Source organism: Tabrizicola piscis (genome assembly GCF_003940805.1).
Lineage (GTDB): Bacteria > Pseudomonadota > Alphaproteobacteria > Rhodobacterales > Rhodobacteraceae > Tabrizicola > Tabrizicola piscis.
The window spans coordinates 2,480,001-3,380,136 of sequence record NZ_CP034328.1 but is presented as its reverse complement, the minus strand read 5'-3'; the positions used below and the strand labels follow the sequence as shown (position 1 = coordinate 3,380,136).

At 64.3% G+C, this 900,136-nt stretch carries 864 protein-coding genes, 5 tRNA genes, 2 rRNA genes, 1 other RNA gene, 9 pseudogenes and 3 riboswitches (2 of these 884 only partly in view); of the genes and pseudogenes, 396 read left to right on the top strand and 485 right to left on the bottom strand.

The window, feature by feature from the left end; genetic code table 11:
- On the top strand, nt 1-636 hold the 3' portion of the coding sequence (locus tag EI545_RS16435; protein WP_342776552.1) for a DUF1045 domain-containing protein. It extends 15 nt beyond the left edge of the window; the window shows 636 of its 651 coding nt (coding positions 16-651); the start codon falls outside the window, past its left edge; the stop codon is at nt 634-636.
- Here EI545_RS16435 and phnN read toward each other — a convergent pair.
- Genes phnN through phnG form a run of 7 tightly spaced genes read right to left on the bottom strand, consistent with a single transcriptional unit; the run spans nt 618 to nt 5,710 of the window.
- Complete coding sequence (phnN, locus tag EI545_RS16430; RefSeq protein WP_125326462.1) at nt 618-1,142, bottom strand: phosphonate metabolism protein/1,5-bisphosphokinase (PRPP-forming) PhnN; 525 nt, start codon at nt 1,140-1,142, stop codon at nt 618-620. The two genes, EI545_RS16435 and phnN, sit on opposite strands and share 19 nt — an antisense overlap.
- Nucleotides 1,139-1,822, bottom strand: a complete 684-nt coding sequence (phnL, locus tag EI545_RS16425; protein WP_125326461.1) for a phosphonate C-P lyase system protein PhnL — start codon at nt 1,820-1,822, stop codon at nt 1,139-1,141. The genes phnN and phnL overlap by 4 nt, the downstream gene beginning before the upstream one ends.
- Nucleotides 1,823-1,826: 4 nt before the next feature.
- Nucleotides 1,827-2,627 carry a phosphonate C-P lyase system protein PhnK gene (phnK, locus tag EI545_RS16420; protein WP_125326460.1) on the bottom strand — a complete coding sequence of 267 codons (801 nt, stop codon included), beginning with the start codon at nt 2,625-2,627 and terminating at the stop codon, nt 1,827-1,829.
- Nucleotides 2,624-3,499: an alpha-D-ribose 1-methylphosphonate 5-phosphate C-P-lyase PhnJ gene (locus EI545_RS16415; RefSeq protein ID WP_125326459.1), complete on the bottom strand. Its 876-nt coding sequence runs from the start codon at nt 3,497-3,499 to the stop codon at nt 2,624-2,626. Before EI545_RS16415 ends, phnK begins: the two co-directional genes overlap by 4 nt.
- Entirely contained in the window at nt 3,496-4,695 is a 1,200-nt protein-coding gene (locus tag EI545_RS16410) for a carbon-phosphorus lyase complex subunit (protein ID WP_125326458.1), read from the bottom strand. The genes EI545_RS16415 and EI545_RS16410 overlap by 4 nt, the downstream gene beginning before the upstream one ends.
- Nucleotides 4,695-5,270: a phosphonate C-P lyase system protein PhnH gene (phnH, locus tag EI545_RS16405; protein WP_425471586.1), complete on the bottom strand. Its 576-nt coding sequence runs from the start codon at nt 5,268-5,270 to the stop codon at nt 4,695-4,697. The genes EI545_RS16410 and phnH overlap by 1 nt, the downstream gene beginning before the upstream one ends.
- On the bottom strand, nt 5,267-5,710 hold the full coding sequence (phnG, locus tag EI545_RS16400) for a phosphonate C-P lyase system protein PhnG (RefSeq protein ID WP_125326457.1): 444 nt from the start codon (nt 5,708-5,710) through the stop codon (nt 5,267-5,269). The genes phnH and phnG overlap by 4 nt, the downstream gene beginning before the upstream one ends.
- Before the next feature lie 157 nt (nt 5,711-5,867).
- Here phnG and phnF point away from each other — a divergent pair, with 157 nt between their 5' ends.
- Nucleotides 5,868-6,542 carry a phosphonate metabolism transcriptional regulator PhnF gene (gene phnF / locus EI545_RS16395; protein WP_425471585.1) on the top strand — a complete coding sequence of 225 codons (675 nt, stop codon included), beginning with the start codon at nt 5,868-5,870 and terminating at the stop codon, nt 6,540-6,542.
- On the opposite strand, the gene EI545_RS16390 is transcribed toward phnF, so the two are convergent.
- The 10 genes from EI545_RS16390 to EI545_RS16345 form a co-directional block, all read right to left on the bottom strand.
- The gene (locus EI545_RS16390; protein ID WP_125326455.1) at nt 6,533-7,210 is read right to left on the bottom strand and encodes an LbetaH domain-containing protein; all 678 of its coding nucleotides are present in this window, start codon (nt 7,208-7,210) and stop codon (nt 6,533-6,535) included. The genes phnF and EI545_RS16390 overlap by 10 nt on opposite strands.
- A gap of 198 nt (nt 7,211-7,408) precedes the next feature.
- Nucleotides 7,409-8,743: a phosphonate ABC transporter, permease protein PhnE gene (phnE, locus tag EI545_RS16385; RefSeq protein ID WP_125326454.1), complete on the bottom strand. Its 1,335-nt coding sequence runs from the start codon at nt 8,741-8,743 to the stop codon at nt 7,409-7,411.
- A gap of 107 nt (nt 8,744-8,850) precedes the next feature.
- Entirely contained in the window at nt 8,851-9,729 is an 879-nt protein-coding gene (phnE, locus tag EI545_RS16380; protein ID WP_125326453.1) for a phosphonate ABC transporter, permease protein PhnE, read from the bottom strand.
- A gap of 64 nt (nt 9,730-9,793) precedes the next feature.
- On the bottom strand, nt 9,794-10,690 hold the full coding sequence (gene phnD / locus EI545_RS16375) for a phosphonate ABC transporter substrate-binding protein (protein ID WP_125326452.1): 897 nt from the start codon (nt 10,688-10,690) through the stop codon (nt 9,794-9,796).
- Between the two features lie 29 nt (nt 10,691-10,719).
- Nucleotides 10,720-11,538: a phosphonate ABC transporter ATP-binding protein gene (gene phnC, locus EI545_RS16370; RefSeq protein ID WP_125326451.1), complete on the bottom strand. Its 819-nt coding sequence runs from the start codon at nt 11,536-11,538 to the stop codon at nt 10,720-10,722.
- Between the two features lie 93 nt (nt 11,539-11,631).
- Nucleotides 11,632-12,168 (bottom strand): TrmO family methyltransferase domain-containing protein, encoded by a 537-nt coding sequence (locus tag EI545_RS16365; protein WP_216842466.1) that lies wholly within the window; start codon nt 12,166-12,168, stop codon nt 11,632-11,634.
- 86 nt (nt 12,169-12,254) lie between these two features.
- Nucleotides 12,255-12,749 carry a copper chaperone PCu(A)C gene (locus EI545_RS16360; RefSeq protein WP_125326449.1) on the bottom strand — a complete coding sequence of 165 codons (495 nt, stop codon included), beginning with the start codon at nt 12,747-12,749 and terminating at the stop codon, nt 12,255-12,257.
- Between the two features lie 150 nt (nt 12,750-12,899).
- Nucleotides 12,900-14,273, bottom strand: coding sequence for a PepSY-associated TM helix domain-containing protein (locus EI545_RS16355; RefSeq protein ID WP_245990132.1), 1,374 nt, complete (start codon nt 14,271-14,273; stop codon nt 12,900-12,902).
- 90 nt (nt 14,274-14,363) lie between these two features.
- A complete protein-coding gene (locus tag EI545_RS16350; RefSeq protein WP_125326447.1) occupies nt 14,364-14,729 on the bottom strand; it encodes a hypothetical protein in 366 nt (121 codons plus the stop codon).
- A 31-nt stretch (nt 14,730-14,760) separates the two neighbouring features.
- Nucleotides 14,761-15,672 (bottom strand): hydrogen peroxide-inducible genes activator, encoded by a 912-nt coding sequence (locus EI545_RS16345; protein WP_125326446.1) that lies wholly within the window; start codon nt 15,670-15,672, stop codon nt 14,761-14,763.
- A 162-nt stretch (nt 15,673-15,834) separates the two neighbouring features.
- Here EI545_RS16345 and katG point away from each other — a divergent pair, with 162 nt between their 5' ends.
- Entirely contained in the window at nt 15,835-18,003 is a 2,169-nt protein-coding gene (gene katG, locus EI545_RS16340; protein ID WP_125326445.1) for a catalase/peroxidase HPI, read from the top strand.
- 64 nt (nt 18,004-18,067) lie between these two features.
- Here katG and EI545_RS21410 read toward each other — a convergent pair whose 3' ends face one another.
- The 6 genes from EI545_RS21410 to EI545_RS16315 all read right to left on the bottom strand — a co-directional run bounded on the left by EI545_RS21410 (nt 18,068) and on the right by EI545_RS16315 (nt 22,747).
- Nucleotides 18,068-18,226, bottom strand: a complete 159-nt coding sequence (locus EI545_RS21410; protein ID WP_164517328.1) for a hypothetical protein — start codon at nt 18,224-18,226, stop codon at nt 18,068-18,070.
- Between the two features lie 281 nt (nt 18,227-18,507).
- A complete protein-coding gene (locus EI545_RS16335; RefSeq protein WP_125326444.1) occupies nt 18,508-18,927 on the bottom strand; it encodes a hypothetical protein in 420 nt (139 codons plus the stop codon).
- A 195-nt stretch (nt 18,928-19,122) separates the two neighbouring features.
- Nucleotides 19,123-20,841 (bottom strand): methionine--tRNA ligase, encoded by a 1,719-nt coding sequence (metG, locus tag EI545_RS16330; RefSeq protein ID WP_125326443.1) that lies wholly within the window; start codon nt 20,839-20,841, stop codon nt 19,123-19,125.
- Nucleotides 20,842-20,916: 75 nt separating this feature from the next.
- The gene (locus EI545_RS16325) at nt 20,917-21,459 is read right to left on the bottom strand and encodes a cytochrome b (RefSeq protein ID WP_125326442.1); all 543 of its coding nucleotides are present in this window, start codon (nt 21,457-21,459) and stop codon (nt 20,917-20,919) included.
- 3 nt (nt 21,460-21,462) lie between these two features.
- The gene (locus tag EI545_RS16320; protein WP_164517327.1) at nt 21,463-22,029 is read right to left on the bottom strand and encodes a YceI family protein; all 567 of its coding nucleotides are present in this window, start codon (nt 22,027-22,029) and stop codon (nt 21,463-21,465) included.
- Between the two features lie 88 nt (nt 22,030-22,117).
- Nucleotides 22,118-22,747: an ImuA family protein gene (locus EI545_RS16315; RefSeq protein WP_125326440.1), complete on the bottom strand. Its 630-nt coding sequence runs from the start codon at nt 22,745-22,747 to the stop codon at nt 22,118-22,120.
- Between the two features lie 118 nt (nt 22,748-22,865).
- On the opposite strand from EI545_RS16315, the gene EI545_RS16310 reads away from it, so the two are divergent.
- The 3 genes from EI545_RS16310 to EI545_RS16300 are packed head-to-tail and all read left to right on the top strand — an operon-like array spanning nt 22,866 to nt 25,042.
- Nucleotides 22,866-23,906, top strand: coding sequence for an aldo/keto reductase (locus EI545_RS16310; protein WP_125326439.1), 1,041 nt, complete (start codon nt 22,866-22,868; stop codon nt 23,904-23,906).
- Nucleotides 23,907-23,963: 57 nt separating this feature from the next.
- Nucleotides 23,964-24,560 carry a hypothetical protein gene (locus EI545_RS16305; protein WP_125326438.1) on the top strand — a complete coding sequence of 199 codons (597 nt, stop codon included), beginning with the start codon at nt 23,964-23,966 and terminating at the stop codon, nt 24,558-24,560.
- A complete protein-coding gene (locus EI545_RS16300; protein WP_245990130.1) occupies nt 24,557-25,042 on the top strand; it encodes a lipocalin/fatty acid-binding family protein in 486 nt (161 codons plus the stop codon). The genes EI545_RS16305 and EI545_RS16300 overlap by 4 nt, the downstream gene beginning before the upstream one ends.
- 11 nt (nt 25,043-25,053) lie before the next feature.
- Here the strand turns inward: EI545_RS16300 and EI545_RS16295 are convergent, their stop codons facing one another.
- Complete coding sequence (locus tag EI545_RS16295) at nt 25,054-25,911, bottom strand: helix-turn-helix domain-containing protein (RefSeq protein WP_125326436.1); 858 nt, start codon at nt 25,909-25,911, stop codon at nt 25,054-25,056.
- Nucleotides 25,912-26,013: 102 nt separating this feature from the next.
- On the opposite strand from EI545_RS16295, the gene EI545_RS16290 reads away from it, so the two are divergent.
- Nucleotides 26,014-27,042: a fatty acid desaturase gene (locus tag EI545_RS16290; protein WP_125326435.1), complete on the top strand. Its 1,029-nt coding sequence runs from the start codon at nt 26,014-26,016 to the stop codon at nt 27,040-27,042.
- Here EI545_RS16290 and EI545_RS16285 read toward each other — a convergent pair.
- The gene (locus tag EI545_RS16285; protein ID WP_245990128.1) at nt 26,962-27,570 is read right to left on the bottom strand and encodes an NUDIX hydrolase; all 609 of its coding nucleotides are present in this window, start codon (nt 27,568-27,570) and stop codon (nt 26,962-26,964) included. The genes EI545_RS16290 and EI545_RS16285 overlap by 81 nt on opposite strands.
- A complete protein-coding gene (locus tag EI545_RS16280) occupies nt 27,563-27,964 on the bottom strand; it encodes a DUF983 domain-containing protein (RefSeq protein WP_125327628.1) in 402 nt (133 codons plus the stop codon). The genes EI545_RS16285 and EI545_RS16280 overlap by 8 nt, the downstream gene beginning before the upstream one ends.
- Nucleotides 27,965-28,162: 198 nt before the next feature.
- Between EI545_RS16280 and EI545_RS16275 the strand changes: the two genes are divergently transcribed.
- Genes EI545_RS16275 through EI545_RS16260 form a run of 4 tightly spaced genes read left to right on the top strand, consistent with a single transcriptional unit; the run spans nt 28,163 to nt 30,171 of the window.
- Nucleotides 28,163-28,663, top strand: a complete 501-nt coding sequence (locus tag EI545_RS16275) for an EF-hand domain-containing protein (protein ID WP_245990126.1) — start codon at nt 28,163-28,165, stop codon at nt 28,661-28,663.
- Nucleotides 28,664-28,704: 41 nt separating this feature from the next.
- A complete protein-coding gene (locus EI545_RS16270; protein WP_125326433.1) occupies nt 28,705-29,298 on the top strand; it encodes an RNA polymerase sigma factor in 594 nt (197 codons plus the stop codon).
- A 5-nt stretch (nt 29,299-29,303) separates the two neighbouring features.
- On the top strand, nt 29,304-29,666 hold the full coding sequence (locus EI545_RS16265) for a dihydroorotate dehydrogenase (RefSeq protein ID WP_125326432.1): 363 nt from the start codon (nt 29,304-29,306) through the stop codon (nt 29,664-29,666).
- A gap of 4 nt (nt 29,667-29,670) precedes the next feature.
- Nucleotides 29,671-30,171: a periplasmic heavy metal sensor gene (locus EI545_RS16260; protein ID WP_125326431.1), complete on the top strand. Its 501-nt coding sequence runs from the start codon at nt 29,671-29,673 to the stop codon at nt 30,169-30,171.
- 19 nt (nt 30,172-30,190) lie between these two features.
- Here EI545_RS16260 and EI545_RS16255 read toward each other — a convergent pair whose 3' ends face one another.
- Nucleotides 30,191-31,567, bottom strand: a complete 1,377-nt coding sequence (locus EI545_RS16255; RefSeq protein WP_125326430.1) for a diguanylate cyclase — start codon at nt 31,565-31,567, stop codon at nt 30,191-30,193.
- 134 nt (nt 31,568-31,701) lie between these two features.
- Between EI545_RS16255 and EI545_RS16250 the strand changes: the two genes are divergently transcribed.
- The 3 genes from EI545_RS16250 (at nt 31,702) to EI545_RS16240 (ending at nt 34,368) form a co-directional block, all read left to right on the top strand.
- Entirely contained in the window at nt 31,702-31,980 is a 279-nt protein-coding gene (locus EI545_RS16250; protein ID WP_125327624.1) for a DUF3572 domain-containing protein, read from the top strand.
- Between the two features lie 35 nt (nt 31,981-32,015).
- On the top strand, nt 32,016-32,708 hold the full coding sequence (locus tag EI545_RS16245) for an HAD family hydrolase (RefSeq protein WP_125327622.1): 693 nt from the start codon (nt 32,016-32,018) through the stop codon (nt 32,706-32,708).
- Nucleotides 32,709-32,811: 103 nt separating this feature from the next.
- On the top strand, nt 32,812-34,368 hold the full coding sequence (locus tag EI545_RS16240; RefSeq protein ID WP_125326429.1) for a trimethylamine methyltransferase family protein: 1,557 nt from the start codon (nt 32,812-32,814) through the stop codon (nt 34,366-34,368).
- A 135-nt stretch (nt 34,369-34,503) separates the two neighbouring features.
- Here the strand turns inward: EI545_RS16240 and EI545_RS16235 are convergent, their stop codons facing one another.
- Genes EI545_RS16235 through EI545_RS16210 form a run of 6 tightly spaced genes read right to left on the bottom strand, consistent with a single transcriptional unit; the run spans nt 34,504 to nt 41,342 of the window.
- The gene (locus EI545_RS16235; RefSeq protein ID WP_125326428.1) at nt 34,504-35,211 is read right to left on the bottom strand and encodes a DUF1194 domain-containing protein; all 708 of its coding nucleotides are present in this window, start codon (nt 35,209-35,211) and stop codon (nt 34,504-34,506) included.
- A 45-nt stretch (nt 35,212-35,256) separates the two neighbouring features.
- Entirely contained in the window at nt 35,257-35,574 is a 318-nt protein-coding gene (locus EI545_RS16230; protein ID WP_125326427.1) for an ArsR/SmtB family transcription factor, read from the bottom strand.
- 25 nt (nt 35,575-35,599) lie between these two features.
- Nucleotides 35,600-35,803: a YgaP family membrane protein gene (locus EI545_RS16225; RefSeq protein WP_125326426.1), complete on the bottom strand. Its 204-nt coding sequence runs from the start codon at nt 35,801-35,803 to the stop codon at nt 35,600-35,602.
- 9 nt (nt 35,804-35,812) lie between these two features.
- Nucleotides 35,813-37,096 carry an NAD(P)/FAD-dependent oxidoreductase gene (locus tag EI545_RS16220; RefSeq protein ID WP_125326425.1) on the bottom strand — a complete coding sequence of 428 codons (1,284 nt, stop codon included), beginning with the start codon at nt 37,094-37,096 and terminating at the stop codon, nt 35,813-35,815.
- A gap of 30 nt (nt 37,097-37,126) precedes the next feature.
- Entirely contained in the window at nt 37,127-40,330 is a 3,204-nt protein-coding gene (locus EI545_RS16215; protein ID WP_125326424.1) for an efflux RND transporter permease subunit, read from the bottom strand.
- Nucleotides 40,323-41,342 (bottom strand): efflux RND transporter periplasmic adaptor subunit, encoded by a 1,020-nt coding sequence (locus EI545_RS16210; protein ID WP_425471584.1) that lies wholly within the window; start codon nt 41,340-41,342, stop codon nt 40,323-40,325. Before EI545_RS16210 ends, EI545_RS16215 begins: the two co-directional genes overlap by 8 nt.
- 178 nt (nt 41,343-41,520) lie before the next feature.
- On the opposite strand from EI545_RS16210, the gene nagB reads away from it, so the two are divergent.
- Nucleotides 41,521-42,300: a glucosamine-6-phosphate deaminase gene (gene nagB, locus EI545_RS16205; protein ID WP_125326423.1), complete on the top strand. Its 780-nt coding sequence runs from the start codon at nt 41,521-41,523 to the stop codon at nt 42,298-42,300.
- A gap of 31 nt (nt 42,301-42,331) precedes the next feature.
- Here nagB and EI545_RS16200 read toward each other — a convergent pair whose 3' ends face one another.
- Genes EI545_RS16200 through EI545_RS16185 form a run of 4 tightly spaced genes read right to left on the bottom strand, consistent with a single transcriptional unit; the run spans nt 42,332 to nt 45,742 of the window.
- Nucleotides 42,332-43,036 (bottom strand): GntR family transcriptional regulator, encoded by a 705-nt coding sequence (locus EI545_RS16200; protein ID WP_125326422.1) that lies wholly within the window; start codon nt 43,034-43,036, stop codon nt 42,332-42,334.
- 2 nt (nt 43,037-43,038) lie between these two features.
- Nucleotides 43,039-43,899 (bottom strand): ABC transporter permease, encoded by an 861-nt coding sequence (locus tag EI545_RS16195; RefSeq protein ID WP_245990124.1) that lies wholly within the window; start codon nt 43,897-43,899, stop codon nt 43,039-43,041.
- On the bottom strand, nt 43,896-44,708 hold the full coding sequence (locus EI545_RS16190) for an ABC transporter ATP-binding protein (protein WP_125326421.1): 813 nt from the start codon (nt 44,706-44,708) through the stop codon (nt 43,896-43,898). Before EI545_RS16190 ends, EI545_RS16195 begins: the two co-directional genes overlap by 4 nt.
- A 2-nt stretch (nt 44,709-44,710) precedes the next feature.
- Nucleotides 44,711-45,742 (bottom strand): ABC transporter substrate-binding protein, encoded by a 1,032-nt coding sequence (locus EI545_RS16185; protein ID WP_125326420.1) that lies wholly within the window; start codon nt 45,740-45,742, stop codon nt 44,711-44,713.
- A 215-nt stretch (nt 45,743-45,957) separates the two neighbouring features.
- On the opposite strand from EI545_RS16185, the gene EI545_RS16180 reads away from it, so the two are divergent.
- From EI545_RS16180 to EI545_RS16165, 4 genes are all read left to right on the top strand, one after another.
- Nucleotides 45,958-46,656, top strand: coding sequence for a fumarylacetoacetate hydrolase family protein (locus tag EI545_RS16180; protein WP_125326419.1), 699 nt, complete (start codon nt 45,958-45,960; stop codon nt 46,654-46,656).
- A 65-nt stretch (nt 46,657-46,721) separates the two neighbouring features.
- Complete coding sequence (locus EI545_RS16175; protein WP_245990122.1) at nt 46,722-47,267, top strand: RraA family protein; 546 nt, start codon at nt 46,722-46,724, stop codon at nt 47,265-47,267.
- A complete protein-coding gene (locus EI545_RS16170; RefSeq protein ID WP_125326417.1) occupies nt 47,264-48,130 on the top strand; it encodes an NAD(P)-dependent oxidoreductase in 867 nt (288 codons plus the stop codon). Before EI545_RS16175 ends, EI545_RS16170 begins: the two co-directional genes overlap by 4 nt.
- Nucleotides 48,127-48,960, top strand: a complete 834-nt coding sequence (locus tag EI545_RS16165; RefSeq protein ID WP_245990121.1) for a sulfite exporter TauE/SafE family protein — start codon at nt 48,127-48,129, stop codon at nt 48,958-48,960. Before EI545_RS16170 ends, EI545_RS16165 begins: the two co-directional genes overlap by 4 nt.
- Nucleotides 48,961-48,978: 18 nt before the next feature.
- Here EI545_RS16165 and EI545_RS16160 read toward each other — a convergent pair whose 3' ends face one another.
- Genes EI545_RS16160 through EI545_RS16105 form a run of 12 tightly spaced genes read right to left on the bottom strand, consistent with a single transcriptional unit; the run spans nt 48,979 to nt 63,446 of the window.
- Nucleotides 48,979-50,583: an amidohydrolase gene (locus EI545_RS16160; RefSeq protein ID WP_164517325.1), complete on the bottom strand. Its 1,605-nt coding sequence runs from the start codon at nt 50,581-50,583 to the stop codon at nt 48,979-48,981.
- Complete coding sequence (locus EI545_RS21405) at nt 50,576-51,436, bottom strand: dimethylsulfonioproprionate lyase family protein (RefSeq protein WP_164517324.1); 861 nt, start codon at nt 51,434-51,436, stop codon at nt 50,576-50,578. The genes EI545_RS16160 and EI545_RS21405 overlap by 8 nt, the downstream gene beginning before the upstream one ends.
- Complete coding sequence (locus tag EI545_RS16150) at nt 51,429-52,268, bottom strand: ABC transporter permease subunit (RefSeq protein WP_125326415.1); 840 nt, start codon at nt 52,266-52,268, stop codon at nt 51,429-51,431. Before EI545_RS16150 ends, EI545_RS21405 begins: the two co-directional genes overlap by 8 nt.
- A complete protein-coding gene (locus EI545_RS16145; protein WP_216842465.1) occupies nt 52,265-53,179 on the bottom strand; it encodes an ABC transporter permease in 915 nt (304 codons plus the stop codon). The genes EI545_RS16150 and EI545_RS16145 overlap by 4 nt, the downstream gene beginning before the upstream one ends.
- 2 nt (nt 53,180-53,181) lie before the next feature.
- Nucleotides 53,182-54,288, bottom strand: a complete 1,107-nt coding sequence (locus tag EI545_RS16140; protein WP_125326413.1) for an ABC transporter ATP-binding protein — start codon at nt 54,286-54,288, stop codon at nt 53,182-53,184.
- A gap of 3 nt (nt 54,289-54,291) precedes the next feature.
- On the bottom strand, nt 54,292-55,395 hold the full coding sequence (locus tag EI545_RS16135) for a polyamine ABC transporter substrate-binding protein (protein ID WP_125326412.1): 1,104 nt from the start codon (nt 55,393-55,395) through the stop codon (nt 54,292-54,294).
- 41 nt (nt 55,396-55,436) lie between these two features.
- Nucleotides 55,437-56,654, bottom strand: a complete 1,218-nt coding sequence (locus tag EI545_RS16130) for an aromatic ring-hydroxylating oxygenase subunit alpha (RefSeq protein WP_125326411.1) — start codon at nt 56,652-56,654, stop codon at nt 55,437-55,439.
- Nucleotides 56,651-57,793, bottom strand: a complete 1,143-nt coding sequence (locus EI545_RS16125; protein ID WP_125326410.1) for an aromatic ring-hydroxylating oxygenase subunit alpha — start codon at nt 57,791-57,793, stop codon at nt 56,651-56,653. The genes EI545_RS16130 and EI545_RS16125 overlap by 4 nt, the downstream gene beginning before the upstream one ends.
- A complete protein-coding gene (locus tag EI545_RS16120) occupies nt 57,793-58,989 on the bottom strand; it encodes an aminomethyl transferase family protein (protein WP_125326409.1) in 1,197 nt (398 codons plus the stop codon). Before EI545_RS16120 ends, EI545_RS16125 begins: the two co-directional genes overlap by 1 nt.
- Entirely contained in the window at nt 58,986-60,500 is a 1,515-nt protein-coding gene (locus tag EI545_RS16115; protein ID WP_216842464.1) for a phytoene desaturase family protein, read from the bottom strand. The genes EI545_RS16120 and EI545_RS16115 overlap by 4 nt, the downstream gene beginning before the upstream one ends.
- On the bottom strand, nt 60,481-62,097 hold the full coding sequence (locus EI545_RS16110) for a phytoene desaturase family protein (protein WP_245990118.1): 1,617 nt from the start codon (nt 62,095-62,097) through the stop codon (nt 60,481-60,483). Before EI545_RS16110 ends, EI545_RS16115 begins: the two co-directional genes overlap by 20 nt.
- Nucleotides 62,094-63,446 carry an aspartate aminotransferase family protein gene (locus EI545_RS16105; protein ID WP_125326407.1) on the bottom strand — a complete coding sequence of 451 codons (1,353 nt, stop codon included), beginning with the start codon at nt 63,444-63,446 and terminating at the stop codon, nt 62,094-62,096. The genes EI545_RS16110 and EI545_RS16105 overlap by 4 nt, the downstream gene beginning before the upstream one ends.
- Before the next feature lie 198 nt (nt 63,447-63,644).
- Between EI545_RS16105 and EI545_RS16100 the strand changes: the two genes are divergently transcribed.
- Entirely contained in the window at nt 63,645-64,238 is a 594-nt protein-coding gene (locus tag EI545_RS16100; RefSeq protein WP_216842463.1) for a TetR family transcriptional regulator C-terminal domain-containing protein, read from the top strand.
- Nucleotides 64,239-64,346: 108 nt separating this feature from the next.
- Here the strand turns inward: EI545_RS16100 and fcl are convergent, their stop codons facing one another.
- The 3 genes from fcl to EI545_RS16085 all read right to left on the bottom strand — a co-directional run bounded on the left by fcl (nt 64,347) and on the right by EI545_RS16085 (nt 69,467).
- Nucleotides 64,347-65,321 carry a GDP-L-fucose synthase gene (gene fcl / locus EI545_RS16095; protein ID WP_125326405.1) on the bottom strand — a complete coding sequence of 325 codons (975 nt, stop codon included), beginning with the start codon at nt 65,319-65,321 and terminating at the stop codon, nt 64,347-64,349.
- A 5-nt stretch (nt 65,322-65,326) separates the two neighbouring features.
- Nucleotides 65,327-66,445 carry a GDP-mannose 4,6-dehydratase gene (gmd, locus tag EI545_RS16090; protein ID WP_125326404.1) on the bottom strand — a complete coding sequence of 373 codons (1,119 nt, stop codon included), beginning with the start codon at nt 66,443-66,445 and terminating at the stop codon, nt 65,327-65,329.
- Between the two features lie 94 nt (nt 66,446-66,539).
- Nucleotides 66,540-69,467 (bottom strand): hypothetical protein, encoded by a 2,928-nt coding sequence (locus EI545_RS16085; RefSeq protein ID WP_125326403.1) that lies wholly within the window; start codon nt 69,465-69,467, stop codon nt 66,540-66,542.
- A gap of 453 nt (nt 69,468-69,920) precedes the next feature.
- Between EI545_RS16085 and EI545_RS16080 the strand changes: the two genes are divergently transcribed.
- Together EI545_RS16080 and EI545_RS16075 are read left to right on the top strand one after the other, a co-directional pair.
- Nucleotides 69,921-70,178, top strand: coding sequence for a metal-sensing transcriptional repressor (locus EI545_RS16080; protein ID WP_125326402.1), 258 nt, complete (start codon nt 69,921-69,923; stop codon nt 70,176-70,178).
- Nucleotide 70,179: 1 nt separating this feature from the next.
- A complete protein-coding gene (locus EI545_RS16075) occupies nt 70,180-71,487 on the top strand; it encodes an MFS transporter (RefSeq protein WP_125326401.1) in 1,308 nt (435 codons plus the stop codon).
- Between the two features lie 49 nt (nt 71,488-71,536).
- Here the strand turns inward: EI545_RS16075 and EI545_RS16070 are convergent, their stop codons facing one another.
- The 10 genes from EI545_RS16070 to kdpF form a co-directional block, all read right to left on the bottom strand.
- Nucleotides 71,537-72,448, bottom strand: coding sequence for an EamA family transporter (locus tag EI545_RS16070; RefSeq protein WP_125326400.1), 912 nt, complete (start codon nt 72,446-72,448; stop codon nt 71,537-71,539).
- Nucleotides 72,449-72,479: 31 nt separating this feature from the next.
- The gene (locus EI545_RS21400; RefSeq protein WP_164517321.1) at nt 72,480-72,632 is read right to left on the bottom strand and encodes a hypothetical protein; all 153 of its coding nucleotides are present in this window, start codon (nt 72,630-72,632) and stop codon (nt 72,480-72,482) included.
- Between the two features lie 17 nt (nt 72,633-72,649).
- Nucleotides 72,650-73,273: an NAD(P)H:quinone oxidoreductase gene (gene wrbA, locus EI545_RS16065; RefSeq protein ID WP_125326399.1), complete on the bottom strand. Its 624-nt coding sequence runs from the start codon at nt 73,271-73,273 to the stop codon at nt 72,650-72,652.
- A 105-nt stretch (nt 73,274-73,378) separates the two neighbouring features.
- On the bottom strand, nt 73,379-74,266 hold the full coding sequence (locus EI545_RS16060) for a LysR family transcriptional regulator (RefSeq protein ID WP_125326398.1): 888 nt from the start codon (nt 74,264-74,266) through the stop codon (nt 73,379-73,381).
- Nucleotides 74,267-74,686: 420 nt separating this feature from the next.
- Nucleotides 74,687-75,382, bottom strand: a complete 696-nt coding sequence (locus EI545_RS16050) for a response regulator (RefSeq protein WP_125326397.1) — start codon at nt 75,380-75,382, stop codon at nt 74,687-74,689.
- Nucleotides 75,379-78,069 (bottom strand): sensor histidine kinase, encoded by a 2,691-nt coding sequence (locus EI545_RS16045; protein WP_125326396.1) that lies wholly within the window; start codon nt 78,067-78,069, stop codon nt 75,379-75,381. The genes EI545_RS16050 and EI545_RS16045 overlap by 4 nt, the downstream gene beginning before the upstream one ends.
- On the bottom strand, nt 78,066-78,659 hold the full coding sequence (kdpC, locus tag EI545_RS16040; protein ID WP_125326395.1) for a potassium-transporting ATPase subunit KdpC: 594 nt from the start codon (nt 78,657-78,659) through the stop codon (nt 78,066-78,068). The genes EI545_RS16045 and kdpC overlap by 4 nt, the downstream gene beginning before the upstream one ends.
- Nucleotides 78,660-78,724: 65 nt before the next feature.
- Nucleotides 78,725-80,761: a potassium-transporting ATPase subunit KdpB gene (gene kdpB / locus EI545_RS16035; RefSeq protein ID WP_125326394.1), complete on the bottom strand. Its 2,037-nt coding sequence runs from the start codon at nt 80,759-80,761 to the stop codon at nt 78,725-78,727.
- Nucleotides 80,762-80,770: 9 nt separating this feature from the next.
- Nucleotides 80,771-82,447 (bottom strand): potassium-transporting ATPase subunit KdpA, encoded by a 1,677-nt coding sequence (gene kdpA / locus EI545_RS16030; protein WP_425471651.1) that lies wholly within the window; start codon nt 82,445-82,447, stop codon nt 80,771-80,773.
- 8 nt (nt 82,448-82,455) lie between these two features.
- A complete protein-coding gene (kdpF, locus tag EI545_RS16025) occupies nt 82,456-82,581 on the bottom strand; it encodes a K(+)-transporting ATPase subunit F (RefSeq protein WP_245990115.1) in 126 nt (41 codons plus the stop codon).
- Nucleotides 82,582-83,301: 720 nt separating this feature from the next.
- Between kdpF and EI545_RS16020 the strand changes: the two genes are divergently transcribed.
- From EI545_RS16020 to EI545_RS21570, 6 genes are all read left to right on the top strand, one after another.
- Nucleotides 83,302-84,921, top strand: coding sequence for an OpgD/OpgG family glucan biosynthesis protein (locus tag EI545_RS16020; RefSeq protein WP_125326392.1), 1,620 nt, complete (start codon nt 83,302-83,304; stop codon nt 84,919-84,921).
- Between the two features lie 8 nt (nt 84,922-84,929).
- Nucleotides 84,930-85,115: a hypothetical protein gene (locus EI545_RS16015; protein ID WP_125326391.1), complete on the top strand. Its 186-nt coding sequence runs from the start codon at nt 84,930-84,932 to the stop codon at nt 85,113-85,115.
- Between the two features lie 3 nt (nt 85,116-85,118).
- On the top strand, nt 85,119-86,894 hold the full coding sequence (gene mdoH / locus EI545_RS16010) for a glucans biosynthesis glucosyltransferase MdoH (protein ID WP_425471582.1): 1,776 nt from the start codon (nt 85,119-85,121) through the stop codon (nt 86,892-86,894).
- Nucleotides 86,887-88,032, top strand: a complete 1,146-nt coding sequence (locus EI545_RS16005; protein ID WP_125326390.1) for an OpgC family protein — start codon at nt 86,887-86,889, stop codon at nt 88,030-88,032. Before mdoH ends, EI545_RS16005 begins: the two co-directional genes overlap by 8 nt.
- A gap of 280 nt (nt 88,033-88,312) precedes the next feature.
- The gene (locus tag EI545_RS21575; protein WP_216842462.1) at nt 88,313-88,867 is read left to right on the top strand and encodes an integrase arm-type DNA-binding domain-containing protein; all 555 of its coding nucleotides are present in this window, start codon (nt 88,313-88,315) and stop codon (nt 88,865-88,867) included.
- A gap of 6 nt (nt 88,868-88,873) precedes the next feature.
- Complete coding sequence (locus EI545_RS21570) at nt 88,874-89,467, top strand: tyrosine-type recombinase/integrase (protein ID WP_216842461.1); 594 nt, start codon at nt 88,874-88,876, stop codon at nt 89,465-89,467.
- 79 nt (nt 89,468-89,546) lie between these two features.
- Here the strand turns inward: EI545_RS21570 and EI545_RS15995 are convergent, their stop codons facing one another.
- Entirely contained in the window at nt 89,547-89,915 is a 369-nt protein-coding gene (locus EI545_RS15995; protein WP_125326389.1) for a hypothetical protein, read from the bottom strand.
- Between the two features lie 806 nt (nt 89,916-90,721).
- On the opposite strand from EI545_RS15995, the gene EI545_RS15990 reads away from it, so the two are divergent.
- Nucleotides 90,722-91,393, top strand: coding sequence for a hypothetical protein (locus EI545_RS15990; protein ID WP_125326388.1), 672 nt, complete (start codon nt 90,722-90,724; stop codon nt 91,391-91,393).
- A gap of 298 nt (nt 91,394-91,691) precedes the next feature.
- Here the strand turns inward: EI545_RS15990 and EI545_RS15985 are convergent, their stop codons facing one another.
- Entirely contained in the window at nt 91,692-96,017 is a 4,326-nt protein-coding gene (locus tag EI545_RS15985; RefSeq protein ID WP_125326387.1) for an NACHT domain-containing protein, read from the bottom strand.
- A 716-nt stretch (nt 96,018-96,733) separates the two neighbouring features.
- Between EI545_RS15985 and EI545_RS21565 the strand changes: the two genes are divergently transcribed.
- The 4 genes from EI545_RS21565 (at nt 96,734) to EI545_RS15970 (ending at nt 100,031) form a co-directional block, all read left to right on the top strand.
- Nucleotides 96,734-97,174: a hypothetical protein gene (locus tag EI545_RS21565; RefSeq protein WP_216842460.1), complete on the top strand. Its 441-nt coding sequence runs from the start codon at nt 96,734-96,736 to the stop codon at nt 97,172-97,174.
- 84 nt (nt 97,175-97,258) lie between these two features.
- Nucleotides 97,259-97,450: a hypothetical protein gene (locus tag EI545_RS21560; RefSeq protein WP_216842459.1), complete on the top strand. Its 192-nt coding sequence runs from the start codon at nt 97,259-97,261 to the stop codon at nt 97,448-97,450.
- Between the two features lie 129 nt (nt 97,451-97,579).
- A complete protein-coding gene (locus EI545_RS15975; protein WP_245990112.1) occupies nt 97,580-99,292 on the top strand; it encodes an Eco57I restriction-modification methylase domain-containing protein in 1,713 nt (570 codons plus the stop codon).
- A 4-nt stretch (nt 99,293-99,296) separates the two neighbouring features.
- Nucleotides 99,297-100,031, top strand: coding sequence for a PaeR7I family type II restriction endonuclease (locus EI545_RS15970; protein WP_281275720.1), 735 nt, complete (start codon nt 99,297-99,299; stop codon nt 100,029-100,031).
- Between the two features lie 114 nt (nt 100,032-100,145).
- On the opposite strand, the gene EI545_RS15965 is transcribed toward EI545_RS15970, so the two are convergent.
- From EI545_RS15965 to EI545_RS15955, 3 genes are all read right to left on the bottom strand, one after another.
- Nucleotides 100,146-100,328, bottom strand: coding sequence for a helix-turn-helix transcriptional regulator (locus tag EI545_RS15965; protein ID WP_125326385.1), 183 nt, complete (start codon nt 100,326-100,328; stop codon nt 100,146-100,148).
- Between the two features lie 270 nt (nt 100,329-100,598).
- On the bottom strand, nt 100,599-101,069 hold the full coding sequence (locus EI545_RS15960) for a hypothetical protein (RefSeq protein WP_125326384.1): 471 nt from the start codon (nt 101,067-101,069) through the stop codon (nt 100,599-100,601).
- Nucleotides 101,070-101,444 (bottom strand): YopX family protein, encoded by a 375-nt coding sequence (locus EI545_RS15955; RefSeq protein ID WP_125326383.1) that lies wholly within the window; start codon nt 101,442-101,444, stop codon nt 101,070-101,072.
- A 570-nt stretch (nt 101,445-102,014) separates the two neighbouring features.
- Between EI545_RS15955 and EI545_RS15950 the strand changes: the two genes are divergently transcribed.
- The 4 genes from EI545_RS15950 to EI545_RS15935 all read left to right on the top strand — a co-directional run bounded on the left by EI545_RS15950 (nt 102,015) and on the right by EI545_RS15935 (nt 106,161).
- Nucleotides 102,015-102,785 carry a helix-turn-helix domain-containing protein gene (locus EI545_RS15950; RefSeq protein WP_125326382.1) on the top strand — a complete coding sequence of 257 codons (771 nt, stop codon included), beginning with the start codon at nt 102,015-102,017 and terminating at the stop codon, nt 102,783-102,785.
- Complete coding sequence (locus EI545_RS15945; RefSeq protein ID WP_125326381.1) at nt 102,775-103,236, top strand: plasmid mobilization protein; 462 nt, start codon at nt 102,775-102,777, stop codon at nt 103,234-103,236. Before EI545_RS15950 ends, EI545_RS15945 begins: the two co-directional genes overlap by 11 nt.
- Nucleotides 103,237-103,301: 65 nt before the next feature.
- Nucleotides 103,302-104,780, top strand: coding sequence for a relaxase family protein (locus EI545_RS15940; RefSeq protein WP_245990109.1), 1,479 nt, complete (start codon nt 103,302-103,304; stop codon nt 104,778-104,780).
- A 181-nt stretch (nt 104,781-104,961) separates the two neighbouring features.
- Nucleotides 104,962-106,161 (top strand): Fic family protein, encoded by a 1,200-nt coding sequence (locus tag EI545_RS15935; RefSeq protein WP_125326379.1) that lies wholly within the window; start codon nt 104,962-104,964, stop codon nt 106,159-106,161.
- A 42-nt stretch (nt 106,162-106,203) separates the two neighbouring features.
- Here the strand turns inward: EI545_RS15935 and EI545_RS15930 are convergent, their stop codons facing one another.
- The 7 genes from EI545_RS15930 to EI545_RS15900 all read right to left on the bottom strand — a co-directional run bounded on the left by EI545_RS15930 (nt 106,204) and on the right by EI545_RS15900 (nt 113,852).
- The gene (locus tag EI545_RS15930; protein WP_125326378.1) at nt 106,204-107,862 is read right to left on the bottom strand and encodes a hypothetical protein; all 1,659 of its coding nucleotides are present in this window, start codon (nt 107,860-107,862) and stop codon (nt 106,204-106,206) included.
- Between the two features lie 178 nt (nt 107,863-108,040).
- Entirely contained in the window at nt 108,041-108,370 is a 330-nt protein-coding gene (locus EI545_RS15925) for a potassium channel family protein (protein WP_125326377.1), read from the bottom strand.
- Nucleotides 108,371-108,383: 13 nt separating this feature from the next.
- Nucleotides 108,384-108,899, bottom strand: coding sequence for an HdeD family acid-resistance protein (locus tag EI545_RS15920; RefSeq protein ID WP_125326376.1), 516 nt, complete (start codon nt 108,897-108,899; stop codon nt 108,384-108,386).
- Nucleotides 108,900-108,932: 33 nt separating this feature from the next.
- Nucleotides 108,933-110,549, bottom strand: coding sequence for an alpha/beta hydrolase (locus EI545_RS15915; RefSeq protein ID WP_216842458.1), 1,617 nt, complete (start codon nt 110,547-110,549; stop codon nt 108,933-108,935).
- Nucleotides 110,550-110,613: 64 nt separating this feature from the next.
- Complete coding sequence (locus tag EI545_RS15910; RefSeq protein WP_125326375.1) at nt 110,614-110,916, bottom strand: hypothetical protein; 303 nt, start codon at nt 110,914-110,916, stop codon at nt 110,614-110,616.
- Between the two features lie 166 nt (nt 110,917-111,082).
- Nucleotides 111,083-112,099, bottom strand: coding sequence for an SDR family NAD(P)-dependent oxidoreductase (locus EI545_RS15905; RefSeq protein WP_125326374.1), 1,017 nt, complete (start codon nt 112,097-112,099; stop codon nt 111,083-111,085).
- A 28-nt stretch (nt 112,100-112,127) separates the two neighbouring features.
- Complete coding sequence (locus EI545_RS15900) at nt 112,128-113,852, bottom strand: alginate export family protein (protein ID WP_164517320.1); 1,725 nt, start codon at nt 113,850-113,852, stop codon at nt 112,128-112,130.
- A 254-nt stretch (nt 113,853-114,106) separates the two neighbouring features.
- On the opposite strand from EI545_RS15900, the gene EI545_RS15895 reads away from it, so the two are divergent.
- Nucleotides 114,107-114,586 carry a hypothetical protein gene (locus EI545_RS15895; protein WP_125326372.1) on the top strand — a complete coding sequence of 160 codons (480 nt, stop codon included), beginning with the start codon at nt 114,107-114,109 and terminating at the stop codon, nt 114,584-114,586.
- A gap of 447 nt (nt 114,587-115,033) precedes the next feature.
- Here the strand turns inward: EI545_RS15895 and EI545_RS21395 are convergent, their stop codons facing one another.
- Both EI545_RS21395 and EI545_RS15890 read right to left on the bottom strand, forming a co-directional pair.
- Nucleotides 115,034-115,462 (bottom strand): hypothetical protein, encoded by a 429-nt coding sequence (locus tag EI545_RS21395; RefSeq protein ID WP_164517319.1) that lies wholly within the window; start codon nt 115,460-115,462, stop codon nt 115,034-115,036.
- Nucleotides 115,463-115,467: 5 nt separating this feature from the next.
- The gene (locus EI545_RS15890) at nt 115,468-115,890 is read right to left on the bottom strand and encodes a helix-turn-helix domain-containing protein (protein WP_125326371.1); all 423 of its coding nucleotides are present in this window, start codon (nt 115,888-115,890) and stop codon (nt 115,468-115,470) included.
- A 114-nt stretch (nt 115,891-116,004) separates the two neighbouring features.
- Here EI545_RS15890 and EI545_RS15885 point away from each other — a divergent pair, with 114 nt between their 5' ends.
- Genes EI545_RS15885 through EI545_RS15875 form a run of 3 tightly spaced genes read left to right on the top strand, consistent with a single transcriptional unit; the run spans nt 116,005 to nt 117,654 of the window.
- Nucleotides 116,005-116,304 (top strand): hypothetical protein, encoded by a 300-nt coding sequence (locus EI545_RS15885; RefSeq protein WP_125326370.1) that lies wholly within the window; start codon nt 116,005-116,007, stop codon nt 116,302-116,304.
- 10 nt (nt 116,305-116,314) lie between these two features.
- Complete coding sequence (locus tag EI545_RS15880) at nt 116,315-116,551, top strand: hypothetical protein (protein WP_110807116.1); 237 nt, start codon at nt 116,315-116,317, stop codon at nt 116,549-116,551.
- Nucleotides 116,551-117,654, top strand: a complete 1,104-nt coding sequence (locus EI545_RS15875) for a tyrosine-type recombinase/integrase (protein WP_125326369.1) — start codon at nt 116,551-116,553, stop codon at nt 117,652-117,654. Before EI545_RS15880 ends, EI545_RS15875 begins: the two co-directional genes overlap by 1 nt.
- Nucleotides 117,655-117,694: 40 nt before the next feature.
- Here EI545_RS15875 and EI545_RS15870 read toward each other — a convergent pair.
- The 17 genes from EI545_RS15870 to EI545_RS15790 all read right to left on the bottom strand — a co-directional run bounded on the left by EI545_RS15870 (nt 117,695) and on the right by EI545_RS15790 (nt 134,333).
- Nucleotides 117,695-117,770, bottom strand: a tRNA-Phe gene (locus EI545_RS15870).
- 58 nt (nt 117,771-117,828) lie between these two features.
- Nucleotides 117,829-118,014, bottom strand: a complete 186-nt coding sequence (locus EI545_RS15865) for a DNA gyrase inhibitor YacG (protein WP_125326368.1) — start codon at nt 118,012-118,014, stop codon at nt 117,829-117,831.
- Complete coding sequence (locus tag EI545_RS15860) at nt 118,011-119,060, bottom strand: ribonuclease E/G (RefSeq protein ID WP_125326367.1); 1,050 nt, start codon at nt 119,058-119,060, stop codon at nt 118,011-118,013. The genes EI545_RS15865 and EI545_RS15860 overlap by 4 nt, the downstream gene beginning before the upstream one ends.
- Nucleotides 119,057-119,632, bottom strand: a complete 576-nt coding sequence (locus EI545_RS15855) for a Maf family protein (protein ID WP_125326366.1) — start codon at nt 119,630-119,632, stop codon at nt 119,057-119,059. Before EI545_RS15855 ends, EI545_RS15860 begins: the two co-directional genes overlap by 4 nt.
- A gap of 55 nt (nt 119,633-119,687) precedes the next feature.
- Nucleotides 119,688-119,906, bottom strand: a complete 219-nt coding sequence (infA, locus tag EI545_RS15850) for a translation initiation factor IF-1 (RefSeq protein WP_050523081.1) — start codon at nt 119,904-119,906, stop codon at nt 119,688-119,690.
- A 282-nt stretch (nt 119,907-120,188) separates the two neighbouring features.
- Nucleotides 120,189-120,785 (bottom strand): GNAT family N-acetyltransferase, encoded by a 597-nt coding sequence (locus tag EI545_RS15845; protein WP_125326365.1) that lies wholly within the window; start codon nt 120,783-120,785, stop codon nt 120,189-120,191.
- Nucleotides 120,782-121,192, bottom strand: coding sequence for a ketosteroid isomerase-related protein (locus EI545_RS15840; RefSeq protein ID WP_125326364.1), 411 nt, complete (start codon nt 121,190-121,192; stop codon nt 120,782-120,784). Before EI545_RS15840 ends, EI545_RS15845 begins: the two co-directional genes overlap by 4 nt.
- Before the next feature lie 123 nt (nt 121,193-121,315).
- The gene (locus tag EI545_RS15835; protein WP_125326363.1) at nt 121,316-121,987 is read right to left on the bottom strand and encodes an RraA family protein; all 672 of its coding nucleotides are present in this window, start codon (nt 121,985-121,987) and stop codon (nt 121,316-121,318) included.
- A gap of 14 nt (nt 121,988-122,001) precedes the next feature.
- Nucleotides 122,002-123,195 (bottom strand): aminotransferase-like domain-containing protein, encoded by a 1,194-nt coding sequence (locus EI545_RS15830; RefSeq protein ID WP_125326362.1) that lies wholly within the window; start codon nt 123,193-123,195, stop codon nt 122,002-122,004.
- A gap of 125 nt (nt 123,196-123,320) precedes the next feature.
- A complete protein-coding gene (locus EI545_RS15825) occupies nt 123,321-124,373 on the bottom strand; it encodes a dipeptidase (protein WP_125326361.1) in 1,053 nt (350 codons plus the stop codon).
- A complete protein-coding gene (locus tag EI545_RS15820; RefSeq protein WP_125326360.1) occupies nt 124,370-125,146 on the bottom strand; it encodes an ABC transporter ATP-binding protein in 777 nt (258 codons plus the stop codon). The genes EI545_RS15825 and EI545_RS15820 overlap by 4 nt, the downstream gene beginning before the upstream one ends.
- A gap of 121 nt (nt 125,147-125,267) precedes the next feature.
- Entirely contained in the window at nt 125,268-126,110 is an 843-nt protein-coding gene (locus tag EI545_RS15815) for an ABC transporter ATP-binding protein (protein WP_125326359.1), read from the bottom strand.
- A complete protein-coding gene (locus EI545_RS15810) occupies nt 126,107-127,012 on the bottom strand; it encodes an ABC transporter permease (protein WP_125326358.1) in 906 nt (301 codons plus the stop codon). Before EI545_RS15810 ends, EI545_RS15815 begins: the two co-directional genes overlap by 4 nt.
- On the bottom strand, nt 127,009-128,073 hold the full coding sequence (locus EI545_RS15805; RefSeq protein WP_125326357.1) for an ABC transporter permease: 1,065 nt from the start codon (nt 128,071-128,073) through the stop codon (nt 127,009-127,011). Before EI545_RS15805 ends, EI545_RS15810 begins: the two co-directional genes overlap by 4 nt.
- A 43-nt stretch (nt 128,074-128,116) precedes the next feature.
- On the bottom strand, nt 128,117-129,715 hold the full coding sequence (locus tag EI545_RS15800) for an ABC transporter substrate-binding protein (RefSeq protein WP_125326356.1): 1,599 nt from the start codon (nt 129,713-129,715) through the stop codon (nt 128,117-128,119).
- A 131-nt stretch (nt 129,716-129,846) separates the two neighbouring features.
- Nucleotides 129,847-131,643 carry a PHA/PHB synthase family protein gene (locus EI545_RS15795; protein ID WP_216842457.1) on the bottom strand — a complete coding sequence of 599 codons (1,797 nt, stop codon included), beginning with the start codon at nt 131,641-131,643 and terminating at the stop codon, nt 129,847-129,849.
- Nucleotides 131,644-131,729: 86 nt separating this feature from the next.
- A complete protein-coding gene (locus EI545_RS15790) occupies nt 131,730-134,333 on the bottom strand; it encodes an HAD-IC family P-type ATPase (protein WP_125326355.1) in 2,604 nt (867 codons plus the stop codon).
- Nucleotides 134,334-134,889: 556 nt separating this feature from the next.
- Between EI545_RS15790 and EI545_RS15785 the strand changes: the two genes are divergently transcribed.
- The 4 genes from EI545_RS15785 to EI545_RS15770 all read left to right on the top strand — a co-directional run bounded on the left by EI545_RS15785 (nt 134,890) and on the right by EI545_RS15770 (nt 140,979).
- Nucleotides 134,890-135,222, top strand: coding sequence for a hypothetical protein (locus EI545_RS15785; RefSeq protein WP_125326354.1), 333 nt, complete (start codon nt 134,890-134,892; stop codon nt 135,220-135,222).
- Nucleotides 135,223-135,224: 2 nt separating this feature from the next.
- Nucleotides 135,225-136,514, top strand: a complete 1,290-nt coding sequence (locus EI545_RS15780) for a PqqD family protein (protein WP_125326353.1) — start codon at nt 135,225-135,227, stop codon at nt 136,512-136,514.
- 187 nt (nt 136,515-136,701) lie between these two features.
- Nucleotides 136,702-137,838 carry an efflux RND transporter periplasmic adaptor subunit gene (locus tag EI545_RS15775; RefSeq protein WP_125326352.1) on the top strand — a complete coding sequence of 379 codons (1,137 nt, stop codon included), beginning with the start codon at nt 136,702-136,704 and terminating at the stop codon, nt 137,836-137,838.
- Nucleotides 137,839-137,841: 3 nt separating this feature from the next.
- Entirely contained in the window at nt 137,842-140,979 is a 3,138-nt protein-coding gene (locus EI545_RS15770; RefSeq protein ID WP_125326351.1) for an efflux RND transporter permease subunit, read from the top strand.
- A gap of 23 nt (nt 140,980-141,002) precedes the next feature.
- On the opposite strand, the gene EI545_RS15765 is transcribed toward EI545_RS15770, so the two are convergent.
- From EI545_RS15765 to EI545_RS15755, 3 genes are all read right to left on the bottom strand, one after another.
- Complete coding sequence (locus tag EI545_RS15765) at nt 141,003-143,411, bottom strand: caspase family protein (protein ID WP_164517318.1); 2,409 nt, start codon at nt 143,409-143,411, stop codon at nt 141,003-141,005.
- A 48-nt stretch (nt 143,412-143,459) separates the two neighbouring features.
- A complete protein-coding gene (locus tag EI545_RS15760) occupies nt 143,460-143,711 on the bottom strand; it encodes a hypothetical protein (protein WP_125326349.1) in 252 nt (83 codons plus the stop codon).
- A 203-nt stretch (nt 143,712-143,914) separates the two neighbouring features.
- Nucleotides 143,915-144,000, bottom strand: a tRNA-Leu gene (locus tag EI545_RS15755).
- A gap of 141 nt (nt 144,001-144,141) precedes the next feature.
- Here EI545_RS15755 and EI545_RS15750 point away from each other — a divergent pair.
- The 4 genes from EI545_RS15750 (at nt 144,142) to EI545_RS15735 (ending at nt 146,866) form a co-directional block, all read left to right on the top strand.
- The gene (locus EI545_RS15750; RefSeq protein ID WP_125326348.1) at nt 144,142-145,161 is read left to right on the top strand and encodes a hypothetical protein; all 1,020 of its coding nucleotides are present in this window, start codon (nt 144,142-144,144) and stop codon (nt 145,159-145,161) included.
- Between the two features lie 94 nt (nt 145,162-145,255).
- Nucleotides 145,256-145,960, top strand: coding sequence for a CoA transferase subunit A (locus tag EI545_RS15745; RefSeq protein WP_125326347.1), 705 nt, complete (start codon nt 145,256-145,258; stop codon nt 145,958-145,960).
- On the top strand, nt 145,957-146,586 hold the full coding sequence (locus EI545_RS15740; protein WP_125326346.1) for a 3-oxoacid CoA-transferase subunit B: 630 nt from the start codon (nt 145,957-145,959) through the stop codon (nt 146,584-146,586). The genes EI545_RS15745 and EI545_RS15740 overlap by 4 nt, the downstream gene beginning before the upstream one ends.
- Nucleotides 146,579-146,866 (top strand): GNAT family N-acetyltransferase, encoded by a 288-nt coding sequence (locus EI545_RS15735; RefSeq protein WP_125326345.1) that lies wholly within the window; start codon nt 146,579-146,581, stop codon nt 146,864-146,866. The genes EI545_RS15740 and EI545_RS15735 overlap by 8 nt, the downstream gene beginning before the upstream one ends.
- A 15-nt stretch (nt 146,867-146,881) precedes the next feature.
- Here the strand turns inward: EI545_RS15735 and EI545_RS15730 are convergent, their stop codons facing one another.
- Entirely contained in the window at nt 146,882-147,748 is an 867-nt protein-coding gene (locus EI545_RS15730) for a lytic transglycosylase domain-containing protein (protein WP_125326344.1), read from the bottom strand.
- A gap of 344 nt (nt 147,749-148,092) precedes the next feature.
- On the opposite strand from EI545_RS15730, the gene EI545_RS15725 reads away from it, so the two are divergent.
- From EI545_RS15725 to EI545_RS15665, 13 genes are all read left to right on the top strand, one after another.
- Nucleotides 148,093-148,290, top strand: coding sequence for a hypothetical protein (locus EI545_RS15725; protein WP_125326343.1), 198 nt, complete (start codon nt 148,093-148,095; stop codon nt 148,288-148,290).
- A gap of 198 nt (nt 148,291-148,488) precedes the next feature.
- Nucleotides 148,489-148,671 (top strand): hypothetical protein, encoded by a 183-nt coding sequence (locus tag EI545_RS15720; protein ID WP_125326342.1) that lies wholly within the window; start codon nt 148,489-148,491, stop codon nt 148,669-148,671.
- A gap of 119 nt (nt 148,672-148,790) precedes the next feature.
- Nucleotides 148,791-149,645, top strand: coding sequence for a Flp pilus assembly protein CpaB (cpaB, locus tag EI545_RS15715; RefSeq protein ID WP_125326341.1), 855 nt, complete (start codon nt 148,791-148,793; stop codon nt 149,643-149,645).
- A gap of 208 nt (nt 149,646-149,853) precedes the next feature.
- Complete coding sequence (locus EI545_RS15710; RefSeq protein ID WP_125326340.1) at nt 149,854-151,212, top strand: type II and III secretion system protein family protein; 1,359 nt, start codon at nt 149,854-149,856, stop codon at nt 151,210-151,212.
- A gap of 4 nt (nt 151,213-151,216) precedes the next feature.
- Nucleotides 151,217-151,876, top strand: a complete 660-nt coding sequence (locus tag EI545_RS15705) for an OmpA family protein (RefSeq protein ID WP_125326339.1) — start codon at nt 151,217-151,219, stop codon at nt 151,874-151,876.
- Between the two features lie 244 nt (nt 151,877-152,120).
- Complete coding sequence (locus EI545_RS15700; protein WP_125326338.1) at nt 152,121-153,386, top strand: CpaE/TadZ family protein; 1,266 nt, start codon at nt 152,121-152,123, stop codon at nt 153,384-153,386.
- 18 nt (nt 153,387-153,404) lie between these two features.
- Nucleotides 153,405-154,835, top strand: a complete 1,431-nt coding sequence (locus EI545_RS15695) for a TadA family conjugal transfer-associated ATPase (protein WP_125326337.1) — start codon at nt 153,405-153,407, stop codon at nt 154,833-154,835.
- An 8-nt stretch (nt 154,836-154,843) separates the two neighbouring features.
- On the top strand, nt 154,844-155,812 hold the full coding sequence (locus tag EI545_RS15690; RefSeq protein ID WP_125326336.1) for a type II secretion system F family protein: 969 nt from the start codon (nt 154,844-154,846) through the stop codon (nt 155,810-155,812).
- 10 nt (nt 155,813-155,822) lie between these two features.
- Nucleotides 155,823-156,806, top strand: coding sequence for a type II secretion system F family protein (locus EI545_RS15685; protein WP_125326335.1), 984 nt, complete (start codon nt 155,823-155,825; stop codon nt 156,804-156,806).
- Nucleotides 156,807-156,826: 20 nt separating this feature from the next.
- Complete coding sequence (locus tag EI545_RS15680) at nt 156,827-157,381, top strand: tetratricopeptide repeat protein (protein ID WP_425471579.1); 555 nt, start codon at nt 156,827-156,829, stop codon at nt 157,379-157,381.
- Between the two features lie 55 nt (nt 157,382-157,436).
- Complete coding sequence (locus EI545_RS15675) at nt 157,437-158,294, top strand: tetratricopeptide repeat protein (protein WP_125326334.1); 858 nt, start codon at nt 157,437-157,439, stop codon at nt 158,292-158,294.
- Nucleotides 158,294-158,791, top strand: coding sequence for a prepilin peptidase (locus tag EI545_RS15670; protein ID WP_245990105.1), 498 nt, complete (start codon nt 158,294-158,296; stop codon nt 158,789-158,791). Before EI545_RS15675 ends, EI545_RS15670 begins: the two co-directional genes overlap by 1 nt.
- 63 nt (nt 158,792-158,854) lie before the next feature.
- The gene (locus EI545_RS15665) at nt 158,855-160,171 is read left to right on the top strand and encodes a P-loop NTPase and SpoVK domain-containing protein (protein WP_125326333.1); all 1,317 of its coding nucleotides are present in this window, start codon (nt 158,855-158,857) and stop codon (nt 160,169-160,171) included.
- A 63-nt stretch (nt 160,172-160,234) separates the two neighbouring features.
- Here EI545_RS15665 and EI545_RS15660 read toward each other — a convergent pair whose 3' ends face one another.
- Nucleotides 160,235-160,780, bottom strand: a complete 546-nt coding sequence (locus tag EI545_RS15660) for a 5-formyltetrahydrofolate cyclo-ligase (RefSeq protein ID WP_125326332.1) — start codon at nt 160,778-160,780, stop codon at nt 160,235-160,237.
- A complete protein-coding gene (gene mgtE, locus EI545_RS15655) occupies nt 160,777-162,147 on the bottom strand; it encodes a magnesium transporter (RefSeq protein WP_125326331.1) in 1,371 nt (456 codons plus the stop codon). Before mgtE ends, EI545_RS15660 begins: the two co-directional genes overlap by 4 nt.
- 132 nt (nt 162,148-162,279) lie before the next feature.
- On the opposite strand from mgtE, the gene guaD reads away from it, so the two are divergent.
- Nucleotides 162,280-163,560, top strand: a complete 1,281-nt coding sequence (gene guaD / locus EI545_RS15650) for a guanine deaminase (protein ID WP_125326330.1) — start codon at nt 162,280-162,282, stop codon at nt 163,558-163,560.
- A 138-nt stretch (nt 163,561-163,698) separates the two neighbouring features.
- On the opposite strand, the gene EI545_RS15645 is transcribed toward guaD, so the two are convergent.
- From EI545_RS15645 to EI545_RS15625, 5 genes are all read right to left on the bottom strand, one after another.
- A complete protein-coding gene (locus tag EI545_RS15645) occupies nt 163,699-164,016 on the bottom strand; it encodes a ribonuclease E inhibitor RraB (RefSeq protein ID WP_125326329.1) in 318 nt (105 codons plus the stop codon).
- Nucleotides 164,017-164,062: 46 nt separating this feature from the next.
- Nucleotides 164,063-164,644, bottom strand: a complete 582-nt coding sequence (locus EI545_RS15640; RefSeq protein ID WP_125326328.1) for a hypothetical protein — start codon at nt 164,642-164,644, stop codon at nt 164,063-164,065.
- Between the two features lie 75 nt (nt 164,645-164,719).
- The gene (locus EI545_RS15635; RefSeq protein ID WP_125326327.1) at nt 164,720-166,060 is read right to left on the bottom strand and encodes an 8-oxoguanine deaminase; all 1,341 of its coding nucleotides are present in this window, start codon (nt 166,058-166,060) and stop codon (nt 164,720-164,722) included.
- Between the two features lie 170 nt (nt 166,061-166,230).
- On the bottom strand, nt 166,231-167,028 hold the full coding sequence (gene hisN / locus EI545_RS15630; RefSeq protein WP_125326326.1) for a histidinol-phosphatase: 798 nt from the start codon (nt 167,026-167,028) through the stop codon (nt 166,231-166,233).
- Nucleotides 167,029-167,121: 93 nt separating this feature from the next.
- Nucleotides 167,122-167,484, bottom strand: coding sequence for a helix-turn-helix domain-containing protein (locus EI545_RS15625; protein ID WP_125326325.1), 363 nt, complete (start codon nt 167,482-167,484; stop codon nt 167,122-167,124).
- A gap of 380 nt (nt 167,485-167,864) precedes the next feature.
- Between EI545_RS15625 and EI545_RS15620 the strand changes: the two genes are divergently transcribed.
- Nucleotides 167,865-168,836: an NADPH:quinone oxidoreductase family protein gene (locus EI545_RS15620; protein WP_125326324.1), complete on the top strand. Its 972-nt coding sequence runs from the start codon at nt 167,865-167,867 to the stop codon at nt 168,834-168,836.
- On the opposite strand, the gene EI545_RS15615 is transcribed toward EI545_RS15620, so the two are convergent.
- Nucleotides 168,824-169,675, bottom strand: coding sequence for a LysR family transcriptional regulator (locus EI545_RS15615; protein WP_125326323.1), 852 nt, complete (start codon nt 169,673-169,675; stop codon nt 168,824-168,826). The genes EI545_RS15620 and EI545_RS15615 overlap by 13 nt on opposite strands.
- A gap of 124 nt (nt 169,676-169,799) precedes the next feature.
- On the opposite strand from EI545_RS15615, the gene EI545_RS15610 reads away from it, so the two are divergent.
- Together EI545_RS15610 and EI545_RS15605 are read left to right on the top strand one after the other, a co-directional pair.
- Complete coding sequence (locus EI545_RS15610) at nt 169,800-170,015, top strand: DUF1127 domain-containing protein (protein WP_125326322.1); 216 nt, start codon at nt 169,800-169,802, stop codon at nt 170,013-170,015.
- A gap of 132 nt (nt 170,016-170,147) precedes the next feature.
- Entirely contained in the window at nt 170,148-170,885 is a 738-nt protein-coding gene (locus EI545_RS15605) for a Bax inhibitor-1/YccA family protein (RefSeq protein WP_125326321.1), read from the top strand.
- 138 nt (nt 170,886-171,023) lie between these two features.
- On the opposite strand, the gene rpmG is transcribed toward EI545_RS15605, so the two are convergent.
- The 7 genes from rpmG to EI545_RS15570 all read right to left on the bottom strand — a co-directional run bounded on the left by rpmG (nt 171,024) and on the right by EI545_RS15570 (nt 175,758).
- Nucleotides 171,024-171,191 (bottom strand): 50S ribosomal protein L33, encoded by a 168-nt coding sequence (rpmG, locus tag EI545_RS15600; RefSeq protein ID WP_008027883.1) that lies wholly within the window; start codon nt 171,189-171,191, stop codon nt 171,024-171,026.
- Nucleotides 171,192-171,381: 190 nt separating this feature from the next.
- Nucleotides 171,382-171,816: RNase P RNA component class A (gene rnpB, locus EI545_RS15595), an RNA gene on the bottom strand.
- An 11-nt stretch (nt 171,817-171,827) separates the two neighbouring features.
- Nucleotides 171,828-172,559: an N-acetylmuramoyl-L-alanine amidase gene (locus EI545_RS15590; RefSeq protein WP_245990101.1), complete on the bottom strand. Its 732-nt coding sequence runs from the start codon at nt 172,557-172,559 to the stop codon at nt 171,828-171,830.
- Nucleotides 172,523-173,272, bottom strand: a complete 750-nt coding sequence (locus EI545_RS15585; protein WP_125326320.1) for a hypothetical protein — start codon at nt 173,270-173,272, stop codon at nt 172,523-172,525. The genes EI545_RS15590 and EI545_RS15585 overlap by 37 nt, the downstream gene beginning before the upstream one ends.
- Before the next feature lie 31 nt (nt 173,273-173,303).
- Nucleotides 173,304-174,788 (bottom strand): Asp-tRNA(Asn)/Glu-tRNA(Gln) amidotransferase subunit GatA, encoded by a 1,485-nt coding sequence (gene gatA, locus EI545_RS15580; RefSeq protein ID WP_125326319.1) that lies wholly within the window; start codon nt 174,786-174,788, stop codon nt 173,304-173,306.
- Complete coding sequence (gatC, locus tag EI545_RS15575) at nt 174,785-175,072, bottom strand: Asp-tRNA(Asn)/Glu-tRNA(Gln) amidotransferase subunit GatC (RefSeq protein WP_125326318.1); 288 nt, start codon at nt 175,070-175,072, stop codon at nt 174,785-174,787. Before gatC ends, gatA begins: the two co-directional genes overlap by 4 nt.
- 26 nt (nt 175,073-175,098) lie before the next feature.
- On the bottom strand, nt 175,099-175,758 hold the full coding sequence (locus EI545_RS15570; protein WP_125326317.1) for a ceramidase domain-containing protein: 660 nt from the start codon (nt 175,756-175,758) through the stop codon (nt 175,099-175,101).
- Nucleotides 175,759-175,814: 56 nt separating this feature from the next.
- Between EI545_RS15570 and EI545_RS15565 the strand changes: the two genes are divergently transcribed.
- The gene (locus tag EI545_RS15565; protein WP_125326316.1) at nt 175,815-176,513 is read left to right on the top strand and encodes a metal-dependent hydrolase; all 699 of its coding nucleotides are present in this window, start codon (nt 175,815-175,817) and stop codon (nt 176,511-176,513) included.
- 308 nt (nt 176,514-176,821) lie between these two features.
- Here the strand turns inward: EI545_RS15565 and EI545_RS15560 are convergent, their stop codons facing one another.
- The gene (locus EI545_RS15560) at nt 176,822-177,283 is read right to left on the bottom strand and encodes a nucleoside deaminase (RefSeq protein WP_125326315.1); all 462 of its coding nucleotides are present in this window, start codon (nt 177,281-177,283) and stop codon (nt 176,822-176,824) included.
- A 77-nt stretch (nt 177,284-177,360) separates the two neighbouring features.
- Between EI545_RS15560 and EI545_RS15555 the strand changes: the two genes are divergently transcribed.
- The 6 genes from EI545_RS15555 to EI545_RS15530 all read left to right on the top strand — a co-directional run bounded on the left by EI545_RS15555 (nt 177,361) and on the right by EI545_RS15530 (nt 184,031).
- Nucleotides 177,361-178,512, top strand: coding sequence for a pseudouridine synthase (locus tag EI545_RS15555; RefSeq protein WP_125326314.1), 1,152 nt, complete (start codon nt 177,361-177,363; stop codon nt 178,510-178,512).
- Between the two features lie 213 nt (nt 178,513-178,725).
- The gene (locus EI545_RS15550; protein ID WP_125326313.1) at nt 178,726-179,589 is read left to right on the top strand and encodes a 5-bromo-4-chloroindolyl phosphate hydrolysis family protein; all 864 of its coding nucleotides are present in this window, start codon (nt 178,726-178,728) and stop codon (nt 179,587-179,589) included.
- A gap of 22 nt (nt 179,590-179,611) precedes the next feature.
- Nucleotides 179,612-180,784 carry a toxic anion resistance protein gene (locus EI545_RS15545; protein WP_125326312.1) on the top strand — a complete coding sequence of 391 codons (1,173 nt, stop codon included), beginning with the start codon at nt 179,612-179,614 and terminating at the stop codon, nt 180,782-180,784.
- Between the two features lie 31 nt (nt 180,785-180,815).
- Entirely contained in the window at nt 180,816-181,757 is a 942-nt protein-coding gene (locus EI545_RS15540) for a DUF2927 domain-containing protein (RefSeq protein ID WP_125326311.1), read from the top strand.
- A gap of 19 nt (nt 181,758-181,776) precedes the next feature.
- Complete coding sequence (locus EI545_RS15535; protein WP_125326310.1) at nt 181,777-182,886, top strand: SPFH domain-containing protein; 1,110 nt, start codon at nt 181,777-181,779, stop codon at nt 182,884-182,886.
- An 8-nt stretch (nt 182,887-182,894) separates the two neighbouring features.
- Nucleotides 182,895-184,031 (top strand): TFIIB-type zinc ribbon-containing protein, encoded by a 1,137-nt coding sequence (locus EI545_RS15530; protein WP_245990096.1) that lies wholly within the window; start codon nt 182,895-182,897, stop codon nt 184,029-184,031.
- A gap of 2 nt (nt 184,032-184,033) precedes the next feature.
- Here the strand turns inward: EI545_RS15530 and EI545_RS15525 are convergent, their stop codons facing one another.
- Entirely contained in the window at nt 184,034-184,222 is a 189-nt protein-coding gene (locus EI545_RS15525) for a hypothetical protein (RefSeq protein ID WP_125326309.1), read from the bottom strand.
- Between the two features lie 48 nt (nt 184,223-184,270).
- Between EI545_RS15525 and EI545_RS15520 the strand changes: the two genes are divergently transcribed.
- Complete coding sequence (locus EI545_RS15520; RefSeq protein ID WP_125326308.1) at nt 184,271-184,588, top strand: antibiotic biosynthesis monooxygenase family protein; 318 nt, start codon at nt 184,271-184,273, stop codon at nt 184,586-184,588.
- Between the two features lie 13 nt (nt 184,589-184,601).
- Nucleotides 184,602-185,150 carry an NYN domain-containing protein gene (locus EI545_RS15515; protein WP_245990093.1) on the top strand — a complete coding sequence of 183 codons (549 nt, stop codon included), beginning with the start codon at nt 184,602-184,604 and terminating at the stop codon, nt 185,148-185,150.
- 23 nt (nt 185,151-185,173) lie between these two features.
- Here EI545_RS15515 and uvrB read toward each other — a convergent pair whose 3' ends face one another.
- Nucleotides 185,174-187,360 (bottom strand): excinuclease ABC subunit UvrB, encoded by a 2,187-nt coding sequence (gene uvrB / locus EI545_RS15510; RefSeq protein ID WP_125326307.1) that lies wholly within the window; start codon nt 187,358-187,360, stop codon nt 185,174-185,176.
- Nucleotides 187,361-187,515: 155 nt separating this feature from the next.
- On the opposite strand from uvrB, the gene EI545_RS15505 reads away from it, so the two are divergent.
- The 4 genes from EI545_RS15505 to EI545_RS15490 all read left to right on the top strand — a co-directional run bounded on the left by EI545_RS15505 (nt 187,516) and on the right by EI545_RS15490 (nt 189,529).
- Nucleotides 187,516-188,376 carry a class I SAM-dependent methyltransferase gene (locus tag EI545_RS15505; RefSeq protein WP_125326306.1) on the top strand — a complete coding sequence of 287 codons (861 nt, stop codon included), beginning with the start codon at nt 187,516-187,518 and terminating at the stop codon, nt 188,374-188,376.
- A gap of 267 nt (nt 188,377-188,643) precedes the next feature.
- A complete protein-coding gene (locus EI545_RS15500; RefSeq protein ID WP_125326305.1) occupies nt 188,644-188,955 on the top strand; it encodes an ETC complex I subunit in 312 nt (103 codons plus the stop codon).
- Nucleotide 188,956: 1 nt separating this feature from the next.
- Nucleotides 188,957-189,421: a GNAT family N-acetyltransferase gene (locus EI545_RS15495; protein WP_125326304.1), complete on the top strand. Its 465-nt coding sequence runs from the start codon at nt 188,957-188,959 to the stop codon at nt 189,419-189,421.
- A gap of 31 nt (nt 189,422-189,452) precedes the next feature.
- A tRNA-Arg gene (locus EI545_RS15490) sits at nt 189,453-189,529 on the top strand.
- Between the two features lie 85 nt (nt 189,530-189,614).
- On the opposite strand, the gene EI545_RS15485 is transcribed toward EI545_RS15490, so the two are convergent.
- The 6 genes from EI545_RS15485 to EI545_RS15460 form a co-directional block, all read right to left on the bottom strand.
- Nucleotides 189,615-190,853: a mandelate racemase/muconate lactonizing enzyme family protein gene (locus tag EI545_RS15485; RefSeq protein ID WP_125326303.1), complete on the bottom strand. Its 1,239-nt coding sequence runs from the start codon at nt 190,851-190,853 to the stop codon at nt 189,615-189,617.
- Between the two features lie 109 nt (nt 190,854-190,962).
- The gene (locus EI545_RS15480; RefSeq protein ID WP_245990091.1) at nt 190,963-192,204 is read right to left on the bottom strand and encodes a TCR/Tet family MFS transporter; all 1,242 of its coding nucleotides are present in this window, start codon (nt 192,202-192,204) and stop codon (nt 190,963-190,965) included.
- Nucleotides 192,201-192,926, bottom strand: coding sequence for an alpha/beta fold hydrolase (locus EI545_RS15475; protein ID WP_125326302.1), 726 nt, complete (start codon nt 192,924-192,926; stop codon nt 192,201-192,203). The genes EI545_RS15480 and EI545_RS15475 overlap by 4 nt, the downstream gene beginning before the upstream one ends.
- Nucleotides 192,919-193,695: an alpha/beta fold hydrolase gene (locus tag EI545_RS15470; RefSeq protein ID WP_245990088.1), complete on the bottom strand. Its 777-nt coding sequence runs from the start codon at nt 193,693-193,695 to the stop codon at nt 192,919-192,921. The genes EI545_RS15475 and EI545_RS15470 overlap by 8 nt, the downstream gene beginning before the upstream one ends.
- Nucleotides 193,695-194,663, bottom strand: coding sequence for a threonine ammonia-lyase (locus EI545_RS15465; RefSeq protein WP_125326300.1), 969 nt, complete (start codon nt 194,661-194,663; stop codon nt 193,695-193,697). The genes EI545_RS15470 and EI545_RS15465 overlap by 1 nt, the downstream gene beginning before the upstream one ends.
- On the bottom strand, nt 194,660-195,487 hold the full coding sequence (locus tag EI545_RS15460) for an alpha/beta fold hydrolase (protein ID WP_125326299.1): 828 nt from the start codon (nt 195,485-195,487) through the stop codon (nt 194,660-194,662). Before EI545_RS15460 ends, EI545_RS15465 begins: the two co-directional genes overlap by 4 nt.
- Nucleotides 195,488-195,706: 219 nt before the next feature.
- Between EI545_RS15460 and EI545_RS15455 the strand changes: the two genes are divergently transcribed.
- The 3 genes from EI545_RS15455 to EI545_RS15445 all read left to right on the top strand — a co-directional run bounded on the left by EI545_RS15455 (nt 195,707) and on the right by EI545_RS15445 (nt 200,138).
- The gene (locus EI545_RS15455) at nt 195,707-197,491 is read left to right on the top strand and encodes an ABC transporter transmembrane domain-containing protein (RefSeq protein WP_164517316.1); all 1,785 of its coding nucleotides are present in this window, start codon (nt 195,707-195,709) and stop codon (nt 197,489-197,491) included.
- Nucleotides 197,492-197,612: 121 nt separating this feature from the next.
- Nucleotides 197,613-199,505, top strand: a complete 1,893-nt coding sequence (locus EI545_RS15450) for an acyl-CoA synthetase (protein ID WP_125326298.1) — start codon at nt 197,613-197,615, stop codon at nt 199,503-199,505.
- A 126-nt stretch (nt 199,506-199,631) separates the two neighbouring features.
- On the top strand, nt 199,632-200,138 hold the full coding sequence (locus EI545_RS15445; protein WP_164517315.1) for a DUF1176 domain-containing protein: 507 nt from the start codon (nt 199,632-199,634) through the stop codon (nt 200,136-200,138).
- Nucleotides 200,139-200,213: 75 nt separating this feature from the next.
- Here the strand turns inward: EI545_RS15445 and dtd are convergent, their stop codons facing one another.
- The 4 genes from dtd to EI545_RS15425 all read right to left on the bottom strand — a co-directional run bounded on the left by dtd (nt 200,214) and on the right by EI545_RS15425 (nt 202,931).
- On the bottom strand, nt 200,214-200,657 hold the full coding sequence (gene dtd, locus EI545_RS15440; protein ID WP_125326296.1) for a D-aminoacyl-tRNA deacylase: 444 nt from the start codon (nt 200,655-200,657) through the stop codon (nt 200,214-200,216).
- Entirely contained in the window at nt 200,654-201,577 is a 924-nt protein-coding gene (locus EI545_RS15435) for a carbohydrate kinase family protein (RefSeq protein WP_125326295.1), read from the bottom strand. The genes dtd and EI545_RS15435 overlap by 4 nt, the downstream gene beginning before the upstream one ends.
- A gap of 67 nt (nt 201,578-201,644) precedes the next feature.
- Complete coding sequence (locus tag EI545_RS15430; RefSeq protein WP_125326294.1) at nt 201,645-202,598, bottom strand: phosphoribosylaminoimidazolesuccinocarboxamide synthase; 954 nt, start codon at nt 202,596-202,598, stop codon at nt 201,645-201,647.
- 30 nt (nt 202,599-202,628) lie between these two features.
- Nucleotides 202,629-202,931, bottom strand: a complete 303-nt coding sequence (locus EI545_RS15425; protein ID WP_125326293.1) for a hypothetical protein — start codon at nt 202,929-202,931, stop codon at nt 202,629-202,631.
- Nucleotides 202,932-203,065: 134 nt separating this feature from the next.
- On the opposite strand from EI545_RS15425, the gene EI545_RS15420 reads away from it, so the two are divergent.
- From EI545_RS15420 to EI545_RS21390, 3 genes are all read left to right on the top strand, one after another.
- On the top strand, nt 203,066-203,200 hold the full coding sequence (locus tag EI545_RS15420) for an entericidin A/B family lipoprotein (RefSeq protein WP_125326292.1): 135 nt from the start codon (nt 203,066-203,068) through the stop codon (nt 203,198-203,200).
- A 170-nt stretch (nt 203,201-203,370) separates the two neighbouring features.
- Nucleotides 203,371-203,571 carry a hypothetical protein gene (locus EI545_RS15415; protein ID WP_125326291.1) on the top strand — a complete coding sequence of 67 codons (201 nt, stop codon included), beginning with the start codon at nt 203,371-203,373 and terminating at the stop codon, nt 203,569-203,571.
- A 101-nt stretch (nt 203,572-203,672) separates the two neighbouring features.
- Nucleotides 203,673-203,819, top strand: a complete 147-nt coding sequence (locus tag EI545_RS21390; protein WP_164517314.1) for a hypothetical protein — start codon at nt 203,673-203,675, stop codon at nt 203,817-203,819.
- A gap of 112 nt (nt 203,820-203,931) precedes the next feature.
- Here the strand turns inward: EI545_RS21390 and lepA are convergent, their stop codons facing one another.
- Together lepA and EI545_RS15405 are read right to left on the bottom strand one after the other, a co-directional pair.
- Nucleotides 203,932-205,731, bottom strand: a complete 1,800-nt coding sequence (gene lepA / locus EI545_RS15410; protein ID WP_125326290.1) for a translation elongation factor 4 — start codon at nt 205,729-205,731, stop codon at nt 203,932-203,934.
- A gap of 138 nt (nt 205,732-205,869) precedes the next feature.
- Nucleotides 205,870-206,514 (bottom strand): pyridoxamine 5'-phosphate oxidase family protein, encoded by a 645-nt coding sequence (locus tag EI545_RS15405; protein WP_125326289.1) that lies wholly within the window; start codon nt 206,512-206,514, stop codon nt 205,870-205,872.
- A gap of 337 nt (nt 206,515-206,851) precedes the next feature.
- Between EI545_RS15405 and EI545_RS15400 the strand changes: the two genes are divergently transcribed.
- Complete coding sequence (locus tag EI545_RS15400; RefSeq protein ID WP_342776547.1) at nt 206,852-207,073, top strand: hypothetical protein; 222 nt, start codon at nt 206,852-206,854, stop codon at nt 207,071-207,073.
- 200 nt (nt 207,074-207,273) lie between these two features.
- Here EI545_RS15400 and rpmB read toward each other — a convergent pair whose 3' ends face one another.
- From rpmB to EI545_RS15385, 3 genes are all read right to left on the bottom strand, one after another.
- Nucleotides 207,274-207,561, bottom strand: a complete 288-nt coding sequence (gene rpmB, locus EI545_RS15395) for a 50S ribosomal protein L28 (protein ID WP_125326287.1) — start codon at nt 207,559-207,561, stop codon at nt 207,274-207,276.
- Nucleotides 207,562-207,687: 126 nt separating this feature from the next.
- Nucleotides 207,688-208,677 (bottom strand): methylmalonyl Co-A mutase-associated GTPase MeaB, encoded by a 990-nt coding sequence (meaB, locus tag EI545_RS15390; RefSeq protein WP_125326286.1) that lies wholly within the window; start codon nt 208,675-208,677, stop codon nt 207,688-207,690.
- Between the two features lie 47 nt (nt 208,678-208,724).
- The gene (locus tag EI545_RS15385) at nt 208,725-209,744 is read right to left on the bottom strand and encodes an NADP-dependent oxidoreductase (RefSeq protein WP_125326285.1); all 1,020 of its coding nucleotides are present in this window, start codon (nt 209,742-209,744) and stop codon (nt 208,725-208,727) included.
- A gap of 102 nt (nt 209,745-209,846) precedes the next feature.
- Here EI545_RS15385 and hrpB point away from each other — a divergent pair, with 102 nt between their 5' ends.
- A complete protein-coding gene (hrpB, locus tag EI545_RS15380) occupies nt 209,847-212,381 on the top strand; it encodes an ATP-dependent helicase HrpB (RefSeq protein WP_125326284.1) in 2,535 nt (844 codons plus the stop codon).
- Nucleotides 212,382-212,541: 160 nt separating this feature from the next.
- Complete coding sequence (locus EI545_RS15375; RefSeq protein ID WP_216842456.1) at nt 212,542-213,750, top strand: MFS transporter; 1,209 nt, start codon at nt 212,542-212,544, stop codon at nt 213,748-213,750.
- A 20-nt stretch (nt 213,751-213,770) separates the two neighbouring features.
- On the opposite strand, the gene EI545_RS15370 is transcribed toward EI545_RS15375, so the two are convergent.
- On the bottom strand, nt 213,771-214,265 hold the full coding sequence (locus EI545_RS15370; protein WP_125326283.1) for a DUF1993 domain-containing protein: 495 nt from the start codon (nt 214,263-214,265) through the stop codon (nt 213,771-213,773).
- A 121-nt stretch (nt 214,266-214,386) separates the two neighbouring features.
- Here EI545_RS15370 and EI545_RS15365 point away from each other — a divergent pair, with 121 nt between their 5' ends.
- On the top strand, nt 214,387-214,995 hold the full coding sequence (locus EI545_RS15365) for a YdeI/OmpD-associated family protein (protein ID WP_125326282.1): 609 nt from the start codon (nt 214,387-214,389) through the stop codon (nt 214,993-214,995).
- Here EI545_RS15365 and argF (EI545_RS15360) read toward each other — a convergent pair.
- Together argF (EI545_RS15360) and EI545_RS15355 are read right to left on the bottom strand one after the other, a co-directional pair.
- Complete coding sequence (gene argF / locus EI545_RS15360; RefSeq protein WP_125326281.1) at nt 214,992-215,918, bottom strand: ornithine carbamoyltransferase; 927 nt, start codon at nt 215,916-215,918, stop codon at nt 214,992-214,994. The two genes, EI545_RS15365 and argF (EI545_RS15360), sit on opposite strands and share 4 nt — an antisense overlap.
- Nucleotides 215,919-216,005: 87 nt before the next feature.
- Nucleotides 216,006-217,187, bottom strand: coding sequence for an aspartate aminotransferase family protein (locus EI545_RS15355; protein WP_125326280.1), 1,182 nt, complete (start codon nt 217,185-217,187; stop codon nt 216,006-216,008).
- Between the two features lie 322 nt (nt 217,188-217,509).
- On the opposite strand from EI545_RS15355, the gene EI545_RS15350 reads away from it, so the two are divergent.
- From EI545_RS15350 to EI545_RS15340, 3 genes are all read left to right on the top strand, one after another.
- Nucleotides 217,510-218,517, top strand: a complete 1,008-nt coding sequence (locus EI545_RS15350; protein WP_125326279.1) for a Hint domain-containing protein — start codon at nt 217,510-217,512, stop codon at nt 218,515-218,517.
- Between the two features lie 138 nt (nt 218,518-218,655).
- Nucleotides 218,656-219,267 carry a GcrA family cell cycle regulator gene (locus tag EI545_RS15345; protein ID WP_125326278.1) on the top strand — a complete coding sequence of 204 codons (612 nt, stop codon included), beginning with the start codon at nt 218,656-218,658 and terminating at the stop codon, nt 219,265-219,267.
- Between the two features lie 133 nt (nt 219,268-219,400).
- On the top strand, nt 219,401-221,599 hold the full coding sequence (locus EI545_RS15340) for a fused MFS/spermidine synthase (protein ID WP_245990087.1): 2,199 nt from the start codon (nt 219,401-219,403) through the stop codon (nt 221,597-221,599).
- A gap of 21 nt (nt 221,600-221,620) precedes the next feature.
- Here the strand turns inward: EI545_RS15340 and EI545_RS15335 are convergent, their stop codons facing one another.
- Nucleotides 221,621-223,624: an AsmA family protein gene (locus EI545_RS15335; protein WP_125326277.1), complete on the bottom strand. Its 2,004-nt coding sequence runs from the start codon at nt 223,622-223,624 to the stop codon at nt 221,621-221,623.
- Nucleotides 223,625-223,765: 141 nt separating this feature from the next.
- Between EI545_RS15335 and rimO the strand changes: the two genes are divergently transcribed.
- A complete protein-coding gene (rimO, locus tag EI545_RS15330) occupies nt 223,766-225,160 on the top strand; it encodes a 30S ribosomal protein S12 methylthiotransferase RimO (RefSeq protein ID WP_125326276.1) in 1,395 nt (464 codons plus the stop codon).
- Nucleotides 225,161-225,215: 55 nt separating this feature from the next.
- Here rimO and EI545_RS15325 read toward each other — a convergent pair whose 3' ends face one another.
- A complete protein-coding gene (locus EI545_RS15325; RefSeq protein WP_245990085.1) occupies nt 225,216-225,599 on the bottom strand; it encodes a PRC-barrel domain-containing protein in 384 nt (127 codons plus the stop codon).
- Nucleotides 225,600-225,723: 124 nt separating this feature from the next.
- Between EI545_RS15325 and EI545_RS15320 the strand changes: the two genes are divergently transcribed.
- Nucleotides 225,724-226,086 carry a thiol-disulfide oxidoreductase DCC family protein gene (locus EI545_RS15320; RefSeq protein ID WP_125326275.1) on the top strand — a complete coding sequence of 121 codons (363 nt, stop codon included), beginning with the start codon at nt 225,724-225,726 and terminating at the stop codon, nt 226,084-226,086.
- An 11-nt stretch (nt 226,087-226,097) separates the two neighbouring features.
- Here EI545_RS15320 and EI545_RS15315 read toward each other — a convergent pair whose 3' ends face one another.
- The 5 genes from EI545_RS15315 to EI545_RS15295 all read right to left on the bottom strand — a co-directional run bounded on the left by EI545_RS15315 (nt 226,098) and on the right by EI545_RS15295 (nt 228,487).
- The gene (locus tag EI545_RS15315; RefSeq protein WP_125326274.1) at nt 226,098-226,460 is read right to left on the bottom strand and encodes a diacylglycerol kinase; all 363 of its coding nucleotides are present in this window, start codon (nt 226,458-226,460) and stop codon (nt 226,098-226,100) included.
- Between the two features lie 93 nt (nt 226,461-226,553).
- Nucleotides 226,554-226,928 carry a cytochrome-c oxidase gene (locus tag EI545_RS15310; protein ID WP_125326273.1) on the bottom strand — a complete coding sequence of 125 codons (375 nt, stop codon included), beginning with the start codon at nt 226,926-226,928 and terminating at the stop codon, nt 226,554-226,556.
- Between the two features lie 101 nt (nt 226,929-227,029).
- Nucleotides 227,030-227,389 carry a YigZ family protein gene (locus EI545_RS15305; RefSeq protein WP_125326272.1) on the bottom strand — a complete coding sequence of 120 codons (360 nt, stop codon included), beginning with the start codon at nt 227,387-227,389 and terminating at the stop codon, nt 227,030-227,032.
- Between the two features lie 74 nt (nt 227,390-227,463).
- On the bottom strand, nt 227,464-227,715 hold the full coding sequence (locus tag EI545_RS15300) for a DUF6455 family protein (RefSeq protein WP_125326271.1): 252 nt from the start codon (nt 227,713-227,715) through the stop codon (nt 227,464-227,466).
- A 67-nt stretch (nt 227,716-227,782) separates the two neighbouring features.
- Nucleotides 227,783-228,487, bottom strand: a complete 705-nt coding sequence (locus tag EI545_RS15295; RefSeq protein ID WP_125326270.1) for a M48 family metallopeptidase — start codon at nt 228,485-228,487, stop codon at nt 227,783-227,785.
- Nucleotides 228,488-228,649: 162 nt separating this feature from the next.
- Between EI545_RS15295 and EI545_RS15290 the strand changes: the two genes are divergently transcribed.
- Nucleotides 228,650-228,892 (top strand): hypothetical protein, encoded by a 243-nt coding sequence (locus tag EI545_RS15290; protein ID WP_125326269.1) that lies wholly within the window; start codon nt 228,650-228,652, stop codon nt 228,890-228,892.
- Between the two features lie 6 nt (nt 228,893-228,898).
- Here EI545_RS15290 and EI545_RS15285 read toward each other — a convergent pair whose 3' ends face one another.
- Nucleotides 228,899-229,153: a DUF167 domain-containing protein gene (locus tag EI545_RS15285; protein WP_125326268.1), complete on the bottom strand. Its 255-nt coding sequence runs from the start codon at nt 229,151-229,153 to the stop codon at nt 228,899-228,901.
- A gap of 171 nt (nt 229,154-229,324) precedes the next feature.
- Here EI545_RS15285 and EI545_RS15280 point away from each other — a divergent pair, with 171 nt between their 5' ends.
- On the top strand, nt 229,325-230,428 hold the full coding sequence (locus tag EI545_RS15280) for a class II histone deacetylase (RefSeq protein ID WP_125326267.1): 1,104 nt from the start codon (nt 229,325-229,327) through the stop codon (nt 230,426-230,428).
- Nucleotides 230,429-230,492: 64 nt separating this feature from the next.
- Here EI545_RS15280 and EI545_RS15275 read toward each other — a convergent pair whose 3' ends face one another.
- Nucleotides 230,493-231,338 carry a DNA/RNA non-specific endonuclease gene (locus EI545_RS15275; protein WP_125326266.1) on the bottom strand — a complete coding sequence of 282 codons (846 nt, stop codon included), beginning with the start codon at nt 231,336-231,338 and terminating at the stop codon, nt 230,493-230,495.
- 156 nt (nt 231,339-231,494) lie between these two features.
- On the opposite strand from EI545_RS15275, the gene EI545_RS15270 reads away from it, so the two are divergent.
- Together EI545_RS15270 and EI545_RS15265 are read left to right on the top strand one after the other, a co-directional pair.
- The gene (locus EI545_RS15270) at nt 231,495-232,073 is read left to right on the top strand and encodes a nitroreductase family protein (RefSeq protein ID WP_125326265.1); all 579 of its coding nucleotides are present in this window, start codon (nt 231,495-231,497) and stop codon (nt 232,071-232,073) included.
- Nucleotides 232,070-232,765 (top strand): EI24 domain-containing protein, encoded by a 696-nt coding sequence (locus EI545_RS15265; protein WP_125326264.1) that lies wholly within the window; start codon nt 232,070-232,072, stop codon nt 232,763-232,765. The genes EI545_RS15270 and EI545_RS15265 overlap by 4 nt, the downstream gene beginning before the upstream one ends.
- 13 nt (nt 232,766-232,778) lie before the next feature.
- Here EI545_RS15265 and EI545_RS15260 read toward each other — a convergent pair whose 3' ends face one another.
- Both EI545_RS15260 and mce read right to left on the bottom strand, forming a co-directional pair.
- Nucleotides 232,779-233,048 carry a DUF1467 family protein gene (locus EI545_RS15260; RefSeq protein WP_125326263.1) on the bottom strand — a complete coding sequence of 90 codons (270 nt, stop codon included), beginning with the start codon at nt 233,046-233,048 and terminating at the stop codon, nt 232,779-232,781.
- Entirely contained in the window at nt 233,045-233,449 is a 405-nt protein-coding gene (gene mce, locus EI545_RS15255; protein ID WP_125326262.1) for a methylmalonyl-CoA epimerase, read from the bottom strand. Before mce ends, EI545_RS15260 begins: the two co-directional genes overlap by 4 nt.
- A 137-nt stretch (nt 233,450-233,586) precedes the next feature.
- Between mce and EI545_RS15250 the strand changes: the two genes are divergently transcribed.
- A complete protein-coding gene (locus EI545_RS15250) occupies nt 233,587-234,288 on the top strand; it encodes a response regulator (RefSeq protein WP_125326261.1) in 702 nt (233 codons plus the stop codon).
- 24 nt (nt 234,289-234,312) lie between these two features.
- On the opposite strand, the gene EI545_RS15245 is transcribed toward EI545_RS15250, so the two are convergent.
- The 5 genes from EI545_RS15245 to EI545_RS15225 all read right to left on the bottom strand — a co-directional run bounded on the left by EI545_RS15245 (nt 234,313) and on the right by EI545_RS15225 (nt 239,246).
- Nucleotides 234,313-235,044 carry a GNAT family N-acetyltransferase gene (locus tag EI545_RS15245; protein ID WP_245990083.1) on the bottom strand — a complete coding sequence of 244 codons (732 nt, stop codon included), beginning with the start codon at nt 235,042-235,044 and terminating at the stop codon, nt 234,313-234,315.
- A gap of 74 nt (nt 235,045-235,118) precedes the next feature.
- The gene (locus EI545_RS15240; protein WP_125326260.1) at nt 235,119-235,601 is read right to left on the bottom strand and encodes a DUF1993 family protein; all 483 of its coding nucleotides are present in this window, start codon (nt 235,599-235,601) and stop codon (nt 235,119-235,121) included.
- Entirely contained in the window at nt 235,601-237,397 is a 1,797-nt protein-coding gene (gene aspS, locus EI545_RS15235) for an aspartate--tRNA ligase (protein WP_125326259.1), read from the bottom strand. The genes EI545_RS15240 and aspS overlap by 1 nt, the downstream gene beginning before the upstream one ends.
- Nucleotides 237,398-237,543: 146 nt before the next feature.
- Nucleotides 237,544-238,152 carry an aminotransferase class IV family protein gene (locus EI545_RS15230; protein WP_425471576.1) on the bottom strand — a complete coding sequence of 203 codons (609 nt, stop codon included), beginning with the start codon at nt 238,150-238,152 and terminating at the stop codon, nt 237,544-237,546.
- Entirely contained in the window at nt 238,110-239,246 is a 1,137-nt protein-coding gene (locus EI545_RS15225) for an aminodeoxychorismate synthase component I (protein ID WP_125326258.1), read from the bottom strand. Before EI545_RS15225 ends, EI545_RS15230 begins: the two co-directional genes overlap by 43 nt.
- A gap of 187 nt (nt 239,247-239,433) precedes the next feature.
- Here EI545_RS15225 and carB point away from each other — a divergent pair, with 187 nt between their 5' ends.
- Nucleotides 239,434-242,805 carry a carbamoyl-phosphate synthase large subunit gene (carB, locus tag EI545_RS15220; RefSeq protein WP_125326257.1) on the top strand — a complete coding sequence of 1,124 codons (3,372 nt, stop codon included), beginning with the start codon at nt 239,434-239,436 and terminating at the stop codon, nt 242,803-242,805.
- Nucleotides 242,806-242,807: 2 nt separating this feature from the next.
- Here carB and dgt read toward each other — a convergent pair whose 3' ends face one another.
- The 9 genes from dgt to EI545_RS15175 all read right to left on the bottom strand — a co-directional run bounded on the left by dgt (nt 242,808) and on the right by EI545_RS15175 (nt 250,454).
- On the bottom strand, nt 242,808-244,172 hold the full coding sequence (dgt, locus tag EI545_RS15215; RefSeq protein WP_245990081.1) for a dGTP triphosphohydrolase: 1,365 nt from the start codon (nt 244,170-244,172) through the stop codon (nt 242,808-242,810).
- A gap of 130 nt (nt 244,173-244,302) precedes the next feature.
- Nucleotides 244,303-245,664: an FAD-binding oxidoreductase gene (locus EI545_RS15210; RefSeq protein ID WP_125326256.1), complete on the bottom strand. Its 1,362-nt coding sequence runs from the start codon at nt 245,662-245,664 to the stop codon at nt 244,303-244,305.
- A gap of 9 nt (nt 245,665-245,673) precedes the next feature.
- On the bottom strand, nt 245,674-246,816 hold the full coding sequence (locus tag EI545_RS15205; protein ID WP_125326255.1) for an amidohydrolase family protein: 1,143 nt from the start codon (nt 246,814-246,816) through the stop codon (nt 245,674-245,676).
- Entirely contained in the window at nt 246,813-247,625 is an 813-nt protein-coding gene (locus EI545_RS15200) for a creatininase family protein (RefSeq protein ID WP_125326254.1), read from the bottom strand. Before EI545_RS15200 ends, EI545_RS15205 begins: the two co-directional genes overlap by 4 nt.
- A gap of 108 nt (nt 247,626-247,733) precedes the next feature.
- On the bottom strand, nt 247,734-248,606 hold the full coding sequence (locus tag EI545_RS15195; protein ID WP_216842455.1) for an MBL fold metallo-hydrolase: 873 nt from the start codon (nt 248,604-248,606) through the stop codon (nt 247,734-247,736).
- Between the two features lie 22 nt (nt 248,607-248,628).
- Nucleotides 248,629-249,087, bottom strand: a complete 459-nt coding sequence (locus tag EI545_RS15190) for a DUF6691 family protein (RefSeq protein WP_125326253.1) — start codon at nt 249,085-249,087, stop codon at nt 248,629-248,631.
- Nucleotide 249,088: 1 nt separating this feature from the next.
- Entirely contained in the window at nt 249,089-249,520 is a 432-nt protein-coding gene (locus EI545_RS15185; protein ID WP_125326252.1) for a YeeE/YedE family protein, read from the bottom strand.
- Between the two features lie 7 nt (nt 249,521-249,527).
- Nucleotides 249,528-249,731 carry a YgaP family membrane protein gene (locus EI545_RS15180; RefSeq protein ID WP_125326251.1) on the bottom strand — a complete coding sequence of 68 codons (204 nt, stop codon included), beginning with the start codon at nt 249,729-249,731 and terminating at the stop codon, nt 249,528-249,530.
- 66 nt (nt 249,732-249,797) lie between these two features.
- Nucleotides 249,798-250,454 carry a Crp/Fnr family transcriptional regulator gene (locus EI545_RS15175; protein WP_125326250.1) on the bottom strand — a complete coding sequence of 219 codons (657 nt, stop codon included), beginning with the start codon at nt 250,452-250,454 and terminating at the stop codon, nt 249,798-249,800.
- A gap of 285 nt (nt 250,455-250,739) precedes the next feature.
- Here EI545_RS15175 and EI545_RS15170 point away from each other — a divergent pair, with 285 nt between their 5' ends.
- Nucleotides 250,740-251,504, top strand: coding sequence for a hypothetical protein (locus EI545_RS15170; RefSeq protein ID WP_125326249.1), 765 nt, complete (start codon nt 250,740-250,742; stop codon nt 251,502-251,504).
- Between the two features lie 77 nt (nt 251,505-251,581).
- Here EI545_RS15170 and trpA read toward each other — a convergent pair whose 3' ends face one another.
- From trpA to EI545_RS15140, 6 genes are all read right to left on the bottom strand, one after another.
- The gene (gene trpA, locus EI545_RS15165) at nt 251,582-252,373 is read right to left on the bottom strand and encodes a tryptophan synthase subunit alpha (RefSeq protein ID WP_125326248.1); all 792 of its coding nucleotides are present in this window, start codon (nt 252,371-252,373) and stop codon (nt 251,582-251,584) included.
- Between the two features lie 165 nt (nt 252,374-252,538).
- A complete protein-coding gene (gene nrtS / locus EI545_RS15160; protein WP_125326247.1) occupies nt 252,539-252,790 on the bottom strand; it encodes a nitrate/nitrite transporter NrtS in 252 nt (83 codons plus the stop codon).
- Nucleotides 252,791-252,839: 49 nt separating this feature from the next.
- Nucleotides 252,840-253,901 (bottom strand): maleylacetate reductase, encoded by a 1,062-nt coding sequence (locus EI545_RS15155; RefSeq protein ID WP_125326246.1) that lies wholly within the window; start codon nt 253,899-253,901, stop codon nt 252,840-252,842.
- Nucleotides 253,902-253,998: 97 nt separating this feature from the next.
- Nucleotides 253,999-255,201, bottom strand: coding sequence for a 3-oxoadipyl-CoA thiolase (gene pcaF / locus EI545_RS15150; protein ID WP_125326245.1), 1,203 nt, complete (start codon nt 255,199-255,201; stop codon nt 253,999-254,001).
- Nucleotides 255,198-255,977 carry a CoA-transferase subunit beta gene (locus tag EI545_RS15145; protein ID WP_125326244.1) on the bottom strand — a complete coding sequence of 260 codons (780 nt, stop codon included), beginning with the start codon at nt 255,975-255,977 and terminating at the stop codon, nt 255,198-255,200. The genes pcaF and EI545_RS15145 overlap by 4 nt, the downstream gene beginning before the upstream one ends.
- Entirely contained in the window at nt 255,974-256,774 is an 801-nt protein-coding gene (locus EI545_RS15140) for a CoA transferase subunit A (RefSeq protein ID WP_245990079.1), read from the bottom strand. The genes EI545_RS15145 and EI545_RS15140 overlap by 4 nt, the downstream gene beginning before the upstream one ends.
- A gap of 144 nt (nt 256,775-256,918) precedes the next feature.
- Here EI545_RS15140 and EI545_RS15135 point away from each other — a divergent pair, with 144 nt between their 5' ends.
- The 3 genes from EI545_RS15135 (at nt 256,919) to EI545_RS15125 (ending at nt 260,971) form a co-directional block, all read left to right on the top strand.
- A complete protein-coding gene (locus EI545_RS15135) occupies nt 256,919-257,851 on the top strand; it encodes a LysR substrate-binding domain-containing protein (RefSeq protein ID WP_125326243.1) in 933 nt (310 codons plus the stop codon).
- Nucleotides 257,852-257,960: 109 nt separating this feature from the next.
- On the top strand, nt 257,961-258,905 hold the full coding sequence (locus EI545_RS15130) for a LysR family transcriptional regulator (RefSeq protein ID WP_125326242.1): 945 nt from the start codon (nt 257,961-257,963) through the stop codon (nt 258,903-258,905).
- Between the two features lie 305 nt (nt 258,906-259,210).
- Nucleotides 259,211-260,971 (top strand): FAD-dependent oxidoreductase, encoded by a 1,761-nt coding sequence (locus EI545_RS15125; RefSeq protein WP_125326241.1) that lies wholly within the window; start codon nt 259,211-259,213, stop codon nt 260,969-260,971.
- A gap of 144 nt (nt 260,972-261,115) precedes the next feature.
- Here the strand turns inward: EI545_RS15125 and EI545_RS15120 are convergent, their stop codons facing one another.
- From EI545_RS15120 to EI545_RS15070, 11 genes are all read right to left on the bottom strand, one after another.
- Entirely contained in the window at nt 261,116-262,084 is a 969-nt protein-coding gene (locus EI545_RS15120; RefSeq protein WP_125326240.1) for a PDR/VanB family oxidoreductase, read from the bottom strand.
- 190 nt (nt 262,085-262,274) lie between these two features.
- Nucleotides 262,275-262,967 carry a deiodinase-like protein gene (locus EI545_RS15115; RefSeq protein WP_125326239.1) on the bottom strand — a complete coding sequence of 231 codons (693 nt, stop codon included), beginning with the start codon at nt 262,965-262,967 and terminating at the stop codon, nt 262,275-262,277.
- 29 nt (nt 262,968-262,996) lie between these two features.
- Entirely contained in the window at nt 262,997-263,470 is a 474-nt protein-coding gene (locus tag EI545_RS15110) for a hypothetical protein (RefSeq protein ID WP_125326238.1), read from the bottom strand.
- 29 nt (nt 263,471-263,499) lie between these two features.
- Nucleotides 263,500-264,021, bottom strand: coding sequence for a redoxin domain-containing protein (locus EI545_RS15105; RefSeq protein WP_125326237.1), 522 nt, complete (start codon nt 264,019-264,021; stop codon nt 263,500-263,502).
- 11 nt (nt 264,022-264,032) lie between these two features.
- Nucleotides 264,033-264,806 (bottom strand): carboxymuconolactone decarboxylase family protein, encoded by a 774-nt coding sequence (locus EI545_RS15100; protein WP_125326236.1) that lies wholly within the window; start codon nt 264,804-264,806, stop codon nt 264,033-264,035.
- 8 nt (nt 264,807-264,814) lie between these two features.
- Nucleotides 264,815-265,120, bottom strand: a complete 306-nt coding sequence (locus tag EI545_RS15095) for a YciI family protein (protein WP_125326235.1) — start codon at nt 265,118-265,120, stop codon at nt 264,815-264,817.
- A gap of 190 nt (nt 265,121-265,310) precedes the next feature.
- Nucleotides 265,311-265,670, bottom strand: coding sequence for a hypothetical protein (locus EI545_RS15090; protein WP_125326234.1), 360 nt, complete (start codon nt 265,668-265,670; stop codon nt 265,311-265,313).
- A gap of 53 nt (nt 265,671-265,723) precedes the next feature.
- Nucleotides 265,724-266,848, bottom strand: a complete 1,125-nt coding sequence (locus EI545_RS15085; protein WP_125326233.1) for an OmpP1/FadL family transporter — start codon at nt 266,846-266,848, stop codon at nt 265,724-265,726.
- A gap of 141 nt (nt 266,849-266,989) precedes the next feature.
- A complete protein-coding gene (locus tag EI545_RS15080; RefSeq protein WP_125326232.1) occupies nt 266,990-268,372 on the bottom strand; it encodes a Rieske 2Fe-2S domain-containing protein in 1,383 nt (460 codons plus the stop codon).
- 287 nt (nt 268,373-268,659) lie between these two features.
- On the bottom strand, nt 268,660-269,439 hold the full coding sequence (locus EI545_RS15075) for a chlorocatechol 1,2-dioxygenase (RefSeq protein ID WP_125326231.1): 780 nt from the start codon (nt 269,437-269,439) through the stop codon (nt 268,660-268,662).
- A 535-nt stretch (nt 269,440-269,974) separates the two neighbouring features.
- A complete protein-coding gene (locus EI545_RS15070; protein ID WP_125326230.1) occupies nt 269,975-270,874 on the bottom strand; it encodes an MBL fold metallo-hydrolase in 900 nt (299 codons plus the stop codon).
- Between the two features lie 324 nt (nt 270,875-271,198).
- Here EI545_RS15070 and ychF point away from each other — a divergent pair, with 324 nt between their 5' ends.
- Nucleotides 271,199-272,296, top strand: a complete 1,098-nt coding sequence (gene ychF, locus EI545_RS15065) for a redox-regulated ATPase YchF (protein ID WP_125326229.1) — start codon at nt 271,199-271,201, stop codon at nt 272,294-272,296.
- Between the two features lie 374 nt (nt 272,297-272,670).
- Here the strand turns inward: ychF and EI545_RS15060 are convergent, their stop codons facing one another.
- Nucleotides 272,671-272,886 (bottom strand): hypothetical protein, encoded by a 216-nt coding sequence (locus tag EI545_RS15060; protein WP_125326228.1) that lies wholly within the window; start codon nt 272,884-272,886, stop codon nt 272,671-272,673.
- Nucleotides 272,887-273,033: 147 nt separating this feature from the next.
- On the opposite strand from EI545_RS15060, the gene EI545_RS15055 reads away from it, so the two are divergent.
- A tRNA-Ser gene (locus EI545_RS15055) sits at nt 273,034-273,121 on the top strand.
- 25 nt (nt 273,122-273,146) lie between these two features.
- Complete coding sequence (locus EI545_RS15050) at nt 273,147-273,344, top strand: hypothetical protein (RefSeq protein ID WP_125326227.1); 198 nt, start codon at nt 273,147-273,149, stop codon at nt 273,342-273,344.
- 68 nt (nt 273,345-273,412) lie between these two features.
- Here the strand turns inward: EI545_RS15050 and EI545_RS15045 are convergent, their stop codons facing one another.
- Complete coding sequence (locus EI545_RS15045; protein WP_125326226.1) at nt 273,413-274,243, bottom strand: alpha/beta fold hydrolase; 831 nt, start codon at nt 274,241-274,243, stop codon at nt 273,413-273,415.
- 179 nt (nt 274,244-274,422) lie between these two features.
- Between EI545_RS15045 and EI545_RS15040 the strand changes: the two genes are divergently transcribed.
- Entirely contained in the window at nt 274,423-275,409 is a 987-nt protein-coding gene (locus tag EI545_RS15040; protein ID WP_245990077.1) for a GlxA family transcriptional regulator, read from the top strand.
- Between the two features lie 278 nt (nt 275,410-275,687).
- Here EI545_RS15040 and EI545_RS15035 read toward each other — a convergent pair whose 3' ends face one another.
- From EI545_RS15035 to EI545_RS15025, 3 genes are all read right to left on the bottom strand, one after another.
- Nucleotides 275,688-276,407 carry a glycosyltransferase family 2 protein gene (locus EI545_RS15035; protein WP_125327572.1) on the bottom strand — a complete coding sequence of 240 codons (720 nt, stop codon included), beginning with the start codon at nt 276,405-276,407 and terminating at the stop codon, nt 275,688-275,690.
- A 156-nt stretch (nt 276,408-276,563) separates the two neighbouring features.
- Complete coding sequence (locus EI545_RS15030) at nt 276,564-277,676, bottom strand: ceramide glucosyltransferase (RefSeq protein WP_125326225.1); 1,113 nt, start codon at nt 277,674-277,676, stop codon at nt 276,564-276,566.
- The gene (locus EI545_RS15025; RefSeq protein ID WP_125326224.1) at nt 277,673-278,485 is read right to left on the bottom strand and encodes a UDP-2,3-diacylglucosamine diphosphatase; all 813 of its coding nucleotides are present in this window, start codon (nt 278,483-278,485) and stop codon (nt 277,673-277,675) included. The genes EI545_RS15030 and EI545_RS15025 overlap by 4 nt, the downstream gene beginning before the upstream one ends.
- 232 nt (nt 278,486-278,717) lie before the next feature.
- On the opposite strand from EI545_RS15025, the gene EI545_RS15020 reads away from it, so the two are divergent.
- The 4 genes and pseudogenes from EI545_RS15020 to EI545_RS21845 form a co-directional block, all read left to right on the top strand.
- A complete protein-coding gene (locus tag EI545_RS15020) occupies nt 278,718-279,062 on the top strand; it encodes a hypothetical protein (RefSeq protein ID WP_125326223.1) in 345 nt (114 codons plus the stop codon).
- A gap of 283 nt (nt 279,063-279,345) precedes the next feature.
- Nucleotides 279,346-281,517 carry an esterase-like activity of phytase family protein gene (locus tag EI545_RS15015; protein WP_125326222.1) on the top strand — a complete coding sequence of 724 codons (2,172 nt, stop codon included), beginning with the start codon at nt 279,346-279,348 and terminating at the stop codon, nt 281,515-281,517.
- 234 nt (nt 281,518-281,751) lie between these two features.
- Nucleotides 281,752-281,854 (top strand): annotated as a pseudogene (locus EI545_RS21850) (IS6 family transposase); the annotation flags it as partial.
- Nucleotides 281,855-281,873: 19 nt separating this feature from the next.
- Nucleotides 281,874-281,964 (top strand): annotated as a pseudogene (locus EI545_RS21845) (IS6 family transposase); the annotation flags it as partial.
- Nucleotides 281,965-282,090: 126 nt separating this feature from the next.
- On the opposite strand, the gene EI545_RS15010 reads toward EI545_RS21845, so the two are convergent.
- From EI545_RS15010 to EI545_RS14980, 7 genes are all read right to left on the bottom strand, one after another.
- Complete coding sequence (locus EI545_RS15010) at nt 282,091-282,861, bottom strand: ABC transporter ATP-binding protein (protein WP_125326221.1); 771 nt, start codon at nt 282,859-282,861, stop codon at nt 282,091-282,093.
- 10 nt (nt 282,862-282,871) lie between these two features.
- Complete coding sequence (locus EI545_RS15005) at nt 282,872-283,846, bottom strand: ABC transporter substrate-binding protein (protein ID WP_125326220.1); 975 nt, start codon at nt 283,844-283,846, stop codon at nt 282,872-282,874.
- 28 nt (nt 283,847-283,874) lie between these two features.
- On the bottom strand, nt 283,875-284,717 hold the full coding sequence (locus tag EI545_RS15000) for an ABC transporter permease (protein WP_125326219.1): 843 nt from the start codon (nt 284,715-284,717) through the stop codon (nt 283,875-283,877).
- A 4-nt stretch (nt 284,718-284,721) separates the two neighbouring features.
- Nucleotides 284,722-286,080, bottom strand: coding sequence for an LLM class flavin-dependent oxidoreductase (locus tag EI545_RS14995; RefSeq protein WP_125326218.1), 1,359 nt, complete (start codon nt 286,078-286,080; stop codon nt 284,722-284,724).
- A gap of 77 nt (nt 286,081-286,157) precedes the next feature.
- On the bottom strand, nt 286,158-286,799 hold the full coding sequence (gene msuE / locus EI545_RS14990) for an FMN reductase (RefSeq protein ID WP_245990074.1): 642 nt from the start codon (nt 286,797-286,799) through the stop codon (nt 286,158-286,160).
- Nucleotides 286,800-287,060: 261 nt separating this feature from the next.
- The gene (locus tag EI545_RS14985; RefSeq protein ID WP_125326217.1) at nt 287,061-288,587 is read right to left on the bottom strand and encodes a malonate--CoA ligase; all 1,527 of its coding nucleotides are present in this window, start codon (nt 288,585-288,587) and stop codon (nt 287,061-287,063) included.
- A gap of 12 nt (nt 288,588-288,599) precedes the next feature.
- Complete coding sequence (locus EI545_RS14980; protein ID WP_125326216.1) at nt 288,600-289,895, bottom strand: malonyl-CoA decarboxylase; 1,296 nt, start codon at nt 289,893-289,895, stop codon at nt 288,600-288,602.
- 198 nt (nt 289,896-290,093) lie between these two features.
- On the opposite strand from EI545_RS14980, the gene EI545_RS14975 reads away from it, so the two are divergent.
- Nucleotides 290,094-290,756 carry a GntR family transcriptional regulator gene (locus EI545_RS14975; protein WP_125326215.1) on the top strand — a complete coding sequence of 221 codons (663 nt, stop codon included), beginning with the start codon at nt 290,094-290,096 and terminating at the stop codon, nt 290,754-290,756.
- 17 nt (nt 290,757-290,773) lie between these two features.
- Here the strand turns inward: EI545_RS14975 and EI545_RS14970 are convergent, their stop codons facing one another.
- The 7 genes from EI545_RS14970 to EI545_RS14940 all read right to left on the bottom strand — a co-directional run bounded on the left by EI545_RS14970 (nt 290,774) and on the right by EI545_RS14940 (nt 297,846).
- A complete protein-coding gene (locus EI545_RS14970) occupies nt 290,774-291,607 on the bottom strand; it encodes a sugar phosphate isomerase/epimerase family protein (protein ID WP_125326214.1) in 834 nt (277 codons plus the stop codon).
- 3 nt (nt 291,608-291,610) lie between these two features.
- Complete coding sequence (locus tag EI545_RS14965) at nt 291,611-292,417, bottom strand: class I SAM-dependent methyltransferase (RefSeq protein WP_125326213.1); 807 nt, start codon at nt 292,415-292,417, stop codon at nt 291,611-291,613.
- A 47-nt stretch (nt 292,418-292,464) separates the two neighbouring features.
- Nucleotides 292,465-293,742, bottom strand: a complete 1,278-nt coding sequence (locus EI545_RS14960; RefSeq protein ID WP_125326212.1) for a TRAP transporter large permease — start codon at nt 293,740-293,742, stop codon at nt 292,465-292,467.
- Between the two features lie 34 nt (nt 293,743-293,776).
- The gene (locus EI545_RS14955; protein WP_125326211.1) at nt 293,777-294,352 is read right to left on the bottom strand and encodes a TRAP transporter small permease; all 576 of its coding nucleotides are present in this window, start codon (nt 294,350-294,352) and stop codon (nt 293,777-293,779) included.
- 90 nt (nt 294,353-294,442) lie between these two features.
- Nucleotides 294,443-295,435: a TRAP transporter substrate-binding protein gene (locus tag EI545_RS14950; protein ID WP_125326210.1), complete on the bottom strand. Its 993-nt coding sequence runs from the start codon at nt 295,433-295,435 to the stop codon at nt 294,443-294,445.
- An 88-nt stretch (nt 295,436-295,523) separates the two neighbouring features.
- Nucleotides 295,524-296,621, bottom strand: coding sequence for a mandelate racemase/muconate lactonizing enzyme family protein (locus EI545_RS14945; RefSeq protein WP_125326209.1), 1,098 nt, complete (start codon nt 296,619-296,621; stop codon nt 295,524-295,526).
- 34 nt (nt 296,622-296,655) lie between these two features.
- The gene (locus EI545_RS14940; protein WP_125326208.1) at nt 296,656-297,846 is read right to left on the bottom strand and encodes a pyridoxal-phosphate-dependent aminotransferase family protein; all 1,191 of its coding nucleotides are present in this window, start codon (nt 297,844-297,846) and stop codon (nt 296,656-296,658) included.
- Between the two features lie 283 nt (nt 297,847-298,129).
- On the opposite strand from EI545_RS14940, the gene EI545_RS14935 reads away from it, so the two are divergent.
- The 3 genes from EI545_RS14935 (at nt 298,130) to EI545_RS14925 (ending at nt 303,228) form a co-directional block, all read left to right on the top strand.
- Nucleotides 298,130-300,892, top strand: coding sequence for an FAD-binding and (Fe-S)-binding domain-containing protein (locus tag EI545_RS14935; protein ID WP_125326207.1), 2,763 nt, complete (start codon nt 298,130-298,132; stop codon nt 300,890-300,892).
- A 282-nt stretch (nt 300,893-301,174) separates the two neighbouring features.
- Nucleotides 301,175-302,428 carry an FAD-dependent oxidoreductase gene (locus tag EI545_RS14930; RefSeq protein WP_125326206.1) on the top strand — a complete coding sequence of 418 codons (1,254 nt, stop codon included), beginning with the start codon at nt 301,175-301,177 and terminating at the stop codon, nt 302,426-302,428.
- Complete coding sequence (locus tag EI545_RS14925; protein WP_164517312.1) at nt 302,425-303,228, top strand: glycosyltransferase family 2 protein; 804 nt, start codon at nt 302,425-302,427, stop codon at nt 303,226-303,228. Before EI545_RS14930 ends, EI545_RS14925 begins: the two co-directional genes overlap by 4 nt.
- Here the strand turns inward: EI545_RS14925 and EI545_RS14920 are convergent.
- The 12 genes and pseudogenes from EI545_RS14920 to EI545_RS21675 all read right to left on the bottom strand — a co-directional run.
- The gene (locus EI545_RS14920; protein WP_164517311.1) at nt 303,225-304,037 is read right to left on the bottom strand and encodes a sulfotransferase; all 813 of its coding nucleotides are present in this window, start codon (nt 304,035-304,037) and stop codon (nt 303,225-303,227) included. The genes EI545_RS14925 and EI545_RS14920 overlap by 4 nt on opposite strands.
- Before the next feature lie 52 nt (nt 304,038-304,089).
- Nucleotides 304,090-305,163 (bottom strand): hypothetical protein, encoded by a 1,074-nt coding sequence (locus EI545_RS14915; protein ID WP_125326203.1) that lies wholly within the window; start codon nt 305,161-305,163, stop codon nt 304,090-304,092.
- Nucleotides 305,160-306,296 (bottom strand): hypothetical protein, encoded by a 1,137-nt coding sequence (locus EI545_RS14910; protein ID WP_125326202.1) that lies wholly within the window; start codon nt 306,294-306,296, stop codon nt 305,160-305,162. Before EI545_RS14910 ends, EI545_RS14915 begins: the two co-directional genes overlap by 4 nt.
- A gap of 365 nt (nt 306,297-306,661) precedes the next feature.
- Nucleotides 306,662-308,428: an IlvD/Edd family dehydratase gene (locus EI545_RS14905; RefSeq protein ID WP_125326201.1), complete on the bottom strand. Its 1,767-nt coding sequence runs from the start codon at nt 308,426-308,428 to the stop codon at nt 306,662-306,664.
- Nucleotides 308,425-309,588: a fumarylacetoacetate hydrolase family protein gene (locus EI545_RS14900; protein WP_125326200.1), complete on the bottom strand. Its 1,164-nt coding sequence runs from the start codon at nt 309,586-309,588 to the stop codon at nt 308,425-308,427. The genes EI545_RS14905 and EI545_RS14900 overlap by 4 nt, the downstream gene beginning before the upstream one ends.
- 9 nt (nt 309,589-309,597) lie before the next feature.
- A complete protein-coding gene (locus EI545_RS14895; RefSeq protein ID WP_125326199.1) occupies nt 309,598-310,545 on the bottom strand; it encodes an ABC transporter permease in 948 nt (315 codons plus the stop codon).
- Nucleotides 310,542-311,573 carry an ABC transporter permease gene (locus EI545_RS14890; protein WP_125327568.1) on the bottom strand — a complete coding sequence of 344 codons (1,032 nt, stop codon included), beginning with the start codon at nt 311,571-311,573 and terminating at the stop codon, nt 310,542-310,544. Before EI545_RS14890 ends, EI545_RS14895 begins: the two co-directional genes overlap by 4 nt.
- Complete coding sequence (locus EI545_RS14885) at nt 311,573-313,081, bottom strand: sugar ABC transporter ATP-binding protein (RefSeq protein ID WP_125326198.1); 1,509 nt, start codon at nt 313,079-313,081, stop codon at nt 311,573-311,575. Before EI545_RS14885 ends, EI545_RS14890 begins: the two co-directional genes overlap by 1 nt.
- A 59-nt stretch (nt 313,082-313,140) precedes the next feature.
- On the bottom strand, nt 313,141-314,304 hold the full coding sequence (locus EI545_RS14880) for a sugar ABC transporter substrate-binding protein (protein ID WP_245990071.1): 1,164 nt from the start codon (nt 314,302-314,304) through the stop codon (nt 313,141-313,143).
- 42 nt (nt 314,305-314,346) lie between these two features.
- Nucleotides 314,347-315,084, bottom strand: a complete 738-nt coding sequence (locus EI545_RS14875; RefSeq protein ID WP_125326197.1) for a FadR/GntR family transcriptional regulator — start codon at nt 315,082-315,084, stop codon at nt 314,347-314,349.
- A 244-nt stretch (nt 315,085-315,328) separates the two neighbouring features.
- Nucleotides 315,329-316,165: an alpha/beta-hydrolase family protein gene (locus EI545_RS21680; RefSeq protein ID WP_245990375.1), complete on the bottom strand. Its 837-nt coding sequence runs from the start codon at nt 316,163-316,165 to the stop codon at nt 315,329-315,331.
- 168 nt (nt 316,166-316,333) lie between these two features.
- A pseudogene (locus EI545_RS21675) lies at nt 316,334-316,885 on the bottom strand (alpha/beta-hydrolase N-terminal domain-containing protein); the annotation flags it as partial.
- A gap of 270 nt (nt 316,886-317,155) precedes the next feature.
- On the opposite strand from EI545_RS21675, the gene EI545_RS14865 reads away from it, so the two are divergent.
- On the top strand, nt 317,156-317,446 hold the full coding sequence (locus tag EI545_RS14865) for a DUF1850 domain-containing protein (protein ID WP_164517310.1): 291 nt from the start codon (nt 317,156-317,158) through the stop codon (nt 317,444-317,446).
- 169 nt (nt 317,447-317,615) lie between these two features.
- Here EI545_RS14865 and EI545_RS14860 read toward each other — a convergent pair whose 3' ends face one another.
- The 4 genes from EI545_RS14860 to EI545_RS14845 form a co-directional block, all read right to left on the bottom strand.
- Nucleotides 317,616-318,101: a YciE/YciF ferroxidase family protein gene (locus tag EI545_RS14860; protein ID WP_125326195.1), complete on the bottom strand. Its 486-nt coding sequence runs from the start codon at nt 318,099-318,101 to the stop codon at nt 317,616-317,618.
- 346 nt (nt 318,102-318,447) lie between these two features.
- Nucleotides 318,448-319,284 carry a universal stress protein gene (locus EI545_RS14855; RefSeq protein WP_164517309.1) on the bottom strand — a complete coding sequence of 279 codons (837 nt, stop codon included), beginning with the start codon at nt 319,282-319,284 and terminating at the stop codon, nt 318,448-318,450.
- Between the two features lie 130 nt (nt 319,285-319,414).
- A complete protein-coding gene (locus EI545_RS14850; protein ID WP_125326193.1) occupies nt 319,415-320,425 on the bottom strand; it encodes a TerC family protein in 1,011 nt (336 codons plus the stop codon).
- A gap of 248 nt (nt 320,426-320,673) precedes the next feature.
- Nucleotides 320,674-321,546: a LysR family transcriptional regulator gene (locus EI545_RS14845; RefSeq protein ID WP_125326192.1), complete on the bottom strand. Its 873-nt coding sequence runs from the start codon at nt 321,544-321,546 to the stop codon at nt 320,674-320,676.
- 99 nt (nt 321,547-321,645) lie between these two features.
- Here EI545_RS14845 and EI545_RS14840 point away from each other — a divergent pair, with 99 nt between their 5' ends.
- The gene (locus tag EI545_RS14840) at nt 321,646-323,190 is read left to right on the top strand and encodes a proton-conducting transporter transmembrane domain-containing protein (protein ID WP_125326191.1); all 1,545 of its coding nucleotides are present in this window, start codon (nt 321,646-321,648) and stop codon (nt 323,188-323,190) included.
- Nucleotides 323,191-323,236: 46 nt separating this feature from the next.
- A complete protein-coding gene (locus EI545_RS14835) occupies nt 323,237-325,591 on the top strand; it encodes a YbcC family protein (protein ID WP_125327564.1) in 2,355 nt (784 codons plus the stop codon).
- A 21-nt stretch (nt 325,592-325,612) separates the two neighbouring features.
- Here EI545_RS14835 and EI545_RS14830 read toward each other — a convergent pair whose 3' ends face one another.
- Nucleotides 325,613-326,698, bottom strand: a complete 1,086-nt coding sequence (locus tag EI545_RS14830; protein WP_125326190.1) for a calcium:cation antiporter — start codon at nt 326,696-326,698, stop codon at nt 325,613-325,615.
- A 318-nt stretch (nt 326,699-327,016) separates the two neighbouring features.
- On the opposite strand from EI545_RS14830, the gene EI545_RS14825 reads away from it, so the two are divergent.
- The 4 genes from EI545_RS14825 (at nt 327,017) to EI545_RS14810 (ending at nt 332,677) form a co-directional block, all read left to right on the top strand.
- Nucleotides 327,017-328,213, top strand: a complete 1,197-nt coding sequence (locus EI545_RS14825) for a DUF3095 domain-containing protein (RefSeq protein ID WP_125326189.1) — start codon at nt 327,017-327,019, stop codon at nt 328,211-328,213.
- Between the two features lie 118 nt (nt 328,214-328,331).
- Complete coding sequence (locus EI545_RS14820) at nt 328,332-331,055, top strand: ABC transporter ATP-binding protein (protein ID WP_125326188.1); 2,724 nt, start codon at nt 328,332-328,334, stop codon at nt 331,053-331,055.
- A gap of 39 nt (nt 331,056-331,094) precedes the next feature.
- Nucleotides 331,095-331,556 (top strand): cyclic nucleotide-binding domain-containing protein, encoded by a 462-nt coding sequence (locus EI545_RS14815; protein ID WP_245990068.1) that lies wholly within the window; start codon nt 331,095-331,097, stop codon nt 331,554-331,556.
- Between the two features lie 290 nt (nt 331,557-331,846).
- Entirely contained in the window at nt 331,847-332,677 is an 831-nt protein-coding gene (locus EI545_RS14810) for an MBL fold metallo-hydrolase (RefSeq protein WP_125326187.1), read from the top strand.
- Here EI545_RS14810 and EI545_RS14805 read toward each other — a convergent pair.
- From EI545_RS14805 to EI545_RS14760, 10 genes are all read right to left on the bottom strand, one after another.
- The gene (locus EI545_RS14805; protein ID WP_216842453.1) at nt 332,659-333,816 is read right to left on the bottom strand and encodes a glycosyltransferase family protein; all 1,158 of its coding nucleotides are present in this window, start codon (nt 333,814-333,816) and stop codon (nt 332,659-332,661) included. The genes EI545_RS14810 and EI545_RS14805 overlap by 19 nt on opposite strands.
- Nucleotides 333,813-335,063 (bottom strand): glycosyltransferase, encoded by a 1,251-nt coding sequence (locus tag EI545_RS14800; RefSeq protein WP_125326185.1) that lies wholly within the window; start codon nt 335,061-335,063, stop codon nt 333,813-333,815. The genes EI545_RS14805 and EI545_RS14800 overlap by 4 nt, the downstream gene beginning before the upstream one ends.
- A complete protein-coding gene (locus EI545_RS14795) occupies nt 335,060-336,253 on the bottom strand; it encodes a glycosyltransferase family protein (RefSeq protein ID WP_125326184.1) in 1,194 nt (397 codons plus the stop codon). The genes EI545_RS14800 and EI545_RS14795 overlap by 4 nt, the downstream gene beginning before the upstream one ends.
- Nucleotides 336,254-336,321: 68 nt before the next feature.
- Nucleotides 336,322-337,497 (bottom strand): ABC transporter permease, encoded by a 1,176-nt coding sequence (locus tag EI545_RS14790; protein WP_125326183.1) that lies wholly within the window; start codon nt 337,495-337,497, stop codon nt 336,322-336,324.
- Entirely contained in the window at nt 337,494-338,498 is a 1,005-nt protein-coding gene (locus tag EI545_RS14785; RefSeq protein WP_125326182.1) for an ABC transporter permease, read from the bottom strand. Before EI545_RS14785 ends, EI545_RS14790 begins: the two co-directional genes overlap by 4 nt.
- Entirely contained in the window at nt 338,495-340,396 is a 1,902-nt protein-coding gene (locus EI545_RS14780; protein ID WP_125326181.1) for an ABC transporter substrate-binding protein, read from the bottom strand. The genes EI545_RS14785 and EI545_RS14780 overlap by 4 nt, the downstream gene beginning before the upstream one ends.
- Nucleotides 340,393-342,327 carry a dipeptide ABC transporter ATP-binding protein gene (locus tag EI545_RS14775; RefSeq protein WP_125326180.1) on the bottom strand — a complete coding sequence of 645 codons (1,935 nt, stop codon included), beginning with the start codon at nt 342,325-342,327 and terminating at the stop codon, nt 340,393-340,395. The genes EI545_RS14780 and EI545_RS14775 overlap by 4 nt, the downstream gene beginning before the upstream one ends.
- 123 nt (nt 342,328-342,450) lie before the next feature.
- The gene (locus EI545_RS14770; protein WP_125326179.1) at nt 342,451-343,044 is read right to left on the bottom strand and encodes a histidine phosphatase family protein; all 594 of its coding nucleotides are present in this window, start codon (nt 343,042-343,044) and stop codon (nt 342,451-342,453) included.
- On the bottom strand, nt 343,041-343,529 hold the full coding sequence (locus tag EI545_RS14765) for a class I SAM-dependent methyltransferase (protein ID WP_125326178.1): 489 nt from the start codon (nt 343,527-343,529) through the stop codon (nt 343,041-343,043). Before EI545_RS14765 ends, EI545_RS14770 begins: the two co-directional genes overlap by 4 nt.
- Entirely contained in the window at nt 343,526-344,863 is a 1,338-nt protein-coding gene (locus EI545_RS14760) for a nucleotide sugar dehydrogenase (RefSeq protein WP_125326177.1), read from the bottom strand. The genes EI545_RS14765 and EI545_RS14760 overlap by 4 nt, the downstream gene beginning before the upstream one ends.
- A gap of 181 nt (nt 344,864-345,044) precedes the next feature.
- Between EI545_RS14760 and EI545_RS14755 the strand changes: the two genes are divergently transcribed.
- The 6 genes from EI545_RS14755 to EI545_RS21385 all read left to right on the top strand — a co-directional run bounded on the left by EI545_RS14755 (nt 345,045) and on the right by EI545_RS21385 (nt 350,721).
- Nucleotides 345,045-346,193: a glycosyltransferase family 4 protein gene (locus EI545_RS14755; RefSeq protein WP_216842452.1), complete on the top strand. Its 1,149-nt coding sequence runs from the start codon at nt 345,045-345,047 to the stop codon at nt 346,191-346,193.
- Nucleotides 346,193-346,936, top strand: a complete 744-nt coding sequence (locus EI545_RS14750; protein ID WP_125326176.1) for a polysaccharide deacetylase family protein — start codon at nt 346,193-346,195, stop codon at nt 346,934-346,936. Before EI545_RS14755 ends, EI545_RS14750 begins: the two co-directional genes overlap by 1 nt.
- 133 nt (nt 346,937-347,069) lie before the next feature.
- Nucleotides 347,070-348,431: an adenylate/guanylate cyclase domain-containing protein gene (locus EI545_RS14745; protein ID WP_125326175.1), complete on the top strand. Its 1,362-nt coding sequence runs from the start codon at nt 347,070-347,072 to the stop codon at nt 348,429-348,431.
- 114 nt (nt 348,432-348,545) lie between these two features.
- Nucleotides 348,546-349,880: an adenylate/guanylate cyclase domain-containing protein gene (locus tag EI545_RS14740; protein WP_216842451.1), complete on the top strand. Its 1,335-nt coding sequence runs from the start codon at nt 348,546-348,548 to the stop codon at nt 349,878-349,880.
- A gap of 125 nt (nt 349,881-350,005) precedes the next feature.
- Complete coding sequence (locus EI545_RS14735; RefSeq protein ID WP_125326174.1) at nt 350,006-350,386, top strand: hypothetical protein; 381 nt, start codon at nt 350,006-350,008, stop codon at nt 350,384-350,386.
- 173 nt (nt 350,387-350,559) lie between these two features.
- Entirely contained in the window at nt 350,560-350,721 is a 162-nt protein-coding gene (locus EI545_RS21385; RefSeq protein ID WP_164517308.1) for a hypothetical protein, read from the top strand.
- Nucleotides 350,722-350,773: 52 nt separating this feature from the next.
- Here EI545_RS21385 and EI545_RS14730 read toward each other — a convergent pair whose 3' ends face one another.
- From EI545_RS14730 to cuyA, 8 genes are all read right to left on the bottom strand, one after another.
- Complete coding sequence (locus EI545_RS14730; protein ID WP_125326173.1) at nt 350,774-351,817, bottom strand: YeiH family protein; 1,044 nt, start codon at nt 351,815-351,817, stop codon at nt 350,774-350,776.
- The gene (hisD, locus tag EI545_RS14725) at nt 351,804-353,114 is read right to left on the bottom strand and encodes a histidinol dehydrogenase (protein WP_125326172.1); all 1,311 of its coding nucleotides are present in this window, start codon (nt 353,112-353,114) and stop codon (nt 351,804-351,806) included. The genes EI545_RS14730 and hisD overlap by 14 nt, the downstream gene beginning before the upstream one ends.
- A 16-nt stretch (nt 353,115-353,130) precedes the next feature.
- The gene (locus tag EI545_RS14720) at nt 353,131-354,009 is read right to left on the bottom strand and encodes an ABC transporter permease subunit (RefSeq protein WP_125326171.1); all 879 of its coding nucleotides are present in this window, start codon (nt 354,007-354,009) and stop codon (nt 353,131-353,133) included.
- The gene (locus EI545_RS14715; protein ID WP_125326170.1) at nt 354,006-354,794 is read right to left on the bottom strand and encodes a taurine ABC transporter ATP-binding protein; all 789 of its coding nucleotides are present in this window, start codon (nt 354,792-354,794) and stop codon (nt 354,006-354,008) included. The genes EI545_RS14720 and EI545_RS14715 overlap by 4 nt, the downstream gene beginning before the upstream one ends.
- 62 nt (nt 354,795-354,856) lie before the next feature.
- A complete protein-coding gene (tauA, locus tag EI545_RS14710) occupies nt 354,857-355,846 on the bottom strand; it encodes a taurine ABC transporter substrate-binding protein (RefSeq protein WP_125326169.1) in 990 nt (329 codons plus the stop codon).
- On the bottom strand, nt 355,843-356,625 hold the full coding sequence (gene cuyB / locus EI545_RS14705; protein ID WP_125326168.1) for a cysteate racemase: 783 nt from the start codon (nt 356,623-356,625) through the stop codon (nt 355,843-355,845). The genes tauA and cuyB overlap by 4 nt, the downstream gene beginning before the upstream one ends.
- Nucleotides 356,622-357,830: a DegT/DnrJ/EryC1/StrS family aminotransferase gene (locus EI545_RS14700; protein ID WP_125326167.1), complete on the bottom strand. Its 1,209-nt coding sequence runs from the start codon at nt 357,828-357,830 to the stop codon at nt 356,622-356,624. Before EI545_RS14700 ends, cuyB begins: the two co-directional genes overlap by 4 nt.
- A 3-nt stretch (nt 357,831-357,833) precedes the next feature.
- Nucleotides 357,834-358,856, bottom strand: coding sequence for a D-cysteate sulfo-lyase (gene cuyA, locus EI545_RS14695; protein ID WP_125326166.1), 1,023 nt, complete (start codon nt 358,854-358,856; stop codon nt 357,834-357,836).
- A gap of 108 nt (nt 358,857-358,964) precedes the next feature.
- Between cuyA and EI545_RS14690 the strand changes: the two genes are divergently transcribed.
- Nucleotides 358,965-359,867 (top strand): LysR family transcriptional regulator, encoded by a 903-nt coding sequence (locus EI545_RS14690; RefSeq protein WP_216842450.1) that lies wholly within the window; start codon nt 358,965-358,967, stop codon nt 359,865-359,867.
- A gap of 15 nt (nt 359,868-359,882) precedes the next feature.
- Here EI545_RS14690 and EI545_RS14685 read toward each other — a convergent pair whose 3' ends face one another.
- Together EI545_RS14685 and EI545_RS14680 are read right to left on the bottom strand one after the other, a co-directional pair.
- A complete protein-coding gene (locus EI545_RS14685) occupies nt 359,883-360,368 on the bottom strand; it encodes a MarR family winged helix-turn-helix transcriptional regulator (RefSeq protein ID WP_125326165.1) in 486 nt (161 codons plus the stop codon).
- On the bottom strand, nt 360,361-361,503 hold the full coding sequence (locus EI545_RS14680) for an Acg family FMN-binding oxidoreductase (protein ID WP_125326164.1): 1,143 nt from the start codon (nt 361,501-361,503) through the stop codon (nt 360,361-360,363). The genes EI545_RS14685 and EI545_RS14680 overlap by 8 nt, the downstream gene beginning before the upstream one ends.
- A 159-nt stretch (nt 361,504-361,662) precedes the next feature.
- Here EI545_RS14680 and EI545_RS14675 point away from each other — a divergent pair, with 159 nt between their 5' ends.
- From EI545_RS14675 to EI545_RS14665, 3 genes are all read left to right on the top strand, one after another.
- Complete coding sequence (locus tag EI545_RS14675) at nt 361,663-362,826, top strand: alpha-hydroxy acid oxidase (protein ID WP_125326163.1); 1,164 nt, start codon at nt 361,663-361,665, stop codon at nt 362,824-362,826.
- 135 nt (nt 362,827-362,961) lie between these two features.
- Nucleotides 362,962-364,335 (top strand): aspartate aminotransferase family protein, encoded by a 1,374-nt coding sequence (locus EI545_RS14670; protein WP_425471574.1) that lies wholly within the window; start codon nt 362,962-362,964, stop codon nt 364,333-364,335.
- A gap of 1 nt (nt 364,336) precedes the next feature.
- On the top strand, nt 364,337-365,725 hold the full coding sequence (locus tag EI545_RS14665) for a glutamine synthetase family protein (RefSeq protein WP_125326161.1): 1,389 nt from the start codon (nt 364,337-364,339) through the stop codon (nt 365,723-365,725).
- Nucleotides 365,726-365,778: 53 nt separating this feature from the next.
- On the opposite strand, the gene EI545_RS14660 is transcribed toward EI545_RS14665, so the two are convergent.
- The 3 genes from EI545_RS14660 to EI545_RS14650 form a co-directional block, all read right to left on the bottom strand.
- The gene (locus tag EI545_RS14660) at nt 365,779-366,495 is read right to left on the bottom strand and encodes a sirohydrochlorin chelatase (RefSeq protein WP_125326160.1); all 717 of its coding nucleotides are present in this window, start codon (nt 366,493-366,495) and stop codon (nt 365,779-365,781) included.
- Nucleotides 366,496-366,589: 94 nt separating this feature from the next.
- Nucleotides 366,590-367,738 (bottom strand): aromatic ring-hydroxylating oxygenase subunit alpha, encoded by a 1,149-nt coding sequence (locus EI545_RS14655; RefSeq protein WP_125326159.1) that lies wholly within the window; start codon nt 367,736-367,738, stop codon nt 366,590-366,592.
- 74 nt (nt 367,739-367,812) lie between these two features.
- Entirely contained in the window at nt 367,813-368,454 is a 642-nt protein-coding gene (locus tag EI545_RS14650) for an SGNH/GDSL hydrolase family protein (RefSeq protein WP_125326158.1), read from the bottom strand.
- 154 nt (nt 368,455-368,608) lie between these two features.
- Here EI545_RS14650 and EI545_RS14645 point away from each other — a divergent pair, with 154 nt between their 5' ends.
- The 9 genes from EI545_RS14645 (at nt 368,609) to EI545_RS14605 (ending at nt 378,363) form a co-directional block, all read left to right on the top strand.
- Nucleotides 368,609-369,700, top strand: coding sequence for a LacI family DNA-binding transcriptional regulator (locus EI545_RS14645; RefSeq protein ID WP_125326157.1), 1,092 nt, complete (start codon nt 368,609-368,611; stop codon nt 369,698-369,700).
- Between the two features lie 160 nt (nt 369,701-369,860).
- Nucleotides 369,861-371,183, top strand: coding sequence for an ABC transporter substrate-binding protein (locus tag EI545_RS14640; RefSeq protein ID WP_125326156.1), 1,323 nt, complete (start codon nt 369,861-369,863; stop codon nt 371,181-371,183).
- A gap of 167 nt (nt 371,184-371,350) precedes the next feature.
- Nucleotides 371,351-372,298, top strand: coding sequence for a carbohydrate ABC transporter permease (locus EI545_RS14635; RefSeq protein ID WP_125326155.1), 948 nt, complete (start codon nt 371,351-371,353; stop codon nt 372,296-372,298).
- Nucleotides 372,299-372,482: 184 nt separating this feature from the next.
- The gene (locus tag EI545_RS14630) at nt 372,483-373,424 is read left to right on the top strand and encodes a carbohydrate ABC transporter permease (RefSeq protein ID WP_125326154.1); all 942 of its coding nucleotides are present in this window, start codon (nt 372,483-372,485) and stop codon (nt 373,422-373,424) included.
- A gap of 103 nt (nt 373,425-373,527) precedes the next feature.
- Complete coding sequence (locus EI545_RS14625) at nt 373,528-373,716, top strand: hypothetical protein (RefSeq protein WP_125326153.1); 189 nt, start codon at nt 373,528-373,530, stop codon at nt 373,714-373,716.
- Nucleotides 373,717-373,718: 2 nt separating this feature from the next.
- Nucleotides 373,719-374,813, top strand: a complete 1,095-nt coding sequence (locus EI545_RS14620; RefSeq protein ID WP_125326152.1) for an ABC transporter ATP-binding protein — start codon at nt 373,719-373,721, stop codon at nt 374,811-374,813.
- Nucleotides 374,806-375,813, top strand: a complete 1,008-nt coding sequence (locus EI545_RS14615; protein ID WP_125326151.1) for an ABC transporter ATP-binding protein — start codon at nt 374,806-374,808, stop codon at nt 375,811-375,813. The genes EI545_RS14620 and EI545_RS14615 overlap by 8 nt, the downstream gene beginning before the upstream one ends.
- Nucleotides 375,810-377,432 carry a dihydroxyacetone kinase subunit DhaK gene (locus EI545_RS14610; RefSeq protein ID WP_125326150.1) on the top strand — a complete coding sequence of 541 codons (1,623 nt, stop codon included), beginning with the start codon at nt 375,810-375,812 and terminating at the stop codon, nt 377,430-377,432. Before EI545_RS14615 ends, EI545_RS14610 begins: the two co-directional genes overlap by 4 nt.
- Nucleotides 377,433-377,724: 292 nt before the next feature.
- Nucleotides 377,725-378,363: a hypothetical protein gene (locus tag EI545_RS14605; protein ID WP_125326149.1), complete on the top strand. Its 639-nt coding sequence runs from the start codon at nt 377,725-377,727 to the stop codon at nt 378,361-378,363.
- 270 nt (nt 378,364-378,633) lie between these two features.
- Here EI545_RS14605 and ade read toward each other — a convergent pair whose 3' ends face one another.
- Complete coding sequence (gene ade, locus EI545_RS14600) at nt 378,634-380,334, bottom strand: adenine deaminase (RefSeq protein ID WP_125326148.1); 1,701 nt, start codon at nt 380,332-380,334, stop codon at nt 378,634-378,636.
- 76 nt (nt 380,335-380,410) lie between these two features.
- Here ade and EI545_RS14595 point away from each other — a divergent pair, with 76 nt between their 5' ends.
- Nucleotides 380,411-381,331, top strand: a complete 921-nt coding sequence (locus EI545_RS14595) for a DMT family transporter (RefSeq protein WP_125326147.1) — start codon at nt 380,411-380,413, stop codon at nt 381,329-381,331.
- A 97-nt stretch (nt 381,332-381,428) separates the two neighbouring features.
- Here the strand turns inward: EI545_RS14595 and EI545_RS14590 are convergent, their stop codons facing one another.
- The gene (locus EI545_RS14590; RefSeq protein ID WP_125326146.1) at nt 381,429-382,619 is read right to left on the bottom strand and encodes an ROK family transcriptional regulator; all 1,191 of its coding nucleotides are present in this window, start codon (nt 382,617-382,619) and stop codon (nt 381,429-381,431) included.
- A 280-nt stretch (nt 382,620-382,899) separates the two neighbouring features.
- On the opposite strand from EI545_RS14590, the gene EI545_RS14585 reads away from it, so the two are divergent.
- The 11 genes and pseudogenes from EI545_RS14585 to EI545_RS14535 all read left to right on the top strand — a co-directional run bounded on the left by EI545_RS14585 (nt 382,900) and on the right by EI545_RS14535 (nt 395,914).
- Nucleotides 382,900-383,925, top strand: a complete 1,026-nt coding sequence (locus EI545_RS14585) for a sugar ABC transporter substrate-binding protein (protein WP_125326145.1) — start codon at nt 382,900-382,902, stop codon at nt 383,923-383,925.
- A gap of 132 nt (nt 383,926-384,057) precedes the next feature.
- Complete coding sequence (locus EI545_RS14580; protein ID WP_125326144.1) at nt 384,058-385,134, top strand: ABC transporter permease; 1,077 nt, start codon at nt 384,058-384,060, stop codon at nt 385,132-385,134.
- On the top strand, nt 385,134-385,925 hold the full coding sequence (locus EI545_RS14575; RefSeq protein WP_125326143.1) for an ATP-binding cassette domain-containing protein: 792 nt from the start codon (nt 385,134-385,136) through the stop codon (nt 385,923-385,925). Before EI545_RS14580 ends, EI545_RS14575 begins: the two co-directional genes overlap by 1 nt.
- A 567-nt stretch (nt 385,926-386,492) precedes the next feature.
- The gene (locus tag EI545_RS14570; protein WP_125326142.1) at nt 386,493-389,357 is read left to right on the top strand and encodes a monovalent cation/H+ antiporter subunit A; all 2,865 of its coding nucleotides are present in this window, start codon (nt 386,493-386,495) and stop codon (nt 389,355-389,357) included.
- Nucleotides 389,357-389,731, top strand: coding sequence for a Na+/H+ antiporter subunit C (locus EI545_RS14565; protein ID WP_125326141.1), 375 nt, complete (start codon nt 389,357-389,359; stop codon nt 389,729-389,731). The genes EI545_RS14570 and EI545_RS14565 overlap by 1 nt, the downstream gene beginning before the upstream one ends.
- Nucleotides 389,731-391,236 (top strand): monovalent cation/H+ antiporter subunit D, encoded by a 1,506-nt coding sequence (locus tag EI545_RS14560; protein ID WP_125327554.1) that lies wholly within the window; start codon nt 389,731-389,733, stop codon nt 391,234-391,236. Before EI545_RS14565 ends, EI545_RS14560 begins: the two co-directional genes overlap by 1 nt.
- Before the next feature lie 3 nt (nt 391,237-391,239).
- The gene (locus EI545_RS14555; protein ID WP_125326140.1) at nt 391,240-391,731 is read left to right on the top strand and encodes a Na+/H+ antiporter subunit E; all 492 of its coding nucleotides are present in this window, start codon (nt 391,240-391,242) and stop codon (nt 391,729-391,731) included.
- A complete protein-coding gene (locus tag EI545_RS14550; RefSeq protein WP_425471572.1) occupies nt 391,728-392,000 on the top strand; it encodes a K+/H+ antiporter subunit F in 273 nt (90 codons plus the stop codon). Before EI545_RS14555 ends, EI545_RS14550 begins: the two co-directional genes overlap by 4 nt.
- On the top strand, nt 391,997-392,371 hold the full coding sequence (locus tag EI545_RS14545; RefSeq protein ID WP_245990063.1) for a cation:proton antiporter: 375 nt from the start codon (nt 391,997-391,999) through the stop codon (nt 392,369-392,371). Before EI545_RS14550 ends, EI545_RS14545 begins: the two co-directional genes overlap by 4 nt.
- Before the next feature lie 104 nt (nt 392,372-392,475).
- A complete protein-coding gene (deoC, locus tag EI545_RS14540; RefSeq protein ID WP_125326139.1) occupies nt 392,476-393,465 on the top strand; it encodes a deoxyribose-phosphate aldolase in 990 nt (329 codons plus the stop codon).
- 110 nt (nt 393,466-393,575) lie between these two features.
- Nucleotides 393,576-395,914, top strand: a pseudogene (locus EI545_RS14535) (aldehyde dehydrogenase family protein).
- Nucleotides 395,915-395,975: 61 nt separating this feature from the next.
- Here the strand turns inward: EI545_RS14535 and EI545_RS14530 are convergent.
- Nucleotides 395,976-396,530, bottom strand: a complete 555-nt coding sequence (locus EI545_RS14530; RefSeq protein WP_125327548.1) for a YqgE/AlgH family protein — start codon at nt 396,528-396,530, stop codon at nt 395,976-395,978.
- A gap of 140 nt (nt 396,531-396,670) precedes the next feature.
- Between EI545_RS14530 and EI545_RS14525 the strand changes: the two genes are divergently transcribed.
- On the top strand, nt 396,671-397,468 hold the full coding sequence (locus EI545_RS14525; RefSeq protein ID WP_125326138.1) for a protein-disulfide reductase DsbD domain-containing protein: 798 nt from the start codon (nt 396,671-396,673) through the stop codon (nt 397,466-397,468).
- A gap of 60 nt (nt 397,469-397,528) precedes the next feature.
- Here the strand turns inward: EI545_RS14525 and EI545_RS14520 are convergent, their stop codons facing one another.
- From EI545_RS14520 to EI545_RS14500, 5 genes are all read right to left on the bottom strand, one after another.
- Complete coding sequence (locus tag EI545_RS14520) at nt 397,529-400,894, bottom strand: efflux RND transporter permease subunit (protein ID WP_125326137.1); 3,366 nt, start codon at nt 400,892-400,894, stop codon at nt 397,529-397,531.
- Nucleotide 400,895: 1 nt separating this feature from the next.
- Nucleotides 400,896-402,344, bottom strand: coding sequence for an efflux RND transporter periplasmic adaptor subunit (locus tag EI545_RS14515; protein WP_125326136.1), 1,449 nt, complete (start codon nt 402,342-402,344; stop codon nt 400,896-400,898).
- 94 nt (nt 402,345-402,438) lie between these two features.
- Complete coding sequence (gene moaB / locus EI545_RS14510; RefSeq protein ID WP_125326135.1) at nt 402,439-402,981, bottom strand: molybdenum cofactor biosynthesis protein B; 543 nt, start codon at nt 402,979-402,981, stop codon at nt 402,439-402,441.
- Nucleotide 402,982: 1 nt separating this feature from the next.
- Nucleotides 402,983-403,612 (bottom strand): LysE family translocator, encoded by a 630-nt coding sequence (locus tag EI545_RS14505; protein ID WP_245990060.1) that lies wholly within the window; start codon nt 403,610-403,612, stop codon nt 402,983-402,985.
- Entirely contained in the window at nt 403,609-404,400 is a 792-nt protein-coding gene (locus EI545_RS14500) for a uracil-DNA glycosylase (RefSeq protein ID WP_125326134.1), read from the bottom strand. Before EI545_RS14500 ends, EI545_RS14505 begins: the two co-directional genes overlap by 4 nt.
- 134 nt (nt 404,401-404,534) lie before the next feature.
- On the opposite strand from EI545_RS14500, the gene EI545_RS14495 reads away from it, so the two are divergent.
- The 5 genes from EI545_RS14495 to plsY all read left to right on the top strand — a co-directional run bounded on the left by EI545_RS14495 (nt 404,535) and on the right by plsY (nt 408,628).
- Nucleotides 404,535-405,497: an aspartate carbamoyltransferase catalytic subunit gene (locus EI545_RS14495; protein WP_125326133.1), complete on the top strand. Its 963-nt coding sequence runs from the start codon at nt 404,535-404,537 to the stop codon at nt 405,495-405,497.
- Between the two features lie 213 nt (nt 405,498-405,710).
- Entirely contained in the window at nt 405,711-406,169 is a 459-nt protein-coding gene (locus tag EI545_RS14490; RefSeq protein ID WP_245990057.1) for a hypothetical protein, read from the top strand.
- Entirely contained in the window at nt 406,162-406,716 is a 555-nt protein-coding gene (locus EI545_RS14485; RefSeq protein ID WP_125326132.1) for a hypothetical protein, read from the top strand. Before EI545_RS14490 ends, EI545_RS14485 begins: the two co-directional genes overlap by 8 nt.
- Complete coding sequence (gene pyrC / locus EI545_RS14480) at nt 406,713-407,984, top strand: dihydroorotase (RefSeq protein WP_125326131.1); 1,272 nt, start codon at nt 406,713-406,715, stop codon at nt 407,982-407,984. Before EI545_RS14485 ends, pyrC begins: the two co-directional genes overlap by 4 nt.
- A gap of 2 nt (nt 407,985-407,986) precedes the next feature.
- Entirely contained in the window at nt 407,987-408,628 is a 642-nt protein-coding gene (gene plsY, locus EI545_RS14475) for a glycerol-3-phosphate 1-O-acyltransferase PlsY (RefSeq protein WP_125326130.1), read from the top strand.
- Between the two features lie 275 nt (nt 408,629-408,903).
- Here the strand turns inward: plsY and EI545_RS14470 are convergent, their stop codons facing one another.
- The 3 genes from EI545_RS14470 to EI545_RS14460 all read right to left on the bottom strand — a co-directional run bounded on the left by EI545_RS14470 (nt 408,904) and on the right by EI545_RS14460 (nt 411,638).
- Nucleotides 408,904-410,250 carry a glutamate--cysteine ligase gene (locus tag EI545_RS14470; RefSeq protein ID WP_125326129.1) on the bottom strand — a complete coding sequence of 449 codons (1,347 nt, stop codon included), beginning with the start codon at nt 410,248-410,250 and terminating at the stop codon, nt 408,904-408,906.
- Nucleotides 410,251-410,370: 120 nt separating this feature from the next.
- Nucleotides 410,371-410,919 carry a hypothetical protein gene (locus tag EI545_RS14465; RefSeq protein WP_125326128.1) on the bottom strand — a complete coding sequence of 183 codons (549 nt, stop codon included), beginning with the start codon at nt 410,917-410,919 and terminating at the stop codon, nt 410,371-410,373.
- Nucleotides 410,916-411,638: a 16S rRNA (uracil(1498)-N(3))-methyltransferase gene (locus EI545_RS14460; RefSeq protein ID WP_125326127.1), complete on the bottom strand. Its 723-nt coding sequence runs from the start codon at nt 411,636-411,638 to the stop codon at nt 410,916-410,918. The genes EI545_RS14465 and EI545_RS14460 overlap by 4 nt, the downstream gene beginning before the upstream one ends.
- Before the next feature lie 12 nt (nt 411,639-411,650).
- Here EI545_RS14460 and ubiA point away from each other — a divergent pair, with 12 nt between their 5' ends.
- The 11 genes from ubiA (at nt 411,651) to EI545_RS14405 (ending at nt 423,545) form a co-directional block, all read left to right on the top strand.
- Nucleotides 411,651-412,637 (top strand): 4-hydroxybenzoate octaprenyltransferase, encoded by a 987-nt coding sequence (gene ubiA / locus EI545_RS14455; protein WP_125327542.1) that lies wholly within the window; start codon nt 411,651-411,653, stop codon nt 412,635-412,637.
- Between the two features lie 63 nt (nt 412,638-412,700).
- Entirely contained in the window at nt 412,701-414,869 is a 2,169-nt protein-coding gene (locus tag EI545_RS14450; protein ID WP_245990054.1) for an OmpA family protein, read from the top strand.
- On the top strand, nt 414,866-415,195 hold the full coding sequence (locus tag EI545_RS14445; RefSeq protein ID WP_125326125.1) for a hypothetical protein: 330 nt from the start codon (nt 414,866-414,868) through the stop codon (nt 415,193-415,195). Before EI545_RS14450 ends, EI545_RS14445 begins: the two co-directional genes overlap by 4 nt.
- 180 nt (nt 415,196-415,375) lie before the next feature.
- The gene (locus EI545_RS14440; protein ID WP_125326124.1) at nt 415,376-416,854 is read left to right on the top strand and encodes an NAD-dependent succinate-semialdehyde dehydrogenase; all 1,479 of its coding nucleotides are present in this window, start codon (nt 415,376-415,378) and stop codon (nt 416,852-416,854) included.
- A gap of 88 nt (nt 416,855-416,942) precedes the next feature.
- Nucleotides 416,943-417,782: a glutathione-dependent disulfide-bond oxidoreductase gene (yghU, locus tag EI545_RS14435; protein ID WP_125326123.1), complete on the top strand. Its 840-nt coding sequence runs from the start codon at nt 416,943-416,945 to the stop codon at nt 417,780-417,782.
- A gap of 107 nt (nt 417,783-417,889) precedes the next feature.
- Nucleotides 417,890-418,243: a cupin domain-containing protein gene (locus EI545_RS14430; RefSeq protein ID WP_125326122.1), complete on the top strand. Its 354-nt coding sequence runs from the start codon at nt 417,890-417,892 to the stop codon at nt 418,241-418,243.
- Nucleotides 418,243-418,968: an SDR family NAD(P)-dependent oxidoreductase gene (locus EI545_RS14425; protein ID WP_125326121.1), complete on the top strand. Its 726-nt coding sequence runs from the start codon at nt 418,243-418,245 to the stop codon at nt 418,966-418,968. The genes EI545_RS14430 and EI545_RS14425 overlap by 1 nt, the downstream gene beginning before the upstream one ends.
- Before the next feature lie 88 nt (nt 418,969-419,056).
- The gene (locus tag EI545_RS14420; RefSeq protein ID WP_125326120.1) at nt 419,057-420,184 is read left to right on the top strand and encodes a pyridoxal phosphate-dependent aminotransferase; all 1,128 of its coding nucleotides are present in this window, start codon (nt 419,057-419,059) and stop codon (nt 420,182-420,184) included.
- Nucleotides 420,185-420,310: 126 nt separating this feature from the next.
- Complete coding sequence (locus tag EI545_RS14415) at nt 420,311-420,793, top strand: peptidoglycan-binding protein (RefSeq protein WP_164517307.1); 483 nt, start codon at nt 420,311-420,313, stop codon at nt 420,791-420,793.
- Nucleotides 420,794-420,939: 146 nt separating this feature from the next.
- Nucleotides 420,940-421,476, top strand: coding sequence for an RNA polymerase sigma factor (locus EI545_RS14410; RefSeq protein ID WP_125327540.1), 537 nt, complete (start codon nt 420,940-420,942; stop codon nt 421,474-421,476).
- A 101-nt stretch (nt 421,477-421,577) separates the two neighbouring features.
- Nucleotides 421,578-423,545, top strand: a complete 1,968-nt coding sequence (locus tag EI545_RS14405) for a vWA domain-containing protein (protein WP_425471650.1) — start codon at nt 421,578-421,580, stop codon at nt 423,543-423,545.
- 150 nt (nt 423,546-423,695) lie between these two features.
- Here the strand turns inward: EI545_RS14405 and EI545_RS14400 are convergent, their stop codons facing one another.
- The 11 genes and pseudogenes from EI545_RS14400 to EI545_RS14355 form a co-directional block, all read right to left on the bottom strand.
- On the bottom strand, nt 423,696-424,166 hold the full coding sequence (locus tag EI545_RS14400) for an Hsp20 family protein (protein WP_125326117.1): 471 nt from the start codon (nt 424,164-424,166) through the stop codon (nt 423,696-423,698).
- 124 nt (nt 424,167-424,290) lie between these two features.
- A complete protein-coding gene (locus tag EI545_RS14395; RefSeq protein ID WP_125326116.1) occupies nt 424,291-425,112 on the bottom strand; it encodes a trypsin-like serine peptidase in 822 nt (273 codons plus the stop codon).
- Nucleotides 425,109-425,918 carry a trypsin-like serine peptidase gene (locus EI545_RS14390; protein ID WP_125326115.1) on the bottom strand — a complete coding sequence of 270 codons (810 nt, stop codon included), beginning with the start codon at nt 425,916-425,918 and terminating at the stop codon, nt 425,109-425,111. Before EI545_RS14390 ends, EI545_RS14395 begins: the two co-directional genes overlap by 4 nt.
- Nucleotides 425,919-426,023: 105 nt before the next feature.
- Complete coding sequence (glcF, locus tag EI545_RS14385; protein ID WP_125326114.1) at nt 426,024-427,310, bottom strand: glycolate oxidase subunit GlcF; 1,287 nt, start codon at nt 427,308-427,310, stop codon at nt 426,024-426,026.
- Nucleotides 427,310-428,392: an FAD-binding protein gene (locus EI545_RS14380; protein ID WP_125326113.1), complete on the bottom strand. Its 1,083-nt coding sequence runs from the start codon at nt 428,390-428,392 to the stop codon at nt 427,310-427,312. Before EI545_RS14380 ends, glcF begins: the two co-directional genes overlap by 1 nt.
- Nucleotides 428,393-428,462: 70 nt before the next feature.
- Nucleotides 428,463-429,350, bottom strand: coding sequence for an FAD-linked oxidase C-terminal domain-containing protein (locus tag EI545_RS21670; protein WP_245990374.1), 888 nt, complete (start codon nt 429,348-429,350; stop codon nt 428,463-428,465).
- A gap of 33 nt (nt 429,351-429,383) precedes the next feature.
- A pseudogene (locus EI545_RS21665) lies at nt 429,384-429,889 on the bottom strand (FAD-binding protein); the annotation flags it as partial.
- A gap of 131 nt (nt 429,890-430,020) precedes the next feature.
- On the bottom strand, nt 430,021-432,567 hold the full coding sequence (locus tag EI545_RS14370; RefSeq protein ID WP_125326112.1) for a hybrid sensor histidine kinase/response regulator: 2,547 nt from the start codon (nt 432,565-432,567) through the stop codon (nt 430,021-430,023).
- Nucleotides 432,568-432,620: 53 nt separating this feature from the next.
- Nucleotides 432,621-433,151 (bottom strand): putative pterin-binding protein, encoded by a 531-nt coding sequence (locus EI545_RS14365; protein ID WP_216842449.1) that lies wholly within the window; start codon nt 433,149-433,151, stop codon nt 432,621-432,623.
- Nucleotides 433,152-433,253: 102 nt separating this feature from the next.
- Nucleotides 433,254-433,880 (bottom strand): response regulator, encoded by a 627-nt coding sequence (locus EI545_RS14360; RefSeq protein WP_125326111.1) that lies wholly within the window; start codon nt 433,878-433,880, stop codon nt 433,254-433,256.
- A 60-nt stretch (nt 433,881-433,940) separates the two neighbouring features.
- Entirely contained in the window at nt 433,941-434,984 is a 1,044-nt protein-coding gene (locus EI545_RS14355) for a polysaccharide biosynthesis/export family protein (RefSeq protein ID WP_164517306.1), read from the bottom strand.
- Between the two features lie 167 nt (nt 434,985-435,151).
- Here EI545_RS14355 and EI545_RS14350 point away from each other — a divergent pair, with 167 nt between their 5' ends.
- The 13 genes from EI545_RS14350 (at nt 435,152) to EI545_RS14290 (ending at nt 448,900) form a co-directional block, all read left to right on the top strand.
- Nucleotides 435,152-436,399 carry a polysaccharide pyruvyl transferase family protein gene (locus EI545_RS14350; RefSeq protein ID WP_164517305.1) on the top strand — a complete coding sequence of 416 codons (1,248 nt, stop codon included), beginning with the start codon at nt 435,152-435,154 and terminating at the stop codon, nt 436,397-436,399.
- Between the two features lie 4 nt (nt 436,400-436,403).
- The gene (locus tag EI545_RS14345) at nt 436,404-437,627 is read left to right on the top strand and encodes an oligosaccharide flippase family protein (protein WP_164517304.1); all 1,224 of its coding nucleotides are present in this window, start codon (nt 436,404-436,406) and stop codon (nt 437,625-437,627) included.
- Nucleotides 437,624-438,871, top strand: coding sequence for a Coenzyme F420 hydrogenase/dehydrogenase, beta subunit C-terminal domain (locus EI545_RS14340; RefSeq protein WP_125326107.1), 1,248 nt, complete (start codon nt 437,624-437,626; stop codon nt 438,869-438,871). Before EI545_RS14345 ends, EI545_RS14340 begins: the two co-directional genes overlap by 4 nt.
- Nucleotides 438,868-439,839, top strand: coding sequence for an acyltransferase family protein (locus EI545_RS14335; protein ID WP_164517303.1), 972 nt, complete (start codon nt 438,868-438,870; stop codon nt 439,837-439,839). The genes EI545_RS14340 and EI545_RS14335 overlap by 4 nt, the downstream gene beginning before the upstream one ends.
- Before the next feature lie 4 nt (nt 439,840-439,843).
- Nucleotides 439,844-441,169: an O-antigen ligase family protein gene (locus EI545_RS14330; protein ID WP_125326105.1), complete on the top strand. Its 1,326-nt coding sequence runs from the start codon at nt 439,844-439,846 to the stop codon at nt 441,167-441,169.
- Between the two features lie 32 nt (nt 441,170-441,201).
- The gene (locus EI545_RS14325; RefSeq protein ID WP_125326104.1) at nt 441,202-442,110 is read left to right on the top strand and encodes a glycosyltransferase family 2 protein; all 909 of its coding nucleotides are present in this window, start codon (nt 441,202-441,204) and stop codon (nt 442,108-442,110) included.
- Nucleotides 442,107-443,339, top strand: a complete 1,233-nt coding sequence (locus EI545_RS14320; protein ID WP_125326103.1) for a glycosyltransferase family 4 protein — start codon at nt 442,107-442,109, stop codon at nt 443,337-443,339. Before EI545_RS14325 ends, EI545_RS14320 begins: the two co-directional genes overlap by 4 nt.
- A 105-nt stretch (nt 443,340-443,444) precedes the next feature.
- The gene (locus EI545_RS14315) at nt 443,445-443,921 is read left to right on the top strand and encodes a glycosyltransferase family protein (protein WP_125326102.1); all 477 of its coding nucleotides are present in this window, start codon (nt 443,445-443,447) and stop codon (nt 443,919-443,921) included.
- 47 nt (nt 443,922-443,968) lie between these two features.
- Nucleotides 443,969-444,508, top strand: coding sequence for a glycosyltransferase (locus EI545_RS14310; protein ID WP_125326101.1), 540 nt, complete (start codon nt 443,969-443,971; stop codon nt 444,506-444,508).
- The gene (locus tag EI545_RS14305) at nt 444,505-445,359 is read left to right on the top strand and encodes a glycosyltransferase family 2 protein (protein WP_125326100.1); all 855 of its coding nucleotides are present in this window, start codon (nt 444,505-444,507) and stop codon (nt 445,357-445,359) included. The genes EI545_RS14310 and EI545_RS14305 overlap by 4 nt, the downstream gene beginning before the upstream one ends.
- A gap of 4 nt (nt 445,360-445,363) precedes the next feature.
- Nucleotides 445,364-447,409 carry a GumC domain-containing protein gene (locus EI545_RS14300; protein WP_125326099.1) on the top strand — a complete coding sequence of 682 codons (2,046 nt, stop codon included), beginning with the start codon at nt 445,364-445,366 and terminating at the stop codon, nt 447,407-447,409.
- Nucleotides 447,410-447,449: 40 nt separating this feature from the next.
- Entirely contained in the window at nt 447,450-448,127 is a 678-nt protein-coding gene (locus tag EI545_RS14295; RefSeq protein ID WP_125326098.1) for a sugar transferase, read from the top strand.
- Between the two features lie 83 nt (nt 448,128-448,210).
- On the top strand, nt 448,211-448,900 hold the full coding sequence (locus tag EI545_RS14290; RefSeq protein ID WP_125326097.1) for a DUF599 domain-containing protein: 690 nt from the start codon (nt 448,211-448,213) through the stop codon (nt 448,898-448,900).
- On the opposite strand, the gene EI545_RS14285 is transcribed toward EI545_RS14290, so the two are convergent.
- From EI545_RS14285 to EI545_RS14265, 5 genes and pseudogenes are all read right to left on the bottom strand, one after another.
- Nucleotides 448,868-450,118: a flavin monoamine oxidase family protein gene (locus EI545_RS14285; protein ID WP_125326096.1), complete on the bottom strand. Its 1,251-nt coding sequence runs from the start codon at nt 450,116-450,118 to the stop codon at nt 448,868-448,870. The two genes, EI545_RS14290 and EI545_RS14285, sit on opposite strands and share 33 nt — an antisense overlap.
- Nucleotides 450,119-450,288: 170 nt before the next feature.
- A pseudogene (locus tag EI545_RS14280) lies at nt 450,289-452,360 on the bottom strand (hypothetical protein).
- Nucleotides 452,357-455,146 carry a DUF4159 domain-containing protein gene (locus tag EI545_RS14275; protein WP_125326095.1) on the bottom strand — a complete coding sequence of 930 codons (2,790 nt, stop codon included), beginning with the start codon at nt 455,144-455,146 and terminating at the stop codon, nt 452,357-452,359. The pseudogene EI545_RS14280 and the gene EI545_RS14275 overlap by 4 nt, the downstream one beginning before the upstream one ends.
- Nucleotides 455,146-456,018, bottom strand: coding sequence for a DUF58 domain-containing protein (locus tag EI545_RS14270; RefSeq protein WP_245990050.1), 873 nt, complete (start codon nt 456,016-456,018; stop codon nt 455,146-455,148). The genes EI545_RS14275 and EI545_RS14270 overlap by 1 nt, the downstream gene beginning before the upstream one ends.
- Nucleotides 456,015-457,019 (bottom strand): AAA family ATPase, encoded by a 1,005-nt coding sequence (locus EI545_RS14265; RefSeq protein ID WP_125326094.1) that lies wholly within the window; start codon nt 457,017-457,019, stop codon nt 456,015-456,017. Before EI545_RS14265 ends, EI545_RS14270 begins: the two co-directional genes overlap by 4 nt.
- 238 nt (nt 457,020-457,257) lie before the next feature.
- On the opposite strand from EI545_RS14265, the gene EI545_RS14260 reads away from it, so the two are divergent.
- The 6 genes from EI545_RS14260 (at nt 457,258) to EI545_RS14235 (ending at nt 463,171) form a co-directional block, all read left to right on the top strand.
- A complete protein-coding gene (locus tag EI545_RS14260; RefSeq protein ID WP_125326093.1) occupies nt 457,258-457,842 on the top strand; it encodes a DUF1285 domain-containing protein in 585 nt (194 codons plus the stop codon).
- A gap of 51 nt (nt 457,843-457,893) precedes the next feature.
- On the top strand, nt 457,894-458,670 hold the full coding sequence (locus EI545_RS14255) for a hydroxypyruvate isomerase family protein (RefSeq protein ID WP_125326092.1): 777 nt from the start codon (nt 457,894-457,896) through the stop codon (nt 458,668-458,670).
- A gap of 118 nt (nt 458,671-458,788) precedes the next feature.
- Nucleotides 458,789-458,974, top strand: a complete 186-nt coding sequence (locus EI545_RS14250) for a zinc-finger domain-containing protein (RefSeq protein ID WP_125326091.1) — start codon at nt 458,789-458,791, stop codon at nt 458,972-458,974.
- Between the two features lie 309 nt (nt 458,975-459,283).
- The gene (locus EI545_RS14245; RefSeq protein ID WP_125326090.1) at nt 459,284-459,826 is read left to right on the top strand and encodes an ICP22 family protein; all 543 of its coding nucleotides are present in this window, start codon (nt 459,284-459,286) and stop codon (nt 459,824-459,826) included.
- A 142-nt stretch (nt 459,827-459,968) separates the two neighbouring features.
- Nucleotides 459,969-462,800 carry a DNA polymerase I gene (gene polA / locus EI545_RS14240; RefSeq protein ID WP_125326089.1) on the top strand — a complete coding sequence of 944 codons (2,832 nt, stop codon included), beginning with the start codon at nt 459,969-459,971 and terminating at the stop codon, nt 462,798-462,800.
- Nucleotides 462,797-463,171, top strand: a complete 375-nt coding sequence (locus EI545_RS14235; protein ID WP_125326088.1) for an MmcQ/YjbR family DNA-binding protein — start codon at nt 462,797-462,799, stop codon at nt 463,169-463,171. The genes polA and EI545_RS14235 overlap by 4 nt, the downstream gene beginning before the upstream one ends.
- A gap of 194 nt (nt 463,172-463,365) precedes the next feature.
- Here the strand turns inward: EI545_RS14235 and EI545_RS14230 are convergent, their stop codons facing one another.
- From EI545_RS14230 to EI545_RS14220, 3 genes are all read right to left on the bottom strand, one after another.
- Nucleotides 463,366-463,821, bottom strand: coding sequence for a DUF1203 domain-containing protein (locus EI545_RS14230; protein WP_125326087.1), 456 nt, complete (start codon nt 463,819-463,821; stop codon nt 463,366-463,368).
- A 66-nt stretch (nt 463,822-463,887) separates the two neighbouring features.
- Nucleotides 463,888-464,259 carry an HIT domain-containing protein gene (locus tag EI545_RS14225; protein ID WP_125326086.1) on the bottom strand — a complete coding sequence of 124 codons (372 nt, stop codon included), beginning with the start codon at nt 464,257-464,259 and terminating at the stop codon, nt 463,888-463,890.
- A 5-nt stretch (nt 464,260-464,264) separates the two neighbouring features.
- On the bottom strand, nt 464,265-465,842 hold the full coding sequence (locus EI545_RS14220) for a DUF5928 domain-containing protein (RefSeq protein WP_125326085.1): 1,578 nt from the start codon (nt 465,840-465,842) through the stop codon (nt 464,265-464,267).
- A gap of 161 nt (nt 465,843-466,003) precedes the next feature.
- Here EI545_RS14220 and EI545_RS14215 point away from each other — a divergent pair, with 161 nt between their 5' ends.
- Both EI545_RS14215 and EI545_RS14210 read left to right on the top strand, forming a co-directional pair.
- Nucleotides 466,004-466,822 (top strand): sulfotransferase family protein, encoded by an 819-nt coding sequence (locus tag EI545_RS14215; protein ID WP_125326084.1) that lies wholly within the window; start codon nt 466,004-466,006, stop codon nt 466,820-466,822.
- 2 nt (nt 466,823-466,824) lie between these two features.
- Complete coding sequence (locus tag EI545_RS14210; protein WP_125326083.1) at nt 466,825-467,217, top strand: GFA family protein; 393 nt, start codon at nt 466,825-466,827, stop codon at nt 467,215-467,217.
- Nucleotides 467,218-467,267: 50 nt separating this feature from the next.
- Here EI545_RS14210 and EI545_RS14205 read toward each other — a convergent pair whose 3' ends face one another.
- Nucleotides 467,268-468,500 (bottom strand): urate hydroxylase PuuD, encoded by a 1,233-nt coding sequence (locus EI545_RS14205; protein ID WP_125326082.1) that lies wholly within the window; start codon nt 468,498-468,500, stop codon nt 467,268-467,270.
- Nucleotides 468,501-468,608: 108 nt separating this feature from the next.
- Here EI545_RS14205 and EI545_RS14200 point away from each other — a divergent pair, with 108 nt between their 5' ends.
- A complete protein-coding gene (locus tag EI545_RS14200) occupies nt 468,609-469,529 on the top strand; it encodes a LysR family transcriptional regulator (RefSeq protein WP_125326081.1) in 921 nt (306 codons plus the stop codon).
- Between the two features lie 69 nt (nt 469,530-469,598).
- On the opposite strand, the gene EI545_RS14195 is transcribed toward EI545_RS14200, so the two are convergent.
- Both EI545_RS14195 and uraH read right to left on the bottom strand, forming a co-directional pair.
- On the bottom strand, nt 469,599-471,050 hold the full coding sequence (locus tag EI545_RS14195; RefSeq protein ID WP_164517302.1) for a DUF2125 domain-containing protein: 1,452 nt from the start codon (nt 471,048-471,050) through the stop codon (nt 469,599-469,601).
- Between the two features lie 160 nt (nt 471,051-471,210).
- Nucleotides 471,211-471,564, bottom strand: a complete 354-nt coding sequence (uraH, locus tag EI545_RS14190) for a hydroxyisourate hydrolase (protein WP_125326079.1) — start codon at nt 471,562-471,564, stop codon at nt 471,211-471,213.
- A gap of 139 nt (nt 471,565-471,703) precedes the next feature.
- On the opposite strand from uraH, the gene puuE reads away from it, so the two are divergent.
- From puuE to EI545_RS14175, 3 genes are all read left to right on the top strand, one after another.
- Nucleotides 471,704-473,119, top strand: coding sequence for an allantoinase PuuE (gene puuE, locus EI545_RS14185; RefSeq protein ID WP_164517301.1), 1,416 nt, complete (start codon nt 471,704-471,706; stop codon nt 473,117-473,119).
- Nucleotides 473,116-473,952, top strand: a complete 837-nt coding sequence (locus tag EI545_RS14180) for a bifunctional allantoicase/(S)-ureidoglycine aminohydrolase (RefSeq protein ID WP_125326077.1) — start codon at nt 473,116-473,118, stop codon at nt 473,950-473,952. Before puuE ends, EI545_RS14180 begins: the two co-directional genes overlap by 4 nt.
- An 81-nt stretch (nt 473,953-474,033) precedes the next feature.
- Entirely contained in the window at nt 474,034-474,507 is a 474-nt protein-coding gene (locus EI545_RS14175) for an ureidoglycolate lyase (RefSeq protein ID WP_125326076.1), read from the top strand.
- Between the two features lie 61 nt (nt 474,508-474,568).
- On the opposite strand, the gene EI545_RS14170 is transcribed toward EI545_RS14175, so the two are convergent.
- From EI545_RS14170 to bhcA, 10 genes and pseudogenes are all read right to left on the bottom strand, one after another.
- Nucleotides 474,569-474,775: a cold-shock protein gene (locus EI545_RS14170; protein ID WP_125326075.1), complete on the bottom strand. Its 207-nt coding sequence runs from the start codon at nt 474,773-474,775 to the stop codon at nt 474,569-474,571.
- A gap of 195 nt (nt 474,776-474,970) precedes the next feature.
- Nucleotides 474,971-475,675, bottom strand: a complete 705-nt coding sequence (locus tag EI545_RS21555) for a DUF6596 domain-containing protein (RefSeq protein ID WP_216842448.1) — start codon at nt 475,673-475,675, stop codon at nt 474,971-474,973.
- A 20-nt stretch (nt 475,676-475,695) separates the two neighbouring features.
- Entirely contained in the window at nt 475,696-476,199 is a 504-nt protein-coding gene (locus EI545_RS21550; protein WP_216842447.1) for an RNA polymerase sigma factor, read from the bottom strand.
- Nucleotides 476,196-476,579, bottom strand: coding sequence for a YciI family protein (locus EI545_RS14160; protein ID WP_245990048.1), 384 nt, complete (start codon nt 476,577-476,579; stop codon nt 476,196-476,198). The genes EI545_RS21550 and EI545_RS14160 overlap by 4 nt, the downstream gene beginning before the upstream one ends.
- Nucleotides 476,580-476,609: 30 nt before the next feature.
- On the bottom strand, nt 476,610-477,056 hold the full coding sequence (locus EI545_RS14155) for a hypothetical protein (protein ID WP_125326073.1): 447 nt from the start codon (nt 477,054-477,056) through the stop codon (nt 476,610-476,612).
- A 311-nt stretch (nt 477,057-477,367) separates the two neighbouring features.
- Nucleotides 477,368-478,342, bottom strand: coding sequence for a type I glyceraldehyde-3-phosphate dehydrogenase (locus EI545_RS14150; protein WP_125327533.1), 975 nt, complete (start codon nt 478,340-478,342; stop codon nt 477,368-477,370).
- Nucleotides 478,343-478,439: 97 nt separating this feature from the next.
- On the bottom strand, nt 478,440-479,399 hold the full coding sequence (gene bhcD / locus EI545_RS14145) for an iminosuccinate reductase BhcD (RefSeq protein WP_125326072.1): 960 nt from the start codon (nt 479,397-479,399) through the stop codon (nt 478,440-478,442).
- 84 nt (nt 479,400-479,483) lie between these two features.
- Nucleotides 479,484-480,647 carry a 3-hydroxy-D-aspartate aldolase BhcC gene (gene bhcC / locus EI545_RS14140; RefSeq protein ID WP_125326071.1) on the bottom strand — a complete coding sequence of 388 codons (1,164 nt, stop codon included), beginning with the start codon at nt 480,645-480,647 and terminating at the stop codon, nt 479,484-479,486.
- 3 nt (nt 480,648-480,650) lie between these two features.
- The gene (bhcB, locus tag EI545_RS14135) at nt 480,651-481,619 is read right to left on the bottom strand and encodes a beta-hydroxyaspartate dehydratase BhcB (RefSeq protein WP_125326070.1); all 969 of its coding nucleotides are present in this window, start codon (nt 481,617-481,619) and stop codon (nt 480,651-480,653) included.
- A pseudogene (gene bhcA / locus EI545_RS14130) lies at nt 481,616-482,799 on the bottom strand (L-aspartate--glyoxylate aminotransferase BhcA). The gene bhcB and the pseudogene bhcA overlap by 4 nt, the downstream one beginning before the upstream one ends.
- 150 nt (nt 482,800-482,949) lie before the next feature.
- Between bhcA and bhcR the strand changes: the two are divergent.
- Nucleotides 482,950-483,759, top strand: a complete 810-nt coding sequence (gene bhcR / locus EI545_RS14125) for an HTH-type transcriptional regulator BhcR (protein ID WP_125326069.1) — start codon at nt 482,950-482,952, stop codon at nt 483,757-483,759.
- A gap of 15 nt (nt 483,760-483,774) precedes the next feature.
- Here bhcR and EI545_RS14120 read toward each other — a convergent pair whose 3' ends face one another.
- The gene (locus tag EI545_RS14120) at nt 483,775-487,338 is read right to left on the bottom strand and encodes a hydantoinase B/oxoprolinase family protein (protein ID WP_125326068.1); all 3,564 of its coding nucleotides are present in this window, start codon (nt 487,336-487,338) and stop codon (nt 483,775-483,777) included.
- A 62-nt stretch (nt 487,339-487,400) separates the two neighbouring features.
- Nucleotides 487,401-488,024: a ParA family partition ATPase gene (gene parA / locus EI545_RS14115; protein ID WP_125326067.1), complete on the bottom strand. Its 624-nt coding sequence runs from the start codon at nt 488,022-488,024 to the stop codon at nt 487,401-487,403.
- A 245-nt stretch (nt 488,025-488,269) separates the two neighbouring features.
- On the opposite strand from parA, the gene EI545_RS14110 reads away from it, so the two are divergent.
- Nucleotides 488,270-488,476, top strand: coding sequence for a cold-shock protein (locus tag EI545_RS14110; RefSeq protein ID WP_125326066.1), 207 nt, complete (start codon nt 488,270-488,272; stop codon nt 488,474-488,476).
- Nucleotides 488,477-488,548: 72 nt separating this feature from the next.
- Here the strand turns inward: EI545_RS14110 and EI545_RS14105 are convergent, their stop codons facing one another.
- Nucleotides 488,549-488,932, bottom strand: coding sequence for a hypothetical protein (locus EI545_RS14105; RefSeq protein ID WP_125326065.1), 384 nt, complete (start codon nt 488,930-488,932; stop codon nt 488,549-488,551).
- A gap of 310 nt (nt 488,933-489,242) precedes the next feature.
- Here EI545_RS14105 and EI545_RS14100 point away from each other — a divergent pair, with 310 nt between their 5' ends.
- Nucleotides 489,243-489,989, top strand: coding sequence for a class II aldolase and adducin N-terminal domain-containing protein (locus EI545_RS14100; protein WP_125326064.1), 747 nt, complete (start codon nt 489,243-489,245; stop codon nt 489,987-489,989).
- Nucleotides 489,990-490,011: 22 nt separating this feature from the next.
- On the opposite strand, the gene EI545_RS14095 is transcribed toward EI545_RS14100, so the two are convergent.
- Nucleotides 490,012-491,967 (bottom strand): CocE/NonD family hydrolase, encoded by a 1,956-nt coding sequence (locus EI545_RS14095; RefSeq protein ID WP_125326063.1) that lies wholly within the window; start codon nt 491,965-491,967, stop codon nt 490,012-490,014.
- A 110-nt stretch (nt 491,968-492,077) separates the two neighbouring features.
- Here EI545_RS14095 and betC point away from each other — a divergent pair, with 110 nt between their 5' ends.
- Nucleotides 492,078-493,583, top strand: a complete 1,506-nt coding sequence (gene betC, locus EI545_RS14090) for a choline-sulfatase (RefSeq protein ID WP_125326062.1) — start codon at nt 492,078-492,080, stop codon at nt 493,581-493,583.
- A gap of 257 nt (nt 493,584-493,840) precedes the next feature.
- On the opposite strand, the gene EI545_RS14085 is transcribed toward betC, so the two are convergent.
- Together EI545_RS14085 and EI545_RS14080 are read right to left on the bottom strand one after the other, a co-directional pair.
- Nucleotides 493,841-495,454, bottom strand: a complete 1,614-nt coding sequence (locus EI545_RS14085) for a GMC family oxidoreductase (RefSeq protein ID WP_125326061.1) — start codon at nt 495,452-495,454, stop codon at nt 493,841-493,843.
- 139 nt (nt 495,455-495,593) lie between these two features.
- Nucleotides 495,594-496,064 carry an OsmC family protein gene (locus tag EI545_RS14080; protein ID WP_125326060.1) on the bottom strand — a complete coding sequence of 157 codons (471 nt, stop codon included), beginning with the start codon at nt 496,062-496,064 and terminating at the stop codon, nt 495,594-495,596.
- 135 nt (nt 496,065-496,199) lie between these two features.
- Between EI545_RS14080 and EI545_RS14075 the strand changes: the two genes are divergently transcribed.
- The gene (locus EI545_RS14075) at nt 496,200-496,886 is read left to right on the top strand and encodes a hypothetical protein (protein ID WP_125326059.1); all 687 of its coding nucleotides are present in this window, start codon (nt 496,200-496,202) and stop codon (nt 496,884-496,886) included.
- Nucleotides 496,887-496,907: 21 nt separating this feature from the next.
- Here EI545_RS14075 and EI545_RS14070 read toward each other — a convergent pair whose 3' ends face one another.
- From EI545_RS14070 to bcoG, 5 genes are all read right to left on the bottom strand, one after another.
- A complete protein-coding gene (locus tag EI545_RS14070) occupies nt 496,908-497,711 on the bottom strand; it encodes a carnitinyl-CoA dehydratase (protein WP_245990046.1) in 804 nt (267 codons plus the stop codon).
- On the bottom strand, nt 497,711-499,702 hold the full coding sequence (locus EI545_RS14065; protein WP_125326058.1) for an acetate--CoA ligase family protein: 1,992 nt from the start codon (nt 499,700-499,702) through the stop codon (nt 497,711-497,713). The genes EI545_RS14070 and EI545_RS14065 overlap by 1 nt, the downstream gene beginning before the upstream one ends.
- 270 nt (nt 499,703-499,972) lie before the next feature.
- Nucleotides 499,973-501,136 (bottom strand): acyl-CoA dehydrogenase family protein, encoded by a 1,164-nt coding sequence (locus EI545_RS14060; RefSeq protein ID WP_125326057.1) that lies wholly within the window; start codon nt 501,134-501,136, stop codon nt 499,973-499,975.
- Nucleotides 501,136-502,602, bottom strand: coding sequence for a carnitine 3-dehydrogenase (locus EI545_RS14055; RefSeq protein WP_125326056.1), 1,467 nt, complete (start codon nt 502,600-502,602; stop codon nt 501,136-501,138). The genes EI545_RS14060 and EI545_RS14055 overlap by 1 nt, the downstream gene beginning before the upstream one ends.
- A 151-nt stretch (nt 502,603-502,753) precedes the next feature.
- Nucleotides 502,754-503,668 carry a 3-dehydrocarnitine:acetyl-CoA trimethylamine transferase BcoG gene (bcoG, locus tag EI545_RS14050; RefSeq protein WP_125326055.1) on the bottom strand — a complete coding sequence of 305 codons (915 nt, stop codon included), beginning with the start codon at nt 503,666-503,668 and terminating at the stop codon, nt 502,754-502,756.
- Nucleotides 503,669-503,736: 68 nt separating this feature from the next.
- Here bcoG and EI545_RS14045 point away from each other — a divergent pair, with 68 nt between their 5' ends.
- Nucleotides 503,737-504,702: a GlxA family transcriptional regulator gene (locus EI545_RS14045; protein ID WP_125326054.1), complete on the top strand. Its 966-nt coding sequence runs from the start codon at nt 503,737-503,739 to the stop codon at nt 504,700-504,702.
- Between the two features lie 73 nt (nt 504,703-504,775).
- Here the strand turns inward: EI545_RS14045 and EI545_RS14040 are convergent, their stop codons facing one another.
- The 3 genes from EI545_RS14040 to EI545_RS14030 all read right to left on the bottom strand — a co-directional run bounded on the left by EI545_RS14040 (nt 504,776) and on the right by EI545_RS14030 (nt 508,586).
- Nucleotides 504,776-506,785, bottom strand: coding sequence for a M3 family metallopeptidase (locus EI545_RS14040; protein ID WP_125326053.1), 2,010 nt, complete (start codon nt 506,783-506,785; stop codon nt 504,776-504,778).
- A 178-nt stretch (nt 506,786-506,963) separates the two neighbouring features.
- Nucleotides 506,964-507,761: an amino acid ABC transporter permease gene (locus tag EI545_RS14035; protein WP_125326052.1), complete on the bottom strand. Its 798-nt coding sequence runs from the start codon at nt 507,759-507,761 to the stop codon at nt 506,964-506,966.
- 39 nt (nt 507,762-507,800) lie between these two features.
- Nucleotides 507,801-508,586 carry a transporter substrate-binding domain-containing protein gene (locus EI545_RS14030; RefSeq protein ID WP_125326051.1) on the bottom strand — a complete coding sequence of 262 codons (786 nt, stop codon included), beginning with the start codon at nt 508,584-508,586 and terminating at the stop codon, nt 507,801-507,803.
- A 146-nt stretch (nt 508,587-508,732) separates the two neighbouring features.
- Here EI545_RS14030 and EI545_RS14025 point away from each other — a divergent pair, with 146 nt between their 5' ends.
- Nucleotides 508,733-509,413, top strand: coding sequence for a gamma-glutamylcyclotransferase (locus tag EI545_RS14025; protein WP_125326050.1), 681 nt, complete (start codon nt 508,733-508,735; stop codon nt 509,411-509,413).
- A 30-nt stretch (nt 509,414-509,443) separates the two neighbouring features.
- Here EI545_RS14025 and EI545_RS14020 read toward each other — a convergent pair whose 3' ends face one another.
- The 4 genes from EI545_RS14020 to EI545_RS14005 all read right to left on the bottom strand — a co-directional run bounded on the left by EI545_RS14020 (nt 509,444) and on the right by EI545_RS14005 (nt 513,211).
- Nucleotides 509,444-510,472 carry a HesA/MoeB/ThiF family protein gene (locus tag EI545_RS14020; protein WP_245990373.1) on the bottom strand — a complete coding sequence of 343 codons (1,029 nt, stop codon included), beginning with the start codon at nt 510,470-510,472 and terminating at the stop codon, nt 509,444-509,446.
- A complete protein-coding gene (gene dut / locus EI545_RS14015) occupies nt 510,472-510,984 on the bottom strand; it encodes a dUTP diphosphatase (RefSeq protein WP_125326048.1) in 513 nt (170 codons plus the stop codon). The genes EI545_RS14020 and dut overlap by 1 nt, the downstream gene beginning before the upstream one ends.
- A gap of 40 nt (nt 510,985-511,024) precedes the next feature.
- On the bottom strand, nt 511,025-512,218 hold the full coding sequence (coaBC, locus tag EI545_RS14010; RefSeq protein WP_125326047.1) for a bifunctional phosphopantothenoylcysteine decarboxylase/phosphopantothenate--cysteine ligase CoaBC: 1,194 nt from the start codon (nt 512,216-512,218) through the stop codon (nt 511,025-511,027).
- 117 nt (nt 512,219-512,335) lie between these two features.
- Complete coding sequence (locus tag EI545_RS14005) at nt 512,336-513,211, bottom strand: RNA polymerase factor sigma-32 (RefSeq protein WP_125326046.1); 876 nt, start codon at nt 513,209-513,211, stop codon at nt 512,336-512,338.
- A gap of 67 nt (nt 513,212-513,278) precedes the next feature.
- On the opposite strand from EI545_RS14005, the gene cobU reads away from it, so the two are divergent.
- The 4 genes from cobU to EI545_RS13985 all read left to right on the top strand — a co-directional run bounded on the left by cobU (nt 513,279) and on the right by EI545_RS13985 (nt 517,092).
- Nucleotides 513,279-513,824, top strand: coding sequence for a bifunctional adenosylcobinamide kinase/adenosylcobinamide-phosphate guanylyltransferase (gene cobU / locus EI545_RS14000; protein WP_125326045.1), 546 nt, complete (start codon nt 513,279-513,281; stop codon nt 513,822-513,824).
- Nucleotides 513,821-514,384, top strand: coding sequence for a histidine phosphatase family protein (locus EI545_RS13995; RefSeq protein WP_125326044.1), 564 nt, complete (start codon nt 513,821-513,823; stop codon nt 514,382-514,384). The genes cobU and EI545_RS13995 overlap by 4 nt, the downstream gene beginning before the upstream one ends.
- Before the next feature lie 72 nt (nt 514,385-514,456).
- The gene (locus EI545_RS13990) at nt 514,457-515,329 is read left to right on the top strand and encodes a glutathione S-transferase (RefSeq protein WP_125326043.1); all 873 of its coding nucleotides are present in this window, start codon (nt 514,457-514,459) and stop codon (nt 515,327-515,329) included.
- 245 nt (nt 515,330-515,574) lie between these two features.
- The gene (locus tag EI545_RS13985; RefSeq protein WP_125326042.1) at nt 515,575-517,092 is read left to right on the top strand and encodes a YifB family Mg chelatase-like AAA ATPase; all 1,518 of its coding nucleotides are present in this window, start codon (nt 515,575-515,577) and stop codon (nt 517,090-517,092) included.
- Between the two features lie 673 nt (nt 517,093-517,765).
- On the opposite strand, the gene EI545_RS13980 is transcribed toward EI545_RS13985, so the two are convergent.
- From EI545_RS13980 to rsmI, 4 genes are all read right to left on the bottom strand, one after another.
- Nucleotides 517,766-518,026 carry a hypothetical protein gene (locus tag EI545_RS13980; RefSeq protein ID WP_125326041.1) on the bottom strand — a complete coding sequence of 87 codons (261 nt, stop codon included), beginning with the start codon at nt 518,024-518,026 and terminating at the stop codon, nt 517,766-517,768.
- Nucleotides 518,027-518,378: 352 nt separating this feature from the next.
- Nucleotides 518,379-519,323, bottom strand: coding sequence for a glutathione synthase (gene gshB / locus EI545_RS13975; RefSeq protein ID WP_125326040.1), 945 nt, complete (start codon nt 519,321-519,323; stop codon nt 518,379-518,381).
- Between the two features lie 56 nt (nt 519,324-519,379).
- A complete protein-coding gene (locus tag EI545_RS13970) occupies nt 519,380-519,778 on the bottom strand; it encodes a YraN family protein (protein ID WP_125326039.1) in 399 nt (132 codons plus the stop codon).
- Nucleotides 519,779-519,785: 7 nt separating this feature from the next.
- Nucleotides 519,786-520,697, bottom strand: coding sequence for a 16S rRNA (cytidine(1402)-2'-O)-methyltransferase (gene rsmI / locus EI545_RS13965; protein WP_245990042.1), 912 nt, complete (start codon nt 520,695-520,697; stop codon nt 519,786-519,788).
- An 88-nt stretch (nt 520,698-520,785) separates the two neighbouring features.
- Between rsmI and EI545_RS13960 the strand changes: the two genes are divergently transcribed.
- The 3 genes from EI545_RS13960 to murJ all read left to right on the top strand — a co-directional run bounded on the left by EI545_RS13960 (nt 520,786) and on the right by murJ (nt 526,394).
- Nucleotides 520,786-521,961, top strand: coding sequence for a penicillin-binding protein activator (locus EI545_RS13960; RefSeq protein ID WP_125326037.1), 1,176 nt, complete (start codon nt 520,786-520,788; stop codon nt 521,959-521,961).
- Nucleotides 521,962-521,965: 4 nt separating this feature from the next.
- A complete protein-coding gene (locus EI545_RS13955) occupies nt 521,966-524,740 on the top strand; it encodes a [protein-PII] uridylyltransferase (RefSeq protein ID WP_125326036.1) in 2,775 nt (924 codons plus the stop codon).
- Nucleotides 524,741-524,849: 109 nt separating this feature from the next.
- On the top strand, nt 524,850-526,394 hold the full coding sequence (gene murJ, locus EI545_RS13950) for a murein biosynthesis integral membrane protein MurJ (RefSeq protein ID WP_125326035.1): 1,545 nt from the start codon (nt 524,850-524,852) through the stop codon (nt 526,392-526,394).
- On the opposite strand, the gene EI545_RS13945 is transcribed toward murJ, so the two are convergent.
- Nucleotides 526,385-527,074, bottom strand: coding sequence for a rhomboid family intramembrane serine protease (locus EI545_RS13945; protein ID WP_125326034.1), 690 nt, complete (start codon nt 527,072-527,074; stop codon nt 526,385-526,387). The two genes, murJ and EI545_RS13945, sit on opposite strands and share 10 nt — an antisense overlap.
- 119 nt (nt 527,075-527,193) lie before the next feature.
- On the opposite strand from EI545_RS13945, the gene trpS reads away from it, so the two are divergent.
- From trpS to EI545_RS13920, 5 genes are all read left to right on the top strand, one after another.
- Nucleotides 527,194-528,249 (top strand): tryptophan--tRNA ligase, encoded by a 1,056-nt coding sequence (trpS, locus tag EI545_RS13940; RefSeq protein WP_125326033.1) that lies wholly within the window; start codon nt 527,194-527,196, stop codon nt 528,247-528,249.
- Between the two features lie 529 nt (nt 528,250-528,778).
- Complete coding sequence (locus tag EI545_RS13935) at nt 528,779-529,282, top strand: type III secretion system chaperone family protein (RefSeq protein ID WP_125326032.1); 504 nt, start codon at nt 528,779-528,781, stop codon at nt 529,280-529,282.
- 28 nt (nt 529,283-529,310) lie between these two features.
- The gene (proC, locus tag EI545_RS13930; RefSeq protein WP_125326031.1) at nt 529,311-530,123 is read left to right on the top strand and encodes a pyrroline-5-carboxylate reductase; all 813 of its coding nucleotides are present in this window, start codon (nt 529,311-529,313) and stop codon (nt 530,121-530,123) included.
- Nucleotides 530,120-530,452 carry a tRNA-binding protein gene (locus tag EI545_RS13925; RefSeq protein ID WP_125326030.1) on the top strand — a complete coding sequence of 111 codons (333 nt, stop codon included), beginning with the start codon at nt 530,120-530,122 and terminating at the stop codon, nt 530,450-530,452. Before proC ends, EI545_RS13925 begins: the two co-directional genes overlap by 4 nt.
- Nucleotides 530,452-531,408, top strand: coding sequence for a 2-hydroxyacid dehydrogenase (locus EI545_RS13920; protein ID WP_125326029.1), 957 nt, complete (start codon nt 530,452-530,454; stop codon nt 531,406-531,408). The genes EI545_RS13925 and EI545_RS13920 overlap by 1 nt, the downstream gene beginning before the upstream one ends.
- Nucleotides 531,409-531,503: 95 nt before the next feature.
- On the opposite strand, the gene EI545_RS13915 is transcribed toward EI545_RS13920, so the two are convergent.
- The 10 genes from EI545_RS13915 to EI545_RS13870 all read right to left on the bottom strand — a co-directional run bounded on the left by EI545_RS13915 (nt 531,504) and on the right by EI545_RS13870 (nt 540,660).
- On the bottom strand, nt 531,504-533,693 hold the full coding sequence (locus EI545_RS13915) for a 3-hydroxyacyl-CoA dehydrogenase NAD-binding domain-containing protein (protein WP_125326028.1): 2,190 nt from the start codon (nt 533,691-533,693) through the stop codon (nt 531,504-531,506).
- Nucleotides 533,690-534,142: a hypothetical protein gene (locus EI545_RS13910; protein ID WP_125326027.1), complete on the bottom strand. Its 453-nt coding sequence runs from the start codon at nt 534,140-534,142 to the stop codon at nt 533,690-533,692. The genes EI545_RS13915 and EI545_RS13910 overlap by 4 nt, the downstream gene beginning before the upstream one ends.
- Nucleotides 534,143-534,166: 24 nt before the next feature.
- Nucleotides 534,167-535,147, bottom strand: a complete 981-nt coding sequence (locus EI545_RS13905) for a cupin domain-containing protein (protein ID WP_216842446.1) — start codon at nt 535,145-535,147, stop codon at nt 534,167-534,169.
- A gap of 73 nt (nt 535,148-535,220) precedes the next feature.
- Nucleotides 535,221-535,691 carry a cupin domain-containing protein gene (locus EI545_RS13900; RefSeq protein WP_125326026.1) on the bottom strand — a complete coding sequence of 157 codons (471 nt, stop codon included), beginning with the start codon at nt 535,689-535,691 and terminating at the stop codon, nt 535,221-535,223.
- A gap of 48 nt (nt 535,692-535,739) precedes the next feature.
- Nucleotides 535,740-536,168, bottom strand: a complete 429-nt coding sequence (locus EI545_RS13895) for a hypothetical protein (RefSeq protein WP_125326025.1) — start codon at nt 536,166-536,168, stop codon at nt 535,740-535,742.
- A gap of 152 nt (nt 536,169-536,320) precedes the next feature.
- The gene (locus EI545_RS13890; protein ID WP_125327517.1) at nt 536,321-537,532 is read right to left on the bottom strand and encodes an acetyl-CoA C-acetyltransferase; all 1,212 of its coding nucleotides are present in this window, start codon (nt 537,530-537,532) and stop codon (nt 536,321-536,323) included.
- Between the two features lie 11 nt (nt 537,533-537,543).
- Nucleotides 537,544-538,176 (bottom strand): glutathione S-transferase family protein, encoded by a 633-nt coding sequence (locus EI545_RS13885; protein ID WP_125326024.1) that lies wholly within the window; start codon nt 538,174-538,176, stop codon nt 537,544-537,546.
- A 42-nt stretch (nt 538,177-538,218) separates the two neighbouring features.
- Nucleotides 538,219-538,431, bottom strand: a complete 213-nt coding sequence (locus EI545_RS13880) for a hypothetical protein (RefSeq protein WP_125327515.1) — start codon at nt 538,429-538,431, stop codon at nt 538,219-538,221.
- 18 nt (nt 538,432-538,449) lie between these two features.
- Nucleotides 538,450-540,222 carry an acyl-CoA dehydrogenase C-terminal domain-containing protein gene (locus tag EI545_RS13875; RefSeq protein ID WP_125326023.1) on the bottom strand — a complete coding sequence of 591 codons (1,773 nt, stop codon included), beginning with the start codon at nt 540,220-540,222 and terminating at the stop codon, nt 538,450-538,452.
- Nucleotides 540,223-540,243: 21 nt separating this feature from the next.
- The gene (locus EI545_RS13870) at nt 540,244-540,660 is read right to left on the bottom strand and encodes a MerR family transcriptional regulator (protein ID WP_245990038.1); all 417 of its coding nucleotides are present in this window, start codon (nt 540,658-540,660) and stop codon (nt 540,244-540,246) included.
- Nucleotides 540,661-540,865: 205 nt separating this feature from the next.
- On the opposite strand from EI545_RS13870, the gene EI545_RS13865 reads away from it, so the two are divergent.
- A complete protein-coding gene (locus EI545_RS13865) occupies nt 540,866-541,246 on the top strand; it encodes a GFA family protein (RefSeq protein ID WP_125326022.1) in 381 nt (126 codons plus the stop codon).
- Between the two features lie 216 nt (nt 541,247-541,462).
- Here the strand turns inward: EI545_RS13865 and EI545_RS13860 are convergent, their stop codons facing one another.
- Complete coding sequence (locus tag EI545_RS13860) at nt 541,463-541,846, bottom strand: MerR family transcriptional regulator (protein WP_125326021.1); 384 nt, start codon at nt 541,844-541,846, stop codon at nt 541,463-541,465.
- Between the two features lie 111 nt (nt 541,847-541,957).
- On the opposite strand from EI545_RS13860, the gene EI545_RS13855 reads away from it, so the two are divergent.
- The 16 genes from EI545_RS13855 (at nt 541,958) to EI545_RS13780 (ending at nt 556,317) form a co-directional block, all read left to right on the top strand.
- On the top strand, nt 541,958-542,383 hold the full coding sequence (locus tag EI545_RS13855; protein ID WP_125326020.1) for a PaaI family thioesterase: 426 nt from the start codon (nt 541,958-541,960) through the stop codon (nt 542,381-542,383).
- The gene (locus EI545_RS13850) at nt 542,380-542,874 is read left to right on the top strand and encodes a PaaI family thioesterase (RefSeq protein WP_125326019.1); all 495 of its coding nucleotides are present in this window, start codon (nt 542,380-542,382) and stop codon (nt 542,872-542,874) included. The genes EI545_RS13855 and EI545_RS13850 overlap by 4 nt, the downstream gene beginning before the upstream one ends.
- Nucleotides 542,871-544,181, top strand: a complete 1,311-nt coding sequence (locus EI545_RS13845) for an MATE family efflux transporter (protein WP_125326018.1) — start codon at nt 542,871-542,873, stop codon at nt 544,179-544,181. The genes EI545_RS13850 and EI545_RS13845 overlap by 4 nt, the downstream gene beginning before the upstream one ends.
- A 57-nt stretch (nt 544,182-544,238) precedes the next feature.
- The gene (locus tag EI545_RS13840; protein WP_125326017.1) at nt 544,239-544,694 is read left to right on the top strand and encodes a universal stress protein; all 456 of its coding nucleotides are present in this window, start codon (nt 544,239-544,241) and stop codon (nt 544,692-544,694) included.
- Between the two features lie 158 nt (nt 544,695-544,852).
- Nucleotides 544,853-546,487, top strand: a complete 1,635-nt coding sequence (locus tag EI545_RS13835; protein WP_125326016.1) for a phosphoethanolamine transferase — start codon at nt 544,853-544,855, stop codon at nt 546,485-546,487.
- A gap of 3 nt (nt 546,488-546,490) precedes the next feature.
- On the top strand, nt 546,491-546,859 hold the full coding sequence (locus EI545_RS13830) for a diacylglycerol kinase (protein ID WP_125326015.1): 369 nt from the start codon (nt 546,491-546,493) through the stop codon (nt 546,857-546,859).
- Nucleotides 546,860-546,969: 110 nt separating this feature from the next.
- Complete coding sequence (locus EI545_RS13825; protein WP_125326014.1) at nt 546,970-547,533, top strand: NifU family protein; 564 nt, start codon at nt 546,970-546,972, stop codon at nt 547,531-547,533.
- Between the two features lie 63 nt (nt 547,534-547,596).
- Nucleotides 547,597-548,223: a tRNA (adenosine(37)-N6)-threonylcarbamoyltransferase complex dimerization subunit type 1 TsaB gene (gene tsaB, locus EI545_RS13820; RefSeq protein ID WP_125326013.1), complete on the top strand. Its 627-nt coding sequence runs from the start codon at nt 547,597-547,599 to the stop codon at nt 548,221-548,223.
- 83 nt (nt 548,224-548,306) lie between these two features.
- Nucleotides 548,307-548,747: a GNAT family N-acetyltransferase gene (locus tag EI545_RS13815; RefSeq protein WP_245990035.1), complete on the top strand. Its 441-nt coding sequence runs from the start codon at nt 548,307-548,309 to the stop codon at nt 548,745-548,747.
- Nucleotides 548,748-548,912: 165 nt separating this feature from the next.
- Entirely contained in the window at nt 548,913-549,905 is a 993-nt protein-coding gene (locus tag EI545_RS13810; RefSeq protein ID WP_125326011.1) for a BMP family lipoprotein, read from the top strand.
- Between the two features lie 123 nt (nt 549,906-550,028).
- Nucleotides 550,029-551,585, top strand: a complete 1,557-nt coding sequence (locus EI545_RS13805; RefSeq protein ID WP_125326010.1) for an ABC transporter ATP-binding protein — start codon at nt 550,029-550,031, stop codon at nt 551,583-551,585.
- The gene (locus tag EI545_RS13800) at nt 551,585-552,685 is read left to right on the top strand and encodes an ABC transporter permease (protein ID WP_125327511.1); all 1,101 of its coding nucleotides are present in this window, start codon (nt 551,585-551,587) and stop codon (nt 552,683-552,685) included. Before EI545_RS13805 ends, EI545_RS13800 begins: the two co-directional genes overlap by 1 nt.
- Complete coding sequence (locus EI545_RS13795) at nt 552,685-553,653, top strand: ABC transporter permease (protein WP_125327509.1); 969 nt, start codon at nt 552,685-552,687, stop codon at nt 553,651-553,653. The genes EI545_RS13800 and EI545_RS13795 overlap by 1 nt, the downstream gene beginning before the upstream one ends.
- A gap of 82 nt (nt 553,654-553,735) precedes the next feature.
- The gene (locus EI545_RS13790; RefSeq protein ID WP_125327507.1) at nt 553,736-554,548 is read left to right on the top strand and encodes a purine-nucleoside phosphorylase; all 813 of its coding nucleotides are present in this window, start codon (nt 553,736-553,738) and stop codon (nt 554,546-554,548) included.
- 75 nt (nt 554,549-554,623) lie between these two features.
- On the top strand, nt 554,624-555,544 hold the full coding sequence (locus EI545_RS13785; protein WP_125326009.1) for a sulfite exporter TauE/SafE family protein: 921 nt from the start codon (nt 554,624-554,626) through the stop codon (nt 555,542-555,544).
- Nucleotides 555,541-556,317 carry a TIGR02186 family protein gene (locus EI545_RS13780; RefSeq protein WP_125326008.1) on the top strand — a complete coding sequence of 259 codons (777 nt, stop codon included), beginning with the start codon at nt 555,541-555,543 and terminating at the stop codon, nt 556,315-556,317. Before EI545_RS13785 ends, EI545_RS13780 begins: the two co-directional genes overlap by 4 nt.
- Before the next feature lie 97 nt (nt 556,318-556,414).
- Here EI545_RS13780 and EI545_RS13775 read toward each other — a convergent pair whose 3' ends face one another.
- On the bottom strand, nt 556,415-556,672 hold the full coding sequence (locus EI545_RS13775; protein ID WP_125326007.1) for an accessory factor UbiK family protein: 258 nt from the start codon (nt 556,670-556,672) through the stop codon (nt 556,415-556,417).
- A gap of 139 nt (nt 556,673-556,811) precedes the next feature.
- On the opposite strand from EI545_RS13775, the gene lgt reads away from it, so the two are divergent.
- From lgt to EI545_RS13755, 4 genes are all read left to right on the top strand, one after another.
- Nucleotides 556,812-557,681 carry a prolipoprotein diacylglyceryl transferase gene (gene lgt / locus EI545_RS13770; protein ID WP_125326006.1) on the top strand — a complete coding sequence of 290 codons (870 nt, stop codon included), beginning with the start codon at nt 556,812-556,814 and terminating at the stop codon, nt 557,679-557,681.
- Nucleotides 557,682-557,692: 11 nt separating this feature from the next.
- Nucleotides 557,693-558,754 (top strand): class I SAM-dependent methyltransferase, encoded by a 1,062-nt coding sequence (locus tag EI545_RS13765; protein ID WP_125326005.1) that lies wholly within the window; start codon nt 557,693-557,695, stop codon nt 558,752-558,754.
- Nucleotides 558,754-559,512, top strand: coding sequence for a peptidoglycan editing factor PgeF (gene pgeF / locus EI545_RS13760; RefSeq protein ID WP_125326004.1), 759 nt, complete (start codon nt 558,754-558,756; stop codon nt 559,510-559,512). Before EI545_RS13765 ends, pgeF begins: the two co-directional genes overlap by 1 nt.
- 112 nt (nt 559,513-559,624) lie before the next feature.
- On the top strand, nt 559,625-559,822 hold the full coding sequence (locus EI545_RS13755; RefSeq protein ID WP_125326003.1) for a hypothetical protein: 198 nt from the start codon (nt 559,625-559,627) through the stop codon (nt 559,820-559,822).
- Between the two features lie 6 nt (nt 559,823-559,828).
- On the opposite strand, the gene EI545_RS13750 is transcribed toward EI545_RS13755, so the two are convergent.
- Complete coding sequence (locus EI545_RS13750; protein ID WP_125326002.1) at nt 559,829-560,329, bottom strand: Lrp/AsnC family transcriptional regulator; 501 nt, start codon at nt 560,327-560,329, stop codon at nt 559,829-559,831.
- Nucleotides 560,330-560,507: 178 nt separating this feature from the next.
- Here EI545_RS13750 and trxB point away from each other — a divergent pair, with 178 nt between their 5' ends.
- Nucleotides 560,508-561,446, top strand: a complete 939-nt coding sequence (gene trxB / locus EI545_RS13745; RefSeq protein ID WP_125326001.1) for a thioredoxin-disulfide reductase — start codon at nt 560,508-560,510, stop codon at nt 561,444-561,446.
- A 249-nt stretch (nt 561,447-561,695) separates the two neighbouring features.
- On the opposite strand, the gene EI545_RS13740 is transcribed toward trxB, so the two are convergent.
- Nucleotides 561,696-562,754, bottom strand: a complete 1,059-nt coding sequence (locus EI545_RS13740) for an ABC transporter ATP-binding protein (protein WP_125326000.1) — start codon at nt 562,752-562,754, stop codon at nt 561,696-561,698.
- Nucleotides 562,755-562,769: 15 nt separating this feature from the next.
- The gene (locus tag EI545_RS13735) at nt 562,770-563,555 is read right to left on the bottom strand and encodes an IclR family transcriptional regulator (RefSeq protein ID WP_125325999.1); all 786 of its coding nucleotides are present in this window, start codon (nt 563,553-563,555) and stop codon (nt 562,770-562,772) included.
- A gap of 105 nt (nt 563,556-563,660) precedes the next feature.
- Between EI545_RS13735 and EI545_RS13730 the strand changes: the two genes are divergently transcribed.
- The 9 genes from EI545_RS13730 to EI545_RS13690 all read left to right on the top strand — a co-directional run bounded on the left by EI545_RS13730 (nt 563,661) and on the right by EI545_RS13690 (nt 573,885).
- A complete protein-coding gene (locus tag EI545_RS13730) occupies nt 563,661-564,914 on the top strand; it encodes an ABC transporter substrate-binding protein (protein WP_125325998.1) in 1,254 nt (417 codons plus the stop codon).
- Nucleotides 564,915-564,978: 64 nt separating this feature from the next.
- Nucleotides 564,979-565,923: a carbohydrate ABC transporter permease gene (locus tag EI545_RS13725; protein ID WP_125325997.1), complete on the top strand. Its 945-nt coding sequence runs from the start codon at nt 564,979-564,981 to the stop codon at nt 565,921-565,923.
- Between the two features lie 15 nt (nt 565,924-565,938).
- Nucleotides 565,939-566,784, top strand: coding sequence for a carbohydrate ABC transporter permease (locus EI545_RS13720; RefSeq protein ID WP_125325996.1), 846 nt, complete (start codon nt 565,939-565,941; stop codon nt 566,782-566,784).
- Nucleotides 566,784-568,847: an alpha-galactosidase gene (locus EI545_RS13715; RefSeq protein WP_125325995.1), complete on the top strand. Its 2,064-nt coding sequence runs from the start codon at nt 566,784-566,786 to the stop codon at nt 568,845-568,847. Before EI545_RS13720 ends, EI545_RS13715 begins: the two co-directional genes overlap by 1 nt.
- Nucleotides 568,844-569,608 (top strand): SDR family NAD(P)-dependent oxidoreductase, encoded by a 765-nt coding sequence (locus tag EI545_RS13710; protein WP_125325994.1) that lies wholly within the window; start codon nt 568,844-568,846, stop codon nt 569,606-569,608. Before EI545_RS13715 ends, EI545_RS13710 begins: the two co-directional genes overlap by 4 nt.
- Complete coding sequence (locus EI545_RS13705) at nt 569,605-570,519, top strand: 2-dehydro-3-deoxygalactonokinase (protein ID WP_125325993.1); 915 nt, start codon at nt 569,605-569,607, stop codon at nt 570,517-570,519. The genes EI545_RS13710 and EI545_RS13705 overlap by 4 nt, the downstream gene beginning before the upstream one ends.
- The gene (locus EI545_RS13700) at nt 570,516-571,124 is read left to right on the top strand and encodes a 2-dehydro-3-deoxy-6-phosphogalactonate aldolase (RefSeq protein ID WP_125325992.1); all 609 of its coding nucleotides are present in this window, start codon (nt 570,516-570,518) and stop codon (nt 571,122-571,124) included. The genes EI545_RS13705 and EI545_RS13700 overlap by 4 nt, the downstream gene beginning before the upstream one ends.
- Nucleotides 571,121-571,987 (top strand): SMP-30/gluconolactonase/LRE family protein, encoded by an 867-nt coding sequence (locus EI545_RS13695; RefSeq protein ID WP_125325991.1) that lies wholly within the window; start codon nt 571,121-571,123, stop codon nt 571,985-571,987. Before EI545_RS13700 ends, EI545_RS13695 begins: the two co-directional genes overlap by 4 nt.
- Entirely contained in the window at nt 571,984-573,885 is a 1,902-nt protein-coding gene (locus EI545_RS13690) for a beta-galactosidase (RefSeq protein WP_125325990.1), read from the top strand. Before EI545_RS13695 ends, EI545_RS13690 begins: the two co-directional genes overlap by 4 nt.
- A 92-nt stretch (nt 573,886-573,977) precedes the next feature.
- On the opposite strand, the gene EI545_RS13685 is transcribed toward EI545_RS13690, so the two are convergent.
- Entirely contained in the window at nt 573,978-575,597 is a 1,620-nt protein-coding gene (locus EI545_RS13685) for an alpha-amylase family glycosyl hydrolase (RefSeq protein ID WP_125327505.1), read from the bottom strand.
- A gap of 233 nt (nt 575,598-575,830) precedes the next feature.
- Here EI545_RS13685 and EI545_RS13680 point away from each other — a divergent pair, with 233 nt between their 5' ends.
- Nucleotides 575,831-577,066, top strand: a complete 1,236-nt coding sequence (locus EI545_RS13680; RefSeq protein ID WP_125325989.1) for an MFS transporter — start codon at nt 575,831-575,833, stop codon at nt 577,064-577,066.
- Here the strand turns inward: EI545_RS13680 and EI545_RS13675 are convergent.
- From EI545_RS13675 to EI545_RS13665, 3 genes are all read right to left on the bottom strand, one after another.
- Entirely contained in the window at nt 577,008-577,487 is a 480-nt protein-coding gene (locus tag EI545_RS13675) for a hypothetical protein (protein ID WP_125325988.1), read from the bottom strand. The two genes, EI545_RS13680 and EI545_RS13675, sit on opposite strands and share 59 nt — an antisense overlap.
- Before the next feature lie 36 nt (nt 577,488-577,523).
- Entirely contained in the window at nt 577,524-578,546 is a 1,023-nt protein-coding gene (locus EI545_RS13670) for an aspartate-semialdehyde dehydrogenase (RefSeq protein WP_125325987.1), read from the bottom strand.
- Between the two features lie 89 nt (nt 578,547-578,635).
- Entirely contained in the window at nt 578,636-579,805 is a 1,170-nt protein-coding gene (locus EI545_RS13665; protein WP_125325986.1) for an MFS transporter, read from the bottom strand.
- A 198-nt stretch (nt 579,806-580,003) separates the two neighbouring features.
- On the opposite strand from EI545_RS13665, the gene EI545_RS13660 reads away from it, so the two are divergent.
- The gene (locus tag EI545_RS13660; protein ID WP_125325985.1) at nt 580,004-581,632 is read left to right on the top strand and encodes a DUF4139 domain-containing protein; all 1,629 of its coding nucleotides are present in this window, start codon (nt 580,004-580,006) and stop codon (nt 581,630-581,632) included.
- Between the two features lie 89 nt (nt 581,633-581,721).
- Here EI545_RS13660 and EI545_RS13655 read toward each other — a convergent pair whose 3' ends face one another.
- Nucleotides 581,722-582,369 carry a carbonic anhydrase gene (locus EI545_RS13655; protein WP_125325984.1) on the bottom strand — a complete coding sequence of 216 codons (648 nt, stop codon included), beginning with the start codon at nt 582,367-582,369 and terminating at the stop codon, nt 581,722-581,724.
- Between the two features lie 180 nt (nt 582,370-582,549).
- Between EI545_RS13655 and EI545_RS13650 the strand changes: the two genes are divergently transcribed.
- From EI545_RS13650 to EI545_RS13640, 3 genes are all read left to right on the top strand, one after another.
- Nucleotides 582,550-582,930, top strand: a complete 381-nt coding sequence (locus tag EI545_RS13650) for a hypothetical protein (protein ID WP_125325983.1) — start codon at nt 582,550-582,552, stop codon at nt 582,928-582,930.
- A gap of 266 nt (nt 582,931-583,196) precedes the next feature.
- Nucleotides 583,197-584,606, top strand: a complete 1,410-nt coding sequence (locus tag EI545_RS13645; protein WP_125325982.1) for a leucyl aminopeptidase family protein — start codon at nt 583,197-583,199, stop codon at nt 584,604-584,606.
- A complete protein-coding gene (locus EI545_RS13640) occupies nt 584,606-585,424 on the top strand; it encodes a C40 family peptidase (RefSeq protein ID WP_125325981.1) in 819 nt (272 codons plus the stop codon). The genes EI545_RS13645 and EI545_RS13640 overlap by 1 nt, the downstream gene beginning before the upstream one ends.
- A gap of 7 nt (nt 585,425-585,431) precedes the next feature.
- On the opposite strand, the gene EI545_RS13635 is transcribed toward EI545_RS13640, so the two are convergent.
- Together EI545_RS13635 and EI545_RS13630 are read right to left on the bottom strand one after the other, a co-directional pair.
- Nucleotides 585,432-585,779 carry a DUF2794 domain-containing protein gene (locus EI545_RS13635; protein ID WP_125325980.1) on the bottom strand — a complete coding sequence of 116 codons (348 nt, stop codon included), beginning with the start codon at nt 585,777-585,779 and terminating at the stop codon, nt 585,432-585,434.
- A 55-nt stretch (nt 585,780-585,834) separates the two neighbouring features.
- On the bottom strand, nt 585,835-586,830 hold the full coding sequence (locus tag EI545_RS13630) for an asparaginase (protein ID WP_125325979.1): 996 nt from the start codon (nt 586,828-586,830) through the stop codon (nt 585,835-585,837).
- A gap of 170 nt (nt 586,831-587,000) precedes the next feature.
- On the opposite strand from EI545_RS13630, the gene EI545_RS13625 reads away from it, so the two are divergent.
- Together EI545_RS13625 and rlmN are read left to right on the top strand one after the other, a co-directional pair.
- The gene (locus EI545_RS13625; RefSeq protein ID WP_125325978.1) at nt 587,001-587,519 is read left to right on the top strand and encodes an invasion associated locus B family protein; all 519 of its coding nucleotides are present in this window, start codon (nt 587,001-587,003) and stop codon (nt 587,517-587,519) included.
- Between the two features lie 126 nt (nt 587,520-587,645).
- On the top strand, nt 587,646-588,818 hold the full coding sequence (gene rlmN / locus EI545_RS13620) for a dual-specificity RNA methyltransferase RlmN (protein ID WP_125325977.1): 1,173 nt from the start codon (nt 587,646-587,648) through the stop codon (nt 588,816-588,818).
- 4 nt (nt 588,819-588,822) lie between these two features.
- On the opposite strand, the gene EI545_RS13615 is transcribed toward rlmN, so the two are convergent.
- Nucleotides 588,823-590,112, bottom strand: a complete 1,290-nt coding sequence (locus tag EI545_RS13615) for a cation:proton antiporter domain-containing protein (RefSeq protein ID WP_125325976.1) — start codon at nt 590,110-590,112, stop codon at nt 588,823-588,825.
- Between the two features lie 180 nt (nt 590,113-590,292).
- Between EI545_RS13615 and EI545_RS13610 the strand changes: the two genes are divergently transcribed.
- On the top strand, nt 590,293-591,504 hold the full coding sequence (locus EI545_RS13610; RefSeq protein ID WP_125325975.1) for a winged helix-turn-helix domain-containing protein: 1,212 nt from the start codon (nt 590,293-590,295) through the stop codon (nt 591,502-591,504).
- Nucleotides 591,505-591,544: 40 nt separating this feature from the next.
- Here EI545_RS13610 and EI545_RS13605 read toward each other — a convergent pair whose 3' ends face one another.
- A complete protein-coding gene (locus tag EI545_RS13605; protein WP_125325974.1) occupies nt 591,545-592,366 on the bottom strand; it encodes an LOG family protein in 822 nt (273 codons plus the stop codon).
- 79 nt (nt 592,367-592,445) lie between these two features.
- On the opposite strand from EI545_RS13605, the gene dapD reads away from it, so the two are divergent.
- Both dapD and EI545_RS13595 read left to right on the top strand, forming a co-directional pair.
- Entirely contained in the window at nt 592,446-593,270 is an 825-nt protein-coding gene (dapD, locus tag EI545_RS13600) for a 2,3,4,5-tetrahydropyridine-2,6-dicarboxylate N-succinyltransferase (protein ID WP_125325973.1), read from the top strand.
- A 1-nt stretch (nt 593,271) separates the two neighbouring features.
- Nucleotides 593,272-593,631, top strand: coding sequence for a hypothetical protein (locus tag EI545_RS13595; RefSeq protein WP_164517300.1), 360 nt, complete (start codon nt 593,272-593,274; stop codon nt 593,629-593,631).
- A 15-nt stretch (nt 593,632-593,646) separates the two neighbouring features.
- Here the strand turns inward: EI545_RS13595 and EI545_RS13590 are convergent, their stop codons facing one another.
- On the bottom strand, nt 593,647-595,215 hold the full coding sequence (locus EI545_RS13590; RefSeq protein WP_125325971.1) for a choice-of-anchor L domain-containing protein: 1,569 nt from the start codon (nt 595,213-595,215) through the stop codon (nt 593,647-593,649).
- 192 nt (nt 595,216-595,407) lie between these two features.
- Between EI545_RS13590 and EI545_RS13585 the strand changes: the two genes are divergently transcribed.
- From EI545_RS13585 to EI545_RS13555, 7 genes are all read left to right on the top strand, one after another.
- Nucleotides 595,408-595,788, top strand: a complete 381-nt coding sequence (locus tag EI545_RS13585) for a hypothetical protein (RefSeq protein WP_245990032.1) — start codon at nt 595,408-595,410, stop codon at nt 595,786-595,788.
- An 89-nt stretch (nt 595,789-595,877) separates the two neighbouring features.
- On the top strand, nt 595,878-597,029 hold the full coding sequence (dapE, locus tag EI545_RS13580) for a succinyl-diaminopimelate desuccinylase (RefSeq protein WP_125325970.1): 1,152 nt from the start codon (nt 595,878-595,880) through the stop codon (nt 597,027-597,029).
- Entirely contained in the window at nt 597,026-597,439 is a 414-nt protein-coding gene (locus tag EI545_RS13575) for a GNAT family N-acetyltransferase (protein WP_125325969.1), read from the top strand. The genes dapE and EI545_RS13575 overlap by 4 nt, the downstream gene beginning before the upstream one ends.
- A 208-nt stretch (nt 597,440-597,647) precedes the next feature.
- Nucleotides 597,648-597,926 carry an MAPEG family protein gene (locus tag EI545_RS13570; protein WP_164517299.1) on the top strand — a complete coding sequence of 93 codons (279 nt, stop codon included), beginning with the start codon at nt 597,648-597,650 and terminating at the stop codon, nt 597,924-597,926.
- Between the two features lie 56 nt (nt 597,927-597,982).
- Entirely contained in the window at nt 597,983-600,214 is a 2,232-nt protein-coding gene (rnr, locus tag EI545_RS13565; RefSeq protein ID WP_125325967.1) for a ribonuclease R, read from the top strand.
- Between the two features lie 120 nt (nt 600,215-600,334).
- Nucleotides 600,335-601,546, top strand: coding sequence for a lytic murein transglycosylase (locus tag EI545_RS13560; RefSeq protein ID WP_245990030.1), 1,212 nt, complete (start codon nt 600,335-600,337; stop codon nt 601,544-601,546).
- 203 nt (nt 601,547-601,749) lie between these two features.
- Nucleotides 601,750-604,608: an error-prone DNA polymerase gene (locus tag EI545_RS13555; protein WP_125325965.1), complete on the top strand. Its 2,859-nt coding sequence runs from the start codon at nt 601,750-601,752 to the stop codon at nt 604,606-604,608.
- 126 nt (nt 604,609-604,734) lie between these two features.
- Here EI545_RS13555 and EI545_RS13550 read toward each other — a convergent pair whose 3' ends face one another.
- The gene (locus tag EI545_RS13550; RefSeq protein WP_125325964.1) at nt 604,735-604,947 is read right to left on the bottom strand and encodes a hypothetical protein; all 213 of its coding nucleotides are present in this window, start codon (nt 604,945-604,947) and stop codon (nt 604,735-604,737) included.
- A gap of 119 nt (nt 604,948-605,066) precedes the next feature.
- Between EI545_RS13550 and selD the strand changes: the two genes are divergently transcribed.
- Complete coding sequence (gene selD / locus EI545_RS13545; protein ID WP_125325963.1) at nt 605,067-607,256, top strand: selenide, water dikinase SelD; 2,190 nt, start codon at nt 605,067-605,069, stop codon at nt 607,254-607,256.
- Nucleotides 607,257-607,315: 59 nt separating this feature from the next.
- On the opposite strand, the gene mnmH is transcribed toward selD, so the two are convergent.
- Nucleotides 607,316-608,368, bottom strand: a complete 1,053-nt coding sequence (gene mnmH / locus EI545_RS13540) for a tRNA 2-selenouridine(34) synthase MnmH (RefSeq protein WP_125327501.1) — start codon at nt 608,366-608,368, stop codon at nt 607,316-607,318.
- Between the two features lie 100 nt (nt 608,369-608,468).
- On the opposite strand from mnmH, the gene EI545_RS13535 reads away from it, so the two are divergent.
- The gene (locus EI545_RS13535) at nt 608,469-609,074 is read left to right on the top strand and encodes a DUF1287 domain-containing protein (protein ID WP_125325962.1); all 606 of its coding nucleotides are present in this window, start codon (nt 608,469-608,471) and stop codon (nt 609,072-609,074) included.
- A gap of 110 nt (nt 609,075-609,184) precedes the next feature.
- On the opposite strand, the gene argE is transcribed toward EI545_RS13535, so the two are convergent.
- The gene (argE, locus tag EI545_RS13530; protein WP_245990027.1) at nt 609,185-610,333 is read right to left on the bottom strand and encodes an acetylornithine deacetylase; all 1,149 of its coding nucleotides are present in this window, start codon (nt 610,331-610,333) and stop codon (nt 609,185-609,187) included.
- Between the two features lie 113 nt (nt 610,334-610,446).
- Between argE and EI545_RS13525 the strand changes: the two genes are divergently transcribed.
- Nucleotides 610,447-611,133, top strand: coding sequence for a hypothetical protein (locus tag EI545_RS13525; RefSeq protein ID WP_125325960.1), 687 nt, complete (start codon nt 610,447-610,449; stop codon nt 611,131-611,133).
- A 109-nt stretch (nt 611,134-611,242) separates the two neighbouring features.
- Complete coding sequence (locus tag EI545_RS13520; protein WP_125325959.1) at nt 611,243-612,067, top strand: hypothetical protein; 825 nt, start codon at nt 611,243-611,245, stop codon at nt 612,065-612,067.
- A gap of 96 nt (nt 612,068-612,163) precedes the next feature.
- On the opposite strand, the gene EI545_RS13515 is transcribed toward EI545_RS13520, so the two are convergent.
- The 6 genes from EI545_RS13515 to EI545_RS13490 all read right to left on the bottom strand — a co-directional run bounded on the left by EI545_RS13515 (nt 612,164) and on the right by EI545_RS13490 (nt 620,165).
- Nucleotides 612,164-613,222, bottom strand: coding sequence for a serine protease (locus tag EI545_RS13515; RefSeq protein WP_164517298.1), 1,059 nt, complete (start codon nt 613,220-613,222; stop codon nt 612,164-612,166).
- Nucleotides 613,223-613,248: 26 nt separating this feature from the next.
- Nucleotides 613,249-615,192, bottom strand: coding sequence for a caspase family protein (locus tag EI545_RS13510; protein WP_125325957.1), 1,944 nt, complete (start codon nt 615,190-615,192; stop codon nt 613,249-613,251).
- A gap of 87 nt (nt 615,193-615,279) precedes the next feature.
- A complete protein-coding gene (locus EI545_RS13505) occupies nt 615,280-616,722 on the bottom strand; it encodes a patatin-like phospholipase family protein (protein WP_125325956.1) in 1,443 nt (480 codons plus the stop codon).
- 22 nt (nt 616,723-616,744) lie between these two features.
- On the bottom strand, nt 616,745-618,106 hold the full coding sequence (locus EI545_RS13500) for a HAMP domain-containing sensor histidine kinase (protein WP_125325955.1): 1,362 nt from the start codon (nt 618,104-618,106) through the stop codon (nt 616,745-616,747).
- On the bottom strand, nt 618,103-618,798 hold the full coding sequence (locus EI545_RS13495) for a response regulator transcription factor (protein WP_245990025.1): 696 nt from the start codon (nt 618,796-618,798) through the stop codon (nt 618,103-618,105). The genes EI545_RS13500 and EI545_RS13495 overlap by 4 nt, the downstream gene beginning before the upstream one ends.
- Before the next feature lie 14 nt (nt 618,799-618,812).
- Nucleotides 618,813-620,165: a trypsin-like peptidase domain-containing protein gene (locus tag EI545_RS13490; RefSeq protein WP_125325953.1), complete on the bottom strand. Its 1,353-nt coding sequence runs from the start codon at nt 620,163-620,165 to the stop codon at nt 618,813-618,815.
- A gap of 153 nt (nt 620,166-620,318) precedes the next feature.
- Here EI545_RS13490 and EI545_RS13485 point away from each other — a divergent pair, with 153 nt between their 5' ends.
- Nucleotides 620,319-620,966, top strand: a complete 648-nt coding sequence (locus EI545_RS13485) for a hypothetical protein (protein ID WP_125325952.1) — start codon at nt 620,319-620,321, stop codon at nt 620,964-620,966.
- Nucleotides 620,967-620,971: 5 nt separating this feature from the next.
- On the top strand, nt 620,972-623,044 hold the full coding sequence (locus tag EI545_RS13480) for a caspase family protein (RefSeq protein ID WP_125325951.1): 2,073 nt from the start codon (nt 620,972-620,974) through the stop codon (nt 623,042-623,044).
- Nucleotides 623,045-623,197: 153 nt separating this feature from the next.
- Here EI545_RS13480 and iolG read toward each other — a convergent pair whose 3' ends face one another.
- The 7 genes from iolG to EI545_RS13445 all read right to left on the bottom strand — a co-directional run bounded on the left by iolG (nt 623,198) and on the right by EI545_RS13445 (nt 630,974).
- Nucleotides 623,198-624,199 (bottom strand): inositol 2-dehydrogenase, encoded by a 1,002-nt coding sequence (gene iolG / locus EI545_RS13475; protein WP_125325950.1) that lies wholly within the window; start codon nt 624,197-624,199, stop codon nt 623,198-623,200.
- Nucleotides 624,200-624,277: 78 nt separating this feature from the next.
- Nucleotides 624,278-625,471, bottom strand: a complete 1,194-nt coding sequence (locus tag EI545_RS13470; protein WP_125325949.1) for an MFS transporter — start codon at nt 625,469-625,471, stop codon at nt 624,278-624,280.
- Between the two features lie 91 nt (nt 625,472-625,562).
- Nucleotides 625,563-626,975 carry an FAD-binding oxidoreductase gene (locus tag EI545_RS13465; RefSeq protein WP_125325948.1) on the bottom strand — a complete coding sequence of 471 codons (1,413 nt, stop codon included), beginning with the start codon at nt 626,973-626,975 and terminating at the stop codon, nt 625,563-625,565.
- 105 nt (nt 626,976-627,080) lie between these two features.
- Nucleotides 627,081-628,133, bottom strand: coding sequence for an ABC transporter ATP-binding protein (locus EI545_RS13460; RefSeq protein WP_125325947.1), 1,053 nt, complete (start codon nt 628,131-628,133; stop codon nt 627,081-627,083).
- Nucleotides 628,133-628,915: an ABC transporter permease gene (locus EI545_RS13455; RefSeq protein WP_125325946.1), complete on the bottom strand. Its 783-nt coding sequence runs from the start codon at nt 628,913-628,915 to the stop codon at nt 628,133-628,135. Before EI545_RS13455 ends, EI545_RS13460 begins: the two co-directional genes overlap by 1 nt.
- Complete coding sequence (locus EI545_RS13450; RefSeq protein ID WP_125325945.1) at nt 628,912-629,784, bottom strand: ABC transporter permease; 873 nt, start codon at nt 629,782-629,784, stop codon at nt 628,912-628,914. The genes EI545_RS13455 and EI545_RS13450 overlap by 4 nt, the downstream gene beginning before the upstream one ends.
- 83 nt (nt 629,785-629,867) lie before the next feature.
- Complete coding sequence (locus EI545_RS13445) at nt 629,868-630,974, bottom strand: ABC transporter substrate-binding protein (protein WP_125325944.1); 1,107 nt, start codon at nt 630,972-630,974, stop codon at nt 629,868-629,870.
- Nucleotides 630,975-631,510: 536 nt separating this feature from the next.
- Between EI545_RS13445 and EI545_RS13440 the strand changes: the two genes are divergently transcribed.
- From EI545_RS13440 to EI545_RS13405, 8 genes are all read left to right on the top strand, one after another.
- Nucleotides 631,511-632,380, top strand: a complete 870-nt coding sequence (locus EI545_RS13440) for a DMT family transporter (RefSeq protein WP_125325943.1) — start codon at nt 631,511-631,513, stop codon at nt 632,378-632,380.
- On the top strand, nt 632,377-633,282 hold the full coding sequence (locus EI545_RS13435; protein ID WP_125325942.1) for a DMT family transporter: 906 nt from the start codon (nt 632,377-632,379) through the stop codon (nt 633,280-633,282). The genes EI545_RS13440 and EI545_RS13435 overlap by 4 nt, the downstream gene beginning before the upstream one ends.
- Before the next feature lie 67 nt (nt 633,283-633,349).
- The gene (gene gpmI / locus EI545_RS13430) at nt 633,350-634,867 is read left to right on the top strand and encodes a 2,3-bisphosphoglycerate-independent phosphoglycerate mutase (protein ID WP_125325941.1); all 1,518 of its coding nucleotides are present in this window, start codon (nt 633,350-633,352) and stop codon (nt 634,865-634,867) included.
- Nucleotides 634,864-635,994: a murein hydrolase activator EnvC family protein gene (locus tag EI545_RS13425; protein WP_125325940.1), complete on the top strand. Its 1,131-nt coding sequence runs from the start codon at nt 634,864-634,866 to the stop codon at nt 635,992-635,994. The genes gpmI and EI545_RS13425 overlap by 4 nt, the downstream gene beginning before the upstream one ends.
- Nucleotides 635,995-636,000: 6 nt before the next feature.
- A complete protein-coding gene (locus EI545_RS13420; protein WP_125325939.1) occupies nt 636,001-637,347 on the top strand; it encodes a S41 family peptidase in 1,347 nt (448 codons plus the stop codon).
- A gap of 97 nt (nt 637,348-637,444) precedes the next feature.
- A complete protein-coding gene (locus EI545_RS13415; RefSeq protein ID WP_425471565.1) occupies nt 637,445-637,933 on the top strand; it encodes an RNA pyrophosphohydrolase in 489 nt (162 codons plus the stop codon).
- A gap of 279 nt (nt 637,934-638,212) precedes the next feature.
- Nucleotides 638,213-639,922, top strand: coding sequence for a bifunctional sulfate adenylyltransferase/adenylylsulfate kinase (locus EI545_RS13410; RefSeq protein ID WP_125325937.1), 1,710 nt, complete (start codon nt 638,213-638,215; stop codon nt 639,920-639,922).
- A 121-nt stretch (nt 639,923-640,043) separates the two neighbouring features.
- Nucleotides 640,044-640,922, top strand: coding sequence for a sterol desaturase family protein (locus tag EI545_RS13405; protein WP_216842445.1), 879 nt, complete (start codon nt 640,044-640,046; stop codon nt 640,920-640,922).
- A 39-nt stretch (nt 640,923-640,961) separates the two neighbouring features.
- Here the strand turns inward: EI545_RS13405 and EI545_RS13400 are convergent, their stop codons facing one another.
- A complete protein-coding gene (locus EI545_RS13400; protein WP_125325936.1) occupies nt 640,962-641,189 on the bottom strand; it encodes a DUF1150 family protein in 228 nt (75 codons plus the stop codon).
- Nucleotides 641,186-641,629: an Hsp20 family protein gene (locus EI545_RS13395; protein ID WP_125325935.1), complete on the bottom strand. Its 444-nt coding sequence runs from the start codon at nt 641,627-641,629 to the stop codon at nt 641,186-641,188. The genes EI545_RS13400 and EI545_RS13395 overlap by 4 nt, the downstream gene beginning before the upstream one ends.
- Before the next feature lie 214 nt (nt 641,630-641,843).
- Between EI545_RS13395 and EI545_RS13390 the strand changes: the two genes are divergently transcribed.
- Genes EI545_RS13390 through EI545_RS13380 form a run of 3 tightly spaced genes read left to right on the top strand, consistent with a single transcriptional unit; the run spans nt 641,844 to nt 643,659 of the window.
- Nucleotides 641,844-642,062, top strand: coding sequence for a YdcH family protein (locus EI545_RS13390; protein WP_125325934.1), 219 nt, complete (start codon nt 641,844-641,846; stop codon nt 642,060-642,062).
- 57 nt (nt 642,063-642,119) lie between these two features.
- A complete protein-coding gene (purE, locus tag EI545_RS13385; RefSeq protein WP_125325933.1) occupies nt 642,120-642,599 on the top strand; it encodes a 5-(carboxyamino)imidazole ribonucleotide mutase in 480 nt (159 codons plus the stop codon).
- Nucleotides 642,580-643,659, top strand: a complete 1,080-nt coding sequence (locus EI545_RS13380; RefSeq protein WP_245990021.1) for a 5-(carboxyamino)imidazole ribonucleotide synthase — start codon at nt 642,580-642,582, stop codon at nt 643,657-643,659. The genes purE and EI545_RS13380 overlap by 20 nt, the downstream gene beginning before the upstream one ends.
- A 68-nt stretch (nt 643,660-643,727) precedes the next feature.
- On the opposite strand, the gene EI545_RS13375 is transcribed toward EI545_RS13380, so the two are convergent.
- The gene (locus EI545_RS13375) at nt 643,728-644,420 is read right to left on the bottom strand and encodes an esterase/lipase family protein (RefSeq protein ID WP_245990018.1); all 693 of its coding nucleotides are present in this window, start codon (nt 644,418-644,420) and stop codon (nt 643,728-643,730) included.
- Between the two features lie 128 nt (nt 644,421-644,548).
- Here EI545_RS13375 and EI545_RS13370 point away from each other — a divergent pair, with 128 nt between their 5' ends.
- Nucleotides 644,549-645,004, top strand: coding sequence for an NUDIX domain-containing protein (locus EI545_RS13370; protein WP_125327492.1), 456 nt, complete (start codon nt 644,549-644,551; stop codon nt 645,002-645,004).
- 127 nt (nt 645,005-645,131) lie between these two features.
- Nucleotides 645,132-645,614, top strand: a complete 483-nt coding sequence (locus tag EI545_RS13365; protein ID WP_125325932.1) for a GNAT family N-acetyltransferase — start codon at nt 645,132-645,134, stop codon at nt 645,612-645,614.
- Here the strand turns inward: EI545_RS13365 and EI545_RS13360 are convergent.
- The 3 genes from EI545_RS13360 to EI545_RS13350 form a co-directional block, all read right to left on the bottom strand.
- A complete protein-coding gene (locus EI545_RS13360; RefSeq protein ID WP_125325931.1) occupies nt 645,590-646,438 on the bottom strand; it encodes a DMT family transporter in 849 nt (282 codons plus the stop codon). The genes EI545_RS13365 and EI545_RS13360 overlap by 25 nt on opposite strands.
- Before the next feature lie 111 nt (nt 646,439-646,549).
- On the bottom strand, nt 646,550-648,193 hold the full coding sequence (gene groL / locus EI545_RS13355; protein ID WP_125325930.1) for a chaperonin GroEL: 1,644 nt from the start codon (nt 648,191-648,193) through the stop codon (nt 646,550-646,552).
- A 63-nt stretch (nt 648,194-648,256) separates the two neighbouring features.
- Nucleotides 648,257-648,544: a co-chaperone GroES gene (locus EI545_RS13350; protein WP_125325929.1), complete on the bottom strand. Its 288-nt coding sequence runs from the start codon at nt 648,542-648,544 to the stop codon at nt 648,257-648,259.
- A 193-nt stretch (nt 648,545-648,737) separates the two neighbouring features.
- Between EI545_RS13350 and EI545_RS13345 the strand changes: the two genes are divergently transcribed.
- Both EI545_RS13345 and EI545_RS13340 read left to right on the top strand, forming a co-directional pair.
- Nucleotides 648,738-649,739 (top strand): TraB/GumN family protein, encoded by a 1,002-nt coding sequence (locus tag EI545_RS13345; protein ID WP_125325928.1) that lies wholly within the window; start codon nt 648,738-648,740, stop codon nt 649,737-649,739.
- Nucleotides 649,736-650,476 (top strand): N-acyl homoserine lactonase family protein, encoded by a 741-nt coding sequence (locus EI545_RS13340; protein ID WP_125325927.1) that lies wholly within the window; start codon nt 649,736-649,738, stop codon nt 650,474-650,476. Before EI545_RS13345 ends, EI545_RS13340 begins: the two co-directional genes overlap by 4 nt.
- A gap of 87 nt (nt 650,477-650,563) precedes the next feature.
- Here the strand turns inward: EI545_RS13340 and EI545_RS21380 are convergent, their stop codons facing one another.
- A complete protein-coding gene (locus EI545_RS21380; RefSeq protein ID WP_164517297.1) occupies nt 650,564-650,725 on the bottom strand; it encodes a hypothetical protein in 162 nt (53 codons plus the stop codon).
- 284 nt (nt 650,726-651,009) lie between these two features.
- Here EI545_RS21380 and EI545_RS13335 point away from each other — a divergent pair, with 284 nt between their 5' ends.
- The 8 genes from EI545_RS13335 to EI545_RS13300 all read left to right on the top strand — a co-directional run bounded on the left by EI545_RS13335 (nt 651,010) and on the right by EI545_RS13300 (nt 658,258).
- Nucleotides 651,010-651,927 carry a manganese-dependent inorganic pyrophosphatase gene (locus EI545_RS13335; protein ID WP_125325926.1) on the top strand — a complete coding sequence of 306 codons (918 nt, stop codon included), beginning with the start codon at nt 651,010-651,012 and terminating at the stop codon, nt 651,925-651,927.
- Nucleotides 651,928-652,019: 92 nt separating this feature from the next.
- Nucleotides 652,020-652,910 carry a TIGR01459 family HAD-type hydrolase gene (locus EI545_RS13330; protein WP_125325925.1) on the top strand — a complete coding sequence of 297 codons (891 nt, stop codon included), beginning with the start codon at nt 652,020-652,022 and terminating at the stop codon, nt 652,908-652,910.
- A 121-nt stretch (nt 652,911-653,031) separates the two neighbouring features.
- A complete protein-coding gene (locus EI545_RS13325) occupies nt 653,032-653,475 on the top strand; it encodes a MaoC family dehydratase (protein WP_125325924.1) in 444 nt (147 codons plus the stop codon).
- 39 nt (nt 653,476-653,514) lie between these two features.
- Nucleotides 653,515-654,438: a bifunctional riboflavin kinase/FAD synthetase gene (locus EI545_RS13320; protein WP_125325923.1), complete on the top strand. Its 924-nt coding sequence runs from the start codon at nt 653,515-653,517 to the stop codon at nt 654,436-654,438.
- 39 nt (nt 654,439-654,477) lie between these two features.
- Nucleotides 654,478-654,930 (top strand): YcgN family cysteine cluster protein, encoded by a 453-nt coding sequence (locus EI545_RS13315; RefSeq protein ID WP_125325922.1) that lies wholly within the window; start codon nt 654,478-654,480, stop codon nt 654,928-654,930.
- Complete coding sequence (locus tag EI545_RS13310) at nt 654,930-655,952, top strand: threonine aldolase family protein (protein WP_125325921.1); 1,023 nt, start codon at nt 654,930-654,932, stop codon at nt 655,950-655,952. The genes EI545_RS13315 and EI545_RS13310 overlap by 1 nt, the downstream gene beginning before the upstream one ends.
- A gap of 117 nt (nt 655,953-656,069) precedes the next feature.
- Nucleotides 656,070-657,089: a ribose-phosphate pyrophosphokinase gene (locus tag EI545_RS13305; protein WP_125325920.1), complete on the top strand. Its 1,020-nt coding sequence runs from the start codon at nt 656,070-656,072 to the stop codon at nt 657,087-657,089.
- Between the two features lie 80 nt (nt 657,090-657,169).
- A complete protein-coding gene (locus EI545_RS13300) occupies nt 657,170-658,258 on the top strand; it encodes a phosphatase PAP2 family protein (protein ID WP_164517296.1) in 1,089 nt (362 codons plus the stop codon).
- Here EI545_RS13300 and EI545_RS13295 read toward each other — a convergent pair.
- The 6 genes from EI545_RS13295 to EI545_RS13270 form a co-directional block, all read right to left on the bottom strand.
- On the bottom strand, nt 658,255-658,602 hold the full coding sequence (locus tag EI545_RS13295; protein WP_125325918.1) for an H-type lectin domain-containing protein: 348 nt from the start codon (nt 658,600-658,602) through the stop codon (nt 658,255-658,257). The two genes, EI545_RS13300 and EI545_RS13295, sit on opposite strands and share 4 nt — an antisense overlap.
- A gap of 118 nt (nt 658,603-658,720) precedes the next feature.
- Nucleotides 658,721-659,113, bottom strand: a complete 393-nt coding sequence (locus EI545_RS13290) for a F0F1 ATP synthase subunit epsilon (protein ID WP_125325917.1) — start codon at nt 659,111-659,113, stop codon at nt 658,721-658,723.
- Nucleotides 659,114-659,122: 9 nt separating this feature from the next.
- On the bottom strand, nt 659,123-660,565 hold the full coding sequence (gene atpD / locus EI545_RS13285) for a F0F1 ATP synthase subunit beta (protein ID WP_125325916.1): 1,443 nt from the start codon (nt 660,563-660,565) through the stop codon (nt 659,123-659,125).
- A 20-nt stretch (nt 660,566-660,585) separates the two neighbouring features.
- Nucleotides 660,586-661,452, bottom strand: coding sequence for a F0F1 ATP synthase subunit gamma (locus EI545_RS13280; RefSeq protein WP_125325915.1), 867 nt, complete (start codon nt 661,450-661,452; stop codon nt 660,586-660,588).
- A gap of 22 nt (nt 661,453-661,474) precedes the next feature.
- Nucleotides 661,475-663,013, bottom strand: a complete 1,539-nt coding sequence (atpA, locus tag EI545_RS13275) for a F0F1 ATP synthase subunit alpha (protein ID WP_125325914.1) — start codon at nt 663,011-663,013, stop codon at nt 661,475-661,477.
- Nucleotides 663,013-663,573, bottom strand: a complete 561-nt coding sequence (locus EI545_RS13270; RefSeq protein WP_125325913.1) for a F0F1 ATP synthase subunit delta — start codon at nt 663,571-663,573, stop codon at nt 663,013-663,015. The genes atpA and EI545_RS13270 overlap by 1 nt, the downstream gene beginning before the upstream one ends.
- Before the next feature lie 386 nt (nt 663,574-663,959).
- On the opposite strand from EI545_RS13270, the gene EI545_RS13265 reads away from it, so the two are divergent.
- A complete protein-coding gene (locus tag EI545_RS13265) occupies nt 663,960-664,532 on the top strand; it encodes a L,D-transpeptidase (RefSeq protein WP_125325912.1) in 573 nt (190 codons plus the stop codon).
- A gap of 7 nt (nt 664,533-664,539) precedes the next feature.
- Here EI545_RS13265 and EI545_RS13260 read toward each other — a convergent pair whose 3' ends face one another.
- Nucleotides 664,540-665,295: a class I SAM-dependent methyltransferase gene (locus EI545_RS13260; protein WP_125325911.1), complete on the bottom strand. Its 756-nt coding sequence runs from the start codon at nt 665,293-665,295 to the stop codon at nt 664,540-664,542.
- A gap of 61 nt (nt 665,296-665,356) precedes the next feature.
- Here EI545_RS13260 and gloB point away from each other — a divergent pair, with 61 nt between their 5' ends.
- Together gloB and clpA are read left to right on the top strand one after the other, a co-directional pair.
- Nucleotides 665,357-666,124, top strand: coding sequence for a hydroxyacylglutathione hydrolase (gene gloB, locus EI545_RS13255; RefSeq protein WP_125325910.1), 768 nt, complete (start codon nt 665,357-665,359; stop codon nt 666,122-666,124).
- A 156-nt stretch (nt 666,125-666,280) separates the two neighbouring features.
- The gene (clpA, locus tag EI545_RS13250; RefSeq protein ID WP_125325909.1) at nt 666,281-668,599 is read left to right on the top strand and encodes an ATP-dependent Clp protease ATP-binding subunit ClpA; all 2,319 of its coding nucleotides are present in this window, start codon (nt 666,281-666,283) and stop codon (nt 668,597-668,599) included.
- 31 nt (nt 668,600-668,630) lie between these two features.
- Here the strand turns inward: clpA and EI545_RS21375 are convergent, their stop codons facing one another.
- The 4 genes from EI545_RS21375 to EI545_RS13235 all read right to left on the bottom strand — a co-directional run bounded on the left by EI545_RS21375 (nt 668,631) and on the right by EI545_RS13235 (nt 672,219).
- Entirely contained in the window at nt 668,631-668,795 is a 165-nt protein-coding gene (locus tag EI545_RS21375; protein ID WP_164517161.1) for a glycine zipper domain-containing protein, read from the bottom strand.
- Nucleotides 668,796-668,837: 42 nt separating this feature from the next.
- Nucleotides 668,838-670,418, bottom strand: a complete 1,581-nt coding sequence (locus tag EI545_RS13245) for a peptidoglycan -binding protein (RefSeq protein WP_125325908.1) — start codon at nt 670,416-670,418, stop codon at nt 668,838-668,840.
- Between the two features lie 3 nt (nt 670,419-670,421).
- On the bottom strand, nt 670,422-671,612 hold the full coding sequence (locus tag EI545_RS13240; RefSeq protein WP_125325907.1) for a biopolymer transporter ExbB: 1,191 nt from the start codon (nt 671,610-671,612) through the stop codon (nt 670,422-670,424).
- A gap of 76 nt (nt 671,613-671,688) precedes the next feature.
- On the bottom strand, nt 671,689-672,219 hold the full coding sequence (locus EI545_RS13235; RefSeq protein WP_125327490.1) for a gamma-glutamylcyclotransferase: 531 nt from the start codon (nt 672,217-672,219) through the stop codon (nt 671,689-671,691).
- Nucleotides 672,220-672,294: 75 nt separating this feature from the next.
- Between EI545_RS13235 and EI545_RS13230 the strand changes: the two genes are divergently transcribed.
- Entirely contained in the window at nt 672,295-673,299 is a 1,005-nt protein-coding gene (locus tag EI545_RS13230) for a DUF2125 domain-containing protein (RefSeq protein ID WP_125325906.1), read from the top strand.
- 7 nt (nt 673,300-673,306) lie between these two features.
- Here the strand turns inward: EI545_RS13230 and EI545_RS13225 are convergent, their stop codons facing one another.
- The 5 genes from EI545_RS13225 to EI545_RS13205 all read right to left on the bottom strand — a co-directional run bounded on the left by EI545_RS13225 (nt 673,307) and on the right by EI545_RS13205 (nt 678,540).
- On the bottom strand, nt 673,307-674,182 hold the full coding sequence (locus tag EI545_RS13225; RefSeq protein ID WP_164517295.1) for an extensin-like domain-containing protein: 876 nt from the start codon (nt 674,180-674,182) through the stop codon (nt 673,307-673,309).
- Nucleotides 674,183-674,228: 46 nt separating this feature from the next.
- Nucleotides 674,229-675,098, bottom strand: coding sequence for a prephenate/arogenate dehydrogenase family protein (locus tag EI545_RS13220; protein WP_245990371.1), 870 nt, complete (start codon nt 675,096-675,098; stop codon nt 674,229-674,231).
- Nucleotides 675,099-675,157: 59 nt separating this feature from the next.
- On the bottom strand, nt 675,158-676,243 hold the full coding sequence (gene hisC / locus EI545_RS13215) for a histidinol-phosphate transaminase (protein ID WP_125325904.1): 1,086 nt from the start codon (nt 676,241-676,243) through the stop codon (nt 675,158-675,160).
- A 332-nt stretch (nt 676,244-676,575) separates the two neighbouring features.
- Nucleotides 676,576-677,991 (bottom strand): homospermidine synthase, encoded by a 1,416-nt coding sequence (locus tag EI545_RS13210; RefSeq protein WP_125325903.1) that lies wholly within the window; start codon nt 677,989-677,991, stop codon nt 676,576-676,578.
- Between the two features lie 12 nt (nt 677,992-678,003).
- Nucleotides 678,004-678,540, bottom strand: a complete 537-nt coding sequence (locus EI545_RS13205; RefSeq protein WP_125325902.1) for a TIGR00645 family protein — start codon at nt 678,538-678,540, stop codon at nt 678,004-678,006.
- 127 nt (nt 678,541-678,667) lie between these two features.
- Here EI545_RS13205 and EI545_RS13200 point away from each other — a divergent pair, with 127 nt between their 5' ends.
- The 3 genes from EI545_RS13200 to EI545_RS13190 are packed head-to-tail and all read left to right on the top strand — an operon-like array spanning nt 678,668 to nt 679,862.
- Entirely contained in the window at nt 678,668-678,988 is a 321-nt protein-coding gene (locus EI545_RS13200) for an ArsR/SmtB family transcription factor (protein ID WP_125325901.1), read from the top strand.
- Complete coding sequence (locus EI545_RS13195; RefSeq protein WP_125325900.1) at nt 678,985-679,446, top strand: SRPBCC family protein; 462 nt, start codon at nt 678,985-678,987, stop codon at nt 679,444-679,446. Before EI545_RS13200 ends, EI545_RS13195 begins: the two co-directional genes overlap by 4 nt.
- Complete coding sequence (locus tag EI545_RS13190; protein ID WP_125325899.1) at nt 679,446-679,862, top strand: GFA family protein; 417 nt, start codon at nt 679,446-679,448, stop codon at nt 679,860-679,862. Before EI545_RS13195 ends, EI545_RS13190 begins: the two co-directional genes overlap by 1 nt.
- 54 nt (nt 679,863-679,916) lie before the next feature.
- On the opposite strand, the gene rpsD is transcribed toward EI545_RS13190, so the two are convergent.
- Nucleotides 679,917-680,537 carry a 30S ribosomal protein S4 gene (gene rpsD, locus EI545_RS13185; protein WP_125325898.1) on the bottom strand — a complete coding sequence of 207 codons (621 nt, stop codon included), beginning with the start codon at nt 680,535-680,537 and terminating at the stop codon, nt 679,917-679,919.
- Nucleotides 680,538-681,071: 534 nt separating this feature from the next.
- On the opposite strand from rpsD, the gene EI545_RS13180 reads away from it, so the two are divergent.
- The gene (locus EI545_RS13180) at nt 681,072-681,869 is read left to right on the top strand and encodes a DUF3800 domain-containing protein (RefSeq protein WP_125325897.1); all 798 of its coding nucleotides are present in this window, start codon (nt 681,072-681,074) and stop codon (nt 681,867-681,869) included.
- A gap of 199 nt (nt 681,870-682,068) precedes the next feature.
- Here EI545_RS13180 and EI545_RS13175 read toward each other — a convergent pair whose 3' ends face one another.
- Nucleotides 682,069-683,058 (bottom strand): MDR family oxidoreductase, encoded by a 990-nt coding sequence (locus EI545_RS13175; protein WP_125325896.1) that lies wholly within the window; start codon nt 683,056-683,058, stop codon nt 682,069-682,071.
- A 100-nt stretch (nt 683,059-683,158) separates the two neighbouring features.
- Here EI545_RS13175 and EI545_RS13170 point away from each other — a divergent pair, with 100 nt between their 5' ends.
- Nucleotides 683,159-684,043 (top strand): NAD(P)-dependent oxidoreductase, encoded by an 885-nt coding sequence (locus EI545_RS13170; RefSeq protein ID WP_125325895.1) that lies wholly within the window; start codon nt 683,159-683,161, stop codon nt 684,041-684,043.
- Nucleotides 684,044-684,346: 303 nt separating this feature from the next.
- Here EI545_RS13170 and EI545_RS13165 read toward each other — a convergent pair whose 3' ends face one another.
- Nucleotides 684,347-684,856: a tetratricopeptide repeat protein gene (locus tag EI545_RS13165; protein WP_125325894.1), complete on the bottom strand. Its 510-nt coding sequence runs from the start codon at nt 684,854-684,856 to the stop codon at nt 684,347-684,349.
- A 108-nt stretch (nt 684,857-684,964) separates the two neighbouring features.
- A complete protein-coding gene (locus tag EI545_RS13160) occupies nt 684,965-687,253 on the bottom strand; it encodes an adenosylcobalamin-dependent ribonucleoside-diphosphate reductase (protein WP_125325893.1) in 2,289 nt (762 codons plus the stop codon).
- Nucleotides 687,254-687,374: 121 nt separating this feature from the next.
- Between EI545_RS13160 and EI545_RS13155 the strand changes: the two genes are divergently transcribed.
- Nucleotides 687,375-687,797 (top strand): DUF1489 family protein, encoded by a 423-nt coding sequence (locus EI545_RS13155; RefSeq protein WP_125325892.1) that lies wholly within the window; start codon nt 687,375-687,377, stop codon nt 687,795-687,797.
- Nucleotides 687,798-687,850: 53 nt separating this feature from the next.
- On the opposite strand, the gene EI545_RS13150 is transcribed toward EI545_RS13155, so the two are convergent.
- The gene (locus tag EI545_RS13150; protein ID WP_125325891.1) at nt 687,851-688,201 is read right to left on the bottom strand and encodes a hypothetical protein; all 351 of its coding nucleotides are present in this window, start codon (nt 688,199-688,201) and stop codon (nt 687,851-687,853) included.
- Between the two features lie 96 nt (nt 688,202-688,297).
- On the opposite strand from EI545_RS13150, the gene EI545_RS13145 reads away from it, so the two are divergent.
- Nucleotides 688,298-689,155 (top strand): DMT family transporter, encoded by an 858-nt coding sequence (locus tag EI545_RS13145; RefSeq protein WP_125325890.1) that lies wholly within the window; start codon nt 688,298-688,300, stop codon nt 689,153-689,155.
- Here EI545_RS13145 and hisG read toward each other — a convergent pair.
- The 3 genes from hisG to hisS are packed head-to-tail and all read right to left on the bottom strand — an operon-like array spanning nt 689,152 to nt 692,422.
- Nucleotides 689,152-689,856, bottom strand: coding sequence for an ATP phosphoribosyltransferase (gene hisG, locus EI545_RS13140; protein ID WP_125325889.1), 705 nt, complete (start codon nt 689,854-689,856; stop codon nt 689,152-689,154). The genes EI545_RS13145 and hisG overlap by 4 nt on opposite strands.
- Nucleotides 689,853-690,953, bottom strand: coding sequence for an ATP phosphoribosyltransferase regulatory subunit (locus EI545_RS13135; protein WP_125325888.1), 1,101 nt, complete (start codon nt 690,951-690,953; stop codon nt 689,853-689,855). The genes hisG and EI545_RS13135 overlap by 4 nt, the downstream gene beginning before the upstream one ends.
- Entirely contained in the window at nt 690,950-692,422 is a 1,473-nt protein-coding gene (gene hisS, locus EI545_RS13130; RefSeq protein ID WP_125325887.1) for a histidine--tRNA ligase, read from the bottom strand. Before hisS ends, EI545_RS13135 begins: the two co-directional genes overlap by 4 nt.
- A gap of 76 nt (nt 692,423-692,498) precedes the next feature.
- Here hisS and EI545_RS13125 point away from each other — a divergent pair, with 76 nt between their 5' ends.
- Together EI545_RS13125 and EI545_RS13120 are read left to right on the top strand one after the other, a co-directional pair.
- A complete protein-coding gene (locus tag EI545_RS13125) occupies nt 692,499-692,696 on the top strand; it encodes a SlyX family protein (protein ID WP_125325886.1) in 198 nt (65 codons plus the stop codon).
- Nucleotides 692,697-693,118: 422 nt separating this feature from the next.
- Entirely contained in the window at nt 693,119-694,423 is a 1,305-nt protein-coding gene (locus EI545_RS13120) for a hypothetical protein (protein ID WP_125325885.1), read from the top strand.
- A gap of 285 nt (nt 694,424-694,708) precedes the next feature.
- On the opposite strand, the gene EI545_RS13115 is transcribed toward EI545_RS13120, so the two are convergent.
- Entirely contained in the window at nt 694,709-695,545 is an 837-nt protein-coding gene (locus EI545_RS13115; protein WP_125325884.1) for a ParB/RepB/Spo0J family partition protein, read from the bottom strand.
- Nucleotides 695,546-695,615: 70 nt separating this feature from the next.
- Entirely contained in the window at nt 695,616-699,137 is a 3,522-nt protein-coding gene (gene dnaE, locus EI545_RS13110; RefSeq protein WP_125325883.1) for a DNA polymerase III subunit alpha, read from the bottom strand.
- A 249-nt stretch (nt 699,138-699,386) separates the two neighbouring features.
- On the opposite strand from dnaE, the gene xdhA reads away from it, so the two are divergent.
- The 10 genes from xdhA to EI545_RS13060 all read left to right on the top strand — a co-directional run bounded on the left by xdhA (nt 699,387) and on the right by EI545_RS13060 (nt 711,510).
- Entirely contained in the window at nt 699,387-700,820 is a 1,434-nt protein-coding gene (gene xdhA, locus EI545_RS13105; RefSeq protein ID WP_125327486.1) for a xanthine dehydrogenase small subunit, read from the top strand.
- Entirely contained in the window at nt 700,817-703,228 is a 2,412-nt protein-coding gene (gene xdhB / locus EI545_RS13100) for a xanthine dehydrogenase molybdopterin binding subunit (RefSeq protein WP_125325882.1), read from the top strand. Before xdhA ends, xdhB begins: the two co-directional genes overlap by 4 nt.
- A complete protein-coding gene (gene xdhC / locus EI545_RS13095) occupies nt 703,221-704,267 on the top strand; it encodes a xanthine dehydrogenase accessory protein XdhC (RefSeq protein ID WP_125325881.1) in 1,047 nt (348 codons plus the stop codon). The genes xdhB and xdhC overlap by 8 nt, the downstream gene beginning before the upstream one ends.
- Nucleotides 704,264-705,781 carry an ABC transporter ATP-binding protein gene (locus EI545_RS13090; protein ID WP_125325880.1) on the top strand — a complete coding sequence of 506 codons (1,518 nt, stop codon included), beginning with the start codon at nt 704,264-704,266 and terminating at the stop codon, nt 705,779-705,781. Before xdhC ends, EI545_RS13090 begins: the two co-directional genes overlap by 4 nt.
- A 156-nt stretch (nt 705,782-705,937) precedes the next feature.
- Nucleotides 705,938-707,023 (top strand): ABC transporter permease, encoded by a 1,086-nt coding sequence (locus tag EI545_RS13085; protein ID WP_125325879.1) that lies wholly within the window; start codon nt 705,938-705,940, stop codon nt 707,021-707,023.
- A complete protein-coding gene (locus EI545_RS13080) occupies nt 707,023-707,358 on the top strand; it encodes a hypothetical protein (RefSeq protein WP_125325878.1) in 336 nt (111 codons plus the stop codon). Before EI545_RS13085 ends, EI545_RS13080 begins: the two co-directional genes overlap by 1 nt.
- Complete coding sequence (locus EI545_RS13075) at nt 707,358-708,287, top strand: ABC transporter permease (RefSeq protein ID WP_125325877.1); 930 nt, start codon at nt 707,358-707,360, stop codon at nt 708,285-708,287. The genes EI545_RS13080 and EI545_RS13075 overlap by 1 nt, the downstream gene beginning before the upstream one ends.
- A 63-nt stretch (nt 708,288-708,350) precedes the next feature.
- Nucleotides 708,351-709,436 carry a BMP family ABC transporter substrate-binding protein gene (locus EI545_RS13070; RefSeq protein WP_125325876.1) on the top strand — a complete coding sequence of 362 codons (1,086 nt, stop codon included), beginning with the start codon at nt 708,351-708,353 and terminating at the stop codon, nt 709,434-709,436.
- 149 nt (nt 709,437-709,585) lie between these two features.
- Nucleotides 709,586-710,662 (top strand): NAD(P)/FAD-dependent oxidoreductase, encoded by a 1,077-nt coding sequence (locus EI545_RS13065; RefSeq protein ID WP_125325875.1) that lies wholly within the window; start codon nt 709,586-709,588, stop codon nt 710,660-710,662.
- Nucleotides 710,663-710,727: 65 nt separating this feature from the next.
- On the top strand, nt 710,728-711,510 hold the full coding sequence (locus EI545_RS13060) for a glycoside hydrolase family 25 protein (RefSeq protein WP_125325874.1): 783 nt from the start codon (nt 710,728-710,730) through the stop codon (nt 711,508-711,510).
- Here the strand turns inward: EI545_RS13060 and EI545_RS13055 are convergent.
- Nucleotides 711,507-711,824 (bottom strand): hypothetical protein, encoded by a 318-nt coding sequence (locus tag EI545_RS13055; protein WP_125325873.1) that lies wholly within the window; start codon nt 711,822-711,824, stop codon nt 711,507-711,509. The genes EI545_RS13060 and EI545_RS13055 overlap by 4 nt on opposite strands.
- Before the next feature lie 26 nt (nt 711,825-711,850).
- On the opposite strand from EI545_RS13055, the gene EI545_RS21775 reads away from it, so the two are divergent.
- Nucleotides 711,851-711,976 carry a hypothetical protein gene (locus EI545_RS21775; protein WP_281275718.1) on the top strand — a complete coding sequence of 42 codons (126 nt, stop codon included), beginning with the start codon at nt 711,851-711,853 and terminating at the stop codon, nt 711,974-711,976.
- Nucleotides 711,977-712,008: 32 nt separating this feature from the next.
- Here the strand turns inward: EI545_RS21775 and EI545_RS13050 are convergent, their stop codons facing one another.
- Nucleotides 712,009-714,507 (bottom strand): GcvT family protein, encoded by a 2,499-nt coding sequence (locus tag EI545_RS13050; RefSeq protein WP_125325872.1) that lies wholly within the window; start codon nt 714,505-714,507, stop codon nt 712,009-712,011.
- Between the two features lie 236 nt (nt 714,508-714,743).
- On the opposite strand from EI545_RS13050, the gene EI545_RS13045 reads away from it, so the two are divergent.
- Entirely contained in the window at nt 714,744-715,922 is a 1,179-nt protein-coding gene (locus EI545_RS13045; protein WP_164517292.1) for a leucine-rich repeat domain-containing protein, read from the top strand.
- A 2-nt stretch (nt 715,923-715,924) separates the two neighbouring features.
- On the opposite strand, the gene EI545_RS13040 is transcribed toward EI545_RS13045, so the two are convergent.
- Entirely contained in the window at nt 715,925-716,539 is a 615-nt protein-coding gene (locus EI545_RS13040; RefSeq protein WP_125325870.1) for a TetR/AcrR family transcriptional regulator, read from the bottom strand.
- Nucleotides 716,540-716,647: 108 nt separating this feature from the next.
- Between EI545_RS13040 and EI545_RS13035 the strand changes: the two genes are divergently transcribed.
- The 6 genes from EI545_RS13035 to speB all read left to right on the top strand — a co-directional run bounded on the left by EI545_RS13035 (nt 716,648) and on the right by speB (nt 722,102).
- On the top strand, nt 716,648-717,697 hold the full coding sequence (locus EI545_RS13035; protein ID WP_245990015.1) for a polyamine ABC transporter substrate-binding protein: 1,050 nt from the start codon (nt 716,648-716,650) through the stop codon (nt 717,695-717,697).
- Between the two features lie 9 nt (nt 717,698-717,706).
- Nucleotides 717,707-718,561, top strand: a complete 855-nt coding sequence (locus tag EI545_RS13030) for an ABC transporter permease (RefSeq protein WP_245990013.1) — start codon at nt 717,707-717,709, stop codon at nt 718,559-718,561.
- A gap of 85 nt (nt 718,562-718,646) precedes the next feature.
- The gene (locus EI545_RS13025) at nt 718,647-719,414 is read left to right on the top strand and encodes an ABC transporter permease (RefSeq protein WP_125325868.1); all 768 of its coding nucleotides are present in this window, start codon (nt 718,647-718,649) and stop codon (nt 719,412-719,414) included.
- Nucleotides 719,411-720,409: an ABC transporter ATP-binding protein gene (locus EI545_RS21840; RefSeq protein ID WP_125325867.1), complete on the top strand. Its 999-nt coding sequence runs from the start codon at nt 719,411-719,413 to the stop codon at nt 720,407-720,409. The genes EI545_RS13025 and EI545_RS21840 overlap by 4 nt, the downstream gene beginning before the upstream one ends.
- On the top strand, nt 720,406-721,131 hold the full coding sequence (locus EI545_RS13015) for an MBL fold metallo-hydrolase (protein WP_125325866.1): 726 nt from the start codon (nt 720,406-720,408) through the stop codon (nt 721,129-721,131). The genes EI545_RS21840 and EI545_RS13015 overlap by 4 nt, the downstream gene beginning before the upstream one ends.
- Entirely contained in the window at nt 721,128-722,102 is a 975-nt protein-coding gene (gene speB / locus EI545_RS13010) for an agmatinase (RefSeq protein WP_125325865.1), read from the top strand. The genes EI545_RS13015 and speB overlap by 4 nt, the downstream gene beginning before the upstream one ends.
- 7 nt (nt 722,103-722,109) lie before the next feature.
- Here speB and EI545_RS13005 read toward each other — a convergent pair whose 3' ends face one another.
- The 3 genes from EI545_RS13005 to nth form a co-directional block, all read right to left on the bottom strand.
- Complete coding sequence (locus tag EI545_RS13005) at nt 722,110-723,105, bottom strand: hypothetical protein (protein WP_125325864.1); 996 nt, start codon at nt 723,103-723,105, stop codon at nt 722,110-722,112.
- A gap of 94 nt (nt 723,106-723,199) precedes the next feature.
- Nucleotides 723,200-724,183 (bottom strand): adenosine kinase, encoded by a 984-nt coding sequence (locus EI545_RS13000; RefSeq protein ID WP_125325863.1) that lies wholly within the window; start codon nt 724,181-724,183, stop codon nt 723,200-723,202.
- The gene (gene nth, locus EI545_RS12995) at nt 724,180-724,824 is read right to left on the bottom strand and encodes an endonuclease III (protein WP_125325862.1); all 645 of its coding nucleotides are present in this window, start codon (nt 724,822-724,824) and stop codon (nt 724,180-724,182) included. The genes EI545_RS13000 and nth overlap by 4 nt, the downstream gene beginning before the upstream one ends.
- A 133-nt stretch (nt 724,825-724,957) precedes the next feature.
- Here nth and EI545_RS12990 point away from each other — a divergent pair, with 133 nt between their 5' ends.
- The 3 genes from EI545_RS12990 to EI545_RS12980 all read left to right on the top strand — a co-directional run bounded on the left by EI545_RS12990 (nt 724,958) and on the right by EI545_RS12980 (nt 727,421).
- A complete protein-coding gene (locus EI545_RS12990) occupies nt 724,958-725,788 on the top strand; it encodes a methylated-DNA--[protein]-cysteine S-methyltransferase (RefSeq protein WP_125325861.1) in 831 nt (276 codons plus the stop codon).
- Nucleotides 725,789-725,892: 104 nt separating this feature from the next.
- Nucleotides 725,893-726,549, top strand: a complete 657-nt coding sequence (locus EI545_RS12985; RefSeq protein WP_245990010.1) for a YiaD family glycine zipper/OmpA-like lipoprotein — start codon at nt 725,893-725,895, stop codon at nt 726,547-726,549.
- Nucleotides 726,550-726,653: 104 nt separating this feature from the next.
- Complete coding sequence (locus EI545_RS12980) at nt 726,654-727,421, top strand: FCD domain-containing protein (protein WP_125325860.1); 768 nt, start codon at nt 726,654-726,656, stop codon at nt 727,419-727,421.
- Nucleotides 727,422-727,501: 80 nt separating this feature from the next.
- Here the strand turns inward: EI545_RS12980 and EI545_RS12975 are convergent, their stop codons facing one another.
- The 5 genes from EI545_RS12975 to EI545_RS12955 all read right to left on the bottom strand — a co-directional run bounded on the left by EI545_RS12975 (nt 727,502) and on the right by EI545_RS12955 (nt 730,025).
- Nucleotides 727,502-728,056, bottom strand: a complete 555-nt coding sequence (locus tag EI545_RS12975) for a F0F1 ATP synthase subunit B (protein ID WP_125325859.1) — start codon at nt 728,054-728,056, stop codon at nt 727,502-727,504.
- 4 nt (nt 728,057-728,060) lie between these two features.
- Nucleotides 728,061-728,585 carry a F0F1 ATP synthase subunit B' gene (locus EI545_RS12970; RefSeq protein ID WP_125325858.1) on the bottom strand — a complete coding sequence of 175 codons (525 nt, stop codon included), beginning with the start codon at nt 728,583-728,585 and terminating at the stop codon, nt 728,061-728,063.
- A gap of 70 nt (nt 728,586-728,655) precedes the next feature.
- Entirely contained in the window at nt 728,656-728,892 is a 237-nt protein-coding gene (locus tag EI545_RS12965; protein ID WP_125325857.1) for a F0F1 ATP synthase subunit C, read from the bottom strand.
- A gap of 44 nt (nt 728,893-728,936) precedes the next feature.
- Nucleotides 728,937-729,692 carry a F0F1 ATP synthase subunit A gene (locus tag EI545_RS12960; RefSeq protein ID WP_125325856.1) on the bottom strand — a complete coding sequence of 252 codons (756 nt, stop codon included), beginning with the start codon at nt 729,690-729,692 and terminating at the stop codon, nt 728,937-728,939.
- A 3-nt stretch (nt 729,693-729,695) separates the two neighbouring features.
- Complete coding sequence (locus EI545_RS12955) at nt 729,696-730,025, bottom strand: AtpZ/AtpI family protein (protein ID WP_125325855.1); 330 nt, start codon at nt 730,023-730,025, stop codon at nt 729,696-729,698.
- Nucleotides 730,026-730,227: 202 nt separating this feature from the next.
- Here EI545_RS12955 and EI545_RS12950 point away from each other — a divergent pair, with 202 nt between their 5' ends.
- Both EI545_RS12950 and EI545_RS12945 read left to right on the top strand, forming a co-directional pair.
- Nucleotides 730,228-730,560 (top strand): ArsR/SmtB family transcription factor, encoded by a 333-nt coding sequence (locus EI545_RS12950; protein ID WP_125325854.1) that lies wholly within the window; start codon nt 730,228-730,230, stop codon nt 730,558-730,560.
- 163 nt (nt 730,561-730,723) lie between these two features.
- On the top strand, nt 730,724-730,906 hold the full coding sequence (locus EI545_RS12945) for a hypothetical protein (RefSeq protein ID WP_125325853.1): 183 nt from the start codon (nt 730,724-730,726) through the stop codon (nt 730,904-730,906).
- Here the strand turns inward: EI545_RS12945 and EI545_RS12940 are convergent.
- From EI545_RS12940 to EI545_RS12860, 17 genes are all read right to left on the bottom strand, one after another.
- Nucleotides 730,875-731,684, bottom strand: a complete 810-nt coding sequence (locus EI545_RS12940) for a division plane positioning ATPase MipZ (RefSeq protein WP_125325852.1) — start codon at nt 731,682-731,684, stop codon at nt 730,875-730,877. The genes EI545_RS12945 and EI545_RS12940 overlap by 32 nt on opposite strands.
- A gap of 117 nt (nt 731,685-731,801) precedes the next feature.
- The gene (locus EI545_RS12935; RefSeq protein WP_125325851.1) at nt 731,802-732,389 is read right to left on the bottom strand and encodes a hypothetical protein; all 588 of its coding nucleotides are present in this window, start codon (nt 732,387-732,389) and stop codon (nt 731,802-731,804) included.
- Between the two features lie 148 nt (nt 732,390-732,537).
- Nucleotides 732,538-732,759 (bottom strand): 50S ribosomal protein L31, encoded by a 222-nt coding sequence (rpmE, locus tag EI545_RS12930; RefSeq protein ID WP_125325850.1) that lies wholly within the window; start codon nt 732,757-732,759, stop codon nt 732,538-732,540.
- A gap of 11 nt (nt 732,760-732,770) precedes the next feature.
- Nucleotides 732,771-733,145 carry a 50S ribosomal protein L19 gene (gene rplS / locus EI545_RS12925; RefSeq protein WP_125325849.1) on the bottom strand — a complete coding sequence of 125 codons (375 nt, stop codon included), beginning with the start codon at nt 733,143-733,145 and terminating at the stop codon, nt 732,771-732,773.
- A gap of 47 nt (nt 733,146-733,192) precedes the next feature.
- On the bottom strand, nt 733,193-734,044 hold the full coding sequence (gene trmD, locus EI545_RS12920) for a tRNA (guanosine(37)-N1)-methyltransferase TrmD (protein WP_125325848.1): 852 nt from the start codon (nt 734,042-734,044) through the stop codon (nt 733,193-733,195).
- A gap of 56 nt (nt 734,045-734,100) precedes the next feature.
- A complete protein-coding gene (locus tag EI545_RS12915) occupies nt 734,101-735,075 on the bottom strand; it encodes a hypothetical protein (RefSeq protein ID WP_125325847.1) in 975 nt (324 codons plus the stop codon).
- Nucleotides 735,076-735,123: 48 nt separating this feature from the next.
- Nucleotides 735,124-735,627 (bottom strand): ribosome maturation factor RimM, encoded by a 504-nt coding sequence (gene rimM, locus EI545_RS12910; RefSeq protein WP_125325846.1) that lies wholly within the window; start codon nt 735,625-735,627, stop codon nt 735,124-735,126.
- Nucleotides 735,627-736,211: a 5,6-dimethylbenzimidazole synthase gene (bluB, locus tag EI545_RS12905; protein ID WP_125327480.1), complete on the bottom strand. Its 585-nt coding sequence runs from the start codon at nt 736,209-736,211 to the stop codon at nt 735,627-735,629. Before bluB ends, rimM begins: the two co-directional genes overlap by 1 nt.
- A 50-nt stretch (nt 736,212-736,261) precedes the next feature.
- Nucleotides 736,262-736,627: a 30S ribosomal protein S16 gene (gene rpsP, locus EI545_RS12900; RefSeq protein ID WP_125325845.1), complete on the bottom strand. Its 366-nt coding sequence runs from the start codon at nt 736,625-736,627 to the stop codon at nt 736,262-736,264.
- Nucleotides 736,628-736,678: 51 nt separating this feature from the next.
- A complete protein-coding gene (locus tag EI545_RS12895) occupies nt 736,679-736,975 on the bottom strand; it encodes a chorismate mutase (protein WP_125325844.1) in 297 nt (98 codons plus the stop codon).
- Nucleotides 736,972-737,604 carry a GNAT family N-acetyltransferase gene (locus EI545_RS12890; RefSeq protein WP_125325843.1) on the bottom strand — a complete coding sequence of 211 codons (633 nt, stop codon included), beginning with the start codon at nt 737,602-737,604 and terminating at the stop codon, nt 736,972-736,974. Before EI545_RS12890 ends, EI545_RS12895 begins: the two co-directional genes overlap by 4 nt.
- Complete coding sequence (locus EI545_RS12885) at nt 737,601-738,089, bottom strand: GNAT family N-acetyltransferase (RefSeq protein ID WP_125325842.1); 489 nt, start codon at nt 738,087-738,089, stop codon at nt 737,601-737,603. Before EI545_RS12885 ends, EI545_RS12890 begins: the two co-directional genes overlap by 4 nt.
- Nucleotides 738,086-738,613, bottom strand: coding sequence for a GNAT family N-acetyltransferase (locus tag EI545_RS12880; RefSeq protein WP_245990007.1), 528 nt, complete (start codon nt 738,611-738,613; stop codon nt 738,086-738,088). Before EI545_RS12880 ends, EI545_RS12885 begins: the two co-directional genes overlap by 4 nt.
- Nucleotides 738,610-739,140 (bottom strand): GNAT family N-acetyltransferase, encoded by a 531-nt coding sequence (locus tag EI545_RS12875; protein WP_125325841.1) that lies wholly within the window; start codon nt 739,138-739,140, stop codon nt 738,610-738,612. The genes EI545_RS12880 and EI545_RS12875 overlap by 4 nt, the downstream gene beginning before the upstream one ends.
- On the bottom strand, nt 739,137-740,633 hold the full coding sequence (gene ffh, locus EI545_RS12870) for a signal recognition particle protein (protein WP_125325840.1): 1,497 nt from the start codon (nt 740,631-740,633) through the stop codon (nt 739,137-739,139). The genes EI545_RS12875 and ffh overlap by 4 nt, the downstream gene beginning before the upstream one ends.
- Before the next feature lie 164 nt (nt 740,634-740,797).
- Nucleotides 740,798-741,778 carry a RidA family protein gene (locus EI545_RS12865; RefSeq protein WP_125325839.1) on the bottom strand — a complete coding sequence of 327 codons (981 nt, stop codon included), beginning with the start codon at nt 741,776-741,778 and terminating at the stop codon, nt 740,798-740,800.
- Nucleotides 741,775-742,236 (bottom strand): hypothetical protein, encoded by a 462-nt coding sequence (locus EI545_RS12860; RefSeq protein ID WP_125325838.1) that lies wholly within the window; start codon nt 742,234-742,236, stop codon nt 741,775-741,777. The genes EI545_RS12865 and EI545_RS12860 overlap by 4 nt, the downstream gene beginning before the upstream one ends.
- A gap of 128 nt (nt 742,237-742,364) precedes the next feature.
- Between EI545_RS12860 and EI545_RS12855 the strand changes: the two genes are divergently transcribed.
- Nucleotides 742,365-743,249: a LysR family transcriptional regulator gene (locus EI545_RS12855; protein ID WP_125325837.1), complete on the top strand. Its 885-nt coding sequence runs from the start codon at nt 742,365-742,367 to the stop codon at nt 743,247-743,249.
- 23 nt (nt 743,250-743,272) lie between these two features.
- Entirely contained in the window at nt 743,273-744,148 is an 876-nt protein-coding gene (locus EI545_RS12850) for a DMT family transporter (protein ID WP_125327476.1), read from the top strand.
- A 1-nt stretch (nt 744,149) separates the two neighbouring features.
- On the opposite strand, the gene EI545_RS12845 is transcribed toward EI545_RS12850, so the two are convergent.
- The 9 genes from EI545_RS12845 to cbiE form a co-directional block, all read right to left on the bottom strand.
- Nucleotides 744,150-744,890: an NAD(P)H-dependent oxidoreductase gene (locus EI545_RS12845; RefSeq protein ID WP_342776544.1), complete on the bottom strand. Its 741-nt coding sequence runs from the start codon at nt 744,888-744,890 to the stop codon at nt 744,150-744,152.
- A gap of 35 nt (nt 744,891-744,925) precedes the next feature.
- Entirely contained in the window at nt 744,926-745,870 is a 945-nt protein-coding gene (locus EI545_RS12840; RefSeq protein WP_125325836.1) for a phosphotransferase enzyme family protein, read from the bottom strand.
- Nucleotides 745,863-746,609 (bottom strand): precorrin-6A synthase (deacetylating), encoded by a 747-nt coding sequence (gene cobF, locus EI545_RS12835; protein WP_125325835.1) that lies wholly within the window; start codon nt 746,607-746,609, stop codon nt 745,863-745,865. Before cobF ends, EI545_RS12840 begins: the two co-directional genes overlap by 8 nt.
- A gap of 153 nt (nt 746,610-746,762) precedes the next feature.
- On the bottom strand, nt 746,763-747,434 hold the full coding sequence (locus EI545_RS12830; RefSeq protein ID WP_125325834.1) for an energy-coupling factor ABC transporter permease: 672 nt from the start codon (nt 747,432-747,434) through the stop codon (nt 746,763-746,765).
- A 30-nt stretch (nt 747,435-747,464) separates the two neighbouring features.
- Nucleotides 747,465-747,686: riboswitch (cobalamin riboswitch) on the bottom strand.
- Between the two features lie 43 nt (nt 747,687-747,729).
- Nucleotides 747,730-748,458, bottom strand: a complete 729-nt coding sequence (gene cobA, locus EI545_RS12825) for a uroporphyrinogen-III C-methyltransferase (RefSeq protein ID WP_125325833.1) — start codon at nt 748,456-748,458, stop codon at nt 747,730-747,732.
- Nucleotides 748,455-749,789: a cobyrinic acid a,c-diamide synthase CobB gene (locus EI545_RS12820; protein WP_125325832.1), complete on the bottom strand. Its 1,335-nt coding sequence runs from the start codon at nt 749,787-749,789 to the stop codon at nt 748,455-748,457. The genes cobA and EI545_RS12820 overlap by 4 nt, the downstream gene beginning before the upstream one ends.
- The gene (gene cobM, locus EI545_RS12815) at nt 749,786-750,571 is read right to left on the bottom strand and encodes a precorrin-4 C(11)-methyltransferase (RefSeq protein WP_125325831.1); all 786 of its coding nucleotides are present in this window, start codon (nt 750,569-750,571) and stop codon (nt 749,786-749,788) included. The genes EI545_RS12820 and cobM overlap by 4 nt, the downstream gene beginning before the upstream one ends.
- A 160-nt stretch (nt 750,572-750,731) precedes the next feature.
- Nucleotides 750,732-751,106: a cobalamin biosynthesis protein gene (locus tag EI545_RS12810; RefSeq protein WP_245990004.1), complete on the bottom strand. Its 375-nt coding sequence runs from the start codon at nt 751,104-751,106 to the stop codon at nt 750,732-750,734.
- On the bottom strand, nt 751,088-752,266 hold the full coding sequence (gene cbiE / locus EI545_RS12805; RefSeq protein ID WP_125325830.1) for a precorrin-6y C5,15-methyltransferase (decarboxylating) subunit CbiE: 1,179 nt from the start codon (nt 752,264-752,266) through the stop codon (nt 751,088-751,090). The genes EI545_RS12810 and cbiE overlap by 19 nt, the downstream gene beginning before the upstream one ends.
- On the opposite strand from cbiE, the gene EI545_RS12800 reads away from it, so the two are divergent.
- Nucleotides 752,265-752,993, top strand: a complete 729-nt coding sequence (locus tag EI545_RS12800; RefSeq protein WP_125325829.1) for a cobalt-precorrin-6A reductase — start codon at nt 752,265-752,267, stop codon at nt 752,991-752,993. The two genes, cbiE and EI545_RS12800, sit on opposite strands and share 2 nt — an antisense overlap.
- Nucleotides 752,994-753,076: 83 nt before the next feature.
- Here EI545_RS12800 and cobJ read toward each other — a convergent pair whose 3' ends face one another.
- The 7 genes from cobJ to EI545_RS12765 form a co-directional block, all read right to left on the bottom strand.
- A complete protein-coding gene (gene cobJ / locus EI545_RS12795; RefSeq protein WP_125325828.1) occupies nt 753,077-753,811 on the bottom strand; it encodes a precorrin-3B C(17)-methyltransferase in 735 nt (244 codons plus the stop codon).
- Between the two features lie 109 nt (nt 753,812-753,920).
- Nucleotides 753,921-754,670 (bottom strand): precorrin-2 C(20)-methyltransferase, encoded by a 750-nt coding sequence (locus EI545_RS12790; RefSeq protein ID WP_216842444.1) that lies wholly within the window; start codon nt 754,668-754,670, stop codon nt 753,921-753,923.
- A complete protein-coding gene (locus EI545_RS12785) occupies nt 754,667-755,296 on the bottom strand; it encodes a precorrin-8X methylmutase (RefSeq protein ID WP_125325827.1) in 630 nt (209 codons plus the stop codon). The genes EI545_RS12790 and EI545_RS12785 overlap by 4 nt, the downstream gene beginning before the upstream one ends.
- Nucleotides 755,280-756,437 (bottom strand): precorrin-3B synthase, encoded by a 1,158-nt coding sequence (gene cobG, locus EI545_RS12780; protein WP_125325826.1) that lies wholly within the window; start codon nt 756,435-756,437, stop codon nt 755,280-755,282. The genes EI545_RS12785 and cobG overlap by 17 nt, the downstream gene beginning before the upstream one ends.
- Nucleotides 756,438-756,579: 142 nt before the next feature.
- A complete protein-coding gene (gene cobN, locus EI545_RS12775) occupies nt 756,580-759,999 on the bottom strand; it encodes a cobaltochelatase subunit CobN (protein WP_245990002.1) in 3,420 nt (1,139 codons plus the stop codon).
- A 158-nt stretch (nt 760,000-760,157) separates the two neighbouring features.
- Entirely contained in the window at nt 760,158-761,192 is a 1,035-nt protein-coding gene (cobW, locus tag EI545_RS12770) for a cobalamin biosynthesis protein CobW (RefSeq protein ID WP_125325825.1), read from the bottom strand.
- Nucleotides 761,189-761,563: a DUF1636 family protein gene (locus EI545_RS12765; protein ID WP_125325824.1), complete on the bottom strand. Its 375-nt coding sequence runs from the start codon at nt 761,561-761,563 to the stop codon at nt 761,189-761,191. The genes cobW and EI545_RS12765 overlap by 4 nt, the downstream gene beginning before the upstream one ends.
- A gap of 83 nt (nt 761,564-761,646) precedes the next feature.
- Nucleotides 761,647-761,847, bottom strand: a riboswitch (cobalamin riboswitch).
- A 36-nt stretch (nt 761,848-761,883) separates the two neighbouring features.
- Here EI545_RS12765 and cobO point away from each other — a divergent pair.
- The gene (cobO, locus tag EI545_RS12760; protein WP_125325823.1) at nt 761,884-762,516 is read left to right on the top strand and encodes a cob(I)yrinic acid a,c-diamide adenosyltransferase; all 633 of its coding nucleotides are present in this window, start codon (nt 761,884-761,886) and stop codon (nt 762,514-762,516) included.
- A 93-nt stretch (nt 762,517-762,609) separates the two neighbouring features.
- The gene (locus EI545_RS21370; RefSeq protein ID WP_164517291.1) at nt 762,610-762,753 is read left to right on the top strand and encodes a hypothetical protein; all 144 of its coding nucleotides are present in this window, start codon (nt 762,610-762,612) and stop codon (nt 762,751-762,753) included.
- Nucleotides 762,754-762,804: 51 nt separating this feature from the next.
- Here the strand turns inward: EI545_RS21370 and EI545_RS12755 are convergent, their stop codons facing one another.
- From EI545_RS12755 to EI545_RS12735, 5 genes are all read right to left on the bottom strand, one after another.
- Nucleotides 762,805-763,398, bottom strand: coding sequence for an outer membrane beta-barrel protein (locus EI545_RS12755; RefSeq protein WP_125325822.1), 594 nt, complete (start codon nt 763,396-763,398; stop codon nt 762,805-762,807).
- Nucleotides 763,399-763,557: 159 nt separating this feature from the next.
- On the bottom strand, nt 763,558-765,000 hold the full coding sequence (locus tag EI545_RS12750; RefSeq protein ID WP_125325821.1) for a cobyric acid synthase: 1,443 nt from the start codon (nt 764,998-765,000) through the stop codon (nt 763,558-763,560).
- Entirely contained in the window at nt 764,997-766,049 is a 1,053-nt protein-coding gene (locus EI545_RS12745; protein WP_125325820.1) for a FecCD family ABC transporter permease, read from the bottom strand. Before EI545_RS12745 ends, EI545_RS12750 begins: the two co-directional genes overlap by 4 nt.
- Before the next feature lies 1 nt (nt 766,050).
- Entirely contained in the window at nt 766,051-766,980 is a 930-nt protein-coding gene (locus tag EI545_RS12740; RefSeq protein ID WP_125325819.1) for an ABC transporter substrate-binding protein, read from the bottom strand.
- A complete protein-coding gene (locus tag EI545_RS12735) occupies nt 766,981-767,751 on the bottom strand; it encodes an ABC transporter ATP-binding protein (RefSeq protein ID WP_125325818.1) in 771 nt (256 codons plus the stop codon). It lies immediately after the preceding gene.
- 128 nt (nt 767,752-767,879) lie between these two features.
- Nucleotides 767,880-768,106, bottom strand: a riboswitch (cobalamin riboswitch).
- 293 nt (nt 768,107-768,399) lie between these two features.
- Here EI545_RS12735 and EI545_RS12730 point away from each other — a divergent pair.
- Nucleotides 768,400-769,218 (top strand): glycosyltransferase family 32 protein, encoded by an 819-nt coding sequence (locus tag EI545_RS12730; protein ID WP_125325817.1) that lies wholly within the window; start codon nt 768,400-768,402, stop codon nt 769,216-769,218.
- Nucleotides 769,184-771,016 (top strand): glycosyltransferase family 2 protein, encoded by a 1,833-nt coding sequence (locus EI545_RS12725; protein ID WP_245989998.1) that lies wholly within the window; start codon nt 769,184-769,186, stop codon nt 771,014-771,016. The genes EI545_RS12730 and EI545_RS12725 overlap by 35 nt, the downstream gene beginning before the upstream one ends.
- Here EI545_RS12725 and EI545_RS12720 read toward each other — a convergent pair.
- On the bottom strand, nt 771,013-771,912 hold the full coding sequence (locus tag EI545_RS12720) for an alpha/beta hydrolase family protein (RefSeq protein WP_125325816.1): 900 nt from the start codon (nt 771,910-771,912) through the stop codon (nt 771,013-771,015). The genes EI545_RS12725 and EI545_RS12720 overlap by 4 nt on opposite strands.
- 132 nt (nt 771,913-772,044) lie before the next feature.
- On the opposite strand from EI545_RS12720, the gene EI545_RS12715 reads away from it, so the two are divergent.
- The 9 genes from EI545_RS12715 to EI545_RS12675 all read left to right on the top strand — a co-directional run bounded on the left by EI545_RS12715 (nt 772,045) and on the right by EI545_RS12675 (nt 783,039).
- Nucleotides 772,045-773,580, top strand: coding sequence for a hypothetical protein (locus EI545_RS12715; RefSeq protein ID WP_125325815.1), 1,536 nt, complete (start codon nt 772,045-772,047; stop codon nt 773,578-773,580).
- Nucleotides 773,577-774,350, top strand: coding sequence for a hypothetical protein (locus tag EI545_RS12710; RefSeq protein ID WP_125325814.1), 774 nt, complete (start codon nt 773,577-773,579; stop codon nt 774,348-774,350). The genes EI545_RS12715 and EI545_RS12710 overlap by 4 nt, the downstream gene beginning before the upstream one ends.
- Before the next feature lie 3 nt (nt 774,351-774,353).
- On the top strand, nt 774,354-776,696 hold the full coding sequence (locus EI545_RS12705) for a sulfatase-like hydrolase/transferase (RefSeq protein WP_125325813.1): 2,343 nt from the start codon (nt 774,354-774,356) through the stop codon (nt 776,694-776,696).
- A gap of 84 nt (nt 776,697-776,780) precedes the next feature.
- Entirely contained in the window at nt 776,781-777,128 is a 348-nt protein-coding gene (locus EI545_RS12700; RefSeq protein ID WP_125325812.1) for a hypothetical protein, read from the top strand.
- Nucleotides 777,071-777,682 carry a hypothetical protein gene (locus EI545_RS12695; protein ID WP_125325811.1) on the top strand — a complete coding sequence of 204 codons (612 nt, stop codon included), beginning with the start codon at nt 777,071-777,073 and terminating at the stop codon, nt 777,680-777,682. Before EI545_RS12700 ends, EI545_RS12695 begins: the two co-directional genes overlap by 58 nt.
- A 22-nt stretch (nt 777,683-777,704) precedes the next feature.
- Nucleotides 777,705-779,486 carry a glycosyltransferase family protein gene (locus EI545_RS12690; RefSeq protein WP_125325810.1) on the top strand — a complete coding sequence of 594 codons (1,782 nt, stop codon included), beginning with the start codon at nt 777,705-777,707 and terminating at the stop codon, nt 779,484-779,486.
- A 24-nt stretch (nt 779,487-779,510) separates the two neighbouring features.
- The gene (locus EI545_RS12685; RefSeq protein WP_125325809.1) at nt 779,511-781,070 is read left to right on the top strand and encodes a glycosyltransferase family 32 protein; all 1,560 of its coding nucleotides are present in this window, start codon (nt 779,511-779,513) and stop codon (nt 781,068-781,070) included.
- Nucleotides 781,063-781,866, top strand: coding sequence for an alpha/beta hydrolase family protein (locus EI545_RS12680; RefSeq protein ID WP_125325808.1), 804 nt, complete (start codon nt 781,063-781,065; stop codon nt 781,864-781,866). The genes EI545_RS12685 and EI545_RS12680 overlap by 8 nt, the downstream gene beginning before the upstream one ends.
- A gap of 78 nt (nt 781,867-781,944) precedes the next feature.
- Entirely contained in the window at nt 781,945-783,039 is a 1,095-nt protein-coding gene (locus EI545_RS12675) for a glycosyltransferase family 61 protein (protein ID WP_125325807.1), read from the top strand.
- A gap of 19 nt (nt 783,040-783,058) precedes the next feature.
- On the opposite strand, the gene EI545_RS12670 is transcribed toward EI545_RS12675, so the two are convergent.
- Genes EI545_RS12670 through EI545_RS12655 form a run of 4 tightly spaced genes read right to left on the bottom strand, consistent with a single transcriptional unit; the run spans nt 783,059 to nt 788,992 of the window.
- Entirely contained in the window at nt 783,059-785,302 is a 2,244-nt protein-coding gene (locus tag EI545_RS12670; protein ID WP_245989995.1) for a glycosyltransferase, read from the bottom strand.
- Complete coding sequence (locus EI545_RS12665) at nt 785,299-785,742, bottom strand: hypothetical protein (RefSeq protein WP_125325806.1); 444 nt, start codon at nt 785,740-785,742, stop codon at nt 785,299-785,301. The genes EI545_RS12670 and EI545_RS12665 overlap by 4 nt, the downstream gene beginning before the upstream one ends.
- 10 nt (nt 785,743-785,752) lie before the next feature.
- On the bottom strand, nt 785,753-788,671 hold the full coding sequence (locus EI545_RS12660; RefSeq protein ID WP_125325805.1) for a caspase family protein: 2,919 nt from the start codon (nt 788,669-788,671) through the stop codon (nt 785,753-785,755).
- 24 nt (nt 788,672-788,695) lie between these two features.
- Nucleotides 788,696-788,992 (bottom strand): hypothetical protein, encoded by a 297-nt coding sequence (locus EI545_RS12655; RefSeq protein WP_125325804.1) that lies wholly within the window; start codon nt 788,990-788,992, stop codon nt 788,696-788,698.
- Between the two features lie 66 nt (nt 788,993-789,058).
- On the opposite strand from EI545_RS12655, the gene EI545_RS12650 reads away from it, so the two are divergent.
- The 3 genes from EI545_RS12650 to EI545_RS12640 are packed head-to-tail and all read left to right on the top strand — an operon-like array spanning nt 789,059 to nt 791,518.
- Complete coding sequence (locus EI545_RS12650; protein WP_245989993.1) at nt 789,059-790,174, top strand: glycosyltransferase; 1,116 nt, start codon at nt 789,059-789,061, stop codon at nt 790,172-790,174.
- Nucleotides 790,168-790,599 (top strand): hypothetical protein, encoded by a 432-nt coding sequence (locus tag EI545_RS12645; RefSeq protein WP_125325803.1) that lies wholly within the window; start codon nt 790,168-790,170, stop codon nt 790,597-790,599. Before EI545_RS12650 ends, EI545_RS12645 begins: the two co-directional genes overlap by 7 nt.
- Nucleotides 790,586-791,518: a hypothetical protein gene (locus EI545_RS12640; RefSeq protein WP_245989990.1), complete on the top strand. Its 933-nt coding sequence runs from the start codon at nt 790,586-790,588 to the stop codon at nt 791,516-791,518. The genes EI545_RS12645 and EI545_RS12640 overlap by 14 nt, the downstream gene beginning before the upstream one ends.
- Before the next feature lie 6 nt (nt 791,519-791,524).
- On the opposite strand, the gene EI545_RS12635 is transcribed toward EI545_RS12640, so the two are convergent.
- Nucleotides 791,525-792,244, bottom strand: a complete 720-nt coding sequence (locus EI545_RS12635; protein WP_125325802.1) for an OmpA family protein — start codon at nt 792,242-792,244, stop codon at nt 791,525-791,527.
- 169 nt (nt 792,245-792,413) lie between these two features.
- Here EI545_RS12635 and EI545_RS12630 point away from each other — a divergent pair, with 169 nt between their 5' ends.
- From EI545_RS12630 to EI545_RS12615, 4 genes are all read left to right on the top strand, one after another.
- A complete protein-coding gene (locus EI545_RS12630; RefSeq protein WP_125325801.1) occupies nt 792,414-793,172 on the top strand; it encodes a PP2C family protein-serine/threonine phosphatase in 759 nt (252 codons plus the stop codon).
- 3 nt (nt 793,173-793,175) lie between these two features.
- Entirely contained in the window at nt 793,176-794,066 is an 891-nt protein-coding gene (locus tag EI545_RS12625; protein WP_125325800.1) for a M15 family metallopeptidase, read from the top strand.
- Nucleotides 794,067-794,069: 3 nt separating this feature from the next.
- A complete protein-coding gene (locus EI545_RS12620; protein WP_245989988.1) occupies nt 794,070-796,577 on the top strand; it encodes an ImcF-related family protein in 2,508 nt (835 codons plus the stop codon).
- 132 nt (nt 796,578-796,709) lie between these two features.
- Nucleotides 796,710-799,013, top strand: coding sequence for a type VI secretion system Vgr family protein (locus EI545_RS12615; RefSeq protein ID WP_125325799.1), 2,304 nt, complete (start codon nt 796,710-796,712; stop codon nt 799,011-799,013).
- Here EI545_RS12615 and EI545_RS12610 read toward each other — a convergent pair.
- The 14 genes from EI545_RS12610 to EI545_RS12545 form a co-directional block, all read right to left on the bottom strand.
- Nucleotides 798,985-799,512, bottom strand: a complete 528-nt coding sequence (locus EI545_RS12610; RefSeq protein ID WP_125325798.1) for a TagF domain-containing protein — start codon at nt 799,510-799,512, stop codon at nt 798,985-798,987. The genes EI545_RS12615 and EI545_RS12610 overlap by 29 nt on opposite strands.
- Nucleotides 799,512-803,075: a type VI secretion system membrane subunit TssM gene (gene tssM / locus EI545_RS12605; RefSeq protein WP_125325797.1), complete on the bottom strand. Its 3,564-nt coding sequence runs from the start codon at nt 803,073-803,075 to the stop codon at nt 799,512-799,514. Before tssM ends, EI545_RS12610 begins: the two co-directional genes overlap by 1 nt.
- 4 nt (nt 803,076-803,079) lie before the next feature.
- Entirely contained in the window at nt 803,080-804,492 is a 1,413-nt protein-coding gene (gene tssL / locus EI545_RS12600) for a type VI secretion system protein TssL, long form (protein ID WP_125325796.1), read from the bottom strand.
- 18 nt (nt 804,493-804,510) lie between these two features.
- Nucleotides 804,511-805,842, bottom strand: a complete 1,332-nt coding sequence (gene tssK, locus EI545_RS12595; RefSeq protein ID WP_125325795.1) for a type VI secretion system baseplate subunit TssK — start codon at nt 805,840-805,842, stop codon at nt 804,511-804,513.
- 25 nt (nt 805,843-805,867) lie between these two features.
- Complete coding sequence (gene tssJ, locus EI545_RS12590) at nt 805,868-806,326, bottom strand: type VI secretion system lipoprotein TssJ (RefSeq protein WP_125325794.1); 459 nt, start codon at nt 806,324-806,326, stop codon at nt 805,868-805,870.
- Complete coding sequence (gene tagH / locus EI545_RS12585; protein WP_125325793.1) at nt 806,323-807,684, bottom strand: type VI secretion system-associated FHA domain protein TagH; 1,362 nt, start codon at nt 807,682-807,684, stop codon at nt 806,323-806,325. The genes tssJ and tagH overlap by 4 nt, the downstream gene beginning before the upstream one ends.
- A complete protein-coding gene (gene tssG, locus EI545_RS12580) occupies nt 807,681-808,742 on the bottom strand; it encodes a type VI secretion system baseplate subunit TssG (protein ID WP_125325792.1) in 1,062 nt (353 codons plus the stop codon). Before tssG ends, tagH begins: the two co-directional genes overlap by 4 nt.
- Nucleotides 808,706-810,586, bottom strand: a complete 1,881-nt coding sequence (gene tssF / locus EI545_RS12575) for a type VI secretion system baseplate subunit TssF (protein WP_125325791.1) — start codon at nt 810,584-810,586, stop codon at nt 808,706-808,708. The genes tssG and tssF overlap by 37 nt, the downstream gene beginning before the upstream one ends.
- Before the next feature lies 1 nt (nt 810,587).
- Nucleotides 810,588-811,304 (bottom strand): type VI secretion system baseplate subunit TssE, encoded by a 717-nt coding sequence (gene tssE, locus EI545_RS12570; RefSeq protein ID WP_125325790.1) that lies wholly within the window; start codon nt 811,302-811,304, stop codon nt 810,588-810,590.
- Nucleotides 811,305-811,327: 23 nt separating this feature from the next.
- Nucleotides 811,328-811,819, bottom strand: coding sequence for an Hcp family type VI secretion system effector (locus tag EI545_RS12565; RefSeq protein WP_125325789.1), 492 nt, complete (start codon nt 811,817-811,819; stop codon nt 811,328-811,330).
- A gap of 124 nt (nt 811,820-811,943) precedes the next feature.
- Complete coding sequence (tssC, locus tag EI545_RS12560) at nt 811,944-813,458, bottom strand: type VI secretion system contractile sheath large subunit (protein ID WP_125325788.1); 1,515 nt, start codon at nt 813,456-813,458, stop codon at nt 811,944-811,946.
- On the bottom strand, nt 813,458-813,991 hold the full coding sequence (gene tssB / locus EI545_RS12555) for a type VI secretion system contractile sheath small subunit (protein WP_125325787.1): 534 nt from the start codon (nt 813,989-813,991) through the stop codon (nt 813,458-813,460). The genes tssC and tssB overlap by 1 nt, the downstream gene beginning before the upstream one ends.
- 18 nt (nt 813,992-814,009) lie before the next feature.
- Nucleotides 814,010-815,161: a type VI secretion system protein TssA gene (locus EI545_RS12550; RefSeq protein ID WP_125325786.1), complete on the bottom strand. Its 1,152-nt coding sequence runs from the start codon at nt 815,159-815,161 to the stop codon at nt 814,010-814,012.
- An 89-nt stretch (nt 815,162-815,250) separates the two neighbouring features.
- Nucleotides 815,251-817,398 (bottom strand): serine/threonine protein kinase, encoded by a 2,148-nt coding sequence (locus EI545_RS12545; RefSeq protein WP_125325785.1) that lies wholly within the window; start codon nt 817,396-817,398, stop codon nt 815,251-815,253.
- A gap of 147 nt (nt 817,399-817,545) precedes the next feature.
- On the opposite strand from EI545_RS12545, the gene tssH reads away from it, so the two are divergent.
- From tssH to EI545_RS12520, 5 genes are read left to right on the top strand one after another with little or no spacing between them, the layout of a single operon-like run.
- Nucleotides 817,546-820,284 carry a type VI secretion system ATPase TssH gene (gene tssH / locus EI545_RS12540; RefSeq protein ID WP_125325784.1) on the top strand — a complete coding sequence of 913 codons (2,739 nt, stop codon included), beginning with the start codon at nt 817,546-817,548 and terminating at the stop codon, nt 820,282-820,284.
- Nucleotides 820,285-820,301: 17 nt separating this feature from the next.
- Nucleotides 820,302-821,399 (top strand): DUF2169 family type VI secretion system accessory protein, encoded by a 1,098-nt coding sequence (locus EI545_RS12535; RefSeq protein WP_125325783.1) that lies wholly within the window; start codon nt 820,302-820,304, stop codon nt 821,397-821,399.
- A complete protein-coding gene (locus EI545_RS12530; RefSeq protein WP_125325782.1) occupies nt 821,396-822,442 on the top strand; it encodes a 3-oxoacyl-ACP synthase in 1,047 nt (348 codons plus the stop codon). The genes EI545_RS12535 and EI545_RS12530 overlap by 4 nt, the downstream gene beginning before the upstream one ends.
- Nucleotides 822,442-823,452 (top strand): DUF4150 domain-containing protein, encoded by a 1,011-nt coding sequence (locus tag EI545_RS12525; protein ID WP_125325781.1) that lies wholly within the window; start codon nt 822,442-822,444, stop codon nt 823,450-823,452. The genes EI545_RS12530 and EI545_RS12525 overlap by 1 nt, the downstream gene beginning before the upstream one ends.
- 4 nt (nt 823,453-823,456) lie before the next feature.
- The gene (locus tag EI545_RS12520) at nt 823,457-824,401 is read left to right on the top strand and encodes a hypothetical protein (RefSeq protein ID WP_125325780.1); all 945 of its coding nucleotides are present in this window, start codon (nt 823,457-823,459) and stop codon (nt 824,399-824,401) included.
- Nucleotides 824,402-824,406: 5 nt separating this feature from the next.
- On the opposite strand, the gene EI545_RS12515 is transcribed toward EI545_RS12520, so the two are convergent.
- The 11 genes from EI545_RS12515 to EI545_RS12465 form a co-directional block, all read right to left on the bottom strand.
- Nucleotides 824,407-824,754 (bottom strand): hypothetical protein, encoded by a 348-nt coding sequence (locus EI545_RS12515; RefSeq protein WP_125325779.1) that lies wholly within the window; start codon nt 824,752-824,754, stop codon nt 824,407-824,409.
- 3 nt (nt 824,755-824,757) lie between these two features.
- Nucleotides 824,758-825,213, bottom strand: a complete 456-nt coding sequence (locus tag EI545_RS12510) for a DUF6484 domain-containing protein (protein ID WP_245989985.1) — start codon at nt 825,211-825,213, stop codon at nt 824,758-824,760.
- Between the two features lie 140 nt (nt 825,214-825,353).
- On the bottom strand, nt 825,354-825,686 hold the full coding sequence (locus tag EI545_RS12505) for a cupin domain-containing protein (protein ID WP_125325778.1): 333 nt from the start codon (nt 825,684-825,686) through the stop codon (nt 825,354-825,356).
- Nucleotides 825,679-826,344, bottom strand: a complete 666-nt coding sequence (locus EI545_RS12500; protein WP_125325777.1) for a cysteine hydrolase family protein — start codon at nt 826,342-826,344, stop codon at nt 825,679-825,681. The genes EI545_RS12505 and EI545_RS12500 overlap by 8 nt, the downstream gene beginning before the upstream one ends.
- Nucleotides 826,344-827,876, bottom strand: coding sequence for an ABC transporter ATP-binding protein (locus EI545_RS12495; protein WP_125325776.1), 1,533 nt, complete (start codon nt 827,874-827,876; stop codon nt 826,344-826,346). Before EI545_RS12495 ends, EI545_RS12500 begins: the two co-directional genes overlap by 1 nt.
- Complete coding sequence (biuH, locus tag EI545_RS12490; protein ID WP_125325775.1) at nt 827,873-828,550, bottom strand: biuret amidohydrolase; 678 nt, start codon at nt 828,548-828,550, stop codon at nt 827,873-827,875. Before biuH ends, EI545_RS12495 begins: the two co-directional genes overlap by 4 nt.
- Nucleotides 828,547-829,563 (bottom strand): formamidase, encoded by a 1,017-nt coding sequence (locus EI545_RS12485; RefSeq protein ID WP_125325774.1) that lies wholly within the window; start codon nt 829,561-829,563, stop codon nt 828,547-828,549. The genes biuH and EI545_RS12485 overlap by 4 nt, the downstream gene beginning before the upstream one ends.
- 9 nt (nt 829,564-829,572) lie before the next feature.
- Entirely contained in the window at nt 829,573-830,499 is a 927-nt protein-coding gene (locus EI545_RS12480) for an ABC transporter permease (protein WP_125325773.1), read from the bottom strand.
- Nucleotides 830,499-831,581 (bottom strand): ABC transporter permease, encoded by a 1,083-nt coding sequence (locus EI545_RS12475; protein ID WP_125325772.1) that lies wholly within the window; start codon nt 831,579-831,581, stop codon nt 830,499-830,501. Before EI545_RS12475 ends, EI545_RS12480 begins: the two co-directional genes overlap by 1 nt.
- A 23-nt stretch (nt 831,582-831,604) precedes the next feature.
- A complete protein-coding gene (locus tag EI545_RS12470; RefSeq protein WP_125325771.1) occupies nt 831,605-832,732 on the bottom strand; it encodes a BMP family ABC transporter substrate-binding protein in 1,128 nt (375 codons plus the stop codon).
- 144 nt (nt 832,733-832,876) lie between these two features.
- Nucleotides 832,877-833,773 (bottom strand): LysR family transcriptional regulator, encoded by an 897-nt coding sequence (locus tag EI545_RS12465; protein ID WP_125325770.1) that lies wholly within the window; start codon nt 833,771-833,773, stop codon nt 832,877-832,879.
- A gap of 137 nt (nt 833,774-833,910) precedes the next feature.
- Between EI545_RS12465 and atzF the strand changes: the two genes are divergently transcribed.
- The 3 genes from atzF to EI545_RS12450 all read left to right on the top strand — a co-directional run bounded on the left by atzF (nt 833,911) and on the right by EI545_RS12450 (nt 837,250).
- Nucleotides 833,911-835,713 (top strand): allophanate hydrolase, encoded by a 1,803-nt coding sequence (gene atzF, locus EI545_RS12460; RefSeq protein WP_125325769.1) that lies wholly within the window; start codon nt 833,911-833,913, stop codon nt 835,711-835,713.
- Between the two features lie 8 nt (nt 835,714-835,721).
- Nucleotides 835,722-836,780, top strand: coding sequence for a helix-turn-helix domain-containing protein (locus EI545_RS12455; RefSeq protein ID WP_125325768.1), 1,059 nt, complete (start codon nt 835,722-835,724; stop codon nt 836,778-836,780).
- A gap of 164 nt (nt 836,781-836,944) precedes the next feature.
- A complete protein-coding gene (locus tag EI545_RS12450) occupies nt 836,945-837,250 on the top strand; it encodes a hypothetical protein (protein ID WP_125325767.1) in 306 nt (101 codons plus the stop codon).
- A gap of 266 nt (nt 837,251-837,516) precedes the next feature.
- Here the strand turns inward: EI545_RS12450 and EI545_RS12445 are convergent.
- Nucleotides 837,517-837,678: pseudogene (locus tag EI545_RS12445) on the bottom strand (C4-dicarboxylate ABC transporter); the annotation flags it as partial.
- Between the two features lie 263 nt (nt 837,679-837,941).
- Here EI545_RS12445 and EI545_RS12440 point away from each other — a divergent pair.
- Together EI545_RS12440 and EI545_RS12435 are read left to right on the top strand one after the other, a co-directional pair.
- Nucleotides 837,942-838,430, top strand: a complete 489-nt coding sequence (locus EI545_RS12440) for a peptidase associated/transthyretin-like domain-containing protein (RefSeq protein WP_125327456.1) — start codon at nt 837,942-837,944, stop codon at nt 838,428-838,430.
- A 5-nt stretch (nt 838,431-838,435) separates the two neighbouring features.
- The gene (locus tag EI545_RS12435) at nt 838,436-839,053 is read left to right on the top strand and encodes a ferric reductase (protein WP_125325766.1); all 618 of its coding nucleotides are present in this window, start codon (nt 838,436-838,438) and stop codon (nt 839,051-839,053) included.
- Nucleotides 839,054-839,246: 193 nt separating this feature from the next.
- On the opposite strand, the gene EI545_RS12430 is transcribed toward EI545_RS12435, so the two are convergent.
- From EI545_RS12430 to EI545_RS12420, 3 genes are all read right to left on the bottom strand, one after another.
- Nucleotides 839,247-839,639 (bottom strand): hypothetical protein, encoded by a 393-nt coding sequence (locus EI545_RS12430; protein ID WP_125325765.1) that lies wholly within the window; start codon nt 839,637-839,639, stop codon nt 839,247-839,249.
- 529 nt (nt 839,640-840,168) lie between these two features.
- Complete coding sequence (locus EI545_RS12425; protein ID WP_125325764.1) at nt 840,169-840,534, bottom strand: response regulator; 366 nt, start codon at nt 840,532-840,534, stop codon at nt 840,169-840,171.
- On the bottom strand, nt 840,509-841,540 hold the full coding sequence (locus tag EI545_RS12420; RefSeq protein ID WP_125325763.1) for an HWE histidine kinase domain-containing protein: 1,032 nt from the start codon (nt 841,538-841,540) through the stop codon (nt 840,509-840,511). The genes EI545_RS12425 and EI545_RS12420 overlap by 26 nt, the downstream gene beginning before the upstream one ends.
- Before the next feature lie 713 nt (nt 841,541-842,253).
- Between EI545_RS12420 and EI545_RS12415 the strand changes: the two genes are divergently transcribed.
- The 6 genes from EI545_RS12415 to EI545_RS12390 all read left to right on the top strand — a co-directional run bounded on the left by EI545_RS12415 (nt 842,254) and on the right by EI545_RS12390 (nt 846,428).
- Entirely contained in the window at nt 842,254-843,222 is a 969-nt protein-coding gene (locus EI545_RS12415) for a cytochrome P450 family protein (RefSeq protein WP_164517290.1), read from the top strand.
- Nucleotides 843,219-843,479, top strand: a complete 261-nt coding sequence (locus tag EI545_RS12410; protein WP_125325761.1) for an acyl carrier protein — start codon at nt 843,219-843,221, stop codon at nt 843,477-843,479. The genes EI545_RS12415 and EI545_RS12410 overlap by 4 nt, the downstream gene beginning before the upstream one ends.
- Nucleotides 843,476-844,498, top strand: coding sequence for a hypothetical protein (locus EI545_RS12405; protein WP_125325760.1), 1,023 nt, complete (start codon nt 843,476-843,478; stop codon nt 844,496-844,498). The genes EI545_RS12410 and EI545_RS12405 overlap by 4 nt, the downstream gene beginning before the upstream one ends.
- 88 nt (nt 844,499-844,586) lie before the next feature.
- Entirely contained in the window at nt 844,587-844,781 is a 195-nt protein-coding gene (locus EI545_RS21835; protein ID WP_216842443.1) for an MFS transporter, read from the top strand.
- A 77-nt stretch (nt 844,782-844,858) separates the two neighbouring features.
- Nucleotides 844,859-845,791, top strand: a complete 933-nt coding sequence (locus EI545_RS12395) for a ring-cleaving dioxygenase (RefSeq protein WP_125325759.1) — start codon at nt 844,859-844,861, stop codon at nt 845,789-845,791.
- A gap of 37 nt (nt 845,792-845,828) precedes the next feature.
- Complete coding sequence (locus tag EI545_RS12390; RefSeq protein ID WP_125325758.1) at nt 845,829-846,428, top strand: alpha/beta hydrolase; 600 nt, start codon at nt 845,829-845,831, stop codon at nt 846,426-846,428.
- A gap of 49 nt (nt 846,429-846,477) precedes the next feature.
- On the opposite strand, the gene EI545_RS12385 is transcribed toward EI545_RS12390, so the two are convergent.
- On the bottom strand, nt 846,478-847,356 hold the full coding sequence (locus tag EI545_RS12385) for an NAD(P)H-binding protein (RefSeq protein ID WP_125325757.1): 879 nt from the start codon (nt 847,354-847,356) through the stop codon (nt 846,478-846,480).
- Between the two features lie 103 nt (nt 847,357-847,459).
- On the opposite strand from EI545_RS12385, the gene EI545_RS12380 reads away from it, so the two are divergent.
- Nucleotides 847,460-848,473, top strand: a complete 1,014-nt coding sequence (locus EI545_RS12380) for an AraC family transcriptional regulator (protein WP_125325756.1) — start codon at nt 847,460-847,462, stop codon at nt 848,471-848,473.
- Between the two features lie 56 nt (nt 848,474-848,529).
- Here the strand turns inward: EI545_RS12380 and EI545_RS12375 are convergent, their stop codons facing one another.
- The gene (locus EI545_RS12375) at nt 848,530-849,402 is read right to left on the bottom strand and encodes a LysR family transcriptional regulator (protein ID WP_216842442.1); all 873 of its coding nucleotides are present in this window, start codon (nt 849,400-849,402) and stop codon (nt 848,530-848,532) included.
- 101 nt (nt 849,403-849,503) lie between these two features.
- On the opposite strand from EI545_RS12375, the gene EI545_RS12370 reads away from it, so the two are divergent.
- Complete coding sequence (locus EI545_RS12370) at nt 849,504-849,914, top strand: DUF4260 domain-containing protein (RefSeq protein WP_125325754.1); 411 nt, start codon at nt 849,504-849,506, stop codon at nt 849,912-849,914.
- Nucleotides 849,915-849,969: 55 nt separating this feature from the next.
- On the opposite strand, the gene EI545_RS12365 is transcribed toward EI545_RS12370, so the two are convergent.
- On the bottom strand, nt 849,970-850,863 hold the full coding sequence (locus EI545_RS12365; RefSeq protein WP_164517289.1) for a LysR family transcriptional regulator: 894 nt from the start codon (nt 850,861-850,863) through the stop codon (nt 849,970-849,972).
- Nucleotides 850,864-850,965: 102 nt separating this feature from the next.
- Between EI545_RS12365 and EI545_RS12360 the strand changes: the two genes are divergently transcribed.
- A complete protein-coding gene (locus EI545_RS12360) occupies nt 850,966-851,631 on the top strand; it encodes an SDR family NAD(P)-dependent oxidoreductase (protein WP_125325752.1) in 666 nt (221 codons plus the stop codon).
- 90 nt (nt 851,632-851,721) lie between these two features.
- On the opposite strand, the gene EI545_RS12355 is transcribed toward EI545_RS12360, so the two are convergent.
- Nucleotides 851,722-852,630: an SMP-30/gluconolactonase/LRE family protein gene (locus tag EI545_RS12355; protein WP_125325751.1), complete on the bottom strand. Its 909-nt coding sequence runs from the start codon at nt 852,628-852,630 to the stop codon at nt 851,722-851,724.
- Nucleotides 852,631-852,667: 37 nt separating this feature from the next.
- Complete coding sequence (locus EI545_RS12350) at nt 852,668-853,225, bottom strand: DUF1579 family protein (RefSeq protein ID WP_164517288.1); 558 nt, start codon at nt 853,223-853,225, stop codon at nt 852,668-852,670.
- 377 nt (nt 853,226-853,602) lie between these two features.
- Between EI545_RS12350 and EI545_RS12345 the strand changes: the two genes are divergently transcribed.
- A complete protein-coding gene (locus EI545_RS12345; protein ID WP_164517287.1) occupies nt 853,603-854,475 on the top strand; it encodes a helix-turn-helix transcriptional regulator in 873 nt (290 codons plus the stop codon).
- Nucleotides 854,476-854,932: 457 nt separating this feature from the next.
- Here EI545_RS12345 and EI545_RS12340 read toward each other — a convergent pair whose 3' ends face one another.
- From EI545_RS12340 to EI545_RS12330, 3 genes are all read right to left on the bottom strand, one after another.
- Nucleotides 854,933-856,078, bottom strand: a complete 1,146-nt coding sequence (locus EI545_RS12340) for an amidohydrolase (protein ID WP_125325748.1) — start codon at nt 856,076-856,078, stop codon at nt 854,933-854,935.
- 41 nt (nt 856,079-856,119) lie between these two features.
- Nucleotides 856,120-857,748, bottom strand: a complete 1,629-nt coding sequence (locus tag EI545_RS12335; protein WP_125325747.1) for a GMC oxidoreductase — start codon at nt 857,746-857,748, stop codon at nt 856,120-856,122.
- Nucleotides 857,749-858,647: 899 nt separating this feature from the next.
- Entirely contained in the window at nt 858,648-859,598 is a 951-nt protein-coding gene (locus EI545_RS12330) for a DnaJ C-terminal domain-containing protein (RefSeq protein WP_125325746.1), read from the bottom strand.
- A gap of 93 nt (nt 859,599-859,691) precedes the next feature.
- On the opposite strand from EI545_RS12330, the gene EI545_RS12325 reads away from it, so the two are divergent.
- The 3 genes from EI545_RS12325 to EI545_RS12315 are packed head-to-tail and all read left to right on the top strand — an operon-like array spanning nt 859,692 to nt 862,878.
- Entirely contained in the window at nt 859,692-860,990 is a 1,299-nt protein-coding gene (locus tag EI545_RS12325) for an efflux RND transporter periplasmic adaptor subunit (protein ID WP_125325745.1), read from the top strand.
- Entirely contained in the window at nt 860,990-862,204 is a 1,215-nt protein-coding gene (locus EI545_RS12320; RefSeq protein WP_125325744.1) for an ABC transporter permease, read from the top strand. The genes EI545_RS12325 and EI545_RS12320 overlap by 1 nt, the downstream gene beginning before the upstream one ends.
- Nucleotides 862,201-862,878, top strand: a complete 678-nt coding sequence (locus tag EI545_RS12315) for an ABC transporter ATP-binding protein (RefSeq protein ID WP_125325743.1) — start codon at nt 862,201-862,203, stop codon at nt 862,876-862,878. Before EI545_RS12320 ends, EI545_RS12315 begins: the two co-directional genes overlap by 4 nt.
- A gap of 3 nt (nt 862,879-862,881) precedes the next feature.
- Here the strand turns inward: EI545_RS12315 and EI545_RS12310 are convergent, their stop codons facing one another.
- The 8 genes from EI545_RS12310 to EI545_RS12275 form a co-directional block, all read right to left on the bottom strand.
- Nucleotides 862,882-863,736, bottom strand: a complete 855-nt coding sequence (locus EI545_RS12310; protein ID WP_125325742.1) for a DUF6920 family protein — start codon at nt 863,734-863,736, stop codon at nt 862,882-862,884.
- 9 nt (nt 863,737-863,745) lie between these two features.
- Nucleotides 863,746-863,910: a DUF3309 family protein gene (locus tag EI545_RS12305; RefSeq protein ID WP_125325741.1), complete on the bottom strand. Its 165-nt coding sequence runs from the start codon at nt 863,908-863,910 to the stop codon at nt 863,746-863,748.
- A gap of 60 nt (nt 863,911-863,970) precedes the next feature.
- Nucleotides 863,971-864,279 (bottom strand): hypothetical protein, encoded by a 309-nt coding sequence (locus EI545_RS12300; protein ID WP_125325740.1) that lies wholly within the window; start codon nt 864,277-864,279, stop codon nt 863,971-863,973.
- A gap of 124 nt (nt 864,280-864,403) precedes the next feature.
- Nucleotides 864,404-865,387, bottom strand: a complete 984-nt coding sequence (locus tag EI545_RS12295) for an alpha/beta fold hydrolase (protein ID WP_125325739.1) — start codon at nt 865,385-865,387, stop codon at nt 864,404-864,406.
- Nucleotides 865,388-865,412: 25 nt separating this feature from the next.
- Entirely contained in the window at nt 865,413-866,543 is a 1,131-nt protein-coding gene (locus EI545_RS12290; RefSeq protein WP_125325738.1) for a DUF8173 domain-containing protein, read from the bottom strand.
- Between the two features lie 35 nt (nt 866,544-866,578).
- Nucleotides 866,579-866,974 (bottom strand): cupin domain-containing protein, encoded by a 396-nt coding sequence (locus EI545_RS12285; protein ID WP_125325737.1) that lies wholly within the window; start codon nt 866,972-866,974, stop codon nt 866,579-866,581.
- Nucleotides 866,975-867,002: 28 nt separating this feature from the next.
- Nucleotides 867,003-867,215: a hypothetical protein gene (locus EI545_RS12280; protein ID WP_125325736.1), complete on the bottom strand. Its 213-nt coding sequence runs from the start codon at nt 867,213-867,215 to the stop codon at nt 867,003-867,005.
- A gap of 128 nt (nt 867,216-867,343) precedes the next feature.
- Nucleotides 867,344-869,914, bottom strand: a complete 2,571-nt coding sequence (locus tag EI545_RS12275) for a cation-translocating P-type ATPase (RefSeq protein WP_125325735.1) — start codon at nt 869,912-869,914, stop codon at nt 867,344-867,346.
- 217 nt (nt 869,915-870,131) lie between these two features.
- On the opposite strand from EI545_RS12275, the gene EI545_RS12270 reads away from it, so the two are divergent.
- From EI545_RS12270 to EI545_RS12245, 6 genes and pseudogenes are all read left to right on the top strand, one after another.
- Nucleotides 870,132-871,559, top strand: a complete 1,428-nt coding sequence (locus EI545_RS12270; protein ID WP_125325734.1) for a YfcC family protein — start codon at nt 870,132-870,134, stop codon at nt 871,557-871,559.
- Nucleotides 871,556-872,782: pseudogene (locus tag EI545_RS12265) on the top strand (arginine deiminase). The gene EI545_RS12270 and the pseudogene EI545_RS12265 overlap by 4 nt, the downstream one beginning before the upstream one ends.
- Nucleotides 872,779-873,858, top strand: coding sequence for an Acg family FMN-binding oxidoreductase (locus tag EI545_RS12260; RefSeq protein ID WP_125325733.1), 1,080 nt, complete (start codon nt 872,779-872,781; stop codon nt 873,856-873,858). The pseudogene EI545_RS12265 and the gene EI545_RS12260 overlap by 4 nt, the downstream one beginning before the upstream one ends.
- Before the next feature lie 9 nt (nt 873,859-873,867).
- Nucleotides 873,868-874,869 carry an ornithine carbamoyltransferase gene (gene argF, locus EI545_RS12255; RefSeq protein ID WP_125325732.1) on the top strand — a complete coding sequence of 334 codons (1,002 nt, stop codon included), beginning with the start codon at nt 873,868-873,870 and terminating at the stop codon, nt 874,867-874,869.
- 1 nt (nt 874,870) lies between these two features.
- Nucleotides 874,871-875,836, top strand: a complete 966-nt coding sequence (gene arcC / locus EI545_RS12250) for a carbamate kinase (RefSeq protein WP_125325731.1) — start codon at nt 874,871-874,873, stop codon at nt 875,834-875,836.
- 198 nt (nt 875,837-876,034) lie between these two features.
- Complete coding sequence (locus tag EI545_RS12245; protein WP_125325730.1) at nt 876,035-876,808, top strand: SDR family NAD(P)-dependent oxidoreductase; 774 nt, start codon at nt 876,035-876,037, stop codon at nt 876,806-876,808.
- Here EI545_RS12245 and EI545_RS12240 read toward each other — a convergent pair whose 3' ends face one another.
- Nucleotides 876,809-877,540: a Crp/Fnr family transcriptional regulator gene (locus EI545_RS12240; RefSeq protein WP_125325729.1), complete on the bottom strand. Its 732-nt coding sequence runs from the start codon at nt 877,538-877,540 to the stop codon at nt 876,809-876,811. It lies immediately after the preceding gene.
- A gap of 191 nt (nt 877,541-877,731) precedes the next feature.
- On the opposite strand from EI545_RS12240, the gene EI545_RS12235 reads away from it, so the two are divergent.
- Nucleotides 877,732-877,968, top strand: coding sequence for a hypothetical protein (locus EI545_RS12235; protein WP_125327452.1), 237 nt, complete (start codon nt 877,732-877,734; stop codon nt 877,966-877,968).
- Nucleotides 877,969-878,879: 911 nt separating this feature from the next.
- Complete coding sequence (locus EI545_RS12230; RefSeq protein ID WP_125325728.1) at nt 878,880-880,643, top strand: glycosyltransferase family 2 protein; 1,764 nt, start codon at nt 878,880-878,882, stop codon at nt 880,641-880,643.
- A 213-nt stretch (nt 880,644-880,856) separates the two neighbouring features.
- Here EI545_RS12230 and EI545_RS12225 read toward each other — a convergent pair whose 3' ends face one another.
- From EI545_RS12225 to EI545_RS12215, 4 genes are read right to left on the bottom strand one after another with little or no spacing between them, the layout of a single operon-like run.
- On the bottom strand, nt 880,857-881,282 hold the full coding sequence (locus EI545_RS12225; RefSeq protein WP_125325727.1) for a thioesterase family protein: 426 nt from the start codon (nt 881,280-881,282) through the stop codon (nt 880,857-880,859).
- Between the two features lie 19 nt (nt 881,283-881,301).
- Complete coding sequence (locus EI545_RS21365; RefSeq protein WP_164517286.1) at nt 881,302-881,544, bottom strand: EamA family transporter; 243 nt, start codon at nt 881,542-881,544, stop codon at nt 881,302-881,304.
- Nucleotides 881,541-881,780 (bottom strand): hypothetical protein, encoded by a 240-nt coding sequence (locus tag EI545_RS21360; RefSeq protein WP_164517285.1) that lies wholly within the window; start codon nt 881,778-881,780, stop codon nt 881,541-881,543. Before EI545_RS21360 ends, EI545_RS21365 begins: the two co-directional genes overlap by 4 nt.
- Nucleotides 881,777-882,700 carry a bifunctional helix-turn-helix transcriptional regulator/GNAT family N-acetyltransferase gene (locus EI545_RS12215; protein WP_245989982.1) on the bottom strand — a complete coding sequence of 308 codons (924 nt, stop codon included), beginning with the start codon at nt 882,698-882,700 and terminating at the stop codon, nt 881,777-881,779. The genes EI545_RS21360 and EI545_RS12215 overlap by 4 nt, the downstream gene beginning before the upstream one ends.
- 191 nt (nt 882,701-882,891) lie before the next feature.
- Between EI545_RS12215 and EI545_RS21830 the strand changes: the two genes are divergently transcribed.
- Entirely contained in the window at nt 882,892-883,107 is a 216-nt protein-coding gene (locus EI545_RS21830; protein WP_125325724.1) for a hotdog fold thioesterase, read from the top strand.
- Between the two features lie 256 nt (nt 883,108-883,363).
- On the opposite strand, the gene EI545_RS12205 is transcribed toward EI545_RS21830, so the two are convergent.
- A complete protein-coding gene (locus tag EI545_RS12205; protein WP_125325723.1) occupies nt 883,364-884,071 on the bottom strand; it encodes a phosphotransferase enzyme family protein in 708 nt (235 codons plus the stop codon).
- 159 nt (nt 884,072-884,230) lie between these two features.
- Nucleotides 884,231-884,569 carry a hypothetical protein gene (locus tag EI545_RS12200; RefSeq protein ID WP_125325722.1) on the bottom strand — a complete coding sequence of 113 codons (339 nt, stop codon included), beginning with the start codon at nt 884,567-884,569 and terminating at the stop codon, nt 884,231-884,233.
- A gap of 216 nt (nt 884,570-884,785) precedes the next feature.
- Between EI545_RS12200 and EI545_RS12195 the strand changes: the two genes are divergently transcribed.
- From EI545_RS12195 to EI545_RS12165, 7 genes are all read left to right on the top strand, one after another.
- Nucleotides 884,786-885,511 (top strand): response regulator, encoded by a 726-nt coding sequence (locus EI545_RS12195; protein ID WP_125325721.1) that lies wholly within the window; start codon nt 884,786-884,788, stop codon nt 885,509-885,511.
- Nucleotides 885,508-886,899 carry a HAMP domain-containing sensor histidine kinase gene (locus tag EI545_RS12190; protein ID WP_125325720.1) on the top strand — a complete coding sequence of 464 codons (1,392 nt, stop codon included), beginning with the start codon at nt 885,508-885,510 and terminating at the stop codon, nt 886,897-886,899. The genes EI545_RS12195 and EI545_RS12190 overlap by 4 nt, the downstream gene beginning before the upstream one ends.
- Complete coding sequence (locus tag EI545_RS12185) at nt 886,896-888,002, top strand: efflux RND transporter periplasmic adaptor subunit (protein ID WP_125325719.1); 1,107 nt, start codon at nt 886,896-886,898, stop codon at nt 888,000-888,002. Before EI545_RS12190 ends, EI545_RS12185 begins: the two co-directional genes overlap by 4 nt.
- The gene (locus tag EI545_RS12180) at nt 887,995-889,158 is read left to right on the top strand and encodes an FtsX-like permease family protein (protein WP_342776570.1); all 1,164 of its coding nucleotides are present in this window, start codon (nt 887,995-887,997) and stop codon (nt 889,156-889,158) included. The genes EI545_RS12185 and EI545_RS12180 overlap by 8 nt, the downstream gene beginning before the upstream one ends.
- A complete protein-coding gene (locus EI545_RS12175; protein WP_125325717.1) occupies nt 889,158-889,919 on the top strand; it encodes an ATP-binding cassette domain-containing protein in 762 nt (253 codons plus the stop codon). Before EI545_RS12180 ends, EI545_RS12175 begins: the two co-directional genes overlap by 1 nt.
- Entirely contained in the window at nt 889,916-891,301 is a 1,386-nt protein-coding gene (locus tag EI545_RS12170) for an efflux transporter outer membrane subunit (RefSeq protein WP_125325716.1), read from the top strand. The genes EI545_RS12175 and EI545_RS12170 overlap by 4 nt, the downstream gene beginning before the upstream one ends.
- A gap of 104 nt (nt 891,302-891,405) precedes the next feature.
- Complete coding sequence (locus EI545_RS12165; protein ID WP_164517283.1) at nt 891,406-892,491, top strand: patatin-like phospholipase family protein; 1,086 nt, start codon at nt 891,406-891,408, stop codon at nt 892,489-892,491.
- 427 nt (nt 892,492-892,918) lie between these two features.
- Here EI545_RS12165 and EI545_RS12160 read toward each other — a convergent pair whose 3' ends face one another.
- The gene (locus tag EI545_RS12160; RefSeq protein ID WP_125325714.1) at nt 892,919-893,827 is read right to left on the bottom strand and encodes a LysR family transcriptional regulator; all 909 of its coding nucleotides are present in this window, start codon (nt 893,825-893,827) and stop codon (nt 892,919-892,921) included.
- 112 nt (nt 893,828-893,939) lie between these two features.
- Here EI545_RS12160 and EI545_RS12155 point away from each other — a divergent pair, with 112 nt between their 5' ends.
- The 6 genes from EI545_RS12155 (at nt 893,940) to EI545_RS21825 (ending at nt 898,432) form a co-directional block, all read left to right on the top strand.
- The gene (locus tag EI545_RS12155; protein WP_216842441.1) at nt 893,940-894,749 is read left to right on the top strand and encodes an enoyl-CoA hydratase/isomerase family protein; all 810 of its coding nucleotides are present in this window, start codon (nt 893,940-893,942) and stop codon (nt 894,747-894,749) included.
- A 153-nt stretch (nt 894,750-894,902) separates the two neighbouring features.
- The gene (locus tag EI545_RS21860) at nt 894,903-895,007 is read left to right on the top strand and encodes a thioredoxin domain-containing protein (protein WP_484421910.1); all 105 of its coding nucleotides are present in this window, start codon (nt 894,903-894,905) and stop codon (nt 895,005-895,007) included.
- A 48-nt stretch (nt 895,008-895,055) separates the two neighbouring features.
- Complete coding sequence (locus tag EI545_RS12150; protein ID WP_216842440.1) at nt 895,056-895,529, top strand: glutathione S-transferase family protein; 474 nt, start codon at nt 895,056-895,058, stop codon at nt 895,527-895,529.
- A gap of 10 nt (nt 895,530-895,539) precedes the next feature.
- Nucleotides 895,540-895,941, top strand: a complete 402-nt coding sequence (locus EI545_RS12145; RefSeq protein ID WP_164517282.1) for a DsrE family protein — start codon at nt 895,540-895,542, stop codon at nt 895,939-895,941.
- A 13-nt stretch (nt 895,942-895,954) separates the two neighbouring features.
- Entirely contained in the window at nt 895,955-896,881 is a 927-nt protein-coding gene (locus EI545_RS12140) for a DMT family transporter (protein ID WP_164517281.1), read from the top strand.
- 474 nt (nt 896,882-897,355) lie between these two features.
- Entirely contained in the window at nt 897,356-898,432 is a 1,077-nt protein-coding gene (locus EI545_RS21825) for a recombinase family protein (protein ID WP_425471649.1), read from the top strand.
- Here the strand turns inward: EI545_RS21825 and EI545_RS12125 are convergent.
- The 3 genes from EI545_RS12125 to EI545_RS12115 form a co-directional block, all read right to left on the bottom strand.
- Nucleotides 898,389-898,465: transfer RNA gene (locus tag EI545_RS12125), tRNA-Met, on the bottom strand. The two genes, EI545_RS21825 and EI545_RS12125, sit on opposite strands and share 44 nt — an antisense overlap.
- Nucleotides 898,466-898,643: 178 nt before the next feature.
- A 5S ribosomal RNA gene (gene rrf, locus EI545_RS12120) occupies nt 898,644-898,758 on the bottom strand.
- 112 nt (nt 898,759-898,870) lie between these two features.
- Nucleotides 898,871-900,136: ribosomal RNA gene (locus EI545_RS12115) — 23S ribosomal RNA — on the bottom strand (it continues 1,567 nt past the right edge of the window).

Sequence of the window (900,136 nt, the reverse complement as noted above, 5' to 3'; positions counted from 1 at the left end):
GTCTATTTCGCGCCCCGACCGGGGGAATTCGCCGACCGGGCTGCGGGCTGGCTGTCGGGTGGGGTCGCCCTGCCCGGATTGCCACGGCCTGCCGCCGAGATCACGGGGGACCCGCGCCGCTATGGCTTTCACGGCACGCTGCGCGCGCCGTTCCGTCCGGCCGAGGGTATGGATCAACGCCGGATCGAGGGGACAGTGGGCGACCTTGCCAGACGCCTTGCCCCTGTCAGTTGCGAGGGGTTGCGGCTGGAGAACCTGCACGGGTTCCTGGCGCTGACACCGGTCGGCTGCGAGGCGGCGATGCTGGAGTTTGGCGCGATGGTGGTGGAGGGGACCGACACCCTGCGCGCGCCCCTGACCGAGGCGGAAATCGCGCGGCGTCGTCCGGAACGCCTGACCAGCCGCCAGCGGGCGCTCTTGCAGGTCTGGGGTTATCCGCATGTGATGGAGGAGTTCCGGTTTCACCTGACCCTCACCGACCGCCTGCCCGAGGCTGAGGTCGCACCGGTGATGGCGGCGCTGGACAGATACTTCACGCCGGTGCTGCCGCGTCCGTTCCTGATCGAGGATCTGTGCCTGTTCGGGGAAGATGACGCGGGGTTCCACTTGCTGCACCGCTATGCCTTGACCGGCTGAAGCGCTGCCAGAAGCCGGGCGATGCCGGTCTCCAGCGCGCCGTCATTCACCACCGTATCCGCAGTTATGCCTTCCGGCAGGGTGAACGCGGCGCGGGTCAGGCGTTGGGATATGTCGGCTTCGCTCTCGCGGCCACGGGCGGCGAGGCGGGCGGCGAGGATGTGGTCGGGGGCGGTGACCAGGATCACGCGGAGGTCGGGGAAGACCTTTGCGGCCTCGGGCAAGGCGGCGCGGCTGCCGTTGAAGATCACGTCGCCAGGGGCTTGGAGTAGCGCCTTGGGGATGCCGTAGCTTAGGCCATGTGCCTGCCAGTGCAGGGCGAAGTCGCCGTGCAGGAGACGCTCGTTGAACTCGGCCTCCGTCACGCCCTCAAAATCCTCGCCCCCTGCCGCTGACGGCCGGGTGATGACGCGGCGGATCAGGCGCAGGTCGGGGCGCTCTACCATCGCACCGGCGATCAGCGTGTCCTTGCCTGCGCCAGAGGGGCCGACGATTGCGAAGATCATGCGGCGGCCTTTGGGGTGAAGCCGGTCACATCCACCAGCCGGTCGCAGACCCGCTCGCGCGCGCCTTCGTCGTGGAAGATGCCAAGGATGGCAGCACCACGGGCCTTGGCCTCTTCGATCAGGGTCAGCACAACCTCACGGTTGGCCGCATCAAGGCTGGCGGTGGGTTCGTCCAGAAGGAGCGCGGGATAGGCATGCGCAAAGCCGCGCGCGATGTTCACGCGCTGCTGTTCGCCGCCCGAGAAGGTGGTGGGCGACAGGGGCCAGAGCCGTTCGGGGATGTTCAGGCGCTGCAGAAGGCTGGCCGCGCGGGCGCGGGCTTCCTCCAGCGGCGTGCCGAGGGAAAGGAGCGGTTCGGCCACGACGTCCAGCGTCGGCACACGGGGGACGACGCGCAGGAATTGGCTGACGTAGCCCAGCGTGTCACGCCGGAGCGCGATGATCTGGCGGGGTTCCGCAGTGGCGACGTCGGTGCCGCCCACCATGATGCTGCCCCCGGCGGCAAGGTAGTTGCCCCAGACCATGCGCATCAGGGTGGATTTGCCAGACCCGGACTGCCCGGTCAGGCCGACACATTCGCCCGGCTGGATGGAAAGGTGGGCCCCGGCCATGACCGGGATCACCGCGCTGCCCTGATTGTGCAGGGTGAAGGATTTCGACAGGTTTTCGATCCGGATCATGGGGTTACACCTGCAGGACGGAAGAGACGAGAAGTTGCGTATAGGCGTGCTGCGGATCGTCCAGCACCTGATCGGTCAGGCCCTGCTCCACCACGCGGCCGGATTTCATCACCATCAGACGGTGGGCCAGAAGCCGGACAACGGCAAGGTCATGCGTGACGATGATGACGCTAAGGCCAAGGTCGCGGACAAGGCCGCGCAGCAGGTCCAGAAGCCGGGCCTGCACAGAAACGTCCAGCCCGCCGGTGGGCTCGTCCATGAACACAAGGCGGGGCGAGGTGACAAGGTTGCGGGCGATCTGCAACCGCTGCTGCATCCCGCCGGAAAAGGCGCTGGGGCGGTCGTCGATGCGGTCGCCCGCAATTTCCACCCGGCCCAGCCAATCAGCGGCCTTGCCCCGAATCTCGCCATAGTGGCGGGCCCCGACGCCCATCAGACGCTCGCCCACGTTGCCACCGGCGCTGACGCCCATGCGAAGGCCGTCCCGCGGGTTTTGGTGGACATAGGCCCAGTCGGTGCGGCCAAGGCGGCGGCGTTCAGTCTCAGACATCGCGAGCACGTCGCGGCCGTCATAGGCAATGCGGCCAAGGTCGGCGCGCTGGTGACCGGCAAGGCAGGAGAGGAGCGTGGACTTGCCCGAGCCGCTTTCGCCAACGATGCCAAGGACTTCGCCGGGGTAGAGGTCAAAGCTGACGTCAAGGCAGCCGATGCGGGGGCCGTAGCGTTTGGTCAGGCCATCGACCTTGAGGAGCGGCTGGTCGGGGGCATGAATTTTCTGCGAAAATTCTTGGGGATGGAGGGTCATGCAGCGTCTCCCAGTCGGCCGACATGGCCCTTGGCCCGACGTCCGGCGCAAAAATCGGTGTCGGAGCAGACGAACATCCGCCCGCCCGCGTCATCGGTGATGACCTCGTCCAGATAGCTGTCCTTCGCGCCGCACAGGTCGCAGTCATGTGCGGCTTTGGAGGCGGTGAAGGGGTGGTCGTCGAAATCGAGGCTGACGACTTCGGTGTAGGGCGGGAGGGCGTAGATGCGCTGTTCGCGCCCTGCCCCGAACAGCTGGATCGCGGGGTTGGCGGTCAGCTTCGGATTGTCGAATTTCGGGATCGGCGAGGGGTCCATGACATAGCGCCCCTCGACCTTCACCGGATAGGCGTAGGCGGTGGCGATCTGGCCGTGGCGGGCGATGTCTTCGTAAAGCTTGACGTGCATCAGGCCGTATTCCTCAAGCTCATGCATCTTCCGCGTCTCGGTCTCACGCGGTTCAAGGAAGCGCAGGGGTTCGGGTATCGGGACTTGGTAGACAAGGATCTGGCCTTCGGTCAGCGGGGTTTCGGGGATCCGGTGGCGGGTCTGGATGACGGTGGCGTCCTCCGTCGCCTCGGTGGTGGCGACGCCGGCGGTGCGCTGGAAGAAGCGGCGGATCGAGACGGCGTTGGTCGTGTCATCGGCGCCTTGGTCGATGACCTTGAGTCGGTCTTCGGGCGTCAGGCAGGCGGCCGTGACCTGCACGCCGCCGGTGCCCCAGCCGTAGGGCATGGGCATTTCGCGGCTGGCGAAGGGGACCTGATAGCCGGGGACGGCGATGCCTTTCAGGATCGCGCGGCGGATCATCCGCTTGGTTTGTTCGTCAAGGTAGGCGAAGTTGTAATGCGTGGTGTCAGCGGTGGCGGTCATTCGGCGGCCTCTTGCATGGCTTGAGCCTCGGTCCGCAGGCGGCGGACCAGTTCCAGTTCGGCCTGGAAATCCACGTAGTGCGGCAGCTTGATGTGTTCGAGGAACCCGGTCGCCTGGATGTTGTCGCAGTGCATCAGGACAAATTCCTCATCCTGTGCGGGGGCGCCGGTGTTGTCTTCGCCAAGTTCCTCCCACCGCAGGGCGCGGTCGACGAGGGACATGGCGATGGCCTTGCGTTCTGACTGGCCGAAGACGAGGCCGTAGCCCCGGGTGAACTGTGGCGGCTCGGTGCGGGAGCCTTTGAACTGGTTCACCGTTTCACATTCGGTCAGCTCGATCTCGCCGATTTCGACGGCGAAGCCGAGTTCGGGGATCTCGACCTCTACCGGGACCGTGCCGATGCGCAACTCGCCCACGAAGGCGTGGGTGCGGCCGTAGCCGCGCTGGGTGCTGTAGGCCATGGAGAGGACAAAGCCTTCATCTCCCCGGGTCAGCGCCTGCAGGCGCAGGGGGCGGGCGGCGGGCAGTTCCATCGGCTCGCGCGTCAGGTCGGGAGGGGTGGTGTCTGAGGGCGGTGCAGTCTCGATCAGCCCGTCGCGGTTGAGGAAGCTGGTGACGTGTGGGACCCTGTGGGCTTGGATGCCGGGGGCAGCCCCCCCACCCCAGCCCTCCCCCACGAGGGGGGAGGGAGGCGCTTGGTCGGCAATCGTCGCTAGGCTGGATTGGCCGGGCACCTCCCCTCCCCCTTGAGAGGAGGGGATGGGGGTGGGGGACATGTCCGGGGAGGCCTCGGCCATCAGGGCGAAATCCAGCAGGCGGTGGGTGTAGTCGAAGGTCGGCCCCAGCACCTGCCCGCCTGGCAGGTCCTTGAAGGTCGCACTCACCCGGCGGTCCACGGCCATGGCACCCGTGTCCACGGGGGTGGAGGCGGCAAGGCGGGGCAGCGTGGTGCGGTAGGCGCGGATCAGGAACACCGCCTCGATCAGATCACCGCGCGATTGCTTGATCGCGAGGGCGGCGAGGTCGGGGTCGAACAGCGACCCCTCGGCCATCACCCGGTTCACGGCGAGGGCCATTTGTTCGCGGATCTGCGGGATGGACAGTTCGGGGACGGCGCGGTCACCGCGGCGCTCCTCGGCCAGCCAGGCATGGGCATTGTCGATGGCGCGTTCGCCACCCTTTACGGCGACATACATCAGATCTTCTCCACGCGGGTGGACCTTGGAAGGCCGGCAAGTTGCGCGCCGACGGTGAACAGGCAGTCGAAGCCCAGCGGGAACAGCGCCCGGTTCGCCCGGAAGGCGGCGGTTTCGGGCAGGTTCAGCCAGGTCGCCAGAGCAATGCCGGGGCCGGTCAGCGCCGGGCCGTGGTTGGTCAGGCGGTCAACCTCGACGATCAGGGTGGCGGAGCGGTCGGGGTAATCCGGCTGGCCGATCTTGAAGCGGGTGACAGGCTGCAGCGCATCCCATGTGCCAAGGGCGAAGGTTGCCTTTTCGGCTGCAACAAGTGGCGCGCCGATGTGGAAAGCGACCCAGTCGCGCACCGGCTGGCAATCGGCCTTGCCCGCAAGGTGCAGGGGCGTGGTCGGGTCGGTCAGGGTCAGCAGCGCCACGCCAGCGGCCAGCGACAGGGGTGCAGGTGGGGCCGCGCCAGCGACCGTGTGGATCGTGCCGGGACGGGCCATCGCCTCAAGGATCGCGCGGAAGGCGCGGGCGGACTGGGTGGGCGCGTCGGTGTAGCCGCCGGAAAGGGCATCAGCGTGCAGGGTCATGCGTTGTCCCCCCGGACCATGGTGAAGAATTCGACCTTCGTTGCGGCGGCCTTGGCGGCGCGGGCGGCCTTTGCTGCTGCCCCCTCGGCCTGCAGGGGGGCGATCACGGCGGCCAGCGTCGCCGGTGAAGCTGCAGTCTGCAGGAGCGCGTCGGCGACGGCGGCGCGGCGGGCATGGGCCTTGTCGCGGCCCTGCACCCAGGCATGGCCGACCGTGCCGCAGCCAAGGCGGACCGAGGTGCGGGTCACCGTCATCTCACCCAGATTGAAGGGCGCGCCGGTGGCCCCGGTGCGGCCCTGCACCATCACCGCCCCGACCTCGGGTGCGCGGAGGATGTCATGCGGCGGCAGATCAGGCATCAGGGCGGCCAGCCGGGCGGGCGGGGCCTTGGCGAGGGTGGCCATCCAGGCCTTGCGATCAGCAGGGGAAGGTGCGGTCATCGGGCTCTCGACATCTTTTCCGGGTTGTCTAGACGCCTAGACAACTATACAAATCATACGCGATCCGGACGGCGCGGCCAACCGGAGAGTTGTGAAATTTTGATGACGGGGGAAGCTCTTGGCCACAAAGGCACTTTGGTCCAGCATCGCGGAGACTTTGACCGCGGAAATCGGTGCTGGGCATTACCATCCGGGCGACAAGCTGCCGACCGAGGCCGCACTGGCCGCGCGGTTCGGGGTGAACCGGCATACGGTGCGCCATGCGCTTGCCACGCTGGCCGAAGCGGGGGCAGTGCATGCGCGGCGGGGGGCTGGGGTTTTCGTGACGGCGCGGCCCACGGATTACCGGCTGGGGCGGCGGGTGCGGTTTCACCAGAACGTGCTGGCGGCGGGGCAGACCCCGTCACGCCGGATCAGCCGGGTGGAGACACGGCCTGCCGATGCCGAGGAGGCGCGCGGCCTGCGCTTGCGCCAGGGGGAGGCTGTGCATGTGGTAGAGGGGGTGTCGCTGGCCGACAACCAACCGCTGGCGGCCTTTCGGTCGATCTTTCCCGCCGCACGATTCCCCGACCTGCCAGAGGTGCTGCGGGCGGTGGGGTCGATCACCGAGGCGCTGCGTGCCTGCGGGTTGGCCGACTATACAAGGCTGGAGACACGGCTGACAGCGCAGGTGTCCGACCCGGTGCTGGCGGTTGCCTTGCAGGTCAAGGCGGGGGCGGCGGTGCTGCGGTCAGTGGCGGTCAACGTCGATGGCGCGGGGGTGCCAGTGGAACTGGGGACAACCTGGTTTGCCGGGGACCGGGTGACGCTGACGGTGGGCGATCAGGCGTGATACTTCTCAAGGAAGGCCTCGGCCTTCAGGGTGCGGAAATCCTGCAGCGCGGCGCGCAGGCGGGTGTGGTCCCAGTCCCACCAGGCAAGGGCCATCAGCCGGTCGATCACGCCTTGCGCAAAGCGGGGGCGGAGGGGGGTGGCGGGACAGCCGGCGACGATCATGAAGGGCGGCACGTCCTTGGTCACCACCGCACCGGAGGCGACAATGGCGCCGGGGCCGATCGTCACTTCGGGTTTGATGATCGCGCCGTGGCCGATCCAGCAATCGGCCCCAAGGGTAGTGCGGCGGGCGGTGCGGGCGGCGAAGAAGGCGGGGTCGTCCTCTGCATCCGGCCAGTAGTAGCTGGAACGGTAGAGAAAATGATGCTGCGCCGCATGGGTGAAGGGGTGGTCGGTCGGCCCGATCCGGGTCATCGCGGCGATGTTGGAAAAGCGGCCCACGGTGGTGTTGGCGATGTCGGCAAAGCGATCGCAGTAGGCATAGGCCTCAAACGTGGAGTTCACGATGCGCGCGCCTTCGCCGACTTCGGTCCAGGGGGCGAAGGCGGAGGCGGAAATCTGAGCCGTGGGGTGGATCACCGCGCCATGGGGAGAGAGACGGTGCCTGCGGTTGACCGGCTGGTCGGCTGCAAGATCAGCTGCGGGTTGGGATTGGGTGTTCAGCATGGCTTGACCCTTGGACGTCCTGCGCGGCGGGGCAGGTTTCAAATTGAGCGCTGACGCGCGAAGACTTTTGTCTCGCCTCTGCGCGCAGGCGCGCAACCGGCTCGGCGTCGCGGGGGCGCGTCGCCCCCCGCACCCCCAGAGAGTATTTCCCAAAGAGCAAATCGCGATACCAGAGCGCGAGATTGCGGTCGTACACGATCATTCCCCCTTGATGAGCTTGCGGCGGAGCCAGCCGGAAAGGCTGTCCATGGCCATGACCATGAGAATGATGAGGACCATGTAATAGGCGACTTCCTCCCAGTCCTTCTGGGTGATGATCGCCTGGGTCAGCAGCAGGCCGATGCCGCCGCCGACGATGGCGCCGATCACGGTGGCGCTGCGGGTGTTCGATTCAAGGTAATAGAGCACCTGGCTGAGCAGGATCGGCGTGATCTGGGGGATGACCCCGAACCGGGCGCGCAGGGTGGCATTCGCGCCGGTGGAGCGGATCCCTTCCACCTGCTTTTCGTCGATGTTTTCCAGCGCTTCCGAAAATGTCTTGCCGAAGGTCCCGGCGTCGGTGATCGCGATGGCTATGGCGCCGGTCATCGGACCCGGGCCAAAGGCGCGGGAGAGGATGATGGTCCAGATCAGGCCGTCCACGCCGCGGATGAAGTCGAAGAAGCGGCGGACGGCAAAGCGCAGCGGCCCCAGCGGCATGAAGTTGCGCGCCGCCAGAAAGCCCAGCGGCAGGGCGACAATCGCGGCGGTCATGGTGCCGAGAAAGGCCATCAGGATCGTCTCGAAGATCGCCCAGGCCACATCGCCGTGGCGCCACATGCGGTTGGTCCAGAATTCCGAGACCATGTAGCCGATGTTCATGCGGTCTGGGTCGACGCGGTCGCCCACGGTGGCGAGGGTGGCCAGTTCCGCGAAGGATTTGCCGTAGAAGGGGCTGTCGAGGGTGAAGAACCAAAGCTCCCACCCGGCCTCATATTTGAAGGTTTCCACCTTGGAGCGGGTATAGGTGAAGCGACCCGCCGGGGTGGTGACGCCGATGCGGTTTTCGGCGACGGAGATCCAGTCGGGGATCGGTTCGGGGGCCGTCAGCACTGGCCTTCCGCCTTCGGGGCGGATGTCGATCGTGCCATAGCCGGGCACGACCATCCGCGCGCCGGCGTCATCATAGGTGACGATATGCCCGGTGCCGAGGTCGATGGTCGTCACATCGCCTGCAACGGTGACCCAGTCGGGCAGCATGCCTTCGGGGTAAGTGCCTTTCGCTTCGCCCTCGATCGCGACGGTCAGATTGCCCGTGCGGTTTTCGCGGGTGACGTGCGTCTTGTGCGACCAGAAATCACCCAGAAGGATCGCGGCATTGTCGAAGCGGGCGCGCTGCACGAGGCCTGCCACGTCAAAGCTGATCGCGGCGTAGATCAGATAGGCAAGGATGGCTGCCGGAATGGCAAAGGCCATGCGGCGCTTGGCGGCGAAGCGGCGGGTGATGGTGTCGGCGAGGGACGGGGTGAGGGATGGGGTGAGGGCTGCGGTCATCTGCGGGCTTTCCGGCTGGCGGCCCCCCTGCCCCATCCCTTCCCCATGAGGGGGGAGGCAGGCGCGGAGTGTCGGCTGTGGCGCAAGGTGAGGGTTGGGCGCATGGATCAGTGCCCCTTCACAAGCTTGTGGCGGTAGTGGTCTGACACGCGGTCGATCAGGACGATGGCGAGGAACAGGAGCAGGAAGATCGCCACCACCTCGTCATACCGGCCCTGGCCCCATTGCATCGCAAGCTTGAGATCGTGGCCAATCCCGCCCTCGCCCACGAAGCCAAGGATGGCACTGGCGCGGACGTTGATTTCAAAGCGGAGGAGGCCATAGCTGAGCCAGTTCGGGGCGACCTGCGGCATGACGCCAAGCCACATGCGCTGCGACCAGTTGGCCCCGACCGAGGCGAGGCCTTCAACGGGTTTGAGGTCGGCGTTTTCAGCCACTTCGGAGAACAGCTTGCCAAGTGCACCCCCGGTATGGAGTGCGATGGCGATCACGGCAGGGACCGGGCCGCCGCCAAGGATATAGATCAGGACCAGCGCGATGACGATTTCCGGCACGGCGCGGAGCGCGTCCATCGTGCGGCGAAAGAGCGGGATCAGGCGCGGCCAGCGGGCAAGGCCGCGGGTTGCCAGAAGCGACAGCGCCATGGCGGCCAGCGCACCGATCAGGGTGGCGACGGCGGCGATGTTCAGCGTTTCGATCAGGGCGGGGATGTGGTCCCAGAACAAGGCGGGCAGGTTGGCCCGATCCTCCCAGGCTTCGGACAGGACTTCCGAGGGGAAGTCGAACACCTGATGCAGGCCCTGCCAGAAACCACCGGCGTTGCGATCGTCGGCCAGCATCCAGCCCGAGGCCATGAGGGCCACGAAGATGACCATGAGGATGCCGCCATACATCCGCTTGCGGCGGACCATGTCGAGGTAGGCTTCACGGGAATTGGACAAATCAGGGCGCTGGCCCTGCTCTGGTCCGAAGGCGACATCGACCATGGGATCATCCGGATATGAAGAAGCCGGACCCCGGGGAGCGCGGGGTCCGGCGGGTCAGAAAGGCTTACATGCCTTCCTGAAGCTTGCGGGCGGCGAGGATGCCTTCGAAGGCCGAGTGCTCAACCGGGACGAAGTCTTTCGCTTCGCCGGCCGCGACGGCATAGGCGCATTCGGCATCGGTTTCCCACAGGTCGGCGGTCAGCTGGGTCACCTTGTCCTTGACGTCCTGCGGCAGGGCCTTGCGGACAACCATCGGGCCTTCGGGGATCAGAGCCGAGCGCCAGATTTCCACGAGGGTCGACATGTCGACCAGACCCGCATCGGCGGCCTTGCGGAAGGCACCCGAGTTGTAGCCATCTTCCCAGTTGCCAAGGCCGTCGGCCCAGGACACGCCAGCCTCGAAGTCGCCGTTGGCGACGCCGACGATGGTCTGTTCATGCCCGCCGGACATTTTCACTTCGGCGAAGTAGTCTTCCAGCTTGCCGAACTTGGCGGCCAGTTCAGCGCCGGGGACCAGAAAGCCCGAGGTGGAGTTCGGGTCGGCGAAGGCGAAGACCTTGCCCTTGGCATCTTCCATCGAGGTGATGCCGCTGTCGGCGCGGGCGAAGCCGATGGAATAGTAGCCGGTCGAGCCGTCAACGTTCTGCTTGGTCAGCTTGACCTCGACGGCTTCCGGGTCCGTGAGGTAGACCTTGGCATAGGCCGAGGCACCAAGCCATGCATAGTCAAGCGAGCCGCCGAGCAGGCCCTGGATGACGCCGTCATAGTCGGCGGGGGTGAAGATCTTGACCGGAACGCCGAGGGCTTCTTCGATCTTGACGCGGAAGCATTCGTTCGAGGTCATGCGGTCCTGGGCGTTTTCGCCGCCAAGGATGCCGATGTTGAATTCGGTGAACTCTTGCGCGAAGGCCGAGGTGGCCATCAGCGAGACAAGTGCGGTTGCAGTCAGCAGCTTTTGCATGGTTTCTCCGTGGGTTAGTGGTGCGTGGGTCACGACAGCATGAGATCGGCGTAGGACCGGTCGGCTGTGGTGTCGGTGGGGATCGAGGTGGAGGTTGCCGCCTCGTTGAACGTCTCGTCCGCGCCGTAGATTTCGCGGGCGACAGAGGTGGACAGCTGGTCGGGTGTGCCGTCAAAGACGATGCGGCCGTCGCGCATGCCGATCACCCGGTCACAATAGCGGCGCGCGGTGTCCAGCGTGTGCAGGTTGGCGATGACCATCCGCTTGTCTTCAAGGTTGATGCGGCGAAGGGTGTCCATCACCACTTGGGCGTTCATCGGGTCAAGGCTGGCGATGGGTTCATCGGCGAGGATGATCTTCGGATCTTGCATCAGTGCCCGCGCGATGGCCACGCGCTGCTGCTGCCCGCCCGACAGCGCCTCGGCCCGTTTGGGGGCCTGTTCGACGATGCCGAGGCGGTCGAGGATATCCAGCGCCTTCAGGATATCGGCCTGCGGCCAGAGGTTGAACATGGTCTGCAGGGTGGAGCGGCGGTTCAGGATGCCGTGCAGGACGTTGGAGGCCACGTCCATCCTAGGGACAAGGTTGAACTGCTGGAAGATCATCGCGCATTGGCTTTGCCAGGCGCGGGCCTGCGGGCCTTTCAGCGCAAGGACATTCTGGCCATCAACCCGGATTTCCCCGGCAGAGGCGTCGATCAGGCGGTTCATCAGGCGCAGGAAGGTGGACTTGCCGGCGCCAGAGCGGCCGATGATGCCCACAAAGGCAGGCCCTTCCACGGTGAAGCTGACGTTGTCGACGGCGGCTTTCTGGCCGAACATCCGCGTCACCGACTGAACCTGAAGCATCCCGTCACCCCCGTTTGGCTGGGGGACGTTTAGCGGGCCTTCATGACGCCAACTTCGCGTTTGGATGAAGGTTCCGTGACGGAAACGGCAGCCTCAGGGCGCGGGATCGGGTGGGATGTCGACCGAGGAAAGCCAGGGTTTGATGTCAAGAAGTGCTGTCCCGTCAAAGGCATCCAGCGCATCAAAACGCAGGCTGCCCGCGCCGGTGTCGATGGCCAGCAGCCGCACGACTGCCAGCGCCACCGGGTTGGGGCGGGCGGGCGAGCGCAGGGCGAAGACCCCGCAGGGGCCATCCCGATGGGCAGGGCTTTGCACGATCAGGTCACGCCGGGCAGCGCCGGTCCAGTAAAGGAGAATCACTGTCTGACCGGCGACAAGTCCGGCCAGGCCGGGGCGGAAGGCCGGAGCGACCTCGGCCCGGAAGTCGCCGCCCCGTTCCCGCGCCTCGCGCAGGTTCTTCGGGCAGTTGCCGCGTGACCAGGGGGTGCGAAGCTGGCCGATGAACTGCAGGCGGGCGTCTGCAGAACTGGCAGGGTCGGAGGGCAAGGCCACCTCGCCCGGGCGGGGTGGCGGCGGTGTCGGGGCGGGATCGGTCATGGCCATGCCTTCCGGCTGTGGGTCGGTGCGCAATGCTGCGGGCAAGAGGGCAGGGTTGCAAGCGCAGGCTGGGGCGGCCCGGCTTGCGCAAGGGCAAGCCGGGCCTTCAGCCATTGGGGTCAGCCGCCAGTGCCGTGGCTGGAATGGTCCATGGTGTCATGGTCCCCACCCTGCCCTGTTGGCGCGTCGATGCTGAATTCCACGTCTACCCGGCCGGCGCGTTCGAAGATCAGGGTGGCTTTGTAAAGCTCGCCCTCGGTCAGGGTGCCGGTCAGGCCCATGAACATGACGTGCAGGCCACCATGTTCCAGCGTGACGGTGCCCCCGGCCGGAATCTCGATCGCGTCGATGTGGGTCATGGTGCCGACGCCACTTGCGTCGACCTTGCTTTCATGGACTTCGGATTTCGCCGCGATGCCGGATTCGATGCCGAGCAGGCGGTCGGGTTCGGTGCCGGAGTTGACGATGGTCATGAAGCCCCCGGCAGCCTTGGCAGAGGCGGCGGGCTGGGGGATGTGGGGGTGCTTGATCTCAAGATCGCCGGCGGTGAAGCCGTGGGCGAAGACGGGTGCTGCTAGGCAGAGGGCCGCGAGAAGGGTGAGGATCGGTTTCATTTCAATGCTCCGTTTGAGGGTAAATCGGGAAAAGGGCCCCTTCCGGCGCGGGCCGGAAGGGGCCAGTGCGGTCAGGCCCCGGGATTGAGGCCGGACCGGTGGCCCCGGCGGGACATGGGACGCCTCCCAACGCCGGGACCACGGGAACCATCAGCTGACCAGCCGCTTCAGCGGCGGGACGGCAGAGAGGATCACAAGGTCAAGGACCATGACCGCCAGAAGGGTCAGGCCCAGCATCGGGAAGGCCAGCGACAGCGCCAGGGTGATCAGGATCGCGCCCTTGGCATAGGGCACATCGGCGGGCCGGGGCGGTGCGCCAAGGCGCGCGGCGACGGGGCGGCGCTTGAGCCAGAGCACAGCGCCCGACACCGACATCAGGATGATGGCAAGGCAGAACGCCGTGTTCAGAGCGATGTTCCAGACCCCGAGGTCGCCTTCGTGGAAGGCGATGCCCCAGGCCATGGCCTTGGCATAGGCCGAATAGTCGGCATAGCGCACATCGGCCAGCACGTTGCCGGTGAACTGGTCGATGTGGATCGTGCGGTCAGCGGCGGGGTTCGGGCCATCGTTCGACATGCTGTCATGGCTGATCGTCCAGACGCCGGTTGCATCGGCGGGGAGGTTCAGCTGGAAGCGGTGGTCAAAGCCAAGGGTTCCGGCGAAGGCTGCCACGGTGTCGACGGTGACCGGCCCGGTGATCGCCATGGTTCCGGCAAGCGAGCCGGATTCCGGCAGCGGGGTCTGTTCAAGGCCCCAGGGCACCTCTTTCGCGGCGCCGTGGTTCATGTCGGCATGGGTGGCGTCGGAGAGGGGAACGTTGTCCCATTTCTCGGCCGGGAAGGTGGACCACGCCTGCACGAACTTGGCCCCCCAGAGGCCCGCCCAGGAGAGGCCGGAGATCAGGAAGATCACCAGAATCAGGCTGGCCCAAAGGCCAAGCGCGCCATGCAGCGATTTCCAGAAGGCGCGGCCCTTGGCGGCGGTCTGGACCGTCAGGCTTTGGCCCAAGCTTGCGCCATTGCGGGGCCAATGCAGATAGATGCCCGTGACGGTAAGCAGCAGGGCAAGGCTGGCTGCCGCTTCGATCAGCCAGTCGCCGGTGTTGCCGATCAGGAGAGTGCCATGGATATCCGTCGCAAAATCATACCAGCCGGCGCGCCAGGGGAAGGTGTTCAAAACCTCGGCCGTGTAGGGGTTGAGGGTGACGCCGGTCTTGGCATCCCCAGCCGCGACCACGACGGTTGCGATGTGGGCGGGGGAGAGCGGGGCGATGTACTGGGTGGCCGTCGCATCGGGGATCGCCGCTTGGGCGGCGGTGATCAACTGGCTGACGGCAAGGGGCTGGTCGCCGGGGAGGATGGTCATCTTTTCATCGCCGATCCCCTGCAGGACCGCGATCCAGAGCATGAGCAGGCCGGTCACGGCCAGCATCAGCAGGAAGGGGATGACGTAAAGCCCGGCATAGAAGTGCCAGCGCCAGGCGGCGAAATACAGGCGGTTGGGGGTTTGAGATTCGGTTGCCATGGGATGCCTTCGGATGTGCATGAAAACTGCAGGCCCGGTCCGGACCTGCGTGGGGCACTTTGAAAGCGGCGATGGGGTCAGCGCCGCCGGTCAGGCGGCAGGTGGGCCTTGCGGCGTGTTCGCAGGATCAAGAACGCGGGCCCGGGCCCGGCTTTCGCGCGGGGCGATCACTTGGGCGAGGACAGCCAGTTCCAGATCGATCAGCGTCAGGGTTGCGGCTGGCAGGTCGGCCGTTCCGGCAATCTGGCAGGCCGCGCAGTGGGGGTCGCGGTGGCCGTCACCATCAAGGTCGTCGCCGCAGAAATCGGCCAGCGGCACGCCGTTGGCCAGCGCGAAGGCAAGGGCTTCGTCCTGCGGGGTGGCCATGCGATGGGCGAACCCGGTCGCGACCAAGGCGACCGTGAGGGTGACCAGCAGGGCCAGCCTGTGAAGCTGATGAAGGGTCCGCGTCAGCATGACGCCGGAATGACGCAAAGCGGGGTCGCGGTCAACTGATCTGCGCGGGCTGCGGCATCGCGTCCGGCGCGTGGAGCAGGCGGGCAAGGTCGGCAAGCCGGTCCGACAGCGGGTTCGTGCGGCGCCAGACCAGACCGATGGTCCGGCCGGGGCGTGGGGCGGGCAATCGCTGGAGGGTCACGGGTGCCGACCGCACCTCGACCGACGCGGCCATCTCGGGGATCAGGGTCACGCCGATCCCGGCGCCGACCATCTGGACAAGGGTGGAGAGGGAGGAGCCCTCCATGATCTCGCCCGCCGGGGCGCGGGGCAGTTTGCAGGCGGCGATGGCTTGGTCGCGGAAGCAGTGGCCTTCCTCCAGCAGGAGAAGAGGCATCGCGGCAAGGTCTTCAAGGCGGGGGACGGGCAAGGCGGATTCGGCCATTGGGCGGACCAGAAGGAATTCCTCATCGAAAAGGGGGTGTTCGATCAAGGACGGTTCCGAGACGGGAAGCGCCACAAGGGCAAGGTCAAGCCGGCCTTCGGCAAGGTCACGGACAAGGCGCTGGGTCACCGCTTCACGCGGGCGCAGTTCAAGGTCGGGGAAGTGATGGGACAGGCGGCGGATCAGTTGCGGCAGGAAATAGGGCGCGATGGTGGGGATGATCCCAAGGCGCAACCGCCCTGCAAGGGGGCCGGTCGAGGCGCGGGCAAGCGAGGCCAGTTCGTCGACGCTGCGCAAGACATCGCGGGCGCGCAGGGCGAAATCCTCGCCCAGCGAGGTCAGGCGGATCTGGCGGGGGCCGCGTTCGACAAGGGGTGCGCCGAGAAGTTCCTCAAGCTCCTTGATCTGCAGCGATAGGGCGGGTTGCGAGATCGCCGACGCCTCGGCCGCGCGGCCGAAATGGCGGTGCCGGGCAAGCGCTTCGAAGTAGCGCAGGTGCTTCATGGTGAGTTGTGTCATAGGTTTTACATATCGTGGTGATTGGAAAATGAAAATTCCCTTTATCGATGCGCGGTGCTAACGCTGAAGCATAATGAGGCGTGGCGAGTCGTTGACCCCCCTTCCGGGCGGGCCCTCGATTGCATATCTGCGCTTCGTATCCAGCCAGATGAGGAGAGCAAGATGGACGGCAATGACGTTGGACGCTCGGGCAAGTGCCCGGTGGTGCATGGAGCGATCACCACGACCGAAAACACGGTGATGGACTGGTGGCCAAAGTCGCTGAACCTGGACATCCTGCACCAGCACGACACCAAGGTTAACCCGCTGACGGGGTTTAACTATCAGGACGAAGTCAAGAAGCTGGACTTTGACGCGCTGAAGCGGGACCTGACCGCGCTGATGACCGACAGCCAGGATTGGTGGCCGGCGGATTGGGGCCACTACGGCGGCCTGTTCATCCGCATGTCGTGGCACGCCGCGGGCACTTACCGGATGGCCGATGGCCGGGGTGGGGCCGGGACCGGCAACCACCGCTTTGCGCCGCTGAACAGCTGGCCGGACAACGCCAACCTGGACAAGGCCCGCCGCCTGCTGTGGCCGATCAAGAAGAAATACGGCAACCGGCTGAGCTGGGCCGACCTGATGGTGCTGGCCGGGACCATTGCCTATGAATCGATGGGTCTGAAGACCTTTGGCTTCGGCTTTGGGCGTGAGGATATCTGGGCCCCGGAAAAGGATGTCTGGTGGGGGTCGGAGAAGGAATGGCTGACCGATCAGCGCTATCCGACGAAGGAAGACCGGACGTCGCTGGAAAACCCGCTCGCCGCCGTGGTGATGGGCCTGATCTACGTCAACCCGCAGGGCGTGGATGGCAAGCCTGACCCGATCCGCACCGCGCATGACGTGCGCGAAACCTTTGCCCGCATGGCGATGGATGATGAGGAGACCGTGGCGCTGACCGCCGGTGGCCACACTGTCGGCAAGGCGCATGGCAACAACAATGCCGCCCTGATCGGCGCGGAACCGGAAGGTGCCGGGATCGAGGAAGGCGGCCTTGGCTGGAACGTGCATGCCGCACGCTCCATCGGGCGGGATACGATCACCAGCGGTCTGGAAGGCGCATGGACGGCGCATCCGACGAAGTGGGATGGCGGGTATTTCGACCTTCTCCTCAAGTACGACTGGGAACTGGTGAAATCGCCTGCGGGTGCCTTCCAGTGGCAGCCGATCGGGATCAAGGAAGAGGATATGCCGGTTGACGTGGAAGACCCCACGATCCGCCGCATGCCGATGATGACCGATGCCGATATGGCGATGAAGATGGACCCGGCCTACCGCGCCATCAGTGAGCGGTTTGCCAAGGATCAGGCGGCGTTCTCGGACGCATTCGCCCGGGCGTGGTTCAAGCTGACCCACCGCGACATGGGGCCGAAGGTTCGGTATCTGGGGCCGTGGGTGCCGCAGGAAGAGCTGATCTGGCAGGATCCGGTCCCGGCTGGCTCCACCTCCTGGGACGTGGCGGCGGTGAAGGCGAAGATCGCAGCCTCGGGCCTGTCCGTGTCGGACATGGTGGCGACGGCCTGGGATTCCGCCCGCACGTTCCGCGGGTCGGACAACCGGGGCGGGGCGAACGGTGCCCGCATCCGTCTGGCACCGCAGAAGGACTGGGAAGGCAACGAGCCCGCCCGTCTGGCGCGCGTGCTGTCGGTGCTGGAGCCGATTGCCTTGGCGGCAGGCGCGTCGGTTGCCGATGTCATCGTGCTGGCCGGGACCGTGGGCGTAGAGCATGCGGCCAAGGCTGCGGGCTTTGACGTGGCCGTGCCCTTCCACCCCGGTCGCGGTGACGCGACGGCAGCCCAGACGGACGCCGACAGCTTTTCCGTGCTGGAGCCGGTGGCGGACGGGTTCCGCAACTGGATGAAGAAGGACTATGCCGTCACGGCAGAGGAACTGCTGCTGGACCGCGCGCAACTGATGGGCCTGACGGCGCATGAGATGACCTGTCTGCTTGGCGGGATGCGGGTGATCGGCACCAACCACGGCGGGACGGCGCATGGCGTGTTTACCGACCGGGTCGGTGCGCTGACCACCGACTTCTTCGCTGGCCTGACGGACATGGCCTACAAGTGGGTGCCCAAGGGGACCAACCTCTATGAGCTGACCGACCGCAAGACCGGAGCGGTCAAGTGGACGGCGACGCGGGCGGATCTGGTGTTCGGGTCAAACTCGATCCTGCGGGCCTACGCCGAGGTTTATGCGCAAGACGACAACCGCGAGAAGTTCGTGAAGGATTTCGTTGCAGCTTGGGTGAAGGTGATGGAGGCCGACCGGTTCGACCTGCGCGCTTGACCGATCTTGCACAAACGAAAACGGCCCGGGCACTATGCCCGGGCCGTTGCTTTTTCGGGCGGTCCTAGTTGTCGACGCCGTAGAAGGCGGCACCAGACTGGACGGCGATCATGTCGCGTGGGGCAAACACCACGATCAGCACCCCAAGATAGACGACAAGGAACAGGGCGATGGCGGCATAGGTCCGCTTGGATCGGGGGCGCGAAGGCAGAACTTCGGGCATCTCGGGCTCTCCTACATTGGCAGCGAGTTGAGGGCAGCGACTCGGGTCCGATGCGAGGAGAGTACCACCAGAGCGGGTGGCGCGGTTTCCGCAGTTTTGGCGATAGGCGGAATTTCTTCCTGATTGTTGCGTGCTTCGGCGGAAAAACGCACGGGGTTGCCGGGTTTCTGCAGCTGCAACAGAACGATTTCGCGGTTGCGGCATGACTGGCCTGCCAGCCTTGCGCAAGGCGAGGGCCGGCCCTGCAGGCAAGGCCGGCCCTTTAGGTTGTGGCGTTGGGGTCAGTAGCAGACGTACCAGTATTCGCAGTAGCCGTAGTAATCGCACCAGTATTCCCAATAGCAGACGCCGCGGGTCTTGGTTTCCGCCTCGTCGCGCAGAACGTCGGCGCGGGCGACGATCAGGGCATCATCCGGTGCCATGGCAACGGCTTCATCCAGCACGGCGCCAAGGTCCATAGGCTTGCCGGCGGATTCGATGGTGGTGCCAGCGGCAGCCTTGACCATCATCTGCACCCCGGAAAGCAGGGCCAGCGGGTCCTGGTTTGCCCGGCCATAGGTGATGAGCGCATTGGCGATGGTAAGGGTGCTTTTCGCCTCGGCGGTTTCAAGCGGGTTGGGCGCGGCAGCATCCTGGGCAGCAAGTGGGGCAACGCCCACAAGAGAAATCGCAAAAGCAAAGGCGGCAAGCAGACGCTTCATATCAGTCCTCCTGAAAAATGTTCTGCACGGGGCCTTTGGCGATCATGCGCCCCAAAGCCGGATGCCGCGTCAGAGTGACGCAGGGTCAAGCGGCGGGCAAATGAAATTCGCCGTCATGCATGTATTTGTCAGGGCCAGAGACTGTCGGGGCCGTGGCCAGCCGCAGATCGGCCTGGCCCGGCCAAGCGCCGTCTGTCAGGTGCGGACACCCGAGAAGCGGGCTTGCCAGTCGCTGCGTTCTTCGTCCGTGATCTTGCGGAACAGGTTTTCGGGCACAGTGAAGGCATGGCCCGCTGGCAGCGCCCGCATGGCGGCGGAGATGTCGTGGGGCCAGCTTTGGTCATCGGTCCCCATCGCCTGCAGCATGGTGGCCGAGGCGTCGGGAATGAACGGGGCCGACAGGACCGCGTAAACCCGGATCAGGTTGAGCGCGAGGCGGATGATCGCCTGCGCCTGTTCGGGATCGGTCTTGACGACTGACCACGGGGCGGCGGCTTGCAGGTATTCGTTGCCGATCACCCAGATCGCGCGCAGTTCGGCGGCGGCCTTGCGGACCTCCATCTGCTCCATCAGGCGGGTGTAATCGGTGATCCGCGCGCCAAGGTCGGCGATGAGGGCGGTTTCCAGCGGGCCGAAGTGGCCGCCGGCGGGGACGTCATTGCCGAACTTGGACACGGCGAATTTGGTCACGCGGGAGACGAGGTTGCCAAGCACATCGGCAAGGTCCTTGTTCACCGAAGTCTGGAAGTTTTCCCAGGTAAACTCGCTGTCGCTGGATTCGGGCGCATGGGACAAAAGCCACCAGCGCCAGTAATCGGCGGGCAGGATCGACAGGGCCTGATCCATGAACACGCCGCGTCCCTGTGAGGTGGAGAACTGGCCGCCGTCATAGTTGAGGTAGTTGAAGGACTTAAGGTAATCGACCATCTTCCAAGGCTCGCCTGACCCAAGGATCGTGGCGGGGAAGGACAGGGTGTGGAAGGGGACGTTGTCCTTGCCCATGAACTGGTAATAGGTGACGTCGGCGGCGCCCATGTCGGTGCGCCACCAGCGTTCCCAATCGGCATCGGCCTTGCCATTGGCATCGGCCCATTCTGCGGTGGCGGCGATGTATTCGATCGGGGCGTCGAACCAGACGTAGAAAACCTTGCCTTCCATCCCCGGCCAAGGCTGGTCGCCCTTTTTCACCGGGATGCCCCAGTGCAGATCGCGGGTGATGCCACGGTCCTGAAGGCCATCGCCGTCATTCAGCCATTTCTTCGCGATGGAGGTGGTGAGGATCGGCCAGTCATGCTTGCTGTCGATCCACGCTTCCAGCTTGTCACGCAGGCTGCGTTGGCGAAGGTAGAGGTGCTTGGTTTCCCGCACCTCAAGGTTAGTGCTGCCCGAAATCGACGAGCGCGGGTTGATCAGGTCGGTCGGGTCAAGCTGCTTGGTGCAGTTTTCGCACTGGTCGCCACGCGCCGCCTCATACCCGCAGTTCGGGCAGGTGCCGGTGATGTAGCGGTCGGGCAGGAAGCGGTTGTCGTCGATGGAAAAGACCTGCTTTTCCGACACTTCCTCGATCAGGCCGTTCTCGGCCAGCTTGCCCGCGAAGTGCTGGGTCAGGCGGTGGTTGCGCTGGCTGGAGGAGCGGCCGAAGTGGTCAAACGACAGGCGGAACCCTGCGGCAAGGTCCTTCTGCACCTCATGCATTTCGGCGCAGTAGACATCCACGGGCTTGCCAGCCTTGGCGGCGGCAAGCTCGGCCGGGGTGCCGTGTTCGTCGGTGGCGCAGATGAACATCACCTCATGCCCCATGGCCCGGTTGAAGCGGGCAAAAAGGTCAGCGGGCAGCTGGCTTCCGACCAGATTGCCCAAGTGCTTGATCCCGTTGATATAGGGAATGGCGGAGGTGATGAGAATCCGAGCCATGTGCGCCCCTTTGGTCGACTTGTCCGGGCTTCGTTTAGCGCAAGGTTTCGCAAAGGGCCAGCGGTGGCTTTGGGGTCAGACGCGGCCGCGCAGCATTCGGGTCAGGGTGCCGTCGCCGTCCATCTCACGCTTGAGGGCGGCCAGCATGTGCAGCACGATCAGCCCAAGCAGGACCTTGGTCAGAATGCCGTGGAGGCCGAACCAGAAGATTTCCGCCGCCTCGGACGGGGCGACCAGTGGCGGGACGGTCCAGCGGTCGGCGATCATCACGTCGATGCCGGTGGCGGAACTGCCGGCCCAGCCGGTCAGTGGAATGACGATCAGCAGAAGGTAAAGCGCCCAATGCGCGGCGCGCGCGGCCCATTGCGCCGGGCCGGGCGGGCCGATGGGCCGGGGTGGCGGGCTGGCCAGATGCCAGCCGATCCGGGCCAGAATCAGGGTCAGGACCAGAAACCCCAGCGTCTTGTGCAGGCTGTACAGCCACAGGTTCGCAAGGCCCGGCTGCATGTCCTGCAGCCGCATGCCCAGCGCCAGCATCGCGATGACCAGCAGCATCATCCCCCAGTGCAGCACCCGGGTGACCAGACCGAATTCGTCAGGCCCGTTGCGCAGCGCCATCCGTCAGCCCTTTGCGTCGATCCGGGCGGTGATGAGGATGCGCACCTCATCCCCCACCATGTCGGCCCAGCCGGTGGCACCGAAATCGCTGCGGTTGACGCGGCCGGTCAGGCGCACGGTGAGACGGCTGAAGTCGCCCGGGTCGCTGCCGTTGGGGCGGCTGATCTCGGCCCTGAGGGTGACCTGGCGCGTCACGCCGCGGATGGTCAGGTTGCCAGTGACATCGGCGGCGGTTCCGGCAGGCGCGACCGAGGTGCTTTCGAAGGTCATCTGCGGATAGGCACCTGCGTCCAGCACCTTGGGGCCTTTCAGCGCCTGTGCGGCGAAGGGAAAGCTGGCGCGCGCGCCTGAGACATCCAGCGTGACATCAACGGTGCAGTTCCTGACCTGATCGAAGTCAAGGCTGAGGTCCGCCACCAGAAGCGGGATCGAGCCGGTGATGATGTCAGGCCCGAAGTCAGTCTCGAACGCAACCGTCGAGGCCGTCGGGTCAAGGCTGTAGTCCGTGGAGGCCGCCAGCGCCGGGGCGGCGGTCAGGACGGCAACAAGGGCGATAAGGCGCAGTCGCATGGGGCTTGTCCTGCAAGGATGGGCCAAGCCTACGCCCCCTGCCCCATGGTGCAAGTCATCTTGTCGTGTGGGGCTGGTTCGCAATGGCCTAGGGGGCCGGCAGTGGCTCCAGCCCCTCATGCCCTTTCGCATCGCGGGTCAGGTGCCAGCGGGCTGGCGGGGCAAGCCGGGCGCGCAGGCGGGTCAACGTCCAGCTTTCGCCATCGGACCACAGCAGCCTTTTGCTGGGCGCGGGGGCCAGATGCCAGCGGGTTTCTACCCCCGGCGCACCGCCCTGCCCCGGCAGCAAAAGCAGCCCAAGGGGGGCAGTGCCGCCGTCGCGCCGCGCCGCCTCGGCCCCGGCTGCGGCGGCAAGATGCAGGCGGCGGACGGGGGTCAGGCCGGGGGGTGTGGTCACCTCGGCGATGACAAGGGGGACGACACCGGATCGCAGCGTCTCTTCCGCGGCCCAGAGGGCGGCCTCATCCCGGGCTGCCCGCACCAGAAGCAGGCGCGCGGGGTCGGCCATGGGTTGCAGGCCAGCAGCGTTCAGCCGTTCGGGCCACCAGCCGGGCCTGATCCAGACCACCGGCCCCCGGGATTTCGCCATCAGAAGCACCGCAAGCCACAGCCGCGCCGGGCCGCAGCCTTCGTGCAGGCGGCCACGCTGCAGGGTCAGCGGGCCGGTCAGGGGCTGATCGCCCCAAGGGGTAGTGTGGTGCTTGATCGGCAGACTCATGCCGGAAACTGTAGTTTGTTCGCTTAATGTTCTCAAGTGTGGCCCTTTGCCCTGCCGTCGATCCGGCCTAGTTTGCCGCGAAGCAGCGCTAATGCTGCCGCATGGCAGCGGAGGCCCGATGAAAACCCTGACCCTTGGCAAGACCGGCCTGACCGTTTCCGAGCTGTGCCTTGGCACGATGACCTGGGGCACCCAGAACTCGGAAGCCGAGGGCCATGCCCAGGCCGACATGGCGGTGGACCATGGCGTGACCTTCTGGGACACGGCGGAAATGTATCCGACGAACCCGGTGCGCGCGGAAACCGTAGGCCGGACGGAAGAGATCATCGGGTCATGGCTGGCCGCGCGCGGGGGGCGGGACCGGCTGGTGATCGCGACCAAGATCACCGGCAAGGGCCAGATGGTGCGCCCGGGCCAGCCGATCAGCGGCGCCACGATGCGCGCGGCGGTCGAAGGGTCGCTGAAGCGGATGGGCACCGATTATATCGACCTTTATCAACTGCACTGGCCGAACCGGGGCAGCTATCATTTCCGTCAGGCGTGGCGCTATGCTCCGACGGGCACCGACAAGGCGGCGGAAACCGCACATATGACGGATGTGCTGACCACCGCGCAGGCGCTGGTGGCCGAGGGCAAGATCCGCGCCATCGGGCTTTCCAACGAAAGCGTGTGGGGCGCGGCGCGCTGGCTGCATCTGGCCGACACGCTGGGTCTGCCCCGTATGGCCTCGGTGCAGAACGAATACAGCCTGCTGTGCCGCCAGTTCGATACCGACTGGGCCGAGTTCAGCCTGATCGAGGACATGCCGCTGCTGGCGTTCTCGCCCTTGGCGGTGGGGTTGCTGAGCGGGAAGTATGCAGGCGACGTGATCCCCGATGGCACGCGGCGGATGCACACGCCAGACCTTGGCGGGCGGATCACGGCGCAGGTGTTTCCGGCAGTGGCGGCTTATCTGGGGATTGCGGCGCGGCATGGGCTTGACCCCTGCCAGATGGCCATTGCCTTTTGCCTGTCGCGGCCGTTCCGCACGATCCCGATCATCGGGGCGACTACGCTGGACCAGTTGCGGACCAACATCGGCGCGGCCTCGGTCACGCTGTCACAGGACGTGCTGGCCGAGATAGCGGAAACCCACCGGGCCTTCCCGGCGCCCTACTGACGGGGCTTGCGGGATGCGAAGGATCAAGGCACTGCTGGGTGACCTTCGGAGAGCCCGATGCCCCGCCTGATCCCGCTGCTGCTTGCCCTGGTCGTGACCGCGCTGGTCGCCGGCTGTCAGCTTGCGCTGCCCGGCGGCGGGGCGGCGGGCGATGACAGCGTGACGCCGAATGCCGTCGCGGGCGATCCGATCGAAGTGACGGCGCTGGACGCGCCACCCGCAGCCCCGGGCGTGGAAGCAGCGGTTTCGGACGCGCCGGTTCAGGATGCCGCCCTTGCGGCGGAGGGGGAAAGCACCGCCCAGGCGCAGGGCGCTGACCCGGTCCAGCCTGCACCCGATCCTGCGCCCGAAGCCACGCCCGAACCTGCACCCGTGCCAGAGGCAGCGGCAACCGAACCGCCGCCACCACCGCAGAAGTCCGAACGGCAGCTGGCGTGCGAAAAGGACGGCGGCACATGGGCGGGAACCGGGACAAGCTCACTTCGCACCTGTGTGTTCGCCACCCGCGATGGCGGCAAGCAGTGCAGCCGCAAAGACCAGTGCGACGGGCAGTGCCTGGCGCGGTCGGGGACCTGTTCACCGGTGGAGCCGCTGCTGGGCTGCAACGACGTGCTGCAGAACAATGGCGCGCGGGTGACCCTTTGCATCGATTGATCCTGTCCCTTGCGCTTTTGCTGGCCGCCTGCGCCACGGCACCCAGTGACGCCGTCTTTCGCAGCGCCGGAGCGCCGATCTGGTCTGCTGCCGCCTTTGCCCCGGCCCAGATCGCCGGGCGCTGGCAACAGGTGGCGGCCTATCAGGCGGCGTCACCCGGCACCTGCAACGGCGGCGCGGTCGAGTTCCGGCCCGCCAACGGGGGCCTTATGGTCGAGGGGGTGCTGTGCCTGAACGGCAGCGCGCGCAAGGTATCAGGGCTGGCCCAACCGACCGGGCCGGGCCGTCTGGCAGTGCCGGGGCAAGAGGATTGGTGGATCCTGTGGGTCGACAGCGGCTATCGCACGCTGGCCATCGGCACACAGTCGGGCGGCTTTGGGTTCGTGCTGGACCGGGGGGCCGCCGCTCCTGACCGGCTGGCCGCCGCGCGGGAGGTATTCGATTTCAACGGCTACTCCGCCGGGGCGTTCCGGGCGTTCTAGCGCACTTTGGTTTATTGCACCCTGTCGCAAAGGCCTTGCAGGTGGGCGACGATGTCACGGGCGCCAACCTCGGCCTCGCGCACCAGAAGATCGAAATGTTGGGTGATCGTGTCAACGCGGGCGGAATCGCGGAAAGCAAGGTAGTGGCGGCCGATGTAGATCACCGCCAGAAGCGGGCCAAAGACGGTGATCGGCGCTGAAAACAACCGCCGCGCGTCAAACAGGCACAGGCGGAGCGAGGGGTAAAGCTGCTCGCATAGCGTCATCAGGTGGTGCAGTTGGAACCGGCGCAGGTCGGGCGACAGGCCTTCGTAATAGCCGGTTCCGGTGGCGAAGGCGGTCAGCTCATGCATCGGCAAGGCGATTTCGTAGTCAGACCCCGCGCCGCGCATCCATTTCAGCCGGTCCTCGAAAGCCCCGATCGCCTGTTCGGCGGTGCGGCCAAGTTGCGGCTCATATTCCCATTCCACCACGCCGCGGATCTTCAGCATGTCGGGCAGCGTGGCGGGGACGTGGCGGATCTTGTAACCCGCCGCTTCCTGATGCCAGCCAAAGATGCGTTCGTCGATCAGGGCGCGGGGGGCTTCGGTCAGCGAAAGGGACGCCGCCAGAAGGTCGGCGATGGGTTCGGGGCGTCCCGACAGGCCCAGCAGCCAGTCGGCGCTGATCCCAAGCGCCCGGGCGCAATCTGCCGCAAGCTGGGCGTTCGGCAGCCGCGTGCCCGGCTGCAACAGCGCCGAGATGGTGGAGCGGTCCACCCCCGTCAGCCGGGCAAGGGCCGCTTGGGTGACCTTGCGGGTCTCCATCGCCTCGGCCAGACGGGCGCGGAAGACCGGGGCGCGATCACGCTTGTCTATCTTTTCCATCATGTGTTTTGTTTTCCAAACACGCGTGAGATTTCGTTGACATTATCCCGAATTCCGCCCCAACGCACGTACTGATAGCGTCATGAGAAAGTTACCTGATCGGGCATGATCTTGCACAACACCCAACGGACGGAAATCCGGTCCAGTTCCCCGGCCATTGAATGGCCGACGCTTATGGTCTTCCTTGCAACTTACGGGCTTTGGGCAATCGCCACAGTCTTTCTGTGGCAGGTGTCACCGATCCTTGCCGTTCTGGCGGCAGCCCTTGCCATCGCGCAGTTTTCCTCGCTCACGCATGAAGTGCTGCATGGCCATCCGTTCCGCAACCAGACCCTGTCCGAAGCGCTGGTCTTTCCGGGACTGACGCTGTTCGTCCCCTATCTGCGGTTCAAGGACCTGCACCTGCAGCACCATTTCGACCCCGCGCTGACCGACCCCTATGACGACCCCGAGTCAAACTACTTTGACCCGGCTGTCTGGGCACGGCTGCCGGCCCCGATCAAGGCGCTACTGCGGGTCAACAACACCCTGTTCGGGCGGATGGTGGTCGGTCCCGCAATCTCCACCTGGGCGCTGGTGGCGGGGGATCTGAAAGCGGCGTTGAAGGGCGACCGGCGGGTGATCCTGGCCTGGGCGCTGCACTTGACCGGGGTTGCGCTGGTGGTCTGGTGGCTGGTGGCAATGGGTACGATGCCGCTTTGGACCTATCCAATCGCGGCCTATCTGGGGTGGAGCCTGCTGAAAATCCGCACCTATCTGGAACACCGCGCGCATGAGGCGGCGCGGGCGCGAACCGTGATCATCGAAAGCCGGGGGCCGCTGTCATTGCTGTTTCTGAACAACAACTTCCACGTCGTGCACCACATGCACCCCAACGTGCCATGGTACAGGCTGCCCGCGCTTTATTTCAGCAACCGCGACCATTACCTGCGCCGCAATGAAGGTTACCTGTACCGCAACTACACCCAGATCATCCGGGAATACCTGTTCCGCGCCAAGGACCCGGTGCCGCACCCGATCTTTCCGGTGGACAAGGGCGGTGCCGTGGTCGGGTCAGACGATGCGACGGAACTGCGGGGTGGTGCCGGAATTGTCGAAGAACGGCACGCCGGGCTGATCGCCGCCCGTCACTAGGGCGGTCACCTCGGCCAGCACCACTTCGGTGATGAAGGGCAGATCAAGGGCACGCGCCTCTGGCAAGGGCAGCCAGCGCAGATGCGCCAGTTCGCCCGAAGCGGCCGAGAAATCCTGTGGATCGCCAGCCAGACAGGCGGCATCGGCGAGAAGGAAACGCGCGTCAAAGCGGCGGGTCCGCCCGGGGGGCGTGATCGCGCGGAAGACAAAGCGCAGGCCCGGATAGGTGGCGGGGCGCAGGCGCCGTCCGGTTTCCTCTTCCAACTCACGCAGGGCGGCGGCGACCAGCACGTCGGGCGGGGGGGCATCCGGCTCGGCCATCGTGGCCAGACGGCGGGCGCAAAGGGCGGACAGATGGCCCGCAAGGGGGGCCGCGTGATCGCCGGGATCAACCGCACCGCCGGGAAAGACAAACTTCGACGGCATGAACACCGCCCCTGCCCCACGCTGGCCCATCAGCACTTCGGCCCCGTGCGGACCGTTGCGCCACAAGATCACCGTTGCGGCGTGGCGGATCGGTTCAGACATCCGGCGCGGGCCCGAAGCCATGCATCCGCTTGGCCCATTGGAACGCCACCAACCCGCCCTTCAGCCGGGGGAGCAGGTAGAGCGACAGAACAACGGTTCCGAAGGAAAACATCAGCGCCAGCAGCAAGGGTTCCGGCCGCCATGTCGAATAGACGAACAACAGCACCGGCGCGAGGATGTGGCCGACGATCAGGATCGTCAGGTAGGCCGGGCCGTCATCAGCGCGCTGGTGGTGTAGCGCCTCACCACAAACCGGGCAGGCGTCACGCACCTTGAGATAGCCGCGCATCATCGGCCCCGCCCCGCAATTCGGGCAGCGGCGACGCCAGCCGCGCAGCATCGCCGGACGCAGCGGGCGTTCATCCTGATCAGACAGGACAGAAGTTTCGGGCATGTCGGCAAGGGTCATCAGCAGGGCTTTCGGCTGGCCAGTCGCGGCAAGCCGGGACCATAGCGCCAAGCGAAAGGGCTGGACAAGGGGCAGCCCGCCCCCCGTGTCGCCATGTCGCGATAATCCGCGACGGAAACCGGATGCTGCGCCGTTTACCCCAGCAGACGAGCCAAGGATATGGCCCCAAACCGGAGAAGAGACATGACCGCACCGATGAAATCCACTGTCGCCGTGATCGCCCTTGTGGGCGCTGTTTTTGCGTCGGCCGCACTGGCCAATGAAGGGCCGGGCGGCCCGGACAACCGTGGCGCGATGCTGATGGAGATGTTTGACGGCATCGACACCGACAAGGATGGCAAGCTGACCGAAGCCGAGCTTGAGGCCCACCGTGCCGCCATGTTCACCGCCGCCGACGCGAATGGCGACGGGATGCTGAGCGCTGACGAACTGTCGGCCCAGCAACTCGCGCGCTTTTCGGAAAAGCTGGCGGAACGCACCGCCCGCATGATCGAAAACCGCGACAATGATGGCGACGGCAGCCTGTCGCTGACCGAAGTGGACGAAGGCCCGGGCCAGCGCCACTTTGCCCGGATCGACAGCGACAACGACGGTGCCATCTCGAAGGCCGAGGCGGAGTCCGCGATGGACATGATGGGCAAGCGCAAGCACCGCAAGGGCATGATGGGCGGTGCCGACAACTGAACCTTGGCCAGAGGCCCGCGAACCGCTAGACCCGTCACAGGATGACCATGGCCTACGACGCTCAGGACACCACCTCGGACGAGGCGCTGATGGTTCTCTATGCGAATGGAGACCGTCAGGCGGCGCAGGCGTTGGCCCAACGGGTGACGCCGCGCGTCCTTGCCTATGCGGCGCGGATGCTGGGCGGGGATCGGGCCGAAGCCGAGGATGTGGCGCAGGAAACCATGCTGCGGCTGTGGCGGATGGCGCCAGACTGGCGGCAGGGCGAAGCAAAGGTGACGACCTGGGCCTACCGGGTCGCCACCAATCTGTGCATCGACCGGCAGCGGTCCCGCCGCCGCAAGGGGCAGGTCGCGCTGGACGATGCGCCAGACCAGCCGGATGGCGCGCCGGGGGCAGAGCAGCGGTTGCAGGACGGACGCCGAATGGCGGCGCTGGAGGCGGCACTGGCCGACCTGCCGGACCGCCAGCGGCAAGCGGTCGTGCTGCGGCATATCGAGGGACTGACCAACCCCGAAATCGCCGCGGTGATGGACATCGGGGTTGAAGCGGTTGAAAGCCTTACGGCACGGGGCAAACGCGCCCTTGCGGCAGGGCTGTCGGGGCAGCGCGACGCGCTGGGATATGAAGGATGACGGAGATGCAGGACAAGGATCTGGAAGCGCTTCTTGCGCAGGCGGCCAAGCAGCCGCCGCAGCCATCGGCAGGGTTGATGGACCGGGTGCTGGCGGATGCGCTTGCCCTGCAGCCCGCTGGGTTGACCGTTGGGCATCCCCCTGCCCGTGCACCGCAGCCCTTGGGGGTGCTGGCCCGGCTGGCGGCCCTGTTCGGCGGCGCGCCGGTTCTGGCGGGGGTCTGTTCGGCCGCCGTCGCCGGGGTGGCGCTGGGATATCTGAACCCGGAGTCCATGGATATGCTGACAGGTGGTCTGGCGGGCGACGTGACGGGGGCGGAAACGATCGACCTGTTCCCCTCGACCGATTTTCTGGCGACGGAGGGTTGATGTGATGACTGATCCCGTTGTGCCGCCTGCACCGCCTTCGGCGCCATCTTCACCCCCCTCATCCGGCCGGGGGATCAAGATTGCGCTGGCGGTGTCTGTCGCACTGAACCTTGCCATAGCCGGTGCGATTGCCGGAGCCTGGATGAAGGACGGTCCCGCCCGTGGCGCGCCCCGCGACCTGACCTTTGGTCCGTTCAGCGAGGCGTTCAGCCCCGAAGACCGCCGCGCCCTGCGCAAGTCGCTGATGGACCGCGCCCCGGGCTTCCGCGCCTCACGCGAGGCGGCGCGGGCCGAATTCACCAGCCTGCTGGGCGCGTTGCGGGCCGATCCCTTTGACCCCGCAGCAGTCCAGTCCGCCCTTGCAGCGATCGAGGCGCGCAATGCCGGACGGCTGGAACTGGGCCGCAGTCTGATCGAGGCGCGGATCACCCAGATGTCCGAGAGTGACCGGCTGGCCTTTGCCGACCGGCTGGAAAAGGGCTTGGGCCGCCGAGCAAAGGACTGAGATGGCGGGGCGCGGCGGGTCAGGCCGCGCTCAGCCGGAAAGTCACCTGATTGCGCCCGGCCCCCTTTGAATCCAGCAGGGCAAGGTCGGCCTGTTCGACCACGGCTTCAACCGACACCTCGCCCCCTGACACGGCCACGCCGATCGACACCGTGACTGTCAGCCCCTGACCCGAGGGCAGGCGGATCGGCCGTTCTTCCACCGCGTGACACAGCCGTTCGGCCACATGGCGGGCGTCGGTCAGGCTGCTGTCGGGCAGGACGATCAGAAACTCCTCCCCGCCGATCCGGGCCAGAAGGTCGCTGTCGCGCAGGTTTGCGGTCAGCCGCCGCGCCACCTCGACCAGAACCAGATCCCCGGCGGCATGGCCGTGTTGGTCGTTCACCCGCTTGAAGCGGTCCAGGTCCACCACCATCACGGCAAAGACCCCCCCGGTTTCAGTCGCGCGGGCGGCGATGGTGGACAGATGCGGGGCGATATAGCGGCGGTTGTAAAGCCCGGTCAGCGGATCGACGAGCGCCAGTCGCAGACTGTCCTGCATCCGCGCGCGCTGCCGGTCGCCATTGCGCTTGCGCCGGACCAGACTGCGCAGCCGCAGGGCAAGTTCCGCCGCCGGAACCGCATGGGCCACCACGTCATCGGCCCCAAGGTCAAAGGCCATCGCCGCGGCATCCGGCGTGCGGGCGCGCAAAAGCAGGCAGACGGCGGCATGGCGGGTGGCCTGATGGCTTTTCAGCTCCGACAGCAGGCGCAGGGCGCATTCGGGGCCATTCTCGTCTTCGGCCAGAAGGAACACATCGGCCCCGGCAACCCGGCCCGGACTGGCCGCTTCGGCCAAGGCCTGAGTGCGGGTCAGCGTGACCAGCCGGTCCCGCATCAGGCCGGACAGCGCGGCTTGCAGGTCTTTCGTGGCATCCGGCACCGACGCGACAAGGGCCAGCGTGCCGGGCGGCTCAAAGTGGATTGGTGCCTCGGCGAAGCCCGCGCCCTGCAGCACGGCTTCGGCCGAAAACTCGGCATTTGACCGCATCAGGTTGCGCACCCGGGCCAGCAGCACCCGGTCGGCCGCGGGCTTGACGATCACGTCATCCGCCCCGGCGGCAAAGGCGGCCAATCGCGCAGCCGCATCCTGCGAGGCGGTCAGCACGATCACCGGAATGTCGCGGCTGCGCGGGTCAGACCGCAGGCTGCGCAGGACGTCATGCCCCGACATGTCGGGCAAGTGCAGGTCCAGCAGGATCAGGTCGGGGCGCGGTCCAACGCCGGATTGAGCTATCTGCAGACAGGTTGCCCCGTCGTTGGCCAGCACGGGTTCATAAAAGGCAGCCGCCAGACGCGCCCGATAGACGATCCGATTGGTCGCCACGTCATCTACAATGAGGATTCGACCGGTCATCTTCCGCTTTCGTCAGCCCTGCCTCAGGATCCTGAACAGTGTGTTACCGACTTAGTTAAGAAATCCTTTCCGATTTCGTGCCAATCGTCATATTGCCGGGTGAACCGACGGCAGAAGCGGAGGATGGCGACGAAATGCAGCAAGACTCCGCTCAGATCCTTGCCCTGCAGGCACTGGCCTGGCTGGTGGCGGATGATGAACTGCTTCCGGCCTTTCTGAACGCGACTGGCGCGGGCCTTGATGACCTGCGCGCGCGCGCCGGGGATGTTGACTTTCAGGGGGCGATTCTCGACTTCCTGATGATGGACGATGCCTGGGTCGTGGCTTTCTGCGACCAGCATGCCCTGCCCTACACCGCGCCGCAGACGGCCCGGGCCGCCCTGCCGGGCGGCGCGCCTGTCCACTGGACCTGACCCTGCCCCAAGGATTGCCCCCCATGATTGCCCAGATGATTGACGGCCTCATCTTCGACAAGGACGGAACCCTGTTCGATTTCCGCATCAGCTGGGGCCAATGGGCGGCAGGCTTCATCGCCTCGGTCGCGACGGGGCCGGAGCATGCCGCGCGGCTGGGCCGGTCGATCGGGTTTGACCCCCAAACGCAGGCCTTTGCCCCCGACAGCCCGGTGATCGCCGCGACGGCCGCGGATATTGCGGCGGCGCTGGCCCCGCATCTGCCGGGCCGAACCGTGGCGGATCTGACCGCGATGATTGACGAAACCGCCGGGTCCGCCCCGATGTCCGAGGCGGTGCCGCTCTTGCCGCTTCTGACGGCGCTGCGGGCGCAGGGGTTGAAGCTGGGCCTGGCCACCAACGACAGCGAGGTGCCAGCGCGCCAGCATCTGGCGGCGCATGGGATCACCGACTGCTTCGATTTCATCGCAGGCTATGATTCCGGGCACGGTGCCAAACCAGGGCCCGGCATGTGTCTGGCCTTCGCCGGGGGGCTGGGCCTTGATCCGGCTCGGGTGGCAATGGTGGGCGACAGCCGCCATGATCTTGAGGCCGGGCGCGCCGCCGGGATGCGGACTGTGGCCGTGCTGACCGGTGTGGCGGGACAGGCCGACCTTGCCCCCCATGCCGACGTTGTCCTGCCTGATATCGGGGCCATTCCCGACTGGCTGTCCAGCCTTCGCAGCTGACTATCCGGCCCGTAGGACGAAAACGACGCTTTTGCGTCGCTGATACGGTGTTCATTCCGCTTCAGCTTCCGTCATCTTCGCCACAGCACAGCGGAGGGTGATCATGACCGAAGAACCAACCCGGAGAAAGCGCGCCGGCGGGCGGGCGGGGATGCAGGTTCGGGCCGGCACGGCAGTGATCGACCAGATGCCCTGGCGGATCCCGGTGAACCCTGACCGCCCGACCGAACCCCTGGATGCCGACGGCGTGCAGCGCGTCCACAAGACCGCGATGCGCATCCTGCGCGATATCGGGATCGAATTCCTGAACCCCGAGGCGGTGACGATCCTGAAACAGGCCGGTTGCATCGTGACCGGCACCAACGTCCGCATGGACGAGGATTTCGTGATGGAGATGGTCGCCCGCGCGCCCTCGACCTTCACCATCACCCCTCGCAACCCCGACCGTGAGATCATCATGGGCGGCAACCACATGGTGTTCGTCAACGTCTCGTCGCCCCCAAACTCGTGGGACATGGAGCGGGGCAAGCGCTCCGGTGACTTCGAGACGTTCAAGGAATTCATGAAGCTGACGCAGTATTTCAACTGCATCCATGTGGCAGGCGGCTATCCGGTAGAGCCGGTGGACATCCATGCATCGGTCCGGCATTTGGACTGCCTTTATGAAAAGCTGACGCTGACCGACAAGGTCGTGCACGCCTATTCGCTGGGTGCCGAGCGGGTTGAGGATGTGATGGAGATGGTCCGCATCGCAGGCGGCCTTTCGGAAGCAGAGTTTCAAGCCAAGCCGCGGATGTATACCAACATCAACTCGGTTTCCCCGCTGAAGCATGACTTCCCGATGCTGGACGGGGCAATGCGTATGGCGCGGCGCGGGCAGCCGGTGGTGGTGACGCCCTTCACGCTGGCGGGGGCAATGGCGCCGGTCACCATGTCGGGCGCGGTTGCCCTGTCGATTGCCGAGGCTTTGGCAGCGGTGGCGCTGCTGCAATACATCAACCCGGGCTGCCCGGTGGCGATCGGGACGTTCACCTCGAACGTCGACATGAAGTCGGGCGCACCCGCCTTTGGCACGCCGGAGTATATGCGGGCCACGCAGATGACCGGGCAACTGGTGCGGTTCTATGGCGTGCCGATGCGGGCGTCGGGGGTCTGTGCGGCCAACGTGCCGGACGGACAGGCGATGTGGGAGACCAGCAACAGCCTGTGGTCGGCGGTGCAGTCGGGGACCAACATGGTCTATCACGCGGCGGGGTGGCTGGAAGGTGGCCTGATCGCCAGCCCCGAGAAGTTCGTGATGGACTGCGAAGTGCTGCAGATGATCCAGCGCTATTTCGAGGAGGCGACCTTTGCCACCACGGAAGACGACCTTGCCTTTGACGCGATCAAGGAGGTTGGGCCGGGCGGGCATTACTTTGGGGTGCAGCACACGCAGGACCGCTATCAGCACGCCTTTTATGCGCCGATCTGTTCGGACTGGCGGAACTATGAGGCTTGGGCCATCGACGGGGCGATGTGGACGCAGGAGCGGGCGCACCGGATCTACAAGCAGATCCTGGCCGAGTTCGAGGCGCCTGCCATGAACGGCGACCATCAGGAAGAGCTGCGGCAGTTCGTGGCGAAGCGGAAGCAGGAAGGCGGGGCGCCGACGGATTTCTGACCTGTCCCGGGCAGGGACAGGCCGGGGCCCTTGAAATCATTGGTTAATTTCAGTGTTTTAAGGATTTGTAAGGAATTGACCGATTGCCGGGCGGTGTGGGGATCGTCGCCAAGTGCCGCGAAAGCACCGCGAGCCTTACTTGTCAGCCCCGGTCAGTTGGACTGCCAGCCCCTCGTCACCCGTCGGCAGGTCACCCGCGATTTCGAGGATGAGCTTGCGGCGCACAGCCTCGACAAAGCCTTCGCGACCGTAGGCTGGCAGCACGAAAGCGCCGGGCCCGCCGATGATCTGGGACTGGTACAGTTCCGCCAGCGGATCGCCTTCGCCGTCATCAAGGATCGGCAGGCCGTTGATCGTGATGCCTGCGGCAAGGACCGAGGCGCGCGCGTCGGCGATGCTGGCGCCGCGGAAATTGCCAAGGCTGTCGCTGGAAAAGTCGATCACGCGGCGCAGGCCGGTGATCTGGTTGTCCTCGATCAGGCGCTGGCCTTCCAGAAGCGCGTCGCCGATGGCATTGCGGCCGGTGGCAAGGCGCGGCGGTTCCAAGAGTGCCTGCGCGAAGGTGGCGGCGGTGGCTTCGCCGTCGATCACTGTCCAATCCACCACGACCACCTGATTGGCGGCCCATTCGACGTAAGTGACGGCGATGGTGCCGGTCAGGTTGCTGCGGATCGCCGCAAGAACGGCGGGGTCGGTGATTGCGGCGGCATAGCCCTGACGTTGAAAGTCAACCTCGCCCTGCGTGATTGACCCGGAGGCATCGGCCAGCAGCACAAGTTCAAGGTCCACCTCCTGCGCGTGGAGGGGAAGGGCCAGACCACAAAGGAGGATCGCCAACCGCATGGCAAAGGACGTAGCGGGGTGGCGGGCTGGGGCAAGGGCTGGCGTTCAATCCGGGTGGCGGCAGAAGGTGTCGCGCAGGACGGTGACCACGGGGGCCACCTCGGCGCGGGCAAGCTGGTAGAACACCTGCTTGCCGCTGCGCCGGGTTTGCACGATGCCTTCGGCCCGCAGCCGCATCAGCTGCTGCGAGACGTTGGCCTGCGTGGACCCCAGCGCATCGGCCAGTTGGGTCACGTTCATGTCCTGATCCAGAAGCAGGCACAGCATCTGCAACCGCCCTTCATGCGACAGCGATTTCAGAAGCGAGACCGCGCGGGCGGCCTGTTCCTGCGTGCCGCCGAACCCTTCCAGTGGCTGATCCATGGCAGACCCCCTACCTTAAGCGCCCCTATTCGAAGGCGCAGCCTTTCTTGACGCCCATCGCCTTGAATGCAAGGGCGGCAGGACAGAACCCCGTGAACGAGGACTGAATCAGGTTCGCGCCGATGAAGACGGTGAACCAGACAAACAACGGGGAAACATAGGCCGTCAGCAAGACGCTGAAAAGTACCATGATCCCGGCGAACAGCATGACAGAACGATCAAGTGACATGGCGGATCCTTATCCTTTGGTGGTTGCTTTGAGTTTTTCGATGCCGAGGGTCTTCATCGCCAGTCGTTCATAGAACGGCTCGGACTGGCCCTTGCGCAGCTTGCGGATGAAGTATTTTTCAAACCCCGCCTTGGCGAGGTGGACCCATTTGCCCGACGACGACCAGTTGACGTTGCGCGGCGGGATCTGGGGTTGGGCGACAAAGGCGATGCCCCCGTCGCCGAAATCGGCCAGGCAGACGGCGTTCCAGGTGCCGATGCTGTCGGGGGCCTTGCCGCGCACAAGGTTGCCGATGTTGTGGGCCGTGGCAGTGACCATGCTTTCAATCATGAAGCCGGTTTTCGGCACGCCGCAGGGCACCGGGGTTGGCCCCATCGGCGGGATGGCGACGCAGACGCCGACGGCGAAGATGTTGGGGAAGGTCGGGTTCTGCTGGTGCTTGTCGACGATGGTGAAGCCGCGCGGGTTCGACAGGCCTTCGATCCCCGCCACGGGTTTGATGCCGCGGAAGGCGGGCAGCATCATGGAAAAGGCGAAGGGCAGGTCTTTTTCAGCCTTCACGGTGCCGTCTTCGTTGATCTCTTCCACGAACATGTGGCCGTCTTCGACCTTCTTCACCCGGGTCGAGGTCATCCACTTGATGTGCTTGTCGCGCATCTGGGATTCCAGAAGGCCCTTGGTGTCACCCACCCCGTCAAGGCCAAGGTGTCCGATGTAGGGCTCAGGCGTGACAAAGGTCATCGGCACGCGGTCACGCACCTTGGCGCGGCGCAGCGCGGTTTCCAGGATGAACAGGAATTCATAGGCCGGGCCGAAGCAGCTGGCGCCTTGCGCGGCACCGATGACGACCGGGCCGGGGTTGGCGACCAGCTTGTCAAAGACGGCCTTCGTCGCCTCGGCATGGTCGATGTGGCAGATGGATTGGGTGTGGCCTTCGGGGCCAAGGCCGGGGATTTCGTCGAAGGCAAGTTCTGGCCCGGTGGCGATGACGAGGTAGTCGTAGGAAACGGATTCGCCATTCACGAGGGCAATCCGGTTTTCGGCCGGATGCAGGCGTTCGGCGGCGACGGGGATGAAGTTGATGCCCTTCTTCGCCATGGTGGGGGCCAAGTCGACAGTAATGTCTTCCCGGTCGCGCCAGCCGACGGCGATCCAGGGGTTGGAGGGGACGAAGTGGTAGGTCGGCTCTTTCGTGACCACAGTGATGCGGTCTTCGGGGCGGACCTGATCTTTCAGTTCGTAAGCCATGATGGCGCCGCCCAGTCCGGCGCCGAGTACCACGATATGTGCCATGTCAGTCTCCTCTTCTGATGGCAGTGCCGGTCATGTGCGCAACACGCGGTAGATGGCCGGGATGACGAGAACGGTGAGCAGGGTCGAGCTGAGCAGCCCGAACAAGAGCGAAATGGCGAGGCCCTGGAAGATCGGGTCGGCCAGGATGACCACGGCGCCGATCAAGGCGGCGATGGCGGTCAGGAGGATCGGCTTGAAGCGGATCGCCCCGGCCTCGATCAGAAGGTCGACGGTGATCTTGCCGGTCGAGCCCTGGCGGATGAAGTCGACCAGCAGGATGGAGTTGCGGACGATGATCCCGGCAAGGGCGATGAAGCCGATCATCGAGGTGGCCGAGAACGGGGCGGCGTAAAGCCAGTGGCCGAAGATGATGCCAAGGAAGGTCAGCGGGATCGGCGTCAGGATGACCAGCGGCAGCTTGAACGACCCGAATTGCGCGACGACAAGGATGTAGATGCCGACCAGCGCGATGCCGAAGGCGGCCCCCATGTCGCGGAAGGTGACGAAGGTCACCTCCCATTCGCCGTCCCAAAGGAGGGTGGTGGCGGTCTCATCCATCGGCTGGCCGTTGAAGGCGATGACGGGCTTTTCGCCCTCGGCCCAGTCCATCTTGTCCAGTTCGGCGGCGACGGCGAGCATGCCGTAAAGCGGGGCCTCGAACGTGCCGGCGAGTTCGGCGGTGACCATTTCGGCGGCGCGGCCGTTGTGGCGGAAGATCGGGAAGCTGGCGGGTTCCTCGGTGATCTGCACCACGTCGCCGAGTTCGACGACGCCACGCGCGCCGGGAAGGGCGTTGGCGGGGATCGGGGTGGTCAGGAAGCGTTCGTCCAGCACGCGGTCAGACTTGTCGCGGGCGACGATCAGGGGGATCGGCTGGCGGCCATCCTCACGGTGGGAATAGCCGACGGTCTGGCCGCCGTTGAGAAGGGCGAGGGTGTCGAACACGTCCTGTTCCTGCACGCGGAACAGGTCGAGATCGTCGGAGGAGATGGTGGCGCGCAGGCGGCGGGGTTGGGTGCCGAAGCTGTCATCGACATCGACGACGAAGGGGACGGCTTCAAACGCCTGACGGATCTTCGTGGCGGCGACGCGGCGGGTTTCGGCGTCGGGGCCGTAAACCTCGGCCAACAGGGTCGCAAGAACGGGGGGGCCGGGCGGGGGTTCGACGACCTTTAGGCTGGTGCCTGCGGGCACCGGCAAGGCGTCAAGGCGGGTGCGCAGGTCAAGGGCGATGTCGTGGCTGGCGCGGTCGCGGTCGGCCTTGGGGGTCAGGTTGATCGCCACCTCGGCCAGTTGGGGTTCGGAGCGCAGGTAGGAATGGCGGACAAGGCCGTTGAAGTTGAAGGGCGCGGGCGTGGCGACATAGGTCTGGACGCTGGTCACCTCTGCCAGTTGCAGGACGATGGCGGCAACGTCGCGGGCCACACGGTCGGTCGCTTCCACCGCGCTGCCTTCGGGCAGGTCGATGACAACCGAAAGCTCGGACTTGTTGTCGAAGGGCAGGAGTTTGACGGTCACGTCCCGGGTGTAAAGCGTGGCAAGCGACCCGAAGGAGAGGGCGGCTGTGACCAGAAGGAAGGTCAGGCTGCGGGCCTTGGTCGCAAGGATCGGGCGGGCGACGCGGGCGTAATTCCGGGCCAGCCAGCCGCCATGGTGATGCGCCGCTGCATCGGTCATTTCGTCATGCGCCGAGGTGTGTTCGCCCCGGCCCGCGATGCGGACCATCAGCCATGGGGTGATGATGACGGCGACGAAGAAGGAAAAGATCATCGCGGCTGAGGCATTGGCCGGGATTGGCGACATGTAGGGGCCCATCAGGCCTGACACCGCCAGCATCGGCAGCAGGGCCGCTACCACAGTCAGGGTGGCGACGATGGTGGGGTTGCCAACCTCGGCCACAGCCTCGATCGCGGCCTGGATGCGGGACTTGCGGCGGTCCATGCCCCAGTGGCGGTCGATGTTTTCAATCACCACGATGGCGTCGTCGACAAGGATCCCGATGGAGAAGATCAGCGCGAACAGTGACACGCGGTTCAGGGTGTAGCCCATGATCCAGGCGGCGAAGAGCGTCAGCAGGATGGTGACCGGGATGACGATGGCCACGACCATCGACTCACGCCAACCGATGGCGAGGAAGACCAGAAAGATGATCGACACGGTGGCAAGGCCAAGGTGGAACAGCAGTTCGTTGGCCTTTTCATTGGCGGTTTCGCCGTAGTCGCGGGTGATGGTGATGGTCACGGCGTCGGGGATCAGGGTGCCGTGCAAAGCCTCAACCCGGTGGAGCACTTCTTCGGCCACGACCACGGCATTGGCCCCGGCGCGCTTGGCGATGGCGAGGGTGACGGCCGGGCCACCTTGCGGCTGGCCGTCGGCGCCAAGGGTCAGGTGCGAGACGATGTGTTCGGACGTATCCTCGACATAGCGGACCGTGGCCACGTCGGCGACATAGACCGGGCGGCCATCCCGGGTGGTCAGCAGAAGCTGGCCCACTTCAGCCGGGGCCGTCAGGGTTTGCCCGGCGACAAGGTCGATCATCTGGCCCTGATCGCGCAGCTTGCCGGTGTTGAGCGTGCGGTTGGCCTGCGCCACCTTGCCCGCCAATTGCTGCAGCGTGACACCGTAAAGTGCAAGGCGGTCGGGATCAGGCTCGATCCTGATCGCGTCTTGCGCGTCGCCGACGATGTAGGTCAGGCCGACGTCATCGGTCTTTGCCACTTCGGTCTGCAGCAGGCGGGCCGTGCGGGTCAGGTCATTGGCGGACAGGCCGTCGCCCGACAGGGTCAGCGTCAGGATCGCCACGTCGTCGATGCCGCGCCCGACGATCAGGGGTTCGGGGATGCCGACGGGGATGCGGTCAAGGTTGGCGCGGACCTTGTCATGCACGCGCAGGATCGCATCCTCGGCCGAGGTGCCAACGACAAAGCGCGCGGTGACCATCGCCGCATCGTCGCGGGTCTGGGAATAGACATGCTCGACATCGTTGATGCCCTTGACCAGAACCTCCAGCGGTTCGGTGACCAGCTTGACGGCGTCTTCGGCCTTCAGGCCCTGGGCCTGAATGTGGATGTCGACCATGGGGACGGAAATCTGCGGCTCTTCTTCCCGGGGAAGCGAGACGAGCGCGACAAGGCCACCGGCCAGTGCTGCAAGGATGAACAGCGGCGTCAGGGCCGAGTTGATGAAGGCCTGCGTCAGGCGGCCAGCGATGCCGAGGGCTGATTTGTCAGTCATGGCTTGCCCCGCTGGTGACAGGCGGTTCGGTCAGCACGGTATCGCCGGGGGCAAGGCCGCTGAGCACCTCGACCATCGGGGTGCCGTTCAGGGTCAGCCGTTCGCCGGGAACGATGGTGCGCAGGGCCGGGCCTGTGGGCTGCTCCACGGCAATGAAATCTAGGCCCGCCCGGGTGACGATGGCGGTTTCGGGAACCAGCAGGGCCGGGCGGGTGCCGACAGGCAGGCGCACCAGCAGGCGCGCGCCGAAGAAGCGGTCGGGCAGGCCGGTGATTTCGACATCGGCGGTGACACGGCCAGATTCGATCAGCGGATAGATGCGCGACAGGGTCCCGGTCAGTTCGACCGCGCCCTCGGACGCGATCTGGATCGGGTCGCCTTCGACAAGGCTGGTGGCGTGGCGTTCGGGGACCGAAATGCGCAGGAACGTGCCGCCACCGCCGATCACGGCCACGGGTTCGCCCGGCTGGACCACCGCGCCACGGGCGACGGGGACGTCAAGGACGCGACCCGCGACCGGGGCAAGGACGCGGCCTTCCGCGATCTGCTGGTCGATGACCTGCGCCTGTGCATCAAGCGACCCGATCTGGCCCGTCAGCACATCGACATTGGTGCGCAGCGCATCAACCCGCTGGGCGGTGGTGGTGCCGGAGGCGAGGAGACCTTCGCCGCGGGCCAGATCGGCCTGGGCGTTGGCAAGCTGGGCGGCGAGCGCGGCTCGCTGGGCGGCAAGGGCGCTGCGTTGCAGGGCAAGTTTGTCGTCGGTGACAAGGGCCAGTTCCTGACCTTCGGCAACAAGGTCGCCTTCGGCCACGGTCAGCGTGACAAGGATGCCGCCAAGCCGCGCGCGGGCTGGCACGCGGTCACGCGCCTCGACCGTGCCGTAGACGGCTTTCCAGTCGGTGATGTCGGTCAAGGCTAGGGTCAGCGGATCGGCTCGCAGCGGTGCCGGGGCGATGAGGGCCGGGGCAACAAGGGTTGCGGCCAGAACAAGTGTGCGGATCAGCGCCATGTGAGTCGGCCTTCGGTTTCTTGATCACTACACCTTTAAATCTTTTGAGATGTAAATGCAATAGTCAGTGCACCGCCCGAGGGCAGCCCCCCTGCCCTTTCGTAGCGAGGTGGTGGAGTATCGGGGCGCAACGCGTTATGCCTGCCGGCGATCTGTGGGGAACTGACGGGGTGCGACTGTGAAGGTTCTGATCTTGCCCGACGCCGGGTCTGCAGCCTTGCGCTGTGCGGGGATTCTGGCGGACTGCCTTGGCCGGAATCCGGCGGCGGTTCTTGGCCTTGCCACGGGGGAGACGATGCGGCCGGTCTATGCCGGGCTGGTCGACCTGCATGGCGCGGGTCGGGCGGATTTCGCGCGGGCCACGACCTTCAACCTTGACGAATATGTCGGCGTTGGCCCGGACCATCCCGCCAGCTTTGCCACCTTCATGCGCGAGGCGTTGTTCGATCACGTCAACCTCGACCCTGCCCGCGCCCACCTGCCGCGTGGCGATGCGGCAGACCCCGAGGCCGAGGCTGCGCGCTATGAAGCGGCCATTGTGGGGGCTGGGGGGATCGGTCTGCAACTGCTCGGCATCGGACGAAACGGGCATATCGCGTTCAACGAACCGACCTCGTCACTTGGGTCGCGGACCCGGGTGAAGACCTTGACCGAGGCCACCCGCAAGGCCAACGCCCCGGCCTTTGCGCCCGGCCCCGTGCCGCGCCATGCGATCACCATGGGCATCGCCACCATCCTGCAAGCGCGCGCCTGTCTGCTGCTGGCAACCGGCGCGGCGAAGGCGGCAGCGGTGGCGCGCATGGTCGAGGGGCCGCTGGGCGCGGATTGCCCGGCCACCGCGCTGCAGCTGCATCCCGAAGCGACCGTGGTTCTGGACGAAGCGGCGGCACAGGACCTGCACTTGCGCGACTATTACGAGACGGTCCATCCCGGGGGGGCCGAGGTGCAGTTGCGGTGATGCCTGTGGCCCACCGCGTCCTTGGCGCGGCCTACGGGCTTCCCGCGTCGATGACGCCCCGCAGACCTTCCAGCGTTGTGGTGTAGTGATCTTCCAGCAACCGACAGGCGCGGTCCGCGTCACGGTCCACGACGGCGGCAAGCAGCGCCTCATGTTCGGCTGCGGCCCCTTGGCGCCGCAACAGGCTTGGGTGGACGTTCATCGACAGGCTGCGATAGCGCCCGGCCTGATCCATCATGGTGGAACAGAACCCCAGAAGCCAGCTTGAGCCGCAGCGATCCAGCAGGAGCAGGTGAAACTCCTTGTGGCGCAGTTCCCATTCCTCGGACTCTTCGCGCCCCGCTTCGGACGGCAGTCGGCGATGGGTGCGGGCGAGACGGTGATAGGCCAGAACCAGCTGTTCTTCCCATACCTCATCATGGTTGAGGATGGATTCCCGCAAGGCCAGCGTTTCCAGCCAGATCCGGGTTTTCACCAGCTCTTCCAACGCGGTCATCGAGATTGCTGCAACGAAAAAGCCGCGCTGGCTTTTGCGTTCGACCAACCCTTCCGACGACAGACGGTTCAACGCTTCGCGCACGGGGGCGACGCCGATGCTGTAGCGGTCCGAGATCGCCTCGATCTGCAGCTTGTCGCCGGGGAACAGCGTGCCGTTCAGGATGTCGCGGCGAATAAGGTCATAGGCCTGTTCGGACAGATTGCGCGGATCGCTTAACGTCTTGTCGGAAGCATTCATCGTTAACCCACTCCGCCCGGCCGATCTGACTTGTTCCAGAACACTAGACGTTTTTGCAACCAAGCGACGGCAAAGAAAAGGGCCAGTCCCAGCAGACTGAGATAGAGAATAAGCGCGAACACGCGCGGGGTGTCCAGAGTGCTGGCCGATTGGCGGATCAGGGCACCGAAACCTTGACCCCCGCCCAGAAATTCGCCAGTGATGGCCCCCGCCATGACCCCCACGGCGGCGATCTTCAGGCCGGTGAAGATATGCGGCAGGCCGGTGGGCAGTTTCAGCCGGACAAGGGTCTGCAACCGGCTGGCCCCGATGGACTTGAACAGCATCCGTTCGTTTTCCGAGGCCGAGTACAGCCCCGCGGCGGTTGAGACGATGATCGGGAATGTCGCGATGAACGCCGCCAGCGCCACCTTTGACGCGATGTCGAACCCAAGCCAGGCGATGAACAGGGGCGCGAAGGCCACTTTGGGCATCGTGTCGATGGCGACAAGATAGGGCATCACGGCGCGTTCGCCGAACTTGGTTTCGCCCACCAGCACCCCCAGCGCAAAGCCGATGAAAGTGGCGATGAGGAAGGCCCAGAACACCGTGCGGGTGGTGGTCCACAGCGCCTCAAGCATGTAGTCGCCGGTCAGCAGGTTGTGGCCGACAAAGATCAGGTCGCGCAGTGTCTCCATCGGGCTGGGCAGGATGATGGGCGACACACACCCCATGCGGGTGGTTGCCAGATCCCAGATCGCGATGACCAGCACCGCCAGCGCCAGCATCGCGGCCCAGCGTGGGATGCGGTCGATCAGCGCCTCGTGTTCAACCCAGACCGTATCGACGCTGTGATCGTTCACCGGGTCAGGCTTTGCGGTCACTGGAAGGCCTCCTTGCCCAGAAGGTCGCGGATATGGGCGACGATTTCACCGAAGTGTGTGGTGTTGATCATTTCCAGCGTGCGGGGGCGCGGCAGGTCTATCTTGATCTCTTCGACGATGCGGCCGGGGCGGGGCTTCATCACCAGAATGCGGTCTGACAGGATCACCGCTTCGGCCAGCGAGTGGGTCACGAGGAACGCAGTGGACTGACGTTCAAAGCAGATGCGCTGCAGCTCCATGTTCATGAAATCACGGGTCAGTTCGTCCAACGCGCTGAAGGGTTCATCCAGCAGCAGCACTGCGGGGTCCGAGATCAGCATCCGGCAGATCGACGCGCGCTGCGCCATGCCTCCCGACAGCTCACCCGGGTAGACATTGGCAAAGTCGCCCAGACCGACCAGCTGCAAAAGCTCCATCGCGCGGGGCACGGCGGCCTTGGCGGCGGCGCGGCCCTGCCGCATCGAGATTGGCAGGACGATGTTTTCGACCGTGGTCTTCCACGGCAGAAGCGTGGCCTGCTGGAACATCATGCCGATGTCGTCCCTTGGGCCGGTCACCGGTTTGCCTTCCAGCACGACACGGCCCGTGGTGGGCGGCAAGAGCCCCGACATGATCTTCAGCAATGTCGATTTCCCGCAGCCGGACGATCCGACGACCGACACGAATTCACCCTTGTGCAGGGTCAGGTTCACATCGGTCAGCGCGGTCAGCCTGTTGCGGGCGTAGGTTTTCGACAGTCTGGCGATCTCGTACACCGGCCGCGGTTGGGCGGGCGGGACGACGGTCAGGGTTCGGGGCTCTGCCATCATTGTCAGGCGTTCCAGCCGGCCACGAACTCGTTCGAGTAGACGGCAGACAGGTCCGGCAGCGGTGCCTCCAGCGCGCCCGAGGCGACGGCGCTGTCGTGAATCGCTTGCCAGTGTTCCGGCGGCTGGTAGCCGTAGCCTTGGCCGATGAACGCCTCCGTCGGGGTCATCCGGTTGACGACACCGTCATAAAGCGAAGGCGCGTAGTCCTGTTCGCCTTCCTGCGGGTTGCCTGCGGCGCAATGGGCCAGCGCCTTGTCCTTGTTCGCCGGATCGCTGGCAAAGCGGGTGCCCCGCACCAGTGCGCGGCCGAACTTCGGTGCAAGATCGGGCGTTGCGGCCATCTGGCTTTCCAGCATGGCGATGCCGTTGCCGAAGAAGCCAAGGTAGGCCTCGGGCGTGATCTCGCGCAGGGTCAGCCCACGGGAGGCAAGGATCGCCGCGTCCGACACGGCCCCGGCGTAGGACCCCACCTCATCGCGCATGAAGCCCACGGCGGCGGTGCCACCGTCGCCCACGGGCAGGAAAGTGTAGTCGGTGCCTTCCACCATGCCCAGATCGGTCATGATCGCCTTGGTGAAGGATACCTCGGCCCCGTCTGCGGTGCCGACGCCGATCACCGTGCCCTTCAGGTCGGCGGGCGTCTGGTAGGGGCTTTCGTCCTTGACGAGGATGCCGAACACCGACTTCGGATAGAGGTTGTAGAGGAACTTGACGTCAAGCCCCCGCGCCTTGGCGCCAAGGGTCGGACCCGGTCCGGGGGCGCCGATCTGCGCCTGGCCTGCCGACATCGCCTGAAGCACGGCGGACGATCCGTCGATCGCCTCAAGCCGCAGATCAAGGCCTTCCTCGGCGAAGTAGCCCTCGCCCACCGCCACCCAGTAGGGCAGCCAGGTCAGCGCCGAAGGGTTGGGGACGGCAAAGGTCACCGCCGTCTGCGCGCGCAGGATCGCTGGCGCACCAAGGGCAAAACTTGCCGCCCCGCCCGCGGCAATCAGGCCAAAGCTCCGGCGGGTCAGTCTGGTCGTGTTGGTCATTCTGATCTTCCTCCCTGTGTCCGCGGCCACCCCACGCCTTTTCCCGGCGCGTGGCTGGTCCTGATCTCACGCTATACGATTCGTTTCATAAATCAAAAAAATATATGAAATAGCCCAAAGAGACATTTCATATCTTGATCTGCCGCCAGAACCGGGAAATCCTGTGGCCCAGATCAACAGCCCGGGCACCCGCCCGGCCCAACAGGAGACATCGCATGGCGGCCTTTGCCCTGACCCCACCGGCGCAAGCCCATCTGGACATCACCGGCATGGAGGACAAGTTCCCGGTCCGCCGCATCTACTGCATCGGCAAGAACTACGTGGCCCATATCATCGAGATGAACGCGGATGAGCGTGACCCGCCGGTGATCTTCATGAAGCCGACTGATGCCATCGTGAAGAACGGGGGCGAGATCCCCTATCCGATCTTCACCACCAACTTTCACTATGAGTGCGAACTGGTGGTCGCGCTGAAATCCGGCGGCTACAACATTCCGGTGTCCGAAGCCTCCAGCCATATCTACGGCTATGCCATCGGGCTGGACATGACCCGGCGCGATCATCAGGCCGAGGCTTTGGCCAAGGGTCTGCCGTGGGAGGTGACCAAGAGTTTCGACCATTCCGCGCCGGTTGGCCCGATCACCCCGGTCAGCACCTGTGGCATCCTGACCTCGGGCCATGTCCGGCTGAAGGTCAACGGCGTGGTCAAGCAGGATGCGGATATCTCACTGATGATCTGGAAGGTGGATGAGATCATCTCGAAACTGTCCGAACAGCACCGGCTGATGCCGGGTGACATCATCATGACCGGCACGCCTGCGGGTGTGGGCGCGGTCGTGACGGGCGATGTGCTGGATTGCAGCATGGACGGCGTGGAGCCGATGCAGGTCCGCATCGGCGGCAAGGCAGCGTGAGCGCGGCTGACCTGTTGCCCCTTGGCACGGCCACGCTGGGCGAAGCGTGGCCGGGTGCATGCATCTTGACCGCGCCACCCCGGCCGATTGCGCCGGGCATGGCGCTGGCGGGCCCTGCGCTGACGGTGCGCTGCCAGCCGGGCGACAATCTGGCGCTGCACCGGGCCATCGCCATGGCCAAGGGCGGCGAGGTGCTGGTCGTGGACTATGGCGGCAGTGTGGACAGCGGCCCGTTTGGCGAGATCATGGCGCTGGCCTGCCAGTTGCGCGGGATCGTGGGGATGGTGATCGACGGTTCAGTCCGGGATTCCGAACAGATCGCCGCGCTGAGGTTCCCGGTCTTTGCCAAGGGCCTGAACATTCGCGGCACAACCAAACGGGACCGGGGCCAGATCGGCGTTCCGGTCACGATTGGCGGCGTTCGGGTCAGCCCGGGCGATATTGTGCTTGCGGATGCCGATGCCATCGTGACCCTTGCGCCGGACGACTTGGCCGCCGCCCTAGCCGCCAGCAAAGCCCGCGCGACGCGCGAGGCCGTGACGATGGAGCGCCTGCGGCAGGGCGAAACCACTCTTGCTATTCTTGGCCTGACAGACGGAGACGCGCCATGACATCCAGCATAGGCATCGCAGGCACGGGCCGGATGGGGACGGCCTTTGCGCTGCGGCTGATCGAAATGGGCGCAAGTGCCAGGGTCTGGAATCGTAGCCCGGCCGGACTGGCCAAGGCCGTGGCGGCTGGGGCGACGGCGGTCGATCTTGGCGGCCTTGCCGGGTGCGATGTCATCCTTCTGTCGCTGACCAATGCCGAAGCGTCGACCGCTGTGGTGCAGGGGCTTGTTGCTGCGGGCATCGCCGGTCGGCTGGTCATCGACATGTCGACCCTGCTTCCGGCCGAGGCTGACGCGCTGGCCGGTCTTGTCACGGGAGCGGGCGCGGATTTCGTGCATTGCCCGGTGGGCGGCACGGTGGCCCCGGCCCTGAAGGGCCAGCTTCTGGGGATGGCCGGGGGGACTGTCGCCGCATTTGAACGGGCGAGACCCGTGCTGGGCCAGCTCTGCCGCCGGGTGGAGCATCTGGGCACCGCCGGGGCCGCGGCACGGATGAAACTGGCCGTGAACCTGCCGCTGGCGGTCTACTGGCAGACGCTGGGCGAAAGCCTTGCCCTGCTCCGCGACGCTGGTGTGCCGCATGAGCTGGCGATCAGCCTGATTGCCGACAGCTCGGCCGGGCCCACGGTGTTGAAGAACCGCGCGCAAGTGGTGGTGGACACGCTGGGCGGGACCGACCAGCCGGGCACGTTCGACATCGCCGGGCTGTTGAAGGACCTGACCCTTGCGCTGCAGCTTGCCGAGGCGGAGGGGGCCGCCCTGCCCCTGGCCGAAGCCGCCGCCCCCCGGTATCGCGCCGCTGTCGAGGCTGGGCTGGGTGGCTTTGACGGGGCCAGCCTGACCCGTCTGGCGGCAAAGGGATGATGGACCTTCTGGACCCGGCAACGCTGATCCCGCTTGTCGCTGTGCTGGCCCTTGCCGGGGCGCTGATCGGCTTTCTGGCCGGTATCTTCGGCATTGGTGGCGGTGCCATATCCGTGCCGGTGTTCTACGAAGTCTTCCAGACCCTTGGCCATGCGCCCGATCTGGCGATGCCGATGGCGGTCGGCACATCGCTGGCGGTGATCATCCCGACGTCGATCCAGTCATCCCTCGGGCATTTCAAGCGCGGGACGGTGGATATGGCCCTGCTGCGGGCTTGGGCCGTGCCGGTTCTGCTGGGGGTTCTGCTAGGGTCGGCCATCGCGCGTTTTGCGCAGCCGGAGGTGTTCCAGATCGTTTTCGTTGGCGTGGCGGCGATCAACGCCGCGAAGCTGCTGTCGGGCGGATCTGGGTGGCGGCTGCGGGACAGTCTGCCGTCACGCTTTGTCCTGTCGCTATACGGGGCGGGCGTGGGGTTGGTGTCGGCGCTGATGGGGATCGGCGGCGGGGCGGTGTCGAACCTGATCCTGACCTTGCACAATGTGCCGATCCATCGGGCGGTCTCTACCTCTGCTGGCGTGGGCGTGTTGATCGCCATTCCGGGCACGCTTGGTTACATGGCGGCGGGCTGGGGCCGCGCCGACCTGCCGCCGGACGCCATCGGCTTTGTGTCGCTGGCCACCTTCGCGCTGACCATTCCGACATCGCTTTTGACCACGCGCTTTGGCGTCGCACTGGCGCACCGGCTGTCGCGCAAGCATCTTGAGCGGGCCTTCGGGCTGTTCCTGCTGGCCGTCTGCCTTCGGTTCCTGTGGGAAGTCGTCGCCCCCTAGGCGCGGGGCTGGGCGACCCTACAAGCCGGGCGCGCGCCACACTTCGCGCCCCTTGAACAGGGTCAGAAGGACGCGGGTTTCGGAAATCTGTGACGCCGGGATGGCGAACACGTCGCGGTCCAAAAGGATGAGGTCGGCGGAAAAGCCGGGCCGCAGCATCCCGGTGAAATGGTCGCGCCAGCAGGCCCGGGCCGCGTTGACGGTATAGCCCTTCACACATTCCGCGATGGTCAGGGACTCCTGCGGCTGGAACGGCTCTTTCGGGCTATCGCATTGCCGGGCCTGCCGGGTGATGGCGGTCTCGATGATCTCGAAAGGGTTGAGGGTGGAGACGGCCCAGTCCGAGGACAGGCACCAGTCGGCACCAGCGTCCAGCATCCGGCGGAAGGCATAGACATCGGGCCAGCGGTCCTGCCCGATCATGTAAAGCGCGATGTCCGGGACCGTGGGGTCAAACCGCGCCCAGAGCGGCTGGATATTGGCGGTGGCAAGGCCCTGCAGCCGGGCAAGATCGGCGCTGTCCACCAGTTGCAGATGGGCCAGTTGGTGCTGGGCGGGCCAAGGGCCATTCGCAGCGCGCGCGGCGGCCAGCCCGTCAACGGCGCGGCGGGCGGCGGCGTCGCCGATCACATGGGTGTGGATGGCGAAACGGGCCGCATCAAGCGCGGTGTAGAGGGCACGGGTCTGATCGTCGGTGAACATGCAGGGGGCATTGCCACCCGGGGCGTCGGCATAAGCATGCAGGTTGGCCGCCGTGCGGTTTTCGTAGACGCCGTCCATGAAGAACTTGGCCGACTGCACATGGAAATCCGGTCCCGGATGGGCGGTACGCAGGGCGGTCAGGCGGGCAACCGCTGTGGCGGGCGTATCCGCTTCGGTCACCAGTGCTGCGCCTGCGACGCGCAGCGACAGGCGGTTATCGGCGGCGGCACGGGCGTAGATCCGCGCTTCCTGGTCGGTCACCCGAGGGTCAAGCACCCCGGTGATCCCGTGCGCGTTGGCATGGGCCTGACCGGCAAGCAGACCCTCCATCCAATGCGCGTCGGTCAGGCCGGGCAGCCGCGCCGTGACGACGGGGATCACCTCTTCATGCAGCATGCCGGTGGCGCGGCCCCGTGCATCGCGGACAATGTGGCCGTTCGGCGGGTCCGGCATGTCCCGCACAGCCGCGAGGTCGAGCGCCCGGCTGTTCAGGCAGGCATTGTGGAAGGACGAGTCATAGATGACCATCGGCCGATCCGTCTGAACCCGGTCCAGCACCGCTGCCGTCAGGGTGTCATCCCCGAACACCCCCGGTTGCCAGCCCGATCCAAGGACAATCGGCAAATCCGGCTTGGCCCGGGCATGGGCGCCAAGGGTGGCCAGCAGGCCCGCTTCATCGGTGACGTCGTAAAGATAGGCCGCCGTTGCAAGGTCAAGGCCGCCGGACAAAAGGTGGATATGGGCATCCTGAAACCCCGGCAGCACCAGCCGGCCGCCCGCATCAATCCTGTCCACCACGGCGGGCGGGTCGCCCCGGCCAAGCGCGGCGATCTGGCCATCCCGGATCACAAGCCAGTCTGCGACGGGGGCGGTCGGGTCCATCGTCCGGATGCGGGCATTGTGGATCAGGGTGTCAGGCAAGACTTTCATCCTCCAGCCGTTGCCAATCGTCGGCGTCAAGCACCAGCGCCGGGTCGTTCACATCACGGGTCCAGACGAAGAGGGCGAGAAACGGCACATCGCCCACCTTGGTCAGATGCGGCTGGTGGGGCGGGTTCCAGACCGGATGATGCGCAGGCCGGATCGTCAGGGGCCGCCCCACGCCGAACCGCCAGCCATGCGGCCCGGTGAGGGGGGCGTAAAGTTCGGGCGCAAGGTGGTGGTGGTCACGGTAAAGGACACCCGGGGCGATCAGGAACAGCCCCATGTCGAAATCCGTGGCAGCAAAGGGGGCGCCGGTTTCCCCGACCAGCGACGCGAAGGCATGGCCATTGGCAAAGGCCTTGCCGATTCTTTCAACCGGATAGGCGTCGTAGGTGACCCATTCCAGCCGATCCGCCGCCGCCCTGATCGCGGCGGCAAGGCCGGGGCGGTCCGTCTCCACAGCAGACAAGGCCGGTGCAAGCCACTGGTCGACCATCGCATTCCTGCGTCCGGCGACCGGGCGTTCCGGGCCGGGATCAAGGCGAAGCCCGGCCCGCACCTCAGCCGCGCCGGGATGGTCGAGGGTCATGAGATAGGCGCGCGCGGCGTCGTATAGCTGGCGGACTGCGCTGGCGGGTGCAGACAGGGGTGGCAGCGGCAGCCCATGGTCGCGCAGGACGGCCAGCGGATCGCGGCCATCATGCGCTGCGGCCACGCGGTACACCTCAAGCACTTCGGCACTGATCAGGCCAGCGCGCCACAGGGCCATCGCCGCGCCATAGCGCACCCGGCCTGACCCCGCCTGCCCCAAGGGCGCCTGCAACAGCCCGATCGTCTTGGAGTCATGCATTTGACTGATACGCCATCCGCTCTTCGACCAGACGCTTGCGTTCGGCCCGGTTCAGGATGATCCCGGCCAGAACCACGCCGATCCCCACTGTCAGCACCATGAGCGTGGCCAGGGCATTGATGTCGGGCGTGACCCCCAGCTTGACCTTCGACCAGATCAGCAAGGGCAAGGTCGTGGACCCCGGCCCCGTGGTGAAGGAGGTGATGACCACATCGTCGAGCGAGATGGTGAAGGCCAGCAGCCAGCCCGAAACGATGGCGGGCGAGATCACGGGAAGGGTGATGTCGAACATCACCTGCCACGGTCGGCTTCCCAGATCCATCGCGGCCTCTTCGATCGTGCGGTCGGTCTGCAGCATCCTCGCCTGAACGATGGTGGTCACGAAGACCATGGAAAAGGTGATATGCGCCAGCGTGATGGTGGTAAAGCCGCGCTGCCCGGGCCAGCCGATCCAGTCCGCCATCATGATGAAGAAGATCAGGCTGGAAATGCCGGTGATCACCTCGGGCATGATCAGCGGGGCGGTGACCAGCCCGGAAAACGCCATGCGCCCCCGGAACTTCGTGAACCGGGCAAGGGTGATCCCGGCCATGGTGCCAAGGATTGTCGCGATCGAGGCCGAGACGAAGGCGATCTTCAGCGACAGCACCAGCGCGTCGATCACTTGGGCGTTGGAGAACAGCGAGACATACCACTTGGTCGAAAAGCCGCCCCAGACCGTCGCCAGCCGCGAGGCGTTGAAGCTGTAGACGATCATCGACAGGATCGGGATGTAGAAGAACGCGAACCCGAAGCAGAGGATGGTGATCAGAAAGACGGGGCGGCGCTTCATTTGCTGCCCTCGGCCTTGGCCTGATAGTGGCTGTAAAGCATGGTCGGCACGACCATCAGCACCAGCAGCGTCACGGCAACGGCCGAGGCCATCGGCCAATCCCGCGCGGAGGAGAATTCGTCGGAAATCAGCCGCCCGATCATCGGGCTTGAGGCATCGCCAACCAGCGTCGGGATCACCAGTTCGCCCGCGGCGGGGATGAACACCAGCATCCCGCCCGCGATGATCCCGGGAATGGACTGCGGCAGCGTGATGTCGCGAAACACCTGCCAAGGGCGCGACCCAAGGTCCATCGCCGCTTCGTCAAGGGCCGGGTCCAGACGTTCAAGGCTGGCGTAAAGCGGCAGGATCATGAACGGCAGATAGGTGTAGACCATCACCAGAACGACGGCGAAATTCGTGTTCATCATCGGCACGGACCTGACCGCCCAATCCAAGGGAACAAGGAAATTCCAGCCGTCGGTCAACAGGCCGTTGAACCACGAGTTGCGGCCCATCATGCCCATCCAGGCATAGACCCGCAGCAGGAACGACGTCCAGAACGGCAGGATCACCAGCATCAGCAGGACATTGCGCCAGCCCTTGGACACCCGCGTCAGGCACAGCGCCATGGGATAGCCGATCAGCAGACACAGAACCATCGCGACAAAGGCGTTGGTGATCGAGGTGAGGAAGGCCCGCAGATAAAGCCCGTCCGACAGCACCCGGCTATAGGCCTCAAGGTTCACGACCGGATACTCCCCGCCGAACGAAAACGGGGGGGCGGTCGGGGATTTGGTGGCCACGCTCATCGCCACGACGATCAGGAACGGCAGCAGGAAGAACGCCACCAGCCACAGATAGGGCGCGCCGATCAGAAGCGCCGACCAGCCCTTGCGATCAAACCAGCGACTGAACCGACCTGCGCTCATGGTCAGTTCACCAGCACGATGGCGGCATTGGGGTCGAAGGACAGCCAGACTTCGTCATCCCAGTCGGCAACCCGCGCGCCTTCATCCCCGCGCCGTGCGTTCACCGCATGCGCCTGAACCAGCCCGCCGCCTGCCAGCGCAATGCGGTAAAGGCTGTCCTTGCCAAAATAGGCAAGGTCCTTGACGTGCCCCGCCACCACATTCGGGCCCTCGGGCCGTTCCCTTGTGATCAGCAGCTTTTCAGGCCGCAGCGCCAGCGACACGGTCTGGCCGCTGTTCACGCCGGCGACATCGCGCGCCAGAATCTCGGTCGACAGTTCGGGAACGGACAGGCGCAGATAGGGTGCCTCCCGCGCCACGACCCGCGCCTCGAAGGCGTTGACCGACCCGATGAAGCCGGCGACAAATTTGCTGGCGGGGAATTCGTAGATCTCGGTCGGGCTGCCGATCTGCTTGACCTCGCCCTTGTCCATCACCGCGATCCGGTCAGAAAGCGTCATCGCTTCTTCCTGGTCATGGGTCACGACGATGAAGGTCACCCCGGTGCGCTGTTGGATCGACATCAGCTCGAACTGGGTGTGTTCGCGCAGCTTCTTGTCCAGCGCGGCCAGCGGTTCATCCAGAAGCAGCAGCTTGGGCTGCCGGGCCAGCGCCCGGGCCAGTGCCACGCGCTGCCGCTGGCCGCCGGAAATCTGATGCGGCTTGCGCTTGGCGAAAGGGGTCAGCTGCACCAGATCCAGCATCTCGGCCACGCGGGCGGCGCGACCGGCCTTGTCCAGCGCCTGTTCGTGCTTCAGGCCATAGGCCACGTTCGCCTCGACCGTCATATGCGGAAAGATCGCGTAGGACTGGAACATCATGTGGACGGGCCGTTCCCAAGGCGGCACCCCCGCCATGTCACGACCTTCAAGGAAAATGCGGCCCGAGGTCGGTTCTTCGAACCCCGCCAGCATCCGCAGCAGGGTGGTCTTGCCACACCCCGACCCCCCAAGCAGCGAGAAGATTTCACCCTTGCCAACCGCAAGGCTGACGTCTTTCACCGCCTGGAAAGTGCCAAAGGTCTTGGAAACCCCTTCGATCCTGAGAAAGGGTTCCTCTGCAGCGGCCATGTCTTAACCGCCTGTCTTGATCACGGTCCAGATCCGGGTGATCGCCTCATCCTGCTCGGGTGACTGCGGTTTGGGCGTGTAGAGCCGCGACAGTGTTTCGGCGTCGGGATAGATCGCCGGGTCCGAAGCGATGCTGGGGTCAACCAAAGGCAGCGCCGCCTTGTTGGCATTGGCATAGCCGGTGTAGTTGGTGCAGGCGGCGATCACCTCGGGGCGCAGCAGGTAGTCGATGAACTTGTAGGCGTTGTCGACGTTTCTGGCATCGGACGGGATGGCCCAAAGGTCGAACCACGCCGGGGCGCCGGTTCTTGGCACATAATAGGCAAGGTCCATCTCAATCCCGGCCTCGGCCGCGCGGGCCTTGGCCACGCCATAGTCGCCCGACCAGTTGTTGACGGCGCAGACCTCGCCATTCGGGATCGCGGTCAGGTAGTTCGCGTTGTCGAAGGTCGCGATATAGGGGCGGATTTCGGCGAAGGCGGCGGCCATCTTCTCATACTCGGCCGGGCCGGCGGTATCGGGGTCGATGCCCAGCCATTTCAGCACGGTAAAGCCGATGTCAGTCGGACTATCGAGGATGGAAATCCCGCAATCGGCCAGCTTGGCGGCGTTTTCCGGAAGGAACAGCGTGTCGAGGCTTTCCAGATCGGCGTCCGGCAGGCGTTCGCGGACCATATCCAGGTTGTAGGTGATGCCGACCGAGCCCCACATGTAAGGCACCGTGTATTCGTTGCCCGGATCAAAGCCGTCCACGATCTTGAGAACGTCCGGGTCCAGATTGCCAAAACCGGTCAGCTTGGCGCGGTCGATCTTCTGATAGACCCCAGCCTTGACCATCTGGTGCAGGGACAGCCCCGACTGCAGCACCAGATCATAGCCGGACGACCCTGCCAGCATCTTGGCCTGCATCTCTTCCGAGCTTGCGTAAAGGTCATAGACCACGTCGATCCCAGTCTCGGATGCGAAATCCGCCACCGTCGTTTCGCCGATGTAATCGGCCCAGTTATAGACATTCAGCGACCCGGCCTGCGCCCAGGAGGGCCGCACCCAAGGGGCAGTCAGGATGGCCCCGGTTCCGATCAACGTCTGACGGCGGTTGAGTTTCATGGCGTTTTCTCCCCGTGTTTTGAATGTGTTTCTTTTGACGGTTACGTCCCGACACTCGTCTGGCAAGACATTTCTTCGTTCAGGCTGGCAATCCGGTCTTCCGGTGGTGCCTTGTCGAGGGTCATCACGGGCATCACGGCGCGCAGCCCATCGTGATGGGCGCGCAGCCCGTATTCGAGGTCGGAAAGGTGAAATCCTTCAAAGGCATCCGACTTCATCGACTCGTTCGACCAGATCGAAAGCTGCCGATCCTCGGCCGAGGTGTCGCGGTCGATCCGATAGGACAGATAGCGTGCCAGCCGGGTCTGGCGGGTTTCGCCCGGCCAGCGGTAGCTGCGGCCGGACTGATGCGTCTTCCGCGCCGAAGTCGGGGTGTCCTTGTAGAACAATGCCCCTTCCGGGGTGAAGACAAACCCGATGTTGGGAAACAGTCCGTAATAGGTCCAGGCCTTCTGCAGATGCTTGGGCAGGTCCGGCCGGTCGAGCGAGAACTTGACGTAGTTCCGCACCGACCAAAGCCGTCCCGGCACATCGCCAAAGAACCCGTGCGAGACTGACAACCCGTTTGACAGGCTGAGATCGCGGTAGGTCCTGCCATAGAGGTCCTGCAAGCCCGGATGGGCCATCGCGACGTGATAGCCTTCGTTGTCCACATCGCGGACGGATTTCCAGTTGACCGGCAAGCTGCCGGAAAACTCCTGCTCCCGCACCGGCAACAGGTTTTCGGCCCCATAGGCCAGCAAGTCAGCCTCGACCGGGGCCATGATCGTGGCGACCGAAGGCTGCGGGCCGGGCTTGAAGCGCAGAAAGATGAAGCCGTGGAAAACCTCCATCTCGATCGGCATCAGGCCGAATTTCTCACGCGGGAGGTCGCCAAAGGATGTGGGCCGCGCCGCGCCGCGCAGGGTGCCGTCGAGGTTGTAGACCCAGCCGTGGAACGGGCAGACGATGGACCCCGAACAATGGCCGGTCGTGCCTTCGACAACGCGGGCGCCCCGGTGGCGGCAGAGGTTGTGGAAGGCCCGCACCACGCCATCCGCTCCCCGCATCACGACAGCGCGTTCGCCCAGCATGTCATGGCCCAGCCAGTCGCCGGTATCGGGAATGTCGCTGACATGGCCCACGACCTGCCAATGGGTCAGGAACAGCTTGTCACGCTCCAGCGCGAACATCGCGTCGGAATGATAGGTCCAGCCGGGCAGACCGCGCCGGTCCCAGTCGTTCGGAATGGTCAGGCTTGGATAGGGAAGTTCGGTCATGTGGGTCTCTCCATCTCGGCCAGCAGCCACTGTTGAAAGCGGTGGATCTCGTATTCCTCGGGCATCAGCCGCGCCGCGGTGAAGGCGGGGGACCGCATGCCGCGATGGTTCATTTCGGACGCGGCCCCGTCCTGCGCCATGACGATCTTGGCGAAGGCGGCCACGCTTTCCGCGTCAAAGCCGGGCTGGGCCAGCGTTTCGGGGGCGAAGTACCATTCCGCGATCAGCCGGGTCTGTTCCGGCCCAAGGGGCTCCAGCCGGACGGCGCGGACGTAATCGGGGTGCGCCACCACATAGGCCGAAGGCCAAAGCGTGACAAAGCTGTAGCCCGCCTGCCGTTCGGCCTTGGTCAGCCCGGGAAAGACCGGGCCACAGAGCGCACCATCCAGCGTCCAGCTTTGCGCGCCCGGGCGCAGGTTGGGCTGTTCGGCGGTCTCGGGCGTCCAGCCCAGTGCCTCGGACGCGCCCATGACGCCGGTGCCGTAGATCGGCACCATGTCACACAGTTCGGGGTGGATGCCGGGGCAGTGCAGACATTCCGAGTAGTTTTCCCAGAAGGCTTTCCAATTGCACTCCAGCACGGTTTCCCAGCGGTGCCCGGTGACAAGGTCGGCCATCGGCCAGTTTCGCAGCGTGTCCAGCCCCACATCGGCCCAGATTTCACCGGGGGTGGCGCTTTGCGACAGGAACAGGAACCCGTTCCAGACCCGCGACGCCACCGGCTTCAGCCCATGCGCGCGCGGGTCGAAATCGGCAGTCGGCACGGCATGGGCGGTAGAGACCAGCCGACCGTCAGCGGTGGCATAGGCAAAGGCGTGATAGGGGCAGCGGATCAGCTTGCCGACCGGCTCCACCGCTTCGCGGCACAGCTCGGATCCGCGATGCGGGCAGGAATTGTGGTAGGCGGTGAGCGTCCCGGCCGCATCGTGCACGACGATCACGTCAGCCGCGCCAAGCGTCACGCGTTGCATCGTCCCGGCAGCAAAGTCCGCTTCACGGCCCACCATGACCCACTGCCGGGCAAAGACCGTCGCCATTTCGCGGGCAAACCAGCCGGGGTCCAGATAGGCCGCGCGGGGCAGGCCTTCGGGGCAATGATCAAGGCGCGGCGAAAGGGGGTGACGATCAGCCTGTCCCATCAAAACCTCCCCGGTGGCGTGGCGCGGCGGCGGTCGGGGGTGAAGAACGGCCGGTCAACCACCCGCGCCCGCATCATCAGCTTTTCATAGTGCAACTCTCGCAGGGCGTAGATTTCCGCCCAGACATCGGCCCCCCCCGCATGTTTCGTCAAAATCTGCGCCAGTGCGATGTTTTTCTTCAAGGCGGGCGACCAGCAAGCCCCGGTGATGACGCCCACCTCATGCTTTTGGGCGTGGTAGAGGATCGCACCTTCGGCCGGGATGTTTCCGTCAATCTCCAACCCCACGAAGGACCATGTGGTGCCACGGTCCCGCTGCCGCAGCAGCGCCGCCTTGCCGGTGAAATGACCCTTGTCCCAGTCGATCAGCCAGCCCAGCCCCATTTCCAACGGGCTGCGCAGCCGGTCTTCGCGCAGGCAGATGTCTGCCGGGGTGAAGTCCATTCCGGTGATGATGAACCCCGCCTCCAGCCGCGCGATGTTCAGCGCTTCGGAGCCGATGGGGCGCAGGCCATGCAGGCGGCCCGCGTCAAACAGCCGATCCCACAGCGGCAAAGCCTGATCTGGGGTCGTCCAAAGCTCATAGCCAAGATCGCCGGTAAATCCGGTGCGCGAGATCGTCACCCTACCCTGCCCCTGAAGGAAATCGGCCATGCGGAACGGCTTCAGCCCGTCGATGGCAAAGCCCGCAAGGCGCAGCACTTCGGCCGAGGTGGGGCCTTGCAGCGACAGGGCCGCAATCGCTTCGGTTTCGTCGGTGATTGTCACGTCAAAGCCATGCGCACTGTCCAAGAGCCACGGCAGATGACGCTCCTGACAGCAGAGCCGGTAGCTGTCAGGCCCCAGCCGGAACAGGGTGCCGTCATCCAGCAGATGGCCCTGGTCATTGACCCATGCCGTGTACTGAACCCCGCCCACGGACAGCCGTGCGACATTGCGGATCGTCAGGCGGTTGAGATAGGCCTCGGCCTCTGGCCCTTCGATCAGGTATTTGATCATCGGGCACAGATCGTAAACCGTCGCCGCATTGCGGATGGCCGAATGTTCCATCGACAGGTCTTCAAAGGTCAGCGCGGTGGTATAGCCGCCCCAGTTGCCCCATGCCCAAAGTTTGTTCGCGGCGCTGGTCCGTTCGTGGAAGGGCGTTGCAAGCAGCGGCGTCTCATAGTGGCGCAGGCTGGGCGTCTGACTGGTCATCCGGCAGCCTCCATCGCCGCGGCGGCGTTCCAGCCGGCCGAACCGGACACTCCCCCACCCGGGTGGCATCCGGCCGAGGCCAGCCATAGGCCGGGGATCGGTCCTTTGTACTGCGACAGGCCGGGAAACGGCCGCAGGAACAGCATCTGCTCCACGCTCAACTCGCCCGCGTGCCATTGCCCGCCGGGTAGCCCGGTCATCGCTTCGATGTCGTAGGGCATCAGCAGTTCGGCGGCTTCGACGAGGTCTGGCAGGCCCGGGGCATAGGCCCCCAGTTGGGCAAGGCAGGCTTGCAGCATCGCGGCTCGGGCGGCATCGCGATCTGGCGGCGCATGCGGGGCGAACTGCACGATGGCGGACAGGCGGTGGCGGCCATCGGGGGCGGGTTCATGCGCGGTGGGAAGCACAATCTCCATCACCGGGGCCTCGGGGGTCTGGCCATACTTGACCGGGTTGAAGGCCTGTTCGACGGCATGCTCCGACGCCGCAATGACCAGGCGGTCCTTCGGGTTGGCACCGCGGAAATCCGGCAGGGACCGCAGGGTCAGGTGCAGCTTGGCCGCACCGCCCCGGGCCTTTTGCTGGCGCGCACGCGTGGTCAGGCCGGCATCAATGTGCCTTGGGCCGATCAGGTCCAAGAGCGTGACCTTGGGCGCAAGGGCAGACACGACGCGCGGAGCCCGGATCTCCTCCCCCCCGGCAAGGACGACACCGACCGCCCGCTCCCCCTCGACGAGGATGCGGGACACGCGGGCGGCGCAGCGCAGGGTCACCCCTTGTGCCGCAGCCGCCCGCGCCATGGCGGTCCCCAGTGCCGCCATTCCGCCCTTGGGCAGACCCAAGGCACCCTGCACCCCCGCCGTCTGCCCGGACAGGCGGACCAACCAAGGCAGCACCGAATTGGGCGACCGGGGGCCAAGCCAGCCCCCCAGCGTGGCATCGAAGGCCAAAGCGCCCTTGAGCAGCGGTGACGTCAGTTCGTCATCCAGCAGGTCATGCACGTTGGTCAGCAATATCCGGCCAAGTTCACGGAAGTCGGCGGCCCCCATCAGCCGGGCGCGCAGCCCGATCATCGCAAGCTTTACCATCGGGTTGCCCGCACCCTTTGCGATGCGGGGCGGGGTCATCTGGTTCAGCGGCGACAGGACGGCGGCAAAGCGCAGAAGCCTTGCCCGCAAGCTGGCCCATGCGGCGCGGTCTTGGGCCGGGACGTCACCGGTCAGCCGGTCGCCCAGCGCGCCCTCCAGCCGCAGGTGGTTGCCATCCGGTGACAGGGCGGTGGTTGCAAGGTTGGCGGCAAGCCATTCCAGCCCATGCGCCGACAGGTTCATCGCAGCCGCAACCCGGGGGTCAAGGTTGTAGGACAGATGCGACAGGGCCGCCCCACCGCCGGGGGTATCTGCCCCCTCAAGCACCAGCACGGACGCGCCCTTCGCAGCCAGCCGATGCGCTGCCGCCAGCCCGTTCAGCCCCGCGCCGATGACGATGGTATCATACGATGGCATAGGCATCGCTCATGTCCTTCGCCGGGCGTTTCATGTCGCGCAGGATTTCCGCCGCCGCGTTGCGCCCCGGCGCGCCCATCACGCCCCCGCCCGGATGGGTGGAGGACCCGCAGATCCACAGGTCGCGGATCGGGCTGCGGTAGTTCGCATAGCCCGGCACGGGCCGGTTGAAGAACATCTGATCGAAGGTCAGCTCGCCCTGGAAGATGTTGCCTTCGGTCAGCCCAACCTCGGCCTCCAGCTCGCGCGGGGTGCGGACTTCGACATGCAGGATCAGGGACTTGAAGCCCGGCGCATAGGCCTCGATCTGGTTGAGGCAGGCGTCGCGGAACCCGTCGCGGTCGGCGTCGGTCCAGTCGCGCCCCTCGATCTTTGGCGGGGCGTATTGCACGAAGCAGGACATGAAGTGCTTGCCCGGAGGTGTCATGGTCGGGTCGATCAACGTGGGGATCATCACATCCTGGAACGGATCGCGGCTGAAATGGCCGGCCTTCCAGTCGTCATAGGCAGCTTCCATCTTCGCGATGCTGTCGGTGAAGTGCAGATCGCCCTTGATGTTCGGCGCGCCGTCGGGAAGGGCTGGGAAACGCGGCACCCCGTCCAGCGCGATGTTCAGCTTGCCGGACGATCCACGAGTCTTGAAGGCGCGCACGCGTTTCAGGAACGGGTCGGGCAGTTCCTTTTCCTCGACATGCTTGAGGAAGGTCCGCCGCACATCCATGTTCGACACAACGCGGGCAGCGCGGATTTCTTCGCCGGTGTCCAGCACCACGCCAACGGCTTTCCCGCCCTTGACGACGATCTGCTGCACCCCCGCCCCAACCCGCACCTCACCACCCGAGGCCCGCAGACTGTCGGTCAGCGCCTTGGTGATCGACCCCATCCCCCCACGGGAATACCCCCATGAGCCGACGTTGCCATCCACATCCCCCATCGCGTGATGCAAGAGGACGTAGGCGGTGCCCGGCGACATCGGTCCCAGCGCCGTGCCGATGATCGACCCCACCGCCTGATAGGCCTTCACAGCCGGATTTTCGAAGTAGCCGTCCAGAAAATCGGCAATCGACATCGTCCAGAACCGCAGCATATCATAGACCTGCGTTTCAGACTGGCCGGTGATCTGCTTGCCAAGCCAAGCCAGTTCCGCCAGATCGCGTGGCCGGACACTGGCCAGATCCGGCGGCCGCCGCATCAGCATGGGGCGGATCAGGCGGCAGTTGCGCAGGATGTCGCGGGAATAGCGATCATACGCCTCGGCATCGCGGGGGGAGTGGCGGGCGATTTCGCGCCGGTTCGCCTCATGGTCGCGGAACATGCCCAGATAGCCACCGCCGCCGGTGAACAGCGCCCCACCCTCATATGGCAGGATCTGCAGACCATGCCTTGGCAGTTCCAGATCGCGCATGATCTCGGGGCGGAACAGGCTGCTGACGTAAGAGCAGTTGGAATAGGTGAAACCCGGGAACAGCTCACGGCTGACCGCGGCGCCCCCGATCCAGTCGTTCTTTTCGACCACCAGCACCTTCAACCCGGCCCGCGCAAGGTAACAGGCCGTCACCAGCCCGTTGTGCCCTGCCCCGATGATCAGCGCATCAAGGGTCACGATGCGCGCGCCTCGGCCTCGACGTGTTCCAGTGTCAGGTCGACGGCGGTTTCCACGGCCTTCAGGGTGTCAGTCAGGCAGGTGGCGTCCAGCCCATGCGCTTCGCACATGAACCATGGTTCGCGGCTGTCCGGTTCCACGATGACGCCAAGGTCATGCAGGAAATAGGCCATCTGGTCATAGAAACTATAGTCCGACGTTTTCCACGCCCGGTAATTGTCCGGCGGGGTTTCCGCAAAGAACAGCCCGAACATTGACGGATGCCCGGTGTAGGAATGCACGATCTTGCGGGCGTTCAGAATGTCCGAGATCCCGGCTTTCAACTTCTCGCCATAGGCGGCGAGCGTCTCCAGCGCCGGGGTTTCGTCAAGGATGCGCAGGCATTCCTCGGCCGCGGCAAGGCTGACGGAATGGGCGGTATAGGTGCCGCCATGACTTGCCCCGCCATAGCGGAAGTTGCGCATCACCGCCTCGCGCCCGGCGATGACCGCAATGGGATAGCCGTTGGCGACGGCCTTGGCGAAGGTGGTGATGTCCGGGGTCACCCCCATCAACCCTTGAATCCCGCCCTTGCCGACACGAAAGCCCGATTTCACCTCGTCGATGATCAGCATCACGCCGTGTTTGGTGCACAGCTCGCGCGCCAGACGGACATAGGCCGGATCGGCCATGATCGAACAGCAGTTGCCCTGGATAGGCTCGATCAGCATGGCAGCCAGCCTGTCGCCATGTTTGCGGAACATGTCTTCCAGACGCTCATAGTCATTCATCGGCGTGATATGCGCCAACTGCTTGATCGTGGGCGGAATGCCCTTGCCATAGGGCACAAGCTCGGGGTCCGTGTTCGACCCGAGGTCCCATTCATCCATATTCGACATCCACATCGCGGCGTCGAACAGCCCGTGATAGCCGCCCTCAACCAGCAGATACTGCTCGCGCCCGGTGTGCGCGCGGGCCAGACGCAAGGCGGCCATGACCGCCTCGGTGCCCGAATTGGAAAAGCGCACCAGTTCCGCCGCCGGCACCATCTTGGCGATCCGGTCCGCGACGGTCAGTTCCCGCTCGGTCGACAGGGCAAAGACACCGCCCACTTCCATCCCCTTGCGGGCGGCCGCGTCCACACGATCATCGGCGTAGCCAAGGATCGCTGGGCCATAGCCAAGGCGGTAGTCGACGTAATTGTTCCCATCAATGTCCCATGTCCGCCCGCCTTTGCCGTGATGGACATAGACCGTCCGGTCATCGCCCCAGTAACGGAATGTCGACGATACCCCCAGCGGCAGCCGCTTCACGGCGCGCTGAAACTGGGCATTCGACTTGGTCAGGTTGCGGGTCGGAAGTTTGGTCATGTCAGACTCGGAATTGTTGCGGTCACCAAGGCTGGCATTCGACTGACTGGATTGTCAATCAGAACTTTGGCATTGTTCACCGGTCGCAGGACGCTAAGACTCACCCTCAGACAACCAGAGGCCGACGTGACCGCATCCCAAACCACTGCCGCGCCCCCTCTGCCCCGCACGCAAAGCCGTGATGCCAGGCGGACGCAGTTGATCGAAGCGACGATTGCCACACTGTCCGATCGCGGCTTTTCCCGCACCACGCTGACCGAGGTGGCAAGGCGCGCCGGGCTAAGCCACGGCCTCGTGCTGTTTCACTTCCAGTCCAAGGACAACCTGCTGTCCGAAACCCTGGACTACCTGTCCGAGGAATACCGCACCAACTGGCAAGCTGCGCTGGCCGAGGCCGGACCCGCCCCCGAGGCGCAATTGGCAGCCATCGTCAAAGCAGACTTCTCGCCCACTGTCTGCACGCCGGATCGGCTGTCCTCATGGTGCGCGTTCTGGGGGGAAAGCCAAAGCCGCCCGCTGTACCAGGCCCGCTGCGGCGCGAACGATGCGCATTACAACCAGACATTGGAAGAGATCTGCGCCCGGATGAACGCCCAGTACGGCTATGCCAGTGATCCCAGACGCACGGCCCGACTGATACGCATCATGACCGAAGGCGTTTGGCTGGACATGATGACGCTGGTGGAGCCCTACCCCGTCCAAGAGGCCATGGATACTGTCTTTGCCGGGCTAAGCGCGCTTTACCCGCGCCATTTCGGACCAGTACCCGCGGCGCAAGGCACCACGCCGTGATCCTTCACGGCCGCATTGTGCTGCATCGCAACGGCCAGACCAGGCACCGAGACCGGGCTCAGGGTCGGTGTCAGAGAAATTGCCGGAAACCTGAATACCTTCTCGGCTCTATTTCGCCCGCAAGCCCTGCTCGCTCTGCTTCAGGAACCAGTCGTAGGTGGACCTGATGCCGTCCTCCAACGAGATTGAACTCTTCCAGCCAAGGCGCGCCAGCCGGCTGACGTCCATCAGCTTTCTTGGTGCACCATCTGGTTTCGTCGTGTCGAAAGCAATCTGCCCTTTGAAGCCGACCACCCCGGCGACCAATTCTGCCAATTCCCGGATGGTCACGTCAGTCCCCGATCCGACGTTGATATGGCTTAGCATTGGGGACGTTTCGCGCTGGTAGATGTCCTCTGGCAGTTCCATCACAAACAGGGATGCCGCCGCCATATCGTCGACGTGCAGGAACTCCCGCATCGGGGCTCCTGTACCCCAGATCACGACTTCCTCATTGTCATTCCTCACGGCCTCGTGGAAACGGCGAAGCAGTGCTGGCAACACATGGCTGTTATCAGGGTGAAAATTGTCGCCCGGTCCATAGAGGTTGGTCGGCATAACCGAGCGGTAGTCGGTGGAATACTGCCGGTTGTAGCTTTCACACAGTTTGATCCCGGCAATCTTGGCAATCGCGTAGGGCTCATTCGTGGGCTCAAGCGGGCCGGTCAAGAGAGCATCTTCCCGCATCGGCTGGACAGCGAGCCTTGGGTAGATGCAGCTTGATCCCAACTGAAGCAGCTTTGTGACGCCAGCGGCATAGGCCTCATGGATCACGTTGCACTCGATCATAAGGTTTTCGTAGATGAACTGTGCGGGATAATGATTGTTGGCGTGAATTCCCCCGACCCTGGCCGCGGCCAGCACAACTTGATCGGGTTTCTCGGTCTGAAAGAAGACCCTCACGGCAGCCTGATCCGTCAGGTCCAGCGCCTCATGGGTTCGGGTGATCAGAGTTAGATCATCACCACGATCTCTGCGCGCCTCAAGCTGGCGCAGGATTGCTCCGCCAACCATGCCCCGATGGCCTGCAATATAGATCTTCATCGGGATCACCCTTGGATGGACATGGGAATATTCAAGCCGTTTGCTTTCAGGAAAGCATGACGTTTCGCGCTTTTGAGATCCTCGGCGACCATCTCCGCGCACATCTCCTGCGCCGAAATCTCCGGGACCCAGCCGAGCTTCTCCCGCGCTTTCGTAGCGTCTCCAAGCAGTGATGCAACCTCGGCCGGACGAAAGTAGCGCGGATCAATGCGCATGATCACGTCACCCACCGAAAGCGCCGGCGCATTGTCACCTTCGATGGCTGCAACCGTGGCGATTTCGCCAAGGCCCTCGCCAGAAAACTCAAGCGTGACGCCCAATTCTGCAGCGGACCAGGCGATGAACTGTCGCACCGAGTATTGCAGACCTGTCGCGATCACGAAATCCTCCGGCTCAGCCTGCTGGAGCATCATCCACTGCATGCGAACATAGTCCTTCGCGTGTCCCCAATCCCGCAGCGCGTCGATGTTTCCCATGTAAAGGCACTGATCAAGGCCCTGGGCGATATTGGCCAGACCGCGCGTAATCTTGCGGGTCACGAAGGTCTCCCCTCTCCTTGGGCTCTCATGGTTGAACAGGATGCCATTGCAGGCATACATTCCGTAAGCCTCGCGATAGTTCACCAAAATCCAGTAGGCGTACAGTTTGGCGACGGCATATGGGCTGCGCGGATGGAACGGAGTGGTTTCCGTCTGTGGCGTTTCCCGGACCAGGCCGTAAAGCTCGGAGGTCGAGGCCTGATAGAAACGGGTCTTGTTTTCCAGGCGGAGAAACCGGATCGCCTCAAGCAGGCGCAACGTCCCGATCCCGTCAACATCGGCGGTGTACTCGGGTGCTTCAAAGCTGACTGCGACATGCGATTGCGCCCCCAGATTATACACCTCATCGGGCTGCACCTCTTGCAGGATACGCGTGAGGTTGGAACTGTCTGTCAGGTCGCCATAGTGCAGTCTGAACCGCGAATTGTCGGTGTGCGGATCCTCGTAGATATGATCAATGCGCTGCGTGTTGAAGGAAGAGGCACGACGCTTGATACCGTGGACCTCGTAGCCTTTTTCCAGCAGAAACTCAGCAAGGTAGGAGCCATCCTGTCCCGTCACTCCGGTGATAAGCGCTTTTTTCATTGTGCTCTTTTGTCCTTTGCTCGAACTGCGCGATTTTTGAGAGGTTTTTCAGCGTGAGTGTGCCGACACCTCGGATGTCATTTGTGCGCAGGTCTCATCGGGACCTCATGTTGGCGGAACGTACAGTCGAACGGTGACGCCGGTACCCGTCGCGCGCCAGATCAAGCTTTGACAGCCGTTCACTGAGCAAGCTTCGGAAGACATCCGCCGGCAGCTGAGGTTGTGATTGATGGAATGCCGCAATGGCGGCTTTGGTTCCAGGCCAGGTTTCAGACATCTCGGCAACGGCCTTTGCGATCGACTGAGGATCACCGGCAGGGATGCCGAGGTATGGATAACCGACTGCGTCCAGTTCACTGCAAAGGCCAGATTCCATACTTAAGATCAAGGCCTTGCGGCCGTGGATTGCTTCCCACAGCACGCCCGATCCGCGCATGCCGTACTCCGCCGTGTAGGGCAGGACAAGAACATCAAGGCGCGCGAAAGCATCTTCATATCCCGTCCCGGGCAGCATGCCGTCAAGGAATTCAACCTGAGCCCGGTCTGCTGCGCGAAGACGCTCCAGTCTGTCATGGGCGCCGTTGTTCCAACGCGAAACCACCTCTCCGTCCACCTGCACCAGCCATCGAATATCGTCAGGAGCGATCTCGATCGCCTGCAGAATTGGACCGATTCCGCGTTCCTGCCGCGTCCCGCCGAGAATGCCGAATGTCGGATGGTCCACATCCCGCCTTGGCAAACGCATCATGCGCTCAGAGGGCAAATAGGGGAATTTTTCCACAGGGATTGATGGGGCTTCGCTGCCGAGCCAGTCGATCGTCGCTGATGTTTCTGCAAAAAGTATTGAGTCTGCTCCCGAAACCTCTGACAGGGCCTTGAACGTATCCGCGACCATCCCGGGAAAAGCAGCCTCAAGGCTGGCGAGAAGGGGCTGGTCGGCGTTCAGGAACCCGAGGATCAACACACGTGGTCGTGCTTGCCCAAGGTCCTTCAGACAGCTCACAAGCCCTGGCAACATCCGCCCATAAAGCGAGTGCAGCACCAGAACATCCGGAACACCATTTTCAAAAAGACTGTCCAGTTCGCCCTTCAGAAAACGGTTCGTTCCTTCAACCGAGCGTGGATCGATCAGGTCCTTGGGGTCAACATATGGCGCGAAAAGCGTTGATTTCCTGACCCTGCGCCCCTCAAGGCTGATACCCGAGTACTGCCGCCCAACGATGATTTCAGGCGGCTCACCTGTTAACTCCCCCAGAACATCCGCAAAGAAATGGTTGTAAATCGCATGATGACCGGGCCCGTCAGTGTGCCCAGGGTCAAATATCACGCAACGCGCAACCTGATCGGGCACCATGGCCTTCGGGCTGATCCTGTCTGCAGACTTGAAGTCACCACCCATAGCAAGTTGGTTGACCAGCGGACGCCAGTTCTGTGGTGTCAGTTCGAGTGTTCCACCCTCTACCCTACGAACTGTTTCGCGCGCTGCCTCAACTGCGCCCTCGTAATTGCCGCACAGGCGCATGGCCCTTGCCATTGAGAGAAGGGCATCACCACGCGCGTCAGCCGGCACAAGAAGTTTCGAAATCAACTGCGCCCGCTCAATCTCACCAGTGGCGACCCAGTTTCTGATTGCGCTAAGGTGAGCCCACACCTGTGCGGAGCCAGAAAGTGCCAGCGCCTCCCAAAAATGGGCGGCGTGCAGCGGATCACCTGCAGCTTCAGACGCCATTGCCGCCTTGCGCACTGCGTCTTTCGTTGCGCCATCGGAAAAGTTAAGTGCCGCAAGCAGGCGTTTCAGCGCGTCAATGCTTTGTACATTGGCGATCATGAATGTGACAGCTTCGCGCCGCGCAGCGAAGGATGCGCCCACCATCGCGCTAGCGAAGGCCCGAAAATCACGATCTTTCGCCGATCCATCCAACAAGCCGATTGCCAGGCTTAGCGTAGGAACCAGAAACTTGACGCGCGCAGGTCGCCGAAGCTTTTCCCGACCCAACTGGTCACCCAGAATAGCAAGCGGAACCGACAGTGCCATGGCGAACTGTGACGGACTTTTCGCTTGGATGTGATCTTTGACGGCACGAAGCTTATTGGCCGCAGCCTCACGATCCAACCCGCCCACTTCAGCCGACAAGCGGCTGAAATCCAATGGTTTCCTCTTCAAAATCTCCATAGCGATTTGTTGGAGACTGTCAGGATCTTCAACCGTTTTTACTGGCTTGGCGGTTGATGGCTGAAGTCGTTTGGCTATTCTTGCATCTCTTTCGGCAATGATGTCCTCCGCCTCTTTGAGGCGACCGTAACGCTGAAAGACGTCACGGAAACACACGTCATAAAGCGCGGCCTCTTCCTTCAGGCTTTCGCAGACGATGCGCAGATCCTCATCCGAAAGCTCCGTTACAAAACGGTCTGCGATCCCTTTGTTGAACTCGGGCAGATCAGCGATTTTCCCGGACACGTCTTCATATACTTGATCTCGAATATGGCCAGCACCCAAATGGTCTGTGACCATGCCAACTACAAACGGAAAATCTTTCGCGATCAGATGGAAGGGAATCAAACAGACATTTGGCAGGCGAGAGAGAACGGAGAGGTTGTGGGAATACCATTTTATCGGGCCGATGACCTGCTCGATGTTTTCAAACTGGTAGAAAAAACGTGAGCTGCCAGTTTTTCGTTCAATCTTACCCGCATCCAGCATCGAAAGAGCAATATCACGCGGGTCACGAAACGACGCCACTACAGAAATTCGCCCAGATGTGACGCTTTCGCTTAAGAAGGCATCCAATAAGGTGTGTGACTTGAGAATGATCATTCCGTCACGGTCGGACATAGCCGTTTCGATGCGAACGATCAGCTCTTCATCAGGCGTTTCGATATAGCTCTCAAGATCTGGCATTCCAATCGAAGACTTGAACTCTGCCACCGGCATGCCGTTCAACATCTCGGCAACGGCACCACAAGTATACTCAATGCAGGTACTGCCAGATTTGGGTAGACCATTCGCAACGACAATTGTCACCTACTCTTACTCCTTAGCCGCGCCCCCAACTGCCGGAGGCACGGGGGCCATTCCACATTCGTCTCAAGATGTCCACCCCAACGGGCGCTTGTCCTAACCCGATCCAATCAGGGAAGCACCGTCCATTGTCCTCACATAGGGCGCGAACCGTATCGGTCACCAAAAGATTCGATCATCAAATAGTCCTCTCAGGCGTGTTCGCATAGCTGATCAGAATCCTCACGGTTGCGCGGCATCTGGTCAAGCCCAAAGGCCCGAGAGGAGACCCGGGTTGACGACATCAGCGTTGATCGAGATGGGCCGCCAGACGCCCCCGATCAAGGTGACCCCCATCACAAAGCGACCAAAGCCCGCCGCATCCCGCCAGCCGTCTTTGCATCGCCCTTTCCGTCGCGGACGCATTCCCCTGTTCCTTCGCTTGCCTTATCCCCCCCGGGGGGATAGGCTCACTCCATGTCAGAACCTCATATCCATGCCAGCCACCCAGCCATTGCGACCCGGCTGAAACGTGCCGAAGGGCATCTGCGCCGCATCATCGGCATGATCGAGGAGGGGCGGCCATGCGTCGATCTGGCCACGCAACTGCACGCGGTCGAACGCGCGGTGGCCGAGGCGAAGCGCGCGCTGATCCATGACCACATTGACCACTGCGTCTCGGCTGCCAGCGATCACGATCTGGCCGAGATCAAGGCCCTGACGAAGCTGCTGTAAGATGCTCAGCACGCTGAAGAACCCGACCTTCCGTCATCTCTTCGCCGCACAGCTTGTTGCGCTTTTGGGAACGGGTCTTGCGACCGTAGCGCTTGGCCTGCTGGCCTGGCAGCTTGCAGGTGACAATGCGGGTGCCGTGCTGGGCACGGCGCTAGCAATTAAGATGGTGGCCTATGTGACGCTGGCCCCGTTGGCGGCGGCTATCGCGGAACGCCTGCCACGCCGGGCCTTTCTTGTCGGACTGGACCTGATCCGTGCGGCCGTCATCGCCTTCCTGCCCTTCGTGTCCGAGGTCTGGCAGATCTATGTGCTGATCTTCTTCCTGCAGGCCGCCTCGGCCGGGTTCACTCCGGCGTTTCAGGCTGTGGTTCCTGACGTGTTGAAAGACGAGGGGGACTACACCAACGCCCTGTCCCTGCTGCGGCTGACCGAGGATCTGGAGCAATTGGCCTCGCCCATGCTGGCAGCGCTGCTTTTGACGGTTGTCAGCTTCCCTGCGCTGTTTGCGGGCACGGTTCTGGGCTTTGTCGCGTCGGCGCTGCTTGTGGTGACGGCGCGCCTGCCCAACCGGGCAAGAGTGGAAGGCAGCCCCTTCTGGGCCGATGTCACCAAGGGCATCCGCATCTACACGCGCACCCCCCGCCTGCGCGGGTTGATGGTGATGGAGGCCGCCGTCGCAGCCGCAGGGTCGATGGTTTACGTGAACACGGTCGTTCTGGTGCAGGCGCGACTGGGTCTGGGCGAAGAAGCCGTGGCGCTGGCCTTCGCGGGTTTCGGCGCGGGGTCCATGCTGGCGGCGTTTCTGCTGCCGCGCATTCTTGACCGGCTGGACGATCGGCCAGTGATGATCGGGGGCGCGGCGCTGATGGTCGCCGGCGTGGCGCTGGTGCCGATGGTGGGCAGCCTTGGCATGTTGATTGCGCTTTGGGCGGCAATCGGTTTCGGGTTCTCCCTGACCCAGACCCCCATCGGGCGGATCATCAACCGTTCCGCGCATGATACCGACCGGGGCGCGGTCTTTGCCGCGCAGTTTGCCTTGTCGCACGCCTGCTGGCTGGTCACCTATCCCCTCGCCGGCTGGATCGGCGCGGGCGCCGGACTTTCCGTTGCGGCGATCACGCTTGCCGTCATCGGCGCGGCGGCTCTGACCGCCGTTCTGCGGCTCTGGCCAGCCGATGACCAGAACATCCTGCGACACGACCACCCCGATCTGCCGCCCGACCACCCGCATCTGGCCGCACACGGTCAGCACCACGCCCACGCCGTTGCCATCGACGACCTGCACCGCCGCTGGCCGAAGGGGGCGTGATGCAAGGCCGTTCCTGTTCAGGATAGCCCGGCCACTGGGCAGTACAGGGTCAACGACCCTGCCCTCCTGCGCGGTGCCCGCGTCGACCTCGCAAAGTTGCAGGCGCGATTTCTGCACGGCGTGCGGCGGTCTGACCAACCCAGATCGACGCCAGGACGATGGCGGCACCTGCAAGCTGGACTGCGGTCAGGGACTCGCCTAGCCAAACCCACCCAAGGACGACCGCTGTGACGGGGCTCAGCATTCCCAGCATCGCAACCGGGCTCGGCCCAAGGCGGGCTATACCGCGCAACCAAAGCCCGTAGGTCGCTGCGGCTCCGATCAGGCCAAGCCACACCAAGCCCAGCAGGTTGGTTGCGGTCAGGGGCGGCAAAGACGGCTCGGCAAGCAGGGCGACCGGCAGCAGAAGCAGTCCGCCCGCGGTCAGTTGCCATGCGGTGAAGGAAAGCACGGGCACCTGTGGCTGCCATTTGCGGCTCAGCACGGTGCCTGCGGCCATCGATACTGTGCCACAAATGGCGGCGAGGATGCCGATCAGATCGTATCCCGTATCGGACCCCAGCAGAAGCAGCGCCACGCCCAATACGCCGAAGATGGCCGCAAGCACCGACACGGCCTGGATCGCGGTCCCAAGAAACCAGCGGGCAAAGCCGATCACCATCAGCGCCTGCAAGGCCCCCAGAGTCGCAGCGGCCCCGCCCGGCAGACGGTAGGCCGCCACGAACAGACAGGCCCAGAAGACCGCGAAGTTCAACGCTCCCAGAACCAGCAGCCGACCGAACAGGGCGCGCGGTGGCAAAGACCGGGTCATCACAAGCAGCAAGAGCCCCGCCGGAAGCGCACGCAAGGCCGCGACGGTCAGGGGAAAGCCATCTGGCAGGGTTTCGGTCGTGACAAGGTAAGTGCTGCCCCAGACGACCGGGGCAAGCGCGGTCAGGGAAATGTCGGCAGTGCGGTGCATGGCGGGGCTCCGGAACAGAAAGGTTGGCGGGTCAAACTGGGCAGAGCGTCGGAAGGGCGCGAGACATATCCGCCCCCCCGATCCCGATATCCCGGGCGATATGGGGGCCCAGCCGTCTGGCCAGCGCATCCACCTCGGCCCTATGGCGATGGGCGCGCCAGGCGCGCAGTAGCGAGGTCAGCATGTTGTCACCATATCCCTTCAGGCGGCCTGCAGGCGGGCCGCCCCAGCGACAAGCCGCGTGGCGATGCTTGCGACATGGGCCCCAAGAAACCGGGCCCCGGCCAGTTCTGTCGCGTTTGGCGTAAAGCTGCCGTCGGCCCCGGCAATCGTGCCCGCGCCATAAGGCGCGCCGCCGATGATGCGCTCGCCCGAGGTCTGGCCGGCAAAGCTGTAGGGCAGTCCTGCGATCAACATGCCAAAGTGCTGCAGCGCGATCTGGGTCGACAGCATCGTCGCCTCATGCCCGCCATGCTGCGACCCGGTTGAGACAAAGACCCCGGCGACCTTTCCAACCAGCGCATTGCGGGCCCAAAGGCCACCCGCCTGGTCCAGGAACTGTTTCATCTGCCCGGCCATCAGACCAAACCGCGTCGGCGTGCCGAACAGGATTGCGTCGTAGTCGGCAAGGTCGGTCGGTGCGGCGGTCGCGGTGTCATCCTCGATGAAGCCCGCGCTTGCGCGGACATCTTCCGGGACAGTTTCAGGGACCCGGCGGATTTCAACATGCGTGCCCGGCACAGTCCGGACGCCTTCGGCCACAGCATTGGCCAGCGTGCGGACATGGCCGTAGCTGGAGTAATAAAGCACGAGTATGCGGGTCATCTGATCCTCATCAACAGCGGGTTGCGATGTCGTGAAGATCAGGGATCGGGCGAGAGTCAGTAATCGGGTCCGGCGCAAATCACTCTTTACGCCCAGTGAAGAATATCAGCCCTTCAACGCGGCCTGCAGGTGATCAAGGAAAGCCATGACCCGCGCGTCCATGCCCAGTCGCGCGGCGGTGACCGCGCAGATATCACGCGGCGCAAAGCGGTAGTCGGGCAGCAGACGGACCAGTTCGCCCCGCGCGACGGGGCCGTCCGAGACAAAGCTGGGCAGCGTGCCCACCCCGGCCCCGGCAACCAGAAGGTCCCGCAGGACGATGCTGCTGCCTACCCTGACCGCAGGGTCAACGCTTAGGTTTACGGGGCCGTCCGGGCCGACCATGTCCCAAGACGTAAGGTGGTCGGACAACAGGAAACCGATCACCTTGTGATGCGGAATATCATCCGGTCTGGTCGGAAGCCCCGCATGTGCGACATAGCTTGGGGCGGCAAAGACGCCTTGGTGAACGGTGCCGATCTTGCGGGCGATCAAGGTGGAATCCCGCATGGCCGACCGGATGCGGATCGAGACATCGAACCCGCCCTCGACCATGTCGACGACCCTGTCATCCAGCGACAGGGTGACGCGCAGATCGGGGAAGGCCGCTGTGAACGCGGGCAGAACGGGCGCTATGACCAGTGTGCCGAAAGAATTTGAGGCGTTGACCTTCAGATGGCCACGGATCGCGCCTGCGCCATCGCGGATGTGATCCTCCACCCGGTGCACGGCATCAAGGATCCCCAATGCCTCGTGGTAATAGACGCGGCCCGCCTCGGTCAGCGACATCCGGCGGGTCGTGCGGGTGATCAGGGTGGTGCCAAGGCTATCCTCCAGCAGCCGGATCTCGCGGCTCAGAAGGGCGGCGGAGACTCCCAGATCCTCGGCCGCCCGGGCAAAGCTGCCGCGATCGACGATGCGGCAATACGCTTGCATGGTAGAAAGCTTGTCCATCGTGCCGTGTCATCGTCAGAACGCCGATACAGGATCGTTCGCACGGGCCCACATGTAAATCGCCAATTTGGGACCACGCCTGGGCGAGGCGGCACTGCATGGTTATCGGGCGACTGACCGCCAGATAGCATCTTTGGAAGCTTGGCCGTTTGACCTGGCTGCAGAAGCAACCGCCGCATCTTTCTGCCGGGAACGCGACCTACGCCACCTGGAACAAACACGTTGGTCACCGCAGCTTGCCTTTCAAGCAAAGCGTATCAGTCGATGGGCAGCGCAATCGGACGCATTGGCGCGCCATCGGCGCCGCGAAGCTTGAGGCTTGCACCGATGAAGGCGAACTCGTCGACACCATCCGCCGCGAGGCCTTCGCGACAGCGACGCCTGACCCAGTCCCCGCAAGTGACCGATGATCCACCTTGGTCAGGTCAGCGATGGGTCGAGAAACCGGTACCCGATGCCCGGCTCCGTCGCGATGAAGCGTGGGTTTGCTGCATCATCCCCAAGCTTCTGGCGCAATTGGCGCACATAGACACGCAGGTACTGGCTGTCTTCTGCATGGGCCGGACCCCAGATCGCCCGCAGGATCATCTCTTGGGTGACCAGCCGTCCGCGGTGGCTGGCCAGCATCCACAACAGGTCGAACTCGCGGCGCGTGAGGTGCAAGGCAACGCCGTCCATCGCAGCGGAATGGTCGGCCGCGTCGATCCGCAACGGGCCGATGCTCAGAACTGACGGGACTGCCTCGGTGCTGCGATCCCGAAGCAGGCCACGAACGCGGGCAAGGAATTCCTTCACGCCAAAGGGCTTGACCACATAGTCCTGTGCGCCCGCGTCCAGCGCTGCGACCTTGTCGCTTTCATCGGCGCGGACGGAAAGGATCAGCACGGGAACCGTGCTCCAGCCTCGCAGGTCACGCAGCACGGTCAGGCCATCCGCATCCGGCAGCCCAAGATCAAGCACCACCAGCGCCGGGGTCTCCCGCGCCGCCATCGCCAGTCCCTCGCGCGCGGTGCCAGCCTCGATCACGCCATAGCCCTCCGCCTCAAGCGCGACCCGCAGAAAGCGGCGGATCGGGGCTTCGTCATCGACGACAAGGATTCGGGCGGGGGCACTCACGCAGCGACCTCGGGATTGTGGAGGGGGAGTGCCATCACGATACGCGTCCCGGTGCCATCAGGCCAGCCAGTCTCGGCCCGGCCCGACTCGGCCTTGATCGTGCCGCCCATCGCCTCGATCAGCCCCTTGCAGATGGCAAGGCCAAGGCCGGTGCCCGCCCTCTGACGGTCGCCCCCGGCCACGCGATAGAACATGTCGAAGACGCGGGCCGTGTCCTCCACCGGGATGCCGGGACCATGGTCGGTCACCGACAGTTCGACGCGGGCGCCCAGCAGACGGGCCGCGATGGTGATCGCGGTTCTTTCGGGCGAATACTTTGCCGCGTTGTCGAGGATGTTGACCAGCACCTGCTCCAGCAGCACCCCGTCGGCAAGGATCAGCGGCAGGTTCGGCGCAAGATCAACCCGCAGGTCATGCCCGCGCAGGACGCCCTTCATCCGGGATCGCGCGCCCCCGACAATCTCGGCCACGTCCTGCGGCGCCAGTCTGGGCTTGAGCGCGCCGTGACCCAGACGCGTCATGTCAAGCAGGTTCTGGACGTAGCGGTCGAGCCGTTCGCCTTCCTCACGGATGTTCTCGGCCAGATCACGCCGGGCGTCCGGCGGCAGGTCCGCATCCACGAGATGACCGGCTGCCCCGATGATCGTCACAAGCGGCGTCCTAAGGTCATGGCTGACCGAGTTCAAAAGCGCGGTGCGCAGGCGTTCGGTCTCGGTGGCAAGCTGGGTGGCGGCAAGGTCTTCGGTCAGCCGCAGCCGTTCCAGCGCCAGCGCGATCTGGTCGATCAGCGCGTCAAGCAGGCGGCGGTCGGTGCGGGCAAGCTGGCGATCATCTTCATATGCAATACCAAGCACGCCCAACCGCCGGTCGCCCGCCACCAGCGGCAGAAAGAACCACCGTGCTGTGGGCAAGGTGTCCGATCCCCGGCCCGCAGGCTCCCCCTTTTCCCAGGCGAACTGCGCGGCAGACTGGTCGCGCACGTCCAGCCGATCCTCCGGCGGGAAGCCACCTACAACCCGCAACTCTGCCCCACGCGGCATCAGCAGCACCGCCTCGCAGCGCAGCGTCGTCGCCACATGGCTGACCGAGGCCCAAACCACATCATCCGCCGTGGCAGCGGCAGCGACACGGCGGCTGAAGTCGTAAAGCTTGTTCGTCCGGTCGGCGATGGCGGCCTGCGCCTCTACCCGGGCACGCAGGCGGGCGGCAAGATTTCCCGTCACCAGCGAGGCGGCGAGGAACAGCCCCAGCGTCAGAAGCTCGCCCTGCCGAGAGACATGGAACGTATAGCGCGGATGAGTGAACAGGAAGTTGTACGCCATGAAGCCCAGCACGGCGGCCGCAAGGGCAGGGCCCAGACCGCGGCGGCTGGCCACGACAACGACCGCCGTCATGTAGATCACGCTCAGGCTGGCCACCGGAAACAACTGCTCGGCCCCCCAGGAACAGGCCGAGGCGATGGCGACGGCCAGCACCGCTTCGCCCCAAGCCTTCGGTTCCGCCCCCAGACGCGGGCTGCGAAAGCCACTGGCCTTCGGTTTCTCGTCAGGTTCCGAGGCGACGGTGACCTCGAATGCTCCAGACCGGCGCAAAACATCCGTCGCAACATCCTCGGACGTCAACCTTGCCCAGAACGGGCGGGGCCGCGGGCGACCGATCACGATGCGACGCACGTTGCGGTCCCGCGCATAGGTCAGGATCGCCTCGGCCACGTCATGCTCGGCCTCCAGCGTCGCCAGTTCCGCGCCCAGCCGTTCGGCCAATCGCAGGCTTCCCGCCAGCCGGTCCTTGTCGGCCTCGGGCAAGCCTTCCATCCGCGCCTGCGCCACGTTCAGCGCGATCCATTCCGCTCGCGCCCGGTCGGCGCTGCGCTTGGCAACCCGGATCGCCTCACGCGCGGCGGGGCTTTCGTTGATGCACACAAGGATGCGTTCCTGCGTGGGCCATGGCCCGGCGATGGCGTTCGCGGCCATATGCTCACGCAGTTGCGCATCCACCCGGTCAGCGGCGGCGCGCATGGCAAGCTCGCGCAGCGCGGTCAGGTTGCCCTTGACGAAGAACGACCCCAACGCGCGGGCCGCCTGATCCGCCGGATAGACCTTGCCCTGCTTCAGCCGGTCCACCAGTTCATCCGGCGGCAGGTCGATCAGCTCGATCTCATCCGCCATTTCCAGCGCGCCGTCCGGGACGGTTTCCCGAACCCGAACGCCGGTAATCCGCGCCACCGTTTCGTTCAGCGTCTCGATGTGCTGGATGTTCAGCGTGGTATAGACGTCGATCCCGGCGGCCAACACTTCCTCGACATCCTGCCAGCGCTTGGCGTGGCGGCTGCCGTCGGCATTCGTATGGGCCAGTTCGTCGATCAGGGCGAGTGCGGGTTTGCGCGCCAGCAAACCGTCAAGGTCCATCTCGGTCAACGCCCGGCCCTTGTGAATGACAGGCTTGCGCGCAAGCTGCGGAAGGCCCGCCAGCTTGGCCTGCGTTTCGGACCGCCCATGCGTCTCGATCAGGGCCGCCACCACATCGACGCCTTCCGCCCGCTTGCGATGCGCGTCGTCCAGCATGGCCCAGGTCTTGCCGACCCCCGGTGCCGCGCCCAGAAAGACCTTAAGCCGCCCCCGCCCTTCCCGCGCGGCCTGCACGAGAAGTGCCTCAGGAGAGGGGCGAATTTCGGAATCCGGGGTCATTCGGTGGTGTATCCTTCCCCTCCAGCGGGCGGCATCGGGAAGGCTTCGTCAAGGGCGATGTTGGTCAGAAGCACGTTCACGCGCGGTTCGCCATAAAGGCCAAGGAACGGTTTCTCGACGGCGGCTTCGATCAATCCCCGCACCGCACCCGCATCCGCACCGCGCAAGGCTGCTATGCGGCCCGCCTGCGCCAGCGCGTTTTCAGGGCTGATATCCGGGTCCAACCCCGAACCAGAGGCGGTGACGGCGTCGATCGGGGCCTCGGTTCCTTTCTCTGCCTCCCAAGCGGTGCGACGTTCGGCGACTGTGGCTATCAACGCCGCCGAGGTCGGCCCAAGGTTAGAAGCCCCGGTCCCGGCGGCGTTCCAGCCACTGGCCGAGGGACGGGGGTGCAGATAGCCCGCGCCAGCAAAGGGCTGCGCGATCAGGGATGAACCGATGATGGTTCCATCCCTCTCGATCAGGCTGCCATTGGCGGCCATCGGAAACAGCGTCTGCGCAGCGCCGGTCATCGCCAGCGGGTAGGCAAGACCCGTCAGCAGGGTAAAGACCACGGTCAGGGAAATGGCGGGGCGAAGGTGGGTTATCATGGGTCAACCTCTGCGATTGGGTACCTCCCTCCCCCCTCATGGGGAAGGGATGGGGTGGGGGGGCGTCAGGCAAGGTTCAGGGCGACAAGGGTAGCGTCGATGGCCTTGATCCCGAAGAAGGGCACGATCAGCCCGCCCAGCCCGTAGATCAGCAGGTTGCGCCGCAAAAGCGCCGCCGCGCTGGACGGACGGTAAGACACCCCGCGCAGGGCCAGCGGCACCAGCGCCACAAGGATCAGCGCGTTGAAGATCACAGCCGACAGGATGGCACTGGTGGGCGAGGCCAGCCCCATGATGTTCAGCGCCCCCAGCCCGGGATAGGCCGCAACAAAGATCGCGGGCAGGATGGCGAAGTATTTCGCCACGTCATTGGCGATGGAGAATGTCGTCAGCGCCCCGCGCGAGATCAGCAGCTGTTTGCCCACCAGCACCACCTCGATCAGCTTGGTCGGGTCGCTGTCTAGGTCGATCAGGTTCGCGGCCTCCTTCGCCGCCGGGGTGCCCGCGTTCATCGCCACGCCCACGTCGGCCTGCGCCAGCGCGGGCGCGTCGTTCGACCCGTCGCCGCACATGGCCACCAGCCGCCCGCCCGCCTGTTCGCGGCGGATCAGGTCCAGCTTCATCTCGGGTGTCGCCTCGGCCAGAAAGTCATCCACCCCGGCCTCGGCGGCAATCGCGGCGGCGGTCAGCGGGTTGTCGCCGGTGATCATCACCGTGCGGATACCCATCGCGCGGAGTTCCGCAAAGCGTTCTCGCACGCCGGGTTTGACGATATCCTTGAGGTGGACCGCACCAAGGATTTCTGCGCCTTCGGCCACCAGCAAGGGCGTGCCCCCTGACCGCGCGATGGCATCCACCTGGGCCGCCAGCGCCTGCGGCGGGGTCCGTCCGGTCAACCGGATCACCGCGTCAATCGCGCCCTTGCGAAAGCTGCGACCGCCCTCAAGGTCCAGCCCCGAAAGCCGCGTCTGCGCCGTGAAGGCAACGGCCTCGGCACCCCTTGGCATCGCCGGGACCGATCCCAGAACCTCGCGCGCCTTGTCGACGATGGATTTGCCCTCCGGCGTCTCATCGGCCAGCGATGCCAGCGCCGCCGCCTCAGCCAGTCGCGCCATGTCCACCCCCGGTGCAGGGATCAGCGCATCCGCCATCCGGTTGCCGAAGGTGATCGTGCCGGTCTTGTCCAGAAGCAGCGTGTCGACATCCCCCGCCGCCTCAACCGCCCGGCCGGATTTGGCGATGACATTGGCCTTCACGAGGCGGTCCATCCCGGCGATGCCGATGGCACTCAGCAGCCCGCCAATCGTGGTCGGGATCAGCGTCACGAACAACGCGCCCAGCACGATCACCGGGATCGTGGTGCCGGAATAGCTTGCGAAGGCCGGAAGTGTGACGACGACAAACAGGAAGATCAGCGTCAGACCCACAAGCAGGATGTTCAGCGCAATCTCGTTCGGGGTCTTTTGCCGTTCGGCCCCTTCCACCAGCGCGATCATGCGGTCAAGGAAGCTTTTCCCCGGTTCCGCCGTCACCCGGATCACCAGCCAGTCGGAAACGACCGTGGTGCCCCCGGTGACCGAGGACCGGTCGCCCCCCGCCTCGCGGATCACGGGCGCGCTTTCGCCGGTGATGGCGCTTTCGTTGACCGATGCGACGCCGCGCACGGCCTCGCCATCCGCCGGGATGATCTCACCCGCCGCCACATGCACGAACTGGCCTGCACGTAGCGCGGTGGACAGCGTTTCTGTCCCCGTGGCCGGATCGTCATCCACAGCACCCAGCACCCGCACCTTGGTTTCAGACTTCGTCGCGCGCAGGGTATCCGCCCGCGCCTTGCCCCGCCCTTCGGCGAGCGCTTCGGCAAAGTTCGCGAAGATCACGCACAGCCACAGCCAGGCCGCGATATGCAGGCTGGTCCCCGCGCCCGGAACGCCCGTCACAAGATCACGCAGGCCAAGAACCGTGGTCATCGCCGCCACGACGGCAGTCACGAACATCACCGGGTTGCGCCACAGGCTGCGGGGATCAAGCTTGGTGACGCTTGCCCGGATCGCGGCCGGGTAAAGGCCGGTCATATCGGCCGTCTTGGTCAGTTTCGACATTTGGGTGCCTCAGAAGCTTTGCCCGGCCACACGCGCGGTCTCTTCCGCGATCGGGCCAAGGGCGAGGACAGGGAAGAAGGTCAGCGCGCCAAGGATCAGCACGGTAAGGATCAAGAGCGTCACGAACAGCGGCCCATGCGTAGGGAAAGTGCCCGAGGTGACAGGGGCCTGCGGCTTGCGCACCATCGACCCGGCAATTGCCAGCATCGGGATGATGATCGCATAGCGTCCCAGCAGCATGATGATCCCCAGCGTGGTCGTGTGCCAGGGCAGCGCCGCGCCATAACCGCCGAACGCCGACCCGTTGTTTCCGGTGGCCGACGAATAGGCGTAAAGGATCTCGCTCATCCCATGCGGCCCGGGGTCCTGCACCGCCGCCAGCGCCTGCGGGACGGTGGCAGCGACAGCGCCCCCAACCAGAATGCCCAACGGCATCGACAGGAAGGCCAGCACCGCCAGAGTTACTTCGCGCCCCTCGATCTTGCGGCCAAGGTATTCGGGCGTGCGCCCGACCATCAGCCCGGCCAGAAACACGGCAAGGACGACGTAAAGAAGCATCCCGTAAAGCCCCGCACCGACCCCGCCGAAGATCACCTCGCCAATCTGCATGTTGACCATCATCACAAGGCCCGATAGCGGCATGAAGCTGTCATGCATCGCGTTGACCGACCCGTTCGACGCGGCGGTCGTGGAAGCCGCCCAAAGCGCCGACAGCATCGCGCCAAAGCGTTGCTCCTTGCCCTCCATGTTCGCGCCCAGCCCCAGGGCGGGGTTCCCTGCAACCTCGTAGACATGGATTACCGCAAGGCCCGCCACGAACATCACCGCCATCGCGGCAAAGATTGCCCAGCCCTGTCGCCGGTCCCCCGCCATGCGCCCGAAAAGAAAGCAGAAGGCCACCGGGATCAGCAGGATCGACAGCGACTGCGCCATGTTCGACGCGATGGTCGGGTTCTCGAACGGATGGGCCGAGTTCACGCCGAAGAATCCCCCGCCGTTGGTGCCAAGCTGCTTGATGGCGATCTGCGCCGCTGCCGGGCCCCGGGCGATCACCTGTTCCTGCCCCTCGACGCCCGTCGCAACGACCGCGCCCTGCAGCGTCTGCGGCACGCCCTGCCAGCCAAGGAACAGCGCCAGCACGACAGAGAGTGGCAGCAGAATCCACAGGACCGACCGGGTCAGATCGACCCAGAAATTGCCAAGCGTCGCCCCCTTGGCCGAAACGAAGCCCCGGATCACCGCAACGGCGACGGCCATGCCAGTGCCCGCACTGACGAAGTTCTGCACCGTCAGCCCGGCCATCTGGCTCAGGTAGCTCAGCTGCGCCTCGCCCGAATAGGCCTGCCAGTTGGTGTTGGTGACAAAGCTGACGGCAGTGTTGAAAGCAAGGTCAGGTGCCATGCCACCGATGCCGTCCGGGTTCAAAGGCAGCGCACCCTGCGCCCGCAGCAGGACATAGAGCACGACAAAGCCGGTCGCATTGAACACCAGAACGGCCAGCGCATAGCCACCCCAGCCCATGCCGCGGTCGGGCGCAGCACCACTAAGCCGGCAAAGCGCACCTTCAATCCGCAGCAGTACTGACGGAAGGGCCGCGGAATAGACCCGGACCATCCACAGTGCGAGGAGCCAGGCAAGGCCAACGAGTGCGGCAAAGTAGAGAAGATAGGAAAGCAGGTCCATGATGCGCCCCCTCAGAACCGGTCCGGCCGCAGCAGCGCCGCGCCAAGGTAGACAAACAGGCCCGCAGCGACGCCAAGACCCAAGATCAGATCGAACATGGTGCTACCCTCACAGCCGCTCAGCGGCGCGGATGCCAAGCGCGAAGACCGCAAACGCCGCAAGGCCGAGGGAAACGTACAGAAGGTCCAGCATGACATGACTCCTTGGGATGCTGGGCCGGAGACTGCCGTGAGACCGCGTAAAGGCTCTATTCGATAGGGGGGCGGATCGCGTAAGGACCGCGTAAAGAGAACCCGCTCAAGCGCGGTCTGGTCGGTCGCGACCGGTCCGCAGCCTGTCGATGGCACCGCGATGCCGGCAGAGTCGGGCCACAACCTTTCGGCGACCGACACAGCGTTCAGGTTCGAAGATGTCGATGCCTTTACCTGCGGCTGGCAGGGATGCTGACCGACGCCCCCCGCGACGCGCAGGAAGCGGACGTTAAGGCAAAGTGGGGCCGTCCTGTCCGGTTGGATAACACCGCAGATCAGACTCGCGCGGTGCGGTACAGCTTCTGACCAGAGGGTCTCAGCACCAACTTCGGCCCTCAAACGTGCCCACCCACGGCTTTCCGCCATTGTCTTGGGCAAACGGCGGAAACATGCCTATTCCAACGGCACGCGCCCCCATTTTCCCAAGGCGTGGTATTGACGCCGCGCTGCTGCATTCCGACCTATCGGCAGCATCAAGTATTCGACGGCAGGGTTGCTTTTGCTGCATGGCAGCATTGCGTTCACTGCATCGAGATTGATGTGGCGTCGGACCTTATAACCTGAGACTCGTCTTGAGTTTTTCGTGAATCGTTGTTGGGAGCTACCATGCCGGTCGAACCGGGTTTGCACATAACACTGCCACGCCGTGGCGTCCTTGCGGGCATCAGCACACTTGTGTTGCTGCACTGCGGCACCAGCCTGGTGCCGATGGCACGGGCCCAGACCGCGCCTGCCCCCGAAGCCGCCCCAGACGCTGCTCCGGTCGGTGTGCCCTTCGACTTCGACACCCTGACCGAAGAGATGCGCCTGCTGTCGCAAGCGGAAGCCGTCGCCGCCGAGCGTGCCAGCGGCTTCTTCTCGGACTTCACCTATGACGATTACAATTCGGTGCAGTTCAACCCCAAGCGTGCCCGTTGGGCCGGGCCTGAGGCCGGGTTCCACCTGCATGCCTTCCACATGGGCTGGCTCTTTGCCGAGCCGGTCAATCTGTTCGAGATTGAAGGTGGCGTCGCACAACCTATGGTGTTCAGCACTGACGATTTTCTTTACTACGACCGGGTCAAGGATCGGGTCCCCCTGCACGAACCGCTGCCCGGCGTGGCGGGTTTCCGGCTGAACGCGCCGTTGAACCGTGCCGACCTCTTTGACGAAGTGATCGCTTTCCTTGGCGCCAGCTATTTCCGGGCCGTGGGACGCGGTAATGGCTATGGGCTTTCCGCGCGCGGGCTCGCCATCAACTCGGGCCTGAACCAGCCCGAGGAGTTTCCCCGCTTCTCGCGGTTCTGGGTGGAAAAGCCGGTGCCCTTCGCGCGTGAAGTGACGGTCTATGCAGCACTGGAAAGCGCCAGCTGCACCGGCGCCTACCGCTTCGTCATCCGCCCCGGCACGAACACCGAAGTGGACGTGACCGCGCGGCTGTTCTTCCGCACCGAGGTGGACCAGTTCGGCATTGCCCCCCTGACCTCGATGTTCCTGTTTTCCGAAAAGAACCGGGCCGACTTCGACGATTTCCGTCCCAACGTGCATGACAGCGACGGGCTGGCGATCCTGCGCCGCGATGGCGACCGGATCTGGAGACCGTTGAACAATCCGGTGAAGCTGACCGAATCCTGGTTCGTCGAGGAAAACCTGCAATCTTTCGGCCTGATGCAACGCGACCGCGAATTCGAAAGCTATCAGGACGCCGTGTCGCATTACGAACGCCGCCCGTCCCTGCTGGTTGAACCCTTGGCCGATTGGGGCCGCGGCGCAGTGCGTCTGGTCGAGATTCCGTCCGATCTTGAGGTGAACGACAACATCGTCGCCTTCTGGGTCCCCGAGGCAAAGCCGGTTCCCGGCACGATGGTCGAATACGCCTATCGTCTGCACTGGGGCCTGCTGCCGGTCGATCCGGCCGCGGATGTCGCCTATGTCAAGGAAACCCGCGCCGGGACCGGCGGCGTGTCCGGGGTGGAAAACACCGAAGGCACCCGCAAGTTCGTGGTGGATTTTGCGGGGGGCATGCTGGCCACGCTTCCAACAGACGCCGAAGTTGAAGCGGTCGTGACGATCACTGGCGGCGAGATCAGCGTGCAGACCTTGTCGAAGATCGACAGCGTGAATATCTGGCGCCTCGTGATCGATGTCCTGCCCGAAACTGGCGCGACGGTGGAACTGGTCGCCCATGTTGCGGGTTATGGACGCAAGTTGTCAGAGAACTGGCAGTATCAATGGGTTACCGCATGACGATTCAGATGAAACATATCCCGGAACCGGCGTCAGCCATGCTGATCAAGCTGGACCTTGTCGGTCCGCCCGTCGCGCCTTTGGCGATGCCAAAGCAGGTACTGACACCAGAACCGGGGCAAATTCGCCGGTCATTGGGTCAGATCCAGTCATGGCTTGGACTGGGGCGCAGCGGCCTGCGCCGCGCAGGCTGATCCTTGTCGAAGCTGTCGCAGCCACGGTCGTCGGTCCTGCCTCCATCGGGCGGGGCGCGGGCGCTTGCGCTTTTGGCCAGCGTACTGGCAGCGCTGGCAGCGGGTCTGGTTTTTTCGGTCTATGGCGCGGCTGATGGCGTGTCGTCGCTTGACGTGCTGCGCAGCCTGCTCATCCTTTTGTCCACCTGGTGGCTGGCGTGGGGGGCGGCGACCGCACTTCTGGGCCTGACCTCGCGGCACCGCGCGGCACCGCTGCGCGCCACCGGGCCGATCCGGGGGAAGACCGTGGTGATCGTCCCGGTCTACAACGAAGATCCTGTCGATACATTCGCCCGGATCGCCGCGATGGATGCGTCACTCAAGGCCACCGGCAGCCTTGCGCATGTCGACTTCGCCGTGCTTTCCGACACCACAAACCATGCCGTCGCCACGCGTGAGCAGCAGTGGTTCGCGCGGCTTTTGGCAGAACAGAACGGCGTGGGGCGCATGTTCTATCGCCGCCGCACGCTGAACACCGGGCGCAAGGCCGGCAACATCGAAGAGTTCATCACCACCTCGGGCGGGGCCTGGGATTACGCGCTGATCCTGGACGCCGACAGCCTGATGGAGGGTGAGACCATCATCGAGATGATCCGCCGGATTGAAGGCGACCCTCGTCTGGGCTTGCTGCAGACGCTGCCCAAGGTGATCCGCGCGCGGTCCCGCTTTGGGCGCGCGATGCAGTTTGCCGCGGCCTTTCACTCACCCGCCTTTGCCCGCGGACTTGCGGTGATGCAGGGCCAAAGCGGGCCATTCTGGGGCCACAACGCCATCGTACGCATCCGCGCCTGGGCCGAAAGCTGTGGCCTTCCGGAACTGCCCGGCCCCGCCCCCTTTGGCGGGCATATCCTCAGCCACGATTCGGTCGAGGCGGCGCTTCTGGCGCGCGCGGGTTGGGTGGTGCGTCTGGATGACGATCTGGAAGGGTCGTTCGAGGAAGGCCCCGAGAACATCCTTGACCACGCCAAGCGCGACCGCCGCTGGTGCCAGGGCAACCTGCAGCATTCCAAGGTGCTGGCCGCCCCCGGTCTCCTGCCATGGAGCCGGTTTGTGTTGTTTCAGGGCATCTTCGCCTATATCGCGCCGCTGATCTGGCTGGCCTTCATCATGGTGTCGATCGCGGCGATCCCGCTGGCTGGAGAGCTGGACTACTTCCCGCAGGCCAACTGGCCTTTCCCGGTGTTCCCCGATGACCAGACGCCAAAGGCCGTGGGGCTAGCCGTTGGCATCTTCGGGCTTCTGGTGATGCCGAAGGTGCTGGTGGGCCTTGATGCCGTGGCGACGGGACGCGCCCGCGGCTTTGGTGGCATGGGGCGCAGCTTGCGCGCTGTGCTGTCCGAACTCGCGCTGTCCTCGGTCGTAGCACCAATTCTGCTGGCGTTTCAAAGCCGTTCGGTGACGCAGGTCCTGTCAGGGCGTGATGGCGGCTGGCCGCCCAACAACCGCGGCGATGGCGGGCTCAGCCTGTCCGAAAGCTGGGCCGCCGGGGGCTGGATCAGCTTTTGGGGTCTGGTCGGAATGGTCGTCACGCAGATGGTGGCACCGGTCCTGACGCTGTGGCTTTTGCCGGTGACGCTGCCGATGCTGGCCGCGCCCCTGTTGATCTGGTGGACATCGCGCCCCGCGTCGCCCGCGCATTTCCCCGTGCCGACCGACGTGCCCCCGCCAGTGGTTGCGCTGCATGACACCATCCTTGCGGAATGGACCAGCGCCAGCCCGTCGGAGCTGAAGGTTGCCTGAGCCCGTTCACGTCCGCGACCACCGGATCGACCTCCTGCGCGGACTGGCGCTGGTGATGATCTTCATCAACCACATCCCCGGCACGATCTGGGAGAACGTAACCTCGCGCAATTTCGGCTTCTCCGACGCGGCCGAAGGCTTCGTGCTCATGTCAGGCATTGCCACGGGGCTCGCCTACGGTGTGCCCTTCCTGAAAGGGCAGCCCACCTGGGCACAGGCGCTGCGGCCCTGGCGGCGGGCGCTGACGCTCTGGTGGGTGCATGTCCTTGTGGTCATTCTGATCGTGGTGCTGTTTTCGCTGACCCGCGATCAGACTGGCATCCTTGAGATGGCAGAAAAGCGAAACATCCTGCCGGTGCTGAACGATCCGGCGGAGTTTCTTCCAGCGCTGATCCTGGTGGCGCACCAGTTCGCCTATGCCGACATCCTGCCGCTTTACATCGTCCTGATGCTGGCCGCACCGGCGATCCTGTTTCTGGCGGTGCGCTGGCCTTTCGCGGTGATCGCCGGCGCAGTGCTGCTTTGGTTCCTGGTCGGGCTGGCCAAGCTGAAGATGCCCACCTACCCGCTTGAGAATGGCTGGCTCTTCAACCCGCTGGCCTGGCAAGTGCTGTTCGTGACCGGCATCGTGACCGGGCTCTTCATTCGCCAAGGGCGGCGGCTTCTGCCGGTGCGACCCTGGGCGCTGTGGTTGGCGATCGGGTTCCTGATCCTGTCGGCGATCTGGGTGCAAATGCCGGCAGTGGCCGCCTGGGGTGGGCACGGACTATGGGTCCTGCATGAATATGCGGGCTTTCCGGCAATCGTGACGTCCTTTGACAAAAGCTTTCTTTTCCTGCCGCGGCTCCTGCACATCCTGGCGCTGGCCTACGTCCTGAGCGCGCTTCCCGTCGTGCGGCGGCTGGCGGCCCAGCCCGTGCTTGCTCCGCTGGTGATGCTGGGGCGCCACTCGCTGCCGGTCTTTGCCACAAGCACGGTCCTGGCCTTTGGCGCGCAGGTGATCAAGTCGGTCTACGGGCCCTCGATACTGCTTGATACAGCGCTGATTCTGACAGGACTCGTGATGCTGTTCGCGCTGGCGCAGGCTCAAGACAGTCGAAAGCGGCAAAAACCCGTCGCGGTGACACCCTTCGCCTGACCCGGCGGGCGCATCACCAGCCCGCATCGCCGACCTTGCAACCCAAGCCGAAAGACACATCGGAATGGAAAGAGCTTGGCGATTTCGGGGGATTTAAGTGGTGCCCAGAGCCGGAATGGGTTTGGTTGAACATTCCAGCACATAGATTTTCATTTTCAATTACTTAGATTGCTCTCCGCCGTCACAGGCAACACCTCGCCGAACATCGCTGAACATACAATCACAGCACTTGAGGTGGACTAAAAGGTGGACTAGAAAAGATGGACTGCGGTAGGATTTGATGGTTCTCTTGAACAGCCTAAACCCACTTAAGGCCAAGAACCTTCACGAAGGCAAGTATGCTGACGGCCAGGGGCTTTGGCTGGTAAAGAGCGAGCGCTCGCGGGGAAAGTGGGTACTCCGCGTTGTCATCCAAGGAAAACGCCGGGAGATGGGGCTAGGCCGTTGGCCTGACGTCTCCATAGCGGAAGCGCGTGAACTTGCCGCAGAAGCGCGTCGAAAGCTCCGGGCGGGCATTGATCCGATAGCTCAGCGTGTCGAAGGCAGGAAGAAAGTCGCACGCCTAGCGGTACAACAAGCTGTGGACTCGTGCTTCGAAGCACGAAAGGCAGAACTGAAGGGTGATGGCGAGGCCGGTCGGTGGATGTCCCCACTCTCAGTCCACGTGCTGCCGGTGATCGGGAAAACGGCAATCGAAGACCTTGATCAGCATACTCTGAAGAAGGCGCTTGAGCCCATCTGGCACGCGAAGGCTGATACAGTTCGAAAAGCACTCAATCGCCTCAGCTTGACCCTAAAGCATGCGGCGGCACTCGGTCTTGAGGTAGACCCCTAGGCGACGATGAAAGTCCGGGCCTTGCTAGGCAAGCAACGGCATGTGTCCGCACATATCCCTTCAATGCCCTATGTCGAAGCGCCATCCTACTATGCCTACCTAGTGGGACGCGAAGGCCATATGTCGGTTCTGGCACTTCGCTTCGCAATGGTAACAGTTCTCCGCACCAGCGAAATCCGTTTCGCTACCCATACAATGATAACTGAGGATGTTCTGGCGATACCTGCAGAGGTCACAAAGACAAACCGTGAGCATCGTGTTCCGCTGGGAGATGAAGCAAAGCGCTTCATTGCTGAAGCCATGGCTCTTCAGGTCAGCGAACTGCTTTTCCCATCACCGAACGGCCTGGCAATGTCGGATGCGACCATGTCCAGGTTGATGGAGAGGGATGGCCTCCCCTACCGTCCACATGGATTTCGTGCGACTTTTCGAACATGGGCCGAGGATGTTGCTGACGCTCCATTTGAGGTAGCTGAGGCTGTTCTGGGTCATTCGGTGGAGGGCGAAGTGGCGAGAGCCTATCTACGTTCTGATCGACTGCAGAAACGTGGACTGCTATTGAAAAGCTGGGCCGACTTCCTGAAGTTGTCATCTGCGTAAATCAGTCGCTTTCTTGATCCAAATTCGCATGACAAGGCCCTTACCGGTGGGTAAGGGCCTTGTTTCGTTCAAGCATAGATTAAGCACTGCGGCTAAACAGATCTCTCAAGTTCAGGTTCGGAGCAAGAAGAAACGCAATGACGCTGAACCTGATCCCAGGCCCTCGGTGCGGCATAACAGCGTGTGGCGAGGGCTTTAGTGAAGGAACACCCAACTTCTCCCACATCATGCCCGGGAAGATGAGGGCCTTGCCGGGCTTTGTCCGGTCACTAACGTAACGATCAGGCGTTTCAAGAAACTTACTAGTCCCGTCTTGACTGAACGGGCCAATCACGAACTTGTCCGATTTGACGTCTGTGGCATGCATCACCAAGGTGAGCAACGACTTGTCAAAGTGCTTGCCAGTCGCCCAATCTTCACTGGGGAAATATGCCAGGACCTTGATCATCACTGACCTAGCATCGATCAAGTGATGGAAGTTCCTGAGTTCTGGATAGACCGAAGCTAACGATGAAAGTACGCTGACGAACGCTCGGTCTGCGTGTGTTACAAGTTCGTCCAGTCTCCGGGTTAGCGCGCGAAGGGCGAACGACCGATCAAAGACACCTCCGCGTACGCTCCTGAGAAAGCTTCCAAGCGGGGACGCGTACTGAAAGTAAGACTTTTCTTCCTTGTCGGTTCGCTCGCGTCGATCCCTGAAGCCAAACGGTGCCCCAGAGTAGGCAACGGCGTTCGACGCGAGTGACGTCCACGCAGATACCTCATCGTTCAACTCTCTGGCAGTGTCGCTGCCACTTTCGGAGTGAAAGGCATCCTTGTAGTCATCATATAGGGCACTGAACTCAAGGTCATTAGGCACTGCCCGTTCCAAGATCGTGTAGCCTCTATCGTCAAATGACGACCTCAAACGCTCACCGCACAGCTGAAAACAGTCACCACATCCCGCCTTGACTGCGAGCGAATCAGTGATACATTGGACCCTAGATCGGCGCTGCTGTAGCGCCGATGTAGGAATCCCAGTAGGGGTAGACGATTGCGAAGGTTGCATATCTCGCTCCTGCGATTTTCTCAACAACCCAGCTCTCAGGTGGCACCGTTGGCGCGGTGTTTTCCACCCTGCTGGGATTCCGAACTTTAGCTGAGCCGTTGCCGAAGTCAATCTGTGCTCTCTGAAGCAAGAAACGGCGCGCACAACCGACAGGTTGTGCGTCTTTTATGAACGAGCGCAAGATGTAGTAGCGTTGCGGAGATGCTGTGAAGAATCGAAAAGTTGATGCTAGAAAGCATCTGCGCGATGGCGTTCGTAAAGACTGTGAGGAAGGCAAGCGGTTCCCCAACTCGATAGGGGCTATCGTGCGCTCGGTCTTTCGTGAGTGGCCTATCGGTCAACAGCCTACAAGTACCACTGCAGCGAGGACTTCAGCAGAGTTCTTAGAGCACAGCAATTTTTTGGACATCTTCCTGTCCGTGCTTGAGCGTTATCCTGGATCGCCCGATCGAGGTCGTCTTAATCCGATCAATGACGAAGCAACGCGAAACAAGGTAGCCACCTACCTCGAGGACATCGGCACGCAGAAGAAACCTCTTGAGTTCACAAGGCTGCGAGCAATTGCTGAGTTTCTTGGAATCGATGAGGGTGCTTTTTTTGTTATTTCGCGACTAATCTCTTTGGAGCGACGAGCATTTACCCAAGTCGAAGCGGCGGAAATACAATTGCAGTATCTCAACGCCATTGAATCAATGGTGTTGGCAGCAAAGGAAGAAATAAAGGACGCACAAGATGCGAGTTCTTTTTCTAGAGTTCAGAATACTTCTGAAGAAGGAAGAGAAATCTGGATTGCCGATCTCGAAGCAGTTCGCAGATTGATCGACGCGTATGGTCGCAATGGGCTTCAATTGGTTGATGCGGCATTGAAGCGACAGTAAATGTATTCTTACCTCTGTGCCGCAGTTCCGAGTATCAATCTAGGTTCGGTAAGTGACTCGCGCTGGGGCACCAAACTGGACATACAGTTCATTTCGCGCATATGAAGATTGAAGGTGAGGCTTTAGACAACAGAATTTTGTGTTTTGCGGAGAGTTCGGCCAGCTCGGACAGACCGTTCATTCGATTTTCCGCGGCTATTCCGAAACTACGTTGCGATACAACGAACTCTGGCGGTTCGGCCAGAGTATTCCACGCTCAAGCTTTGCGGTCTTCGTCATATCGTCCATGAGGACGAAACTATGCTGAGATGTCTATTCCGAACACCGAAAGCTGCAGTTCGGGCCGCTGTCGCATGATTTCTTGGGCGATATCCTGAAGCCTGGCGACGACTTGGTTCAAATCCAGCAACAAGCTTGAGACTGGATCCCGCCACTGATGATGTTTGCGAAGCACCAAGAGCAGGCACCCCGCCTGACACCGCTGATGGCTGAGGTATTGGCCGACAAGTTGCACTCGAAGTGCCTGTTCGAGTGCTGGGAACGTCCAGCGACCCGTGTCTTCGAGCTTCAGTTCGATGGTTGCTTCTATGTCGGCGGCAACCGATGTGAGTCGGATGTCAGTCCGCTTCTCGTCCTTCTTCACGGCCTCTTGATTTACGTGATAGGCACCTCGGCTGTGTGTGTTGAGCCATCCGGAGATGTTTCTCCTCATCTCAATTTCAGACGTAACGGCTTGAAGTGTCCTTCTGTTTGAGAACTCACTCTCGAGAATGTGGTGACGAAAGTCCTCGAGTCGATTCATCATCGCTAGATGCATTGTTCGGGTATCGGTTGGCAGAAGATTGATCTGCGCATCGAAGTGGGTGAACTGATTCACAGTCATAGCTGGGCGCTCTGAATATTTGGCCGCTTGCTCCACGCGTATCTGTTGAAGCCGATCTTTCATGTGCGAGAATGCTTCAAGCTCAGATAGCTTTCTAAGGCATTCGTCCACCTCGGGAGACTCCAAGCTCACCAAGCTTTCGAACAGAAATCTCCGTGCTTCTTCAGCCAGGTCGCGCTCACCGGGGCTGTGAACGCCGTGGTGTGGGATGTCAGTTGACGGGTGTGCCACTTGGTAAGTTCGATGAAGTAGTCGAGCCAGCAGTCGAGCCCTTTCTGGGATCGCCAAATCCGAGAGGTCAGGCTTCGAACCTCCATGATGTCGGTCTCCAAAGAGAGAGCCGATTGTTGTAACTGCGAAGTCTCGTGCTTCCGGCGAGCTCAAGTCGTTTGTGGTCGCGATCCATTGATCGGCCCCAGACGAAGGGTCCAACATAAACAGCGCGCGCAGCCAAGAAACATGATCACTTGTGAACCGTACTGACGCCGTAAGGCGGGATGCCACCACATCAGCGACAATCTTGCGATCGGCGTCATGGACGTGCTGTGAAATCATGTCAACTGCGTAGCGAAGCGCAGTCTGTGCCTCGCCGGACATGTCTATCGGCCATGTCTCGAGAAGAGGTATGAGCCCTGTAGATGCGGCCGTCTTCAGGGACAGAGTTCCGTGGTAGTAAATATCATGAATAATGGGACACTGGTCGTGCTGGCCAAGTAGTCGGACCTGGGCGTTCAATTCTGCCAGTATGGCATCTTGAGTTGCCACGGGGTATGCGGCCTCAAGCGAGGCGTAGAAGGGCGCAAACCCATTGAGTTCCACAGTTGACAGCCTTGCTGCAAGAGCGGCCTCGGCAGCGCCTATGTGGCGCGCCCATTGGTGATCATTCGCTTCGCTCTTGATGGCTGAGAGAGCATGTATCGTTTGACTCGATGTCTGATTCCGCGCCTCCGGTGACTTCTCGCTCCACATCGCAGGAGTTGCTTGACGCCAGAACTTTGCTAGCTCAAGTTTCAATAAGGATACGAATCTAGGTGAAAACGCTTCGCGAACTATGTGTTCGATCCACACGCCCCAGGTGTTTTGAGACTGCCCGCTCATGTCGAGCCAGTTAAAGAAATTGAAAAGGGTACTCTGCACCTTTTCAGGGCCAAAAGCGGCTTCGGGGTCAGCATTCAGGGTATCTCGCCACGCGATCCATTCGGCGATACGCTTCTCTTCTCCTCGCTTGTACTTCCGCTCCCGCTTCTCATTCTTAATCTGCCAGTTTTGCCGCTTTTCTGAGACTGGCGGATTCAAATACGCATTGAAGGCAGCCAACAACTCAATCCTACCCTTCACCGCATCCTGAACTCTTGCAGAAACGACTGGATCTCTACTGATGCGCCACCAATCCATGATTGCATAGAACGCCGCATTGTGGCGTTCGGCCATCTCTATGTTTTCGAGAGAACTGAGCAACCATTGGGTATCACTTGCGGTGACGCCTCCAAAAACGCGCCCCTCATCCCATAAGAAGAATCGGTCGAGCTCGCCTCCTCCATTTTTAAGTTCGCGATCCAAATCAAATACCGCCCAGTAATAAGCTTCACGGAGATCCGGATCTGAGGATATCCGATCGCGAATGCTATTACAGTCTCTCTCCCCAATTATCGATCCATGCCTCTCACCGAAATGAAAGGCAATTGCAACATCCCGCGCCCACGTCTTAACTGCATTCAAGTCCTCAAGGTTAGTGTCACGAGAGCACCCCGCGAAGATTGCATCAACGAAATGATCGTACCTGGAGTGGGCTTGATAGATTCTAGATTCTGCGGTCCGATGCTCCCAAAGTATGCCAACCAGCGCTTCACGGATCTCCCTGATTTCATGCGTCTGGAGATTTCTGTGTTGAACGAGATTGTACAGCGCGTAGTTTATGCCATGAACAGAATTGACCGTTTGACTTGTCTCTTTGGCAATCGACACAACTTCCGGCAGAGTTAGTGGATCAGGATATGCCTCCTCAAGAACTGCGCTTACGATTCTCGCCGAAAGTTGTTTTGATATAAGAAGTTCAGATACCAACCGCTTCTCTTCGGGTCCACCACCGGACAACAGTGCTCGTATCGCGTATACCCGATGGTGCTCAGCTATTGTTGCGTCCACTGCAGCTTGGGCGGCCAGATCAGTGCAAGAATTTAAGGGGGTGTAGAGAATGAGCTCAAGGAGAAGCTCCCTAGTTTCGTGCCCCTTGTAAGCTGTCTCCCAGAGGTCTCGAACGGTGGAAGCAAGTTCCCCATGGGCCAACCGTCTAACGTCATTGGCATCGATGCTGATACCGCGCCAGTCACTGTCCTTGTATGCTATGACAAAGTCTTGCAGCAGCGTCGACCGGAGTGAAACGGGCATCGACCCCGGTATCCCCTGCCTAAACAGAACGTCTGGCTTTCGCTTCCGTAGCTCGGTTGCGACACTCTGATTCCACAGTGACAGCCAAGCAGCGACGGGTTCCATTGAGGGAATGACTACTCCGTGGCCCCAAGTATCAGCAAACAACAGTTGCAACAGTTCGCGGACAGGCAAGCCTCGACTATGGAGTCCCTCAATCCGTCGAGCTGCGAGATACTCTTGAGTGGCCCGATGATGAAACCTTACGGCATTTACACCTGATGGGTCGAACAACCCACGGCTGAGCAATTCGGCAAACTCCTTAGGTCTCCAGTCAGCCAAGACGTCTCCTACAAAGAGGGAATTTCCTTCATCAGTGTTCTTCGTTACCAACAATGAGCGGCGTTTTGTCATGAGAAGGGCTAGCGCCAGGCGTTCGGCACCTTCGCGAGCCTTCGCTAGAGACAAGGTTGTAAGTCGCGCACGTACGCCGTTCTCGCTAAGCTTTATGCGAATGCCCGCTTCGACTTGCTCTTCGAGCGAGCCAAGGTGACCGACTTCGCCGAGCAGAGCCATTCCGTCTATTATGTCGGATGGAGACTGAAAGAGTGCCCAAGCATCATTCTTGGCGAGTTCTTCCAGGAACTGCGATGCTCGCAATGGATCAAGTTTGGTCGCAAAAGCAGAAATCTCATCCTCAGCTAAGGGCAGCAAAACGTATACTTCTGGACCATCACTTACTGTTTCCTCCTTAACCTCCTGCTTTTGATCGCCGGGCGCATCCTTCTTGAGTACACTGACAAATAGGTCTTCGGGTTCTTCTGCTCTGGTTACCTTGGCATCTTGCTCAAACGGGAACATCTCTGAGATATCAGACATATCGATTTGATTGTTCCAGTCAGCTGGACGACACGAGACAAAAATATGAGCACGATCAGTCTTGTTCCCAATGACGCGTTGTATCTTTCTCAGCGCAACTCGAAGGCTGCCATCGCGTAACTTCAACTCGTCAACTGCATCGAGAAAGAACCAAGCATGCTGTTCATCTGAACTGTCTAGCCAAAGCTGAAGCTGCCGCTCTTCGTCTGGAGCCAAGGTGTCCATCAGGTCAGCGTCCGCGAGACGCTCAAGTCTGAAAAAGAAGGCTTGTTTCCCTTCCTCTTTCAGCCTGCCAACCTGATCTTGGAACTCATAAGTTTTTCCGCACTTGCCCTCTCCAAGTACAACAACACGTGACTTGGAAATAAGCTCCTTCCAGCCCGTTGCCTGCGACGGGAAGTATCTGCTCAGCTCGTTCTGCAGGTATGGGTCTGCCAGCTCATCCTTCGAAGGCCTTGCGAAACGTCTTTCTATCGGAATATGCTTAGTTGGCATGATGTGGGGTGTCTTCTTTGTGGATTCTCAACATCTAGTATAGCTGAATCCCCGACACAACGCTCGCAGAGATGGTGGAGAGTGCTTCTACTCAATGGGTGGGAGTAGACATGTCCCTTCTGCCGCTCGGGAACCATTGCACCACCGCAGTGGCCGCAACGGAATAGTCCACGATAAAGATGGTTGTGGCCGGTAACCTTCTTCCCGACGCGACCGGCCTTTCGGTCCTGCACCTGTTGGAAGACCCGCATCGAGATGATCGGAGGATGGACGCCCTGCCAGGTCTTTCCCGTACGTTTGATTTCGATGATGCTGGTGTAGAATGGGTTACTCAGTGTGGCTGCTACACTCGAAAGCGTCAGCGGTTTTCGGTGGCGATATGAACGTCGACACCGGCGTCTGGCAGTTCAGTGATCACCGACCAATCACGCAGGTTGTGCTTATGTCCTCCATGGTCGTCGCGGTCCTCGACCCGCACGATCCACTGCTATTGCGCGCCAGCGCAGTCGTCGCAGGGCCGTGGCAACGCGCATCTGGCGGCTCGTTCGAATTGTTTTGCCCTTAGGTGAACGCGGAACTTCGCCGAGGTAGAAGTTCCGCTGTCTATGGCCTTCTAGAGCACGGCGGTATCCTGTGTTCGGACCGTTCCTTCTAGGGCTGCAGCAAGCAGCCTGATCAGTCGGCATGCGTCCTTCCCCACCTCAATGGAGATACCCATGACCCTGATGCTGCACATGGGCGGTGAAGCCATCGATTTTGATGAACTCCGCAACCTTCCAACTCCCGACCCGACCGCAAGCCATGTCCCGCTTCCCCATCATTCGGTGGTAGATATGGTCCGCAATGCCCTCGGCTTCTTTGGTCACGAACTTCTCGAAGAGCACCATGCCGTCACGCCGGATGGCATGAACTACTTCGGGGTGCTGTCTCTGAGGTCGCCCTACGCCGACTATACCGACATGGTAGGCCTCCGGAACAGTCACAAGAAGCAGTTTCCGATTGACATCGCCATTGGCAGTCGCGTCTTTGTGTATGACAACTTGGCTTTCCACGCGGACCACGTGATCCGGCTGAAGCATACGGCCAACGCCAAACGAGACCTTCCTGGCCTTGTGAGCGAAGTGATCGAACCGCTGCATCTGGCACGGCGAGGTTAAACCGAGAAAATCGAGCAGTACAAGGCCCGCCCGCTACCAGATCATCTGGCGGATCAAGCCATCATGGCAATGTACAGGCGTGGAGTGATCAATCTGACCCGAATCGCAAATGTATTGACCACCTACGAAGAGCCGCCGCATGACTGGGGCGACAAGACACCATGGCGGCTCTTCAACGCTGCAACCTTCACGCTTGCGGGAAAGGTGGCGGAGAACCCGACCACAACCAGAGTTCTGCACAATGTCATCGATGGTGTGTGTGCTGAGATACTGTAACCCACCTGGGGAAGCTCCGACTAGCTTCTCCTTTTCACGTAAATCGGAAAAAGGCGCCTCACAAGAAACCTCTTCCCAGTGTGCTACACTATGGGTATGTTCCCTCATTGTTCGCAGGAGATCAAACAGTTGACCTACTCGACCAACGCAGCACCCGCAAACGGACGGCGCAAACCGGCAACTGTGGAAGTCGAAAAACTAGCAAATTTTGGCAACGAAGTGGAGCTTGGCGCAATCTATACGCGTCCCGAAGTGGCGGAGTTTATTCTTGATCTTGTAGGTTACACAGCGGACGCCCCATTGTTAACCTACCGCATTCTGGAGCCATCATTCGGTGCCGGCGGCTTCCTCCGACCAATTGTAAGGAGACTCCTTGCCTCTGCAAGACTCGAACCCGATGGACTTACTGTCAAACGTCTTGCCCCAGCAATATCCGCAGTCGAACTATATAAGACGGCCTATTCCTCAACATGCGATGAAATCGTCTCAGTGTTGCAAGGAGAAGGGATTTCCTCACAAGATGCGTCAACCATTGTAAGTAGTTGGCTTCGACAGGGAGACTTTCTCCTTCTGGAGTTCGCGGATGATTACACGCATATCGTAGGCAATCCACCCTATGTTCGCCAAGATCAGATTCCCGACTCGCTCATAGCTGAGTATCGGTCTCGCTATTCGACGATCTACGATCGTGCAGATCTCTATGTCCCGTTTATTGAGAGATCCCTCGATCTCCTACAAAAAGAAGGAAAATGCGGCTTCATCTGCGCAGATCGATGGATGAAGAACAAGTATGGTCAAAAACTTCGTGAAAAAGTAGCCAACAACTTTTCATTAGATGTTTATATCGACATGACCAATACGAACGCTTTTCTGAGTGAGGTTTCTGCTTATCCAGCGATCACTGTCCTTAGACGCGGGAAACCAGGTGCCACGCGTGTTGCCGCGAATCCTGACTTAGATAAGACTTCTCTTGCAAAGCTGTGTGCAGACCTCACACTTACCGGGATAAGCGCCGCCACCCCTAGTGCTGGCGCCAGGAAAGGCTACAAAGCAAACGAGCCATGGCTACTTAGTGCAGATCACGATCTCACTGTGGTACGCCGGATCGAAGCAAATTTCCCGCAAATAGAAGCTGCGGGTTGCCGCATCGGCATAGGCGTTGCAACTGGCGCAGATCAAGCATTCATTGGAGCCTATGACGCAATAAATGTAGAACCATCGAGAAAACTTCGACTAGTGATGACGAAAGATCTTTTCAATGGATCGATCTCTTGGAGAGGATACGGAGTAGTCAATCCGTTCGGTGAAGATGGAAAGTTGGTGAATCTATCTGACTTTCCTAAGCTCGCAGAGTACTTGTATGAAAGGTCCGAGACTCTTCGAAAACGGCATGTTGCAGCCAAAAACCCAAATTCATGGTATCGAACTATCGATAGAATATATTCTGATCTATATGTCCGCGAAAAACTCTTGATTCCCGACATCCGAGGGACCGCCGAGTTTGTACACGAAGCCGGACACTACTATCCGCACCACAACTTGTATTACATCGTCTCTGAAACATGGGACCTCCATGCGCTAAGAGCATTACTTCAATGCGGCATAGCCAAGATGTTTGTATCTCTGTACTCCACCAAGATGCGTGGAGGATATCTCCGTTTCCAAGCGCAGAATCTTCGAAGAATACGCCTTCCGGCTTGGCACGATATCCCAATGGATTTGCAACAGTTACTTACAAATGAAGGAAAGAAGCCGACATCATCCAGTCGTACATTGGACGCGGTTTCTAGCATCTACCAGCTAACTAAAGACGAAGTAACGACACTTAGAAAGTTCATTTGATATTATGCTCAACCTTGAAAATTATGAAGTACAAGCACGCGAAGCCGTTAAGCTCTTTTGGGGAAACCGCAATGCCGCTATTCGACAGCAAGAAGCAAGCGGAAAGCTTGATGTCGGCGCACGGGGGGCGGTAACAGCGGGAAAGAATATGGACGGCTTTCTCGCACTGGCGGAGTCGCTGATCCGGAACAACGGAATGCCGAACGCCCAAGTCTGCGTGCAACGCAGCGTACTAACGCTTCCGGGATTCTTTAGACCTACCAAGCTTTGGGATATGTTGGTTATCAACGAGGGACGTCTTATTGCAGCTCTAGAGTTTAAGTCCCAAGTAGGGCCCTCCTTCGGAAACAACTTCAACAATCGCACCGAGGAGTCGATCGGGACCGCACACGATCTATGGACTGCCTATCGAGAGGGCGCGCTTGGCAAGGATGCACCAAGGCCATTTTTGGGCTTGGTTATGTTGGTCGAAGACTGCCCAGCATCGAGCTCATCGGTCAGAGATCAACAACCACACTTTCCGGTCTTTCCAGAATTCAAAGGTGCATCTTACTCACAGAGGTACGATTTGCTGTGCCGTCGCTTAGTACAGGAGCGCCTATACTCAAGTGCAGCGTTTCTTCTGTCCTCAAAGGATGCAGAGGCCGATGGAAATTTCCGGTGCCTGAGTGAGCTAACTGACCTCAAGCGCTTCGTCACTGAGTTTGCGGGACATATTGCGGCACAATCATCCTTGTGAAATCTAGCTAATTTCGTGGACACCGTTACGGAGGATTGAGTGCAGCGAGGCCAAGGGAACGGGTGACCGGATTCTGCAGACCCGGCCACCCGCGCTCCCACAAGGGGAGTGTCGTCAGGTCTCGCGGCGCGTGATCCGCTCTTGGAGCCAGTCCTGCACTTCGCTTTCGACCCATCCGACCCGGTTCGGCCCGAGGTTGACCCGCTTGGGGAATGCTCCGGCCTTCTCCAGCCTCGCGACGTGTTGCGGCGAGTACAGGACCAACTTCTTGAGCTGGCGCTTTGAAAGTATTCTCATCACGATCTCTCCATGGTGAAGAGCATCGCGATGCCCAGGTTGCGACTTTCCCAGGTGGCTATAGCGTAGCGGATTTTTTTATTGAACCAAGCGGTTTGTGCTGCATGTGCCGAGGTGGGCGCAAGGGTGGACCAAAAAATCTAATCCCTACAAAGGAATTCAAAAGCAAATACTTGGGAGATTAAGTGGTGCCCAGAGCCGGAATCGGACCAGCGACACGCGGATTTTCAATCAAAGGAGATTGTGTGCCCTTTCAACACGTTGCGGTGGTTATGTCTCTTTTGTGTCTCTTAGAATTGGTCGGCGTCCACTTGGCACCCCTTCGTAGACCTTTGGCATGATCTGCTCGTGTAGACCGTCGCAAGTGTCGAAATGCGCAGTGAACGGAAGGCGAGTATGGATGCCGATGCGGAGGTAGCGTGAAGTGATCACGTTGTCGGTGTCGAACATCAATCTCAGCACCGAACGCGCTTGATCGTCGAACTCCAGACCAAGCGCTTGAGCCTCGTTGGACAAGCAACAGACCTTGTGGCCGAACTTCTTCCGGAGAACCTCAAGGTCAGCTCCGTGAGCAACCAGGTAGGACTTCAAGTACAGCTCAATGGCATGGAAGTAGAGGAAGTGGATTGGCGCGTTCCAGTGGGTCGCGTCGGTCTGGTTGTCTTGCAGTGTCACTGCGGACTGCGCATATGAGTGGGCGTAGTTGAATAGCCCGATGGCGGTAGCCTTCTTTTCTTCCAACTATGACTTCTCCAGAAGTTTTGGATTTTCGTAGAAGTTGCCGTTGATTTTGGACCAGCTATCAATAGATGTTAGACGAGCATTGCCGCAACACGTATCATGCCATCTAAGTTGGAATCGAAGCATCTCTTTATTCCAAATTACTTGCCCGTGTTCATTTTTGCAATATTGACATTCGATTAAGTCACCCTCGTATATTTCTTTTCCATTTGCATCATGTAGACCTGTGTATTGCATTACATCAATGGCATAGCTATGATTCACTGCCAAATTCCAAAAGCATGACAAATCAGGATATTTGTCAGAGTACCTCATTTCAATTTTATTTTCTTCGGTGTAAGCGTTTCCCCATGCCCTAAACTTAATTTCTCTCATGTTTATATTTGTTAGCAAACCAAAACCCTAGCCGCCTTGCGAGTGGCCAGGGTCTCGGTCGCAAGGCTAGTAAGTACCGTGAGGTACATTTACAGGATACCACGGGAGGCAGTTCTGTCGAGCGACTGACGGGGACATCTCCGTGTCTCTCCCATGTCTCTTTGGACGCCCGCGGTGGCACCCGATGTCTCAACAGAATCAAACACTAAGCTGTTGATGTGCAACGCTTCTGCCTGATGACAAGCGGATTACCAGTCAGCGTGCCGCTTTACGCGTAAGTATCTGTTTTTGTTGGCTTAAGTGGTGCCCAGAGCCGGAATCGAACCAGCGACACGCGGATTTTCAAGCCGTCCACTGGCGCGGGAAATCAACCGGTTGCGCGGCGTTTTCCTGTCAAACCCCCTACGGGAAATCAAGCACTTAAGGGGCGATTGTCAAACCGGTTTTCGGGCGACCCGGACCAAAGAAAAACCGTCGAGGGGGCGGCCACCCACCTCGACGGCGCATACGAAGTCACTGTGCTGACAGGATACCAAAGCGCGGACTCCGGCGCAATCACCGGGGGCCTGCATGTCTGACATTCTGCCCTTCTGCCAGGTCAAGCTGCAGTATCTTCTCGACCTCGTCCTCGACCAGTCGCTGGATGACAACGCCTTCCGCGTCGCCGCCTATCTGGCGCTGACCCATGCCGATCATGACACCGGCGAATGCCATCCTTCCTTCGAGACGATCGGCACGGCGCTCGGGCGGCATGCGAAATCGGTGAAGCGCGCCCTGAACAAACCCGAGATGGCGCGCCACCTGACCGTTGTGCGCGGCACCAATCGCGGCAACGCCTCGCGCTACCGTCCCACCGAAGATGCCCTGCGGCGCGCCACGCAGCGGCGGCGGGAGGGGGACAAGATCGTCCCCCTTTCCCGGGTGAAAGAGGGACAATCCTGTCCGCCCGAGGGGACACATCTGTCCGGAAAAGGGGGACAGGAACGCCCCCCGAACAGAGAAAAGGAACTTAAACCAAGAACGACCGCTGCCGCGCCGGATTTGCCCGGGAAGGGGCAATCCGGCACAGCCCCGGCCAGAAGTGCCCCGCCATCGCCGCTGGTCTTCGTCCCGCAAGGCATCTGCTTTGCCCGCGACTGGAACGATAGGCTGGCGCAGGAGGGGCTGGCGACACTCGACCGAAGCTTGCCCCTGGCGGTGAACGGTCCTCATCGCGGGTTCTGGGTTCCGGCCCGAAGTCCTGCGCCGAGGGGAAGCCCGGAATGGCGCGAGCAGGTGCGACAGCTGCGCTGTCTTGCCGGGAAGGAAGCCGGGAAGTTGGAGCAGCGTCATGCGGGATGAGCAGAGAGCAAGGCGACCCGTGTCATACGCTGGCGCTGCTGACACGGGGCCTTGCGAGGGGTGGCAAGCCTCCCCTTCGAACCCCACCGGCGCGGGCGCTGCCCGCGAGAAGCCCGCGCTGACGGACACTTTCGTGTTCCGCTGTACGGCAGCCGAGAAGGCCGAGCTTCGGAAAAAGGCCGAAGCGGCGGGTGTCCCGGTCGCGACCCTTCTGCGCGAGGCCCTTGGCCGCGCAGATTCTCGCCGCCGCAAACCCGCCCCGCGCGTCGATCCAGCCCTGGTGCTGGCTGTCGGGCGCATCGGCGGCAACCTCAACCAGATCGCCCGCTGGCTGAACCGCGCCCATGCCGCGGGCCTCACGCCCACCATCGACGCGGTCGAGGTCGCGCGCCACCTTCTGTCTTTTGAACGCCAGCTTGCCCAGCTTCTCGCGCAGGGCCGCGAATGCTGATCAAGTGCTTCCCCAACGGCCAAGGGCGCGGGTCCGGCCCCGTTGGCTACCTGATCGCCGATCAGGTGCTGGCCTACGATACCAACCGCGACCTGATCCGCGATGCGGCTGGCCAACCCACGCAGACGATCCGCAACCCGCGCCCCGAGGTCCTGCGCGGCAATCCCGACCGGACCGAGGCGCTGATCGACGCCAGCCCCCATGCCTGGACCTACCGCGCCGGGGTCATCAGCTTCGCCGCCGACGACGCCCCGACCGAGACGCAGCAGGCCGAGGTCATGGACGGCTTCGAAAAGCTCGCCTTCGCGGGCCTCGACCCCGAGCAGTTCGACATCCTCTGGGTCCGTCACAGCCACGAAGGCCGCGTCGAGCTGCACTTCTGCACCCCGCGCCTCGACCTTTCCTCTGGCCGCAGCCTGAACATCGCCCCACCCGGCTATCAGACAGCCTTCGATTCCTTTCGCGACCTGATGAACCAAGCCCACGGCTGGGCCGACCCGATGGACTCCCACCGCGCGCAGGAGGTTCAACCTGTGCTCGAGACCCCGCAGCGCGCCAAGACCCGCGATGAGGTCCAATCCTGGATCCTCGACGAAATTTCCGTCGGCACCATCACTGACCGCGCCAGCATGGTCGCCCTGATGACCGAAGTCGGCTTCACCGTCCCGCGCGCGGGCAAGGAGTACCTCACCGTCAAGGACCCCGACACGGGCGAACGCTGGCGACTGAAAGGAGACATTTTCCATGACGACTGGAAAGCCGACCCCGCGGCTCAGCGAGAGGCTGAACGCGGATCTGGAAGCCCTGCGGCAAGAGAACGCCGCCTTGATGGCATCCCAGTTGCAGAGCTTCAGGAACGATTTGACGGCTATTGCGACGCACGTGCACGATACAATCGAGGCCGATACCCGCATGTTTCTGCACGCGACCTCGGGCACGATGCAGAGCTTCCAGCACCGGATCACGCGCTGGCTGACCTTGGCGCCGGTTATCCTGCTGGCGACCGCGACCGCCGGGATCACGGCGCTGCTCGTGCTGAGCTGGTTCTGGAGCGCGATGCTGTCGAAGTCGGAACTGACGCGCCTTGGCCTGCAGCGGATCGACCAGGGCGGGGTGATCTACCTTCTGACCGACCCGGAACGGGCGAGTATTCAGACATGCGCGATCAGCGATCAGAGATCGGTGTTGTGCATTCAGATAAAGGAGAAATGAATGCAGACGCCGCTGACAGCGCTGGAGCGCGAATTGCTTGGCTACGTCGAACGGTTGGCGACAGCCTCCGAAACCTCAGCACAGGCCTTGCGCGCCTTGGAAGCGCGCTCGACCAACCAGATGGGGCTGAGGATGGATGGCTTGGCCGACTGCGTCTCGCTGCTCATTCAGTCGCAGATCGACTCCATGACGGCCTTGCGTGGCTTGCTGAGCGAAGCCGCGAACTTAGGGGCGATCGACAGGCAGCTGAGCGAGAGCTTGAAGCAAGCGAAGGCCGCCGAAGAACGGCTGAGGCGGCGCTGAAGGGGCGGGACTGGGGGCATGAACTGTAGGGCCACCCCAGAACCGGAACTCGAAACGGAACTTTTAGCGGAAGAGAACGGGCTTTCTCTGCGATCTGACCGCAGCTTTTTTCTCTATTTTATTGATGTTAAGTGCGCTAAGCTCCTCGCCGAATCCGGAACATGAACCGGAACTCGAACAGGGCCAGTAAGCAGTGCATCAAGGGGCACCATGTCGACCGACACCATAGCAGACAAGGGCGAGGCGATAACCATCGTCGAACCGCTGATCCCTGAAGAAGCGTCAAAGTATCGGGCGCCACTGAACGACCTAGCCGTTGAACTGGCGAGCCAGTCGTCAGGGCTGCGGTCGTCTCTACCCGAAGGCATCCGCGCGCCGCTGGCCGATCTCGTCAGATCGATGAACTGCTACTACTCGAACCTGATCGAGGGTCACAACACCCACCCGATCGACATCGAGCGCGCCCTGAACAAGGATTTCAGCGCCGACGCCGAGAAACGGAACCTGCAGCTCGAGGCCGTTGCCCACATCGAGGTGCAGCGCTGGATCGACACGGGCGGCCTGACCGACCACCCGCTTGCCCCGGACAGCTTGCGCGAAATCCACCGTCGCTTCTGCCGGAACCTGCCGCCGGAATTGCTCGTCGTGCACAGGCCGGACGGCACAGAGCTTCCTATTGTCCCCAGCGAATTTCGCACGGACTTTGTCCAGGTCGGCAAGCACGTCGCCCCCAGCCCTGGCGCTGTGCCGCGCCTTCTGGCGCACATGCGCAAGATGTACGGGCTTCAGGGCCGAAGCGGCGCGATCATCGCCACCGCCTGTGCCCATCATCGCCTTGTCTGGGTTCACCCGTTCGTTGACCTGAACGGCCGCGTCTCGCGAATGGTCGCCCATGCCATGCTGCGCGACACCGTCGGCTCCGATGGCCTCTGGTCCGCTGCGCGAGGCCTCGCCCGCCGGGATGCAGAATACAAGCAGCGCCTTATGGCCGCCGACGAACCCCGCCATGGCGGCGCTGATGGCCGAGGAAACCTATCCGAACAGCGCCTGGCCGAATTCGCAAGCTTCTTCCTTGAAGCCTGCATCGACCAAGTCCGCTTCATGGAAACCTTGATGCAACCACAACGCCTGCGAGAGCGGATCATGACTTGGTGCAAAACCGAGATGGCCAAGGGCACGCTGACTAAGGGCGCAGATATCGTCATGCGCGAAGCGCTGATGTCCGGCGAAGTTGAACGCGGGGCACTGCCCGGCCTTCTCGCCGTCAGCGACCGCCAGGCGCGAAAGGTCACGGCGGAACTGCTGGCGGTGGGGGCGCTGAAGTCATTCACCCAACGCGCGCCGTTGCGGCTGAGCTTTCCGGCGAGGCTGGCAAGCGACTGGATGCCGGGACTTTTCCCGGACCGATAGGCCGCGCGTATTCAGGTCGTGGTCTGTGCATGTGTCCGGAACCTAAACAGCCGGAATGCGGAATGGCCCGACTATGGAGTTGAAGAGCATGTCACCGTTTGCCAGGAACTGAAGGATCGCATATGCGCCGTTGCCCTTGTTGTCCTGTCCAAAAATGGTGCGCGCGACTGTCTTTCCGGTTTCCCAGTCCAACCCGGTGACTTCCCATCCGTCCTCGGGGCTGTATCCGTTCACAAAGACGGCTCCGGCTCCGGAGCTTGCCAAAGGCACCATGCTGACCGAAACTACGTCGCCACGCGCCCAGGCCGAATAGAACCGCCTGTCGGTCTGGTTCCAGACGATCTTTTCGACGCCTCGCGGTGGCGCGTGCACCGGACCAACTGTCAAGACATCGATGATGCGGTCGGGGTGGCCTTCCTCGATCAGGTTGTTCACCACGAAGGCCCCTGTGCCCAAGACAATGATTGTCTGCTCCGACTGCAGCCATGGGCGTTCCTCGGAAATTCCGGCGCGGACTGGGATTTGATGGGCGATCCGAGGCGACAGGGCGCCCTCGACCGCCCGTGCATCAGTAGGGATCTCGTCGCGCCAGAACGCGACAAGTTTCATCCGGTTCGATCCATCGGTGATCAGGACGAGCTTGTCCTCACCTTCGCCAAAACCCATCAGTGTAGGCGTCGATCCGGTTCCGGTCCCGGCTTTGATCGCAGGAGGCCAATCGCCACCATCATACTCTGCCGTCCAAGCCCCATCGACGGGATCGGCAGACAAGCGCTCGCCAGTCCAGACTAGCTTTCGCATCACGCCGGGTCGCCGCGGTGTTTTCGAGCCAGTTGCGACATAGATGCCTCCACCCGCATCGACTGCCAGCGAGTTAGTGGCCATCTGATTGTCGTCACCGAAGCTGACGAACTGGCCTTTGGTCAGTGCAGCGTCGATCACGGAGACACCGTTCAGCGCCCCGACCACGACATGGCCGTCATAGGTCATGTTCATGCCCACCAATCCGACACGCGGTTCCTCACCCATGACGCTGGAGGGCGGAATGATGGTCGCCGTATCGAATTGCGCCTTTACTTCCAGCCCTCTGGACACATCAGCGCGGTCCACAAGTCCGATGGCCGAAACCGTCGTGTCGGCATTGCAGTAGACAAGGTCCTTGTTGCTGACCAGCGAATAGACTCCTGCGGGCAGCACAGTCCCGGGCTCATTGCCAAGGATCGTCTTCAGATGGGCTTCGGCAGAATCAATGTCGCGATACTCGAAGTCCACGATCTGCCGAAGCGCCTCTTGTGACCGTCGGGCTGCCCCCGGCAGGTCGATGTCCGCTACCATCTCCCATCGACCGTCGCGGGCATCAATCAGCGCGACACGATCCGTTGCGACCGACCAGAAGTATCCAGGCATAGCCGAGGAGTAGGTGGCGTTGTTGACCGGCCCACCCCAGACTGGGTTCAACGCGCCCAGATCGACAATGCGGACCCTGAGGGGGATTCTGTAAGGAATGCTGTTTTGCTGTGCCGGGTTGACATGCGTAACACCGTAGATGTCGGACGACAGGAAGGGGTTACGTTCGGGTAGGCCATGCGCTGTTGCCATGTCTGTCAAGACTCCAGGCTGATGTGCCGGTGACGGCGCGGATAAAACCACTCCGCCCGGCCTTTTCACGTCGTTCACGAGAGAGGTGTTCTGGTCAGCCATGGCGATTTCCGGAACTTGATCCGAGGAGATGATGATGCCGGGGACGGTTTTCTGCCGAGCCAGCCCCGTTGCCCTTGGGTCTGCCCGCCGCAAGACTGATTCTGGCCGCGAACGCGCTGCTAGGCGACGCATATGTTCTGTCGGTGAGGGACCAAATCATCAGAGCCATCGGTTCTAATCACTTTTCTCTTCTTGCATTCTCGATGATCTGACGGGACAGCGCGCTGGCGAAGGATACGAAAAGTCCTATGCCACCCATGATGTAGAACACGGTGAAGAGTTTTCCTCCGTCGGTCTTGGGCGCAAGGTCGCCATAGCCGACGGTCGCGATGGTCACGACCGAGAAGTAGAGCGCATCAATCCAGCGCCAACCTTCCAGGAGGCGATAGGCGATTGTGGCGCAGCCGATCAGCGCAAGTGTCAATGCGAGCAGGGCCCGCACTCCAGGTTCGCGCAGACCGCGAACCAGACCGACAGTCACGCCCGAAAGGCTGCGGCCAAACCCCATCACGACGCGAACCTCAGGTGGAGCGCCCCGTTGCAATGCCAAGCGCAATCAGCGCGACACCGCTGGAGATCAGATCAATCGCAAGCATTGTTCCCAGAACGATCCCAGCCGACGCAGGCAATCCCGCCAGGATCATGACGCCAAGGATCGCTGACAGGGCCCCGGATCCAAGCAAGAGCCAGAAGAACTGTGTGCTGCGCAGCGGCCATGACAGCAAGACTTTGACCACGCCAGAAACCAAGAAGAAGATCGCGACCAGCCAGGTCAGCGCGATGATGCCTTCCAGTGGCCGGGCCACAAGCGACAGGCCGACCAGAATGCCGAAAGCTCCAAGAAGCCCGGTCAGCAACGCGCGGAGGGACCAGCCCTCGCGAAACGCGGCAAAGGCCTGGACCACGCCCGCGAACAGGAACAGCCAGCCTGCGATCTGTTCCGCGGTAAAACTGGCCGCCAGCGGATTGAATACTGCGATCAGCCCCCCCAGAAGACAGATCGCGCCGGCGACGAACAGGACGATGCGGTTTGTCATTGTATCGGTTCCTTCATGTGTTTCTGCTGCCCCTTAGAGCCCGCGCTCACGGAGGGCGTAGCCGATCCTGGCCATGCCGTCGGCCTGCCAGCCCACTGGTGCGGTCAGGTCCGTCCATGCTTTCAAGTAGTCTGACGCGGCATAGACGTGGCCATGTCCGGGAGGGGGTTGTGTGGCAGTAACAACGTCCAGCAGGCCCTGAAGTGTGGTCACGATGGGATACCAGCGCAGGCCCGGCGGCAGGTTGGGCCCACGCGGCTCTTTAAGCCATTCAGGTTCGTGCAGCAGGCTGTCTGGAGCAAAAAAGGTTATCGGGTCCCCCGGATACTGCAAATAGCCGATACGAAGCCGTCCCCAGTCTTCGGGATCTTCGTCGGGCTGCAAAAAGCCTGTGCCCTGATTGGCAAAACGTAGGATGCGCCCGTCCCGGAACACCGGCCGCCACACTGGGCTTACAGGATCGCGGCCAGCGGTCGCATCGCGCCATGCTTGGCTGGCGAACGGCGGGCCCACCCACAAGGCGCCGTCGAAGGGATCCTCGATGACGTCCAGAAGATCTGCCGACAGGCTGGAGTTCAGGGCGCCAAGGCTGAGCCCGAACAGAAACAGTCGGGGGCGCTCATCAGCTGGAAGACTGGCCCAATGGCCATAGACCTTCCGGAAGACAGCGCGTGCGGTACTCCTGCCGTATTCGGGCGCGACAAGCAGGGAAAGCCAACTGGGCAGGTAGGAGTACTGGACCGAAACCGATGCGACGTCGCCGCCATGCAGAATCTCAAGCGGCGCCATTCCGGCCTGGTCGACCCAGCCGGTGCCTGTCGGTGTGGCAATAACCAGAAGGCTGCGGTCGAACGCCCCCACACGCAGCAGTTCGGCGAGCGCCATTTCGGCGCGCACCTCGACATCGGCAGCCGAATTCAGGCCGACATAGACCCGGATCGGCTCCAGCGCCGCAGCGCCTGAAAGGGCCGTGATATCGGCAGCCGTCGGCCATGCCGCAACGGTGTTCCGGCCCTCGTGGCCGATCCCTTGCCAATCGACCAACGAAGCGGCGCTGCCGGTCTTGATGGGATCGGCTGGCGGGGCGATGTCAGTTTGAATCGTGGCATCAATTGCGGCATAGGCGCTGTCCATGACTGCCAGAACCCGCGACACTAGGATACCGTTGCCGATCGACCAGAACAAAAAGGCTGCGGTTCCCACGCCCAACATCCAGGCGAGACGCCGCGACAGGAACCGGTTTGCGCGGCCTTCCACCAGACGCGCCACTTTCAGGAAAAGCCGCGACAGAAGCAACAGGACCGAAGCCACGGCAAGGGCAATGGCCAGCACAAGGATCAGCCGCCCCGACTGTTCGGGGGCAAGGCCCATCGACAGGCGGATGTCATTCTGCCAACCGAGCGATAGCCACAAGCTGGCAAGAACGAGCCCCGCCGCAAACAGGCCCGAACCCAGCAACAGCAAGCGCTTTACCCGGTCAGAAAATTGCGGCAGCCCCAGCCCCTGCCAGACAAGCCTTGCAAGGCCCCCAATCGCATAGCCCGCGATCAGGCTGAGACCGCAGAGAACGCCCTGGAGGACTGCGCTGCGGGGGATCAGGCTGGGTGTCAGCGCCGCCGCCATGAAGAGCGCAGCGATGACCAGACCCAATCCTGATAGGGTCCGAACCCGTGCCCAGATCCAGGCGAAGAAGGGACGGGTCGCCCCGCCAGTGTCAGGCTTGGCGCCCAAGAACGCTCACCTCTGCCACTCCTCCCGTCGGTATCTTCCGATACCTCATATCTACCACGCGAATAGCGCGGACCAGACCAGGCAAAAGGATCTCGCGGGTCTCTCCGCCCGCCTTGATGAAGTCGCGCACTGGAAGATCCACCTTGTCGTCATTCACAAAGCGGACCGAAAGGCTTTCCATGAAAACGCCGCTTGCCGCGACTTGCAACTTGAGTCCCGTGAAAAGGCCCGCGTTCAGCCCGACATAAATCAGATCCCGTTCCTTCAAGAGGTTGATCCGGCGCATGCCAAGGAGCACCCAGTCTCCCCTTTTTGCCAAGGCAGGCGAGGCCAAGAGAGCCATGCAGCCAAAGCCGAGGAAACTGCGTCGTGTTTGCATCGTTTCTACCTAAGGCCTCCGTCTGTAGGGCGAAGTGGGGGCGTCGGTTTCTGTCGGCGCCCCCCTTTTCAGGTCAGTAGGCCGTCCAGCCGCCATCGGTCGCATAGATGCCGCCGGTGAAGTTCGAAGCCTCTGGCGACAGCAGGAACAGCATCATCGACACCTGTTCGCCCACGGTGGCAGAACGGTGGGTCTTGTCTGTATAGGCAAGAATGCTGTCGATCTTGATCCGCCCCATGGTCGGGCCGATCGCATCTGCGGCGGACGCTGCAACCAGCACCCCGGCACGTGCGACCATCGGCGTATCGGTGGCCGCCATGTTGACCGAGTTCACCCGGATGCCATAGGGCGCATAGTCGATTGCCGCGTTCCTTGTAAGGCCGCTCACGGCATGTTTTGATGCGACATAGGCCGGGTTTCCGGAAAGCCCGGTCATCCCGGCGATCGAGCCGACGTTGACGATCGCGCCGCCGCGGGCCTGTGCGACCATCTGGCGCAACTGGGCGCGCATGCACATGAAGACACCGGTCGCATTGGTCCGGAAGACGTTGTTCCAATACTCGTCGGTCGCTTCGTGAATCCGCGCAAAGACCAGCGGCTTCTGCGTGGCATAGTCGGGCTCATCGCCCGAGAAGACACCGTCCATCACACCGGCGTTGTTGATGGCCCCGTCCAGCCCCCCGAAGGCCGAAACCGCCCGATCCACCGCGGCCTGCGCCACGGCTGGTTCGGCGACGTCGCCATAGACAAAGACCGACTTGCCGCCCGCCGCGAGGATCGCTTGGTGGGTTGCCTCGCCCAGGTCCTTGATCCAGTCCACGCCGATGACATTGGCCCCCTCACGGGCCAGCCGGATCGCGGCGGCAGCACCCATCCCCCGGGCCGATCCAGTTACGATGAACGTCTTGCCGGCAAAGCGGCCCGGAATGAAGTAGTCGGCGTCAACCGGGGTGATGCCGAGCGCAGCGTTACCTTCCGGTCTTCCGCCCGAGACCTGAGCCTCAGCCGGTGTTGGCGTCAGAACTTCCTTTGCTGCCACGACGGCGCCCGCCGCGAGGGTCATTCCCTTAAGTACGTCACGTCTTTCCATGATATTCTCCTAATTTTTGGAAGTCGGCTCAAAAGGCAACGCGCAGGAAAACCATCGCGCTGACCCACGGGTCGATATCACCGGTCACACCCGATGCTGCGTTCAGGTCTGATGACGGGAATGTCGCCGCGACATGTCCCTGCAACATTGTGTTCTTTGAGACGAACCACTTGGCCGTCAGGTTGACTTCCGTCGCCAGATCCGCCCCGCCGAGGAAGGACAAGGCCGGATTGCCGCCGAGGTTCGTCGTGCTGTCCGCCTTGAACACCCAGAGCTGAGGCACAAGCTCGATCTTGGGGCTGGGGCGCAGGCGGAACTGAAGCCGGTGAGCAATCAGGTTGCTGTCCTGGAACACCTTGAAATGGTTGATGCCCTGCACCCATTGCTCACCATTCCCGCCCGACAGCAGCGGATCCCACCGCTCGAACCGGGCGGTGGCAGGATCGTCGCCAGAGAACCGGGCGAGACGATAGCTGACGGTCGGTTGCCACTTGGCGTCCGCAAAGCTGTACCCGACCTCTCCCATGATGCCCGTAGCCTTCATGTCGAAACGGTCGTTGCGCTGCAACGCGGCTTCGCCCACCACGAACAGGCCGCTTTGCTCGGGCTGCCAGCGGAACCGCAGGTCGAAGACCTCAAGCCCGTCACGACCAAGGGTCGCCGTCGCCGGATCGGGCGGAGTGGTGGCAAAATACCCGAAGTCGCTTTCAAGCACACTGAGGTAAGTGGCACCAAGCTGCCAGCCGCCTTCCAGCCGTGTTTCCGCGTTCAGACCGGCGATCTTGGTCCGGGAGTCCACGACGGGCAGTTCATCCGGATCAAGATAGAACGCCTCGACTAACGTATCGTTGTAGCGAACCTGCCCCAGAACCAGCATGTCGGCGGCCCAGCGGGGATTGGACTGGAGCGCCGCACGATCCTGCCCGTTCGAGGCAGAGTTTGCGATCAGGAAGCCTTCGCCGATCGCAAAGCGCTTGCGCCCGGCTGTCAGGTTCCAGACCAGTCGGTTCCCCTCGGCCGAGGTGTCGCCGCCCACGATTCCGATGTAGGCGTCCTCGATCCCGAAATGCAGCCGCGTCGCATCCGTGAAAAGTTCAGTGCCGGTCGATCCGCTCAGGATGCCGCTCAGGCCGCCGTAAAGCTGCGCCGACCCGCCCAGCGGCGTGATGCCATAGATCCCGGCGTGGATGAATCCTTCCACCCAGGCGTCAGTACCTGCACCCGCAGGATCACCTGAAACCAAAGGATTGCCGTTGAGGAAGAGGTCTGGCCGGCCATACCACGCGTTGTTGTTTGCGTACGCCATCGACAGCAGCTCCAGCTTGCCGACGATGTAAGTTCCGTTGCGGTCATACAGTACCGGCAGATCGGAGCGATCGCCGGTCAGCATATAGCCGCGCTCGGTAGCAGCGGCCCGCGCATCCGAAAGTATTGCCCCTATTGTGACGATCACGCCACCGGTTGCTCCCGGCGTCACGTCGATCGTTGTCTCTGTCACAGGCGAGGTCCGGCGTACCCGAGCCAACGCGAGCTCAGCCGCCGCTCGAGAGAAGGTGCCATCCGGAAACGCCCGCAGTTCCCGGCGGATGAGGTCAATGATACGGGCATTAAGAGCCGTATCAGCACTCGGGTTCACAATCGTGACGTCAACAGCCTCGACCCTGCTTGCGGAATCCTCGACAGCGACGACCTGTGCAAGTCCAACTGGCGCCGAGGCGTTCCAAAGGCCTGAGGTAAGAAGTGCCAGGAACAAGGCTGAGCGTGGGCCGCCGCATCGACCCCCGCGCCGGATTTTGTCGGACATCCTACTCCCCCACACTGCAAATGCCATGCATCCGCAGTTATGGTGCCATCCTGACTCTTCTCCACATATAATCGCCCCGGGGAATCGGCAGAATCACCCAAAATGGGTTGCAACCATTCTTTCACCTATTTTGGGTTTCAGATCTGATGGCTTCTATACTAGAGTCACTGCACACTGTGCCTGCAGTTGGGAGCTGAGCGATCATGGGTGTCACCCGATCAAAAGACGCATCCACCCTCATGCGGGAGCGCTATGTTGAGATCTGGCCAAAGATCCTCGATCCTTGGACGCAGTACCTAATTGCCGCTCGGTCAGCTTTCGACGGAGACATGGACAAGATGCTTGTACTTGCCGTGATTGGCGCGATGTCGCTGCAGGACAAAGGCTTTCCTCTTCGTGACCCTGCTCCGCACAGTTACGACGATCTTTTGAGTCCTAATGCGACCGCTTTGGAGCCACGACCGATCAATATTGAGTCAATTGCACTTTTCACTGGTATCCCCCGCGAGTCTGTTCGCCGCAAGGTCCTTGATCTGATGGCACGAAAATGGGTTGCCCGAACCGCGCAGGGGTATCTAGTGGTCCTGCCTGCGGCCGCTGTTGACCTGGAGGCGCTTAGTGCGCAGTTATTTCGTCTGATCGGTCAGATTAACAGCGCAATCGACGATAGTATGAAAGTTTGACTGCATTTCGTGCGACCGAATTAGACGGTCGTCCGCTTTCCTCCCGAAGCCGTCCTCCAGAATAATGGTCTGCTGGTTCTTTGTCTGGCTACATGGCCCGGCGTCACCACGATCCCCAATTCTGTCGGTTGAGAGGTGTAGGGCGAAGGTGGTTGGGACGAGCGAAGGGCTGGGAGAGAGGGCCTTTGGCGCGTCGGGTCTATGTGTTGGATAGCATAGGAAGTACGCCCCTCGGCTACGCGAACAGCATGGGACGACTCATCGCGGAAGATCTTGGCTGCTGCATATCGAAGCCCCCGACTTGCTGCAAACCGAGCGTGGATTGACTGACCGAGGTCAAGCGAGTTGACCCTGATGATTGGTTCAGAGAGAGCTTTGCGGAGGATTTCTTCTGCCTCGATCCCTATCGTTCGGCCGCTTGCCTTCTCCCTCACTCGAAGGCGACTCTCAAGGTCCGCATCTAGGATGCGGATGATCATGCTGCTTCCCTAGCGTCTCTCCCTTGCCGTCCCGCAAGTTTGGCAATGTTTGCAATGCTATCAAGCGATGCTTGCCGGTCGCGCTAGCTTTCAGGTCCAATCGACCTATCCGGCGCTGCAACCTGCGTTCAATGCCAGCGGCGACGACAATCGTTGGTAGCAGCAGAGCGAAGAGTAGGCCCGCAAGAGCGGTCAGCCCAATGGTGAGGGATGCATGAAAAGACAGAGGGGCCACTGGAAGGTCCAGAAGATTAAACCTAAGCCAGCCCCCCATGTAGACCGCAGCGCAAGCTACTGAAGAAAGATACAAAACCGAAAACATACGCTTCAGGTCAAATTCGACGGCTTCCAGAACCGCCAGTCGTTGGCGGTTCCACCGCGGGGAGGCTTCCAGCACTCGTGTCACTCCGTGAGTAATTCTATCCAGGTACGGACGTCGTCCATGTCGATCGGTTTTCCTTCGAGGACAGACCGATACCAGCGGGCCACGATGGCCCCGCGCTTTTCGCTCTTAAGGCGAATGTCGGATGTGGTCAGGAACTTGTCCAAGGCGACCTCGAACCGCTCAAGCGCAGCAAGATCATGTCCCGGACGGGCAGCCTCCATCCCCAGAAGCACCCACGACAAGTCGACCTGGAACTGCCGATGCAGCTCAACCAGCGCCTCGACGGGGATCGAGCGCTTGCCCAGTTCGTAGCTTTGATAGGCCCGCAGCGACATCCCTAGGGATTCGGCCATCTTCGCCTGCGATATGCCGAGTTCGTTGCGTGTGATCGCAAGCCGCGCCCCAAGCGCCGTCAGATAGTCGTAGGGGCGTTGTGCCATCTTTCGTTCAAGACCACTTGCGGCTGCGTTCAAATGGATGCTAAACGCACATTTGAACGTTATTTGCTTCTCATCGCTCTCAAGTGTCGCCCTTAGGACGGCACATGAAGATTCGTGCCACCTTACGAAAAGGAGATGGTTTTGTCTCAGGAAAAGCTGTTCTCGCCCAGAGAACTCAGCCAGGCCGTCGGCATCAGTGTCACGCAAATTCGTGCGCTGATGAACGAAGGGCGGCTGGAATATCTGGCCATATCCTCGAAGACCCGCCTTCTGACCATGAGCGGCTGGGAGAGGTTCCGGCAGACTGCCACACGGGCAGCCGGGCACACAGGCAACGATGCAGACAACCAGTCTGCTGCCCATGCTGACGGTCATCCAGTCAGGCAGGCAGACCTGCAAACCGGCAAAGTATGAGGCGAGGCCCATGTCCACGACCAACCTCAACATCAGCGTGATCGAAAAGCGCATGTTCAAGGAGACGGAGGCGGCGAGCTACGCGGGCCTGCCCGTCAAGCATTTCAAGATCGCCTGCCCGGTGCAGCCGATCCAACTGCGCCAGGGCGTGCTGCTTTGGGACAAGCGCGACCTCGATCTCTGGATCGACGATGTGAAGACCGGCACGCAGGCCACCACGCACGACGCGATTCTGGCGCGCCTCTGATGACGACGGTGCGCATCAAGGGCTTCAAGATCTTCAAGGATCGCCACGGTCGGATGCGCTGCTACCACCGCGAGACCAGCCAGAAGATCGACCTTGTGAAAGCCCCGCTCGGATCGGCCGCCTTTTTCACCGAATGCGAGAAGATTACGGCTATCGCCGAGGCGAACAAGGCCAAGGCGCCGAAGGTCGGCACGCTGGGCGGACTGATCCAATCTTACTACGAGACCGAGCATTTCAAGAACCTCGCACCGGCTACGCGGCGCGATTACCGGCAGTGCGCCGATTTCCTGGAACCCATCCGCGACACGCCCATCCACACCATCGACACGCCCTTGGTGGCGGGTATCCACGACAAGGCCGCGCAAAAGATCGGCTGGCGGCGTGCGAACATGCTGCGGACCTTCCTGAGCGAGGTCTTCCGCTTTGCCATTCCAAAGGGGCTGATCTCGGCCAACTTCGCCACCGGCGTGATCCCGAAGCCCCGCCCGGCCAAGCTCGCCTATGCCAACCGCCCGTGGGAGCGGGAGGAGTGCGACATCGTCCTCGAACACGCGCCGCCGCATGTAAGGGTGGTTCTGGCCGTCCTGATGAACACTGGCCTTGATCCGTCCGACGCGCTGAACCTGCGGCGCGACCAGATCGATGGCGAAACCATCTGGGGCGTGCGGGGCAAGACAGGGGTTGAAGTCGCGATTCCCATTGGCCCCACGCTGCACGCGGCCCTGAAGCAAGCCCCGCAGCACGATGCACCGGCCCTGCTGGCCAATTCACGCGGCGAGCAATGGACCTACAACGGCTTCTCCACCGTCTGGCACCGCTTCAAGACGGGGTTGGAGGCCGAAGGACTGATCCAGCCTGGCCTAACACTCAAAGGCCTGCGCCACACCGTTGCGACCACGCTGCGCGAGGCGGGGCTCGACGAACGCCGCATTGCTGACCTGCTGGGGCAGAAAACCCTATCCATGGCGCGGCACTATTCGCGCTCTGCCAACCTTGCGGCGAAGAACCGCGAGACGATGGCGACTCTCGAAACCGAGAACGCGCGGCGGGCGCGAATTGTCAAACCTTCCGCCAAAAGCGTCAAACCCGAACCGAAAGGGTAATCGGAATGAAAACAAAACCTGGAGATTTCAGGGATTTAAGTGGTGCCCAGAGCCGGAATCGAACCAGCGACACGCGGATTTTCAATCCGCTGCTCTACCAACTGAGCTATCTGGGCACGCTTTGGTGGGCGCGTGATACCCAAGGGCTGCGGGGCTGTCCAGAGGGAAAACGCCCTAGTGCGGTGCTGATCGGGGCGGGGCCTCGCCGTCCTCTTCCGCGCTGTCCTCGGCATCGTCCTCCGTGGCCGGGATGCGGTAGCTTTCGGTCAGCCAGCGGCCCAGATCCACATCGGCGCAGCGGCGTGAGCAGAACGGCCGGTAGGCCGGGTCCACCGGTTTGCCGCAGATCGGGCAGCTCATTCCAGCGCTCCGGCCAGAAGGTCGGCCAAGGGCAGACGGTCGCGCTTGCGCGTCAGCTCGTAAAGGCCAAGCGTCGTCCAGCCAGCAAGGTTGGTCTCGCCCTCGGCCTTGAAGGCGGCCTTCATCACCTGATCCAGGATATGGCGGTCGCGTTTCGGCATCGGCGCGAAGTCCACCACCACCTGACCGCCAAGGCCCCGCAGCCGCAACTGGCGCGGCAGGTCGCGGGCGGCGGCGATATTGGCCTTCAGGCTGGCAGCGGGCGAGGTGTCGGGGCCGGTGTTCACATCCACCGCCACCAGCGCGCGGGTGGGTTCCAGCATCATGTGCCCGCCCGCCTCCAGCGCGATCCGGGGGCTCAGCAGCGCCTCGATCGCTTCGGCCACGCCATGGCGGTCAAAGCTGCCTTCCTCGGTGTCGGCCTCATCCACCGCCGGGTCCAGCCAGTCGCGGAACGCCAGTTCATGCGCGCCAGCGCCTTCGACCAGCAGTTCCGGCCCGCCCGTCACATCGGCCAGCACCGCCTCGGCCAAACCACGCATCGCGGCGATGTCCTCGGCAATCGCGTCATCTTCGGCCTCGGCGCAGCCGGAGCGCAGGATCAGCCCCAGCGCCGGGCTGGCCCCTGCCATCCCCGCTTCGGCCAAGGCCGCAAGCCCCGCGCGCACATCCTCATCCTTGATCCGGCGGCTGATATTCAGCCCCGGCGCGTCCGGCGTGATGATCGCAAAGCGCGACTTGAACAACAGCCGGGTCGTGACCGGCAAGGCTTTCCCGGGTTCCGCCGGACCGGAAACCTGGACCAGCAACCGCTGTCCGGGTGCCACGCCCGAAATCTGGCGCAGGAACCCCGATCCCTGCGGCAGCTTCACGAAGATGCCGCCCTGCCCCTTGACGGGCCGGTCGGCCACGGCCCGGTAGATCGCCCCCGGCAGCGGCGTGTCATCGACCGGATCGACCGCCAACTCCTCCAGCCGCCCGTCCACCAGAAGGGCGGCCGCCTGACGGCCCGCGATTTCGTCCAGCACCAGCACCCGGCCGATCATGCCTGCCTCCAGACGGGGTAGCCCACCGCAGTCAGCATTGCCGCCGTCTCGGCCACAGGCAGCCCCATGATCCCGGTAAAACTGCCGGAAATCCACGGGATGAAGCCCCCCGCCAGCCCTTGAATGCCATAGCCGCCGGCCTTGCCCTGCCATTCACCGCTGGCAAGATAGGCGTTCAGCTCTGCGTCTGACAGCCGCTTCATCTTTACCACGCTTTCGCTTGTCCGGGTCAGCACTTGCGCGCCCCGCCGCACGGCCACGGCGGTTATCACCTGATGCCGCCGCCCGCCAAGGGCAGTCAGGAAAGCCGCAGCCTCTCCCGCATTGGCAGGCTTGCCCAGGATGCGGCGGCCCAGCGCCACGGTCGTATCGGCGCAGATGACCACATCGTCCGGGTCGCTTGCCACGGCCAAGGCCTTCTCCCGCGCCAGACGTTCGGCGTAGGGGCGGGGGAGTTCGGCTTTCCTTGGGTCTTCGTCAATGTCGGGGGGCAGGATCGCATCTGGCACGATCCCAAGTTGCGCCAGCAACTCCTTGCGGCGCGGGGAAGCCGATCCGAGGATCAGTTTCATATGCGTCTGCCGCACATCTTGGCCCGAAAACCGGTGCCCACGTTTCGGGATACGCTCACTTGAAGCGATAGTTGATGCGGCCCTTCGACAGATCGTAGGGGGTCATTTCGACCTGCACCTTGTCGCCAGCCAGAACCCGGATGCGGTTCTTGCGCATCTTGCCTGCCATCACCGCGATCAGTTCATGGCCGTTCTCGAGTTCGACCCTGAATGTCGCATTGGGCAAGAGTTCCTTGACGACACCGGGGAATTCGAGAATGTCTTCCTTGGCCATGGTCTCTCCATTGCGGGTGGGCCCGCGGCTGGTCCGCAGGCTTCCGCCCGGGCGTATGCCCGCGAAGCTGCGGGTTTTCAAGTGGATTCGTGCAATACATGCAACAGGCTGCCTGCGTTGCCGCAGTCTGCGGGCCGGTTGGGCCTTGCCGCAGACCCCAGTTGCACAAGCGGTGAGACCTTGGGCACCCCGGCACCCAAACCCTCAACAAACGCTTAACGCGCACTCTCAACCCCTTGAAATCGCTTGTCCGAAAGATTGTCCCTGCCCGGGACGTGCCCGCTAGAGCGCCCGCATCCAGAACTGAAGGGCCTTCTCCGTCTCCTCCGCCTCGCCCAGATCCTTCCAACTGAACCGCGCCTCCACGCCCGGCAAGGGGGCATACCCCCGACCCGTCCAGAAGGCATCGTTGCCCCGATAGGAGGCGGGCCTTGCAGGGTGGTCCTCGGACCGGATCACCGAACAGAAGGCAACATGGCTGCGGCCAAGGGCGCGGGCATGACCCTCCCGCAGGTCGATGAAGCGGTGGCCCAACCCGATGCCCCGGTACGGGCGGAGGAGGACGGACTCGGCACCGTACAGGATCTTCTCCAACGGGATGCCGAGGGTCTGAAACGGGGCGGCAAACTCCGGCGCGTGGTCCTCCATCGGGGTCGAGGTCGACGCGCCGACCAGCCTGCCATCATGGAACGCCCCCACCAGGAGGGCGTCAGGATTGTCGCGGTAGGTCTCCAGATACCGGCGTTCATAGTCGAGCGTGCCGTCATAAAGATAGGGCCACTCGCGGAAGACCGTGATCCGAAGCTGGGCCACCTGGTCGAGCGCCGCCTCAAGCTCGGGGCCGCGCAGGGGGCGAAGATCGATATCGGCCGGGATCATGCGCTGACCTGGGCGATCCAGTCGTTGAGGTTGTAGAAGGTGGTGATGCGGGAAATCTTGCCATCCTTCACGTCGAAAAAGCCGCCAGCCGGCAGGATGTAGGTCTGGCCCTTGGCCTCGGGCAGGCCGGGGTCGGTTTGCAGATAGGTCCCGTGGACCACGAACTCCGCCGCGGCGCGGGCACCGTCGTCGGTTGCGAAGATCACCATGTCCTTCAGGGTCTCGCGGTAGCTGACACCCATGTGGCTGCAGAATTCGGCGAATTTGGCCTTGCCGATCCGGTGGGCACCTTCGTTCACCCGGTGTTCGATGTCGTCGGTCAGGCAGTCCAGCATCCCCGCCGCGTCGCCCGCATTGAAGGCGTCGTAGTAGCGGCGGACAAGGGCAAGGGTTTCGGCGCGCGGCATGGGTGTCTCCTTCGATTTCGGGCAAAGACTAGCGGGGCGGCACGGGCTTTCCAAGCCAGCGGGGGCCGCCTTGGGGGGTGTTTGCGACCTGCCGATGGGCTGGCCGTCCAACGACCGATCCAGCTACGCCCGGAGGGCGGGCGACAAGCCGAAAACCTCGGCCGCCGTCTTGCCCGAGGCGAGGGCGCTGATCCAGCCTGCCTCGCGCGCAAGTTTGGCTTCGGCGTCGGCAATGCGGGTGCGGACGACCAGCGGCGTCAACGCGACGAGGCCGTCATCATCACCGATCACCAGATCACCCGGCGACACGAGGCAGCCGCCGATCACCACTGGCAGGTTGATAGCACCCCGGTCGGCCCCCGTCGGACCGCGCGGCGTGATCCAGCGGGAAAAGACCGGAAAATCATCCCAGCCGCCAAGCGTACCCGTGTCGCGCACCGCCCCGTCGCAGACAAGGCCCGCAATCCCCCTGCCCCGCAAGTGGCCGGAAAGGATATCGCCGATCATGGCGGTGTCGCGGTGTCCGCCCGCGTCGATCATCAGCACCTGCCCGGGCTGGATCACGTCCAACGCATGCAGGACCGCGCCGAAGTCCGGCGCCTCGCAGCGGACAGTGACGGCCTGACCGAACAGGCGGGGTTGCGCGCCGACCGGGCGCAGCGGGCGGATCGCGGGGTCGATCTGGCCCGCGTCACGGCCCAGATCGACGGCAACGGCAACGGGCACCGCAGCCCAGCGCGCAAGATCGTCCGGGGTCAGGGTTGCGGGGGGCGGGGTGTATATGGTGACGGGCATGGGGGCCTTCGAGTTCAGGACAGGAAATGCGATTTCAGCGCCTCGCCCAAAGCCGCAATCCCGGAACGGATGTTGGCTTCGGACGGGGCGGAAAAGTTGATGCGGGCGTAGTTGGGGCGCGGGGTCACGGGAAAGAATGTCGCCCCCGGCACATAGGCCACCCGCGCCTGCGGCAGGGCGACATCGCGCATGAAGGTCGTGGCGTCAAAACCTTCGGGGAAGGTCGCCCAGGTGAAAAGGCCACCTTCCGGGTCGGTCACATGGATGTCTTGCGGGAAATGCTGCCGGATCGCGTCCAGCATGGTTTCCTTCTTGTGCCGGTACGCGCTGCGCAGGGTGGCGATATGGTCGTCCAGATCGTAGCGGTCCAGAAACAGGCTGGCCGCCGCCATGTTCAAGGTCGAGGTCTGCGTGTCTGCCGCTACCTTGAGGAGCCCCATCCGCTCCAGCAGGTCCGGCGACGCAACGGCCCAGCCGATGCGCAGCGCAGGGACCAGCACTTTGGAAAAGCTGCCAAGGTGGATGACCCGCCCTTCTGTATCGAGCGATTTGAGCGTGGGCAGGCTTTGCCCGGTAAACCTGATGTGGCGATAGGGCGTATCTTCCAGCACGATCACGTCATGCGCATTGGCCAGCGCGATCAGCGCCTTGCGCCGTTCCAGCGACAGGGTGACACCCGTGGGGTTCTGGAAATCCGGAACCGTGTAGATCATCCGCGCCCGGGGATTGGCGCGCAGAACCGCCTCAAGCTGGTCGGTCTGCATCCCATCGGCATCCACCGGCACGGTGGCATAGCGGGGCTGGCTGGGATCAAAGGCGATCAGCGCGCCAAGAAACGTCGGGTCTTCGGTGATGATCACATCATCCGGGTCGATCAGCATCCGCGCGGCGAAGTCGAGCCCCTGCTGTGAGCCTTGCAGAACAAGGACATCGTCAGCGGTGCAATCCGTGCCATCGGCGCGCATCAGGCTGGCGATCTGTTCGCGCAGGCGCGGCAGACCGTTTGAAGGCGCGTATTGCAGCGCGGCACCGCCGGGGGCGCGGATCACCTCGTGAAAGACGGCATCCAGTTTGTCCACCGGGAACAGCGTCGCATCCGGATAGCCGCCGCCGAAGGAGATGATGGACGGATCGGCCCCAAGGGCCAGCAACTCACGAATGGCCGAAGGTTGGACCCTGGCCATGCGCTGCGCGTATCTGAAGGTCATCCGGGATGTGTCCTGAACTGTGTCGGGGCAAGCAGACACGCAGGACGGCAGGGTTGCAAGGGCCGGGTGTCAGAAGACTGCCCGCGGATGCATCGGCAAAAGGCGACGGCGTTCCCGATCCGGGGCTAAAGCGTCCGGTCCAGGAGGGCCAGCCAGTTGGAATGGGCCAGCCGTTCCAGCAGCGGGCGGTCATAGCCATGGTCGGACAGCGCCTGCACCAGCTTTGGCAGGCCCATCACATCGCCGATCACGTCCGGCGTGGTGCAGCCGTCATAGTCCGAGCCGAAGCCGAGGTGATCTTCCCTCAGCTTTTCCAGCAGATAATCCATCTGGCGCAGGATAGGGTCCCAGCCTGTATCCGCCATTTGCCGCCCATCGGGCCGCAGGAACGAGACGGAAAAGTTCAGCCCCACCATGCCACCACTGTCGCGGATCATGTCCAGTTGCCGGTCCGTCAGGTTGCGCGACGACGGGCAGATGGCATGGGCATTGGAATGGGTGGCCACCAAGGGGGCATCGGACAGGCGTGCCACATCATTGAACCCGGCCTCGTTCATGTGGCTGAGGTCCAGCATGATCCGCAGCCGGTTGCATTCGGCCACCAGCCGCTTGCCCGCGTCGGTCAAACCCGGCCCGGTGTCGGGGCTGGACGGAAAGGCGAAGGGCACGCCGTGGCCGAAGATCGTGGGCCGGGACCAGACCGGCCCAAGCGACCGCAGGCCCATGGCGTGGAACAGGTGCAGGGCATCAAGGCTGTCATCAATCGCCTCGGCGCCCTCCATATGCAGGATGGCCGCGATGGTCCCCGAGGCGAGGCAGCCCCGCACGTCCGCCGCCGTGCGGCAGATCTTCAGGGCGCCTTCGGAGGCCCGCTCCATCCACAACAGATGGCCTGCCGTCTGGACGGCGGGTTCGATCGCAGCGGCGAAGGGGATCAGGTCGGGCAGCGGCAGCGCGTAGGGCGGGTTCTGCATCAGGGTCTGATAGTCCTGATCGTCATGCGCGATGGGGGATGGCAGGTAGATGGCAAAGAACCCACCGGCAAAGCCTGCGGCTTTCATCCGGGGCAGGTCTAGGTGACCCTTGCCCTCACCCGTCAGGAAGATCTCCTGCCGCCGGGCGGGGTCCAGCAGCAGGCGCAAGAGGATGTCGTTGTGGCCGTCGAAGACAGGGATCATGTGGAAGGCTCCGGTGTCGCGCCCAGCATCCGGTCGGCGCTGGCGTCGAACAGGCTGCGGGCATAGGCGGTTGTCATTCGGGCGTTGGCAAGGTCGTCGCGGGTGATCTCTTCCACCGTGCGGCCATTCTGCAGGACCATGATGCGGTCGCACATGTGGTCGATCACCGCCAGATCATGTGACACCATCAGGAAGGTCAGCCCCTGTTCAGCGCGCAGCCGGTTGAGAAGGTTCAGCACTTCGGCCTGAACCGAGGCGTCAAGTGCGCTTGTCGGTTCATCCAGCAGCAGGATCTTGGGCTTCAGCATCAAGGCGCGCGCGATGGCCACGCGCTGGCGTTGGCCACCGGACAGCTGGTGCGGGTAGCGAAACCGGAAGGCGGGGGGCAGGCCGACATCCGTCAACGCCTCGACCACGCGGGTGTCGCGGTCCGGCAGGCCATGGATGGTGAGGGGTTCGGCCAGGGTGCGGTCGATGGTGTGGCGGGGGTGCAGGCTGGCATAGGGGTCTTGAAACACCATCTGCACCTGCGTTGAAAACGCCCGGCCGCGCGGGGTGGGCAAAAGATCCCCACCGATGCGGATCGTGCCGCCGGTGACCGGGGCCATGCCGCAGATCGCGCGCAGGATGGTGGATTTGCCCGACCCGCTTTCACCGACCAGTCCATAGCTTTCGCGCGCATCGACCGAAAAGCTGACGCCTTCCACAGCGCGCACATCGCGGCCCTTTGCGCGGAAGGTGACGGACAGGTTTTCAACCTCGATCAGGCCCATGGGGCACCCTTTGCCGATGGGGACAGCGATGTCTTCGAAGACATCGCAGCGGACCCTTTGAAGGGTCCGGACCGGAGTTTTCGAAAACTCCGGCATGCGCTGGCGAGGGTGTGGCGAGCGGTCATTCTGCGCCCTCGGAAGCCCATGAGCCTGTCCGGTCCAACCCCGGCAACGGCCCACGCTGGCCGCCAATCCGGGGCAGGCAATTCAGCAGGCCGCGGGTATAGGGATGCTGGGCCGCAAGCAGGTTTGAGGCGGCGAGTTCTTCGACCACAAGGCCCTTGTACATCACCAGCACTCGGTCACAGAACCGCGCCACCAGCCGCAGATCGTGGCTGATGAAGATCAGGCCCATGCCCCGGTCGCGCACCAGCGCGTCAAGGATCGACAGCACCTCGGCCTGCACGGTCACGTCAAGGGCGCTGGTGGGTTCATCGGCAATCAGGAGGTCGGGTTCGGGGATCAGCATCATCGCGATCATCACCCGCTGGCCCATCCCGCCGGACAGTTCGTGCGGGTAGGCGTCCATGACGCGGGCGGGGTCGCGGATCTGCACGGCTTCCAGCGCGGCAATCGCCTTGGCCGTGGCATCAGCGCGGCCCAGACCGTCGCGCAGGCGCAGCCCTTCGGTCAGCTGGCGGCCCACGGACATCACCGGGTTCAACGAATACTTCGGATCCTGCATCACCATGCCGATCCGCTTGCCGCGCAACGCCCGCATGTCGCGTTCCGAGGCGTTAAGAATGTCCTGCCCATCAAAGGTCATCGCCTCGGCCTCGATCCGACCGGGTGGGCGGATCAGGCGCAGGACGGCGCGCCCGGTCATCGTCTTGCCAGACCCGGATTCACCCACGATCCCCAGCCGTTCATGGCCAAGCGAGAACGACACGCCCCGCACCGCCTGCACCGGGCCGGTTTCGGTGTCGAAGGTCACGCGGAGGTTCCTGACGTCCAGAAGGCTCATCGGCTGGCGCTCCTCGGGTCAAGGACATCGCGCAAGCCGTCGCCCAGAAGGTTGAAGCCAAGGCTGACGATGAAGATTGCCAGCCCGGGCATGGTTGCGACCCACCACTGTTCGAACAGGAACTTGCGGCCAGAGCTGATCATCAACCCCCATTCCGGCGCGGGGGGCAGGACACCAAGGCCAAGGAACCCAAGGCCCGCGGCAATCAGGATCACCCCCGCCATGTCCAGCGTAACGCGGATGACGACCGACGGGAGGCACATCGGCACCACATGCCCCGCGATGATGCGCGGGGCGCTGGCCCCCTGCAGGCGGATCGCGGCGATGTAGTCCGAGGACCGGACAGTCAGCGTTTCAGCCCGCGCGACACGGGCATAGGGCGGCCATGCGGTCAAGGCGATGGCAAGGACGGCATTCTCGATCCCCGGGCCAAGCACGGCCACCAGCGCCAAAGCCAGGATCAGCCGGGGGAAGGCCAGGAAGATGTCGGTCAGGCGCATCAGGGTGGCATCTATCCAGCCACCAAAATACCCAGCCATGGTGCCGATCAGCAGGCCCAGAACCGGGGCGGTCACAGCCACCAGCGCGATGATGTAAAGCGTGATCCGCGCGCCGAAGATGATGCGGCTTAGGATATCGCGACCGAAATCGTCCGTGCCCAGAAGGTTGCCGGGGGTTCCAGGTGGCAACAGGCGGCGCGACAGGTCCTGCGTCAGCGGGTCATGCGGGGCAATCCACGGGGCGAGAGCGGCGACGATCAGCAGCACGGCAACGATGACCAGCCCCGCCATCGCCAGCCGGTTGCGCCGGATGCGCTGCCAGGCCAGCCACAGCTGCCCCAGTCGCGCCTGCCGCCGTGATGCGGGATTGGGGTCGCTGAGCCATTCACGCAAGGCGGTCATGCGCGCGCCCTTGGGTCGACCAGCCGGTAGAGGATGTCGGACGCCATGTTCAAGGTGACGAAGACCACGCCCACGACCACGGTCCCCCCAAGAACGGCGGGCATGTCATTGGCGAAAAGCGCGTCGGTGATGTAGCTGCCCAGCCCCGGCCAGGCAAAGATCGTCTCGGTCAGGACGGACCCTTCAAGGAGATAGGCGTAGCTGAGCGCGATGACGGTGATCAGCGGCACCAGCACGTTCTTCATCGCATGCACCCAGATCACCCGCCATTCCGGCATCCCCTTCACGCGGGCCGTGGTGATGTATTCCTGCCCCAGTTCGTTCATCATGAAACTGCGGGTCATCCGGCTGATGTAGGCCATCGAGACATAGCCCAGAAGGCCGGCTGGCAGGATGATGTGGCTGACCGCATTGGCAAACACGTCCCAGGCCCCGTTCAGGGCGGCGTCGATCAGGATCATCCCGGTGTAGGAGGTCAGGGTAAATTCCATCATCATGTCATAGGTCGGGTCGAGGCGCCCCGGCCCCGCGACCCAGTCCAGCTGGCCGTAGAACACCAAAAGGCCGATCAGCCCAAGCCAGAAGACTGGCATGGAGTAGCCCATCAGCCCCACGACGCGCACGATCTGGTCGGCGATGCTGCCGGGCCGGGTGGCGGCCAGAACCCCGGCGGGTACGCCTACGAGGGTGCCGAAGATCGTGCCAAGCGTCGCAAGCTCCAGCGTGGCGGGGAAGTAGCGGGCGATTTCGGAGGTGACGCTTTGACCTGTGCGGATCGAATTGCCAAGGTCGCCTTGCACCGCATCGCGGACATAGATGAAGAACTGCTGCCACATCGGCAGGTCCAGCCCCAGCTTGTCGCGGATGGCCGCGATCTGGGCCGGGGTTGCGCGTTCACCGACAATCGACAGCACCGGATCGGTCGGCACGATGCGCGCGATCACGAAGGTGACCAGCAAAAGACCAAGCAGGGTGATTGCAAGGGTGGCCATCCCAAACAGGATCTGCCCCAGAAGGGACGGAAAACGCTTTGCAGGGGGCGATGCGGGAATTCCGGTCATGCGGCATATGGGCCGCCGCCAGTCAGGGCGGCGGCCCGATCGATTACTTGGTGACGGTCCAGTAGGTCGCCGAGTCGGTCGCCCCACCGGCATAGAAGCCTGTCACGTTGGCACGCATCGCATCCTGCCGTGCCTGCTGGAACATCATCACGAAGGCCGATCCGTCGCGGTGCTTGCGCTGGATGTCCTCATACATCGCCGTGCGCGCGGCGGTGTCCTTTTCCACCACGGCCGCTTCGGTCATCGCATGCAGCTCACCCGGATCCCACGCCGTGCGCCAGGCGAGGTAGCCGGTGTTCCCCGCCTCGTCCGAGTTGTCGGGGTTCATCGCGAAGGTCGAGGCGTTGGTGTGCGGGTCGGGATAGTCCGGGCCCCAGGTCTGCACGGTAATGTCATGCTGACGGGCGCGATACTTCTCCAGCACCCGGGCGCCATCGCCGACGTCCAGGGTCAGGTTGATCCCGGCCTGCGCGAAGGTATTCTGCAGTGAGGTGGCGATGTCCAGCCGCTCCTGGTTGTTGCGAACCGTCAGGCTGACCTCCAGCGGCAGGGTGACACCGGATTCCGCCAGAAGCGCTTTGGCCTTCTCGATATCAAGGCTGTAAGGCGTTTCGGTCAGCGCGCCAAGAAAGCCAGTTGGCAGGAAGGCCTGATGGACGACCCACTGTCCCTTCAGGATGCTGTCGGTCATGCCAGTATAGTCCACGGCCCAGCGCATCGCCTCTTGAACCTTGGGATTGGCGAGTTCGGCCTTCTTCTGGTTTAACGCCAGATAGTATAGCTGGCCGCCCACATCGTTCTGCACTTTGATGTCGGCGTTGCCAGACACGCCTTCGATATCGGTCGGCGTCATCTCGCGGCCAATGTCGATGTCGCCCTTTTCCAGCAGCAGGCGCTGGGTGGCACCTTCCGGGACGTGCTGCATGAACACGTTCTTGATCGGCGCGTCGCCGCGCCAATGCCCAGCGCGGGCTTCAAGCACATAGCCTTCGTTCGGCTTGAACGACCGCAGGACATAGGCCCCGGTCCCGGCACTGTTGGCCTTGAGCCAGGCATTGCCCATGTCGCCCTCAACCTCGTTCGCCATGACGGTCTTCATGTCAACGATGTTGGCCACCCCGGCCGTCAGGCAGTTGAACACGAAGGACGGCGCATAGGCCTTGTCGGTCTTGAGGGTGACGGTGTCGCCCTCGAAGGTGATCATCTCATCCACGTTTTCGGGGGTCAGGCCGAACTGGGTCAGGATGAAGGCTGGCGTCTTGTTCAGCTTCACCACCCGGCGCAGGCTGCCTGCAGCATCTTCCGCCGTCATCGGGTTGCCGCTGGAAAAGGTGATGCCGGACTTGACCTTGAATGTATAGGTCATGCCGTCCTCGGCCACGGCCCAGCTTTCCGCGAGGCCCGGAACCAGTTCACCGGGCTTGGTCGGATCAAGCTCGATCAGCGTGTCGTAGACGTTGTTGTTCAGGTCGGTGCCCGAAAACTCGAACGCCTCATGCGGGTCGATCGACACGATGTCGTCGATCGCATCCGCCAGAACCAGCGTGTCAGCGGGCGTTTCGGCCATCAGTGCCATGGGTGCAGTGCCGGCCATCAGAACCGCGAGTGCTGCCGCACGGCCAAATCCATGCTTCAGATGCATTGTCCATCTCCCTGTGATTGTTCTTTGAGGAGCCGACAATTGCCAGTTCCTGACCCGATTGGATGAAAGCGCGGCGCAGGAGTCAATGACTAACCGTCGGCAGCTGCCCTTACGACAGGCAGGCGACAGGCTTAGGGCTGCAGGACATAGGTGCCGGGGGCGGGGCAAATCGGGGCAAGCCCTTTGTCGGCTGCGCCCACGGACGGGGCGTCCATCAGACCGCCACCCTGCGCGGCCAGCCAGCCCGCCCAGTCTGGCCACCATGACCCGGACTTGGCCTTGGCCTCAGCCAGCCAGGCATCGGGGCCGACATACAGCGCCCGGGCCGGTCGGTGCGACATCCGATAATGCCGCCCCTTGTGGCCAGGCTCGCTTAAGATCCCGCTGTTGTGGCCGCCTTTGGTCAGGACAAAGGTCAGGTCACCGTCGGTGAAAAGCTGCGTCTTGTAGACCGATCGCCAAGGCGCGATGTGGTCGGTTTCCGTCCCGATCACGAACAGGGGCACCGAAAGGTCCTTCAGCGCGATCACCCGGCCCTCGACGGCAAAGCGGCCGGCCGTCAGTCGGTTTTCCAGAAACAGCCCACGCAGATATTGCGAATGCATCAAAGCCGGCATCCGTGTGGTGTCCGACAGCCAGACGCCGATATCGGTGGGCACATCCTCGCGCCCAAGGAAATAGCGCTGGACCGCGCGGGTCCAGATCAGGTCTTCCGCACGGATCGCGGCAAAGGCACGGGCCATTTGCGGGCGATCAAGATAGCCCTGCTCCCACATCATGTCTTCCAGAAAGGCGACCTGACTTTCATCCAGAAACAGCAGCAGCTCACCCGCTTCGGCGAAATCCACCTGCGCCGCCATCAGCGTGACCGAGGCGAGGCGCGTGTCGCCATCCCGGGCCATCGTTGCCGCCGCAATGGCCAGAATTGTGCCGCCAAGGCAGTAGCCGACCGCCTGCACCGGCGTGTCGGGCACGATTGCGGTCACCGCATCCAAGGCCGCCATCACGCCACGCTTGCGGTAATCTTCCAGCGACAAGTCGCGCTGAGCGGCGGTCGGGTTGGTCCATGAGATCATGAAAACGGTAAAGCCCTGCCCGACCAGATAGCGCACCATCGAGTTTTCGGGCGACAGATCAAGGATGTAGTATTTCATGATCCATGCCGGGACGATCAGGATCGGGCGGGCATGCACCTGCGGGGTCTGAGGCGTGTACTGGATCAGCTCCATCAAATCATTGCGATAGACGACCTGACCGGGGGTGCAGGCCAGATCCACACCGATCCGGTAGCCTTCGGGGGCCGGGTCGCGCTGACCAGTCAGGGTCTGCATGGCGTCATGCGCGAAATGCGCCGCACCTTCTGTCAGGTTTCGGCCGCCGGTCTTGACCGTTTCGGTGATGATCTCGGGGTTGATGAGCGGCGCGTTGGACGGTGACAGGACATCAAGCGTCTGGCGGGCCAGAAAGCGCGTGCGTTCAGCATCTTCGGGGCGCAGGCCGCGCATCGGTTCGGTGGCTTGGTCCCACCAGTCCTGCATGGCAAGGAACCCCTGCTGCCACAGCTGGAACGGCCAGGTCTGCCAGCCAGCGTGATCGAAGCGGTGGTCGTAGGGCTTTGGGGCAAAGGGCGGGGCGTTTGCCGGGTTGGCCGCCAGTGCCGCCACTTTCAGCATGTTGCGCTGCGCATGCTCGGCCAGTTCCAGTTGCCGACCTGGGGCGCGGGCCAGGTGCTGGGCCCAATCGCTCCAGGCTTCAAGGAAGGCATGCGCGGACACACCGCCCGCAAGCCGGGCCATGGTCGCACCTGCGGCGCGGTCAAGGTTGCCATGCGGATGCTCTGGCGGATGCGGCGGATCGACCGCTGTCCCAAGCCCGGCGTTCATCGGCGGGACGGCGGGGAGTTCAGGCTTTTTCCGCGTGCGGTTCATCTTGGCCTTGATCCTTCTGGACGTGGGGTGCCGCAATCCATTCTGCATATCTTACAACAGGCGGAGCATCGCGGCCTTGCGGCAGGTCATCCCTTGAACCCAAGTCTGATCTGTTTCTCGATTTCGATGATCGCGAAGAACGCGGCCCCGACCCCTACGATCAGGAAGCCATCCAGCATCGGAACCGGTCGGGTGCCCAGCACTGCTTGCAATGGCGGCAGGTACGTCACCGCAAACTGCGCGGCGGTGATGACGATGACAACGGCCCACACAACCGGGGTGCCCCGCGCGGCGGCCCAGGTCAGCGAGGTGCTGTGGATGTTGCGGATGAAGAACAGATGGAAGATTTCCAGCACCACCAAGGTGTTCATCGCCATGGTCTGCGCCAGCGCCAGCGGATAGCCCCTGTCAATGGCATAGCTGAAGACCCCGAAGATCGCGGCCAGAAACAGCCCGGCGACCAGCACGACATGCCAGACCAGCCCGCCCGACAGGATGGGCGCGTTGCGCGGGCGCGGTGGGCGGTCCATGGTGCCCGGCTCGGTCGGCTCGAATGCAAGGGCAAGGCCCAAGGTCAATTCGGTAATCAGGTTGATCCACAGGATCTGGACCGCCGTCATCGGCAGCGACAGACCCAACAGCAGCGCCAGCACGACCACAAGTGCCTCGCCCGCGTTGGTGGGCAGGGTCCAGCTGATCACCTTCCTCAGGTTGTCATAGACCGTGCGCCCTTCGCGGACGGCTGCCGCGATGGTGGCGAAATTGTCGTCGGCAAGGACCAGATCGGTAGCCTCCTTCGCGGCTTCGGAGCCCTTCAGACCCATGGCAATCCCCGCATCCGCACGCTTGAGCGCCGGGGCATCGTTCACCCCGTCACCGGTCATGGCGACAGACAGGCCGCCCGCCTGCAATGCCGTCACAAGGCGCAGTTTGTGTTCAGGGCTGGTACGGGCGAAAATGTCGACATCCGCCACCTCAAGCGCCAGCTGCGCGTCGTCCAGCGTGTCAAGGTCAACCCCCGTCAGCACGCGGTGCGGGTTGGCCAGCCCGATCTGCGCGGCGATGGCTGCGGCGGTTCCGGCATGATCGCCCGTAATCATCTTCACCCGGATTCCGGCCGCCCGACATTCCGCGACGGCAGCAACCGCTTCGGGGCGCGGCGGATCAATCAGGCCGACAAGGCCAAGGAAGGCCAGCCCCCCCTCCAGCGCCCCGGGGTCGATCCGGTTGGCCGTCTGGGGCATTTCGGCCAGGGCCAGCACCCTGAGCCCGCGCCGGGCAAGAGCATCGGCCCGGTTGTGCCAGTCGTGCAGATCAATGCCACGGCACATCCCCAACACGCGCTCGGGTGCGCCCTTTACATGGGTCAGGCGGCCTGATGGGCCGTCGGTCAGGACGGCCATGAACCGGTGGCGGCTGTCGAACGGGATCGCATCCAGCCGCCGCCCGCCGTGGTCGCCCGCGACCTTGCCCGCAAAGGCCAGAAGCGCGCCCTCCATCGGGTCGCCCTCGACGCTCCAGATCCCATCCTTGCAGTGCAGGCTGGCATCGTTGCAAAGCGCCGCAGCCAAGGCCAACCGCCCCAGATCGCCGGCCGGGGTGATGGAGCCTTCCGGGGCATAGCCTTCCCCCCCGATCGCAAAGCTGCCTGCCGGCGTCACTGCGGCGGTCGCCACCATCTCGTTTCGGGTCAGGGTGCCGGTCTTGTCGGTACAGATGACCGAGACCGAACCGATCGCCTCGATCGCGGGCAGGCGGCGCACGATGGCATGGCGTCGCGCCATGGCCTGAACGCCGATGGCCAGCGTGATGGTCATCACGGCGGGCAAACCTTCGGGGATCGCGGCGACAGCCACGCCAACGACGACCATGAACACTTCAGAAAAGTCCCGGTGGCCGACAAAGTAGCCGTAGACCAGCAACAGCCCCGACGCGAGCAGGATCAAGAACGAGAGCCAGCGCGCGAAGTGGTCCATCTGCGCGACAAGCGGTGTCGTCAGTTCTTCCACCGCCGCCAGAAGCCCGCCGATCCGCCCGATTTCGGTTGCCGGGCCCGTCGCCACCACCAGCCCCCGCGCGGTGCCTTGGGTCACCAGCGTGCCTGACCACAGCATCGCGTGGCGGTCGCCAAGGGCGGCATCGACGGCGACAGGCTCGGTGCCTTTGCCGACCGGCACCGACTCTCCGGTCAGGATCGCTTCCTGTGCGGCCAGTCCCCGCGCCTCCAGCACCCTCAGGTCGGCTGGAACCTTGTCGCCCGCCTCCAGCAAGACGATATCGCCGGGCACCAGATCTGCCGCATCCAGACTGACCCGCCGCCGATCCCGCAAGACGGCCGCCCTTGGTGCCAGCATCCCCCGGATCGCCGTCATCGCCGCCTCGGCCTTGCCCTCTTGCAGAAAGCCGATCACCGCGTTTGCCAGAACGACCGCAAGGATCACCCCGGTGTCGACCCAATGCTGCAAGGCCCCGGTGACCGCCGCTGCGCCAAGCAGGACATAGATCAGCACATTGTTGAACTGCCGCAGGAACCGCAGCACCGGCCCCCGCGTCCGCGCCTCGGGCAGCCGGTTCGGGCCATGTTCGGCCCGCCGTTGAGCGGCTTCTGGCGCGGTCAGGCCTTCGGGAGTTGCCGCAAGGACAGCAAGGCAGTCGGCAGCGGATCGTGCGTGCGGGTTTGTCAGCATCATGTCATCGCGCCCTCCCCTCGTGCCAGTCGGATGCGCGCCCCTGCCGCCGCGACATCAGCAGCGGGGGCGCGCAGGGGGGGCCACGGCGCTGCCCTATGCCCCTTGGTGGAAATCGAGGCTGTCAGAGCCTGTCCTTTCTGGTCGCCTGCTTCTGCGATGCGCTCCACGCAAGCGCGGCCGATGCCGACGACGCCCCCGGGCCACTGCGGTCCGCCGCTTCCTTGACAGTCTGATACTGACCGTGCGGCACGGGCGGTTTGCGGTGGGGTCTGGTGAAGAATAGCGAAGTTTGGCTACCGCTGATTGATCTGCATCAAGCAACGCCGCCATCCCGCTTGCCTTGTCGCGGCTGGGGCCCACATCCGACGGGCAGACCGCAGCGCGGTTTAAACTGACCAACGGACTTTTGGCACCAGCGGACTAACGATTGCAGGATGGACGGAAGATTTTTCACGGCGGCAAAGAAATTTCTGCAACCGGGGGAATAACTCTCCATCGCCCCCGTTCTTCCTTGCATGCCGGGTCGCACTGCCCGGTCAGAAAAGGAGAACTTGACATGACGGATGATCGCAAAGGCCCAACCCTGCTGACCCGCCGCAATCTTCTGATGCGCGTTGGACTGACCGCAGGTGCGGCCTATATGGCCCCGGCCCTCGTCGGCTTCAACGCGGCCCACGCCAGCAGCGGCGGTTCTGGTGGTTCGGGCGGTTCGGGTGGGGGCTCCGGAAGCTCGGGAAGTTCGGGGAACTCCGGGAATTCGGCCCCGTCGGGAACTTCGGCCCCGTCGGGAACGTCGAGCCCGTCGAATGACTCGCGTCCCACCAACACCAGCGGGACCAACAAAGGCGAGCTGCCGACCTGGCTCAGCGGCGTGCTGAAGGGCGGCTGACTTTGAACCGGCATACGTATCATGCCGTTCCCGGGACCGAGGCGATCGCGCCCTCGGTCCCGCGACTTTGCACCCTGCGGCTGAAGGGGATCGACCGGACCATCGTCCTGCCGGACGATCCTGAACTGGTCGAAGCCCTGTCCAGCTGCATCCATGGCTGGCCTTCGGACCTGCAGCCACTGGACCCCGCCACCCTTGCCACACCCGACCCTTCCGCGCTTGCCCCGCTGTGTGTGATCGAACCGCGAGGACCCGGGATCTACCGGACCCATTCCCGGTATCTGGACCGCCCGTTCGACAAACTGCCTGCGGCAACGGCGATCTGCACTTTGCTGGCGGACCTTTCGCAGGCCTACAGCGAGACACCGGGCGACCATGTCTTTGGCCTCCATTGCGGGGCGGTCACCATTTGCGGGACGACGCTGGTCCTTGCCGGTGCGCGCCGGGCGGGAAAATCCACGCTGGTCGCCCGCCTTTCCGCTTTTCCCGAGGTCGACATCCTGTGCGACGACGTGCTGCCCATTGCGGCAGATGGCAGGGCCGTGGCCCTTGGCCTTGCCCCCCGGCTTCGGCTGCCCCTGCCGGAAGGGGCCTCCCCCGCGTTCCGCCAGCATGTGACGCGGTGGCTGGGCCCAGCGGATGACCGCTACGGCTATCTGCCGACGCCCAACCTGCTGTCGCATGGCAAGACCGTGCCCGCCCATGTCTTTCTGCTGCTTGACCGGCGCGACGAGGGGCCGGCCCGTCTGCATGGGCTGACCGAAGATGAAACCCTGTGCCGCCTGCTGGAACGCAGCATCGCAGGCCCCGCCGGACCCGAGCCCAGCTTTGCCGCGGCCCACGACCTTGCCAAGCGCTTGACCGGTTTGCGGCTGGTCTATTCTGATCTGGAAGAGGCAACGACGCTGCTCTTGCGGCACTTTGGCCGATTGGGTGAGGACAGGCAGGACTTTGGCCCCGTATCCCCACCCCTTGCACCAACAGCGCCCGAAAGTCCGGAGACTCCCGCAGAAATCGACCAGACGATGCCCTTTGTGCGCGCCAGCGATGCCGCCGTCCGCCGTGTCGGTGACGCCGCCTTCATCTGGCGGCCCGGGGATGTGATGCTGTGGCATCTCAACCCGGTGGCGCGGGCAATCTGGGCCATGCTGGACGAGCCAGCCCCTGCGACCTTGCTGGTCGAAGTCCTGGGCGAACTCTTTCCTGACGAGACGCCAGAACGGCTGGCATCGGACCTGCAAGGCCTGATGGCGCGGCTGTGCGCCGAAGGCTTGATCCACCCGGCAGGTTGAATTCATCCCGGGTCGCAATACCTTCGCCACGGTCGAAACCGCTGGACCGGCGCAGATCGCGTGCAGAAACCGGCAAACATGATCAACAAGTTGTTGGTTTGCCGTCCAATCCGCACAAGCCGGTTGGCAGGGCACCCGATGCAATGCAGAAGTTAGGTTTCGTCAACCCAGAAAGCAGGCGCTCCGGATGAAGGCTATTCCCCAGCTTATTGCAATCGTGTTGATCGGCGCGGCGGCCATTCCTTTGGCTGGCCGGTTTGTTCCGGGAACACGACCATGGCTGGACAATGTCGGACTGCTTCAGCCCCTCACCGCAGCGGGGATTATCCCGGCCGAAGCGGCGGCTGAAGCTGGCCAAGGTCAGGGAAGCCAGCGGGGCGGCGGGGTGACGGTGGTGGCAAGCGACGTGCAGACCGAAGTGCTGCGCGACATCGTGTCAGCCATCGGATCGGCGCGGGGGGTGCAGGCAGTCGAGCTATCGTTCGAGGTCACGGGGCGGCTTGCGTCCATCATGGTGGCCCCCGGTGACCGCGTGGCGGTCGGCGAGGTGATTGCCGCACTGGATGCCGAAGCGGCGCAGCTTATGGTGGACCGGGCGCGCCTTGTGCTGGAAGACGCGCAAAAGACCGTCGACCGGCTGGAACAGCTTGCCCAGTCCGGCACTGCGACGGCGCTGCAGCGTCAGGATGCCGAACTGGCGCTGCGCACGGCCGAACTGGGCCTGCAGTCGGCGGAACGCGATCTGGCCGACCACCGCCTGCTGGCGCCGATTGCGGGCTATGTCGGCCTTGTGGAACCGCAGGTCGGGGATCTGGTGTCCCCCACAACCGCGATCACCCGGATCGAGGACCGGTCCAGCCTGATCGTCGACTTCCGCGTGCCCGAACGGCTGGCAGCCATGGTTGCCGTGGGCGATCCCGTGCGGGCGACCGCCATCTCGACCCCCGGTGAGGTGATCGAAGGCCAGATCGTGGCCATCGACAACCGGGTGGACGAGGCCAGCCGGACCTTGCGGGTTCAGGCCACCGTCGGCAATGCTGACGACCGGCTGCGCGCCGGGATGGCGTTCCAGATCAATCTGGTCTTCACGGGGGCCGAATACCCTGCCGTTGACCCGCTGGCGATCCAGTGGGGCGCGGACGGGGCCTTTGTTTGGGTGGTGCGCGATGGCAAGGCCGCCCGCCTGCCGATCCGCATCCTGCAGCGCAGCGCCGAGGCTGTGCTGATCGAAGCGACCTTGGAACCTGATGATATGGTCGTGACCGAAGGGGTTCAGGCCCTGCGCCCGGGCGCCGAGGTGTCCGTCACCGCACCAAGGAGCTGACGGATGGACCACTCCCCCGAAACGCCGCCGACCGAACCCAAAAGCGGAGGCCACGGCACAGCCCTCTTCGTGCGCCGCCCCATTCTGGCCTTTGTGCTGAACGCCCTGATCGTGATTGCTGGGCTCGCCGGGCTGTTGGGCGCGGATGTGCGGGAACTGCCGGATGTCGACCGGCCTGTGGTGTCGGTATCCACCGATTATCCGGGGGCAGCACCCGAAACCATCGACCGTGAAGTGACAGCGGTGATTGAAGGCGCCGTGGGTCGGATCGCCGGGGTCAAGTCGATCTCGTCCACATCGCGGTTCGGATCAAGCCGGGTCACGGTAGAATTTCGTGATGACGTCGATCTTGACGTTGCCGCAACCGACCTGCGCGATGCCGTGGCGCGGGTCAGCAACAACCTGCCTGACGATGTCGACCCGCCAAGGGTGGTAAAGTCCGACGCCGACTCCGAAGCGATCCTGCGTATCGCTGTCACATCGTCGCGGCGGACGGCAGACGAGCTGACGACCCTTGTGCGCGACCTTGCCGAAAGCCGGCTTCTGTCGGCTCCCGGGGTGGCTGACCTGCAAATCTTTGGGGACAGGGAACTGTCCTTCCGGGTCGATGTCGACCTGATGCAATTGGCGGCACGGGGCCTGACCCTGGCCGACCTGCGGAACGTCCTTGGCGATGCGGCCCTTGACAGCCCCGCCGGCGCGCTGAGTTCAGACCGGCAAAGCCTGCAAGTGCGCACCACCGCCGCAATCCGCACGACGGAACAGATCGAAGCGCTGACTGTCGCCGGCGATGTGCGGCTGGGCGACGTGGCGCAAGTCACCCTTGGGCCTGAAACCGGCGCGTCGATCCTGCGGGCGAACGGTCAGACCGGCATCGGGCTGGGCATCATCCGCCAGGCCAACGGCAACACCCTCGCCATATCCGAGGCCGTCCGACAGGTGGTGGACGACCTGCAACCGCTGCTGCCGGACGATGTCGACATGTACGTCACCTCGGACAGTGCCGATTTCATCGAAGGCGCCATCCACGAAGTCGAGATTGCGCTTGGCTTGTCAGTGCTGATCGTGACGGCGGTGATCTACATCTTCCTGCGCGATGTCCGTGCCACGCTGATCCCGGTCATTGCGATGCCGGTGGCGCTGGTCGGCACGCTGGCGGCCATCTGGCTGGTCGGGTTTTCCATCAACATCATGACCTTGCTGGCACTGGTTCTGGCGACGGGCCTTGTGGTCGACGATGCCATCGTCGTGCTGGAAAACATCGTCCGCCGCCGGTCCGAGGGGATGGGCGCCCGCGCCGCCGCCGTTCTGGGGACCGAGCAGGTGTTCTTCGCCGTGCTGGCCACCACCTCGACGCTGGCGGCCGTGTTCATCCCGCTGTCGTTCCTGCCCGGCCAGACCGGGGGGCTGTTCCGCGAATTCGGCTTCACTCTGGCGATTGCCGTGCTGCTGTCGTCGATCACCGCGCTGACGCTGTGCCCGGTGCTGGCCGCGCGCCTGCTGCGGCCCCATACCAAGGATGAAACCCGTGGGGCCATGACCCGGATCGGCGATCTCCTCGCCGGCTTCTATCGGGCGACCCTGCGCCTGTGTCTGGGCGCGCCGCTGATTTCAGTCGCCGTCGCGGTGCTGTTTGCCGCCCTTGCGGTGGCCAGTGCCACATCGCTGCGGCAAGAGCTGACACCGGCCGAAGACCGCGCCGTTGTCCTTTTGTCGGTGCAGGCCCCGCAGGGCGTGTCGCTGGACTATACCGACGGCAAGATGCGCGAGATCGAGGCGCTGGTCGAACCGCTGCGCGCCTCGGGCGAGGTCAAAAGCGTCTTTGCCATCGCCGGGTCGGGCGGGCAGGACAATCGCGGCTTCATCGTCGTGACATTGGCCGACTGGGCTGACCGGACGCGCAGCCAGCAAGAAATTGCCGCCGAACTGAACGCGGGCCTGCGCGGGGTTATTGGTGTGCGAACCTTTGCGATCCAGCCAAACTCGCTTGGTATTCGCGGGGCGGGACAGGGCCTGTCCGTGGCGCTGGTCGGCGATGACTATGGCCGACTGGCCGATGTGGCCCGCACCCTTGTCGAGCAGATGGAACAGGACCCGCGCTTTGGTCAGGTGCGGCTGGGCTATGACACTACCCAGCCCCAGCTGTTCGTGGAGATTGACCGCACCCGCGCCGAAGACCTTGGCGTCGCGATCGACGGTCTAGGCGAGGCGTTTCAGGCCGTGCTTGACGGCCGCACTGTGGGCACCCTGTTCCTTGAGGATGACAGTTTCGACATCCGCCTTGTCTCCACCTCGGACCCGGTGAACGATCCCGGCGATCTTGAGCGGATCTTTGTGCCGTCCAGCAATGGGCAGATGGTGCCGGTGTCGTCCTTCGCCACCCTGACCGAACGCGCCGTGGCACCGGAACTTGGCCGTGAATCGCAGCGCCGGTCGGTGCCGATCACCGCGGGCCTGACGCCAGAACTGGCTTTGGGCGATGCCTTTGGCGAATTGCAGGCCATGGCAGACGACCTGCTGGGCGAGGATATGCAGCTGGTCCCGCTGGCCGAAGCCGCAACGCTTGGCGAAACCTCGTCGGGCTTGATCATCACCTTCGGCATTGCGCTTGCGGTCGTCTTTCTGGTGCTGTCGGCACAGTTCGAAAGCTTTGTCTCCGCCGTCATCGTGATGGCAACAGTGCCGCTGGGTCTGGCCTGCGCGATCTTCGCGCTGCTCCTCACAGGTGGCAGCCTGAACGTCTATTCGCAGATCGGCTTGGTGCTGCTGGTGGGCATCATGGCCAAGAACGGTATCCTGATCGTCGAATTTGCCGACCAACTGCGCGAGCGTGGCGCGACGGTCCGGGAAGCCATTGAAGAATCTGCCATTGTCCGCCTGCGGCCAGTGATGATGACCATGGTCGCGACGGTTCTGGGCGGTCTGCCGCTGGTTCTGGCACAAGGCGCCGGAGCCGAGGCGCGCGCTGTCCTTGGCTGGATCATCGTCGGCGGTCTGGGTCTGGCGACGATTGCCACGCTTTACATCACCCCGGTTGCCTACCTGCTGCTCGCCGGGCTTGCACGGTCCCGCGCGGCCGAGACGGAAATGCTGGAGTCGGAATTGCGCGGCCTGACGGGCCGGCAACACCCGGCGGAATAGCCTGACCACACAGTGCGCGTTATTCAGTAAAGGTCGACGCGGAACGGCGTGGTCGACCAATGAAGCCGCGCGATGTCGACAAGGCGCTCCACCGGGTCGGTTTCAAGCGTGGTGTCGCCCTGCTGGTCGGCAATGGCCTTGTAGGCCGCTTCGCTGCCCGCTCCGAACGCGCCATCCGGGGTGATATCGGCACCAAGCGCCTGCAAAAGCCGTTGTGCCGCCTCATCGATCTGCTCGGCCGGGATGGCATCAAGCACCTGACGGGCCCGCTCGACTGACACCTTGTCGCGCAAGGCGGCGGCGCGGCCAGCGCGATAGGCGGCATCGACAAGGCTTAGACCACCTGCGTTTTCAGACAGGATCAGGTAGGCACCATAGGCCCCGGCATTCGCGTCGCCCCGTTCAAGGCCCTTGTCGAACCAGTCAACCGCTTCGCCAAGATCAGCCTTCTTGCCAAGCGCGCCAGTTGCGATCAGCCGACCGATATTGCCCGGCGCGTTCGGATGACCGCCGTCCGCCGCCTTGGTGAACCAGTCAAGCGCAAGGGCCGCGTCTTCCTTCTGGCCGCCTAGCCCGTTCATGTAGACAAGGCCAAGGTTGTTGTAGCCGTAGATATCGCCCCGCGCGGCACTTTCGTTCAGGTAGCGCAGGCCACGGGTGGGGTCGTAATATTCGCTTGTGTCATCAAGGTAGAAATACCCCAGTTCGTTCATCGCGTAGGTATGGCCAACCTCAAGCGCGCGCATCAAAAGGTCATAGCCGCGAAGCCGGTCCTGATCGGTCTGTCCAAAGCGCACCAGTTGCCGGCCAAGGGCGTAGAAGGCGTAGGGGTCACCCAGCTGCACGCCCTCGCGGTAATAGGCCAGCGCTTCCTCCGGGGCTGCCTCGATGGCCGAGCCGCCGGTCGTGCGGGCCTCGTTCAGGATGGCGTTTCCAATGGCATAGGACGCGCGGGAATGGCCCATTTCGCGCGCCTTGTCCCATGCAGCGCGGGCTTCGTCGTAAAGCCGCAGCGCATTGTAGGCGCGACCAAGCTGATACTGGAACCGGGCGTTTGCCGGATCACGCGCGACGGCGGCCTTGCAGGCCTCAAGCGCTGCCTCTGGCTCGATCTCGTTGGCGAAGCGGGCAAAGCCTGCGCCTTCGGGGTCAAGATGATCCGCTGCCGCCATATCGCAGGGGTCGGGCGACAGGTCGACCTGAATGATCTTCGGGCTGCCGTTCAGGTCGATTTTGAACTGCGCCTTCAGCACCGGGCCCTGGCCCGCCTGCCCCACGGGACCGTTGACATAGGCGAAGGCAAGTCGCGCCGCATCCGGGGCGGACAAGGGGAACAGCGGGGCCGATTGAACGCCCCGGTCATCCAGCAGCACAAGCCGTCCGCCACGGGGCGGTTCGGTCAGATCAATCCGGTCGGTGGGGGCAAGGTTCAGCTCGGCCATCAGGGTCGCGCCGATGGGGACAGCCGGGGCAAGCGGCGCCGTGATCTGCACATCCGGGGTGGGAAGCTCTGCATCCATCGGCAGGAACTCGGCGGAGCTGGCGAAAAGCGTCAGGCCCCGCCCGACTGAGGCACCGTCTCCCTCTGGGGCATCTGCCGCAGCCAAGCTGGCCCCGGCCGAGGCGATGGTCGCCTCTTCCACCATGGTGGAGCTGTCCCAAGGCACCTGAACGCCCTCGGTCTCGATAAAGACGCTCCGCCGCACTTCTTCGAAAACGTCGGTCACGGGCACCGACCCCAAGGCCGCAGCCTGCAGGAAGGCGGTGGCGAAGGGGCTGTTTTCGCCCGCGCCATCCAGCGCCACTTCACCGGGCGAGGTTGAGAAGACGAGGTAGGAATTCACCGGTGCCGCCAGTGACGCAAAGCCGGTTTCAATTTCGCGCACATCCGGGCCAAGGGAGTTCTGCACCTGCAGCCCGGCGAAAGGGTTGTTCCGGCAACTGTCAAGGATGACGATCTGCAGCCGCGCACGCGCGCCGATGATCGACACCAAACTGCCGACAGACACGGTCTCGAACGGCAAATCGTCGATCTGGTCAAGCTGGGCGTCGGTCGGAATCAGGTAGTTCTCTGACCCGACCTGCACGCCATGGCCCGCGTAGTAGAACAAGACCTCGGTCTCGCGGTCGACATCGAAAAGGATGCGCTGCATCAGCCCTTCGAAATCCCGCTTCGACGCGTCTTTCAGCAGAGTGACGTCATAACCCTGCCCGGCCAGCGCATCGGCGACATCCTCGGCATCGTTCCACGCATTCGGTAATTTTGGGGCGTGGGCATAGCTTTGGTTGCCGATCACAATGGCATATTTCTGGCGCGGACCTTTGGCGTCCACTTCCAGTTTTCGCACATTGGACGAAACATAGCCGTCAGGAAATGGGCTTGGGCTGGAGCCATCTTCCTGCGATGCCGCTGGCAAGGCTATTGCGGCCATGACCAGCATTGCCAGTGTGCCACATGCCCATTTTCGATGGCTGACCATCTAACCGGTCCAGCCGCCGCCGCCGCCGCCACTGCCGCCACCTCCACCACCCTCGCCTCGATCATCAAAATCGATGACTGGGGCCGGCTTTTTCACCACCGTCGCGGCAGCCACCGGTTTCTTGACCGTCGGCGCCGCAACCGCGGCTTTCGGTGCAGGTTTCTTTTCGGCCATCGGGGCGGGTTCAACACAGGCCGCCATCAAAGTCAGGCTGGCGATCACAAACAAAGGACGAGACAAATTTCCAAGCATAAAGCGACCCCTTGATTGAAGAGACGGTCGGTCACACAAAGACAAAGAGATTCTAAAACCAATATATGAGGATGGTGCCACAGATCGGCATTTCAGACAAGAATGTCCGCGTTCGCAGGACAGTGGGCAAAGCAACGGCGACGAAGCAGGGCCACTTCTGTCGCCTCAGGTTTCAGACAGCAGCTTGTTTCCAAAAGGGGAAATGGTGCCCGCGGCCGGATTTGAACCGGCATAGCCTTGCAGCCGAGGGATTTTAAGTCCCCTGTGTCTACCGTTCCACCACGCGGGCCTGTGACGGTCGGGCGAACGCCCGGACGGTCGCTGCGCAGCATAGCGGCTTTGCCGGGCGCGAAAAGGCAAAAGCCATGGGATCGCGGGCGATTTGACAAGCAGGCCCCGGCTTGACCAAAGTGGCGACAGGAGATCTCGCATGACCCCAGCCCCTGCCTTGACACCTGATGATTGCCGCCATGTCGTGATGGACAGCCTGTCGCATCTGCTTCGGCTGGTGGGCGGCAACGGCCGCTTCGTCTATGCCCACCCTGCGGGCCAGCCCGACGTGGTCATGGATGGCTACAACATGCTGCGCCATTGCGGAACGCTTTGGTTCATGCTGCGCGCCGTCAATGAACTTGGGCTGGACCTGCCCCCCAACCAACGCTCGGCCCTGGCGCGGGCCTTGGGCTATGCGGTCCGCAAGATGGAACGCCCGTCCTGGATTGCGCAGCCAAGCCTTGCGTTGGTTGCGAACGGTGCCGTCAAGACCGGCGGAATCGGTCTGGCCCTTCTGATGCTGGAGGAGTATCGCCGCGCCCTGCCGCGTGGGCTGGACACAGGCACCCTTTCCCTTGATGCGACGGTTGACGGGCTGCAGACCTATGCGCTGGCGCAGATCGACGGGCTCGACTTCCGGCACAAGCGCCTGATCGCGGATGGGACCGTCCTGCCGTTCCGAAGCGACTATTATACCGGTGAGGTGCTGTTCGGCCTGTTCATCACCGGCCGCACCGACCCGGACCTTCTGGCCACGGCCGAGGCGCTGGTCGCCCGGCGCTATGGCGTGCCCGAACAAAGCCACTGGATGGCCTATGCCGCCTGCGAAGCCGCCGCCCGCGGCCTGATCGGCGAAGCGCGGCTGACCGGCTATCTGACCGATCTGGTCAGCGCGATCATCGAACAGGACGCCTACCGCGGGCGCCGTCAGTCAACCCCCATCGCCTGCCGGACCGAGGCGCTGACCCGCTTCGTGGCGCTGTGCGACCAGTGGCCCGGCCGTTTCCCCCCCGCCCTGCGCGCCGCGGCCTTGCGGGTGGCGGATGAAAATCTGGGCCTGCAACTGACGTGGTATCAGGACGGCCAGTTCTGGAAGGGCGACGACGACCGGAAGGTGCAGATCGACTACATCCAGCACAACGGCACGTCCTTCCTCAATCGCCTGCCGCTGGTCTGACGCTGTGCTGCATCGCGGCAATTGACTTCGCCAATCAGCGTTGCCCATATGGCGCCCAAGGATTTGCGCCTGGGTCGGGCGAAGGGGGAAACAGATGAACAAGGTCTATCCATCGGCCGCCGCAGCCCTTGACGGGGTATTGCACGACGGCATGTTGATCGCAGCCGGGGGCTTTGGGTTGTGCGGCATCCCCGAGCTGCTGATTGCGGCGATCCGCGACAACGGCGTGAAGGGGCTGACCGTGGCGTCGAACAATGCCGGCGTGGATGGGTTCGGCCTTGGCCAACTGCTGGAAACCCGGCAAGTGAAGAAGATGATCTCGTCCTACGTCGGCGAAAACGCAGAATTTATGCGCCAGTACCTGTCGGGCGAGTTGGAGCTTGAGTTCAACCCCCAAGGCACGCTGGCTGAACGGATGCGGGCGGGCGGCGCAGGCATCCCGGGGTTCTACACCAAGACCGGCGTCGGCACCGTGATCGCCGAGGGTAAAGAGCATCACGATTTTGACGGCCAGACCTATATCCTGGAACGCGGGATCGTGGCCGATCTTGCCATCGTCAAGGCCTGGAAGGCTGATCCGTCGGGCAACCTTGTCTTCCGCAAGACCGCGCGCAACTTCAACGTGCCCGCCGCCACCTGCGGCAAGGTCTGCGTCGCCGAGGTCGAGGAAATCGTGCCGCTGGGATCGCTTGACCCCGACACGATCCACCTGCCCGGTATCTATGTGCACCGCCTTGTGCAGGGCGCCCATGAAAAGCGCATCGAACAGCGCACCGTCCGCAAGAAGGAGTCCGTCTGATGTGGGACCGCAACCAGATCGCCGCCCGCGCGGCGCAGGAACTGCAGGACGGCACCTATGTGAACCTTGGCATCGGCATCCCGACGCTGGTGGCGAACTATATCCCGGCAGGGGTGCATGTGACGCTGCAATCCGAAAACGGCATGCTGGGCATGGGCCCCTTCCCGTTTGAAGGCGAGGAAGACCCCGATCTGATCAATGCCGGCAAGCAGACGATCACCGAACTGCCACAGACCGCCTATTTCGACAGCGCCACCAGCTTTGCGATGATCCGTGGCGGCAAGATCGCCATGGCGATCCTTGGCGCGATGGAGGTTTCGGAGGCAGGCGATCTTGCGAACTGGATGATCCCCGGCAAACTGGTCAAGGGCATGGGCGGCGCGATGGATCTGGTCGCTGGTGTCGGCCGGGTCGTGGTGGTGATGGACCACACCTCAAAGCATGGCGAATCCAAAGTGTTGAAAGCCTGCACCCTGCCCCTTACCGGCAAGGCCGTAGTCAACCGCATCATCACCAACCTTGGTGTGCTGGATGTGGTCCCCGGCGGCCTGAAGATCGTGGAACTGGCCGAGGGCGTGTCAGAAGCAGACCTACGCGCCGCGACCGAGGCGACGATCGTTGGCTGATTTCGCAATCACCCGCGAACACGGCGCCACCAAGGGCCGCTACGTCATCCGTCAGGGATCGGATGAGGCGGAACTGACCTATTCCATCACCACGCCGACACTGATCATCGCCGACCACACCGCTGTGCCCGATGCCTTTCGTGGCACGGGCGCCGGTCTGGCCCTGTTCATGCGGCTGGTCGAAGATGCGCGGGCGGAAGGCGTGAAGATCGTGCCGCTCTGCCCCTTCGTGAATGCGACGCGCAAGAAGCATCCCGAATGGGCGGATGTGTTCGTCTGATCCGGACGCCCGGGCTTACCCGCCCGTCGCGATCACCTTGAACACGCAAGGGTCCGTCACAAGCTGTGGCGGGCTCAGGCACAAGCCCTGCGCAACTTGCCAGGCTGCCAGCACTTTGGGCACATAGTCGCGCGTTTCCGCATAGGGTGGCACACCCTGATTGGCGCGCACGGCCCCCTCGCCGGCATTGTAGGCGGCAAGCGCCATCAGCGGGTCGTTGTCGAACTCCTCCAGAAGCCAGTCCAGATAGGCCACGCCGCCCTTGATGTTCTGCGCGGGATCGGTGGAGTCGCTCACCCCGAAGCGTTCCGCCGTGGCGGGGATCAGCTGCATCAGCCCCACCGCTCCGGCATGGCTTACCGCATTCGACTGACCAGCGCTTTCAACCCCGATCACCGCAAGGACCAGCGCGGGCGACACATCGGTGCCGATGGTGGCCTTCAGGATCTCGGTTCCGTAGGTTTCGGCCACACCCTGCAAATGCTGCATCCGCGGGGCGCGGACAGTGCTGCCATCCGGGCCGCGCGACAGCATGGCCAGCGCCGTGTCAAACCGGCCCGAGGCGTCGGACAATCCGGGCGGCACCTCATCCCAGAACCATGCATAGGAGGAGCTCGGCGCGGGCCCCGGCGACAGCCCCTCCCCCGCAGCATCTGGCTTGTCGGCCACTGTGGTTTCTTCGCTGCGTTCGGGACGGGGGTCAACCTTGGGCAGCGCTGCCAGAAAGCGCGCCTGTTCCTCGGGATCGATCTGAACGGTGATGCGCTTGCCGGGCAGACCTTCGCCCACCTTGACGCGCTTGAAACTGAAATCCTCGGCCAGCGCGCCGCAAGGCGCGATGACGCAGAGAATCACTGCGATAAACCGGGGGTATGACCGCATCTGCGGGTGCCTGCTCTTTTGTTCTTTTGCCAGAGAATCGCAGCTTCGGTGCCTCCGGACCAGCCTTTTCACAGGGGAATCATGGCATTTCCGCCAGAATTGACCGAAAAACCACGCTCGGATGCCACCAGATCAGATCACGGTTAAGATTTCTTTCCTTTGTTTTCAGTGCTCTAGCACCTTCGCGAAGGATACGGTCACGCGAATGCGATTTAGCCCGTACCGTCCAAACTGATGCCACGATTACCCGTCTATATGTGCTCATACCGAACGGAAGCGGCGAACAAGATGGCCAAGCCGGAGCGGTTGCGAAACTGTAGAGCCCCTTAGCAAAGGATATGACCATGACCAAGTTTTCCGCTTTTCTGAATGACGAAACCGGTGCTGTGACCGTTGACTGGGTGGTTCTGACCGCCGCTATCGTTGGCCTGGGCCTGGTGGTCTTCACCTTCATCCAGCCCGCCATTTCGCAGCTGGCAAACGACATCGGCACCGAGATCAACAAAGCCGGTTCTAAAATGAAGACCGCTGGCACCCCATAATTTGAACTGACCATTCTGGTCTTTACGACCGCGCCTGTGAAAAGGCGCGGTCGATTTCTTTTGGACACCGGCTTGGTCAACCGGGACACTTGCAAGAAACTGCTATCAATTGTCTGAACTTGGTTAAAGTTTCGCCGCAATCGGACAGCAGGGTCAGGTGAATGCAGCAGAACCTGTAGCCAGGGACGGGGTGCCGGAATGAAGGGCGTGAAAAGCTTTCTCGGTGACGAAGACGGTGCCGTGACGGTCGACTGGGTCGTCCTGACGGCCGGCGTCGTGGTGTTCGCGGTGTTCGTGATGCCCCCGATCCAGAGCGCCATTGTCGACATGGCCATTTATATCGGTGATACGATCGGACTGTATCACCAATTTCTGGAGTAGGTCCTGACCACTATCGGCACGCAGGGCGCCCAGCCATTGGCTTGATGGGGCGCCCTTGTCGCATTAACTTGAAGGCTGACAGGTCGCGTCGCGACGTACAGGCAACTTAGGGGAACGGTATGAGAGCAGTATTCGGGTTGGTCCTGGTCGTCGGCATGGCCCTGGCGGGCGCTGCCGTCTATATGATCCAGGGCTATATCGCGCAGACCGAGGCGCTCTTGCAGCGCGAGCGCGATTTCAACGCGGCGGCCGGCAAACTGGTCGAAGTCTATGTGTTCAACAGGCAGATGGCCTATGGCGATCCGTTGACGCCTGAAGATGTCCAGTTGATCTACTGGCCGGAACAGGCCCTGCCAGAAGCAATCTTCCGCGATCCGGCCGAGCTGTTCCCGGAAAATGCCCCCGGACCGCGCTATGTGATGCGCGCGACCGAGGCGTTTGAACCCGTTCTGGCCAGCCGCGTCACTGCACCTGGTGAACTTGCAGGCCTGACCGCGAAACTGCAGCCGGGGATGCGCGCCTTCCAGATCCGCGTCGGCGTCGCCTCGGGCGTTGCGGGCTTTGTCCAGCCGGACAGCTTCATCGACATCTACTGGACGGGCGGCATCAGTGGCGTCAACGGCAACGTGACGCGGCTTATTGAAAGCTCGATGCAAATCATTGCGGTCGACAACACCTTTTCCGGCGGCGAGCTGGCCACCGGCACTAATGCCAGAACAGTAACAGTGGCCGCGACCCCGGAACAGGTGGCGCGCCTTGCACAAGCCCAGGCAACAGGGCAGCTTTCAATGTCGCTGGTCGGCGACGGCACGGAAACCGTCACCGAACGGATCGAGATCGACACCGACACCATGCTTGGCATCGTGCGCGAAGAAGCGGTCGTCGAGGCCGCCCCGGAGGTCGAGAAGGTTTGCACGATCACTGCACGCAAAGGTAGTGAAATCGTCGAAACGGTCATTCCCTGCAAGGACTGACCAGCGATCGAAATTGGGGGGGCGCGGCCACAGGATATGGGGTCGCGCCCCATTCATTTTCCAACCCATTGCGATCTGTTGCAGTTTATCCACATCAACAAAACCTTCCAACCAATTGATTCTTGCAAATAAAGCGTGTGTCCTGCATTCTGCCGTCGATAAGGGCATCCAAGACCCAACCGAGGCGTGGTCGAAAGGGCAGATCACAATGAACATGAAACGAATCCTAGTTGCGGGTATCGTGGGTGCATGTCTTGCATCCACTGCCATGACGCCAATCTCCGCCGAAGTCCTGCGCGTCATGCAGGGTCAGGCGTCTGGCGCACTGAACGTTCCGATGAATCGGGCCGTTGTGGTTGAAAGCGACGTTCCCTTTGCGGAACTGTCGATTGCCAACCCGGGTATTGCTGACATCTCAACTCTGTCGGACCGCTCGATTTACGTCCTCGGCAAGGCACCTGGGCGCACGACGCTCACGCTATTGTCGCCAGAGGGGCAACTGATCTCCAACGTCGACGTGCACGTCACGCCCGACATTGCCGAGTTCAAGGAAAGGCTTCAGCAGATCCTTCCGGGCGAACAGATCGAAGTTCGCACCGCCAATGACGGGATCGTCCTTTCAGGCCAGGTATCCTCCACGGCCAAGCTGGACCGGGCACTTGATCTGGCCAACCGCTACGCCCCAGACCGGGTGTCGAACCTGATGGTGGTTGGCGGTACGCAGCAGGTCATGCTGAAGGTCCGCTTCGCCGAAATGCAGCGGTCGGTCGGCAAGGCCCTGGGTGGGTCACTTTCGGTAAGCGGCGTCGGCACCGATGGTAGCGGCTCCGCGGGCGGTGGCGGCGGTGTCGCAGGCGCCTTCGGCGGCATCGGCGTGAACTTCGGGGTCGGCGACTTCGCCTTCGAAGTGGCGCTTGAAGCTCTTGAAACCAAGGGCATGGTGCGCACCTTGGCTGAACCGAACCTGACGGCCCTTTCCGGGCAAGAGGCGCGGTTCCTGGCGGGCGGGGAATATCCGCTGCCCGTGGCGCAGACCAACGACACCATCACGGTCGAATTCAAGCCCTTCGGTGTGGAACTCAACTTCACCCCGACGGTCGTTGATGGCGACATCATCAACCTGACGCTGAACGCAGCCGTGTCGTCGGTTGACCCGACACTGACCTTCACCAACGGTGACATCGACATCCTCGGCTTCAAACGTCGCGAAACCTCGACCACGGTCGAGATGCGTGATGGCCAAAGCTTTGCGATTGCCGGCCTGCTGCAGGATGACTTCCGCGATCTGAACACGCAGGTGCCGTGGCTTGGCGACGTGCCGATCCTGGGTGCACTGTTCCGTAGCGCCGACTATCAGCGCAACCAGTCGGAACTGGTGATCATCGTCACGCCGCATCTGGTCACGCCCGTCTCGGGCGAGGCGCTGGCTCTGCCGACTGACCGTGTCCGCATCCCTACGGAACGTGACCTGTTCCTGTTCGGCACTGTCGCCAAGAACCCGGGTGGTGCTGCGGGCGAAGTGGCCCGTCAGGATTTCAGCACCTCCTACGGCTATGTGATGGAGTAAGACGATGACCGGAACGCTTATCAAGCTGTTCGCTGCCTCTAGCCTCCTCGCTTTGGCCGGCTGCGGAACATCGGGAACCACGTGGGACAAGGAGCTTGGCTCCGAAGTGGACAAGGGCCAGTTCGGCAATGCCACGATGAACAACGTTCTGATCCAGACGGGTCAGATCGAATACACGGTCGCCTTGGCCGAACGTTTCAATGCCGAGGTGGAAGACACCATCAACTTCGAGTTCAACAGCTCCGAACTGACGAGCGAGGCCCGCACCATTCTGAAGCGGCAGGCCGACTTCATCCGCCAGTTCCCGGAAGTGCGGTTCCGTGTCTATGGCCACACCGACCTCGTCGGTTCGGCCGGCTACAACCAGCGTCTCGGCTTGCGCCGGGCGCAGGCTGCGGTCGCCTACCTCTCCTCGCTCGGCGTGTCGAAATCGCGGCTTGAGGCAGTGGTGTCCTACGGCAAGACACGGCCCATCGTGCAGACCAGCCAGCCCGAGGTTCGCAACCGCCGTACGGTGACCGAGGTCTCTGGCTTCGTCGAATCGCACCCGCTGGTGTTGAACGGCAAGTATGCAGCTATCATCTGGCGCGAGTATGTGGACAGCGCTACCCGCCCGCATCCGGAAGGCGGCGGCACGACAAGCGAAGTGGCTGGCGGCGGCTGAGCCCGCAAAACACAAAGTTTGGAAAGGCCGGGCCCTCGCCCGGCCTTTTCGTTTCCATATCGTGGTGAAATCCTAGAATCAGGCATTTTTAGCCCAAATCTCGCCACCATTCCTGACCAAGGTCGCGTCGGTGGCTTACGGTCCATGACCATAATCCTGAGTCGGTTGATTTCGGCATTTTCTTTGCCACAATCGTTGGGTGGTCCATGACTTTGGCCCAAGAACTGAAAGGACGTGACGCGAGATGACGAGCAAAGCCACGGTACAAAGTGATCCCGCGCCGATCCTGGCCTGCACGATTTCGCGGGATGTCCAGCGTTTCGATCTTCTCATCGACGATATGGAACAGGAACTGGGCGAAGCCTGGGGTGACCTGAATTTCGAAGATGCGCTGGTCTTCCTGAAACAGCCCGACAGCTCGGGAATGCAGTTCGTCGCCATCGCTGTGGACAGCGAGGACGAAAGCGAATTGTCGAAGATGAACGACGTGATCAAGGCCGCCAAGGCCAAGAAGATCAAGGTCCTGCTCATCGCCAATCAGGTCAGCCCGTCTGTCCTGCACCAGATGCTGAAACTCGGCGCTGATGACTTTGTGCCCTATCCCCTGCCCGAGGGCGCCCTGCACGAGGCGATCGAACGCCTGCGCAAGCCCAGCATGGTCATGCCCGAAGGCTATGACCCCGAAACCGGCGCTTTCACTGGCCTGACCAAACCTAAGGGTGACCGCAACGGTGTGATCCTGCCCGTGCATGGCATGGCTGGCGGCGTTGGCGCGTCGACCTTTGCGGCCAACCTGGCGTGGGAACTGTGCCTTGTGCCGGAAGCCGAAGGCACCGGAACCCGGGTCTGCATCATCGATTTTGACCTGCAGTTCGGGTCCATCGCCACCTACCTTGACTTGCCGCGCAAGGAAGCCGTGCTTGAGGTGCTGAGCGACACCGGCAGCATCGATTCCGACAGCCTGATCAAATCGATGCTGACCTTCAACGAAAAGCTGCACGTCCTGACCGCGCCGACCGACATGCTGCCGCTTGAGATGATGACGCCCGACGACATCGGCCGCATCCTGGACATGGCGCAGGCCAACTTTGATTTCGTCATCGTCGACATGCCGTCAACCGTGGTCGGCTGGACCGAAGCGGTCCTCAACCGCGCCCATGTCTACTTTGCGCTGCTGGAGCTTGACCTGAGGTCCGCCCAGAACATCCTTCGCTTCATCCGGGCCCTGAAGGCCGAAGCGCTGCCGCATGACAAGGTGCGCTACGTCTTGAACCGCGCGCCCAAGTTCACCGACCTCTCGGCCAAGGCCCGCGTCAAGCGGATGGCCGAAAGCCTTGATATCGACATCGAGGTGCAGTTGCCCGACGGCGGCGAACAGGTGACCCAGTCAAACGACCACGGCCTGCCGATTGCGGAAAACGCAGCGAAAAACCCGCTGCGCAAGGAACTGCAGAAACTTGCCAAGTCTTTGTACGATCTTAACAAATCTGCCGAAGTCGGCAGGGCGTGACAAAAAGGGGACTGACCCGTGTTTAGCCGCTTCTCCAAGACCAACCCGCCCGGTCGCGCGGGCACGCCGGCCCCTGTCGCTACTGCCGTCGCCGAAAAGCAAGGCATCGGCGCCCGCGCCGCAGCACCTGTTTCGCAAAAGACCGCAGCCGAGGCATTGGCAGCCGACCGCGACAAGAAACGCAAGGAACGCCTGACCGAGCTTAAGGTCGAAATTCACAAGCGCCTTCTGGAAGACCTCAACCTTTCCGCGCTGGAATCGGCGACCGAGCAGAACCTGCGCCAGGAAATCGCGAACCTCACCGGTGAAGCGCTGGACGAAATGTCCGTCGCGCTGAACAAGGAAGACCGACTTGCCCTGACGCAAGAGCTTTACGACGAGGTGATGGGCCTGGGTCCGCTTGAACCGCTTCTGAAAGACGAAACGATCAACGATATTCTGGTGAACGGCCCCCGGCGCATCTTCGTGGAACGTGCGGGCAAACTGGAACTCAGCGACGTCACCTTCCGCGACGAACGCCACCTGCTGCGGATCATCGACAAGATCGTCTCCGCTGTGGGCCGCCGGGTTGACGAATCCAACCCCTATTGCGACGCGCGCCTGACCGACGGCAGCCGTTTCAACTGCATGATCCCGCCGATCGCGGTGGACGGGTCGCTGGTATCCATTCGTAAGTTCAAGAAGGACAAACTGCGGATTGATGACCTTGTCCGCTTTGGCGCCTTTACCGATGAAATGGCCGCCTACCTGCAGGCCGCCGTGTCCTGCCGGCTGAACATCATCGTCTCGGGCGGTACGGGTTCGGGTAAGACGACCACGCTGAACGCACTGTCTTCCTTCATCGACAACCACGAACGCGTGCTGACCATCGAAGACACCGCCGAACTTCAGCTGCAACAGATCCACGTCGGCCGGATGGAAAGCCGCCCCGCCAACGTCGAAGGCAAGGGCGCCGTCACCCAGCGCGACTGTTTGCGCAACGCCCTTCGTATGCGCCCTGACCGCATCATCGTGGGGGAAACCCGGGGTGAGGAAGTCATCGACATGCTGCAGGCGATGAACACCGGCCACGACGGATCCATGACCACGATCCACGCCAACAACCCGCGCGACGCGATCAGCCGTCTCGAAAACATGGTCGCCATGGCCGGGATCGAGATGCCCTTGAAAGCCATGCGTTCCCAGATCGCCTCGGCCGTCAACCTGATCGTGCAGGCCAGCCGTCTGCAGGACGGGACGCGCCGCATGACCTCGATCACTGAAATCACCGGGATGGAAGGCGAGGTCATCTCGATGCAGGAAGTCTTCCGCTTTGAACGCCTTGGGGTCGAGCCCAACGGCCGTATCATCGGGCGGTTCAACGCGACCGGCATCCGGTCTTCCTATTCAGACCGGTTCCGCCAGTGGGGCTTTGACCTGCCCGCGTCGATCTACGAACCGATTATCTGAGCATAGACATGGAAATCAGCGCAGCACCCCTGATCTATATCCTGATCTTCGTCGCCGTCGTGGTGATCGTCGAAGGCATCTATCTGACCGTCTTCGGCAAATCGATCAGCCTGAACAACCGGCTCAGCCGACGGCTGACCCTGCTTGAGAAAAACGCCAACCGCGAACAGGTTCTGGAGCAGCTCCGCAAGGAGATGAACCAGCACCTCAACGCCAAGAACATCCCGCTGTACTCGGTCTTCGCCAAGAAGGCGCAGCGCGCGAACATCGCCTTCTCGCCGCAACAGTTGATCGCAGTGATGGGCGTGGTGGCAGTTCTGGCCTTCCTCATGCTGACGCTCTTCACCAGCGCCACGGTTGGGGTGCGGGTCATCCTTGGCATCGTCATGGGCGTCGGCGGGGTCTATTTCTGGGTCAACAAGAAGGCCAAGAAGCGGATGGAGCTGCTGGAAGAACAGCTGCCCGATTCCATCGAACTGATGGTCCGCAGCTTGCGCGTCGGTCACCCGTTCTCGGCTGCGATCGGCATCGTGGCCAAGGAAATTCCCGATCCGCTCGGCTCGGAATTCGGTGTCATCGCGGATGAGGCCGCTTATGGCCGCGACGTGACTGAATCGCTCAAGGCCTTCGCGGAACGGATGGACAGTCAGGATTTGCGCTTCCTCGCGGTGGCCGTGACGATCCAGCAAACCTCAGGCGGCAACCTGGCCGAGATTCTGGACGGCCTGTCCAAGGTGATCCGCGCCCGCTTCAAGCTGTTCCGCCGCGTCCGCGCCATCACGGCCGAAGCGAAATGGTCCGGCATGTTCCTGTCAGCCTTCCCGATCGTCGCGCTGCTGATGATCATCGTCATCAAGCCTGACTACTATGACGGCGTGCGCGAAACGTCTGCCTTCATTCCGGCGGCGCTTTTCGTCGGTGTTTTCCTGCTCATCAACATCATCTTCATGAAGGTGATGACCAACATCAAGGTCTAGGGGGAACACCATGAACCCGTTTTCTGCTGTCAACACCATGCTGATCGACACCCTGGGTCCGCTTGGCCCGCTGATGGCGGTCGGGTTTCTGGGGCTGCTGCTGATCCTCATCGCCCTGCCCACGGTGATGAAGCGTCAGCGTGACCGCTTCCGCGAACTCAAGGACTCACAGCCGGGCCTTGGCGACGGCGAAAAGAAGCGCGCCCTGCGGCGGGTCGAAAAGGTCGACAAGCTGGAACGCTTCGCGCATTTTCTGGAGCCCCAGAAGAAGGACGAGCTTTCGGCAGCCAAGCTGAAGATGCTGCGCGCGGGCTATACCAACAAGAACTCGGTCCGCATGTTCCATGCGATGCAGTTTCTGCTGGGCATCGGCTTTCTGATCGTCGGCCTGATCATGGCGCTGGTCAAATCGATCAACGGCGAACTGACCACCAACTCCATGCTGATGTATGCGCTTCTGCCTTGCGCCATTGGCTATTACATCCCGCGCTATTGGGTCGACAAGCGCGTCGAGAAGCGCCAGACCGAGATCATCGAAGGCTTCCCTGACGCGCTTGACCTGATGCTGGTCTGCGTCGAAGCGGGCCAGTCGCTGGACCAATCCCTCATCCGCGTCGGCAAGGAAAGCCGCATGGGCTATCCCGCCCTCGCCGATGAATTCGACATGGTCGCGCAAGAGGTGAAGGCCGGCAAGGAACGCACCTCGGTTCTCAAGGATATGGCCGAACGCGTGGGTGTGCCCGACGTGGCCTCTTTCGTGACCACGCTGGTGCAATCCGCCACCTTCGGCACCTCGGTCGCCGAAGCCCTGCGTGTCTATTCCGCCGACATGCGCGACAAACGCATCATGCGGGCGGAAGAAAAGGCAAACATGTTGCCTACCAAGCTGACCCTTGGCACTATGCTGTTCACGGTTCCGCCGCTGCTGGTCATCCTTATCGGCCCGTCAATCCACGGGATCGCGACGATGCTGATGGAAATGCGGCCCGGCTGAAGGGCAAAAGAAGGGTCGACGTGCGCCACCAGATTTCTGCGCTACTGCTTGCAGCCATCGCGCTGTCTGCCTGCGCGCCCTCGGGTGGGGTGTCTCGCAACCTGCCCTATGGTGTCGATGGCCGCGGTGATGCGGTCGACGGTCTGACCGTTGGCCACCGCCTGATGGAAGCCCAGGAATACGAACTGGCGCTAAAGGCCTATTACCGCGCCGCCGCCGAAGAAGGCGCGACGATCGACACCCTGTCCGCCATCGGCTCCGCCAACCTTGCGCTGGGCCGTCTGGGCCAGGCCGAAAAGATGCTGCGCCGCGCGCTTGAGGAAGACCCGACCTTCGTTCCCGCCATGAACAATCTTGGCGTCGTCCTGATGGAACGCGGCAAGCTGGGTGAGGCGCGGCTCGTCTTCCAGCAGGCTTTCGCGCAGGATAGTGGCCAAACGGACTCGATCCGCGAAAATCTGATGCGCGCTATCGCCGCAACCGAAGCGGTCGTGTACAGTCCTGATGAAGAAGAAGGTGAGTTCCGCCTCGTGCGGCGTGAAAAGGGCAAATATGTCCTCCTCACGCAGCTTTAGGGGAAGGGATTCCGAGCAGTAAGAACCGAGCAGTCTACAAAAAAGGACGCGAAAGATGCGCCACTCTGGTCTAGTTGTGCTGTGCCTTGGCGGCACAATGTTCCTGTCGGCCTGTCAGCAGAATTCAGATGCGCAGGTGCAACGGGCCCTGAAAGACGTCAACGTCATTGATGAATCCAACCTGAACGATGTGATGCTGACAGTGGCCGACCCGAATGAGGCGGTCGTCTACTTTACCAGCGCCGTTCAGCAGAAGCCCGACCGGATTGACCTGAAACGCGGGTTGGCAAAATCACTCACCCGCGCCCAGAAACCGTCGGAAGCAGCGGTGATCTGGCGCCAGATCGTCGATTCCGGCGAAGCCACGGCGGAAGATCGGGTCTTGCTGGCAGATGCGCTGATCCGCTCCAACCAGTGGGACGCTGCCAAGGCCGAGCTGAACCTGATCCCCCCCACCCACGAAAGCTTCGACCGCTACCGGATCGAGGCGATGGTCGCCGACGCGGACAAGAACTGGGCGAAGGCCGACAGTTTCTATGAAATCGCCGTCGGTCTGACCACGCGCCCGGCCAGCACGCTGAACAACTGGGGCTTTTCCAAACTGACCCGCGGCGAACATGCCGGGGCGGAAAAGCTGTTTGTCGAAGCCCTGACCCACGACCCTTCGATGTTCACCGCCAAGAACAACCTCGTTCTGGCCCGGGCCGCACAGCGCAAGTACGACCTGCCCGTGGTGCGGATGACCCAGACCGAACGCGCCGAGCTTCTGTATTCCATGGCGCTTGCCGCCGTGAAGCAGGGCGACGTCACGGTGGGCAAGGGCCTGTTGCAACAAGCCATCGACACTCACCCCCAGCATTTCGAGGCCGCAAGCCGCAGCCTTGAGGCCCTTGATTCGAACGTGCAGCTCTGATGATTACCCCGACTGGCGCGCTGATCCTTCTGGTCCCGGTCCTGCCCATCGCCATCTGGGCGTCGGTCAACGACATGAAGCGGATGAAAATTCCGAACAACGCGGTTCTTGCGCTTGCCGCCGTCTGGCCCCTGCTTGGGTGGCTTGCGGTGGCCACCTGGACGGCCTGGTTCTGGGGCTTTGCCTTGATGGCGATTGTGCTGGTCGCAGGCTACCTGTTGTATACGACCGGCACTTTTGGCGCTGGCGACGCCAAATATACGGCCGCCATGGCGCCAATCTTTGTTGGCGCAGACATCCTGTGGCTGCTCATGCTGATCGCCGGTTGCCTGCTCGGCGCACTGATCACCCACCGGATCATGCGGGGCATCCCCGCGGTCCGGAACATGACTCCAGACTGGAAAAGCTGGACCGAGCGGCGCTACTTTCCGCTTGGATTTGCATTGTCGGGGATTGTGGTCTTCTATCTTGTTGCCGCCATCTGGCCGCAAGTCTGACACAAGTCCGCTTTAGCCTGCAAATCTACGTAGTCCGCCGCTATTGTCCACGGAGCCGGTCGAATGAACGCTGAAGCCCCGGTGTCGAACGTCACGGCACCCTCGTCGCCCCGCAGTCTGGCCGATACCGGCCTCTCCACTGTGATGATGCGCGACATTCTCTTGAAGTCCATGTTCCGCACCAACCAGGATCAGGTGTCCAACCTGTCCAAGGTGATCTGCCTGCCGGTGCCCCTCACCCAGGAACTGGTTGACCTCGCCCGGACCCAGAAACTGCTGACGGCGACCGGCACCATGCATGCCACCGCTGGCAATGAGATGGGGTACGAACTGACCGACGCCGGCAAGGCCCGCGCGCTGGATGCCCTGTCACAGTCCGAATACTACGGCGCGATGCCCGTCCCGCTGGAGCAATACTCGGTCCAGATCAAGCGCCAGTCGGTCCGCGACATCCGACTGAACAAGGAACAGCTTCTGTCCGGCATGGGCCACCTGATCCTGCCGCCCGACCTGATTGACAACCTTGGCCCCGCCGTCACCTCGGGCCGGTCCATCCTGCTGTACGGCCCGCCCGGCAACGGTAAGTCCTCGATCAGCCACGGCATCCGCGCCGCCTTGGGCGACAAGGTCTATGTGCCCCGCGCCATCGAATATTCCGGCCAGATCATTTCGGTCTATGACCCCATCGTCCACACAGCCGCCGAGTCGAACGTGGATGACCCGAACAGCCTGCGCCGCACGTCGAACAAATACGACAACCGCTATGTCTATTGTGAGCGTCCTTCGGTCATCACCGGCGGTGAATTGTCGCTGGAAATGCTCGACCTGACCTACAACCCCACGGCCCGCACCTATCAGGCGCCGCTGCAGCTGAAAGCCACCGGCGGCATCTTCATCATCGACGACCTTGGTCGCCAGGCCGAACCGCCGCAAAAGATCGTCAACCGCTGGATCGTGCCGCTGGAAGAAAGCCGCGACATCCTTGCCCTGCAGTCGGGCGAGAAATTCACCGTGCCTTTCGACACGCTGGTCATCTTCTCAACCAACTTCCACCCGAACCAGATCTTCGACGGCGCGGCCCTGCGGCGGATCTTCTTCAAGATCAAGATCGACGGGCCGTCACAGGAAAACTTCCTGAAGATCTTCGCCATGGTCGCGCGGAAGAAGAAGATGCCGCTTGATGAACAGGCGCTGATGTACCTGATGAAGGTCAAGTTCCCGACGATCGAGAACAACTACGCCAACTATCAGCCGGTCTTCCTGATCGACCAGATGATCTCGGTCTGTGAGTTCGAGAATATCCCCTATCAGATGACGCCCGAATTGATCGACCGCGCCTGGGGCAACATGTTCGTCCGTCAGGAAGACATCGCGCACTAACCCTCGTCGTTCGACTTCGTCTCCTCCTCCGCAGCGAAGAGTGACGAAGTCATCGATGAGCGGTCACGCGAAAACCGTGACGCCCTTTTCGGTGACCACCGCATCCAGCCGCTGGTCGGTAGCATCGATCGGCACCTCGGCCACCTCTTGCGCCGCAAAGGCGAAGCCCACCGCCAGCACAGGGCCGCGCGCACGCAACCCCTCCAGCGTGCGGTCATAAAACCCACCGCCATAGCCCAGCCGATAGCCCCGCGCGTCGAAGGACAACAGCGGCACGATCAGCACCTCAGGCTCCACCCAGGCCCCCTCCTCCGGGATCAGCGCCTTGAACGCCCCTTCGACCATCTTCGTCCCCGGCGACCATTCCCGGAACCGCAGCGGCATCGCTTTGCCCATGATCACCGGCACCCCCACTGTCCCCTGATGCGCCGCCATCGCGGGCAAAGGGTCAATCTCGGTCCGCATCGGCATATAGCCTGACAGAACCTTGCCCCCCTGCCCCGCCAGGTAATCCGCCAGGATCTCTGCCGCCTGCCCCTGCCCCGCCGCAAAGGCCAAGGCCCGCCGCGCAAAGGCCTCAGCCCGCGCCAATGCCTTGACATCGCTCATAGCAGCACCACCGCAGCCAGCCCCAGGAACACGAAGAACCCCACCACATCCGTCACCGTCGTGACAAAGGTCCCCGAGGCCAGCGCCGGGTCCACCCCGGCCCGCTCCATCATGACCGGAACGAGGATCCCCGCCAGCCCCGCCACCACCAGATTGACCACCATCGCCGCGGCAATCACCAGCCCCAGCGCCTGATCGCCAAACCAGACCCAGCCGACGATCCCCATGACCACCGCAAAGAACAGGCCGTTGATCAACCCCACCGCCCCCTCGCGCCAGATCACCCGGCCCATGTTGGCCGCCGTCAGATCGCGCGTCGCAAGCGCCCGCACCGCCACGGTCAGGCTTTGCGTCCCGGCATTCCCGCCCATCGACGCCACGATCGGCATCAACACCGCCAGCGCCACCAGTTGCGCAATCTCCGCCTCGAACTGGGCAATCACCATGCTGGCAAGGATCGCGGTCATCAGATTGACAAACAGCCATGGGAGCCGCTGCCGCGCCGTCTCCAGCACCCGGTCCGCGATGGAGCTTTCGTCGCCCACCCCCGCCAGTCGCAGCATGTCTTCCTGGTGTTCCTCATCCAGCACGTTCATCGCATCGTCGATGGTGATGACCCCCACCAGCCGCCCGCCCGCATCCACCACCGGGCAGGAAATCAGGTGATACTGGTTGAAGATATAGGCGACATCCGCCTCGGGATCGGTCGCCTCGATGGTGCGGAAACTGTCCTCGATAATGTCGCGCAGCGGCATCTCGCGGCCGGATGACAGGATCCGCCCAAGCGTGGCATAGCCCACCGGCTGCATCCGCGGGTCTACCAGAATGACATGATAGAACTGGTCCGGCAGGTGTTCCGATTTTCGCAGAAAATCAATGGTCTCGCCCACAGTCCAGTGTTCTGGCGCCACCACCGTTTCACGCTGCATCAACCGGCCGGCGGAGTATTCCGGATAGGCCATCGCCTGCTCGACCGCCACCCGGTCGGCATCCGTCAGCGCATCAAGGATCAGGCCCTGCTGCGGCGCATCCAGATCCTCCAGAATGTCGACGACATCGTCGGTTTCCAGATCCCGAACCGCCTCGGCCAGCACACCGGGCGGCAGGCTTTCGATCACCTCTTCCCGGATCGCGTCCGAGATTTCGGACAGGATGTCCCCGTCAATCTCATGCGACCAAAGCCGAAGCAGCGCCCGGCGGTCCGCCCCGCCAATCTGTTCCAGAAGGTCGGCAATATCGGCCGCGTGCAAAGGCTCCAGCAGCGCATCAAGCCCCGCGCGATCCTCGGCCTCGACCGCCTGCAGCACGGCATCAATGCGGTCCTGATCCAGCACTTCGTCGTCCGGGTCTGTCAGAAGTTCCGCCATGCTGCCCCCGACCCTTGAAACCGATTGCCGCGACCTTAACGAAAGCTGTTTCAAGGAAACAGGGGGCCAAAGGCAAATTTACCCAAGAAGACAAAGGCCGTAGGGTACATCGGCAAGAACAGGGGCAAACCAATGGCCGATCTTCTACTGGGGCAAGTGATCCGCTTTTCGGGCGATCCCTTTGCAAGCCCGGAGGCTGCGCAGCATCTGACCCACGGTGCCGTCCTCGTCGACGGTGGCCGCATCGTCGCGGTTGGCGAGGCCGCCACGCTGCGCGCCAGTGCCCCCGCCGCAAGGGTCCATGACTATGGCCAAAAGCTGATCTCGCCCGGCTTCATCGACGCGCATGTCCACTATCCCCAAACGGCGATCATCGCCTCATGGGGCAAGCGGCTGATCGACTGGCTGAACACCTACACCTTCCCCGAAGAAATGCGCTTCGCCGATCCCGCCTATGCCGATCAGATCGCCAACCGCTACCTCGACCTCGTCCTCGCGCGCGGCACGACCACCGTCTGCTCCTACGCGACGATCCACCCGGCATCCGTTGACGCGATCTTCACCGCCGCGCAAAGCAGGGGCATGCGCCTCTTCGCCGGCAAGACCTGCATGGACCGCAACGCCCCCGAAGGCCTGCGCGACACGGCCCAGTCCGCCTATGACGACAGCAAGGCGCTGCTTGAAAAGTGGCACGGGGTTGACCGGCTGTCCTATGTCATCACCCCGCGCTTTTCCCCAACCTCCACGCCCGAACAGCTGGCCGCCCTCGGTGCCCTCTGGCGCGACTACCCCGATTGCCTGATGCAGACCCACCTCTCTGAACAGGTCGATGAAATCGCCTGGGTCCGCGACCTTTTCCCCCAGTCCCGCGATTACCTTGATACCTACGAAGCCCAGGGCCTCCTCCGCGAAGGCGCCGTCTACGGCCACGCCATCCACCTGACCGACCGCGAACGCGCCCGGCTGGTTGAGGCTGGGGCCAGCCTTGTCCACTGCCCGACCTCGAACACCTTCATCGGCTCGGGGTTGTTCGACATGACCCTTGCGACGCAACTGCGCGTCGGCCTTGCCACCGACACCGGCGGCGGCTCCAACTTCTCCATGCTCCGCACCATGGCCGCCGCTTACGAGGTGGCCCAGCTGCGCGGCCAATCCCTGCACCCGTCGCAGCTTTGGTGGCTGGCCACCCAAGGCTCGGCCCGCGCGCTTCGGGTCGAAGACAAGATCGGCAACATCGCCCCGGGAATGGAGGCCGACCTTGCGGTGATCGACCTCGCCTCCACCCCGGCCATCGCCCAGGCCGCCGCACGGGCGCAAGACCTCTGGCAGGCGCTGTTCCCGACGATCATGATGGGCGACGACCGTGCCGTGGCAGCCGTCTGGGTGGGCGGCAGACAGGTCACCCTGACCTAAGCCCTTTCCCTCCTCAACTATCCCCGCCGGAGGCAGAGCGGAGGTGTTTTGCGCGTCCTTCACGCGCAAAACACCGACAACAAGGTTTGCGCGGAACGCGCTCGATTCTTCAGATCCCCGGGCCTATGCAGTGCGACCCTACTCCGCCAGTTCCCACCCATCCGGGTAGAAATCATGCTTCAGCGCGATCGACGTCGCGATCCGCTCGTAATGCCAGATATCCTCGGCTGTCACCGGGATCGGCCCGATCGAGGCGATCAGCGTTTCCCCATCCTTGGCGCGCCGGGTCTGGAACCCCTCCAGCCGCAAGGCCCGCTCCAATGCCGGCCACGAGGCGTCAAGTTCCTCGATGAAGAAGGCATAGTCGACCACCGCCGTCTTTGGCAGACTGATGCCCTTCGACTGCTTGAAGGTGTCATAGGTCTCGCGACGCTGGGCTTCGAAGTTGTGGTCCATCGGGGTCTCCTTGCGCGACGCTTCTACCCCAAGCCCCGTCGCCCCGCTAGGTCCGGGTGCAGAAGCCCCGGTCGAAGGCCGCGCTGTAGGTCCAGTCGCTGGCATTCAGCGCGTCAAAGCCCACCGGGTCCAACACCCGCTCTTGTCCGTTCTCGATGCTGACCATGTCCCACAGGTTCACGTCGCACTCATAGAAACTGGGCTCGCCACCCGGATTGTAGAACTTGGACCGGTGGTAATAGCCAACAACCGTATACTGGTTGTCGATGAACTGGATCTGCACCACCGACCGCCCCTCGGCGTCCTCATCCGCGAATTCGGTGACCACCTGCAGGATGCTGCCCTTGCCGGTGTCATAGACCTCCAGCTCCTGCTTGGTTGCGAAGGCGCCAAGCTCGATCTGGTCATTGTCGAAATCCGGATCACCCTCAGCGTCAGGCACCCGATCCGTCCGCCCGCCCCAGATCACCAGCGCCGCCTTGTCGTCGTTCTGCGTCAGCCGGGCGCGGAAGTAGAAGCCTTCGTTCGACGCCCCGGCCCAATTCCCGGTCGCTTCCGACAGGACCGTCTGGGAAAACGCGGGAAAGGCAAGGGTGAGTGACAGGGTCAGGGCAATCACGCAGCGCATCGGCGGCTCCATTGGCGTTTGGGCGTGACCATGGCGACAAACCGGCCGTTGGAAAAGGGCGGGAATTCCCGACGCCTACCCAGCCAGACGGCGCGCCAGCCGGTTCTGCCGTTCAATCACCACCGGCATATCCAGCGTGACCAACTGCCCGTCGCGCACCACCTCGCGCCCTTCGACGATCAGGCCGCGCACCCGGGTAGGCCCGCACAGGACAAGGGCGGCAACCGGGTCCCATGCCCCCGCCGCTTCGATCCCCTCAACATCCCAGATCGCAAGGTCCGCCCGCTTGCCAACCTCGATCGACCCAAGATCGTCGCGCCCCAGCACCCGCGCCCCGCCAAGGGTTGCGATCTCCAGCGCCTCACGCGCGCTCATCGCATCGGCCCCCAGCGCCACGCGCTGCAACAGCATCGCCATCCGCGCCTCACCGATCAGATTGCCCGCGTCGTTCGAGGCCGAGCCATCCACCCCAAGCCCCACCTTCACCCCCGCATCCCGCATCGCACGCACAGGGGCGATCCCGGACCCGAGTCTACAATTCGAACATGGACAATGCGCAATCCCCGTAAGACTGCGGGCGAAAAGTTCAATTTCCGAACGATCCAGCTTCACGCAATGCGCATGCCAGACGTCGTCGCCGGTCCAGCCAAGGTCCTCGGCATACTCGCCCGGACGGCAGCCGAACTGGGCCAGCGAATAGGCGACATCCTCGTCATTCTCGGCCAGATGGGTGTGCAGCATCACCCCCTTGTCGCGCGCCAGCAGGGCCGCGTCCCGCATCAGCTCACGGCTGACCGAAAACGGCGAACAGGGGGCAAGACCCACGCGAACCATCGCTCCGGGCCGGGGGTCGTGGAAACGGTCCACCACGCGGATCATGTCCGCAAGGATCGCAGGCTCGCTTTCAACCAGCGCATCAGGCGGCAGACCACCCGCGCTTTCGCCAATCGACATCGCCCCCCGTGTCGGGTGGAACCGCAGGCCAACCTCTGCCGCCGCGGCGATGGTATCATCCAGCCGCGCCCCATTGGGGTAAAGGTACAGGTGATCCGACGTCAAAGTGCAGCCCGACAGCGCCAGTTCGGCCAGCCCCACTTGGGCCGAGGTAAACATCTCCTCCGGCCCGAAACGCGACCAGATGGGGTATAGCGTCTTCAGCCAGCCAAACAGCAACGCATCCTGCCCGCCGGGCACCGCGCGGGTCAGGGTCTGGTACAGATGGTGGTGCGTGTTCACCAGACCGGGCGTCACGACACAGCCCCGCGCCTCGATCACATTGGCCGCTGGCGCGTGAAGGCCCGCCCCCACGGCCACGATCACCCCGTCCCGCGTCAGGACATCGGCCCCCGACAGTTCGGCGCGGGCGGCGTTCATCGTGACGACGGTATCAGCGTTGCGGATCAGAAGGTCAGACATGGTGCACCCCTTTGCGCACCCTTCGGTTTCAAGGGAAACCACGACCGACCGTCAGAAGGGAGAAGGACACGGGCAACCGGCCCGCAAACCTTAAGCCAGCCCGAAAGCGGGTGGCAAGGGGGCGCCATGCCCCCCTCGCCCAATGGTTGCAGGAGTCGCGCCCCGCAGAGTCAGCCGTTCAACAGCGCCATCGCCTCGTCATGCACCTGGCGACTTGCGGCGGCCAGGATCTGCCCGCCGTCATACGCAGGGCGCCCCTGCCAGTCGGTCACGATGCCACCGGCGGCTTCGATCACCGCGATGGGGGCCTGAACGTCATAGGCTTGCAGCCCGGCCTCGATCACCAGATCGATCTGGCCAGCGGCGATCAGGGCATAGGCGTAGCAGTCAGTCCCATAGCGGACCAGCCGCGCCAAAGGCGCCACCCGGCGAAACGCGGCGCCCTCCTCCGGGGTGCCCACTTCGGGAAAGGTGCTGAACAGGATGGCCTGCGACAAGGGGCGCGGACTGCGGACGGCAAGCGGGCTTTCCCCCATCGGCCCCTTCATCTGCGCCCGGCCAAGGCCACCTTCGAACCGTTCCCCGATGTAGGGCTGGTCGATGATCCCGTAAAGCGGCCCCTCCGCATCACGGACCGAGATCAAGACCCCCCATGTCGGCGTGCCGGAAAGGTAGCCGCGCGTGCCATCAATGGGGTCAAGCACCCATGTCAGGCCGGTCGTGCCGGATTGGGTGCCGAACTCTTCCCCCAGGATCGCGTCATCGGGGCGGCGGCGGGCCAAGACAGACCGCATCCGTTTCTCGGACAGCCGGTCGGCGGCCGTAACCGGATCAAATCGTTGGGTTTCCTTGGTATCTGCAGCCAGATCACGGCTGCGAAAATACTGCAGAGTGGCGACGCGCGCCACATCTGCCAACTCATGTGCCGTTGCAACCAGATCAGTCGCCAAAGCGTTTGATATCCGCATGGCCATCCCTTTCCCTGCATCTGCAGGCTTGGATGGCCTGCCCTGCGGGCGCTAAAGGCTCGCAGGGCGAAGGTCAAGCGGCGCGGATGCGCCTCAGGCTGCGTCAGACAGCACGCGTGCCAGATCAAACAGGCGGCGGCGCTGCGCTTCGGGGATCGCGTAATAGGAGCGGACCAGCTCCAGCGCTTCCTTGTCGGCCATCATGTCACCCTGGGCCTGGGCCGCAGCGGTCTGACCATCGGCCAGTCCTTCGAAGAAGAAAGAGATTGTGACGCCAAGCGCATCCGCGACGTCCCAAAGACGCGAGGCGCTGACCCGGTTCATCCCGGTTTCATATTTCTGGATCTGCTGGAACTTGATTCCCACTTTGTCAGCCAACTGCTGCTGCGTCATACCCACCATCCAGCGGCGATGGCGAATACGTTTCCCAACATGGGCGTCTACAGGATGCTTCATACTCTACTCCAATTACAGTCGTCGGTCCCCTTGCTCATACCTAAGCAAGTTTCGTGCCAAATCGGCCTGAACAGACAGCTCATCGCAAAAAAACCTTCGACGCCCGAAAACCTGTCCTTTTGGATAGGGGGAATTATACAAATGTTGAAAACACGGAGAGGTTGTTCTCACTGACACCCTTTACGCGCCTAAGAGTCCTACTGCTCGCCCTATGGATGATTGCCATTTTGAGAAGCATTTTGCAAAATATGGCTCAAGTTTTTCGCATTTTGCGAAGATACAGTCCACCAGAATCCCGAATACTGTGCACCATGAAGAAAATCATATAGGCAATCGCGAAGGCTGCAAGCCCAAGGCAGCACGGCAAGAAGGGATAAATCATGCGGGCCTGGATGATCGAAACACTGGGTAGCGCGCCCAGGTTGCAGGACTGTGCAGACCCACTGCCAGCCCAGGGTGAGGCACTTGTCCGTGTGGTTTCAGTGGGCCTCAACTTCGCTGATCTTCTGATGCTTGCAGGCAGCTATCAGGTGCGGCCCGCTTTGCCCTTCATCCCGGGGATGGAGTTTTCCGGAATAGTCGAGCAGTTGGGCCCGTATACCGAAGGCCCACCCCCCGGCACCCGCGTCCTTGGCATCTGCGGCACCGGCGCACTGGCGGAAAAACTGTCCATTGCCGTCGACCGACTGTCACCCTTGCCCGATACACTGGGCTTTGACGAAGCGGCCGGGTTTCCCATCGCCTATGGGACGGCGCATCTGGCGCTGACAGCGAAGGCGCGGCTGCAGCCCGGTGAGACTCTCTTCGTCACCGGGGCCGCAGGCGGCGTCGGGCTGACTGCGGTCGAGATCGGCAAACGGCTGGGCGCACGGGTAATCGCCTCGGCCCGTGGGGCAGACCGGCTTGCGGTGGCCAAGGCCGCCGGGGCGGACCAGCTGATAGACAGCGACGCGCCGGGGCTGAAGGACACCCTGCGCGCCCTTGGCGGCGTCGATGTGGTCTTTGACGCAGTGGGCGGCCCGGCCTTTGACGACTGCCTGCGCGCCTGCAAGCCAGATGGTCGCCTGCTGGCCATCGGCTTTGCCTCGGGCCAGGTGCCGCAGGTGCCGGCCAACCTGCTCTTGGTCAAGAACCTCACCGTGTCCGGCTTCTGGTATGGTGGCTATCAGGACCACGCCCCGCAGGCCGTGGCCTCCAGCATGGCCGAGCTTCTGCGCTGGCAGGCCGAAGGCACCCTGCATCCGCATGTCGGTGAGGTCCTGCCCTTCGACGCCTTCCCCGACGGGTTGGACCTTTTGCGCACGCGCCGCGCCACCGGCAAGGTGGTGATCCGGGTCGATCAGCAGCAGTAGGCGCAGCGCAACTCGGCCATCAGCATCTCCACCGCCTCATCCCGGCGGCGATCGGCCCGGTACAGCGCCAGCTTCATCTCGCCCAAGGGCGGAAGCTGGTTGTCTGCAGCGATGACGGCGGTCCCGTCAGGGATGCTGCCCGCCATCCGCGCGGTCACCGCAAGGTCGGCGGCCACCGTCGCCTCCACCGCCTGTTCGCTTTCGCCCCCCGTCGCCAGTTGCCACGGGATATCCGCCGCATCCAGCGCCGCCTGCGCCCGGGGCCGGAAGATGCAGGTGTCCTTGAACCCCAGCCGCAGCGGGCGGCGCTGCCAGGCATTGCCGTCGGGCGCACCCACCCAGACCAGCGGCCGCGCGCCCAGCACCTCGGCCCCCGGATCTGGGACTTCCTCCGTGGTCAGGACCACGTCGAATTCCCCACGCGCGAAATCTTCCTTCATCAGGATGGTAAAGGACGACACAAGATTGATCCGCAGGCAGGGATAGGCCGCGGCCATCCGCTTCAGGATCCCGGGGATCGCCGGGTAGACCACGTCATGCGGCACGCCAAGGCGGATCTCCCCCTCGCAGGCGGTGGTGGTGAACCGCGACAGCGCCTCATCGTTCAGGGCCAGCATCCGGCGCCCATAGGACAACAGCTGTTCGCCCTCCGGCGAAAGCGCCAGTTTCCGCGCGGCACGCAGGAACAACTGCATCCCCAGCGACTCTTCCAGCCGCTTGATCTGCATCGACACCGCCGATTGCGTCAGGTTCAGATAGCCAGCCGCCCGGGTCACCCCGCCGACATCGGCCACAGTGACAAAGGAACGCAGCGCAGTCAGGTCCAGGTTCCGGGGCATATCACAATCCTTGATGACAAGCGTCACAATCATTCGTTTCCATCATGCACCGGTTTCAGCGATGGTTCAAGCATGGTGATGCCGCCAGATGCGCCATCACAAAACCCGATGAAAGGAGACCGCCATGACCACCCGCGCCGTTCGCACAAGCCATCCCCACCGTCGCAGCCTGACCGGCCTGATCGCGGGCCTCCTGCGCCTCTCTGCCATCGCCAGATCGCGTGGGCGGCTGGCCCGGCTGGACGACCATCTGCTGCAGGACATCGGCCTGACCCGCGCCGAAGCCGAGGCCGAGGCAAACCGCCCGGCATGGGACGTTCCGTCGCACTGGAAGCAGTGACCAAAGCACGACCTTTCCTGCGGGATTTCCAGCCAAGATGCTTGAAATGATGGGAAGCAATGCCGATATTCACCGCACGAGGTCGCGCCGGTTCCCCCGGCGTTGCCCTTAGGGACAACATCGGAGGCTTCAATGGCTCAATATGAAACGATCCGCAGCGTAGGCGTTGGTGCCCGCGCGCAGATCGACGAAGGGCTTCGCGCCCATATGAACAAGGTCTACGGGCTTATGTCCGTGGCTATGCTGGTCACGGCAGGCGTGGCATGGTCGGTCGGCACGAGCGAGGGGCTGATCAGCCTCCTGCGCGATCCGGCGACTGGCGCCATGACGATCCTTGGCTGGGTGGTGATGTTCGCCCCTCTGGCCATGGTGTTCGCGTTCGGCGCCCTGATCAACCGGCTGTCGGCCGCCGCCGCGCAGCTGTTCTTCTACACCTTCGCCGCGGTGATGGGTCTGTCGCTGTCGTGGATCTTCCTTGCCTTCACCAACACCTCGATCGCGCAGACGTTCCTGATCACCTCGATCGCCTTCGCGGGCCTGTCGCTGTACGGCTACGTCACCAAGCGTGACCTCAGCGGTATGGGCACCTTCCTGATGATGGGCCTGATCGGCCTGATCGTCGCGATGGTGGTGAACATCTTCCTCGCCTCGTCGGCGCTGGCCTTCGCGATCTCGGTCATCGGCCTGCTCATCTTCGCTGGTCTGACCGCTTACGACACGCAGAAGATCAAGACCGACTATATCGCCCACGCACAGGCGATGGATCAGGAATGGCTGGCGAAGTCGGCCATCATGGGGGCGCTGAACCTCTACCTCGACTTCATCAACATGTTCATGTTCCTGCTGCAATTCATGGGCAACCGCGAATAACGCAGTCACCAGAACGTCAGAAGGGCCGGTCCTTGGACCGGCCCTTTTCATTTCTGCCGCACGGCAAGCGGACAGGTCGCGCCAATGAAAAAGGCCGCGCCCGAAGGTGCGGCCCGCTCAGCGCAAGGATCAAGCAGCTTACTTGATCTTGCCTTCCTTGTATTCCACATGCTCCCGCTTGACGGGGTCGTACTTCTTGACAACCATCTTTTCGGTCATCGTACGCGCGTTCTTCTTGGTCACGTAGAAGTGGCCAGTCCCCGCGGTGGAGTTCAGGCGGATCTTGATTGTGGCCGGCTTCGCCATGGTCGTTTCTCCTGCATCGGGAAACCTGAAGGTTCCCGGTGAAATCCTTGAAGCCCGCCTTTTATCCGCGTGCCCGGCAGAGTCAACAGCCAAACCGGCCCGGACCCGGTAAATCCGCCGCGACAGTGCCCAACCGGACAGCCGCACGAATTTTCGCAGAAAATTCGTGGCCATCGGCCCGAAGGGAATTGTGCGCGGAGAGCCTGTAAGCCGGATTTTGTCCACCCCGGACCGTAGCCCGGGGCTGGATGACCATTCCTCTGCCAACCGTGTTACCACGGCGGTCAAGCTGCCAACCCGGGCCTCTCGGGCGTTGGCATCCCTGCGGGCGGTATCCCGTTGCCGAGACCAGCCCCCGCGCGAGGCCCCTATTTGGCATTGCTCCGGGTGGGGCTTGCCGTGCCGGTCCGGTTACCCGTCCCGCGGTGGGCTTTTACCCCACCGTTTCACCTTTACCACACGGTCGCGAAGGCGAACCTTCGGTCATCGCGTGGAAGTCTCTTCTCTGTGGCGCTTTCCCTGGGGTTGCCCCCGCCGGGGATTACCCGGCACCCTTGCCAACGGGAGTCCGGACTTTCCTCGACCCCAGACCTGCGTCCCGGGCCGCGGCCATCCAGCCCTCCGCGCGTGGTTGGGTTATGCCTGCGCGCCCCCCGCGTCAATCGGAAAGCGGCGGGCAAGGTCGGCGGCAAGGGCGCGGTCAGTCTCATCCAGCGGTCCAATGGCCCAGGGGCGAAAGCGCAGGCGAAAGGCGGGCAACAGCACCTCCACCGGCAGATCGGGGTAGCCGAAGGCCATCAGATCGGCGCGGAAGTCGCCAGGCTGCGCATCGCCATTCTGCGCATCACCTGACTGCGCCAGATCGGGCCAGACCGACAGGCCACCCAGCGCAAGACGCCGCCAGTCAAAGCGCGGCCCGGGGTCCCCCTTGCGACCCGGGGCCATGTCGCTATGGCCGATCACCGCCTGCGGTGGCAGGGACCAACGCTCAAGGACGCCCTGCAGGACCTGCTCCAGCGCGGCCATCTGCGGGGCCGCAAAGGGCGCGTCCCCCCGATTGGCCAGCTCCACCCCGATTGATCGGGAATTCACATCGCCCCGCCCGCCCCATTCCCCCGCCCCGGCATGCCAGGCGCGGTCCTGTTCGGCCACCAGCGACAGGACAGTGCCATCGCTGTCGATCAGGTAATGCGCCGACACCTCCGCAAGCGGATCACACAGCCGCTCCAGCGCCTCGGCACAGCTGGCCATGGCGGTATAATGGATCACCACAAGCGTGGGCTGAAGCCCGTCACGCCGGTCGCCAAAGTTGGGCGACGGGTGGGTCAGCGTCACTGCAGCGCGGTGCGGAACGGGCGCGGATCCCAAGAGCAGGCAAATCCATCACCATCCGGGTCAACGCCCATCCGGTCCCGCTCCGGCCCGCCACGGGACAGGAATTCCTGCTGGGCCAGATCGGGCGACGCAAACTTCGCGCAGGCGGAGTTCTGGTCACGGACGCCAAGGCCACCACGCTTGTACAGTTGCACGCCCGGCGCGTGATTGGTGGCCAGCGCGAATTCCACGATGTTCGGGCCGGATTCGCCGGGGCGCTGCGGCAGGTCTTTCGGCTGGACGATCACATATTCCGCGCGGTTGCGGGCGATGCGTTCGGCGTCGCTTTCAATCGTCTCGCGGGCGGCGACGGCGTCAAAGTCCTGCTCGTCCGAGATGCCGACATTGCCCGCCACCTCACCCGATTCCTCGCGGATACCGGCAGGCGCCCCGCCACGCGGGCGGGCCGAGCCGTCAGCGACCGGGGGCAGCGGCGCTACCACGGTGGGCGCGGGCGGCGGCGCTACGCCATCGGCACGGTCGATCGCGGCGGCAGCGGCGGCCGGGTCAAACGACCCCGACGGCGGCTGGATGACAACCGGTCCCGTCGCCACCCCGGGGGCTGGCTGCGCGCCCCGGATATAGCTGCCATAGTCCTGAAAGCCGACCCCTCCCCCCGTCGTGGCGGTCGTCGTCGGCGTGCAGGCAGCCAGCGTCAGTGCAGCAAGCACGGCACCGGTGGCGGGACCAAGGGGAAAACGGGTCATTACTGCCTCAACAGGGTTGTTTTGAGGCCCATTACCACCATTTTTCCGCTTTGGCCACAAAGCCTGCACGGCTCTCCAAAACATGCGCGTGATTGAGCAACCCTGCCTCATCCCACGGCCTGCCGATCAGCTGCAGGCCCAGCGGCAGACCTTGCTGGTCAAGCCCCACCGGAACCGCAATCCCGGGCAGGCCCGCAAGGTTCACGGTCACGGTAAAGACGTCGTTCAGATACATCTGGATCGGGTCGGCATCCGACATCTCGCCCAGACCGAAGGCAGCGCTTGGCGTGGCAGGCGTCAGGATCGCATCCACCCCATCAGCGAACACCGCTTCAAAGTCGCGTTTGATCAGCGCGCGGACCTTGCGCGCGCGGTTGTAATAGGCGTCGTAGAACCCCGCGCTCAGCACATAAGTGCCAACCATGATCCGGCGCTGCACTTCCGGCCCGAACCCCTCGGCCCGGGTCTTTTCGTACATCTCGGTGATGCCATCACCCGCCGTCAGCTTGGCGCGGTGGCCATAGCGCACCCCGTCATAGCGGGCGAGGTTCGATGACGCCTCGGCCGGGGCGATCACATAATAGGCGGGCAAGGCGTATTTCGTATGTGGCAGGCTGATGTCGCGCACAACCGCGCCTGCGTCGCGCATCATCTCGATCCCGGTCTGCCACAGCGCCTCAATCTCGGCAGGCATGCCGTCCATCCGGTATTCCCGCGGGATGCCGATCACCTTGCCCCGGACATCGCCGGTCAGCGCGGCCTCAAAATCCGGCACGGCGAGGTCAGCGCTGGTGGAATCCTTCGGATCATGCCCGCACATCGCGCCCAGCATGATCGCCGCATCGCGCACCGATTTGGTCATCGGCCCCGCCTGATCGAGGGATGAGGCGAAAGCCACGATCCCCCAGCGCGACACCCGGCCATAGGTCGGCTTGATCCCGACAATCCCGGTGAATGCCGCAGGTTGGCGGATCGACCCGCCGGTATCGGTACCAGTCGCCCCAAGGCACAGGTCCGCCGCGACTGCCGCCGCCGACCCGCCAGACGATCCGCCCGGAGTCAGCTGCACGTTCGACCCCTTGCGCTGCCACGGGTTCACCGCATTGCCGTAGCATGAGGTTTCGTTGCTGGACCCCATGGCGAATTCGTCCATGTTCAGCTTGCCCAGCATGACAGCGCCCGCGTCAAACAGCTTTGCCGTGACGGTGGATTCGTATTCCGGCTTGAACCCTTTCAGGATGTTCGACGCGGCCTGCGACGGCACCCCCTTGGTGCAGAACAGGTCCTTGATCCCAAGCGGAATGCCGCACATCGCCGGGGCATCCCCGGCCTTCAGCCGCAGATCCGCCGCCCGCGCCTGTTCCAGCGCCAGTTCGGGAGTCTTGTGGACAAAGGCGTTCAGCCCATCGCCCGCGTCAATCGCCGTCAGGCAGGACATGGTCAGGTCAACGGCCGAAATCTCGCCCTTGCGCAGGGCATCCCGTGCGGCGGCGATGGTCCATGAATTCGCGGTCATTCCACCACCTTCGGCACAGCAAAGAAGCCTTCCCGCGCATCGGGCGCGTTCTTCAGGACCTGCGCCTGAATATCGCCATCCGTCACCACATCCTCCCGCCGCTTCAGCCGCATCGGCGTGACGGATGTCATCGGTTCCACCCCGGTCACATCCACCTCGTTCAGCTGTTCCATGAATCCAAGGATGCCGGACAGCTTGTCCGCAAGCGCGGGCAAGTCGCCCTCTTCCACCCGGATGCGCGCCAGCTTTGCCACCTTGCGCGCGGTGTCGATGTCAATGGCCATGGGGCCCTCCAGATCTTTGGCTTCGTTTAGCCGCGTGCAGACCCCTTCGCAAGCATGTGGCGGCGATAGACCTCGATCATCCAGCCCAACATCAGGCCATTCAGGATATGCCACAGGAAATGCGTGCCAAAGGGCAACGTGGCGCAAAGTGGAGCATCCAGCGTACGAAAGGTCAGGCTGACGGTCAGGATCACCGCGCCCAGCGCCATCCCCCGTGCGGTTTCAGGTGCAGTGCGCCAAAGCAGGGCCGCATAGCCAAGGATCAGCACCGGAATCGGCGCATAGCCCGCCGATGATCCCAAAGGCAGGGCCATGGCAAAGACCGGGGCGGTCAGGGCGGCATAGGGCAGAAAGGCGATCACCGCCGCCCATGGCCACCAGCCGCGCAGCCCAAGGAAATCCCGCGTGGCCGCAAAGATGTAGATCAGGATGAAGCCAAGAATCGGCCCCACGTCCAGCGCTGCCGTCACCCCGTTGGCATGGGTGTGAAACAGATAAGACCCCACCCCGATCGCCCCCAGCACCCCGCACAGCAGCCGCGCCAGGGGCAACCCCTCGGTCCTGCGCCACATCACCAGAGCCGCCAGCAGAAAGGCCAGATTGGTCGCCGCATTCACTGGCTCGGCCCAGTAGGCGGCAGTCACGCGCTCGCAATAGGCGTCAATCGGGTCGAACATGGTTGTCATCGGGCTGTGCGTCCTAGATGGTATGCGCTTCCCAACATAGTGCGAAGGAGACGCCCATGCAGATCACCTGGCTTGGACATTCCGGCTTCCGGATCGAGATTGAAACTGCCGTCCTTCTGGTCGACCCCTGGCTGACCGGAAACCCCCTGTTCCCCGCCGGGCGCGAGGATGAGGCGATTTCCGGCGCGACCCATATCCTTCTGACCCATGCCCACGGCGACCATGCCGCCGATGCGGCGCGTCTGGCGAAAAAGCTGGGGATCAAGGTGCATTGCATCCATGAACTGTCCGAATGGCTGAACGCGCAAGGCGGGGTCGAAACGGTCGGCTTCGGCAAGGGCGGCACGCTCGACCTTGGCGGCGCGAAAGTGACGATGGTCAACGCCGTCCATTCCGCCAGCATCGACTTTGGCGACAAGGGTCTGCTGCCAGCGGGTGACGCGGCCGGGTTCATGATCGCGGGCGAAGGCCACACGATCTATGTCTCGGGCGATACCGACATCATGGCCGACATGGGCTGGATGGCCGAATACCACCAGCCCGACATCGGCATCCTGTCCTGTGGCGGGCATTACACGATGGACATGGCGCGCGCCGCCTGGGCTGCGCGGAAATGGTTCAACTTCCGCTGGGTGATCCCCTGCCACTACAAGACCTTCCCGATCCTTGCCCAGGACGCCAGCGCCCTGCGCGCAGGCCTGCCCCCGGGGGTCGAGGTGATCGAGCATGAGGTGCTGGACCCCATCCGCATCTGACACCGCCCGCAATCCACGGCGCGCCCCCTTGCCCCTCTTGGGGACGCGCCGATCCGGGAAGCTGTCTCACGGCACGGCACGGCACTTCAGGCTGCGAAATTGTTTCCACATCCTGAATCGTCGCTTGCATCTGAAACCGCCCCCAATCCACGGCGCGCCCCCTTGTCCCTCTTGGGGACGCGCCGATCGGGGAGGCTGACTGACGGCACGGCACGGCACCTCAGGCTGCGAAATGGTTTCCACATCCTGAATCGTCGCTTGCAACCGATTGATTTCCTTACGCCGAACCGATGTCCCCGCCCGGGACACTACCTTTTGGCGGCAAAGAACCCCTTCAGCAAAGCCTCCGCCTCGCCCCCCCCGATCCCGTCATAGACCTCGGGGACATGGTGGCACTGCGGGTGGCTGAAGACCCGCGCCCCCACCGCAACCCCCCCCGACTTCGGGTCCGCCGCCCCATAGTAAAGCCGGTCAATCCGCGCCGCACTGATCGCGGCGGCACACATCGGACAGGGCTCCAGCGTGACGTAAAGATCATGCCCCCCCAGCCGCTCCGACCCCGCCACGCGGCAAGCCTCACGGATCGCCAGCATCTCGGCATGGGCGGTGGGGTCCGCCAGTTCCCGCGTCCGATTCCCCGCCCGCGCCACGACCTGCCCGCCGGAAACGATCACCGCCCCGACCGGCACTTCCCCCCGGACAGCGGCCGCCCGCGCCTCTTCCAGAGCGGCGGCCATGAACGACCTGAACCCTTCGCGTTGCTCTTTCATCTTTGCTCAAATATCCTGCGGGTTCCGGGGGTGGAAAACCCCCGGGGCTGGCCACCCCGCGCCGAAGGATGAAGTCCATGGCCGGAAAAGAAAAGCCCAAAGCCCCCAAGAAGCCCGCTGCCACGCCCGCGAAGACAACCGAGGGCGAGCGCATCGCCAAGGTCCTGTCCCGCGCCGGCATCGCCTCGCGCCGCGAGGCGGAGCGGCTGATCGAGCTGGGCGAGGTCACGGTGAACGGCAAGGTCATCACCTCGCCCGCCCTGAACGTCACCGCCGCCGACAAGATCACCGTGCGGGGGGAACCCGTGGGTGCCCCCGAACCGGCGCGGCTGTGGCTTTACTACAAGCCCGAAGGTCTGGTCACCTCGGCCTCGGACGAAAAGGGGCGCGATACGGTGTTCGACCACCTGCCCGAAGACATGCCCCGGGTGATGTCGGTTGGCCGGCTTGACCTCAATTCCGAAGGGCTGCTGCTCTTGACCAATGACGGCGAACTCAAGCGCCGGCTGGAGCTGCCCTCAACCGGCTGGCTCCGCAAGTACCGGGTGCGGGTGAAGGGCAACCCGACCGAGCCGGAGATCGAACCCCTGCGCAAGGGCATCACCATCGACGGCGACCGCTTCCGGCCGATGGAAGTGAAGATTGACCGGCATCAGGGGGCGAATGCCTGGCTGACGGTGGGTCTGCGCGAAGGCAAGAACCGCGAAATCCGCCGCGCGATGGACCATATCGGCGTGACGGTGAACCGGCTGATCCGCATCTCATACGGTCCGTTCCGGCTGAACGAACTGCAGCCGGGCGAGGTTGAGGAGATCAAACCTCGCGTCCTGCGCGAACAGCTTGGGCTGGCCGAGACCACGCCGGGGGCGACGCCCGAGGCCAAGCAGTTGCGCCGCGCGCCAAGGCCATCTGTCGGCAAGGAGGCAGGGACCGAAGAGCGGGGCAAGACAACCTCGGCGCCACGCCCCCAGCGAACCGAGCGGGCGGCGGGCGATGCAGACCCCCGCGCTGCGAAACGTCCGCTGCGCGCGGGAGAGGGTTTGAAGACCCTGTCCGATACCTGGCAAAAGGCCACCCGTCGCCCGGCAGGCAAGCCAGACGCAGCTGATCGCCCAGCAGATCGCCCTGTGCGCAGCCCCCGCGCCGGGGCCGGAGCGGGCCCCAGACCCAGCCGCAGTGGCGGACCGGGCACCGGCCCGAAACGACCGCCCGGACCGCGGAAGGGCTGACCCACCGCGGCCACGGCCCGTTGGCCAAATACCCGGGAAGATTGCCGCCTAGTGCCCCCGGTCGCCGCTGGCATGGTCCGGGGGCATCGGCTAAGCTGAGACAAGTGTGTGGCCGCAACAGGGGGCAAGAATGTCGGGAACCGGACTGCGGACCCTGTCGTTTGTTTTGCTGGTTGGGCTTGTAGCCTATGTTGCCTGGTCCGGGGGATCGTGATGGCCGAACGGTTTGGCGGCAAATACTCTCCCAGCGGCAGTCGCCCAGCTGAAAGTCCCGCAGCGGTGGCCGCGCCCCGCCCAAAGGGCTTGTGGCGCTGCAACGTGCTGTTCCTGTCGGCTTTCCTGTTTCTGTTTCCCGCCTTTGGCGATGGCCCGCGCGAGATGTTACTGGGCCTTGCCGCCGGGGGTCTTTTGATCCTGTCGGCCTGGACCACGCGGGAAGGCTTGCGGGCCGAGGCCGCCTACAACGCGCGTAAACTTGCCCGCCGCCCGGCCTTTCCGCGCAAGATGGCCGGGGCGGCGCTGACCGGGGTCGCGCTGGCCGTGGGCGGCGCGATTGCAGAGCTTGGGCTGATCTACCCGGCGATCTTTGCGCTGGTGGGCGCGGGCCTGCATCTGTTTTCCTTCGGGCTGGACCCGATGGCCGACAAGGGCATGGAAGGGCTTGACGCCTTTCAGACCGGCCGCGTGGCCAAAGCGGTGGAAGAGGGCGAGGCGCATTTGGCGGCGATGAAGGACGCAATCCAGCGCGCCGGGGACCGTGCGCTTGAGCGGCGGGTCGACAAGTTCGCCACGGCCGCCCGCACTTTGTTCCGGACGATCGAAGGCGATCCTGGCGATCTGACCGCCGCGCGCAAGTACCTGTCGGTCTACCTGATGGGTGCGCGTGACGCGACGGTGAAATTCGCCGACCACTACGCCCAGACCCGTGATGCTGCCGCCCGCAGCGACTATGAATCGCTGCTGACCGATCTGGAAACCACCTTCGCGCAGAAGACCACCGCCTTCCTGTCAAACAACCGCAGTGATCTGGATGTAGAGATCGCCGTGTTGCGTGACCGTCTCAAGCTTGACCATTGATCTTTTCCAAGGGGGATTGCCCATGTCCACAACCGTCCAAGCCGATGCCACCGCGTTTCTGACCGAGGTCGAGAAAGTCACCGCCGTGATCCTGCCGGAACCCATGGCCGAGGTAGTGCCGCTGGAGGCCGCCCCTGCCCCGCAGGCCGAGGCGATCCGGCAGCGGATGTCCGAAGTGGACCTGTCAAATACCCAGTCGATCATCGCTTTCGGGTCGTCGGCACAGGCGGAACTGCAGGTGATCAGCCAGGCGATGCTGCAGGACGTGAAGAACAAGGATGTGGGCCCCGCGGGCGACAGCTTGCGCAAGATCGTGACCACGATCCGGGGCTTTGCCGTGGATGAATTGGACCTGCGCCGCGAATCCAGCTGGTGGGAACGGCTGCTGGGCCGTGCCGCCCCCTTCGCGGAATTCGTCGCGCAATATGAGGACGTTCAGGGCCAGATCGACAAGATCACCTCGGAACTTCTGACCCACGAACACACGCTGCTGAAGGACATCAAAAGCCTTGATGTCCTTTATGCAAAGACGCTCGATTTCTACAATGAACTGGGGCTTTACATCGCGGCGGGCACGGCAAAGCTGGCTGATGTGGACAGCACCGTGATCCCCGCCAAGGAAGCCGAAGTTGCCGCCGCCCCTGAGGCCGATCAGGTGATCCGCGCGCAGGAATTGCGCGATATCCGCGCCGCGCGGGACGATCTGGAACGCCGAGTGCATGATCTGAAACTGACGCGGCAGGTGACAATGCAGTCGCTGCCGTCGATCCGGCTGGTGCAGGAAAACGACAAGTCGCTGGTGACCAAGATCAACTCTACCTTGGTCAACACGGTGCCGCTGTGGGAAACCCAGCTGGCGCAGGCCGTGACGATCCAGCGGTCGAAGGAAGCCGCCGAAGCGGTGCGGGATGCCAACGATCTGACCAACGAGCTGCTGAAGGCCAATGCCGAAAACCTGCAGGCGGCCAACAAGGTGGTGCGTGAGGAGATGGAGCGGGGCGTGTTCGACATCGACACGGTGAAGAACGCCAATGCGACGCTGATCGCCACGATCAACGAAAGTCTGGCCATCGCCGATGAAGGCAAGGCCCGGCGCGCGGCGGCGGAAGTGGAACTGGTGAAGATGGAGGCAGAGCTGCGCGATACGCTCGCCTCGGCCCGGGCGCGCCAGATCACCCCTGCGACCCCCACCTGACGACCCCGGATCAAGGACACAGCAGACCGGCATGGCCCGACACAGGATTTTCAGACCACTGATGGCCGGGGCAGCATGCATTGCGCTGGCGGCTTGCACCTTTCCGGGCGACGGTCCCTTGCGGCCGCCGTCGCCTCAGGGACCTGCGGCGCCTGCGCCCAGCGCACCGACGGCAAAAAGTGCCGCGGCGATGATGTATTACGCGCAGGTGCAGCAGACCCTGTTGTCCCAAGGGCTGCTGCGCACTGACAGCGGCAGCAATGTGCCGTTCACCGACAGGATGCTGGCCGAAAACTTCATGCGCATCGCGCTTTATGACGAATATCGCCGGGGCAACGGCGGGTTCATCCGGGAAGAGACTGAAAGCCGCCTGCGTCGCTGGGAAGTGCCGGTCCGTGTCGGTCTGCGCTTTGGCGCCAGTGTGCCGCCCGACCGTCAAGCCACCGACCGGGCGCGGATCGCCAGTTTCCTGGCCCGGATGGCGCAGGTGACGGGGCATCCGATGGCGATCGACGATGCCTCGCCGAACTTCCTGATCCATATCGTGTCGGAAGATGAGCGCGAGGCGCTGGGGCCGAAGATCCGCGCGGCGATCCCCAATCTGGGGCCGGGGGATGTGGCTGGCATCACCAACATGCCCCGCACGACCTATTGCCTGGTCTACGCGCTGTCCGAAGGCAATTCGGGGGCGTATACCCGCGCCTTTGCGGTGATCCGGGCGGAACATCCCGACCTTCTGCGCCTGTCCTGCATGCACGAGGAAATCGCCCAGGCGCTGGGTCTGCCGAATGACAGCCCGCGCGCGCGCCCGTCGATCTTCAACGACGACGAGGAATTCGCGCTGCTCACCGATCACGATGAACTGCTGCTGCGGATGCTGTATTCCCCTGCCTTGCGGCCGGGCATGGTCCCATCCGAAGCGCGGCCCATCGTGGAATCCCTTGCGCGCCGGATGACCGGCGGCGACAGTTGACACTTTACCGGAGGGTCCCATGGTATTCGATTTCCTCAAGGGCGAATTTATCGACGTCATCTCGTGGCTGGATGACACGCGCGATACGATGGTCTGGCGCTTTGACCGGCGCGGTCAGGCGATCAAGATGGGGGCCAAGCTGACGGTCCGCGAAGGTCAGGCGGCGGTGTTCATCCACGAAGGCCAGTTGGCCGATGTGTTCGGCCCCGGGCTTTACATGTTGGAAACCAACAACATGCCGATCATGACCACGTTGCAGCACTGGGACCACGGCTTTCAAAGCCCGTTCAAGTCCGAGGTCTATTTCGTCAACACCACCCGGTTCAACGACCAGAAATGGGGCACGAAGAACCCGATCATGGCGCGCGATCCGGAATTCGGCCCGGTCCGCCTGCGCGCCTTTGGCACCTATTCGATGCGGGTCACCGACCCCGGCAAGTTCATTCAGGAAGTCGTGGGCACGGATGGTGAGTTCACGTCGGACGAGATCAGCTTTCAGATCCGCAATGTGATTGTCCAATCCGCCACGCAGGTGCTGGCGAAATCGGGGATTCCGGTCCTCGACATGGCGGCGAACACTGGCGATCTGGGCAAGATCATCGCCAATGCCATTGCGCCCCAAGTGGGCGAATATGGCCTGTCGATCGTGGAGTTCTACATCGAAAACATCAGCCTGCCGGAAGAGGTGGAAAAGGCGTTGGACAAGCGCACCTCGATCGGGGTCGCGGGCGATCTGAACAAGTACATGCAGTTCAATGCCGCCGAAGCGATGGGCCAGCCGGGTTCAGCCATGGGCGCTGCGATGGGTGCGGGCATGGGCGCAGGCATGGGGATGGGCATGGCGCAGAACATGGGGCCATGGGGTGCGGCACCCGGTGCGGTCGCCGCGCCACCGCCGCCGCCCCCACCGCCACCGACCCGCGACGTAGCGCAGGTCTGGCATCTGGCGGTCAATGGATCCACCGAGGGACCGTTTGCCGTGGCCGACCTTGCAGGGCTTGCCGCTCAAGGACGGCTGACCCGCGCGACAATGGTATGGACCCCCGGCCAGGAGGGCTGGAAAATGGCCGCCGAGACCGGGCTTGCCCAGCTTCTGGACACCGTGCCCCCGCCGCCGCCCAAGCCCTGACCTGACCCATGGCCGTTGAGGAACACCGCTGGCCCTGCGCCCAATGCGGCGCGCAACTGCGCTATGCGCCGGGCCAGACCAGCCTGACCTGTGACCATTGTGGCCATGTGCAGGCGATCCCCGCCGACGTGCCGAAGGCACGGTCGCGCGCGCTGCAAGAGCTTGATCTGGCCAAGGGCTTGCGGGACGATCTGCCGGGCCGCGACATGGTTGAGGTGCGTACCACCTCATGCCCGAACTGTGGCGCGCAGGTGGAAATCACCGGCGCGACCCACGCGACCCAATGCCCGTTCTGCGCCACGCCCGTGGTGCTGGACACCGGCACACAGCGGCATATCAAGCCGCAGGCGCTTGTCCCCTTTGCGCTGACGGAAGGCGAGGCCCGCAAAGCGATGATCGCCTGGATGGGCGGCCTTTGGTTCGCGCCCGGAACCCTGCTGGAATATGCCCGAAAGGGACGGGCGATGAATGGGGTCTATGTCCCGTTCTGGACCTTTGATGCCGATACAGCCAGCCGCTATTCCGGCGAACGGGGCGAGTATTACTATGAAACGCGCACCGTTACCGTCCGCGTGAACGGCAAGATGGAGACCCGGCAGGAACAGGTTCGCCACACCCGCTGGTATCCGGCCCGGGGCGGCGTGGCGCGGGTGTTTGATGACGTGCTGGTCATGGCCTCAACCAGCCTGCCCGCCCGGCTTGGCAATGAGCTGACCCCGTGGAATTTGGGCGACCTTGTCCCCTATACCCCTGATTATCTTGCCGGATTTCAGGCCGAGGGCTACACCGTCCCTTTGTCTGACGGTCATGCGCAGGCCCGGGACCGGATGTCAGACATCATCCGCAGCGATGTACGCCGCGACATCGGTGGCGATGAACAGCGCATCCATTCGGTCGATACCGACTGGTCGGACGAGACGTTCAAGCACATCCTGCTGCCGGTCTGGATGGCCGCCTACAAGTACAACGGCAAAAGCTATCGCTTCCTTGTCAACGGCCAGACGGGCGAGGTTCAGGGGGAACGGCCATGGTCGATCTGGAAGATCGCGTTTGCGGTGATCGTTGTGGCAACCTTGGCCCTTGCGGCGCTGTATCTGTCCGACCCCGAAGCGACCGGCCTGCCGGTGCCGGATTGGCTTGATTGACGTCAGCCATCCCGGCGGTGCAGGAACAGGGCCCAGAATGCATAGACCCCGACCCCGATGAACAGCGCGCCCCAGATGGCCGATTCGGTCCAGAACAGCTCTACCAGCCCCCAGGCGATGGGTGCCACCACGGTCGCCCAGCGCACCCATGGCTTTGCGAAGAACGGGTCATCCGGGTCAAGAAACTTCATTCAACCGCTCCCGTTCTGTGGCATGCTGGCCGGGGAAGGGAGGACGACATGCCCCAGATTGTCAAGGATTTCCAAGGACAAACCGTCATCACCACGTTCGAGATGACCCCGGCCACCGCCTTTGACCTTATGGAAGCGCTGGAAGTGGCCTATCGTGACTGCATCAGCCTGCAGCCCGGCTTTGTCGCGGCGGGGCTGCATATGAACGATGCGCGGACCCGGATCTGCAACTATTCGCAATGGCAACGGCGTGAGGATTACCAGGCGATGCTGCGATCCCCCGAGATGCGGGAGAGGAACCGCCAGATCAACGAGTTGTGTCGGGGCTTCGAACCGGTCATGTACGAAGTGACGGGGGTTTTTTGACAAGAGGTGTCTGGTGTCCGGCGAAGATCTGATCCTGCTTGGCCTGTTCGGGCTGGGCATGCTGTGTATCCTTGTCGCCCTGCTCCGCCGCCGCAAAGGAACGCGGCCCGAGGCTGACCGCAAACCATGGATTCTGGTGGACGGGTCCAATGTGATGCATTGGCAAGACAGCACGCCGCAGCTTGCCGCCGTGCAACGGGTGGTCGATGACCTGAAGGCGCGGGGCTTTGCACCCGGGGTGGTGTTCGATGCGAATGCAGGCTGGAAACTGTCTGGCAAGTATCTGAAAGAAAGCGACTTTGCCCGCATGCTCGCCCTGCCGCAGGATCAACTGCTGGTCGTGCCGAAGGGGACGCAGGCCGATCCGTGGCTTTTGGCGACAGCCCGGGATTTCAAGGCCCGGGTTGTGACGAACGACCGCTTTCGGGACTGGGTGGCGGACTACCCCGAGATTTCCGTACCGGGCTTTCTGATCCGGGGCGAGATTCGTGAGGGTAAAGTGTGGCTGAAGACGCCAGACCTTGCCCCTGACCCCGAAACGACGAAGGCGGTCACCGCTTAGGGCGGGCAAAGGCGCCGCTAGTGTTACCGCCCCCTGCCCCGGCTGCGCTTGCCACCCCTTTGCCCGGCGCGCCCGGCGGTGCTGCGCCCGGCCATCTTGGTCGCCTCTTCCACGGCTTCTTCGATCACCTCTTGCCGCGCGAAAGGGTCATCCGCGACGGCCAGTTCCACAGCCTCAAGCCGTTTCACTTCATCGCGGAGGCGGGCGGCTTCCTCGAATTCCAGGTTCTCGGCGGCTTTGCGCATCTGCAGGCGCAGGGCATCAAGATGGGCGGCAAGGTTCTTGCCGACCATGGGCTTGTCGATCTTCGTGGTGATCCGCGCCTGGTCGGTGTCGCCCTGCCACGTGCCAAAGAGGACGTCTTCGACGTTCTTGCGAACGGTTTCCGGGGTGATCCCGTGCTTCAGGTTGTAGGCGACCTGTTTTTCACGGCGGCGGTTGGTTTCGCCGATGGCACGCTCCATGCTGCCGGTCATACGGTCGGCATACATGATGACCCGGCCTTCGCTGTTCCGCGCGGCGCGGCCGATGGTCTGGATGAGCGAGGTTTCAGAGCGGAGGAAGCCTTCCTTGTCGGCGTCAAGAATGGCCACCAGCCCGCATTCCGGGATGTCGAGGCCTTCGCGGAGAAGGTTGATGCCGACCAGCACGTCAAACGCGCCAAGGCGCAGGTCGCGGAGGATCTCGATCCGTTCGATGGTGTCGATGTCCGAGTGCATGTAGCGCACCCGGATGCCCTGTTCGTGCAGGTAGTCGGTCAGATCCTCGGCCATGCGCTTGGTCAGGACGGTGGCAAGGGTGCGCATGCCCGCGGCGGCGACCTTGCGGATTTCGTCCAGAAGGTCATCGACCTGCATTTCAACCGGGCGGATTTCGACCTGCGGGTCGATCAGGCCGGTGGGACGGATGACCTGTTCAGTAAAGACGCCGCCGGTCTGCTCCATCTCCCACGCCGCGGGGGTGGCCGAGACGAAGACGGATTGCGGGCGCATCGCATCCCATTCCTCGAACTTGAGGGGGCGGTTGTCCATGCAGCTGGGCAGACGGAACCCGTGTTCCGCAAGGGTCAGCTTGCGGCGGAAGTCGCCTTTGTACATGCCGCCGATCTGCGGGACGGAAACGTGGGATTCATCCGCAAAGACAATGGCATGGTCGGGGATGAATTCAAACAGCGTCGGCGGTGGTTCGCCCGGGGCGCGCCCTGTCAGGTAGCGCGAATAGTTCTCGATCCCCGCGCAGGCGCCAGTGGCTTCCAGCATCTCAAGATCAAAGTTGGTGCGCTGTTCAAGGCGTTGCGCTTCCAGCAGTTTGCCTTCGCCAGTCAACTGCTTCAGGCGGTGGAAAAGCTCGTCCTTGATGCCCTTGATCGCCTGCGCCAGCGTCGGGCGCGGGGTGACGTAGTGGCTGTTGGCGTAGATGCGGATCTGCTTGAAATTGTCAGTCTTTGCCCCGGTCAGGGGGTCGAACTCGACAATCGATTCCAGCTCCTCGCCGAAGAAGGAGAACCGCCAGGCGCGGTCTTCAAGGTGGGCGGGCCAAACCTCCAGACTGTCGCCACGCACGCGGAAGGCACCGCGCTGGAAGCTGGATTCCAGACGTTTGTACTGCTGGGCCACCAGTTCGGCCATCACCTTGCGCTGGTCGTACATCTGCCCGACCACAAGGTCCTGCGTCATGGCGGAATAGGTCTCGACCGAGCCGATGCCGTAGATGCAGGAGACCGAGGCGACGATGATAACATCGTCCCGTTCCAGAAGCGCCCGGGTGGCCGAGTGGCGCATCCGGTCGATCTGTTCGTTGATCTGGGATTCCTTTTCGATATAGGTATCCGTCCGGGCGACATAGGCCTCGGGCTGGTAGTAGTCGTAGTAGCTGACGAAGTATTCGACGGCGTTGTCAGGGAAGAAGTTCTTGAATTCCCCGTACAATTGCGCGGCAAGGGTCTTGTTCGGCGCAAGGATGATGGCGGGGCGCTGGGTTTCTTCAATCACCTTGGCCATGGTGAAGGTCTTGCCAGTGCCGGTGGCGCCCAGCAGAACCTGATTGCGTTCGCCCGCCTGAACACCCGAGGTCAGTTCGGCAATCGCCGTCGGCTGGTCCCCCGCCGGCTGAAACGGGGTGGACAGCACGAAGCGGCGGCCCCCCTCAAGCTTGGGGCGGGTCAGGACGTCCGGACGTTCGGCAATGGCATTGGAATTGTTGTGCGGCATGGCGCGGGTCGCCTCCTGACGGGGGATACCGGGAAAGATTCGGGGCCTGACAGATTTGATCCGTTTTTGTTCCAGTTCAAGCGGTGTTCCGTCGAAAGGGGGCGAAACCGTTGCCCGGACGGCGGGAAGCGGCTAAGGCAGCGGCCAAGAGGTGCATGATGGCTGAGAAGATCGACACACGCGCGGTGGGGCTGGATGTGGGCCTTGCCTTCATCCGCTGGCTGACCGGGGCAGAAAACCTGCATTACGGGCTGTGGACCGGGCTTGAGGTCAGCGCGGGCAACCTGCGCAGCGCGCAGGACGCCTACACGGTCAAACTGTTTGGCTACCTGCCAGCCGGACCCTTGCGGATCCTGGATATCGGCGGCGGGGCGGGCGAGACGGCGAAGAAACTGCTGGCGCTGGGTCACAGTGTCGAGATCGTCGTGCCATCGGCCTTTCTGGCCGAACGCTGTCGTCGCAATGCACCCGGGGCCGTGGTGCATGAATGCATGTTGGAAGATTTTGCCGGGACCGGGCCCTATGACCTTTGCCTGTTCTCGGAAAGCTTTCAGTACATTCCCTTGGCCGAAAGCCTGCCGAAATGCGCGCGGTTGCTGGCCCCCGGTGGGACGGTGCTGATTGCCGATTGTTTCAGAACCGAAGCCTATCAGGGCCGACAGAAGCATGGGCCGCAGCCCGGGGGCGGACATGGGCTTGCCCGGTTCCGGACGACGCTGGAAGGATCACCCTTCGCGGTCCTTGCCGAAGAGGACATCACCGACGCTGTTGCACCGTCGATTGACCTGGAACAGCAGCTGTTCAACGTGATCGGCCATGGCGTGACGCGGGTGTCAGACGAGATCCGCGACAAGCGGCCGACGGCGCATTGGACGCTGGCCCGCTTCATCGGAATGTTCCTGTCAAAGACGCGGCGTGCCAACCTGATGCGCCGTCTGACCGGAACCGACCGCAACGCCGAAGCCTTTCGCCGCTTCAATCGTTATATGATTTTCAAACTTGGACCAAAGGCCTGACCGACGCGCGGGAGGAAGCGACCCCATCGCCTTTGCAGCCAAAGCGAAGGGCGCCGACAACACATACATCTTTCGGTTGAATCTTGTTGCCGATTGGGGCACAATACCCGTGCAAGCAGCAACTATGCTGTCGGCTGGTCCAATCGAAACCCCACCCATATTCCCCTGGACCAGCCGACAGCCTTTTCTGTGCGTGGCAGTTCAAGCTGTCCCTTGCGCTTTGCCGAAAGCTTCGGAATAAGGTCCCAAAGCCTGAGGAGAAGTGTGATGCGCGCCCGGATCTATCAGCCTGCCCGAACCGCCATGCAGTCTGGCACCGCCAAGACCCACCAGTGGGTGCTGGAATTCGCTCCCGCGTCCGAGCGTGAGGTTGACCCCTTGATGGGCTGGACATCCTCGGGCGACACGCAGGCCCAAGTCCGCCTGCGCTTTGACAGCCGTGAGGCGGCGCTGGCCTATGCCGCCGAAAAGGGCATCGAGGCGGATGTGCAGGATCCCAAACCGCGCCGCGCCATCATTCGCGCCCGGGGTTATGGCGAAAACTTTGCGACCGACCGCAAAGGGGCATGGACCCACTGACATGGCGTGGACGATCGCCGAGGAACACCCGCTGACGCCGGACCTGGAGCTTTTGTTCCAACGGCATACGGCGGACATGCATGCCGACACCCCGCCGGAATCGATCCACATGATGGACAAGGGCGCGCTGGCGGCACCTGGCATCCGGTTCTTCGTGCTGCGCGATGCGGGCGAGCCTGTCGCAATGGGGGCGTTCAAGCGGATTGACGCTGGCCATGCCGAGATCAAGTCGATGCATGTCCTGCATGAGGCGCGGGGGCGCGGGCTTTCCAAGGCGATGCTGGAGCATCTGGTGACAGCGGCGCAGGCTGACGGATTTGCGCGGCTGAGTCTGGAGACCGGCGTGCAGCCGACTTTCGTCGCTGCACGGGCGCTTTATGCCCGTGCGGGCTTTGCCGACTGCCCGCCGTTCGAGGGCTATGGGCCGGACCCGAATTCGGTCTTCATGACGAAGGTGCTTGCCTGATCTTTTGGCTTGGCCCAAAAGGTGGCGGCGCGGGCTCATAGCTCAACTGGATAGAGCAAGGACCTTCTAAGTCCGAGGTTGGGGGTTCGAGTCCTCCTGGGCCCGCCATTTTCCCGACACCTGCTCGTCGAGCACTTCGTGCACTCCTCGCGGGTCTGCCGACGAGTGCACGCAGTGCTCGAGGAGGGTCTCCCTAAAGGTCAGAGCTTGGTGCCCCGCCTTCGAAGCGGTTGCCGTGGCGATAGTCGCAGGGGGCCTCTTGCATCTGCAGGTGCAAACCGGTTCCGGTGTAGGGATGGGCGCGGGCGAGGTCTTCGTCGAAGTCGATGCCAAGGCCGGGGGCATCGGGGGGCAGGATGTAGCCATCCTCCCATTTGATCGTGTTGCGGATCAGCTGCAGGTGGAACGCGCCGCCGGTTTCAATCGTCTCGGCAATAAGCAGGTTCGGGATCGACGCGGCGAAATGGACGTTGGCGGCCCATTCCACCGGGCCGGCGTAAAGATGCGGGGCCATCTGAGCGTTGAAAACCTCGGCCATGGCGGCGATTTTCTTCGCCTCCCAGATGCCGCCGACGCGGCCCAGCGCGGGCTGCAGGATCTTGACGCCCCCAGCGCGGAGGAGGGTGCCGAATTCGGCCTTGGTCGTCATCCGTTCGCCCGTGGCAAGGGGGACGCGGACCGATTTCGCCACCTCGGCGAATTCCAGCAGGTTGTCTGGCGGGATCGGTTCTTCGTACCACAGGGGGTTATAGGGTTCGAGTTCGCGGCCGAGGCGGATCGCGCCCGGGGTGGAAAACTGGCCGTGGGTGCCGAAGAGGAGGTCAACCCGGTCCCCCACGGCGGCGCGGATCGCCTTGCAGAAGGCGATGCTGCGGGAGATGTCGGACATGGCGGGTTCATGGCCGCCACGGATGGTATAGGGGCCTGCGGGGTCGAATTTGACCGCCGTGAAGCCCAGGTTCATGAAGCGGACAGCGGCGGCGGCCGCAGCGTCGGGATCAACCCAGAAGTCGGAGGATTCCTGGCCCGGTTCGGGGTAGAGGTAGGTATAGCTGCGGATCCGGTCATTGATCTTGCCGCCCAGCAGCGCCCAGACCGGGCGATTCCGAGCCTTGCCCAAAATGTCCCAGCAGGCAATCTCCAACCCGGAAAACGCGCCCATCACCGTGGGATCGGGGCGCTGGGTGAAGCCGGAGGAATAGGCGCGGCGGAACATCAGCTCGATATTCTCGGGGTTTTCACCGGCCATGTGGCGTTCGAAGACATCCTCGATCACCGCTTGCATCGCCTTTGGGCCGACGGTGGAGGCATAGCATTCGCCGTAGCCGACGATGCCGGTATCGGTGGTCAGCTTGGGAAAGATCCAGTAGCGCCCGCCCCAGCCAGGGAACGGCGGGGCGACGACGAAGATTTCAAGGTGCTTCAATTTCATGGCGTGGTCTTTCCTGCTGCCGGAACAGCGGGGGTTTCACTCCCCCCGCACCTCCGTGGGATATTTGGACAAAAAGAAAGCTAAAGCCGGACTGGCTGGCCTGCATCCCCTAATGCGACCGGTTTGGTCGCATTAGGGGGCCAAAGACATGGAGCGTGACGCAGGCGAGCATCAGGACGGCCGCCAGCAGGAAAGGCGCGCCGGGGGCGAAAACGCTCGCGTCGGGGGCAGTAAAGGCGGCGAAGGTCGTCGTCATGATCAGGGGGGCGGTGATCATGGCAATGGCGTTCAGGCTGGAAAACACGCCCTGAAGCTCACCCTGCGCGTCAGCGGGGGCTGCGCGTGAGGCGATGGCTTGCAGCGCCGGGGTGACCACTCCGCCCAGGGCCGTGACGGGGGTCAGGAGCAGGGCGAGTGTCGGGGAGGTGACAAGGCCAAGGCCGGTGAGCGTGACGACATTGACCCACATCCCGTAATGCGCAGCGCGGCGTTCGCCGAAGCGGCGGATCAGCGGGCCGACCAGAAGCGCCTGACCCACGGCGAAGGAGATGCCGTAGACGGCCAGCGAGACACCCACCATGGTGCTGTCCCAGCCAAAGCGGGCCTGGCCGAAATAGGCCCAGATCGTCGGGTAGACGTTCATCGCTATGCCAAGCAGCAGGTAGGTGCCAAGGATCAGCCGAACGCCCGGCAAACGGTCAAGCGCGCGCAGGGCACCAAGCGGATTGGCGCGTTTCAACGTGAACGCGCGGCGGGTGGCATCGGTGACGGTCTCGGGCAGGACGAAATAGCCAAAGGCCATGTTGGCCAGCGCAAGAGCCCCGGCGGCATAGAAGGGTGCGCGCGAGTCGATGGTTCCCAACAGCCCGCCGATCAGCGGACCAAGCACAAAGCCCACCCCAAAGCCCGCACCGATCAGGCCGAAGCGGCGGCCGCGTTCTTCTGGGGGCGTGATGTCGGCGATATAGGCCCCTGCTGTGGCAAAGGTGGCCGACGTCACCCCCGCGACCAAGCGCGCCGCCAGAAGCAGCCAGATCGAAGCGGCAAGCGCCATCACCAGATAATCCGCGGCCATCACGGCAAGCGACACAAGCAGGACAGGTCGGCGGCCAAAGCGGTCAGACAGGGCACCGATGGTCGGACCGAACAGGAACTGCATCACGGCAAAGGATGTGGCAAGCACGCCGCCCCAAAGTGCGGCTTCGGAGAGGGGACGGCCCGTCACCTCTTGGATGAGGTCGGGCATCACGGGGAAGATCAGGCCGATGCCGATGGCGTCCAGCGTGACTGTGGTCAGGATGAAGGTCAGGGGCAGGCGGCCGTTGGCTTGGGCAATGTTCGAAACTGTCAATCCTGAGGCCCACCCGGTGATCCATGGCGTATCTGGTGCAGGATTTCTGCAAGTCGTGCGGCAAGCTGATCTGGCACCGACAGGAAGGGCGAATGGCTGGCGTCAAGCGAGGTGACGCAAGCCTTGGGCAGGACCTCGGCCATCGTAGCCTGATAATCGGGCGGGATCGCGCGGTCCTGCCGGCAGACGATGTAGTGGCGCGGCAGGGTCTGCGCGGCGGTGGGAAACAGCGGGCATTCCTGCGGGGCCACGGGCTGCGGGCATAGGCGGGCGGTGGCGGCTGCGGCGACTTCGGGCGTGCAGTCGTGGTAGAAGACGGCGGGGGCAAGGGCCGGATCAACGGTGAAACTGACCCGATCCGCCGCCATCCGGATCGCGGGGAGCAGGGGCTGTGACGGCCCGGCGCGGCGCATGTCGGCCAGGCTTTGGCCTGCCACGGGAAGGTAGGCGCAGAGGTAGATCAGCCCGGCGAAACGCGCAGGATCCGCCTCGGCAGCGGCGGTGATGGCATAACCGCCAGCGGAATGGCCGACCAGAACCGTACCCGCATTGGCAGCGGCGGTGATCGCCCGGGCATAGTCGTCCAAGGTTGTGGGACTGCCATCGCGGCCGGGCAGGTCGATCGCATCGGCGGTGATGCCGTGACGGGCAAGGGCCGGAACAAGCGCTTCCCAGCACCAGGCGCCGTGGCAGGAGCCGTGGACAAGCAGAAGGTCAGACATGGCCGATCCTTTTCAGAAAGGCGTTAAGCGCAGCGGCGAAGGGCTGCGGATGGGTCAGCATCGCCAAATGGCTGCCACCGGGAAGCAGGTGGAAATCCGACCCGGCGACAAGGTCTGCGGTTTCGCGCTGCATGTCGGGCGGGGTCTTGCGGTCGTCGCCCCCGGCGAGGATCAGCGTCGGCAGGGTAAGGGTCGCGGTGGTCTGGTAGAAATCGGTGTTCGCAACCGCGGCAGCAACACCCGTCCAGCCATCGGGGCGGGTGCGCGACAGCATCTGCTGCACTACTCCGGCTGTGGCCATGCCGCGCCAGCGGGGGCCAAGCAGGGCCGCAGCCTCGGCTTCGAGGTCCGGCCCGGGGTCGGTCAACCCGGCGATACGGCGCTGCCACAGATCAGGGTTGCCGAATCGGGTGGCAGAGCCGGTCAGCACCATCGAGCGGAAAAGGTCCAGCCGCTTGACGGCAAGACCTTGGGCGACCAGCCCGCCCTCGCCTGCACCAAGGACCACGGCATCCTTCAGCGCAAAGTGCTGCATCAACCGCTCGGTGTCGCGGATGAGGGCGCCCATCGTGTAGGGCGCGAGCGGCGTGTCGGACTGGCCATGGCCGCGCAGATCAAGGCGCAGGGTGCGGTGGGCGGCAAGGCATGGAAGGATGGCGTCCCAGACCGCCAGATCGACCCCAAGGCCATGGATCAGCACAAGCGGCGGGGCCGTTGCCGGACCGGCAAGTTCGGCATTCAGGCGCAGGTCATCCAGCCAGACAAGCATCAGCCGAACCGGGCCAAAGCGGCGGCGCTGGTGGCAGGGTCGACATTGCCGCCGGTGGCGACGGCGATCACGGTATCGCCGAGGTTAGGCGCGAACAGGGCTGCGGCAAGGGCCACCGCCCCGCCGGGTTCCAGCACGATCCGCAAGTGGGTGAAGGCAAGGGCCATGGCGTGCAACGCCTGATCGTCGGTCACGACAAGACCGGGGCCAGCCAGCCGTTGCAGGATGGGAAAGGTCAGGTCCCCCGGCATCGGCGTCAGGATCGCATCGCAGATCGACCCGGTGGCGGCGGCGTTCTTCAGACGCGTGCCAGCGGCGAGGGATCGGGCCATGTCGTCAAAGCCTTCGGGTTCCACGGTGCGGACCCGGAAGCCGGGGGCCATCGCCTCCAGCGCCAAGGCGATGCCGGACGCCAAGCCACCGCCGCCGCAGCAGACCAGCACATCGGCCCCCGCCACCCCGGCCTCTTGCGCCTGGGAGGCGAGTTCAAGGCCCACGGTGCCCTGCCCCGCAATGACCTCGGCATCGTCGTAGGGTTTGACCAGCGTCAGGCTGCGGGCCTTGGCGATCCCGGCACCGATAGCGTCGCGGTCCTCTGTCCCGCGGTCGTAAAGCACCACCTCGGCCCCATAGGCGCGGGTGTTGGCGATCTTCACCTCGGGCGCGTCGGACGGCATCAGGATCACGCAAGGGATGCCGTGGCGGGCGGCAGCTATCGCCACACCCTGCGCGTGGTTGCCCGAGGAGTAGGCGATCACCCCCTTGTCGCGAGCGTCGGGCGCAAGCGCCGAGATTGCTGACCAGCCGCCCCGGGCCTTGAAGCTGCCAGTCAGTTGCAGGCATTCAGCCTTCACCAGAACCCGGCGCCCGGCAATCTGGTCCAGCAGCGGCGCGTTCAGCAGGGGGGTCACGCGGACATTGCCCTTCAGCCGCGCGGCGGCGGCGGTAATCCTTGCGATGTCGGTCATTGCAGGCCCTTCAGGAAGGATCGGATCAGCGCCACCGCCTCAGGTTCGTCAAGAAAGGGGATATGGGCGCGGTCCGGCACTTCGGCAAATTCCATGTCGGGGCGACGGGCGCGCATGGTGGCGGCGGTTTCTGCGGTCAGCAGGTCCGAGTTTGCCCCCCGGATCAGCGCCAGCGGCACGCCGGCCAGCGCATCGAACAGGGGCCAGAGGTCAACCGGAGGACCCTCGAAGGCGGCAAGAAAGGCCTCACGCAGGGCCGGATCGTAGCGCAGGGAAAGGCCCTCGGGACCTTCGACCGACAGCCTCTGCGCCTCATCCAGCCAGCGGGTCATGGGGACGTTGTGAAAACCCGGGGTCCTTGCCAGCCGTTCGGCAAAGCCTGCGTAGGTCTTTCCCGCCGGATTGCGCCCGACATAGTCGAAGATGCGCACCAGACCCTCACGCCCGATTACGGGACCAATGTCATTCAGGCACAGCCCCAGCACCCGGCCCCGCGCCACAGCGCCCAGCACCATACCGATCAGCCCCCCGCGCGAGGTGCCAAGGATGGCGGCCTTTGCCACGCCAAGATGGTCAAGCAGGGCCAGCGCGTCCTTTGATTCCTGATCGACGGTATAGGTCGCGGCCCCTGTCCAGTCACTGCCACCCCGGCCGCGATAGTCCATCCGGATCAGGCGCAAAGGCGGCAGATGGGGCTGCAGATAGTCAAAATCGGCCATGCTGCGCGTAAGGCCCGGCAGGCACAGAAGCGGCAGCCCCTCACCTTCGTCACGATAGGCAAAGCGGCAGCCGTCAGGGGCGGTAAAATGCAGGACGTGAGTCATGGCAACGGTTCCTTCGCCGCACACCGTGGCACGCGGCAGTGCCGCGCGAAAGAGGGGGGCCGCGCGAAAGAAGGGTCGCGCAATAGAACGGGCTTGGCCGGCCATCGGTCGCGGAACCGGCTGCGCGGCACTTTGACCACCCGGCACGGTCAGGCGGCGCTTGTGGCCCGGAGCACGCCAGACTAAACCCGAACCGCGAGCGCGAGGGGGACGGGACGCATGTCCGACACGACCACAACGGCCGACGACAGGCCGAAATCGAAACAGGTGGGCGCCCTGCGCGGGCTGGCACCCTTCCTTTGGCCCTATCGTGGTCTGCTTCTGCTGGCCTTGCTTGCCCTTGTGCTGACGGCTTCGGTCAGCCTGATCCTGCCTTTGGCCGTGCGTCGGGTGGTGGACGGGTTCAATTCGGGCGATGCCGCCCTGCTGGACCAATACTTCGGAGCAGCCCTTGTCATTGCCGCCCTCCTCGCCGTGGGGACGGGGCTGCGGTACTATCTGGTGACCCGCCTGGGCGAGCGTGTGGTGGCCGACATCCGCCGCGCCCTGTTTGACCGGGTACTGGGCATGTCGCCCGCGTTCTTTGAACGCATCATGACGGGTGAGGTTCTTAGCCGGATTACCACCGACACCACGCTGATTCTGTCAGTCATCGGATCGTCGGTGTCCGTCGCACTGCGCAATGTGCTGATGCTGTTGGGCGGCTTGGTCATGCTGTTCCTGACCTCGGGCAAGCTGACGGGTCTGGTCTTGCTGATCGTGCCGGCCATCGTCGTGCCGATCATCGTACTGGGCCGGCGCTTGCGGCGGCTGTCGCGGGAAAATCAGGACTGGATCGCGTCCTCCTCCGGCTCCGCCTCGGAAGCGCTAAGTTCGGTGCAAACGGTGCAGGCATTTACCCATGAAGCGGTCACCCGGTCGGCCTTTGCCAATGTGACCGAGAAGTCGTTCTACTCCGCCCGCGCGCGGATCAAGACGCGGGCGGTCATGACGGTGATCGTGATCTTCCTGACCTTTGCCGGAATTGTCGGCGTCCTGTGGATCGGCGCACGCGACGTTCGGCAAGGCGCGATGACCGTGGGCGAGCTGATCCAGTTCGTGATCTATGCGGTCATGGTCGCCGGAGCCGTGGGCGCCTTGTCCGAAATCTGGGGCGAATTGCAGCGCGCAGCAGGGGCGACCGAACGGCTGGTGGAATTGCTGCAAACCGAAGATGCAGTCCGCGACCCCGCCGCCCCGGTGGCCCTGCCCCGCCCCGTTCGCGGCGAGATCACCTTCAAGGACGTGACCTTCCGCTATCCGGCAAGGCCGGAAACCAGTGCGCTGAACGGTGTCAGCCTGCATGTCGCCCCGGGTGAGACGGTGGCGCTGGTCGGCCCCTCGGGTGCTGGCAAGACCACGATCCTGCAGCTTTTGATGCGGTTTTACGATCCGCAATCGGGCCGGATCACGCTGGACGGCATCGACCTTTCCGCCATGACGCGCAGCGATTTCCGGGCCGCCATGGCGATGGTGCCACAAGACCCCGTGATCTTTGCCACCTCAGCGCGCGAAAACATCCGCTTTGGCCGCCCCGATGCGACCGATGCCGAGGTGGAACAGGCCGCAAGGGCCGCGGCGGCGCATGACTTCCTGACCGCCCTGCCGCAAGGCTATGACAGCTATCTGGGCGAACGCGGCGTCATGCTGTCGGGCGGACAGAAGCAGCGGGTGGCAATTGCACGCGCGATCCTGCGCGACGCCCGGATCCTGCTCCTGGATGAGGCGACCAGTGCCCTTGACGCCGAAAGTGAGCGGGCGGTCCAGGCGGCGGTGGAACGGCTGTCGCAAGGGCGGACGACCTTGGTTGTGGCGCACCGTCTGGCCACGGTCAAACGCGCCGACCGGATCGTGGTCTTCGATCACGGCCAGATCGTCGCCATAGGCACGCATGATCAGCTGGTGTCCGAAGATGGGCTCTATGCCCGGCTGGCCCGGCTGCAGTTCACCGACGGGGCGGTCTGATTCGATCCTGACGTTGCGTTGCGTCGCGGTCAGTCCTGACAAACTGACTTCACAAACGCCCCCCACCCCCCATCTTGGCCCGAAGCCCGCGGCAAAAGCAGGCACGATAGGGGAGGATCGGATGAACGCTTTCGCAAATCTTGCGGACCTGAAGGCCATTGAGGCTGAGATGCCTCTGGCAGAGCGTGGACTGCCAAGGTCGATGTATGAGGCGCTGACCCGCACCAAGGCCGCGCATGGCGGGCGTCCGGCGATCAGTTTCCAGATCCTCTCTGGCCCGGAAACCAAAAAGGTGTCCATCACCTGGTCCGAAGTGCATGCCGAGGTGACACGGGCGGCAAATCTGTTCCGGTCGCTCGGCATCGGTGAAAAGGACGTGGTCGCCTATATCATGCCGAATGCGCTGGAAACGGCGATCACGCTGATGGCTGGTGCAGTGGCCGGGATCGTCAACCCGATCAACCCCCTGCTTGAAGCCGAACAGATCAGCGCCATCCTGCGCGAAACGAAGGCCAAGGTGGTGGTCACCGTCAAGGCCTTCCCCAAGACCGACCTGCCGCAAAAGGTGGCCGAGGCGGTGAAGTTCGCCCCCAACGTCAAGACCGTGCTGGAGGTGGACCTTGTCCCTTACCTGTCGGGCCTAAAGAAGCTGATCGTGCCATTGATCCGGCCGAAGAACCCGATCAACCACACCGCCAACGTCAAGGACTTCCGGGCCGAAATGGCGAAGATGCCAGCCGACCGGCTGACCTTTGCCGACACTCTGGAAGACCGCGTGGCCGCCTATTTCCACACGGGCGGCACGACCGGGATGCCAAAGGTCGCGCAGCACAAGATTTCCGGCATGATCTACAACGGCTGGCTGGGCCATCGCCTGCTGTTCAACGAACAGGACTGCGTTATGTGCCCGCTGCCGCTGTTCCACATCTTTGCGGCCTATCCGATCCTGATGTCGATGATCGCCTCGGGCGGGCATGTGGTGTTTCCCACCCCGCAGGGCTATCGCGGTGACGGGGTGTTCGACAACCTGTGGAAGCTGGTCGAACGCTACAAGGTCACCTATCTGATCACCGTCCCGACCGCCCTTTCGGCCCTGATGCAGCGCCCGGTCAATGCCGACATCTCAAGCCTGAAGAACGCCTTTTCGGGTGCCGCCCCCCTGCCGCTGGAGCTGTATCGCCGGTTTGAAAAGGAAACCGGGGTGCAGATCGTCGAAGGCTACGGCCTGACGGAATGCACCTGCCTTGTCGCCGTCAACCCGCCCGGCGGCACCAAGAAGATCGGTTCGGTCGGCCTGCCCTTCCCCTATACCCATGTCCGCATCCTGACCTCGCAAGGTGCGATCGGCTTTCGGGAATGTGACGTGGACGAGGTGGGCGAGATCTGCATCTCGAACCCCGGCGTCTTCGAAGGCTCCACCTACACCGAGCTGGACAAGAACCGCGAGCTTTTTGCCGAAGGCCGCTTCCTGCGCACCGGCGATCTTGGCCGGATTGACTCAGATGGCTACCTCTACATCACCGGCCGCGCAAAGGACCTGATCATCCGCGGCGGCCATAACATCGACCCGGCGATCATCGAAGAAGCGTTGATGGGTCATGAGGCGGTGGCGATGGTCGGGGCCATTGGCCAACCCGATGTTCATGCAGGCGAATTGCCGATTGCCTATGTGGAACTGGTCAAGGGGGCCTCCGCGTCCGTCGATGACCTGATGGCCTACGCCACCCAACACATCCACGAACGCGCCGCCCTGCCGAAGTATATCGAAGTGCTGCCGGAACTGCCGAAAACCGCGGTTGGCAAAGTGTTCAAGCCCGACCTGCGGCGCATGGCGATCATCCGCACCTACGATGCCGCGCTGGCCGAGGCGGGCATCCCGGCCCGGGTGTCAGCCGTGGTCGAAGACAAGAAGCGCGGCCTTGTCGCCCAGCTGGAAAAGTCGGCCCCGATCGAAGATGACGCCGTTGCAGGCATCCTTGGCCAGTTCAACAACCCTTGGGAGTGGGCGGCCTAGACCGGCAACTCTGCCAAGTCTTTCGTGACATGACAGCAAGTTTCATTTGCCTGAATCGGCTTGCGGGGTGAAAACCGCGCAAGGGGATGGTTGATTGGGAATATGAATATGATCTTACGGATGGGAATGGCGGCTGCGTTTGTGGCTGCGACGGTCGGGGCAGCGGCAGCACAGCAATCGGAAGTGCTTTTCTCGCACAAGCATTGGCAGGTCGAGGTTGTCGGCTGGGATGACGGGTCGGTCGGCTGCGTCGCGCAGGTTTCGGCCCCGGGTGAAAGCTTTTCAGTCTGGACCTTCCCGGATGGCGCTGTGCAGCTGCAGTTCTACTCGACCGCGTGGCAGTTCGGCGAAGGCGATACCGCCAATCTGCAGGTCCAGATCGACCGCCGCGCCCCCTGGAACCTGAACAATGCTGAACTTTATCAGAATTCGGTGCTGTTCTTCCTGCCTGATGACAATGCCGGCGTTGACTTCATCGTCGAGGTTGCGCGGGGCAACCGGCTGTATCTGCGGTCGGCCGATGGGTCCGACGTACAGAACTATTCGCTGTCAGGATCACGCGCCTCGATCGACGCGCTGATCGAATGCGGCAACGTGATCGGACGGACCAACCCGGGCAATCCGTTCAACTGACGCAAGGGAATTGCCCCTTTCAACCACATGTCAGGGGCCGTGACAGGCTCCTGAAAATGCCTGTTGAAAGCGCCCTCAGATCCGGTCGGTATCCATCCAGATCGTCACAGGACCGTCGTTCACCAGACTGACCGCCATATCGGCCCCGAATTGGCCATTTGCCACCGGCACGCCTTCGGCTTGCAGGCATGTGCTGAAGTGGTGGTAAAGCCGCTCTCCCACCTCAGGCGGGGCGGCAGTTGAAAATCCCGGGCGGTTGCCGCGCAGGTCAGCCGCCAAGGTGAACTGGCTGATAACCAAAGCGCTGCCGCCGATATCCAGGACCGACAGGTTCATCTTTCCCTGCGCGTCCTTGAAGATCCGCAGCTTGGCGATCTTTGCCGCCAGTTTGGCCGCCACCTCCTCGGTATCGCCGGACATGGCGCAGATCAGGAGCAGAAGGCCCGGCCCGGTTTCGCCGATCAGGTGACCATCCACCCGGACATCGGCACGGGTGACGCGCTGCAGAACTGCCCTCACAGTTCCTTGGCCCAGGGCGGGTTCGCGCCTGCGCGGCTGACGGTGATCGCTGCCGCCCGGCAGCCAAGGCCAAGGGCCGCGTCAAGGGTCGCGTCGGACAAGGCCGCAATCCCGCTTTTCGACAGCACGCCCGCAGCGTCAAGCGACGCCAGAACACCCGCGTTGAACGTGTCTCCCGCGCCGACCGTGTCGACGACCGTCACCTTGGTCGCCGCGACGAACCGGTCCTGCGTTGCCGTCACCGCCCGGGCGCCAGCTGACCCTTCGGTGATGAAAACCACCTTCGGCCCGCGGCCCAGCAGACCCCGGGCCAGTGCCGTTAGGTCACCCTCGCCCTCCAGCCAGTGCAGGTCTTCATCCGACAGCTTCACGATATCGGCGCGGGCGATCATCCGCATGATCCGGGCCCGGTATTCAGCCTCTTTCCCGGCAATGAAGCCCGGTCGGATATTCGGGTCGATCATTGTGACCCGCGTGGCAGCTTCGCGCGCCTGCAGCGCCTCATAGGTACTGGCGGCGGGGTCGTTCACCAGACTGATCCCGCCGAAGAACAGGGTGCTGACCGTGGCAGGCAAGATCGGCAGGTCCGCTTGGGCCAGCATACGACCCGCCGTCGCCTCATCATAGAAGGCATAGGTCGCCTGGCCGTTCACCAGCTTGACGAACGCCACCGTGGTCGGGCGATCAGACCGCGCAAGATGGCGGATGTCGACGTTTGACGCCACAAGGGTATCTGCCAGAATCTCGCCCAGCATGTCGTTGGAAACGCCCGAAAAGAACGCGGAGTCCGCCCCCAGCCTGCCAAGGGCGATGGCGGTGTTGAACACCGCCCCGCCGGCATAGGGGGCAAAACACGCCTCACCTTCGGTTGAGGTGCGCGGCAGCATGTCGATCAACGCCTCGCCACAGCTGAGAATCATGGTCTACCTCCCCCGAAATGTGCCGCGACCTGGGCCCGCCTTACGTTAGCGCAAACATCCGCGGCTGTCAGGCCACGAAAAACCCTGCCAGATTGCCCCGCACCCGGTCCAGCGGCGTTTCACCGCTGGCATCGGGAACAAACTTCTCGCCGGTGATCGCCTCATAAGCCTCGATATAGACCTGTGCGGTCTTTTCGATCATGTCCTGCGGGATTTCCGGCACGGGGTCCTTGTACGGATCGCAGCGCGCCACGACCCAGGCACGGATCACATCCTTGTCGAAACTGGGCGGTCGGGCACCGTCGCGCAACGCCGCCTCATACCCGTCGGCGCGCCAGTAGCGGCTGCTGTCTGGCGTGTGAATCTCATCCGCCAGCAGAATGGTGCCGTCTGCATCGATGCCGAATTCATACTTGGTATCGACAAGGATCAACCCGCGCTTTGCCGCCATCTTCTGGCCCCGCGCGAACAGGGCAAGCGCTTTGGCGCTGACCTCATCCCATTGCACGGCGGTCAGCAGACCGTTGCTGAGGATGTCAGCCGCCGTCAGCGGTTCATCATGGCCCCCGTCAAAGGCCTTCGACGTGGGGGTGATGATTGCACTTGGCAGGGCCTGATTATCGCGCAGACCATCGGGAAGGTGGTGACCGTACATCTGCCGCACGCCCTTGCGGTATTGCGGCAGGATCGAGGTCGAGGTGGTGCCGGCAAGATAGCCCCGCACGACAATCTCCACCGGCAGGATGGTCAGCTTGCGGCCAAGGACGACGTTTGGATCAGGGTAGCCAAGCACATGGTTCGCGGCGATATCCGCCGTCTTTTCAAACCAGTAGCGAGCGAGTTGGGTCAGGACCTGACCCTTCCAGGGGATGACGGCAAGGATCTGGTCGAAGGCGGACAGCCGATCAGTCGTGATCAGAAGTCTGGTATTGTTTTCAAGATCATAGCAATCCCGTACTTTGCCGAAATACGGGTTCGGCAGTTCGGGAATGCGGGCATGGGGCAAGGTGCGCTGGATCATGGGGGTTTGTTCCGCCTTCCCCGCCGCAAGTCAAGGGCACTGAAGGCTGCCGCGCATCTCACCACTGTCGCCTTGCAAGGACGCATCCCTTAGTTTGCACCCGGTGACCTTGGGGATCAGTTCAATCATCGTGGCGCGGATTTCCTGATGTTCGCCACGTCTGGCATGACCAAGGCGAATGACCTCCACCCGCTCATCCTTCTGGAATACCGTATACTCCCGGCCATTGACGGTGATATCGGTGCGGGTCGCCCCAAAGAATTCGGGCGCGGGCGACGCGCCACAAGCGGCAAGGGTGACGGCCGCAACGGCAAGGGTGATGGCATGCTTCATCCGTCTAGTCTGGCCAGATTTGGTTAATCCGGAGTTAAAGTCACACAGCCCCGAGGAACGCCAGTCTTCCAACAGATGGAACCGGATGCCGGGTGGGGCGTTATGGAACGCATTCCCTTGAAAGGACCTCTCCCATGACCCGAACGCTTGCCCTTCTTGCCCTGGTCGCCCTGGCCGCTTGCGAAACCGTCGAAGGCGCTGGCCGCGACATTCAGACCGCCGGCGAGGTGATCACCGACGAAGCGCAGGACGTGCAATCCGGGAACTGATCCGACCCTCTGCGCAAGCCTGCACCTCGGTCAGACCGGCGGCGGAAATCTGCCGGTTTGACCGCACATCGTGGGAGGAGAGCAGCCGATGGTTCACCCCCGCTCCCTTTCCCCGATGCGCCTCTCGGACCGAGGCGGCAGGATATGTTTCGCAACAAAGGAGACATCTTATGAAGACCGTAAAGATCGCTGGCCTGTTGACCTGCGCCTTGGCCCTGTCGGGCTGCCTGAACACGGACACTGAACGCGGCCTTGCCGGTGCAGCCGGTGGTGCCGTGATCGCCGATGCGACCGGTGGCAGCGCCCTGACCGGCGCCCTGATCGGCGGCGCAGCTGGCGTGTTCTGCGATGACGCGGGCATCTGCCGCTAACCCCTGAACCTGCCGTTCAGGCCGGAATGGGTGGAAGCACCGGCCCGCCATTGCTGAAACCCATGCCCGGCCCGTCGCCGCGCAGACAAAGGATTACCCCGATGCAGAAGATCGTCCGGAAGGCCCTTGTGGCCGTCATCACCGTCGCCACCCTATCCGCTTGCGCCCCCCTCCTGATCGGCGGCGGCGTCGCCGTGGTCGCCGATGAGGCGGTGGAGCAGGATCAAGGCGGGGACGGGCTGTTTTAAGCGACCTGTTGCGGGCGGGAGAGGTGGGTTGGCACCCACCCTACGCTTGGATCGCAGGCAGTATTGTCGAGCCAGACCAGCCCTCTACCGGTTCGAGTGAGGTCTGAACCCCTCAGCTATCCATCTTCAGCGCTGCGATGAACGCCTCCTGCGGGATTTCCACCTTCCCGAACTGGCGCATCTTCTTCTTGCCGGCCTTCTGCTTTTCCAACAGCTTCTTCTTCCGCGTCGCATCGCCGCCGTAGCACTTTGCGGTCACGTCCTTGCGCATCGCTGACAAGGTCTCACGCGCGATCACGCGGCCGCCGATAGCCGCCTGAATCGGGATCTTGAACATGTGGCGGGGGATCAGGTCCTTCAGCTTTTCAACCATCGACCGGCCCCGGGCCTCAGCCCGGTCGCGGTGGACCATCATCGACAGGGCGTCAACGGGTTCGTCGTTCACCAGGATCGACATCTTGACCAGATGATCCTCGCGATACTCCGAGATCTGGTAGTCGAACGACGCATAGCCCTTGGTCACCGATTTCAGCCGGTCGTAGAAGTCGAACACCACTTCGGCCAGGGGCAGGTCGTATTCCACCATCGCGCGGGTGCCGGCGTAGGTCAGGTTCGACTGGATGCCGCGGCGGTCTTGGCAGAGTTTCAGGATATCGCCAAGATATTCGTCCGGCACCATGATCGTCGCCTTGATCCGCGGCTCTTCGATATGGTCGACATAGGTCAGGTCAGGCATGTCGGCGGGGTTGTGAAGGTCGATGACCTCTCCGCTTTTCATGTAAAGCTTGAAGACCACGGAGGGCGCTGTGGTGATCAGGTCAAGATCATATTCCCGCTCCAGCCGGTCGCGGATGACTTCAAGGTGCAGAAGGCCCAAGAAACCGCAGCGGAAGCCAAAGCCAAGCGCGGCGGAGGTTTCCATTTCGGTGGAGAACGACGCGTCGTTGAGCGACAGCTTCTCGATCGCGTCGCGCAGGGCTTCGAAGTCGTTGGCGTCGACCGGGAAGAGGCCGCAGAACACCACCGGGACCGAAGGTTTGAAGCCCGGCAGCGGCGCGTCGCAGCTGCGGCGTTCGTGGGTGATCGTATCGCCGACCTTGGTGTCGCGGACCTGCTTGATCGAGGCGGTGAAAATGCCGATCTCACCCGGGCCAAGTTCCGCAATGTCGACCATCTGGGGCTTCAGCACGGCCAGTTTGTCGATCCCGTAGACCGCATTGGTCTGCATCATCCGGACCCGGTCGCCCTTCTTCATCACGCCGTCCATGATCCGCACCATGACGACGACGCCCAGGTAGGCATCATACCAGCTGTCAACCAGCATCGCCTTCAGGGGCGCGTTGCGGTCGCCCTTGGGGGCAGGCAGGCGGGTGACGATGGCTTCAAGCACGTCGGGGATGCCAAGGCCGGTCTTGGCCGAGATTTCGATGGCATCCGAGGCGTCAAGACCGATCACGTCTTCGATGTTCTGCTTGACCCGCTCCGGCTCCGCCGCCGGAAGGTCGATCTTGTTCAGGACCGGCACGATTTCATGCCCCGCATCCAGCGCCTGATAGACGTTGGCCAGTGTCTGCGCCTCAACCCCCTGGGACGCGTCGACCACCAGAAGCGAGCCTTCGACGGCGCGCATCGACCGCGACACCTCATAGGCAAAGTCGACATGGCCGGGGGTGTCGATCAGGTTCAGGATGTAGGTCTTGCCATCCTTGGCCGGATATTCGATCCGCACCGTGTTGGCCTTGATCGTGATGCCACGTTCGCGTTCGATGTCCATCGAGTCCAGCATCTGCGCCTTCATGTCGCGCGCAGCCACCGTCCCGGTCAACTGAATGAGCCGGTCGGCGAGGGTGGATTTACCGTGGTCAATGTGGGCCACGATGGAGAAGTTGCGGATCTGGGAAAGCTCGGTCATGACGCGGCATATAGCTGACGCTGCGGGGGCCGGGAAGGGCTTATGGATCAGGAGTTTTCCGCAAGCTGCAGGTCGGGGTCCGGCGAGTGCGATATGCCCTTCCGCTCCGCCTGTCCCGAACCGTGAAAGAACCTGCCGTTAGCCGATGCGAAAGCGGCTGGCATGGGGCGGAACCGCGATGCCGGGCGCAAGGTCGGGGGCCGGTTCCGGCTTGCCCACCGTCAGGCGGATCGGCAGCACGCCCGCCCATATCGGATGACTGCGGTCTTCGGGCGGATCCTGGGGCGGGCCAGCCGAGATTTTGGCCGAGGCTTCCGTCAGGGGCAGCGACAGGATGCGGGTGGCCTTCAACTCTTGCGCCGTCATCGGGCGCAGCTGATCCCAGCGCCCGGGGAACATCTGTTCCATCATGGCGCGCAGATGGGCGGTCTTGGCTGCGACGCCGTCCACCACCTCGGCCTGGCCAAAGACCATGACCGACCGATAGTTCACCGAATGCTCCAGACCTGACCGGGCCAGAACCATGCCATCGGTCAGCGTGACCGTCACGCAGACCTGAGCGGCCGCCGCGTTCTTCTGCATCCGGCTGGCTGATGAGCCGTGCCAGTAGATCCGGTCGCCCTCCCGCCACTGCAAGGTCGGAATGACAACTGGAAAGCCATCAACGACATGACCCACATGGGCCACCGGGCAGGCATCCAGAATCGCGTCGATCACCGCGCGGTCGTAGGCGGCCTTTTCGTGCAGGCGGCGGACACGGCTGCGCGGGCTTGGGGCTGACATGGCATCCTCACGTTTTCGTTCAGTCTAGGCCGGACCGACGCCAAGGCAAACCCGCATCACTGGCTGCACCACCGTATCTGGTGGCGCGGCACGGGCTGGCCCGCCAGTTCTAGCGGAACATCGCTGATCCATGGCAACTGCCCGTAGTGGCTTGAAAAAATGCTGCCGAATCGGCATCATCCGTGGCAGAAAAATGACCGGAAGGGTTGGGTGGTCGCTATTGCCCCCCGGACCGGCAATGAGGCAGATGATGATGAAATCCTTGACGCTCGCGGCAATTCTCGCTGTTTGTCTTCCCGTTGGGCTGGCCGTTGCCGGACCGATTTCGAAGGCCTGCATGGCTTCGGACCGGGGGGCGGGCAAGCGGACACTTTGCACCTGCATCCAGCAAGCTGCAGATGCCACCCTGTCCGGATCGGATCAGCGCCGGGCGGCCAAGTTCTTCCGCGACCCGGAAAACGCGCATGCGACCTGGGTGTCGCAATCGGCCAGCGACGATGCCTTCTGGGAACGGTACAAGAGCTTTGGCGCAACGGCCGAAGCCTACTGCGCCGGCTAAGACTTACCCGACCCGCGTCAGGCAGGCGATTTCTTCAAAGAAATCGCGCCGGAGCCTTTGAAGGCGCCGATCCGGAATTCTCGAAAATTCCGGTTCCCCCGAACCAGCGGTCCCGAACTTTCAATCAATGCCCCCAGCGAAATGCGAAAGGCCCGGCTTTCACGCGAAAGCCGGGCCTTTCAAATCTGGTCTGCAAAAGGTCAGGCGGAGGCCTGTGCCTTTGCGATGTCTTTCTTGATCTTCTGAGCTGCCGTCGACAGCTCTTCATCCTTTGCCTTGGCAAGGTAAGCGTCAAGACCGCCACGGTGGTCGACCGAGCGCAGCGCAGCAGCCGAAACGCGCAGCTTGAACGACTGGCCCAGCACGTCCGAGATCAAGGTGACGTCGTTCAGGTTCGGAAGGAACCGGCGGCGGGATTTGTTGTTGGCATGGCTGACCGTATTGCCCGACATCGGGCCCTTGCCGGAGAGTTCGCAGACGCGCGACATTGCGGTGTTCCTTCGATTCGTCAAAAACGGGGGAAGGCGGGGAATCCCCAGCCCTCGAAAGCGATTGCGGGCAGATACGGGGAAAGCGGGCCAGCGTCAAGCGCCAAGGGTGCGCAATCTGCCGGACTAGCCGCGCCCCATGGCGCGCAACATCTCGGCCGCCGCCGCCTCAGGGGTAATCTCGCCCGTGGCGACGCGGTCAGCATAGCCTGCCATCAAGCCGCGCTGTGGCTCGTGGCGCAGGGCGGCCAGCAGCCCCTGGCGAACCTCTTCCTCGAACCAGTGGCGGGACTGGGTGGCGCGGGTCCGGGTCCAGTGGCTGTGCGTCTTGCGCCACTCGGCCAGCGTCTGCATCTCGGCCCAGGCTTGTTCCAACCCCTCTTCCGCAAGGGCCGAGACTGGCAGCGCCTTCGGGAATCCGGCCGGGTCTTGCGGGCGGCGGCGCAAAAGCTGCAGCGCGCCGGAATAGTCGGCCACAGTGCGCATGGCGGCGGGTTTCAGGTCGCCGTCGGCCTTGTTGACAAAGATCAGATCGGCCATCTCCATGATCCCGCGCTTGACGCCTTGCAGTTCATCCCCGCCAGCCGGGGCAAGGAGGAGGAGGAAGAGGTCGGAAATCTGGGCGACCACGGTTTCCGATTGCCCGACACCAACCGTTTCGATCAGCACCACGTCAAAGCCAGCCGCCTCGCACAGGGCTACGGCTTCGCGGCTGCGGCGGGCGACGCCGCCAAGCTGGGTCTGGCTGGGCGAGGGGCGGATGAAAGCGTTCGGGTCGCGCGACAGACGCTCCATCCGGGTCTTGTCACCAAGGATCGACCCGCCTGACCTGGCCGAGGACGGGTCAACCGCAAGCACCGCAACCTTCAAGCCCTGCGCGGTCAGCATCAGGCCGAACGCCTCGATAAACGTGGATTTGCCGACCCCGGGGGTACCGGAAAGCCCGATGCGCAGCGCCTGACGGCCGGAAGCGGCCAGGGTTCCAAGCAGCGTCAGCGCTTGCGCCCGGTGATCGGCCCGCGCGCTTTCGACCAGCGTAATGGCACGCGCCAGCGCGCGGCGATCCCCGGAAAGGATGCCTTTGGCAGTGGCGGCAAGGTCGATAGGTTGGGCCATACCGCCTTTGTGGCAAGTCTTGCGGGCGGTGGAAAGGGGCCTGCGTCTCAGTCTGCCAGCTTGACCAGCGTCTTGCCGAAGTTCCGCCCCTCCAGCATGCCGATGAAGGCGGAAACCATGTCGTCAAGGCCGTGGGCCACGTCCTCACGGCTGCGGACCTTGCCGGTGGAAAGCCAGTTTGACATGGTGGCAAGGAATTCCGGTCGGTCGGCAGCGAATTCGCTGACGATGAAGCCGCGGACGGTCAGGCTGCGGGTCAGGATCAGGCGCATCAGCGCGGGCAACTGGTCGGGGCCTGGGGGTGGTGTGGTGGCGTTGTAGCTGGCAATCGTGCCGCAGACAGGCACCCGCGCGAAAGGGTTCAGCAGTGGCAAGGCGGCATGCAGGATATCGCCGCCGGTCAGCTCGAAATACACGTCGATCCCGTCCGGACAGGCGGCGGCCAGGCGGGCGCCAAGGTCGGGGACGTGGCGATCAAGGCAGGCGTCAAAGCCAAGCTCCTCGGTCGCATGGCGGCATTTCTCTGGCCCGCCTGCCACGCCGACCACCCGCGCGCCGGCCAGCTTGGCGATCTGGCCAACCAGCGCCCCGACTGCGCCGGTAGCGGCACCGACGACCAGCGTTTCGCCGGGTTGCGGTTTGCCGATGTGCTTGAGGCCCGCATAGGCAGTCAGCCCCGGCATCCCAAGCACCCCAAGCGCGGCCTGCACCGGGCCAATAGCGGGGTCCAGCCTTTGGCAATCGCTGGCCTTGCGCACTGCGTGATCCCGCCAGACATCATGGACCAGCACCACATCGCCGGCCGTCAGTCCCGGATCGTTCGACTGCAGGACCCGCGCCACGGCTTCGCTGGGCGGGGCGTCGCCAAGGGCGGTTGGGGCGGCGTAGGACCGCGCCTCGGACATGCGGCCGCGCATGTAGGGGTCAAGCGACAGCCACAGCATTTGCAGCAGAACCTCGCCCGCGGCGGGGTCCGGCAGGGGCAGGCTGGCAATCCGGAAGTCGGAAGGCTTGGGTGCCCCGACCGGGCGGGCGACAAGCTGGATAGTGCGCGCGATCTGGGTCATGACGGGGCCTTTCGTCAGGGGTGGGGGCGCAGTATGCGCGCGATGGGTCTGGGGGTCGAGGGGCGGCTTGCGCTGGACCCGGCCAAGTTGCGATAAGGCGCCATGCGTGACCCCCTGCCCATCGACGCCGCCCTGCCCGCCTTGCGGGATGCCTTGGGCGCGCGGGGCATGGCCGTCTTGCAGGCCCCACCCGGCGCGGGCAAGACCACGGTCGTGCCGCTGGACCTCTTGGCGCATGGCATCACACCGGGGCGCATCCTGATGCTGGAGCCCCGCCGCCTTGCCGCCCGTGCCGCCGCCGAACGGATGGCCGAGACTTTGGGCGAACCTGTCGGCAAGACTGTGGGCTATCGCATCCGGGGCGAGGCGAAGGTGTCGGCCACAACCCGGATCGAGGTCGTGACCGAAGGCATCCTGACCCGGATGATCCAGAACGACCCAGAACTGGCCGGCGTCGGGCTGGTGATCTTTGACGAATTTCACGAACGGTCCCTGAACGCCGATCTTGGCCTCGCGCTTTGTCTTGAGGTGCGGGGCGCGCTGCGCCCGGACCTGCAGCTTCTGGTCATGTCCGCCACGCTTGATGCGGCACCGGTGGCCGTGCTGATGGGGGACGCGCCGGTCGTCACCTCGGACGGGCGGGCCTTTCCGGTCGAGACGCGCTGGCTGCCCCGGCCCGCCGATACCAGCCTGCGGCTGGAGGCGGTCGTGGCGGGTGCCGTGCGGCAGGCGGTAGAGGAGACCGAGGGCGGTATCCTCGTGTTCCTGCCGGGTGAGGGTGAAATCCGTCTGGTGGAGGGGATGCTGTCCGGCCTTCAGGGCTGCGCGATCCGCCCGCTCTTTGGCGCGATGGACTTTGCCGCCCAGCGCGCGGCCTTGACACCAGTGGCAGGGCGCAAGGTAGTGCTGGCGACCTCGATCGCGGAAACCTCGCTGACCTTGCCCGATATCAGGGTGGTGATCGACGCGGGCCGCGCGCGGCGGGCGCGGTTTGACCCGAACTCGGGCATGTCGCGGCTGGTGACCGAACGGGTGACGAAGGCCGAGGCGGATCAGCGCCGGGGCCGTGCCGGGCGGGTTTCGGCGGGCGTCTGCTACCGGCTTTGGACCAAGGGCGAAGAAGGCGGGCTTGCACCCTTCCCCCCGGCCGAGATCGAGGTGGCGGACCTTGCCGGGCTGGCGCTGGAACTGGCTCTGTGGGGCGGTGCCGACCTGCCGTTCCTGACGCCCCCGCCCGCCGGACCGATGGCCGAGGCGCGGGCGCTGCTGCAAGGCTTGGGCGCGCTGGACGCGAAGGGCCACATCACCGCGCATGGACGCAGGTTGGCGGCCCTGCCCTTGCACCCCCGGCTGGGGCATATGCTGTCCGTCGCAGGCCCCGAAGCCGCGACATTGGCCGCCCTTCTGGCCGAACGTGACCCGCTGCGCGGCGCGCCCCCCGACCTTGGCTTGCGGATGCAGGCAATCAAGCGCCCCGGACCGGAGGCGCATCGCCCAACCATCGAGCGGATCAAGGAGGAGGCGCGGCGGCTGGCGGCTTCCATGCGCGCCGAGCGAGCGCCCCCTCCCCCATCCCCTCCCCATGAGGGGAAGGGGGGGCGCAGGATGACCAGCGCCGAGGCTGCCGGTGACGTCGCCCCCCTCCCCCCTCGTGGGGGAGGGATGGGGAGGGGGGGCACCCCGACAGGCCTCTCGCTGGCCGAAATGGCGGCGCTGGCGTACCCCGACCGGATCGGCCTGCGCCGCAAGGGCGAAGCGCCGCGCTGGGTGCTGTCGGGGGGCAAGGGCGCGGCGATGGCGGCGGGCCTCCCCCTATCCGGCGCGCGGCTGATCGTGGCAACCGATCTGGATGGCGACACGCGTGAGGCGACGATCCGGCAAGCGGTGGCCATCTCCGAGGCCGAAGTGCGGGGCCTTTATGCCGACCGCATCCAATGGGAAGACGTCTGCGACTGGTCGCGCCGCGAGGGAAAGGTGCTTGCCCGGCGGCAGGAACGGCTGGGCGCGCTGGTGTTGGACGACCGCGCCTGGACCGCGCCGCCCGAACGGGTGGCCCGCGCGGCACTGGACGGCATCCGCCAGCTGGGCCTGCCCTGGACCGCCGCCGCCCGCCGCCTGCGGGCGCGGGCCCGGCTTGCGCGGGCCGAGGGCTGGCCGGGGGTCGAGGACGCCGATCTGCTGGCCACCGCCGAAGACTGGCTGCTGCCGCATCTGACTGGGGTCAAGACCGAAGCCGACCTCCGCGCCCTCGACCTGACCCCCGCCTTGCAGGGCCTTCTGGGCTGGGACCGGCTGACCGAAATGGACCGGCTGGCCCCCGGCAGTTTCGAAACCCCCCTCGGGCGCAAGATCCACATCGACTATGACGGCGACGCCCCGGCCATTTCGGTGCGCTTGCAGGAAATGTTCGGGGTGACGGTGCATCCGGTCGTCGGCGCGGCGCGGATGCCGGTCAGGGTCACGCTGCTGTCGCCCGCGCAGGCGCCAGTGCAGGTGACGACGGACCTGCCCCGGTTCTGGGCGACCTCCTACGCCGATGTAAGGAAGGACATGCGCGGCGCCTATCCGCGCCACCCCTGGCCCGAGGACCCGACCGTGGCGGAACCGACGCTCAGAGCCAAACCGCGCGGGACGTGAGAGGCGCAAAAGTTTTCGAAAACTTTTGCAAAATCCTTCGAAGGATTTTGGCCCCCCGCCCGGCGGCATCTTTCAATTCTGCAACAGGAGTTGACCAGCCGCCCCTTTCGCCCGTCCGCAGGCCGGCCTATGACAAGCGCTAACAGTCTAGGGGCAGAACATGCAGGTTGACATGCAGGCAGCGCAGCGGGCGCGGTGGGCGGTGGCGGCCATGTTCATGGCGAACGGGTTCGTCATGGGGGCCTGGGCGCCGCAGATCCCGCTCTTGATGCCACGCCATCAGGTGACGGAATCCGTTCTGGGCCTGTTGATTCTGGTCCTCGGGATCGGGGCGGTGTCGGCCATGCTGTTTGCCGGCAAACTGATCGCGCGCTTTGGCGGGCGGGCGGTGCTTTCGGTGTTCTCGCTCGCGTTGATCCCGGTGCTGCCGATGGTGGTCTTTTCGCCCAACCTTTGGGTCCTCGCGCTGTTCATGGCGGTCTTCGGCGCGATGGCCGGCTGCATGGACGTGGCGATGAACGCGCAAGCCGTCGAGATCGAGCGCAAGCTTGGCCGGGCGATCATGTCCTCGTCCCACGGGTTCTGGAGCCTGGGGGGCTTTTTCGGCGGCTCGGCGGGCAGTTTTGTCATCGCCTCTTGGGGGTCTGAGGTGCAGTCGCTGCTGACGGCAGCCGTGGTGGCCATGCTGGTGGTCTCGGCGATGCCCTTCCTGTTGCCGGCCGAGCCTGCCAGCCCGACGGGGGCTGATGCTGCGATGCAGTCGGGCGGCAAGGCGCCGAAGCTTTTCCCGCGCGATTTCCATGTCTGGCTTCTGGGCTTTCTGGCGCTGTTCGCCATGGTGCCGGAAGGCGCGGTGCTGGATTGGGCGGCGATCTATCTGCAAAAGGAACTTGGGTCGGATGTGTTCGTGTCCGGCCTTGGGTTTGCGTTCTTTGCTGGCGCGATGGCGATCATGCGCTTTGCGGGTGACAGCGTGCGCAACCGGTTTGGCGCGATCCAGACGCTGCGCATTTCTGGCCTTCTGGGCGCGGCCGGGATGATGGGGGGCGCGCTGGCCCCCTATGACTGGGTGGCGATCACCAGCTTTGCGCTGGCGGGCCTTGGCATCGCGAACATGGTGCCGATCCTGTTTTCCGCCGCCGGAAACCATCCGCGCCTGCCATCGGCCAGTGCGATTTCCATCGTAACCATGGTCGGCTACTGCGGGATCCTTGTAGCGCCATCCTCGATCGGGTTCATCGCCGAGCATATGGGCTTTCGGCCCACCTATGCCGGGCTGTCGCTCTTGCTGGTCGTCGTGGCACTGCTGGCGACGCAGGCTGCGGATGCCGATGGCGCCCGCCGCCTGCCCGAGGCACAGCCGGCCTAAGCGGAAGGTAGCGGCTGCCGCTACCTCGCGCCCATGTAATCCAGCTTGCCAAGCTCGACCCCGTTGTGACGCAGCACATCGTAGGCCGTGGTCAGGTGGAAGAAGAACTGCGGCAGCGCGTAAAATGACAAGAAGTCTTCGCCCGACAGGGTCATGTCCTGGCCACCCGCCTTGAAGGTGATCTTGCGGTCTGGTGCATGCGTGAAGTCTTCCGCCTGAAATCCCGCAATATAGCCGCGCGCGGCGGCGATGCGGTCCTGCAGTTCGGCGAAGGTTGTCTCGGTGTCGGCAAAGGCCTTGGGGTCGTGCCCCGCCAGCCGCGCCGCGCCCCGTGCGGCAAAATCGCAGGTCAACTGGACCTGCCTGACCAGCGGGAACATGTCCGGGAACAGCCGTGCTGACAGGATCACCTCGGGCTTGATGCCCTTCGCTGTGCAATGTGCCTCGGCCTTGTGCAGGATCTGCGCAAGGGCGGCAAGGAAACGGTCAAAGACAGCGACGGATCGACGGTGCATGGGATGCGTCCTTTGGGGAAAGTTCGCCGCGACCCTAGCTGGCAGAACCGCGCAGGTCGAGGGGGCCAAAAGCGAAGGGCCAACTCTGGCGGAACCACCGGCGCGCGCTACGCTTTCGCCCATGATCCAGACCGACCGCTTCCAGATGATCGAGGCCGCTGACGCCGCCACCTTGTGGCACTGGCTGCAGGCGCATCATGCGCAAGCGGAGTCGGTCTGGCTGGTCACCTGGCTGAAACGGCCGGGCGCGCCCTATCTGTCGCGCGATGACGTGCTGGACGCGCTGATCGCCTGGGGCTGGATCGACGGCATCCGTCGCGCGCAAGGCTATGGTGGCGAAGAGGGGGGCGGCGCAGAGGGGCCGGGCGAGGGGCGGACGATGCAACTGATCTCGCCCCGCCGCCATCAGCGCTGGACAGCGACCTACCGGGCACGGGCAGAGCGGCTGATTGCCGAAGGGCGCATGGCAGACCCCGGGCTCGCGGCCATTGCCGCGGCCAAGGCGGCGGGAACCTGGGACGCTGACCCAGAGGTCGATGCCCTGGTCATCCCCGAGGATCTGGCGACCGCGCTTGGGGTGGCAGCGGCGACCTTTGCCGGCTTCGCCCCAAGCCACCGCCGCAACGTGCTGCGCTGGATCGCCGGGGCCAAGACCGCACCGACCCGGGCAAAGCGGATCGCCACCGTGGCCGCGCTTGCCCGTGAGGGCAAGCGCGTGCCGCAGTTCTAGACGCCAAGGCACCAGCGCATGACGGCCTTTTGCGCATGCAGGCGGTTCTCGGCCTCGTCGAAGATCACCGAATGCGGGCCATCCATGACGGCACTGGTCGCCTCGTCATTGCGATGCGCGGGAAGGCAATGCATGAAAAGCGCGTCTGGCTTGGCGCGGGTCATCAGCTGTTCGTTCACCTGATAGGGGCGAAGCTGGTTGTGGCGGCGTTCCTTGGCCGATTCCGGGTCGTGCATCGAGACCCAGGTGTCGGTGACGACAAGATCAGCGCCCTCCACCGCTGTGAAGGGGTCGCGCTGGATGGTGATCTTGCTGCCCTTTTCCCGCGCGAAGGCCACGAACTTGTCTTCCGGGTCAAGGGTTTCGGGCCCGGTAAAGGTGAAGTCAAAGCCGAACTGCCCGGCCGCATGCAGAAAGCTGCCGCAAACGTTGTTGCCGTCGCCGCACCAGACCACCTTCTTGCCGGCGATCGGGCCACGGTGTTCCTCATAGGTCATGACATCGGCCATGATCTGGCAGGGATGCGTGCGATTGGTCAGCCCGTTGATGACGGGGACGGTGGCATGCTCTGCCATCTCCAGCAGGGTCGCCTCCTCGAACGTGCGGATCATGATCAGATCGACATAGCGCGACAGGACCCGCGCGGTGTCGGCAATCGTCTCGCCGTGGCCAAGCTGCATTTCCTTGCCGGAAAGGACCATGGTTTCCCCGCCCAACTGGCGCACACCCACGTCAAAGGAAACGCGGGTGCGGGTCGAGGGCTTTTCGAAGATCAGCGCGACCATGCGACCTTTCAGCGGGGTCTCGTCATCGGGCGATCCCTTTGGCCGCCCATTGCGGGCGGCCTTCATCGCCTGCGCGGTGTCGATCATGGCCCGCAGCGCAGCGGGATCGGTCTTGTGGATATCCAGGAAGTGTTTCATTTCGTTCCGCTTTTTTGCATCGGTGGCACCGGGGGTTTCACACCCCCGGACCCCCGTGGAGTATTTGGGTAAAGAGCAAATGCATGGTCAGGCTGCGAGCTCGCCAACGGCGCTTGCGGCCTGGTCAAGCCGGGACAGCGCTTCGGCGATGTCAGCGTCGGGGATATTCAGCGCTGGAAGCAGGCGCAGCACATTGTCGGCAGCCGCAACGGTAAGCACACCGGCGCCATGGCCAGCCTTGACCAGATCCGCCGGTGCGGGCTTGCACTTCAGGCCCAGCATCAGCCCTTCGCCCCGGACGCCCTCGAATACCTTGGGGTGGCGGGCAACCAGGCTTTCCAGTCCCTGCCGGAACAGCGCGCCCTTGCGGGCCACCTCGGCCAGGAAGGCGGGATCCGAAATGATTTCGGTCACCTTCGCCCCGACAGCGCAGCCCAGCGGGTTGCCGCCATAGGTTGACCCGTGGGTGCCCGCCGTCATCCCCATGGCTGCGCGTTCGGTGGCAAGGACGGCCCCCAGCGGGAAGCCACCGCCGATGCCCTTGGCGACCATCATGATGTCGGGGGTGATGCCCGACCATTCATGCGCGAACAGGCGGCCGGTGCGACCCATGCCGCATTGCACCTCGTCGAAGATCAAGAGCGTGCCCGTCGCATCGCACAGGTCGCGCAGTCCCTTCAGACACTGGTCGGGGACCGTGCGGATGCCGCCTTCGCCCTGGATCGGTTCGATCATCACGGCGCAGGTCCGGTCGGTGATGGCCGCGCGGATCGCATCATGGTCGGCCCATTTCAGATGGGTGAAGCCCGGCATCAGCGGCCCGAAGCCCTTGACCATCTTTTCCGACCCCGCCGCCGCGATGGCGCCGGTGGACCGCCCGTGGAACGCGCCTTCGAAAGCGATGATCTCAACCCGGTCGGGCTGGCCGTTGTCGTAGTGGAACTTGCGCGCCATCTTGATCGCAAGCTCGGCCGTTTCGGTGCCAGAGTTGGTGAAAAACACCGTGTCGGCGAAGGTTTCGGCCACCAGAAGGTCGGCCAGCCGCTGCTGTTCGGGGATCGTGTAGACGTTGGACACATGCCAGACCTTCGCCGCCTGATCGGTCAGCGCCTGCACCAGCGCCGGGTGGGCATGGCCCAGCGCGTTCACGGCAATCCCGGCACCAAGGTCAAGATATCGGCGCCCGTCGTCGGCCACCAGCCAGCTGCCTTCGCCCCGGACAAAAGCCAGCGGCGCGCGGTTGTAGGTCGGCAGAACGGTCGGGATCATGGGAATGGTCCTTGAATGGTCAGGTCAATGGGTGCCTGAGGGCTGCAGTTTAGTCAACGAGGGGAAGGGGCGCCCTTGCAAGGGCACGACGGACAGGACGCAGGGCGTCAGACGCGGCAGCGTCGGCGCAGGGCGGGGAAAAGGCGGGTCCGGTCGATCATCAGACGGGAATAGCCCGGCCTTGACTGTCGGTAAAGTGGAAATAAGCCGGCGACCACGATGGCAGGACAAATCTTCTCGAATTGTCGAAAACTTTGTGCGAAACGTCGCCGCAATTGTTGGGGTGGTTTTCTAGGCCATGCCGGGGCCCTGGGGAACAGGCATGGCGACGTACCAGATCAGCTTCTTCGCGCTGGGCCCGGATGGGGCGACGGGGGCTTTTGCAGTGCCCGAACCCAAGGGACTGCGCTTTGCGCTTGCTTCGGTCGACGTCGGTGCGGTTCTGGTCGAGGATGGGCCGGGGGGCCCCGATGATCCCGTGGTGGCACCAGACAGCCCGCTTGGCCGTGCCGGGCAGGCGGTTGAACTTGGGCTGCAGATCACCGCGATCTCTGACGAGGCCGGTCCGCGCATGCTGCGGTTTCATGTGCTGAAACTCGACGGCGTGGCGGTGGGGCTGATCGGGGCCGACGTGCCGCCGTCCGGCGTCTGGCTTCTGGTGACGGGCACCGAACCGCCGGGCGACCCTGCGACGCTCAGGTCACTTGCCGATGACAGCCTGCCGCAGCCGGTCAGCAGCAGGCCCCGCAAGACGCTGTTCGCCTTTACCCCCGGCACGCGGATTGACACGCCACAGGGCGCCCGTCTGGTCGAGGATCTGGCCCCGGGCGATCTGGTGTCGACGCTGGACAACGGCTCGCAACCCGTGCGCTGGGTGGGCAGCCGCTGGGTTTCCCCCGCCGAAATGCAGCTGCGTGAGGATTTGCGGCCCGTTCATCTTGACGCAGGGGCGTTCGGCAATCCGGCTCCTCTTGTGGTGTCACCCCGGCACCGGATCTTGCTGAACGACTGGCGGGCGCAGGTCTATTTCGGTGAGGACGAGGTGTTGATCCCAGCCCAGGCCTTGATCAACGGTGCCTCTGTGCGCCAGATCCTGCCGGACAGTGGCGTCACCTACATCCACCTGCTGTTCGACCGGCATGAGGTGATTATCGCTGAAGGTACGCTGTCGGAAAGCTTCCATCCGGGCGAGACCGGCCTTGGCGCACTGGACACCGCCCAGCGCCAGGAGATCGGGGCGCTTTTCCCCGGTCAGGCGCTGGAACGGCGGCGGGCGGCCTTTGCGATCGTGCGGATGGCCGAGGCGCGCGCCTTGCGCCTGCCGGGCTGAAGGGGGCAATGTCAGACCCCGTGCATCGCCATGCGTGGCGTGGGAATCCCGGCCTTGCACCGATAATTTCGCCTGCCCTTGCGGCCCCCTGCCCCACCCGGATACAATGCACGGGAATTGTGACAGCCGGAGAGCAAGATGTCCTGGACCGACGAGCGCGTCGAGACGCTCAAGCGTATGTGGGGCGAGGGTCAGTCGGCCAGCCAGATCGCCAAGGAATTGGGCGGGGTCACCCGCAATGCCGTGATCGGCAAGGTGCATCGGCTGGGCCTGTCGAACCGCGTCGGCGGCAAGGATGAGGAAGAAGATACCTCCGCATCCGCCCCTGCGCCAGTTGCGGCGACAGCATCGCGCCCCGAGCCTGCCCCACCGCGGCCTGAACCCGCCGCCCCCCGCGCCGAACCGCCGCGTCCCGCGGCCCCCCCGGCAGCGGCGGCACCCGCATCGAACGTGACGCCCCTGCCCTTGCGCAAGGCGATCATCCCCGCAGGCCAGCCCCTGCCGCCGCAGCCATCCTTGAACGAGATCAGCCCCGAAGCGCTCGCGTCAGTCCGCGAGGTGGAAAAGCGCGCCAAGCGGCTGACGCTGATGGAACTGACCGAACGCACCTGCAAATGGCCGATCGGCGACCCAGCGACGGATGACTTCTGGTTCTGCGGCCTGCCCAGCCTGCCCGGCAAACCCTATTGCGAGGCGCATGTCGGCGTGGCCTTCCAGCCGATGAGCGCCCGGCGCGACCGCCGCCGCTAAGTCCCACGCAAGACCTGACGCAAGGCCACTAAAACGCGTGATCAGCAATGGTCGCGCGTTTTGCGTCATTTATGCTCAGTTTCGCCACATTTCCCATCATTGTTGCCGATACGGCATCGATGGAGCAGCAGGCATGACGCAATCGGCGGATATGGTCGTTTCCCGGCAACGTGGCGGGCTGATGGTGCTCCTGTTCACCGTAACGATTTTCACCAGTGCGCTTTTGCTGTTTTTCGTCCAGCCGCTCTATACCCGGATGGTCCTGCCGCAGATCGGCGGCGCGGCGGCGGTCTGGACCACGGCGATGCTGTTCTTCCAGACAGTTCTGATCGGCGGATATCTATATGCGCATCTGATGAACCGCCATCTGCCGGTCAACCTGCAGATCGTGGTGCATATTGCTTTGGTATTGCTCGCACTCACCGCCCTGCCGCTGGCGGTGCCGGACAGCTGGGCCTATGACCCGGCCCAACCGGTCGTCACCCAGACGCTGTGGCTTTATGCCCTTGGCGTGGGCCTGCCCTTTGCCGTCCTGTCCGCCAACGCCCCGCTGATCCAGTCATGGTATCGGCGCAGCGGCGGGCCAAGCGCCGATGACCCCTACTTCCTTTACGCCGCCAGCAACCTTGGGTCGCTGGTGGCCCTTCTGGCCTTTCCCTTGGTGGCCGAGCCGTTGTTCGGCGTCTCGGCCATTTCGGTCGGCTGGTCTGTGGGCTTCGTCATCCTCGGGCCGATGCTGCTGCTGTCGGGCCTTGCCGCGCGCGGGTCGGCCATGCCCGACCTGCCCGCAAGCCCGACCACACTCCCGCCCACTGATCGCATCACACCGCAGCAACTGGCGCTGTGGGCATTCCTGGCCTTCCTGCCGTCGTCCCTCATGCTGTGCGTGACAACGAAGATCAGCACCGACCTTGGGTCCTTCCCGCTGGTCTGGGTCATCCCGCTGGCGCTTTATCTGCTGACCTTCGTGCTGGTCTTTTCCGTCAAATCACCCCTGACCGCCGGGCGGCTGCAGCTGGTCTTGCCATTTGCGCTGATCACCCTGATCTACTTCACCTTCAAGCCCGCCGGCACGCTGACCGGCTTCGCCGCCATGCTGGTGGCCTTCTTCATCATCGCGCTGGCCGCGCACCGGATCCTGTTCGACGCCCGCCCCGACGCGCGCCACCTGACCGTGTTCTACCTGACCATGTCGATCGGTGGCGCCCTTGGCGGTGTCTTCAACTCGATCGTAGCCCCCATCGTCTTTGACCGGCTGACGGAATACCCGGTGACTGTTGGCCTGTGCATCTTCCTGCTGCTGGCCGAACGCAGCCGCAACCTGCCGCGGGAACTGGCCATGGGGCTGGTGCTGTCGCTGTTCCTGTTGCTGCCGCTTCTCGACTTCGTGCCCGTCGTCCGCGACCTGACGGTCGATCAGCGCGTGATCGCGATGCTCCTGCTGCTCGCCCTGGCCTATCTGCTGCTCTACCGTCAGCGGCTGGTCCCGGTCATGGCCGCGATCAGTGTCATGGGCATCTGGGGCGTTTTCGGACGGGAAGACGCCGTGCTTTATGACCGCAGCTTCTTTGGACTGCACATCGTTGCCGACGATGAGGGCCTGCGCCGATATTCAAACGGCACCACGATCCATGGCGCCCAGTGGCTGAACGAACGTGGGCAACGCCCGACGCCGCTGTACTACTATCACCCCAACGGCCCGCTGGCGCAGGCGCTTGCCACCCCCCGCGCGGCAAGCGCAAAAGAGATTGGCGTCATCGGCCTCGGGATCGGTGCCATGACCTGCTACAGCCGCCCGGACCAGGACTGGCACTTTTACGAGATCGACCAGAAGGTCGTGGACATCGCCCGCGATCCCGACCTTTTCGACTTCATGGCGCAATGCGGCCAGGACGTTCAGCTTCACCTTGGCGATGCCCGCATCGTGCTGCAGGGCCAGACCGACCAGAAATACGACATCCTCGTGATCGACGCCTACAGTTCCGACGCGATCCCGGTCCATCTGGCCACGCTGGAGGCGGCACAGCTTTACATGGACCGCCTGAACGACGGCGGCCTCTTGCTGTTCCACATCTCGAACCGGTTTTACGACCTGTCCCTGCCGCTGTCCGGCCTTGCGCAGGAACTGGGGCTTGAGGCGCGGATCTGGAATCGTGGCTCCAGCGACACGCCCTTTGCCGAAGGCGATACCGCGTCCGCCGTGGTGGCCTTGGCGCGCAGCTCCGAAGCGCTGGGAGAGTTGGCAACAGACCCGCGCTGGGTGCCGCTCGGCGCACCACAGATCCCGTTCTGGACCGACGATCACGCCGACCTGCTCAGCGCCCTGCGCTAGGCCGGTCCCGCGTCTGTCCGGTCAGTCATTGCCCAGGATGTCTTCCAGCAGCCTGCGGGTTTCATCCTCCAGCGCCTCTTCGGCACCGCGCACGGCCGCATCGCCAAGGCTTTCGTCCGGGGCGACCTCGACCCCCAGTTCCTCTTTCAGCCGCCGTTCCAGTTCGGCCTTGGCGCGGGCCTCAACCTCGGCTGCAGCGGCGCGGGCTTCGGCCTCCATCTTCTCGCGCGCGATGCTTTCGAGGTCGAGCCTGAAGCGCGGCTCGGCCCAGGGCCCGGTGATCAGCAGGGGCACCATCACGCCGCCACTGCCATCTGCCGCCGCCAGCGCCGTCGGCCGCAGCCGATAGTCCAGCGTCCGGTCGCCAAGGTCCACCTCGCCCGCGCCAGCGGCGGTCAGTTGTGGCGCGACCAGCTTGAGATCGCGGTTGGACAGGACCCCTTCGGCGATCGTGAAAGTACCCGCCAGCCCGTCAAACGCAGTTTTCTGGTCATCGCCGATATAGGCCGGGTCCAGCGTCTGCAGCATGGCGGCGATGTCCAGACCGCGCACTTCGCCCCGGCCAAGCTCCAGCGCGCCTTCGCCTTCAAGACTTTGCATGATCGCGGCCACCGAATTGCCGACCCCAAGGAACCGAAGGTCCAGATCCCCTGTCGCAACGACCCGGTCATAGCCTGACACGTCCCGCAACAGCGCCTGCAGATCAAGGCTGGCAAAGTCCAGCTTACCCCCCACCGACAGCCCGCCCCGACCGTTCACCACGAACTCGCCGGTGATCTGGCCGCCATAGGCCGCCATCTGGCGGATTTCTGTCACCGCCCGCGACCGGTCCAGCGTGACAAGCACGCGGGTCTCGCCCAGCGTCATCCCGCCCACGCTGACCGATGGTGCCACCAGCACCAGTTCGGCATCCAACGCACCCAGGGCCGAAACGTCGATCTCGTCCTCTGACCAACCGTCGGGCGCCGCAGACCCCGTCCGGGTGCCGCCATCCTCTGCCGACCCTGTGCCAATGACGACCGGCCCGGCGGTCAACTGGCCAACCAGCTTTGGCCGCGCCTCACCCGGCCGCAGATCAAGGTCACCAGTCAGCTGGTTTCCGTCAGCCACGATCGTCGCCCCGCGCAGAAAGACCGCGCCAGTGCCGTCCAGCGTGAGGTCGCCCGTCGCGGTCAGACGGTCCCTGCCAAGCCCCGGCCCCGGGGCAGCAAGCGTCGACCCAATCAGCGCACCCAGCGCCGGCAGGTCGCCCAGATCGGCCACAAGCGCGCCCTCGGCCACCAGCGGTGCCGTTCCGGCCCGCCCGTCAAACGACAGGGACGACCCGCCGGTCGTAAGGCTGGCTGTCAGCGGCACCACGCGCCCGGCGGCAAAGGCCGAAAACACGCCGCCCGTCAGGTCCATCGCCACCGGCTTGCCCGAAGCAAGGCCCGTCAAGGCCAGCGTAAACGGCCCCGCCAGATCCGGGATCGCCAGCGTGGCATCGACCGCGTCCAGCGCGATCACCCGGTCAGCCTGCCGGTCGATGAAGCGGATGCTGCCGCCCGTGATCGTGGCCTTGTCCAGCGTGACAGGCGTCGCCGCTGCAGGCACCACCGCAGCATCGCCTGTCCCGCCTGTTCCGTCTGCACCGGATGCCGCACCAAAGTCCCAACTTTCCCGCCCGTCCGGATCACGCTCCAGCACGATCTGTGGGCGGTCCGCCGTCAGCCCCTCGATCTGCACGGAACCGCCCAACAGCGCGCCATAGTTGATGTCGATCACCAGGCCTTCAGCCTGAAACAGCGGGGCCTCCGTCTCGGCCCAATCGGCATTGGCGATGCTGACAGGGCCGGTCGTCACCCCCAGACTGGGCCAAAGACGGGGCGTCACCTCGCCGGTCAGGGTCAGCTTGCGGCCGGTCATGCTTTCGAACTCGGCCGACACGGCGGCAGCCACCCGCTCGGCCGGAACCATCGCCAGAAGCCCAAGCCCAAGCAGCACCAGAACCGCCAGCCCAACCCCGAAACGGATGATCCAGCGCATGCAATCCTCCGGCAAATCATGGCGTTGGCTTGACTCTATGCCTCGCCCCCGGGCTTGCCAAGTCAGCCATCCCCCCCCGGCATCAAATGGCCGAGAGGGCCAGCCCTTCCCTCAGCCGCGCCGGGCCTGTATAGGGCGGAAATGTCCGAAAACCCGCCCCTCCTTCGCCCTGACCTTGCCCGCGCCCTTGTCCCCGACACGCGGCGCGCCCGATCGGACGGTTCGCGCCAACCCACCATCGGCATGGTCAGCCTTGGCTGCCCCAAGGCGCTGGTCGATAGCGAACGCATCCTGACGCGGCTGCGCGCCGAGGGCTATGCCATCAGCCCCGACTACAAGGGCGCCGATGCGGTGATCGTGAACACCTGCGGCTTCCTTGACAGCGCCAAGGCCGAGAGCCTTGAGGCGATTGGCGAAGCCTTGCAGGAAAACGGCCGGGTGATCGTCACGGGCTGCCTTGGGGCGGAACCCGAATACATCACCGGCGCGCATCCCAAGGTGCTGGCCGTCACCGGCCCGCATCAGTACGAGGCGGTGCTGGATGCCGTCCACAGCGCCGTGCCGCCCGCGCCAGACCCGTTCATCGACCTTCTGCCCGCAACCGGGGTTTCCCTGACACCGCGCCACTACAGCTATCTGAAGATTTCCGAAGGCTGCAACCACGCCTGCAAGTTCTGCATCATCCCCGACATGCGCGGGAAACTGGTCAGCCGCCCCGCCCATGCCATCCTGCGTGAGGCGGAAAAGCTGGTCGAGGCGGGGGTGAAAGAGCTTCTGGTCATCTCACAGGACACCAGCGCCTATGGGGTGGACCGCAAGCACGACCTCTCCCCCTGGAAGGGGGCCGAGGTGCGCGCCCATATCACCGACCTCGCGCGCGAAATGGGCAAGCTGGGGGCCTGGGTACGGCTGCACTACGTCTACCCCTACCCCCACGTGCGGCAGCTGATCCCGCTGATGGCCGAAGGTCTGGTGCTGCCCTACCTCGACATCCCGTTCCAGCACGCCCACCCGGATGTCCTGCGCCGCATGGCCCGCCCAGCGGCGGCGGCCAAGACGCTGGACGAAATCGCCGCCTGGCGCGCGATTGCCCCCGACCTGACCCTGCGCTCCACCTTCATCGTCGGCTACCCCGGCGAGACGGAGGCCGAGTTCCAGACCCTGCTGGACTGGCTGGATGAGGCGCAACTGGACCGGGTCGGTTGCTTCCAATACGAAAACGTCGCCGGAGCGCGGTCGAACGCCCTGCCGGACCATGTCGACGCGGACGTGAAGCAAGACCGGTTCGATCGCTTCATGGAAAAGGCACAGGCCATTTCCGAGGCGAAACTGGCCGCGAAAGTTGGAAAAGTGCTAGAGGTGATCGTGGATGAGGTCGACGAAGACGGCGCCACCTGCCGCACCAAGGCCGACGCGCCGGAAATCGACGGCAACCTGTTCATCGACGAAGGCTTTGAAACGCTGAAGCCCGGCGACATCGTCAAGGTGACGGTGGATGAGGCGGGGGAATATGACCTTTGGGGTCGGCTCCACTGACGCCCCCGGACTGTAAAAACCCCGGGCCTGTGCGGCCCGGGGCAATCTAGACCCATCAGATCCAGTAAGGTGAAACGCCGTAGTAGTCGTAGTTGCGGCGGGCGTAGTCGCGGTCATCGAACCAGCCTTCGCTGCGCTGCGGGGCACCTGTCAGCTGCTCTTGCGTTACGTCAGTGACGAAGCCAGCAAGACCGGTGTCAAAGCTCAGCTTCTTCCACGGCAGCGGGTGTTCGTCGCTGCCGATGCCAAGAAACCCGCCGAACGTCATTACCGCATAGGCGATCTGGCCCGACTGCTTGTCGATCATCAGATGGTCGATCTCGCCCAGCTGGTCACCGGACGGGCTGTAGACAGCCGTACCGTTCACGTCCGTGCTGGACACCATCGACGAGGGCGCGCGGTCGCCGGTTGCCCCTTGGGAAAATGCCGTATTCTGCATGTCGTCCTCCAGTGTTGTTGCCTGATGGTACAACCCCTGAGGGACGACAGTGTTCCAAGCTTTCGAACAAACATGCGGCAGCTTGCCCCCTGATCGGCGATCCCTTGCGCGCTATCTTTGCGTCATGACCAGCGAAACCCGCGTCCTTTACAACGACACCTGCCCGGTCTGCCGGTTCGAGATTGACGCCTACCGCCGCCGCGCGCTGGCGGACGGGCTGCCGATCCGCTTTGACCAACTGGACCAAGCCGTCGACTGGGGCCTGACCCCCGATCAGGCGGCGCGCCAGTTGCATGTCTGGCAGGATGGCCGTGTTTTGGCGGGCCTTGAGGCCTTTCGGGCGCTCTGGTCGGCCATGCCGCGCTGGCGCTGGCTGGCGCGGGCAACCGGCTGGCCGATCCTGCGCCCGCTGACAAAGGGCCTCTACACCTATGTCGCTGCCCCGCTTCTGTACCGGGCGCACCTGCGCCGCCAGCAGCGCGGCTAAGGTCCTCTGCCCTACCCCACCAGCACCACCACCCAAGCCACCCCCGCCGCAATCGCCGTCAGCGCCACACAGGCCGACCCGCAGTCCTTGGCCTTCTTCGCCCGCGGATCAAGCCCCGGCGACAGGTGGTCGACCACCTCCTCCACCGCGGTATTGATCAACTCTGCCGCCAGGATCAAAAGCCCCAGCGCCAGAACCAGCCCCCGTTCGGCCGCCGCAAGGTCCAGCGAAAAGGCAAGCACCGCCGCCAGCGCATTCGCCACCGTCCATTGCCGCAGCGTCTTTTCCGTGGCCCAGGCGGCGCGAAACCCCTCCCACGACCAGATCACCGTGTTTGCCAGCCGCTTCACCTCGGCCGCAAGAATGTCGCGCATCGCCGTGCCCCTGTTCCCCACATCCCGGAACAAGGGTAGCCCCGGACGCAGCACAGGTCGAGCGTCCGGGGCCTATGCGCAGCACCCGATGCCCTATGCCCGGCGCAGGAGGTTCACCAGCCAAAGAACTGCCCCCAGAAGGATTGCGCCCTCCAGAACCGGGAACGCCGGGCCGATGGTTTCCGCGGCAACTTGCCCCGACATCATCAGGGCAAGCCCGATCAGCAGCAGCAAGGACCCCACCTGATGCAACCAGAAGTGCAGGCGCGGCAAGGTCCCCTCGTCAAGGCCGGGGATCAGGCGGTACGCCAGACCAAAGATGGTCATCAGCGTAAAGCCCAGCAGGTTGATATGGGCATGCACCGGCGCCAGCGAATGGTCCCCGCTTGCGCCCATATAGGCCCCGAAAAGAATACCGGCGATCAGATACACCGCGCCGGTCAGAAGAAAACTGCGTGAAATGTCCATGGCTGTCCCTGAGGTTTCACGGGTCTTGTTGCCCGCACTCCAGTTTAGCAACCGCGCCCCCGGTTCGAAAAGGACATATGCAATATTTATTATCTGTACGCTCAGGCCTCCCGCAGTGCCGCCAGCGCGGCGCGGGTGCAGGTCACCACATGGGCAAAGCGGTCGCCCCCCAGATGCACGCCGCCGTACCAGCGGGTCACCACGACGATGCGGTCGGCCACCTCCTCACGCTCCAGCATCTTCAGGATCACGGCACCAGCACCCGCCTCGCCATCGTCGCCCTTCAGTGGCCCGCCCTCTGACAGGACGGCAGCCCAGCTGTGATGCGTGGCCTTGCTGAACTTGCGCCGGGTGCGCAGAGCGGCCAGAAAAGCGTCAATCTCGGCTCGGGTCCGCACCTCACCGACCGATGCCGCATAGCGTGACCCCCGGTCACGCACCAAGTCTTCAAGAACGATCATCGGCAAAGGCTACGCCAGCCTTGTGCCTGCCACCAGCCGATACTCTGCGAGCCCCTCAGGCCATGCTGGCGGCCTCAGGCGATCAACGCCTCGATCCCGGATTTGTTCGGGCAGAACTCCGGCATCGCCCGCTCGGCGCCCGACCGCATCAGCCAGGCTTCACAGTCCTGCCCCGCCCGGCACATGGCGCAGCGGGTGATCAGGTCTTCCAGCTCGGCGCGCTGCAGCCAGCCCTCGACCACGGCGCGCGGCAGATTGACCCCGCTGATCCGCGCCATCCCACGGGTCAGCCACCAGGCTTTCGGTGCTTCTGGGTATCCGATCATTGCCAGTTCCTCTTGGCTGTCATGGCCCCATGCTGCCCGGTGGCAAAGCTACCTGCCTTGACGCAGATCAACCGCCCGTCAGCCGCCGCACCGTGGCTGCCACCTGCGCCTTCCGTTGGGAATTCGGCGGATGGCTGCCCAGGAACTTGTCGCCCGGGTCCGGCAGACGGTCGAAGAACCCGCTGCCCCGCATCGGGTCAAAGCCCGCAATCAGCGCGATCTCGGCCCCCAGCGCATCCGCCTCCAGCTCGAACTCGCGCGAATAGGTGCGGGCCGCGACCTGCGCCCCCAGATCCTGCGCGGCACGCACTTCCTCCGGCGACAGGCCGTTCGCCTGCGCCAGCAGCCCGGCAAGCAAGGCCCCCGACATGGCCTGCTCCTGCCGACGCGGGATATGCCCGGCAATATGGTGGGCTGCCTCATGGCCCAGGACAAAGGCCAACTCGTCCGCGTTACGGGCATCCCGAATTAGCGCGAGGGTAAAGCCCACAACCGGGCGGCCCCGGCTGTCCAAGGTCTGAAACGCGTTCGGCGGTTGGCCCGGGCGATCATCCACAACGATCCGGAAATCGCAGTTTCGCGCCACGCCTTGGCTGCGACAGACCCGTTCGGCAACGGGTTCGACCGCCGCGACCACCTGCAGGAAGGTCAGCGCCTGCGCCCGCGCGGCCTGATCGACCGGTACGGGCGCAGCCACCGGCTCCGGTGGCGGGGCGATAGCGACACAGCCGGCAAGCGACAGCGCAAGTGCAGCAAACAGGGGCAAGCGCATGTCAATCCTCGGCGGGCCAGAGTTGGCATGTGTTAACGGTAGCAAATCGCGGCGCAAGGGAAAGGGTGGCTCACGCAGGTGTCATGCAGGACCGGGGCCGGAAAGTCCGACTCTGACCCGGCGGCAGTTGCCTTGCCGCGCGGCGACGTCTACCCTGATACCATGTTCACCATCGAGCACGAATTCGACGCCACCGTGATCACCCTTGTCGATGAGGGCGAAGACCTGCCGCTTGTCGAAGACGTGGTCATCAACGCCTTCGAAGATTGCGTCACGATCGACCAGACCGATCCCCGGACGGAAGAGGTGATGCGGATCACCCTGTCGCTCGGCCAGGTCCGTGATCTTGCAGCAGCGCTGAACCTGCCCGAGGGCAGCTACCGTCTGGAACGCCCGGCGGATTAAGCCCCGTCAGGGCGCATCCAGCCGGAACAGCTTGTCCCGCGACTTCGCCCCCCGCACCAGCACCAGCCGCGTCTTGGCAACCCCAAGCGCCTTGGCCAGCGCCTCCCGCGCCGCCTCGGTCGCGCGGCCATCCTCCGGCACGACGGTCACGGCTATGCGGATCTGACCGTCCACGACCGCCACCGCAGCGCGGCGGGCATTGGGGGTGACGCGCACCGAAATCTCGGCACCCGGAACGGCAAGATGGGCAAGGTCGGTCATCGCGACCGTGATGCCCTTGCGCCCCACCCTGGGGCAAGGGACAAATTTCTTCGAAGAAATTTGCCAAAATCCTTCGAAGGATTTTGTCCCACCCAACCCCGCGCGCAGATCTCTGCCCGTCTGGCCAAGCGCGCCAATCCTGCCTAGGCTGCCGTCAAGGGAGACCGCCACATGACCACCGCCTTCTTTTCTGACGAACGCTGCTTCTGGCACGGTGGCGGCAACTACGCCTTCACCCTGCCCGTCGGTGGCCTTGTCCAGCCGATGCCCGCAGGCCTGCCCGAAAACCCCGAAACCAAGCGCCGCCTGCGCAACCTGATTGAGGTGACGGGTCTTGCCCGCCACCTCTCCATGCGCGGAGCCGAGGCGGCAACGCATGCCGACCTCGCCCGGGTGCACCCCGAAAGCTACCTGTCCGCCTTCAAGGACATGTCCGATGCCGGCGGCGGCGAACTTGGCCTGCGCACCCCCTTTGGTCGCGGCGGGTACGAGATCGCCGCCCTGTCGGCGGGCCTTGCCACCGCCGCCCTGTCTGCGGTCCTGAAAGGTGAGGTGCGCAACGCCTACGCCCTGTCGCGCCCGCCCGGGCACCACTGCCTGCCCGATTTCCCGAACGGCTTTTGCCTGTTGAACAACATCGCCGTCGCCATCCGCGCCGCACAGGCCGCAGGGTTGGTCCGCCGCGTGGCGGTCATCGACTGGGACGTCCACCACGGCAACGGGACCGAGGCGGTGTTCTGGGAAGACCCCGACGTGCTGACCATCAGCCTGCATCAGGACCGGAACTACCCGCTGGATACCGGCGGCATCGAAGCTGTCGGCGCAGGCGCGGGGCTTGGCACCAACCTCAACCTTCCCCTGCCGCCCGGCTGCGGCCAAGCGGCCTATCTTTACGCGATGGACCGCGTGGTCCTGCCGGCGTTGGACCGCTTCAAGCCCGAAGCGATCATCGTCGCCTGCGGCTTTGACGCGGCAGCCGTCGACCCCCTCGGCCGGATGCTGTGCACCGCCGAAACCTTCCGCGCCCTCACCGAAAGGGCCATGGACGCCGCCGACCGGCTGTGTAACGGCCGCCTGACGCTGGTCCATGAGGGCGGCTATTCCGAGGTCTATGTTCCCTTCTGCGGCCATGCCGTGCTGGAACAGCTTTCCGCCGCCCCAATGACGGCACCCGACCCGCTGGCCGCAACGCTGGAAAAACGCCAGCCCGACGCCCGCTTTGATGCCTTTGCCAAGAGCTGGATCGACGACATGGCACAACTGCTGCCGCTGTAAGCCCGATTTCTTCGAAGAAATCGGACCGGAGTTTTCGAAAACTCCGCCCCCCGGACGCCGGACCTTACCCCTCGGGCGCAGGCTGGTCGCTGTTTTCCGGCGTGATTGCTTCGAAAGGCCAGACTGTCGGGCTGGTCTGGTTCACCAGTTTTGCCTTGTCCTTCACGGAAAGGCGGGGAAAGAACGTCAACCCGGTCCGCGCCTCGATCTCGGGCAGGGTGGACACTGGGGCGGTTTCCGGCTTGGCGTAGCCCAGCGTCTGCGGCAACACCAGCGCCAGAATGTTCAGGTTGCCGGGGCTGTCATAGGGATAGCGCTCGGGGTCGGCCAGGATCAGGAACAGCGCTTCGGGCACCGGCACCAGCCTGCCGTTCGGTCGTTCGATCATCGGCGGATTGGCAGCAAAGATCGGCCCGGTCAGCGCCCAGACATGCTTGCGCATCGGCGCATAGGCCTTGACGATCCCATGCTCCAGATTCTTCCAGATGCCACGGTTCATCGCACTTGCCTGCGGCACGATGTTGGACATGAAAAAGGTCTCGAACTGCGCCACCCGGCCGAACTGGGTGTTGATGGCAAAATTCGGCACCAGATGGCCCCGATCATAACTTTGCGTGCCAAGCTTGCGAAACCCCTTGGTGCCGATCCGCAAGCCTTCGGGCAAGCGGGGATCATCGTAAAAGAACTCGGGCCGCTGAAAATCCACATCGCGGACGGCAGCGGCCACCTGATAGGCCGCCCACAGGGCCTGTCCCCGGTCAGGGCAATAGCCCAGCGCATAGCCGTGATTGACGATGGTGGTGACCGGCGGATTGGTCGGCGCGTTTGCCGGGGGGCCGAACAGGCAGAAGAATTCAAGGAAATGCGCAATGGGGGCTGAGGCAGGCAAAATGCTGGAATTGTCGGTCATGATATCTCCGCAAGACTGAAATCAACGGGCGCAAATGCCACAACCTTAACACGAATCACGGTCGAAGTCGTGGCTTTCCAGCAGTTCTGACCGGCGGCTCTGGCGGTAGCCGGGACTTGGCCGTAAAGTCACCTTGCCCCTACGGATCAGGACCAGATGCCCGCCCGCAACCAAGCCGCTCTCGATTTCCTGCTGACGCGCCGGTCACACCCGGCCAAGCTGTTCACCCACCCCGTTCCCGACCGCGACCAACTGGTCGAGATCCTGACCGCCGCCCTGCGCGTGCCCGATCATGGCAAGCTGGAACCCTGGCGGCTGGTCATCCTGCAGGGTGCCGCCTTCGCCCGGCTGGCTGATCTTGCCGAAGCGCGGGCGCATGAATTGAACGGGGATGCCGAAAAGGTCGCCAAGGGTCGCGGCCAATATGACGTGGGCAAGCTGGCGGTGGTGGTGATCTCGTCCCCGAAACCCGCGCCCAAAGTGCCCGAGGTGGAACAGCGCCTGTCCGCAGGCGCGCTATGCTTCGGCATCGTCAACGCAGCCGAGGCGGCGGGCTGGGGGGCCTGCTGGCTGACTGGCTGGCCCGCGCATGACGCGGCCTTTGTCGCCAGCGCCTTTGGCTGCACCGAAGGCGAAAGCGTCGCGGGGATCGTGCATATCGGCACGCCGCCCCCCGATGCCCCCGACCGCCCGCGCCCCGACCTTGCCCGCCTGACCACCTGGGTCGACCAATGATCCTGAAGGCCTTTCTCAGCGCCCTGTCGCAGCTGGGCGACCGCCGCTTTCGTCGTGTCCTGGGGCTGGGTGTGCTGCTGGCGCTTGCCTTGCTGTTCGCCGCCTATGCCGGCTTTTTGCAGCTGATCTGGTGGCTGACGCCCGACAGCGTCGATCTCCCGATCGTCGGCCCGGTGACCGGGGTGGAAACCCTCCTCGGCTGGGCCTCGCTGGTGCTGATGCTGGGGCTGTCGGTGTTCCTGATGGTCCCTGTCGCGTCAGCCTTCACCGGGTTCTTTCTGGAAGAAGTGGCCCAGGCGGTCGAGGCGCGGCATTATCCCCACCTGCCCCCAGCGCGCACGATGCCGATGGCCGAGGCGGTGCGCCAATCCATCAATTTCCTTGGCCTGATTGTGGCAGTGAACGTCGTGGCATTGTTCATCTACCCCTTCGCCGGGCCCGCGGCCCCGCTGGTGTTCTGGGTGGTGAACGGTTTCCTGCTTGGCCGGGAATACTTCACCCTCGTCGCCCTGCGCCGCCTCGCGCCGGCCGAGGTAAAGGCCATGCGCCGCCGCAACGGGCTGCAGCTTTGGCTGGCGGGCACGCTGATGGCAGCGCCGCTGTCGATGCCGATCGTGAACCTCGTGATCCCGGTCTTGGGCGTCGCGACCTTCACCCACCTGTTCCACCGGCTAATGGCCGCCGGGCGCTAAGGCTGGCCTGTCGCTACGGCCCCATCCTGCCAAACCAGTCCAGATCGTCCAGCGTGATCCAGCCTGACAGGATCACCCCGCAGATCACCGCCCAGATCGGCGTGGCGATCAGCGTGGTCAGCTTCGCCTTTCTGCCCACGACCTCTTCCGCCGGTGCGCCCGGTGGGGTTCCGGGTTCGACATGGCCTTGCTCCCGCTGCGACACGGTGCGGATCTGCAGCACGACGAAGAACGTCATGAACCAGGTCACGGAATACATCACGAAGGCGGCGGTAATGGTCATGCCTGTTCCAGTTCCACCAGACAGCCGTTGAAATCCTTGGGGTGCAGAAACAGCACCGGCTTGCCATGCGCGCCGATCTTCGGCTCGCCGCTGCCAAGCACCCGCGCGCCGGTGGACTTCAGGTGATCCCGCGCCGCAAGGATATCGTCAACCTCGTAGCAGATGTGGTGAATCCCCCCGGCGGGGTTCTTTTCCAGAAACCCGAGGATCGGTGAGTTCTCGCCCAAAGGATGCAGCAGTTCGATCTTGGTGTTCGGCAGTTCGATGAAGATCACGGTGACCCCGTGGTCCGGTTCAGGCTGCGGGGCACCGACAGTTGCCCCCAACGCCCCGCGATACTGCGCGGCGGCAGCCTCAAGGTCTGGCACGGCAATGGCGACATGGTTCAAGCGGCCGATCATCAAGCGGGCTCCCTCCAGCGGCTGATCCCCCGGTTATGGGCACCCCGCCGCTGGTCTGCAAGGGCCAGCCCGTCGCAGGGACGTTAACCGGGTCTTTACCCGACCCGCGCAAGCTGCCCCGACTGACCGAGGATGCCATGCCCTTTCCCCCCGATACCCCCCGCCCGCCTTCAGCCCCGCCAACGGCGCTTTCTGGCGCAGATGCCCTTCCCCTGCGCGGGATCACCCTGCTGGTGGTCGATGACAGCCGCTTTGCCAGCGATGCGCTGCGTCTGATCTGCATCCGGCTCGGTGCGCGCCTGCGGCGGGCGGAAACACTGGCTGCCGCCCGTGCCTTTCTGGCGTCCCACCGCCCTGATGTGGTGATCGTCGATCTTGGCCTTCCGGATGGCCGGGGCGAAGACCTGATCACCGATCTGCGGCGCAATGGCGTTCCGGTCCTTGCCACCAGCGGTGATCCTGACGGTCGCGCGCCCGCACTCGCCGCCGGTGCCTGCGGGTATCTGGACAAACCCGTGCCCGGCGTTGCGGCCTTTCAACAGCTGATCCTTGGCAGTCTGGGCCTTGCCCACCCGCCACCAGACAGCGCGCCCCATGCCCCCGCGACGCCTGACACACTCGCCTTCCGCGATGATCTGGCGCGGGCCTCGCCACTGATCGGCGGGGCGGACAGCAGCTATGCCACCGGGTTCCTGCGCAGCCTTGGCCGCTCTGCCGGCGACCATGCGCTGGAAGCGGCCGCCCTTGCCGCAGCCGATGGTCCCGCCACCGGCCCCGGCCAAGCCGCCCTTGCCCGACTGGTCACCGCCCGCCTGGCCGAAATCCACCCCCTTGCCTGACCGCGGTATCCTTGCGCCTTCGCCTCAGCCCACCAACGCCGGATCGCCCGCAGCCCGCACCAATTGCGTCAGATCTGACAACCGCTCCCGCTGGCGACCGGCATGGTCGAAATTCCCCGGCGCAAGCCACACCGAAAACGCCTCGGACAAGGCCGGCCATTCGCTGTCGATCACCGAAAACCACGCCGTGTCCCTGTTGCGCCCCTTGACCACCATGTGGTTGCGGAACACGCCTTCGAAACTGAACCCCAACCGCTGTGCTGCCCGGCGTGACGGCAGGTTCAGCGCGTTGCACTTCCATTCGTAGCGACGATAACCAGCCTGAAACGCCCAAGCCATCATCAGGAACATTGCCTCGGTCGCGGCCACCCCGCGCTGCATCGCAGGCGCGATGCAGATGTTGCCCACCTCGATCGACCCCGCCTCGGGTGCGATCCGCAAATAGCTGGCGATGCCGCCACATTTTCCCGTGCCTGCGTCCCGCAGAACGAAAAAGCGCGGGTCTTCACCCGCTTCCCGCTCCCGCGCCCAGCGATGATAGGCCGAGGCTGAGGCAAAGGGCCCATAGGGCATGTAGTCCCAAAGCGCATCATGCCCGGAAAACGCCGCATGCAGGTCAAAGGCATGCTGGTCGGCCACAAGGGGTTCCAGCCGCACATGGCGGCCGTCCATCGCCGCCACGTCCGGTCGCCGCGGCGGCGTCCAGTTGGCAATCGGCTCACCCAGTCTGGCTTCGGTCAGTCTGGCGTCGGTCACGGCACTCTCCCCCTGCACAGGCGCAAAGGCTATGCCGGGCGGGGTTCGGCGCGCAAGGCCGCTGCATTTGAACCTTACCGGCCAACGTCCTGGAAGCTGAACCCTTCGGGATAGCTGTGGAACCCGTCGAAATCCGCCTTTCCCAGCGGGACCCCGGCAGACCGCAGCGCCGCATAGCCCATCGTCAGGTGAAAGAAGAAATTCGGCATCCCGTACAGGTGCAGGAAATCGGCACCGGTCTGCTCCAGCTCGGCAAAGCCTGCATGGTGCCGGATGATCCGCGACTCGGCCCCTTCGAAATCCGCCGGGGCCATCGCCCCAAGCATCGCCCGCGCCACGGCCAGCCTTGGTCCAAGGGCGGCTGGCAGGCTTGGCACCTCGCGCCCGGCAAGGGGGCAGGCGATGCGCAAGGAAAACCCGGCCGCCGTGGCGAACTGCTGACCTGCGGGAAAGGCATCGGCCACCTGCGCGGCCAAGGCTTCGGCCCCGGCCCGCTCTACCATCTCGGAAACCCGGGCAAGGTAGTGTCGGAACACGGGGACCGAGGCCTGATACATCAGCTGTCCTTCGGCACGACGCGCAAGCGCAACTCGCGCAGTTGCTCGTTCGTGGGGTCGCTTGGCGCGTTCATCAGCATGTCTTCGGCCCGCTGGTTCATCGGGAACATGATGACTTCGCGGATGTTCGGCTCATCCGCCAGCAGCATCACGATCCGGTCGATCCCCGCCGCACAGCCGCCGTGGGGCGGCGCGCCATATTTGAACGCCTTGACCATCCCGCCAAAGCGCTTGTCCACCTCACTGTTCGGGTAACCCGCGAGCTCAAAGGCCCTGTACATGATTTCCGGCTTGTGGTTGCGAATGCCGCCACTGATCAGCTCATAACCGTTGCAGGCCAGATCATACTGGTAGGCATAAACGTCAAGCGGGTTGCCCTGCAGCGCCTCCAACCCCCCCTGCGGCATCGAGAAGGGGTTGTGGCTGAAGTCGATCTTCCCGTCGTCGGTTTTCTCATACATCGGGAAATCGACGATCCAGGCGAACTTGAAGCAGTCCTTCTCGGTCAGCCCAAGCTCTTCCCCAATCACGTTGCGCGCGCGCCCGGCGATGGCTTCGAACGTCTCCGGCTTGCCGCCAAGGAAGAAGGCCGCATCGCCCTTCTCCAGTCCCAACTGCAGCCGGATCGCCTCGGTCCGCTCCGGCCCGATATTCTTGGCAAGGGGGCCAGCAGCCTCCATGCCTGACCCATCCTCGGCCTCGCGCCAGAAGATATACCCCATCCCCGGCAGCCCCTGCTGTTGCGCAAAAGCGTTCATCCGGTCACAGAACTTGCGCCCCACAGGTTCGCCCGACGGCCCCTTCGGCGCGGGAATGGCACGGACTTCGTTGCCCTCCTGCTCCAGAAGCTTGGCGAAGATCGCAAAGCCCGAGCCGCGGAAATGGTCGCTCACATCCTGCATCCGGATCGGGTTGCGCAGGTCGGGCTTGTCCGACCCATACCACTTCAACGCATCCCGATAGGCGATGCGGGTCCAGTCAGAGTAAACCTTCTTGCCCGGCGCGAATTCCTCGAAAATCCCCTGCACCACCGGCTGCACGGCGGCAAAGACATCTTCCTGCTCGACAAAACTCATCTCGATATCAAGCTGGTAAAAGTCGGTGGGCGACCGGTCGGCGCGCGGGTCTTCATCGCGGAAACATGGCGCGATCTGGAAATAGCGGTCAAAGCCCGCCACCATGATCAGCTGCTTGAACTGCTGCGGCGCCTGCGGCAGGGCGTAGAACTTGCCCGGATGCAGCCGCGACGGCACCAGAAAATCCCGCGCGCCTTCGGGCGACGAGGCGGTGATGATCGGCGTCTGGAACTCGGTGAACCCCTGATCCCACATCCGCTGCCGCATCGACCGCACCACGTTCGACCGCAGCATCATGTTGCGGTGCAGCTTTTCCCGCCGCAGGTCCAGGAAGCGGTAGGTCAACCGCGTCTCCTCGGGGTAGTCCACATCGCCGAACACCGGCATCGGCAGCTCATCCGCCGCGCCCAGAACGGTCAGCCCGGTGGCATAAACCTCGATCTCGCCGGTCGAGAGCTTCGGGTTCACCAAGGACGCATCCCGCGCCTTTACCCGCCCGTCGATCCGCACCACCCATTCGGCACGCACCTTCTCAATGTCCGCGAAAGCGGCACTGTCGCCGTCCGCGATCACCTGAGTGATCCCGTAATGGTCGCGCAGGTCGATGAACAGCACCCCGCCATGGTCCCGCACCCGGTGGACCCAGCCGGACAGCCGCACCTCCTGCCCGACATGGGCGGTGTTCAGGTCTGCGCAAGTATGGCTGCGATAGGCGTGCATTTCCGTTCCCCTTCCGAGGGCTTTTCATCTGATCGCGCCGATACACCGCGCCCGGGCCCCCAAGTCAACCCCAAGCCATTTTCTGTCTCCAAATATCCCCGCCGGAGGCATCCGCGGCTGGCGGCAGAAGCCTCCGGCGGGGATATTTAAGGACAGAAAATACCGGGGATCAGCCCCCGCACCGCATTTCCAACCCAAAGCCGGACATGCGGCAGGTCTGCAGCCAGCAGCACCTCCTCCATGCAAGCGATCTCGGCGCGCAGGACTCCGGGCAGCAGGCCCGAGGACAAGGGCGGCGTCCGCATCCCCTGCCCCCGATCAAAGAACACGGTGGTGATGGTGCCATCACAGACTTCGCCACGCTCGTTCTGGAAGACCATCTCGTCAAGGTCTGCGGGCATCGCCGCCCGCGCCTCCTCATAGGCCACCCGGTTCGTGGATTTCACCCGCAGCCAAGGATCGCCCGAGGCCAGCCGCGCGGGGGCCAGCCCGATCCGCCAGTCCAGTTTCGCGGCGGGCAAGGGGGAAGCCTGCCACTCCACCGCCCCCGCACTGTCCAGCGTCAGGCGCAGGCGGGCGGGGTGGTCGGGGCCTTCCGGGGCAAGTGCAGGACACGCCCAGCCCAGCAGCGCCGCACTGCGCTGCAGCCGGGCAAGGTGCAGCGGCCAGCGCGGGGCGGTCTGGCCATCCCACAGCATCGTCTCGATCAGCCTCAGCCCCGGCTGACGGCCGCCTTCACGAAGCGCGCTTTCCACAGCGCCTCCTCCCATTCCCCGTCGACCGTCGAGCCATGCGTCAGCCCCCCGCCCACATTCATCACGATGTCGCTGCCACTGACCGACAGCGTCCGGATCGCCACGCTGAAATCGGCATCGCCAGCCGGTGACATCCAGCCCACCGCACCGCAATAGACCCCGCGCGCCGCGCGCTCCACCGTGCGGATGATCTCCATCGCGCGGATTTTCGGCGCGCCGGTGACGGACCCGCACGGGAACAGCGCCGTCATCAACCCGGGCAGCGACGGCGGCCCCTCCAGCACGCCTTCGACGGTCGAGGTCATCTGATGCACCGTCGAATAGCTTTCGATGGCATAAAGTGCCGGAACCTTGACCGACCCCACCCGCGCCAAGCGGCTGATATCGTTGCGCAGAAGGTCCACGATCATCAGGTTTTCTGCCCGGTCCTTTTCATCGGCCAGCAGCCCCGCGATGATCACCGCATCCTCTGCCGCATCCTTGCCGCGCGGCCGCGTGCCCTTCATCGGGCGCGTGATGATCTTGCCGCCCTTGACCTTGAAGAACAACTCGGGCGAACGCGACACCACCACTGGCCCTACGCCCAGATCGACAAAGGCCCCGTGCCCCACTGCCCCCGTACGCCGGAACGCGCCATATAGGCCCAGTGGGGTGCCCTTGACCAACCGCGCCGCCATCGGAAAGGTCAGGTTCACCTGATAGCAGTCGCCGGCGGCGATCCAGTCGAACACCCGCCTTGCCGCATTGCCATAGGCGCGGCGGCTGACCAGCGGTTCCGGCGGGGTCATCGCCGTCGCGCGCCCCTCTTCCGCCGCCCGGGCCAAAAGCGGCCCGGCATCCTGCGGCCCGTCAAAGAGGCCCAGCGCCAGCAAAGGCCCGGGCCGTTTGCGCGGCATCAGATGCGCCAGCTTCGGTTCCAGCGCAAAGCCCGCCTCATAGGCGACATAACCCGCGATCCACGCACCCTTGGCCCGCGCCGCCTCGGCCCGCTGCAGGGCTGGCAGAACCTCCGCCGGGGACCAGGCGGCAATCACCCGCCGAGGCGCCTCAAACAGCGCCGGTTTGTCCGCCGGACCATGTTCCAGAAGGATCACCGCGCGCCCCCGTTGCCCCAAGGTCCAGATAGGCCGATCATCAGGACCGCGCCAGCCCATTTCCCGCCCTGCCAGCGCCCGGATGCGACACGCCCGATCAGCCGGGGTGCGCCTTGGTTTGCCCCTTGCGCCCCCCCGGCTTCTGTCTATAACCCGCACAATTTTGCGCGATAGATGGGGGCTGACCATGCCGAAGCGGACCGATATCCACTCGATCATGATCATCGGCGCAGGCCCCATCGTCATCGGTCAGGCCTGCGAATTCGACTACTCGGGTGCCCAGGCCTGCAAGGCGCTGCGCGAAGAAGGCTACCGGGTGATCCTCGTGAACTCCAACCCCGCGACGATCATGACCGACCCGGGGCTGGCGGATGCCACCTATATCGAGCCGATCACGCCGGAAGTCGTGGCCAAGATCATCGAAAAGGAACGCCCCGACGCGATCCTGCCGACGATGGGCGGGCAGACCGGCCTGAACACCGCGCTGGCCTTGGCTGACATGGGCGTGTTGGAAAAGTTCAACGTTGAGCTCATCGGGGCCAAGCGCGAAGCCATCGAAATGGCAGAAGATCGCAAGTTGTTCCGCGAAGCGATGGACCGGATCGGTCTGGAAAACCCCAAGGCCACGATCATCGCCGCGCCCAAGCTGCCCTCCGGCAAGTATGACATCGCCGCCGGCGTGGCCGAGGCGATTGCCGCCATCGAATACGTCGGCCTTCCAGCCATCATCCGCCCCGCCTTTACCCTTGGCGGCACCGGCGGCGGCGTGGCCTACAACCGTGACGATTACGAAGCCATCGTGAAGTCCGGCCTTGAAGCCTCGCCCGTCGCACAAGTGCTGGTCGACCAGTCGCTGCTGGGCTGGAAGGAGTATGAGATGGAGGTTGTCCGCGACAAGGCCGACAACGCCATCATCGTCTGCTCCATCGAAAACGTTGACCCGATGGGGGTTCACACCGGCGATTCCATCACTGTCGCCCCGGCCCTGACGCTGACCGACAAGGAATACCAGATCATGCGCAACGGCAGCATCGCCGTATTGCGCGAGATCGGGGTGGAAACCGGCGGCTCGAACGTCCAGTGGGCGATCAACCCGGCGGATGGGCGGATGGTGGTGATCGAGATGAACCCCCGCGTGTCACGGTCCTCCGCGCTGGCGTCAAAGGCCACCGGCTTCCCCATCGCCAAGATCGCCGCGAAGCTGGCCGTCGGCTACACGCTGGACGAGTTGGACAACGACATCACCAAAGTCACGCCCGCCAGCTTTGAACCCTCCATCGACTATGTCGTGACCAAGATCCCGCGCTTTGCCTTCGAGAAATTCCCGGGGTCCGAACCCAACCTCACCACCGCGATGAAATCGGTGGGTGAGGCGATGGCCATCGGCCGCACGATCCACGAGTCGCTGCAAAAGGCCCTCGCCAGCCTTGAAACCGGCCTGACCGGCTTTGACGAAATCGCAATCCCCGGCGTCACCGCAAACCCTGTCCCGGGCTTGCCCCGGGACCTCGACCCGGACACCCGCGCCGCCGTGTCCAAGGCCCTCAGCCAGGCCACCCCCGACCGCATCCGCGTCATCGCCCAGTCCATGCGCCATGGGTTCACCAACGACGAGATCAACCAGATCACCGCCTTCGACCCCTGGTTCCTGTCCCGCATCCGCGAGATCATCGACACCGAGGCGCAGGTCCGCAAGGACGGCCTGCCCACCAACCCCGAAGCCCTGCGCGCGCTCAAGATGATGGGCTTCACCGACGCCCGCCTTGCCAAACTCACCGGTCGGGACGAGGCGCAGGTCCGCCGCGCCCGCCAACGCCTTGGCGTCACCGCCGTCTTCAAGCGCATCGACACCTGCGCGGCGGAGTTTGAGGCGCAGACGCCCTACATGTATTCCACCTACGAACACCCCGCGATGGGCGATGTGGAATGCGAATCCCGGCCCACGACGGCGAAAAAGGTCGTCATCCTCGGCGGCGGCCCCAACCGCATCGGTCAGGGGATCGAGTTCGACTATTGCTGCGTCCACGCCTGCTACGCTCTGACGGCGGCGGGCTATGAAACCATCATGGTCAACTGCAACCCCGAGACTGTCTCTACCGACTATGACACTTCGGACCGCCTCTATTTCGAACCGCTCACCCTTGAACACGTCCTTGAAATCCTGCGGGTGGAGCAGGAGAATGGCACCCTCCACGGCGTCATCGTCCAGTTCGGCGGCCAGACGCCCCTGAAACTGGCCAACGCCCTGCATGCCGAGGGGATTCCGATCCTTGGCACCACGCCGGACGCCATCGACCTTGCCGAAGACCGTGAACGCTTCCAGCAACTGCTCCACAAGCTGAACCTCAAGCAGCCGCACAACGGCACCGCCCGCAGCCGCGATGAGGCCTTCAAGGTCGCTGCCGATGTCGGCTATCCCCTAGTCATCCGCCCCTCCTTCGTCCTTGGCGGCCGCGCGATGGAGATCATCCGCGACGACGCCCAACTGGAACGCTACATCACCACCGCCGTGCAGGTGTCGGGCGACAGCCCGGTGCTGCTCGATTCATACCTCTCCGCCGCCATCGAGGTTGACGTCGATGCGTTAAGCGACGGTAAAGCCGTGCATGTGGCTGGAATCATGGAACATATCGAAGAGGCCGGCGTCCACTCCGGCGATTCGGCCTGCTGCCTGCCGCCCCATTCCCTGACGCCAGAGACCATCGAAGAGTTGAAACGCCAAACCGTCCAGATGGCCCTCGCCCTCAACGTGGTCGGCCTGATGAACGTGCAATTCGCGATCAAGGACGGCACGATCTACGTCCTTGAAGTCAACCCCCGCGCCAGCCGCACGGTGCCCTTCGTCGCCAAGGCCACCGACAGCGCCATCGCCTCCATCGCCGCGCGGCTGATGGCGGGTGAGCCCCTGTCGAACTTCCCCCTCCGCGCCCCCTACCCCGCCGGCGTCGGCCCCGATACCGACCTGCCGCTTGCCGATGCCAACACCCTGGCCGACCCGATCACCCCGTGGTTCAGCGTGAAAGAGGCCGTCCTGCCCTTCGCCCGCTTCCCCGGCGTCGACCCCGTCCTTGGCCCGGAAATGCGCTCCACCGGTGAGGTGATGGGCTGGGACCGCACCTTCGCCCTCGCCTTCCTCAAGGCCCAGATGGGCGCAGGCACGATCCTGCCCGAAACCGGCCGCGTGTTCCTGTCCGTCAAGGACATGGACAAGACCGAAGCCCTCGCCGCCGCCGCCCGTGACCTTGTGGCAATGGGCTTCACCGTCGTCGCCACAAAGGGCACCGCGAAATGGCTGTCCGGCGCTGGCATCCCGACCGAAGCCGTCGCCAAGGTCTACGAAGGCCGCCCGAACATCGTGGACCAGCTGAAGAACAACGACATCGCCCTGGTGATGAACACGACCGAGGGCACGCAGGCTGTTTCCGACAGCCGCGACATCCGCCGCGTCGCGCTGATGGACAAGATCCCATACTTCACCACCGCTGCGGCGAGTATTGCTGCAGTGGCGGCGATGAAGGCGCGGGGCGAAGGGTACGGGGTGCGGACGTTGCAGGGGTGACTTTACGTTCCCGAGACCATTCGAGCAATTTTTACAGTGTATCTATCTGTCATCCCAGAGACATAGTCGGTAAGAGAGTGAAGTGCAGAGTAAGCGTCGGTTACGCCGCGTAACTCCAGACCCAAAGCTCTAACCAGCTGTGGATTATACCCCTGGAGTCTTTCCGCATCCCAGCCCACTTTTCCAAGCGCCTCATAGATTGGATAAACTCCAGTGAGGACCCTATGAAGAACATTTCGACCTGAAACTTCCAATTCAGTTTTGCGCTTTGCCTTAAATATTTGCCTTCGAGCCATGTCTTTTAGATTTTGGAAGTCTTGCGCCTTGGTCGACGACTCAATTAGTGAACTAGTGAAAGTCCCAGACATGATATCTTGGTAGTTTTCTTTAAATGCTTCCACGCACGCATCAATCGCTGTCCCAATGCCTTTCGCACGTAGATACGACACCTGCTCCTCTTCACTTTTCCCATCCAAGAAGGTGTTAGATCCCGCAATCGGGGCCAGCGCGCCTTTGACGGTCTCAAAACTTAGGTCGCCGGCTGTACAGGCGTCTTCGATGTCCAAAATATTATAACAAATATCGTCAGCAGCCTCCACGAGGAAGACAAGCGGATGCCTACGCCACCAAGAGCCAGACTTGGCTTTCTGTTCAATCAGGCCCAAGTCGGCAGCGACCGAAGTAAACACTGGCGCCTCTGACATGAAGAAACCAAACTTCTTTGTGCCACAATAGTTTTCGTCGACCGATGCTTTTACATGTGCCGAAACCGGGTACTTAGAGAAAGCGCCTAAAACGCTTTTGGTTAAGCGCATGCCACCGGCTCCGCGATACATTTCGGTGTTCGCGATGATCCGAAAGCCTTGAGCGTTTCCTTCGAACTCCTCAAATTCCGAACGTAATATCTTATCCATCTCAGTGAATAAGCCGGAAGGCGTTATAAATCGCTCCTGAAACCAGCTGCCGATTGCCGCCTCTCCAGAATGCCCAAACGGCGGGTTACCTATATCATGCGCCAAGCATGCTGACTGTACAACACCACTAACAGTATGCTTTCCCCCCGAAGGTATCTGGCCATTTTGCTCTAGCCAATGTCCGATCTGCATCCCCAGAGATCGTCCAACGCTGCCAGTCTCGACGCTGTGAATCAAGCGATGGTGTATGTGATCGTGGTCATGGAGAGGGTGTACTTGGGTTTTATTTGCCAACCGACGGAAAGGAGCAGAAAAGACTATTCTGTCCAGATCTCGAACGTAGGATGGCCTGTGAGGTTGCTCCTCATAGTCGGCCTCATTCAAGCGCGAACCATTCAGAAGCTTTGACCATTCCATGAGCGCCATCTCCAATTTCATTTCGAAGGTGAGCATCAGTGCAATCCGAGTCAAGCGCCCTTCTTTCAATGGCGCTACGGACCAACCCCTAACAACCCCTTAGCGCCCTCCTCCAACCCCTTGGAATCCCTTGCGGCACCCAGCTGTCCCTGCCCGGGACACCCTCCTACCGGGCCATCTCCGCCGACCAGCCCCGGGTCTTGCCGGGGTTCATCAGCCCATGCGGGTCGGCCTCCCGCTTGAAGTCGATCTGGGTGGTGTCGATCGCCTTCATCCCCCCATCCTCAATCGTGATCGCATGGGGGTCGTAGATCGCGCAGCCCTCGGCCTCCAGTTCGGCGATGATCTCATACATCCGGTCCTTCGAGGTCCAGCGGACGATGGGCAGGGCGAAGAAATGGACCTCTCCACCCATCCTTGCGGTTTCGTGGTGCCAGTAAATCTCCTCGCCATACCGCTCCAGCTGGCGGGCGCAGAGGGCGAAGTCGAGGGGGGGCTCGTAGGCGACCTGGAGGTAGGTCCAGATGCCCGGCTCCACTTTCAGGGCCTGCAGGGTGGTGTGGTTCCAGCCACATTCCCAGACGGGGGGAAGGCCGGCCGCATCCATCTCGGCGTCGGTTTTGACCAGCACGACTGTGCCGCCGTGGTCGGCCACGAGGGTCTTGTAGGCGTTTAAGCTGGAGGGGGCGACCATGGCGAAGATCGCGTCGTGGGTGGGGGGGAAGATGTCGGCGAACTTCTTGTAGAACCGGGAAAACCGGCGTTCGCAGACGGTCAGGAGGAAGCTTTCGATCCCCCGGGTCTCAGCCTCGACACTCGCACTCAGCGCGACGTCGTAGCCGTCGAACAGGGCCACCACCTGCAGGTAGTCGACCGCGGGGGTCAGGCCGTAGTCCAACGCGGTGATGATGCCGTTGGTGCCGTAGGCGTGCTGGACCTTGAGGATCTCTTGCCCGCGCAACTCGATCACACGCGGCTCCTCCTCCACCGTGACCAGCCGCACATATGTGATGTTCGTCCCGTCCCGCAGCATGCCGTTCTTGAGCGACCCGATCCCCCCGGACCCGCCCGAGACGAAGCCTGCCATTGTCGCCAGCCGCTTGGTCGATGGGAACATCGACAGCATCTGCCCGGTTTCCGCCACTGCGTGTTCGACCTTTTCGATCCGCGCGCCTGCCTCGCACACCACCCGTCCCGGGGTGATCTCGATGATCCGGTCCAGCTTGGTCATCTCCATCACCACGCCGCCCTCCATCGGGACGCACTGGCCGTAGTTGCCGGTTCCACCCCCCCGCAAGGTCAAGGGAATCCGCAGCTTGGCGCAGGCCGCCGCGACGGTGATGACCTCGGCCTCGGTCCGGGGCTGGACGACGATCTGGCCGGTCATCGCGTCAAGCTGATCCTTCAGGATCGGCGAGTACCAGTAGTAGTCGCGCGATTTGGCGAGGACGTATTTCGGGTCGTCGTTGACCGGAACCTCGGCAATCATGGCGCGGAAGGCGGTCATCTTTTCGAGCGGAACAGTCATCGGGGCACCTTAGGTTTGGAGGGCACCGCCCCGGATCACCTGACGCGGCACGCCCGGATGGGCGAGGGCGGCCAGGACATCGGGAGCGGGGAGGAGGAGGAAATCGGCAGCCTCGCCCACCGCAAGGCGCTGGGGCGCAAGGCCAAGCGCGCGGGCGGGGGCATCGGTGATGGCGTCCACCCAATCGCCGGGGGCAAGGTGGGCGGCAAGGGTGGCGAGGCGGAGGCTTTCCAGAGGGTCGTGAAGGCCCATCGGATAGAAAGGATCGCATACGTTGTCCGTACCAAGCAGGACTGGCACCCCGGCTGCCCGCAGGTCTTGCGCCGGGGCAAGGCCGCGCAGGCGGGGGCTGCGGCCGGGGGTCATGTCCTGCAGGTAAAGGTTGGTGGTCGGCATCACCGTCAGCGCCATGCCCGACCGGGCCAGTGCGTCCATCGCGCGGTCGGCGTCGGGGCGAATGGCGAGAGAGCAGGCATGGCCGCAGAGGACGCGGGTTCCCATGCCCCGGCGCGTCGCCTCGGCCACGATCAGGTCAAGGCCGGTCGCTTCGACCTCCAGCCCTTCGTCGACGTGGAAATCCAGCATCAGGCCAAAGCGTTCCGCAAGGTCGAAGACGAAGGGGACGCGGGTTTCAAGGTCGGGGTGGCGGTAGATGAAGGCACCGAGGACCTGCCCGTCCTGCGCCACGCGGGCGGCGATCTGCGCGCCAATGTCGGGGTCGCCCAGCAGGTCGATGCCGGACAGCGAGGACCGGATCAGCGGCATGCGGGCGGCCCAAGCCTGCGCGACCTCGGCCGCGATGTCCCAGGCAAGGGGGACGGCAGGTTCGTTCCAGTCGATGTGGCTGCGGATCGCGCGGCAGCCGGCGGCCCAAGCCTCATCCATCCCCGCAGTGATCCGGTTGCGTAGGTCGGCGGCAGTCCAGTTGGCCTTGTCCTGCGCCATCGCCTCGATCGCGCCGAACAGGCCGGGGGCCTTGGGGCGGCAACGGGAGATCGTGCCGGTCTTGTCCAGATGGACGTGGGGTTCTACCGGCAGGGAAAGCACGGTTTGCGTTGCCGGGCCGGGGGTCGGCTCAATGGCAGCAATCCGCCCTTTGGCCAAGGTCAGCCGGACGGTCTGGCCGTCGAGGTTCACATCCTGCAGGATCATTGCGCGTCCGGGTCCGGCGTATTTTCAAGATAGTCCAGCGGCATCCGGTGCACTTCGCCCAGCAGCGTCACGATCTGGCGTGCGGCGTGGTCGATGACCTGCTGGCCCTTTTCCACCGTCGCCAGTGCGGCGTTGCCGCAGGCCCCGGCGGGGTGCATGTCCTGCGCGGCCCAGGCGAGCTTTCCAGCGGGGGTAAGCCCCAGATGCTTGTTATCCTTGGCCATTTTCGCGACCAGCGGGCGGAAGTCGCGGGCGTGGTCCATCTGCACCAGCCCCGGGTGCAGCGCGCGCATGACCGAGGTTTCCATGTCGCCGGCATGGATGCCGAAGCGGTTTTCCTCAGCCGTGAACAGACCCTCGGGCATTCCCATGGCAAACCAGTTGGCGGCGACGACCATCATCTTGTGGCGCAGCCGCAAGTCGCGGGCGACGATGTCCATCGGGGCGATCTGCCCCCCGTGGGAGTTCAGGATCACCAGCTTGCGCACCCCTGCCCGGGCCACGGATGCGCCGATGTCGGACCACATTGCCATAAGGGTCGCCGCTGAAAAGGTCAGCGTGCCGGGATAGGCGGAGTGTTCATCAGACTTGCCCACCGGCAAGGTGGGCAGGATCAGCGCGGGCAGGTCATCGGGGATCAGCGGGACGGTCGCGGCAAGGATGCCATCAAGGATCGCCTGATCAACGCTGAGGGGCAGGTGCGGCCCGTGTTGTTCCACGGCACCCACGGGCAGGATGGCAATCAGCCGGTCGCGCGGCAGGGCGGCGAAGTCGCGCGCGGTGTAGTCGGCCCAGAAGCGGTGTTTCATCGTTTTCCCCGGTGTTACCGGGAAGGTTGTGCCGCGTCGGGGCGAAGTCAAACGCTTTGCGGGCCGAAACGTCAGCCCGCAGGGCAGATGCCTGCTTTCAAGGCAGGATCACAGGCCGTTCAGCGGCACCTTGAGGTAGCGCTTGCCGTCTTCGTCAGGTGGCGGCAGTTCACCGCCGCGCATGTTTACCTGAAGCGACGGGATGATCAGCCTTGGCATGGCCAGCGTTGCGTCGCGGGCGGTGCGGAGTTTGACAAACTCCTCCCGCGTCTTGCCGCTGATGTGGATGTTGTTGGCCTTTTCTTCGGCCACGGTGGTCTCATACGCGATGTCGCGGCCGTTCGGTCCGTAGTCATGGCACATGAACAGGCGCATCTCATCAGGCAGCGACAGGACGCGCTGGATGCTGTCATAAAGCTGGCCCGCATCGCCGCCGGGAAAGTCGGCACGGGCGGACCCGCCGTCGGGCATGAAGAGCGTATCGCCGACAAAGGCCGCATCGCCCATGATGTGGGTCATGCAGGCGGGGGTATGGCCGGGGGTATGTATCGCCTCGCAGGTCATGGTGCCGACGGTGTAGGTGTCGCCGTCGTCAAACAGCCGGTCGAACTGGGACCCGTCGCGCTGAAACTCGGTCCCTTCGTTGAAGATCTTGCCGAAGGTGTCCTGCACCATGGTGATGTTGCGCCCGATGCCGATCTTGCCGCCCAGCGCCGTCTGGATATAGGGCGCGGCGGACAGGTGGTCGGCGTGGACATGGGTTTCGATCAGCCAGTCGACGGTAAGGCCATTGTCGCGGACAAAGGCGATCATCGCATCGGCATGGTCATAGGTGATGCGCCCGGCGGCGTAGTCGATGTCCATGACGCTGTCGACGATGGCGCAGGCTTTGGACGCGGGGTCCTGGACCACATAGCTGATGGTGTTGGTGGCGGCGTCGAAGAAGCCCGTCACCTTGGGTTTGATGGTCATGTCGGTCATGGTGGCCTCCTTGAGTGCAGGCTCAGGTAGCAGGTTTGGGGTGCAGGCTGCGGGCCTGCAGAACCCGCGCCAACAGAAGGCCGCCGATCAGGGCGGCGACGAAGAGAAACGCCTCGGGTTCGGCCGTGCCAAGGGCGGGGAGTGCGCCGCCGGGGCAGAAGCCCGCGATCCCCCAGCCGATGCCGAAGGTGGCCGAGCCAAGCACAAGCCGGCGGTCGATGACGCGGGTGCCGGGCAGGTCGAACCGGTTGGCCAGCAGCGGGGCGGAGCGGGGGGCACGGCGGCCTAGCACCAGCCGGTAGCCGGGAATGGCCACCGCGAGTGCGCCACCCATGACGAAGGCAAGGCTTGGGTCCCAGGTGCCTTGGGCAATCTGGGCCAGGTCGAAGAAGTTCAGCACCTTGGCCGGGTTCATCATGCCGGAAACGGCAATCCCGATGCCGAAGATCATCCCGATGAGCAGTGCCGAGACGATGCGCATCTCAGGCCCCGATCAGGTGGCGGGTGACGTAAACGGTGGCAAAGGCCGTGGCCATGAAGGTCACCGTCGCCACCAGCGACCGGCGCGAGAAGCGGGCATTGCCGCAGACCCCGTGCCCCGAGGTGCAGCCGCCGCCGTAGCTGACCCCGATCCCGACGACCACGCCCCCAAGGACGATGGCGAGCGGGGAGACGGGAATATCCACCACCGGCACGGACCCGGTCAGCCACAGCAGAACCAGCGGCCCCATGGCCATGCCGACCAGAAGCGCCGCCTTCAACCGCCAATCAGCCAGATCATCGAACCGCAACAGCCCGCCAAGGATGCCCGTAGCCCCCAGTATACGCCCGTGCAGCGCCATCAACACAACGGCGGCGAGGCCGATCAGCGCCCCGCCTCCCAACGATTGCAGGGGCGTAAAGTCAGTTACCATTCCATCCTCAGGTCTTGCAGGTCTTGATCCCCACGATGCTGTAGGCCGGGCAATTGCCCATCGCGGCTGTCGCCAGCATGATAACCCCAACGGCTGCCGCCGCCCAGACCATCCAGCCCCCGAACCAGCCAAGAAGGAAGGCCCCAGCCAGAAGGGCCAGTCCCACAAGCGCGCGCAGGCCCCGGTCGATCGATCCCATATTTCTGGTCATGTCGTTCTCCTTTCGAGAATCATCCGATGACCCAGCATGCCACAGGTGCACAGGTTGCGACGGTGACTAGGTCACTGACCGCGCCAGACGCTGCAGCGCGCCGCGGTCAAGGATGCGGATCACGCCGCGGGCCTGCTCCACCCAGGCCCTGCGCTGAAACTCGCCCAAGGTGCGTGAGATCACTTCGCGCGCGGTGCCAAGTTCCACGGCCAGCACCTGATGCGTGGCCTGCACAGTACCGTCCTGCGCTAGGTCCAAGAGGCGGGCGGCCAGTCGGACATCGACCCGCTGGAACACGATATCGTCGATCAGGCTGAAAAGGTCCGCGATCCGCCGCGAATAGGCCCGGAAGATGAAGCTGCGGAAGATCGCGGACCGGGCGGCCAGATCGTCAAAAACACTACGGGGGATGACCAGCGCGTCAACCTCGGTCTCGGTCAGGCCCTCGGCGGCATAGTCTTCGTCCGCCAGCATGCAGGCGGTTGTCAGCACACAGCTTTCGCCCGCGTTCACCCGGTAGAGAAAGACCTCACGCCCGGTTTCGGACCTTTGCTGGACACGCACGGTGCCGGACAGGAGGAGAAGAAAATTGTCGGCATGCTGGCCCGGTTCGAATACACAGGCGCCGGCGGGCAGATGCACGACTTTGCTGCCCGCAATCAGCGCCTTGGCTACATCGGCAGGCAGCGTGTCCAGCCCTGCAAGTTGAGCGATCCTGTCCATGTCCGCGCTTTCCCGGCCCCTGTTTCGGGGGCTGCGCCAGCATGGCCCTTTGCGGTGGTGAAGGCCAGCGCGAAGGCAATGCGGCGAGCCGCACGACTGCTTAAGGTTGCATGACGGGCGTGCCTGCTATTGCCGAAGTTGTACCGCAATGCCGTCACAATCTCGCGGCATCCACGGCGGCGAAAACCAGTTTCCGGGGGGCGAGCTGACGTCTGCTCTCCGGCCTTCGAGTGCAGAGTTTCGTCCATCGGCCCCATGGCCGCCCCAGTCAATTCGAGGACCTTCATGCTGAAAACCTTCCCGAAACGATCCCTTCCTGCGGCCTTGGTGCTGGCGACCGCGCTTGCGCTGACCGGCGCTGATACCAGCGCGCAGGCCTTCCGGTCCGATCTGCCGCTTCACCCCGGAACCCTTGCCGGGCCGGTCCTTGTGGAAGGCGAGGTGTCGAACCCTGAAGTGGTCCCGCTGTTGACGGGTCTGGCGAAGATCGAAAGCGACCTGCAGCTTGGGATGCTGTTCCTTGCAGACGGGCTGACCAATCCGTCCGGATCGCATTTCACCCATCCCCGGGCGGAAACCTATCCGACAATCAAGGATGGTTTGGCCAAGGCGGGCATCGCCGATTTCGAGCCGCAGCTTATGGCACTTGAGGCTGGGGGCGACAGCGCAACGGTGACCGCCGCCTATACTGCGGCCGTGGCAGCCATCATGGGCGCGCGGTCGACGTTGCGACCGTCCGTGCCGGACTTGGTGGCGTCCATCGCCGACCAGACCCGCGCGGTTGTCGGTGAAATCAACCCGGCCGGGCCAACCGAGGTGCAGAACTATCAGGACGCCTGGGCCATGCTGCTGGTCGCGCGCAACCAGATCGACCTGCTGACGCAAGGCCAGGATGCGCCTGTGATCCAGGCTGCTAAGAAGCTTGGGCTGGCAATGGACGATGTCATCATCTCGATGCCCGATCCGGCGGCGTCTGGTCCGGTGACGTTCGACGCGGCACCGCTTTTGGACATCATCACCGGGCTTGAGGCGTTGGCCGGCACGGTCTGACGCCCCCGCCTTGCATGTACAGCCACCGGATCGGGCTTCCCCGTGTCAGGTGGCTGGCACAGGCCCTGTTTGCAGGCTCAGGCCGAATGTGCGCCTGCGGCTAGGGCCGCGACCTTGGCCAGCACCTCGTTCACCGGGACGCCGTTGCCGATGTCCTTGACGATGGCAGAGCCCACCACACAACCGTCCGCGACAGAGGCGATGGTCCGGGCCGCGTCAGGTGTGTTGATGCCGAAGCCTACGATCACCGGCAGGTCGGTGGACCGCTTGATCCGCGCAACCTCGGGCCCCACGTTTGTGGCCTGCGCAGTGGCGGCGCCGGTGATCCCGGTGATCGAGACATAGTAGACAAAGCCTGACGTGTTCTGCAGCACCTTTGGCAGGCGTTTGTCATCGGTGGTGGGCGTGGCAAGGCGAATGAAGTTGAGACCGGCCTTCTGGGCGGGGATGCAAAGCTCATCATCCTCTTCCGGGGGCAGGTCGACGACGATCAGCCCGTCAACACCGGCAGAGATCGCGTCCTTCAGGAACCGGTCCACACCGCGGGAATAGATCGGGTTGTAATACCCCATCAGAACAATCGGCGTGGCATTGTCCCCTGCCCGGAAGGCGCGGACCATGGCGAGGACCTTGTCCATCGTCATGCCGACCTCCAGCGCGCGCTGGCCTGCCGCCTGAATGGTCGGGCCATCCGCCATCGGGTCCGTGAAGGGCATCCCCAGTTCGATGATATCCACCCCGGCGGCAGGCAGGCCCTGCATCACGGCAAGGCTGGTCGCTTCATCGGGGTCACCGCCCATGATATAGGCGACGAAAGCCTTCTTCCCTTCGGCCTTGAGCCGCGCGAAGGTGGTGTCGATCCGTGTCATGAAGGCCCCCTCAAAATCCGCCCCCATGTGCCACGCCGCGGTGACGGAAATCAATGGGGTAGGAGAAACGACTGTTTGAAGCCGGGGCAGGACGGCAGCACGACTTTGCCCCTTTCCCCCGACCCTTGGCGCAGGGAACAAGGATCGCCACCAAACGATGCTAGGTCAGCCAAGCTTGGCCGCAGCCGCAGGTTTGGGGCCAACCGCAGGGCTGGCCAGCATATCCCGGCGGGCCCGGTCCTGTTCAAGCAGGGTCATCACGGCTGAATAGGTCGCCACACTGTAGGGGGCGAGGAACGTCAGGGCGACCTTGATCCAGTCACCCTGTTCCATGACGCCTGCCAGGATCTTGTCGCCGTGATTGATGGCACCGATCACGTTGCCGACGACCAGCGCCGTCAGAAGCGCCCGTTTCATGACAGGCCACCGGGTTGCCAGACGCAGGACATGTCTGGCGCGGCCCTGATCAGGCATCGGGTTCGTTCCCATGCCAGGCGTTCTCCAACAGTTGCAAAAGCGCGTCGCGTTCAAAGGCACGCGGGTTGAAATACGGGTTCTCCAACGTGATTTCCACAGCGCGCGCGATGCCGTCCTGCGGCATGCCCAGATCCTTCAGTGCCGTCGGCACGCCGGCGGATTGGGCGATGCGGAACAAGGCTTTCGCAGGCTTTTCCGCCCCGGTCGCACGGCGCATCGCTGCCATGGCTTGCGGAATTTCCGGAGCATTGTAGGCAAGCGCATGGGGCAGGATGATGGTATGCGTCTCGGCATGGGGGAGATTGAACGACCCACCCAGAACGTGGCACAGCTTGTGATGCAGTGCCACGCCGCCTGCCCCAAGGCAAACCGCGCAGAGCCAGGCCCCGTAAAGCGCGTCCGAGCGTGCCGCGATATCCGAAGGGGCGACCAGAACGCGGTCCAGCGCGCGGGTCATCTTGGCAATCCCGTCCTCGGCCATCAGCGACAGCACGGGATTGGCTTCCTGCGCGTAAAGCGTTTCGACGGCATGGGCGATGGCATTCATGCCGCTGGTGACCGTCATCCGCGGTGGCAGGGTCAACGTGTAGTTCACGTCATAGATCACCGTTTCGGGCAGCACCTTGAGCGAGCGCAGCGTTGTCTTCTTGCCCCCTTCGGTCTGCCCCAGCAGTGGGGTCATTTCCGAACCGGCGTAGGATGTCGGCAAGACCACCTGAGGCGCATCGGTGCGCAGCGCGATGGCCTTGCCCAGACCTACGGTAGAGCCGCCGCCGATCGAAACGATGCCATCAGCGCCCAGGGCTGCAAAGGCAGCGAGGGCGCGTTCGGTCACGTCCACGGGCGTGTGCATTTCCGCTTCGGCGAAGATACCCGCAGCAGCATCACCCAAAAGGTCCGCCAGCGCCTGTGCTTCGCTGACTTGCTGCGGCGTCGCAAGGACGAGGGCCTTGGTGATCCCAAGGGCATGGACCTCCTGCGGCAAGGATGCTGTGGTGCCCACGCCGAACACCACGCGCGCGGGAAGGCTGGTATAGATGAAGCTGTCCATAAGTTTGTCCTGCCCTTTACGCGCGCACCGTGCCGCTTGGGCAGGGGAGCGTCCAATATCGTTTGGCATACTGGATCATACGAAAGTGGTATCGTCTTCAGGCCGCCGCAAGCGCGATTGCTATGCCTTGACCGACCCCGATGCACATGGTCGCCAGCGCCAACTTGCCACCGCGCTGCTGCAGCTCCAACGCTGCCGTCCCCGTGATCCGCGCCCCCGACATCCCAAGCGGGTGACCCAGGGCGATGGCGCCCCCATTCGGGTTGATATGCGGCGCATCCTCGGGCAGGCCCAACTGCCGCAACACGGCAATTCCTTGCGAGGCGAAGGCTTCGTTCAGTTCGATCACATCGAAATCGGTCGGAGAGATGCCCAGCCTAGCGCAAAGCTTGAGTGTGGCAGGGGCCGGCCCGATACCCATGATCCTTGGGGGCACGCCTGCGGTGGCACCGCCAAGGATCCGGGCCATTGGGATCAGGCCATGTGCTTTGACGGCCGCCGCCGAAGCGACGATCATCGCCGCCGACCCATCATTCACGCCGGACGCGTTGCCTGCCGTGACCGAGCCGCCCTTGCGGAATGGCGTCGGCAGGTTTGCCAGCGACTCCAGCGTCGAAGGGCGCGGGTGTTCGTCGGTCGTGAACACAAGCGGCGCGCCCTTGCGTTGGGGGATTGTGACCGGTGTGATCTCTTGCGCCAGCCGACCCGAGGCGATGGCATGGGACGCACGTTCCTGGCTGCGGAGGGCAAAGAGATCCTGATCGGCGCGGGATATGCCAAAATCCTCGGCGACATTCTCGCCCGTCTCGGGCATGGAATCGACGCCGTATTGTGCCTTCATCAGCGGATTGATGAAGCGCCATCCAATCGTCGTGTCCTCGATGCTGGCAGCGCGCGAAAAGGCGGATTCGGCCTTGGGAAGGACGAAGGGCGCGCGGCTCATGTTTTCGACGCCGCCCGCAATCACCAGATCCGCCTCACCCGAACGGATGGCACGGGCGGCCATGATGACGGCGTCCATGCCTGAACCGCACAACCGGTTGATCGTGGTGCCCGGCACGCTTTCTGGTAGGCCCGCCAGCAAGGACGACATCCGCGCGACATTTCGGTTGTCTTCGCCCGCCTGATTGGCGCAGCCGAAGATCACCTCATCCACCGCCGCCCAGTCGAGCGCCGGGTTGCGCGCCATCAGCGCCCGCAAGGGAACCGCGCCCAGATCGTCAGCCCGGACAGCCGCCAAGGTGCCCCCGAAGCGGCCAATCGGGGTGCGGATGTAGTCACAGATGAACGCGTCGATCATGACGCTACCTCACGGTTATGGGCGGCCTGTGTCCGGGCCTTCAGGGCGCGCAGCACCTCAAGCTCTTCCGCGGTGGGTGCGGGGGTTTCGGTCATCGCGTCGCTGTAGCGGATGGTCCAGCCAACCGTATCGGCCATGTCCTGCAGTGTGACGCCGGGATGCAGCGAGATGACGGTGAATTCCTTGGTCACCGGGTCCGGCCGCCACACCGCCATATCGGTCACCAAAAGGCTTGGGCCAGCCGTCGTGATCCCCAGGTCTTGGCGATGTGAGCCGCCGTTTCCATGGCCAAACGAGGTGAAGAAATCAATCTTCGGCACGAAGCTGCGCTTTGACTGCTTCATCGTGATGAAGATCTGCTGGCTGGACGACGCAATCTCGGGCGCGCCGCCGCCCCCTGGCAAACGCACCTTGGGCGCGTTGTAGTCGCCTACGACGGTGGTGTTGATGTTTCCAAACCGGTCCAGTTGGGCCGCCCCCAGGAAGCCCACCGTGATCCGACCGCCCTGCAGCCAATAGCGGAACATTTCCGGGACCGGCACAGTCGTCACAGCCGTGTCGCATAGTTCGCCGTCGCCGATTGAAAGCGGCAGGACCTGCGGCGCGGTGCCGATGGTGCCGGATTCGTAGATCAGGGTGATGTCTGGGGCGTGGGTCAGCCGTGCCAGATTGCACGCCGCCGATGGCGCGCCGATGCCCACAAAGCAGACATCCCGACTGGACAGGGCGCGCGCCGCTGCAACCGTCATCATCTCATCTGGGGAAAAGCCGGTCATGCTGCACCTACGATTCTGTTCGCGCGGGTTGCGAAAATGGCTTCGTCAGCGTCCAGAACATGCCTTTGCATCCATTCTTTGAACGCATCGCGATCCGCTGCGATCTGGTCCCATTCAAGATAGGCAGCATTGTCGCGGTCATAGTAGCCATGGGCGTAGGAGGGATGCGCGCCCCCCGGCACTTCGACGATGGCATCAAGCGTCCAATGCGGCAGGACGCAAGCATTGGGATGCGCGTCCAGCCGTTCGACCACCTCTTCGACGGTGACGATGGCGGCCCGGGCGCTGAGGACCGCCTCTTTCTGCACGCCGACGATCCCTTCGATCAGGACATTGCCTTGCTTGTCGGCCTTTTGCGCATGGATGATGCTGACATCCGGCCGGATGGCCGGGACGGCGGCCAATTCCTCGCCCGTGAAGGGGCAGGTGACACTGCGGATGTTGGGGTTCACAGCCTTGAGCCCGGCACCCAGATAGCCGCGGAACACGGCCATCGGCAGACCGGCGGCCCCTGCCTCATAGGCATTGGCCATGGCGGCGTGGGAATGTTCCTCAATCTCAAGCGGCCGCGGCCATGCGTTTTCAACCGCGTCCCGCAGGCGGCGCAACAGGCCGACACCCGGATTGCCCGCATAGGAAAACACGACTTTGCGCACCAGACCCATGCCGATCATCTGGTCATAGATCACGTCGGGGGTCATGCGGATCAGGGTCAGATCCCCGATCCCCTGACGAATGGTTTCATGCGCGGCGGCATGCGGGATCAGATGCGTGAACCCTTCGAATGCAACGGTCATGCCGGGACGGACATGCGTGCCGATAGCATCCTTCAAGCTGCAGAACTTGGTCATTTCTTCCGAACCTCCCCGCGACATCGCTTGGATATCTTGCAAGAAAGTGAAATAAAAATGAGAAAATCGGATTTTGCATGAGTAAAAATCATGGACTTGCTGGCATCAATTACGCTGAAGCATCTGCGCTGCTTCGTTGAGACCTATCACACGCACAGCGTCGCTGATGCGGCCGAGGCTTTGGGGATTACCCAATCCGCTGCCAGCCGAAGAATTACGGATCTGGAAACCCTGCTGGCCACGCAGCTGTTCACGCGGGCCGGGCGTCGGCTGGTGCCAAACGTCACGGCGGGCCTGCTGTTGCGCCATGCAGAGGCGGCATTGCAGAAACTTGGCACCGGGCTTGATTTGATTGCCGGGGCCGGCGGGCCTGCGCGACCGACGCTGGTCGTCGGCGCTTTGCCGACCGTTGCCGCTACACTTGTGCCACAAGCCGTGCTGCAGCTTCGCGCTGCTGTTCCCGACCTGCTGATCAGGATCGAGACGGGGTCCGGCGACCAGCTTCTTCCGCGCTTGCGCAGCGGGCATCTGGACGGTGTCGTGGGGCGGATGGCAGCGGTTGAACACATGGCGGGTCTGCGGTTCGACCCGCTGTTCATGGATCGTCTGGCCTTCGTCGCCCGCGTGGGGCATCCCCTGAGCCATGGCAAGTTTCCTGCAAGCGCGCTGTCCCGCTTCCCCGTCATAATGCCGCCCGAGCAGGCCGTGATCCGCCCGGTGGTTGATCGCTTTCTAGCGGCCCGGGGAATTGGTCTGCCCGATGACCGGATCGAGACCACCGCCGAAGCCGTCGCAACGGCAATCCTGCGCGAAACCGACGCGATCTGGATCATCTCACGTGGGGTGGCCGAGGCGGCAGTGGCTGAAGGCCGGTTGGTTTTTCTGCCCGTCGATACAACAGACACGATCGGGTCCATCGGCTTGATGCAACGCAGCGATCCCCCCGCGCCCGAGATGATTGCCTTCGCCGACTGCTTGCGCAGTTCGGTCATGCAAAGGGATCGCCACATGCCATTTGCCTAGGCCGCGCCTGTCGTTTGACACTTGCTGGTCGCGACCCGGCCCCTTGATTACCGCGGCAGCCGCATTACCGTAGACTGCGGCTTGCAGGCATTGCTGATACCGAAGGGGTATGGATTTGGAATTCAGGCAGTTGAAATACTTCATCGCTGTCGCCGAAGAGGGCAACATCGGACGCGCGGCGCAACGCCTGAACATATCGCAGCCGCCGATCAGCCGACAGATCCAGGCCTTGGAGCATGAGCTTGGAGCAGCCCTGTTCATCCGAACGCCCAAAGGCGTTGACCTGACCGAGGCGGGCCGCGTCTTTTACGCCGACGCGCAGAAAGTGCTGTCGCAGGCAAAGAACGCTGTCGACCGCACCCGCGCCGCCGAGCGGGGGGAATTGGGCAGGCTTGATATCGCGTTCTTTGGGTCGACCGTCTACCAGACCGTGCCGCTTTTGCTGCGCGCCTTTCACCGGGCGCAGCCGCAGATCGAAGTGTCGCTGACCCGCATGGGCAAGGCGGATCAGGTCAACGCCCTGCGCGATGGACGTATCCATATCGGGTTCGGACGTTACTACAATCAGGCCAGCGGACTTGCGATTGAGCTGATCTCACGCGAGCCGCTTTATGCGGCGATTCCGGCGGACCTTGCTCTTGGTACGCAGGACGAGGTTCGTCTTGCCGATCTGGCGCATTTGCCTGTCGTCCTCTTTCCGGCAGGGGATCGCCCAAGTTTTGCGGATGAGATCATAAGCCTGTTCCGCGGCGCGAAGGTCGAATTCGAAGTGGACAGCATTGCCACAGATTCAACGGCGGCGCTTGCCCTTGTCGCCAGCGGGACACGGTGCACGATCGTGCCTGAAGCCATTGCAAAACTGCAGTTTCCCGCCCTGAACTGTGTGCCGATCAAGGATTGCAGGACGCTTGCACCCAGTTCCTGCATCTATCTGGAAGACGATCAGCGCCCCGTGCTCAAGGAATTCCTGAAAGTTCTCAGAAGTGTTTCCCTTTCCGCGGCAGCCAATGCGGAAGGCGCATCGCCTGGCGGTTTCAAAGGTATTGGAGCGTAAGGGCGGCCGTCGTCTAGCCTTTATCCCGAGGATGCGATCTTTGGGAGGAGAGCTATGCAGAGGCGCTTGACGGCGACCCGCAGGATACTGCGCAGCCGGTATCCATCCGTGGCTTAGATGACGCGGTGCATTCCAACCAACGTTGGCGCTTCGGCCATGGGCAAGACATCCACGTCTGATTGATCCGCCTGTTTGCGCTGCACCCTCGTCCCGCCACCACTGCTCAAGACACAACGCCACGACCAAAGGTCGACCGTCGGATGTTCGGGCGGCGATCTGATATGACTGTCAGGGAGGAACAAGACATGTCCGCACGCTACGAAACCGAGGTTTTGATCATCGGCTCCGGCCCATCCGGTTCCTCAGCCGCAGCCTTGTTGGCAAGATACGGGATCAAGACCCTTTTGGTGAACAAATACGGATGGACAGCGCCAACGCCGCGCGCGCACATCACGAACCAGCGCACGATGGAGGTGATCCGCGATCTGGGGCTTGAGGACGAGGCCAAGAAATACGGCGTTTCCAACGACTTGATGGGCGAGAACACCATCTGCGCCAGCCTTGCGGGCGAAGAGTTCGGGCGGATCAAGACCTGGGGCACCGATGTGCGCCGCCGCGCAGATTACGACGAGGCCTCGCCCACCTCGATGTGCGACCTGCCCCAGAACCTTCTGGAGCCGATCTTTGTCCGCTCCTCGGCGCTGGATGGCGGCAAGGTCCGCTTTGACACCGAGTATCTGTCGCATGAGCAGGACAGCAGCGGGGTGACGGCCACCTTGCGGGATCGGCTGACCGGTCAGACGTTTGAGGTGCGGGCGAAATACATGATCGGGTGTGACGGCGCCAATTCGAAAGTCCTGGAAGATCTTGACCTGCCGCTGGAAGGCGAGATGGGCAAGTCAGGCTCGATCAACATGCTGTTTGAGGCTGATCTTTCCAAGTTCGTCGCCCACCGGCCATCGGTCCTTTACTGGGTGATCCAGCCCGGGTCAGACATCGGCGGCCTTGGCATCGGGGTCGTTCGCATGGTGCGCCCCTGGAACAAGTGGCTGGCAATCTGGGGCTACGACGTCGAGAAGGGCCCGCCCGAACTTAACGAAGCTTTTGCCACGAAGATCGTCCACAAGCTGATCGGCGATGACAGCGTTCCGGTCAGGATCGAGGGCACTTCGACATGGACGGTCAACGACATGTACGCGACGCATCTGCAGAAGGGCCGGGTGTTCTGTGCCGGCGATGCGATCCACCGCCACCCACCCACCAATGGGTTGGGGTCGAACACATCGATCCAGGACAGTTTCAACCTGTGCTGGAAAATCGCCATGGTGTTGCGCGGGCAGGCCGATGAACGTCTGCTGGAAACCTACTCTGTCGAGCGCGCACCTGTGGCAAGGCAGATCGTCAAGCGTGCCAACAAGTCGTTGAAGGACTTTCCGCCCATTGCCGTCGCCTTGGGGTTGCCGCAGGCAAAAAGCATCGATGAGATGTATGCCAACATGGCCAAACGCAAGGACTCCACGCCAGAGGCCGAAAAGCAGCGCGCCCAGCTTCGGGCGGCCATTGCGGGGACGGACTACGTCTACAACGCCCACGGCGTTGAGATGAACCAGCGATATGACAGCGCCGCAATCGTTTCGGACGGTTCCGCACCCGAAGTGTTCAAGGATGAAGAGCTTTATCATCAGGCATCGTCCCGGCCAGGCGCTCCGGTCCCGCATGTCTGGGTCTACCACTCCAGTGGGCATCGCGTTTCGACCAAGGACCTTTGTGGCAAAGGCCGATTTACCTTGCTGACGGGATTGGGCGGTGAAGGGTGGCACACAGCAGCGAAAGCCGTCCGCGAGGCTTTGGGGGTTGAGATTGACGTGCATGTCATCGGGCCAGGCCAGGCGCTTGAGGATCACTATGGTGAGTTTGCCAAAGTGCGGGGGACCACGGACAGCGGCGCGCTTCTTGTCCGGCCCGATTTCCACGTGGCTTTCCGGGCGCAGGAATATGACAGCAATGCTCAAACCGCCCTTGTCCAAGCGGCATCGCGGATCTTGGGCCGTACTTTTGTTCACTGAAGGCACGCTTACGGACGATCCAAGCGCCTGTGGTCGGATCGTCAGAGGCAGCGGTGTTCCCGGCAGGTGGATGCGGTGAAAAGAAAGGCCCCCGGTTGACGGGGGCCTTTTTGCATCGTGTTCACCGCACAGTCGGCGGGATCGTCATCCGAAATCGATCACCAAACGCGATCCCGGCGCGCCGCGCGACACGCAAACGGCGATGGATGTGTTGTTCTGCTGCTCATCCGGATAGAGGCAGGTGTCACGATGAATGACCTCTCCGCTTGCCAGAAGCGGCATGATGCAAGTCCCGCAAACACCCTCCAAGCACGACTTCGGCACTTCGTAGCCGTGATCAGCCAATGTCTCGAGCAGGGACTTGTCACCGGGCACTGTCAGAACGGGTCCGTCCACCCGAAGCTGGACTTCAAAGGCGCCCATCTGATCCTCGCTCAGCGGCTCCAGATTGGCCTTGAACCTTTCCTGATGGAAACGGCCAGGCGCCAGAACTGCACAGGCCTTTTCGGCTGCATCAAGGAAAGCTGTCGGCCCACAAGCGTAAACCTGATCGTTCTTGGTCACAGTTGCGACGAGGGCACCGATATCCAGCCGGCATCCACCCTCGACCTCATCAAAATACCACTGAAAATTCGCTGCAATCGGCTCAGCCTTGATCTCTTCCATGAAGGGCGCACGCTCGGGCTTGCGCGCGCAGGCATAGACAAGATAGTCGGCCCCACGGGCCTCCAGCGCGCGGGCCATGGCCAGGATCGGCGTGATACCGATCCCGCCAGCCAGAAGAAGATACCGACCATGGCCCGGATGCAGCGCAAAGTTGTTCCGCGGCGAAGAGATGCGGACTGTATCACCCACCTGCACTGTGTCGCACATCTCCACCGAGCCGCCGCGCCCGTTCGGGTCGCGCAGCACCCCGATCTCATAGCGCTCATTGCCGTGGTTCGGACGGGTCAACGAGTATTGGCGCACCAACCCCGAGGGGAGATGCACGTCGACATGCGCACCGGCGTCACAGGCGGGCAGCTGCTGGTCGATACCGGCAAAACGGAAAGCGTAGGTGTCTTGTGCGACAATCGCCTTGGCGACAACGCGGACAGTCAGGGTGTCAGTCATGTCTTCTCCTTGAAGCGCGCCCTCATCCGCCAGAGTGCCGCGTCAGGCATGACGGTCGGCCCTGAGGGCTGGATGAGGGGCTTGTGCAGATGCCGCGGCACCGTGTGACGCGCCGACCCGTATGCGTCAGGGCAGACAGGCGACACACAGCGCACCGCCAACCGCCCTTTCAGACAGGCGGCGCTGTCGTTTACATGTTGCCCGCTTTCCGATGGCTCATGATCAGGCGCGGCAGGCCGGTGACAAAATCGAAAAACGCGACCCAGCCCCCCATCATGAGGGTCCTGACCGACAGCAGTGAGAACGGAGGCCGCGCATCAAGTTCGCGCTTTATCAGTTTCTGTTCTTCCGAAATGGCCTGAAGGACGTCCACGATCTGTGGCGCGTTGTTCCAGATGCTGCGGAACAGGATCGTGCCGTCAGTGCCGATGACATAGATGGAGTTGGGCTTGGAGCCGTAGGCCTGGTGGCCAGTGCCATCGATATTGTCGACAAGGGTCAGACGCTCTTCCGCGTGTTTGGTGCAGGACATCTTGGCAGCCGCAATCTTGTCTTCGATGGTTTCATGCTGACCGACGCGCTCACCCGGGTGGGCCTCACGGACGTATAGAATCGCAAAGTTCAGTCCAGGGTACTGACTTGGCATCGGCTTCATTTCACGCGCGCTTCGCGCGTACATCGGGCAAGTCATGCTGCCAATCTCAAGCACCAACGGCTTGCCGCCGACGTAGTCCGAAAGTTTCCGCGCCACACCGTCGAATGTGAAGACGTCTGCATCAAAGAAGGACTCTCCGACGTTCAAGCCGTGAAACACCGAAAAGTCATACTCCTCGGGCGTGAAATGTTTGTAGTTGTAGGTTCGATTCAGGCCGGTATCACGCATTTGATGATCCTTGGTTTCAGGTAGAAGTCCTAAAGGACGAGAAAGCACATCTGTGCGGCAAGACCGCTTGCCATGCTCAACAGACCGCGATGATGAAGCAGTGCCAGTGCACCCAGACCGTCCCGCACCCGGCCAATTCCTGCATCGGAAGCGACAAGATCAACGCCTTCAATGCCTTGTTTCAACGCAAGCATGATCAGGATCTGCTGACCGGCAAAGATCAGCAGAACGGCCAACGCAAGTGCGGCAAAGCCGGACTGAAAGACCTGCAGGACCAGAAGACAGATCAAGCTTATCACCGTGGTGATCATTGTCGGCGGCAACAGGTGGATCACGCGCTTCAGTTGCGAGTGAATTGTTCGGACCATCCCGTCGGGCACATCGACAGCGCGCGGCTGCCACATGAGTTTCCAGACCGGCTTTTCGATCAGCGACAAGACAAGGAAGATCCCTATGGCAAAGCCAAACAGCGCGGTGATCAGACTGGGCGTCAGCTGTTGCATTGACGGGAAACCTTTCCTGACGATCCGTTTCAGGCACGGTCGCCGCGGGGCGGATAGTTGCGTGCCTTGGCTGCATCCAGGCCTTCCAGCCAGTCAGGCCAATGCGCGCGGCCGAAAGGGGTTGACCCAAGAGAGACAGCGAACAGGACACCGTCAGGCCTTACAAAAAAGGTTCCCGGCTCATAGAACGGCTTTGGTTCATTCGGGGTGATCGGGTTCGAAATGAACAGGCCCCAAGCTCGGGCTGTTGCCTCGTCAAGGTCATAGCCCAATGGCAATGCGTCGATCCCCCATTTGTCTTTCGCGGTTTGCGCGCGATCCTGCGGGTCGGCCGAAACGGCCACGACATTCACACCACGTTCGGCCATGCGCGGCATGACCGAGTTCAAGCCCAGAATGTGGCGGTGGCATCGCGGGCAATGAAGGCCACGGTACACCTCCACAAGCGTCAGATAGCCCGGCTTGCTTTGCGTGATGTCAAAGACTTGCCCGCCCAACAGCGGGAAGGTCAGGGATGGAACCGGTTGACCGGGTATCAAAGTGGTCGGCATCGTCTTCGTCCTTAGTTTCGGTCGGCGACTGCGCCGCTGACGGTATTCATTGCGCCGATTGCGGCAGGGAAGCCGCAAAAGGGCGCGGTCTGGATGACAATCTCGACAATCTCGGGCGAGGTGAAACCATGGCTTATGGCGGTTCTCGCGAACTTGTTGAGGGAAGCTGAGGCGACCGGCAGGCTTGCCATTGCCGCCATCGCGCAGAAAAGCCTGTGGCGCAGATCAAGACCTGGACGCCGCCAGATCACCCCATAGCCATAAGAGGCTGCGATCTCATAAAGATCGGCCATATGCTTCCGGCTTGGGTCTGAATATCCCTTGTTCTGCAAGTCACCGTGCAGTTTGGCGCGCATTGTCGCCGACAAGTCTGCGAAATTCGCACTACAGTCAGTCCCAGTGCTGTCGACCTGGCCCAAGTTTGCAGCTTTGAAGGCAAGCTCCACATTCGGGGTACCTGCGTAGAGGACGCACTGCAGAAAGACTTCCGAAATCTGGGTCTTTGTGAGCCCTGCGTCCTGCGCGCCTTTTGCAAGCACGCCGAGCTTTTCCGTTTGGCCCAGAACGCAGGCCGCGCTTAGCCAGACAATGAACCGCTCCTGCAGGGTAAGTTGATCGCGGGACTTTATCATCCCCAGCTCCAGCTCTTCCATGCAGGAGCGGATTCCTGCCGGGACCGAAGCGCGTTCATGGGCGTCGGTCCCGAACGTTTGCATCGCCTCCGCCGCGATGGCGCGCAATTCGGTCCTGGACGTCCTGCGCTTTGTTATTGCCTCATCAGTCATTCGGGCACTCAAACCTCTGAGCTTTCGGGGGCACCGATAGCCCACTTCCAAGGACGCACATCGCTGGATTGGAACAATCCGCCGGATGCGAAGGGATCACCGTCCCGAAACCGCTCGGCGGCGGCGACATCATCGGCGGACACGATCAGCAGAGAGCCAATCATCTCGCCATTATCCTCGTTAATGAATGGGCCAGCCAGAACCAGCTTCACCCCTTCGTGGGGCGTCCTTAGGTATTCGATATGCTTGGGCCGCAAATCTGTCCGAAGCCAGTTCCGGCCCGGATGGTCAATGTTCGTGATCGCGTAGTGCATAGCCGCTCCGTCGGGATGGAAGATGCTTGGTTTACCTTGAAACCAATGCATGTTCTGAAAAAGTACCGTTTGGTCTGCGCATCCATACGGTTTTGGTATCAAGCCACAGCATTGATTTCTGGCTTGCTGACGCGGTGGCATATCCTCGCGGCCCAAGCACGAGGATATGCCGCCAGCGGATCTTGTGCGCTTAGGAGTCAGGCAGCACTTTCATCAAGGGGCCACCCTCAAGACGGTAGCCATCCTTTTCCCGGGTGATGAGCGAGCAGCGCTCCTCACCGTTGTTGAAGCTTTGCCATTTCATGCAAAGTTCCGGCCCGTTCATCCGCCAGTTTCCGGTGTCGTCCATTATGGTCGACTCCATCGCAGCGCTGCCGTTCCCTTCCAGCTTGATCTTGATGGTCATTCCCATCCGCTTTCCCTGAATGGTCTTCCCGATCAGGGCCTCCTCGACCTCACTTGCAGTGAGCGGTGCAGCGATGGCCGGTGAACTGGCAGCAGCGGCAATGGCCACACCCAGGCCAACTATGAACTTACTGAGCACTTTCATGATTTCTCCTCTCCACTTGTTTCTCTTTTGTTGAGACAGGGGCTGCGCTACGCTTAGAAGTAGTAGCCAATCTTCAGGAAGACGCCGTCCGCGCTGTTGTTTTCAAAGGTCCCGCCGTTTGCCGTCGTCGCGTCCTCAAACCAGATTTTGCTGTAGCCAGCCTGCAGGACAGTGTCGTCGTTCAGGGCGTACCGCATGCCGAAAAGAAGGCCGTAGGAATCCTCGAAGGGGGTAAGCCCGGGTTTGGGGCTTTCGCCGCCTGTGCGATATTCTGCGACAACGGTCACTGCGAGGTTGTCCGTCACAAGGCGACCGAAACCCAGACCGAAGATCTGGCTGTTGACGAATTGCGTCGGGTTCAAGCCGTTGAACGTGATGTCCGCCTCGGACCATTCTGCCCAACGATAACGGGCGAACATCTGGTTGCGGCCGTCTCCGATCGGCAATTTGGTCAGAAAGGTCAGCGTCAACGACTGCGGTGTCCGGTGGATTGTGTCCTGCGCCATAGCCTCACCGGCGGTGACGGGGATAAGCGTAATGCCAAGTGGTGACGTGGGGTCTGCAATTGCCGCAATGCCACTGTTGCGCGGTACGGTAGTGTTGGAGTGTTCAACGGCAGACCGATATTCAGCCGAAAACAAAAGCCGCTGCTCGGGGATTTCGAAGGCATAGCCAAGCGAATACCCAAGCTCGTAGCTGCTTTCGAAATCGAATTGAACGCCGCCCCGCCGCAGATAGCCGGAATATTCCTGAAGCCGTAGGGACCCAAAGACGCTGTGGCGGTCGTTAAGTTTGTAGCGCCCGAAAAGTGCCAGTTCGTTCGCACCGAACTCTCCCCCAGTTCCTCGGGCAAATGGCGGGGACAGGGGCGGCGTATTGTCAGGATACTGTGCCGTCAGCCCATAGGGTTGGGAGTAGCGCAGGCCAAGCGAGAAACGGTCATTGATGTCCGTTTTGATCGCAAATTGCGGAATGGCGAAGTTGTCCGAGATGTTGCCGGTCGGAATACTTTCGCCTGGGGTGGCGAAACTGCCGGTAATGTCCGGTCTCAGGAACGCGGACCCCAGCTCGACGTAGCCACCCGGTTCGAACATGAAAAGGTTGTCCGGCACGTTCCGGTCGAAACCCTCGGCATGTGCGCCGGTTGCAAGTACAGCGGTGGTCAGCGCATAGGCCAACTTGGTCTTGAAGATGTGGTTCACGTTCCCCTCCCTGTGATTTGTGACCCTGCCCGGTCCAGGTCTTGTGACGGGCCCGATAGGGGCCCGTCCGGCGTTCATGCCGCCATCACCACGCAGTCGCGGGCGAGGCGCCCGCGCTTAGGCCGGAGCGACGCGCAGTTTCGGTGCCCGGTGCACAAGCGGATCCAGCCCCATCTCGGCGCGGAGTTTCATTTCCGCCTTGTGGGCGTCCTTCATCATCTGCCGGACCTTCACGACCGCCCGGTCTGTCCTGGCCAGTTGCTCCTGATCCCAGCGCACGACCCGGCCCTGAGACATCTGCATGGGAGCATCACCACCGACGAAACAGGCCATGCCTGGCAGAGCATCAGATTGAAGCGCACGCGTCAGGACGGTCTTGATCATCTTGGCGCCCATGACACCGGCCTTCTTGTCGTTGATCGAGCCGATCAACCAACCTTTGAAGGAGCCGACATCTTCGGGGACGAACCAGAAATACAGTCCGTTGACCTTGCCCTCCATGAACTCCTCGCCGTGGTGGACGAGGTTGGGCATGAACCAGCGGATGTCATCGATGGCCTTTTCCCCGCCATGATCGCCGACGTCGCGCAGATGGGCGTAGATCCCGTCGCCCGGCAGTTGCTCAAAGGCGACGCCGCCGCCCATCTTCTGATCGCCAAACAGGTAGCAGGTCCGATGCAGGCAGCCGACATGCGTCATGTCGACGGTGTTATCCAACTGGTTGAGGTGGCTGTAGGGCACCGTCATCGTGTTGCGGATGCGCGTACCGGGCGCAAATACCTCGCGCGCGTGCGGCATCGAGTCGAGGAAAGGTTTCGGCTCCTTGACCCCCATGTAGACGAAGATCACCCCGCCGACCTCTTCGGCCGGATAGGCCTTTGCCTTCACCTTGGCGCAGGCTGGAGAGTCCGCGCCGTCAGCCAGGAAGGCAACGCAGTTGCCTTTTCCATCGAATGTCATGCCGTGATAGCGGCAAGTGATCGTGCCCACTTCCCACACGTTCGTCTGTCCAAGCGAGAGCAGAGGCCCCCGATGCGGACAGCGGTTCTCAAGCGCATTCGGGGAACCATCGCCATTGCGGAACAGAACGATGTTGTCACCCAACAGCTTGATCGCCTTGGATTCATTGTGCTTCAACTCATCCGACATCAGCGCCGGGTACCAATATTCCCGAAGGCCCCAGAACGGGATCTCGTCCTGAAATGCCTCGATGTAGTCCCAGGGAACTTCCTGCAGGCTTTCCGGCTTGTCTGCTGTGCCGTAGGGCCGCTTGTACCAATCCGCCATGAAGCTGGCTTCTGAGGAAAGCTCGCGCAGTTCGGGTTTGCTGTTTATTGCTTTCTTGGGGCCACTCAGCCCGGGAATGATGGCAATGGTGTTGGCCAGCTTTCTCCAGGCATAGTGCTTCAGGTCGTAACGGAGCCGACGAATGTACGATGTCGTCGGGACAGCCCTGCCGAACTTGTCTTCGGGCTCCAGTGCTTCTTTGACGAAAGACATGACGTTTCCTTTGCGTGCGTGTTAGCTCTCTCGTCGGCGCATACGGACCCGTGCGAGCCCTTGGGCTGCAGCATTTATGTCCATATGGAGAAGAGGCTTTGGTGGGGTCTAAAGAGTGTTCCCAGCCCGGCACTGTGGTCTGAAGCTGACCTTCTGGGGGAGGCGCAGCCACGAGACGACCAACACACAGTCAGTCGGTGGGGATTAACCCGGGTCGTGGCGCTTACGCAGTGCCGAGCTGAGAACGAGGGTCTCTCGGGGCGCATCAGCCCCGAGAGCTAACCATGTCACTCTGCCGCTTGGACAAGCGTCTGGGCGGGCTCGAGTTGGAAGTCGACTTCCATCACCCGGACACCATCCTCATAAGCCTCGGCAACGATGAACTCATCACCACCACCTTCGCAGCAGTCGTCGTGGACGTAGTCGCCGCCTTCGAAATACGCTTGGCGGATCACGTCACGCAGACCTTCTGCCTGCACCCAGTAGTGGATGTGGGCCGGACGCCAGGAGTGAACACCCATGTATTCTTCCAGCAGCTGGCCGGTCGGGCCCTTGTTCGGGACCTGATAGGGAACCGGGATGATCGAGCGGACTTCGTAGCGACCTTCGCTGTCGGTCTTGATCTTGCCGCGGTAGTATTTCTTGTCGAGGTTCCCGTGACGCTCGATCCCGGAATAGCGGCCATCCGGCGTCGAATGCCAGACGTCGATCACCGCACCGGCCACAGGCGTGCCCGACATGTCCACGACCTTGCCACGCATCACCATACGCGGCATCGCTTTGTGCTCTTCCTCGATTGCGATCTCGTGATCAACGAAGGGGACGTTCGGCACAAAGTAGGGACCCTGGATATCGGCCTTCGAACCCTTGCGCGACTCGTTCTCGATCTGGACGATGGTCGTGTTGAAGAACAGGTCGAGCATCAGCGGGATCTCTCCGGCGGCCTGCGTCTTTGCGAGGTGCATGAAGCCTGCACGATACTCTGCAAAGGTCACCTTGTTCCGGCGCAGCACGTCGCGGACAGCTTCGACGATCTCGGTCGCCACAGTTTTTGCTCTTTGGTTCATAGTTCCCTCCCGTGGATCTGATGACTTGGTACGCTTCGATACCATAGTTCCCCGTGACGGTATCTACGAGTACCGGACCCAGCCAATACTTTTATGGAAGGCTGCCGATACGAAGTTTGCATCAAGACGCACCGTTGCAGTCGGTTTGGGTATCGACGGTAATTTTTATAAAAATCAGTGCTTTGGCATCTTTCGGCTCGTTCCAAGCTGGGCGGAATGCATCAATACCTGCTGGGTAAGGTACCTTCCCCAGGCAGCGGCTGACGAAAATGCCGCACCTGCAACTCGGGCGCAGAAACGTCAGTCAGGGAATCAGGCGACGGCTCGCCTTGTGGCGAAAGACAATGCCGCAGAAGGTTCAGGAACATCCTCAGACGCCGGGATTCACCTCGGCTGTCATGCGGTCAGTCGGCCCTGCAGGCACTTTGAGCGACATAGTGTGGTGTATGATGACTGTGGAGTGCCAGCTCGACCGTGATCAGGCCAGAAGGAGCGTTTCCACATCAGCCCTATAGGAATTGGGTGCAGCGACGGGTCAGACGACGGGGACGAACCGAAACCCTTCGCGATGCGCAACAGCACGCCCCGCACATTCCCCTGGGAAATGGTTGCAGAACATCACTGTCTCATCGGCTGCATATTTTGCAAGCTTCGACGACCTGATGGCGGCGGCAGCGGCGGGGTCCGCACAGAACAGCGTGGAACATTGCGGTGCAGCCATCTGGACAGGGCTGTGCATGAGATCTGCGTTGAAAGCCGCGACGACGCGGTGGCCCTTGCGATACTCAAGGCCAATCATGCCGGGTGAATGCCCCGAGAGGTCAACCACGAACAGTCCCGGAGCGATTTCGGCTTCAGGTACAGTTGTTTCAAACAGCCCTGCATCAAGGACAGGGGCGACACTGTCCTGGAATGAGGTCGACATATAGGCGAATTTTTCGTGATTTTCCCGCCAGTACTCCAGTTCCTTCTGGCTTGCCAGATGCGTGGCGCCAGGAAAGGTCGGCAGCCAGCCCTTTGGCGATTTGCGTGTCAGCCAGCCAGTATGGTCCACGTGGAGATGGGTCAGAAAGACAGTGTCAATATCTTCGGGCGACAGTCCCGCCTGCCCAAGATGGTTCAGCCAGTCGGATTTCTGCTCATGCCAATCCGGGCGCGTCGGGAAATTTCCGTCCTCGCCCACCGCGCAGTCCACAAGAATGACGCGATCTTCCAGTTGGATCACAAACGAGCTGTAGGCCATGACCATCCGGCCTGTGCCCATGTCGAGGTAGTCAGGGGCCAGCCAATCAGCGTGGTCCCCTACTGTCGCTTCGGGCAGGCCAATCAGCATCTCGACGGGCTGTCGAGTAAGGCCGACCGAGTCGACCAACGCATGAACCTTCATATTCCCCAATGCCTTGGGTGTCATGCGTGGCAACGAGCCGGTGGTCATGGTGAATTCCCGTACGCTTTTGGCGCAGGATAGGTTCGACCGCGCGCGTCATGCCAATACCAATTCCACGGTCCCGCGATACCCAACCAGCATGGTTTGGCCCGGGCTTGGTTGCACAGGCTGTCAGGGGTGGCCCACCGTATTGACAGGCGGGTAGTCGAACCACGCCATGCAGTCTCCTCCACACGGTAGCGTGGATGATGTCCGTACCGATGCTTCCATATACGCGTCATTCGCGACCGTCTGGCAGACGAAATCAACGGGCGCCGCTTGATCCCCGACCCGGTGCCGCATAGAAGCGCCACGTCGCCACTGGAGGGTATCATGGGTTTCAAGATGGGCATCGTCGGGCTGCCGAACGTGGGCAAGTCCACCCTCTTCAACGCGCTGACCCGAACGGCGGCGGCACAGGCGGCGAATTTCCCGTTCTGCACCATCGAACCGAACGTGGGCGAAGTTGCCGTCCCCGACCCCCGCTTGGAAAAGCTGGCGGCGATTGCGGGGTCCAAGCAGATCATCCCGACGCGGATGACCTTTGTAGATATCGCGGGCCTTGTGCGGGGGGCTTCGAAGGGCGAAGGCCTGGGCAACCAGTTCCTGGCCAACATCCGGGAATGCGATGCCATCGCCCATGTGCTGCGTTGCTTTGAAGACGGCGACATCACCCATGTGGAAGGCCGGATCGACCCGGTCGCCGATGCCGAGACCATTGAGACCGAACTGATGCTTGCTGATCTGGAGTCGGTCGAACGTCGGCTGGCGGGCCTTGCCCGCAAGATCAAGGGCGGCGACAAGGACGCGGCAGATCAGGATCGGCTGCTGCGTCAGGCCCTTGTGGCGCTGGAGGCGGGCAAGCCGGCGCGAACGGTTCAGGTCGCGGAGGACGATCAGCGGCAATGGCGGCTGCTGCAGTTGCTGACCTCGAAGCCGGTGCTGTACGTCTGCAACGTCGAGGAAGCCTCGGCAGCGTCGGGCAACTCCCAGTCGGCCCGCGTTGCCGAGATGGCCGCAAAGCAGGGCGCGGCTTCGGTGGTGATCAGCGCCCGGATCGAGGAAGAGATCAGTCAGTTGGCCGAAGACGAGGCCGCGATGTTCCTTGAAGAGATGGGCCTTCATGAAGCGGGGCTCGACCGGCTTATCAAGGCAGGCTACGTCCTTCTGGGGTTGCAGACCTATTTCACCGTGGGACCAAAAGAGGCCCGCGCGTGGACGATCCTGAAAGGCACGCTGGCGCCTCAGGCGGCCGGCGTCATCCATGGCGACTTCGAAAAGGGCTTCATCCGCGCCGAAACCGTAGCCTACCACGACTACGTCGCCGGAGGCGGCGAGAGCGGCGCCAAGGAAGCCGGCAAGTTCCGGGTGGAAGGAAAAACCTACGAGGTCAAGGACGGCGACGTGCTGCACTTCCTGTTCAGCGGCTAACTGTCATGCCCTGACATGCGTCGGCTCTTGCTGCTCGGTGAGCTGGTTCGACATGCCCATGATCATCAGCCTGTGACCCTCGCAGGTTCAAGTTGTTCCAGTCCGAGTAGGGGTCGGGGCGGCCACCGGACCGGTTCTCCGTCGTCGGGCCGCCCTGCCCCTGCAGCCATTGCCGCATCGAATGATCGACGAAGGTCGGCGTCGCGACCGCAGTGCCGCCCGTCAGCCAAAGGGGTTCGTTGGCCCTGACGGGATGCTGTCGACGCACACTTGCCAAGGGGTCGGAGCAGCTTTGACCAAGCCATCCTGATCGATCCATCCGGCACCATCGGGCCTGGAGGGATCGAACCCGACCCCTGCACTGAATGGGCCGCTTACGCCAGCGGCCCCGGCAAATCCACAAATGCTTTCACGGCCGTATTTGTTGGTTGCCATCTCCCTTTCAGGCAGCAGTCGGGGCCAGGGTCCGGCACCTCGACCGTGATGTCAGCCAGCCCGGCGGGTTGGGTGGCGATCAAGTTGCGGCGAAAGCTCTTGTGTCCGCCGCAGGTATCGTTGGACTCATACCAAGGGCCGGAAAGGCGGATCATCTTGGTCCTGCCACCAACAGCCGGTGGAGGAGCCGGGTGAGCCTAAATCATCGCCTTCGACCGGTGCAGGAAAATCCTGGTCAAGAAAACCACTCGGCATACGCTTCCCCCTTGCCCCCCAACGCCCCTTTCCTTAAACGAGACGGCGGAGTGGTGGCCGAGTGGTCGAAGGCACACCCCTGCTAAGGGTGCAGACGGCAACGTCTCGAGGGTTCGAATCCCTTCCACTCCGCCACCAACCCCTTGATATTTTTGATTGCATGAAGAAAGTGACGAAGGGTGGCCAACTGGCCATTCGCATGGAGAAGTCCGAGCGCGCTGTTTTCGTTGATCTCTGCGACCAACTGGACACCAGCACCGACCGGAACCTGCGGCGCCCTATACGAGTGTTCGTCGCCTCGCATGCACCGGCCGACGCCGCTTCGACGGCCGCGATCCATCACTCCTTAGGCGTCTAGACGGGTCGCTTGATAGGAGAAGAAAGAGCAGATGAGGGGCCAGGACTGGCCTGCCCCTCAATGCTTGATCAGGCCTTGGCGAAGGCCAGAAGGTCGGGGTTGACCACCTCGGGGTGGGTCGCGAAGGGAGCGTGCGACAGGCCGGGGTAGGTTTTCAGCTTGCCGTTCTGCAACAGCTTGATCGCCTTGTGCGCCGAGTTGGCGATGGGGACGATCTGGTCATCCTCACCATGCATCAAGAGGACCGGGATGGTCAGGGCCTTCAAATCTTCGGTGAAGTCGGTTTCCGAGAAGGCCTTGATGCAGTCGTAATGGGCCTTGGCACCGCCCATCATTCCTTGGCGCCACCAGTTCTGGATTTGGCCTTGGCTGACCTTGGCGCCCTCGCGGTTGAAGCCAAAGAAGGGACCTGAGGGGATGTCGAGGAAGAACTGCGCCCTGTTGGCGATCAATGCAGCGCGGAAGCCATCGAACACCTCCATCGGGATGCCGTCCGGGTTCGCTTCGGACGCCACCATCACCGGCGGCACCGCGCCGATCAGCACGGCCTTCGCGATGCGCCCGGCTTCGGCCCGTGCGGCATAGCGGGCGACTTCGCCACCGCCGGTCGAATGGCCGATGTGGATGGCGTTCTTCAGGTCCAGCGCCCGGGCCAGTTCGACCACGTCCTGGGCATAGGTGTCCATCTCGTTGCCGGTGTCGGTCTGGTCCGACCGGCCATGGCCGCGCCGGTCATGGGCGATGACGCGGTAACCCTGTTCGAGGAAGTAGAGCATCTGGTTGTCCCAATCGTCGCCCGAAAGCGGCCAGCCGTGGTGGAAGACCACGGGCTGCGCGTCGCGCGGTCCCCAGTCCTTGTAGAAGATGTTCGTGCCGTCGGCGGTGGTGAACGTTGTCATGACAAGGTCTCCTTCAGTTTGTGCGTGGGAGGTGCGGTGGAGGATGAGAAGGGCAGCCGCAGCGGCCCCGGAGGCTATCAGTGTCCGTCTGGTGAGCGTGGGGTTCATTGCAGAGCCTTTCGTTTCGGTATGGACAAGCTACGCCTTGGTTGGCAGAAAAGGACGTGGCGGAAATGACAATGAGCGAGGCATATCGGACAATGTCGCAGCAAGTGGACCTCGTCGCCGATATTGGCCTGCTGCTGTACCCGGGATGCCAGCTGGCGGCGATTTACGGGTTGACCGACCTCTTCCGGATCGCGGGAGAGTGGACAGGTGAGGAAGCACGGGCCATCCGCGTCTCGCACTGGCAGGCTGACGACACGGGCGTTACCTGCATCTGGGACAGCCATCCCGGTGCACCGCACCGGCTGACGCATGTGATCGCGCCGCCCAGCATCATCATGCCCGACAGGATGGCCCCAGCGCCCACCGCTGCCGTCTGGTTGCGCGATCGGCACACCGCCGGTGCAACCCTGTGCTCGGTCTGCGCCGGGGCGTTTGTGCTGGCCGAGACCGGGTTGATCGACGGTCGCCGTGCTACGACGCATTGGGCCTTTGCCAAGCAGCTTGCCCAACGCTTTCCGAAGGTGAAGCTCGCCGATGAAGACATGGTGGTGGACGAGGGGGACATCATGACGGCGGGCGGCATCCTGGCCTGGGCTGATCTGGGCCTGACGCTGGTCGGGCGGCTGCTTGGTCCTGCAACGATGCTGGCAACCGCGCGCTTCCTGCTGGTTGATCCTCCCCGACAAAGCCAGCGGCCCTTTGCCCAGTTCGTCCCGCGTTTTGATCATGGCGACGACGCGGTCCGCACCAGTCAGCATCACATCCATGCCCATGCCGAAACGATGCAGGGCGTGGCTGACCTTGCGAAGCAGGCAGGGATGACGGGCCGCACCTTTCTGCGCCGGTTCAGTGCGGCCACCGGGTTCACACCGGTCGAATACCTGCAGCAAGTCCGCATCGCCAAGGCCCGCGAGGCGCTGGAGCGCACGCTGACGCCGGTCGACCGGATCGCCTGGGATGTCGGCTATTCCGATCCGGCGGCGTTCCGGAAGCTGTTCCAGAAACTGACGGGCCTGCCGCCGGCGGCTTATCGCCAGCAGTTTGGCATCGGGGGCTGAACGGGGGGTATGGCAACTCCTGGCGCAACCGAGGCCTTATCCAGGGGAAAGCGTGTCGAGGCCATGCGCGGGTGTGCTCAAAAAAAACTGATCTGATAGCGTGCAAATGAGGGATTTCAGGGTCGGGTGGGTCAAGCTGCTTGGCAATAGTCCAACAACACTGGAACGTTGCCAACTTCCGCGCGGGGGGACTGTGGAAGGCGCCGCCGGGACTTTCTTCTGACAATCCCACCGGGACTGTTAACCTGCCGCATCTAAAGACGTCGACGATCAGCCGCCTATACTCGCTCCGGAACTCGCAAAGATCCCTGGTTTTTCAGCGCTGACCGGGCCATTGCCCGCATGGCAGCGATCTGGGCAAGCGTCCGATGCGGCCCTACAGTCCTGAATATGTCGCCGATCATGCCCAAGTCTCCGGAAATGCCCTTAAGCATTCCGTGTTTTTCAGTCTTGAGCGGGCTGCGGATAGACAGCGGCACCACTTCGAGGCGTAGACCCTGTTCGATCCAAAGGTCGTTGAGGAACACCTCAAGCCCAAACCGGCGCAGTGCCGCGATCCGGTCCAAGTGCTGGTGCAGCAGCGCGCGAGCCATTACCCGTTCGCCTGAGATGTAGTCCAGCCCGAAAATCCGCCACGGCCACGGCGCATTCTCTCGCAGACTGATGGTCACATCCGCCCGGCCGGAGAGCACTGGTGCCAGCAGAGAAGAGACGTGAGCGGCGGTCAATCCGACCAGATCTGCGTCAAGAAACAGGATGTGACTGCCGGTCGCCTCGGCCAGCCCTCGCGCGATGGCGGCGGACTTTCCGCCGTTTCGACGCTGGCGAAAAACCCGTGCTCCAGCGGCCTCGGCGACATCGGCTGAGGTGTCTGACGAGGCATCGTCAACGACGATAACCTCACTCAGACCAGAATGACCTATCGTGGCATGCAGGACCGCGCCGATACGCGATGCTTCGTTCCAAGCCGGTATGATGCAACTGACTGAAGCTGTCATTTCGTCCTCCACCTGTCCGACCCAGAAAGGAGCCCGGTCTTGGGCCAAATCCCCTGACAGGGTCGCCCAAGTAGCGCGAAGGGGTCGAGCAGCCCTTCGCCTGTCATCACGTCGCCGGTCAGGCTGCCGATCTGGGTATCGGTCTCCGGTCAACGGTTACCCCGGCAGCTTCGTCAATGCGCCAGGACCCATGGCATTGCCGCGCCATTCAAACCTGGTGTTGCGCAGCGTTGCCAGCCAGATCGCCGGAAGCATCAAGTCCCGGACTGGGAACATGACCACGTCGACCATGCGGGACGGCCATCCTTCACGTAGGGAAAGCGCGATTTCTGCACCGTACCACAATGCTGCCAGCGTTGCCGCCGCCCAAGGCCCGCACGCAAGCCCCGCCGCTATCAGAGGCAACACGGGGCCGTTCAGCGGTTCCAGCAGGAACATCATGGGAAAACCCTCGCGCCTTACCTTTGACCACCGCAGTTGCCGCCGCCAAACCTGCCCAAGGGTTCGCCGCCCAACAGGCTGGGCAAAGGGCTTGTGGGGCAGTGCCACGCGAAGTCCCGACCGACGCACCAGGCAGGTCGCCGCCACATCCTCGGCCAGCCGATTGCCAAGGGCGCGAAGCCCGCCATGCCGCTCCAGGAAGGCGCGGTCCCACATCATTGTCTTGCCTTGGGCAAAGCCAAGACCCAACGCGTCAGCAGCCAGTTGCAGGCGGGCCTGATTGCCGTTCAGGAATGCGCATTCAAGGGCCCCCCATGCGCCCGCAGGCCGGATACCGATTGGCGGACAAGACACCAGACCGACATCCGGTGCCCGTGCCCCGACCAACTGCCTAAGGTAGTCCGGCGGCAAGAGCAGGTTGCTGTCCGCCATGACCACTAGGTCGCCCCGTGCGGCGTCCCAGCCCTTGGCGAGGTTGTTGAGTTTTGGATTGGCTGTCAGATGACAGTCGCCGACCAGCAGGCGGGCGGGCACCTGCGGATGTGCCGCGATCAGGTCTTCCACCAGCGCGGCCGCCGGGTCGTCCGGATCCGCCACGCAGAAGATGATTTCGAAAGTCGGATAGTCCAGCGCAAAACTTGATCCCAGTGTTTCCCGGTCAAACGGCTCGACCCCGCACACCGGGCGCAGCAGCGTGATGCGCGGTGCTTCGGAAACATGCGGGCGGACGGCGCGTGCGCTGCGCAGCACCACCAGCAGCACACTGCCCAGATGCAGGGCCAGCATCCCCAGCGCAAAGCCCGCCAGAAGTGTTTCGGCCAGCGTCATGCGACTTCCGCTGCAAGCTTGCCGATCCGGGCGTCGGCACCTTGCGGAAAGCCGATCAACGCCAGGCTGCCATCCCAATCTTCAGCAAGCGCAGTGCAGCTGTCCGTCCAGTCACCACAGTTCGCGTAGCGCAGGCCGTGTTCGTCATGCAGAGCTGCTATGTGGAAATGACCGCAGATGACCCCGTCGCAGCCAAACGTCCGCGCCAGCGCAACCAGCCGCCGTTCGTGCCCGCGGCCGCGATACAGCATTCCGTTAAGCCCAGTGATCAATGCCTCGACGGGGCTCCGCACCCCGCGATCCAATCGAGGGCGAAGACCTCGCAGGGACCGGTAGGCCATGCGCAGGAAGCTGTCGACCCGACTGCCGAGGCGGGTCCAGATGTGGAACCTGAGCAGCCGCGCGTCGCAGACATCGCCGTGCAGCACCAGAAGACGTGTACCATCGCCGTTAAGATGGACGATCTCACGATGGATCTCCAAGGCCAACGCGGCAACCTCGGGCCTTGCGCGGGCCTGCTCTGTCAAGAGCGCGCGGTCGTGGTTGCCGACGAGACAGACAACCCGGCGACCCGAAGTGACCCGGGAGGATATCAAGCTGACGATCTGCCGCTCTGTGGCACCCCATGTCACGAACAACGGATCCCACAGGTCGAATGTGTCGCCCACGAGATAGATCGTCTTGGCATCATGACCCTGAAGGAACGCCAGAAGTGCATCAGCACGACAGCCAGGCGCACCCAGGTGCAAGTCGGACAGGAAGAGACTTCGATAGCACCGGACATGGTGGTGATCCGGCTTTCTGACCATGACCCGACCTTTCGTCCCGCTACATCGCTGCCCATGGGCTTAGACCGGCCAGGCAACAACGCTGCAAAGATGCGGTGTAGGTTTCGTGAAGCGCCGTTTTGCATCAATGCTCCACTCTCGGGGTAGATGACGTGCTTCAGTTGCTTGCCAGTGTGCCCCCAACCGCGCAGCGTGTGTCGTTTGCGCGGTTATCGCGCTGGATCAGCAACGAGTATTTGTATATACATTGTCGATGCAAAATGTGGATGGGCAGATCATGAGCAAAGAGAAAGACAAGAAGAAAAGGAAGAAGGGAAGCCAACTGGTCATTCGTGTGGAGAAGTCGGAGCGCGATGCTTTCGTTCACCTCTGTGACCGACTGGACACCAGCGCAGCTCGGGAACTGCGGCGTTTCATGCGTGAGTTCGTTGCCTCGCATGCGCCAGTCGACGCAGCGCCGACCACCGTGATCGAAGACACCTTACCCACATCGGAAGTTGTGACGGAACCCGCGCCTGCGGCGGATGCGGGGGGTGTGCTGCCGCCGCAAGCGGCCAAGCGCGGACGGCGGAAGGTTATTGAACAGGTCCCAACGTAGGACCGGCGCGACCTAGCAGAGATCGATCTTCCTGCCGAAGATACGAAGTTCGCGATGCAAGGCGTCAGTTGGACTGGTTTCCACCTTGGCTTTGCAGATCGGGCACCGCCGACGCTGGCGGAGATTAGAATGGCTCGTCGCGCGCCAAGAAATGTGACGGTTCGCCGGCGTCCAGCGCAAAGCATTGCGACTGCCGTGACGTAAATCTGTTACGCGGCAGTCGCCCCTCTGTAACTCGAATGGTCCAATTCTGCGACGTTAGAAACCCGCGACAGGATTGGCCATGCATCTTCGTTCCCTTTCCCTGACATCCGCTTTAGCGATTGCCACAGCCTTGCCGACCAGCGCCGAGCCGGTCTTCAACCGCATCGCAACCTTCGCTACGCCCCAGAACATGGCCGAAGGCGAAGACCGGGCCCGCGAAACCTCGGCCGAGATCATCTCGGCGTCGGAAGACGGCATGACCCTTGTCTACTCCGACAGTCCGCTGGGTGTGATCGGGCTGGTGGACATCACCGACCCCGCCGCGCCGAAGGGGCTGGGCAATATCAGCATGGGGGGCGAACCCACGACCGCAGTGTTTGTCGGTGGTCTGATATACGCGGGCGTGAATACTTCGGAAAATTTCACCGCGCCGTCAGGCAAGCTGGTGACGGTCGACACGGCCACCACGTCTATCACAGCCGAATGCGACATCGGCGGCCAGCCCGATTCCGTCGCCCGTGCGCCGGACGGTTCATTCTTGGCAATCGCGGTGGAAAACGAGCGCGATGAAGATGTGAACGATGGCGCGATCCCGCAGATGCCTGCGGGATACGTGGTCAAGCTGCCGGTCACTGGGGGCGTCGTGGACTGTGCAGGTCAGGTCCGCATCGACCTGACCGGTCTTGCCACCATCGGGGCCGATGACCCAGAGCCGGAATATCTGGACGTGAACGCTGCAGGCGAGATCGTTGTCACCTTGCAGGAAAACAATCATATCGTCGTGATTGGCGCCGATGGCGCTGTAGCCAGCCACTTCAACGCGGGCGACGTGGCGGTCGATGGCATCGACACCCGCCGCGACGGGCACCTCTCCTTCACAGACGCCAAAGCGGCTGTACCCCGCGAACCGGATGGCATTTCCTGGATCGACGGTGATCACTTCGCAATGACGAATGAAGGTGACTGGAACGGCGGCACACGAACCTGGTCGATCTTCCGCAAGGACGGCACACTGGTGTGGGATTCGGGCAATAGCCTGGAACGCGCCATCGTCGCGATCGGCCACTACCCGGAACATCGCAGCCAATCCAAGGGCGCTGAATTGGAGTCAGTGGAATTTGCAGTTTTCGGTAGTGTGCCGATGGCGTTCGTGGCGTCGGAACGCGCCTCGATCGTGGCCGTCTATGACCTGACCGACCCTGCGGCACCAGTGCTGAAACAACTTCTTCCGTCGGGCGTCAGCCCCGAAGGCATGGTGGCGATCCCCGAGCGTGGATTGCTCGCTACAGCCAACGAAGTGGACCTGCGCGGCGATGGTCTCGCCCCCGCGCATGTGATGATCTATGCGCTCGGCGACGGGCCCGCTGCCTATCCGATGCTGACGTCTGAAGGGACCAATCCGCTGATCGGCTGGGGCGCACTCTCAGGGCTGGCGGCTGACCCTGCGGAACCAGGCAAGCTTTATGCCGTGTCTGACAGCGTCTATGGGGCTATGCCGCGCATCTACACGATCGACGCTACGCCGGTGCCCGCGCGCATCACCGGCGCGCTGGATATCACCCGCGGCGGCGACCGCGCGCAAAAGCTGGACATCGAGGGGATCGCCCCCGATGGCAACGGCGGATTCTGGTTGGCCAGCGAAGGGCGTAGCGACCGTCTGATCCCGCATGCGATCTATCAAGTCGACGACAAGGGTGAGATTACCCAGGAAATCGCCCTGCCCGAGGAGCTTCTGGCCCACGAGATCCGCTTTGGTTTCGAAGGGATCACGGTCGCAGGTGACTGGCTTTGGATGGCGGTGCAGCGAGAATGGAAGGATGACCCCAAGGGCATGGTCAAGCTGTTGGCTTACAACACTGTCGACATGACATGGGGTGCCGTCCACTATCCGCTGGATGCGCCGTCTGATGGTGCCTGGATGGGACTGTCGGAAATCACTCTGCGTGGTGACTGGGTCTATATCGCCGAACGCGACAACCAGATCGCGGACAAGGCCGAAGTCAAGAAGCTCTACCGCGTTGCCGCCGAGCAGATGAAGCCTGCAGCGTTGGGCGGCCCACTGCCCGTTGTGACAAAGGAACTGGTGCGCGACCTGCTGCCCGATCTCATGGTCCTGAACGGCTATGCAGTGGACAAGGTCGAGGGCTTTGCCATCGACGCGGCAGGGACAGGGTGGGTCGTGACCGACAATGACGGTGTCGACGACAGCTCGGGCGAGACGCTGTTCTGGTCAGTGGGCCCCGTCGAGTGACAGCAATCCTACCGAAGACAACGGTCCCCGGGCGATGCGCCCGGGGCTTTCTTGCCGCTTCCGCTCAACCCATAGCCCTGCTGCCCTTCCGCATTGGCTTCGGTCCTTTGCGCGAGGAGCGAGTGATGGCGAAGATTGCCTTCAAGAGTGCTGTCAAAGGAACATCGCGTGCCTCGTGACAGTCCGCTCTGCAAGTTGCCTGCGTGGCAAAACGCTCCCTTCCCGCTGCTCTAAATCGAGCCCAGTGTCATCCGCCTAGCAGTGATGATCTACATCCGCCTCTTCCGTCGCTGCGCAATGTGGAGGATCTCTTGCACGAGCGGCATCGAGATTAGCGCGGCGATGATCGCGAGATGGGACTTTGGCTCAACAACCGGGCCGAGAACTCGCACCTGCCGTTCCGACGACGAGAGTGGGCGATGTTGCGGTTCCGACGCATGCGAAAGTTTTAGGTGTTAGCCTCATTCCATGCCACGGCCCACATCCACGTTTCGACAGAGCGCCACTTCCAAAATCGCAACACAAAAAAGCGAATGCGCGCCGCCGCCCTCACAGAATCGCGCGGTCCTGACCCTAGTTCAAACCAAATTCCGCCATCAGGCTCCGCCGCATCTCGACGAAGCGCGCGTGGCTGCGATCTCTTGGCCTTGGGAGACTCACGTCAATCAGGCGGGGGATGTCGCCCTTTTCTTTGGGCAGAACCAGCACACGATCCGCGAGGTAGATGGCTTCCTCCAGATCATGCGTGACAAGGATCATAGTCACCTTTTCCTCGCGCCAGATGCGCGACAGTTCCTCTTGCATGGTCAGCTTTGTCATCGCGTCTAGCGCTCCGAGCGGTTCGTCAAGCAGGAGGATCTCGGGTTGCACCGTCAAGGCGCGCGCGATGCCTACGCGTTGTGCCATACCGCCCGACAATTGACGGGGGAAGGCGCTCTCGAACTCGGCCAGGCCGACGAGGCTGATATAGTGGCGCGCGCGGGCTTCGGCACTTTCGCGCGGCTTTCCGCGAACCTGCAGGCCGAATGCCACGTTTCCCAAAACCGTGAGCCAAGGCAGCAGGCGCGGCTCCTGGAAAATGATCGCCCGCTCGGTGCCGACGCCCTGCACCGGATGGCCGTCGATCAGCACCTCTCCCTTGTCGGGGCTTTCCAGTCCAGCAAGCACGCGCAGAAGCGTGGTCTTGCCGCAGCCGGATGGGCCGACGATCGCCAGCGCTTCACCGCTCTGCACATCAAGCTGCAGGTTGCGCAGGACATTCAAACGCTGGCCGTTCAGCGTGAAGGATTTGGAGAGGTCACGCACGGTGACCTCTCCACGACGGGTTGTTTCAAACAGGGTCATTGCCCCGGCCTCAGTTGGTGACCGGGCTGTCGCCCGTTACATAGAGGATGTCCTTGGCAACCAGCCTGCCCTTTTCGACGGTTCCCTGACGCTCCAGCACGTCGATCCAGAACTGAACGTCACGTTCCACCGGAAGACCGCCCGCGCGAACGCCATAGCCTGCGAAGAACTGCGCGACCTCCGGGTTCTCGCCCCGTTCGGCCAGAACGCGGGCGAAGATCGCTTTCGTCTCCTCGGGATTTTCCCGGGCAAAGTCCAACGCCTTGACTGAACCTTCGACGAAGGCTTTCGCCTCCTCCGGGTGTGCCTCGATCCAGTCGCGGCGCAGCACGATGAAGCCGCCAGCAATCTCGCCAAGCACGTCGGTGTCGTCGAACACGGCCCGCAACCCACCGTTCTGCAACGCCGCACCGGTGAAGGTGGTCTGCCAGTATCCGAAGGCGGACACATCGACCTGCCCCGACCGGAGAACCTGCTCCAGCTGCGGTCCCGGCACGACGATCAGGTTGGCGCTGTCTTCCGGAAGGCCCTTTTGGTGCAACGCCTCGCGCACAACGTAGTCCAGGTGTGCGCCCAGCGTATTGACGGCAATCGTCTTGCCCACAATGTCTTCAATCGTCTTGATCGGGCTATCGTCCAGCACGTAGAAGATCGACTGCGCCTCGTCATTGATGCCATTTGACGGGAAGGCGGCGACGAAGTCATTCCCGGCCGCGATGGAGTTCAGCGCGGCAGCCGTGGCCGCCGAGCCAAGCTCAACGCTGCCTCCGGACAGGGCGACAAGGGACGCTGGCCCGCCTTGGGCATAGCCGACGTTTTCAATCGTGATGCCGGTGCCGTCGAAGTAGCCAAGTTCGGCGGCCAGTTCGTGTGCGTTCAGCCCACCTTGGCTGGCGAGATAACGGATCGTCACTTCGGCCGAGGCCGGGGTCAGAGACAGGCCAAGGATGGTGGACAGGGCAAGGGTGCGAAGGGAGAGGGTCATGATGGGTTCCTTTGGTTTGAGGGAGGTGTCAGTGATTCAGGTCGGCCCAGCGGCACAGGCGGCGCTGCAGCGTGACAAGGGCGGCATTGGCTGACAGGCCAAGGATCGCCAGAAGCAGGATCGCCGCGAACATCTGCGGGATCTGGAAGTTGTATTGGGCATTCATCACCTGAAACCCGAGGCCCTTGTTCGCGCCAATCATCTCGGCAGCGATCAGCAGAAGTAGGGCTGTCGTGGCCGACAGGCGAAGCCCGACGAAGATGGACGGCACACTCGCTGGCAGGACCACACGGCGAAAGATCGTGCCGCGCGAGGCGCCGAAGGTGGCAGCCATCTCGATCAGCTTGCGGTCCACTTCCTTCACGCCGCCGATGGTGGCCAGCAGGATCGGGAACAGGGTAGCCCAGAAGATCACGAAGACTTTGGACGCCTCGCCCAGACCCAGAAGCAGGATGAACACCGGATAGAGGGCAAGGGCCGAGGTTTGGCGGAAGAACTGCAGGATCGGGTCCAGCGCCTGTTCGACCGCGCGGATCTGGCCCATGAATAAGCCCATCGGGATGCCAAGGGTCACAGCGGCGGCAAAGGCGAGGCCGGAGCGTTGCAGGCTTATCGCGATGTCATCCAACAGGGCTCCGCCGACAACGCCAGTCCAGGTGGCAGCCAAAATCTTGTCTAGGGGCGGGAAGACCGTGGGGTTGATCCAGCCAAAGGTGGAGCCGATCTGCCAGAAGACGAGGAAGCCCAGCAGCAGGCCGAAGCGGCGGATGATCTCGCCTGCACCCGCCACCCCCCGGCGCAGGATCATTGCACCAGGGGGGACTTCGACAGGCCGCGATGGGGAGGAGGTATCGAGGCTCTGGAAGGTCATGGGCTTACTCCGCGGCGTGTGCGGCGCGACGCTCGACCGCCCAACGGTTTTCGGGGAAAGGCAGGCCAAGGTTTTCGCGCAGGGTGCGGCCTTCGTAGGCCGTGCGGAACAGTCCCCGACGCTGCAGTTCCGGAACAACAAGGTCCACGAAGTCAGTCAACCCGGTCGGCAGCCAGGGCGGCAGGATGTTGAACCCATCCGCCCCTTCGTTCTGGAACCAGTCTTCAAGGATATCGACGATCTGCGTCGGCGTACCGACCACAGTGAAATGCCCCCGTGCGGATGCAACGTGCTGGTAAAGCTGGCGAATGGTGAAGCCGTTCTCATCCGCAATCTGACGGATGAGGGCTTGGCGCGACTTCATCCCCTCGGTCGGCTCCACCGGCGGCAGCGGTCCGTCAAGATCGACGCCGGTCAGGTCCAGCGTGCCACCGGTAAGGCCCTTGATCAGGGCGATGCCATCTTCTTCCAGGATAAGGCTGGTCAAGCGATCATACTTCTCGCGCGCCTCAGCCTCGGCCCGGCCGATGAAGGGGGACACGCCGGGCATGACCAGGATGTGGTCGGGGTTCCGTCCGAAGCCGCGCGCACGGGCCTTGATGTCACGGTAAAACTCTTGCGCGGTGTCCAGCTTTTGGTGGGCCGTGAAGATCACCTCGGCCGTTGCCGCCGCTAAGCCGCGGCCGTCATCCGACTGGCCGGCCTGAACGATCACCGGGTGACCTTGGGCGCTGCGGCTGACATTCAGCGGGCCGCGCACCTTGAAATGCTCGCCCTTGTGGTCTGCGGGATGGACCTTGTCGGGATCGAAGAACCGACCCGTCACCTTGTCCCGCAGGAAGGCGTCATCCTCGAAGCTGTCCCAAAGCTTCTTTACCACCTCCACATGCTCTGCGGCCCGCTTGTAGCGGAAGGCATGCGGGTGCTGCTGGTCGAGGTTGAAGTTGTGTGCCGCAGCCTCGGTGGCGGTCGTAACCACATTCCAGCCCGCGCGCCCGCCAGAAATAAGGTCGAGCGACGCGAATTTACGCGCGGTGTTGTAGGGTTCTTCATAGGTCGTGGAGGCGGTAGCGATGAAGCCGAGGTTTTTCGTCAAGGGGGCGAGCGCGGAAAAGAGCGTAACGGGTTCAAACCCCGCGACCTTGGCATTGCCACCCTCGATCCCGCCTCCGAAAGCGATCGAGAGGTTGTCGGCCAAGAAGTAAGCGTCGAAGAGCCCCCGCTCGGCCTCTTGCGCAAGCTTGAGGTGAAGGTCGAAGCTGGTCGCACCATCGGGGGGGCTCTCAGGATGGCGCCAGGCGGCGACGTGCTGGCCGCCGCCGGGAAGGAAAGCACCAAGGCGGATTTTGCGAGTGGTGGGCATGGTCTGGGTCCTTTCGGTCAAGCCGGGATTGGTCCCGCCGAACAGCGGGTCGTGGGGTTCAGAGAAGGATGGTTGGACTAGGCGGCGGTAGCGGCAGGCCGGTGCGGCAGCGTAGTCTGGAACTGGATGATAGCGCGGTCGATACGCGCCAGAAGTGCGGGCGAGGTGGGTACCCCGTCGCTGAAATCCGCGCCTGAGGCATAAATGCCGGTCGGCAAAGTGACCGCTTCGAAGAAGCCAAACAGTGGTCGAAGCTGATGTTCGATGACTAAAGCGTGCCTTTCACCGCCGCCAGTTGCAGTCAGCAGCACCGGCTTGCCCGCAAGAGCTGCAGGGTCGAACAGGTCGAAGAGATGCTTGAAAAGCCCCGTGTAGCTGCCCTTGTAGACCGGGCTGCCCACGACTAGCGCATCGGCTGAAAGAAGCGAGTCCACGATTGCACGCGGCGGACCCTCGATATCGCTCAGCGTTTGGGCAGTGCCTAGTCCAGGCTGGAGGTCAGTCAGATCATAAGTAGCGGCCGAAGCGCGCAGCGCAGCGGCTGCCCGTGTCGTGACCAGATCGATCAGCAAACGGGCTTTCGACGGGCGGCTTAGGCTGCCGGCAAAACCGACGATATGGAGAGACATGTTGTGCTCCAAAAAACGATCTATCTTGTCGTGTAATGTGACAAGAGAATGCGAATTGGGCCATTCCAAAGACAGGGGATGTTTCGGCACGAAAGTGTTCCCTAGGATCGGTCAGAGAGAGTTTTGATCCTCTGCGCAACCCAAGCACCCCAACCGGCAGTATTGGTGGCGTTGTCAGTAGAAAGTGATCTGCAAGTGACAGGCGGAGGCATATCGGTGGCGGTCGCGGCGGCATAGTTGCCAAGCAAATGGGGACATTTGCCCGACCGCCGAGCGAGGCGGGCGCAGGAAGGCACCATCGGAGCATTCTTCAAACAGCCTTGAGGCCGCCAAGCCTGCCTGTGACAATGGTCAGGGCCGCGAAGCTTCCGAGAACTTGTCACGCAAGACGTTCTTCAACACTTTGCCCATGGCGTTGCGCGGCAGCGACGGCGCGAACCACAACGCGCGAGGCTGCTTGAACCGGGCAAGCTGGCCCTGAAGCCGGGAGAATATGGCTGCTTCGGTCAGTTCCGCATCCTTGGCCAAAACGACGACTGCCGCGACAACCTCGCCCAGATCGGCGTGGGCCAGTCCGATGACTGCGCTTTCCAGAACTCCGGGGATGGAGTCGATCGCATCCTCCACCTCCTTGGGATAGATGTTGTAGCCGCCGGAAATGATCAGGTCCTTTGACCGGCCGACGATCGTCAGATAGCCCGCTGCGTCCAGTGATCCCAGATCACCACTGATGAAAAACCCGTTCTTTCGAAACTCGGCTGCGGTCTTCTCGGGCATCTGCCAATAGCCCTTGAATACGTTTGGCCCGCGAATCTCGATCGAGCCGACCTGACCGCTGGGCAATGGTGTGCCTGTTGCGGGATCGCAGACGCGCACCTCGATTCCGGGCAGCGCAAGGCCGACCGTCCCGGCGATGCGGGGACCGTCGTAAGGGTTCGAGGTGTTCATGTTGGTTTCGGTCATCCCGTAGCGTTCAAGGATCGCATGGCCGGTTGCCCGTCTCCACCGGGCGTGCGTTTCTGCCAGCAGCGGCGCTGAGCCCGAAATGAAGAGCCGCATCCCCGCCACCGCCGCACCCGTCAACGACGGATGGTCAAGCAGCCGGACATAGAAGGTAGGCACTCCCATCAATACAGTCGCCAGCGGCAAGGCGGCGATAATGGCATCCGGGTCGAAGGCAGGCAGAAAGACCAGCGACGCCCCCGAAACCAGCGAGACGTTCGTTGCCACGAACAGGCCATGCGTGTGGAAGATCGGCAGGGCATGGATCAGCACGTCAATTTGGCTGAACCGCCAGACCTCGGCCAAGGCAAGGGCGTTGGACACAAGGTTGCCGTGGCTGAGCATCGCGCCTTTTGACCGACCGGTGGTGCCGCTGGTGTATAGCATTGCGGCCAGATCGTCCGGGCCGCGTGGCACGGGCCTGAACCCCGAGCCGGTGCGTGCTGACGCCTCGGTCAGCGTTCCCGTGCCATCGGGACCCAGCGTGAACACTGCCCGGATCCCCTGGGTTTGGGCAATGTCGCCGAGACCCATAACGGATGAAGGATCGCAGACCAGAACGCAGGGCTGGGCGTCACCAAGGAAGTACGTCATTTCAGCGTCGGTATAGGCCGTGTTCAGCGGCAGAAAGACGCCGCCCGCCATGACCGTACCCAGATACAGCGCCAAGGCGGTCGTGCTTTTCTGAATTTGCGCGGCGACCCTGTCACCCGGAGCCAATCCCGCTGCCACCAGCGCCGCCGCGATACGTTCTGCCTGATCAAACAGGTCACCAAATGTCACCGTCCCTGCGCCAGGCGTCAGGGCGAACACGCTGTCATCACGCCCGACAGAAGATGCCCGCAGATGGTGGATCAGATGATTTGCGTCGTACATGCGGGACTTCCTTCAGCGTCGCGGCAACAGCTTGCGCACCTGGGCCGAGGCGGCAACAACACCGCTGTTTGCATAGGCCTCATGGTTCCTTTCAATGGCGGCAAGGTCATAAAGGTAGTTGACCATTACGCCCCAGGATTCCCCTTGCGCCCTTGCGCCGGGGTCTGCTTCGGGGTTGATCCGTTCGACCCTGGCGCCGTTGCCCAGATGGAAGCGCGCCACTGGATCGACAGGCTGGCCCGCAGGGTTGCGGGCCTGCAACAAATACCTGACCGCCAGCGCACCGCAGAGGTCAGGTGGCGGCGGCACGGGTCCTGCGCAAGCGGTCAAGGCAGCGCGTTCGGTGTCGTTCAGAAGGCCCGTGCTGCCCTTGGCAAGTTCTGCGGAAAGCCAGCGGCGGAACCCTGGTACCGGTGACAGGGTGACGAAAGTGTCAAGGCTCGGATAACCGTGCCGCAACTCTTCTACCACTTGCTTGATCAGGAAGTTCCCGAACGAGATGCCGCGCAAGCCTTCCTGGCAGTTCGAGATCGAATAGAAAACCGCAACGCGGGCGTGGGACGGGTCGATCGGACGGCGGTCCTTGGCAAGGATCGGTGCGATGGAGGCAGGTATCTCGACGGCCAGCGCCACCTCAACGAAGATCAGCGGGTCGTCGCGCAGCGCCGGGTGGAAGAACGCGAACAGCAAGCGGTCGGGGGCGGCCACGCGGCGGCGCAGATCGTCCCAACCGTTGATGGCATGCACCGCCTCGTACCCGATGATCTTTTCAAGAATTGCCGCCGGGGTCGACCAGTCGATGCGCCGCAGTTCCAGAAAACCCCGGTTGAACCATGATCCCAGAAGATGCTGAAAATCGGCATCCAGCATCGCCAGACGCGGGTCCTTCTGGATCGCCCGCAACAGATCGCGGCGTATCGCGACCAGATCGCGGGTGCCGTTTGGTGCCCGGTTCAGGCGTCGGATCAATTCCTGGCTGCGGGGTTCGCTGGCAAAGTGGATGTTGCGCGCAGCGTCCTCGTCATCCGCGCGGTCAAGGTCCGCCAACGCCCGTGCAAGGGCCGGACGGTCAACGCCAAAGCGGGTCTGGACTGTGGAAAAGAAAGCCTGTTTGTCCTTGGGGTCAAGCTTGGCAAAGCGATCCAGGATATCGCGGGCCAACCCAAGTTCGGTCGCTTCGCCCCGCCCTGCCAGAAGCGCGGCACATCGGTCTTCGATCGTCATGTCGACGCCGTTCGTCGGTGCCATGGCGCGACCGATAACTGCCACTTTGCCCAGAAGATCGCTGAATAGGGCCGAAGCTTTCATCTCTTCCCCCAAGGTACGCACCACGCCGACAGTCTTGCTTGGCCGGGCTGACCGGCGTTGCAGCATGCCAGCTGGTTCTGGATGCAATTTCTAGATATCTGTATACAACAGATGCAGCCTTGCGCAATCCTTGTCTTTGTGGCGTTTCAACCGTATTGCCCGTACCGGGCGGCAGAAATCCCAAGGATAGGGCAGGCCATGGTCAAGCGTTCGGACGAGTTGCGCGACATGCTGGAGGAGGAGATCCTTACCGGTCAGTGGCGCCCAGGTGACCGGTTGGAAGAAGTGATGCTGGCGGAGCGCTACGGCGTGTCGCGCACCCCGATTCGTGAGGCGCTGCTGCAATTGTCGGCCTCGGGTCTGATTGAGAACCGCCCGCGGCGGGGCGCGGTCGTGGCCGAGATTGGCCCGCGCAAGCTGATGGAAATGTTCGATGTGATGGCCGAATTGGAGGCGATGTGCGCGCGGCTTGCGGCCCGCCGGGTGACCGACGAGTCGTTGCGCCGAATTAGTGAAGCGCATGAGGCCTGTGGCCGCGCATTCAACTCTGCCGATACCGACGCCTACTATTACGAGAACGAGGTGTTCCACGCGATGATACGGCAGGCCGGGCGCAACGAGTTTCTGATCGAACAGGCCGAGACCCTGCAAAAGCGTCTGAAGCCTTATCGCCGGATGCAGTTGCGCGCGCGCGACCGCATCCGCGCGTCGTATCAGGAACATGAGATGATTGCCGCCGCCATCGCCCGCGGCGACGCCGTGGCCGCTGCCGAAGCGATGCGCGGACATGTCGGCGGGATGGGCGAACGGTTCAACGACCTGCTTGCGTCGTTGGACGCGGCCGCACGGAACGTTTCCTGATACGGGCATCACCGGGATCAGACGACCCCGACCTCACGCGCCTTTTCAACCAGATAGTCGCGCCCCTGCAGCATGTCGTCCAGCGTGCCAAACTGGTTCATGTAGTGGCCGGTAAAGCCGGCAGCCTCGATCCGGCGGAACATATCGGGCCAGTCCATGCTGCCTTCGCCGGGGCAGAGATGCTCTTCCACCGTGCCATGGCAATCAGCAAGCCGCACCTCGCGGCAGCGCCGCAGGTCAAGTCCATCGACAAAGCCTGCTACATCCTCGGGGTAAAGATGTGCGTGGTTGGCGGTGAAGGCCATCCCAAGGTTCGGTGAGGCAAGTTCGCTGAAGTACCATTGGCACTCCTCCAGTGACGAACACAGGTAGTGAACCTCGGCATCGTCAGGTTCGCGATTGGTGTTCTCCAGCAACAGAAGAACGCCCTGTTCTTCGGCGTAGCCGACGGCCCGCTTCAGGCGTTCCAGACCCGCAACGCGGCGGGACTTGTAGTCTGCCGTGAAATGGTAGCCCGCATGAACGATCACCCATTCCGCCCCCGTCGTCACCGCTAGGTCGATGTAGGAGCGCAGATAGGCGTCAGACGCCTCCGACACGAAAGGCGACACTTCGGCAATGTTCACGCCAGACAGCGTATGCAGCCCAAGGGTGACGCCAAGTTCGGCTGAAAGCGCGCGGATGCCCGGTGCGCGATCCTGCATCGTGGCCATGGCGTTGGGGGCAAGATCGGTCTGCACATCCAGAAATCGCACCTGATTGGCGGCGGCCCAGCGGATGGCATCTTCGACCGGCAGGGATTTGCCCACGTCCATGCCGATCCGATCAAAAAGACTGAGCGTGTTTTTCATGTGTTAGCCCGCCACCCGTCCAGTTACGACCCAAGCCGTTGCAGTCAGCGATCGTGGCCCGTCCACATCGCCCGACAGATAGGCCTTGCGCACAGCCTCGGCCACCCGGTCGCGCATGGCGGGTTCAAGGGCTGCGACATAGCCACCGACCGGGCCCTGCCCCCCAAGCAACGGTTGCCAGTAATCGTCAAAATCGGCAAAATCCATCCGCACGGTTTCCGACCGCCGCTCCACATCAGCCAACCCTGCCGCGCGCAGCAGGTCCGACATCCCGTCAGGCTTTGCCAGCGGATTGGCGAAGATCTTGTCGCGCGTTGCGGCGGCCACAGGGTCGATCCCGGCTGCCGTGTCCCACAGCAGCCGCTGATAGACAAGGCCACCGCGGAAATCCCACGCTGCAACCACGACCGTGCCGCCGGGTCGCACCACGCGCGCCATCTGGCGCGCGGCCAGCAAGGGGTCGCTCATGAAATTCAGGGCAATCAGGGCGACTGCGGAGTCAAAGGTGCCGTCGGGAAACTCAAGCGCAAGCGCATCCATCTTGTGAAACTCTACCCCCGGCTGGTCGGAGCGGGCGCGGGCAAAGGCAAGATAAGGTTCGGCCACATCCACGCCCACCACCTTGCGCCCCGGATAGCGCGCGGCAAGCGCAGCCGTCACGCTGCCCGTACCGCAGCCCACGTCCAGCAGCGCCCCGTTGCCAAGCATGGGCACGGTCTGGGCGATACGGTCAGCGACGCGCCGGCTCCACCGTCCGATGAAGCGTTCATAGGCGGGGCCGTCATTAGCCTGATAGGTCGAGGTGGACATGTGTCAGGGGCCTTTTGTCATCAAAGTTTTTGGGTGTGCCCGGCGGGTCATCGCATCAGCGATGGCAGCCACGTCGCAAGTTCGGGAACCGCCATCAGAACGATGGTGAAGCCCAGAATGGCAAGCAGGAACGGCATGTTTGCCGCAAAGATCTTCAGCTGGTCCGTTCGGGCAATGCGTCCCGTGATGATCAGCGCGATGGCCATGGGCGGCGTCAACTGCCCGATCACCACGGCCATCACCATCAGCACGCCGAAATGCAGCAGATCGACATCATGGATCAGCAGGGCTGGCAAGATCACCGGCACCAGAACCGGGATCAGCGGGTCAAGGAACATGCCCGCGATGATCGCCAGAACCATCAGGATCAGCAGCCGCATGAACATGCTGTCACCGGGTGTGAACACGTCGATCATCCCGGCCAGCGCCTGTGGCACCTGGGCGCTGGACAGGCTTGCCCCCAGCGCGAATGACAGGCTGACGATGATCAACAGTTCCCCCGTCATCATCAGCGAGGTGACGAAGACCCGATAGAGGCCGCGAAGGTCCAGCGTCCTGTAGATCGCCATCGACAGGAAGATGGCATAGATCACCGCGAAGGCGCCGCCTTCGGACGGCGTGAACACCCCGAAAACCAGCCCGCCGACAATGATTCCCGGCATCCCGAAGGCCAAAAGCGCGCGCTTGCCGGTCCGGATGATTTCGTTCACCGACAGGTTGCCGTGGCGTTTCCACCCGCGCCAGGCCGCCAGAATGGCGATCTGGACCATGAAGGTCACACCCAGAAGAATTCCCGGAATCAGCCCCGCCAGAAACAGCGCGCCAAGCGACGTACCTGTCACCGCCGAATAGAGGATCATCGGGGAAGACGGCGGGATCAGCGGCCCGATGCCCGACGAGGACGCGCTGATGGCTGCCGAAATTTCGGGGGAATAGCCCTCTTTTTCCATCGCGGGGATGAGGATGGACCCGGACCCCGCAAGGTCTGCCGTCGATGACCCGATCATGCCGCCAAAGAACATGCTGGTGAGCACATTCACTTGCGCCAGACCGCCGCGCATCCAGCCGACAAGTGCGCGGGCGAAATCGAACAGCCTGCCCGAAATGCCGCCCGCGTTCATCACGGTGCCTGCCAGCACGAACAAAGGAAGCGCGATCAGCGTGAACTGGCTGACCCCGGACACCATGGTCTGCGGGACCATGATGCTCCATTGTCCTGACAGAACGAAGTTCATGGCCACCGCCAGAAGCAGGGCCGCCACCATCGGTGTCCCGAGGATCAGAAGAACCAGCAGTACAACGATGGACAGGATTGGAATGGTCACAGGGCGACTCCGGTTGCGATGATGTGCCTGAGGGTCAGCGTGTCGGTGTCTTGCCACGAGAAGAACGCAGCTCTTCGATCATGAGCAGCAGGTAGGCCAGCGCCGCCAGCGCTGGGCCAATCAGAAGCGCGGCCTGGAACCAGCCCTTCTGGATCTGCAAATAGATTGTCCTGTCGCCTCCAAAAAGCTGGATGTATTGGAAGGCCGCCACGGCAAGCCACATGAACGCCCCGGCCGCAAGCAGTTCAGTGACGCAGTACAAGATCCGGCGCGGTCCATCCGGCAGCTTTGCCGACAGAAACTCGATCCGGATGATCTGGCGGCGGCGGATCGACAGGAACATGCCCAGCATGCCAAGCCACGGCAGAAGGGACAGGACGAGTTCGTCGCTCCACACCAAGGCACTGTTCATGATGTAACGCGTTGCGGCATTGCCGAAGACCAAGACGACAATTGTTGCCAGAACAGTGACGCCGGCCACCTCGGCAACCTTGTTGATGGCCCGGTCAACCCGGCCTTTGCCTGCGTCGTGGTCCATGAAATCGACCGCACGGCTGGCGGCATCAACCTTGTTGGCAAGGTCGTCATCAGACTGGGGGGGCTGGGGCATGCGGTCTCGCCTTGGCTGAAGGATCGATCGGGCAGTGCATGAAACGGCTCCCTGCGCCAGCGAAGGCCGGCGCAGGGAACTGCTACCGTCTTACTTGGCTGCGGCCGCCACGACTTGCGCAGCGAAGTCCGATCCCGCCATTTCGCCAACGGCTGTCCAGATCGGACCGGCGGCCTCCTTGAAGGCGGCAAGGTCGATGTCGTTCACCGCCATGCTAGCGCCAAGTTCGGTCAGAAGGGCCGCATCCGCTTCGGTTCCCAGCTGGCGCGTGTATTCCGCCGCTTCCTGCGCCGCCGCCTTCACGGCTTCACGTTGATCATCCGTCAGCGAGTCATACTTCGCGGCATTCATCACCAGCGTGACCGGGGAATAGACATGGCGCGAGATCGACAGGTACTTCTGCACTTCGAAGAATGACCGGTTCTTGATCGCGACAAGCGGGTTCTCCTGCCCATCCACCGTGCCTTGCTGCAGGCCCAGATAGAGTTCGCCCATGTTCATCGACACCGGCTCTGCGCCGAAGGTTTGGAAGGCCAGAATGCGCGCCTTGCTGCCCGGCACGCGCAGCTTTACGCCGGCAAGGTCGGCCGGCACCACGATCGGGCGCACGTTGTTGGTGATGTTGCGAAAGCCAAGCTCGCCAAAGGCCAGAACCTCGACCCCTGCAGAGGCACGCATCGATTCACGCATTGCCTGCCCGATTTCGCCGTCCAGTAGCTTGGCGACGGTTTCGCGGTCGCTGAGAAGGAAGGGCATGTCAAAGATCGCCCATTTGGAATCAAGCGACACCGCGTCCGAGCCCATCGGATAGACGTCGATCTGTCCGGTACGGATCATCTGCATGTGAACTTCTTCGTTCCCCAGCGCCTGGGTGTGGAAGAGCTCGTGGTCAAAGGCGTCGCCAAGAGCGGTCTCCAGATTCTGGGCGAACCGTTCGGCCATCTGCAGGTCAAGGCCTGTCATCGGGTTTTCGCCCGATATCCGCAGCGAAAGCGTTTGCGCCAGGACCGTTCCGGGCAATGCAACACAGGCCGCCAGTGCAAAGGCACCGGCCGCAAATTTCAGGCTATTGAACATTGTCATCGAGTTCTCCTCCATTTGCTTGGTGTGCTTTTTATGTCCGCCCTGAAGTGCCACCACCTTCAGGAGCAGTTGAAGTCCGCAGCCGCCCCTAGGTGGAGCGGAGCGTGTCACGCATTGCGTCACGGTTCAGCGTGACACCGAAACCTGGGGCATCGGGCACAGCCATTCGGCCATCCTGAACATGGGGAACCGACACGAAAATCCGGCGCTCCACCTGATCGACGCCCAGATGGGATTCAACCAGCGTCCCGTTGCGAAAGCCCGCCACATGATGCAGCGAGAAAATCCCGCCTCCACCTGCATCCGAAAGCGGCCGGTTGTAGATCTGAGCCAGATAGGCGACCCGTCGCGTTTCGGTCAGGCCGCCGTTGTAAAGGCTGTTGGGCATGAAGATGTCGATCGCATCATGCTCGATAAAGGCGCGGAACCGGTCGGAATGCCCGTCCATCTGCCCGGCTGACAGGGGAATAGTGGTGCGACGGCGCAGCAGGCCCATATCGCGCGGATCATTGCGATGCACAGGGTCTTCAAACCAGGCGATGTCCTGATCTGCCAGCATTGCGCACAGCCGCATCGCATCATCCAGCGACAGGCTTTCGTTGGCGTCGATCGCCAGCGTCACGTCATCGCCAAGCGCGTCTCTTACATGCCGGACCCGGGCTGCGTCTTCGCGGATGCCGCCCTTGGCCACACCGACCAGCATCTTGAACCGCTGATGGCCCTGCGCCTGAAGATCGCGCGCCACGGCGACAAGCTGATCCCGGTCGAAGGCGCCGAAGCCGAAGGTGCAGTAGGCCTCGGCATGGTCGCGGTGCCCGCCCAGAAGCTGTGCCACCGTCCGGCCTGCGTGCTTGCCGATCAGGTCCCACAGCGCAAGGTCTATGCAGGACAGCGCCGACAGGTTGATGCCGATCGTCTGGCCCCGTTCAGATACCAGCGTGTGCAAGCGGGCATGGATCGCCTCAAGATCGCGCGGATCGGCACCCATCACGGCGGGGCCAAGATGCCGCGTCACAGCTGCTGCCACGGCGTGAGGCAGGAAACGCGAGGCCATGCCAATCCCGGTATGGCCGCTATCTGTCTCGATCTCGCAGATGATCCGCACGGAATCGCCCGCAGGCTTTCCTACCAGCGGCAGAACCGTGTCGAACACATGGACGCTGGCGCGGACCTCGACGATCTTCATGGCGCGCGTCTGTCCTGTGACAGCCGGCCGCCGGTCATTCGGCGGCATCCAGCACGGGCGAGCCGTTGCCTGCCAGCGATTGCATGGCCGCGAGTACGCCACCAGTCCGATGCGGAATGCCGCGGGCCGCCAGCCCCATTTCGACACCCGAAATCGTTCCAGTCACCATCAGATCGTGGAAGTCACCCAAGTGACCGATACGGAACACCTGGTCGTTCAGCGGCCCCAGACCGTTACCCAAGGACATGTTGGACCGCGCAAGGATTTCGGCCCGCAGCGCGTCGGCCGAATGACCCTCGGGCAGGCGGACCGCAGTCAGGACGGGCGAATGCTCCGCCTCGACGCGGCATTGGGTTTCGAAACCCCAGTGGCGCACTGCCGCGCGGGTGGCCTCGGCGGCTCGCCGATGGCGGGTGAACACGTTGGCCAACCCTTCGGAGTCCAGCATGTCCAGCGCCACCTTCAGGGCCTGCAGCATGTTGGTTGCTGGGGTGTAGGGGAAATAGCCGCGCGCGTTGGCAGCGATCATGTCCTCCCATTCCCAGAAGGCGCGGGGCAAACGGGCCTTAGCTGCAGCAGTACGCGCTTTTTGCGATACCGCGTTGAACGAAAGGCCCGGCGGCAGCATCAGCCCCTTCTGCGACCCCCCGACAGTGACATCGACGCCCCATTCGTCATGCCGGTATTCCACCGATCCCAAGGACGAGATCGTATCCACCAGCAACAACGCAGGGTGTCCCGCCGCATCCATCGCCCGCCGCAAAGCCGCGATGTCCGACGTGACGCCGGTGGACGTTTCGTTATGGACCACGCAAACCGCCTTGATGGCATGGGCGCGATCTTCGGCCAGTCGCGCGCCGATGCGGTCCGCCTCGACCCCGGAACGCCAGTCGCCGGCCATCACCTCGGCTTCGATCCCAAGCTTGGCCGCCATCTTGCACCATAGCGATGCAAACCATCCAGTTTGATACATCAGTACATGGTCGCCCGGCGACAGCGTGTTGACGAGGGCCGCCTCCCAGGCACCGGTTCCCGAGGCGGGATAGATCACGACGGGCTGCTCGGTCTGGAACACGTTGCGGATGCGCGACAAAACCTCGGCCCCCAATTTGCCGAAGTCAGGGCCGCGGTGGTCGATGGTCGGCATCGCCAGCGCCGACAGGATCGGCAGCGGTGTGTTGGAGGGGCCAGGTATCTGAAGAAAATGCCGTCCGGGGCTGTTCATCCGCTCGATTGCCTTTCGTCTGGCATAACAGTTCGCGTTCTGCGTATTTTATTTGAAACATATTGTATACAATTATGGCAAGTGATTCCTTGAATATGGTCCGTCTGGCTGGAGTGAGCCCTTGAACGAAAAGCCGCAAACAGCGCAGATCCTGCGCCCGTTCACGCCCGCCGCAAATGGACAAGCACTTGCTCAAGACCTGGTCGGACGACTGAAGGGCGGGGTTGCGGCAGACCCGCATTCACGGGGCCGATATGCAACGGATGCCTCAATCTATCAGATCATGCCGGCCGCCGTCGCCTTTCCCAAAGACCGCGAGGACGTGCAGGTAGCGCTGGATGTGGCGGCCCGCCATGGCGTGCCCGTCATCGCGCGGGGCGCAGGCACATCGCAAAACGGCCAGCCCATCGGGCCCGGCCTCGTGCTGGATTTCAGCCGTCATTACAATGCCGTGCTAGATGTCGACGCTGACGCAATGACAGCGACGGTCGAGCCGGGCGTTGTGCTGGAGCGGCTGAACACCCGGTTGCGCGCGCAAGGACTGTTCTTCCCGGTCGAGCCGTCCACCGCCAGCCGCTGCACGATTGGGGGCATGACGGGCAACAATTCTTGCGGTGCGCGGTCGCTGGCCTATGGCAAGATGGTGGACAACGTCATCGCCGTCGAGGCGCTGTTTGCCGATGGAACGCCGTTCCGGTTCCAAACTGGCGCCGATACCGAACGGTCATGGGCGCTCGTGCATGAAATGCGCAGCCTTGCCGAACGTCTGCGCCCCGAGATCGAGGCGCGGTTTCCCAAGGTGCAGCGCCGGGTTGGTGGCTACAACCTGGACCAGCTGCTGCTGACCAATCCGCATGACGCGGGCCTGCTGGTCGGGTCGGAAGGGACCTTGGCCTTGTCCACGGCGATCACGCTGAAATTGTCGCGGCTGCCGACCCATCGCGTGATGGGCATCTGCCATTTCCCGTCCTTTCGTGCCGCGATGGAGACCACACGCCATCTGGTTGATCTACGCCCGACGGCGGTAGAGCTTGTGGACAACAACGTGCTGACCCTTGGCGCCGACATGCCACTGTTTCGGCGCACGCTGGACAGAATAACGAAAGGGCGGCCTGATTGCCTGCTGCTGGTCGAATTCGCCGGTGATGCGGCTGCACCGCTGCTTCAGGACCTCACCCGGCTAGAAGCCTGCATGGCCGACCACGGCTATCCCGATGCCATCGTCTCCGTCTCTGACCCCGCCATGCAGCGCGAGGTCTGGGAGATGCGCGAGGCCTGTCTGAACATCATGATGTCGGCCCGCGGCGATGCAAAGGCAGTCAGCTTCATCGAGGATTGCGCCGTTCCGCTGGAGCACTTGGCCGACTACACCGACGCGATCACCGCGCTGTTCGACCGGCACGGCACGCGTGGCACCTGGTACGCCCATGCCTCGGTCGGTTGCCTGCACGTTCGCCCGATCCTGAACATGAAGGACCCGCGCGGCCTTGCCACGATGCGCGCGATTGCCGAAGAAGCCTGCGATCTGGTCAAGAAGTTCAAAGGGTCCCACTCCGGCGAGCACGGTGATGGAATTTCCCGGTCCGAGTTTCATGCGCGCATGTTCGGAGACCGGCTGGTCCGCGGGTTTGAGGCAGTCAAGGACGGGTTTGACCCCAGGGGCCATTTGAACCCCGGCAAGATCGTGCGCCCTTACCGGATGGACGACCCTGCCCTGATGCGCTTTGGCCCCGGATATGCGATCACCCAACCCGCAAGAACGGCATTAGATTGGGGCGATCCGGCCAGCGGTGGCTTTGGCGGCGCGGTCGAGATGTGCAACAACAACGGGACCTGCCGCAAGCTGGTAGGCGGCGGAATGTGCCCCAGCTACCGCGTCACGCGTGACGAACAGCACCTGACGCGCGGTCGGGCAAATACGTTGCGGCTCGCGATCTCAGGGCAGCTTGGTCCCGATGCGATCAGTTCGCCTGAGCTGAAGGAAAGCATGGCGCTGTGTGTGGGATGCAAGGCCTGCCGCCACGAATGCCCGACCGGCGTCGACATGGCAAAGATGAAGATCGAGGTTCTTCATCATCATCACTCACGCCACGGACTGCCGCTGCGCGATCGTCTGGTCGCGTTTCTGCCGCGCTACGCGCCGGTCGTCGCACGGCTGCGCTGGCTGGCAAACCTGCGTGACCGCGTGCCGGGTCTGGCTTGGGCCAGTGACCGGATGCTGGGCCTTTCAGCGCGGCGCGCGCTGCCGGTCTGGACGGCCCCGTGGCAGGACCCCGGCCCCGTCGCAACACCAACGGATGTGCTGGGCGACGGTCTGGACATCGTGTTGTTCGGCGACACGTTCAACCGCTATTTCGAGCCGGGCAATCTGGCTGCGGCGACCCGCGTTCTGCTGGCGGCAGGTTACCGGCTGCATCATGTGGGACCGCCAACACCCCGCCCGCTGTGCTGCGGGCGCACCTTTTTGGCGTCGGGGCAGGTCGACCAAGCTCGGGCCGAGGCTGAGCGTCTGGTTTCAGCTCTGGATCCCTTCGTGGCACGCGGGTCAAGGATCGTGGGCCTTGAACCATCATGCCTCCTGACCTTAAGGGATGAACTGCTGTCGGTCCTGCCGGGCGATGCTGCGCGGCGGATCGCAGGGTCTGCACTTCTGGTCGAAGAGCTTCTCGCGGCTGACCTTTCGGCAGGCCGCATCACGCTGCCTTTGCGCGACCTTGGCCCGAAGGTTGCCCATCTGCACGGCCACTGCCACCAGAAAGCCTTTGGTGCCATGGGCTCGGTCGCAGCCATCCTTGCCCACGTTCCCGGGCTGGAGGTGCGGACGATCGACTCTGCCTGTTGCGGCATGGCTGGCGCGTTCGGGCACCAGTCCGAAAGCTATGACGTTTCGGTCGCAATGGCGGAACTGTCTCTGCTGCCTACCCTCAGAAAGGCTCAGGCTGACGATGTGATCCTTGCCGACGGCACCAGTTGCAGGAAGCAAATCGTCGACGGTACCGGCCGTGATGCAAGGCACGTCGTGCAGTTGCTGTCAGAACATTTGTGACGACCGTCAGGTGAGGTGCCGATTTTGCGGCCCACGGATATGGGCCACGGGGCGGCGGCGATCACGCCGCCCCGGTTGATCATCCTGATGGTCCAGTTGGGGCCAGCGGTGGGCGTACCGGTGGCAGCGCTTTCTGCGCGTCTTGAACCGATGATCTGGCGATCCACGCCGGCATGGTCGCCCAACGCAACAGTCGTCTCGGCTCAAATCATCGCTTGCATGAACGCAGTCGCCCCCGCATGACTGAGGCCTTCGTACCGGCTGACCGATTTTGGCAAAGCAATGGCCTTTCATACCCGCTTTTATGATGAAATCCTGGTGTTGGGAGGAGGATCTGCCGGACTGTGCACTGCATTGGCACTGGCCGCCGCAGGGCAGCGCGTCACGTTGCTTGAACGCGACACGGTTCTGTTCAACCGTGCCAGCTTGCGGAATGAGGGCAAGATACACCTCGGCCTGATCTATGCAGCCGAAAGCGGGCGGGCGACGGCCGATCTGCAATTGCGCGGTGCCCTTTGCTTTGATCGGCTCCTTTCGCAATGGACCAAAGGCGCAAGTCAGGCGATGCGGGTTTCGTCCACCTTTCGCTATCTTGTGGATCGCAGCTCTCTCCGTACGCCGGAGCAGCTGGAAGAGCACTACGACCACGTCGAGGCGCGATGCCGCGAGGCCTTCGCGCAGGACCCTGGACTACGTTACCTGGGGGCAAAGCCTGATCGACTATGGCAGCGCATGCCGGAAACAGAAGTTCGGCGCTGGTTCACTCCGGAAAGGTTTCTGGCCGGGTTTCGGACCGAAGAGCGCGCCATTGACCCGGCCGAGATGGCAGAAGTGCTGATCGCGGCCGTTCTGATCTATCCGAATCTGGTGGTGCGGACCGGGCACCATGTCCGCACGGTGCGGCGCGGACCAGCCGGCTTTGTCCTTGAAGGCAGCGGTCCCGATGGGACATGGCAAGCAGAGGCGGGACAGGTGATAAATGCAACCTGGGATGACCTGTATCGCCTTGATCTTGAGGCCGGGCTGAAGCCACCAAAGGGATGGCTGATGCGGATGAAGTATCGTGTTCTGGCCCACCTGCCCGAAAGCCTTGCCGATGCGCCATCGACGACACTGGTCCTGGGGCCCTTTGGCGACGTGGTGGTAAGACCTGACCGCAAGGCATATCTGTCCTGGTATCCCACCGGGCTGCGGGGCTGGAGCCATGATCTGCAAACGCCACCAGATTGGGATGCGCCCTGCGCGGGGCTGGAAGAGCCAGCCCGCGCTGCAGTCATCGCAGACGAGGTCTTGACGCACATTGATGCCTGGATGCCGGGCATCGGGCGTTCGATCCCCTATCAGGTAGACGCCGGCGCCATTCTTGCGCATGGTAAGACCGATGTGGATGACCCGCAAAGCGGGCTGCATGGCAGGATGGACAGCGGTGTGACCTCGCTTGATGGCTGGCATTCGCTCAACCCTGGCAAGCTGACGACTGCGCCGCTCTTCGCTGCTGAAGCGGCAGCCGTTGTCACGAATGGAGCATGGGCATGACGGACAAGCCGCTTGTAACCGCGATCCTGCCAAGCTGGAACGCTGCAGGCTTCATCCACGGCACCTTGGCCAGTCTGGATGCCCAAACGTATGAAGCGATCGAAATCCTGGTCGGTGATGACGCCTCATCCGATGAGACGCCGGCAATCCTGCGCGACTGGGCTGCTAGCCGTCCACATGTCAGGCTGATCCTGCGCGAAAAGAATCTGGGATGGGTGGGCAATTGCAATGACCTGATGGCGCAAGCGCGCGGGGAATACATGTTCTTCGCATTTCACGATGACGAATTGGACCCCGATTATGTCGCATCGCTGACTCAGGCCTTGCAGGGCGATCCTGAAGCCATGTTGGCCTATGGGTACATGCGATGGATCGAAGCCGACGGGACAGAGCGTTTGCTCAATGGACGCAGGACCGGATTGCAGTCAACCGCATACAGCCGCGCCAAGGCAATGATCATGGGAACCTGGCAATGGCATGTGCCAAACCATGGGCTGTTCCGCGCATCGGCCTTTTCCCGGATCGGCGGGATGAAGCGAAACGAGGCAGGCGAATTCAGCGCCGATTTCCCGTGGATCTTGCACATGTTGCTGCTTGGGCGTTTTGTGCGCATTCCACGACCGATTTGCACCAAGCGGATGCGTGGCGGCAACCTGTCGCGAAGCTGGGAGCGCGATGCGGCGGCCCACATCGCGCGCGACCGCGCGGCCCGGCGCGAGATCAATGCCTCGGACTTGCCGTTCTGGCAAAGGTTGAAGCTTGGCTGGCTGATCCGACTGCAGCGCCGCGGGAGGACCTAAGTCCAGCGCCAGCGTTCGGCGCCAGCGGGCAGGTCACGGCGGGCAAGATCGGCGTAGATCGGATCAAGCCGCTCGCGCAACTGGTCATGCTGCGCCTGGGTCAGCTCATCACTTCGCCCCTGATTGACGACCCTGTCTGGCCGTGGCTTGCGGAACGGCAAACCAAGCCAGTCGCAAAGACCTTGCATCGTCTCGTCCTTGAACAAGGTCTCATAGGTCATGACCCTGGTTTTGTCTGCCAAGCCAGCCTGTTCCAGTCTGTCCAAAGTACCCCCGTAGTCCGACCGCAGCCAGATATCCCGACCGGGTTCGATTTCAGCCAGAAAAACGTCGATCGGCACGTCAGGTCGTGTCCGACTACGGACGTGCCGAATATGCGATGCGGCGCGCCGTGCCGGATCGCGCATCAAGAACAGGAAGCGAACATCGCGGGTCAGTCCGGACATCAGTTTCAGAGTGTCCAGCGACAAGTGTGAATAGCTTGGCGAGATTTCTCCGAAATGGGTGTGCCCATTCAGACGTTCGGCGAAATAGGCAAGGTAGGCCTCAGGGTCGTTGATGTGAGCGATTTGGGCCAACGCGCGCAAACGGTCCACAGCTTCCGGCTGGTCAAATGGCCTTGGACGCAGAAGGATCTGATCCATCCTGAGCAGGCGAAACCTTTCATCCCTATGGCGATTGGGATTGTCGCAGAACATGTTGAACACGTTCATTTCTTTGACGGGGGAATGCAGGAAGTTGGGTATCGATCTCAGGTAACCAGACAGCCATGAGGTGCCCGATTTCATCGCACCCAACCCAACCACCATGACGCAATCTCGCGGGTTGGTCTTCTGCCGGGGCAAGAGATTTCTAAGACGCTCAAGCATCGCTGTACCCAAGGCCCAAAATGGCATGCGCCCGTTCACGGTCAGCGGTGTCGAGCCGGGCATCAAGGGCGGCGAGGGTCAGGAAAATGGCCTGGTTGCGGCTGTGATAGCGCTTGTGACCTGCGCTCGGCAACTCCAGCTCGCCGCCATCGATGCCCGACGACAGGCGGAACACGGCGGAATTGGCCCGTTTCCAACAGTGACTGTCAGGCAGCGGCGGAAGGGCTGGCAGCCATGGCAAGTCGCTAGAACGGTCCCAAGCGCCCGGCACCCCTATCTGCCTAAGCAATGAAGTCTTGTCCCGCAGGCCGTAGGGATAGGCCATGTCAAAGCGGCCCTTGGCGAGGGACGAAAAGGCAAGCTGCGGTTCCTCATTGCTGTTCGGGTCGGGTCGTGTGGTGAGGGCATTCTCGTTTCGCGACAGCCGCTGCATGGGCAGGCTGATATAGGGCACATAGGGCTGGCTTGTGAGGTCTGCATGCAGGGCCTGGAAGCCCTCTGCGGACAGAAAGCAGCTGCCATCAAGCACCAGTGTCCAGTCGGCGCGGGCCTGGCCCCATTCAAGCGCGGCGTTTCGGCCCCCGTTCACGTCCATCACGTGCCGGATCTTCGACGCCGCCACCCAGAACTGCGCCGCCCATTTCCAGTGTTCGGACTGGTTGGCGTAGTCCTTGGTCATGAAGTAGTCGTCGCCACCAAAGGCCGAAGTGTCGAGCCGCAGCGCAGCATAACCGACTGGATCAAAAGGCAGGGTCAACACATCGTGCCCGGCTTCCCGGACCATGGACTCAGCCCGCGCCAGAACCTCTGCATCCATGATCCGGGTCAGGACGAAGAGCTTTCTGGTGCCGCGGAACGCCGGTTCCCGCGTCAGGACAAATTCAAGGTTCTGCAGCGACTGACCCAACGTGTGCCGTGGCCAAAGATCATTGCCGATCACCCGCGCGATCACGATGGTCGGGTCTTGGGGCGGGCGCATTTCCGAAACGGCAGCCAGCGCCGCGCGATGCTGCGATTTCAGCATCTGGCGAAAAAGGCCGGCCTTCAGCCTTTCGCTCAGCTTCATTGACCGCTCCAGCGGCGCAGGTTCGACATAAACCGATCCAACATCGGGCGGGGGCTTTCACGTTGCGGCATGGCGGCGGCGGCGATGCGGTATTGGGCCAGTACAGGTGTCATTTCAGCCTTCATGGCAGTGTAGTCCACCGTTTCCGGCCAAGAGGAATCCCCTTTGCGGAACAAGCCGTTCGGAAACCATCGTTCTTCCACGGCCCTATTGCTTGCCTCGAAGCGGGCAAGAAAAGCCTCAGCTTCAGCCCGTGGCACGCGTCGGGGTGGGCCTTGCAGGTCTGTCTCGATCCGTTGAAGCAAGGCCCGGTAGGGTTCGTGCCTTGCGCCGCTTGGCCAGCGCACGCTGTGTTCCCGGTTCAACTCGCTAATGACGTACTGCGCAGCGGCCGACAGGGCGGGATTTGCGCGTGGGGCCGGGGCGACGGACGTTCCCGGCGGAAGACCAAGGACCGAGCGGAAGTCTGCGACGACATCCATGGCTGGGCCGATAGGGTCGTAGACACGAACCGAAAGGTCGGCATCGCCAATCGCAAGGAAGCGGGCAAGGGTGCGCTGGTGGTCGAAGTATTCAAGCTCATCCGTCACCACACGTCCCGGGGGCAGGACAAAAAAACTGTTGGCGGAAAGGTCGGACCAGATATCGTCAAACCCGGCATGGCCCGCCCTCAGGGCAGAGCTGTATCGACTGACTGCCAGATCATCTTGTCGCCGCAGATAGATGACGAACTGCAACCGGTCCACGTGCCGACGAACCCATTTGACCAGACGCGCAATCTCGGTCGCGCTGTGCAGTCGGCTTGAGATAAGTTCGCTTGAGATGACAAGCTGCGACCAGCCCTTTGTGCCTGCGATCTCGGCATCAAAGGTGGCGCGGATGTGGTTGCGCCAGCTTTCTTCGGACTGGCCCCTTTGGGACAAAAGGTTGGCCTTGATGTTGTCCACGACCCCATCATCAAGGCAGGCAGCTACCAGCCGAAGATGGTTCGGTGCGCCAATGCTGATCGGAACGAATATCCCTGCCTGCAGAAGGGCGTTCCGTTCCGCGTGCAACCAAGCCTGAATGGCGGTTGATCCCGTCTTTTCAAGCCCGACATGAATGACAGCGCTGCGCTTCATCACGCCAGACATGTTGATGTGAACGGGCGCTGTGGGCCGCCGACAACAGCGAGATGCGGTTTGGCGGCAGTATGCCTAAAACACGCTCGATGTGATTGAGAAAGATTTCCTGCATTAGATGACAGGAAAGGACCCCAGATGAATGAACCCAACGCTTGCTGCGCGGTTGTGGCGATCCTGAAGGGCTTGATGCCGAGGGTCAGTACGGCCTCCTATGGTCCCGGAATTCAGCCTGGGCAGTAATATCTTTGTGATTGAACGGGCGCAACACATCCCAAATGTGGTGCGAAAAGAAACTCTGAAAAGACCGAAGCGGCGTTTTCTCACCACATCACCCTGACTTGCCCGGATCGGGTGGCTGCAAGATCAGCAGGCTGTCAGTGGTTATGTCTGGGCAATCGGGATGCAACCGCGCGGAATCCTTTGGCCGACCGCAGAGTGGCCCCTTCGGACAATTGCTCTACCTCGCGCCGGTAGATCTGCTGCCACGGCGTCTGGCTTTCCGGCGCAGGTTGCGGCGCCTGGGCCTTGCGGGTCTCGATTTCGTCCGCCGTGACCAGCGCGTCACAGCGCCCTTGGCTTAGGTCCACTCGAAGAATATCCCCGGTCCTCAGCCAGGAAAGGCCCCCGCCAGCCGCGCTTTCAGGGGATGCGTGCACAATGGAAGGGCTTGCGGAGGTGCCAGACTGGCGCCCGTCACCAAGGGTTGGCAAGCTGGTGATGCCCCTGCGGATCAGAGCATCCGGTGGCTGCATGTTGACCACTTCCGCCGATCCCGGCCAGCCCAAGGGCCCGGCCCCACGAATGACCAGAATGCAGTCCTCGTCGATCTGCAATCCCGGATCATTGATGCGGGCATGGTAATCCTCGGCCCCGTCAAAGACCACGGCGCGGCCTTCAAAACAGCCCTCCTTTCCGGGCGTAGACAGATAGCGCTGGCGAAACTCGTCAGAAATCACGCTGGTCTTGAGGATCGCGAAGTCGAATAGGTTGCCGGTCAGCACCTGGAACCCGGCCCTATCGCGCAAGGGGTCTGCGAAGGGGCGAATGACCTCGCGGTCGGTCGCCTCGCGCCCGGCAAGGTTTTCGGACATCGTCCGGCCCGTCACCGTGGGGCCGGTTCCGTCAAGCTTGCCGACGGCAAGCAGTTCCCACATCACGGCCGGCACCCCGCCAGCCCGGTGAAAGCGTTCGCCAAGGAAACGGCCTGCCGGCTGGACATCGGCGAGGAGCGGGATGTCGTGGCCGTAGATCTGCCAATCCTGCGGGTCAAGAGTCACCCCGGCATGGACAGCCATGGCCGTCAGATGCGGCTGGGCGTTGGTTGACCCGCCCAAGGCGCTGTTGACGCGGATCGCGTTCAGGAACGCGGCGCGCGTCAGGATGTGCGAGGGGCGGAGGTCCTCGTGCACGATTTCAACTGCGCGACGTCCCGTGCGATAGGCCATCTGCCCGCGCTCGCGGTAGGCCGCGGGGATTGCGGCGCAGCCGGTCAGCGACATGCCCAGCGCTTCGGCCATGGCGTTCATGGTCAAGGCCGTGCCCATCGTGTTGCAATGGCCGACGGACGGCGCGCTGTCCAAAGCCGCCTGCATGAATTCTTCGCGCGTGATCTCGCCTGCGGCAAACTTCTGGCGGCATTGCCAGATCACCGTGCCGGATCCTGCAAGCTCGCCCCGGCTTTGGCTATCCAGCATTGGCCCGCCGGACAGAACGATGGCAGGGATATCGACGGTCGAGGCGGCCATCAGTGCCGCTGGCGTGGTCTTGTCGCAACCGGTTGTCAGGACGACGCCGTCCAGCGGATAGCCATACAGCACCTCGACAAGGCCGAGATAGGCAAGGTTGCGATCCAGTGCCGCGGTGGGGCGGCGACAGTTTTCAAAGATCGGATGCATCGGGAATTCGATCGGGATGCCGCCCGCGTCACGAATGCCGTCCTTTACCCGCTGGGCCAGTTCCAGATGATGCCGGTTGCAGGGTGAAAGATCGCTGCCCGATTGTGCGATGCCGATGATCGGGCGGCCCTCACGCAGTTCCTCAGGGGTGAGGCCATAGTTCATGAACCGCTCAAGATACAGCGCGGCAAGGTCGACGTGGTCGGAGTTGTCGAACCAGTCCTGGCTGCGAAGGCGGCGCGTCATGCCAGCGCTCCGCGTGCGGCCAGGTTGGCCATCAACGCGCGGGTGCCGAACGTCCATGGCGCGATTTCATCGCAAGGCTGCACCGTGTTGATCAGCTGCCCCAGCGCATCCGATGCAATGGTCACCCGATCCCCCCAGTGATGCGTGAAGCCCTGACCCGGTCCGTCCCGGTCCTTGGTCGGGGCGAACATCGTGCCAAGGTAAAGCATGAACCCGTCCGGATACTGGTGGCTTCGGTTCAGCGTCTGCGCCACGATCTGGGTGGGCGGGCGCGAGATCTGGCCCATGTCGGAATGGTCCGATAGAAGAAACCCATCCTCGCCCTGCACCTCTAGCCGGACGTGCAACCGCTCCACTGCCGCAAGATCAAAGCCAGAGTCAAACAGCCGGATGAACGGCCCGATTGCTGCCGATGCATTGTTGTCCTTGGCCTTGCCAAGCAGCAGCGCCGACCGTCCCTCGACATCGCGCAGGTTCACGTCATTGCCCAAGGTCGCGCCGCAAATGCGACCCGTGGAATTTACCGCCAGCACCACCTCCGGCTCGGGGTTATTCCAGGCCGAGGCACGGTGCACGCCGATATCCGCCCCGCACCCCACAGCGGCCATAGGCGGAGCCTTGGTGAAGACCTCGGCATCCGGGCCGATTCCGACTTCCAGATACTGCGACCACATTCCTGCCGCCTGCAGCCGGGCCTTCACCGCCGCCGCAGCCTCGGACCCCGGGCGCACGCCGCGCAGACTGCCGCCCAGCATGTCCGCAAGGTCTGCTCGTATGGCCTCGGCGCGGGCGGGGTCGCCCTTGGCGCGCTCCTCGATCACCCTTTCGATCATCGACCCGGCAAAGGTCACACCGGCAGCCTTGATCGCCTGCAGATCGCAAGGCGCCAGAAGCCTGCCAGAACGCCCGGTGCCATCGCCAAGATCAAGGAAGGCGTCCAGCGGGCCGAGGTGGGGATGATCGCCCGCAAGCACCATTGCCAGATCTTCGCGCTCCAGTAGTCCCGACATCGTCGGCGACACGGCGGTCAGGTCATGAAGCTCGCCGTCGCGGCACAGCACGGGGCACGGTCCGCCCAAAGCATCGGACCAGACCCGGCCCACAAGCAGGGCATCCCGGTCTTCAGGCAGAATGTCGGTGGCAGAAAGCTGAAGCGGCATGTGTTTTCCCTATTGGCCGGTTTCGCGGTCGCCCCGGCCGTAGATCAAAAGCATGACAATGATGACGGTGCCATAGATGATCTGACGCAACGCCTCGGGCATCTGCATGATCGAGAGGACAGAGTTCAGCAGGACGATAAGGATCACTCCGATCAGGGTGCCGACATACCGGCCACTGCCACCAAGGACATTGGTCCCGCCCAGCACCACTGCGGCAATTGCGGGCAGCAGGTAGGCGTTTCCCATCCCCTGATAGGCCTTGGCCGAGTACCCTGCCAGCAGCGCCCCGGCCAGTGCCGCGCAGACCGAGGATGCGACAAAGGCACCGACGATGACGGGACGGGTACGGATGCCCGAAAGATAAGCCGCCCGCTCGCGGGTTCCGATGGCATAGACCGCCCGGCCAAAGCTGGTGCGGGCAAGCAGGAAGGCGACCACGATCGACACGCCCGCCCAGACGTAAAGCGCCAGCGGAATGCCAAGGAAGCGATCCTTCGCCAGCGCCAACATCAGCGGCGTGGCCTGATCCTGCGGCGCAAAGCCCCCGGTCTGAGCGACCGTCACCCCTCGCAGCACTGTGTCCATCCCCAGCGTGAAGATCATGGACGGAACGCGCAGGATGGCCACCCCTGCCCCGTTCAACAGCCCAACGCACAGGCCAAAGGCCAGCGCCGCCGGAATGGCCGTCGGCCCGCCAATGGCCGTCCCGATCATTGCGGCCCCAGTCAGCGTGGCGGGAATCGACAAGTCGATATGCCCGGTCAGGATCACAACCATCAAGCCCGCAGCACAGATGCCAAGGAACGACCCGATCTGCAGTTGCTGCAAAAGGTAGGTCGGCTGCAACAAGGGCGCGGTGCCATTCGTCGTGAGCGTATATCCGGTTCCGACTGCCAGGATGACCAGCGTGAAACCCAGCGCGATCATGAGCGGCTTGTCTTCGCGTGCAACCCTCATCGGAACAGCTCCAGCCGGTTCTTGACCGAAAAGGTCCGCCACGCGCCGATGCTGACGGCAATCAGCAGGACCAGCCCTTCGATCAGCGGTTGCAGCAGCGGTTCAATGTCGAGGATGCGGAAGTAGAACGAGATCACTCGCAGGATCAGCGCGCCGACGATGGACGCAATAGCCCCACCGATCCCCCCGGCCAGCGCCGTCCCCCCCAGAACCACCGCAGCGATGGAGTTCAGCGTATAGGCCCCGGCCTGTACCGTATCGGCATTCCCGGTCGAGGTTTGAAGCGCAAGGTAAAGCCCCGCGCAGGCGGAAAAGAACCCCGCCAGCGTGAAGGCCGCCAGCTTGGCCCGGTTGATCGGCAGGCCCGAGACATAGGCCGCCCCTTCCGCAGACCCGATGGCATAGATCGTGCGGCCCGTGACTGTCCGCTTGAAGGGCAGCCAGACAAGAAGGGCGACACCGATCAACAGGATCAACGGCACGGGAATGTTGGCGAAGGGTGCCAGCCACCACGCCTCGCCCCCGTCTGCCAGCCCGTAGGTATCGGCGAAATCCCAGACAGTATTCGTCATGGCCCAGCCCAGGTCGCCATCCACGTCGCCGCCCGGCAGTGGCCGCAGCAGCAGCGCAAGGCCGATGGCAACGGCTCCGGTCGCAAGTGTCGCGATGATGGGCTGCAGGCGGCCATAGACCACGATCAGCCCATTCAGCAGGCCGAACGCGGTACCGACCGCCAGCGTGGCAAGGATACCAAGCGAGATGTCCAGCCCCGACCCGGTCAGAAGGTAGGACGCAACGCAGGCCGACAGCGTCATCACCGCGCCGACTGACAGGTCAAGCCCCCGCATCAGGACAGGTACGGTCTGTGCCATGGCAACAAAGGCGATGGCCACCGATTCATTGGCATTCTGAACAAGGACGGCCGACGAAAACCCCCGTGGATGCAGAATGTTGTAAATGACGAACAGCACGACAAACAGCGATACCGCCCCCGCAAACCCCCGGTTCTGGTTGACAAGCCGCAACATCACGCCGCGGTCCCGAGGTTCAGCGAGGCGCCGATGATGGCTTCTTCGGTGATAGCCGGGCCCTCCAACTCGCGCACCACCTGACCGTCATAAAGGACAAGCACCCGGTCAGCGCAGCCGATCAGTTCGGCATAGTCCGACGAATAGAACAGGATCGATTTGCCGCCATCCGCAAGGTCACGCATCATGCGAAAGATTTCCTGCTTGGTGCCGATGTCGATGCCTCGCGTCGGGTCATTCATCAGGATGATGTCGGGATCGGTCATCAGCCACTTGGCGATGACGACCTTCTGCTGGTTGCCGCCCGACAGGGTGCGCACCGGGTCTTTCGGGTTGCCGACCTTGATCTGAAGCCTGGCGATCCCGTCCTGCACCGCAGCCTCCAGCCGTGCCGCGTCGATGATGCCGCCCCGGGTGATGCGGTCGAAGGCAGCGGTCACCAGATTGTCGGCAATGGATAGCGGCAGCATCAACCCTTCGGTCTTGCGGTCTTCGGGGATCAGCGCCACACGCGGATGGCCAGATTTGGCCTCTACCGGTGACCCCGGCAAGCCGCGCCCGCCGATATCGGCCCTGCCGCGCACGCCTTTCAGCACACCGAACAGCGCCAGCAGCAGGTCCTTCTGTCCCTGCCCGTCCAGCCCGCCGATCCCCAGAATCTCGCCCTTGCCCAGCGTCAGGGACACACCTTTCAAAGCGGTCTCCCACGCCAAACCGTCCACGCTCAGCACCGATGGACGCAGTTGCTGCGGGGGTTTCGGCGGGTACTTCGCGGTGACGTCGCGCCCGATCATCAAGCGCACGATTTCACCATCCGTCCGTTCGCCCTTGGCGAAGGTCTCGATATGGCGGCCATTGCGAAAGACGGAAAGCCGGTCGCACAGGGTTTCGACCTCGTGCATCCGGTGACTGATGAAAAGGGTCGTGACGCCTTCGCCCTTCAATTGACCCAGAAGGTCATAGACCGTCTGCACATCCCGCGCGGTCAGGGCCGACGTCGCCTCATCCAGAATCAGAACTTGCGGATGGCGGCCAAGCGCCTTGGCGATTTCCACCATCTGCCGGCGCGACAGGGAGAGGTCACGCACCATGGTGCGGGGATCAACGTCCTCGCAGCGCACGCGGGCCAAAAGCGCCTCAGCCCGGACCAATTGCGCCCGGTGGTCAATCAGGCCGAACCGGCGCGGTGGGTCCGAGATCGAGATGTTGTCAGCCACCGAAAGATCAGGGATCAGAGACAGTTCCTGAAACATGCAGACCACGCCTTGTGCATTGGCCGCTGAAGGGTTCGCAAATCGCACCGGCTTTCCGGCCAGCCGCATTTCGCCCGCGTCAGGGCTGACCACGCCCGCAATGATCTTGATCAGCGTCGATTTGCCTGCACCATTTTCGCCCAGGATTGCATGAACCGACCCGCGCTGCGCCGCAAAGTCCACCGCCTCCAGCGCACGGATTCCGGCGTAGGATTTGGAAACTCCGCTCAGATCGACAATTGGCGTGCTGGTCATGTGTTGCCCCGAAAAAAAGTGGCGGCCCCCTAAGGGAGCAAAGGGACCGCCCGACAACTTCAGTTCAGGTCGGATTCATCCTTGGCCATGATGGCCGGACCCGAGATGTTCACGCCGCAAGGCGGAAACTCGTTGACCGTGAAGAAGTTGTCCGGAAGGTCGGACCAGAAGTTTTTCCCGTCCTCCAGGGTTGTGTAGTCTGCGACCGGCAGCGGCACCGAGATCAACTGCGGCATTGGATTGCCTTCAAGCGCCGAGATCGCCGCCTTCATCGCCACCGCCACAAGCCCCGGCGACTGGCCGATGGAAATGCCCTTCAACCCGTCATCCTTGTACTGGGCAATCGCCTTGCGAAAGCCGTTCTCAGACTCGCCCGCAACCGGAACCCATGGGTGGCCTGCGTCCTTCAGCGCCTGGATCACGCCGTTCGACCCGCCCTGACCCACAATGGCCGCGAACTGGCCGTGCACGGCAATCGCATCGGCCACCACCTTCTGCGTCGTGCCGTCGTCCCAATTGCCGACGACCGAGACCATCTCCCATTTGCCGCCATCAGCGGCGATGACCTCGTTGATCCCGATCGACCGGTCCCGGTCGACCGAGTTGCCCGGCAGGCCCCGCACCTCAAGGATCTTGCCTTCGCTGACACCGGCCGCAGCCAGTTCCTTCATCACGAACTCGGCCCAAGTCCGGCCCATCGCCAGTTGGTCCTCGTTCACCTGCATGACCGCATCGGTGTCGAGCACATTGTCAAACGGCACAAGGACGACGTTGTTCTTGTCAGCCAGCCGGATCACCCGGTCGAACCCGTCAGGCGCAACCGCAATCGTGACGATGGCGTCATAGCCCTGGTTGATGAAATCCTCGATGGCACCCAGTTGCGCTGGCGCGTCGGTACCGGTCGAGACGACCTTGAACTCGGCAATCTTGTCCTTGATCGCCGGATCTTCGGCATAGGCCTTGGCCGTCTTGATCATCTGAATGCGCCATGTGTTGCCAACAAAGCCGTTCACGATGGCGATCTTGAAAGGCCCCTCCTTCGCGGGCCATTGCATATATGTCGTATCCGCCGACCATGGCGCAAAGCACTCAGGCTCTGCCCCGGGTCCAGCCACGATTTCCGGCCCAGCAAGGGCCGCGTTGCCAAATACCAGTGTCGTCGCCAGCAAGGCGGCGCGTACAGGACCAAACTTCATTTCATCCTCCCGGATTATCTGTGACATTTTGAATTGGCGGGGCTTTGCCCTTCTTGTTTTCAGGTCGCCTCAAAGGGGTGTCTGCGGCTGGTCGCCCCCGTTTTCGAAGGTGGAAAGTCCAGACCGAAGATGCGTTCGCATCAGGTACTGAAAGCCCAGGCTGTCGCGCTGTTCGATGGAGTTCAGGATCGCCTCATGCTCGTGAAAGGTTTCGCCTTCGATGGTGCGCCGCGTCTTGCCGCGTTGCATGATCCGCAGGATGACCGGCGTCATGATCCGATACACATCCAGGATCGATTTGTTGCCGATAAGCGAGACCAGTGTGGTGTGAAGCCGCAAGTCCTGCTCTGACGCCTCCACCACAGTGCGCGCCCGCACCATCTCAAGGTTGATCTGCCGCAGCTGGGCAAGGTGTGCAGGCGTCGCCGCGTCAAAGATCTGCATCACGGCGCCAGTCTCGATCAGCTCGCGAAAGCCTTGGATGTCGTCGAAGGTCTCACGCGATATTTCCCTGACGTTGAACGAGAACAGGTCGAACGCGCGGTTCATGCGCTGGTCGACGATGGTGGCACCCACCTTTGGGCGCACTTCCACCACGCCAAAGGCTTTGAGCATCCGCATCGCTTCGCGAACCGTGTTGCGGCTCGCGCTGAACCTGTCGCACAGCTCGCGTTCGGTCGGGAGGCGGTCGCCGACTTTCAGCCCGCCATCGGCAATCAGGCTGCGCAATTCGGCAAGCACCTGATCAACCGCTGACCCGCTGCCAGACGCAGTAAGATCGCCGTCGTCGATGTCGCTTGAGTCCATGGTCTGTGTGGTCCGTCAGCTCTATTTGTTGGACCAAATCTCTACTAAACCGCCTATCTGAGTCAATACGGCACTGATATGTGCTGGAAAGTCAGCATCTGGAGGGACCAGATGGACTGCAACCAGCGAGCAAACCCATGATCTCTGGACATGAGGTCGGGCAGATTGTCCTGAGTATCAGGTCGTTGAGCCGGGCGCGCCGTCAGGGGCGGCAGGCCAGATAGCGGCCCTTCAGATCCGCGCCTCAGCGCGGCAGAAGGTCCTGCAAATGGGTGATCAACCGGGCTTGGACGTCCATAGTCCAACCTTCCGGATCAAGCGTCGCGGCCCAGGCCGGGATGTAGTCCTGGGCAACGTAGTCGTGTCCGTAGCCAAGATTGCCGACCGCGACAGCCATGTCGATGCCAACCTGCAGCAACGTGACAACAGGCACCCATCGCATCATCGGTGACACATCGGGCGCGCGGGTCCCGGTCAGCCAGTCAGGCCGTCTCCAAGCCAGCGACCAGTCGAAATACACGATGGGGTCACTGCCGTATTGCAGGAACACCAGTCGCATCGGACCCCAGTCGGCCTCCGCCTCATCGAAGGTGGCTTCCTGATTGCCGGCCCGGATCAGCGATCCATTGCCGAACAGCGGCAGCCAGGCAGGGCTGTCCTTGTGTCTGCGGTCAACGACCATACGCCAGAAATCGCTCAGGAACGGAGAGCCGGCCCACATAGCCCCATGTGGCGGATCGACCAGCACATCCAGAAGCGGCAGGGTTTCTTGCGACAGGAATGCCCCAAGACTAAGCCCGTGCAGGTAAAGCCGGGGACGGTCGTCCTTTGGCAAGGTCGTCCAATGTCGGTAGACGCGATCGAACAGCGCCTGCGCCTCGGCAATGCCATGCGTCGGATCCACCACCACCGACACCGGGCTTGGCAGATAGCTGTATTGCACGGCCACGGCGGCCACATCGCCCTTGGTGATATAGTCCAGACTGTCCATCGCACCGGGATCCAGCCAGCCCGACCCTGTGGGCATGACGACCACCAGAACCTCGCGTTCAAACCCGCCCACGCGCAGCAGTTCCGCCATGGCCAGTTCGGCACGCAGCTCTGCCGTGGGTGCCGCGTTCAGCCCGACATAGACACGGATCGGCTCTTCGGCGGGGGCGTTCCAGAAGGCGGAAATGTCAGCGGCGGAAGGCCCCGAGACGACAAAGCTTCGCCCCCAGCGACCAAGATCCTCCCATGCGACCAGCGACGCGGCGCTGCCACTTTTGCGAGGGTCTTCAGGGGGCTGGACGTCTGGTGGGATCAGGGCATCGGCCACCTGTGCTGTGCTGTCAGCCATGCGAAGCGCAGACTTCAGCAACAGCCCGTCCACAAGCGCCGCAAAGAGCACCAGCGCAATCGAGAGACCCACCAGATTGGCAAGCCGTGGCGGCAGAAAACGCTTGGTCTTCCGGCTTCAGCGCAGGGACAGAAGCCGAAACACGCGTCCCGCCGCCAGAAGGATCAGGAAGACAACTGCGGCGATTGCAGCCACCACGAACGGCGCGGTCGTTTCAATGTCTGGCAAACCCCATGCGCTGCGGATCGAGTTCTGCCAGACGAGGCTGCGCCATAGGCAAAAGATCAAAAGAGCACCGCTTGCGGCAAGCGCCACCCGGGCAATGCCCAGACGAATAGGCGCAGCAGGCACCCCTACCCCAAGCCAATCCAGCAGCAGCCGCAACAGATACCAGACAGCATAGCCAAAGGCGAAAACGACACCCGCCAGAAAGCCCTGCAGTTCGGGTTGCCGGGGCACCATCGACGGCGTCAGCGACAGGCAGGCAAGCAGGGCCCCTGCAACCAGCCCCCCGGCGCAGGTAGTCGTGAACACACCTGACCCCGCCGCGATCCAGCGCCCGGGGCCCTTGGGATCTGGTCCGTCACCCGACAAGGTCATGCCCGAGCCTCAGTGATTTTCCGCCACTATAGGGCAGCTATCGCACAGCGAATATATGGAATCCTGCAGGATTATCTAAGAAATTCCGTTTTCAACCGGATGCAAGCCAGTCATGGCGGAAACCCTTCGCATATGTCGTACTCGGTCGAAAAGACCCGCTGGCGCCAATGCTGGCAGATCGAGGCCGCCGGTTTGCGTCTGGCCGAAGCTGCCGTAAAGGGGTCGGGCGCAGGAATGGAACCGGGTGACGGTGCGCGACTTGAAGGTGGCTGGTGGGTCTGGAACCCGAGGGCGGACCATCTGCCCAGCCTGACCCTTGCTACATCAGGGGCATCGGATGGTGGCTGGCTTCTGTGCGGCGGCGGTACCTGTCAGGACATCCCCGAAACAGGCGGTTTTGTACAGCTGCGCCCCTGTCCTTAGGCCTTTCGGTCCAGTGTGCGACCGCGCCCAGACGCCCCAGGATGTCTTCCAAGGCCGCATGGCCCTCGGCAAGCGCTGACGCGCGCCCCCTGCAATCACAAGGGACGCGCGCAGTTATTCACCCGCAGTTATTCACCCCTTGTTCCAGGGCGGATGGCGGAAAATGCGATCAGGCCGCCTTGCGCGCCACATTGACCTCGCTGACCGCCAGACCGGTCAGCTTGGAGTTTGCCGCCTTCTCCATGTCAAGGATCTGGCTCAGCAGATCATGCGCCTCAGTTTGACCCAGGACTTTGGCCCATTCGCGCAGGGTCCCGTATCTTGCGATCTCGTAGTGCTCCACTGCCTGAGCAGCGGCGATCAGACAGGCATCAAGGGCAACACCGGAGGCTTCCGCGATGATGCCGTCGGTTTCCTTGATCAGGCCGTCGATCGCATCGCACTTCACCCCGGCAGGCTTTTCGCCGATGGCTGCAAAGACCTTGTCCAGCAGTTTGATCTGCGTCTTGGTTTCGGCCAGATGAGCCTTCACCAGCGCCTGAAATTCGGCATTCGTTGCAGCACTTGCGACCTTGGGCAGCGCTTTGGTCAGGGCCTGTTCCGCATAGTAGATATCTTGGAGTGTATGATGAAATGCTTCAGCAAGGGTTTTCATGTGATGTCCTTTTCAAGTGGTAAGGCTATGACGATTGCGTTGATCAATCGGCGTAGCAAAAGCTCGACTGCGACTGGCTGAAAAGGTGCCCGACAGGTCAGGGCAAATTTTCCTTGGTTGCAGCAACTACGACATCAACGCCAGAACCCGTTCGGAGTTCCCTGCAAGAAGACGAACATCGCGACCAGCGTGCCGGTCGCGCGGAATGCCGCTGTGGTGTATCGATCAGTGAGGAGGGCTTGTGCAACAAGGTGCACTGACACATCTGACGCGTGACATCAGGTCGTTTACAATTGAAGTGGCAGCCGGCGCAGCAGCCTGCAGGGTGGCAGGCGGCAACCAAGGGTTAATGCGACAGCAAAACCGGCAACCGCAGATCCGAAAAAGCGCCCTTTGTCGCGCCACCAAGGATAAAGTCCCGCAGGCGAGAGTGCCCGAAACCACCCATAGCCAGAAGCTGCGCGCCTTCTGACAGGGCGGCCTCTTGCAACGCCACCGCGATGGTTCGGCCGTCAAGGCGGATGTCGACTGCCTTTGCTGCAAAACCGCGCCGTTCAAGAGCCGACACAAGGGTCTGCGCGATGCGCGAGGCCCCCAACGCCTTGTCATCCTGCACTGTGACAACCGAAACCCGGCCCCCAGCCGCAAGCAAGGGAAGGGCATCGCACAACGCCCGCGCGGCGACGCGGCTGCCATCCCAGGCAATGGCGATATGGTCGACCGCCGCCACCTGAACCGACGGCGGGACAAGGACCACCGGCACCCCTGCCCCGAAGACCAACGCTTGCGCCATGTCTTGCGCTGAAATCGTGTCGGCCGACCACGGCAAAAGGGCAAGATCATAGGTCCGCGCCTCGATCGTGGCGGCATCGAGGGCGGCGCCAAGCACCACTTTGTGGGTCGTGGTCACCACGTCGATGTCAGGCCGCGCCGCCCCGTTGATCAGGGCTTGCAGACGCTCGCATTCAGCCTTGCTGCGGTCTTCAATGGCATTCGCCATTCCCTCAACGTTGATGAGAAAACCGCCAACGGGCGAAGCCGTCTTGGGGACATCGACAGCGAACATCGCGACTTGCACGCCGCAGTTCAGCGAAGCCGCAAAGCCAACTGCGGACAAGATCGCCGGATCGGGCGGCGTTTCGGGGTAGGTGTTCAGCGGCAGATAGGCAATGCGATTGGGCATGGGCTCTGTCCTCATCTTTCAACAAATGGGCCAACTCCGCGGTCCGGGGCGGTCAAAGCTCGGGCAAGCGATCGTCGGATGGTGCCTTTCGCGGGGTGGCACCATCCGGCTGGCACTGTCCGCCAGAACGTCAGGACGGGTGACCGGTACCGGCCGCCCCATCCCGGGTCTTCCAAAGCGAATAGAAGATGCCCGCTGCGATGATACCGATCGTGATTGCGAGCGACAGGTATGGATCGAACTTGCCGAAGAAATAGCTGTAGAAGCCCTTCAGCCCGATGAAGATCAGGACCACGGCCAGCGCGTACTTCAGGTAGTGAAAGCGGTGCACCAGTGCTGCCAACGCGAAGTAAAGCGCGCGCAGGCCAAGGATCGCCATGATGTTGGCGGTGTAGACGATGAAGGTGTCGGTGGTGATCAGAAAGATCGCCGGGACTGAATCGACCGCGAAAATGATGTCGGCAAAGTTGATCACGACCAGCGCCACGAACAGCGGCGTGGCAAAGATCGCCATCTTCTGCGTCACCGGATGCGGCAGGCGCACGAAGAACTTCTGGCCGTGCAGCTCTTTGGTGACGTTCATGACCTTCGACACCATCCCGACCATCGGGTTCTTCGACACGTCGGTTTCGCCCTCCTGGGTGAACAGCATCTTGATCCCGGTGAAGGCAAGGAACGCCGCAAAGACCAGCGTCATCCACTTGTAGTTGGACACCAACTCAGCCCCGATGGCGATCATGACGCCCCGCAGGATGATCACGCCTATGATGCCCCAGACCAGCGCGCGGTACTGGTACTTCCGCGGGATGGCGAAATATCCGAAGATCAGCGAGATGACGAAGACGTTGTCGATCGAGAGAACCTTCTCGATGATGTAACCTTGGAAATAGGACGCGACCGGATTGGTCCCGTCGCTGGTGACCAGGGTGCCATTCGACCACGCCCACCAGATATACCCGCCAAACGCGATGGAGATCAGGATATAGAAGGCCGACAGCTTCAGGCTTTCGGCAACCCCGATTTCGTGATCTTCCTTGTGCAGGACGCCAAGGTCAAAGATCATCAGCGCGACCACGATGGTCAGGAACATCAGCCAAAGCCACAGCGGCTTGCTGATCACTTCGTAGAAAAGAAAATCCATGGTATTCCCCTTGGCCGTCGGATCATGACAGGGGAATGTCGCGGCAAGACAATGGACCCCGGTCTCTCAGCGCCGACATCACAGGCATGCAAATACCTGTCAGAGGGGCCCGGTCGCTGAGCGGGCTTTTAGGGGCCTCGCACGAAAACGTCAAGGGCGGTGGTCGTTCGGACAACATTGATCCACGCATAGGGTGGGGCAGTATTGATCGCCCCGCGCTGTTCGTTTTCATCGGTACGGGTGTCGGCTTATCGATGCAGGACCTCGGCCAGCAATGCGTTTGGAAAACGCCGTTCCTGGGAAACGGCGAAGAAGGTTTCACTGATCCCGTCCAGCCGGGCCGCCTCGACCAAGGCGCCTGACTGCAGCTCATCGCGGACGACGATGGGCGGGATGATCGCCAGACCCGCATCCGCGCGCGCCAAAAGTCGGATCATGGCCATGTCATCCACCTCGGCGGCCAGGATCGGGGTCACCGCCAGCCGGGCCACCAGCGCATCAAACGCCGTGCGCAGGCTGGTCTCAAGCGTGGGCACGATCAGGGGCTGGCTGGCCAAAAGCTCGTGCAGCGGCGTTGGAACCGGACCAAGGCGCGCGGGCGTGCCGATAAGGCTGATCGGTTGTTCGTCGATCCGGTGCACCAGCCACGGGCTCGCTGCATCGCGCGCTGGCGCAAGGTTGGTCAACACCACGTCCAGCGCCAGCCCCTCAAGCCCGCGCAACAGTTCGGCCTGAGAGCCGGAACGAAGGACAACCTCGACATCCGGCTGCCCGATCAGTGGCGCAAGGAACTGCATCTGAAAGTTCCGCGACAGGGTGGCAAGCGCCCCCACCCGCAAGGCCCGGCGTGCCCGACCGGTTTCGCGCAAGGTGGCGGTCAAGTCGTCCACGGTGCGAAAGATCGCCTCGGCATGGTCAAGCGCAATGCGCCCTGCTTCGGTCAGGATCAGGCCGCGGCCCCTGCGTTCGAAAAGCGCCTGCCCCAGTGACGCCTCAAGTGTGCGCAGCTGGGTGGACAGCGCCGATTGCGACAGGTTCAGCCCGCGCGCCGCACCAGTCAACGTGCCAACGCTCGCGATGGCCCGGAACAGGCGCAGATGGTGCAGGTTCAACTGGGACATTGTTCGATCCAATGGAACGATATCCCGCAATATATGTAATTTTCTGGAACTCTGTCAAAGGCTACATCCCCGGACGCGATCCCAGCACCGGAGCCTGTCATGACACCCATTCCCCTTATTGCCCTTGCCCCCCTGTTGCTGCTGGTGGCGGCGCTTTTGTTCCTCGCACGTCCCGGTCGCCGACCCGGCCGCCTGCCTCTGCTGGCGGAAGCTGCGGCCCTCGCCGCCCTCGGCCTTGGGCTTGGCGGGCTTGCACAGCTTTGGTTTGCCGGCCCGATGGTCCTGACTTTGGGCGATGCGCCGGTCGTGCGACTGGATGCTGTCAGCGCGACCATGGCGCTTCTGGTCGCCTTCGTCGGCTGGGTCGTGGTCCGCTACTCCCGCCGCTATCTGGATGGCGAAGCGCGCGAGGGCTGGTTTCACGCCCTGACCCTGACGACCATCGCGGTGGTTCTAGCTCTGGTACAGGCCGCAAGCCTGCCAGTACTGGTCGCAAGCTTTGTGGCGACCGGGCTAGTGCTGCGGCAACTCCTCCTGTTCTACCCCGACCGGGCCGAGGCGCGGCGCGCGGCGGCCAAGTTCACCCGGGTCTGGGGCGCGGGTGATCTGGCGCTGATCCTTGCGGCGCTCCTTCTGTGGCACAGCTTCGGCACCGTGGACATCGCAGCCCTGACCACCGCAGCCAGCCTGCCCGTGCTGGCGCAGGTGGCGGTGGGCCTTCTGGTGCTGGCGGCTGTCCTCAAGACTGCGGCCTTCCCCGTACACGGTTGGCTGACCGAGGTGATGGAGGCGCCAACCCCGGTTTCAGCCCTTTTGCATGCGGGCATCATCAACTCGGGCGGGGTTCTGCTGATCACGCTGGCGGGGCTGGTGCAGAACAGCGCCGGCGCGATGGCGGCGCTGGCCCTGATCGGCGGGTTGACGGCCCTCTTCGGTGCGCTGGTGATGCTGACGCAAAGTGCAGTCAAGACCGCGCTTGCGTGGTCCACTGTGGCGCAGATGGGCTTCATGCTTTTGCAATGCGGGCTGGGGCTTTGGGCGCTGGCGCTTTTGCACATCGTCGCCCATTCGCTTTACAAGGCGCATGCCTTCCTGTCGTCGGGTGGAGCAATCCATGCGGTCAACGCCATCCGCAAACCCGGCCCGGTGGCTGTGCCGGGCCTTGCGGCAGTGGCACGGTCCTTCGGGCTGGCGTTGGTGCTTTATGCAGCCGTTGCAACGGGGTTTACCGCGCTGGTCGGGGAAAAGTCGCCGCAGGCGCTGGCGCTGGGGGCGATCCTGATCTTCGGCGTGTCCTATCTGATCGCCCAAGGCCTTGCCGATACAGCGCCCGGTGCACTGACGCGGCGGACGGTGGCCGCCTCGCTTGGCGCAGCACTGGCCTATTTCGGGTTTCAGGTGGTGGCACAAACCGTCTGGGGCCCGTCCCTGCCCGCCGCCCCCATCGCAGGCGCGCTGGAATGGGCGCTGATCGTGCTGGCAGTCCTGTCCTTTGGCCTTGTGGCCTTTGCTCAGTCACTGTTCCCGCTGTGGGCGCATCACCCGGCAACCGCCGGTCTGCGGGTCCATCTGGCGAACGGCCTATACCTTAACGCGCTTCTGGACCGCCTGACCGGTGGCTTCCGGACGTCCCCGAAATCCTGATCCAGAGGTTCCCATGTTTGACTCCCAAACCCCGATTGCCCCCGCCATGGCAGCGGAGATCCTTGCCGCCGCCGAAGCCGCCGCGCGCCAGATCCCGCCTGCCTTTCCGTTGGATGCCACCGTTGCGGTGAACCCGTTTCTGGGCCAGACGCAGGAAAATCTGTCCCAAGCTTCGGCCCGCCTGTCCCGGGCGGCGGGGGTTGGATTGACCTTGCCGCGGGCCGATCTTGCCGCACGGGTCACGGCGGGCGAGATCAGCGATGACGACCTTGCCGCTGCGCTGATCGCCTCGCCCGCGCCGGTCAAGCCGCAGGATCTGGCCTGGCTGAAAACCCGGATGCTTGTGCCAGCCCCCGCACCGCAGGCACTGCCCACCGTGGCGGACCTGGCGGCGCGGGTGACCGGTACCGACTGGCCCTCCATCATCGCCCGTAGCTTTGGCCTTTGGGCGGCGGGGTACTTCGACCGGGGTCAGGCGCTTTGGGCTCCGCGTCCGGGGCATGGCGCCTTTGCCGCCTGGCGGGAATGGGCGACCCATGACCTGACGCCCGAAATTGCCGGGTTGACCGGCTTTTCCGCCCATGTCGCCGAAGCGCCCGACACGGCCCAGCGTTCCATTGGGCGCGCCGCCGACCGGCTGGGCCTGACCGCCGCTGCCGCCGAGACCGTCTTTCACCGGCTGCTGGTTGACCTCGGCGGCTGGCCGCAGCATGCCCGCTGGCTGCTGTGGCAGGCGGAACTGAAGGGCCACAGCGACACGACGCTCACCGACCTTCTGGCGATCCGGCTGATCTGGGAAGAAGCCCTTCTGGCCCATTGCCCGACCCTCGCAGAGTGCTGGCAGGCCACGGTTGCCGCCCATGCCACACCGCTGATGGCGACGGCCGATCAGGCGCTGGACGCTGTCCTGCAAGAGGCCGCGGAACGGGCGCATCAGCGCAAGCTCGCCACGCTTCTGTCAGGGCCCATAGCCCGCACGGACCGGCCCGCGGTGCAGGCCGCCTTCTGCATCGACGTGCGGTCCGAAGTGCTGCGCCGCGCGCTGGAAGGGCAGGATCAAGGGATCGAGACGCTGGGCTTTGCCGGGTTCTTCGGCCTGCCCCTCGCCCATCGGCCTGCGGGCACGAATGAGGCGCAGGCCCATCTGCCCGCCCTTCTGAACCCCGCGCTGACCTCAACCAGCCACGGCAATGACGAAGCCGAAGCGGCCATCCGGATCAAGGCCCGCGCGACCCGTGCCTGGGGCCGGTTCCGGCAAGCGGCGGTCTCCTCCTTCGCCTTTGTCGAGGCGGCAGGTCCCGTCTACGGCGGCAAGCTGGTGCGCGATGCCCTGGGGCTGGGGGCCAAGGGGCTTGCCCCCAGCCCAATGCCCCGGATGGAAGTACTGTTGACGCCAGAGCAAAAGGCCCAGACCGCTGCCGCTGTCCTGCGCGCGATGAGCATGACGAGCGGGCACGCCCGCTTTGTCCTGCTGGTCGGCCATGGCGCGCAGGTGACGAACAACCCGCATGAAAGCGCCTATCACTGCGGTGCCTGCTGCGGCCAGACCGGCGAGGTTTCGGCCCGGCTGCTTGCCGCCCTTCTGAACGACCCGGAAACCCGCGCCGGTCTGCCTGCACAGGGCCTGACGCTGCCGGATGACACGCTCTTTGTCGCGGGCCTGCATGATACAGTGACCGATCAGGTCACGCTGTATCCCGACGCGCCCGCCCCCGGCCACGCCGCCGATCTGGCCCGGGCCGAGGGTTGGCTAGCCGCCGCCGCGCACCAGTCACGGGCGGAACGCGCGCTGCGTTTGCCGGGGGCCAAGGGCGCAACCCTTGCCCACCGCGCCACCGACTGGGCCGAGGTCCGGCCCGAATGGGGCCTCGCCGGTTGCGCGGCCTTCATCGCAGCCCCCCGGTCTGCGACCGCCGGGCGCGACCTGCAGGGCCGTGCCTTCCTGCACAGCTATGATTGGACTGCCGACGAAGGCTTTGGCACGCTGGAACTGATCCTGACCGCCCCGGTCGTGGTCGCCAGCTGGATCAGCCTGCAATACTACGGGTCAACCGTGGCGCCACAGGTCTTTGGCGGCGGCAACAAGCTGATCCACAACGTCGTAGGCGGCATCGGCGTGGTCGAGGGCAATGGCGGCCTCCTCCGCCCCGGCCTGCCGTTCCAGACCGTGCATGACGGCGCAAATGCCGTGCATGACGCGTTGCGCCTGACTGTCATGGTCGAGGCACCGGTCGAGGCGATGACCGACATCCTGCGTAAGCATGACGGCGTGCGGGCGCTGTTCGACAACGGCTGGCTGCATCTTCTTGCGCTGAGCGGCGGCCAGATCACCGCCCGCTATCGCCCGGGGTTGATGTGGGAGGGGCTGCCACCGCCCGACCCCGGCAATTCCCCGCGCTGATACCCCTGACTGCGGGTTGGGCTACGGAATCGCGGCAATCGTCAGAAAGGCGAAGAAGATCACCAGGTGAACGCCGCCCTGAAGCACCGTCGTCCGGCCCGTGGCCAGGGTAAGCGTCGCCATGAACAGCGACAGCAAAAGCAGCACCAGATGTTCAGCCTCAAGACCGAGGATCAGGGTTTGGCCCATGGCGATCGACAAGACCGCCACCGTCGGGATGGTCAGGCAAAGACTGGCCAGCGCCGACCCCAAGGCCAGGTTGATGCTGGTCTGCAGCCGGTTCGCCCGCGCTGCCCGCACGGATGCAAGTCCTTCCGGCATCAGCACGACCAGCGCGATGATGACGCCAATCAGGGCTTCGGGAAAGCCGGACCGGACAATGGCAGCTTCGACCGGATGGGCCAGAACCTCGGCCAACAGGACAACGGCCAGCAGCGACAGCGGCAGAAGGGCAAGCGCGATCAGGAAAGTGCGGCGGTCCGGCGGCGCATGCTGATCGTCATCTGCGTCGCCATCCAGGAAGGCATCCTTGTGCCGTACCGTCTGCACATACAGAAACAGGCCATAAAGCGCCAAGGACACGACGGCCACAAAGACAAGCTGGGCAGGGGCGTAACTTGGGCCCGGGGTCGTTGTCGTATAGTTCGGCAGCACAAGACCAAGGACCGCAAGTGTCCCAAGAACGCCCAGAGCCGCACTTGCACTTCGGGCCTGAAAGACCTGCTCGTGAAACCGGATACCACCGATCAGCAGGCACAACCCGACAATCCCGTTCAGCACGATCATGATTGCGGCAAAGACGGTATCGCGGGCGATGCTGCTGTCGGTCTCGGGCGAGGAAAGCAGCATCGACACGATCAGCGACACTTCGATCACAGTGACAGCCAGGGCCAGCAGAATGGACCCGAACGGTTGGCCTATTCGATGGGCGACGGTTTCGGCATGGTGCACAGCGGCGAAGACAGCGGCGAAAAGCACGGGAACCGCGACGACGAAACCGATTGCCGGAATCTCGCCGTGCAAAGCCAGCAATCCAACCGCTCCGATCAGGATGGCGACTGTCGGGGCGGCCCAAGACCACCATGGCGTTCCGGATGCGGGTGTCATTCGGCGTCTATCTCACTGAACACTGCAACTTTCTGCCAGGCTGGTTTGACCCCGCAACGCAGGATGCAAAGGTAGCATGGATGGTGGAACTGTCTACGGCAACACTTGCAGACATCGGGTTGCCCGCCCACAGCGGTCCGATGGTATTGCGCCTGCCCGGGACCTGCCCCGGACCTGCTCCAGCGAACATCCGGCCTTCGCACCGCAGACAAGACCCGGCGGCTACCTGATTGTGAAAGTGCAGTCCCATTCCATAAACCGGTCGCAAACCCTATCCTTATGCGACGCGCCCCGACCCGCGCGACAGGAGTGCCCCTAATGACGGCCGACATCGCGCCCGACTACATCGACACCTTGCCGGTCTTCACCGATTTCGGCGATGTCGCGGACGTATCACGCTACCGCGCCCTGCCTGATGACTGGATACTCGCCGTTGCCGATGTCGTCTCATCCAGCGAGGCGATTGCGATGGGCAAGTACAAGATGGTCAACATGGCCGGCGCGTCCGTGATCACGGCAGTGCTGAACACGCTGGGGCGGATGGACTATCCCTTTGTCTTCGGCGGCGACGGCGCGGTGATCGCCGTACCCGGCTGGGCCGAGGACCAGACGCGCACGGCACTTGCCGCAGTCGCCCGCTGGATCAGCGAGGACCTGGGCCTGACGATGCGCGTGGCCATCGTGCCGCTGTCGGCCATCCGGGCCCAAGGTCTGGACGTGCAGGTCGCCCGCTTCCGGACCGGTCCAGACCTTACCTTTGCGATGTTTGCGGGTGGCGGCTCTTCCTGGGCCGAGGCGCAGATGAAGGCGGGGGCATACACCATTGCCCCGGCCGAGCCGGGCAGCCGCCCCGACCTGACCGGGCTTTCCTGCCGCTGGAACCCACTGGCTGCCCGGAACGGCAATATCGTCTCCGTCATCGCAGTTCCGGGAACCGATGCCACGCCTGAAAGCTTCCGGGCTTTGGTTGCCGATCTGGTCGCCATCCTGAACACGGCCGGCAGTACCGGGAACCCCTTGCCCGACGAAGGCCCGCAACCCATGCTCAGCTTTGCTGGCGTCGAACCCGAGGTGCGCGCCACCGCGCCGCGTGGCAAGGCGCTTAGGACCCGGATCGCAGTCATGGCGCAGATCATCCTCACTTACGTCCTGTATTGGACGCGGCTGTCCCTCGGCGGTTTCAACGCGCGGTCCTATGCACGTCAATTCGTCCACAACACGGATTTCCGCAAGTTCGATGACGGGTTGAAGATGACCGTCGATGTCGACGCAGCTGACCTGTCGCGGATCGAGGCGATGCTGGCGGATGCCGCCGCGCGCAATCTGTGTGATTACGGGCTCCACCGGCAGGACTCGGCCCTTGTGACCTGCATTGTTCCCTCCGCACTCAGTCGGGACCACATGCACTTCATCGATGGTGCCTCAGGTGGCTATGCCGAGGCCGCAGTGCGCATGAAGGCCATGGTCCGACAGCGCGGCGAAAACCGCTTGAAAACAACCAACGATCAGGTTTGACTGCGCGAAACTCTCGCAAAATGCCGCTTCGACATCCTCGATCCCCGCTATGCGAGGTCCTCCCTTAGCGTGCACCGTTTGCCCCACCTTCGCCTGTCAGGAAAGTCGACGACCGATCATGGATGAAAACCTGACCCGCTATATCTGGAAGCATACGCGGGTACAGCAGTTCTGGATCCTGTCGATTGTCGCACTCTCGATGATCCCCTATTACATGTCGTTCAATCTCCCCAAGGAGATCGTCAACGGCCCGATTCAGGGCGAGGGGTTCGCCAGCCCCGACGACACCCAGCTTTTCATGCGGCTTGTTTTTGACCTGCCTTGGCTGGGCGAGGTGACGTTGTTTCCCGGCGTCCAGCTTGACCGTCTCGAAACGCTTTTCGCACTCAGCTTTGTGTTCCTGCTTCTGGTCATCGTGAATGGCTGGTTCAAGTTTTATATCAACACCTACAAGGGCAGACTGGGCGAACGGCTTTTGCGGCGGCTTCGCTATACCCTTGTCGACCACATCCTTCGCTTTCCCCCCACCGCATTCAAGCGGATGAAGGCGGCCGAAGTGTCCACCATGGTCAAGGACGAGGTAGAGCCGATCGGCGGCTTTACCGGAGATGCCTTTGTATCCCCGGCCCTGCTGGGTGGGCAGGCGCTGACCGCGCTGGCCTTCATCTTCGTGCAAAGCGTGCCGCTTGGCCTGATCACGCTTTCCCTTGTCATGGTGCAGGTGTTCATCATCCCGCGGATGCGCCGCCGCCTGCTGGTGCTTGGCCGCGAACGCCAGCTTACAGCCCGGGAACTTGCCGGTCGGGTCAGCGAGATCTTCGATGGCATCGGCACGATCCACGCCTATGACACGACAAACTATGAACGCGCCGACATTTCGGCCCGGCTTGGCCGGATCTTCAAGATCCGCTTCGACATCTACCAGTGGAAGTTTCTGGTCAAGTTCATCAACAACTTCCTCGCCTCGGTCACGCCCTTCCTGTTCTACGCAGTTGGCGGCTATCTGGCCCTGAACGGTCGGCTGGATATCGGCCAGTTGGTCGCGGTGATCGGTGCCTACAAGGATCTTCCCGGACCGTTAAAAGAGCTGATTGACTGGGACCAGAACCGTCAGGACGTCATCGTCAAGTACCAGACCGTGACCCAGCAGTTCCTGATCGACGACCTGATCGACCCTTCACGTCATCAGATTTCGTCCGAACCTGCCGAAGGCAAACTTCGGCCTCCGCTGGCGACCTCTGACCTCAGCGTGATCGACGAAAGCGGTGCCATGTCCTTGGAGCGGGTCAACTTTGCCCTGCACCCGGGCGAAAAGGTTGCGGTGGTCGGCAATTCTGGCGCAGGTGGCGACGTCCTGGCCGAAGTTCTGACGCGCAGCGTCTGGCCAAGTTCCGGGCGGGCGACGGCGGGCGATGTCGACCTGCTGACATTGCCTGAATCCATCGCGGGCCGCGCGATTACCTATGTCGGCCCGGATGGCTATTTCTTCTACGGAACGGTGCTCGACAACCTGCTTTATGCCCTGAAGAACGCCCCGATCTCGGCGCCCCCTGTGCCCCCATCCGCCTCGGAACAAGCACATCGGGAGTGGGAGCGCAGCGAGGCAGAGCTTGCCGGCAACCCGGATTTCGACCTTTCCTTCGGCTGGATTGATTATCCCGGCCTCGGGCTGACGTCAGAAGAAGATCTGATGGCGGAACTCATAAAGGTGCTCGATGCCGTCATCCTCAGCCGGGACGTGCTCAACTTTGCGCTGCGATCCACCGTGCAGCTGGATCGCCATCCGGACTTCGCCGAAAAGGTCGTGGCGATGCGCCAGGTGCTCCGCGAAGAACTGGCCCGCGAAGACCTTGCCGGCCTGATCGTCCCCTTCGAACCCGGAGCCTACAACGTCGAGGCGACCGTGATCGAGAACATGCTTTTCGGTACCGCCAGCCATCCTGACCTGACCACCGACCGGATCGGCAACAACCCGTACTTCCGCTCGGTCCTGAAAAGTGTTGGTCTGGGGCGGCGGCTTTTCGACATGGGGGTGGAAATCGCCCGCAATGCCATCGAACTTTTCGCCGACCTGCCGCCAGACCACCCGTTCTTTCAACAGCTCAGCTTCATGCGCGCGGACGAAATCCCGGCCTATCAGGCGCTGCTGCAGAAGATCGACGCAGGCAGCGTCGCCGTCACGGAGGCCGAGCGCGACCGCATCATCCTCCTTAGCTTCGATTATATCGAACCCCGCTATCGCTTTGGCCTGATGTCGGAAGACCTGATGTCCGAGGTCGTTGACTTCCGCCAGCGGTTCCATGCCGGGCTTCCGACAGACCTGCGCGAGGGCTTCAATGTCTACGACCCGGCCCGGTTCATCGCCTCGTCCAGTCTGCTCGACAATCTGCTTTTCGGGCGGATCAGCCAGAAGTATCGTGACGGCAGCGATCGTATCTATGCCGCCGTCGAACGCCTGTTGAAGCCGCTGGGGCTCTATGACACGGCGCTTATCATCGGGTTGGATTTCCATCTTGGCGCGGGCGGCAAACGGCTGACTTCGGTGCAGCGCCAAAAGCTCAGCATGGCGCGGGCCCTGTTGCGCCGATCAGACTACTACATCTTCAACCGTCCGCTGTCTGCGCTCGACTCACGGTCGCAGCAGGCAATCGCGCAACAGGCGTTGGCATTGCTTACTGCCAAGGGACGCGATCCAGCAATCCTCTGGGTCCTGTCACAGCCTGCAGCAGCCAGGTTCTTCGATCGAATCGTCGTTTTCGACCGCGGAATGCTGGTCGAGGACGGAACACACGCCGACCTTGTCCAAAAGAACGGTATCTTCAAGGAACTGATCACGGCATAATCACGGAAAGAAGATCGTCCGACATGCGCGGAGGAATGCATGACGATGCTGCTGAATGACGAAGTGAAAATGCTGAAGCAGGTGCCCCTGTTCGCAGGCGTGTCGCCCGCCAAGCTGAAGCTGCTTGCCTTCACGTCCGAACGGGTGACCTACCGGGCGGGGGAGATCCTGTTTCGTCAGGGCGACCATGGCGACGCTGCCTACGTCATTCTTTCTGGCGAGGCTGACATCCTGGTGGACGGCCCGACCGGCCCGATCAAGGTCGCCGAAGTCGAAAGCAACTCCTTCGTCGGCGAAATTGCAATTCTCTGCGATGTCGCCCGAACCGCGACTGTAAAGGCCACCACCCAGGTCGAGGCGTTGCGGATCTGCAAAGAAAACTTCTTCAAGCTGCTGGTCGATTTCCCCGAAATGACGATCGAGGTTGTCCGCGTCCTCGCTGATCGTCTTAGCCGCACGACCGCGGAATTGTCCGAGGCGCGCAGTCGGGCCAAGCACTGACTGCGTCCGATTGTTGCACCACTCTGAATCCTGTTTGCGGCTGGACAATGCTGCGGAAACCCGCACATGATCAGGGCCGAGACGGTCATGTTGACCGATTTCTGCCTCCGGCGCCGTCCAGATCCTGCCTTCGGTCAGGGTCGCTCTGGCCAAGCGGTGCCGCAGCGATCTGGAACGAAGGACCCGCAATTGACCACGCGCCGGAAAGTCTTGACCTGTCATGTTGATGCCCCATCGCGGCATGCAGCTTTCCCTGACCGGCGTTCGGACGCTTCGGGCGGATACTGACGATGGTGCCGCCCCGTTTCGAGATCAAGCTCTGGGGGTGCCGCGGCAGCTTGCCCGTTTCTGGTCCGGACTTTCAGGTGTTCGGCGGCAATACCACCTGTTTCGAAGTGCGCTGCGGACCGAACGTGATCCTGTTTGACGCCGGGTCGGGGCTCTACCAAGCCAGCACCGCGCTGAAGGCAGCAGGCACGACAGACTTCACCCTGTTCTTCTCGCACTGGCATTATGACCACATCATGGGATTGCCGTTCTTCCTGCCGCTCTACGATCCTGCGTCAAGGCTTCGGGTCTTCTCCGGCCATATGCCCGACGCGATGACCACGCGCGAAATGCTGTCGAATTTCATGCGCCAGCCGTTCTTTCCGATTGGACCGGACATGTGCTGCGCCAACATCGACTTCCACGATTTTCATGCCGGCGACATCCTTTCCCCGCATGAGGGCGTGACGGTGCGAACCGGCATGCTGAACCATCCAGGCAATGCCATCGGCTATCGGATCGAATTCGGCGGCCGCGTCATCGCGATCATCACCGATACCGAACATGTCGATGGGCAGCTTGACCCCGCAGTGATCGACTTGATCCGCGATGCCGATCTGTTCCTGTATGACGCGACCTTCGAAGACTCCGAGATGGAGGTCTTCCGTGGCTTTGGGCATTCAACCTGGCAACAAGGGCTTCGGTTGGCCAAGGCGGCGGGCGCCAAGCGCGTTGGTTTCGTCCACCACTCGATCACCCGCACGGATGCCGAGCTTGGGTCCATCGAACAGCTTGCTCAGGCGGACTTCCCCGGTGCGTTCTGCGGCCGCGATTTTCAGGTGATCACCGTCTGACCAGCAGCCCTTTTTTGGGCGAGGGTCAACAGGATTTCCGCTGTCCGCGGTGCCCCGTCGACACGCAACAGGGGGCCACGGTCGGGGTCTGGCAAGGCAAGGGCTGCGGCAATGGCCCGGGCCATGCCTGGACCGTCCAGATTTGCCTCAGGCAGCACGGCAACCCGCCCCAACGCCGCCAGCCGCTCGGCCCTTGCCGTCTGTTCGGTCTCTCCGCCGCTGGCAAAGGGGACCAGCAGCGCGCGACACCGGGCCCCAAGGATATCGCACACGGTGTTGTAACCCGCCTGCGACACCGACAACCGCGCAGCCCCCAACAAGGCCGTGAAATCTGGCCGAAAGCGCACCAATTCCACCCCCCGACGCGTCAGCTTTTGCAATCTGTCAAAGGCATCCTGCTGCAGGTTAGGCCCGGTGATCACGCACCAGCGCGCAATGTCTGGCAGGACCTGCGCCGCTTGCAACGCCGCCGCGATCAGCGCTTCCCCCACCGCACCGCCCCCGGCTGACACGACAACGTCAAACCGGTCGACCGAAGGGGCGGGAACCGGGGCCGCAACCAGCCCGGTGTAGATCACCTTGTCAGTAATGGCCTCGGCCAGCGGAAACGTGTCTTCCAGCCGCACAAAGCCCGGGTCACCGTGCACAAGCACATGGTCATAGTGGTCCTTGACCGTCGCCACCGTCTCGGCATCGCGACCGGGTTTCGCGCGTTCCTGCAGGATGTCCCGAATGGACGCGCAGAGTAAAGGCCGCGGCTGGCTGCTTTCGATCGCGTCAATCAGCGGCAGCAGTTCGAACCGGACCTGCCGTCGACCAAAGGGGAAGGCCTCGGTCAGCACAATGTCGGGCCGTGCCTCGTGGTAGGCCGTCAGAAGCAGTTCACGTCGTCGCGCCTCAAAGGCCGCGTCCACCGGGACGCCTGCCGCATCGACAAGGCCTGAAAAACTGGCAGAACTGGCCACCGCAGGCAGCGCAACATGGCGGATGCCGGGGCCGGGAAAGCCCGCCACCGGCAGGCCGCCGGTGACGACCGTAACGTCAGCCCCCGCCTTTACCAACGCATCCGCAATCCGGCTGGCCCGCGCCAGATGGCCGATCCCCAGAAGGTGCTGCACATAGAACAGGATCCGCGTCATGATGCAGCCCATCCGTCCTCAAACAGCGCCGTCAGCTGGGTGATGCTGGAATGGTAGTCAAAGTCAGCCCGCACCCGCGCCTCGGCAGCCTGCCCAAGCCGCAGCCGAAGCATCGGGTCGCGGATGGCCCGGGTAAGCGCATCAGCCAGCGCCGGCACATCATCCGGCGGCACCAGAAGCCCGGTCTTGCCATCGACGAACAGCTCCGGAATGGCGGAAATCGTCGTGCTGACCACCGCCAGCCGCTGGCTCGCCGCTTCGACAAGGACATTGGGCAAGCCATCGCGGTCGCCATCGTCGGTAATCCGGCAGGCGAGTGCAAACAGGTCTGCCGCGCGGTATTCTTCCAACACGCCCTTCTGGTCCATCGACCCCTTGAAGGTGCATCTGGACCCGATCCCCAATTCGCCGGCAAGCGTGCGAAGCGCCTCCTGCTCCCCGCCCGCTCCGATGTGAACAAAGCGCCAAGCCAAGGTCGGCGGCAGGACTGCCAGCGCGCGCAGCAGGGTATCAAGCCCTTTCTTCGGAACAGCACGGCCAACGCTCAGGACTGTCACCGGTTCGCCCGACCCGTCCAGCGGCGGGCGCACGTCCACAGGCGTCGGAAACCGCGCAAGGTTCAGCCCGTGATAGCTGAGATGCACCTTGCCCGGCACCGGGCTTAGCCCACGCAGATAGTCGGCCCCGGTTTTCGTGCAGGTCACCGCCCAGCGCGCCGCGCCCAGCTTTTGCGAAAGCTCGCGCGGGTCAGAGGTCCAGATGTCCTTGGCATGGGCTGATACGGACCACGGGATTCCAGTCATAAGGCTGGCATAGCCGGCGACCGACGCGGGTGTGTGCAGGAAATGCGCATAGATCCAGTCGCCACCTTCAGGCCATTCTGCCGCCAGCACCGCCCCCTGCCCGAACCGGCGCACCCGGTTGCGGCTGACATCGTGCCGCAGATCGGCCAGAAACTGCCGTAGCGCCTTGCCAAAGCCCGGCAAGCGCCGAGCCCGCCATAGGGCCCGCATCACCCGCAACGGCTCATCATGCAGATATTCCGGCAGATAAGTGACAGGTGCCACGATCTCGTCATGGACCGGGTGGCGCTTGCGATCGGTCGGCTTCCGCATCGAGTAGAGCGCGAGCGTAAAGCCTGCCTGCTCCAGCCCAAGCAATTCCTGCGCGACAAAGGTCTCGGACAAGCGGGGATAGCCTTTCAGCACCACCACAATCCGCTTTGGCCGCCTTGCGTCCAAGGTCATGCGACGTCCGCTGTCGACTCGACCAGAAGGCCGGACAGGATGGTGGAAATGGTGTCGAGCCCACCCATTTCCTGCATCTTGCCCGACCGGGACGGTGGCGCGCGCTCCGGCAGGCTGCGCAGCGCCGCCGCCAGCCGCAACGGATCGCCCGCCTCATCGGGCAGCAGCATGTCGACCAGCCCAAGCTCCGCCGCCCGGACGGCGCGGATCAGCTGCTCTTCCCGCGGGACGGTCCGTGGCACGATCAGCGCCGGCTTGTCGAACGACATGATCTCGCAGAACGTGTTGTAGCCGCCCATGGCAACCACGGCACGCGCACCTGCCATCAGTTCTTCAAGGCGGCTGTCGAAGCTGATCATCTCGACCTGCGGAATATCGGCGGCGTCCTGCAGGAACTTTTGCCGTTGTTCGGCCGGCATGTATGGCCCCAGCACGATCAGCGCCTTGTGCGGCAGGTCCTTGTCCGCATGATAGGCCGCCAGCACATCGGAAACGAGATCCGCACCATCGCCGCCGCCGCCCGTGGTGACCAGAATGTATTCCCCCACCGGCTTGTGCATCATCAGCTCGGTGTGCTGCGCGCGGCGTTTCAGGAAGCCGACGAATTTCATCTTCTCGCGCACGGATTTCGGCACGTCGAGGCCGATCAGCGGATCATAGAAATCCGGCGGGCCATAGACCCAGATCTGATCGTAGTATTTCTCGATCTTCTGCATCACTCCGTTGCGCTTCCACTCGGCATCCAGCAACTCGGGGCCGTCCATCACCTCGCGCAGGCCCAGCACCAGACGGGTGCCCCGCGACTTCAGATAGCTTAGCGTTTCCTCCAGTTCGCCGCGCAGACCCATCGGTTCCTTGTCGGTGATCAGGATGTCAGGCTGGAAGGATTCTGCCGTATGCCGGATGATCGCCTGCCGCATAGAAAGCGTGTCCTTCACGTCGATATGCTCGGAAAGCGAGGTGTATTCGCCATTCCGCAGCTTGATGACGCTTGGGATTTTCACGAAATCCACCCGGGCGCGATAGTCGAAGTTACCGGCGATACTTGCGCCCGAGATGATCAGCACAGTGATGCCGCCAAAGTTTTCGACCAGCGAATGCGCTATGGTCCGGCAGCGGCGGAGGTGGCCAAGTCCGAAGGTGTCATGGCTGTACATCAGCACACGCGCATTATCAAAACGACGCTTCATATCTCTGCCTTCTGGCCAATCACTCAACGACCGGGCTTCTGGTGCTTGGCCCAGGTCCACGGCGGTCGCTACTTATAGGGATCGGCTGCGTCGCGCAAACCGTCCCCGAGGAAATTGAACGCAAGGATAACAAGGATCACGGGAATGACAGGGAACAACAGCCAAGGATAGATCGCGATCACGTTCACACTGCGCGCCTCGGTCAGCAAGATGCCCCAACTGGTGATCGGCGGGCGCAGCCCAAGGCCCAGAAAGCTGAGCGCGGTTTCCCCAAGGATCATGCTGGGAATGGTCAGCGTCGCACTTGCGATCAGATGTGACATGAAGCCCGGCACAAGATGCCGGCCGATGATGCGCCCGCTACCGGCCCCCATGACCTGCGCTGCCGTGACGTAATCTTCCTCTCTAAGTGAAAACAGCTTTGACCGCACCGCCCGCGCGAGCCCGGTCCAGTCCAGAAGACCAAGGATCAGCGTGATGCATAGATAGACGAGTATGGGGCTCCAGGTGATCGGGATGACCGCCGCCATCGCCATCCACAGCGGGATGCTTGGGATGGATTGCAGCACTTCGGTCACCCGGGTCAGCGCCGTGTCGATCCAGCCGCCGTGATAGCCGGCAAGTCCCCCGACGATGATGCCAAGCACAAAGCTGACGGCCACGCCCAAAAGGCCGATGGTCAGCGAAATCCGTGCGCCATAAAGGATGCGCGACAGCACGTCCCGGCCCAGACGGTCCGTCCCAAGCAAGAACGCATCCGCACCCTCTGCCGGGCAGAACAGGTGCAGGTCGGCATCCACAAGGTTCCAGAACCGGTACTCATCCCCCCGACAGAAGAACCGCAGGGGGTTCACCTGATCAGGGTTGTCGACATAGACCCGCCGCAGCGTATCCATGTCCAGCGTCATATCCCGGCCATAGACGAAGGGGCCGACAAAGCGGCCTTCGTGGAACAGATGCACTTGCTGGGGCGGCGCGTAGATCGCATCCAGATTGCGGGTTTCAAGGCCATAGGGCGCCAGAAATTCGGCCAGTGCGATCGCAATATACATCACAGCCAAGAACACCAGAGAGACAACGGCCAGCCGGTGCCGCTTCAGCTTCCACCACATCAGCCGCCACTGCGATGTGGTCATCCCGGCCCGTTCCTGTTCCACATGCAGCGCCATGGAGTTCGGGTCGAACGGTGCCGTTGAAACAAAATGCTCCAGTTCCGCGCCAGGTTCTGGAAGCGGCTTGTTCATTTCGTGCTTTCCCCACCCAGACGGATGCGCGGATCTAGGAACGCAAGCGCAATGTCTGAAATCAGCATCCCGATGACTGTCAGCAGCGCAAGGAACATCAGAAAGGACCCCGCAAGGTACATGTCCTGACTTTGCAACGCCCTGATCAGCATCGGCCCGGTCGTCTCAAGCGACAGGACGATGGCAGTCACCTCAGCGCCCGAAATGATCGACGGCAGGATCGAGCCGATGTCGGACACGAAGAAATTCAACGCCATCCGCAACGGGTACTTTGTCAAAAGCGGCAGCGGCTTCATGCCCTTGGCCCGTGCCGTCACCACATACTGCTTTTGCAGTTCATCCAGCAGGTTCGCGCGCAGGCGGCGGATCATCCCCGCCGTACCAGCCGTGCCGATGATGATGACCGGAATCCACAGATGCTCCATGATCGACTTGAACTTGTCCCAGCTCATCGGTTCGCCAAGATAGCGCTGGTCCATCAGGTGCCCGATGGATGTTCCGAACCAGATGTTCGCGAAATACATCAACACGATCGCCAGCACGAAGTTCGGCACGGCGATCCCGATCATGCCGACCAGCGTCAGCCCATAGTCGCCGACACTATACTGATGCGTGGCCGAATAGATGCCGATCGGAAAGGCGATCACCCAGGTGAAGATGATCGTCACGAATGACACAAGAATGGTCAGCCAAAGCCGGTCGCCAACCACCTCGGACACCGGCAGCCGGTATTCGAACGAATAGCCGAAATCCCCCGTCAACATCCCGCCTGCCCAGTAAAGGTAACGGACGAGCAGCGGTTCATCGAAATGATAACGCTCGCGCAGCTGCTCGATCTCGGCCAGATCGCTGGCCTCACCAAGCGCGCGCAGTTCGGCGACATAGCTTTCGAAATAGTCGCCCGGCGGCAATTCGATGATCAGGAACACCAGCGCCGAGATCATCACCAGCGTCGGCACCATCGCAAGCACGCGCCAGAGGATATACCGCCAAAGGCTCATGGGGCTTTCTCGCTCCAGAACGTGTCCGGCATGTAGACCCCCAGCATGCTGCACGGGTCATAGCCATAGAGAGCAACGTCTGGCAAGTTCTTCAGCCATCCAGCCGATACCACCGGCTGCAGCGACCCATTGACCGTGCCGATGGTGAACACCTGATCGGCGTTGATTTCCAGCATGCTGGCCCAGATCGCCGCACGTTCCTCGGTGGTCTCGCTCATCCGCCAGTCCTTGAACAGGCTGAGAAGCTTTTGCGCCTCAGGCAGGTCCGGGGCCTCGCCTTTGCTTTCACCTGAAAGGAAATGCATCCCCCACAACGGCCATTGCAACTGGTCATCCAAGGTCGGCGCCAACTGCGCCGGGGACATGTCGGCAGTGGCCACACCATTGTCGAGACCGCCCAGAACCGACATCACCACCTCGCCCCCAAGCGCGCGGCTGCGAAACACGTCGCGCTGCGAACTGCGGGGAAAGATCGCCAGCCCGATCTCCCGGAAATGGTCCCGGATCAGTTGCAGGACATCCGTCTCAAGCGTGCTTTCGCCCGCCGATTCCACAATGATGTTCGCAGGCCGGCCATCCGGAAGCAGACGCACCCCGCTTGCATTGCGTTCCTGAAAGCCAGCCTCGTCCAAAAGCCGGTTCGCCTCGTCCGGATCATGGGACGCATAGGCCTGCGCGTATTCCGGTTTGTAGAGCGGGCTGTCGGGCAGCAACGTATTGGCGCTTGGAACCGCCAATCCGTAGAACAGCGCAAGGTTGATCTCATCGCGATTGACCGCCAATGACATCGCCCGCCTGACCCGCACATCGCGCATCATGGCGCGGAAGCCCGCATCGGAACAGTTGAGGTTGGGGGCAAGGGCGACACGCGACCCTTGAGTCCGCTTCCACAGGTTCACCCGGATCGAATGAATATCCTCAGCCTGCTTGAGCAGCGTGTAATCCGCAAAATCCAGGCCGACCATCTGCAGATCGCTTTCGCCAGTGGCGGTCTTGGCTGTGATGATTTCGGCTGAACTGACCCCAAGGACGTGGCGGTCGATGTAGGGCAGTTGCACGCCATTCTCATCGACCCGGTGGAAAAAGGGGTTTCGCACGAAGATGAACTGGTCCGCAGGTGGCGCTGTCCGCGGAATCCATGGCTCCAGCGTGGGCAGGACCGGGTTTTCCGGCCGATTGGTGCGGGACAGTTTCTGGTAAAGCGCAATCCAGTCATCGACACTGTTTTCTGCCACCGCCGCCTCGATTGCCGCCGGCTCGCCGTAGCGCGGATGGAACGCCTTCAGATAGGCAGATGGCACCATCACCCGCAGCCCGGCCGGCCGCGCCAGATTGGGCAGGAATTCCGGGGCCGGGTCCTCCCAGGTGTAGCGCACCGTGCGTTCGTCCAACACCTCGAACACCGGCGGCTTGCCGTTGACAAGGTATTCCACCGGCGGCCCGTCCGGGTAAACTTCAGGATTGTTGGCGATATCGTCCCAGAAAAAGCGGAAATCCTCGGCGGTGAAGGGACTGCCATCCGACCAGCGATGCCCTTCGCGCAGATACAGCGTGAATTCCCGGTCCGTCACGACGTCATAGCGTTCCAGCACGTCAGGCTGCAGGTTGAACTGCATGTCATAGCCGACCAGCCGCGCATAGCCGTTGACCGGCATATAGCGCACATCCCTCTGACCAGCGATCAGGCTGCGGATCGTGCCGCCCTGCCGCCCCGGCTCGCGGCCCATTGCGGCAAGGTTGACCACGCGCGGCACCTTGGGCAACCGGTCCGCCATGGCCGGAAGCTCGCCCGCGGCGACGCGGTCGGCCAGACTGTCCGTTTCGGCATGCCCTTTCCCGACCATCCCGCTTGCCAGCGTCGCGCCCATCAAGGCCATGGTCTGGCGCCGGGTGATCATGCCCGCAACTCCGCTGCATCGACATTGCGCTGAGCCAACACGAAGTGACCGTTTCCAAGGTCCGCCGGGCCCATGTCATCGCCGGATGCGGCCGGACGAAAGGCCGGGGCCCAGCTTTCCCGGGCGACATCGCTGGACAGCGCCGCAGTCTCGAAATCCAGCGGGCGGCCCAGATCGGGAAACGGCACCGCGGCCAGCAGCGCACGCGTATAGGGGTGAACCGGCGCCTGCATCAGAACCTCGACCGGGGCCAGTTCCACGATCCGCCCGGCCCACATCACCGCCACCCGGTCCGCCATATAGTTCACCACCGCAAGGTTGTGCGAGATGAACAGGTAGGTCAGCCCCATATCGCGCTGCAGGTCTTTCAGCAGGTTCAGAACCTGCGCCTGCACCGATACGTCCAGCGCCGAGACTGGCTCGTCGCAGACCACAAGCTCCGGCTGAAGGGCCAGCGCCCGGGCAATGCCTATGCGCTGGCGCTGCCCGCCCGAAAAGCTGTGCGGATAGCGTTGCAGCGCGCTTTGGTCGAGGCCGACCGCCGTCAGCAACGCCTGCACCGCCTCGGTCCGCGCGGGTCCGTCGGCGATCTTGTGGATCTCCAGAGGCTCGGCAACGATGTTGCGCACGGTCATGCGCGGCGACAAGGATGACACGGGGTCCTGAAAGATCATCTGCATCCGGCGCCGCAGATAATCCGACGTTTCGCCCTGCGCGTGGATCACGTCGATCGGCCCACTGCCATCATTGTAGATCACGTCACCCGAATCCGGGCTGACCGCCCGCATCAGCATCTTGCTGACCGTGGTCTTGCCGCTGCCGCTTTCCCCCACCAGACCCAGACATTCGCCACGCCGCACGTCAAAGCTGACGCGGTCCACCGCCGGTGCCACAAACTGTGCCGGTTGCAGCCAGCCGCCGCTTTTGCGTGCGGCAAACGTCTTGGTCAATTCGCGGACCGACAGCAGAACATCGTCTGCCGCGCCCGGTTTTTGCGCGCCGGTGGCCTTTGCCACCTCGGGCCTGCGGACGGCACCCGGCAGCATGGCCAGCGCCGCTCCTCCCAAGGTCTTGATCTCGCGCAGGGGGCGCAGCCGTTCGCCCGGGGCCATGTCGAAATGCGGGATCGCCCCCATCAGCCCCTTCAGATAGGGATGCGTCGGGTTGTCAAAGATTGCCCGGACTGGCCCACTTTCCAGAACCTCGCCGTGGTATAGCACAACCACCTCATCGGCCATGTTGGCAACCACGCCCAGATCATGCGTGATCAGCAGCACCGCCATGCCCAACTCGGCCTGAAGGTCGCGCAAAAGCTTCATGATCTGCGCCTGAATCGTCACGTCCAAGGCTGTCGTCGGCTCATCCGCGATCAGCAGCGCCGGCCGGCAGATCAGCGCCATCGCGATCATGGCGCGCTGCCGCATCCCGCCCGACAGCTCGAACGGGTACTTGTCGATCATGCGGGCAGGGTCGCGGAACCCGACCAGCCCCAGAATCTCGATGCAGTCCTTGCGCCGCGACGCCGGACTGCCCAATCCGTGGATCTTGAGCACCTCGGTGATCTGGTCGCCGATCGTGTGCATCGGCGAAAACGAGGTCATCGGTTCCTGGAAAATCTGGCTCATCCGCTTGCCGCGGATCGACCGGATCTTCAAACCGTCGCGCGGCAACTGCAGGATGTCGACGGCAGACCCGTCGCCCGCAGGATCGGTGAACAGGATCTTGCCGCTGACCTCTGCCACCTGGCTTTGCAGACCCATGACCGTCTGCCCGATCACGGATTTTCCCGACCCGGATTCACCGACCAAAGCCGTGACCTTGCCGGGCAGGATGCGAAGCGAGGCGTTGTTGACCGCCCGCAGCCTGCCCCGCATCAGCGGGAAGACAACGTTCAGCCCCTCGATCCTCAGCAGATCTTTGCCCGGCATCATTCCGCTATAAATCCCATCGGTTAGCGGCCCGAGGCTGCCCGCCTTGACTGCCTGTCATCGGGGCGAGTGTATCGCATGAAGATGTCTTGTCTATTCCGTTCCTGTGAAATTGTCGCAAGCGTCTCAAACGGGTGGCGCGCAGTCGATGCGACGGATGTCCCCCCCGGCGTGCAGCGAAAAGAATGCGTCTTGTGGAATCTCCAGCCGCATGGCGCGGTGCGGCTCCAGCCCGGCGTGAAGTCCGCGCAAGACCCGACCGGAAATTGCATGGCTGACCAGCACATGCACCGGGCCGTCGTCGCGCGGCAGTTCGGCCAGCAGGCTTGCCATGCGGCCTGCAACGCTTGGATAATCCTCACCGCCGGGGGCGCCGAAGAACCATTCGTTGCGCCGGAACCCCTCACGCACGCCGGGCCAACCGGTGTCGATCTCCTCGGCCGTAAGCCCTTCCCAAGCCCCAAGCGACACCTCGATCAGCCGTGGGTCGATCACCGGCTCCAACCCAAGACCGGCCCCAATGATGCCTGCCGTGCGCAGCGCACGCGGCAAAGGGCTGGTCAGGATGACGGCCTTCGCCGGGTCGATCCGTTCAGCCAGCACCCTGCCCATTTCGAAAGCTTGCGCTTCCCCGCGCGCGGTCAGGGGCGAATCCAACCGGCCCTGATAGCGCCCGGCATGGTTGAATTCGGTCTGCCCGTGCCGCAGCAGGTAGATCATTGGCCGGATCGCCGCCGATACAGGTACAGTCGCCCCGGGTTCACCGACGCTGGCAGCGGCAGCGGCTGCAACTCGTCACGCTCCAGCGGCAGGCCCGACAGGACAATGCCACCCGGCCCCGCCAGCCGGACAACCAACCCGGGCAGCCAGCGCAGCGTTTCGGCGTCGCGGTCGTCATAGCCGGTGCCGATGTCCACATGCACCAAGGCCGCATCCCGTCCGGCAAACCTTGCAGCTGTCTCGGCAATCTCACCCAGAACAAGGTTTTCCGCGTCAGGCGTCGACTCCTTGTGCGCGCCCAGCGCCCGGTCAAAGGCCACGATGCGACGGTCGCCGAAGAGTTCGCGCAGATGCGAATAGGTGCGCCCGTTGCCCAGCCCGATCTCCAGCACTGCACCCTCGGGCAAGTCCAGATCCCGTGCGATATGGTCCAGCGTATCCCGCTGCGCCGTCAGGCGGCGGATGAAGCTATCAAGCCGGCTCATGCCTTGACCACATGGTCGGCGACCACCCCATGCCGGGCCATGGCGTTCCGGGTGTCGACCACCAACTGCGCCCAGTCGCCCAGACGGGCGTAATCCGTTGCATCGTGATCGGTCGCGATCAGCACGGCGTCATAGCGGCGAACCTCGGCTTCCGACCACGGGACGGACTGCCGCCCCGCCAGATGCGAATACTCGCGCGTCTTCGGAATCTCGGCGACATGGGGATCGTGGTAGGAAGCCGTCCCGCCCGCCTCCTCGATCAGTTCGATCAGCTTCAGCGAGGGGCTTTCGCGAATGTCGGGCACGTTCTTCTTGTAGGCCAACCCCAAGACCAACACATGCGACCGGCTCAGCGCCTTGCCCGCCTTGCGATCAAGCGCTTCGGCCAGAAGCCGCACCACCCGGCGCGGCATGGCCGAGTTGATCTCGCCCGCCAATTCGATGAACCGCGTCGGTTCATCATATTCGCGGGACTTCCACGTCAGATAAAAGGGGTCAATCGGGATGCAATGCCCGCCCAACCCCGGACCGGGATAGAACGGCATGAAGCCGAAAGGTTTCGTGCGGGCCGCGTCCACCACTTCCCAGATGTCGATCCCCATCGCAGCGTAAACCACCTTCAACTCGTTCACGAGCGCGATATTCACCGCGCGGAAGATGTTTTCCGTCAGCTTGACCGCCTCAGCCGTCGCGGCAGAGGACACGGGAACAACAGTCTCGACCACCGCGCCGTAATAGGCCTGCATCAAGGCGTTCGCTTCCGGACTGTCCGCCCCAACCACCTTCGGAATGGTAGAGGTCGTGAAGTCGCGGTTGCCGGGGTCTTCCCGTTCGGGCGAGAAGCCAAGGAAGAAATCACGCCCCGCGACCAGCCCCCCCGCCTCAAGGATCGGGCGCACGACTTCATTGGTGGTGCCGGGATAGGTGGTGGATTCCAGCACGACAAGCTGCCCTGCGCGCAGATACCGGGCGATCTGGGCGCTGGTCCGCTCGACAAAGGAAAGGTCGGGCTCACGGTGCCGGGACAGGGGTGTCGGCACGCAGATCACGATGACGTCACAGTCGGCCAGCTTGCTGAAATCATCCGTCGCTGTGAAGCGCCCCGCCTCACATTCCGCCCGCAGAACCGCGTCCGAAACGGCCTCGATATAGCTTTCGCGCGCCTCGATCTTCACGATCTTGCCGGGGTCGACGTCAAACCCCATCACCGCAAAGCCGCCCCGGGCCGTGGCCATCGCCAGCGGTAGCCCAACATAGCCCAACCCGATGACGCCAACCTGTGACCTGCGCTCTGCAATCCTTGCAAGAAGCATCTCGAACACTTGTGATGTCATGAAATGCTCCGATAAACTGCGGGTTGAAGTGGGCGACAGATGGCCGTGAACCCGGCTTGTGTCAAGCTCGGGGTGTCAGACGCGGGGACCCACAGACTTGCCAGCCATGGCGTCGGATGCCAGACAGGATCAGGGCAACAAAGGGGGCGGCGCTGGCCCCGAACGTGGGAAAGGTGCGCTGATGTCCGCAAGAACTGCACCCCCGCGCACACCTGATCGCGCCACGGAACCGCACCCGATCCAAGTCGCCTTCTATGCGCCGCTCAAGTCACCAGACCATCCCGTACCCTCGGGGGACCGGCTGATGGCGCGCCAGCTTTGCACCGCCCTCAGCGCCGGAGGGGCTGAGGTTGTCCTTGCCTCCAGCCTGCGCAGCTACCTGCCCGACCCTGATGACCAGCATGCCGCCGAACGGCTGGCCGTTGCCGCTGAGGCCGAAGTTGCCCGCCTTGCCGCAGAATGGGACAGATCCGCCCCGCCCGGGCTTTGGCTGTGCTACCATCCCTACTACAAATCACCTGACCTGATCGGCCCGCCGCTGTGCCACCGCTTCGGGCTGCCCTATGTCACGATCGAAAGCTCATGGTCTTCCCGGCGAAGCATCGGGATCTGGGCTGATACTCAAGGCAAGGTGCTGGATGGCCTGCGTCAGGCGGCCCTGAACATCTGCCTGACCCGGCGCGATCAGGCTGGTATTGCGGCAGCCGCCCCCGACGCCGCAACCGCGCTGCTTGCCCCCTTCATCGACCCCACACCTTTTCTGGCTCTTGATCCCGCGCCGGACCCTGGGCGGCTCGTCACTGTCGCGATGATGCGGCCCGGCGACAAGGTCGCCAGCTACCAGTTCCTCGCCCAGGCCCTTGCCCTGGTTGAGGATCTGCCCTGGCGCCTGTCGGTCATCGGTGACGGCCCCGCCCGCCCGCAGGTTGAGGCGGATCTTGCCCCCCATGCGGCACGGATCGACTGGCTTGGCGCGCTGCCGCAAGCCGAGATCGCCAAGACCCTCGCCCGCGCGCAAATCTACATCTGGCCCGGCTGTGGCGAGGCTTACGGTCTGGCCTACCTGGAAGCGCAGGCCGCCGGGCTGCCCGTCCTTGCCTGCGCCACGGCCGGCGTGCCCGAGGTTGTCGCCAACGGCGCAACCGGCCTTCTTACCCCCGCCGGGGATGTGCCCGCCTATGCCGCAGCGCTCCGCAGGCTTTTGACCGACAGCAGCCTGTGCAAGGATCTGGCGGAGAAAACCCGACCTCATATCCTTGCGCGACACTCCCATACGGCCGCAACGCAGCGTCTTGCCAACCTTCTTGCGCCCTTGCTGGAGCCTACCTGATGTCGTCGCCCCTTGATGCCCTTGCCGCCGCCCTTGACCGCCGGGCCGCCAAAGATCCCGCCGTGTTCTGGTGGCGCGACGACGATGCCGTGATCCCGACCCCGGCGCTTGACCGGCTGTTGGCGCTGTCCGCGTCCCACGCCGCGCCCTGCCTCGTCGCGGTGATCCCAAAGCCGACCGGGCCGGACCTTGCCGCCCATCTGGCGGGTCGGCCCCTGATCACCGTGGCCCCGCATGGCTGGCAACACAGCAACCACGCCCCACCCGGGACAAAGAAGGCCGAGCTTGGCCCGCATCGCCCAGCCAAGCTGGTCCTGGAGGAGCTGTCGCTTGGGCTTGCCAAGCTGCAGACCCTTTACCCCGTCCAGCTGGCACCGATCCTGGTCCCGCCATGGAACCGGATTGATCCCGACCTGATCGGCGCGCTTCACGGCGCAGGCTTTCAGGCGTTGTCGGTCTATGGGCCGGAACGACCAGCCGCGCTGCCCAGCCTCAACACCCATGTCGACCTGATGGACTGGCACGGCACCGGCGGCGGCCGCGCCACCGCGTCGCTGGTCAGCGACATCGTGGCCGCCCTTGATCTTGGGCTTTCGGCGATAGGGATTCTGAGCCACCACCTTGTCCATGACGCGCAGGCCTGGGATTTCCTTGACCAACTGCTTGCGCTGATCGCAGGCCATCCCGGCGCCCGCTGGGCCAGTGCGCCCGACCTGCTTGCCCAGCGTCGGCAGACCGTCTGATCGTGCCCCCGATCCAACCATTGTAACACTCCGCTGCCACCAGTAACTTATTTGCTGGAACCTGCGCCGCGCCTTGTGAAGTACCCGGGGACGCGGCACAGTTTTCCCTTCCCCGCCACAGGGACCCTAGCCGGTGACAACAGACCGCAACAGACTTTGGACCTTCCTTGCCTTCGTTCTGAACGGCGGGCCAAGCACCGAAGACCTTCCGCCGCGCGTTCAGGCCGAGATCGCGAAACGGGAAGACGCGGCCGAACAACTGATCGGTTGGGTCCAGCTTTGCATCCTTATTGCCTTCACGACGCTTTATGCCGTTTCACCCCGGGCCGAGGGCAGCCTGGGCGAAAGCTACACCCCGTCCATCCTTGCCGCCTACTTCGTGTTCACCGTGCTGCGCCTGGCCCTGGCCTATCGGTCACGGCCGCCCGGATGGTTCCTCGTGCTGTCGATCCTGATCGACGTTGTGCTGCTTTGCGCGCTGATCTTTTCGTTCCACATCCAGTACGACCAACCGGCAGCCTTTTACCTGAAGGCGCCCACGATGATCTACATGTTCATCTTCATCAGCATCCGCGCGCTGCGCTTTGACCCGCGCTATGTGCTTGCCTCCGGCGTGATCTCGATCGCGGCCTGGATCTTCATGGTGGTCTATGCCCTGAAAAGCGACATGGGGGAAATGTATGTCACCCGGAACTATGTCGATTACCTCACCTCGAACTCGATCCTCATCGGGGCCGAACTTGACAAGATCTTCGCCCTGCTTGGGGTGACGTTCGTCCTGACGCTGGCACTTTACCGCGCGCGTTACGTGGCCATCATCGCCGCAAGAAGCTCGTCCGCAGCCGAGGATCTGGGGCGCTTCTTCGCGCCCGAGGTGGCCAGCAGCATCGTATCGTCAAACGAATTGCCCGGCGCGGGGGATTGCGTCACGCGGGACGTCGCCGTGCTGTTTGTCGATGTCCGTGCCTTTACCAACACCGCCAGTGCCCTGCCCCCCAATGTGGTAATGCAGGTGCTTGGGCACTACCAGCAGACCGCCTTGTCCGAGATCGAGCGCTTCAACGGGCGGATCGACAAGTTCATGGGCGATGGAATCCTTGCCACATTCGGTGCCGTCCAACCCAGCGAAAGCCACGCCGCCGATGCGCTTTACGCTGCAGAGGCCGTGATCGCCGCACTTGACGCGATGCAGGAAGACTTCGCCGCAATGGGCTGGCCCGGCCCGTTCGTTACTGGAGCCGCCGCCGCAGCCGGACCGGTCAAGGTCGGGGTGATCGGGGCAAGCGGGCGGCTTGAATTCACCGTCATCGGCAGTGCCGTCAACCTTGCCGCCAAGCTTGAGAACGCCAACAAGGCCCTGCACACCCGCGCGCTCACTGACGCCGCGACCTACCGTCAGGCCCGGTCGCAGGGCTATGCAAGGACACCGGACCTACGGGCCGCTACTGTGGTCGAGGGGCTGACCCATCCGATCGACATCGTGGTACTGGCATGAAGCCGGGCCTGTCACATTTGTTTGCACAAAGCCAGTGCGGGACCGCTGCTTGAGAAAATCCTGCCCAGGTCCTATCTTCCTGCAAGGCGATTAGGCCCTTTGACTTTCAATGAAATGACTAAAAGATCTCATATGGCACTTCAGTCCCCCGATGTATCCGATACCCTGATTGATGAACTCGTGTCATGGCTTCGGCGTGCCGCGCTCAAGGGCGCTGACCTTGAAACGCTGTGCACCGGAACGTTTGAACGGCTTTCCGCCGCAGGCATGCCGCTTCTGCGCGCGCATGTCGGGTTTTCCATGCTGCATCCCCTTTATGATGCGCTCAGCTTCACCTGGACCCGCGGCAAAGGGGTGGAGGTTGTCGGGCATCAGCGTGGCGGCTCCGAAAACACCATGGGTCGGTATGAAGCCAGCCCGTTCTACTTCCTTCTCAAAAATGGCCTGGGCCATCTGCGCCGCAGGCTGGATGCAAAATCCGCGCCCGAGTTTCCGGTGTTCGAAGAACTCGTGGCAGCCGGTGGCACCGACTATCTGGCGTTTCTGGAAACGTTCGACGGCGATGGCACGCGCGGGATGATGGGGTCGTGGACAACCGACCAGCCGCTTGGCTTTTCGGAACAGATGATCCGCACCCTTGTGCGGGTGGAGTCCAACTTTGCCGTGGCGACCAAGATGGCCGTGCTCGACAAGCTCGCCGACAACATGTTGTCCACCTATCTGGGCGGCGATGCCGGGCGGCGGGTGCTGTCGGGGCAGACCAAGCGCGGCGATGGCGAAACGATCCGCGCCGTGCTGGTGATGGGCGACATGCGCAATTCGACCAGCTACGCCGAAGATCACGGGCGTCAGGTCTATATCGAAACCCTCAACGAATTCTTTGATGCCATCGCGGCCCCGTTCAACCGCAACGGCGGTGAAATCCTCAGCTTCATCGGCGATGGCTTCCTTGCGATCTACCCATGTGATCGGCACATGGAGGCGTCCGAAGTGGCCGCCGGTGCCGCCTTCACCGCCGTGCGCGAGGCGGTGGCGCGGATGGACCGGCTGAACACCCGCCGCAGCAATGAGGGGTTGTCCACCATTGGCTATGGGATCGGGCTTCATGTGGGCAATGTGATGTTCGGCAACGTCGGCCTGAAGAACCGGCTGACCTTTTCGACCTTCGGTTCGGCTGTGAATGAAGTGCAGCGTCTTGAAACGCTGACCAAGGCCTATCGCAAGACCATCATCGCCAGTGACGAATTCGCCCAATACGCTGGCGGCGACTGGGAAGTTCTGGGAACCGAAGCCCTGCGCGGCACGCAGCACAAGGTGACGCTGCACACGCCCTCGATGGCAGCCCTCGCCTGTTCCGGCAACGAATGTGACGCAGATGACCTGCCCGCCGTCAGCAGTGACGCCGAAAACGTCATGCGGCTTTATCGCACCCAACCGCGCCGGGCCTGAAAAGCGCGGCGCTCGACCTCTCCGGGCACACTACCACACAACAGCCTCGCAGCCTTGTGATGCAAGGCGACGGGCTGCGGTGCAACAGTGGGCTACCTGCTAGCCACATCATAGACGGAGGTTTCATGCGCATCGTCTCCCTTCTGGTCGCACTGGCCATCGCGACCCCTGCCGCTGCCTATGTGACAGGCACCCGGTTGCAGGTCACCCAGAACAGCAACACCGACTTCACCGTCGAATACCGATCGATCGCCAAGTTGACCGATTACTGGTGTGCGGCTGGGCTGCATGTGACCAGAACGCTGGGCATGTCCGACCGCACGCGGGTCTATCGGTTGTCGCCGCCGCCGCGCCGTGCCGGGCAGGGAATCAGCTTCACGCTGGATGCCGACCGCAGCGCGGGGGAAACGGGCATAACGACGTTTGGCGGCCGACAGGATGGCAGCATGTCGGCGGGCGTGGCCGTGGCCCAGTATTGCTACACCTTCGACGTCGACATCTTTTGACGGGCCAAGACCAGCATTTTCACCAAAGCCCAGTGCCCATTCGGACTGTCCACAATTCGGGGGAAAACCCAATGGATGCCACGATCATACCGCAGTTGACCTAGGTTCGGTCACAATCCACACAACTTTAGCGGTTCTCCTGCCCTCATCAGTGTAACGCAAAGGAGAGCCAGATGATCGTCGCTCAAGTTCTTGTGTCCTGGCTTGGCCTCTCATGGAGAAGCGAAGACCTGATCCTTCGCCGCATTGATGGGCTGAAATCGCATCGCTCACATGGGTCAAATCCGATGGTCTCGGTGTTCTCGGCACGCAAGCGCCTGCCGTCTGCCCCCTGATCTTCCGGGCCTGAGCAGCAGCCTGCGCGGCGACCGGGAAACCCTCGGTTCGCTACAGCAGGAAAAGATGCGCGAACACGATCGCCTGCCCCAGCAGGAACAGCGTGTCCACCGCGATCAGTGCCAGCCCCTTCACCCCCGGCGCAAACAGCTTTTCAAGCGACGTTCTGACCCCCAGCGCTGCAATCGCGACGACAAGCAGAAAGCGCGACATGTCGTTGATGGCTGTCAGAACCATTTCCGGCAAGGGAACAGAATTGCGCAGGACCATCAGCAGGATAAAGGCCACCACAAACCACGGCAGCCCGGCGGCACCCCCGGCCTCCTTGCGAAACACGATTGCGACGGTCAATAGCACAACAGGCAACAGCGCGACGCGCAGCAGCTTGGTGAAGGTGGCAATGTCACCCGCCGTATCGCTGACCGAATACCCGGCCCCAACCACTTGCGCGACATCATGGATCGTCGCGCCGATCATGTAGCCAATCTCGACATCAGCCAGCCCAAGCGCGCGAAACAGCATCGGGTAGACGATCATCGCCAATGTCGACATTGCCGTCACGCCGACCACGGCCAAAAGGATGTCTTCCTCTTTCAGGAACTTCTTCGGCACGACCGCCGCGATGGCCATCGCCGCCGAGGCGCCACAAATGGCGACCGACCCACCCGTCAGCAGGCCAAATGCCGTGTTGCGCCCGACAAGCCGCGCAAAGATCACCCCGCCGATCAGCGTCAGCACCAGCATGCCGACCACACCGACGATGGGCGCAACGCCCAGCTGCGACACATCGGCAAAGGTCAACCGCAGCCCCAGCAGCGCCACGCCCAGCCGCAGCAGGGTGCGCGAACAAAAGGCGATGCCCTCGGCAGCCTGCGATCCCTCGCTCATGAAGTTGAAGGCCATGCCGATCAGCAGGGCGAACAGCATCGCGGGCGCGCCGTAATGTTCCGCCAGAAAGCTGGCGGCCAGCGCAATGGTGACGGCAAGGACCACGCCACCGCGATGCGCCCTGATCCAGCCACCGATGCCGCCGGGCTTTGGGTCGCCCGGGCTTGTAGCCTCGGGGTGCGATGCGACAAGGTCAGCCTTCGACATTGGCCTGGTTCAGATCAAACACTTCGTTCGGAAAGAACTTTGCCAGCCGGATGTCGGCGGATCTTGCATGCCCCTCCATCCCTTCCAGCCGCGAAATCCTTGCCGTCGCCTCGGCCAGCGGGCGGGCCCCGTCGCGGGTGGCGCGCTGCCAGGTGACCGTTTTCATGAACTTGTGCACCGAAAGCCCGCCGGTGTACCGCGCAGCCCCCGACGTGGGCAGCACATGGTTCGGACCCGAGGTCTTGTCGCCAAAGGCAACAGTCGTCTCTTCCCCAAGGAACAACGACCCATAGGACCGCAGCCGTTGCAACCACCAGTCCAGATCCTCGGCCTGTACATGCAGATGTTCGGGCGCGACCTGATCGGCGACGGCGGCCATCTCCTCGGCCGTGTCGCACAGGATCACCTCGGCGAAATCCTCCCATGCGGCCTCGGCACTTTGGCGGTTCAGGGTAGGCAGGCTTGCGATCAGCCGTGGCACAAGGTCCATCACCCGCTCAGCCAGCGCGCGGTCGGTGCAGGCCAGCCAGACGGGCGAGTTGTAGCCATGCTCTGCCTGCCCCACCAGATCGGCGGCGACCATTTCAGCGTCGGCCTTGCCATCAGCCAGGATCATGCTGTCAGTCGGGCCGGCAAACATGTCGATGCCCACCTGCCCGAACAGGATGCGCTTGGCTTCGGCGACGTACTGATTGCCGGGACCGACAAGAATATCCGCCTTTGGCAGGCCAAAGAGGCCGTTCGCCATGGCGGCCACCCCCTGCACGCCCCCCATCGACAGGATCACGTCCGCGCCGCACAGGTCCATCGCATAAAGGATGGCTGGCGGTATCCCCACCCCGGGTCGCGGGGGCGAACAGGCTGCGATATGCGGCACCCCGGCGACCTTGGCCGTGGTAATGGTCATGATCGCGCTGGCGACGTGGCTATAGCGCCCCCCCGGCACATAGCACCCAGCCGCCGACACCGGGATCTGCTTTTGCCCCGCCATCAGTCCCGGCAGAATCTCGATCGTGAAATCGCCGATCGTGGCGCGCTGCGCCTCGGCAAAGCGCCGGACGTTGTGGTGGGCGAACTGGATATCCGCCTTCAGCCGGTCCGGCACCAGCGCTGCCGCCGCCACCCGGTCAGCCGCCGACACGACAATGTCGCCTGACCATTTGTCCAGCTCACGCGCATAGCGCCGGGCCACATCCTCACCGCCCGCAGCAATTTCGGCCAGCATCTTCGCGACAATTTCGCCCACACCCTGCTGGTCCGTTTCGGCGGTCCGAACGGCTTTCTTCAAGTAGATCATGGTTTTGGCTTTCCGGTTACATTCTGCCCTTCCAGGGCACCAAGCGGCGTTCGATGAACCGCATCAGAAGATCGAAGGCAAAGGCGATGATAGCGATCACGAAAATCCCCATGATCACGACAGGCGTCTGCAGGAACTGGCTGGCCGACAGCACCATGTAGCCAAGCCCCTTGGTCGCGGCGACCATCTCGGCTGCCACCAGCGTGGTCCAGCCAAAGCCGATACCGATCCGCATTGCCGTGAGGATTTCGGGCATGGCCGAGGGCAGGATCACATGGCGCATCACTTGCCAGCGGGTCGCGCCAAAGGAATAGGCGGCATGGATCTGTTCGATGGCCGCCGACTTCACCCCGGACCGCGCCCCAAGGACGACCGGCGCAAAGACCGACAGAAAGATCAGCAAGACCTTCGACGTCTCGCCGATCCCGAACCAGATGATCATCAGCGGCAGATAGGCCAAGGGCGGGATCGGGCGGTAGAACTCGATCGGCGGATCGAAGATGCCGCGCATCACCGGGCTCATCCCCATGGCAAGGCCAAGCGGCAGGCCGATCAGACAGGCCAGCAGGAACGCGCCGAACACCCGGACAGTGGAAATCCAGACATGTTCAAGGAACGGAGTGCCAGTGAAGCCTTCGTTCCAGACCTGAACGAACTTGGTGACGATGGCCATGGGCGACGGCACGAACAGCGGCTTCACCCAGCCCATGAAGGTGACCAGCCACCAAACAAAAAAGAAAAACGCGATGGACCCGGCCGACAGCCACAAAGTGTTCCCATGGCCGGGCACGCCGTAAATCTCACCGGGTTTGGTGGGCCGGGCGCGGGCAAGGCGGGCGAAAAGGCCGGGCGGCTTTTGCGCTGTAACAGGTCGCAGGGGGGGCTGGTCGGTCATGCCGCGGCTTCCTCATCTGCAAAAATGATCTTCAGCACGTCCTCACGCAGGGCGATGAACTCGGGCGAGGCCTTGACTTGCCGGGCGGGCATCCCGTCCAGAAACTGCCGCGAGAACGGCAGGTCGAACAGATGGGTGATCCGCCCGGGGCGCGGCGACATCACCACCAGCTTGGTGCCCATGAACAGCGCCTCTTCGACACTGTGCGTGATGAAGAACACCGACTTGTGGGTGTCGTTCCAGATGTTCAGGATCAACTCCTGTGCCTTTTCGCGCGTCAGCGCGTCCAGCGCGCCAAGTGGTTCATCCATCAACAGGACCCTCGGGTCGCAGGTCAGCGCCCGGGCGATGCCGACACGCTGCTGCATGCCGCCCGACAGCTTGTAGACCGGCGCATCCTGAAACCCGTCCAGCCCCAGCATGCCGATGAAGGTGTTCGCCGTCTTGTACCGCTGGGTCTTGCCGATCCCCTGGATCTGCAAGCCGAAGGCCACGTTGTCCAGCACGCTCAGCCACGGCAGCAGCGCGTGTTTCTGAAACACCACGGCCCGATCCGCGCCGGGGCCTGACACCTGATGCCCATCCAGCACCAGCCGGCCCGAGGTAGGCGACAAGAACCCCGCGATCAGGTTGAGCAGCGTCGATTTCCCGCAGCCCGAAGCGCCAAGGGCAACCACGAATTCCTCGTCGTCGATCGTCAGGTTGATCCGGCTCAGCGCCTCAACCGGGGGGCGGCGGTCTGCCGCCGGATACACGACCGACACGTCCTCGACATTCAGTGCCACCTTGCTTGCTCCCTTGCGCAAGAAACGGCCCTGCCCGAACCATGTCCGGGCAGGGCAAGGGTTTACTTCAGCGCTTCCGCCGCGATGGCGGTGTTGACGAAGGGCGAATAATCGTCAGCAACCGCGTCGATCCGCCCGGCGGTTTTCAGGAATTCGGCGGTGGATTTCATCACATTCGCCGCATTGCCCAGCCAGGTGTCGCCCACCTGATCGGCCAGCGGGACGAAGGTATAGCCCTTCAGGATCTCCGGGATCTGGTCCGCACCGGCCCCGGTCAGATCGGCAATCGCCATGACGCTGGCATTGTCCGCCGTCCAGGCCGCCGGGTCGGCCAGATAGGCCTGATTGGCGGCATCCATCACCTTGGCGAATTCGGCCATCGCCGTCAGGTTCTCGGCCGCAAACTCCGTGTTCACGACCCAGGCGTTGAAGGTGGGGTAGCCCCATTCCGCCGTCTGGTTCGCGCCCACGATCCGCGTCCCGGTCTCCAGGATCTGGGTCTGCACCGGCGGCCAGATGAAGGCCGCGTCAATCGTGCCCTGATCCCAGGCAGCCGCAATCTGATCCGGCGGCATCGACATGATCGTCACATCCGCCTCGGACATCCCCGCATGGGCAATCGCGCCCATCAGCGAATAATGCGCCGTCGATCCGACCGGCACCGCCACGCGCTTGCCCTTCAGATCCTCGACCGACGCAATCCCTGAATCGTTGCGCGCGATCAGACTTTCGGATTCGCCAATCGCGTAGGACAGCATGAACATCTGCAGGTCGACACCCTGGCTCGCCGCAATCGCCAGCGGTGACGACCCAAGTTCCGCCACCTTCACGTCGCCGGATGCCATCGCCGCGATCACATCGGTGCCCGAGTTGAAGACGCGCCATTCAATGGTCCAGCCGGTGGCTTTCTCGAACGCATCTGTCGCGCGGACGGCGTTCATCGGGGTCGGGTCGCTGAACGTTGCGATCACCATGGTTTCGGCGGAAGCCGCCACGGCGGACAAGGCCAGCGCGGCCGTGCCCATCATCATGTTCTTGAGAAGTCTGGTCATCTTGATACCTCTGTTGCTGGAGTGGCGGGATTTGCCGTTTGTGTTTTTGGATCGCCCCCATGGCTGCGGGGGGTGATCGGTCTGTTCTGCGCCCGCGTTGAAAACGCGACGATTTCCCTGACAAGACAGTCAAGCGTATCAAAGACCGCCGCTTGCGGGGAAACCGCGTCGGGGATGAGCGAAAATTCGGTACAGGCAATCATCTGCACCGTCGCACCGCGCGCCAGAAGGTCGGCCGAGGCGGCCTGCAGAGCCTGCCGCGCCTGCGGCTGCGGGCCTTCGGCCTTGATCTGGCGGATCGCGGCCAGCATCGCGCCCTCATCCTGCGCGTAAAGGGCAGTTAGCCCCAGCGCAGCCAAAGGCGCGTCGAACAACCCCACCTTACGCACGGCGGGCGACGCCAGCACCCCGATCTGCCCCCCCGCCCCGGCAAGCCGCGCCGCATGGGCCACCGACGCCGCCACCATGTCCAGAAACGGCACCGAAACAGCCGCCCGGATCGCATCCGCATAGTGATGCGCGGTGTTGCAGGGCATCGCCAGCGCCTCGGCCCCGCCCGCGACCAGACGGCGCGCCATCTCGGCCAGCACCGGACCCGGGTCTTCGCCCGTGCCCTCGATCAGATGGCGGATCCGTGATGGCACTTGCGGGTTCTGGTCCACCAGCAAGGGGATATGGTCCGCATCGTCGTGGGGCTGCACGGCCGCCAGCAGCTTTTGCATGACAAGGACGGTGGCCTCTGGCCCCATTCCGCCAAGGATGCCTACGCGCCGCATCATGCCTGCACCGTCGCGGGCAAGGTGGCGACGGCATCCAGAATATGCTCGGCCAACAGGGCACAGTCCTCAAGACTGAAGGTCAGCGGCAGCCGCATGTCGAAGAGACCCGCCAGAATGGCATCGGTCTGCGGCAAGCCCTGCGCCGCCACATAGCGCCAGCTGTGGTGGTCCGAGGTATAGCCCGACGGCTGCGCCGCCCCGAACCACTTCACCTCAACCCCGACCGACCCAAGCCGCGCGACAAGCGCCTGCGCGTCGACCGCCGAAATCCCCGGCACGCAGAACTGGATCGACGATCCGACATAGCGTTCGGCATCCGGGCGCTTTGGCAGACGGATCGCGCCCGACTGCGCCAGATGCCGGGCCACCAGATCATGGCGGGCGTTCCACGCGGCAATGCTGCTGTCCAGTTGCCGCAACTGCGGACGCAGCAAGGCCGCGCGCAAGTTGTCCATCCGGGCCGAGGTGTTGGGCGTGTCCAGCCTGATCTCCTCATAGCTTGACGGCCCCGGCCCCGCCCCATGCCGATCATACAGCATGTAGGACCCGGAAAGGACCGTCGCCCGCGCCATGAAGCCTGCGTCATCCGAAGTCAGCAACCCGCCCTCGCCCGAATTGATGTGCTTGTAGGTCTGGGTGCTGAAACACCCGGCCAACCCGAAGGACCCCGACAGAACCCCGTTCCACTGCGCGCCCATCGTATGGGCGCAATCCTCGATCACCGTCAGGCTCAGATCGGCGGCAAGCTGCACCAGACGCTCCATGTCGCACAGATGCCCACGCATGTGCGACAGCAGCAGATAGCGCGCGCCACTGGCCCGGGCCTTCCGCGCCAGATCATCAAGGTCGATCACCAGGTCTTCGGTGATCTCCACCAACACCGACCGGCCACCCACCGCCGCAATCGCCCCCGGCACCGGGGCCAGCGTAAAGCCGTTGGTCAAGACCGCATCCCCCGGACCGACCCCTGCCGCCCGCAGCGCGATCTGCATCGCCTGCCCGCCCGACGCGACCGCAAGGCAGAACCGCGCGCCTTGCCACAGCGCAAACTCACGCTCCAGCTCCATCACCTCGGACGCCTCTCCGAGGGCGAGGTTATAGCGGTGCAGCCGCCCCGACCGCATCACGTCCACAGCCGCCGCAATCGCCTCATCGGGGATCGGGGGCTGCTGGGTGAAGCTGCGGGAAAACTGCGGCCGCGTCATGGGTCAGGCCACGACAAGGGCTTTGTTGGCATCGGCAAAGACCGCGTCATAGCCGAACAACGCCGCCGACCCGCCAGTGTGCAGGAAGACCACCCGCTCACCCTTCTTGAACTTGCCCTTGCGGCAATAGTCGATCAGGCCCGCCGCGCCTTTGCCGGAATAGACCGGGTCCAGCAGGATGCCCTCCAGCTGGGCGAACATGCGGATCGCCTCCAGCGTATCTTCGCGCGGGATGCCATAGCCCGCCCCGACATAGCTGCTGTCGGCCACCACATCGCCCCGTTTGACGACATCGGGACAGCCCAGCTTTTCCGCCGTCTTCAGCGCCAGCGCAAAGACGTTCTCTTCCTGCTTTTCCTTCGGCGCGCGCACACCGATCCCGGTCAAGGGGATGCCAGCGTTGATCGCCTTCAGCCCGGTGATCAGCCCCGCCTGCGTGCCTGCCGAGCCGGTTGCCGTCACCAGATGGTCAATCACCAGACTGCGGTCATTGGCCTGACCCACCAGCTCAAAGGCACAGTTCACATAGCCCAGCGCCCCCGTCGCGTTCGACCCGCCACCGGGGATGAGATAGACCTTCCGCCCCTTGGCGCGCAGCCCTTCTGCCACGGCCTCCATCTCGGCCTGCATGTCCTTGCCGCCCGCCCGCTTGGATGTGGTGGCCCCATGCAGATGGTCCAAAAGGACATTGCCATTGCCGTTGTAGTTGGCGTCATTTGACCCGGTCCGATCCTCCAGCAGGATATGACAGGCCAGACCCAACTTGGCCGCAAAGGCCGCCGTCTGCCGGGCATGGTTGGACTGGGTGGCACCTTGCGTCATCACCGTATCCGCGCCCGCAGCCAGCGCCTCGGCCATCAGGAACTCCAGCTTGCGGGTCTTGTTGCCACCGGTCGACAGGCCAGTGCAATCGTCGCGCTTGATCCAGATCTCTGGCCCGCCCAGCTCTTTCGACAGGCGATCCATCCGTTCCAGCGGGGTCGGAAGATGCGCCAGATGGACGCGCGGAAAACGGGCGAGATGCATGGCAGGTCCTTACCTAACTTGTATCTTTTGATGCTCACACAGTTTGTTTTGCTTGGCCAATGCGAAATTCTTGAAGTATCATGCAATTCTTGCAACTTAGGGGGTGCCATGCGGCTGGAGTGGTTGGAAGACATCCTTGCCATCGCCGAAACCGGGTCGTTCAGTGGTGCCGCAGAACGGCGGCGTCTGACCCAGTCGGCCTTTTCCCGTCGCGTCCAGCAGATCGAGGATCATGTCGGGGTCGAACTGTTTGACCGCGCGCACAAGCCGATACGCCTCAATCCGACAACCTTGGCGCAAAGCGAACAGATCCTGCTTCTGTCCGCAGCACTTCGGCAGTTGGTGGTGGACCTGCGGCGGGGGGAACGGATCGCCAGCAACAAGGTGGTGATTGCCTGCCAGCATTCCCTGACCGCCGCCCGCATCCCCCGGATCCTGCAGCAGCTGCCTGACCACCGCAACGGCATCCACGTCCGGCTGCGGTCCGCCAACCTTGATGAATGCACCGGGCTTCTGCTGTCGCGGCAGGCCGATGTGGCCATCGTCTACCGCCTGCCGGATGGAACCGACGATTTCAACACCGACTTTCTGGAAATCATCACGATCGGAAAGGACCGGCTGGTCCCCGTGTTCAACAAGGCCCTTCCACCCCCCTCCGCCAACCCCGCCGAACCCCGGGACATCGCCTATATCGCCTACCCGGCGGATGTGTTCTTCGGCACGGTGATGGAACGAAAGATCCTGCCATTCCTCGACCCCGGCACGCATCCCACCCCCAAGGTTGAAACCGCCCTGACCCTTGCCGCCGTGGAAATGGCGGTAGCTGGCATTGGCGTGGCATGGGTGCCTCTGTCCCTGGCCCAGGACCGCATCGCCTCGGGCCGGCTGGTCGATCTGTCTGCCGACCTGCCGACCTGCGACCTGCAGGTCAACGCCATGCGGCTGCAAGGCAAGGCCAGTCTGGCGGGCGTGGTGTTCTGGTCGCGCTTGCTGGATTTGCCCGAAACCTGACCTCGGCCGGGATTCTCAGCCCGCCGGGTCCGTGGTCCGCACGTCACCACCCTCATCGCGCATCGCGTCCATGATCTGGCGCAGCTCGATCAGTGCGGGCAGGGCCTCGGCCAGCCGGGCAGCCGGAAACCGCGCGGCAAGGGCGGCCATGTCCGGGGTGATCGCCGCAAGCGCCTGCGCCCGGAACGCCCGGCCAGCCTCGGTGATGAAAACGCATTTCGACCGTCCGTCCCGCAGGTTCGGTCGCATCTCGATCAGCCCGTGCCGGTCCAGCACCGCAAGGCTGTGCGTCATCGAGGTTTTCGGCACCTGAAACGCCCGCGCCAATTCCAGCGGGGTGCGCCCGTCCTTCACCCGGACCAGGTGGTTCAGGACGGTGAACTGCGGCAAGGTGAACCCCTGCGGCAGCCGCGCCTCGAACAGGGCGCGGCTCAGCTGGCCAAGGATCCCCACCTCAAGGAAAAAGGCGTTGAACGTGTCTTCCGGGCTGCGGTCAGGCATTCATGATCTTCGCCTCCAAAGGCCAGCGCGGGCTTTGGGCCACCTCGGGGCCAAAGCCGATGCGGCCCAACATCTGAACCGTCCCGCCGTCCGGCGCAAGCCTTGCATGCAGGTCGCGGTAGAGCGCCGCCATCTCGGGATATTCCTGCAAGGCCTGGCTCAGCGGCTGGAACGCCACCCCCGCCGCCGTCGCCGCAAGGTTCACCCGCAGCCAGTCCGCCCCCGTGGCAATCTGGTCAGGCCGGCTGTTGCCAGAGGTGACCAGCCAGACAAACCCCATCGCCGTATCGGTGTTGGCATAGACGGCATCCAGCCCGGCCTTGTAGGCCTGGGATGAGGTGTCAAGCAGCCCCTCCCGCGTCATCAGACCGGTTGCTCCCAGCACTTCGAACAGCGGGCCGGTAAAGTCGATCCCGTCGGGGCTCGCGTCCACCTCGGCCCGCCCGATGCGGAACAGGTCCACCGATTCCTTGTAGGTATGCGGCGTCTCGATCTCGATCCGCAGCGCCTCGCGCGTGAAGGCGCGCCACTCTGCGACCTCCTCGGCATCTACTGTGCCGCCGAAGCTGCCATTCTGCGCCACGGACAGTTTGGCCAAGGTATCGGCCGGAAGCGTGCGGCTGACGTCATAGGGCTCCTTGTTGGACCGGCGGTCCAGCACATGGGCAAACAGCGGGTCTGGCGTGACCGTCGCATCCGCCACGAACACCGCCCGCGCCACCGGTCTGGCATCCAGCGCACGGTCGTCGAAGCCTTCCGGGAACGGCGTGATCGTGACCCGCTGGCCATCATGGCTGGCGGCCATCCGCATCAGTTCCAGAAAACACCCAAGCCCGATGGTGATCTGGCGGCTGAACGGATCGGTGTGGGGCAAGAGTTTTGCCGTATCGACATATACCGTCACTTCGCCCGGGGTGCGCAGGTCCACCAGCCAAGGCTGCCGGTTATGCGGGTTCGGGGCCAACAGGGCATAGGACAGCGCCCGGTAGCGGGGCTCTTCCCCCTGACCGGCAAAAGCCCATGGCAGGGCTGCAGTGCGGGGCTGGCGTGCGGCAACCGTGCCAAGGCTCGCGGTGGCGGCGAAGATCACTCCGCCCCCGATCAGGGCAAGGGTCTTGCGGCGGGATAGGGTCATGACAGGCTCCATTTGATGCGATGTCGTATTATATGATGCGATATCGCACTAAATGCAAGCCTCAACCTGCCCATAACAGGGCGCCAACACGTCCCCAACAAGGATTGCGCCAAACTGGACAAATTGGTAACAGAAGATGACCAATCCGGAAGGCAAGCCATGCCCGTCATCACCTGCATCGAAGACCTGAAGCGCGTGCACCAGAAGCGCACGCCAAAGATGTTCTGGGACTATTGCGAAAGCGGCAGCTACACCGAACAGACCTTCCGCGAAAACACCTCGGATTTTGCCAAGCTGCGCTTTCGCCAGCGCGTGGCGCGCGACCTGACCGGACGGGTCCTGTCCAGCACGATGGCCGGGCAGAAGGTCACGATGCCCGTAGCCCTCGCCCCCGTCGGCAGCACAGGGATGCAGCACCCGGACGGCGAGATTCATGCCGCCCGCGCAGCGGCGAAATTCGGCGTGCCCTTCACCCTGTCCACCATGTCGATCTGCTCGATCGAGGATGTGGCAGCCCACAGTCCCGACCCGTTCTGGTTCCAGCTTTACGTCATGAAGGACGAAGATTTCGTCGACGCGATCATCGAACGGGCGCGCAAGGCCAACTGCTCGGCCCTTGTCCTGACGCTGGATCTGCAGATCCTTGGCCAACGGCACAAGGACCTCAAGAACGGCCTGACCTCGCCCCCGAAACCGACGATCCCGAACCTGATCAACATCGCCACCAAACCCCGCTGGGCGCTGAACATGCTGCGCACCCCGCGCCGGCAGTTCCGCAACATCGTTGGCCATGTGAAGGGCGTGCAGAAACTGTCGGACCTGACGGCATGGGCCAACGAACAGTTCGACCCGCAGCTGGACTGGGGCAAGGTCGCCCGCATCCGCGACCAGTGGAAAGGCAAGTTCATCCTGAAAGGCGTGCTGGATGCCGACGACGCCCGCATGGCCGCCGATACCGGGGCCGACGCGGTGATCGTGTCAAACCACGGCGGGCGGCAACTGGATGGCGCGCTCAGCTCTATCCGCATGTTGCCGTCCATTGTCAGCGCGATCGGCGACCGGACCGAAGTCTGGCTGGATTCAGGGATCCGTTCCGGTCAGGACGTGCTGAAGGCTCTCGCTATGGGCGCGAAAGGCACGATGATCGGCCGCGCCTACATCCACGGCCTTGGCGCGATGGGCGAGGCAGGGGTGACCAAGGCGCTGGAGGTGATCCACAAGGAAATGGACATCACCATGGCGCTCTGCGGTGAACGTGACATCGGCGCGGTCGGCCGCCACAACCTTCTGGTGCCCGAGGATTTCGAAGGCCGCTGGGCCTGACCCACCGCCCGCCTGCGACTTCGTCACTCCTCGCTGACCGCCCGAGAGGAGACGTCGAAGACGCACGACGAGCGGTCGCTTGCCATTTGATCAAATTCTGGCGCATAAACGGGAACCACCCACGGAATGACGCCCATGCCTGACGCCACCATCGCCGGTATCCAGCCAGATCGCCTCGCCGCCTTCGCCGCGCGTGAGGCTGCCGTCTACGCCCGGTCGCGCCCGAAAGCGGCCAAGGCCATGGCCGCTGGCGCGGGCCATTTCCTGAACAAGGTGCCAATGCACTGGATGGCCGACTGGCCGATGCCCCATCTGCCCCTCGTTGCCAGCGCCAAGGGGGCAACCCTTACCGACATCGACGGCGTCACGCTGGATGACTTCTGCCTTGGCGATACCGGCAGCATGTTCGGCCACTCTCCCGCCCCGGTGGCAAAGGCCATCCGCGCACAGGCACGCCACGGGCTGACCTACATGCTGCCGACCGAAACCGCGTTGCAGGCCGGTCGCCTGCTGACCGACCGCTTCGGCGCCTTCCAGTGGCAGATCGCCACCACCGCGACCGACGCCAACCGCTTTGCCCTCCGCGTCGCCCGCGCTGTGACCGGGCGGCCTAAGGTGCTGGTGTTCAACGGCTGCTACCACGGGACGGTGGACGATACCTTCGTCAGCCTCGAAGACGGCCGCACCGTCACCTCCCCCGGCCTTTTGGGCCAGGTGGCGGACCTCACGCAGACCGCCGTCTGCTGCGAGTTCAACGATCTGGCCGGGGTTGAGGCCGCACTTGCCAAGGGCGATGTCGCCGCGATCCTGACCGAACCGGTGATGACAAATTCCTGCATGGTCCTGCCGGAAGCCGGGTTCCATGACGGCCTCCGCCAGCTCAGCCTCAAATACGGCACGCTTCTCATCATGGATGAGACGCATACGATATCCTCGGGCCTTGGTGGCTATACCGGCGTCCATTCCCTGCGGCCCGATATCTTTGTCGTCGGCAAATGCGTCGCGGGCGGCATGCCCACCGCTGTCTGGGGCCTCACCGACGAGACCGCAAAGCGGTACGAGGAGGTGAACGCCAACCGCCCCTCGGGCCGGTCCGGCATGGGCACCACCCTCTCCGCCAACCCGATGCAGTTCGCCTGCCTTGTCGCCACACTGGACAAGGTGATGACCCCCGCCAACTATGCCCATATGGAAAAGCTGGCCGCCCGCCTGTCGCATGGCCTGGCCAAGGCCATCGACCGTCACAAGGCCCCGTGGCACGTCGTCCGCGTCGGCGCCCGGGTGGAGTTCATCTGCGCCCCCGGCCCGCTCCACAACGGCGCCGAGGCAGCCGCTGCTCACCAGCCACAGGTCGAGGCCGCACTTCACACCGGCCTGCTGAATCGCGGCACCCTGATCGCGCCGTTTCACAACATGATGCTGGTCAGCCCCGCCACGCGAAAACGCCAGATCGACCACCTGATCGCCAGCTTTGACGCCATCCTTTCCGACCTGTTCGAAGAAGCCTGACATGACCCAACCCAGCCCCTCCGGTTCCACCCCAGCCGAGGCGGAAGCCTTCCTCGCCGCCCATCCCGACGTCGAGGCCTTTGACATAATCCTGCATGACGCCAATGGCATTGGCCGGGGAAAGATCATCCGCCGGCATGAGCTGTTGTCCTTTTTCAACAACGGCCGCCATCTGCCGATCTCGATCCTTGGCCTTGATATCTGTGGCGAGGATGTCCACGAAACCGGCCTGATCTGGGATCAGGGCGACGGCGATCTGCGCGCATGGCCGATCCCCGGCACGCTGAAACCCCTGCACAACACCCAGCCGCCCCGCGGTGAGGTGTTCATGTCCATGTACACCCTTGACGGCGTGCCCATGACCTCGGACCCGCGCCACGCGCTGAAGCGGCAGGTCGATGCCCTTGCCGCCGAAGGCCTGCACCCGGCAGGCGCGTTCGAGCTGGAGTTCTTCCTGCTGGATCCCGAACGCGGCCCCGACGGCAAGATGCAACCCGCCCGCGACGTGCTTGACCGCCGCTCCTCCCACAAGACCGAAGTTTACTCCGTCGACCATCTCCACGGGATGCTGCCGCTGTTCTCCGACATCTACGCCGGGGCCAAAAAGGCCGGCATCACGGCTGAAACCCTGATCAGCGAATACGCCCCCGGCCAGTACGAACTGACGCTGCACTACCGGACCGATGTGATGCAGGCCGCCGATGACCTGATGCGCCTCAAGCGCATCGTCCGCGCCCAGGCCCGGGCGCATGGCGTCGTCGCCTGCTTCATGGCCAAGCCCAATGAAAACTACGCCGGGTCCGGGATGCACTTCCACGTCTCCATGCTGGACGGTCAGGGCAAGAACGTCTTCATCGAAGCGAAAGAGGGTCAGTGGAATCCCCTCATCCTCCACGCCCTCGGCGGCCTGAAAACCACGATGGCAGAATCGATGCTGGTCTTTGCCCCGCACGCCAACTCCTGGCGCCGCTTCGCCAGCCAATCCTACGCGCCGGTCAGCCCGACGTGGGGGGTCAACAACCGGTCGGTCGCACTGCGCATCCCGGCGGGCGACATCAAGGCCCGCCGCATCGAACACCGACCCGCCGGCGTGGACGCCAACCCCTACCTTGTCGCCGCGACGGTCCTTGCCGGCATCCGCCACGGGATGCAGCACAAGATCGACCCCGGCCCGGAAACCACCGGCAACGGGTATGAGGATGAAAGCACCGCCAGCATCCCCACCGACTGGCGCTCGGCGATCGAGGCGGCGAAGGCATCTGCCTTCCTGAAGGACGCTCTGGGTGACGAAATGCACCGCACCTTCACCGCCATCAAGGCCGCGGAATATGCCCGGGTGATGCGCACCGTCAGCGAGGTGGACTTCGACCTCTACCTGCACACGGTCTAAAGCCGGGGCCAAAAGTTTTCGAAAACTTTTGCAAAATCCTTCGAAGGATTTTGCTACCTGCCCCACCGGCACGCCGCGGCACAGACCGGAACGCCCCGCGCAATCGCCGCGGCGATCAGCGCGGGAACCCGCGCATCCAACCCGACCGGTGGCAGGATGCGCCCTTGAAACCCCGCCTCGCCCAAGGCGGCGGGGATGTCCTCGGCCACATGCCCGCCCTCGGCGGCGAAGAACGGCAGGCAGGCGGCATCCGCGCCAAACCCGCCCAGCGTTGCCAGTTGCGGCGACTGATCGATGAACCCGACAGTCACCTTTGTCCCCGCCTCAACCTCGATCCGTTCAGCCACATGCCGGGCAATGTCCGACGGGACCGATGACTTGAACGATCCATGCGCCGCAAGGATCACCTCCGCCACCCCAGCCTCGCGGGCAATCGTGACGCAAAGGTCATGCACTGCGGGGTCACAGCCGAACGGCTCCAGCACGCGCCAGCCTTGGGCCCCGGCCTCAGCCAACCGCGCCGGAATCTGGACCCGCGTAAACCAGCCCCCGGCCATGAACATCGGGAAGACCACGCCCCCCACCTGCCCCGCCCCAACCTGCCCCGTCACGGCACGCGAAACCGCCCCCGGTTCAGCCAGCGTCGCCGCCCGCACCTGCCAGCCGGGCAGATGCGCGCCGACCGCTTCGGCAAGCTCCTCCAGCGCCGCCGCAGCGGGGCCGGGGTCCGAGGGTTGGCCATGGGCCACGATCAGGGCAACTTGTGTCATCGGGTGAAAGTGACGCTCCGGCCGCCACGGTCAACCCCCATCGGCCGCCAAGGCCGCAGAAGCACCGCCACCGCCCGCAGCGCCGCCCCACCCCTTACGGCATCCGCCCCGCGATATAGCGCGCAAAGTCGTAATTCGGCCGCTCCAGATGGCTCAGGCTTCCCGGTCCCGACATGCCCGCGCACAGGCCCTTCCAGACCCGCTCGACACAGCCCTTGTCCTCGACGTTCACATCGTCCAGCAAGGCCTTCACCGCCGCGAAATGCTGATCGGCCTTCGGGTCCGCGCACCAATCCGCGCTCATCCCGCCGCCGAACAGCACGTTCACCGCCCCCGGCCCATCCGGCGTCAGGCAGAGGTACCAGAAATACCCCGGCGTCAGGGTGACTAGCAGCGCCGGATAGATCGCCAGAAGCCAGGTGATCCGCCGATCATCCCCTTGCAGCACGGTGTTTGACGGATGCGCCAGCGCCAAGGGCACCAGATCATTCTTGATGATCCAGTGATAGTTGAACGCCGCCTCGCCTTCCGGACATTCCATCTGGTTCAGATCGCTTGCCCCGCCAATCGTCCCCGCATGACAGACTGGCAGGTGGTAGCTTTCCATGAAATTCTCGGCCAGCACCTTCCAGTTGGTGTTCCAGCGAAACTCCTCTCGGAACACCTCGCGGTAGTCCCGCATCGGCAAGTGCCCAACCAACCGCTCCACCCCCGCCAGCTGGTCCGCGGGGTTCGGCGCATCCGGGTTCAGCGTCACCATGATCCAGCCCAGCCAATCCGCCACCCGGACCGTAGGCAAGGTGACATCGTCCTTGCAGAACCCCTCATTCCGCGCCATCGCGGGCGCGCCTCGCAAGCTGCCGTCGAGATTGTAGGTCCAGGCATGATACGGGCAGACGATGGACCGCACATTCCCCCGCCCCTCCAGCAGGGTGCTCATCCGGTGGCGGCAGACGTTGGACATGCCGCGCAACACCCCCTCGCGGTCGCGCAGGATGATCACCGGCTCCCCCGCGATCTGCATGGTCAGGTAATCGCCGGGGTTCGGCAGCGCATCCGCGCGCCCGGCACACAGCCATTCCGCCGCAAAGATATGGCGCGCCTCGGCCTCGGCAAACTCGGGTGAGGTGTAGACGGCCTTCGGCATCGCCCGCGCCCGCTCGAACGGCACCGCGACATTGGCGCGCAACGCGTCCAGCGCGCTTTGCGCCGGGGTGGAAAGGGCCGGATCATGACGGGTCATCTGCAGAACCTTTCGCCGCTTTTCCCCCACCTTGCGCCAACCCGCGCCCACTGCAAAGCCGGATCAGCCCAGCCCTACCCCGGAAAATGCTGGTGGATCGCCGCCGCAAACGCCTCGGCCAGCGCGGGGTTTGCTTCGGGGCCGTAGTGGATGCCGTCGATCGGCGACACCTGCACCACCTTGCCCGCATCAAGGAACGGCACCCCCAACCGGCCCGCCGCTTCCTGCACCTCGGCCGCCAGCGCCCGCGACTTCGCCGCCCCGCCTGCAAACATGCCCGCCAGACAGCCCACCTCCTCAATCGGCGGCGGCGCCACCAGCAGCACACCGGGCGCTCCCCCCTCCGGTCCGCAGCCTGAGGCGAGGATCACCCGAACCAACCGCTCCAGCGACAGGGCGATGTCGCCTGCATTGACCGAAAACCGTTCCTTCAGGTCATTCGTCCCCAGCATCAGCAGCACTACGTCCGCGGGTCGGTGGCTTTCCAGCAGGGCCGGCAACACCGTCAGCCCGTTGCGATGCGCGCCTTCCACCGGGTCGTCGTGCAAGGTCGTGCGGCCCGGATGCCCTTCGGCAATCACCTCCCACCCCGGCAACAGCCGCGCCAGCCGCGTGGACCAACGGTCCTCACGAGCAAAGCGGCCCGATTGACCAAGCGCGCGAACCGGCAACGTGCCATGCGTGTTGCTGTCGCCAAAAAGCAGAAGCGTCCTCATCCCGTCCTCCCATGCCTGCCCGCAGGATGCACCGCTTTTGCCGTCAAGGTGAAGCACCAACCCGGCACGTCGCGCGCCCCGCCCGCCGAATTCCTGATTGACGTACCTCACTGCCCCGCCGATAGTCGCCGAAAGACCTTGAAAGGACGGTCCCGTGCGGCCAACCGTCAACGACATCGCGCGTGAGGCAGGCGTCAGCCTTGCCACCGTGGACCGGGTGCTGAACGCCCGCCCCGGCGTGCGGGACAAGACCATCCGCGCGGTGAATGACGCTATCTCGAAGCTGGGCTATGTCCGCGACCTGACCGCCGCCAACCTTGCCCGCAGCCGCAACTACCGCATGGCCGTGGTCCTTCCCGATACAGAAAGCCAGTTTGTTCAAACCCTGGCAAGCGCGCTGACGGATGCCGGGTCCATCGCCGCCACCGCGCGGATCGAACTTAGCCTGCATCGCTTTCCAGCCGAAGATCCGCATGCGCTGGCCGCACTCCTCACCGGTCTGCCCGGGCGCGGCTATGCCGGGGTTGCGCTGATGGCCCCCGAAACCCCCGTCCTGCGCGATGCGATCCGGGGCCTGCGCGCCAAGGGCATGCCCGTGGTGGCGCTGGTGTCAGACCTGCCCAATACCGGGCGCGACCATTTCATCGGCATCGACAACCGCGCTGCCGGGCGCACTGCCGGGGTGCTCATGGGCCGCTTCCTTGGCGGCACCCCGGCCGAGGTGCTGGTGCTTGGCCATTCGCTGCTGGCCCGTGACATGATCGAACGCCGCCGCGGCTTTGACGAAGTGATGCTGCGCGATTTCCCGGGGATCGAGGTTTTGCCATCGCTGGAAACCCATGGCTCCAGCCAAACCTTGCGGCAGGTCGTGGCCGAACGGCTTGCCAACGCACCGAACATCAAGGGCATCTACGCCATGGGCGACGGCCACCGCGCCCTCTCGCAAGTCATTGGCGACATGGGCCTTTCCGGCAAACTTCTGGTGATCTGCCACGAGTTGACGCCCCATGTCCGCCAGGCGCTTGAAGCGGGCGAGATCACCGCCGTCATCACCCAGAACCTCGGCCACCTTGCGCGCAGCACCCTGCGTGTTCTGCGCGCCAAGGCCGACAATCTGCCGTTGGATGTCGGCCAGGAACAGATCCGAATCGAGATCGTCCTGCGCGAAAACCTTCCCGGCACCCCGGATCTGGCCGCCGACTCGGGCCTTGATCCCGCTGGCACAACGGACAACGCCGCCGCCTGATCCCGCCCCCAAATCGCTTTGAAACAAGGGCATGGCAAGAAATGAGGTGCGTACCTCAAAAATGCTTTACAGGTCGCCACCCTCGTGTCTATCGTCATGGCAATTCAAGAAGGCCCGGCATCGGTACGGGTCCACCTGCAACATCATCGGGAGGAATGCCATGAAACGGACAACACTGGCCGCATCCGCGGCGCTTGCATTGGTCTGGGCTGCCCAGGCCAATGCCCAGACCACCGAACTGACGCTGTGCTGGGCCGCCTGGGACCCGGCGAACGCGCTTGTCGAACTGTCCAAGGACTTCGAAGCGCAGTCGGGCATCAAGATGAATTTCGAATTCGTCCCATGGCCCAACTTCGCTGACCGGATGCTGAACGAACTGAACTCGGGCGGCAAACTGTGCGACCTGATGATCGGCGACAGCCAGTGGATCGGTGCGGGCGCGGAATCGGGCCACTATGTCAAGCTGAACGATTTCTTCGACGCCAATGCCATCTCGATGGATGCCTTCGTTCCGGCCACCGTGACCGGCTATTCCGAATGGCCGAAGGGCACGCCGAACTACTGGTCGCTGCCCGCCTTCGGTGACGTCGTCGGCTGGACCTACCGCAAGGACTGGTTCGAACGCCCGGAAATCGCCACTGCCTTCAAGGAAAAGACCGGACGCGACCTGACGCCCCCCGCCACCTTCGCCGAACTGAAAGAGGTGGCCGAATTCTTCCAAGGCCGCGAGATTGACGGCAAAACGGTCTACGGTGCGTCGATCTACACCGAACGCGGGTCCGAAGGCATCACGATGGGCGTGATGGACGTCCTCTACTCCTTCGGCTTCAAATACGAAAACCCCGACAAACCCTATGACATGGCGGGCTTCGTCAATTCGCCGGGTGCCGTCGCGGGGCTGGAGTTCTACAAGTCGCTTTACGACTGCTGCACCCCGCCGGGCATGTCGAACGCCTATATGGGCGAAGGCATCGACGCCTACAAATCCGGTCAGGTCGCGATGCAGATGAACTTCGCCTTCACCTGGCCGGGGTTCGAGGTTGACCCCAACGTCGGCGGCGGCAAGACCGGCTATCTGGTGAACCCCGCGGGCCCCGACGGCGAACGTTTTGCCCAGCTTGGTGGTCAGGGCATTTCGGTGGTGTCCTACAGCGAAAAGCAGGATGCGGCGCTGGAATACATCAAGTGGTTCGCACAGGCCGAGGTGCAGCAGAAGTGGTGGTCGATGGGCGGCTTCTCCTGCCTGCGCGCCGTGGTGGAAGACCCCGCCTTCGCCTCCAGCCAGCCCTATGCGCAGACCTTCCTCGACTCGATGGCCATCGTGAAGGACTTCTGGGCCGAACCCAGCTACGCGACCCTCCTCGCGGACAGCCAGAAGCGCTTCCACGACTATGTCGTTGCCGGCACTGGCACCGCACAAGAGGCGCTGGACGGCCTGGTCGCCGACTGGACCGTCACGTTCGAGGATGACGGCAAGCTCTGATCCGGCATGGGGGCGGGCCTGCCCGCCCCCGACGCCTTAGTCCACCCGGGATCGCCCGCCCTGCCACAGGGTCAGCGCCCCCTCTCCACCGCATCCCGCAACGAAGCAGGGTTCACAGCGCCAAATCTGGCGTAGACTGCCGCATGCCCCCGATCAAGGCCGCCCCGATGTCCGACACCCCAGCCGACCGCCTTGCCCGCGCCACACCGCCCACCCTTGCCCGCAAGGTGCGGGGCCTTTCGGACCGCACCATCGCCTGGATCTTCGTTGCCCCCACCATCCTCCTCCTCCTTGCGATCAACATCTTCCCGCTGATCTGGACCATCCGGCTGTCCTTCACCAACTACCGCGCCAACCGCCCGAACGAGCCTGTCGAATGGGTCGGCCTGCGCAATTACGAACGCATCCTGACCGACCCCGACATCTGGCAGACGATGCAGGCCACCGCGCATTTCCTGTTCTGGACGCTGGTGCTGCAGGTGCTGATCGGCTTCACCCTCGCCTGGCTGATCAACCGCAAGTTCCGCGGCAATGACCTGATGACCACCCTCATCGTGATCCCGATGATGCTGTCGCCCGCCGTGGTGGGCAACTTCTGGACCTTCCTGTACCAGCCGCAGATCGGCCTCATCAACTACGCGGTCGAATTCGTGACCGGCATCCCCGCCTCATCCTTCACCATGCTGGGCTCCGTCACCCTCGCGCCATGGGCCATCGTCATCGTCGACACCTGGATGTGGACGCCCTTCGTGATGCTGATCTGCCTTGCGGGCCTGCGGTCGATCCCCGACTACATCTACGAGGCGGCCGAGGTCGACCGCGCCTCGAAGTGGCGGCAGTTCTGGACGATGACCGTCCCGATGGTCCTGCCCTTCCTGATGCTCGCCGTCCTGTTCCGCGGGATCGAGAACTTCAAGATGTTCGACCTCGTGGTCCTGCTGACCGGCGGCGGCCCGGGTGACACCACGCTTCTGTCCTCGATCGAGTTGAAGCGCGAAGCGTTCGAGAAATGGCGCACCGGCTATTCCTCGGCCTACGCGATCATCCTGTTCGTCACGGTCTTCGGCCTGGCCTCGATCTACGTCAAGGCGCTGAACAAGGTGAAGGAGCGGTGATGTCGATCCCTCGCCAAGCCCCCCACCCCCACCCCCACCCCCATCCCCTCCCCACAAGGGGGAGGGGAGCCGCCCCGCGCCAAGCCTCGCGCTGCACACCAGCCACGCCGCACCTCCCTCCCCCCTCGTGGGGGAGGGCCGGGGTGGGGGGGACACCCGCCAGAACCAATGCCCGAGGCCAGAAATGAGCGCCTATTCCGTCACCGAACCATCGAAGCTTTCGAAATGGGTCGCGGGTGCCTTGGTCGTGGCCTACACGGTCATCACCCTTTTGCCGCTGGTCTGGATCATCTCCACCGGGTTCAAGACCGGGCCGGACAGTATCAGCTATCCGCCAAAGGTGCTCTTCTCGCCCTCGATCGAAGGCTATGTGAACCTCTTCACCGACCGCACCCGCGCCACGCCGGAACAATTGGCGACAATGCCCCCGCCCGACAATTTCGTCGACGAAATCGTCCAGCGCCGGGGCGAGGTTGTCACTGGCCCCTCGCGCTTTGGCGAGCGGTTCCTGAATTCCGTCATCATCGGCTTTGGGTCCACCGCGCTGTCGATCTTCCTTGGCACGCTGGCCGCTTATGCCTTCAGCCGCTTCAAGGTGCCGCTCAAGGATGACCTTCTGTTCTTCATCCTTTCCACCCGGATGATGCCCCCCATCGCTGTCGCGATCCCGATCTTCCTGATGTACCGCCAGCTTGGCCTTTCGGACACGCATCTTGGCATGATCCTGCTTTATACCGGGGTGAACATCTCGCTTGCCGTGTGGCTGCTGAAAGGCTTCATCGACGAGATTCCCCGCGAATATGAAGAGGCCGCCCTGATCGACGGCTACACCCGGTTTCAGGCCTTCCGCAAAGTCGTGCTGCCTCAGGCCGCCACCGGCATCGCCTCCACCGCGATCTTCTGCCTGATCTTTGCGTGGAACGAATACGCCTTCGCGGTCCTCCTCACCTCGGGCAACGCCCAGACTGCGCCCCCGTTCATCCCCACTATCATCGGCGTTGGCGGTCAGGACTGGCCCGCCGTGGCCGCAGGGGCAACGCTGTTCCTCCTGCCCGTCATGATCTTCACGATCCTCCTCCGCAAACATCTTCTGCGCGGTATCACGTTCGGAGCGGTGCGCAAATGATCTTTGCTTTCACAATGGCTCAAGTATCCCCGCCGGAGGCTCCCGCAGCCAGGGTCGGATGCCTCCGGCGGGGATATTTTTCCCAGAATGAAAGGGCCAAGAGATGAGCAGCTTCTTCAATGGCCTCCTCCGCTTTCGCCGTGGCCCGTGGGAGAACCTCGCCACCGTCCTCATCGCGCTTGGCGTCGTGATGCTGATGCAGCCCTTCTTTCTCTGGGCCTTCACCTGGTCCTTTGTTGTCACTCTGATCGGCACCCTGATGTTCATCGTCACCAGCCACTTTCCGGAATAGTCATGGCCGAAATCGTCATCCGCAACCTGCGCAAGGAATTCGGCGCGTTCACGGCGGTGAGGGGGTCGTCCTTCACCATCAGGGACGGCGAATTCTTCATGCTGCTCGGCCCGTCCGGCTGCGGCAAGACCACAACCTTGCGCATGATCGCCGGGCTGGAACTGCCCACCTCGGGCGAGATCCTGATCGACGGTGAGGATGTCAGCCAGAAACCCGCCAGCCAGCGCGACATTGCGATGGTGTTCCAGATGTTCGCGCTTTACCCGCATATGAACGTGCGGAAAAACATCAGCTATCCCCTCGTCAGCCAGGGCATGCCGAAGGCGCAGGTGCAGGCCAAGGTGGCCGAGGTGGCGCGCATCCTTGGCATTGCCGACATCCTCGACAAACCGGTCGGTGGCCTCTCTGGCGGCGACCGTCAGCGGGTGGCGCTTGGCCGGGCGATCGTCAGAAACCCGAAGGCCTTCATGATGGACGAACCCCTTGGCGCGCTGGACGCGGAGTTTCGCGAACACATGTCCGAAGAACTCCGCGCGCTGCACGACCGGATGAAGGCGACCACCGTCTATGTCACCCATGACCAGCTTGAGGCGATGCAGATGGGCGACAAGATCGTGGTGATGAACCACGGCGTCGTCGAGCAATTCGGCACGCCGCAGGATATCTATGACCACCCCGCCACCCTGTTCGTGGCAGATTTCATCGGCAGCCCGTCGATGAACTTCCTGCGCTTCGAAGGTGTGGCGGCGGCGGGGGCGACCAGCGTGCAACTGGGCGAGGTGCCAATGTCCCTCCCCGAACTGCAAGAACCCGCCGCGGGCAAGCTCGTCCTCGGCGTGCGGCCCGAACATGTGGGGCTGACCGACAACAGCCCCTATCGCGGGCGGGTGGAGGCGACGGAATATCTGGGCACCACCCAGATCGTCACCCTGTCCACCCCAAACGGCGTGGTAAAGGCCCGCGCGCCGGCAACGCAGTCCGTCAAGCTGGGTGAGGCTGTTGGCCTGACCCTCAACCCCCGTACGCTGTCCTTGTTTGACGCCACCACCGGCCGCGCTTTCCGCACTGCCGCCAATGCCGGGGTTCATCATGGCTGAAGTCACCCTCTCCGGCCTGAGCAAATCCTTCGGCGCCGCCAAGGCCCTTAGCGATGTGTCGCTGACCATCCCCGACGGTGCCTTCGTCGTCCTCCTTGGCCCCACCGGGGCGGGCAAGACCACCACGTTGCGCCTGATCGCCGGCCTCGACCGCCCCGACGCAGGCGATATCCGCATCGGCGGCCACAGCGTCCTGCAAGACACCCCCGCCCAGCGTGACGTGGCGATGGTCTTCCAGCAATACTCGCTTTACCCCCACCTCACCGTGCGCGAAAACCTCGCCTTCCCGCTCCGCTCCCCCATGATCGCCCTCCCGGAAGCCGAGATTGCCAAGCGCGTGGCCGAGGTGGCCGCAGTGCTGCACATCCCCCACAAGCTCGACAACAAGGCCACCGCCCTGTCAGGGGGTGAGATGCAGCGCGTCTCCATCGGCCGGGCGCTGGTGCGGCAACCCCGCATCTACCTGATGGACGAACCCCTCAGCAGCCTCGATGCCAAACTCCGCGCCGACCTGCGGATCGAACTCAAGCGCATCCACGCCGAGCTTGGGGCAACCTTCCTTTACGTCACCCATGACCAGATCGAGGCGATGACCATGGCCACCCATGTCGGCGTTCTCGACCACGGCCGCCTTGTCCAATACGGCTCGCCGAGGGAGATCTACGAAAACCCCGTCTCCGCCTATGTCGCCTCCCGCCTCGGCCAGCCGCGCATCAACCTCCTGCCCGCCGACGCCTTCGGCCCAGCGCCGCCCGGTGCCACCCAGATCGGCCTGCGCCCCGAACATATCCACGTCGGTGAAGGCCGCGACGCCACCATCCGCCGCGTCGAACACCTTGGCGACCAGACCCGCCTGCACCTCACCCTCGGCCCGCATGAGATGATCACCCTCACCGATCCGCATACCGAGGCCCGCCCCGGCGACACCCTTCAGATCCGCCCGCACAACCCGCTCTGGTTTGACGCCAGCGGCAACCGCATCCAGGGACCAACCCCATGAAACAGTTCATGAACTCCAAGGACCAACTGGTGACCGAGGCGATTGACGGCCTCCTTCGAACCAGCGGCGGCAAGCTGGCGCGCCTTGACGGCTACCCCCATATCAAGGTCGTCACCCGCACTGACTGGGACCGCTCCAAGGTCGCCCTCGTCTCTGGCGGCGGCTCCGGTCACGAACCAAGCCACGCCGGTTTCGTCGGCCAAGGGATGCTGACCGCCGCCGTCTGCGGCGACGTCTTCGCCAGCCCTTCCGTCGACGCCGTCCTTGCGGGCATCCTCGCCGTCACCGGCAAACCCGGCTGCCTCCTCATCGTCAAGAACTACACCGGCGACCGCCTCAACTTCGGCCTCGCCGCCGAGCGCGCCCGCGCCTTCGGCCTCAAGGTCTCGATGGTCATCGTCGATGATGACATCGCCCTGCCTGACCTGCCGCAGGCCCGCGGCGTCGCTGGCACTCTCTTTGTCCACAAGATCGCCGGGGCCATGGCTGAATCCGGCGCCGACCTTGACACGATCACCGCCGCCGCGACCGCCACCATCAAGGGCGCGATCTCCATCGGCATGTCGCTCGACACCTGCACTGTCCCCGGCTCCCCCAAGGAAGACCGCATCAGCGCTGGCAAAGCCGAACTCGGCCTCGGCATCCATGGTGAGGCGGGGATCGAGCAGGTGGATTTCACCGGCGCCCGCTCTGCCATGCAGATGGTCGCCGACAAACTCCTTCCCCACATGGGCGGCGGAGACCACGTTGCCCTTCTCAACAACCTCGGCGGCACCACGCCGTTGGAAATGTCAATTCTGACCGAGGAACTCGCCCGCTCCCCCCTCGGGGCGCGCACCAAATGGATCATCGGCCCCGCCGCCATGATGACCTCACTCGACATGCACGGCTTTTCCGTCTCGCTCCTCCCCGTTGACCACGCGCAGGTCACCAGCCTCGCCGCCCCCGTCGCCCCCCATGCCTGGCCCGGCCTCGCCCCCCTTGGCAGCGTTGCCGTCAAGCCCCTCCCCGATGGCCTCGCCCCCATCCAGCCCGTCCCCTCCGCCCACCCCGCCCGCCGCGCGCTGATCGACCGGTGCTGCAAGGCCCTCATCGCGGCCGAGGCTGACCTGAACCTCCTCGACGCCAAGTCCGGCGACGGCGACACCGGCAGCACCCTCGCCGGTGCCGCCCGCGCCCTGCAAAGCGCGCTGGACCGCCTCCCCCTCGCCGACCCAACCCAGCTTTACCGCGCCATCGGGATGGAGCTGAGCCAAACCATGGGCGGCTCCTCCGGCGTCCTCCTCGCCATCTTCTTCGCCGCCGCCGGCGACGCGAGCGCCTCTGGCAAAACCTGGATCGGCGCGCTCACCGCAGGTCTGGACCGAGTGATGCAAGTGGGCGGAGCCGCCCCCGGCCACCGCACCATGATCGACGCCCTCGCCCCCGCGCTGGCGGCGTTGCCGCAGGGAGTGTCCGCCGCCGCCAAAGCCGCGAGAGAAGGTGCAAACGCCACCGCCGAGATGACCCGCGCCAAAGCCGGAAGGGCAACCTACCTCGCCGCCGACAAGCTCAAGGGCCACAACGACCCGGGCGCGGAAGGCGTGGCGCGGTTGTTTGAGGATTTGGCCAAAGGCTGACCCATCCGTGTCTTGCCCGATTTGTCCGTCGACAAATCGGGCCGCGCCTGCCTGCCCCTGGCAGGCGCGTTACCGCGCCCGCCCAGCCAGGCGCGCCCCGATTTTCCACCGTTCGGGAAAACTGCACCCCCCTTGCCCTCCGGCTTGCGCCTCCAGGCAATCGGGTCGGGCGACTGTCCACTGAACAGTCGCTTTTCCGACCCTCTGGCGCGCTTCGTAGGGTGCGCTTCAGCGCACCGCGCCAGGTCGGGACTTGTCGCAGTTCACTCGTCACATGCTCTGACTTGTGGTAATGTTTAATCTATCAACGAGCACTAGCGTTTTCAGGAAAGGCTTCTATTTGCGTTCAAACGAAGCAAGCGGGGAGATCTCGATCTTCATTCTTGATGAGACTTACGATGGAGACGAAGACACTTGGGAAGAACATAGCGCACGCTACCGAGAGGGCCTAGAAAACGAATTTGGCGTCCCTTTCGTGGCCGAAAACGTTGGCCCCGGCGCCGATATTCCCGCGTTCCTGACGACAATAGCTACTGTATCCGTTCCGCTTTGGAGCGTCGTTATTGCCACCTTCTTTCTCGGCAAGCCGCTCAATGAAAACCTTGCCGCTTGGATCGAAATCGGCAAGAGGATCAAATCATTTTTTGGCAGGCCGGTCCTGCTTGCTCGTCATGGCGCTTCTGTCGTTGCAGTCGAAGTAGTTTTTTCCGAAATGGGTGGATTGCCCAAATCAATCCGCCTGCTCAGTTATCGGCCTGTACATATCGGCGATCCAGACGACCTGACAAAGTATGAGCGCAGCTCCAAAATTCTGGACAGTGCGCCAACCGTAAACCTGGGCTACGTGCGGCACATTTTCGAGATCGAAGCCGACGGGCAGCTATTCAGGGTTAGCGTAGATGGAAAGGTCGCAAAGGCCATTCGTATCTAGCGATCACTCGAACCACTTTCAGTGCACCCTTCCCTTTCCCTCCCCAAATATCCCACGGGAGGTCCGGAGGGTGTGAAACCCTCCGGCCGCCAGCCCAAGGCGAACCCCTTGCGGCCCCCAGGCCGAATACCAGCCACCAGCGCCTCCCTCCCCCCTCCGTGGGGGAGGGCTGGGGTGGGGGGGCGCCCTCAAAAGTTAACCAAACCTTACCCGGCCCTCATAACCCCTTGAAATCTCACAAGTGAACCCATGTCCCTGCCCGGGACACCCTCAGGGCATCACCTCGAACCGGTCCACATCCACCATCCCCATATCGGTGATCTTCAGATGCGGGATCACCGGCAGGCACAGGAAAGCCAGCTGCAGGAACGGCTCCTCCAACACGACCCCCAGCCCCTTCGCGGCGGACCGCAAAAGGACCAGCTTCTCCCGCACCTCCTCAAACGACAGCAGGCTCATCAACCCCGCCACCGGCAGCGCCAGCTCCGCCAGCACCCGCCCCCCCTCGACGACAACGAACCCACCCTCGATCTCCGACAGCCGGGCCACCGCCACCGCCATGTCCCCCGCATCCACCCCCACCACCGCGATGTTGTGGTGGTCGTGGCAGACGGTCGACGCAATCGCCCCGCGCGCCAGCCCGAACCCCTTCACGAACCCCGTCGCGATGTTCCCGTTCACCCCGTGCCGCTCCACCACCGCGATCTTCACGAGGTCGCGGGCCACGTCGGGCCGCTTGTCCCCATCCACCGGGGCGATTTCAAACGTCAGGTGCTCCGTGATGATCTTCCCCGGCAGGATGCCGATCACCGGCGTCTCCACCCGGTTGCCCCCCGTCCGGAACGACCCCGCCGTCACGATCGGAGCCTTCACCGACTGCCGCGCCACAGGCTCCGTCACCCCTCGCGCAGCAAAGGCCGCGTCCGACACAACCACCCCCCGCGCCAGTACGAGCGAGGCGTTGCACCCCTCCAGCCGATCAATCACCACGATATCCGCCCGCTTGCCGGGCGCGATCAGCCCCCGGTCCTTCAGCCCGAACGCCTCTGCCGCACTCAAAGACGCCGCCCGGTAGACTGCCAAGGGCGGGGCCCCCAAGGCGATGGCCGTGCGGATCATGTAATCCAGATGGCCATGCTCCCCGATATCCAGCGGGTTCCGGTCATCCGTGCAGAACGCCAGGTAAGGCGAGAACCGTTCCGTCAGCAGCCCGGCAAGCGCGTGCAGGTCCTTCGACACCGACCCCTCACGGATCAGGACGCGCATCCCCTTGCGGAGCTTTTCCAGCCCCTCCTCATACGAAGTCGCCTCGTGCTCGGTCCGGATCCCTGCACTGATATAGCCGTTCAGGTCATTGCCCCGCAGCAACGGCGCGTGCCCGTCGATATGGCGGCCCTGAAACGCCTCCAGCTTCGCCAGACAGCCGGGGTCCTTCATCAGCACACCGGGATAGTTCATGAACTCGGCCAGCCCGATCACGCCCGGATGATCCATCAGCGGCACAAGGTCCGCAGCCTCCAGTCGCGCGCCGGTCGTTTCCATGTGGGTCGAGGGCACGCAAGACGACAGGTTCACCCGCAGGTCCATCACCAGCTGGGCAGCGGCATCCAGAAAGTAGCGGATCCCCGGCACCCCGCAGACATTGGCAATCTCATGCGGGTCGCAGATCGCCGTCGTCACGCCCCGAGGCGTCACGCAGCGGTCGAACTCATGCGGGGTGACCAGACTGCTTTCCACATGCAAGTGCGTGTCGATGAACCCGGGCACCAGCACGCGGCCTGACACATCGATCTCGCGTCGGCCGGTATAGCTGCCGAATACCCCGACAATCGTATCACCGCAGATGGCCACGTCGGTTTCGACCAGATCCCCTGTGATCAGGTCAAAGACCCGCCCACCCTTCAGCACCAGGTCGGCGGGCGCGACACCGCGCCCTTGATCAATTCTGTCATTCAACGGTGCTTTCGGCATGGCATTCTCCTTTCCGATCAGGGAACCTGAAAGCCTGTCCGGCGTCTAGACGTCGTAACCCTGTCCGGATCTTCCCATGCGCCCCCTGCGCGGCATTGCCCTCAAACTCGCCTCGGTCCTGATCTTCATTGTCATGGCCTCGCTGATCAAGGCCACGGCGCAGCATGTCCCGGCGGGGCAGGCGGTGTTCTTCCGGTCACTCTTTGCCATGCCGGTGATCGTGGCATGGCTGATCTGGCGGCAAGAGCTTGCCACCGGCCTGAAGGCAAACGCCCCGCTGGGCCATGTCTGGCGCGGTGTTGTCGGCACGCTGGCCATGGGTCTTGGCTTTGCCGGGCTGGGCTATCTGCCTTTGCCCGAGGTTACGGCCATCGGCTATGCCGCGCCGCTGCTGACCGTGATCTTCGCGGCGATGTTTCTGGGCGAGGAGGTCCGGCTCTTCCGCATCTCGGCCGTCGTCCTTGGCATGATCGGCGTGCTGATCGTCCTTGCCCCACGTCTTAGCGTCAGCCCCGATCAGGCCAGCACGGCCGAGGCGCTGGGGGCGATGCTGGTTTTGGGCGGGGCGGTCTTTGCGGCGCTGGCGCAGGTCTTTGTCCGCAAGCTGGTGAACACCGAAAAGACCGCCGCCATCGTGTTCTATTTTTCCCTGACCGCGACGGTCCTGTCGCTGGTCACCCTGCCCTTCGGCTGGGTCTGGCCCACGCCCGGGGAAACCGCGCTTTTGGTCACCGCGGGCCTTCTCGGTGGCCTTGGCCAGATCCTGCTGACCTCCAGCTACCGCGAGGCGGATGCCTCATTGGTGGCACCGTTCGACTATGCCTCAATGCTGTTTGCCCTTGGGATCGGGTATTTCATCTTTTCCGAGATTCCGACCTGGACCATGCTGGGCGGTGCCGTGCTGATCGTCACGGCGGGTATCCTGATCATCTGGCGCGAGCGAAAGCTGGGGCTGGAACGCGCCCGGCAGCGCAAGGCGATGACGCCGCAGGGCTGACCCCCTGAGCCAACACCGCTTACATTCTGTCTGCGAAAACATCCCAAGGGAGGTCTGGAGGGTGTGAAACCCTCCAGCGCTGGCCAAAGGCGCGCGCCTACCCTTCGCGCACGGCTGCGTTCTGGTCGATCAGATAGCGCTGTGACAAGGGGATCGCCGCTGCCCCAAGCGCGCGCGCCTCGGCTCCGACCGTGCCCGCGCGGATCGCGGGTGGATCGACGCCGGACAGGTCCAGCCGGTAGAAGGCGGCTTCGGTCCGCCGCACGACTTCGGCCCGGATCTCAACCGGCATCCAGCCGTCAATCAGCACCGCCTGCATCTCAAGCAGGGTCGCCGCGCTGAGGATGGCGCTGGCCAAGCCATCGGCGGCCCAGGTCATCCAGCTGTCGAGGATCGGTTCGCTGATCTCCCACCGGTCGGGGCTTTCCCAAAGCTGGTCGGCCGACTGCCCCGTCGCCTCGATCGCATGGGCCAGCACGGACAGCGACGCGACCGACATCAACCGCCGCATTCGGCCGTCAGGCCCCGGCACTGGCATCGGGCCGACACCGGCGGCATTGCCGAACCGGCCGGTGAACAGCTGGCCGTTCAGGACCAGCCCGCCCCCGATGAAGTAGCCGAAATAGAAGTACAGGAAATCCTTCGGTTTCTCACCGGTGCCGAACACCAGCTCGGCCCCGCAGGCGGCGGTGGCGTCGTTCTGCACATGGACTGGCAGGCCCGCCAGCGCCGCAAGTTCCGCCTGAATGTCGCGGTCGCGCCAGGCGTCCATCTCGGACTGCGGTGCGCCGATGTCCTGCACCCAGGACCAAAGCTGGAACGGCATGGCGACCCCCATGCCAACGACCCGGTCGCGCTGGCCGCGTGGCAGGGTGGCCGTCAGCGCGGGCAGCGCATCGGCCACAAAGGCCGCCACCGCATCGGGCGTGGGATAGCGATAGACCTGACGGCGCGCGCCACGGACCCGGCCCAGAAAATCGACCAGCGCCAGGTCGGCCGACCGCCGCCCGATCTTCAGCCCGAAGAAATAGGCGCCGCCCGCGTCCAGCGACATCGGCACCGATGGCTGACCGATTCGGCCCCGGATCGGCTCGCCCCGCAGCAAGAGCCCGTCCTGTTCCAGCGCGCGCATGATGACGCTGACGGTCTGCGCCGAAAGCCCCGTCATCCGGGCGATGTCCGACTTTGCCAGCGCTGTGTGCTGGCGCACCAGCGACAGGACCAGACGTTCGTTATGCGCCCGCATGCCGGACTGATTCGACCCCCGCGGCCCGAACATATCGGGCATCGGCCGGGTCTCCAGCGTGGGGTCCGCTACACTCTTCACCAGGGCTTTTCCAAAGGCTTTCGTCGTCGGGACTGCGAATGACAGCGGCAGCTTGCTGAGGAAATGGGCGATATGTCAATAATAAATCAGAGTGATTTAATTATCTTGACGCAGGAAAGGGAATCGGGTTCTGTGACGCCCGGCGCAGCAAAACTGCCAGACTGCGCGCAGTGTAACGTGCCGTCTATTTTGCCGTCTAACTTACCGGGGCAAAGCCGCCCCGTTCCTCGGGAGGAACCAGATGAAGATCACCACCAAAGCCCTGCTCAGCGCGGCATCCCTCGCCTTGCTGTCGGCCGCTCCGGCGCTGGCCGAAAGCCACGGCGTTGCCGCCTGCCTGATCACCAAGACCGACACCAACCCCTTCTTCGTGAAGATGAAAGAGGGCGCCGAGGCCAAGGCCGCCGAGCTGGGCGTGACCCTGAAGTCCTACGCCGGCAAGATCGACGGTGACCACGAAAGCCAGGTCGCCGCGATTGAGGCCTGTGTCGCCGATGGCGCCAAGGGCATCCTGATCACCGCGTCCGACACCAAGGCCATCGTCGACAGCGTTGCTGCCGCGCGTGCGGCTGGCGTTCTGGTCATCGCGCTTGACACCCCGCTGGACCCGATCGACGCGGCGGATGCCACCTTCGCGACCGACAACTTCCAGGCTGGCCTGCTGATCGGCCAGTGGGCGGCGGCGAGCATGGGCGCGGAAGCGGCCAACGCCAAGATCGCGATGCTTGACCTTGCCATCTCGCAGCCGTCGGTAGACGTTCTGCGCGATCAGGGCTTCCTGACCGGCTTCGGCATCGACACGGTCGACATCAACAAGTGGGGTGACGAAACCGACCCGCGCATCGTTGGCAACGAAGTCACCGCCGGCAACGAAGAGGGCGGCCTGAAGGCGATGGAAGCCCTCCTTGCCAAGGACCCGGACATCAACGTGGTCTACACGATCAACGAACCCTCTGCCGCCGGTGCGTTTGAGGCGCTGAAGGCCGCGGGCAAGGAAGGCGTGCTGATCGTCTCGGTCGACGGCGGTTGCCCGGGTGTGGCAGACGTCAAGGACGGCGTGATCGGCGCCACCTCGCAGCAGTACCCGCTGCTGATGGCCTCGCTTGGGATCGAAGCCATCGCCAAGTTCGCCGCTGACGGCACCAAACCGGCCCCGACCGAAGGCAAAGCCTTCTTCGATACCGGTGTGGCGCTGATCACCGACAAGCCGGTTGAAGGGGTCGAATCCATCGACACCACCAAAGGCATGGAACTGTGCTGGGGCTAAGTCCCCGGCCCCATGCAGCCAGCAGTTGATTTGCAGGCCTGACTGGGCACACACTCAGACCAAGGGCGGCCATCGCGCCGCCCTTGGCATAACGGGCCCCGAAAGCGGGCGCGTCCTTGGGGAGGGAAATGCATGACCAACGACGCAAAGTCGGTTTCAGGCAGCTATGAGGCCGGGCTGAAAGGCGCGACCGAAACGGTGGCCGAATTCCACGAAGACACCGGCGCCTTGAAACGGCTGCAGCACTGGCTGCACCAGACCCCCTCGGCCGTGCCGCTGATCGTGCTCTTGATCTCGCTGGTGATCTTCGGCTTTGCCGCCGAGAATTTCTTCAAGGCCGGAACGCTTTCCACCATCCTGCAGCAGATCGCCATTGTCGGCATTCTGGGCTGCGCGCAAAGCATCGTCATCCTGACGGCGGGCATTGACCTGTCGGTCGGGGCGATTGCGGTCTTTTCCTCGGTCCTGATGGGCCAGATCACCTTTCGCTACGGCGTGCCGGCCGAATTGGCCATCGCCATCGGCCTTGCCCTCGGGACTGCGATGGGCGCGGTCAACGGGGTGCTGATCGCCAAGTTGAGGCTGCCCCCCTTCATCGTGACGCTGGGCACCTGGCAGATCCTTCTGGCCGCCAACTTCATCTATTCCCGGAATGAAACGATCCGGTCGGCCGATATCTCGGAACAGGCCCCGGCCTTGCGCTTCTGGGGTCAGGCGATCGAGCCTGGGGGGATCAAGGTCCTTTACGCCGTTTTCCTGATGATCGCGCTGGTGGCGATCATGGCCTATGTGCTGCGCCATACTGCATGGGGGCGACATGTCTATGCCACGGGCGATGACCCGCAGGCCGCCGAACTGGCAGGGGTGCCGACCCAGAAGGTGCTGATCCAGGTCTATGCGCTGGCGGGCCTGTTCTGCGCCATCGCAGGCTGGGTGATGATCGGGCGCTTCGGGTCCGTGTCGCCCACCGCCTCCACGGGCCAGCTTGGCAACATCCAGTCGATCACCGCCGTGGTGATCGGGGGGATCTCGCTGTTCGGCGGGCGGGGGTCGATTGTCGGCATGTTCTTCGGCGCCCTGATCGTCGGCGTCTTCGAGATGGGTCTGCGCCTTGTCGGCACCGACCCGCAATGGACCTTCTTTCTCATCGGCGTGCTGATCATCTTCGCCGTCGCCGTGGACCAGTGGATCAGAAAGGTGTCAGGCTGATGGAACCCATTCTCAAGGCCCCCATTCTTCGCGCTCAGGGCCTTTACAAGCGCTACGGCAAGGTCACCGCGCTGAACAACTGCGACTTCGAGCTTTATCCCGGCGAGATCCTCGCCGTGATCGGCGACAACGGCGCGGGCAAATCCACGCTGATCAAGGCGATCTCTGGCGCGGTGCAGCCGGATGAGGGGCATATCTGGCTGGAAGGCCGGGAGATCGCCTTCAAGACCCCGATCGAGGCCCGGGCCGCCGGGATCGAGACGGTTTACCAGACGCTTGCCATGTCGCCTGCCCTGTCGATTGCCGACAACATGTTCATGGGGCGCGAGTTGCGCAGGCCCGGGATCATGGGGTCGGTGTTCCGCAAGCTGGACCGGGCGCGGATGGAGGCCTTCGCCCGCGAAAAGCTGAACGAGCTTGGGCTGATGACGATCCAGAACATCAACCAGGCGGTGGAAACGCTGTCGGGCGGCCAACGGCAAGGCGTCGCGGTGGCCCGCGCGGCGGCTTTCGGGTCCAAAGTGGTGATCCTGGACGAACCGACCGCAGCGCTGGGGGTGAAGGAAAGCCGCCGGGTGCTGGAACTGATCCGTGACGTGCGGTCGCGCGGCATCCCGATCATCCTGATCAGCCACAACATGCCGCATGTGTTCGAAGTGGCGGACCGCATCCACATCCACCGGCTGGGGTCGCGGCTCTGCGTGATCAAGCCGCAGGACTATTCGATGTCGGACGCGGTAGCCTTCATGACCGGCGCCAAGCTGCCCGAAGGCGTGACCGAAGCCGCCTGACGCAAAGTGGCGCGGCGTTCCGCCGCAAGTCGCTCAGGTCGCCGGCGCGGGCAAAGCCCGCTTGGCTCCGCGGTGGTTGCCATCGTTGTCCGGCCCGGTGCTGCAGCGCGGGCTCCGGGGTCTGCTGTCGGATGCCTCCGGCGGGAGTATTTGGAAAAGAGCAACTGCTTAGGCATCCGTTAACCTTGGCGGGTGCAGGATTGTCCGGCGGTACAGGGAGGAGTCCCGATGACCGCAAGGAGCAAGTCGCCCCGCCCGGCGTGGGATCCCATGCCCAGACGAAAGTCCCGTCGGGCGGCGCGCGCGCATGGCTGCGTTGCTCTTTTCCAAATACTCCCGCGCGGAGCGCTTCTTGACGGTGCGGCCATCCCACCGGTGCAGATGGGGATGCGCCAGCGCCGTCCGCAGGGGCTCGATGCCCCGAGGACGGCACCCCTTGCGGGAAAAGCGCACGAAATCGGGCGGCTGAGGCCTTGAATCCCTTGACCTGAACCCCACATCGCCCCAAACCCGCCGCGACGCACAAGCCCGCAAAAGACAAGACGCCACGACGAGGAAACTGCCCGAATGTCCCTAGCCCTGATTGCGGCCCTGCCATTTCTGGGCGCGCTTTTGCCCGGCCTGATGATCCGGGCCGGACGTGACGCCTGCGCTGCGGTCACCGGTTCGGTCACCTTGCTGGCATTGGTGCTTCTGGGGCTCAACGCGCCAACCGTGCTGGCCGGGGGGGTAATCCAGACCCAGATTGAATGGTTGCCCGCCCTTGGCCTGAACGCCAACTTCTTTCTTGACGGGCTGGGGCTGCTGTTTGCGGGGCTGATCCTTGGGATCGGCCTGCTGATCATCATCTATGCCCGCTTCTACCTGTCGAAGTCTGACCCGATGGGGCAGTTTTACACCTACCTCATGCTGTTTCAGGGCGCGATGGTGGGGATCGTCCTTTCCGACAATATCCTGCTGCTGCTGATCTTCTGGGAGCTGACCTCGCTTTCGTCCTTCCTGCTGATCGGCTACTGGAAGCACTTGCCCGAGGGTCGCCAGGGCGCGCGGATGGCTTTGGCTGTCACCGGGGGCGGCGGGCTTTGCCTGATCGCGGGGATGCTGATCCTGGGCGGGATCGTCGGCAGCTATGATCTGACCGTGATCCTTGAGAACAAGGAGATGGTCCAGGCCAGCGACTGGTATCTGCCCGCGCTGATCCTGATCCTGCTGGGGGCTTTCACGAAATCGGCGCAGTTTCCGTTCCACTTCTGGCTGCCGCATGCGATGGCGGCGCCCACCCCGGTCTCGGCCTACCTCCACTCGGCCACCATGGTGAAGGCGGGGCTGTTCCTGATGGCACGCCTCTGGCCGGTGCTGGCGGGCACGCCGGAGTGGTTCTGGATCGTCTCGACCGCCGGCCTTGTCACCATGGTGATGGCCGCCAAGATCGCGCTGTTCAAGGATGACCTGAAGGCGCTGCTGGCGTTTTCCACCGTCAGCCAACTTGGCCTGATCACCATGCTGCTGGGCTTTGGCACCAAGGCCGCCGCCACTGTGGCCGTGTTCCACATCATCAACCACGCGACCTTCAAGGCAGCCCTCTTCATGACCGCCGGGATCGTCGACCATGAGGCGCATACCCGCGACCTCCGCCGGCTTGGCGGCCTGCGCACCCTGATGCCGATCACCTTCGGGATCGCCCTGCTTGCATCACTTTCCATGGCGGGCATCGCGCCGCTGAACGGGTTCCTGTCGAAGGAGTTGATGCTGGAGGAAGCGGCCCACACGGTCTGGCTGACCCCTTGGGCGATGGGCGTGCTGGCCACGATCGGGGCGCTGTTCTCGGTCGCCTACAGCTTTCGCTTTCTGGCGCATGGCTTCCTTGGCCCGGTGCGGGATGACTATCCCCATACCCCGCATGATCCCGGCCCCGGCCTTTGGGGCGCGCCTGCCTTCCTTGCCCTGCTTGTCGTGCTGATCGGCCTGTTCCCGATGGTCACTGCTGCCTGGCTGGTCGATGTGGCCGCCAGCGCCGTGACGGGTGAAGTGGTGACGGCCAAGATCACCCATTGGCACGGGCTGGAGGCGGTGGCGCTTTGGATGTCGCTGGCGGCTGTCGGCGGTGGCCTGATGGCGCTTGGCGCCTATCCCCGCCTGCGGGCGATGTGGGACGCCACCCCCCGGCCGGAGGCGAAGCCGATCTTCGACGGCATCATCGAACCGCTTGCCGCGCTGTCCCGCACCTTGACCGACACCCTGCACAACAGTTCGCTGTCGCGGGCGGTGGCCGTGGCGGTGCTGGCGATTGCGGGCGCATCACTCTGGGCCTTCTCGGGTGGGACCCATGCCTCCGGCACGCGCGCCCTTCTGCCGGTCACGCCTGCGCTGACCGGCGTTTGGGCGGTGATGATGCTTGCGGCGCTGGCGCTGCCGTTCTTCCATCGTGACCGGGTGGTCGCGCTGGTCCTGACCGGGGTGGTGGGCCTGCTGATCGCGCCGATGTTCGCGCTGTTTTCCGCCCCCGACCTTGCCCTGACGCAGATCTCGGTCGAGGTGGTGACGATCCTGCTGATGCTGCTGGCGCTGAACTTCCTGCCGAAATCCACTCCGGTGGAAAGCCTGCCCATCCGCCGTCTGGGTGATGCCGCGATTGCGGGCATCGCGGGCGCTGGGATCGGCTGGCTGGCCTATGCGATGATGACGCGCAGCCCGGCGTTCGACCCGATCTCGGCCTTTCACCTTGCGGAATCGAAACCCGGTGCGGGGGGGACCAACGCGGTCAACACCATCATCGTGGACTTCCGCGGCTATGATACCTTTGGCGAGATCATCGTTCTCGGGATTGCTGCGCTGGTGATCTATGCCCTGTCCGAAACCCTGCTGCGCAGCCCTGCCGTGACCCGGCGACTGGCCAGCATCGCGCCTGAGCGTGAGGGTGGCGACCGCCATCCGATGATGCTGGTGGTGTCCACCCGCCTGCTTTTGCCGATGGCGATGATGGTGGGGGTCTACATCTTCCTGCGGGGCCACAACCTGCCGGGCGGCGGCTTTGTTGCGGGGCTTGTCTTCGCCATCGCTTACCTCATGCAATACATGGCGTCGGGCTATGTCTGGAGCCATGCACGCCAGCGCTATGACCACCATGTGCTGATCGGCTGGGGCGTGCTGGTGTCCGTTGTGGCAGGGGTCGGGGCCTGGGCCTTTGGCCTGCCGTTCCTGACCTCGGGCTTTGAATACGTCAACCTTTGGCCACTGGAGGAGTTTGAACTGGCGACCGCCGCAATCTTTGACCTTGGCGTGTTCCTCTGTGTCCTTGGCGCGATCCTGCTGGCACTGGCCTCGCTGTCGCGCCTTGGTCTGCGCACGGGCGAGACGGTGAACACCCGCGCCTTCGACATCAACCCGTCCGAGGCCGCAACCCTTGCCGACGCAGCCGAGGAGGCCCGCTGATGGAAGCGCTTGTCGCATCGGCCATTGGCCTTCTGACCGCCGTCGGCATCTACCTGATCCTGCGGCTGCGGACTTTCCCGGTGATCCTGGGGCTGACCTTCCTCAGCTACGGGGTGAACGTGTTTCTGTTCACCTCCGGCCGTCTGACGGTGAACGCCGCCCCGATCATCGGGCGCAGCGAACCCTATGCCGACCCCTTGCCGCAGGCGCTGGTGCTGACGGCCATCGTGATTTCCTTCGGGATGACGGCGGTCCTGATGATCATGGCCATCGGCGGCCATCTTGAGGCCGGGCATGACAAGGTGAACATCGCCAAGGACGATGACACCCAGACTGATCCGCAGACTGAGACGCAAACTGGGGACCGGACATGATGAGCCATTGGATCATCGCCCCCGTCGTCCTGCCATCGCTGGTGGCGGCGCTGATGGTCATCACCATGCGCGGCGATCTTCTGCTGCAGCGCGTGGCCGGGGTGGCCAGTATCATCGCATTGAACGGCATTGCGCTGGCGCTGCTGTGGGCTGCCACGGTTCATGGCCCCGAGGCGTATTTCCTTGGCGATTGGCCCGCCCCTTTCGGCATCGTTCTGGTCCTTGACCGGTTGTCTGCCATGATGGTTGCCCTGCTGGCCCTTCTGGCGCTGGCCGTGGTGCTTTACGCCATCGGGTCGGGCTGGGACGCCAAGGGCGCGCATTTCCACCCGCTGCTGCAATTCCTGCTGATGGGGATCGGCGGGGCCTTCCTGACCGGCGACGCCTTCAACCTGTTCGTGTTCTTCGAGGTCCTGCTGATCGCCTCCTACGGCCTGATGGTCCATGCCGGGGGCGGCACGCGCACGCGGGCAGGCATCCAGTATGTTGCCTTCAACCTTGTTGGATCATCCCTGTTCCTGTTCGCATTGGCGCTGGTCTATGGGGTCACCGGCACGCTGAACATGGCCGACCTTGCGGTGAAGCTGCCCACCTTGCCCGAGGGCGATGCCGCGCTTCTGCGCGTGGCCGCCGTGATGCTGATCATGGTCTTTGCGATCAAGGGCGCGCTGGTGCCGCTGCAGTTCTGGCTGCCCGGCACCTATGCCAACGCGCCGGGGGTTGTCGCCGCGATGTTCGCGGTGATGACCAAGGTTGGCGCCTATGCCACCCTGCGCTTTGGCACGCTGGTCTTTCCACCAAGCCTTGCCGCCACGGGCGACCTCCTCTCCAGCCTGATCCTGCCCGCCGGGCTGGTGACGCTGGTCGTTGGCGCCGTCGGCGTCCTTGGGGCGTCCACCCTGCCACGTCTGGTGGCCTTTGGCGCCATCGCCTCGATGGGCACCGCCTTCATCGCCATCGGGGCGTTCACCCCGGAGACCACCGCGGCGGCACTCTACTATATCCTGCATTCGACCCTTGCGACCGCTGCGTTGTTCCTTGTGGCTGACCTTGTCACCCGTCGCCGGACCCACGCGCGGCTGGATGATACCGCGCCCCCCATCGCGCAATCGGGGCTGATCGCGTCGCTCTACCTTGCCGCCGCCGTCGCCATGGCCGGGATGCCGCCGCTTTCCGGCTTCATCGGCAAACTTCTGGTCCTTGACGCCTTCCGCGACCAGACGGCGCTGATCTGGTCAACTGTCCTCGGCTCCTCCTTCCTGATGATCCTTGGCTACGCCCGGGCCGGTTCCCACATCTTCTGGAAGGCCAGCGCGCTTGACGCCCAGCCCGAGGAGCCGCGCCCCGAAGGCCTTGCCTTTACCGCCACCATCGGCCTTGTGGTGGCCTTGGCCCTGCTGACGATCCTTGCCGGGCCGATCACCGACTGGCTGACCGAAACCGCCGCCACGCTTTACGCGCCTGACGGTTACATCGCCGCCAACCAACTGGGACAGGAAAGGTAAGCCATGCTGAAGCGCCTGTTCCCGCACCCCTACCTGACGCTGACGCTGATCGTCTTCTGGTTCCTTCTGGTCAACCAGTGGAAGGTCGGCAGTCTGGTCATGGCCGTCTTCCTTGCCACGGTGATCCCGCACCTGACCTCGGCCTGGTGGCCGGACCGTCCAAAGGTGCGGCGTCCCTTCGGCCTTGCAGCCTATTCGATCTTGGTGATGTGGGACGTGATCGTCGCCAACTTTCAGGTGGCGCGGATCGTCCTGTTTATGCCGAAGGACAAGATCCGTTCGGCATGGGTGACTGTCCCGCTTGACCTGCGCTCACCCGAAGCGATCACGTTGCTGGCCGGTACCATCACCATGACCCCCGGCACCCTGACCGCCGACATGTCGGCCTGCGGTCGCGCGCTGCTGATCCATTCGCTGCACGCCCCCGACCCTGCCGCCGTGCGTGACGACATCAAGGCCCGGTATGAGGCCCGCCTGAAAAGGATTTTCGAATGATCCTCAGCACCGCCCTGACCTTCATGATCGGCTGCATCTGCCTCGCGCTGATCCTGAACCTGATCCGCCTGTTCAACGCCCCCACGATCACCGACAAGATCCTGACGCTGGACACGATGACGGTGAACACGCTCGCGCTGGTGGTCCTTTACGGCATCTGGGCCGGTACCGGCCTGTATCTTGAGGCGGCGATCCTTTTGGCCCTGACCAGCTTTGTCGGCACAGTCGCCTACTGCAAATACCTCCTGCGGGGGAGCATCATCGAATGACACCCACCTTGTCCCTGCTGCTGGAGCTGTTCCTTGCGGCCATGCTTGTCGGCGGCGGCATCTTCGCGCTGGTTGGCAGCTATGGCCTGCTTCGCCTGCCCCAGCCGATGCAGCGCCTGCACGCGCCGACCAAGGCCACGACCATCGGCGTCGGCGCGGCCCTTCTGGTTTCGGCCCTCGACATGGTGCCGCAGGGCAGCATCAGCTGGCAGGAGCTGCTGATCACCGTCTTCCTCCTCCTGACCGCACCAATCTCGGCCCTGTTCCTTGCCAAGACCCTGCTGATGCGGAACGAAGACCCGGCCAGCCTGCCCGACCCCGGCACCGGTACGCCTTGGGCCACACTTGAGGACGACCGCAGCGACGGCTGAGCTTGACTTTTGACCATGCGGTCAAATTTCTGCAGCCACCGCCCTTGTCCGCCCGCGCCCCGCGTGGCATCGTCACATCCATCGCTTGGCGGCGGGAGGGGACCATGGATACGACGACATCGCCCACGCAGGGTCTTTTGCCGCAGGTGACCCACGCCCGCAATCCCGGCATGGCGCTGGACCTGGACTGGGTCGCCGCCGTGCAGGCCAACACCTCCGCGATCGAGCGCCGCGCCGCCACCCTGCCCGGCCGCCGGTCGGTGAAGAAAGAGTTTCAGGCCGCTTGGCTTCTTAAAGCCATCAGCCTGATCGACCTGACCACCCTGTCCGGAGATGACACCGCAGGCCGCGTCCAGCGCCTTTGCGCCAAGGCCCGCCAGCCCGTGGCCCCCTGGATGCTGGAACGCCTGGGGATGACCGGCCTGACCACCGGCGCCGTCTGTGTCTACCACGAGATGGTCGAAACCGCCGTGCGCGCGCTGGAGGGAACCTCGATCCCTGTTGCCGCCGTCTCAACCGGCTTTCCGGCGGGCTTGTCGCCCTACAAACTTCGGATCATGGAGATCGGCGAAAGCGTCCGCGCTGGGGCGAAGGAGATCGACATCGTCATCTCCCGCCGCCATGTCCTCACGCAGAACTGGCAGGCCCTTTATGATGAGATGGCCGAGATGCGCGCCGCCTGCGGTGACGCCCATGTCAAGGCGATCCTCGCCACCGGCGAACTTGGCACGCTTCGCAACGTCGCCCGCGCCAGCCTGATCTGCATGATGGCCGGGGCCGATTTCATCAAGACCTCGACCGGGAAAGAGGGCGTCAACGCCACCCTCCCCGTCAGCCTGACCATGATCCGCGCCATCCGTGACTATGAGGCGCGCACCGGCTTCAAGGTGGGCTACAAACCCGCCGGCGGCATCGCCAAGGCCAAGGACGCGCTCGTCTACCTTTCCCTAATGAAAGACGAACTGGGCCACCCATGGCTGCAGCCCGACCTCTTCCGCTTCGGCGCCTCCAGCCTTTTGGGCGACATCGAGCGCCAGCTGGAACACCACCTTACCGGCCACTACTCCGCCGCCAACCGCCACGCGATGGGCTGACGAATGCTTCCCCACCAAACCCTCCTCGTTCGACTTCGTCTTCTCGTCGCCCCCCCTGCGAGGAGTGACGAAGTCATCGCCGAGCCCGCCCCGCATCATTGAGGGACCCCATGACCATCAAGGAAATCTTCGACAGCATGGCCTACGGCCCCGCCCCGGAATCCGCCGCAGAAGCCCTCGCCTGGATCGCCAGGCACAACGGGACCTTCGGCCACTTCATCGACGGGTCCTTCACCAAGCCGGGTGAAACCTTCGCCACGGCAAACCCCGCCACCGGCAAACCCCTCGCGCAGGTCACCCAAGGCACTGCCGAGGACGTCACCGCTGCCGTGAAAGCCGCCCGCCGCGCCCAACCCGGCTGGGCGAAACTCCCCGCCCACAAGCGCGCGCAGTATCTCTACGCGCTGGCAAGGCTCACGCAAAAGCACGCCCGCCTGCTCGCCGTTCTTGAAACCCTCGACAACGGCAAACCGATCCGCGAGAGCCGCGACATCGACATCCCCCTCGTCGCCCGCCACTTCTCCTACCACGCAGGGTTGGCCCAACTCCTCCCCTCCGAACATCCCGACCTCACCGCCTTGGGGGTCTGCGGCGCGATCATCCCCTGGAACTTCCCGCTTCTCATGCTCGCGTGGAAGGTCGCCCCTGCGTTGGCTGCCGGGAACACCATCGTCCTCAAACCCGCCGAATACACCCCCCTCACCGCCCTCCTCTTCGCCGAGATCAGCCGTGAGGCGGGCCTGCCCAAGGGTGTGCTCAACATCGTCACCGGCGACGGCAGCACCGGAGCCGCGCTGGTAGACGCGGAAGTCGACAAGATCGCCTTCACCGGCTCCACCTCCGTCGGCAAGCGCATCCGCGAAGCGACGGCCGGCACCGGCAAAGCCCTCACCTTGGAGCTTGGCGGCAAATCCCCCTACATCGTCTTCGACGACGCCGACCTCGACTCCGCCATCGAAGGCCTCGTCGATGCGATCTGGTTCAACCAGGGCCAGGTCTGCTGCGCCGGCTCCCGCCTCCTTGTCCAGGAAGGCATCGCCCCCCGCTTCTACGACAAGCTCAAGCGCCGGATGGACGGCCTGCGGGTCGGAGACCCCCTCGACAAGGCCATCGACATCGGCGCCATCGTTGACCCCATCCAGCTCGACACCATCACCCGACTAGTCAAAGAAAACCCCGAGGGCGACCACTACCAGGCCCCCTGCCCCCTCCCCGCCCAGGGCTCCTTCTACCCCCCACCCTCATCACCGGCCTCGGCACCGCCTCCCCGCTGATGCAGGAAGAAATCTTCGGCCCCGTCCTCGTCGCCATGACCTTCCGCACGCCCGAAGAAGCCGTCCAACTCGCCAACAACACCAAATACGGCCTCGCCGCGACGGTCTGGACCGAGAACATCAACCTCGCCCTCGACATCGCCCCCAAACTCAAGGCCGGAGTCGTCTGGGTCAACGCCACCAACCTCTTCGACGCCGCCGCAGGCTTTGGCGGCGTCCGCGAATCCGGCTTCGGACGTGAGGGCGGGTGGGAGGGCCTGATGGCCTACCTCAAACCCAGCCTCAAACCCGTCGCCCTCAAACCGGCCACCACACCAGCGGTCCCCAGCGAGCCACAAGTCGACGCCCTCGACCGTACCGCCAAGATGTACATCGGCGGCAAACAGGCCCGGCCGGACTCCGGCTACTCGCAACCCGTCTACAGCCCCAAAGGTAAACTCCTCGGCCATGTCGGCATCGGCAACCGCAAGGACATAAGGAACGCGGTCGAAGCCGCCCACGCCGCCAAATCCTGGGCCAAGACCACCGCCTACAACCGCGCGCAGGTCCTCTACTTCATCGCCGAAAACCTCTCCGCCCGTGCCACCGAGTTCGCCACCAGACTGCAAGACCTCACCGGCAAACCCGGCCAGACCGAGGTGGACGCGAGCATCCAACGCCTCTTCACCTACGCCGCCTGGGCCGACAAATATGACGGGCACGCCAAATCCGTCCCCATCCGCGGCATCGCGCTGGCGATGAACGAGCCCACCGGCGTGATCGGCGCGCTTTGCCCCGACGAGGCCCCCCTCCTCGGCCTCATCTCCCTCATGGCCCCCGCCATCGCGATGGGCAACACGGTGATCCTCGTCCCCGGCCAGCACCCCCTGAGCGCCACCGACTTCTACCAGATCCTCGACACCTCCGACGTCCCCGCCGGGGTCGTCAACATCGTCACCGGCCCTCCGCAAGACCTCGCCAAGAGCCTCGCCGGCCACATGGACGTCGACGCGGTGTGGAGCTTCTCCTCCCACCCTCTCTCCGCCCTCATCGAGCGCGAGGCGGCCAGCAACGTCAAACGCACCTGGGTCAACCACGGCCGCGCGAGGAACTGGATGGGACCCGAGGGCGAAGGCCGGACGTTCCTGTCCCAGGCCACCGAGGTCAAGACAGTCTGGGTGCCGTATGGGGAGTGAGGCCAACAGCGATTGGCCGTAGGGTGGGTGCCAACCCACCGCCCCCAATCCCTTGCGGCCGCTACGCTCGCCCCGCCGCCGCACTCAGCGTCAAAGGATCAATCCCCATCCCCCGCAGCGCCGCTGACCATTTCACCCGGTCATCCGCCCCGAACACCAGCCCCTCCGCCGCATCACAGGTCAGCCAGTCGTTCCGCGCGATCTCGGCCTCCAGCTGGCCCGGCCCCCAGCCGGAATAGCCCAGCGCCAGCAAGGCGTTGGCCGGCCCCCCGCCCTTGGCCAAAGCCTCCAGAATATCCGTCGTCGCGGTCATGCCGTACCCGCCCGGCACAGCCATCGTGCCCCGGCCCATCTGCCAGTCGGGGGAGTGCAGGACAAACCCCCGCCCCCGCTCCACCGGGCCGCCCAGATGGACGTGGATATCCCGCCCCTCGGGCACGCGGGGGATGCCAAGGTGCTCCAGCAGCCCGGAAAAGCTCAGATCCTCCAGCGGCTTGTTGACGATCAGCCCCATGGCCCCATCGCCCGAATGCGCACAGACCAGGATCACGCTTCGGTCAAAGCGCGGGTCTGCCATGCCCGGCATCGCGATCAGGATCTGTCCGGCCAGGTCCATCATGTTTTCGCTCCCGAAACCATGCCCTCAACATGGCCCCCGGGGGCGCGGGTCTCAAGCCCCTTTGGCGGAAGATCACGCTCACGTTCCTTCGCCGCAAAGTGATTTCCCTTGGGAAGGTCACTCTTTATGGTGCTGGCATGACCAGAACCGTGCTTTCCCTTCTTCTCGCCCTGACGACCACACCGGCGGCTGCAACCACGCAGGATGATGTCCTGTCCGCCATCTTGCGCCCCGGGTGGCAGATGGACAGCGGCGCGCATATGGCGGCCATGGACATGACCCTTGCGCCGGGATGGAAAACCTATTGGCGCAGCCCGGGCGAGGCGGGCATTCCCCCCAGCTTTGACTGGTCAGGTTCGACGAATGTGAAGTCCGTCCATATCCACTGGCCCGCGCCTTCGGTGTTTGAAACCAACGGCATGCAGACGATCGGCTACCATGACCGGCTGCTTTTGCCGATCGAGGTGGTGGCGGTGGACCCGTCCATGCCTGTCAAGCTGCAGGTGTCGGTTGACCTTGGGGTCTGTGACGAAATCTGTCTGCCAGCCAACCTTGCGCTGATCGCTGACCTGATGCCCCCCGGCGCGCCGGATGAGGGGATCCGAAGCGCGCTGAAGACACTGGCCACCTCGGCGCTTGATGCGGGGGTGACGACGGTGTCTTGCGTGGTCGATCCGATTGCGGATGGCTTGCGCCTGACCGCGCGGATGCGCCTTCCCGATCCGGGCAGCCCCGAGGTTGTGGCGTTTGAAACCGCCGACCCCGCAGTCTGGGTGTCCGAGGCCGTGACCCAGCGCGAGGGGGGGGAGTTGGTCACGATGACGGAACTGGTTCCACCCGACGGGGCGCCCTTTGCCCTTGACCGGTCCGGGGTGGTGATGACGATCCTGTCGCAAGGCCGCGCGATCGAGGTTCGGGGCTGCCCGGCGCCTTGACGTTGCAAAGCTGCCCGCTGTCGCGCCTTGCTGCCGGAACCGGACTGCGGGAGGAACGGCCTAGCCCTGACCGCGCTGCTGACGCAGGGTGACCAGCGCGGCAAGGGCCGACACCACCCAAAGGGCCAGCGCTCCGATCAGAAACAGCCCCGCCGCTGTCAGGCCAACGGGCGCGCCGGCCAACTCTGGCCACAGCGCCATCAGCCAGCCCGGCAAAGCCCCGGTCAGCGCAGACCAAAGCGGCAGGACAGCGGCCAGCGCCAGCATCCCCGCCGCCCCTGCTGCCACGGCCAGACGCGCCCCGCGCGGGCCACGGCGCATAACCCGCTTCAAGGCGCGGAAGGCGCGGGCGACATCGGTTTGCGCGGCCAGCAGGGCCGGGACTACGACCAGCACCAGCAGCATCCCGAACCCAAGGCCGAACACCAGCGTGATCACCGTGGGCTTCAGGAACTCGGCCTGAGACGATTCTTCGTAAAGCAACGGCGCCAGCCCCAGCACCGTGGTCAGGGTCGTCAGCAGGACCGGGCGGAACCGGTCGGCCACGCCGTCGATGATCGCCGGTCGCAAGCCGCGGCGTTCTGAATACTGGTCGATGGTGCTGACCAGAACGATGCTGTCGTTGACGATGATCCCCGCCATGCCGATCAGCCCAACGATGGAGAACATCGACAACGGCATCCCCCAGACCCAATGTCCGAAGACCGCGCCGACAAGGCCGAAGGGGATCACCGACATCACGACCAGCGGCCGCGTCCAATGCGCGAAGATCCAGGCGAGCGCCAGGTAGATGCCCAGCAGGCACAGCACCAGCCCAACGGCGGCGCCCCCCAGAAACTCGCGCTCATCCGCGGCCTGGCCGGAAAGCTGCCAGTCCAGCCCGAATTCCTGCGCCACGCGGGGCAGGATCTCTTCGTTCAGGGCGCGCTGCACTTCGGTGGCACGGGCCGGGTCGTCCTCGGCAAGCGCGCCGGTCACGCTGACGGTGCGCTGCCCGTTTTCGCGCCGCACCGTTGAAAAGCCAGACCGGCTTTCCACCTGAACGATTTCGGACAAGGGCACATAGACCCCGGCCCCGGCGCGGATCAGGCTGGTGTTCAGGAAATCCGCCGTCAGTTCCGCTTCCGGCAGTTCCACCCGGATGGACGCCTCGCGCGGGCCATCGGGGAAGGTCGCCGCTTCGATCCCGCTCAGCCGTTCGCGCAGGGCGCGGCCAAGGGTGGCGGTGTCAAAGCCCAAGGCGTCACCCTGCGGGGTCAGGGTCAGGATCAGCTCTTCCTTGTCATAGGACAGCGAATCTTCCAGGCCCGACACTTCGGGATAGGCCGAAAGCTCTGCCTTAAGGGCCTCAGCCGCTGCTTTCAGCGTCTCGGCTTCGCCACCGTAAAAGTCGACGGACAGGGAATCGCCCCCCGGCCCGAAAAACGCGTTCCGGAAGCTAAGCTCTTCCAGAAGCGGATGCGCCACAACCTCGTCCTGCAGGGCCGTGATGACCTCGGACGTGGGATAGGGCCGCTGGTCGGGGCTGATCAGTTCCATCGAGATCGAGCCGATCAGGTCTGGCCCCTTGGTGTCGGCACCGGCCAGCCTGCGCCCGACCCCGCCGCCGATTTCCGCCAGCACGAAGGTGGCCGGGCTCTGGCCATGCTCGGCCTCGAACCGCGCCATGACCGCATCGGTCGCGCGCTGCAATTCGCGCAGCATCTCCAGCGTGTCGTCGCGCGTGGCACCGGGCAGCATGGAAAAACTGCCGCTGACCGAGGCCTGTTCGGGCGGGGCGAAGAAGCGGAACTGGACGTCACCCCGGATGAACAGCGCCACCTGCAGCGCCAGCGCCAGCACCGTGGCGGCCAGCACGGGATAGCGCGCGATGATCACCCAGCGCATGACCGGGCGGATGACCCAGGTTTCAAACCATGCCATGCCCCGGTTCACCTGACGCGAGGGCCAGTCGTACCAGCGGTCCTCCCCTGTGGCGGTGAGCGAATGTTTCAGGTGGTTCGGCAGGATCAGGAAACACTCCACCAGCGAGGCGATCAGCACCACCACCACCGTCAGCGGGATGGCCAGGATCAGCTCACCAAACCGCCCGCCGACGGCCAGCAGGCCAAGGAAGGCGATGATCGTGGTGATGGAGGACGCAAAGACCGGTGCCGCCATCCAGCGCGCGGCGTTTTCGGCGGCCAGCGCAGGCGGTTCCCCCAGCTTGCGCACGCGGAAGTCGGCGTGTTCGCCAACCACGATGGCGTCATCGACCACGATGCCCAGCATGATGATCAGCGCAAAGAGCGACATCATGTTCAGCGTCACCCCAAGCGCCCACATTCCGGCAAGCGCCGCGATCATGGCCGCAGGAATGCCCGCCGCGACCCAAAAGGCGATGCGGGCGTTCAGGAACAGGAACAGCAGCCCCAGCACCAGCGCCAGCCCGGTCAGGCCATTGTCGATCAACAGGACCAGCCGGTCGCTGATCTGTTCGGCCCGTGTGCGGACCAGTTCCACCGTCACACCGGGCGGCAGGCCAAGCTGCATCTGCGCTGCGACGTCCGAAACGGTGGCCTGCATGCGGATCGCGTCACCGTCATCGGCCCGGTCCACCCGGATGGCCATCGCCGGGTTGTCCCCGACAAAGGACGCCCGCACCGAGTTGACGCTGTTGGCGCGAAGGGTGGCGATGTCGCCCACAGTCAGCGTGCTGCCATCCGGGGCCGACCGCAGGATGATCGCCCCGATTTCCGCCGCCGTCCGCCGTTCCGTCCCGGTCCGCAGCCGCGCGCCCTCACCCAGTTCGCCCGCCGGGGAATCCGCCACGGCAGCAGCGATGGCGCTGGCCACGTCGGCCATGGTGATGTCGTGGCGCATCAGCACGGTCGACGGGATTTCCACCACCAGTTCCGGGCTGGCCAGCCCGGTGATGGTGGCGCGCGTGATCCCGGCTGAAAACAGGCGGCCAGTGAATTCATCGGCGAAACGCGCCAACTGATCCACGCCCACCGGCCCGCTGATCAGCACATCCGTGACCCGGTCCCGCCAGGCCGCCGAGGCAACTATCGGATCTTCGGATCCTTCGGGCAGGGTGTTGACCGCGTCGACGGCGGCCTGCACCTCTTCCTCGGCGGCGGCAAGGTCGAATTTCGGTTCGAATTCAAGATCAATGTCGGCGCGGCCCTCACTGGCGCTGGATGTCACGCCCGCCACCCCGTCAATCGCCAGAAACACCGGCTCCAGCACCTGAACAATCGCGCGGTCGACATCTTCGGCCCCGGCACCATCCCAGACGACGGTGACGCCAACCTCGTTCAGGATCACATCGGGAAAGTACTGCGCCCGCATGTTGGACGCGGCGACAACCCCCGCCACCACCATGAGGACCAGCAGCAGGTTGGCAATGGTCCGGTGGCGGGCAAAGTAGCGGATCAGGTCCATCTTACCCGTCCATCCGCCGCTCCAGCCGGTCGATCATCTCGGCCGGAACGGTTTCCGCTTCAAGCGCGCGCAGCAGGGCGGTCTTTTCCGCCTCGGCAAGCGATTGACTGGCTTCGACCAGCGCCATCAGAACCGCCCGGCGTTCGGGGGTCAGAAAGACATCAGCCGCGGCCTGCGGGCGGATCGGGCGAATGCGGATGCCGTCACCCAGAAAGGCCGACCTTTCGGACACCACATCACGCCCGGCAAGGCTGCCCACGCGGATGATCACGTCATCGCCGTGCCGCCGCAGGACATCAACCGCGACTTCCTCCAGCCGATCCTCGGCGCCAAGGGCAAGCAGGGTGCCGTTGCGCCCCAATGCCGTGGCGGGCAACACCGCAGCATCTGGCAAAGCTGCCTCCTCGATGCTGACCGACACGAAGTCGCCCGGCTGCAACAAGGTTTCCACACCCGGTGCGGCGTCCATGGCGACATAGACCAGACGACCGGTCTGACCTTCGCCAACCGCCGCACCCACCCGGTCCAGCCGGCCCGTCAAGGTCACCTCGCCCGCGCCACCCGGACGGACGGTGACAAGCGCGTCGCGCAAGGCGCCATCAGATCCAAGCAGGCCGCCGAACTGCGCCGTCGACAAGCGCACGGCCACGTCCAGCGCCAGCAGGTCGACGATCCGCCCGAACACTTCATTCGCGCCGACGACGGCTCCGGTCACCAGTGTCACGCCATCGACACGGCCCGCCAGCCCGGCGCGCAGTTCGGTATCCGCAAGTCCGCGTTCCGCTTCGGTCAGGGCGATCTCGGCCCGCGTCACCGCAACTGCCGTCTGATCCACCCGCGCGATGGCGGAAGCCAAGGCCTGCCGCCGCGACAGCACCGACTGATCCGCCGCCGACAGCGCCAGTTCTGCCGTCTCGACCGCTTGCGAAGACCCCGCCCCGCGCGCGGCAAGGTCCTGTTGCCGGGCCAAGGCCTGCCGCCGCAACTCCACCTGCGCCTCGGCTGCTGCAAGGTCGTCGCGGGCCAGATCCACTGCAGCCACCGCCTCATCCGCTGCGGCACGCGCCTCGGTCAGGCCCGCCTGCGCAAGCGCAAGCGCCTCAGCCGCCGGGGCCGGGTCCAACCGGACCAGCACCTCGCCTTCAGTCACGGCAAGTCCGTTGCGAAAGCTGTCCGCAACCCAGACCACCGTGCCCCCGGCCCGGCTCCGCAGTTCCAGCGTCCGCCGCGCCTCGACCTTGCCGAAGGCGGTCATCTGCGGTGTGACCGTTCCCGGCGTCAGGGTCAGCACATTGGCCGCGACCACGCGTTCTTCGGGGGTGCGGCCGGGGCGATCATCGGAAAGGCTTTGCCGCAGGGCATTTCCCACCGTCACAGCTGCCAGCCCCAGAAGGCCCAGCGTCACCGCAAGAAGGAAGAGCCCCGTCAGACTTCGCCTCAGAAACCGCATACCTGCCTCTTGATTGGTGGCCAAGACCTAGCGCAACAGCAGCACAACACCAGCAAAGATGGCCCGGCATACGCAGATGTTACGCGCCGGGCGGCTATTTCCGTCGCAAATGCTCTTCCAGCCGCGGCATGATTTCGACAAAGTTGCAGGGGCGGTGGCGGCTGTCGAACTGAAGGACCAGAATTTCGTCCCAGGCATCCCGGCACGCCCCGGGGCTGCCGGGCAGCGCAAATAGGTAGGTCCCCCCCGCCACACCGCCACAGGCGCGGCTTTGCACGGCGCTGGTGCCGATCTTCTGCATGCTGACGAGGGTGAACACCGTCCCGAACGCCTCGATCTCTTTCTCATAGACATCCCGGTGCGCTTCCACCGTGACATCCCGCCCGGTCAGGCCAGTGCCCCCCGTGGTCAGGATGGCATCCACCCCGGGGTCGGCGATCCAGTCCCGCAGCCGGGCGGCGATGGTGGCGCGCTCATCCGGCACGATCCCGCGCGCCGCCAGCATATGCCCTGCCCCCGTCAACCGCTCGACCAGCGTGTCACCGGACCGGTCCGTGTCGGGGGTCCGGGTGTCGCTGACCGTCAGCACGGCGATGCGGACCGGATGGAAGGGCAGGCTTTCGTCAATGCGCGACATGTCAGGTCCTTTGCAGCAGCGCCAGACGCAGCGCCAGCGCGCCGAAGATACCCGCGCTGATCCGGCCAAGCCAGCGGGCAAAGCCGGCAGACCGCGCCAAGCGCTGGCCGATGGATCCGGCGAAAAGCCCGACTGTCCCGTTCACGATCAGCCCGCCAAGGCTGAACACCACCCCAAGCGTCAGGAACTGCGGCAGGATCGGGCGGGCAGGATCCACGAACTGCGGCAGGAACGCCAGAATGAACAGAATGACCTTGGGGTTCAGCAGGTTGACCATCAGCGCCTGCCCGAACACGCGAAGCGCGGGGCTGGGGCTGACCTCGGTGCCCGTGGGCAAGGGCGACCGCAGCGCCGACAGGGCCAGCCACAACAGATACGCCACGCCCAGCCAGCGGATCGCCTCGAACGCCGCCGGATGGGTCGCGACCAGCGCGCCAAGGCCAAGGGCGGCCAGCGTGACATGCACCATCCCCCCCGCCGCGATGCCAAAGTTCGCCGCCATCGCCGCCCGCCGCCCCCCGCGCAGCCCCTGCCCAAGGCAGAACATCATGTCCGCCCCCGGCGTCAGGTTCAGCGCAAGGCCCGCAGGGATGAACGCCAGAAGGACAAGGGGATCGACCGCAAGCATCATCCCCGCAGCCTGCCCCGCAGGGCCAGCAGATCGGCCCAGGCCTCACGCTTGGCGGCGGGGTTGCGCAGAAGGTAGGCCGGATGCGTCATCGGCAGCAGCGGTTTGCCCAAGGCCTGCGTCCAGTTGCCCCGCGCCCGCAGGATGCCCTTGGCCCCGGTCAGCGCCATCAGGGGCGTGTTGCCCATCACGACGATCACATCAGGATCAACCAGCGCGATGTGACGCTCGACAAAGGGTTGCATCATGGCAATCTCGGCCGGCTCCGGGTCACGGTTGGCAGGGGGGCGCCAGGGCATGACATTGGTGATGTACAGCGCCATCCGGGGATCGGGTGAGGTGCGGGACATCCCGATGGCCGCAAACATGCGGTCCAGCAACTGCCCGGCACGGCCAACGAAGGGGCGGCCTTCAAGGTCTTCCTCCCGGCCCGGGGCTTCGCCAAGGATCAGCACCCGCGCTTCGGGGTTGCCATCGGCAAAGACGGTGTTGCGCGCGCCCCGCTTCAACTCGCAGTGGTCATAGGCTTGCAAAGCCCCCAGCAGGTCCTCCAGCGTCGCCGCCTGCGCTGCCAACGCCTTGGCGACCGCGACCGGATCGGTGCCGGCCACCGGCTCTGCCATCGGCTGCGCGGGGCTGCGGGACGCAGCCGCTTTCGGAGCCTCCGCCGCCAGATCATAGCGGTTGACCGGGGCATCCCCGATCACCTCATCCACCCCGGCATCGACCTGCCAGGCCAAAGCCGCAAGCGAGGCGTGCCAGTCATCCGTGATGTCGGCGGCGATTCCCATACCGGCAAGACTAGGCGCTGGACGGGCCGGGGGCCAGAACCTATCGGGCAGCCGCGGCCAGCCCCGCTTCACCCTGACGCTTGCCCCGCATCCCCCGGTTTGCCATAGAGGGTGAAATCGAAGGGATACCGCCCATGGCCTTCCGCGCCCGCCACCTTCTGGGGATCGAACAGCTTGCCCCGCTGGAGATCACGACGGTCCTTGATCTGGCTGAACGCTATGTCGACCTGAACCGCCGAACGGTCAAACAGTCCGACACGCTGGCGGGGATGACGCAGATCAACCTCTTCTTTGAGGCCTCCACCCGAACCCAATCCAGCTTTGAACTGGCGGGGAAACGCCTCGGGGCGGATGTGATGAACATGTCGGTCGCCAATTCTTCGGTGAAGAAGGGCGAAACCCTGATGGACACCGCGATGACGCTGAACGCGATGCACCCCGATCTGCTGGTGGTGCGCCACGGGTCGTCGGGCGCGGTGAACCTTTTGGCGCAAAAGGTGGATTGCGCCGTCCTGAACGCGGGCGACGGGCGGCATGAACACCCCACGCAGGCGCTGCTCGACGCGCTGACGATCCGCCGCGCCAAGGGCCGGCTCCAGCGCCTGACCGTCGCGATTTGCGGCGACATCGCCCATTCCCGCGTGGCGCGGTCCAACCTGATCCTTCTGGGCAAGATGGAAAACCGCCTGCGCCTGATCGCGCCGCCGACGCTGATGCCATCAGGCGTCGAAGACTTTGGCTGCGAGCTGTTCGACGACATGCGCGAAGGGCTGAAGGGCGCTGACGTGGTGATGATGCTGCGGCTGCAGAAGGAACGGATGGACGGCGGCTTCATCCCCTCGGAACGCGAATATTACCACCGCTACGGTCTGGACGCCGAGAAACTGGCCTTTGCCGCGCCGGATGCCATCGTGATGCACCCCGGCCCGATGAACCGGGGCGTGGAAATCGACGGCGAGCTTGCCGATGACATCAACCGCAGCGTCATTCAGGAACAGGTGGAAATGGGGGTTGCGGTCAGGATGGCCTGCATGGACCTGCTGGCGCGCAACCTGCGGGCCGAGCGTGGCCGGAAGATCGTGGGGATGATGGCGTGACCCTTTCGCCCACCTCCTCGGGGTCTTTGACCCTCGTCGGACTGCACCCCGGCGAAGAGCGCATGAAATGCGACGATGAGCGCGCGGAAGGAAGATCACGATGACCCAAGACCGCAAACCCCCGAAATCCGACGCCCGCATCGGCGGCATGGTGGCGACCGTTGTCTTGCTCTTCCTCGCCGTCTTCACCACCGTCATCATCTGGATCGCCTGATGGCCCGCATCGAACCTGACAGCGTGATGGGCCACGCCGCCCCCCTGCTGGAGGGTGAGAAAGTCGTGCAAGAGTTCCGCCCCGACCGCACCGCCTATTGGCGGGCGCATCTGGTGATGGCGGTCATCCTTGGCATCTTTGCCGGGCTGATCCTGCTCTGGCAGGGCAACCCCTATCCCGTGGTCGGCCCGGTGGCGGCTGTCCTCGCCATTGGCGTCAGGGCGGCCTATGTCGCCTCCGAAGCGCTGGCCGAGGTCTGGCGCCTGACCAATCGCCGTCTGCTTGGCCCGGCCGGACGGGTGGTGCCCTTGACCCAGCTTGGCACCGCCCGCCCCTTCCTTGGCGCGGTGCAGGTCACGACGACACTGGGCGACAGGCACCTGATCAAGTATCAGTCAGACCCCGCTGCCGTTGCCACCAGACTGCAACTGGCCGGTCAGAGGGCCGGTCATGGCTAAGGCATGGGAAGATTGTTTCCAGCCGGGGGAAAAACTGCTTTGGGAAGGCGCGCCACTGCCGGGGGTGCGGGGTCGCGCCAAGATCATCGGCATGGCGCTGTTCGGGCTGCCCTTCCTTGTGATCGGCGGCGGGCTTTGCATCGCCGGGCTTGTCGCGGTCTTTGGCGGCCAAACCCTGACGGAAAAGGGGTTGGGGCTGTTCCTGACCCTGTTTTCGCTGCCCTTCGTCGGGGTTGGGGTGTTCCTCGTCTTCGGCCAGTGGTACGTCGCCGCCCAGTCCCACCGCCGCATCCGCTATGCGCTCAGCACCCGCTGCGCCTATGTCGCCAAGTCCTGGTGGACCCAGACCATCGAAAGCTACCCGATCCTGCCAGCCAGCAGCATCGGCCTTGAAAAGGGCCAGTCTGCCGATTCTGTCTGGTTTCATGCAAGGGACGAGAAGGATTCGGATGGCGACCGCAGCACGACACGCATAGGCTTTGAACATATCGCCGACGGGGACAGCGTCTATCGGCTGATCCGCAGCATCCAGATGGGCACCGAATGATCCTGCACTTTACCAACGCCCGCCTCATCGACCCCGAGGGCGGGACCGAAGACCTTGGCAGCCTGACCGTGAAGAACGGGCTGATCGTGGCGCGCGATGGCACCGCACCGAAAGGGGCCAAGGTCATCGACTGCGGCGGCAAGTGCCTTGCCCCGGGCATCGTGGACATCGGCGTCAAGATAGGTGAGCCGGGTGAGCGACACCGCGAAAGCTTTCGCTCTGCGGGGCTTGCGGCGGCGGCCGGCGGGGTGACCACCCTTATCGCGCGCCCCGATACGCTGCCCGCGATCGACACGCCCGAGGTGCTGGAATTCGTCACCCGCCGCGCGGCGGAAAGCCCGGTTCGCATCCGCCACATGGCCGCCCTGACCAAGGGCCGCGACGGGCGCGAAATGACCGAGATCGGCTTTCTGCGCGACGCAGGCGCCATCGCCTTTACCGACGCCACCCGCGTTTCCACGGAAGCCAAGGCGATGACTCGCGCGATGAGCTATGCCCGCTCGCTTGGGGCATTGGTCGTCTGCCACCCTCAGGACCCCGGCCTGTCGGCGGGGGCCTCGGCCACGTCGGGCAAGTTCGCCTCGCTGAAGGGTATTCCGGCCGTGTCGCCGATGGCCGAAAGGATGGGACTGGAGCGGGATCTGGCCTTGGTCGAAATGACCGGCGTCGCGTACCACGCCGACCAGATCACCACGGCGCGTGCCCTGCCCGCCCTTGCCCGCGCCAAGGCGGCGGGGCTGGATGTCACGGCCGGCACGTCGATCCACCACCTGACGCTGAATGAATTTGACGTGGGCGACTACCGGACCTTCTTCAAGTTCACGCCCCCCCTGCGGTCCGAGGTGGACCGGCTGGCCATCGTCGCTGCCGTGGCGGATGGGTCGATCGACATCATCAGCTCGATGCATACGCCCGCGGATGAAGAATCCAAGCGCCTGCCGTTCGAAGAGGCGGCGGCGGGTGCCGTGGCCCTTGAAACCTTCCTCCCCGCCGCCATGCGGCTGTACCACGCAGGCCACCTGAGCCTTGCCGCCCTGTTTCGCGCCATGGCCCTGAACCCCGCCACCCGCCTTGGCCTGCCGCAGGGTCGCCTGACCCCCGGCGCGCCTGCCGACCTTGTCCTGTTTGACCCTGACGCTCCGTTCCTGATGGACCGCTTCAAGCTGCGGTCCAAGTCGAAGAACACCCCGTTTGACGGCGCGCGGATGGAGGGTAAGGTGCTGGCAACCTTCGTCGGCGGGACGCAGGTCTTTGCTGCGGAAGAATAGCCATGCCGGAAATCACCACTGACCAGTCCTTGCTGATCCTGACGGCGGTCCTGGCCTACCTTCTGGGGTCGATCCCCTTCGGCATCGTGATCACCCGGGCCCTTGGGCTTGGGGACCTGCGCAGGATCGGCTCGGGAAACATTGGTGCCACGAATGTCCTGCGGACCGGGAACAAGGGCGCTGCCCTTGCCACGCTGGTCCTTGACGCGGCCAAGGGCGGGATCGCGGTGCTGGTCGCGCGGGCGCTGCTGGCCGAGGATGCGGCGCAGGTTGCCGGGTTGGCGGCGTTTCTGGGGCATCTGTTCCCGGTCTGGCTGGGCTTCAAGGGCGGCAAGGGGGTGGCGACCTTTCTTGGGACGCTGATCGCGCTGGCCTGGCCGGTGGGGCTTGCGGCCTGCGCGACCTGGGCGGTGGTCGCGGCGATCACCCGGACATCATCGGTCGCGGCGCTGATGTCGGCTGCGAGTGTGTCGGGATGGCTGTTCTTTTTCGGGGAGGGCCGGATGCTGTTTCTGGTCGTCATCCTGACGATCCTTGTCTACATCCGCCACGCCGCGAACCTGCGGCGGATCAAGGCGGGGACCGAGCCGAAGATCGGCCGGAAGGGGACGACAGAGGCCGGAGTGACAGACGCGGGTGCATGAGTGTCCCGGGCAGGGACAGTGGTGACCGCACGCAAATTCAATGGCTTGCCTGCGGGTATTAACCGGCGGTTAACGATAAGCCATCCTGCCGCCAGCCACAGACCGAAGATCATTGCGCAGCCGCGCAAGCGCGACTGCAAGCCTTTTGTCTCGCCCCATGCGCGCGAAGGGCGCGCATGGGTCTCGGCAGCGGGGGTTTCACACCCCCGCACCCCCGTGGGATATTTTGCAGAAAGGAAAGACGGGATCAGGCTAGAGAGGGTTGTGCCTGTCGGTCAGAGCGATGCCGCGTCGTAAAGCGGGGCGAGGCTTTGGCCCCACGCGCCTTGGTAAAGCGCAAGCCAGCGGTCGGCCTGCACCTGTCCGGTCTTCAGGCTTTCGACAAGCGGTTGAAGCTGCGCCTCTTCCCCGAGGCCACGCGCTGCAAGACCGGCGTGGCTGAGGCCGACGGCGGCGCGGGCGAGGTCGATCAGCTTGACCGAGCCGGCTTCGCCCTGCAGGGCCGAGACGGAGGCTGCAACCCGCAGCCCTTCGCGCGTGTCCGCATCAAGGCCCTTGACCAGATCCCAGGCGGCATCGAGTGCTGTCTGGTCATACATCAGGCCGACCCAGAAGGCGGGAAGCGCCGCGATATGGGCCTGATCACCGCAATCGGCCCCGCGCATTTCGATGTATTTCTTCACCCGCGCTTCGGGGAAGACCGTGGTCATATGGTCCGCCCAATCGGACAGGGTGGGCTTTTCGCCGGGCAGCGCTGGCAATTGACCCTTCAGGAAATCGCGGAAGCTTTGGCCCAGCGCGTTGATGTATTTCCCGTCGCGGTAGACGAAATACATTGGCACATCGAGGACCCAATCGACATAAGCCTGAAAGCCCATGCCGTCTTCGAAGGCAAAGGGCAGCATGCCCGTGCGGCTGTTGTCCAGCCCGCGCCAGATGCGGCTGCGCCAGCTTTTGTGGCCATTCGGCTTGCCGTCGAAGAAGGGGCTGCTGGCAAAAAGCGCCGTTGCCACGGGCTGCAGCGCCAGCGCCACGCGCAGTTTCTTGACCATGTCGGCTTCGGACGCGTAGTCGAGGTTCACCTGCACGGTCGAGGTGCGGTACATCATCTGCGTGCCATGGGTGCCGACGCGGCCCATGTAATCGGTCATCAGCCGGTAGCGGCCCTTGGGCATGACCGGCATCTGGTCGTGCCCCCATTCCGGCGCGGCACCGATCCCCATGAAGCGGATGCCCAGCGGGTCGGCGATGGAGCGCACTTCGTCGAGGTGGTTTTGCAGTTCCGCCGCGACCTCCAGCGTGGACGCCAGCGGCGCGCCGGACAGTTCGAACTGCCCGCCCGGTTCAAGGCTGACATTCGCACCGTTGCGGGTCAGGCCGATGACATGGTCGCCTTCCCGCACCGGGGTCCAGCCATAGCGGGCGGCCAGCCCGTCAAACAGCGCGGAGATTGAGCGGGGACCGGCATAGGGCAAGGGCGCGCGGGTGTCGGTCAGCCAGCCGAACTTTTCATGTTCCGCGCCGATCAGCCATTGGTCCCGGGGTTTGGAGCCTGCCTCCATATAGGCGGCAAGCTGGTCGAAGCTTTCGATCGGCCCACCGCCGGACTGAGGAATTGACATGGCCGTGCTCCGGGACTTTCAGGACGTGGGGACCGGTGGGGACCGGGCGCCCATGGGTGTCAATTGCGCAGGCCCAAGTCAAGGCCCCGTCAGGGTGTGCCGGGGGTCGGAAGGGGGCGATCACCGCACAATGACCCCTGCGCCACTGCGCGCCCAGATCAGCCGGTCAACCGCATTCAGCGCGACCACGCGGCTGTCGGTGGTGGTTTCAGCCGACAGGGCGGCGACCAGGGCGGCGGTGTCCATGCCCGGCAGGGTGGCGAAGGCGTCAAACAGCGCCTCGGCCCCGGCGGATTCGACCGGGATGTGCAGCGCCTCGCCCTCGGTCGGGCGGAGTTTCCAGATGCGGCGACCGCGCAGGGTCAGCAGGCGGACTTCGGCAAGGTCGGGCAGGCCGACAAAGCCGCCGGTGCGGGGGCCAAGATAGGCGATCTGGGCTTCGGTCACCCGGACGATGCCGGGCGCTTCGCCCGCCTGAGCAAAGCGCAGGCGGCGGGTGGACAGGACGGCCCAGCCGATCCCGGTTGCCAGCAGGATCAGGCCAAGGACCGGGTAGGCATAGCCGCCCCAAGTCATCACCCAGAGCCCCGCTGCGGCAAGGGCAAGCGCGGCCAGCGCCTCGCGCCAGCGGTAGAGACCCTCGGCGACTTCAGGGCGCAGAAAGCTCATGTCCAGTCACCGCAGGAGGCTTGCCACAGGGTCAGGGCGGCGACAGCGGCGGTGTCGGCGCGCAGGATGCGCGGGCCAAGGGACAGGGGCGTGACAATGGGCAGGGCGCGTAGGCGTTTGGCCTCATCTGCGGAGAAGCCACCTTCGGGGCCGATCAGGATGGCGGCGGGGCCTTCGGCAGGCGTCAGGCGCGCAGGTTGGTCCAGCGTTGTTTCGTCGCACCAGTAGAGGCGGCGGTCTGCGGGCCACTGTGACATGAGCTTTTCCAGCGCGACCAGTTCCGCCACTTCCGGCAGGTAGGTGGCGCCGCATTGCTCGGCCGCCTCCATCGCATGGGCTTGCAGGCGGTCTTGCCGGATGCGGTCGGCGTTGGTGTGGCGGGTCTGGACGGGCAGGATGCGGCGGGCGCCCAGTTCGACGGCCTTTTCCACGATGAAATCGGTGCGGGCCTTCTTGATCGGCGCAAAGAGGAGCCAGAGGTCAGGCGGCAGGTGCAGCGGGCGGGTCTGCGTGTCGCAGGTGGCGATGGCGCCGCGTTTGCCGGCTGTGGTCAGGGTGGCGCGCCATTCGCCGTCGCGGCCGTTGAACAGCAGAATGGCCGCGCCGGGCGCAAGGCGCATGACCCCGGTCAGGTAATGCGACTGGGCCTCGGACAGGGGCACGGCTTGCCCGTGGCCCAGCGGGTGGTCTACATGAAGCCTGATCTTCGCATCCGACATGAGCGTGACCCTATGTCCCTGCCGCCCGAAATGCCAGAGGCTGACCCCATTGCGGGGCCTGCGGGACCGGTCGCGGATGCGCCGCGGGGTAACTGGGTGGATCTGTACGCTCCGGCGGCTGCGCGGCCCTATCTGCGGCTGTCGCGGGCGGATCGTCCGATCGGGACGTGGCTCTTGCTGATCCCGTGCCTCTGGGCGATTGCGCTGGCGGGCGGGGTGTCGGGGTTCACGCGGTGGGACCTGTGGCTGGTGGCCAGTTGCGCGGTGGGGGCGTTCCTGATGCGCGGGGCGGGCTGTACCTGGAACGACATCAGCGACCGCGACATCGACGCCGCCGTGGCGCGGACACGGAGCCGGCCGATCCCTGCGGGGCAGGTGACTGTGCGCGGGGCGCTGGGGTGGATGGTGGTGCAGGCAGCGCTCGCGGCGGTGATTCTGTTCACCTACAACTGGCTGGCCGTCGGGCTGGGGATCGCCTCGCTGGCGCTTGTAGCGGTCTATCCCTTTGCCAAGCGGTTCACCTGGTGGCCGCAGGTGTTTCTGGGGCTGGCGTTCAATTGGGGGGCCCTGCTTCTGTGGGCGGCGCATGCGGGTGAAGTGCCACTGGCGGCTGTGCTTCTGTACGCGGGCGGGATCGCGTGGACGCTGTATTACGACACGATCTATGCCCATCAGGACCGCGAGGATGATGCGCTGATCGGCGTCAAGTCCACGGCGCGGCTGTTCGGGGATAGGAGCCGGGGCTGGCTTTGGGGGTTTTTCGCGGCAACCATCCTGCTTTTGGGCGCTGCGGTCGTGGTTGCCCATGCCGAAGAAGGCCGGGTGCTGGCGCTGGTCACGGCGCTGGCGGGCGTCTGGGCGATGGGGTGGCATATCGCGTGGCAGATGCGGAAGCTGGATCTGGACGACCCGACGTCCTGCCTTGTCGTGTTCCGGTCCAACCGGGATGCGGGCCTGATCCCTGTGCCGTTTCTTGCCGTAGCGGCCTGGCTTGGTTGAACCCGCCCGCCCAAAGCCCTAGGAACCATCGTATAACCTGCCCAACGCATGAGTCCCCTGCCCTTGCCCCAACGTATTCGCCAGCTTTCCCAGACCACCTTGGCCCTGCTGGCGTTTCTGCTGGCGGCCATGCTGATGGTCACGGTCGCCTATGCGGCCGCCCTCGTCATCGAGGCGCGCACTGACAAGGTGGTCACCGAGCGGCTGGTCGAGGCGAAGATCGACTGGGTCACGGTGCAGGCCGACGGGTTGCAAGTGCGCCTGACCGGGACCGCCCCGAATGAAGCGGCCCGGTTCCGTGCGGTCAACATGGTGGGGTCGCTGGTCGACAGCTCGCGCATCCGGGACGGGCTGGATGTAATTCCCGCCCAGGCGATCGAGGCGCCGGATTTTTCGGTGCAGATGCTGCGGACCGAGGATGGCATCCAGTTGATCGGGCTGATGCCGGAAACGCCCGGCGAAGGCGCCATGACCGAACTGGCATTGGCCGAGGCTGCCGCTGCGCTGACCCCCGGCACCGAACTGACCAACATGCTGGAATCGGCCAACTACCCCGCCCCCGAAACCTGGGGACCGGCGCTGGCCTTTGGCCTTGAGGCGCTGGAGCGGCTGGAACGGTCGAAGGTTTCGGTCGGAGCGTCGCAGGTCAAGGTGACAGCGATTTCCGACAGCGAGGCCCAGAAGCGCCGGTTTGAAAACGAGTTGCGCGCCATCGCCCCGGCGGGCGTGCAGCTCGTCCTCGACATCTCGGCCCCAAGGCCGGTCATCACGCCCTTCACGCTGCGCTTTGTGGTCGACGCCGAAGGCGCGCGGTTCGACAGCTGTTCCGCCGACACCGAACGGGCCCGAAGCCAGATCCTGTCCGCCGCCACCACCGCCGGGCTGAGCGGACGGCCGCTGTGCACCATCGGCCTTGGCACCCCCACGCCGCGTTGGGCCGAGGCGGTGTCTCTGGCGATCCGCGCTGTGGCAGAGCTTGGGTCAGCCTCGGTCACGTTTTCGGATGCGGATGTGACGCTGCTGGCTGGCAGCGACGTCAGTCAGGCGGCCTTTGACAAGGTGGTGGGCGAGTTGGAAACCAGCCTGCCGGATGCGTTTTCGCTGACCTCGACGCTGGAACAGAAGGAAACCGCGACGCAGGGACCGGCAGAGTTTACCGCCACCCTGTCCGAAGCAGGCGACGTCATCCTGCGCGGCCGCCTGACCGACGAGATGCAGCGCGAGGCGGTTGATGCCTATGCCCGTGCCGCGTTCGAAGGCGCTGGCGTGCTGACTGCCACGCGGGTGGATGCCACCCTGCCCGATGGCTGGCCAGTGCGGGTGCTGGCGGGGCTTGAGGCGCTGGCCGAGGTGGACCATGGGTCGCTGCTGGTGCGGGCCGATACGGTTGAAGTGACCGGGGTCACCGGGTCACAGGAAACGCGCGGGCGGATCACGCAGATCCTGTCCGGCAAGCTGGGTCAGGGCCAGACCTTCCAGGTCAACGTCCGCTATGATGAGGCGCTGGACCCCATCGCCTCGATCCCGACGCCCGAGGAATGTGCGGCGGATGTGAATGGGGTCATCGCGCAGACGAAGATCACCTTCACCCCGGCCTCTGCCGAGATTGCAACCTCGGCGCGGCCCGTGCTGGATGCGCTGGCGGCGATTTTGGTGGAATGTCCGCCGATGCAGCTGGAGATTGGCGGGCATACCGACAGTCAGGGGTCTGAAGGCGGCAATCAGGCGCTGTCGCAGGCCCGGGCGGAAGCGGTTCTGGTGGCTTTGCAGGGGCGGCGGGTCGATACTTCGGGGATGACTGCGGTGGGCTTTGGCGAAGCGACGCCGATTGCCGACAACGAAAGCGAAGAAGGCCGTGAGGCGAACCGGCGGATCGAGTTCGTGCTGAAGGGTGTGCAGGCTGCGGCGGGTGCAGCGGCCAGCGCAGGGGCGGAAGCCGCACCGGTGGCTGGTGACCCCGGGGCAGAGGCGGCGGATGGCACGGAAACCGTGGCGCCCCCGGCCAACCCGGCGGCTGCGCCCGAAACGGAAGCCGGGCCAGATGGTGAACCGGTCGCTGAAACCGTCGCCGACGCGGCCCCTGCTGACGGTGAGGCTGCGCCTGTCGCCGTGGCCGCCACAGCGGAAGGTCCCGACTTTTCGGGCGACACCAGCCCTTCGGTCGCGCCGACCGAAAAGACCATCCGCCCGCTGCCACGCCCCGAAGGCCTTGCGTCCCAGGAAAGCCCATGAACCGCACCGAATTTGTCATCGCCACGGCGATCATCCTGCTTGTCGCCTTTGCAGTGGGATGGTTCACCCATTGGCTGTTGCATCGGTTCACCCGGGTTGCGGGCGGCGACATGGGGGAAATGGACCGGCTGGCCCAATCCCTGCACGAGGCGGAAGAGTTGCGCGATCAGGCGCTGGCCTACATGGAAAGCCGCGAGTCCGAGTTGATGAACCACATCAACCAGACCGAGGCCGAACTGCGCGCCGCCATGGAAGGCCTGCGCGATGCGCGGCACGAGGCCGAGGAAATGCGCGCCTATATCGAGCGGATGCACGCGAACGGGTAAGGGCGCGCCAGGCGGCGAGCGGCCAAATTCCTTCGAAGGAATTTGCAAATCTTTTCGAAAAGATTTGCGCATCCGTCCAGCCGCGCGGTGATTTGATCAAACCTTGGCCTGATACAGCCTGCCAATCTGGACATCGCGCCCCCCGCATGGCACCCCTTGTGGCAACCTATGGAGGCTCCCATGCTCGATTCCGTGACCGACCTTGCATCGCTGTTGAAAGACCCCTCGCTTCTGGTGACCAAGGCCTATGTTGCAGGCCAATGGGTTGCGGCTGATGACGGGACGACCTTCCCCGTGTCCAACCCCGCCCGTGGCGATGTGATCTGCCACCTGCCGAACCTTGGCCGGGCTGAGACCGCCCGCGCGATCACTGCCGCCCATGCGGCGCACCGCGAATGGGCCGGGCGGACGGCAAAGGAACGCGCGCAGGTGCTGCGCAAGTGGTTTGACCTGTGCATGGCAAACCAGGATGACTTGGCTACGATCCTGACCGCCGAGATGGGCAAGCCGCTGGCCGAGGCGAAGGGCGAGATTGCCTATGGGTCGTCCTACATCGAGTTCTATGGCGAAGAGGCCAAGCGCACCTATGGCGAGATCATCCCCGGCCATCAGCGCGACAAGCGGATTCAGGTGCTGAAGCAGCCGATCGGCGTGGCGGCCTCGATCACGCCGTGGAACTTTCCGAACGCGATGATCGCGCGGAAGGTGGCACCGGCGCTGGCTGCGGGCTGCGGGTTCGTTGCGCGCCCGGCGGCGGAGACGCCCTTGTCGGCGCTGGCGCTTGCGGTGCTGGCGGAACGCGCGGGGATTCCGGGGGGGCTGTTTTCGGTCATCACCTCGAAGCGGTCGTCGGACATCGGCAAGGAGTTCTGCGAGAACCCCTTGATCCGCAAACTGACCTTCACCGGGTCGACCGAGGTGGGGCGCATCTTGCTCAAGCAGGCCGCCGACCAGATCCTGAAATGCTCGATGGAGCTTGGCGGCAACGCGCCCTTCATCGTCTTTGACGACGCCGATCTGGATGCTGCGGTGGAAGGCGCCATGATCTCGAAGTTCCGCAACAACGGCCAGACCTGCGTTTGCGCCAATCGGATCTATGTGCAGGCCGGGGTTTATGACGCCTTTGCCGAAAAGCTTTCGGCGGCGGTGGCCAAGCTGGCTATTGGCGACGGTCTGAAGGCGGGCGTCACCACCGGCCCCCTGATCAACGAAAGCGCGGTCGAGAAGGTTGAAGAGCACATCGCCGACGTTGTGGCCGGCGGCGGGAAGATCGTCACCGGCGGCAAGCGGCATGAGTTGGGGGGGACGTTCTTCCAGCCGACGGTCGTGACCGGCGTCACGCCGGACATGAAGGTGGCGAACGAGGAAACCTTCGGTCCCCTCGCCCCGCTCTTCCGTTTTGAGACCGAGGAAGAGGTCATCGCCCGCGCCAATGACACGATCTTCGGCCTTGCCAGCTATTTCTACGCCCGCGACATCGGCCGCATCACCCGGGTGCAGGAAGCGCTGGAATACGGGATGGTCGGGGTGAACACGGGCCTTATCTCGAACGAAATGGCACCGTTCGGCGGGGTCAAGCAGTCCGGCCTTGGCCGCGAGGGCAGCCGTCATGGTCTGGATGACTATATGGAACTGAAATACGTTTGCCTCTCGATCTGAACATGCGCTCGTCGTCGACGTCGTCGCTCCTCGCGTCCCCGCGATGAGCGCACGACGTGCGGCGAGGAGCACCGAGGAGAAGAACCGGATGACCACCGACTACACCCCGCCGAAAGTCTGGACCTGGGACAAGGAAAACGGCGGCCAGTTCGCCAGCATCAACCGCCCGATCGCCGGGGCCACCCATGACAAGGTGCTGCCGGTCGGAGAGCACCCCTTGCAGCTTTATTCGCTGGCCACGCCGAATGGCGTGAAGGTCACCGTGATGCTGGAAGAGCTTCTGGCCCAAGGCCACCTCGCCGAATATGACGCCTGGCTGATCGAGATCAGCAAGGGTGACCAGTTCGGATCCGGCTTTGTCGAGGTGAACCCCAATTCCAAGATCCCCGCGATGATGGACCATTCGGTGACCCCGCCGCAGCGGGTGTTCGAATCCGGCGCGATCCTTCTGTATCTGGCGGAAAAGTTCGGTGCCCTGATCCCGCAGGATCACGCGGGCCGGACGGAGTGTTTGTCGTGGCTGTTCTGGCAGATGGGGTCGGCGCCCTATCTGGGCGGGGGCTTCGGGCATTTCTACGCCTATGCACCGTCCAAGATGGAATACCCGATCAACCGTTTTGCGATGGAAACAAAGCGCCAGCTTGATGTGCTGGACCGCCACCTTGCCGACAAGGACTGGATGGCTGGCGGCAGCTATTCGATTGCCGATATCGCAATCTGGGCGTGGTACGGGAACCTTGTCCTTGGCCGTGCCTATAGTGCGGCAGAGTTCCTTGATGTGACCAGCTACAAGCACCTTCTGGCCTGGGCCCAGAAGATCGACGCCCGCCCCGCCGTGATCCGTGGCCGCAAGGTCAACCGCACTTGGGGCGAACCGCACGAACAATTGCCCGAACGCCATTCCTCCGCCGATTTCGACGGGCTTTGACCTAAGGGGGTGAGGTCGGGATCAAGCCCGCGGCGGTCGTGGGCAGCAATGACACCTGAGGCGCAGGGCATCACCCTGTGCTGATGTCCGAAAGAAAGGGAACTGCCATGCAATCCATTACCAAGCTGCCCTCGACCGATGGAATCGACCCCGCGACCGGCGATCTGGACGGCTGGGTCGTCACCGAGGGCACGCCTTCGATGAAGACCTGGGTGCTGCATACGTCGAAAGACGGCGCGATGGTTTCGGGCATCTGGGAATGCACGAAGGGCAGCTATCATGCCACCTACACCGCCTATGAATATGTCGTGCTGATCAAGGGCCGGATTGTGATCACCCCGGATGGCGGCACCCCGGTGACCGTGCAGGCAGGCGATGCCTTCGTGGTGGAGAAAGACTTCAAGGGCACATGGAAGATCGAAGAAGACGTGCGCAAGCACTTTGACTTCGTGGTTGGCTGATGCGGGTTGCCATCGTCACCGGGGCCGCTGGCGGCATGGGCCGGGCGATCACCGACCGGCTTTTGGCGGATGGGCTGCAGGTGGTGGGCGTCGACATCGACGGCCCAGCCCTGCTGACCATGGCCGCCGACCGTGACGGCTTTGTCCCCGAGGCGGTGGACCTGACCGACGCCGAAGCGATTGCCGACCTTTTCGACCGGGTGACCACCCGCTCTGGCGGGGTCGATGCGCTGGTGAACAACGCCGGAACCTGCTTCATGTCGGATTTCCCCGACATCCCGGCAGCGGAACTGACCCGGCAGATGGAGATCAACTTCCATTCGGCCTTTCATTGCTGCCAGCAAGCGGTGAAGGCGATGGCGGGGCGGCCCGGTGTGCGCAAGATCGTCAACATCTCCTCCAACGGGGCGTATAATTTTGACGTCTTCGACCCGCCGCATTACCGGGCTTCGAAGGCGGCGATGGACACGCTGACCAAGGACCTCGCCCGCCGCTATGCGCGGGAGAAGATCGCGGTGAACTCCATCGCGCCCGCCATGACGGAAACGCCGCTGTTCAACGTCCTGACCGAGGATGTGCTGGCCCGCGCGATCAGCGCGATGCCACATGGCCACGCGATGCAACCCGATCAGATTGCCGCCTGGGTGGGGTTCCTGATCTCGCCCGCAGGTGATGTGTCTTCGGGCAATATCATCATCCTGAACCAGGGACGCGACGTCCGGTGAGGGGCCGATTTCTTCGAAGAAATCGGGCCGGAGCCTTTGAAGGCTCCGGTCCGGAGTTTTCGAAAACTCCGGGGCGCGCGGGGTGCCGATGAAAGTTACCATCCACAAGCTGTTCGACTATCTGCTGGAAACCACCGCCAGCGAACCGCCGGAATGTTTCATCGGCTTCTCGCTGGCCCGGTCCCCACGGCTGAAGGATTTCCTGCCTGATCTTGACCCCGACCTGTCGCTGGACTGGAACGGCGTCAGCTTTCTTGGCCTGCCGACCCTGCGCCAACGGGTGATCGATCAGGCCGGTCTGGCGGCCACCTGCACCGCCGATGACGTCTTGATCACCGCCGGGGCGGCCGAGGCGAATTACCTGCTGTTCCGCCAGATCCTGACCGCGGGGGATGAGATCATCACCGAAGCTCCGGGTTGGCCGCAGGCCGGGGTCATGGCCAAGGCGATAGGCGCCACGCTGTGCGAAGTGCCGCGTGACGAGGCGCAGGGCTGGTATCTTGATCCCGAGGCGGTGGCCGCGGCGATCACCCCGCGGACGCGGATGATCTTTCTGACCAACCCCAACAACCCTACCGGCCGACTGATCCCCGAAGCCGACCTGCGCGCGCTTGCGGCACTGGCGGACCGGCATGGCATCTGGCTGGTCGTGGACGAGGTTTATGCCGGGCTGGAGTGGGGCCATCCGCGCCCCCCTTCCATCGCCGGGCTGACGCCGTTTGGAATATCCACCGGGTCGGTGTCAAAGGCGCTTGGCCTGCAGGGGCTGCGCACGGGCTGGATGATCTGCCGAAGCCCCGGGATCATCCGCGATGCGATGATCCTGCGCGAGAATGCGTCCGAGATCATGAACGCGCTGGGTGAGCGGATTGCGGAAATCGCGCTGCGCCCGGACCGACTGGCGCAGGCCCTGTCCCGCGCCCGGGCCGAGGGCGGCGAAACGCTGGACCGGATGGACCGGTTCGTGGCGGATCAGGCGCGGTTGAGCTGGCACCGGCCACAGGCGGGGCTGATCGGGCTGGCGCGGCTGGACGGGATCAGCGGCGAATCCCTTGCCCGTCGCCTGCTGGCCAGCCCCTACCGGACGTTCCTGTTGCCCGGGTCGGCCTATGGCTGCCCCGACCACGTCCGCCTTGGCGTGGGTGGCGGGCCGGAAACGCGGCTTGTCGAGGGGCTGGACCGGCTTTCGGCCTTGCTGAACAGCTGGGCGGCATGATGCAACCCTCTGAAACAAAAGGCGTTATGCGATAACAACGCGCTGATTTTGCCTAGCGCGGCGGTCTGGCCCATGTCCTTTCGTATCGCCCCAACCGACCGGGGCCAACTTTTGAAAGGAAACGACATGCTGCCCACTGTCATGACCGTGAAATCGACCCTGATCGCTGCAATCGCTGCGGCATCCATTGCCGTCCCCGCTGCACCAGCGCTTGCCTGGGGCGAAAAGGAGCAAGGCTTTGTCGCCGGTGTTGCCACCGCCGTCATCGTCGACGAGCTTTTGAAGAACAATCGCAAGGCCCGGGCCTATGACCGCCGCTACAGCGCGCCGGTCTATGCCGAGCCGCGCACGGTCTACACCCAGCCGAAGCACACCACCTCGCTTTACGCCACGCCGGCGGCCCGCGCGTTCAACAGCTATTCCGCGTCCGAGCGTCGGGCCATCCAGCGCAACCTGCGCGCCTGGGGCTATTATCACGGCGGGATCGACGGCGCCTTTGGTCCGGGCACCTACAACGCCATCCAGGCCTATGCCCGCGATGAAGGGGCTGCCGGCAACCTGCGGTCCACCTCGGGCGCATTTGCGGTCTACGACGGCCTGATTTTCTGATCCATCCCCCCAAGAGGTCAGGCCCAGCGCCCCCGGTCCAACAGGGCCGGGGGCGTTCTTTATACCAGATGGAAGAAATTCCGTACCCACGGCACGGCCTGCCCAAGGATTGCCCCGGCCCGTGCGTCCCAGATACTGTGATGCTGATGGACACGCCCGATGAAACCCTTGCGACTGCCGCCGCTGACGGCGACCGTGCGGCATTTGCCACGCTGGTGCACCGGCACTACGACCGCATCCATGGTCTTGCCTGGCGGCTGACGGGCAGCAGGACGGAAGCCGAGGATCTGGCGCAGGACATCTGCGCTGCCTTGCCGTCAAAGCTGCGGCACTGGCGGGGCGAGGCGAAGTTCACCACCTGGCTTTACCGCGTTGTCGTCAACGCCGCCCATGACCTGCGCCGCCGTCAGGCCACCCGCAGCCGGGCCGCCCTTGGCTGGGGCGATTGGGAACTGGCCCGGCAGGACGAGATTGCCACCCAGGCCGAAGCGCAGGATTGGCTTGCCCAGGCCATGACCCGGCTTCCCCCCGAACTGCGCGACACCGTGGCGCTGGTGCTGGGCGAAGAGATGACGCAAGCCGAAGCGGGGCTTGTCCTTGGCTTGTCCGAGGGCACGATTGCCTGGCGGATGAGCGAAGTGAAGAAACGCCTGCGGGCCATGGCACGGGAGGACGCGACATGACCGACGATCTTGACGACCCCCGGCTGCAAGACCTGCGCAAGGCGCTGCGGGCGGCCCCGGCCCCCGACGTCGATGCAAAGGCGCGTGCCCTTGCGCTGGCGATGGAAAATTTCGACCGGCTCCAAGGATCAGCCGACCCTGCCCGTTCCAGTGAGGACCGCCAGACCCCGGCGGCCCCCTTGAACGGAGTGCGTCGCATGCTGAACTTCCTCACCTCACGTCCCGCCCTTGCCACCACCACGTCAATCGCAGCGCTGGTCATCGGCGTGGCGGTGATCCTGCCGGTGGCCGATCTGCGCCTGCCCGGCCGGGCCGACCTGCCGCAGCCCAAGACCGAAGCGCCGAAGGTCGCGGTGGATACCGGCACCGTCGTCGCGACCGAAGCGCCTGCCGAGATGGCGCAGACATCCGAGGCTGACAGTGCAACCTCCGTCGCCCGGGCGGAGCCTTTGGCCGAAGCCGCGCCTGAGCCGGCCGCCGAACCCATGGCCGATGCCGAGGTCATGGAACTGGCGGAAGAGGCGCCCACCGGGCTGGCCCTTGGCGGCAGCCTTGCGGATGATGGCGCCCGCGTCCGGATGGAAGCGGCGCCTGAAAGCGGCACTCTCAGCTACCTGGCCCCGGCGCCGGCCATCGCGCCGCTGCAAGACCTCCGCCAGCCGACGCTGACCGAGAACACCGAGGCTTATGCGAACGAACCGGCAAACCCGGTGAAGGTGACGGCTGAAGAACCGGTTTCCACCTTTTCGATCGATGTGGACACGGCGTCATGGGCGGTCATCCGGTCGACGCTGAACATGGCCGTCCTGCCCACCCCCGATCAGGTGCGGATCGAGGAGATGGTGAACTATTTCCCCTACGCCTACCCCGCACCCACGGCGGAGGAAGCGTTTTCGTCCACCGTCAGCGTGATGCCGACGCCATGGAACCCCGGCACGCGGCTGGTGACCATCGGCATTCAGGGTGCCTTGCCCGAGGTTGCCGCACGGCCACCGCTGAATCTGGTGTTCCTGATCGACACCTCTGGTTCGATGGAAGACCCGAACAAGCTGGGCCTTCTGAAGCAGTCGTTGACCCTGATGCTTGCCGAACTGCGGCCCGAGGATGAGATCGCCATCGTCACCTATGCCGGGTCCGCCGGGCAGGTTCTGCCGCCGACCAAGGCCAGCGACCGTGCGACGATCCTTGCCGCGCTGGAGAGTCTTTCGGCAGGCGGGTCCACCGCCGGGGCCGAGGGGCTGGAACTGGCCTACCGTGTGGCAAGCGGCATGGCGGCAGAGGGCGAGGTCAGCCGCATCCTGCTGGCCACGGACGGTGACTTCAACGTCGGCGTCAGCGATCCCGAGGGGCTGGAGGCTTACGTCGCCCGCCAACGCGAGACGGGGACCTACCTGTCCGTGCTGGGCTTTGGCCGGGGCAATCTGGATGACGCGGTGATGCAATCACTGGCGCAGAACGGCAACGGCACCGCGGCCTATATCGACACGCTGTCCGAGGCGCGCAAGGTGTTGGTGGACCAGTTGACCGGGGCGCTGTTTCCCATCGCCGACGATGTGAAGATTCAGGTGGAATGGAACCCCGCCACTGTCGCCGAATACCGGCTGATCGGGTACGAGACCCGCGCGCTGCGGCGCGAGGATTTCAACAACGACGCCGTGGACGCGGGTGAAATCGGTGCGGGCACCCAAGTCACCGCGATCTACGAGGTTACGGCTCCGGGGTCGGACGCGCTGTTGAACGACCCGCTGCGCTATGGGACCGCGACCGCAACCGACGTGGCCGAGGGCGAGCTTGGCTTCCTGCGCTTGCGCTGGAAAGCGCCGGGGGCAGACACCTCAACCCTGATCGAAACGCCGATCAGCGGGAGCGAGACAGCAACGGATGAGACGCGCTTTGCCGCCGCCGTCGCAGGCTTTGGCCAGCTGCTGCAGGGGTCGGTCTATCTGGGCGATTGGGGCTGGGACGAGGCGATTGCGCTGGCCGGGTCGGCCCGGGGCGATGATCCCTACGGCTACCGGGTTGAAGCCGTGAACCTGATGCGCTTGGCGCAGTCGCTGTCTGCGAATTAGGTCGGGGGCTAGCTCCTCGTTCGACTTCGTCTTCTCGTCGCGGGGCGTTTGGCGAGGAGTGACGAAGTCATCGACGAGCCTTCTTAGACAGAAAAAAGGACGGCGCGCCCCGGGTCCGGGACGCGCCGCATCGGTTTCCGTGATCAAGGATCAGTTGACCGTTTCGGCCTTCGACTCCAGCACCGGGGTTGCGCCATTGGCATGGGCAATCTCGATCCGGCGGGGCTTCAGCGCCTCGGGCATCTCGCGCACAAGGTCGATGTGCAGCATGCCATGTTCATGCACCGCACCCGCGACGCGGACGTGGTCGGCCAGCGCAAAGCGGCGTTCGAAGGCGCGGGTGGCGATGCCACGGTGCAGGTAGGTGCGATCACCTTCCTCGACCGTCTTGCGGGCGGTGATGTGCAGGCTGCCATCCTTCACTTCGACCGTAAGCTCTTCCGGCGCGAAGCCGGCTACGGCGATCGAGATGCGATAGGCATCTTCGGCGGTCTTTTCGATGTTGTAAGGGGGGTAGGTCGGCTGGGCCACGTCGTTGGACAGAACCCGATCCATCAGGTCGGCGATCCGGTCAAAGCCGACGGTGGCACGGTAAAGCGGCGCGAAATCAAGGTTGCGCATGTCATCCTCCTGGAAGCGATGTCAAAGGCCTTCCCTTTTGGGGCAAGGCAGGTGTCCCCGGGCCCGTCATGGCACCCGGATGAGGATGATTTGGGAAAGCCCCAGCCCGGTTTCAAGACCCCCCTCAGGGCTTGACGAAACGCGCGCCCGTGTCGTTGCCAGTCGTGCTGCCACCGCCGACCGTGATCCGCTTGACGCCCGGACGCGCGCTTGCCGCCGCGACCTCGCTTGTTACCCGGCCCGCGCGCAGGCGTGCCTTCAGGTCCTCCACGATCCCCGGCAGTTCCATGCCGAAGGCCACGGTTCGCCCGCCGTCCTGATAGCCGGCCGAGATGATCGACACGATCTTGGCGCGATAGCCCGACCGGTCCAGCACCGGCGCGCCGGAGGATCCGAAGGTCACGTCACAATCAACCGCGATCAGACCGTCCTGCTTGCCCAGCACACGGCAGACCCGCTGCCAGGACAGCGCCTCTTCCCGCCCGGCGGCGTAGGACACGACGCTGACTTCGTCCCCCGCGCCCGGACGGGCGACGGTGAAGGGGGCGGCCAGACTGGACGGGATCGGGCTGGCCAGCTGCATCAGCGCCACGTCAAGCGCCAGCTGTTCAGGCGGGGCCGGCGCCAGCGACAGAAACCCGTCAGGTGCCACGGTGCGCAGAACCTTGACCTCGGCCAGTGCCACGCCATCGGCCAGTCCGGCGCGAAAGCTGATGCGCCCGGCATCGACCGGAACCCCGCCGGGATCGATCACGCAATGCGCGGCGGTCAACACCAGATCGGAGGCGATCAGCGCCCCGGTGCAGAACCCGCCGCCGTCGATATCAACCCGCCCGACCGGTTCCCAGCCGCGCAGGTCATCGCGGGTTTCCAGCCGGTCGAGACCCGAATTGTCTTGCGCCACGGCAGGACAGGCCAGCAGCAGAAGCAGCGCCAGCGCCTTCATGGCTTGATGAACTTTGCACCGGTGCCCTGCCCCCCCGACAGCACGCTGACGGTCCCCGAGCCCGGGTTGGCAGGCCGTTTGCTTGCATCAAGGGTCGCGCGCAGAACCGCCAGCGGGGCGGCCAAGGGCACAGCCAGCGCCACCTTGCGCCCTTCAACCTCGGCCTTGGCCGAGATGACGGAGACGACCCGCGCGATGCCGTCGGTGATTGAAAAGACCGGCGCGCCCGAGGACCCGAAATCCACGTTGCACGACAGGATCAAGGTTTCGCGCCGCCCGGCCAGAACTTCGCAAAACTCTTGAATCGAGGGCGCCTCGGACCGGTCCTGCGCATAGGAAACGACCCCAACGGAATCACCTTCGATCGGGGTGGCCCCGGTTTCGAACGGGATCAGCGAGGGCAGGCGGATCGGCTGGCTCAGCTCCAGCAATGCCAGATCGGCGGTGACGCGCCCCAGCTTGTCCATGCCGGAAAAGCGGTAGTCGGGGTGGGTCACGGCCCGGGCCACGCCGCGGTAGGCGGCAGCCCGGCCATTGCGCCAGCCCGCGAAGAACTGAATCTCTTCCGGGCGGATCTGGACCCCGGTTGTCTTGTCGTAAAGGCAATGCGCAGCGGTCAGGACCAGTTGAGGTTCGATGAGCGCGCCGGTGCAAAACCCCCGCTCGCCCAGCATCAGCTTGCCCACGGCATCCCAGCCACGGGAATCATCGGCCGTCTGCAGGCTGACCATGGCGGCATCCTGTGCCGGGGCCATTCCTGCAAGGCCAAGGGCTATCGCCAGAAGGCCGGGGAACAGATGACGCATGGATCCTCCCCTACCACATGGCCCAGAGCATTTGACTTGCTACCGCCCAAGTTTGGCGGATTTTTGTCCATCGGCGCAAGAGGGGCAGTTGGCGGGCGTTTGCGATCAGTCCTGCAAAGCGCGGGGCTTTGGCCCGCCGGTCGCCCAGTCCAGCAGTTCCACCGTATGCACCACCGGAACAGCGGTTCCCGACCCGATCTGCAGCATGCAGCCGATGTTGCCAGCCGCGATGATCTGCGGCGCCTTCGCCTCCAGCGTCTGGACCTTGCGGGCCTTCAGTTGCTGGCTGATCTCGGGCTGCAGCAGGTTGTATGTCCCGGCCGACCCGCAACAGAGGTGGCTATCGGCAGGCTCCACCACCTCGAACCCGACGCGCTTCAACAGGTCCTTGGGCGCAGTCTTGATCTGCTGGCCGTGCTGCAGGCTGCAGGCCGCGTGATAGGCGACGCGCAGGCCCTTGGGCGCGCCTTGGGGCAGGCCGAGGGTGGTCAGCACCTCGCTGACATCCTTGGCCAGCCCTGCGATCGTGGCAGCGTCGGCGGCGAGGGGGTCCAGCCGGAACATGTGCCCGTAATCCTTGACCGTGGTGCCGCAGCCAGAGGTGTTGATGACAATCGCATCCAGCCCCGCCCCGGCCTTTTCCGCCATCCATGCCCGGATGTTGGCCGCGGCTGAGCTATGGGACAGGTCTTCCTTCCCCATGTGATGCGTCAAGGCCCCGCAGCAGCCGGCGCCCTTGGCCACCACGACCTCACATCCCAGCCGGCGCAAGAGGCGGATGGTGGCGTCATTGATGTCGGTGTTCAGCGCCTTTTGCGCACAGCCGGTCATCAGGGCCACCCGCATCCGGCGTTCCCCGATGGCGGGAAAGACCTGCGCGTCGTCGTTGCGGCTGACCGGGGGGATCTGCTTTGGCGCCATCGCCAGCATGGCTTTCAGCCGTTTGTCGGGCACAAGAAACGCAAACGGCCGCGCGATCTTGGCTCCGAGAAGCGCAAGCCGGAACCGCGTCGGATAGGGGATCACCCGCGCCAGCACCGCCCGCAAGACGCGGTCGCCAAAGGGCCGTTTGTAGGTCTTTTCGATATAGGCCCGCGCCTGATCGACCAGATGCATGTAATGCACCCCCGACGGGCAGGTCGTCATGCAGGCAAGGCAGGACAGGCAGCGGTCAATATGCTTGACCGTCTTTTCATCTGCCGGGCGGCCTTTTTCCAGCATGTCCTTGATCAGGTAGATCCGGCCGCGCGGGCTGTCCAGTTCGTCGCCAAGCACCTGATAGGTCGGGCAGGTCGCCGTGCAGAACCCGCAATGCACGCAAGAGCGCAGGATTTCGTTTGCGCGCTGGATGCCGGGGTCCTTCAACTGCTCCGGTGTGAACGTCGTCTGCATCAGCCCATCATCCCCCGGTTCAAGATCCCGCGCGGGTCGAACCGTTCCCGCAAGCCAGCCCCCAGCGCCGCGACCTCTGCCGCCTCGGGTGGAAAGACCGGCGCGCCCTCGCCCCGGATCAGCGTTGCATGGCCATGCCCGGCGACGGCCGCGCGCACCGCCTCGGCCCGGCCCTCGGCTGTCAGGAGCCAGACAAGGCCGCCGCCCCAATCCCAGACCGCCTCACCGCCCACGGCAGCCACAACGCCCGCCGCCGCCGTCGGCACCACCGCAAGCCGCCAGACCGCACCGGGCTGCCCGGCGAAGGCTGCAACATCCCGCACCCGGCGCCAAAGGTCGGCACTCTCTGCCCCCTCCACCACCCGGACATCCCCGGAAACAAGCGCCCGCAACTGCCCGACGCGATAGGCGACAGATCCCGCCATCCCTTCGACCCGGACCAGCGACCGCCCGCCTTCCCGCGCAGCGCCCGACACGTCAAAGGGCGACCCCAAGGCCCGGCGCAGCACCGCCAGCCCCTCGGCATCGGCGAGGCCGTCGATGACCAGCGTCGCCTCGGCTTCGGGCAGGGCCTGAACCTTGAAGGACACCTCGGTCAACACACCGAGGGTGCCGTGGCTTCCCGCCATCAGCTTTGCCAGGTCATAGCCGGTGACATTCTTCATCACCCGCCCACCGTTCTTGACGACAGTCCCCGCGCCATCGACAAAGCGCACCCCCAGCAAGGCATCGCGGCAGGCCCCCACCTGCACGCGGCGCGGCCCGCTGGCATTGGCCGCCACCACGCCCCCGATGGTCGAAGCCCCCTCGCGCCCCAGCAGTTGCCGGAAATCCGGCACTTCGAAGGCCAGCCGCTGCCGTTCCCCCGCCAGCACGCCCTCAACCTCGGCCAAGGGGGTTCCCGCCCGGACGACAAGCGTAAGGGCACCGGGCTCATACAGTTCCACCCCGGACAGGCCACCGGTTTCCAGCACCTCACCCACGGCGCGCCCGATGGTGCGTGTGCCCCCGCCCCGCACCAGCAAGGGCCCCGCTGCGCCTGCAATGGCTGCCGCCAGTTCCGCCTCAGTCACAGGCCGCATCACCCCACCTTTCATTCTGGCTCAAATATCCCACGGGGGTGCGGGGGTGTGAAACCCCTGCTCCGCCATCTCAGCCCGCGCGCCGCGCGGCACTTGTCGCCAAGGGAAACACCTTCGCCGGGTTGAGCAGCCATTTCGGGTCGAACACATCCTTCACCCGCATCTGCGCCTCCATGTCGGCGGGGGCGAATTGCACGGACATCAGGTCGCGCTTTTCGATGCCCACGCCATGCTCTCCGGTCAGGCAGCCCCCGACCTCGACACAGAGCTTCAGGATCTCGGCCCCCATCGCCTCGCATTTTTCCAGATCGCCGGGCTTGTTGGCATCGAACAGGATCAGCGGGTGCATGTTGCCGTCACCGGCATGGAACACGTTGCCCACGTCCAGCCCGAACTCCACGCTCATCTCGCCGATCCGGCGCAGCACATGCGGCAGGCTTGAAACGGGGATCGTCCCGTCCAGACACATGTAATCGTTGATCTGCCCCATCGCGCCGAAGGCCGACTTGCGCCCCAGCCAGATGCGCTTGGCCTGATCTTCATCCGCCGCCTCGCGGAACTCCACCGGGTCATGCGCCATGGCGATCTGGCGGATGCGGGCCAGCTGTTCGCTGATCTCCGCCTCGGACCCCTCTACCTCGATGATCAGCAGCGCCTCGCAATCGGGGTAGCCCGCTTTGGCAAAAGCCTCGGTCGCGCGGATGCAGGGGCGGTCCATGAACTCGATCGCCACGGGCAGCAGCCCAGCGCGGATTATGTCGGCGACACAGGCCCCCGCGACCTCGTTGGAGTTGAAGCCCACCAGCACCGGCCGCGCGCCTTCAGGCTTTGGCAGGATCCGCAGCCAGGCTTCCGTCACCACGCCAAGTTGGCCTTCCGACCCGCAGACCACGCCCAGAAGGTCCAGCCCCGAGGCCTCGGCCCATGGTCCGCCAAGGGTTATCACCGTGCCATCCATCTTGACCAGCGTGACGCCCAAGAGGTTGTTTGTCGTCACCCCGTATTTCAGGCAATGCGCCCCGCCGCTGTTCATCGCGATGTTCCCGGCAATTGCGCAGGCCAGCTGGCTGGAGGGGTCGGGGGCATAGAAAAACCCGTCCGCCTCGACTGCGCCGGACACCGACAGGTTCGTTCGCCCCGACTGCACCCGGATGAAACGGTTGTCGTAATCCGTCTCGATCACCGCATTCATCCGCGCGACACCCAGGATCACGCTGTCGGCCGTCGGCAATGCCCCCCGGCCAATGACGTGCCCGAGCCCCTTGGGACGACCGGCACCCCCTCTTCCCAGCAGGCGCGCAGGACGGCCGCAACCTCTTCGGTCGTGCGCGGCAAGACGGCAGCAAGGGGCGGGCAGCGATAGGCGGTCAAGGCGTCGCATTCATAGGCGCGCAGTTCTGCAAGGTCGTCGATCACGGCATCAGCGGGCAAGACTCCGCGCAGCCGCGTGACAATCCGCGCCTTGGCAGACAGGATCGCAGCATCGGGCAGCGGCATTTCCATGGTCATTTTCCCCCGTGATTGGTAAATAAATATAACCAATTTTCCGGGCTGACAAGCAAAATCCCCCTGCGCAGGCCAAATCTCCCCGCTTGGAGGCCGATCAGCGTCTCGAACCCGTGTTGGCGCTAGGTCGGGGTGTCCCAGAAGGCTGCACGCAGTGCCGCCCAGGTCTCAAGCCATGTAGAGCCCAGCCCTTTCCGGGCGGCTTGCAGGGCCTTGGTGTCCCCTGCCCGACAGGCGGCTTCAAGTCTGGCAAGCTCACGGCTGAGCCGGCTGGCGCCGACGACGGCAGATGCACCGACGCCTGTGTGCAGAACGGCGGCAAGCTCCTCTGCCGAGGCGGTTTCGGCATCCGCATCGATGGTGGCCAGGATGTTTTCCATATTGGCATGGAATTTCTGCAGCAGGCGCTGCAGGCCATCCTTGTCGGCGATCCGCCGCAGGTCATTGAGCCGGTCGGCATCCAGCAGCGCGTCCGACCCATCTTGCGTGCCCCCGGCCCGGTGCTCTGCCGGTGTGCCGTGGGGGACGGCGTTCAGCGCCTCGGTCAGGCTGCGGATGGACAGCGGCTTGGTCAGCCAGCCGTCCATGCCCGACTCCTCGAAACGGTCCATCCGGTCGGGACGAACATGGGCCGTCACGGCCAGGATGCGGCTGTGCTGCGAGGCGCCGCCCTGGCGGATCACGGTGGCTGCGGTCCAGCCGTCCATCAGCGGCATCGACAGGTCCATCAGGATGACGTCATAGCGTCTTGCACGCGCCTTTTCGACGCCGTCGCCGCCATCGACGGCCAGCGTCACCCGGTGGCCCAGATGGTGCAGCATTTCCTCCAGCACGATCCGGTTGGTCTCGTTATCCTCGACCACCAGCACGTCCAGCGCTTGCGCCGCCAAAGGCTTGCCTTGGGCGGTGTCCGGCACCGCCACCTGTGCGGGGTCCGCCGCCGATTGCAGGGGCAGACGCAGCCAGAAGCAACTGCCCTCACCCGCAGCGCTTTCCACCCCGACTTCGCCCGACATCGCCCGCGCCAACCTGCGCGAGATGGCGAGACCCAGCCCCGTGCCGCCGACCGACCGGCCAAAGGTCGGATCGACCATGACAAAGTCTTCGAAGATCCGGCTTTGGTCGGCTTCGGCGATGCCGATGCCGGTGTCGATCACCCGCACTTCAACCTCGACCTCAAGGCCGGTGGTCCGCTGCACCTCGGCCTCAACGGTGATCTGGCCGCCGTCGGTGAACTTGATCGCGTTCGACAGGAAGTTCTGCACGATCTGCCCGATCCGGAACGGATCGCCCTGCAGCGGGGGAAATTCGCCAAGGATCCGCACCTCGACGTGATTGTTCTTCTGCGCTGCCGCCGGGCGCAGCGTATCGACCAAGGTGGTCAGCAGCGCGGGCATGTCGAAGCGGTCTGCCAGAAGTCCGACAGGACCGGCATCCACGCGGCTGATGTCCAGCACATCGTTCACATGGCGCAGCAACTGCTTGGCCGAGCTGCGCGCCAGGGTCAGGAACCGCTCCTGCTTTGGCTCCAAGGGGGTGCGTCCCAAGACGTCAAGCGCGCCGATCACACCGTTCAGGGGTGTCCTCATCTCGTGGCTCATGACGGCGATGAAGCTGGTCTTCGTGCGTTCTGCCGCCTGCGCTTCGTCCCGCGCCGCGACGAGGGCCGCCTCGGCCTTGCGGGCGTCCGAAATGTCGCGCAGGTAGGCAATGAAGATCATCCCCTCGGGGCCGTCATTGCTGGCAATCGACAGTTCGACCGGAAACTCCTCGCCCGATTTGCGGATTGCGGTGATCTTGATGCGCCCGGCGTCGACCACATGGCGCACGCCGGTCGCCTTCATCCGTTCCATGCCCGCATCATGCGCCGCCCTGTGCCGCGGCGGGATGATAAGGGTGCCCAGCGGCTGTCCGATGGCCTCGGCGCGGGTGTAGCCGAAGATGGTTTCGGCGGCAGCGTTGAAATCGATCACGCAGCCGTCCATGCCGGCCACCACCACGGCATCAAGCGAGGTGCCCACCGTCGCCGCCAGCCGCGACGTGATCCGCTGCACTTCATATGCGCGGCGGTCGGCCTGCAGGTTCAGCGCCACGACCAGACCCAGCAACCCCAAGAGCAGGGTGATCAACGCCACACTCGCGCCAGCGATCTTCTGGATGACGTCGGAAAGACTGGCGCGGCGGGCATCCTGCAAGCCAGCGTTGATATCGATCACCTGAATGGCCGTGGCGCGCAGGTCCGTCCGCAGCGCGCCCACATCGGCGACTATCTGCGGCAGGGCTGCCCGCAGGGCCCGATCCTCGCCATCAATGAGTGCGGCGGTTTCGTCCAGAAAGGTGCGCATTCGCGCCTTCAGGGGCGCCACGGTGTTCGACAGGCCAAGGCGCAGGAACATCGTGCCCTTCACCACCGTCTCGGCACGGCTGTAGAACAGGTCGAACCGTTTGCGCAGGTCGGCCAGATCGGCACCGGGCACCGCCAGCGCCAGCGTCGCCGCCGCTTCCAGCCGCACGACATCCAGCTCCAGCTGCGTCACGTTCCAGTGGAGACTGTCGACAGGCTCTTCCTGCAGCTTCTGCAACTCGCTTCGCAGCTGCACCGCCAGCACCACGATTGCGACGAAGGCCAGTGCGGTCAGCCCGACCATCGCATTGCGCAGCCAGCGCACCCGGGCAGAGGTGCCCGACGCGGGAAGGATAGCGGGCTGATCGGCTGGTTCGGTCAGTCTGTGATCTCGATCCGGTTCAGTTGCCAGATCGAGCGGGCATAGGTCTGCTCGGTCCGGAAAGCGGCCACGTCATCAAAGGGGTAAATCAGCCAGACCGGCCCCTTGTCGCGCGTCGACATGGGCTGGCCATCGGCAAGGAAGGCCAAGAGCGGGCCATCGGCAAGGGCGTCGGCGGCTGGCATCGAAATCTGGTAGTCGTTGAGGGCGGTCAGCTTGACAGTGGCCCCCGTGGCCCCGGCTGCCGCAAGAAGATCTCGCAAGAGGACGCCGGAATAGGTGGCTGTGCCCTCGGTCCAGATCGTGGCTGTGGTGAAGCTGTGCTGGGGCAGGCTGGCCATCAGGTCGGCATCCAGTGCCAGCACGCCATCGGCGTTGGTTGTGCCGATCGCCCCCGACACGGTCAGGATGACCTCAGCCTGCGGGGCGGGCAGGGTTTCCGCAAGGGCCGGACCCGACACAAGCAGCGCCCCCGCAAGGCACGCGCCCAGCCATGTCGCCCGGAAAGTTCGGATCGTCTGCATCATCAGCCCCGCTTCAATATGTCAGTCCTGACTGCCAGATAGCACAGCCCACCACCCCCGTCCTTTGGCCATCGGCACACGTCCCTACCCTTTCGGATAGGGTGGTCAGAACAGCCCCGCCTCCTTCGCGATCATCGCGGCATGGGTGCGGTTGCGGGCGTCGATCTTGCGGTAAAGCGTCTTGACATGCAGCTTCACCGTCACCTCCTGCAGGTCAAGTTCGCGGGCGATTTCCTTGTTGGCCAATCCCCGGCACAGAAGGCGCAGCACCTCGGTTTCGCGCGGGGTAAGCTGCGACCCGGCCAGCGACGCCGCTGGCGCGTCGCGTTCGGTCATCATCGACATTGGCGCATAGACCTCACCCGCCGCCATGAACCGCAGGGCAGCGATCAGAGTCTTGGTCGACATTGTCTTGGGCAAAAAGCCCGCCGCACCTTCGGCCAGCGCCTGTTCCGCGACGGATCGGGGGGCCGTTCCAGACAGGATGGCCACCGGAACGCCCGGACAGGCCGCCCGCATGGCCGCAAGTCCGGCAAGGCCGTTCATGCCGGGCATCATGTAATCCAGCAGGATCAGGTCATGCGCGGCCCCGGCCGTTGCCGCCGCCCGTGCTGCGGCCAAGGCCACCGGGAAATCGGCGGCAACATCCACCTCGATACCCGGCTCCAGCCGCAGGAAGGCGGCAATCGTGTCGCGCACCAGTTCCTGATCGTCCGCCAACAGGATCTTCATCGGTCCCTCACTTCCCGACCGGCTACTCTTGCAAGGTACCGGCCGCCAATTGTCACAGAACTATTCGTCCTTGAGGCTTTCGATCAGCGTGATGGGCGTCAAAACCCCGCCGATCAGTTGCAGGCTTGGCAAAATCTCGCCAATCGCCACGTTCCAGTCGCCAAGCGCCGAGCGTGGCACGAACACCACGTCGCCGGGCTCCAGCGGGAAGTCCAGGCCCTTGCCCGTCAGCATCCGCGTTGCATCGACAATGATCAGCTCCCCCTGCGTGGGCGATGTGGTGCGGATGATGCGGATGTCGCTTAGGAGTGCCTGCCCGCCCACCGGCCCACCGGCAAGCGCCAGCACTTGCAAGAGCGTCCGCCCCTCAGCCCCGAACGGGACCGCTTGCGGCCCCGCCACCGCGCCAAGGACGTAGACCGACATGTCTTCCTTGAGCGGGGCGAACAGCACGTCGCGCGGCTTCATCCAGACGTTTTGTTCGAACGCGCCATTGCGCAGCAGGGCATTCAGATCAACCGTGCAGATCCGGTTGTCGCGCAACAGCCGTGCGCCCGGCAGATAGGCGTCCTTGCCCAGACCGCCTGCCAGCGCCACCGCTTCAAGCACGTTCGTCGCACCCTTCATGTAGCGCACCCCGGGTTCGCGGAATTCGCCCAGGAAATACAGCGGGGCACTTTCCGCGCCGATCAGTTCCACGGTCACCCATGGGTTGATGAAATGCGGCGCATAAGCCTCTTTCAACTCGGCCTGGATGTCGCGCGTGGTCCTGCCGCCGACGCGCACCAGTTCGACGATGGGCAGTTGCACATAGCCCGCGTCATCGACGCGGGCGGTGATGTCTGACAGGCCTTCCTCGCCAAAGATGTTAAACCGCAGGTTGTCGCCCGGCCCCACGCGATAGCCGACCGTGGGCGTGAACCCCGCGCTGCCCCCGTCGCCGCCCTTTACCCCTGCCGCCAGCCGCGCTGTGCCGCAGGCCGGACCGGCCGACCGTGCCACACCCGGCGCAGTCACGGCCATCCGCTCCACCACGCCATCATGGCGCAAGTTGCTGCCAGCGGGCCTGGGCGTGCAGGCGCCCAGCAGCGCCAGCGCCGCCACGCACCCTATCCAACGGGATAGTCCCGCACTCCGAAGGTTCATTCTGCCGACCCTGAATTGCCTAAGTGCTTCGCTTGGACCCGAAACCTATCCCGCCTTGTAGCAGACACAGCATATGTGGCGCGGATATTCGGAATGCCGTCAACACCTTTTCAAAGGCAATGAATATGATCACCTTGCTGAATGCCGCGCCCGACACGGGCAACCAAGGGGTGAGTGCCCTGTGCCTGTCCGCGCTGGCCGGTCTGGCTGCGCGCGAGGCCGGGCCACTGGCTGTGGCAGACCACGGCCGCGGCGTGCGGATGGACGACATGGGCTTTGCCCGGGTCAGCCGTCTGGGCCTGACGCACAACCGGCGGTTCTGGCGCGGCGACAGCCTTGCCACGGTGCGGGCGCTGGCCCGCATCGGCGGGGGGCCCAGCGCCTCGGCCCGGATGATCGCCGGGTCGCGCGCCATTCTGGACGTCTCGGGGGGCGACAGCTTTACCGACCTTTACGGCCCGCGCCGGTTTCGGGCCATGGTGCTGACCAAGCGGCTGGCGCTGGACAACGGGCTGCCGCTGATCCTGCTGCCGCAGACGCTGGGGCCGTTCCGCGACCCGGCCAACCGCGCCGAGGCGGTGGCGATCCTTGCCGCCGCCCGCGCCGTCTGGGTGCGTGACGCCGCCAGCTTCGACTTTCTTCGCGATGCGCTTGGCCCCCGGTTCGACCCCGACCGCCACTGTCTGGGCCTGGACATGGCAGTAGCCCTGCCCCGCCGCGAACCCGCCGATCTGTCGCCCCGGTTGCGGGTGTGGACATCCCATGCCCGCGGCTTTCCGGTGGCGGGGCTGAACGTGTCGGGCCTCTTGATGCAGGACGCGGCCGGGGCGCAGGCGACCTTTGGTCTGGCGGACCGCCATGACAGCCAGATCGAGGCTGCGGCGCGTGCCGTGCTGGAGCAGGACCCCCACATGCGCCTGCTTCTGGTGCCGCATGTCCACCGCGACCTGGGCGACCGCGAAAGCGACCTTGCGGCGTCACTGGCGCTGAAGGCGCGGCTGGATGCCGATTATCCCGACCGGGTGGAGGTGCTGCCGGGCCGTCTGGACGCAACCGAACTGAAATGGGTGCTGTCGCGGCTGTCCTGGTTCGCGGGCGCGCGGATGCATGCCACCATCGGCGCCTTCTCCTCGGGCACGCCGACTCTGGGTCTGGGATATTCCGACAAGGCGGCTGGCGTCTTTGCGCAATGCGGGATCGGCGACCATGTGGCCGACCTGCGCCGTCTGGACGCGCCCGCGCTGGCGCAGGCGGTGCGCGTCTCGCTTGCCGCGCGCGAAGCGACGCGCTGCGATCTGGGCAACCGGCTGCCTGACCTGCTGCGGCGGGCCGAGGCGCAGATGGATGCCATCGTCCACCAGATCCGTAGCTGATCCGATGCGCCTTTCCGCCCGTCTCATCGGCTGGTCGGTGCCGCTCATGTCCGAGGCGGCTGCGCTGGCCCGTTCCGCCATCCTCGCCCGCATGATCGGGGGCGAGGAACTGGGCCGTGCGCTGGTGCTGACACTGGTGCTGCGGCTGGCCGAGATGGTCAGCGATGTGGGGATCGAGCGGTTCCTGATCCGGCAACCGGGGGCCATGGCGCCGCAGATGCTTGCAGCCCTGCATGGGGCGGTGCTGTTGCGCGGTCTGGGGATGGCCGCGCTGCTGGTCGCCATGGCCTTGCCGATGACCGTAAGCCTGCCGGATGGGGCCAGTGCGGCGACCTATGCCGCGCTTGCCCTTGCGCCGCTGCTGCGCGGCGGTCTGCATCTGGCCTACCGGCTGGACGAACGCGAGATGCGGCTTTGGCCGATGGCCGTGGTTGAAGGCGGGTCCGTGCTGGCCATGCTGGCCGCACTTCTGCCGGCGCTGGCCTTGTGGGGCGACCATCGGGCGATGCTGGTGGTGCTTCTGATGCAGGCCGGGGCGCAGGTGGTGCTGTCGCATCTGGTGGCGCGCGTGCCGTACCAGATGGCCTTCGACCGGGCGGTGCTGGCGGAGGTGCTGCGCTTTGGCGCGCCGCTGGTGCTTAATGCGGGCCTGATGTTCCTGACCTTTCAGGCGGACCGGCTGATCGTGGCGGGCTGGTATGGCTGGGCTGCTGTCGCGGTGTATGGCGTGGCGCTGCAACTGGCGATGCTGCCCGCGCAGATCGCCGGGCGCGCGGCGGGGTCACTGCTTGCCCCAGGTCTGCGCGGGATCTCGGGCGCGGCGCTAGTTGACCTGTCCCGCCGGGCGGTGCTGGGGCATCTCGGCCTTGGGCTTGGCTTTGCGGCAGGGTTCACGCTGGCCGCCCCGCCGTGCATCGCGCTGGTCTACGGGCCTGCCTTCCGCCCCGACCCCGCCTTGGCGCTGGCCCTTGGCCTTGCCGCCGGGGCACGCATCCTGCGCACCCCTCTGTCGCAACTGGCCGTCATCCTTGGCCGCACTGGTGACCCGGCCCGGGCCAACCTGTGGCGCGCTGGCGCGCTGGTGCCCGCCCTGATCGCCGCCACGCTTGGCCTGCCCCTGACCGCCATCGCCGCCGCCGCTGCGGTGGGCGAGGCCGCCGCCACCTGCCGCGCCCTGCATCTGGCGCGCGGCGTCCTGTTCCCGTCACTGTCGAAAGTCCGCATATGACCCGTCCTGACCCGATCACCCGCGCCGTTGCCCGCAACCTCTGCACCGGCTGCGGTGCCTGCGCCGGGGCCTTTCCCGCCGCCATCCGCATGGTGGACGACCCGGTGAACGGCCGCCGCCCCGTCGTGGCCCCCACCCCAGAGGGCCGCGCCGCCGCCGTGAAGGCCGCAACCCTGTGCGCCGGAACTGGCACCGATTTCCGCACCCTGCCCGCGCATGACGGCTTTGGCCCCGTCCTTGCCGCATGGGAGGGCCATGCCGCCGACCCCGAAATCCGCCATCGCGGATCGTCAGGTGGGGCAGTCACAGCGCTCGCGCTGTTCGCGCTGCAGTCGGGGCTGGCGGGCGGGGTGGCCCATATCGCCGCGCGCCGGGACGATCCGCGCCTGAACGAGGCCGTCATCAGCCATGACCGCGAGGGCCTGTTGCGGGGTGCGGGGTCGCGCTATGCGCAGGCCAGCCCGGCCGAGGCTTTGGGCGCGATTGCCGCCGGGGCCGTCCCCGTCGCCTTCATCGGCAAACCCTGCGACGTGGCCTCGGTCACCCGCGCCAAGGCCGACCCGACGCTGGCCGCCAAACTGCCGCTGACCATCGCCATCTTCTGCGCCGGGGCGCCCAATCTTGTGGCGACTGACCGGTTGTTGAACCGGTTGGGCGTGCCAAAGGATGCCACGCTGACCGACCTGCGCTATCGCGGCAACGGCTGGCCGGGGCTGATGCAGGCGCGCTACCGCGATGCGGACGGGGTGGAGCAGCAGTCCGAGGGCATCCCCTATGCCGCAGGCTGGGGCGGCATCCTGCAGGCCGAACGGCGCTGGCGCTGCCGGATCTGCACCGATCACACCGGGGCGCTGGCCGACATCTCGGTCGGCGACCCATGGCACAACCCGCCCGAGGGGCATACCGACGCGGGGCGGTCGCTGATCATCGCGCGCACGCCGGCGGGGCTGCGGCTGGTGCAGGCGGCGCTGGCGGCGGGGGTCTTGGTGGCGCAGGCGCAGCCAGATGACGTGATCGCCCGGGCGCAACCCAATCTGGTGGCGGCGCAAGGGGCGGTCTGGGGCCGCCGGCTGGCGATGCGCGCCATGGGGCTGCCCGTGCCCGCCGACCGTGGCCTGCCGCTGTTCGCGGCATGGCGCGCGCTGCCGTGGCGGGCGCGGCTGTCATCTGTCGCGGGCACCGTCCGCCGGATAGCGCGGCTGCGCCTCTGGCGGCCTGTAACGATCCGGGAAACGGAAGCATGACCCTGTCTCAAGCCATGACCTCGGGCCGGGGGAACAACCTGCACGCGCTACGGTTGCTGCTGGCGGCGGCAGTGATCGTCAGCCACGCCTGGCCGATGGCCCTTGGCGCAGCCACGCCCGAGCCGCTGGAGACCTTGACCGGCCATTCGCTGGGCGGATGGGCGGTGGCGGGGTTCTTCTTCCTTTCCGGCCTCCTGATCGCGGGAAGCGCCGAGCGTCACACCGCTTGGTCCTTCTGGACGGCGCGGGGGCTGCGCCTGTTGCCGGGACTTGGCTTTGCGCTTGTGGTGACACTGCTGCTGGCCATGCTGTCTGGCGCAGCGCTGACACCCGCAGTGTCTGCGACCTATGTCCTGCGCGGGATCACCCTCTTTTCGCTGGAGCATCATCTGCCCGGTGCCTTTGCCGCCGCACCCATGCCCGGCGTGGCGAACGGGCCGCTGTGGAGCCTGTCGCATGAGGTGACGGCCTATGCCCTGTGCCTTGCCGCCGTGAAACTGGGGCTGCTCCGGCACCGGGCGGGGCTTGTGGCCTTGGCGGTGGCGGCGCTGGCGCTGTGGGCGGCCCCGGACCTGCCCGCGCGCGCCGACACCTTTGCGCCGCTGTTCCTGGCCTTTACCCTTGGCATGCTGGCCCACGCCTTGCACGACCTCCTGCCGCTGTCGCCCCGCGTGACGCTGGCGCTGGTCGTACTGGCCCCGCTGGGATGGCCGCTTGCGGTGGCGGCCCTTGGGCATGGCCTGCTGATGCTAGCGTTCAGGCTGCCCGCGCGTCCCCTGCGGCAGGACCTGTCCTATGGCCTCTATCTGCTGGGCTGGCCTGTGGCGCAGAGCCTGATGCACCACCTGCCGGGCCTGACGCCGCTTGTGCTGGCGGCCCTGACGCTGGCCGTGACGCTGCCTTTGGCCGCTGTCAGCTGGCATCTGGTGGAGCGCCCGATGCTGGCCCCACGCCTGGCCCGGGCCTGACGCCATGGCCAACACCCTTACCCGCCGCAAGGGCACCGTGCTGGGCGTGCCGATTGTCGTCGCGCTGTTCTTTCTGGGCATGATGATGCCGACCTCGGTCGGGGTCAGCCTTGGCGGACTGCGGCTGTCGGTCTACCGCATGGTCCTGCTGGTGATGTTCGTGCCGATGCTGGTCATGCTGTTTTCGGGCCGTTACGGCAAGCCGCACCTGTTCGACGCGCTGGCGCTGGGGCATGCGGGACTGGCGCTGGTGGCGCTGGTCAACTGGGGCGGGCTGCAGCAGGGCATCGAATCCGGTGGCATCTACATTGTCGAGTTTGCGGGGTCCTATCTCCTCGGTCGCCTCTACATCCGCAGCTATCAGGACTTCCGCGCGCTGGCGCAGGCCTATGTGATGATCGTGGTGGGGATGCTGGCCTTCACCATCCCCGAGGCGCTGACCTCGGTCCACATCCTGCATGACGGGATCGCGGGCGCCACCGGCGGCGCGCCCGCCCCGTTCATTGAACAGCGCATGGGGCTGGAGCGGACCTTCGGCCCCTTCGACCACCCCATCCTCTATGGCGTGTTCTCGGCGGCGGCATTCTCGCTGGCCTATTTCGTGCTGGCGGAAAAGCGGCTGACGAACTGGGGCGGCATGGCCAAGGTGATCGGCGTCGCCACGGCCACCTTCCTGTCCGCCTCGGGCGGGCCTTATGTCGTTCTGATGATGCAGATGTTCGTCGCAGGCTGGGAGCGGGTCTTTGGCCGCATCGCCGGGCGCTGGCGGATGCTGTTTGCGCTGTTCGGCGTGATCTACCTCTGCATTGACCTGTTTTCCAACCGCACACCGTTCCACGTCTTTGTCACCTATTTCACCTTCTCCACCGTCTCGGCCTACAACCGCATCCTGCTGTTCGAATACGGGACAGCCGAGGTGGCACGGCACCCCCTTCTTGGCATCGGGCTGGGGGATTGGGTGCGCCCGGTCTGGATGTCGGACAGCATGGACAACTTCTGGCTTCTGATCGCCATGCGTTACGGCCTGCCGGCCTGGGCCTTGCTTGTGGGGCTGATGCTGGGGCTGATCTACGCGGTGGGGCGTCGCAAGGGCCTGCCGCCGGAATGGAAGCGCGCCCGCCATGCCTGGGCGTTCACGCTGTTCGGCATCACCGTCGCCGCTGCCACCGTGCACCTGTGGAACGCGCTTTTCGTGCTGTTCCTGTTCCTGATCGGGTCCGGCGCGTGGCTTTACGATGCCAAGGTCGAGCCGTCCAAAGGGATAGGGCGGCCTGTCCCCTTGCCCCGCCGCACCCCCCGCCTGCGCCCGCCGCCGCAGCGGCTGTTCTGATAGCCAGCACGCGTACCCCAAAGGAGCCTGCCATGGACCTGTCCATCGTCATCGTGAACTGGAATACCCGCGACCTGCTGCGCGATTGCCTTGCCTCGGTCTATGCGGGCTTGGGCACATTGCAGGCCGAGGTCTGGGTCGTCGACAACGGGTCGACCGACGGATCGCCCGCGATGCTGGCCGAAGAGTTTCCAAGGGTCCGGCTGATCGCCAACCCCGACAACCGGGGGTTTGCGGCGGCCAACAATCAGGCGCTGTCGCGCGCGAGCGGGCGGTACGTCCTGCTGTTGAACACCGACACGCTGGTGCATGGGTCCGTACTGCCCGATACGGTGGCCTGGATGGACGACCACCCCGGCGCGGCGGTTCTTGGCCCCCGCATCCTGAACGCGGACGGCACGCTGCAAAGCTCGGCCACGGCGTTTCCGTCGCTGTATCGGCTGGCCCGCCAGACGCTGGGCCTGCACAAGCACGAAGCCCCGAACTGCGGGCAGACCCGCCTGCACCGGGCCGAGGTGATCTCGGGCTGTGCGATGGTCGTGCGCCGCCGCGCGATGGCCCTTGTGGGCCTGTTGGACGAGGCGTTCTTCTTTTACGGCGAGGAAACCGACTGGTGCCGCCGCTTCACCCGCGCCGGCTGGGATGTGGTCTTCGTCCCGGTGGGCGAGATCACGCATTTCGGTAGCGGGTCGGTGCGCCGCCTCAACCACCGTCGTGATCTGATGCTGACCGAAGGCACAGTGCGGCTGCATGCCAAACATTCCGGCCCGATGGGGGCCTTGGCCTGTTACCTGTTGCTGGCGGTGTTCAACGCCTCACGCGCGGCGGGGTGGGGCGCGCTGGCCCTTCTCCACCGCCCCGGTGCTGCCGACCGCGCCCGGCATTTCCGCGGCGTGGTGGCGGGCTACGCCAGCGCATGGCCAAAGGCGAAACGCGCATGAACATCCTTCTGATCGCGCCGAACATCGACGGCACCGACGTGGGCGAAGCCTATGTCGCCTTCAAATGGGCCGAGGCGCTGGCCCCGCTGGTGACGCTGACGGTCCTGTCCTTTGAACGGCCGGGCCGGACGCCCCTTGCCACGCAACTGCCCGGCGTGCGGGTCGTCACTTGGCCGGAACCTGCCTGGGCGCGGCAACACGAACGGCTGAACGCCATGTTGAAGCCAGCCTGGCCGGTGTTCGCCGCCCATGTGCGGCACTGGCTGACCAAGACCCTCGCGGCAGGTGAGCGGTTCGACGTCGCGCATCAGCTGATGCCGCAGGCGGCGCGCTATGCCTCGCCGTTGCGGCACTTCGACATTCCTTATGTCATCGGCCCCTTGGGCGGCGCGCTAGACACGCCCGCAGCCTTCCGCGCCGAGGCGGGGTCTGCCCCCCTGTTCACCCGTCTGCGCGCCTTGGATGCGTTTCGGTTCCGCAACGACCCATGGCTCCGCGCCAGCTATTCGGGGGCCGCCTGTATCCTTGGCGTGGCACCTTATGTGGCCGAGGTGCTGGCCGACATCCCCCTTCGCCGGTTCGAGCCGATGCTGGAACTGGGCATCGACGACGTAGCCCCGGCACGCCCCAGCCCGATCACGCCGGGCCAGCTGCGCCTGCTGCATGTCGGGCGCGGGGTGCGTACCAAGGGGCTGCGTGATGCGGTCCGGGCGCTGGCACATCTGCCGGACCTGCCGCATGTCACCCTGACCAGCGCCGGTGCGGGCGAAGAAATCGCGCTGTGTCAGGCCGAAGCGCAAACCCTTGGCGTGGCCGACCGTGTCACCTTCCTTGGCCCCCAGCCCCGCGCCCGGATTGAGGAGCTTTATGCCAGCCACGACGCCTTCGTGTTCCCCTCGTTCCGCGAACCGGCGGGCGGGGTGCTGTATGAGGCGATGCGCCACGGCCTGCCGGTGGTGACTGCCGCGCGCGGTGGTCCGGATTTCATCGTGGATGACAGCTGCGGCCTGCGTCTGCCGGTGAACACGCCGGCGCGCTATGCCGCCGACATCGCCACTGCCATCCGCCGCCTGCACGGCAGTCCCACCCTGCTGGCCACGCTTGGCCAGGGTGCCCGTGACAGGGTGCTGGCCGAGGGCCTCTGGCCCGTCAAGGCCCGCCGTCTGGTTGATCTCTACCACGACCTGCAGACCCCCCTCCTCCGGCGTGCGGCCTATCCGCAAGGATAGCCCCACCACCCCACCGCTCTGCCAAAAAGCCTTTTGCACACAAGCGTTTGGGGACGTTCCTGGTTAGACCTTCCGGCAACAAGACCCATCGTACCGGAGAGACCCATGCCCACCAACCTTCCCCGCCCGCGCCATCGTCGCCGGGTCCTTGCCGTCGCTTCGGGCGGTGGCCATTGGGTGCAGCTGATGCGCCTTCGCCCCGCGTTTGAGGGGACGGACGTCCATTACGCCACCGTCGATCCCGCCAGCCGCGCCATGGTGGCTCCGGCCCCGGTCCATGTCTATCCGGATGCAAACAAGGACACCAAGCTGCGCCTGATCCTGTCGGCGCTGCGGCTGGCGGTGATCGTGCTGCGGGTGCGCCCGCATGTGGTGATCTCCACCGGCGCGGCGGGCGGGTATCTGGCGATCCGCATCGCGCGGCTGATCGGTGCCCGGACCGTGTTCATCGATTCCATCGCCAACACCCGGCACCTGTCGGTGTCGGCCCGTCTGGCGCAGCAGGCCGCCGATCTGGTGCTGAGCCAGTGGCCCGCGGTCGCCGCCCAGACCGGCGCGCAGTACCGCGGTGCTGTCCTCTGACCCCCCCAGACTCTCTGACCCATAACCCAGCCACGAAAGACCCCGCCATGATCTTCGCAACCGTGGGCACGCAACTGCCCTTCGACCGCCTCTTGCTCGCCGTGGACACCTGGGCCTCGATGCACCGCGACGTGCCGGTGGTGGCCCAGACCGGCCGCACCACCACAACCTACAGCAACCTCACCTGCCTGCCGCATCTTGACCAAAGCCGCTATTCCGATTGCGTGGCACAAGCGCGGGTGATCGTCGCCCATGCCGGCATGGGCAGTATCCTGACCGCGATCGAGGCGGGCAAGCCGGTGATCCTGATGCCGCGCCGCGCCGATCTGGGCGAACACCGCAACGACCATCAGCGCGATACGGCGGCTGAAATGTCTGCGCTGTCGAATGTGACCGTGGTTGAAGACAGCACTGCCCTGTGCACGGCGATCAGCGCGGCCTTGGCGCGGGCGGATAACCCGGCGCTTGCCGCCCGCAGCAGCGTCGCCTCAGCCCGGCTTCTGGATGCGGTGCGCGATTTCATCTGGACCGAGGAAAGCCAACCCTCCCGCCGTGGCTTCGGCCTTCGTCAGGGGCTGCGCGCATGACACCGCTGGCCACCGTTCTGGTCCCAGCGTGGAATGAAGGCACCGTCATCGCCCGCACCCTGACCGGCCTGCAAGCCGGACTGGCGCGCGGATCGCTGCGGATTGTCGTCATCGCCAACGCCTGCAGCGACGATACCGCCGCCGCCGCCCGGCGTGCAGCACCCGATGCCGTGGTGCTGGAAACCCCTGTCCCGGGAAAATGCCACGCGCTGAACCTGGGCCTGACCCATGCCGAACCCGGGCGGCCCGTAGTCGTGCTGGATGCCGATCTTGACGTCACGGCGGCTGCCGTGCTGGCCCTGGTTTCGGCCCTTATCCATGGGAAGGCGCTTGCCGCCTGCGGGCAGATGGAGGTGAACGCTGCCGCCGCCTCGGCCAGCGTCCGGGCATGGGTGCGCGCCTGGCAAATGAACCCCTATTTCGCCCGCGGCAAGTTTGGCGGCCTCTTCGCCCTGTCGCCCGCCGGGGTGGACCGCGTGTTTCCACTGCCCGTCCTGACGGCGGATGACGAATTCATCCGCCGCGCCTTTGCCCCCGCCGAGGTGGCCTTCGTGCCCGCCTGCCGCTTTGTCGCCCATGCCCCGCGCACGTTGCGCGCGCTGGTCCAGACGCGCCGCCGGTCCCTGCGCGGCGCGCGCGCGATCACTGCCATGGGTCGCCCCGCGCCCGTAGGCGAAGGCTCCCACGCGATGCTGCGCGCCGCCCTGGCCCGCCCGTCGCGCTGGCCCGACCTTGCGGTGTTCCTTGCCGTGATGGCCGTGGTCCGCCTGCTGCTGGCCACCGAGCGTGACACCGCCCAGCGGTGGGAGCGCGACTTGACCAACCGCCTGCCGACGCCGCTGGAAGGTTGATCCGATGACCGCGAACGCCTCCATCGACATCGCAGCCGCCGAGCCGCTGCCGCTTGCCGAACCGCCTGCCGCGCCCGAGCAAAGCCCGCTTGCCGGCCTTGCCCGCGCCATGCGGGGGCGCTGGCTGGCGGCGGGGCTGGTGGCGGCGGTCATCGGCCCGGCCTTCGCCTTTGGCGGCTATGTTTCCGGGGTGCGCCTTTATCAAAGCGGCGCGATCCTGCGGGTTTTTCCGCAGGAATCCAACATCCTGTATCGCACCGGCGACGATTCCGTGCTGAAGACCTTCGACAGTTTCGTGAAGGCCGAGACGACCTCGGTCGCGTCGAACCCGGTGATGGACCGCGCCCGCGCCGCACTCGCCGCGGACTGGCCCGCACTGGCCGCTGACATGACCGCGAGCGACCTTGCAAGCTCGATCGAGATCAAGCGCAACGACAGCCTGATCACGCTGAACACCAAATCGCGCGACCCGGCCTTTGCCGCCGCCAAGGTCAACGCCGTGGTCGCGGCATACCTCGACCTGCAGGCCGAGGCGGAATCCGCCCGCAGCGACGTGCGCCTGGCCGAGCTGCAATCGCGTGAGACCGACCTGCAGGCCCGACAGGCCGACATCCGCCGCCGCACGCTGGAGGTGGGGGGCGAATACGGCATCGACGCGCTGGCCAAGGCGCATGTCGAAAAGATCGCCCAGATCGACGCGCTCGAATCCCGCCGTGCCGAGGTAGAGGCAACGCTGGCCGCCATGCGCACCACCAGCGGCGAATCCTCTGCCGACATGTCGGATGACGAGATCATGCGCGCCACCCTTCTGGACCGCGCACTGGCCGACCTGAACTTTGAACGTGCCAAGCGCGAAGCCGAACTGTCGACCTTCCTTCTCCGCTATCCCGCTGACAGCCATCAGGTCCGCGACCTGCGCGAACAACTTGCCGTCATCGACCGCGCCATGGCCGAGCGGCGTGAGCAGATCAAGGTGCTGGGCCAGACCGGCGCGCTGACCGACACGTCCGGCGCCAATGCCGAGGCGAGCCAGGCCGAAATCGCCGCCCTGCTGGAAAAGGTGACGGCCAACCTCGCCACCGCTCGCAGCGAAGCCCGCGACCTGAACAGCAAGCGCGCCGAACTGGCGGCCCTGAAGGAGGAAGCTGACGATGTGCGCAAACTGCTGGAGGAAACCAGCAGCGCGCTGGAGGTGATCCGGCTTGAGGCCGGGCGCGCCCTTCCGGGCTATACCGCGATCCTGTCGCCCGCCACCGAACCCGCCGAACCGGCCGAGGACAGCAGCAAGATGCTGGCAGCGGCGGGTCTGGCCGGCGGCGGTGTGCTTCCCTTCGCGGTGGCGCTGATGCTGGGGCTTCTGTCAGGCCGGGTGCGCCATTCCGATGCCCTCAGCCGCTTTGGCCATCTGGTGCCCGTGCTGCGCGTGGTCCCCCGCCGCCGCCCCGCCGCGTCCGAGCCTGACCGGCTGCGCAATGCGCTTCAACTCCTCCCACTTCGCCATCCACAGCCGCCGGGAAAGACCCGCGTGCTCACCTTTGCCCGGCTGGACCAAGGGGCACCCGCCGACGATGCGCTGGCCTTGGCGCGCAGCTTCGTGCGTGCCGGAACCCGGGTCCTGCTGATCGATACGGACCTGTCCGAACAGGGCATCACGCAGTCCCTTGGCCTGACCGACCGCCCCGGTTGGCGCGAAGCGCTGCTTGACCAGAAGCCCGCCCTTGTGGCCATGGCCGACGGCCTTTCCGTCCTGCCCGCCGGGCTTGACCCCCGGCTGACCGACACCAGCGCGGGCATCGGCGCGATCCGCCGCACCTTGGCTGATCTGGCCACCGATCAGGATCTGATCCTGATCTGTGCGCAAAGCCCGGCCAACAGCCTGATGACCGAACTTCTGATGTCGGCCAGCGATCTTGGCCTTGCCGACGTGCAACCCGCCGACCGCAAGGCATCCATTGCCGCCCATATCCTGCGGCTCGACAACCTGCCGCGCCAAGGCGGTGCCCTTGTCTTCACCCACGCCAGCGCCGGCGACCCCGGCCTGCCTGCCTGATCCACCCAACTCCCTCCTTAACCATTGACGAGATTGCCAAATGTTCGCCTTCACCCATTCCCCCGCCTTTCCGTCCGCCCACGCCCGCCCCGCGCTGCAATCGCTGCCCGCCCCCCATCCGGTGCCGCGCTGGAAACGCCCGCTTGACCTGACGCTTGTAATCCTTGGCCTCCTTGCCATCTGGCCGCTTTTGCTGGCCATCGCCGTCGCCGTGCGGCTTTCCGGGCCGGGGCCGGTGTTCTTTGTGCAAACCCGCATCGGGCGCGGCGGTGTCCCGTTCGGGATCATCAAGTTCCGCTCGATGCACGCCGATGCCGAGGCCCGGCGCGCCGCCCTTCTGGCGCAGTCCGACCGTGAGGGGCTGTGCTTCAAGGCCCGCAAAGACCCGCGCATCACCCCTGTCGGCCGCGTGCTGCGCCGCTTGTCGCTGGACGAATTGCCCCAGATCTTCAACGTGCTGCGCGGTGAGATGTCGCTGGTCGGCCCCCGCCCCGCCCTGCCCGAAGAAGTGCGCGCTTACCCCGCCAGCGCGATGGAGCGGCTGGCCGTCCTTCCCGGCATCACCGGCCTCTGGCAGGTGTCAGGCCGCGCCGAGGTGGGGTTTGACGACATGGTGCGCATGGATGTGGCCTATGCCCGCGATGGCCGCCTGTCCAACGACCTGTCCATCCTGGCCCGCACCGCCCGCGCCGTCCTGTCGGGCAGGGGTGCCTACTGACCCTTGTTCCGCGACCGCGTCACCATGATCCGTGCCTGCCCCAGTCTCTTCCGTTCTCCGGCGTCCCGAACTAGGCTGCGCGCATGTCCCTGATCCCCGAAACCCTGCCGCTCCTCGACATGGCCGCACTGCTTGCGCTGCTGGCGGCTTGGCTTCTGTCGGGCTGGCTGATCGAGAACCCGCCGCGCAAGCACCTGTCCGTCTCGATCCTGATGCAGGATTACCGGCGTGACTGGATGCGCACCTTCGTCACCCGCCAGCCGCGGATCTTCGACGCCACCCTGATCGACAGCTTGCGGCAAGGCACTGCCTTCTTCGCCTCGGCCTGCATGATCGCCATCGGGGGCGGCATCGCCGTGATCGGCAACGCCCGCGCGGTGGAAACGCTGACGGCCGAGCTTCCCCTGTCCACCGGCGGGCAGGATGTTGCCCTGCACATGCTTCCCGTGATCGGTCTTTTGTCCAACGCGCTGTTGAAGTTCGTCTGGGCGCACCGGCTGTTCGGCTACTGTTCGATCCTGATGGCCGCCGTTCCGAACGAGCCGACCGATCCGCTTGCCTTTCACCGCGCCGGACAGGCGGCCGAGATCAACATCACTGCGGCCAAAAGCTTCAACCGCGGGCTGCGGTCGATCTATTTCGCCCTTGCCGCCCTTGGCTGGCTGCTTGGTCCCTGGGGCCTTTTGGCCGGCACATTCCTGTCGACGGCCGTCCTGCTCAGGCGAGAGTTCGCATCCGCCTCACGCCGGGTGTTTCTGATGCGAGAGCCATAGCGCCACCTTGCCCGCCACGGTTTCCCCCGACAGCCGCGCCCCTGCAGCGGTCTGTTTCAGGCTACCGGCCAAGGCCTCGCCCGCAAACCAGATCCGCTCGCCGACTGGTTCTGCCAAGACCTGCCGTGCAGCCGCCTTGCCCGGCCGGGCGGCGGCGTACCCCCCGCGCACATAGCGTTCCGCCCCCCAATGGGTCATCGCGCCATGGGTCACGGCTTTGCGTGCGTCAGATCCGAACATGTCCACCAGCCGGTCAGTCACGAAATCCACCGCCGCCTCGCGCCCGGCAGCTTCCATCTCCCAGGCAAAGTCGCCGCCGACAAAACCGACCATCAGGTCAAGGTCAAAGGGGAAGGCCAGGAAGTAAAGATCATGCCGCGCGTGCCGTTCCATCAGCAGGTCGTCGAAGGGCGAAAGTCCCAGCCGCGTCCCCTCCACCTTCACCGGCACCTTGGTCAGCAAACCCATCGGCAGATCAAAGATCGCCTCCTGATGCGGGTCGGGCAAATCAGGGGAGAAGGCGATCTCCTCGAACGCAAGCACGCCGGTCGACACCGTCACGATCACCGCCCGCGCGCGCACTGTGCCCTTTGCCGTCTCCACTTCGACGCCGGGGCCATCCCAACGGATGCGCCTGACCGGGGTCGCAAGCTGCACCGGCACATCCGCCCCCCAGCGGTGGATCAAGGCGCCAAAGCCTTCCTTGGTGAAATAGTTCGGATCAAGGTCCGCCGCACTGCGGTAATCGGCAACGCTGATCTCGTCGTCATCGGCGCCAAAGTCCATCGGCCCGGCGAAGGTAGCGCTGACCCGCAGCGCATGGCAGGCTTCAACGACTGACGACAAGCGGTCATCCCCGCTTCGATGCCGTTCGATACAGGCGGCAAGCTCCGCCTCTGCCAGGCGTTCTGCCGCCATCTCGGCATCCGTGGCGCGGCGCTTGCCGAACCACAGGTGATCCAGCCCCATATCGTGATGCTGCAAGGTCCATCCCGCGGCCTGAGCCTCGGTGAAGAACGGGTTGCGGTCCGCCGCGTGCAGCCAGGCACAGCCGATGTCAAAGGGCACGCCGAAATCATCGCTGGTCGTCCAGGCCCGCCCGCCGATCCGGCCCATCGCCTCCAGCACGACGAAACTTGCCCCCGACGCACGCAGCCGCTTCGCCGCCGCCAGCCCGGCACAGCCTGCGCCAACGACCACCACATCCACATCCGTCATTCCAAATCCCCCACGCTCTCAAATGCGCTCAGGATGACAATTCAACCGATTCGAACCAATGGAATTGGCAGATGGGCCAGCCCGCCCCCTGCAGTTGCTCTTTTTGAAATACTCTCCGGGGGTCCGGGGGTGGAAAACCCCCGGTCCGCCGCCGGCCGCAAGGCAAAGCCTCAGGCCGCCCGCGCGCCTTTCCGGCCCTCGACCAGCCATGCCGCGATGGCCAGCCCTGCGGCGATCAGCAGCCAGATCCACGCGGGCAGCAGCGCCGCCACGTTCACATCCGCCGTCAGATAGGCCTCACGCGGGGTGACGCCGATCCAGCCACGGCCAACGGCAGGGCGTCCCTCGGCCACTGTGCGGATATCCGGGATACCATCCTCCAGCCGCGTGACGCCGCCCAGCGTTGCCGCCGCCAGCGGCTCCAGATCGTCGCCCGTGGCGATGGTTTCCACAAACTCACGCGGGGCAGCCGGGCCCACGGCTATCACCCGGGTCAGATCGCCCTGCTCCAGCCGGTACAGGCCCAGCATCGGCGCCTCCCATGCCGCCTCGAACCGTCCCGGCCCGGTCTCCGGCATCTCCAGCACGACTTCCGCCCCATCCGGCCCGGTGACAGTGACCGGCCCCGGAGGCTCTTCGGCCAGTGACCGGCGGATGATGGTCACCGCCTGCCCGCGCACTTCGGCGGTCAGGGTCTCTTCCTCCAGTTCAGGCTCCTTGAGCATCCAATGCGCCAGACGCCGCAACAATTCCAACTGCGGGCCACCGCCTTCATACCCCCGGCCCCAAAGCCAGGCATGGTCCGACGCCAGCACCGCGATCCGCCCCTGATCCACCCGGTTCAGCACCAGCAAGGGCAGATCACGCGGGCCGGTCATCAGGATCTGGCCATCCAGATACTCCACCTCGATCGCGCGGAACCAGCGGCCCCAGCCGCCTTCGGGCGCGGCTTCCTCAAGCCCTTCGGTCACCGGATGGCGGCGGCCAAGATCGGTCAGCGCCGGGCGAAAGCCTTCCTCGACCACCTGCGCCGTGGGTGCGACCGGCAGGATTTCCGACAGCGGCGACCGGTAAAGGCTGTCCACCGCCCCATACTCCGGCCCTGCGGCAACCAGCACCGTCCCCCCTCGCGCACATATTTCACAACGTTTTCAATGTAGGACATCGGCAGGATGCCCCGCATCCGGTAGCGGTCGAAGATGATCAGGTCGAATTCCTCGATCTTCTCGATGAACAATTCGCGCGTCGGGAAGGCGATCAGCGACAGTTCGTCGACCGGCACTCCGTCCTGCTTTTCCGGCGGGCGCAGGATGGTGAAGTGGACCAGATCGACGCTGGCATCGGATTTCAGCAGGTTGCGCCAGACCCGTTCGCCCGCATGCGGCTCACCTGACACCAAGAGCACCCGCAGCCGGTCCCGCACGCCGTTGATCTGGATGGCCGAGGCGTTGTTGCGGTCTGTCAGTTCGCCGTCAATCGGGGCCACGCTGAACTGCAGCACATTCATCCCGCCATGCGGCAGGGTCACCGGCAGATCAAGGTCCTGATTGACCGGCACGGTATAGGTCGCCGGTTCTTCGGTATCGATCGAGATGGTCAGCTCGGCCTCGCCCCCGGCAAAGGCGGGGACAGCGCCGATATCCTCAATCCGCAGGGTCAGGTTGAATTCCTCGCCGATGATCGCAAAGGCCGGCGCGTCCTTGACGACCAGACGGCGGTCCCAATCCGCCTCCTCGCCCGTCAGCAGCACCTGCAAGGGCGCGGGCAGGTTCGGCACCAGCCCAAGGTCATGCACCCGGCCATCTGTGATCATGATCGCCCCGGCCACCCGCGCGCGGGGTTCTTCGGCCAAAGCCTCGGCCAGCGCGGTCAGGGCCAAGGTTCCGGCATCATCTTCGGCGTCGCCCACCCGGTGGATACGCAGTTCAGTGTTCGGCAACGCCGCCACTTCGGCCTCGACCGCCGCGATGGCCTCGGCCACTTGCGCGGCGCGGTCGCCCAGGGATTGCGACGCGCTTTCGTCCACCACCAGGATCACAATATCCGTCAGGGGCGCGCGTTCTTCCTCTTGCAAGGCCGGGTTGGCCAGTGCCGCCAGCACCGCCGCAAAGCCCAGCGCGCGCAGCCACCAGCCGCCAAGCCCGCGCCACAGCGCAAGGGCCACCAGCAGCACGGCCACAGCCGCCAGGCCATAGATCACCAGCCAGCTGACCAGCGGCGCGAAGACGATGGATTGTGTCATTGCCCCAGCCTTTCCAGAAGGGCAGGCACATGCACCTGATCCGACTTATAGTTGCCCGTCAGCACATGCATGATCAGGTTGATCCCGAACCGGTACGAAATCTCGCGCTGGCGTTCGCCCGCAAAACCCCGTCCCACCGGCAGCAAGGGCATCCCGATCTCATCCACCGCCCAGGCCGCCGCCCAGTCGTTGCCACCGATCACGACCGGGGTCACCCCGTCGTTGAGGTTGCGAAACGGCATGCCTTCCGCCGCCTCCGCCTCGGCCATCGGGGCGGCTTCCACCCAGATGGCACCGCGCGCATGGCGGCCGGGAAATTCCTGCAGAAGGTAGAAAGTGCGGGTCAGCACATGGTCACCCGGCATCTGCTCCAACGGCGGGATATCAAGGCCCGAAGCGATAAGCTGCAGGGTCTGACCCTCAGCCGTGGCACCACCAAAGCCGGCCACATCCGCATCCCGCGTGTCAAACAGGATCATGCCCCCAGTGCGCAGATACTGGTTCAGCTTTTCATAGGCCTCGGCCGAGGGTTGGGCCTGCCCCGCCGTGATCGGCCAGTAAAGGAACGGAAAGAAGGCAAGTTCATCGCGTTCAATATCCACGCCAATCGGCAGTTGCGGTTCAATCGACGTGCGCTGCCACAACCGGTCCCCAAGGCCCAGCAGCCCCGCCGCCGCCACCTCGTCCACCTGCGCGTCGCCGGTCAGCACATGGCCCAGCACCACCGCCGTCGTCGCCTCCAGCGCCAGCGCGTCATCGGGCAGTGAGGTGTCCTGCGACGTGTCCTGTGCCCGCGCCTCGCCCACCGGAAGAAGCGCCACCACCAGCAGCACCGCAGCCCCCCGACGCAGCCCGGACAGCCGCCCCGCGACCCAAAGCGCCGCCAGCACGTCGATCAGCAGCAGCGCCAGCCCAGCGGTCAGGAACGCGCCTTTCAGGGCCTGTGCCTCCCGGCCTTCCAGCCCTTCCACCGGCACCGAAGCGGGCCATATGGCGGGCAAAAGCTCGGTTTCGGGGGCCAGCACATTCAACGCCACCCGCCGGTCGGCCCCGGCATAAAGCCCCGGCGGCATGGCCAGTGTCGGGCCAGCCGCAATCGCCCCGGCCAAAGCCTCACCCTCGGCGCCGGGCAATTCGCCCGCGTCGGACAATTGGCCATAGGCGTCCAGCACCACCTCGGGTGACCAGATCTGCCCGGCCAGATCCGACGCTTCCGGCAGCGCGGGCCGGGTGGACACGGCCAACCGCTCCAGCATCTGCACGAAGAGGCCCGACAGCGGCAGGGACGACCATTCGGCGTTCGCCGTCACATGCACCAGCACGACCTGCCCATCGCCAATCACCTTGCGCGTGACGAGCGGAGTGCCATCGTCCAGCGCCGCAATCGTCCGTTCAGTCAGGTTCGGGTCAGGCTGCGCCAGAACCTGCGCCCGGACCACCACGTCATCCGGCGCCACCAGCCCGTAGAACGGCGATCCCTCGGGGAACGGGGCCAGTGCCTTCGGTTCGCCCCAGCTCATCGTGCCGCCGACCGACCGCCCACCTTCGCGCAGGCGCACCGGCAACAACGGGTCTTCATCAAAACGGCTGACGTCACTTGCCGCCAGCCGAGGTCCGGCGAAGCGCAGAAGCAGCCCCCCCTCCTCCAGCCAGTCCAACGTCGCGTCGGTCTCGCTTTGCGTCAGCCGCGCCACATCGGCGAGGATGACGACATCCGGGTTGGCCAGCAGCACGTCTGTCAGACTGCCCTCGATGATCTCGGCCACCGGCTCCAAGGCCTGCCGCAGATAGTGGGTCGGCGACAAAAGCTGCAGCCCCTCCTGATCCGGGCCGCCCGCGATCAGCGCGATCTTGCGGCGCTTCAGGCTGTCATCGGTCAGGGACACCGCCCCCGCCGTCCGCGCGGCCTCAAGTTCAAACCGGGTGATCCGGTTGCGCAGTTCAGGCGGCACGTCCAGCACCGCTTCAGCCCGGCCCATTCCGGCGGCAAAGCCCAAGGTAACCCGCGCCAGTTCGCGTTCGATGCCCGAAGGGTCTGGCCCGCGCGCGATCACCTCGACCGACACGGCATCGCCCACCGGCATCCGGCTGGCGGCGACCACAACCTTGCCCTCCTCAAACCCCGCCGGGTGCAGCCCCAGCACCGGGCGCGGGCTTTCGATCACACGGACCGGCCCCCGCGCCTGCAAAGCGTCCAGCAGGATGTCACGGCCAGCATGCGCCAGACCGTCGGACAGCCACACCGTTTCAAACCCACCATCCGGCAAGACCGCCGCCCAATCGGCGAACCCCGCCGGGGCCCAAGCCTGCGGCTGCAAACCTGCCGCGCGACCTTCCCACGCTTCCGAGGTCTGAAACTCCACCGCTTCAGGCGCGTCCGTCAGCCGGATCAGCGCGACCGCACGCCCCTCGGCCCCCGCCTCGGCGACAAGTGCCGCCGCCTTGTCCACCCGGCGCGGCCAGTCGCGGGCGTCAGCCCAAGACCCATCGACCACCACCAGAACCGGCCCCGACCCGCCCGCGCGCACATCGGGGTTCAGCACCGGCCCGGCAAAGGCGATGATCGCCGCCGCAACCGCCAGCATCCGCAGCAGCAAAAGCCACCACGGCGTCTTGTCCGTCTCGGACTCTTCGTCCTTCAAGCCCAGCAGCAGCGCCACACCGGGAAACCGCCGCCGGATCGGCGCGGGCGGCACGGCGCGCAAAAGGAACCACAGGATCGGCAAGGCGATCAGCGCCAGCAAAAGCCACGGCACCGCAAACCCGATGGGGCCGACCATGAACATCAGCGGCCCCCCTGCAAGGCGGCATAGGCCCAGAGCAACGCCGACTGCGCCGGGTTGCCGGTGTGATGCGTGGTGAAATGCCATCCCACCGCGCGGGCCAGCGTGGCCAGTCGGTCCTTCCGTTCGGCAAGGCGCGCCAGATACCGGTCGCGCAAATCGCCAGCGCGCTGGGTTTCGTGCCGTACCGTGCCACCCATCGATTCAAAGATCGTGCGGCCGTCGAAGGGAAATTCTTCCTCAGCCGGGTCAAGGATCTGAATCAGGACGCCCTTCACCCCCCGGTCCGACGCCCGGGCAAGGCCTGCCTCAACCGCCGTCAGATCGCCAAGGAAATCGGACAGGAACACCGCCCGGCCATGGCTGACCATGCCTTCGGTTTCCGGCGCGCCGTATTCCGCGCCCGCCTCCTCACCTGCCAGTCGCGCCGCCAGCCGCAGCATCTGCGTCCGGCCCGCGCGGGGGCTGGCCATACCGGCCAGACCCACCCGTTCGCCGCCGCGCAGCAGCAGGACGGCCAGCGCCAGCGCCAGCAGCTTGGCACGGTCGCCCTTTGGCGCACGGCCCTTGTCGCCGGTAAAGGTCATCGACTTCGCCGGATCGACCCAAAGCGTCACCGACTGCGCCGCCTGCCATTCGCGTTCGCGCACGAAATGCGCGTCACTGCGGGCCGAACGCCGCCAGTCGATCATCCGGGCAGAATCGCCCTGATGCGCGGGCCGGTATTGCCAGAACTCATCGCCCAGCCCCGCGCGCCTGCGCCCGTGTTCGCCCAGCATGACGGTCGCCGCCAACATCTCGGCTTCGGCCAGAAGCGGGGGCAGCGTCTGCCCTAACGCTTCCGCCCGGGCACGAAGATCGGGGGCTGCGTTCACGCGGCGGCCTCAAGGCCCAGGACCCGGCCCGTCACGCGGCTGATGATGCCCGACAACGTCTCGCCCCGCGCGCGCGCCGCAAAGCTCAACGCCATTCGGTGCACGAGAACCGCCTGCGCAAGGTCCGCCACATCGCTGATCGACGGCGCGAGCCGCCCATCCAGCAGCGCCCGCGCGCGGACCGTCAGCATCAATGCCTGCGCCGCCCGGGGGCCAGGACCCCATGACAGCGAATCCGCCAGTTCGCGCCCCTCCGCTTCACCCGGACGGCAGGCGCGGACAAGGTCAAGGATCGCCTCGACCACCTGATCGCCCACCGGCATCCGGCGGATCACGCCTTGGGCCTTGATCAACCCTTCGGCGGTGAAGACCTGATGCGCCTCGGCCTCCTCGGCCCCCGTGGTGGCGATCAGAATGTCCCGCTCGGTCGCGCGAGTCGGATATTCGACATCGACCTGCACAAGGAACCGGTCAAGCTGCGCCTCGGGCAGGGGATAGGTGCCTTCCTGTTCGATCGGGTTCTGCGTGGCCAGCACATGGAACGGCTTGCCAAGCGGCCGATGCTGCCCGGCAATCGTCACTTCCTTTTCCTGCATCGCCTGCAAAAGCGCCGATTGCGTCCGGGGCGAGGCGCGGTTGATTTCATCCGCCATCAGAAGCTGGCAAAAGATCGGCCCTTCGACAAAGCGGAAGGCCCGCCCGCCGTCAGCGCTGCTTTCCAGCACTTCCGACCCCAGAATATCCGCTGGCATCAGGTCAGGCGTGAACTGGATCCGGTTCGCCTTGAGACCCATCACCGTGCCCAAAGTATCCACCAGCCGGGTCTTGCCCAGCCCCGGCAGACCGACCAGCAACGCATGGCCGCCGCACAGCATGCTGGCAAGAACCAGGTCCACAACCTTTTCCTGCCCGATGAAGCGGCGGTTGATCGAGGCCTTCGCCTCGCCCAAGGTCGTGCCCAGCGCCTCGATCTCGGCGACAAGTGCTGCGGTATCGGCCATGGCAAAGCTCCGTTCAGGGTGATGCGGCATCATTAGACCCAACTATGCCGCCCGGCACAAATGGCAAAAGCCGACTTGGCACAAATCATCGTGAAAGCTGCCAAACAGATGCGCAGGCCGCGACCAAAAGCCTTCGAAGGCTTTTGCAAATCTTTTCGAAAAGATTTGCCCGCGCCCCACCAGGCGGCGCCAACCCGCCCCCCGTTGCACCTTGGGCCAAGACCATTACATTGCGCACATGACCAAGACCACCGCCGATACCCTCGCTGCCGCCGCCAAGGCCGCCACCAAAAAGGGCCCGCCCCCGGTCCATCTGTGGAACCCGCCCTTCTGCGGCGACATCGACATGCGCATCACGCGCGACGGGGCCTGGTACTACCTTGGCACGCCCATCGGTCGCCCCGCACTGGTCAAACTGTTCTCGCAGATCCTGAAACGGGAAGGCGATGCCTATTTCCTTGTCACCCCGGTGGAAAAGGTCGGCATCACCGTTGACGACGCCCCGCTGCTTGCCGTCGATTTCGACGCAACCGGCGAAGGCCGTGACCAGACCCTGACTTTCACCACCAAGACCGAGGATACGGCAACCCTCGGCCCCGACCACCCGCTGCGGGTGGAGCGGGACCCCTCAACCGGTGAGCCGTCGCCCTATGTGCTGGTCAGGTCCAACCTTTGGGCCCTGATCGACCGCAAAACCTTCTATCGGCTGGTTGATCTTGGGTCGCATCACGCCTACGACGGGCAGGATTGGTTTGGTGTGTGGTCCTCGGGCCAGTTCTTCCCGGTCATCCCGTCGTCAGAACTGCCCGCCGACCTGTCCTGAGAAACTGCACCGACACATGCACAGACTTGCCCTGAAAGGCCGCTGCCCTTCATGCCCCGTTTCGCCGCGAACCTGACCCTTCTCTTCACCGAAGTGCCGATGCTTGACCGCCCCGACTGGGCGGCACGCTGCGGCTTTGACGGGGTCGAGGTGCTGTTTCCCTATGACAACCCCATGGCGGATTGGGAACGTGCCCTGGCAGGCCTGCCACTGGCGCTGATCAACACACCCCCCGGTGACTGGGGCAGCGGTGACCGCGGCTTTGCCGCCGTTCCGGGGATGGAACTGCGCTTTCGCGAAAGTTTCCTGCGCGCCGCCGATTATGCCACCCGCCTGCAGGCGGGGCGGTTGCATGTGATGGCCGGGGTCGCCAAGGGCCCGCAGGCGGAACAATGCTACACCGAAAACCTCGCCTGGGCGCTGGCCGAAGCGCCTGATCTTGTGCTGACGATCGAGCCTTTGAACCCCGACGACATGCCGGGCTATTTCCTGAACGACTACGATCAGGCCGCCCGCATTCTGGATGACCTTGCCAACCCAAGGATCGGGCTGCAGTTCGACCTGTGGCATGCGGCCCGGCTCCATGGCGATGCAGGTCTGGTCTGGGCCGATCACCGCCACCGGATCAACCATGTCCAGATCGCCGGTTTCCCCGCCCGCAACGAACCCGGTGGCGGCGGCTTTTCTCTGCCCGACCTTTGCGATGATGTGGACCAGCACTGCCCGGAAACCTGGATCGCGGCGGAATACCGCCCGGCAAAGGGCACGGCGCAGGGCCTTGGCTGGCTGACAGCGCTGAAGTCGCGCGGGCAGCCGATCGGCGGGTAACGCGGCGCAGGCTGGGGCTCCAATACCGCACCGTGCACGCGAGCAGGCCGCAGCCTCCCCTTGTGCCCGCCCGGCCTCAGCCGCTAGAATATGCGAAGCCAGAACAGGAAGCCCCCAAATGCCAATCGAAGCGCCGGAAACCCAAGTTGTCACCACCTGGAAAGTGGCCTGCGACGGGGGCGAGGGTGCCTTGGGCCATCCCCGCGTCTGGTTGACGATCCCGCAGGATACCGGCTGGGTTGAATGCGGCTACTGCGACAAGCGCTATGTGATCGACCGCGACCACGCGCACGACGACCACTAGCTGCCAGCCATTTGGCCGGACGAACGCGCCGCGCCGTCCTTCGTCAGCAACTTCTGCCAACCCCGACAAGTCGCCCGCGTCTGACGGCTGCCAAACAGGCCGCAAGCAGGATCTTGCCGATCTCCAGACCACCGGGCAAGCCCGCGGAACGAAACCAAGGGTGTCGGGTTTGTTCATCACAACCCAACGGCACAACGATCCTTCATGCCAATGCCGGCCGGTATCCGATGTTGGGCGCTTCGCGCCCGGCTTTGTGGATGCGGTCGTGGCAACTGGACCCGCCTGCCATCAGCAACCTGGAGATCAAAGATGAAACTTTTCGCCCCTCTCGCAATCGCGCTGATCGCTGCACCCGCTTTCGCACAGACCGCGACCGACGGAACGTCGCTGTCGTCCCGCGTCGGGCCTGCTTTCTTCAGCGATGACAGCATGTCGATGATGCGGTCGCCCGAAGAAATCCAGACCGGTTGGGACGCCCTCAGCCCGGAAGACCAAGGCGCTCTGGGCGAGCGTTGCCAAGCCATCGGCGTCAACTTCCAGGCGGACATGTCGGACTCGTCCGGTAACGCCGGTTCGGGCGTTGAACCCTCGACAGGGACCGATGTCCCGCCAGAAACCGCTGGCGGCGCGCAAGAGCCGATGACGGAATCCGGCGGCGATGCGGGCGCAGGCGTGCAACCGACCGAAGGCGATGACGCAGCTGCTACGGCAGACGTCCCGCAAGAGCCGGCCGTCGAATCCACTGGCGAAGCTGGCGCGGGCGTCGAGCCCACCGAAGAAATGGCCGAAGCGGGCTTCATGGCCGATGAGGCCAAGCTTCGCGCCGTGTGCGACGCAGCAGCACAGCTTTAAATCTTCGACAGAAGATGAACGATTGGGGCGGCACCATTAGGGTGCCGCCCTTTTCATGTCTCGCCCGGTGCCGCAGCGGGTGGCATGCGGGCAAAGTTCATGGCATGACTGCGTCTGACAGCAAGCCACGGGGTTGCAAACCATGACCTTCGGCGCAGGCCACCACCTTCATCTCATCGACGGCTCGGCCTACATCTTCCGCGCCTATCACGCGCTTCCGCCCCTGACGCGCAAGTCCGATGGCCTGCCCGTTGGCGCGGTCGCGGGGTTCTGCAACATCCTGTGGAACGAACTTTCGCGCGCCTCGAACGGCAAGGCGGCAACCCACCTTGCCGTCGTCTTCGACCATTCCTCGCTGACCTTCCGCAACACGCTATACCCCGACTACAAGGCCAACCGCCCGGAACTCCCCGAAGACCTGCGCCCCCAGTTTCCGCTGACCCGCGAAGCCACCCGCGCCTTCAACGTCGCCTGCCTTGAAACCGAAGGCTTTGAAGCCGACGACATCATCGCCACCCTCGCGCGTGAGGCCGTCAAGGCGGGCGGGTCCTGCACCATCATCTCCTCCGACAAGGACCTGATGCAGCTTGTCGGCCCCGGGATCGACATGTTCGACCCGATGAAGACCAAGGCCATTGGCCCCGATGAGGTGATGGAAAAATTCGGCGTCCCCCCGAACCGGGTGATCGACGTGCAGTCCCTTGCGGGCGACAGCGTCGACAACGTCCCCGGCGCGCCCGGGATCGGCCTGAAGACCGCAGCGCTCCTCATCAACGAATACGGCGACCTTGATACGCTTCTGGCCCGCGCGGGCGAAATCAAGCAACCCAAACGGCGCGAGGCGCTGTTGGACAATGCCGACAAGATCCGCCTGTCCCGCGATCTGGTGACGCTGAAGGACGACACGCCGCTGGACGTCACGCTGTCGGACCTCGAAATCCACCTGCCGGAAGCGGAAAAGGTCATGGATTTCCTGACCAAGATGGAATTCCGCACCCTTACCAAACGCGTGGCCGACAAGCTGGGCATCGCCCCCCCGTCCATGCCCGAAACCTCACAGCTGCAAGTCACCGCGCGAGAGGAGGAGACGCAGTCGAACGACGAGCCTCGCCTGCCCTTCGACCACGCCGCCTACGAATGCATCCGCGACATGGCCGCCCTTGCCCGCTGGATCGCCCATATCCGCGACATCGGCCATGTGGCGGTGGACACCGAAACCACCAGCCTTGATGAGATGCGCGCCGACCTCGTCGGCATCTCACTCTGCGTCGATGCTGGAAAGGCCGCCTATATCCCGCTTGGCCACACCACTGGCGGCGGCGACCTGTTCGGCGCGACTGCGCTTGCCGAAGGCCAGCTTGACCTGACCGCCACGATTGCCGCGCTGAAACCCATCCTCGAAGATCCGGCCATCCTGAAAATCGGCCAGAACATGAAATACGACTGGAAGATCTTCGCCCGCCACGGGGTCCGCATCACCCCCTTCGACGACACCATGCTCATGTCCTACGCGATGCACGCCGGAATCCATAACCACGGCATGGACGAACTGTCCGACCGCTACCTTGGGCACCAGCCGATCCCGATCAAGACCCTGCTCGGCTCAGGCAAATCGCAGATCACCTTCGACAAGGTCGCCATCGACGACGCAGTGAGATACGCCGCCGAAGATGCGGATGTCACCCTGCGCCTCTGGCAGCACCTGAAACCCCAACTGCATCGCGCCCGCGTCACCACCGTCTACGAAACCCTCGAACGCCCCCTCGTCCCGGTCCTCGCGGATATGGAGATGGCCGGCATCCAGGTCGACCGCGACACCCTCAACCGCATGTCCAACGCCTTCGCGCAAAAGCTTGTCCAGCTTGAGGAGGAAATCCACGACATCGCAGGCGAAAAGTTCAACGTCGGCTCGCCCAAGCAACTGGGCGAGATCCTGTTTGACCGCCTCCAGATCCCCGGCGGGGAAAAGGGCAAGACCGGCGCCTATGGCACTGGCGCGGACATTCTCGAAGACATCACCACGCTGGACGACCACCCCACCGGCGCGCAGCTGGCAGCACGCATCCTCGACTGGCGCCAGATCGCCAAGCTGAAATCCACCTACACCGACGCGCTGCAACTGGCGATCAACCCCGATACCGGCCGCGTCCACACCAGCTATTCCATCGCGGGCGCCAACACCGGGCGTCTCGCCTCCACCGACCCCAACCTGCAGAACATCCCCGTGCGCACCGAAGAAGGCCGCCGCATCCGTGAGGCCTTCGTGGCGCCGCCGGGCCGGGTTCTCGTATCCCTCGACTACTCCCAGATCGAACTGCGCATCCTCGCCCATATCGCCGACATCCCCGAACTCCGCCGCGCGTTTGAGGACGGCATCGACATCCACGCCCTCACCGCGTCCGAGATGTTCAACGTCCCCCTCGACCAGATGACCTCCGACATCCGCCGCAAGGCCAAGGCGATCAACTTCGGCGTCATCTACGGCATTTCCGGCTTCGGCCTTGCCCGCAACCTGCGGATTCCCCGCGCGGAAGCCCAAGGCTTCATCGACCGCTATTTCGAACGCTTCCCCGGCATCAAGACTTACATGTCCGATACGGTCAAATTCGCGCAGGCAAATGGCCATGTACAAACCCTGTTCGGTCGGAAAATCAACACCCCGGAAATCAACGCCAAAGGCCCCGGCGCAGGCTTTGCCAAACGCGCCGCGATCAACGCGCCCATTCAGGGGACAGCGGCCGACGTCATCCGCCGCGCGATGATCCGCATGCCAAAAGCCATCGCCCACCTTGACGCAAGGATGCTGCTGCAAGTCCATGACGAGCTTCTCTTCGAAGTCGCCGAAGATCAGGCCGCCACCCTGATCCCCATCGCCAAAGAGGTGATGGAGCAAGCCTCCGCCCCCGCCGTCAGCCTGCAAGTCCACCTCGCAGTGGAAGCGGGCCAAGGCAGGAACTGGGCCGAAGCCCATTGATCCCCGACTGGCCAACCCTCAAGGCCTTCGCTCTGGCGTTGGACCTGCCCATGGTCACGATCGACCACCCCTGGGGCAACGAATGCCTCAAGGCGCATGGCAAGATGTGGTGCTGGTGGTCGCCTTACGCCGACGCCGCCGTCTTCAAGGCCAGCCGCGATGAACGCGACATGCTGATGACCGCCGACCCCGACACCTTCTTCCTGCATCCGCATTATGCGCCGCACAATCTGGTGCTGGTCCGCGCCGGCCGGATCGACGAAGACTGGGCCCGCGCCCGACTGATCCGCCAATGGCGCGAGGCCGCCCCAAAGCGCTGGCTCAAAACCTGGGATGAAACCCACCCCAACGATCAAGCACCCCTACACTGACCAGCCCCTCAGGCTGACCCCCAACCAATCCAACCCCCAGACTTTCCTTTCTGCAAAAATATCCCGGGGGGATGAGGGGCCCATGGCCCCTCATGGGGGGCAGCGCCCCCCGCGCCCTTGGGTCTGCGCCCTGGCGCAGGCCCAAGAGAACAGACTTGCGGCGGCACGCCGCTCCGCCAGAAAACCGCCCGAACCTAGCGGTCGATCCGGCATTGAAAGCAATTGTTGCGGGCTGACCGCACATGCACATAGGCCACACGGGCCTCTTGCAACAGCGTCTCGGCCCGCGCCATCAGGGCCCCTGTCTCGACCACCCCACCCGTGCCATAGACGATCCGGTCATCATCCCCGTAGCCCCGCACGATGTAATCGGTCGAGGCCAGGATCTCCGGCAGGCCCTCTCCGCCACCCTGGTCGCAGGCCGCAGCGCACAGGAAGATCGGACCCACCTCGGCATAGGGCTGCGGCTTGGGGAAGGGGCGGTGCGCCAGCACCAGCATCGCCTCTCCCGCCGGGATCAGCTTCAGGCAATGCCGGCACGGGTTGCCGCCACCGTCTGACATCTGACGTTCCGGCACCTGCCCATTGGCATCGGCCCCGCCTGCCTGATAGTGCCGGGCCACATCTGTTGGTATCGCCACAAATCGCATCGCATCCTCCACTTTCCGGAAGGATGCCGCAGTCCGGGCCGCCGAAGCGACCCGAAGCTTGCGCAATCACTCAGGCTCGACCAGACGCCCCAGCACCCGGCCACCCAGAATATGCAGGTGGTAATGCGGCACCTCCTGCAAGCCATGCGCCCCGGCATTGGTGATCGCGCGAAACCCGTCCGGCCCAGTCAGCCCCAGAATCGCGCAGGTCTTGGCGACCGTGCGGTGGAAATCCATGATCTCGACCTCGGCCGCCTCGGCCGCGAAATGGTCCAGCGACACATAGGCCCCCTTGGGGATCGCCAGCACATGCACCGGCGCCAGCGGGCGAATGTCGTGGAACACCAGCGTATGCGGGGTCTCCATCACCGTGCGGTTGGGGATTTCACCGCGCAGGATGCGGGCGAAGATGTTGGTCGGGTCGTATGTCCAGCTCATGCTCGTCAATCCACGAATAGATAATCGGTTGCCGCAATCTGTCGCGCCATGTCGGGCGGGATGCCCAGAAACTCGGCCAAAGCCTGTGCGTTCTCCTCGACGCTTGCACCCTCGCGCATCCGATGGTGACCTGCGAGGTCCATGTCACGCAAGCGGTCGCTTTCAAAGCGGACATCGTAGCGGATCGTCGGCAACAGCTGCGCCAGCGCCGCCGGGGGGGTGTTCGCACTCGCCAGACCCACGCGTCGGGCATGGCCGACAAGGTAGTCGTCGGAAAAGCCGCAGTCGATTTCCAGCAGCCGCACTTTGGCACGATCCCTGTAGAAATCCTGAATAAGTTCAGTGCTGGCCGGATCGACGCACAGGATCAACCGGTCGGTTTCCCAGTAATCAAACAGCATCCGCACCAGCGCGCGGCGGTGGCGCATCCGCTTTTCCAACGTCGTCTCAATCCCGCCGAGGTCCGGCAGCGCCGTCGCCTCTTCGTTGAACAGATAGTCCACCGCAGGCAGGTTCGTGGCCGCGCGCACCCGGTCAACCAGCCGTTTGGCCACATGCCACTTCTTGCAGGTCACCAGCATCAGCGTGCGCCCCCGGCCAACGCTGGTTTCCGTCTCCCAGAACCGGGGGGCAAAGCGGCGGCCTGCCCTGCCACGCCCCGTCAGGAATTCGAACTGCCGCCGCCCGTCGGCCGTCGTCGGAAAACTGCGCCCGGTTTCGACATAAAGCGTGCCCAGCCGTTCCTTCAGAGTCAGGGCATCCGGGCTGATCTTCCGGGCAAACAGGTATTCCTGCGCCAAAAGCAGATCGTGGTGATCGTCATAAAATGTCACCGGCATCCCGTAATCGGTGAACATCAGGAACGTCAGCGTCCGCGACCGGATTTCGCGGTCCGGCACCAGATGCGCCACGATGGTCTGAAAGAACGTCTCGTCCGGGATCCATGTCGTGCGGAAGAAACGTGTCACGTCCGGGCGCTTGTCGATGAACGCCAGCACCGCCTCGGCCGTGCGCCGCCGCAGGCACCACCACTGGCTGCCAATGCGGATGCGCAGATCGGCAGGCACCTTGCGCGCCAGACCCATCTGCCGTTGCAGATTCATCGACCGGTAGAACCACGCCTTCTGCCGCCGTTCATTGAACCAGTGCCGGTAGATCAGCCGCTCTTCCTTGATCCCGGTCTTGATCCAGTCCGAGGCGAAGAAATCGAAGCTTTCGATGAAATCGGCGTCTTCGGTCTCCAGCCTTTGATGCACATGCTCGGCTGTCTTGATCGGCATGCAGTCGCCCGACAGCATGTAGAAATGCGTGGCCCCCGGAAACGCATCCACCGCGGCGCGCAAGGCCTCAAGCGTGGCGGCGACCAGGCTCCATTCGCCCCAGCCGCATTTCACCCGGCGCTTGGTGAAGGTCACTTGTGGGTTGCCGGCGAGCGCGCTGCGGATGCGGTCGTACTCCGCTGGCTTGGACCGGCCATCGAAATGGATGGCGATGCAGTCCCCCGCCGCCGTCAGCCGCAGCGCCTGCGCGATGATCCCCTCCGGATCCTTGTGGCACAGAAGGATGAAGGCAATCGTTGTCATCGGGCCCGTGCTGTTGCTTTGCGGCTCATGCCCGTCTCCGTAACGTCATGCCCGTCTCCGTAAACTGTCCCAAGCTTCCTTGAAAAGGCCGAACTTGTCTGATTGATTGCCTCAACCTTGGCATGTGTCGCTTTTGTGCTGAACGCGAAAGGAGTTGTTGCATGGGATTTCCCGGTACTTGGATGACGGAAAGCGAAAGCGTCGTCTACCGGGTCGTGCCGAAATGCGCCTGCTCGACCATCGGACAGATCATGTTCTACTCTGACCACGGGAGCTTTTTCGACGGCGATATTCACGACGCCACGACGGGCCTGCACAAATGGGCCCTTGAAGCCAGCCAGCCAAAGATCGAACGCGCCGTGCGCGCGCGCCAGACCTATGCCTTCACCTGCGTCCGCAATCCCTATACCCGGATCCTGTCCTCGTTCTTCGACAAGATCTGCGGCATCCAGCGCAACGGCAGACGCTACCGGGGCAACCTCGTGCCACTTCTTGTGCAGAAATACGGGGTCGAGGTCGGCGGCGACGACGGCAAGCAGGAGTTCGACCAGATCGCCAGCTTCCGCCGCTTCCTCTTGTTCGCCCGCGACACGATCCGCTGGAAAAAACCGATGGAGCCTGACATCCACTGGTCCGCGATGGCGGGGCATGTGTCGACCTTCATCGTCAACGGCGGGCGCTACAACCACATCCTCTTCACCGAGGATTTCAATGCCGGCATGCAAACCGTGCTCGAAAACATCACCGTGGCGCATCCGGTCGATCTGGCGCAAATCCCCCGCTTCAACGAAAGCGAAGGCCACGGCCCGAAACGCGCCCACCCGGTTGAAGCCTATTTCGACGATCTGTCGATGCATCTGATGTGGGAAATCTACAAACGCGATTTCCAGCTGTTCCGCTACGACTTCGACAATCCGGGACGGAAGCTGCCAAAAGGTCCGGTGGATCTGGATGAGGTTCACGCCAAACTGGGGGACTAAGGGTGGGTCAGGTCACGGGTGGCTGTCTGTGTGGCGCAGTGCGGATTGTGGCAACCGGTCAGCCCTACCGCGTCGGGATGTGCCACTGCCTTGACTGCCGCAAGCATCACGGCGCGTTGTTTCACGCCTCGGCCATCTTCCCTGCCGATGCCGTCACCTTCACCGGAGAAACGCACAGCTTTCGCGGCCGCCACTTCTGCCCCGCCTGCGGATCGCCGGTCTTTGGCCGCAGCGGGGATGAGGTCGAGGTGAACCTTGGCGCGCTGGACGCCCCCGACCAGTTCCGCCCGACCTATGAGCTTTGGACCACCCGCCGCGAAAGCTGGCTGCCCGAGTTTCAGGGGATACGGCACTACCCGCAGAACCGCGAGAGCGAAGGCAGGACCGAGGGCTGAGCCAAATTCCTTCGAAGGAATTTGCAAAACTTTTCGAAAAGTTTTGCGCCCTAAACCGGATCCTCCGCCCCTACCCCCCGGAACCAGCGCACGATGGCCGCACGCTCTTCGGGTTCCATATAGCTCAGGTTGCCCGGCGGCATCGCATGGCTGACGCCCGATTGCAGGTAGATCCGCCGCGCCTCATGCGCGATCTGCGCCTCGGTTTCCAGCACCACGCCCTTGGGTGCCCAAGGCACGCCGTCCCAGCCGGGTTCGGCCGCATGGCACATCGAACAGCGGCCCTGCACGATGCCAACTACATCCTCGAACCCCTCGGCGCTGGCCAGACGCAGGGCCTCGCCCCGCAGCGCCGCCTCGCCCTCCACGGTCTTGATCGGCGCGGCGGACAGCCAGGCGATCAGGATGAACAGCAGCGCCGTCAGCGCCCATGTCCAGTGCGGGTTGCCCTTGCGGGCGTGGTGGGTGTTGAACCAGTGCCGGATCGTCACTCCCATCAGGAAGACAAGGCTGGCGATCAGCCAGTTCCATGGTGTCGCAAAGACCAGGGGGTAATGGTTCGACAGCATCAGGAACACGACCGGCAGTGTCAGATAGTTGTTATGCGTGCTGCGCTGCTTGGCGATCTTGCCATACTTCGGGTCCGGCTTCCGCCCCGCCTTCAGATCAGCCACCACGATCCGCTGGTTCGGCATGATGATGAAGAACACATTCGCGCTCATGATCGTGGCGGTGAAGGCTCCCAGATGCAGCAGCGCCGCCCGGCCGCTGAAAACATGGGTGTAAAAGAGGCTCATCCCGACCAGCACGGCAAACAGGGCCAGCATCAGCAGCGTCTGGTTGGCGTTCACAAAGACCTTGCACAGCGTGTTGTAGATCACCCAGCCAAAGGCCAGCGACGCCACCGAAATTCCCACCGCCTGCCATGTCGTCAGCTCCAGCACCGTGGGGTCGATCAGGTAAAGCTCGGCCCCCATGTAATAGACCAGCGCCAGCAGCGCCGCCCCCGACAGCCAGGTCGCATAGCTTTCCCACTTGAACCACACCAGATGGTCGGGCATCGACGCGGGCGCCACGAGGTATTTCTGGATATGGTAGAACCCCCCGCCGTGGACCTGCCATTCCTCGCCATCGGCACCCGAGGCAAGGTTGCGGTCGCGGTGCAGGCCAAGGTCCAGCGCGATGAAATAGAAGCTGGACCCGATCCAGGCAATCGCCGTGATCACATGCAGCCAGCGCACCGCGATCTCGATCCATTCCCACATCACTGCGACGTCAAACATCCACACGCCTCCCCGGACTTTGTCAAAATGCTATCCTGCCGATGACCTTTCTGATAATCCATAGAAACCCCGCATCACTTTCAACCCGTGCCGAAGAATGGCCGCCAGATGTCTTACGTCAACACCATCCGCATGTTCGTTCGTGTCTATGAATTGGGCAGCATGTCCGCCGCTGCCCGCGATCAGCGCACGTCGCCTGCCGTCGCCTCGGCCCGGATTTCGGACCTTGAAAAGCATCTTGGCGTGCGTCTGTTCAGCCGCACCACACGCAGCCTGCAACCGACCGAGAATGGCCGCATCTTCTACGACGGCGCCCGCCGCGTGCTGGAGGCGATAGACGAGGCCGAGGCCGCCGTCATGGACGTGACCCAAAACCCGCGCGGGACGATCTTCATCGCCGCCCCGCTGGGCATCGGTCGCCGCCTGATCGCGCCCCGCGTTCCGGCCTTCAAGGACCTGTATCCCCAGATCGACGTGCGCCTGCGCCTGTCAGACCGGGGGATCGACGTGGTGACCGAAGGCATCGACGTGGCCTTCCACCTTGGCCTTTTGGAAGACAGCACGCTGAAGGTCCGCACCATCGCCGATTGCCCGCGCCTCCTGTGCGCCGCACCGGCCTACATCGCCCGGCGCGGCATGCCCGCCGATGGTGCGGCCCTGGTGCAGGATCGCCATGACTGCCTGAACCTGCGCTATCCCGGGGCCAAGGAATTCCAGTGGACCCTCCTGACCCCCGAAGGCCCGCGCCGGTTTGAAATTTCCGGCCCGTTCGAATCCGATGACGGCGATGTGCTGACCGGCTGGGCGCTGGATGGCCGCGGAATTGTGCTGAAACCTTTGTTCGAGGTGGCAGACCACCTGCGCTCGGGCGCTCTGGTGCCGGTGGCCACGGCAACACCGCCCCTGCCGGTGCAACTGTCCACCCTTAGCCAGCATCGGCGGCTCAAGGACCCCAAGGTCCAGCTCTTCACCGAATGGATGACCCACCAGATCCGCGAAGACCTGCGGCACGCGATGGCTGCCCTCTAGGCCAAAGCACCCTGCACATGCAAAAGGCGGGACCGAAGCCCCGCCCCTGCCGTGCCCGAAAGGCGCTCCTTACTGGATGCGCTGACCGTTCACATAGATCTCGAACCCCGGCTTGGCTTCGATCTTCGAGGTCAGCTCATCCGGGGCCGCGCCCGGCGACATGAAGGCCCCCATCATCATCCGCGCGCCCATCGCATCTTCCTGCGTGACAAGGCCCGTGGCGATCAGCCCGTCGATCAGCGCATTCGCGCCAGTCACGGTCACATTCGCCTCACCAATCGGCATCGGCACGCCCATCGAGTTGTCGAAGGTGAACGCCCCGGTCCCGGCCAGCGCCGCCCCGGCGACCTTCAGCGTCATCTCGGTGATGTTCAGCGATTCCGGCGCAGGCGTCGGCGGCATGCCACCCGTCTCATTCGCCTCGATCATCGCCGGGATGTCCATCTTGGTCTTGCCCGAGATATCAATCGCCAGATCTGCCGCATCGCGCGGCAGCGCGCCTGTCGGGTCGAACATCGCCCAGGCTTCCTCGTTCACGCTGAACTGGCTCAGCTTCATCACCAGCCCGAAATCGCCAGCAACGTCCGTCGCGATCACCGGCGAGGTCATGGCAAACTCGATCGGCCCCGACGTCACCTTGATCGGCGCCGGCATCATCGCGGACGAGGTTTCAATCTCCATTCCGGTGCCGGTCGATTTGATGCTGAAGGCGTCCTTGTTGAGCACGCCCGAAGATTCCCCACCGCCTGCCGCGATGGTGAAGCTCATCGGCATGACGTCGCTTTCCTGATTCATCGACCCGCTGGTCGCCCCCTGGGTCGACGCAAAGCTGACGCTCAGGCCCTCTTGCAGCGCGGTCCCGAAATCGGTCGCGGACTCCATGGACCCCAGCTGCATCGACGACGGCAGCGCCAGATCGAACGAAACCGAGATATCCGCCGTCTCGCTCTTGGTCTGCTGCTTCAGCGACAGGGACGGGTCATCAAGGCTGGTGTCATAGCCCATCATCCCCGCCGCGATATCCAGGCCGAAAGTGCGGTTGGTGCCGGGCGTATCGGAATAGGTGCCCGAAACATCGGCCAAGGTGACCGTCCCCTTCGACGCCACATCCGGCGCGGCCGAACCGTCAAAGGTCATGCCCGGATAGGTGGTGTCATAGACGACATCCAGCTTGTCGGCGGTAAAGTCATAGGCCACGCCGCCTTCCGCCTCACGCGCGGTCAGGACCAGACCTTCATGGACAACCTTGGCAGACCCCTTGGTCTCGCCCGCAAGGTCAAGCCCGATGTCCGCGCCCGGCTCGATCACCACCGATCCATCCGACGCTTCGGTCAGCACCATGTCGGAAATCGTGATCCCCGGGGTCCCGGTGGGCGCGATCGACACGCCGTTCAGCGTCAGCACACCGCCATCGCTGTTTTCGGTGGCGGCCGTCACCTCCAGCCCGACTGTGGCTGCGGCGTCCTTCCAGGACTGCCAGACCTGATCCGCCGTCAGCGCTGCATGGGCGGTACCCCCCATCAAAACGACAAAAGCGGGCGCCACGAAGCAAGACGTCATCCGAAACATGCGATTCTCCCAACCGGAAATTTGACCGCGACAGCAAACCCTGTCTTGCAGACAACCGCAAGTAACCGTTTCACGACCCGCGATTCACCGCCCCCGAGTCACGACCCGCGCGTCATGATCCGCGATAAGTCGAATACCCGAAAGGAGAAAGCAGCAGCGGCACATGATAGTGCTGGCCCGCATCCGGCACGCCGAAGCGGATCGGGATTTCGTCCAGGAACAACACCCCGTCGCCCGCCTGACCACTGGCCCGCAGATAGTCCCCGGCGCAGAACACCAGCTCATAGCTGCCTGCGGTCAGGTCCCCGCCCTCCAGCAGCGGCCCGTCCGTCCGCCCGTCGGCGTTTGTCACCACGTCCTTGATCTTCCGGTGGCTCTGCCCTGAAATGCGGTACAGCATGATCTTCACGCCCGCCGCAGGCTTGCCTGTCGCGGTATCCAGCACATGCGTTGACAGCCGTCCCATCCGAACCCTCCGTTTTGCCGCATCAGACCACGAAACCCGGCCCCCCGCGACCCCGCATTGCACGCATATGACTTTTCGGAAAATCCTGAAAATATCTGCTGCCCTTTCCCCCTAATCTGCCCCCATGCAGGAGACACATGTGAACCGCTACCCCCGAGATTTCCGTGGCCATGGCCCGAATGCCCCCGATGCCCGCTGGCCCGGCGGGGCGAAGGTCGCCATCTCGCTGGTCCTGAACTATGAGGAAGGGGGCGAAAACTGCCTCCTCCACGGCGATGCCCAGTCCGAAGCGTTCCTGTCCGACATCGCCGGTGCCCAACCCTGGCCGGGCATGCGGCACTGGAACATGGAATCGCTTTACGATTACGGCGCGCGGGCGGGGTTCTGGCGGCTGCACCGCCTGTTCACCGGGCGCGGGTTGCCCGTCACCATCTACGGCGTCGCCACCGCGCTGGCCCGCAACCCCGAACAGGTCGCCGCCATGAAATCCGCAGGTTGGGACATCGCCAGCCACGGCCTCAAATGGGTCGACCACCGCGACATGCCGGAAGAGGAGGAGCGCGCCCAGATTCATGAGGCCATTCGCCTCCATACCGAAGTCACCGGCGCGCCCCCGCGCGGCTGGTATACCGGGCGCTGCTCGCTGAACACCGTCCGCCTGACGGCTGAAACGGGCGCCTTCGACTGGATCTCGGATACCTATGACGATGACCTGCCCTACTGGCTGGAGGTGGGGGATCGCAACCAGCTTGTCATCCCCTACACGCTGGAAGCCAATGACATGCGCTTTGCGACCGCGCCCGGCTACATCGAAGGTGAACAGTTCTTCACATACCTGCGCGATACCTTCGACACCCTCTACGCCGAAGGCAGCGATGGCGCGCCAAAGATGTTCTCTATCGGCCTGCACTGCCGCCTGATCGGCCGCCCTGGCAAGATTGCCGGGCTGATCCGCTTTCTGGACCATGCTCGGGCGCATTATGGTGTCTGGTTCGCCACCCGCACCCAGATCGCCGACCACTGGGCCGCCACCCACCCGCACCGCCGGATAGAACGCCCCAGCCAGATGACGCGGGAACGCTTTGTCGAACGGTTCGGCTCGATCTTCGAACACTCGCCCTGGATCGCCGACCACGCCTTCGACCTTGAACTTGGCCCCGCGCATGACAGCGCCAGCGGCCTGCACAACGCGCTGGCCCGCGTCTTCCGCAGTGCCAGCCGCGATCAGCGCCTGCTGGTCCTGCGCGCGCACCCAGACCTTGCCGGCAAACTCGCCGCCGCCAAACGCCTGACGCCTGAAAGCACTGCCGAACAAGCCAGCGCCGCCCTAGACGCCCTGACCGACGAGGAGCGAAGCCGCTTCCAGCGGCTGAACGAGGAGTATGTCGCAAAGCACGGCTTCCCCTTCATCATCGCCGTCCGCGACAACACCAAGGCCAGCATCCTGCTGGCCTTCCAGACCCGCCTTGCCAATGATACCGAACAAGAGTTCACAATCGCCTGCGCCCAGGTTGAACGCATCGCCGAACTGCGCCTGAAGGACCAATTGCTATGACCGAAACGCCGTCCGGCTACTACTTCCCCGCAGGGGGCTTGCCGTCTCAGACCACCCTGATGACCGCCCGCGCTGTCTTCACCCCGGCCTATTGCTTCATTCCCCGGGGGTGCTTTTCCGACATCCTGACCAGCAACCTGCCCGGCTGGACCAAAACCCGCCTCTGGCTGATCGCCCGCCCCATGTCGGGGTTTTCCGAAACCTTCAGCCAATATGTGATGGAGGTCGCCTCCGGCGGCGGCTCCGATGCCCCCGATCCTGAAACCGGCGCTGAACACTGGCTTTTCTTCACCGACGGTCTGGCCACCGTCACCATCGACGGCACCGGGTATGAGATGGAGGCAGGCTCCTACGCCTACATCCCCCCCTCCACCCGCTGGACCCTGCTGGCCGAGGGCGGCACGCCCGCCCGCTTCCACTGGCTGCGCAAGCTTTATGAACCTGCCCCGGGCCACCCCGCCCCGGCGCATTTCGTGATCAACGAACGCGACGTCCCGGTCCGCTTCATGCCCGACACCGAAAACCGCTGGGGCACCACCCGCTTTGTTGACCCTGACGACATCGCCCATGACGCGCATGTCAACATCGTCACCTTCCAGCCCGGCGGCCGCATCCCGTTTGAAGAAACCCACGTGATGGAACACGGTCTCTACGTCCTGGAAGGCCGCGCTGCCTACAAGCTCAATCAGGACTGGGTCGAGGTTGAGGCCGGAGATTTCATGTGGCTCCGCGCCTTCTGCCCGCAGGCCTGCATCGCCGCCGGCCCCGGACCCTTCCGCTATCTGCTCTACAAGGACGTGAACCGCCACGCCAACCTGCGCCACCTGCGCTGATTTCATCTGTCCGCAAATATCCCATGGGGAGCGCGAGGGGTGGGAAACCCCTCGCTTTCACCGCCAGCGAAAGGCGCCAAGATGCAGACCCTGCACCCCGAACCGCTCACCGCCGCCGCCTTCGCCCCCTTCGGCGATGTCCTCGATGCCACCGGTGAGTTCCGCCTGATCAACGACGGCCTCTGCCGCCGCCACCACGACCGCGCCCGGCTGGACTTTGGGCCAGACGCCCGCCCCGGCCTGTCGATCTTCCACGCCGAAGCCCGCGCGCTGCCCTATGCTTTTGACCTGATCGAACGCCATCCCGAAGGCTCGCAGGCCTTCATCCCGATGACCGAACATCCGTTCCTCGTCATCGTCGCCGAAAGCCCCGACCGCGCGCCCCGCGCCTTCCTGACCACCGGCGCGCAAGGCATCAATCTGCATCGCGGCACGTGGCATGGCGTTCTCACGCCGCTGTCGGCACCCGGGCTCTTTGCGGTGGTTGACCGGATCGGCCCGACCCCGAACCTCGAAGAGCATCGCTATCCGTCGCCCTGGACCGTTCTGCCCTGACCCGGACATGCAAACGGGGGCAGCCATGGGCCACCCCCGTTCAAATTCATGTCGCTAAGGCTTATGCCAGCGCGAGGTTGATCGCCGATTCGCGGCCATCACGGCCGGATTCCACGTCAAACGTCACAGCCTGACCATCGTCCAGACCACGGATGCCAGCGCGTTCCAGCGCGGTCACGTGGACGAACACGTCCTTGCCGCCGGATTCCGGAGCAATGAAGCCGAAACCCTTGGTGGCGTTGAACCATTTCACGGTGCCCTTGGCCATCGTGATTTTCCTTCTCATAGCGCCATCCGCAACACGCGATGGCCTGGCTTTCATCCGTTAGATCGAGTGTCTGAAGCCGAAAAGGAAACAGAGAAGTCGACAGCAGGTGTTTTCGCCCGGTCCGTATGCGCCTTTTTTGGGGAAATAGCTAGCGTTTTTGCAGGGCAGCCCGCCCCCCTGCCGGAAGTCCGCCGGTCACGGCCCCGCATCCAGCGTCAGCCGGACGTCCATCAGATAGGCCCGCACCGCCGCATCCTCGGTCAGCGCGATCGCTTGCGCCAGATCGGCCAGCGCCCGGTCCCGCTGCCCGGCTAGGCCTGCGACATGCGCCCGCGCCACCCACCACGGCTGGTGCCGCGCAACCTGCCCCGGCAGGGCGTCGAGCGCCCCCAGCGCAGCCAAAGGCTCACCCGCCTCGGCGATCACTACCGCCTGACCGATCCGCGCGCCGATGCTGTCGGTGTGCTGCACCAGCAGGTCATACAGCAACCGCAGCGCCTTCAGGTTCACCTGCCCGGTGATCGGTCGCTGCACATGCACCGACTGGATCGCAGCTTCGCACTGGAACCGGCCGAACCGCCCGGCCTGCGCCGCCCGGATCAGCAGCCCCTCGGCCTCGATGATCATCGTACGGTCCCACAGCCGCGCATCCTGCCGGTCCAGCGGCACAAAGGCCCCAGACGCGTCGCGCCGGGCCCGCCGCCGCGCTGTGCAATACAGCATCAGCGCCAGCAGCCCCGCAGGTTCGGGTTCCTCCGGCAGCAGATGGACGACCAACCGCGCCAGCCAGATCGCCTCACCGGTCAGCGACTCCGGCGCGTCAGGATGCTCCATCCCGTCCCAGCCCTGCCCGAAGGCGGCGTAGATCGCGTCCAGAACCGCGCCCAGCCGTTCGGCCATCGCCTCGGGCTCGGGCAGCGTCAGGCGCAGGCAGCATCGCGGATGCGCAGCTTGGCCCGCACAAGGCGCTGGGACAGGGTCGCCGGTGTGGTCAGGAACACCCGCGCCATGCGCGCGGCGTCAATGCCCAGCACCGTCTGCAGCATCAGGGGCGTCCGCACGCCGGGGTCAATCGCCGGATGGGCGCAGGCAAACATCAGCCGCAGCCGATGGTCAGGCACCGCAGCCTCGGCCTCGGGCAAGGCCAGCCGCCGCTCCACCTCTGGCACAGCCAGCTGGCGCACCCGGCCCGCCCGGTCGGCGTTCTTCAACCGGTTGCGCGCCGCCGTCACCAGCCAGCCTTCCGGGTTCTGCGGTACCCCCCGCTCCGGCCAGACCGTCAGGGCCGAGATCAGCGCCTCCGACAGCGCATCTTCCGCCGCCGCAATGTCGCGGCCCTGCATGGCAAGGATCGCCACCAGCTTGCCATAGCTGGCCCGAGCCGCTGCTTCGGCAGTCCGGGCCGCATCGTCGCTGCCGCTCACGCCGGGGGGGCAGGCATTGCAAGCACCGGTCGCACCTCGACCGATGCGGTCAAGGCGGATGGCGCCTGTGCCGCCCAGTCCAGCGCCGCGTCAAGGTCTGGCACCTCGATCACGAAATAGCCGCCCAACTGTTCCTTGGTATCGGCATAGGGGCCATCCTCCACCTGCCGCTTGCCATCGCGGAGGCGCAGCGTCGTCGCCGTGTGCGGGCCTTGCAGCCCGTCGCCCTTCACGATGACACCCGCCTGTGCCATCGCCCCGATAAAGGCGTTCCAGCCGCCCCAATAGGCCCCCGCCTCGGCCGGGTCGGCGCGGCGGGCAAATTCTTCCGGTGTCTCGTTCAGAATCAGCATGAATTGCATCGGGTCTCTCCATTTCATGAAAGGTAGCATGGGCTGCGCTGCAAGGTCTCAGGCTTTGGCAGCAGGGTGTCGGCTTGCTGCGTAAAGGGCCGCCGCTATCGCCACGACCACGGTCAGGATGATGATCTGCGGCAGGCCCATCGCGGCAAAGACGCCATGGACGGCATCCCCGATCCACAAGGCGACATAGGCCAGAACCGATGCCAGCAGCACGGGCCGCGCCAGCGCGTTGCGCAGCAACAGAAGGACGCTACCCACCAGCCCCCCTGCCACGCCAATGGCGAAGGCCAGCGTCATCCAGACCGGATACCCTGTCATCACCGCCGCCTGCTCCGCTGTCAGGCCTTGGGCGATCAGGCTTTCCGGGGTGGCGCTGACCGACCCTGCAAACTGGACGGCACCAAAAACATTCCAGGCAATTCCGCCCAGCGCGGTCGCCAACAGCCAGACCGGCGCCCGGACTGGCTTTTCGTGCGAAGAAGATACAGACATCATGGGTCTCCACAGGCTCACGACGACGCCGTCATGACATCATCTGCCAGCATGACACCCGGGCCCCCGCGCATTTCGACAAAGCCGCTGATTTTTCCGCAACTGGCACGCAAGAAATCGGCACAAGCGCTGCACCTGTGCCCTTCCCCAAACTTTCTCTTCTCCAAATATCCCACGGGAGGTCTGGAGGGTGTGAAACCCTCCAGCCCCGGCCAGCCCCGCGCGCAGCGCCCGGAAACCTTGACGAATCCCTAATCAGGCCCCGCAAGCCCTTGATCTTGCAAAGACTGAACCCCTGTCCCTGCCCGGGACAGTCACCCCATCAACCGCGCCACATCCAGCATCCGGTTGGAAAAGCCCCATTCATTGTCGTACCAGCCAAAGACCCGCAGCAACCCCTGCGGCGTCACCCGTGTCTCGGGACAGGCCATCACGATGCTCTCAGCCCGGGCCCGCAGGTCGGATGAGACCAAGGGCAGATCCGTCGCCCCGATCACCCCCCCAACCCCCCGAAACGCCGCGTTGACCGCCTCGACCGTCGCCCGCCGCTCCGTCACGACCGTGAGGTCGACGCAAGACACGCTGGCCACCGGCACCCGCACCGCCGCCCCCTGAATGCGCCCCGCGATCTCGGGCAGGACGACGTCCAGCAACCGCTGGGCCGATGTCGTCGTCGGCACCATCGACAGCGCCGCCGCCCGGCTTCGGGCAAAGTCCGCCGCCGGGGCATCCACGGTGGGCTGGCTGCCGGTGTAGCAATGGATCGTCGTCATCGACCCTGTCACCACGCCCCACTCGCGGTCCAGAAGCCGCACCAGGGGGGCCAGCGCGTTCGTCGTGCAGCTGGCGTTCGACACGATCCGGTGGTCCCCCAGCGCCCCCTCGTTCGCACCAAGCACCACTGTCACCTCGGCCGCAGCCGATGGCCCCGACACCAGCACCCGCCGCGCCCCCGCCACCAGCCCCCGCGCCGCAACCTCGCGCGTTTCTGCCCGGCCGGTGCATTCCAGCACCACGTCCACCCCGGCAAGATCCAGCGTCGAGATATCGGCCAGCCGGTGCAGCGGCAGCGCGCGGCCATTGACCACAAGCGCCCCGCCCGTGAGGTCCACCGTGCCCCGCCACGGCCCGAAGGTGCTGTCATAGGTGAAGAGATAGGCACACATTTCGGGTGCCGCGATGTCGTTGATCCCGACGATTTCCAGCCCCGGCCAAGCCTCGGGGCGCTCGGCCCAGGCCCGCACCACCGACCGCCCGATCCGCCCGAACCCGTTCACGAAGACCCGCATGACCTGCCCTTCCAGACATTCGCCCGGCGCAGTCTCATCACGGGCGGGCTGCCGCTTCAACTGTCGTTCGATGAAGTTTTGTGCCCGTCACAATCCGTCAGACAGTGACCCTTGACCCCAGCCCACGCTCCTCTGCGCGGCGGACGGCCATCGCGGCGACCGCAAGGTCCTGCAGCCCGACCCCGGTGCCGTCGAAAAGCGTGATCTCAGCCGCTGACCGCCGCCCCGGATGGCGCCCCACCAGCACATCACCGAGCGGAGTGATTGCGGTTGCGTCCAGCAGCCCCCCCGCCACGGCATGCTGCGCTTCGCCAAGGCTTACTGACTGCGCCACTTCGTCGGCAAAGACCGAGGCGCGGCCAAGGAGAGCGGGCTCCACCTCTTGCTTGCCGACCGTATCGGTGCCCATGCAGGCCAGATGCGTGCCGTCGGCGACATGTGCGGACATCAGGCTTGCCGCGGGGCTGGAAGTGATGGTGATGATCACATCCGCCTCGACCATCCGGTCAAGCGGTACGGCCTCGAACGGCAGGCCAAGCTCGGTCGCGATCGCCGCCAGTTTTGGCAGCATGTCGGGATGCAGGTTCCAGGCGATGACCTTCTGAAACTTCCGCACCCGTGCCGCCGCACGGAGCTGAAACCCGGCCTGATGCCCCGCGCCGACCATCCCCAGCACGTTCGCATCCGGCCGCGCCAGCCGGTCGATGGAGATGGCCGAGGCGGCAGCGGTGCGGAGCGCGGTCAAGAGGCCCCCGCCGACCATGGCCGTCGGTCGGCCGGTTTCGGGATCGAACAGGAAGACCGTCGACTGGTGATTGATAATCCCCTTGGCCGCATTGCCGGGGAAGTACCCCCCGGCCTTGACGCCCAACTGCCCGCCGGACCGGTCAAGACCCGACTTGAAGCCATACTGCCGACCCTCGCCCAAAGCTTCGCGCACGACGGGGAAGTTGTAGGCCTCGCCCCGCGCCATGGCGGCGAAGGTGGCTTCGACCGCCGTGAAGGCATCTTCGGACGAGACGAGATCGGCGATGAGGGATTCGGGGATGATCAGCATGGCGCGGTCCTTTATGCAGGCGTTGGAGCGGGGGGTTTCACACCCCCCGCGCCCCCCGTGGGATATTTGTGCAAATGTGAAAGGCTAGTAAGCCTTGCCGCGCGCCGATACGGGCCAGACCACCTCGACCACGCCATTGCGGACGCCAACATACCAGTCATGCACGTTGCAGGTCGGGTCGCAGTGGCCGGGGACGAGTTTCAGTTTATCGTTGACCTTGAGCACGCCCTGCGGGTCTTCGACGACACCATGTTCGTCGCTGCACTTGACGTATTTCACATCGGTGCGACCGTAGATCACCGGCAGGCCTGAATCGACCGACTGCGCCTTGAGGCCCGCATCGACAATGGCCTTGTCGGCCTTTGCGTGGCTCATCACGCTGGTCAGGATGAAGAGCGCGTTTTCCCATTCGCCCTGGTCGATCCGCTTGCCGTCCTTGTCGAGGATGCGGCCATAGTCTGCGTCCATGAAGGCGTAAGAGCCGCATTGCAACTCGTTGTAAACGCCTGAGGTGGACTCGAAGTAATAGCTGCCGGTGCCGCCGCCGCCGACGATGTCGCAGGCGATGCCATCGGCCTTCAGCGTATCCACCGCGTCCTTCACCTGGGCCACGGCAAGGGCGATCTTCGCCTTGCGGTCATCGTAGCTGTCCATGTGCTGCATCGCGCCCTGATAGGCTTGGATGCCGGCAAACTTCAGCCCCGGGGCCGCGTCGATGGCCTTGGCAAGGGCCACAACCTCGGGCGTGGTCTTGACCCCGCAGCGGCCCGCGCCACAGTCGATTTCCACGAGGCATTCGATCGTCGTGCCGTGCTTGACCGCAGCGGCAGAAAGGTCGGCCACGTTGTCCATCATATCGACGCAGCAGATCGTCCGCGCGCCGAGTTTGGGGATGCGTGCCAGACGGTCGATCTTGGCCAAATCGCGCACCTGGTTCGACACCAGCACATCCTTGATGCCGCCGCGGGCAAAAACCTCGGCCTCGGACACCTTCTGACAGCAGACGCCGACCGATCCGCCAAGCCGTTCCTGCAGCAGGGCGACGTCTACCGATTTGTGCATCTTTCCATGCACGCGGTGGCGCATGCCATGGGCCTTGGCATAGTCGCCCATCTTCTTGATGTTGCGTTCCAGCGCGTCGAGATCAAGGACCAGGCAAGGCGTCTGGATATCACCCTCGGCCATGCCGGGCAGGGCGGGGATGTCGTAGCCAACTTCAAGGCCATCGAATTTCGGATGCGTGTTCATGGATTATCCTTTCATCCAAGGCAGGGTGTCCAGATCGACGTTGCCGCCGGTGATGATGACACCAACGCGGCGACCGCGGAAGGTTTCGGGGTTTGCAAGGATCGTTGCCAGCGGCACGGCGCAGCTGGGTTCCATCACGATCTTCATGCGCTTCCAGGTCAGCTTCATCGCGTCGATGATCTCATCCTCGGTGGCGGTGAAGATGTCGGTGACGTGGTTTTGCACGAAATGCCAGGTCAGGTCCTTGAGCGGGACCTTCAGACCATCGGCGATGGTCTCGGGCGCGTCGTCGGCGATGATGTGGCCAGCCTTGAAGCTGCGGAAAGCGTCGTCGGCGTTCTTCGGTTCGGCGGCGTAGATGGCAACGTTGGGGGCAGTGGAGGAGACGGTGAGGCAGGTCCCCGAGATCATCCCGCCGCCGCCGATGGGGGCGATGACGGCATCCAGCCCCGCAACCTGATCGAGGAGTTCGCGCGAGCAGGTGGCCTGCCCGGCGATCACGCGGGGATCGTTGTAGGGGTGGACGAATTCACCGCCGGTGCGGGCCTGCACTTCGGCAAACACCGCCTCACGGCTGGAGGTGGAGGGTTCACATTCGGTGATGACGCCGCCATAGCCCCGGACAGCGTCCTTCTTCGCCTGTGGTGCTGTGCGGGGCATGACGACGTTGCAGGGGATGCCCCGGCGACCGGCGGCGTAGCTGAGGCTGAGCGCGTGGTTGCCGGAGGAGTGGGTGCAGACGCCCTTGGCGGCCATCTCGTCGGAAAGCCCAAAGACCGCATTGCAGGCGCCACGCACCTTGAAGGCGCCGGCCTTCTGGAAGTTCTCACATTTGAAGAACAGCTCGGCCCCGGTCAGGTCGTTCAGGTAGCTGGAGGTCAGGACGGGCGTGCGGTGGATGTAGGGTTCGATGCGGGCGTGGGCGGCCAGCACGTCATCGTAGGTTGGGATCAGCATGGGGAAGTCCTTCATTCTGCGGCCATGGCCATGGCGGGCACCGTGCCACGGTAGTAGTCCTGCGCCGCCGCCACGCCTGAGCCGAGCTTGATCGGCCAGCCAAGATCGGCCATGCACATTTCAGCCGTCGCAAGGCCCGACAGGACCATCACGTCGGTCAGCATGCCCAGATGGCCGATGCGGAAGACCTTGCCCGCAACCTCACCCAGACCGACACCGAAGGCGACACCGTATTTGCTGGCGGCAAGCTGCACCAAGGCCGTGCCGTCGCAGCCTGCGGGGACCTTCACGGCCGTCACGGTGTCGGAATAAAGGTCGGGCGTGGCGGCATAGGGCGTCATGCCCCAGGCGGTGATCGCCCGGCGCACACCTTCGGCAAGGCGGTGGTGGCGGGCGTAGACGTTGTCCAGCCCCTCGGATTCCAGCAGGTCGATGGCATGGGCCAGACCGGCGATCAGGCCGACGGGGGGGTGTAGGGAAAACCGCCACGGGCGTAGCTGGTCAGCATATCCTTGAAATCAAAGAAGGTGCGCGGCAGGGTCGCCGTGTCCATCGCCGCAATCGCCTTTGGGGAAACCCCAAGGATCGCAAGCCCGGCCGGCAGCATGAAGCCCTTCTGACTGCCGGCCACGGCGATATCTACGCCCCAAGCGGTGAACTCGAACGGCATCGACCCGATGGAGGAGACGCCATCGACAAACAGCATCGCGCCATGCCCGGCCGCGTCCATTGCCTTGCGGATCCCGGCGATGTCGGACTTCACCCCGGTTGCCGTCTCATTATGCGTGGCAAGGACGGCCTTGATCGTCTTGTCCGCCTTCAGCGCAGCCTCGATCGCGGCCAAGGGGGCACCTTGGCCCCAAGGCGTCTCGATGATGCGGACGTTCAGGCCGTGGCGCTGGCACAGGTCAATCCAGCGGTGGCTGAACATGCCAAAGCGCGCGGCCAGCACCGTATCGCCGGGCGACAGGGTGTTGGAGACGGCCGCTTCCCACCCGCCGGTTCCGGTGGAGGGCAGCAGGATCACTTCGCCCGCATCCATTTTCAGGACCCGGCGCACGCCTTCGACGGCGGGCTTGAACATGCGGGCAAAGGCGGGCGACCGGTGGTCGATCGTCGGCATGTCGCAGGCCTTGCGCACCGACTCGGGGATGTTTGTCGGGCCGGGGATGAAGACAGGGTTCTGGAAGGACATCGGGGCACACTCCACTGGATGTCCCCTGTTCTAGGCGCATCACAGCCAAACGGCAATTTTTTCGAAAAGATTTTTCATCGGTGCAACTTCATGCTATTTTCAAACCCGAACAGACACTTGCGCTTTTTCAACGCGGAAAGCTGGGAACCAATGGCACAGAAACCACGCGGGCGGCCCAAGGCCTTCAACGACAAGACCGACCAGAACACGGTGCAGGCTTTGGACCGGGCCCTGTTCCTGCTGGAACACCTTGCCCAAAGCCCCGGCCGCACGCTTTCCGACCTGGCAGAAGAGACGGGTCAGGCCGTCGCCACCACCTTCCGCGCGCTGCAGACGCTGCAAGGGCATGGCATGGTTGAGGTTGAGGAACCCGGCCAGCTTTGGCACATCGGCGCGGGGGCGTTCCGGATCGGCACTGCCTTCCTGCGCCGGACGAAGGTGGTTGAGCGGGCCCGCCAGCCAATGGACGCCCTGATGCGCGAAACGGGCGAGACGGCGAACCTTGGCGTCGAAGTACGGGGTGAGGTGCTGTTTCTCGCTCAGGTCGAGACGAACGAGGCGATCCGCGCCTTCTTTCCACCGGGGACCAAGGGCCCGATGCATTCCAGCGGCATCGGCAAGGCGCTTCTGGCGTGGTATCCCGAAGACCGCGCGCGCGACATCATCGCCCGGCAGGGCCTGCAGAAGTTCACCACGCTGACGCTGACGTCAGACAGCGCCCTGCTGCGTGACCTTGCCCGCACCCGTGAGCGCGGCTTTGCCATCGACGATCAGGAGCGCGCCGAGGGGATGCGCTGCATCGCCGCCCCGATCTTCAACGCTTATGGCGAGCCGGTTGCCGGTCTGTCCGTCTCCGGCCCCGCGTTCCGGGTGGGGCTGTCGGATGCCACCCGCATCGGCGCGCTGGTCAGGGCAGCCGCCGACCGGGTGACCGAAGCGACGGGCGGCACGCGGCCCTAAGGCCGGGGGCTGGGGTCACCCCCAGCCGCCGCCACCTGGGGTGCGCATCTCGAACACGGCCCCTGCGGGCAGGTCGCGTTCGTCATTGCCCTGAAGGACCTCAACCCGCCCATCAGGCCAAAGCACACGGTTTTCGCCCACCGCCCCCGCGCCACCGCCCGCCCCGCCAAATGGTGCCACCCTGCGGCTGCCACAGAGCGTGGTGACAGTGACCGGCGCCAGAAACCGCAGCCGCCGCACCGCGCCATTGCCGCCATGCCACCGCCCGCCCCCGCCCGAGCCATGGCGGATCGAAAGCTCCTCCAACCGGACGGGAAAGCGTTTTTCCAGCACTTCCGGGTCTGTCATCCGCGTGTTGGTCATATGGCTTTGCACCGCATCGCAGCCATTGAACCCCGGCCCTGCCCCGGTGCCCCCGGCGATGGTTTCATAGTTCTGGAACGTGTCATTGCCCCAGATGAAGTTGTTCATTGTCCCCTGCGCCGCCGCCACCACCCCAAGCGCACCATAAAGCGCGTTGCAGGCACTTTGGCTGACTTCGGTATTCCCGGCGATCACCGCCGCAGGCGCGCGCGGGTTGAGAAGCGAGCCTTCGGGCACGATGATCGTCAGCGGCGCAAGGCAGCCTTCGTTCAGGGGGATCGGCTTGCCGACCAGCGTGCGGAAGACATAAAGCACCACCGCCCGCGTCACAGCCTGCGGGGCGTTGTAATTGCCGGAATGCTGCGGACTGGTCCCCGTGAAATCAATCGTGGCAGAGCGGTTGGCACGGTCGACGGCGACGCGCACCCGGATCGTGGTGCCGATGTCCATCGGGTAGGAAAATTCACCATCGGCCAGCCGGTCAATCACCGCACGAACGCATTCCTCGGCATTTTTCTGGACGTGGTGCATATAGGCGGCAACCGTCTTTGCGCCGTGGGTTTCGACGACGCGCAGCAGTTCCCGACGTCCGGTCTCATTCGCGGCGATCTGGGCTTTCAGGTCGGCCATGTTCTGATCAGGTGACCTACAGGGCCAGCGCCCCGAAGCCAGAAGTTGCCGCGTCTCACCCTCGCGCAGGTGGCCTTGGGCGACTAGCGGGAAGAGGTCGATCACCACGCCCTCTTCCTCGATCGTCGTGCTGTCAGGCGGCCCCGACCCCGGTGTCCGTCCGCCAATATCGGCGTGGTGCCCGCGCGACCCGAGCCAGAAGGCGGGCGTGGAGCCTACGAAGACCGGCGTGATCACGGTCACATCCGGCAAATGCGTGCCACCGTTCCAGGGTGAATTCAGCATCCACGCATCGCCATCCCGCGCTGTCGCGCCGACAGCAGCGATGACGGTCTTGACCGCATGCGACATCGACCCAAGGTGCACCGGCACATGCGGCGCGTTGGCGACCAGATCGCCGTTCGCATCGAAGATGGCGCAGGAAAAATCGTACCGTTCCTTGATGTTGACGGACCAGGCGGTGTTGGCAAGCGTCGCGCCCATCTGGTCGGCGACTGACATGAACAGGTTGTTGAAAACCTCCAGCAGGACCGGGTCCGCCTTGGTGCCCGCGGCGGGGGGGCGGGCGATGGCCTCGGTCCGGGTCAGGATCAGGTTTGCTTGGCCGTCTACCTGCGCCTGCCACCCCGGCTCGACGATGACGGTTCCTGTGCTTTCGGTGATGACGGCGGGGCCGGTGATACGGGTATCCGTGCCACAATCCTCGCGTCGGTAAAGCGGTACGCCGTGCCAACCATTGGCCCATAAGCGAAGGGTAGCGGTGGGGTGAGGGGTTTGTGAACCCACATTCACCAACGGCAGGTCTGCGCCGCCCCCTTCTGCCTCAGCCGCCAGCATCTCGAACAGAACCGCGCGTTCGGGTGAGGAAAATCCGAACCGTGCGTGATGCGCGGCGGCGAAAGCCGCACGCAATTCGGCCTCGGTTCCAAAGGGCACCGGCAAGGACTGGTGCGACCCGTCATAGCGCAGATGCGCGGTCAGGATTGTCCGGGGTTGGGCGATGCCCTGATCGGACAACTCGGCCGCCGCCTCGGCGGCTAGGTCGGCAATCCGGCTGGCGGCGGAGGGGTCCGACACCGGGGCATCGAACTGCACTTCGCGCAGGGCGCGCAGGTCGGCAAGGCCCATGCCGAAGGCCGACAGAACGCCTGCCTGCGGATGCAGGAAGACCGTCCGCATCCCCAGCGCGTCGGCCACGCCACAGGCATGCTGCCCGCCCGCCCCGCCAAAGCATTGCAAGGTATAGCCAGTCACATCATGCCCGCGCTGGACGCTTATCTTCTTGATCGCATTGGCCATGTTGTCGATGGCGATGCGCAGGAAGCCCTCGGCCACCACCTCGGGCGGGTCCAATTGGCCGGTTTCAGCGGCAATCTTTGCGGCCAAAGCCTTGAACTTCGCCCGAACCACATCGGCGTCCAGCGGATGATCACCGCCGGGGCCGAAGACGGCGGGGAAATGGTCTGGCGACAGCCGCCCCAGCATCACGTTGCAATCGGTGATCGTCAGCGGCCCGCCCCGGCGATAGCTGGCCGGCCCCGGGTTTGCGCCGGCACTTTCGGGCCCGACCTGAAACCGACCGTCGCGAAAGCTGCAGATCGACCCGCCCCCCGCTGCCACCGTGTGAATGTCCATCATCGGCGCGCGCATGCGAACGCCGGCAACCTCGGTCTCGAACGATCGTTCATAAACGCCGGCATAGTGGCTGACATCGGTTGAGGTGCCCCCCATGTCGAACCCGATCAGCCGGTCAAACCCCGCGGCGCGGGCCGTCTGCACCATCCCGACGATGCCCCCTGCCGGGCCGGACAGGATGGCATCCTTGCCCTGAAAGCGCCCCGCCTCGGTCAACCCGCCGTTCGACTGCATGAACAACAGCCGTCCGGTTGCGCGCCCCATGTCCAAAGCGCCTTCGACCTGCGCCACATAGCGCCGCAGGATCGGCGACAGGTAGGCGTCCACCACGGTCGTATCACCGCGCGGCACGATCTTGGCCAGACGGGACACCTGATGCGAAAGCGAGATCTGGCTGAACCCCGCCTCCTCGGCCAGCGCGCCAACCCGCGCTTCGTGCGTGGGGTTCACATGGCCGTGCATCAGCGCCACGGCGACCGCAGCAATACCGTCGGCCCGGCCTGCCGCGAGTGCTGTGCGCACGGCGTCCTCGTCCAGCGGCAGAACCTCGTTCCCATCGGCATCCAGCCGGCCCGGAACCTCGGCCACGCGGTCATGCAGCAGATCAGGGCGGCGGATGTTGAGGTCAAACAGCGCTGGCCGCGCCTGGGTGCCGATCCGCAACAGATCGGCGAAGCCTTGGGTGATCAGCAGCAGGACACGCTCGCCCTTCCGCTCCAGCAGGGCGTTTGTGGCCACGGTCGTGCCCATCTTCACTGCCGAAATGGCTTGATCGGGGATCGCCGCATCAGGGCCAAGGCCCAGACAATCGCGGATGCCTTGCACGGCGGCATCGGCATAGCGTTCGGGGTTCTCTGACAAAAGCTTGGCCGTCACCAGCTGGCCATCCGGCGCGCGGCCCACCACATCGGTAAAGGTGCCGCCCCGGTCGATCCAGAATTCCCAGGCCATCGCGTCCCTTTCCTTGTCGCAGCCAGCCTAAAGCAGGATTGCGGGGCCGGAAAGCAGGTGCGTCATTCGTCCAGCAGCGCCAGCACCTCATCCGCAAGCTGGCGCACTTCCGCAGCCGCCGGCCCCCGGGTTTCCGAGGCAGCCCGCCCTTCGCCCAGACTTTCAGCGTAGACCACTCGTTGCCCCAGCGTCGCCGTCGCCACGCCGCCCACCGCTGCTGCGGCATCGGCCACCTGCACGCCAAGCCGCGTGCCCGCCTTGACCCGGTTCAGCACGATGACCGCCCGCCTGCCTTCGCGACCGATCAGGTCAATGACCCCATCGGTGGCCCAAAGATCCATCATCGACGCCGCCACCGGGATCAGCACCAGATCCGCCTCACGCAGGGCAGGGCGAAGGTCGGCATCCACTTTCGGTGGCGTGTCGATGATGACGATGTCGGCCACTTTCTTCAGCTTCTCACATTCATAACTGACACCCCATGCCGATGCGGTCGAGAACTCGATCCCCTCGACCCCCATGGCGTCGCGCCGGGACATGAACCAACGGCCCAGACTGCCCTGAGGATCCGTGTCCAAGAGCGCGACCTTCAGCCCGCGACTGTGAAATTCCACGCAAAGATTGACAGCCAGCGTGGTTTTGCCAGACCCGCCCTTCTGCTGTGCGACCGTCACAACCTTGCCCATCGCGATTCCCTTCCCTTGCTGCAGCGCAGCATAAGCCCATTCGCCTGCGTGGCACAGCCCGAAAGCGGGACCATCCCCGAAGTGCCTGAAACCCTTGGAATCAACGCCAGAATATGCAATTGTTTCGCTGCGACGTTATCTTTTCGACCACTGTCTCCGACCATCGGCCACAGCAATCGACACTAAGCTGACGGGGCCAAGCCGCCGCAATCTCGCGGGCGGATCACGACACAGGAGACATCACGATGGCCAAGGGCACCGTGAAATGGTTCAACGAGACGAAAGGTTACGGCTTCATTGCCCCGGAAGGCGGCAAGAAGGACGTGTTTGTTCACATCACCGCGCTGGAACGCGCCGGACTTCGCAGCCTGAAGGATGGCCAGCCGGTCACCTTTGACATTGAAGCCGGCCGGGATGGCCGCGAATCTGCGACCAACCTCGCGCTCGACTAGCACGCCACTCTGGGCGGGCGGTCAGCCGCCCCCCAGAACTGCCCCCAGAACTGCCCCACGACCGGGCCCCTGCTACATCATGCTCATGGCGCTACGGTCGCGCAGGACATGGTCGAAGCCCTGACGAAAGCCCGCTTCGGAAACCGCATCTGGCAGACAGACGGCCGAACGGCGACCAAGGGGATAGGCAGGAATGTCGAACTCGCTGCTCAGCAGCATCACACGCATCTTCGCATCGGCGGCAATCAGGGTCGCAATCGCCCGTTCGGCAGCCTGGACGCCGCCAAACGCGTCACAATCCATGACGAAAAGGTCATAGCCCATCGGGTCGTCCAGAAGGCTGGACAGGGCAGCGAAAAATTCATCCTCGGTCTCGACAAGGCAGTCATAGCTTGCCAGACGGCAAGCTGTCAGACCCCTGGGCCGGTCGGTCAACAGCATCACTCTGGCACCCATGGACTGGCGCGACAGAGGTTGGCGGTCAAGTCTGACTGAAATCTGCACGGAATACCTCCTACACCTTGGAACCACTATTTACCGGCAATGCGGTCAGCATCCGCCGGAATAAAGGAAACTTACAGGTAATTTTCAGAGCGTTCGCCACATTCAAGCAAGGGTTGCTAGCGGGGCCCACCTGCCCCGCGTCAGAGTTGCATAGCTATAGAGCCATTGTATTCCACATGGCTATAAGGACTTTGCTACCCTAATCTGAATGAAATTGCAGCCGCTGATTTTCCTACAAGACAACCGAATCGGAGAGGGGCAGATGAACCAGCACGCAAATCTGACACATTGGGGCCTGCGGCAGGACCTTGCCGCCGCCTTCCGCTGGACCGCCCGCCTGAACCTGCACGAGGCGGTGGCGAACCACTTTTCGCTTGCCGTGAACCCCGAAGGCACGCGGTTCCTGATCAACCCGAACGGACGGCACTTTTCGCGGATCACCGCCTCGTCCCTGGTGGAGATTGACGCGAACGACCCCGCCACCATGGCCCGGCCCGATGCACCTGACCCTACCGCATGGGGTCTGCACGGGGCGATCCACCGTGCCTGCCCGCACGCGGCCTGCGTCATGCATGTCCATTCTGTCCATGCCACAGTGCTGGCCAGTCTGGCGGACAGCCGACTGCCCGCGATCGACCAGAACACCGCCATGTTCCACAACCGCGTGGTGGTCGACGACCACTATGGCGGCATGGCGTTCGAGGCTGAGGGCGCGCGTTGCGCCACGCTGCTGGCTGATCCGAAGATCACCACGATGGTGATGGGCAACCATGGTGTGCTGGTGATCGGCGCGACCGTGGCCGAAACCTTCAACCGCCTTTACTACTTCGAACGCGCGGCCGAGACCTATATCCGCGCGCTGCAGACCGGCCGCCCGCTGCGCGTCCTGCCTGACGAGATCGCCGAAAAGACCGCGCAGGAATGGGAGGCCTACCCCGGCTTTGCCGAAGCGCATCTGCGCGAACTGCGCGCCATCCTTGACGAGGCAGACCCGGGCTACGCGGGCTAACGCCAGTCAGACAAACCGACGGTCACACAAACCGACGGGGCACCCGGTCGTCCCAGTCGCGCTGAAACACCTGTTCGTCCCCCTCGAAGGCCGTAAGGCGCGCCTTCATTCGCAAGTCGGTGTCCGTTCCGGTCATCTCGGTCTCAACCACAGTCCGAACCCGCCAGTCGCCGCGCGACAGGCGCTGTTCCCAACGGATCGTCGCGCGGGCGGACAAGGGGTCGTCCGGGGTGATCTCCCACACCTCGTCAACCGTATCGCCATGCGTCAGGCCATGCGGTTCCACCACCTCGCCGGAGTCATCGTGGATCGAAAGGGTCTGTCGGCCGGTGACGGGGTCCACCTCGGTCTGACGTGACCATGCGGGCGGGCGCAAGGTGCGCTGGCGGGGTGGGGGCAGGCGTTCCGGCCGGGGTGGCTGCCACTCCGGTGCTGCCTCGGGCAGGATCGGCAGGCCAAGGGCACCTGCTGTCAGCGTCAGCACCACCCGCCGCGGCGAAGGCCAGAGGAACGGCCAGTAGGCGGTCGACAGCGCCAGCCGCAGCCGGTGGCCGGGCTGCAGCCGATGCGCCATCGCGTCCAGAGTCAGCGCAACCTGTACCGGTTGGCCCGGCTCCAACGGCTGCGGGCTGGCGCTGCCTGCGCGGTGGCACAGGTTCAGCATCCCATGCGCGATCCGGGCCGATGTGCCATCCGGCGCCACATCGCACAGTCGCGCGACAACCATGCCGACCGGCTGGTCAAGGGTCAGCGCCAGCCGCAGGGTTGCCCGCCCGACCAGCGTCATCGGTTTGGTCAGGGCAGGCCCGTCAAAGCACAACGACAGCGCGTCATCCGCCGCCTGATCGCCCGCCATCTCGGCATGATCGCCGGTCGGGAAATACTCGCCCGCCGCTGCCCCCAGCGTCTGGGGTGACGCGATGCGTGCCGGAAGCCGCGTCTCAAGCCCCAGACCTCCGGGGCCGAGCGGCAGGGTCAGCGTCGCCGTCGCAGGCCGCGCGGGCAGGCCAATCCACTGGCCCACACGGCTTTGCGCCGATGGATCAGGCGGCGCGTGGTCCTGCAGGTAAAGGCGCAAGGCGGGGTCATCCTCAACCCCGGTCGGCAAGTCCTTCAACCAGCGATCCCACCAGCGCACCGCTTCGGTCAGAAACCCGATGCGCGGACCGGGGACAGCCATATGCGGGTAAAGATGGACCCAAGGGCCAACGATCCCCCTGACCGGGCCACTGGCATTGCGCACCAGCGCGCCGACCATGTTCATGTAACCATCCGCCCAGCCGCCAATCGCCAGGATCGGCACTGTCAGCCGCGACCAGTCCTCACACACCGACCCGTGCCGCCAATAGGCATCGCGCGTCTGATGCCCCGCCCAGCGCGGGGCCAGCCAGGGGTTCGCCTCCAGCCGCCGCAGCCAGTCCTCCCGCCAATCCGCCCGCAAGGCCGGGTCTGCCGGACGCGAGGAATAGGACAGCATGACCGACGCCCAGCCGAAATTCTCGGCCAAGAGGCAGCCGCCCTTGAAATGGATGTCGTCGCCGAACCGGTCCACCGTTCCGCAGACCGCGATCACCGCCTTCAGCGCGGGCGGCTGCAACGCCGCCACCTGCAGCGCGTTGAACGCCCCCCAGCTTTTGCCCATCATCCCCACGGCACCCGTGCACCAGGGCTGCGCCGCCGCCCAGGCGATCACCGTGCAGGCATCGGCCAGTTCCTCGGCGGTGTATTCATCGGTCAGGATACCTTCGCTGTCACCCGTGCCGCGCAGATCGACCCGCAGGCAGGCATAGCCTTGCGCGGCGATCCATGGGTGGATGGCCTCATCCCGCGCCGCCGTCGCGTCGCGCTTGCGGTAGGGGATCATCTCGATCACGGCGGGCACTGGCCCGACCCCCGCCTGCCGCCAAAGCCGGGCTGAAAGCTGCACGCCATCCGGCATCGCGATCCGCTGGTCCGGCACTTCCATCACCGTTGGCATGGCGCTCCCTTTCGATGGCGGATATGATTGTCCTGCGTCGTTTCGGAACCAGACCGGCTGGACCGGCCCGGACAGTCTGGCACCGCAAACCCTTGCCGGAAAGGCCGTCGATGACCACCCGCCCCAATATCCTTGTCATCATGGTCGATCAGCTGAACGGAACCCTGTTCCCCGATGGACCTGCCGCGTTCCTGCACACGCCGAACCTGCGGCGGCTTGCCGCGCAATCGGCCCGCTTTGCCAATTGCTACACCGCCTCGCCACTTTGTGCCCCGGCCCGCGCGTCGTTCATGTCGGGCCAGCTTCCCAGCCGCACCCGCGTCTACGACAACGCGGCCGAGTTTGCGTCGGACATCCCCACCTACGCCCACCACCTGCGCCGCGCGGGCTATCACACCGTGCTGTCCGGCAAGATGCATTTCGTCGGCCCCGACCAGATGCACGGGTTCGAGGAACGCCTGACCACCGACATCTACCCCGCCGATTTCGGCTGGACCCCGGATTACCGCAAGCCCGGTGAACGCATCGACTGGTGGTATCACAACCTGGGCTCGGTCACGGGCGCGGGCGCGGCCGAGATTACCAACCAGCTGGAATATGACGATGATGTCGCCCATCAGGCGATCCAGAAACTCTATGACCTGTCGCGCGGTCTGGATGCCCGGCCCTGGTGCCTGACGGTCAGCTTCACCCACCCGCATGACCCCTTCGTCGCCCGGCGCAAGTACTGGGACCTGTATGAAGGCGCCCCGGAACTGGAGCCGCCCGAACCCATCCCCTACGCTGCCCAGGATCCCCATTCCCAGCGCCTGATGGATGCCTGCGACTGGCGCGCCTTCGACATTTCGCCCGACCAGATCCGCCGCGCCCGGCAGGGCTATTTCGCCAACATCAGCTATGTCGATGACAAGATCGGCGAGATCCTCGCAGTGCTGGAGGCAACGCGGCAAGAGGCGTCCATCCTGTTCGTGTCCGACCATGGCGAAATGCTGGGGGACCGCGGCCTGTGGTTCAAGATGAGCTTCTTCGAAGGCTCGGCCCGCGTGCCCCTGATGATTTCGGCGCAAGGTGCCGCCCCAGGGAAGGTGGACACCCCGGTCTCGTCGATCGACCTTGCCCCGACGATTGCGGCCCTTGCCGGCATCTCGATGGCCGAGGTGGCACCCTGGACCGAAGGGGTGAATCTGCTGCCAGTGACCGAAGGCGCGCAGCGCCCCGCCGTGGCGATGGAATATGCCGCCGAAGGGACGATCACCCCGATGGTCGCCCTGCGTGAAGGCGCATGGAAATACATCCGCTGTCCGGCCGACCCGGAACAGCTTTATGACCTCGCGAACGATCCGGCGGAACGGCAGAACCTTGCAGCCGATCCCCGCGCGGCCGAAGTGCTGGCGCATTTCCGCACCATGGCCGACCGGCGCTGGGACCTTGCCGCCTATGACGCTGCCGTCCGCGAAAGCCAGGCCCGACGCTGGGTGGTCTATGAGGCGCTGCGCAACGGCGCCTATTACCCCTGGGACCACCAACCGCTGCGGGCGGCGTCCGAGCGCTACATGCGCAACCACATGGATCTGAACCTGCTGGAAGAAAGCAAGCGCTTCCCGCGCGGCGAGTAATCCAGCGGAGCGGGCAAAGCCCGCAAGCCAATACATAGCGCTCAGGGGGCGCTCGCGCCCCCTCTTGGCCGTTCCGGCCAATTCACCCCCTGAGAGTATTTCGAAAAGAGCAAACCTGCAGAGTTGCTCTTTTTCAAATACTCAAACAGAACGCCGAAGCTGGCGCACCGGCTGGCCTGCGCGACCGGTGTCAGCTTGCGGTGGCAAGGCCGCTGGCGGGGGCTCGATGCCCCCGACGGCGGCGGCTGGTTCAGGGGTCAGCGGGCGTCAGCCAGCACCAGATCGGCGCCCTTCCAACCCATCAGCATTGCCGGGGCGTTGGTGTTCCCCGCAATGATCGTCGGGAAGGCGCTTGCATCGATCACCCGCAGCCCCGCTACCCCATGCACCCGCAGCCGGGCGTCCACGACCGACGTCGCTGCATCCGGCCCCATCCTGCAAGTGCAGCTGGGATGGTAGACCGTCCCTGACCGCGCGCGGAAATCGGCAATCAGCGCCTCGTCCGAAACCACCTCCGGCCCTGGGCGCAATTCCTCGCGGATCAGCCGCGCCAAGGCTGGCTGCGCTGCGATGTGGCGCAGGTACTTCACCGCTGCCAGCATTTCCTCGACATCGTGGTTGGTCGAAAACGCATTCGCCGTGATCACCGGATGCTCCCCCGGATCAGCCGAGCGCAGGCGGATATGCCCGCGACTGGTCGGGCGGCAGTTCGACAGCCCGATGCTCATCCCCGACCAGGGGTCAGGTGACAGCACCGGGCGTTCCCCGTCCCGCGGGATCAGGGTCGAGAAGGCTTGGAAGTAAAGCTGCATGTTTGGCCGGTCGAGGTCTGCCCTTGTGCGGAAGAACCCACCCGCGTGGTTGATGCTTTTCGCCAGCGGCCCGCCCCGGAACAGGAGGTACTCCATCCCGGCACGCAGCTTGCCCCACCAGGGGCGCAGCGCGTCATTGTAGGTGGGCACGTTCATCGACCAAGTGTAGTTGACCCCCTGATGATCGCTCAGATGATCGCCCACGTTCGGATTGTCGCGCAGCACGGGCAGCCCGAGCGACTGCAAGAGACCGCCCGGCCCGATCCCCGACAGCTGCAACAGCTGGGGTGAGTTGATCGCCCCCCCAGCAAGGATCACTTCGCCCTTCGCCCGCAGGACCTGCGGTTGACCGCCCCGCGTATAGGCGACCCCCACGGCGCGGCCATCTTCGACCAGCACCCGCGTCACCATGGCCCCGGTGATCACCCGGACGTTCGAGCGCTTCATCGCCGGGCGCAGAAAGGCCCGGGCGGCAGAGTTGCGCCGGCCATTCCTGATCGTCATCTGGTACACGCCAGCGCCTTCCTGACGGGTACCGTTGAAATCCGGATTCTCGGGCAACCCGCCTTCGCCACAGGCGTCGATGAAATGCTCGACCAGCGGATGCAGACCGCTTTTGTTGGCCGACACGAACAACGGCCCGTCGCAGCCGCGCCAGTCATCGGCCCCGGCCTCGCAATGCTCCATCTTCTTGTAGGCGGTCAGGCAGTCATCCCAGCCCCAGCCGGGATTGTCGCGGCCCCAGTCGTCATAATCCGCCTTGTGCCCGCGGATATAAACCATCGCATTGATCGAGGATGACCCGCCCAGCACCCGCCCGCGTGGCCAGTGATCCCGGTTTCCGGCAAGCCCGGGATCGGGTTCGGTCTTGTAAAGCCAGTTCACCGCAGGGTCGTAGAACAGCTTGCCATAGCCAAGCGGCATATGGATGTAAAACCGCCGGTCCGATCCGCCTGCCTCCAGCACCGTCACCTTGTGGCGGCCATTGGCGGAAAGCCGTTCGGCCAGCACGCAACCGGCACTGCCCGCGCCGACGATGATGTAATCGGTCTCGTCCATGTTGCCCCCCGGCACGTCGGGGCACCCTAGCCGTCACATCGGGACGGAACCCAAAGGAATACGACACCAGATGTCGCAACTAAGTCGCCAGCCGTCAGGCCCGTGCTGGGGTACGGGACGGGGCCAAGCTGACATCAGATCAGCCGGAAACCTCGAAGACGGGCGCATAGTCCACCGGGAAATTCACCGACCGGGCGATGAAGCAGACCTCGTGAATCCGGTGATGGATCGCTTCGGCCTTGGCAAGATCGGTGCCGGCCTGAACCCCCACATGCGGCCGCAAGGTCACCTTGACGAACCGCCCCGCCCCCCCGCGCCCGACCTCGCCCACGCCAATCGGGCTGTCAGAATACGACGTCACAACGATCCCCGCGTCCGAGGCATAATGCAGATACCACAGCATATGACAGGCCGAGAGCGCGCTGAGCAGCAGATCCTCCGGGTTCATCTTGGCAGGGTCACCCCCGAGCAGCGGATCGTTGGAGCAGTGCACGGGGGCCTTCCCCGGCACCGCGATATCCCAAGTCCGGTCATAGGCCTTGTAATGCGCTGTCCCCTCGCCGCGGTTGCCGGTCCACAGGATGCGGGTGGTGTAGTCGTGGGTGGGCATGGCACTGCTGTCCTTGTGCGTTGCGTCCCCACCTCATTACCCCGGCGATACCCGCAGACCAAGCACCGGCATGGCAGGATTGGTCACCAGCGTGGAAATGGGCTACACCTCACCGGGTTCAATCGGAGACCGGGCATGCGCTTTTTCGACTTCAGCACTTGGCAGGGGGTTTTGACCTCTGTCCTTGGCCTTGCCCTCTTCGCGTTGATCGGCGTCGGCATAAGGGTTCTGATGATGCTGACGCTGCAACAACGGCAGCAGCGGATGAACCGGCAGATCAACGAACGGCTCAAGACGCTGATTGCCGCCTACCGGACGCTGGGCGGGTCGTTCACGGGTGAGCTGACGGTCAACCCGTCCCATCTTCGCGACTTGCGCGTGGCAGAGGCCGAGGCAGACACAGCCACTGCAGCGCCCGGGATGGCAGAGCCGCCCGACCGTCCAAGGCGCATTCGCGATGCGGTTGAGGGTGCCCTCGCCGACATCCTGCTTCTGGGCACGGATGATCTGGTGCGTCTGGCCGGTCAGGCGGCAAGCGACATGGCGGCGGGGCGGCCGATCCGGACGGCAGACCTTGTCATCGCACTCCGCGATTTCATCCGCGAAGCGCTGGATCTTGACCCGGTTCCGGCAAGCGTCAGCATTCCCTTGCAGGGTCCCACCAGACCTCAATCCACCAGCGGACGCGGCGGCAGAACCCGGGCCGAGGGAGAGCGTTCCGGCGGCAGGGCCGGTGGTGGTGGCGGCGGTGGCGGCGGGTCGGGCGGCATGGGAATGGGCCTTGCCGGGGGGCGCAGCGATGGCACGACCCCGGATGTCTGATGCAGACGCTGCAGGCTAAGCCTACCGCCCCTTCCACACCGGATCGCGTTTTTCGGCAAAGGCCAACGCCCCTTCCAGCTGATCCTCGCTGGAATAAAGCCGGTCCACGGTCGGCATCTGCCGCTTGGTGATGCGGTTAAGCGCGTCCTGAAACCGCATGTTCTCGGCCTCGCGCACCACCTCCTTGATCGCGGCGTAGACCAGCGGCGGGCCAGACTCCAGCAAGCGCGCAAGGTCCCAGGCCTTGCCCAGCAACTCCTCGGGTGCGCAGACCTCTTTCACGATCCCCCAGCGCTGCGCCTCCTCGGCGTCGAACCAGCGGCCGGTCAGCAGAAGGTCCATCGCCACATGATAGGGGATGCGCTTGGGCAGCTTGATGCTGGCCGCATCCGCCACGGTGCCCGACCGGATTTCCGGCAGGGCAAAGGTCGCGTTCGTCGAACACAGGATCAGGTCCGCCGACAGCGCGAATTCCAGACCCCCGCCGCAGCAGATGCCCTGCACGGCGGCGATCACCGGCTTGTTCAGGTTCGGCAACTCTTGCAGGCCGGCAAACCCGCCCACCCCATAGTCGCCATCCACCGCATCCCCTTCGGCTGCGGCCTTGAGGTCCCAGCCGGGACAGAAGAACTTCTCCCCCGCCGCGCGGATGATGCAGACCCGCAGGGAGTCGTCATCCCGAAAATCCCGGAACGCCAATCCCATGATCCGGCTGGTCTTCAGGCTGATCGCGTTGGCCTTTGGCGCATTCAGAGTGACCTCCAGAATGGCCCCCTCCCGGCGCGTCTTGATCGGGCCTTCGGTCCGCATCTGCATGTTTGGCATCACACCCTCCTGACCAATGCATCCACCGCCACGGCGCCGGTCTCGCGCACCATGATCGGGTTGATCTCGATTTCCTCAAGGCTTTCATCCGCCAGCATCAGCGCCCCAAGCCGCACTGCGATGTCAGCCACCGCCGCCATGTCCGCCTTGGGTCGCCCCCGGTAGCCGTCCAGCAGCGGCCAAAGCCGCAAGCCCCGCGCCGCTGCCAGTACCTCGGCCTCGGTCACCGGCAGCACCAGCGTCACGGTATCGGCCAGCACCTCGGCCGTCACGCCGCCGATGCCCAGGGTCAGTGTCGCGCCATAGACCGGGTCACGCCGCAGCCCCAGCAACACCTCGGCCACCGCCCCTGTCACCATTTCCTCTACCAGATAGCCGGTAGCCCCCGGCATCGCAGCCTGCCCGTCCAGCGAGGTCAGGCCCAACCGGACCGCTCCGGCTTCCGTCTTATGGGCAAACCCAAGCCCCTTCAGCGCGTAGGGCGGGCGCAAACCCACCGCCCCTGCCGCAGCATCGGCAATCGTCGCCCCGGTCACCGACTTCGGCACCGCCACCCCGGCAGTCGCCAGCAGCGCCTTCCCTTCCGCCTCGGTCAGCATCTGCCCCTCGCGTGGCGGCAGAGCGGCAACAGGCCGCCACCCCGCCACCCCCGGCAAGGTCTGCGCGGCCTTGATCGCGGCAAGCGCGGTTTCCAGACCCAGAAGCGTGCAGATGCCCTGATCCATCATCCCCTGCACCCGCGCCTCGCCAAAGTTCTCGGCGATCAGGGCAACGGGGAAGGCAATCTTCCCGGTCGCCTGTTGCGCGGCAACAATCGCATCCAGCGCCGGCTGATAGCTGGAAGGGTCACAGCGGTCCGCGCGCGGGGTGTCGATGATGTAAAGGCCCGCGTCATAGGCCTCCAGCATGGCGCTGAAAACCTCCGTCGTCTTGGGCCCGTCGCCCCAGATGAAGGTATGATAGTCCAAAGGGTTGGAGATTGTGGGGATCTCCCCCAGCACCGCAAACAGCCGGTCATGCGTTGCCTGCGGCACCGGTGGAAAGTCGATCCCAAAAGGCGCGGCAAGGTCCGCGACCAGCCCCGCCTCGCCCCCCGAACACGACAGCGAACAGATCCGCGTCCCGATCTGGGGGCCATGGACGTGAAAGATCTTCAGCGTCTCGATCAGTTCGGACGGCGTGTTCACCTCCGCCACCCCGATCTGCCGCAGAAACGCGCTGGAGGCCGCCCCTCCCCCCGCCAGCGACGCGGTGTGGCTTGCAGCAGCGGTCCGCGAGGATTCCGTCTTGCCGGACTTGATGACAACGACCCCCTTGCCCATGGCACGCGCCTTCTCTGCCAGCGCGGCAAAGGCCGGGGCATCATCAATCCCCTCGATATAAAGCCCCACCGCAGTGACGCGGGGATCATCCAGCAGCGCCCCGGTCAATTCGGCCAGACCAACGACGGCGGCGTTGCCCAGACAGGCGACATAGGCAATCGGCAGCCCGCGCGCCTGCATGCCCATGTTGATCACGATGTTGGAAGACTGGCTGACCAGCGCCACGCCACGGTCAACCCGGACCCCGCCATGCTGATCCGGCCAGAGCAGCGCCCCGTCCAGATAGTTGATGACGCCGTAGCAGTTCGGCCCCAGGATCGGCATTTCTCCCGCAGCGGCCACAAGCCTGTCCTGCAGCCCCGCCTCTCCCGCCTCCTCCCAGCCCGAAGCAAACGAGATCGCCCCACCCGCGCCCATCGCGGCAAGCTCGGCCACCACGTCGAGCGTGGCAAAGCGGTTGACGCCGATGAACGTCGCATCCGGAGGCTCAGGCAGATCAGCTAGGCTGGCATAGGCCTTTAGGCCGCCAATCTGATCCTTGGTCGGATGCACCGGCCAGACCGGCCCCTGAAACCCCATCTTCCGGCACTGCTCGATGACGTTCAGCGCCCAGCCCGCGCCCAGAACGGCAATGTGGCGTGGTCGGAGGAGGCGGTCGAGGCGACTCATTCCCGGCCTCCGGCCCGGCTGACCCCGCCGGGGGCTGTCTGCCCCCGGACCCCCGAGGATATTTGTGGACAGAAAATGAGAACACCCCGCCCCGGAGACCGAAGCGAGGTGCCATTTCCCGTCGCGGTCATCGGCGTCCCCGCCTGTACCGCCGCACAAGATTTGCGCATTAACGTTAACGCGTGGTTACCAGAAACAAGGAAAGCGTACATTTTCTGTCCCTAAATATCCCACGGGGGTGCGGGGGTGTGAAACCCCCGCTTCGACGTCTCAGCCACCCACCGCCCGCAGAAGTTCGCGGCTGATGATGTGGCGCTGAATCTCCGAGGTGCCCTCCCAGATCCGCTCCACGCGCGAATCCCGCCAGATGCGTTCCAGCGGAAGCTCGTCCATCAGGCCCATCCCGCCATGGATCTGGATCGCCTCATCCGCGACCATCGCCAGCACTTCGGTCGCCTTCAGCTTCGCCATCGCCATGTCGGCTTCGGTGACTGTGCCTTGGTCGTATTTCCAAGCCGCCTCGCGCGTCAGGAGTTCCGCGGCCTTCAGCTCCATCGCCATGTCGGCCAGCTTGAAGCTGACCCCCTGAAACTTGCCGATCGCTTGCCCGAACTGCTTGCGCTCCGCCGCATAGGACACCGCATGGCCCAGCGCCCGCTCGGCCCGGCCAAGGCAGGTGCTTGCCACCTGCAGCCGCGTCGCGCCAAGCCATGAGTTTGCGACTTCGAACCCTTTGTGCACCTCACCCAGCACGTTCGCCGCCGGCACCCGGCAATCGTCGAACTCCAGCACCGCGTTGGTATAGCCCCGGTGGCTGACGTTCCGGTACCCGTCGCGCACCGTGAAACCCGGCGTGCCCTTGTCGACGAAGAAGGCCGTGATCAGCTTCTTCGGCCCGCGCGGGGTCTGTTCCTCGCCCGATGCCATGAAGACGATGGCAAAGCCCGCAAGGTCAGCATGGCTGATGAAATGCTTCGTCCCGTTCAGCACCCAGTCCCCGCCGTCCAACCGGGCCGAGGCCTTCATCCCCCGCAGGTCAGACCCTGCGCCGGGTTCGGTCATCGCCAGGCAATCCCAGGTCTCGCCCCGGATGCAGGGCATCAGATACCGCTCCCGCTGGTCGGCATTCCCCGCCAGAAGGATGTTCGACGGCCGCGCCACGCAGGTCCAGTGCAGCGCGTAATTCGCCCGGCCGAGTTCCTTTTCATACAAGAGCCAGGACAGGGTATCGAGCCCCGCGCCCCCCAGCTCCACCGGCATGTTGGCCGCGTAAAGCCCGGCCGCCATGGCCTTTTTCTGCAACTCGCGGATCAGTTCCAGCGGCAGGACACCCGTCCGTTCGACCATCGCCTCATGCGGGTAAAGCTCGGTCTCGACAAAGGCGCGAGTCGTATCGACGATCATCGCCTGTTCTTCGGTCAGCCCGAAATCCATCACGCCCTCCCTTGCCCGACCGCGCGGCCCGCGCCGTCCGGCATGGGCAGCGTGGCATGCGCTTCCGCCACCGCGCGCAGCTTTGCCCAGACCTCTGCCGAAGCCGGCACCGTCTTGCCCGCCTTCATGTCGACATGCAGGCACAGCTGTTCCACCGTGGCCACGCACACCTCGCCCTTCATGATCCGCACAAAGCTGCGGAACCGCTTTTCGTCGGCGCTGATGATCTGCACCGTTCCGGTCAGCCGGTCGCCCAGCTTGGCCTCGCCCAGATGGCGGATATGCGTTTCGGCCGAATAGTAGCTGTGCCCCGCCGCGACATAGTCCATCCCGGCGCCGATCAGCCGCAGGAAGGCGTCCACCGTTTCCGAGTTGGCAAAGTAGTAACGGCTTTCCGTCATGTGACCGTTGTAGTCGATCCAGCCGGGCAGGACCTGCATCTGCGCCATGACCAGCGGCGCGGCCTTCGGGGTGGTATCCAGCCCCGCATGGAAGGCTGCGGCGCGGCGTTCGTCATGTTCGCGGAGCACTTTTCCAGCGCCCCAGTTCCGCTCCTTCAAGGCCCGCAGAAAGCCGACAAGGTTCTGGTCCCGGATGCGTTCCAACTCGCGGATCGTGTACATGCCGGACTGTGCGTCGGACTGGTTGGCCACAAGGTCCACCAGTTCCTCGTTGAACTCGGGCACGTCCATCAGCTTGGTCCATGGCCATTTCAGCGCCGGGCCGAACTGCGCCATGAAGTGCCGCATCCCGGCCTCGCCGCCCGCAATCCGGTAGGTCTCGAACAGCCCCATCTGTCCCCAGCGCAGGCCGAAGCCCATGCGGATCGCGTCGTCGATCTCCTCGGTGGTGGCGATGCCGTCCTTCAGCATCCACAGCGCCTCGCGCCAGACCGCCTCAAGGAAGCGGTTGCCGATGAAGGCGTCGATCTCATGCCGGATCACCAGCGGGAACATCCCGATGTCCTTCATGATCTGCACGGTCTTTTCGACCACCGCCGGCGGGTTCTTGTCGGACCCCGAGACCTCGGAAAGCGGCAAGAGGTAAACCGGGTTGAACGGATGCGCGACGATGATGTTTTCCGGCGCGGGCGAGCCCTTCTGCAGGTCCGACGCCTTGAACCCGCTGGTCGAAGACCCGATCAGCACGCCGGGATGGGCCTGCTGCAGTTGCGCGTAAACCTTGTGCTTCAACTCGATCCGCTCGCTGACCGATTCCTGCACATATTCCGCCCCCTCCACCGCCTCCCCGATGGTGCCGTGGAAGGTCAGCGTCCCCTCCACCGGCATCGGCACATCGCTCAGCGCAGGCAGCGCCAGCCGGGCGTTCGCCATGACTGCGGCAATCTTGCGCTCCGCCTCCGGATCGGGGTCAAAGACGCCTACATCCCAGCCGTTGAGCAGGAACCGCGCGGCCCAGCCGCCGCCGATAACCCCACCGCCGATGATTGCTGCTTTCCGTGTCATGCCTTGCCCTTTCCCGGGGTTCCCCCCACCCCATCCCTCCCCCACAAAGGGGGGAGGGAGGTGCCCTTCAATCACCGGTCCCGCCGCTTCCCGCCCGGCACTTCCCTCACCCCTCGTGGGGGAGGGAGAGGGTGGGGGGGCCGCCGTCAGGTCACCTCCCTACGAGAGCCCGCTTCTCCAGCTTCAGCCGCGCCCGCACTTCCGCCGGGGTGATCACCCGCGCGCCCATGTTTTCAACGATGCTCGCCGCCCGTTCCACCAGCTGCGCATTCGTTGCCAGCACGCCCTTCTCCAGCCACAGGTTGTCCTCCAACCCGACCCGCACATTGCCCCCCGCCAGCGTCGCCGCCGCCGCATAGGCCATCTCGTTCCGGCCCAGCGAGAACGCCGACCAGTGCCACCCCGCCGGCACGTTGTTCACCATCGCCATGAAGGTGTTCAGGTCATCCGGCGCGCCCCACGGCACGCCCATGCACAGCTGCACCAGCACCGGGTCCGGGATCACGCCTTCGCGCACCAGCTCCTTGGCCAGCCACAGATGCCCGGTGTCGAACGCCTCGATCTCGATCCGAACCCCTGCCGCCGTCATCCGCTTGGCCATATCGCGGAGCATGCCGGGCGTGTTGACCATCACATAATCGGCCTCGTTGAAGTTCATCGTCCCGCAGTCCAGCGTGCAGATCTCCGGCCGGCAGTCCACCACATGCGCCACCCGCTCCTCGGCCCCCGCCATGTCGGACCGGGGACCGATCCGGCCCATATCCTCGGTGCCCTCGAAATAGATGTCGCCGCCCATCCCCGCCGTCAGGTTCAGCACCACATCCGTATCGCTGTCCCGGATCCGCTCCGTCACCTCCCGGTAATACTCCAGCTTGCGGCTGGGCTTGCCCGTGTCCGGGTCCCTCACATGACAATGCACCACCGCAGCCCCCGCCTTCGCCGCGGCAATGGCACTCTCTGCGATCTGCTTCGGTGACCGGGGCACATGCGGGCTGCGATCCTGCGTCCCCCCCGACCCGGTCACGGCACAGGTGATGAAAACCTCACGGTTCATGGTCAGCGGCATGGCATCCTCCAATTTGCGCCCAGCATAGCCCGCTTGCCAGCCCGCGCTTTGCACTTTACGAATTCCCCATGACGGAAAACGCACTCTTTTCCCCCGCCACCGGCCCCCTGACGATCGCCTTCTTCGTCCTGCCCCAAGCTTCGATCCTTGAGGTCGCCTCGGCCCTCGACCCCCTCAGAAACGCCAACCGGCATCTGGGGCATGAGGCCTACCGCTGGCGCGTCGTCACCCCCGACGGCCAGCCCGTTCCCCTCACCTGCGGGATCGAGCTTCCCTCGACCGGCGACCTCACCCACGCCACCGGCGCCGACGCCCTGATCGTCATCGCCGGCTACCGCCTGGCCGAGGTTGCCACGCGCCCCCTGATCCGCGACCTCCGCCGCATCGCCCCGCGCTTCCAGCTTGTCGCCGGGATTGACGCCGCGCCTTGGGTCATGGCCCGCGCGGGCCTTCTGACCGGCTACCGCGCCACCGTGCATTGGGAAGACCTCGAAGACCTCGCCGCCGCCCACCCCGACACGACCGTCCTGCCGGATCGCTACGTCATCGACCGCAACCGCGCCACCATCGGCGGCGCTGCCGCCGCGTCGGATTTCATGCTGCAGCTGATCCGCGCCCGCCACGGCGCAGCGCTGGCCCGGCAGGTTGCCGCCAGCTTCCTCGCCACCGTCCGCAAAGGGTCCGAGCCGCAGATCGCCCCCTCCGCCCAGGACCCCGCCCTCGACCCCCGCGTCGCCCGCGCCGTCGCGATGATGGAGGCTGCGCTGGACACCCCCGCCCCCATCGCCGCCATCGCCGCGCGGGTGAACCTCTCTCCCCGTCGGCTGGAATCCCTTTTCCGCGCCGCCCTCGGCCTCACCCCCGGCGCCTATGCCCTCAGCCTCCGCCTCGCCGCCGCCCGCCGCCTGCTGACCGATACAACGCACCCCCTCGCCGAGATCGCGCTGCGTACCGGCTTTTCCAGCCCGGCAACCCTGTCCCGTGCGTTCAAGGCAAAGTTTGGCCAGCCCCCCGGATCGCTGCGCAAGCCGTGAGGCCCGTCCGGGCTTGACCCGGGACCTCTGGTGGGTGGAGGAGGCCCCGGGTCAAGCCCGGGGCGGGGCCACCCTACGCCGCGTCCAGCAGCCCCCGGCCCTTCAGCAAAGCCTCCACCCCCGGCATCCGCCCCCGGAACTGCAGATAGAGTGCTTCCGCCTCCTCCGACCCGCCCGCCGACAGGATGAACTTCTCCAAACGCCCAGCCACCTCCGGGTCAAACGGATCGCCCGCCTCCTCGAAGGCCGCGAAGGCATCGGCGTCCATCACCTCCGACCACATGTAGGAGTAGTACCCGGCAGAGTACCCGTCGCCGCTGAACACATGCGCGAAATGCGGCGTCGCATGCCGCATCCGGATCGCCCGCGGCATCCCCAGACTTTCCAGAACCTCCGCCTGCCGCTGCATCGGGTCACCCGGCGCGGCCCCGCTGTGAAACTCCAGATCAACCAGCGCCGAGCTGACAAACTCCACCGTGGCAAAGCCCTGGTCATAGGTCCCCGCCGCCAACAGCCGCTCCAGCATGTCGGCGGGCATCGGCTCCCCCGTCTCCCAATGCCGCGCATGGGCTTCCAGCACCGAAGGCACCTCCAACCAATGCTCGTACAACTGGCTTGGCAGTTCCACGAAGTCCCGCGCGACCGAGGTGCCGCTGATGAACCCATAGGTCACATCCGACAGCATCTGATGCAGCGCATGGCCAAACTCATGAAACAGCGTCCGCGCGTCGTCATAAGACAGCAGCGACGGCGTCCCCTTGGCGAAGTTGCAGACGTTCACCACGATCGGCCGCTGATCCCCGCCCAGCTTGCGCTGCGACCGCATCGCCGAACACCAGGCCCCTGACCGTTTAGATCCCCGCGCGAAGTAATCCCCAAGGAACACCGCCACATGGTTGCCCGCACGGGTAACCTCCCACCCCCGCACATCCGGGTGGTAGAACGGCCCCTCGATCTCGCGGAACTCCAGACCAAACAGCCGGTTCGCACAATCGAACTGCGCCGCCAGCATAGCCTCCAGACCAAGATACGGCTTCAACGCCGCCTCATCCAGATCATGCTCCGCCTTCCGCCGCTTCTCGCTGTAATAGCGCCAGTCCCAGGCTTCCAGTGGCGCGGGCAGCCCATCTGCGACCAGCATCGCCTCCAGCACGGCGGCATCGCCCAAAGCCTTGGCCTTCGCCGGCTCCCAGACCCGCATCAGCAGATCCCGCACCGCACCCGGGGTCTTCGCCATCTCCGGCTCCAGCTTGAAACTGGCGAAATCCGCGTATCCCAGCAGCGCCGCCCGCTCTGCCCGCAGCGCGAGGATTTCCGCCGCCACACTCCGGTTATCCGTCTCTCCGCCATTCGCACCGCGCGCAACCCAGGCCTCATAGGCCTTCTGCCGCAGCGCCCGGTTGGGTGAAAACTGCAGGAACGGCACGATCAGCGACCGGTTCAGCGTCACCACAGCGCCCAAACCCCGCTCCGCCCCCGCCGCCCGCGCGGCGTCCTGCACGAAGCCCGGCAGCGCGGCCAGATCGGCCTCAGACACCTCCATGAACCAGCTGCGCTCATCCGCCAGCAGGTTCTGCCCAAAGGCTGTCCCCAACACCGCCAGCCGCGACTTCACCGCCGTCAACCGCTCCGCCGCCGCGCCCTCAAGCTCCGCGCCGGACCGCACGAACATCTGCCGGTACAGCGTGAGCACCCGCAGCTGCTCTGCCGTCAGCGCCAGCCCCTCCCGCCCCGCCCACAGCGCCTCGATCTTTCCCCACAGCGCCTTGTTGTTCGTCACCTCGCTGGAAAACGCGCTCATCTTCGGCGCCAGCTCCCGCATCAACGCTTCGCGCGCCTCGGTGCTGTCGGCCCCGGCAAGGTTGTAAAACACCCCCGCCACCCGGTCCAAATCCCCCTCCGCCAGTTCCAAAGCCTCAATCACCTCGGCGAAGGACACCCCCGGCCCCTCGGCAATCGCGGCGATGTTCGCCCGCGCCCGCGCCAGTGCCTCGTCAAAGGCCGGTCCGAAATCTTCATCCCGCACCTGCGCGAAAGGCGGCAACCCAAAGGGCGTATCCCAAGCCTGCAGCAGAACATTCATGGCAAATCTCCTTTCCCGAAAAGCTAGGCCCGCAACGCCCCAAGGTCCACCCATGGGCTTGCTCTTTTCGAAATACTCTCAGGGGGTTTGGGGGCAGAATGCCCCCATTGACCGAGCCGGTTGCGCGCCTGCGCGCAGAGGCGAGACAAATGACCAGCGCGGAACGCGCTCCTCAAGACTACCGCGTGTCCCGCCCGCGCAACCGTGCCTCCAGCCGGCGCAGCAGCAGGGACAGGCCGATCGTCATCGTCAGATACAGCAGCGCCGCCACGTTATAGGTCTCGAAGTACCGGAAATTCCCCGCCGCCGTCACCTTGGCCAACTGGGTGATGTCCGACACTCCGAGCACGCTCACCAATGACGAATCCTTCACCATCGCCACAAAGTCGTTCCCCAGCGGTGGCAGCACCATCCGGAACGCCTGCGGAAAGACGATGTGGCGGAACCGCTGCCAGCCGTTCAGGCCCAGCGCCTTTGCGGCCTCGATCTGGCCCTTGTCGACGGCCTGCAGCCCCGCCCGGAAGATCTCGGCCAGAAAGGCCGAATAGGCCAGCATCAGCGCAATCACCGCCCGCCACAGCAATGGGAAATCCCGGCCCCGCACCTCGCCCAGCCCCAGGGGCACGGCAATCCAGTTCCATGCCGCCACCAGCCCCGGCGCCACCACGAAGGCAACATAGAGAAGCAGCACGATGATCGGCACGCCCCGCATCACCTCGATGTAAAGCCGCGCCGCCTGCCGCAGCACCACAAACCGCGACAGCCCCGCCAGCGCCAGCCCAAGCCCGATGAGACAGGCCCCGAAATAGGCCACCAAAGTCACCAGAACCGTGATCCAGACGCCTTTCACCAGCGTGTTCAACGCCGCGGAATAAACGTCGCTTGCCCAGACCTCGTAGAAGAGCCAAAGGCCGGTGACCGTCACGATCACCAGCCACCATGGAAAGTCTTCATCCGGTTTCGGGTTGGGGGTCATGGGCAAAGGCCCGGGCGCTCAGACCCGGGCCATGTGGCCTCAGCCGCCCATCTTGTAGTCAAGGAACCACTTCTTGTTCAGCGCGTCGATGGTGCCATCGGCCTTCATCGCCGCAATCGCCGCGTTCATCGGGGCCACCAGATCGCTGCCCTTCGGGAAGATGAACCCGAAATCCTCGGTCCCCAGCTTGCCGCCCACGATCTTCAGCCCACCAGCCGACGCATCCACATAGCCCGCCCCGGCCGTACCATCGGTCAACACCAGATCCACGTCGCCCGCCTTCAGCGCCTCGACCGTGGCACCGAATGTCTCGAACAGCTTGATGCGCGGGTTCGCCTCATCGCCATCCAGCACCTCATAGACGCCGACGTAAAAGGGCGTCGTCCCCGGCTGCGCCGCCATCAGCAGGTCAGGATTCGCCGCGAACGAGGCCGCATCGGTGAACCGCTCCTCATCGCCGCGGACCATCATCACCATCTCGCTGGTCATGTAGCTGTCCGAGAAATCCACCTGCTCCTTGCGGTCATCGCGGATGGTGATCCCGGTCATCCCCAGATCGAACTGGCCTTCGCTGACCGCCGGGATCATCGCATCCCAGCTGATGTTCTCATAAGTCACGGTGATGTTCAGCCGCTTGGCAATCTCGGCCATCGCGTCATATTCCCAACCTACCGCAGCACCTGAGGCATCCAGAAACTGCAGCGGCGGATAGGCGTTTTCGGTCACCACAACCACCTCACGCCCCGCAAGATCGGGCACGTCCTGGGCAAAGGCGGCAGTTGAAAGGGTCATGGCCATCAGGCCCAAGGCAGCAGTCAGTTTCATTGGTCGGACTCCCTGTCACGGAAACTTTGCGCAACCATGCCGCGCACCCGGGCCAAGCACAAGATGCCAGCAGGTCCGCGCTCTGCGGCAAAGAGCTTGACGCGCCTGCAATGCTCAAGAACCATGCAGCGCAAGAGGCCCGCAAAATGACCCGCACCTTGGCTCTGACCCCAGCCCATATCACCCGCGTCCACCGCGACGTGCCCGATACCGGTCCGCCCCCGGGGATGGTGCTGCATGACGATGCCGACTACGCCGCCTGGGTCAGCCGCATCGCCGACCGCGCGCCGCCCGGCCCCTTGCGCCTGTTCGCCTACGGCTCACTGATCTGGAAACCCGAGATCGACCATACCGCCGAAACCCCCGCCACCGCGCATGGCTGGCACCGCCGCTTTTGCCTAAAGATGATCCGGTTCCGTGCCACCCCGGTCTGTCCCGGCCTGATGATGGCGCTCGACCGGGGCGGCAGTTGCCGGGGCGTGCTTTACGATCTGCCCAGCGCGGACCTGCCCACCACCCTTGACCGCCTCTTCCGGCGAGAGTTTACGGTCAAGCCGATCAACTCCATGCCGCATTGGATCACCGTCCGCACCGCCCAAGGCCCCGCCACGGCCCTTGCCTTCGTGATGAACCGCGCCTCGCCGGCCTATGCCCGTCTGACCCTGCCGGATCAGGCCGAAATGCTGGCGCGCGCCTGCGGCCATTGGGGCAGCGGGGCCGAGTATCTGTTGAACACCGTGACCCATCTGGAAGCCCGCGGCATCCACGACCGCGGCCTGTGGGACCTGCAGCGCCTTGTGGCTAACCGGATCGACGCAGGCTCCTGAGGCCCGGCTCGCGCCACGGGCGACCAAGCGTCAGTGCCCGCCGCAAACCACGCAGTCCGGCCGCCGCTTGACCCCGATCACCCGGGTGTCCGCATAAAGCGCATCGTGGATCATCAGCCGCCCTGACAGCGTTTCGCCCGCGCCGGTCAGGTGCTTCACCGCCTCCATCGCCATCATCGCGCCGATGATCCCGGGCAGGGGCGCCGCCACCCCCGCCTCGGCGCATGAGGGCACCAGCCCGGCCGCAGGTTTCACCGGGAAAACGCAGGCATAGCAGGGCCCACCCCGCGCCGGGTCGAACACCCCAAGCTGCCCCTCCCACTGCGTGATCGCGCCGGAAATCAGCGGCACCCCCGCCGCCACACAGGCCCGGTTGACCAGATAGCGCGTGTCAAAGTCATCGGTCCCGTCCAGCACCAGATCAAAGTCCGCCACCAGCGCGGCTGCGTTCTCCTCGGTCAGCTTGCGATTGAACGGCCTGACCTCGATGAACGGATTCAGTGCCCGCATCGCGATCTCGGCCGAAAATACCTTCGGCATCCCGATCCGCTGATCGGTGTGGATCACCTGCCGCTGCAGGTTTGACCCTTCCACCACATCGTCATCAATCACGCCAATCGTCCCGACCCCGCTTCCCGCCAGATACAGCAAGGCCGGCGCCCCCAGCCCCCCCGCCCCAACGACCAGAACCTTCGCCGCCTTCAGCCGCTTTTGCCCCGCCCCACCAATTTCGCGCAGCATGATGTGGCGGGCATAGCGGTCCAGTTCCGCCTCGCGGAAGGTCCCGGAGGGTGCGGCGGGGGCCACCTCCTCGGCCTTGTGCTTGCGCAACCCGCGCAGCCCGGCCCGATAGGCCAGCACCGCCGCCGCCAGCAATCCGAACACCGCCCAGGCCCGGAAATCGCCCCCGGTTATACGGGCAAACGGGCTTTGTCCCTGCATCGGCAGATGCCCGATCATCAGGATCGCCCACCACCCGACGGCAAGGCCGAACCACCGCCCGCCCCAACCCCGCCAGCGCCCCAGACCCCAGATCGCCACGAACCCCAGCAGGCCGATCAAGACTTGCCCGCCGTTCCAGGACCCGCCGTCCCAGGGCCAGACGTGCCAAAACCGGTGGACCCAAAGCCCCCCGTCCCCCGCGCCGTCTCGTCCAGCGCGTCGACCACCGCAAACCCCGCCTGCACCACCGGGGCCACCACCACCTGCGCCACCCGGTCGCCATGGCGGATCGTGTAGGACTCCAGCCCCAGATTGATCAAAGACACGCCCAGCGGCCCCCGGTAATCGCTGTCGATGGTGCCGGGAGTATTCGGCAAAGTGATCCCGTGCTTCGACGCCAGCCCGGACCGGGGCCGCACCTGCATCTCATAGCCGTCCGGAATGGCCACCATGATCCCCGTCGGACAGATTGCCCGCCCCATCGGCAACAGCGTCAACCCCGCCTCACGCAGCTCGGCCGGGAAGTTGGCGCAGATGTCCGCCCCAGCCGCTCCCGCCGTCTGATAGGTGGGCAACGGCAGGCTCTTGTCCGCCCAATCCTCCCAGACCAACCGTATCACAGGACGCATGCGACCCCCGCCCTGCCTTGCGCAATGGCCTCAGACCCGGTCATGCCAAGGCCCCCGCAATCTTTGCCGCCAGTCGCCGCGCCACCGCATCCTTGCCCATCCGGGGCCATGCCTCGGCCCCCGCGTCGCTGATCACAACCACCGCATTTTCCGCACCGCCCATGATCCCCGTCCCCGGCGACACGTCATTCGCCACGATCCAGTCACAGCCCTTTCGGGCGCGCTTGGCCGTGGCATGGGCCACCACATCGGTCGTCTCGGCAGCGAAACCCACGACCAGCCGGGGCCGACTTGGCCCTTTCGAGACCACGGCCAGAATGTCAGGGTTTTCGGCAAACTCCAAAGCCGGACCAACCCCCGACCCATCCTTCTTCATCTTCTGCCCGCTGGCATTGGCCACATGCCAGTCCGCCACTGCCGCCGCCATCACCGCCGCATCCGCCGGCAAGGCCGCCTGAACCGCCGAAGCCATCTCACGCGCTGTCTCCACCGCAACCACGGTCACGCCAAAGGGCGCAGGCACCACCGCAGGTCCAGTCACAAAGGTCACCCGCGCGCCCAGATCGCGCAGCGCCGCCGCAATCGCCGTCCCTTGCGCGCCTGACGACCGGTTGGCGATGTAGCGCACCGGGTCAATCGGCTCATGCGTCGGACCCGAGGTCACAATGACATGCCGCCCCGCCAGCGGCCCACCGCCCAAGGCGACCCCGATCGCCTCCACAATCGCCACAGGTTCTGCCATCCGCCCCGGGCCGTATTCGCCACAGGCCATCTCGCCCTCATCCGGCCCCACGACCAGCACGCCATCCCCCTGCAGAACCCCCAGGTTCCGCCGCGTGGCGGGGTGCCCCCACATCCGCACATTCATGGCCGGGGCCACCAGCACCCGCTTGTCCGTCGCAAGCAGCAGGGTTGAGGCCAGGTCATCCGCACGCCCGGTGGCCATCTTCGACAGCAGGTCCGCCGTCGCCGGGGCCACCACCACCAGATCCGCCGCCCGGGACAGCTGGATATGCCCCATCTCGGCCTCATCCGTCAGATTGAACAGGTCCTGATAGACCTTGGCCCCGGCCAGCGCTCCGACACTCAGGGGGGTGACAAACTGTGCCCCGGCCCGCGTCAAGACCGGCACGACCGTACCGCCAGCCTTCTGGATCAGCCGGATCAACTCCAGCGCCTTGTAGGCCGCGATCCCGCCGCCAATGATCAGAAGAATACGCTTGCCAGCCAGCATGGGTCCGCCCCGAAACAGGTTTGTTCCACGCTAGAAGCACCCGGACGCAAAGCCAAGGGGGGCTGACCCGGCCACAAAGCCCGGGCCATGGAGCGTCAGAGGCACAAACCCCTGCCGTCAGAAGAAATGGCGCACTTCGCGGGACTGGCCCTCAAGGCTCTTGCGCATCTTGGCAAAAGCCGCTGCTTCCAGCTGGCGAACCCGTTCCTTCGAAAGCCCCAGCTCCTCGCCCAGGCTTTCCAACGTCCGGCCATCGTCGCGCAGCTTGCGCTCGGCCACGATATAGCGTTCGCGGGCGTTCAACTGCTGCATGGCATTGACCAGCCAGCCTCGCAGCCGGTCGGTGTCATGCGCGCCTTCAACGACTTCGGCGGCCTGCACGCCGTCATCCTCCAGCGCGTCAATCCATTCGCGCCCGTCCTCATCGGTCGATTGCGTGGCGTTCAGCGAATAGTCAGACCCCGACAGCCGGCCTTCCATCATTTCGACATCATGGATCGGCACGCCAACCTCGGCTGCGACCAACTGGCGCAGCTGGTGCTGGTCAAGCCGTTCGCCCCGCTGGCTGGCTTCACGCTCCAGCTTGGCCTGAACCCGGCGCAGGTTGAAGAACAGCGCCTTCTGGCTGGAGGTGGACCCCGTCCGCACCATCGACCAGTTGCGCATCACATAGTCCTGGATGCTGGCCTTGATCCACCAGACCGCGTAGGTCGAAAACCGCACACCCCGATCCGGATCAAACTTGTCCGCCGCCTTCATCAGACCCAGCGACGCTTCCTGAATAAGGTCATTCATCGGCGCGCCATAGCGGCGGAACTTCGACGCCATGCTGATCGCCAGACGCATATAGGCCGTGATCAACCGGTGCAGCGCCTGTTCATCCCGCTGATCACGCCAGGCATAGGCCAGCCGCAACTCGGTTTCCGCGTCCAGCAATTCCGCCTTCATCGCTTGGCGCGACATCGTCTGGTCAGTATATCCGTCAAGTGCCATGATGACCTCCAGATCGGTATCTTGCGGCGCTTTCGCCTGTTCTTTGTCTTTTCTACGAGGCTTCCGCGTGACCGGATCACTTCTCCCGACAGTTTTGCCACCTCTCACGGTTGTGATCGGCGGCGCGCGTTCCGGCAAATCCAGCTATGCCGAGCGTCTCCTCTTCGCCACCGCCCGCCCCCGCCGCTACATCGCCACGGCCGAGGCCTGGGATGATGAAATGCGCGCCCGCATCGCCCAGCACCAACAGGATCGCGGCACCGACTGGACCACGGTCGAAGCGCCCCTCGACCTTGCCCCCGCCTTGGCCGCCGCCAGCAGGGACGAAGCCGTGCTGATCGACTGCGCCACGCTGTGGCTGACCAACCACGTCCTTGCCGACCACGATATTGGGTATGAGACTGATCGCCTCATCGCCGCCCTCGCCGCCTGCCCGGCGCCGGTTGTCATCGTGACCAACGAAGTCGGATGGGGGATTGTTCCCGAAAATGCGCTCGCCCGCAGGTTTCGTGATGCGCAAGGCCGCCTGAACCAGCGCCTTGCCGCCGAAGCCGCGCTGGTTATCACCGTCATCGCCGGCCTGCCGCTGGCGCTGAAGGGTCAACTGCCGTGACCCGTTTCTGGCTGGTCCGGCACGGGCCCACCCATGCGAAAACCATGGTCGGCTGGACCGACCTGCCCGCCGACCTGTCCGACAGTGCAGCCCTGGCGCGGTTGAACGCCCACCTGCCGCCAGACGCCCCGGTCATCTCCTCCGACCTTGTCCGTGCCATCGCCACCGCCGATGCGCTTGGCCCCCGTCCCCGCCTGCCCCATGATCCCGCACTCCGCGAAATGCATTTCGGCCAGTGGGAAACCCGCGCCTTCGCCGAGATCGAGGCCGAAAATCCCGACCACATCCGCGCCTTCTGGGAAACCCCCGGCGATATCCGCCCCCCCGGTGGGGAAAGCTGGAACGACCTTGCAAACCGCATCTGGGCCGTGCTGGACCGCTTGCAGGGCTTGGCCCCTGACCTGATCATCGTCGCCCATTTCGGTCCGATCCTCGCCGCCCTGCAACGGGCCGAAAATCTTTCTCCCGAGGCCGTCTTCGCCCATCGGATCGATAACCTCTCGGTCACTTGCCTGACCCTGGACCCGCCGCAGGTCCACGCGATCAATCACTGTCCGTGATGCAGCCCCGCACAAATCGTCGTTTCCCTTCCCGCCCCGGACCGGCTTCAATGGGAAAAAGGACCCCAGCACATGACCTATGACCTCGTGATCGGCGACCGCGCCTATTCCAGTTGGAGCCTGCGCGGCTGGCTCCTGTTCGACGCCTTCGACCTGCCGGTCAAAACCCACCGCGCCCGGCTTTACACCGACGAACTCGCCACGATCCTCAAGGACTACTTCCCCGCCAGAACCGCCCCGACGATGCGCACGCCCGAAGGCAGCGTCGTCCCCGAAACCATCGCGATTGCCGAAGAACTGGCCACCCGCCACCCCGACGCCGGCCTCTGGCCCACAGACCCCCATGCCCGCGCCACCGCCCGGGTCCTTGCCGCCGAAATGCACGCAGGCTTCACCGCGCTCCGCAGCCACTGCCCGATGAACCTGCGCGTCAGCTACACCGACTGCCAGCCACCGGAAGACGTCCTGAAAGACCTCAAGCGCCTCGAAACCCTCTGGTCCTGGGCGCGGCAGGCGACCAACTCCACCACCCCCTGGCTCTGCGGCCCCTATTCCGCCGCCGATGCCTTCTTCGCCCCCGTCGCCACCCGCATCGCCACCTACAACCTGCCCGTCAGCGCCGATGCCCTGGCCTACGTCAACGCCCACCTCGCCCACCCCAGCTTCCGCCGCTGGCGCGCCATGGGCATGGTCGACGGCCCCGATCAGGACTTCTACCGCCGCGACTACCCCCGCCGCGCCTGGCCCGGCCCCGCCCCCCTCCCTGCCCGCGCCACCGAAGGGACCAAGGCCGAAAACACCGTCTGCCCCTACTCCGGCGAACCCGTCACGCACATGCTAGAGCTTGACGGCCGCACCTTCGGCTTCTGCAACGCCTTCTGCCGCGACAAGACCGTCGCCGACCCCGAGGCCTGGCCGAAGTTCATCGCCCTTTACCAATCGTAAACCATTCGCCCCTACCCGTTAACCATTGTGAATCGGGTGGGGCGCATGCAGGGCCAAGGACAACTGACCACGACCGGGCCCATCCCGCTGCCAAACCCCTTTCACATTGGCCCAAATATCCCCGCCGGAGGCTGCCTGAGCCGGTTGCGCGCCTGCGCGCAGAGGCGAGACAAAAGGCTCGCGCGGCACGCGCTCCATTCCCGAACCGCCCCAACCCGCGCCATCCCGGCGGGCCGGACGCACCCATGACCGCCCGCTCCTACACCGTCGCCTTCGAAGGGGTCGAGGCCCGCCTCGTCGAAGTGCAATGCGCCGTCACCCCCGGCGCGCCCGCCTTCACCCTCGTAGGCCTCCCCGACAAGGCGGTGAGCGAGGCGAAGGAACGCGTCCGCGCCTCGCTCCAGGCGCTCTCCATCGCGCTGCCGTCCAAGCGCATCACCATCAACCTCTCGCCTGCCGACCTGCCCAAGGAAGGCTCCCACTTCGATCTCCCCATCGCCATCGCCCTCCTCGCCGCGCTCGACATCATTCCGCGCGAAGATGTCGAAGGCGTTGTGTCCTTGGGTGAACTCTCTCTCGACGGTCGCCTGATCCCGGTCGCCGGCGCACTACCCGCCGCCATGGCCGCCGCCGTCGAAGACCGCACCCTCCTCTGCCCTCGCGCCTGCGGGGCCGAGGCCGCCTGGGTCGGCGCCACCCAGGTCCTCGCCGCCGCCTCGCTGGAGGAGGTGCTCCACCACTACACCGGCCGCGCCCCCCTGTCCCCGGCCGAGGCGGGCGAAGTGACGCGTACCCGCGACCCCCGCGACTTCCGCGAAGTGAAGGGGCAGGAGCGCGCCAAACGCGCCCTTGAAATCGCTGCTGCCGGGCGGCACCACCTCTTCATGGTGGGCACGCCGGGGTCAGGCAAATCCATGCTCGCCGCCCGCCTGCCCGGCATCCTGCCGCCCCTCTCGGCGGTTGAGGCGCTGGAAACCTCGATGATCCACTCGCTCGCGGGGCTGCTGACCGAAGGCGGCATCTCCCGCGACCGTCCGTTCCGCGAACCGCATCATGCCGCCTCGATGGCCGCCATCGTCGGCGGTGGGCGCGGTGCCAAACCGGGCGAGATCAGCCTTGCCCATAACGGCGTCCTGTTCCTTGACGAATTTCCCGAATTTCCCCGCACCGTGCTCGACACCCTGCGCCAGCCGATCGAGACGGGCACGGTCGTCGTCGCCCGCGCCAACGCCCATATCCGCTATCCCTGCCGATTCCTGCTGATCGCCGCCGCCAACCCCTGCAAATGCGGCTACCTGTCCGACCCGAACCGCGCCTGCGGCCGCGCGCCGATCTGCGGCGAAGACTACCTTGGCCGCATCTCCGGCCCGCTGATGGACCGCTTCGATCTCAGGGTTGAAGTGCCGCCCGTTGCCTTCACCGATCTCGACCTGCCCGCTTCAGGCGACGCTTCCACGAGCATCGCCGCCCGAGTCTCCACCGCGCGCGACCGCCAGTCCACCCGTTTTGCCGACCACCCGGACCTGCGGGTGAACGCCGACCTCGAAGGCGCGTCGCTGGAAGAACTGGCCACTCCCGATTCCGAAGGCAAGGCCCTGATCTCCCGCGTCGCCGAACGGATGGGCCTCTCGGCCCGCGGTTACCACCGCATCCTGCGCGTCGCCCGCACCATCGCCGACCTCGAAGGCTCCGCCGCCGTCCGCAAACCCCACATCGCCGAGGCGATCAGCTTCCGCCTATCATCCGCCGTCGGCGGCATCTAGGGTACGGGGCGCCCTCCCGAAATGGCTTTGGGCGAAACGCGCCCCTTCTACGGCATCTCTGGCGTCGTCCACCCCATCGCCGATCCCGAAGACGCGCCCGCCACCCGCAAAACCACATCGCCAAGGGTGACTAGCGTCTGTCTGTCACCAGCCATCGGCGGCGGGTTGCCTCTCGCCCACCCGAAATTGCTTCAGGCAGACCACCCGGCTACCACCGCATCCCAGGTGTCGTCAGCCCCACCGCGGATCCCGAAGGCGCGTTCGCCAGCCGCAATGCCACGTCGCCGAGAATCAGCGTCCGCCTGTGTCATCAACCGTCGACGGCAACTAGGGTACGTCTCACCCTCCCGATATCCCATCGGGAAGAACACCCGGTTACCACCGCATCCCGGGCGTCGTCCGCCCGATGGCCGATCCCGAAGACGCGTCCGCCACCCGAAAAACCACATCGCCGCAGGGATCAAAGTCCGTCTGTCATCAGCCGTCGGCGGCAACTCGGGTACGGCTCGCCCTCTCGAAATCGCATCGAACAAACCACCCGGCCACCACCGCATCCCGGGCGTCGTTTGCCCAATGGCCGATCCCGAAGCCTCTCCCAGCACCCGCAGTGCCCCCATCACCACGCTGATCAGCGTCCGTCTCTCCTCAACCGTCGGCGGCATTTCGGTTAGGGCTAGTCCTCCCAAATCCCCTCGGGCAGACCACCCGGCCACCACCGCATCCCGGGCGGCGTCCGCCCGATGGCCGATCCCGAAGACGCGTCCGCCACCCGAAATGCCACGTCGCCAAGGTTGACCAGCGTTCCATCTGGCAGCAGCCATCGGCGGCATTCGGGGTACGGCTCGCCCCCCGAAGTCGCATCGGGCAGGACGCGCGACGCAAGACCAGCAGGTCGCAGCCAGCATGACCCGCTTTCCGGTGACGCCAGCGCCATCGCAGAATCGACATACCGGGCCAGCGGGCCCCACACCCTGCCGCCGATACCTAGCCGCAAAAACCTTACCCCTGTCGCCAGATGCCCAGCGATCTTCCAACCCCAGCAAGGGGATCACGGCCGTCCGGAACACGCTCACGTGCACGTCCAGTCTAGGCTTGCTCTTTACCCAAATACTCTGCGGGGGTGTGGGGGTGCAAAACCCCCATTTCCACAGACGACGCCAAGGCCTTTGGCCCGTTCATCTTGCGCCTGCGCCCTGTGGCCATATCCTTAACGATTGGCTAACGCGAAGCGCAGAACTGTTTTATTTCATAGGCTTGGCCCGATGTCCCTGCCCGGGACACAGCCCTTACAGCCCCCGCTTCGCCTCGATCACATCCCAGATCAGGGCCGCAGCGTTCGTCCCGTCGAACCGCTCCAGCTCCTGAATCCCGGTGGGCGAGGTCACATTGATCTCAGTCAGCCAGTCCCCGATCACATCGATGCCCACGAAAACCTGCCCCTTCTCGCGCAGGACCGGCCCGATCTTCCGGCAGATCTCCAGATCCCGCTCGGTCAGCCCCACCTTCTCCGGCCGCCCCCCCGCATGCATGTTCGACCGCGTCTCCCCCGCCAGCGGCACGCGGTTGATCGCCCCCACAGGCTCGCCGTCCACCAGAATGATCCGCTTGTCCCCTTTCTCCACCGCCGGCAGGAATTTCTGCACGATCAACGGCTCGCGGTTGATCCCCATGAACAGCTCATGCAGCGATGCAAGGTTCCGGTCGCCGGGATCCAGCCGGAACACCCCCGCCCCCCCGTTGCCGTAGAGCGGCTTCAGGATCACATCCCCATGCCGCGCCTTGAACGCTCGGATCGTCGCCAGATCCCGCGCGATCGCCGTCGGTGGCGTCAGATCAGGAAACCGCAGGACCAGAAGTTTCTCCGGGCTGTTCCTGACCCAGAACGGGTCATTGACCACCAGCGTCTGCGGATGGATCATCTCCAGCAGATGCGTTGTGGTGATATAGCCCATGTCGAACGGCGGATCCTGCCGCAGCCAGACCACATCCATTTCCCTCAGATCGACCTCGGTCTCCTCCCCATAGCTGACGTGGTTACCAACTTCCCACCGCAAGGCGATCCACCAACCCCGCGCCGTGACGCGCCCTTCGACGAACGCCAGCCGGTCGGGCGTGTAGTAAAACAGCGAATGCCCCCGCTCCTGCGCTTCGATCGCGATGCGGAAGGTCGAATCGGCATGGATGTTGACCGACCCGATCGGGTCCATCTGCAGGGCTATCTTCAAGGGCATCGCACGCTCCATTGGCTTGTAGCCGAGTGATGGCCCATGGCGCCGAAAGATGCAATTCAACCCGCGAAGGCGTTTTCCACAACTTCGATCCGGCCCTGCCCGTCGACCAGCGCAAGGTCAATCCGGACATCGGTCAGCAAACCCTTTGGTTCCCCTGCCAGAAATTCGTCGACAGTCACGAAGATCCGGGCGATTTGCGCCTGCGAGATGTGCGAGGCGGCAAGATCATGGGTGCGGCTTTGCTTGACTTCGACAAAGATGACCTCATCCCCGGAACGCCCGATCAGATCAATCTCACCGGTCAGGCCGCGCCAGCGGCGGGCACAGATCGGGATGCCCCTGTCTTCATATCGACGAGCCACGGCCGCCTCGGCCGCAAGCCCGGCAAGATAGTTTGTCTTTCCCCGGGCTGATTTGGTGCGCGCGATTGGATCAGGGGCGAAGTCGAAAGGCATGGCATCCTCAGGATGGGGCGCTGTCAGATCGGGTCCGGTCAAGATCAAGCGCGATCCGGTACACAATCTTGCGCGATACCCCCAGAGTTTGCGACACAGAAGTTGCTGCATCCTTAACGCTCATCGAGGCAAGCGCCTTCAGCAGCGCCGCCTCGACCGTGTCCTTGCCGGCCACCACGTCTGCGGCGCGGTCAACAAGGACCACGATCTCGCCCTTGATGTCCCTTTCGGCAAAAGCCGCCGCCAATGTGGCGAGCGATCCGCGCGAGACTTCCTCGAAGCGTTTGGTCAATTCCCGACAGACAACGGCCTCTCGCTCCGCGCCCAGGGCCTGCACCATGTCTGCCAGCAGCGACTTCAGACGCTTGGGGCTTTCGTAAAGGATCAGCGTTGCCTTCACGCCTGAAAGTTCCGCCAGAAACGTCCGCCGGGCCCCTTGGGCGGCCGGTGCAAAGCCTGCGAACAGAAACCGGTCCGTCGGCAGGCCCGACAGGGTCAGGGCGCAGATCGCGGCGCAGGGGCCGGGGGCTGCGGACATCGGCAATCCGGCCGCCGCTGCTGCCCGCGCCAGTTCGAACCCGGGGTCCGAGATCAGCGGCGTTCCCGCTTCGGACGCATAGGCCACGCTGCGGCCTTCGCCGATCAGCCCAAGCAGGCGGGCCACCGTCGCGTCGCCGCTATGGTCGTGATAGGCGATCAGCGGACGCCCGCCCAGGGCGACGCCATGAATCTCCATCAGATGGCGCAATGTGCGCGTATCCTCGGCCACCAGCACATCCGCCCCTGCCAGCACATCCAGCGCCCGCAGCGTGATGTCGCGGGCCGCGCCGATTGGCGTCGACACGAAATGCAGCCCCGGCGGAATGGCGCGCAGGGCGGGTTTGTGTCCTGTCTCGGTCGGGTCTGTTGACTGCCTCACAAGTTTACTTCCCTTTCCGAACCCATTACCTTGACTTGCGAAAGTCCAGGCGCGTGTTCGCCGTGCCGTTGCAGAGTGAGGAACCTTCATGTTGTCCGTTATTCATCGGACCCGCAAGTCGCTGGGTCGGTCTTTCCTCGTGCTTTGCGCGGTGGTGCTGTCGGCCTGCGTGCCGGTCGGGGGCACGTCGACCGGTCCTGCCACCGGCTCAGGTGGTACTGTGCAGGTGGCGTTGCTGGTCCCGTCAGGGTCAGGCCAGTCGCAGGACGAACTGTTTGGCCAGAATCTTGAGAATGCCGCGCGTCTGGCAATGGCCGACCTGAGCGGCGTGACGATCGACCTGCGTGTCTACCGGACGGGCGGCAGCCCGGCGCAAGCCTCGGCGCTGGCGAAGCAGGCGGTGGATGAGGGGGCGCAAGTCATCCTCGGCCCGTTCTATTCCGAAGAAGCGAACGCAGCAGGCGTCGCTGTCGCCAGTTCCGGCGTGAACGTGCTGGCCTTTTCCAACAATGCCGCCATTGCCGGGGGCAACGTCTTTGTTCTGGGCCAGACCTTTGACAACACGGCCCGCAGGCTGGCCAGTTTTGCCGTGCGCAGCGGCAAGTCGAAGATCCTGATCGTGCATGACCGCAACGTCGCCGGCGAGGTTGGCAAGGCCGCGATCGAGCGTGGGGTGGCTGCTGCCGGTGGGTCGGTCGTTGGCGTGACCTCGTATGAATTCTCGCAAAACGGGATCGTTCAGGCCGCAACCGGCATTGTCAGCTCGGCGCGGTCGTCCGGCGCGACGGCCCTGTTCCTGACGGCCGACACCGCGGGGGCGCTGCCGCTTTTGTCGCAGCTTCTGGTAGACAACGGGATCGACCGCGCCAGCACGCAGTTCATCGGCCTGACGCGCTGGGATATTCCGCCTGCCACGCTGGCACTTCCGGGCGTCCAGGGCGGCTGGTTCGCCATGCCGGACCCCGGCCTGCAGGCACAGTTCCAATCGCGCTACCTTGCGGCCTATGGCACCAGCCCTTCGGCCGTGGCGGGGCTTGCCTATGACGGAATCGCCGCCATCGGGGCGCTGGCGCGGTCCAGCAATGGCGCGCCGATCTCGCGCGCGGCACTGACGCAATCCGCCGGGTTCGCGGGCGTTTCGGGCATCTTCCGGCTGTTGCCGAACGGCACCAACGAACGCGGTCTTGCGGTGGCGCAGATCCGCAGCAACCAGGTTGTGGTCATCGACTCCGCGCCTCGCAGCTTTGCCGGCGCCGGGTTCTGACGGCATGACCGCGCTGGTCGGGGCTGTCCCTGCGCCGCAGAGCACTGCGGGGCTGGCAGCCCAGGTGGTGCCTGACGCCGGGGACCTGACCGCGCGTGTCCTGCAATCGCTTGCCGGGGCGCAAGACCCAAAGGAAGCGCGGGCGCTGGTCGTCAAGGACTTGTCCGCCGCCAAAGCTGCAACAGCGACGGCGCTGGATGCCGCCTTCATGGCCACCCCGCGCGCGGCGCGCGGGCTGATCGCGGCGCAGTCCTTGTTGACCGATGCGCTGGTTCAGACGGCCTTGGCGGCGGCCATCCACTTGCACCCGGTTCCGAACCCGACCGAATCCGAACGGATCGCCGTCCTTGCCGTTGGCGGCTACGGCCGGGCCGAGATGGCCCCGCATTCCGACGTGGACCTTTTGTTCCTGACGCCCTGGAAGATCACCCCCTGGGCCGAAAGCGTCATCGAGACGATGCTGTACATCCTGTGGGACCTGAAGCTGAAGGTCGGCCATTCCAGCCGCACGGTGAAGGACTGCATCCGCCTTGGCCGCGAGGATATCACCATCCGCACCGCCCTGCTGGAGCATCGCTTCATCTGCGGTCATGCCCCGCTTGCGGCGGAGCTGGACACGAAGCTCTGGTCCGACCTGTTCAAGAATTCGGGCCCCGAGTTCATCGAGGCAAAGCTGGCCGAACGCGCCGAACGCCACAAGCGGCAGGGTGGCCAGCGCTATGTGCTGGAACCGAACGTGAAGGAGGGCAAAGGCGGCCTGCGCGACCTGCAGACGCTTTACTGGATCGGCAAGTACCTGCACCGCGTGCCCTCCTCGGAAGGGCTGGTCGCCGCGGGTCTGTTGTCGCGCGAGGAGTTTGATACCTTCGCCCGGGCCGAAGATTTCCTTTGGGCCGTACGCTGCCATCTGCACTACGTCACCGGCCGCGCGACCGATGTCCTGTCCTTCGACCTGCAGGTCGAGGTCGCGGCGCGCATGGGCTACCGCGACACCGGCGGCAGGCGCGCGGTGGAGCATTTCATGCAGGACTACTTCCGTCAGGCCACCCGCGTGGGCGAACTGACCCGGATCTTCCTGACTGAACTTGAGGCCCGCCACGCCAAGCGCGAAGCCAGCCTGTTTGGCATCTTCAAGCGCACCAAGCAGGTCAGGCCCGGCTACAAGCTGGTGCAGGGCCGGATCGACGTGACCGACCCGCAGGCCTTTCTGGCCGACAAGCTGAACCTGCTGCGGGTGTTCGAAGAGGCGCTGCGCACGGGCTACCTTCTTCACCCCAACATCATGCGGCTGCTGGCGGCCAACCTTGACCTGATCGACGAAGACATGCGCGACGATCCCGAAGCGCGGCGTATCTTCCTTGATCTGCTGCTCAAGCACGGCAACCCGGAACGCAGCTTGCGCCGGATGAACGAGCTGGGCGTGCTGTCCGCCTTCATCCCGGAATTCGAACCCATCGTCGCGATGATGCAGTTCAACGTCTACCACCACTACACGGTGGACGAGCACATCATCCAGACCATCAGCTGCCTTGCCCAGATCGAACGGGGCGAGCTGGTGGAGGAACTGCCCGTTGCTTCGGGCATCCTGAAGGACGGGGTAAGCCGCCGGGTGATCTATGTGGCGCTATTGCTTCATGACATCGGCAAGGGGCGACCTGAGGATCATTCGATCCTTGGCGCGCAGATGGCACGCCGCATCGCCCCAAGGCTGGGGCTGGAGCCGGAGGAATGTGAAACGGTCGAATGGCTGGTGCGCTATCACCTTCTGATGTCCGACATGGCGCAAAAGCGCGACATTGGTGACCCCCGCACCGTGCGCGACTTTGCCAAGGCGGTGAAGACCCGCAAGCGGCTGGACCTTCTGACCGTCCTGACCGTCTGTGACATCCGCGGCGTCGGGCCGGGGACGTGGAACAACTGGAAGGCCATGCTGCTGCGTCAACTGTACAAGCAGACGGCCGAGGCGCTGGAAGGCGGGCTGGAAAACGTCAACCGCGAAAACCGCAAGGATGACGCGAAAGATGCCCTGCGCGCCCGGCTGAAAACCTGGGACAAGGCGGCGCTTGACCATGAAACCAGCCGCCACTACGCGCCCTATTGGCAAGGTCTGTCGACCAATACGCATGAGATTTTCGCCAGCCTGCTGCAGGACCTTGGCGACAATGAAATCCGCATCGACCTGCATCCCGACCCGGACCGCGACGCCACCCGCACCTGTTTCGCGCTGGTCGATCACCCCGGCATCTTCAGCCGCCTTGCGGGCGCGCTGGCGCTGGTCGGGGCCAATGTGGTGGACGCGCGCACCTATACCTCGAAAGACGGCTATGCGACCGCCGTCTTCTGGGTGCAGGACACCGAAGGCAAACCCTATGAGGTCACGCGCCTGCCCCGCCTGCGGCAGATGATCGACAAGACCCTGCGCGGCGAAGTCGTGGCGCGCGAGGCGCTGAAGGACCGCGACAAGCTGAAAAAGCGCGACCGCGAGTTTCGCTTTCCCACCCACATCACCTTCGACAACGAAGGGTCCGAGATCTACACCATCATCGAAGTGGACACCCGCGACCGTCCGGGACTGCTGTACGACCTGACCCGCACGCTGGCCGCCAACAATATCTACATTGCAAGTGCCGTGATCGCGACCTATGGGGCGCAGGTGGTGGATACTTTCTATGTGAAAGACATGTTCGGCCTGAAACTGCACCAGAAGCACAAGCAAGAAGCGCTGGACCGCAAGTTGCGCGCCGCCATTGCCGAAGGCGCGGAACGGGCACGGGCATGATGCGGGCAGGCTTGTCGAGCACTTCGTGCCCTCCTCGCGAGGGTGCCACGCCACGAGGAGTGCACGAAGTGCTCGACGAGCAACCCCACCACCGGAAAGTTCCCACTGCATGAAACCCGTCCGTATCATCAAGGGCTTTCTGACTGTCGGATTCTGGACGCTGATCAGCCGCTTCGCCGGGCTGGTGCGCGACATCTTCCTTGCCAAGTATCTTGGCGACGGTCCGGTGGCGCAGGCCTTTGTGATCGCGCAATCCCTGCCCAACATGTTCCGCCGCTTCTTCGCCGAAGGGGCGTTCAACTTCGCCTTCATCCCGATGTTCGCCAAGAAGGTCGAGGCAGGTGAAAACGCCGAAGCCTTTGCCCGTGATGCCTTCTGGGGCATGGCGGCCCTGCTGACCGTGTTCTCGGTGCTGGCGATTCTGGGGATGCCGCTTCTGGTCATCATGATGGCCTCGGGCTTTGTCGGTGACGAACGCTTTGATCTTGCCGTGACGCTGGGCCAGATCGCCTTTCCCTACATCCTGTTCATCTCGCTGACCGCCCTGTTGTCCGGGATGCTGAACGCGGCGGGGCGGTTCGTCATCACCTCGGTCGTGACAATCCTGTTGTCGGCCACCATGATCGTCGGCATGATCTTGGCCAACCGGATGGGCTGGGACATCGGCCGCACGCTGGCCTGGTCGGTCACCTTGTCGGGCGTATTGCAGTTGCTGGTCACCTGGGTTGCCGTGCGCCACCTAGGCTACCGCCTGCCGTTCCGCTGGCCCGTCCTGACGCCGGAGCTGAAACGCCTGGCCATCATCGCAGCACCGGCCGTGCTGGCAGGCGGGGTGGTGCAGATCAACCTGATCGTTGGTCGCCAAGTCGCCAGCCTGACAGAAGGCGCGGTGGTCTGGCTGTACAACGCCGATCGCATCTACCAACTGCCGCTTGGTGTCGTGGGGATCGCCATCGGGATCGTCCTGCTGCCCGATCTGTCAAGGCGCCTGCGGGCGGGCGATGCCGAAGGCTCGCGCGCAAGCTTCAACCGGGGGACAGAGTTTGCCCTCCTCCTCACCATTCCTGCCGCCGTGGCGCTGGTGGTGATTGCCTATCCGATCATCTCGGTCCTGTTCCAGCGCGGCGCTTACGGGGCAGAGGCGACGGACAATACCGCCATTGCGCTGGCGGCTTACGGCATGGGTCTGCCGGCCTTCGTGCTGCACAAGGTGCTGCAGCCGCTTTACTACGCGCGTGAGGATACACGGTCCCCCTTCCGCTTTGCCGTCTGGTCGATGGTGGTGAACGCCGTCCTTGCCCTTGGGCTGATGCCGCTCATCGGCTTCATGGCCGCGGCCATCGCGACATCGGTGTCGGCCTGGGTGATGGTCTGGCAGCTTTGGCGCGGAAGCCGCGCGATGGGCGATGCCGCGCGGTTTGATGACCGGTTCCGCTATCGCCTGCCACGGATCATCATCGCTGCCCTTTTGATGGGGCTGGTCCTTTGGGGGCTGTCCCATCTGCTTGCCGGGCCGCTGAACAGCCGGGGGATACGGGCCGTGGTGCTTCTGGGCATGATCCTTACGGCGATGGCCGTCTACTTTGGCACCGTGATGGCCATCGGCGGCATGAGCTGGGTCGAGCTGCGCAGCGCGCTGCGGCGTCAGCGCTGACGGATCATGTCCACAACCCGGGCCCAACCGCCCGGGCTGACGACAAAGGACAACAGGAACCCGGCGACAAAGCCTGTCACGTCGGCCACCCAGTCCCATGTCCCGCCAAACAGGACGCCAAACACCAGCTGGAAGAACAGCAGCGCCCCGATCAGGCTGAACGCCCGGTACTTGTTCGCCCCCCTCCGCGCGAGGTTGGTCCAGAGCAGGAAGGTGAACGCCCCGATCAGCCCGTAGACCGCCGGATAGGCCCCGATCAATGGCGCGCGCAGGTCCGGGATCACGAGGCCGTAGACCAGCCCACCGGCAATGGCCGGGCCAAGGAAGACCACCACCACGCCCCACCAACGGAAGATCTCGCCCACCATCTTGCCCAAGGCGAGCAGGATCACGACCGCGAACAGCGCATGGGTAAAGCTGCCATGGACCAAGGGATAGGCCACCAGCCGCACGAGGTCTTCATAGGGGTGCCCCCCCGTCTCCACCTGCCGCCGCAGCAGTTCCGGGAACATCCCGAACCGCTCCACCGCCTGCAGCCTCCAGCCGATGCCACCCGCGCCGCCCACCAGCCCCGCTTCGGCCAGGGCCAACACCACCTCCATCGCGACGATGGGCAGGGCCAGCACCCAAACAATCATCGGCAACGGATTGATCGGTGCCGCATTCAGATCTGGCTGCATCTTGTCCCTCATCCCGCGTCCGGGTCCGTATCCGGGCCCGATGTCGGCTCCCGGCAATTGACGCCCTTGCCCCCTTCGATTACGCGGGTTCGTCAGTGAATTCCAGACCGGAGCCTTTCATGTCTTCCGCATCCCCGGCCACCGAGGCGCCAAAAGCCTACAAACCCCGCATCTTCTCGGGCATCCAGCCCTCGGGCGGGCTGACGCTGGGCAACTACCTTGGCGCGCTGAAACGCTTTGTCGAAAAGCAGGATGAGGGGATCGAAACGATCTACTGCCTTGTCGATCTGCACGCGATCACCGTCTGGCAGGACCCCGAAAAGCTGCGCCAGCAGACGCGTGAGGGTGCGGCCGCCTTCATCGCCGCCGGGATCGACCCCGCGCGGTCGATCCTGTTCAACCAGTCGCAGGTTTCGGCCCATGCGGAACTGGCCTGGATCTTCAACTGCGTCGCCCGGCTGGGCTGGATGAACCGGATGACCCAGTTCAAGGACAAGACCGCCGGCAAGAACGCCGAGGCCGCGTCGCTGGGCCTTTACGCCTATCCGTCGCTGATGGCGGCTGACATCATGGCCTATCACGCCACGATGGTTCCGGTGGGCGAAGACCAGAAGCAGCATCTGGAACTGACGCGCGACATCGCGATCAAGTTCAACAATGACTACGGCGGGGATTACTTCCCCGTCGTCGAACCCCTGATCGAAGGGGCCGCGACCCGGGTGATGAGCTTGCGGGACGGCACCAAGAAGATGTCGAAATCCGACCCTTCAGACCAAAGCCGCATCAACCTGACTGACAGCGCCGACATCATCGCCGCCAAGATCCGCAAGGCCAAGACCGATCCGGAGCCTTTGCCGGAAACCGTCGAAGGTCTGAAAGACCGCCCCGAGGCGCGCAATCTGGTGAACATCTACGCGGCGCTGTCCGGCCACACGGTCGATCAGGTGATCCGCGACTATGCCGGTGCACAGTTCGGAACGTTCAAACCCGCGCTGGCCGATCTCGCCGTGGCCAAGCTGTCGCCGATCACGACCGAGATGAACCGCCTGATGGCCGACCCGGCCGAGATTGACCGCATCCTAGGCCGCGGCGCAGACCGCGCCGAAGCCATCGCCCGCCCGATCGTTGACCGCACCAAGGACGTCGTCGGAATGATCCGCTCCCGCTCGATGTAAGGCCAAACACCCCAAAACCGGGCGCTTCCCTCCCCCCTTGTGGGGGAGGGAGAGGGTGGGGGGCATCGGCCAAGGACCAAGTCCCCAAACCGCACCACGCATTCCATCCACAGGAAACTTCGCCCGCCAGGCCCGCTGTCACATTCCCGATTCCGGCGCGCCCTATACCCATAGCTGTTCGGAAATGCGATCTGTCCCCATCGCTCCGGCCCCGGCCAACCTGTCCCCTGAGCGGCCAAGGGCTTGCCGACATGCCCCTGTGCGTCCCCGCACAGGGGCTTTTTTCTACCCGCAGTTGCCCTGACCCGCCCGCCCTTGGGCACCGACTGCCAAGCCTTTGACTCTTTTGACTCTCCTTGGACAGAAAACCGGTTGTCCACAGCTAATTCATGCAGAAATCGCTTTACAGGCTTCCGCTTTGGCCACACCATATCTAGTAAGGGTCACGTCAGGCAAACGCAGACCCTTGCCAGACACCCAGCTTCTTGTGGGTCTCGCCCCGCTTGAAGCTTCATAGTGAGGCCGGGCAATGTCGCTTTCCGAAGACTACGCAACGATGGACGATCTGCACCCGATCGACATCGTCGAAACGCTGGCCGAACACCACGCCTGGGAATTTGACCGCGTGACCGAAGACCAGATCGCCATGGCGGTCGAAGGTCAGTGGCGCACCTACTCGCTCACCCTCGCCTGGAGCCCGCAGGACGAAACCCTGCGCCTGATCTGCACGTTCGAGATGGAACCGCCAGAGGACAAGGTCAGCGGCCTCTATGACGTGCTGAACCGCTGCAATGACATGGTCTGGACCGGCGCTTTCACCTGGTGGGCCGAACAGAAGCTGATGGTCTGGCGCTATGGCCTTCTCCTTGCTGGCGGTCAGATGGTGGCACCAGAACAGATCGACAAGCTTATCGCCTCTGCCGTCATGGCCTCGGAGCGGTTCTACCCGGCGTTCCAGATGGTCGCCTGGGGCAACGAGACTCCGGCCGAGGCGATGAAAGTCGCCATTGCCGAGGCTTACGGCCGCGCCTAACCTGTCCCCCGACAAAATGGGGGGTTTCATGGCATTGGATCGGGTGGCCCAGGACGGGCTGGTTCTTCTTGGCTGCGGCAAGATGGGCTCCGCACTGCTGACCGGTTGGCTGGAAGCGGGGCTGCCGGTCGATGCGGTCTGGGTGGTGGAACCCAACCCGACCGACTGGCTGATCCAGACTGGCGTGCACCTGAACGAAGGCCTGCCCGAAGCCCCCGCCGTCGCCCTGCTGGCGGTCAAGCCGCAGATGATGGGCAAGGCGCTACCCGCCGTGCAGGCCATGGGCAATGGCACCACGCTGTTCATCTCCATCGCCGCAGGCACCACCATCGCCACGTTCGAGGCAACCCTTGGTGCGCAGACCCCCATCGTCCGCACCATGCCCAACACCCCGGCGATGGTCGGCCGGGGGATCACCGCGCTGTGTCGCAACGCGCATGTGACCGATGACGGCTTCGCCCTCGCGCGGGAGCTGATGGCCGCCGTGGGTCAGGTCGTGGACCTTGACGGCGAACACCAGATCGACGCGGTGACTGCCGTGTCCGGCTCTGGCCCGGCTTACGTCTTTCACCTGATCGAAACCATGGCCGCCGCGGGCGTCGCCGAAGGTTTGCCGCCCGAGGTTGCCATGCAACTGGCCCGCGCCACCGTCTGCGGGGCGGGCGAACTGGCGTTCCGGTCGCCGGAAACCGCCGCGCAACTGCGGATCAACGTAACCTCTCCCGGGGGCACCACCGCCGCAGCACTTGCCGTTCTGATGGACGAGGATGCGGGCTTTCCCGCGCTCCTGAAGCGCGCAATCAAAGCCGCCGCCGACCGGGGCCGGGAGCTTGGGAAATGATCACCTACGATCAGTTCGAAGCGGTCGACATCCGGGTCGGCAAGATCACCCGCGCCGAACCCTTCCCCGAGGCGCGGAAACCCGCGATCAAGCTGTGGGTCGATTTCGGCCCCGGAATTGGCGAGAAACGCTCCTCGGCCCAACTGACCGCGCATTACACGCCCGAGGGGCTGGTCGGCCGGCAGGTCCTCGCCGTGGTGAACTTTCCGCCGCGCCAGATTGGCCCCGTGATGTCCGAGGTTCTGGTCTTGGGCGTGCCAGATGAAAACGGCCAGGTCGTCCTGATCGGCCCCGGCCATGACGTTCCCTTGGGAGGAAAACTGTTCTGATGCAGACACTTCTGATCACCCGCCGCCTGCCCGACCGCGTATTGCAGGCCGCCCGCGCAAGGTTTGACGTCACAATGCGTGACCGGACGGACCCGATGTCGGCCCAGGAACTGCGCATCGCGCTGCGCGACTATGATCTGGTGCTGCCCACGCTGGGGGACCGGTTCCAGCCGGATGTGTTTGGCGACGTGCCCAACCCCCGGGCCAAGATCCTTGCCAACTTCGGCGTGGGCTACAACCACATTGATGTGGACGCCGCCAAGGCCGCCGGCATCGCCGTGACCAACACCCCCGGCGCTGTCACGGACGCCACCGCTGACATTGCTCTCAGCCTGATCCTGATGACCGCCCGCCGTCTGGGCGAAGGCGAACGCCTGCTGCGCGCCGGGCAGTGGGAGGGCTGGGGTCCGGTCCAGATGCTGGGCACCCATGTCACCGGCAAGCGTCTGGGCGTCATAGGCTTTGGCCGCATCGGCAAGGCCATCGCCAAGCGCTGCCATTTCGGCTTCGACATGGAGGTGGTGTTCTACAACCGCTCCAAGGTCGAAGACCCCGGCATGCCCGCACGCCAGGTCGACATGGCCGAGGCGATGGCCGCCGATTTTGTGGCGGTCGCGGTCCCGGGGGGTGCCGCAACGCATCACCTGATCAACGCAACGACGCTGGCGATGATGAAGCCGTCAGGCATCTTCGTGAACATCAGCCGGGGCGATGTGGTGGATGAAGCGGCCCTGATCGACACGCTGCAAGCCGGGCGCATCGCTGGCGCAGGGCTTGATGTCTATGAGTTCGAGCCGAAAGTCCCCGCCCCGCTGATGACGATGGAGAATGTGACCCTTCTGCCCCATCTGGGCACCGCCTGCCTTGAGGTGCGGGAAAGCATGGGGATGATGGCGGTGGCCAACCTGATCGCCTTCGCCGATGGCAGGACGCCACCCAACCTGCTGAACCCCTGACGCCAGCCAGCAGTCTTCTGCGAAGACTGCCAGCCCAACACAGGTTCCCCGCGATGGCACGCCACAATTCTTCGCAGAAGAATTGTGGCGCAGGCTTAGGCCGCGCGCGTTTCGCCAGCGAACCGGCCGTAGAAGCTTTCGCCCTTTTCAGCCATCTCGCGCAAGAGGGCTGGCGCGTGGAAGCGCGGGCCGAACTGCGCCGTCAGGCCACGGCAGATCTCGACCGCGCGGGGCGCGCCGATGATGTCCAGCCAGCTGAACGGCCCGCCCGACCATGGCGCAAAGCCCCAGCCAAGGATCGCGCCCACATCGCCTTCGCGGATGTCGGTCAACACGCCATCTTCCAGCGCCCGCACCGCCTCCAGCACCTGCGCGAACAACAGCCGGTGCTGCACGTCCGTCAGGCTTGGCTGCATCTTGTCATGCGGATACTTCTGCTCCAGCCCGTCCCACAGACCCTGACGGTCACCCTTGTCATCATAGGCATAGAAGCCGGATTTCGATTTCCGCCCCAGCCGCCCCTGATCGGCCATCCAGAACAGGACCTTGTCCACCGCCTCGTCCGGATAGTCAGCGCCCATCGCCTGCTTCGTCGCCTTGGCGATCTTCACCCCAAGGTCGATCGAGGTTTCATCAACCAGCTGCAATGGCCCAAGTGGCATCCCCACCAGCTTGGCCGCGTTCTCCACCAGCGCGGGTTCCACGCCTTCGGCCACCATCCGGATGCCTTCGTTGATGTAGGGGATGATGCAGCGGTTGGCGTAGAAGAACCGCGCGTCATTCACGACAATCGGGGTTTTCCGGATCTGGCGCACGAAATCCAGCGCCTTGGCCACCGCCACGTCACCCGTCTTCGCGCCCCGGATGATCTCGACCAGATTCATCCGGTCAACCGGGCTGAAGAAGTGGATGCCGATAAAGCCTTCGGGCCGCTGGCTTGCCCCGGCAAGGCCCGAAATCGGCAAGGTCGATGTGTTCGTCGCATAGATGCAGTCCGAGCCCACCACAGCCTCGACCTTTGCGGTCACCTCGGCCTTGACCTTGGGGTCTTCGAACACTGCTTCTACGATCAGATCACAGCCTTTTAGCGCGGCATAGTCGGTGGTGGCGGTGATCCGGCCCAGAACCTCGGCCTTCTTCTCCGCCGTCACCTTGCCGCGCTTCATCCCCTTGTCGAGGATCCCTTCGGAATGGGCGCGGCCACGGTCGGCAGACTCCTGGCTGGCGTCGATCAGCACCACGTCAATCCCGGCAAGGGCCGCGACATAGGCGATCCCCGCCCCCATCATGCCCGCCCCGATGACGCCCAGCCTCTTCACCGACTGGTCCGGCGCCTTGGGCCGGTTCGCACCCTTCTCCAGCGCCTCCTTGTTGATGAACAGGCTGCGGATCATCGCCGAAGAGGACGGGTTCAGCAGGACCGAGGTGAAGTGCCGCGCTTCGATCTTCAGCGCGGTGTCAAACGGCACCAGCGCGCCTTCATAGACCGCCGCCAACAGGGCCTTGGCCGCGGGATAGACCCCCATCGTCTTGCCATGCACCATAGCGGACGCGCCGACGAAGGTCATGAACCCCGCCGGGTGATAGGGCGCGCCGCCTGGCATCTTGTAGCCCTTGGCATCCCACGGCTTCACAAGGTCCGCGTCCGTTGCCGACAGCACCCATTCCTTCGCGCGGGCCAGCAGCGCCTCGGGGGCGACAACCTCATCGATCAGCCCGGCGGATTTGGCGGCCTTTGGGTCAACTAGCTTACCCTCCAGCAGGAAGGGCGCGGCCATCATCGCGCCCAGCTTGCGCGACAGCCGCGTGGTGCCGCCCGCGCCGGGGAAGATGCCTACCATGATTTCCGGCAGCCCGATCTTGGCGCGCGGGTTCTCGGCGGCAATGATCCGATGGCAGGACAGCGGCAGTTCCAGCCCGATCCCCAGCGCCGTGCCGGGCAAAGCCGCGACAATCGGCTTGCCGCCCTTGAGCGTCTTCGGGTCCATCCCGGCCCGTTCGATCTTGCGCAACACCTGATGCATCTGCATCACGCCGTCAAAGATCGCCTGCGCCCCCCCGGCCCGCATCCGCGCGATGACGTTCAGGTCCATCCCCCCGGCAAAGTCCTTCTTGCCCGAGGTCAGGATGATCCCCTTGACCGCCGCATCAGCCAGCGCCTGATCAACCAGCCCGGACAGGGCCATGAACGCCTCGGTCGACATGACGTTCATGGATTTGGACGCCACATCCCAAGTGATCGTGGCAACGCCATCGGCATCGGTGGTCATGGTGAAATCGGTCATTGGATAAGCTCCTTCGGAGGCCATTGGACAGGATTGACCCTGGACAAGAGCATCGGCCAGCGATGGTCCTGGGTCGTGTTGTGAATCTTGGTGGCCTGCCACGCATCGCCGCTGCGACACAGCCACATCTTCGAATAGAACGGCGGCACGACATGCTGGTCGCCGCTGAGGAGGTTAGTCTCGTAAATGCCGACGACGCAGTCGGGGCTTTCGAACCCCGCATCCATGACGACGCGGATCATGTCGGTGACGGACCGGTTCCGCAGCATCTCGGTAAAGTCGTCAAATCCGCCCCGCAGGTCCTCAACCGTCGATACGGTCAGGCTCGCCACCGACGTCAGGATGTCCAGCGGCAGACGGACGCCGGCACGATAGTCGTCAAAGCGTTCCCGCATCACGGCTTCGCCCATCTCGTCCACAAACTTCTGCAGAATGTCAGCTGCCAGCATGGACCATCCCCCTGAAGGCCCGGCTCATCGCACCACCGCCTTGGGCCACCCGGGATAGGGGGTGCCATCCTTCCCGTAAAAGCCGCGCTGACCGTTCTGACGAAGGTAAAGCAGGTCGATGTCGGGATAGCGGCAGACATCTTCGGGCATGCGCGAGCCGGCAACGAACAGCGTCACAGGGTCCGCGCCGTCATTGCGCAGGCAATGGCCGTTGGGCACCCCTGCAGGCCAGCACACACACGTGCCGGGGCCAATCGGGCGGGGGCCACCGTCCTCAACCAGCGTCACCGTGCCGTCCAGCACATAGAGGAACTCATCTTCCGCCTCATGCCAGTGCCGCAAGGACGACCGCGCGCCGGGATACAGGATCTCGACAAAGGCGCCGAACTGGGTCAGCCCGGCCGCATCCGACAGGGCGATATCCTCGGCAAGGCCAAGCTCTGCCCAGTCGCCGGGATAGTTGCTGCCGCAGACTTCGGCCTTGACGGCCCCCGCAGGCAGGATGGTCGGGCGCTGCGTGCCATCATAAGGCTTGCCCCAAGGCGCGCGCAGCCCCGACAGATCGGGGGGCAAGTCGCCTTCGTTCAGCACCGTCCCGTCGGCCGCGACGATCTGCCAGCGGGTTTCCCCGTTCACCTGCCGCCGCCCGTCATCGGGGTAGGTGCAGACATCGCCTGCCGCCCGGCTGCCGACAATCAGCCAGCGGCAGGGCACATCGCCCCGATTGGTCAGATGGTGCGCGTTCGGGTCACCGTGCCGCCATGCTGCGGCATCCCCGGGAAACAGGTCGGTCATCCCATGGTCATCGTGCAACGTTGCCGTGCCGGACAGCAGATACAGAAACTCATCCTCGGCCGAATGCCAGTGCCGCCGGCTTGACCAAGCGCCGGGATCCAGCGTTTCAAGATAGGCGCCGAACTGGGTCAGCCCCCCTGCAGCCGAAAGGTGCAGAGTGTGCAGCCCCGCCCGGGCCGAGGATGGCGCGTTGGCCACATCGACAATCATGCCCGCATCCCCTTGCCGAAGCGGATCGCCCGGACGTCAGGGACGGCGTGCGACAAGGCTGCCCATGCCGGGGTCATCGCGGCCCCTCCCAATCCGTGCCGTCCTTGTAGGTAAAGCGGGCCTTTCCAGCCTCAATCTCCACCCGCAGATCAACGTCGGAATAGGTGGCTACCTCACGCGGGGCCTTGGTGCCCACGACCAGAAACCGCGCCACCTGATCGGTGTGGTTGATGAAGTGGTGGCCATCCGGGTTTCCCGCCGGAAACGCGGCGCAATCGCCCGGGTGCATCACCGTTTCCCCGGCATCCAATACCAGGGTGCAGGCGCCTTCGGTCACCATCACGAACTCGTCTTCATGCAGGTGCCAATGGCGCAGCGACGACAGCGCCCCCGGCTCCAACGTCACCAGATTGACGCCGAACTGGGTCAATCCGCCCGCGTCCCCAAGCCGAAGCGACGATCGCCCCGCCATCATCGACGCATAGGGCTCCGGATAGATTGACCCGGTCTTGACCGGAACGGTTTTGGGATCAATGACGGGCATCGCTGCCCCCTTTCCCCGCATCCACGCCGAAACGCGGCTGGTCTGCCTTTAGGCCGACAGGGCAAGCGCCGCGAATTGCGGCTGCATCTCCGGCATCGACAGCCGGACGTAGTTGATCATCTCGAACTTCAGCTGGCCCCCGTGGACCGAGCAGTAGTAGACCGCCGACGAAACCCGCACCGCGTCCTGCGTTGGTGCCATTTCGTGCCAGTCCACCCAGATCCGCAGCCGACCGGTGCGCGGCAGATCGATCGCCGTAACCTCGGGGTGCAATGTCGTCACGCCGCGTTCGATGAGGGACTTGCGCTGCAGATCCAGCATCGCACGCCCGTCTTCCGGGTTGCAGACAACCAAGCGCGTCGACAGAAGATCCACCGGAAAGGGAAAGACATACTCCTTCACCAGATTGTCCAGATCGCCGCGCAGAAGGCAATCTGCCCTGCGTTTCATCTGCGCGATGACTTCCGAATACTGCACGGCGATGCCCGTAATCGTGGTTGATGTCTGACTTCGGCGCAGACGATTCGCCGTATTTAAACTTTATCTTGACACTGTCAGGTGCCGAAATGGCAAGATGAAGGCAGTATTGTGTCCACTCTGGCTTTGCAAGGACCGGTGGCTGCATCGGATCAGACCCTTTCGATGATGGTCGCGGCCCCCATGCCACTGGCAATGCACAGCGTGGCAAGACCAACCGAGGTGCCGGTCCGCTCCAGTTCGTCCAGCAGCGTGCCGATGATGATCGCCCCGGTGGCCCCCAGCGGATGGCCCATGGCGATGGATCCGCCGTTCACATTCACGATGCCCGGGTCCACGTCGAACGCCTGCTGGAACCGCAGCACGACGGATGCAAAGGCTTCGTTCACCTCGAACAGATCAATGTCCGCGATGGACATCCCGCTGTCGCGCAGGATCTTTTCCGTGGCGGGCACCGGGCCCGTCAGCATGATCGTCGGGTCGGTCCCGATCTTTGCCGTCGCGCGGATGCGGGCGCGCGGGGTCAGGCCATGCGCCCGGCCGAATTCGGCATCGCCGATCAGCAGCGCAGCGGCCCCATCGACGATCCCGCTGGAGTTTCCGGCGTGGTGGATATGGTGGATCCGTTCCAGATGCGGATACTTCAGCATCGCCACCTTGTCGAAGCCCGGCATGACTTCGCCCATGTCCTTGAAGGCCGGTTTCAAGGCACCCAGCGTCTGCATGTCAGTGCCGGGGCGGATGTATTCGTCGCGGTCCAGAATGGTCAGCCCGTTCTGGTCGCGGATCGTCAGGACGGATTTGGCGAACCGCCCCTCCTCCCACGCCTTGACCGCCCGGCGTTGCGATTCCACCGCCAGCGCGTCGGCGTCGTCGCGGGTAAAGCCGTATTCGGTGGCGATGATGTCGGCAGAAATCCCCTGCGGCACGAAGTAGGTCTTCATCGCCAGCCCCGGATCGACCGCAATCGCCGCCCCGTCGCTGCCCATGGCGACGCGGCCCATCATCTCGACCCCGCCGGCGATGTAGGCATGGCCCGCGCCCGCCTTCACCTGATTGGCGGCAAGGTTCACCGCCTCCATCCCGCTGGCGCAAAAGCGATTGATCGCAAGGCCGGGGATGCGCTCGTCAAGGTCCGATGCCAGCACCGCAGACCGCGCCAGACAGCCACCCTGTTCGCCCACTTGCGTGACATTGCCCCAGATCACGTCTTCGATGACATGCCCTTCCAGCCCGTTCCGCTCCTTCACCGCATTCAGCACCTTGGCTGACAGCGCGACCGAGGTCAGCTCGTGCAGCGACCCATCGGCCCGCCCCTTGCCACGGGGGCTGCGAACGGCATCGTAGATATAGGCATCGGACATCATCGGTCTCCTCAGGCGGTCGCGGCAGGCAAGGCCCGCTGCATCAGGTCATAGGGGTGTTTCCAGCCCGGCAGGGCCGCGATCCGGTCCAGCCAGTGGTCGATATTGGGCCAGTCGGCGCGGTCAAAGCCGTAGGGTTCGGGGTAGTAAAGGTAGCCGCAGCACGACAGGTCGGCGATGGTCACCGCCTCACCCGCCACCCAGTTGCGGTTGGCCAGATGGTCGTTCAACACGGTGTAGGCCGCCTTCAGGCGGCCCTGCAGGAAAGGGATCACACCCTCGGGGCGCTTATCCGCCGCAAGAAAGTTCATCAGAAACCGGGTCGTCCCGATCTGGGTCGAAAGCTTGTGATTGTCCCAGAACAGCCAGCGCAGAACTTCACGCCTTTCGGCTGCGGACCGCCCGCCTAGTTTGCCGGTCTTTGAGCTGATGTAGTCCAGGATCACCCCAGACTGCGTCAGCGTCGTGTCACCATCGATCAGAACCGGCACTTCGCCCATTTCGTTGATCGCGCGATACTCGGGACTGCGCGCCTCGCCCTTGAAGAAGTCGACATGGATCGGCTCCCATTCCAGGTCGGCCATTTCCAGCGCAAGGGCGCATTTGTAGGCGTTGCCGCTTTCGCCGAAGCAGTACAGTTTCATCGGTTGGTTCACTGGCTGGGCCCCTCCCCGGGCCGGACGGCTTTACGCCTTGCGCGCCTCAAGATCGGTGCGAAACTGCCGCAGGCGCGCGGCAAGTTCCTCTGCGTCCACCACAGCAGTCAGGTTCTCGAACAGGAAGGACAGGGCCTCGCCCTCCTCCAGCCCGGTGTCGGCTGAAAACCGCCGCAGCGCGCGATAGCCGTCTTCGGTCATCGCGGCCGCGAACCGGCGGGTCAGGCGAAACTTTCGTGGCATCATCCCCCCTGCAAGGCGTCAGAACGCCTCGGCCGCCAGCGCCATTACCGTCTCTGCCCCGGATTCGATCCGCGCCAGATGCATCCCGCAGGCCGGCAACTGCCGCGCCATGTAGAACCGTCCCGTCGCGATCTTGGCTTCATAGAACGCCCGGTCGCCAGCCCCTGCGTCCAAGGCCGCATAGGCCGCCGCCGCCATCCGCACCCACATCAGGCCAAGGCAGACATGCCCCATCATGTGCATGAAATCGTTGGACCCCGCCAGAGCCGCATTCGGGGTCTTCATCTGACCCATGAAATACATCCCCGCCGCCTGCAGCTGCTTCGACGCAACCTTCAGGGGTTCCACCAGGCCCTTCATCCGCGCATCGCCCTCATGCGCCTTGATCTCGGCCTTCACGAGGTCAAAGAACGCCATGACATGCTTGCCACCATCCGAGGCCAGCTTGCGGCCCACAAGGTCGAGCGCCTGCACGCCGTTGGCACCTTCATAGATCATCGCAATCCGGGCATCGCGGGCGAATTGGGACATGCCCCATTCCTCGATATAGCCGTGCCCGCCGAACACCTGCTGGGCCTGCACCGCCATGTCGAAACCCTTGTCGGTCTGGAACCCCTTGATGACTGGGGTCAACAGCCCGATAAGCCCATCCGCCGCCGCGTCATGCATCCGCACATGGCGGTCAATCAGCGTGGCCCCCCAGAAGGTGAAGGCCCGCGCGCCTTCGACAAAGCTTTTCTGCTCCATCAGGTTGCGGCGGATGTCGGGGTGGACGATCAACGGGTCCGCCGGACCACCCGGGTTTTCCGCCCCGGTCACCGCCCGGCCCTGCAGCCGGTCCTTGGCATAGGCAAGCGCGTTCTGATACGCGGCTTCCGCCTGCGCATAGCCCTGCAGACCCACGCCCAGCCGGGCCTCGTTCATCATGGTGAACATCGCCCGCATGCCCTTGTGCAGATCGCCCAAAAGCCAGCCGGTCGCCCCGTCATAGTTCATCACGCAGGTCGAATTGCCGTGAATCCCCATCTTTTCTTCGACCTTGCCAACCGAAACCGCGTTGCGCGCCCCAAGGCTGCCGTCTTCGTTCACCAGAACCTTCGGCACAATGAACAGGCTGATCCCCTTGGTCCCCTCACCCCCGCCGGGGGCCTTGGCCAGCACCAGATGGACGATGTTTTCCGCCAAGTCGTGATCCCCGGCCGAGATGAAGATCTTCTGCCCGGTGATCTGGTAGCTGCCATCGGCCTGCGGTTCGGCCTTGGTCCGCATCATCCCCAGATCGGTGCCGCAATGCGGTTCGGTCAGGTTCATCGTGCCGGTCCATTCGCAGGACACCATCTTTGGCAACCAGCGGGCCTTCTGGTCATCCGTGCCATGCGCAAGGATCGCGCTGACCGCGCCATGCGTCAGGCCCTGATACATGTTGAACGCCATGTTGGCCGAAACGAAGGTCTCGTTCACTGCCGTGTGCATCAGGTAGGGCAGGCCCTGTCCGCCGAATTCCTCCGGCGCATCAAGGGCCATCCAGCCGCCGGCACGCAGGGTGTCGAACGCCGCCTTGAATCCGTCGGGGGTGCGGACAACGCCGTTTTCCAGCACGCAGCCTTCGCGGTCGCCGACAGCATTCAAGGGCGCCAGCACATCGGTGGCAACCTTGCCAGCTTCGTCCAGCACGGCCCCGGTAAACCCCTCATCCATGTCGGAATAGCCGGGGATATCGGCTTCGCTGATTTTCAGCACCTCATGCAGAAGAAATTGCATGTCCTTCACGGGGGCGGTGTAGCTGGGCATCGTCTGTCTTCCTTCCCTGTCTTACTCGGCCGCTTGCCGGGGCGCATGGCCCTTGGCATCGGCATTGGCCAGTTCGGCCTTCAATTCGCGGATCGCCACGTCCAACTCGGCCCGCTGCGCCTCCATCACGACCAGGCGTTCGCGGGCAATTTCGCAGGCCCGCTGGCGCTGCGCCGCGTCAGACCCGTCACGGTCGTAAAGGTCCAGCGTCTGGCGGATATCCTCAAGGCTGAAGCCAAAGCGCTTGCCGCGCAGGATAAGCGTCAGCCGCGCCCGGTCACGCCGGGTGAACAGCCGTTTGGTGCCCTGCCGGATCGGGGCAAGCAGTTCCTTCGCCTCATAAAATCGCAGCGTGCGCGGGGTCACATCATAGGCCGAGCACATCTTGTTGATTGTCATCAGGTCGGATTCCGGATCGGGTCTGCGGGTCGTGGTCATGTTGAACTCGTGCGTCAAGAATGTCTGCGAGGGCAGATGCGCACTGTGACGACACATTACCAGACAGGTTGACGTTAACGTCAGCGTAACGTCACGTCATGAAATCGCCTGACGTGAAGTCATTCCGCAGCCTGCGCGAACGCACGTTCCGGTTGCAGTTTCGTTTGCGCAGAATAGATTTCCCGCAGGCAGAGGGAGGGGAAGAATGAAAGCGCTGGAAGGCGGCTGTCTGTGCGGCAACATCCGGTTTCGGGCCGAAGGCGTCCCGGGTTTTCCGCACACTTGCTCCTGCCGGATGTGCCAGCGCCACACCGGCGCGCTGACCGCCGCCTGGGTCGAATATCCGCGCGAGGCCGTCACCTGGACCGGCCCCGGCGGCGCCCCCGCCACCTGGCGCTCCTCCGAACGCTCCTCGCGTGCCTTCTGCCCGGTCTGCGGCAGCTCTCTCGGCGCAATCGATGATGCGCCCGTGGTCGCCCTTTTGACCGGAGCCTTCGACAAACCCCACCTCCTGCCGCTGAAGCCGCAAAGCCACTCCTACAAGGCCAGCCGTCCGAAGTGGTGGCACCCAGAAGTCACGGCTTAAGCCTGCCAGGAAGCCCGCGCACCGGGACCAACCCTACCCGCCTTCTGCATCTTTCATTCTGGAAAAAATATCCCACGGGGGTCCGGGGGGTGTGAAACCCCCCGGCCGCCAGCCCCGGGCGCAGCCCAAAACAGTTAACAGGTCCTAAAGAGGCAAGACCAAGCGATTGATTTCTCATGGACGGGGACCCTGTCCCTGCCCGGGACAGCTGCCGGCTCAGCTTTCCGGCAGCTTCCCCAACTCCTCGACCGCCGTTTCCCTTAGCACCCTCAGGTCGGCCAGCGTCGCCTCCAGCTCTCCCCGCTGCCGGTCAAGCTCCACCAACTGCCGGTCCGCCAGCCGAAGCCAGGCCTCAAGCTGCGGGCGTTCGCCCTTTTTGCCGTAGATCAGCAGCCACTGGCGGATTTCCTCAAGGCTGAACCCGAACCGCCGCCCGCGCAGGATCAGCTTCATCCGCGCCTGTTCACGCGGCCCGTAGAACCGGGCACGGCCTTCCTTTTCGGGGGCCAGAAGCTCGATGTATTCGTAATAGCGCAGCGTCCGCGGGGTCACGTCGAACCTCGCGCACATCTCCTTGAAGGTAAGGCGGGTGTCGGTCATGCGCAGTCCTCCCACCGCAAGCCTAGCCTCTGCGGCCGGGGTCACGCAACGGTGCGGGGACTTGTGCTTCCTGCAGTCCGGCGGTTTGATGCCGCCAATCCAGGAGACAAGATGCCCGACACCCTGAAAATCGCCCGTCAGTTCATTGCCGCCCTGCCACACAGTCAGGCGCTGGGGATGCATCTGGAAGACATCAGCGAAGGCGTCGCCGTGATCTCGATGCCCTATGACACCCGGTTCATCGGCGATCCGACGACCGGCGTGATTCATGGCGGCGCGGTCAGCGCCCTGATGGATACGGCCGCAGGGGCCGCGGTGATGAGCCACCCGGAGGCGGGCGTTTCCACGGCAACGCTGGACCTGCGGATCGACTACATGCGCCCGGCAACCCCCGGCCAGACGATCCGCGCGCGGGCCGAGTGTCACCACGTCACCCGCAGTGTGGCCTTCATCCGCGCCGTGGCGACGGACGACGACGAAGCCCGCCCGGTGGCCACGGCAACGGGGGCCTTCACGGTCGAAGGACGCGCGAAATGAAGCGGCCCGAACCCGTTCACATCATAAAGCAGCGGCGTGAGGGGCTGTTGCGGTCGCTGGTGGATGGGGTGCCCTATATCGGGTTTCTTGGCATCCAGTTTGACCGCAGGGGCGATGAGCTTACGGCCATCCTGCCCTATCACGACCAGCTGATCGGAAACCCGATGCTGCCAGCCCTGCACGGCGGGGCGACAGCGGCGTTCCTTGAGGTGGCCGCGATCATCGAGCTGGCATGGTCGTCGCTTTGGGAAGGGGTCGAGACCGAAGGCGCTTTGCCATCCGGCCCGCTGCGCCTGCCGAAGACGATCGACTTTACCGTGGACTATCTGCGTGCCGGCCTTCCCCGCGACGCCTATGCCCGCGCCCGGGTGAACCGGTCCGGGCGGCGCTATGCCTCTGTCCATGTCGAGGCGTGGCAGGATAACCGCAGCCGGCTGTTTGCACAGGCGACCGGGCATTTCCTGATGCCGACCAACGGCACCCCCGGATGACAGAGATCACCCACGGCCGCGTCTTCAGGATCGCGGGACCCATCGTGCTGGCCAATGCCACCGTGCCCTTGCTGGGCGCGGTCGATACGGCCGTCATCGGGCAATTGGGCGACCCGGCGGCGCTGGGGGCTGTGGGGATCGGCGCGGTGATCCTGGCCACGCTTTACTGGGCCTTTGGTTTCCTGCGCATGTCCACCTCGGGCCTTGCCGCGCAGGCCGAAGGGGCGGGGGACAAGGCCGAACGCTCAGCCGTCCTGATCCGTGCGCTGATGGTCGGCCTTGCCGCAGGGTTGCTGCTGGTCGCCGCGCAGACAGTCCTGATCGCGGGGGCGTTCCGGCTGGCCCCGGCCAGCCCGCAGGTAGAGGGGCTGGCCGCAGAGTACCTGACGATCCGCATCTGGGGCGCGCCCGCCACCATCGGGCTTTACGCATTGACCGGTTGGCTGATCGGGCTGGGGCGGACGCGGGGGGTGCTGGTTCTGCAACTGTGGCAGAACGGGGCGAACATCGGGCTGGACCTGTGGTTCGTCATCGGCCTTGGCTGGGGCGTGCCGGGGGTGGCCGTGGCCACGCTGATCGCCGAATGGTCGGGCCTGCTGCTTGCCCTGTGGCTGGCACGCGATGCCTTTGGCACGGGCTTCCGCGCTGGACTTGCGCGGGTGCGCGACCGGGTGGCGCTGGGCCGGCTGTTCACCGCCAGCCGCGACATCATGCTGCGCACGATAATCCTGCAATTGTCCTTCACCAGCTTTGTCTTTCTGGGAGCGCGTTTTGGCGACGTGACCCTGGCCGCCAACCAGGTCGTGATGCAGTTCCTTGAGATCACCGCCTACGCCCTTGACGGTTTCGCCTTCGCCGCCGAGGCGCTGGTCGGCCAAGCCATCGGGGCACGAGCCGTGGCCGAAACGCGGCAAGCGGCACGCATCTGCATGATCTGGGGCTTGGGCGGGGCCGCCCTGATGTCGCTGGTCATCCTGCTGACCGGCCCGGCGCTGATCGACGTGATGACCACATCGCCCGAGGTGCGCGAGGAAGCGCGGCGCTATCTGCCTTGGCTGGTGGCAGCGCCCCTGATCGGCGCGGCGGCCTGGATCTATGACGGCATCTTCATCGGCGCGCTTCTGACCGGACAGATGGTGCGCGCCATGCTGATTTCGGTTGTCGTCTATGTTCTGGCGCTGCTGGTTTTGGTGCCGACGCTGGCCAACCACGGCCTCTGGGCCGCATTGATGATCCTGAATGCGACGCGGACCTTCACCCTCTGGCGGCGCTATCCCAAGGTTCTGGCGCTGGCGGAGCGCGGGTAAGGCTTGCCTTCCGCCCATGCCCGGGGCCATGATCGCCGCGCCAAATCGGGGGATACCATGCGGAAGTTTCTGGTCGTGCTGGACGACAGCCGCGAATGCCTGAACGCGATGCGCTTTGCCGCGCTCAGGGCTGCGCACACCGGGGGTGGGGTCACGATCCTGTCGATCGTCCCGCCGGAAGAGTTTCAGACCTGGATGGGCGTCGCCGACCTGATGCGCGCCGAGGCGCGGGAACGGATCGAGGCGCATTTCGAGGTTTTCGCCAAGTGGATGCGCGACAAGCAGGGCGTCAACCCGGAACTCGTCATCCGCGAGGGCGACCCGGTCGTCGAGATTCTGGCTCAGGTGAACGATGACCCGTCGATCGGCATCCTTGTGCTTGGTGCCGGGACCGACAAGTCCGGCCCCGGCCCGCTGGTAACCGCGATGAGCCGCGCCTCGGGCAACTTGCCGATCCCGATCACCATCGTGCCGGGCGACATGTCCAAGGAACGGCTGGAAGCGATCACTTGAGCTGAAAGCTGCTGCCCAAGGGCAGCATTGGTAGCGCAAAGGGACGGTATGGTGCAGAAAATGCCGCCCCGTAAGCGCAGGCTTACGCAGGTAAGCGCCTGAATATTGCGATAGTATAGGGTGGGGACTAGGTCGGGTCCAATCCCAAGGAACCCCCCATGTCATCCACACCATCTTCCGTCTCGGGCAATCGCCCGGTCTTTTCCCCTTTTGCGCTGAACGTCGCGGTCGCCGCCTATCTGATGGCGCTGTGCAATGCCACGTTCTGGGGCCATCTGTTCCGCATCTTTCAGGATCAGCCCGTCGCCGCCTTGATCTTTGCCGGGGCAGTCACGGCGCTGATGTTGCTGGTCATCTCGCTTCTGGCGGTCAGGCGGGCGCAAAAGCCGGTGCTGGTGGCGCTGATCCTGATTTCGGCCGTGACCTCGTTCTACATGGACCGGCTTGGCGTGGTGATCGACCGCGAGATGATCCAGAACGCCGTGACGACGACGGTGGCCGAATCCAAGCATCTGATCACGCCGCAATTCCTGATCCATGTCGGGCTTTACGGGGTCATCCCCGCGGCGCTGGTGCTTTTGGTGCGGGTCCGCAGGCGGACGGTGTGGCCTGCACTGGGGGTCTGGGCCCTGGTCACCGCAGGATCGGCAGTGCTGGTCGTGGGGCTGTTGTTCACCAACCTCAAGACCTATTCGACGGTGCTGCGCGCCGACAAGGAACTGATGGGGTCGGTTCAGCCGCTGGCGCCGATCAGCGGGGCGCTGCGCTATGCCAAGATGATGCTGAAGTCGACCAACATCACCTTGCAGGCAACCGGGACCGACGCGCGGCCGGGCGATTATCTGGCAGCGGCGGACAAGCCGGTGCTGATGGTCATCGTGGCCGGGGAAACCGGGCGGGCGGCCAACTGGTCGCTGGGTGGTTACGAACGCGAGACGAACCCCGAACTGGCCAAACGCGACATCCTTTACTTCACCGACGTCAGCAGCTGCGGCACGGCCACGGCGACGTCATTGCCCTGCATGTTTTCCCCCCTGACCCGCAGTGACTATTCCTACGAGGGGGGCCTTGGGACCGAGAACGTGCTGGATGTGCTGGTCCGCGCCGGGTTCGACGTGGAGTGGTGGGACAACAACACCGGTGACAAGGCCGTCGCCGCCCGGGTGCCATCACGGATGATGACCGAAAAGGACGGGGCCGAATTCTGCCAGCCGGAATGCATTGACGGCGTGTTCCTGAAACACCTGGAAGAGAAGGCTGCCACGATCACCAAGAACACTGTGATCGTCCTCCATCAGATCGGCAGCCATGGGCCCAGCTACTGGCTGCGCTATCCGGCGGACCAGGAACGCTTTGCCCCTGCCTGCCAGACGCCGGAACTGTCGCTGTGTTCGACCGAAGAGATCGTGAATGCCTATGACAACACGATTGCCTACACCGACCATTTCCTTGCTCAGGTCATTGATCTGCTGGAGGCGGAAGATCGGGTCTATCCCGCCATGTATTATGTCTCTGACCATGGCGAAAGCCTTGGTGAAAGCGGCATCTACCTGCATGGCACGCCGTATTTCATGGCACCGGACACGCAGACGCATGTGCCGATGGTGATCTGGATGTCGCAGCGGTTCCGTGACAGCATGGGCCATGACATTGACTGCATGGAGACGCAGGTGACCAAGCCGGTATCGCACGACCACATGTTCTCGACCGTCCTTGGGCTTTTGGACGTCGTGACTACGGCCAAGGACGCGGAACTGGACATTGCGGCCACCTGTCGGGCAAAGGCAACCTGAGCGATGTCGGGGACAAGGCCGCCGCGCAAGACCGGTCTGGCGCATTTCGTGGCCGCAGCGGGTTATTCCATCGGCGGCGCGCGGCGGCTGTGGCGCGAATCCGCCTTTCGGCAAGAGGTGCTGGCCCTTGGCGCTCTGGTCGTGATCTTCGCCGTCACCGGCGCGACCATGGCGGAGTTTCTGGGCCTGCTGATCCTGTCGCTGATCGTTCTGGCCGTCGAAGCCCTGAACACGGCCATCGAGGAACTGGTCGACAACGCCTCGCCCGGCTGGTCGGAGTTTGCGAAGAACACAAAGGACCTGGGGTCTTTCGCGGTGATGTGCGCGCTGGTCGCAACCGGGCTTTATGCGCTCTGGGTGGTGGTCCTTTAGGGGGCTGCAGTGCACGCCCCGGACAGGCCTGCGAAGATTTAGAACGGTTCCAAACTTGACAGGCGGGTATGCAAGGCGCATATCCGAGTAGAACTGTCGGAGACCAAAAGATGTTCATCCAGACCGAATCCACGCCGAACCCCGCAACGCTCAAATTCCTGCCCGGCCAGACAGTGCTGGAACTTGGCACAGCCGATTTCCCCAGCGCCGATGCGGCAGAGAAATCGCCACTGGCCCGGCGCATCTTTGCGGTTGGTGGGGTGACCGGCGTGTTCTTTGGCACGGATTTCGTGACCGTGACCAAGGCGGAAGCCACGGACTGGCAGCACATCAAGCCCGCGATCCTTGGCGCGATCATGGAGCATTACCAGTCCGGCGCCGCCGTGATGGAAGGTGAGGGTGCCACAGGTGGCGGCCACGCCGAACATACTGGCGAAGATGGCGACATCGTGCGCCAGATCAAGGAATTGCTGGACACCCGCGTCCGCCCCGCCGTTGCGCAGGATGGTGGCGACATCACCTTTCACGGCTTTGACCGCGGCGTGGTCTATCTGCACATGCAGGGCGCCTGCGCGGGCTGCCCGTCCAGCACCCTGACGTTGAAGATGGGGATCGAGAACCTGCTGCGGCACTACATCCCCGAAGTGCTGGAAGTGCGCCCGGTCGCGGCCTGACCTTTCGTGGCGGCTCATCGCTCCCTTCGGGTCGCTCTTCGCGCGGCGGCAGACGACGAGAAGATGACATCGCACGAAAAGCTTCCCCTTCTGGCCTTTGACACTTCGGCCGCGCATTTCGCGGCCGCTTTGCTGTTCGCAGACCGGGTGATCCTGCGGCATGAACCGATGGAGAAGGGCCAAGCCGAACGTCTTGTGCCACTTCTGGAGGAACTGCTTGCGGAAGGTGGCATTGGCTGGCCGGACCTGAAAGCGCTGGCGGTGGGCACCGGGCCGGGCAACTTTACCGGCGTTCGGATCGCGGTTGCCGCCGCCCGGGGTCTGGCCTTGGGACTGGGCATCCCGGCGATCGGGGTCACCCGGCTGGAGGCGTTGGCACATGGCCTGCCGCGCCCCCTGACAGTCGTCGAAGACGCCCGGCGCGGTGAGGTCTATGTGCAGGCGTTCAATGCCGATGGCGCAGGTCCGGCCGGGCTGGTCGCGTTGGAAACTCTGGCGCTGACAGGCCCGGCGACCGGATCGGCGGCAGGCCCGCAAGCCCTTGGCCCCGCGCAGCCATTGGCCGAAGCGATTGCCCGAATCGGCGCCGAGCGGGCCCTGACCCCGCAGCCGCGCCCGGCGCCGTTCTATTTGCGCGGGGCGGATGCAGCCCCCCCGTCCGATCCGCCACCGGTGATCCTGGATGCCTGATGCGCAAGTGGGGGCGCTGCCCCCGTCGCCCGTTCCGGGCGCCTCCCCCGGGATATTTGTGGAAGAGAAAGCGGGAGTTGGCTGTGACGCCTGACGCCCTCTCAACCTTGCACGCCCGCGCCTTCACGACGCCCCGACCGTGGAGTGCGGAAGAATTCGCCGGCTGGCTTGCCGATCCTTTGACCTTCCTGCTGGTCGAAGGGGATGCCGGGTTCCTGCTTGGCCGGGCCGTCGCGGGCGAGGCGGAGCTTTTGACCGTGGCCGTCGCCCCCGAGGCGCGGGGCCGGGGGCTTGGGCAACGCCTTGTCTCACGCTTTCTTTATCAGGCGCGGCTGAGGGGGGCCGAGGTGGCCTTTCTGGAAGTGGCCGAGGATAACGGACCGGCAAGAGCGGTTTATTCCCGCGCCGGTTTCGCGGAATCCGGGCGGCGGCGCGGCTATTACCGCACGCCACAGGGGCAGGCGGTCGATGCACTGGTCCTGCGGCGGGTGCTGACGGATGGGGCAGGCACAGGCTCAACCTGACCGGACGGTCAAAATTCCGGCACCTGCCCCGCGAATATCCCTTGACCACCCCAAGCGACTACGCCCAACTTCTAAGCGAGTGCCAGTGCCGACTCTGGCCCCTTCCGGGGCCTCTGTCTGCGCAAGCTGGCATGAAGCAAAACAACAACCGACCGGGAGCATCCGATGACCTTCATGAAATCCCTGATGGGCGCCACTGCCATGGCCCTCACTGCTGGCGCAGCGCTGGCGGAACCTGCGATCATCTTCGATCTGGGTGGCAAGTTCGACAAGTCGTTCAACGAGGCCGCCTTCAACGGCGCCGAGAAATGGGCCAAGGAAACCGGCGGCACCTACAAGGAACTGGAGATGCAGTCCGAGGCCCAGCGTGAGCAGGCCCTGCGGCGTCTGGCCGAATCCGGTGCCAACCCAGTCGTGATGACCGGCTTTGCCTTCGGCGACGTGCTGAACACCGTGGCCCCCGACTTCCCGGATACCAAGTTTGCAATCATCGACATGGTGGTGGAACAGCCAAACGTGAAATCGGTGGTCTTCACCGAACATGAAGGCAGCTACCTTGTCGGCATGATGGCCGGCCTTGCCTCGAAAACCGGCACTGTCGGCTTCATCGGCGGCATGGACATCCCGCTGATCCGCCGCTTTGGCTGCGGCTATGCGCAAGGCGTTGTCGCCGCGAACCCGGATGCCAAGGTCGTCCTCAACATGACCGGCACCACCCCGGCGGCGTGGAACGACCCGGTCAAGGGCGCGGAACTGGCCAAAGGCCAGAAGGCGCAAGGCGCGGACGTGATCTATGCGGCGGCCGGCGGCACGGGCGTGGGCGTCCTGCAGGCGGCGGCCGATGAAGGCATCCTGTCGATCGGCGTGGACAGCAACCAGAACGGGATGCACCCGGGCATGGTTCTGACATCGATGCTGAAGCGGGTGGACGTGGCCGTCTACAACGCCTTCATGGAAGGCACCGATCTTGCCCCCGGCATCAACGTGCTGGACCTCAAGGCGGAAGGCGTCGGATACGCGATGGATGAAAACAATGCCTCGCTGGTGACCCCGGAAATGCAGGCCGCCGTCGACGCAGCCGCCGAGAAGATCAAGGCGGGTGAGCTGGTCGTGCACGACTACATGTCGGACAACACCTGCCCGGCAGCGACGTTCTAAGCTTTCGTCCAGAAAAGTCGGGTGCCGCGCCAGCCCATGGCGCGGCACTTTTTCAAAATGACCAAAGGCCGCGGGCATGTGCGGCGGTCACCTCGGCGAAACGGGGTGTCAGGGGGGGGTTGCATGGCGGACAGCGCACTCGCCATTGAACTGAAGGGCATTTCCAAGGCCTTCGGTCCGGTACAGGCGAACAAGGACATCAACATCGCCGTGCCGCGCGGCACGATCCACGGGATCATCGGCGAAAACGGTGCGGGAAAATCGACGCTGATGTCGATCCTGTATGGGTTCTACAAGGCCGACGCCGGCGAGATTTTTGTCGGCGGCCAGTTGACCGCCATCCCCGACAGCCAAAGCGCGATCCGCGCCGGGATCGGCATGGTGTTCCAGCATTTCAAGCTGGTGCAGAATTTCACCGTGCTGGAAAACATCATCCTTGGCGCCGAAGAGGGCGCCCTTCTGAACACCAGCCTCGCCAAGGCGCGTCAGGTGCTTGCGGATCTGTCGCGCGACTATGAACTTGACGTCGAACCCGACGCGCTGATCGAGGACCTGTCGGTCGGCCACCAGCAGCGGGTCGAAATCCTCAAGGCGCTGTACCGGCAGGCCGATATCCTTATTCTCGACGAACCCACGGGTGTCTTGACCCCGGCCGAGGCGGACCACCTGTTCCGCATCCTCAAAGGTTTGAAAGATCAGGGGAAAACCATCATCCTGATCACCCACAAACTGCGCGAGATCATGGAGGCGACGGATAACGTGTCCGTCATGCGGCGCGGCACGATGGTCGCCACGGTCAAGACGGCGGAAACCTCGCCCGAACAGCTGGCCGAGCTGATGGTGGGCCGCAAGGTCCTGCTGGAGGTGGAAAAGAAGCCTGCCACCCCCGGGGCTGTGGTCCTGAAGGTTGAAGACTTGCGGGTGCGGGATGAACACAAGGTCGAACGGCTGAAAGGTGTCAGCTTCGACATCCGCGCGGGCGAAATCCTCGGGATTGCCGGGGTGGCGGGGAACGGGCAGTCGGAACTGCTTGCGGCCTTGGGCGGCATGATGCGCGCCACGGGCCGGATCACGCTGAACAATGCGGACCTGCCGCTGTCGGGCAAGGGGTCCGACGGCCAAAGCCGCCGCAACGCAGGCATCGCCCATGTGCCGGAGGACCGGCATCACTATGGCCTGATCCTTGATTTCACGGCCTGGGAAAACGTGGCCTTCGGCTATTTCAACGAACCGGAATACCAGACGAACGCGTTGTTCATGAATAACGAAGCGCTGCGCGAAGACACCCGCCGCAAGATGGAAAAGTTCGATGTGCGCCCGCCAAACCCGTGGCTTCCCGCCAAAAGCTTTTCCGGCGGCAACCAGCAGAAGATCGTCGTCGCCCGCGAGATCGAGCAGAACCCCGAGCTTCTCCTGATCGGCCAGCCCACGCGCGGCGTGGACATCGGCGCGATCGAGTTCATCCACAAGCAGATCGTCGCCCTGCGCGACCAAGGCAAGGCGATCCTGCTAGTGTCCGTGGAACTGGATGAGATCATGAGCCTGTCTGACCGCATCGCCGTGATGTTCGACGGCCAGTTGATGGGCTTCCGCGACCCCGAAAAAACCGACGAACGCGAGTTGGGGATGATGATGGCCGGGATGACGGGCCAAAGTCCCGGCAAAGGGGAGGCCGCGTGATGGACCGCTTGCCGCGTTGGGCGGATGTCGCCCTCGTTCCGCTTGTCTCGCTCCTCCTCGCCGCGATCATCTCGGCCCTCGTGCTTCTGTCCATCGGACAAAGCCCGGTCGAGGCGTTCAACGTCATGGTCGATGGCGCGCTTGGGTCAGCCTATGGCTGGGGGTACACGCTGTACTACACCACCAGCTTCATCTTCACCGGCCTTGCAGTGACCATGGCCTTCCATGCGGGCCTCTTCAACATCGGCGGCGAGGGGCAAGCGCAGTTGGGTGGCCTTGGCGTGGCGCTGGTCTGCCTGTCGCTTCCCTGGCCACACTGGACCCTCGCGCTGGCGGCTGCGACGCTGGGTGCTGCGGTCTTCGGGGCGGCATGGGCGGCGATCCCGGCCTATCTGCAGGCCAAGCGCGGCAGCCATATCGTCATCACCACGATCATGTTCAACTACATCGCCGCTGCTGTGCTGGTCTACCTCCTTGTCGACGTCCTGCGCCCGGCGGGGCAGATGGACCCGGCCTCGGCCCGGTTCCCCGAAGGCGCCAAGCTGCCGACGCTGGACACCATCCCCGGCTTCAACCTGGTGTTCCAGAAGGCGGTGCCTGCCAACGTCACGCTATTCATCGCACTGGCCATGGCGGTTGTCGTCTGGGCGATCCTGTGGCGCACAAGGCTTGGCTATCAGATCCGCGCTTTCGGCAAGTCTGAACCGGCTGCGCGCTATGCCGGGATCAACCCGGTCTACATCATCATGGTCGCCATGCTGCTGTCGGGCGGCCTTGCCGGAATGATGAGCATCAACAACGTGATGGGCGAAGCCGAACGGTTGCTGCAGAACTCCTCCGAAGGCGCAGGCTTCATCGGCATCGCGGTTGCGCTGATGGGACGAAACCATCCGATTGGCGTGGTTCTGGCGGCGCTGCTGTTCGGCTTCCTCTACCAGGGCGGGGCCGAGCTGGGGCTGTGGACCTCGATCCCGATCGAGATGCGGATCGTGGTGCAGGGCCTTGTGATCCTGTTCACCGGGGCGCTCGACGTGATGGTGCGGATGCTGCTGACCCGCATCTTCGGCCTGTTCCGCAGCCAGAAGCTGGGAGCCGCATGATGGACTATGCAACGCTGCTGCAACTCCTCGACTCGACCCTGCGTCTGGCTACGCCCTTGCTGCTTGCCTGCCTCGCCGGGTTGTTCTCCGAACGCTCCGGCATCTTCGACATCGGGCTTGAGGGCAAGATGCTGGCTGCCGCCATGGCCTCGGGGGCCGTGGCCTTCCTGACCGGGTCCGTCTGGCTCGGGCTGCTTGCGGGCATTGGTGCCTCGCTCGTCTTCGCGCTGATCCACGGTCTTGCGTCGATCACCTTCCGCGGCAACCAGTTGATTTCCGGCGTGGCGCTTAACTTTCTGGCCGCCGGGATGACCGTCCTTGTGGCGCAGCGCCTGTTCGGTCAGGGCGGCAGGACCCCACCGCTCAGTGGCGAGGCGCGGTTCAACCCGGTCACCCTGCCCTTCGCGGAAAGCCTGCGCGAGGTGCCGGTTCTTGGCCCGCTGTACTATGAGGTGATCTCCGGCCACTCGCTGCTGGTCTATGCGGCACTGGGGCTGGTGCCACTGTCCTGGTGGGTCCTGAACCGCACGCGGTTCGGTCTGCGTCTGCGGGCCGTCGGCGAAAACCCCGCGGCGGTGGATACGGCGGGGGTGTCGGTCGTGGGGCTGCGCTTTGCGGCAGTGGCAATCACCGGCGTCCTGTGCGGGTTGGCCGGGGCTTACATGGCAACAGCCCTGCAGGCAGGCTTTGGCAAGGACATGACGGCGGGGCGCGGCTATATCGCCCTTGCCGCCCTCATCTTCGCCAAATGGCGGCCGGTCGCGGCGCTGTGGGCTTGCCTCCTGTTCGGGTTCTTCCAGGCGCTTGCCCTGCGACCCGATGTGGTAGAGGCCGTTGTTCAGATGAAGGTGCCGGTCCCGTTCCTTGACGCCCTGCCCTATATCCTGACCGTCGTCGTGCTTGCAGGCTTCATCGGCAAGGCAATCCCGCCCCGCGCCGGCGGTGAGCCTTATGTGAAGGAACGCTAAGCCCTTTCACATTTGCCCAAATATCCCACGGGGGTGCGGGGGTGTGAAACCCCCGCTCCTCGACCAGCCAAAGGCGATCCCGATGACCGATGCTGCCAGCCTTGCCCAAGCGATCCGCGCCCGCGCCGGGGATGCGCCCGTCAGACTTGGCCTGATCCTCGGCTCGGGCCTTGGCCATATCGCGCATCAGGTTGAAGGCGTGGCGATCCCTTACGATGACCTTCCCGGCTTCCCGCATGTGGGCGTTTCCGGTCACAACCCGAACCTTCATATCGGCACGCTGGAAGGCGTCCGGGTCGCCGTATTCGGCGCACGGGAACATTACTATGAAAACGGCAACCCCAGGGCGATGCTGTTGCCACTGCAGGTGCTGAAGGCCTTGGGGGCAAGTGAACTGATCCTGACCAATGCCGCCGGGTCCCTGCGCCCCGACATTGCGCCGGGGGATCTGATGCTGCTGTCAGACCATATCAACTACAGCGGCCTCAACCCGCTGATCGGCGAAAAGACCGACGCCCGCTTCGTGCCGATGACCGACGCGCATGACCCCGGGCTCAGGTCCGCGCTGAAGGCCGCCGCCGCGCGCGAAGGGCTGGCCCTGCCTGAAGGCGTTTACTGCTGGTACTCCGGCCCGTCCTTTGAAACCCCTGCCGAAATCCGCATGCTCAAGACCCTCGGCGGGGATGCCGTCGGCATGTCCACCGTGCCCGAGGTGATCCTTGCCCGCTTCCTTGGCCTGCGGGTCGCTGCCATCTCGACCATCACCAACATGGCCGCCGGGATGAGCGACGAAAAGATCAGCCACGAACACACCAAGGCCATGGCCCCCTTGGGTGCGGCAAAACTGGAACGCATCCTGAGGGATTTCCTGCGGACCCTCCGACAAGGCGCATAGGCGTTTGACTTCACCGTCAAAGGCGCGCAACCCTTTGATCATCCCACCGCTTTCGCCGCCGATTGGGCCGCTTAGATGCAGCTTTACCTCCCCATCGCCGAAATATCGGTCAATGCCTTCCTCATTCTGGGGCTGGGTGGGGTCGTGGGGTTCCTGTCCGGCATGTTCGGCGTGGGCGGCGGCTTTCTGATCACACCCCTTCTGTTTTTCATCGGCGTTCCCCCTGCCGTGGCTGTGGCCACCGGGGCTAATCAGGTGGTCGCCTCGTCGATTTCCGGCGTATTGGCCCAACTCAGGCGCAAGGGCGTGGACTTCCACATGGGGGGTGTCCTTCTGGCGGGGGGCATTGCCGGGTCAGCCATCGGGGTCTGGGTGTTCCGCCTGATGACCGAAGCCGGCCAGATCGACCTGTTTGTCCAGCTGTCCTACGTCCTTTTCCTTGGCCTCATCGGCGCGATGATGCTGCAGGAAAGCCTGCGCAGCCTGCTCCGGACCCGCAAACCCGGCGCGCCGATCCGGCGAAGCCATGTGCACTCCTGGGTGCATGGCCTGCCGCTCAAGATGAAATTCCGCGCAAGCGGGCTTTACATCAGCGTCATCCCGCCCCTGATCGTGGGGGCGCTGGTCGGGTTTCTGGCGGCGATCATGGGGGTCGGCGGCGGGTTCATCATGGTGCCCGCGATGATCTACCTCTTGGGGATGCCCACCAAGGTCGTGATCGGCACTTCGCTGTTCCAGATCATCTTCGTCACGGCTTTCACCACGGTCATGCACGCCGTCACCAGCCAGACGGTCGACATGATGCTGGCGCTGATCCTGATCCTTGGCGGGGTGGTCGGCGCGCAGATCGGCACGCGGGTGGGCGTACGGCTCAAGGCGGAACAGCTGCGCATCCTGCTGTCGCTTCTGGTGCTGGCAGTCTCCGTGCGGATCGCCGTGGACCTTCTGGTCAAACCGGGCGAGCTTTACTCGGTCGCACCCGGGGTGTTGCCATGATCCGCGCGCATCGCCTTGTCAGGGCTCTGCTGCTGGTGCTGGTCCTCGCCCCGCCCGCGCTGGCGCAAGAGACCATCGTCTCGGGCCTCAGCCAGAGCCGGGTGTCGATCACCGCCGATTTTGACGGATCGGAAATCCTGATCTATGGCGCGGTCAAGCGTGACACCCCGGCCCCCGAGGGTGGCCCGTTGGAGGTGATCGTGACGGTGGAAGGGCCGTCAACCCCGGTCACGGTGCGCCGGAAAGATCGGGTGGCAGGCATCTGGGTGAACAACGCCGAGGTGGTGGTGGACAGCGCGCCCAGCTTCTACGCCGTGGCGACAACCGGCCCCTTGAACCATATCCTGTCGGACATCGAAAACCTGCGGCATGGCATCACGATTGAACGGGTGATCCGCGCTGTCGGCATCACGGCCGAGGCAGAGCAGTCAGGCGAATTCCTTCTGGCATTGCTACGTGTGCGGACCGATGAAGACCGCTACCGCATGCTGGAAGGCAAGGTGGAACTGACCGAGGAAACCCTGTTCCGGGCCGATGTGGTCCTGCCCGCAAACCTGACCGAGGGCGAATACAAGGTCAGGCTGTTTCTCCTGCGTGACAAGCGGGTGGTGGCGCAGCAGCAGCGGCTGATCGGCGTCCGGAAAGAGGGGTTGGAGCGGTTCATCTTCAACCTCGCGCAGGAACAGCCGCTGATCTACGGGCTGATCTCGCTGGTGCTGGCTGCGGTCGCCGGGTGGGGGGCTTCGGCGGCCTTCCGGCTGGTCAGGGCCTGACGACCCCTCCTCGCGCGACTTCGTCTTCTCGTCGGCAAGCACGCACCCCAGCGAGGAGTGACGAAGTCATCGACGAGCGGCGGGCCAGGACGCCCCCTTAACCCTTCTTCTTCACCAGCGCCGCTTCCAGCGCCACGATCCGCGCCTCCAGCGCCGCGTTCTCTTCGCGGGCTTTCTGGGCCATGGCGCGGGCGGCATCGAATTCTTCGCGCGTCACGAAATCCCGGTCGGCCATCCAGCGGTCGACCATGCTTTTGAAGGCGGTCTCGGCCTCGGTCTTGGCGCCTTGGGCCACGCCCATCGCATTGGTCATCAGCTGGCTCATGTCGTCCAGAAACTTGTTGCGGGTCTGCATGGGCCTCTCCTTCGCGGGTCTGCCCTTTATATGGGCCGCGCAGGCCCAGACACAAGCTTGTCAAAGGGCGACCGATCGCCGCCGGTTGACATCGCACGCCCCCCCCGCGACAAGCAGCCAGCTTCACGGAAAGTGCGCAATGATCCCCTTCCCCGACCTGTCGCCCACCCTGTTCGAGGTCGAGATCTTCGGCCTGACACTTGCCCTGCGCTGGTATGCGCTGGCCTATATCGCCGGGATCGTCTTTGGCTGGTGGATCATCCTGCGCGCCATCCGCACGCCGCACCTGTGGCAGGGCACCCCGCCCCTGACGGCCGAGCAGGTGGAGCGGTTTTCCACCTGGGCGGTGGTTGGCATCATCCTTGGCGGGCGGCTTGGCTATGTCCTGTTCTATGACCCAGCCACCTACCTTGCCGAACCGTGGAAGATCCCCTTCGTCTGGGAAGGTGGCATGGCGTTTCACGGCGGCTTTGCCGGTGTGGCCGTTGCCGGTCTGTGGTTCTGCCGTCGTGAAAAGATCCCCATGCTGTCCATGGGCGACCTTCTGGCGTTGGCGGTGCCGGTCGGGCTGATGCTGGGCCGGCTGGCCAATTTCATCAACGCCGAGCTTTGGGGCCGACCAACCACCCTGCCCTGGGGCGTGATCTTCCCGGGCGAGGCCGCACAAACCTGCCAGGGCGTCGTGGGCCTTTGCGCGCGCCACCCCAGCCAGTTGTACCAAGCGGCACTTGAGGGGCTCTTGCTGGCCATTGTCCTGATCTGGCTGGCCTTCCGGCGCGGGTGGCTGAAGCGGCCGGGCGCGATCATGGGGGTGTTCCTGCTGGGCTACGGTCTGGCGCGCTTCGCCGTCGAATTCGTCCGCCAGCCCGACGCGCAATTCGTCAGCGAAGGCAACCCTATCGGCCTTGCGCTGCACATCGGCGGCTATGGGCTGACCATGGGCCAGGTCCTTTCCCTGCCGATGATCGCGGCGGGCCTGTGGTTTGCCATGCGCGCCAGGGCGCGCTGACCGAGGCGCCGATGACCCCACTTGGCCATCTTCTGATCGAGCGTATCCGCGAAGGCGGGCCGATCTCGGTGGCCGACTACATGACGGATTGCCTGCTGCATCCCGTCCACGGCTATTACACCACGCGCGAACCCTTCGGCACTGCCGGTGACTTCACCACCGCACCCGAGATCAGTCAGATGTTCGGCGAACTCTTCGGTCTGGCCCTGGCGCAGGCCTGGGTGGATCAGGGGGCCCCCGCGCCCTTTACGCTGGCCGAACTCGGCCCCGGGCGCGGCACGCTGATGGCCGATGTGCTGCGCGCCACCCGGGCCGTTCCGGGCTTTCACGCTGCTGCCCGTGTGGTGCTGGTCGAAGCCTCGCCCCGGTTGCGCGCGGTGCAAGGGCAGGCGCTGGCCGCCTTTAGTGCCGATGTCCAATGGGCCGACACGGTCGACGATCTGCCGGATGCCCCCCTGTTCCTGCTGGCCAATGAATTCCTCGACGCCCTGCCAATCCGCCAGTTCCAGCGCGGCGAAGATGGCTGGCGTGAGCGGCTGGTGGGTCTGGCGAATGGGCAACTGGCCTTTGGTCTGTCCGACCTTCTGGCAAAAGTCCCCGACACCCCCGCCTTCCAGACAGCGCCTATGGGGACCGTGGTCGAAGACTGCGCCCCCGCGCGCCATGCCGTCGCGGCGCTCGCCGCGCGGATCGACAGGCAGGGCGGGCTTGCCTACCTGATCGACTATGGCGGCTGGCGGTCGCAGGGTGACACGCTGCAAGCCCTGCGCGCCCATGCCTTTGACGCCCCGCTTGCCCATCCCGGTCAGGCCGACCTGACCGCGCATGTGGACTTTGAACCGCTTGCAGCGCTCGCCCCAGCATATGCCTATGACACGCAAGGGGCGGTTCTGAACCGGCTTGGAATTGCGGCACGGGCCGAACGTCTTGCCCGCAACCTGTCCGGGGAAAAGCTGGAAAGCCACCATGCCGCGCATCGCCGCTTGACCCATCCGCAGGAAATGGGTTCGTTGTTCAAGGTGCTTGCCCTGACCCACGCCAATGCCCCCCTGCCGCCCGGATTTGCCCCCTGATGCCATCGACGCTGGAGATCATCACCTCGGACGCCCTGTCCACCCGCCACGGGTTCTTCACCCGTAAGGGCGGCGCGTCCTCTGGCATCTTCGCTGGCCTCAACTGCGGCACCGGATCGTCAGATCAGGCCGAGATCGTGGCGATCAACCGCACCCGCGTGGCCGAGGCGATGGGCGTCGCCCCCACGGCCATGGTCACGGTGCATCAGGTCCATTCGGCCCGTGCCGTCGCCGTCGACGGCCCACTGACCCACCGGCCCGAAGCCGATGCGCTGGTGACCGCAACGCCGGGCGTCCTGATCGCCGTCCTGACGGCCGACTGTCAGCCCGTGCTGTTTCACGATCCCACCGCCGGTGTCATCGGCGCCGCCCATGCCGGATGGCGTGGCGCTGTCGACGGGGTGCTTGAAGCCACCCTTGACGCGATGGAGGGGTTGGGCGCCCGCCGCCGCGACATCCGTGCCGTCATCGGCCCGTCAATCAGCCAGCCCGCCTATGAGGTCGGCCCCGAATTTCTGGACCGTTTCCGCGACGAAGACCCTGAAAGCCTGCGCTTTTTTGCCAATGGCAAGGGTGATCGATTGCTGTTCGACCTGCCGGGCTATGGCCTTTACCGCCTGCGCGCGGCGGGCGTCGGCCACGCGGAATGGACCGGCCATTGCACCTACCGCGACGCCGGGCGGTTCTACTCCTTCCGGCGCACCACCCATGCGGGCGAGGTGGACTATGGACGGCTCATCTCGACAATAAGGCTTTAATGCGGCGCAATCGGGCATGAAAATGCACCGTTTGCAGCGCAACTTTTCCCAACCCCCGCCGTATTCCAATTGCATCCCTGTTGTCAGGGAAGTCTTGCCGTCGGGGAACTGAATGATCATCGAGTTGAGAACCAAGCGCCGCTGGATCGTCTCCGTCCTCGAAGCGGTCGCAGAATCCTCCGACACCCGCGTGACCGTCAGCGCCACCGTGCGCCGCACGACCGGGCGCAACCGGATGAACCCGGGGCAAAAGGGCTTTGCGATGCGGCTGAAGGCTGCCACCCGCCCGCTGGCCGACGCCGCCCGCTAGGCCGCGTCAGGCGTTCTTCGCCAACCGCGCTTCCAGAACGTCAAACGGCAGTCCGGGTTCGTCCTTGGCGCAACGGATCACCAGACTGGTCTTCACATTCGCCACATGATCGGCCTTGAGCAGTTGCTCGGTCAGAAAGCTTTGAAAGCTGGACAGGTCAGGTGCCACGCATTTCAGGATAAAGTCGATCTCGCCGTTCAGCATGTGGCACTCGCGGACCAGGGGCCAGGCTCGGCAGCGCGCTTCAAAAGCCGAAAGATCCGCCTCGGCCTGTGAATTCAGCCGCACCATGGCGAAGACCTGCACTTCGAACCCCAACTCGCGCGCGTCGATGTCGGCATGATATCCACGGATGAAACCCGCCTCTTCCAACCCGCGCACCCGGCGCAGACACGGCGGCGCAGAAATGCCCACCCGGCTGGCCAGTTCCACGTTGGTCATGCGCCCATCCGCCTGAAGCTCGGCCAGGATCTGGCGGTCGATGGGGTCGAGTTTATGTCCGGCCATACCTGCCTCCGTTGCCTGTCTTACTTACGTTGCGGCGCAGCCTTGCGCAATAATGTTTCAACATCGCGCAAGAAACGGCATTTCACCCTGCCTTGATGGCGCTGCATGGCCGCCATGCAGGGGCTTTCCGCCCCGACGGCTCCAGACTATATCGGGGGCCGAAGCAATGGGGGCTGGAATGGCTGAGACGCGGCACACACGGGTTCTGATCATCGGCTCCGGCCCGGCGGGCTATACCGCTGCGGTCTATTCCGCCCGCGCCATGCTGAACCCGATTCTGGTTCAGGGCCTGCAGCCCGGCGGCCAGTTGACCATCACGACCGAGGTGGAAAACTGGCCCGGCGACAGCCACGTTCAGGGCCCCGACCTGATGGTGCGCATGCAGGACCATGCCGCCGCGATGGGGGCCGAGATCATCAGCGACTACATCACCTCGCTGGACCTGTCCAAACGTCCGTTCACCGCCACCGCCGACAGCGGCACGACCTACACGGCGGATGCGGTGATCCTTGCGACCGGCGCGCAGGCGAAATGGCTGGGCCTGCCGAGCGAGGAAAAGTTCAAGGGCTTTGGCGTGTCCGCCTGCGCCACCTGCGACGGGTTCTTCTATCGCGGCAAAGAGGTTGTGGTCATCGGCGGCGGCAACACCGCCGTGGAAGAGGCCCTGTTCCTGACCAACTTCGCCACCAAGGTCACGCTGATCCACCGCCGCGATTTCCTGCGTGCCGAAAAGATCATGCAGGACCGCCTGTTCAAGAACCCCAAGATCGAGGTCCTGTGGAACCATGAAGTGACCGAGGTTCTGGGCGACGAAACCCCGCTTGGCGTCACGGCCGTCCGCGCGCGCAACGTGCAGACCGGGGCCACTCAGGACATCCCCTGCGCCGGGTTCTTCGTGGCCATCGGCCATGCCCCAGCCTCCGAACTGGTCAAGGACCAACTGCCCCTGCACAACGGCGGCTACGTCGTGGTGGAACCCGGCACCACCCGCACCGCCATCCCCGGCGTCTTTGCCGCTGGCGACCTGACCGATCACGTCTACCGTCAGGCCGTCACCAGCGCCGGCATGGGCTGCATGGCCGCGCTTGACGCGGAAAAGTTCCTGTCCGGTCACTGACGTCGATCTGGCGGAGCGCCTCGCGGCGCGAAGACCTTTTCTCTCCTCCCAGCGCCAAGAGGCGCAGGGAGGAGGCAGGCGAGGGGCCAGCCCCTCGCGCTCCCCGGAGTATTTCAAAAAGAGCAAATGCGCTTGCTCTTTTCCAAATACTCCCGCGCGGCGCGCGCCTGACCGAGCCGGTTGCGCGCTTGCGCGCAGAGGCGAGACAAAAGGAATGCGCGGAACGCGCTCAATTTGACACCAACAGGTTCAGCGCAGGCGTTTGCCGTCCTTGTCGAACAGCATTGCATCCTTGCCGTCAAAGCCAAGGCCGACCATTGACCCAGGGTCCAGACTGATCTGGTCATGGCGTTCGACGATCAGCCGTTCTCCGGACGGTGCGGTCAGATGAACGTAGGACACCCCGCCCAAGGCTTCGGTCAACTCCACCCGGTGCGTGCTGCCGGATGTTTCGATCCGCAGATGCTGCGGCCGCAGACCGACTGAAACTTCTGCCCCCGCGCCGGGCAAGGCAGCGGCGGTTGTCAGGGGCAGAGCAAGCCCCTTGGCTTGCACCTTCCCCGCGCTTTCGACCACGCCCGCGACAAAGTTCATCGCCGGGCTGCCAATGAAGCCTGCCACGAACTTGTTGTCGGGGTCGTTGTACAGGTCGAGCGGCTTGCCCACCTGCTCCACCCGCCCCGCGCGCAGGACGACGATCTTGTCGGCCAGCGTCATCGCTTCCACCTGGTCATGGGTGACGTAGATCATCGTGGCCCCGATCTCGCGGTGCAGCCGCGCGATCTCCACCCGCATTTCCACCCGCAACTCGGCGTCGAGGTTGGAGAGCGGCTCGTCGAACAGGAACACCTCGGGCCCGCGCACGATGGCGCGCCCAATGGCCACCCGCTGACGCTGGCCGCCCGACAGCGCCTTGGGCTTGCGCGAAAGGTAGTCGTCCAGCTTCAGGATGCGGCTGGCTTCCTTGACCTTCCCGTCAATCTCGGCCTTCGGATGGCCGGTCATCTTCAGGCCAAAGCCCATGTTTTCCGCCACGGTCATGTGCGGATACAAGGCATAGGTCTGGAACACCATCGCCACCCCGCGCTCGCTCGGGTCGGCTTTGGTGACGTCGCGGTTGCCGATCTGGATCTTGCCGCCGGTCGTTTCCTCCAGCCCCGCGACCATGCGCAAAAGCGTGGACTTGCCGCAGCCCGAGGGGCCGACGAACACGCAGAACTCGCCATCCTCCACCCGCAGATCGACCCCGTGGATCACCTGCACATCGCCATATCGCTTGGTCACCTTGTCCAGCGTCACGCCCGTCATGTCCGTATCCTCCCCCTAGTTCTGTTCCGGAAAGCGCCAGCTTTCCGCTTCGGTGGCGATCTTCGCCGCGATGTCCTTGATCAGTCCGGATTGCCCCTCAAGGGCCTCCAGCGTCGTGCGTGCCGTGGTCGAGGTGACCGACAAGGCCCCCAGCACCCGCCCGGTGCGCGACAGAATCGGCACTGCGCAGCAGATGATTCCCCGCTCGTGCTCTTCCCGGTCGAAGGCATGGCCGCGGGCGCGAATCGCCTTCAGCTCGGTCACAAGCTTGTCCGGAGTATCCAGGGTGTGGTCGGTGTGGCGGTGGAAGGACTGCCGCGCCAGCGCCTGATCCAGCGCCTCGGGCGTGGCCCAGGCCAGCATCGCCTTGCCCACGCCCGTGCAATAGGCGGGCCCCACCTTGCCGGCCTGGGCGAACATCTCCACCGGGCGGGCGGCGTTGCGTTTGTCGACGTACAGCACCTGCCCTTGGTCCATCTGCGCCAGATGGATCGTCTCTCCGGTTTTCGCCGCAAGTTCATCAAGATAGGGCCGCGCGATCGGGGCCAGCGACGATTGCGCCCATGCCGCATGGGCCAGTCGGACCAGCCGCACGCCCAGCGCATAAGTGCCCTGATCGGGGTCCAGCGTCAGCATCCCCTGATGGGTCAGCGTCTGCAAAAGCCGGTAAAGCGTGGCCTTGGGATAGTCGGCCTGAGTCAACAGATCCGAGAAGCGGACCGGTCGGCCATGCCGCGCGACCATGTCCAGCACGTCAAGCGCCTTGCCGACTGTTCCGTCTGCATGTCCCTCGGCGCCCATCGTCCCTCCCGCCCAACGTGTGTGTTGACAGACTAGAGGATAGCCGACATAGTTTTCAATATTCAAGACTAAGTTTCAAATAATGGAACCAAACGGGAGGAAACCATGGTCCATAGACAAGCGGGCGCGCTCGCCCTTGTGGCGGCGTTGCTGTTGTCCACGTCGGCACTCGCGCAGGACAAGCGCGTCGTTACCTGGAACGCGGACTACGATCCGATTCCGCTGGCGGCTGCCGAAGCTCTGATTGCCGACTTCGAGGCCGCGAACCCTGAGATCGACGTGGTGCTGACCAACTTCGACCACGAGGCCTACAAGAACGCGATCCGCAACTTCCTGACCGCCGACCCGCCGGATCTGGCCAACTGGTACGCTGCAAACCGCATGCGTCCGTTTGTGGAAGCTGGCCTTTTCGCCGACATCTCGGATGTCTGGGCAAACAACGGCCTGATGGACTCGCTGTCCGCTTCGGTGCCGTCGTCCACGATCGACGGCAAGCAGTATGCGATCCCCTACACCTATTATCAGTGGGGCATCTACTTCAACCGCGACGCCTACGCTGCCGCTGGCGTTGAAGTGCCCGGTCCGGAAGGCGTGAACTGGGAAACCTTCCTTGCCAACTGCGAGAAGTTCAAGGCCGCCAGCATCGACTGCGTGACCACCGGATCGTCGGCGCTTTGGCCGGTCGCAGGGATCTTCGACTACCTGTCGCTGCGCACCAACGGCTACCAGTTCCACAGCGACCTTGCCGCCGGCAAGATCTCGTGGACCTCGCCCGAAGCCCGCGCGGTGTTCGCTGAATTTGCCAAGCTGCAACCTTTCGTCACCGAAAACCATGCTGCCATCGACTGGCAGGATGCGGCGGCAATCTTCGTGCAGGGCAAGGCTGCCAACTACGTCATGGGCAACTTCGCCGTCGGCGTCTTCAAGGAAGGCGGGATGACCAATGACAACCTTGGTTTCATGGTCTTCCCGGAAATCACCGCTGGCCTGGCCCGCGCCGAAGAAGCGCCGACCGATACCATCCATCTGACCTCGGGCGCCAAGAACCCGGACGATGCCAAGACCTTCCTCGCCTACATGGCCAGCCCGGAAGCGCAGTCCAAGTGGAACGCGGCCGTCGGCCAGCTGCCGACAAACAAGAACGCCACCGTTGACGCGGCTGACCCGTTCCTGACCGCTGGTTTCCAGGCGCTGTCAACCTCGACGGGCGGCATTGCCCAGTTCTGGGACCGTGACGCCGACGCCGAATACGCCAAGGCCGGGATGGAGGGGTTCCAGCGGTTCCTCGTCCAGCCCGACGCGCTGGAAGAGATCCTTGCGCAGCTGGAAGCGACCCGTCTGCGCATCTTCCCGCAGTGATCTGGTGACATGCGGGCGCCCCATGGCTTTGGGGCGCCCGTTTCTCGTTTCGGGGAGGGGCAAGATGGCAAACGCAACGGAATCGATCACAGCATCCGCGGCGCAACGATCCGCCGTCCGCTGGAATCAACGCAGCCTCGCGCCCTGGTTGTTCCTTGCGCCCGGACTGTTCATGTTCGGCCTCTATGTGCTGTGGCCGATCGTGCAAAGCGTCACACTGTCGTTCTACGACTGGGATGGGCTTTACGGCCCGAATGGTGAGTTCAAAGGCACCTTCGTCGGCATGGGCAACTACGCCGAGCTGATGATCGACCCAGCGTTTGAGACCTCGCTTGTAAACAACTTTTACTGGCTTGCGCTGTATCTTCTGGCCCTGCCCATCGGCCTGTTCATCGCGATCTTCCTGAACCAGACCGTGACCGGCATCCGGCTTTACAAGTCGCTGTTCTTCTTTCCGTTCGTGATCAGTCAGGTCGTCGTCGGCCTGATCTTCGCGTGGTTCTACGCGCCGAACTTCGGCCTCTTTTACCTGCTGACCGAGGCGATCACCGGCAAGGGCGTCGCCGTTCTGGCCGACCCTGACCTTGTTACCTTCGGCATCATCGCCGCAGGCCTCTGGCCGCAGATTGCCTATGTGATGATCCTTTACCTCACCGGGCTGAACAACGTCGCGCCTGACCAGATCGAGGCCGCGCGTCTGGACGGTGCCAAGGGCCTCAAGATGCTATGGTATGTCGTCCTGCCGCAGCTACGCCCGGCAACCTTCATCGCGGTCATCGTCACCGTCATCGGCGCGCTGCGATCCTTCGACCTTGTGTCGATCATGACCAACGGTGGGCCGTTCGGGTCAAGCCGCGTGCTGTCTTATTACATGTACGAAAAGGCGCTGGGCGAATACGGCTTCCGCATGGGCTACGGCGCGGCCATCGCAGTGGTCCTCTTTGCGATCATGATGATCTTCATCTCGGGCTTCATCTGGAAGATGTGGCGCGACGAAACCCAACGGTAAGGAAGGGGCGACCCCATGTTCCCACGTCCCATCCAGCAATCCGGCACCGGCGCACAGTGGCTTTACACCATCGCCCTTCCGGTGGCGCTTCTGCTCTGGCTGTTCCCGCTTCTCGGCGTCGCGCTGACGTCGCTTCGCCCGGCGTCCGACCTTGCACAGGGCAACTACTTCGGCATGCCCTCCGGCATCGCGTGGGAAAATTACGTCTTCATCTTCACAGAAACGCCCATCGGGCAGTACATGGTGAACTCGCTTTGGGTCACGATCCCCACGGTGATCGGGGCCGTCAGCCTTTCGCTGATGACCGGCTTTGCGCTGGCGGTCTACGGGTTCCGCGCGAACATCCTGGTGTTCTTCATGTTCGTCGCCGGCAACTTCGTGCCCTTCCAGATCCTGATGGTCCCTGTCCGCGACATGACGCTGCAACTGGGCATGTATGACACCTGGTACGGCCTCGCCCTTTTCCACATCGCCTTCCAGACCGGCTTCTGCACCCTCTTCATGCGCAATTTCATCAAGGCCCTGCCCTATGAGCTGATCGAGGCCGCCCGCGTCGAAGGCGTCACCGAATGGCGCATCTTCTGGTACATCGTCCTGCCTCTAATGCGCCCGGCCATCGCGGCCCTCAGCGTGCTGGTCTTCACTTTCATCTGGAATGATTTCTTCTGGGCCACCGTCCTGACGCAAGGCGTCGACAGCCAGCCGATCACGGCAGGCCTGTCGTCGCTCAATGGCCAGTGGATCGCCCAGTGGCATCTGGTCAGCGCCGGGTCGATCCTCGCGGCCCTGCCGCCAGTGGCGATGTTCTTCCTGATGCAAAAGCACTTCATCGCCGGCCTCACCCTGGGGGCGGTGAAGTAATGCACTGGCGGATTGATGCGGGCGGCCAGACCATCGCCCTGGCCACCTCGGGCGGTATCCCCGAGGTGATCTGGTGGGGTCCGTCCCTGCCGATGGACGAAGACCTTGCCCAGCTTGCCCTTGCGCAAGCGAACGACATCACCGGCGGAATGCTGGACCGGCTGCCCGCCCTGTCCCTCTCCCCCGAACCCGGCCGCGCCTTCCAAGGCCAGCCGGGGCATCTTCTGGCACAAGTCGACGGCACGCCCCTTGCGCCCGCCTTCACCTTCGACCGTGCCGAGGCGTCCCTGGGCCGCCTGACCCTCATCAGCCGCGCCGATGGTCTGACCCTGTCGCATCACCTGACCGCCCACCCCACGGGCGTCATCACCCTGAAGACCACGCTGCAATCTGACGCCCCAATCCGCGTCCACTGGCTTGCCGCCCCCGTCCTGCCAGCGCCCCAACAGGGCGAGATGATCGACATCCACGGCAAATGGATCGGCGAGTTTCACCTGATCCGCACCCCCTGGTCCCCCGGCATCCGCCAGCGCGAATCCCGCACAGGCCGGTCGGGCCACGAACACCCGCCCTATCTGATCCTCGCCGGTCAGGGCTGCACCAACACCCAAGGCCACGCCCTCGCGCTCCACTACGCCTGGTCCGGCGGGCACCGCATGGTGGCCGAGGAACTGCCCGACGGCCGCCGCCAGATCCAGTTTGGCGCGCCCCTTGGGGCCGAAACCGCCCCCGGCACCCATTTCGAAACGGCCGAGGTCATCGCCGCGTGCTCAACCACCGGCCTGAACGGCATCGCTGCCACCCTGCAGCAAGACCTGCGCGACCGCGTTGTGCAATGGCCCGACCCCGCCCGCCCCCGCCCCGTGCACTATAACTGCTGGGAAGCCGTCTACTTCGACCACAAGCTCGACACCCTCGCCGAAATCGCCACCCGCGCCGCCGCCTTGGGCGCAGAGCGGTTCGTTCTGGACGACGGCTGGTTCGGCAAGCGCGACGATGATACCACGTCCCTTGGCGACTGGACCATCGACCGCGCCAAATGGCCCGATGGCCTGCACCCCCTGATCGCCCATATCCATTCGCTCGGCATGACCTTCGGCCTGTGGTTCGAGCCTGAGATGATCAACCCCAACTCCGACCTCTACCGCGCCCACCCGGACTGGCTGCTGGGCCCAGCGGACCAGATCACCGGCCGCAACCAGATGGTCCTGAACCTCGCCCTGCCACAGGTGCGTGAAAACCTTTTTCACCAAGTCTCCGCCATCCTGACCGAATACCCCATCGACTACGTCAAATGGGACCATAACCGCCTGCTGCCCGTGGTCGATGTGGCCCAGACCCACGGCATCTACGACCTGCTCTCCCGCCTCCGCGCAGCCCATCCGACGGTTGAGATCGAATCCTGCGCCAGCGGCGGTGGCCGGATCGATGCAGGCATCCTCGCCCATACCCATCGTGTCTGGCTTTCCGACAGCAACGACGCCCTCGAACGCCTGCGCATCCAGCATGACGCGGCCCTCTTCCTTCCCGCCGCCGTCACCGGTTCCCACGTCGGCCCGCGCCATTGCCACACCTCGGGCCGGGTCCTGCCCATGGCCTTCCGCGCCTGGGTCGCCGCCCAGCGCCATATGGGGTTCGAGATGGATCTGCGCGAACTGACCGAGGATGAGGCGTTGACGTTGGCGAAAGTCACCCGCTGGTGGAAGGACAACCGCGACTGGACGCTGCAAGGCACCATCCACCGGCTGGACAGTGACGATCCCGCCGTGACCGCCGAACTCCAGCTTGCCAAGGACGGCCACCGCTTCGTCACTTTCGCGGGCCAAGCGACCACCAGCCGCCAGATCCTGCCGCGCCCACTGCGGCTGACCGGGCTTGACCCTGCTGCCCGCTACTCGGTCACCCTGATCAACCCCGAAGACGCCCCCCGCCAGTCTCGCGGGGCGACGGCGCTCAAAACCACCCCCTTGACGCTGACCGGCCAAGCCTTGATGACACGCGGCCTCTTGCTCCCCGTGGCATGGCCCGCCACGATGTGGGTCGTCGAAGGAACCCGACTATGACCGACCCCACCTTCCCCGACCTGCACGGCCAGTCGGTTTTCATCACCGGCGGCGGCTCCGGCATCGGTGCCGCGCTGACGGAATCCTTCCTGCGCCAAGGCGCCAAGGTGGCCTTCTGCCAACGCTCGGACGCCACGCCCTTCTGTGACGCGATGGAACAGGCCACCGGCAACCGCCCACTGTTCCTGCCCTGCGACATCTCGGTCACCGACCAGTTGCAACTGACGCTTTCGACGGCGGCCAAGGTCCACGGCCCGATCACCGTTCTGGTCAACAACGCCGCCAACGACCAACGCCACAAGACGCTGGAAACCGATCAGGCCTTCTGGGACTGGTCGATGTCCGTGAACCTGCGGTCCTATTTCTTCGCCTGTCAGTCCGTCATCCCCGGCATGCAGGCCGCAGGTGGCGGCAGCATTATCAACTTCTCCTCAATCAGCTTCATGATGGCCGATGTGGGCTACGCCGCCTACATCACCGCCAACGCGGGCATCGTCGGCCTGACCCGCACCTTGGCGCGTGAGTTTGGCCCAGACCGCATCCGCGTCAACGCCATCGCCCCCGGCTGGGTGCTGACCGACCGCCAGAAGGAACTTTGGGTCACCCCCGAAAGCCTTGCCAACCACTTGGCAAAGCAATGCCTGCCCGACCCGATCGAACCCGCCGACATCTCCGGCGCGGTTCTCTACCTCGCCTCCAACGCCTCACGCATGATGACGTCGCAGACGCTGGTCCTTGACGGGGGGTTCATCGCAGCATGACTGCAGCGCAGATCACCCCCACATGGATCGCGGTGGACTGGGGCACCTCCAACCTCCGCGCCTGGGCGATGGACGGCAGCCGTGTGCTGGCTGAGGTCCAATCCGACGACGGCATGGGCAAACTGACGCGCGACGGGTTCGAACCCGCCCTCCTCCGCCTGATCGACCCATGGCTGGACCGCGGTCCCGTCCCGATCTTTGCCTGCGGCATGGTCGGCAGCCGCCAGGGGTGGGTCGAGGCGCCCTATCGCACTGTCCCCTGCACGCCCCTTGCCCCCGCCGCACAGGTCACCGCCCCCACCACAGACCCGCGCCTGACCGTCCACATCGCCCCGGGCCTGAAGCAGACCACCCCGGCAGACGTGATGCGCGGCGAGGAAACCCAGATTGCCGGGGCGCTGTCCCTGATGCCGGGCTATGACGGCATCCTTTGCCTGCCGGGCACCCACTCCAAATGGGCGCAGATTTCAGCGGGTGAGGTTGTCAGCTTCCAGACCTTCATGACGGGTGAGATGTTTGCCCTTCTGTCCGAACAGTCGGTCCTGCGCCACGGGATGCAGGGCGATGGCTGGGACGACACCGCCTTCGACGCCGCCGTGTCAGATGCCCTCTCCCGCCCCGAACGCCTTGGCGCGCGGCTGTTCTCGCTCCGCGCCGAAGGCCTGATCGCGGGCCTGACCCCCGCCGCCGCCCGCGCCCGCCTGTCGGGTCTGCTGATCGGCACCGAACTTGCCGCTGCCCGCCCCTACTGGCTGGGCCAGCGTGTCACCCTTGTCGGCGCATCCCGGCTGTCAAACGCCTACGCCCGCGCGTTGAAATCCCAAGGGGTGGACGCCCACAGCCTGTCCGTCACCGACTGCACCCTTGCCGGGCTGTCCAGCCTTGCCCTTCAGACCGAGGCCGCCAGATGACGCACCGCAACCTCATCGCCATCCTGCGCGGCATCACCCCCGATGACGCGGTGCCCGTGGCCCGGGCCCTCGTCGCCGCCGGGATCACCCGGATCGAGGTTCCGCTGAACTCCCCCGATCCGTTCCGGTCGATCGCCGCCATGGCCAAAGCCCTTGGTCCCGAGGCTGAGGTTGGCGCCGGCACCGTCCTGACCGTCGAAGACGTCGCGCAAGTGCAGGAAGCAGGCGGCACCCTGATCGTGTCGCCCAACTGCGACCCCGCGGTCATCAAGGCCACCCGCGCCCGCGGCATGGCCAGCTGGCCCGGCGTGATGACCCCCACCGAATGTTTCGCCGCCATTCAGGCCGGGGCAACGGGCCTGAAGATCTTCCCCGCGTCGCTTATCGGCCCTGACGGGCTCAAGGCAATCCGCGCCGTCCTGCCAAAAACCACCCCGGTCTACGCCGTAGGCGGCGCAGGCCCCGCAAACTTCGCCCAATGGGTGAACGCCGGGGCGTCCGGCTTCGGCATCGGCACTGCCCTTTACACCCCCGGCACCACGCCGGAGGAGATCACCACCCGCGCCGCCGCCATTATCGCCGCCCATGATGAGGCGTTCCGATGACCCACGCCGCCACCGTCTTTGACGACCGCCCCTGCCAGCTTGGCGAAGGCCCGCTCTGGCACCCCCTGCGCCAGCAGCTGATCTGGTTCGACATCACCGGCAAACGCATGCTGTCCCGCACCAACGCAGGCCCGCAGGAATGGCCGATGGACGAGATGGTGTCGGCGGCCGGCTGGGTCAGCCAGGACGAACTGCTGATCGGCTCGGAATCCGGCCTCTACCGCTTCAATCTGGAAACCGGCACCAAGACCCTGATCGCAGCACTAGAGGCGGACCTTCCCGACAACCGCTCCAACGACGGCCGCGCCGATCCGCAGGGCGGCTTCTGGATCGGCACGCTGGGCAAGGCCCATGGCGGCGGCCTGCCCGCCAAAGGCGCGATCTACCGCTTCTACCGGGGGGAGCTGCGCAAGCTCTTCGCGCCCATCGCCATTTCCAACAGCATCTCCTTTGCCCCCGATGGCAAAAGCGCCTGCTTCTCGGACACCGAAACCAGCCGCGTCATGCGTGTGGCGCTGGACAGCCACGGCTGGCCCAAAGGCGACCCGCAGGTCTACCTTGACCTGACCGCCCAAGGCCTCAATCCCGACGGTGCCGTAATCGACACGACCGGCGTCATGTGGCTGGCCGAATGGGGCGCTGCCCGCGTTGCCGCCTATGCGCCGGACGGCCAGTTCCTCCACGCGATCAGCTTCGACGCGCCCCACACCTCATGCCCGGCCTTCGGGGGCGATACGCTGTACTGCACCAGCGCCCTGCAAGGCATGGATGCCGCCGCGAAAGCGGCCAACCCGCAGGCCGGCAAGACCTTCATGGCCCGGGGCATCGCCACGGGGCAGAAAGAACATCAGGTGATCCTTTGAAACGCACACTAGGCGTCTGCTACTACCCCGAACACTGGCCCGAAACCCAATGGGCCGAGGATGCCGCCCGCATGGCCGCCCTTGGCCTGACCTGGGTCCGCATCGGCGAATTCGCGTGGAGCCGGATGGAACCCACCCCCGGCACCTATGACTGGGCCTGGCTGGACCGCGCGATTCAGACGCTGGGCGATCATGGGCTCAAGGTTGTCCTCGGCACCCCCACCGCCACCCCGCCGCGCTGGATGCTGGACCGCCACCCCGACATGCTGGCTTTGGACAAGGATGGCAAACCCCGTGGCTTCGGGTCGCGCCGCCACTACTGCTTCTCCCACCTCGGCTACCGCGCCGAGTGTGCCAAGATCGTTTCTGCAATGGCCGAGCGTTACGGGAAGAACCCGCATGTCGCCGCCTGGCAGACCGACAACGAATATGCCTGCCACGCCACCACGCTCAGCTATTCCAACGCCGCCAAATCCGCCTTCCGCAACTGGCTGGCGCAGAAATACCAGTCGCCGGATGCCCTGAACCGCGCTTGGGGAAACGTGTTCTGGTCGATGGAATACAGCGATTGGAGTGACATCGGCCTGCCGAACCTGACGGTAACCGAACCGAACCCGTCCCACGTCATGGACTTCCGCCGCTTCGCCTCAGACGAGGTGGTCAGCTTCAACCGCCTGCAGACCGACATCATCCGCAAACACTCCCCCGCCCCGATCGCGCACAACTACATGGGCGCGGTGACGGAGTTTGACCATTTCGCCACCGGCGCTGACCTTGATATCGCAAGCTGGGACAGCTACCCGCTCGGCTTCCTCTCCGACCGTATCCCCGCGCCGGCCGACCACAAGCTGCGCTTCGTGCGCCAAGGTGACCCGGACTTTCAGGCCTTCCACCACGACCTCTACCGCGCCGTCGGAAGGGGCCGCTGGTGGATCATGGAGCAACAGCCCGGCCCGGTGAACTGGGCGCCCTACAACCCCGACCCCCTGCCCGGCATGGCCCGCCTCTGGGCGTGGGAGGCCTTTGCCCATGGGGCCGAAGCGGTCTGCTACTTCCGCTGGCGCCAAGCCCCCTTCGCGCAGGAACAGATGCACGCGGGCCTTCTGCGCCCCGACTCTGCCCCCGCGCAGGCCTTTGGCGAGGCGGAACAGGTCGCGCGTGAACTGGCCAAGATGCCGGACGTGGGCACCGCGCAGGCGCATGTCGCGCTGATCTTCGACTATGCCTCGGACTGGGCGTGGGAAATTCAGCCGCAGGGCCGCAGCTTCAGCTACTTCTGGCTGGTGTTCCACATCTACAAAGGCCTCCGCCGCCTTGGCCTGAATGTGGACATCCTGCCGTCCGATACGGCTGACCTGTCCGCCTACAAGCTGGTCCTCGCCCCCGGACTTTTCACCCTGTCTGAGCCCCTGAAAGCCGCCCTCGCCGCGCATCAGGGCACGGCGATCCTTGGCCCCCGCACCAATTCCAAGACCGAGAACTTCGCGATCCCCGTCCCTCTGCCACCCAACCTGCCGGGCCTCGACGCAAAGGTCATCCGCGTCGAAAGCCTGCCGCCCGATGTGCCCGTCCCGCTGGCCGAAGGCGGCAACCTTCTGCACTGGCGCGAAAAGCTTGAAGCGACGGCAACCGTGACCGAGATGGCCGAGGATGGCTGGCCCGCGCTCGTATCCTCCGGTCGCCTGCACTATCTGGCGGGCTGGCCCGACGATCAGGCCCTGACCCGCATCCTGCACCGCGCCTGCGCCGCCGAAGGGGTGGAGACCGACCCCCTGCCCGAAGGCCTGCGCCGCCGCGATACCGCGACGCATCGCTTCCTGTTCAACTACAACCCGGTCCCGGCGGAATGGGGCGGCGTAGCGATCCCGCCAGCCGGGGTCCATTGGACCGAACTCTGACCGCACAAACACGCCCCGGACCTGATCCGGGGCCTCCACCAGCCCGCTGCACCACACGCGGCACGAGGTCCCGGGTCAAGCCCGGGACCGCGTCAGTCGGCGACCGTCACTGCGCCCGGGGCTGAGTCCGTCACGGTCAGGAACGCAACCCCGTTCGGACCCAGCGTCAGCCGATCCTCCGTCAACAGTGCTGATACCGAAGGCCCGGTCACTTCTCCCACGCCCTGAACCGTGACGGTGCGCGTCACGGGTGACAGGTTGAAAAGGCACAGGATCGCCCCCGCCCCGTCACCGCGCTGAAAACCGAGCAGCGGCTCACCCAGGTCCAGAAACCGCGTCCGCCCGTCCCGCAGCGCGCTGGCCTTCCGGAAGGCCAGCATCGCGCGATATGCCTCCAACACAGACCCCTGCGCGCCAAGCTGCCCTTCGACATGCCGTGCCGCCTGCTCAGCCTTCACCGGCAACCATGGCGTCCCCGTCGTGAACCCACCATGCGCCGAGCCATCCCAGACCATCGGCGTCCGCGTATTGTCGCGCCCCACCGGTTCCGGCCAGAAGGCGATCCCCTGCGGATCGGTCAGTTCCTCCAGCGCCAGCGGCGTATCCGTCTGCCCCAATTCCTCACCCTGCCACAGGCAGACCGATCCTTCGAACGCCAACAAAAGCGCCCCCGCCTGCTTGGCCAAGGCGTCCTGCGACACGCCATGCTTGGCCCATCGCGTCACATGGCGCACGACATCATGGTTGGAAAACGCCCACATCGGCCAACCATCCGGCGCGCCCTTGAAGAACCCTTCCACCCGGTCACGGAAGAAGGCGGCGGAATAGTCGTAGCCCATCAACTCGAACGAATAGCACTGATGCAGCCGACCGGGGGCCGTGTACTCCCCCATCATCCGGATCGCATGATGGCTTTCGCCCATCTCCCCCACGCTTGCCGCGCCGAATTCATCCAGCACGCCCCGGATGCGTTCCATCCAGGCCAGATTCTCCGGCTGGTTCTTGTCGAACAGGTGGTACTGCATCCCATAAGGGTTGCCCTCCGCCTCGGCCTTCACGCGGTAGTCGGCGGGGTTGTCGCGGAACAGGGGGTCGTGGAAGAAGTAGTTCACCGTATCGAAGCGAAACCCGTCCACCCCCCGCCGCAGCCAGAAGCGCAGGGTGTCCAAAGCCCAGTCCTGAACCTCGCGGTTGTGATAGTTCAGGTCCGGCTGACTGGTCAGGAAGTTGTGCAGGTAGTACTGCTTCCGCCGCGCGTCCCAGGCCCAGGCCGAACCGCCAAAGACCGACAGCCAGTTCGACGGGGGAGACCCGTCATGCCGGGGATCGGCCCAGACATACCAATCCGCCTTGGGGTTCACACGGGTAGCCCGGCTTTCGGCAAAGGCCGGATGCTGGTCCGATGTGTGGCTCAACACCTGATCAATGATGATCTTCAGCCCAAGGTCATGTGCCCGTGCCACCAGCGCGTCGAAATCGGCCAAAGTGCCAAAGACCGGGTCCACGTCGCAATAATCGCTGACGTCATAGCCCATGTCCTTCATCGGGCTGCGGAAGAACGGCGACAGCCACACCGCCTCTACTCCAAGGTCGGCCAGATACGGCAGCCGCCGCGTGATGCCGGGCAGGTCGCCCACACCATCCCCGTCCGAATCCTGAAACGACCGGGGATAGACCTGATAGGTCACGGCTCCGCGCCACCAGTCCTGCATCATGCCCCCCTCGCTCCACCCTCAGCCGCGCATAGCCGGCCTTTCGCCCTCGCAACAGGTCCACACCGCAGCACGCCCCAGGAAACCGCACATAATCCGGGCATTTGCGGCACTTCCGCCACGGATCGCCCAGGAAACAGGCAACCGACACGCCGCTGTATCCATCACAATTCTCCATTTGACGGCGCCCGCCCCCGGGCGCACCTTCCGCGCCTGACTGCCGGAGCGCGCCGATGACCAAGACACCCCTCCTGACCCCGGTGCTGATCGCCGGCTGCGTCATCCTGATGTTTTCCTTCGCAGTCCGGGCCAGCTTTGGCGTGTTCCAGATCCCCATCGCGGCCGAGTTTGGCTGGCTGCGCGCCGACTTTTCCATGGCCATCGCGATCCAGAACCTTGCCTGGGGGATCGGCCAGCCGATCTTTGGCGCTTTGGCCGAACGCTTTGGCGACCGCAAGGCGATCATCTGGGGCGCCATCCTTTATGCCGCCGGTCTGGTCCTGTCGTCCTACGCGGTGACACCCGGCCAGCATCAACTGCTGGCGATCCTTGTCGGCTTCGGCATCGCCGGCACCGGCTTCGGTGTCATCCTTGCCATCGTCGGCCGCGCCACCAGCCCCGAGAACCGGTCAATGTCGCTGGGCATTGCCACCGCTGCGGGGTCCGCTGGCCAAGTCTTCGGCGCACCCACGGCCGAATGGTTGCTGCGGTTCATGCCGTGGCAGTCGGTTTTCGTGATCTTCGCCGCGGTGATCCTTGCCACCCTCTTTGCCCTGCCCTTCCTGCGCAGCCCGAAACTTGCGTCGAAACAAGAGCTTGAGGAGTCGCTTGGCACCGTCCTGATCCGGGCGTTCAAGGACCCGACCTATACGCTGATCTTCCTTGGGTTCTTTTCCTGCGGTTATCAACTTGCCTTCATCACCGCCCACTTCCCCGCCTTCGTGACCGAACTTTGCGGCCCGATCGACCCGAACGGGATGCTGGCGGGGATCGGGGTCACCACGACCTCGGCCCTTGGCGCGGTCAGTATCGCGGTGATCGGGTTCTTCAACATCGCGGGCACGCTTTATGCCGGGTGGCTGGGCAAGCGCTACACCAAGAAATACCTGCTGTTCGGGATCTATGTCGGGCGCACCATCGCGGCAGCCGTGTTCATCATGCTGCCGATCACGCCGGTCAGCGTGCTGGTGTTCTCGGCAGTCATGGGGTCGCTGTGGTTGGCGACTGTCCCGCTGACCTCGGGCCTCGTCGCGCATATCTACGGCATCCGCTATATGGGCACGCTCTATGGGTTCGTGTTCCTAAGCCACCAGATCGGCGGGTTCCTTGGCGTCTGGCTGGGCGGCAAGATGTATGATCTGAACGGCGATTACACGCTGGTCTGGTGGATTGGCGTCGGCGTGGGGGCATTCAGCGCGCTTGTCCACCTGCCGATCCGCGAACGTCCGATGGTGGCGCTGGCGGCCTGAGGGCCTGGGCCGCAAGCCCGGGGCGCGGATGTCCGGGAAAACCCGCGCCAAAGCGGCGCACAAGGGCAAGATAGGCCGGCCCGACATCGCTGGATTTGGCCAGAGGCTTGCCAGTCGCGAGGTCTGTCAGGACAAGGCCCCCACCAGAGGCCACAAAGCGCAGCCCACGCAGCCGCAGCGCGGCTTGCAAGGTTGACCAGCTTTCAGCCTCTGCCAAAGCCTCCGCGACGAGAAGACGAAGTCGAACGAGGAGCCGCTCATCGATGACTTCGTCACTCTTCGCCTTCCGTGCGGCGTTGCGCTTCACCTCCAGCCGGACAAGGTCCCGAAGCACCGCTCCAGGTGTCTCATCCCGGTCCCGGCACAGCGCCACAAACCGCTGCCACAGGGCGTCATCGCAATGGAAAAGGGTCTCGGCCATGGACCAAGACCCTTCCACAGCAAGGTTAAGAAACCCTTAGCCCTTCTTCAGGCACTTCTGGCCAAGCAGTTCGGCAATCTGCACCGCGTTCAGCGCCGCACCCTTGCGCAGGTTGTCCGACACGCACCATAGCGACAGCCCGTTGTCGATGGTGCTGTCCTGCCGCACGCGGCTCACATAGGTCGCATATTCGCCCACACATTCGATGGGGGTGATGTAGCCACCCGGTTCGCGCTTGTCGATCAGCATGATCCCCGGCGCCTCGCGCAGGATGTCCTGCGCTTCCTGCCAGTCGAGGAAGTCCTCAAACTCGATGTTGATCGCCTCGGAGTGGCCCACGAACACCGGCACCCGCACGCAGGTCGCCGTGACCTTGATCTTGGGGTCGAGGATCTTCTTCGTCTCGGCCACCATCTTCCATTCTTCCTTGGTCTCGCCCGAGTCCAGGAAGACGTCGATCTGCGGGATCACGTTGAAGGCGATCTGCTTTTGGAACTTCTTCGGCGGCACTTCCTGCACGGGGTTGTAGACGGCCTTGGTCTGGTCCCAAAGCTCATCCATCCCCTCTTTCCCGGCGCCCGAGACGGATTGGTACGTCGCCACCACCACCCGCTTGATCGTCGCGCGGTCGTGCAGCGGCTTCAGCGCCACAACCATCTGCGCGGTGGAACAGTTGGGGTTCGCGATGATGTTCTTCTTGGTATAGCCAAAGATCGCATCCGCGTTCACTTCCGGCACGATCAGCGGCACGTCCTGATCATAGCGGTAAAGGCTGGAGTTATCGATCACCACACAGCCCGCCGCAGCAGCACGGGGGGCGTAGATCTTCGTCGCATCCGACCCGATGGCGAACAGGGCAATGTCCCAGCCGGTGAAATCGAACGTGTCCAGATCCTTGCATTTCAAGGTCTTGTCGCCAAAGCTGACTTCAGTGCCCAAGGATTTGCGCGACGCAAGCGCAGTGATCTCGTCCACCGGGAACTCACGTTCCGCCAGGATGTTCAGCATTTCGCGGCCCACGTTGCCCGTGGCACCCGCGACGACGACCTTGTAGCCCATCGGGGTTCTCCTTTGTGCGTCCCCCATGCGGGGACGGGCGGCTGTTAGCCTATGGCGGGTCCGGGGGGAAGCGGATTCGAGCTTTCGGCTCAGTCAGTGCGGTCGCGCGACCACAGGTAGATCACCAACCCGATGGCCGTCGTGACGGCAAAGAACAGGAACACCGCCTGATAGGGCGCACTGGCGGGGTCCGCCGGGGTCTCCGCATGGATGCGCCCGGTGGCGATCTGCGCCAGCCCGATGGGCGCAATCCCGAACAGGTTCAGCAGCGTCACCCCCCGCCCCATCATGTGCGGCGGAATGAATGCCCGGCCATGCGCCACGACCATCGGAAAGCTTGCGCCAAACAGCCCCGCCGCAATCAGCAGCCCAGCCGCCACCGCAGGCGACCCATCGGCGAAGGCCCACAGCCCCAGCACGCACAGCACCGTCAGCGCATTGCCGATGAAGATCACCCATTTCCGGCTGCCCACCCAGCGGTCCAGCGGGCCATAGGCGAAGTTGCCCGCCACCATCGCCAGCCCCATCCACAGGCTGATCCGCCCGATCTCGCCCGCGTCAAACCCGTGGACATCGCTGAAATAGGGGCCAACCCACAGCCCCCTCAGCCCGGCAACCGGAGTGTAGCAGACCGCCATCATCGCCAGGATCGGCCAGATCGCCGGGATCTTCAGCAGGTCCAGCAGCGACCCCTTCTCCTCGCGCACAAGGCTTGGCGGATCGCGCACCAACGCCAGAATCCCCAGCGCTACGACGCCCGTGAACCCCGCCAGCCCCCAGACCGCCCCGCGCCAGCCGAACACCTCGACCGCCGCCGACAGGGGCAAGGACGCCGCCACGTTCCCAAGCGACCCAACGCCAATCGTCACCCCCGCCAGCGTGCCAAACAAGGCCAGGGCATAGCTGCGCGCGAAGATGTAATAGCAGGCCATCAGCACCGGCGCGCAGCCGACCCCGATCAGCGCCATCGCCAGCTTGATCTGCCAGATTGCCGTTGCCACCGCGAACAGCGCCGCCCCCGCTGCGCCAACCAGCATCAGCCCCCCCGCCGTCCGGCGCGGGCCGATGCGGTCCAACCCCTCGCCAATCGGCAGCTGCATGGCCGCAAAGGCCAGGAACCACCAGCCCGAGGCACTGGCCAGATCCGCCGCCGTCGCCCCCAGATCTTCCTGCAAGACCGGCGACAGCACCGCCAGAAACGCCCGGTAGAACTGGCTTAGCAGATAGCCGCAGACCAGCGCCGCAATCCCTACACGCATGAGCCCCTCCCAAGGTCGGCTGCCTTGTCGCAGCGCCCCACCACCGGCGCAACACCTGACGTGCAGGTTTCCCGTCATCGCCTCAGACGCGCGCCAAAGGGCAACGCTTGGCAACCACCCCCGGCAGGTTTCCCGACTTGCGCGCCCCGCCGGAACAGACCTACCCTGCCGCCAACCCCAGCCTGAAAGGCCCTGTTCATGCGTGCCGTCCTGACCCTGCTCCTTGCCTCGACCGCCCTGCCCGCGCTGGCCGACACCATCCCCGCCACCAGCCGCATCACCGCCGTCACCGTCTACCCGGAAGGCGCGAAACTGACGCGTGAGGTGACGTTTGCCGCCCCCACGCCCGGCAGCCATGACCTTATCATCACCGACCTGCCCGCCGACAGCGAACCCGGCCTGATCCAGATCGCCCCTGCCGCAGGTCTGCAGCTTGGCGCCTTCAACCTGCGCGCCGACCGCCTGCCCCCGCGTGAAGACCCGCTGACACCCGATCAGCAGGCCGCCAAGGCCGAGGTTGAACGGCTTGAGGCCGCCGAACAAACCGCCCTTCTGGCTTTCGACGCCGTGCAGGCACGGGTCGAAGCGGCAGAGGCGCAGGTGCGGTTCCTCTCCTCCTTCAACGGCGCGCTGCCGGATGGCGCGACGCCCGAGACGGTCAAGGCCATGGCCGCGATGATCGGGGTTGAAACCCTAACCGCGCGGCAGGCCGCCCTTGCCGCCCGCGCCGACCTCTACCCCGCCCAGAAAGCACTGCAGGAGGTGCAGGAAACCCTCGCCAAAGCCCGCGCCGCCTACGACGCTCTGCCGTCGGCTGACATGGACTATACCGCCCTTGCCGTCGCCATCACCGCCGATGCAGCGGGCGATCATTCGGTGACCGTCACCCAGTATATCGGTGGGGCCAGCTGGCGGCCCTTCTACGACCTGAACCTGACGCGCGATGGCGGCGACGCGCTGGCGTTTGGTCGGTCGGTCCTTGTCACACAATATTCCGGCGAAGACTGGTCTGATGTGGCCCTGACCCTGTCCTCCTCCACCCCCAGCCAGCAGGCAGCCCCCTCTGCCCTCTGGCCCGACCTGCGCCGGATCGAACCCGAAGGCGAGGCCGAGGATATGGCCCGCAAGTCCCTGACCGCCTCCGATGACGCCATGCCCGAGGTCGTGATGGAAGCCGCCCCCGCCCCGATCACCGCCGCCGCAGCGGTTGAGGGCGATACCGTCGTCTACATCTACCCCGACCCGGTGACCGTCGCCTCAGGTGCCGAAGACCTGCGGCTGGCGCTTGACAGCCTTGCCTTCGCGCCCGTGGTCAAGGCCGTCGCCGTCCCGCGCATGGACCGCACCGCCTTTGTCATGGCCAGCTTCACCAATGCCAGCGACGAACCGCTCTTGCCGGGTGAGGCAATGCTGTTTCGCGAAGGCGTTCTTGTCGGCACCACATGGCTGGACGTGATCGCCCCCGGCGTTGAAACCGACGTCGCCTTTGGCGCGCTGGAAACCCTGCGCATCAAGCGCGAAATGCCCCGGGCGGCAGAAGGTGCGACGGGCGTGTTCACCACCTCGAACGAACGCACCGAAAGCGCCGTCATCACGGTGGAAAACACCGGGAATGAAGCGTGGCCCGTCCGGCTTCTGGATCAGGTGCCCTATACCGAACAGGATGATCTTGAGATTTCGGTCAACGCCACCCCCGCGCCGACCGAAGAAGACGTCGAAGGCCAGCGCGGCATCCTCGCATGGGAATTCGACCTTGCCGCCGGGGGCAAACAGACGATCACGCTGGAACACACGCTCAGCTGGCCAGACGGGATGGAGCTGCGCTAAGGGGCCCCGGCAACCGTTAACAGTCGGTAAACGACCCCAGCCAACCCATTGGAATCATTTGTTTCAACGCAGTGTCCCTGCCCGGGACACTACACCTCGACAAACCCGTCGCGCGCCGGATCATACTGCTGCAGCCCGCCCTCACCCGTATCGGTCCAAAGCCCGTGCAGGGTCAGACGGTCATCATCGACGGCCGTTTTCACAAAAGGGAACGTCAACAGGTTGGCCAGACTGGTCAGCACCGCCTGCTTTTCCAGCGCCTGCAGGATCTCATCCTCCGGCAGATGCGCCACCGCCTGAAACCCCGGCCGCAGGATATCCATCCACCGCCCGACAAAGCTCGACTTCTCCTCAAGCTCCGGCGCGTGCCCCCGACACATGTCGTGACACCCCTTCACCCCGCCGCAGTTCGAATGCCCCAGCACCACGATATGCGCCACCCCCAGCGAGGTCACCGCATACTCCACCGCCGCCGAGGTGCCGTGATACTCGCCATCCGGGTTGTAGGGCGGCACAAGGTTGGCGACGTTGCGGTGGATGAAGAACTCCCCCTCATCCGCCCCAAAGATCGAGGTGACATGCACCCGGCTGTCACAGCAGGAAATCACCATCGCGCGGGGATGCTGCCCACTTTGCGCAAGCCGCCGATACCAGGCGCGGTTGTCCTGATAGGTCGTCGCGCGCCAGCCGTGGAAGCGTTGGACCAGATAGGTTGGCAGCGGGCGGATCTCGGTCATCTGGGCAGTCCTTCGTCTGGTGGGCCTCGGTCTTGAAAGGCAGGCTGGCGTGACCTGCCTAAGCGGCATTCAAGGAAAATTCGAGAGACAATTCCCCATTGGCCCGGATGCGGCACAACCAAATCTTCAGCATGTGGTCCCAGCATGGCGGATGGGTAGTGGTGGATGAACAGGTGTTTTATGACAAAGGTGGCCAAGCTGCGCCCCCGTGAGGTGGTTCGTCAGGATATGGACGCGGTGGCGGAAATCTACCGTAACCTTGGCGCCCCGACGGCGGAGGTGATGGTGACGCGCGCGCTGCGGGAACTGGCGCTGACGATGGCGGGCATCGTGGAAAAGGTGCGCGAACAGGACCTTCGGGATCTGGCGCGACATCTGACACGGCTGCAACGGCTGGCGGATGACATCGGACTGGTCAGCCTTGCCAAGGTCGCGGGCGATGTGCAAACCTGCCTTGAGCGTGCGGACAGCACGGCATTTTCGGCCGTCTGGGCCCGGCTGTTGCGGGTGGCCGAACGGTCCTTGTCGCTGGAGGAAGGGGTTGCTGACCTGTCTGGCTGAAACGGCTCTCCCCGCAGTCCGGGCGGGGCAAACACCGGCGCGAATCGGTGTGGGGCACAAGGTCAGGTTGTCTTCCGAAGGCAGGGCGCAATCCAACGGTTTATCCGCCGGGAACGCTTGCTTCCCCATCGGCGGTCAATCGCCTGGATAAGGCGGATTTGTTTAGGGAATCTACGGGGATGAACATGCTATGCTTGCGTCGCAGGGGATTCCTCCTGCACTTGTTCTGACGTGAACCGCAGGTAGCAGTAGTGATTGACCCCAGCATGACCAGTAGCCACAGATTCACCTTTGCCAGCCCGACAACCGACACGCGGGCGCTGCATGTCGTCAAGGCTGACGATCTGACCGCTTTCCTTTCGGGGCCGGGTGCGGGCTGGGCCGGGTGGCTGCGCGCTACGGGCTTCGAAGCGGGTCTGGGCGACTGCCGTGTTCTGCCCGATGCCAGTGGCGGTGTGGCCGCAGCCGTGGTGGGCCTTGGCACAGCACAGGCGCGTCGGCGGCTGCGGTTCGGGCTGGCTAAGGCTGTCGCGGCGCTGCCCGCCGGGGATTGGGCCTTGACTGGCGACCTGACGGGTCCCGAAAAGACCGAAGCCGCGCTTGGCTGGCTGCTGGCGGGCTACCGCTTTGACCGCTATCGCCCAGGGCGCAAGGTGGCGGACCGTCCCCTGCTTGTCTGCCCAGAGGGGGTCGATGCCGCCCGCCTGATCGCCATGGCGGAAGGTGAGGCGCTGACGCGTGACCTGATCAACACCCCCGCGCAGGATCTGGGCCCGGAAGAGCTTGAGGGCGCGCTGATGGGGCTGGCCGACCGCTTTGGCGCCAAGGCTCGCGCCATCTGTGGTGAGGCGCTGCTGGACCAGAATTTTCCGATGATCCACGCCGTCGGCCGCGCCAGCCCGCGCGCGCCGCGCCTGCTCGACCTGCGCTGGGGCACGGATGGCCCGGCGCTGACGCTGGTCGGCAAGGGGGTGTGCTTTGACACCGGCGGGCTGAACCTCAAGCCCTCATCCGGCATGAACCTGATGAAGAAGGACATGGGCGGTGCCGCCACCGTTCTGGGCCTGGCGCAGATGATCATGGCGCTGAAGCTGCCCCTGCGCCTGCGGGTTCTGATCCCGGCGGTTGAAAACGTGGTTGCGGGCAACGCCCTGAAACCAAAGGACATCCTGACCAGCCGCAAGGGCCTTACGGTTGAGGTGAACGACACCGACGCCGAAGGTCGTCTGGTGCTGGCCGACGCGCTGGCGCTGGCCTGCGAAGAGGATACCGATCTTTTGATCTCGATGGCCACCCTGACGGGTGCTGCACGGGTGGCCGTGGGGCCGGACCTTGCGCCCTTCTATACTGATGACGCCGACCTTGCCGCGGCGCTGGAGGCTGGGGCAATCGCCGGCTGCGACCCGGCTTGGCGCATGCCGTTGCATGACGCCTATGAAACGGTGATCGAACCGGGGATCGCCGATCTGGACAACGCCCCGGGTTTCGGCTTCGCCGGGTCAATCACTGCCGCGCTGTTCCTGCGCCGCTTTGTCGATGCCCGGCGCTATATCCACTTTGACATCTATGGCCACACCCCGACCGACCAGCCCGCCCGCCCGAAGGGTGGCGTGGGCCAAGGCGCGCGGGCCCTTCTGTGTGCCCTTCCCGCCATGCTGAAGCTGGAGGCCGCGTAATGGACAAGCGCACGACCCCGTTCTCTGGCCGCATCGCCCTTGCCACCCTGCAGGGCGTGATGACGGCCCGCTTTACCGAAGGTGAGACGGCGCAGATCATCCTGCCCATCGCCAATCTGCTGGACAAACCCGGCGGCGCGCGGAACCGGCAGTTGTTGCTGGGGGCCGATGTCACCCTGATCGACCGGGATCAGGGCCATGTCTTCGTGCAATCGGTGCGGGATGGCTATTGCGGCTGGATATCGGAAAAAGCCGTTGGTCGCGGGCCCGAGGTCACGCATTGGGTGGCCGCCCCCGCGACGCATCTTTATTCCGAACCGGTGGTGCAAGCGCCTGAAAAGGGCTGCCTGTCCATCGGGTCACGGCTGGCGGTTGTTGGGTCCTGGGGGGCCTGGGCGAACACGCCGCATGGCTATGTGCCGATGACCCACCTGCGCGCGCTGGACCAGCACGCCCCGGATCCGGTGACGGTGGCCGAAAGCCTTTTGGGCACGCCCTATCTGTGGGGTGGCAATTCCCGCTTCGGGATCGATTGTTCGGGGCTGGTTCAGGTGGCGTTCCATGCCTGCGGGCGCGATTGCCCCGGCGACAGCGACATGCAGATGGCCATGGGCAGGGGCCTTGTTTCGGGCGAAAGCCTGCAGCGTGGGGATCTGGTCTTCTGGCGTGGCCATGTGGCCATTGTGGTCAATGACACGCTGTTGATCCACGCCAACGGCCATACGATGTCAGTCGCCTATGAAGGCATCCGTGAGGCGGTCGGCCGGATTTCGGCAGGTGGTGGCGGGCTGGTGCAGGCGCGGCAGCGGATCGTATAGCGCGCCGTCAAACCGGGCCGATCAGACGGCGCTCCAGCACCTTTAGCACCTGTTCCAGATCCTGCCCCCGGCGCAGGACGCGGCCGTCCATCCCGACGACGGCGTAAAGCCCCTGCCGCAGCCGCATCTTCGGGCGCTTCTCGATCCGGTATAGCGGGTGTTCGGCGGTCCGGCGAAAGACGCTGAACACCGCAAGATCGCGCAAGGCTGAAATCGCATAGTCGCGCCATTCGCCCGCCGCGACCATCTGGCCATAGACCCGCAGGATCTGGCCAAGCTCTTTGCGGTTGAAGCTGACAACCTCATCCGTGCCATGGCTGGGGGTCGGGAACGGGATGGGCGCTTCTGCATTCATCGGGAAAGTCTACCCGCTTCGACTGTCGAATCAACTGGCGATTCACCCCGGCAGGTCAGCCCGGAAAGCCGGGGGCAGTGCGGGTTTCGCCGGTCTGCAGCCCGCGCCAGTTGGTCTGCGTGCCACCAAGCCGCTTTTGCGCCGCCGGGTGGTTGGCGTCCAGAACCCCCGCCCGCACCAGAAGTGCGGTGATCGCCGCCTCGGCCCCGCGCGTGCCGCCATCGGTGATTTTCACCGCCATGCCCAGCTTCTGTTCCGGCAGGATGGCGACAAAGACCGCCTCGGCCCCGGTCTTGAGCGTCACTTTCCCGCCCATGGCCCGCATCAGTTCGGTGCAGGCGCGACCCTCACCCGCCACCAGTTCCGGATAGGTGGCCATGGCCCGCGTCAGCCGGTGCATGGCGCGCGACCGTGTGTCGCCGCCCTCACTGGCATTGGCAAACAGCGCCATGGCACGGGCCAGCCCGGTGATCGACACGGCAAAGTTCGGGGCGGAACAGCCGTCGATCCCGTAGCCCGCGACGGTTTCGCCGGTCACCTCTTCGGTCGCCTGACGGATCGCGCGCTGCAGGGGGTGGTCAACCTCGACATATTCCGGGCCGGCTTTCATGTGCTGCGTCACGGTCAGGAACCCGCAATGCTTGCCGGAACAGTTGTTGTGCAGCTGGCAGGGGCTGGAGTCGGTCTTGATCAGCCGGTTCCGCTCTACCCGGTCATAGGGTTCATGCGCGCCGCAGCGCAGGGCGGGTTCAGCAAGACCAATCGTCGAAAGCCAGTCGGCGGCCATGGTGACATGCCGACGCTCTCCCTGATGGCTGGCGCAGGCCAGCGCCAGATGCGCGTCGGTCAGGCACACGGCATCGGCGGCCCCGGTTTCCACCAAGGGCAGGGCCTGGATCATCTTGCACGACGACCGGGGGAAAATCACCGCGCCGGGATCACCCCAGGCCTGCACCACGCCCTTGGCGCCGCAGATCACCGCATGGCCCGCATGGGTGCTTTCCAAAAGGCCGCCGCGCCAAAGCTCGACCATCGGTTCCGGATTTGGCATCAGGGTATCCCGTCACATATGCGCGAATTGTCGCCCACAGGGCTTTCGCGGATTGGTGTTTTTGTCTATGGGTGGAATATCGGGTAGAACTGCGCCACGCCAGTCAAAAGGGTTCAAAAAGCCCCGGGCATCGGCGCAGAGGCACAAGACAGCTGGAGGCTGCGTCAGACATGACTTCCCTTTTCGGTCGCACGCTTGCGGTTGCCGCAATCTCGTTTGCTGCAACGGCTGGCTTCGCCCAGGAATCCACCAACCGGGTCGCCACCATGACCGATTGGAACGTCTTCACCGAGGAAAGCCCCAAGGAATGCTGGGGCGTGTCGAAGCCGAAGGAAATGGTGAACACCCGCGACGGTCAGCCGGTATCGGTGCGGCGCGGCGATGTGCTGCTGTTCGTCACCTTCCGCCCCGGCAAACCCGGTGAGATCAGCTTTACCGGCGGCTATCCCTTCGCGGGCGGGTCAACCGTCGATGTCACAGTCGACGGCCAGCCCTATCAGCTGTTCACCGACGGTGAATGGGCCTGGCCAGGCAGTGCCGAGGATGACGCCGCCCTGCTTGCCGCGATGAAGAACGGCACCACGGCCGTCATGACCGCACGGTCCGGCCGGGGGACGCAGACGGTGGATACCTTCTCGCTCCGCGGGTTTACCGCTGCGATGACGGACGCCGAACAGCGCTGCAAGTAATCCGGATTGCACGGCTGAAAGCGCCCCCGTTGCGGGGCGCTTTTGTTTTGGCCGGGAATCACCTATATCCCCCGCACCTTCCCCAGATCGCCTGTCGCAAGGCCTGAACCGAAAGATCTGACCCAGATGACCGCCCCGATCACGCAAGACGTGCTGACCCTGCCGCGCAAATTGCCCGTCAGCGACAAGACCAACATCATCGGCCTGACCCGTGACCAGCTGCGCGCCGCCCTGATCGCCGCCGGCACGCCGGAAAAGCAGGCCAAGATGCGGCTTGGGCAGCTTTGGCAGTGGGTCTACCACTGGGGCGTCCGCGACTTCGCGCTGATGACCAACCTTGCCAAGGACTACCGCGCGCTGCTGGCCGATCACTTCACGATCGAATTGCCAGAGGTCGTCACCCGCCAGATTTCCGAAGACGGCACCCGCAAATACCTTGTCCGCATCGCCGGCGGGCATGAGGTTGAGGTGGTCTATATCCCCGAAACCGACCGGGGCACGCTGTGCATTTCCTCGCAGGTGGGCTGCACGCTGACCTGTTCCTTCTGCCACACCGGCACGCAGAAACTGGTCCGCAACCTGACGGCAGGGGAAATCGTCGGTCAGGTCATGCTGGCGCGGGACGACCTTGGCGAATGGCCCGTGCAGGGCGCGCCGAAGGTTGAAGTGCGCCTCATCTCCAACATCGTGCTGATGGGGATGGGTGAGCCGCTTTACAACTTCGACAACGTCCGCGACGCGATGAAAGTGGTGATGGACAACGAAGGCATCGCCCTTGGCCGCCGCCGGATCACCCTGTCCACCAGCGGAGTCGTGCCCGAGATTGCCCGCACGGCGACAGAAATCGGCTGCCTGCTGGCCGTCAGCTTTCACGCCACCACGGATGAGGTGCGCGACCAGCTCGTTCCGATCAACAAGCGCTGGAACATCGCCACGTTGCTTGAGGCGCTGAAGGCCTATCCCGGCCTGTCGAACAGCGAACGGATCACCTTTGAATATGTGATGCTTGAGGGCGTCAACGACACCAAGGAAGACGCGCACCGGCTGGTGAAGCTCTTGGAAGGCATCCCGGCCAAGGTCAACCTGATCCCGTTCAACGAATGGCCCGGTGCGCCCTACAAGCGGTCGTCCGGCAACCGGATTCACGCCTTTGCCGACATCATCTATCACGCCGGTTACGCCAGCCCGATCCGCACCCCGCGCGGCGAAGATATCATGGCCGCCTGTGGTCAGCTGAAATCGGCCACCGAGCGGGCGCGGAAGTCGAAGGCCGCAATCGCCGCCGAAGCCGGTCTCTGACCCGTCAGCCCTGCGGTGTCGGCTCTGCCGCCGCCTCTGGCGCATCGGGCGGGGGCGCCGCTGCCTTGCGCGCCAACTGCCTGTCCAGCAGATGGAACAACAGCGGGTTGAGCAGGATCGAGATCATCGCCCCCGCCACCACCAGATCGCGGGCTTCGGGTGGGACGATGGAAAGCGTCACCCCCATCGTGATCAGGATGAACGAAAACTCACCAATCTGCGCCAGGCTTGCGGCGATGGTCAGGCCCTTGTCATGGTCATGCCCGAACGCCCGGACGATGTAGTAGGCCACGACCGACTTGATCCCGATGATGATCAGCACCGTCCCCAGCAGCGCCAGCGGGGCCGACAGCACGATGGACGGGTTGAACAGCATCCCCACCGACACGAAGAACAGGACGGCAAAGGCATCGCGCAACGGCAACGTCTCACGCATCGCCTGTGACGACAGGGTGGAGCTTGACATGACCATCCCGGCAAAGAACGCCCCCAGCGCGAAAGACACGCCAAAGAAATGCGTCGCCCCATAGGCCACGCCCAGCGCAATGGCCAGAACCGCAAGCCGGAACAGCTCACGCGATTTGGTGTGCGACACGAAATGCAGCACCCAAGGGATCACCCGCCGCCCGACGACCAGCATCAGCGCCACAAAGGCCGCCGCCTTGACCAGCGTGATCAGGACCGTCGCCGCGATCGGGCCGATGCCGATGCCGCTGCCCACCTCGGCCACGATCTCGGCGTCTTCGCCCACGGGCAGGGGTGTCCCCCCTAGAAGCCCGGCGAGGGGCGGGATCAGGACCAGCGCCAGCACCATCACCAGATCCTCGACGATCAGCCAGCCCACCGCGACGCGGCCCTTTTCGTTCTGCAACAGATCGCGGTCCTGCAGCGCCCGCAGCAGCACCACCGTTGACGCGACCGACAGCGCAAGGCCAAAGATCAGCCCTGCCCCCAGGCTCCACCCCATCAGCCAGCCCATCGCGGTGCCGAAACTGCTGGCAACCGCGATCTGGCCCAGCGCACCGGGCACCGCAATCGCCTTCACCGCCATCAGGTCGCGCGGGGAAAAGTGCAGGCCGACGCCGAACATCAGAAGGATCACCCCCAGTTCCGCCAGTTCGGTCGCCAGCCCCATGTCGGCCACATAACCCGGCGTGAACGGGCCGATGATCACACCCGCCAAAAGATAGCCCGCGATCAGCGGCAGCTTCAGCCGCTGCGCCAAGAGGCCGAACAGAAAGGCAAGGCCAAAGCCCGCGACAAGGGTGGTGATCAGAGGCGTTTCATGGGGCAATGGTGGCGGTCCTTTCCGGCCTTCGTCCGTGAACGGCACGCGGCGATGCGCAGGCTTGGTCCAAGGGAGGGAAGACACTGTAACGCTAAGTCGAAATAGTTAATTCTCCAACGCTCTCTGCGACGTTTCGAGGGTTTTTCCCGCTTTTGTCACAGGGGTGCACAGTGCTACGCAGGGCAGATGGCCCCCTTGATCCCGAACGCCACCGCGCGCCGCCATTTCCTGCACCGCCACGCCCTGGCCGAGGCTCCGACCGGCCCTGCCAGCGGTGACGCGCTGCATGCGCTGATCGACCGGATCGGCTTTGTTCAGGTGGACAGCATCAACACCGTTGCCCGGGCGCATGACATGATCCTGTGGTCGCGGCGGCAGTCCTATCGCCCGCCTGCGCTGAAGCGGCTCTTGGAACGCGACCGCAGCCTTTGGGAACACTGGACGCATGACGCCTCGATCCTGCCGGCCCGGCTGCACGGCGTCTGGCAGCACCGCTTTGCCCGCGATGCCGACCGCCTGCACCACAACTGGCGGCGCTGGTTCCGCGACGGGTACGAGGCGCAGTTCGACACGATCCTGAACCGCATCGCCCGCGACGGCCCCGTCGGCACCAGCGACGTGGGCGAGGGTGAGGTGCGCGGCAAGGGCGGCTGGTGGGATTGGCACCCGTCGAAAACCGCGCTGGAATGGCTGTGGCGGACCGGGCAGATCGCCGTGACCCGGCGCGAAGGCTTTCGCAAGATCTACGACCTGACCGAACGGGTGATCCCCGAAGCGCACCGCGCGCAGGTCCCGGCCGAACAGGTTACGGATTGGGCCTGCCACAGCGCGCTTGGTCACCTCGGCTTCGGCACCAGTGGCGAGATCGCGGCCTATTGGAACGCCATCGGCCCCGAGGCGGCCAAGCTTTGGTGCCAGACCGCGCTGGCGCAAGGCAGGATTGTTGAGGTTGAGGTGGAAGGCGCCACCGGCCAACGCCGCCGAACCTATGCCACCCCTGATGTGCTGACCGACGTCCCACCCGAACCGCCCGCACGCCTGCGCATCCTGTCGCCTTTCGACCCCGCGCTGCGTGACCGGGCGCGGGCGGAATTCCTTTTCGGCTTCCGCTACCGGATCGAAGTCTTCGTCCCGGAACCCAAACGGACGTTCGGCTACTATGTCTTTCCGGTGCTGGAAGGCGATCAGCTGATCGGCCGGATCGACGCCAAAGCCTTCCGCGATGCCAGCAGCCTGCGGGTGAAGGGCTTCTGGCCGGAACCAGGGGTGCGGCTGACCAAGGCCCGGGTCGCGCGGCTGGGGGCCGAGCTTGACCGCCTTGCCCGCTTTGCCGGCTGTGATCGGGTGGAGTTTCTGGACGGCTGGGTACGCGAACCGATGATCCAGCCCATCGGCTAGGGCAGCGGGACCCCGGTCCCGGGTGGACTGGCCCGCCCTGTCAGCAAGGCTCCACCCAGCTGTCGATCACGCCGACAGCTTCTTCCGCGGTTTCCACCATGGAAAACAGGTTCAGATCCTCAGGGCTGATCACCCCCGCGTCAGCCAGATGCTGCCAGTTGATCACCGTCTCCCACCACTTGCGGCCAAACAGCAGGAACGGAATCGCCTTCATCCGTTTCGTCTGGATCAGCGTCAGGCTTTCAAACATCTCGTCCAGCGTGCCAAAGCCGCCCGGAAAGACGCAGACCGCCTTGGCCCGCATCAGGAAATGCATCTTGCGGATCGCGAAGTAGTGGAAGTTGAAGCTCAGGTCCGGCGTGACATAGGCGTTCGGTGCCTGCTCATGCGGCAGGACGATGTTCAGGCCGATGGACTGGCCCCCAGCCTCGTCCGCGCCACGGTTCCCGGCTTCCATCACCCCCGGGCCGCCCCCGGTGACGATCACATTCTCGCGGCCATAGGTGGCAAGGCTGCGCTCCGTCATGATGCGGGCAAAGCGCCGCGCTTCGTCATAGTAATGCGACAGGTCGGCAAGGGTCTTGGTCCGGGCCGTCTCGCGGTGTTCCGGGGCAGGAATTCGTGCGCCGCCGAACATGACCACGGTGGATTCGATCCCGCGTTCGTCCATGATCAGCTGCGGCTTCAGCAGTTCCAGCTGCAACCGTACCGGCCGCAACTCCTCACGCGTCATGAAATCGCGGTCGGCGAAGGCAAGCCGATAGGCCGGGGCCCGGGTCTGCGGCGTATCCGGGATACGTTTCGTCGCCGCGATATCTTCGACACTGTCGCGGAACGGGTGGTTGCGGGGTTCGTCTTTCATCGGGCACTCGGATTGCGTGGGGCTTTTATCAGCCTTATAGGGTCAGGGCCGCCGTGACCAACCGAAAAGGGAACCTTCCATGTCCTACGCCGCCCTTGAAGCCGCCATCGAAGCCGCATGGGAGGCCCGGGACAGCATCACACCCGCGACCAAGGGCGAGGCGCGGGACGCCATCGAGGCCACTCTGACGGCGCTGGATTCCGGCAGCCTGCGCGTGGCGGAAAAGCGCGGGCAGGACTGGCATGTGAACCAGTGGGCCAAGAAGGCCGTGCTGCTGTCGTTCCGCCTGACCGACATGTACGAAATTTCCGGCAGCAACGGCGGGTCCAACTGGTGGGACAAGGTTCCGTCCAAGTGGCAGGGCTGGGGTGCGAACCAGTGGCGTGACGCGGGGTTCCGGGCGGTTCCCGGCAGCATCGTCCGCCGGTCGGCCTATATCGCCAAGGGCGTGGTCCTGATGCCGTCCTTCGTGAACATCGGGGCCTATGTCGGCGAAGGGTCGATGGTCGATGGCTGGGCCACCGTCGGGTCCTGCGCGCAGATCGGGAAGAACGTCCATCTGTCGGGCGGCGTCGGGATCGGCGGGGTGCTGGAACCCATGCAGGCCGGCCCCACCATCATCGAGGATGACTGCTTCATCGGCGCGCGCTCCGAGGTGGTGGAGGGCTGCATCATCCGCGAAGGATCGGTCCTCGGCATGGGCGTCTTCATCGGCAAATCCACCAAGATCGTCGACCGCGAAACCGGTGAAGTCATGTATGGCGAGGTTCCGGCAGGGTCGGTCGTCGTGGCCGGGTCCATGCCCTCCAAGGGCGGCATCAACCTGTATTGCGCGGTGATCGTGAAGAAGGTCGATGCCCAGACCCGGTCCAAGACCAGCATCAACGAACTGCTGCGGGATTAAGATGCGGATCCATCGCCCCCTGATCGCTGCACTTGCAACCATGGGCGCCGCCCCGCTTGCCGCCGGGCCGTTCGACGGGATTTACCGCCCGGACTACGCCTGGGCCGAAGGCTGGGATTGCCAAAGCGTGGGTCAGGACGGCGGTGCCTTGGCCGTGCAGGGGGACGTGTTCACCGGGGTGGAAAACCAGTGCAGCCTGACCAACCCCGTACCGGTCACAGGCATGGACGCCATCCTTTACGACGCGCAATGCGCTGGCGAGGGCGAGAGCTACAGCTACCGGATCATGCTGATGCGACTGCCGGAAGGGATCGCAGTCATTCAGGATGGGTCTGTCAGTGAACTGCGGACCTGTCGCTGACCGGCGATAGCTCGGTCACACCAGCAGCGCCGCTGCCTTCGCCGTGGCTTCGGGCCGGGCAATCGGGCCATAGCCATGCTCCGGATCGGTCGCCAGTTCCGGGAACAGCGTCAGAAGTTCTTCCAGCGTCTCGGCGTCATGGTCGCCCAGCGTGGCCGGGCCGGGGTGATAGCTTTCGCTCCACAAGCCTTCGGCCCGGATGATCTCGTGCCGGTCGAACAGCAGGTGGTGATAGGTCACCGCGACATCCGGCCCATCCTGCCGCAGACGGCCTGCGCGGACCAGATGCGCGGCCTTGACCAGCACCTCGCCCTCACCACAGTAAAGTTCGGCCCGCCATCCGGTCAGGTACAGCCGGTGCTGCGGCGACACGCCGAGCGAACCATGGTCCCCGAACGTCCCGGCCGGAATGCGCACCGCAGCCAGCGCCCCCGGTCGAGCCACGCGCCGCGCCCCGCGCCAACGGACCGGCTGAAACCCGCTGTCCAGCGTCAGCACCAGATCGCCGACCACCACATCTTCCACCGGAACCGGCCCGCGCGCCGTGTCGATCCGGGCCCCTTCGACAAAGCAGGGCACCACATCCCCGGTCACGAACCCCACATCGGTGATTCCGGCGGCGTTCATCACCTCATAGGAAAAGCTGGCATCGCCCAGCGTATCGGAATAGCCGCTGACCACGGTGATCGTGCCATTGGCGTTCACCATGATCACCAGCCCCGAGGGCAGGACGACCGTGCTGCCCGCCGTGACCGGCACGCCGTTGATCTTGGTGATCGTCAGCGTTCCGCTGCCCGAGTTGCTGTCATTGGCAAGAAGGTCGACCGTGGTCTGGCCCCCCAAGGCCACCGAGAACGTGTCATCGCCCGCCACAACCGACGTCTGGACCGAGTCGGCGGCGATCAGCAGGTTGCTGTCGTAGGCCGCGTCCCCGCCGTCCGCGATGCCGATCTTGATCGTGTTGACCCGGCCGGGTACCACCTCGGCCTTCAGCGTCAGGGTGACGGTAAAGCCGTCCATTTCGGTGTTGAATTGGTCGTTGGCATTGTCGACGTACAGGTCACCGTTCGACCCGGGATTGATGTTGTTGATCGAGATGTCGCCGTTGCCCACGGTCAGTTCGGCCTTGTGGCCGTTCACCCAGACGCCGACGGCATCGTTGAAACCCGACCCGACGTATTCCAGATACTCCTCGGACGAGAAGGTGATCTGCATCGTCAGAACCGAACCGTCGGGCACAAACTCTGCCCTGAAGATCGCGGCGTCAAAGGTCTGCGTGCCGGCGACGCTGTTCAGATCCGCGTCGCCATTCGCCCCCGAGGTATTGGTGGACCGTGAGGCCGTCTGGTTGGCCTGACCGGAAGCGTTGGTGAAATCGCTGGCCCTGCCGGTGGACAGGATGACCCCGGTATCCGACGGGGCAACGCCCGGCGCAATGTCCAATGCGTTGCTGTAGATGCCGCTGGACTGGGGGTCGCCTGAATAGGTGGCACTGACAATCTGGATGCTGTTGCCAAACATGGTCTCAGCCATCTGCATGGCATCGACACCCGTCGTCACCGGCAATTTCACTGCATCAACCATTCCACCCTCCAAGTGCCCGCCTTGGGCAACAACGCACCGAAGTTCCTTCGTTTCGGCTAATGCGTTGGGAAAAAATGCATGCAATTTACGGCATGGTTTAGGCACTTGGGTGGTCATTCTTGGGGGCTGGCGGGGCACCATTGACAAACTTGGCCGTCCCCGCCACTTCGAAGCAAAGGCATGGGGATCGGCATGGAAGACGGAACCAACGACGACGGAACGCCACCCGCGGCCGGATCGGGGCCCGATGCCGCGCGCCCGAAACGGCCACAGAAAGTCTACACTCTGGTCGTCGAAGTAGGCCGCAAGGCCGGTGACGGACTGCCCGAAAAGGCGACGGGCGCAGGGCTTGTGGTCTATGCCTCCGGCGTGGATGAGGCCGAGGCCGTTCGCGAAACCGTCGCCATTCTGAAAGAGGCCGACCTTGCCCCGCTGGAAGTGACCGGCCACGGCACGCTGGAAGACCGCCTGAAGGCGGGGGACGAGATCGACCCGGACGAGCAGGCGCTGATGATGCGGGCATTGGCTGAAAATTCGGTCATCGTGGCCGAGATGACCCCTTTCTTCGACTGACAGGTCGACAAGCGGCCACCCGTTGCAGTTGCGGCCCGCTGCCCAAGGCGATACGCAAAGGGGTAACAAGAACACGTCTGGAATGCTGCATGCCCCCCTACCCGCTTGACCCTGCCGACCTGACTGCGCAGTTGATCCGTTGCCCCTCGGTCACCCCGGCAGAAGGCGGGGCGATTGCCCTGCTGGAAACGCTGCTGACGGATGCCGGCTTCACCTGCACCCGGGTGGATCGCGGCGGGATCGCCAATCTTTATGCCCGCTGGGGGCAACGCGGCGCAAACCGCGCTTTCGGCTTCAACGGCCATACCGATGTGGTGCCCGTCGGCGATGCCGCCGCCTGGACGCATGACCCGTTCGGCGCCGACGTCGTGGACGGTGTTATGTACGGCCGCGGGGCCTGCGACATGAAATCCGGCGTCGCGGCCTTCGTGGCCGCCGCCGTGGATTTCGTGCAGGACACGCCACCCGACGGCGCCGTCATCATCACCATCACCGGCGATGAGGAAGGCGAAGGCAAGGATGGCACCATCGCGATCCTTGACTGGATGGCCTTCAACGGCGAGCGGATGACGCATTGCCTTGTCGGCGAACCCACCTGCCCGCAGGAGATGGGCGAGATGATGAAGATCGGCCGTCGCGGATCGATGACCGCCCACATCACCGCAACCGGCGTGCAAGGCCACAGCGCCTATCCCCACCGGGCCAAGAACCCGCTGACGGCAATGGTCAGGCTGCTCGCCCGGCTTGAGGCGGAACCGCTGGACCGGGGCACGCCGCATTTCGACCCGTCCACCCTTGCGATCACCACGATAGACTGCGGCAATCCGGCGAACAACGTGATCCCGGCACGGGCGACCGCGACGGTGAACATCCGCTTCAACGACACCCATTCCGGCGATACCCTGTCAGCCTGGCTGCGGCATGAAGCCGAGGTGGTGGCCGAGGCAACGGGGGTCGAGATCGGGCTGAAAATCTCGATCTCCGGCGAAAGCTTCCTGACCCCGCCGGGTGAACTTTCGGCGCTGGTGGCACAGGCCGTGCAGGCAGAGACCGGGCGCAAACCCGTCGCCTCCACCTCGGGCGGGACGTCGGATGCGCGGTTTGTCAAGGATCACTGCCCGGTGGTGGAATTCGGTCTGGTGGGCAAGACGATGCATCAGGTGGATGAACGGGTGGACATTGCGCATATCCACACTCTGAAAGCGATCTATGGCCGCATCCTGCGGGACTATTTCGCATGATCACGGTCACGCAGGACATCGCCACCTGCCAGCGCCTGCGCCGGACGGTGTTCATCGAAGAGCAGGGCGTGTCCGAGGCGGATGAGGTGGACGGGCTGGATGGTTCGGCCATCCATCTTCTGGCCTTCGAGGGGGACGTGCCGGTGGGCACCGCGCGGCTTTTGGTCAAGGGCGCCACGGGCAAGATCGGACGGGTCTGCGTCCTGCGTCAGGCACGGGGCACCGGGCTGGGCGCGGCGCTGATCCGGTCGGCGCTGGACCAGTTCCGCGCCATGCCGGGGATCAGCCGGGTCACGCTGGGCGCGCAAAGCCATGCGACCGGGTTCTACGCGGCGCTGGGGTTCCAGGTGATCGGCGATGAGTTCATCGACGCCGGCATCCCGCACCGCGAGATGGTGATGGACCTGTGACATCCTGCCTGCGGGCTACCGCGCGGGAAGCGCTGGCTTTTGTCACCGGCGGCGGCTATCGAATGAAAAAACCTTAACCTGTAGGGACTTCCGATGACATTGCCGGTCTATACCTCTCTGATCACCCTGCTGATCGCGCTGTATTATCTGTGGATCGCGATCAACGTCAGCATCGTGCGTGGCAAGGTCAAGATCTCGGCCCCCCGCCGTGACCGGCGACCCGCTTCTGGAACGCGCCCTGCGCGTCCAGATGAACGCGGTCGAAACGGCACCCGCACTGCTGATCGGCCTCTGGATGGCGGCGCTGTGGATGAGCGACCTTTGGGCTGCGGCCATCGGGCTGGTCTGGCTTGTGGCGCGCGTGGTCTACCTTTTGTCCTACATGGCCAATCCGGCGTCGCGCGGGCCAGCCTTCGGGGCGCAGTTCTTTGCCGTCCTCGGGTTGATCGGCATGGGCCTGGTCGGCGTCGTGATGGCGCTGCTCTAGGGCGCCGCCTCCCCCGGGGGATAGGCTTTGCAGCCGTGTCATGCTAGGCAGTCGGCATGAGCTCATTCCCTTCAAAAGACGCGATCCGACAGTGGATCACCGACAACCCCGGCCTCTCGGCCAAGCGCGACATTGCCAAGGCCTTCGGCATCAAGGGCGATGGCCGGATCGAGCTGAAGCGCCTGCTGCGCGAGCTTGAGGGCGAGGGCGTGGTGGAAAAGACCATGCGGCGGTTCCATGAGAAGGGGGTGCTCCCGCCGGTGGCCGTGTTGCAGGTGTTGCCGCCGGATTCTGGCGGCGACCTTTACGCCCGGCCGCTGGAGGAGGGGGTGGACGACACCCCTCGCATCCTCATCATCCCGAAGAAGGGCGATCCGGCCCTTGGCGGCGGCGACCGCATCCTTGCGCGGCTGGCGAAGGTGGATCTGGATGATTACGCCTATGAGGCGCGGCTGATCCGCAAGCTGGGGTCGAACCCGGCCAAGGTGCTGGGCGTCTTCCGGGTGAGTGCCGAAGGCGGGTGCATCCAGCCGATCGACAAGGGGTCGGACAAGGAATGGCGCGTGTCGTCGGACATGACACTGGGCGCCAAGGACGGCGAGCTGGTTGAAGGCGAGTTGGTCGGGACCCGCCGCATGGGCCTTCCCGCCGCGCGGGTGCTGGCCCGGCTGGGCGACCCCTCCGGTCCCCGCGCCGCAAGTCTGATTGCGATCCATCAGCACGGCATCCCCGACCAGTTCCCCGACGCCGTGATCCTTGAAGCCGACCGCGCCGAACCCGTGGGTCTAAAGGGCCGCGAGGACCTGCGCGATCTGCCCCTGCTCACCATCGACCCGGTCGATGCCCGCGACCGGGATGACGCCGTGCTGGCCGAAGCCGACCCGGACCCCGGCAACCCCGGCGGCTTCATCCTCTGGGTCGCCATCGCCGACGTGGCGCATTACGTCACGCCGGGCTCGGCCTTGGACCGTGAGGCGAGGAAGCGCGGGAATTCGACCTACTTCCCCGACCGTGTCGTGCCGATGCTGCCCGATATTCTGTCGGGCGATCTCTGCTCGCTGCACGAAGCCGTGGACCGCGCCTGTCTGGCCGTGCGGATGGTGATCGACGCGGGCGGCCACAAACGCAGCCACCGGTTCACACGGGGCCTGATGCGGTCTGCGGCCTCGCTGAATTATGAACAGGTGCAGGCGGCGATAGACGGCACCCCCGATGCCGCCACCGCGCCTCTGCTTGAACCCGTGCTGCGCCCGCTGTACGCCGCCTACGCCGCCCTGACCCGCGCACGCGAGGCGCGTCAACCGCTGGAGCTTGACCTGCCCGAGCGCAAGATCGTGCTGGATGACGATGGCCACGTCACCTCGGTCGCGTTCAAGGACCGGCTGGACGCCCACCGGCTGATCGAGGAATTCATGGTGCTGGCCAACGTCGCCGCCGCCGAGGAACTGATCCGCCTGAAGCGCCCCTTGCTGTTCCGGGTGCACGAAGAACCCTCACCCCTGAAGCTGGACGCTCTGCGTGAGGTGGCCGAAGGCGCCGGCATGACCCTTGCCAAGGGGCAGGTGCTGCAGACCAGCCACCTGAACCGGCTGCTCGCCCAGGCCGAGGGGACAGAGTTTGACGAGTTGATCAACCTGTCCACCCTGCGGTCGATGACGCAGGCCTATTACCACCCCGAGAATTTCGGGCATTTCGGCCTTGCGCTGCGTAACTACGCGCATTTCACCTCGCCCATCCGGCGGTATTCTGACCTGATCGTCCACCGCGCGCTGATTGCCGGGCATGGCTGGGGCTCAGACGGGCTATCGGCCTGGGACGTGGAGAACCTGGAGGAAACCGGCAAGCTGATCTCGGAAGCCGAACGGCGCAGCATGGCGGCCGAGCGGGATACGAATGACCGGTATCTGGCCGCCTACCTTGCCGACCGGGTCGGGGCAGAGTTCGCGGGGCGGGTCTCAGGGGTGCAGCGCTTTGGCCTGTTCATCCGGCTGGACGAGACCGGGGCCGACGGGCTGATCCCGATCCGCGCCCTTGGGCGTGAGTTCTTTCACTATGATGAAGGCAGCCAGACCCTGACGGGTTCTGAAACCGGGCTGACCCTTGGGCTGGGCCAAAAGGTCATGGTGCGGCTGGCCGAGGCCGTGCCAGTGACGGGCGGGCTGATCCTGGAGCTTCTGTCGGTCGAAGGCGCCACGATGAAACCGGCCGGGCGCAAATCGGGCAAGTACCAGCCCCGCAAACCGGCCCAGGCCGCGGCAAAGCGGCGGGTGGTGCGCCGGCGGAAATGACGGGACTGGAGGGTTTCACACCCTCCAGACCTCCCGTGGGATATTTGTCGAAGAGAAAGCGCAAGTTTTAGATAAATTGTTCCGGTTCATGAGGCGGGGTTGGGTGGCAGGATGAGGCGGATGTTGGTTGGGGTGATCCTTGCGGCTTTGCTGCAGGGGCCTGCGGCTGCACAAACGATCCTGCCCGATGCGGCGCAGGGAGAGGCGACGATGGGCACACAAGCGGGGCTTGACGCCTGGGTGCAGGACTTCCGCACCCGCGCCTTGGCGGCGGGGATGCCCGCGGCAACCTTTGATGCCGCCCTGCGCGGGGTGGAGTTCAACCCCAAGGTCGTGGAACGCGACCGCAACCAGAACGAATTCACCAAGACGATCTGGGATTACCTTGATACCGCCGTGTCCGAGGACCGGGTGGCCTTGGGTCTGAAGGCGCTGGCGCAGCACCGCGACCTCCTTGACCGGATTGCAGCGGAGTATGGGGTTGAGGCAGAGATCCTCGCCGCCGTCTGGGGGCTGGAAAGCGCCTATGGCACCTACCGCGGCGACCTGCCGGTGCTGGGGTCGCTGGCGACGCTGGCCTATGACGGGCGGCGCGGGGCGTTCTTCGAGGCGGAACTGATCGCCGCGCTGAAGATCGTGGACGGTGGCCATGTCGATACCTTCACCGGCTCATGGGCCGGGGCCAGCGGCCATACCCAGTTCATGCCCTCCTCCTGGGAACGTTTCGCCGTCGACTTCGACGGTGACGGCAAGCGCAACCTCTGGGGCGATGACCCCGGCGATGCCCTTGCCTCCACCGCCAACTACCTGCGGCACTGGGGCTGGACCACTGGCCAACCCTGGGGGCTGGAGGTCACGCTGCCAGAAGGCTTCGACTATGACCAGACGACCGAGCGTGTGGTCAAGCCCGTGCCGGACTGGCAGGCCATGGGCATCCGTACCGCTTCAGGCGGCGACCTGCCCGATCATGGCCCCGGCTCCATCCTCCTGCCGGGTGGCCACCGGGGTGCGGCCTTCCTGATCTTCCCGAACTTTCAGGTGATCGAGAAATACAACACCGCCGACGCCTATATCATCGGCATTGGCCACCTTGCCGACCGCCTGAAAGGCGGCCCCCCCATCGCCGCCACCTGGCCACGCGATCTGCGGGCGCTGACGCTGGACGAACGCCGCGAGTTGCAAGACCGCCTCGGTCAGGCCGGCTTTGACCCCGGTGGCGTCGATGGCCGGATGGGCCCCAAGACCATCGCCGCCGTCAAGGCCTTCCAGAAGGCGCGCGGCATGGTCCCCGACGGCTATCCCAGCCTCGAGATACTGACCCTCCTACGCTAAGCCCTTTCAGACTGGCGCAAATATCCCCGCCGGAGGCAACGCCCGAGCCGGTTGCGCGCTTGCGCGCGACAGGCGAGACAAAAGGTCTTCGCGCGGAACGCGCTCGATTCACGACCCGCCCAACCCCCGATGCCGCTGGTCGGGCGGGCGCGACCATGGCAATATGTTCTACCTTTGTTCCAAATGACCGAGTCGCGGCCTGCATGTCCTTCGTCGAACTCTCTGCCCTGACGAACTTCACCTTCCTCACCGGGGCCTCCCACCCCGAGGAGATGATGGAACGTGCCGCCGCAATGGGCATGCCCGCTCTGGCGGTGGCCGATGTGAACTCGGTCGCCGGGATCGTCCGGGCACATACCCGGGCGCGGGAGCTGGCGCGCGATGGCGGCCCGCGCGTCCGGCTGATCCCGGCGGCGCGGATCATCCTGACGGACGGCTTTCAAGTCACCTGCCTGCCCCGCGACCGGGCGGCCTGGGGGCGGCTGTGCCGCCTTTTGAGCAAGGGCCGCCTGCGCGCCTCCAAGGGCGACTGCCAGCTTGACCTTCAGGACCTCCTCGACTGGGGCGCGGGGCTGGAGATGCTGCTCCTCCCCCCCGACCAGCGCCTGACCCTGGCCGAGGCTCCCCCCGCCCCGATGGGCGACAAGGCGCGCTGGCAGGCCCATGCCCGCCGACTGGCCCGCCACTTTCCCGGTCAGGTCAGCCTCGCCATGGCCCCACGCTATGACGGGCAGGATTCCGATAGGTTCCGCCAGCTTGCCGCACTGGCCGGGGCGCTTGGCATTCCCACCGTCGCCACTGGCCTGCCCTTCCTGCACCATGGATCGCGCCGCCGCCTTGCCGACACCCTGACCGCCATCCGGTTGGGCGTGCCGGTGGACAAGCTTGGCCGCCGCGCGCTGCCCAACAACGAAGGCCGCCTCCGCTCCAGGGCCGAGATGTTGCGGATCTTCGCCGGGCATGAACCCGCCGTCGACCGCGCCGGGGACATCGCCACCCGCGCCGCCTTTTCGCTGGATGAACTCCGCTATGACTACCCGTCCGAAAACACCGATGGCGAAACCGCCCCACAGCGGCTGGCAAGGCTGGCCGAGGCGGGCCTGAACTGGCGCTATCCCGAAGGCCCGCCCGAAAAGGCCCGCACCCAGATGGCGCATGAGCTGACCCTCATCGCCAAGCTGCGCTATGAGCCCTACTTCCTCACCGTCCACGACATCGTGGCCTTCGCGCGCAGCCGTGGCATCCTGTGTCAGGGGCGGGGGTCCGCTGCCAATTCGGTCGTCTGCTACGCGCTTGGCGTGACCTCGGTTTCCCCCGAGATCGGCACGATGGTATTTGAACGCTTCATCTCGGAAGCCCGCAATGAACCGCCCGACATTGACGTCGACTTCGAACACGAACGTCGGGAAGAGGTGATCCAGCACATCTACGAAAAATACGGCCGCCACCGCGCGGGGCTGTGCGCGACCGTCATCCACTACCGCGGCAAACGCGCGGTGAGGGAGGTGGGGCGCGCGATGGGCCTGTCGCAAGACACCCTCGCCGCCATGTCCAGCCAGATCTGGGGCTGGGGCGGGCCAGGCGCGGTGACCGACACGCGGCTGGCCGAAATCGGGCTGGACCCGAAGGACCGCCGCCTCCGCCAGACCATGGCGCTGATCGACGAGATTCAGGGCTTCCCCCGCCACCTGTCGCAGCACGTCGGAGGCTTCATCATCACCGAAGGCCGGCTGGATGAACTGTGTCCCGTGGAAAACGCCACGATGGAGGACCGCACGATCATCCCCTGGGACAAGGATGACATCGACACGCTGAAGATCCTCAAGATCGACATTCTGGCGCTGGGGATGCTGTCCTGCATCCGCAAGGCCTTTGACCTGCTGGAAAGCCACCACAACCAGCGCTTCACCCTCGCCACCCTCCCGCCCGAGGATGCCGAGACCTACCGCATGCTCTGCCGCGCCGACAGCTTGGGCGTCTTTCAGGTGGAAAGCCGGGCGCAGATGAACTTCCTGCCCCGGATGCGCCCGCGCTGCTTTTACGATCTGGTGATTCAGGTCGCGATCATCCGGCCCGGCCCCATCCAAGGCGACATGGTCCACCCCTTCCTGCGGCGCAGGAATGGGCAAGAGCAGGTCAGCTTCCCCTCGGACGCGCTGGGAAAGGTGCTCGCCAAGACGCTTGGCGTGCCCCTGTTTCAGGAACAGGCCATGCAGATCGCCATCGTCGGCGCAGGCTTCACCCCCGAAGAGGCGGACCGGCTGCGCCGCTCGCTGGCCACGTTCAAGAAACACGGGTCGGTGAGCGAGTTTCAGGACCGTTTCATTTCCGGCATGCTGGCGCGCGGCTATGACCCCGACTTCGCCCAGCGCTGCTTTGCCCAGATCGAAGGCTTCGGCAGCTACGGCTTTCCCGAAAGCCACGCCGCCAGTTTCGCGCTTCTGGTCTACGCCTCGGCCTGGATCAAACGCCACCACCCCGGCATCTTCGCCTGCGCGCTGCTCAACAGCCAGCCGATGGGGTTCTACGCCCCGGCCCAGATCGTCCGCGACGCCCGCGAACATGGCGTGATCGTCCTGCCCCCCTGCATCCAGTCCAGCACCTGGGACAACCGCATGGAATGGGTGCGCCTGCCCGAGGCCGACCCGAAAGCCCCCCCCGAACTGGCCCTCCGCCTTGGCTTTCGCCAGATCAAGGGCATGGCCGAGGATGAGGCGCGCTGGATCGTCTGCGCCCGTGGCAACGGCTATCATACTGTGCAGGACGTCTGGCGCCGCGCCGGTGTGGCGCCGGACGTGCTGGCCCGCCTTGCCGAAGCCGACGCTTTCGCCGCGCTCGGGATCAGCCGCCGCGATGCGCTCTGGGCCGCCGAGGGCCTTGCCCCCGGCCCCGCCCTGCCCCTTTTCGCCACCGACATGGAAGGCGAGGTCATCGCCGAACCCACCGTCACCTTCCGCGAGATGACTCTGGGCGAGGCGGTGGTCGAAGACTACCTCGCCATGCGCCTCACGCTGCGCGCCCATCCGGTCGCACTGCTGCGCCCCACGCTGGACGCTGCCTGAAAGGGGTGCCGTCCTCGGGGCATCGAGCCCCTGCGGACGGCGCTGCCGGGCGACGATCCTGAACCCGCGCGCGCAAAGACCCTGTAGACGCCTCCGGCGGGAGTATTTGAAAAAGAGCAACTGGTCTCAGGAGTCGTCCTGCCAGATCGCACCGACCGCCGGGATGCGCGGGTCTTGCACCTGCTCTTTGCCAAATACTCCCGCCGGAGGCAGCCACAGACACCGCAGGCACTGCCAGCCGGCGCCACCCTGAACGCCTGCCCCAAGGGCCGCGAAGCCAAGCGGGCGCAAGCCTGCGCAGGCGGCCTGAAAGCCGTGCCGCGTCTCGCGGCTCTGCATCGTGACGGACGGCAAATCGCGCAATCACGATTGCGCCGCCGCCGGAACCACCGCTTGCGGTCGCGGCGGAACGGCCCCACAACCGGCATCGTCCCAAACCCAGGCAAAACCGCGACCCGATGAACCCCGCCTATCCCCCGATCCGCGATCTTGTCCTGCTTGGCGGTGGCCATGCCCATGCGCTGGTCCTGCGGATGTGGGCGATGGACCCGCTGCCCGGCACCCGCCTGACCGTCATCAACCCCGATCCCGTCGCCCCCTATACCGGCATGCTGCCCGGCCTCATCGCCGGGCATTACCGGCGGGACGAGCTGATGATCGACCTCGTCCGCCTGTCACGCTTTGCGAATGCCCGTCTGATCCTTGACCGCGCCACCGGCATCGACCGCGATGCGCGCCTTATCCACCTGACCGGTCGTGCGCCCCTGCCCTATGACCTTGCCGCGATCGACATCGGCATCACCTCGGACCTGCCCGGCCTGCCCGGCGCGATGGATCATGCCGTGGCGGCAAAGCCCCTCGGGGCCTATGCCGCGCGGTGGGAGGCATTCCTTGCCCGCCGCCTTGCCTATCCGCGGGTCTCGATCCTTGGGGCGGGCCTTGGCGGCGTGGAACTGGCGCTGGCCACCGCCCACCGCCTGCAAACCGAGGGCGCAAAGGCGCAGGTCACCCTGTTCGACCGGGGCGACAGCCCCCTGCCGGACCTCTCCGCGCGCGCGCGGCGCACCGTCCTCGGCGCGCTCTCGGCCCTTGGCGTCACCCTTCGCCTTGGGGCGAATGTCACCGCCGTCGGTCCGTCCAGCCTCACCCTGTCCACCGGCGAGGAGATCGGTTCTGACTTCACGCTGACCGTGACCGGCGCCCGTCCGCAGCCCTGGCTGGCCGACATCGGCCTTGACCACGTCAACGGGTTCCTCGCCACCGACGCCAGCTTGCGCACCTCGGACGCGCGCATCTTCGCCTCTGGCGACTGCGCCACACTGGCCCATGACCCCCGCCCGAAGGCCGGGGTCTTCGCCGTCCGCGCGGCACCCGTCCTGCTTCACAACCTCCGCGCCACGCTGTCAGGCCAACCGCTGCGCCCCTTCAAACCGCAATCCGACTACCTGAAACTCATCTCGCTCGGGACCAGATCCGCCACGGCCGAGAAATGGGGGCTTACCGTCACCGGCCCCCGCCTCTGGCGGCTCAAGGACCGGATCGACCGCGCCTTCATGGACCGCTTCGGTCCCTACCCCGCAATGCCGACCCCCCCGCTGCCCAGCCCGTCCACCCAAGGCCTGACGGCGTTTCTTGACCAGCGTCCGCTTTGTGGCGGATGCGGCGCAAAGCTTGGCCCCGGCGCCCTGTCGACCGCCCTTGCCACCCTTCCCCTGCCACAGCGGCCCGAGGTGCTCTCTGGCCACGGAGATGATGCCGCGATCCTTGCCACGCCCACTGGCGTGCAGGTTCTGACGACCGATCACCTCCGCGCCTTCAGCCATGACCCGCGCCTGATGGCCCGCCTTGCCGCCCTGCATGCGCTGGGTGACATCTGGGCCATGGGTGCCACGCCACAGGTGGCGCTTGCACAGGTGACCCTGCCGCGCCTTGGCCCTGACCTGCAGACCCGGATGCTTGCCGAGGTGATGGAGGAAGCCGCCGCCACCTTCCGCGCCGCCGGGGCCGATATCGTCGGCGGTCACTCCACCGAAGGGGCCGAACTGACCATCGGCTTCACCGTCACCGGGACGGCAGCCCGCGCCATCCCCAAGCACGGCGCACAGCCGGGCGACGCGCTGATCCTGACGAAACCCCTCGGCTCCGGCACCATCCTAGCGGCAGAGATGGCCATGGCGCAGCCGGACCGCCTGATGCTGGGTGAGGTCTGGGCCGCCTGCATCGCCCAGATGTCACGCGCCCAAGCCACCGCCGCCGCCACCCTTGCCCCTCATGCCCATGCGATGACGGATGTCACCGGCTTCGGCCTCGCCGGTCACCTGCTGGAGATGCTGGACGGCTCAAGTTGCGCGGCAACGGTCCGGCTTTCGGACATTCCCCTGATGCCCGGCGCTTTGGAACTGGCGTCGATGGGCCAGGCCTCCTCACTGCAGCCCGCGAACCTTGCGGCCGTCAGTTGGCGGATGACCGCCCCAGACGACCCCCGCGCGCTCCTTCTCACCGATCCGCAAACCTGCGGCGGGCTTCTGGCGGCTGTGCCACGGGCGCTGGCGGCTGATCTGCTTGATCAGCTGCAAAGCCAAGGCCATGACGCCGCGATCATCGGTGAGGTTGCTGCAGGACAGCCACATCTGACCGTCGTGCCCTGACACCGGGGCAAAGCCGATTTCCTCAAGGAAATCGGGCCGGAATTTTTGAAAATTCCGGCCTACCCCGCCAGCCTCTGCACCGCCTCTGCCACCCGCGCCGCCAGCTCTGGCAGCGCTGCGGGTGACAGGTCCCCGGCCTCCACCTCAACCAGCGGATTGCCCATCCGCGCCCGGTGCTTGCCATAGCGCGGGTCGTAGTGCCGCTCCATCAGCCCGTCGGCCAGCGCCACGAACTCCCCCGCCCCGGCCAAGGCCTGCCAGCCGTCGATCACCTCGCCCGGCTGCATCGGCCGCAGCAAATCCACCGTCGCCGCCAGCCGCCCGGCATCCGCCGTCAGGTCACCATAGGCCCGCGCCAGATACTCTGCCCGCACCCCACGGGGTGCCGCAATCGCCACCCTTGGGCCTGCGACCATCGCCTTCCAGATCTCCGGTGGCAACCGCCGCTCGCCGATCTTCGAACTTTCCGCTTCCACCACCACCGGCCGCGCCGGGTCCAGCCCCGCCAGCGCCTGCGCCAAGGACCCCTCGAACGCCTTCTGCGACGGCTGCTCGCCCACGGAGCCGAACAAAGACCCCCGGTGCCGCGCCAGCCCCTCAAGGTCGATCACCTGCACCCCAAACCCCGGCAACAGGTTCAATACCTCGGTCTTCGCAGACCCCGTGTTCCCGTCCAGCACCACGACCGGCGACCGGACCGGCGTGTTATACACCGCCTCCACCACCAGCGACCGCCACGCCTTGTAGCCGCCCGCCAGCGTTTCCACCCGCCAGCCGATCTGCGAAAGGATCGTCGCGAAGGACCCCGACCTTTGCCCCCCGCGCCAGCAATAGACCAGCGGCCGCCAGCCCCCAGGCTTGTCGGCCAAAGGGCCCTCCAGATGCGCCGCCGCGTTGCGCGCCACCAGCGCCGCGCCCAGCTTGCGCGCGGTGAAGGGCGACACCTGCTTGTAGATCGTCCCGACCCGCGCCCGCTCCTCATCGCTCAGCACGGGAAGCGAGATCGCGCCCGGCAGATGATCCTCGGCATACTCCGCCGGGGCGCGCACATCGATGATGTCATCGAAGTCCTGCGCGGCAAGATCGGCCAATGAGGTGAGGGTAATCGCCATCACGAACCTATTACCGGACCCGGCGGAAAGGTGCCAGCCCATCGCTTCCGTCAGAAATCCCCCCTCGCCAGACTCCGCGCCAAAGCGCATCATCACGCGCATGCGCAGCATCGCCCTGATCCTCACCCTCCTCACCGCCCCCGCCTTCGCCGGGGTCGAGCCGTCGCGCCTGACCGAAGCCGCCCGTGATCAGGTCGGCGTCACCGTCACCTATGACCCCGCCTACACCGCCCTCGCCTTCCCCGGCGGCGATCTGCCGCGCGACCGGGGCGTCTGCACCGATGTGGTGATCCGCGCCCTGCGCGATGCCTGGGACATCGACCTGCAACTGGCCATCAACCGCGACATGCAGGCGAATTTCTCTGCCTACCCGGCCCTTTGGGGCCTGACGCGCACTGACCGCAACATCGACCACCGCCGCGTGCCGAACCTGCAAACGCTGCTGACCCGCATCGGCGCAGACCTGCCCCTGACCGATGCCCCCACGCCCTACCTGCCTGGCGATATCGTCACCTGGACGCTGCCCGGCAACCTTGCCCATATCGGTATCGTCTCCGACCGCCGCACGGCCGAGGGCAATCCCCTTATCCTCCACAACATCGGCGCCGGCGCGCAGGAGGAGGATATCCTCTTCACCTACCCCATGACCGGCCACTACCGCCTGTCGGTCGAGGCGGTGGACAAACTGAAGTCCCTCGCCCAGTAGGCCGGGCTTCAGACCGGCGCTGCTCCAACATCCGTCGTAGGTCGGGGACCGACCCGACTCTCCCACACACTGCTATACGGGTCCCCCTGTCCCCGCCCGGGGCACCTCCCCTAGATCCCCGCCTCCAACCGCCCGATCAGGGCCCCCAGCATCGCCTCGCATCGCTCCAGCTGCTCCACCGTGACGAACTCATCCGGCTTGTGCCCCTGTGCCATCGACCCCGGCCCGCAGATCACCGTGGGGATGCCGAGGCGCTGATCGAACAGCCCGCCTTCCGTCCCGAAGGCAACCTTGATCGTCCCGTTCGCCCCCGTCAGACCTTTCACAAAGTTGACCACCCCCGCGTCCGAGGGGGTGCCAAGGCCGGGGTAGTCCCACAACCGCTCCACCCGGATCGCCGCCTCGGGAAACTCAGCCCGCAGGGGGGCCACGATCCCCTCCGCCGCGGCCTCCAGCCGGGTGATCAGCCCTGCCACATCCTCGCCCGCAAGGGACCGGATCTCGAAGTCCAGCGTGGCATGGTTCGGCACGATGTTGACCTGCACCCCGCCCGACATCTTGCCCACATGCAGCGTGGTGTAAGGCACGTCATAGTCGCCATCCCGCAGCCCCGTCGCGGCGACCTCGGCCTGCAAGCCCCGCACCTCCGCCAGGAAATCCCCCGCCAGATGCAGCGCGTTCAAGGCCAGGGGTGCCAGCGCCGAATGCCCCTCACGCCCCACGCAGGTTGCGCGGAGTGCCACCTTCCCCTTGTGCCCTGTCGCCACCTGCATCCCCGTGGGTTCCCCCACGATACAGAACCGCGGCCGCACCGGGGCCGCCTCCAGCATGTCGATCAGGCTGCGCACCCCCATGCAGCCGATCTCCTCGTCATAGGACAGCGCCAGATGCAGCGGCACCCGCAAGGGCCGGCGTGAGGCTTGCAGCATCGCCGCCACCGCACAGGCGACAAAGCCCTTCATGTCCGCCGCCCCACGCCCGTAGATGCGGCCGTCAGCTTGGGTCAGCGCGAAGGGCGGCTTGGTCCAGGCCTGCCCCTCGACCGGGACCACATCCGTATGGCCCGACAGCATGACACCCCCCATCCCCGCAGGGCCGGTGGTGGCGTAAAGGTTCGCCTTCCCCCCGCCCGCATCCGGCACCAGCACGACGGGAATGTCTGCTTCCTCCAGCAGCCCCTTCACATAGCCCATCAGCGCGATGTTGGGCTTTGAACTGACCGTGTCGAACGCCAGCAGCCGTTCCAGGATCTCGTGCATGGTCACCTCCGTTTCCTTCGTGCTACCGGGAAATCGCGGGCGCGGAAAGGTTTCCTCACTTGTCCCCACAGGCTGGCTTTGCCACAGTCCGCCCCAGCCTTGGAAAACCGCCGATGACCCGCCGCACCAGCCTTTTGTCTGCCCTGATCCTTGCTCTGGGTCTGGCCCCCGCCAGCGCAGAGGAGCCGAACCTGTCGGCCAACCCGTCCGGTTCCCATGGCACGGCCCAGCGTCTGATCCTGGCTCAGCGCACTTGGGACCAAGCCCTTTCCACGGGCGACGTTCTGCCCATGCTGGTCGCCATCCGCCTTGCCCGCAGCGTCACCCTGCGCCCTGCCGGCGGGTGGGAGCGGACAACCATTGGCGATCCCGTCCCCGACGCCCCGACGGGCCGCACCGCCGCCCCCGATCCGGCAAGTGCCGCAGCGCTTGCCATCGCCCGGAACCTTGTGGGCGACGATCCCGATCTGCAGGATCTGGCCTATGACCTTGATGCCCAGCTGCCGCGAGGCCGCCTGGAAACCGCGACCGAGGCAAGGGCCGACCTTGGCCCCGGCCAGACCGACACCTGGCGCCTTGCCCTGTTCGGCGAGGTGGCGGCCGAACTTGCCCTGATCGGCGATGGCGATGGCCCCCTGTCCCTGACCCTGACTGATGAGGCGGGCAACATCCTTTGCGCCTCGCCGCTGTCGCGTGACCCCGCGCTTTGCCGCCTGACCCCGGCCCGCAACGGGTTTTTCACGGCCAGCATCCACAATCCCGGCGCTACGGTGAACAGCTATCGCCTTATCGGCAACTGATGCAGATGACCGAATTTGTCATGCCATGCGCCCTTCTCAAACGGAAAGGGTCCTGCCAAGATCGCGGCACTCCGGCCCAGACCGGGTCGGCCAACCCACAGGATCAGACATGACGCTGAAATCCATTTCCCTTGCGCTGGCAACCACTTCTCTGGTCGCGCTGGCCTTTCCCGCAATTGCCCAGGATACATCGGGCACCAACATCGACCCCGCCGCCACCGCGACAGCCGCTGGCGGCGCCACGACGATGGGCCTTGCCCAGGATCTTTATGCGCTTGGCGTCGAGCAGGGCGACGCGCTGACCGTGCTGGCAGCCGCCAAGCTGGCCGCGTCGGTCGATGTCACCAGTGCTGAAGCCGCAGCGCTGGACCCGGCGAAGATCGTCTTCGAAGAGGGCGATCAGGAAAGCCTGCGCAAGAAGGCGGCCCCCGCCGCCGCCCCCGCCGCCCCGGCCCCGATGATGAACGAGGGTGAGCCGCGCGCTGCGTCCAAGGCCACTTTCTTCAACGCCACCTCGGAAGACGAAGGCGCCGCCGAAGGCCCTGTCACGGCGGATGCGATGTTTGCCAAGGCCAAGGAGCTTGCCGCCGATGACGAGGTGCTTCTTGGCCTGATCGACGATGCGATGGCCGAAGGGTCGCGCGGCCGGATCGGCGGTGCCGTCAGCTGGCTGTCGCGCTTGCCCGCAGGCCAGACCGATGTGTGGGAGATTCCATTCTACGGCAATTCCTACGCTGAAATCGCGGTCGTGGGCGATGGCGATACTGACCTTGACGTGGCGATCACCGATGAGAACGGGAATGTCTTTTGCTACGATGTCAGCTGGTCGGACTCGCTTTATTGCGATTTCACCCCGGCGTGGAACGGCTATTTCTACGTGACGGTCCAGAACATGGGCCGGGTCAGGAACAGCTATTACCTGATGACCAACTGACCCCAACCCGCCGGATATCAAGGGGCCCGCAGCAACCGGCTGCGGGCCCTTTTGCTTGACAGGGCAGAACCTTGCCCCGCCGCAGTCGGCTTGCCATCACGGGTTTTCGGCGATCACCTGGTTCAGCCAGGGCACGAACTTCGAAATGTCGGTATAGGCGGAAAACAGCGCCGTCTCTTCGCACCCCCGGCCCGAGCTTGCGCTAAGCCCCCAGCTGACGATCCCGGCCTGGATATAGCTGCCATCGTCCAGCGGCACGACCAGCGGGCCGCCACTGTCGCCGTTGCAGCTGGTCTTGCCGCCCTCGAACGTGCCCGAACAGATCATGTTCTCACTGACCGGCATCGGGGCCCGCGCGATCAGTTCGTCCCAAAGCGCATAGGCATCCGCTTCGGCCAGGTTCAGCGTCTGCACCGCATAGCTGAAGCCGCCCGCCGCATCTTCGGCCCGCGCCTCCAGCATGGCGGCGTTGCACAGGTTCCGGTCCAGCACCTGAATCTGCGCCTGCCGCAGTTCGGGCGCGGGCATGGCCCCTTCCTGCAAGCCCCAGCCAGTGACAATGGTGGTCACGCCTTGCTGGTTCAGCATGCTGCCGAAGTCTGCATCCGGCACTTCGATGGTCTGGTAGGGCGCTTGCGGTGCCCGTGACAGCTTGAGCAGGGCAATGTCGAAATCAAATTGCGTGCCGGCGTAGGACGGATGCCGGAACACCGCCTCGACCGGGATCAGGTCACCCTTGCCGGGGGTCAGTTCGTTCGTGCCGACGAGGATGGAGATTTCCTGCGGCCAAAGATCGGCATAGCTGCCGTCCTGCTGGCGCATATGCACGCAATGCGCCGCTGTCAGCACCCATTGGTCCATGACCAGCGACCCGCCGCAGAACTGGCTGTCGACCCCGACCGGAGCACCCCCGACCAGAAGCGCAACCTGCCAGGGCCAGGCCCCTTCGGCGGCAACCTCGCCGCCGATGACCTTGGCCCCCGCCGCTTCGGCTGTGTCCGCCCGGGCGGCCTTGGCCCCGGTCTTCGCGTATTCAAAGGGCGATGCGGTTTGCGCCGCGTCCGGGGGGGCGAAGCCGGGCTGGTCCTCGGCATGGGCCGCCGGGGCGCACAGGGCAGCCAGCAGGACGGTGGCGGACAAACGGGGAAGTGTCATCTCAATACTCCATGGCAATGGCGGGATCATCCATCCCGGGGGGTCAGTCGCACCTGTTGGCGGATCATCGTCAGCGGGGCGGGTTTCAGAGTAAATCCGCGTGTGGCGGTGCTGTCGCCTGTCAGGCGGGACTCCAACCACTCCGTCATCGGGTCTGTACCGCCAAGCGCGCGGTTTGCGGCAGGGGTGGCAAGGCGGGTCAGGTCCACCCGTGGCGCGTCGGGGTCCACCGGCACGGCGAGGACCCAGATCTCTTCCAGCCCCGCCACGCTGCCGTCTTCAATCATCAGGCCCACGCGCACCGTTTCCCCCGGGGCCAGCCGGTTGGCAAGGTTCTGCACCGGCCAGATCGGCGTCACGGTGAAATCGGCGGCGAAGTACAGGACACTGACATCCTGCGCCTTGCCGCCCGTATTCGTCAGCGTCACCCAAAGCTGATCGCAAGGCGCAACGCCTGCGGCCGGGTCGTAGGGCACCGCTTCGGTCAGCGCTCCGCAGGCGGCATCCGCCGCACGGCGTTCCACCGCCATGCTGATCGCCTGCCTGCCCACCAGCGCCCGCCCGGTGGCCCCCGACAAGACCGCACGCAGGCCAAGCCCATGTGCAGCCTGCTCCAGCATCTGCGCCACCGCTTCGGCCTCGGTCATGCCGGGCAGCGCCACGATCCGGGGCGACGATCCCGGACCTGCGGGGTCGAGCACCCCATCCGCCCCGGCCAGCGCCACAGTCCCCTCGGTCAGGATCGGCACCAGATCGGCAACCGGGCCGGCGGGCGGCAAGACCGCCTGCCAACGGGAGTAGTCAAAGCCGTCGTTCACATCCGCCCGCACCGGTGCGGCCAGCACCAGCGGCGCGGGCGGCGGCGCGCTGACCAGTTCGGCCCAAACCGCGCCGTCCGGCACGTCGCCCGCCAGCACGGCCTGCCGCGCCGTCACTTCCCCCAAGGGCAGGACGGCCAGCGCCTCGCCGCCCGACGGGCTGGCAAAAAGCGCTACCTCAGCCCCCGTAGCCAGCCCGTGCAGCAGACCCGCCGCAAGCCGCCCGTCCGCAACGGCCATCCGGGCCGCACCTGCGCCGGTGCCAAACACCTGCGCCTCAAGCAGCGTGCCTTCGCCTTCCGGCATCTGCCGGGCCGGGCCCTGCGCCATGCCTTCGGTGGTGGCCGCCAGCACCTGCGCCCAGCTGGCCGCAGGCGCATCCCGCAGGGTCTGGGCCAGCCGCAAGGTAAACTCGCCATGCCATGTCGCGCCATCCGCCAGCGGATATTCAAACGACCGCTGGTCGGATTGCGAGGAGTAAAGGAACACGAACTCCCCCGTCAGCGGCGGCAGGGGCGCACCCGTCACTGGCACCACGTCGTCGGGAATCCCCAGCGCCGCTTCGTCCACCACCCGCGCCACGCCCTGCCCGCCAACCGCGCGGAACCCGGTGGCCGAATGGCAGGCGTCGATCAGGCCCACAACCTGCACGCCGCGCGACAGCATCCCTTGCGCCCAAGCCTGCAATTCATCGTCCAGAATGGCATTCTCCACCGCGCCGATCGCCCCCTTCCACCCTGCGGCGTCGGCGGGCAGCAGGATCTCGTCATACCCCCCGCCCTCGTCCCCCGACATGTCCGGGGCCTGCGCGCCATGGCCGGAATAGTAGAACACCACCGTATCCCCGGCGACCGAGGCCGCAGCGACCACCTCCATCGCCGCAAGGATGGTGTCCCGCAGCGGGGCGGCTGTCGAAACGCCGTCGGGCAGGCCTGCGGGTTCAGCGGTCAGCACGGTCATCGCTGCGGGATCGACACCGCGCAAGGCCAGCGTTTCCGCCATCAGCCGCACGTCGTTGGCAGGGCCTTTCAGGTCTGCGTCCAGCACGAGGTAATCGCTGACCCCCACCAGAACGGCGCGCACCTCGGCCACGGCGGCAGTGCCGGCCAAACTTGCCGCAAAGATCAAAGGATATGCAAATGTCGTGCGCATGATGCGGCCACGATATCGTGGGCCCTGCCCGGAACAAGCGGGTTGCTGCGGATGACGTGATTTGTCATCCGGAGCCAAGCCCTTTGGTCAATTGCCCAGCGGCATCACCCGCCGCCCGCCAGCAGCGATGCCAGCCTCGATCCGGCTGTCCACGGCATTGCCGGAGAGCGAGGCGAGAAAGCCGTTGAACTCAGGCGTCATCCGGGTCGCCAGCCGCCCGGCCTCGATCACCATGTCCACATCCGACGTCTTCAGCTTCAACCGGGTCGGCACCTTGTTCAGCGCGTCGCGCATGTCTGGGGGCAGGCTGGCAAAGCTCGCCTCGCCCACGAACAGCTTGACGTCCTTGCAATCCCACCCCGCCGTTGATCCGCGCAGTCGTCGCACCTCGGCCATCGGCAGGGCGCAGCGCCATTCGATCAGCTCCGCCTCCCAGAACCGCAGCTCGCCACGCATGGAGTCGTAGCCGGACCGGCTGGCGGCAGACATGGCGCTGGTGGCAATCGACATCGCCAGATTCACCCCGCCCGGCCCCGCCACTTTCTGCGTCCAATCATAGTCTTCCTCGACCCCCGCGTTGGCGACAAGGAACAGCATCCGCTTCAGCTTGACCGCCTCTTCCTCGGTCAAAGGCGCATAGGGCACCTGCGCGCGGGCGCGTTCCACCGCAAGGCCGGTGGTGCCGAAATTGTCGGTGATCCCGCCATCCAGCAGTTTGACGAACTTCACTTCCTCGGGGTTGGTATAGCTTTCCAGCGCCCGGGCATGGGCGCGCATCGCTGCCGTCGCCTCGGGGTTATAGCGCGCGGCGGTCAGCCAATCGGGTTCGCGGTAGTCGCACTTGCCCTGATGCGCCTTCAGCACGATGGGGGTGAACACCAGCGGGAAGGCCGCGCTGGCGGCAACCGCTTCGCTGAGCCGCACTTTGGACAGGTCCGAACACAGGGCATCGAAGGTTTCGGGGCTGAACAGGAACGGCGTGTTGTTGGCCATATCCGTCGCGTTGATCCAGGTCTTGATGCGCGACCGTTTCCGCAGATCGCCAAAGGTGGCACCCTTGAACAGCGTGTCGTCCAGATAGCGCCCGAAAGTGTCGCGCCCGTTCACCCCGCCTGCCACGCCCTTGGCGATGGTCAGCGGGTTCAGGCCCGAGGTGACCATGTAAGCCTCGCCATCCGTCACGAGGAACCGCTCACGAAAGCCGGGCACGCCTGCGGGGCCGTAAAGCCCGAACTGCGCAGCCATGATCGACCCGCCCGACACCCCCGACACCAGCCGCACCTGATCCAGAAGCCCGTTGGGCGACCCGGTTTCGACGCCTGCGGCACGCAACTCCTCCAGCATGCCATAGGCAAAGGAGGTTGCCCTTAAACCGCCGCCTGAAAAGGCCAGGCCGATGTAAAGCTCGCCATCGCCAACGACGGCAGGTTCGACCAGCGGGGCGTTTTCATCCTGAAGCGGCTGGTTCAAGGGCTGGTTCCAGGGGGCACAGCCCAGAAGCAACAGAAGGGAAAATACGGCGCGGCGCATGCATGGCCTGAAATGGGTTGGGTCAGTCCGATTGCTGAAGCCTTGGCCACAGGATTTCAAGCGTGAATCCGGTATTGCCTTCGGGCAATGTCAGCCGCGCGCCATGCCGCGCCGCAATCGCCCGCACCAGGGCGAGGCCAAGACCATGGCCCTTGATCCCCCGGTCACGGTCGGCGCGCACAAACCGTTCAAACGCGGCGCCCCGCATGTCGGCGGGCAGGCCGGGGCCGGTATCGGCCACGCGCATCAGGATGCTGTCGCCCGCTTCGGCCACGGTCAGGGTCAGCAGGTCGCCCTTCGCACAGTACTTGATGGCGTTGTCCAGAAGGTTCGACAAAAGCTGCGCAATCAGGTTGCGGTCCCCCAGCACACGCAGGCCCGGCGCGATCAGGGCTTGTGCGTCCAGACCCTTGTCCTCGGCCAGGGGTTCGTAAAGCTCCCAAACCTCCCCCGCCACGGCTGACAGGTCCACGGGCACCAGCCCGCCGCCGCTGCCCTGATCCGCCTCGGCCCGGCTGATGTCGAGAAGCGAATCGAACATCCGGATCGCCTGGCGCATTTCGGCCCGCAGGTCGGCGGCCAGGTCTTCCTGACCCTCGATCCGGGACAGTTTCAGCAGCATCCGGTTCAAGGGGGTGCGGAGTTCATGCGCGATGGTATCGGACAGCCGGTGCGTCGCGCGGTTCAGGTTCTGGATGCGGTCCAGCATCCCGTGCACATGGGTTTCCAAGAGCCCGAACTCATCGGGCGACCGTGGCCCCGGCAAGCGCGCGTCCAGCGCGCCTTCGGCCACCCGATCCGCCAGATCATTCAGCCGCCCGATCCGCCCCATGACCGACCGCGCCGCCAGCCAGCCGACCACGCCCCCCGCCACCAGCATCGCGGCCAACAGGGCCAGCATCCCCCGCCGCATCGCCGCCAGCGTGTCATCGACCGGCTGCAGGCTGCGCGCGACCAGCAGGGGAAAGCCCCCCGGCAAGTCGCGCGCCACTGCCAGCCAGCGTGTGCCAGCCTCAGAAAACGCGCGGGCGGGTTCCACGGCGAAGCTGTCACCCTCGGCCTGCAACCCCTCCGGCCAGCCGCCCCGCGTGCCTGCCAGCACAGTGCCATTGCGATCCAGCAGCAGGAGCATCTCCCCACCCGTCGCCGCCGCCGCGCGATAGTCGATCGCCTGCCGCAGGGCGATGATCCGGCGCTGGTCGTAAAGCGCTGCGAACCCGTCCAGATCCGCCGACAGCAGCGCCCGCTGCGCCTGCATCAGCCGCGCCTCGACAAGCCGGTATTGCAGGGCCATCGCGCCAAGGGACAGCAGGGTCACCGCAAGCGCCATCACCGCCGCCAGCCGCAACGTGGCCCGCGCGGCAAGGGGGCGGCGGGAAATCACCCCGGCGACCCGGGCAAGGGCGCGAAGACATAGCCTTCGCCCCGCGCGGTCTGAATGGCCAAGGACCCCGCCTCCTCCAGCTTGCGCCGCAAGCGGCCAACGTGGACATCCACCACATTCGTGCCGGGGTCGAAATGCAGGTTCCAGACGTTTTCCAGCAACTGCATCCGGGTGACGACCTGCCCGGCATTGCGGGCGAAATAGGTGATCAGCTCAAACTCCTTGGGGGAAACCGCGACATGGGTGCGCTTTACATGCACGGTCCGCGCCTTCAGCCGGATTTCCAGATCGCCAAAGACCAGCAGGTCATTGTCCAGCACCTGCATCGTGCCCCGCCGCAACAGGGCCCGGACCCGCGCGCGCAACTCATCCGGCTCAAAGGGCTTCGGCAGGTAATCATCCGCCCCCTTTTCCAGCCCCTCAACCCGGTTCGCCGCGCGGCCCAAGGCCGACAGGATCAGGATCAGTGCGGTCGACCCCCCGGCCCTGATGCGCGCCATTGCCTCGACCCCGTCACCGCCGGGCAGCATCCGGTCCAGCACGATGACCTTGTAGGGGGTGCTGGTCGCCGCCGCGATCCCCGCGTCCAGCGTGTCGCAGTGATCGACACTACAGCCCATGCCTTCGACCACCGCGCGCACCGCGGCGGCGGTTTCGGCATCGTCCTCGACGATCAGGATACGCTCGTCCATGCCCATCCCCTCATTCAGAACACGACAACGTCGGGGTCAAGCACATTTGCCCCGCCCACCGGTCGCACACCATCATGCGCGCCCCAGGGATCAAGATAGATATGCCGGGTCAGCCCGCCCGGCGACCTGACCAAAAGCAGCACGGCCTTGGTCACCTCATAGTTCGCAAGGTCCACCGTGGCCCCGTTCACCGTCAGAATCCGGTCGCCCTGCGCCAGCCCCGCGAAGACCGCGGGTGAGTTGTCGGTGACCGCCGAAACCAGCCCGCCATCCGCTAGAACCACGCCCAGCGCCGACAGCCGGTAGGACTGCACCGTTTCCGGCAAAGCGGGCGACATTTGCCGCAGCCTCAGGCCCGTCGCCTCGACGTTGGTCGTCAGCGGTACTGGCAGGTCCAGCCGATCACCGTCGCGCAGCACGGCAAGCACCGTCGCACCCGACGCACTGGCGCGTTCCACCGCAAAGGCCAGATCGCCGGGCTGCTCCAGCTTGGTCCCGTCCACCGCCAGGATGATGTCCCCGCCGCGCAGGCCCGCCGCTTCGGCCAGACCGCCGGGGGTCACCCCATCCACCAGCAACCCCGCCGCATCGACCCCCAGCGCCGCCGCCACCTGCCGGTCCACCGGCCGCGCCGTCAGCCCAAGCGAGGGGAACGGGGCCAACGTTTCCTCGATCAGCCCGGTAACGATGGCATCAAGGTCCATGGCCGAGATTGCATAGGCGATGCCCACGAACATCCGGCTGCCATCGGCGATCTGGCTGTTCATGCCAACTAGCCGCCCGTCGATGTCCACCAAGGGTCCACCGGAGGACCCTGGATTGACTGCCGCGTCATGCTGCAGCATCCGCAGCGGGACGGTGATTTCCACCTGACGGGCGGTTGCCGAAATCCGGCCAACGGTCAACGTGAACTCAACCCCCAAGGGCGCGCCAAGGGCAAAGACCTCATCCCCCAGACCAACCGCATCGGTCGCCAGCACCAGACCCGTCCGCCCCGGCGCGACGGCGATCACCGCCACATCCCGCACGGCATCCCGCGCGATGACCAGCGCGGTTTCCTCGGTGCCGTGGCGGTCCACCAGCCGAACCTCGTCCGCCGTGCCCACCACATGGGCATTCGTCACCGCGACCGACCCATCGCCCCACAGGAAGGCCGACCCCAGAAACCGATCCTCGGCATCGGCGCTGTGCACTGTGAACACCCGGTCCATCGCCTGATCCAAGGGCGAGGCTGTTGCCGGCCCGACCAGCGCCACCAGCACGATCACCACCAGCGCAGCCAGCACCTCGACAAGGTAGCGACGCGGCTGTGTCCGCTTGCGCCCCTTCCTGTCCCGACCGACGTCAGCCCGTTGTCCGGCCATCATGATGAAACCTCTGCCTTGCCTCGTTTCCGCCTTGCTAGCAGTGCCGTTTCACAAGGGCACATGACAAAGGCCGTCATGGAAAAATCGCGCATTTACAGGCGCCCCGCCGGGACGCATCTTCACTGCAATATCTGACACCGGACCAGTTCACCCATGCATCGCACCCTGCTTGCTGCCCTGCTGACCGCAACCCTGACACTGCCCGTCGTGGCAGACGTCGGGGCAAAGATCGGGGCAGATACCGCATCGCCCGTAAAGGTGGCTGAACTTTCCGCCCGGCTTTACGATGCCGGCCTTGCGGCTGCAGACCCGCTGTTGATCCTGTCCGCCGCAAAGCTGCGCAAGACGCTTGCCCCGGTGGCGGGCAATCGGGTGCCTGTTGGCGGCCAGCCCGCCGAAGGGGCACCGCTTGGCTGGGAAGAGATGCTTGCCGCCGCCGAAACGCTTGCCGCTGGCGATGACCTTCTTCTGGGCCTGATCGCCGACATCCGGGCCGAGTCCACTAAGGGCGTCGCCTCCGGCCCGGTCTACAACATCGGAAGCCTGTCGAATGGCGGCGGCGACACCTACCCCCCGATCGAGTTTCGCGGCGGCGAATATGCCGAGGTCTATGTCGAGGCGAAGGCCGCCACCAACGTCAACCTGACGATCCTTGATGACAAGGGCCGTCTTGTCTGCACCGACACCGATATTTCCCACATCGCCTATTGCGGCTGGACGCCCGCGCAAGGTGGCACCTTCACGCTGAAAGTTGAAAACAAGGGGCCAAGCTCGGCCGCCTACGCATTGATGACAAATTGAGAGACATGATGCTGCGCACCCTTTTTGCTTCGGCCCTGTGCCTTGCCGCTTTGCCGGCACTGGCGCGGGAAAACCACGCCATCCTGATCGGCGCGAACCAGTATCAGAACCTGGCAGAACGCTGGTGGCTGAAGGGTCCGGCCAACGATGTGCAACTGGTGGCGGGATACCTGACCACCAACGCCCCTGTGCCGTTCGAAGCGGAAAACGTCACGGTGCTGACCGATGGCGTTGCAGGCTATGACGCGCCCACGCTGGCCGCCATCCGCACCGCCTTTGCCGACCTGACCGCAAAGGTCCAGCCCGGCGATTTCGTCTACCTGCACTTCTCCGGCCACGGCACGCAGGCCCCCGCGCTTGACCCCGCCTCCGAGCTTGATGGGCTGGACGAGTTGTTCCTTCCCGTCGACATCGGCGCTTGGTCCGATCAGGTCGGTGCCGTGGAAAACGCGCTAGTTGATGATGAGATCGGCACCCTGATCGACGGTCTTCGCGCCAAGGGGGCCAATGTCTGGGCAGTGTTTGACAGCTGTCATTCCGGCACAGCCACCCGCGGCGTTGACGGCGCCGAGGAAGAGGTCCGCACCCGCCAGCTTTCGCCCTCGGTCCTCGGGATGGACCCCGAAGCGATGGAAGATGTCGTCAGCCGCTCCATCGGCGATCCGCGGGATGGGGTCGAAGCCCCGTTTGATGCCGGTGAGGGCGAAGGCAGTTTCGTCGCCTTCTTTGCCGCCCAGACCAATGAGGTGACGCCGGAAAAGAACCTGCCCAAGGGCAAACCCGACCGCAAGCCGCAGGGCGTCTTCACCTGGACGCTGATGGAGGTGCTGGCCGAATACCCCGGCGCGACTTATGGCCAGATCGGGCAAGAGGTGCTGCGCCGCTATTCGGTCAAGAACCTCGCCCGGTCCACCCCGCTGTTTGAAGGCGATCTGGATCAGGTGGTGTTCGGGGTCGACCCCGGCACCCGCGTCGCCCAGTGGCAGGCCGAGGTGACGGATACGGGTCTGACCATCCCGGCAGGCAGCCTGCATGGCCTTGCCGAAGGCGCGGTCATGGCGGTGATGGCCAGCGCGGCCGACACCACCGATGCGGCCCTTGGCTATGTGACCCTGTCCAGTGTCGACACCTTCGCCGCCACCGGCCAACCGGTTGCGAAGGACGGCAAGACCCTGCCAACCGACCTGCCCAAGGGCATCACCCTGCGCAAGCTGGATGAGGCGGTGGATTTCACCCTGACCGTGGCCCTTCCCGCCCCCGGCTCTGCCCCCGCCGACGCCTTGCTGTCGGCCCTAGCAGACCTGTCCGCAGCCGCAGGCCCCCGCCTGACCTTTGTCCCGGCAACGGATGAGGCCGACCTGCGCCTTGCCGTCCTGCCCGACAGTCCGCGCCCGGATGCGATCTGGGTCCTCCCGTCAACCGGCCTGGCCGAGGATCTGGGCACCACCCCCTCGGTCTCGACCGCCGACAAGGATGGCGCCACCCTTGCCGCCACGCTTGCCGACACGCTGACCACGATCGCCCGGGCGCAAAACCTGCTCAAGCTGGGCGCTGCCGTGGGGTCAGAAGGCCTTGACGTGTCCGTCGAACTGCAGACCCGCACGCCCGAGGATCGCACCCTGCGCGCGCTGCCCTTCGCCCCGGTGCCCACGCTTTTGCCCGATGACGAAGTGCATGTCCTTGCCCGCAACAACACCGATGGACCGGTGGACGTGAACGTCCTCTACATCGCGGCGGACTATTCGATCAGCCACTGGTTCTCTGGCCGTCTCCAGCCGGGGGACGAGTTGAAGAAAGGCCTGTTCAAGATCACCGACACCGTTCTTGGGCAGGAACGGATGCTGGTCGTGGTGACACCCGCCAAGCCGCAAAGCCCGGTCGAGGACCTCGGCTATCTCGCCCAGGACGCGGTTGACGTGAACCGAAGCCTTGGCGGTTCGGCCTTTGGCGACGCCTTGATCGAAGCCGGTTTTGGCGAAACCACGCGGGGCGCGATTGCCTTGACGGATGACACGGAAGAGTCAGCCGCCCGCCCGGTAATTCTGCAACTGGAGCTGCGGACCGTTGCAGGGAACTGACCTGACAACCCATTGATCTGAAACATTTGCTGCGCAGCATTGCCTGCAGCATTTTCACCCGTCTGATACCGCGAACCGCACCCGCCATAAGCGCCTCCCTCCCCCCTCTGTGGGGGAGGGATGGGGAGGGGGGCGCCCGAAAGGCACCCCGGCCTAGAGGATCTCGCTGACCTTGACCACCCGCCCCTCGGCCACCGACTTCAGCGCCGCTTCCGCCAGCGCCAGCGCGAGCAGCCCATCCTCGCCCGAAGGGCTTGCCTTGGCCTTGCCACCCATCGCATCGATGAAGGCGGTGATTTCGGCGGCATAGGCTTCAGTATAGCGGGTCATGAAGAAATCATGCAGCGGCGGGCGGGTGTAACCGGCACCCGTGGCCACTTCGATGCTGACCGGACGCTGGTTTTCCGCGCTGACGGCACCCTTGGACCCATGCACCTCGATCCGCTGGTCGTAGCCATAGGTCGCCCGGCGGCTGTTCGAGATGACGGCCATCTTCCCCGTGGCGGTCTTGAGCATCACCTGAACGCTGTCGCTGTCGCCAGCCTTGCCGATTGCCGGATCAACCAGCACGGCGGCCATCGCGGAAACCTCGGTCACTTCCTCGCCCAACAGGAACCGCGCCATGTCGAAATCATGGATCGTCATGTCGCGGAAGATGCCGCCCGACCGAGCGATATAGTCAACGGGCGGTGCACCGGGATCGCGGCTGGTGATGACCACCATTTCAACTGCGCCGACCGTGCCCTTGTCGATCTCGGCCCGGACAGCGGCGAAATGCGGGTCGAAGCGGCGGTTGAAGCCGACCATCAGCGTACCCTTCGCCGCGCGCACCACCTCAAGGCACTGCTTGACGCGGGCCAGCGACAGGTCGATCGGCTTTTCGCAGAACACCGCCTTGCCAGCCTTGACGAACTGCTCGATCAGGTCGGCGTGGGTATCGGTCGGCGTGCAGATGACCACGGCGTCAATGTCCTTGGCCGCTGCAATCGCGTCAATCGAGCGTACGTCGCAGCCATACTGGTCGGCAATCGCCTGTGCCGCCGCCGGCATCGCATCCGACACCGCCACCAGCCGCGCATCGGGATTGCCCGTCACGGCCTTTGCATGGACCTTGCCAATACGCCCTGCACCCAAAAGCCCGAACCTGATCGCCATGATTTCCCCCAAAGCATCAACGTTTCGCCGCCCTCATGCCACCACGGGGCTGCCCGCGCAATGCCCTAGCGCCGTCCTCTATCGACGTCGGTCCGCCCAGCACAGGGCCCCCGCCCCAGCCAGCGACACTGCCACCCCCAGCCAGGCAACAGCCCCATAGCCCGCCACCGCCGTGCCCAGACCAAAGCACAGCGCCGCAATCACATCGCCCGCCAGTCTTTGCACCGCCATCAGACTGGCCCCGGCCCCCGGCCTGTCAGCCAGCAGGTCCTGCAGATAGGCAATCGGCACGGTCAGGGTGACGGCCCCGCCCAAAGCGGCAGGCAGGACCAGCAGCCAAACCAGCGCAGACCCGGCCAGAACCGGCAGCAGCGCCACATGCACCGCGTAAAGGGCGGCCCCGCCAAGGATCAGCAGCGTCCGGTCCATCCCGCGCAACAGCGCTGGCAGCATCAGCATGAACGGCACCTCCAGCCCCGCCACCAGCCCGACATAGAGCGCGACATCCGCCACCCCACGCCCGACATCCGCCACCATCACCAGCGAGATGACGGCAATGTAGATCGTCCCCGCCGCGTTGACGGCCCCCAGCGCCAGCACCCGCGCCGCCAGCCGGGGCTGCCCCATCTCGGCCAAGGCGGCGCGAAAGCTCAGCCCGCTTGGCCGGTCTTCCCATGTGGTCGCGCCATCCCTTGGCCACTGCCGCTGCACCACCAGCAGCATTGCACCAGCCAGCAAAAGCCCGACCGGAAAGACCGAGATGACTGAAACTCCTTGCGCAAAGACCATGGCCCAAAGCGGCAGGACCACCACGAAGGGCAGGGCAAACAGCGCCCGGATCACCGCCATGATCCCGTCACGCTCTCCCTTGGGATGCCGCGTCGCCGCCATCCGGGTCAGGGCAAAGACCTGCCCGAATGTCACCGATCCCACCGGCAAGAGCACTGCCGCCACGACCGCAAAGACCCAAGGCCCCGGTACCACCGTCATCAACAGCATACCCATGGCCAGCGACACGACCGCGGCCAAGGTCACCTGCCTGCGGTTCGCCGTCTGATCCGCCCGGATGCCCCCGTAGACCGAGGCGCTGACTGATATGATCGAGGACAGCGCCAGAAGGACCGCAAACCCCCGGTCGCCAAAGCCATAGGTATTGACGGCAAGGGTGCTGAAGTAGGGGCCGAAACTGCAGACGATCGCGCCTTGCAACACGATCACCAATCCTGCGGCGCGCAGGGCGGGATCAGTCAGGCAAAGGCGGATTGCGGACATGGCCTCTGGCTATCCCGCCGCCCAAACCGGCGCAAGCAGGGTGCCCTCCCCCTAGTGGGGAGGGGGCCGCTGCATCTGCCACCCGCCAGCCTTACCCCGCCGGAATGACCTTCCCCGGGTTCATCCGCCCCTCCGGGTCCAGCGCCGCCTTCACCGCCCGCATCACGTCCAGCGCCACCGGGTTCTTCCGCCGCGCCATCGAGTTCAGCTTGGACAAGCCAACCCCATGTTCGGCCGAGAAGCTGCCACCCAGTCCGGCCACCACATCCTCGACCACCTCCATCACCCGGTCTTTCAGTTCAGCCTCATCCCGCGTGGGAAAGGCCGTGAAATGCAGATTACCGTCGCCCAGATGCGCCACGGTCAGACTTTTCAACCCGGGGTCCAGCGCCTCCAGCCGCGCCAGAACCGTGGTCAGGAAACCCTCCACCCTGTCCAGAGGCAGGCACACATCCGTATCCACCGCCGGGGTCAGGCCAAGGGTGATTTCCGCCGCCGCCTCACGCCGGGCCCACATCGCCCGGCGCTGCTGCTCGCTGCGGGCAAGGACGGCATCGGTGATCAGCCCCGCCTCCAGCATGTCGGCCAGCACGGTTTCCAGCAGGCCCACCAACGGCACCTCGCCCGCCGCGTCCGGGGTGGCTTCGGCGGGCACCGTTGTCGCCGCCTCGATCAGGATCGTCACTTCGGGAATATCGTCGAACGGCAAGCCCAGATCGGGCCGCGCCACCCGCAGCCGTTCCGAATAGGTGCGCGGCATGAACTCGAACGCTTCGACCCGGCCCCCCGTCGCCTCTTGCATCCGGTTCAGCAGCACCAGCGCATCCGGCAAGGACCGCGCCGCTACCGTCGCCGTCGCATGGGCGCGCGGCGCTGGCACCAGCTTCATCACCGCTGCGGTGATGATGCCCAGCGTCCCCTCGGCCCCGATGAAAAGGTTTTTCAGATCATAGCCAGAGTTGTCCTTGTGCAACTCGCCCATCAGGTCCAGCACACGGCCATCGGCCAGCACCACCTCCAGCCCCAGACACAAGGCGCGGGTGGAGCCGTAGCGCAGCACGTTCGACCCGCCCGCGTTGGTGGACAGGACCCCGCCCAGCATCGCCGACCCCCGCGCGCCGAACCACAGAGGGAAGTACAGCCCCTCGGCCTCGGCGGCGTCATGCAGGCGGGTCAGGATGACCCCCGCCTCGGCCACCACCAGCCGGGCATCGCGCTTGACGGCGCGGATGCGGTTCATCCGCTCAAGGCTGACCATCACGCCGCCCGTCGTCATCGTCCCGCCGACCAGCCCGGTGTTGCCGCTGATCGGCACCACCGGCACACCATGTGCGGCGGCCAGTTTCACGACGGCGGAAACTTCGGCCGTGTCGGCAGGCCGAACCACGGCAAGCGGGGCGCCGCGATACTTGCCCATCCAGTCGCGCGCATGGCGGGCCATGTCTGCCCCGGTCAGGACATGGGCCGCACCAAGGGCCGCCACCAGATCGTCAATCAACGCCATACCATCCCCCGTTTCGCGCAGTTCACCAAGAACCACGCCCAGAGGAAAGGGCCAAATTTCTTGGAAGAAATTTGCAAAATCCTTCGAAGGATTTTGGCCCCAGCCTCACCCGTTCAGGATAATCGCATCCTTGCCCGACAGGCTGATTTCCACCTTGGTCCCCGGCACCGGGGGCGGCTGGTCGGCGCGGTTGAAGGTGTCCATCACCACCGTCTCGCCCGCAACCTTTGCCCGCAGCCGGATGATCGACCCCATGAAATGGACCTCTTCGATCTGGCCCATGACCACCGTCTCATAGCCCGGTTCACGCCCCAGACGCAGCGCCTCGGGGCGGAGCGCGATATGCATTTCGCGGCCCGCAGCAAGGCCGGGCGGCAAGGTCAGCACCGCACCGCCAAGGTTGACCCGGCCAGTGGCCGCATCCTCGACCGTCACGGCAAAGGTGTTCAGCGTGCCGACGAAGTTGGCCACGAACCGCGTCGTCGGGCGGTTGTAGATTTCAAACGGCGTGCCGACCTGATCGGCGATCCCGGCGTTCATCACCACGATCCGGTCCGAGATGCTCATCGCCTCTTCCTGATCGTGGGTCACGAAGATCGTCGTGATGCCCAGCCTTTGCTGAATCTCGCGGATCTCATTGCGCAGGGAAACCCGCACTTTGGCATCCAGCGCACTCAGAGGCTCATCCAGCAACAGCACCCTTGGGCTGGGCGCCAAAGCCCGCGCCAGCGCCACGCGCTGCTGCTGGCCGCCCGACAGCTGGAACGGGAACCGCCCCGCCATCTCGGACAATCCGATCAGCGCCAGCATTTCCTTGACCCGCGCCTCACGCTCGGCCCGGCCCACGCCCTTGACCTTCAGGCCAAAGGCCACGTTGTCAGCCACCGTGAGGTTCGGAAACAGCGCATAGGCCTGAAACATCATCCCGATGTTGCGCGCATTGGCCTTCAGCCCGGTCACCTCTTGCCCGTCGATGGTGATGCTGCCCGAGGTGGGCCGTTCAAACCCCGCGACCATGCGCAGCACCGTCGTCTTGCCACAGCCCGACGGCCCAAGAAGCGAGATGAACTCGCCCTTCTCGACCTTCAGGTCAAAGTCCTTCACCACCAGATTTGACCCAAAGGCCTTTTCTAGATTTTGGATCGTCAGGAAGCTCATCAGGCCTTGGCCCTTTCGTGTTTGGAAAACCGGGTGACCAGTTGCATCAGACCCATGCAGCCCCAGGTGATGGCAAAGGCGATCACCGCCAGCGCAGGTGGCTCATAGGCCCGGTTGGCCCCCAGAAGCTGCATGAACGGCCCAAAGGCCGGCCGGTTGAGAAGCGCCGCCATGGTGAACTCGCCCAGGACAATCGCCAGCGTCAGGAACGCCCCCGACAGCACAGCAACCATCACGTTCGGCAGGATGATCCGCCCCAGAATGGTGATCCACCCCGCGCCAAGCGACTGCGCGGCTTCCGTCAACGTGCCCACATCGATGGTTCGCAACCCGGTATCCACGCTGCGGTACATGTAGGGCAGCGCCAGCGTGGTATAGCCCATGGTCAGCAGGAAATCGGTCCCGAGCGCGGACCCGGTCAGCGGCAGCCAGCTGGAGGTGTTGTAAAGCCGGATATAGCCGAAGACGAGCACGATGGCCGGAATGACCAGCGGCAGCAGGGTGACAAACTCGACGAAGGGGCGGGCCTGTGGCAGCTTCAGCCGCACCCAATAGGCCGTGGGCACGACCAGAAACACGCCGACCACGATGGTCGCGGCGGCAAGGATCAGCGAATAGCTGAAAGTGTCCCAGAACCGCTGATCCTCAAACACGCGGCGATAGGCGTCGAAGGAATACTCCCCCCGCCGCATCTTCAGGCTGAACTCGGTCATCCCGACCAGCGGCAGAAGGAAGTACAGGCAGCCGAAGATCAGCGCGAACCAGGCGAAGAAGCGGGTCATTTCAGCCACCTCTCCGACCGGACGCGCAGGACGATGTAGATCGTGTTGGCAATGACAGTGATCACGATCATCCCGAAGGCCAGCGCAAAGCCAAGGTTCGGATTGCCCAGCACATCGCCCCGAATCTGCGCGAACAGCTTGATCGGCACGATGTTCAACTGCGGCCCGGTCAGCGCAAAGGCCGTGGCCACCGCGCCAAAGGCATTGGCGAACAACAGCGCGAAGGTCCCCAACAGCGACGGGAACAGGATCGGCAAGGCCACCATCCGCCAGTATTGCGCCGTGGTGGCGCCCAGCACCGCCGCCGCCTCACGCCATTCGCGCTTCAGCCCGTCCAGCGCGGGGATGATGATCAGGATCATCAGCGGGATCTGGAAGAACAGGTAGGTGATCACCAGCCCCCAGAAGGACAGCAGGTTGAACCCAAGGGCGCGCAGGTTGATGCCGACGTCACGCAGTTCCATCGTGATCAGCCCCGCCGGGCCGATGGTGGCGATGAAGGCAAAGGCCAGCGGCACGCCGGCAAAGTTCGACGCCACGCCCGAGAATGTCATCAGCGGCGACCGCACTCCCTTTGGCAGGCCGCCAAAGACCACCGCTGCCGCCATGGCAAACCCGATGGCGCAACCAAGGCCCGCGGAAATCAGGCTCAGCTTGATTGACGTCCAATAGGCGTTGACGATCGATGGGGTGTTCAGGTCCAAGAGGTTCTGGAAGGTAAAGCCACCATCCGCCGTCTGGAAGGCCCCGATCACGATCCGCATCGTCGGCAGGATCAGGAACAGGACGGCAAAGATCGCGAAGGGCAGGATGCCCAGCCATTCCAGCGGCAGCCTTCGCTCGCCGCGACGGATCGGACCCTTTGCCATGTATCCCCCGGATAAACGGCGGCTCTGGCGGCCGCCTGAATGGAGTGCCTGCCCCGGGATCACGCCCGGGGCAGGCGGTCAGATCACTCGACGTTGGCGCCGACAACGGAATCCCAGCCAGCGGTGACGGCGGCCTTGTTCGCGTCAACTTCTTCCAGGGTCGGGAAGTAGGCGGCCTCGTAGGATTCCGCCGGGGGCAGCGCGTCCAGCAGCTCCTGCGGGATCTTGCCAGCAGCGGCCATCGCGTTGAAGCGCGCCGGGTGGCAGTAGCCCGCCAGCCAGCCAAGCTGACCTTCGTCGCTGTAAAGGTATTCCATCCACAGCTTGGCGGCATTCGGCTGCGGGGCGTAGGCGCTGATTGCCTGCACATAGACCCCGGCCAGAACGCCCGACTTCGGCACGACAACCTCGACCGGGGGGTTCCCGGCGAGTGTGTCACGGGCCGCAAGGGCGTTGTAGTCCCACATGATCATGATCGGCGTGGTGCCCTGCGCCAGCGTGCCGGCCTTGCCGATGACCGGGACAAAGTTGCCCGCATCGTTCAGCGCCTTGAAGAACTCAAGCCCCGCCTTGCCAGCGGCCTCACCCGGGGCAGCCCCGGTCGACATGCCAGCCGCCAGAACACCCAGGATCGCCTGGTTCGACGCACGCGGATCGCCCGCCAGCGCCACCATGCCCGCATATTCCGGCTTCAGCAGATCAGCCCAGTCCTGCGGGACGTTTTCAACCAGATCCTTGTTCACGATGAAGGACATGACGCCGTAATAATCGGCATACCAGTGGCCATCGGCATCCTTGATCTCGGCCGGGATCTCGTCCCAGGTGGAGACCTTGTAGGGCTGGGTCAGACCTTCGGCCTTGGCTTGCGGACCAAAGGCAAGACCCACGTCCAGCACGTCCGGGGCCTGCGGGCCCTTGTTGTCCTTGTTGGCCTTCACGGCCTCAAGCTCATCGGCGGAACCGGCGTCGGGGTTCAGCTCGTTCACGGTGATCTCGGGGTACTTTGCCTTGAACCCGGCGATCACGTTGCCATAGCCGCACCAGTCATGCGGCAGGGCGATGGTGGACAGCATGCCTTCGGCCTTGGCAGCGGCCTCAAGCTCGGCCATGTGGGCTTCGGCGAAGGCGGCACCGTTCGACATCAGCACGGCAACGCTTGTCGTCAGGCACAGGATGTTTCTTTTCAGCATTTGACTTCTCCCAGGTGGAACATCGGCGCAGGGTTTTGCCGACCAGCGGCTCTTGCAACCACGGTCAGTGCCCGCGCTCTGTAACACTCAGGTAACAGCGCGATGAAAGTTCTGACAAGGCGCAATCGCATCGAGATATCTTTGTCCCTGCCGCCCGACCTTGCCTGACAAGGGTGCCGCCCTCGGGGGCATCGAGCCCCACTCGAACGGCGTTGCCACGGAACCGATGGTCCGGCGGCAATGACCGGGACCACCGGCGGCGCCTCCGGCGGGAGTATTTGGAAAAGAGCAACTGCAGGGGCGGCCGCGTCCACCACGGCGCGCAGGCCCGGTAAAGCGAAGACCATCCTGCGACTTGCTCTTTTCCAAATACTCCCGCCGGAGGCTGCGACGCGGGTCGGGGACGACGCAGGCGCAAGCGGGGGCCCCGCCTAAAGCCATGAAATCCCGATGGGAATCCTTCATGACATCGGCAATCTGCCCCAGACATTGCCCCCCTTCCCCCTGCCGTTGCCCCGTGTTACCCCGGCCGCACCATGAGCTCTTCCCGAAATCCCGTTAAAGGCATCTGGCTGATGGTCGCCGCCGTCGCCGCCTTTGCAGCGCAGGACGGGTTTTCCAAGCACCTTGCGGGCGAATACTCGACCCTGATGATCATCATGATCCGCTACTGGGTCTTCGCCGGGTTCGTCACCATCCTGGCGCTCCGCCGGCCCGAGGGGCCGCGCGCGGCGATCCGGTCGGGGCGGCTTGGCGCGCACCTCATCCGGTCATGCCTGCTGGTGGCCGAGATCTGTCTGATCGTCTGGGGCTATACCCTGATCGGGTTGATCGAAAGCCATGCCGTCTTTGCGATCTGCCCGCTGCTGATCGTCGCCCTCTCCGGTCCGATCCTTGGGGAGCGCATCGTCTGGCAGCGGTGGGCGGCGGTTGCTGCCGGGCTGCTGGGCGTCATCATCATCCTGCGCCCGGGGGTTGGCGTGTTCAGCTGGGCAGCACTTCTGCCGCTTGTCGCTGCGTTCTTCTTCGCGCTCTATTCCGTCCTGACCCGCCTGACCACGCGGGACGAGCCGACGTTTCCCGCCTTCTTCTGGCCCGGCGTGATCGGCGCGCTGCTGATGACCGGGCTTGGCCTGCCGCATCTGGAGCCGATGGTCCCGCAGGACATGGCCTTCCTTGCCATCTACTGCGCCTTGTCGATCTTCTCGCACTGGCTCCTGTTGAAATGCTACGAGCAGATCGAGGCGGCGCGGGTCCAGCCCTATGCCTATCTGCAGATCGTCTTCGTCACCATCATCGGCCTGACGATCTATGGCGAAGTGCTTGAACTGCCCGTCGCCATCGGCACTGCCGTCATCGTCGCCGCAGGGCTTTATGCACTGTCGTTGGAACGCAAGTCCGCATGACCGCGCCCCAATCCGCCACCACCCAGAACACCCGCCTTGGCGTCTGGCTGATGATCGCGACCACGGTGGTCTTCGCCGCGCAGGACGGGATCTCGCGGCATCTGGCGACGGATTACAGCGTGATGATGGTGGTGATGATCCGCTTCTGGGTCTTCGGGCTGTTTGCCATCACCCTTGCCGCCGTCAGCACCGGCGGCCTGCGCGCCGCTGCCAAAAGCCACACGCCTTGGGTACAGCTTGTCCGGGGCGTGATCCTGGTGGCCGAGATTTGCGTGATGGTCGTCGGTTTCGTGAAGCTGGGCCTGATCGAGGCGCATGCCGTCTTTACCAGCTACCCCCTGCTGATCGCCGCGCTGTCCGGCCCGATCCTGGGCGAAAAGGTCGGCTGGCGGCGCTGGACGGCAATCGCCGTGGGCTTTGTCGGCGTCCTCATCATCCTGCAGCCGGGCATTGCCGTCTTTTCGCCCTGGGCGCTGGTGCCCCTGCTTGCGGCCCTCATGTTCGCGGTCTACGGGCTTTTGACCCGCTACGTCGCCCGCAAGGACAGCGCGCCCGTCAGCTTTTTTTGGACCGGCGTCGTCGGGGCCATCGCCATGACACCCTTCGGCCTTGCCAACTGGACTTGGATGACCCCGACCGACTGGGCCTGGATGTCCACCCTGTGCTGCACCGCTGTCCTTGGCCACTGGCTTCTCATCCGCGCCTATGCGGTGGCCGAAGCGTCGGCGATCCAGCCCTTCGCCTATCTGCAGCTGGTCTTCGCCTCGTCCATCGGCCTTTTCGTCTTTGGCGAGGTGCTGCGCATCAACGTCGCCATCGGCGCGGGAATCGTGGTGGCGGCGGGGGTCTTCACCCTGTGGCGCCAGCGCGTCCGGGAAAAGGCCGCCGAACGGGCGCAGTAGCAGCCCGGTTGCCCCGCCCCCCGACGCGGCGTAAAACCGCAGGCAACGCCTGACAGGAGCCTGCCCCATGACCGCCCCGAAACCCGTCGTCCTTTGCATCCTTGACGGCTGGGGCATTGGCCCGAACCCTGAAACCAGCGCGCCGGCGCAGGCGCGGGTGCCGACCTTCAACCACCTTTGGGCCACCTGCCCGCATGCCACCCTTGTGACCCACGGGCCAGATGTGGGCCTGCCCACCGGGCAGATGGGCAACTCCGAGGTTGGCCACACCAACATCGGCGCGGGCCGCGTGGTGGCGATGGACCTTGGTGCCATCGACCTTGCCATCGAAGACGGCAGCTTTGCCGTGAACCCGGCCATTCTGGACTTTGCTGCCAAGGTGAAGGCCAAGGGCGGGACCGCGCATCTTCTGGGCGTGGTGTCGGATGGCGGCGTGCATGGCCACGTCAACCACATCCTTGCCGCCTGCCGCGCAATCACCGCGCTTGGCGTTCCCGTAGCGCTCCATGCCATCACCGATGGGCGCGATGTCTCTCCCTCCTCGGCGCAGGGCTATGTGGCCGACCTTGTCCAGCGCCTGCCCTATGGTGCCAGCATCGCCACGGTGACGGGCCGCTACTGGGCCATGGACCGTGACAATCGCTGGGAACGCGTGGCGCGCGCCTACGACGTGATCGTCAATGCAAAGGGCGAGGCTGCCCAGTATCCGATCAGCGCCATCTCAAGCTCTTATGCCAAGGCCGAGACGGATGAATTCCTCGCCCCCACCGTGATCGACGGCTATCACGGGGCCAAGGATGGGGACGGTATCTTCTGCCTGAACTTCCGGGCCGACCGGGCGCGGGAAATCCTTGCCGCGCTTGGTGATCCCGCCTTCACCGCGTTTGACACCGGCCCCCGGCCGGAGTGGTCGGCCATGCTGGGGATGGTCGAATATTCCGACGCCCACAACGCCTATATCGCCACCGCCTTCCCCAAGCGCGTGCTGGTGAACACCCTTGGCGAATGGGTCTCCAACCACGGCCGTACCCAATTCCGTCTGGCCGAAACCGAAAAATACCCCCATGTCACCTTCTTCCTGAACGGCGGGCGTGAGGTGCCCTACCCCGGCGAAGACCGCGCTATGCCTTTGTCGCCCAAGGTCGCCACCTATGACCTGCAACCGGAAATGAGCGCGCCCGAAGTGACTGATCGGCTGGTTGGGGCGATCAACCATGGCTATGACCTGATCGTCGTCAACTTCGCCAACCCCGATATGGTGGGCCATACCGGCAGCCTCCCCGCTGCGATCAGGGCGTGCGAGGCGGTGGATCAAGGTCTTGCCCGCGCGCTGGAGGCGCTGACCGCAAGGGGTGGCGCGATGCTGATCTGCGCCGACCATGGCAATTGCGAGGTGATGGTAGATCCCGTCTCTGGCGGCCCCCATACCGCCCATACCACGAACCCGGTGCCGGTCATCCTTGTCGGCGGCCCCGCTGGCGCCCACTTGCGCAATGGCCGCCTGTCGGACCTGGCGCCCACGCTGCTGCAGTTGATGGGCCTGCCCCAGCCCGCCGAAATGACCGGGGAAACGCTGATCGCATGATCCGCGCCGCCGCCCTTTGCCTTCTGCTTACTGCCCCAATGCTTGTGGGCCCGGCCACCGCGCAGACGGTGGCCGAACAGGCCGCTCTCGCCTCGGCCGATCTGCAGGCCGCCGTGGCCGCCCTTGACGCGGCAGTCGAGGCGCGGGACCGCGTTGCCGCGCTCAGCAAGACGATCCGCGCCTACGAATCCGGGCTGGCCGCCCTGCGCGGGGCGTTGCGGCAGGCGTCACTGCGCGAAACCGCCCTGACCCGTCAGTTCGACGCCAAAAGTGACAGCATCGGCCGCCTGCTGGGCGTCTTGGCCACGATGGAGGCGAACCCCGGCCCGCTTCTCCTGCTGCACCCCGACGGCGCGCTTGGCACCGCCCGCTCCGGCATGGTGATGGCGGATGTGACCCCCGCCCTGCAGGCCGAAGCCGAGGCGCTCAAGGCCGAGCTTCAGGAACTCGCCGACCTGCGCGCGCTCCAGCTTTCGGCGGGCGAAACGCTGTCCAAAGGCCTTGCCGCCGCGCAAGAGGCTCGAACCAGCCTGTCACAGGCCATGTCCGACCGGGTCGACCTGCCGCGCCGGTTTCTGGATGACCCCGACGCGCTGCGCGATCTGCTGGAAAGCGCCGACACGCTGGATGGCTTTGCCGCAGGCCTGTCACCCGATGCCGAAGGCGACACCAGCTTTGTCGCCGCCAAGGGCACCCTGCCGCTGCCCGTCCTTGGTCGCACCCTGCGCAAACCTGGCGAGGCGGACGCCACCGGCACCCGCCGCCCCGGCCTGACCCTTGCCACCGGACCCCGTGCACTGGTCACCGCTCCATGGCCTGCGACCATCCGCTACCGCGGTCCGCTGCTTGACTACGGAAATGTGATGATACTCGAACCCGGGGACGGCTATCTACTGGTTCTGGCCGGACTGGATGTCCTTTATGGCGAGGTAGGAGAAGTCGTTGCCGCCGATGCCCCACTTGGCCTGATGGGAGGGGTCGAGGCAGCTTCGGCGGAATTCCTGACCGAACCGGCAGATGGGTCTGGCGGGCGCGGGACGGAAACGCTTTATATGGAACTCAGACAGGGTGCAGCGCCCGTGGACCCGATGCCGTGGTTCACCGCCACCGCCCGCACAGAGGATTGACGTCGTATGAAAAAGTTCGTGATGGCCGCCTTGGGCGGAACGGTTGCCGGGGTGGTGCTGACCACGCAGATCGCCGGCCCCCTGATCGCGCAGGAAGCCTCCAGCGATACCTCGGTCTACGAACAGCTTGATCTGTTCGGCGACATCTTCGAACGCATCCGCAGCCAGTATGTCGAGGAAGTGTCGACCGAAGACCTGGTCACCGCCGCGATCAACGGGATGCTCACCTCGCTTGACCCGCACTCCGGCTATCTGTCGGCCAAGGATTTCGACGACATGCGGGTGCAGACCCGCGGCGAATTCGGCGGCCTCGGGATCGAGGTGACGCAGGAAGAAGGCTTCATCAAGGTCATCTCCCCGATGGACGGCACCCCCGCCGACAAGGCCGGCATCCTTGCGGGCGACTTCATCACCCATGTCGATGGCGAATCCGTCCTTGGCCTTCTGCTGGACGACGCCGTGGAAAAGATGCGCGGTCCGATCGGATCGGAAATCATCATCACCATCGTCCGCGAAGGTACGCCGGAACCCTTTGACGTGTCGATCATCCGCGACACCATCAAGCTGACCGCCGTCCGGGGCCGCGTTGTCGACAACACGGTCGTCCTGCGGATCACCACCTTCAACGACCAGACCACCTCTGGCATGGTCGAAGCCCTGAACACCGCAATCGAGGAACTGGGCGGGATCGAGAACATGGACGGCGTCGTCCTTGATCTGCGCAACAACCCCGGCGGCCTGTTGAACGAAGCGATCTCGGTCTCGGACGCCTTCCTTGAAAAGGGCGAGATCGTCTCCACCCGGGGCCGTCAGGCAGGCAGTGGCGAACGCTACAACGCCCAGCCCGGCGATCTGGTGGCAGGCAAGCCGATCGTGATGCTGATCAACGGCGGCTCTGCTTCGGCCTCGGAAATCGTGGCCGGCGCCTTGCAGGACCACCGCCGCGCCATCGTTGTCGGCACGAAAAGCTTCGGCAAAGGCTCGGTCCAGACCCTGATCCCGCTGCGCGGCGACGGGGCGATGCGCCTGACCACCGCGCGCTACTACACGCCATCCGGCCGGTCGATCCAGGCGCTTGGCATCTCGCCAGACATCGTGGTGAACCAGCCGCCACCAGCCCCCGTGGTTGAAGGTGAGGAAGATGCACCGGCATCGGCCGTCCGCAACCGGTCCGAAGCCGACCTGCGCGGCGCCATCACCAACGATTCGATGACCGATGAGGAAAAGCGGCTGTACGAGGAAGAACTCGCCCGGGCCGAGGAATCGGCCAAGCTGCGGGATGAGGATTACCAACTCGCCTATGCCGTCGACATCATCAAGGGGCTGACCGCCATCGCCCCCGAACAGCCCTAAGGTCTGGGCCAAACCTGTCCACCTTCGCCTCCCCTCCCCCTCGTGGGGAGGGGATGGGGGTGGGGGGCCCGCTTCCATCGGGCCCGATTTGCCGAAAGTGCCCGCCATGACCGACCCGGAAAGCCTGCCCTACCGCCCCTGTGTCGGCGTCGTCCTGATCGACGCCCGCGGTCTTGTGTTTGCCGGTCAGCGGATCGACAGCCCCTCGCCCGCATGGCAGATGCCACAAGGCGGCATCGACAAGGACGAAACCCCCAAGACAGCGGCCTTCCGTGAGCTGTGGGAAGAAACCGGCGTCACCCGTGACCTTGTCACCCCCATCGCCAAGACCCACGGCTGGGTGACCTATGACCTGCCGCCCGATCTTCTGGGCAAGGTCTGGGGCGGCAAGTACCGGGGCCAGCGGCAGAAATGGTTCCTGTTCCGCTTCAATGGCCGCGACAGCGACATCAAGATCGCCACCGAACACCCCGAGTTTTCGACCTGGCGCTGGATTCTGGCCGATGAGATGGTTGACAGCATCGTCCCCTTCAAACGCGCGGTTTATGACGAAGTCATCCGCAGTTTCCGCGCTTATCTGGCGTAAACCGCCCCGTCCCCTCGTCATTCGACTGCGTCTCCTCCTCGGCCCCCGCAGCGAGGAGTGACGAAGTCATCGACGAGCGGCCCCACCCCGGAACATCGTTCCGCCCCCCGCTGGCTTGGGTAAAAGGCGGACTGCGGGGGCTACATCCCCCACGATTTCCGCCTTATTGTCCCCAGATACCGCACCGTCGCTTGAATTCTGCCCCGTTCCCGCGCTAGGCACCCGCCCGACAGGTGGCCAATGCCGCCGTGCACGCCAGCGCCTTGAAAGGTTGATCCGATGTCTTCCCTGCCAAACCTCGCCCCGATCCCCGAGCTTTATGTTTCCTACGATTCCGCCCAGAAGCTGAAGCATGAGGCTGGCGCGCTGCCCTCATGGGACCTGACCGCGCGTCAGGTCTGCGATCTGGAGCTGTTGATGAACGGCGGGTTCTTCCCGTTGCGTGGCTTCATGGGACAGGCGGACTATGATGGCGTCGTCGCCAACATGCGCACCGCTGATGGCACGCTCTGGCCCATGCCGATCACGCTGGACGTGTCCGAGGCCTTTGCCGAAAAGGTCGAACCCGGTCAGGACATCGCCCTTCGCGACGCCGAAGGTGTCATCCTTGCGATCCTGTCGATCAGCGACAAATGGGTGCCGAACAAGGCGCTTGAGGCGGAAAAGGTTTTTGGCGCTGATGACCTCGCCCACCCTGCGGTCAACTACCTGCACAACCAGGCGGGCAAGGTCTATCTGGGCGGCCCGGTCACCGGCATCCAGCAGCCGGTCCACTATGACTTCAAGGCCCGCCGTGACACCCCGAACGAACTCCGCGCCTTCTTCCGCAAGATGGGTTGGCGCAAGATCGTGGCTTTCCAGACCCGCAACCCCCTCCACCGCGCGCATCAGGAACTCACCTTCCGCGCCGCGCGTGAGGCGCAGGCCAACCTCCTCATCCACCCCGTCGTCGGCATGACCAAACCCGGCGACGTGGACCACTTCACCCGCGTCCGCTGTTATGAGGCGGTGCTGGACCAGTACCCCGCCCAGACCACGGCCCTCAGCCTCCTCAACCTCGCCATGCGCATGGCCGGCCCGCGTGAGGCGGTCTGGCACGGCATCATCCGCAAGAACCACGGCTGCACCCACATGATCGTGGGCCGTGACCATGCCGGGCCGGGGAAAAACTCCCAAGGTCAGGATTTTTACGACCCCTACGCTGCGCAAGAACTGTTCGCCGCCCATGCCGCCGAGATCGGCATCGAGATGGTCGATTTCAAACACATGGTCTATGTCGCCGAAAAGGCCCAGTACTACCCGGCGAACGAAGTGCCCGAAGGCTCCACCGTGCTGGACATTTCCGGCACCGAACTCCGCCGCCGCTTGCGCGAAGGGCTGGACATCCCCGAATGGTTCAGCTTCCCGCAAGTGGTGGAAGAACTGAGGAAGACCAGCCCCGCGCGGTCCAAGCAGGGCTTCACCGTGTTCTTCACCGGCCTCTCCGGCAGCGGCAAATCCACCATCGCCAACGCGCTGATGGTCAAGCTGATGGAAATGGGCGGCCGCCCCGTCACGCTGCTGGATGGCGACGTGGTGCGCAAACACCTGTCCTCGGAACTCGGCTTCTCCAAGGAACACCGCGACCTGAACATCAAGCGCATCGGCTATGTGGCGTCCGAGATCACCAAGAACGGCGGCATCGCCATCTGCGCCCCCATCGCCCCCTACACCGCCACCCGCCGCGCGGTGCGTGAGATGATCGAGGCGTTCGGCGCCTTCATCGAAGTCCATGTCGCGACCAGCATCGAAGAATGCGAACGCCGCGACCGCAAGGGCCTGTATAAACTGGCACGCGAAGGCAAGATCAAGGAATTCACCGGCATCTCCGACCCCTATGAAGCGCCGACCAAGGCCGAACTGGTGGTGGACACCGAAAATGTCGATGTCGACCACTGCGCCCACCAGGTTCTGCTCAAGCTGGAACAGATGGGCCTGATCCGGGCGTGACAAGACACCGGCCGGATTTCCCAATCCGGCCGGAATTCCCTTGTTCAACGCGGATTATTTCACATTTTCGCCCAATATTCTTGTCTTGATGGCGCAGTATTCGTGGGAAGGATCTGCCCAGATGCTCGACTTTCTGACCCAGCTGCTGTCCGACAGCTGGAGCGCCGGACTAGGCACGCTGGAATCCCTGCTGCCCACGGCGGCCTTCTTCCTGTCGCTGGGAATGCTGGTGAAACGCTCAGCCCTATTTGCCGACATGCGCCGCGCCGCAGTCGAGTCTGGGCTCAACGTGCAGATACTGCTGTTCAATCTGGTCTTTATCGGCCCGATGATCGTGCTTTACTCGCAGGCCTTGGACTGGGCATTCATCACCAACGGCATCAGCCTGATCGACCGCGACTTCTGGAACGGCATGCCGATGCTGCCGGTCGTCCTCCTCGGGGTCTTTGTTGGCGATTTTGTCGGCTACTGGCGCCACAGGCTGGAACACACCCGCTTTCTTTGGCCGGGCCACGCCGTCCACCATTCCGACACCGAGATGACCTGGCTGACCCTGCAACGGTTCCACCCGTTCAACAAGATCACCACGTTTGTTATCGACACGGGTGTCCTGCTAGTGCTGGGCCTGCCGATCGAGGCGATCGTCGCCAACAATCTGGTCCGCCATTACTATGGCTATCTGATCCACGCCGACTTGCCCTGGACCTATGGCCCGCTGGGGCGCGTGTTCGTGTCGCCCGCCATGCACCGCTGGCACCATGCAGCAGACCGGGCTGCCTTCGACACCAACTATGCGACGGTGTTTTCGATCTTTGACCAGGCCTTTGGCACGTTCCGTGTGCCGGGCCCCTGCAACGTACCGCTGGGTGTTACCGACCAGATGGCGCCGACACTGGTCGGCCAGCTTGGCTATGCCTTCACCCCGAGCGCCTATCGTCGGCGCGGGGCCAAGCCAGCACCGCCCGCCCCAGCAAGAATTCACGAAATTCCGGGCGAATAGCGGCTTGCGCCCCCCCACTGCAACGGGGGCGGCCCAAACTCAATGCACGCTCACCGGCGTGAAGTCATGTTCCCGCGCCAGGTGAAACGCGAGCTTCCGGTCCGCGACCAGCGCCAGCTGGCGGCCATCCGCGCCATGCACTGACCAGATCACATCCAGCCCGTCCATCTGCGCGCGCACATCGTCCGGCAAATCCTCGACCGCGACTTCGCGGACATAGACGATCCGGTCAGCGCCCTGCGGCAATCCGTTGAAAGGTGTGTTCATGTGTTGCCCCCATCCTTCAGGCTGGCATCTTTCCGACCGATCCTGATCGTCTGCACCACGGTATCCGGCACCTGACGGCGCAGGTCGATATGCAGCAAACCATGCTCCATCGTCGCCCCGGCCACTTCGACCCCGTCGGCCATCACGAAACTGCGCTGGAACGCCCGCGCGGCGATGCCCCGGTGCAGGAACACCCGCTCGCCCAGATCATCGGCCTGACGGCCGCGCACGACCAGCTGCCGCTCTTCCACCGTGATGGCAAGATCGTCCTCACGGAACCCGGCAACCGCCAGGGTGATCCGATAGGCGTTTTCCGCCACGGCTTCGATGTTGAAGGGCGGGTAGCCTTCGGCCCCCGATTTCGCGGTGCGTTCAACCAGCCGTTCCAGCTGTTCGAACCCCAGAAGGTAGGGGTGGGCCCCAAAACTCAGTTTCGTCATCGGACATGTCCTTGGCTTAAGCGACAGTTCGGCATGCGGCCCCACGTCCGGGCACCGCTGGGTTGAATATGGGGCGCGGGTTCGCGCCCCGCAAGGCCCGCTTCCGGTAAGAAAGACACACAACCTGCCGCAGAAACCTTCACCCCACGGCCACGGTTTCCTATATCCTGTCCGGAACGTCGGACCCAAAACCTCAGGAATCGAGTCGGCTGCCATGAACGCCCCCTCCGAACTCAGTTTCGAAGAAATGCTCCGCATCAAGCTTGAGGTGCTGCGGCGTGAGCATCGCGATCTTGACCAGGCCATTCACGCGCTGGAAGAAACCGGTCGCCCAGACCAGTTGACCCTGCGCCGCCTGAAGAAGCAGAAACTGTTTCTGAAGGACCAGATGGTCAAGATCGAGGATCAGCTGATCCCCGACATCATCGCCTGACGCTTGCCCCTGACCGCATCCCAAGGTAAGCGCGCCCCAACAGGTACGGAGGCGCGCATGACCGTTCACGTCGGTATCATCATGGGGTCGCAAAGCGACTGGCCCACCATGAAGGACGCGGCCCTGATTCTGGATGATCTGGGCATTCCGTACGAGACGAAGATCGTCAGCGCGCACCGGACCCCGGATCGCCTGTGGGACTATGGCAAGACCGCCGTAACGCGCGGGCTTAAGGTCATCATCGCGGGGGCCGGGGGTGCGGCCCACTTGCCCGGCATGATGGCATCAAAGACACGCCTGCCCGTCATCGGGGTACCCGTCCAGACCCGCGCCTTGGCCGGGGTTGATTCGCTCTACTCCATCCTGCAGATGCCGAAGGGCTACCCGGTTGCCACCATGGCAATTGGCGGGGCCGCGAATGCCGGCCTGATGGCCGCAGCGATCCTCGCCATCTCCGACCCTGCCCTTGCCCAGCGGCTTGACGCGTGGCGCGACGCCCTTTCCGCCTCTATTCCTGATGAGCCCTCTGATGCTTGAACCCGGCGCGACCATCGGCATCCTTGGTGGCGGCCAGCTTGGCCGGATGCTGTCAGTCGCCGCCAGCCGCCTTGGCTATCGCTGCCATATCTATGAACCCGCCTCGGCTCCGGCGGGCGATGTCGCCTACCGCGTCACCACCGCCCCCTATGAGGATGAAGCCGCGCTCCGCGCGTTTGCCGCCAGTGTCGACGTCATCACCTATGAATTCGAGAATGTCCCCACCTCGGCGCTGGACCTGCTGGAAAGCCTGCGGCCGATCCGCCCCAACCGCCGCGCGCTGGCGATCAGTCAGGACCGGATCACCGAAAAGACTTTTCTGAACGACCTTGGCCTTGCCACGGCCCCTTGGGCCGCCGTCGAATCCGAGTCCGCCCTTGCCGCAGCCGTTGCCAGCCTTGGCCTGCCCGCCATCCTGAAAACCACGCGTCTGGGCTACGACGGCAAAGGTCAGGCCAAGCTGACCAGCCCCGATGACATTCCCACCGCATGGGCCGCGATGAACGGCGCGCCCTGCGTGCTGGAAGGCTTCATTGCTTTCGACCGTGAAGTGTCAGTCATCGCCGCCCGCGGCCTTGATGGCAGCGTGTCGGCCTATGACCCGGGCGAGAACGTGCATGAGGGTGGCATCCTGCGCACCACCACCATCCCGGCGCGCCTGTCGCCCAGCCAACGCTCCGACGCGGTGCTGCTGGCGGCGCGCATCCTGAACGCGCTCGACTATGTTGGTGTGATGGGGGTAGAGCTTTTCGTGACCGCCAAGGGCCTTTTGGTCAACGAAATCGCGCCGCGCGTCCACAACTCGGGCCACTGGACGCAGGCCGGATGTGCGGTGGACCAGTTTGAACAACACATCCGCGCCGTTGCGGGCCTGCCGCTGGGCGATGGTGGCCGCTACGCCGACGTTGTGATGGAAAACCTGATCGGCGACGATGTGCTAAAGGTGCCGGACTTGCTCAAGGCCCGCGACACTCAGGTCCATCTCTACGGCAAGGGCGCCCCCCGCCCCGGGCGCAAGATGGGCCATGTGAACCGGGTGGTTTCCGGACAGAACCGTTAACAGGTCCTGGACGGCCCCTCGCAAGCCATTGTAATCATTGTAATGCCGCCCTGTCCCTGCCCGGGACACTAGGCCCGCTGGAACCGCCCCTCACGCAGAAAATGCAGGGTCTGCCGGATCACGGTCGGGTTGACCATCATCCAGGTGTGGCTGACTGGCAGTGTCAGATGGTCCGCCATCCCCTCCAGCCGGGTGCTCGCTACCGTCACCTTCCCATCATCCGGCCCCGGCAAAAGGTGGGACAGAAGCGGGTTGATCGACCGCGTGCCCGCAATGATTCCGACCGGATAATCCGGCGGCGGCAGCCGGTTGGGCCAGCTTTCCGGCCCGGTCCCCAGCGAAAGCCCTGCCGGGCCGTTGACCAGCTGAAACGCCTTGAGGTCGCCGAACCGGTCCACCAGTTCCGACCCATGGTTTGGCGGGGCCAGCATCACAACCCGCCCCAGCCCCTGCGGATGCCCGCGCGCCAGCCAGTCCCGGACAAGGATCCCCCCCATGGAATGGGTGACCAGATGCGCCGTTCCCTGATGCGGTCCGGCAAAGGCCTTGGCGACCTGATCCACCAAGACCTCGGGCTCAGACCGGGTTGACGGATAGGCAGCATGGCTGACCGCATAGCCCGCCGCCCGCAGCGCCACCCCCATCGCAGCCAGCGACCGGGCCGACCGGGCCAGCCCGTGGACCAGGATCACCCGCTCGGCGGGGGGAGAGCCAGAAGGCCGGTCGGGCGGTGCCAGAAATGGAAAGCGCGGAAATGCCATGTGCGGACCATGATCCCACTGCAACGGATTTGAAAGGCCATGGACTCCTGACCCAGCGTCACGCGATGCGGCAGGTTCCCCGGCAAGGCTGGACAAGCGCCGTCGTCCTGCGCAAGCCTTGTGCCATGATGGCCCGTTTCAAACCCCGACTTGCCGTTCGCGCGCTGATTCTGGATCAGGATCGGCTGCTTCTGGTGAACGCCTATCCCGGCGCGCGGCTGGGTCTGTGGTGCGCGCCCGGCGGCGGGTGTGAGGCCGGCCAGTCGCTGCCCGAAAACCTTGCCCGAGAGGTGCATGAGGAAACCGGCCTGACCATCACGGTCGGAGCCCCGGTTCTGGTGAACGAATTCCACGACCCCGATAGCGGCTTTCATGAGGTGGACCTGTTCTTTCGCTGCACCCTGCTTGCCGGCACTTTGGCCACCGACTGGGTGGACCCCGAAGGCGTGGTGACCGAGCGCCGCTTCTTTTCCCGCGCTGAGCTTGCCAGCGGCACCATCCGCTTCAAGCCCGACAGCCTGCCCGCCGCTGCTTGGGGCGATGCGGGGGCGGTCTATGACCCGCTGGAAGTGATCCTGAAATGAGCCGCGCTTTCGTGAATGAGGGTGCCGGGAATGACCGGCCAGACCTTCCCGACCTGCCGCTGTCCCCCGGGCCGAACTTGGCGCCGCCCGTCGGGCATACTTGACCTTGAGATCGTGACAATTGCCCATGCTGATCCGCACGCTTGACCCCTCCGAAGCCCCACTTCTCGCCGCCTTCTACCGCGATGCGCCCGACTACTGGCTTTTGGCTGAGGGCACCGTCGACCCTGACCGTCAGGCGGCTGAGTTCTTCACCGATGGCCCGCCCGGCTGTGACCCGGGCCAAAGCCACCATCTTGGCCTTTTCCTTGATGGCCGGCTGTCTGGCGTGGCCGAGGTGTCCTACGGCTTTCCCGAACCGCAGGATGCCTATCTTGGCTTGATGCTGATCGGCCCTTGGGCGCAGGGCGCGGGCCACGGCCGCGCCTGTCTTGCCCATGCGGAAACCCTTGCCCGCACCCGTGGCGCGGCCCGACTTTATCTTGCTGTGCTGGAGGCCAATCGGCGCGGCCGGGCCTTCTGGCAGCGTGAGGGGTTTCGTCCGACAGGCCTTAGCCGGAAAGACCCGGACACCGGCCATATCCTTCACCGTCTGGTCAAGGACCTGTAGGGCAGGCTGGCCAAGGCCACGCCGCCCAGCACCAGCCCCGAGGCCAGCCAGAACCGCAGGCCAGGCACCTCGGCCAGCAGGGCGGCCCCGCCCAAAGCGGCAAGGACCGGCACCGAAAGCTGCGCCACCGCAGCCCGCGCCGCCCCAAGGCGCGGCAATACGGCATACCAAAGCGCATAGCCAAGGCCCGAGGTCACGGCACCCGACACCACCGCCAGCCAGACCCCGGTCGCATCCGGGCGCGCAAAGCCCGCGACAAGCCCCAGTGGCAGCACGATGGGCACCGCCAGCAGAAAGTTCCACGCCGTTGCTGCCAATGGATCGGTCGCCCCCCGCCCGGCCAGCGAATAGATGCCCCAGCCCACCCCGGCCAAGGCCATCATCGCAAACGGGCCAAGGGCCAGACCCGCCCCGCCCGGCGCGGCGATCAGCGCCAGGCCGCCAAGGGCAACCCCCGCCCCGACCCAGCGACGCAGGGGAACAGCCTCACGCGACCACAAGGCCCCCGCGAACATGGTGACCTGCACCATGCCGAACAGGACCAGCGCCCCTGTTCCGGCATCAAGACCGCGATAGGCCAGCGAAAAGCCCAGAAGATAGGCCGACAGCCCCAGAACCCCGGCCAACCGGCCTTGCCGCCCCGGCCAGGCCAGCCCCTGCCGGTGCCACAGGACCAACGTGGCCAGCACCACTGCCCCGGCCAGAAGCCGCAGACTGGCAAATTCCACCGCGCCGATGTGGCCCGGCCCGACTGCCCAACGGTTCAGCACCGAATTCCCGGCAAAGGCCAGCATGGTCAGGGCAACAAGAAGGAACAGGCGCATGGCCGTCACCATGGCGGGTGATGCCCTTGGGGCACAAGCCCGGATGCCAAAAGAAAAAGGGCGCCCGATGGGGGCGCCCTTCCTGTCGTTCTGGCCGTCAGGCCGGAATGATTACATCATTCCGTCCATGCCGCCCATTCCGCCCATGCCGCCGCCAGCCGAGGCGCCTTTCGGCTCCGGACGGTCAGCGATCATGGCTTCGGTGGTGATGAGCAGCGACGCGACCGAGGCCGCATCTTCCAGCGCGGTACGGGTCACCTTGGCCGGGTCGATCACGCCGAACTTGAACATGTCGCCATATTCTTCGGTCTGCGCGTTGAACCCGAAGGTCACGTCGTTGGATTCGCGGATCTTGCCTGCGACGACAGCGCCATCGACGCCAGCGTTTTCAGCGATCTGGCGCAGCGGGGCTTCCAGCGCGCGGCGCACGATGGCGATCCCTGCGTTCTGGTCGCTGTTGGCACCAGTCATGCCTTCCAGCACCTTGCCAGCCTGGATCAGGGCAACACCGCCACCGACGACGATACCTTCCTGAACGGCCGCACGGGTTGCGTTCAGGGCGTCGTCAACGCGGTCCTTACGCTCTTTCACTTCGACTTCGGTCATGCCGCCGACCTTGATCACCGCAACACCGCCAGCCAGCTTGGCCACACGTTCCTGCAGTTTCTCACGGTCGTAGTCCGAGGTGGTTTCCTCGATCTGCGCGCGGATCTGGCCGACACGGGCTTCGATCTCGGCCTTGTTGCCATGGCCGTCGATGACGGTGGTGTCATCTTTCTTGATGATGACCTTCTTGGCGCTGCCCAGCATGTCGAGCGTGACATTTTCCAACTTCATGCCGAGGTCATCGGAGATCACCTGACCACCGGTCAGAATGGCGATGTCCTGCAGCATGGCCTTGCGACGGTCGCCGAAGCCCGGAGCCTTGACGGCAGCGATCTTGAGGCCGCCACGCAGCTTGTTCACGACGAGCGTAGCAAGGGCTTCGCCTTCGACGTCTTCAGCGACGATGATCAGCGGGCGCTGCGACTGGATCACGGCTTCCAGCAGCGGAACCATCGGCTGCAGCGACGAAAGTTTCTTTTCGTGCAGCAGGATGTAGGCATCGTCCAGCTCGGCAATCATCTTGTCGGCGTTGGTGACGAAGTAGGGCGACAGGTAGCCACGGTCGAACTGCATGCCTTCGACGACGGTGGTTTCCGTCTCAAGGCCCTTGTTCTCTTCGACGGTGATGACACCCTCGTTGCCGACTTTCTGCATCGCGTCGGCGATCTGGCGACCGATTTCCGCTTCGCCGTTGGCCGAGATGGTGCCGACCTGGGCAACTTCGGCGCTGTCCTTGACAGGGCGCGAGGCGGCCTTGATGGCAGCGACAACCTTGGTGACCGCGAGGTCGATGCCGCGCTTGAGGTCCATCGGGTTCATGCCGGCGGCAACGGCTTTCAGGCCGTCCTTGATGATGGCTTGCGCCAGCACGGTCGCGGTGGTGGTGCCGTCACCGGCCTCATCATTGGTGCGGGAAGCGACTTCCTTCACCATCTGCGCGCCCATGTTTTCGAACTTGTCGGCCAGTTCGATTTCCTTGGCGACCGTCACACCGTCCTTGGTGATGCGGGGCGAGCCGAAGGATTTGTCGATCACCACGTTGCGGCCTTTCGGGCCGAGCGTGACTTTGACAGCGTCAGCCAGAATGTTCACGCCGCGCAGCATGCGGTCGCGGGCGTCGGTGTCGAATTTGACGTCTTTAGCAGCCATTTTGATAGCTCCTTGAATGGGTTGCGTTCGGAAAGCGTAGGGTGGGTGTCAACCCACCTCCCCTCAGGCGATGATGCCGAGGATGTCGCTTTCTTTCATGATCAGCAGCTCTTCGCCGTTCAGCGTCACTTCGGTGCCCGACCATTTGCCGAACAGGATCCGATCGCCAGCCTTGACGGACGGAGCGATCAGTTCGCCCGAATCCTTGCGTGCGCCCTCGCCCACGGCGACGATCTCGCCCTCGGCGGGCTTTTCCTTGGCGGTATCGGGGATGATAAGCCCGCCCTTGGTCTTTTCGTCAGAGGCGATACGCTTGACCAGAACGCGGTCATGCAGCGGTTTGAAAGCCATCTGGGGTACTCCCTTGAGTTTCCAGGTTTGATCTTGATTAGCACTCAGCTAGCCCGAGTGCCAACAGCCGTTCAGGTAGGTGATGGCTCGCCTGCTGTCAACACCCCCGACGGCCCTGCGCTTCCATTTCGCATTGCCTTTTCCGGGATGACTGCCACGATGCCCCCAACCCGTCCCAACCAGCGCGAGCCAGATGCCCAGCCTTCGCCTTTCCCTGATCAGTCTTGCCACCGCCCTTGGCCTGCTGTCCGCCCCCGTGGCCGCCGAATGCGCGGGTCGCAACCTGTTTGCCGACATGCCCGCCGAGCGGCTGGCCGAGATCACCGCTGCCGCCAATGCCGTGCCCTATCCCACGGGCAACTACTGGCGTGCGACGCGGGGCGATGACGTCATCACCCTGATCGGGACCTATCATTTCGATGATCCTCGGCATTTGCCGACGCTTGAAACGATCACACCCGAAATCGCCGCCGCCACGACGGTTCTGGTCGAAGCCGGGCCGGACGAACAGACGCAGCTTCTGGACCTGATTGCCCGTGACCCGTCCAAGGTCATGATCGTGGACGGACCCACCCTGATCGAACAGCTGCCAGCGGACCTTTGGGCGGGATTGTCCAAAGCCTTGGCGCTGCGTGGCGTGCCGGGTTTCATGGCCGCCAAGATCCAGCCCTGGTATGCCGTCGTGATGCTGGCCGTCCCGCCCTGCGCCATGGAGCAGATGGCAGACCCAAAGGGCCTTGACGGCATGGTGATCGACGCGGCCAAGGCCGCAGGCGTGCCGGTTCGCGGGCTGGAGCCCTTCGACACCGTCTTCACCATCTTCGATTCGATGACCCGGGATGAACTTGTCGCAATGCTCCAGTCGACCCTTGCGATTGAGGATCGGGCGGAAGATTACTCGGCAACCCTGGCGGACAGTTATTTCGCCGGGGAAAGCCGGATGATCTGGGAATTCCTGCGCTTTGTGACCTATGACATGCCCAACTACACCCGTGAACAGGTTGACGCGGAATATGCGCGGATGGAGGACCTGCTGATGAACACCCGCAACCGCACATGGATACCGGTCCTGACCGAAGCCGCCGCCAAGGGCCCGGTCTTCGCCGCTTTCGGCGCCTTGCATCTTTCGGGTGAAGCGGGTGTGCTGAACCTGCTGCAGCAGGAAGGCTTCACTTTGGAACCGCTGCCGCTGTGATCCTGCCCGGTCGCCTTGCCCGCCTGACCATATTGGACCTCGGCCTGTTCGACGTGCGCGGGGGTGAGCGGATCATCGGTATCCCGGCCTATCTCTTGGAAACCGACCGGGGTGCTCGCATCCTGATCGACACGGGATTTCCGCCCGCCTATGCCACTGACCCCGGCATTGCCGACCGTGATGGCCTGCCGGTCTTTGGCCGCCTGCTGAACTATGGCCCCCATCAGACCGCCGTCGGGGCGCTTGGCCTGCTTGGCCTTGCGCCGAAGGACATTGACCTTGTGATCCTGTCCCATGGCCATATCGACCATGTCGGATCGCTGCCGCTGTTTGCCCATGCGCCGATCCTGCTGACAGCAATCGAACGCACGGACCCCAAGCCGCGCTATTTCGGCAGCGCGCGCCCGATCGACTGGCCCAAGGCGACCTATCACCTGATCGACACCGACACCGTAGTATGTGACGGGCTGACCCTGATCCCCACGCCCGGCCATACCCTTGGCCACCTGTCGGCGGTCCTTGATCTGCCCGAGACCGGCCGCGTGGTTCTGGCCATCGACGCGATCAACCGCGCCTCGGAACCCGCTGAGCATTTCGCCGATGCGCAGGACCCAAAGGCCGCGCAGGCCTCCGCCAGCCGGTTGCTGGCGCTTGGCGGGCCTGATGCCCTGATGATCTACGGCCACGAACCATCACAATGGCCGATGCTGCGCAAGGCCCCTGCATTTTACGACTGACGCACGCCAAATGCGCCATCCTTGTGGGGAGGGGGATAAGGGTGGGGGCACCCGGCGGGACACCCCCTACCCCCGGCTTTCATCGCCCTAGCGTTGGCCCGACTTTCCGGGAATCATCCCGCGCTTTGGCACCAGCTTTGGCCCCTTCGGCATGGTCTGAGCCTTCAGCGCCAAGGGATCAAACCCCCGCGCTTTCGGCAATGGTTTCAGCCCCGCCATGGCGGGTTTTCCAGTCTTTGTTTTCGGCATGATCTGCCCCTGAGTTCAGATATGGATGTCAGCCGGGATCACACCCGGCCACGAACGGCCCTAGGCCTTCGCTTTCGTCACCATTTTCAGGGCACTCCTTCAGCATGGGGTGTCATTCCGCCGATCCGGCGGCACGGCCTGCCCCCAATCGGGGGGCGTCAGACGGTCTTGTCCATCGCGTCGCACTCCTCTGCCAAGGCGTTATTCATGCCACAAACGCGCCCGCGTGACAATCCGCCCGCCCTCGCCTATACCGCGCGCAAATCCATGCCAAAGGTATTCCCATGACAACGCTCGTCTTCGGCCACAAATCCCCCGACACCGATTCCACCGGCTCGCCCATCATCTGGGCCTGGTATCTGACCGAATCCGGCACCCCGGCGAAGCCCGTGCTGCTGGGCGAACCGAACACCGAAGCCGCCTTCGTGCTGCGCCACTGGGACCTGACGAAGCCCGAGATCATTGCCGATGTCACCGCCGATGATCAGGTGATGATCGTCGACACGAACAACCCGGCCGAACTGCCGCCCTCGATCAACGACGCGCAGGTTCAGGGGATCATCGACCATCACCTGCTGGTGGGCGGGATCAAGACGAAGACCCCCATCGACATCACCATCCGCCCGCTGGCCTGCACCGCCACCATCATGCACGACCTGATGGGCGATGCGCTGGCCAAGGCCCCGCGTGGGGTCAAGGGTGCGATGCTGTCCTGCATCATCTCCGACACGCTGGAATTCCGCAGCCCCACCACCACCCCGCATGACCGCGCTGTGGCTGAAAAGCTGGCTGCTGACCTGCGGGTGTCGATCCCAGACCTCGCCGCCCAGATGTTCGAAGCGAAGTCCGACGTCTCGGCCTTTTCTGACGCGGCGCTGCTGCGGATGGATTCCAAGGAATACAATGTCGCCGGCAAGGAACTTCGCGTCTCGGTGCTGGAGACCACGGCACCCAAGGTCGTGCTGGACCGCAAGGCCAGCCTGATGGCCTCGATGGTGGACGTGGCCAAGGAAGACGGTGCCGATCAGGTGCTGCTGTTCGTTGTCGACATCATCCGCGAAGAAGCAACGCTTCTGGTTCCGAACGATCTGGTCAAGCAGATGGCCGAGGCGTCCTTTGGCGTCACGGTCACGGGTGACACCGTGGTTCTGCCCGGCGTGATGAGCCGCAAGAAACAGATCATCCCGGCGCTGAAGCTTTAACTTCACGACGGTGCGCAGATGTCCGTCTCTGCCTGCGCAGAGACGGGGGATAGACCACAGACAGCCGGGTTGACGGCGAAAGGGCCAATCGAATGACCGAAATCGTCCGCTCCCTTGCTGATCTGGCAGGCCGCTATGACGCCGTGTTCTGTGACCTCTGGGGCTGTCTGCACAATGGCCAGACGGCCTTTCCCGCTGCCGTTGCCGCTTTGCAGGCGTTTCGGGCGGCCGGGGGCAAGGTTGTGCTTCTGACCAACGCGCCGCGGCCACAGGCCAGTGTCATCCGGCAGTTGGACGGTCTCTCTGTCCCGCGCGATGCCTGGGATATCGTCGTCACCTCGGGCGATGCGGCACAGATGGGCATGCTGATCGGTGCGGTCGGGCGCCGCGTCCACCACATCGGCGCCCCGAAGGATGAGGCGTTCTTCACCGATTTCGCCGACGATATTGCCGCTTTCGCCAAGTCGCAGCCCCCGATTGAACGCGTTGCCCTGAAAGACGCCGAAGGCATCGTCTGCACCGGCCTGAGCGACGATGTGACGGAAACGCCCGAGGATTATCGCGCCACGCTTCTTCTGGGAAAGACGCTTGGCCTGCCTATGCTGTGCGCCAATCCGGACATCGTGGTCGATCTGGGCGACATGCGGCTGTACTGCGCTGGGGCCTTGGCACAGGCCTATGAGCAGATGGGCGGCACCGCGCTGTACTTCGGCAAGCCGCATCCGCCGATCTATGACCTTGCACGCCGCCGTCTGGGCGAGGTGCTGGGCATGGCTGATCCGCAAATCCTGTGCATTGGCGACGGCATCGCCACAGACGTGCAGGGCGGAATTTCCGAAGGCCTCGACACGCTGTTCATCACCGGGGGTCTTGCGGCGGAAGAATTCGGCCCGGATGTCGAGAACCCTGACCCGGCGCGTCTGACCGACTGGCTTTCCGGGCAGCAGATGTCGCCCCGCTTTGCGATGGGGCGGCTGCGCTAAGGTTGGCGCGGTAACTTTCGTGCACCGTCATACTTCTCTTTGAACTTTTATTGCGCGAACGATTGCGCTGCGCTGCGGCATCTGCTAGCGTTCCGAAACCCAATTGAGGGATTCGGTAACCATGCTGGACAACATGCCCCGCGGCACGATCTGCATTGAAGACATTGAAATCGGCATGTCCCGGCATCTTGTGAAAACCGTTACCGACAGGGATATCGAACTTTTCGCCGAAGTCTCGACCGACCGGAACCCCGTCCACCTGGATGAGGATTACGCCCAGGACACCATCTTTGCCGGCCGTATCGCCCATGGCATGCTGACTGCGGGCCTGATTTCGGCTGTCATCGGGGAACAGCTTCCCGGGCATGGCACCGTCTACCTTGGCCAATCCTTGCGCTTCATGGCGCCCGTCCGTCCCGGTGATACCGTCCGCGCCGAAGTGACAGTAACAGCGATAGACCACAGCAAACGCCGGGTTACCCTTGAAACCAACTGCGCAGTCGGTAAAACCGTGGTTCTGAAGGGTGAAGCGCTGGTTCTGGCGCCCAGCCGCAAGTTCGACTGACGGATTCGACTGACGGGGCCGGCGCCCCAAAAGGGCGGGATGCAGCAGCATTATCAATGGCATGGGCTTGACCCGTCAAGTCGCGGTGCATCCGTTGCCATGGGCAACTTCGATGGAATCCACCGGGGCCATCAGGCTGTCATCGACCTTGCCCGTGGTCCTGCCCCGCTGGGAATCGTCACATTCGAGCCGCACCCACGGCAATACTTCGCTCCTGACGCCCCGCCCTTCCGCCTGATGAACGCCGAAGCGCGGGCCAACCGGCTTGCCCGGCTTGGGGTCGATCATCTGTTCCAGCTGCCCTTCGACGCCGCCCTTGCCGCCCTGACGCCCGAGGAGTTTGTGCAGCAGGTTCTGGCCGACGGCCTTGGCGTGTCGCATGTCGTGGTCGGCGCGGATTTCTGCTTTGGCAAGGGTCGTCGCGGCACCGCGGCTGACCTTATAAGCCTTTGCGATGCAAGGGATATCCGCACCACCATCTCGCCTCTTATCACCCATGATCTGGCCGAGATTTCTTCGACCAACATCCGCCGCGCCCTTGCCGAAGGCCGCCCCCGCGACGCCGCTGCCATGCTGGGCCACTGGCACCGGATTGAGGGTGAGGTGATCCACGGCGAAAAGCGCGGGCGCGAGTTGGGCTATCCTACCGCCAATATGTCGATGGACGGGCTGCACCTGCCGCGCTTTGGCGTCTATGCCGTGCTGGTCGACATCCTGACCGGCCCGCAGAAGGGCACCCACCACGGCGCGGCCAGTCTTGGCGTGCGGCCGATGTTCGGAGAAAATCGGCCGAACCTTGAAACCTTCCTCTTCGACTTCAAGGGCGATCTTTACGGCCAGCACCTTTCCGTAGCACTTGTCGAATTCCTGCGGCCCGAGCTGAAGTTTGACGGCCTTCCCGCCCTGATTACCCAGATGGATGCCGACTGCACCACCGCCCGCGACATCCTTTCCCGCCTGTAGCCCCTTCCCTTTTCCGTCGCGCCACAGCACCTTGGCGCAATGGAAAAGCTCCGCCCCCGGTTCTGGGAAACCGTCCCCCTCGACAAGATGACCCGCCCGGAATGGGAGGCGCTGTGTGACGGCTGCGGCAAGTGCTGCCTGAACAAGCTGGAGTATGAGGATACGGGTGAGGTCGCCTATACCCGCATCGCCTGCCGCCTCTTGGATGGCGACACCTGCCAATGCATGGACTACCCCAACCGCAAGATGCATGTGCCGGAATGTGTAGTCCTGACGCCCAAGACCCTGCCGAAAATTGCTTATTGGATGCCGTCGACCTGCGCCTACAAGCTGCTGTTTCAAAAGAGGAAGCTGCCTGAGTGGCACCCTTTGCTGACGGGCGATCCCGACAGCACCGCCAAGGCAGGGGAATCGGTGCGGGGGATCACGATCCCTGAAACCTCGGTCGATGAAGATGACTGGGAAAACTATCTGATCGAGGACACACCCTGATGCGCTTTGCCTCTGACAACACCTCGGGTGCGGCACCTGAGGTCATGGCGGCCCTTGTGCGCGCGAATGACGGGTATGACCGGTCCTATGGGGCCGATGCGATCATGGAGCGTGTGACAGTCCTTGTCCGCGAGACTTTCGAGGCGCCCGAGGCGGTGGTGCATCTGGTCGCCACGGGCACGGCCGCCAACGCCCTTGCGATTGCCACCCATTGCCCACCCTGGGGCGCTGTGTTCTGCCACAGCCATGCCCATGTCGCCGAAGACGAATGCAACGCGCCCGAGTTCTATTCCGGGGCCAAGCTCGTGCTCGTCCCCGGCGACCACGGCAAGATGACGCCGGAAACGCTCGGCGCGGCGCTGGCCCGTACGGGGGAAAGTGGCGTGCATGGCGTACAGCGCGGGATGCTGACGCTGACCAACGTCACCGAGGCGGGGACAGTCCATACCCCCGCCGAAATCGCCGCTTTGACTGCGCTGGCCAAAGCGCACAAGCTGCCCTGCCACCTTGATGGCGCGCGCTTTGCCAATGCGCTGGTTGCCACCGGGGCGACACCGGCCGAGATGACCTGGAAAGCAGGGGTCGATGTGCTGTCGCTGGGTGGCACCAAGAACGGCTGCCTTGGGGTAGAGGCCGTGGTCCTGTTCGACCCCGCCAAGGCGTGGGAGCTGGAACTGCGGCGCAAGCGCGGCGGGCATCTTTTCTCCAAGAACCGGTTCCTCTCCGCCCAGATGGAGGCTTATCTGTCCGACAATCTCTGGCTGCGGCTGGCGGCGCAGGCCAATGCCATGGGCCAGCGGCTGGCCAAGGGGCTGGCGGCAAAGCCGGGGGTCGCGCAGGCGCATCCGGTGCAGGCCAACATGCAGTTTCCCAACTGGCCGGAAGGCAGCCATGCCCGGCTGGAGGCCGCGGGTGCTGCCTACTACCGCTTCCCCGCCGCCCCGGGGCGTGAGGCGGCGCGGCTTGTCACCAGTTGGTCCACGACCGAGGCGGATGTTGACGCCTTCCTCGCCGCCTTCTGACGTGGCAATGCTGCGCGTGCAGCGGAATTTTCCGGGCCGGGCCGAAGCATCGGTTTTCATCGCCAAGCCCCGGTGATAAGCGAAGGCAGCGTCACGAATCCGTCACCCGGAGTGCCCATGCCCGCTGTCACCGAACCGAAGCTGATCGCCGGAAACGCCAACCTTTCCCTGGCCAAGGCGATCGCCCGCAGAATGTCGATGCACCGGGGGATGAGCGTCAGTCTGGTCGAAGCCCGGGTCGAACGGTTCAACGATCAGGAAATCTTCGTCGAAGTGTTCGAGAATGTCCGCGGTGAGGACATGTACATCATCCAGTCCACCTCGAACCCCGCGAACGACAACCTGATGGAGCTTTTGATCATGACCGACGCCCTGCGTCGGTCTTCTGCTTCCAGGATCACCGCCGTCATCCCGTATTTCGGCTATGCCCGCCAGGACCGCCGCGCCAAGGCCCGCACGCCGATCACCGCCAAGCTGGTCGCCAACATGATCGCCGAAGCCGGGGTGGACCGGGTGCTGACACTTGACCTGCATGCCGCGCAGATTCAGGGTTTCTTCGACATTCCGGTGGACAACCTGTACGCCAGCCCGGTCTTTGCGCTGGACATCGAACACCAGTTCCGAGGCCAGATGAACGACCTTATGGTCGTCTCGCCCGACGTGGGCGGCGTGGCGCGCGCGCGGGAATTGGCCAAAAGGATCAACGCCCCGCTGGCCATCGTCGACAAGCGCCGCGAAAAGGCCGGCGAGATTGCCGGGATGACCGTGATCGGCGACGTGCGCGGCCACAAGTGCATCATCGTGGATGACATCTGCGACACGGCTGGAACGCTCTGCAAAGCGGCTGAGACGCTGATGGAGGCGGGTGCGACCGAGGTGCACAGCTACATCACCCATGGCGTCCTGTCCGGCCCGGCGGTTGAGCGGGTGCAGAATTCGGTCATGAAATCGCTGGTCATCACCGACAGCATCGAGGCGACCGAAAAGGTCAAGGCCGCGGGCAATATCCGCATTGTCCCCACCGCGCCGATGTTTGCGCAGGCGATCCTGAATATCTGGGGCGGGATGTCGGTGTCCTCGTTGTTCGAGACGGACACCCTCGTCCCGATCTATGAGGGGCTGTATCAGCGCAGCTGAATGGCTGGCTTCCCGCAATCGCGCAGTTTAGGCCTATTTTCAGCCACAATGGCGCTGCATCCAATGCGTTGTTCACTATCGTGACCGTTAGCGCGGGGGATGGCGTTTTGATGCGAGCTGGCAGCAAAAGGGTTCTACGGCAACACAGTCTGCTTGCAGGCCTGGTGGTTGCCTACGGTTTGATCGCCACGTGGCTTGCCCAACGCTACGCGCTGTCGATCGAGCACGAGAAGGTAACCGTGCTTGTGATGCACTTTCTGACCAAGGTGCCACAGATCATCTTCTTCGTGCTGTTGTGGCGCCTTCTTCACCACACCTATGTCGTGCGCTCGGAAGATCGCATGGCTGCCTTGAAGAATGACGTTCGCAGTTTCCTTTCGGACCGTGACCGCCTGTTTGGGGGGGCGATCGCAACCCTGTTGATGGCCTTGGTTCTGATCTTCTTCGCGCAGATCAAATCACTCATCCCAACGCTCATGCCGTTTTCCTGGGATGAGTACTTCATGGAACTCGATCGTCTGCTTCATTTCAACACAGATCCCTACAGCCTCCTCCATACGGTGCTGGGCGGCCACTATTCCCTGTCGTTCTTTACCGGCATGTACAATGTCTGGCTTCTGGTGGTCTATTTTGCGCTGTTCGCCAGCTGTTTCCTGCGGCCTGACTCTGCCATTCGCATGCAGTTTCTGATCTCGTTCCTGCTGGTCTGGGCCCTTGGCGGCAACCTGCTGGCAATCGTCTTCTCTTCAGCCGGCCCCCCCTACTATGCCTTGCTTGGCTTGGGGGACACCTTTGAACCGTTGATGGACCTGTTGCGTGCGCATGCCGCAACCGGCGCGTTGAGTGTTGTCGACACTCAGATTTTGCTGTGGGATTTCTACACGGCGCCAAACAGCATCAACGCGATCTCGGCCTTCCCAAGTATGCATGTCGCATCATCGACGCTTATCGCGATCTTCGCGTTTCGGCTGTCTCGCTTCGCAGGCTATGTCATGACGGCCTTTGCCGTGGTGATCATGATCGGCTCGGTCTTGCTGGGCTGGCACTATGCCGTTGATGGCTATGTCGGAGCATTTCTTGCAGTCTTGGTCTGGAAAGCTGTCGGCCTGCTGATCCGTCCAACAATGCGTCGCATGGACTCCTCCAGCCACGTTCCGGCGCGGCTTTAGATCACATCCCACGCCTCATCATCCTGGGTCGCTCCGATGGCCATCCAATCCGCGCGGATGCGGGCGATGCGGCTGTCGGACCATGTGCGACAAACGATCTCGAACCCTTCGGCGGTGATGTTCTCGGCCGAAAGATCGATCCGCGAGTTTGCCTTGTTGTCGATGTCCCACATCGACACGCTTACCATCACGGCGGGGGGCGCCAGAAAAGGTTCGCTGAACGTCTCGGTCCGGCGGACTTCACGCGGTCCCGATCCTGTCCACATCGCGCCATCATGGGCGAAGTCTGAAAACAGGATACGGGTCCCCTGCTGCACGCCAAGTGTGCCCGAAAATCTTTTCATGTCTGAACCCTCCCGTCTTGGTGCCAGTTTGCATGAACTTGGCCACGACCCGGAAGAGAAAAAGCAAAGGGCCCCGGCAGTTGCGGGGCCCTTGTTCGTTGCGCGGTGGCAGCAGCTGTCAAAGACCGGTCGCTACCCGCATCGCAGTCAGATCGGCAATTGCCTTGTCAGCGGCATCCTTGTCCGCGTTCAGGCCAGCGGCTTGCGTCGCGTCGGCCACCAGCGTGTCCAGCTTGGCGGACGTCAATTCCTCCAGCGGGATGGCCTGTTCTGCCAGCACGGACACGCCAGCCTCGCCGATCTCGGCAAAGCCACCGGTCACGACATAGGACTTCGTCCCCTCGGCCCCGACCACGCGCAGGACGCCGGGCCGAAGCGAGGTGATGGTGGGCATATGCCCGGCCATCGCCGTCATGTCCCCCGCAAGCGCGGGGATCTGCACCTCGGTCGCCACGAAGGACGCAAGCCTGCGTTCCGGGCTGACCAGGTCGAATTGCACGGACGCTGCCATGGTTCCCCCTTAGGCCGCAGCCGCGGCAAGTTTCGCGGCCTTGGCTTTCACTTCCTCGATGTCGCCGACCATGTAGAAGGCGGCTTCGGGCAGGTGGTCATATTCACCCGCAACCACAGCCTTGAACGACTGGATCGTTTTTTCCAGCGGCACCTGCACGCCGGGCGAACCCGTGAACACCTGCGCCACGTCGAAGGGCTGCGAGAGGAAGCGCTGGATTTTCCGGGCGCGGGCCACGGTCAGCTTGTCCTCTTCGCTCAGTTCGTCCATCCCAAGGATGGCGATGATGTCCTGCAGCGACTTGTAGCGCTGCAGCATCCCCTGCACCGAACGAGCCACATCGTAGTGCTCCTGCCCCACGACCAGCGGGTCGAGAATACGGCTGGTGGAGTCCAGCGGGTCAACGGCCGGGTAGATCCCAAGTTCCGAGATGGCGCGCGACAGAACGGTCGTGGCGTCAAGGTGGGCGAAGGACGTGGCAGGCGCGGGGTCGGTAAGGTCATCGGCCGGAACGTAGATGGCCTGGACCGAGGTGATCGAACCGGCTTTGGTCGAGGTGATGCGTTCCTGCAGCGCACCCATGTCGGTCGCCAGCGTCGGCTGGTAGCCCACGGCCGAAGGAATACGGCCAAGCAGAGCCGACACTTCCGAACCGGCTTGGGTGAAGCGGAAGATGTTGTCGACGAAGAACAGCACGTCCGTCCCCGACTGGTCGCGGAACTGTTCCGCAATCGTCAGACCCGACAGCGCCACGCGCAGACGCGCGCCCGGCGGTTCGTTCATCTGGCCATACACCAGCGCCACTTTCGACTTGGTCAGGTCGTCGATGTTGATAACGCCGGATTCGATGAATTCGTGATAAAGGTCGTTCCCCTCACGCGTCCGTTCACCGACGCCCGCGAACACCGAATAGCCGGAGTGCACTTTGGCGATGTTGTTGATCAGTTCCTGAATGAGAACCGTCTTGCCCACGCCCGCACCGCCGAAGAGGCCGATCTTGCCGCCCTTGGAATAGGGGGCCAAGAGGTCGATGACCTTGATCCCGGTTTCCAGGATCAGCGCGTCAGTCGCCTGTTCGGAAAACGCCGGGGCGGGCTGGTGGATCGCACGCTTTTCGGTGTGGGCAATCGGGCCCTTTTCGTCGATCGGGTCGCCGATGACGTTCAGAATGCGGCCCAGGGTGCCGTCACCAACCGGAACCGAGATCGGCGCGCCAAGGTCGCTGACCGGCGCACCGCGGACCAGACCCTCGGTCGCGTCCATGGCGATGCAGCGGACGGTGCTTTCGCCCAGGTGCTGCGCCACTTCTAGAACCAGGCGCTTGCCGTTGTTCGTGGTTTCCAGGGCGTTCAGAATCGCGGGAAGCTCGCCATCGAACTGCACGTCGACGACGGCGCCGATGATCTGGGTCACCTTGCCGGCAGCAGCGGCGGCTTTCGGTGCTTTTGCCATTGTCTCTTACTCCGGTTTCGTCAGAGCGCCTCGGCGCCCGAAATGATTTCGATGAGTTCTTTGGTGATCGCGGCCTGACGGCTCCGGTTGTACACGATCGTAAGCTTGTTGATCATGTCGCCGGCGTTGCGGGTCGCGTTGTCCATGGCGGACATCCGGGCGCCCTGTTCGCTGGCGCCGTTCTCCAGAAGAGCGGTGAATATCTGCGTGGCCACGCCGCGCGGCAGAAGATCGGCCAGGATTGCCTCTTCCGAGGGTTCGTAGTCGTATTGCGCAGAGGTGCTGACGGCTTCAAACTTGGCCGGGATGACCTGCTGCATGGTCGGGATCTGGCTGATGACCGACTGGAAGCGGTTGTAGAAGATCGTCACAACATCGACTTCGCCAGCCTCAAACGCAGCTGTCACCTGCCGTGCCACGCCTTGCGCATTGGCATAGCCAACCCGCTTCACGTCGCTCATGTCGACATGGCCGACAAAGGTCTGCGCCCAGTCACGCTTCAACTGTTCGCGGCCTTTCTTGCCGACAGTCAGGATCTTGACCGTCTTGCCAGCCGCCACCAGTTCGTTGGCCCGCAGACGGGCCAGCTTGACGATGGACGAGTTGAAGCCACCGCAAAGCCCGCGTTCCGACGTCATGACGACCAGAAGATGCACCTGATCCCGGCCGTTCCCGGCCAGAAGCTTGGGCGCACCGTCACCCGTGCCCACGCCCGCAGCCAGCGCGGACATGACGGCGGTCATCCGCTCGGCATAGGGCCGGGCGGCCTCGGCGGCCTCTTGCGCGCGGCGCAGCTTGGCCGCGGCGACCATCTGCATCGCCTTCGTGATCTTCCGCGTATTCTTGACGCTTCCGATCCGGTTCTTAAGGTCCTTTAGGCTTGGCATCTGCCTACTCCTTCAGGGCGCTTCACGCGAAGTCTTTGGCGAAAGCGTCAAGTTCCGCGCGGACTGCTTTTTCCAAATCACCCGCAACCTTGCGGTCGTTCTTGGTGATGTCTTCCAAAAGCGCCTTGCCGGTGGTGCGCAGGTGCTTGAGCAAGCCCTCCTCGAACCGGCCCACGTCCTTGACGGCGATCTTGTCCAGATAGCCGCTGGTGCCCGCATAGATCACGCAGACGATTTCCGCGTTGGTCAGCGGCGCGTACTGCTTTTGCTTCATCAGTTCGGTCAGGCGCGAGCCACGGTTCAGAAGCGCCTGGGTCGAGGCGTCAAGGTCCGACCCGAACTGCGCGAAAGCCGCCATTTCGCGGTACTGCGCAAGTTCCAGCTTCACCTTGCCGGCGACCGACTTCATCGCATTGGTCTGGGCGGATGAACCGACGCGCGACACCGACAGACCGGTGTTCACGGCAGGACGGACGCCCTGATAGAACAGTTCCGTCTCAAGGAAGATCTGCCCGTCGGTGATCGAGATCACGTTCGTCGGGATATAGGCCGACACGTCACCCGCCTGAGTTTCGATGATCGGCAGCGCGGTCAGCGAACCCGAGCCGAAATCGCCGTTCAGCTTGGCCGAACGCTCCAGCAGGCGGGAGTGGAGGTAGAACACGTCGCCCGGATAGGCTTCACGCCCCGGCGGACGGCGCAGGAGAAGTGACATCTGGCGGTAGGCCACAGCCTGCTTGGACAGGTCATCATAGATGATCAGCGCATGGCGGCCGTTGTCGCGGAAGAATTCCGCCATCGCGGTTGCCGAATAGGGCGCCAAGAACTGCATCGGCGCCGGGTCCGAAGCGGTGGCGGCCACGACGATGGTGTAGGCAATCGCGCCGGTCTCTTCCAGCTTCTTCACGAGCTGGGCAACGGTGGACCGCTTCTGCCCGATGGCGACATAGATGCAGTACAGCTTCTTCGATTCGTCGGTGCCAGCGGCGTCATTGTACGCCTTCTGGTTCAGGATCGTGTCCAGAGCCACAGCGGTCTTGCCGGTCTGACGGTCGCCGATGATCAGTTCGCGCTGGCCACGGCCAACCGGGATCATCGCGTCGATGGCTTTCAGGCCGGTCGCCATCGGCTCATGCACCGATTTCCGCGGAATGATGCCCGGGGCCTTCACGTCGGCCACGCGGCGTTCGGATGCCTTGATCGGACCCTTGCCGTCGATCGGGTTGCCCAGACCGTCGACAACGCGGCCCAGAAGCTCGTTCCCAGCAGGCACGTCCACGATGGACTTGGTGCGCTTGACGGTGTCGCCTTCCTTGATGTCCTGGTCGGACCCGAAGATAACGATACCGACGTTGTCGACTTCCAGGTTCAGCGCCATCCCGCGGATGCCACCGGGGAATTCGACCATTTCGCCGGCCTGCACGTTGTCCAGGCCATGCACACGGGCAATCCCGTCACCGACCGACAGCACGCGGCCAACTTCGGCCACTTCGGCGTCCTTGCCGAAATTCTTGATCTGCTCTTTGAGGATCGCAGAGATCTCGGCAGCTTGAATTCCCATCACCCAACCTCTTTCATTGCATTCTGGAGCGCCGCGAGCTTCGCCTTGACCGACGTGTCGATCATGGTCGAGCCGAGCTTGACGACAAGACCGCCGATGAGGCTTTCATCGACAGTGGTTTTCAGTATCACGGTCTTGCCGACGCGGGCCTTCAGCGTCTCGGCAAGTTTCTTGGATTGTGCGGCTGTCAGCGCGCGTGCGGCGGTAACCTCGGCGGTCACTTCGCCTTTTTCGGTGGCAATCATCGCAGCAAGGCTGGTCAACAGCTGCGGCAGCACGAACAGACGGCGCTTTTCCGACATGAGGGCCAGCGTGTTGGCCAAAAGCGCGCTGATCCCCAGCTTCGTGCCCAACGCCTTGATCACGTTGCCCTGATCTTCACGGCTGACCACCGGCGAAGCAATCGCGGCGCGCAGGTCCGGGCTGACGGCAAGAGCGTCGGACAGGGCAGCGATATCGGCCTCAAGCGCCTTCAGGGCGCCGCCTTCCTTCGCCAGTTCGAACAATGCCGTCGCATAGCGTGTGGCAATGCCCAGAGAGATCGAAGCCGTTTCTGACACGTCAACCCTTCCGCTGTCTCTTGGCCCAGGGTCCGGTTGGACCGGGCCGCCTTGTCACACACGCCTCGAACGCATTCGGGGCGCAGATGCCTGTCTTCGCGGCGTCCTTAGCAGAGGCTTTAACACCCCGCAACCGGGTTGGACGCTCTTTCGTAAGGTGGAGTGGGGCAGAAGGTCGCTGCAGTGCGGAATGCTGTCAAAACCCCTGCGCCGGATGGCCGTCGACGGGTTGCGGCCGGGCATGCGCGCGGACCGCCCACGACCTGCAAGGCCCGATCACAGGCCTTCAACAGACCGTCAGACGGCGATCAGGCGGATTGACCTTGCCTGTCGGTCGGCAGACCAGACAGCGGTCGGAAAATTTCCGGCACGGAATGGAGAAGACGATGACCCAACTTACCCGCCGCAGAGCCCTATCTCTTGGCTTGGTTGGCGCAGGCGCAATGCTTCTGCCCGCCACCGCCCGGTCCCAGACCTCGGACGACGTCATCGGCACGGTGCGCAACAACGTCTCCAGTTTCCAGATGCAGAACTGGCGCGACCATTTCGAAAGCCTGGGCAAAGGCGCAATCGTGGCCGACACCGTGTCACGCGCGCTGCACTACTGGAGCGGCGATGAAACCACCTACCGCATCTTCCCGACTTCGGTCCCGATCTCGGACGAGTTGACCAAGCGCGGTTACACTGAAATCGTGCGCAAGAAGGAAGGCCCGTCCTGGACGCCGACAGCATCGCAGATGGAACGCTACCCGGATTGGAAGCCCATCGGCCCCGGCCCGGAGAACCCGCTTGGCACCCATGCGATGTATCTGTCCTGGCCCGCCTACATCATCCACGGCACCCATGACACGCGCAAGATCGGACGGCGGTCGTCGGATGGCTGCATCGGGCTTTACAACGAAAACATCTCCGAGCTTTTCGCGCTTTGCCCGGTTGGCACGCAAGTCCGGGTGATCTGAAACCCAGTCAGCCCCGCGTCGGCGCCGGAACCGATGCGGGCTGTCCGATCCCCTCAAGCACTTTCAGCGGGCGCTTCACTGCCGCCCCCAGACCGCCGCGCGTCGGGGCGTAGACCTGCTTTGACGCCTCGACCATCAGCACGCCGCCCACCAGCCAAGGCATCTTGCGACCGATCGCCTCCCAGAAGTCGGCGGTGCGCAACCAGAACCGGGTGGATGCAGGGGGCGCAAACAGGACCGATTGGCTCCGTTCGGGGGTAAAGCCGTGGCGTTTCAGCTGGGCTTCCAGCTGCGCCACCGAATAGGGGCGACCGAACCCGAACGGCGTGGCATCGCTGCGCGCCCAAAGGCCCGACCGGTTCGGCACGATCACCAGCGCCCGCCCGCCAGGACCCAGCACCCGCCCCGCTTCCTCCAGCACCGCCGAGGGGTTTTCCGAGGTTTCCAACCCGTGCATCAGGACCAGCCGGTCGGCAAGCCCGGTCGCGACCGGCCATGCCGTATCCTCGCACAGGACACTGACGTTCTCCATTCCGGCGGGCCATGGCATCACGCCTTGTGGTCCCGGCATCAGGCCGATCACCCGCCGCGAGTCTGCAAGGTAGGGCCGCAACAACGGGACCGCGAAGCCAAAGCCCACCACAGTCTGACCGGGACCGGGCGGCCAGTGCTTGACCACCTGGTCCCGGATCGCCCGCTGCGCCACCCGGCCCAGAGCCGTGCGGTAGTAGAAGTTTCTCAGGTCCAGCACATCAAGGTGCATTGCGATCCTTCATCTGGCGGTCAATCCTGCGGGCATCATAGCCGGGAAAAGATTGAAGACCATGTCCCTTGAACTTGTGACCATCCCCTGCCGCACGGACAACTATGCCTACCTTGTCCACGATGCGGCCTCGGGCCAGACCGCGGTGATCGACGTCCCCGACGCCGCCCCCATCCTTGCAGCACTGAAATCCCGTGGCTGGCAGCTGTCAGATATCCTGATCACCCACCACCATGATGACCACATCTCTGGCGTCGAAACGCTGCGTGCCGCGACCGGGGCCATGGTCCTTGGCGCCGTCGCCGACGCCCATCGCCTGCCACCGCTTGACTATGCGCTGACCGAAGCCGCCAGCTTTGCCATCGGAACGGAAAAGGTCCGCGTGATCGACGTTCCCGGCCACACCATCGGCCACATCGCGTTCCACTTCCCCGACAGCGGCTATGCCTTCACCGCCGACAGCCTGATGTCCGGCGGCTGTGGCCGCCTGTTCGAAGGCACCCCCGCGCAGATGTACGCCAGCCTGCAGAAACTCGCAGCCCTGCCGCCAGAAACCCTCATCTGCTCGGGCCATGAATACACCGCCTCCAATCTCCGCTTCGCGGCGACCCTTGAACCCGGCAATGCGCAGCTTATGTCACGGGTTGAGGCCGTAGCCGCCCAGCGCGCCAAGGGCCTGCCCACCGTTCCCGTCCGGCTGCAGACCGAACTGGACACCAACCCCTTCCTGCGGGCCCATCTGCCCGCAGTGCAAGCGTCAGTCGGCCTGCCGGATGCCGACCCTGCCATTGTTTTCGCCGAAATCCGGGCCAGAAAAGACAGGTTTTAGGTCTACCGTATCACAAATGCCGTGATGACCACCGGGAAAGACCTGAACACAACAAATACCGCTTGAAGTGCGGCCAGGAAAACCGAACTTTAAGACTATGAGGCCACGGTCGGACCGGGTTCAAACCCCGCCGACCCGCAGGACAGGAGCACTGACGTGCCGTCTTTTTCGACAACGCTGGAACAAGCGATCCACGCCGCCTTGGCCCTTGCCAATTCGCGCCGTCACGAACTCGCGACGTTGGAGCATCTGCTCCTCTCGCTGATCGACGAACCTGATGCCGCGCGGGTCATGAAGGCCTGCTCGGTTGATCTTGATGAACTGCGCAAGACGCTGACCGATTTCATCGACGATGACCTGTCGACACTGGTAACGGATGTCGAAGGGTCTGAGGCTGTGCCAACCGCCGCCTTCCAGCGCGTCATCCAGCGCGCGGCGATCCACGTACAATCCAGTGGCCGCACTGAAGTGACCGGCGCGAACGTGCTGGTCGCGATCTTTGCCGAACGCGAATCCAACGCGGCCTATTTCCTGCAGGAACAGGACATGACCCGCTATGACGCGGTCAACTTCATCGCGCATGGCGTGGCGAAAGACCCGTCCTACGGCGAAGCCCGCCCGGTGCAGGGCGCCGATGAGCCGCATGAGACGCCAAAGGCCGAAGCGGGCGAGGCGAAGGAATCCGCCCTTTCCAAATACTGCGTCGACCTGAACGTGAAGGCCCGTAAAGGCGACGTTGACCCCCTCATCGGCCGCGAGTCTGAGGTGGAGCGGTGCATTCAGGTGCTCTGCCGCCGCCGCAAGAACAACCCGCTGCTGGTGGGTGACCCGGGCGTGGGCAAGACCGCCATCGCCGAAGGCTTGGCCCGCAAGATCGTGAATGGTGAGACGCCCGAAGTTCTGTCGAAGGCCACGATCTTCAGCCTCGACATGGGCGCGCTTCTGGCTGGCACCCGCTATCGCGGTGACTTCGAAGAACGCCTGAAAGCCGTGGTCAAAGAGATGGAGGATCACCCCGACGCGATCCTGTTCATCGACGAGATTCACACCGTGATCGGCGCTGGTGCGACCAGCGGCGGCGCGATGGATGCCTCGAACCTGCTGAAGCCCGCACTGCAGGGCGGCAAGCTGCGCTGCATGGGGTCGACCACCTACAAGGAATTCCGTCAGCACTTCGAAAAGGACCGGGCCCTTTCCCGGCGCTTCCAGAAGATCGACGTGAACGAACCTTCGGTGCCGGATGCGATCAAGATCCTGATGGGTCTGAAACCGCATTTCGAAGAACATCACGACCTGAAATACACCAACGACGCGATCAAATCGGCGGTGGAACTGGCCGCGCGCTATATCCATGACCGCAAATTGCCGGACAGCGCTATCGACGTCATTGACGAAGCCGGGGCCGCCCAGCACCTGCTGTCGGACAGCAAGCGCCGCAAGTCGCTGGGGGTGAAAGAGATTGAGGCTGTCGTGGCCAAGATCGCCCGCATCCCGCCGAAGACTGTGTCGAAGGACGATGCCGAAACCCTGCGCGACCTTGAGAAAACCCTCAAGCGCGTGGTGTTCGGTCAGGACAAGGCAGTGGAAGCGCTGTGCTCGGCCATCAAGCTGGCACGTGCGGGCCTGCGCGAACCGGAAAAGCCCATCGGCAACTACCTGTTCGCAGGGCCGACGGGTGTGGGCAAGACCGAGGTTGCCAAGCAGTTGGCGTCCAGCCTTGGGGTGGAACTGATCCGCTTCGACATGTCGGAATACATGGAGAAACATGCAGTCTCCCGCCTGATCGGCGCGCCGCCTGGCTATGTCGGCTTTGATCAGGGCGGCATGCTGACTGACGGTGTCGACCAGCACCCGCATTGCGTCCTTCTCCTCGACGAAATGGAAAAGGCGCACCCGGATGTCTACAACATCCTGCTGCAGGTCATGGACCACGGCAAGCTGACCGACCACAACGGCCGGACGGTGGATTTCCGCAATGTGATCCTGATCATGACCTCGAACGCGGGCGCCCGGGAACAGTCGCAGACCGCCATCGGTTTCGGCCGCGAACGTCGCACCGGCGAAGATACCGCCGCGATCGAACGCACGTTCACGCCGGAATTCCGCAACCGTCTGGATGCGGTGATCAGCTTCGCCCCGCTTGGCAAAGAGATCATCATGCAGGTGGTCGAGAAGTTCGTTCTGCAGCTTGAGGCACAGTTGATGGACCGCAACGTCCATATCGAACTGTCGCCCGAGGCGGCACATTGGCTGGGCGAAAAGGGCTATGATGACAAGATGGGCGCGCGCCCCCTTGGCCGCGTGATCCAGGAATACATCAAGAAGCCACTCGCCGAAGAACTGCTGTTCGGCAAGCTGGTCAAGGGCGGTGTGGTCAAGGTCAAGGTCAAGGATGGTGCCATCGTGCTTGACATCGAAGAGCCGGCGAAACCCCGGCTGACCGGGCAGAAACCGCCGCTTCTGACGGCAGAATGACAAGAAGGGGCCGGTGCAAACCGGCCCCTGTTCATTTACGCGGGGCGAAGGCCTGGATGGCGATGCCGATAGCCACGCCGATCCCGATGCCAAGCCCGATATCGTCGATTGCCACGCCAATGGCGGTACCAATCACGACACCAATGATCAGGCCATAGGGGTTCAAGACAGTCTCCTGCAGTGGACGCGCTGCCACTGGAAGAACGAATGCCGACCCCGCGGGTTCCGGCCAAGGCCGCTACCTTTCCGTCAGCTTCAACTCGATCCGCCGGTTCTGCGCACGCGCCTCTGGCGTATCTCCCTGCGCCACGGGCCGGTATTCGCCAAATCCGGTCGCGGCCATCCGGTCAGGGGGAAAGCCCAGTTCATCCTGCATGTAGCGCACGACGGACAAGGCACGCGCCTGACTAAGCTCCCAATTGTCGGCAAAGGCCCCGCCACCGGAAAGCGGCACATTGTCGGTATGGCCATCGACCCGGATGATCCAGTCGATTTCGGCCGGGATATTGGTGCGCACCTCGTCCAGAATACGCACGACCCCGGCAATCTGCTCTCGGCCTTCGGGGGCCAGATCGGCGGCCCCGGGGTTGAACAACACCTCGGACGAAAAGACAAAGCGGTCACCGACCACCCGCACCCCCTCACGACCGGCCAGAAGGCTTGACAGCTCGCCAAAGAACTCGGACCGGAAGCGCGCAAGGTCCTGGTTCTCCGCCGCCAGCCGCGCGGCCTCGGCGGCTTCCAGTTCGGCCCGGCGGCGCTGTTCCGACGCGACTTGCGCCAAGGCGGCGTTCAGTTCGGACCCAAGACTTTCCAGCTGCACCTGTGCGGCCTCGTCCCGCGCCTGCGATTCGTCCAGAACCGACTGCAGGCTGCCAAGCTGGCCACGCAGGGCGGCGATCTGCTGGTTCAAAAGCTCCACCTCGCGGGCGGCGGCAAGGGCCTTTTCCTGTTCCGCCAGCAGCGCTGTCTCGGCAACGGCAAGGGCTTGGTCCATTTCGCCTGCGCCGACCGCCTCCAGCCGCGCGGCGGCGAGGAGGGTCAGCGTTTCTTCAGCGCGCTTGCGTTCGGCTTCCAGCGCCAGCGTCATCGCGGTCAGTTCCGTATCGGCCCCGGCCAGCCGTTCCCGCAGCGCGGCCAGTGCTGCCGCGTCGGCCAGTCGGGCAGCCTCGGCCTCGTCAATCTCGGCCTCGGCTGCGGCCAGTGCGGCGACATCGGCATTGTTCTTCTGGCGCAGGTCGGCCAGCAGCGCCTCCAGCGCCTCGCGGCGGGCGGCGGCCAGGCGGGCGGCCTCGACACCTGCGTCGATCTCCTCCCGCGCTTGCGCAAGGGCCAGAGACATCGCCTCGGCCTCGCTGACCAGCCGCGCCTGTTCCGTTTCCAGCGCCGCAACCTCGCCGCGCGCGCTGTCGCGTTCCAGCAGCAGGGCCGCCACCTGAGCTTCGAAATCCGTGATCCGGCCCGTTGCCGCCGCCAGTTCTGCCTCGCGCGCCGAAAGGTCCTGACCAAGCGAGGCGATCAGCGACGCCTGCCGTTCCCCCTCGGCCAGCGCAGCCGCCAGTCCGGAGCGAAGCGTGGCAATCTCGCCCTCAAGACTGGTCGCGCGGGTCCGCTCCAGCCCCAGCGCGTTGGCCAGATCGGCCACCTGCGCGGACAGGGCATCAAGTTCCGTGTCCTGCGTCGTGATCTGGTCGCGCAGGACCGACTGCATCACGGTAAAGATGGTCAAGACGAACATCAGCACCATCAATAGCGTCGTCACCGCATCAACGAACCCCGGCCAGATGATCGAACTGTCACGGCGTCGGGCGCTTCGCATGGGTCAGCCCCGCCCGGTGCTGCGGCCAAGCTGGCGGATGGCGGCAGTAAGGGCAGCAATGTCGGTCTTGAGGTCAGCCAGCGTTTCCTGCCGACCCGCCGACATCTCCTCAAGGATGCGCAGAAGCTGCACGTCGATCGACCGCAGGCGCATCCGGCTTTCGGCATCTGGCCCGCCCGTATCCTCAGTCTTGGCGCTGGCACCCGATGCTAGCGCAGCGATCATCCTGTCCTGACCTTCGGCAATGCGGGTCAGCGTGGCGGCCTGGCCCTTTTCGGCATCGAACTGTTCGGAAAGACGCTCCAGCGCCCCGGCCAGATCGGCGATCCGCGCGTCGGTCTGCGACCGGCTGACCTCGGACTGCGCGTGAAGAAGCTGCAACTGTTCCATCTGCTCGGCCATGTGGTCGATCATCAGGCCCAGCGCGTTCTGGTCGCCCCCTTCGCCATCGCCCGCAAAGCCAAGCCGGGTGATGGAAGACAGCCATTCCTCCAGCTCGCGGGTGAAACGGTTCTGGCCGTGCCCGGCAAACAGCTCCAGCAGGCCAAGGACCAGCGATCCCGCCAACCCGAGAAGCGAGGAGGAGAACGCCGTCCCCATGCCGCCAAGCTGGCTTTCAAGCCCACCCATCAGCTTGCCGAACACGTCCAGCCCGCTTTCCCCTTCCTGTGGCGCAAGCGACCGGATGGTGTCCACCACTGCGGGAACGGTGGTGGCAAGACCCCAGAAGGTGCCCAGAAGGCCAAGGAAAACCAGCAGGTTGATCAGATAGCGGGTGATATCCCGCGCCTCGTCAATCCGCTGCACGACAGAATCCTGGATCGACCGTGAGGATGTGGCCGAGATCGACATCCGCGCCGTCCGCGACCGCAGCAGCGTGGCGAGCGATGCCAGCAACCGTGGCGGCGGGTCATTTTCCGCCCCCGGCGTGCCACGGACGAAGTTTTCGATCCAGAAGACGGATTGCGCCAGAATCCAGACCTGCCAGAAGCAGGTCAGCACGCCGACAAGAAAGACCAGCGCGATCAACCCGTTCAGCAGCGGATTGGTGCGCAGGATGTCGATGACCTGGCCATGAATCAGCCATGCACCTGCCCCCACCAGAAGGCAGACCAGCAGCATCGTGGTAATCGCCCGAATGGGTTGGCTGAAGGTCGTTCCAACCTCTGCCGCCCGCTGATCTGTCTGGGACATGCCTGCCCTCTGTTCCTGCCCTGGCCCGTAGACTAGCAGGCCAGCGCCATCTGCCAAGCAAAAGGAATGCGACAGGTCAGGTTCGCCGACGGACTTCCTGTGCCAGCCACTCCAGATCCGGGTCGGCGATGCCCAGTTCGGCCAGATGCGCGGCGGTTGACCATAGGTAATCGCGGTTCGGCCCGCGCCCCCCGACCGCGCCCGCGATGATTTGCGCCTGTTCGTCCATCGTCAGCCCGCCGCAGTACTGCATGTGGTCGGGGTCAATGACATAGGTCAGCGCGTCAAGCGGCCCTGTGTCGGTCTGGACCCGCAGGACCCGTTCAAGATAGGCCGAGGAAACGAGCTCGCGTTCCCGCAAGCCAGTCAGAGTGGCCGCTTCCGCCCCCGCAGCCACCCGAAAGGCAACCCCGGTACAAGTGGCCCCATCGGCCCGGTCCAGCGCCAGCACCAACCCCGGAGCCTGAGGCGTGCCGCGATGGTGGATCGACCGCATGCAAAAGCTGCGGTGCCAGCCGTCCACCCGCGCAATGCGCCGTTCCACCACCGGAAAGCCGGGATCCCAGATCAGCGACCCGTAGCCGAAGACCCAAAGTGGACCCTCCAAAAACGTTGGCGTGACTGGCTCTTGTTCCATTGGCCCTGTAAACACTGCTGATGTCGCAATGAAAAGGCCCGCCCGATGCGCAAGCTTTTGTTCCTTCTGGTCCTTGGTACGCTTTTGTGGTCGGGCTACTGGTTCGTCGGCTCCTCCGCCCTGCGGCAGGGGGCGGAACAGTGGTTTGCCGACCAGACCGCGCGCGGGATGACGGCGGAGAAATCGGCGTTGTCGGTCGTAGGCTTCCCCAACCGCTTCGATCTGACGGTCGAAGGGCTGCGGCTGGCCGACCCGCAAAGTGGTATCGGCTGGACAGCACCCTTTGCGCAGGTCTTCGCAATGACGTGGAAGCCATGGCACATCATCGCCGCCTTGCCGCCAGAACAGATGATCACCCTGCCGGATCAAGAAATCAGCGTCTCCTCCGAAGGATTGCGCGCCAGCTTCCGCTCGCGCCCGGCCACGGATGTGCCGCTGGTGGCGGTGATCGTGGAAAGCGGCGCGCTGCTCGCGACCTCCAGCCAGGGATGGACGACCGGGGCGGATCGAGCCGTCGCCTCGGTTCTGGCGGTCGAGGATCAGCCGAACGCCTATGACGTGGCATTGGACATTGCCGAACTGGCCCCCGACCCGGCAGAAATGGCGCGCCTGACGCTGGGGTCCGGGCTGCCGGTAACCATCGCCACGGTGCAGTTGCGGGCAAAGGCGAACCTGACCGCGCCGCTGGATCGCCACGCGGGCGAAACCCGGCCGCAACTGGCCGCACTGGACCTTGGTCAGGCGCTGGTCACCTGGGGCGACATGTCGGTGTCGGCCAGCGGCAGCATTGCCCCGGATCCTGCCGGCTTTGCCGCGGGCCGGATCGAAATTGCGGTGACCAAGTGGGAACATCTGGTGCCCGTTCTTGTCGCTGCGGGGGCGATCAAGCCGGAACTGTCCCAGACCGTACAGAACATGCTCGGTGCCCTCGCGAACGAAGGGGGGGATCCGGCCGTGCTCCGGCTGCCGCTCGTCCTGAATGAAGGCCGGATGTCGCTTGGCCCCCTGCCGCTTGGGCCTGCGCCGATGATGGTGGGGCCAACTGGGTAGCGACGGGTTAGCGGCAGAAGGCCCCGCCCGACCGGGCAGAGGTGTCGAAATGAAAGTGGTCTTCGTGATACCCGTCTGACCCCGGGCCAAGCGTGGTCTTGAAGATCCCGCAGGCCGCCTTGTAGATCCGGCGCAGGGTGCGGTTGTAATTGTCCTGCACCGTCAGCACCTTGCCATCCGACAACACGAAGGCCGAGATGTCGATGGCCCGACCCTTGCCATGTTCGCTGATCTTTGCGCCCTTCACGTTGTTCCGGCTGCGGCAGATGTAATGCGCGGCAATCCGAAGTTCGGACAACCTGCCGTCGAACGCGGGTTGCGCCACGTCCTGCACCCAGGTGTTCAACGCCTGCGCGACGCTGCAATCCACCGTCGCCGCCTGGCTTAGCCGCACTCCGGCGACCGAGGTGACCTTCACCGCCTCGGGCACGCCGCAGCCGCCGACCTTGGACCCGATCGGCGGAATCTCTTCGCCCTTGATTGATGCCACGCCGCAGACCGCCCCTTCCATTGAGGCCGCCTCGCGCTTCTTGCGACGCTTTTCCTTTCGGGTCGGCGGGGCGACAGCGGCCAGATCCACCTCTCCCTCCGCCTGGCTTGCCGACAGGTCCAGCCCCGGCGCGTTGGAGGCGGCACGCAAGCTGGCCAGCCGTTCCGCAAGCGCCGATGGCCGGGCCACAGGGCGCAACGAACTGGCAAGGACCGACCCTTCGACCGCCGGGTCAGGTGCCGCGACCGGGGGCGGGGTTTCAGCTCCAGTCGCCTCCTCCCCGTCAGGCACGGCGGCAGGGGCAACAGCCTCGGGGGCGGCTATCGCTGTCGACAGCCGAGGGTTTTCCAGCGGGCGGGGTGATCGGTCAACCACCGTCTGCCCCACCGCCATGCCAGCAAGGCAAAGAAGTCCCGCAGCAAGAACCAGCCGCACCGGATCAGACGCCCTTGGACGGCGGGCCAGCGCGGCCAAAATCCGGCACTGCGGTGTCCTGTCCAGCCTCGATGATCCCGCGCCGGATTTCCCGCGTGCGGGTGAAATAGGCGTGCAAATGCTCGCCATCCCCCATGCGGATCGCACGTTGCAGGCTGAACAGCTCTTCGGCAAAGCGACCAAGGATATCCAGCACGGCGTCCTTGTTGGTCAGGAACACATCGCGCCACATCGTCGGGTCGCTGGCGGCGATCCGCGTGAAATCCCGAAACCCGCTGGCGGAATACTTGATGACCTCCTGCGCCGAAACCCGGCGCATATGGTCCGCCACGCCAACCATCGTATAGGCAATCAGATGTGGTGTATGGCTGACTACGGCCAGAACCAGATCATGCCGGGCCACGTCCATCTCATCGACATTGGCGCCCATCGCTTCCAACAGGCTGCGCAGCCGGGCAAGAGCCACGGCATCGGTATCGGGCAGCGGCGTCAGAAGCCACCAGCGGTTCTGGAACAAGGTGGCAAAGCCCGACCGCGGACCTGAATATTCGGTCCCCGCCAGCGGATGACCTGGGATGAAATGCACGCCTTCCGGCAGGTGTGGCGCGACCGCATCCACAACCGCCTGCTTCACGGATCCCACATCGGTGACGACGGCCCCGGGCTTCAGATGTGGTGCGATCTCTGCGGCGATTGCCTCCATCGCCCCGACCGGCACGCACAAGACGACCAGATCAGCCCCCTGCACCGCCTCGGCCGCCGTCTCGGTCACCCGGTCACAGAACAGCGTCAACGCCACCGCCCGCGTCTCGGCCGACTTGGCGTGGCCCACAATCTCACCGACCAGCCCGCCCGCCCGCATCGCATGGGCCATGGACGAGGCGATCAGCCCAAGTCCGATCAGGGCGACGCGCTGATAGATTACCGGGCCGCTCACCTGACACCCTTGAACTGCGCCACCGCATGGGCGACCTGCCGACAGGACGATTCATCCCCGATGGTGATCCGCAGGCAATGCGGCAGCTTGTAGCCCGTCACCCGCCGCACGATCAGGCCCTGCGCGTTCAGGAAGGCATCACAAGCCTCGGCCTCTTCCCGGCTGGCAAAGCGGGCCAGAATGAAGTTCGCCATCGAAGTGTCCGACGGCACCCCAAGCTCGGCCAGCGCACCGGCAAGCCAGGTCCGCATCCGCGCATTCTCGGTCCGGCAGCGCACCAGATGATCCTGGTCGCGCACGGCCGCTTCGGCCACCTCAAGCTGCGTGGTGGACAGGTTGAACGGCCCCCGGATCCGGTTCAGCACATCGATGATATGCTTTGGCCCGTAGCCCCAACCGATGCGCAGACCGCCAAGCCCATAGATCTTGGAAAACGTCCGGGTCATCACGACATTGTCGCGCTGATCGACCAGTGCGGCACCGCCATCGTAGCCCTCGACATATTCCGCATAGGCCCCGTCCAGAACGAGGATCGCCTGCGGTGGCAGACTGGACGCCAGCCGCGCCACCTCGGCCGGGGAAACCATCGTACCGGTCGGGTTGTTCGGGTTGGCCAGGAACACCAGCTTCGTCCGACGGCTGCAGGCGGCCAGAATCGCATCGACATCCGCCGTCCGCTCCCGCTCCGGCACCTCAATCGGGGTCGCCCCGACAGCCATGGAAGAGATGCGGTACATCAGGAACCCGTGTTCAGTGAACACCACCTCATCCTTCGGCCCGGCATAGGCCTGGCAAAGGAAGGTGATGATCTCATCCGACCCCGCCCCGCAAATGATGCGGGCCGCGTCCAGCCCATGCACCTCGGCGATCGCGGTGCGCAGGGCGGCATGGTCGGTGACCGGGTAGCGGTGCAGGCTGTGAACCGTCCGGCCAAACGCCTCCTTCGCGCGGTCCGACGGACCGAAAGGGTTCTCGTTCGACGACAGCTTGACCACATTGGCAACGCCCGCCACATGCGCCTTGCCACCCTCATAAAGGGCGATGTCAAGAATGCCGGGCTGCGGCTTGATCTGATCGCTCATCCTGACCCCCGAAACGTGCAGGTTGTTTAGCTTTCCCGCGCGCCTAAGGCCAGAGGCTTCATCCCAGACGAAAGGTCGCAAACCGGCGCGGCTTCGCCGCACGTCTTTTGTCTCGCCTCTGCGCGCCGAAGCGGCGCGCAACCGGCTCGGTCCGTCGCCTCCGGCGGGAGTATTTGGAAAAGAGCAAATGCGCTTGCTCATTTCCAAATACTCTCAGGGGGTGTGGGGGCAGAATGCCCCCATGTACCCGAGCCGGTTGGCGCGCGTCTTCGCGCGCCAGAGGCGAGACAAAAGGACTTCGCGCGGAACGCGCTCTGTTTCCTAGGCCCGGATCAGACCGCGAGGAAGTTGGAGAACTGCCAAGGGTCGTCCTCGTCACGGTCCTCGGCAAAGCGGTTGATGCGGTGCGAAAGCGGCGTCCAGTCGGTGTAGTGACACTCGATCCTGCCCAGATAAGGGCGCTGGACGTCAAGGCAGCGGACGTGGTCCATCTCATCCGCCTCAACAAAACCCGCGCGCGGGTTCTCGGCTGCCCAGACCATCGCGGCCAGAACGGCGCTGGTCACCTGCATCCCGGTGGCGTTCTGATAGGGTGCCAGCCGCCGCGCCTCGTCACAGGACAGTCGCGAACCGTACCACATTGCCCCCTTGGCATGGCCGTAAAGCAAAACCCCCAGGTCATCGCCCCCCGCCACGATTTCGTCCACCGTCAGGATATGCTGCGCTTCGGCCAGTTTCCCGGCCCCATTGATTTCATGCAAGGACAGGATCGCGTCGTTGCTGGGGTGATAGGCATAATGGCAGGTAGGTCGATAGACGGCCCGGTCCCCCTCCCACACCGTGTAGTAGTCGGGAATCGACAACGCCTCGTTATGGGTGATGACAAAGCCGAACTGCGGTCCCACATCCGGGCACCAGGATCGCACCCGCGTATCCGCGCCGGGGCGGTCGATCCAGATCGCATAGCCCGGACCGTGGTCAAAGGCATGACCTTGCGGCGGCAGTGCCTTCTCATGCGTGCCCCAGCCGAGTTCGGCGGGCTGGTAGCCTTCCGACAGAAGTCCATCCACCGACCAGGTGTTGACGAACACCCCCGGCGGCTTGGCCCTTGCGCTGACTTGCGTGTCACGCTCGGCGATGTGGATGCCCTTGACGCCAAGCGTCTGCATCAGCGCCGCCCAATCCTCGCGCCCGACGGGGTTGGCGGCAACCCCGGTGTCCAAGGCCAGCCGCAACAGCGCCTCTTTCAGCAGCCAGCTGACCATGCCCGGATTGGCCCCGCAGCAGGACACCGCCGTCGGCCCCCCGACATAGGCCTTGCCCAAGGCGCGCACCTTCTCACGCAGGGGGTAGTTCGTCCTGTCCGCATTCGGCAAGGGCGATCCGAAGTAGAACCCCGGCCATGGCTCCACCACCGTGTCGAGGTATTGAACCCCCATCTCCTGCGCCAGCTTCATCAACTCGATCGAATCCACGTCCACCGACAGGTTCACGATCATGCCCCGGCCTTCGGGGAACAGGCTGCGCAGGACGTCGGCATAGTTGTCTGGCGTGAGCGCGCATTGCAGATGCCGGATGCCGTGGTCGCGCAGGATATGGGCGAAGTCACCCGAGGGTTCGATCACCGTGAACCGGTCCCGGTCAAAGCCGATGTGGCGTTCGATCAATGGCAGAGTGCCGCGACCGATCGACCCGAAACCGATCATCACCAGCGCGCCATCGATGCGCGCATGCACAGCCTGTGTCATGGGGTGTCTCCCTTATTTGTAAGACTTGGCCTGTAGCCAGTCCATCAACGCCATCAGGACGCCCGAGACGACGAAGGTCAGGTGGATGATCACCAGCCAATACATCTCGGTTTCGCCAAACTTGGTGGCGGTGTCGAGATCGCTGATCTCCATGAACCGTTTCAGCAGGTGGATCCCGGAAATCGCCACGATGGACGCGATCAGCTTCATCTTCAGGCCGCCGAAATCGACCTTGCCCATCCAGCCGGGCTTGTCCTCGCCGACCTCGAAGTCAAACTTCGACACAAAGCTCTCATAGCCCGAGAACATCACGATCAGCAGCAGGTTGGCTGCCAGTGTCAGGTCAATCAGGGTCAGCGCGACCAGGATCATCTGCTCGGCCGACAAGTCCAGAAGCTGCGGCAGGTAGTAGGCCAATTCCTTCAGGAAGATCACGGTCAGCATGCCCAGCGCAATGGCAAGCCCCAGATACATCGGCGCCATCAGCCAGCGGCTGGCAAACAACCCGCGTTCGAAGCGGGCTTCTACAGTGTTACGATCAGACGACATTCAAACCCCCCGTTCAGGTCCTTCCTTGCGCATACGCAGGCAAAGGCAAAATGAAAAGACCTTATGCCCGATGCGGGATTGACATGCAGGTATTTACCTGCATATTTTACCCCTCAGGGGGACAGGCATGGATCAGGACAAGGTGTTCAAGGCACTTGGGGATCCCACGCGCCGCCAGCTTCTGGATCTGCTGTGTGAACAGAACGGCCAGACGCTGGGCCAGCTATGCGCGCATCTGGGCATGGCGCGGCAGTCGGCGACCCAGCACCTTGACCTGCTGGAGGCGGCCAATCTGGTCTCCACCGTCCGCCGGGGCCGCGAAAAGCTCCACTTCATCAACCCCGTGCCCTTGCACGACATCTACGAACGCTGGGTCCGAAAATTCGAAATGCAGCGCCTGACCCTGCTGCACGATCTGAAACGCGAATTGGAAGGAAATCAGGAATGACCATTGAAAGAACAAGTTTCGTCTACGTCACCTTCATCTCCGCCGCGCCCGAAAAGGTGTTCGAGGCGATCACCAGCGCCGACATTTCCAGCCGCTACTGGGGGCACTCCAACGTCTCGGACTGGCAACCCGGCGCGCGGTGGGAGCATGTCCGCAACGAAAGCGGTGTGGCAGAACTGACGGGCCGCGTGGTCGAACACAGCCCGCCGTCAAAGCTGGTGATCTCTTGGGTAAACCGGTCCGAGGAAGCCGATCCCCAAGCCTACAGCCGCGTCACCTTTGACATCATCCCCTACGATGGCATGACCAAGCTGATCGTGACCCATGATGACCTGATCAAGGGCAGCGGGATGGAACAGGGCGTCAGCAAAGGCTGGCCCATCGTCTTGTCCAGCCTGAAAAGCTATCTTGAAACCGGCACTGGCCTGAACGTCTTTGCCAAGCCCAAGGCCGCGTGATGGAGGGCACCTTCACCGGCGGCTGCGGCTGCGGGGCCTTGCGCTATGCCCTGCCCGGCCCACCTGTCGAGCAGACCCATTGCCAATGCCGCGACTGCCAAAGGCGCAGCGGCACGGGTCATTCCTCCTGGCTGGTGTTCGCCTCAGTGGCTGACACGGCAATCACAGGCCCGGCCAGCCACTGGACCGCAACCGGCGACGGCGGCACGGAAAAACGCCACGCCTTCTGCCCAACCTGCGGCACGCCAGTCTACATGGCCTTCCCGGCGATGCCCGGCATCATCGCCATCACCGCTGCCAGCCTTGACGACCCCGCCCGCTTCCAGCCCCGGCATGTCACCTGGACCCGCGCCGCCCAACCTTGGGACAGCATGCCCTCTGGCCTGAGCGCCCATGCCCAGATGCCACCGGGCTGACCCAAACAAAAAGGCCCGCCAAACCGGCGGGCCTTCGCAGTGCTTCAAGGCACTTTAGTTCTTGGCGTAGTATTCGACGACCAGGTTCGGTTCCATCTGCACCGGATACGGCACATCGCCGAGGCCCGGGGTGCGCACGAACTTGACCACCATCTTGTTGTGGTCGACTTCCAGGTAATCCGGTACGTCCCGCTCGGTCAAAGCGATGGCTTCCAGGATCAGACCCATCTGGCGCGACTTTTCGCGGACCGAGATGACGTCACCTTCTGCCACGCGGTAAGACGCGATGTTCACGCGCTTGCCGTTGACCAGAACGTGGCCATGGTTGACGAACTGACGCGCGGCGAAGATCGTCGGCACCAGCTTGGCGCGGTAGACAACCGCATCCAGACGGCGCTCCAAGAGGCCAACCAGCATCTCGCCGGTGTCGCCCTTCACGCGCTCCGCTTCGCCATAGATCTTGCGGAACTGCTTTTCGGTCAGGTCGCCGTAATAGCCCTTGAGCTTCTGCTTGGCGCGCAGCTGCGTCCCGAAGTCGGACAGCTTGTTCTTGCGGCGCTGGCCGTGCTGGCCGGGGCCATATTCACGCTTGTTCACCGGGGATTTCGGACGGCCCCAGATGTTTTCGCCCATCCGGCGGTCAATCTTGTACTTGGCAGAGGTGCGTTTGGTCACCGCTGATCTCCTTCATAAGGTCACGAAGGGCGTTGTCCTTTCCCCGGATGTAGTCCGGGGCGACAGGCATCCCCTTGCGAGGGCCACCAACACCAATGAAAAGCCCCGGAATCTCTTCCGGGACTTGGGCGGGTTATACAGGTGGCACCGGGGGTGTCAACACCACCCTCACCAGCATAGGTCGGGGCCCGCACCGACTCCGCAAGGTGCGCTACAACGCACTTCCCCCGTAGGTCGGGCTTCAGCCCGACTCCCTCTACCCGCCCACCACCCAAAACAACAGAGGGCCGCGCCCTCCCGGGCGGGGGGTAAGCGACCAGAAATCCTCCAGTGGAGGATTTCCGCGAAAAACGCCCGGCCCGTGGCCGGGCAGTGGGGAGGGCGCGGCCCGGCGGGCTTACACCCATTATTCCGGGCAAAGGCAGCTAGCGTGATTGCCAAGCGGGTCTCTTCCGCAGGTGGTAAGAGGCAATGACAGATCAAATCACTGCAGGTATGGTTCTGTCTACCATGTAGCACTCCGTGAAATCGAGAATGTATACTGTCCTGATTGATGAAGCTGGTGATGTTGGCCTCAAGGATGTCAAGCCGGATCCGAGCCATGGGCCGACGCAATACTTCTGCGCCTGCGCAACTATCATTGATGAAGACAACAGGCGTCAAATCGAGGAAACTCTCGCAGCCTTGCCATTTTTCGATGAGATCCTCCATGCAAACAGGCTCGGTCACTTCGAGAAAATACTGCTGGCAAGAACGATTTCCAAAATGCCAGTCGGAATGTTCGGGTTGATTTCAAACAAGTTAAGTCTTCTTAAGTACCTTCCGGACGCTAGCAAGACACCTACACACTTCTACAACAAGTGTCTTCAGTACTTGCTTGAGAAGGTTGGCGATGCGCTTGGAAAGTTCGGCATTCCTGCCAGCGAGGTAAGAATTCGGTTGGAAGCTAGGGCGCAAAGATATAGCTCCCTTCTTTCGTTCATCGACTCAATCCAGAAAAACCCGCTCGACCATAGGGCGGTTGCGCTACGCAATATCGACAGGTTCTCTATCACAGCCGTGAAAAAGACAGATGATGCCTGCATGCCAATCAGCGACTTTGGCGCACATGCTCTCTTTAGTACCGTGCGACGCGATGCCAGAGCATTTGGGCTTTCCGAACCTAGATATCTTTACGAATGCAAAGACAGATTCTTGGCCGGAAAGGACGGAAGCATCGTTGGGCATGGAATCAAGGCAATTCATTCTCTTCAAGACTTGACACTTCCCGGTGAGACCGCTGCATTCTTTCAAGAGCTACGGAATTCGAAGCGTGATTATTGGAGGCTCTAATGGAGTGACCCCGTCATTTATGCAATTGGTTCGAAAAGGTTTCTGACAAACATCTTCCAGTCTCCATCGATGGCTCGTCAGTCCCATCCAAGCAAAGGGCGCAAGAAAAGCAAATTTACCTCCTTAACAAACCCCTAACGCCCACAGCTAACCCATTGGAATCCTTGCGGCTACCACCTGTCCCTGCCCGGGACACCCCTTAGCCGTTCACATCCACCACCACCCGGCCCTGCACCTCGCCCTTCAGGATTGCCGCCCCCAAGGCTGGCAGGTCCGACAGCACCGCAGGCTTCACCATCGCCTCAAGCTTCGCCATCGGCAGATCGGTCACAAGACGCTCCCACGCGCGCATCCGGTCGGCATAGGGTTTGCTCACGCTGTCGATCCCCAACAGGTTCACACCCCGCAGCAGGAACGGGATCACACTGGCAGGCAGCGAAGCCCCCCCAGCGAGCCCAACCGCCGCGACCGAGCCGCCGTATTTCATCTGCCCCAGCACCCGCGCCAGCATCGCGCCGCCCACGGCATCGACACAACCGGCCCAGGTCTCGGCCTCCAGCGGTCGCTTGACCGTCTCGGCCAGGTCCGACCGCGCCACGATCCGCGATGCCCCAAGGTCGCGCAGATAGGCTTCCGTCTCGGGCCGCCCGGTCACTGCCGCCACCTGATAGCCCAGCCCCGCCAGAATGGCGACCGCAACCGACCCCACGCCCCCGGCAGCACCGGTCACCAGCACCTCACCCTTCGCCGGGGTCAGCCCGTGATCCTCCAGCGCCAGCACCGCAAGCATCGCCGTGAACCCGGCCGTTCCCACTGCCATCGCCTGCCGCGTGGTCAGGCCGCCGGGCAGCGGCACCAGCCAATCCGCCTTGACCCGCGCCTTCTGAGCATAGCCGCCCCAATGCACCTCACCCACGCGCCAGCCGGTCAGCACTACCTTGTCGCCGGGCTTGTAGCGGCTGTCCGAGGACGCCTCGACCGTCCCCGCAAAGTCGATCCCCGCAACATGCGGCCACGCCCGCACGATCCCCCCGCCATTGGCCGACAGCGCCAGCCCGTCCTTGTAGTTCAGCGTCGAATATTCGACCGCCACGGTCACATCGCCCACCGGCAGCGCGCTTTCGTCCAGCTCCCGGACTTGCGCCACGGCAGCATCGCCTTCCTTCTCCAACACCAGCGCACGGAACATCTTCGCCTCCCCCAATTTGATCGGGCCCAGTCGGCCCGGCCAAAGCCGGATTGTCAACCCGACCCGCCTGCCGCACTGTGCCCAGAGCAGGAGAAGCGTCATGACAAAAGAACACATCGGCTTTGCAGGTCTGGGCCTCATGGGCCACGGCATGGCGAAGAACATCGTCGAGAAGGGCTATCCCCTGACCGTCACCGCCCACCGCAACCGCGCGCCGGTGGAGGACCTGCTGACACGGGGCGCTGTCGAGGGCAGTCTGGAAACCCTTGCCAGCCACTCCACCATCATCTTCCTCACCCTGCCCGGCTCGCCCGAGGTGGCCGAGGCTGTCGCGCGGATGTCACCCCACCTGCGACCAGGAACGGTGATCGTCGATTGCTCCACCTCTGATCCCACCGTCACCGAACGCCTCGCCGCCGACCTGGCCGCCAAAGGCGTGCACTTCGCCGACGCCCCCCTGTCCCGCACTCCGAAAGAAGCGTGGGAGGGCACGCTTGACTGCATGGTAGGCGCAACGGATGAGGTTTTCGCCCGCATAAAGCCCGTCATTGCCACTTGGGCGGGCAAGATCGTCCACATCGGCGGGGTCGGCGACGGCCACCGGATGAAGCTGTTGAACAACTTCCTCTCCCTCGGCTACGCCGCGATCTACGCCGAAGCGCTGGCTTTGGCATCAAAGGTCGGCATCTCCACCGCCACCTTCGACTCTGTGATCCGTGGCGGTCGCATGGACTGCGGCTTCTACCAGACCTTCATGGGCTACGCTCTGGACGGCAACCGCGAGGCCCACCGCTTCACCCTGACCAACGCCTACAAGGACCTGCGCTACGTGGAGTCGATGGCCAACGCCGCCACCGTCACCACCACGATGGCAAGCGCCGCGAAGAACAGCTTCGCCGGGGCGATGGCGCAGGGCGGCGCGGGGCCAGAGGACTATGTGCCGCATCTGGTGGATTTTGTGGGCCGGGCGAATGGGGTGAAATAGGCCACAGCCTGATCTGGCAGGGGCCATCGCCCCTGCCACTCTCCACGCTAAGCCAAAGGGACCGGGCGGAGGCCCAAAGCCTCCGTCCAGCCCCCGCCCGCCCCTCGGCGGGGGCTTCTCCCCCGCCCGGGCGGGGGCCGGACGGTGTTGTGCTTGATTGAACCGGTCTTGCGTCACCGTGGTGCAAGAGCGCGGGGAAAGGCAGTGCCTTTCCTTCTCCGCGCTTACGGTGGCGGGGCCAGAGGAGTATGTGGCACAACTGTCGGACTTCGTCGCACGGGGGAATGGGGTGGAGTAATCTCTTTACGTCGGTCCGCAGAGTTCGGGCGAAGATGTTTCCGGGTGCCCGCATGCGAGGTCTCGCACGACTTCGAACCAAAGTACCGTGGCGATACTGTCGGGCTGTTGTCTCTGTATTGCTTCGAAAAGCGGCGCCACACGGGGCAACGCAACGTCGCGGGGGAACGCAATTCCTTGGTCAATTCGCGCCTCAGCCGCATTAAGCAACGCCGCTGAAAAGTCACGCTTGGCCGCATTATGATCCCCCGATGTTGCTCGGATAACTCCCCGCTCCAGCAGTAGCGGCGAGCGCTTTGCACGCTCCGTCGGGAAAAGATCAATCAGGGTTCCGGCCACGATCGAGGTATTGCAATATGCCAACTTCTTTGAGTCCGTCAGGGGCCTATCAACGCAGCCGCGAAAGGACAAACCTGCAATCATTGCCGAGATCCAGACAGCAAGAAAGCACGTCAAAGCCGCGATGATCACCCATTTGGGTATCTGCGGGCGGCTCTCAGAGGATAGGACTGTCATGGCTCTAGGCTAAGGACGCGCTCGGGGGCCCGCAATGTGCTTGGAGACGAAATTGGATCCTGCCGGCAGTCGCAGGGCCGGAGCCTGAGAACCGGTTCTTGAAAACCCTCACCCACACTTCGAATGCCCGCACGACCCGCAGGTCAAACACCCCTCCACCATCCGCAAATCATACGACCCACAGGCCGGGCACGACTTCCCCCGCGGGGCCTCTCCGACCCGCATCAACTCCGCCTTGGGGTCGGACTTCAGCCCCATCCCCTCGCCGTCGATGAAGCCGATGTCGATCAGGTGGCGCTCGATCACCCCGCCGATGGCCGCCAAAATCGACGGGATATACTTCCCCTCCATCCATGCCCCGCCGCGGGGGTCGAAGACCGCCTTCAACTCTTCCACCACAAAGGAAATATCCCCACCGCGCCGGAACACGGCCGAGATCATCCGGGTCAGGGCCACGGTCCAAGCGAAATGCTCCATGTTCTTGGAATTGATGAACACCTCAAACGGCCGCCGATGCCCGGCCGTCACGATATCGTTGATCGTGATGTACAGCGCGTGTTCCGACCCCGGCCATTTGACCTTGTAGGTCTGCCCCTCCAGCGCCGCTGGCCGGTCAAGCGGATGCGACAGATACACCACCTCACCCGAGGAAACCGCACCCCGGACTTGATCTGGGGCCTCCCCCGGCGCCTTGTCGGTGGCCTCGGACACCGTCAGCACCGACCCCGTCACATCGTTCGGCCGATAGGTCGTGCAGCCTTTGCAGCCCTGATCCCAGGCGGCCATGTACACCTCTTTGAAATCGTCAAAGCTGATGTCCACCGGGCAGTTGATCGTCTTGGAAATCGAGGAATCCACCCAGCGCTGCGCCGCCGCCTGCATCCGCACATGGTCCAAGGGCGGCAGGGTCTGGGCGTTCACGAAATGGTCGGGCAAGGGCGCATCGCCAAACTTTTCGCGCCACAGCCGCACGGCGTAATCGACAACCTCTTCCTCAGTCCGGCTTCCGTCCTTCTGCAACACCTTGCGCGTGTAGGCATAGGCGAACACCGGCTCGATCCCCGAACTGACATTCCCTGCGTAAAGCGAAATCGTCCCCGTCGGCGCCACGGACGTCAAAAGCGCATTGCGGATGCCGTGGGCACGGACCGCCTCGCGCACATCCGCGTCCATCCCGGCCATATTGCCCGACGCCAGATACCCCTCGGCGTCGAACAGGGGAAACGCGCCCTTCTCCTTGGCCAGATCGACTGATGCCAGATAGGCCGACCGCGCGATCTTGTGCATCCACATCTCGGTCACCTGCGCGGCCTCCTCCGACCCATAGCGCAGCCCGACCATCAGAAGCGCATCCGCAAGGCCGGTGACCCCAAGGCCGATCCGCCGCTTGGCCTTGGCCTCGGCAGCCTGCTCGGGCAGGGGGAAGCGGCTGGCATCCACCACATTGTCCATCGCCCGCACGGCCACCCGCACCAGATGGTCCAGCGCCGCCATGTCCATGCTGGACCCCGCCTCGAACGCATCCGTCACCAGCGTCGCCAGATTGATCGACCCCAGCAGGCAGGCCCCATAGGGCGGCAGCGGCTGCTCGCCGCAGGGGTTCGTGGCGGCAATCGTCTCGACATAGCCAAGGTTGTTCGTCGCATTGATCCGGTCGATGAAGATCACCCCGGGTTCGGCGAAATCGAAGGTGGATCGCATGATCCGGTTCCACAGATCGCGCGCCTGCACGGTGCGGTAGACCTTGTCACCGAACACCAACTCCCACGGCCCGTCCGCCTTGACCGCCGCCATGAACGGATCGGTCACCAGCACCGAAAGGTTGAACATCCGCAGCCGGGCCGGGTCTTTCTTCGCCTCGATGAACGCCTCAATGTCCGGATGGTCGCAGCGCATCGTCGCCATCATCGCGCCCCGGCGGCTGCCCGCCGACATGATCGTGCGGCACATCGCATCCCAGACATCCATGAAGGACAGCGGACCTGACGCATCCGCCGCCACCCCCTTCACCTCGGCCCCGCGCGGGCGGATGGTGCTGAAATCATAGCCGATCCCGCCGCCCTGCTGCATCGTCAGCGCGGCCTCTTTCAGGCCGGTGAAGATACCCTCCATCGTGTCCGGGATCGTGCCCATGACGAAACAGTTGAACAGGGTGACCGACCGCCCCGTTCCCGCCCCGGCCGTGATCCGCCCCGCAGGCAGGAACCGGAACCCTTCCAGCGCCGCGTAGAACTCCGCCTCCCACTTGGCGGGTTCGGCCTCCACCTCGGCCAAGGCGCGGGCGATCCGGCGCCAGGTATCCTCCACCGTGCCATCCAGCGCCGTCCCATCCGCCGCCTTGAAGCGGTACTTCATGTCCCAGATGGCTTCGGCAATGGGGGCTTGGAATCGCGACATGGGGCGAAGGGTCCTTCGTTCAGGGGTATTGCTTGTGGATAAGTCGGGCGAACCCACAAGATACGCCCGCGCCGTCCCACGGTCAACTTGCACTCACGCCGACCACGGCTATGTTCGCCCCATGATCAACATCCTGAAACTCTGCGTCGGCGCCGACTCGGTCGAGGATCTTCTCGACTGGCAGCACAGCCAGCGCCGCCACTGGCCGCCCGGCAAAGCAGTCCACGTCACCCGCATGTGGCCCAAGCGTGAGGCCGAGGTGCTGGAGGGCGGGTCGCTTTACTGGGTGATCAAGGGCGTGATCCTGGCCCGCCAGCAGATCACCGACCTGCAGCAAGTGGACCTTGGCGACGGCATCAGCCGCTGCGCCCTGGTGCTGGATGCCGAGGTGATCCGCACCGAAGCCGCCCCCCGCAGACCCTTTCAGGGCTGGCGCTACCTTGACCCGAAGGACAGCCCGCGCGACCTGCCGAAGGGGCGGGCAAAGGATGACCCCCTGCCCGCCGCGCTGGCGCAAGCCCTGGCTGAAATCGGCCTGCGCTGACCGCGCAAGCCAATGATTTTTCGCAGAAAAGTTGTGGCGCCATAGCGCGCTGATCAGAAGTTGTTCGGGTTGCCCGCCACAATCGTGCCGGTCCCGCCATCAGCACCGTCCTGCACCCAGGTCACCGCCTCGCCGTCGATCCGGACGTTCCAGCAATCCGGCGCTTCGCCATAGCTGAAGCACATCGTGTCGCCCTCGACCGTCCAGGTCCCGGTGTAGCCGTCGCCCTTGATCGTGCCATCCGCGGCGTAGAACTCGGTATAGGCGCCCGAGGCGGTCATGCTGCCCTGAACGGTGTTGTCGGAAATGGCGGCCGTGATCTCGGCGCCGGTGGCCAGCGTCTGGGCCATGACAGGACCGGCCATCACAGCCAGCAGCAAAGTTGCGGAAATCCGGTGGAACATGCGACGTCTCCCTTGTGTTGCCCGGCAAAGGTAGGCGCTGCGCCAGAAGGTCAACCGCCCCTTTCCATTCCATGTCAGGCAAGCCATGACTGGCGCATGTCGCGCCCGATGATCCTTGCCGCCCCCTTCCTCTTTCTTGTCCTCTGGTCGGCCGGTTTTGCCGTGGCCAAGCTGGGGCTGGAACATGCCGGGCCCTTCACGCTGCTGGCGCTGCGCTATGCCATCGCCGTCCTTGTCCTGCTGCCGCTTCTGGCGGTCCTGCGCCCCCCGATTCCAAAAGGCCGCGCGGCGCTTGATATCGCGGTGACGGGGTTCCTGATCCAGGTGCTGTACTTCGGCCTGTGCTACATCGCCTTCCGCTCTGGCGTCTCCGCCGGAGGGGTGGCGATCATCGTCTGCCTGCAGCCGATCCTTGTCAGCCTGATCGCCCCCCGCCTTGTCGGGGAAAGCATCAGCCGCCTGCGCTGGCTTGGACTTGGCCTTGGGCTGGCCGGGGCGCTGACCGTGATCCTTGCCAGATCCGGCATCGCTGCCGAACCGCCGCTGGGCATTCTCGCCGCCGTTGGCGGGCTGATCGGCATGACCGCCGGCACGCTCTACGAAAAGCGGTTCGGCGTGTCGCAGCACCCGGTGCCGACGAACCTGATCCAATACGCCGTAGGCGCCGCCTTTGCCCTGCCGCTGGCCATCGCGACCGAAGGCCTTGCCGCCGACTGGACGCCCGAGCTTTTCGGCGTCCTCGCCTATCTCATCATCGGCAATTCGCTGATCTCGATCACCCTGCTGCTGGCGATGATCCGCGCGGGCGAAGTGGCCCGTGTCTCGGCCCTGTTCTACCTCGTCCCGCCCCTGGCCGCCCTGTTCGCCTGGCCACTACTGGGTGAGGCGATGCCCCCCCTCGCCTGGGCCGGAATGGCGCTGGCGGCGGCGGGCGTCACCCTCGCCCGGCGCTAGAACGGGCGACCGGTCACCTTCAACCGCTCGGCCAGAGCGTCAAACGCCCAGCGGTCCGCTTCCGACCACTCTGCCACCCGACTGGCCCACAGGACCGCTTCGCTGGAATGGATCAGCCCGTCCGACAGGATGCGCAGGTGATTGGCCCGCAGCGTCTCGCCGGAACTGGTGATGTCGGCAATCGCTTCGGCCGTGCCGTTCTTCACGGTGCCCTCGGTCGCGCCCTGACTGTCGACCAGTTGGTAATCCGCCACCCCTTGCCCCTGCAGAAAGTCGCGGACCAGCCGGTGATACTTGGTCGCGATCCGCAGGCGGTGGCCATGCGCCGCCCGAAAGGCAGCCGCCGCCGCATCCAGATCGTCGACCGTTTCCACGTCGATCCAGACGGCAGGCACCGCAATGATCAGGTCGGCATGCCCAAAACCCAGCCGCGCCAACTCCACGACTTCCGCCGCGTCCGTGCCCAGTTCTTCGCACACAAGGTCGGACCCGGTGACGCCAAGATGAATCCGCCCCGCCGCAAGTTCCCTTGGGATCTCGCCCGCCGACAACAGCACCGGCACGGCGCCTTCGATACCCTCGATCACGCCGGAATATTCCCGGTCGGCACCGGATCGCCGCATCGCCACGCCCCGCGCGCCGAACCAGTCAAAACAGTCCTGCATCAGCCGACCCTTTGACGGCACCCCGATCCGGATCATGCATGGCCCCCTTTCAGCCGCGCAACCAGACCGGGGCGGATCACACCGCCCACCGCCGGGATGAACGCCCCGGACCCCAGTACCGCCGTCAGCGCGTCATAGCGGCCACCGCTGGCCACGGGGGGCAACCCCGCTGGTCCGTGAAAGCTGAAGACAAAGCCATCGTAGTATTCAAGGCTGGTACGCCCGTGGCTTGCCTCGAACGCCAGCGTCGTCACATCAACCCCCCGTTTGGCCAAAGCTGTCAGCCGGGCCGCGAACCTGTCCACCGCAGGGGCAATGGCGGGCAGCAAAGGGGTAATCCCGCGCAGATGGTCCAACGCATGTGCCGCAGGGGCCTCCAGCGACAGAAGGTCATACAGCAGGGCCGCCTCGGTGGCCTTGATCGGTGGCGTCTTGGCGTCGGCCACCAGAGCCTCGGCCCGGGTGGCAATCTCATCGGCGGTGCGCAGCCCGACAAATGTTCCCGCCTCTTCGATCAGCGCAAGGGGCGATCCTGCAGCCAACCGCTCCAACAGCCTGACCCGCCCGGCCGGAACCGGCGCCCGCCCGGCGAACCGGTCCAGAAGCGCCTTGAACCGCCCCGGCCGCCAGATGTGCCGCAAAAGCGCGGCCTTCCGCCGCTCGGTCGTCTCCAACCCCCGCACGGCGGCCATCAGAATACCGACATCGCCGGTCACCGGGCGCAAATCCAGATCCGCCAAAAGGTCGCGGAACAGGGCAAACACTTCGGCATCCGCCGCTTCCGGGGCCTGCCGGTCAAAGACCTCATAGCCGACCTGCAGGTATTCGCTGGCTCGACCCGACCGGCGGGCCTGTTTGCGGAACACCTCACCCAGATAGGCATAGCGCGCAGGGTCTGCACCATGGGCCATATGGGCCTGCACCACGGGCACCGTGAAGTCCGGCCGCAGCATCATTTCGCCCAGAACAGGGTCCTGCGTGGTATAGGCCCGCGCCCGAATATCCTCGCCATAAAGGTCCAGCAGGGTTTCGGCGGGTTGCAGCAGGTCAGTCTCGACCGGCTCGGCCCCCGCAGCGACAAAGGCCGCCAGCAGCCGCTCGCCCTCGGCACGGATGGCGGGCTTGGGGATCATTGCCCCAGCATCTTTCGCACAGCCGCCACCAGATCGGCCCTTGGCACCTCAACTTGGGCGGGCCGGTCCTTCCATTCCTCCAGCGTGGCGCTTTCGGCGATCTTCGCACCAAGGATCAGGTCTTTCAGGATGACCTTGCCCTCTGCCGCCTCGTTCCCGCCCTGAATGATGGCGATGGGCGACTGCCGCTTGTCGGCGTATTTAAGCTGGTTGCCGAAGTTCTTCGGGTTGCCAAGGTAGACCTCGGCGCGGATGCCCGCCTGCCGCAGGTCACCGACCATCGCCATGTAGTCGGCCATCCGGTCCCGGTCCATCACCGTCACGACCACCGGCCCCGCCGTGTCAGCACGGCTCCGCCCCTTGGCCTGCAGCGCCGCGAGCAGCCGGTCAACGCCAATGGAGACGCCGGTTGCAGGCACATCCTGCCCGGTAAAGCGCTTCACCAGCCCATCATACCGCCCGCCCCCGGCGACCGACCCAAAGTTCCGCGGACGGCCCTTTTCGTCGGTGATCTGGAAGGTGAGCTCCGCCTCATAGACCGGGCCGGTGTAGTAGCCGAGGCCACGGACAACGCCGGGGTCGATGACGATGCGGTCGGGACCGTAGCCTTGGGCGGCGAGGAGGGACGCTATCTCCTGCAGCTCATGCACGCCCTGCTGGCCGATCTCGGAACCCGAGACCAGCGCCATCAGCTTGAGGATCGTGCCTTCATTGTCGGCAGCCGTAGCGTGGACAAAATCCAGGACCACCTGGGCCTGCGCGTCGTTCAGCCCCGCCCCCTTGGTGAAATCCCCGCTCTCGTCCTTCCGGCCCTCGCCCAGCAGGGCCCGAACCCCATCCGGCCCCAGCCGATCAATCTTGTCGATGGCGCGCAGGACGATGCCGCGTTCGGCCTCCTTGTCGTCGCCCGCCAGACCCGCGACCTCCATCACCCCGTTCAGGACTTTGCGGTTGTTGACCTTGACCACATAGTCACCACGGGGAATCCCCACGACCTCCAGCGCGTCGGCCAGCATCGCGCAGATCTCCGCGTCTGCGGCGACGGAGCCTGATCCCACGGTATCCGCATCGCACTGGTAGAACTGCCGGAACCGCCCCGGCCCCGGTTTTTCGTTCCGCCAGACCGGACCCATCGCGTAGCGGCGGTAGGGTGAGGGCAGGTCGTTGCGGTATTGCGCCGCCACCCGGGCCAGGGGGGCCGTCAGGTCATAGCGGAGGGCGAGCCAGTCGGCCTCATCTTCTTGCCACGCAAACACACCCTCATTCGGGCGGTCCACGTCGGGGAGGAACTTGCCCAGCGCCTCCACCGTTTCCACGGCCGAGGTTTCCAGCGGGTCGAAGCCGTAGCGGTGATAGACCCCGGCGATCGCGTCCAGCATTGCCTTGCGCTCGGTCACTTCCGCCCCGAAATAGTCGCGGAAGCCCTTGGGGGGTTCGGCGCGCGGGCGGCGGGGTTTGTCGTTTGCCATGGGTCGCACCCTTCGCTTTTCTTCGGGCCCCGTGTATCGAATGGGGCAAGGGGCGGCAAGCGCCCGGAGAGGGGCCATGGACCGGATCGAAATCCTTGAGGAACGCGTCGCCCACCTGACCCGCGCGGTGGAGGACCTGTCGGACGTGGTGGCCGCACAGGGGGCCGAGATGGCCCGGCTGACCCGGCTGGTGGGGCTGCTGGCCGAGAGGGAGGCAGAGCGGGAGGCCGCAGGAGACTCCCCCTCCCCCAACGTCCGCCCGCCGCACTGGTAGTGTCCCGGGCCGGGACAGGGGGGTCAGGGGAGGGATTTCAAGGGGTTAGGGGAGGGGGTAAGGGTTTGTTAAGTGGTCCGCGTATCGTGCCTCGGCAAAGTCAACTGGGAAAAATTGTCCCACCGCTTTGCCGAGTGACAGGGCAGTATGACTTCTGGCGTAAATACCAGTTTTTACTGCCACGCCGAGTTCCACCTCTAAATTCAATCTTTGACACTAGGCGAGTCGAAGGCTTAGAGAAGGCAAGCTAAGCTCTTTCCTCACAGTGTGGGTACAAGGTACGCATGAATTCACCAAGGGGGCAGTTCGTATGGTGGTCAGACAAAGCGTCCCGAGAGGCAGGAAGAATCTCAATTCTAGCGGTGGGGGAAACAGTCCTATGTGTTTCTGCCTACTTCCTGTTATTCTTCAAGGTTGGGATCGTGTGGCACCATTGGGTTATTCTACTAGCAACTCCTTTGGTTCTATTACGATCGAGTGAGTCCATCGAGGCTGGACGGAGATCCTTCGATGCATACCTTTCAAGAAAAAGCGACGTTCCGACTTTCTCCTTAGAAAGCGCCATCCAGACTATCTTTGCGGCTGCAGCGGCATACGGAACGTCAAATCTCCTGACTTCAATTTGGTTACCTGACCTCACAGGCTGGCAGAGTCTATGGCGCGGCGTTGTCATCGGATGGCTTGCCTTGAACATAGGGCTTGGTGCAGCGGCTAGCGTGGCCCAAATGCTAGTATTGGCAATAGCCGGCGCGATGATTGGCGCGATCTTCGGCGCAACAGATGTACAGAGTTGGAGTGGTATCAGCGGCGTATCCATCGGCGCAGTGTCCGGCGCAATCTCTGTGACTATTGTCCTTCCATTTGGGCTGTGGATACGCGCTATTTTCACGAGATTTTCAGCAATGATACGTAATCCGGTTTCTGGCCTTAAGTCGCTTCCGGAAAATTGGCGCAACACTGTACTTGCAGAGGACTTTCTTGCGCCGCTCGAACTTGTGCCTGGCCATGAGAATACTGCCTTGTTCTCTGGGGAAGAGAAATTTCCCTTTGATATTCTTGGTGATCGGCATCAATCGGAAAAAATCATATCAGGAACACTCGTAGCCATCTTTCTGTTCACTCCTCTTCTAATTTGGCGATGGTCTATCAAATCCACAGCTTGGTTTTATTTTCCATACCTTTTGCTTGGATGGGGATGGTCCAACGCACGTGGTTATGATCTTGTTGTTTGGTGTAGAGCGTATGGGCGAACTCTATGGAACTGGGTGGCTCTAATCCTAGCAATTCTACTCTTGGCAAGCTCTGTGGCTCCGCTGATTGGATGGGTTCAACTCGAATCATTGGCAAGGGAAATTAAGGAAAATGGGGGACCAGTATCGCCGATTGTTGGCTTATTGGTTTTAGATTGGCACAGCTTGGCTGTCCAGCCATGGTATTGGTTTTATCTTCCTTCTTGGTGCCTAACGATCTTTCTTTTCCTTGCAATAAACAAGATCAGCGCTGAGCTCGCCGCTGGCGGAGACCAGCATTCGAGGATTGTAACTTTGGGTCGCTATTTGTGGATAAGCAATCTTAGATGCGTTCTCACAAATATAGGGCTCGCAACTGCGCTGTTTTATTTTCTCTATGCTATTGATGCATGGGGGAGAACAATGGAATTCGTTCAGAGCCTCTTGCAAATATTTGCTGTGGAAAGCGACCAGATCGTTAAATCAAGCGATGATTAATCATGTCAAGTTGACAAATTTTCGTTTGGCCCCAGGATCAGGAACTTAGGCCCGCTGGACCGCCCCCAGGGGCGCCTCCGGCCTTCCTTTGCGCTTGGGGTGCTCGGTGGTGCGCTGTAGCGCACCCTACGGTGGTGGGTTGGCACCCACCCTACGAGGGGTGGGTGGCCCCCCTCCCCTACCCCTCCCCACGAGGGGGAGGGGGATTGGTCGTGGATGTTGGGGAGAGTCGGGCTGAAGCCCGACCTAGGGGGGGGTGCGCTGTAGCGCACCCTACATGGCGGGTCAGGGATTGCCGAACCACTCCTCCACCTTGTCGAGCACGTCGTCGATCAGGCCGCCTTGTCTTGCCTCTGGCCCCGTGAACTTGAGGAGGTAGCCGCCTCGGCAGACCTCTCGCCTGATCGTCAGGCCTTGTTTCAGCTGCAGCAGTCGGCGGGGGCGGGGTTTGGGGGTGCCGGGCTCATCGTCGGGGGGTGAGGCGATCAGGTCGGTGATCAGGGGGGCGACGGCGTGCCATTGGGCGGTCAGGCCGGAGGGTTTCGCCTCGATCAGGGCAAGGGTCAGGACCTCCTCGCCGCCAAGGCGGAGGGCGGTGGCGAGGCGCTCCATCCGTTCGATCGACAGGCGTTCGGGGGTGGCGAGGGTGCCGTCCAGCGCGGTGGCGACCTCGACATAGGCGCGGAGGCGGGTGCGGGTCTGGCGGGTAGCGGTGGGGTAGAGGGCGGCGATGGCGGCGTCGGGGGTGTCGAAGTGCCCCTCCTCCATCGCGGTGAGGATGAGGGTGGCTTTCTCCCACGGCGAGACAGGTTCGCGGTTCTCATTCTCGGACACCATGGTGGCGAGGGCCTGGGCCACGGATTGGGGAGAGCGGAGGAAGGCGGGGATGGTGCTGTGGCCCAGCGCGGTGCAGGCGGTCAGGCGGCGGAGGCCGGAGATGAGGCCGTGGGTGTGGCCGTTCCGGGGGGTGGAGAGTTCCCAGACCTCGACCGGCATGCGGAGGCCTTCGGCGGCGATGGAACGCTGGAGTTGGGCGAGGGGCTCGGGGGTGAGGGTGGTGCGGTCGCGCAGCAGGGCGTGGGGGTCGATGGCGGCGAGGGGGAGGTGGAGAAGGGGGTCCATTGGCGTGCTCCTTTACCGGGGAGGGAACGCGGTTCGGGTTAGGGTTTGGTGAGGGGGGCGAGCGGGGGGATCAGATCTCTTCGACGGCGAGGACCCCGTGCATGGCCTTGATCGCGCCCTTGATCTGGGGGGTGATGGGGTAGGCGTCGGGGAGGGTGATGTCCACCTCACGCCCTGCGGGGTCGGTGATGCAGAGGGTGATCTGCGCGCGGGAGCGTCCTTCGACGCGGGAGAGGAGCGAGGCGAGGGAGGGGACGGCTTCGGGTCGGGCGAGGTGGATGCGGATGGATTGCGCGCCGCCCTGGGCTGCGACGGCATCGATGGGGGCGATGGCCTGGGCGAGGAGTTTGAGGGTTTCGCCCTCCAGTTCCGCCTTGACGGTGAGGACGATGTTCTGGCCGGGGTCAAGGTGATCGCGCGAGGCTTCGAGGACTTCGGAAAAGCAGGTGACTTCGTAAAGGCCGGTGGGGTCGGACAGCTGGACGAAGGCGAAGCGGTTGCCGCGGGCGGATTTGCGCTCCTGCCGGGAGGAGACGGAGCCGGCGATCTTGGCGGTGATGGGCCCGCGTTCGGCGCGGGCGGTGACTTGGGCGAGGGTTTCGACGTTCTGGCGTTTGAGGGCGGACATGTAGTCGTCCAGCGGGTGGCCGGAGAGGTAGAAGCCGATGGCCTGATGTTCCTGCGCGAGGCGCTCGACGGGCAGCCAGTCGTCGCGGAACGGGAGGCGGGGTTCGGGGATGTCAGCGCCCGCGCTGCCGAAGAGCGAGACCTGGGCGGAGGCGGTCGCCTCATGGATGGCGGCGGAGTAGGCGACGAGGGGGTCGAGGGCTTCGAACACGCGGGCGCGGTTGGGGTCGAGCTGATCGAAGGCCCCGGCGCGGGCCAGCATTTCAAGCGGGCGCTTGCCGATGCGTTTGAGGTCAACGCGGCGGGCGAAGTCGAAGAGGGTGGCGAAGGGACGCTCTTCCGCCCTGACGGGCGTAATCGCTGCGCCGGTCGGCGAAGACGGCGATGAAGGCGGATGAGCGGCCCCTTGCGGTTCCTGCCGCGCCTGCACGATCAGCTGCATCGCATCGACGCCGACATTCTTCAGCGCGCCCAAGCCATAGACCAGCGCGCCGTCGCGGACGGTGAAGGTGGCCAGCGAGGCGTTCACGCAGGGGGCGATGGTTTTCAGGCCAAGCTTGTCCACCTCACGCTTGTAGACGGCCAGCTTGTCGGTGAGGTGGAGGTCGCAGTTCATCACCGCGGCCATGAATTCGGCGGGGTAATTCGCCTTGAGATACGCCGTCTGGTAGCTGACCACGGCATAGGCGGCGGCGTGGGATTTGTTGAAGCCGTAGTTGGCGAATTTCTCCAGCAGGTCGAACACCTCACCCGCTTTGGCGGCGTCGATGTTGTGGGTGGCCTTGGCACCTTCGATGAATTTCGGGCGTTCGCGGGCCATTTCGACCGGGTTCTTCTTGCCCATCGCGCGGCGCAGCAAGTCCGCGCCGCCCAGCGAATACCCGGCCATGACTTGGGCGATCTGCATCACCTGTTCCTGATAGACGATGATCCCTTGGGTTTCCGCAAGGATATGGTCGATGGTGGGGTGGATGGATTCCAGATCGCGCAGGCCGTTCTTCACCTCGCAATAGGCCGGGATGTTTTCCATCGGGCCGGGGCGGTAGAGGGCGACGAGGGCCACGATATCCTCGATGCAGGTCGGCTTCATCCGGCGCAGCGCGTCCATCATGCCCGAGCTTTCCACCTGGAACACGGCGACGGTTTTCGCGGCGGCGTAAAGGTCATAGGCGGGCTGGTCGTCCAGCGGGATCAGGTTGATGTCAAAGCTGATGCCGCGCAGGGCGAGGAGGTCCATCGCGTTCTGGATCACGGTCAGGGTCTTCAGACCAAGAAAGTCGAATTTGACCAGACCGGCGGCTTCGACCCATTTCATGTTGAACTGGGTCGCAGGCATGTCTGACCGGGGATCGCGGTAAAGCGGCACCAGCTGGTCCAGCGGACGGTCGCCGATCACCACACCGGCGGCGTGGGTGGAGGCGTTGCGGTAGAGGCCTTCGATTTCCTTGGCGTATTCCAGCAGGCGACCGACCACCTCCTCTTTCGCGGCTTCACGCAGACGGGGTTCATCGGCCAGCGCCTTGGTGATGCTGACGGGCTTCACCCCTTCCACCGGGATCATCTTCGACAGCTTGTCGACCTGCCCATAAGACATCTGCAGCACGCGCCCGACGTCACGGACGGCGGCCTTGGACAGAAGCGCGCCGAAGGTGATGATCTGGGCCACGCGGTCGCGGCCGTATTTTTCCTGAACGTAAGAGATCACCTCTTCCCGACGATCCATGCAGAAGTCGATGTCGAAGTCGGGCATCGACACGCGTTCCGGGTTCAGGAAGCGTTCGAACAGCAGCGCATAGCGCAGGGGATCAAGGTCGGTGATCGTCAGCGCATAGGCCACCAGCGAGCCAGCGCCCGAGCCCCGACCGGGACCGACGGGAATGTTGTGGTCCTTGGCCCATTTGATGAAGTCCGACACGATCAGGAAATAGCCGGGGAACCCCATCTTTTCGATGATGCCGAGTTCGAAATCGAGCCGGGCCTGATACTCCTCGGGCGTGGCGGAGTGGGGGATGACGGCAAGGCGGGCCTGAAGCCCGGCATTGGCCTGACGGCGCAGTTCTTGCACCTCGTCATCGGCGAACCTTGGCAGGATGGGGGCGTGTTTCTTCACCGCAAAGGCGCAGCGGCGGGCAATCTCGACGGTGTTTTCCAAAGCCTCGGGCAGGTCGGCGAACAGGGTCGCCATTTCGGCTTCGGACTTGAAATAGTGCTGCGGGGTCAGGCGGCGGCGGGGCTGCTGCTGGTCGACATAGGCCCCTTCGGCGATGCAGATCAGGGCATCATGCGCCTCATACATCGAGGATTTGGGGAAGTAGACGTCATTGGTGGCAACCAGCGGCAGGCCAAGGTCATAGGCCAGTTCCACGGCACCACGTTCGGCCAGCATCTCGGGTTCCGAAAGCGCGCCGCCGGGGCCCGGGTGGCGTTGCAGCTCCACATAAAGGCGGTTCGGGTAGATCGTGGTCAGCCGTTCCAGCAGGCTGCGCGCCTTGGCGGTCTGGCCGGTGGCATGGAAGCGGCCAAGCGGGCCTTCCGGACCGCCGGTCAGGCAGATCAGGCCGGCGCTGTGCCGTGCAAGTTCGTCCAGCGTCACTTGCGGCAGGTTGGCGGCACCCGACATCGCGCCGTCGATGTAGAGGCGCGAGTTCAGTTGCATCAGGTTCAGATAGCCGGATTCGTCCTGTGCCAGCAGGACGATGGGCGCGGGCGCGCGGGGCTTTTCGCCCGGTTGGGCGGGGTCATGCGCGACAGAGATCTGGCAGCCGACGATGGGCTGGACACCCGCCCCCATGGCGGTGACCGAAAACTCCAATGCGGCGAACATGTTGTTCGTGTCGGTCACGGCGACGGCGGGCATTGACGCCGCCGTGCAAAGGTCGATGAGTTTCTTGACCGGGACCGCGCCTTCAAGCAGCGAATGTTCGGTATGGGTGCGAAGGTGGATGAATCGGGGCGCGCTGGACATTGCGGCAGCCTAGCGAAGCGCCGGGCGGGGCGAAAGCCCGCTCCTTCTTTCGGCAAAACGCGAAACTGCTTTGCGGATTTGGATGAAGGCGGGGCTTGCCATGTGGCGTCCTGCCGCGCTTCATGGTCTGAACAAGGCTGGGACTAGAAAAGGCTGGGCAAAGATCCGGCAGACCGCATCTTCCGCTTTACGCCGCATCGGGCGGGGATGGGGACCAGAATGACCGGGGAGAAGGCGGCGGGTTTGGGAATGTCGGACGTTGCGTTTCACTTGAACGGAACGCTTGTGCGGGTGGCGGATCAGCCACCGACGCGCACGCTTCTGGATTGGCTGCGCGAGGACCGCGGCCTGTGCGGCACCAAGGAAGGCTGCAACGAGGGCGATTGCGGCGCCTGCACGGTGATGGTGACCGATGCGGCCGGGTCGCGGGCGCTGAACGCCTGCATCCTGTTCCTGCCGCAGTTGGACGGCAAGGCCGTGCGCACGGTCGAGGGGATCACCGGCCCGGGGGGTGAGATGCACCCGGTGCAGGCTGCGATGGTGGCGCAGCACGGGTCGCAATGCGGCTTCTGCACGCCGGGCTTTGTCGTCAGCATGGCGGTGGCGCATCTGAACGGCGCGCGGGATCATGATGACCAGTTGGCCGGGAACCTGTGCCGCTGCACCGGCTATGCGCCGATCATCCGGGCGGCGGAGGCGGCTGAAAGCGAACCGGCACCCTACTGGATGACCTCTGATTCAGCTTTCATTCTGGCCCAAGTATCCCGGGGTATGCCGGCGGTTTCGCCATCGGTTCGAGAAACCGCTGGCATGGGGGGCAGCGCCCCCGGCGCTTTCAGTCCGCGCGACAGCGACGAATTGGCTGAGTGGTATCTGGCCAACCCCGACGCCACCCTGATCGCCGGGGCGACGGATGTGGGGCTATGGGTCACCAAACAGCTGCGCGACCTGGCACCAGTGGCATTCCTGAACGGGGTCGAGGATCTGCAGGGGATCGAAGTGCAGGGCGGCCAGCTGCATGTTGGCGCTTGCGTCACGATTGCCGCCTTGCGCGCGGCGGTGGCGGAGCGGTTGCCGTCCTTCGGCGAACTTCTGCGCCGCTATGCGTCGGAACAGGTGCGCAATGCGGCGACGATCGGGGGGAACATCGCCAATGGCTCGCCCATCGGGGACGGCCCTCCGGCGTTGATCGCGCTGGGGGCCACGCTGCATTTGCGGCGCGGAGATGAGATGCGCAGCCTGCCGCTGGAGGATTTCTTCCTCGACTACCGCAAGCAGGACCGGCGGCCGGGGGAGTTTGTGGCGGGGGTGTCCTTTCCGGAACAGGCGCCGGGGCTGCGTTGCTACAAGATCTCCAAACGGTTCGATCAGGATATTTCGGCGGTTTGCGGGTGTTTCAACGTCACGGTTGACGGGGGCCGGGTGACATCAGCCCGCATCGCTTTTGGCGGCATGGCGGGTGTTCCGAAGCGGGCGGCGCGGGCCGAAGCGGCGCTGGTTGGCCAGCCCTGGACGATTGCCACGGCAGAGGCAGCGGCGCAGGCGATGGCGGGGGATTTCACCCCGCTGTCCGATATGCGGGCCAGTGCTGCCTATCGGCTGACCACGGCGCAGAACCTGATGCTGCGGTATTTCCATGACCTGGCCGGTGTGCCCGTGTCAGTGCTGGAGGTGCGGGCATGACGATGGGCAAACCCCTGCCCCATGACGCCGCCCCCCTGCATGTGACGGGACAGGCGCGCTATGTGGACGACCTGCCGCTGCCGGGCAATGCGCTGCATCTGGCCTTTGGCCTGTCCACCGTCGCGCATGGCGAGATCACCGGGCTGGACCTGTCCGCCGTGCGCGCCGCGCCGGGCGTCGTGGCGGTGCTGTCGGCCGAGGATTTCGCCGAGATGCCGGATTGTTCGCCTTCGGCCCATGACGAGCCTTTGCTGGCGGTGGGCAAGGTCCATTACGTTGGCCAGCCGGTGTTTCTGGTCGTCGCCGACAGCCATCTGGCGGCGCGCAAGGCGGCGCGGTTGGGCAAGGTCACTTACCGCGAATTGCCGGCCCTGCTGACAGTGGACGATGCCTTGGCCGCCGGAAGCCGGTTCGAGCAGGGGCCGGTGGTCTGGCAGAAGGGCGATGCGGCGGGCGCGATTGCCGCTGCACCGCGGATCGTCGAAGGCAGCTTTGAGGTCGGCGGGCAGGAGCATTTCTATCTGGAGGGTCAGGTTGCGGCCGTGATCCCGCAGGAGGGGGGGGATATGGTTGTCCATTCCTCCACCCAGCATCCGACCGAGGTGCAACACAAGGTCGCCCATGCCCTGCATCTGCCGATGAGCGCAGTGCGGGTCGAAGTGCGCCGGATGGGCGGGGGCTTTGGCGGGAAGGAAAGCCAGGGGAACGCCTTGGCGATTGCCTGTGCGGTGGTGGCGCATCGGTTGGGGCGGCCTGCCCGGATGCGCTATGACCGGGATGACGACATGGTCATCACCGGCAAGCGGCATGACCTGCGGATTCTGTACCGGGCCGGTGTGGACGAAGAGGGGCGGATTCTGGGGCTGGAGTTCCAGCACCTGTTCCGTTGCGGCTGGTCTCAGGACCTGTCCTTGCCGGTTGCCGACCGGGCGATGCTGCATGCAGACAACTGCTATCACCTGGCCCACATCCGGATCGAATCGCACCGGCTGAAAACCAATACCCAAAGCGCCACGGCCTTCCGGGGCTTTGGCGGGCCGCAGGGGATGGTGGGGATCGAGCGGGTGCTGGACCATGTGGCCTTTGCCGTGGGGCGTGAGCCGCTGGCGGTGCGGAAGCTGAACTTCTATCGCGCGAGTCAGGAGGTCGGAGCCTCCGGCGGGGATATTTCTGCCAGAATGAAATCGCAAGGAAGTGGGGAGGTTGACCTGACGTCTCGCGGGGCGGCGGCTCCTGTTGGGTCGCACGCGCTGCCGACGGACGGGCCGGTGCAGACGACGCCCTTCCACATGCCGGTGGAGGATTTCATCGGGCATGAGCTGGTGGCGGAGTTGGAGCGTTCGTCGGACTATCAGGCGCGCAAGGCGGCGATTGCGGAGTGGAATGCAGGCTCGCCGGTGCTGAAGCGGGGGATTGCGCTGACGCCGGTGAAGTTCGGGATTTCGTTCACGCTGACCTGGCTGAACCAGGCGGGGGCCTTGGTGCATGTCTATCAGGACGGGTCGATCGCGCTGAACCATGGCGGGACCGAGATGGGACAGGGGCTGTTCCAGAAGGTGGCGCAGGTGACGGCCTCGGTCTTTGGCGTCGATGCGTCGGTCGTGAAGATCACGGCGACGGATACCGGGAAGGTGCCGAATACCAGCGCCACGGCGGCATCGTCGGGGGCGGACCTGAACGGGATGGCGGCGAAGGCGGCGGCGGAGACGATCCGCGCGCGGCTGGCAGAGTTCATTGCCGACAAGCATCAGGCGAAGGCGTCTGCGGTGCGGTTTGTCGATGGCACAGTGCGGGTGGCGGGTGAGGTGTACGGCTGGGCGCAGGTGGTGGCTTGGGCCTATCAGGCGCGGGTCAGCCTGTCCTCAACCGGGTTCTATGCCACGCCGAAGATCGTCTGGGACCGGGTGCGCGGGGTGGGGCGGCCGTTCTTCTACTTCGCCTATGGCGCGGCGGTGACCGAGGTGGTCATCGACCGGCTGACCGGGGAGAACCGGATTTTGCGGGCGGATATCCTGCATGACACGGGGACCAGTCTGAACCCGGCTTTGGACATTGGCCAAGTCGAAGGCGCCTATGTTCAGGGCGCGGGGTGGCTGACGACGGAGGAGCTGGTCTGGGACGGCAAAGGGCGTTTGGCGACGCATGCGCCCAGCACATACAAGATCCCGGCCTGTTCGGACCGGCCCGACGTGATCAACGTGGCGCTGTGGGGCAAGCCCAACCGCGAGGATGCGGTGGGCAAGTCGAAGGCGGTGGGCGAGCCGCCGCTGATGCTGGGCATCTCGGCGCTGATGGCATTGAGCGATGCGGTTGCGGCCTGTGGGGATGGGTCGGTCTATCCGGCCTTGGACGCGCCTGCGACGGCGGAGCGGGTGCTGATGGCCGTGCGGAGGGTCGAGGGTGTTTGACCTTGGGGCCCTGCAGGCTGCGATTGACGCCCATGGCCGGGTGGCCCGCGTGGTGATTGCCGCGTTCGAGGGATCAAGCCCGCGCGAAGTTGGGGCGGCGATGCTGGTCTGGGAGACGGGCCAGTCAGGGACGATTGGCGGCGGGGCGCTGGAGTTTGAGGCGGTGGCGCGGGCGCGTCTTGCTTTGGCCGGGAGCCCCCCCTCCCCATCCCTCCCCCACGCGGGGGGAGGGAGGCACGGGGTTTCGGGCGTTGCGGCAGCTGACGGGAGCGCCGCGCCCCCTCCCCCCATTGTGGGGGAGGGTTGGGGTGGGGGGGTGCCTGCAAAGGTCGAGCGGGTTTCGCTGGGGCCTGCGCTGGGGCAATGCTGCGGCGGGGCGGTGGTGCTTTGGACTGAGGTGTTCGAGGCGGCGCCAGTGCCGGAGGACGGGGTGATCGCGCGCGGGTCGGGGGCGATGCCTTTGGCGGTGAAGCGGGTTCTGGCTGCGGCGCGGGGGGAGGGTGTGATGCCCTTGCCGCAGCTGGTGCAGGGGTGGTTTGTCGAGCCCGTGGCACGGGCGGAACGGCAGGTCTGGGTCTGGGGCGCGGGGCATGTGGGGCGGGCTTTGGTGTCGGTCCTCGCCCCATTGCCGGGGGTCGCGGTGACCTGGGTGGACGTCAGTGCCGAGCGGTTTCCGGATGTGGTGCCTGCGGGCGTGCGGGTGCTGCCTGTGGCCAAGCCTGAGGTAGCGGTGGGGTTGGCTTCGCGTGAGGCGGAGCATCTGGTGGTGACCTATTCGCACGCGCTGGACCTTGAACTGTGCCACCGGTTGCTGGGGCATGGGTTCCGCAGTGCCGGGCTGATCGGATCGGCGACGAAATGGGCGCGGTTTCGCGCTCGGCTGGCGGCACTGGGGCATTCGGGCGAGGCGATCCGGACGATCCGCTGCCCGATTGGCGACCCGTCGCTTGGCAAGCATCCGCAGGCGATTGCGGTGGGGGTTGCGGCAGAGTTTCTGGCGGCGCGCGGCGTGGTGGTGGGGCGGAGGGACAGGGCATGACTTTGCTTTTGGGCGTCGAGGGGGTGACGAAGGCCTATCCCGGCGTGGTGGCGAACAGTGACGTGTCGTTCCAGATCAGCGAGGGCGAGATCCACGCGCTGCTGGGGGAGAACGGGGCGGGGAAATCCACGCTGGTCAAGATGATCTACGGGCTGGTGAAGCCCGATAGCGGGCGGATGACGCTGCGCGGCCAGCCCTATACGCCCGCCAAGCCGGCAGAGGCGCGGCGACAGGGAGTGGCGATGGTGTTCCAGCACTTCAGCCTGTTCGAAGCGCTGAACGTGGCGGAGAATGTGGCCTTGGGGATGGAAAACCCGCCGCCGATGAAGGCGCTTGCCGGGCGGATCCGGGAGGTGTCGGAGGAATACGGGCTGCCGCTGGACCCGTCACGGATGGTGGGCGACCTGAGCGCGGGGGAGCGGCAGCGGGTGGAGATCATCCGGTGCCTGCTGCAGGACCCGAAGCTGCTGATCATGGACGAGCCGACATCCGTTCTGACGCCGCAGGAGGTGGAGATCCTGTTCAAGACGCTGCGGCAGTTGGCGTCCGAGGGGACGGCGATCCTGTACATCAGCCACAAGCTGGAGGAGATCCGCAGCCTGTGTGATGAGGCGACGATCCTGCGGCGGGGCAAGGTGGTGGCGACCTGCACGCCGCGCGACCGGACGGCGCGGGAGATGGCGGAGCTGATGGTCGGCACCGTCCTGACGCCCCCGGTGCGGGCCGGGCGGACGAAGGGGGACGTGGCACTGGAGGTTTCGGGGCTGTCAGTGGCGTCGCCCATTCCCTTCGGGACCGCGCTGAAAGCGGTGAGTTTCACGGTGCGGCAAGGCGAGGTTCTGGGGATTGCCGGGGTGGCGGGCAACGGGCAGGACGAATTGCTGCTGGCGCTGTCGGGAGAGCTTCGGTCACAGCCTGAGGCGGTGAAGATCGCGGGCGTGGCGATGGGTGACACGGGGCCGAATGACCGGCGACGGGCGGGGCTGGTGGCGGCACCGGAGGAGCGGCTGGGCCATGCGGCGGCGCCGGATATGTCGCTGGTGGAAAATGCGCTGTTGTCGGGCGTCGTGCGGCAGGGGCTGACCGCGCGCGGCTTCATCGACTGGGCCGCGACAGAGGCGTTCGCGGCAGGGATCGTCAAGGCGTTTGACGTGCGCACACCGGGGACCCATGTCGCGGCGCGGGCGCTGTCGGGGGGCAACTTGCAGAAGTTCGTGGTCGGTCGCGAGTTGAGCCAGACGCCAAGCGTGATCGTCATCAACCAGCCGACCTGGGGGGTGGACGCGGCGGCGGCGGCGGCCATCCGGCAGGCGATCCTTGACCGCGCGTCAGGCGGGGCGGCGGTGGTTGTGATCAGTCAGGACCTGGATGAACTGCTTGAGATTGCGGATGATTTTGCGGCGCTGAATGGCGGGCGGCTGACGCCCACGCGGCCCGTCGACGGGCTGACGGTGGATGAGATCGGGCTGATGATGGGCGGGACGCATGGCATGGAGGTGGCGCATCATGGCTGAGGGTTTGCCTGCAATGGCCCCCCTTCCCACGAGGGGGAGGGGAGGTGTCGGACCTGATGCGCCGCGCCTTGGGTCTGGCGTCGCCGGGGGGCTTTCCGCCCCCCCATCCCCCCGAGGATATTTGGGCCAGAATGAAAGGGCTTCAGGGGGGTGGTCATGCTGAGGCTGGAAAAGCGGCCCTCGCCCAGTGTGTTCTGGCAGCGCGCCTCGCCGTTTCTGGCGGTGGCGCTGACCATGGTGGCGGGCGGGATCATGTTCTGGGTTCTGGGGAAGAACCCGTTTGAGGCGATAAGGACAATCTTCTGGGACCCGCTGTTCAACGCGCAGTTCGCCAGCTATTCGCGGCCGCAGTTGCTGGTTAAAGCTGCGCCGCTGATCCTGATCGCCATCGGGCTTTCGCTCGGCTTCCGGGCGGGCATCTGGAACATCGGGGCCGAGGGCCAGTACATCATGGGCGCGATCTTTGGCGCGGCGGCGGGGCTGGCGGTGTACCCGGTGGAAAGCCGGCTGATCTTTCCGGTGATGATCGTGGCGGGGGCGTTCGGCGGTTTTGTCTGGGCGATGATCCCGGCGATCCTGAAGACGGTGTTCCGGACGAACGAAATCCTCGTGTCACTGTTGCTGGTCTATGTGGCGCAGAACATTCTGGCGATGATGGCGCTGGGTGCGTTGCGCAACCCCGAGGGCGGGGGGTTTCCGGGCAGCCGCAACTTGAGCCAGATTCCGGCGATGGCGAACCCGGAGCTGATCGCGGGCACGGGCATGCATTGGGGGGTGGTCGCGGCCTTCATGGCGGTGATCGCGGGGTATATCCTGCTGCAGCGGCATATCCTTGGCTTCCAGATCAAGCTGGCCGGGCAAGCGCCAAGGGCGGCGCGGTTTGCAGGGGTTTCCCCGGCGCGGCTGGTGGTGCTGTGTCTGGGGATTTCGGGGGTGCTCGCGGGGCTGGCGGGGGTGTTCGAGGTGACCGGGCCGGCGGGGCAGATCAGCATTGATTTCAATGTGGGCTATGGATTTACCGCGATCATCGTCGCGTTTCTGGGCCGGTTGAACCCGGTGGGGATCCTGTTCGCGGGGCTCCTCATGGCACTGACCTATATCGGGGGCGAGTTGGCGCAGTTCATGCTGGGTCTGCCCTCGGCTGCGGTTCAGGCCTTTCAGGGGATGCTCTTGTTCTTCCTGCTGGGCACCGACCTGTTGACCAACTTCCGTATCCGACTGGCGAAAAGGGAGTTGGCGTGATGGCGGTCCAGACCTTGACCACAGCTGAGGGGCTTGCGGCGGGGGCGCTGACGGCGGGCGGCTTCGCCCTTGGTTACCTGACGCCCCTTGGCGGCTTCATCGTCTTCCTGCTTCTGGTGCTGTTCGTCCTCGACATCTTTTTCGATTCGGCAGGCAGCGGGTTGAGCAGTGCCTTTGCGACCGGCCTAGGGCGGGTGGCGAGCCTTGCATGGTCGCCGGTCGACAAGGTGACGAGCAGCCCGCTGCGACTTTGGGCGTGGAGGTTGCCCGGCTTGGCGACGCTGGGCGGGTTTCTTCTGGCCTGGGTGCAGAATCTTGCGACGGGGAGTGCGTGATGTTTGGCAGCATTGATCCGGCCCTGCTGGTGGCCGCGCTGATGGTGAACTCGGTTCCTGTCATGCTGGCGGCGACGGGGGAGTTGGTGGTCGAGAAATCGGGTGTTCTCAACCTTGGGGTTGAGGGGATGATGATCATGGGGGCGATCTGCGGCTTCGTCACCGCGGTTGTCACCGGGAACCCCTATCTGGGGTTTCTGGGCGGGGCACTGGGGGCGGCGGCACTTTCGGCGGTGTTCGGGGTGCTGACGCAGGTCTTGCAGACCAATCAGGTGGCGACGGGCTTGGCGCTGACGCTGTTCGGGCTGGGGCTGTCCAGCCTGATCGGGCAGAGCTATGTCGGCATCCGCCCGCCCGCGACGGGCGATCTGCCGCTGGGGCCCTTGGCCGATATTCCGTTTCTGGGGGTGGCGGTCTTTGGGCATGACTGGATGGTCTATGCATCCATCCTGCTGGTGGCGGCGGTGTGGTGGGTTCTGAAATACAGCCGCGTGGGGCTGATCCTGCGGGCGGTGGGCGAAAGCCATGAGGCGGCGCATGCGCTGGGCTACAAGGTCACGCGCATCCGGATGCTGGCCGTACTGTTCGGCGGGGCGATGGCCGGGCTTGGCGGGGCTTACGTCAGCCTGGTGCGGGTGCCGCAATGGACCGACGGGATCACGGCGGGCGCGGGGTGGATCGCGCTGGCCATCGTGGTCTTTGCCAGCTGGAAGCCCTGGCGGGTGCTGGCGGGTGCCTATCTTTTCGGCGGGATCTCGGTCCTGCAACTGAACCTGCAGGCCGCCGGATCGGCCATTCCGGTGGAATACTTGTCCATGGCCCCGTATCTGATAACCATCCTTGTGCTGGTCATCATGTCATCGGGACGTGGGAAGGCTGCACTCGCCGCTCCGGCCTGTCTGGGCCAGAATTTCCACGCCTCGCGCTGAGGCAACACACTGAGTGAAACACTCCGGGGGCGGGACAGCCCCTGCTAAAATGGGGAGATATCTATGAAACGCAGACATTTGCTTGCAACCGCGGCACTGGGCCTTGGTCTGGTCTTCGGCGGCGCGGCGATGGCGCAGGACAAGACGAAGGCCTGCTTCGTCTATGTCGGCCCGATCGGGGATGGCGGCTGGACCTTCCAGCACCATGAGGGTGCGCTGGCCGTGCAGGAAGCCTTTGGCGACAAGGTGGAGATCGCATTCCAGGAAAACGTGCCAGAAGGTGCTGATGCCGAGCGCGTGCTGACCCAGATGGCGCTTTCGGGCTGCAACATCATCTTCACCACGTCCTTCGGATACATGGATGCGACCAACGCGGTTGCCGCCAAGTTCCCCGACATCAAGTTCGAGCATGCAACGGGCTACAAGCGCGAGCATCCGAACGTGTCGACCTACAACGCGCGCTTCTATGAGGGCCGGGCGGTGCAGGGCCACATTGCGGGCAAGATGACGAAGTCGAACAAGATCGGCTACATCGGGTCCTTCCCGATCCCGGAAGTCATCATGGGGATCAACAGCTATTACCTGCATGCCAAGAAGGTGAACCCGGAAGTGGAGCTTTCGGTGGTCTGGGCCTTCACCTGGTTCGACCCGGCGAAAGAGGCCGATTCGGCCAAGGCGCTGATCGATCAGGGCGTGGACGTGATCGCAAGCCACACCGACTCCACCGCCCCTCTGGCGGAAGCGGCCAAGACCAATGGCGCGGTGATCGGCTTTGGTCAGGCCAGCGACATGGCCGAATACAAGGACGGGCCGCGGGTTTCGTCGATCATCGACAACTGGGCCCCTTACTACATCAAGCGCGTCGGTGCCCTGATGGACGGGACCTATGAGCAGGCCGATGCCTGGGAAGGCATCGCCGGCGGTGAGGTCGAGATCGGCGAGATCACTGCGCTGGTTCCGGCCGAGGTGAAGGCCGAAGCCGAAGCCATGCGCGATGCGATTGCGGCGGGGACCTATCACCCGTTCACCGGGCCCATCAACAAGCAGGACGGCTCGCCCTGGCTGGCCGAAGGTCAGGTGGCACCGGACGGCGATCTGCTGGGGATGAGCTTCTACGTCGAAGGCATCACGGGCGAGATTCCCAAGTAAGGGATTTTTGGCGCGGGCGAGGGGGCAAGCCCCCCGACCCGCGCCAAAAAGCGGGGGTTTCACACCCCCGCACCCCTGTGGGATATTTGCAGAAGAGAAAGGGCATGGGTCTTCCCCGTGCCCTTTCTTGTCAGGAGAGGTGGGGGATCATGGACGCGGATTTTCTGATCATTGGCGGCGGGATTGCCGGGGTTTCGGCCGCGGCACGGCTGTCGGAACTGGGGTCGGTGATCGTGCTGGAGGCGGAGGAGGTGCTGGCGCATCACGCCAGTGGCCGGTCAGCGGCGCTGTATGAGCCGCGCTATGGCGCCCCTGCCGTGGTGGGGCTGTCCATGGCGTCGGAGGCGTATTTCCGGTCGGTGCCGGGGGTGCTTTCCCCGCGCGGGCTGATGCTGGTGGCCAAGGCGGACGCGGGGGAGGCGTTCGAGCATGATCTGGTCGGCATGGCCTTTGACCGGATCAGCGTGGCCGAGGCGCGCGAGATCGTGCCGATCCTGAACCCCGAGGTGGTGGTGCAGGCGGGCTATGCCGCCCATGCCGAGGATGTGGATACGGATCTTCTGGTGCAAGGTTTTGCGCGCGAGGCGAAGGGGCGCGGGGCGCGCGTCCTGACGAAGGCGCGGGTCAGCGCTGTGGCCAAGGACGGCGGGGGGTGGCGCGTCACCTCGACCGTGGGAGAATTCACGGCGCGGATGGTGGTGAATGCGGCGGGGGCCTGGGTGGACCAGGTGGCCGCCATGGCGGGGGTGCGCCCCTTGGGGTTCACGCCCTACCGCAGGTCGATGGCGCGGATCCCGGCGCCCGGGGGCCATGATGTCAGCCGCTGGCCGATGCTGTTCGGGCCGGGGGAGGACTGGTACGCCAAGCCCGATGCCGGGGCGCTGATCGTCAGCCCGGCCGAGGAGGACCTGATGGAGCCGCATGACGCCTGGGCCGATGACATGGTGCTGGCCGAGGGTCTGGCGCGCTATGAAGAGGTGGTGACGGAACCGGTGACGCGGTTGCTGGCAAGCTGGGCGGGGTTGCGGACCTTTGCGCCGGACCGGGTGCTGGTGATCGGGCCGGATCTGCGCGAGCCGTCGTTCTTCTGGCTGGCGGGTCAGGGTGGCTATGGGTTCCAGACCTGCGCGGCGGCAAGCCGTCTGGCGGCGGACCTGATCGGCGGGCGCGTGCCAGAGCTTGACGCAGGTCTGGTGGCCGCACTGTCGCCCGCTCGGTTCGGGTGACGGTTTCCGCCGAGCGCTGAAATCTGCGCGTGACAGCGGGGCCAACGCGCGGCAGCATCGGCGGCATGAGGCATCTCGTCGGACTGTTCCTGCTGTTGCTGGCTGCCTGTGGCACGGCCCCGCGTGAGGCGGGTGGCCCGCCTGATGAGGTGACTGTCACCTCGTCCAACTTTCGCGATGCTGACCCGACCGACTGGCCGGGACGGTCGCCCGACCGCTATCCGGTGCATGGGATTGACCTGTCACGCTTCCAGACCGCCGTGGACTGGCCGACGGCGCGGGCGAACGGGGTGAATTTTGCCTTTATCAAGGCGACCGAGGGTGGCGACCTTGTGGACCCGATGTTTGAGTCGCATTGGCGCGGCGCGGGGGCGGCGGGGGTGAAGCGGGGGGCTTACCACTTCTTCTACCATTGCCGCCCGGCAGCCGAGCAGGCGCGCTGGTTCATCCGGCATGTGCCAAAAGTGGCCGGCGCCCTGCCCCCGGTTCTGGACATGGAGTGGACGCCGTTTTCGCCGACCTGCACGATCCGCCGCGACGGGGCGACCTTGCGGGAAGAGGCGCGGATCTTCATGGACATCGTCGGCCGTCACTATGGCCAGCGACCGTTGATCTATACCTCGATCGATTTCTTCGAGGATGCGGAGCTTTGGCGGATGGATGGCGTGGAGTTCTGGCTGCGCGCCGTCGCCGACCATCCGGGCGAGGTCTATGACGGGAAGGCGTGGAGCTTCTGGCAGTACACGTCAACCGGGGTCGTGCCGGGGATCGCGGGCAAGGTGGATATCAACGTTTTCAGCGGGTCCAAGGCGGCTTGGGCCAACTGGGTCAGCGCAAGGGCGCTTTAGGCGCGGCCACGCCAGGCCCGCCAGCGGCGCAGCCAGCGCTTGGCGCTGCGGCGGCTGCGAATGATCAGCACCGAGATCGGCCCGCGCAGCACCGGAAGGTCTACCGCCAGCAAAAGCAGGCCAAGCGGCAGCATCCAGATGCCGAGAACCGGCAGGAACGAGAACACTCCGCCGACGATCAGGGCGAGGGCGATGGGAAAGCGGATCGGGAACCAGCTGTCGCGGCGCAGGGTGGACATGGGTCCGCGCAGGGGCGGGAAAAGCCGCTCCAATGCCTTGAACTGCCGCTGAAACCTGCGCTCGCGTCGCGTCATGCCGATTCTGTTCCCATGGACGCAAGATGGTGGAGGGTTGCAACAGCTTCAAGGCGGGCAAACCGGCCTTCATCCCGGGCGGGATCACCGCGCCGGACACAGCTTTGGGCATGGGTCCGAAATCCTTGAAGATTTCGGCGCGGAGCCTTTGAAGGCTCCGCTGCGATTTCTTTGAAGAAACCGCCTAGCCGTCGATGCGGATGCGGGCGTTCGTGGGGTCGAAGGGGCTGTCTTCGGTCACTACGGCGTCCCATTCCTTGAGGAGCATCTTCACTTTCAGCTTCGTCCCCGGCTCGGCCAATGCGGCGGGAACGTAGCCCATGCCGATCTGCTTGCCAAAGGCGACGGAGTAGCCGCCCGAGGTCAGGCGGCCGACCTTGATGCCGTCATGCAGGATCGCCTCTTTCCCCCAAGGGTCGGCGTCGGAAGGGCCGTCGATCAGCAGGGTGACGCATTTGGAGCGGATCCCGGTGGCCAGCATCTTGTCCTTGCCGCGGAAGTCTTTCGTCAGGTCAACGAAGCGGTCGAGGGCGGCCTCAACCGGGGTGGCGTCGCGGCCAAGTTCGTTGCCGAAGGCACGGTAGGATTTTTCCTGCCGCAGCCAGTTCTGCGCGCGGGCGCCGACGGGTTTGAGGCCGTGCTTCTCTCCGGCTTTCATGAGGAGGTCCCAAAGGTAGCGGCCGAATTCGATGGGGTAGTGGAGTTCCCAGCCAAGCTCACCCGTGTAAGCCACGCGGATCGCGCGGACGGGGCACATGCCAAGCTCGATGTCGCGATAGGACAGCCAGGGGAAGCGTTTGTTGGACAGGACGGTTTCCGGGTCGCGGTCCTTGACGATGTCCTTGAGGAGCGCGCGGGCGTTGGGGCCGGCAAGGGCGAAGACGCCCCATTGGGTGGTGATGTCGTGGATGTCGATGGCGCCTTTGCCCGTCGCCATCCAGTCGTCAGCGGATTTCTGCAGGAAGTCGTAGTCATAGGCCGTCCAGGCCCCGGCGGAGATCAGGTAGTATTCGTCCTGCTTCAGGCGGACGATAGTGTATTCGGTGCGGGTGGTGCCGTGGTCGGTCAGGGCATAGGTCAGGTTGATCCGGCCCACGTTCGGCAGTTTGTTGCAGGTGAAGTAGTCGAGGAAGGCCGTCGCCCCCGGCCCGCGCACGAGGTGTTTGGTGAAGGCGCTGGCGTCGATGATGCCGACGGTGTTGCGTACCGCTTCAGCCTCGGCCTTGGCGTATTGCCACCAGTCGCCGCGCCGGAAGCTGCGGGAGTTGTGGTCGAAGTCGGCGGGGGCGTCCTTGGGGCCGTAGTAGTTCGGGCGTTCCCAGCCGTTTACCTGACCCATCTGCGCGCCGAGGTCCTTCTGGCGGTCATAGGCGGGGGCGGTGCGCAGCGGGCGGCAGGCTTCGCGTTCCTCATCCGGGTGATGGAGGATGAAGACGTGGTCGTAGCACTCCTCATTCTTCCGGCTCGCGTATTCGGTCGTCATCCAGTTGCCGAACCGCTTGGGGTCGAGGGAGGCCATGTCGATCTCGGCCTCGCCTTGGGTCATCAGCTGGGCGAGGTAGTAGCCGGTGCCGCCTGCGGCGGTGATGCCGAAGCTGAAGCCTTCCGCCAGCCACATGTTGCGCAGGCCGGGGGCCGGGCCGACGAGCGGGTTGCCGTCGGGGGTATAGCAGATCGGGCCGTTGTAATCGTCTTTCAGGCCCACGGTTTCTGAGGACGGGATACGGTGGATGAAGGACATGTATTCCTGCTCGATCCGTTCGAGGTCGAGGGGGAAGAGGTCGGCGCGGAAGGATTCGGGCACTTCATAGGGGAAGCGGGCGGGGGCGCCCTTTTCATAGGGGCCAAGGATCCAGCCGCCGCGTTCTTCGCGCACGTACCACTTGGCGTCGGCGTCGCGAAGGACCGGGTGCTGCGGGTTGGACTTCCGCCATTCCACAAGGGCGGGGTCGGGTTCTGTGACGATGTACTGGTGTTCGACCACGACGGCGGGGGTCTTGATCCCCAGAAGCCGCGCGGTGCGTTGGGCGTGGTTGCCGGTGGCGGTGACGACGTGTTCGGCGGTGATGTCGAAGCGGTCATCGCTGGCGACAAGGTTGCCGCCCTGTTCGACCATGCGGGTGCAGGAGACGATCCACTCCGACCCGGTCCAGCGGTAGCCGTCGACCTGCACCTTGCGTTCAAAGGTGCAGCCAAACTGGCGGGCACCCTTGGCCATGGCTTGCGTCACGTCGGCCGGGTTGATGTAGCCATCCTGCGGGTGGTAGAGCGCGCCGATCAGGTCTTCGGTCCGCACCAGCGGCCAGCGGTCCTTGATTTCCTTCGGGGTCAGGAATTCGTGGTAGACCCCGGCGGTTTCGGCAACCGAGGAATAGAGCATGTATTCGTCCATGCGCTGCTGATGCTGCGCCATGCGCAGGTTGCCGACGACGTAGAAACCGGGGTTGAGGCCGGTTTCCGCCTCCAGCCCCTTGTAGAAATCGACGCTGTATTTGTGGATGTGGGTGGTGGCGTAGCCCATGTTGAAAAGGGGCAGCAGACCAGCGGCGTGCCACGTTGACCCTGCCGTCAGCTCATCGCGTTCGACCAGCATCGTGTCCCAGCCGGCCTTGGCAAGGTGATAGGCGATCCCGGTGCCGACTGCGCCACCGCCGACGACCAAAGCTTTGACATGGGTTTTCATCGGGCAAGCCTCCGGGAGATGTTTGCCCCTATCTGCCAGAGGCGGGGCAAACCGGGCAAGTCCACCCGACCTTTGGCGTCAGAAAACGACATGGGGTCGGTTTCGATGCGCCGCGCAAGGGCGAGCCAGCCTTGGGTATTCCGAAAATCAGACTTGAAGATGCCAAGGTTGTGCAGAAACTTGCTCGGTGCGGCAATGGGCCAGCCGGTTTTGAAAGGTGACTCTGAATGGGGCGGATGGGGCTGTTGCTTGGGGTTGTTGGCGTGCTGTTCGTTCTGGCCGTGGGGGCCGCGCTGCAGCCGCTGCTTTCGCCCGGCGAAGAGACACCGGTGGCCGACGCTGGACCCTTTGCCGAGGGTCAGGCGCCGCTGACCGTTGAGGAAATCGGCGAGCTTTCGGTGACCGAGTTGTTGACCGCCTCACCGAACGAAGCCCGCGAGGTGATTGCCGCAGCGGATGAGGTCAAGACCACGTTTGAGAGCTGCGAGAAGGATGGCGTGCCGGGGCTGAAGGTCCGGACGACCTGTGTGACGGCAAAGACGCGTGCCTTGGCGATTTCCGCGGGCGATATCGGCATCTTCGACAGCATCGGTCGGTTCGAGGATCTGAGCAGTGTCGATATCACCGGTGGCCAGCTTGCGGACCTGTCGGCGCTGGCGGCCTACCCCGGCCTGAAACAGCTTATTCTGATGCGGGTGCAGATCGCCGACCTCTCGGCCGTGTCGCAGCTGACAGGGCTGAACCGGCTGGTGGTCAAGGGGATACCGGACTTTGATCTGCGGTTGATCAGCGGGTTGCAGGGTTTGACAGAACTGTCGCTGATCGGTGTGACAGCGCCAGATCTTGAACCGATTGCGGCCTTGCCGCAACTGCAGAGCCTTGACCTGAACACGGCGCAGATCGGTGACTTCAGCGCGCTCTCAAGGATGACCGGGCTGACCTTCCTTAACCTGAACGAAACCAACATCACGGACATCGCCCCGCTGGCGATGATGCCGGACCTGACAAGGCTGGGCTTTGTGGATACGGCGGTGTCCGACCTTTCCCCGCTGGCCAAAAGCGTCAAGCTTGAGCACCTTCACTTCGACGGCGCGCGGGTGACCGACGTCTCTGCGCTGCGTGATCTGGTGAAATTGACGGTGCTGCACATAGACCAGAACGCGATCACGGACATCTCGGCCCTTGCGGGAATGACCCGACTTTCGTGGCTGGACCTGCACGACACGCAGATTACCAGCATCGCGCCCCTCGCCGAGATGAAGGAGCTTTCGAGGTTGGACCTCAGCGGCACGCGCGTGACCGACCTTTCGCCGCTGGCCGGGCTGGAGCGGCTTCACACGCTGGACATCACGAACACCTCAATCACCGACCTGTCGCCGGTGGAAGGCCGGGATCGGCTGCAGATCAAGCAGTAGGCCTAAGCCCGCATCAGGGCGGCAAGGCTTTCCGTCTGCTTGTCGCTGGCGCGGTGGAGGTCGTCCAACGTCATGGCGTCGGCCTTCACGAATTCGATGAACATCTGGTTCAGCGTGTTGAACACGATCTGGCCCATCACGGCAGGGTCAAGGTCCGGGCGGGCAAGGCTGCGGGTCTGCAAGGCGGCGATCAGGTCGCTGACCTGGGCTGCAAGCATGGCGTCAAGCTCTGTGTAGCGTTGGGAAAACGGGGTGCCCGGCGCCTCGATCGAAAAGGCCATGGCTTTGCGCCACATCTCTTTCGACAGATAGTGCAGCGAGTGGTCGTAGTAGAGGCGGATCAGGCTGCCCAGCGCCTTGGCGGTACTGGCGGGCGGGTTGGTGACAAGGGCGCGGCCGGCGTCGACCACCTCTTCCACCTCCATCGACACGATGGCGAGGAGGAGATCGCCCTTGGTGGAGAAGTAGTTGTAGCAGGTTCCGGCTGAGACCTCGGCCGCCGCCGCGATATCCTCGATCCGCACGGCGTCGTAGCCTTGGGCGCGGAACAGGTCGGAGGCAGAGCGCAGGATGCGCCCGGTGCGGTTGGCCTTCTGTCTTTCGCGCAGTCCGGTCATGCTGTTCTCAATCTGCCCATTATTTGATGTTGACTTCAAAATTGAACGAACTCAATTATTTTCTTGAAGCGCCCGACAGAGGCACCCACCCCGACATAGGAGATGACCATGGCCCATATCCGCCTACCCGCCACCTCGCTTGCCCTTCTGCTTGCCGCCACGCCCGGCCTTGCGCAGGAGTTGAACGCGCTGGTCTGGTGCGACCACACCGACCCGGCGCTGATCGAGCCGTTCGAGCAGCAGTTCGGGGTCAAGGTGAACCTGAAGGAATATGAGGGGACGGCGGCCGGGCTGGCGATCCTGGAACAATCGCAACCGGGCGACTGGGATGTGCTGGTGATCGACGCCGTGGACGTGGGCCGCGCGGTTGAAGGCGGGCATCTGGCGGAGCTGCCGGCGGACAAGCTGCAGACCGCGGATTTCTTCCCGGAACTGGTGATGGCCGAGAACAACATGGTGGACGGCAAGACCTATGCCGTGACGGAAAAGTTTGGCTACAACACCATCTCTTACGACAAGTCCAAGGTCGATCCGGCGGATATGGAGGATATGGCGACCCTCACCTCGGGCAAGTATGACGGGCGGATCGGGATCTATGACTATTACCTGCCGGTGCTGGGGCTTGTGGCGCTGGGTCAGGGGATCAACACCGCTGACATCACTGCGGACAATCTGGGTGCGCTGAAAGACCCGCTGATGGCGCTGCGGGCGGCGTCAAAGCAGGTGGCGGATGTGGTGTCGGCCCAGACGGCGCTGGCGACGGGTGAGGTGGACATCATCGTCGGCGGGGGCGAATGGCTGACGGCGGTGCTGGCCGGGGAAAACGCGAACCTTGACTGGACGATCCCGAAGCAGGGGGGCCTTCGCTGGGCGCAGTCGATTGGCGTTGTGGCCGGGTCGACCCAGCCGGATCTGGCGCTGGAGTTCGTGAACTACATCACCTCGCCCGAGGGGCAGGCGCGGCTGGCGACGTCTTCGTGCTACTGGGGGATGCCGGCCAATGCGAAGGCCGGTGACGCCCTGACGCCGGAGCAGAAGGCGGTGCTGCGCTGGGACCAGCAGCCGGAGTTTCTGGCCCGGGCGCAGCTTTACCCGATCCCGGATGCAGCGCTTGATACGGCGATGCAGGACCTGTGGACGGAAATGCTGGCGCAGTAAGCCCGTATTGTGACGCTTGCCGCGAAAGAACGCCGTCTGGGCTGGGGCCTGATCGCCCCGGCCCTGATCTGGACGGCAGCGTTCTTCATCCTGCCGTTTCTGGCGATGCTGGCCCTGTCCTTCGCGTCGATGGACGGGCGCGAGGTGATGCGGGGCTTTGACCCCGGCAACTATGTGCGGGTCTTCACGGATCCGACGATGCTGGGCGCGCTGGGAAACAGCCTTGAGATCACGGTTGTTGTCACGGTGATTTCGGTCGTGCTGGCCTATCCCTTGGCCGCGATCATCGCTTTTCGGGTGCCTGCGCGCTGGCAGCGGCTGGCGCTTCTGCTGGCGGTGCTGCCGTTCTGGACGTCATATGTGGTGCGGTCCTACTCCTGGTTGCTGGTGCTTGGGCAGAACGGGGTGGTGAACAAGGCATTGCTGGGGATCGGGGTGATTGCAGAGCCGCTGGAGATCGCCTCGACCCGGGCGGCGACGGTGATCGGCTTTGTGCATTTCTTCGTCATGCTCTTGACGCTGACGATCTATGCCAACCTGATCCAGCTGTCGCCGAACTATGCCCGCGCGGCGCAGGACCTTGGGGCGAGCCGTTGGCAAACCTTCACCCATGTCATCCTGCCCCTGACCCTGCCGGGCGTGGTGACGGGGGCGTTCCTGACCTTTGTGCTGTGCATCGGTGACTACATCACGCCGCAGATCCTTGGCGGGAATGCCGAGTTGACGCTGCCGCAGCTGATCATGCTGCAGCTGGGGCGGAGCGGGAACTTCCCCCTGGCCTCGGCGCTGAGCGTGGTGCTGATGGCGGTGGTGACGCTGGCCTATTTCGCCAGCAGCCGGTGGCTGCGGCTGGACCGGGTATGAGGGGGCGCTCGTCGATGACTTCGTCACTCCTCGCTGGTGTCCCCCCGACAAGGAGACGCAGTCGAACGCGGAGGGTGTCGCCGTGATGCGCGTCCTGCCATGGGTCTATCTGGCGCTGGCCTACGCCTTTGTCTTCCTGCCGGTCGTCGTGCTGGTGGCGTTCAGCTTTCAGGATGGCCGCCTGCCGGTGCCGCCATTCAAGGGCGTGACACTGGACTGGTATGCCAAGGTTCTGACCGATGATGACCTGATGGCCGCGCTGGTGAATTCGCTGCTGGTGGCGGTGGTGTCTTCGGCGGTGGCGCTGGTTCTGGGGTTTCTGGCAGCGCATGCGTTGGCGCGGGTGCGGCTGCCGGGGTCGGTCTTGATGCGCGGTGTCCTGATCGCACCCATGACGGTCAGCTATCTGATCATCGCCTTGGGGCTTCTGACGGTGTTCAACCAGCTTGGCATAAGGCCGTCCCTTTGGGCCACGGGGATCGGGCATGTGGTGATCAACCTGCCGCTTTGCTTTGCGATCAGCTATGCCGCGATGGGGGATCACCAAAAATCGGCCGAACGCGCCGCGCGTGACCTTGGGGCGTCCGAGGGACAGGTGCTGCTGCATGTCAGCGCCCCGATGCTGGCGGCCCCTTTGGCGGCGGCGTTCTTCCTGTCGGTGACCTTTTCCTGGGATGAGTTCATCATCGCGTTTCTGCTGACCCGCTTTGACGTGACCTTGCCGGTGGAGATCTGGTCGATGCTGAAATCAGGCCTGTCCCCCGCCACGAATGCGGTCGGGTCGCTGGTCTTTCTTGTGTCGGTGACGCTGGTGATCCTGCTTGAAATCCTTGTCTTCCGGAGGGCGAAATGACCGCCGCAGTGTCCATCGCCCGGGTGTCGCAGCGCTATGGGTCGGCGCTGGCGTTGAAGGACGTCAGCCTTGAGATCGAAGCGGGGGAGTTTGTCGTGCTGCTGGGGCCTTCCGGCTGTGGGAAGACGACCTTGCTCAACATCATCGGCGGGTTTGCCGAGCCGACCGAGGGGCAGGTTCTGATCGGCGGGCGGGATATGGCGGGGGTGGCGCCGAAGGATCGGCCGACGACGACGGTGTTTCAGGATTATGCGCTGTTTCCGCATATGTCGCTGCGCGACAACGTGGGGTTCGGGCTGCGGATGCGGGGGGTGGACCGAGCGAAGCGCGCGGCCAAGGCCGAGGCGATGCTGGCGCTGGTGGGCCTTGAGGGGCGCGGGGATCGGCGGCCGCATGAGCTTTCGGGCGGGCAGCGGCAGCGGGTGGCCCTCGCCCGGGCGCTGGCGGTGGAGCCGAAGGTGCTCCTGCTGGATGAACCGCTTGGCGCGCTGGACCTGAAGCTGCGGCGGCAGATGCAGGAGGAGCTGAAGGCGATCCAGCGCCGGGTGGGGACGACCTTTGTGCATGTGACCCACGATCAGGAAGAGGCGATGGCGATTGCCGACCGCATCGTGGTGATGAACGCCGGGCGGGTGGAAGATTTCGGCCCGCCGAGGGAGGTTTACCTGCACCCCAAGACGCTGTTCACGGCTGGGTTCATGGGTGAGGTGAACCGAGTTGCCGTGGTTGGCGGGCAGGCACCGTTCGGGCCGGTCGATGTGCCGGACGGGACGCTGTGCCTGCGGCCCGAGGCGATTTCGGCAACGGGGTCGCTGCGTATCGGGCTGTGCAAGGTTGAGGAGGTGGCGTTCTTTGGCACGCATGTCCGCGCGCATGTCACGCCGCTGGCAGCACCCGACTTGCGGCTGGTCGTGCATCTGCCGCAAGCTGCAGTTGTCGAGGTCGGCGCGGTGCTGGACCTTGGGGCGGAGACATATGTGGTGTTGCAGGGATGAGAGCGAAGCCGGAAGACTGGTGGCGGGTCCGCCCCATGGGCGATGGGGTCACCCATATTGATGAGCCGCATATCCGCGAGTTCTACCGCTGCAATGTCTGGCATGTGCGCGGGCGGGATACCGACATGCTGGTGGACAGCGGGATGGGCGTGGTCTCGCTTCGCGACCGGGTGCCGTTGGTGACCGAACGCCCGTTGCAGGCGGTGGCGAGCCACACGCATTTCGACCATATCGGACTGCACCACGAGTTTCCGTGCCGCCTCTGCCACGGGGCCGAGGCGCATCTTCTTCGCGCGCCCACGCGGGAGAACACCTTTGCCGACAAGTATGTGACGGATGACATCTTCACGATGCTGCCGCCGGAGCCCTTCGCTTGCGAGACCTACGCGGTTGCGGCTGCCCCTGCGACGCGGCTGTTGTGGGACGGCGATGTGGTGGACCTTGGCGACCGGCATTTTACGGTGGTGCATACCCCCGGCCATTCCCCCGGCGGAATCGCCCTGTGGGAGGCGGCGACGGGGGTGCTGTTTTCGGGTGACATCGTCTATGACGGGGAACTGATCGAGGGCACCAGCGATCTGGAGCAGGCGCAGTATGTGGTCTCGATGGAGCGGTTGCTGGCGCTGCCGGTGCGGGTGGTGCATGGCGGGCATTTCCCAAGCTATTCCGGAGAACGGCACCGCGAGATGATCTTGGATTGGCTGAGGGGCAAGGGCAGATGACAGGTTTCAATCAACCGCTTGGCGGCAATGACATGCCTCGCTTTGGCGGGCCGGCGACGATGATGCGGCTGCCGTTTGCCAGCAGCGCCAAGGGGTTGGACGTGGGCTTCATCGGCATCCCGATGGACCATGGCACCAGCAACCGCCCCGGCACGCGGTTGGGGCCACGGCAGATCCGGGATGAATCGCGGATGCTGCGGCCCTACAACATGGCGACGGGGGCGGCGCCGTTCGAACACCTGCAGGTCGCGGATCTGGGGGATGTGGCGATCAACACGTTTGACCTAAAAAAGACCGTGGACATCATCACCGCGCATTACCGCGAGGCGCTTTCGCACGGGATCATCCCGCTGACCCTTGGCGGTGACCATACGCTGACCTGGCCGATCCTGCGGGCGATCAAGGAACGCCATGGGCCTGTCGCGCTGATCCACATCGACGCGCATGCCGATATCAACGACACGATGTTTGGCGAAACGGTCGCCCATGGCTGCCCCTTTCGCCGGGCGTGGGAGGATGGGTGCCTGATCAATGACAAGGTGTTCCAGATCGGGCTGCGCGGCACGGGCTATGCGGCGGATGATTTCGACTGGGCGCGCGACAAGGGCTGGACAGTGGTTCAGGCCGAGGAATGCTGGCACAAATCCCTGACCGGCTTGATGGCGCAGGTGCGGGCAAAGATCGGCGATGCGCCGGTTTATATTTCCTATGACATCGACAGTCTGGACCCCGCCTTCGCGCCCGGTACCGGAACGGTGGAACCGGGGGGCCTGACCACCTGGCAGGCGCTGGAGATCATCCGGGGGTGTCAGGGGCTGGCCATCGTGGGTGGCGATCTGGTGGAGGTTTCGCCCCCCTATGACCCTACGGGAAACACCGCGCTGATCGGGGCGAATATCCTGTACGAGATGCTGTGCGTCCTGCCGGGCGTGCCGCAAAGCCCGTCGCGGTTTTCGGGCCTTACGTTCTAGGGACCGTCTACTCGCCCACCTTGCAGCGCTTGACCCCGCCTGCGCCCTTTTCGCACTGGGCGGCAGGGGCTTGGGCGGGGGGTTCGCCTTCGGCGGCGACCGCATCAGGCCCCGCGGCTGCGGCAACGGCGGCTTCGGCCATCTGCAAAGCCTCACGGCTTTGGGCGGCTTCGGCGGCGGCGCGGGCGGCGCGGTCGGCGTCATAGGCATCACGGTCGGCACCCGACAGCGCCGAGGCAAGCACGATGACCGGGACTTCGCCGAGGCCATCCCGCTTGTCGACGACAGCGGCGTTCAGCGCCCTGACGTGCAGGGTTTCAAAGAACGTGACCAGTTCGGCATCCGGCATCCGCCGGGGGGCGAGCAGCCGCAGATGGATCTGGCCACCGACATCAGCCATGAACAGGCGGCCGCGCATGTCATCGGGAAGCAGGTCTTCGGTGATGTCCAGCCCGCGCACGGTCATCGACGAGATCCCGCGATATTCGGCCGACTTCATTTGCAGGTCGAACCGCTGCTGGATCGCCATGTCACTGGTGAAGATGACATCGGGGTAGCGCACTGCCTTCAAGATGACCCGACGGTCGGCCTTTTCGTAAACAAGGATCACAACCTCGGCCGCGCCGCTGACTTTGTCCTTGACCATGTCGGTGATCAGATCGCGGGCCTTTGCTTCGCCAGCGCCGCGTTCGCGCGGCAGAAATGCGGTGATATCTTCGCCAGTGGCGGGGCGGACAGTCCAGCCTTCGGGCGGTTTCGGCAGCATGTCCTGCAAGGCGGAGGGAAGGCCGGGGGTTGCGGCTGACCCGGTGACCGAGGCGATCCGTACGGACAGCCCGCCAAGGTAGTCACGGACGGTCAGGCCCCCGTCGTCTTCGCTGTCGGCCAACTGGCGCGCCATATTGTAGTCCAGCGCCAGAAAGCCACCGGCACCGATGGTCACCATCAGCAGAAATCCGATCAGTCGCAGCACGGAACACCCCGGTTTGTAACGCTTGGGCAAGGCCTTACCGCAAGAATGGGGCAAGCTTCGGGCAAGGGGCCGGAATTTTTCCGACCTGTGGCATCACGTCGCTGCGATCTGTGCAGTTCCGGCGTCAGATCAGGCGTTCCTTGCGGAACAGGGCTTTCAGATCGGTTTCGGGGCGGGCACCGAAATGGCTGATCACCTCGGCCGCGGCGACACAGCCCATCCGGCCAGAGACGGCCAGAGACTGGCCGGTGGCAAGGCCGTACAGGAACCCGGCGGCGAACTGGTCGCCCGCGCCGGTGGCATCGACCGGCACAACGCGGTTGACCGGAACGATGGCCTGTTCATCCGCGCGCATGACGATCACGTCATGGCCGGACCGGGTGCAGACGACAAGGCCCGCGTCCTGCGACGCCTGCTCCAGCGCCGCGGAAAGATCGGTCTGATACAGCGAGGCCCATTCGTGTTCGTTGCCGATCACATAGTCGAGCGATTTCACAAGGCGGCGAAAGTCGTCGCGGTGGCGGTCGACGCAGAACGGGTCTGAAAGCGCGATGCCCGCCTTGCCGCCTGCGGCGTGGCACAGGTCTACCGCACGCTCGAACGCCTGTTTCCCCTTGGGCTTGTCGTAAAGATAGCCTTCCAGAAACAGGATCTCGGCGCTGCCGGCGACGCTGTCGGACACGTCGTCGGGGCCAAGCTCGGACGAGATGCCAAGGTAGGTGTTCATCGACCGTTCACCATCCGGGCTCACAAAGATCATCGAGCGCGAGGTCGGCAGTTCTCCCCCCGGCACGGGCGGGTTGACGAAATCGGTGCCTTCTTCCGCCATGGTGCGAGCGTAGAACTGGCCCAGCGCATCGGCGTGGACGCGGCCGATGAAACCCGTGGTCAGCCCAAGATTGCCAAGCCCGGCCAGTGTGTTGGCAACCGATCCGCCGGGCGCCTGCTTCCGGTTGGTCATCGCGCCGTAAAGCAGTTCCCCGCGTTCGCGTTCGACAAGTTGCATGATGCCCTTCTGGATGCCCATCAGGTCAAGAAAGGTGTCGTCGGCTGTCGAGAACACGTCAACGATGGCGTTGCCGATGCCGACAACCTGATAGGACTTCATGCGGTCTTCTCCGGGTAAAGGCACCAGTCTGCAATCGGACAGATGCCGCATTTGGGGCTGCGCGCGGTGCAGATATACCGGCCATGCAGGATTAGCCAGTGGTGCGCGTGGCGCTGGTATTCGACCGGCACGTTATCCTCGATCGCGCGTTCGACGGTGATCTCGTCACGGCCGGGGCAGATGCCGGTGCGGTTGCCGACGCGGAAGATGTGGGTATCCACCGCCTGCGCGGGGTGATGGAACCACATCGACAGCACCACATTCGCCGTCTTGCGCCCCACCCCCGGCAGCGAGGTGAGCGCGGCGCGCGAGGACGGAACCTCGCCCCCGAAATTGTCGATCAGCAAGCGGGACAGCTTGATGACGTTCTTGGCCTTGTTGCGGAACAGGCCGATGGTCTTGATGTGGTCGATCAACGCCTCTTCGCCCAGGGCCAGCATCTTTTCCGGCGTGTCGGCGATCTGGAACAGGGCACGGGTGGCCTTGTTCACGCCGACATCGGTGGCCTGCGCCGACAGGGCAACCGCAACCAGCAGGGTGAAGGCGTTGAGATGCTCAAGTTCGCCCTTCGGTTCGGGTTCAGCTTCGGCAAAGCGGGCGAAGACCTTTTGCAGCGTGACATAGGGAAGTTGTGCGACCATGACCCCTTCTTGCCAGTGCAGGCGCTGCCGCGCAACGCCCGTAAAGCCGGGCGAAGGGCAAGTTCATCCTATCCGCAAGAAGCGGGTCGCGGGGGCCGGGCGCGGTGCCTATGCTATGGGCAAGGAGACTGCCATGACCGACCTTTCCCCCGCCTACCACTACCAAGTGATCACCCGCGCGCTGGAGGTGATCGACCAAAGCGGCCCCGGCCTGACGCTGGAGGACCTTGCCGGCAAGATGCGGATGAGCCCGGCGCATTTCCAGCGGCTGTTCAGCCAGTGGGTGGGCGTCAGCCCGAAGCGGTATCAGCAATACCTGACGCTGGGCCATGCGCGAAAGCTGCTGGCCGAACGCCACACCACTCTAGGTGCTGCGCATGAGGCGGGATTGTCCGGCAGCGGGCGGTTGCATGACCTGTTCCTGACCTGGGAGGCGATGTCACCGGGCGACTACGCTAGGGGTGGCGCGGGGCTGGACATCCGCTGGGGCTGGTTTGAAAGCCCCTTCGGCCCGGCGCTGGTGATGGCGACGCAGCGGGGCATTTGCGGCATGGGCTTTGCCGACGAGATCGGCGCCGAGGCTGCGCTGGAGGATCTGGTCAGCCGCTGGCCAAAGGCCACCTACGTCGAGGACCCCGTGGCGATGCGGCCCATGGTTGACGCGGCCTTTGGCGGCAAGGCGACCGAGCTGCACCTGATCGGCGCGCCGTTTCAGATCAAGGTCTGGGAGGCGCTGATGACCATCCCCTCGGGCCATGTGACGACATATGCTGATATTGCCGGGGCCATCGGTCACCCGCAGGCGCATCGGGCGGTTGGGACGGCCGTGGGGCGGAACCCGATCAGTTTCCTTATTCCCTGTCACCGCGCCCTGCGGCGCGACGGTGGACTTGGCGGCTATCACTGGGGCTTGCCGCGCAAGCGCGCCATGCTGGCCTGGGAGGCTGCGCGCACGGAGATGTGATGCGCGAAACCTTGCCGAGCAGCGAGGGAACCGACAGCCACCGGACGGCGTTGGTGTATTGTGCCACCAGCCCCCAACGGGCATTCCTTCGAGGCGAGAGCAACATGATGATCAAGACCCCCTTTATTCTGGCTTCGGCCGGCCTTTTGGCACTCACGGCCTGCGTGGACCCAAATGCCTACCCCAATGACCCGAACGCACGGCAGCGTCAGGGTGCTGTCATCGGCGGTCTGAGCGGTGCCTTGCTTGGCGCGGCGGTGTCGTCGGATGATGACCGCCTGAAGGGCGCCATCGTGGGCGGCGCGCTTGGCGCTGGCGGCGGCGCGCTGATCGGTGCCGACCTTGACCGTCAGGCTGCCGAACTGCGCGGGTCGCTGAATTCGAACATCTCGGTCACGAATACGGGTGAGTACCTGATCGTGAACATGCCGCAGGATCTGCTGTTTGCAGTCGACAGCGCGACGCTGCGCGGCGACTTGCGTCAGGATCTGCAGACCGTCGCCTCCAGCCTGCTCAAGTACCCCAACAGCCGGATCGAGGTGATCGGCCATACCGACAACACCGGGTCGGCCGCCTACAATCAGGACCTGTCGCAGCGCCGCGCGGTTTCGGTTGCAGGCGTGCTGCGCGACAGCGGCGTGCCAGGTGCCCGGATCGCGGCCTTTGGCCGGGGCGAGGACGTGCCCGTCGCATCGAACCTGACGCCGGAAGGCCGCGCGCAGAACCGCCGGGTGGAAATCATCATCCGTCCGACCCGCTAAGGCACCCGGACCGGGTTTTTCAAGGGGCCGGGGATTCCCGGCCCTTTTTCCATTGTGTCGCCCAGCGACTGGTCATAATTTCGGACCAATCGCCGGGGTTTGAAATGCCGTTTCTCAAAGTCACTCCCGAAAAACTTTCGCAGTCCGTTGTCCGTCAGATCGAGCAGTTGATCCTGCGCGGCATCCTGCAGCCGGGGGAACGGCTTCCGTCAGAACGGGACATGGCCGAAAAACTTGGCGTGTCGCGCCCGTCCCTGCGCGATGCGATATCCGACCTTGCCGACCGCGGACTGCTGACCAGCCGGGCCGGATCGGGTGTCTTTGTCGCCGAAGTGCTGGGATCGGCGTTTTCGCCCGCCTTGATCCAGCTGTTCGCCACGCATGAAGAGGCGGTGTTCGACTACATCGCCTTTCGCCGTGACATGGAGGGCCTTGCCGCCGAACGCGCCGCGCGGCTGGGGTCGGAGACCGACCTGCGGGTCGTGGCGACGATCTTTGCCAAGATGGAAGTGGCGCATCAGAAGCGCGATCCCACCGACGAAGCGCAGCTGGACGCCGAGTTTCACATGGCGATCATCGAGGCGAGCCATAACGTCATCATGCTGCACATGCTGCGGTCGATGTTCGATCTGCTGCGGCAGGGGGTGTTCTACAATCGGCAGGTGATGTTCAAGAACCGGATGACGCGGGAACAGTTGCTGGATCAGCACCGGGCCATGAACACTGCGGTTCAGGCGCGTGACCCGGCGGCGGCGCGGGCGGCGGTGGAGGCGCATCTGAACTTTGTCGAACAGGCGCTGGTCGATCAGATCCGCGCCGAGAAGAACGAGACGATTGCCCGCCAGCGGTTGGAGCATGAGGAAAGCCGGTAATGGCACCCTGCCCCGCTGGTGCTGAAATGAAAACGGCGGCCCTAGGGGCCGCCGTCTTGGTCTTGGGTTGCCGTGTGGCGTCAGTGCATGCGGTCAGCGACCTGAGCAATCGCGTCGTCGATCGACGTCGCTGCAGCTTCTGCCGTCATCTGCTTGGCAAGCACGTCGCCGGCAGCGGCAATTGCCACCGACACGGCCTGTTCGCGCACCTGACGGATGGCAGCGGCTTCGGCCGAGGCGATCTGGTCAGTCGCAGCCGCAAGACGCCGGGCAATCGAGGCCTTGAGGTCCGCCTTGGCCTGGGCTGCGGCGGCCATCGCCTCATCCCGAGCCGAGCTGACGATACGGTCGGCCTGCTCCTGCACCTCTTTCTGGCGCCGTTCGTAGGTGGCCAGGATCGACTTCGCCTCTTCCCGCAGGGCGCGGGCTTCGTCGAGGTCGGCCTTGATGGCCACGGCGCGGGCGTCCAGCATGGCCGTCAGCTTGCCCGGCACCTTGAGGTAGACGAGCAGGCCGACGAAGGCCAGAAAGCCCAGAAGCACCACAAAGTCGGTGTTGCCAAGCGAGAAGAAGGGGCCGGTCGCCGCCATGGCAGGCGACGCAAGCAGCGCAAGCGCGAGTGTAAGCCGTTTCATCGCCTTATCCCTTCAGCCGGGCCGAGACGGCCGCCGTCACGGTTTTCGCGTCGACAGCGCCACCCAGCGCCGCCACCAGTTCCCGGGCGGTATCGCGCGCCACTTCGGCCACTGCGGATGCGGCACCGTCGCGGATCGCAGCGATGGTCTTTTCCGATTCAGCCGCCTTGACCGCAATCTCGGCGTCAGCGGCGGCAGAGGCAGCGTCCAGATCCTTCTGGATTTCGGCCTTGGCAGCCGCCACGATCTTCGCAGCCTCGGTCCGGGCAGTCGCCAAAGCGTCGTTGTAGGCCTTTTCGGCGGCAACGGCCCTTTGCTTCAGCTCTTCAGCCGCGGCAATGTCATTAGTGATCGCGCTTTTCCGATCCGCCAGAACCGCGCCGATGCGCGGCAGGGCGATGCGGCTTAGCACGAAGTAGATCACGACGAGCGTGACCAGAAGCCAGAAGATCTGGTTCGGCCAGGTCGAAAAGTCCAGCTGGGGCATGCCCACAGCGGCTTCGGCCTCGCCTGTTGCCTCGGTTGCCATGTCGTCTTCTCCTTAGCCTTGGGAACCGGGGCCAGCCCTGTGGACTGGCCCGGAAATCAGGTCCGCAGGATCAGACGGCAAACATCAGGAGGAGGGCGATCAGGAACGAGAAGATGCCCAGAGCTTCGGCGAACGCGATGCCGACGAAGAGGTTGGCCATCTGACCCGGTGCTGCCGACGGGTTGCGCAGGGCGCCCGCCAGGAAGTTGCCGGCAATGTGGCCCACGCCGATGCCAGCGCCGCCCAGACCCATCGTTGCCAGACCGGCGCCGATGAACTTGCCCATTTCTGCGATATCGCCTTCCATTTGGTAGCTCCTTTTTGGAATTGGCTGAAGTTGTGTTCGGACCCTTAGTGGTGGGCGTCGCCCACTGCGTCACGAAGGTAGACGCAGGTCAGAATGGTGAAAACATAGGCCTGAACCGAGGCCACGAGCAGTTCCAGCCCGTAGATGCCCACGATGGCCGCGATTGGCACGACCGAGGCCACGCCCATCGCCCCGGCAAAGCCCGCAAAGACCTTGATCACGGCGTGACCGGCCATCAGGTTGCCGCCAAGACGAATGGAGTGCGACAGCGGGCGCACGAAGTACGAGATGACCTCGATCAAGGCGAGGATCGGGCGCAGGGCCAGCGGTGCGGAGGACACCCAGAACATCGACAGGAAGCCCGGACCCTTGCGGATGAAGCCGACGATGGTGACGGTGAAGAACACCAGAAGCGCCAGCGTCGCGGTGACCGCGATATGCGAGGTGGTGGTGAAGGACATCGGGATCAGGCCCAGGATGTTCGACAGGAAGACGAACATGAACAGGGTCATGACATAGGGGAAGAACTTCAGCCCCTCATGCCCGGCGACGTCTTCGACCATCTTGTGGATGAAGCCGTAGAACAGTTCCGCCACCGACTGCCCGCGCGACGGCACAATGGCGCGGCGGCGGGTCGACAGAACCAGCAGCGCGGTCATCGCCAGAACGGCAATCGCCATCCAGAGGGTGACGTTGGTGGGCGTGTACCATTCGATCGGACCGTCGCCGAACAGCGGCTTGACGATGAACTGATCCATCGGGTGGATCTGCAGCCCGCCAGCATGCTCTTCCGTCGCCATCCGTCAGTCCCTTTCGCCCTTTGCGGCTTGATCAGCCGCCTTCTGTGCCAGTTGCCGTGCCGAGCCCAGCATCGTCTTGATGCCTGCGGCAAAGCCGATCAGAGAGAAGATGATCAGGAAGACCGGCAACGTGCCAAACAGCACATCAAGCCCGTAACCGATGCCCATTCCCAGCAACATGCCGGTCACAAGCTCGATCACCATCCTCCAGGCCACTTCGCCCTGCGAGAAACCCTTGACCGTGTTGGTCTTCGGTGCAGGCGCCTGATCCTTGACCTTGGACAGGCGCGCCTCAAGCGCGCGGAGCCGGTCAGGATCGGGATCGGACGCCATGGCGAAGCCCCTTTCAGTCGGGCGGAACCTACGGAGAGGGCAGCGCAGAGTCAAGCCAAGACAGATGCTCGCAACCTGTTGTCATTCCTTGGTTATTTCCAAGAGACGGCGGGCCGTGACGGCGGCGGCGGTGGCCAAGCAGCTGCCGGGCATATTCAACCTTGCGGTTGACGATGCGCGGGCCTTTGGGAATAGTCGGCCGATGACCCATCCGCTGGACAGCGTCTTTTCCGCCCTTGCCGATCCGACCCGCCGGGCGATCCTGGCGATGCTTCTGGAAGACGACATGGCGGTGACTGACGTGGCCGAACCCTTTGCCATGAGCCTTGCCGCCATTTCGAAACATCTTGGGGTGCTGGCCGATGCCGGGCTGATCACCCGGGAACGCCGGGGGCGGGTCATCTGGTGCCGGCTGGAGCCGGATGCGATGCGCGCGGCGTCAGTCTGGATGCAGGGATTTGGCCAGTTCGAGCCCTTGGATCTTGATGCGTTCGAACGATTTCTTGAACGAGAACTGGACGCCGAAATAGAGTAACATATTCTTAACTTCGATTTGCGATTCTAAAGCCGTTCTGTCGCCCTTACGGAAACAGTCTGTTCCGATCACAGGGTGACGTTTCACAGATTGCGACGTGATTTGCCACAGTCCTGCCGCGCTTGCACAGGAAGAAAGCAGAATAGGTATAGGGGCGTCCCCGATGAAGAAGAAACTGAGCCTCTTGCAGAAGATGGGACTGTCCCGTCCCAAGCAGACGGATGAAGCCGAAGAGCTTTCCCCGTTCGAGAAACGGCTTAAGATGGTCAACCGCGCGCGGGTGGTCAACAAGGCTGGCCTTGGCGGCCCGGTGTTCAAAAACCGACAGTCAGAGACGGAAGCCTGAGACCGGTCATCAGGTCGCGCAATTCTTGCCGCGCGGCGATGTTGGACAGGTTCAGCTGATCCACCCCGGTATCCTTGAGATCCAGCAAGGTCAGGCCACGGGGGAAAAGTTCACGGAAGATCACCCGTTCGGAAAAGCCGGGCAGCACACGGAACCCGATGCGGCGGGACAGATCCTCAAGCGCTGCGCCCACCTTCTTCTTGTTGTGCATCGCTTGCGCGCCAAGCCGGTTGCGGACCACGATCCAGTCGATCGGAGGAAGGCCAGCCTGCGCGCGCAACTGGCGTGCCGACCACACCATTTCCGCATAGATCGACGGACCCTTGACCTGACCGGTCATCGGATCGACCCGCGCCAGAAGGTCAAAGTCGACGAAGCTGTCGTTCATCGGGGTGATCAGCGTATCGGCCAGCGAATGGGCCACCTGTGACAGGCGCGTGTGGCTGCCGGGGCAGTCGATCACGATGAAATCCTTCACGGCGTGCATCGCCTCGACCGCCTGGGTCAGGCGCTGATCCTGAGCATTCTCGCCGGTCGCAAGGTTGGCGGGGTCGCCTGCGGGCAGGTCGCAGTAGTCAGGCGTCGGCAAGTCAAGCCCGGCCTGCGCCATATAGGCCCGGCGGTTTTCGACATAGCGGGCAAAGGACCGTTGCCGCAAGTCAAGGTCCAGCGCGCCGACCCGGTGCCCAAGCCTTGCCAGCGCGGTGGCCACATGCATGCAGGTGGTGGACTTGCCCGAACCGCCCTTTTCGTTCCCGACGACGATGATCCGCGCCACGTTTGCCCCTTTGGCCTAGCCCATCCCAACCCTGATGTCCGGGCGGTCATAGCGCGCGCGCCAGAGGATGCGCAAGTCGGCAGCCGGAGGTTGATCCGACTGCCGATGCATTGTGCATCAGTCAAGCGGCAGGCGCTTTACAACGGCGGGAAGCAGGGCCGTGGGCGTCTTGTCGGCGCTGCACATGTCATTGTCGTCAGGGCGCACCCCGAACCGCAGACCGCTGGGGTCCGACGCCAGAATATCATGGTCTTCCCCGCACTCAGCGACCGGGCGCCAGGCGGCACAGCCGGTGCTGGAAATGTCCGTCTCAAGGTTCACCGTCAGGCCGCAATCGGCCATGCCGAAGGCGGTGGCAAGGGCCGGGTCAGGCGTCAGCAGCGTCAGGTGCTTCCAGTCTTCCCGGAACACCGTGCGAAACGCCCCTTCGACGGCATCCGAGGGGCTGCCGACGGCGTAGCTGCCGCCCGTACGGAACTGGAAGGTGCGCAGCGCCATGTCGGGGTCAAGGGCATGGGTGAAGGTCAGGGTCCAGTTGCCATCAGCGAACACGAATTCACGGTGGCCAAAGCCGCCATACCAAGGCTCGGCCCCGGTGCTTTCATAGGTGCCGCGCAGGGTGGAAAGGGCGTCAGGGGCAGCGGTTTCCGCCAGAACGGGGGTGGCAAGCGCCACGGCAACGGCGGTCGACTGGAACAGGTTCATCGCAATCTCCATTTTTCGGGCCAGCCTCAGCGGTGGCACAGGGAAGACGCGCGGGGGGCCGGGATTTCGACAGGCCGATGGCAGCGGCGAAACGAAAAACGCCGCCCCATCAGGGGCGGCGTTCTTTGGGTCAGCCGTTGGCTTGGGATCAGAAGCCCAGACCAGCGTATTTGTTCTTGAACTTCGACACGCGGCCGCCGGTATCCATCAGCTTGGCCTGCTGACCGGTCCAGGCGGGATGCGCCAGCGGGTCGATGTCGAGCGACATCTGGTCGCCTTCCTTGCCCCAGGTCGAGCGGGTTTCGTAGGTGGAGCCATCGGTCATCTTGATGGTGATGGTGTGGTACTCGGGGTGGATTTCGGCTTTCATCGTCCCGCTCCTTATTCCGCTTTGGCTTTGTAGGTGGTGTCTTCGGCGATCCGGGCCGATTTGCCGCGACGCGTGCGCAGGTAGTACAGCTTGGCACGACGGACGCGGCCACGGCGGACCACTTCGATGCTGTCGATGTTGGTGGAATAGAGGGGGAACACCCGCTCCACGCCTTCACCGAACGAAATCTTGCGGACCGTGAAGCTGGCGGCGATGGTCGCCCCGCCTTTGCGGCCGATGCAGACGCCTTCATAGGCCTGCACGCGGCTGCGGGTGCCTTCGGTCACTTTGTAGCCAACGCGGACGGTGTCGCCGGCCTTGAAATCCGGGATGGTCTTGCCAAGCGCAGCAATCTGCTCGGCCTCGATCTGGGCGATCAGGTTCATCGCAATTCTCCAATGCTCGCGGTTTTTTCCGCGAAGGTGATGCCGCCCTAGAGCTCTTGGTCTTCATTCGGGTCCCTACCGTGCGCCGCACAGTAAGCCCGCCAGAGGTCAGGCCTGCGTTCTTTCGTCAGCCTTTCGGCCATGGTCTTCCGCCAGGTGGCGATGTTCGCGTGATGGCCCGACTGAAGCACTTCGGGTATCGCGCGGCCTTGCCAGTCGGTCGGCCGAGTGTACTGGGGAAATTCAAGCAGCCCTTCCGAAAAACTTTCCTCTTCGGTGGAGGCCTGATTCCCAAGCACGCGGGGTATAAGCCGGACCGTCGCATCAATCAAGGCGATTGCGGCGATCTCTCCTCCGGTCAGGATGAAATCGCCAAGGCTGATTTCCTCGATCTGGTGATGGTCGATGACGCGCTGGTCCACGCCTTCGAAACGGCCGCACAGCAGGGTGATCCCGTCGGCTTGGGCAAGGCGGCGGGCGGTGGCCTGGTCGAAGGGCTTGCCGCGGGGCGACAGATAGATGACCGGCCAGCGGCTGCGGTCCTTTGGCGTGCCTTCGGCGGCGGCGGCTAGGGCTGCATCGACCACATCGGGGCGCAAGACCATGCCCGCCCCACCGCCGGCGGGGGTATCATCCACGTTCAGGTGCTTGCCGACGCCGAAGGGGCGCAGGTCGATGGTGTCCAGCCGCCAAAGCCCGAAGTCCAGCGCCTTGCCGGTCAGCGACAGGCCCAGCGTGCCGGGAAATGCCTCGGGGAACAGGGTGATGACCTTGGCGGTCCAGGCCCCTCGGACGATGCGGGGTTCCTCCATCAAGTCGCGTGGCGTCAGGCTGGCCCGGACGGACAGCCTGCCATGGCTTTTTCCCGGAGGGGGGGAGGGATCGCTTGGGTCTGACATATGCCGGGCTTAGCCGGAAACACCGTGCCGGGAAAGCCCTGCCCGTGCGGAGGACATCAGGCGGTGCGGGCGGTGGCCTGCATCATGGGTTCGTGGTGAACGCTTTTGGGCGCGCTGTCGCCGTCAACGACCTTTTCAATGGCGCGGGCCAGTGCGGCAAGCCCGTCGCGCAGGTCCGCGCGCAGATGCGCTGGCAGATCCGAGCGCGGATCAGACCCCGCACCATCAAGCGAGGCCTGCCGCAATTGGGCGGAGGTGGGGAAGTCGTTGGCCCGGTCCGGGAAAGCCGTAACAAGGGCAAGCGCCCGCGGGACGTAAAGCCGCAGAAGATCACCATTGCCGGAAGCAATGGAGAAGGCGTGGGCCATCGCGCGGGGGACCTGGCCGGACACCACAACCTCGGGTTCGGAGGCCCAAAGCACCAAGGCCCGGCGCAAGGCGGTGTGGCTGCGGCTGGGCCGCTCCAGTGCTGCGGCCAGCGCGTCCAGCCGCAAGCCGGCCCCCATGGCCGTCATCACCTTGGCCACAGCAGCACTGACGTCGGCATCCGGTGCGTCGTCGGCCATGTTCAAGAGCGGGATAACGGCAGCGGCGGCCTCGGCCAGGGCACGCGGAGCTTCGGCGGCTTCGGCTTCATCATCCAGAAACACGCCCTGATCGGCGGCGGCCCGGGCATCCCACAGCATGCGGCACAGCGGAATGGCAAGGAAGGACACCGCAAGCGGGAAGATCGGATTGACGACCGGCAGAAAGCCTGCGACCGCCCCGACCCCACGTCCGATCCCAAGCAGGACGCAGACCAGCAGGACCTGGGAAAGCACCTGTGTCACGACAACCCCGACGGCCTGCGGGGTAAGCCATTCCTTGGCGGTGGCCGGCCACTGTTCAGGGCGCACGATCAACAGCCAGACGACGAAGATCACCACGAAAAAGCCAAGGACGCCAAACCCCATGCCACTGATGCCTGCAAACAGCGGGCCAATGTACAAAAGGGCTGTCGCCCCTTTCAGCAAACGCAGTCGGGTTGGCATGGTTTCCCCCATCAGATCCGGCAGCCACGGAGCCGAAAGCCATGAAAGCTATTCACTTTCCTCTGGCAGATCGACAATCAAACGACCAGCCGCAAGGTCGACATTAGGCACGATTGTCTTGGTAAAGGGCAAAAGCAGGGCCGATTTGTGACGCTTGGAGGATATTTCGATGATATCCCCAGCCCCATGGTTGTGGACAGCCACGACTTTTCCCAAAGCTTCGCCTCCTGTGTCCATCACCTCCAGACCGATCAGATCGGCATGGTAGAATTCGTCATCAGGCAGTGAGGGCAGCCGCCCCCGGTCGATGAACAGGCTGGTGCCCCGCAGGGCATCGGCCTCTTCCCGCGTGGTGATGCCAGCGATCCGCGCGCCAAAACCGCCCGCCACGGGGCGGGTCAGGGTGATGTGGAATTTCCGGGTGCCGTCTTCCGTAAACAGCGGGCCATAGGTGCCAATATCCCCCGGTTCCGAACAGAAGGATTTCAGTCGTACCTCACCGGTAATCCCGAAGGCTCCGGCAATGGCACCGATACAGATGCGGTCGGTCATCAACGTGTTTCCAGATGCAAGGTGGCCGCGCGGCTTTCCCAGCCAGAGCGTTCAAGTTCGGGCACAGTGTCCTCCTCTTCCGGCCAGCCGATGCAGAGATAGCCGATGAACCGCCAGTCTTCCGGCACCGCAAGGTCGCGCGCAAGACGGTCGGGGTCAAGGATCGACACCCAGCCAAGGCCAAGCCCTTCGGACCGCAGCGCCAGCCAGAACAGGGTTATCGCCCCGACAACGGAATAGGCCCGGGTTTCGGGCATCGTCGCGGCGCCAAGGCCAGCTCCCTTGGCCGTGCCGTCATCGCAGAAGACGGCAAGATGCACGGGCGCTTCGGCCATGCCGGACAGCTTCAGCTGGCTGTAAAGCCGCGCCTTTTCGCCGGATTGACCGTCAAGGGCCACGGCATTGCTGTCACGGAAGTTGGCGTGGCAAGCCTGCCGGGCGATCTGGCTTTCGATCTGCAGGATGCGCCAGGGTTCGGACAACCCGACCGAGGGGGCGCTGGCAAAGGCCGCAAGACTCCTTGCAAGGATGTCGGGCGGCACAGGTGTGGTGCGGAAGCGGCGCACGTCGCGCCGCCACCGCATGAGCGCGGCCAGCTCGTCCCGGAAGGCCGGGCTGAACTGGCCGGGCCGGGTCACTCGGCAGCCGGTTCAGCAGCAGGTTCGGCGGCGCGGGCGGCCTTCTTCGCGGCACGCTCGGCCATCGCCTTGCCCGGGGTGCCGGACTTCAGGTTGGCGCGGGCGGCTTTCGGGCGGGCACCAGCGGCTTCCAGCATGCGGGCGATCCGGTCGGTGGGCTGGGCGCCCTGGCCAAGCCAGTACTGCACACGCTCCAGGTTCATCACGACGCGCTTTTCATCGTCCTTGGCGAGAAGCGGGTTGTAGGTGCCCAGCTTTTCCAGAAAGCGGCCATCGCGCGGCATGCGGCTGTCGGTGGCGACGATCGAATAGAACGGGCGCTTTTTGCTGCCGCCACGGGCCAGACGGATTTTCATGGACATAGGTAGTCTCCTTGGGTTTGGGTCGAGGGCAGTCTTTGCCCTACATGGTTGTTATTTCTGCAGTTTCTCGTGATGCCTGATGACTTCACTGATGATGAAGGTCAGGAATTTCTTGGCGAGGTCGGGGTCAAGGTTCGCCTCTTGCGCCAGTTGGTCCAGCCGCGCCATCTGCCGCGCCTCACGGTCGGGGTCCGAGGGCGGCAGGTTGTGTTCGGCCTTGAGCCGCCCCACCGCCTGCGTCTGCTTGAAGCGTTCGGCAAGCGTGTAGACCAGGATCGCGTCCAGCCGGTCGATGGACTCGCGGTGCTCTTTCAGCAGAGCTGCGGCTTTGATTGCTGTATCCATCATGCCCCTCCTTTGGCCGCCTTCTGTACGTCGTCCATCCGACGCCCCGCCGTTTCTGTGTGTCCAGAGACCTCGGCCAGACCAACGGGTCGATGCAACCAGACCTGCGATCCGTCATGATCGGCGACGCGCCGTGCTTGCAGCCGTTCGGCAACACGCTGTGAGCGGCGGTTCGCCGGATCGATGTAGCTGACCAGCCGATCCATCCGCAGGGTCGAAAAGGCGTGGTCGCGCAACGCGGTCGCAGCTTCGGTCGCATAGCCATAGCCTTCGGCAGCCGGGCGAAACAGGTAGCCAAGCTCTGGCGCTTGATCGCCGGGTTCAAAGCCGATCAGGACAAAGCCCAGAACCTCGCCCCCTGCCTTGGCCTCGACGGTCCACAGACCATGGCCGCGCAACAGCCAAAGGCCGCAAGTCGCGGTGAATTCGGTGAACGCCGCGTCCCGGTCAAAGGGACCGCCCAGATGAGCACCCGCGGGGCCGCAGAAAACCTCGGCCCAGGCGTCGAAATCCGTCAACTGCGGGGCGCGCAGGCGGAGGCGGGTGGTTTCCAGCACCGGGAGTTGCCCGGTCAGCGCAGCGGCAAAATCGGCGGCAGGGCCGGGGATGATGGTCTCCCAAGGGCGCGTCATGCCAACACCCCCTGCCCGTGACGCCAGACTTGTGTGTCGTCGCCATAGGGATTTGTCCCCAGCGGATCGCGTGCTGCGCCAAGCCTTGCTGCAAGCGCCTGCGAGCGGGCATTACTCGGGTCGATGTAGCTGACGGCCGTGGTCCAGCCGAGCGTCCGAAAGGCATGGTCGCGCGCGGCCATGGCCGCCTCGAACGCATAGCCCTGGCCTTCAAGCCTGGCATCCCACAGCGTCCAGGTCAGTTCCCGTTCCGGGTGACCTTCGGGGAAGAACGGGCCGAAATGGCCGATGGGGCGGCCTTGCAACGTGGCGATGAAGCGGCCAAAGCCGCGCAGGGACCAATGGCCGAAGAAGGCGGCGAAATGGGTCCAGGCCTCGCCTTGGGACATCGGGCTGGTGCTGCGCGGGGTCAGCCGATAGTCGCGGTAGGCGGGCCAATCGTCGGCCAGCGGCGGGCGCAGGGTCAGGCGGGCGGTGTCGATCATGCGCGCGCCTCCGGTGCCGGGTGGCGGTAGATGTGGTAGTCGCCCTCGGGGTCGGTTTTTGTCACCTCGCGCGCCGCGCCAAGCCGAACGGCCAGCGCTTCGGACCGGGTGTTGGCCACGTCGATCATGCTGATCAGCGGCTGGGACGAAACGCGCGCGTGATAGTCGGCACGGGCCGCCAGCGCCGCCTCACGCCCGTAGCCATGGCCTTCAAAGCCATCGTAAAGGTGCCAGGCAAGTTCCGGTTCTGGCCAACCATCGTGGAAGATCACGCCAATGCGGCCGATGAAATCGCCTGCCTTGGTATCCACCGAATAGAACCCATAGCCGCGCAGGGCCCAGTGGCCGATGTTGGCCAGAAGCCCCCGCCAGACCCAGCGACGTTCCAATGGGCCGCCAACAAAGGCCGAACGCGGGCTGTCGTTGAAAGCGAGCATCTTTGGAAAGTCGGCCTCGCGCGGTGCGCGCAGGATCAGGCGATCCGTCATCAGGGAAGGGATCGGCAGGGGCATGGCATAGGTCATGCGGCGGCCCTCAGATCGTGGCGGATGACCACATCGGTCGGGTCGACTCCCGGCGCATCGACGATCACGCCGCCTAGCCGCAGGCCAAGGGCGATGGACCGGGCATTGCCGGGGTCGATGTAGTTGTCGATGTGGTCCCAGCCGAAGGCACCCCTTGCCCAGACCATCACCGCCTGCGCGGCTTCGCTGGCGATGCCCTTGCCTTCAGCACCATCCACGACGAACCAGCCAAGTTCCGGTTCGGGGTAGCCTTGCGGCTGGTAGATGCCCACCTCGCCCACATAGGTACCGTCAAGGTCGACCGAGAACGGGCCAAAGCCCATCAGCGGCCATTGCCCGACCTCGGACGCGAAGATGCGCCACGCCTGATCGGGGGTGAAGGGCCCGCCTTCCCAGACAGAGCGGTCGGAAGCGTAGAAGGCAAGCCGGTGGGCAAAATCGTCAAACCGCGGCATGCGCAGCACCAGACGCGCGGTCGAAAGGACCGGCGCGCTGGGATACGCAATATGCTGCGGGCGTTGGATCATTTCTTCCGCATCAGCCCCGACAGGCCCGCAGGCAACGTCATCCCGCGCGGCAGCCCGCCCATGCCACCCATTCCACCCATGCCCTGCTGCATGCCCTTGGCAGCTTCGGCCAGCTGTTCGGGCGTCATCTTCGACGGGTCGGGCATGCCGCCCTTGCCCATCATGGACTTGAGCGCCTGTTTCATCATGCCGCCCTTGCCCATCTTCTTCATCATGTCGGCCATCTGCCGATGCTGCTTCAACAGCCGGTTCACGTCGGCCACATCCAGCCCCGCGCCCGCAGCGATCCGCTTTTTCCGGCTGGCGGCGAGGAGATCGGGATTGGCCCGTTCCTTCTTGGTCATCGAGTTGATGAGCGCGATCTGATGCGTCAGCATCTTGTCGTTCAGGCCCGCCTCGGCCGCCTGGGCCTGCATCTTGCCCATGCCGGGCATCATGCCCATCAGGCCCTGCATGCCGCCCATCTTCATCATCTGTTCCAGCTGCATCCGCAGGTCGTTCATGTTGAACAGACCCTTGGCAAAGCGCTTGGCCATGCGTTCGGCCTGTTCGGCCTCGAACGTTTCCTGCGCCTTTTCGACAAGGGCAACAATATCGCCCATGCCAAGGATGCGGCCTGCGACGCGGTCGGCCTCGAACGTCTCGATCGCGTCCATCTTTTCGCCCATGCCGACAAAGCGGATGGGCTTGCCGGTGACGGCGCGCATCGACAGTGCCGCACCACCGCGACCGTCGCCGTCCATCCGGGTCAGGACGACGCCGGAAATGCCGACCTTGCCGTCAAATTCCGTGGCGACGTTCACCGCGTCCTGACCGGTCAGGCCATCAACCACCAGCAGCGTCTCACGCGGTTGGGCGATGTCGCGGACGGCCTGGATTTCGTCCATCAACACTTCGTCGATGTGCAGACGCCCGGCGGTGTCAAGGAACACCACGTCATAGCCGCCAAGGTTCGCCTGGGTCTTGGCGCGTTTGGCGATTTGCACAGCCGTCTCACCCTTGACGATGGGCAGAGAGTCCACGCCGATCTGGGTGCCGAGGATCGCCAACTGCTCCATCGCGGCGGGGCGGTTGGTGTCAAGCGACGCCAGCAGAACCCGTTTGCCGTTCCGTTCCTTCAGCCGCTTGGCGAGTTTGGCGGTGGTCGTGGTTTTACCCGACCCCTGCAGACCCACCATCAGGATCGTCGCCGGCGGGTTGTCGATCTTGAGCGCGTCCGGCTCGCCATCGCCGGCAAGCACGCGGATCAACTCGTCATGGACGATCTTGACGACCATCTGGCCGGGGGTGATCGACTTCGTGACGGCAGCGCCGGTGGCCTTGTCCTGCACCCGCTTGATGAAATCGCGCGCGACGGGAAGGGAAACGTCCGCCTCCAGCAGCGCCACGCGGACTTCGCGCAGCGCGGTGATGACGTCAGCTTCAGACAGCGCGCCGGCCTTGGTCAGGCGGTCGAATACGCCACCAAGGCGTTCTGACAGGCTTTCGAACATCGCGTCACCTCATCTTTGCATGTGCCCCGATATGGGGGCGGCGAGCCGTTGATGCAAAGCGGAATGGCACCCGTGGGCGCAACGCGCTGACGGATGTCGATCCCGGGCATGCACCACAGGGACCGGAAGCGGCACGCCTCCGGGGAATTGCGGGCCGGATACGCCTAATCGGCAGGTGAGTCAATGATGGCCAGCATGTCGATGGCCAGCGTGGCCGCTGCAAGCCCCGCCACGGGAACCCCGGTCGAGGCGGGGCCGGGCATGGGAAAGCGGGCGTGGCGCACGGCAAGGTTGGCGTGCAGGTCGTCGGCGTTCGGCCCACCCACATAATGCGTGGTCGCCTTGAGCGGGGTAAGTCCCGGAATGTCCGGCAGCGCAAGGGCATCCATCGCCAGATGCGCTGATTGGGCAAGGTCTGGCGACCTGCCCTCGGCCGCGATCCAGGCGAAGGGGCCGGCGTGGCGCAGAATCGCCCCACCGGGGGTGGTTGCCGCGCGGACAGGCGTCGGGGCCAGCGTCAGGATGGCCGTGACGCCTGCGCCGGGCGGTGGCAGCACGCGCGCGGCTGGGGCGAGGCACAAGGCGGCGGGCGGCGGTTCCTGCGCGAACCAGTGGGCGGCGAGCAGCCGGGTTGGGTCGACCCTGTCCAGCAGCGGCATGGCAGATGCCATGTCCGGCGCGGACAGGTGCAGAAACTCCAGCGGCCCGGCGTTGACCCGCGTCAGGCGCGCGGGACCGTTGGCAACTTGGCTGCGGGTTGGCGCTACGGTGGTCGCGTAAAGGTCAACCTCGATCCGCATGCCGGGATAGTAGAAATACGGCAGCGGAACCACGGCGAGTTCGGCCATCGGAAAGGCCTTTGCCAGTGGGGCCAGCACGGCACTTGTATCCTCGGCATCAGTGTAGACAACCAGAAGTGCGGCGTGATGGCCGCCGGGCAGATGCGACAGCACCCCCGCCACCATCTGCGCCACCAGTGCGGCTTGCGCCCCCGCATCGTCCGGAGCCAGAACCCGGCCATCACTGTCCAGCGGGCATTGCCCGCAACTGATTGCCACCCCGTGCGCGGCGACGGCCAGCGAGCAGGCCACGGGAATCGGCATGTTCCACATCAACCCCATCGGCAGGTGCAGGATGTCCGTCATGCGCCAAGCCAGCGGTTGATTGCGGCTGCAACCCGGTCCGCGCCGCTGCCCGAGGAATAGACCGACACCAGTTCCCGCGCGCCGCCGCCAGCCAGCCGCAGGGCCGGGCGATAGGTCGATCCGCCCTTGGAAGACCGGCTTTTCTGAACCTCGGCCCCGGTCACATTGGCCAGTGGCAAGCTGGTTTCCGTCTGCCCGATCAGGGACGCGACGCGGATCGTGACCTGTCCTTGCGGTCGGTGCAGAAAGATCAGCGTGCGGCGCACGAACAGGACCAAGGCGCCAACAAGCAGCGGCAGGGCAAGGCCCAGCATCGCCACGCCCGCCCAGTTACCCTGGCTTGCAAGGGCCAGAACCACAGTCGCATCAATCAGGATGAAGGCCGACAGCAGAATGGCGACCAAGATCGGTCGATCCTCGATCACCAGCATGTCTGGCGTTTCGCTTTTCACCCGCATGGCGTGCTGTTGTCCGTTCCGCTGGCTGCAAGGCAAAGCCTAGCGTCTGTCCCCGGTGGCACAAGGGGGTTGCACCTTTGGGTCGACCGCCGTCATTCTGTGCACGGGCGCACAAGAAGCGAGGACCGATGGAAAACTGGGACGAAATCCGGACCGCGTATCAGGTCGCCCGTCTTGGCACAGTCTCGGGCGCGGCTGAAGTGCTTGGGGTCCACCATGCCACCGTGATCCGCCATATTGACGCGCTGGAGAAGCGGCTGGGGGCCAAGCTGTTCCAGCGCCATGCACGCGGCTACACGCCGACCGAGGCCGGGCGTGACCTGCTGGTTGTGGCCCAGACGACCGAGGAACAGTTCGCCCACCTGTCCAGCCGGATCAAGGGCCAGGGCGAGACGGTCTCGGGCGAGCTGGTGGTGACCTCGATCGCGGGCGTGGCGGACCTACTGACGCCCGTCATGGTCAGCTTTCAGGCGAAATGGCCCGATGTGCGGGTGCGGTTCCTGACCGACATGCGGGTGTTCCGGCTGGACTATGGCGAAGCGCATGTGGCGATCCGGGCCGGGACCGGGGAAGAAGAACCGGACAATGTGGTGCAGCCCCTTGCGCGGATAAAGTCGGGGCTTTTCGCGGCACAGTCCTATGTCGACCGTTTTGGCAAGCCCGCGTCCGAGGCTGAATTTCCCGGCCACCGCTTTGTCTGCAGCGATAACGAGGCGACGCGGGCCCCTTTCTACCGCTGGCTGCGGGCAACAGTTAAGCCGGACCAGATCGCCTATGCCGCGACCGAGCCCGCCGCCTTGGAAGAGGCGGTCCGTCAGGGTGCGGGGATCGGCTTTATCTCGGCCTTCCGCGCGGCTGCCGAACCTGGATTGGTCGAAATTCTGCCGCCACGGCCAGAATGGGAAGCGCCGCTGCGCATTGTCACTCATGTCGATCTGCATCGGACACGGAAAGTGCAGGCCTTTCTTGGGCATCTGAAGGACGCCGCGAAAGAGTGGCCGTTCTGCGGCTGATCTTGCAGCTTGCCCCCCGTCCATTGCGCGAGGCCGAGCGCGGGCATCTGGCGATGCTGGCGTTTTCGGCGCTGGTGGCGGGGTCATTCTCGCTGGGGGCGCTTGCTGCACCGCATGTGGACCCGGGCGCGCTGTCGGCGCTGCGGTTCCTGCTGGCGGGGGCGCTGGTCGGGATCGCGGCCCATGTGACCACCGGGCTGCCGCGGTCGGCCTGGGTGGCACCCTGGCGCTATCTTGTGCTGGGGTCGCTGCTGGCGGCCTATTTCGTGCTGATGTTTGAAGGGTTGAAGACGGCCCAGCCCGTCTCGGCGGCGGCGGTCTTTACCCTGACGCCGGTGATGGCGGCGGGGTTTGGCTGGCTTTTGCTGCGCCAACGGCTGACCGGTCGGATGGCCCTGGCGCTCGTCATCGGCGCGGTGGGGGCGCTGTGGGTGATCTTCCGGGCTGACCTTGCCGCCCTTCTGGCGCTGAAGATCGGACCGGGTGAGGTGACCTATTTCTGGGGCTGTGTGGCCCATGCCGCCTATGCCCCCATGGTCCGCCGCCTGAACCGGGGCGAGCCTGCGGTGGTCTTCACCTTCGGGATGATGATGGCCGGCACTCTGGTGCTGACCCTATGGTCATGGCCTGCGATCGTGGCAACCGACTGGCTGGCCCTGCCCGGAATCGTCTGGGTGACGCTGGTCTATGTGGCGGTCGCGGCCAGTGCGATGACCTTTGTCCTGCTGCAATACGCCTCGCTGCGGCTGCCTGCGGCCAAGGTGATGGCCTATACCTATCTGGTGCCCGCCTGGGTCATCCTGTGGGAGATGGCGATGCATGGCGATACGCCGCCAGCGTTGGTGCTGGCAGGCGTGGCGATGACGGGGCTGGCCCTTTGGTTGCTGTTGAAGGACTGACCTATTCGGCCGCGACCGCCCCGGTCGTGGGTTCGGGCAAGGGAACCGGAACGCGCTGGCCAATCAGCTTATCCATCTGGCGGGCGACCCGGGCCAGATGCCGCGCGCGACTTTCGGGGGTGGAGCTGTCCATCAGGTAATGCGCCGCAAAGGCCGTGCGCTTGCCGGGCTTGCACAAAAGGCCCACGCCGCGCGACAAAGTGCGCTTGCCGGGGGCGCCGACGATCTGCGTCATCAGCCAGCTTGCCCCGCAGGTGGTGAAAATCCCCAACCGCGAGATGTGGCGCAGGCCGGGGCGGATGGTCCTGTTCTGCGCATCCGGCATGTGGAAGGCCACGTTGGGCAAAAGCACCCGGTCCAGCCAGCCCTTCAGGATGGCGGGCAGCCCATACCACCATGTCGGGTAGACGAAGATCAGCGTGTCGCACCAGCGGACATCATCAACCTCTTGCGCGACACAGGCGGTGTTCTTCGGGCAGTCGAGGTAGCCCTGCCACTCTGGCCCGGTCAGCACGGGCTGGAAGCCAGAGGCGTAAAGGTCGGCGACCCGAACCTCGGCCCCGGCGGCGTGGAGTTTCCGCTGGACAAGGTCACGAACGGCGGCGTTGAAGCTGTCAGGGCGGGGGTGGCAGTAGACGACAAGGGCGCGCATGGGAATGACCGTGCTGTCGTTGCCGGGCCGCACGATAGCCGCCCGGAAGGCGCGTGGGTAGCGCCGAGGAAAGGTTAACAGCGCGGCCACGCCTTCTCAACAGCGTCGTTCCCTTCCGGCGGGCGTCAGGGGCGAAAATGCTGCAGGCCGTCGGTCAGGAAGCCTTCGGCAAGGGCCAGGGTGCCTTGGGTATAGGCGGCCCCGCCCAAGGATTGGGCGGTGTCGCTATCGGCGCGGGTGGCAAGCCAGGCGGTCAGAAGCACGCGGCGCAGGAAGATCATCGCCGGGATCATCGCGCAGTCTTCGGGGCGCAGGCGGGCGATGCGGGTATAGCCGTCGCACCAGCGGGCGATCAGGTCGGGCAGGCGAGGGTCGGTTTCGATGAAGGACAGGGCCGAGGCAAGGTCGTAGACCCACCAGCCAAAGCCGCAATCGTCAAAGTCGATGGCGGTCAGGCCTTGGGTGTCCACCATCAGGTTGGCCAGCCTCAGGTCGGCGTGGATCAGGCCAAAGGTCTCTGGTCCGGTGCCATAGGCGTGCAGTTGGTCGGCAAGGGTATCGGTCGCGCGGGTCAGAAGGGCCTTGCCCGCCACATCCAGCCCCGGCGCCTGCAGCCAGTGGCCCCAATGCGGCTGGGGGCCAAGGATCGTCTGGACGTCCCAGCGCTTGCGGGCAAAGCCCGTGGGCCGCGTCCAGCCCCGCGACTGCAGGTGCAGCCGCGCGGTGATCTCGCCCAAAGGGGCAAACCATTGCGCCAGATCGTCGCCGGGCTGCAGTTCCTGCCCGTCGATCGGTGCGAAGCCGACGATGAAGCGGCCCTGCACTTCGGTCACCAGCCCCTGCGCGCCCGCAACCGGCCGCACGGCGCGCAGGCCGGGCAAATCCTGCAACGCCGTCAGCCAGGCGAGTTCGGAGGCGATCTCGGGTTTCGTGTGATAGCCTTGGCGGTGAAGGCGCAGGATCAGGTCACCGGCGCGCCAGGTCTCATTCTCGGAGCGGTTGAGAAGGGTCAGGGGCGTATCTGCGGGCAAGCCGTACAGCGGCAAGGCGCGAACAAGGGTGTCAGACATCCCCGCCCCGCCGCAGCAGGTAGATGTCCATGATCCAGCCATGCTCTGCCCTCAGGCGTGCGCGGGTGGCAAGGATTTCGTCGCTGACCTGCGCAAGGGGGCCGTGGATCAGCGTTTCCTCGGGCATTCCGACATAGGCGCCCCACCAGATGGTGGTGTTGGCGGGGTCGATGGCGGTGAAAGCCCCGCCCTTGTCCAGCATGACCGCGAGGCTGGTGGTGCCCTCCGGCCAACCATGGTCACGCAACTGGCGGCCGGTGGTGATGGTGACCGGCGCGGCGAGGGTGTTGAGCGGGATCGCATGGGCCGCCGTCAGGACCTGCAGGCTGGTAATGCCGGGGATCACCTTGACCGATACGCCCGGCAGACGGGCGGCGATGCGCAGGGTGCTGTCGTAAAGCGAGGGGTCGCCCCAGACCATCAGCGCGACGGTGCCTCCGCTTGGCAGGCGGGGGGTGATGGCGTCCTTCCAGACCCGCGCGATTGCATCGTGCCAGTCATTCACCGCGCCAAGATAGTCGGTCTGGTCGGCGCGGGTCGGCACATCATAGGTCGCGACCGGGACGGGCGCGGTCAGGACGCGCGACAGGATCAGTTCCCGCACCTCGGCAAGGTCAGACTTCGCGGCACCCTTCTTCGGGATCAGGATCAAGTCAGCCCCGTTCAGCGCCTGAACCGCCTGCGCGGTCAGGTGGTCGGGGTTGCCCGTGCCGATACCGATAAGGAAAAGCGTGATCATGGACCGGCTTTAGAAAGCGGCGCTGCCCTTGGCAAGGCCGGGCGTGGGGGAGTGGGGCGGCCTCCTCGTGCGACTTCGTCTTCTCGTCAGCGGATAGCCCGCGAGGAGTGACGCAGTCATCGACGAGCGACGCGGGGCCGCCCCGGTTTCAGATCAGGCCGCGTAAAGGCGCGGGGTGACGAGGGACGAGCCCTGACCCTTGATCGCCTTGGCCAGACCAAGAACGGCCAGATCGGCCAAAGGCTCGATCAGGACGACGGCCATATAGGCCACCCCGAAGGTGCCGATGGCGGCAAGGTTTTCCGCCCCGAAGCCCGCGCCATAGACCGCCCAGAAGGCAACCCAGGCCACGACGCCGCCCTGATAGACCGTCGATAGCGCCAGCACCTGACTGTATTTCAGGTCCACATAGGCCGTGCCCGGCGCGATGATCCGCTTGGCCAGTGCGTGGAGCGCGAACAGCGGAACCAGCAGCGTGGTCAGGTTCATCCCGTATTGCGGCAGATCGAAGGGCGCGAAGAACAGCCCCTGGATCAACAATCCCGCCGCCAGCCCGATCGCCGCAGGCCCCGCCCCAAGGATCAGGAACAGGGTGGAGCCAAGGATGAAGTGCACCTCGCTGATGCCGATGGCGAAATGCGGCATCACCTCGAAGAAGATGAAGACGCCGATGGTGGCGATGACCGCCCGCGCCGCGACCGAAGCGATGCCGCTTTGCCGGGTCGCCTTGGCGATATGATAAAGGGCTGTGCTCCCTGCCGCAGCGGCAGTGGCATAGCTGAGCGCGATCTTTGCCCCGTCAACGAGGCCCGGTTCAATATGCATAAGTCCCTCCTGTCCGTCACACCCGACGGCGGTTGTTTCTTTTGCAGGGCCGGTCTCCTGGCTGGCGGATCGTGGCGGGTCCCTCACCTTCCCGCCCCTGAGGGGCAGTGGCTTTGCTGGAACCCGCTCACCGCTGACAGTCGCGGGGGCGGCTGATGACACGGGCTCCCATTCGGGTAAGCCCGCTCCTCATTCCCGTTTCAGTCCCGGCGCTTTGCGCCTTGGTGGGACACCTTGCCCACCCTGTCTGCGCCCGGGACAGCGTTCGGTCAAGGAAGAAGGCGACGGGGCAGGATCAGTCTGCGACACCGTCTGCCAAAGCGCCGTAGATGATCAGCCCGGGAAGGGGGCTGCGGTCCTGCGCAAGGGTTTCGGCAAGGGCCGAAACGGTTGACCGGTGCAGGCGCTGGTCGGGGGTGGACACCGCCTCGGCCAGAAGCGCGGGCGTGTCGGGCGACAGGCCGTGGGCGATCAGCGCGGCGGCGAGGGCGGGGAACGTGCGCTTGCCCATGAAGACCACGGTGGTGGCCCCGGGGTCGGCGAGCGCGGGCAGGTTCAGCCCCGGCGGCAGGTTGCCGCTGGTATCGGCGGCAGTGATGAACTGCACTCGTTGCGCATGGCCGCGCCGCGTCAGCGGGATGCCCGCCGCAGCGGCGGCGGCCGAGGCCGAGGTGACGCCGGGCACGATCTCGCACCCGATCCCGGCGGCGTGAAGGGCTGTCAGCTCCTCCTCCAGCCGCCCGAAGATGCCGCTGTCCCCCGACTTCAACCGCACGACCTTTGCTCCGGTCAAGGCATAGTCCACCAGCAGTCGGCTGACATGATCCTGCTTTGGCGAGGCGCGACCAGCGCGCTTGCCCACCCCCACAAGGTCGGCCCCCGGCCTTGCCAGCGCAAGGATGGGACCGGACGACAGGTCATCGAACAGGATCGCATCCGCCGCCTGCAGCGCCTTGACGGCGCGCACGGTCAGAAGGTCAGGGTCGCCGGGCCCGGCAGAAACAAAGGTGACGAAGCCGGTCATCGCAAGCCTGCAATCAGGTGGAAATAGGTGCCGGTCGATAGCCCGCCCCCTGACTGGAGTCGATAGGACCCGGTTTCAGGCACGACGGCCCCGGTGGCATCGGTCACTTGCGCAAGGGGGGCATCGGGCTGGTCAAGGATGGTGGAGTAGTGAAACTCATGCCCCGAAAGCGCCGCCCCCGCCGCCTGCCCGGGGATCTTCGCTGCCAGCAGGGCCCGGCGGTAGCCCAGATGCATCTTCCGGTTGGCATAACTGGTGACCAACCCCAGCAGCCCCGCCATCCGGTGGCGTGTGCCGTCCTTGTCCACCAGCGCTTCGCCCATCGCCATATACCCACCGCATTCGCCATGCACGGGCTTCGTCTCGGCAAAGGCCTGCAGCCCGGCGCGAAACCCCTCAGCCGCAGCCAAAGCGCCCGCGTGCAGTTCCGGATACCCGCCCGGCAGCCAGCAGACATCGGCGCTGGGGTCCGGCCCCTGATCGGCGAGGGGCGAGAACGGCAGCACTTCTGCCCCCGCCGCGCGCCAGCCGTGCAAAAGATGCGGATAGACAAAGCTGAACGCGGCATCCCGCGCCAGGGCGATCCGCTGGCCGGGTGGGGTGATCCTTGCCGCAGGGGCTGCCTGCGTCGTGGTCGCGGCGGCGGCAATCAGGGCGTCCAGATCCACCCCTTCGCGCATCAAAGCGGCGGCCTCGGTGATCAGGGCCTGCAGGGCGGGCTGCTCTTCGGCCTGCACCAGACCCAGATGCCGCTCGGGCATCGCAATCGCCGCGCGCTTGGGCAGGACGCCAAGGACGGTCAACCCTGCTTCCTCCATTCCCTTGCGCACCAGCGCCTCGTGCCGTGGGCTGGCGATCCGGTTCAGGATCACCCCGGCCACCTGCACCCCCGGCCGGAACCGCGCGAGCCCCAGCGCCACCGCCGCCGCGGTCTGCGCCTGACCGCTTGCGTCGATCACCACGACCACCGGCCAGCCCATCCGCACCGCGAGATCCGCCGTCGCGCCATTCCCGCAGCCACCGGGCGCGGCCACCCCGTCAAACAAACCCATCGACCCTTCCGCAAGGATCAGATCGGCCCCCACCGCCTGAGCCAGAAGCCCGTCCAGCATCGCCCCCGGCATCGCCCAGCTGTCCAGATTGTACGACCAGCGCCCCGACGCCGCCCGATGAAACGCCGGATCAATGTAGTCGGGCCCATTCTTGAAAGGCTGCACTACCAACCCCCGGTCCCGCAGCGCCGCCAGAAGGCCCAGCATGACCGTGGTCTTGCCGGTGCCAGACGCAGGAGCCGAAATGACCAGTCCCGGGGGAAGTGCCGCCAAACTCATGACCCCGTCCCCGGAAAGCGCGGATGCGTGCCGACCGGCCGATAGCGGCGGTCATAGTCGCCCGCGTAAAGCCGGCTCTCCTCAAACCCCTCCTGCGCCAGTGCCGGGCCGATCAGGATCAGCGCCGTCCGCTCCACTTCCTCCGGCACCGCGCCCTGCAGCGTGGCCAGTGTCGCCCGGATCACCCGCTGATCCGGCCAACTTGCCCGCCAGACCACCGCCACCGGGCAGTCGGCTCCGTAGTGGGGCACAAGCTCCGCCACCAGCTTGTCGATCAGATGCACCGACAGGTGCAGCGCCAGCGTCGCCCCCGTCGCGCCAAAAGCCGCCAAGGTCTCGCGCTCCGGCATCTGGGTCGCCCGCCCCTCGACGCGGGTCAGCACCACCGACTGCGCTAGGCCGGGCAGCGTCAACTCCACCCCAAGTGCCGCCGCCGCCGCCGCAAAGGACGGCACCCCCGGGGTCACATCATAAGGAATGCCAAGGTCACGCAACCGCCGAAGCTGTTCCCCCATCGCCGACCAGACCGACAGGTCCCCCGAATGCAGCCGCGCCACATCCTGCCCGGCGGCATGCGCCACCGCAATCTCGGCCATGATCTCATCCAGCGACAAGGGTGCCGTGTTCACGATCCGACACCCCGGCGGACAATGCGCCAGCACCCCCTCCGGCACCAGCGAGCCCGCATAGAGACAGACCGGAGACGCGGCAATCAGATCCCGCCCCCGCAGCGTCAGCAGATCCGCCGCCCCCGGCCCCGCCCCGATGAAATGGACCGTCATCCCGCCCCCCCGCAAGGCCCGAGCCCTGCATTTGCTCTTTTCCCAAATACTCCCCGCGCGGAGCGCCCGCCCAAGCCGGTTGCGCGCCCTTCGCGCGCAGAGGCGAGACAAAAGGTACGCGCCGCAAGGCGCTCAATCTGACAACCGCCAGCCACGGGCTTCACGCCAGCCCCTCCGCAATCGCCGCCGTCGCCGTCCCGTCCGCCGACACCGCCCGCGGCCCCCGCAATCGCGCCCCCGGCCCCGCCGCCGCTAGCGCCGCCGCTTCTGCCACCGACCCCGTGCAATACAACGCCGCCACGCGGTCGGACTGCGTCATCACCGCCTGCTCGGCCAGCGCCTCTGGCTCCAGCGACACCACAGGCAGCCCCAGCGCCGCCGACAAGCCGGCCAACCCCTCCGCCTTCGCGGCCGCAGTCGCCAGATGTGTCACCCCCGCCGCCCCTCCTGCCCGCGCCAGCGCGTCCTGCAGCGCGCCCGTGGTCGCGCCGGACCGGAACCCGAACCCCGCGACGATCATCGCACCACGCTCCATTGCAGGATTGGCAAGCTGGACCGCCAGCCGCGCTTGCGGCCGATGGCGGCGGGCTCGGACAACTCGATCTTCAGAAGGCTCCCCCCGTGCCGCGCCGACCAGCCCAGCACCAGCGCCTCGGTCTCCAGCGTCACTGCGTTCATCACCAACCGGCAGCCCGCGGGTATCACCTCCCACAGCCGCCCCAGCACGGTCTCTGACGCCCCGCCCCCGACGAACACGGCATCCGGGACCGGCAAACCGTCCAGCCCCTCCGGCACCCGCGCATCCACCAGATCATACCTATGCGCCAAGCCAAATGCCGCCGCATTCCCCCGCGCCCGCGCGGCGCGCACCGGGTCCGCCTCCAGCGCCACCACGCGCGCCCCGCCCGCCAGCAGCCATTCGATCCCGACCGACCCAGACCCCGCGCCGATGTCCCAAAGCACCTCCCCCGACAGGGGGGCCAGCGCCGACAGGGTCAGCGCGCGCACCGGACGCTTGGTGATCTGCCCGTCATGGTCAAACAAGGCATCGTCCAGGCCCGAGGCACGTGGCAGTCCGGGATCACTGGCCTCGATGGCCACCGAAACCGGGGCGCTTGCCGCGTCAGGGACCCCGAAGGTGATCCGTTCTGACGGCCCACCCAGCCGTTCCAAAACCACCAGCCGCGCCGAAGCGTGACCGTTCGCGGCAAGCCAGGCCGCCAGTTCCCCCACCGCCGCCCCGTCGCGCAAGGTGCAGATCGCCCGCACCCCCCGCCCCAACACCGGGCGCAGCCGGGCAAAGGGGGCGGCATGCAGGCCAAGGCAGAGCACCTCCTCCAGCCGCCAACCCAAACGGTTCGCGGCCAGCTGGAAGGTGGACAAGGCGGGATGTGACACCCATTCCCCCGGCTGCAGTTGCGCCATCAGGCTGCCGCCCGCCCCAAACCAGAACGGATCGCCCGACGCCAGCACCACAACCGCCCGCCCCCGCAGCGCCAGCACCGGCCCTGTGTCAAACGGCACCGGCCACGCCTGCCCCCGCCCCGCAGCGCCGACCAGCGCCAGATGTCGCGGCCCGCCAAAGATCACCTCCGCCCGGCGCAGTGCTTCATGGCTTGCGGGCGACAGGCCCTCCGGTCCATCTTCACCCAGCCCGATCAGGGTCAGCCAGGGATTATCCCAAGGATTACCCATGACACGCATCCTCCTCCTCGGCGGCACGACCGAGGCGAACCTGATGGCAAAGGCCATTGCCGATGCTGGTCTTGCCGGAGTCTATTCCTACGCCGGCCGGACCGAGGCGCCGATGGGCCAGCCGATCCACATGCGCATGGGCGGTTTCGGCGGGGTGGAGGGGCTGCGAACCTACCTTGTTGACCAAGCGATCACTCATGTGATCGACGCCACCCACCCCTTCGCCGCGCAGATGAGCGCCAATGCCGTCGCCGCCTGCACCGCAACCGGCACGCCCCTGATCGCGCTGGAGCGCGCGCCCTGGGTGGCGGGTGAAGGCGACCGCTGGACCCATGTCCCCGACATCCCCGCCGCCGTCACTGCCCTTGCTGGCCCGCCGCAGCGCGTGTTCCTTGCTATCGGTCGCCAGCACCTTGAGCCCTTCGCAGGTCAGCCCCAGCACCATTACCTTCTGCGATTGGTGGACCCTCCGACCACCCCCCTGCCCCTTCCCCAGGCGCAGGTGGTGGTGGCGCGCGGCCCCTTCGACGTGGCGGGCGACACCGCCCTCCTGCAGTCGCATGCCACGCAGGTCGTCGTCGCCAAGAACGCCGGCGGCAAAGGTGCCGTCGCCAAGATTGCCGCCGCCCGCGCCCTCGGTCTGCCGGTCCTGATGATCGACCGCCCGCAGATCCCACCGCGCCCGGTCGCGCGTAGCGTCAAGGACGTCATGGCCTGGCTGGGCTAAGGGAACACTCGTCGAGCACTTCGTGCACTCCTCGCGCGCAAACTCCGAGGAGGTCACGCAGTGAACGACAAGGGGGTGCGGGCTCATCCAGCACTCCTTGGCGAATAGACAAAGCGCCCGACCCGGCGGGTGGCGGAATTGCCGACGATCACCACCGTGCGCATATCCGCCATCTCGGGCAGTGCTTCGCCAAGGGTAACCGTGACGATCCGCTGATCGGGGGTGGATACGGCGCGCGCGAAGGTGATCAGCCGATCCGCCCCACATTCGGCCCGCAGCACGTCCAGCGCCTTCGCAAACCCCTCAGGGCGGCTGGCCGAGCGGGGGTTGTAGAAGGCCATCGCAAAGTCGGCCCGGGCGGCGTGGCGCAGCCGGGTCTCGATCACCTCCCAGGGTTTCAGGTTGTCCGACAGGTTGATGCAGCAGAAATCATGACCCAAGGGCGCCCCCGCCGCCGCCGCCGCCGCCAGCATCGCGGTGATCCCCGGCAGCACCCGAATGTCCAGCGCCTGCCAGTCCTCCCGCCCCTCCAGTGCCTCAAACACCGCTGAGGCCATCGCAAACACCCCAGGATCGCCGGATGAGACGACAACCACGCGCTTGCCCGCCGCTGCCATCTCCAGCGCCGCCCGCGCACGGTCAAGCTCCACCCGGTTATCGGACGGATGCAGCATCAGCCCGGGCCGAGGGGCCACCCGCGCCACATAGGGGATGTAGCCGACCACATCCGTCGCCGCCGCAAGTGCCGTCGTGACCTCTGGCGTGACCAAAGCCTCCGCCCCCGGCCCAAGGCCCGCAATGACCAATGACCCGGTCATCGCTGCCCCCTTCTTCCCTTTGAACTTTCTCTTCTGTCCAAATATCCCACGGGGGGTCCGGGGGGTGTGAACCCCCCCGGTTCTGTCCGCAGCCAAGGGCACTGCAGGGTCATTCCGGCAACTCCGGACGACGTCCATGACCATGGACGAGGACGATCGCGAAATAGGGGCAGTCGGAGGCATCCACATCCACCAACCGTGCCACACGCTGGTTCGGCATCGTCCCGCGTTCCACCAGCCAGGCGGCGTCAAGCCGCCCCACCCGCTCCAGCGCGCGACGGACGCGGGGCAGGTTGCGGCCGGTTTTCATCACGACCAGCGCGTCGGCATTGGCCATGTGGCGGACGAGGTCCTCCTCCGGCAGGGTGCCCATCAGCACGGTCAGCACGTCATCGCCCCAGGTGATCGGCGTGTCGGTCGCGTGCCAGCAGCCGGTCATCCCGGTGATGCCGGGGATCACCTCGACCGGCACCCGGCCCTGCAGGCGGGAATGCAGGTGCATGAAGCTGCCGTAAAAGAACGGGTCGCCCTCACACAGGACCACCACATCCTCGGTCGCGGCCAAGGCTGCAAGCCGGTTCGCCCAGTCGTCATAGAACCGCGCCAGAGCGTCGGTGTATTCCGGGCTGTCAAAGGGAAGCTCGGTCGTGACCGGATATTCCATCGGGTATTCGACGGCCTCCGGGTGCAGCATCCCCTCGACGATCCGGCGGGCCTGCCCGGCACGGCCTTCCTTGCGGAAATAGGCGATGTGGCGGGCCGACCCGATCACCCGCGCGGCGCGCAGGCTCATCAGGTCGGGATCACCGGGGCCGAGGCCCGCACAGATGACCTTGCCGCTGATCGGGGCCATGGTCATTCCTTCCGGCTCGCAAGCGCGTTGATCGCGGCCACGGTGATCGCCGACCCGCCAAGGCGGCCCTTCACGATGACCGACGGCACCGGCGGGGCAGCCATCAGCGCATCCTTGGATTCCGCCGCGCCAACAAAGCCAACCGGACAACCGACAATCGCGGCAGGCCGGGGACAGGCGGGATCTTCCAGCATGTTGAGCAAGTGGAACAGCGCCGTGGGCGCGTTGCCGATGGCCACCACCGCCCCCTGCAGGTAAGGCCGCCAAAGCTCGACCGCGGCAGCCGATCGGGTGTTCCCCATACTGGCGGCAAGTGCCGGTACGGCGGGATCCTGCAAGGTGCAGATGATCCGGTTTTCGGCGGGCAGGCGCTTTTTAGTGATGCCTTCGCTGACCATGCGGACGTCGCACAGGATTGGCGCGCCAGCCTCCAGCGCTGCGCGGGCGGCAATCGCCATGCCGGGGGAAAACTGGATATGGGGGGCAAGATCCACCATTCCGGCGGCGTGGATCATGCGGACGGCGACGATCTCTTCCTCGGGGGTGAAGCGGGCAAGGGCGGCCTCGGCCCGGATCATGGCGAAGGATTGCAGATAGATCGCTGCGCCGTCGGTTTCATAGAGGTGGGGCATTTGGGGCCTTCGTATGGTCGGGCAGGTGATCTGGAATCGCAGATGGCATCAGGGCGCGATGCGAAGGGGTATCCTGCGCGGTGCCGCCGTGCACAAGGTCATAGCCCCTGGCAGTGGCGACCAGCGTCAGGTCCGAGACACCCGGATGCGCGCAGCCCTTGGTGCACCCCGAAACGTGGAGGCTTTTCCCCTCCGGCAGACGTGCTGCAAGGCTGCGGGCCAGGGCCCGCGTCTCGCCCAGCGCCTGCGGGCAGCCGGGCGCACCGGTACAGGCGGTGACACGCAGGATCGGGTCGGCGGGATCGGTGACAAGACCGGGAAGCTCCGGCAGGCGTGTGGCCCCGACCAGAAGCAGCATGCGCCAGGGTGTCAGGCGGATCTCATGGCCAAGGGCGGCGAGGGCCGACAGGGTTTCGGCCTGCATCTGTCCAAAGGCAAGAGCCACCAGCGCCCCATCGGGGTGCAGGCCCGGTTCCGGTTGCGGCAGCGGGGTGGCCGGGGCGGTGTCGCAGCCGGGCGGGATGATGCCACGGGCAATCAGCGCCGCCATCCGGCCGCGCCCATTGGTGACACCGCCCGAGGCAAGGAACCAGTCCGCCAGCGCCAGCGTGTCGGCGGCGAGGTCAGTGATGGGCTTGCCAAAGGGCAGGCCATCCGGCCGCAGGATCAGCCGCCCATCCGCCGCCCGCTCCACCCGGATGTCGGCAGACGCAGCCGTCAGCACCGGGCGCGGGCCGGTGTCCAGCGCGAAGCCGAACTTGCCCGGAAGGCGGGGCATCCGTGTCAGCGTGGCGGTCAGGGTGGCGGCAAGGACGGCGGTTTCAGCGTCAAGAAAGGGCGTGACAATGAGATTGCGAAGGCTTTCGGTCTCGATATCAGGGTCGATGAGGCTTTGGGCGCTGAGGTCGTCAATAAGCTTGGGGTGCGACGCCTGAGTCACGCCGCGGAGTTGCAGGTTGGCGCGGGCGGAGAGGTCGATGATCCCATTGCCATGGGTTTGGGCGGCTTCTGCGATAGCAGCGGCTTGCGCCGGGGTCAGGCTGCCAAACGGCGGACGGATGCGCACGACAAGACCGTCACCGGACAGCATCGGGCGCAGGGCACCGGGGCACCAGCCCTTGATTTCAGGCGCAGCGGTCATGCGGAGCGCCCTGGGGTTCGGGCGGTTTTCAGGTGGAGCGCGTTCCGCGCAAGCCTTTTGTCTCGCCTCTGCGCGCAAGCGCGCAACCGGCTCGGGCAGCCTCCGGCGGGGATATTTGGGCAAATGTGAAAGGCTGGATGGGTCATGCGGCACCGTCCAGCGTGGCTGCGATGGAGTTGCGGCGGGTCTGCCAGAGGCCGGCGTCGCGCAGGCGGCGGAAAAGGTCTTCCATGGCGGCAAGTGCCTGCGGGTTTTCCTGCGCGAGGAAGGCGCGGACGTCTTCGCGGCCAAGGGTGGCGTCGTGGTAGAGGTCGAAAAGGTGCGGCGGCACAACCTGGGCGAGGTGGGCAAAGGCGGCCATGTGGTCCAGCGTGGCGGCGATTTCGGCGGCCCCGCGGTAGCCGTGGGCCATCATGCCCTCCGCCCAAAGGGGATTGGCGGCGCGGGCGCGGACGGTGCGGGCGATTTCCTCGGTCAGGGTGCGGGCACGCGGATCGTCGGGGCGGGTGGCGTCGAGGTGGTAGAGGCTTGGCGTCTGGCCGCCAAGGCGGGCCACGGCGGCGGCAAAGCCTGCCGCATGTGCCGCATAGTCGGAGGCCATGAGCACATCGGTTTCGGGCAGGTCCTGGGCATGGACGAAGGCATCGGCGTTCAGGACCCGCGCTTCAAGGCCCTTGCGGTTTTCGGTGGATTGGCCGTCGGTGCCGATGGCCCAGCTTGACGCGTTCAGCCAGGCTTCGCCGGCAGCAGCGCGGGCTTCGGCAGTGAAGGTATCGGCGGCGGTGCCCATGCCAAGGCCGTATTGCCCCGGCTGCGGGCCGAAGACGCGGGGGGCGCGCAGGGTGTAGGGGTTGTCCTCGGGCGTTTCGTCACGCTGGGACAGCGCCTCTGCCCCGGCTTCGAACAGTTGGGCGAGGGTGGGGAAGACATCACGGAACAGGCCCGAGACGCGCAGGGTGACGTCGATCCTTGGCCTGCCGAGGATTGCGAGGGGGAGGATTTCGAAGCCCGACACTCGTGCCGAACCTTCGTCCCATTTCGGGACAAGGCCGGCAAGGTGGAGGGCCATCGCGAATTCCTCCCCGCTGGTGCGCATTGTGGCACTGCCCCACAGGTCCACCACCAGCCCGCGCGGATAGTCGCCGTGGTCTTGCAGGTGGCGGCGGACCAGCTCCGCGGCCAGCTTGACGCCCTGCGCATGGGCATTGCGCGACGGCACGGCGCGCGGGTCGACGGAAAAGAGGTTGCGGCCGGTGGGCAGCACATCACAGCGGCCCCGGTTGGGGGAACCTGCGGGTCCGGGGGGCACGCGGCGGCCGTTCAGCGCGCGCAGAAGGCCGTCCCGCTCCCCCTGCCCTTCGCCGAAGATGTGCAGGCCGTGGCCGAACTGGCTTTCCTTGATGTCACAGACGAAACGGTCAATCCGGGTGATGGTTTCAGCCGGGGTGGCGTCTTTGGCCAGCCCGAGGTCATCCGCGACACCGGACGCCCGGGCCTCATCCTGAATGGACGCGATCAGGCGGGTGCGGCGGGCGGGGTCAAGGCCGTCGGCGGTGGAGTATTCGTCCAAGAGACGCTCCAGCGTCGCGAGGGCGGGGGGCAGGGCGCTGGCGACCATGGGGGGTGGCAGGTGGCCAAGGGTAACAGCCCCGATCCGGCGCTTGGCCTGTGCCGCCTCACCCGGGTCGTTGACGATGAAGGGGTAGATGACAGGGGTGGGGCCGATCAGGGCTTCGGGCCAGCAGGTATCACCAAGGGCGACGGATTTGCCGGGCAGCCATTCCAGCGTGCCATGCGCGCCCATGTGGAGCAGGGCGTGGACACCTTGGGCGCGGAGCCAGAGGTAGAAGGCGACATAGGCGTGGCGCGGGGTACGCGACAGGTCATGGTAGTCGCCGTCGCGGGTCTGGACGTCGCCGCGTTCAGGTTGGAGGGCGACAAGGACCTGGCCGCGACGGGTGGCGGGGAAGTGGAACTGCCCTTGCTTGACGGATGGGTCGGCGGCGGGGTCGCCCCAGGCTTCGGTCAGCGTCTGGCGCAGGGGCTCTGGCAGGGTGTCCAGCGCGGTGAGGTAATCCGCCAGCGGCCAGGTCAGGGTCTCGGTCAGCGCCTGAGGCAGGGGGGCGCCTTCGGTGACCCCGTACCCTTCGGCAGCGAGGGTCGACAGGAGCGTTTCGGTCGAGGCGAGGGCGTCAAGACCAACGGCATGGGCCATCTGATGCGCCCGACCGGGGTAGGTGGACAGGATCAGGGCCAACTGCCGGTCAGCGGCGGGGGTCGTGGCAAGGTGGTGCCACGCCGTGACACGATCAACCACGGCCCTGATCCGCGCAGCATCAGCGCGGTGGGCGAAGCGCGAAAATTGCAGGTCAGGGTGGCGCTTGCCAGGGGATTTGTGGCTGATGAGACCGGCGAACAGGCGACCATCCACCTCGGGCAGCACGACGTGCATGGCAAGGTCGGCAGGCGACAGCCCCCGGTCGGACGCCACCCAGTCGCGGCGGCGGGCGGTGGAAAGGGCGACCTGAAACGCCGGGCAATCGGCACCGTCAAACGGGGTGGAACCGTCTGCCCCTTGCGCCGAAAAGGCAGTGGCGTTGAGGATGGCAACCGGCGGACAGGCGGCCAGATGCGCGCGCAGCCAGTCGCCCACACCCGGGGCCTTCAGGCTGGGGGCGAAAGCACCATAGGCGGCGAAGCCTGCAGCGCGCAGGGCGTCAATCAGCGCGTCAATCGGCGCGGTGTCGCCTGCGGTCAGGTAGCTGCGGTAGAAGGTGACGAGGACCGGGCCTTTGGTTGCGGGCAGCCCCCCACCCCCAGCCCCTCCCCACAGAGGGGGAGGGGAGGCGTGGGGTGTGGCGTCCTGAGCTTCTGGTTCAAAGGGATCGCGTCCCGGGCTTGACCCGGGACCACTCGTTGCGGAGGGCATGACAGGCGCGGGCCGAGGTCCCGGGTCAAGCCCGGGACGGGTGTTCAAGACGTCCGATGCGGCGATCACCCCACGCTCCGGGTCATAGAACCCCATCTGCGGCACGGTCTTGTCGCCCAGAACCGGACCGGCATAAAGCCCCGCGGCCAAGGCCAGCTGCGCCAAGGCGGCCTGCGCGGCGACCGCCCCGCCCTCATCACACAGCGCCTGCAAGCGGCGCAGGGTCGAGATCGGCAGCGTCGACAGCTCATCCAGCCGGGGGTCGGGGCGGCCATCGGCGGGCAGGATCGCCAGCGCCATGCCCTGACGACGGGCAAGGTCCTGAATGGTGGCAAGGCCATAGGGCCAATAGGCCTCGCCGCCGATCAGGCGGATGAGGATCGCCTTGGCACCGGACAGTGTCCTCTCGACATAGGTGTCGACGGAAATCGGGTGCTTCAGCGCAATGATGTTGGCCAGTCGCACCGTAGGATACCCGGTGCCCAGTTTCTGCGCCCGCTCATAGCCCGCAATGAAGGCCCCGAGATCGCTGTCGGAAAAGGACAGCACCACCAGATCGGCGGGGTCCTGACCGGGGTCGAAGGGGGCTTCGGTTTCCTCCAGCCCGTGGCTTTCACGGAAGACGACGTGCATGGCGTCAGGCCCTCCCGCATCGGCTGACGAAGGAGACCCCGCCCCGGGCCTGACCCGGGGCCTCGGGGGACGTCAGAGGTCCCGGGTCAAGCCCGGGACGCGACGGTCCTTTGACCGCCGTGCCTGCCTCTGCCTGCCACCCGACCCGTCCCACTCTGTCAGGCCCCAAGAACCTTGCGGATTGCCGCTTCGTCAATGTCGTCGTGCTCGGCGATAACCACCAGTTGCGACCGGCGGGGGGCTGTACCCCAAGGCCGGTCATACTGCATCCGCACCCGCGCGCCGACGGCTTGGACCAGCATCCGCATCGGCTTGCCGGCAACGGCAACATGGCCTTTGACGCGCAGGATCTTCTGTTCGTCGGCAAGGCGCTGGATGGCGGCGGCAAGGGCCTCGGGGTCGGTCACCTCGGGCAGGTCGATGACGATGGTGTCGAAGTCGTCATGTTCGTGGTCGTCATGGCCGTCATGGTGCGAGGGGCGGGCGGCAAGGTCATCTTCTGCCGCGGCCTTCAGGCCAAGGATCACGCGCGGGTCGATGACCCCTTCGGTCATGGACAGCATCGGGATCGGCCGCGTCATCTCGGCGGTAATGACCTCACGCGCGGTGGCAAGGCCCGCTTCGCCGGCGAGATCGGCCTTGGACAGAAGGATCAGGTCGGCACACAGGATCTGGTCCTCAAACACCTCGGAAAGCGGCGTTTCATGGTCAAGGCTGGGGTCGGCGGCGCGTTGGGCATCAACGGCGGCCACGTCAGGGGCAAAGCGGCCTGCGGCGACGGCCTCGGCATCGGCCAAGGCAATCACGCCATCCACCGTGATGCGGCTGCGGATCGCGGGCCAGTCAAAGGCCTTCAGAAGCGGCTTTGGCAAGGCAAGCCCAGAGGTTTCGATCAGGATATGGTCGGGGCGGACAGGCATCGCCATCAGGGCCTCGATCGTGGGGATGAAATCATCGGCGACGGTGCAGCAGATGCAGCCATTGGCCAGTTCCACGATGTTCTCGACCGGGCAATTGTCATCGGCGCAGGATTTCAGGATATCGCCATCGACGCCCACGGTACCGAACTCATTGACCAGAATGGCCAGCCGCTTGCCTTGCGGGTTCTGCATCAGGTGGCGGATCAGGGTGGTTTTCCCCGCGCCAAGGAAGCCGGTGATCACGGTCACGGGGATTTTGGTCAGATCGGTCATTCGGCGGCCTCATCTAGGGGGGTCAGCGGCGGGATACGGGCGATGCTTTGCTTGCGGAACACGGTCGGGCGGTCGCGCCAGGGGACGATGCCGTCAGCCGTGGCCGCGTATTTTCCAGCGCCTTCAAGGATGGCGGGGACGTCGTCAAGGGTTAGGCGGCCATAGACATAGGACCAGCCGCCGGGCTTCGTCAGCGACACGGCGCAGCCGGTGTTGCAGGCCGACAGACATTCCACCCCGACGACGCGGACGCCTGGGGGAACGCCTTCGGCAATCAGCGCGGCATGCAGCTGCGCACCGGGGGGAAGGTCCCCCTCGGGCACCGGCTCACCGGCCTTGCAGGTTGTGCAGACGTAAAGTGTAGCGCCCATTGCCGCCTGTCCTCATGGCATCGGGGCATGGGCCAGAGAGGGCGGTTTCCCGCCATCACCCGGTCGCGGAACACCCCGTCCGCCGGTTTTCCTTCGCGCTGGCAGGTCTCCCGGCTTGCGGATCCGGGGTTTCCCCCGCGGCCCCCCGCCTTCCCGGCCTGTGCCAGTGGCATTGGAGACCTCTCCGGTCACGGTCGCGGGGGCGGCTGCGCCTTGGGATTTCCACCCCTGTCGCATTCCCTCTTCGCCTGTCATAAACAGGAACCAGCGCCCGTCCACCTGTGGCGATAGACCGACCATTGTCAAGGACACGACCGACCATGACCGAGACCATTGCGACACCCGAAACCGATGACCTTGCCCGCCACGCTTCGAAAATGGCGAAGAAGAAGGCCGCGCGGGACAAGATCATGGCGGGGAAAGAGGGCGAGAAGGGTATGATCATCGTCCACACCGGGGCGGGGAAGGGCAAAAGCTCCAGCGGGTTCGGGATGATCCTGCGCTGCGTGGCGCATGGGATGCCCTGCGCGGTGGTGCAGTTCATCAAGGGGGCATGGGACACCGGGGAGCGGCGGTTGCTGACCACGCACTTCAGCGACCTCTGCCAGTTCCACGCGATGGGTGAGGGGTTCACCTGGGAAACCCAGGACAAGGCCCGAGACATCGCGGCGGCCAAGGCGGGGTGGGAGAAGGCGAAGGAGCTGATCCGCGATCCGGCGATCCGCATGGTGCTGCTGGATGAGATCAACATCGCGCTGCGCTATGACTATCTGGACCTGTCCGAGGTGTTGGCCTTCCTCGCCGAGGAAAAGCCACCCCTGACCCATGTCGTCCTGACCGGCCGGAACGCGGCGGAGGGGTTGATCGAGGCGGCGGATCTGGTGACCGAGATGACGCTGATCAAGCATCCCTTCCGGTCAGGCATCAAGGCGCAGGTGGGGGTGGAGTTCTAAGTGTCCCGGGCAGGGACCTCGCCTAGCGACAGTGATATCAAGGGCTTGCCTGCGGGCATTAACGGTTTGGCAAGACATTTCAGGGGGTAGGACATGCGGAAATTGGGTTTCACGATGGTACTGCTAGGCTTTGCACTGACCATTGGCGGCTGCGCGCCGCTGATCGTTGGCGGGGCGGTTGCGGTGGTCGCAGACGAGGCGGTGGAGCAGGACAAGGGCGGCGACGGGCTGTTCTGACCCACCCTTTGGCGGGGTGGGCGGTAGCGCCCACCCGTCGCGCATATCAGCCTAGAACATGTAGGAGACGCGGATGCCAAGCATGTCCATCGACCGCTCATATTCGGTGACATTGTCGTCACGGATGGCGTCGTAGTTCACGTCAACCCGGACCGGAAGGCCACCGCCGAGGTTTTCCCAAGCCACGCCAAGCGACAGGCCGTTTCCGGTGGCGTTGACGTTGTTTCCAGGGCCGCTTTCCACAAGGCCCCGCACCAGCACCGCGCCAAGCGAGCCGGTCAGCCGACCGCCGCCTGAAAGGTCAGTCGTCAGGGTGCCACGCAGACGCAGGATTGCGTCCACTTCGCACCACGTGGGCGATGAGCCGGTGCAGGCATCGGTGCCGCCATCGCTCATTTCATTGCCGGACATCAGGTCAAGGTTGCCTTCGACACCGTAGGCCAGCGCCCCGGCCGACGCGAAGCGATACCCTGCCGTCAGGGCAAGACCGACATCGTTGGACGAGGCTTCAAAGCCCGGGACCACCGATGAGTCGGTCGTGTTGTCGGTCACGGCAAGGCCAAGCCCAAAGTATGCTCCATCCTGCGCCATGGCCGATTGGGCGAGGGCAAGGACAAGGGCGGAGGTCGCGAGAGCAAGTTTCATGGTCGGATCCTTCAACGTGGCGCAGGGCACGGATGTGCCGAAGCTGTTCCCTTTATAGTTGCACAAATGAAGATGTTTCACATCGTCTGGCATCACAGGCGGCACCGGATTTCCGGTCGCTGTGGCAAGGATGCACGGGATGTCGGGCCGGATCGCCGTCTATGGCCGGGCAAGGGCCAGCAGTCGACTGCAATCCACATGCAGCGCCAGATGGTCTGCCAGCGCGTCCAGCGTAGCCTCGACCGTTGCATCGTAGCTGACGGTGCCCGGCGTTGCGCCGAGGGTGGCGAGGAAGGCGCGGCGGAAGGTGTCTTCGGTGAACATGCCGTGCAGGTAGCTGCCCATGACGCGGCCATCGGGGCGTTGTGCGCCTTCGGGCTGGCCGTCCACTGTGAACATCGGCAGCGCGCGGTCGGGACCTTCAGTGCGTCCGAGGTGGATTTCGTAGCCTTTGACTGGCGTGTTTGTGGTCGGGTGGTGCGCGACGGTTTCCGTCACGCGCTTGTCCGGGGTCATCGTCGTGACGAGGTCGAGAAGGCCAAGACCGGGGACGGAGCCCGGTTTGCCCTCGATCCCTTCAGGATCGGCGATTTCGCGGCCCAGCATCTGGTAGCCGCCGCAGAGGCCGAGGATTTTCGCGCCACGCCTCAGGGCGGCGGCGAGGTCGATATCCCAGCCTTGGGCGCGGAAATGGGCAAGGTCAGCGATGGTGGCCTTGGAGCCGGGGAGGATGATCAGGTCAGCCTCAACCGGCAGGGGTTGGCCGGGTTTGATGATCTGCAGCGTGACGCCGGGTTCCTGGGCGAGCGGGTCGAGATCGTCGAAATTCGCGATGCGGTTCAAGTGGGGGACGGCGATCAGGAAGTCTCCCGTTCCCCGCGTGCCGCCCAGATCGGCGGCATCTTCGGCGGGGAGCTTGTGGGCATCGGCAAACCACGGGATGACGCCAAGGCCCTGCCAGCCGGTGCGCTGTTCGATCAGGCGGTAGCCGTCGTCAAACAGGCTGGGGTCGCCGCGGAACTTGTTGATGAGGAAGCCGCGGATCATTGCGGCATCCTCTGGGTCCAGCACGGCTTGTGTCCCGACCAGTTGGGCGATCACGCCGCCGCGGTCAATGTCGCCGGTCAGGATCACCGGGGTCTGGGCGGCGATGGCGAAGCCCATGTTGGCGATGTCATTGGCCCTCAGGTTCACCTCGGCCGGGCTGCCTGCGCCTTCGACGATGACAAGGTCAGCCTCGGCCATCAGGCGGTGGAAGCTGTCGAGGACGGGGGCCATGAGTTGCGGTTTCAGCGCGGCATAGTCGCGGGCCTTTACCGTGGTCAGGCGCTGGCCTTGCACGATGACCTGTGCGCCGGTTTCGGATTCGGGCTTCAGGAGGACGGGGTTCATGTGAACGGTCGGGGCCACGCGGCAGGCGCGGGCTTGCAGGGCCTGGGCGCGGCCGATCTCTCCCCCCGTCGCCACGGCGGCGTTGTTCGACATGTTCTGCGGTTTGAAGGGGCGGACGGTCAGCCCCTGGCGGGTGAAGTGGCGACAGAGGCCTGCGACGAGAAGGGATTTGCCGACGTTGGAGCCTGCGCCCTGGATCATGATCTTCATGTGCGGCGGGCCATCAGCCAGAGGAAGAAGACGCCGCCGATCAGGCCGGTGACGACGCCGATGGGCATATCCTCGGGGGCCATCACCACGCGGGCGAGGGTGTCGGCGAGGGTGAGGAAGATCGCGCCGAACAGGGCGGAGAGGGGCAGGACTCGCAGATTGTCGCCGCCTGCGATCAGGCGGACAAGGTGGGGCATCATCAGGCCGACGAAGCCGATGATGCCGGAGAAGGCGACCATGACGCCGGTGATGAGCGCCCCTGCCACGAAGACTGAGAGGCGGAAGCGGGCGACGGGGATGCCGAGGGAAGCGGCGGTTTCATCGCCAAGGCTCATCGCGTTCAGGGCGGCGCTTTGCGACCAGAGCCAGAGACCGGCGGGGAGGAGGACGGCGAGCGGGTAGATGAGGTGGCCCCATTGCGCAAGGCCGAGGCCGCCGAGCATCCAGAACACAACGGTATGGGTGGCCTTGGGATCGCCGAGGAAGATCAGGATGTTGGCCCCGGCCATGATGATGAAGCTGATGGCGACGCCGGCCAGCACAAGACGGTCGGCACTGGTGGCCCCGGTCAGGCGAGCAGCGGCGAGGACCATGAGGGTGGCGGCGAGGGCGCCCCCGAAGGCCATGAGCGGGACGGTGAGGAGGCCGAGGAAGAGGCCGGTGTGCAGGAGGGCGGCGATGGCCCCGAAGGCTCCGCCAGACGAGATGCCAAGCAGGTGGGGATCGGCGAGGGGGTTGCGGGTCACCGCCTGCAGTGCCGCGCCGGTGATGCCAAGGCCCGCCCCGACAAGGGCGGCAAGCAGGGCGCGGGGGAAACGGATGTCCCAGACGATGGCCTCGCGCCCCGGGGTCCAGTCGGGGGTGACAAGGCCGGTGATCTGGTGGGCGAGGATGCCCCAGACGGTGGAAAGCGGTACCGCGACCGCGCCGATGGAGACGGCAAGGAGGATGGCAAGGAAAAGCGCCCCTGCCCCGCCCAGCGCAAACCCGGCGGCGCGGGTCAGGCGCAGCGCGGGATGCAGGGGCGTGGCAAGGGGGGTTTCGGTCATCTCAGTCGCCCTGAAAGCCCGCGACCAGCTTTTCCACCGCCGCGATGTTGCGGGGGCCGGGGGTCGCCTCGACATATTCCAGCACGACATAGCGGTCGTTTTTCACGGCGTCCACGTTGGCAAAGGCAGGGTTGGCCTCCAGAAAGGCGATCTTCTGGTCGGCGGTCACGTCGCCGTAGTTGACGATGACGATGACCTCGGGGTTGCGTTCCACCACCGGCTCCCAGGCGACGGTGGCCCAGCTTTTCTCCAGGTCGTCCATGATGTTGACGCCGCCTGCCGCCTCGATCAGGGCGGTGGGGATGGCGTAGGCGCCGGCGGTGAAGGGGGTTTCCTCGCCGCTGTCATAGACGAAGACGCGCAGGGGAACCTCACGGTCAACGCCTGCCGTCACCTCGGACAGACGGGCCTTGTAGCCTGCGACAAGCGCCTGCGCCCTGTCGTCGACCCCGAAGATCGTGCCAAGGTTCAGGATGTCGGCATACATGTCCTCCATGCTGGATTTGGACTTCGGCCCGACAAAGATGCAGCTTTCGGTCAACTCGTAGACCTGGATGCCGAGGGGTGCCAGCGTTTCGGGCGTGACCTCGCCCCCGACGGTCATGCCGTAGTTCCAGCCGGCGAAGAAGAAGTCGGGTTCGGCCCCGGCAAGCACTTCGCGGGTGGGGTATTTGGCGGAGAGTTCGGGCAGTTCGGCAATGCCCGACCGCAGGCCTTCGTCCAGCGTCTTCCAGCCCGAAACGCCGGTGTAGCCGACCATCTGGTCGCGCAGGCCAAGGGCCAGCATCATCTCGATCAGGTTGACGTCATTGGCGATGGCGCGGGTTGGGGCTTTGTCAAAGGTGACCTGACGGTCGCAGCTTTTGACCGTGACAGGGAAGGCCAGAGCGGGGGTGGCCATAAGGAGGAGGGCGGCGAGGGCGTATTTCATTCAATGTCCGTGAAGTTGAAAGGAGAAACGGGGGGCGGGGCCGCTGCGGTCGACGTGCGCGGCGACGTTGAAGGCCTGGGCGATGATCGCTTCGGACAGGGCCTGATCGGGCGGGGCGTCGGCGATGATGCGGCCTTGATGCAGGATCATCACCCGGTCGGCGAATTCGGCGGCAAGGGTCAGGTCGTGCAGCGTGGTGATCACGGTCAGGCCAAGACCGCGCAGCAGCGCGAGGAGTTCAAGCTGGTGCCGGATGTCCAGATGGTTTGTCGGTTCGTCCAGCACGATCACCTGCGGTTCCTGCGCCAGCGCGCGGGCGACCATGACGCGCTGGCGTTCGCCGCCAGAGAGGGTGCCGAAGGCGCGGTCGGCAAAGGCCGTCAGGTCCATCCGGCGCAAGGAGGCCTCGACCATCGCGGTGTCGGTCTGGCCGGGGCCAAACCCCTTGCGGTGCGGCAGGCGGCCCAGCCCCACGATCTGGCGCGCGGTCAGGGCAAAGTCGGTCGGCTGTTCCTGCAACACGGCGGCGACGACGCGGGCAGCCTCGGGTGCCTTCATCTGCCAAAGATCGCGGCCCATCAGCTGCACGGTGCCCTTGCGCGGGGCCTGATGGCGGTAAAGAAGGCGGAGCAACGAGGATTTCCCCGCCCCGTTCGCACCGCAGATCGCCAGAACCTCGCCCTGTGCGACGGCAAAGCTGAGGTCGTGTAGGATGTCGGGCTGGCGGGCGGGCCCCCAGAAAACACCAGACAGGGCAACTGTCGGGGTCATGGCAGCACCGCCAATACCGCTGTCGGCGCAAAGCGGCGGGTGGCTTCTGCCACCTTGCAGTTCGGCCTGGCCCGGGGCCGCCGTGGGTTGTCGTCCATCGAATACTCCTTCCGGGGCACCCCGCCCGGCGGCTGATTGCTTCGATGGCAGGTCTCCTGACTCGCGGGTCGTGGCTTGCCCCGCCTTCCCGGCCTGCCGAAAACCTCGGACAAGACCAGTGGCGCTTGGGGGTCGCTCACCGCTTACAGTTGCGGGGGCAGTCACGGAATTGGCGGCTGTTGCCTACACCACACCGTATTCCCTTTTCACCCGGCCGCGCGTGGTTTGGCCGGGAACCATCGCCCCAATCTGTGCGCCGGAACCGAAGCGCGATCAAGGCGGAAAGCGACGGGTCGTGCGCTGCCGCCGCCAAAGGGTCTGGCGCGACCCTGCCCTTTCTCTTCTTCAAATATCCCCCGCGGAGCGAAACGCCCGAGCCGGTTGGCGCGGAACGCGCCAGAGGCGAGGCAAAAGGTGGGCGCGGAACGCGCTCATCTTTGCGACTGGGGGCCGGGGCGCAGGTTGCGAGGTCTGGCAAGGCGGTTGTTTCGCCGGGGACGATCCGATACGACAGAAAGGGCAAAACCCTTTCGGATGGACCCCTTGGCCATGAAATCTGACCGTCGTCCCGTGGCCTCGCTCTGGATCGGCGACAAGCTGCATTATCTTAACCAGCTGTGCCTGAAATCGCACCTGATGCATGGCCATCCGGTGACGCTTTACTGCACCGATGATGTGAAGAACGCCCCCGAGGGTGTGGTGATCCGCCCGGCGAAAGAGATCATGGATCTGGACATGGCCCTGGTCGAGGCGACGTCGGCCTCGTTCCTGTCGAACGTGTTCCGCTACAAGATGATCCGGAAGACCGGGGCCTTGTGGATCGACTGCGATGCCTTCTGCCACCGGCCCTTCCCCGACGAATGGGATTATGTCTTTGCCGGCCACGGGATGCGCGGCGCGCTGAATTGCGGGGTGGTGGGGTTGCCAGCCGACTGCGCGCTGATGGATCAGTTGCTGGACTACTATGACAACCTGCCCGACTACCCGGCGTGGTGGAACAAGAAGCAGCGCAAGCAGATGGACCGGATTTCGGAAAAGGGCGACCTTTCCCACGCCGCCGCGATCTACAAGACCGAACGCACGGCCTTTGGTCCGCAGGCCTTCACCTGGTTTGCGCAACAGACCGGGGACATTGCCAAGGCGATGACGCCGGATGTGCTGTACCCGGTGCCGTTCCAGCTGAACGACGTGTTCTTTGACCCCTACGGCCGGGTCGAGGGGCATTTCACTGACGCGACCGTGTCAGTCCATCTATATACCAACGGGACCAAGCCCTATTGGCGCCGGAACCCGCCCTTGGCCAATTCCTACGTCGCGCGGATGTGCGCCGATCTTGGCATCGACCCGGCCGCCGCGCTGGAAGAATGACCGCGGCGCCGTGGTGACCCTGCAGAAACCGATCAGCCGCCATGGCACGGTGATGGCGGTGTCGATGATGAAGGATGAGGCACCCTTCCTGCTGGAATGGTTCGCGCATCATCTGGCGGTCGGGTTCACCGACATTCTGGTTTATACCAACGACTGCGCCGATGGCACGGTGGAGATGCTCCAGCGGCTGGAGGCTTTGGGGCTGGGATATCACCGCCCCAACGTCATCAAGCCGGGGGGCAAGCCCCAGCCCTCGGCCCTGAGCCATGCGCAGGTGGAGCCGCTGGTCGCGGCGGCGGACTGGCTGATGGTGTTTGACGCGGATGAGTTTCTGTCGATCAACCACCGCTCGGGCCAGCTGGACGGGATGCTGGACGACGCGGTGGCGGCAGGGGCAAACGGCATTGTCGTGACCTGGCGCATCTTCGGGTCTGGCGGGGTGGTGGACTGGTCCCCTGCCCCGGTGACCGAACAGTACACCCGCGCGGCCCCGCCCTTGTGGCACATGGGCTGGGGGGTGAAGACGCTGTTCAAGTTCGATCCGGAGTATTGGAAGCTGGGCATCCACCGCCCGTCGATCAAGAACAAGCACCTGAAGGACGGGTTTCCCGACACGGTGCTGTGGCTGAACGGGTCGGGCCAGAAGATGGAGGATTACTTCAAGTTCCGGGGATGGCGGTCGATCCGGCGGACAGTGGGCTTCGACTGGGCGCAGTTGAACCACTATGCGGTCAAGTCGATCGACAGCTACGCGATCCGGCGGCTGCGGGGGAACGTCAACAACAAGGCCGACAAGTACAACGCCGATTACTGGGCGCTGCAGGACCGCAATGAAGTGTCGGATACCCGCATCCTGCGCCATGCGCCCCGGCGGGCCGAGATCATGGCTGCGCTGCTGGAGGACCCGGTGCTGCGCGGGTTGCATGAGGCGGCGCTGGCGCGGGTCGAGGCGCGGCTGGCCGAATTGCGCGGCACGCCTGCCTATGCCGAGCTGCGGGCCGGGCTGATCGAGGCGGGGAAGGTGCCGATCACCAAGGTCGAAGCGAAGCCGCCCAAGGCGCGCGACCCGGCCAAGATCGCCGAGATGATGAGCAAGGTCGAAGTCCGCACCGTCGACGCGGCGGCGGAAAGGCGGGCGGCGCAGCCGCTGGCCCTGCCGCCGGGGGCCTATGCCGGGCCGAAGGTGGCGCTGGCCAAGGCGGGCGTCGAGTGGGTGGAGAACCAGAAGCTGCTTCTGCCCGCCGAGCCGCAGCTTTTTGCCGCCGAGGCGCTGATGGCGGTGCTGGCGGGCAAGTTCGACCGCAAGCATGCGCGCAACATCGGGGCCTATCTGGCCGGGGCCAAGCGGCTGCTGGAGCTTGGCGGCGGCGTGGGGCTGTGTGCGATGAAGGCGCTGCGCGAGGTTCCGGGGCTGGTGGTGATGCTGCAGGACGAGACGCCCGGGATGCTGGCCGCCGCGACCGAAATCTTTCGGCGCAACGGGTTTGCCGACACGGCTGTCTTGAAGCCGGTCGGCGGCAAGCTGCGGCTGGGCGAGGATGCCGGGGCTGGGCTGGCCGCCTATCTGCGCGACTTCCGCCCCGATGCGCTGCGGGTCAACGCGCGGGCCGGGGTCGCACCCGAGGTGCTGGCCACGGCGCCGCTGGAAAGCGTGCGGCGGATTATCCTGCCGTTCGATTCGAGCGTTGAACGGGATGACTGCCGCAAGGCCTGGGCCGAGCCACTGGCGGCGGCTGGGTTTCACGAGGACCAGGCGGCGGCCGAGGGCGGGTCGGTGGTGTTCGTCCGGCGGGGTTAGGGCGTCCTCAGATCACGCAGGGCGGTCTGGGCAAAGAGGTAATCCTCTTGCCGCAGCAGCGCCGTTGCGGTGGCGCGGATGCGGGCGGGGTGGCCGTCGGCGACGACAGCCTCCATCAGCGCACGGGCCCATTTGCGCACGGTACGCCGGGCGCGCATGGCCTGCCAGAAGGCCGGGCCAGCCTTGCCGGTCTGCATGACTTCTGCCAGCAAGGGCGGCAGTGCTGCGCATTTCAGGACGACGCGGATGGCTTCATGCGTGCTGTGGTCGATCCGCACAAGCTGCACGTTCGGCGCGGTCAGGCGGCGGGCGTGGCCCAGATCCTCGGACACGCGGCCATCGTAGAGAAGGACGATCTGCGCCACCTGTGGAAGGGCGTCGCGGGCGTCAAGGAAGGCGGGCGTCGTCCAGTCGCTTTTGCGGACGGCCCAGCCGAAGCGGCGTTCGAAGGGGGCGATGGTGCTGGACATCGTGGACTGGGGCGAAAAGGCGATGACCGCCGCCCCCGGCACCAGAGTGGCAAGGTTGATCGCGGCAAAGGCCCCCATCGAGGCACCGATGAACACCACGCGGTCGAAATGCCGGAAGAACCCCGAGGCGGCAAGGCTTTGGACCATGGGGGCCGCGTCGGGGTTGCGGTACCAGTCCTTGGCGTAGGTCTGCACCCCGAGCACGGCATAGCCTTCGGCCATCAGCCGGGCCAGCAGCCAGGGCGGCCGGGGATAGGGGTCATCCACGGTGGCAAGGTTGTCGAAGCTGACGACCAGTTGCCGCGAGCCGGGCTGAAACCAAAGTGCCGCCTTGGGCGCGACGATGCGGAACGCCGCAGCGGGACCGGCGGACGAGGCATCCGGCACGATCGGTGGCAGGGGCGGTGTGTCGGCTGTGTCGGTCAAGCTGGCGTGGCCTTCGACCTACTGGAACGTAACCTGTCCGTGGGTTAGGGTATTTTCGATTTGTTTGCAATCCGGCGCCTTGGGGGAAGGCTGCAACCTTTCGCCGGCGTTGCGGGAACCGAAAGAAACCGTGTGACCGACAAGACAGATAACGGCCCGACAAACCGCGTGGTGCGGGCGGGCCATGGCGTGCTGGTGCGCGCGCGCAACGGCGATGTGATCGGCTATGACCCGACGGGCCTTGTGCTGCGGCTGTCTGACAAGGTGATCGACGACATCGCTTTGAGGTTGGGGGGGCGGTTGGGGGGGCGGCTTCAGGCCGAAGGTTCGGCCCCGGCTGCGGGCAGCGATCCGCGCGATGTGGCGGATCTTGAGGCGATGCTTGAGGGGCGCGATGTCTGGAACATCCGGGCCGAGGGGGACTGGCTGCGGTTTTCGGGCCGTCTTCCCGGGCGTCAGGGGCCGCGCGACTTTCGCCTAAGCCGGGCCGGGGGGGATGTGGTGGCGGATGCCCCGGGTGCGGTGGTGGGCATTCTGGGGATCGGCGGGCCACGGGCGGCGTTGGCGAACCCGGAAGGGGCGGCCTATCCGTTCCACATCCTTGCCCCTGCCGACGACATCGGCGCGGTGGGCCATGCGGGGGTGGAGCGGGCGGCGGTGACGGACCTTCTGGCCCAGCTGCGCGAGATGACGCATGAGGCGCTGATGGCCGAGGTCTGTCTGGACTGGCAGCTGGACAAGCACGCCGGTCTGCCGCTGTTCGTGACGCGGGTGGAGACTGATAGTTCAGCTTCCGCGGCGGCGCTGGCCGAGGGGGTGGCGGTCGACAACCTGTTGCGCGCGGCGGCGAACCTGAAGCTGGCGGCGGCACGGTTGGGCAAACCGGCGCGGATCTTCGCGGTGACGCTGGATTTCGCGCTGGAGGCGGTGGAGGGGTCTGCCACCGACTACCGCGACGGGATGCTGGCGCTGATGGACCGGATCGAGGCGGGGCTGGCCAAGCTGGGCTTTGACCGCCCGGTGTTTCTGGCACGGTTCGAGGCGGGGCGGCCGGGGCTGACCCCCGACCGGGTGATCGAGGCGCAGTGGGAACTGGCCTGGAATTGCGGCGCGCATCGGCTGGTGATCAGTGCCCCAAGCACCATGTTCGCGCATGACGACTATGACCGCCCGACGCCCGAAGCGCGGCGGCAGATGGCGGCGATGTCGGCGGCGGCGGCAAGTGCAGCGGGGGCGCAGAGTTTGAAGCCTGAACCGCTGATGGATGGCTGGCGCTGCCCGGTCATCCATCTGGCCGAGCTTGAGGCTGGTCCAAAGGGCTCGGTGGTGCTGCGGCTGATCTTGCGGGCGCTGGGCGATCTGGTGCTTGCGCCGGGTGACAGTGTGGGCGGTGACCGTCCCGTGGGCTTTGCGCTGGACGGGGACCGGGCGGGGGCGAAGATCCTGTCGGTGGCAGTGGACCCGGGCGATGCCCAGGCGGTGCTGATCACGCTGGACAAGCGGCCCGATGGCGATGCCTTCCTGCGCTACGGTTACGGTGTTGCCCCGGATGGCCCCGGGCAGGTGGCAATCCGCGACGGCTGGGAACTGACGGCGGCGGATGGGCGGGTGCTGCACCGCTGGGCCCTGCCCTGCCGGTTGGCCATTCGGGAAGGCGGCGCGGCATGATCCGGGTGGAGGACGATCTGCCCGAGGCCGCGCTACTGGACGGCTGCACGGCTGACCTTGCGGCGGCGGTTGCCGCGGCGGGGGGCCATTGGCTGCACGGCGAGGCGCGGCACTTCCGCTGTGATGCGGGCGGGGTGGTGCTGGGCTGGCAGACGGTTGAAGGGGCCTCCGAGGCGCTGCCGACAAAGCCCAACGAAGGGCATGGGCGGCTTGCCACGACCGAGACGGGCAGTGGGTTGCAGTTGCGGCTGGGCGTGCATTGCGGGCTGGTCCTGCCGCAGGCGCTGACCGACGCCAGTCGGTTCAGCATGGCGGTGCTGTACCGCGTCGATCCCGGGGCCGAGGCGCGGACCTTGCTGACGATCAACGGCGACGGCGACGGCGGCAGCGCGCCCTATCTGTTCCTCGCCGACTATGGCGACAGCTTTCTGGTCAAGGACACGAGCGACGGCCTGGCGCTTTCGGCGTTGAAGACCCCGGGTGTGGCGGGGCTGCGCTGTGTCCTCGTCTCGGTGGACCGGGGTCGGGTGGCCTTGCAGGACAGTGGCGGGCCAGTGCATCGGGGCGAAGGGCTTCCGCCTGCCTTGCCGAACCCCGCGTCGCTGTTTGTCGGCGCGCGCAGTCACCGGTCGGGTTTGCAAAAGACGCTGGGTGAGGCGGTGATCGAGGATGTGCTGCTGTGGCCGGGCATGTCGCTTCTGCTGCCGCAGACCGCGGCGGATGCGGCCCAGCGCCTGAAGCTGGCGCGCTACTACCTGTGGAGACGCTGAGGCATGGCGTTCACTGCCGATGCCATCCGCGACGGGCACCTCTGCGTGATCTGGGTGGACGACATGATCGACGTCTACACCTGGCGTGACACGTTCGGTTTGCGCATCCAGACGCCGAACCTGGACAGGCTGATGGCGGGGGCGGTGCGGTTCAGCAATGCCTATGCCACGGTGCCGCTTTGCGCGCCGTGCCGGGCGGAGCTGGCGACCGGGCTGTCGCCCTTCCGCAGCGGGTTGGTGGACCTGAACCGGTTCTGGAGCGATGTGCTGGCGCCGGAAAAGGCTTGGGCCTATGACCTGCGGCGGGCGGGGTTTCACACCTTCACCACGGGCAAGGTGGACGCGAACTATCGCCCGATGCGCGAGGATTACCGGCGGCTCTTGTTCCACGAAAACCCGCTGGTGCAGGATTCGGGCGACCGGACCTGCGTGAAGGTCTATCTGGACGGCGGGCCGGGCATCCAAGGCACCAACCACCCGAATGACAAGGGCGAACAGGACGACCGGTTCTATGACTTCTGGGTGGCGGAGAATGCCATCCGCTATCTGGACCGGGCTGACCCTGCGCGGCGGCAGTTGATCCAGCTGGGCTTCAAGCACCCGCATTACAACCTGGATTGCCCGGACCGGTTCTACCAGCTGTATGACCCTGCCGAGATCCGCTGGCCCAGCATCGCCTCGCCCGAAGACCAGTTCGGCCCGCAGCCGGGCTTTGCGGTCTATGAGGCGGCCTATATCGCCAATGGCCACTGGACGCCCGAACGGTCCAGCGATGAGGCGTGGCGGCAGGTCGTCCGCGCCTATTTCGCGGCGATCAGCCATGTGGACCATGAGATTGGCCGCTTCATGCAGGCGCTGGAGGCATCCCCGCTGGGGGACAATACGACAGTGGTGTTCCTGTCGGACAACGGCTTCAACCTTGGCAACCACGACAGTTTCCACAAGATGAGCCAGTGGGACAGCGCCGCCCATGTGCCCTTGGCGATCTGGCACAAGAGGATGGCGGGGCGCGAGGTGGATCTTCCGGTATCGCTGGGCAATGTGCCCAAGACCTTGATGCAGATCGCGGGCCTGCCGCCGCGCCCGGACTGGACGCAGGGACAAAGCCTGCTGCCGTTGGTGGATGCGTCCTTCGGGAGCTATGATCGCAGCCAGTCGCCGGTAACATCGGTCTTTGGCACCCTGTCGGTGCGGCCATCGACCGAGGGGCTGACCCATCTGCGCTACTTCCGCTATCCGAACGGCGAGGAGCATGTCTATGACATTGTCGCCGATCCCGGAGAGACGGCGAACCTGAAGGACTCCGCCCCTTTGGAATCCCTGCGGGCGGAACTGGTGCAGGGCGCGCTGGGGCTGGGGCTGGACCTGCGGGGGTTTGAGAACCCCGAGCGCGGGGTCAATGCGATGATGGCGGTGGATGGCAGCGTCATCCTCGCAGGCGGCGGGGGCGATACCGACTATTGGGCCTATGGGGCGGATGCCGAGAAGATCCGCGAGGAGCGTGACGGGGGCCTTGATACTCTGTGGTACATGGCCGGGCCGGATGACTATGTGCTGCACTGCCCGCCGCATGTGGAACGCATCCGCATCGCCACGGTGGTGGCCCGGAACGAAACCGGTGGCGGCGAGGTGCGCAAGACCCTGAAGATCGTCGCGCACCCCGACAGCCCGATCCATTTCGAGACGTCGGAGCGGGTGGAGGTGGATGTCACCGGGTCAGACCGGGGCGACATCATGCTTGGCCCGAAATACGGCAGCGCGACGTTCCGGGGTGGCGCGGGGAATGACGAATTGCGGGCGATTGCCACGCTGACCTCCAGCCGCCATGCGTTTTACGGCGGGGCGGGGAATGACACCCTGTCGGGCGGGCCGGGCAAGGATACGCTGGACGGCGGCACGGGTGACGATGTGATCTTTGGGCGGGGGAACAACAACCGGATTTATGGCGGGCATGGGAATGACCGGATCGTGGATGGCGACGGGTCATCCGTCATCCACACCGGCCCGGGGCGAAACGTGGTGACCTTGGGCGACGGCGACGATGTGGTGCATGTCGGGGCCGGGGTGAACCAGATCGACGCGGGCACCGGGGCAGTGGTGTTCCACATCGCCTATGGGGGGGTCACGGTGATCCAGCGCTGGGGGCCAACGATGCGGCTGGACCTGAGCGAATGGCCGGGGATGCCGGAGATCACGGCCATGGGCGAGGGGCGGGTGCAGTTGCGGCTGGCGCTGTCGGTCGTGGATCTGTTCGGCGTGGCCAATCCGGGCGCGGTGGCCAGTCAGATCGATGGGCCGGAGGCCCGCCCCGAGCCAAAGCGCAAGAAGCGGGAGAAGTCGAAGTGATCCGCGCCGCTGCTTTGCGTCGATTGCATGGGTCTGGGCGGGCTGCCATAGTTTGCCCTGCCATGGAAACGAGTGTGGGACCGCATGCCGCTTGACCGCTCCAAGGCTCCGCTTGCCGCACTGACCATGGTGCATGAGGAGGACTTCTTCCTTGAGCGCTGGGTTGCCCATTGGCGGAAGTACCTCCCCGACGACGCGATCTATGTGCTGAACCATGGCGGCAACGCCGATGTGGCGCGGATTGCCAAGGGCTGCAACGTGATCCGCCTGCCCTATGACAGCCTTAAGAAATCGGTGAACCAGCGGCGCTGGCAGATCCTGTCGCTGCATGCCTCGGCCCTGACGGGGGGTATCACTGGGTGGCCTGCAACGATGTGGATGAGTTCGTGGTGCTGGACCCGGCGGTGTCGGGCGACCTTGTGGGATACCTGATGGACATTGCGGCGCGGGAAGTGGTGCCACCGGCGCTGACGACCTTTGCCATCGAGATGGTCCATAATGTGGAGACGGAGACGGTTCCTTTGCTGCCCGGCACGCCGATCCTTGGGGCGCGGCGCTGTTACCGGTTGAATTCCAATTATGCCAAGCCCTGCCTGATCAGCCGCCCGACCGAGTTCAAGGCGGGCGGCCATGGTGCCAACCATGCCGAGATCACGCTGGATCCGCATCTTTACAACTTCCATCTGCGGTTCATCGACCATGACACCTGCATGGCCCGGTTCCACAAAAGCCTTGAGCGTCGGTTGGCGGGCAAGACGGCGGAGGAGCAGCAGGCGATGCAGGCGGGCGGCTGGGGCTGGACCTCGGTCGAAGGGACGTTCACGGCGCTGTCCAAGCGAGCGCCGGTGGCCGAGACGGTGGACCATCCCGCGTTTCGCAAGGCCATGCTGGATGACCGCATCCTGCGCCCGCCCTTCACGCTGATGGGGGGTGGCAGGCCGCCCGACATCTACCGGCTTCCCGACCGTTTCAATGGTGTGTTCTGACCCCTCTGTGCAAGGCCCCGCGATGCCCCCGAGCCTGACCCTGTTCTTCATCGTCGAGCCGCCTGCCTATCTTTACATGGGCTGCCATCTGGCGGCGTCGATCCGCAAGTTCCTTCCGCCCGAGGTCAAGATCATCGGCTATTGCCCAAAGCATCGCTGGGCCGAGATGGAACGGGAACCGCTGGAAGTGCTGCGAAGGTTGCGCTGCGAGGTGCGCCCGATTGACGCCGAGGGGCAGTTTGACCCGGCCTATCCGCATGGCAACAAGATCCTTGCGACGCTGGCCCCGAAAGAGACGGACTTTGCCGCCTTCCTTGACAGCGACATGCTGTTCCTGCAGCCGTGTAGCGTGGAGGAGCTGGTCAGCCCCGGCCAGATCGGCATGGTCCCGGCCAGTTCGATGCGCTGGGCGCCGCAGTCGGTTTGGGACCAGATCTACGGCACCTTTGACATGCCGGTCCCCGATGAACGCATGACGATGACGCGCGACAAGCGCCAGCTTGTGGCGCCCTATTTCAACGCCGGGCTGATCGTGGTGGACGAAGGGTGGCGCACAACCCGTGGCCAGCGCTTTGCCGAGGTCTGGATGGACTGCGCCCAGAGGCTGGACCGCACCGGGATCGACAACCGGCGGCCCTATCTGGACCAGATGACCCTGCCTGTGGCCACCCTTGCTGCGGGAATGACTTGGAACACTCTGCCGGAGAAGTACAACTACAGCATCAACGGGATCCTGCGCGGCAAGCCGCTGGCCAAGGATGCCGATGTGACCTTGCTGCACTATCGGGGGCGGCAGATTCTTGCGGAGGCCGGGATGAAGGATGTGCCCGACAAGATCCTGGCCAGCCAGCTGGGCACCAGCCGCGTGCGCTGGATCTTCAAGGTGCCGCCCCCTGCGGGCGTGCCGCCCGTCGGGACGGACGGTTTTCTGCCGGACGCGCCCCAGGACCTGCCCCCGGAACTGCCCGCGGACCCGGCTGAGCCTCAAGAGCCGACCCATGCTCCGGCCCCGGTCTTTGGCCCGGACCCTTCGAAAGCGCGGATGGCTGCGGTGACGATGGTCAGGGGCGACCACGCCTTGCTGGCGCGCTGGGTGGCGTATTACGGCAAGCTGATCGGGCGGGAGAACATCTATGTCCTGCGCTATGGGCACGACGCCGAGGTTGACCGGATCGCGGCGGGTGCGAATATCGTCCACCAGCCTGACACGGGCGATCCGTCAGGCTTTGACCGCCGCTGGGCAACGCTGGGGCATTTCACCAGCGGGCTGACCCTGTACTACAACTGGGTGCTCTGCACCGAGGTTGACGAGATCGTGGCGCCGGACCCCGCGACCGGGCTTGCCCTGCCGGACTATCTGGATGCGACCTTCGCCTCTGGCCGCGCCCCGCAGGTCATCGCCCCCATCGGGGTCGAGATGATGCACAGCGCTACAGATGGGCCGGATCCGTTGGACCCCACACAGCCCATCCTGACCACAAGGCGCAGCTTTCGGCTGAAGGCGGGGCTTGCCAAGCCCTGCATCACCCGCAGGCGGATTGGCTTTGCGCCAGACGGTCAGGGCAGCACGCTGCGCGACGTCTTGCTTGACCCCAAGCTGTTCCTGTTCAACCTGCGCCCCCTTTTCAGTGATCCCGTAGCGACGGCAGCCGAAGGCAAGGTTGGCGAGCAGGTGGAGTTTCCCGAATTTGTCGCGGCGCTGACCAAGGGCCGTGTGCAAGCCGATCACGGTCATTGGGTGATGCCTGATCTGCACAGCCCCGAACTTTACCGCCTGCCCGCGCGCTTTGCGCAGCTGTTCTGACCGGACCGCAGGTAGAAGGAGGCCATGATGCCAGACCCAAGCCAGAAGCGCCCGTCCACTCGGCCAGCCAGCCCCAAGGGTCTGGCCGTCCCGCGGCGGCTTGGGCATATCTGGATTGGCCCGAAGCCGGCCCCGACGGGTTGGATGGAAAGCTGGCCGAAGATGCATCCGGGCTGGTCCTACACGGTCTTTGGCAATGACACGCTGACCGGCTATCCGTTCCGCCTGCGCAAGCTGATCAACGAATACGCCTGGCGCGGGGCTTGGGCCGGTGTTCAGGACATGATGCGGTACGAGCTGTTGTTCCGCTATGGCGGGTTCATGGCGGATGCCGATGCGATCAGCCTGCACCCGGTGGACGAGCTTTTGGACCAGCCGCGCGCCTATACCGTCTATGACCGACCCGAGACGGACAAATTCCGCGGGGTCTGCCCGTTTCTGGCCTGTGAGCCGGGGAACCCCTTCGTCAGCGCGGTGATCGACGAACTGGCCGGGCTGGAGCCGTGGGAGCTTCGCAAACCCGAGGTGTCGACTGGCAACCGGTTTCTGATGCGGATGATCAAGGACCGCGCACCGGGGCCGGAGACGCTGAGCATCTTTCCGACGCATTACTTCATCCCCTGGCAGAAAAGCGCGCCGGATGTCTGGTATGACGGCCCGGACAGGATTTATGCCGAACAGAAATGGGGCACTTCGACCTTTGCCTACAACCGGCGCAACGGGCCGTCGTCCGAGATCGTGCCGGCCGAGGAATTGCAGCAACGGCACCGGGGCCTGATCGACCGCTTGGCCGGGGCCTTTGGCGACCGGCAGGGGTCTGACCGCGAAGCCATGGCCCTGCGAGTGGCGGCTGCGGCAAAGATGGCGGACAAGGTCCCGGGCCTGTTGTCCCGGCCCGATGTGGTTGAGGATATCGCCGGCCTGAACGCCACGCTCTGCGCGGCCATGGCCGAGGCGGGGGTTCCTGTCCGGTTTCAGGGGCTGCACTACTATCGCCACATGCAGCATCAGCCTTTGACCGAGGGCAAGCTGCGGACCCGGTCTGATGGGCTGCGCCGCCAGTTGCTGGGTTGGCTGGGGTCGGCACGGCAGGCGCTGGTCATCGGCTATGACACCGGGCATCTGGTGCTGTCGGCGCTGCACCATAACCCCAAGCTGCAGATCGTGGCGACGGATGCGATGCGCTGGCCCGTCGAAGGCGACGAGGATCCGCCAGACCGTGCCCGCTATGTGCCCGTCGCCTGCGACTGGCTGGCCCGGCGCTTTCCTGATCGGCTGACGATCAAGGCCGGTCCGGAAGGCGACCTTCCGGCAGCAATCGGTGGGCAGGTGCCACCCGGAGGCTTTGACCTGATCCTGTTTGCCGATGCAGACATTCAGGCCTTGCGGACGCTGATGGCCCTGCGCCCGCTGCTTGCGCGCGATGCGGTCGTGGTGGCGGCAACCGCCAGCGGCGACGGCGGGCGCAGGTTCGCCGGGCGGCTGCAGGTGCAGGACCTGTGCCATCAGGTGCTGGCCGATACCGATTTCGGGGCCGACCGGGGCAGCCTGAGCGTGTTTCAGCTGGACCGAAGCGATGGCTGATCCGGTGGTCCTGCGGCAGACCCATGCCTATGCCCGCGGCTTGTCCTTGGACTATGCCTGCGGCCCGGAACGGCCAAGGGCCTTGGTCGTCTATGCGCATGGCGGCAGTTTCATGACCGGCAGCCGGGATGACCGGCTGGCCCGCCACTTTGCCGGCGACCTTGCCGGGCGCGGTCTGGCCTTTGCGTCGATCGACTATCGCAAGGGCGGCAATCCACTGCGCGGCATGCCCGAGGCGCGGGCGGCGGCAATCGAGCTTGCCGTGGCGGAAAGCCAGCTTGTCTATCCCGAGATTGCCGCGCGGCTGTTCGGGCCGCTTTTGTACCGGGCGGTGGAAGACTTGGCCTCTGCCGTCGACTGGCTTTGCCTTGCACCGGAGGGGCCGGGCCTTGAGGATTTACCGCTGATCGTGATGGGGCTTTCGGCGGGTGCCATGGCGGCGATGGGGTACGCCTGGGGACTTGATGGCTTGGACCCTGGCACGAAAGCTCCGGCGCTGGCGCTGGGGGTGGCGGCTGTTCCGCCGCAGCCTTGGCGGATCACGCCCGGGCATCCCACGTCGGGGGCAGTGCTGCTGGCACGCGGGGACGCGATCATGCCCCGCGCGGCTGTGGCGCGTCTGGCTGGCGACATGACCGCCCGCGCCTGCGATGTCGAGGTTGCGATGATCCCCTATGGCCAGCACAATCGGCCGGTCAGGGAATTGGTCCCGACCGAAGCCTCACCGGAAGGAGAGTGGAAGTTTTGGGTGCAGGACCGGATCAGCCGCGTGCTTGATCGGAGGGCCGATGACTGACAGAACACAAGTCGCCCTGCCAAGGCTGTCCTGCCCCGCAGGCCAGGGCGGGCGGCAAACGACCCGAGCACAGGACGCATGATGGCCACCTATAACAAGACCGGGATGACCGACCGTTTCCTTGTCTTGAAGGACGCAGTCGTCTGCCCCCCGGACGCCGAGGGGCGCTGCGGCGTTCTGGATGCAGATGGCAAGTTTGTCGACTTCTCGCTGGACTATCTGCGCCCGCGCCGCGCCCGGGTGCCGCCCGATCCGGCGCTGCTGGACCAGCCGCTGGAACGTCTTGCGGGGCGGCACCTGTTTGCCGGACCGTTGCATCCGCATTTCGGGCATTTCCTGTTGGAATCGACGCCACGCCTTTGGGTGCTAGGCGTTGATCCGGACCCCATCGAGTCTGTCCTGTTCATTCCTTTCGGGCCCAATTCCATCTGGCGTGCCCGCAAGGCGTATCGCCCTTTGCTGGAGATTTTCTGCGGTGACCGGCCGCTGGAGGCCATCAGCACCCCGACGCGGGTTGAAACGCTGGTCGTGCCCGACCCCGGCTTTGGGCATGAGGCGCGGATGGTGGGGTCGGCCCACTATCGCAGCTTCATGCGTGGCCGGGTGGCGGCCGAAATCACGCCGGACGGACCAGAGCGGCTGTATATCTCGCGCAGTGGTTTGAACGACAACCGGGGCGGGATCCTTGGCGAGACGATCATCGAAGAGGTTCTGGCCAGCAACGGCTATGAAATCTTTCACCCCCAACGCAATTCCGCGCGGGTGCAGCTGGCCAGATATGCGGCGGCCCGGCAGATCGTGGCGCTGGACGGATCGGCGCTGCATATGGCGGCCTATGCGGTGCAGCCCGACTGCCGCATCGGGATGATCGCCCGGCGCAGGTCGGACATCCTGCCAAGGCTGGCAAACCAGTTGAAGCTGTTTTCAGGCGCCGAAGTTCACACGTTGGATTGTCTTGTGGCCAACTGGGTCAAGGCGGGCAGCACGCGGATCGATTACAGTTCGATCGGGGAGGTGGACCTTGTCGCCCTGTTCGCCCGGATGCAAGCCGACGGGTTCATCGAAAGCGTGCCGGATGGCATTGCGATCACCCCCGAAGCGATTGGCGCTGAGCGACCTTCGTTGGAAGGCATGGAACGTCTGGCGTTTCGCGGCGGCGCAGGGGCGGATTGAGGGGCGCGTCTGCCAGACGCTAGCCTGTCGAAGAGCAAGGGACTTCCGCAACCTGCAAGCCTGGTTCTTCGGCCAAGGCTGGTGGGGCGCGGGAAGGGGTCATCTCGCATATCGCGGCAAGTGCCGCTGCCGCTGTGAAGGCACCGTTTTCGGCCATGTGGGCCTGCGCGTAGCGGCGTCCTGCTTCGGCAAATGCACCGCGGGAGGCTGGGGCGAGCATTTGCGCCAGCGCGGACGGAAGCGCAAAGCCTTCGGTCAGGCGCAGCGTCAGACCAAGGCCGGTTTCGCTGGCAAAGCGCGCGCGCAGGATTTGCTGATCCTGCTCGGGCGCCTCGTTCGCCAACCAGATCGTTGGCAAGGCGGCTGAAAGATGGTCGGCAAAGGTGTTGTAGCCAGCCGCCGCGATGGCAAAATCAAAGGCCCCCAGATGCCGGGCAAAGGGATAGTTGGCAAGCCGGACAACGCCGGGTGGCAGGTCATGGGTGCGGGTCGCAATCCGCCATTCGGCCAGCGCCACCCCGATCCCGGGACGGCAGGCCAGCGCGCCAAGCACGGCATCTGTCAGCGCCCCGGTGGATGCGTTGTTGCCAGACCCCGGTGCCACCAGCACGTTCACTGCGCCAGGGTCCAGCCCCATCGCGGTAGAAGCCTCGGCCCGCCCAAGGACTTCGGCCTGATCCAGAAGCCGGATCGGCCGCACCTGCAAGGCTTCGCCCGGGCGCAGGGCGGTCGGGCCATTGTCGAACCCATCGGCGGGGTCGCCGGGTTCGATGATGAGGTCAAAGGCCGGGCTTGAGGCAAGGGCCTCGGGGTCGCGTCCGGGGCCCCAAAGCCCGCGGCGGACCCAGACACGCGCGACCTCGGGGCGAAGGAGCAGCGCTTCGATCAGGCCGGGAAAGGGGATGTTGCCGTCATAGACCAGCGCGGAAGGCTGCCAGAAGGCCATCGCGGCGTCCAGCCGGTCGGACAGGGCAGCATTCCAATGCGCGCGGTTCTGGCCGTAGGTCGCGTGATAGGGCAGGTGTTCAGCCGGAAAGCCAAAGCGGCGCACCACATCAACCGCTTGGGAGTGGCTGAGAAACACCGGAGAAAGATCTGGTGGAAGCCGTCGGGCAATGGCCAGCTGACGGGTCAGATGACCCATGCCGATCCCGTTCGAAGAATAGAAGATCACCGTGCGCGGGGGGCGGGCCAATATGGCCGGGGCAAAGGGATCGGCGCGCGGTGGCCCGATCAGATCGGCCAGACGCAGGGCAAAATCCCGGGGTCCGTGCAGGCGCTGCAATAGCCGCTGCCCTGCCTCGGCCACTTCGGCACGCAGGGCGGGGTCTTCGTGCAGGGAGATCAGGCGATCCGGCAGGTCCTGCGGCCGGGCGTAAAGCGCAGCCGCGCCGAAGACCGGGCGGTAGCCCGGGTCCAAGAGCGGCACCACGCCTGAGGCCAGCGCCATGAGCACTTCGGGCGGGCACGGGTCTTGCGCGGGATCATCGGGCAGGACCAGCGCGTCAATCCGCGCCAGAAACCCGGACATGTCCGTGGCCGTGTCGGGCCAAACCTCAACCGGGGCCAGTTGCGGCCAGGACGGGCGCGGCGCCTCTGGCCCAAGCCGCAGGCGCCAGGCGATGCGCGGGTCGTCAAGCCAGGCTTGGGGCAGCACATCCTGCGCACTGCGCACCCGGGCCAGTCGGGCACAGCCAGCCACTGGGCGGCTCCGCTGGACCTGCATCGGCGAAGGCGGCAGAACGTCGGGCAAGACCAGCGGCCAGTCTGTCGCGGTCAGCGGCCAATGGGGTGCCAAATGGGCCAGCGCGTCGCGGGCCAGCACTGTGCCGGGGGCCCAGACCACAGGGGCCCCCAGCAGCGCCCGGGCGCGGTGGGCGATCTGGTCGATGTCCCGGGCCGACAGGCCTGAAAGATGGGCTGGCCGGTCCACCGTGACAAAGGCCAGATCCGCAGTCAGGGCAAAGCGTCTGGGCAGGTCATGGGCAAGGATGCGGCTGTCGAGTGCCAGCGACAGCCGCGCCTGCACCCGGGCGGCCGGGGACAGCTGCACAACCTGCCCCGCGTCAAGCAAAGCGGCCCATGCCGGGCACAAGGCCCCGGTGTCGGCGGCAATCGCGTCTGTCGCCACGGCCAGAAGGCCAATGCGGTAGCCAAGCCCGGCCGTCGCGCGCAGGCCTGCGGCATGGCAGTCACCAGCCGCATCGCCCAGCCGCGGATCGGCCAGAACGCACAGGTCCAGCCGAACCGGAGCCTGCATCATGTGTTCGTGCAGGTCAGGCCCGAGGCAAAGGCCTTGGATTCGCCGGGGGCAAAGTCGATCCCTTCCGGCATCTTGCCCTTGGCACGCAGCACAAGGGCGTAGATCCCGCTGACCACCCTGCCATCGTTCAGAATCACATAGGCGTCCAGCGTCGCCCGTTTTGCGGTGCCATCAAGGTCGGTCATCTGCGGTGTGATCGGTCCCTTTGGCTTGCCTTTGGCACCGCAGACGACGGCACTTGTGACCGGTCCGGAGTAGGTCATCGCGATGATCTGGCCCCCACTGTCGCGGGCAGTCGGCTTGAAGCCCTTGCTGCGAAGACTGGCCACGGCGCCCGAGTCAGACCCGGTGCCGCCCGCCATCATGGTTTCGGTGCAGCCGGTGAGCAACAAGGCCCCGGTCAACGCCAGCGCTATGGTCGGAAGGGAAAGTTTTGGCATAATACGCTCCTTAAATCGCTGCGAGAATGGCAAGATCGTCAAATGTCGGTACGTCCGTGGCAGGGGCGCTCAGCCCCAGTTTGGCAAAGGCTTCGGCAAGGGCGGATTGGGTGGCGGGGCCGGGCTTGCCGTCTACGGTCCCGGCGAAATGGCCCTGTTCGGTCAGCAAGGTCTGCACCGCGCGGGTAATGTCCTCGGCACTGGCGCCTTCCGCCGCTTTTCGCGCGGCATCGGCAAGCTTTGCGTCGCTGCCCGAAAGGCCAAGGGCGCGGGCAAACAGGATCAAGGCCGCGTCAGGGTCGGGATCGGCCCCCTTGCCTGCCGCCACCAGCCGACCAAGCTCCAGCGCGGCGGGCGGCACCTTGCCTGCCACGGCAATCCGGTAAAACCGCACCGCTTCGTCATAAAGCGGTTCCGCCCCGTCGTCCGAGGCATAGGCGCGCCCGGCGTCGCGCGCGGCCCAAGGGTTCTTGTCGGCCTCGGTCGCGTAAAGCGCGCGGGCCTTGGCCAGATCCTTGTCAATCCCGCGTCCCTGTTCGTAAAGCTTGGCCAGTTCCCGGTTGGCCCCGAACACATTCGCTTCCGAAGCCTGGGTCAAAAGGCCTGCCGCGCGGACGGGATCGTCATACAGGGGCGCCTTTGAGGCATAGACCTTGCCCAGCCGGAACCGCGCCTCCATGTCGCCACCACGCGCGGCGCGGGTGTAAAGCCGGACGGCGGCGTCAAGGTCCTTTTCGGTGCCCTGACCTTCCTCATACATGAGGCCAAGCCGGGTCAGTGCGTTGGGCACCCCGCGGGAGGCCGCAGTTTCGAACCAGAACCGGGCGAGGGTATAGTCCTGCGCTACCCCATCGCCCACCTGATACATCCGGGCCAGTCGGGTTTGCGCGGTCAACTCGCCACTTTTGGCGGCGGCGGTGTACCAGCGCACGGCCTCATCCGGGTCGGCGGCAACGCCGTAGCCTTCCTTGTAGAATTCGGCGATGTTGGTCATCGCCCAGTCATTCCCCAGCGCCGCCCCTTCGCGGTAATGCGACAGCGCGAGGGCATAGTCCTGCGGCACGCCGACCCCGGCGCGGTAGATCCAGGCCAAGGCAGTCTGGGCCGCCGTGTCGCCCTGAGAGGCGGCGTATTCGAACAGCTCCTTGGCCTTGGCAAAGTCCTGCGGCACGGCCTGACCATCCAGATACATCTGGCCAAGGTAGACGGCGGCGTTGACGTAGCCCGCATCCACGGCCTTCTGCTGCCAGACCAGCGCCTCGTCATAGCGGCCGGCGGCGCGGTAGCTGCGGGCCAGTTGGGCCCAGAAGCGCGGGACATCGGGGAAAGTCTGGACCGCAATCTCGCAGACCGCGATGGCGGCGTCGAAGTTCCGGTCGATGATGAACTGACGGGTGCCTGCGGTGACGCGCTGGCCATCATAGGGGTTGCCCGCCAGAAGATCGCAGGCATCGACCACCGTCTCGAACTGCGCTTCGACAAGGGTTGCGGCGCCACCGTCACCAAGAAGCGCGCCTTTCAGGGTATCGACCCCGCCGTTGGTGCCGACTTTCGGCAGATAGGCCAGATCGGCGCCGGGGGGCAGCCATTGCACGGCACCGTCGGACAGCACCGTTCCGGTGGCCCCCGAGACATCGCCAAGATGCGCCGGGTCCGAGACCCAGAACCAGCCGCCCTCCCCGTCAATCTTCAGCGGTTGGGCTGCGGTGCCGATGGTCACGCCCAGCGCCGCGCCATCCAGACTGTCCAGTGCATCCTGCCGCGCCTCGCCCTGCTCCGCAGCGGAGCGGGCCGGGGCGAAATCGGGCAGCAGGGGGTCATCGTCGATCAGCGTTGCCGGATCGCCGCCCGCTGCGCGCAGTTGTGCTTCGGCCTCTTCGCGGAAGGCGCCGTCCGGCATGCTGCGCAGATAGGCGGCAAAAGCCTCGGCCCGGCCGCTGTTGCGGATGGCGCGCCAGAAGGCCCGGTCCACCACCCGGTCAGGCGGCAGGATGCCAAGCGTATCGCCCGCGACGGCCATGCCGGCAGTCGTCTGGCGGGGATCGCCCCCGGTTGGTGAGAAATAGAACCGGTTCTCCAGCGTCGATGTGGTCCAGGTGATCTGCGTCCCGTCGGTCGCCTCGCGCACATGGGCACGCACGGCGCGAAAGAGATCGCTGATCTCCAGCCCCGGCTGGTCGATGTTCTGGGCCAGCGCCTCGGTATAGGGGCTGTGACGCCCTGCCCCATCCAGCGCCACCGAGCCAGGCGCGGTGGCGAAGGAAATCATCGTCTCGACCGAGCCTGCGGTCATCTCGGCAAGGCCTTCGCTGCTGACGTCCGCCAGAAGCGTCAGGCCGCGGCTGACCTGATCCTCGGGCAGTCCAAGGGCAATGGACCGCGAGATGATCTGGTCCGCGTTTTCCGCCGAGATGCTGGCGAAGGGGTTGTTGCGGCAGGCGTCCAGCAGCACAAGGTTCAACCTTGCGCCCGAGCCGGACATGATGTCGACCACCAGTTGCGCGTCGATCGACTGGGTCTTCAGGTCCTCAACCGACGCGGGCGCGACCGAGATCGGCAGCAGATAGTTGCGCCCGCCAATCTGCACCCCGTGGCCAGCATAGTAGAACAGGGCTTCGCTGCCATCGCGCAAACGGCTTTGAAAGGTGGCAATATCGGCCAGCATCGTCGCGCGGTCGGAATCGATGGACTCGATCACTTCAAACCCGGCAAGCCACAGCTTTTCCGCGATCAGTCTTGCGTCATTGGACGGGTTCGGCAAAGGCTCGACGCTGAGATAGGCTGAATTGCCGATGACCAGCGCGACCCGGGGCGCGAAGGTTGCGTCCTGCGCCTGCACGCCCAGCGGGAAAAGTGCGACAAGGATCGACCAGCCCCAGCGGACCGCAGGGCTGCATCGCCACCCGTCGATTGCACCCCGGCCTGCCATGGCGTCTTCCCCCGATGCCGGACCTTAGTAGATCGAGACCGCCGCTTCACGCGGTCGGCGGGTTACCGCAGGCTTTTTGGCAAAGACCGCCATGGCCTGTTTCTTGGTCAGGCCGGGGTATTCACGCATCAGGCGATATTCGACCAGCGCCAGAAATGCGAGCCGGGCAAGGTCGCCGGTCGGGTTCTGTTTCAGATAGTTGCGCGCCAAGTCTTCGGTCGGAAACTTCACAAGCGGCGACTTGTCGCCTTCACCGGCACTTGCCGGGGCGGCCAAAGCCGCGACAACGGCGGTAAGCTTGGCAAAAACCCATTTAGACATAAAAACCTCCGTAAAAAATCTATGCTAGGATGCTAATCGACTCACCTTTGAATTGAAAATCACAAATTGAACCTGAAGCTGGGCGCCGTGGTTCTGGCGGCGGACGTTGAGGGGCCAAAGAGGGCGCTTATCGCCATGAACGACCATCCGGGGCCGCCCGTGGCACTGACGTTCTTTCCGGACTACCGGGCGGCAAATCCGGTTCAAAGCCAGCTCTACGACCGCTTGCCGCCCATGATCCGACCCCAGGCCGGGGCGTTGGAGACGCTTGCGGCAACCCAAGGCCGGGGTTCCGTGTTCCATCTGCATTGGGAGGACGCCGTGCTGCGCCAGCCCGGTGCCATGGCGGAAGGGTTTCTGGACCGGCTGCAGGCATTTCGCGGCAGGGGCGGACGGGTGATCTGGACGATCCACAACCTTGCCGCGCATGACCCGGCGCTGGAAGAAAGGCTGGCCGATCTGCGCAGCGGGCTGTTTGCGCTGGCCGATGTGATCCATCTGCATTCGCTGCCCGCTGTCGCTGCAGCACGGCAGCGCTGGGACCTGCCGCTGCACAAGGTCAGGGTCATCGCGCATCCCTCCTATGACGGGCACTATCCGCAGGCCGACCGCTTGCGTGCGCGGGCAGAGCTTGGGCTGGAGGATGCAGGGATGGTGCTGCTTTTGCCCGGCAGGATTGCCGCCTACAAGCAACCGCAAGCCCTTGTCGCGGCGTTTGCGGTGGTGGCAAGGCCGAAGGACCGGCTGATCATTGCCGGGCAGATGGAGCAGGGCCTTGCCTTCCCACGGCCTGACGACCCGCGGATCATCCTGCGCACGGGCCATGCGGATGTGGCCGAGGTGGCACAGCTGCATGCGGCTGCCGATCTGGTTGTTCTGCCCTATGATCTTTCGCTGACCTCGGGGTCGGCCTTGCTGGCGGCGACCTTGGCGCGTGGGGTGCTGGGCCCCGACTGCCCCGGCCTGCGCGACGCGTTCGAGGCTGGACGTGGCGGTATCCTTTATGCCGAGGGCGGTTTGCAAGCGGCCTTGGCGGATGCCCTTTCCGAAGGGCCTGCGGTCTGGGCCGCGCGCGGTCAGGCCGCGCGCAGTGCGATGGCGGGCCGCGATCCGTCGATGCTGGCGGCGGCCTGGGCCGACCTGATCCTTAGGCTTGCCTTGCAACGGGTGGGGCCATGGTGATGGTTCCCGAAGCAGACCCTGATCTGACGCCACCGCCCCTGCGGGACCAGTTGGCTTGGCCGTTCAACACGGATGCCGCTGTGCTGGGCGACCGGCTGGAGCGCGGCGCGCAGACCGTGGTGATGCTGGTTGATCTGACGGGGCTGGACTGGCCCGCAATTGCACCCTTGGTGCCACTGATCACCAGCATGGCCACTGAGAAGGACATGGTGCCGGTGCTGGTGGTGGACAGCGCCGACATGGTCGAGGTGCGCCGCACGGGCCTGCCCTATGACACCTTGCCTGACTCTGCCGCCAATGCCGGCCTTCTGGACCATGCATCCGGCCAGGACTGGCCGGCCTATATCGCCCGCTGTCGTCAGCTGCTGGCCGCCAAATGGCAGCCGGGGGCCATTGTCCATCTGGGTGCCCATGCCGACTGGTAGCCTGATCGACCTGTCGCGCGCCGATGTGGTGTTCATCAGCTATGATGAACCCGAGGCGGAGGCGAATTTTGCGCATCTGCAGGCGCAGCTGCCACGGGCGCGGCGGGTGCATGGGGTGCAGGGCTTTGATGCCGCCCACCGGCGCGCCGCGGAAGGGGCGTCCGACTGGGTGTTCACTGTCGACGGTGACAACCGCATCACCGACCCCGCCTTCTTTGGCGGCTGGCTGGACGTGGCACCGCGCGATCTGGGGCAGGTCTTTTCGTTTTCGGCCCGCAACGGGCTGAACGGGCTTTGCTATGGCAATGGCGGCGTGAAGCTGTGGCCGCGTGTCCTGCTGCAAGACCTGCGCAGCCATGAGACTGCGACGCGCAGGGCGGGCCAGCTCGATTTCTGGACCGTTCCGTTCTATCTGATCAACCGGGTTGTGTCCGAAGTTCACATGGCCGCAACCCCGGCGCAGGCCTTCCGGTCGGGCTACCGCGAGGGTGTGAAGCTGTGCGTGATCCGGGGGCAGGCCCCGGCCGAAGCCTATCCGTACCTGCCCCTGCCGCAGGCCTTTGCCATGCACCTTGGCGACGTGAACCTTGACCGGCTGCGGGTCTGGTGTTCGGTGGGGATCGACCAGCCGAATGGTGACTGGGCCATCCTTGGCGCGCGGCTTGGGGCGGTGCGGACTGCGCTTGACGGCACACTACCGCAGATCATCGCCGACTACCCGGCCTTTGCGCAATTCTGGGAGAAGATCGCCGCACAAGCCGCCGATCCCGCGCAGCGGTTGGACTTGTCCGAGGCGCTTGCCACCCGGCTGGACTCGGCGATTGGTCTGGCATTGCCCAGATTGGACGCTGAGGGGTCGGTTCAGGCACGGGCTGCCGTGCGGCCTTTGCGGGGCAGTGGCCCGATGCAGCCCTTATGAGGGGCGTCAGCTAAGCGCCTGAAACTCCACCCGGCGGTTTTCCGGTGCACGGGGGTCGGCGCTGTCAGCCGGGAAGCGTTCGCCCAGACCCATGGCGTCCAGTCGGGTCGGCTCGATCCCGCAATCGCTGATCAGGCGGCGCTTCACTTCTTCGGCGCGGAGGAGCGACAGCTTTTCATTGTAGATGTCGGACCCTGCGGCATCGGTGTGGCCCATGATCCGGAACAGCTTGATGTCGCTGGCGCGCATGACCCTGCACATCTGGTCAAGCACCGGCCTTTGGTCAGCCTTGATCGTCGCACTGTCGTAGTCAAAGCTGATGCTGACGTTGACCTGCAGGTCTTCGGGCAAGAGGCCGACCTTCGACGCATCAACCGCAGGTGCTGCGTCGGCGGCAACTTCGGTCAGGCTGACCGTGCCATCGCCCGTTGCCGGTGCGGTTTCGGTTCCGGCCACAACGACCGTTGATGTATCGTCTTCCGGCGCGTCGCCCAACACCGGTCCACCATCGACCACGTCAACTGCGGGGGCGGTCGCGTCCGGGGTTTCCACTGTCACGATGGTCAGGCCGCGCGTTGCGCCCTTGCCGGTGCGCACGGCGGTGTAGGCTTCACGCTGAGTCAGAAAACGATCAAGGATTTCGTCATCGGTCAGGGTCTGAGCCCCGCCCGACACGGCTGAGGACCCAAGCAAGATCGCAGCCAGGAAAAGGCCTTTGGGCAGCATGAATACACCCTAAAAATTCTGTTAATTGCACAACCAGCGTATGCTATATTTGCCAAGTTTTCAATCGTACCCATTTCATCGGATCTTCCGGCATGCATGTGGTTTGCCATCGCCAGACCAACCGCCGCGAGGCCTGCGCCGCCGTGCGCACTGACTGCGGGCGGCAGCGATGAACCAGCCCACGACCATCGTGCCGAAACTGGGCCAGACCGCTTTTCCACGGCCCACGGGGCATGCGCTGACCCACCGTGGGGCCGTGCGCACGGCGAATGAGGATGCCATTCTTGCCGATCCGGCCGGCATCCTTTGGGCCGTGGCCGATGGCATGGGCGGGCATGAGGGTGGCGCGATTGCTGCTGATCTCGTGGTGGATACACTCGCCACGATCGACGATGACGCCCCGCCAGCCGAGGCGCTGGAAGATGCGATCGAGCGGGCCAATGACCGCATCCGGACCGCCGCCGGATCGCTTGGTGCACGGACCATGGGCGCTACGGTGGTGGCCCTGTTCATCTCGCAAGGGATCGCGCATGTGGCTTGGGCGGGGGACAGCCGGGCCTATCTGCTGCGCGGCGAGCGGTTGCGGATGCTGACGCATGACCACACCGTAGTGCAGGCCATGGTTGACCGGGGCGAGCTGGGCCTGACCGAGGCGGAAGGCCACCCCGAGGCGCATATCATCACCCGGGCCGTCGGAGCCGCCGCAGAAATCGAGGTGGACCATGCCGCGGCACCGCTGCTGGCGGGCGACAGGTTGCTTTTGTGTTCAGACGGGTTGCCGCGCTGCGTCTACGCGCAGGACATCGAGGCGATCCTGATGCAGCCCGAACCTGCCGAAACCACCTGTCAGGCGCTGTTGCGCCGGGCGCTGTCCGAAGGGGCCCCCGACAATGTTTCGGTCATCGTGGTCGATCTGGTGGCGGGCTAGCCGATGGGAAAAGGTGCCCTGATCGGCCCGATCATCGTGGCCATCGGCGTGATCGTGGCGGCCATCGCCTTTGCCGTGGTGACAACGCTGATCGATACGGCGGATGGGGGCACCGACCTGCGCCTGCAGCGGTTGGAGGAAAGCGTGGCGCAACTGGAGGCGAGCGTTGCCGAAGGCCGCACATTGGCCGAAGCTCAGGCTTCCGACCTGATCCGCCTGCGCGAAGACCTGAGCCTGCTGGCAAACCGCTCTCCGGTCGTGATGCCCACTGAAGACAACACGTCTGATTTCATCGAGATCGACCCGGCCGCGCTGTTGCCGGACGAGGACTTTGAAAATCAGGAAGGCACCGAAAATCTGACCGAACAGATGAAGCTGGCCAAGACCCGCTTCAACAAAGGCATCACCCAGCCCCGCAACCGGACCATGCTGGAGCTTCTGGGCCAGCCGCGCGACAGCTACAACACCGATTGCCAGCCAATGACCAACCCACGGCTCAAGGAATTGCTGGAAACCCGCCAGATTGGCCCGATCAAGGTCACCATGCTGCGCCCGGCATTGGAAAGTCTGGAACGGGTGATGACCCGCCTGAAAGAGACCGATCCCGACATCCATGCCAAGGTCGGGACCGCGGGAGCGTTGTGCGTGCGGTTCATTCGCGGGTCTTCGACGTCAATCTCGAACCATTCATGGGCCACGGCGATTGACCTGACGCTGGAGGGACAGCTGGACGGCTTTGCCGATGGGGGCACCCAGTTCGGGCTGTTGATCCTTGCCGAATACTTCAACGATGAGGGCTGGTTCTGGGGGGCGGCCTATAACCGCGAAGATTCGATGCATTTCGAGGTTGGCGAAGAAACCCTGCGGGCCTGGGCGGCTGAAGGAAAGCTTTAGCCGATGGTGCGGTCGACGGGGGCGGATACGGCAGGCAGACCGGCAGCCCCGGATGCCATGATCGCGCGGCTGGCCGAACCGGTACTGGCCTATGCCGACCGGCTTGCGTCGGTCACCGGTGAACGACAGTCAGACCTGTTGCGCCACGCCGCGACCCTGCTGGATCGCTTTGCCACCGGCTTGCAGCGCGCTGGTATCCCCGGCGCGGCCGTTCCCCCTGCCCGCGCGGCGCTTGCGCTGATCCTTGACCAGAAGGCGCGCGACAACGGGGCCATCGACGTGGCGCTATGGGGGGCGGAGGCGCGGCGGCTGATCTTCGAAGGGCGTGAAGTCTCCTCCGCCGATCTGGACGAATACCTCAGGCGCGCCGAGGGGCGGCCTGACCATGCCGGGACGGCAGCCTTTGTCGCCGACTGCCTGCTGCGGCTGGACAATCGCCGCCGGGCCTTTGACACCTCGCCCGTAGCGGCGGGCTGGACGGGGATTCTTGTGGTGCTGGCGATCGGCTTTCTGCTTGCGGTGGTTGGGTGGGCGGCACTGGTCGAATACCGTTTCCACCGCGACCTTGGGGCGACATTTGCCGCGCGCGCGCTGAGCATCGGTCTGGACCGCGATGGCCCCTTCCCCGACCTCGCACGACGGCTGGACGATCTGGCGGCCGAGGCGCGCAGCACGGCAACCGCCCGCGAAAAGGCACCGGTGAACCTGTTTGCCGGGCTGCTGGGCTATGACGCCGGGGACATGGCCGAGGCGACCTATCAGGCCGCCCTGCAGCGGCATTTGCCGGGGGTGCTGGCCGCAGGGATTGACGAGGCTTTAGCATCGGAAGGCGAGCCCGCCGCCGCCTATGACACCGTGCGCGCATGGTCGGTACTGGCGGGCGCGGGTGTGCCGGATCAGCCTGATCAAGCGCCCGATTGGCAACCGGCCTGGCTGGCAGGTTGGGCGGCGGACCGGGCGGGGGCCGATCCGGAGTTGCAGGGCCTTTCCCTGCATGTCTTGCGGTTGCAACCCTTGTCTGCCCCTCCCCCACCACCGGACGCTGAACTGCTGGCGCAGGCCCGCAGCATTGCTGCCGAAGCCGCAGAGCCGGACCGCGCCTATCTGGAACTCCGCCGCTCTGCTGCGGTGGTGGCGCTGCCGGGCTGGTATCCTGACGTCGCGGTGCCAGGCCTTTCGGTCATCCTGACACGGAAATCGGGGCTGGGCATGGACCAGCCGATGCCCGGCCTGTTCACCCAAGCCGGTTGGGACCATGCGCGCGACTTTGGCGCGGGGCTGGCGGTCCAGTCGGCGCGCGAACAGGCGGCGCGGATGTTCTCGACCCCGCCCGCACCGCAGAACGACACACCTGACGTGCTGATGGACCGCCTGCAAGACGACACGCTGGCGCAATGGTCGGACTATCTGGCCGATCTGCGGGTGCGCGCCTTTGTGACACCGGAAACCTCGGTCCGCATCTCGGGCGAACTGGCGCGGCGGGCGTCGCCGCTTGAGGGGCTTTTGCGTGAGGTCTGGGTGCAGGCGGGTGGCACCGACCGCCGCCGCACCCACCCCCAGCAACTGAGGGTCGCCGCCGTCTTTGGCCCGATGATCCAGTATGTTGAAGCGGGGCAGATGCAGGCCATCGCCACGCTGTTCGCCGGGCTGAACGTGGCGCTTGCTGCGCAGGACCGTGAGGGCGAGAAAGGGCAAAGCCGGTTGATGAGCGTGCAGGACCGCGCGGCTTCGGTGGCGGCGCTTGGGGTGGCTCCGAAGGTGGTGGTGCAACTGGTTGAGGATACGCTGGCCCAGACCGGTGCCGCGCATGCGGACCTGATGTCGAATGACCTGACACGGGTCTGGCAGACCGAGGTGCTGGAAACCTGCATGGCTGTCACCGCAAACCGGTTTCCCTTTGCCGAGGGTGCGGATGCCGACCCCGATCAGATCGCCCGACTGCTGGCGCCCGGCGGGCTGGTGGACCGCTTCGTCAAGGGGCGCGCGGTCCAGATGCTGGACATGACCGACACCCCATGGCGCTGGAAACCCGAAGCGCTGTTCGAGGGATTGACTCAGGAAAGCGCCGTCTACCTGCAACGCGCGACCGAGATTGGCGCGGGTCTGTACCCCGCGGGGGCGTCAGGCGGCCAGCCCGGGCTGGAACTGACCCTCTCTGCCCTGGCGGAACGCGGCCGCGCCTTTGTAAGCCTTGGCGGCGCGGGAGGTCCGGTCGAGGCCACGACGGACAGCCTTGTTCTGGCATGGCCCGGAGCACAGCCCCAGGCCGGGATCGAGGTGACCTTCAACGCGGGTGACGGCGAGGCGCGGCTGACCCAGCCGGGATACTGGGGCCTACTGCGGCTGCTGGCCCCGTTGCGCTTGCGCGACCGTGATGGGGGCAAGCGATTTCTGGTCGATCTGCGGGCCGATCAGTCTCGGCTGTTTCTTGAGATCGTGTTTGACCGACCGCAGAACCCCTTGGCCCTGCGCAAGCTGATGCAGGGCTTTGCCTGTCCGGCGGTGCTGTAGCTTCACCATGGGCTTTGCCGGCCCCGCGATGGAACTTCCTACGCGCCAAGTTCATCAATTGGCGCTATACTTTGACCCAGCATTTTCCGAGACGACCTTTTCAACTGCTCCGTTCATCCAAGGATGGCCCCCGTGACAGCTGACCGCGATATCAACATTTCCATTCCCGCGATCGACGCCGAAATCTTCTTTGCGCGGATGGAGGGCGCGGACCGGATTTCCACGCCCTTCGCCTATTCGCTGCTGATCTCGTGCAAGGACATGGACCTCAAACCGCTGGCTGTGCTGGGCACGCCCGCGGTGATCACCGTCAAGGGCGATACGCCGCGCCACTTTCACGGGATCGTTGCGGATTTCGCGCTGGAAGAGATCCGCGATGATCTGGCGTTCTTCCGCATGACCCTGCGGCCCTGGCTGTGGTTTCTGTCGCTGGACAGCGACAACCGCATCTTTCAGGGCAAAAGCACCCCGGACATCGTGGAAGAGGTGTTCAAGGCCTATCCCGACGCCAAGTTCAAGCTGGCCCTGCGGGGCAAGTACGACAAGCGCGAATACTGCGTGCAATACGGGGAAAGCGACCTTCACTTCGTGCAGCGGCTGATGGAGGATGACGGCATCTTCTACCACTTCACCCATGCCGAAGACGGCCATACCCTGATGATCTCGGACACGAATGAGGCGCTGGAACCGGCGAGTGGGAGTGAGAAGGTTCCCTATGAACCCGACAGCCGCGTCAGCTTTCGCGATGGCGATTTCATCACCCATTGGGTTCCAAAGGCGCAGGTGCGAACCGGCAAGTTCACGGCGACGGACTATGATTTCGTCAAGCCCACCTTCGATCTTACGGCCCTGACCTCGGCCCCCGTCGGACATAAGGACGACAAGGCCGAGGTCTATCATTACCCCGGTCGCTATATCGAGCTGGACCCCGGGCAAAAGATCACCGAGCGGCGGTTGCACGAATTGCAGGCCGATCAGCACCGGGTGACGGCGAAGGGCACTGCGCGGCAACTGTGGTCAGGCCACAGTTTCACGCTGGAGCTTTTCCCGCGTGAGGCCGAAAACATCGCCTATCTGGTGATCGGTGCGACCTATGTGATGTGGGACGAAGAGTTGCGCGCGGGCCAGTCGCGTGATGGGTCGGGCTATGAGGTCACGATGGAACTGTCACCCGCCAGCGTGCCGTTCCGCCCCCCCCGCATCACCCCAAAGCCGCGCATGGCCGGGCCGCAGACGGCCATGGTTGTCGGACCCTCTGGGGCGGAAATCTTCTGCGATGAATATTCCCGCGTGAAGGTGCATTTCCACTGGGACCGGCTGGATGGAAGCGACGAAAACTCGTCCTGCTTCGTGCGCGTGTCGGCGGCATGGGCCGGGGCGGGCTGGGGGTTCATCCAGATCCCGCGCATCGGGCATGAGGTGATCGTCGACTTTCTGGAAGGCGACCCGGATCAGCCGATCATCACCGGGCGGGTCTACAACGGCCAGAACACCGTGCCGTACGGTCTGCCGGGCAATGCCAGCCAGTCCGGCTGGAAAAGCTGGTCGACCCCATCATCCGGCGGGTTCAACGAGCTTCGATTTGAGGACAAGGCCGGGGCGGAGGAGGTCTACTTTCAGGCCGAGAAGGACCATGTCGAACTGGTCAAGAACAACGAAACCCGCACCATCGGTAACGATTGGGTCGAAGACGTCGGCCATGACGGCACCCAGTCCATCGGGCACAACCGCACCGAAAGCGTGGCCAATGACAAGTCTGTGTCGGTGGGCAACAACCGCACGGTCAGCATCGGGGTGAATGACGATGAGACGGTCGGTTCGAACCGGTCGCTGACGGTGGGGTCGAATGAGACGATCAGCATCGGCGCGAATTCAGATGAAACCATTGGTGCCAACCACAGTCAGACTGTCGCCATCACTCAGACGATCACCGTGGGCGCGATGCGGACTGATACCGTGGGGGCGGCAGAAATCCGCAGTGTCGGGGCCGAGCAGGTCAACACCATCGGCGCCAGCCGCGTGGTGACTGTGGGCAGCGACCAGACCCATACCATCGGCAGCGATGACAGCTGGACCATCGGGTCCAACCAGTCGGTCACCATTGGAGCGAACCAGTCGATGACCATTGGCGGCGGGATGACGGTCAAGGTCGCCAAGGATCAGGCGACTGAGGTGGGGGGATCGCAGGCGACGAAGGTGGGCAAGGACGCGCTGCACGACATTGCGGGGGCCATGGGGATCAAGGCGGGGAAGACCGTCACCATCGAAGCCGCCGATGCCATCGTGCTGAAAACGGGGTCCGCCTCGATTTCGATGAAGAAGGATGGGACCATCAACATCGAAGGCAAGGACATCACGATCAAGGGGTCGGGCAAGATCAACGTCAAGGCGTCGGGGGAAGTGATCGTCAAGGGTTCGAAGATTCTGAACAACTGAAAAGGCTTTTCAGAACCGGCTCGCAGTCAGCCGGATCGCAGTCCATTGGGGGCCCCCCGGCCTGCCAAAGCTGCATCGTGGCACCCTGCCCGTCGCCGGTGGGGGGCGGCAGCGCCTCAAGCTGGTCAAGCAGGTCATCGGGGGTCATGGCCCCTTGCCCCGCCGTGACCAGCAGCGCCCCCGCCGCATCGCACCAGTCCGTCAAACCTTCGGGCGCGGGCAGCTTGGGCGCGATGACGAAGGCCGCCAGCGGAAACCGCCGCCCCACCCGGTCGGTCCCCGGCACCGCGACGCCAGCCGCCACCCTGCCGCCCGACACCAGCCGAAGCCGCAGGCCGCCGTACGGCCAGCCGGTCCGCCTTGCCAGATGCCGCGCGGCCCAGCCGTCCCAGAAGGCGGCAAGTCCGGTCGGCAAGCCACGAGTCACGAAATCCCCTGCCGTGGGCAGCTTGCCGTGAAAGCCCGTGATCACGCCCTGTGCAGACGCAGGATCAGCCATCAGAAGCCCTGCGGGCAGCGGAAGTTGCCGAACATGCTCAGGTCAAACGGATTCTCAACCGAGGCTGCGCGCAGTTCGAACGTGGCTGAATGTCCGCCGGCGGACAGCGTCAGGTTGAACAGTTCCGGCAGGCTTGTCTTGGCAAGGTTGCCCTTGCGGATCAGCCGCAGCCAGGCCCAGGCCCCGGATTCCGAGGCCATCACCTCGCCCGTGCCATCGACCGGCGTGAAGGCCAGCGAGATCAGGTTCGTGCCATCCTTGCCCGGCCAGGTCATCGCCATCGGTCGCGGGGCCGAGTTGAAGTAGACCAGCGTTTGCCCGTCGACGTTCAGGGTTACGCGGCTGGAATTGGCGGACAGGTCCTTTGGCTCCAGCGCGAAGGCCATGATCGGTCCGGCCCCCCCGGGGAAAAGGCCGTCGCGGATGCTGCGCGCCTGTTCAAGGGGTTGCAGGCTGGCGGCGGGTAGTCCGAAATCGGCGCGCCAGACCCATGGCCGGACCGTGGTATCAACATACTGGATCAGGTGGGTGTTGGTGAAGGTGTCGATCAACCCGCCTGGGCCAAACAGGCGCTGGAAATCGGCGGTGTTCACATCAATCGCGGAGCCAGCCTCGAACGGGTAGCGCCCGGCAGTGGCGTTGGTGCAGAAGGGCAGCACATCCGCCTTCCAGCGCGCGTTCAGCTGCGCCACGACAGCCTCACGCGTGACGCTGATCGTGTCGCCTGCAAGACCCGTCAGCCAGTCATCCACCGGGTCGGGCAGCGCGGCCGCCACGTTGGCCAGTTGCCCCGTCAGTTGTGGCAGGCCACCCCGGGCCAGCAACGCTGCCTCGGGGTCGGGGCTGGCGGCCACGGTCTGCAGTTCATTGGCCAGCGCCCCAAGCGCGGTTTCGGCGTCGGTGATCAGCGGGGGATTGCCGTCCACCTCGGTTATGGTGGCCTTCAGGGGGGCGAAATGCGCGGCCACGACAGTGCCCGGCGGGTCAGCGGGCGGGCCGGAGTCATTGCCGCCAAGCCCGATCTTGTCCGCCGTCTTGGCGCCCTTGGACACCAGCGCCCCCAGTTTGCCCAGCTTCTTCGTGGCCGCCTTGACGATGCCGCCCGTCGCATCCGCGCCCTCCTCCGGTTCAGGGGGGACGGCGGTCAGGTCAGTCTCGGTCACCACAGCGCGCAAAAGGCGTTTCAGCGTGCTGTCGGCACTGGCAAGGTCCTTGAGATTGGCCGTGGCTACCGACAGATCGGTGATCGGTGCCAACCGCACGTCACGCAGAAGACCATCCCACTGCGCGATGAAATCATCCGAGTAGAGTTTGAGGATATCCACCTCAAGCGTGGCGACGGAGGTGTCGCTGCTTTCCGCACAGCCCCCGGCAAAGACCGCGCGATCCAGCGCCGCCTCGGCCGCGACTTCGGGGATCAGTGGCAGGATCACGGTGTGGAACCCCTGATAGGTATAGGCACCGGGCAGGCCGATCCGCAGGGTCTTGCCCGACAGGCGCGTCAGCACCTTGGTGGCGTTCGGGCCAGCGGTTTCCGCCGGGATCCACTCGGGCAGGCTGGTCACCGCCGGGTTTCCGGTCAGGCTGTTATAGGCCCGCACCGACAGGGGGACCGTGCAGATAGCCTCCAGCGCCTTGGACACCAGCATGTCATCGGGCGCGATGCGGTCGGCGGCCTCATCCCCGCTGGCGCGTTCGATGGCAGCAAGCTGGTGGGCCAGCGCGGCTTCGGTCGGGAAGGGTGGAATCGGTGCGCTTTCGGGCAGTTTTTCCGTCCACCAGAAGGTCAGGAAATCGCGGTCGTAGGGGGCCTTGCCGGTCAGCATGTGGTAGGATTTCAGCGCGCCCAGCAGGAATTCGGGGTTGCGGATCTCGCGCCACATCGTCGCCTCCAGAAGGGCGACCATGCGGGGTTCCAGAATGGTCTTCAGGCCGTGGTCATAGGCGATCTTCTGGGCGCGGGTAAGGTCAGTCCGGGCCGAGGGTCCGGCGACGGTCAGGATGCCAGCGGTCAGCGGGCTGCGGGCCGTCTCGATCTCGGTCATGGCATCTAGGGCGATGTCCAGATCAAGGGGGTCGGTCGGCGCCTGCCGGGCCGCGATATTGGCCAGCCGCTGTGACAGGTCCGCAGTCAGCCGCGCCTGATCGGCGATGGTGCCGGACTGGTTGAGGAAGGAATAGAGAAACGCCAGTCCCGCCAGCGTGCAGGCCAGCGCCGCCGCGGCGACCGACCCGCGCCAGATCCAGACCCGGCGCTCTTCGGCGGCGCGGTCGAACTGGCCCAACCCCGCCTCGGGAAAGATCACGCCCGCCAGCATGTCGTGCAGGAAATAGCTGCGGTAGTCGCTGGCCGCCCGACGCGGCGGCGGTTCGGTCCGCAACCCGTAGGACGCCGCCATGTCGCCCAGCATCCGGTCAATCGGGCTGCCTTCCTGCGCGGCCGATGTGAAGTAGAACCCGCGCAGCCAAGGCGCGTCTTCATAGCGGCTTTCGCCGAACACGGTTTCCACCAGCGTCTTCAGCGGCGCTTCCACCCGCTCCATCTGAGCGGGAAAGCGGAACACCTCGGCCCGCCAGCCAAGGGCCGCATCTTCGGACAGCCGTGCGGACAGCCGGGTTTCAAGGCGGCTGAGCAGCCCCCGCAATTCACGGGCGATGGCTGTCGGTTCGGCGCGGGCATCGGTGGGCAGGGTAGCGCCCCAGACCTGTTCACGGTCGCGGCTGGTGAGGTCGGCGAAGAAGGGTTCGAACCCCGGCACAAGGTCGGCCTTGGTGATCATCAGATAGACCGGCAGCTGGATCTGCAGCCGTTCGCGCAGGTCTGCAAGGCGCTTGCGGATGGTCTTGCCATGCGCTTTCAGCGCGTCCTCGTCACCCAGAAGCTCTTGCATGGACAAGGTGACGATCACCCCGTTCAAGGCCCGCTTGCCGCGGTGCTTTTTCAACAGCGCAAGGAAGCCGCCCCATTCCGCAGCGTCAATCTCGGGGTCGCTGGCCTGTTCGACGTAGCGCCCGGCGGTGTCCACCAGCACGGCGGTATCGGTGAAGAACCAGTCGCAATTGCGGGTGCCGCCGACGCCCTTGATATCATCCGAGAGGTCGATGGGAAAATGCAGACCGGATTGTTTCAGCGCCGTCGTCTTGCCGGTGCCGGGTGGGCCGATGATGACGTACCACGGCATCTCGCGCAGGAATTTCTTCGCGCCCAGCTTTGACTTCTTCATCTGGGAAAGGATGTCTTGGAACTTGGTATTGATCGCCGCAAGGTTCCCCTCGCCCGGCTTGGCGGCGGCTTGCACCGGCGGGGCGGCGAGGTCGGTCACGAACATCCGGTTCTTCCGCGCCGCCCGCAGCTGCGCGAGGAGATGGGAAAACAGCCACAGGATCAGCACCACCCCGATGGCGATCAGCCGGTTCAGTTCGCTGTCAAGCGGGTGCAGGTCACCAAAGGCCAGAAGCGGCCCGAACTGCCAGATCAGCGCGCAAAGCAGGATGATCCCGATCGTCGTCCACAGCTTGCGCGAGATCAGGAAGCGCAGGATTGATTTGATCAGCCGGAACATCGCGTCAAAGCCTCTTTTCGATCTTGATCTCGATCCGCCGGTTCTGGGCACGACCCTCTGTCGTGGCATTGTCCCCCACGGGTTCGGTATCGGCGCGGCCTTCGAAGGCGACATTGTCGGCGGGCACCCCGGCAGCGACCAGAATTTCAGCGATGGTGGCGGCGCGGGCTTCGCTAAGCCCCTGGTTCGACTGGAAAGGGTTCGATGATTGCACGGGGACTGAATCGGTATGCCCGATCACGGTGACGCGGCCGGTGACTTCGGCATTTTCACCGATCACCTTGGCGATGGAGGCGATCAGCGGCGCGTATTCGGTATTCACATCGGCTTTGGCGCTGCGAAAAAGCTCGGGCGCGGTGCCCTGCACCACCAGCACGGCCAAGGACACATCCTCGCGCCCGGTCAGCGCGGAAGCGGTGTCTGCGGGGGCGGCGGCCTGGAACAGCGGTAGAAGTTCAAAGATCACCGGTTCGACCGGAATGACGGGTTCGGTCAGCACCGCAGTGTCGCGGACCGGACGAAAGACGCCTGCCCGTTCAGCCGGAGGCAGTGCTGCAGCCGAGACGAAAAGCTGTTCGGCCTTGTTGCCCAATTGCAGGGACAACAAAGTGTAAATTCCGGCACCCAGCGCGGCCGCCACCAGCCAGACCGTCCAGATCGGCACCGCAAAGCGGCGCGGCGTGTCGGGCACCTTCACCCCGTCGGCATGCGGCGACAGCGGGGCGGCCAGTGTTTCAACGTTGCGCAACAGGCGCGCGATCTGCCCGCGCATCGCGGTGATCGAGGCCTCTCCCGCGGCGGCTTGCAGGCGGTACTGGCCGCGAAAGCCAAGGCCAAGGCAGGTATAGGCCAGTTCCAGCAGGTCGGGGTCGCGGGTGGGGTGGGCGACAAGGTCCTCCAGATGGCGATAGAACCGGGTCCCGGCATCAACCTCGCCCGAAAGGGCTGTCACCAGCGGCTGGCGAGGCCAGTCGCTGTGGCCGCCCCAGGGCGTGTTCAGGGCGATGTCGTCAATCAGTGCCGCCACGAACCACGCGCCCTGATTGGCGCGGGTCAAGGGCTGGCCCAAGGCTACGGCGGCGTCGCGTGCGTCGATCAGGCTGCCTTGAAGGCGTTGGCGCAGCACGTCCGGCTGGCCGGGGGGGGCGGCACGTTCCAGTTCCGGGGCGATCTCCAACAGGGGGGCGAAGGCTGCGATCAGGGGGTTGGCGTGCGGGCGCTGGCCGCGTGGTCGCACCGGGCCAGAGGGCGGCGCGCCGCTGCCAAAGGCACCACCACCAAAGCTGCCGAAGGCCCCACCCGAGGCCGCACCGTAGGTTGGCGGCGAGGCGGGCCGCTGCCCAGCGCCAGACACCGGGCGGATGCGGGTCCGCCCGGCATCCGATGACAAGCCAAAGGGATCGTCCTTGTCACTCATCTGTGCGGCTCATCCCTGTCACCTGCTGACCGCGTAGCAGTCGATCTGCGGTTCGCTTTCCAGTTGCCCCGAAATGCCGATGACGAACCCGGGCGCGGTCAAAAGTTGTGCCCAGTGTTCGGATTTCTGGTTCAGTTCCAGACACAGCCTTTCGCCATCATAGGGGATTTCACGCGGCTGCGAATGCAGGGGTTTCAGCGCGATCCCCGGCAGCCGCGATTTCCACAGGGATTCGAACGCATCCGCTGCGCCGACCGTGGCCTGATCGACGAACAGCTTGCGCAGGCTTTCTTCCGACAGGGTCGAGCCCACGCGCAGCACGATCCGGCTGGTCTTCAGGATCTCGGGGTTGTCGATGCGCACCTTCCAGACATTCTGGCTGTGGCGGGCCACCGGCAAGGCGCGCGACTTCGGTTCGACATGGCGAAGCGAGAGCATCAGGCTGCGCAGGGTGTCGGCCAGCGGGCCAAAGGCGGCAGAGGCCGCGCGGTGATCGTAGACCGGCAAGTCCGACAACCGGCGCGAGGAGGACCCGTAGGTCGCCATCCGCCCGGCCAGCGCCACCAGATCCTCATACAGCGCGCAAGGGTGGATCAGATTCTGCGCCAGCAGATGCGCAAAGCGGGGCCGTGCGGTATTGGCCAGTTCAAGGATCAGCAGGTTTTCAATCGACCGCCCCGCCCCGCCAAGCACCAGCGCGCCATGCGCCTCGGCGATGCGGTCAAGGCCGGTCACCACCTCTTTGAGGAACCCGGCATACCAGGGCAGCGCCGCGATGGTCAGCGCGGGGGGCAGGTCGCCATCTGGAATGGCGACTGACCCGTCGGCGCGCTGCCCTTCGATCTGGGCGACCGGCAGGGTCACGAAACCCGCCGTTGCTTCCCCCGGGGCCAGCAGGCGCAGGGCAAGGCGGGCCACCTCGACATCAGCCGGGTCGGCACCGTTGCGCACTGTGTCGCGGACCTGAACGATCTCACCCCGGTAGCGCGCACCTGACGGCTCGGCATGCGACGGGTCCATCGTGGCGACCCCCGGCTGTTCCACGGCCACGGCCAGATGGGCAAGGCCCGCCGCCCCCGCAGCAATCGGCACGGGCGGCGGCGGGGCAGCGGTTTCGGGAATCGAGAACGGCGTGCCATCGGGAAACAGCCCTTCGGCACTGCGGATCGCCACTTGCCCGGCATCAAGGCCCGCGCGGTCCAGTTCCAGACGGGAAAAGCCGTAGGGCTGATGCGCTGCCGTCTGCAAGGCGGCCCGCATCAGCGTGTCGGCGTGCCGGTCCTGCTGCTGGAAATGCTGGGTCCGCAAGAACAGCCCCTCGGACCACACGACCCTGTTTGTGCCCGTCATCCCGTTCTCCTGCCCAAACCGCGCTTCATGCCGCGCGCAGCTTCACGCCCGAGCGGCTGACTTCGACGCTGAAGGTGACGCTTTCGGTGGCCGACACGCTGGCCTTGGCGCGAAACACCTTGCCGGCCGGGTCACGGAAGCCCGCGATCACCCCGATCACCGTCGTCCCCGCATCCAGCCCGATTGTCAGGGTCTTGGCCGCCCCCGGTGTCAGGGCGATCTGGTCGGCCTTGATGAACTCGCCCCCCAAGGCGCCTTGAGGATTCTGCAGGGCAAAGAAATCGGCCCCGTCAAAGGCCCCCGCACTGCGCATCTGCACAATCTGCAGGGTCAGGGGGCGATCCCCGCCATCAGGGCCGGGGTTCATGCCTGCGGTGCCCTGCGCCACCACCGTCACGACTCCGGGGCCTGAGGGCGCGCAGCCAGACAGGCCCAGGGCACCAAGTCCCAGCGTTCCGATCAGAAATTCACGACGTTCCATCATTTGTCCTTTCGGGTCTCATTTTCATAGGCTTCTCTGAAATCCGCGCCGACTTCGCCAAGGAACCGGTCTTCCGCAGCCTTGGCGATTTCGCGGTATCGGTCTGCGTAAAGCTGCCAAAGGCGGGCCGAACGGCTGCCTGCCACGAGCGCCTTCAACATGCCGACGTCTTCGACCTCGGCTTCGAAAAGGGAGGGGTCAAAACGGTCGACCATGCGGCGCAGCGCGGCTTGAACGCCGGTCCATGACCGGGCGTGATGGTCCATGAGGTCATGCAATGCGGCGGCAATCGCGGCGTCCGGATCAAGATAGCCCGCGCCCTTGGGGGCCACGACGGCGGCCACAGCCTCATCCGTGCCGACAATGTACTTCAGCGGGTTCACATTGGCAGCACCGATCACCGTCTGAGCCACCCGGGCGCTACCCTTTTCCTGTGCCCGCATCCGCAGTAGCTGGACCAATCCTTCCGTCATCAGTCGGTAGCGACGGCCCAGCGCCTCGACCTCGTCTGGGGTGCCGCGAAAACCGGGGGGAGAGTCGATGCCAAGGCCGCGCAGAAACGCTGCGACCACGGCGGGATCGGCGTTGGTGGGCGGTTGCGGTTGGCTGGCAAGCGGGGGGGGTTGCTGTGGCGCGGGGGCAGAGGGCGAGGGCGTTGGGACCGCCAGCGGCGGCAAGGCTGCTGCAAAGGAATCGCGGGCGGGTGGGGCTGCTGGCGCGGAAAGGTCTTCGGGCAACCCGAAATCGCCGAAGTCGAAGCCGCCCGTCACTGGGCTGACTGCATCGTTGGTCCGGGCAGCCGTCGGAAGGTCCGCCGGTGCGACAGCCCGCGAGCCATGGTCCATCGAGAACGGGTCGTCGAAGAACACAGGCGGCGCAGGCTTCGGTTCCGCCATCGGGGCTGCTGCAGCAGGCTGTCGGGGTGCCTCGAACGGGTCTGGCAGACCGGCCGGGCGTGGGGGTGGCGGGGCCTCGGGGCGTGGGGTGAAGAAGTCATCGCCAAAGATGCCGGGCTTTGCGGCCGTGTTCGCGGGGGTCGCTGCCGCCCCCTCCAACTCGGCCCGGATCACGAAATCGCCCAGACGAAGCCGCATGCCCGGGTGCAAAGGAGCCGTGACCCCGGTGCCAAGCGGCGCTGTGGCGGTATCGACAAACACGCCGCCACGGCTTTCATCCGTCACCCGGTACTGCCCGCCTGCGCCCACGATCACGCAATGCCTGCGCGAGACGAACATCTGCGGGTCGTCGATCTTCCAGTCGCAGTCGTCACCCCGCCCGATGGTGACCTGACCATCGGCCAGTCGAAACTCGGACCTTGCTTGCGGGTGCGGTGCGGTTTCAAGGATCAGGCGCAGGGTCATGGCACGGCCTCCGCCTTGGCGGAAAAGCCGCGCAGGGCAAAGTCGTCGGCATCCTGCCGGGGCGGACGGCCCAGCCAGGTGGTGCGGCCCAGCGCACAGTGGCCAAGGCGCGGCTCTGGCACCTCGGCGCGCGCAAGCACCAGCCGCAGGTCGTAGGTGATGTCCGCGCCCGCGACAAAGCGGATGGCGCGGCGCAGGGCACCGAGCACGGCCTTGTCCGACGTCAGCGTCAGATAGCGCGGCAGGCTGAGCGGTCCCAGCCGCAGTTCGGCCCGATCCTGACGCTGGAATACCCGCGCGCCCACGACGGCCCCACGGCCAAGCCCATGGTAGACCTTTCCCAGCCGGGTCTGCAGGGCTTGCGGTATCTCAAGCCAATGCCCGACGAATTCCTCCAATCGCACGGGCACCTGCAGATAGTCAGCGAGATAATCGGTCAACCGCTCCGCGCGGTTGACCTGTTGGCCCAGCGATGTGGCCTGCCGCAGCGGCAGGTCAGGATCACCGCCCCGGCTGACCGCAGCCCGATAGGCCGGGCTGCCCACCCCTGCCAGCGTCTTCAGCATCGCCGAGACCTTGCCACCGCCTGAATGCTCAACCCCGACTTCCGGGTGCTGATCGGCCCAAGCGCGCCAGTAAAGCGCAAGGTGGCGGTGCTGCAGCATGTTGCAGAAATCAAGAAACGTGGTGTCGGCCGTAACCCGGCCTTGCCCGGCACTGTTGGCCGCCGTGAACCACCGTTCCGATTGGCGGGCCATGATCCAGCGCGTCATGTGCAGGGGCATGGCACCTTCGGGGCCGAAAAGGCCAAGCACCTCGACATCAACCTGCGCGGGCGTCCGGTCGCCGGGCGGGGCGAACCCAGCGATGTCGCGCGTGGCCATGGCAAGACGCGCCCGCTGGCCCAGACGGGCGGGTTCGGTCCCCGGCCCGCCGGACCTGCCAAAGCGCAGACCCTCACGCTCCAACCGGCGCAGAAGCTCGAAAAAGCCGATCTCTTCGGGGTCGGGGCTGCGGAACCCTAGATCAGGTCTCGGTTGCCCAGGGCCATCGGCCATGCCACCTCCTCCTGTTTCTGTTGGAGCCGCGTCTTGGTGCGGACAAAGGAATTGATGCTGGCATGCCGGGCGAAAAGCCGGGCCAGCAGGGCAGACAGCAACAGCACGCTGCTGCCCGACAGGGGGCCTTCGTCGACATGCAGGGTGATCTCGATCCCGCGGCCAAGGCACAGGGGGCCGGGCAGATCCAGCCGTTCGATCACCGGGCGCGAAGTGACGCGCGCGATCGATCGCACATGCCGCGCCAGCGCAGGGTCGCCACGGTCGGCGTAAAGGTCCAGCATCGCGCGCAGCGGCTCGGCGCCCTTCAGGTCCTCTGCCAGCGAAAGGTGGTTCAGGGATAGCTGCCCGACCAACCTCCACGTCAGATCATCAAGCTGCGCCTCGCCATCGCGGCCCACCTGCGGCAGGCCCGCCACCAAGGACCCACGCGGCCGGCGCATCGCTGACAAAAGCTCAACCCGCGCCACCGGATCACCGGTATCAAGCGTCAGCTTCGGGTTGTCGTCGAAGATCGGCAGATCACGGTTCGACACCAGCGCGCGGATGTCGAGGCGGCGCAGGGGCCGGGTCTGCTGCACCCCGGCAGGCCGCGCGACGGAGATGAACAGGTCATCCCCGGTATAGCTGGTCCGGGTCTGACCGCGGCGCAATTCGTCGGGGCCGGGGCGGCGGGGGCGGCGTTCGGTGGTGTAGACCAGCCCCGATCCGGATTGCGCAGCGGGCGTGTAGAGCGAGGCGAGTTCGGATTGCGGCCCATCCGCCTCGGCATCGGCGACGCGCAGAAGGCGGTGGATTTCAAAGTCCAGCGCGCGGGTCCGGTCGGGGTGAACCACATGCGCCGTGGAGCGGGGGTCCATCTCGACGACGTTGCATTCCTTTTCGAACAGGTTGACGACCGGGGTCGCGAACAGCCGGAAATCCTTGGCCGACACTTCCGAGATGGCGGGCGCGGCGCGGCCCATCGGCAGGATGATCTCCAGCCCCTTTGGCCCACAGCTGCGGACGGCGGGGCCAAGCCCGGTCAGCCGCAGGCCGTGGAACCGTTCGGGCATCAGGAAGTATTCCCGCATCAGCCGGTAGCCTTCGAACGACGACCGCAAGCGTGGCAGGAGCGCTTCGTCATCGCGGATGCCGATCAGGTCGGGGACAGCGCTGGTCAGAAAGCGCGCGACGGCGTCGGCGCGGCGGGCGATCACCGGCAAGGGGGCGGCAAAGACCGCGTCAAAGATCGCCCCGGCGCGCGGCCCGCCGGAAAACTCCAGATCCAGCCGGTCAAGCGACAGATCGGCCAGTGACCCTGCCCCCTGCCGCTTGAAGGTCAGCCGCAACCCGGCCTCGGCGCCCTGCAACTGGGCATCCGGCACGCCCGCCGCCGACAGGGCGCCGCGGTCCTGCAGATATTCGACCGAGGCCAGAGCGATTGGCCACAGCGTCACATCCTGTGCCGTGGTGTAGATCGCGCGGGTCGAGACGCCTTCGCGCAAGGCAGCGACCAGCCGTGTGCCGCGCTTGACCAGATGGCCGTCGGTCATGGTCTGGACCTGCGGTCCGGGGTGCAGGACGACGGTGGACATGGCCGGGGCGGGCCCGGCAAGATCAGGGTACAGCGCATCCAGAATACCGCGCACATGGCGCTGGCTTTCACCGTCCAGTTTCAGCCGTGTCCGCGCCGCCAGATAGGCCACGCCTTCCAGCAAGCGTTCTACATAAGGGTCCGGGCACGGCACCGCATCCAGCGACAGGTTGCGCGCCACCGTGGGATGCAGCGCCGAAAACTCCACCGACAGCTCGCGGATATGCGCGAGTTCAGCCTCGTAATAGCTGAGGAAGGCCCGGTCCATCTTAGCCGTCCTCGATCCGGGTTGCGGCGCGACCATTGTCAAGGTCGATGGTCGTCGACAGCCGCAGCCGTTCCGGCACTGGCGACAGCATCAACACGCCTTCGATGCGGACCTTCAGCCCCTCACGGCTGCCGGTATCAACGGTGATGCGGATCGTGTCACGCTTGAGCCTTGGTTCAAAACTGGCAACCACCTCACGCAGTTCGCGGCCCAGTACTTCGGGATCGAAGTCCTTGGCGCGGCGGCCTGAAAAGGACGGGACGCCGTAGTTGAGGACCGACCGGCTGACATGCGGATAATCGGCCAGCACATCTTCGGGGTCCGGCGTGTTGCCGCGTTCGGCATCGGTCCACAGGAACCGGGCCTGCAGGCGTTCCATGCCGAAGAGTTCCTCCAGATCGCGGCGCACGGCTTCGCGCAGGACGTCGGCGGTGACGACGATGCCGCTGTCTTCCAGAAAGGCGCGCCGGGCCAGAAGGGTCAGAAACTGCACGATTTCACGCCGCTTGCCTTCGTCCAGGTCTGTGGCCTGCTCTACTGTGCGAGTCCCGCCCAGCACCATCTGGTCCAGCCGTTCCATGCCGATTTCGGCGCCAATTTCGCGGCGCCGAAGATCTGTTTCGCTGACCAGACCCGGCAGATCGTCGACAAGCCTGTCCCAGAGACTGGGTTGAACCGCCTCTCGTCGCGCTGTTACCGTGACCGGACCCTGGCCCAAGTCTGACCTGCCTTTCCGGTTTTCTACTTGGCCGAAACCAGATCGTATTCGACCTCGTGCTCATCGCCCTTGGAGTGGTCGTCGGCCTGCACGACGTACTTGAAGTTCAGCTTCTCGTAGCTGACCGTGATTTCCTCGGCGATCATCTCCTGGTTGGCGGATTCAGTGGCTGACTGGTTCATCTTGTAGCCCGAGATGATGCAGTTGGTCAGCGTGATGATCAGGTAATCCAGATGCGCATCGCCGGAATCCTTGCGCACCGTAAAGACGATCTCGGCAAAGGATTTGCCCTTGGCGCAGGACAGCATCAGGTAGGGGGATGCGGCATCCATCCACTTGTGGAAGGTGAAATCACTCAGCGTGGCGCGGCCCCGCGTCCGGCCTGAGCCGACGGAGGAGCTGCTTTGCTGATTGGCGGTGAATTCGATGCCAAAGCAGTCGATCTCGCCTTCATGATCGGCACGTTTGGATTCGCCGTCGATGCCTTCGATCTTCAGATACCCGGTAAAAGCCATGGTCGTGTCCTTTCAAATGTTGAATTCGGTAAGGAAAATGCCCGGGCGCCAAACAGCGCTTGCGGTCTGCAAAGATTGAACTGCGGACCCCGGAAACACCGGGGGCCGGTGGGCGGGGGCGCGGTCAGACGCCCTTTACGGATGGCAGTTCCGACACGAGCCGCAAGCTCGCGTTGATGCCTTCAAGCTGGTAGTGAGGCCGCAGGTAGAAGCGCGCGTTGTAATAGCCGGGGCGACCTTCGACGCTGTCCACCTGCACTTCGGCCATGGCCAGCGGGCGCTTCGCCTTGGCCTTGTCATCGGCCATCGCCGTATTGGCAAGAACGTAGCGGTTGATCCATTCGGACAACCAGACCTGCATGTCGCCGCGCTCCTTGAACGTGCCGATCTTGTCGCGCGCGATGGCCTTGAGGTAGTGAGCAAAGCGGCAGACCGGCAGCAGATAGGGCAGGTTCGCCGACAGCCGCTCGTTCGCCTGCGCGTCGGGGTCAACCAGCCGACCGGCGCGCGCTTCGTCATCCTGCAGGCTGTGGGCCCCGATAAAGGCCGCAAGATCGGTGTTCTTGCGGTGCAGGATCGGCATCATCCCCAGCTTGGCCAGTTCCGCCTCGCGCCGGTCGTCGATGGCGATTTCGGTCGGGCACTTCATCGCGATGCTTCCGTCATCGGTCGGGAAGGCATGGACCGGCAGGTTGGTGACAGTGCCGCCGCTTTCCACGCCACGGATCTGGGTGCCCCAGCCATACAGCTTGTGGCTGCGGTTGATGTTCACGCCCATCGCGAAGGCCGCGTTCATCCAGACATAGTGGTCATGCTTGCCGTCAATCGCCTCTTCAAAGGCAAAGCCTTTGACCGGCACGGTATTGGCGCCATAGGGCAGCCGCGCAAGCACCCGCGGCATCGCTAGGCCGATATAGCGCGCATCTTCGGATTCGCGCAGTGATTGCCAGCTGGCATAGTCCGGCGACGAGGTGATCTGCTTCAGGTCCTGCGGATTGGGCAGTTCCTGCCAGCTTTCCATGCGGAACAACTGCGGTGCCGCCGCCGCGATGAACGGCGCATGGGCCGAGGCGCAGATGCCGGAAAGATTGCGCAAGAGGCCCACATCGCGCGGATGGTGGCTGAACTCATAGGCCCCGATGATGGCCCCGAAGGGTTCGCCGCCGAACATCGAGTATTCGTCGGAATAGACCTTCTTGAAGGCTGGCGACTGGTCCCACATCTGGCCTTCGAAATCTTCCAACTGGTCGGCCAGCTGGTCTTTCGAGATGTTCAGGACGCGGATCTTCAGCTTGGAGTCGGTCTCGGTGTTGTTGACCAGATAGTGCAGGCCGCGCCATGTCCCCTCCATCTGGCGCACTTCGGGGGCGTGCAGGATCTCGTTCATCTGCGTCGTCAGAAGCTGGTCAATCCCCGCGATCAGCGACTTGATGGACTTGACCGCATTGCCGGAAATCGTGGCGGTCCCGGATTTTTCCTTGGCGGCCAGGGCTAGGTTCTGCACCAGCTTCTTCAGCTTGGCGCTGTCGTCTTCACGAACCCGGAAATCCTTTTCCAGAAGATCCGAAAACTCTCCCAGATCAATCGCCTGGGCCTCGGCGGCACCGGCCGCGCCTTTGGCTTTTTCGGTGTCGGCCATTATGCCTTACCTCCTTCGGATTTCATCGCTTCTTCGGCCACCTGCTGCAGCAGGGGTTCGTTTGCCAGAAGTTGTGCGATGCGCTTTTCGGCGTTCACCTTGCCGTCCATATAGCCCAGCAACTCCTCAAGCTGGCGGCGCATGGCCATCAGTTCGGCGAGGGCAGGCACCTGTTCGGCCACCTTGTCGGGGGTGAAATCGCTCATCGACTTGAACGACAGGTCGACGAACATTTCCTCGTCAGCCTCGGCCCCCTCGCCTGCGGGAAGCGTGTTCTTTACCCGTGCCTTCACGCGCGGCGACAGGGCCTCCATGAACTTGGAAAACCGTCCCGCGTCGACTTCGACAAAGGCGCGGTCTGCGGGGCTTTTCTGCGCTTCGCGGGTTTCGGATGACCCCGCAAGATCAGCCATCACGCCCATCACGAAGGGCAGTTCGATCGTGGTCGGGCTCCCGTAATGTTCGACGTCATAGGCGATCTGAACGCGCGGTGCGCGGTTTCTTTCGATGACTTTTGCCTTGCTTTCACTCATGGCTCATTCTCTCCAGATTCATTTCTTTTCCTCGAAAACTCCGGCGACGCCGCGAAACTCTTTGAGGCCGCTGGGGGCGATCTCTTCCATCAACTGCATGAAATTCATTGGCACCATCTTGCGCATCCGCCGTGCCAGATGCGGGATCGGCGAAGACGGTTCGGTGCGTTCGTAAAAATCGATCACCAGATCAAGGCAGCGCTCGACATCGCGGCGCGTGTTGATCTGTCCGGGCATGGCTACGGTCTGGCCAGCGGGGGGGCCGGCGCCGTTTGCGGCGCGTGCAGGGGCGGGATCAGCGGGCATCGCGGGGACCTCCGTCAAGGCAGGGGTGGCCAAGGCTGGGGAGGCAGGCGCGGCAACGCCGCCTGCCTCAAGCGTCTGGCCAATGCGGGACAGCATGCGGCCAAGGGCATCGAAGCGAACCGCCACATCGTTTTCCGTCACATGTGGCGCAAGGGCGGCTTCCAGCGCCGCAAGGCCCGCGCGGGCGGCGGCCAGATCATCCTTGAGCGCCGCCATTTCATCGGGCCGCTCGGCCGCGGTGGCCTTGCAGGCAGCCGTCACCCGGTTCAGCCGGGCATCATGGCGATCAAGAAGTTCGGCCAATTCCTTGTCGCCAAGTCCTTTGGGCGCTTCGACCGCGAAGGCAGACCGCGACAGCGCCGCTGCGGCCAGATCGCCACCGGTGATCGGTCCTAGCCCGCGCGGGGCGAGCAAGGTGGCAAACTCCAGATCACCCAGCACGCCGCCATCGGGGTTTTCCAGCTGGTAAAGCGCATTGATCCGTCGCAGTGCCGCCTCGCGCTTGGTCGCCGCCTCCCGCAGTGCCGGGTGCAGGCTGTCCCAGAACTGCGTCACGGTTTGCCCCAGCAGGGACAGCCCTTCGGCCAGCCCTGCCAACCCGCGCTCGTTCGTCAGAAGCCGGGCCACGATCACCAAGAGCCGCAGATCACGCCCGCTGCGTGCCAGAGCGGCAGCGTCCTCCAGCAATTCGGTCCAGTTGAGTTCTACCGCCCCGGTGCCGCCACCTTCGATCAGGCGCAGTCGCGCCGGGCGCGAGGCAGCTTCCAGTCGGTTCTCGATAGCATGAAAACGGGCATCGTTGCGCAGGTCTGCCCCTGAGGGAGACGACGGGTCTGCGGTTGCGATGAATGCCGCAATTTCCATATCAAAGTGCCTAGAGTTAAAACAGCTAGACCAAGCAAAGACTGGCAGACAAAAAGGTTTTTTTCAACCTACACGTGACCGTCGCTGGGTCAAGGTCGGGTTTCCAGAATGCGAGAGGCAAAACCGACGATGTTTCCCGGTCGCTCGGCCAATGTCGTGGCAAGGGCCTCGGCGAAGGAAGCGATGCTTTCGTCGCCGGGTCGCCGTGTATCGAACAGATCGCCTTCGGTCAGAAAGGCGATGATCTCGCTCTTGCCATAGTCACCCTGGTTCACTTCGGCCTTTGGCAAGCGGCTGTCGGCCTGATTTTCCGTAACGCTGAACAGGACCCGGACCCGTCTTGTGCTGCCTTCGACCGTGCCAAGCCGTGTAATGTCCGTCTCGGCGAAGTTGGCATTCGGAAGGAGGTTGAAAACGGTGTTGGTGTTGTCCACCACCATGACCCACAACCGACCGGTCGTGACATTGGCCGGGATCAGGACATCCACTACGGGGTTCTCGCCAGTCCTGAAGACGCCGGTCAGATTGGCCTGACCGGTGGAGCCCTGCCCCAGCCAGATCGACAGGGCGTTTGACGGTAGTGGCGGGAGTTCGTTGCGCACCGTGCAGAGGTTCTGGTTCAGCACATCAAGGCTGGTCACTACCCTGCGGTCGCCGATCACCCCGGCAAGCGCCGTGCTGATCGTGGCGTTGAAGTCAGGCTCCAGCGCGCCGCCTTCGATGGTGATCGTGGCGCCCAGCGCATAGCCATCCGCGGGTGGGTCAACCTGGATCAGCGGGCCGCAGGTTGCGATGTCGTCCAGCACATCCTGCACGTCCTGCGGTGCCAGAATGCGGGGGCCGTTCGCAATATCCAGCCCCAAGGCAAAGCTGTGCAGGTTGGCCCATGTTTCCAGATTGGCGCGGGCCTTGTCACCTGCGGCCAGCGTCGGTGCCAGACCGCTGATCCTTGCCGTCATGTCCGACAGGTCAATCTGCCAGCCGTCCAGCCCCTGCGCCGCATCAAAGACCGCCGCCGCACCACTTGCCCAGCTTGGCCCGGGCATGCCCTGCGCCAGCGTCACCGCAGCTTCGGCCGCTGGCTGGCCCGCAAGCGTGGCAAAGCCCGCGCGGATCGCATCGGCCGCTGCTGCATCGGGTGCGTGGGCGGCAAGTGTCGGGGCCGCCAGCCCGCCCCCCGCAGAGGCTGAGAGGGTGTAGGGCGCGGCGACCGGCAGGGGCTGTTCGGTCAGCCGTTCAATGAACGGTTGCAGCAGGCCCGCATACCAGGCCCCACCCCCAGCCATCGCCAGCAGAAGCACCAGCACCAGCGCCAGAAAGCTGCCACCTGACCGCCTGCCTGCCGCTGCATCCATCCGCGTCGTCACCTTCGTCGGCGGCGCAGTGCGGCCACGCTCAACCGCTGGGCCTTTCAGCGCCTTGCCCACCTGTTCCACCACCGCCGCTGCAGAGGGCGCTCGCCCAGCAAGCGCCGGTTCGGTCAGCCAGTCGATCAGGCCTTTCAAGGGTTCCGGCACACCACCGGTTTCCAGCCGCTCCTGTTTGCGGCGGATCATCTCGCCCGGGGTCATGCCCGCGAAGGGGACCTGCCCCTTCCATGCCGCCAGCAACAAGGCCCCCAAGGCATAGAGATCTGACCGCGGCTCGGCCCGGCCTTCCATCTGTTCGGGCGCGGCGTATTCGTACTTGCCCGCAAAATCATTGCCGACAATCGTGCGCGCGCCTTCGCCGGTATCCTTGGCAATGCCGAAGTCGATGATTGTCGCCTTCTCCGGGCTGCCATCGCGCAGGATGATGTTGTCGGGCGACAGGTCGCGGTGGACGATGCCCTGCTTGTGCGCCGCCACCAGCCCTTCGGCCACGCGATGCGCGATGATCATCAACTCACGCGGTTCCAGCCGCCTTCGCAGCATTTCATCGGCGATGGAGGGCCCGGCGATGTAGTCCATCACCAGAAACACATGTCCCTGATCCATGCGCGAACATTCGGTATAGCGCACCACCGCATCGTCGCGGATGTCGCGCATCTGCTCTTCGCGCTTCATCAGTTCGATGTAGCCATCCTGGCCGGAAAACTGCGCGTTCAACGCCTTGATCGCAACGATCCGGCCCGAGATCAGGTTTCGCGCGCGGTACACCTCACCCGTGCCGCCACGCCCCAGCACGCCTTCGATCTCGTAGGTATTGTTCAGGATCTGGCCGCGGTGGAAGATGTCTCCGGGCAATGCGTCGATCATCGGTTTCAACCTCTGGGGGCAGAAATCCTGATAGCCCCTTCAAACCAGTCGCAAAATCTATCGTTCCAGACTAGACTGAGTCTGGGCGAATTTCCCGCCTTTTTTTGATGATCCGTTGAACACATATCTTTTGAAGGGGTAGACCCCATGGCTCAGCGTGGTTCGCCTGAGACTGTCAAGCGCAAGGAACTTGTCGGCAAACTGAACGAGACATGCCTGCGCGCATTTTCTGCGGCAGCGCAAACGGCGAAATCGCGCGGCAATCCATATGTCGAACTGGCGCATTTCATCGAAGCGCTGTCGCGCAGCGAACGGAGCGATTTCGACATCCTGTGCCAATCCGCTGGTGTCGACGGCGCAAGGCTGGAGGGTGACATCCAGCGCGCGCTGGACAAGCTGCCCCATGGCGCGGGTGCGGTGGAAGAGTTTTCCGACCACATCTTCCACGCGATCCGCGAAGCCTGGACCTTCGGCAAGATGGAGCGGGAGGAAGATCAGGTCCGGTCGGCCCACGTCCTTCTGGCCGCGATGAAGGTGCCGGTTCTGGAAGGTTTGATGCTGAAGATCAGTCTGGAGTTCGACAAGATCGACCCCGACAGTCTGGAGCCGCAGCTTGACGGGTTGCTGGAAGCCTCGGTCGAAACCACCGCGGCCCCCGTCAGCACGGCGGAACCGGCGGCGAAACCGCAGGGCAAGTCGGCGCTGGCTCAGTATGCGACCAACCTGACCGAACGGGCAAAGGCCGGGAAGATCGATCCGGTGATCGGCCGCGATATGGAAATCCGCCAGATCATCGACATCCTGATGCGACGTCGCCAGAACAACCCGATCCTGACCGGTGAGGCCGGGGTCGGCAAGACCGCCGTGGTCGAAGGCTTTGCCCTGCGGCTGGCGCGCGGCGACGTGCCGCCGCAATTGCAGGCGGTGGACCTTCATATGCTGGACATCGGGCTGATGCAGGCCGGGGCATCGGTGAAGGGGGAGTTTGAAAAGCGTCTGAAAGCCGTCATCGACGAAGTGCAGTCCAGCCCCAAGCCGATCATCCTGTTCATCGACGAAGCGCACACCCTGATCGGCGCGGGCGGGGCGGCGGGCACTGGCGATGCGGCGAACCTTCTGAAACCGGCGCTGGCGCGGGGGGAACTTCGCACCGTCGCCGCCACCACTTGGGCCGAATACAAGGAACATATCGAAAAGGACCCGGCACTTACCCGCCGCTTTCAGGTGGTCAAGGTCGAGGAACCGGGCGAGGATGCCGCCATTCGCATGGTGCGCGGTGTGGCCGCAGTGCTGGAGAAACACCACAAGGTCGAGATTCTGGATGAGGCGATCCAGGCCGCCGTCCGTCTGTCGCACCGCTATATCCCGGCCCGGCAGTTGCCAGACAAGGCGATCAGCCTTCTCGATACCGTCTGCGCCCGCGTGGCCGTGTCGCAGCACGCCACCCCGGCTGAGGTTGAAGACATCGAACGCCGCCTGCAGTCGCTTGAGGTGGAATCCGCCATCATCGACCGCGAAGGCGCTGTCGGCATCGACGTGACCGACCGCAAGGCCGAGGTTGAAAGCGCGCTTGCGACTGTCCGCACGGACCTTGAGGCCGCAAGGGTTCGCTGGGACAGCGAACGCGCGCTGGTGGACGAAGTGCTTGACCTGCGCGCAAAGCTGCGCGCCGAAGGCCTGCCCGTCGATGACACCACCCCCCCTGAGGAGGGCGGAGCCGAAGGCGACGCACCCGACGAGGCGCCCGCCGAAGGGGCGCCAGAAGACGCAGCCCCTGCCCAGATGACCGCCGCCCAGCGCGCCGAAACGCTGGCCACCTTACAGGTCAAGACCGCCGACCTCGCCGTCCTGCAAGGCGAACGCCCGCTGATCCTGCCCTCGGTCGACCGTATCGCCGTCGGCTCAGTCGTGCAGGACTGGACCGGCATTCCCGCCGGCCGCATGCTTGCCAGCCAGGCCGAACAGGCGCTAACCCTCGCCGATATCCTCGCCAAGCGCGTCGTCGGTCAGGACCACGCCATGGGCATGATCGCCAGCCGCATCCAGACCAGCCTTGCCGGCCTTGGCGCGCCGGAAAAACCCGTGGGGGTCTTCATGCTCTGCGGGCCATCCGGCGTCGGCAAGACCGAAACCGCGCTGGCGCTAGCTGAAACCCTGTTCGGCGGCGAACAGAACCTGATCTCGATCAACATGAGCGAGTTTCAGGAAGCCCACACCGTCAGCACCCTGAAAGGCGCGCCACCCGGCTATGTCGGCTATGGCAAGGGTGGCATCCTGACCGAAGCCGTCCGCCGCCGCCCCTATTCCGTCGTCCTGCTGGACGAGGTGGAAAAGGCCCATCCCGATGTGCACGAGATCTTCTTTCAGGTCTTCGACAAGGGCATGATGGATGACAGCGAAGGCCGCCGGATCGACTTCAAGAACTGCCTGATCCTTCTGACCACCAACGTCGGGTCAGATGAGATCATGGCGCTGACCGATGACGGCAAAGGCACCGCTGATCTGGAAACCCTCACCTCCAGCCTGCGCGCGCCCTTGCTCAAGACCTTCCCGGCGGCGCTTCTTGGCCGCATCGTCTCCATCCCCTATTACCCGCTGTCCGACGCGATGATCGAGGCGATCGCCGGGCACAAGCTGCGTGGCATTGCCAAACGTCTGTCCAAAGGCCACGACGCCGAGTTTGTCATCGGTGCAGGCGTGATGGACCAGATCAAGGCGCGCTGCACCGAGTTGGAAAGCGGTGGGCGGATGATTGATGCCATCCTGACCAACACCTTGCTGCCCGAACTGTCGCGACAAGTGCTGAACCGCAAGCTGGAGGGCACGCCTTTGACGAAGGTCACCGTTACCGGCACGCCCGAGGGCTTTGCCTACAGTTTCGAATAGCTTTGGGCGCATAGGCGATGCTGATCCGCACCTCCACCCGCTATCCGTGCCAGTTCACCATGGGGATGGACGCGGAAGGGCGTGAGTTTCTGTCGCTGGTCATCAAGGCCACCTTCGACTTTCCGGCCCCGGGCGGGGTGCCGCTAAAGGCCAAGGTGCAGCGCCCGCTGATCATGGCCGATGAATACATCGGCGCGCCCGGGTTCAGCGCGCCGCAGTGGGAAACCGACTTTGCCTTTCGAAAATCGGCCTGCGATGTGGTGGCGCAAGGGGCCGCCTACGCGCCGGGCGGCAAACCGGCGGAACGGGTTCGCGTCGGCCTCAGGGTCGGTGACTGGACCAAGCAGTTCGATGTCGTCGGCCCCCGGCAATGGCGCACGCTTGGCCCTTCGATAACGGCAACCCGACCGTTTCCGTTCACCCACCTCGCCTTCGGCTATGATACCGCCTTCGGCGGCCCTGACCGCAGTCGCACCGATGAGAAAAGCCCCCCCGTCTATGCCGACAATCCCTATGGCCTGGGCTTTGCGACCGTCCGCGCCGGGTCGCGCGTCGACGGGCTTGACCTGCCCCTGACCGAGGCGGTCGATGACCCCGTCACCTCGCCCTTCGGGGCGCATCGACCCATGGCGCTTGGCCCGATCCCGCGCGTGTTTCCGACCCGCCTGCGCTATGCCGGCACTTATGACGACAACTGGAAGGACAACATCTTTCCGTTCCTGCCACCCGACTTTGACGAGCGCTACTACCAATGCGCGCCCCCCGACCAGCAGATCGCCCCTCCGGCATCGGGGACGCCCGTCGTGATCGTCGGAATGACGCCACAAGGCCGCGAAGAGTTCCGCCTGCCGGAGACATCTTTGCCCGTCACCATCTTCCGTGGCCGCAGCGTTGCGCTTCAAACCACCCTGCGCCCCGACACCCTCGCCTTTGACTGCGAGGCCCGCCAGTTCACCCTGACATGGCGCTGCGACACGCGCATCCACCGCATCATCACCGAGTTTTCCGAGGCTTGGGTTGGACCGCCGTCCCGTGGCCTGATCCGCGCGCGCGACGCTGGCAAGTCCTACCTGACCCTTGATCCCGCCACCCGCGCGCCCGAGGCGGTCGAATGACTTTCCCACTCCATATTCAGGCTGCCGGCATGGTCACCTGCGTGGGCCTTGACGCGGCCTCATCCTGTGCCGCGATGCGCGGGCGGCTGGACGGATTTGCCGAGACGCGCTTCATGGGGCCGGACGGGGAATGGCTGATCGGCGGGGCGGTGCCGTTGCCGCGCAACTGGATCGGCGTCAAGCGGATGGCGCATCTGGCGGCGGGCGCCTTGGCGGACCTGCACCGCCAGAAGCCCGAGGGATTGGCATCCGGGATGGCAGGCGTGCCGATCCTTCTGTGCCTCGCCGAAGAGGGCCGCCCCGGCCGCCCGGTTCCAGACCCCGCCGTTCTGGCCGGTTTGCTGGCCGAGATCCTGCAGATCCCCGCCCCCCGGCTGCAGATCATCGCGCATGGTCGCCCGTCGGGGTTCGTGGCGCTGGACCGCGCCCGCCGCCTTGTTGCCGCCGGGGAAGACCCGGTCATCATCCTTGGCCTCGACAGCTATCTGACCGCGCAATCCGTGGCCTACTACCTTGGCCAGAACCGCCTGCTTGGCCCCGGCAACGCCAACGGGTTCGTTCCCGGCGAAGCGGCCGCTGCCATTCTGTGCACCGCCACCCCGGGGCCTCTGCGTCTAACCGGGCTCGGCCTGGCCCGAGAGGTTGCGCATATCTACAACGCCGCTGGTGAGGATGGTCTGGATCTGCCGCTTCGCGGGGATGGGATGACGCGGGCCTACCAGATTGCGATGGACGAAGCGCATGTCGATCTGGCGCATGTCGAATATCGCATTTCCGACCTGATCGGAGAGCAGTTCTTCTTCAAGCAGGCCACGCTTGCCAGCCTGCGCCTTGAACGCGGCCGCACCCCGTTTCAGGACCTGTGGAGCCCGGCCGAGAACCTTGGCAACATCGGTGCCGCCGTAGTGCCGGTGATGCTGGCCCAACTGATGACCGCCGAGGCACGCGGCTACGCCCCCGGCAGCCCCGCGCTGATGGAAGGCTCCGGCGACGACGGCGCCTGTGGGGCAGCCGTCTTCCACGCCGCGCGGAGGGCCGCGTGATGGGCGGCAATGTCTTCGCCAACGGGTTGGAGATTTCAGGCAAGGCCGTGCAGGCACAAACCATCGCCGCCATGCCCGACGTGTGCTTCACCCCGCCCGAAAACCCGGCAACCCCACCGGGCGTGCCGATCCCCTATCCCAGCTTCGGGATGGCGTCGGATACGGAAAGCGGCACGGCAACGGTGCTGATTTCCGGCGAGATCGTGAACATCAAGAACAAGTCGGACGAAAAGAAGACTTCCGGCACCGAGGCCGGGTGCGCGGCAAAAAAGGGTATCATCACCTCGAAGAACACCGGCAAGAAGTACTTTAACAGCTGGTCTACAGACGTGAAGTTTGAAGGCGAGCCGGTGATACGGTTCAGTGATCTGGCGACGCACAACCATGCGTCGCCAATTGGAAATACCGGGCCGTGGCCGGAGATTTGCAAACCTGGCACTGACGTTTTCGACTGTGCCGCATTGCTGGAAAAGATCGGGATGCCGGTGCACACGCATGCCAAAAGCGATTGCACGACAGCTGAAGAAAAGGCGGCAGGCAAGAAGCCGGTCAAGGAATCCGAGCATTTCTTTGAGAACCAGATGCTGCAAAAGGCGCGCGGCGGCCCGAACTACAAGAATTTCCCCAAATATGACGTTGACCAGGCCCCGTGCGTCTGCATGACCTCGCGGCACAAGGAGGCCGACGGGTTCGGCAAGCGCGGCGAAGGTTCGAAGAAGAACACGCCGCATTACGAAAAGACGGCAGACATGCGGGAATTCCTGGCCGACAACGAAAACCCGCAGCCGACCGTTGGTAAGGCTTGCGAAAAGACCATGGAGGCTGTGGGCGAACATCACGAGGCGCTGCAGGGCAAGGACGACAAGACCAAGAAGGATGCACTCGATTGCCTTACGCTGATCATTCTTTCCTATCTGGCCGCGTCGGCCCAACCTGTGAAAGATGCCCAGACAGGAAAGATGCGGCAACCGACAGTCGATGAAATCAAGACCGTCAAGATAAGGACATAGCCCGATGGTCACCAAAGCCACTCCTCCCGGCGGCTGGCCGATTGACGCCCTTGCGCCCGAAGATGTCGACATCGAAACCATCGAGGCCTTTCACCTTGGCGGAGACCACTTCAGCGCCAGCTTCGAGTTGAGTAATGACCGCAGCGAATTTGCCCGCTCGTTCCTGCTGGACGTGCGGTTCGGCGCGTCGCTGACCTTCGAGATCCGCCTGCGCATCGAGGATTCGATCAAATCGCATTCCAGCGTCGCACCGGATCGCCACCTTGTGCTGGAACTTGGCGGCATCATTCATGAGCTTCAGCCCGAGGGCGACCGCCAGACCATCCTGAAGCCCAGTATGCTGCGTCGCATCTGGTCCCTGGATGACCGCCACCATTACGTCTTCGGCAATCGTGGTATCGCCTACATGCGCGAATCCGCCGAATGGATGGCGCTTGCGCCTTATCAAGAGAGCTACATCAAGTCGGTTCACGGCCGATCTGTCGACACTATCCACGCCTGCGGCAGCCGAGGGGAGCTTCTTAGGCTTGACGGGCGCCAGTGGATAGCGCTTGAGCTTCCCGTTCAAGCCAATTTCAACGACATCTACATCGGCGCAGACAACAGCATCTACCTCGCCGGTTTCGAAGGTCAGTGCTACGAAATCCGCGACATGGAACTGATCCCGCTTGTGAACGAGGGGCACAGCTTCATGGGTATCGCCGAGTTCAAGGGCCAGCGCTATTGGAGCGATGCCAATTTTGGCCTGTCCATCCAACGGGGCGACCGGATCGAACCTTTCCGCGCGATCGGTCAAGGATTCAGGATGCACAGCTCGGAAGACCTGTTGGTCATAGCCGGTTGGAAAGAGGTGTTCGTTTTCGATGGAGAGAATTGGTCGGGTTTCGAGCTTGGCTATGATGGCAACATCTTTCTAAGCCGTCTGGACATGGCCCAGTTCGGGGGCTGAACCACCTATCGGGTGCCCCCCAACCTCTCCCCCAGATACTCCCGCACCTTGCCGAGGTCCAACCCCGCCACTCGCATGCCCTCGGCCCCCGGCTGCAGCATGCGGATGACGAACAACTCGCCTGCCTCCGGGTATTCCGCAAACCGCTCTTCTGCCAGCTTCACCCCTTCCGCACCCGCGATCCGCAGGCCGTCCAGATGCGCCTCCAACCGTTCCAGCAGGCGGCTGATGCGTAGCTCGTCCATCTCAGGGTTTTCATCCGGGAACAGGCGCGCGCGGTCGTAGACCGTCCAGAGGAAGGCCGCCTGCTCGGCGTGCTGGCGCAGGATGTGGGGCAGGACCGGAGCGGACACAGGTCAGTTCAGGTTGACCGAGCCGCCCCGGATCCGGTTGGACCGCGAGGCGTGGCTGACAAGGTCGGTGCCGCGCAGGGTGATGTGGCCGTCAGCCTCAAGGATCAGGCTGGCCTTGCCGACCCGCAACTCGATCCGTTCCTTCGCTACCAGCCGCAGCATCTGGCCATCCGCGACAACCACTGAACCGGCGGCGGGGCGCTGGGGTTCCACCAGCTTGCCCACGATCAGCGGGCGGGCGCAGTCACCATCTTCAAACAGCAGTGCCACTTCAGCCCCAAGATCGCCAGAGTCGAGCCGCGCAAGGCTGCGAGCAGGAATCGCCGTGTCCTGCGCATTGCCCGGAAAGACGACCAGTGGCACGGCATCCTGAAACCCAAGGACCATGCCGATCACGACACCGTCCCCCATCTGGCCAACAGAGCCCCTGGCCTCCAGCGTTCCTTTATCGGTGATCATGGCAAATATTCCTGAATCAATAAGCCTACCCTACACGCTTTACGGCCCAAGATCGACGGATTTTGCCGCAGGGGAACTCTCTTGCCCGATGCAAGGATGGCGGGAACAACTGGCAAGCTCAGGCGAGGCGCCCGCTTCGGTCAGACAAACTCTACCGGCCGCTCCCACTGGATCAGAACCACGCAGCCGCGGTCTGACCAGACCCGGTGTTCAGACCCTGCGGGGTTGAAAACGATGGTGCCCTTTTCATAGTCGCCCGCATCGTCGCTTTGCGTGCCGGAGAGGACCAGTATGGTTTCCAACCCCCCGTGGCGATGGCGCGGGACCGTGGCGCCCGGAGCATAGCGCAGCAATGCGACGTCCGGACTGCCCTGCCAAAGGCGGCAAATCTCGACACCTTCCCGAAAGTGTTCGAACGGCATCTGATCCCAGCCATGCGGCAGAAGGCTGGCTATGGATTTGGGGTCAGGCATTCAGGGCCTCCAGAATGGCATCGGTGGGGGCAGCCCAGCCGACGATGCCGCCTTGGGCCACGATCATCTCGATCGCGGCGTCGCGGAAGGCGGGGAAATAGCTTTCGGTGGCGTCGGTCGCCAGCAACCCGTCATAGCCGCGATCATTGGCTTCGCGCATGGTGGTCTGGACGCAGACTTCGGTGGTGACCCCGGCAAAGACCAGCTGGCGCAGGGCCAGCCGTTGCAAATGGCCCCCGAAATCAGTGCCGTAGAACGCACCTTTACCGGGTTTGTCGATGACATATTCGCCGGGCAGGGGTGCCAGCTCGGGAATGATGTCCGCCCCCGGCTCACCCGCAATCAGGATGCGGCCCATCGGCCCCGGATCCCCGATCCGCATGCTGGGGCTACCCCGGTCGCGTTTGGCGGGCGGAAGGTCTGACAGGTCAGGCCGGTGACATTCGCGAGTGTGGATCACCGGCAAGCCCGCGTCCCGAAATCCTTGGATCAGGCGGCGCGTCGTGGGGATGATGGCCTGCAGCAGGCTGACATCATTGCCAAGCGAGGCACCAAAGCCGCCCGGTTCGATGAAATCGCGTTGCATGTCGATCACGACAAGGCCGATGGTCGCGCGTTCAAAGGTGAAATCGAAGGGCCGGGCGTGGATAACTGGCATCAGGCATGTCCCGCCATATGGTGGCCAATCTCGGCGACATTCGCGGTCGCGATGGGGGTCTCAAAGGCGATCTGGCCTTCAGACATCACGATGATCCGATCGGAAAGCTCCATGATCTCGTCCAGATCCTCGCTGATCAGCAAGATGGCGACACCGCGGTTCCGTGCCTCGACCAGACGGTCGCGGATGGCGGATACGGCGGCGAAATCCAGACCGAAACAGGGGTTGGACACGATCAGCACCTCGACATCCCCGGTCAGTTCACGCGCCAGAACCGCGCGCTGCACGTTGCCGCCCGACAGCGAGGAAATCCGGGCGGCGAGGCTGGAGGTCTTGACGTTGAAGGCGGCAATCAGCGCGGCGGCATTGCGGGCAATCGCCGAGTTGCTTTTCCAGAAGGCCGGTTTGGCCAAGTCGGTTTCGTCAAAGCTGCGGAAGGCAAGGTTTTCCGCCACGCTCATCCGCGGGGCGCAGGCGTTGCGCAAGGGTTCTTCGGGCAGATAGCGGACCTTGTGCTGTTTGGCTTCGGTGCGCGTGGCGGTGTAGGTCGTGCCATTCAGGATGATCTTGCCGCTGCTCAATTGGCGCTGGCCGGTCAGGATTTCCATCAGCTCCATCTGGCCGTTGCCGGACACCCCGGCGACCCCCAGAATTTCGCCCGCCCGCAAGGACACACCATCGATTGCGATGGTTTTCAGGCCGGAACGGTCCAACGCCCGGACGCCGTCGATCTGCAGAACCACCTTGCCTGCCGTGACCGTGCGCTGACGGTTTGAGGGTTTCGGAGCCTCGCCCATCATCATGCTGGCCATGTCGGCCGGCGTAAGGTCGGACACCTTGCCGCCGCCAACCCGTTTGCCGCGACGCAGGACGGTCAGTTCATCGGCGAAGGCGGTGACCTCGCGGAACTTGTGGGTGATCATCAGAACCGTCACCTCGCCCGCCTGGGTCAGCGCGCGGACGTGGCCCAGCACTTCGTCGGCTTCGGCCGGGGTAAGAACCGATGTCGGCTCGTCCAGGATCAGGAAGCGGTGGCCAAGGTAAAGCTGCTTGAGGATCTCAAGTTTCTGCTTCTCTCCGGCGGCAAGACGGTTGACGGGTTGGTCCAGCGGCACGGAAAAGGGCATCCGCGCCATGAAGGCCTCAATCGCGGCGCCTTCGGCCTTCCAGTTGATCACCGCAGGCGTGTCAGCGCGGCTGATCACCAGATTTTCCGCAGCCGTCAGGGAGGGGACCAGCGTGAAGTGCTGGTAGACCATGCCAAGACCCAGACCCTGCGCCACTTTCGGGTCCGTCATCTCGACCTCGCGGCCCGCGACAAGCACGGTGCCAGCGGTTGCGCGATAAAACCCCATGATCGCCTTGACGATGGTGGATTTGCCCGCGCCATTTTCGCCCAGAAGGGCATGGAAGCTGCCAGCCTCGATCTTGATTGACACGTCATCCAGCGCGGTAAAATCGCCAAAGCGCATGGTCATGTTGATCGCCTCGACGCTGAAGGCGCCGTGCGGGGTTCTTGCTGGCCTGCTCATGGCAATGCCGCAATCAGCGACGCGCTGTCCGAGACTGCGCCGAACACGCCGCCCTGCATCAGGACCATCTTGAGCGCAGCATCATGGTTACCCTTGTCGGTCGCCCCGCAGCAGTCGGACAGGATCACGCATTCGAAGCCCCGGTCGTTCGCCTCACGCATCGTCGTGTGGACGCAAACGTCCGTGGTGATCCCGGTCAGGATGATGTTCGCAATGCCCTTGGTGCGCAGGATCATTTCCAGATCGGTGGCACAGAAAGACCCCTTGCCGGGCTTGTCGATGATGATCTCTCCCGGCGCAGGATACAGGTCGGGGATGATGTCCCACCCGGCTTCGCCGCGGATCAGGATCTTGCCGCAAGGGCCTGGGTCACCGATCCCCGCGCCAATCTGTTGCGACCGCCAGCGCTTGTTCGCCGGCAGATCAGAGAGGTCGGGCCGGTGGCCTTCGCGAGTATGGATGATGGTGTAGCCCTTGGCACGCATCGCCGAAAGGACTGCCTTGATGGGTTCGATCGGCGCGCGAGTCAGCGACAGGTCATAGCCCATCGCATCGACATAACCGCCGGGGCCGCAGAAATCGGTCTGCATGTCGATGATGATCAGCGCGGTGTTGTCGGGCCGCAGGTCGCCGTTCCAGGGCCAGGCGTAGGGTTGGCTGGCAATGGTGGTCATTCGGCGGCCTCCTGTGTGGTTTCACCGAAAAGGCGAGTGGGCGCGGGGAAGCCACAGCTCGTGCCGTCGGTGACACGGACGGTATCCTCCCATGGCAGCCGGTAAGCGCCTGCGGCAAGGTCGGTCATGTAGGTATAGGGGCAATCCTGCGCCCCGCCCTTGACCGCAACATAGCCGCGATGGCCGAACTGGTAGGGGTTGTTTTCCACCCCCCAACCAGCCCGCGCCTCACGCACAAGGTCGGGGCGAACCTCGGCGGTGATGATTTCGTCCACCCGACCGCTGGTGCCGTGGGCGATGACGCTGCCGTCAAAGTTGACGATCATGCCTTCGCCCATGCTGTCGAAGGTGCCGTCCGAACCGCACATGCAGACATTGGCCGTGACCATCAGGTTGCAAAAGCTGTTGGACTGGTTGGTAAACCGCCAGCTTTGCCGGATCGGCGCGGTGTAGCCTGCGGTGCGGATCATGATTTCGGCGCCCTTGTAGGCGGCTTCGTGCGCCATCTCTGGGAACATGCCGTCATGGCAAATGATAAGGCCGATCTTGGCACCCTTCGGCCCGGTGCAGATGGGAATGCCAGTATTGCCCGGCTCCCACGGTTCAACCGGCACCCAAGGATGCATCTTGCGATAGTAAAGCTGCACCTCGCCCTTGTCGTCGATGATGAGGCCAGTGTTGTAGGGGTTACCGCCGGGGTTATGCTCCATGATCGAAAAGCAGCCCCAGATCGCGTTGTCGATGCAGGCTTGCTTCAGCGCGGCGACCTCGGGTCCGTCCATCCGGCACATGATGGCGGGGTTGGTGTCCATTGACAGGCCGTGCAGCATGTATTCGGGGAACACGACCAGATCCATCGTCGCCATGTTCCGTCGCGCCTTGGCGACCAGTTCCACCACGCGCGCGGTCTGGCGGGCAAGGTCGGCTGGGGTAACGGTGACAGGCAGTTGCAGCTGCACAAGGCCGATGACGACGCCATTGTCCGATTTGTTCAGCCCGCCCAACCCGTTCATTCTGCTCTCCTATTTCGTAATGCTTAATTCGGCGGGGGCGCCCTGCATCGCCCGCTCTGGCGAGGATGTTGCGATCAACAGCCCCAGTGTCAGAACGTAAGGGGCCGCGAAGAACAGGTAGTATCCTTCGGACACCCCGACCGATTGCAGCGCCGGACCAAGCGCCCCGGCCCCGCCGAACAAAAGGGCGGCCCAAAAGCAGTTGATCGGGTTCCAGCGGGCAAAGATCACCAGCGCCACGGCCATCAGCCCCTGACCGGAGGACACCCCCTCATTCCAGCTGCCGGGGTAGTAGAGCGACAGGTAAGCCCCCGCGATTCCGGCGAAGGCCCCCCCCGCCGCGGTGGACAACAGCCGCACGCGGTCGGCGTTCAGGCCCATGGCGCGGGCGGCATCGGAACTGTCGCCCACAACGCGGATCACCAGACCGACGCGGGTGGCGCGGAACATCCACCACAGGAAAACCGCAAGGACCGCGCCAAAAAGGAACAGCACGTTGACCTGCAACGCGGCCTGAACCTGTGGCACATCCGACCAGCCCCCAAGCGAAATGGATGGCAGCTTTGGCGCGACAGGCTGGATGTAGGGCTTGCCGAAAAAGAACGCGAGCCCGGTGCCAAGCAGCATCAGCGCAATGCCGATGGCAATGTCGTTCACGCCCTTGAACTTGCAGACCCAGCCGTGGAACAGACCGAACACCACACCGGCCAATGCGGCGGCAGCCACGCCCAGAAACGGCGACCCCGTTTCATAGGCGATGGCATAGCCCGACATCGCGCCAAAGATCAGCGTGCCTTCCAGCCCAAGGTTGATGCGGCCCGACCGTTCCGTCAGGCATTCGCCGAGCGAGACGAACAGAAACGGGGTCGAGACGCGGATCGCTCCGGCAAGGATTGCCAGCGGCACACCCCAAAGGCCGATATCTACGGGGTCCATCAGCGGCCCTCCCAATAGGCGGGGGTGAAGATCCTGAACCGGCCATAGGCGGTTTCAGACAGCAGGATCGCCACGAAGATCATCCCCTGAAACACCAGGATCGTGGCGTCCGGCAGGTCCATCCGGCGCTGGATCAACCCGCTGGAGGCGGCAAAACCGCCAAGCAGGATTGCCACCGGAATGATGGCCAGCGGATTGTGCCGCGCAAGGAAGGCCACCAGGATGCCGGTATAACCATAGCCCGCGATCAGCGACCCGTTGGCCGAACCATGCACGGCGGCAACCTCGAAGAACCCGGCCAGCCCGGCAAAGGCCCCGCCAAGCGCGGTGAATCCGATCACCAGCTTTCCGACGGGCAGGCCCTGCACCTGCGCTGCACGCAGGTTGTCGCCCGCGATACGCGCGGCAAAGCCAAGGGTCGTCCTCTCGATCAGCACCCAGCAGGCGATGCAGGCGACGATGCCGACCAGCACCCCCCAATGGGCGGAAATGAACGGCATTTCCCCCACGCGCAGGCTTTCGGCCAGCGGCAGGGTTGACGGCTTGTTCAGGCTTGCGGGATCGCGGAACGGACCTTCGACCAGATGGTTGAACAGCGCGATGGCGATATAGGCCATCAAGAGCGAGGCGATGGTCTCATTCACCCCGCGCTTGATCCGCAGCGCGCCGACGGTGGCGATCCAGCCGCCACCAATCGCCATCGCCGACAGGGCCATCAACCCAAGACCCATCGTGGGCGACCAGCCCACCGCAACCGTACCTGCCACCGCTGCGGCCAGCCCCCCAAGGACGATCGCCCCCTCGCCGCCGATTACAACCAGACCCAAACGTGCGGGCAAGGCTACACACAAAGCTGCAAACATGAGGGGGGAGACTTGTGACAGTGTGTTCTGCCAGGAGAACGCCGTGCTGAAGCCAGCCGTCCACACCAGCCCGAAGAAGGCGAGCGGTGATTTTCCCACCATCAGCAGAAACAGACTGAAGGCCAACGACCCCGCCAGCAATGCCGCCAGCGGGATCAACAGGCCCTCGGACCGGGGCACGACCACCGACAGTGCCGGTGCCCGTAGCAGACGCGGCATGGGTTGCGCCTCGTTGGTCACGCTCAGCTCGTGGAACCGATGACGCCTTCGACCAGATAGCCGATGCTTTCGATCGCCACGTCCGTTTCAACCATGGCGGTGCCGGCAGGCACGACCTCGGCGCCGGTATTGTCCTTCAGCGGGCCTTTGTAGGCGGCAAAGCCACCTGCCATGATCTCGGCCTTGGTTGCTTCGAACTGGGCGCGGCCTGCATCGGAAACGGCGGGACCAAGCGGGCTCATCTTGATGAAGTTCTCGGCCAGACCACCGCGCACGAAGTTGTCGATGGTGCCACCGGCCTGCACGGTTTCGATCATGCCGGTGTAGACGCCAGCCCAGTTCCATTCGGCCCCGGTCAGATACTTGTCACCCGCCAGCGCGGTCTGGTCGGCGTGATAGCCGCAGACAAAGGCACCGCGACCGGCAGCGGTTTCGCAAACGACCTTGGGCCCGTCGACATGGCAGGTGATGACATCGCAGCCCTGATCGCACAGCGCATTCGTCGCCTCGGCCTCTTTCACGGCCAGCGACCATTCTCCGGTGAAGATCACCTGACAGGTGATCGAGGGGTCCACCGACCGCGCGCCAAGAAGGAACGAGTTGATGTTGTTCACCACCTGCGGAATCGGCTTTGCCGCGACAAAGCCGATCTTCTTGGTGACGCTGGCATGTCCGGCGGCGACGCCGTTCAGATATTGCCCCATCCCGATATAGCCGAAGTAAGACCCGATGTTGGCCGGGTTTTCCGGCGTCCAAAGCCCCCCGGCGTGCTGAAAGCGCACGTTCGGGAACTTTGGCGCAAGCTCCAGGATGTGGGGGTTGAAGTAGCCGAATGAGGTTGGGAAGATCAGCGTCGCGCCATCGAAGTTGATCATCGACTCCATGGTGTTCTGGACATCGACGGATTCGGGGACGTTTTCCTCTTCCAGAACCGTCACACCGGGCATGGCCTTTACAGCTGCCGCACCCTCAGCATGGGCTTGGTTGTAGCCGAAATCGTCCTTCGGACCGACGTAGATGAACCCGACGGTCAATGGCGTTTGCGCCAAGGCTGATCCGGCCCCCAGCACACCGCCCATGGCCGAAGCGCCTGCCAGCGCGGCGGACGACCCAAGAAATCGACGGCGAGTTAAGGTGTTGAAAGCTTTCATAGGTTCGCTCCTGTCAGCGCTGTCCGGCCTGCTGCGGCCATCGGGATTTGGTCCTGACAGGAAGGCTAGGATGATTCATCGCTTCTGACGTCTGCTATTTTTTTGCAAGAGTGGTGCAAAAAATGCAGCGGTTGTCGTCTGGCCTCAGGTCATTGCCTGAAGTGCCAGCCGAAGGCTTTGCGCGAAGCGGGCCGAGGCGACGGGCAGCGTCCGACCACGCATCTGGCCAAGCAGCAAGTTCCCGGCAGGCACATCGCGGCCAGACAATGGTCGCGACGTCAGGCCAGAGCCGGGCCAAAGCTGCAGCCCGATCGGAATCTGAAAGGCGAGTGCATTTTCGTGCAGCACATAGTGGCGCATGAAATCGAAGGAATCCGCTTCGACCACAGGCGCGATGGCACGCGACCCGCGCGCGGCGGCCGTGTCCAGAAGATAGCGCACGCCGTACTGCCGGCTTGGCACCACATGGGGATGGTCAAGACAGTCACGCAAGCGCAACTCGGGTTGCCCGGCCAGCGGATGGTCGTCACGCATCAGGGCGTGGATCGTCTGGGGGACCGACATCAACACTTCGAAGTCCACCAGCAGCACGGGTTCGAAAACCAGGGCGATGTCGCTGCGAAACGTGCTCAGATCACGTTCGGCGGCTTCACGGTCGCGGACGCTGACGGAGAAGGTGACTCCCGGGTGGCTTTCGCGATAGCGGGCGATCTGGTCCGGCATGAAGTAGGGGATCAAGGCCTGCGAACATGCCACGGACACGTGCCCGCGCCGGATGCCCGACAGATCGGCAACCTGGCTTTGCACCCGCCGCAGGTCCGACACCTGCGCGCGGAAATGCTGGACCAAAAGCTCGCCTGCCGGGTTCAGCCGCACACCGCGCGGGAGACGCTCGAAAATCTCAGAGCCAAACTCCTCTTCAAACCGCTGGATTCGCCGGTTCAGCGCCGAGGCGGTGATGTTCATGTCATCTGCCGCCTTGCGGATCGACCCCGCCCGCATCACCGCCTCGATATAGGCAAAATCCTGCAAATGCTTCATCGTGCCCCGACCCCAGCGCTCACCGTAAGCTGCGATGCATTTTTTGCACCGCTTTTGTGAAATCTTAGCATTTGTATTCGGCGCTTTGAAGCGCGACCTTGGCAGAGATTGGAACGAACCCCGACAAAGGACAGACCGTGACTGACTTAGCCCTGACAATCCCGGCCCTGCATGCCGCCTATGCAGCCGGAACGCCGGTCGCGCGTGTCGTGGAGCAAGTTTATGACCGGATTGCAGAGGTGGGCGATCCGGCCATCTTCATCACCCTGATCCCGCAGGACGAGGTGCTGGCAGCGGCGATGGCGCTGGGGCCCTATGATCCGACGCGCCCGCTTTGGGGGGTGCCCTTCGCGGTCAAGGACAATATCGACGTCGCGGGTTGCCCAACGACAGCCGCCTGCCCTGCCTTTGCCTACATGGCTGATCAGGATGCCTTCGTCGTGGCCAAGCTCAAGGCTGCCGGGGCACTGTGCATCGGCAAGACCAACCTTGACCAGTTCGCAACGGGTCTTGTCGGTGTCCGTTCGCCCTACGGGGTACCCGTGAACGCGTTGGATGCGGCCATTGTGCCGGGTGGGTCGTCAGCCGGATCTGCCGTGGCGGTGGCGCAGGGCATCGTGACGCTGGCACTTGGAACAGATACGGCGGGGTCTGGCCGGGTGCCAGCGGCGTTGAACAACATCGTGGGCCTGAAGCCCAGTCTGGGTGCCCTGTCCGCAACCGGCGTCGTTCCCGCCTGCCGCAGCATCGAGACCGTGTCGATCTTCGGCTTGACCGTGCAGGACGCATGGCGCGCCTATCAGGTGGCCTGCACCTATGACCCCGGCGATGCCTTTGCCCGCCCCTTTGCCGCGCCTGACCTTTCGCCTGCGCCGACGGTCCTGAAAGTCGGTATCCCAAGCCCTGAAAGCATCAGGTTCTTCGGCGACATGGTCCAGTCAGCGTCCTTCGACGCTGCAGTCAACATCCTGCGCGCCTCGGTTGCCGTGATTGTGGAAGTGGACTTTGCGCCGCTCTATGCCGTCGCCGCCATGCTCTACGACGGGGCTTGGGTCGCCGAGCGATATACAGTGGTCGAAGACCTGTTGAAGTCCGACCCCGAGGCAATCCTGCCCGTCACCCGCAAGATCATCGGCAAGGCCGAAAGCTTGACCGCCGCCGATGCCTTCCGCGGAATGTACCGGTTGAAGGAACTGGCACGCCTTGCCGAACCGGCGCTTGCCGGGCTTGACCTTCTGTGTGTACCAACGATCCCGAAGTTCTATACGGTGCAGGACCTGAAAGATGATCCTGTAACCCCCAATTCCAACTTCGGCACCTACACGAATTTCGTCAACTTGCTGAACATGTGCGGCCTCGCCGTGCCGACCCCCGCCCGCAGCGATGGGCGTCCGGGTGGCGTGACACTGCTGGCCAAGGCTGGGCAAGATCACCTTCTGGCCTCGGTGGCGCTGAGACTGGAAGCAGCGGGGGACCGGACGCTGGGCGCCACGCAATGGCCGGTCGTCCAGCAACCGCTTCTGTCCGACGCCCCTGCCGATACGATCACAATCGCCGTGTGTGGCGCGCATATGTCCGGCCTTCCGTTGAACCATGAGTTGGTTTCGCGCGGCGCGACCTTTGCCGGCACGGCCCGCACACGCGCGGACTACAGGTTCATTGCCTTGCCCGGAGGCCCCCCCTACCGGCCGGGCCTCATCCGCGTTGCGCCGGGCGCGGGTGGCGAGATTGCTCTGGAGTTATGGGCCATGCCACTCGCCTGTTTCGGTAGCTTCATGCAGACGATCCCGGCGCCACTTGGGATCGGGACAGTGCAGCTATCGGATGGAAGTTCAGTCTTCGGATTCATCTGCGAAAGCCAAGCCGCTGAAGGTGCGCTGGATATCACCGATTTGGCAGACTGGCGTAAGTTCCTCCTGCGCTCCGGAATTGCGCAGTAGAGCTTGGAATGGACTGGATACTGACTGACAAGGACGGCAGCCCGCGCAGCGGTTTCAAGACTGCTAGCATTCGGGATCTTCAGGAACTTGAAAGCGGAAGCTATTGGCCTCAACTTCGCCCATACTTCCTTAGACCCGAGTATCACCGGATCCGCTATTCGATTCTGGGCAAAACGGCTGGACAGCTTGCACCAGAAAATGACGTCTCAATCCGGGGGGCAAGCAAAGCAGGGGAACTTGAGGTTGCCTTTGTTGCGGACCAACTTGCTGCCAAGATGTCAATCACCGGTATTGGTATTCCCGATTACTGCCTGACCATCGTTGGCAAGGGTGCATTGACCTTTTCAGAAAAGGGTAGGGCCGCGCATACAATTGATCCAAATCTCGGACTGATCTACCGGGGGATTCCGGAAACCGATCTGACCTCAACCGGCGCACAAGAGCGCGTTGCGATCTGGATACCCCAGGCCAGCCTTACACAGCGGCTTTCAGCGCTTTTGGGCACCCCGGTCGCGGGCGACCCAGAGTTCTATCCTGTTTTTCAATGGGATAAAGAAAATCTGATGGTCCTTCGCCACCTTGTCAACGTGTTGATGGTCGAACTGCAGGCACCCACGCCGACCTTTCTGGGCAACGAAGCTGCAAATCGCTCCTTTTCAGATCTCCTGATTTATGCCCTTTTGCGGTCATTGACACACAATTACTCAAACCAGCTTGAGCGACCGAACTTTGCCCCTGCACCCGGGGTTCTGCGGCGCGCCGAAGCCTATATCAGGGCAAATGTAGAAGAGCCCATTGCACTGCATGACGTTGCGGCCGCTGCCGGTTGCAGTGTGCGGTCTTTACAGATTGTGTTTCGGAAATTCCGGGAAACAACACCGCTGCTGGCCATTCGCCAGTTCCGCCTTGAAGCCGCGCGTGAGGCGCTTCGTTCCAGCGATTCAGCGGTCACACTTACCGCAGTCGCCCTGCGATTTGGATTTTCCAATCCGGGTAGATTTACACGCTTTTACAAAGCGGCATTCGGCGAGTCGCCTTTGCAAGTCATTTCCCGCCGCCGTGCGTAGCTGCCAATGCTGGCGGAGTGGCAAAGGCAATGAAACTCCTGCGCGATCCGTCTGAGCGTTTCGTTGCCGGTCCAGACGACCGACCCCACTCAGATTATCGTGTGACGATGACTTAAACGATGTCGGCCGGCGCATGCGACGGCCAATTCATCAAGGGGCCAACAATGGAACACATCGTCACACGCCGGTCGGTCTTGGCCGTACCCTTCATGCTTCTGGTCGCCATGATTGCGATGGGGGCAGTCGTATCGCGGTCCTCCCCTACGCAGGCCGCGGGTATCCACTGCAACCTTCCGAAGGACGCAGTCGCCGACCGCTTGATTGCCCAGGTCGGCAAGGCGCGTCTGGCCGATGGCGAGCCCGAGATGGTCTTGCCCGTCGGCACCACTCGCAATCATGCCAACCACACCGGCGCCATCGCGCCCGCGTCCCCGATCCGCTATGTCCGCTGTGTAGTAAGCCAGGCTTGAAGTGCAGAACACGCGGTCGCAGTCCCGACGTCTTCGGTCTGTCCCGGGGTCAGGCTGCGGAACTGTGTGCCAACGCCTTTTGATCGCGTTCGCACGCCGCTGCGGTCAACGGTCGGGGCGGCTCGTCAGCGCTTGTCGCGCTCACCTGCAGAAAAGTACAGATCGACCTGCGCCAAAGCCAGTGTGACGCCGATCACCACCCCCAGATCCAGCCTTGGAACATACCACAAAAGAATGCCAACAAAGCCGGTCAGCGTCAGGAACGCCGACGCTTGGTGATACGACGACAGGTAGTAGTTCTTGGCCACGTCCTGCGCGCCGAACCGGCTATCGGACGACGGGTTGCTGAACTCGAACGCGTCGATCACGCCACGCTCCATCGCCGAAACGATCTCGCCACCGGGAAGCTGCGCCACCGACATGCCCATGCCTCAGGTCTGCCGCCAGTAGGCCCCCCCCGACGCGGTCATGCCGAAGATGCGGCCCAGCGGATCAGGATGACGCGGCAACAGGGCTCACGCACTTACTGTCGGCTGTTCCAAGACCGAATGAGATTGACTTCGCCCGTTCTGACGCAGCCGTGAAAAATGTTCATCTGAACCTGCAAGGCTGCCTCTCGGCAAAATTGGAAAAGGTTCTATGCTTCCTTGTTGAATAGGCGCGAGCGCGGCGCTTGGTGTGGGAGAGTGGAATGCATCAACAACTGATCACTCGACGGACCCTTTTGGTTGGTGCGGGCTTTGTCATCATCTCTGGCACGTCTGGCTTTGTCCCCTTTGCCCGCGCGCAGGGTCTTGCGCCCACCCAGTCGATGCGCGGCGGCTCCAATAACTACCTGCCTGGCGCTCCAATCGTTGACAGGATCGGCGGCGGTGGTTTCTGGATGACGGGAACTGTGCGTCGTGCAGGCGATGGTGCACCGTTGGCAGGCCAGCGCATCCAGATCTGGGCGCACACAACGGAAGGTCATGAGCGCGACCCCCACAGCCACGGCGCTACGCTGACGGACGCGAATGGTGAATTCCGATTGGAAATGCCGCAGATCGTGCCGGCATTCGGTCAGGCGCATGGGCACTTGGCCTATGACGACGCGGAGTTTGAAACGGTCTTTCTCAGGCCGGTCATGCAAAGCGCACGCGACACGACCCTGCACGCGGATTTCGTCCTGCAACCAGCCTGATCAGCATGAGCCGCCGGACGACCGTGGTGCGAGCGACGCTTGGCTGGGCTGCCTTGGCGACAGCGACAGGTTTGCCGATCTATGCTTCGGCGGTAAGCCCGCTTCTGGCCTGGCGTGATCCGATTTACATCGTGGCAGGCTTGGCAGGCGTCGTCGCCTTGGCGTTGTTGCTGGTGCAGCCATTGGCAGCAGGTGGCTATCTCCCCGGCCTGACCGCTGCAGGGGGTAGAAGACTTAACCGCGCTCTCGGGGTCGCCCTGGTTGCTTTGGTCATCATGCATGTTGCTGCGCTCTGGATCACTAGCCCGCCAGACGTGGTTGATGCCCTCCTTTTTGCGTCGCCAACCCCGTTCGCAGCTTGGGGTGTTATCGCAATGTGGGCGGTCTTCGCTTCGGGCCTTCTGGTTGCTTTCCGAAGAAAACTGCGCCTGACGCCAGCCCTGTGGCGCGTTATCCACACGATGCTTGCCCTTGTGATCGTCGTTGGAAGCGTTGTCCACGCGGCGCTGATCGACGGAACCATGGAACAGCTGTCCAAACTGGCACTGTGCGTGCTGGTCCTTGCGGTGACGGCCAAGGTGATCGCGCGCGTCTGGGTTCAGGCATCTCGGACTCGCCGGTAGCCTAGGCGTTCAAAGGTCGTTTCCGGGCGGACTGCATGAACAGACACTTGTTCATGTGTCCAAAAGATGCGCTCGAAACGTTGGAGCCTTTGACCTGCCGGGCAACTGTTTCTTCGTCTTCAAACTGGTAGCTTGGTCAGAACGGATGCGCTGACATTACCCGTCCTGCCAGCCCATCCGTCAGGCGGACCTATCAGTTGGTCAGGGCGCAGGGCTCGGCGCTGGCAAGGATGACGGCGCGATCATTCGCACGCTTGTTGGCCAATGCATTCTGCCAGCTTGCCTGAACGACGCTATCATGGGCACGCTTGGCGGCCAATGCATCATGCCAGCTCTGCGCATCCGTCCCGGTGCTGAAAGCGACATCGCCACAGACCGCGACGGATACTTCGGTTTCAACCAATAGCGGCCTGCCATTCTCGGTGGTTACCGTCGACGCCATTGCAGCGGTCGCGGCCAGCACACCGACGGTGGCTCCGACGGAAACGAGAAACGACGTCTTCATGGTGGTTCTCCATTGTGGGAAACAGGTAGCCTTGACTGTGCTGCCAAAGCTGGCCGCATTTTGTTCGAGAAGGTGGAACATTAAGGTTTTTGGCTGGTATTCTTGTGCAAACTTGGAAATCTGCGAGGAACGGGTGCACTACCTGATGAAGGCCGCCGGCCTAACTGAGCCGCGTGCCGAGAACTTCCAACCGAACGCGAGGGGCGAAATCCACCCGATCGGTACAGTCAGTCGAATGTGAACCAGTCTCCCTCATCCCAGACCCAGCTATCGGTCGGCCAGCGGGAAGGCTGCGCCACTTGGCGAGAGCGGCGGTGCAGGTCTGATTGTACGCAGGGTACGGGGGCTTGAGCATCACCGCCGGGCGGATGATCTCAGGGCTCGTCTTGAAGTAGCGGAAAAGGGAGCATGTGGAAATGCAACGGTGCTAGTCGCAGGTCCGCTTAAGAAAGTACTCCAGACAGCACCTGTCATGCTCACGTGGCTCGGTGAGATAGCCCCCGCACCGTGCCCTAGGATCCCGCAGCTAACTCGTCCCAAACTCAGCGGACAAAACCTTCCACGGCCAAGTCGGTAGTACGCTAGTGCAGAAAAAGGCCGGGAGTTCGTGTCAGGACAGGCCCGGCAGATCCAGAGCCGCCAAAGCTGTCGCAATACCTCGTTCGTTGAAGGGCTTGCCAATGTTGGTGACACCTTCAAAGACCGCACCTCCCAAGGCCACAGGGTCAACGCAGGCGCTTGCAATGAGAAATGGCACCTCTCGATCTCTCAGTGCTTCCGCAACAGGCGTCACGAGTTCGCGCCCAAGGTTCATGTCCAGAATTGCAACCGCCGGAAGCTCTCGGTCCATAAGACCCAACGCTCCTTTTACGGTCGGTGTCGGTCCCATCACGATCCAGCCCAAGCACTCAAGCGTTGCTTGCATGTCCATTGCGATAAGGACTTCGTCTTCAACTACGAGCACGGTCTTTTGCATGGCCTTGCTCCCCTCCTGCTGGACACATGGGAATTGGGATCGTCAGGTCCACTTGCAAACCCTCCGTCAAGAAGCGCTGGTCCAGATGACCAGCGAGTGTGTACTCGACTGATGATGCGATGAGCATAGTTCCATGACCCTTTTTTACTCGGGGTGACACCGGCGGTCCTCCAGTTTCTACCCAGTGGATACGTAGCGCCCCCTCAGCTTCACCGCCCTCCCAGTGCACGGCAACCCGGCCCTCTGGCACGGAAAGAGCGCCATACTTGGCGGCATTTGTGGCCAACTCGTGGAACACGAGGCTCAGCGTAACCAACTTCGCAGATTCCAAGTCGACCTCAGGGCCGCCTTCGATGAGTACAGACGTGGCTGTTGTATAGGGTGCAAGGATACACTCGATTACCCGCCGCAGCCCCAAGCCGCCTGGTCCCCCAAGGGCAATTTCATGAGCCTGCGTGAGGGAGCGGAAACGTCCCAGAAACGTGTCCCTATACTGCTCTGCAGTGCGTCCCGCAGTGGTAGTCGTCCGCGCCAGGACTTCGGCGATAGTGAGTAAGTTCCTGACGCGATGCCGCATTTCGCCGTACAATATGTCTTTGGCGAGATCTCGCTGGACCTGATCGGTCGCGTCGATGATTGACAACAGAATGCCTCTCGGACCGCCGGAATGCGTCATCGCGCGGGCTGTAATCAGCATTGTACGTTGGCCAAGATCAGGAAAATAGGTTTCGACTTCGTAGTCGATGACAGCCGTCGCGCGAGGAATGATTTCGCCAAGTAGGCGCCGTAGCTCTGGAATGTCCCATTGACCTGTACCGAGCTCGTAAATCGGCTTGCCGATCGTCTCAAACCCGTCAACGTTGAAGGTCTCAAAAAAGGTCCGATTTGCACTCTGGACACACAATCTTGCGTCAAGGACAACAAGCGGATGTGAGATTGTATCGACAATGCCCTGAGCTTGGACATGTCCGGATCGGAGCTGCCTGTAAAGGTCATCGATATTCACGCTCGCGCATCCTTCTTCTGCGTCGGGTGACGACAAACTTTTCTGACCTGCGATAGGTTCCAATTGAGGAGAATTTTACGGGGGATTGGCTTTTCTCCGCCGCACTGGCCAGGAAGGCGAAGAACTACAAGCCCTAGCGGAAAATGGCCTTGTTTTGCGGGGCCTTACTGCTACGCAGACACAGATCAGTCTTGGCGCAAGCCACCATCTCCTAGGTCTTCGGCGGCCCCTGGATGTCACAGATGCCAGCCTCCAGGGGGTCACAAATGGCCTTCACAGCGCTGATCTCCAACCCGCTCTCAGCGCAGCCTTCTGTTCTAACAACACCGGCGCCGATGCACTTCCCGGCGGACTGCCGTCGGCGGATTGGCTGCTGACCGTCCGAGGTCACCAGCCGAAATTGTTAGGAGATGCATCTAGATAGAGAGGGCAAGAGCCCTGAATCTCGGGGCGGCAGTCGCGCAGCAAGCCTGTAAAACATGACGAACAACGAGCCAAACGCCAGATCCACTTCGCGGTTGTTCGGTCAGCTATAGGATTGGCGGTCACGTGATCGGGGCCCGGCAAGACGCTTGAATGCGGGGAGAGGCGACCCTATAGACGATGAGTGTTTTGCTAGCATCTTTCGGAATGTGAGATAGGAAATGCCTCTTTCATTTGACCTATCCGACACTACCCCTGCGCGCGGCTATCCCGCGCAACCGGCCGTGGTCGTGTTGGGCGATGATGCTATCGGCGTGCTGGCGGGGTCTGGGTTCGGGGTGACCCCCCATGTCGATTTTATCGCGGCCCTGGCGGACAGGCTGAAGATCGATCTGTCGGCCACGCTGACCGTCATGCGGCACCTGCCTCTTTGGATCGACGGTCCGCAACATGCCGAACTGCGGCGCAAGGTTGCAGCTTTTCTTGCCGAAGACCGAGCGGCCAAGCTCGCCCGCGCCACGACTCGCATCCGCCATGTGGTGGTGAGAACGCTTGGGACTGACGGCTCAGAACATGTCGATCTTTTCCGCATGGTTTCCGAGGTCGTCGACCTGTTCATGGAAGAGCTCACCGGTCTTCCACGGCCGGAAGGCGACCCTTCCTGCATGCCCAGCATCTTCAGTTCCAATCTGGGGGTTGCGGCGCGCCGACGCCTTGAGGCAATGCTGAAACAACAATTTGTGCAGGCAAATGATCTTTTTCCCAATGAACCGATAGAACTGCACGCCTTAAGGGTCGGACAATTCGTCATGGGCCGCGATGCCCTGATCGGAACGCTGGGCCTTTCGCTGCACCATCATCTTGCCAGTCTGGGCGAACAAAAGGTCAATGCGCGGCGGTTGCCGAGCATACCAACACACACTGGCCTGCCGGCGATCGGCCGGATATCCAGCTTTGCCCAGACTGTCGCCGGCTGTCCAGTGTCGGCAGGGGCATTGATTGAGTGCCGCCTAGACAGCCTGGCCGGCCGCCCCGCAGCGGATCGGCGGCATTTCTTTGGTGTAGGGCCACATCTGTGCCTTGGGCGGCCCTTGTCGCTGGCCTTATGGGAATGCGTGGCCGATGTGCTTGCAGAGCTGGAGATCCAATTGACGACCACGGAATTCGCCCTTGCGCAGAATGATGTCTTCGACATTCCATTGGTTTTTACTGCACGTAAATCTCCACCTTCCCGACTTCTGTCAGGGTACCCAGTATGAACGTCCGACCAGCAGTCATTGCTGCCCTTGATAAGACCAGTGGTTTGCTCGATCGCCCGTCGTTGGCTTCACTTGCCCTGTCGGGCGGGGACTTTGATTTGTCCGAGTTGGACATCGACAGCTTGGCAACATACGAGATAATCATGCAGCTTGAAGATGAATTCGGTATCGACCTTCCACCGGCGTCAATTGCGTCCACGACGACGCTTTGCGACCTTGTTGATGTGGTGGCGCGCGCAGTTCAAGCCAAGCCATGACAGGGACTGCCAAGCTTTCGCTTCGGGAGCAGGTAGCCAAACAACTCAACGCGTTGGAGAATTACTCGACGCCGCTCGAATTCATGGATGCTGCCGATGCCATCCGACGGTCTGGCCATACCGACCTTGTCGACGCAGTTCAGCGGTCGTTTTCCATGAAGGCCTTGAGTGCGGCCGCGGTGCTTTCGGATTTGCGCTGCGAGTTATCGATGCCATATGCCCGTCTCTATTCGGCGGCCAGCACATCTCGGCAACGATTGCTTATTGGATTTACAGGTGCAGCATCCCGTTTGATGATGCCGCTGCCAATCATCATTCAGGCACTGCCAAGAAACACCGATCTTTTGATGCTGTATGATCCAATGAGGAGCCACTATCGAAGCGGCATTTGGGATGGACACCGCTCGCTTTGGGAACTGGCACGCGTCACTGCGCCTATCAGGAGTGGCTATGCCGACACTATAGCGCTGGGAACCAGCGGTGGCGGTTTACCGGCCCTTCGATTTGCCAAACTCGGCGGGCTTCGACGCGGCCTGTCTTTCGGTGGGCGTTTGATCGACGATACGCTGCGGATCCTGAGGCGCGAGGCGATGCGCTCCGCCTTTGACCCACTGTGCGCTTGCGACGAGACCAAAGGCACCGAATTGGTCTTTGTCTACAGCGCTGACCATGTCGTGGATGCGCATGCGGCCCATTGCGCTGCGGTGGCAGTCAATTCGCATCTGATCCCGATTGCGGGACGCAAAGACCACAATTCCCTTTGGCAAGTGCAGCGCATGGGGCGTCTGCCGGACTTGCTTGAAGGGGCGTTCTCGGCAAGCGCATCGGATCTCCGCGATTTCATTGGCGCGTGGAATGAGGCTGACTTGACGGCAATTCCGAACGACACCTCGGCGAGGGGACCTAACGTCGGCGGATCGCCTGGCACCTTGTTGCCCAAGAACGGGATTTTGCGAAAGTCCATCTCCAGAATTTGGACGAGGGTCAGGCTCAGCGCCGCGTCCAGATTTCTCGAATAGCCCTGTCCTGCATCTGGGCACTCAGCTTCTCAAGTGACGTGAGCGCCCCCGCCCCGCCCGTCTGCGCGACGGCGCGTTTAACTGGGGCGTGGTAGAGGATGCCGCTGACCCGGATGTGATCCTCGATTGGTTCATGACCGAATCCTGGGCTGAACACCTTCGCCAGCATCGCCGTGCAACCCATTCGGACGCCGACCTGCATGCTGCGCTGATGGCTGAGACGGCGGGTGGAGCCTATCCGACAGGCCGACACCTGCTCTCTATTGGGCCAAGGGGCAAATAAGGCGCAGTGCACGACTTGCCCGTTGCCAACCAACTCCTAACCTCCAAGGCTTCAAATTGAAAAACAGGGAAACCGCCATGACTCACCACGTCCACGGGCTTCACCACGTTACCTCGATCGCGTCCGACGCGCAGAAGAACAACGACTTTTTCACCCACACGCTGGGCTTGCGGCGGGTCAAGAAGACGGTGAACTTCGACCAGCCCGACACCTATCATCTGTACTACGGAGACATGACGGGAAGCGCCGGCACGGTGATGACCTATTTCCCGTTCCGCCAGGCCGCCCCCGGCCGCCCAGGCAGCGGCGAGGTATCACAAACCGTGTTTTCCGTCGCGAAGGGTTTCCTGCCCTTCTGGAAGGACCGACTTGCAAAGCTGGGTGTCCAAGGTCTGGTCGAGGAAACCCGCTTCGGCGAACGCCGACTGACCTTCAAAGCGCCGGACGGCGATGCCTTTGCGTTGGTCGAAGTCGAAGAGGATCCTCGTCAGGGCTGGGTCGGTGCTGGCGTCCAACAGGACGAGGCTGTGCGCGGGTTTCACAGCGCTACCCTTCGACTGCGTGACGGGACAGAGACAGGTGAGTTGCTTGCCTTCATGGGATATGAGGTCATCGAGGCCGAAGGCTCTTTGACTCGCTATCGCGCAAAGATTGGCAATGGCGCGAATTTCATCGATATCGATGTGCAGCCTGGGCTGCCGCGGGCCAGTCAAGGGGCCGGATCGGTGCATCACATCGCGTTCTCTGTCCCTGACCGGGCGGCCCAGCTGCTGGTTCGGAAGTCGCTGCTCGACACCGGCTATCAGGTCACTCCTGTCATTGACCGCGACTACTTCTGGGCAATCTATTTCCGCAGCCCGGGTGGGGTCCTGTTCGAAGTCGCCACCGACGAACCGGGTTTTGACCGGGATGAGCCTGTCGACCATCTGGGCGAGGCGCTGAAGCTCCCGGAACAACATGAAAGACTGCGAGCCCAACTCGAAACCTATCTGGACCCAATCATCGACTGACCGCTTCAGCTCGCTCAAATCCTTGAAAGTCAGAAGCATGCCCGCACCCTACCACGCCTTCGTCACCCCGCCCGTCGGCAACGCGCCACTCGTTTTTGCCTTTCATGGAACAGGTGGCAACGAGACCCAATTTGCCCCGTTGGTCCAAGACATTCTTCCGGGCGCAGGGCTTGTCGCTCCCCGAGGTGACGTGTCTGAAGGTGGGGCAAACAGGTTCTTTCGCCGCACGGGTGAAGGGGTCTTTGACATGGCAGACCTCGCACACCGCAGTGCCGCCATGGCATCTTTCGTAGCAGAAACACGTGCAGCACATCCAGACCGGGAGGCCTATGCAGTGGGCTACTCGAACGGCGCTAACATCCTTGCCGCAATGACCTTCGAACATGCCCATCTTTTCGACCGGGTGGCCCTGCTTCATCCGTTAATCCCATGGAAACCTGCTGGAAATCCGGGCCTTAAAGGGCAGTTGGTTCTGATCACCGGCGGTCGCAAGGATCCGATCTGCCCCTTGGCGCTGACGATAGCGTTGGCAGACTACTACAAGATGGAGGGGGCGAAAGTGACCGCGATCCTGCATGAGGGCGGCCATGAGATAAGGCAAGACGAAGTGGTAGCCCTTACAGGGTTCCTTAGATAGGCGCCGTGGGTGCCTTGTTGTCACGTCGGGACAGGTCCTCGCGCTGCGATCAAGCCGCCACAACAGGACAGAGTTCGATCTCGCACCATTGCCGGAACGTCGTCGGCGTTCCAGTTCGCGCAGCAGGTCGTCTTGCCGTGTCCATTCCCTCATTCTTGGCGGTGAGCATGTCGACGTAGGCACGGACCATGCCATCGCTCGCGCCCATTGCCGCCATCATCCCGGCGAACTGTTCCATCGGCATCTCCTCATAGCGAACAGGCCGGCCAAGAACGCTGGACATTACCTCTGCCATCTCCTCAAAGGAGATGTCTTCCGGACCCATCAACGGGACCTCACCCACGCCCTGCCAGTCCAATGCGAGCAAGTGGCCTGCCGCCGCCGCGGCGACATCTGCTTTCGCTACATGGGGCATCTTGAGGCGGGCTGGCGTCGGCTGGTAGAAAACACCGTCGGCTTGGATCAGCTCGGCTTGACGCTGGATGTTGTCCATAAGCGAGGCGCAGGTCAGGGCCCGGTAGTTCACCCCGGTTCTGCCGATCATGTCATCCATCTGCAGACTTGCCGTCACCAGGCCGGCAGGCTTCGGCCATCCGCGGCCCAAGGCGGAAATACCTACGACATGCGTGACGCTCGAGGCAGGCAGGGCGTCGCAGAAGGCCCGGGAAAACTCCACATAGGCGGCCTCCGCGCTCGGGCTGGATGGGCTGCCGGGCGGCAGCCAGAAGACGCTTTCGACGCCGGAAATGGCGCGTCCGATCACGTCGGGGTCTGCATGGGAACCTTCAACAACCTCGACGCGGTGCCGTAAACTCTCCGGCAAGCTTGAGGGATTGCGGGCAATCACCCGCACGTCCTGCCGGTCCTTCAGCACGTTCTGAAGAACGCGCGAGCCGATGTCGCCCGAAGGCGTGGTGATGAGGATCATGGGGCATCTCCGCTGTTTGTCGTGGTCGATACTTACCGCGCAAAATGGAACGTGCTATCAGCCAGCGTACGAATAGATTTCGCCATCGTTCAGGAATGCCGCTATGGACCCCCTGTCGGACATCATCTCGCTCCTGCGTCCGCAAGACTGCGTGGCGGCCGGGCTGGACGCGGGCGGCGACTGGTCGATCCAGTTCGGTCGTCATGAGGGGCTGAAATGCAACGCGGTCCTGAAGGGAAGTTGCTGGCTTGCGGTCGAGGGTGTCGCGGACCCTATGCGACTTGAAGCAGGGGATTGTGTGATCCTGCCGCAGGGGCGGCCATTCCTGCTTTCGGCGCGCAAGGCGCGCTTTGGCGAAGATGCCGAGACGATCTATGCCCCGATCCCGCACGGCAGTACGGCGGTCTATGGCGGTGGCGGCGACTTCTACATGACAGGAAGCCGCTTTCTTTTGTGCGGTCCGGCTGCCGGGATCCTTTTGGGTACGCTGCCGCCGGTCGTGCGGGTTCGGCCAGGCCCGCAAACGGAAGCCGTTCAGTGGTCGCTTGATCGGATTGCCGAGGAATTGCGGGTTCCGCGTCCAGGTGGGGCGCTGTCCATCGCCCATCTGTCGCATTTCGTGCTGGTTCAGGTCATGCGCTGCCATCTGGAAAACGCGCCGCCCGGGGCAGGAGGATGGCTGGCCACGATGGCCGACCGCCACATTTTGCAAGCGACAGTGGCGATGCACGGCGATCTGGCCAGGCCATGGACAGTGCAAGAGCTTGCGGGGCATGCCGGCCTCTCGAGGACCGCCTTCGCGGTTCGGTTCCGACGAATCTCGGGGCTGACGCCGATCGGCTATCTCACGCAGTTCCGCATGCTGCTTGCCGCTGATCGATTGCGCCGTACGGAGCGTTCCATCGCTCAAATTGCGGAAGAGGTCGGCTATGCCTCCGAAAGTGCTTTTGCTGTCGCCTTCAAGCGCGTAACTGGCTCCTCCCCGCGCGGCTACGCCCGAGGTCCAACGACAACCCCTGACGAGACGACCCAATTCGAACCGTCGGACCGACCGATCCACCGCAGAGGTCGAAACGCCTCCAACTTGATCACACGACTTTGGCCGGATGTACGCTGATGTTCACCCAATATCCGGGGGTCGGTTCGGATGACAGCGTCCTCTTCGAAGACTGACTAACGGTCGAGGGCCTTTACCAAGGCATCGAAAACGACCCTCGCCCGCGCGAGGCGCTTTTGGTCTTCATGCATCACGACCCAGGCGTCAAAGGTTGGAGCAAGGTCTTCCAGAATCCGCACCAATCCGGACTTCTGACCGATGGCGATCTGGCAGATACCCACCCCGATGCCGCTCCGGATTGCCGCGAGTTGGGCGAGATCGTCATCTGATCGGAACACGGTACGCGTTGGGGGCTTCAGGCCTAGCTGCCGCAGCCCTGCAGCAATGGTGTCAAGCCGGTCTTGACTGATCATCAGGCCCGTTGCGCTCAGGGCCGCAAAATCCATGCCACGGACGCGCTCTGCCAGTTGCGGGGCGGCAAAGAAGCCCAGCCGCATCGGGGAAACCTTTCGGGCGACGAGAGCTGCTTGCTCGGGACGCGCCAGTCGGACTGCGATATCCGCATCGCGCCGCAGAAGATTGGCGATGTCGTTCGTCAAGGCCAGCTCAATCTCAAGCTTTGGCCAAGTGGCCTGAAGCTCTGCCAGGATTGGCGGAAGAATCTCCACGCCGTAGACGTTGCTGCAAGAAATGCGGACCGTGCCTGACACGTCATCTGCCGAACTTGACGCCAGACGGGCAAATGCCAGCGCCGCTGACTCCATGGCCTCGGCCTCGGCCATTAGGGAGAGATGTCCCTCCAGTGGAACCAAGCCGGCGGCAGAGCGGGTAAAGAGTGTCGTTCCGACCAACGCTTCCAAGGCTTCAATCTGGCGCCGCACGGTCGGTTGCGACAAGCCAAGGCTGCGGGCTGCGGCGGATAGGCTGCTTGTCCGGCAAACTGCCAGATAGGCCGCGAAGAGTTCCCAGTTGGAAGACCGAATGTTCATCAAATCTTTCTATGCTTGTAGTCACGGTTAGACAATCGTGTTGGGGCTGCCCGTGATGTAGCTTCAGGGCATCGAGTTGACGCGTCTGAAAGGAGCACCCCATGTCCACGTTGTCCGCATCCCCAGCATCATCCGGTGTCGTCCGCGACGCACCCAACCTGATCCTGCGCGCTGAGGGTCTGGCATTGCTGGCCGCAGCGACGGTGGCCTATGCGCAGACCGGGTCAGGATGGGGACTGTACGCGCTTCTCTTCCTTGCGCCTGATGCCTTCATGCTGGGTTATCTCCACAGCACGCGTGTTGGAGCTTGGATGTACAACCTTGGGCACACCACGATCGTGCCGTTCGCGCTGATCGGGATGGGTCTGGCATTCGTTGCGCCATTTGCCGTTGCGGTTGGCCTCATCTGGATGGCGCACATCGGCTTTGACCGGGCCGTCGGATATGGCCTGAAATACACCGACGATTTCAAACACACCCATCTCGGCACCGCATTTTCAGGAAAGGGCTGAAGCGGTGCTCAGCAAGACCGTCAGCCGAAGCGGACCCTGATCCCGTCGCGCCATGTCACAGGGTTAGGCACAGTTCCTTGACGCTCTCGCGCAGCCAGGCATTCGCTGGGTCTTTTCGTGCTGACGGAGACCACAGCATATGCATTGTCCAGGGCATCAACCCAAGAAAGTCCAAGCTGAAAAGTGAAAGCCCCGCACCAAAGCGTGCTGCAGCGCGTTTGGGGACAGCGGCAACCAAGTCCGTCGCTCGAAGGATTTCAGGCAGTGCCATCAGATGTGGAAGCGCCACGCGCACCCGCCGCTCCAATCCGATTGCGGCCAGTGCATCATCAACCGCACCGCGGCCGTCCCGCCCCAAGGTGAAGAGCGCATGGTCGAGGCATGCAAAACTTGCGGCGTCCAACTGGGCGGCAAGCGCTGGATGTTCCGACCGGGCAACACCGACGAAGCTCTCACCGAAAAGTACGGTGGCGACAGACCGATCAGGCGGATCCGCGAATGACCCGATGGCTATGTCAAGGACACCACCGTCGATCAGGCCCCCCACCATCGCCTTGTCATAGGCCTGCAGCCGCAGATCGATGCCCGGCGCCTGTAGGGCCAGACGGGCAATCAGGCGGGGGGCAATGACGGCACTGGCGTAGTCGGTGACCCCTACGGTGAATGAAGTGCGCGCGACTTCGGGGACGAACTGTCGCTCGGCTTCCAGAAGGCCTCGCATCGCAGCAAGGGTCGAGTGAATTCCGGGTGCCAGACGTCGTGCCATCGGAGTCGGCTGCATCGAGCCGCCAGCGTAGGTGAAAAGATCGTCGCCGAATGCGCGACGCAGGCGCGACAGGGCGGCACTGGTCGCAGGCTGACTTAGGCCCAGATGCCTTGCTGCGCCGGACACGCTGCGCGCCAGATCCAAGGCTTCGAAGGTCAGAAGAAGGTTAAGGTCGAAGCTCACGTTATTCACCATATGGATTTATGGAATTTGTTCCAGTGAATAGAAGTTTCGGAACAGCAACCCAAGTTTAACTTCGATGCAACCAATGAGAATGGAAATGCCATGACCCTCCCACTTGCCATCATTGCCGGCGTTGGCCCCGGCGTTGGCGCTGCCGTCGCCCTCCGCTTCGCCGGTCAAGGCTACCGCGTGGCGATGATTGCGCGCGATTCTGTGCGTCTGACCGCAATTGCTGCGCCGATGATTGCAGGGGGTGCAACGGTCACGACCCACCCGGCCGACCTGTCCGACCATGGGGCCGTGCGAAGCGTGATTGCCACCATCCTTGCCGAACACGGCCGCCCGTCGGTGTTGATCTGGAACGCCGCGCTTTGGGATGAGACAGCCGCCCTCGATATCAAAGTTGATGAGTTCGACCGTCAGCTTCGCCTCGGTCTCACCGGCGCAGTGACAGCAATACAAGCAGCCGCCCCAGCAATGGCGGCAGGCGACGGAGGGACCATCTTGCTGACTGGTGGCGGGCTGGCGCTTGCGCCCCAATACGGCGCAGCGGTGCCAGTTCTGACCGCAGTCAAGTCCGCCCTTCGCGGATTTGTGTACGCAAGCGCGCCCAGTTTTGCAGCACGCAATCTACGGCTTGGCACAGTTACGATCGCCGGACAGGTTGCCTCAGGCACAGCTTTCGATCCCGAGGCCATTTCCGATGCGTATTGGACCATGCACACTCGTGCCGACGCCGTGGTCGAGCATGTGTTTGATGGCCGCTGACCGAAAACCGCCGGATCGGATCATGGCCACCCCAGCGCCTGACTAGGGGGTGTTCATGATCCCTGATGGCCACCAGTCTTCATCGAACCGTCAGTCTGCGACTGGCGACGCGATCGAAAGAATCCGCGCAGGATCGGTTCCGCCTTCCAGAAGATTGCCAGTGGTCAGGATGACCAACTCGCCTTCTTTACCGAACGGCAGAACAGACGTGCATCCGTCGCAGCCCGTGGCAACAAGGGTCGACACGGCACCACTGCTATCAACGCCGATCAGCGACGCGCCATGGGATGTCGCCGCAATTGTGCCGTCAAGCAAGAACGCAAAATCGTCAACGGGACCGGTCTGAGCAAACACTTCAAGCGATCCCTCCGGCCTAGCGCCACGAAGAGCCACACGGAACAGCGCGCCCCGCGAAGAGTTTGAGACATAGAGCCAGCCGTCATGCACCTTCAGCCCGTTTGCGCCCGGACGTTGGTCTGCTGCGGCAGGGTCAGGCGAAAGCAATGGATCGGCAAGCCATTCGGTCACCGTACCGCTGGCAATATCAAGTTGCCAGATCCGGCCCGCCAATGAATCCGCGGCAAGGATCAGACCGGGCGCAACCTCGACAAGCCCATTCAGGAACAAGGCTTCCGGCGCAGGGATGCTGTTGGTCAGGGTGCCATCAGGCGCAAGGATGACGAAGGCGTTGGTTGAAGTGAAGGCAGGGCCGGTCGTGAAGGCTTGGCCATGCACTGACAGCACGATCAAGTCGTTGCGGACCACGATGCCTACAGGATGCACATCAAGGTTGGCCAGTGGAACCGGGGGTGTTGTTCCGTCCCAAGACAAGACGGTTCGATCCAGATAGCTGGTGACCAGAAGCGTATCGTTCGGGCCTTCCGCAAGGTTTTCAAGGAATGTTCCAGACGGAAAGCTGGCCAAGGTGCGCAGAGTGTCAGCTTGTGCTGCTGGCACTGCGATCGACAGCGCAAAAGTGAATGCGAGGCGAAGGCTCATGTTGGGGCCTTTCTGATATGGCTGGTGGGCACGCGGGCTATTTGGCCCGGGTGAAACGTTGTTCGACAAACAGATACTCTTCCCCTGCAGGATAGCGGACGAAGATGCGCTGCACATTGGTGTCCGCGTCCTCGATCACGAAGTCAAAACGCAGGTCGCGCTTGCGGCCGGTCGGCTCGGTTCCCATGCCCGCCTCGGTGCTTTCGCCGAACAGGGACAGCACATCAGACGTTGCGTCGCTTCGGCTAAGATAAACCATCTGCCCGGGCTCAAAGCTGTCAACGGTGACAAGTTCATACCTGCCGTCAAGCCGGTTGAAGCCAAGCGTCGCCTCGCGCATCGGGGTGCCGTCGCCGCCGAACAGCACTTCGCGCAGGTACCGTCCGCCAAGGATCAATTCACGGTTGGCCGTCATGCCGGAAAGCTCGAAAGGCTCTACGCCCGGTCCGGACCAGACGCGCATCGCAACGGTCCACTCGCCAACCAGCGGGTCCATCCAGGCGTGTTCGGGACCAGGAGCGGCCAAGCGATCCGAGGCAGTTTCAGCCAGGGCGGGCGCGGCCAGAAGCAGAAGGGCGATGACAATGTTCTTCATTCGCATAGAGCGTCCTTTTACCGGGAAACATGTCACCCAGCGCTGGGTAAACCACGGCAGGTTGGCTGCACTTGCAGCGGATTACTTGGCAGATCTTGCGATATAGTGTTCCACCGCGATTGCTCGCGACCAAATGAGGCAGCGCGCAAGCTGAGCTTCACAGTCCTTCGCGACACGGAGCTGCCTGTTTGGCGGGTGTTGTTTGAATCCGGATTCCGGTAGCAGCATGTGGCAAATCTTGCGGTGGTGTTGCCGCCGCTCTGAAATCCGTTTGACTGCACGGCAAGCGTGACAGACCCTGTTTTCGGCCTGGAGCTATCTCGCTCCGCCCGAACCGGCGTTTCGCGATGCTTCAGACAAGTCGGCAATATCACAGCATGGTGGCCTTCTACCGCGCGGCCTATGCCGACACGCTGGTGGATGTAAGCGGGTCCGTTTCCCCTGTCGTGACGTGTATCCACGCCCGCCATGGTGCAGGGGACTACTCGGTTGCCGAAGTGCCAGATATCGTCATCGCGCGGGGCCTTTCGCGCGAGATTTGCGCCACGCTGGATCTGGGCGCAGGACAATTCCGCACGGTCCTGTCGCGCAATGCGATGGTGATCACCCCACCAGATACCAGGACGAAGGTGCTCCTCGACCATCCAAACGAAGTTGAGTTTCTTGCCATCCCCTATGCTGCACTGCGCTCGCTTTGCCAGGATCACGCGCTACCGCAGGATGGAGACTTTGGCGCAGCCCATCGTATGCGGGTTGAGTGTCCTCGTCTAAGAAGTGCCGTTCTGCATACCGCGCGTGAAGTTCGGGCAGGTAACCCAAATGGACCGCTGTATGTGGAAGAGGCGCTCCTGCAGATTGCGGCGCTCCTGCTGGCAGGCTCCCAGCGGCGTCTGAGTCTGCCTACCGGAGGGCTGGCAGCCTGGCAGTTGGCGCGGGTGACAGACCATTTGCAGGACCGAGTGGCAGCCCCGGTATCTCTGTCAGAACTGGCCGGTCTGGCGGGCCTATCCGTGTTTCACTTTGCTCGCGCCTTCAAAGAGTCAATGGGTATCGCGCCACACCAGTGCCATGTCTCCATGCGGATGGAGCGTGCGCGCCTGCTCTTGTCGCGCTCCGGCGAACCAATCACTGAAATAGCGCTGACGCTTGGCTACGACAGTTCGCAAAGTTTCTCTCGGGCCTTTCGCATCGCGCACGGCACTTCGCCGAGCCTCTATCGAGCCGCAACACGCGGTCAACAAGTGACGTGACACTGGTTTATCAGACGACCTGCTGCCTGTGCGATCATTCCATCGCAATGGATACTGTATCCGAAGTCTGCATCAAGCTCGCTCTTGCAACAAAAGACTCCGTTTTATCGCGCTTGCTCGCCCGAGACTGATCCTGACTGTCTGCTTTGGTCCGAGCACTTTCAAAGCCGACTCAAGCTCGTCTGACCGAACGCCGCGCCGCCGCATGACCGCGACGAGCCCGGTCATCGTCTGGGCGTCATGTTTTCGCTTTTCTAGCGTCGCTAGGCCCGCCAGGCGCAAAAGTCGGGCGATGGAGGTTTTATGTTGACCAGTGCGGGTAACCGCTAAGTCCTTGCGCGGCAGGACAACCAAGGCAACCCGTGAAACACTATTTCTTGCGGCAGACCTGATTGCTTGACCCCCCGGCGGAATAGGTTTGCCTGCTGGCCCGACCATCCCCGCACGTGTCGTGCCCTTAGCCCAAGAGATCCTGCCGAATGCGATCGAAGATCGCGACACCTTTCGGAATGAGCGCGTCTGGGAAATCATAGTCGGGATTGTGCAGGCTAGCGCTCGCCTCGCCCGCTCCGAGGAGAAACATCGCTGACATGGAATGCTGGCCGAAGATGCCAAAATCTTCAGACGCACGCATGGGGAGCCCGGCGGCCGAGCGGGCAATGCCCAAGTCATCCACGGCTCGACTGATTGTTTGGGCAGCCTCCGGGTGGTTGGCACAGGCTGCGAAGCGATCATGGTGCGTGAATGTCACCTGAAGGCCATGCTCCACGGCCAGGCCCGCGGCGAGGTCCATGACCTCGGCCCTCAGAGTTCCCATGTCGGAGTCGAACAGAGTGCGCAGTGTCAGCCACACCTCTCCCTCACCTGGCGTGATACCGAAGGCGGGTTCTCCCATGCTGGCATGGCAAACGCTGACGAGGCGGAAGCCAGGACCGACGTCCCCGCCCTTACCGGCGGCCAAGGCGGCAGGTATCAGTGACACAATCGCCAGAGCCGGAGAAACCCCATTTTCAGGCATTGATGCGTGCGAAGTCTTTCCTTGGAATACCACTCTCAGGCCCTCTGACGCGCAGTTGGCGGGACCAGGTGCGGTGACCACTTGGCCCAGTGGTATTCCAGGCATGTTGTGCAGGGCAAAGGACCAGTCGGGCTTGAAGCCTCCAAAGCGCGGATCAGCCAAAACGGCAGCCGCGCCCGATCCGTCTTCCTCAGCCGGCTGGAACATCAGTACAACGCGGCCTCGAAGTGAAGGTCGTCTGACAACAAGACGCGCCAATCCCAGAAGAATTGTTGTGTGCCCGTCATGACCACAGAGGTGAGCCTCGCCTGGAACGGTTGATCGATGTTCGGCATCGGAAACCTCATTGATTGGAAGAGCATCAAGCTCGGAACGGAACATGACCGTTGGCCCAGGTTCGGCCATGTCCCAGACCGCTGCGACACCGTGACCACCTACGTTCGTGACGAGGTGGTCGGGTTGCAGCTTCGCAAGTTCAGCCGCGACGTAGGCAGCCGTCCCTACCTCTTCGCCTGATACTTCTGGGTAACGATGGAGATGGTGGCGAGATCCGATTAGTTCGACAAAGTCGCTGTTGGTCAGCATCCGTTAAACTCCTCGATCAGCGGACGCGTACTGCTTCTGCTTCACTTCGCACTATTGTTTGTTTCAGCGCTGAGCCTCGCGATGACATCAGCCACTCGCAGTGCATTGGCGGCAATCGTCAGGCTTGGGTTTACCCCCATGGAGCTGGGCATAAAGGACGCGTCTGTCACGTAAAGGTTTTCAAGATCATGCGCCTTGCAGCTAGCGTCCAACACGGATGTCGCTGGATCGACGCCGAAACGAAGCGTTCCTGAAGGATGGCCGTAGTTTATGGCAGCTCCGAAATTCAACAGAACGGTGCGATACCGACCAAGCCTGCTGCGTAACAATTTGCGCAACAGCGACCGTCGCTTCTTCAATTCTTCAGAAACGGTGTATTCGATCACGGCGACATCGGGGTTATCCGGATGCGTGGAGACGCGATTTTCAAACATCCCGATATCCTCAATTAACGCAACAAATACTGACGCTTTGCCAAACAACCTTTCCCCCACCAAGGCGCCCAACGTGGCGAACTTGCCGACGCCTTTGACGCGAGAGAACCGTGTGCGTGAAATGTATTCCTTCAAATAGGCAGCAATCATTCCAGCGCCGGCAGCGACACCCATTGCCTGCACAAGGCCAAGCCTCTTTCCATCGTGGGAGTAAAGATCACGAAAGGACACAGCCCGTGTCGGTCCAGCAGTCGGGTTGCGCAGTTTCGGCCAGAATGCAACCAACTCGCTCAGGTGGAACATCAACCCGTGCCCGACCCAACCGCTCGAATTCGCGCATCCGGCCGGATTCGTCCGTGCAGATGCGAGCAGGAGTCGAGGAGAATGGAGCGCTCCTGCCGCCAGAACAAACGTATCCGCCGTAAGCTCGAAGTTCAGCCCATCGGTGCGGACCCGCACTTTCGAAATCCGCTCTGACGATTCAACTAGTTCCTCGACCGAACAGTTTGCCAGAAGAAAAGCATTGCCGGTTTCCAGGGCGGGTTCTACCCCGGCAGAGCGACCGTCCATTTTGCATTTTCTCGGGCATTTGTGACCAAGGCAGACCGCGCACCCTGGAAGTCGAACCAGGCCTTCAGGCGAGCGATAGGGATGAAGGCCCTTCTGGCGAAGGTCTTCGAACAGAAGGGCCTCAGACCGGTTCAGCTCTGGTGCCGCCAGTTTGGGCCCCGGCCGGTCGGAGAGTGGGTTCGCCTCTCCTCGCACGGAAAGGATCTCTTCGGCCTGTAGCAGATACGGCAGGAAGTCATCGTATCCTATCGGCCAACCTCCGGTCGGGTGTTCCATGTCTTCGGTAGTCTCAAGATCGTGGCGTTCGGGCGCTTCCAATGCCGCCGCATAAAACACCGATGTGCCACCAACGCCGCTGCCCAGAGGCCCGAAGAAGTGCGCAGGTGCGCCACCGTTGAACCTGCTGACGATCTTTGTAGGCCAGAGCCCCCGAGCAAGGCGTTCAGCCGGATCCTCGATGTCAGTCATAGAATTCTGTTCAGCGCGGCGGCCAACTGGCCCTTTTTCGACAAACAGTACGGAAAGTCCGTGCTCGGCAAGCCGCCTCCCGGCCAAGCCGCCGCCTATGCCTGTCCCGATTACAATCACATCCCAGGATCGGCCCACAGCAGCTTCTGCCGAAATGCTTCTTGAGGACAACAGGTGGTCATCACTCTCGTCGCACATGCAGCTGGACCTCTCGAGGAACTGTCACTGAGCAGAGTTAACTACCATTCTCGCGCAAGTCACTGGCACAACTCCCGGCGTCAGCAGGTTTGTTCGTTCGCACCGCCCATTCAAGCGAAATTTTGCGGGTGATCAGCAGGTCGCCGACACTGGGGGCGCGGTAATCTTCCTGCAGCATCATGGCCCAGTAGTTCACGCCGACCTGTTGGCTATGGAGCGATCGAACCTAGGCCCCGGTTATGCTGTCGGTATTTGGCGCCCTTCGTGTGACAGAGGTGGCGCCCACGACGAGCAACCGGCACCGGTAGCCGCTGCCCATCTTCGACACCCGCCTCAACCAAAGCCGCCCTTGGTGCAAGCTCGGAGCCGGAAGTCGAGGCACCCCATCCTGGCCTGGCCGGGATCTATGCCGGCAAGGTGTCCAACCTGGCGGAAGCGCTGAACGACGTCGCTACTCGGACCGAGGATGCCGATCTCCTCCGTTGCTTGATCGAGAAGGTGGTCCTGCATCCTGACCCGGACGCGCCTCATGGTCACCGGATCGAACTTTTCGGGGAGCTCGCGGGGATTTTGTCATTGTGCAACGGGGGCTTGGCCACAAATGCCAAAGCCCGCACGATTGGTGCGGGCTTTCGGCAAGTGACGATGGTTGCGGGGACAGGATTCCTTGAAGCGCCTACGCTCATTCTGACGGCATAGTGGAGCGAAGCATAGTTGATCGGCCGCTTTCGGCCCATAGCCGACACTCGTGCTCAACAATGGGATGCCGGGTTAAAGCGAGCAGTCACCCTTTCCGCTCCTAAGGTGAACCTGTCGCGGAATGAGACTTCGAAGAGCGCCAATCGATCCCGCGTCTGCTTGACGTCCAAGGGACGACCGGGCGTCTAGACCGATGTCACTCATGGGGCCGCCTCTTTCAAAAACTCGGCACGGATATCGTGGTGGTGTCCGATGCGCCAGTTGGTCAGGAAGTCGCGCAATTCCGGGTCAATCTCCTTTGGGACGACGATCCGCAAGTCGACAAGCTGATCGCCGACACCTTTGCCAACCGCCTTCGCAAGCCCTCGCCCGCGCAAGCGCAGCAGGCGGCCCGAACTGGTGCCGGAAAGGATTGTTAGGCTGACCGGGCCGGTAATGGTTGGGGTGCTTACCTTGCCGCCCAGGATGGCTTCGTCGATGGTAATGGGAAGCGTGACCAGAATGTCGTCTCCCTCGCGTCGAAACACCGGATGCGGAAGGATCGTCAAGGCGATCAGCGCATCGCCCGGCGGGCCACCGCCAGTTCCGGGGCTGCCCTTGCCGCGCAGGCGGAGGATCTGGCCATCCCTGGCCGCTGCCGGAATCCTGATCGCAATGTCGGTGCCTTCGCCAAGGGTAAGACGTATCTCCGATCCGCGGGCTGCGTCCAGAAAAGGGACCTCCAGCGCAAAGCGCAGATCGCTACCGCGCGAGGGATAAGATTGGTCCGAAAACCCCGCCCCGCGTCCTCGCTGGCGCAGGACTTCGGCGAAGATATCCGACGGATCAAACCCTTCACCAAAGGACGAGCCGAAGCCACCGGCTTGCCGCTGGGCAGTGCCGGACCCTTCCGCGAAGGGACCGGTATACTGCCGGGTCGGACGTTCCACGCCATCGGCATCAATTTCACCCGCGTCGAACCGGGCGCGGGTCGTTGGGTCCTTGAGGAGGTCATGGGCGGCACTCATCGTCTTGAACCGTGCTTCGGCGTTTGCATCATCCGGGTGCAAGTCGGGATGGTGCTTGCGCGCTAGCTTGCGGTAGGCCTGCTTGATCTTGGCAGCCGTCGCCGATCTGGCCACGCCCAGCACTTCGTAGGGATCGGTGGGCATTCGTCGGACCTCCGTCGTGTTCGGCGCCCGCGTCCGGATGTCCGAAGGTCAAGCTCGGTCCGGAGGTCGCATGCAGGCAGTTGCCCGTCACTGATGCAGATCAACATCCAGGCGACGGAACAGATTTATGATGCCGGAAAGCACGGCGCCGAGCGTCGGAAAGCCCGAACTCGTGATGCGCTGCAATCGGATGAGGTCATGACTGAAGCGAACATCGGGCCGACCACGGCGGAAGTGACCAGCCCCGCTGCCGCGCCCCCACTGCCAAGCAATGCCAACGCGCTGATGGTTCCCGCAGTGGTGAAGGTGGTGCCAAAGTCGGAGCCGCCGGAGCCAAAGCCCAAGCGCCGGTTGTGGCTGTGGGCCTTGGCCGGTGTGGTGGCGATTATGGTCGGCGTTCTCGGCTATTTCCAGCCTTGGGTCGCCGCGGTGACCGAAGTGACCGTAGAGACGGCGGCCCTGGGCCCGGTCAGCCGCGTGCTGGCGGTGAACGGCCGCATCGCGGGCGAGCGCTCGGTCGATGTACGGCCGCAAGTCAGTGGCACGTTGGTCTCTGTGCCGGTGGCCGAAGGCGATGCGGTGCAGCTGGGTGAGGTTGTTGCACAGATCGACCCCGCCACCCAGCAGGCCGCCGTGCGTCAGGCGATGGCGGGGCTTGATGCGGCCCAGGTGGCCGAGGCGGATGCGCAGGCGGAACATGCCCGCAACAAGGCGCTTGGGTCCAACGTCGCGCGGGTGGTCCTGGAAAGCTCGGCACGGGCGGTGCAATCTTCGGCGCAAGAGGTGGCGCGGACGACAGCCCTGCTTGATCAGGCGCAGATCCAGCTGAGGAACTACACGATCCATGCTCCGCTCTCGGGCAATGTGTTGGTGCTGACGGCCGAGCCCGGCCAGCTCGTCGATCCGGCGAACGAGCTGATGACGATTGCCGACCTGGAGCATCTGGTGGTCGAGACGGATGTCGACGAATCCTATGCCACGCAGGTCAAGGTCGGCCAACCTGCCGCACTGCAGTTGTCGGGCGAGACAGCCGTGCTGGACGGCCATGTCAGCTTCGTCTCGCAGAAGGTGGACGAGGCGACGGGCGGGCTGGAGGTCAAGCTGACCGCAGATGCCCCCCTCCAGGCCCCGATCGGCCTGACCGTGACCGCGAATATCACGGTCGATGAGCGTGCGGCGGCAATCACTGTCCCCCGCGCGGCCATCGTCCGGGATGCAAACGGCACCGGTGTTTTGCTCCTGGACGAGGGCAAGGCCGTGCGACGCGACGTGATGCTGATAGACTGGCCCGCCGCCCGGTTGATCGTGACGGACGGGCTGGTAGCGGGCGATGTCGTGATCGGCGATGCAACCGGCATTGCCGATGGCAAAGCCGTGAAGGTCAAACCCTGATGCTCTACGCGCTGAAGATCGCCACCCGCTACCTGACCGCCTCGAAGGCGCAGACGGCGCTCTTGGTCTTCGGAGTCGCAATAGGCGTCTTCATCTTCATCTTCATGTCAGCGCTGATCGGCGGGCTGGCCGAGTTCATCATGTCCCGCACGGCCGGCGACATGGCCCATATCACCATCCAGGCCGAAGCCGTGGACCCGGCGCTTTTGGGCCCCGCAGCGCCGGGCACTGTCCTTCTGGTGCAGGAGCCGTCCACCAAGGCGACCGCGATCCTGAAGGACACTGCCGCCTTCATCCCGCTGATCGAAGGCCTGCCGGGGGTGAAGGGCACCTCGCAGCAGATCAACGGATCGGGGTTCCTCACGCGTGGCGGGCAGGTCACGCAAGTCTCGATCAACGGGCTGGAGCCGGGACACGAGTCGGTCATCGCCAACCTTGCCAGCTACGTCACCAAGGGGTCGGCGACTCTTGGGGCGGGTGGCGTTCTTCTGGGCAAGACGCTGGCCAAAGATATGGACCTGACGCTGGGCCAGACCGTGCGGCTGCAAAGCTCGTCGGGGGTCGTGGCGGTGCTAAGGATCACCGGGATCTACGAGATGGGATCGGGCGGGCCGGACCGCAGACAGGCCTATGTCAGCCTTGCGACCGCGCGGACGCTGTTCAAGCTGCCGCAAGGGGTGACGCGGGTCGAGATCAAGCTGGACGACCTTTACGCCGCCGACGCGCTAGCCCCACAGATCAAAGCGCTGACCGGGCTCGATGCGAAATCCTGGACCGAACAGGCCGCGCAGCTGCTTGATGCGCTGAAGGCGCAGGCGCAGACGGGCTACATCCTCAAGGCCTTCGCGCTTTTGACCATCATCATCGGCGTCGCCTCGGCGTTGCTTCTGTCCACCTACCGTCGTAGGCCCGAGATCGGGATCATGCGGGCAATGGGCGCGGGGCGCTGGTTCGTGATGGTGGTCTTCGTTGCCCAAGGGGCGCTGATAGGGCTGATGGGAGGCCTTTTTGGCGCGGCGGCGGGATATGGCGTGCTGTTGGCCTTCCCGTCACGCGACAGCTTCGGGCCGGGGCAAAGCGGTCTGCCCATCGACATCACCCAAGGCGCCTATGGGTTGGCGATCTGGCTGACGACACTGGGGGCGATCCTAGCCTCGATCCTGCCCGCGCGGGCGGCGGCGCGGCTGGACCCGGTCACGGCCATCGGCCAATGACCGCCCTTCTGGACGTGCGCAATCTGGTCAAGACCTTCGGATCCGGTGAGGCCGAGACGCGCGTCTTGCGCGGGCTGAACCTGGCGATGCAGACGGGAGAACTGGCGGCCCTTCTCGGCCCCTCGGGGTCGGGGAAAAGCACACTTCTCACCATCCTTGGTACGCTGATGCACCCGACCTCGGGCAGCCATTCGATGCTGGGCGTCGACCTGACCGCCGCTAGCGACCGCGCGCTGACCGAGTTCCGCAACCTGCACATTGGGTTCGTGTTCCAGTTCCACAACCTTCTTCCCGACTTTACCGCGTTAGAAAACGTGTGCTTTCCCACCGCTGTCCGCGAGGGGCGCGAGACAACGACGGCGCGGCTCCGCGGGCAGGAGCTTCTGGTGCGCATGGGCTTGGCCGAGCGCATCCACTTTCCCACCGCCAACCTCTCGGGCGGGCAGAAACAACGCGTCGCCGTCGCCCGCGCGCTGATGAACAGCCCCGAGCTGGTGCTGGCCGATGAGCCGACCGGCAACCTTGACCGGGCTTCGGCCCTGCAAGTCATGGACCTGATCGGCGAGATCAACCGCGAGGAAGGGACGACTTTCCTGATTTCGACCCACGACGAAAAGATCGCCGCGCAGTGCCGGCGGCAGATCGTGGTCGGGGATGGACTGGTGACGGGGTAGGCGCTAGTAGAACGCGTAGGTGAACTGCGTGACCGTGCCGTGGAAGTACGACCGTTCCCCATTGGCGGTTAGATACAGAACCTCGCCCGTCATCGGGATCAACATGCCATACTGCGACTGGTAGTCCGACATCCGGCACTCCCAAGGCAGCATGACCGACACGCCATCAACCGTGGCGGCGCGGGCGTCGGCGTGGATGCTGGCAACGAGGTCGTCCGCGCCAAACCGGAAAAGCAGCGACAGGGTCAGCGGGCCGTCGGTCATCCTGGCCTGGGCAGAGGTGTCATCAACCGGCGTCCAGGTCACGCCCTGGCTGGGCAGAAGGGCGGTCGGATACCAGACGCCCTCGGCAAACCAGCGCATAAGTTCGGCTTTGGCAAAGTCCCCGGCGCCCTCCAAGGTGCCGACCGGGAAAAGGCCCAGAAGGGCCGGATGCAACCGCCCCCGCCCGCCGATATAGGAATCCGTCACCCGGATCGGCAGGCCGGGGGCGATCGTGATCCGGGCATCCCAGACGAAACCGGGGCGGTTGATCGTAACATCCTGGTCCGAGGTGAAGGGCTTCCATGACTCTGCCGTGAGGGTCATGTTGAAGCGCCCTCGCATCGACAGTCTGGCCGAGCGGATGATCGGTTGGCCATCGATCAGCGCGCGCTCGAAATACCGGCGCACTGGGTCGGGCAGGTCAGCGAGTTCGGCTGCGTCGAAGGTTTTCGCCCGGCCGCTGACTTCGCTCGCCTCAAGCCGGGCGACAAGTTGGCGGCTGGTCTGTGACCATCGCCAGCCGCCAAAGCTTGCCAGACCTGCATAGGCGGCGACCAGCACCAACGCCCCGGCAACCCATTTGATCGGGTCCATGTGGCCCTCTCAGATCCGGCCAAGCAGCATCAGGACCAGGACGATGATCAGGATCGCCCCGATCAGCCCTACGCCGCCGTGGCCGTAGCCATAGCCGTAGCCGCCGAACCGGCCGCTGAACCCGCCAAGCAGGAAGATGATGAGGATGATGGCAAGGATGGTTCCAAGGGACATGGGGTTCTCCGGCATTCTGGATTTGGGCCGTTCAGGACGAGCGCCCTGGACGACCGAAGTTCAGCGCTGCGACAGCGCGCCGATCATCAGGCCCGCACCGACCGCCAGGAACAGGGCAAGATACGAGTGGGAGGCAACGGTCGTCTCGATGCTGGCTTCGGCGGTCTTGCCCCGCTGCTCGACCGAGTGGACGGCGTCGCCGATCCCGTCCGAGATGTCCGAGACCATCTGGCGGCCGCGCTTTTCCGCCATCGACGTCACGGAGTGCGTCAGGGTCGCGACATCGCCGCGTAGTACGTCAAATTGCGCGGATAGACCCGCAAAGTCAGTCGAGGCGGTGGGTCCTTGAAACTTTCCATCTTGCAGCATTGCAGTCTCCTCGTTCATTCAGCTGAATTGCTTCAGTCTACGGGACAGCGGATGCGGTTGGGCTGCACTAACCTCGCTCAAGTGGACCGGAATGTTGCCGGAAAAGTTGATCCGCAGAAGCTGGTCACGGCGCGGTCGGCGGTTGCGAGGAAAGGACCAACTGCGAAATCGCAGCCATCACTTCGTCATTGTGGCCAACCCAGGCGTGGCCTCCGGTTTCGAACCCTAGGAAGCGTGCGCCTGCAACCTGCGCGGCCATGTATTCGGCGCTGGCATAAGTGCCGTAGCCATCGTCCCGCGCGCTGACGATCAAGGTGGGGGCAGTGACGCGGCTCAGGTCGACCGGGGTCATCGACTTGCTTGCCGCAGTGTCCGCCTTCAGGCCTGCCACCCTGGCCGACACCGGGAGGATCGCATCCAGCATGACGTTGACCCGCGCCTGCTCGGCTGGATCGGCTGCAGCGACAACTGCGGGCGGGGTGGCGACGACCATCGCGATCATCTGGTCCCGCGCGACGTGCAGGCCCGTCCAGAAGAGGAAATCGGATCCGATCACCCGCATCATTGCGGCCTCGACCCAAGGGGCCATTGGTTCGGCAGAAGGCGCCTGATCAGGGGGCTTGTAGCCAATGGGGACGAGCAGGATCAGCGCCGACACCCGGTCGGGGTGCCGAAGCGCCATCTGCAGTGCCGAGAGCGCCCCCGCCGACCCGCCCATGACGGCGGCCTGGTCGATTTCCAGGGCATCCATCAGGCAGACGAAGGCATCGGCCTGCGCCTCGGCCGATCCATCGGGCGGCATTGGCGTGCGCAGGTAGCCAAAGCGCGACATGGCCACCACGAGGATGCCTTTGGCGACAAGGGGCGCGGCAAAGGCCATGCCCTGGTCAAAGCCGCCGCCGCTGCCATGCACGGCCAGAAGGACCGGCCCTTCACCCACCGATTGATACTCGATCGGGCCGCAAGGGGTGTCGATCAGGGTGCTACCCTGCATGACCCGTGCCATTGCCGTCGCGATGTCCGTCTTGAACTGCCACCAGACCGCCGTGCCGAAGCCGACGAGGATGAATGTCGCCGCAATCAGGACCTTGCGACCTGTGCCAGTCACCAGGTTGCACCTGAACCGACCGGCGTCACGGCTGCACTGCCTCCCGCCGCAGAAGCCAACCGCTGGGCAGCGCAAAGGCTGCAAGCGTGCCGATCCCTAGCATCGTCAGGCCCAAGACGAAGAACCACCCGGCAATCGGCACCAGCCATGCAAGACCCGCGAGAAAGGCCCCAAGGCAAGCCAGCAGGAACTTGCCCGGGATGCCCTCCGGCAACGTGCGCCCGACGCCCAGCCACACCCCGACGCCCAGGACATAGGACCCCAGTGCATAGCCCGCAAAGATCGCTAGAACCGTCAGGATCAGCATAACAGGCAGCAGGATCACCCCCACCAGGGTCAGCATCAGGACGAACCCCGATCCCGCCAGGGCCGAGGTCACTAGAAACCCAGACCAGATCGCGCGGCCCGGATGCGCCAGTGCCAACGTCCGCCAGTTCTGCACCGCCTGCGGGGCAATCGCGATGACCATTGCGGCGATGAGGCCCGAGATCAGCACCCCGATCAGAAAGCCCGTGACGACGCGCCAGACCGGCACCTGCATCGGCATCTCTTTAGACCACTCGCCCTCGGTGTACTGCTTGCGCTGCTCAATCTTGACGCGGGCCGCAGGGGCGACAGTTTCGGGAACCTTTATGCTGGCTGGATCCTCGGCATAGATCGTCAGCGCGCCTGTAACCTTTGCCTCTGGCCCGAAGATGATGCCATCGGCCACGAGCACCGCATCACCTGCGATGACGCCCTGCAGGGCAATGTCCGTGCCTGTGATCAACGCATAGCCGCCAACCGCAGCGACCAAGACCTCGGACCCCGCCGCGCGCAGGTTTCCGGTTACGGGTCCCAGCGAAAGCTCATACCCCGAAACCGAGGCATCGCCGCTGACGGGGGCGGTCACTGTCACGCTGTATCCCACCGCGAAAAGATCCCCCGCCACCGCTGCGTTGACCGAAACCCGTCGCCCGGCCAGATGGGCGGAACCTCCGACGGGCGCGGTCACGGAAACCACGTTCCCCGCCATAAAAAGGTCGGTCACTGACGGACCGTTGAAGCTGACCGCGGCTCCGGCCTCATAGCGGTCTTGCGCGATGGTCAGGCTGGTGGTCTCGGAGTGGGCGGGGAGGGCCAGAAGCCCGCAGACAAGGGTCAGGGCGCGCAGCATTAGGGGTCATCCTTGGCTGAAAGGGGATTGGGCCGCTATTCGCTGGCCACGCCGTCAAAGACTTCGCGTGAGGCCTCGGCGTCGGCCTTGGTCACCTCGACCAGCTTGTCGACGTGGTTCGGCGGGCCGTAGATCGTATAGAGGCGCAAGCGCTTGTCGCCGGTGTTGAGGACGTTGTGCTTCGCCCCGGCTGGAACAATCAGCGCATCGCCGCCCTTGATCTTGTGGCGAACGCCGTCGATCACGACCTCGCCATGGCCCTTTTCGATGCGGAAGAACTGGTCATGTGTGGCGTGGGTCTCCGTCCCGATGTCCTGACCGGGGGTCAGCGACATCAGCACGAGCTGCAGGTTATGACCGGTGTAAAGCACCTTGCGAAAATCGGTGTTCTCTTCGGTCAGCGTTTCGATGTCGGCGAGATAGCCCTTCATGGAGCGGTCCTTTCAGGTGAGGGTGGGGTCAATTGTTGCGGCAGCCGCGCACTTTAAGGTCGCGGCAGAAGTATCCGGCCGCACCGCCGACGACGGCCCCGGTCAAGGGGTGGCCTCCCGTGGCTCCGGCAATGACGGCGCCGCCTGCGGCCCCGGCAAGGCCACGTTCCGTGTCACTAGCAAGGCAACCTGACAGGCCAAGCGCGAAAGTTGAGAACAAGATGAAGTTTCTAAACGGCATGGAATGCTCACTTCTGAAGCGGGTTACGCTCGCCAAGTTAAGCGGTGCGGCGCGTGACCGGCACGGGGCAGCCTCTGGCGGTTCTTTGTCAGGCTGCGCTTCTGTCGAGCGGTCCGCGCTGCCCCAGATCAGTGGACCGCGATTTTTCCGGACGTGATCGCCGGGGCCGCCTTGTTGCGTTGCACCGCCCAGCGCCAGATCGGCTTCATCACTTCCAGCGCGAGAAGAACCGTCAGGCCTGCCAGTGGCGGCACCGCCAGATGCGCCGGACCAAGGGCCGCAAAGCCGAAAAGGTCGCGCGCGGTGGGCCAGAACAGGGTCACGGCCAGCAATGCCCCCACGATGGGCAGCACCACGGCCAGGGCCCGGTTTGGGCGGGTGACGGCCCTAAGTATCGACGACGAGCGCGACCGGTCCACCAGGATCAGCGCCACGATGGCGAAGACGAGGGCGGCAAAGGTCATCCCGCGCACCTGATCCGTAGTCATCCCATAGCCCGGGGCCAGGGCAAAGATCGTCGCTTTCACTGCCAGAACAAGCGCGCCTTGCACGAGGCTCCACAGGATCGTCGGGCCGGAAAACAGTGGCTCGCCCGGCGGACGCGGTTTGCGGGTCATCACGTCGTCTTCCTCCGTCTCCGCCTCGAAGACGAGAGAGCAGACCGGGTCGATCACCATTTCCAGAAAGGCGATGTGCATCGGGCCGAAGAGGATCGGCATCCCGAACAGAAGCGGCATCAGCGCCATCCCGGCGATGGGGACGTGAACGGCAAGGATGAAGCTCATCGCCTTGCGCAGATTGTCGTAGATCCGGCGGCCCAGGCGGACAGTCGTGACGATGGAGCCGAAGTCATCATCCAGAAGTACGATCGACGCCGCCTCGCGCGCGACATCGGTCCCGCGCCCGCCCATGGCAATGCCGATGTTCGCGGCTTTCAGCGACGGCGCGTCGTTCACACCATCGCCGGTCATCGCCACCACGGCTCCGGAAGTCTTCAGCGCGGTCACGATGCGCAGCTTCTGTTCCGGCATGACGCGGGCGAAGATCGTGACATCGCGGACCGCAGTCGCCAGGTCAACGTCCGTTATGGCGGCAAGCTCTGGCCCGGAAATGACGCGATCCCCGTGCAACCCCGCCTCGGCCGCAATGGCCTGCGCGGTGGTGGGATAGTCGCCGGTGATCATGATCACCCTAATCCCCGCACTGCGGCACTGGGCCACGGCATCGGGCACCGAGGCGCGCAGAGGGTCGGCGAGGCCCACAAGCCCCAGAAACCGAAAGCAGAAATCGCGATGGTCCTTGGGCAAGGTGCCCTGCTGCGAAGCCTCGGCCACGCCCAGGACGCGCAAGCCCGCGCCCGCCATCTGATCGACCTCGACCGTCATCCGTGCGCGCGCCGCCTTGTCCAGGCGGCACAGCACCGCCAACGCCTCGGGCGCGCCCTTGGCGGCGATCTGCCAGCCCTCTCCCGCCCCCCAGACCTGCGACATCGCCAGAAGCTCGGGCGAGACGGGATAGCTGCGGACCAGTTGCCGCCCAGTTCCGGGCAGCGTCTCGTCTTCGCGCAAGTCGGCCTTGGACAGGGCGTGGAATGCCTTCTCCATCGGATCAAAGGGCTCGGGCGCCGAGGCCATCACCCCCGCCGCCGCCAGCTCACGGAACGCCTCGGGGAGCATTTGTCCAACCTTGGCCGCCGTCCCGTCGGGCAGGCGCAGTTCGGCAATCGTCATGCGATTTTCGGTCAGCGTGCCGGTCTTGTCGGTGCATAGGACCGAGGCCGCGCCCAGCGTTTCAATCGCCGAGGCCCGCCGCGTCAGCACCCGGACCTTGGAAATCCGCCAGGCCCCCATCGCCATGAAGACGGCCAGCACCATCGGAAACTCCTCGGGCAGCATCGACATGCCGACTGCGATCCCGGCAAGCACCCCGTCCAGCCACCCGCCCCGCAACAAGCCGTAAAGCGCCACCACTGCCACACTGACCGCCGCCCCCACGGCTGCAAAGACGATCACCAACTTGCGCATCTGGCGTTGCAGGTGCGGCGTCTCGGTATCAAGCTTCCCCAGCGAGGTGCCGATCTTGCCGATCTCGCTGGCTTTGCCGGTAGCGGTCACGCAGGCGACCCCGGTGCCCCGCACGATCAAGCTGCCGGAATAGACCATCGGCTGATCCTCGCCCCCCGGTCGCGCCTCTGTCGCCGCCCCTGCCAGTTTGCGTACCGGTACCGCCTCGCCGGTCAGAAGGGATTCGTCCGCCGACAGGTCCTGGGCGTCGATCAGGGCCGCATCGGCTGGCACCCGGTCGCCCTCGGCCAGCACGATCACGTCGCCCCGTACCAACTCACGCCCCGCAATCCGCTGACGCTGACCGTCGCGGATGACCAACGCACGCGGGCTGGTCAGGTCGCGCAATGCCTCCAGGACCCGCTCGGTCCGGGCCTCTTGCACGACGGTGATCCCGACCGATAGGCAGGCGAAGGCGAGAAGGATCAGCGCTTCCTCCCTGCTGCCCAAAAGCAGATAGACGACGCCCCCCGCCAGTAGCAGCGCCAGCATGGGTTCCTGCAGCACATCGAAGATGATCCGCAGCGGCGACCGGCGTTTGCCTTTGGGCAATTCGTTCGGCCCCTCGGCCGTAAGCCGGGTAGTGGCTTCGGCCTGGCTCAGACCAGTGGTAAGGGATGGGTTAGAATGTTTCATGGGCGCTTTCGGATATCAGGCGCGGTGTCGCCTGTCCGTAATGGTCGCATGACCCAGGCCAACCCTGCGTTGACCTGCATCAGTGGCTGGGGCTCGGCGGCGGGTCAGCGCCCCGACCAGCCGATGAACCAAGGCCAGGTCGCTAACCTGCATCAACGCCACCCGAGGCGGTCCGGCCTAAAATCGCGCCAGCAAGCCCGACCACAGGACCAAGCCCATGCCGCTAACCGAAAAACCCGGGTTCCGTTTCCCATCCGCCTTCACCATCCTCTTCGGCCTGATCATCCTTGTGGCCGCGCTGACCTGGATCATCCCCGCCGGGCAATATGCCCGCGTGCCATCCGAGGCCCTGGGCAAGGATGTGCCCGTCGCTGGCAGCTATGCCGCAACGGACGCTAACCCGCAGGGTATCTTCGACGTCCTCCTCGCCCCCATCGCCGGGTTCTATGATCCCGTGGCCTATACCGCGAATGCCATCGACGTCTCGTTGTTCGTCCTGATCATCGGCGGCTTTATCGGTGTGGTCACCGCAACCGGTGCCATCGACGCCGGGATCAAACGCGCGATGGTAAAGGCCAAGGGGCGCGAGGTCTGGATGATCCCGTTCCTGATGGCGCTTTTCGCCCTAGGCGGCACTACCTATGGCATGGCTGAAGAAACCCTGGCCTTCTACCTGATCCTGACGCCGGTGATGATCGCCGCAGGCTATGACGCGCTGGTGGCAGTCGCCGTAATTATGCTGGGCGCGGGGATCGGGGTGCTCGGCTCAACCATCAACGCCTTCTCCACCGTCATCGCCTCGGACGCCGCGGGGGTGACCTTTGCCGAGGGGCTGTGGCTGCGTATCGCCATTCTGGTGGTCTGCTGGGCGGTCACCGTCGCCTTCGTCATGCGCTATGCCGCGCGGGTTAAGGCCGATCCGTCGAAATCGCTGGTCTTCGACCGCAAGGCCACCAACGAGGCGCATTTTCTGAATGACACCACCACCGATGTGACCTTTACCGGGCTGCAACAGCTGGTGCTGGTCCTCTTCGCCCTCACCTTCGCGGTGATGATCTGGGGAGTCTCCACCGGCGGCTGGTGGATGGCCGAGATGAGCGCCCTCTTCCTTGCCGCAGCCATCGTCATTGGCATCGTCGCCCGGCTGGGCGAAGGCAAGCTGGTCGAGGCCTTCGTGAACGGCGCGCGGGACCTCCTGGGCGTCGCCCTCATCATCGGGCTGGCGCGTGGCATCGTCGTGGTGATGGACGCAGGGCACATCACCGACACCATCCTGCACTCCGCCGAAGTCAGCGTGGCGGGCCTGCCCAAGACCGCCTTCATCTTGGTGATCTACTGGATCGAGGTGGGAATGTCGTTCTTCGTCCCCTCCACCTCGGGCCTTGCGGTCTTGTCGATGCCCATCCTCGCCCCCGTCGCCGATTTCGCCGGGGTGAAGCGCGAGCTGGTCGTCACCGCCTTTGCCACCGCCAGCGGGATGGTCAACCTTGTTACCCCTACTTCGGCGGTAGTGATGGGTGGCCTCGCCATCGGTCGGGTGCCCTACGAGCGTTGGCTGCGCTTTGTCTGGCCGCTTCTTGTCATCCTCACCCTCATCCTCATGGCCGCCCTCGCGCTGGCCGTCTACGTGGAGGCCACGCCATGACTCTGACCTATGGCGTCCATTCCGAGGCCGGCACCCTGCGCCGCGTCCTGGTCCACCGCCCGGGGTCGGAAATGGCGCGGCTGACGCCCGCAAATGCCAAGAGCCTCCTTTTCGACGATGTCCTCTGGGTGAAACAGGCCCGGATCGACCACATGGCCTTTGTCGACATCCTGCGCGAGCGCGGCGTCGAGGTCGTCCTTCTGCGCGAAATGCTGGAGGAGGTTTTGGCGCTCCCGGAGGCCCGAAAGTGGCTGCTGGAGGCACGGATCAACGACAACTCCGTTGGCGTCGGCCTCTCCGCCGACCTCCTCGCCTGCCTGACCGAGATGCCCGCCAAACCCCTGTCCCACATCCTGATCGGGGGCATGAGCCGCGCCGAACTGCCGATCCCCGAGGCGGGTGTCGTGGTTCCGATGCTGAGGCCCGAGGATTTCCTGCTGCCGCCGATGCCGAACACGATCTTCACCCGTGACTCTTCAGCTTGGATCTACGGCGGCGTCACGCTGAACCCGATGTTCTGAGCCGCCCGCAAGCTAGAGACGCTGAACCTGACCGCTATCTACCGCTTTCACCCCGACTTCGCCGATGCGGGCTTCCCGATCTGGTTCGGCGATCCGTTGGTTGATCACGGGATGGCCACGCTGGAGGGTGGAGATGTCATGCCCATCGGCCATGGCACTGTCCTGATCGGCATGGGCGAACGCACGACGCCACAGGCGGTGGGCCAAGTCGCGCGGGCACTGTTCGCCGGGGGCGGAGCGGAGCGGGTCATCGCTTGCCAGTTCCCCCGCGCGCGGTCGTCGATGCACCTCGACACCGTCTTCACCTTCTGCGACCGCGATCTGGTGACGGTCTTCGCCGAGGTGACGGACGCGATCCAGACCTACTCCCTGCGCCCCGGCGACAAGGGCGGGGTGACAGTGACAGCCGAGACCGCGCCTTTTCTGGGGGTCGTCGCCGGGGCGCTTGGCCTGAAAAAACTCCGCACCGTGCCCACGGGCGGCGATGCCTACGAATCCCAGCGCGAACAGTGGGATGACGCCAACAACCTTCTGTGCGTCTCTCCTGGCGTCGTCGTGGGTTATGAGAGGAACACCCATTCCAACACCCTTCTGCGCAAGGCGGGGGTCGAGGTCATCACCATCTCGGGCGCGGAGCTGGGGCGCGGGCGTGGCGGGTCGCATTGCATGACCTGTCCCTTGATCCGGGACGCGCTGGAATGAACCGCCGCACGCTTTTGACGGCTGTGGGGACTGCGGTCGTCCTTGGGGCGGCGGGCTACTGGCGGCAGGCCCGGGAGGCCGATCTTTATGTTACGACCGCCGCTGGTGCCCGCGTGCCGCTGAACCTTGCTGCGACCGGACCCGAGCGTCTGGCCGAACTCGTGCGGATGGCCGCACTCGCGCCGAACAGTCACAACACCCAAGCGTGGCGCTTCACCGCAGTGCCGGGTGGCGTGCACATCGCCGTCGACCCCGCGCGGCGGACGCCGGTGGTGGATCCCGACGATCACCACCTGTTTGTCAGCCTTGGGGCGGCGGTGGAGACGCTGATCATCGCCGCTACCGCCTATGGCACCACGGCCCGCCCGGAAATCGCCGCCGATGGCACGGTGACACTGATATTTGCTGAGGGCGTTGCCGCCTCCCCACTCCTGCCCGCAATAAGGATCCGCCAATCCCATCGCGGGCTTTACGACGGCAGCGCACTGACCGAGGCCGACCGCGTGGCCCTAAAGGCCGACCCCACCCTGCGCCTGATCGAGGATGCCCCGACCCGCACTGCGCTTCGCGACCTGACTGTCGCGGCTTACGGCGCTCAGATGGCCGATACTGCCTACCGGGCCGAGCTGAAATCATGGCTGCGGTTTTCGCAAGGCGCCGCGCTGGAAAGCCGTGACGGCCTCTTTTCCGGCTGCAGCGGCAGCCCCGCCCTGCCGCAGATGCTGGGCGAAAGCCTCTTCGGGGTGCTTGTCACTGCCAAGGGTCAAAGCGAGGCGCTGGCCGCGCAGATCGACAGCACGCCCGCGCTGGCCTTTCTGGTCAGCGACCCGGACACACCTGCGGGCCGCATCGACACCGGCCGTCGTCTGGCAAGGATTTGCCTTGCGGCGACGGCTCAGGGGCTGGCGATGGCCCACATCAACCCCGCCATTGAAAGCCCGGACAGCCGGGCCGAGGTGGCGCGCATCTGCGGCGTCACCTCGGGCCGCCCGTCGATCCTTCTCCGCCTCGGGCGGACGCTGGACCTCATGCCCTATTCCTTGCGCCGCCCGTCCGCGCAAACCCTATTGACCTAAAGGTGACCCATGCCGCAAAATCTTCACGGCCGCAGCTTTCTGAAACTGCTGGATTTTTCGGGGGACGAGTTACGCTTCCTTTTGCGCCTTGGTTCCAGCCTCAAAGAGGCGAAGGCGGCGGGCACCGAGCAGCCATTGCTGAAAAGCAAGACCATCGCCCTGATCTTCGAGAAGGACAGCACACGGACCCGCAGCGCCTTTGAGGTTGCCGCTTTCGACCAGGGCGCGCATGTCACCTACCTTGGGCCGACCGGCAGCCATATCGGGACCAAGGAGACGATGAAGGACACCGCCCGCGTGCTGGGCCGGTTCTATGATGCCATCGAATACCGGGGCTTCGGACAGGCCGAGGCCGAAGTGCTGGCCGAGTTCGCGGGCGTCCCGGTCTACAACGGGCTGACGGATGAGTTTCATCCGACGCAGGTCCTCGCCGACCTGATGACGATGCGGGAAAACACCCACAAGCACTTGTCCGACATCGCCTTCTGCTTCGTGGGTGATACCGGCGGCAACATGGGCGCGTCGCTGATGGTTGGCGCGGCGCTGATCGGCATGGACATCCGCCTCTGCGGGCCGAAGGCACTTTGGCCGAACAAGGTTCTGGTCGAACAGTGTCGCACGCTGGCCGAAACCTCGGGCGCGCGGATCACGCTGACCGAGAAGCTTGCCGAAGGAGCGGAGGGCTGCGACTTCGTCTACACCGACGTCTGGGTCTCGATGGGCGAGCCGGAGACAGTCTGGGCGGATCGCATCGCACTTTTGTCTCCCTTCACCGTCACGCAGAAGGTGATGGACCTGACCGGCAATCCGCATGCCAAGTTCCTGCACTGCCTGCCCGCCTTCCACAACCGCGACACCAAGACCGGAGAGAAAGTGTTCCAGACCTATGGCATCGACTGCATGGAGGTGTCGGAGGAAGTCTTCGAATCTCCCGCATCGAAGGTCTTCGATCAGGCCGAGAACCGCCTTCATTCGATCAAGGCTGTCCTCGTCGCCACGATAGGGGCCTGACATGCGCATCGTCGTGGCCCTGGGCGGCAATGCCCTACTGAAGCGCGGCGAGCCGATGACGGCCGAGGCGCAGCACACCAATGTGCGGATCGCAGCGGAGGCGTTGGCGGACCTTGCGCGGGATCATCAGGTCATCGTCGCGCACGGCAACGGACCGCAAGTCGGGCTAATGGCGCTGCACGCGGCGACGTTTGCGCCTGATAATCCCTGGCCATTGGATGTGCTGGGGGCGGAAACCGAAGGTATGATCGGCTACCTGATCGAGCAGGAGCTGATGAATGCCCTCCCCCCAGGCACCGACTGCGCCACCCTGCTTACCCGGGTCGAGGTCAACCGCAAGGACCCGGCCTTCGACCAGCCGACCAAGCCCATCGGCCCGGTCTATACTGCCGAAGAAGGCAAACAGGTCCGGGCGGATCATCAATGGTCGATGGTGGCCGAAGCGACGGGCGGCCTGCGCCGGGTTGTCCCGTCACCCCTCCCCGTCGCAATCCTGAACATCGGGCCGATCCGCCTTCTGGTCGAGGCAGGGGTCAGCGTGATCTGTGCGGGCGGTGGCGGCATCCCCGTGGTGCGCGGCGTGGATGGCAAGATGGAGGGGGTCGAGGCGGTAATTGACAAGGACCGCACAGCGGCCCTGCTGGCGACGGCCCTTGCGGCAGACATCCTTTTGATGCTGACGGATGTCGAGGCGGTGTTCCGCGACTGGGGAACTCCCACGCAGATGCTCATCGGTCGCATTACTCCCGAGGCGCTGGATGCGATGGAGTTTGAGTCTGGATCAATGGCACCGAAGATCACCTCGGCCTGTGCCTTTGTTCGGGCCGGTGGAAAGCTCGCCGGGATCGGCAGCCTCCAGGACGCACGCGCCATTGTCGAAGGCAAGGCAGGCACACAGATCCGGCTCGACACATCACTTCCGGAAAGGTCCATCCCGACCGGAGCGGCAGCGAAGATATTGCCCTGACGCAAACCTGGATCAGCGCCAGAGCACATCCGACAGTCAAAATGGGCATCGACTTGCTGGCTCTTGCGTTCCCCGAGGCTCCGGCAAGTGACGGACCGATTACCCGATGCTCTTGTCCCCTGTTACGAGCATCGGGTGATCGGAACCGAGCAAGCGACGCGCTGCACATGGACATTTCTACATCATTCAGGATAGCCGATGACGCTTTCAATGACTGGCAAGACTGTCCTGATCACCGGTGCCGCAGGCGCACTTGGACTGGCGACGGCCAAGCTTCTGGCATCTCGTGGCGCCTCTATCGCGGCACTCGACAAGGTTGGGACCGACTTTGGCGAGTTGCAGAGCGTTGTCGCGGACCCTAAGCGCCTGCTGGAACTTGAGGCCGACGTCACGGACGAAGCTGCCTTCGCGGCGGCGGTTCAAACCACAGTCACTACCTTCGGTACAATCGACGTCTTCTTCAACAACGCGGGCATCGAAGGGCCAGTCGCCCCGATCCCCGATTTTCCGACTGATGGGTTTCGCCGGGTGATGGAGGTCAACGTGACCGGCATCTTCCTGGGGCTGAAACTGGTGATCCCCGTCATGGCCGTGGCCGGGCATGGCAGCATCATCAACTCCTCCAGCGTTGCAGGGCTGACGGGTTCGTCCGGCCTTTGCGCCTATGTCGCAAGCAAGCACGCGGTCCTTGGGTTGACCCGGGCGGCGGCGGTCGAATGGGGGGCCAAGGGCATCCGGGTGAACTGCATCAACCCCGGCCCGATCGAAAGCCGGATGATGGCCTCGATCGAAGAAGGCGCGCGCCCGGGCGAGGCTGCCACCGTCCATGCAGGCTTTGCCGCAACGATCCCGATGCGCCGCTATGGCAGCCCGGACGAGGTCGCGGGGCTGGTCGCATTCCTTGCCTCCGACGATGCGGGCTACATCAACGGGGGAGCCTATACGGTTGACGGCGGTCTGACAGCGGCATGATCACTTCATCAATGGACCCTCGTGATCAAGGTAGTGTCGGTCAAATTCGGTAAACTCGACCAGGCCATCGAAATCGCTGAAAATGACCTTGCCCTGCTGAAAACTGACAAGCCCATCCTCACGCAGCTCGCGCAGCACCCGGTTCACGTGAACGGCGCTCAGGCCAAGGGCATCGGCCAGCAGATATTGCGTCAGTGGGCAGTTGTAGCCGTCGCTTGAGCCCAGCCCGACAAGCTTCAGCCGCGCACCCAATTCTAGAAGGAAATGCCCCATCCGCTGCTTGGCATCCCGCCGCCCGATGTCAACGAGATGCTCCACCACCATCGCTTCGTCCCGCGAAGCCGCCCAGAGCACTGCCGCAGCCAGCCGGGGTGCCGTGTTGAATGCATCCAGCAAGTCTTGTGCCTGAACTTCCGAGGCCTGCACCCGGGTGATCGGTTCGATATTGTGGTCCGCCGTGCGAAACAGGACCGAGCGCAAGCCAAGGAAATCTCCCGGGATCTGGAAATCGACGATCTGCCGGGTTCCTCCCGGCAAAAGCTTGTAGGAACAGACCCTGCCGGACGCCAGAATGTAGGCTGATCGTTCGACCTGCCCTTCGTAGACCATATCCCGCAGCGCCGGAAAGGTCCTGCGTCGGCTGTGCAACTGATCAAGCAAACCCAGTTCCTCGGGGGAAAGGGCGACAAAGGCCCCCAGCTTTCGCGCAAAGGGAGTGTGCTGGGTTGTCAAGGACGGCAATCCTTTCGTGACGCAGGGGCGGGGAAGGTAAAAATCTCCCGGTCAACCTCTAGGACAGCATGAAGACGGTGACGCTGATCCACGTCAGTCATTCCTACCACAGGTCTGCGACACTAATCGGGATTTCGAATTCGCAGGCATTCGACGTTCGCGTCCGGTGCCGCAACGGGAGTGTCCGCGAAATGAAGAACGTCCCTGATGTAGCCGGAACTGCGGCTCTAGCAATCTGCGAGTCCCTGCTTCTGGCGCTGAATGACCGGAACATCCTGCCGGAAAGAGAGATCGTCGGCATCCTGCGCGATGCGGCGGCCGCTCATGCCAATGATCCTGGTGAAGACGGAAGAACCGAACTTCACAATTCGGTTGCAACCCTGATCAACGGTATTCTTGCGGGTGGGAATTCCGTTCGCAGGAGGTAGGCAATCGCAAGGGTCCCGCCGCGCCAGTTCGCTGGCGCCGCTGGTCCTGGGCTTGGCCCAGGCCGACGGTTCAGGGCGCAGGCCGCGCGGTGATGGCCGATGAAGTTACCAATCATCGCCGCACCGTCAGCACAGGGAGCGACATTGAACCCGCTAAAGGACGACTGTGATTGGGGGGCTGGCGGAAGGCTACCCCGATCTTGGATATGGCTTGACCGAAAGACAGCATTAGACTCTTGGCTAGACGCTTCGCTGGCCAGCCGAGCCAGAATATCGCGGCCGACCTCGGCACCAGTCGGTGTACCGTGGAAAGCCACCAAGTCGCATTCCTGCACCGAACCGGGGCCACATCCGTTCCGGCCTTTGAACGCCTCGTGATTGGAGCCGACGTTGGAAGCGATTTTCGATCGTCGCTGAAGCCAGGAGCGACATCAATGCACGCACACTGCGTATCGATGCGAACGAGCGCTTCTCGCCCACAGCGACGGTGTGGTCGTTGTCGGCCCATACCTGCCAGTCGACCTCACCCCATGCTGCCTGGCCGCGCCCCCCGAAGCAGACGTTGGCCCGCACTTCAGCATTCTCGCGATGCGGATGACCGCTGTGCGGACGAAGCGGTCGTTCGCTTGGGTGGCTGTATCACCACTCACAGATGCACTGTGACCGACCTGAGGGCGGAAAGCGGTCATCTGAGGCCGCCGAAACAATGGGCGGTTTGACCGAGGACGACGATATGCTCCGACTTACCTGAGAAGTTCGAAGGCACCGCCAGCGGGACCGGGTCGGTGACGGATACCAACGGGAACGTCTACAAGCCATTGTTCTAGGCCGACATTAGCGTTGCCAGGTGTTCGCGCTGCGGCTAGACGTGGTCGCGGCGCCGCTGGATCGCGCTGCAGGCCGGATACCGAATGCAGTTTGCGAAGTTCTTATCAAATTTTTACAATGACATAAGAGCCTTAGTGCAGGAGGCCCCGGACTCGGGTGTTCATTCCATCTCGATAACGATGGTGAAGAATGAACAGGACATCATCGAAACCTTCTTAAGGACAAATCGACCCTATCTTGACGCGATGATCGTCATGGACAACGGATCGATCGACGAGACGCGCCGGATTGCGATCGACTGTGCCCGGGAGTTGGGTGGCATATTCGTGGTAGACAGTCCCGAAGACGGTTTTGCCCAGGCATCGCAGGCGACGGCCGCACTTCGGTTCGTGCAGAGTGCGCTCTTCGCCGATCACGTGTTCTTCTTGGACTGCGACGAATTTCTTTCTGCAAAGAATCCCGCCGATTTCCGCAGCGACGTTTCCGCAGAGCCGGCGGGCACAGCAACGGCTCACGCCTGGCAGACATATCTGCCGGGTCCAGAGCAAAAGGAAGACGACCGGGACCCGATGACGACGATCAGGTTTGTTCGCCGCGCGGAAAAGCCCGCTTTCACGAAATGCGTTCTGCACCTTGGTGGCGCCTTTTCCGAGACGATGGCGGTGGGCAAAGGGGCGCACAAAGTCCGGATCGGACGTGACTGGATGGCGGCGGCGGCAAGACCGGACTTTCCCTTGATCCATATCCCGGTTCGCAGCGCGGATCAGATCCTCGCGAAGGCGCTGTCAGGTTGGAACAGCGCCGTCATCGAAAAACCCTCGTTGCTGAAGGCTGGCCCCAACTACAGTGGCACCTCTTACCATCGCAGACGCCTGCTGGACGTCGTGCGAGACGCCGCGCTGCCACTTTCGGGATCGGCTGTTGCAAGCATCGCGATGTCCTATGCCCAGAGCGCGAGGACAACGGATTTCATGGACAACGCCCAAGCGGCACTGCCGAAGCTTGATCTTGCCCGACGATACTCGGACGGCTTTGTGCTCCCGGCAGAGTTGTCGGTTTTCAAGACCGTCATGGGGAAATCAGCCTTGGACTATTCAGGGCTGCTGCCGCCTGCAAAGCGCGGCAAGGGAGCCTCGAATTCGGCAAAGAAAGCGGCCGATGTCTTGCAGCCGTCAAATATGCCGGTAGACATCGCGCCCTTCCGCTTTCTGGCCGAAACCGTTCAGCCAAACTCTGTTCTGGATATCGGCTGTGGGGCGGGCAGCTACCTCAAGCTTTTCGAAATGTTCGGGGCAACCGAGATCCTGGGAGTTAACGGCGTTGATCCTGCCGCCACGGTTCTTGGAGAGAGTCAGTCGGCGCGCCATGATCTGCGCCAGCGACTTGAGCTTGGCCGCTGCTTTGACCTGGTAATGTGCCTTGGGTTGAACCGGCACCTTGATGCGGCCGCAGCGGAGGTCTTCCTGGACTCGATGGCCCGCCATGCAAGGGATCTGATCGTCTTTGCGGTTGCAGAACCGGCCCGAGGCATGTCTGAGCAGTCAAACGGCCTGACTATTGACAGTATTCTTGACCTATGGGCAAGGAACGGCTGGGCTCCCCAGCTGATCGAAACGCTTGGGCTGCGCGCGATATCGACATTGTCGACGTTTCGACGGAACCTATTGGTCTTGCGACGGGCAGGCCCCGAGGTTGACGGCACGGCTGCGGCTGCCTTGCGGTCGATCGCAAACCTGCGTTATCGCCCCTACCCACAAGGCGGTGGCATCCGAAGCGCCCCATTTGCCGAGGCTTATCCGGCCGTAAACCTGGCCTATGGTCGCGTGCGCCCCCGCCCAAAGGCTTGAAGCCGGGCGGCTGTTCGGTCCTGACCCCGACGGTCCGGCGCCGATCAACCCCGCCCGCCCAGCGCGTCCTGCAAAAGGCGCAGGACCGCGTGGTCCGGGACATCCGTCGCCACGAACGCCTGACCAAGTGCCCAAGAGAGTGCCCCACCGGGTGGGATGGTGAAGGTTCAGCGGCAGCTATGCGGACAAAGTTACGTTGGTCCAAAGTCAGCTTTAACGCGACGAGCCTTTAGCCTTATCTGCGATTTTGGCGTTAAAGCGGTCGATGTCGATCACCGCCCGTTGGTGACTGCCTTGTCCGATCAATCCAACATCATCGAAAGCCTCAACTTTGAACGTGAGCATCCGGCGTTCCACGCTGGTCAATGTTACCTCTGCCAGCACAGACATTCCCGGTGGAGTTGCGGCGGTGTGGCTGACGTTGATGTGTGATCCGACCGAGTGTTCACCTTCTTCCAAATGGTCGGCGATGCACTCGATGCAAGTGGCTTCAATGAAAGCAACCATCATCGCCGTCGCAAACACTGGCGGCATGTCTGCGAAGGCCTTCAGCTCCGCGCTGACGTTCGAAACGGTCATCGAGGGCAGCACTTCCAGGGTGCCGGCGTGTCTCAGGCCGGGTTGCAGTGTAAGTTTCATAGGAGCTTTGCCTTTCGATCTATTGGTGGGGATTGGAGCGCGCGAAGCAAACGATCCCGCTACACACAAGGGCTGTGGCGATCAGCAGCGAGGGCGTGACGGCCGCGTCAAGGAGTATGAGGGACAGGACAAAAGCGGTTATCGGGCTGAGCGCCAGGAACCCCGCAACAAGGGTGGCGGGCAGGCTTTCGATGGCGTGGAACCACACCAGATAGCCGAAACCTGACGACAGACCGATTGCCAGAACCATCAACCAGATCATGCCGGACCGCTCTGGCAGAGGACGAGCAGGATGATCGGGAGCCAGTCTTTGCGAGCCACCGGCGCGGATGGCTTCAGGTGCAGAAGGGGGAGCAGAAACAGCAGGGCGATCCTGTAGCGCAGAAGCCCCAATAACCCCACGCCGATAGCGCCGACGGCGAGCTGACTTGCAAACAGCGCAGCACCTACCTTTATGCCCGTCAGTAGACCGGCGACCGCGCCCGATCCAAGCATCACAGATCGCGGCCCCAGACCTGACCGACCAGATCCTTTCCAAAACTGTGATGCGGCTCCTCTTCCAGAAGCTCAAATCCGGCTCCTTCATAGATGCGGCGTGCGGAGACCAACACATCATTCGTCCAGAGGGTCATGCGCTTGTAGCCCTTGTCGCGGGCGAAACGCATGGCCTCCGCGACCAAGCGCCGCCCTAGCCCGCGACCGCGCGCACTGGCATCCACATAGAGGAGGCGCAGTTTGGCGGTTTGGTCATCCTGCCGAACGATAAAGACCGATCCAATGACCTCGCCCTCGCGTTCAGCGACCCAGCAGCGTTCGCAGGAGGGATCATAGCTCTTGGCAAACTCGCTGACGATTTCCGCCACCAGCGCCTCGAAGGTCCAGTCCCACCCGTATTCTTTGGCGTAGAGACGCCCATGCTGATAGGTGATCCAACCCAGATCGCCGGGTTCGGGATCACGCAGGACGAAGGTTGCTTCCTTCGACCCATCGCCCAACAGACGACGCACCTTCCCCATCGCACCGATTAGCTCGCGCTGTTCCTGATCGGACAGCTTTTCGAGCATCGCCGCTGCTTCCTTTGCTGACGCATCGTTCAATCCCTTGAAGACCTTGCGTCCATTTTCGGACAGCGAGAGGGCAAGACGCTTCGCGTTACGTTCCGACGGAACGCGTTCGATCAGCCCCTCGTCCGACAAGCTGGTGACGATGCGGCTGAGGTAGCCGGTATCCATTCCAAGAGCTTCGCCGAGATCACGGGCGGACGGCGGCGCTTTGGGCGGTGCATTGGCTACTTCGTAAAGGACACGGACTTGGGGCAGCGTGTAGTCCGATGCCAGAAGATGCTCATTCAAAGCGCCCACCAGTCGCGTGTGGAACCGATTGAACTCCCTGAATTGTGCGATGCGATCCTCCGGCATATTGACTCCTTCTCGCATATGTTGCCGTTAGCACCATATTCGCATGTAAAGCTTATGCAATGACGGAAAACGATAACCAAAACACCGCACGCCGCATGTTCAAAGGAGATGCCCTCATGCGACGATTTAGTGTGACGCTCGATAGCGTAGGTGACGGCGCGGCTACTCTGTAGCTGACTCTCGGCGAGAGCATGGTTCAGGCTCACGGCACCTGTCACGGCGGCGCCATTTTCGCATCGGCTGATGCTGCATTCGGCTTGGCTGGCAGCAGCGGCCAGCATCCGGCCGTCGCCCAGCAATGCAAGATCAAATACCTACGTCCGGTCATTATAGGGGACAAGCTGACCGTTGGGATTGCCCGCGGTTCCGAGAGCGGGCGCGCAGATGTGTATGATGGAACAGGGTAACGATGGACGGGACGTTGATCGCAGAGTTACGAGGAATTTCCCCCAGCCTGCCGCCGCGAAAGTAAGAAAGCCACCTTTCACCGACGAATGAGTAGGAGGGCTCGAAGCGGTAATGTCAGGTCGACGTGCCCGGCCTATACCTGTCGGTCGACCTCACCCCATGCTGCGAGGCCGCGCCCCCCGAAGCAGACGTTGGCCCGCACTTCAGCATTCTCGCGATGCAGGTGACCGCTGTGCGGACAATGCAGGCATTCGCTCAGAGTTGCGAGGCTTGCTGGCGGGCGTAGTGCGGTTCGATTTGCCAAGAACACGCTAGTTCCCAAGCAAAGAGAGCTGAATGTTCTTCGTCGCTGGCCTCACCGAGCACTGCCGTGTCGAACAGGACGAGATCACGGCGACATTCATCCCAATCGATGAGCGCAGTCCGCCCATCTGTGCATCTGATAAGATTCCCTGGGTTGAGGTCACCGTGGATGACAGCTTGCTTCTGATCTGAGACAGCGGACCAAGCATTTCGGCAGTGAACGACGAGGCTCGCAGGCATGGCTCGCAAGTCCACATCGCCACCGTATTCCCGTTCGATCAAATCTCGCGAAGACAGGAAGCCTGGCCGCTGTGGAATATCGCTGGTAGCCGCGTGAAGCTCAGCTACCAAAGGTCGGACCGATGAAAGCTCATCGTCGGTGAAGTGACTGCCATCCAAGTAGGGCTCGCAGGTCCAGCCGCCCTCGGTCAGTTTCCCATTTTTGTTCCGGATGAGCTTGGGCACCACTAAACCCACTCCCTCCGCGATGTCTTGAACAGAAACGAGCCAACTGAGGGCATCCTCCGACCGGCGCGTTGATTTGAATACAAGCCTCTGTCCCGATCCGACGTTAAGCGTCACAAAAGCGAGGTTCCGGTGTCCACCGAATAACGGGGCAAGGTCTGCATCAACGCCCCAGCTTTCAATTGGCGGTCGCATAACCAGTCATCCTTACTGTTCCGAAGCCGAGATTGCGACAGCCGCTGGCCACCGACAAGAACCGCCTTGGGCCCGATGCGGTCATACGCGACGCGGCAAGCGACATCTCGATCACCTGTCGCGGAACCGACGCGTCCGGCCCAAAATGTTCGTGTCGTGTTATCGGCTTAACGTCAGCGTCTGTTCCTCTCCGTTGAACCCGACGAAGCCGTTGGCCGTGGGTTCGAGACGCATACAGCGGTCGCCGTTGGGGGTGCCGATAAGACAGATGCCCTCTTTGGTCGGCTGCCAGGTCATATTGCGGCTCATCATGCCCATCTTCATCTTCACCTTGCCATCCTGGAAGAAGGTGATCGCCATCTTGCGGCCGTTCGGGGCCGTCAAGTTCCAGGGCTTGCCGTCGGCAACGGTGGATGCCGGGCTTTCGGCATTGGCCGCCAGGGGCAGCGAGATGGCGACCACCAGCGTGACTGCCTGCAGAATTCGTATCGTCTTCATCAGGGCCTCCATCCTCGCAAAAGCAGCCCCGGTGATCGGGGCGCCATGTGCTCGCAGTATGGGTTGTCGCGGACGATTGGGGGGTGGTCGAATTGTCTCGAAGTTTGTCGCCGGTCTTTTGGCTGGCGGGTCGGCACCGGGTCCACAGGCCCGGCCTGACAAGATTTGACAAATACCGGTTGATGACTTCTGGCCGGGTCGGAGCGAAAAGAAGGCATGAGCACCCTGACCCATATTCTTCTTGTTGAAGACGATCCGGCCATCGGTTCCCTTGTCTGCAGTTTTCTGGAGCGGTCCGGTTTTCGCACCACGCATCTGCCACACGGCAAGGGGGTCGAGCGGGTCCTGACCGACGATCCGCCGCATCTGGTGCTGCTGGACCTGCTTCTGCCGGGCGAAGGCGGGCTCTCGATTGCGCGCCAGATCAGGATGTCGCATCCGACGCCGATCATCATGCTGACCGCGATGAGCGAGGAGCGCGACCGGATCAGTGGGCTGGACCTTGGCGCCGACGACTATGTGACGAAGCCCTTCAGCACGCGCGAACTGGTGTCGCGTATCCGCGCTGTGCTGCGGCGGACGGAAAGTGCTGCCAACGGGCGAAAACTCGCGCCTGTCAGCTACAGCTTTGCCGGCTGGGAGCTTGACGCCAAGGCGCGCGAGCTGTTCGACCCGGTCGGCGTCCGGGTCGAGCTGACCAGCGCGGAGTTCGAGCTTTTGCGCACCTTCTGCAAGCATCCGGGCGAGGTGCTGAGCCGTGACGCCCTTATGAAGCTGGCCCAAGGGCGGCGGGTTGAACCCTATGACCGCAGCGTGGATACTCTCGTTTCTCGCATTCGGTCCAAGATCGAGCCGGAAGAGGCGTCCCCCTCCCTGATCAAGACAGTCCGCCACAGCGGCTATGTCTTCACCGTGTCGGTCATCGTGACGGAGCAATCATGACCTTCAACCCGACCCGGTGGCCGATCCGGTGGCAGATCGCGGCACTTCTGATCCTCACGCAGGTGATGGCACATGTCGTGACCATCACGATGATCGATCTTTCCACCAACCAGACTGGCGGTGGGCGTGCCCAACTTGGCGTCGCGGCCTCCGAGCCGCTTCTGACGGTCTTGCGGATGGCCCGCCAGGCCGACATCCCCGAGATGACGGACCGACTTGCAACGCTTCTGGCTACTGATGACCGGTTCCGGCTGGAAGCCAGCATGTCCGAAGCGGTGGCCGCCCGCGCAGCCGTGGATATTCCGGGGTTAGAGGCGGCGCTTGCCAATGCACTGCCGGACTACTGGCGGGATCAGGTACTGGTGTTCGACGGCAGTACCGGCGGGCTGGCAGCCCTCCTCCCGACGGTCGACTTTGCTGTCGCTGCCCAGCTTCCGACCGGTGACTGGCTGGTGTTCGAGCCGCGCAGCGACTCCTTCGTACAACGCGTCCCTCGGACCGTGGCCCTGATCGGTCTGTCGATCCTTGCGCTGACCGTCATGTTCCTTTCGGTCTGGGCCGGCACGGCACTTGTCGCGCCTATCAGCGACCTTGCGCGCGGAGCTGAGCGTTTTGCAGGCGACGCCGACGCTACCGACCTTCCCGACCGCGGCCCGGTCGAGGTCCGCCGCGCCACGCTTGCTTTCAACAAGATGCGCCAGCGCATCCGCAAGCTGATCAGCGACCGGTCGCAAACGCTCGCCTCGATCGGGCATGACATGCGCACACCGCTGACGCGGCTCTTGTTGCGCCTCGAGCTTCTGGATGACAGCCCGGCGAAGACCGCGATGGAAGGCGACATTCAGGTGCTGGAGCGGATGATCGATGACGCGCTTGGCTTTCTGCGCTCGGAACATCGGCCGCTTGCGCTGGAGCTGGTGGACATCGCCGTGCTTGCAAAGACCGTTGCCGACGAGTTCGCCGATCACGGGCACGCCATCGACTACCATGGGCCGCAGCATCTTGTGGTCAGGTGCGACCACGACCTGATCCGTCGCGTGCTGGAGAACGTGATCGGCAACGCCGCGAAATTCGCGGGCGAGGCGCAGGTTTTGGTCTCGGAAAAGAAGACGGATGCGGTGGTCATCGAGGTGCGCGACAATGGGCCGGGCATCCCGCTTGATCACCGCGAGAAAGTGCTGGAACCGTTCACCCGCGTCGAGGCAGTACGCTCGGGAACTGCCCTGAAGTCCGAAGGCTTCGGGCTTGGCCTTGCGATCGCGCGCGACCTGATGGAGCGCCATGGCGGGATGCTTGGCCTGTCGGACAATCATCCGCAAGGGTTGTCGGTCACCCTGACTCTGCCCAAAGCCGCTGCTGATGACCACGCGGGGCCCCGCACAGCATGACGGAGATAGGCGCAACTACTCCGCGGAAGGCCGGGCGGAACTGGCTCATCGGCGCCGCCCTGGCCATCGCTGTTGCCATGGGGGTGTACTTTCTTGGCCTGCCCTATCTCGCGGGCCTGCAGGCTGAACGTGAGGCGGAAACGCAACCGGACGCCATTGCCCCGCGCAGGATCACCGCCCTAGGTGAGGTGCTGCCGGTCAGCAACCGCGTGACCGTTGCCGCGCCGACCGGGCAGAATGTAGGCCGGATCTCACGCATAGACGTGGCGGAAGGCGATACGGTGGCCAAGGGTCAGGTGCTGGCGATCCTCGACACCGAACCCTTGCTGCGCGCGGAACTGGCGCAGGCGGTCGCGAACGAGTCGGTCAAGCGTGTGGCGCTAGCCGCGCTGACGGCCGATCTGGACGCGACCGAGCGGCAGCTTGCCGCACAGGTCGACCAGTTACGCGTGGTGCTGGAAAAGGCGCAGGTCGAGCTTGACCGGATGACCCGGCTGCGCGACAGCGGGCTTTATGAAGACACGGCGCTCGTAGACCGGCGCCTGGATGTGCAGTCCGCGACGTTCAACCTTCGCAATATCGAGATCCAGCTGGAGCGGAACCGCCTGCGAGATATCGAGGGCCTTCGCATCGATCAGGCAAGTGCCGAGGCCGAGATCGAGGCCGCAAGGGCCGCGCGAGCCAAGGCCGAGGCCGACTATGCCAAATCGTCGGTGGTCGCCCCCATCGACGGCCGCATCCTGGCGCTGTTCGGGCGGATCGGGCAGCAGATCGACGACAGCGGATTTGCCGAGGTTGGCGACACCGGGCAGATGAAGGTCCGCGCCGAGGTTTACGAGACCGACATCTCGGGCGTGACTGTGGGGCAGGGCGTGACCGTTACCTCGCGCGCGCTGGGTGATGAGCTAAGGGGCGCAGTCGCCCGCCTTGGTGTCCGTATCTCCGACCAGTCGATCCTGTCGACTGACCCGGCCGCAATTGTCGACGCCCGAGTGATCGAGGTCTGGATCACACTTGACGAGGCAGCATCGACGGCCACCCGCGACCTCTCTGGCTTGCAGGTTCTGGTCGCCTTTGACGCGCGCGAGGGTGACGATGCTTAGGGGCCGCACGCCGCTGGGATGGCTGCAGCTGACCCACAGCAAGTCCCGGTTCATCGTGGCCTCGGCCGGGGTCGGGTTCGCGGTGCTTCTGGTCTTCATGCAGCTTGGCTTCATGAACATGCTCTTCGATTCCACCACCGTCATTCACCAGCAGTTCAAGACTGATCTGGTGATCATGAGTGCCGATGCCGAAGGCATCGTCCCGGATTCAGGTGACTTCTCCCGCCGCAGGCTGATCCAGGCGGCCGGAGTGCGAGGGGTAATCGACTGGGCCGAGATCTACATCGGGACGCTGACCTGGACCAAGCCGTCCGACGGCACGGTCGGTCAGGTGGTCGTCATCGGCGTGCCGACAGATGTCCGGGTCTTTACCAACCCGGCACTTGATGCCCAGATACCGCTTCTGCGGACATCGGGCACCATGCTGATCGACGAAGGCTCGCGCGGCGACTACAGCGCCTTTTTCGGAAGGATCGCCGCGGGCGAGCAGCCGAAAGTCAAGCTGGCCGGTGAGACGGTGAGCGCGATCGGCACCTTCAACTTCGGCGCCAGCTTCGGTACCGAAGCCTACGGGGTCGTGTCGCGCGAGACCTTTCTGCAACTGGACAGGTCAAGACATCCCGGCGTCATCAACATGGGCCTTCTGACCGTCGAGCCGGGCCGCGATCTGAATGTCATGGCCGACACAATAACCAAGGCCGTTGGCGCAGCCGAGGTGAAGGTCTGGACGATGCCCAACTTCAAGGAAGTGACCCGCGACTTCCTGCGCATCAACAGCCCGATTGCCACCATCTTCACCTTCGGAGTCATCGTCGGCCTCTTCGTCGGTGCCGTTATCGTCGTCCAGATCCTGACCAGTGACGTGCAGGATCACTTGGGCGAATATGCGACCTTCAAGGCGATGGGGTTCCGGAACAGCTACCTTCTGGCAATCGTCTATGAACAGTCGGCGATCCTGACCGTGTTCGGCTTCCTTCCGGCGTTGCTGCTGTCCTTTCTGCTCTACCGGGTTGTCGGCCAGGCCGTTGCCATGGACATGATCATGACCTGGAGCCGGGTCATGTGGGTCTTCCTTCAGACCGTCGGCATGTGCCTGACTGCGGGCACCATCGCGATGCAGCGGATCTACAGCGCGGACCCGGCGGAGGTGTTCTAATGAATGCTCCCGTCGGCGCCCCCCGCCTCGCCATCGAGATTTCACACTTGAACCATTGGTACGGCGAGGGTGATCTGCGCAGGCTGGTTCTGCGCGACCTGTCGCTGACTGTCGAACGCGGCAAGACGACATTCCTGATGGGACCGTCGGGCTGCGGCAAGACCACGCTTCTGACGCTGGTCGGCGCGCTGCGGTCGGTGATGGAGGGATCGGTCAAGGTTCTGGGGCATGAACTTCTTGGCGCGAGCGAGACGGTGATGGTCGAAACCCGCCGCTTGGCCGGGTTCATCTTCCAGCACCACAACCTGCACCGCAGCCTGACGGTCCTGCAAAATGTGCGCATGGGGTTGGAAGTGAAGGGCGAGGCCGGCGCGCAGGACGCGACCGCCCGCTGCATGGAGGTGATCTCCGCTGTGGGCCTTTCCGAGCATATGCACAAGTATCAGGACCAGATCTCGGGAGGCCAGAAGCAGCGCGCCGCGATAGCCCGCGCGCTGGTCGGCAAGCCGGAACTGCTGCTGGCGGATGAGCCGACGGCCGCGCTTGACAGCAAGACCGGGCGCGAGGTCATCGAGCTTGTTCAGCGGCTGGCGTCAGAGCGGGGAATGACCGTGCTGATGGTGACCCATGACAACCGTATTCTCGATATCGCCGACCGCATCGTCGAGATGGAGGACGGGCGTATTCTGGCCGAAACTGGCCCCAAGGCCGAGGAGATCGCCCATCCCGCCCGCGCGAAAACCGCAAGGACAAAGGCATGACGGGCCGCGCGTCAGGCACCGCCGTACCGGGTGGAAGGCAGCATGCGCTCATGGTCTTGCTGTCGGTTGTCCTGTCCGGATGCACAACGGTTGGCCCTGACTATGTGGTGCCCACGGTCGAGATGCCGACCGCGTTTGTCGGTGCGATCGGGACGGGGGCTCAGGACGCTGCGGGCGAGACCTGGTGGCGCGGCTATAAGGACAAGACCCTCGACGATCTCGTCACTCGGGCGCTGGCCGCAAACACCGACCTTGCGCAGGCCCGGTCCCGTATCGCCGCAGTCGAGGCCGCCCTGCGCGCCACGGGGATCAATCGCCAGCTCGACGGCACCCTGACCGCGCAGTCCACGCGGGCGGGGGGCGACGATGTTTCGGCGGCGACGACGGACACGGCCACCCTGACCGGCAGCTATGTCCTTGATCTTTTTGGTGGCATCCGGCGCGGGCAAGAACGCGCGCTTGCCGAGCGTGACGCCGTGATCTTCGACGCAGCAGCCACCCGGCTTGCTGTCATCTCTTCGCTTGTGGGCCGCTATATCGACGCCCGCTATCATCAGGAGGCGCTGGCCCTGACCCGGGCGACGATTTCCAGCCGGGAACGAACCCTGGAACTGGTGCGGGAACAGGCTCGCGCGGGCATGGTCTCCGAGATCGATGTCGTGCGGGCTCAATCCGATCTTGCCAGCGCGCGGGCCGATCTTCCAGTCTTTCAGGAAGGATTCGAGCGGAACGTCTTTGCTCTGGCCACGCTGCTTGCCGAACCTGCGGGGCCATTGATGCGGCAATTGCAGGCGGGCGTACCGCAGCCAAGGCCCCGGGGCGGCACCGCGACGGGTGTCCCGGCAGACCTTCTGCGCAACCGCCCCGATATCCGCGCCGAAGAGCGCCGCCTAGCCGCCGCCGTTGCCGCCGTCGGTGTCGCCGAAGCCGAGCTTTATCCGTCGCTTACCCTCTCGGGGTCGGTTGCGGAACGGGACGGTTCTACCTGGTCCTTCGGCCCCAGCCTTACGCTGCCGGTCCTCAACCGTGGCCGCCTGTCGGCCAGCCGCGACCAGGCCGTCGCAAACGCGCAGGCTGCCGAGCTTGTCTGGCGCGGCGTTGTGCTGGATGCCACCGAGGACGTTCAGGTCGCCGCCAGCGCCTATCGCACGAACCGTCACAGGATGGACCGGCTTGCAGATGCGGTGGTCTCCAGCGAGAGGCTGGTTGAGCTCTCGCGCGAGACCTTTGCGCAAGGCGAAACGACGCTGATCGATCTTCTCGACGCCGAGCGATCCTATACCGCTGCACGGCTGTCCCTGGCCGAGGCAACCCGGCAGACGGCGACCACCTGGGCCGAGCTGCAAGTCGCCATCGGCCGCGGTGCGAAGGAACCTTCGTGATTGCGCCAACGGCAAGAGGGTCGGCCGGCCTGCGGCGATTGAAGCCTGCGGTTGCGGGAGCTGTATCCGCCCTTTGCATCTGGGCCGTCGCCGGTTGCACCACCTTGCCCCGCGAGACCTATGCTGCGGCCGACGAACGCGACCTGTCCGTCGCTGGGGTGTCGGGCGCGCGCATCTGGGCGGACGCGGGCCTGCCCGAACTCGCCGCGGCGGCGGCACGTCAAGATCTTGCCCCGCCATTGACCACGGCACCCGTCGACATCCTGGCGCTGTCCGGCGGCGGCTCGGGCGGGGCCTTCGGCGCGGGTCTCCTCGTCGGATGGACCGAGCGCGGTGACCGCCCGGAGTTCGACGTGGTGACCGGTGTCAGCGCCGGTGCCTTGATCGCGCCCTTCGCCTTTCTTGGCAGCGAGTATGATGACGAACTCGCCCGCGCCTTCAGCCCTGCGGTGACGGAACCGCTGAACGGCGGCGTAACGCCGCTCAACCTTCTTTTCCGCAACAGCATTGCCAACAACCGGGCACTGCGTGCGCTGATCGATGACGCGGTCACGCCCCGGATACTGGCCGAGATTACCGCCGCGCATCGGGCCGGTCGCAGGCTTTTCGTCATGACCGCCAACCTAGATACGCAGCGGCCTGTCGTGTGGGATATGGGCGCGATTGCCGCCGCCGGAACCGAACCTTCGGCCGACCTCTTCAAGAAGGTGCTCCTCGCCTCGGCCAGCATTCCCGGCTACTACCCGGCCGTCAGGATCAAGGTTCAGACTGCGGCTGGCAGCTACGACGAGTTGCACAGCGACGGCGGGATTTTCGCCCAGGTCTTTATCGGGCCGGATGCGATCATGCTTAATCCGCAACTGGCAGGGCGCGGTTCCGCGAACCTCTATGTTATCATCAATAACAGCCTGGACCCAGTCTTTAGCGTGACAACGGATTCGATCGTCGGCGTCGCGACACGATCATATGAGACGTTCCTCAAGTCCCATGCCCGGGCCACAATCAATGCGACCTACCTCTTTGCAACCGCGCGCAAGGCAAACTTTCATCTCGCCTACATCGACGAAGACGTTCCTTATGACCTCCGCGAACCCTTTGCCGAAGACTACATAGACCGGGTGTATCATCTCGGTCATGGCGCCGGACAGTCGGGAACCTGGTCGTCCAGACCCCCAGACGGGGAAGGCTGAAGGCTAGCCTCTAGCGAAAGTGTAAGTGGGTGGCTTCTGGGAAAACTGGAAATAGCAGGCTGGATTATGCCCATGCCAAAGACTGATCGATGAATCTGTGGCGGCTTCCAACGGCTTCAGTCAGCCGCCCGATGACTGCTATGGCATGCCGCAATCACCTCACTACGAGCGGCAGAAGAATGTCCGACATTTCACTGGCGTCACTGCGAAGCTGTGATGCCGGATCCGGCCCTTGGCTGCCGGACACGCCAAGGTGAACCAACACGGCGCTGCCTCCCAGAAACGGCCGTTCATATGCGGCGAAGCATTTTCTTTTGGGGAGATCGGCTAAGCTGGATGTGGCTGCGTTTCAACCGAAAGGTTGCAACCGTAGTCTTTCGGAGAACTGACTGTCTGACTTTGGCATTGGGGCTGATGTGAATCATGCTCAAGGGGCCAGACGGACATCGGCGCGAAACTCTTCGACGAGGTAGTCTACAAAGGCGCGGACTCTTGGGGGAACAAGTCGCCGACTTGGATAGACGGCTTGGATCGGCAGGGCCGCAGGCTCATAGTTGATCAGCACGCGCTCCAGAAGGCCGGTTTCGATTTCGTCTGTGAACAGCCAGGTCGGGCAGACGGCCAGCCCAAGCCCCTCCAGCAACGCAGACCGCATGCCCTCGGACGCGTTGACCCTAACCCGGCCCGAGACCTTGACGATGATCGGCGCGCCGTCGGGGCCGGCGAAATGCCATTCGTCCACGGTGGCAAGGCCGGTGTAGACAATGCAGTCATGCGCGGTCAGGTCCGCGGGATGCTGCGGTCGCCCGGCGCGGGCGAAGTAGTCGGGCCGGGCGACCGTCACCCGCCGCATCAAGCCGATTTTGCGGGCAATCAGCCCTTGATCGGTCACCCGTCCGATGCGGATGGCCAGATCGACGCCTTCCTCCACCAGATCGACAGGCCTGTCGCCCAGAACCCAGTCGGTGCGCAAGTCGGGATGGTTGTCCAGAAACCGGGCCATGCGGGGCATCAGGTGCAAACGCGCAAAGGCCAGCGGCGCGGCGATGCGCAGCGTGCCCCGCACGGCGGCGTCCGGGCGCACTGCAAGGGCCGCCTCTTCCACCGCGTCCAGCAGGCCGCGCGCATGGGCATAGTAGCTGCGCCCTTCATCCGTCAGCGTCAGCGCCCGCGTGGTGCGCTGCATCAGGCGCACGCCGAGGTGATCCTCCAGCGCCGATATCTGGCGGCTGACAGTGGGTTGCGATTGCCCCTGCTCGGCCGCGACGGCGGTGAAGCTGCCGGTTTCCACCGCGCGGACGAAGGTGCAGATATGTTCTAGAAGGCCGGTATTCATACGCTGTACGGATCAGTGTGATGCATCAACGCATGATTATCGAATTCCGCGGAATCGTCCATCTTCATTTCATCGCAACCGGGGCCGCGCCCCAAACCGAAAGGGAAAGCAGATGAAAGACCTTGATATGATGGCCGGCGCCTTGAACGCCGACGTGCCCACTGTGCCCGCCTATTTCACCGCCGCCCGTGGCCTGCGGATGGAACGTGACGCCAAGGGTGTCCTCCTTGTCACCATCAACGACGGCATGGGCGGCCCGATCACCTTTACCGCGCAGGACCACACCGAGTTCACCGAGGCCTTCTACCGCATCGCGCAGGACCGCGACACCAAGGCGGTCATACTGACCGGGGCGGGCGACTACATGGCCGCCATCGACTTCTCGACCTTCGGCAACGTGGCCGATCCCGACGTCTGGAGCCGGGTGCATGATGAAGGCGTCCAGATCGTCGAGAACATTGCCAACATCCGCGTGCCGATGATCGCCGCCATCGAGGGCCGCGCGCACATCCATTCCGAGTATGCGCTGATGGCCAATGTCATCGTGGCGGGCGAAAGCGCCAGCTTCAGCGACCTGCCACATTTCGCCGGCGGCATCGTGCCGGGCGACGGCATCTACACCACCTGGTCCTATCGCGCCGGGGCGGGCCGAGCCGAGGCGTTGCTGCTGAATCCCGAACCGATCAGTGCGCAGACCGCAAAGAACTGGGGCGTGGTGGCCGAAGTGGTGGCCGATGGCACCGCCGTTGCCCGTGCCCGCGCGCTGGCCGACCTTTACCTCGCCAAACCCGAAGTCACGCGCCGGAACACCCGCATCCATTTCATCCAGCCGCTGAAAGAGGCGCTGGTGCGCGAGACAGGCTATGGCCTCGCTCTCGAAGGGGCCTCTGCTGCGGCCCTCGTGAAATCATTCAGCAACTGAGGAGAGCGGTGGCCCCCGGGCACATCGGGGGTCAACCGTCTTTCTCGGGAGCCTGCCATGCCGATCGTTCTCAACGCCGCCCTGCTCATTGGCTTTCTCGCGCTCTGCGAGATCATTGCCACCCAGATCATCTTTCTTTGAAGGACCAGACCCATGCTGACCGTCTATGCCTTTTCCACCCCGAATTCCGTCAAGGTGCCCATCGCGCTGGAGGAGTTGGGTCTGGCTTACGACCTGTGCCCCGTGAACATCCGCTAGGGCGAACAGAAGGTACCTGGCTATGTAGCCCTGAACCCCAACGGCAAGGTGCCGCTGCTGATCGATGGTGACCTCGTTCTGCCGGAATCCGGCGCGATCCTGGTGCATCTGGCCGAGAAGACCGGACGTTTGTTGCCCACCGATCCCGTCGCCCGCGCCCGCACCTTCGAATGGCTGTTCGTTCAGCTCTCGGGCACGGGCCCGGCCTTTGGCCAGTCCGGCTACTGGCAGAAGTTGGCGCAGGACCGGAACGATCCCGCCATCACGCGCTACCAGGCCGAGGCTGACCGTCTTGCCGACCTGATCGACACCCATCTCGCCGACCATGTGTGGTTCGCCGGAACCGATTACACCATCGCCGACATCGCCCATTTCGGCTGGTTCTGGCGGCGCGAGTTCGCGGGCGTTTCGTTCGACACCCGCCCCAACCTTGCCCGCTGGTATGCCGCCATGGCGGCCCGCCCCGCCGTGCAGCGCGGCATTGCCGCAACCACCGCCCTTGCTGAAACCCAAGCCGCCTGAGGAGGCCAGAATGCTTGACACCGTAACCCAGTCCCGCAGTGAAACCCCTGCAAAGGTCTCCCAAAAGATCGCCATCGTGATCTATTCCAACGTCACCACGGAAGCCCTGAGCCGCGCCTACCGCGCCTTCGGATTTGCCGCCGAGCTGATGGCGGCAGGGGACGACGTCACCATCGTCTTCGACGGCGGCGGCAGCGCCACGCTGGCCGCGGTGCTGGACCCGAAGCATGACCTGCACCGGGCTTGGACCAGGGTCGCCCCCGCCCTCCGCGGCGTCTGCGGCTATTGTGCCAAGGCATACGACGTCCAGGACACGCTGAAGGCGGCCGGCATTCCGATGCTGACCGACGACCACGGCCATGCCAGCCTCCGCGCCCTTCTGGGCGAAGGCCGCCAGATCGTCACTTTTTGAACCGGAGGGTCCCATGTCCGCGCTTGATATGCCCGTCCGCTCCGCCTTGTCTGCCCAGACCAAGGGGCTCGGCTTCGGCCTTGCCGCTGTTGCGATATGGGCGGCCTATCTGGCCTTTGCCCGCGCAGGGGTCAACGCGGGTCAGTCACCGGTCGATTTCGTCTTCCTGCGCTTTGTGACGGCTGGGGCGATCATGCTGCTCTGGCTGCTCCGCAACGGCATCCGCGATCTGGGCGGCGTCGGCTGGCGGCGCGGTGCAGCGCTGGCCTTCTTTGCCGGTCCGATGTTCATCGCCCTTGGTGTTGGCGGTTACAGTTTTGCCCCGCTGGCCCATGGTGCCGTTGTCCAGCCCTCGGCCCTGACGCTCGGGGCGATGGCCGCGTCTTGGCTGATCTTTGGCGAACGCCCGCCCCGCGAACGGGCTCTTGGCGTGGCGATCATCCTGGGCGGTCTTGCCCTGATCGCCGCTGGCAAGGGCGGCGCAGAACTGCCCGGAGCATGGCGAGGCGATGTGTTGTTTGTCGTTGCAGGCCTTTTCTGGGTCGGCTTCACGGTTCTCCTGCGAAAGTGGAAGATCGGCGGCATCCCCGCGACCGCCGCCGTGGCCGTGATCTCGGCGCTGGTCGTGCTGCCCGGATTTGTCGTCACCCAAAGCTTTGACCGTTTGGCGGCGCTGCCCTTGCAGACCCTACTGACTCAGATCGTCGTACAGGGCCTTCTCTCGGGTGTGCTGGCCGTCATTGCCTATGGCAAGGCTGTCGAGCATTTGGGGGCCAGCAAGGCCGCGCTGTTTCCCGCACTTGTTCCCGCCGCCGCCCTGATTGTCGGCGTACCAGTCACCGGCGAAATGCCTGCACCAGCCGAATGGCTGGGCGCAATCATGGCCACTGCCGGGCTTGCCGTCGCCATGGGCGTCGTTCGGGTTGGAAGCAGGATTTAGAATACTCCGCCTAGCGAAGCGTTGGGTTGAGATCCAATCACAAGAGGATCGAACCGCATTCGGCGACCGCTGAAAACCCTAGCCCAGAGCCTCGAACGTAGCAAAGAGAACTCAGCAATCTGTGCTTCAAGGTACAGTTGCCGTTGCCCGTCCAGTTGGGACTATCAACGTCTGCTTTAGTTGCTGCCGATGAATTCTCCTGTTCGCGACGAAGGTCGGCTTTCCGCCCGTAGCTGCCCATCAGCGTTAGGCAGTATTTGATCTGCTGATGTTGTACTTATGGGCGATCTGCCACCTATTGGATCTAGTGTATGTCGCGAGTTTTGCAGGAGCGAGCGCAAGAATGCCCCCAGTTTCAAGCTTAGTATGGACCTTATCCCAGGCTTCTGCCTGAGTGGTTTTCCGTGATCATTCCGTTGTAGATCTCTTCTCCCCACCCGAACCTGAGAGTTGGGTGCCTCCGTCGATGACCAGGTGAGTGTTTGCCAGGAGCGCGCCCTTCAGGCCGGCTACGAGGTTGTCGAGGTGTTCAGCGACTACGCGTTCAGCGCCAGCAACCTGCGCACGAGGCCCGGCATGATGGCTCTGATGGAGGCCGCCCGCGACCGAGCGTTCGACATCGTCATTGCCGAAGCTCTCGACCGGATCAGCCGCGACCAAGAGGATGTGGCAGCCATCTTCAAGCGACCGGAACACCTCTGGGTCACGAAGGAATTGCCGGACCTGCAGATGATTGACGAGCGCACCTGGTACGCAGCCCTTGTTCTGCGCGCACGCTACAGCTCGCAGGCCGGCAACAAGCGCCAGACCAAGAAGCGTGTCTTCTCTGGCCTGATCCGCTGTGGCGGTTGCGGTGGCGCGATGACCATCATCAATCGCGAGCGCTACTCCTGCTCAGCGCGCCGTGAACGGGGCACCCGCTCCTGCCCGGTCAGCATCAGCGCTGCAGAGCTTGAGACCCGCATCCTGGCAGGACTGAAGGACATTCTCTTCGGGCGTGACGACTTGATCGCTGAGTTTGCCGCGAGCTTTCGGATGGAAGTCGAGCGCATGCGTCGGAGCCGGCACCAGAATGCCGACGTGCACCGCAAGGACCTCGACAAGGTCAACCGCGGCATCGAGCGCGCCTTGGCGTTCATCCTCGACGGCGATGGTGATCCTGGGATCGTCCGCCAGAAGCTCGCGGAGCTTGAAGCCCGCAAGCGCGATCTCGAACGCAGCCTGCAGGAGGTCAACCCGGCACCCGGCCTCGAGATTCACCCAAACCTCGGCGAACTCTACCGCCGCAAGGTGCAAGAGATAGAGGCGCTTCTGGCGGACGAGGCCACGCGCCCGCAGGCCATGGATCACCTGCGCAGCCTGATCGACCGGATCGAGGTGTCACCCGGCGAGACGCGGGGACAGGCCCATGTAACGCTACACGGGGCCTTGGCATCGATCCTGCACTTCGCGACAGACGCCAGACATGCAAAAGCCACCGCGAACGGTGGCATCAGTAGGGTCTTAATGGTTGCGGGGACAGGATTTGAACCTGTGACCTTCAGGTTATGAGCCTGACGAGCTACCGGGCTGCTCCACCCCGCGACGTTTTCTTGCAGGTGGTCCGCTGCAGCCCGGTGTTCTTGGCATTTTGTCTGCCCTTGAAGGCGGTGCCTTTTTTCGGGCTGACGGGGCTGCTGGACCCCTCGACTGTATCCCGAGGGCATTTTTGCGATCGGGGGGTAGGGTGATATCGTATGGAGAGAGGATGGTCTCTTTTCAGGACTGGCGGTGACCTACTCTCCCACGTCTTGAGACGCAGTACCATTGGCGCGACGGCACTTAACGGCCGAGTTCGGGATGGGATCGGGTGTTTTGCTCGTGCTATGGCCACCAGTCCGGGGAAGAGACCAGGGACCGTTGTTTTCGGTCCCTGACATCAGTGATTGTTCCAAGTCTGTGTTTGCTTTTGACGATCCGCAGAGGCTTATTGCCTTGCTGTTACCGGATCAGATCAAGCCTATCGGGCAATTAGTACCAGTCAGCTGAATGCATTGCTGCACTTACACCTCTGGCCTATCGACGTGGTGGTCTTCCACGGCCCTCAAGGGAGACCTTGTTTTGAAGGGGGCTTCCCGCTTAGATGCCTTCAGCGGTTATCCTGTCCGAACATAGCTACCCAGCACTACCGTTGGCACGATAACTGGTCCACCAGTGGTTCGTTCACCCCGGTCCTCTCGTACTAGGGGCAACTCTTCTCAAGTCTCCTACACCCACGGCAGATAGGGACCGAACTGTCTCACGACGTTCTAAACCCAGCTCACGTACCTCTTTAAATGGCGAACAGCCATACCCTTGGGACCTGCTCCAGCCCCAGGATGAGATGAGCCGACATCGAGGTGCCAAACGATGCCGTCGATATGGACTCTTGGGCATCATCAGCCTGTTATCCCCAGCGTACCTTTTATCCGTTGAGCGATGGCCCTCCCACTTGGGACCACCGGATCACTATGACCGACTTTCGTCTCTGCTCGTCTTGTCAGACTTGCAGTCAGGCAGGCTTCTGCCATTGCACTCAACGACCGATTTCCGACCGGTCTGAGCCTACCTTCGCGCGCCTCCGTTACTGTTTGGGAGGCGACCGCCCCAGTCAAACTCCCCACCATGCAGGGTCCCGGACCCGGATAACGGGCCGCGGTTAGACATCAAGAGTGCGAAGGGTGGTATCTCAAGGGAGGCTCCACGAAGACTGGCGTCCCCGCTTCAATGCCTACCACCTATCCTGCACATCACAATCCTGATGCCAGTGCAAAGCTGGAGTAAAGGTGCATGGGGTCTTTCCGTCTAACCGCGGGTAGTGTGCATCTTGACACACAGTTCAATTTCGCTGAGTCCACGTTAGAGACAGCGGGGAGATCGTTACGCCATTCGTGCAGGTCGGAACTTACCCGACAAGGAATTTCGCTACCTTAGGACCGTTATAGTTACGGCCGCCGTTTACTGGGGCTTCAATTCAGAGCTTGCACCCCTCCTTTTAACCTTCCAGCACCGGGCAGGCGTCAGACTGTATACGTCGCCTTACGGCTTCGCACAGCCCTGTGTTTTAAGTAAACAGTCGCCACCCCCTAGTTTGTGCCCCCCACCAACAGTTGCCTGCCGATGGGGCCTCCTTCTCGCGAACTTACGGAGGCATTTTGCCGAGTTCCTTTAACGTGGTTCTCTCAAGCGCCTTGGTATACTCTACCAGTCCACCTGTGTCGGTTTAGGGTACGGTCT

Excerpts from the sequence above, each read along its gene's own strand:
- phnN (WP_125326462.1), bottom strand. The coding sequence starts at position 1,142 with ATGATCTTCGCAATCGTCGGCCCCTCTGGCGCAGGCAAGGACACGCTG.
- phnL (WP_125326461.1), bottom strand. The coding sequence starts at position 1,822 with ATGATCCGGATCGAAAACCTGTCGAAATCCTTCACCCTGCACAATCAG.
- phnK (WP_125326460.1), bottom strand. The coding sequence starts at position 2,627 with ATGACCCTCCATCCCCAAGAATTTTCGCAGAAAATTCATGCCCCCGAC.
- EI545_RS16415 (WP_125326459.1), bottom strand. The coding sequence starts at position 3,499 with ATGACCGCCACCGCTGACACCACGCATTACAACTTCGCCTACCTTGAC.
- EI545_RS16410 (WP_125326458.1), bottom strand. The coding sequence starts at position 4,695 with ATGTATGTCGCCGTAAAGGGTGGCGAACGCGCCATCGACAATGCCCAT.
- phnH (WP_425471586.1), bottom strand. The coding sequence starts at position 5,270 with ATGACCCTGCACGCTGATGCCCTTTCCGGCGGCTACACCGACGCGCCC.
- phnG (WP_125326457.1), bottom strand. The coding sequence starts at position 5,710 with ATGACCGCACCTTCCCCTGCTGATCGCAAGGCCTGGATGGCCACCCTC.
- EI545_RS16390 (WP_125326455.1), bottom strand. The coding sequence starts at position 7,210 with ATGCTGAACACCCAATCCCAACCCGCAGCTGATCTTGCAGCCGACCAG.
- phnE (WP_125326454.1), bottom strand. The coding sequence starts at position 8,743 with ATGACCGCAGCCCTCACCCCATCCCTCACCCCGTCCCTCGCCGACACC.
- phnE (WP_125326453.1), bottom strand. The coding sequence starts at position 9,729 with ATGGTCGATGTCGCCTTCGGACCAGAGCAGGGCCAGCGCCCTGATTTG.
- phnD (WP_125326452.1), bottom strand. The coding sequence starts at position 10,690 with ATGCAAAAGCTGCTGACTGCAACCGCACTTGTCTCGCTGATGGCCACC.
- phnC (WP_125326451.1), bottom strand. The coding sequence starts at position 11,538 with ATGCTTCAGGTTCAGTCGGTGACGCGGATGTTCGGCCAGAAAGCCGCC.
- EI545_RS16360 (WP_125326449.1), bottom strand. The coding sequence starts at position 12,749 with ATGAAACCGATCCTCACCCTTCTCGCGGCCCTCTGCCTAGCAGCACCC.
- EI545_RS16355 (WP_245990132.1), bottom strand. The coding sequence starts at position 14,273 with ATGGCAACCGAATCTCAAACCCCCAACCGCCTGTATTTCGCCGCCTGG.
- EI545_RS16350 (WP_125326447.1), bottom strand. The coding sequence starts at position 14,729 with ATGCTGACGCGGACCCTTCATCAGCTTCACAGGCTGGCCCTGCTGGTC.
- EI545_RS16345 (WP_125326446.1), bottom strand. The coding sequence starts at position 15,672 with ATGACACAACTCACCATGAAGCACCTGCGCTACTTCGAAGCGCTTGCC.
- katG (WP_125326445.1), top strand. The coding sequence starts at position 15,835 with ATGGACGGCAATGACGTTGGACGCTCGGGCAAGTGCCCGGTGGTGCAT.
- EI545_RS21410 (WP_164517328.1), bottom strand. The coding sequence starts at position 18,226 with ATGCCCGAAGTTCTGCCTTCGCGCCCCCGATCCAAGCGGACCTATGCC.
- EI545_RS16335 (WP_125326444.1), bottom strand. The coding sequence starts at position 18,927 with ATGAAGCGTCTGCTTGCCGCCTTTGCTTTTGCGATTTCTCTTGTGGGC.
- metG (WP_125326443.1), bottom strand. The coding sequence starts at position 20,841 with ATGGCTCGGATTCTCATCACCTCCGCCATTCCCTATATCAACGGGATC.
- EI545_RS16325 (WP_125326442.1), bottom strand. The coding sequence starts at position 21,459 with ATGGCGCTGCGCAACGGGCCTGACGAATTCGGTCTGGTCACCCGGGTG.
- EI545_RS16320 (WP_164517327.1), bottom strand. The coding sequence starts at position 22,029 with ATGCGACTGCGCCTTATCGCCCTTGTTGCCGTCCTGACCGCCGCCCCG.
- EI545_RS16315 (WP_125326440.1), bottom strand. The coding sequence starts at position 22,747 with ATGAGTCTGCCGATCAAGCACCACACTACCCCTTGGGGCGATCAGCCC.
- EI545_RS16310 (WP_125326439.1), top strand. The coding sequence starts at position 22,866 with ATGAAAACCCTGACCCTTGGCAAGACCGGCCTGACCGTTTCCGAGCTG.
- EI545_RS16305 (WP_125326438.1), top strand. The coding sequence starts at position 23,964 with ATGCCCCGCCTGATCCCGCTGCTGCTTGCCCTGGTCGTGACCGCGCTG.
- EI545_RS16295 (WP_125326436.1), bottom strand. The coding sequence starts at position 25,911 with ATGATGGAAAAGATAGACAAGCGTGATCGCGCCCCGGTCTTCCGCGCC.
- EI545_RS16290 (WP_125326435.1), top strand. The coding sequence starts at position 26,014 with ATGATCTTGCACAACACCCAACGGACGGAAATCCGGTCCAGTTCCCCG.
- EI545_RS16285 (WP_245990128.1), bottom strand. The coding sequence starts at position 27,570 with ATGTCTGAACCGATCCGCCACGCCGCAACGGTGATCTTGTGGCGCAAC.
- EI545_RS16280 (WP_125327628.1), bottom strand. The coding sequence starts at position 27,964 with ATGCCCGAAACTTCTGTCCTGTCTGATCAGGATGAACGCCCGCTGCGT.
- EI545_RS16275 (WP_245990126.1), top strand. The coding sequence starts at position 28,163 with ATGACCGCACCGATGAAATCCACTGTCGCCGTGATCGCCCTTGTGGGC.
- EI545_RS16270 (WP_125326433.1), top strand. The coding sequence starts at position 28,705 with ATGACCATGGCCTACGACGCTCAGGACACCACCTCGGACGAGGCGCTG.
- EI545_RS16265 (WP_125326432.1), top strand. The coding sequence starts at position 29,304 with ATGCAGGACAAGGATCTGGAAGCGCTTCTTGCGCAGGCGGCCAAGCAG.
- EI545_RS16260 (WP_125326431.1), top strand. The coding sequence starts at position 29,671 with ATGACTGATCCCGTTGTGCCGCCTGCACCGCCTTCGGCGCCATCTTCA.
- EI545_RS16255 (WP_125326430.1), bottom strand. The coding sequence starts at position 31,567 with ATGACCGGTCGAATCCTCATTGTAGATGACGTGGCGACCAATCGGATC.
- EI545_RS16250 (WP_125327624.1), top strand. The coding sequence starts at position 31,702 with ATGCAGCAAGACTCCGCTCAGATCCTTGCCCTGCAGGCACTGGCCTGG.
- EI545_RS16245 (WP_125327622.1), top strand. The coding sequence starts at position 32,016 with ATGATTGACGGCCTCATCTTCGACAAGGACGGAACCCTGTTCGATTTC.
- EI545_RS16240 (WP_125326429.1), top strand. The coding sequence starts at position 32,812 with ATGACCGAAGAACCAACCCGGAGAAAGCGCGCCGGCGGGCGGGCGGGG.
- EI545_RS16235 (WP_125326428.1), bottom strand. The coding sequence starts at position 35,211 with ATGCGGTTGGCGATCCTCCTTTGTGGTCTGGCCCTTCCCCTCCACGCG.
- EI545_RS16230 (WP_125326427.1), bottom strand. The coding sequence starts at position 35,574 with ATGGATCAGCCACTGGAAGGGTTCGGCGGCACGCAGGAACAGGCCGCC.
- EI545_RS16225 (WP_125326426.1), bottom strand. The coding sequence starts at position 35,803 with ATGTCACTTGATCGTTCTGTCATGCTGTTCGCCGGGATCATGGTACTT.
- EI545_RS16220 (WP_125326425.1), bottom strand. The coding sequence starts at position 37,096 with ATGGCACATATCGTGGTACTCGGCGCCGGACTGGGCGGCGCCATCATG.
- EI545_RS16215 (WP_125326424.1), bottom strand. The coding sequence starts at position 40,330 with ATGACTGACAAATCAGCCCTCGGCATCGCTGGCCGCCTGACGCAGGCC.
- EI545_RS16210 (WP_425471584.1), bottom strand. The coding sequence starts at position 41,342 with ATGGCGCTGATCCGCACACTTGTTCTGGCCGCAACCCTTGTTGCCCCG.
- EI545_RS16200 (WP_125326422.1), bottom strand. The coding sequence starts at position 43,036 with ATGAATGCTTCCGACAAGACGTTAAGCGATCCGCGCAATCTGTCCGAA.
- EI545_RS16190 (WP_125326421.1), bottom strand. The coding sequence starts at position 44,708 with ATGATGGCAGAGCCCCGAACCCTGACCGTCGTCCCGCCCGCCCAACCG.
- EI545_RS16185 (WP_125326420.1), bottom strand. The coding sequence starts at position 45,742 with ATGACCAACACGACCAGACTGACCCGCCGGAGCTTTGGCCTGATTGCC.
- EI545_RS16180 (WP_125326419.1), top strand. The coding sequence starts at position 45,958 with ATGGCGGCCTTTGCCCTGACCCCACCGGCGCAAGCCCATCTGGACATC.
- EI545_RS16170 (WP_125326417.1), top strand. The coding sequence starts at position 47,264 with ATGACATCCAGCATAGGCATCGCAGGCACGGGCCGGATGGGGACGGCC.
- EI545_RS16165 (WP_245990121.1), top strand. The coding sequence starts at position 48,127 with ATGATGGACCTTCTGGACCCGGCAACGCTGATCCCGCTTGTCGCTGTG.
- EI545_RS21405 (WP_164517324.1), bottom strand. The coding sequence starts at position 51,436 with ATGCATGACTCCAAGACGATCGGGCTGTTGCAGGCGCCCTTGGGGCAG.
- EI545_RS16150 (WP_125326415.1), bottom strand. The coding sequence starts at position 52,268 with ATGAAGCGCCGCCCCGTCTTTCTGATCACCATCCTCTGCTTCGGGTTC.
- EI545_RS16145 (WP_216842465.1), bottom strand. The coding sequence starts at position 53,179 with ATGAGCGCAGGTCGGTTCAGTCGCTGGTTTGATCGCAAGGGCTGGTCG.
- EI545_RS16140 (WP_125326413.1), bottom strand. The coding sequence starts at position 54,288 with ATGGCCGCTGCAGAGGAACCCTTTCTCAGGATCGAAGGGGTTTCCAAG.
- EI545_RS16135 (WP_125326412.1), bottom strand. The coding sequence starts at position 55,395 with ATGAAACTCAACCGCCGTCAGACGTTGATCGGAACCGGGGCCATCCTG.
- EI545_RS16130 (WP_125326411.1), bottom strand. The coding sequence starts at position 56,654 with ATGACCGAACTTCCCTATCCAAGCCTGACCATTCCGAACGACTGGGAC.
- EI545_RS16125 (WP_125326410.1), bottom strand. The coding sequence starts at position 57,793 with ATGGGACAGGCTGATCGTCACCCCCTTTCGCCGCGCCTTGATCATTGC.
- EI545_RS16120 (WP_125326409.1), bottom strand. The coding sequence starts at position 58,989 with ATGACCAGTCAGACGCCCAGCCTGCGCCACTATGAGACGCCGCTGCTT.
- EI545_RS16115 (WP_216842464.1), bottom strand. The coding sequence starts at position 60,500 with ATGCCTATGCCATCGTATGATACCATCGTCATCGGCGCGGGGCTGAAC.
- EI545_RS16105 (WP_125326407.1), bottom strand. The coding sequence starts at position 63,446 with ATGACCAAACTTCCGACCCGCAACCTGACCAAGTCGAATGCCCAGTTT.
- fcl (WP_125326405.1), bottom strand. The coding sequence starts at position 65,321 with ATGAAGATCTATATTGCAGGCCATCGGGGCATGGTTGGCGGAGCAATC.
- gmd (WP_125326404.1), bottom strand. The coding sequence starts at position 66,445 with ATGAAAAAAGCGCTTATCACCGGAGTGACGGGACAGGATGGCTCCTAC.
- EI545_RS16080 (WP_125326402.1), top strand. The coding sequence starts at position 69,921 with ATGTCAGAACCTCATATCCATGCCAGCCACCCAGCCATTGCGACCCGG.
- EI545_RS16075 (WP_125326401.1), top strand. The coding sequence starts at position 70,180 with ATGCTCAGCACGCTGAAGAACCCGACCTTCCGTCATCTCTTCGCCGCA.
- EI545_RS16070 (WP_125326400.1), bottom strand. The coding sequence starts at position 72,448 with ATGCACCGCACTGCCGACATTTCCCTGACCGCGCTTGCCCCGGTCGTC.
- EI545_RS21400 (WP_164517321.1), bottom strand. The coding sequence starts at position 72,632 with ATGCTGACCTCGCTACTGCGCGCCTGGCGCGCCCATCGCCATAGGGCC.
- wrbA (WP_125326399.1), bottom strand. The coding sequence starts at position 73,273 with ATGACCCGCATACTCGTGCTTTATTACTCCAGCTACGGCCATGTCCGC.
- EI545_RS16060 (WP_125326398.1), bottom strand. The coding sequence starts at position 74,266 with ATGGACAAGCTTTCTACCATGCAAGCGTATTGCCGCATCGTCGATCGC.
- EI545_RS16045 (WP_125326396.1), bottom strand. The coding sequence starts at position 78,069 with ATGACCCCGGATTCCGAAATTCGCCCCTCTCCTGAGGCACTTCTCGTG.
- kdpC (WP_125326395.1), bottom strand. The coding sequence starts at position 78,659 with ATGATAACCCACCTTCGCCCCGCCATTTCCCTGACCGTGGTCTTTACC.
- kdpB (WP_125326394.1), bottom strand. The coding sequence starts at position 80,761 with ATGTCGAAACTGACCAAGACGGCCGATATGACCGGCCTTTACCCGGCC.
- EI545_RS16020 (WP_125326392.1), top strand. The coding sequence starts at position 83,302 with ATGCCGGTCGAACCGGGTTTGCACATAACACTGCCACGCCGTGGCGTC.
- EI545_RS16015 (WP_125326391.1), top strand. The coding sequence starts at position 84,930 with ATGAAACATATCCCGGAACCGGCGTCAGCCATGCTGATCAAGCTGGAC.
- EI545_RS21575 (WP_216842462.1), top strand. The coding sequence starts at position 88,313 with ATGGTTCTCTTGAACAGCCTAAACCCACTTAAGGCCAAGAACCTTCAC.
- EI545_RS21570 (WP_216842461.1), top strand. The coding sequence starts at position 88,874 with ATGAAAGTCCGGGCCTTGCTAGGCAAGCAACGGCATGTGTCCGCACAT.
- EI545_RS15995 (WP_125326389.1), bottom strand. The coding sequence starts at position 89,915 with ATGATCAAGGTCCTGGCATATTTCCCCAGTGAAGATTGGGCGACTGGC.
- EI545_RS15985 (WP_125326387.1), bottom strand. The coding sequence starts at position 96,017 with ATGCCAACTAAGCATATTCCGATAGAAAGACGTTTCGCAAGGCCTTCG.
- EI545_RS21565 (WP_216842460.1), top strand. The coding sequence starts at position 96,734 with ATGACCCTGATGCTGCACATGGGCGGTGAAGCCATCGATTTTGATGAA.
- EI545_RS15970 (WP_281275720.1), top strand. The coding sequence starts at position 99,297 with ATGCTCAACCTTGAAAATTATGAAGTACAAGCACGCGAAGCCGTTAAG.
- EI545_RS15965 (WP_125326385.1), bottom strand. The coding sequence starts at position 100,328 with ATGAGAATACTTTCAAAGCGCCAGCTCAAGAAGTTGGTCCTGTACTCG.
- EI545_RS15955 (WP_125326383.1), bottom strand. The coding sequence starts at position 101,444 with ATGAGAGAAATTAAGTTTAGGGCATGGGGAAACGCTTACACCGAAGAA.
- EI545_RS15950 (WP_125326382.1), top strand. The coding sequence starts at position 102,015 with ATGTCTGACATTCTGCCCTTCTGCCAGGTCAAGCTGCAGTATCTTCTC.
- EI545_RS15945 (WP_125326381.1), top strand. The coding sequence starts at position 102,775 with ATGCGGGATGAGCAGAGAGCAAGGCGACCCGTGTCATACGCTGGCGCT.
- EI545_RS15935 (WP_125326379.1), top strand. The coding sequence starts at position 104,962 with ATGTCGACCGACACCATAGCAGACAAGGGCGAGGCGATAACCATCGTC.
- EI545_RS15930 (WP_125326378.1), bottom strand. The coding sequence starts at position 107,862 with ATGGCTGACCAGAACACCTCTCTCGTGAACGACGTGAAAAGGCCGGGC.
- EI545_RS15925 (WP_125326377.1), bottom strand. The coding sequence starts at position 108,370 with ATGGGGTTTGGCCGCAGCCTTTCGGGCGTGACTGTCGGTCTGGTTCGC.
- EI545_RS15920 (WP_125326376.1), bottom strand. The coding sequence starts at position 108,899 with ATGACAAACCGCATCGTCCTGTTCGTCGCCGGCGCGATCTGTCTTCTG.
- EI545_RS15910 (WP_125326375.1), bottom strand. The coding sequence starts at position 110,916 with ATGCGCCGGATCAACCTCTTGAAGGAACGGGATCTGATTTATGTCGGG.
- EI545_RS15905 (WP_125326374.1), bottom strand. The coding sequence starts at position 112,099 with ATGGAAAGACGTGACGTACTTAAGGGAATGACCCTCGCGGCGGGCGCC.
- EI545_RS15895 (WP_125326372.1), top strand. The coding sequence starts at position 114,107 with ATGGGTGTCACCCGATCAAAAGACGCATCCACCCTCATGCGGGAGCGC.
- EI545_RS15890 (WP_125326371.1), bottom strand. The coding sequence starts at position 115,890 with ATGGCACAACGCCCCTACGACTATCTGACGGCGCTTGGGGCGCGGCTT.
- EI545_RS15880 (WP_110807116.1), top strand. The coding sequence starts at position 116,315 with ATGTCCACGACCAACCTCAACATCAGCGTGATCGAAAAGCGCATGTTC.
- EI545_RS15875 (WP_125326369.1), top strand. The coding sequence starts at position 116,551 with ATGACGACGGTGCGCATCAAGGGCTTCAAGATCTTCAAGGATCGCCAC.
- EI545_RS15865 (WP_125326368.1), bottom strand. The coding sequence starts at position 118,014 with ATGAGCTGCCCGATCTGCGGCAAACCGGTGGACCCGGCCTACCGGCCG.
- EI545_RS15860 (WP_125326367.1), bottom strand. The coding sequence starts at position 119,060 with ATGATCGGCCGGGTGCTGGTGCTGGACGAAATCGCGGGCCGTCAGGCG.
- EI545_RS15855 (WP_125326366.1), bottom strand. The coding sequence starts at position 119,632 with ATGAAACTGATCCTCGGATCGGCTTCCCCGCGCCGCAAGGAGTTGCTG.
- infA (WP_050523081.1), bottom strand. The coding sequence starts at position 119,906 with ATGGCCAAGGAAGACATTCTCGAATTCCCCGGTGTCGTCAAGGAACTC.
- EI545_RS15845 (WP_125326365.1), bottom strand. The coding sequence starts at position 120,785 with ATGATCCCGGCCGATATCGATCTTCGCCCCCTGCGCGGCCCCGAGCTT.
- EI545_RS15840 (WP_125326364.1), bottom strand. The coding sequence starts at position 121,192 with ATGCCGCGCGCCGAAACCCTTGCCCTTGTCCGCCGCTACTACGACGCC.
- EI545_RS15835 (WP_125326363.1), bottom strand. The coding sequence starts at position 121,987 with ATGCCCGTCACCATATACACCCCGCCCCCCGCAACCCTGACCCCGGAC.
- EI545_RS15830 (WP_125326362.1), bottom strand. The coding sequence starts at position 123,195 with ATGACCTTCAGATACGCGCAGCGCATGGCCAGGGTCCAACCTTCGGCC.
- EI545_RS15825 (WP_125326361.1), bottom strand. The coding sequence starts at position 124,373 with ATGATCCCTGTCTTCGACGGCCACAACGACATCCTCTTGCGCCTGCTG.
- EI545_RS15820 (WP_125326360.1), bottom strand. The coding sequence starts at position 125,146 with ATGGGCCTGATCGAGGTTGAAAACCTGTCCGTCACCTTCCGCGCAAAG.
- EI545_RS15815 (WP_125326359.1), bottom strand. The coding sequence starts at position 126,110 with ATGAGCCTTCTGGACGTCAGGAACCTCCGCGTGACCTTCGACACCGAA.
- EI545_RS15810 (WP_125326358.1), bottom strand. The coding sequence starts at position 127,012 with ATGACCGCCTTGCGTGAATGGCTCAGCGACCCCAATCCCGCATCACGG.
- EI545_RS15805 (WP_125326357.1), bottom strand. The coding sequence starts at position 128,073 with ATGACCGGAATTCCCGCATCGCCCCCTGCAAAGCGTTTTCCGTCCCTT.
- EI545_RS15800 (WP_125326356.1), bottom strand. The coding sequence starts at position 129,715 with ATGCATCTGAAGCATGGATTTGGCCGTGCGGCAGCACTCGCGGTTCTG.
- EI545_RS15795 (WP_216842457.1), bottom strand. The coding sequence starts at position 131,643 with ATGAACCGCACGCGGAAAAAGCCTGAACTCCCCGCCGTCCCGCCGATG.
- EI545_RS15790 (WP_125326355.1), bottom strand. The coding sequence starts at position 134,333 with ATGATGCTGACAAACCCGCACGCACGATCCGCTGCCGACTGCCTTGCT.
- EI545_RS15785 (WP_125326354.1), top strand. The coding sequence starts at position 134,890 with ATGACGGATGATCGCAAAGGCCCAACCCTGCTGACCCGCCGCAATCTT.
- EI545_RS15775 (WP_125326352.1), top strand. The coding sequence starts at position 136,702 with ATGAAGGCTATTCCCCAGCTTATTGCAATCGTGTTGATCGGCGCGGCG.
- EI545_RS15770 (WP_125326351.1), top strand. The coding sequence starts at position 137,842 with ATGGACCACTCCCCCGAAACGCCGCCGACCGAACCCAAAAGCGGAGGC.
- EI545_RS15765 (WP_164517318.1), bottom strand. The coding sequence starts at position 143,411 with ATGGCCGCAATAGCCTTGCCAGCGGCATCGCAGGAAGATGGCTCCAGC.
- EI545_RS15760 (WP_125326349.1), bottom strand. The coding sequence starts at position 143,711 with ATGCTTGGAAATTTGTCTCGTCCTTTGTTTGTGATCGCCAGCCTGACT.
- EI545_RS15750 (WP_125326348.1), top strand. The coding sequence starts at position 144,142 with ATGACCCCAGCCCCTGCCTTGACACCTGATGATTGCCGCCATGTCGTG.
- EI545_RS15745 (WP_125326347.1), top strand. The coding sequence starts at position 145,256 with ATGAACAAGGTCTATCCATCGGCCGCCGCAGCCCTTGACGGGGTATTG.
- EI545_RS15730 (WP_125326344.1), bottom strand. The coding sequence starts at position 147,748 with ATGCGGTCATACCCCCGGTTTATCGCAGTGATTCTCTGCGTCATCGCG.
- EI545_RS15725 (WP_125326343.1), top strand. The coding sequence starts at position 148,093 with ATGACCAAGTTTTCCGCTTTTCTGAATGACGAAACCGGTGCTGTGACC.
- EI545_RS15720 (WP_125326342.1), top strand. The coding sequence starts at position 148,489 with ATGAAGGGCGTGAAAAGCTTTCTCGGTGACGAAGACGGTGCCGTGACG.
- cpaB (WP_125326341.1), top strand. The coding sequence starts at position 148,791 with ATGAGAGCAGTATTCGGGTTGGTCCTGGTCGTCGGCATGGCCCTGGCG.
- EI545_RS15710 (WP_125326340.1), top strand. The coding sequence starts at position 149,854 with ATGAACATGAAACGAATCCTAGTTGCGGGTATCGTGGGTGCATGTCTT.
- EI545_RS15705 (WP_125326339.1), top strand. The coding sequence starts at position 151,217 with ATGACCGGAACGCTTATCAAGCTGTTCGCTGCCTCTAGCCTCCTCGCT.
- EI545_RS15700 (WP_125326338.1), top strand. The coding sequence starts at position 152,121 with ATGACGAGCAAAGCCACGGTACAAAGTGATCCCGCGCCGATCCTGGCC.
- EI545_RS15690 (WP_125326336.1), top strand. The coding sequence starts at position 154,844 with ATGGAAATCAGCGCAGCACCCCTGATCTATATCCTGATCTTCGTCGCC.
- EI545_RS15685 (WP_125326335.1), top strand. The coding sequence starts at position 155,823 with ATGAACCCGTTTTCTGCTGTCAACACCATGCTGATCGACACCCTGGGT.
- EI545_RS15675 (WP_125326334.1), top strand. The coding sequence starts at position 157,437 with ATGCGCCACTCTGGTCTAGTTGTGCTGTGCCTTGGCGGCACAATGTTC.
- EI545_RS15670 (WP_245990105.1), top strand. The coding sequence starts at position 158,294 with ATGATTACCCCGACTGGCGCGCTGATCCTTCTGGTCCCGGTCCTGCCC.
- EI545_RS15665 (WP_125326333.1), top strand. The coding sequence starts at position 158,855 with ATGAACGCTGAAGCCCCGGTGTCGAACGTCACGGCACCCTCGTCGCCC.
- EI545_RS15660 (WP_125326332.1), bottom strand. The coding sequence starts at position 160,780 with ATGAGCGATGTCAAGGCATTGGCGCGGGCTGAGGCCTTTGCGCGGCGG.
- mgtE (WP_125326331.1), bottom strand. The coding sequence starts at position 162,147 with ATGGCGGAACTTCTGACAGACCCGGACGACGAAGTGCTGGATCAGGAC.
- guaD (WP_125326330.1), top strand. The coding sequence starts at position 162,280 with ATGGCCGATCTTCTACTGGGGCAAGTGATCCGCTTTTCGGGCGATCCC.
- EI545_RS15645 (WP_125326329.1), bottom strand. The coding sequence starts at position 164,016 with ATGGACCACAACTTCGAAGCCCAGCGTCGCGAGACCTATGACACCTTC.
- EI545_RS15640 (WP_125326328.1), bottom strand. The coding sequence starts at position 164,644 with ATGCGCTGCGTGATTGCCCTGACCCTGTCACTCACCCTTGCCTTTCCC.
- EI545_RS15635 (WP_125326327.1), bottom strand. The coding sequence starts at position 166,060 with ATGTCTGACCTTCTGATCCGCAACGCTGATACCGTCGTCACGATGAAC.
- hisN (WP_125326326.1), bottom strand. The coding sequence starts at position 167,028 with ATGCGGATATCAAACGCTTTGGCGACTGATCTGGTTGCAACGGCACAT.
- EI545_RS15625 (WP_125326325.1), bottom strand. The coding sequence starts at position 167,484 with ATGAAGCATCCTGTAGACGCCCATGTTGGGAAACGTATTCGCCATCGC.
- EI545_RS15620 (WP_125326324.1), top strand. The coding sequence starts at position 167,865 with ATGCGGGCCTGGATGATCGAAACACTGGGTAGCGCGCCCAGGTTGCAG.
- EI545_RS15615 (WP_125326323.1), bottom strand. The coding sequence starts at position 169,675 with ATGCCCCGGAACCTGGACCTGACTGCGCTGCGTTCCTTTGTCACTGTG.
- EI545_RS15610 (WP_125326322.1), top strand. The coding sequence starts at position 169,800 with ATGACCACCCGCGCCGTTCGCACAAGCCATCCCCACCGTCGCAGCCTG.
- EI545_RS15605 (WP_125326321.1), top strand. The coding sequence starts at position 170,148 with ATGGCTCAATATGAAACGATCCGCAGCGTAGGCGTTGGTGCCCGCGCG.
- rpmG (WP_008027883.1), bottom strand. The coding sequence starts at position 171,191 with ATGGCGAAGCCGGCCACAATCAAGATCCGCCTGAACTCCACCGCGGGG.
- EI545_RS15585 (WP_125326320.1), bottom strand. The coding sequence starts at position 173,272 with ATGACCCGTTTTCCCCTTGGTCCCGCCACCGGTGCCGTGCTTGCTGCA.
- gatA (WP_125326319.1), bottom strand. The coding sequence starts at position 174,788 with ATGACCGCGAATTCATGGACCATCGCCGCCGCACGGGATGCCCTGCGC.
- gatC (WP_125326318.1), bottom strand. The coding sequence starts at position 175,072 with ATGGCCATTGACATCGACACCGCGCGCAAGGTGGCAAAGCTGGCGCGC.
- EI545_RS15570 (WP_125326317.1), bottom strand. The coding sequence starts at position 175,758 with ATGACAACCATGTTCGACCCGATTGACGCCTATTGCGAGCGCGTGACT.
- EI545_RS15565 (WP_125326316.1), top strand. The coding sequence starts at position 175,815 with ATGCAGATCACCTGGCTTGGACATTCCGGCTTCCGGATCGAGATTGAA.
- EI545_RS15560 (WP_125326315.1), bottom strand. The coding sequence starts at position 177,283 with ATGAAAGAGCAACGCGAAGGGTTCAGGTCGTTCATGGCCGCCGCTCTG.
- EI545_RS15555 (WP_125326314.1), top strand. The coding sequence starts at position 177,361 with ATGGCCGGAAAAGAAAAGCCCAAAGCCCCCAAGAAGCCCGCTGCCACG.
- EI545_RS15550 (WP_125326313.1), top strand. The coding sequence starts at position 178,726 with ATGGCCGAACGGTTTGGCGGCAAATACTCTCCCAGCGGCAGTCGCCCA.
- EI545_RS15545 (WP_125326312.1), top strand. The coding sequence starts at position 179,612 with ATGTCCACAACCGTCCAAGCCGATGCCACCGCGTTTCTGACCGAGGTC.
- EI545_RS15540 (WP_125326311.1), top strand. The coding sequence starts at position 180,816 with ATGGCCCGACACAGGATTTTCAGACCACTGATGGCCGGGGCAGCATGC.
- EI545_RS15535 (WP_125326310.1), top strand. The coding sequence starts at position 181,777 with ATGGTATTCGATTTCCTCAAGGGCGAATTTATCGACGTCATCTCGTGG.
- EI545_RS15530 (WP_245990096.1), top strand. The coding sequence starts at position 182,895 with ATGGCCGTTGAGGAACACCGCTGGCCCTGCGCCCAATGCGGCGCGCAA.
- EI545_RS15525 (WP_125326309.1), bottom strand. The coding sequence starts at position 184,222 with ATGAAGTTTCTTGACCCGGATGACCCGTTCTTCGCAAAGCCATGGGTG.
- EI545_RS15520 (WP_125326308.1), top strand. The coding sequence starts at position 184,271 with ATGCCCCAGATTGTCAAGGATTTCCAAGGACAAACCGTCATCACCACG.
- uvrB (WP_125326307.1), bottom strand. The coding sequence starts at position 187,360 with ATGCCGCACAACAATTCCAATGCCATTGCCGAACGTCCGGACGTCCTG.
- EI545_RS15505 (WP_125326306.1), top strand. The coding sequence starts at position 187,516 with ATGATGGCTGAGAAGATCGACACACGCGCGGTGGGGCTGGATGTGGGC.
- EI545_RS15500 (WP_125326305.1), top strand. The coding sequence starts at position 188,644 with ATGCGCGCCCGGATCTATCAGCCTGCCCGAACCGCCATGCAGTCTGGC.
- EI545_RS15495 (WP_125326304.1), top strand. The coding sequence starts at position 188,957 with ATGGCGTGGACGATCGCCGAGGAACACCCGCTGACGCCGGACCTGGAG.
- EI545_RS15485 (WP_125326303.1), bottom strand. The coding sequence starts at position 190,853 with ATGAAATTGAAGCACCTTGAAATCTTCGTCGTCGCCCCGCCGTTCCCT.
- EI545_RS15475 (WP_125326302.1), bottom strand. The coding sequence starts at position 192,926 with ATGTCTGACCTTCTGCTTGTCCACGGCTCCTGCCACGGCGCCTGGTGC.
- EI545_RS15470 (WP_245990088.1), bottom strand. The coding sequence starts at position 193,695 with ATGCTTGTCTGGCTGGATGACCTGCGCCTGAATGCCGAACTTGCCGGT.
- EI545_RS15465 (WP_125326300.1), bottom strand. The coding sequence starts at position 194,663 with ATGACCGACATCGCAAGGATTACCGCCGCCGCCGCGCGGCTGAAGGGC.
- EI545_RS15460 (WP_125326299.1), bottom strand. The coding sequence starts at position 195,487 with ATGACTCACGTCCTGCATTTTACCGCCCCTGACGGCTGCCGCTTTGCC.
- EI545_RS15455 (WP_164517316.1), top strand. The coding sequence starts at position 195,707 with ATGTCCGACACGACCACAACGGCCGACGACAGGCCGAAATCGAAACAG.
- EI545_RS15450 (WP_125326298.1), top strand. The coding sequence starts at position 197,613 with ATGAACGCTTTCGCAAATCTTGCGGACCTGAAGGCCATTGAGGCTGAG.
- EI545_RS15445 (WP_164517315.1), top strand. The coding sequence starts at position 199,632 with ATGGCGGCTGCGTTTGTGGCTGCGACGGTCGGGGCAGCGGCAGCACAG.
- EI545_RS15435 (WP_125326295.1), bottom strand. The coding sequence starts at position 201,577 with ATGATTCTCAGCTGTGGCGAGGCGTTGATCGACATGCTGCCGCGCACC.
- EI545_RS15430 (WP_125326294.1), bottom strand. The coding sequence starts at position 202,598 with ATGATCCAGCGCACCTTGCCCCATGCCCGCATTCCCGAACTGCCGAAC.
- EI545_RS15425 (WP_125326293.1), bottom strand. The coding sequence starts at position 202,931 with ATGAAGCATGCCATCACCCTTGCCGTTGCGGCCGTCACCCTTGCCGCT.
- EI545_RS15420 (WP_125326292.1), top strand. The coding sequence starts at position 203,066 with ATGACCCGAACGCTTGCCCTTCTTGCCCTGGTCGCCCTGGCCGCTTGC.
- EI545_RS15415 (WP_125326291.1), top strand. The coding sequence starts at position 203,371 with ATGAAGACCGTAAAGATCGCTGGCCTGTTGACCTGCGCCTTGGCCCTG.
- EI545_RS21390 (WP_164517314.1), top strand. The coding sequence starts at position 203,673 with ATGCAGAAGATCGTCCGGAAGGCCCTTGTGGCCGTCATCACCGTCGCC.
- lepA (WP_125326290.1), bottom strand. The coding sequence starts at position 205,731 with ATGACCGAGCTTTCCCAGATCCGCAACTTCTCCATCGTGGCCCACATT.
- EI545_RS15405 (WP_125326289.1), bottom strand. The coding sequence starts at position 206,514 with ATGTCAGCCCCAAGCCCGCGCAGCCGTGTCCGCCGCCTGCACGAAAAG.
- EI545_RS15400 (WP_342776547.1), top strand. The coding sequence starts at position 206,852 with ATGGCTTCGGACCGGGGGGCGGGCAAGCGGACACTTTGCACCTGCATC.
- rpmB (WP_125326287.1), bottom strand. The coding sequence starts at position 207,561 with ATGTCGCGCGTCTGCGAACTCTCCGGCAAGGGCCCGATGTCGGGCAAT.
- meaB (WP_125326286.1), bottom strand. The coding sequence starts at position 208,677 with ATGGCCCAACCTATCGACCTTGCCGCCACTGCCAAAGGCATCCTTTCC.
- EI545_RS15385 (WP_125326285.1), bottom strand. The coding sequence starts at position 209,744 with ATGACCCAGATCGCGCGCACTATCCAGCTTGTCGCCCGCCCGGTCGGG.
- hrpB (WP_125326284.1), top strand. The coding sequence starts at position 209,847 with ATGCGTGACCCCCTGCCCATCGACGCCGCCCTGCCCGCCTTGCGGGAT.
- EI545_RS15375 (WP_216842456.1), top strand. The coding sequence starts at position 212,542 with ATGCAGGTTGACATGCAGGCAGCGCAGCGGGCGCGGTGGGCGGTGGCG.
- EI545_RS15370 (WP_125326283.1), bottom strand. The coding sequence starts at position 214,265 with ATGCACCGTCGATCCGTCGCTGTCTTTGACCGTTTCCTTGCCGCCCTT.
- EI545_RS15365 (WP_125326282.1), top strand. The coding sequence starts at position 214,387 with ATGATCCAGACCGACCGCTTCCAGATGATCGAGGCCGCTGACGCCGCC.
- argF (WP_125326281.1), bottom strand. The coding sequence starts at position 215,918 with ATGAAACACTTCCTGGATATCCACAAGACCGATCCCGCTGCGCTGCGG.
- EI545_RS15355 (WP_125326280.1), bottom strand. The coding sequence starts at position 217,187 with ATGATCCCGACCGTTCTGCCGACCTACAACCGCGCGCCGCTGGCTTTT.
- EI545_RS15350 (WP_125326279.1), top strand. The coding sequence starts at position 217,510 with ATGGCGACGTACCAGATCAGCTTCTTCGCGCTGGGCCCGGATGGGGCG.
- EI545_RS15345 (WP_125326278.1), top strand. The coding sequence starts at position 218,656 with ATGTCCTGGACCGACGAGCGCGTCGAGACGCTCAAGCGTATGTGGGGC.
- EI545_RS15340 (WP_245990087.1), top strand. The coding sequence starts at position 219,401 with ATGACGCAATCGGCGGATATGGTCGTTTCCCGGCAACGTGGCGGGCTG.
- EI545_RS15335 (WP_125326277.1), bottom strand. The coding sequence starts at position 223,624 with ATGCGCTGGATCATCCGTTTCGGGGTTGGGCTGGCGGTTCTGGTGCTG.
- rimO (WP_125326276.1), top strand. The coding sequence starts at position 223,766 with ATGTCCGAAAACCCGCCCCTCCTTCGCCCTGACCTTGCCCGCGCCCTT.
- EI545_RS15325 (WP_245990085.1), bottom strand. The coding sequence starts at position 225,599 with ATGCAGAATACGGCATTTTCCCAAGGGGCAACCGGCGACCGCGCGCCC.
- EI545_RS15320 (WP_125326275.1), top strand. The coding sequence starts at position 225,724 with ATGACCAGCGAAACCCGCGTCCTTTACAACGACACCTGCCCGGTCTGC.
- EI545_RS15315 (WP_125326274.1), bottom strand. The coding sequence starts at position 226,460 with ATGCGCGACATTCTTGCGGCCGAGGTGAAGCGGCTGGCAAACACGGTG.
- EI545_RS15310 (WP_125326273.1), bottom strand. The coding sequence starts at position 226,928 with ATGGACATTTCACGCAGTTTTCTTCTGACCGGCGCGGTGTATCTGATC.
- EI545_RS15305 (WP_125326272.1), bottom strand. The coding sequence starts at position 227,389 with ATGATCGTTCTTGAAGACTTGGTGCGTGACCGGGGGTCACGCTATGCG.
- EI545_RS15300 (WP_125326271.1), bottom strand. The coding sequence starts at position 227,715 with ATGATCGGATACCCAGAAGCACCGAAAGCCTGGTGGCTGACCCGTGGG.
- EI545_RS15295 (WP_125326270.1), bottom strand. The coding sequence starts at position 228,487 with ATGCGCTTGCCCCTGTTTGCTGCACTTGCGCTGTCGCTTGCCGGCTGT.
- EI545_RS15290 (WP_125326269.1), top strand. The coding sequence starts at position 228,650 with ATGTTCACCATCGAGCACGAATTCGACGCCACCGTGATCACCCTTGTC.
- EI545_RS15285 (WP_125326268.1), bottom strand. The coding sequence starts at position 229,153 with ATGACCGACCTTGCCCATCTTGCCGTTCCGGGTGCCGAGATTTCGGTG.
- EI545_RS15280 (WP_125326267.1), top strand. The coding sequence starts at position 229,325 with ATGACCACCGCCTTCTTTTCTGACGAACGCTGCTTCTGGCACGGTGGC.
- EI545_RS15275 (WP_125326266.1), bottom strand. The coding sequence starts at position 231,338 with ATGACCGACAATTCCAGCATTTTGCCTGCCTCAGCCCCCATTGCGCAT.
- EI545_RS15270 (WP_125326265.1), top strand. The coding sequence starts at position 231,495 with ATGCCCGCCCGCAACCAAGCCGCTCTCGATTTCCTGCTGACGCGCCGG.
- EI545_RS15265 (WP_125326264.1), top strand. The coding sequence starts at position 232,070 with ATGATCCTGAAGGCCTTTCTCAGCGCCCTGTCGCAGCTGGGCGACCGC.
- EI545_RS15260 (WP_125326263.1), bottom strand. The coding sequence starts at position 233,048 with ATGACCATTACCGCCGCCTTCGTGATGTATTCCGTGACCTGGTTCATG.
- mce (WP_125326262.1), bottom strand. The coding sequence starts at position 233,449 with ATGATCGGCCGCTTGAACCATGTCGCCATTGCCGTGCCAGACCTTGAG.
- EI545_RS15250 (WP_125326261.1), top strand. The coding sequence starts at position 233,587 with ATGCCCTTTCCCCCCGATACCCCCCGCCCGCCTTCAGCCCCGCCAACG.
- EI545_RS15240 (WP_125326260.1), bottom strand. The coding sequence starts at position 235,601 with ATGTATCAGGCCTCGGTCCCCGTGTTCCGACACTACCTTGCCCGGGTT.
- aspS (WP_125326259.1), bottom strand. The coding sequence starts at position 237,397 with ATGCACGCCTATCGCAGCCATACTTGCGCAGACCTGAACACCGCCCAT.
- carB (WP_125326257.1), top strand. The coding sequence starts at position 239,434 with ATGCCGAAGCGGACCGATATCCACTCGATCATGATCATCGGCGCAGGC.
- dgt (WP_245990081.1), bottom strand. The coding sequence starts at position 244,172 with ATGCTCACCTTCGAAATGAAATTGGAGATGGCGCTCATGGAATGGTCA.
- EI545_RS15210 (WP_125326256.1), bottom strand. The coding sequence starts at position 245,664 with ATGACTGTTCCGCTCGAAAAGATGACCGCCTTCCGCGCCATGATTGCC.
- EI545_RS15205 (WP_125326255.1), bottom strand. The coding sequence starts at position 246,816 with ATGATCCTGCAGGATGTGAACCTCGACGGCCAGACCGTCCGGCTGACC.
- EI545_RS15200 (WP_125326254.1), bottom strand. The coding sequence starts at position 247,625 with ATGAAACACCGCTTCTGGGCCGACTACACCGCGCGCGACTTCGCCGCC.
- EI545_RS15195 (WP_216842455.1), bottom strand. The coding sequence starts at position 248,606 with ATGACCGACATGACCATCAAACCCAAGGTGACGGGCTTCTTCGACGCC.
- EI545_RS15190 (WP_125326253.1), bottom strand. The coding sequence starts at position 249,087 with ATGCGCATCGTCTCGGCACTGCTCATCGGGATGATCTTCGGCATCGGG.
- EI545_RS15185 (WP_125326252.1), bottom strand. The coding sequence starts at position 249,520 with ATGGTAACTGACTTTACGCCCCTGCAATCGTTGGGAGGCGGGGCGCTG.
- EI545_RS15180 (WP_125326251.1), bottom strand. The coding sequence starts at position 249,731 with ATGACCAGAAATATGGGATCGATCGACCGGGGCCTGCGCGCGCTTGTG.
- EI545_RS15175 (WP_125326250.1), bottom strand. The coding sequence starts at position 250,454 with ATGGACAGGATCGCTCAACTTGCAGGGCTGGACACGCTGCCTGCCGAT.
- EI545_RS15170 (WP_125326249.1), top strand. The coding sequence starts at position 250,740 with ATGCTGAAAACCTTCCCGAAACGATCCCTTCCTGCGGCCTTGGTGCTG.
- trpA (WP_125326248.1), bottom strand. The coding sequence starts at position 252,373 with ATGACACGGATCGACACCACCTTCGCGCGGCTCAAGGCCGAAGGGAAG.
- nrtS (WP_125326247.1), bottom strand. The coding sequence starts at position 252,790 with ATGAAACGGGCGCTTCTGACGGCGCTGGTCGTCGGCAACGTGATCGGT.
- EI545_RS15155 (WP_125326246.1), bottom strand. The coding sequence starts at position 253,901 with ATGGACAGCTTCATCTATACCAGCCTTCCCGCGCGCGTGGTGTTCGGC.
- pcaF (WP_125326245.1), bottom strand. The coding sequence starts at position 255,201 with ATGATCGACGCGTTCATCTGTGACTACATCCGCACCCCGATTGGCCGC.
- EI545_RS15145 (WP_125326244.1), bottom strand. The coding sequence starts at position 255,977 with ATGACCGGCTTTTCCCCAGATGAGATGATGACGGTTGCAGCGGCGCGC.
- EI545_RS15140 (WP_245990079.1), bottom strand. The coding sequence starts at position 256,774 with ATGACCGTTGCATTCGAAGGGTTCACGCATCTGATCCCGCATGCCGCC.
- EI545_RS15135 (WP_125326243.1), top strand. The coding sequence starts at position 256,919 with ATGGACTTGCTGGCATCAATTACGCTGAAGCATCTGCGCTGCTTCGTT.
- EI545_RS15130 (WP_125326242.1), top strand. The coding sequence starts at position 257,961 with ATGGATTTGGAATTCAGGCAGTTGAAATACTTCATCGCTGTCGCCGAA.
- EI545_RS15125 (WP_125326241.1), top strand. The coding sequence starts at position 259,211 with ATGTCCGCACGCTACGAAACCGAGGTTTTGATCATCGGCTCCGGCCCA.
- EI545_RS15120 (WP_125326240.1), bottom strand. The coding sequence starts at position 262,084 with ATGACTGACACCCTGACTGTCCGCGTTGTCGCCAAGGCGATTGTCGCA.
- EI545_RS15115 (WP_125326239.1), bottom strand. The coding sequence starts at position 262,967 with ATGCGTGATACCGGCCTGAATCGAACCTACAACTACAAACATTTCACG.
- EI545_RS15110 (WP_125326238.1), bottom strand. The coding sequence starts at position 263,470 with ATGCAACAGCTGACGCCCAGTCTGATCACCGCGCTGTTTGGCTTTGCC.
- EI545_RS15105 (WP_125326237.1), bottom strand. The coding sequence starts at position 264,021 with ATGCCGACCACTTTGATACCCGGTCAACCGGTTCCATCCCTGACCTTC.
- EI545_RS15100 (WP_125326236.1), bottom strand. The coding sequence starts at position 264,806 with ATGACTGATGAGGCAATAACAAAGCGCAGGACGTCCAGGACCGAATTG.
- EI545_RS15095 (WP_125326235.1), bottom strand. The coding sequence starts at position 265,120 with ATGCACTACGCGATCACGAACATTGACCATCCGGGCCGGAACTGGCTT.
- EI545_RS15090 (WP_125326234.1), bottom strand. The coding sequence starts at position 265,670 with ATGAAAGTGCTCAGTAAGTTCATAGTTGGCCTGGGTGTGGCCATTGCC.
- EI545_RS15080 (WP_125326232.1), bottom strand. The coding sequence starts at position 268,372 with ATGTCTTTCGTCAAAGAAGCACTGGAGCCCGAAGACAAGTTCGGCAGG.
- EI545_RS15075 (WP_125326231.1), bottom strand. The coding sequence starts at position 269,439 with ATGAACCAAAGAGCAAAAACTGTGGCGACCGAGATCGTCGAAGCTGTC.
- EI545_RS15070 (WP_125326230.1), bottom strand. The coding sequence starts at position 270,874 with ATGACCACCGGCTCGTTGCCACGCATGACACCCAAGGCATTGGGGAAT.
- ychF (WP_125326229.1), top strand. The coding sequence starts at position 271,199 with ATGGGTTTCAAGATGGGCATCGTCGGGCTGCCGAACGTGGGCAAGTCC.
- EI545_RS15060 (WP_125326228.1), bottom strand. The coding sequence starts at position 272,886 with ATGATCCGCCTTTCCGGCCCTTGGTATGAGTCCAACGATACCTGCGGC.
- EI545_RS15050 (WP_125326227.1), top strand. The coding sequence starts at position 273,147 with ATGAAGAAAGTGACGAAGGGTGGCCAACTGGCCATTCGCATGGAGAAG.
- EI545_RS15045 (WP_125326226.1), bottom strand. The coding sequence starts at position 274,243 with ATGACAACGTTCACCACCGCCGACGGCACGAACATCTTCTACAAGGAC.
- EI545_RS15040 (WP_245990077.1), top strand. The coding sequence starts at position 274,423 with ATGAGCGAGGCATATCGGACAATGTCGCAGCAAGTGGACCTCGTCGCC.
- EI545_RS15035 (WP_125327572.1), bottom strand. The coding sequence starts at position 276,407 with ATGACAGCTTCAGTCAGTTGCATCATACCGGCTTGGAACGAAGCATCG.
- EI545_RS15030 (WP_125326225.1), bottom strand. The coding sequence starts at position 277,676 with ATGACGCTGGCCGAAACACTTCTGGCGGGCTTTGCGCTGGGGATGCTG.
- EI545_RS15025 (WP_125326224.1), bottom strand. The coding sequence starts at position 278,485 with ATGGTCAGAAAGCCGGATCACCACCATGTCCGGTGCTATCGAAGTCTC.
- EI545_RS15020 (WP_125326223.1), top strand. The coding sequence starts at position 278,718 with ATGCAAAATGTGGATGGGCAGATCATGAGCAAAGAGAAAGACAAGAAG.
- EI545_RS15015 (WP_125326222.1), top strand. The coding sequence starts at position 279,346 with ATGCATCTTCGTTCCCTTTCCCTGACATCCGCTTTAGCGATTGCCACA.
- EI545_RS15010 (WP_125326221.1), bottom strand. The coding sequence starts at position 282,861 with ATGACCCTGTTTGAAACAACCCGTCGTGGAGAGGTCACCGTGCGTGAC.
- EI545_RS15005 (WP_125326220.1), bottom strand. The coding sequence starts at position 283,846 with ATGACCCTCTCCCTTCGCACCCTTGCCCTGTCCACCATCCTTGGCCTG.
- EI545_RS15000 (WP_125326219.1), bottom strand. The coding sequence starts at position 284,717 with ATGACCTTCCAGAGCCTCGATACCTCCTCCCCATCGCGGCCTGTCGAA.
- EI545_RS14995 (WP_125326218.1), bottom strand. The coding sequence starts at position 286,080 with ATGCCCACCACTCGCAAAATCCGCCTTGGTGCTTTCCTTCCCGGCGGC.
- EI545_RS14985 (WP_125326217.1), bottom strand. The coding sequence starts at position 288,587 with ATGTACGACGCAAATCATCTGATCCACCATCTGCGGGCATCTTCTGTC.
- EI545_RS14980 (WP_125326216.1), bottom strand. The coding sequence starts at position 289,895 with ATGAAAGCTTCGGCCCTATTCAGCGATCTTCTGGGCAAAGTGGCAGTT.
- EI545_RS14975 (WP_125326215.1), top strand. The coding sequence starts at position 290,094 with ATGGTCAAGCGTTCGGACGAGTTGCGCGACATGCTGGAGGAGGAGATC.
- EI545_RS14970 (WP_125326214.1), bottom strand. The coding sequence starts at position 291,607 with ATGAAAAACACGCTCAGTCTTTTTGATCGGATCGGCATGGACGTGGGC.
- EI545_RS14965 (WP_125326213.1), bottom strand. The coding sequence starts at position 292,417 with ATGTCCACCTCGACCTATCAGGCTAATGACGGCCCCGCCTATGAACGC.
- EI545_RS14955 (WP_125326211.1), bottom strand. The coding sequence starts at position 294,352 with ATGCCCCAGCCCCCCCAGTCTGATGACGACCTTGCCAACAAGGTTGAT.
- EI545_RS14950 (WP_125326210.1), bottom strand. The coding sequence starts at position 295,435 with ATGACAATGTTCAATAGCCTGAAATTTGCGGCCGGTGCCTTTGCACTG.
- EI545_RS14945 (WP_125326209.1), bottom strand. The coding sequence starts at position 296,621 with ATGAAGATCGTCGAGGTCCGCGCCAGCGTCCATGTGTTCGACACGGTT.
- EI545_RS14940 (WP_125326208.1), bottom strand. The coding sequence starts at position 297,846 with ATGAACAGCCCCGGACGGCATTTTCTTCAGATACCTGGCCCCTCCAAC.
- EI545_RS14935 (WP_125326207.1), top strand. The coding sequence starts at position 298,130 with ATGCCGGCCGCCGTCGCCTTTCCCAAAGACCGCGAGGACGTGCAGGTA.
- EI545_RS14930 (WP_125326206.1), top strand. The coding sequence starts at position 301,175 with ATGGCCTTTCATACCCGCTTTTATGATGAAATCCTGGTGTTGGGAGGA.
- EI545_RS14925 (WP_164517312.1), top strand. The coding sequence starts at position 302,425 with ATGACGGACAAGCCGCTTGTAACCGCGATCCTGCCAAGCTGGAACGCT.
- EI545_RS14920 (WP_164517311.1), bottom strand. The coding sequence starts at position 304,037 with ATGGTGGTTGGGTTGGGTGCGATGAAATCGGGCACCTCATGGCTGTCT.
- EI545_RS14915 (WP_125326203.1), bottom strand. The coding sequence starts at position 305,163 with ATGAAGCTGAGCGAAAGGCTGAAGGCCGGCCTTTTTCGCCAGATGCTG.
- EI545_RS14910 (WP_125326202.1), bottom strand. The coding sequence starts at position 306,296 with ATGTCTGGCGTGATGAAGCGCAGCGCTGTCATTCATGTCGGGCTTGAA.
- EI545_RS14905 (WP_125326201.1), bottom strand. The coding sequence starts at position 308,428 with ATGACGCGCCGCCTTCGCAGCCAGGACTGGTTCGACAACTCCGACCAC.
- EI545_RS14900 (WP_125326200.1), bottom strand. The coding sequence starts at position 309,588 with ATGCCGCTTCAGCTTTCTGCCACCGACATTCTGCCTGAAGACCGGGAT.
- EI545_RS14895 (WP_125326199.1), bottom strand. The coding sequence starts at position 310,545 with ATGAGGGTTGCACGCGAAGACAAGCCGCTCATGATCGCGCTGGGTTTC.
- EI545_RS14890 (WP_125327568.1), bottom strand. The coding sequence starts at position 311,573 with ATGTTGCGGCTTGTCAACCAGAACCGGGGGTTTGCGGGGGCGGTATCG.
- EI545_RS14885 (WP_125326198.1), bottom strand. The coding sequence starts at position 313,081 with ATGACCAGCACGCCAATTGTCGATCTGAGCGGAGTTTCCAAATCCTAC.
- EI545_RS14880 (WP_245990071.1), bottom strand. The coding sequence starts at position 314,304 with ATGTCACAGATAATCCGGGAGGATGAAATGAAGTTTGGTCCTGTACGC.
- EI545_RS14875 (WP_125326197.1), bottom strand. The coding sequence starts at position 315,084 with ATGGACTCAAGCGACATCGACGACGGCGATCTTACTGCGTCTGGCAGC.
- EI545_RS21680 (WP_245990375.1), bottom strand. The coding sequence starts at position 316,165 with ATGGCGGAACTGCTGCGCGTGGGCGGGTTTGAACGCGAGGTTCTGGTG.
- EI545_RS14865 (WP_164517310.1), top strand. The coding sequence starts at position 317,156 with ATGTCGTACTCGGTCGAAAAGACCCGCTGGCGCCAATGCTGGCAGATC.
- EI545_RS14860 (WP_125326195.1), bottom strand. The coding sequence starts at position 318,101 with ATGAAAACCCTTGCTGAAGCATTTCATCATACACTCCAAGATATCTAC.
- EI545_RS14855 (WP_164517309.1), bottom strand. The coding sequence starts at position 319,284 with ATGCCCAATCGCATTGCCTATCTGCCGCTGAACACCTACCCCGAAACG.
- EI545_RS14850 (WP_125326193.1), bottom strand. The coding sequence starts at position 320,425 with ATGGATTTTCTTTTCTACGAAGTGATCAGCAAGCCGCTGTGGCTTTGG.
- EI545_RS14845 (WP_125326192.1), bottom strand. The coding sequence starts at position 321,546 with ATGTCCCAGTTGAACCTGCACCATCTGCGCCTGTTCCGGGCCATCGCG.
- EI545_RS14840 (WP_125326191.1), top strand. The coding sequence starts at position 321,646 with ATGACACCCATTCCCCTTATTGCCCTTGCCCCCCTGTTGCTGCTGGTG.
- EI545_RS14835 (WP_125327564.1), top strand. The coding sequence starts at position 323,237 with ATGGCAGCGGAGATCCTTGCCGCCGCCGAAGCCGCCGCGCGCCAGATC.
- EI545_RS14830 (WP_125326190.1), bottom strand. The coding sequence starts at position 326,698 with ATGACACCCGCATCCGGAACGCCATGGTGGTCTTGGGCCGCCCCGACA.
- EI545_RS14825 (WP_125326189.1), top strand. The coding sequence starts at position 327,017 with ATGACGGCCGACATCGCGCCCGACTACATCGACACCTTGCCGGTCTTC.
- EI545_RS14820 (WP_125326188.1), top strand. The coding sequence starts at position 328,332 with ATGGATGAAAACCTGACCCGCTATATCTGGAAGCATACGCGGGTACAG.
- EI545_RS14815 (WP_245990068.1), top strand. The coding sequence starts at position 331,095 with ATGACGATGCTGCTGAATGACGAAGTGAAAATGCTGAAGCAGGTGCCC.
- EI545_RS14810 (WP_125326187.1), top strand. The coding sequence starts at position 331,847 with ATGGTGCCGCCCCGTTTCGAGATCAAGCTCTGGGGGTGCCGCGGCAGC.
- EI545_RS14805 (WP_216842453.1), bottom strand. The coding sequence starts at position 333,816 with ATGACGCGGATCCTGTTCTATGTGCAGCACCTTCTGGGGATCGGCCAT.
- EI545_RS14800 (WP_125326185.1), bottom strand. The coding sequence starts at position 335,063 with ATGACCTTGGACGCAAGGCGGCCAAAGCGGATTGTGGTGGTGCTGAAA.
- EI545_RS14795 (WP_125326184.1), bottom strand. The coding sequence starts at position 336,253 with ATGAAGCGTCGTTTTGATAATGCGCGTGTGCTGATGTACAGCCATGAC.
- EI545_RS14790 (WP_125326183.1), bottom strand. The coding sequence starts at position 337,497 with ATGAACAAGCCGCTTCCAGAACCTGGCGCGGAACTGGAGCATTTTGTT.
- EI545_RS14785 (WP_125326182.1), bottom strand. The coding sequence starts at position 338,498 with ATGAGCCTTTGGCGGTATATCCTCTGGCGCGTGCTTGCGATGGTGCCG.
- EI545_RS14780 (WP_125326181.1), bottom strand. The coding sequence starts at position 340,396 with ATGATCACCCGGCGCCAGACCATGGCCTTGATGGGCGCGACGCTGGCA.
- EI545_RS14775 (WP_125326180.1), bottom strand. The coding sequence starts at position 342,327 with ATGATGCCGGGCAAAGATCTGCTGAGGATCGAGGGGCTGAACGTTGTC.
- EI545_RS14770 (WP_125326179.1), bottom strand. The coding sequence starts at position 343,044 with ATGATCTACCTGCTGCGGCACGGGCAGACCGAATTCAACCATGCCGGG.
- EI545_RS14765 (WP_125326178.1), bottom strand. The coding sequence starts at position 343,529 with ATGAGCCGGCTTGATAGCTTCATCCGCCGCCTGACGGCGCAGCGGGAT.
- EI545_RS14760 (WP_125326177.1), bottom strand. The coding sequence starts at position 344,863 with ATGACATCACAAGTGTTCGAGATGCTTCTTGCAAGGATTGCAGAGCGC.
- EI545_RS14755 (WP_216842452.1), top strand. The coding sequence starts at position 345,045 with ATGTCCGCAAGAACTGCACCCCCGCGCACACCTGATCGCGCCACGGAA.
- EI545_RS14750 (WP_125326176.1), top strand. The coding sequence starts at position 346,193 with ATGTCGTCGCCCCTTGATGCCCTTGCCGCCGCCCTTGACCGCCGGGCC.
- EI545_RS14740 (WP_216842451.1), top strand. The coding sequence starts at position 348,546 with ATGACTAAAAGATCTCATATGGCACTTCAGTCCCCCGATGTATCCGAT.
- EI545_RS14735 (WP_125326174.1), top strand. The coding sequence starts at position 350,006 with ATGCGCATCGTCTCCCTTCTGGTCGCACTGGCCATCGCGACCCCTGCC.
- EI545_RS21385 (WP_164517308.1), top strand. The coding sequence starts at position 350,560 with ATGATCGTCGCTCAAGTTCTTGTGTCCTGGCTTGGCCTCTCATGGAGA.
- EI545_RS14730 (WP_125326173.1), bottom strand. The coding sequence starts at position 351,817 with ATGTCGAAGGCTGACCTTGTCGCATCGCACCCCGAGGCTACAAGCCCG.
- hisD (WP_125326172.1), bottom strand. The coding sequence starts at position 353,114 with ATGATCTACTTGAAGAAAGCCGTTCGGACCGCCGAAACGGACCAGCAG.
- EI545_RS14720 (WP_125326171.1), bottom strand. The coding sequence starts at position 354,009 with ATGACCGACCAGCCCCCCCTGCGACCTGTTACAGCGCAAAAGCCGCCC.
- tauA (WP_125326169.1), bottom strand. The coding sequence starts at position 355,846 with ATGACCAGACTTCTCAAGAACATGATGATGGGCACGGCCGCGCTGGCC.
- cuyB (WP_125326168.1), bottom strand. The coding sequence starts at position 356,625 with ATGATGCGGCGCGTAGGCATCCTTGGCGGAATGGGGCCAGAGGCCACC.
- EI545_RS14700 (WP_125326167.1), bottom strand. The coding sequence starts at position 357,830 with ATGACGCGGCCGCAGTTTTCCCGCAGCTTCACCCAGCAGCCCCCGATC.
- cuyA (WP_125326166.1), bottom strand. The coding sequence starts at position 358,856 with ATGCATCTCGCCCGTTTTCCGCGCGTCCATCTGGCGCATCTTCCGACC.
- EI545_RS14690 (WP_216842450.1), top strand. The coding sequence starts at position 358,965 with ATGCGGCTGGAGTGGTTGGAAGACATCCTTGCCATCGCCGAAACCGGG.
- EI545_RS14685 (WP_125326165.1), bottom strand. The coding sequence starts at position 360,368 with ATGCCTGACCGCAGCCCGGAAGACACGTTCAACGCCTTTTTCCTTGAG.
- EI545_RS14680 (WP_125326164.1), bottom strand. The coding sequence starts at position 361,503 with ATGACCCTATCCCGCCGCAAGACCCTTGCCCTGATCGGGGGCGGAGTG.
- EI545_RS14675 (WP_125326163.1), top strand. The coding sequence starts at position 361,663 with ATGCCCGTCATCACCTGCATCGAAGACCTGAAGCGCGTGCACCAGAAG.
- EI545_RS14670 (WP_425471574.1), top strand. The coding sequence starts at position 362,962 with ATGCCTGACGCCACCATCGCCGGTATCCAGCCAGATCGCCTCGCCGCC.
- EI545_RS14665 (WP_125326161.1), top strand. The coding sequence starts at position 364,337 with ATGACCCAACCCAGCCCCTCCGGTTCCACCCCAGCCGAGGCGGAAGCC.
- EI545_RS14660 (WP_125326160.1), bottom strand. The coding sequence starts at position 366,495 with ATGACACAAGTTGCCCTGATCGTGGCCCATGGCCAACCCTCGGACCCC.
- EI545_RS14655 (WP_125326159.1), bottom strand. The coding sequence starts at position 367,738 with ATGACCCGTCATGATCCGGCCCTTTCCACCCCGGCGCAAAGCGCGCTG.
- EI545_RS14650 (WP_125326158.1), bottom strand. The coding sequence starts at position 368,454 with ATGAGGACGCTTCTGCTTTTTGGCGACAGCAACACGCATGGCACGTTG.
- EI545_RS14640 (WP_125326156.1), top strand. The coding sequence starts at position 369,861 with ATGAAACGGACAACACTGGCCGCATCCGCGGCGCTTGCATTGGTCTGG.
- EI545_RS14635 (WP_125326155.1), top strand. The coding sequence starts at position 371,351 with ATGTCCGACACCCCAGCCGACCGCCTTGCCCGCGCCACACCGCCCACC.
- EI545_RS14630 (WP_125326154.1), top strand. The coding sequence starts at position 372,483 with ATGAGCGCCTATTCCGTCACCGAACCATCGAAGCTTTCGAAATGGGTC.
- EI545_RS14625 (WP_125326153.1), top strand. The coding sequence starts at position 373,528 with ATGAGCAGCTTCTTCAATGGCCTCCTCCGCTTTCGCCGTGGCCCGTGG.
- EI545_RS14620 (WP_125326152.1), top strand. The coding sequence starts at position 373,719 with ATGGCCGAAATCGTCATCCGCAACCTGCGCAAGGAATTCGGCGCGTTC.
- EI545_RS14615 (WP_125326151.1), top strand. The coding sequence starts at position 374,806 with ATGGCTGAAGTCACCCTCTCCGGCCTGAGCAAATCCTTCGGCGCCGCC.
- EI545_RS14610 (WP_125326150.1), top strand. The coding sequence starts at position 375,810 with ATGAAACAGTTCATGAACTCCAAGGACCAACTGGTGACCGAGGCGATT.
- EI545_RS14605 (WP_125326149.1), top strand. The coding sequence starts at position 377,725 with ATGTTTAATCTATCAACGAGCACTAGCGTTTTCAGGAAAGGCTTCTAT.
- ade (WP_125326148.1), bottom strand. The coding sequence starts at position 380,334 with ATGCCGAAAGCACCGTTGAATGACAGAATTGATCAAGGGCGCGGTGTC.
- EI545_RS14595 (WP_125326147.1), top strand. The coding sequence starts at position 380,411 with ATGCGCCCCCTGCGCGGCATTGCCCTCAAACTCGCCTCGGTCCTGATC.
- EI545_RS14590 (WP_125326146.1), bottom strand. The coding sequence starts at position 382,619 with ATGCCCGATATGTTCGGGCCGCGGGGGTCGAATCAGTCCGGCATGCGG.
- EI545_RS14585 (WP_125326145.1), top strand. The coding sequence starts at position 382,900 with ATGAAGATCACCACCAAAGCCCTGCTCAGCGCGGCATCCCTCGCCTTG.
- EI545_RS14580 (WP_125326144.1), top strand. The coding sequence starts at position 384,058 with ATGACCAACGACGCAAAGTCGGTTTCAGGCAGCTATGAGGCCGGGCTG.
- EI545_RS14575 (WP_125326143.1), top strand. The coding sequence starts at position 385,134 with ATGGAACCCATTCTCAAGGCCCCCATTCTTCGCGCTCAGGGCCTTTAC.
- EI545_RS14570 (WP_125326142.1), top strand. The coding sequence starts at position 386,493 with ATGTCCCTAGCCCTGATTGCGGCCCTGCCATTTCTGGGCGCGCTTTTG.
- EI545_RS14565 (WP_125326141.1), top strand. The coding sequence starts at position 389,357 with ATGGAAGCGCTTGTCGCATCGGCCATTGGCCTTCTGACCGCCGTCGGC.
- EI545_RS14560 (WP_125327554.1), top strand. The coding sequence starts at position 389,731 with ATGAGCCATTGGATCATCGCCCCCGTCGTCCTGCCATCGCTGGTGGCG.
- EI545_RS14555 (WP_125326140.1), top strand. The coding sequence starts at position 391,240 with ATGCTGAAGCGCCTGTTCCCGCACCCCTACCTGACGCTGACGCTGATC.
- EI545_RS14550 (WP_425471572.1), top strand. The coding sequence starts at position 391,728 with ATGATCCTCAGCACCGCCCTGACCTTCATGATCGGCTGCATCTGCCTC.
- EI545_RS14545 (WP_245990063.1), top strand. The coding sequence starts at position 391,997 with ATGACACCCACCTTGTCCCTGCTGCTGGAGCTGTTCCTTGCGGCCATG.
- deoC (WP_125326139.1), top strand. The coding sequence starts at position 392,476 with ATGGATACGACGACATCGCCCACGCAGGGTCTTTTGCCGCAGGTGACC.
- EI545_RS14530 (WP_125327548.1), bottom strand. The coding sequence starts at position 396,530 with ATGGACCTGGCCGGACAGATCCTGATCGCGATGCCGGGCATGGCAGAC.
- EI545_RS14525 (WP_125326138.1), top strand. The coding sequence starts at position 396,671 with ATGACCAGAACCGTGCTTTCCCTTCTTCTCGCCCTGACGACCACACCG.
- EI545_RS14520 (WP_125326137.1), bottom strand. The coding sequence starts at position 400,894 with ATGGACCTGATCCGCTACTTTGCCCGCCACCGGACCATTGCCAACCTG.
- EI545_RS14515 (WP_125326136.1), bottom strand. The coding sequence starts at position 402,344 with ATGCGGTTTCTGAGGCGAAGTCTGACGGGGCTCTTCCTTCTTGCGGTG.
- moaB (WP_125326135.1), bottom strand. The coding sequence starts at position 402,981 with ATGTCGCGCATTGACGAAAGCCTGCCCTTCCATCCGGTCCGCATCGCC.
- EI545_RS14505 (WP_245990060.1), bottom strand. The coding sequence starts at position 403,612 with ATGATGCTTGCGGTCGATCCCCTTGTCCTTCTGGCGTTCATCCCTGCG.
- EI545_RS14500 (WP_125326134.1), bottom strand. The coding sequence starts at position 404,400 with ATGGGAATCGCCGCCGACATCACGGATGACTGGCACGCCTCGCTTGCG.
- EI545_RS14495 (WP_125326133.1), top strand. The coding sequence starts at position 404,535 with ATGGCCTTCCGCGCCCGCCACCTTCTGGGGATCGAACAGCTTGCCCCG.
- EI545_RS14490 (WP_245990057.1), top strand. The coding sequence starts at position 405,711 with ATGGCCCGCATCGAACCTGACAGCGTGATGGGCCACGCCGCCCCCCTG.
- EI545_RS14485 (WP_125326132.1), top strand. The coding sequence starts at position 406,162 with ATGGCTAAGGCATGGGAAGATTGTTTCCAGCCGGGGGAAAAACTGCTT.
- pyrC (WP_125326131.1), top strand. The coding sequence starts at position 406,713 with ATGATCCTGCACTTTACCAACGCCCGCCTCATCGACCCCGAGGGCGGG.
- plsY (WP_125326130.1), top strand. The coding sequence starts at position 407,987 with ATGCCGGAAATCACCACTGACCAGTCCTTGCTGATCCTGACGGCGGTC.
- EI545_RS14470 (WP_125326129.1), bottom strand. The coding sequence starts at position 410,250 with ATGTCAATTCCTCAGTCCGGCGGTGGGCCGATCGAAAGCTTCGACCAG.
- EI545_RS14465 (WP_125326128.1), bottom strand. The coding sequence starts at position 410,919 with ATGAGCTTTCTGCGCCCTGAAGTCGCCGAGGGTCTCTACCGCTGGCGC.
- EI545_RS14460 (WP_125326127.1), bottom strand. The coding sequence starts at position 411,638 with ATGTCGGATGCGAAGATCAGGCTTCATGTAGACCACCCGCTGGGCCAC.
- ubiA (WP_125327542.1), top strand. The coding sequence starts at position 411,651 with ATGTCCCTGCCGCCCGAAATGCCAGAGGCTGACCCCATTGCGGGGCCT.
- EI545_RS14445 (WP_125326125.1), top strand. The coding sequence starts at position 414,866 with ATGAACCGCACCGAATTTGTCATCGCCACGGCGATCATCCTGCTTGTC.
- EI545_RS14440 (WP_125326124.1), top strand. The coding sequence starts at position 415,376 with ATGCTCGATTCCGTGACCGACCTTGCATCGCTGTTGAAAGACCCCTCG.
- yghU (WP_125326123.1), top strand. The coding sequence starts at position 416,943 with ATGACCACCGACTACACCCCGCCGAAAGTCTGGACCTGGGACAAGGAA.
- EI545_RS14430 (WP_125326122.1), top strand. The coding sequence starts at position 417,890 with ATGCAATCCATTACCAAGCTGCCCTCGACCGATGGAATCGACCCCGCG.
- EI545_RS14425 (WP_125326121.1), top strand. The coding sequence starts at position 418,243 with ATGCGGGTTGCCATCGTCACCGGGGCCGCTGGCGGCATGGGCCGGGCG.
- EI545_RS14420 (WP_125326120.1), top strand. The coding sequence starts at position 419,057 with ATGAAAGTTACCATCCACAAGCTGTTCGACTATCTGCTGGAAACCACC.
- EI545_RS14415 (WP_164517307.1), top strand. The coding sequence starts at position 420,311 with ATGCTGCCCACTGTCATGACCGTGAAATCGACCCTGATCGCTGCAATC.
- EI545_RS14410 (WP_125327540.1), top strand. The coding sequence starts at position 420,940 with ATGGACACGCCCGATGAAACCCTTGCGACTGCCGCCGCTGACGGCGAC.
- EI545_RS14405 (WP_425471650.1), top strand. The coding sequence starts at position 421,578 with ATGGAAAATTTCGACCGGCTCCAAGGATCAGCCGACCCTGCCCGTTCC.
- EI545_RS14400 (WP_125326117.1), bottom strand. The coding sequence starts at position 424,166 with ATGCGCAACCTTGATTTCGCGCCGCTTTACCGTGCCACCGTCGGCTTT.
- EI545_RS14395 (WP_125326116.1), bottom strand. The coding sequence starts at position 425,112 with ATGAAGGCGCTGGCGCTGCTTCTGCTGCTGGCCTGTCCTGCCGTGGCG.
- EI545_RS14390 (WP_125326115.1), bottom strand. The coding sequence starts at position 425,918 with ATGCGTCATCTGTTCCCCGGCCTTCTGGCGATAGCCCTTGGCCTTGCA.
- glcF (WP_125326114.1), bottom strand. The coding sequence starts at position 427,310 with ATGCAGACGACGTTCACACCGGAGCAGTTGAAGGACCCCGGCATCCAG.
- EI545_RS14380 (WP_125326113.1), bottom strand. The coding sequence starts at position 428,392 with ATGCGGCCTGTGACTGAGGCGGAACTGGCGGCAGCCATTGCAGGCGCA.
- EI545_RS21670 (WP_245990374.1), bottom strand. The coding sequence starts at position 429,350 with ATGGATGGCACGGTGATAACCCTTGGCGGACCATGGGCCGAGGCCTCG.
- EI545_RS14365 (WP_216842449.1), bottom strand. The coding sequence starts at position 433,151 with ATGATGCAGACGATCCGAACTTTCCGGGCGACATGGCTGGGCGCGTGC.
- EI545_RS14360 (WP_125326111.1), bottom strand. The coding sequence starts at position 433,880 with ATGAAGATCCTGTTGGCGGACGATCAGGAACTGGTGCGCGACACGATT.
- EI545_RS14350 (WP_164517305.1), top strand. The coding sequence starts at position 435,152 with ATGATCACCTTGCTGAATGCCGCGCCCGACACGGGCAACCAAGGGGTG.
- EI545_RS14345 (WP_164517304.1), top strand. The coding sequence starts at position 436,404 with ATGCGCCTTTCCGCCCGTCTCATCGGCTGGTCGGTGCCGCTCATGTCC.
- EI545_RS14340 (WP_125326107.1), top strand. The coding sequence starts at position 437,624 with ATGACCCGTCCTGACCCGATCACCCGCGCCGTTGCCCGCAACCTCTGC.
- EI545_RS14335 (WP_164517303.1), top strand. The coding sequence starts at position 438,868 with ATGACCCTGTCTCAAGCCATGACCTCGGGCCGGGGGAACAACCTGCAC.
- EI545_RS14330 (WP_125326105.1), top strand. The coding sequence starts at position 439,844 with ATGGCCAACACCCTTACCCGCCGCAAGGGCACCGTGCTGGGCGTGCCG.
- EI545_RS14325 (WP_125326104.1), top strand. The coding sequence starts at position 441,202 with ATGGACCTGTCCATCGTCATCGTGAACTGGAATACCCGCGACCTGCTG.
- EI545_RS14320 (WP_125326103.1), top strand. The coding sequence starts at position 442,107 with ATGAACATCCTTCTGATCGCGCCGAACATCGACGGCACCGACGTGGGC.
- EI545_RS14315 (WP_125326102.1), top strand. The coding sequence starts at position 443,445 with ATGCCCACCAACCTTCCCCGCCCGCGCCATCGTCGCCGGGTCCTTGCC.
- EI545_RS14310 (WP_125326101.1), top strand. The coding sequence starts at position 443,969 with ATGATCTTCGCAACCGTGGGCACGCAACTGCCCTTCGACCGCCTCTTG.
- EI545_RS14305 (WP_125326100.1), top strand. The coding sequence starts at position 444,505 with ATGACACCGCTGGCCACCGTTCTGGTCCCAGCGTGGAATGAAGGCACC.
- EI545_RS14300 (WP_125326099.1), top strand. The coding sequence starts at position 445,364 with ATGACCGCGAACGCCTCCATCGACATCGCAGCCGCCGAGCCGCTGCCG.
- EI545_RS14295 (WP_125326098.1), top strand. The coding sequence starts at position 447,450 with ATGTTCGCCTTCACCCATTCCCCCGCCTTTCCGTCCGCCCACGCCCGC.
- EI545_RS14290 (WP_125326097.1), top strand. The coding sequence starts at position 448,211 with ATGTCCCTGATCCCCGAAACCCTGCCGCTCCTCGACATGGCCGCACTG.
- EI545_RS14285 (WP_125326096.1), bottom strand. The coding sequence starts at position 450,118 with ATGACGGATGTGGATGTGGTGGTCGTTGGCGCAGGCTGTGCCGGGCTG.
- EI545_RS14275 (WP_125326095.1), bottom strand. The coding sequence starts at position 455,146 with ATGTTCATGGTCGGCCCCATCGGGTTTGCGGTGCCGTGGCTTTTGCTG.
- EI545_RS14265 (WP_125326094.1), bottom strand. The coding sequence starts at position 457,019 with ATGGCCGATACCGCAGCACTTGTCGCCGAGATCGAGGCGCTGGGCACG.
- EI545_RS14260 (WP_125326093.1), top strand. The coding sequence starts at position 457,258 with ATGACCAAGACCACCGCCGATACCCTCGCTGCCGCCGCCAAGGCCGCC.
- EI545_RS14255 (WP_125326092.1), top strand. The coding sequence starts at position 457,894 with ATGCCCCGTTTCGCCGCGAACCTGACCCTTCTCTTCACCGAAGTGCCG.
- EI545_RS14250 (WP_125326091.1), top strand. The coding sequence starts at position 458,789 with ATGCCAATCGAAGCGCCGGAAACCCAAGTTGTCACCACCTGGAAAGTG.
- EI545_RS14245 (WP_125326090.1), top strand. The coding sequence starts at position 459,284 with ATGAAACTTTTCGCCCCTCTCGCAATCGCGCTGATCGCTGCACCCGCT.
- polA (WP_125326089.1), top strand. The coding sequence starts at position 459,969 with ATGACCTTCGGCGCAGGCCACCACCTTCATCTCATCGACGGCTCGGCC.
- EI545_RS14230 (WP_125326087.1), bottom strand. The coding sequence starts at position 463,821 with ATGCGATTTGTGGCGATACCAACAGATGTGGCCCGGCACTATCAGGCA.
- EI545_RS14225 (WP_125326086.1), bottom strand. The coding sequence starts at position 464,259 with ATGAGCTGGACATACGACCCGACCAACATCTTCGCCCGCATCCTGCGC.
- EI545_RS14220 (WP_125326085.1), bottom strand. The coding sequence starts at position 465,842 with ATGACAACGATTGCCTTCATCCTTCTGTGCCACAAGGATCCGGAGGGG.
- EI545_RS14215 (WP_125326084.1), top strand. The coding sequence starts at position 466,004 with ATGGGATTTCCCGGTACTTGGATGACGGAAAGCGAAAGCGTCGTCTAC.
- EI545_RS14205 (WP_125326082.1), bottom strand. The coding sequence starts at position 468,500 with ATGTTTGACGTCGCAGTGATGTGGGAATGGATCGAGATCGCGGTGCGC.
- EI545_RS14200 (WP_125326081.1), top strand. The coding sequence starts at position 468,609 with ATGTCTTACGTCAACACCATCCGCATGTTCGTTCGTGTCTATGAATTG.
- EI545_RS14195 (WP_164517302.1), bottom strand. The coding sequence starts at position 471,050 with ATGGGGGGTACCGCCCATGCAGCGCTGACGGCGGATCAGGTCTGGCAG.
- uraH (WP_125326079.1), bottom strand. The coding sequence starts at position 471,564 with ATGGGACGGCTGTCAACGCATGTGCTGGATACCGCGACAGGCAAGCCT.
- EI545_RS14180 (WP_125326077.1), top strand. The coding sequence starts at position 473,116 with ATGACCGAAACGCCGTCCGGCTACTACTTCCCCGCAGGGGGCTTGCCG.
- EI545_RS14175 (WP_125326076.1), top strand. The coding sequence starts at position 474,034 with ATGCAGACCCTGCACCCCGAACCGCTCACCGCCGCCGCCTTCGCCCCC.
- EI545_RS14170 (WP_125326075.1), bottom strand. The coding sequence starts at position 474,775 with ATGGCCAAGGGCACCGTGAAATGGTTCAACGCCACCAAGGGTTTCGGC.
- EI545_RS21555 (WP_216842448.1), bottom strand. The coding sequence starts at position 475,675 with ATGGCCGAACGGCTGGGCGCGGTTCTGGACGCGATCTACGCCGCCTTC.
- EI545_RS14160 (WP_245990048.1), bottom strand. The coding sequence starts at position 476,579 with ATGAAATGGAGAGACCCGATGCAATTCATGCTGATTCTGAACGAGACA.
- EI545_RS14155 (WP_125326073.1), bottom strand. The coding sequence starts at position 477,056 with ATGATGTCTGTATCTTCTTCGCACGAAAAGCCAGTCCGGGCGCCGGTC.
- EI545_RS14150 (WP_125327533.1), bottom strand. The coding sequence starts at position 478,342 with ATGCGGGTCTTCGTGAACGGGTTCGGGCGGATCGGGCGGTCGGTGGTG.
- bhcD (WP_125326072.1), bottom strand. The coding sequence starts at position 479,399 with ATGCTGATCATCCCCGAATCCCTCATCGCCGATCTCGTCTCGTCCGAA.
- bhcC (WP_125326071.1), bottom strand. The coding sequence starts at position 480,647 with ATGAACACGCATCCGAAATTCGATGGCCTTGAAGTTGGCTACGACATC.
- bhcB (WP_125326070.1), bottom strand. The coding sequence starts at position 481,619 with ATGAAGGACTTCCCCATGCTGATCCCAACCTACGATGACGTGCTGGCC.
- bhcR (WP_125326069.1), top strand. The coding sequence starts at position 482,950 with ATGGCACAGAAACCACGCGGGCGGCCCAAGGCCTTCAACGACAAGACC.
- EI545_RS14120 (WP_125326068.1), bottom strand. The coding sequence starts at position 487,338 with ATGGCCTGGGAATTCTGGATCGACCGGGGCGGCACCTTTACCGATGTG.
- parA (WP_125326067.1), bottom strand. The coding sequence starts at position 488,024 with ATGGGCAAGGTTGTGACGGTCGCACAGCAGAAGGGCGGGTCTGGCAAA.
- EI545_RS14110 (WP_125326066.1), top strand. The coding sequence starts at position 488,270 with ATGGCCAAGGGCACCGTGAAATGGTTCAACGAGACGAAAGGTTACGGC.
- EI545_RS14105 (WP_125326065.1), bottom strand. The coding sequence starts at position 488,932 with ATGGGTGCCAGAGTGATGCTGTTGACCGACCGGCCCAGGGGTCTGACA.
- EI545_RS14100 (WP_125326064.1), top strand. The coding sequence starts at position 489,243 with ATGAACCAGCACGCAAATCTGACACATTGGGGCCTGCGGCAGGACCTT.
- EI545_RS14095 (WP_125326063.1), bottom strand. The coding sequence starts at position 491,967 with ATGCCAACGGTGATGGAAGTGCCGGACCAGCGGATCGCGATGCCGGAT.
- betC (WP_125326062.1), top strand. The coding sequence starts at position 492,078 with ATGACCACCCGCCCCAATATCCTTGTCATCATGGTCGATCAGCTGAAC.
- EI545_RS14085 (WP_125326061.1), bottom strand. The coding sequence starts at position 495,454 with ATGGACGAGACCGATTACATCATCGTCGGCGCGGGCAGTGCCGGTTGC.
- EI545_RS14080 (WP_125326060.1), bottom strand. The coding sequence starts at position 496,064 with ATGCCCACCCACGACTACACCACCCGCATCCTGTGGACCGGCAACCGC.
- EI545_RS14075 (WP_125326059.1), top strand. The coding sequence starts at position 496,200 with ATGCGCTTTTTCGACTTCAGCACTTGGCAGGGGGTTTTGACCTCTGTC.
- EI545_RS14070 (WP_245990046.1), bottom strand. The coding sequence starts at position 497,711 with ATGCCAAACATGCAGATGCGGACCGAAGGCCCGATCAAGACGCGCCGG.
- EI545_RS14065 (WP_125326058.1), bottom strand. The coding sequence starts at position 499,702 with ATGAGTCGCCTCGACCGCCTCCTCCGACCACGCCACATTGCCGTTCTG.
- EI545_RS14060 (WP_125326057.1), bottom strand. The coding sequence starts at position 501,136 with ATGGATTTCGGGCTGACCGAAGAACAGGCGATGATCGTCGATACGACT.
- EI545_RS14055 (WP_125326056.1), bottom strand. The coding sequence starts at position 502,602 with ATGACACGGAAAGCAGCAATCATCGGCGGTGGGGTTATCGGCGGCGGC.
- bcoG (WP_125326055.1), bottom strand. The coding sequence starts at position 503,668 with ATGCCGCTGACCATGAACCGTGAGGTTTTCATCACCTGTGCCGTGACC.
- EI545_RS14045 (WP_125326054.1), top strand. The coding sequence starts at position 503,737 with ATGACGGAAAACGCACTCTTTTCCCCCGCCACCGGCCCCCTGACGATC.
- EI545_RS14040 (WP_125326053.1), bottom strand. The coding sequence starts at position 506,785 with ATGAATGTTCTGCTGCAGGCTTGGGATACGCCCTTTGGGTTGCCGCCT.
- EI545_RS14035 (WP_125326052.1), bottom strand. The coding sequence starts at position 507,761 with ATGACCCCCAACCCGAAACCGGATGAAGACTTTCCATGGTGGCTGGTG.
- EI545_RS14030 (WP_125326051.1), bottom strand. The coding sequence starts at position 508,586 with ATGAAACTGACTGCTGCCTTGGGCCTGATGGCCATGACCCTTTCAACT.
- EI545_RS14025 (WP_125326050.1), top strand. The coding sequence starts at position 508,733 with ATGACCCGCACCTTGGCTCTGACCCCAGCCCATATCACCCGCGTCCAC.
- dut (WP_125326048.1), bottom strand. The coding sequence starts at position 510,984 with ATGCGTCCTGTGATACGGTTGGTCTGGGAGGATTGGGCGGACAAGAGC.
- coaBC (WP_125326047.1), bottom strand. The coding sequence starts at position 512,218 with ATGCTGGCTGGCAAGCGTATTCTTCTGATCATTGGCGGCGGGATCGCG.
- EI545_RS14005 (WP_125326046.1), bottom strand. The coding sequence starts at position 513,211 with ATGGCACTTGACGGATATACTGACCAGACGATGTCGCGCCAAGCGATG.
- EI545_RS13990 (WP_125326043.1), top strand. The coding sequence starts at position 514,457 with ATGACCTATGACCTCGTGATCGGCGACCGCGCCTATTCCAGTTGGAGC.
- EI545_RS13985 (WP_125326042.1), top strand. The coding sequence starts at position 515,575 with ATGACCGCCCGCTCCTACACCGTCGCCTTCGAAGGGGTCGAGGCCCGC.
- EI545_RS13980 (WP_125326041.1), bottom strand. The coding sequence starts at position 518,026 with ATGGCGCTGGCGTCACCGGAAAGCGGGTCATGCTGGCTGCGACCTGCT.
- gshB (WP_125326040.1), bottom strand. The coding sequence starts at position 519,323 with ATGCCCTTGAAGATAGCCCTGCAGATGGACCCGATCGGGTCGGTCAAC.
- EI545_RS13970 (WP_125326039.1), bottom strand. The coding sequence starts at position 519,778 with ATGCCTTTCGACTTCGCCCCTGATCCAATCGCGCGCACCAAATCAGCC.
- EI545_RS13960 (WP_125326037.1), top strand. The coding sequence starts at position 520,786 with ATGTTGTCCGTTATTCATCGGACCCGCAAGTCGCTGGGTCGGTCTTTC.
- EI545_RS13955 (WP_125326036.1), top strand. The coding sequence starts at position 521,966 with ATGACCGCGCTGGTCGGGGCTGTCCCTGCGCCGCAGAGCACTGCGGGG.
- murJ (WP_125326035.1), top strand. The coding sequence starts at position 524,850 with ATGAAACCCGTCCGTATCATCAAGGGCTTTCTGACTGTCGGATTCTGG.
- EI545_RS13945 (WP_125326034.1), bottom strand. The coding sequence starts at position 527,074 with ATGCAGCCAGATCTGAATGCGGCACCGATCAATCCGTTGCCGATGATT.
- trpS (WP_125326033.1), top strand. The coding sequence starts at position 527,194 with ATGTCTTCCGCATCCCCGGCCACCGAGGCGCCAAAAGCCTACAAACCC.
- EI545_RS13935 (WP_125326032.1), top strand. The coding sequence starts at position 528,779 with ATGTCGCTTTCCGAAGACTACGCAACGATGGACGATCTGCACCCGATC.
- proC (WP_125326031.1), top strand. The coding sequence starts at position 529,311 with ATGGCATTGGATCGGGTGGCCCAGGACGGGCTGGTTCTTCTTGGCTGC.
- EI545_RS13925 (WP_125326030.1), top strand. The coding sequence starts at position 530,120 with ATGATCACCTACGATCAGTTCGAAGCGGTCGACATCCGGGTCGGCAAG.
- EI545_RS13920 (WP_125326029.1), top strand. The coding sequence starts at position 530,452 with ATGCAGACACTTCTGATCACCCGCCGCCTGCCCGACCGCGTATTGCAG.
- EI545_RS13915 (WP_125326028.1), bottom strand. The coding sequence starts at position 533,693 with ATGACCGATTTCACCATGACCACCGATGCCGATGGCGTTGCCACGATC.
- EI545_RS13910 (WP_125326027.1), bottom strand. The coding sequence starts at position 534,142 with ATGCTGGCAGCTGACATTCTGCAGAAGTTTGTGGACGAGATGGGCGAA.
- EI545_RS13905 (WP_216842446.1), bottom strand. The coding sequence starts at position 535,147 with ATGATTGTCGATGTGGCCAACGCGCCATCCTCGGCCCGGGCGGGGCTG.
- EI545_RS13900 (WP_125326026.1), bottom strand. The coding sequence starts at position 535,691 with ATGCCCGTCATTGATCCCAAAACCGTTCCGGTCAAGACCGGGTCAATC.
- EI545_RS13890 (WP_125327517.1), bottom strand. The coding sequence starts at position 537,532 with ATGTCCGATGCCTATATCTACGATGCCGTTCGCAGCCCCCGTGGCAAG.
- EI545_RS13885 (WP_125326024.1), bottom strand. The coding sequence starts at position 538,176 with ATGAAACTGTACTGCTTCGGCGAAAGCGGCAACGCCTACAAATGCGCC.
- EI545_RS13880 (WP_125327515.1), bottom strand. The coding sequence starts at position 538,431 with ATGCCACGAAAGTTTCGCCTGACCCGCCGGTTCGCGGCCGCGATGACC.
- EI545_RS13875 (WP_125326023.1), bottom strand. The coding sequence starts at position 540,222 with ATGCCCAGCTACACCGCCCCCGTGAAGGACATGCAATTTCTTCTGCAT.
- EI545_RS13870 (WP_245990038.1), bottom strand. The coding sequence starts at position 540,660 with ATGACCACGACCCGCAGACCCGATCCGGAATCCGACCTGATGACAATC.
- EI545_RS13865 (WP_125326022.1), top strand. The coding sequence starts at position 540,866 with ATGAAAGCGCTGGAAGGCGGCTGTCTGTGCGGCAACATCCGGTTTCGG.
- EI545_RS13860 (WP_125326021.1), bottom strand. The coding sequence starts at position 541,846 with ATGACCGACACCCGCCTTACCTTCAAGGAGATGTGCGCGAGGTTCGAC.
- EI545_RS13855 (WP_125326020.1), top strand. The coding sequence starts at position 541,958 with ATGCCCGACACCCTGAAAATCGCCCGTCAGTTCATTGCCGCCCTGCCA.
- EI545_RS13850 (WP_125326019.1), top strand. The coding sequence starts at position 542,380 with ATGAAGCGGCCCGAACCCGTTCACATCATAAAGCAGCGGCGTGAGGGG.
- EI545_RS13845 (WP_125326018.1), top strand. The coding sequence starts at position 542,871 with ATGACAGAGATCACCCACGGCCGCGTCTTCAGGATCGCGGGACCCATC.
- EI545_RS13840 (WP_125326017.1), top strand. The coding sequence starts at position 544,239 with ATGCGGAAGTTTCTGGTCGTGCTGGACGACAGCCGCGAATGCCTGAAC.
- EI545_RS13835 (WP_125326016.1), top strand. The coding sequence starts at position 544,853 with ATGTCATCCACACCATCTTCCGTCTCGGGCAATCGCCCGGTCTTTTCC.
- EI545_RS13830 (WP_125326015.1), top strand. The coding sequence starts at position 546,491 with ATGTCGGGGACAAGGCCGCCGCGCAAGACCGGTCTGGCGCATTTCGTG.
- EI545_RS13825 (WP_125326014.1), top strand. The coding sequence starts at position 546,970 with ATGTTCATCCAGACCGAATCCACGCCGAACCCCGCAACGCTCAAATTC.
- tsaB (WP_125326013.1), top strand. The coding sequence starts at position 547,597 with ATGACATCGCACGAAAAGCTTCCCCTTCTGGCCTTTGACACTTCGGCC.
- EI545_RS13810 (WP_125326011.1), top strand. The coding sequence starts at position 548,913 with ATGACCTTCATGAAATCCCTGATGGGCGCCACTGCCATGGCCCTCACT.
- EI545_RS13805 (WP_125326010.1), top strand. The coding sequence starts at position 550,029 with ATGGCGGACAGCGCACTCGCCATTGAACTGAAGGGCATTTCCAAGGCC.
- EI545_RS13800 (WP_125327511.1), top strand. The coding sequence starts at position 551,585 with ATGGACCGCTTGCCGCGTTGGGCGGATGTCGCCCTCGTTCCGCTTGTC.
- EI545_RS13795 (WP_125327509.1), top strand. The coding sequence starts at position 552,685 with ATGGACTATGCAACGCTGCTGCAACTCCTCGACTCGACCCTGCGTCTG.
- EI545_RS13790 (WP_125327507.1), top strand. The coding sequence starts at position 553,736 with ATGACCGATGCTGCCAGCCTTGCCCAAGCGATCCGCGCCCGCGCCGGG.
- EI545_RS13785 (WP_125326009.1), top strand. The coding sequence starts at position 554,624 with ATGCAGCTTTACCTCCCCATCGCCGAAATATCGGTCAATGCCTTCCTC.
- EI545_RS13780 (WP_125326008.1), top strand. The coding sequence starts at position 555,541 with ATGATCCGCGCGCATCGCCTTGTCAGGGCTCTGCTGCTGGTGCTGGTC.
- EI545_RS13775 (WP_125326007.1), bottom strand. The coding sequence starts at position 556,672 with ATGCAGACCCGCAACAAGTTTCTGGACGACATGAGCCAGCTGATGACC.
- lgt (WP_125326006.1), top strand. The coding sequence starts at position 556,812 with ATGATCCCCTTCCCCGACCTGTCGCCCACCCTGTTCGAGGTCGAGATC.
- EI545_RS13765 (WP_125326005.1), top strand. The coding sequence starts at position 557,693 with ATGACCCCACTTGGCCATCTTCTGATCGAGCGTATCCGCGAAGGCGGG.
- pgeF (WP_125326004.1), top strand. The coding sequence starts at position 558,754 with ATGCCATCGACGCTGGAGATCATCACCTCGGACGCCCTGTCCACCCGC.
- EI545_RS13755 (WP_125326003.1), top strand. The coding sequence starts at position 559,625 with ATGATCATCGAGTTGAGAACCAAGCGCCGCTGGATCGTCTCCGTCCTC.
- EI545_RS13750 (WP_125326002.1), bottom strand. The coding sequence starts at position 560,329 with ATGGCCGGACATAAACTCGACCCCATCGACCGCCAGATCCTGGCCGAG.
- trxB (WP_125326001.1), top strand. The coding sequence starts at position 560,508 with ATGGCTGAGACGCGGCACACACGGGTTCTGATCATCGGCTCCGGCCCG.
- EI545_RS13740 (WP_125326000.1), bottom strand. The coding sequence starts at position 562,754 with ATGACGGGCGTGACGCTGGACAAGGTGACCAAGCGATATGGCGATGTG.
- EI545_RS13735 (WP_125325999.1), bottom strand. The coding sequence starts at position 563,555 with ATGGGCGCCGAGGGACATGCAGACGGAACAGTCGGCAAGGCGCTTGAC.
- EI545_RS13730 (WP_125325998.1), top strand. The coding sequence starts at position 563,661 with ATGGTCCATAGACAAGCGGGCGCGCTCGCCCTTGTGGCGGCGTTGCTG.
- EI545_RS13725 (WP_125325997.1), top strand. The coding sequence starts at position 564,979 with ATGGCAAACGCAACGGAATCGATCACAGCATCCGCGGCGCAACGATCC.
- EI545_RS13720 (WP_125325996.1), top strand. The coding sequence starts at position 565,939 with ATGTTCCCACGTCCCATCCAGCAATCCGGCACCGGCGCACAGTGGCTT.
- EI545_RS13715 (WP_125325995.1), top strand. The coding sequence starts at position 566,784 with ATGCACTGGCGGATTGATGCGGGCGGCCAGACCATCGCCCTGGCCACC.
- EI545_RS13710 (WP_125325994.1), top strand. The coding sequence starts at position 568,844 with ATGACCGACCCCACCTTCCCCGACCTGCACGGCCAGTCGGTTTTCATC.
- EI545_RS13705 (WP_125325993.1), top strand. The coding sequence starts at position 569,605 with ATGACTGCAGCGCAGATCACCCCCACATGGATCGCGGTGGACTGGGGC.
- EI545_RS13700 (WP_125325992.1), top strand. The coding sequence starts at position 570,516 with ATGACGCACCGCAACCTCATCGCCATCCTGCGCGGCATCACCCCCGAT.
- EI545_RS13695 (WP_125325991.1), top strand. The coding sequence starts at position 571,121 with ATGACCCACGCCGCCACCGTCTTTGACGACCGCCCCTGCCAGCTTGGC.
- EI545_RS13685 (WP_125327505.1), bottom strand. The coding sequence starts at position 575,597 with ATGCAGGACTGGTGGCGCGGAGCCGTGACCTATCAGGTCTATCCCCGG.
- EI545_RS13680 (WP_125325989.1), top strand. The coding sequence starts at position 575,831 with ATGACCAAGACACCCCTCCTGACCCCGGTGCTGATCGCCGGCTGCGTC.
- EI545_RS13675 (WP_125325988.1), bottom strand. The coding sequence starts at position 577,487 with ATGGCCGAGACCCTTTTCCATTGCGATGACGCCCTGTGGCAGCGGTTT.
- EI545_RS13670 (WP_125325987.1), bottom strand. The coding sequence starts at position 578,546 with ATGGGCTACAAGGTCGTCGTCGCGGGTGCCACGGGCAACGTGGGCCGC.
- EI545_RS13665 (WP_125325986.1), bottom strand. The coding sequence starts at position 579,805 with ATGCGTGTAGGGATTGCGGCGCTGGTCTGCGGCTATCTGCTAAGCCAG.
- EI545_RS13660 (WP_125325985.1), top strand. The coding sequence starts at position 580,004 with ATGCGTGCCGTCCTGACCCTGCTCCTTGCCTCGACCGCCCTGCCCGCG.
- EI545_RS13655 (WP_125325984.1), bottom strand. The coding sequence starts at position 582,369 with ATGACCGAGATCCGCCCGCTGCCAACCTATCTGGTCCAACGCTTCCAC.
- EI545_RS13650 (WP_125325983.1), top strand. The coding sequence starts at position 582,550 with ATGACAAAGGTGGCCAAGCTGCGCCCCCGTGAGGTGGTTCGTCAGGAT.
- EI545_RS13645 (WP_125325982.1), top strand. The coding sequence starts at position 583,197 with ATGACCAGTAGCCACAGATTCACCTTTGCCAGCCCGACAACCGACACG.
- EI545_RS13640 (WP_125325981.1), top strand. The coding sequence starts at position 584,606 with ATGGACAAGCGCACGACCCCGTTCTCTGGCCGCATCGCCCTTGCCACC.
- EI545_RS13635 (WP_125325980.1), bottom strand. The coding sequence starts at position 585,779 with ATGAATGCAGAAGCGCCCATCCCGTTCCCGACCCCCAGCCATGGCACG.
- EI545_RS13630 (WP_125325979.1), bottom strand. The coding sequence starts at position 586,830 with ATGCCAAATCCGGAACCGATGGTCGAGCTTTGGCGCGGCGGCCTTTTG.
- EI545_RS13625 (WP_125325978.1), top strand. The coding sequence starts at position 587,001 with ATGACTTCCCTTTTCGGTCGCACGCTTGCGGTTGCCGCAATCTCGTTT.
- rlmN (WP_125325977.1), top strand. The coding sequence starts at position 587,646 with ATGACCGCCCCGATCACGCAAGACGTGCTGACCCTGCCGCGCAAATTG.
- EI545_RS13610 (WP_125325975.1), top strand. The coding sequence starts at position 590,293 with ATGGCCCCCTTGATCCCGAACGCCACCGCGCGCCGCCATTTCCTGCAC.
- EI545_RS13605 (WP_125325974.1), bottom strand. The coding sequence starts at position 592,366 with ATGAAAGACGAACCCCGCAACCACCCGTTCCGCGACAGTGTCGAAGAT.
- dapD (WP_125325973.1), top strand. The coding sequence starts at position 592,446 with ATGTCCTACGCCGCCCTTGAAGCCGCCATCGAAGCCGCATGGGAGGCC.
- EI545_RS13595 (WP_164517300.1), top strand. The coding sequence starts at position 593,272 with ATGCGGATCCATCGCCCCCTGATCGCTGCACTTGCAACCATGGGCGCC.
- EI545_RS13590 (WP_125325971.1), bottom strand. The coding sequence starts at position 595,215 with ATGGTTGATGCAGTGAAATTGCCGGTGACGACGGGTGTCGATGCCATG.
- EI545_RS13585 (WP_245990032.1), top strand. The coding sequence starts at position 595,408 with ATGGAAGACGGAACCAACGACGACGGAACGCCACCCGCGGCCGGATCG.
- dapE (WP_125325970.1), top strand. The coding sequence starts at position 595,878 with ATGCCCCCCTACCCGCTTGACCCTGCCGACCTGACTGCGCAGTTGATC.
- EI545_RS13575 (WP_125325969.1), top strand. The coding sequence starts at position 597,026 with ATGATCACGGTCACGCAGGACATCGCCACCTGCCAGCGCCTGCGCCGG.
- rnr (WP_125325967.1), top strand. The coding sequence starts at position 597,983 with ATGAGCTCATTCCCTTCAAAAGACGCGATCCGACAGTGGATCACCGAC.
- EI545_RS13560 (WP_245990030.1), top strand. The coding sequence starts at position 600,335 with ATGTTGGTTGGGGTGATCCTTGCGGCTTTGCTGCAGGGGCCTGCGGCT.
- EI545_RS13555 (WP_125325965.1), top strand. The coding sequence starts at position 601,750 with ATGTCCTTCGTCGAACTCTCTGCCCTGACGAACTTCACCTTCCTCACC.
- EI545_RS13550 (WP_125325964.1), bottom strand. The coding sequence starts at position 604,947 with ATGCAGAGCCGCGAGACGCGGCACGGCTTTCAGGCCGCCTGCGCAGGC.
- selD (WP_125325963.1), top strand. The coding sequence starts at position 605,067 with ATGAACCCCGCCTATCCCCCGATCCGCGATCTTGTCCTGCTTGGCGGT.
- mnmH (WP_125327501.1), bottom strand. The coding sequence starts at position 608,368 with ATGGCGATTACCCTCACCTCATTGGCCGATCTTGCCGCGCAGGACTTC.
- EI545_RS13535 (WP_125325962.1), top strand. The coding sequence starts at position 608,469 with ATGCGCAGCATCGCCCTGATCCTCACCCTCCTCACCGCCCCCGCCTTC.
- argE (WP_245990027.1), bottom strand. The coding sequence starts at position 610,333 with ATGCACGAGATCCTGGAACGGCTGCTGGCGTTCGACACGGTCAGTTCA.
- EI545_RS13525 (WP_125325960.1), top strand. The coding sequence starts at position 610,447 with ATGACCCGCCGCACCAGCCTTTTGTCTGCCCTGATCCTTGCTCTGGGT.
- EI545_RS13520 (WP_125325959.1), top strand. The coding sequence starts at position 611,243 with ATGACGCTGAAATCCATTTCCCTTGCGCTGGCAACCACTTCTCTGGTC.
- EI545_RS13515 (WP_164517298.1), bottom strand. The coding sequence starts at position 613,222 with ATGACACTTCCCCGTTTGTCCGCCACCGTCCTGCTGGCTGCCCTGTGC.
- EI545_RS13510 (WP_125325957.1), bottom strand. The coding sequence starts at position 615,192 with ATGCGCACGACATTTGCATATCCTTTGATCTTTGCGGCAAGTTTGGCC.
- EI545_RS13505 (WP_125325956.1), bottom strand. The coding sequence starts at position 616,722 with ATGCGCCGCGCCGTATTTTCCCTTCTGTTGCTTCTGGGCTGTGCCCCC.
- EI545_RS13495 (WP_245990025.1), bottom strand. The coding sequence starts at position 618,798 with ATGGACGAGCGTATCCTGATCGTCGAGGACGATGCCGAAACCGCCGCC.
- EI545_RS13490 (WP_125325953.1), bottom strand. The coding sequence starts at position 620,165 with ATGATGGCCGGACAACGGGCTGACGTCGGTCGGGACAGGAAGGGGCGC.
- EI545_RS13485 (WP_125325952.1), top strand. The coding sequence starts at position 620,319 with ATGCATCGCACCCTGCTTGCTGCCCTGCTGACCGCAACCCTGACACTG.
- EI545_RS13480 (WP_125325951.1), top strand. The coding sequence starts at position 620,972 with ATGATGCTGCGCACCCTTTTTGCTTCGGCCCTGTGCCTTGCCGCTTTG.
- iolG (WP_125325950.1), bottom strand. The coding sequence starts at position 624,199 with ATGGCGATCAGGTTCGGGCTTTTGGGTGCAGGGCGTATTGGCAAGGTC.
- EI545_RS13470 (WP_125325949.1), bottom strand. The coding sequence starts at position 625,471 with ATGTCCGCAATCCGCCTTTGCCTGACTGATCCCGCCCTGCGCGCCGCA.
- EI545_RS13465 (WP_125325948.1), bottom strand. The coding sequence starts at position 626,975 with ATGGCGTTGATTGACGATCTGGTGGCGGCCCTTGGTGCGGCCCATGTC.
- EI545_RS13460 (WP_125325947.1), bottom strand. The coding sequence starts at position 628,133 with ATGAGCTTCCTGACGATCCAAAATCTAGAAAAGGCCTTTGGGTCAAAT.
- EI545_RS13455 (WP_125325946.1), bottom strand. The coding sequence starts at position 628,915 with ATGACCCGCTTCTTCGCCTGGTTCGCGCTGATCTTCGGCTGCCTGTAC.
- EI545_RS13450 (WP_125325945.1), bottom strand. The coding sequence starts at position 629,784 with ATGGCAAAGGGTCCGATCCGTCGCGGCGAGCGAAGGCTGCCGCTGGAA.
- EI545_RS13445 (WP_125325944.1), bottom strand. The coding sequence starts at position 630,974 with ATGCTGAAAAGAAACATCCTGTGCCTGACGACAAGCGTTGCCGTGCTG.
- EI545_RS13440 (WP_125325943.1), top strand. The coding sequence starts at position 631,511 with ATGAGCTCTTCCCGAAATCCCGTTAAAGGCATCTGGCTGATGGTCGCC.
- EI545_RS13435 (WP_125325942.1), top strand. The coding sequence starts at position 632,377 with ATGACCGCGCCCCAATCCGCCACCACCCAGAACACCCGCCTTGGCGTC.
- gpmI (WP_125325941.1), top strand. The coding sequence starts at position 633,350 with ATGACCGCCCCGAAACCCGTCGTCCTTTGCATCCTTGACGGCTGGGGC.
- EI545_RS13425 (WP_125325940.1), top strand. The coding sequence starts at position 634,864 with ATGATCCGCGCCGCCGCCCTTTGCCTTCTGCTTACTGCCCCAATGCTT.
- EI545_RS13420 (WP_125325939.1), top strand. The coding sequence starts at position 636,001 with ATGAAAAAGTTCGTGATGGCCGCCTTGGGCGGAACGGTTGCCGGGGTG.
- EI545_RS13410 (WP_125325937.1), top strand. The coding sequence starts at position 638,213 with ATGTCTTCCCTGCCAAACCTCGCCCCGATCCCCGAGCTTTATGTTTCC.
- EI545_RS13405 (WP_216842445.1), top strand. The coding sequence starts at position 640,044 with ATGCTCGACTTTCTGACCCAGCTGCTGTCCGACAGCTGGAGCGCCGGA.
- EI545_RS13400 (WP_125325936.1), bottom strand. The coding sequence starts at position 641,189 with ATGAACACACCTTTCAACGGATTGCCGCAGGGCGCTGACCGGATCGTC.
- EI545_RS13395 (WP_125325935.1), bottom strand. The coding sequence starts at position 641,629 with ATGACGAAACTGAGTTTTGGGGCCCACCCCTACCTTCTGGGGTTCGAA.
- EI545_RS13390 (WP_125325934.1), top strand. The coding sequence starts at position 641,844 with ATGAACGCCCCCTCCGAACTCAGTTTCGAAGAAATGCTCCGCATCAAG.
- purE (WP_125325933.1), top strand. The coding sequence starts at position 642,120 with ATGACCGTTCACGTCGGTATCATCATGGGGTCGCAAAGCGACTGGCCC.
- EI545_RS13380 (WP_245990021.1), top strand. The coding sequence starts at position 642,580 with ATGAGCCCTCTGATGCTTGAACCCGGCGCGACCATCGGCATCCTTGGT.
- EI545_RS13375 (WP_245990018.1), bottom strand. The coding sequence starts at position 644,420 with ATGGCATTTCCGCGCTTTCCATTTCTGGCACCGCCCGACCGGCCTTCT.
- EI545_RS13370 (WP_125327492.1), top strand. The coding sequence starts at position 644,549 with ATGGCCCGTTTCAAACCCCGACTTGCCGTTCGCGCGCTGATTCTGGAT.
- EI545_RS13365 (WP_125325932.1), top strand. The coding sequence starts at position 645,132 with ATGCTGATCCGCACGCTTGACCCCTCCGAAGCCCCACTTCTCGCCGCC.
- EI545_RS13360 (WP_125325931.1), bottom strand. The coding sequence starts at position 646,438 with ATGCGCCTGTTCCTTCTTGTTGCCCTGACCATGCTGGCCTTTGCCGGG.
- groL (WP_125325930.1), bottom strand. The coding sequence starts at position 648,193 with ATGGCTGCTAAAGACGTCAAATTCGACACCGACGCCCGCGACCGCATG.
- EI545_RS13350 (WP_125325929.1), bottom strand. The coding sequence starts at position 648,544 with ATGGCTTTCAAACCGCTGCATGACCGCGTTCTGGTCAAGCGTATCGCC.
- EI545_RS13345 (WP_125325928.1), top strand. The coding sequence starts at position 648,738 with ATGCCCAGCCTTCGCCTTTCCCTGATCAGTCTTGCCACCGCCCTTGGC.
- EI545_RS21380 (WP_164517297.1), bottom strand. The coding sequence starts at position 650,725 with ATGCCGAAAACAAAGACTGGAAAACCCGCCATGGCGGGGCTGAAACCA.
- EI545_RS13335 (WP_125325926.1), top strand. The coding sequence starts at position 651,010 with ATGACAACGCTCGTCTTCGGCCACAAATCCCCCGACACCGATTCCACC.
- EI545_RS13330 (WP_125325925.1), top strand. The coding sequence starts at position 652,020 with ATGACCGAAATCGTCCGCTCCCTTGCTGATCTGGCAGGCCGCTATGAC.
- EI545_RS13325 (WP_125325924.1), top strand. The coding sequence starts at position 653,032 with ATGCTGGACAACATGCCCCGCGGCACGATCTGCATTGAAGACATTGAA.
- EI545_RS13320 (WP_125325923.1), top strand. The coding sequence starts at position 653,515 with ATGCAGCAGCATTATCAATGGCATGGGCTTGACCCGTCAAGTCGCGGT.
- EI545_RS13315 (WP_125325922.1), top strand. The coding sequence starts at position 654,478 with ATGGAAAAGCTCCGCCCCCGGTTCTGGGAAACCGTCCCCCTCGACAAG.
- EI545_RS13310 (WP_125325921.1), top strand. The coding sequence starts at position 654,930 with ATGCGCTTTGCCTCTGACAACACCTCGGGTGCGGCACCTGAGGTCATG.
- EI545_RS13305 (WP_125325920.1), top strand. The coding sequence starts at position 656,070 with ATGCCCGCTGTCACCGAACCGAAGCTGATCGCCGGAAACGCCAACCTT.
- EI545_RS13295 (WP_125325918.1), bottom strand. The coding sequence starts at position 658,602 with ATGAAAAGATTTTCGGGCACACTTGGCGTGCAGCAGGGGACCCGTATC.
- EI545_RS13290 (WP_125325917.1), bottom strand. The coding sequence starts at position 659,113 with ATGGCAGCGTCCGTGCAATTCGACCTGGTCAGCCCGGAACGCAGGCTT.
- atpD (WP_125325916.1), bottom strand. The coding sequence starts at position 660,565 with ATGGCAAAAGCACCGAAAGCCGCCGCTGCTGCCGGCAAGGTGACCCAG.
- EI545_RS13280 (WP_125325915.1), bottom strand. The coding sequence starts at position 661,452 with ATGCCAAGCCTAAAGGACCTTAAGAACCGGATCGGAAGCGTCAAGAAT.
- atpA (WP_125325914.1), bottom strand. The coding sequence starts at position 663,013 with ATGGGAATTCAAGCTGCCGAGATCTCTGCGATCCTCAAAGAGCAGATC.
- EI545_RS13265 (WP_125325912.1), top strand. The coding sequence starts at position 663,960 with ATGACCCAACTTACCCGCCGCAGAGCCCTATCTCTTGGCTTGGTTGGC.
- EI545_RS13260 (WP_125325911.1), bottom strand. The coding sequence starts at position 665,295 with ATGCACCTTGATGTGCTGGACCTGAGAAACTTCTACTACCGCACGGCT.
- gloB (WP_125325910.1), top strand. The coding sequence starts at position 665,357 with ATGTCCCTTGAACTTGTGACCATCCCCTGCCGCACGGACAACTATGCC.
- EI545_RS13245 (WP_125325908.1), bottom strand. The coding sequence starts at position 670,418 with ATGCGAAGCGCCCGACGCCGTGACAGTTCGATCATCTGGCCGGGGTTC.
- EI545_RS13240 (WP_125325907.1), bottom strand. The coding sequence starts at position 671,612 with ATGTCCCAGACAGATCAGCGGGCGGCAGAGGTTGGAACGACCTTCAGC.
- EI545_RS13230 (WP_125325906.1), top strand. The coding sequence starts at position 672,295 with ATGCGCAAGCTTTTGTTCCTTCTGGTCCTTGGTACGCTTTTGTGGTCG.
- EI545_RS13225 (WP_164517295.1), bottom strand. The coding sequence starts at position 674,182 with ATGGCGGTGGGGCAGACGGTGGTTGACCGATCACCCCGCCCGCTGGAA.
- EI545_RS13220 (WP_245990371.1), bottom strand. The coding sequence starts at position 675,098 with ATGGCCCATGCGATGCGGGCGGGCGGGCTGGTCGGTGAGATTGTGGGC.
- hisC (WP_125325904.1), bottom strand. The coding sequence starts at position 676,243 with ATGAGCGATCAGATCAAGCCGCAGCCCGGCATTCTTGACATCGCCCTT.
- EI545_RS13210 (WP_125325903.1), bottom strand. The coding sequence starts at position 677,991 with ATGACACAGGCTGTGCATGCGCGCATCGATGGCGCGCTGGTGATGATC.
- EI545_RS13205 (WP_125325902.1), bottom strand. The coding sequence starts at position 678,540 with ATGTCGTCTGATCGTAACACTGTAGAAGCCCGCTTCGAACGCGGGTTG.
- EI545_RS13200 (WP_125325901.1), top strand. The coding sequence starts at position 678,668 with ATGGATCAGGACAAGGTGTTCAAGGCACTTGGGGATCCCACGCGCCGC.
- EI545_RS13195 (WP_125325900.1), top strand. The coding sequence starts at position 678,985 with ATGACCATTGAAAGAACAAGTTTCGTCTACGTCACCTTCATCTCCGCC.
- EI545_RS13190 (WP_125325899.1), top strand. The coding sequence starts at position 679,446 with ATGGAGGGCACCTTCACCGGCGGCTGCGGCTGCGGGGCCTTGCGCTAT.
- EI545_RS13180 (WP_125325897.1), top strand. The coding sequence starts at position 681,072 with ATGTATACTGTCCTGATTGATGAAGCTGGTGATGTTGGCCTCAAGGAT.
- EI545_RS13175 (WP_125325896.1), bottom strand. The coding sequence starts at position 683,058 with ATGTTCCGTGCGCTGGTGTTGGAGAAGGAAGGCGATGCTGCCGTGGCG.
- EI545_RS13170 (WP_125325895.1), top strand. The coding sequence starts at position 683,159 with ATGACAAAAGAACACATCGGCTTTGCAGGTCTGGGCCTCATGGGCCAC.
- EI545_RS13165 (WP_125325894.1), bottom strand. The coding sequence starts at position 684,856 with ATGACAGTCCTATCCTCTGAGAGCCGCCCGCAGATACCCAAATGGGTG.
- EI545_RS13160 (WP_125325893.1), bottom strand. The coding sequence starts at position 687,253 with ATGTCGCGATTCCAAGCCCCCATTGCCGAAGCCATCTGGGACATGAAG.
- EI545_RS13155 (WP_125325892.1), top strand. The coding sequence starts at position 687,375 with ATGATCAACATCCTGAAACTCTGCGTCGGCGCCGACTCGGTCGAGGAT.
- EI545_RS13150 (WP_125325891.1), bottom strand. The coding sequence starts at position 688,201 with ATGTTCCACCGGATTTCCGCAACTTTGCTGCTGGCTGTGATGGCCGGT.
- EI545_RS13145 (WP_125325890.1), top strand. The coding sequence starts at position 688,298 with ATGTCGCGCCCGATGATCCTTGCCGCCCCCTTCCTCTTTCTTGTCCTC.
- hisG (WP_125325889.1), bottom strand. The coding sequence starts at position 689,856 with ATGATCCGGATCGGGGTGCCGTCAAAGGGTCGGCTGATGCAGGACTGT.
- EI545_RS13135 (WP_125325888.1), bottom strand. The coding sequence starts at position 690,953 with ATGATCCCCAAGCCCGCCATCCGTGCCGAGGGCGAGCGGCTGCTGGCG.
- hisS (WP_125325887.1), bottom strand. The coding sequence starts at position 692,422 with ATGGCAAACGACAAACCCCGCCGCCCGCGCGCCGAACCCCCCAAGGGC.
- EI545_RS13125 (WP_125325886.1), top strand. The coding sequence starts at position 692,499 with ATGGACCGGATCGAAATCCTTGAGGAACGCGTCGCCCACCTGACCCGC.
- EI545_RS13115 (WP_125325884.1), bottom strand. The coding sequence starts at position 695,545 with ATGGACCCCCTTCTCCACCTCCCCCTCGCCGCCATCGACCCCCACGCC.
- dnaE (WP_125325883.1), bottom strand. The coding sequence starts at position 699,137 with ATGTCCAGCGCGCCCCGATTCATCCACCTTCGCACCCATACCGAACAT.
- xdhA (WP_125327486.1), top strand. The coding sequence starts at position 699,387 with ATGTCGGACGTTGCGTTTCACTTGAACGGAACGCTTGTGCGGGTGGCG.
- xdhB (WP_125325882.1), top strand. The coding sequence starts at position 700,817 with ATGACGATGGGCAAACCCCTGCCCCATGACGCCGCCCCCCTGCATGTG.
- EI545_RS13090 (WP_125325880.1), top strand. The coding sequence starts at position 704,264 with ATGACTTTGCTTTTGGGCGTCGAGGGGGTGACGAAGGCCTATCCCGGC.
- EI545_RS13085 (WP_125325879.1), top strand. The coding sequence starts at position 705,938 with ATGCTGAGGCTGGAAAAGCGGCCCTCGCCCAGTGTGTTCTGGCAGCGC.
- EI545_RS13080 (WP_125325878.1), top strand. The coding sequence starts at position 707,023 with ATGGCGGTCCAGACCTTGACCACAGCTGAGGGGCTTGCGGCGGGGGCG.
- EI545_RS13075 (WP_125325877.1), top strand. The coding sequence starts at position 707,358 with ATGTTTGGCAGCATTGATCCGGCCCTGCTGGTGGCCGCGCTGATGGTG.
- EI545_RS13070 (WP_125325876.1), top strand. The coding sequence starts at position 708,351 with ATGAAACGCAGACATTTGCTTGCAACCGCGGCACTGGGCCTTGGTCTG.
- EI545_RS13065 (WP_125325875.1), top strand. The coding sequence starts at position 709,586 with ATGGACGCGGATTTTCTGATCATTGGCGGCGGGATTGCCGGGGTTTCG.
- EI545_RS13060 (WP_125325874.1), top strand. The coding sequence starts at position 710,728 with ATGAGGCATCTCGTCGGACTGTTCCTGCTGTTGCTGGCTGCCTGTGGC.
- EI545_RS13055 (WP_125325873.1), bottom strand. The coding sequence starts at position 711,824 with ATGACGCGACGCGAGCGCAGGTTTCAGCGGCAGTTCAAGGCATTGGAG.
- EI545_RS21775 (WP_281275718.1), top strand. The coding sequence starts at position 711,851 with ATGGTGGAGGGTTGCAACAGCTTCAAGGCGGGCAAACCGGCCTTCATC.
- EI545_RS13050 (WP_125325872.1), bottom strand. The coding sequence starts at position 714,507 with ATGAAAACCCATGTCAAAGCTTTGGTCGTCGGCGGTGGCGCAGTCGGC.
- EI545_RS13045 (WP_164517292.1), top strand. The coding sequence starts at position 714,744 with ATGGGGCTGTTGCTTGGGGTTGTTGGCGTGCTGTTCGTTCTGGCCGTG.
- EI545_RS13040 (WP_125325870.1), bottom strand. The coding sequence starts at position 716,539 with ATGACCGGACTGCGCGAAAGACAGAAGGCCAACCGCACCGGGCGCATC.
- EI545_RS13035 (WP_245990015.1), top strand. The coding sequence starts at position 716,648 with ATGGCCCATATCCGCCTACCCGCCACCTCGCTTGCCCTTCTGCTTGCC.
- EI545_RS13025 (WP_125325868.1), top strand. The coding sequence starts at position 718,647 with ATGCGCGTCCTGCCATGGGTCTATCTGGCGCTGGCCTACGCCTTTGTC.
- EI545_RS21840 (WP_125325867.1), top strand. The coding sequence starts at position 719,411 with ATGACCGCCGCAGTGTCCATCGCCCGGGTGTCGCAGCGCTATGGGTCG.
- EI545_RS13015 (WP_125325866.1), top strand. The coding sequence starts at position 720,406 with ATGAGAGCGAAGCCGGAAGACTGGTGGCGGGTCCGCCCCATGGGCGAT.
- speB (WP_125325865.1), top strand. The coding sequence starts at position 721,128 with ATGACAGGTTTCAATCAACCGCTTGGCGGCAATGACATGCCTCGCTTT.
- EI545_RS13000 (WP_125325863.1), bottom strand. The coding sequence starts at position 724,183 with ATGAAGTCCTATCAGGTTGTCGGCATCGGCAACGCCATCGTTGACGTG.
- nth (WP_125325862.1), bottom strand. The coding sequence starts at position 724,824 with ATGGTCGCACAACTTCCCTATGTCACGCTGCAAAAGGTCTTCGCCCGC.
- EI545_RS12990 (WP_125325861.1), top strand. The coding sequence starts at position 724,958 with ATGACCGACCTTTCCCCCGCCTACCACTACCAAGTGATCACCCGCGCG.
- EI545_RS12985 (WP_245990010.1), top strand. The coding sequence starts at position 725,893 with ATGATGATCAAGACCCCCTTTATTCTGGCTTCGGCCGGCCTTTTGGCA.
- EI545_RS12980 (WP_125325860.1), top strand. The coding sequence starts at position 726,654 with ATGCCGTTTCTCAAAGTCACTCCCGAAAAACTTTCGCAGTCCGTTGTC.
- EI545_RS12975 (WP_125325859.1), bottom strand. The coding sequence starts at position 728,056 with ATGAAACGGCTTACACTCGCGCTTGCGCTGCTTGCGTCGCCTGCCATG.
- EI545_RS12970 (WP_125325858.1), bottom strand. The coding sequence starts at position 728,585 with ATGGCAACCGAGGCAACAGGCGAGGCCGAAGCCGCTGTGGGCATGCCC.
- EI545_RS12965 (WP_125325857.1), bottom strand. The coding sequence starts at position 728,892 with ATGGAAGGCGATATCGCAGAAATGGGCAAGTTCATCGGCGCCGGTCTG.
- EI545_RS12960 (WP_125325856.1), bottom strand. The coding sequence starts at position 729,692 with ATGGCGACGGAAGAGCATGCTGGCGGGCTGCAGATCCACCCGATGGAT.
- EI545_RS12955 (WP_125325855.1), bottom strand. The coding sequence starts at position 730,025 with ATGGCGTCCGATCCCGATCCTGACCGGCTCCGCGCGCTTGAGGCGCGC.
- EI545_RS12950 (WP_125325854.1), top strand. The coding sequence starts at position 730,228 with ATGACCCATCCGCTGGACAGCGTCTTTTCCGCCCTTGCCGATCCGACC.
- EI545_RS12945 (WP_125325853.1), top strand. The coding sequence starts at position 730,724 with ATGAAGAAGAAACTGAGCCTCTTGCAGAAGATGGGACTGTCCCGTCCC.
- EI545_RS12935 (WP_125325851.1), bottom strand. The coding sequence starts at position 732,389 with ATGAACCTGTTCCAGTCGACCGCCGTTGCCGTGGCGCTTGCCACCCCC.
- rpmE (WP_125325850.1), bottom strand. The coding sequence starts at position 732,759 with ATGAAAGCCGAAATCCACCCCGAGTACCACACCATCACCATCAAGATG.
- rplS (WP_125325849.1), bottom strand. The coding sequence starts at position 733,145 with ATGAACCTGATCGCCCAGATCGAGGCCGAGCAGATTGCTGCGCTTGGC.
- trmD (WP_125325848.1), bottom strand. The coding sequence starts at position 734,044 with ATGTCAGACCCAAGCGATCCCTCCCCCCCTCCGGGAAAAAGCCATGGC.
- EI545_RS12915 (WP_125325847.1), bottom strand. The coding sequence starts at position 735,075 with ATGCCAACCCGACTGCGTTTGCTGAAAGGGGCGACAGCCCTTTTGTAC.
- rimM (WP_125325846.1), bottom strand. The coding sequence starts at position 735,627 with ATGACCGACCGCATCTGTATCGGTGCCATTGCCGGAGCCTTCGGGATT.
- bluB (WP_125327480.1), bottom strand. The coding sequence starts at position 736,211 with ATGCGGTGGCGGCGCGACGTGCGCCGCTTCCGCACCACACCTGTGCCG.
- rpsP (WP_125325845.1), bottom strand. The coding sequence starts at position 736,627 with ATGTCCATGAAAATCCGTCTGGCCCGTGGCGGCAGCAAAAAGCGCCCG.
- EI545_RS12895 (WP_125325844.1), bottom strand. The coding sequence starts at position 736,975 with ATGATGGATACAGCAATCAAAGCCGCAGCTCTGCTGAAAGAGCACCGC.
- EI545_RS12890 (WP_125325843.1), bottom strand. The coding sequence starts at position 737,604 with ATGACGCGCCCTTGGGAGACCATCATCCCCGGCCCTGCCGCCGATTTT.
- EI545_RS12885 (WP_125325842.1), bottom strand. The coding sequence starts at position 738,089 with ATGATCGACACCGCCCGCCTGACCCTGCGCCCGCCGCTGGCCGACGAT.
- EI545_RS12880 (WP_245990007.1), bottom strand. The coding sequence starts at position 738,613 with ATGACCTATGCCATGCCCCTGCCGATCCCTTCCCTGATGACGGATCGC.
- EI545_RS12875 (WP_125325841.1), bottom strand. The coding sequence starts at position 739,140 with ATGATCCAACGCCCGCAGCATATTGCGTATCCCAGCGCGCCGGTCCTT.
- ffh (WP_125325840.1), bottom strand. The coding sequence starts at position 740,633 with ATGTTCGAAAGCCTGTCAGAACGCCTTGGTGGCGTATTCGACCGCCTG.
- EI545_RS12865 (WP_125325839.1), bottom strand. The coding sequence starts at position 741,778 with ATGACGGACATCCTGCACCTGCCGATGGGGTTGATGTGGAACATGCCG.
- EI545_RS12860 (WP_125325838.1), bottom strand. The coding sequence starts at position 742,236 with ATGCGGGTGAAAAGCGAAACGCCAGACATGCTGGTGATCGAGGATCGA.
- EI545_RS12855 (WP_125325837.1), top strand. The coding sequence starts at position 742,365 with ATGGAAAACTGGGACGAAATCCGGACCGCGTATCAGGTCGCCCGTCTT.
- EI545_RS12840 (WP_125325836.1), bottom strand. The coding sequence starts at position 745,870 with ATGTCTGACACCCTTGTTCGCGCCTTGCCGCTGTACGGCTTGCCCGCA.
- cobF (WP_125325835.1), bottom strand. The coding sequence starts at position 746,609 with ATGATCACGCTTTTCCTTATCGGTATCGGCACGGGCAACCCCGACCAC.
- EI545_RS12830 (WP_125325834.1), bottom strand. The coding sequence starts at position 747,434 with ATGCATATTGAACCGGGCCTCGTTGACGGGGCAAAGATCGCGCTCAGC.
- cobA (WP_125325833.1), bottom strand. The coding sequence starts at position 748,458 with ATGACCGGCTTCGTCACCTTTGTTTCTGCCGGGCCCGGCGACCCTGAC.
- EI545_RS12820 (WP_125325832.1), bottom strand. The coding sequence starts at position 749,789 with ATGAGTTTGGCGGCACTTCCCCCGGGACTGGTCATTTCGGCTCCTGCG.
- cobM (WP_125325831.1), bottom strand. The coding sequence starts at position 750,571 with ATGACGGTCCATTTCATCGGGGCGGGGCCGGGGGCGGCGGATCTGCTG.
- EI545_RS12810 (WP_245990004.1), bottom strand. The coding sequence starts at position 751,106 with ATGGAGCGTGGTGCGATGATCGTCGCGGGGTTCGGGTTCCGGTCCGGC.
- EI545_RS12800 (WP_125325829.1), top strand. The coding sequence starts at position 752,265 with ATGACACGCATCCTCCTCCTCGGCGGCACGACCGAGGCGAACCTGATG.
- cbiE (WP_125325830.1), bottom strand. The coding sequence starts at position 752,266 with ATGGGTAATCCTTGGGATAATCCCTGGCTGACCCTGATCGGGCTGGGT.
- cobJ (WP_125325828.1), bottom strand. The coding sequence starts at position 753,811 with ATGACCGGGTCATTGGTCATTGCGGGCCTTGGGCCGGGGGCGGAGGCT.
- EI545_RS12790 (WP_216842444.1), bottom strand. The coding sequence starts at position 754,670 with ATGACCATGGCCCCGATCAGCGGCAAGGTCATCTGTGCGGGCCTCGGC.
- EI545_RS12785 (WP_125325827.1), bottom strand. The coding sequence starts at position 755,296 with ATGCCCCACCTCTATGAAACCGACGGCGCAGCGATCTATCTGCAATCC.
- cobG (WP_125325826.1), bottom strand. The coding sequence starts at position 756,437 with ATGACCGCTGCGCCTGAAATCAAGGGCTGGTGCCCCGGTGCCCTGCGC.
- cobN (WP_245990002.1), bottom strand. The coding sequence starts at position 759,999 with ATGCACGTCGTCTTCCGTGAAAGCCACGGGCTGGAGGAAACCGAAGCC.
- cobW (WP_125325825.1), bottom strand. The coding sequence starts at position 761,192 with ATGACCGATCTGACCAAAATCCCCGTGACCGTGATCACCGGCTTCCTT.
- EI545_RS12765 (WP_125325824.1), bottom strand. The coding sequence starts at position 761,563 with ATGGGCGCTACACTTTACGTCTGCACAACCTGCAAGGCCGGTGAGCCG.
- cobO (WP_125325823.1), top strand. The coding sequence starts at position 761,884 with ATGACCGAGACCATTGCGACACCCGAAACCGATGACCTTGCCCGCCAC.
- EI545_RS21370 (WP_164517291.1), top strand. The coding sequence starts at position 762,610 with ATGCGGAAATTGGGTTTCACGATGGTACTGCTAGGCTTTGCACTGACC.
- EI545_RS12755 (WP_125325822.1), bottom strand. The coding sequence starts at position 763,398 with ATGAAACTTGCTCTCGCGACCTCCGCCCTTGTCCTTGCCCTCGCCCAA.
- EI545_RS12750 (WP_125325821.1), bottom strand. The coding sequence starts at position 765,000 with ATGAAGATCATGATCCAGGGCGCAGGCTCCAACGTCGGCAAATCCCTT.
- EI545_RS12745 (WP_125325820.1), bottom strand. The coding sequence starts at position 766,049 with ATGACCGAAACCCCCCTTGCCACGCCCCTGCATCCCGCGCTGCGCCTG.
- EI545_RS12740 (WP_125325819.1), bottom strand. The coding sequence starts at position 766,980 with ATGAAATACGCCCTCGCCGCCCTCCTCCTTATGGCCACCCCCGCTCTG.
- EI545_RS12735 (WP_125325818.1), bottom strand. The coding sequence starts at position 767,751 with ATGACCCCGACAGTTGCCCTGTCTGGTGTTTTCTGGGGGCCCGCCCGC.
- EI545_RS12730 (WP_125325817.1), top strand. The coding sequence starts at position 768,400 with ATGAAATCTGACCGTCGTCCCGTGGCCTCGCTCTGGATCGGCGACAAG.
- EI545_RS12710 (WP_125325814.1), top strand. The coding sequence starts at position 773,577 with ATGATCCGGGTGGAGGACGATCTGCCCGAGGCCGCGCTACTGGACGGC.
- EI545_RS12705 (WP_125325813.1), top strand. The coding sequence starts at position 774,354 with ATGGCGTTCACTGCCGATGCCATCCGCGACGGGCACCTCTGCGTGATC.
- EI545_RS12700 (WP_125325812.1), top strand. The coding sequence starts at position 776,781 with ATGCCGCTTGACCGCTCCAAGGCTCCGCTTGCCGCACTGACCATGGTG.
- EI545_RS12690 (WP_125325810.1), top strand. The coding sequence starts at position 777,705 with ATGCCCCCGAGCCTGACCCTGTTCTTCATCGTCGAGCCGCCTGCCTAT.
- EI545_RS12685 (WP_125325809.1), top strand. The coding sequence starts at position 779,511 with ATGATGCCAGACCCAAGCCAGAAGCGCCCGTCCACTCGGCCAGCCAGC.
- EI545_RS12680 (WP_125325808.1), top strand. The coding sequence starts at position 781,063 with ATGGCTGATCCGGTGGTCCTGCGGCAGACCCATGCCTATGCCCGCGGC.
- EI545_RS12675 (WP_125325807.1), top strand. The coding sequence starts at position 781,945 with ATGATGGCCACCTATAACAAGACCGGGATGACCGACCGTTTCCTTGTC.
- EI545_RS12670 (WP_245989995.1), bottom strand. The coding sequence starts at position 785,302 with ATGATGCAGGCTCCGGTTCGGCTGGACCTGTGCGTTCTGGCCGATCCG.
- EI545_RS12665 (WP_125325806.1), bottom strand. The coding sequence starts at position 785,742 with ATGCCAAAACTTTCCCTTCCGACCATAGCGCTGGCGTTGACCGGGGCC.
- EI545_RS12660 (WP_125325805.1), bottom strand. The coding sequence starts at position 788,671 with ATGGCAGGCCGGGGTGCAATCGACGGGTGGCGATGCAGCCCTGCGGTC.
- EI545_RS12655 (WP_125325804.1), bottom strand. The coding sequence starts at position 788,992 with ATGTCTAAATGGGTTTTTGCCAAGCTTACCGCCGTTGTCGCGGCTTTG.
- EI545_RS12645 (WP_125325803.1), top strand. The coding sequence starts at position 790,168 with ATGGTGATGGTTCCCGAAGCAGACCCTGATCTGACGCCACCGCCCCTG.
- EI545_RS12640 (WP_245989990.1), top strand. The coding sequence starts at position 790,586 with ATGCCGACTGGTAGCCTGATCGACCTGTCGCGCGCCGATGTGGTGTTC.
- EI545_RS12635 (WP_125325802.1), bottom strand. The coding sequence starts at position 792,244 with ATGCTGCCCAAAGGCCTTTTCCTGGCTGCGATCTTGCTTGGGTCCTCA.
- EI545_RS12630 (WP_125325801.1), top strand. The coding sequence starts at position 792,414 with ATGAACCAGCCCACGACCATCGTGCCGAAACTGGGCCAGACCGCTTTT.
- EI545_RS12625 (WP_125325800.1), top strand. The coding sequence starts at position 793,176 with ATGGGAAAAGGTGCCCTGATCGGCCCGATCATCGTGGCCATCGGCGTG.
- EI545_RS12620 (WP_245989988.1), top strand. The coding sequence starts at position 794,070 with ATGGTGCGGTCGACGGGGGCGGATACGGCAGGCAGACCGGCAGCCCCG.
- EI545_RS12610 (WP_125325798.1), bottom strand. The coding sequence starts at position 799,512 with ATGGCTGATCCTGCGTCTGCACAGGGCGTGATCACGGGCTTTCACGGC.
- tssM (WP_125325797.1), bottom strand. The coding sequence starts at position 803,075 with ATGTTCCGGCTGATCAAATCAATCCTGCGCTTCCTGATCTCGCGCAAG.
- tssL (WP_125325796.1), bottom strand. The coding sequence starts at position 804,492 with ATGAGTGACAAGGACGATCCCTTTGGCTTGTCATCGGATGCCGGGCGG.
- tssK (WP_125325795.1), bottom strand. The coding sequence starts at position 805,842 with ATGACGGGCACAAACAGGGTCGTGTGGTCCGAGGGGCTGTTCTTGCGG.
- tssJ (WP_125325794.1), bottom strand. The coding sequence starts at position 806,326 with ATGATGGAACGTCGTGAATTTCTGATCGGAACGCTGGGACTTGGTGCC.
- tagH (WP_125325793.1), bottom strand. The coding sequence starts at position 807,684 with ATGACCCTGCGCCTGATCCTTGAAACCGCACCGCACCCGCAAGCAAGG.
- tssG (WP_125325792.1), bottom strand. The coding sequence starts at position 808,742 with ATGGCCGATGGCCCTGGGCAACCGAGACCTGATCTAGGGTTCCGCAGC.
- tssF (WP_125325791.1), bottom strand. The coding sequence starts at position 810,586 with ATGGACCGGGCCTTCCTCAGCTATTACGAGGCTGAACTCGCGCATATC.
- EI545_RS12565 (WP_125325789.1), bottom strand. The coding sequence starts at position 811,819 with ATGGCTTTTACCGGGTATCTGAAGATCGAAGGCATCGACGGCGAATCC.
- tssC (WP_125325788.1), bottom strand. The coding sequence starts at position 813,458 with ATGGCCGACACCGAAAAAGCCAAAGGCGCGGCCGGTGCCGCCGAGGCC.
- tssB (WP_125325787.1), bottom strand. The coding sequence starts at position 813,991 with ATGAGTGAAAGCAAGGCAAAAGTCATCGAAAGAAACCGCGCACCGCGC.
- EI545_RS12550 (WP_125325786.1), bottom strand. The coding sequence starts at position 815,161 with ATGGAAATTGCGGCATTCATCGCAACCGCAGACCCGTCGTCTCCCTCA.
- EI545_RS12545 (WP_125325785.1), bottom strand. The coding sequence starts at position 817,398 with ATGATCGACGCATTGCCCGGAGACATCTTCCACCGCGGCCAGATCCTG.
- tssH (WP_125325784.1), top strand. The coding sequence starts at position 817,546 with ATGGCTCAGCGTGGTTCGCCTGAGACTGTCAAGCGCAAGGAACTTGTC.
- EI545_RS12535 (WP_125325783.1), top strand. The coding sequence starts at position 820,302 with ATGCTGATCCGCACCTCCACCCGCTATCCGTGCCAGTTCACCATGGGG.
- EI545_RS12530 (WP_125325782.1), top strand. The coding sequence starts at position 821,396 with ATGACTTTCCCACTCCATATTCAGGCTGCCGGCATGGTCACCTGCGTG.
- EI545_RS12525 (WP_125325781.1), top strand. The coding sequence starts at position 822,442 with ATGGGCGGCAATGTCTTCGCCAACGGGTTGGAGATTTCAGGCAAGGCC.
- EI545_RS12520 (WP_125325780.1), top strand. The coding sequence starts at position 823,457 with ATGGTCACCAAAGCCACTCCTCCCGGCGGCTGGCCGATTGACGCCCTT.
- EI545_RS12510 (WP_245989985.1), bottom strand. The coding sequence starts at position 825,213 with ATGATCACCGATAAAGGAACGCTGGAGGCCAGGGGCTCTGTTGGCCAG.
- EI545_RS12505 (WP_125325778.1), bottom strand. The coding sequence starts at position 825,686 with ATGCCTGACCCCAAATCCATAGCCAGCCTTCTGCCGCATGGCTGGGAT.
- EI545_RS12500 (WP_125325777.1), bottom strand. The coding sequence starts at position 826,344 with ATGCCAGTTATCCACGCCCGGCCCTTCGATTTCACCTTTGAACGCGCG.
- EI545_RS12495 (WP_125325776.1), bottom strand. The coding sequence starts at position 827,876 with ATGAGCAGGCCAGCAAGAACCCCGCACGGCGCCTTCAGCGTCGAGGCG.
- biuH (WP_125325775.1), bottom strand. The coding sequence starts at position 828,550 with ATGACCACCATTGCCAGCCAACCCTACGCCTGGCCCTGGAACGGCGAC.
- EI545_RS12485 (WP_125325774.1), bottom strand. The coding sequence starts at position 829,563 with ATGAACGGGTTGGGCGGGCTGAACAAATCGGACAATGGCGTCGTCATC.
- EI545_RS12480 (WP_125325773.1), bottom strand. The coding sequence starts at position 830,499 with ATGGACCCCGTAGATATCGGCCTTTGGGGTGTGCCGCTGGCAATCCTT.
- EI545_RS12475 (WP_125325772.1), bottom strand. The coding sequence starts at position 831,581 with ATGCCGCGTCTGCTACGGGCACCGGCACTGTCGGTGGTCGTGCCCCGG.
- EI545_RS12470 (WP_125325771.1), bottom strand. The coding sequence starts at position 832,732 with ATGAAAGCTTTCAACACCTTAACTCGCCGTCGATTTCTTGGGTCGTCC.
- EI545_RS12465 (WP_125325770.1), bottom strand. The coding sequence starts at position 833,773 with ATGAAGCATTTGCAGGATTTTGCCTATATCGAGGCGGTGATGCGGGCG.
- EI545_RS12455 (WP_125325768.1), top strand. The coding sequence starts at position 835,722 with ATGGACTGGATACTGACTGACAAGGACGGCAGCCCGCGCAGCGGTTTC.
- EI545_RS12450 (WP_125325767.1), top strand. The coding sequence starts at position 836,945 with ATGGAACACATCGTCACACGCCGGTCGGTCTTGGCCGTACCCTTCATG.
- EI545_RS12440 (WP_125327456.1), top strand. The coding sequence starts at position 837,942 with ATGCATCAACAACTGATCACTCGACGGACCCTTTTGGTTGGTGCGGGC.
- EI545_RS12435 (WP_125325766.1), top strand. The coding sequence starts at position 838,436 with ATGAGCCGCCGGACGACCGTGGTGCGAGCGACGCTTGGCTGGGCTGCC.
- EI545_RS12430 (WP_125325765.1), bottom strand. The coding sequence starts at position 839,639 with ATGTTCCACCTTCTCGAACAAAATGCGGCCAGCTTTGGCAGCACAGTC.
- EI545_RS12425 (WP_125325764.1), bottom strand. The coding sequence starts at position 840,534 with ATGCAAAAGACCGTGCTCGTAGTTGAAGACGAAGTCCTTATCGCAATG.
- EI545_RS12410 (WP_125325761.1), top strand. The coding sequence starts at position 843,219 with ATGAACGTCCGACCAGCAGTCATTGCTGCCCTTGATAAGACCAGTGGT.
- EI545_RS12405 (WP_125325760.1), top strand. The coding sequence starts at position 843,476 with ATGACAGGGACTGCCAAGCTTTCGCTTCGGGAGCAGGTAGCCAAACAA.
- EI545_RS12395 (WP_125325759.1), top strand. The coding sequence starts at position 844,859 with ATGACTCACCACGTCCACGGGCTTCACCACGTTACCTCGATCGCGTCC.
- EI545_RS12390 (WP_125325758.1), top strand. The coding sequence starts at position 845,829 with ATGCCCGCACCCTACCACGCCTTCGTCACCCCGCCCGTCGGCAACGCG.
- EI545_RS12385 (WP_125325757.1), bottom strand. The coding sequence starts at position 847,356 with ATGATCCTCATCACCACGCCTTCGGGCGACATCGGCTCGCGCGTTCTT.
- EI545_RS12380 (WP_125325756.1), top strand. The coding sequence starts at position 847,460 with ATGGACCCCCTGTCGGACATCATCTCGCTCCTGCGTCCGCAAGACTGC.
- EI545_RS12375 (WP_216842442.1), bottom strand. The coding sequence starts at position 849,402 with ATGAACATTCGGTCTTCCAACTGGGAACTCTTCGCGGCCTATCTGGCA.
- EI545_RS12370 (WP_125325754.1), top strand. The coding sequence starts at position 849,504 with ATGTCCACGTTGTCCGCATCCCCAGCATCATCCGGTGTCGTCCGCGAC.
- EI545_RS12360 (WP_125325752.1), top strand. The coding sequence starts at position 850,966 with ATGACCCTCCCACTTGCCATCATTGCCGGCGTTGGCCCCGGCGTTGGC.
- EI545_RS12355 (WP_125325751.1), bottom strand. The coding sequence starts at position 852,630 with ATGAGCCTTCGCCTCGCATTCACTTTTGCGCTGTCGATCGCAGTGCCA.
- EI545_RS12350 (WP_164517288.1), bottom strand. The coding sequence starts at position 853,225 with ATGAAGAACATTGTCATCGCCCTTCTGCTTCTGGCCGCGCCCGCCCTG.
- EI545_RS12345 (WP_164517287.1), top strand. The coding sequence starts at position 853,603 with ATGGTGGCCTTCTACCGCGCGGCCTATGCCGACACGCTGGTGGATGTA.
- EI545_RS12340 (WP_125325748.1), bottom strand. The coding sequence starts at position 856,078 with ATGCTGACCAACAGCGACTTTGTCGAACTAATCGGATCTCGCCACCAT.
- EI545_RS12335 (WP_125325747.1), bottom strand. The coding sequence starts at position 857,748 with ATGTGCGACGAGAGTGATGACCACCTGTTGTCCTCAAGAAGCATTTCG.
- EI545_RS12330 (WP_125325746.1), bottom strand. The coding sequence starts at position 859,598 with ATGCCCACCGATCCCTACGAAGTGCTGGGCGTGGCCAGATCGGCGACG.
- EI545_RS12325 (WP_125325745.1), top strand. The coding sequence starts at position 859,692 with ATGCAGATCAACATCCAGGCGACGGAACAGATTTATGATGCCGGAAAG.
- EI545_RS12320 (WP_125325744.1), top strand. The coding sequence starts at position 860,990 with ATGCTCTACGCGCTGAAGATCGCCACCCGCTACCTGACCGCCTCGAAG.
- EI545_RS12315 (WP_125325743.1), top strand. The coding sequence starts at position 862,201 with ATGACCGCCCTTCTGGACGTGCGCAATCTGGTCAAGACCTTCGGATCC.
- EI545_RS12310 (WP_125325742.1), bottom strand. The coding sequence starts at position 863,736 with ATGGACCCGATCAAATGGGTTGCCGGGGCGTTGGTGCTGGTCGCCGCC.
- EI545_RS12305 (WP_125325741.1), bottom strand. The coding sequence starts at position 863,910 with ATGTCCCTTGGAACCATCCTTGCCATCATCCTCATCATCTTCCTGCTT.
- EI545_RS12300 (WP_125325740.1), bottom strand. The coding sequence starts at position 864,279 with ATGCTGCAAGATGGAAAGTTTCAAGGACCCACCGCCTCGACTGACTTT.
- EI545_RS12290 (WP_125325738.1), bottom strand. The coding sequence starts at position 866,543 with ATGCTGCGCGCCCTGACCCTTGTCTGCGGGCTTCTGGCCCTCCCCGCC.
- EI545_RS12285 (WP_125325737.1), bottom strand. The coding sequence starts at position 866,974 with ATGAAGGGCTATCTCGCCGACATCGAAACGCTGACCGAAGAGAACACC.
- EI545_RS12280 (WP_125325736.1), bottom strand. The coding sequence starts at position 867,215 with ATGCCGTTTAGAAACTTCATCTTGTTCTCAACTTTCGCGCTTGGCCTG.
- EI545_RS12275 (WP_125325735.1), bottom strand. The coding sequence starts at position 869,914 with ATGAAACATTCTAACCCATCCCTTACCACTGGTCTGAGCCAGGCCGAA.
- EI545_RS12270 (WP_125325734.1), top strand. The coding sequence starts at position 870,132 with ATGCCGCTAACCGAAAAACCCGGGTTCCGTTTCCCATCCGCCTTCACC.
- EI545_RS12260 (WP_125325733.1), top strand. The coding sequence starts at position 872,779 with ATGAACCGCCGCACGCTTTTGACGGCTGTGGGGACTGCGGTCGTCCTT.
- argF (WP_125325732.1), top strand. The coding sequence starts at position 873,868 with ATGCCGCAAAATCTTCACGGCCGCAGCTTTCTGAAACTGCTGGATTTT.
- arcC (WP_125325731.1), top strand. The coding sequence starts at position 874,871 with ATGCGCATCGTCGTGGCCCTGGGCGGCAATGCCCTACTGAAGCGCGGC.
- EI545_RS12245 (WP_125325730.1), top strand. The coding sequence starts at position 876,035 with ATGACGCTTTCAATGACTGGCAAGACTGTCCTGATCACCGGTGCCGCA.
- EI545_RS12235 (WP_125327452.1), top strand. The coding sequence starts at position 877,732 with ATGAAGAACGTCCCTGATGTAGCCGGAACTGCGGCTCTAGCAATCTGC.
- EI545_RS12230 (WP_125325728.1), top strand. The coding sequence starts at position 878,880 with ATGCAGTTTGCGAAGTTCTTATCAAATTTTTACAATGACATAAGAGCC.
- EI545_RS12225 (WP_125325727.1), bottom strand. The coding sequence starts at position 881,282 with ATGAAACTTACACTGCAACCCGGCCTGAGACACGCCGGCACCCTGGAA.
- EI545_RS21365 (WP_164517286.1), bottom strand. The coding sequence starts at position 881,544 with ATGATCTGGTTGATGGTTCTGGCAATCGGTCTGTCGTCAGGTTTCGGC.
- EI545_RS12215 (WP_245989982.1), bottom strand. The coding sequence starts at position 882,700 with ATGCCGGAGGATCGCATCGCACAATTCAGGGAGTTCAATCGGTTCCAC.
- EI545_RS21830 (WP_125325724.1), top strand. The coding sequence starts at position 882,892 with ATGGTTCAGGCTCACGGCACCTGTCACGGCGGCGCCATTTTCGCATCG.
- EI545_RS12205 (WP_125325723.1), bottom strand. The coding sequence starts at position 884,071 with ATGCGACCGCCAATTGAAAGCTGGGGCGTTGATGCAGACCTTGCCCCG.
- EI545_RS12200 (WP_125325722.1), bottom strand. The coding sequence starts at position 884,569 with ATGAAGACGATACGAATTCTGCAGGCAGTCACGCTGGTGGTCGCCATC.
- EI545_RS12195 (WP_125325721.1), top strand. The coding sequence starts at position 884,786 with ATGAGCACCCTGACCCATATTCTTCTTGTTGAAGACGATCCGGCCATC.
- EI545_RS12190 (WP_125325720.1), top strand. The coding sequence starts at position 885,508 with ATGACCTTCAACCCGACCCGGTGGCCGATCCGGTGGCAGATCGCGGCA.
- EI545_RS12185 (WP_125325719.1), top strand. The coding sequence starts at position 886,896 with ATGACGGAGATAGGCGCAACTACTCCGCGGAAGGCCGGGCGGAACTGG.
- EI545_RS12180 (WP_342776570.1), top strand. The coding sequence starts at position 887,995 with ATGCTTAGGGGCCGCACGCCGCTGGGATGGCTGCAGCTGACCCACAGC.
- EI545_RS12175 (WP_125325717.1), top strand. The coding sequence starts at position 889,158 with ATGAATGCTCCCGTCGGCGCCCCCCGCCTCGCCATCGAGATTTCACAC.
- EI545_RS12170 (WP_125325716.1), top strand. The coding sequence starts at position 889,916 with ATGACGGGCCGCGCGTCAGGCACCGCCGTACCGGGTGGAAGGCAGCAT.
- EI545_RS12160 (WP_125325714.1), bottom strand. The coding sequence starts at position 893,827 with ATGAATACCGGCCTTCTAGAACATATCTGCACCTTCGTCCGCGCGGTG.
- EI545_RS12155 (WP_216842441.1), top strand. The coding sequence starts at position 893,940 with ATGAAAGACCTTGATATGATGGCCGGCGCCTTGAACGCCGACGTGCCC.
- EI545_RS21860 (WP_484421910.1), top strand. The coding sequence starts at position 894,903 with ATGCTGACCGTCTATGCCTTTTCCACCCCGAATTCCGTCAAGGTGCCC.
- EI545_RS12145 (WP_164517282.1), top strand. The coding sequence starts at position 895,540 with ATGCTTGACACCGTAACCCAGTCCCGCAGTGAAACCCCTGCAAAGGTC.
- EI545_RS12140 (WP_164517281.1), top strand. The coding sequence starts at position 895,955 with ATGTCCGCGCTTGATATGCCCGTCCGCTCCGCCTTGTCTGCCCAGACC.